Genomic DNA, 922,746 nt, shown 5'->3' with positions numbered 1-922,746 from the left:
GCTATTTTGAAAATCCGGCGTCGGCGAGTTGTACCAGAAGATGTTCAAAAACGGCGTGTTGACCCGCATCATGTCGATCATCACATGCGTAAAATCGAGCATGACCGCATTAATTCCCTCCTGTTTTTCACTATGCGCATACATAAATTTCAAAACAGAAATGAGCGTGGAGAGTAGCGCGGGGATAAAAATCACCCAACCAAAAATCCTTTTTAATATTGCTATGCGTCCAGCTTGTTGATACGTCATGAGTTCCCCTTGATAAAGACGCGTCGTTTTGGCTTAAGTCTATCTGCTGATAACCGTTTTCGCCCGATCTTTAAAGGCGCTATGATACCCTCTATTTTATTCTGAATGCCGAATACCTTACATTTTAATGCTCAAAAGAGAGGTGGTAATGTCAACTCCGCGTCAAATTCTTGCTGCAATTTTTGATATGGACGGGCTGCTGATTGATTCAGAACCGTTGTGGGAACGTGCTGAACTGGATGTGCTGGCAAGTGTAGGCGTAGATATCTCCCGTCGCCACGAACTCCCGGATACACTGGGTCTGCGTATCGATATGGTTGTGGATTTGTGGTTCGCGCAACAGCCCTGGAACGGACCGAGCCGGCAGGAGATCGTTGATCGTGTTATTACCCGTGCGATCTCCCTCGTTGAAGAGACCCGCCCGCTGTTACCCGGCGTGCGTGAAGCCGTTGCGTTGTGTAAAGCACAGGGATTGAAGGTTGGCCTGGCCTCGGCCTCTCCGTTACATATGCTGGAGAAAGTGTTGACCATGTTTGATCTGCGCGACAGCTTTGATGCCCTCGCCTCGGCGGAGAAACTCCCGTACAGCAAACCGCATCCTCAGGTTTATCTGGACTGCGCGGCTAAACTGGGCGTTGACCCGTTAACCTGTGTGGCACTGGAGGACTCGGTAAATGGCATGATCGCCTCTAAAGCGGCACGGATGCGTTCCATTGTCGTCCCGGCAGAAGACGTCCGCCACGATCCGCGATTTGCCCTCGCCAACGTGAAACTCAACTCGTTGACCGAATTGACCCTCGCTGATCTTCTGGGCTAAACCGCCATGGGCAATGGCAGCATTGCCCATCATTTAAAATGAAACGGTGTTTTATTTTTTATTGAAATCCACATCATCCTCTTCTATCCTTTCTGCAGGGCATCAAACCGATAACAATGAATAGCCGAGGTAATTATGATTCTGGATGCGTTTCGTCTCACGGGTAAAGTCGCCATCGTCACCGGTTGCGATACCGGGCTCGGGCAAGGAATGGCGCTTGCGCTGGCTGAAGCGGGCTGCGACATCATTGGCGTTAATCGCAAAATTCCTCATGAAACGGCGGCGCAGGTCGAAGCTCTGGGGCGACGTTTTTTCGCTATTCAGGCCGATCTCAGCCAGCAAAGCGCCATCGAGCGTGTCGTCACCCAGAGCGTGGAAAAATTCGGCCGCATTGACGTACTGGTAAACAATGCCGGAACGATTCGTCGAGAAGATGCGCTCAGTTTTAGCGAAAAAGACTGGGACGAAGTGATGAACCTGAATCTCAAATCCGTTTTCTTTCTCTCGCAGGCCGTGGCACGCCAGTTCCTGCATCAGGGGAACGGAGGCAAAATCATCAATATCGCGTCAATGCTCTCATTTCAGGGTGGCATTCGCGTGCCTTCCTATACGGCGTCAAAAAGCGGCGTGCTCGGCATTACCCGCTTGCTGGCAAACGAATGGGCGCAGCACAAGATCAATGTCAACGCTATCGCCCCGGGCTACATGGCAACTAATAATACGCAACAACTCAGAGAAGATGCCGCGCGCAATCAAGAGATTGTCGAACGCATCCCCGCTGGTCGTTGGGGAACCCCACAAGATCTACAAGGACCGGTAGTATTCCTGGCCTCAGGCGCTTCCGATTACATCAATGGCTATACCATTGCCGTCGATGGCGGATGGTTAGCGCGATAAACGCGCATTATTGACAAAGAGTTACAACGTCACCACTTCCGCCTACTGTATAAAAATCCTATACTGTACGAATTAACAGTCTAGCGAGTTTTATCATGACGGCGGAAGGTCACCTCCTCTTTTCTATTGCCTGTGCGGTGTTTGCGAAAAACGCTGAGCTTACGCCCGTACTTGCGCAGGGTGACTGGTGGCATATCGTTCCTTCCGCGATCCTTACCTGTCTGTTGCCTGATATCGATCACCCCAAATCCTTCCTGGGGCAGCGATTAAAATGGGTTTCTAAGCCGATTGCCCGCGCGTTTGGCCATCGAGGATTCACCCATAGCCTGTTGGCTGTATTTGCACTGCTGGCGACGTTCTATCTTAAGGTACCAGAAAGCTGGTTTATCCCTGCCGATGCGTTGCAGGGTATGGTTGTGGGTTATCTGAGCCACATTGCGGCGGATATGTTAACTCCGGCAGGTGTCCCCTTGCTTTGGCCCTGCCGCTGGCGGTTTCGCCTGCCCATTCTTGTTCCACAGAAGGGGAACCAGCTTGAACGCTTTCTCTGTATGGCACTTTTTGCGTGGGCGGTGTGGATGCCACAAACCTTGCCCCAGAACAGTGCAATTCGCTGGTCATCCGATATGATCAATACGCTGCAATTGCAATTCAATCGCTTTATAAAGCACCAGATCGATTAGTTAATCGGCGTAATTGTCATTTTTGCTATAAGCAATTCCATTTGAATATAAGAGCGCCGTCACAGTTCTGGTAACCTTGCGCCATCAGTGTCGCTCCAGATAGCAACACGAATAATAAATCAGGAGAACGGGGATGAATTTTCCATTAATCGCGAACATTGTGGTGTTCGTTATTCTGCTGTTTGTGCTGGCGCAAGCCCGTCATAAACAATGGAGTCTGGCAAAGAAAGTACTGGTCGGTCTGGTGATGGGGGTGATCTTTGGTCTGGCCCTGCACACTATTTATGGTTCTGACAGTCAGGTACTGAAGGATTCCGTCCAGTGGTTCAATATCGTCGGCAACGGCTATGTGCAACTGCTGCAAATGATCGTCATGCCGCTGGTGTTCGCTTCGATTCTGAGCGCGGTCGCCCGTTTGCATAACGCCTCGCAGTTGGGGAAAATCAGCTTCCTGACCATTGGTACGCTGTTGTTCACGACCCTGATTGCTGCACTTGTCGGTGTTCTGGTCACCAATCTCTTTGGTCTGACGGCCGAAGGTCTGGTGCAAGGGGGCGCAGAAACAGCGCGTCTGAACGCAATTGAAACCAACTATGTTGGCAAAGTGGCCGATCTCAGCGTTCCGCAACTGGTGCTGTCGTTTGTGCCGAAAAACCCGTTTGCCGATCTGACCGGTGCCAATCCGACGTCAATTATCAGCGTTGTGATTTTCGCCGCCTTCCTCGGGGTTGCCGCCCTGAAGCTGCTGAAAGATGACGCCCCTAAAGGTGAACGCGTATTAACTGCTATCGATACCCTGCAAAGCTGGGTTATGAAGCTGGTTCGTCTGGTGATGCAACTTACGCCATACGGCGTGTTGGCGCTGATGACCAAAGTGGTGGCGGGTTCAAACCTGCAGGACATCATTAAGCTCGGTAGCTTTGTGATCGCCTCTTACCTGGGTCTGGGGATTATGTTTGTGGTACACGGCGTACTGCTGGGTGTTAACGGCGTGAGCCCGCTCAAGTACTTCCGCAAGGTATGGCCGGTGCTGACCTTTGCTTTCACCAGTCGTTCCAGCGCCGCGTCTATCCCGCTGAACGTTGAAGCGCAGACGCGTCGTCTGGGTGTGCCGGAATCGATAGCCAGCTTTGCCGCCTCTTTTGGCGCAACGATTGGTCAGAACGGCTGTGCGGGCCTGTACCCTGCCATGCTGGCAGTCATGGTCGCCCCTACCGTCGGGATTAACCCGTTAGATCCGGTGTGGATTGCTACCCTGGTGGGTATCGTCACCGTGAGCTCCGCTGGGGTTGCCGGCGTTGGTGGTGGCGCAACGTTCGCTGCGCTGATTGTTCTGCCGGCAATGGGCCTGCCGGTAACGCTGGTGGCGCTGTTGATCTCCGTCGAGCCGCTGATCGACATGGGACGTACCGCACTGAACGTGAGCGGTTCAATGACGGCAGGGACGCTTGCCAGTCAGTGGCTCAAGCAAACCGATAAAACCATTCTGGACAGCGAAGACGACGCCGAACTGGCACATCGTTAACACCCGTCCGAAGTGACATGCTAAATAAAAAAACCGCCTCGGCGGTTTTTTTATTTGAGCGTGGCGACATCGCTAATTAATCCGCGATCTCGTTTTCCTGGCGCACCTGATTTGCCCAACGTTGAGCGGACTCCGGCACGGTAAACGCAGGCGATCGCTGAAACGACTCCCCCATTAAGACGAACGCGACATACTTTCCGCGTAATATCCACACGTCACGAAAGGCGTCCATTTTTATTGCATGTTCCGGAGGCGCAGGTTCGACGCGAGGCACATAGCTAATAACCGGGCGATTTTGTTGGCGAAGAGGTTTCATCATTAAGGCTTCACTAAAGACAAATTCTAAAAATCAGAAAAACACTATATTAGCTGATTTTTCCCCTGCCCGTCCTGCTCTCGGCGTGCTCTTTCTGCCACAGACTGCCCGATCGGGCGAGTGTTATCCGGCGGATAACCAGTGATGGTCTATAGTTAGTGAGTTTTTGACAAAAAACATCGACCCTTTCAGCAATGGAAAATGGAGACGAGTTCAATGTCGCATAATGAAAAAAATGCCCATCCACATGCTTCGCCTGTTCATGATACCCGCGAATCACAACCCGGCCTGGACTCACTGGCACCCGAGGACGGCTCTCACCGCCCAACGCCTGAACCCACACCACCTGGTGCTCAGCCCACCGCGCCCGGCAGCCTGAAGGCGCCAGACACGGCGAATAAAAAGCTCAGTGCACTGGATAGCGTGCGCAAGGGTAGCGAAAACTTTGCGCTAACCACGAATCAGGGCGTTCGTATCGCGGACGATCAAAACTCACTGCGCGCAGGAAGTCGCGGGCCAACCCTGCTGGAGGATTTCATCCTGCGGGAGAAGATCACCCATTTTGACCATGAGCGCATTCCGGAAAGGATTGTTCACGCACGTGGCTCAGCGGCACACGGCTATTTCCAGCCGTATAAAGATCTGAGCGATATCACCAAAGCGGATTTCCTTTCCGATCCGGATAAGATCACCCCAGTGTTCGTCCGGTTCTCCACGGTTCAGGGCGGTGCAGGCTCAGCGGATACCGTGCGTGATATTCGCGGTTTTGCCACGAAGTTCTACACCGAAGAAGGCGTATTTGACCTGGTCGGTAATAACACGCCGGTCTTTTTTATACAGGATGCACATAAATTCCCTGATTTCGTTCATGCCGTAAAACCCGAGCCGCACTGGGCTCTGCCTCAGGGACAAAGCGCCCACGATACGTTCTGGGATTATGTGTCGCTCCAGCCTGAAACGCTGCATAACGTGATCTGGGCGATGTCAGACCGGGGTATTCCGCGTAGCTACCGCACCATGGAAGGCTTTGGCATCCATACCTTCCGGCTGATTAACGCCGAAGGCAAAGCGACGTTTGTCCGTTTTCACTGGAAACCGCTGGCCGGAAAAGCGTCACTGGTCTGGGACGAAGCGCAAAAGCTCACCGGTCGCGATCCGGACTTTCACCGTCGCGAACTGTGGGAAGCCATTGAAGCCGGTGATTTCCCGGAATATGAGCTAGGCTTCCAGCTCATCCCGGAAGAGGATGAGTTCAAATTCGATTTTGACCTTCTCGACCCTACCAAGCTGATTCCTGAAGAGCTGGTTCCGGTGCAGCGCGTCGGTAAAATGGTGCTCAACCGTAACCCCGATAACTTCTTCGCCGAAACCGAGCAGGCCGCCTTCCATCCGGGGCATATTGTACCGGGTCTGGATTTCACCAACGATCCCTTGCTACAGGGCCGTCTGTTCTCGTATACCGATACGCAGATCAGTCGTCTCGGCGGTCCTAACTTCCATGAAATCCCGATTAACCGTCCAACCTGCCCGTATCACAACTTCCAGCGTGACGGTATGCATCGCCAGGATATCGATACCAACCCGGCAAACTACGAACCCAACTCCATCAATGATAACTGGCCGCGTGAAACGCCGCCTGGCCCCAAACGTGGCGGATTCGAGACTTATCAGGAGCGTGTCGACGGTAACAAAATCCGTGAGCGTAGCCCCTCTTTTGGTGAATACTACGCCCACCCTCGTCTCTTCTGGCTAAGCCAGACGCCCGTTGAGCAACTGCATATCATTGATGCCTTTAGCTTTGAGTTAAGTAAGGTGGGTCGTGCTTATATTCGTGAGCGGGTGGTCGATCAACTTGCGCGGATAGATATTAATCTGGCACAGGCCGTGGGCAAAAATCTGGGGATCGAACTGACTCCTGAGCAAATGCAAATCGCGCCGCCTGCGGATGTAAGCGGAGTGAAAAAAGATCCTTCGCTGAGCCTGTACGCCATTCCCGATGGCGATATCAAAGGCCGTGTCGTCGCGATTTTGCTCAACGATAAAGTGAAGTCCGCCGATCTGCTGGCCATTCTACAAGCGTTAAAGGCAAAAGGCGTACATGCGAAGCTGCTCTATTCGCGAATGGGTGAAGTCGTGGCGGATGACGGTTCAGTACTGACCATTGCCGCCACCTTTGCTGGCGCTCCGTCGCTAACGGTGGATGCGGTGATTGTCCCTTGCGGCGATATTGCGGATATTGAAGACACCGGTGATGCCCGCTATTACCTGCTGGAAGCGTATAAACACCTTAAGCCCATTGCACTGGCCGGTGACGCCCGCCGCTTTAAAACCGTGCTAAACGTCGATAGTCAGGGCGAAGAAGGCATTGTGGAAGCAGACAGTGCTGACAGCCAGTTTATGGATCAGCTCTTTACGCTAATGATGGGTCACCGCGTCTGGTCACGCACCGGTAAAGTTCCTTTGGTGCCTGCCTGATTCGTCGGCCAGGGAAAAAATGCGGCGCAATTTTGCGCCGCAAACTCAGGAGTCACACATCAAGAAAACTGCCCAGGCGGTAACCACGCTCTGTAATCGCATTCCTTAGCGAATCAGAGGTCAGCACATCCAGTTCAGCCAAACGGGGGTAACAATAGGCGCTCTGGCGGATCGTGTTATCAACGAACGCCGGATGACACATGACTTCCAGTGAGGACTTGCCACGGTTTGCTGAGGCATCCAGTACGTTCAAAAATAACGCTTCAGAAATCTCTTCACCGTAAAACTCACTGCTGAAACCCTGCGAACTACGCAGAGTTTGCGGTAAATCCGTTGCGTTAAACACCGGTTGGCGATCGATTCGCAGCGCAACGCCGCGTTCAGCGGCAAATCTGGTCACAAGCGGGAAAATCTGCGGGATCATATGCACATGGTGGTGACTGTCCAGATGCGTAGGCTCCCGCCCAAACAGGTCGATGAAACGCTGATATTGACTTTCCAGTTCGCGAGAAATTTCATCCAGCGGCAGACTATTCTCTTCAGCCATCTGCCATATCCATTTCCCCAGACGCCCTTCGCGGGTCAGCCCTGGCATCTCAGTTAAGGGGTTCCCCAGCGTCAGGACAAAGTGCATCCCTACCGCCAGTTCTGGCACTTCCCGGCTTAACTGCGTCGCATGGTCAATAGCCTCACCATTAACCAGCGCCGTTGTAGAGGTCACCACGCCATAACGACAGGCTTCCACGATGCCGTAGTTTTGGCCCTTACTCAGGCCAAAATCGTCCGCGTTTACTATCAATAAGCGTTCCATACTCTACCTCGATTAGTGTTGCGTACCTTTAAGCTTTTCAATGCACTGAGCGAAGTTCGGCAACCACTTCTCATGCGCAAGGATCAGTTCACGCGCCAGGATTTCAGCATCGCGATCGGAATGCACCAACGGGCTCAGATTCAGTGCCAACAACACATCATTAAACTCACCGCTCAGCGCTGCGTTGCTTGCGGCCACTTCAAAGCCTTTAATGGTGTAGATCAGGCCCATCACTTTTTCGTCGAAATGGGTGATACGCGGGGTTGGCGTCGCGCCATCACGGCCCAGCGTACAGGTCATTTCGACCGCCCAGTCAGCAGGAATGTTGTCTACATGACCATGATGGGGAATGTTCACGTAGTGCTCGGTCTGCTTATCATTGAAGATGGCGTTAATGACTTCACAGGCCGCGTCGGAATAGTATGCACCACCGCGCTGTTCCAGTTCTTTCGGTTTCACGTTCAGATCCGGGTTCTTATACAGGTCGAACAGTTGTTTTTCGACCTTCTGCACCACCTGAGCGCGCGCGCCGCCTTTATAGTATTCACCCATTTCAATCGCCAGCATCTCTTTCTGCTTAAAGTAATACAGCAGATAAGAACACGGCAGCAGGTTCAGTGAACGAATCAGACCTTCGCTGAACGGCAGATCGAAAATGTTCTTCACGCCGGAGGCTTTAAGCTGACCAGAGGCTACGCCGTCCAGCAGTTCGGCGAAGCGGGATTTACCATTCACCAGCACATCTTTAATGAACACCATATGGTTGAGGCCAAACAGATCGATGGAAAGATCGTCGCTGTCGCTCAACTTCAGCACATCACCAATGAACATCTTCATGCCGACAGGAATGTTGCACACGCCAATAAAGCGCTTAAACCCGGTGTGACGATAAACCGCTTCGGTCACCATGCCGGCCGGGTTAGTAAAGTTAATCACCCAGGCGTTCGGACACAGTTCTTCGACGTCTTTGATAATGTCAAAAATCACCGGAATGGTTCGCAGTCCTTTAAACAGACCACCTGCCCCGTTGGTTTCCTGGCCCAGGTAGCCGTGGCTCAGCGGAATACGCTCATCCAGTTCACGGGCTTTCAGTTGACCTACACGCAGCTGTGTCGTGACAAAATCAGCATCCTTCAGCGCTTCGCGGCGGTCGAGGGTTTTGAACACCTTCATCGGCACACCGGCTTTATCGATCATTCGCTGGCAGAGATTATAAATAATATCCAGTTTCTCTTCGCCGCCCGCCACATCAACCAGCCACAATTCGGTTACCGGCAATTCGTGGTAACGCTTAATAAAGCCTTCAAGTAATTCCGGGGTATAGCTGCTACCGCCTCCAATGGTGACGACTTTTAATTTCTGGTTCATAATTTCTCCCTTCAGTGTTTTACACTGGCGTGAATTATGCTTGGCCCTGGTATCAGGTATAACCCGGCAGTCCCGGCGTTAATGGGCAAGCTTAAAAACCTGTTGTCTAAAATAATTACTGATTATATTGCGTTAGCTTTTTACGATAGCTATTTGGCGTAAATGACGTCATTTTTTTAAACGTTTTTATAAACAGACTTGGACTACTGTATCCTGCTTCATAAGCAATATCAGTGACAGAATAGTTGGTCATTTCTAACTGCTTTTTAGCAAAATTGATGCGAATTTCATTAATTAATTGCATCGGCGTTTTGCTGTAATAACGCTGCGTTGCGCGTGTCAGGTATTCCTGTGATTTTGCGGACAGGGCAACCATATTTTCCAGCGCATGCTCAGCAAACTGCCTTTTATCGTGCATGGCCTCGACAGTGGCCTTTAACCATTGCGGAATATCATCCAGAACCTGCTCCTCACGATAATGTCGCAGGCGGTTAATTATGTAGAAGGTGACCACTTCGACAAATTCTTCCAGCCCGGTATCGCGAAAGTTGAGTGAGGAGATTACCGTCTCGACATAGGTTAAAAAAGCGCTGTTGGTGCGATAGACCTGCGAGGCCACAAAGCAGTATGGCATTAACGGGCCGTAGTGCTGTTCAAAAAAACGTCTGCTGATCCCAACGTTCAAAATGCGCGTTGCGCCAAACTCGTAGAAGCTCTGATGATGCGAACCCAGCGGAACGAACACAAAGTCCCCACGCTCCAGCAGCACGCGTTTACCGTTGATTTCCTGATAATAGCGGCCGGTCAAAACCAGCGTAAACTCATAGTAATCATGCTGATGTAAACCGCAGGCGCTCTCCGTCTTGTTGTAGATAAAGACATGGAAATTCTTGCCATTAAACAACTGCTGCTCACGCGCAGTGGTAATTTCCGGTGCGATGGCCTGTAGTTGCATCATCAACTCCTTACTTACTCAGCTTCTCATGAAGCTCAATCAACTCTGTCACCAGTTCACGGGCCAGCATTGACGTCATCAGGTGATCCTGGGCATGAACCAGCACCAGGCTAACCTTCATTTTACCCTCGCCCTGATCGCCTTCAATCAGTTTTGTTTGTACCAGGTGCGCTTCGTTTAGTGCCAGGCGCGACTTATCCATCATCGCCTTCGCTGCCTCAAAATCACCCTGCTTCGCCTGCTTGAGCGCTGCATAAGCCAGACTGCGCGCCTGTCCTGAGTTGATAATCAGCCCCATGACCACTTCTTCAAGCTCTTCCGCTTCGGTCTGGGAATCCGTAATGTTGTCGAGATCCATCATATTCTTGCTCCTCTTTATCACCCGGCACGGGTTGCCCCATGCCGGGTTAAACTTAGAATTTCAGTGCGTTAGCGATGTCTTCTTCGCTCTCTTCTTTGTCGATCACGTTCTGCGCTTTGTTCGCCACCACCACGAATGGCAGGTAAATCAGCGTGGCGATCCCTAAGTTGAACAGTGCGACCAACAGCGCGGCGACGCTTCCGTTGGTATTAAAGAACGCCCCCAGACCGGTTGGCATTGTCCACGGCGCGATGTTGGTAATCGGCGGGATGATACCCAGATAGTAAGCAATCAGCGTGATGGCGGCCAGAATCGGCTGAACCAAAATGAACGGGATAAACATAACCGGGTTCATGATGATCGGCAGACCGAACAGAATCGGTTCGTTAATCTGGAAGATACCGGATGGCAGCGCCAGTTTTGCGACCTGACGATAATCCGCACGGCGGGATGCCAGGAAGATAGCAATAATCAAACCGAGGGTTGCACCGCTACCACCGAGGAAAATATAGGAGTCCAGCATCGGCTTCGCCCAGATGTGGAACGTTTTACCCGCGGCCAGCGCGGCATCAACAGAACCGTACTGCTGGTAGATGGCGATGTTTTCCAGTGCCCATGGCGTCATAATCCCGCTATCCAGCGCGGTCAGCGCCAGGGAACCGTGGATACCGAAGAACCACAGCAGCGGAACGAACAGGACATAGGCCCAACCCACAACGCTACCCAGAGAGGCCAGCGGTGTAGAAATGGTGTCCATGATGATCTGGTGGAAGTTTGTTCCCCAGTTGTTCAGCGCCCAACCGATGATCCCCATCACAGAAAGGATAATAAAGCCCGGAATTAACGCTGAGAATGAACGCGATACGGAGGCAGGGACACTGTCGGGTAATTTAATGACCCAATTGCGACGGATCACGAAGGTGAACATTTCCGCGACCACCAGACCGATAATAATACCGGAAATGATATTCGCGCCGCCCAACCAGTTCGCGCCGACGGCATAAGCCTCACCCACGCTGTAAGGGGTGACAGTCATAAACGCGGCTACGGATAAAAGTCCCGCTGCCAGGGAGTCAACTTTACGCTCCTCTGCCAGCGCCATCCCAATAAAGAAGGGAGCCATCAGAGACATAATACCCAGCGTACCGTTGTAGACGTTTCCGCCGATACCTTTAAAACTATTTAACGTTTCAATGGTAGAAGCATCGAGGCGAATACCCATGGAATAAAAAAATGACCCCTCCCCAAAGCTGAGGAAAACGTTATTTATTAATACAAACATGGCCCCTGCGAGGGTTAACGGCATTAAGCGAATAAAACCGTTTTTGATTGCATTAACGTGCGGCTGCTTTCCTATTTTGACAGCAAAAGGAAGGAGTACCTTTTCAAGTGAAGCAATGACGTTACTCATAGAAAAATACCCTTAAATACCGCAATGAATATTGCGGTGTAAGTAAATGAAATAACTCTTTGACGGGAAAAATTAAAATATTAATTCGCAGCGGCTTTTTTAATTGCTGCAACTGCAGCCTTAAGCACGCCTAAACCATCGACTTTGCCATACAACAGCGAGTCAATCACTTCTACAGGTTTGTCAGGTAACAAACGCTGAATTTCGGGCAACATATAAGCAATTTGCGGGCCTAATAAGACGACATCGGCTGTTGGGCCTTTTTCTCCGGCCAGTGTTTCTGGAAATGCTTCAATAATAACCGGCACTTCATATTTTTCAGCCTGCGCACGCATCTTCGAAACCAGCAAAGATGTAGACATGCCCGCAGAGCAAAACAGATAAATGTGTTTCTTTTCCATAAAAACGCTCCTCATGTGCGATTATCTGTTAACCAGACAGGCCGCAAGCTTCAACCTGCATCCGTGCACTGGACAACTTGCGTAACCGGAAGACTTAATTCTGTGTCTGAAACGAGTATACGGGATCGGACTCAGTGATGGTATTTCCTTGACCACCAAAATTGTCTCTCATTGACCTGGTGTTTTGACACCCTTCACACTTCGGGTAAATAATTCGCGGCAATAATTAAGATCATTCAGAAACAAAAAAACCGGCACAGTGGCCGGTTTCGGGAGCTGTTCAGGCAATAAACAGATATTACTGCTTAGCTGCCTGTGGGTCGGTGTCGTATTCAGCACAGCTCTGGTAGCCTGAGTTTATGACATGACCTGTATCATCCAGGGCGACAAAATAGGTTTCTGCTTTACCATCACGTTGACCCAGGATGTATGTCTGACAGGTACCGCGAGCGTGAACCATGCTCACTTCAGATGAAGGTTTCCCCGCAATCTGTGCAACCTGCGCCCGGCTCATGCCTTTTTTAACGTCTTTCACCACAGGTTGGACAAATTGATCTTTGGTACGGTCATACGCCGTACATCCTGCCAGCATAGTCAATACCGCCGCTGCACCCAGAATTCCTGCTATATTCTTGTTCATATATCGTCCTCTTGTTTATCAGCGTGTTATGTAAGTCTGGAATACAATATGACATTTTTCAAGTTGACGATTAGCAGACGATATATTTCATCAAATTCCGATCGGGCAGAAGGTTGTTGTTTTAACCATCACTTACCGCAGGGTGACTTGTCGTTTCCACAGCAAAGGGTTAGCTTTAACCCAGTCTGTTTTTATTCTTTTAATAGGAGGGGGTAAATGGCTCTGCAACAAGAGATCATCAAAGCGCTCGGCGCTAAACCGCACATTAATCCAGCGGAAGAGATCCGCCGCAGCGTGGATTTCCTCAAAGCCTATCTGCAACGGTATCCTTTCCTGAAAAGCCTTGTGCTGGGGATCAGCGGCGGGCAGGACTCTACGCTGGCGGGAAAACTTTGCCAGATGGCGATTAGCGAGCTGCGCGCAGAAACTGGCAATGATGCCCTGCAATTTATCGCAGTGCGCCTGCCTTATGGCGTGCAGTTCGACGAGCAGGACTGTCAGGATGCCCTTACGTTTATCCAGCCTGATCGGGTGCTCACCGTTAATATCAAAGGTTCAGTGCTGGCAAGCGAACAGGCGCTGCGCGAAGCTGGCATCGAGTTAAGTGATTTTGTGCGCGGCAATGAAAAAGCGCGCGAGCGCATGAAGGCCCAGTACAGTATCGCCGGAATGACCAGCGGCGTGGTGGTCGGCACTGACCATGCAGCAGAAGCTATTACCGGTTTCTTCACCAAATACGGCGACGGCGGCACCGACATTAACCCCCTGTTCCGCCTCAACAAGCGTCAGGGTAAGCAATTGCTGGCGGCGTTAGGTTGTCCGGAACATCTTTATAAGAAAGCACCCACCGCTGACCTGGAAGACGATCGCCCTTCTCTCCCCGATGAAGCCGCGCTCGGCGTCACCTATGAAAATATTGATGATTACCTGGAAGGTAAAGCGATCGATCCCGCCATCGCAAAAATCATTGAAGGGTGGTATCTGAAGACGGAGCATAAGCGTCGGCCTCCGATTACCGTGTTTGACGACTTCTGGAAGAAATAATTCCTCCTGTGCCGGATAACGCATCACGGCTTATCCGGCCAGTACCACGCATCTGCCTCTTTTTTGATCGACATCGCGCTGCTATACTGGATGAATAACCAGCATCTGGAGTCAACAGTGGTACGGCGTCAATCAGTTCCTCGTCTTGAGTTTGAAGCAGCGGCAATATACGAATACCCCGAACATCTTCGCCCTTTTCTGGAGTCGCTTCCCTCCGTTCCCGGCGTTTACCTTTTTCACAGCGAAAGCGAGGCAATGCCACTCTATATCGGTAAAAGCGTTAATCTGCGTAGTCGGGTATTATCGCACTTACGCTCCCCTGACGAAGCCGCCATGCTGCGCCAGTCCCGGCGGATATCCTGGATCTGTACGGCGGGTGAAATTGGTGCGTTATTGCTGGAAGCACGACTCATTAAAGAGCAACAGCCGCTGTTCAATAAGCGGCTGCGCCGAAATCGCCAGCTCTGCGCCCTGCAGGTGAATGGACAGCGTGTGCAGGTTGTTTATGCCCGCGACATTGATTTCTCTCATGCGCCAGATCTGTTTGGCCTTTTTGCCAACCGTCGCAGCGCCCTGGCAGCGTTACAATCTCTCGCAGATGAACAAAAGCTCTGTTACGGTTTGCTGGGGCTGGAACCCCTGAGCCGTGGACGCGCCTGCTTTCGTTCAGCATTGAATCGCTGCGCGGGTGCCTGTTGCGGCAAAGAGAGCCCGGAGGAACACCAGTTGCGCTTGCTGGCATCGCTTGAAAGGCTTCGCGTCGTTTGCTGGCCGTGGAAAAATGCCATTGCGCTTAAGGAGAGCCGTCCGGAAATGACCCAGTTCCATATTATCAATAACTGGTTCTGGCTGGGCGCGGTTGAAACCCTGGACGCGGCGGCGGCGCTGATGCGCACCCCCGCGGGGTTTGACCAGGACGGTTATAAAATTCTCTGCAAACCGCTCATCTCCGGGGCTTGTGAAATTATTGAGCTGAATGGGGAGAGTGACCGTGAAGCCAGGTGATTTCACTGAACAGCAGTTTCCCTTCAGGCTTGAGTAAACGTAGCGTGTGCTTACCATCATGCCAGCAAGCGCCCTGATCGGCGGTTAACACCTTTTCCCCCAGTTGCCAGGTACCGCTTATCACGAATACCACGCCGCCCCGCGAACCAAACGTGGTAAACGTGCGATCGGCGACCCTGACTTTGGCCTGACAGGCGTCGCGACGGGTCATAATATTGAAGTCCATCGACATCTGCCCTTCCGTCAGCGTCGCTTTCACCACACGCTCACCGGGAAAAGTGAACGGCTGATGCTTTTTCAGGGTATGGGTGAACGCGCCCTGGCTTTCGAGCGTGACTTCGCTTCCTTCCAGCAACGTAATCACGCGCTCAACGCCGGGGAAAAGTGAGAACTCACCGTTCCCGGCCAGCGAGGCAATGCTGGCGCGCCAGTCAAAATCCCGGGTCGCAGGGGGAAAACAACAAATTTCCCGTGTTTCACCAGCGCCATTGCGCCAGAGACTCACCGGCATTTTGCGAATATCAAAATAGTCCATTATCACTCCTGAGAGAAAGCGTGCGGCAAATTAGGGCACGGGATCGTTATCGGCAGCAGTGAGGATTTCCCTTAGGCAGTTGATATGAAAAAAAACCGCCGATCCTGTCCACCGCCTCCATCGAGAGGGTGAACAGGACCGGCGGTCTTCAATTTAGCCTAGCTAAGGATTACTCAGCAGGTTGAGCCATTTTATCCGTACGCGCCGCACGTTCTGTCAGACGCTTCTCAAAATTAGCATTAAATTGCTTTTTCTGCTCAGGGGTCAGAATGTTGTAGATCTTATTCTGTGTTTCCATGTGCGCCAGCATATTGGCTTTGCGCTGCTCTTCCATCTTCGCGATCTGCGCTTCCGCTTTGGCTTTATCGAAGCTGTCGCTGGCAATGATTTCGTGCATTGCGCGGCGTTCTTCTACCGGCGGACGTTTCATCTGGTCACGCTGGCCTTTCATGATTTCACGAATTTGCTGTTTCTGCGCATCAGTCAGATTCAGGTCTTTAAACATCATGTCATGATGCGGACCGAATTTGCCTTTATGTTGCATCATCGGTTTAGCGTCTGCCGGCGCTGCCGTCGTATCCGCTGCGTGGGCCAGATTCGCCGCGCCCAGTGCCAGGGTAGAAGCAACAAACAGTGCAGTTAATTTACGCATAATCTCTATCCTTCCTTTCAGTTATTTTTACGGCTTTACTGACCACTTATTCAGAAGTGCAGTGCCGTGTTGACGAGATTAACTTTAGCGGGTTATTCGTCAAAAAGTCAGAGCAACAGTAAAACAATGAAAGCGTAAAAAACAATTTTTCGCCAATTGTGGAGAAAATAAGAAATGATTAAGGAGAGTTGAAAGAAATAATGACAACATCATGATTTTGCAGAAATTATGAAGAACTATACCGCACCAGCGATTATAAATAAAGCAATTCACCAGGAATAATCCGTAATTATTTCCTGGCGCACAATATATAAACACTCCGCAGCGTGCAGTCTGCGGAGTGTTTATCAGGATATTTTTTCGAGCATTAATCCGGCACGAAGTCCCAGCGCCACGCCAGGATTAGGAAAGAGAACATATTCAACGTCATGGCTGACAATAAAACGTTCATCACCCTCTTCGGCCAACAGTGTCCCTTCTTTAAATGGCGTAAAGTTGAGTGTCTGGCTGTCCATATGGAGAACAAATGCCTCGCTGCGACGGGTGATTTGCGACGCCACACGGTAGCGAACAGGCGCTTGCGCGCAGGTGCCGGTCGTCGTTCCTGCCAGCAATTTGGCAAGGGCTTCTGCCGTGTCGGCAAACTGCCGCAGATCGTTCTGCCCGAAGGGTAGTGCTTTCCCCAACTCCAGCGTGCATGAGAGCGCGCCGAAATGCTCAGCGCTATAGTGGGTAAACGTCCCGGCAGGGGTCTGATGAAAAACCAACGCTTCAAGTCCTGCGACGCCAAGCCATGCCAGAAATGCTTCATCCCAGGGAATCGAACGCTGTGGCAACACGCCAAAGCGCAAATGGAGCGATCCCCGGATGGCGGTATGAAGATCCAGATGCCAGCGAATCGCCTCTTTACCATGGGAGTAAAACGCGTCGACACAGCGCTCAAGCTCTCTTGCACGCTGCGTTTCTCCGCTTTCAGCAAACTGCTGCCAGCGCCCGCCGAACATCCGGTTCATATCGCTATGGCAGTAACGTTTCCCCTCGGCCAACGCCTGGGGATTGCCGAGGATCACCAGCAGGCGCCAGCGTAACGCAATTGCACCCTGACTTAACGCAGCCAGCAGGTTACTGACAATTTCTACCGGTGCCGTTTCGTTGCCATGGATACCGGCTGAAATCACCAGTGCGCCAGTGACTGGCGCAGTTGGCATGAGTTCCAGCACACCCGGACAGGTCCAGCGCCAATGAAAGCCGTTGCCTTCCCCCTGGTCCACCACTGACGTTACCCCCGCCAGCGTGGCGGCAAGGAAATTATCCATGAGCGCCCCCAATCTGCTGGAATGGGTAAACCGACCCCAGCCGCAGCAGCCGCGTCAGGGCGTCCAGCGCTTCGCGCCCTTCGCGCAGTAGCTGCGGATCAGCTAAATCCGCCGCCGTTAAGCGATCCCGATAATAGCGATCCACCCAGTCGTTGAGCGAATTGAACAAGGTATCGTTCATCATCACCGCCGGATTCACCGCCTGGCGCTCCTCAACGGTTAATACCACGCGAAGACGCAGACAAGCCGGGCCACCGCCATTAGACATGCTTTCGCGCAGGTCAAACACCCGCATATCACGAACGGGGTTATCAGCTTCCAGCAGGTTGGTCAGATAGCGCCAGACGCCGGCATGTTCGCGGCACTCCTGCGGTAACACCAGCATCATTGAGCCATCTTCACGGCTGAGCAACTGACTGTTAAACAGATAGGTAGAGACAGCATCCGCAACTGAAACCTTAGCGGCAGGAACCACTATCGGAGTAAAGCCCGGAACGCGCGCGTGTAACTGGCTCAGTACCTCGTCCTGTTTTGCAAATGCCTGTTCGTGGCAAAACAGCACCTCGCGATTCGCCACCGCGATCACATCGTTATGAAAGACGCCCTGGTCGATAACATCCGGGTGCTGCTGCACAAACAGACACTGATGAGGATTCACCTGATTGAGGCGAGCCACCGCCTCACTGGCTTCACGCGTCTGACGCGCCGGATAACGCGAAGGTCGCGTTGTACCGCCCTCCTCGCGACCATAGACAAACAATTGCGTACCGGGTTCGCCGTACTCTCCGCCCAGACGGTTATGGTTCGCAGCACCTTCATCGCCGAGCATCGCCACCTGCGGGAGCGCGGAGTGAACGCTAAAATACCGTTCGTCGCGGAAAATCGCCCGCAGTAACGCTTCGGTAGTCGGCGCTTCCAGAGAACGGTGAAATTTGTTATTCAGGTTGGCGACCGTCAAGTGGACTTTGCCATCCAGCGTATCTGCCGACGGCGCTACCGTCGCGGCATTCGCCACCCACATGGGTGAGGCTGAACTGATGCTGGAGAGCCAGTGTGGCGCCTGACGCGCCACTTTCTCAATCACTTGCTCATCACTACCGCTAAAGCCCAGTTGACGAAGCGCCGGTATAAACGGCCGCTCGTGCGGCGGGATCACCGCTTGCGGGTAGCCGGCATCCGCCAGCGCTTTCATTTTCAGAAGCCCCTGCTTTGCCGCCAGACGCGGGTTCGAAACCTGATGGCGGTGGCGCGTCGACGCTTCATTACCAAATGACAGCCCCGCATAATGGTGCGTTAGCCCCACCAGCCCGTCAAAATTCACCTCGCGCGCTTTCATAGCGAACCCTCACGCGAAAAATCCAGTCCAGGGCTGAGCGTGCCCGGAAGCGTCAACGCCGCAGATTCCAGACTCGCCATCGGCCACGCACAATAGTCAGCGGCATACCACGCGCTGGCGCGGTGGTTCCCGGAGGCACCCACGCCGCCAAATGGCGCGGTACTGGCAGCGCCGGTTAATGGTTTGTTCCAGTTGACGATCCCCGCGCGCGCTTCGAGCAGAAGCTGGTCAAACTGCGCCCGAACCGGGGAAACCAGTCCGCATGACAGGCCATAACGGGTGTTGTTAGCCATAGCAATCGCGTCGTCAAAGCTGTCATAGCGCCAGACGCCCAGCAGTGGGCCAAAGACCTCTTCATCCGGAATATTTGCCACACCGGTCAGCTCAACGATCCCTGGCGATAGTAGCGACGTTCCCGCTGCAAGCAGTCGCGGCGCCAGCAGCGTGCGCCCCCCCAGCGACTCCAGGCGCTGCCAGGCATCCACAACATGCCGTGCCGCATGTTCAGAAATCAGGCCCCCCATAAACGGCTGCGGCTCCTCGTCCCAGCGCCCCGGCTGCAGACGTTGACTCACTTCAACCAGCCGAGCAAGAAATGCATCCCCCTGCGGCCCCTTTTTCACCAACAGACGACGTGCGCAGGTGCAGCGCTGCCCGGCAGTCACAAATGCCGACTGGATCGTCAGGTGAACAGCGCCATCGATATCCGCCGGATCTTCGATAATCAGCGGGTTGTTGCCGCCCATTTCCAGCGCGAGAATCTTCTCTGGCTGCCCGGCGAGCTGGCGATGCAACTGGTAACCCGTATTCGCACTACCGGTAAACAACAGGCCATCCAGATCCTCCAGCGCGCTTAGCGCCTGCCCGGTATCGCGCCCGCCCTGTACCAGATTCAGCACGCCGTGAGGCAGCCCGGCCTGCTCCCAGAGTTTCATCACCGCTTCGCCAATCCACGGTGTCAATTCGCTGGGTTTGAAGATAATGGTGTTGCCAGCCAGCAGCGCCGGTACGATATGTCCATTGGGCAGATGACCCGGAAAGTTGTATGGTCCGAATACCGCCAGTACGCCGTGCGGACGATGGCGAAGCGTCGCCGCCCCGTCAGGCAACTCACTTTGTTGTTCCCCGGTGCGCGCATGATAAGCCTTGATTGAAATGGCGACTTTGTTGATCATCGCCGTCACTTCCGTCGCCGCTTCCCAGCGCGGCTTGCCGGTTTCCCTGCCAATGAGGCTAGTCAACTGCGTTTTATGACTCTCCAGCAGTCCGGCGAAGGTTTCGACTATTGCCTGGCGTTCGCTGAAGGGACGTCGCGCCCAGTCGCGAAAGGCTGCTCGCGCGGCGCGTGCGGCCTCGGCCACCTGTGCGGGATCGGCATCGTGACCTTCCCACAGGACATCGCCTTTCACCGGGTCGGTTTTTACCCGTCGTTCACCCTGACCGGTCACCCAGTCACCGTTGATCCATAAAGTCATACTGTTTTCTCCTCAGCGCAAAGACGCACAAAACGGACGCGATCTCCGGCACGACATTTCAGGGCATCCAGTTGTGCTGCCGTTAACACCAGCCGTTGCGAATCCGGGTCAGCACGCACCAGCATGACGCGGAAGTTGTGATAGTTTTCATTCGCCACCAGACAGGCCGGGAAGTCGCCCGTCGCCGGCTGCCCTTCCGCGACCTCCACCAGTCGACTCTTGCGGATCGCCCGCACCCGGTCGATATCGCACTCCAGCGTCGGTCCACCGTCGAAGATGTCGATGTAGTTACGATAGCGGAAACCTTCTTTTTCCAGCACCGCGCGGGCTGGCGCGGTTTGCGGGTGCACTTCGCCGATCACCGCCTGCGCCTCTTCGGAGAGAAAATCGGTGTAGATCGGATGCTTAGGCATCAGCTCGGCAATAAAGGCTTTCTGTCCGGTGCCACAGAGAAAATCCGCCCGGGTAAACTCCATAGAGAAGAAGCGTTTGCCAAGACTTTGCCAGAACGGTGAATAGCCGTGCTCGTCGATGACGCCACGCATTTCCGCAACCACTTTTTCATTAAATTTGTCGCGAAACGCCGCCATAAACATGAAGCGCGACTTCGACAGCAGGTATCCGTTGCCCTCTTTGCGCCAGTCGGGGTCGAGAAATAACGTACATAATTCGCTGCTACCGGTGTGGTCGTTACTTAAGAAAAGCGTCGGCAGCGCGTTATACACGTTCAGCTCTTTTGAGGCATGAACCAGCGTCCCGACGCGATAGTTGTACCAGGGATCGTTCAGCCCCACCGCCACTTCAATAGCGCATATTCCGGCCACCGTGCCGGTTTGCGTATCTTCCAGCACGAAGACAAAACCCTGTTCACTTTTGGGCAGTTCGCCTTGCCAGGTTTTCAGCGAGCGCTCTATACGTGCGCTCAGCGTCGCTTCGTTGGCCGGAAGTGAGGTCAGCCCGCCACCGGTTTTGCTGGCCAGTTTCATCAGCGCGCTGATATCGGAACGTTCAATTGGACGGATGATCATCATGATGAACCTCCCGCTTTTACCTGTTCGCAAGCCAGCGCAAAGCGATCTAATCCGGTTGCCATCTCTTCCTGGGTGACGTTGAGCGCTGGCGCGAAGCGCACCACATTGCCACCCGCAATCAATACCATCACACCCGCTTTGGCGGCTTCTTGTGAAATCAGTTTGGCTTTTCCGGCATACTCATCATTCAGCACGCAGCCAATCAACAGGCCTAAGCCGCGAATTTCGCTGAAAAGCCCGCAACGGCTGTTAATGGCGTTCAGGCGCTCAACAAACCCGTCGTGACGCTGTTTCACGCTGTTCAACATTTCTGGCGTATTCACGATGTCCACCAGTTTTCCGGCCACGGCCGTTGCCAGCGGGTTACCGCCGTAGGTGGTGCCGTGCGTTCCGACCGTCATCACGCTGGCGCCTTTTTCACTCGCCAACAGCGCGCCAATCGGGAAGCCGCCGCCGAGCGCTTTCGCGGTAGTCAGGAGATCCGGAGTGACGCCATAGTGCATGTAGGCGTACAGTTCGCCGGTACGTCCAACGCCGGTTTGCACTTCATCAAAAATTAACAGCGCGTTATGGCGATCGCACAGTTCACGCAACCCCTGTAAAAAAGCCCTGGTCGCAGGGACAACGCCGCCTTCACCCTGCATCGGTTCAACGATCACCGCACAGGTGGTATCGTCAATCAGTGCGCTCGCGGAGTTCAGGTCGTTATAAACCGCATGGCGGATATCCGGGGGTAACGGCGCGAAGTCTTGTGAATAGGCAGGCTGCCCCCCTGCGCTGACGGTAAACAACGTGCGCCCGTGGAAGGCATTTTTGAAGGCCACAATGCCGCTTTTGTTGCTGCCAAAGTGGTCGTGCGCATATTTACGTGCCAGCTTCAGTGCGGCTTCGTTCGCTTCTGCCCCGGAGTTACAAAAGAAGACTCTGTCGGCAAAAGTCGCGTCGATCAGCTTTTTCGCCAGACGCAGCGCCGGCTCATTGGTATAACCGTTACCGGTGTGCCAGAATTTGCTCGCCTGGTCGTTCAGCACGTCCCGAAGCTCCGGGTGTGCATGGCCCAGGGCATTGACCGCAATGCCTCCCGCGAAGTCGATGTACTCTTTACCCTGCTGATCCCATAAGCGCGAACCTTCGCCACGAACCGGAATAAAAGGTGCCGGTGCATAAACAGGCATCATCCATTCATCAAAATTTTCACGCGTAATTGACAGAGACATAGCGACCTCATCGGTAAATAAGAAGTTATTTATATGTTAATAAAAAGTAGTGTTTGCGCTGTAAATGTAGATTGCACTCTTCGTGCCAGCCAGAAGAAAAAATGCATAAACGGGGTCGTGTTACGGAAAATCAACCAGTTACAGCACAGCAATATTCACTATTTGTGCATAAAAAGTGAATATGTTTGCGTATTTGAGGAGTTATTAGTGGAAAAACCGCAGTATTATGCAGAGGCCAAATATAATTCTGGAAATGTGATCGTATGCGAAATTTACAGGAAATTATTGCGCCATTTTGACGCAATCTGCCCTAAAAAAGGGCAAGCGTTGCCCCATCGTTATCACCACTAGCACACATTGTTGAAAACAACCGACAAGTGGCAGTCATTCCGCCTAAATTCTGCTACCATCCTTGCACTATTCACCTTGCACAGTGGCAGCGACTATGAAATTTGTCTCTTTTAATATCAACGGCCTGCGCGCCAGACCTCATCAACTGGAAGCCATTATTGAAAAACACCAACCGGATGTGATTGGCCTGCAGGAGACAAAAGTTCACGACGATATGTTTCCGCTGGAGGATGTCGCTAAACTCGGCTACAACGTGTTTTATCATGGACAGAAAGGCCACTATGGCGTTGCGCTGCTGACGAAAGAGACTCCCATCGCCGTTCGCCGTGGCTTCCCCAATGATGATGAAGAGGCCCAGCGTCGCATCATCATGGCGGAACTTCCCTCACCGCTTGGCAACCTGACCGTCATTAATGGCTATTTTCCACAGGGTGAAAGCCGTGACCATCCGCTTAAATTCCCGGCTAAAGAAACGTTTTATCAGAATTTACAGGATTATTTATCAACCGAACTGACCCGCGATAATCCGGTGTTAATCATGGGGGATATGAACATCAGTCCTACCGATCTGGATATCGGCATCGGGGAAGAGAACCGAAAACGCTGGCTGCGTACCGGCAAATGTTCGTTCCTGCCGGAAGAACGCGAATGGATGGACCGGCTCTTAAACTGGGGGTTGGTGGATACCTGGCGTCAGGCAAACCCGGAGAGTATGGATAAATTCTCATGGTTTGATTATCGCTCCAAAGGCTTTGATGATAACCGTGGCCTGCGTATCGATCTTCTGCTGGCGAGCAATCCGCTGGCGGAACGCTGTGTCGAAACCGGCATTGATTACGAAATTCGCAGCATGGAGAAACCGTCCGACCATGCGCCGGTCTGGGCGAAATTTAATCTCTGACCGCCCCGTGAACACCAGGAAAATCCTGTTCGCAGGTCTGTTATTACTTATTATCGTCGGGGTGGTCTGGTCTGTTCCCCCCGGCGTGTTGTCGCTTGAGTCAATCAAGCGCTATCAGCACACGCTGGCAGACTGGCAGCACCACTCGCCAATACTTTGCGCCGGCCTCTATTTTTTGCTTTATACCCTGGTGGCTTCGCTGTCGATTCCCGGGGCGGCACTGCTTACTCTCCTTGGCGGCGCGCTGTTTGGTCTGTGGCAGGGAACTCTGTTGGTTTCCTTTGCCTCCACGCTGGGGGCGACGCTGGCCATGCTGACCAGCCGTTATCTGTTGCGTGAGTGGGTTTCCCACCGCTTTAGTCGCCAGATGATAAAGGTCAATCAGGGAATGGTGCGCGACGGCACCTTTTACCTGTTTGCGCTCCGCCTGATGCCGCTGTTTCCGTTTGTCGTCGTCAATCTGCTGGCCGGGCTTACCGCCATTGGCGTGCAGCGTTACTGGTGGGTCAGCCAGTTGGGAATGTTGCCTGCCACGGTGGTTTACCTCAATGCCGGACGCCAGCTCAGTCAGTTAACCTCCGTTCATGACATTCTTTCACCCGCTATGCTGACGGCTTTCGCCCTGTTGGGGTTATTACCGCTCGTTTCTCGTTGGCTGGTGACGCGTTTTATAAAGGAGTAATTATGCGCCCGGGACTGTTACTCGCCGGCCTGCTGTTGACGGGTCAGGTACACGCCAGCGACAACTGGCAGCAGATAAAGAATGAGGCTTACGGTCAGACCGTCTGGTTCAATGCGTGGGGCGGCGATAACGCGGTCAACCAGTATCTTGACTGGGTGAGCAGCGAGATGAAAACCCACTACGCTATTGACCTGAAAATCGTGCGACTCGCGGATGCTGCCGATGCGGTGAAACGTATCCAGACTGAAGCTGCCGCCGGGCGCAAAACCGGCGGTTCGGTGGACTTGCTATGGGTCAATGGAGAAAACTTCCGCACGCTCAAAGAGGCCGGGCTGCTCAGCACCCACTGGGCGGAAACGCTGCCGAACTGGCGTTATGTCGATACGCAGAAACCCGTGCGCGAAGATTTCTCAATCCCGACCGAGGGTGCAGAGTCTCCCTGGGGCGGCGCGCAGTTAACGTTTATTGCCCGACGCGATGTAACGCCGCAGCCGCCCGAAGATCCCCAGTCGCTTCTGGCCTTTGCGAAGGCGCATCCGGGAACCGTGAGCTACCCGCGCCCGCCGGATTTTACCGGCACGGCGTTTCTGGAACAGTTGCTGATTTCGCTGACAAATCAGCCGAAGGCACTGAGTGTCGCGCCAGATACTGCCACCTTCAACAACATTACCGCACCGTTGTGGCAGTATCTCGACGCACTGCACCCCTATCTGTGGCGTGAAGGGAAAGATTTTCCGCCGTCTCCGGCGCGGATGGATACCCTGCTGGATGCCGGCACGCTGCGCCTCTCGCTAACGTTTAACCCGGCGCACGCTCAGCAAAAAGTCACTCGTGGCGAACTTCCCAAAAGCAGCTATAGCTTTGGCTTCAGCGAAGGCACAATCGGTAACGTCCATTTCGTGACAATTCCGGCGAACGCGCGCGCCCGTGCCGGTGCCAGGGTCGTGGCCAATTTTCTGATCTCCCCAGAAGCCCAGTTGCGTAAGGCCGATCCGGCGGTCTGGGGCGAACCCTCGGTTCTGGACCCGAAAAAACTGCCACCCTCTCAGCAGGCAGCATTAGCTGAGCGGATCCCGCAAGGACTGCCCGCCGTGTTGCCCGAACCCCATGCCGGCTGGGTTAACGCACTGGAACAAGAATGGCTGCGCCGCTACGGTACACGTTAATTCTGCTGGCATGGCTGGGTATGGCGCTCGTCTACCTGCCCCTGCTGCCCGCCGGCGTGTTACTGATTACTCCCGCACTGTCGCTGGATAACTGGCATGCGCTATTAACCGATCCGCAACTGCCCCAGGCGCTGCTGGCGACCGTGGTGTCCGTCGCTGTGGCGTCCGTTGGAGCGCTGTTCATTGCCCTGAGCATCGTCGTCGCGATCTGGCCGGGCGACCGCTGGTTAAAGCTCTGCGGCCGTCTTCCCTGGCTACTGGCGATCCCCCATGTTGCCTTTGTCACCGCCGTCCTGCTGCTGTTTGCCGAAGGAGGACTGTTCTGGCGCTTGGTGCCTTTTCTCTCAACGCCTATTGATCGTTGGGGCATAGGACTGGGGCTTACGCTGGCGGTGAAAGAGAGTGCCTTTGTGCTGTGGATTTTATCGGTACTGCTCAGTGAAAAGCGCCTGTCGCAGCAGGTCATTGTGCTGGATTCCCTCGGCTATAATCGCCGCCAGGCCCTCAACTTGCTGCTGTTGCCCTCGGTGGCCCCCGCACTGGGCGTGGTCATGTTGGCCGTTGTGGCATGGACGCTATCAGCGGTGGATGTCGCCCTTATTCTCGGTCCCGGTAATCCGCCCACGCTGGCGGTATTAAGCTGGCAATGGTTAAGCCAGGGTGACAGCCACCAACAGCATAAAGGCGCGCTGGCAAGCCTGCTATTAATGGTATTACTCGCGCTTTTCGCCCTTTTCGGCTATCTCTTCTGGCGCTTGTGGCGTCGAACCCTCCCCGCCGAAGGTGGCTTGCGACGCCCCATGGCACGGAACCTGACGGGCAATACTTTTACACTCACGCTGCCGCTCACCGGGATAATATGTCTTGTTCTGTTAGCCACCGTCGCGCAGCACGCTGCGCTCAATATCGAAGCGTTAAGCCGTAGCCTGTGGTTAGGCCTGACGTCAAGCCTGCTGGGGCTTGTCATCCTGTTGCTCTGGCTGGAATGGGGACCACAGCGCGGGCATCGCTGGGTCTGGCTACCGATCCTGCTTCCGGCGCTGCCGCTGGTGATGGGGCAATATGTCGTGGCGTTGCGTCTGGATCAGGACGGGCAACCCGCTACCCTCATCTGGGGTCATTTGCTGTGGGTGATCCCGTGGATGTTGTTCGTACTTAAACCCGCCTGGCAGCGTATTGATACGCGACTGGTGCTCATTGCCCAGACTCTGGGCTGGTCAGCGTTAAAAATTTTCGTTTACGTAAAATGTCCGCTGATGCTGCGCCCTGCGCTGGTGGCACTGGCGGTCGGCTTTTCAGTCAGCATCGCTCAATATATGCCTACGCTATGGCTGGGTGCGGGACGTTTCCCTACGTTGACGACTGAAGCCGTCGCGCTCAGTAGCGGCGGCAGCACTGGCGTGCTGGCGGCTCAGGCGCTGTGGCAACTGCTGTTACCGCTGTGTATGTTTATACTGACTGCGGCACTCTCATTCTGGATCGGCCGCGCCCGACAAGGACTGCGCTAATGCTCTCTGTACGCCATCTCTCACTGTCCCTGCCGCGAGCGCCGCTGACAGGTCCCCTCTCTTTTGATGTCGCAAAAAGTGACATTGTCACATTAATGGGGCCTTCCGGTTGCGGCAAATCGTCACTGCTCTCCTGGATGGTCGGCGCCCTTACCGCACCGCTGCGGGCGAGCGGTGAGCTTTGGCTGGACGCCCGGCGCATCGATACACTGCCCACCGCCAGCCGTCGGATCGGCATTTTGTTTCAGGACGCCCTGTTGTTTGATCATTTCAGTGTCGGGCAGAATTTATTACTGGCGCTTCCTGCTTCCCTGCAGGGGGCTGCACGGCATGATGCAGTGCAGCATGCGCTCGAACGTGCAGGCATGGGGGACTTCGCCTCCCGCGATCCCGCAACGTTATCTGGAGGACAGCGGGCGCGAATTGCCCTGCTCCGCGCGCTGCTTAGCCAACCTCAGGCGCTATTGTTAGACGAACCGTTCAGCCGCCTCGATGCCGAGCGCCGCGATGATTTTCGCCAGTGGGTCTTTGCCGAGGTTCGTCGACTCCACATTCCCGTGGTGCAGGTGACTCACGACGCGCAGGATGTCCCTCCGGGAGGAAGCGTCATTCAACTGGCAGTAACACAATGAAAATGCGCGCATACTGCGTCAACGCAATGTTTTTCCCGGAACTGAGGAACACAATGTTGCCCTCTTATTTCAACGTCGGGCAATTCGATGAAACGTGTTTCTCAAATGACCGCGCTGGCACTGGCTTTAGGGCTCGCTTGCGCTTCTTCATGGGCTGCTGAAATGGCGCAGACGCTCAACTTCAACCAGCTGATGCAAAATAAAGGGACGGCGATAGATACTCGCCCAAGCGCTTTTTATAACGGCTGGCCACAGGCACTTAACGGCCCTTCCGGACATGAACCCTCTGCCCTCAATCTTTCCGCAAGCTGGCTCGACAAGATGAGCGATGAGCAACTCGCTGCCTGGATCGATGCGCATCAACTGAAGGCCGATTCTGCCGTCGCGCTTTATGGTAGCGACAGCGATGTTCAGGTCGTCACATCCCGTCTGCAAAAAGCCGGACTGAAACAAATTTCGCTGCTTAGCGATGCGCTTACCGATCCTGCCCGTCTGCAAAGGATGGCGCATTTCGAGCAACTGGTTTATCCGCAGTGGCTGCATGACCTTCAGCAGGGCAAAGCGGTTACCGCGAAACCCTCAGGAGAGTGGAAAGTCATTGAAGCCGCCTGGGGCGCGCCGAAATTTTATCTGCTCAGCCATATTCCGGGGGCGGATTATATCGACACCAACGAAGTTGAAAGCGAACCGCTGTGGAACAAAGTTTCTGACGACACGTTGAAAGCAATGCTGGCGAAACACGGTATCCGCCATGACACCACCGTCATCCTTTACGGACGCGATGTTTACGCGGCGGCGCGTGTCGCGCAGATCATGCTGTATGCCGGGGTGAAAGATGTCCGCCTTCTCGATGGCGGCTGGCAGGCCTGGTCCGATTCGGGTTTGCCTGTTGAACGAGGCACCGCGCCGAATGTTAAACCGGCCCCGGAATTCGGCGTGCCCCTCCCGGCGCAGCCACAGCTGATGCTGAATACAGAACAGGCGCGCGGTTTACTGCATCGTCAGGATGCTTCACTGGTGAGCATCCGTTCCTGGCCTGAGTTTATCGGCACCACCAGCGGATACAGCTATATCAAGCCCAAAGGCGAGATCGCAGGTGCACGCTGGGGCCATGCAGGCAGCGATTCAACGCATATGGAAGATTTCCATAACCCGGATGGAACGATGCGCAGTGCGGATGATATCGCTGCGATGTGGAAGCAGTGGAACATATTGCCAGACCAGCAGGTAGCATTCTATTGCGGCACCGGCTGGCGAGCGTCAGAAACGTTCATGTATGCCAGAGCGATGGGCTGGAAAAATGTCGCTGTCTACGACGGCGGCTGGTACGAATGGAGCAGTAATCCGAAGAACCCTGTCGCCACCGGTGAACGCGGTCCAGAAAGCAGCAGGTAAGGCGTAACCGTCATCCGGTAATCCGGTGCCTGATGGCACTACGCTTATCAGGCCTACAGGCACTCTGCAGGCCTGATACACACCGCGTCATCCAGAAACATGTTTCAGCGTCAGATACCCGCTCCAGACACGGGTGAAGGTCGTCATCCAACATAGCGCGCCGAATATCCATGCCAGTACGGCAAAATGTGACGGAAACAGACACCCGAGGACAAACAGTAAGATTGTCTCCGTGCCCTCGGTTAATCCGCCCAGGTAATAAAACGACTTGTGGGCATATCCAGGATTATCAATCTGATGCTTTGCTGCCAGCGCCGCAAAAGCCAAAAAGCTGCTACCGGTGCCGATGAAAGCAAACAGCAACCAGCCGCCTGCCAGCGCGTTTTGTTGAGGATCCGCCAGAATAAAACCAAACGGTACCAGCGCGTAAAACAGAAAATCGAGCGAAATATCGAGAAATCCTCCGGCGTCGGTCAACCCTCTGCGCCGCGCCAGCGCGCCGTCCAGACCATCCAGCAGGCGGTTAATCACGATGGCAATCAACGCCGCCAGATACCACCCCAGCGCCAGAAACGGCAGTGCCAGGACGCCAACAGCAAACCCCAACAGCGTGAGTCCGTCAGGGGTTATCCCCGGCTTATCGAATTTTTCGGCACAACGATGGAGCAACGGTTTCAGCCGCGGATGCAAATGTCTGTCAAGCACGTGGCACTCCTTTGAGGCTGTCACACAGCCCCTGGGAGGGAATATCCAGCGCCGCGTTAAAGCGTGCAGACAGATTCTGAAACGCCAGCAGCGCCGTCATTTCGCTAATCACCTCATCGGTAAAATGCTGCTTCATCAGTTCTTTTAGCGCGTCTTCTACGTTCGGCGGCGTGGCAGTCACGGCGTCAGCATAGGCCAGCGCGACGCGTTCCTCTTCGGTAAAAAGCGTAGAATTCTGCCATTCCGCCACTGCCAGCACTTTCTCCATCGCCCCGCAACGTTCGGCCAGGCGCAAACTGTTGGCATCCACACAAAACGCGCAGTGACAAACCTGTGAGACACGCGTCATCAGCAGCGCCCGCAGCACCGGACTCAGGCGCGCGCGCTTACGTTCCAGATACCCAACAAACAGCGCAACCAGCCAGAAAAGTCCCGGCATCCGTCCCCACCAGCGCGTGGGATGTAGCACTTCGCCGTAATGTTTTTTCTGGGTTGCGGCGAGGGGTTTAAGACTGGCTGGAATGTGGCTTAGTGGCTTTACCCACGGTTGCGGATCGTTCAAAGGAGACTCCCGTGACTTCAGGTCAAAACAGTGACCATAGTATGTCACTTTTCCTTACTTAACATTGACGCTCCGCATTTACGCTTTCACGCGCCGCCAGACCAGCGGATTGGTGCTTAGCGCTTTTTCATCGCGCTGGCACTGCAACAGTACGCCCTCGGCTTTGATGACCGCGCCTTCGGAATAATTTTGATCCTGATAAATGCAGCACTGATTACAGGGCTGCGCGCGCTGCCCGCTGGAGCTGAAGACTTCCGGCGGCACGTTAACGTCCACTTCCGGACGAATGTTCTGGTTGGCCAGCGTAGTAAACGAGAGCGAGGCCAGCACGGCGGTCATGATGAAATAACGCATGGAATTTCCTTATCTTTTTAAGATTACCCTCAGTATAACGGCATTCTGTCTGACAAATTTAAGACTTCTCTATCATCGTTTTTAATTATGACTACCGCCTCGTTATTAATTTGCTTAGCAGCATCATTTTTTCCTTGCGTCCCGTCACATTCCTGGTGGTATAGTCAAAATCTGCAAACACTTATCTAAAACACAAAAATACAACCATATTCATCTACAAGAGGCGTTTAAATCTATGGATCAGGCATGCTCTCTGGAATCATTTCTCAACCATGTACAAAAGCGCGACCCGCATCAGACGGAGTTCGCGCAAGCTGTTCGTGAAGTTATGACCACCTTATGGCCATTTATCGAGCAGAACCCGCGTTATCGTCAAATGTCTCTACTTGAACGGCTGGTTGAGCCAGAGCGCGTGATTCAGTTCCGCGTCGTGTGGCTGGACGATCGCAATCAGGTCCAGGTTAACCGCGCCTGGCGCGTGCAGTTCAACTCAGCCATTGGCCCGTACAAAGGCGGTATGCGTTTCCATCCGTCGGTCAATCTCTCGATCCTGAAGTTCCTTGGCTTTGAGCAAACCTTTAAAAACGCCCTGACAACTCTGCCGATGGGCGGGGGTAAAGGCGGTAGCGATTTCGATCCTAAAGGCAAGAGCGAAGGCGAAGTTATGCGTTTCTGTCAGGCGCTAATGACCGAACTTTACCGTCATCTGGGGCCGGATACCGATGTTCCTGCAGGTGATATCGGCGTGGGCGGTCGTGAAGTCGGCTTTATGGCGGGGATGATGCGTAAGCTCTCCAACAACAGCGGCTGCGTATTTACCGGTAAAGGCCTCTCCTTTGGTGGCAGCCTGATCCGCCCTGAAGCCACGGGCTACGGACTGGTCTATTTCACCGAAGCGATGTTGAAACGTCATGGTCTGAGCTTCGAAGGGATGCGCGTCGCCATTTCTGGTTCTGGTAACGTGGCGCAGTTTGCTATCGAAAAAGCGATGGAATTTGGTGCGCGCGTGGTCACTGCCTCTGACTCCAGCGGCACGGTGGTTGATGAAACCGGCTTTACGAAAGAAAAACTGGCGCGCCTGTGCGAAATCAAAGCCAGCCGCGACGGTCGTGTCGCTGATTATGCTCGCGAATTCGGTCTGACCTATCTGGAAGGCAAACAGCCGTGGTCAGTGCCGGTAGATATCGCCCTGCCGTGCGCAACCCAGAACGAACTTGACGTCGATGCCGCCCGCACGCTGATCGCTAACGGCGTGAAGGCCGTTGCGGAAGGGGCAAATATGCCTACCACTATCGAAGCAACCGATCTGTTCCTGGAAGCCGGTGTGTTGTTTGCGCCGGGTAAAGCCGCGAATGCCGGTGGTGTTGCGACCTCGGGTCTTGAGATGGCGCAGAACGCCGCACGTCTCAGCTGGAAGGCAGAGAAAGTGGATGCGCGTCTGCACCACATCATGCTGGATATTCACCACGCCTGCGTGGAGTATGGCGGCGAAAGCAAGCAAACCAACTACGTGCGCGGCGCGAATATTGCGGGCTTCGTGAAAGTCGCCGACGCAATGTTTGGTCAGGGTGTGATTTGATTCGTCGGCCGGATAATGCCTGATGGCGCTACGCTTATCAGGCTTATGAAATCTACAGGCCCGCCTCTGCTGATGGCGGGCTTTTTTTCGCCGTTCGCTTACGCGGCGCGGCTTTTTTCTTCTCACCGCCACTGCTGGCTGCCCCGGGTGCGACAATCCCCCGGAAGCGGCGCACAGGCGTGGACTTTGCCTGATCAATCAACTGATACAGCGTTCCCACCAGCGGTTGCATAAAATCCTGATAGCGACACTGCTTCTCGCTGATTTGTGTCAGAATCGACTCCCAGTGGGCAGTCATATCCGGGCGCGTTGCCATCTCCGGCAGGGAATGAAACAGCGCTTTCCCGGCATCGGTTGAATGAATGTAGCGCCCTTTTTTGACCAGAAAACCGCGTTTGAACAACAACTCAATAATCCCCGCGCGGGTGGCCTCGGTACCCAGACCGTCGGTAGCACGGAGGATCTTCTTCAGATCTTTATCCTGTACGAAGCGGGCAATACCTGTCATTGCGGAAAGCAGCGTTGCATCAGTAAAATGGCGCGGCGGTTGAGTCTGGCGCTCGACCACTTCCCCCTTTTCGCACAACAATTCATCCTCTTTCGCCACCACCGGCAACGGCGTACCGTCGTTCTCTTCATCGCGCTCTTTATTGCCGAGCAGCGTGCGCCATCCGGCTTCAGCAAGGAATCGCGCTTTGGCGATGAATTTTCCTTTGGCAATGTCGAGTTCAATGACGCACTTGCGGAAAACCGCATCCGGGCAGAACTGCATTAGATACTGACGGGCGATCAGGTTATACACCTTTGCCTCGTTCTCGGTCAGATGGACCGAAGAACTGCGTGCGGTGGGGATGATCGCATGGTGCGCATCGACCTTTTTGTCGTCCCAGCAGCGATTACGGGTATCGGGGTTCACCACCGCATGCGGCAGCAGGTCTGCCGCATGGACGCTGATGGCGTTGAGTACCGCATGACGGCCAGCAAAATGCTCTTCCGGCAGATAGCGGCAGTCGGAACGTGGGTAAGTGATCAGTTTGTGGGTTTCGTACAGCTTTTGGCAGATATCGAGCACGTTTTGCGCGCTCAGGCCAAAGCGTTTCGCGGCGTCAATCTGCAGTGCCGAGAGCGAAAACGGCAGCGGTGCGGATTCTGATTCCCGTTTATCGTTATAGCTGGTGACAATCGCCGGCTGGCCGTTGATCCGGTTGACCACGTGCTCCGCCAGCGGTCGATGCAACAACCGCCCCTCTTCATCCTGATACGGCTCGCAGGCTTCGCTCGGCTGCCAGATTGCCGTGAAGCGTTCATCCGCAGGCGTCACGATGTGGGCTTTAACTTCAAAGAAATCTTTCGCAATGAAGTTTTCGATTTCTTCATCACGACGGACCACCAGTCCCAGCACTGGCGTTTGTACGCGACCGACCGAGAGCACCCCCTGGTAACCCGCGTTACGACCGAGGATTGTGTAGGCGCGGGTCATATTAATGCCATACAGCCAGTCGGCACGGGCGCGCGCCAATGCCGACACGCACAGTGGGACGAATTCATTATTAGAGCGTAAACGCTCAATGGCGCGTTCAACGGCCTGCGGGTTAAGGTCGTTAATTAAACAGCGCTGTACCTGCTGACGTTTTTCCGGTGCCAGTTGCAGATAGTCCAGCACCTCATCCACCAGCAGTTGCCCTTCGCGATCGGGGTCTCCTGCATGGATGACCTCACTGGCCTCGTGCAGGAAACGCTTAATAACGTTGAGCTGTTTGGTGACAGAAGGACGCGGTTGTAATTGCCATTTTTCGGGGACGATCGGGAGATCCGCCAGGTTCCAGCGCGCATAGCGGCTGTCATAGGCATCAGGCTGCGCCTGCTCCAGCAGGTGACCGATACACCAGGTCACGACCTGACCGTTCCCGCATTCGATAAAGCCATCACCTTTGCGATGCGGCTTAGGCAGCACATCAGCTATCGCGCGGGCAAGGCTCGGCTTTTCGGCAATAAACAACCGCATTGGATTAACGGATCTCTACCATGGCGCGGCCGCCACGGGCTTCAACCAGCTCACCAATGGCCGTCAGGTCAATACCGAACTCAGCGGCCGTGGCTTTCACCTCAGCTTCCGCTTCTGGCATAACGGCCAGGAGCAGCCCGCCGGACGTTTGCGGATCGCACAGTAAATCGCGCACTTCTGACGGCATTTCTCCCATCAGATGACCATAGCTGGCGAAGTTGCGTCCGGTCCCCCCCGGCACGGCACCCTGCTTAATATACTCTTCAACGCCAGGCAGTTTGGGGATGTCCTGATAGTTAATCTGTGCCTGCACGCCTGCGCCCTGGCACATTTCGCTGAGATGACCGAGCAGACCAAAGCCGGTCACATCGGTCATCGCTTTTACGCCTTCAATATTCGCAAACGATGCGCCAGCAATGTTCATCCGGCACATCACTTCCGTCGCCAGTCCCTGATGCTCCGGCTTGAGCAGCGATTTTTTCTCGGCAGTGGTGAGAACGCCAATGCCCAGCGGTTTAGTCAGGAACAGTTTGCAACCGGCCTGCGCGGTGCTGTTTTTCTTCACTCGCTCAGTCGGCACAATGCCGGTCACGGCGAGGCCAAAGATCGGCTCCGGCGCGTCAATGGAATGACCGCCCGCCAGCGCAATCCCCGCCTGACGGCAGGCAAAACGCCCGCCTTCGGTCACTTCGCGAGCGATTTCCGGCGAGAGCGTGTTTATCGGCCAGCCCAGAATGGCGATCGCCATTATCGGTTTACCGCCCATCGCGAAGATATCGCTGATGGCATTGGTTGCCGCAATGCGTCCGAAATCAAACGGATTATCGACAATCGGCATAAAGAAGTCGGTGGTACTGATAACGCTGGTACCGTTGCCAAGATCGTATACCGCCGCGTCGTCGCGGGTCTCATTTCCCACAAGCAGGTTCGGGTCGACAAACTTCGCCTGCTCGCTGTGCAGGATGGTTTCCAGCACTTTAGGGGAAATTTTACAACCGCAACCAGCTCCGTGGCTGTATTGCGTTAAACGAATAGCATGCTCGCTCATGGACATCTCCTGTCATTGCAATCCGGCTATGGTAACGCTCATTCTGTGAAGTGGTAAGAGAGAGTGTCTGAATTCCGGCGCACTTGCTCAGAATCCAGACAGTTTTGCGGATTAATCTAAAATTTGCTGACGAATGGCGTCGGATCCGGCACGTTAATGGTGGTAGAGGCTTTCAGCTGCGGCGTTCCCAGATAGAGAAAACCGACGATTTTGTCCTGCGGGCGGCAGTCAAATGCCTCCCGAACCTCCGGGCTCTCCGTCAGTGCGCCACTGCGCCAGATACCGCCGAACCCCTGGGCAATCGCCGCCATTTGCATTGCCATCACCGCGCAGCCCGCAGACATCTCTTGTTCCCAGACGGGGACTTTGGGATTTTCTTCGCATTTCGCCACCACGGTGATGATCAGCGGTGCGCGAAATGGTGCGCTTCGGGCTTTCTCTATCGCCTGTTCGTCGCTTCCTGCCGCAATCGCCCCTTTTTGCAGGACGGTGCTGAAGCGCTCGCGGCCTTCGCCTTCAATAACAAAAAAATGCCAGGGTTGCAGAGCCTTATGGTCAGGCGCACGCATACCTGCGCGCAGGATATTTTGTAATTGCTCACCGGCAGGTGCGGGTTCCGCCAAGCGTGATGCGCTACGACGGTTAATCAGTAATTCAAGTGCATCCATTTCCTTAACTCCCGTGATGATGAATATTCACAAAATTAACACGAGAGCAGAATTTGTTACAGCGCAGACAGTGATTCCTGCTGACAAGTGCCAGCGGGGTCATTAGGATAACCTCATCTCATACGCCTTAACCGGCGTATCATTTGTAACGGTTGGGAGAAGACATGCGAACCCTGTGGCGATTCATTGCCGGTTTTTTTAAATGGACGTGGCGACTGCTTAATTTTGTCCGCGAGATGGTGCTGAACCTGTTTTTTATCTTCCTGATCCTGGTGGGTGTAGGGATCTGGATGCAGGTCAGCAGCAGCACCAGTGAACAAGCCGGGCGCGGTGCACTGCTGTTGGACATTTCCGGGGTGATCGTCGATAAGCCGTCCAGTACGCATCGTCTGGGCGCGATAGGCCGCCAGTTGTTCGGCGCCAGCTCCGATCGCTTACAGGAAAACTCCCTGTTCGACATCGTGAATACTATCCGTCAGGCCAAAGACGATCGCAACATTACCGGCATCGTGATGGATTTGAAAAACTTTGCCGGCGCCGATCAGCCGTCAATGCAGTATATCGGTAAAGCGCTGCGTGAATTCCGCGACAGCGGCAAGCCGGTTTATGCTGTCGGCGATAACTTCAGTCAGGGTCAATATTATCTGGCCAGCTTCGCTAACAAGATCTGGCTCTCGCCGCAGGGTTCTGTCGATATTCACGGTTTCGCCACCAACGGACTGTACTACAAGTCTCTGCTGGATAAGCTGAAAGTCTCTACCCACGTCTTCCGCGTCGGCACCTATAAATCTGCCGTGGAACCGTTTATTCGTGACGATATGTCACCGGCAGCCCGTGAAGCGGACAACCGCTGGATTGGCGAACTGTGGCAGAACTATCTCAATACCGTGGCAGCGAACCGTCAGGTCCCCGCACAACAGGTCTTCCCTGGGGCGCAGGGCGTACTGGATGCGTTGACGAAAGTGGATGGCGACACCGCGCAGTATGCGCTTAACAGCAAGCTTGTGGATGCCCTGCTTTCCAGCGCTGAAGTGGAAAAAGCGCTGACCAAACAGTTTGGCTGGAGTAAGACAGAGAATAATTATCGGGCGATCAGTTACTATGATTATTCGCTGAATCCGCCAGCAGACACCGGCGGTTCGATCGGCGTCGTCTTTGCTAATGGCGCGATCATGGACGGCGAAGAGACGCCGGGGAACGTCGGCGGCGATACGACCGCGTCGCAAATTCGTGAAGCGCGTCTGGATCCGAAAGTGAAGGCCATTGTACTGCGCGTGAATAGCCCTGGCGGAAGCGTGACGGCATCTGAAGTGATTCGTTCCGAGCTTGCTGCAGCAAGAGCAGCGGGTAAACCAGTGGTGGTTTCGATGGGCGGAATGGCGGCGTCTGGTGGCTACTGGATCTCCACGCCAGCCAGTTACATTGTGGCAAACCCCAGCACCCTCACCGGTTCCATCGGCATTTTTGGCGTTATCAATACCGTCGAGAACAGCCTGGATTCGATTGGCGTTCATACTGACGGCGTCGCGACGTCCCCGCTGGCTGACATTTCAGTGACCAAAGCCTTGCCGCCGGAAGTCCAGCAAATGATGCAATTAAGCATTGAGAATGGCTATAAACGTTTTATCACGCTGGTAGCCGACGCGCGCAAGTCAACGCCTGAGCAGGTAGACAAAATTGCCCAAGGTCACGTCTGGACCGGGCAGGACGCCAAAGCGAATGGTCTGGTCGACAGCCTCGGCGACTTTGACGATGCGGTTGCCAAAGCCGCTGAACTGGCGAAACTCAAACAGTGGCATATCGATTATTATCAGGCTGAGCCCGATTTCTTCGATATGGTGATGGACAGCATGAGCGGCTCTGTTCGTGCGATGCTGCCCCAAGCGATTCAGGCCATGCTTCCGGCACCGCTGGCCTCTGCGGCCAGCGCCGTTAAAGCAGAAAGCGATAAGCTCGCCGCGTTTAACGATCCGCAAAATCGTTATGCGTTTTGCCTGACCTGCGCTAACGTGCGCTGATCTGTCAATGCCGGTTGGCGGCGATGTCTTATCCGGCCTATCTTCTACCCGTAGGCCGGATAAGTTATTTACATCGCCATCCGGCAAGAGTGACCTCTCCCCCTCAAACACTGAAAATGACCATGCAGAAGAAATCAATTTACGTTGCCTATACTGGCGGTACCATTGGTATGCAGCGTTCTGAACAAGGTTACATCCCGGTTTCGGGCCACCTCCAGCGCCAGCTGGCGCTGATGCCTGAATTCCATCGCCCGGAAATGCCGGACTTTACTATTCATGAATATGCGCCATTAATGGATTCATCCGATATGACGCCGCAGGACTGGCAGCATATTGCCGATGACATCAGGGCCCATTACGATGAATATGATGGTTTCGTGATCCTCCACGGCACCGACACCATGGCGTTTACCGCCTCTGCCCTGTCTTTTATGCTGGAGAATCTGGGAAAGCCGGTCATTGTGACAGGGTCACAAATCCCGTTAGCTGAGCTTCGCTCTGACGGTCAAATCAACTTGCTGAATGCGCTGTACGTTGCGGCTAATTACCCCATCAACGAAGTGACTTTGTTCTTCAACAACCGTCTGTTTCGCGGCAACCGCACCACCAAAGCACACGCTGATGGCTTTGATGCCTTTGCCTCGCCGAACCTCCCGCCGCTGCTGGAGGCCGGGATCCACATTCGCCGCTTAGGTACGTCGCCAGCGCCCACGGGCAAAGGTGAACTGACGGTTCATCCAATTACCCCCCAGCCCATTGGCGTGGTCACGATTTACCCGGGGATCTCTGCTGACGTGGTGCGTAACTTCCTGCGCCAGCCGGTCAAGGCGCTGATTCTGCGTTCCTACGGCGTCGGCAACGCGCCGCAGAATAAAGAGTTCCTTAATGAACTGAGCGAAGCCAGCAAACGCGGTATCGTGGTGATCAACCTGACCCAGTGCATGTCCGGCAAAGTGAATATGGGCGGTTATGCCACCGGTAACGCGCTGGCACATGCAGGCGTCATCGGCGGCGCAGATATGACCGTCGAGGCTACGCTGACCAAGCTCCACTACCTGCTGAGCAAAGGGCTCGATACCGATGCCATTCGCAATGCAATGACGCAAAACCTGCGCGGTGAACTCACCCCCGATGATTAAGGAGTTTTACATGGCAAATCGCGCGCTCTTGCTGGTCGATTTACAAAATGATTTCTGCGCCGGTGGCGCTCTGGCCGTCCCTGAGGGCGACAGTACGGTGGATATCGCTAACCGGCTGATAACCTGGTGCCAGTCACGTGGGGACGTGGCGATCGCCAGCCAGGACTGGCATCCGGCTAACCACGGCAGCTTTGCCCGTCAGCATCAGGTTGAGCCTTACACTCAGGGGCAGCTTGACGGCCTGCCGCAAACGTTCTGGCCCGAGCACTGCGTACAACATAGCGAGGGCGCTGCGCTGCATCCGTTGCTCAATCAAAAGGCGCTGGCGGCAACTTTCCACAAAGGCGAGAATCCTTTGGTGGATAGCTATAGCGCCTTTTTTGATAACGGACGGCGGCAGAAAACCAACCTCGACGACTGGCTACGCACGCATAGCATCACTGAGCTCATCATCATGGGGCTGGCGACAGACTACTGCGTGAAGTTCACGGTGCTTGATGCCCTCCAGTTGGGATATTCCGTGAGCGTCATTACCGACGGCTGTCGCGGCGTGAATATTGAACCGCAGGATAGTGCTCAGGCGTTTATGGACATGGCGGCTGCGGGTGCAACGCTGTACACGCTGGCTGACTGGGAAGAGACGCAGCCGTAGTACCGCCATCCGGTTCACCATGCAGGCCGGATAAGGCGCTTGCGCCGCCATCCGGCAGGTAAAATCTCGTTTGCGCTTAGTCACATAAAGTGAACTTTATCGCAGCGGCAACCGCTTACCAATGCTACTCTTTGATGGTTGTTTTTTCGCCACGCCATTTCCGTGGCGTGTTTACTTTTTTTAATGTCAAAGAGGATCCGCTATGAAACTTTTGCCTTTACTGGCAGCTTTACCCCTGCTCTGCGCTTCTGTGGCTTCCGCCAGCTCAATGATGTCCGTCGGTTATTTTAACGGGGGCGGTGATGTCACTGCCGGGCCAGGCGGCGATATCAACAAACTCGACGTTCGTCAGATAACCCACCTGAACTATTCATTTGGGCTGATTTACAACGATGAAAAAGATGAGACAAACGACGCGCTGAAGGACCCGGCAAAACTGCACCAGATTTGGCTGTCGCCGAAGGTGCAATCCGATCTCGCTCTTCTTCCCGTCCTGCGCAAACAAAACCCAAATCTTAAAGTCCTGCTGTCTGTTGGCGGCTGGGGCGCACGCGGCTTCTCCGGTGCGGCAGCAACACCTGAAACGCGAGCCGTGTTTATCCAGTCCGCTCAGGCGATTGTCGCAAAATACGATCTGGACGGTATCGACCTGGACTGGGAATATCCGGTTAACGGTGCCTGGGGACTGGTTGCCAGTCAGCCTGCCGACCGCGATAACTTCACGCTGCTGCTGAAAGAACTACGCCAGGCGTTTGGCAACAAAAAACTGGTGACCATTGCCGTCGGGGCAAATGCCGAAAGCCCGAAAAGTTGGGTGGATGTTAAAGCCATTGCGCCGTTGCTGGATTACATCAACCTGATGACGTACGACATGGCCTACGGTACGCAGTATTTCAACGCTAACCTTTATGACTCTAAAGCCTGGCCGACCGTCGCCGCAGCCGATAAGTACAGCGTCGATTTTGTGGTGAATAACTACCTTTCTGCCGGCCTTAAACCTCAGCAGATGAATCTGGGCATTGGCTTCTATGGCCGGGTACCTAAGCGCTCTGTTGAGCCGGGTATCGACTGGAGTAAGCCAGATGCGCAGAAAAACCCGGTCACCCAGCCCTACTTTGGTGAACAGGAAGTGAGTCTGTTTAAATCTCTGGGGATAGACCTGAAAAAAGATACCTATGTGAAATACAACGACATTGTTAAAACGTTCCTCAACGATCCGCAGAAACGCTTTACCGAACACTGGGACGATCAGGCTAAAGTACCGTGGCTGTCGGTTCAGTCAGCAGACGGTAAGTCCCTGTTTGCGCTCTCTTATGAAAACCCGCGCTCGGTGGCGATCAAAGCGGACTACATTAAGAAACGGGGGCTGGCTGGCGCCATGTTCTGGGAGTACGGCGCGGATGATGACAACCAGCTCGCCAAACAGCTGGCGGATTCGCTCGGTATTAAACACTAATCCCCACTCTCGCCCCATGTTACCGCATGGGGCGTAACGTCACGGTGCCCCGCGCTTCACAATCGGTTATGATAGTCCCATCCGCTGCGACAACGCTGGCGCAGCTTTTCATTTTCTCCTGAAGGCATGAGGCTTTATGGCTTTTATCCCCAAAAACTACGCCCGTCTGGAAGTCGGTTACCGTGAAAAAGCGCTGAAACTTTTCCCCTGGGTCTGTGGGCGCTGTTCTCGTGAGTTTGTCTATTCTAATCTGCGAGAATTAACGGTGCATCATATCGACCACGATCATTCGAACAATCCGGAAGACGGAAGCAACTGGGAGATGCTGTGCCTGTACTGCCACGATCACGAGCACTCCAAATACACGGAGGCCGATCAGTATGGTTCCACCGTGGTGGCGGGGGAAGATGCGCAGAAGAGCGTCGGCGAGGCAAAATACAATCCGTTTGCCGATCTGAAGGCGATGATGAATAAAAAATAGTCACACCTTCCACGCCCGGCGGGTTTACGCGGACCGGGCGTGCGGCACAATTCAGGATTTAAACGTCGCTATCGGTTTCGGTACAATGCCGAAATCTTCTTTCAGTTGCTGCTTGCTTTTCATTACCATCTGACCGTTAGTATCGATGGTCATATGCTGCGCGTCGTGGTTATTGCGGGCCTGCCACAACATAACCAGTTGCATACTGTTCTCTTTTTGCTCCGCCGTTAGCGCCACGCCATCCGGCCATTTTCCCAACTCAACCGCCGTTGACAAACGCTGATACACTTCCGGCGTCATGTTGTTAATAATTTCATCAAAATTCATGATGAGTCCGCTCCTTTGGAATAATTTGCTGAATCGTTTTTTCAACCTTTCGTTCTTTCGCCGCTTTCATCGTCGGTAAAGCTTAATGATGCTGAATTGACGCAGTAGCGCTCACCCGTAGGTTGCGGACCATCCGGGAAGACGTGCCCCAGATGAGCATCACAGTTGCCGCAGCGAATTTCGATCCGCTGCATACCATGCGAAAAGTCTTTCAGGTAGCGGATCGACTCCTCGCTGACAGGCTCGTAGAAGCTCGGCCAGCCGCAGCCGGAGTCGTATTTCGTTTGGGCGTTAAACAGCGGCGCGTCGCAGATCAGGCAGTGGTACACACCATCTCGCTTGTTATGCAGCAACTGGCCGGTAAATGGCGGTTCCGTGCCGTGATTTTGGGTCACATAAAACTGCATTTCGGTAAGATTTTTTTTCAGATCTTCAGCAGAAGGTTTATTCGCCATTTTGCTCACATCTCGCTTTTAGAACACTCACATTGCGTGACCGATTCTAACAAAACATTAACACCTCAGTATGAACTTTTGTTCTAAACTTGAGTGTTGAGAAATTGCAGCGCGTGAATCGTGACCAAAATCACATTTTTATCTCAGTTGCACTTTAAAATTCGGGTCGCCGCCCCCATGTGGTTTCAAGCCCAATGGAAGAGTGAGGCGAGTCAGCTGTCTAAAGCTTGTGCTGAGGATTGATTTGTCGCAATGATTGACACGATTCCGCTTGACGCTGCGTAAGGTTTTTGTAATTTTACAGGCAACCTTTTATTCACTAACAAATAGCTGGTGGAATATATGACTATCAAAGTAGGTATCAACGGTTTTGGCCGCATCGGTCGCATTGTTTTCCGTGCTGCTCAGAAACGCTCTGACATTGAGATCGTTGCAATCAACGACCTGTTAGACGCTGAATACATGGCTTACATGCTGAAATACGACTCCACTCACGGCCGTTTCGACGGTACCGTTGAAGTGAAAGACGGTCATCTGATCGTTAACGGTAAAAAAATCCGTGTTACCGCTGAACGCGATCCGGCTAACCTGAAATGGGACGAAGTTGGTGTTGACGTTGTTGCTGAAGCGACCGGTATCTTCCTGACTGACGAAACCGCTCGTAAGCACATCACTGCTGGCGCGAAAAAAGTGGTTCTGACTGGTCCTTCCAAAGACAACACCCCGATGTTTGTTAAAGGCGCTAACTTTGACAAATACGAAGGCCAGGACATCGTTTCCAACGCATCCTGCACCACCAACTGCCTGGCTCCGCTGGCAAAAGTTATCAACGACAACTTCGGCATCATCGAAGGTCTGATGACTACCGTTCACGCAACCACCGCTACTCAGAAAACCGTTGACGGCCCGTCTCACAAAGACTGGCGCGGCGGCCGCGGCGCAGCTCAGAACATCATCCCGTCCTCTACCGGTGCTGCTAAAGCTGTAGGTAAAGTACTGCCAGAACTGAACGGCAAACTGACCGGTATGGCGTTCCGTGTTCCTACTCCGAACGTATCCGTTGTTGACCTGACCGTTCGTCTGGAAAAAGCGGCTTCTTACGAAGACATTAAGAAAGCAATCAAAGCTGCTTCCGAAGGCCCGATGAAAGGCGTTCTGGGTTACACCGAAGACGACGTTGTATCTACCGATTTCAACGGCGAAGTTTGCACTTCAGTGTTCGATGCTAAAGCAGGTATCGCTCTGAACGACAACTTCGTGAAACTGGTATCCTGGTACGATAACGAAACCGGTTACTCCAACAAGGTACTGGATCTGATTGCTCACATCTCCAAATAAGTTGAGATGAGACAGTAATCTGTAAGAGCGACTATGGTCGCTCTTTTTTTTGCCTGAAGATACCCGTCATACTTCGAGTTGCAGGTGTGTTGGCTACGCTCTCTCACCCGAATCACTTACTATAGTAAGCTCATCGGGGTTCGTTCACTTGCCGCCGTCCTGCAACCCGAATTATTTAGGGTTAAAAAGGAATGCGTAATGATTAATAAAATTTTTGCACTTCCGGTAATCGAACATATTACCCCTGCTATCTCCCGTCGCCAGCTTGATGAGCTGGAACTGATCGTCGTCGACCACCCTCAGGTCAAAGCCTCTTTCGCCTTACAGGGCGCGCACCTGCTCTCCTGGAAACCCGCCGGAGAAGCTGAAGTCCTGTGGTTGAGTAATAATACCCCGTTTAAAAATGGCGTGGCGCTGCGCGGAGGCGTTCCCGTCTGCTGGCCGTGGTTCGGCCCGGCGGCGCAGCAGGGTCTGCCCTCCCACGGTTTTGCCCGTAATTTGCCGTGGTCACTGAAAGCGCAAAGCGGTGACGACAACGGCGTCGCTTTGACGTTTGAACTGCAAAGCAGTGAGGCCACGCGTAAATACTGGCCGCACGAGTTCACCCTGCTTGCCCACTTTAAGATTGGCAAAACCTGTGAAATCGAACTGGAAGCACACGGTGATTTTGAAACGACCTCTGCCCTGCACACTTACTTTAACGTCGGTGATATTGCGGCGGTGAAAGTCAGCGGACTGGGCGAACGCTTCATTGATAAAGTGAACGATGCCAAAGAAGATGTCCTGGCAGACGGCATCCAGGCATTCCCGGATCGAACCGACCGCCTGTACCTGAACCCTGAAACGCACAGCGTTATTCATGATGCTGCGTTGAACCGTGATATCGATGTTGAACACCATTATCATCTCAACGTCGTGGGCTGGAACCCAGGTCCAGCGCTCTCTGTTAGCATGGGTGACATGCCGGATGATGGCTATAAGACGTTTGTGTGCGTCGAAACGGCTTACGCGACTGAACCGCAAAAAACCACCGCCGCGCAACCTTCTCGCCTTGCGCAAACCATTCGCGTAGCGAAGCGCTAATGTTTTGTTGGCCGGATAAGATGCGTTCGCATCGCCATCCGGCAAACATGCCCTGATAGCGGCTTGCGCCTTATCAGGCCTACGAAAACGACGAGAATTTTCACACCATATCCAGCGCCGTTTTACCTTTTGGCGCTGGATACGCTTTTTCTAATGCGGCAATTTCATCGGCTGCAAGTGTCACTGTCAGCGCCGCCGCATTTTCCTGTACATGCGCGATGCTTGCCGCTTTCGGAATGGCCATTACGCCCTGATGACTGATTACCCACGCCAGCAAAATTTGCGCCGCGCTGGCCCTGTGTGCGTGAGCAATCTCATTGACGACAGGATAGTTGAGCAAACCGCTGCGTAGCCGCCCGGCCTGCGCCAGGGGACTGTAGGCCATTACGGGGAGCTGGTGTTGCTGACACCACGGCAGCAGGTCATATTCAATACCGCGCGACGCCAGATGATAAAGTACCTGATTTGTCGCGCACTGCCTGCCGCCCGCAACCTGCCACAGCGCCTGCATGTCGTCATAATCGAGGTTAGACACCCCCCAGCGGCGGATTTTACCCTGGGCGATCAGTTTCTCCATCGCCTCCACGGTTTCCGTATACGAATAATTGCCTGACCAGTGTAATAAGTAGAGATCCAGATAATCGGTATTCAGACGCCGCAGGCTCGCCTCACAGGCGGAGATAGCCTTTTGCCCGCCCGCATTCCACGGATAGACCTTTGAGACCAGAAAAACGCGGTCACGCAAGCCCACCAGCGCTTCACCAACCACCTCTTCCGCACCACCCTCGGCGTACATTTCCGCGGTATCGATAAGTGTTAGCCCCTGATCCACCCCGGCACGCAGTGCGGACACTTCCGCCTTGCGGTGACTCGCACGCTCGCCCATATACCAGGTTCCCTGTCCAATAGCGGGAACCGCGACCTGTCCCGAAAAGACAATCTGTTTATCTGTCATCCTGTCCTCCAACGTTACGCACTACCGTAAAAGAAAACAGGGCCCAAAGGCCCTGTTTTGATGCATAAATTGTACTGTGAAGATGCACAATCAGAATTTGTAGGTGATCCCGGTGGAAATCAGGCCCGTCCAGGATTTGTCCACCATCGGGCTGTCGGTAATTTCATCCGACAGACGGCTGTAACGCGCCGTACCGTAAACGCTCCAGTCCCCGAGGAAGTTATAGTTGGCCGTCAACTCAAGGTATGGACTCCAGCTATCGTTCGGGTTATAGCCGCGCAGACCGCTCTGTGCCGATTCCTTACGTGAAACGCCATAGTAGTACTCGTTCTGGTTTTCACTGTTCCATTCCACACCCACGCCCGGCGTTAACGTCAGACCACCGTTGGTGTAGCGATACAGCCACGCCAGATCCCAGATAATCCCATTGCTGTTATCCAGCGTATCACCCGCCAGCGTTGTGCGCAGAAAACCGTAATCCGTATTGTGAACGTAAGTCAGGCCCGCCATCACGGTGCTCTTACGTTTGTCCAGACGGCGCAATTGAGCATCGTCGCTGTCGCCCGGTTTGAAATACAGCGGGGACCAGTACGCGGTGATCGACAGCTTATCCGCAGTGTCATTCCAAAGATAGTAGCCGCCGCCCAGACCGCGGAACCAGAAGCTGTCGCTCTCGTAGGTCACCACCGGAACGGGATAAACGTCGGTGTCATAGTCTTTATATGGGTGTTCAACCACACCCACACCTGCGCCCAGTGTCAGGTTGCTTTCAGCGTGAGCGACAGAAGCTGTCGTTGCGATAAAGACGCCAAGTGTCAGAAGTTTGAGTTTGGTCACAATCCATAATTCCTTTTCAAATGTTTAACGGCAAAAGTGTAACCGTCATCCGGTTACAACCCAACTTTTTTACAAATCCAGGTTGCATCCACGCTATCACTGTATAAAAACGGTACGATCGCGCGGTCGGCGGGATAACTCTGATTGCCATTAAGAATTTTACAAAAATAAAAGCGTTAATATCGTCGTTTTCCCGAGCATTCAGGAAACTTTGGCATTATTGGGTTGGAGGCATTACTTTCCAACTGCGCGCTAATCGACCGTAGTTTACGCCAGGTAAAATGACCGACTCCTACATTGAAGTCTGGAAAAAGTTACATCAGAAATTGTTGAGTACGGGTACATTATAAGCGTCATTCTTCCGTGACCATCGAGTTGCGGAAGCGCTTTCTCTGCCTGTAAAAATTTACCAAGATTTGAGTCAGGTCAGATATTGGTATATTCCCACGCGCAACCCCTCCAGTTCGAATAAAATCACCCGCAAAAGCAACATACTTAGATTTTCATGCTGACTTAGCGTTTATTTTTGAATATTGATCTGCCCAAACATTTCCGCCTAAAACTTGTAAATTCATTGAAACACGCTCATAACAAATAGGACGGAATCGCGTTTTATCAATCATGTAGTACACGCTAAAAGTGACTTTTGGAGCAAGTCCCTAAAATGTTCCCATAGATTACAATAGGACGGCATACCATGAATATATTCGATCACTATCGCCAGCGCTATGAAGCTGCCAAGGACGAAGAGTTCACACTGCAGGAATTTCTTGCCACCTGCCGGCAAGATCGCAGTGCCTATGCCAATGCGGCAGAGCGTCTATTGATGGCTATTGGTGAGCCTGTCATGGTCGATACTGCCCAGGAACCCCGACTTTCTCGCCTCTTTTCTAACCGGGTCATTGCACGTTACCCCGCGTTTGAAGAGTTCTACGGCATGGAAGAAGCCATTGAGCAAATTGTCTCCTATCTGAAGCATGCCGCTCAGGGACTTGAAGAGAAAAAACAAATTCTGTATCTGTTGGGCCCGGTCGGTGGCGGTAAGTCGTCGCTGGCTGAGCGGTTGAAGTCACTCATGCAGCTTGTACCTATTTACGTACTCAGCGCTAACGGAGAACGCAGCCCGGTTAACGATCATCCACTGTGCCTGTTCAACCCGCAGGAAGACGCAAAAATTCTCGAAAAAGAGTATGGGATCCCCTCCCGTTATCTCGGCACCATTATGTCGCCCTGGGCGGCAAAACGGCTGCACGAATTTGGTGGCGATATCACCAAATTCCGCGTGGTCAAAGTCTGGCCGTCGATCCTTGAACAGATCGCTATTGCGAAGACCGAGCCGGGCGATGAGAACAACCAGGATATCTCTGCGCTGGTGGGGAAAGTGGATATCCGTAAACTTGAGCACCACGCTCAGAACGATCCGGACGCCTATGGCTATTCCGGAGCGCTGTGCCGCGCCAACCAGGGGATCATGGAATTCGTTGAGATGTTTAAAGCGCCGATTAAAGTGCTCCATCCGCTGCTGACGGCAACTCAGGAAGGGAACTATAACGGCACTGAAGGCATCTCCGCCCTGCCGTTTAACGGAATTATTCTCGCCCACTCGAACGAGTCAGAATGGGTGACCTTCCGTAACAACAAAAACAACGAAGCCTTCCTCGACCGTGTTTATATCGTGAAGGTGCCTTACTGCCTGCGCATTTCTGAAGAGATCAAAATTTACGAGAAATTGCTGAACCACAGCGAGTTGACCCATGCGCCCTGCGCACCGGGAACACTGGAAACGCTGGCACGATTCTCGATCCTTTCCCGCCTGAAAGACCCGGAAAACTCGAGCATCTATTCCAAAATGCGTGTCTATGACGGCGAGAGCCTGAAAGACACCGATCCGAAAGCGAAGTCGTATCAGGAATACCGCGATTATTCAGGGGTTGATGAAGGGATGAACGGTCTGTCGACGCGCTTTGCGTTTAAGATCCTCTCCCGCGTCTTCAACTTTGATCATGTGGAAGTGGCGGCAAACCCGGTTCATCTGTTCTATGTCCTTGAGCAGCAAATCGAGCGCGAGCAGTTCCCACAGGAACAGTCTGAACGCTATCTCGAATTTCTGAAAGGCTATCTGATTCCGAAATACGCTGAATTTATTGGTAAGGAGATCCAGACCGCGTACCTCGAATCGTATTCGGAATACGGCCAGAACATTTTCGACCGCTATGTCACCTATGCGGATTTCTGGATTCAGGATCAGGAGTATCGCGATCCGGATACTGGACAGTTGTTCGATCGTGAATCGCTGAACGCGGAGCTGGAGAAAATCGAAAAACCGGCGGGGATCAGTAATCCAAAAGATTTCCGTAACGAAATCGTTAACTTTGTTCTGCGTGCCAGAGCGAATAACAGCGGACGCAATCCGAACTGGACCAGCTACGAAAAACTGCGCACGGTCATTGAGAAGAAGATGTTCTCGAATACCGAAGAGTTACTGCCAGTGATTTCGTTTAATGCCAAAACCTCAACCGATGAGCAGAAAAAGCACGATGATTTTGTCGACCGCATGATGGAGAAAGGCTATACCCGCAAACAGGTTCGCCTACTGTGTGAATGGTATTTGCGTGTGCGTAAATCGTCATGACAGCATAAATGACCCGGAAGATGTTATCCGTTTACCGGGCCAATAGTTCGTCTGTACGCAAAATCATTCAAGGTGTATCAAGGCGGCAAATAAGTGAATCCCCAGGAGCGTACACAAGTACGTGACTGGGGTGAGCGAATGCAGCTAACGCCGAGATAACTTGCAGGATGAAGCGTAAAGTTGGCAAATGCAGTACGGGGGGCATATGACCTGGTTCATAGACCGACGACTTAACGGCAAAAATAAGAGCACGGTGAATCGCCAGCGCTTCTTACGCCGTTATAAAGCGCAAATCAAACAGTCGATCTCCGAGGCCATTAATAAGCGTTCGGTGACCGATGTAGACAGCGGCGAGTCCGTTTCCATTCCCACGGAAGATATTAGCGAACCGATGTTCCATCAGGGGCGTGGCGGCCTTCGCCATCGCGTACATCCCGGCAACGATCATTTCGTGCAGAATGACCGCATTGAACGCCCTCAGGGCAACGGCGGTGGTTCCGGCAGCGGACAAGGCCAGGCCAGCCCGGACGGTGAAGGCCAGGATGAGTTCGTCTTCCAGATATCTAAAGATGAATATCTTGACCTGCTGTTCGAAGATTTAGCACTGCCGAATTTGAAGCAAAATCAGCAGCGACAGCTAACGGAGTATAAAACCCACCGCGCCGGTTATACCTCCAATGGGGTTCCGGCCAACATCAGCGTGGTACGTTCGCTACAAAATTCGCTGGCGCGGCGCACAGCAATGACCGCAGGCAAACGCCGTGAACTCCGGGCGCTGGAAGAAGATCTTGATATCATCAGTAAAAGCGAGCCAGCGCAGCTGCTGGAAGAGGAACGACTGCGCAAAGAGATCGCTGAACTGCGGGCTAAAATCGAACGCGTGCCGTTTATTGATACCTTCGATTTACGCTACAAGAATTATGAAAAACGTCCGGACCCTTCCAGTCAGGCGGTAATGTTCTGCCTGATGGACGTCTCCGGTTCAATGGATCAGTCCACCAAAGATATGGCGAAGCGCTTTTATATTCTGCTGTATCTGTTTTTGAGCCGGACCTATAAGAACGTTGAGGTCGTTTATATCCGCCACCATACTCAGGCGAAAGAAGTGGATGAGCATGAGTTCTTTTATTCGCAGGAAACCGGGGGCACTATTGTCTCCAGCGCCCTGAAGTTAATGGATGAAGTGGTGAAAGAGCGTTACGATCCTGCGCAGTGGAATATTTACGCAGCACAGGCGTCGGATGGCGATAACTGGGCGGATGATTCTCCACTGTGTCATGAAATACTGGCGAAAAATCTGCTGCCGGTGGTGCGTTATTATAGCTATATCGAAATTACCCGCCGCGCGCATCAGACGCTTTGGCGTGAATATGAACATTTGCAGGCGACCTTTGAGAATTTCGCGATGCAGCATATTCGCGATCAGGATGATATTTATCCGGTATTCCGCGAGCTTTTTCACAAACAAAATGCGACCAGTAATAGCTAATCATTGCCCAGCCAGGCCTCCCCTGGCTGGTTATTTTTCGTCCTAAGGCATTGATCGTCTTGTGGTCTATAGGTTGAATCTGAGCCGTGTGATAAAATGGATCATCTGATCTGGAGGATTGTTTTTCACCATGAAATTGCCTCATAAAGCGCTCAGGCTCTTTATTTCTGCAAGTGTTGTCCTGTTGACGTCTTCTTTTTTAATTTATGAATTGATTTCCAGTCATAAGGCCATGAGTGCCTATATGCGCTATATCATCGAAAAAGCAGACTCCTCTTTTCTGTATGAGAAATATCAGAACCAGGGGATTGCCGCGCATTTAATGCGCACCTTTGCCGTCCCCGCACGTCCCGTGTCGGCAGAGCAACGTGACGAAATATGCCGGGCCTTTGGTCACGTGAATAGCGTCTATGGGCTTAATCTCATCCGCCATAATTATTCCGCGCTCAGCGGTACGCTGCAAACTCCCTCGAATAATTGTGACGCTATCGTCAGTGACATTTTACTGTTACCTGCTTTTGATCGGGCGGTGGTGGTTAACCGCGATCAGGCGGACTACGGTAAAGGATTAGCAGCCTCCGCGCAGAATTTTCGGTATTACCTCGACCTGCAGCATCATTATATTTATTTCTCTGCGCTGATTAATACCCATCAGTTTGCCATGCACCACTGGACGTTTTTGCAGCAAGGTCTGCTGGGCATTCACAAGGCGGATATCGATGGTTTATTTACGGGACACACCGCCCTTTCCAGCATTTATCAGGACGATCGCACCGAACTGAACGTGATGAGCTTTTTAACCCCGGTTTATCTGGAGGGGAAGTTAAAAGGTATGGTGATGGTCGACATCAATAAGCAGAATTTGCAGAATATTGTTTATACCCACGATCGCCCACAGGTCTGGCGTTATCTGGATGCCCGCCTGACGGATACCCATTCCGATAAGACCATTATTATTCACGAAAGTGAGAACGATCTTTTCCCCTACGTAAATTATGTCCGCGACCTTCCCGGCGGACTCCACGTCGAACTCTCACTCGATATTCTCTATTTTTTCGTCTCCTCATGGAAAATTTTCGTCTTCTTTTTGCTGGCAACCGCCCTGCTACTCAATATGGTCAGATTGCATTTTCGCCTCTACCACAATGTCACACAGGAAAATATTAGCGATGCGATGACCGGTTTGTACAACCGAAAAATATTAACGCCCACCCTCGAACAACGGTTACAACGACTGGTGAAGTCAGGAACTCCAGTAACCTTTATCGCGATTGACCTGGATAAGCTTAAAACCATTAATGATACATTGGGTCATCAGGAGGGCGATCTGGCAATCACGCTGTTGGCTCAGGCGATTGAGGCGTCGATCCGCAAAAGTGATTACGCGATCCGTCTCGGTGGTGATGAATTCTGTGTCATTCTGGTTGATGCGACGCCAGAGATGGCATCGCAACTGCCAGCCCGCATCGCCAGCCATCTCATTACCACCGCCCCGGAAAAACATCTGCGTTTTTCTTCTGGCAGTTACACAATGCAGCCAGAGGATACGCTGCATGATGCCTATAAAGCCTCTGACGAGCAGCTTTATTTTAATAAGCAGCAGAATCAATTGCGTTCATGTTAGGCTTGAAGCGTTATTTTTTCGCACAAAAAGGAGTGCAGGATGAGCGAAGTGACGACGGGCGTGATGACCCATCAACGTTTACTGGATTTATTGGCTCTGGAAGGTGCTCGCTTTCGCGTCATCAGCCATGAGGCGGTGGGCAAGTGTGAGGCGGTTTCCGAAATTCGCGGGACGGCGTTGGGCCAGGGGGCGAAAGCGCTGGTCTGCAAAGTGAAAGGAAACGGCGTGAACCAGCATGTTCTGGCGATTTTACCCGCCGACCAGCAGGCCGATCTCTCCCGCCTTGCCACCTTCCTCGGCGGCTTACGCGCTTCTCTTGCCAGTCCGGCAGAGGTTGATGCGCTTACGGGCTGCGTATTTGGTGCTATTCCGCCCTTTAGTTTTCACCCACAGTTGAAGCTTGTCGCAGACCCGCTGTTGTTCGAGCGCTACAGCGAAATCGCCTTTAACGCCGGGGTTCTTGATAAGTCGATCATCCTTAATACCGATGATTATCTGCGCATCGCACAGCCTGAACAGGTCGAATTTCGCCGCACCGCCTGAAGGCTCAGCTTCCGCGTTCTAAAATCAGAACGGAAATCACCAGCACTGCGGCGATAGCCAAAAAGGATGAGGTTATTATCAGCGTTTCAATAAACAGGTGATCGTTCATAGTAACATCTCGTGCCAGAAGATTTTATTGGCTTACGAGGTATTGATAGCTGACGAAGATGGCACTCTGATGACAATCGACCGCAGTTCACTTATTTTTCCCACTGTACATTTGCCTGAAATGCACATTTGAGACTAAAAAAGTCTGTTCGCCTCTGCGTTTGGGCGTAGAGTAAACAGGCTTAACTTTTTTTGGCAAGGAAACCACAATGTTTGATGTCACTCTGCTGATCCTGCTGGGACTGGCGGCTTTAGGCTTTGTCAGCCATAACACGACGGTCGCTGTGTCTATTCTGGTGCTGATTATCGTCCGCGTGACACCGCTGAATACTTTTTTCCCGTGGATTGAAAAACAAGGACTGACCATCGGGATTATTATCCTGACCATTGGGGTGATGGCCCCTATCGCCAGTGGTACGCTGCCCCCTTCTACGCTCATCCATTCGTTTCTTAACTGGAAATCACTGGTAGCGATTGCGATTGGCGTGGTGGTTTCCTGGCTCGGGGGGCGCGGCGTTACGCTGATGGGGAGTCAACCGCAGTTGGTTGCCGGTTTACTGGTTGGTACGGTGTTGGGCGTTGCATTGTTTCGCGGGGTGCCCGTCGGACCGCTTATCGCCGCAGGGCTGGTTTCGCTTATTGTGGGTAAGCAGTAGAAGGATCGGGGCAGGCTTTTAACCCTGCCCGTGTGGTTATCCGCGTGCTGCGCGCAGCATTGCCTGAACCAACGGAACCGGTTTACCCTCCAGCGCACCGCGCTCATGCTGGAACAACGTAGCGACAAAGAAAGGATGCGTGACCAGTTCTACGGCGCGAATATCGCCGTTTTCATCCCAGCCGGTAACCCGTAAATCGCCACGTTCCAGTTCAGCGGCAAAAGCATCCGCAATCCCGTAGCTGCAATGGTAGCCTTCGGTAATCGTGGGCTGTCCATACGCTTTCGCAATCAGCGTATTGGGACGCAGTTCAATAGCATCGGTTTTTTCCACCAGTGAACAGGCTAGCGGAGCGATCACCATCCGGCCGGAAGTGTCAGTTTCCGCATGTGCCGCATCCGTCCAGCCCAACACATTGCGCGCATATTCAAGGATCGCATGCTGAAAACCACCGCAGGTGCCGAGGAAAGGAATGCCGTTTTCGCGCGCATAGCGGATAGCGAGTAGCGCACCTTCGGTATTTTTATACGGACTGCCTGGTACTACCCAAAGGGTGTCGTATCCCACCAGATCTTCAGCACTGTTGATTTCGGTCGTCGCTAGCCAGTCATAGTCGGCAATTAAGTCCAGAACGGCTGCCGCATCATCAATAGCCAGAGGAATTGCCTGATGAGCTGCGACTCCGGCGTTGTAATCACCCACCAGTGCAATCCGCAGCGTATCTTTTACAGGGGATTTTTCCATGGAGAATTCCTGACGTCAGAGCAATGAATTAATGAAATATAAACGACTTAAGCCTACCGATCTTTTCCTGCTGTCACAATACCTTAATTTTGGGGTGGTTAAGTGCACAGTGCTATAGTAGTTGCTCTTCTGCTCAACGGTTTTTAACGCAATGAAAAGTAGAATTCTGGTTAGCGCTTGTCTGATGGGATATAACGTTCGTTATAACGGCAGCCATAAAGCGCAGTTGATGGCGACGCTTGCCGCTTTGCAGGATGAAAATCGTCTGGTCATTCACTGCCCGGAATTGGCTGCCGGCTTACCGACGCCGCGCCCGTCGGCGGAGATCGTTGGTGGCTCCGGCGAAGATGTGATGCAAGCTTGCGCCAGCGTGTGTGATGACTCAGGTCAGGATGTTACCGCACATTATCAGTTGGCGGCCTGGCTTGCCCTTCGTGCAGCGCAGGATGCCGGGTGTGAAGCTGCGCTATTAACTGACGGAAGCCCCACCTGTGGTTGCCAGACGATTTATGACGGCACCTTCAGCGGTCATCGTCATTCAGGCATGGGCGTTGCTGCCGCACTGTTAAGCCAACAGGGTATCCGCGTGTTTTCCGACCAGCAGCTCGATGCCTTTTTGGCCTGGATTGAGGAGAAAGACAGACATGAAAATTCACTGTAAACGCGTCTATGATCCGGCTGAAAATGATGATGGCTACCGGGTGCTCGTTGACCGGCTCTGGCCGCGTGGCATTAAGAAAAGCGATCTGCGCCTTGATGAATGGGCAAAAACCCTTAGCCCTTCCACTGAATTACGTAAAGCCTTTCACGCTGAAACGCTCGATTTTAATCATTTTTCCGAACTGTATCGCGCTGAGTTGGCCCAACAGCCCCTGGAAGGTAAACGCCTGTTAGGTATCGCTCGCCAACAGCCGCTAACCCTGTTGTATGCGGCAAAAGATACCCGGCAAAATCACGCCCTCGTTCTGGCGGACTGGCTTTCTGAACTCAACGACTAGCGGCCTTCTTTAATCACGACCGATTATCGCGTCGATAGCACACGCGTTCTGAACATAAAAACGTGCGCGTAAAACTCCTTTTGCCCTACATTAAGCCCTGCTATCCTTGCACCTCTTTGCATAATTCAGACAGGTGATCGCATGAGACTGGGTATTATTTTTCCCGTCGTCATTTTCATTACGGCCGTTATTTTTCTGGCCTGGTTTTTTATTGGCGGTTATGCCGCGCCCGGCGCATAAAGATGAAGAAAACAACGCTGATTATGATTGCTGTGGCCATTGTGGTCATGGCCGGAACCGGATTAGGTTGGTGGTAACCGGGGTTCCAGAATGACAAAGGCTACCTTGCGGTAGCCTTTGGTCAAGAATGCGCAGTGATTTAGCTTTTGATCTTTCTGTAGATCACCAGAACGACAATCGCGCCAATAACCGCGACGGCGAAACTGCCAAAGTTAAATCCATCTACTTTGCCAAAGCCAAAGAACGTACTAATCAATCCTCCGACAAAGGCACCGACGATCCCCAGAATGATCGTCACAAAAAATCCGCCACCATCCTTACCAGGCATGATCCACTTCGCCAGAATACCGGCAATAAGACCAAAAATAACCCATGAAATCCAGCCCATGTTTTCCTCACTTATTTTCTTAAGTTAGCGGTTCGTTTGTTGTTACCAAAAACAGCATAGCTTATAGGACGGATTTTTTGTGATTAATATCACTTATTTTCAGATTGTTCGTTCTCTTACGCGTGTCAGGCTTGCACATCCAGATGATAAAGATTATCTTTCTCACTATTGAATAGTTGAGTAAATGACTCAGGTATTCAATACGACATTGCTCACATTGCTTCCAGTATTCTTGCCCGCCTCCGTGCGGGCTTTTTTTATCGGCGTTTACCAGCCGCAAACATCGTGCTCGTTTTCCGTGTCGTATGAACGTACCGTATTCACCAGATCTTTTACCACCTCAGCGGCTACCTCTGGTACCAGTAAGGTCATGGGGGCTTCGGTTTCATAATCGACAGAAACGCCATTGCTGTTATTCGTCACTGTGACAGTATAGGTTGCTTTGCTCATGATTATTTTTTCCCGGTATGAATGACTTTTCGCTGATTCGCGCTTTCCAGCAGAACCTCCGGCGCAACGAAAAAGTCGATATTAAAATAAGTGTCATCCGTCATCACTTCGATGTTGTGCCACTTCTCCGGTGGAAAAACAGCAAACTGCCCCGCCTCGATGATCATCTCTTTTTCCGCTTCCGGGCTGTGCTCATTCGCATATCCGAGATATTTGACCGCCCCCTGCATTACCGATAAACGGGGATAAACTCCCGGTCGGGTACCTTTATCAAGATGGCGTTCGAAAATTCCGGCGGGCGCTGTTTCTTTATTCCAGAACGGTGTGGCGCGTGTATGAATGTAATTTTGTGGGATCTGAAGCATTTTTTTCCCTCTTCCAGTCGGTATGAAGCGATCGTGATTAAACCGCTGTTTCAGGAAAGGTTACGCTTCGTAACTGGCATTTTAAATACCATTTATTGGTTACAGGCCCGCGGTTAGACGGGCCATTCACATTATGATTGTAACGTTGCCAGGCGAGCGGCAAAGCCAACGAAAATCAGGCCGATTAACGAGTTCCCAACTTTTGCCAGTTTCTTTTTGGTTCGAATGTATTGAGTCACAAACGCGCCAGAAATAATCAGGAAGCTCAGATAGAAGAAGCTCACGACTTCAAGGGTGGTCGCCAGGATGAAAAACGAGACGCCGGCATGCGTTGCATTCACATCAATGAACTGCACAAAAAACGAGACATAAAAAAGAATGGCTTTTGGATTGGTCAGACTCAGCACCAGCGCGCGTTTAAATATTGCGCCAGAAGGTACAGAGCCTTCTGTTGACTCGCGCCCTTTCGCTTTCAGCGTGGCATACAAGATCTTCGCGCCAAGATAAAGCAGGTAGAACGCGCCGAGATAGCGGACAATATTAAACAGGACCGGGGTCGTCTGAATCAGAGTCGCCACACCGGCATAGGCCAGAAACATCAGCACGGCATCGCCGATAAATACACCGCTTGCCGCAAGATAGCCGCCCTTCATCCCGCTTCCGACGCTGCTTTTCAGCACAAATAGTGTATTCGGCCCCGGCACCAGTACAATAAAAATCGCTCCAACCAAATAGGTCCAATAATTCAGAACGCCATACTCTGCAAACACGTTAACCTCTTCCTGAAATCACATAAAAACGCTTAACTGCGAAACAATATGCTAACGAATGCACCTGCCGATGGAAAGGGAAATCCCTTCACGTAACGGCTTGTGTTGACTGATTATTTACCTCACCACCAGCAGATCCGAAAACCGCGTGGTATAGCGCGGTGAGAGCATCTCCCTTTTCATCACCCACTGTTGCTGCGTCCCCTGGCCTGCAAAATAGAGCGTTCCCTTCCCCCCTTTTGCATTAAGACTATCCAGCACGTTCATCAAATTCTCACTCTTGGGGCGCGGTGCATTGTCATCAAACAGATTGAGCTGCGCCACACCCTGACTGAAAAAATCACCCAGCATCACGCCAGCCTTCTGATACCGATGTCCATCGCGCCAGATGGCATCCAGGCAGCGTATGGCCGCGTTAATGATGTCCCGACTGTCCTGCGTGGGTGTGAGCAGTTTTACCGAGCCATAATTGCCATAGTATTTTTCATGGGTATCAAACGGGCTGGTTTTAATGAAAGCGGAGATATGCCGGCAGTACTGATGTTCTGCCCGCAATTTTTCCGCCGCCCGCGAGGCATAGCTACAAATCGCCTGGCGCATTTGCTCATAATGGCAAACGCGGTCGCCAAACGAGCGGGAACAGATAATCTCCTGCTTAGCCGCAGAGAATTCCTCAAGGGCCAGGCACGGTTCCCCCCGCAACTCCCGCACCGTTCTTTCCAGGACGACGCTGAAATTCTTCCTGATGAAGCGAATATCCGTCTCCGCCAGTTGCAGTACATTGGTGATCCCCATCGCTTCCAGCTTTTTGGCAATACGCCGCCCGATCCCCCAGACTTCGCTGACCGGCATCAGCGCCATCAGTTTTCTCTGACGATCAACGTTTGATAGATCCACCACGCCGCCCGTCTGCGTCCATTTTTTGGCCGCATGGTTCGCTAATTTGGCTAACGTTTTGGTCGGCGCAATGCCGACGCCGACGGTCAGATGCGTGCGCTGCAACAGCGTCGCGCGAATCTCTTTCCCGAACTCCGTCAGGTCCCGACAGTGGCGAACCCCGGTCAGATCGCAAAACGCTTCATCAATACTATAAATTTCCACACGCGGGGTGAGTTCTTCCAGAATGGTCATCACCCGATGCGACATATCCGCGTACAGCTCATAATTGCTGCTAAAGCAGGTCACGCCGTGGCGGCGAAGCTGCTCTTTCTGCTTAAACCAGGGGTCGCCCATGTTCACAAAGGGTTTTGCTTCTGCCGAACGCGCAATCACGCAGCCATCGTTGTATCTGAATGTGACTAACAGTTAGTATTAGGTAACATTATGATTTTTAATAATATTTAATTACTAACTTTTTATAACCTTTTTACCATGTGCTATCGTTAAGTTAACGGGGTCAGTTTGGATATCGAAAATTATTGTACGTTAAGGTTAATTTTTGTTCAGCCCATCATCAATGGTGCGCTTGTGCCTCAGCTCCGTAAAGCAGCCGTCTGCCAGATACAGAACCCGGTCTGCAGAGGCTATGGTTTCCGGGCGATGGGCTATCAGCAGGACAGGAAGCCCCAGCTGACGTAGTGTCTGGCTTATCTGAATTTCACTTTCAACATCAAGATGGCTGGTCGCTTCATCCAGTAATAAAAATCCCGGTTTCTTGTACAAAGCCCTGGCCAGCAGAATGCGTTGTTTTTGCCCTCCGGAAAGCCCTCCACCGGTTTCACCAATCAGCGTCTGATACCCCATCGGCATAGACATGATATCGCTGTCGATAAGTGCCAGTCTGGCGCACTGGATCATTCGTTCATGATTGCGGTCTCCACTGAAAAAAATGATGTTATCTGCAATGGAGCCCCTGAAAAGATGGTCATCCTGCAGTACGGTACCGATTCGCTGACGTACCTGAAAATAATCCGGGTGGGTATGCGGTATGCCAAATGCCCTGATTGTTCCCTCATCCGGGATGTGGATCCCCAGGATAAGCTTCACCAGTGTCGATTTCCCGCATCCGGATTGACCGGTAATGGCCATCACCTCGCCAGGATGGAGTGTCAGCGACACCCCGCGGAGTATCGGTTTATTCCCTCCCTTGTGGCTGAAGGTTATATGCTCAAGGGATAAAGGAACACGGGCACCGTCGGCCACATCCCCCCGGAATACGGACGGGAAGACAGAAGTATCATTGTCTTCCTGAGCGGGTTGTTGCTGATAGTCTTCTGTCGGGGTCAGCACAATGTCAGCCAGGCGTTCGTTGTAGATATCAAGCATACGCCAGGAAAAATACTTATCGGTCAGGCTGCTGATACTGGATGAAAAACGCATCTGGTAGGACAAATAAGCAACCAGCATGCCGACGGTGAAGGTACCGTTCAGTACTTCCCCGGCACCTTTCCACAAAATAATCGCTGATACCACGCTGCCGGTCAGGGTGTGTGCAATGTCATAGCACATCAGCTGACGGCTCTGTCGCAGCTGCGTATTCCTGCGAACAATGTTGAGGTTCAGCCAGGCGGCCTCACGGTGCGCTGTCACGCCGTTAATTCTCAGGCTCAGAATACCGTTGAGGGTTTCAAGAAAATGCCCGGACTCCCTGGCACCTGCGTCCCAGGCATCTTCTGCCGACTGTCGAAGGGACGGATACCACAACGCCCTCAGCACACCGTAGATAATGGCTGCCAGTACGGCTATCAGCGTCATTTCCGGACTGTACAGCAGCATCATACAGAGCGCAGTTATCACGAGCAACACGTCCAGAATACCTTCCAGTACCTGCGTGGTCAGCGCCTCCTGGATGGTATCCACGGCCTCAAAACGGGCATTGATACTTCCCTTACTGCGCGCATCAAACCAGCCCAGCGGGAGACGCACCAGATGATGGAAAACCCGGGCTGTCCACTGCATGTTAAAATTGACGGACAGAGTTATACTGGCCCACTGGCGTGCCAGCGACAGCAGCATCTGGGTCATTGACAGCAGCAGCAGGGCAATGATTATAACGGTCAGGAGACTTCGATCGGCGGCAACCAGCACTTCATCAATTACCAGCTGGTTGAGAAGTGGACTACTCAGCGTCAGGATTTCCAGCGCCAGGGCAAAAATGATGATGCGCGACATCGCGGCCAGCAGCCCGGGTGTCCTGCCTGTCAGTTGGCGCAGGCGAATTTTTTTTCTTTCATCCCGGGCGGTAAAATCACTGGCCGGCGTCAACTCCAGCGCGACACCGGTGAAATGTTTTCCTGCATCCTGCAGGGAGAGCGTTATCTTCCCTTTGTCCGGGTCGTGGATAACCAGCCTGCTCCCGCGAACTTTATAAAGCACGACGAAATGGTTCATGTTCCAGTGGAGAATGCACGGGAGAGAAAGGGATTTCAGGTCTTCCGGCTCCAGCCGGACGGCCCGGGAGGACAACCGGATACCGGCTGCACACTCTATCAGCCTCTGCAGGGTCATCCCCTGTGTGCTGATACTGAAACGTTCGCGCAGGGTGGGTAAATCTGTCTGCAGACCATGCCAGCAGGCCATCATGACCAGACATGCCAGACCACATTCCGCAGACTCTGTCTGCCGGATGAGGGGGAGCTGTTTTCTCCCGGTCCATTTAAGGGTATCCATTACAGTTTTCCTTTCAGGCTCCAGAGTGGCTCGGTCAGCCACTCCCACAAATGGCGGGTATCCAGGCTGACATCCCCCTCAAGGGTCATGCCGGGGCGCAGGGGTTCCTGTTTTCCATAAGCCAGAATGAAGGTATTCTCAGGTTCGACGATGACGCGGTAGTGCCCTTCATTCTCTTTCCAGGTCACAGGGGATACGGAGAGTAAATCCGAAGGGGTCAGCGTTGTACGGCTTATCTCTCGGATAGTCCCGTACTGAACGCCAAACTTCTGATAGGGGAATGCGGCGAACCGAAGTGCAACACGCTGCCCCGGCTGAATAAAACCGGCATTCTGACTGGTGGCATAGAGTTCTATCTGCAGACGAGCATTGTCGGGAACCAGAGTCATGACCGGTTCAGATGCCCTGACAGACTGTCCCTGTCTGATCAGCACGGCAGCAACGGTTCCGGATACCGGTGACGTCAGCGTAAAGTTCTCCTGTCCGGCCAGTTCGTCCTGCTGTTGCCTGATCCCCTGCAACTGCCTGTCCAGCTCAGCTTTACGGCTTTCCCCCTGAACGATGAGATGGTTAAGATCTTCTTCAGCAGCCTCCATTGCAGTGTGTAGTTGCAGAAGCCCCTGACGCTGATCCTCAACGTTTTGCAGTGACGTAGAAACGTCAATTTGCTTCTGCTGGTATTCGATATCTGATACGTAATGCGTTCCAGCCAGTTTTTTATAGCGCTCCATGACGGACACGGCCAGCGTGGCCTGATGCCCGGCAAGCGACAGGCGCAGCTCTGCACTTTTAATCTGTGGTTTCAGGGAGGCAATTCGCTGTAGTATGGCCTGCTGCTGCTGACTGTTGTCACGCAATTCCAGAGTCTGCTGGGAAGACAGCATGGCATACTGAGTCTTCAGGGACATGCTCATGGCTGCCAGTGTACCTGTGCCCTGCCCGTTGTAATGCTCGCCGCTGATATGGTAAACAGGCTCACCGGCAGCTACGTGCTGACCTTCTGAAACAGTCTGTCGGGTGACGTATCCGGCATATTGCGGTGTGATTTTCACCAGTCCTGATGAAGGCATCACTATACCTGTAAGATGAGCCTTGCGGGTATAACTACCATAATAAACGAATAATGAGACGCTCAGAAATATAAGTAATGTAGCAACGGCGCATACTGACATGCCAAATGACGCGGGTAAGACAATATCTCCGTACTCTGTATCACTGTTATGTTCTAATGCTTCCTCCCTGAATATACTCATGGTTATAAAATATTTTGAATATTTAATAATATAACAAAGGTATTCATGCCTGAATGTATTAACATAGGATAAAAAAGGGATCTGCTTTTAATTCTGACCCCTAATAACAGCATAGATACAACAAAAAGGACTGATTGATCCAGAACATTATAATACTGAAAGTGCATCAGAGAGAAAAACAAAGATGTTATCACACAGGGAATGATAATGTTTTCCTTGAAAATTGAACGCAGAAATCCAAAGGCACAGGCTCTGTATACGATCTCCTCATAGTAGGGTACGACCAGTGTCATCACTAAAACTGTTATCCAGTTTATCTGTGATGGTTCGTAATGATATAAATAGTCTCTGTAGCAGTAAACAGCTAACTGTATCAGAATAATTATAAGGAATGACAGGGCTGAAAATTTAACTGTAGCTGAGTCTGTTCTTATTTTTATTCTACACTCAGGAAATTCCTTTAGGTAAAATAAGTAAACAAGAGTTGAAATTAGAATCTCTGTAATGAACACAATGAAAAATGCAATATCCAGTCCAACATAACGCAGTGTAAAGGTTGGCGATAATGTTACAATAGTTGATATAATAACCACTGCAAGAAAAATAATAGCGCTGTATTTACTATATCTAAACTGGCTCGAACGTTCATCCATTACAAAACATCACTTTATGAAGGTTATTATTTTTGCTAAAACTATATCTGTAAATTTAGCAGTGGAAAACAAGGTGATCAATGTAATTACTATTTTTGAAAATTCCTCAGGCAACGAAAACCATGACAAATCAATAATGGAGGAACCACTTAATAGCGCAAAACCCAGTAATAAACTTAATATAAAAGACAATAATTTAATAAACACTGCAGTATCCTCCGTTGATACTTACTTATCGACTACAGGTACCACCGACGTTACTTCCTGAACAATTACTGGAACCAGCTCTGTTTCCGCCTCCGTTACCATTTCCTCCACCGGAGAGACACTGGCCGATAACTGCCCCACCAATAGTTCCTCTGGTCATTCCTACAGGACCACCTTTAATGGCACCACCAACCATTCCACTAAAGACAGCATTAGCACATTTAACTGTGCTCGGGTCACTGTAAATGTGTGTCGGTGCATTTCGTCCCAGTGAGTTACGGGCTCCGGTGTTACGACTACGACTTCCGCCTCCTTCATAATTACTGTTTGCGTTGCCACCACTGACTAATGCAATTTCATCAAAACTCAATTCTCTGATATTTGACATAAAAATCCCTCTTATAAATTTTAACATAAAGTGCTGTTTCACTATTACATGACCAAAATGTATGCACAAAGTGAATTTATGTAAATAAATGTAAATTTATTATCATGTGTTATTGAATGGAACTTGCATTATTTATTACTTATTGATTTAAAATCTAACTTATCTCGATGATATGCCTGGATTCGGCAAACCTGTGAAGTGCTGTAGCCTGTTGCTTCTGCCGTTTCACGGATGCTCAGTTTCTTGACCTCCCGGTAGTACAGAACTTTCTGATGTCGTTCCTGATCAGCCTGTTTGCCTCGATATTTCCCCAGTATATGGGCCCGTTCAATTCCCTGTTTTTGCCGCTGGCGGCGGCTCAGCCAGTCCTTATGCGACATCGCAGCCATCAGGTCGATAAGCATATTATTGATAGCTGTTATCACTGCGCAGGTGATTGGGTCAGTCTGTGAAGGGTCTTTATCTGACAGCGCCTGCCATGACGTGGGGACATCCAGGCTGACAATCCGCAGCTCATGTTGTTCTATCTGCTTTTTCAGCGTCATCCAGTCGCTGTTACTCAGACGGGTCAGGCGGTCTATCTGCTCGACCAGCAAAATATCACTGTGGTGACTGTCCATCAGTAAGCGTCCCAGTTCCGGGCGGTCAAGTTTTGTTCCGCTGATGTTCTCCCGGTAGTAACTGGCTATTTTATAGCCTCGTTCCTGAACGAACTGCTCCAGCATCTCTTTTGCCCGATCGGCGAACTGATCTTCCGTCGATGCCCTTAAATAAGCTCTGATGAACATTTTTTCACCGTGTTATCGCATTTAGGTTATTGCATTTAATCTATCGCATATAGGTTATTTCATTCATGATGTGCCGTCACGTTTTAGTTATAGCGTCAGGGTGTACCCTTATGCGATAAGCATTTTTGTTAAAAATACCGCACAGAATAATTTATGAAGGAAACTATATGGCAAGGAGGCAGATTCTTTCTCTGTCGGAAAGAGAATCATTACTGGCATTACCGGACGATGAGTTAACGCTGACACGAATGGCCTATTTCAGTGAACATGATCTGGCGCTTATCAGTGCTCACCGTAAACCCGCCAGCCGTTTTGGTTTTGCTGTCCTTCTTTGCTATCTGAAAAATGTCGGCTTTGCACCGGATAAAAAAATCCCACCCTCTGATATGCTGCTGAAGCATATCGCCAGCAGGCTAAAACTTACCGGGGATCTCTGGCCTGCTTACCTTTCCGGCAGGGAAACCACGCGACGCGAACATTTAACCGAACTGTACCGCTACCTTGGCGTAAAATCGTTCACCGGCAAAATACAGCAGGACTGTATTACACACCTGCTGCCGATGGCGACGCGCACCGATAAAGGTATTCTTCTGGCCGAAGAACTGCTGGTCTGGCTCCGGAAGAACAACGTGATAATCCCCGCGATTGATGTCGTGGAGCGTACCTGTGCGGAGGCCATGGCTGGCGGCGATGAAATCGTATTTCAGACCCTGAATGCCCCGTTAACTCCGGCTCACAGGGATGCCCTGGATCGTTTACTTGAGTCCTCAGATAATAAGTCTTCCAGACTGACATGGCTTCTGCAACCGCCGGGTAAAATCAATGGTAAGAACGTGCTGCAACACCTTGATCGGCTCAGTAGCATTGAATTGCTGGCATTACCTGAAGGTATAGATCGTACCATTCACCAGAACCGGTTGCTGAAACTGGCGCGGGAAGGCCGAAAGATGAGCAGCCGGGATTTGACCCGATTTTCAGCAGCCCGGCGTCATGCGATCCTGGTGTGCGTGCTGGAAGAAGCCAGAGCCACACTGACAGATGAAGTGATTGAGCTGCATGAACGCATGCTGAACAGCCTGTTCAGCAAAGCCAAAAGAACACAGGCTGAGCGCCTTCAGCAGACCGGAAAGCTGATCCAGTCAAAACTGAGGCAGTACATAGATATCGGCCAGGCACTGTTTGAAGCTCGTGATTCCGGTGGCGATCCATGGCTCGCAATAGAAAACATACTGCCATGGCCTGAATTTGTCGCCAGTCTGGAAGAAACGCGCCATCTCGCCAGAAAAAATAATTTTGATCCGCTGCATATTATTACTGAGAAATACAGCACATTACGGAAATATGCCCCGCGCATGTTGTCTGCTTTACAGTTAGTCGCCACCCCGGCAGCGCAACCTCTGGCTGATGCGCTGGTTGTGATCCAGGATATGTACCGGAAGCAGTCACGTAAAGTTCCGGCGACAGCGCCGCTTGAGTTTGTCCCTGAAAGCTGGCGCAAGGTGGTGATTACACCTGCGGGTATTGACCGGCAGTACTATGAATTTTGTGCGCTCAGCGAGCTTAAGGGGGCATTGCGCTCCGGAGACATCTGGGTTAAAGGCTCACGCCGCTACAAAAACTTTGATGATTACCTCATTCCCGAAAAGGACTTTGACAAACTCACACCGGCGCTGCCCCTGCCCGTATCAGCTGATAATCATGAGTACATTACCAGCCGTATGACTCTGCTTCAGTCCAGACTTGAAGAGGTCAATGCCATGGCAGCCCTTGGTGAACTGCCCGATGTGGAAATATCTGACAGGGGAGTAAAAGTCTCTCCGCTGGATAACTGCGTCCCGGTGCAGGTTTCACCGCTGGCAGAGCTGGTTTACAGCATGCTACCGCGCCCTAAAATCACGGAAATTCTCGATGAGGTAAACAGCTGGACGACGTTTACCCGACATTTTTCGCATATAAAAAACGACATTACCCGTCCCGATACCCGCCTGCTCCTCACCACCATCCTTGCGGATGGCATCAATCTTGGTCTGACCAAAATGGCGGAAGCCTGTCCCGGAAGCACCAAATCATCACTGGAAGATATCCAGGCATGGTACATCCGCGACGAAACCTATTCAGCCGCCCTCGCAGAGCTGGTAAACGCGCAGGGGAAAAGACCACTGGCGGCATTCTGGGGAGACGGGACAACGTCATCATCAGACGGACAAAATTTCAGAACAGGCAGCTCTGGCCGCTACGCAGGGCAGGTTAACCCGAAATACGGGCAGGAGCCTGGACGTCAGTTTTACACCCATATTTCGGATCAATACAGCCCGTTTTACACCTGCATAATCAGTCGGGTCAGGGATTCAACCCATGTTCTCGATGGCCTGCTATACCACGAAAGCGACCTGGAAATCAGAGAGCATTACACCGATACCGCAGGTTTCACCGATCATGTCTTTGCCCTGATGCATCTGCTGGGGTTTGCGTTCTGTCCGCGAATCAGGGATCTCCACGACAAAAAGCTGTTTATCAAAGGGAAAGCGGACCAGTACCCGGCGCTTCAGTCACTGATATCAACGACCAGCCTGAATCTGAAAGAGATCGAAATTCACTGGCGTGAAGTACTGCGTCTGGCGACCTCGATAAAGCAGGGAACCGTGACAGCATCTCTGATGCTGAAAAAACTAGCGAGCTACCCCAAGCAAAACGGACTTGCCAAAGCACTGAGAGAAATTGGGCGCATTGAGCGAACGCTATTTATGCTTGACTGGTTCCGCGATCCTGCATTGCGTCGGCGAGTACAGGCGGGGCTGAATAAAGGTGAGGCACGTAACGCACTGGCGCGGGCGGTATTTATGCACCGGCTGGGAGAAATCAGGGACAGAAAGCCTGAAAATCAGAGCTATCGCGCCAGTGGACTGACGCTTCTGACGGCTGCGATCTCGCTGTGGAATACTGTGTATATGGAAAGGGCGATCGATGCCCTGAAGCGTAAAGGACTAAAGATCAACGAACAACTGCTGTCGCATTTGTCGCCGTTAGGCTGGGAGCACATCAATCTGACAGGTGATTATATCTGGAAAAGCAACCGGATACCGGCTTCCGGTAAGTTTCGTCGGTTGAGACCAGCTAAAGTCGGAAGGTCAAAAAACAGCCTTAACGTACAATAATTTTCGATATCCAAACTGACCCCTTAACGGGCCTTAGAGGTTAACAAGGTGAGAAGTTACTACCAATAAGCTAACCTCTTACGATAAATGCTCAGTTTCAGCTGCTCATTTTCATCTAATTTTACTATCATACTTTTTAATTTTATTCCCCTCGGACATAGGAGTTCATTTATTTTTTCCTAAATCCTAGTGGCTAGTGCGGAATTAGAAAATGCGTGTTTAAAAGATCCTAATTTACTATAAAATGTATTAATGGTTATGTATGCGTATTTACATTGTCATGTTAATTTCTATCACTCATTACTCTGTGCGATAAAATTAAATCTCCTATGCGTAAATTGCATTATCCTTTCATGTAAAATACTACACAATATAATTTATACTGTTTGATGAGCGTGCTCTTTTCTCTAAAGAAATTGAAAACCTCAATGCGGCATTAATAAAAATGCTAACACACTTCCCAAGCTTTTATAGATTATAAAAAATCAAACTGCCTCTTTTACTTTATAGAATTGCACACCATCAGGCATGGTTAATTGTGATGGGGTAAATATAAGGGAGTTATCCATTTGTATATCAATACTATATATATCATTGTGGATATTCAAGTGATTAATAGATTTGGATAGTGTTTCAAGTAAAATTTGCACATCTAAGCGCCAGTGAGTAATTATAATTTCAATTACTGATAAGTGCTCAGTATCTTTTCTTAATTCATTCATTAAATTTTTATGAGTTCCACTTATCAATTTATTCAGGTTCTCAGCTGCCGTAATATAATCGCAGTAAAAATCCTCAGACTTCTTAAAGTTTAATATCCACTGACCACTATTTTGATTCCACAAAACAGTAACTGGATCAGTAATATCACATTTATCAAATTTTTTTCTGTCAGAAGCACTGATACCGAAAGTACTATAGAGCCCTTTCAATCCTCCAAAATATTTCTTGTTTAGCATTTTGTTTCCATTGTTACCTTCCACCTCACCTACAAAAGCGAAGCGTTGATATCCATCAGTTATTTCTATATATAAATCAGAATCTTCAATCATAAGGGTATATATATCCTTTCCAGTGATATCAAATGGGAGTGTTATTATTCCTTGTTTGTTTTTCGTTTTACTTGGAAGTAAAAACTCTACATTCCTTGTATTGTGTTTTAACTGACATCTATGTCGCAGATAATCACTACCCGTTTTGCTAATGCTGAAATATTTGATGGGGAATTTTGTAATATCGTGGTCTTCAAGTATGGAGTCGCACAATTGCATGAAAGCATCCCAACCTTCCTCTGAACGAAGAAATTCCGCCATAAGATATTCAAACCCATGATTTTTAATTGAACCAATCATATTTGAAAAAAATGAATGCTCAATTATTTGTCCTTTATATGACTCGAGGCTCTTTAAATTTGGATTCCATGGGTGGGTTAGTGTTTTTTGGTGTGTGATTGTAGCGATAATCGAGTAGTAAAACATCGACCAATAAGACTTCTTATCAACTAATTTATTGGACGCTATCGGTGTAACTATTTTAGGTGTTGACATGTTTTTTCCCTTTAGCTCTTTTCATTGTCAGTGATTTGATTACTTCTGTTTTTCACCTAAACACAGTTATTTTCCCGTCTTACTGCGATGAGAATAGTCCATGTGTCTTATAGAACATTCAAACTTAGTTTCCAGTTACATTCATTAACTCATTAACTCATTAACTCACTAACTCACTAACTCATTAACTCATTAACTCATTAACTCATTAACTCATTAACTCATTAACTTAAATTATTATAATTCACTTCATCACACAAAAACCACTCCAAATTTCAACGTTTCCTCGAAACGTTCATAGGAGCCCTTTCTATGAAGTGTTCGTACACGCCAGAAGTAAAACGATCGCATATCCTGGTCTGGCAAATCGGTTAGCTCTCGATAGGCTTTACCTTTAGAAACAAGAGCCGTACCGCAGTTTCCATCGAAATGCATCGGGCGAACTGGTCCCCAGCCCGCATTCCAGTAATACAGGTTGGCGACAACCCCATTATCTGATTTCACCTCCAATTGCCCGTGATGAGGAACGATCTCGATTAGCTCATGGCCAGGCATAGTGGGCAATAAAAGTCGTCCTGGATACAGATCATGTTGCAGGTAACCCAAACGGTCCATACCGAGCGGCATAGCTAGAGGCCAAGCCCTACTCCCACTGTCCACGACAGAGTAAAGGACTGGCGACATCAAGACGGTCGTCGTATTTAGCGGCTCTGGAGCATAACTCTGAAGCATTTGTCCGTTACTCCAAAAGTCTTTTAGGTACTCGGCTAAACTCTCATCCTTGATGCAACCGCCTACCACCTGACTCCAGCGGACGACCGATACCTCTACACAGCGCTCAGTTGAAATTACGATGGGCGACATGAAGGCTATCAACTCGTCTCTGGGACTTTCGATTGAGGCTTGTTCAATTAGATTGCGTACAGCTGCACCTATTGTCTCGTGGTCACCATCGAAATCAGTCACGCAGGGAAACCAAGACGGACGTCGAGGTCTGAGCAACGCAAGAGTTGGGTGTACAGGTAATGCCAGCAGAGTCATTTTTTCCGCCAATTCTGAAGGCATGCTCCCGAACTCTTCAGCAACCGACAATGTGCGGAGATAGGCGGAGATCATCCGTATGGCAGCCCTGGAAGAGATGTGACCGATGAACCCGTCGCCAAGTGGTCTCACAAAATGCCAGTGATCTCCCTGAAAAGGAGCATCTGGATAGACATTGCTGTTTACTGACCACTCGAACGCCATCTGACTGACAAATGGGAAGCCGCTATCATGCTCAAGGTTAACCATTGTGGTGTGAAAAATCCGTGGGAGATCCGCTCCTTGAACACCGTTAAAATCCTGTGGAATAGCGAAGCTCTCAGTCACCTCTTCCAGACCGGTTATAGGAGTCTCAGTCTGTAGGCCAAAGCTTTCCAGCAATAGATTTGAGAGAATGGACGGTTTAGGAATGCTTTGCGCCAATTTCTGGCTCGCCTTGTAACGATGCATCTGCACCGCTATCCAGAATACGTAAAGTACCTCCACCACTTCGGCCTCAAGCTTACGAGAGCTCAGAAACCTAAGTAACGCAGCCTCCGTTGTAGCTTTCGATGCTGATTCACCCAACCGGGCGGCAAGTTCTTGCATGGTCCACCACCTTGTAGCGGTTGATGGCCAGCCGAGTCTGGCGATTAGAATACTTAGGTCGTCCATCATTTTCCCATTGTCATCGAAGCATCAAGTTCTGTTGCCCAACGTGGGCGTTCCAGAGGCAGGGTTCGGGTATCTTCACGCACGCAGTTGACCATCATTTCGGCAAACTTCACGGCATCTGCTACGCGTTTTTGTTGCACATAGAAATAGACCATCAGCTCTGTCGGCGCTACACGCTGCAGCTCGGGCTCTCCGAACCAGCTGTAGGTAGTAACATCAACAAACTCATCGCAACGGCTCGGGAAGTACTTCACTACCATGTCAAACCTTTTACAGGTATCTTCCTCTCTCTCCACAAAACTCATCCACCCGCCATTTCGAATCTGCGCCTGGACAAGATATTTCCACGCCGCTTTCGAGCCGCTCAGCCTACGTTTGGTCTCAAAGGCAAGGTCAGACAGATCGAAGATGCCCTTTTGCCGCCCCTCGTCTGACTGCAGCAAACCATCCAGAGCCGCGAGTAAGCGTTTACCCTGCCCAGCGCGATCCCAGTGCTCATACCAAGCACGAAGCACTCTCTTCTTTTCGTTGTAGCTTGTTGACAGACTTACCAGCAACTGATCAAGTTCCTCTGGCGCAAAGGTGGTTACATCGCCAGTGTACGGATTGCTGTCGTTATCGTTGCTAGACGACCCAGTGCCTTGCAGCACACCAATGTCCCAGCCGACATGCTCCCTAAGAACACCTAGCTGCCCTGCGGCACCATCCTCACCATCGCGTTCAAGCTGTATTAACTCGTTCTGAACGTCGGGATGAACTCCCGTACGCATAAGTGCATCCAGCGGCCAGCCATCTCTGACGCCCTGTTGCACATATATCCGCAGACTGTTCTCTGCATGCGACCATTCACCTGCGTGCGTGTGTTCCTCGTATTTTACGACCAAAGCCATCGGGCTGAGTTTTGCCAGCAGATGGTCCGCAACTTCAAGCAGGTGCCTAGTGCCTTTTCCGTCTGTGTAGTCCAGCACGTGATGGATTTGTGGCGAAAGCAGACTGAGTAGTCGTCGAGCATCATCTGGTGCTGCATCTACAAGGTAGCCAATAGCATCGACCGTGTTACTCAACGTGGGATCTTTACGATGTCCATAGCCGGTCGTTAGCTCCCAGACCTGTTTACAAAGCTCTTGTGCGCTGACATTTAATCCATGAGCCAAAGCGATGCCGCATAACTGCAGAGGCGTCTGCAGATGCACGCTAGTCTCTTCGCGGATATCTGCATCCAGCATGACGCGTTGAGAATGGACGAAAGCTGCGGCCGCCTCATCACTCATCCTTGTCAGTAATCCTGCTGCGTACTGAGTGCGGAAGGATGCACTGTCAAACCACTCGGATGTGGCTGCCGCTGTCAGGGTTGACTCAGTAAGTGCCACATCGTCACGATTGAAGAGCAGGCAGCTTCCAAGTCGAATGTCGCAGGCAACACGATGCAATCCAGCCCGGAAGTCCTCTGCCGCTGCACTCGCGCTGTGACTCTGCCTAAAATGCCTGAACTTGCACGGTTTGAGGAGATTGAATAGCTCATGAAAATCCACAAATTCCCCTTGCCACCAACGCTCTGCAACCTGGGCTGCAATCTCTGAGAGAGCATCAAGGAAGTGACTGATGTTATCCCTTTCCTCGTAACTGGGTGCTCGTACGAACTCGAAGGCGATTTGATCCTCAGCTTTCATGCACAGGCTCAGGTGCACACTGCTGAAGAACCAATGGTGTACCAGCGTATTTAGATTGTCTTTATGCTCGTAGTAGTTTCCCTTGAGCCACTCGACTGGAATAGCCTCATCTAATGGCTTCGAAGTCCGCTTATAGGCCGCTTCCATCGCTGCAAGAAAGGGAGTTCGCATCAGCTTGCTGAAGTCATCGCGGTCGACGATACTTACTCCGGCCGTTGCAGCAGCACGAACGCAGAAGTCACTTAGAACACTCGTGTCCACATCAGGCTGTAGCGAAACAGCCGCTTCCATCAAGTCATCCAGATAACCATCCTCAACCAGCATTCGGGCTCTGGGCATCCATACTATTTGGCTGCTTTCTCGGACTAACTGGGTAAAAGCCTCTGGGGTCGCCCCGATAGCACTAAGACGTGTGAACGCATCGACCAGAAACTGGAGTTCGTCACCCCCCGCGTTAGTTGAATATCGATTGGAGAAGCGGTTAAGGCCTCTAAAACGACGCAGGGTCTCCTCACCGCAGGTCTCGGCCAGTACAGTTTGTCCACGTGCTTGCAAGGCTAAGCCGAGAGCTGCCACGTCCAAAATATCTGTCTCGTGTCGCGAGGCTATAGCCTCTTGAACAACCCCCTCATTGGCTGTCAGCGTCAGGGTAAATGACACAAGCCGGGCTATGTCGTCGCTCTGCATCTGAAATTCGCTGCCGCCAACCACCCGGGACTGCAGGTGTGCGAGCCGATATGCGTCTGCAAATGCGTTGGTCTCCAGAGCTGCGACCAGTGCCTCAGATAGCAGCGTGTCAAAGAGCGATTCTGGATAGCCCTCCTCTAAACGAAGCATGATCCAGTCACGAGTTAGCCCAGTAATGAGATTCTCAGGATTACCCAACCTTGCCTGAACCGTCCAGAGCCAGTTAACGCGAAGAGAAGGTGGCGCCTCAGTTTCCAGCCAGATCGCCACCGCTGGTATCAGGTTTTTGATACGCTCGCCGTAGTCAGAGGTCGAGCGTACAAAAACCGCCAGACTCTCATGGAAGACCTTCAGACCAGCAGCCGATGAGTGCAGCAGATGTTCCACCTTGGCGACATCTGGCGGCGCAGCGCCCTGCTTAGCGGAGATCTCCAGAAAAGCAGCTTTGGGCCAAAAGAAGGGAAATGCACATACCAATCGCAGCGTGTCTTTGAGACTTGGTGGCAGCTCTTCCCACAACGATGCGTAGTAGAACTTTGCCTCTTTGGTCATGTCACCCTGTAGCCGCTCAATATTCCAGCTATCCACGTCTCGTCCTGCGTGCTCAAGCTCAGCCATGGCATAGATGACGTGCAGCGGGTGGCCGTTGGTCTTATTGCGAAGTGCGGTCGCAGCTTCCTGTAGCTGGCGTTCTATCTGATCTTCATCGTTGAACCGGATCAAGAGCCTGCCTTCGTCAACCACCTTGTGAAGGTAGGACAGGACGGCGTTCTCGGACATCGCCGGCAATGTTCGCCAACTAGCCTTAGGTGCAACTGACAAGAGGTCCCTAGGCAGTTGAGTGTCGTCGACCGGCTGTGTGCCTACCAACAGAACCATGTTATCCGGGCAGGGAATAATCTGGGAGAACACATCGTCCAGCGGCCGTTTATCAGCGCTGTTAATGCGCCAGACATGGTCTAGGCCGTCCAGAACCAGCACGAACGGCTTGCCCTTAGTCTTGTAGTAGGTTGCGCACGCTTCGAGGAGGCCCCGCAGGTCACGACCAGGCGCATCAACTTCCGGATGTAACCGTTTGACTTGCGCCTCGAGCGATTGCTCAACCACGTAGCTGTTCACACGGTCTCGTCCCCGCTCGGTCATCGAGAGGAAGTAGTGGTGCCGTACCGTGGGAACCCCTGATTCAGCAAGCACTTCGCACATCGCGCTCAAGTATGTGCTCTTCCCACGACCAGGCGGCCCTGTGAGCACGATTGTCTGCCCGGCCCCGGCAACCGTGTCACGTACGAATTCACGGTGGAACGTCTCGTCAGGCACCTCATATCCGAGAGGCACAACAAAATCTTCCGGCAGTGGGGCCGGCGGTATTGCCCGCAGAATAGTGCGGACTTGCTCCAGAGAAATCCACCCTTCTGGCGGCGGAAAGTTTTTCTGAATCGACCAGTTCAAGGCGACGTTTTTTAAGTTCGCAACTCCCTCTGGTGTGCCGTGAAAGCGCAATCGCGCATCGATCTCGTGTTCAAGTGATTCGAAGCTCTTATCGCTGTGAACAATCTGCAACTGCTTGAAAAATAATTCACATTTCTTTTCGTCGCCGAGTTCAGCGATAACCTCTAATCGCCGTGGCTCTGGAACTTTGGATAAATCGATTTTTCCATCAGTCAGGCAAGACTCAATGTCGGCATCTGGCCGGCGATTGGTCTTCAACGATAGCTCTCCGACGCGAGCAGAATCCAATTTAACAAAAGCATCAAACCACTTACGCAACATCGACCTCGATCGTGCTGTCTTTCCGGTCCTCTCCAACATCCACGCCCAATTCAGGGGGTGCTCGGCAGGATTAGGTGTATATTTCACCTGCTGGAGGTCAACGAGATGGTTAGGGCGTTCGGCGACGATGTCATCCAGCCCGGTCGGAGCAACAGCCTCGTCGTCACACTCAAACTTCACTCGGGTATAGCGTGTCGGCGCATCTAGCCAGTCACACAGCAGTTTCAGCCCCTGCCTGTTCTGATAGACATAGCCTGCAGCAGTGATCGCAGTATTTTTGATTTCTTCAGACATTAAAGGGCCACCTGTGTTCTGGATACTTGACCAACGCTCTCGTAGCTGGCCCGCTCCCTGTTTCTGAATGGACAGGACTCCGATTCAGGGGCACGTTTTTCAGATATTTGAACTGGCAACTAAAAATTGCATGACGGTTATGCAGAATACTTTATTTTATGATGTACTTATCGCATATGCACGTCCAATTCCTGTGAATGAACTCGGTGGGAGCTGGTTCTTCATCGAAGAGCAAGGAATCGGCGTGACTTACTGTCAGAGTGCTACGGTTTCGCTGAACTGGGTTTAAGTCAGGCAACAAAACTATATTAGATACCACACAACTAAATTAACAGACACTTCAAGCACTTTCAGGAATCGCTTCACAAGTTTCTTGATCCTTAGCCGCTTTCAGCAATACTGTATATAAATACAGTGCCATAGGATCAACATCATGCTTTTCACCCGACCAACTGAGATTTCTCCCCCGCTCATACTTCCTCTCTTTTCTGAGAAAGTGCCCTGCGGCTTTCCGAGCCCTGCGCAGGACTATGTTGAGGACAGACTGGATCTCAATAAATTGCTGATAAGACACCCGAGTGCCACTTACTTCATAAAAGTTAGCGGGGAGTCTATGCATGACGCCGGTATCAGCGATGGGGATCTTTTAGTGGTTGATCGCTCACTTCCGGCCATACATGGCGATATTGTTATTGCTGCTGTGTCAGGTGAGTTTACCGTCAAAGAACTTCGTACTCATCCTTATCTACAGCTAGTACCTCACAACCATAATTATTCTTCGATTTCATTTCAAAATGCAGATGAATTAGAAATATTTGGGGTGGTGATTTTTAGTATTAAGGCGCATAAATAAACATGTTTGCTCTCGTAGATGTAAATAGTTTTTATACTTCTTGTGAAACTCTTTTTCGGCCAGACTTGCAGGGGAAGCCTGTTGTCGTGGTTTCCAATAACGACGGCTGTATTATTTCTCGTTCAACTGAAGCGAAATCCCTCGGTATAAAAATGGGTGAACCTTTTTTCAAAATAAAAAACAATACATATAGTTCCAGGATTCATGTATTTAGTTCTAATTATGCACTTTATTCCGATCTAAGTGAGCGAGTTATGCAGACGCTAACTGCAATATCTCCTTCGATCGAAGTTTATTCAATAGATGAAGCCTTCGTTAATTTATCTGGGGTGATAAACTGCATGCCATTAAGTGATTTCGGTCATGAAATGAAAAACAAAGTATTTAAAAATACAGGTTTAACTGTAGGAATTGGTATTGCACAAACAAAAACATTAGCAAAGCTAGCTAACCATGCAGCCAAGAAATGGCGTGGCACTGGTGGTGTTGTCGATTTATCTAATATTGATCGGCAGCGTAGGCTAATGGCACTTACCTCTGTTGAGGATGTGTGGGGTGTTGGTCGAAGAATTAGTAAGAAACTTAACTCCATGGGTATTAATACAGCACTTGATCTGGCTGAAAGCTCATTGTGGATAATAAGAAAGCATTTTAATGTCGTGCTTGAAAGGACCGTCCGAGAACTTCGTGGTGAGCAATGCCTTGAACTAGAAGAGTTTTCACCAACAAAACAACAGATCATCTGTAGTAGATCTTTTGGCCACCGTATAACTCAGTACTCAGATATGCATCAGGCCATTTGTGCTTACGCCGAACGCGCAGCGGAAAAACTGCGTGGCGAGCGTCAGTTTTGTCGTTTCGTTAGCGTTTTTGTTCGTACAAGCCCACATGCAGATAACGAAATATACTATGGAAATCAAGCTTCCGTAAAACTATTGATACCATCGAATGATACACGTGACATTATAAACGCTGCTACGAACGCCCTAAGGAGGGTATGGATTGATGGTCATCGATATATGAAGGCTGGTGTTATGCTTGCTGATTTTTTTAGTAATGGAGTGGCTCAGTTAAATTTATTTGACGATAATTCCCAACGAAGAAACAGCGCTGCATTAATGGGGGCTATAGACAAACTGAATAAGTCAGGGAAAGGGAAGGTTTGGTTTGCAGGTCAGGGGTTCGAAAAATCATGGACTATGAAACGTGAGATGTTGTCTCCCGCTTACACAACCCGATATTCAGACTTGCCAGTGGCAAGGTGAAATTATTTTGAACTGAAGCCCTGATGGAGATTTATATTATAGGCGTAAAGATAAGCTATATTAAAATGCATTTTCCTACTGTAGGGGGGTGGATGTCTAACGTGGCAATGATAGTTGGTAGTGCTTCTGCTGGGTTATCAACTTGGCACCAAGTATGAATCTGACCTGCTCCCCGTTGATTAACACACCGCGATGTTAGTAATGTCTTCATAAGCCACATGAGGACATCCCCATGAAGAAGTGTTTTTCCGACGGACAGATCATCAGTATTCTCCGCGAGGCTGAAGCCGGGATTTCTGCCCGTGAACTCTGCCGTAAAGCACGCCATTTCCTACACCACCTTTTACACCTGACGCAAGAAGTATGGCGGTATGGCGGTGCGGTTAAGAGCCTGAAGTCCTTCAGCTTAATCACTAGCGTGTGTACTGCCTTTATCATCTCAGCGGGCTGGGCGTAAAACGCAGACGATGTCGTAAAGGACTGGCAACGGAACGTCTGCCGCGGCTCCGCTCGGCAGAGCCCAACCTGACCTGGTCGATGGATTTCGTCATGTACGCGCTGGCCACCGGCCGCACGATAAAGTGCCTGACCTGCGTGGACGACTTCACGAAGGAGTGTCTGACTGTAAGTATCCTGGTAAAACGAACCATTCACTTTTAGATATCTTCCGACATACTGATTATATCCCCTTAGGAGATCACTATACGTAAGATCCGATTCACTGAGCACCAGATCATCGCCGTGCTGAAGTCCGTCGAAGCCGGACGAACCATCACAGATGTGTGCCGTGAGGCCGCGATATCCGAAGCCAGCTATTACAACTGGAAGGCGAAATATGACGGGGTGGAAGCGGCCGATATAAAAAAAATCAAAGTTCTGGAAGACGAGAACCGGAGGCTTAAACAGATGTTTGCTGATCTCACCCTTGAGTGCCGGGCACTTAAGACGTCATCGAAAAAAAGATTTAAAACCAGCGATAAAACGTGAACTCGTTAGCTATCTGACGGCATAATTTGTCATGAGTTTACGCCAGAGCTGCTGGACGTTATCGCTGAGCAGGACAGTGTAGTTTTATCAGCCTGTTACCCGGCGTGATGAACCGGTGATTCATGCGCTGACTGAGCTGGCAGAACGCTATCCGCGCGACGGTTTTAGGTTTTAAGAAACTGTTCCAGCTGCTGCGCAGGCAGGGCAATACCTAGAACCATAAACGTGTTCACCGGATTTACTGTCCGCTGAAACTGAATTTTCGCCGCAAGGGAAAGCAGCGTCTGACGGTGAGAACCCCAGCAGTGCTGGCGACACCTGAAGCACTCAATCAGTGCTGGTCCATCGATTTTATGCATGACGCGCTGACATGTGGTAAATGCTTCCGGACATTTAATGTGGTGGATGATTTAAACTGTGAGACTCTGGCGATAGAAATTGCTCTGAATACCCCGGTACAACGTGTTGTGCGGGTGCTGGACAGAATCGTGGTAACCCGTGGCTATCCGCTAAAGATGCGAATGTATAACGTGCCGGAACTGATATCACAGGCACTTGCGCAGTGGGCTGAAAAGCATAGTGTGGTGCTGGAGTTTATTAAGCCGGGTAAACCGATACAGAACGCCTTTTTACAATTTCACAGCTAGCTTTGGAGAAATAATGAACGGTATATTTTATAACAACACAATTACTACCCTACCGGGATGGGCTGAGCCTTTACATTTATCTCAGCCAATCGGTTACGCATATGAAACTGCAACCCACTTTGTGCATTTATATGGTAAAGACCATGGGTTGAATGTAATTTCTGTTGGCTTAACAGTAATTGAGAAAAAAAATGGCACTCTAGTTGATTGGGTACAACGAGTATTTGGCGCTCAAAATATCCAACCATTATCTTTGCCTATTGGTGATACTGTTGAGAATCTTTGGCGTCCTTCACTTTATTACTCTAACGATATTCAGATAGCCTTAAATATCGATCCATATGAGCAGCGTTCAGCAGAGCAGGCGTTGCGTGTACTTGTCGAAAAACTTGATGATATTCTCCTCTATGTGGAACCTAGTCAAAGTGGTTTAGCTTCTTATGGGCATAAAAGTAGAGAGTTACTAATACTTGCGTGTACAGAGGTTGAAAATCTATGGACTTCAATTTTCCAAAAAGCAGGAATCCCCCCTTCAAACAGCCGAATGTACACAACTCAAGACTATGTAAAACTGTTGCCTAAAGCTGGATTGAACGAATTTGAAATAACGTTTAAAAACTACAATGGATTACGTACTTTTCAACCATATGCAAATTGGAATACGCAGCAACCTACTCAGTCTTTAAGCTGGTATCACGCATACAATAAAACTAAACATGATCGAAATGCATCATTTAATGAAGCAACCTTAGAAAATGTGATGGACGCAACTTCAGGGGTTATAGCTATGTTTTGTGCGAAGTTTGGTCCTTTTTCACTGATACATGATAATAATGCTCTATCTTCTCTTATGAATCAGCATTTTCACATTAATCTTAAGGATAGTGACCATTCAACGTACTATGTTCCTAAGATAAATTTACCAGTAAACACAAGAAATGACTTGTTCTTATATGATTGTTATCGAGAGGGGCACAATGAACAGTGGAATGTTCAACCACTAGTGCTATAAGAAAAACTAACAAGACGTTGGTTCCCTTTAAATAGTGAGAGGATTTATGGCAAGAATGACCGCTCCCAATATTAGATACAACCTTCAGTTAGCGATGTCGGTTTGTCTACCTTCTAATGGTCCATTTGTAAATAATGAGACCTGATAGCAGGGAATGTGTTCAAAGAATTTGTAAATACGCAATAGTTAGAGATAAGATAGGCGAAGCGTCCCGCCTTCGGGTTGCTACTTACCAAAAATACCAAAGCGGGGTGCTACCCCCGCTTTTTTTGTTTCTGAGCATTCCTCTGCTACCGATATGAGCCCCGCAAAAATATTGATCACAGGGCTAGATCAAAGACGGTTCCAGTGTGGATGGCTTCCACTTCAAAAAGATCAAGTTGGCGTATGTGATCCTCGGCCTGCTCAGGATTAGCGGTAAACAGAACAACCGCCAGGTCTTTTAACGCCCTTGTGCAACTCACATAGAAAAGCCGCCGCGTTCGATCCATGGTTGTTTCTTCACCGGCATCCATATGTTTCTGGTCGTTATCTGAGAGAGCCTCAAGACCGAGGTATTTTTCGTATGAGAATTGGAAATGGTTGCTTTCGGCGTCATCCAGTACGACAAGTACCCTATCAAACTCAGCACCTTTGATGCCTTGCTGAGTCCAAAAGGGAGAACGTTCCGAAATATAGGTATGGTATGGCAAAAGCTGGCTTGCGGGGCAGGCAAGGAAAGCATCCATTGAGGCCATTTCCTTGTCAGTTTCACCCTCTTCTTGAACATCGTCGTCATTGTTCTCCCCTGCTTCTGGCTCAGGCTGAACAGGAAGAACTGCATTTGGATCCAGATACGATACCAATCGAGGGTCAAGGACTAGTAAATCGGAGGAATTTACTTGTTTTAGAAGATCGCCGATTGTTGCTCCGGAATGTCCCGCTATGCCCGCTGTGATTGAAGCAACAAGTTCGCCAAGTACCTTAAGGCGTTCCGCCACGCTCGCTCCTCCAAGAGACTCTTTATCAAGAAGAAGTGAATACTCTCGAATCAAGCGCATCACTTCAAGTTGTTGACCATTGGTATGAGCAATAGCAATCGGGATCAAAAACTTTACACACGATGAAATAGGCCATGCAGACCCGTCTAAAAAACCATCTTTGAACGCTGATGGGGCTTTAGAGTTAAGTGCAGTGTAGAGGTCCCCAAACCCTAAACGCCTTGCTGCCATCTGGTGAACAATGACAAGAAGCTTTACTCGCGCCTGATCATTATCATCTGATCGCCAGTAGTCGTCACCTGTTCGTGTTGCCATCCATTCACGTACACGAACGAGATTGGCATCCCGTGTTTCGTCAGCAGGCAAAATAAAAAGGTGTGCGGAACCCTCTGGGGTGGGAATGATACCTTCTGGACCTAGACGTTGACCAGGGGTCTGAACGAGGTCATCACCACCACGACGAATGGCATTCGCGAGGTTTAAAACCTTAGTTGAACACCGGAAATTTTCAGGTTTCGGAATGTCAATCCAAGTAGACTCTGCTTCGACTTGTCCGGTTCCTGTGACATATATCCGTTGCATCGGATCGCCGAAGAAACCAAGGCAGAATGTGACCCCGGGTTCACGCTCAACGGCCTTCAAAGCTTGCACGACTGCAGGAGTTGTGTCTTGGCTCTCGTCTACAAAGACGAATGGAAACTGGCGTGCGAGAAGGCTTCGAAAGAGAGAGCGTTCGGAAATAAGGTAGGAGACCAGTTTCAGAATGTCGTCATGACCAAGAATACCCTTTGCGTAGTTGCTACCTGTTCCGTATCGAAAACCTTTTACTGTAGCTATCCGCTCCGACTGGCGACGGAGGCGCTCCAAATCTCGGGCGTCCTTATCCTTCGTCCGCTGTTGGACTCTGGGACCATAGGTTGCGCATTTTTCTTCAAGCACATCAATTTTTTCCATGATGCGCCCAGACACCCAGATGCGAATATCGTTCTGGAAAGGCTTAGCTAACAGCCACATAAAACTGTGGATCGTTGAGACATGAACCAGAGGATCACTACCGACGTCCCTCCAAATCTCTCCAGCAGCAATCTCGGTATAAGTAATACAGGCAATGCGCTGCCGGGTCCTCTTGAGCTTATCGCCGTGTATTTGGATGGCCGATGCCAAGCCTTTAATCAGTGACGTAGTTTTTCCTGAACCAGCGCCGGCCTTCATGATGAAGCTACGTGGTGGAACGTTGCTAAGGCAGTTCCGCAAGTCTATGTCGGCCTGGGTGTCTGGCTTATTTGCTCGACTACTCATTGCTCACCTCCCGTCACAACATCTTCTTCGGCGATAAGTTCAGGTAGCACGGTTTCGAGTTCGAGCCGTATTTCGTCTTTCAGCCAGACAAGTCCATCACGGATATAAACCGGCACATGCCATGCTTCCTCATCTTCGGTGAGAACTGCAAGCGCAAACTTTGTTTTATCGAAACTCTTTCGCGAAACCTTTTGATGAAGGCCTTCGGCAAGAGCTGCTGGACTAATGGGCTCTCCTTTCACAATTAAACCTAAAGGCTTTCTCGCTATGGCTTGGGACCAGTTCGGGTTTTCGAGGCCGAAATCCTCTTCAAGCGTACGCCCGCATAAGATTTCGGTGGCTCCGTTCCAGGTAATAGCCCGCTCAGTCTGATAGGCAACGCGAACCTTTGCATCGTTTTCGAATACGTGAGTTTTGTCCGCTTCAGATGCATTACGCAGTTCTTCGATTGTGAGCTTCCCAGGAAGCCATTTGATAAGAGTTTGGTTCGAGGTTGCAGCGTTCGGTGTACTTGGTAAGCAGGCTGTGCCATATTTCTTCTTAGGTGCAGGAACCATCGATTCACCGTCTGGATCTTGCTCATTGCCTTGGGCCAGGTCCGCTGGATCGTCTTCCGCGTCGGTTGGAATATCAAATTCTTCGAGTTCTTCGTCCTCCTCAGCACCCTCAATCGCCTGAGCTTTAAGAGCAACACTATCAATATCAGTAATGATCAGTGTGGTCAGACCGAGAAACTCAATGAGTGACTGGAAACGGTGTCCAAAGGCCCCACCAACCTCTAAGACACATAAGCAAGCTGAGCGGAGAGTCTTCGCGCTCTTTCTAATCATGACAGGGAGGAGCAATCTCTCAACGTTACCTTCAACGAGAATAGCCGCATCTGAAAAAAATAGATCACAATGTGTCAGCTTCAGATATCGTTCTAAAAAATCACGATCATTCGGTTGAGATTGGTAAAACGCCGATAGATTGAGGACTTCTGTCACCTGTTCTGTACCAGTTTTTTTGCGTCGGAAATAGCGAATCGGCTTGAATCCTCGCTCGTAAAGGATGTGCGGCGAGTGAGTCGTGATAACCATCTGACTACCAAAAATGCTTCCGTCGTCTCCCTCTATGTTCAGAAGTTCAAGAATATTGCGGATGAAGACCTGTTGGAGCTGAGCGTGTAGATGAGCCTCCGGTTCCTCCACAAAAAGCAGATGCAATGGAGGTCGATTATCCATCGCTGCCCATCTTGCTTGGGAGTCTAAAATTTCTACAACCATGTAGATTAAATTTTTGAATCCAAGCCCATTATAACTGTCAGGAAGAGTGGCGGTCTCTTCTCCATCTCCGATCTGATAATGAACCCGTGCATCCTGGTTCATTACGTGAGCGGGGTCTAATGCTGACATTATTTTCAGTCGCGGATTATTGACGCCCGGATAGCCAAGCCTGGCAAGCCGATCCAGCATCGGCTTGAATACGCCATCCAAATGAAGGTTGAGCGCTTGCTCAGAGTCGAATAGTGCCTTAAGGGCTACATGATCGTCTTGTCTTTGATTAAGGTTGCGTTTGTAGAAGCGGCTTAAACGCTTTGACAAGTCTTCTGATCTTCCCCCAGCTTCTGGATTAGGATCTGCAAGATGTCGTTGCGCACCCAGATTATCGATATGAATAAGTGATTTTAAAATTGTTCCGCCGCCTGGTTCTCCACTTAATTCATCTGGAACATAATTTCCAATCTCTTGGAAGGTCGTCTCATCAAATCGTGTGCGATCTAAGATGAAGTAGCGCAACTCATATTCGCTCTTGAGTTCGCGCTGAAGATAGTCCGTCATGGATCGAGGCCATGGTGTATATTGCGAATCTTGTGGCAGTTCCGCTGTCTGTGCAGCCCCTCTGGCTTTAGCTTCCTGGAAGTTTTGAATGAGGTTAATAGAGTTTTTCGCGGTCAGGGAAACTCTAATGCCGACCTTAGTGCCTTCCCATGCTGTACTAGGAAGCAATGGAATGACGAGATAGAGATCTGCTGCCGCGACCTCGAACCAAAGATCGAGATCTATACTCGGAAGTGAGAATCCCTCGGGTATTGGATCAGCTAAATTGATATTTCCCGCTTCATCAAAACGTTTCCAACATGGGGAACTAAAATCGTAGAGGCTAAAACGATCCCTCCCTCCCGTGATGAACGCATGAATCGCTTGAGTCGCTGAGGTTTTTCCGCTGTTATTCGATCCTACGAATATTGATATATCGTCAGCCAGCTCAATATGAGCATCCTGTAGACGTCGGTAGTTCTTAAGGCGATACGAGTGAAGATGCACGAAAAATCCTCCGTTGATTTTTTAAATTTACAGCAAAACATGTTACTGATATATATCCGTATTATCTTTTAAAACTCTGCAGCTTAAAGCCCGTTGCCTCACATTCCCGAGGAGAGATATCACTAGACTGCAATATATCCGATGACAACCACTAATTACGGGATTTGGAAGAAATGGAAACAACCCCCCTATTACCTGCTGTCTTCAACTCGTCCATTTCGAACAACAGGCGTTGATTTACAGAAGCAATTCGAGCCAGCTCGTCTAAAAGTTGGTCATTCTCTGCACGGAGCACCCGGTTCCTCTCCTTTTCAACCATCAGCGCCTGATGTTTCGAATCTCGCTGGGCGCGAACTGACTTACCCATGAGGAGGCGGATTTTCTCCGCCACCGCTGGGTAGGTGTTATGAATGAGTCCAGGTGTAACGCCCGCTATTCGGGCAACCAAAGCGATGGAAATCTTTTCGTTACCTTCGACAAGGTCATTAATGACTTTATCAAGAACATCTAGTGTGTTTGACCGCGAACGGACAAGAGTCTGCCGCTTAATGGACTTCATCGCCATTCCCAGCCTCGTCAATATTGCCATTGATAGGAGACAGACCTAAGCTCGTGATGACATCTAATGCAACCTGTAAATCGCGCTCTGCCCGCTGTCTTACAGCAGGCCCAGCATCTTCGATGTTGAGCAACTCCTGCTGTTGACAGTATATGTCCTGCCACGTATCCGCGAAAAGCTCATCAATCACCGCGTTTTTGCATGTTGGGCAGCGTGTTGCCTCGTATAATCCGGCTCCGCCACAACCTCGCTCTGTTGCAATACACCAGCCGTGTCCAGTCGCACGAATGTTTGCATGTGGGACGGTTTGGGCAAGCAATGCGGCCCTGTCTTTGATTGGAATAGCTCGCATCTTGACGATTTTTTCACCTGCGCCACCTGCTAAAGGCTGTTCATCGAGCCATGATTCGATCAAATCAATTTTGTATTCTGTCATCTGCTGTAAGATTTCATCAAAAAGTGCCAAGTCTTGCTGCGGGTTAGACGCATACAGTTGGGTCATGCTCATGCTGCTGTGTTTAAACTGCCACTTGAGAAAAATAAGCGAAGTTCTTCCCATACGGGACTCCACAAAGCACCTTGCATATGTTCTTCTGCATTGATGTGTCTTTAACGGCCAATCACTTCCAGCAGCTTTAGCTAAACGGCCAAATGCAACATTAGAACCTTGGCCGCTAAGCGCTTCAACGTGGTAGCCTTCCTTAATTTTTCCTCCTTGGCTGTTTCGTCCCAGAAATAGTTTCTTCGAATCCTTTCGAGCTTTTTCGAGCCTAAGAATGTGTTCGGTTGAATTCGAACAATTCTGATTTTTTGCAAGCAACCTAATCTCTTGCTCCAACTCCTTTCTGATAGGTACGGAATATCTTGCCAAAAGATTTAGTGCTTCAAATGTCAGTTCCGGCACAAGATACTCGACTAGCCCTTTGCCTGTTTTATGCTCGATTGTAGCTACCCAGTAAAAGGTGATGCCATTCTTTAACTCCTTACGCCAAGCACCGACCTCAATTCCAATAGCCTCGTCATTGCGCATACCGCTAGTGATTGAAACTATATATAGTACAGCGTCTCTACAACGAATTGACATCTGTTCATCGCTAGGATGATATCCAATGCCACAGACAGCCAACTCAGCCTTCATATCTTGGACAATTTTTTCACAATAATTGAAGATTTTGGATTGTTCATCCGAAGGAATGATATCCGTTCGCCCAACGTTTTTATTTTCTGCATCTAACCCTTTTATATTGGCAATCCCGCAAATACGCCACAATGTTGAACTCCCCCAAGGATAATTTTTGAGGGGGAACATCATATCGGTAGAGAATACCCAGAGAAAATCAATAATCCGTAATCGGCCATACAGCGGAAGAGGCCTTAATTTCAACTCACTTTTGCAATAATGAACGTAATTGCTGATATGGATTGGAATGATCTCTGCAAAACTTGAAACGCCCAAATTATTTAGCCAGCGAATAAAAGGTATCACGCTGGCAACAGCAAAAGTAGTGATACCCCGTGCGATAGGTGGTTTAGACCCAGGCATTCCTCTCTTAAACCAAGCATAAGCAACAGCTTTACTGTCATCAATGAGCGCCCGAGGCATGCTCATATCCCAGTTGATAAATTTATAAGAATGAGAAACGTTTGCCTGATCAAAAAACGGGCGTAGATCCCACTGCGAATCGCCAAACCGACTAAGAACCAGCGTTTCACCATCTTCATTAACAATAGCACTGATGACGATTGCATCCCGCTCTGCAGAACTTAGTCCATTAGCTGTAGCTGGCTGGGAGATGAGGACATCATATGCCTGCAACATGGCACTAACGCTTCTTGTGCTCATATTTCACCTCCTAGTTTTTTCTTCATGAACTCGATCTTTTTACTCCAGAACAAGTGTGGAGAGGATTCAGCTTTAGTCTTTGCTTGCAGGACCAACGCAAGATCGAACTTTCGGGAGGTGAAATCATCTATCAACTGAATAAAATTAAACTGCCGCCTGCGCCATGCGTCCCACTCATCAGTAAGAAAGTATTTTATTTCGGCATATAAGAATTGTTGGTAGCTGAACAGCCGGTATAAATCCTCCAAAGTTCCTACAATTGCATAGCTAGGACAAGCAAGACAGTGAATGAACTCAGAACAATGATTGATGCCATCCATAGGCGCCAGACTGCCATAAAGACTGTCTTTGCAACCGCCTGATGGGGTCGGTGTAATGGTGGTGCCACGAAGTTTATCAGGGAAAGTCTCACCAATGAAAACCGCGCTCTCAGTCTTGATTTCATCGTTTATTTTCAAATAGTGATTATCTGCAACTTGTGGGGTATGTCCCATGATCGAAGACACTTCGATGATGTCCCCACCACTCAGTTTCCATAGGCGGCTTTCCATTGTTTTCCGCAGACGACTAAGAGTGACATTCAGTCTATTTCCTTGATCATCTTGGAGTGAATGACGCTTACAAATACTTTTGCTACACACGTATAAAGCACCGGGATTAAGAGCAACAATTTTGTTCTCACCCCCAGGCTGTCCTGAGCGATATAACCATATATATGAACGAATCTCATCTGATGCCAGCTCCACAAGCGGTTTACTGATTGCAAGCGCCTTATTCAAGACTGCAACCCCATCAAGTGGAATGGAGCTATATTGATCCAGTAGATTTGTTTGACGTATTGTTTTGTTCTGCGCACCTTTGCCACGACGCTTGAGAGTGTTAATTAGTTTGAGATTTGGCAGAAAAGGATGTGGTGTTATAGCGTCTCTCTCCATCTCTAATAATGACGTTGTATTAAGGCCGGACCTTGCAGCCGTGATTAGCAACAGCACTGTCATTTTCTCAGCTTCATTACCAAGAAACGTGCCTTTATAGATATCAATAAAATCGCATTTTAATGCACTAAGCAACCTTTGCATCTCTCTCATGGTAAACGGATCTGCATCTTTTGTATTTTTCGCATTATTGGGGAACGGATTAGGCGGTAGGAGATCGTCAAGAACGTTTGCTATAAACCCATAATCCGCCAGAATAATAATTAGTGATTTGAAGCTTGTATAAAAATTCTTGGCCGTCGAGCCGTTTGGGTATTTGATTTTTAGCCAGGATATATAACGTTCCATGTCTCGTTTTGTCAGATCACTTGGCGTAGCAGGTGGTGATTCAATTAGATTTGCGCTTAAAAACTTCATAAAGTTTCTCAATCCTGTGACCGAATAACCAATTAAAGTGGCGACAGAAAAATTCCCTCCTTGTAATAATGCTCTGATAACATGAATGCTTTGAATTGCCCAAGCGTCGAAACCCAGACCTAGGTATTGAGAATGATCAATCTGCCTATGGTTTCTCGGGTTTCTTGGCAAGTCAATTTTGATATTTTCAACGGCAGGTTCTAAATTTTTAGTGCCTGGTTGCAGATCTGCCTTATAGTTCTTTTGCTGAGCCAATATATTTACCTCAGTCGTGATTAAGAGAGGTGGTCATAAACATCATGTCAATTTCATCTTCATACGCAAGTACGGATTGAGCTTCCAGTTGATTGATAAGATGCAAATAGATCATCGTTGTTTGAACATCTGAATGGCCCAGCCGATCTCTTACATACATTAGTGGCTCACCTTCAAATTCTTTAGTTTTTCGAAGGGCAAGCAAAGTATAAGTTCCATAGGTGTGACGCAGCATATGGGCACGCACATAGAAACCGCACTTACGTTCGTAGGACTTCATAATGTCTACGACAGCATCTTTTGAGTATTGCTTTCCTTCATTTGTCAGTAATAATGCGGTAACACTTCCATCACCCCTAGAATTACGCATCTGCCGTTGATGAAGGGAATAAGACCACATGTCTTCCATTAGCGACCAAGGCACATCAATGATTCTGGGTCGGTCATACTTAATTTGCATATCTGAAGGCTCAAGAGCAACGCTTATCATCTGCCCACGGCGCAGCCCATTCTTCAACCTGGGATTAAACACATATTTGAGAGGAAAAGACCTGGCTTCACAGGAGCGAAGTCCAGTTCGTACCATGAGGTGAAACAGTATCTGATGGCTTGGATCGGCATCTAAGGCAAGGCATACTTTGACTTGTTCTTTGGTCAAAAATTTCATTAGACGCTTTCGCTCGCGGAGCATTATTGAAATTTTACTTCTTTCTTTCCCAGGCCGAGTTACATGGCTTAAAAGACCTGAGTGGGGAACAATATGAGTTTTTTTCTCACGAAAAGGCAGCACCTTTATTAGGTTGTTCAGCTTCGCCCACCGATAAAATCTCACAATCAACGCCAGACGGTTGTTAACAGTACGCGGATTAAGCGCTAGTTCGCCGATTGACCAATCTCTGTATCTCGAAAGAACGCTAAGGCCGTGAGCTGGGGTTTCATCGTTCCAGGCTAGCGCATTGGCTTCCAGGAAAGCGAAGTAGTCATACAAACGCCGACCGTATGCTTCCCAGGTCAGAGTGCTTAGTGATTCACCTGACTCGATGAGGATGTGCCAAAGAAAGGATTGTGCTGGTTGAACTGGCCACCCATCTGCTCCAATCAGTAATGGAAAGCCTTCGAAGGAGCGGTTAGCCAGAGTCAAATCTTGAGTTGCAAATACAAGCCTCATGTCACGCCCACGCCATCAAGAATAAGATGATGTGAACAGCATAGGATTAACTAACGTTTCTCACCACTCAGATCGTTATTTGACAGCACGGCAACCGGTTTTCCTTTGAGATCCGGGCGGAATACCGTCTCGCAGGAAGCATAAAAGGAATTAACATCCACCAGAGCAAACATCGTTATTTTATCGTTTTGATAATGCGCGTAACGACGCCGAAAATATCCAGCGTATCTTCACTGCTCACCCGGATGGGTGAATACGCGCTGTTCATTGGGTTTAACTGGATAGAGGGCCGTAGCTGCAACTGTTTGACCGTGAATTCGCCTTCGACCGCCGCGATCACAATATCGCCATGGCTCGCCTGATAAGTGCTATCCACCACCAGCAGATCGCCATCATCAATACCCGCGTCTATCATCGAATCTCCGGCGGCTCTGACGAAATAAGTTGCGCTGGGGTGCTGAATAAGCAATTCGTTAAGATCGATGCGCTGCTCAACATAGTCCTGCGCCGGTGAGGGAAAGCCGCACGGCACAATGTCGGAAAACAGTGGTATCGCCACAATCTGGCGCAAATCTGCGGGGCTGTAGAACATCATAATCACACATCCATATATTTACTGTATTTATATACAGTAGTTTTAAAAGAAAGTGAGATCAAGCGGGGAAAACGGCGCTGGCTTACGCTTTGCGCGCAGCATATTGATTTTATTTATCCCAATGGGGGAAAAAATATTGAGTGGAGAAATCGAATGCTGATAAAAGCAGCAAAGTGTTATTCACAGGTCGGTAACTGTTCGACGATCGCCGCTTTCGCATAGTGGACAAAACGTTCGGTGGCGGACATTGCTTCCGTCCAGTCGACGGTGTCCAGCCCCAGGTAGTCACGCTGCGCCGCCTGCAGCAGCGCAGCGTGTTCATCGGGAAGCTGTGGAAGGAGCCATTCTGCCGCCGCATCTTTCGCGGTAAATTCTCCCGTCACCGCGCTGTACCAGATACGCGCGAGGGTCAGAATGATATTTCGCTCATCTCCCCGTAAATCACCCGGCGCCTGCCATAGTTCAAGCGTCTGGCGGAAGGTCTGCACAAGGTCGCGTTGAGGCACAGGTTCAAACAGCGTATCGGCACGCTCGCCCACGACGGCAACGCTGGCATTGCGCACATGCGTCAGTAATATCGCCAGATCGCAGTCCGGCTGCGCGGGCTCATAAATCCCGGAACGAATATCCTCACGCAGCCACTCGCCAAACTGCATCTCTCGTTGCGGTGGAAAGCGCCAGGGCGCTACGACGGCATAAACAACCACCGTGACCTCTAGCGCCCGCCAGCACGTCGACGTGCCTGGCGAGGCTGATAGCGGAAGTATTTCCTCCATCAGCGCTTTTCGCTGCTCTGGCGTCAGCGGCTGGTGCGTGGTGACCAGAAGATCAATATCGCTCCAGGGCTTCAGCCCGCCTTCCACAGCAGAGCCGTAAAGGTGAATCGCCAACAGATTGCGCCCCAGGATCCGGCTGATAACAGCGCAGGCGGTATTTACTTGCTTCTGAATGCTGGCGGGTATAAGCATCAGGCGATCATTTTCAGACAGGCATCAGCGCAGGCGTTACAGGCACGGGCGCAGTTCTGGCAATGGTCGTGTTCGTGTTTCGTACATTCCTGCGCACAGGCTTTGCACAAATCCGCACACAAACGACAGACCTGGCTGAGATGATCGCTACCCAGCGCCATAAACTGCGCTGCCAGACGGCATATTGCCGCGCATTGAGTATCCAGGCGAAGGCAGTTCTTCATCATCGCAATATCGGCCTCTTCCAGACATGCCGCGGCACACCGATCGCACGCCGTCGCGCATGCGTAACACAGATCGATACATTCTTGATTCTCTGTTTGCATAACTCACTCCTTATTTCATTAAGGTAAGTAGATAAGTCTGCACAGGATGAGTGATATCGCCAGTTAACAGTGGATTTCATTCTTCTGATGATTGTTGATCATAACTTTGATCTGGTCATTATTCATTCAATCATAAATCCGATATGATTAAGATGTTAATAAAAAACAGGAGGTAATGATTATGTATCGTTCCGTTCTGGTTCCTATTGATGTCACAGAAGTCGATTTGACGCGTCAGCTCATTCCTCAAGTCGAAGCTCATGCTAAAACCGCGCAAGTCCATTTTCTGGCAGTTATCCCCTCCGTCCCCTTTTATGCTTCTCTCGGACTCGCCTATTCGGGGGAGTTTCCGGATAAGAATGGAATAAAGGAAAAAGCTTTAGAGAAGCTGGATGAGATAGTACAGCAATTTAATATCCCTGAAGGCAGAGTCCAGAAACATATTGTCTATGGCCCTCCGAAGGATCAGATCCTGAAGCTGGCTGATTCGCTCAGTGCCGATCTGATTATTATTGCCTCGCACCGACCGGGTTTCTCGACCTACCTGCTGGGTTCTACCGCATCGGCCGTTGTCCGCCACGCGCAATGCCCGGTTTTAGTCGTTCGTTGACCAACGTACCTGTGCCGGATAAAGCGTTTGCGCCGCCATCCGGCAAAAGGTAAACACGTTTAAAACGGGGGCCTGCGGGCTCCCGTTGATTATGCTTTCACATCCATCACGGGAACGCGTGTTATCGCGCAACGAAGAGATGCGCCTGCCTGAAACGCCCAATACAAGGTAAAATGGAAAGCAACCTTACATATCCACTGTTTTATGACCAGGGCGTTTAAAAATGTTGAAAAAATGGTTTCACCAGACTGCATTTCTCACTGCCGCTGTTATGCCCTTTTTGCTTGGCAGTACGCCACTGCGGGCACAGGCGCCAGCGGATCTCCAACAGGTTCAACAAAAGCTTACGGCATTAGAAAAACAATCCGGTGGCCGACTGGGCGTTGCGCTCATTAATACTGCCGATGACTCGCTGACCCTTTATCGGGGGGATGAGCGCTTTGCCATGTGCAGCACCGGTAAAGTGATCGCCGCCGCTGCGGTGTTGAAACAAAGCGAAAGTGATAACTCGGTTTTGCAGCGGAAAATGACCATCAGCCAGGCCGATCTGACGAACTGGAATCCAGTCACAGAAAAACATGTCAATAAAGAGATGACATTAGCTGAGCTAAGCGCTGCCGCCCTGCAATACAGCGATAATACCGCGATGAAGAAACTGATTACGCATCTTGGCGGTACGGATAATGTCACCGCTTTTGCCCGCACCCTGGGTGATGCCACGTTTCGCCTGGACCGCAAAGAGCCTGAACTGAATAGCGCCATTCCGGGAGATGATCGCGATACGACTACCCCACTGGCTATGGCGAAAAGCCTGCGTAACCTGACGCTGGGCAATGCATTAGCGCCGACACAGCGCGCACAGCTTGTGGCCTGGCTGAAAGGCAATACCACTGGTGCCCAAAGCATTCGTGCCGGGTTACCTGCCAACTGGATCGTAGGCGATAAAACGGGTGCGGGAGATTATGGAACAACCAACGACGTCGCGGTGATCTGGCCAGAAGGCCGTGCGCCTTTAATTCTGGTGACCTACTTTACCCAGCCCCAACAGAAGGCCAAAAGTCGCAAAGATATACTGGCCGCTGCCGCAAAGGTCGTGACGGAACATCTCTAAGTAGATAGGGTTGTGTAACATTTATGTCGGGTGGCGGCTACGCCTTACCCGACCTACACGTTTGGTCATCGCAATAAAAAAGCCCGGACTCACGTCCGGGCTCTGAAATTTGGGCCGCCATCGAGGCCTCGAACCCCGTTCCCTACAACAAAAGTCGTTCGCTCTTCCAGATGAGCTAATGGCGGTTAGACGATCGCTACTGCAGGATTGAGAATTTACTCATCAGCAGGATCGGGACGGGATAATACATAACTCAAATAGACCACGCAATAGGTATGGGTTATTTGAATATATCATTGCCGTTCGTTTGTTCAATATTCATGCAGAATATATGTCCCCCAAGAAATTACACACAGTTATTGCGTGGTTATTAATAACGAACCTCTAAAATATAAACATTTCTTTTTCAGAATCTTCATCTTGTCACTACATTTGGTTTGAGTAAGATTCGTTTTAAACTAAACTTTCATTCAGTCTGCGATCTCTAGCGACCAAAAACAATTATGCTACTGGTTGAAATACGACCAGCACTTATCACCTGCAATTTTTGTAAAGGAAGGAACATGTACGTCCTGGCGTTGGTTGCCTCGCTTTCTGGCGACTACATAAAAAGTGATATTATTGGTGCATACACTGACCTGAAGCAGTGCGAGGTGGTATCGGAAACTTATTCCTCCAGAGCAAAGTGTTTTTATCTTGATCCTAAAAAGGGGTTACAGGACGTTAATTCCCCTGCACTTTCTCCTTCACCGGAATAATTAAAGTAGCATAACAAACGGGAACCTAAGGGCTCCCGTTCTTGTTTAACCTGGCATCTGGGTTACAGGTCACGGTCTTCGCGGCAATTGCGCTTTCCATCCTTTTAACAATCAGGGATAGCACTCCGATCACGTTAGTCTGAACTACAAAACCATTTTGTGGGTAATCCTGAAACCGCCATAACACGCCAGCGTCCGCTTTTGGCACAGAGCAGACGGGAACGCAGCGCTGGCACATCTCTCTCATTAAGGTTTCTTTCTGGAACGGAAGGCGGCTACTTTCATGCGGTTGCCGCAGGTTGCCATGCTGCACCAGCGTCGGCGATGAGATTTACTCAGATCGTGGAACAGCAAAATGCAGTCATGAGCTTCACACTGGCGCACGTATTCGAACTTATCGCTGGTAACCAGATTGATTAGAGCATCGGCAATCGGCCAAAGAAGACCAGACGGGCATCCGGCGCTTTGATAAACCGCAACCCGGAATTGTTGCGTGTCGCCATCCCATTCAAGCTTCCTGATAGGGCGACCCACTTCAAGTACCCGATTGATTACCGCCAGATTTACCGGAACTCTGTTCATGGCAGCGTTCACAACATTCCTTGCAGTTTCGCGAAGTTCACGAGCCTCAGTAAGCAACCCACGTGGGATCTGCTGATCCTTAAGGTCAGTCAATAGCCCGACTCTTATCAACCAACTTGCAACACTTTGATCATCGATAAAACAGTCATGACGTTTACCCTCAACTACATACTCAGTGTTAATGAAATCGAGGGCCAGGTTATCACCCAGTAACGGGGCGTCAGAATAAGTGTTTTCAGAACTCATGATTTTATGTAACCCATAAATTTTATTTGACAGGTTACCAAAAATTTACGTAACCTGCAAATCGACACTATAAAGGTTACACGAGGTTATCATGACTGCTTCAAAATCAATCTCCGCCATGGCACTTGCAGACTCTTCGTTTGATGGCACGGTCGCCAGTCCGGTTTATTACCGCTATGAACAGGTGGATAACGTGAAGATTTTCTACCGCGAGGCTGGTAATCCAGAGGCACCAACAATCTTGCTGCTTCACGGCTTTGCAGCTTCATCATTCATGTTCCGCGACCTAATACCCGCTCTTGCCGAGAGCTATCACGTTATTGCGCCCGATCTGCCAGCGTTCGGTTTTACTGAAGCCCCTGCAAGAGATGAGTATTCCTATACTTTCAACCAACTGGCGAAAACCATTGAGCATTTCACCGTTCAGCTTAAGCTCAACACCTACGCACTTATGGTGCATGACTACGGTGCCCCGGTAGGCTGGCGTCTCGCTGTCTCGCATCCCGAGCGTGTGACCGCCATCATCTCCCAGAATGGCAACGCTTATGAGGAAGGACTGGGGGAAAGCTGGGCGCCTATTCAACGATACTGGCACGAACCCACAGAGCAGAACCGGAAAGCCCTACATGACTTCCCGACACCGGCCTCAATTAAATGGCAATATCTTGAAGGCGTTGCCGACACGAGTTCGGTTTCGCCAGATGGTTATACCCTGGAAGGACTGCAAATCTCGCGGCCGGGCAATGCGGATATTCAACTCGATTTGGTGCTGGATTACGCCTCAAATGTGGCCATGTATCCTTTATTCCAGAAGTATTTCCGAGAGTATCAGCCACCGCTGCTGGCGGTTTGGGGGAAGAACGATCCATTTTTCCTGCCAGCAGGCGCGCTGGCATGGAAACGTGACCTTCCTGATGCGGACATTCGCTTCTATGATACTGGGCACTTCGCGCTGGAAACCCATGGCAGGGAGATCGTTCCTGTTATCAGCGAGTTTCTGAAAAAGAATGTTGTGTAAAGAGGACGCCGGGAACCTTGCTGAGACTCTGGCGCAGAGGGGCTGATTCCCCAAAGGTATTCCTGCCCAGTAACATCTGTCAGGAATGCCTTTACCCACTTCCGATTCGAGCCGAAAGCAGAATATACTGCAACGTCCGCGCCTGGCACGAAGCGGATCGCCAGCCCCACTATCAGGTCTGCCATATTGAACAGCAGACCTGATGTCCGAACAACATCCCGAGCGTTCTACCGCAACTGTATTTTACCCACCAGGTAAGTCGTTGCCTTTCCGCCAATACAGACACGACCTCCGGCTTGCTGACAGCGCAATTCCCCACCACGCTCAGCACCCTGATGCGCCAGCATTTGTGTCTTCTTCAGTTTTTCCGCCCAGTATGGAATGAGCATGCTGTGTGCTGAACCTGTGACGGGATCTTCCGCGACAGCTTCTCCCGGACAGAAGAAACGGCTGACAAAATCATATTCCCCTTCCCCCGGTGCTGTGATGCAAACCATTTTGCCCAGAGGCAGCATGGCATTAATATCCGGGCGAACTGCGTCTACCTGCCGTTGATTCTCCAGTACCACCATGTAATCACGCGCCACGCGCACTTCTTTGCATTCAGTAATACCCAACGCTTCCAGCAGTAATGACGGCGGCGTGACGGACTCAGTTTTCCAGGCAGGAAAATCAAGTGTCAGCCATTCGCCGTTGCGTGTCACCGTTAGCGGGCCGACAAACCGGGTATCAAAATGGATAACCGCGTCCGGATAATCAAGATACTCAAAGATGACGTGAGCAGCAGCCAGCGTGGCATGTCCACACAAATTGATTTCCCCTTGCGTGGTGAACCAGCGCAACTCAAAACCCTTTTCGGTCGGGACAAAATAAGCGGTTTCTGACTGGTTATGCTGTTTAGACATTTTCAACAATGTCTCATCGGGCAACCATTCTGTAAGCGGACAAACAGCCGCAGCATTACCACCAAAAGTGGAGGTGGTAAAAGCATCTATCATGTAAAAATCGATTTGTCGCATTACGAAACCTCTGCATCGCACCCGGAATAGCGCTTACCTTACCATGCCAGCAACGTATTTTTTTGAGTAATTTCAACACCCGCAGAAAGCGCCTGCCGCCAATTCATACTGGCGTGAGCGGCTGTTGTTTCTGCTTTGCATGTCATTCCAGTAACGCATTAAGGTCCCCAAAAAAACGGGAACCCTTCGGCTCCCGTTCTTTCAGGTACTTCACAAGAAAGAGATGATAAATCATGTGTGTTCTCACGAATTATCAATGGCTTAACCAAATGTTTCGTACATGATTTTTTATTTCAAACTAATAAATTCAAATGGTTACCACTAATATAAAATCTCAAAGGTAAAATTTTACTGTCGAGAAGGTTCGTTGTGAGCGAGGAGCGGACATCTGGCTTTTCGCTCAGATGCCAAAACGTACCAGTGGTACCTAAACCTGGCGTTTTTCTGCCCATTTAAGGATTGCATCGAGAGCTGGACACAGTGCTTGCCCCCAATCAGTGAGTCGATATTCAACTTTCGGTGGTACCTGCGGGTAAACCATGCGCGATACAATGCCATCGGCTTCCAGCTGTCTCAGCTGTTGTGCCAACATTTTTTGCGAAATTCCGGGAATCAGTTTTTCAAAATTAGAATAGCGTTGCACCTTTCCGTCAAAAAGATGAAACAGGATAATCAGCTTCCAGCGACCTTCCAGCAGTCGCAGGACTTGCTCCACACCGTTTGCGGCAGATTCCGGGCTATATAACTTACTCATAGATCAGTCACTCACTTTTTAGTGCGTACTTGTCAATTTCACAGTCTATGTTAAAAATTCTCGTACTGTAAATAACGGGATCATAAAGCCATGTCACTATCACTTCCGAACGCTATTTCAAAATATTTTACCATCAGTAATGGTGCCGATATTGTCGACATTAAGCACTGCTTTACGACTGATGCGATTGTGCTTGATGAAGGCAAAACCTATCAAGGGCATGAGGCAATCGAAGCGTGGCAACGTACCGCTCAGTCTGAATTTGACTACAGCGTAGAGCCCATTGAAGTTTTCACCGAAGGAGATCGGGTAATAGTCACATCTAACGTTGTTGGTAATTTTCCCGGCAGCCCAGTAGTACTCAAACATGCTTTCGGTCTGGTTGATGACAAAATTCGCATTCTGGAGATTGTATGATGCTGACGGATCTTGATTTTCAGGGTAAACGCGTGCTCGTTACCGCAGGTACCAAAGGGATCGGCAAAGCAGTTGTCACGCTGTTAAAGCAGTTGGGGGCCACGGTGTTAACTACCGCACGTCACATTCCCACGGAATCTATTGCAGACGCATTCGTTGCGGCAGATTTGACCACAATCAAAGGGTGCGACTTAGTCGTTGAAGCCGTTCATAAGCAACTGGGCGGTGTCGATATCATCGTGCACATAGCTGGCGGTTCTACCGCTCCAGGCGGTGGTTTTGCAGCGCTGGGTGAAGATGAATGGCAACAGGAACTCAATCTTAACCTGTTGCCTGCGGTACGCTTAGATCGTGCCTTGCTGCCAGGGATGCTAACTCAGCAGGACGGAGTCATTATTCACGTCACCTCTATTCAGCGTGAGCTACCGTTACCGGAATCGACCACGGGTTATGCGGCGGCAAAAGCGGCGTTATCGGCGTATAGCAAAAGCCTGTCGAAAGAAGTATCCCCTATGGGGATTCGGGTAGTTCGTGTTGCGCCAGGTTGGGTAGAAACCGAAGCATCGGTAGCATTAGCAGAACGACTGGCACAGCAGGCAGGAACGGACTATGAGGGTGGTAAGCAAATCATTATGAAGGCACTCGGTGGTATTCCGCTAGGTCGCCCCTCAAAGCCCATCGAAGTGGCGAACCTCATCGTCTTCCTGGCCTCGTCCTGTGCTGCCACTATCACGGGTACGGAATATGTTATAGATGGCGGCACTATTCCGACAGTTTAGTTATGCATTACTAATCGGCTCTCTTTTTGTCACCATCATAGGGTTTGCACTATTTGGTTTCATTTTTTCACTTCAGCAACTGCAGTAATATGACCGTCACCCTTGTTGCATACCATCCATGAAAAATAAAAACCCGCTCAGGGCGGGTTTTTATTTTTCACATTCACTTATCTGCTCAGGTCGGTGCCGTCATCGCTATCGCAAGCGTCTGTGTTATTATCGGCAATTAAAGCGCGACAACGTTTCCGGCAGCCGGACCTTTGGCGCCATTCTCAATCGAGAACTCAACCTTCTGGCCTTCATCGAGCGTTTTATAATCATTGCTCTGAATGGCAGAGAAATGAACAAAAACATCTTTGCTGCCGTCATCTGGCGTAATGAAACCGAAACCTTTGTCAGAGTTAAACCATTTTACTAAACCAGTCATTTTATTCGACATAGATACTTCCTTTATTTTTTTGAGCCACATTTTGTGGCGAACATGGCCTGCTTGCAGATGAGGACTTATTGGGCACTTAGGAGGAGGCTCATGCAGAAGAGTATCTGAAGATAACGCTTGAAATGAGGACTGCTTTACTAAAACTGCTTTCATAAGGTCTGTATGCCAAACCGATGATGCATAATGGACTCATACGAGTTGATAAGCAAGATTAATTTTGTCAGTAATCCGTTGGGAAAATTTACAATTCAAAGGGATGAGTAATCTTAAAAGCCCTGACCATTGCAGCCAGGGCTTTTAAGGTACTACAGACTTCAGATTTAACATTAATGGACTTAATAAAGTGATACTGCTATTTATACTGCTTTCAAATGTACCCGTTCACTACAGATAAAATTGGGCATTAATACCAAAACACCTCCCTCTATTTATCTCGTCACACACTGCCTACGCTTTTAAAAACTAAACGCGGCAACTTAAACAAGCACATCACCCATAGCGACATATACTCTTTGATGCGTTGCCCGTTGCTGATACAGTTAACATCAAAAAAAACGAAACCGTCAGCATTAAAAAAACAAACAAGGCCTTACATCGTCGCTCTAACACTACCATTTTGCGAACCAGCACAATCACTACGAGGCCTGTAAAGCAAAATGGCTTACCCAAGAACTGCTTTCTATTCACTCACTTACTAACCACTTTCATTGTGCTGCTGAGTATTAATTAACGTATTTGAGATGTGAGGTCAATACTGTTTTTTTAAACATGTTTTTATTAACAGATAGAGTGACTATGCTGCATCCCGCTACTCATTGTACCGATCAACAACGAATGTCCTCTATTGACAGAGAACAGACTTTCAATATTAACGAGCGCCCACCAGAAATAATAAAAAACTGAGGAATGCCTAATGGGAACCTGGCAGCAGAACTGCCATCTGACCGACCAACCTACCCCATACTACCAAGAGGTTTTGATAACCGTTAGCAGCCTAACAAAAAAACAACGGGAGCGTTACGCTCCCGTTAATAGATCAAACAATTATCGCTATCACATATTCGCGATGATCGCGTCACCAAACTCTGAACATTTCAGCAGCTTAGCGCCTTCCATCAGACGTTCGAAGTCATAGGTTACGGTCTTCGCGGCAATCGCGCCTTCCATACCTTTAACAATCAGGTCTGCGGCTTCGAACCACTGCATGTGGCGCAGCAGTAGATAGATGGTTCAAATATAATAATATGACAAATAACAAAAAATTATAGATTTACTGAAAAAATACTGACTTTTAACTTTCTCATAACTTATTGATTATCAATATATGTTTTTAGGTTTTGATAATCTTTATTAGAGGGTAAAACAACTGTCGGTACCTGTTAGACTCTTCGCAATAAAAGAATTTTAAATCATGCGTGTTATTGATGTTCATCTGATATATTCATGATTATTTAGCTATTAATACGCTATTAAATTATAAGAGTTATCAATCTGTTAGGATTCACAATAATTCATGTGGGCGAAAATTTTTTCGAACTTAGGAACGATTTTCGAGACCGTTCCAATCTATATAAAACTCAAAACTTACTTTCGAAATTGAGAAAATTATTAATTGTTAATTGTTTGCACTCAATTTTTTCAGCGAGTTATGTAAATCATCTATTTCATTTCTCATCATTTTTAAAAGTATTGCGTTATGACTAGAGACATTCCCCATGTGAATTGATGTCAGATCACCAGATAATTATCTTTAATGAACCTTCTGCGTATGTAGAATACCAAATTCCTACTTTGAGTAGTAACCAGCGTTGGCGCATAAGGCTCAAAAGCAATTAATCGTGCAAGTTCTCAATTTGGGAGCCAACAATACGTGGTATATTATAGGCACAATCAAGCAGATTGGGCAAGTAAACAAAGCAAGAATCTCATTTATTCTTTCGACCAATAACAAATGCGATTCCCTGAAATGTTAGTGTAAACAAAGTAGGGTTAGCTCTCAAAGCCCAAAGAGTCCTGAGGTTAACCCAACCATATTTAATAGTTATCATTGAGCGAACACTGAAATGAGTTGTTCAATGCTATCTTCAATTTTAGAAAATGTTTCAGCAATATTGTCATCATCATCATCTAGATCTGGGTCCCCTTGCCATTCATCTTCATCGCTAACAATCCCTTGAGCTACGTTGTATGTGTGAACTGAAAGTTTCTCAAGTCTAAAAAAAGCGTAGCTAAATTTCCCCTTGGCACTATTATTCAGAATATCATATTTCACTATGATATCCCTGCCTTTTTGGTTGTGGATATATGATATATGATCTTCAAATACATCAACATTTGGATGTATAAATAAATAGCCATCCTTATGATAGGGAGTATGTTCATCATTAAAAATACCTGATAAAAAATCAATACGCCTTCCCTTTATTTTCATATTACATCTTTTACATGATGCTGCCAAATTATTCGAATCAAACATTCTTTTAGCGTACTTATGTTTTGGAAGTATATGTTCGATATCTATTACAAAATTAAATTCACCATGAAAACTTCGCAGACAATAACAGCAAACGTTTTTTTGCCGCTTTTTTAATTCTTCTTTAATCTTTACTTTTAAGTCCTTTATTTTTTCGTCACTCCATGATAAATGGCCTTTTAAAATACATTCGCTTATTATTTCTTTGTCTTCGCAAGTATAAAAATCCATTTCACAACCTCTTTTCCTGTAATTTTAAAAGAAGTTCAATTATACTTTCTATAAAACTGATCTGTCGCGAATCATTAGATGCATTCTTCATGTCTTCTAGTAGATTATTTGCTTTTTCAAACGAAATTTTTTCTAATGTGAATCTCTTTAACAACGACTCACAATATTCTGAAAGATATCTATTTTTTGGAGTTAAGATGCCAAAGTAATCATAGTATATCTCTTCAATATTTAACCCCTGAGAAGAGTCTATATATTTTAACTCACCTTCATTAACTGTCGCTATCTTAATATTTGCATTATCAATATTGTTTGGTATAGCTATGAAAGGTGAGTGTGTAGCAATATAAATGTCAACCTCTCTCTCTCCAATGAAACCTATTATATTTTGTATATATTCTCTTTGCCATTTTGGATGCAGGCTATTTTCTGGTTCGTCAATTAATATTAATTTATTGTTATTATCATCACCAACTCCAGTGATGAATTTCATTATAAAAAGACCTATGGCAAGCATATATAACTCACCTGAACTGGCTTGCGACAAAGGGAATTCCATCTCATTTTTCTTTAAAAAAAATCTCGTACTAAAAAGATCATCCTCTATCTTTGTTTTTTCTTTTATAATTTCACTTCTAATTAAATGTCTACTGTATTTATCTATACCATCATTACTCATCTTGTTTATTTCAAAATGGTGTTCTTTTTGTATATAATCAGAATATTCATTACTTACTGTTTTAGTTATTTTTTTTTGATTAAACGTTGCGCCTATCGAACTCTCTGTTGATATTTTACGCATTATGATTTCATTATTAATATCTATTTTTATTGTGTAGTTTGGCTTTTGCATTATACGGATAAGTGGTTCAAAACCAAGATATTCAAGTATATTTAATGCTTTAACAACGTTAAAAGGGGTTATTATTTTATTGAACTCCCCGTATAAAAATGATTCATAGTTATCTGTTTGCGCGTGTGTGCTAGATATTAAATACTGTTTTATTTTTTTAGACTGAATCTTGGGGAATTTATTGATTAAGGAGTTTGATATCACTGCAATATAGCTATTATTTTTCTCAGCCTCAAATATTTTTAATAAACTTCTAGTCTTTCCCTTCCCATTCTCGCCTAAAATTATGGTTATATTTTTCATCGTTATCTCTTTTCGCACTATGATTTAGATTTTACTTTATAAGGAATAGTAGTTTCAAGACACCAACATATTATATAATTTTATTTCCAGTTGTTAAAGCACCGATTTAAAATTTAGAGTCATAAAGTTAAGTTAGTCCGATTCAGGCACATAGCAGCCTTTAAGACAGTAGCGCTCGGTCATGGGGGCGGAGGTTCAAATTCTCTCGTGCCGACCAAAATACTCCTTAAGAACCAGCCTTTTACGGCTGGTTCTTTTATGACTGAAATTTGTACGGAGTGAAACTGAGGTGAAATGGGGGAATTACTCCGTCGTAAGTCGCCCCGGAAAAACCGGAACAGCCACTCGCATATCCTCTTGTATACTTTCAGTCTAACTGACTGGAGGTTTCATATGTGTGGACGCTTTACACAAGCACAGACCCGCGAAGAATACCTGGCATATCTGGCCAATGAAGCCAACCGCAATATCGCTTATGACCCTGAACCTATAGGCCGGTACAACGTGGCGCCAGGTACCAAAGTTCTGCTGCTCAGTGAACGCGACGAGCAACTGCATCTGGATCCGGTATTATGGGGATATGCGCCCGGATGGTGGGATAAACAAACGCTGATTAATGCACGGGTTGAGACTGCTGCAGCCGATAAAGGTCTGGTAGACATTCACGACCGTCGCCCTCTCGTTCTGTCACCAGAAGCAGCGCGAGAATGGATGCGGCAGAATGTTGGTGGGAAGGAAGCCGGAGAGATAGCAGTCGACGGGGCTGTACCGGTCAACAAATTTATCTGGCACGCAGTGACCCGCGCCGTGGGCAATGTCAAAAATCAGGGGCCGGAGTTAATTCAATCAACTAATTATGCGTGCTAATAATAAATGAACTTTATTAATTTTATAAAAAAATACCTACCAAGTTCTATATCGAATACTACGGACAGCAGTCCATACGTAGTACATTGCTATAATTGCAAATTATCACACACAGGCAATGTTACATGAAAGTTAAATATCTATATGGAAAATATGCACATCTTTCATATTTAATAAATGGAAAATCTGGTATACGTTTTAGTGATCTGAGTCACTACTCTCGACTAGAAAATGAGAAAATGCGAGATGATGAGATGAACAAATTATTCATCCCGAGACGAGAAGATATTTTCATAGAAATAAATGGCATGAGAATTCCTCCCAATGACCTTGCGAGCGATCCAACGATCAGTGTAACGCCAAGACATTGCTTTTGTCTCTGCATGAGTAGCAAATGCAATGATATTGAGCTATATCAATCATTTAAAGCAGATACTTGTATAGCCTTTGATGTCGACGAATTAGAGCGCCGTTTATCAATTGCATCAGAAAAATTTGAAGGCACCTTTATTATTAGCGGCGACATTACATACTATGATCAAAAAACGTTAAATGGGTTAGGTCAAACCGCTGAAAAACTTGTTTTTTATAAACCTGATTTCTTTTCACACGAATCAGAGTATAGAATTGCATGGTTCTACCCTCTTAACAAATCAGGTTTTTTATCTAAAGGAAAAACCATTCCTTTTAGATTAAAAAATGAATCATCTCATCTCACTTTTTTCCACCTAAACAAAACAATTATTACTGACTGTATTATTGAGATTTATAGAAACGACTAGCTCATCTAACAATTAATAGATCGGAGTATCTTGTCGTGTAGCGAGGGGAAAGCATTTCTCGCTTTATCGCCCATTGCTGCTGGGTGCCCTTGACCTTCCCCCTGAAAACAGTACCAGTCTAAACTGAAGTCTCCGGTCTTTCTTTCACCTCACAGAGAGGCACACTGCCATGAAAAAGACCCGTTATACCGAAGAACAGATTGCGTTTGCGCTGAAACAGGCCGAAACCGGCACCCGCGTCGGGGAAGTCTGCAGAAAGATGGGCATTTCTGAGGCCACTTTTTACAACTGGAAGAAAAAATTTGCCGGTCTGGGTGTGACGGAACTGCGGCGTCTGCGGCAACTGGAGGATGAAAACCAGCGGCTGAAGAAACTGGTGGCTGACCTGAGTCTGGACAAGGAGATGCTGCAGGAGGTACTGAAGCAAAAGTTCTGAGGCCGGCTCAGAAGCGCCAGGCGGTGCATTTCCTGCGTGAGGCATATCGTATCAGCGTCCGTCGGGGATGCGGGTTGCTGATGCAGAGCAGAACTGTCTACCACTGGCAGAGTCGGCGTGACGATCGGGCAATAACCCAGCGCATCAGGGAAATTGCGGAAACACGAATACGCTATGGCTGTCCGCGCATTCACGTCCTGCTGCGACGAGAAGGCTGGCTAATTAACTATAAGAAAACACACCGGATTTACTGTCTGGAAGGCCTGAATCTGCGCAGGAAACGTCCCCGCAGACATATCAGTGCGGCACACCGGCAGCAGCGTCCGACCCTGACGCACATCGATCAGTGCTGGAGTATGGATTTCGTGTCGGATAGTCTGTTTAACGGACGGCGCTTCCGGGCGCTGACTGTAGTGGATAATTTTAGTCGGGAATGTCTGGCGATCCATGCCGGAAAATCATTGAAGGGTGAGGATGTGGTCCGCGTAATGGAAGCGCTGCGGGTGTTGGATAAGCGTCTGCCGGTACGTATACAGACGGATAACGGCAGCGAATTTATCTCGAAGAGTCTGGATAAATGGGCGTATGAACACGGTGTCATGATGGACTTCTCCCGCCCCGGAAAACCGACAGATAACCCGTTTATTGAATCGTTTAACGGCAGCCTGCGTGATGAATGCCTGAACATCCACTGGTTTCTGTCGCTGGAAGATGCGCAGGACAAACTCGACAACTGGCGCAGGGAATACAATCATGAGAGAACGCATTCATCATTAAATGACATGACTCCGGCGGAATTCATCCGAAGTCTCCGGAAAGACGAAGAACTCTGATTTAGCACTGCACTGAATTTGGACCAGGGTCAGAAAGACGAAGAACTCTGATTTAGCACTGCACTGAATTTGGACCAGGGTCAGAAAGACGAAGAACTCTGATTTAGCACTGCACTGAATTTGGACCAGGGTCAGAAAGACGAAGAACTCTGATTTAGCACTGCACTGAATTTGGACCAGGGTCAAAAGACGAAGAACTCTGATTTAGCACTGCACTGAATTTGGACCAGGGTCAATTTGGCCGGGATCTCAAAAAATGCCTGGAACTAAAACGGGTCTATTTACAAGTACACTGATGGGACTATCTAAATCGCTTGCAATGGGATTTGCAAAGAAAAAAATCAAAGACCTTACAGGCCTGGATATTGAGTAATGTGCATTTTAACCCGCCAAAAGCGTTTTTTGTCCTGCGCAATATTGAGAAGTGATCTGTAACTCATTAATCAATACAGGGCAGACCAGCGCTTGGGGAGAAGGTCCGCTCTGAGCGAGAAGCGGACCTAAAGCCGCTACGTAATGAACGACGAGAAAGATAGGATGGCGGTATGAATTTAAATAGTAAAGTTGATGGTAAAAACTTTAACAAGGACACCGGAAAGAACTATTATGATCAACTTATTATAGGCTAATACTAAGAGGCACGATTTATTTTAAATCGCGCCGAATGCCATTGGTTACCCTAGAGGAAATATAGATTTCTCAAGTTCAATGTATGTATCAGAGGTATTCATAATACATTCAGATATTTTTAACTTGAAGACTTCTGAGTTCAAGTTTGTTTTTATTCCGCAAAAATTTCTAAAGTAATTTGAAAGCTCTTTCACACTGTCATCGTTAATGTTTTTAACCATTTTATCATACTCAACTTCGTCGAGGGTGAGCTCGTTTTTATTGCAATAACTCATCAAAGAATCTTTACTGAATAGATAGTTTTCTATTTCCCAGCGATTTAGCATCCGGTGATTTTTAGGGTTGGTATCGAGATATATTTCTCTTTCCCTAGATGAAATGCAGCGACCAGAACCAGAGTCCCTGTCTTTTAAAACAAGCACTTCTAAATGTGGTAGAGCTTTAGATAAGATTGCTATCGCTATCTCACTTCTTTGATCAAGCTCAGTATTCCCACCACTTGAAACAAATAATGTATCAGGGTATTTCTCATTGAAAATATTATTATAAACCTTTGCATCTAAGCCTCTCTCCATCCCACCCCGACCAGGGCTATCACGCCCTTCGCAGTAGACGATTCGTTTCGGGCTTAATAGATGAACAAGATCATCCAGTGCAACACTGAAAATTTTTCGCCACATGTCAGAATTTTTCTGAATAGGTGTTATATTTTTAACTTCAGCAGCGAGATTGTAACTCTCCTCAAAATATATTATTTGGCATTCTTCTTTGAATTCATCCTGCAGAGCACGCATAAAACCGATACTATGAGTTGTTAACCAAATTTGACAATCCTGGCCAATGAGCCTATTTATTTCAATAAGTAGTTTTTTTTGAATGGAAGTATTGATATGTAACTCAGGCTCATCTAAAAGATAGATGGTATCGTTATATTCATCTTGTCTCAAATATAAATCAAGGAGTATATCAATAACTTCTTTCTCTCCAGAAGATAACACATTAAATGAAAACGGTTTAGGATGATCGTCTTTTCTAAAATAAATCATCCCTTGAGAACTCTCTATGTTTCCGAGATTATCAATCTCGAGATTCAAGCAGTTTTTTATTGAGCGATTTAAATCTCCTATAATTTTGTCTTTAGCTTCGCTAGGTTTGCAATCTTCATCATGCATGTATTTATTAAGTTTGATATTTAGCCTGCGATAGTTTTGTTCCATTTTATCGTCAAGGTCTGCCGCTGTAGATGCTCCGTAGTTATTTAAATATATTTCTCCAACGGCTCTACTTTCCTTTACGTCTAAATTTGAATTGTATCTGTAAGGACTCCGGAAGGAAAATAAAGTATTTTCCTTACCTCTCCTGCGATTTCTAACTTCGGAATAAGTACCGCTGGTAAATTCAATGTTGATGCTTTGATAACCAAAAGAGGGATCATTGTTCATAGAGTGATAAAAGTAATCTCTTTGATTTTTATTACCCAAACGGTTATGCGCATTATGATGAAAAAGGAGACCATCTAAAACACTGCTTTTTCCGCATCCGTTGGGCCCTACCAACGCTACGATTCTAGAAGGGTTTTCACCTAAATCGATGGTTAAGTCGTGAAAGCGCTTGTATCCATTGAATAGTCTTAATTTTTTTATCCGCATAGTTTAGTTCATCCATTATAAATTAAGATGTTAGAAGTCAGATTATCAATAAATGAGGCCACAAAGTCGTTATTTTTTCAGATCTATATGATCTCCACCATAAAATATCTGTTACTACCTGCATAGTATCAGGAACTGCATGCTGATTATAAAATCAACATTATGCAGGTTAGGTCCGCTCACAGCACAGAATGGATCTAAATATTAACAAGCACCCACCAGAAATAATAAAAAGCTGAGGAATACCTAATGGTAACTGGGCAGTGGAGCTGCCATCTGATCGACAAACCTGCCCCAAACTACCTGGAGGTTTTGATAACTAGTTTTGATAAAATTTTGATAACCGTTAGCAGCCTAACAAAAAACAACGGGAGCGTTACGCTCCCGTTAATAGATTTAACAATTGTCGCTATTACATATTCGCGATGATCGCGTCACCAAACTCTGAACATTTCAGCAGCTTAGCGCCTTCCATCAGACGTTCGAAGTCATAGGTCACGGTCTTCGCGGCAATCGCGCCTTCCATACCTTTAACAATCAGATCTGCGGCTTCGAACCACTGCATGTGGCGCAGCATCATCTCAGCGGAAAGAATGATAGAGCCCGGGTTGACTTTGTCCTGGCCGGCATACTTCGGCGCAGTGCCGTGAGTGGCTTCGAACAGCGCACATTCGTCACCAATGTTGGCGCCGGGTGCGATACCGATACCACCGACCTGTGCTGCGAGCGCATCAGAGATGTAATCACCGTTCAGGTTCATACAGGCGATAACATCGTATTCCGCCGGACGCAGCAGGATCTGCTGCAGGAACGCATCGGCAATCACGTCTTTAACAACGATGTCTTTACCGGTGTTCGGGTTTTTAATTTTCAGCCATGGGCCACCGTCAATCAGCTCACCGCCGAATTCGTCACGCGCTAACTGGTAACCCCAGTCTTTAAACGCGCCTTCGGTGAACTTCATGATGTTGCCTTTGTGAACCAGGGTCAAAGAGTCGCGGTCGTTGGTGATTGCGTATTCGATCGCCGCACGCACCAGACGCTTGGTCCCTTCTTCCGAACACGGCTTGATACCAATGCCACAGTGCTCAGGGAAGCGAATTTTCTTCACGCCCATCTCTTCACGCAGGAATTTAATCACTTTTTCTGCGTCAGCAGAGTCCGCTTTCCATTCGATACCCGCGTAGATGTCTTCTGAGTTTTCACGGAAGATAACCATATCGGTCAGTTCCGGCTGTTTAACCGGGCTTGGCGTACCCTGGTAGTAACGAACAGGACGCAGACAGACGTACAGGTCAAGTTCCTGGCGCAGTGCAACGTTCAGGGAGCGAATACCGCCACCGACTGGGGTTGTCAGCGGGCCTTTAATAGCCACACGGTAGTCACGAATCAGATCCAGAGTTTCAGGGGGCAGCCAGACGTCCTGACCGTAAACCTGGGTGGATTTCTCACCGGTGTAAATTTCCATCCAGGAGATTTTACGCTCGCCTTTATAGGCTTTCTCGACAGCGGCATCGACCACTTTGAGCATTGCAGGGGTTACATCAACACCGATACCATCGCCTTCAATAAACGGGATAATCGGATTCTCAGGAACGTTGAGTTTGCCGTTTTGCAGGGTGATCTTCTTACCTTCCGCCGGAACAACTACTTTGCTTTCCATTCACCTCTCCTTCGAGCGCTTCTGGTTTGCTCGTCTGTCATCGCGCTGCATGTGCATTGGCGTCCTGCTGCACGACTGCGTTAGAGCAATTTTTTGTTAATGTTTTGTAATGAGCGTGTCAATACTACCCTAATGTTTGCCGCCATGAAAGACACTCGTTGTTAGGCTATAATGCGGCAATTGATAAGGTCTGAAAATAGTATGCAAAAAACTTCATTTAGAAATCACCGGGTTGAGCGATTCAGCCAGCGACAAGTCTCTAAGCGTCGGAAAGAAAACCAGCCAAAACGCGTGGTTTTGTTCAATAAACCTTACGATGTTTTGCCACAATTTACTGACGAGGCGGGACGCAAAACGTTAAAAGATTTTATCCCCGTGCAGGGGGTTTATGCGGCGGGTCGTCTCGACAGAGACAGCGAAGGGCTTCTGGTACTCACCAATGACGGTGCACTGCAGGCGCGGTTGACGCAGCCGGGCAAACGCACCGGGAAAATTTACTACGTGCAGGTGGAAGGCGAACCTGGGACTGAGGCGCTGGAGGCACTGCGCAATGGCGTGACGCTGAACGATGGTCCCACCCTGCCCGCCGGAATTGAACACGTTGTCGAACCCGACTGGCTCTGGCCGCGAAATCCACCGATCCGCGAGCGTAAAAGCATCCCCACCGCCTGGCTGAAGGTGACCTTATATGAAGGACGAAACCGTCAGGTGCGCCGAATGACCGCTCACGTTGGGCTACCGACGCTGCGACTGATTCGCTATGCGATGGGGGATTATACTCTGGAGAATCTTGCCAACGGTGAATGGCGGGACGTCACTGATGAGAATAAAGGATAAATCATGTTTAAGCCCCACGTCACGGTCGCCTGTATTGTTCATGCGGAAGACAAATTCTTAGTCGTTGAGGAAACCATTAACGGTAAAGTTCTGTGGAACCAGCCTGCCGGACATCTGGAAGCCGACGAGACGTTAGTACAGGCCGCCGCGCGCGAGTTATGGGAAGAGACGGGAATTCACGCACAGCCTCAGCACTTTATCCGGATGCACCAGTGGATCGCACCCGATAAGACGCCGTTTTTGCGTTTTCTGTTTTCCCTAGAACTTGCCAATATGTGCGAGACTGAACCTCATGACAGCGATATTGATTGCTGCCGTTGGGTCAGTGCGGAGGAGATTCTTTCCGAGCCTAACCTGCGCTCGCCGCTGGTTGCCGAAAGCATCCGCTGTTACCAGCGCGGGCAGCGTTACCCGCTGGCGATGATAGGCGAATTTAACTGGCCGTTTACAGAGGGTGTCAACTAAAAGGGGTGCGTGATAGAATACGCCGCCTTGAAGTTCAATGTCGTGAGTATTCCAATGTCAGAAAGCCCAAAAAAAGTGATCGTCGGTATGTCCGGCGGTGTCGATTCCTCCGTTTCCGCCTGGCTGTTGCAACAACAGGGTTATCAGGTAGAAGGCCTGTTCATGAAGAACTGGGAAGAGGACGACGGCGAGGAATATTGTACCGCAGCGGCCGATCTGGCCGATGCGCAGGCCGTGTGCGACAAGCTCGGCATTGAACTGCACACCGTCAACTTTGCCGCTGAATACTGGGATAACGTCTTCGAACTGTTCCTGGAAGAGTACAAAGCGGGACGCACGCCGAACCCCGATATTCTGTGTAACAAAGAAATCAAATTTAAGGCCTTCCTGGAATTCGCCGCCGAAGACCTGGGGGCAGACTATATCGCCACCGGTCACTATGTTCGCCGTGCGGATGTTGACGGCAAAAGTCGCCTGCTGCGCGGACTCGATGGCAATAAAGACCAGAGCTACTTCCTCTATACGCTGGGGCATGAGCAGATCGCCCAGAGCCTGTTCCCGGTTGGCGAACTGGAAAAACCCCAGGTCCGTAAAATCGCCGAAGACCTTGGGCTGGTCACCGCGAAGAAAAAAGACTCCACTGGTATTTGCTTCATCGGCGAGCGTAAATTCCGCGAATTCCTTGGTCGTTATCTGCCTGCACAACCGGGCAAAATTCTCACTGTCGATGGCGAAGAGATTGGTCAACACCAGGGGCTGATGTACCACACGCTGGGCCAGCGTAAAGGTCTGGGGATTGGCGGCACCAAAGAAGGCACCGAGGATCCGTGGTACGTGGTGGATAAAGACGTTGAGAATAACATTCTGATCGTCGCCCAGGGTCATGAGCACCCGCGACTGATGTCCGTTGGCTTGATTGCCCAACAACTGCACTGGGTCGATCGCGAACCGTTCACTGGCACAATGCGCTGCACGGTGAAAACGCGTTATCGCCAGACCGACATTCCTTGCACCGTTAAGGCGCTGGATGATGAGCGCATTGAAGTGATTTTTGATGAGCCGGTTGCAGCGGTTACACCGGGTCAATCAGCAGTGTTTTACGATGGCGAAGTGTGCCTCGGCGGCGGTATCATCGAACAGCGCCTGCCTCTGCCGGTTTAATTTTTATTTCACAAATACATACAAGGAAGCAGTGAACGTGGCAAAAAATTATTATGACATCACCCTCGCACTGGCAGGTATTTGCCAGTCGGCACGCCTGGTGCAACAGCTTGCGCACCAGGGGCACTGTGATGCCGATGCGCTCCACGTCTCACTGAACAGCGTCATTGATATGAACCCCAGCTCAACGCTGGGGGTGTACGGCGGCAGCGAGGCCAATCTGCGCCTCGGTCTGGAAACGCTGCTCGGCGTTCTGAACGCCAGCAGCCGTCAGGGTCTGAATGCAGAACTGACACGCTATACGCTGAGCCTGATGGTGCTGGAGCGTAAGCTCTCCGCCGCTAAAGGTGCCCTCGACACGCTGGGCGACCGGATCAACGGCCTGCAACGCCAGCTCGACCACTTTGATCTGCAATCAGAAACGCTGATGAGCGCGATGGCTGGCATTTATGTTGATGTCATCAGTCCGCTGGGTCCGCGTATTCAGGTGACCGGTTCCCCTGCCGTACTACAGAGTCCGCAGGTGCAGGCGAAAGTCCGCGCCTCCCTTCTCGCTGGCATTCGTGCTGCCGTACTCTGGCACCAGGTCGGCGGTGGGCGTCTGCAACTGATGTTTTCTCGTAATCGCCTGACGACTCAGGCAAAACAAATTCTTGCTCATTTAACCCCGGAGTTGTGATCTATGGAATTATCCTCACTGACCGCCGTTTCCCCTGTCGACGGACGCTACGGCGATAAAGTCAGCGCGCTGCGCGGGATTTTCAGCGAATACGGTTTGCTGAAATTCCGCGTACAGGTAGAAGTACGCTGGCTGCAAAAACTGGCCGCGCACGCAGCGATCAAGGAAGTTCCTGCTTTTGCTGCCGACGCAATCGGTTTCCTTGATACTATCGTCGCCAACTTCAATGAAGAAGACGCCGCGCGTATCAAGACTATCGAGCGGACCACCAACCACGACGTCAAAGCCGTCGAATATTTCCTGAAAGAAAAAGTGGCAGGCGTTCCACAACTGCATGCAGTTTCCGAATTTATCCACTTCGCCTGCACCTCGGAAGACATTAACAACCTGTCTCACGCGCTGATGCTGAAAACCGCTCGCGATGAAGTGATTCTGCCGTACTGGCGTCAGGTAATTGATGCTGTGAAAGATCTCTCGGTTCAGTACCGCGATATTCCCCTGCTCTCCCGTACCCACGGCCAGCCGGCAACGCCGTCGACCATGGGTAAAGAGATGGCGAACGTGGCCTACCGCATGGAGCGTCAGTTCCGCCAGCTCAACCAGGTGGAGATCCTCGGTAAAATCAACGGCGCGGTGGGCAACTATAACGCGCACATCGCCGCCTATCCCGAAGTGGACTGGCATCAGTTCAGCGAAGAGTTCGTCACTTCGCTGGGTATCCAGTGGAACCCGTATACCACGCAGATTGAACCGCACGACTACATTGCGGAACTGTTTGACTGCATCGCACGCTTTAACACCATTCTGATCGACTTCGATCGCGACGTCTGGGGTTACATTGCGCTGAACCACTTTAAGCAGAAAACCATCGCCGGTGAAATTGGCTCCTCAACCATGCCGCACAAGGTCAACCCAATCGACTTTGAAAACTCGGAAGGCAACCTGGGTCTGTCTAACGCCGTGCTACAACACCTGGCAAGCAAACTGCCGGTTTCTCGCTGGCAGCGCGACCTGACCGACTCCACCGTCCTGCGAAATCTGGGCGTGGGTATCGGCTACGCGCTGATCGCTTATCAGTCCACGCTGAAAGGCGTGAGCAAACTGGAAGTGAACCGCGATCGCCTGCTGGACGAACTGGACCACAACTGGGAAGTACTGGCCGAACCAATCCAGACCGTGATGCGTCGTTATGGCATTGAAAAGCCGTACGAAAAACTGAAAGAACTGACCCGTGGCAAGCGCGTTGACGCTGAGGGTATGAAGCAGTTTATCGACGGTCTGGCGCTGCCTGAAGAGGAAAAAACGCGTCTGAAGGCCATGACGCCGGCCAACTACATTGGTCGCGCCATCACCATGGTTGATGAACTGAAGTAATTGTCTTTGTGCCGGATGGCGATGCGAAAGCATCTTATCCGGCCGACGCTCCACTCTCCAGTTGGAGCTCCTCCGGCTTCCTCCCCACGGTTTATTAAATGTTTATCCCCGCCACAACATAATCAGCGTTACACTGTTCATACCGTTAATTTAGGGAGGAAAGAGGATGCGCGTACTGGTTGTTGAGGATAATGCGTTATTACGCCACCATCTAAAAGTTCAGCTTCAGGATGCCGGGCATCAGGTGGACGATGCTGAAGATGCCAAAGAGGCTGACTACTACCTTAACGAGCACCTGCCCGATATTGCCATCGTCGATTTAGGTCTTCCGGATGAAGATGGTCTTTCGCTGATCCGTCGCTGGCGAAGTCATGATGTTTCTCTCCCGATCCTGGTACTGACCGCGCGTGAAGGCTGGCAGGATAAAGTGGAAGTGCTCAGTGCAGGTGCGGATGACTATGTTACCAAACCGTTCCATATCGAAGAAGTGGCAGCACGCATGCAGGCGCTGATGCGTCGTAACAGCGGGCATGCTTCGCAAATTATTTCACTTCCACCCTTCCAGATCGATCTCTCTCGCCGCGAGCTGTCGGTCAATAGTGAGGTCATTAAGCTGACCGCATTTGAGTACACCATCATGGAAACGCTGATCCGCAATAACGGCAAGGTGGTAAGCAAGGACTCATTGATGCTACAGCTTTATCCGGACGCCGAACTGCGTGAAAGCCATACCATTGATGTTCTGATGGGCCGTCTGCGCAAGAAAATTCAGGCACAGTATCCTGATGAGGTGATCACCACCGTGCGTGGCCAGGGCTATCTTTTCGAACTTCGCAATGAATAAACTGTTGCGTCATCTTTTTCCGCTCTCGCTGCGCCTGCGCTTTCTGCTGGCGACCGCGGCCGTGGTGCTGGTGCTCTCGCTGTCCTACGGCATGGTTGCGCTCGTCGGTTATAGCGTCAGCTTTGATAAGACCACGTTTCGCCTGCTGCGCGGAGAGAGCAATCTGTTCTATACCCTCGCAACATGGGATGACAATAAAATCCACGTTGAGCTGCCAGAAAATCTCGACAGGCAAAGCCCCACGATGGCGCTGATTTATGATGAAAACGGCAAGCTGCTGTGGGCACAACGCAATATTCCGTGGCTGGTTAAGCTCATCCAACCCGACTGGCTTAAAAGTAACGGCTTCCATGAAATTGAGGCCGATGTCGATGCCACCAGCGCACTGATCAACGCCGATCATTCCGTTCAGGAAAAGCTGAAAGAGGTCAGGGAGGAAGATAACGACGCGGAAATGACCCACTCTGTTGCGGTCAATGTCTACCCTGCCACCTCCCGAATGCCGCAACTGACCATTGTGGTTATCGATATTATTCCCATCGAGCTAAAGCGCTCATACATGGTCTGGAACTGGTTTATCTATGTGCTGGCCGCCAACCTGCTGTTGGTCATTCCTTTGCTCTGGGTAGCTGCCTGGTGGAGTCTGCGTCCTATTGAGGCGCTGTCGCGCGAAGTGCGGGAACTGGAAGAACATCACCGGGAACAACTTAACCCCACAACCACACGCGAATTGACCAGTCTGGTGCGCAACCTGAACCGTCTGCTCAAAAGCGAACGCGAGCGCTATGACAAATACCGCACTACCCTGACCGACCTCACTCACAGCCTGAAGACCCCGCTGGCCGTTTTGCAAAGTACGCTACGTTCGATGCGCAGTGAAAAAATGAGCGTCAGCGAGGCCGAGCCGGTGATGCTGGAACAAATCAGCCGCATTTCTCAGCAGATTGGCTACTACCTGCATCGCGCCAGTATGCGCGGCGGCGTGTTACTGAGCCGTGAACTGCATCCTGTCGCCCCCTTACTGGATAACCTCACGTCGGCGCTCAATAAGGTTTATCAGCGCAAAGGGGTGAATATCACGCTTGATATTTCACCGGAGATCAGCTTTGTTGGAGAGAAGAACGACTTTGTCGAAGTGATGGGTAACGTGCTGGATAATGCCTGCAAATATAGTCTGGAGTTTGTTGAAATTTCAGCCCGCCAGACGGATGACTATCTGTACGTTGTGGTGGAAGATGACGGTCCGGGTATCCCACACAGTAAACGCGATATGATTTTTGACCGGGGCCAACGTATTGATACTCTGCGACCCGGGCAAGGCGTCGGTCTGGCGGTTGCGCGTGAAATTGCGGAACAATATGACGGTCAGATAATCGCCAGCGACAGCCCGCTCGGCGGTGCGCGAATGGAGGTTATTTTTGGTCATCAGCAGCCGGGTCAAAAAGCCGAATAACCCGCGAAGGAATAAATGTGGATCAACGGCACGCATCTGGTTAAGCATCCGTTATAATCGGTGACAGATACCTGCCCCAGCCTGTGGAAGCTCATTATGGAATATCAATTAACACTTAACTGGCCCGAATTTCTTGAACGTCACTGGCAGAAACGCCCGGTGGTGTTAAAACGCGGCTTTAATAACTTCATCGATCCCATCTCCCCTGACGAACTGGCAGGCCTGGCGATGGAAAGCGAAGTCGACAGCCGTCTGGTTAGCCATCAGGATGGCAAATGGCAGGTGAGCCACGGTCCATTTGAAAGCTATGACCATCTCGGTGAGAACAACTGGTCGTTACTGGTTCAGGCCGTTAACCACTGGCATGAACCCACCGCAGCGCTGATGCGCCCTTTCCGCACCCTGCCAGACTGGCGTATTGACGACCTGATGATCTCGTTCTCTGTCCCCGGCGGCGGCGTTGGTCCGCATCTGGATCAGTATGATGTGTTTATCATTCAGGGAACCGGCCGTCGTCGCTGGCGCGTAGGGGAAAAGTTGCAAATGAAGCAGCACTGCCCACACCCCGACCTGTTACAGGTTGATCCTTTTGAAGCGATCATTGATGAAGAACTGGAGCCGGGTGATATTCTTTATATCCCGCCGGGATTCCCGCACGAAGGCTATGCGCTGGAAAACGCGATGAACTACTCGGTGGGTTTTCGTGCGCCGAATACCCGCGAGCTGATAAGCGGCTTTGCCGATTACGTTCTGCAACGTGAGTTAGGCAGCACCTATTACAGCGACCCGGATCTGCCTGCCCGCGAGCATCCTGCGGACGTTCTGCCGCAGGAAATAGACAAAATGCGCGCCATGATGCTCGATCTGATTAATCAGCCGGAACACTTTAAGCAGTGGTTTGGCGAATTTGTTTCGCAGTCTCGTCACGAACTGGATATTGCCCCGCCGGAGCCGCCGTATCAGCCTGATGAAATCTACGATGCACTAAAACAGGGGGACGTACTGGTCCGTCTGGGCGGCTTGCGGGTACTGCGCGTGGGCGATGACGTGTATGCCAACGGTGAGAAAATTGACTCCCCACACCGCCCGGCGTTGGAAGCGCTCGCCAGCCATATCGTACTGACTGCCGAGAACTTCGGCGATGCTCTGGAAGATCCGTCGTTCCTCGCGATGCTGGCCGCACTGGTCAACAGCGGGTACTGGTTCTTCGAAGGGTAAATCATTGCCGGATGGCGTAAAGCCAGATGGCGCCGCTATCGCACCTTATCAGGCCTACGGGGTTGAGACTTTGTAGGCCGGATAAGCGAAGCGCCATCCGGCAATCAGCCATCCAGCGCTCACAACGTTACTGCCGTTTCGCTGTCAATTCCGCTATACGCACAATCACATGCACCGCTTTTTCCATCCCTTCCAGCGTCACAAATTCATGTTTGCCATGGTAATTGTAGCCGCCGGTAAACAGGTTCGGGCACGGTAACCCCATAAACGAGAGTTGCGCACCGTCAGTGCCGCCGCGAATCGGTTTCATGTCCGGTTCGATATCACAGTCGCGCATCGCCTGCTGTGCGATATCAAGAATATGCGGATGCTCGACCACTTTTTCATGCATGTTGTAATAGCTGTCTTCAATGACGAGTTCAATATAGCAATCCGGATGTAGACCTTTACCGACCTTTTTGGCGATCTCCATCATCTTCCGTTTGCGCGCCTCGAACTGTTTGCGGTCAAAATCGCGAATGATGTAGTGCATATCAGCACGGTCAACGCTGCCTTTCATGCTTGCCAGGTGATAAAAACCTTCGTAACCATCGGTGGTCTCCGGACTTTCATCCGCCGGAACCTCGGCGTGAATGCGCGTCGCCAGCGTCAGCGCATTGACCATCACCCCTTTTGCGGTACCGGGATGCACGTTATTACCCACGATCTTGATATTGACCGACGCCGCGTTGAAGTTTTCAAACTCCAGCTCACCCACGCCGCCGCCGTCAACGGTGTAAGCCCATTTCGCATCAAACGCCGCGACATCAAAATGCTTCGCGCCTTTACCCACCTCTTCATCAGGCGTAAAAGCCACGCGGATATCGCCATGGGGGATATTTTTTTGCTGTAAAACAGCCAGCGCGGTCATGATCTCCGCGATACCGGCTTTATCATCAGCCCCCAACAGCGTTTTGCCGTCGGTGGTAATCAGCGTTTGCCCCAGCAGTTGATGCAGCACCGGGAACATCACCGGCGACAGAACCTCGTCACCAATGCCCAGTGCGATATCGCCGCCGCGATAGTTCTCAACGATCTGCGGGTTAACGTTCTTACCGCTAAAATCCGGTGAGGTATCCACATGAGAAATAAAGCCAATTGCAGGGATGTCGCCAGGAATATTGGCCGGCAGCGTCGCCATTAACGTCCCTTTATCGCTTAACGTCACATTGACCAGCCCCATGTCTTCGAGCTGTTGTTTGAGCAAATTTAATAATTTCCACTGTCCCTCGGTACTCGGGACCTGTCTTACCCCCGCCTTCGATTGGGTATCCAGCGAAACGTAGTGTAAGAAACGCTCAAGTAATTTATCCATGCAGTCACCCTCACTATTTGTGACAACATTATCAGGAAGCCACAAAAGACAAATATTGCGTCAGGTCATTTTATCCCCGCAAACGAGAATATTTCTCTTCAGACCCCTACTGAATATAGGGGTAAGTCAGTAATTGGCAACAAGGTTTGGCGATTACAACGGTTTGCCGTAGAATTACCGCCCTTATTAAGAGTCACCAAGGTGGTTAACCACAAACCCCGCATCGGTCAGCCATCCGCTGCGTCTACATGGGACAGAGTAAAAAATTGAATAAACAACCGCGTTCGCTTTCTCCGCTGGTACGTTTGTCGGGAATTAGCAAAAGCTTCGATGGCAAAAACGTCATATCCAACCTGGATTTGACAATTAATAATGGCGAATTCCTCACGCTTCTTGGCCCTTCCGGCTGCGGTAAAACAACGGTTCTTCGCCTGATTGCAGGTCTGGAAACGGTGAATACCGGCCACATTATGCTGGATAACCAGGACATCACGCATGTTCCGGCGGAAAACCGCTATGTGAACACCGTCTTTCAAAGCTATGCGTTATTCCCCCACATGACCGTATTTGAAAATGTGGCGTTCGGCTTACGCATGCAAAAAACCCCAGCGGCAGACATCGCCCCTCGAGTGGATGAGGCGCTGCGTATGGTGCAACTGGAAGAGTTCGCCCAGCGTAAACCGCACCAACTCTCCGGTGGCCAACAGCAACGTGTCGCCATTGCCCGTGCGGTGGTCAATAAACCGCGTTTACTGCTGCTTGATGAGTCCCTTTCGGCGCTGGATTATAAGCTGCGCAAGCAGATGCAGAACGAGCTGAAAGCGCTACAGCGTAAACTCGGTATCACTTTCGTGTTCGTGACGCATGACCAGGAAGAAGCGCTGACCATGTCCGATCGCATTGTGGTGATGCGCGATGGCAAAATTGAGCAGGACGGCACGCCGCGTGAAATTTACGAAGAGCCGAAGAACCTGTTTGTTGCTGGTTTCATTGGTGAAATCAATATGTTCAACGCCACCGTCATCGAACGGCTGGATGAACAGCGCGTACGTGCTAACGTAGAGGGCCGTGAATGCAATATCTACGTCAACTTTGCCGTTGAGCCAGGGCAAAGCCTTAACGTGCTGTTGCGTCCGGAAGATCTTCGCGTTGAAGAGATCAACGACGACAACCACATCGAAGGGCTGATCGGCTATGTTCGCGAACGTAACTACAAAGGCATGACCCTGGAATCGGTCGTTGAACTGGAAAATGGCAAAATGGTCATGGTCAGCGAATTCTTCAACGAAGATGACCCGGACTTTGACCACTCTCTCGATCAAAAAATGGCCATTAATTGGGTAGAAAGCTGGGAGGTCGTACTGGCTGATGAAGAACACAAGTAAATTCCAGAATGTAGTGATTGTCACTATCGTGGGTTGGCTTGTGCTGTTTGTCTTTCTGCCCAACCTGATGATCATTGGCACCAGCTTTTTGACCCGCGACGACGCAAGCTTCGTCAAAATGGTCTTTACGCTGGAAAACTACACACGGCTACTCGATCCGCTCTATTTCGAGGTGCTGCTGCACTCACTGAATATGGCGCTGATCGCCACCCTTGCCTGTCTCGTGCTCGGCTACCCGTTTGCCTGGTTTTTAGCAAAACTACCGCAGAAAATACGCCCGCTGCTGCTGTTTCTGCTGATCGTTCCCTTCTGGACTAACTCGTTGATCCGCATTTATGGGCTGAAAATTTTCCTCAGCACCAAAGGCTATCTGAACGAGTTCCTGCTGTGGCTGGGGGTTATCGACACGCCGATCCGCATCATGTTTACGCCGAGCGCGGTTATTATCGGTCTGGTATATATCCTTCTGCCCTTTATGGTGATGCCGCTTTATTCCAGCATTGAGAAACTCGATAAACCGCTGCTGGAAGCAGCGAAAGATCTGGGGGCCAGCAAACTGCAGACCTTTATCCGGATTATCATTCCGCTGACCATGCCGGGCATTATTGCAGGCTGTCTGCTGGTGATGTTACCTGCAATGGGACTGTTTTATGTTTCCGACCTCATGGGCGGGGCAAAAAACCTGTTGATCGGTAACGTGATTAAAGTCCAGTTCCTGAATATTCGCGACTGGCCGTTTGGCGCGGCCACCAGTATTACGCTGACCATTGTGATGGGGCTAATGCTGCTGGTGTACTGGCGTGCGTCCCGACTGCTGAATAAGAAGGTGGAACTCGAATGATCGGTCGACTGTTCAGAGGCGGTTTTATGACCGCAATCTATGCGTATCTGTATATTCCCATCATTATATTGATCGTGAATTCCTTTAACAGTTCGCGCTTTGGTATCAACTGGCAAGGCTTTACCACAAAATGGTATGGCCTGCTGATGAACAACGACAGCTTGCTCCAGGCAGCCCAGCACTCGCTGACGATGGCGATTTTCTCGGCGACGTTTGCTACGCTGATTGGCTCGCTGACGGCAGTGGCGCTGTATCGCTACCGTTTTCGCGGTAAACCGTTCGTCAGTGGCATGCTGTTTGTGGTGATGATGTCGCCGGATATCGTTTTGGCGATTTCGCTGCTGGTGCTGTTTATGCTGCTCGGCATTCAGCTTGGTTTCTGGTCGCTGCTGTTTTCGCATATTACATTTTGCCTGCCTTTCGTGGTGGTAACCGTGTATTCGCGTCTGAAAGGGTTTGACGTGCGGATGCTGGAAGCAGCGAAAGATCTGGGGGCCAGCGAACTCACCATTTTGCGCAAAATTATTCTACCGCTGGCAATGCCTGCGGTCGCCGCCGGCTGGTTACTGAGTTTCACCCTGTCGATGGACGACGTGGTGGTGTCTTCGTTCGTGACCGGGCCGGGTTATGAAATTCTACCGTTGAAAATCTACTCAATGGTGAAAGTCGGCGTTTCGCCTGAGGTGAACGCGCTGGCGACTATTCTGTTAGTTCTGTCGCTGGTTATGGTAATTGCCAGCCAGTTAATTGCACGTGATAAAACCAAGGGCCGTTAAGGTCCGTTACTCAGGGGACGTTAAAGATGAAAAAATGGTCACGCCACCTGCTCGCCGCGAGCGCTCTCGTTATGGGAATGAGCGCGGCACACGCAGACGACAGTAAAACGCTCTATTTCTACAACTGGACAGAATACGTTCCGCCAGGACTGCTGGAACAGTTCACCAAAGAGACGGGGATCAAGGTGATTTATTCGACCTATGAGTCGAATGAAACTATGTACGCCAAGCTCAAGACCTACAAAGACGGCGCGTATGACCTTGTGGTGCCTTCCACCTACTACGTCGACAAGATGCGCAAAGAAGGGATGATTCAGAAGATCGACAAGTCGACGTTAACCAACTTCCACAACCTCGACCCTGAAATGCTCAATAAGCCGTTTGACCCAAATAACGATTATTCCATTCCGTATATCTGGGGTGCGACAGCGATTGGCGTGAACAGCGATGCTATCGATCCGAAATCCGTGACGAGCTGGGCAGATCTGTGGAAGCCGGAATACAAAGGCAGCCTGCTGCTCACCGACGATGCGCGCGAAGTGTTCCAGATGGCACTGCGTAAGCTGGGCTACTCCGGTAACACTACCGATCCGAAAGAGATTGAAGCTGCCTACAACGAGCTTAAAAAGCTGATGCCAAACGTCGCCGCGTTTAACTCTGATAACCCGGCGAATCCGTATATGGAAGGCGAAGTAAACCTGGGCATGGTGTGGAACGGTTCTGCATTCGTGGCACGTCAGGCAGGTACGCCGCTTGACGTCATCTGGCCTAAAGAGGGCGGGATCTTCTGGATGGACAGCCTCTCGATTCCGGCAAATGCGAAAAACAAGGAAGGTGCGCTGAAACTGATTAATTTCCTGCTGCGCCCGGATGTGGCAAAAGAAGTGGCGGAAACCATCGGCTACCCGACGCCAAACCTGGCGGCGCGCAAGCTGTTAAGCCCGGAAGTGGCTAATGATAAAACTCTCTACCCGGATGCAGAAACCATCAGCAAAGGGGAATGGCAGAATGATGTCGGTTCCGCCAGTACGATTTACGAAGAGTATTATCAGAAGCTGAAAGCAGGACGCTGATTCTTCTTTTGAATGGTGCCCGATGGCGCTTCGCTTATCGGGCCTACAAAGCTCGTCTGTTTGTAGTTTCCAGGCCGGATGAGGCATTCGCCGCTATCCGGCACAATAAATCACAATCCCTTCAATAACTTCTCAACAAACTCTGGTACCACCTGACTTGCCGGGCCGTAATATTTCTCAGCAAACTCATTGCCGACCTGACTCGGTTCCAGGTTTAGCTCAACCGTATGCGCGCCGTGCAGCCTGGCTTCGTGGACAAAACCCGCTGCTGGATAGACGTGTCCGGAAGTGCCAATCGCGATAAAGACATCCGCCATTGCCAGTGCCATATAGATTTCATCCATGCCGAGCGGCATTTCCCCGAACCACACCACGTGCGGACGTAATGGTGCAGGAAACTGGCAGCAGTGGCACTTATCTTCCGGCGTCACGTCTCCGGTCCATTCCAGAATTTGCCCACTCTGAGAACAGCGGACCTTCAGCAGTTCGCCGTGCATATGAATAACGTTGTGGTTACCGGCGCGCTCATGCAGATTATCGATATTCTGTGTGACCAGCATAAAACGGTCACCGAGCGCCTCTTCCAGTTTTGCCAGCGCAAGATGCGCCGGATTCGGCTGGATTTCAGGTTGCTGTAACTGCCGGCGGCGCGCGTTATAGAACGATTGCACCAGCGCCGGATTACGTGCAAAGCCTTCCGGCGTCGCTACATCTTCAACCCGATGCTCTTCCCACAGCCCATCGGCCGCACGAAAGGTACGAATACCAGATTCGGCAGATATTCCTGCTCCTGTCAGTACCAGGACTCTTGGATTTTCCATTACTTCAGGCACCACTCTGTCTCTGAAAAAGATCCGCTGACGCAGGCGTTCGCGCAGATGGCGTTTATTTTTACGAAACCGACTTAACCGATGACCCCGACGCGACAGCATAGCAACCTCTTTTGATTAATCGGTAAGGTGTAAAAAGGCCGCACCGCGCATTCCACCCGCGTCACCATGACGCGCGCGCTCAATACGTGGCACCCGGGCAACGGGTAGCAGGTGACGCGGCAATCTGTCCGCCAGTTGGCGAGTGATTGCTGTGAAGTTCGACAGCCCACCGCCAATAACGACCAGATCAGGATCGACAATCGTCAGGATATTACCCAGACATACCGCCAGCAAATCCAGATAGCGCTCAACGTGCGCCTGCGCCTGTTCATCACCCTGCTCCCACAACGCGATAATTTCCGGGGCCTCTAACGGTTGATGATAGTAATGCTGATACAGCCACGCAAATCCGCGTCCGGAAAGGTAATTTTCGATACAGCCGAGTTGCCCACAACCGCAGCGCCGTAAAGGGAAATCAAGTCCCATCAGCGTCAGCGCATCAACCGGCAGGCGCATATGGCCAAATTCCCCGGTGATGTAACTTTTGCCGATAATGGGTTTGCCGTTGAGGATCAGGCCCCCGCCAACCCCAGTACCGAGGATTAACCCCATCACCAGTGGATACTGAGTGAATTCATCATCCCAGGCTTCCGAAAGCGCGAAACAGTTGGCATCGTTATCAAGGCGCACATCGCGATCGAGACGTTTGCTCAGGTCAGCACGCAGCGGTTTTCCACTGGCGGCAGGTACATTCGCGGCGTAGAGCGTGCCGTCTTCCGTCTCCGGCATTCCCGGAATACCAATTCCGACAGAGCCTTTGACACCAAACCGTTGGTCAGCTTCCGCCACCAGTTCACAAACGGCATCTAAGAAGGCGTCATAACCGTCACGCGGTGTAGGGATGCGCTTTTCCCACTGTAATTTCCGCTCGTTATCAAAGACGCCTAACGCGATTTTTGTTCCGCCGATATCGAATCCGTAATACATGACCGCTCCTTATTATTTTTACTGACCGCTCAGCACTCTCGCAGGGTCAATGTTGCTGGCACGACGCGCCGGGTACCAACTCGCCAGCAGACTCAGCAGCAGTGCTGTAACCAGCACATAAATCACATCCAGCCAGTGCAATTCGGATGGCAGGAAGTCGATAAAATAGATATCGCCGGACAGGAACTGATGGCCGATCAGTTTCTCGATGCCGTTAATAATCGGTGTCAGCTGTAGCGAAACGACCACACCAATGACGACGCCGATCAGGCTACCCAGCAGCCCCGCCAGCAAACCGTACCAGACGAAAATGGCGCGAATAAGGCCATCTTTGGCACCCAGCGTTCTTAATACCGCAATATCACCGCTCTTGTCTTTTACCGCCATCACTAATGTTGAAACGATGTTAAAACAGGCAACGCCAATCACCAGCACCATTGCGAGATACATAATGGCGCGGATCATCTGGATATCGCGATACATATAGCCATAGGTGCCAATCCAGCTTTTGATATAGACATAGCTGTTGGTTACTTCACCCGCATCACGGACCAGTTTGTTAGCGTTAAAAACGTCGTTGACCTTCAGCGCAATGCCGGAAACCGTGTCGTTCATGTCCAGATACTGTTGTGCATCTGCCATTGGGATCATCGCAAAGCTGTGATCAAGCTGACCACTCAGTTGCAAAATACCAGCAACGTGAAGACGGATGCGTTTCGGCTGCATCAGTTTGTGGTCAGCACTGGCGTTCGGGATCATGATGGACACCCAATCGCCCTGATTGACCTTCAGCGCATCGGCAACGCCTTTACCGATAATAATCTGCTGTTCACCGGCCCTGAAGCCCTCCCAGGCGTGGTTCTGCACAAACGAAGGCAGCGCGCTCAGACGCTGCTCCTGCTGCGGATCGACACCTTTTACCTGAATAGCGCGCAGGTTCGCCCCACTCTCCACTAGGCCAGTAAAGTTGATATACGGTGCAGCGGCGACAATACCAGGCACCTTCTGCACTTTTTCCAGCGCTTCCGACCAGTTTGTCCACGGCTGATTTACCGCTTCAATTTCGCCATGCGGCACCACCGCCAGAATGCGGTTGTTGAGTTCCCGTTCAAAGCCGTTCATCGCGCTTAAGCCAACAATCAATACCGCCACGCCCAGCGCAATGCCAATGGTCGAGATCACTGAAATCAGCGACACCATGCCGCCGCGTCTGCGCCCCCGGCTAAAGCGCAGACCAATTAATAATGATAAAGGCGACGCCATTACTGCGCCCCCATCAGGCTTAACTCTGCCGTCAGGCGTCCGTCACGCATTTCCAGTTGGCGGCTCATGCGCTTCGCCAGCTGCAGATCGTGAGTCACCACCAGGAAGGCAGTGCCCTGTGAACGGTTTAATTCCCCCAGAAGCTGAAAAATACTGTCGGCATTACGCGCATCCAGATTACCGGTGGGTTCATCCGCGAGCACCAGTCGCGGGTTATTGACCAGCGCACGGGCAATGGCCACGCGCTGACGCTCACCGCCAGACAGTTCAGACGGACGATGATTCGCACGGTGATCCAGCCCGACCGCTTTAAGCATTTCACGCGCCCGCGCGGTGATTTCAGCAGGCTTTTGCTTACCAATCAGCAGTGGCATCGCCACGTTTTCCAGCGCGGTAAAATCCGGCAGCAGGTGGTGGAACTGATAAATAAAGCCGAGCTTCTGGTTACGCAGTTCCGCCTTCGCCGCCGAGGAGAGTTTGCTCATCGGTTGTCCGCTGAAAATCACATCGCCGGAGGTCGGGGTATCCAGTCCGCCTAACAGGTGCAGCAAGGTACTTTTACCGGAGCCGGAACTGCCGACAATCGCCATCATCTCGCCTTCACCCACGCTGAAGCTAACATCATGCAGCACGTCGGTCTGCACGGAGCCTTCCTGATAGCGTTTGCACAGTTTGTCGCATTGCAACAGGATCTTATTCATAACGTAAAGCCTCAGCGGGTTGTGTGGCGGCAGCGCGCCAGGAAGGATAAAGCGTAGAAAGCAAAGCGATTGCCATCGCCACCAGCGCAATCACAATGACCTGGAGCGGGTCAATCGCGACCGGTAACGCGGCACCGTCCAGTAGCACACCGATGATCGGCATCAGGTTATTCAACTGGCTGGCCAGTAGCGCGCCCAATGCTGCCCCCAGCAGCGCGCCAATAATTCCGGCGCTGGCACCCTGAACCATAAAGACCATCATGATCTGACGCGGCGTCAGCCCCTGCGTTTGCAAAATCGCCACTTCTCCCTGCTTCTCCATGACCATCAAGCCCAGCGAGGTAATAATATTGAATGCGGCGACCGCCACAATCAGGCTGAGCAGTAGCCCCATCATGTTCTTTTCCATGCGCACAGCCTGGAATAGCTCGCCTTTACGCTCGCGCCAGTCCTGCCATTTTGTGCCTTCCGGCAGTGTCTGCTGGCTTAGCGTATCTACCTTCAGTGGCTCGTTAAGCCATAAACGCCAGCCGGTTATGTTGCCTGCCGGGTAGCGCATTAACCGCGAGGCATCCTGAATATTGGTCAGCATCTGGTAGCCGTCGACTTCACTGTTTGCCGCAAAAGTACCGATCACGGTAAACAGACGCTGGCTTGGCAGGCGTCCCATTGGCGTAAACTGACTGGCAGAAGGCACCATCACGCGGATTTGATCGCCACGATTAACGCCAAGTTGCCCCGCCAGCTGTTCGCCGAGGATGACATTATACTTGCCTGGCTGAAGATCGGTTTGCTTCACATTGACCAGATACGGTGTTAGCGGATCTTTTTGCGCCGGGTCAATCCCCAGCATGACCCCCACCGCCACGCTGCGCGCGCTTTGCAGCACGACATCGCCCGTGGTCAGCGGAGCAATACGATTCACACCGTTAAGCTTCACGGCGTTCGCCGGCAACTGCTGTGGATTCAGTGAACCTTGCTCAGACGCAAGAATGGCCTGTGGCATCAGTCCCAGGATGTTATTTTGCAGCTCACGCTCAAAACCGTTCATCACCGACAAAACCGTGACCAGCGCCATCACCCCAAGGGTAATGCCAATGGTGGAAAGCCAGGAGACAAAGCGACCGAAGCGATCTGCTGCACGCCCACGCATGTAGCGCAGGCCGATGAATAGAGCGACAGGTTGATACATGTAATCCGTCTGGTTGCTGTTAGCAAAGTCACGAGTATATAAGCGAAAGCGGAATGGGTAAACGCCTGAACCGTAAGTGTTCGTCAGCGTCACATATGAATTGGAACAACGCATCGATTTATGAAATACATGTCTTAGCGTGTCTGCATCCGCTCTTGATCGTGATTAAAAAAACAGAAAGCAGAATGTTTTGCTTATGAGGAACGATCACGGATAATAAACAGCATTGCTTATCAGACGTATGCGAAAGACAACCAAATGCCTGAACAACAACGTTACACGCTGCCTGTGAAAGCGGGCGAGCAGCGCCAGTTGGGTGAATTGACCGGCGCGGCCTGCGCCACGCTGGTGGCGGAGATTGCCGAGCAGCATCAGGGGCCCGTCGTACTCGTTGCCCCCGATATGCAAAACGCACTGCGCCTGCATGACGAAATTCGTCAGTTTACCGACCAGATGGTCATGAGCCTCGCCGACTGGGAAACGCTGCCTTACGACAGTTTCTCCCCGCATCAGGAAATTATCTCCTCGCGACTCTCGACCCTGTATCAACTGCCCTCCATGCAGCGCGGCGTACTCATCGTGCCGGTTAACACCCTGATGCAGCGCGTCTGTCCTCATAGCTACCTGCACGGCCACGCGCTGGTCATGAAAAAAGGCCAGCGTTTGTCCCGTGACGCACTGCGCACGCAGCTCGACAGCGCAGGCTATCGACACGTTGATCAGGTGATGGAGCACGGCGAATACGCCACCCGTGGCGCACTGCTGGACCTGTACCCAATGGGCAGTGAGCAGCCCTATCGACTGGATTTCTTCGATGATGAAATTGACAGCCTGCGTCTGTTTGATGCCGACACGCAGCGCACGCTGGAAGAAGTCGACGAAATTAATCTGCTGCCGGCTCATGAGTTCCCAACCGACAAAACGGCAATCGAACTGTTTCGCAGTCAGTGGCGTGATACCTTTGAGGTCAAGCGCGACGCTGAACATATTTATCAACAGGTCAGCAAAGGTACGCTGCCGGCGGGGATTGAATACTGGCAGCCGCTGTTTTTCAGCGAGCCGCTACCCCCACTGTTTAGCTACTTCCCGCAAAAGACGCTGCTGGTTAACACCGGTGACCTGGAAACCAGCGCCGAGCGTTTCCAGGCCGACACTCTGGCGCGCTTCGAAAACCGTGGCGTTGATCCGATGCGTCCACTGCTGCCGCCGGAGTCGCTCTGGTTACGCGTTGATGAACTCTTTGCTGAACTGAAACGCTGGCCGCGCGTACAGTTGAAAACCGACCATCTGCCCAGCAAAGCGGCAAACCAAAACTTAGGTTTCCAGACGCTGCCGGATCTGGCGGTACAGGCACAGCAAAAAGCGCCGCTGGATGCCCTGCGTAAGTTCCTCGAGTCCTTCACGGGTCCGGTGGTTTTCTCGGTGGAAAGTGAAGGTCGTCGGGAAGCCCTGGGCGAACTGCTCGCCCGCATCAAAATCGCGCCGAAGCGCATTTTACGCCTTGATGAAGCGATTGGTTCCGGACGCTATCTGATGATTGGCTCCGCCGAGCACGGATTTATCGACAGCAAGCGTAATCTGGCGCTGATCTGCGAAAGCGATCTGCTTGGCGAACGCGTGGCGCGCCGCCGTCAGGATTCTCGTCGCACCATTAATCCAGATACCCTGATTCGCAATCTGGCGGAGCTGCACCCGGGCCAGCCGGTCGTGCATCTCGAACATGGCGTCGGGCGCTATGCCGGAATGACGACGCTGGAGGCCGGCGGGATCACTGCCGAGTATTTAATGCTCACCTACGCCAACGACGCCAAACTGTACGTCCCGGTCTCCTCTCTGCATTTAATCAGCCGTTACGCTGGCGGCGCTGAAGAAAACGCGCCGCTGCACAAACTCGGCGGCGACGCCTGGTCTCGCGCCCGGCAAAAAGCGGCAGAAAAAGTCCGTGATGTCGCGGCTGAACTGCTGGATATCTACGCCCAACGCGCGGCCAAAGAGGGCTTCGCCTTTAAACACGATCGCGAACAGTATCAACTGTTCTGCGACAGCTTCCCCTTTGAAACCACGCCGGATCAGGCGCAGGCCATTAATGCCGTTCTCAGCGATATGTGTCAGCCGCTGGCGATGGACCGTCTGGTCTGCGGCGATGTAGGCTTCGGTAAAACCGAAGTCGCGATGCGCGCTGCTTTTCTTGCGGTCGAAAACCATAAACAGGTTGCGGTACTGGTGCCGACCACCCTGCTCGCCCAACAGCATTTTGACAACTTCCGTGACCGTTTCGCCAACTGGCCGGTACGCATTGAAATGCTCTCTCGCTTCCGCAGTGCCAAAGAGCAGGCTCAGATCCTGGAACAGGTTGCCGAAGGAAAAATCGATATTCTGATCGGTACACACAAGCTGCTGCAAAGTGACGTGAAGCTGAAAGATCTCGGCTTACTGATCGTCGATGAAGAACACCGTTTCGGTGTGCGCCATAAAGAGCGCATTAAAGCGATGCGCGCCGATGTGGACATCCTGACGCTGACCGCGACGCCAATTCCACGCACGTTGAATATGGCGATGAGCGGGATGCGCGACCTGTCGATCATCGCCACACCACCCGCCCGTCGTCTGGCTGTGAAAACCTTTGTCCGTGAGTATGACAACCTGGTGGTGCGCGAGGCGATTCTGCGTGAAGTGCTGCGTGGCGGTCAGGTGTACTATCTCTACAACGACGTGGAGAACATCCAGAAAGCCGCAGACCGTCTGGCGGAGCTGGTGCCGGAGGCGCGCATCGCCATTGGTCACGGGCAGATGCGCGAGCGGGAACTGGAACGCGTAATGAACGACTTCCACCATCAGCGTTTCAACGTGCTGGTGTGCACCACCATTATCGAAACCGGTATTGATATTCCCACCGCCAACACGATTATTATCGAGCGCGCGGACCATTTCGGGCTGGCGCAGTTGCATCAGCTACGCGGACGCGTGGGGCGTTCCCACCATCAGGCCTATGCGTGGCTGCTTACGCCGCATCCAAAAGCAATGACCACCGACGCGCAGAAACGTCTGGAAGCCATTGCCTCGCTGGAGGATTTGGGCGCGGGCTTTGCGCTGGCAACTCACGATCTGGAGATACGCGGCGCGGGCGAACTGCTCGGCGAAGATCAGAGCGGGCAGATGGAAACCATCGGCTTCTCGCTGTATATGGAGCTACTGGAAAACGCCGTCGATGCCCTTAAGGCCGGACGTGAACCGTCGCTGGAAGATCTCACCAGCCAGCAAACAGAAGTCGAACTGCGGATGCCGTCGCTGCTGCCGGATGATTACATTCCGGATGTCAACACCCGCCTGTCGTTCTATAAGCGCATTGCCAGTGCGAAAAGCGAGAACGAACTGGAAGAGATCAAAGTCGAACTGATTGACCGCTTCGGCCTGCTGCCCGATCCGGCGCGAAACCTGCTGGATATCGCTCGTCTGCGTCAACAGGCCCAGAAGCTCGGCATTCGGAAGCTGGAAGGCAACGAGAAAGGCGGTGCTATCGAATTCGCCGAGAAAAACCATGTCAATCCGACCTGGCTTATCGGGCTTTTGCAAAAACAGCCTCAGCACTTCCGCCTTGACGGCCCGACCCGCCTGAAGTTCATCCAGGATCTGGCAGAACGCAAAACGCGGATGGAATGGGTGCGGCAGTTTATGGCGCAACTGGAAGAAAACGCGGTGGCGTAGTTTATTTTATAGCCGGATGGCGGCTACGCCTTATCCGGCCTACACATTATTGTTTCTCCGTAGGCCCGGTAAGCGTCATCGCTACCGGGCAACGCGGCGAGATATTTACATCTCTTTGCACTTCCCTTGCATTTAAAGACAGACCGCCCGTCCATAATTATCATCGACTCTATTTATAACAATAACCCTTTGATTTGTGATGATAATGAATACTCTGCGACTCACCCGCTGGCTGGCATTTTTCACGTTTGCCGCCGCAATGACAATTGCGCTTCCCGCACAGGCAAACAGCTGGCCGCTTCCTCCCGCTGGCAGCAAACTGGTTGGGGAAAATAAATACCACGTTGTCGAAAACGATGGCGGATCGCTGGAAGCTATCGCTAAAAAGTACAATGTTGGTTTTCTGGCACTGCTTCAGGCAAACCCGGGCGTAGATCCATATGTACCCAGACCGGGCAGCGTATTGACGATCCCGTTGCAAACGCTGTTACCGGATGCGCCGCGCGAAGGCATCGTGATTAACCTCGCCGAGCTGCGTCTGTATTACTACCCACCGGGGAAAAATTCAGTGACGGTTTACCCTATTGGCATTGGTCAGTTAGGGGGCGATACGCTAACGCCTACCATGGTCACCACCGTATCGGATAAACGCGCGAATCCTACCTGGACCCCAACGGCGAATATTCGCGCACGGTATAAAGCCCAGGGAATCGATCTTCCTGCTGTCGTCCCTGCGGGGCCGGATAACCCGATGGGGCATCACGCTATTCGCTTAGCTGCCTACGGCGGCGTTTACCTGCTGCACGGCACCAACGCCGATTTCGGCATTGGCATGCGCGTCAGCTCCGGCTGTATCCGCCTGCGCGATGGTGATATTGAGACACTGTTTAGCCAGGTGAAGCCAGGCACAAAGGTGAATATTATCAATACGCCGATCAAAGCGTCGGTTGAACCGGGCGGCGTGCGTCTGGTCGAAGTTCACCAGCCGTTGTCAAAAAATATTGATGATGACCCGCAGGTTCTCCCTATTGTGTTAAACAGCACGCTTCAGGCTTTTAAAGATGCCGCGCAGACCGATGCGGCATTGATGCAGCACGTGATGGACGTTCGTTCAGGGATGCCGGTGGACGTGACTCGTCACCCGGATAACAGCCCTAAAACGCTGTAAATATCGAATGTAAAAAAGCCCCGCTGAATGCGCTTCAGCGGGGCTTTTTTTATGCAGTCAGTGGCATTGATGAGGGAAGTTAGCGCCTGCTGCTTATTTATAAATTACGGCAGTACCGTGCAGATTGTTCGGACCGGTAACGGAAGTGATGCGGAAGGATTTAGCACCCATTTCATCGGCTTTTTGTGCCAGTTCATCTTGTAATGAACTGAGGTTAGTCCCTGCATTAGCAGAGATAGTGCCGACTTTTTGCTGACCCGCAGGCGTCGCCTGAACTTCAACAGCAGCGAAGCTTGCGAATGACAGAGAACTCAGAACAGCAGCAGCGATGAGGGTTTTTACGTTTTTCATGATGATGACCTTGTGCAGATGAATGGGCGTCGCAAGCAATTACTTAACGATCGATAGGTAAATGATAGATGTGATCCATGTCACACGTCAATATTTTTTTATAACGATCGTTAAATAAAATAAAAAACGTCGAACTTTCAGATGACTACAACGAAAATTTTTTCTTCTGAATGCGCTGGAGACTGAGCGGGTTTATTTTTATAATGGTTGTTCATTAAACCCATTAAGGTACAACGGCATCATGACAACGGAATCGACAGCTTGCGTCAAAAAAAGCCGTGGCCGACCAAAAGTGTTCGACAGGGAAGCCGCGCTTGATAAGGCCATGAAACTCTTCTGGCAGCATGGTTATGAAGCGACATCGCTTTCTGATCTTGTTGAGGCGACGGGCGCTAAGGCACCGACGCTGTATGCAGAATTCACCAATAAAGAGGGGCTATTCCGTGCGGTGCTGGATCGCTATGTCTCGCGCTTTGCCGCCCGCCACGAAGCTCAGCTTTTGTGTGAGGAAAAAAGCGTTGAGTCTGCACTGGAGGATTATTTCACTGCGGTAGCCACCTGTTTTACCAGCAAGGATACGCCAGCGGGCTGTTTTATGATCAACACCTCTGCGACTCTTGGCGCCGCGTCAAATGATATCGCCAATGCGCTGAAGTCACGTCACGCTCTGCAAGAACAGACCTTGATTCAGTTTTTGCGTAAGCGACAAGAGCGAGGCGAGATCCCGGCACACTGCAATGTGCAAAGCCTGGCGCAGTATCTGAACTGCATTTTGCAGGGTATGTCTATCAGCGCCCGTGAAGGGGCGACGTGTGAAACACTGATGCAGATTATCCGCACCACCCTGCGCCTGTGGCCGGAACTCCTCAAAGCCTGATCGCCTAACCCACCCGGAGGCCCTGTCTCCGGGTTTTTCTCCTGTCTATTTCCTTATAATTTTTAGTGTTATCACCCGCTTAGATCTAATTTATCCTAAAAATATATTGATAATAGCAATTATTATCAGCAATATTCGCATTTGATTTTTACATCTGTTTCACAATGTAACAGCCGGAACCTGCCCGGTATTCATCACGTTTTAAAAGGGAATGCGAATGAACAAGCGTCTTTGGGTGCTCAACCCAATTCTGTTAGCCCTCGCCCTGCCCGTCGCGGCGGCAGAGACAGAAGAAGAAAACATCGTCGTTAGCGCCAACCGCAGCCAGAAAACGGTAGCGGACATGGCGCAAACCACCTGGGTTATTGAAGGCCAGGAAATTGAGCAACAGGTTCAGGGCGGTAAAGAATTTAAAGACGTGCTGGCACAACTCATCCCAGGCATTGACGTCAGCAGTCAGGGGCGTACAAACTACGGGATGAATATGCGCGGCCGGGCAATAGTGGTGCTCATTGACGGTGTCCGCCTCAACTCATCTCGTACCGACAGTCGCCAGCTTGATTCCATTGATCCTTTTAATATTGCCCATATTGAAGTCATTTCTGGGGCAACAGCGCTCTATGGCGGCGGTAGTACCGGCGGCTTAATCAACATTGTCACCAAAAAAGGTCAGCCAGACCGCCAGGTGGAGCTTGAGCTTGGAGGGAAATCTGGCTTTAACAACAGCAACGATCGCGATGAGCGTGTGGCGGCAGCGGTGAGCGGCGGAACGGATCGTGCATCCGGTCGAATGTCGGTGGCGTATCAGCGCTTTGGCGGCTGGTACGATGGAAATGGCGACGCACTGATGCTCGACAACACGCAAACCGGGCTACAGCACTCCGATCGTCTGGACGTGATGGGCACGGGCACCATCGACATTGATGAAAATCGCCAGCTACAACTGGTCAGCCAATATTATAAAAGCCAGGGCGATGAAGATTACGGCCTATACCTGGGCGAAAATATGTCAGCTGTCACCGGTAATGGCACTGCCATTACCCGCAGCGGGCTGAGTTCTGACCGCATTCCGGGTACGGAGCGTCATCTGATTAGCCTGCAATATTCCGACGCCGACTTTTTTGGTCAGAACCTGGTAAGTCAGATTTACTACCGCGATGAGTCTCTGAAATTTTACCCCTTCCCCGCCCTGAGCAAAGGTAAGGTAACCAGCTTCTCCGCTTCGCAGCAGGATACCGATCAGTACGGCGCCAAAATCACCCTCAACAGCCAACTGATGGAAAACTGGGAGCTGACGTGGGGCATTGATGCGGACCACGAAACCTTCGATTCCAACCAGGAGTTCTTTGATCTGGCGTGGTCAATCCCTTCCGGCGGCATGGACAACCGTACCGCTTATACCACCGGACGATATCCCGGCTACAGCATCACTAACTTTGCGCCATTCCTGCAAAGCAGTTACGACATTAATGATATCTTCACCCTGAGCGGCGGTGTGCGCTATCAGTGGACCGAAAACCGGGTTGATGATTTCGTCGGCTACACGCAGCAACAGGGGATCGCCAATGGTCTGGCCCGCTCTGCCGATGAAATTCCCGGCGGGAAAGCGGATTACGACAACTTCCTGTTCAATGCCGGCCTTCTTGCGCATCTGACCGATCGCCAGCAGGCATGGTTTAACTTCTCTCAGGGCGTCGAACTGCCAGACCCGGGGAAATATTACGGTAATGGCACCTATGAACTTGTAGGCGATCATTATCAGCTTCAGCGTAGCGTTAACGTCGCCGACTCGCGTCTGGAAGGCATTAAGGTCAACTCTTATGAACTGGGCTGGCGCTATACCGGCGATAATCTGCGCACACAGCTGGCGGCATACTATTCAACGTCTGATAAATCCATTGTCATTAACCGCAGCGACATGACAATTCGCGTAGAGCCTGACGATCGCCGGATTTATGGCATTGAAGGCGCGGCGGACTATTTCATTCCTGACAGCGACTGGAGTCTTGGCGCGAACTTTAACGTGCTGAAGTCGGAAGTGAAGCAGAACGGGAAATGGGAAAAATGGGATGTGACGTTAGCCTCGCCATCGAAAGCCACCGCCTGGGTGGGTTGGGCTCCAGAGCCGTGGTCCTTACGCGTGCAGACACAGCAATCTTTTGATCTTAGTGATGCCAGCGGCAATGAGTTGGACGGTTACAATACTGTCGACTTTATCGGCAGCTACCAGCTTCCCTTGGGCAAGCTGACGTTCAGTGTTGAGAACCTGCTGGATGAAGATTACACCACGCTGTGGGGACAGCGCGCTCCGCTGCTTTACAGCCCAACCTATGGCAGCCCGTCGCAATATGAGTACAAAGGCCGCGGGCGTACCTTCGGATTAAACTACGCCTTAACCTTCTGATAAAAAAAGCCCCTCAGCCTGAGCGATTGAGGGGCTAACGTGCAGAGTACAGCTTTTTATACTTTGTTATTCAGGATTAACTGGCCGTTATTATCCAACGGAATTTGTGTGCCAGGATCTTTATCCATGCGGATTTTGCCCTGCTGGTCACCTATTTTGTAAGTGACGTCATAACCGAGCATTTTTTCCGACTTGTCATAGACGGTTTTACAGCGCTGCTGCGTAGAGGTGTAGGTATCGCTTTCCTGCATGGAGCCCTGGATCTGATTACCTGCATATCCGCCCCCCAACGCCCCGACGACAGTGGCGACATCTTTACCACGTCCACCGCCAAACTGATGACCAATCACGCCCCCCGCCACCGCACCGAGTACTGACCCGGCAATACGGTTTTCATCCTGTACGGGTTTACGATGGGTTACCGTCACATTGCGGCACTCCTGACGCGGCGTTTTTACCGTCTCTTTGATCGGAGTTGCGGAAACGACTTGCGCATACTGCGGGCCACGTTCGAAAACATTCAGACTGGCTACTGCTGCCACGCCCAGCGCAGCCGCTACGCCAATGCCCATACCCGCCAACATTGATTTATTCACGGGAGATCCTCCTTCTTTGCTATTAGTAACAATATTGCAACTAAAGCAAGATGAAGCCCATCAGAAAGCGGATGAAAATATCGTAGAACAACGTTGAAACCGGATGATTCAGAGAACTCTGACGAGCAAGATTTAATCCGGCCTACAAACACAATGCCGTAGGCCGGATAAGCAAAATGCCATCCGGCAATGCGAAGCGAGATTAGTGCAGCTTCAGACGCGGACGTATAACGCGGTTAATGCTGCCGACCAGCATCATCAGCCCGGTTTTAAAATAGCCGTGCAGCGCGATTTGGTGCATACGATAGAGAGAAATATAGACAAAGCGGGCTATGCGCCCTTCAATCATCATCGATCCCTTCGTCAGATTCCCCATCAGACTGCCGACGGTCGAGAAATTGGAGAGCGAAACCAACGAGCCGTGATCTTTGTACTGATACGCCTTCAGCGGCTTGCCGTTCATTTGCGCCAGAATATTGTTCATCGCACAGGTTGCCATCTGATGGGCCGCCTGGGCCCGCGGTGGAACGAAGCCCCCTTCCGGACGCGCGCAGGAAGCGCAGTCGCCGATAGCGTAAACGTCAGGATCGCGCGTCGTTTGCAGCGTCGGTTCCACTACAAGTTGATTAATGCGGTTTGTTTCCAGACCACCAATGTCTTTCATAAAGTCCGGCGCTTTAATCCCGGCGGCCCAGACCATCAGATCAGCCTCAATATACTCGCCATCTTTCGTGTGGAGACCGCCCGCATCTGCACTGGTCACCATTGTCTGGGTCAGAACGCGCACACCAAGCTTGGTCAACTCATTATGCGCCGCCCCTGAAATACGGGGTGGTAGCGCAGGCAAAATGCGCTCGCCCGCTTCCACCAGCGTCACGTTCAGCGCTTCGTTAGTCAGCCCTTTGTAGCCGTAGCTGTGCAGTTGCTTCACCGCGTTATGCAGTTCCGCAGAAAGCTCAACGCCCGTCGCACCACCGCCGACAATCGCGATATTCACCTTGCCTTCCGCGCCAAGGTTAGCGGAATACTTCAGGAACAGATTTAACATTTCCTGGTGGAAACGGCGTGCCTGATGGGGGTTATCAAGGAAGATGCAATGCTCTTTCACGCCTGGGGTGTTGAAATCATTGGATGTACTGCCCAACGCCATCACCAGCGTGTCGTAAGCGATTTTACGCTCCGGGACCAGCAGTTCACCTTTCTCATCGCGCAGTTCCGCAATGGTGATCGTTTTGGCTTCACGGTCGATATCCATCACCGATCCCAACTGGAACTGGAAACCGTGATTACGGGCATGCGCAAGATAGCTCAGCGCATCAACGCCTTCGTCCAGTGAACCGGTTGCCACTTCGTGCAGCAAGGGTTTCCACAAGTGGCTGTGATTTCTGTCCACCAGCGTGATTTTCGCTTTCTTCTTGCGCCCCAGTTTGTGGCCTAATTGCGTCGCCATTTCCAGCCCGCCAGCACCACCGCCGACAATCACGATCTTTTTCAATGGTGTAGTCAACGTGACCCCCTTAAAAATATTAACCAATTGTTAATTAAAAGTTATTGACATAGCCTTTATTTAACAACAAGTTACGACAATGAAAATGTTCTTCGAGATTGAGAATAACACATGCGGTGCATTGGTCATACCAAAATTGATATGCATCAAGTTTTGCTGCTGAAAAGATAGACAACTCTGGAGTGAAGTACAAAAAAACCAGCCCTAAGGCTGGTTCTGTCGTGCATATAATTGCCGAAAATATTAGCCCATCGTTTTGAAGGCCTTGATGCGCTGCAGGTGCGGTGAGATATTTTTAAACTTATGCGTCTGATCTTCATCCCAGACGATCTCATAAAAATGATGTAACTCTTCAGCCGAACGCTGGCTGTTTAGCGCTTCATCATGCCGCGAGAGGATCACCAGGCAGCGGTCGCGGTTTTTCTCGCGAAAGTTAGTTACGCATTTGGTGGCAATATCCGCATACTCTTCAGGACGGTCAATTTTGCCCTCCATGTTCTCGTACGGGAACAAATTCGGGTTAAATACCACCTGGCGGATATCACATAAAAAACCAATCCGCTCTGCCCAGTATCCCCCCAGACCAACGCCACAGATCAGCGGACGCTCGTCCACGTTGAGCTGCAACATTTTATCCACTTCCTTCAGCAGATGCTGCATGTCATGCTTCGGATGGCGCGTGCTGTAGCTGACCAGCCTGACGTCCGGGTCAATAAACTGTAGCTGCAAAACTTTCTCGTGGTTTCCCGGACTGTTTGAGTCAAAACCGTGTAGATAGATAATCATCGCATCCCCACCAAACGTGTGTTAATGACCTGCTTTCTCTTCCTGCCAGCGTTCATGTAACTGGTTGAGTTGCGCGCTGACCGTTTTCCAGCGAGCCGAATCCATCAGTTCCTGACGCGAAAATGAACCTTTATGATACAAACGTGTAACACGCTCTGCATTGATCGGCGACAGATTATCTAACACACTGACCGCCCCTTTACGATTATTGCAGACCAGGATCATATCGCAACCTGCATCCAGCGAGGCTTGTCCACGCTCGGCATAACTGCCCATAATAGCCGCGCCTTCCATCGACAGGTCGTCAGAGAAAATGACCCCTTCAAATCCCAGCTCGTTACGCAGCACGGTTTTCAGCCAGTGAGCCGAACCGCTGGCCGGGCGCGGATCCACATCGCTGTAAATCACATGCGCAGGCATGATGGCATCAAGTTTGTTGTCGGTAATCAGCGAACGGAACACCGCCATGTCTTTCGCCCGAATTTCTGCTTCAGGGCGCGGATCGGTCGGCGTCTCTTTATGTGAATCGGCGGTTACCGCACCATGTCCCGGAAAATGTTTACCCGTCGTTTTCATGCCTGCGGCATGCATACCGTCAATGAAGCGGGTCGCCATTGCCAGCGCTTTGGTGGGATCAGCATGATACGAGCGTTCGCCAATCGCGGTGCAAATATGGCCAACATCCAGTACCGGAGCAAAACTGATATCGATATCCATCGCGATCATTTCGCTGGCCATTAGCCATCCGGCTTCCTCTGCCAGTTTGCCGCCTTCTTCCAGACCATACAGCGCGGCGAAAGACTGGGCGGCAGGTAGGCGAGTAAACCCATCGCGGAAACGTTGTACACGCCCCCCTTCCTGATCTACTGCGACGACCAGATGATTACGCGATGCCGCGCGGATCTGGCGCACCAGTTCGCGCAACTGCTCAGGGTCGTGATAATTACGGGTAAACAGGATCAACCCCCCCACCAGCGGATGGGCCAGGATCTCACGTTCTTCCGCATCCAGCTCAAACCCTTCGACATCCAACATTACTGGACCCACACTGCTCTCCTTAATCCTTTGCTAACAGTTGCCGCCAGGTTGTGTCGGCCAACTGGATAAATTGTAGTTCGCCGGTCTGTTGCCAGCGGTATTCAAACCAACCGGCCTTCAGCATCTGTACCCATGGATACCAGCGTCGGACCTGTTGCCATAAAATTTCGGGTGCTATACGTGCACGCGTCGCATACGCCGTCACCAGTCGTCGGTGCTGTGCGATATCGTCCACCCACACCGCCGCCAGCTCAAGCGCTATATCGCCATCTCCGGCGTATTCCCAGTCGATCAACCGCAATCCTGCTCGCGTATGAACCACATTAGCGGCATGTACGTCCATATGCAGTGGCGCAAGCCGTAACGGTTGCGGCTCGCGCGCCTTGCGCAGCCGTTTTAAAAGCCTCAACCAGCCCGGCGTTCTCCGCGCCGGATCGCACTTCTGCCAGTATTGCTCAAGCAATGGCAGTAGCACTACCCGCCAGCCATACTGCGGTTGCTGATGAAGATGATACAGTAAGCCCGCCAGTTCGTCGGTATCCGGCAAGCTGGATTTTACCTCTCCCGACAGATAGTCCACCGCCATCCAGCCCGGAATATAAAAACGCGGCTTCGGCGCCAGAGAGTCAGGTAATCGCGATAAGGCATGATACTGCCGTAAAAAATGGAATTCGGGCGCATCAGGGTCGTGATGACGACGAAGAACCAAACTCTGGGTTGGACTTGCGATGATCGTACTCCCGCCGCTCAGGCCTGGCTGGCCATTGGCGGCGGGATGAAACTGCGGAAAGTAGCGCGACATCACCGCGTCGCGCGTTGGGATGTTATTGCTGCTGAACGGCACCTTTACCTGACCAGATTATCTCGCCAGTCTGGACCAGCATTAATTGCATTTGCAGCGAAGGCGCATTGACGTTGCCGGAGGCGCTGGAATAAAGCACATAGTGCGCCCCAACGTTACGGGCAATACCTATCGCCTTACTGCGCGTCCCCAGGCTATCCTGCGGCGATAGACCTAACTGCTGCTTCGCCATCGATAACTGCTGCGCAGATACCAGGGTAAATTTGCCATTATTCGCCAAAGCGCTACGCAGCGTTTCGGTCGCTTCGCCCGCATTCAGTGAACCGTTAGTCCGGTTGTTAACGCTGTCTACCAACAGCACGCTTCCTGAGGTTACCCCGTCGGCCTGCAACATTTTTCCGACCATCGGCTGCATAGCACCATTCCAGTCATAGTGACGAACGCGCGGTGCCGGGGCCGCCGTTTGGTCTTCATGTTCAATCGGGCCTGGCTGGCCAGGGATTGACGGGACGGAAGGTACGACCGGCACCGGTTCCTGCGGTTGCGCAGGCTGCTCCGGTGTAGGTTTGACTTCATCAACGGGCGCAGGTTCACGCTGCGCCACACAACCGGAAAGGAATAACGCCAGCGCAGCCATTAAGGCATAGCGGCTCATGTTTATCTTCAAGTTTCACCCCTTACAAATAAAGATAAAGTCTGACTTTATGCGCCCCGAGATAATTGGCGCTGCCATACAGCGTGACCGACGAATGCGCCGGAATCGTCACACTGCGCGGCGCTTCCAGTGGGTGCATCTCTAACCCTCTGGCGTCATACCAGTAAAAGCGATAATGAACGGTAACGGGCGCTTGCCTTTCGTTATACAGCGTTGAGGACGCAGAGGGCTGAATATCCGATGTCGTCAGCGTTGGCGGCGCTGCAGTAACACCTGCTGCCAGTAGCGTTGATTCCATCACCAGAGACTGTTCATCGCTCACCGGGATTTCCGGATGCGAGCGGCACCCGGAAAGCACGAGCAAGCACAGTGATAGCGCAATGCATCCTCGCATCATCATTACAGACCTTTATGCGCCAGCATCGGCCCCAAAACCCGGCCGCCCAGCAGGTGCATATGAATGTGATAGACCTCTTGTCCACCATGACGATTGGTATTCATGATCAAGCGATAGCCGTCCTGGGCAATCCCCTCTTGCTCGGCAATTTTTGCCGCCACAGTGATCATTCGCCCCAACGCTTGCTCATGTTCGGCGGTGACGTCATTGACGGTCGGGATCAGGATATTAGGGACAATCAGGATATGGGTGGGTGCCTGGGGCGAAATATCCCGGAATGCAGTGACCAGTTCGTCCTGGTAAACGATATCCGACGGGATTTCACGGCGAATAATCTTGCTGAATATAGTCTCTTCTGCCACGACGTTTTCCTTTTTTAAAATTTGCCATGCGTTGGGTCATGCTACGCTGAGCCATACTGCGAGTATAGAGTATGATCGACTTAAACCTGCTCTTTCAACCTTAACCTCCGATTTTTTAAGCAAAAACACCACTCACGCCACCGATAATCGCCGCTTTCGCCCACTGGCACCGCAAAAAAATGTGAAACCGGTTTTCATAAACCCATTTACGTCTGTTTACATGTTGAATATGAATGCGTATATTTCGCATTTGCATTTATATGCGCGTTTGTTGGCCAGAAAATAAAAAGGTTCATCGCTATTTCATTACCGGCGTGAACGCATAATTCTTCAACTATTAAGGGCTTTCTCATGTCTTTCAACACACACAACAGGGACGAACAGCGTTATCCTGCCCCCATTCCGTCATTGCTGGCCGTAAGTATCGCAATGGCATTGCTGCCTTCCTTAACATTTGCTGCAGTACCTACTGAAGAAACTGTCATTGTTGAGGGGTCTGTACAAGCCGACTCAGCGGAAAGTGACAAGCAGGATTACAGCATCAAAACCACCACTGCCGGGACTAAAATGGCGATGGCCCAGCGCGATATTCCACAATCCGTGAGTATCATCAGCGAGCAGCGCATGAACGACCAGACCCTGCAAACGCTGGGTGACGTGATGGACAACACGTTGGGGATCAGCAAAAGCCAGGCTGACTCTGACCGTACCAGCTATTACTCTCGCGGTTTTCAGATTGATAACTATATGGTCGACGGCATTCCGACCTATTTTGAATCACGCTGGAATCTGGGTGATGCCCTTTCAGACACTGCCCTGTTTGAACGCGTGGAAGTGGTTCGGGGCGCAAACGGTCTGATGACCGGTACTGGCAACCCGTCGGCATCCATAAATATGATCCGCAAACACGCCACTGCACGCGAATTCACCGGCGATGTGTCAGCAGAGTATGGCAGCTGGAATAAACAGCGTTACGTAATGGATATGCAAAGCCCGCTCACCGCAGACGGCAACGTCCGCGCACGCATTGTAGCGGGTTATCAAAATAACGATTCATGGCTGGATCGCTACAATAGTGAAAAAACATTCTTTTCTGGCATTGTAGACGCCGATCTCGGCGAAACTACCCGTCTTTCTGCCGGTTACGAGTATCAGCAGATTGATATCAATAGCCCTACGTGGGGTGGTCTGCCGCGCTGGAACACTGACGGTAGCAAAAACAGCTACGACCGTGCCAGCAGCGCTGCGCCGGACTGGGCGTACAACGATAAAGAGATCAACAAAGTCTTTGTCACACTTAACCAGCGTTTTGCCGATACCTGGCAGGTAACACTGAACGCAACCCACTCAGAGGTCGAGTTTGACAGCAAGATGATGTATATCGATGCGCTGGTTAATAAGGACACGGGTGCGCTGGTCAGTCCCTATGGCGAAAGTTATCCGCCTGTCGGGGGTACAGGCTGGAACAGCGGCAAGCGTAAGATTGATGCCGTGGATCTCTTTGCCGACGGCGGCTATGACCTGTTTGGTCGCCAACATAACCTGATGTTCGGCGGCAGTTACAGTAAGCAAAACAACCGCTACTTCAGCTCATGGGCGAACGTGCAACCGGATGAAACGGCCCGTTTCGACTACTTTGGCGGCAACTTCCCGGAAACTGACTGGGCACCACAATCGCTGGCTCAGGACGATACCACACACATGAAATCGCTGTATGCCGCAACCCGTATCTCGTTGGCCGATCCCTTGCACCTGATTTTGGGTGCCCGTTATACGAACTGGCGTGTAGATACATTGACTTACAGTATGGAGAAGAATCACACCACGCCGTATGCCGGACTGGTTTACGACATTGATGAAAACTGGTCGACTTACGCCAGTTATACCTCCATCTTCCAGCCGCAGAACAACCGCGATAGCGCCGGGAAGTATCTCTCGCCCGTCACAGGTAATAATTATGAATTGGGGTTGAAGTCAGACTGGATGAACAGCCGACTGACGACCACCCTTTCTGTGTTCCGCATCGAACAGGATAACGTTGCTCAGTCTACGGGTGTCCCTATCGCGGGCAGTAACGGTGACATAGCCTATAAAGCCGTGGATGGTACCGTCAGCAAAGGGGTGGAATTTGAACTCAACGGCGCGATTACGGACAACTGGCAAATGACCTTTGGCGCGACGCGCTATCTGGCAGAGGACAACGAAGGGAATGCGGTGAATCCTTATCTCCCGCGCACCACAGTCAAACTGTTCACCCGCTACCGCTTGCCAGCATTGCCAGACCTGACCGTCGGTGGTGGCGTTAACTGGCAGAATCGCGTTTACAGCGATACCGTTACGCCGTATGGCACCTTCCGCGCCGAACAGGGCAGCTATGCGCTGGTTGATTTGTTCACACGCTATCAAGTGACTAAAAACTTCGCCGTCCAGGGCAACATTAATAATCTGTTCGACAAGACCTACGATACCAATGTCGAAGGCTCAATCGTTTATGGCGAGCCGCGGAACGTGAGCATCACAGCAAGTTATCAGTTCTGATGACGGTGTCCGGCATCGGGCATCCCAATCAATAAAAAAGGCAGCCATTCGGCTGCCTTAATTCTCCCCAACATCTACTGCTTAGTTGCTGCGGATGTACTCATCCATCTCGGTTTTCAGGTTATCGGATTTAGTACCGAAAATTGCCTGAACACCAGAGCCTGCAACAACTACGCCTGCCGCACCCAGTTTCTTCAGGCCAGCCTGATCCACTTTCGCAACGTCAGCAACGCTGACACGCAGACGAGTAATACATGCGTCGAGGTTAGTGATGTTTTCTTTACCACCGAATGCCGCAACCAGGGCCGGAGCCATTTCGCTGGTTTCGCCAGCTTTTGCGTCATCCGTTGCATCTTCACGACCCGGAGTCTTCAGATCCAGCGCTTTAATCAGCACGCGGAAGATGGTGTAGTAAACGATCGCGTAACCCGCACCGACAATTGGGAACAGCCACAATTTGCTGCTGTTACCAGACAGAACGATAAAGTCGATCAGACCGTGGGAGAATGACGTACCGTCACGCATACCCAGCAGGATACAGATCGGGAATGCCAGACCTGCCAGAATTGCGTGAATAATGTACAGGATCGGCGCAACAAACATGAAGGAGAACTCGATCGGCTCGGTGATACCGGTCAGGAACGAGGTCAACGCTGCGGAGATCATGATACCGCCCACTTTTGCACGGTTCTCTGGTTTAGCAGAGTGCCAAATTGCAATTGCAGCAGCCGGCAGACCGTACATTTTGAACAGGAAGCCGCCAGACAGCATACCCGCAGTCGGGTCGCCCGCCATATAACGCGGAATGTCACCGTGGAACACCTGACCTGCTGCGTTGGTGTATTCACCAATCTGCATCTGGAAAGGAACGTTCCAGATGTGGTGCAGACCAAACGGCACCAGGCAGCGTTCAATGAAGCCGTAGATACCGAACGCTACAACCGGGTTCTGATAAGCAGCCCACTGAGAGAAGGTCTGGATAGCAGTACCAATAGGTGGCCATACGAAGGACAGAACCACACCGGTAAAGATAGCCGCCAGGCCAGAGATAATCGGAACAAAACGCTTGCCCGCAAAGAAGCCCAGATACTCAGGCAGCTTGATACGATAGAAGCGGTTGAACATGTACGCGGCAATCGCACCCGAGATGATACCGCCGAGAACCCCGGTATCCGCCAGGTGTTTCGCAGCAATCTCTTCAGCCGGTAAGTGCAGAACCAACGGAGCAACCACAGCCATGGTTTTAACCATGATACCGTAAGCCACTACGGCGGCCAGCGCCGATACGCCGTCGTTATTGGTGAAGCCCAGAGCAACACCGATCGCGAAGATCAGAGGCATGTTGGCAAAAACAGAACCGCCTGCTTCTGCCATGACATGAGAAACTACGGCTGGCAGCCAGCTGAAGTTAGCAGAACCGACGCCAAGCAGGATACCTGCGATAGGCAGTACGGATACTGGCAGCATCAGCGATTTACCGACCTTTTGCAGGTTAGCAAATGCATTCTTAAACATAATTGAGAGTGCTCCTGAGTATTTGTGCTTTTTACGCTTACACGCATGGGCTCGGGGGGAGGACCGCGCCGTGAACAGGGTATCTAAGTACCCTTTATTTATTACACAGAGTAAAATAATTCAGAAAACTTTTATTTGACGGCTATCACGTTTCAACTTTTGGTCATTCAACAAGTTGTACAATTTGACAGAAATCGTTGCCGAATATGTCAAATTGGTCATTCACCGCCCACTTTGTGGCGGTGAACTTTACTCGTTTTGATTATTAATTACGAGCTTTAAAAAAACTCGATTACCAGGCTGATTGCAGGCGGGAAGCGTCGATATGGAACAGGCTGGCGAAGTTATCGGTGGTGATCTGCGCCAGTTCTTCAACGGCAACACCTTTCAATACAGCCATATATTCCGCAACGTCACGGACCATCGCAGGCTGGTTCTCTTTGCCACGGTGCGGTACCGGTGCAAGATAAGGAGAATCTGTCTCAACCAGCAGACGGTCCAAAGGAACATAACGTGCGGCATCGCGCAGTTGTTCTGCATTACGGAAGGTCACAATTCCGGAAAAGGAGATATAAAACCCTAAATCCAGCAGCTTTCCTGCCGTTTCTCTGTCCTCTGTAAAACAGTGTAGTACGCCGCCACAATCCGTCACGTTTTCCTGGCGAAGAATTGCCAGGGTGTCTGCGCGGGCATCACGGGTATGCACGATAACCGGCTTATTGAGCTCGCGGCCTATCTGTATGTGGTGAATAAACGATTCCTGTTGACGCGTTTTCGTTTCCGGCGTGTAAAAATAGTCCAGCCCCGTTTCTCCCATAGCCACCACGCCTTCGTCAGCGGCCAGACGACGCAGCTCTTCCACATCATAAGGCTCATCCTGATTTAACGGGTGGACGCCGCAGGAAAAAACCACGTTATCGCGCTGGCCCACCAGGGTGCGCATTTCGCGATAGCCTGGTAGCGTGGTCGCTACCGCCAGGCAAAATTTCACGTCCCGTGCGGCGGCTTTTGCCAGCACATCATCCACGTCCTTATGCAGAGATTGATAATCCAGGCCATCAAGATGGCAGTGCGAGTCGACTAAAAACATAATGTCTCTCTTAAAGATGGGGAACAGGCAATACGGTGCCTGGTTGCAGGTAATGCTCAATTTGAAGAAGCAGATCGGTTAAAACCAGCTCGCGATTGAGGCCGGTCACATTCAGTATTTGTTCACGGCACTGGCAGATATCACGCAATATCGCCTGGATACAGGCCGATGAAAGCTGATTCGCGATCGTTGCAACAATCGGTCCGGCATCGACATTCGTCTGGTGCGTTGCGCCGTGCTGATGCTTAAGCGCATCCACCATCAGTGTTGCCAACCAGTGCAGCCGAACGGGTGCCTGGTCGTGATTGAGCACGGTTAATAAAGCATACCAGTCCCGTGAAGAAAGGCTGGTCGACAGCGCCTGGCATAAGGCCTCTCGCTGCGCCCAGCTCTCTGACGCAAGTAGCGACTGCGCCGCCCCTGGCGAACCGGCACTCAGGCGCAGCGCGCAGAGCATAGCCTCTTGTGACGCCGTCACTTCTCGCGTAAGCCAGGCCAACGCGTACTGTTCTGACGGTGGAGCAAGATGATGCAAACGGCATCGACTGCGCAACGTCGCCAGCAGACGCGCAGGTTCCTGGCTGGCAAGGAAGAACCAGGTTTCGGCAGGCGGCTCTTCCAGCGTTTTGAGCAGAGCATTGGCTGCAGCCTCCGTCAGCAGAGCCGCATTCGGGATCCAGACGACCTTCGCCCCGCCGAGACGCGCGCGCTCATAAAGTTTCTCACTCACCTCGCGCACCGCATCAATGCCTAACATACTTTTCCCTTTCTCCGGGAAGAGTGAGTAGTAGTCCGGATGGGTTCCCGCCTGCATCAACTGGCAGCCACGGCAGTGTCCGCAGCTTTTAGAACCGTCTGGTTGCTGGCACAGCAAATAGCGGCAGAGCGCATAAATTAGCGCGTCATCGCCCATCTCCGGCAGTGCCTGAATCAGTAGCGCATGGTGACCCCTTCCCTCCTGATAGCTCGCTACCAGTTTTTCGAAGTCCGGTCGTAACCATGGGTACCATTTCATGCGTCCTGCTCCCTGACCCACGCAGTAATCGTTGCGCGGATATCGTTCATAACGGCGTCCAGTGGCTGAGTCGCATCAATAGTGCGGATGCTGGGGTCCTGTGCCGCCAGTTCAAGATAGCGGGCGCGAGTGCGATTAAAGAAATCAAAGGATTCCTGTTCGATACGATCCAGTTCCCCGCGCGCGCGCGCGCGCTTAAGCCCGACTTCCGGCGTGACATCAAGGTAAAGGGTCAGATTCGGGCGGAAATCGCCAAGAACGGCGTCACGCAGCGTCGCCAGCATATGTTGATCGACACCACGTCCTCCGCCCTGATACGCCTGGGTCGAAAGATCGTGTCTGTCACCAATTACCCAACTGCCCTTTGCCAGCGCGGGTTTGATTACCGTTTCGACCAACTGGACACGCGCGGCGTAGAACATCAGCACTTCCGCTTTTACCGAAATGACTTCATCACCAACCGATTGGATATCCAACACCAGGCTACGCAGTTTTTCTGCAAGCTGTGTGCCTCCCGGTTCGCGGGTAAACACCATGTCGCGAATGCCGAGGCTCTCAAGCGTCTCAACCACGACATTGCGCGCGGTTGTTTTTCCGGCGCCTTCCAGCCCCTCGATGACAATATAGTTACTGCGCATTTTTTTCCTTAAGCACTTTCAGATAATCCTGCACGGATCGGTTATGGCCGACAAGATTTGTATTAAACGTATGACCGCCTTTACCGTCGGCCACAAAATAGAGGTACGGCGTTTTAGCCGGATGCGCTGCCGCTTTCAGCGAAGCCTCGCCCGGCATGGCAATCGGTCCCGGTGGCAGCCCCGATATGGTGTAGGTGTTATAGGGCGTTGGCGTTTCCAGATCCACACGAGAGATCTTGCCATTATAGCGCTCCCCCATGCCGTAAATCACCGTAGGATCGGTTTGCAGGCGCATGCCCACGCGCAGGCGGTTGATAAACACCGACGCGACACGATCGCGTTCGCTCGCCACCGCCGTCTCTTTTTCAATAATAGAGGCCATCGTCACCAATTGATTCTGATCTTTATAAGGAAGTCCTTCGGCACGCCCTTTCCAGATCTCCTCAACCGCTTTGACCATCTTTTGGTTGGCGCGTTTAAGCAAAGCGACGTCAGTGGTATTGGCGGTATACATCCAGGTATCAGGCCAGAACCAACCTTCAAGTGACGCAGACTCACTCAGGTCGAGCGCTTTGGCAACGCTTTCGTAACTATCATCGCTAAGCGTATGTTTGATATACGGTGCATCGCGCAACTGCTTGAGATAATCGCTCAGGCGCATTCCTTCCACCAGACGCAGCGGGAACTGCGCTTCCTTACCGCTCTCCAGCAGTTGCAGCATTTCCCGCACGGTCATGCCCGGCGTTAAGCGATAGGTACCCGCCTTAAAGTGGGAAAGCTCTGGTTCAATGCGCAACAGCCACTGGAAAACCCGTGGCCGATTAATGACCTTATCATTATGCAATTGCGTGCCTAATGCCAGACGGCCGGTGCCCGGTTTGAGCGTAAAAATCGCCTCTTCTTTGATCAAAATTTTACTGTCCGCCAGATGTCGGACTTTCCACACGCCCACGCCAGCAGCGATGCCCAGCACAACGAACAATAAAAAGACAACGCGTAACAATTTTTTCATGACTAATTCGATTGCTCACACAATGGGGCCAAAAATTCAAACAATGCGCGAGAAGACAAAGAGTGAGCTTCGTAAGCTCGCACAGGCACAATCGGCATCAGCGCATTACAGACCACTATTTCGTCCGCGTGATGCAATTCTTCTTCACCGGCATGCGTTTCGACAACCCGAAAAGACGATTGTGCCAACTGGCGTAAACAGAATTGTCGCATTATGCCATTCACTCCGGCCTGACCGAGATGTGGGGTATAAACCACATTATCTTTTCGCCAGAACAAATTAGCCGCACAGCATTCCGTAACCCAGCCCTCGCTGTCAAGAACCAGCGCCTCGTCTGCGTCCGTCTGTTCAAGGTGAGCGCGAATCAAAACCTGCTCAAGACGATTAAGATGCTTTATTCCAGCAAGATGCGGGTTGCGTCCCAGACGAACCGGGCTTAATGCCAGAGTGATACCCTGCTCGCGCCAGCGGCCATAGTGTTCCGGTAAGGGAGAAACGGAGAGAATTCGGGTGGATGCATGGCAATTCGCGGCGCTATATCCGCGCCCACCGCTGCCACGAGTGAGAATCACTTTCAGCACACCTCGCGGATGCTCCTGAGCCAGCCGGTTCATTTCCTGCTCAAGTTCATCCCATAAATCAAAGGGGATCAGCAACCGGTCACAGGCATCTTTTAAACGGTGAAGATGTGCCGCCAGGAGACAGACCCTGCCGTCAGCAATACGGGCCGTGGTAAAGCAGCCATCACCGAACTGTATTGCCCGGTCGCTCGCGTCGAGATACGCCTGTTCACAGCCATTAATCAAAAACATAGTGGCTCCTTATTCACCGTTTAATAGTGTCGCAGGATGAATAGTGCAGGACAAGGGAAGAAAACGGAATAAAAAAGGCCCGGCAAGCGGGCCTTTTAACAACCAGGCGGAACGTCAGTTAGATCTTTTTAAAGATCAGTGAACCGTTCGTGCCACCGAAGCCGAAGGAGTTGCACAGGGCATACTCCACCCCACTCACCTGGCGCGCTTCGTGCGGAACGAAGTCCAGGTCACAACCTTCATCCGGGTTATCCAGGTTGATGGTTGGCGGAATAGCCTGATCGCGCAGCGCGAGAATAGAGAAGATTGACTCTACCGCGCCAGCAGCGCCTAACAAGTGACCAGTCATGGATTTGGTTGAGCTCACCATCACGCGGCTTGCCGCATCACCAAAGACGGATTTCACCGCCTGGGTTTCCGCTTTATCACCGGCCGGCGTTGAGGTGCCGTGGGCATTGACATAGCCAATCTGAGCAGGTTCAAGCGCCGCATCACGCAGTGCGTTGACCATCGCCAGCGCAGCGCCTGCGCCGTTTTCCGGCGGTGACGTCATGTGATAAGCGTCACTACTCATTCCGAAGCCAACGACTTCAGCATAGATTTTTGCGCCACGTGCTTTTGCATGTTCGTACTCTTCAAGTACGACCATCCCGGCACCATCGCCGAGCACAAAGCCATCACGCTCTTTATCCCACGGACGGCTGGCCGCTTGTGGGTTATCGTTGCGTGTAGACAGCGCACGTGCTGCACCAAAACCACCCACGCCCAGCGGCGTACTGGCTTTTTCAGCACCACCTGCCACCATTGCGTCTGCATCGCCATAGGCGATGATACGTGCTGCATGGCCGATGTTATGTACGCCTGAGGTACAGGCAGTCGCGATCGAGATGCTTGGCCCACGCAGGCCGTACATGATGGTCAGGTGACCTGCCACCATGTTAACAATCGTCGACGGAACGAAGAACGGGCTGATTTTACGCGGTCCACCGTTCACTAAAGACGTGTGGTTTTCCTCGATCAGTCCAAGACCACCAATACCGGAGCCAATCGCGGCACCAATACGGGATGCGTTCTCTTCCGTAATTTCAAGACCAGAATCCTGCATGGCCTGAACGCCAGCGACAATTCCATATTGAATGAAGGCATCCATCTTGCGCTGTTCTTTACGCGAGATGATGTCATCACAGTTAAAATCCTTTACTAAGCCAGCAAATTTCGTTGCATAGGCGCTAGTATCGAAATGGTCGATCAGGCTGATGCCACTCTGACCGGCAAGGAGAGCTTTCCAGGTAGACTCTACGGTATTGCCGACAGGAGACAACATGCCCAGTCCGGTCACAACTACACGACGCTTAGACACGGTTGTCCTCCAGGGAGGGAAAAATAAACGATTCTAGTGGGACAAAAAGATAAAACTCAGGCGGTCGAATGACCGCCTGGAGATGTTCACTTACGCCTGGTGGCCGTTGATATAATCAATGGCAGCCTGAACGGTGGTGATTTTCTCAGCTTCTTCGTCCGGAATCTCAGTATCAAACTCTTCTTCCAGAGCCATTACCAGCTCAACGGTGTCAAGAGAATCTGCGCCCAGGTCTTCAACAAAAGAGGCATTGTTGGTAACTTCTTCCTGCTTAACGCCCAGCTGCTCGCCGATAATTTTCTTAACGCGTTCTTCGATAGTGCTCATACTCTTAAATTTCCTATCAAAACTCGCTTTCGCGATGGTTTTCGTAGTGTATAAAATGTTGAAAAATTTGCAACTAAATCCCGGCAGGTCTTACCACGATTTTACGTTATTTTGAGGCCATTCGCCCAGATAACGCAAATTTTTTTCTACACAACATCATTCTGGCCGCCAAAGCTGCCGGAATGAATTGCGTAACGTGGTTAAACCATATACATCCCGCCATTGACGTGCAAAGTCTCACCTGTGATGTAACTTGCTTCGTCAGAAGCTAAAAATGCAACCGCACTGGCGATTTCGTTCGGAGAGCCTAAGCGCCCCGCAGGTACTGCCGCCAGCGTACCCGCACGCTGCTCATCCGTCAGCGCACGCGTCATGTCCGTTTCAATAAAACCCGGAGCAACAACGTTTACAGTAATACCGCGGGACGCAACTTCACGTGCCAGCGATTTACTGAAGCCGATCAGACCTGCTTTCGCCGCAGCGTAGTTAGTCTGACCCGCATTTCCCATGGTACCAACCACAGAACCGACAGTGATAATACGTCCATGACGCTTTTTCATCATAGCGCGCATTACCGCTTTTGACAGGCGGTAAACGGATGAAAGATTGGTTTCGAGAATATCGTTCCACTCATCATCTTTCATTCGCATTAACAGATTATCACGAGTGATACCGGCATTATTGACCAGGATATCGACTTCGCCAAATTCTGCGCGAATTTTTTCCAGGACGGATTCAATAGATGCAGGATCAGTCACATTCAACATCAGACCTTTCCCGTTCGCACCTAAGTAATCGCTAATGGCCTGAGCGCCATTTTCGCTGGTAGCTGTACCGATAACGGTCGCGCCACGGGCAACGAGCGTTTCAGCAATGGCACGGCCAATACCGCGACTTGCACCGGTAACCAGCGCAACTTTTCCTTCAAAACTCATGGTGTTCCTCTTTTATTGCTCAAGCGCCGCAGACATCGCCGCCGGCTCGTTCAGAGCCGAGGCAGTCAGGGTATCCACAATGCGTTTCGTCAGGCCAGTGAGGACTTTACCTGGGCCCACTTCATAAAGATGTTCGACACCTTGTGCCGCCATAAATTCGACGCTCTTCGTCCACTGTACCGGACTGTACAGTTGGCGTACCAGTGCGTCGCGGATCGCCGCTGCGTCAGTTTCACACTTCACATCAACGTTGTTGATAACCGGTACAGACGGGGCGTTAAAAGTAATTTTTGCTAATTCAACGGCCAGTTTTTCCGCTGCGGGTTTCATCAACGCACAGTGGGACGGGACGCTGACAGGCAGCGGCAGCGCACGTTTTGCGCCAGCAGCTTTGCACGCGGCACCAGCACGTTCAACGGCCTCTTTGTGTCCGGCAATAACCACCTGCCCCGGCGAGTTAAAGTTCACCGGAGAAACCACCTGACCTTCCGCCGCTTCTTCACAGGCTTTTGCAATGGAAGCGTCATCCAGACCGATGATAGCCGACATTCCGCCGGTGCCTTCCGGAACGGCTTCCTGCATGAATTTACCACGCATTTCGACCAGACGTACTGCATCAGCAAAATTCATGACGCCGGCACAGACCAGCGCAGAGTATTCACCCAGGCTATGGCCTGCCATAAGTGCAGGCGCTTTGCCGCCCTGCTGTTGCCACACGCGGAACAGGGCCACAGACGCGGCTAACAGTACCGGCTGGGTCTGCCAGGTTTTATTCAGTTCTTCAGCCGGCCCCTGCTGCGTCAGCGCCCACAGGTCATAACCCAGCGCCGCAGAAGCTTCAGCAAAGGTTTCTTCAACAACAGGATAATTCGCGGCCATATCCGCCAGCATCCCGACGGTCTGAGAACCCTGTCCAGGGAATACAAATGCAAATTGCGTCATGTTTAAATCCTTATACTAGAAACGAACCAGCGCGGAGCCCCAGGTGAAACCACCGCCAAAGGCTTCAAGCAGCACAAGCTGCCCGGCTTTAATTCGGCCGTCACGCACGGCTTCATCCAGTGCGCACGGTACAGAAGCTGCCGACGTATTGCCGTGTCTGTCCAGGGTGACAACGACGTTGTCCATCGACATCCCCAGCTTTTTAGCCGTTGCGCTGATAATGCGCAGGTTAGCCTGGTGAGGCACCAGCCAGTCAAGCGCTGAGCGGTCCAGATTATTGGCTTCCAGCGTCTCATCAACAATGTGCGCGAGTTCCGTCACTGCCACTTTGAACACTTCGTTGCCAGCCATCGTCAGGTGAATGGAGTTTTCCGGATTCACGCGATCGGCATTCGGCAGCGTCAGCAATTCACCATAGCTACCGTCAGCGTGTAAATGCGTAGAGATAATGCCCGGCTCTTCGGATGCGCTCAGTACAGCGGCCCCGGCACCGTCGCCAAAAATAATAATCGTCCCGCGATCGGTCGGATCGCAGGTGCGCGCCAGCACGTCAGAACCAATCACCAGCGCATGTTTAACAGCGCCGGATTTAACGTACATATCCGCCACGCTTAACGCGTAGGTAAAGCCAGCGCAGGCCGCGGCGACGTCAAACGCCGGGCAACCTTTAACGCCCAGCATGCTCTGGATCTGGCACGCTGCGCTAGGGAAAGCATGTGTTGCTGAGGTGGTTGCTACCACAATCAAGCCAATCTGATCGCTGGAAATACCCGCCATTTCGAGCGCGCGTTGTGCAGCGATGAAGCCCATCGTCGAAACGGTTTCATTTGGCGCTGCAATATGGCGTTCACGGATACCTGTACGGGTGACAATCCACTCGTCAGACGTATCGACCATTTTTTCCAGATCGGCGTTAGTCCGCACCTGTTCAGGCAGATAGCTGCCAGTACCAATAATCTTCGTATACATGTACGCTCAGTCACTTTTCGGTTATATACCGCGAATCACAAACTACACAGAGGCCGGAGGCCACCCAGACACACTTTATCAGTGTGGCTGTGATGTGTCGCCATTGCCAGCATCCAGCAGCGTGAATCCAGCTGGGTATACAGATTCCAGGCGAGCGGCAATTCGCTGAGGAACTTGTCGCTGCACCGCCTGCACTGCCTGTTCAATCGCGACGGTAAAGGCTCGCTGATTGGCCGCACCATGACTTTTTATCACCGTGCCGCGCAATCCTAACAGACAGGCGCCGTTATACTGGTCGGGGTTGAGGTGACTGAATCGCCTCGTCAGGCTTTTTTGTAACCAACGTTTTAATATCAGCAGCCACCACGACCGTTTTTTCCCCTCACCCTGAGTCTTCAGCAGTGAAAGAAACATTCTGACAACCCCTTCCATCGTCTTTAATGTGACATTACCGGTAAAACCGTCACATACCAGTACATCCGTTTTCCCTGTCAACAGTTCATTGGCTTCAAGATAGCCGATGTAATTGACGGAAGGGATTGCTTTTAACACCGCAGAGGCATCCCGAATACTGTTAAGCCCCTTGGTTTCTTCTTCGCCGATATTGAGCAGCGCCACGCGAGGATTGGTAATACCCACCACCTCTTCCGCGAGAACCGACCCCATAATCGCAAACTGCACCAGCATTGTGCTGTCACAGTCAACGTTGGCGCCCAAATCAAGAACCACCGTTTTTCCTTTTTGCTGGTGCGGCAATACCGTCACCAGCGCAGGACGCTCAATACCGTCCAACGGCTTGAGCAGCAATTTCGCCAGCCCCATCAACGCTCCGGTATTTCCGGCACTGACACAGGCTTGTGCTCGCCCTTCTTTCACGAGTTCCAGCGCGACGCGCATTGAGCTACCGCGACTGGTGCGGATAGCCTGCGAAGGCCTGGCATCACTGGCGATAACTGACTGTGCAGGGATAATCTGCAGACGGGAACGTTGTTCAAAGTCAGCTTTAGCAAGTAATGGCGTGATTGTATCGGGATCCCCGACTAAAAGAAGTGTGAGTTGTGAATTAGAGTTCAGTGCCTGCAGTGCTGCAGGCACTGTCACGGAAGGGCCAAAATCTCCCCCCATGACATCTAACGCCAGGGTTAGACGTGTCAAGGTTTCTTCGCCGCCTGGTTTGGTCATTCCCCGTATAAACGGGGAAATTCCTCACTAAGCTTCATCACGCAAAAGCGTGATTACTTAGCGATGACCTTGCGGCCACGGTAGTAACCGTCGGCAGTGATGTGGTGACGCAGGTGTTTTTCACCAGAAGTTTTGTCTACAGACAGGCTGGTGACTGCGGTCAGCGCGTCATGGGAACGACGCATGCCACGTTTGGAACGGGTTGGTTTATTCTGTTGTACGGCCATGGACCTTACTCCTCAATTACGGTTTATCCCTGCTTTCGTAGGGAGCACCTATTACTTACGCTTTAAGCTGGCTAATACGGCAAATGGGTTTGGTTTTTGCGCTTCATCAGGCAGTTCCCCAAAGACCATGTCCGCCTCGGACACTTCACAGTGTTCAGAATCATGCACCGGAACTACCGGCAAGGAGAGGATGATTTCATCTTCAACCATTGCCAGCAGATCGATTTCACCGAATTCGTTAACCTCAATCGGTTCATACGCTTCCGGGAGTGCTTCAGCCTGTTCGTCAGAACGAACCGGACTGAAACAATACGTTGTGTGAACATGATGCGTAAACGGCTTCCCGCAACGCTGGCATGCGAGCGTTACCGTCACCTTCGCGTCACCGGTTATTACCGCGAGGCGTTGGTTATCGATAGCGAACGACATGGAGCATTCCACATCAGTGTCCACACTGACTACAGAATCGGCGACGCGCTCTACCAGATCAGAAGTATAGATACCTTCATAATCGAGGCGTTTTTGAGCCGTACGAACCGGATCAAGAGTCAGGGGTAATTTTACCTTTTGCATAGGGCGCGCATATTAACTTTGTAACGTCATAGAGTCAAAGAAAAAGGCAGCCTACGGTTGCCTTTTGCCAATAATTCGCACACATTGCGGCGTGTAGTTTAAAATGACCTGCGTCGATACGCTATATCTGGTGATAAAAATATGCCAAAACTGATTCTTGCTTCCACTTCCCCCTGGCGACGCGCCCTGCTGGAAAAGCTCGCTATTCCCTTTGAATGCGCCGCACCGGAAGTTGATGAAACGCCGATGCCGGGTGAGTCTCCGCGCCATCTGGTGTTGCGTCTGGCGCAGGAAAAGGCACAGTCGCTGGCACAACGCTTTCCGGCGCACCTTATTATTGGTTCCGATCAGGTCTGCGTGCTGGATGGCGAGATCACAGGCAAACCCTTAACCGAAGAGAGAGCCTGTCAGCAGTTAAGCAAAGCCAGCGGTAATATCATTACTTTCTATACCGGTCTGGCATTGTATAACTCCGCGACGGGGCATTTGCAAACGGAAGCGGAACCGTTCGACGTCCACTTTCGCCACCTCAGCGAAACAGAAATTGAAGACTACGTGCGCAAAGAGCGTCCACTGCACTGTGCCGGTAGTTTTAAAAGCGAAGGGCTGGGGATTGCGCTCTTTGAGCGTTTAGAGGGTCGCGACCCCAATACGCTGATTGGTCTGCCGCTGATTGCGCTGTGTCAGATGCTGCGACGGGAAGAGATGAATCCGCTGCTGGTGTAGCCGCAGCGTCAGGCCTGTAGGCCGGATAAGCGCAGGGCCATCCGGCAAGCAGACGGATGGCCCTGCTATCAAGATGGCTTACGCAACACCTGAAGACAATGTTTCAACTGTTCGTCCATCGGCGCTTCAATGCGCAGCACCTCTCCCGTTCCAGGATGCGTAAACTTAAGCGCCGCCGCATGCAAAAACAGGCGCGATAACCCGGTTCCCGCCAGTTGCTTATCAAATTCCCGGTCACCATAGCGATCGTCAAAGGCGATAGGATGCCCGGCATATTGAGTGTGAACGCGAATCTGATGGGTTCTCCCGGTCACCGGGCTACAGCGAACCAGTGTGGCAAAAGCATAACGCTCTTCCACCTTAAATCGCGTCTCCGACGGCTTCCCTTCCTGGTTCACACGCACAATACGCTCACCGCTTTGCAGAATATTCTTTAACAGCGGTGCCTGTACGTTTTTCACATGCGACTGCCACTGCCCCCGCACCAGCGCCAGGTAATCCTTTTGCATCCCTTTTTCACGCAGTTGTTCATGCAGTGAACGCAGCGCCGAACGCTTTTTAGCGACCAACAGCACGCCAGAGGTGTCACGATCAAGACGATGCACCAGTTCAAGGAAGCGCGCCTCTGGGCGCAACGCACGCAGACCTTCAATCACGCCAAAGCTTAAACCACTGCCGCCGTGTACTGCAGTCCCCGAAGGTTTATTCAGCACCAGGATATGGTCGTCTTCATAAAGGATGACGTCAGCCAGCGCCGCCACCTTTTGCAGATGAGGCGAAACGGCCTCTTCCTCGCGTTCAGCAACGCGCACCGGCGGAATACGGATTTCATCGCCAGCAACCAGCTTATATTCCGGTTTAATACGCTTTTTATTCACCCGCACTTCGCCTTTACGCAAAATGCGATAAATCATGCTTTTCGGTACGCCTTTCAGTTGGGTACGCAAAAAGTTGTCGATGCGTTGCCCCGCTTCGTCAGCAGTAATGGCAACAATTTTTACGGATGGAGTCTCTGTTTTCATGGGGGCCGATTCTAAATAGCCATACGGATTAGCGCCACTCATTTTTCTATGCTTATATTTATCTTTATCACCCACGACGAACATCCGTGATTGTTGATTTGGTGGTTATTAAACCAATCATCGCTCAGAAGTGAAAAAACTGTGAGTAAGCGGGTGATAAATGGTAAAAGTCAACTTGCTATAACGCGGTGAGCAGTGGAATAATGTCACCGCTTCCGTGTCGAATCTTGTTTAAGCAAGGAATTTTACGGAAAGACATATTTTGTCCGAGCGATCATCCACGCAGCAATGGCGTAAGACGTATTGATCTTTCAGACAGTTAGCGGGCTGCGGGTTGCAGTCCTTACCGGTAGATTGGATCTTCTCTGGAGAGTAATACCCAGGCGGTCCCCCTGATAATTGCGCTGTGTTTCCGTATGAAATACAGGCAACCGACACTCTGCGCCTCTTTGAGCTGACGATAACCGTGAGGTTGGCGACGCGAATAGACACGAGGCCATCGGTTCATACCCGGAAAGGCATTACTCTGCCCGCAGCTTAGTCGTCAATGTAAGAATAATGAGTAAGTTACGATGAAAAGAATGTTAATCAACGCAACTCAGCAGGAAGAGTTGCGTGTTGCCCTTGTAGATGGGCAGCGTCTGTACGATCTGGATATTGAAAGTCCTGGACACGAGCAGAAAAAAGCGAACATCTATAAAGGCAAAATTACCCGTATCGAACCGAGTCTGGAAGCTGCTTTTGTTGACTACGGCGCTGAACGTCACGGTTTCCTCCCGTTAAAAGAAATTGCCCGCGAATATTTTCCCGCAAACTATAACGCTCATGGTCGCCCCAACATCAAAGATGTGTTGCGTGAAGGCCAGGAAGTTATTGTCCAGATTGATAAAGAAGAACGCGGCAATAAAGGCGCTGCGCTGACCACCTTTATCAGCCTGGCGGGGAGTTATCTGGTACTGATGCCAAACAACCCGCGTGCGGGCGGTATCTCTCGTCGTATCGAAGGCGACGATCGCACCGAACTGAAAGAAGCGCTGGCAAGCCTGGAACTGCCTGATGGCATGGGGCTTATCGTGCGTACCGCTGGCGTGGGTAAATCCGCCGAAGCGCTGCAGTGGGATTTAAGCTTCCGCCTGAAACACTGGGAAGCCATTCAGAAAGCCGCGGAAAGCCGCCCTGCTCCGTTCCTGATCCACCAGGAAAGCAACGTGATTGTGCGCGCCTTCCGCGACTATCTGCGTCAGGACATTGGTGAAATTCTGATTGATAACCCGAAAGTGCTTGAACTGGCTCGCCAGCACATTGCCGCATTGGGTCGTCCGGACTTCAGCAGCAAAATCAAACTGTACACCGGTGAAATCCCGCTGTTCAGCCACTACCAGATCGAATCGCAGATTGAATCCGCCTTCCAGCGTGAAGTGCGTCTGCCCTCCGGTGGCTCTATTGTTATCGACAGCACCGAAGCGTTAACCGCTATCGACATCAACTCCGCTCGCGCTACCCGCGGCGGCGATATCGAAGAAACGGCATTTAACACCAACCTGGAAGCCGCCGACGAAATTGCGCGCCAGCTGCGTCTGCGTGACCTCGGTGGTCTGATTGTTATCGACTTCATCGACATGACGCCGGTACGCCATCAGCGCGCCGTGGAGAACCGTCTGCGTGAAGCGGTACGTCAGGATCGTGCGCGCATCCAAATCAGCCATATTTCTCGCTTCGGCCTGCTGGAAATGTCCCGTCAGCGCCTGAGCCCATCGCTGGGTGAATCCAGCCACCACGTCTGCCCACGCTGTAGCGGTACCGGCACCGTGCGTGATAACGAATCGCTGTCCCTGTCTATTCTGCGCCTGATCGAAGAAGAAGCGCTGAAAGAGAATACCCAGGAAGTCCACGCGATTGTTCCTGTGCCAATTGCCTCTTATCTGCTCAACGAAAAACGTACCGCAGTGAATGCCATTGAAACGCGTCAGGATGGCGTTCGTTGTGTCATCGTTCCTAACGATCAGATGGAAACGCCGCATTACTCCGTACTGCGTGTGCGTAAAGGCGAAGAGACGCCAACGCTGAGCTACATGCTGCCGAAGCTGCATGAAGAAGCGATGGCGCTGCCGTCTGAAGAAGAATACGCAGAGCGTAAACGTCCGGAGCAACCGGCTCTGGCCACCTTTGCAATGCCAGAAGTGCCGCCAGCGCCTACGCCTGCCGAGCCTGTCGTTAAGGCCGCTGAACCTAAATCTGTTGTGGTCCCTGCCGCGCCAGCCGAGCCGGGTCTGTTAAGCCGTTTCTTCAGCGCGCTAAAAGCCCTGTTTAGCGGCAGCGAAGAAACCAAACCGGTTGAGCAACCGGCACCAAAAGCCGAAGAAAAGCAGGAGCGTCAGCAGGATCGCCGTAAGCGTCAGAACAACCGTCGCGACCGCAATGAACGTGGCGATCGTCGTGACAACCGCGATAATCGTGGTGACCGTGGCGACCGTTCTGAAAGCGGTGAAAATCGTGACGAGAACCGTCGTAACCGTCGTCAGTCGCAGCAGAATGCCGAAAATCGTGACAACCGTCAGCCGTCTGCCGAAGTCGCTGACAAAGCGAAATCAGGTGACGAGCAGCAACAGCCGCGTCGTGAGCGCAACCGTCGTCGCAGTGACGACAAACGTCAGGCTCAGCAGGAAGTTAAAGCTCTGACTCTCGACGAGCAGCAGCCGACGCAGGAAACGGAACAGGAAGAACGCGTTCGTCAGCCTCAGCAGCGTCGTAAACAGCGTCAGCTGAACCAGAAGGTTCGTTACAATGACAATGCTGTTGAAACTGAAGTAGTCGCCACCGCAGCCAACGAAGATCAGGTTGCGGAACCGGTTGTCGCACCAAGCGCACCGGCACAGAGCACCGAGCTGGTGAAAATCCCACTGCCGGCCGTGACCGAAGCTGCGCCTGAGCAGGAAGAAAATACCGAAGCGCGTGACGCTGCAGGTATGCCGCGTCGCTCTCGCCGCTCACCGCGTCATCTGCGCGTCAGTGGACAGCGTCGTCGTCGTTACCGTGACGAGCGTTACCCGCTTCAGTCACCGATGCCGTTAACCGTGGCGTGCGCATCACCAGAACTGGCCTCCGGCAAAGCGTGGATCCGCTACCCGGTTGCCCGTCCGCTTGACGTACAGCCAGAAGAACAGCGCGAGCAGGCGGTGGAGCAGGTTCAGATTCAACCAGTAGTGACTGAGCCTCAAGCGATTGTCGCTGCGGTAGAAGTGGTCGAGCCCGTTGCTGAAATCGTCGCACAAGCACCTGCACAAACCGAAGCAGTGGTCGAAACCACGCATCCGGAAGTGATTGCGACTCCTGTTGACGAGCAGCCTCAGGTTATCGCCGAAGCGGATGTCCCGGTTGCTGAGGAAGTGACCACTCAGGCTGAGCCAGTAGCGGAAACGCCGGAAGTCGCGCCAGTAGCCGAAGAAAAGGCAGACGTGGTCGTCGTGGAGCCGGAAGTGGTTGCCGAGCCAGTTGCGGTAGAGCAACCTGCTGACGTTCAGACAGCGGAAATTCAGCCCGCTGTTGAAGACCAGTCTGAAACCGTCGTCCCGGTAACACAGACTGTGGTTGAAGAGACTAAGGTGGAAGCTCAGGTAGAAGAAGTCGCTAAAGTCGAAGAGTCTGTTGTTACGACAGTTGCTGATGATGCTGCTATTCACAGCCATGCAACCGCACCAATGACTCGCGCGCCTGCGCCGGATTACGTACCGGAAGCGCCGCGTCACAGCGACTGGCAGCGCCCTGATTTTGCCTTCGAAGGCAAAGGTGCCGCTGGTGGTCACAGCGCAACGCATCATGCGTCCGCAGGACCGACTCGCCCTCAGCCTGTCGAGTAACATCAGTAAGCGGAAAAGCCGACCTTAGGGTCGGCTTTTTTATTTCTCCTCGGGGCGTCGCATTCCCGCCAGTTCTGGCATCACCTTTTTCATAAGCTCAAGAAACTTGCGCAAGCGTGTGGGATAATATCGCGCCCATGGATACACCAGATGCACCGGCAGTGGTGCAGCCTGCCAGTCAGCCACCAGTTCAATCAGCCTTCCTTGTGCAACATCTTCGGCTACCGTCCAACTGGAAACCACTGAGACCCCCAGACCTGCCAGCGCGGCATTTCGCGCCACATAAATACTGTCTGTGCTCAGGCGCGGCGCGATGGGAATAGTGACCGGCTCGCGACTGAGTCGATGCGTCAGCGAGACGTTATACTGATAAAAGGTATTAAGCGCTATCCAGGGAAGGGCTGAAAGCTGTTCAGGCTGAATGATGTGCGGGTAGTTTTCCAGTAGTCCAGGCGTCGCTACTACGCTGCGTGGAACCTCTGCGAGCAGCACGGTCACCGTAGCCGGGTCTACTTCCGCACCGACCCGAATAGCGCAATCGATATTGTCGCCAAGAAAATCAACCTTCTTATCGTTAAGCATCCATTCGACCGACAGGTTCGGATAGCGCTGCAAAAACTCCAGCAACGGCGCGAGAAGCTGTTGTTGGCCGAAAGCATGGGGTGCCCGAACGCGTAACGTGCCGACCGGCTCATCTTCAGTGACGTTCAGGCCATCTTCCAGCGCCAGCCAGGCATCGATGATGTGTTTAGCATGCTCGTAGCAGCGCTCACCATCATCCGTCAGCTTCATTGCATGCGTGGTTCTCAGAACCAGCTTAACGCCCAGCATCGCCTCCAGCGACTGCAAACGACGACTGATGGTTGCCTGGGTGGTAGCCAACTGTCTGGCTGCCGCTGAGAGTGAGCCAGCCTCGACGATTCGGACAAATGTCCGCATCAGCTCCACCCTGTCTATACGCTCATTCTTTAACATAATTCATATGCTCATACGCCCTATGTATATCTGTTTTACCACTTCGCCCGCTACCAGACTACGGCCCGTCAGCAAAAAATAGACTCACACCTGTGATTGAGGACCATGTAATGAACACACCATCTCGTTGGCTAATTTTTGTTCTGGCGCTGGGCGCGGGATTTAGCGTTGCCGCGATCTATTATGCACAGCCACTGTTACCGTTAATGGGGCAGGATTTACGCCTCAGTTTGACTGGCATGGGACTGGTACCGACGCTCACGCAGGCAGGCTATGCGTTGGGAATTCTGTTTTTACTGCCGCTTGGTGACCGCTACGACCGCCGGAAACTGATCCTGACGAAAAGCGCGGCGCTTGCCCTGCTCCTCCTTGCCTGTAGCTTCTGCGGACAACTGCATTCCCTGCTTGTCATCAGTCTGTTATTAGGGATGGCCGCAACAATGGCGCAGGACATCGTCCCTGCAGCAGCTATCCTGGCACCAGAAGGCAAACAGGGGAAAACAGTGGGTACCGTTATGACCGGGCTTTTGCTTGGCATACTGCTTTCACGTACTGTGAGCGGCTTTATCGGTGAAACCTTTGGCTGGCGGGAGATGTACCAGCTTGCAGCCATCAGCGTTGCATTAACAGGCGGTCTGCTGTGGAAAGTGCTGCCCCCCTTTGCCGTGCATTCCACATTGAGTTATCCCTCCCTGATGGTGACCATGGCACATTTATGGCAACGTTACCCCGTTCTGCGCCGTGCCGCACTGGCACAGGGTTTCCTCTCGGTTGCCTTCAGCGCCTTTTGGTCTACGCTTGCGATCATGCTTTCCGACCATTACCAGATGGGCAGTGCAGCAGCGGGGGCGTTCGGTATCGCGGGTGCCGCGGGTGCGCTTGCCGCACCGCTGGCAGGTCATCTGGCGGACAGAGTTGGCGCACAAAAGGTCACGCAACTGGGTGCCCTGCTGGTGACCATCTCTTTTGCGCTGATGTTCCTGCTCCCTGTGTTACCCGTGCAGGGGCAATGGCTGTTGATTGCATTCTCTGCGGTTGGGTTTGATCTTGGGCTGCAATCCAGCCTGGTGGCACATCAGAACCTGGTTTATAGCCTGGAGCCACAGGCCAGGGGACGTCTTAACGCTCTGCTGTTCACGGTGGTATTTATCGGGATGGCACTGGGTTCGGTACTGGGAAGTCAGGTCTATATGCTGGCAAACTGGAACGGCGTCGTCACGTTGGCCACCCTCAGTGGGTTCATTGCGCTGACCATCAGGCGTCTCGGCAAACGCCAGCCAGTAACGCAACCGGCGAAAGTGTAACGAATAAAAAAATACCCGCTCCGGGGTGAAGTGGAGCGGGTAGAAATAAACATATCCAGTTTCATGATATGTTTAAAACGGTGACATTAGCGGTTGAGCTGGAACAGCGACATCCCCTGCATGTCTGAGAATGCTTTATAAGATGCCTGCAGCGCCGCCTGTTGCATGACGTAGGAGGAAATGGCTGCGTTCCAGTCCACATCCACCAGGTTACTCATTTGTTGCGTTTGACCCAGCGCGCGGTCACTTCCCAGAGCGTCAAGGGTGCTCAGTTCACTTAACTGGGTTCCCAGTTCAGCACGCACACTCAGCACATTGTTCAGCGAGTTCTTCAGACCACGGGTGGTTTTATCAATCGTTTCCTTCGCCTGTGCTTTCAGCGTCTCATCATCGGCAACCGGCGTTTTCAGTGCGTCAATCGCCGTGTCGAGCATTTTGAACAGACTGGTTTCAGAGGGATCTCCATTCGGTTCCGGGATCGCATTACTGGTGATCGCGTTGAAAATCTTATCGCCCGTGTGCCCAATGACCATTGTGCGGGAAGCATCAACCTGCTGAGTAATACTTTCTGTCCCACCGCTGTAAGCACCGTCAGCCTGGGCAAACGGCGGCGTTTCGGTTTTATAACCGGCAAAAATAAAGCGGTTGTTACCGTCGGTGCTGTTCGCCAGGTTCATCAGCTGATCGCGGATACCCTGCAAATCGGTTGCCAGTGATGCACGGTCGTCGTCACTTAACGTACCGTTACCCGCGTAAACGATTTTCTCCTGCGCGTTTTGGATGGCGGTTGTCACCTGGCTCAGGACGTTTTCTTCCAGTGACACTTTCTGCGTTGCAAAGGTACGCGCCAGCGCATACTGGCTGTTTTGCGCTTGCGCCTGCGAAAGCACAATAGCCTGTGAGGCAGCAATCGGATCGTCAGACGGATTAAGCACACGCTTACCCGTTGACATCTGCTCGCCATACCTCATCCATTCCGCCTGAGAGTTAGTGATACCACGCATATTCTGCTGGTACATCATTTGGGTACTAATACGCATGATTGACCGCTCCCTTAGCGAATATTCAGCAGTGCATCAAAGATCGAACTGGCGGTTTGCAACACCTGGGCATTCGCCAGGTAGTACTGCTGAAAGCGTTGCAGGTTGCCATACTCTTCATCCAGGTTGACGCCAGAAATGGACTGTTGTTCTTTCGTCAACTGTAGCGCTACGTTGTTTTGCGTGGTGCTGCTGGTTTTCAACGTTGACGTCCGGCTGCCGACATCACTCACTAATGTGGCATAGGCATCGTTAAACGATTTGGTGCCGCCAACGGTGGTGCCTTTGCTTTGCAGATCCAACAACGCCTGGCCGTTACGGTTATCGCTTTCGCCTGCCGTACTGTCTTTCGCCATCGCAATTTGCGTTTCGTTGGTCACCAGCACGCCCATATTGATGATGGCGTCACTGACTGGCTTAAGGGTAAAACTGTCGTTCTTCGCGGCGCCGGTACCCACCGTCACTTCCAGTCCGTCAAACGCCAGTACCCCACCCGTCTCTGTGGCTTCAAAGCGGGTGTTATCGGCTAGACGGGTGATCTGCCATTTTGCGCCATCGTAGACCATTTTATAGTCTGTGGCCTGCACCGCAGCGCTGTCAGTTACCGAAGCGCTCACCGTCGCGGTTCCTGTATTTTTGCTATTGACCAGCACGACCGGCTCACCGACGCTGAAGAAATCCATACCCGGATTGCCCTTCGCATCAAAACCGGCGTTATGCTGATCGTTGAACGCATCAGCAAATGCCCGCGCGAGTTGTCCCAGTGTATTTCGGGTTTGATCCAGCTCCTGACTACGGAACGTCAACAGCCCGCCAAGGGAACCGGTGGTGAGCAGTTTTTCAGGAATTTCGATATTGCCTGCCAGCGCATCGACGTAGGCAACGGTGGTGCGCGAAGGGTCAGCGCTCGAAGAGACGGCTGCCACCTGACGAGCGTTACTGCCCTGCACCAGCGAATAACCATTCGCCATAGTAATGTTGTAAGTGTGGCCATCCTGCACGCTTACTTCCACACCGACAATTTTATTCAGTTCACTGACCAGCTGATCGCGCTGGTCCAGCAAATCGTTGGGGGACGCCCCGCCACCTACACCCGTCAGCCGCGAGATCTGATCGTTCAGGCTGGCAATCTGCTTGCTGTAGTTATTGATCTGCTCAACGCTGGCAGAAATTGCCGTGTTAACCTGTTTATCCTGATCGCGCAGATACTGATCGGTCGTTTTAAACTGATTGACCAGACCATTAGCTTTACCAATCAGCGTCTGGCGTGCAGCCGGATCTTCCGCATTACTCACCAGCGTTTGCAGGCTGGTAAAGAAATCCTGAAGCGTAGTGGAAACGGAGCTGGTTTTGCTGGACAGCAGGTTATCGACTTTCGACATCTGCTCGTAGCGCGTCGTCAGACCGCTGCTCTGGTTCTGCGCGGCACGTAACTGGTTCGTAATGAAAGCGTCGTATTCGCGCTGTACACCCGATACGTAAACCCCATTGCCCACCCAACCGCCAGCACCCAGTGTGCTACCCGCCTGTGCCATAAGGGTGGTTTGTCGGGTATATCCCGCAACGTTGTAGCTGGAAATATTATTACTGGCAGTATTCAGCGCCGCCTGGGCCGCACTCAGCCCGCTCATGGCGTTGTTAATCAAGCTGGACATGGAGATTCCTTTTTTTACATCAGTTACCCATTATTATCGGCAGCAGGTCGCGGGACTTGAGCCATTTAGAACAGATTGTCGAGTTGACTACTGTAGGCATTACTCACTTTTTCGCTCATCGACTTGAGCTGTTGAATCATGCTGGTTAATTTACGCGCATAGTTGGGATCGGTGGCGTAACCGGCATTCTGCAAGGCCTGTGCCCCCTGTTCGGCGGTGACGGCGTTCGTGACGGCAGCATAGCGCGGGTTGCGGGTCAGCAGTCCCACATAGTCTGACAGTGCCTCCAGATACGAGCTGTAGACGCGGAACTTGGCCTTCACTTTCTTCGCTTCGCCGTTTTCAAACTCAGTGGTAGTGATTTCCGTCACGGGTCCTTTCCAGTTACCAGACGCTTTCACCCCAAACAGGTTGAAGCTCGGCTCACCGTTTTCACGGCGAATCTGCCGCTGCCCCCAGCCTGACTCCAGTGCGGCCTGCGCAAGAATAAGATGATGCGGCACGCCGCTTTGCTCACTGGCGAGTCGCGCCGGAAGGGAGAGTTGCGCAAGGAAGTCTTTGCTATCGCCAGAAAGCGGTTCGTCGAAATTTTCCGGGTTTTTCGGCATGGCTTTGCGCACCAGCTGCGTCAGCGCCTGGTTTTGATAGCTGGTCACCGTTTCCAGTGAGAACTTCATCGGCACCTGCGGCGCCTCCTCCGTCGGCTGCGCCTGCCCCTGCGTCATTTGCTTAACCATCATTTCCGCCAGCCCTAATCCTTTGCCGGCGGTCATCTGTTGGGCAATCTGCTGATCGTACATGCTGGTATACAGACGCGTCTGATCGCTGCTGAAGATGCCATCTTTTGGCAGCGATTCCCGCATACTCTTCAGCATCATCTGTACGAACATACCTTCAACCTGGCGGGCCACCGGACGGAGATTCGCCGCCGGATCCTGACCCGCTTTGGATTTCAGTTCATTAAGGGACTGCGCGTCCCATGCCGCACTGGCCAGCAGTTTGCTGTCACCGATCATCAGATAATTTCCACTTTGGCGCGTAAGCACCCTGCACTTTGCATGGATTGCAGGATCGACATCAGTTCCATGGGCGTCGCCCCCAGCGCATTCAGCGCGCGCACCACATTGTTCAGGTTGGCGCTGGAACGCACGCTTTGCAGCGAGCCACCGCTCTGGCGGAGATCGATCTGCGTTTGCGGCGTTACTACCGTCTGCCCACCGCCAAACGGCGTATCCGGCTGGCTAACGTTAGCCTGACGATTCACTGTCACAGACAGGTTCCCCTGCGCCACGGCGCAGCTATCAAGCGTCACTTCCCGGTTCATCACCACAGAACCTGTGCGCGAGTTGATGACCACTTTTGCATCCTGCGGCGTGACGTTTACTTCCATATTCTGGATATCCGCCAGCAGGCGAACCTGAGAGCTGTTACCGCTGGGGACGCGAATCTGCACGGTGCGGGCGTCGAGCGCCGTTGCATTTCCGTAGCCACGGCCGCGGTTGATGGTGTCCGCAATCTGCTGTGCCAGCGTAAAGTCTTCGGTGTTCAGTTGCAGATTCAGGGTATTGCCGGTGCCAAACTGACTCGGAAGTTCACGCTCAATAATCGCGCCATTGGTGATACGTCCGCCGTTAAGCTGGTTCACCTGTACGCTGCTGCCGCCGGCAGACGCTCCTGCGCCGCCCACCAGAATGTTCCCTTGCGCCAGGGCATAAACCTGACTATCAACACCTTTCAACGGCGTCATTAGCAGGGTGCCGCCGCGCAGGCTTTTGGCATTACCCATTGACGAGACGACGACATCAATAGCCTGTCCCTGACGCCCAAAAGCCGGGAAACTGGCGGTAACCATGACCGCAGCCACGTTCTTCAACTGCATGTTTGTGCCGGTCGGCACGGTAATGCCTAGCTGAGAGAGCATGTTATTCAGGGTTTGCGTGGTAAACGGGGTCTGAGTGGTCTGGTCACCCGTGCCATCCAACCCCACTACCAGACCGTAGCCAATCAGCGAGTTTTCGCGAACGCCCTGAACGCTGGTCAGATCGCGAATGCGATCGGCATGGGCCAGCGTGGTTGCCAGAACCAAAACCAGACCAACAAGAGATTTAAACATGGTAGACCTCGCTTACATCGGCGACAGGTTAAGGAAGAAACGCTGGAGCCAGCCCATATTTTGCGCTTCGTTAATGTAGCCGTTACCGACATATTCAATGCGTGCGTCCGCCACCTGTGTTGACGGAACGGAGTTGCTGCCGCTGATGGTTCGCGGGTTCACCACCCCAGAGAAGCGGATGAATTCAGTACCCTGATTGATGGCGATCTGTTTTTCACCCACAACATGTAAGTTGCCATTCACCAGCACCTGATCGACGGTCACCGTCAGCGTGCCGCTAAAGGTGTTACTGGCATTCGCCCCGCCTTTACCGTTAAAGGTGTTACCGCCGGAAGCTTCTACGTCCGCTCGCGCGTTGCCAAATAAGCCTTCCAGATAGCGAGGCACGGTATCAAAGCCAAAGTTTGTTTTACCGTCGCGGCTGGCGTTAGCCGAAGAACTCTTGCTCGCGTTGACGTTTTCCTGCAATACAATGGTCAGCGTATCGCCGATATTCCGTGGTCGGCGATCTTCAAACAATGGCTGATAACCGTAATTGATCGGCTGCGCGGACTGGAAGATGGATCCATTTGCCACAGGCGTCGGGCCGGGAACGGGCTGTGCCGTCGTCGCACCCTGCACGAGCGGAGTGGAAGGGATCAAGGCGCATCCTGAAAGCGAAACCACCAGCAGGGCCATAATCGGATAAGCGTGCACAGCGTTTTTTTGCATTGCCTTTATCTTCTGAATCAGGGGACCGGTGAGACGCACGCCTCACCGGACAACACCTTAGAGTTGCGTCAATTTCTGCAGCATCTGATCGGTCGTGGATACCGCTTTGCTGTTAATTTCGTAAGCACGTTGAACCTGAATCATGTTGACCAACTCTTCCGCAACGTTAACGTTGGAGGTTTCAACATAGCCCTGGTAAAGCAGACCCGCACCGTTTAGCCCCGGCGTGCTCTCGTTTGGCGCACCGGATGATTGCGTTTCGGTGTAGAGGTTCTCACCAATGCTTTCCAGACCGGTATCGTTCATAAACGTGGTCAGGTTAAGCTGGCCTACCTGAACCGGTGCCGCCTGCCCCTGTTGGGTCACGCTCACAATACCGTCACGACCGATGGTAATGCTCAGCGCGTTAGCCGGAATGGTGATCGCAGGCTGAACCTGGAAACCACCCGCCGTGACCAACTGACCGTTCTGATCGACCTGGAAGGAACCATCGCGGGTATAAGCAGAGGTCCCGTCCGGCAGCATCACCTGGAAGAAACCCTGGCCTTTAATCGCCACGTCTTTACTGTTGTTGGTCTGTGACAGGTTGCCCTGGCTGTGCAGACGCTCGGTTGCGACCGGACGCACGCCGGTACCAATTTGCAGGCCCGACGGCAGCGTGGTTTGCTCAGATGACTGGGCGCCCGGTTGGCGGATCGTCTGATAAAGCAGATCTTCAAAGACCGCACGCTGGCGCTTGAAACCGTTAGTGCTGACGTTTGCCAGGTTGTTGGCAATCACATCCATATTGGTTTGTTGCGCATCCAGGCCGGTTTTAGCAATCCATAATGAACTGATCATAAAGTGTCCTGTATTAACTCATCGACAGCAGTTGGTTAGCACGGCTGGCATTGTCATCAACGCTGCTGATAACCTTCATCTGCATCTCAAAACGTCGGGCGCTGGCAATCATGTCGCTCATGGCAGACACCGCATTCACGTTACTGCCTTCAAGTACGCCAGACATGACGCGGATGGTTGGGTCAGCCTGGAGAACCGGCCCTCGGGTTGCCTGTGCCGCTGCGCTAAGGCGGAAGAGACCGTCATCGCCACGCTGCACTTCATTACCTTCAGCTTTCACCAGTTTCAGACGTCCTACCGGTGCGACCGTATTGGCCGGGTCGCCCGGATTGAGCGCCGAAATCGTCCCGTCGGCAGCGATAGTAATTTCCGAACCTTCCGGCACCGCGATCGGCCCGGCTTCACCAATCACCGGATGCCCCTGAATCGTCAGTTGTCCGGTGGGATCGACCTGAATGCTGCCGTTGCGGGTATACCCTTCGCTACCGTCCGCGGTCTGCACCGCCAGCCAGCCATCCTGTTGCAGCGCCACATCCAGCGGGCGCGAGGTGTAATCCATCTGGCCAGGCGTCATGTCGGCACCCGGCGTAGAGGCAACCACCAGGGTACGCGTTGGCAAGGTCAGACCTTCAACGGGAACCGCGCGCAGCGCGTTCAGCTGCGCACGAAAGCCCGGCGTTGAGGCGTTTGCCAGATTGCTTGCCGTCACCGCCTGTTGGTTCAGCGTCTGACTTGCCGCCCCCATGGCGGTATAGATTGCGTGATCCATTAAGCTATCCCGTCAGGCGCTTAGCGCAGGTTAACCAGCGTGTTGAGGATCTGATCCTGGGTCTTGATTGTCTGCGCGTTCGACTGATAGTTACGCTGTGCGACAATCATGTTCACCAGTTCTTTACTCAAATCCACGTTAGAGGATTCCAGCGCGCCGTTGGTCAACTTACCGAAGTTGCCCGTACCCGCCGTCCCCAGCAGCTCAACGCCGGAGGCCTGCGTGGCCGCCCAGACGTTATCGCCCTGTGAAGCCAGACCTTCATTGTTCGCGAAGTTTGCCAGTACGATTTGCCCCAACAGCTGCTTCTGTTCGTTGGAGTAGTTGCCGACCACGGTGCCGTCATCGTTAATCTGATAGCTGACCAGATCGCCCGGCTTGTAACCGTTTTGGGTAGTGCCGATCACGCTGTTCGCACCAGTATTCTGCTGCATGGAGTTTTGTAGGCTCAGGGTCAGTACCGCCGGAACCGCGCCATTGACGACACCAGAGGTGATCTGGAACGATGGTGAGGCGTTCGGCTTACCGTTCAGTGTCCAGGTAGACGGGTCACCCGGAGTAGCCGGCGGCACTTCGGTATAACCCGTTACGCTGGCCAATGTTCCGTTCTGGTCAAATTTCATCTGTGCGGATTTCACCAGCGGCGCGTTGGCAACGCTGGAGTCCTGAGTCCAGATATCCCAGGTGTTATCACCGGTTTTGACATAGAACAGGTTGATATCGTGCTGGTTACCCTGGCTATCAAAGACGGTCAACGGCGCACGTTTGTTATAGCTGTCAGCATCCGTAGGTGAAAACGTCGCGTTCGTCGGGATTTTGTCCGAGGAGTTCAGGTTGATCTGCATTGCCGCCGTGTCGGTACTTTTTGCCGCCATCAGGGTATTCGGAATGCTGATCGCACTTGGGTTTGCCCCCTGCTGAATGGTCGGCGGCGTACCGGTGGCCGGATAGCCCGTCAGTTGCATACCCTGCATGTTGACCAGAAAACGGTTCTCATCCAGTTTAAACTGGCCGTTACGGCTGTAAAAAACAGAGCCGTTACTGTCCACCAGGCGGAAGAACCCGTTCTGGCTGATGGCAACATCGAGGCCACGTCCGGTGTTAGTGGTGGTACCGTCGGTGAAGTCCTGGGTAATACCCGCAACTTTTACCCCCAACCCGACTTTGGAACCCGCAAACATATCCGCAAAGGATGCAGTGCCAGATTTAAAACCATAGGTGGCGGAGTTGGCGATGTTGTTACCGATGACATCGAGGTTGGTCGCGGCGGCATTCAGACCGCTAACCGCTTGTGAAAAGGCCATGATTACTCCTGATAAATGTGAAGGCTTAGATTATCTGCCGAACTTCGTCGAGGGTGGTCGTTCCATTGGTGCCCAAGTCGAGAAGATTGCCGCCGTTACTGCGGATAACCCCCTGCACCAGCGCGAACTGCAGAGGTTGCGCCACCAGTTGAGTACTGCTCTTGCTGGCGGTAATCGCCACGTTATAGGAACCATTCGGTGCGGACGTGCCGTCGGTCATCGTGCCATCCCAGGTAAAGGCGTGGACACCCGCTTTCAATGCGCCAATTTCAATGGTCCGTACCACCTTGCCGTCTTTATCGGTAATCGTGGCGGTGACTTTATCGGCTGGCTGCTGGAGCTCAACGCCAAACGGCGTCGTCGTGATCGTGGCCCCTTCTTCGGTGCCTTTACCCGCAAGAATGGTCGTGCCCGGGATCATTACGCCATGACCAATCAACGCGCTGGCCTGCATGGACTGCGCGTTATTGATCTGGCCGGAGATAGAGCCCAGCGTGGTGTTAAGCTTTTCAACCCCGCTGACAGTGCTGATCTGCGCCAACTGGGTGGTCAGTTCATTATTCTGCATCGGGTTGGTCGGATCCTGATTCTTCAACTGCGCCACCAGCAGCGTCAAAAAGCTGCTCTGTAAATCGGCCGAGTTGCTCCCTGACAGAGAGCTGCCGCCGCCGGTGCCGGGCACACCTGAGTTGGTTGGATCGTTAACATTAACGGCAATTGACATAGCAGTCTCCTTTACTGACCGAGCGTCAGCGTCTTAAGCATCATGCTTTTAACGGTGTTGAGAACTTCAACGTTCGCCTGGTAGCTGCGGGAAGCGGACATGGTGTTAACCATCTCGCCAACCACATCCACGTTGGGCATCTTCACGTAGCCGTTCGCATCGGCCAGCGGATTCCCCGGTTCGTAAACCAGTTTGTCCGGTGCCTGGCTCTCAATGACATTAGCGACCTTTACACCACCGGTTGCCGCGCCGGGCACTGCATCAACCTGAAAGACGACCTGCTTAGCACGATAGGGCTGACCATCCGGCCCGGTGACGCTGTCGGCGTTCGCCAGGTTACTGGCTGCCACGTTCAGACGCTGGGACTGCGCCGTTAATGCCGAACCGGCAATATCAAAAATGTTCAGTAGCGCCACGGATTAGTTTCCTCCCTGTAGCACGCTCATCATGCCTTTAATTTGTCCACTCAACGCCGTCAGGCTCGTTTGGTATTTCAGACTGTTGTCTGCGAACTGTGTCCGCTCCCGGTCCATATCGACGGTATTACCATCAAGGGACGGTTGGTCTGGAATACGGTAAAGGAGATCCATTGAAGGCGATGAGAAGGTCTTAGCGGGAATATGCTGTGCTGAGGTCAACGTCAACGAGACGCCGCTGGTTTCTTCCCGTCCACGCACCATGACTTTTTTTAATTCACTGGCAAAATCCATGTCGCGTGCCTGATACCCCGGCGTATCGGCGTTAGCAATATTGGCTGCCAGGACTTCCTGCCGTTGGGCACGAAGATTCAGCGCTTCCTGTTGAAAACGTAAAGCGGCGTCGAGCTTATCGAGCATATCTTCTCCGCAAGTGACAAAATTCAGCCAACAGCTTAAATCCCATTACGCGCGCGTGATCGCCAGAATAAGCGCAAAATGCGTCGCTATTTATTGCGTTGATGGTCGCGTCACACAGGTAAAATCCTGCCATTGCTTAATCAACGGGGGTGACAATGCAAACGCTCATTCGTGGAATCGCCATACTGGCGCTGCTGTTCAGTCCCCTGTCCCACGCCCAGGATCTCAACGCACTGCTGAATGACTGGTTTGCCCAGCGTCTGGCGGGGTTCAGCGATGAAGTTGTGGTGACCATCCGTACCGCGCCAAACCTGCTTCCACACTGCGAGACGCCCACGCTGAGCGTGACGGGCAGCGCGAAATTGTGGGGCAACGTCAATGTGCTGGCGCGCTGTAACAATGAAAAGCGCTATATTCAGGTTAACGTTCAGGCGACAGGTCATTATGTTGTGGCGGCGGTTCCGGTTGCGCGCGGTGGTACCCTGAGTCAGGCCAGCGTGACGCTTAAACGTGGTCGACTGGACCAGCTCCCCCCGCGCACTATTCTGGATATTAATCAGGTACAGGACGCGGTGAGTCTGCGCGATCTGGCCCCCGGGCAGCCGGTTCAGCTCAATATGCTCCGTCAGGCATGGCGCATCAAAGCAGGTCAGCGAGTGCAGGTCGTAGCGACCGGCGATGGGTTTAGCGTGAATGCGGAAGGTAAGGCGTTAAATAACGCCGCAGTGGCGCAAAATGTGCGAGTGAGGATGTTATCGGGTCAGGTTGTCAGCGGTATTGTTGACCCTGATGGGAATATTCTTATTAATCTATAATAGGCTAAAGATTCTGTAGCGACTGCCGATAGGTAAATCAACAAATGATGAACGCTGATCGCTACAGCCCAGCCCCTCAATGAGGATTAAAAAATGAGCATTGACCGGACCTCACCTTTGAAACCCGTTAGCACCGTCCAGTCGCGTGAAACCAACGATGCGCCAGTACAAAAAGCGCTTAAGGAAAAAACCTCTGCGGCCACCAGCACCAGCGTGACCTTGAGTGATGCCCAGGCAAAATTGATGCAGCCGGGCACCAGCGACATTAATACCAGCCGCGTCGAAGCGCTGAAAACAGCCATTCGTAACGGTGAGCTGAAGATGGACACGGGGAAAATCGCCGATGCGTTGATCCGTGAGACCCAGAGCTACCTGCAGAGTAACTAATGGTATGACCAGCCTGTCAGAAGTACTTGAACATATGCTGTCTGTTCTCGATGACCTGAAGAAGGTGATGGATGCTGAACAGCAGCAGCTTTCTGTTGGTCATATCAATGGCAGCCAGTTGCAGCGTATTACAGAAGAAAAAAGCTCGCTGCTGGCGACGCTTGATTATCTGGAGCAGAAGCGACGTGCTGAGCAAAATGCTCAGCACCCGGGCAATGACGATAATGCCGAACGCTGGCAGTCAATAACCCATAAAACGCAGCACCTGCGCGATCTGAATCAACACAACGGCTGGTTGCTGGAAAGTCAGATTGAGCGTAATCAACAGGCGCTGAATGTGCTGAAGCCCTATCAGGAACCGTCGCTCTATGGCGCTAACGGTCAGACCTCAACCGCCCATCGCGGTGGTAAAAAATTCTCGATTTGATGTTGTAGGCCGGATAAGGCGAAACGCCGCCATCCGGCACTGCACTGAAATTATACCGTACGGCGTGCAAACTCTTTCACTTTAAAGCCCATCACCGCTAATGCAGCAAAGTAGGCGGCAATCCCCGCGACCACGACAGCCATCAGGCGTAGCAGACGCCACGGCATCGTCCCCTGCGACCACTCGGGCATAATGTGCAGCATTCCGACCAGCACCGCTGACATCACCAGCACGGCAATTACCAGACGACTCAGAAAGCCCATCCAGCCTGGTTGCGGGGTGAATATTTTCTGTTTGCGCAACTGCCAGTACAGTAAAGACGCATTCAGACAGGCCGCCAGACCGATCGACAGCGCCAGGCCGGCATGTTTCAGCGGAACAATAAACGCAAGGTTCATTAACTGAGTCAAAATCAGCGTCACGATGGCAATGCGTACCGGTGTTTTAATGTCCTGCCGCGAGTAAAACCCGGGTGCCAGCACCTTAACGACGATCAACCCCATCAACCCCACCGAATAGGCAATCAGGGCCTGCTGGGTCATCAGCGCGTCAAAGGCGTTAAATTTACCGTACTGGAACAGTGAAACGGTCAACGGGCCAGAGAGTATCCCCAGCGCCACCGCACTCGGTAATGCCAACAGAAAACAGAGACGCAGTCCCCAGTCCATCAAACGGCAATATTCATCATGATTTCCGCTGGCAAAACTTTTCGACAGCGACGGCAGCAGAATGGTGCCCAGCGCCACGCCAAGGACCCCGGATGGGAACTCCATCAGACGGTCGGCATAGTACATCCATGAAACGGACCCCGAAGCGAGAAAAGAGGCAAAAATGGTGTTGATGATCAGCGAGATCTGACTGACCGAAACACCCAGGATCGCCGGGCCCATCTGTTTCACGACGCGCATTGCTCCCGCATCGCGGAAGTTAATGCGCGGCAATACCAGCATACCGATTTTCTTCAGATGCGGGAGTTGATACACCAGTTGCAGCACGCCGCCGACGGTGACCGCCCATGCCAGCGCCAGTACCGGCGGGTTAAAATACGGGGCGGCAAACAGCGCAAAGCCAATCATGCTGATATTCAGAAACGTCGGCGCAAAGGCTGGAATGGAAAAGCGGTTCCAGGTATTGAGAATCGCCCCAACCAGCGAGGCCAGCGAGATCAGCAGGATATAGGGAAAAGTAATTTGCAGCAGTTTAGTGGTCAGGGCAAATTTGTCGGCGGTATCGGCAAAACCTGGTGCCGTCACCATAATCACCCACGGTGCGGCCAGCATCCCGGCCACCGTCACGACCGCCAACGCCAGCGTCAGCAAGCCCGAAACATACGCAACAAACACGCGGGTAGCATCTTCACCCTGCTTACTTTTGTACTCAGCCAGAATGGGCACAAAGGCCTGGGAAAACGCCCCTTCCGCGAAGATACGCCGCAAGAGGTTAGGTAATTTAAACGCCACAAAAAAGGCATCGGTCGCCATCCCTGCGCCAAAAATTCTGGCGACAATAGCGTCACGCGCAAAACCGAGCACGCGTGAAAACATCGTCATTGAGCTGACGGCCGCCAGCGATTTTAATAAATTCATGTTTTGAGCGGTGTAATTTTAAGTGGGCATATAGTACCTGGATTACGGTGAATTACTACCGCCAGATGTTACAGGTAATTATTCGCTCATCGCCTCGCGCCACAGCTTTTCCACCACGCGCTGGGCGAGAATAGCTTGCTCCCCCGCCGTTTCCGGAACCGTCTGATTTTGCACACATTCAATGAAATGGCGCGCACAGCCGGTAAATCCACGTTGCTCCAGCGTAGTTTGCCAACCGGGAATAGGTTTGACGATCACACCCTGACCCCGCTCTTCTCGCCATTCGCGCATATCGGTGACGTCAATGAGCCCGCCGTCCGTCACGGCCTGCACCCATTCACGCTGGCTTCCCGCCCGCCGATGCATACTGGTGGTGATTTGCAGCTGATCTGCCGCGAAATGGTGCTCAGCATAGAGCATCTCGCCAGACTCATTGGTTAACAGCGTTCCGCTACTCAGCTTCGCTTTACCGCCTGCCAGCCATAATGCGGTATCGACCACATGCAGATAATCATCCAGCAGCGTAAAGCGCAGATCGTGCGGGCCTACGCTGTCGGTCCGGTGCTTATCCATGCGCACGGATGCCGCGCTACTCAGCGAGTTTTTCAGTTCCCGATACAGCGGCGCGAAGCGACGGTTGAAGCCGACCATAAGGGTGAGCTTTTTCTTGGCCGCCAGTTCCACCAGCCGTTCCGCGTCAGCTAAATTCTCCGCCAGCGGTTTATCGACGCAGACATGGACGCCCGCATTAAGCAATTCGCTTACCACGGCATAATGCGACGCGGTACTGGAATGAACAAATACAGCGTCACAATCAGCAGCCAGAGTCGCAAGAGAACTGGCGCAGGGAATGCGCCAGCTTTCGCAGATCCGCTCCGCTTTTTCACGCGAGGGCGACCAGGCGCCCTGAAGCGTCCAGTCGCCGGAGGTTCCCAGTACCGGCAGCCAGGCTTTTTGCGCAATGCCGCCCAGACCGACCACACCGATGCGTAATTTTTCCACGTTAATCTCCCAGATGCGCCAGCAATGAGTCGAGTCGCTGCTTTAACTCGGCCACCTCGTTTTCCAGCGCCTCGACCCGTGCCGATAAATCACCCGAAGCCATTTGCGGCGCGGTGGCTAACATCGCCTGTTCATCCACTTCGCCACAAAACAGATGCATGTAGCGGCTCTCACGTTTGCCCGGCTCGCGGGCCAGACGCACCACATACGGGCCGTCCTCGCGCGTCGCCAGCCGCTCGAGCGTGGACTCCACTTCGGCCATATCGCTGAATTCATGCATCCGCGCGGCGCGGGTGCGCAATTCGCCTGGCGTCTGCGCGCCGCGCAGTAACAGCGTGGTCACCACCGCCACTTCCGCACTCGTTAACTTCAGGTCGCCAAACTCTGAATTACAGAAGCGCTGTTCATATTTAGTGACGCGATTACCAAACCCGCTCACCGTGCGCAAGAAATGGCGCTTAACCAGGTTATCGAGTTGCTCTTGTACCTCATGCTCCGACAAATTCATGACCGGTTCACGGTTAGTTTTCTGGTTGCAGGCGGTCACAACGCCGTTTACGGAGAGCGGATACTGCTCCGGTGTCGTGACCTGCTTTTCCAGCAGGCAACCAATCACGCGGGCTTCAGTGGCGGTTAATTCATATTTCATAGTGTTTTCCTCACCGACCAGGGGTCCATTCCGTTGTCGTTAACGCCGTCAGCACGTGATCGCGCCACTGCCCGTCAATCAACAGGTAATCTTTCGCGTAACCCTCTTTTTCAAAACCGAGTCGCGCCAGTAAATCGCCGCTGCGTTTATTGTGCGGCATATAGTTCGCCATAATGCGATGAATATGCTGAGTGCGTTGCATATAGCGGATGGCGGCGCTTAGCGCTTCAAACATCAGCCCCTGACCTTGCCATTTTTGCGCAATGGAATAGCCCAGATAGCAGGCATGAAACGATCCGCGCACAACGTTAGAAAAGTTCGCGACACCGATAACCTCTTTTTCATCCGGATCGAGCAGCGCGAAATAGAAGGCGGTACCTTGTTTATGGAATTCACCGATCATACTCAACCGGGCCTGCCAGCCAGAAGGATAGCAGTGGCTTTCATCACGAATCGGCTCCCAGGGTTTTAAGAAATGACGATTTTCTGCGTAATAGTCTGCCAGACGCCAGGCATCACGCTCATGCACTAAACGCACCACCAGCCGGTCGGTCGTTAAGCGCACTTTCGGCACGTTACTGCGGTAGCCAAACATTTATATTCTTACTCCTTCCCGAATCGCCGTTACACCCTGATAACGTAGAGCCTATCCCACCAGGCGTAATTGTTGAAGCCAGTTTGGGGTCGGCTCTTACTATACCTGCGCAAAACCGCCCTTTGAAAAGCCCAAATTGCCAATATTTGAATTATTCCTGGATTTTGATGAAAACTCTCTATCAAGACGGACTTTTGATAAAAAAATATTGTTTCGTATAGGGTGGGCAAAAAGGAAGCAAAGCCGCAGAATAGAAGTCACTTCGCTTTTAATACTCTCAATAATTTGAGCGCAGCCACGCTCTCTGCTGCCCGAAGTATGACGAGTGTTTCCCGGGAGGGGAAATGTCGCGTGTCTCGCAGGCCAGGAACCTGGGTAAATATTTCCTGCTCATCGATAATATGCTGGTGGTATTGGGCTTCTTCGTTGTTTTCCCGCTGATCTCCATTCGCTTCGTCGACCAAATGGGTTGGGCTGCCGTGATGGTCGGGATAGCGCTCGGCCTGCGACAGTTCATTCAGCAAGGGCTGGGGATATTTGGCGGCGCCATTGCCGACCGCTTCGGGGCGAAACCCATGATTGTCACCGGCATGCTGATGCGCGCCGCCGGCTTTGCCACGATGGGCATCGCCCAGGATCCCTGGCTGCTGTGGTTCTCCTGTTTCCTCTCTGGCCTGGGCGGAACGCTGTTTGACCCGCCGCGCTCTGCGTTGGTGGTTAAGCTGATTCGTCCGGAACAGCGCGGTCGTTTTTTCTCATTACTCATGATGCAGGACAGCGCGGGCGCGGTCATTGGCGCGCTGTTGGGCAGTTGGTTGCTACAGTACGATTTCCGTCTGGTCTGTGCGACAGGCGCGGTCCTGTTTGTGTTATGCGCCGCCTTTAATGCCTGGCTGCTGCCAGCGTGGAAACTCTCTACCGTGCGCATCCCGGTTCGCGAAGGGATGAGCCGCGTACTCAGCGATAAACGCTTTGTCACCTATGTCCTGACGCTGGCCGGGTATTACATGCTGGCGGTGCAGGTCATGTTGATGCTGCCGATTATGGTGAATGACATCGCCGGTACTCCCAGCGCGGTAAAATGGATGTATGCGATTGAAGCCTGTCTTTCACTGACGCTGCTCTACCCCATCGCCCGCTGGAGTGAAAAACGCTTTCGCCTTGAACATCGACTGATGGCCGGTTTGCTGCTGATGTCCCTGAGTATGTTACCCGTCGGTCTGGTGAGCAATTTGCAGCAGCTTTTCACCCTGATCTGTACGTTTTACGTTGGCTCAATCATTGCCGAGCCTGCGCGTGAAACGCTGAGTGCGTCACTGTCTGATGCCCGTGCGCGCGGTAGCTATATGGGCTTTAGCCGTCTGGGACTCGCCATTGGCGGCGCGATTGGCTATATCGGAGGCGGCTGGCTGTTTGATATGGGTAAACTGCTCCAGCAGCCGGAACTGCCGTGGATGATGTTGGGGATCATTGGCCTTATCACTTTTCTGGCGCTTGGCTGGCAGTTTAGCCACAGGCGTACCCCGCGCGGTATGCTCGAACCCGGTGCCTGATTCGCTGTTTTCGGTTTTTTCCGCTGGTGTCCTTAGTGCTGGTGACGCATGCTGCTTTATGTCAGGATTACGCTATTGGCATCATGTTGAGGAAGCTCATGAAGAAGATATTTTTTGCCGCCGCGCTGGTTGTTGGCGGCCTGTTAGTTGGCTGTAACCAACTCACACAGTACACGGTCAGTGAACAGGAAATTAATCAGGCGCTTGAAAAGCACAATAATTTTGCCAAAGACATCGGCCTGCCTGGCGTTGCCGACGCGCACATTGTTTTAACCAATCTCGCAAGTCAAATTGGTCGGGAAGAGCCAAATAAAGTGACGCTCACTGGCGACGCGAATCTGGATATGAACTCTCTGTTTGGCAGTCAGAAGGCGACCCTGAAGCTGAAACTGAAAGCGCTTCCGGTCTTTAACAAAGAAAAAGGGGCCATTTTCCTGCAGGAAATGGAAGTCGTTGATGCCACCGTAACGCCAGAAAAAATGCAGGGGATTCTGCAAACACTGATGCCCTATTTAAATCAGTCTCTTCGGAACTATTTTAACCAGCAGCCTGCTTACATCCTGCGAGAAGACAGCAGTAAGGGTGAAGCCATGGCGAAGAAACTGGCCAAAGGTATCGAGGTAAAACCGGGCGAAATTATCATCCCGTTCGTCGATTAACTCCCCAGGGCGCATCAGCGCCCTTTTTTTCGTGCAAAGGAAAACGTTTACGCTTATCCTTTGTTTCCGGCAAAAATGACATCCTCAGCCGGAGCATATTGATGACTGCACCATCCCAGGTTTTAAAGATCCGCCGCCCAGACGACTGGCACCTTCACCTTCGCGATGGCGATATGTTGCAAACCGTTGTGCCCTATACCAGTGAAATTTACGCCCGGGCAATTGTAATGCCGAACCTGGCGCCACCTGTCACCACCGTTGATGCGGCCATGGCTTATCGTCAGCGTATACTTGCCGCTGTCCCGACCGGACATACCTTCACCCCGCTAATGACCTGCTACCTCACGGACACGCTGGATCCTGATGAGCTGGAACGAGGCTTCCGTGAAGGCGTCTTCACGGCGGCAAAACTCTACCCTGCCAATGCGACGACCAACTCCAGCCACGGAGTCACGTCTGTCGATGCCATCATGCCAGTGCTTGAGCGCATGGAAAAACTCGGTATGCCACTGCTGGTTCACGGTGAAGTCACCCATGCGGAAATCGATATTTTTGACCGCGAAGCGCGTTTTATTGAGACGGTCATGGAGCCTTTGCGCCGCCGTCTGCCCGCACTGAAAGTGGTGTTTGAGCACATCACCACCAAAGATGCCGCAGAGTACGTTCGCGACGGTAACGAACTGTTGGCGGCGACGATTACGCCACAACATCTGATGTTTAACCGTAACCACATGCTGGTCGGTGGGATCCGCCCTCATCTTTACTGTCTGCCGATTCTGAAACGCAACGTGCATCAGCAGGCGTTACGTGAACTGGTCGCCAGCGGCTTTGAGCGTGTATTCCTTGGCACCGATTCCGCCCCGCACGCCAGACATCGCAAAGAGTCCAGCTGTGGCTGTGCGGGCTGCTTTAACGCGCCAACGGCGCTGGCAAGCTACGCAACCGTATTTGAAGAGATGAACGCACTGGCTCATTTTGAAGCATTTTGTTCCCTGAACGGCCCTCGCTTCTACGGTTTGCCGGTGAACGAGTCATTCGTTGAACTGATCCGCGAAGAGCAGAGCGTTCCGGAGCACATTACGATCGCCGGCGACACACTCGTGCCGTTCCTCGCTGGCGAAACGGTACGCTGGTCCATCAAAAAGTAAAAAAAATACAGGCACCTGTTGTAACCTGGTTTGTTTAACTGTATAAATAACCAGTACATTCAACAGGGGGCCTTTATGCGTATTGAAGTCACTATTGCTAAAACTTCGCCTTTGCCTGCTGGCGCGATTGACGCACTGGCGGGCGAACTCTCCCGTCGTATCACCCATCATTTTCCGGATAATGACGGCAACGTTACCGTTCGTTATGCTGCGGCTAATAATTTGTCCGTCATTGGCGCGACTAAAGAAGATAAAGAACGAATCAGCGAGATTCTCCAGGAAACCTGGGAAAGCGCTGATGACTGGTTCATAAAAGAATAAAAATATGCTGTGCCGTGATGTTTTTTTGCCGGGTCGCCCCGGCTTTTTTTAAATGGTTGTTATTCCCGCTTTGCTTATATTTTCACCGCCCCAACAAAATATTTGTATGACTTAATCGAAAAGCATGAATGAGTTGCTGCTTAATTGTTCATAAAAATCTTAATTAGCAGAAATTTGTGCTATTCCCCCTTTAAATTTTCAGTGAATACCTTTATTTATTGATATACTGAAAATGCTTCAGATAAAAATGCATTGAACCTCGAAAACCGTTGTCTTGTAACACGAATTAGGGGGCATGATGGAAAAGAATAATGAAGTCATTCAGACTCATCCGCTTGTGGGATGGGACATCAGCACTGTAGACAGCTATGATGCGCTGATGCTGCGTTTGCACTACCAGACACCTAATCGTCCTGAAACGGATGGCACTGAAATTGGGCAAACGCTCTGGTTAACCACCGATGTTGCCAGACAATTTATTTCGATATTAGAAGCAGGCATCGCTAAAATTGAATCCGGCGATTACCAGGTAAATGAATACCGTCGTCATTAATGTGATGGTTAATCTCACCATAAAGGCACCGATTAGGTGCCTTTACCATTTCTGGGTTGTATATCTCACTTCACTTATTTACTCTGTTTTCATCGCGATAGCAGAGAGAATCCAATGAAATACGACTTAATCATAATTGGCAGCGGTTCCGTAGGCGCGGCCGCAGGTTATTATGCCACGCGTGCCGGTTTGAACGTATTGATGACCGATGCGCATATGCCGCCGCATCAGCAAGGTAGCCACCACGGTGACACGCGATTAATCCGTCACGCTTATGGCGAAGGTGAGAAATACGTTCCACTGGTGCTGCGAGCCCAGGCGCTTTGGGATGAACTCTCCACCCACAACGACGACCCGATTTTCATTCGTTCCGGCGTGCTCAATCTTGGACCTGCCAACTCTGCTTTCCTGGCGAATGTGCAGCAAAGCGCAACGCAATGGCAGCTGAGCGTTGAGCAACTGGATGCCGCTGCCATTATGGCTCGCTGGCCGGAAATTCGCGTACCCGATGATTACCTGGGGCTGTTTGAAGCCGATTCCGGTTTTTTGCGCAGCGAACTGGCTATCAAAACGTGGATCCGTCTTGCTGAAGAAGCGGGATGCGCACAGCTCTTCAATTGTCCGGTCACGGCGATTCGTCACGACACGGATGGCATTACCATTGAAACCGCTGATGGCGAATACAGCGCGAAAAAAGCGCTGATTAGCGCCGGCACCTGGGTTCAGACGCTGGTACCGGAATTACCCGTCCAACCCGTGCGTAAAGTTTTCGCCTGGTACCAGGCAGATGGACGTTACAGCGTTAAGAATAACTTCCCCGCGTTTACCGGCGAACTGCCAAACGGCGATCAGTATTACGGCTTTCCGGCGGAAAATGATGAGCTGAAGATCGGGAAGCATAGTGGTGGGCAGGTTATCCACTCCGCGGAAGAACGTAAGCCGTTTGCCAGCATTGCCAGCGACGGTTCCGAAGCCTTCCCGTTCCTGCGCAGCGTGCTTCCGGGGATCGGCTGCTGCCTGCACGGCGCGGCGTGTACGTATGACAACTCGCCGGATGAAGATTTTATCATCGACACCCTGCCTGGCCACGATAACACCCTGATCGTCACCGGACTCAGCGGTCACGGCTTTAAGTTTGCTTCGGTGCTGGGAGAGATTGCCGCCGACTTTGCGCAAGGAAAGCCACCCGCATTTGATCTGTCGCCGTTCCGGCTTTCCCGTTTTCATTCTTAATGAAAAAATGGCCTCGTGATGAGGCCATTACTTTGTCGCCAGGTTGGTGGCCGCTATTCGGTGGGATCCGGGATCCCCAGCTTGGTATTCAACCGTCCGCGTGATTTATTGAAAATCTTGTTACCGTTCTCACGTCCGGCACGGCGGCGACGCTGCTCTTCTTCTGGCAGGGTGCTCTCCTCGCAGCAAACTTCGCTACAGCAGCCCTTGAATTTTTCTGCGCACGCCGGGCACTGGATAAACAGCAGATGGCAGCCGTCGTTTTTGCAGTTAGTATGGCTGTCGCACGGTGCGCCGCACTGGTGGCAATGCGCTATCACTTCCCCGGAGATTCGCTCCCCCATCCGCTCATCAAAGACAAAGTTTTTCCCGATGAAGCGTACCGGTAACCCCTGCTCGCGAGCTTTACGCGCATACTCGATAATTCCGCCTTCAATGTGCCAGACCTTATTAAAGCCGTTATGCTTCATCCAGGCGCTGGCCTTTTCGCAGCGTATACCGCCGGTGCAGTACATGACAATCTTCTTGTCACGATGCTCTTGCATCATTTCTACCGCTTTTGGCAACTGCTCGCGGAACGTATCCGCCGGAATTTCCAGCGCATTCTCGAAGTGCCCGACTTCATACTCATAGTGGTTACGCATATCAATGAAGACGGCGTCCGGATCGTCAAGCATGGCATTCACTTCTGCCGCTTTCAGATAGTCGCCCACGTTGCTGGCGTCAAAACTCGGATCGTCAATGCCGTCGGCGACGATACGCTCACGCACCTTCATGCGCAAGACCCAGAAGGATTTCCCGTCATCATCCAGTGCGATGTTCAGCCGCAGTCCGTCAAGCGCCGGGTCAAACGCATACAGTTGAGTACGAAACGCGTCGACATGACTTTGTGGCACGCTGATTTGAGCATTGATGCCCTCATGCGCGAGGTAAACGCGACCAAAGACGTTGAGTGAGAAAAACAGCTGGTAAAGTTCATCGCGGGTTTGCTGTGGGTTAGCGATCGTGAAATATTTATAGAACGAAATCGTGGTGCGTGGCTCAGTTTCCGCTAGCATACGGGCCTTGAGCGCGTCATTCGAAATGCGGTTGTGTAACACTGGCATGGTGTACGTATCCTGCAAAGGGTGAAAATAGAAAATCGGGCGGCATCATATAGCAATCCCTGCCAATTTACATCCACACATTTTGCGCTACATTTCATCTTTCATGGAAAAAAAATCAATAACAATCGTTCTCTTTTTCGCCAACCTGTAGCCACAAATTTTTGCCAGGGGCAAAAAAGTGCGACAATACAGATATTTCTCGTTTGAAGATTTTTAACAGGACAGAAATGACGAATTTACCCAAGTTCTCCGCAGCGTTACTGCATCCACGGTATTGGTTAACCTGGCTCGGTATCGGCGCACTTTGGTTGGTCGTGCAGTTACCCTACCCGGTTATCTATCGCCTGGGCCATATCATGGGTCATCTGGCGCTGCGTCTGATGAAACGGCGTACGCAAATTACTCATCGTAACCTTGAGCTGTGCTTCCCGCAGATGAGCGCGCAGGAACGCCACAATCTGGTAGTCAAAAATTTTGAATCCGTTGGGATGGGGTTGCTGGAAACAGGCATGGCGTGGTTCTGGTCCGATCGCCGAATCTCCCGCTGGACGGAAGTCATTGGCATGGAGCATATTCGCGATGTGCAGGCACAGCAGCGCGGTATTTTACTGGTCGGCTTGCATTTCCTCACGCTGGAACTGGGCGCAAGGCTGTTTGGCTTGCAGGAGCCAGGCATCGGCGTCTATCGCCCGAACGATAACCCGCTGCTGGACTGGCTTCAGACATGGGGCCGTATGCGTTCAAATAAGTCGATGCTGGACCGAAAAGATCTGAAAGGCATGATCAAAGCGCTGAAAAAAGGTGAAGTGGTCTGGTATGCGCCCGATCATGACTATGGTCCGCGCTCCAGCGTATTTGTGCCGCTGTTTGCCGTAGAGCAGGCCGCCACCACATCCGGTACCTGGATGCTATCCCGTATGTCCAATGCCTGTCTGGTGCCCTTTGTTCCCAGGCGCAAACCGGACGGCAAAGGTTACCAGTTGATCATGCTGCCGCCAGAATGCTCTCCTCCGCTGGACGACGCCGAGACAACGGCCGCCTGGATGAATAAGATCGTTGAAAAGTGCATCATGATGGCCCCCGAACAATACATGTGGCTGCACCGCCGTTTCAAAACGCGTCCTGAAGGTGTGCCTTCACGCTACTGACCCTTCTCTTTTGCAGCTCTTTACGGGCTGCGTCCCCGCCTGTTTTAGCGATAAAAGCTCTCCGCATTGCAGCCTTCCCGTTAGGGGCGCATACTTAATGTGCTTAATTTTTATTCTTTTTTTGCCTTAAAGCGCCAACAGCGCGCCATACTGCGGATCGCTATGTCACTGTCTGATACACCTATCAACTGGAAACGTAACCTCGCCGTCGCCTGGCTCGGCTGTTTCTTAACCGGCGCGGCTTTTAGTCTGGTAATGCCTTTTCTACCACTTTATGTCGAACAACTCGGCGTAACGGGGCATGGCGCATTGAATATGTGGTCCGGCCTGGTATTTAGCATCACGTTTTTATTTTCCGCGATCGCTTCACCGTTTTGGGGCGGGCTTGCCGATCGGAAAGGCAGAAAAATTATGCTGCTGCGCTCGGCGCTGGGTATGGCGATCGTCATGCTGTTGATGGGCGTGGCGCAGAATATCTGGCATTTGTTGATTCTCCGCGCGCTGCTGGGCTTACTCGGTGGGTTTATTCCCAATGCGAACGCGCTGATCGCCACTCAGGTTCCCCGCAATAAGAGCGGCTGGGCGCTGGGCACCCTTTCCACAGGCGGCGTCAGTGGCGCCTTGTTGGGCCCGCTCGCCGGCGGTTTGCTGGCTGACCAGTATGGGCTGCGTCCCGTTTTCTTCATCACCGCCGTTGTGCTGTTGATCTGCTTCATATTAACGCTTTGTTTAATTCGTGAGAAATTTCAGCCCATCAGCAAAAAAGAGATGCTCCATATACGCGAAGTTATCACCTCGCTTAAAAACCCAAAACTGGTGCTGAGTCTGTTTATTACCACCATGATTATTCAGGTTGCGACCGGTTCCATCGCGCCAATCCTGACGCTGTATGTACGGGAGCTGGCGGGTAATGTCAGCAATATTGCGTTTATTAGCGGCATGATTGCTTCCGTTCCCGGCGTTGCGGCGCTGCTCAGTGCGCCAAGATTGGGTAAGCTCGGCGATCGCATAGGCCCGGAGAAAATCCTGATTGCCGCGCTGATCGTCTCGGTTCTGCTGCTGATCCCGATGTCCTTTGTCCAGACGCCCTGGCAACTGGCCGTTCTGCGCTTTTTACTGGGGGCCGCCGACGGCGCCCTGCTCCCGGCCGTACAAACCCTGCTGGTCTATAATTCCTCCAACCAAATTGCCGGACGTATCTTCAGCTACAACCAGTCGTTTCGCGATATCGGTAACGTCACCGGTCCCTTAATGGGCGCGGCGATATCCGCCAACTACGGCTTTCGGGCGGTATTTATGGTTACGGCGGGAGTGGTGTTATTCAACGCGATCTATTCATGGATAAGCATACGCCGACGGGCCACCGCGCGGGTAAAGGGATAATTTTTTAGCATTAATACTTGCAACACCAGAGAATCAACTATTCTTTCCCTGATTACCTCATCAAATCAAAGGGAGACTCTGATGACCATGTACGCCACGCTGGAAGAAGCCATTGACGCCGCCCGTGAAGAATTCCTGGCGGACAACCCAGGGCTCGAGCAGGAAGATGCCAATGTACAACAACTCAATGTGCAAAAATATGTGTTACAGGATGGCGACATCATGTGGCAGGTGGAGTTTTTTGCTGACGAGGGGGAAGAAGGCGAGTGTCTGCCCATGCTCAGCGGTGAAGCTGCACAAAGCGTTTTTGACGGTGATTACGATGAGATAGAGATCCGCCAGGAATGGCAGGAAGAGAACACGCTACATGAATGGGACGAAGGGGAATTCCAGCTTGAGCCACCGCTGGACACCGAAGAGGGGCAAGCGGCTGCCGACGAATGGGATGAGCGGTAAACGGTACACGTAGCGCCCGTAGGCCGGATAAGGCATTAACGCCGCTATCCGGCTACTTGCCCGGTGGCGCTAACGCTTACCGGGCCTACGGGAACTCCCCTTACTTTTTCTGCAACGCCAGCGGATTGAGGTTAACACCCTGATAGTAGTTAACCCACGACGAATACTTCTCAGGCGAACTCCATACCCGATAGTGTAAACGCACCATAGTCACCGGATCGCTAAGCAGTACCAGACGGCGGTCGCGATTCAGTTTTTCCGGCGTTTCGTTCAGCGCCTGCTCGACGTGACGGTCACGCGCAATTTCCAGCACCTGGCTGGCGCGGTGACGTGCGGTCGCCATTGCCGTTGCCAGCGCGTTAAACGACGGATTAAACACCGCATGCATAAAGCCATCTTCCAGGGAGCGTTCACGGTTCATCACCAGGTACTTATCAGTATCGACCAGCACCTGCGGCGGCGAATACTCTTCCGGGATCAAGAACAGCTTCCAGCGCTTAGTGCGCAACCCCACTGTTGAACGGCTGGAAATCACCGACACAAACGGCGACAGGATCAGCGAGAAAACGATCGGTGCCAGCCAGAAGAGGAAGCGCAGATCCAGCCAGGCCATGCCAACCGCCCATACCAGACCAAGCAGTAGTTGCGAGCCATGGCGCATAAACGCTTCTCCCCACGGCGTGGAGTCATCATCACGCTGCGGCGAATTCCACACTACTTCCCAACCCAGGAACGCGCTGACCACAAACACGGTATGGAACAGCATACGAACCGGCGCCAGTAAAACGGAGAACAGCACTTCCAGTAGCAGAGACAACGTTACACGGAAGAAGCCGCCATATTCTTTCGTCCCTTTACACCAGATAAGCAGGATACTCAGCAGTTTCGGCAGGAACAGCAGTACCATTGTCGATGCAAACAGCGCAATCGCCAGTTCCGGACGCCACTGCGGCCACACCGGGAATAATTGTCGCGGTTGCAGGAAGTATTGCGGTTCAGTCAAGGCATGCACCACCTGCAACGCCGTCGAAAGTGCAAGGAACATAAACCACAGCGGCGCTGAGAGATAAGACATTACACCCGTCAGGAACACGGCGCGGTGAACCGGGTGCATCCCTTTAACCAGGAACAGACGGAAGTTCATCAGGTTACCGTGACACCAGCGACGGTCACGCTTCAGTTCGTCCAGCAGGTTTGGCGGTAACTCTTCATAAGAGCCAGGCAGATCGTAAGCAATCCACACGCCCCACCCCGCACGGCGCATCAGCGCGGCTTCCACAAAGTCATGGGAGAGAATGGAACCGGCGAAAGAGCCTTCACCTGGCAGCGGTGCCAACGCACAGTGTTCGATAAAGGGCTTCACGCGGATAATTGCGTTGTGCCCCCAGTAGTGCGATTCGCCAAGCTGCCAGAAGTGCAAACCTGCGGTGAACAGCGGCCCGTAGACGCGCGTCGCAAACTGTTGGCAACGGGCGTACAGCGTATCCATACCGGATGCCTTCGGCGATGACTGGATAATCCCCGCATTCGGGTTCGCTTCCATCAGACGCACCAGACCGCTCAGGCAGTCGCCGGTCATCACGGAGTCGGCGTCCAGCACGACCATGTAGCTATACTGGCTGCCCCAGCGGCGGCAGAAGTCGTCGATGTTGCCGCTTTTACGCTTCACACGACGGCGACGGCGGCGGTAAAAAATCTGCCCTTCGCCCTGTACTTCGGCGATCAGTTCCATCCACGCTTTTTGTTCGGCTACGCAGATGTCCGGATTGTAGCTATCGCTGAGGATATAGACATCGAAATGTTCACCGTTTCCGGTCGCCTTAACCGATTCCCACGTTGCACGCAGTCCGGCAAAGACGCGGTCAACGTCCTCGTTACAGATAGGCATGATCAAGGCAGTACGATGCTCAGGATTCAACGGTTCGTCACCGACCGTTGACGCCGAGATGCTGTACTTATCGCGACCAATCAGCAGTTGCAGGAAACCCATCAGCGCAGTCCAGAACCCGGCGGACACCCAGCAGAACAGCACGGCGAAAAGGATCAGAATGCCGGTCTGCAGCATATAAGGCAGCAGTTGCATGAAGGAAACCCACAGATCCTGTCCAACCATGTCCGCAGGGTTGATCAGCGCCCAGCCTTGATACGGAAGAATGGTCTTCATGTACCAGGTGGCAACGACCGTCTGCGCCAGGGTCAGCAGCAACAGCGTATAGCGGCGGAGCGTCCCGACGGTACGCCATTTCTGTTCATTTTCTTGCTCTTCTTTGGTCAGACGAGAGAGATAGCGTGGAGTGACATCCCGCCCACGCAGACGATCCCAGAAACGCCCTACCGGGTTGGTTCGCCACGGATCGGGAAACATAGAAGAGCGTTTGGCTTTCGGCATCGCCTGAAGCTGGTCACGCCCTTCGTCATCTTTGATAAGTTGTCCTTGCGCCAGCGCGTTCGGCCAGGCTTGTTCAAGACGCGCTTTAACAGACCCCTGCGGTGAATCGTCTTCTCGCGAGTAACGGCGATGCTCGGCATCCAGCGCTTCATGCACCGCACGGATGTCAGTTTTCGGCAGTGCCGCTTTCTCGATATCCGAAAGCGGCAATGCGTCAATGTACTCAGTTGTCTTATTCATTGGCAGGTAACTGGTAGCTCCAGGTTTCACTTAGCGGCTTATCAGCATTGACTAATGCAGCACGCATTTCAGTGGTTTTCTTGGCGTCTTTCACTTTCACGCGCAATGTCAGACGCCAGCCCTTAGTCACCGGGTTATAGCGGACTGCACTTTCCACAATCTCACCATTATCGCCAATGCTGGTTTGCGCGGTCACCGGCGTGTCCTGCGGTAATTTTTTCATGTCTGCGCCGGTAAAATCGACGACAAAAGCAATGGTACCGTCAGGCTGGCGGATGAGATTGGACTGCTTAACATCGCCAGTTGAACGGCGCGTCTGCTGCACCCATGCGTTATCCGGCGCATGCAGTTTGTCTTCATCGCGGCTGAACGTCAGGGCATACTTAAAGTTCATCTCTTTGCCCGGCTCAGGCAACTGATCCGGCGTCCAGTAAGCCACGATGTTATCGTTGGTTTCATCGTTGGTTGGAATTTCAACCAGTTCAATTTTGCCCTTGCCCCACTCGCCTTTCGGCGTGATCCAGGCGCTTGGGCGCAGGTCATAGCGATCGTCTAAATCCTCAAAGCGAGAGAACTGACGGCCACGCTGCAGCAAACCAAACCCTTGTGGGTTTTCCATCGCAAAACTGCTTACCGCAAGGTGTTTCGGGTTATTCAGCGGACGCCAAATCCACTCGCCATTACCGGCGTGAATGGACAGGCCATTGGAATCATGCAGTTCAGGACGATAGTTGGTCGCCGGCGAAGGCTGGTTTGGCCCAAACAGGAACATACTGGTTAACGGCGCAACGCCCAGTTTGCCGACTTTATCGCGCAGATAGACTTTTGACTGTACGTCTACCACGGTGTCACGGCCAGGCATAATCACAAAACGATACGCGCCGGTGGCACGCGGAGAGTCGAGCAATGCGTAGATAGTCAGGCGCTTGTCTGTCGGTTTTGGACGTTCAATCCAGAACTCACGGAAGCGGGGGAATTCTTCGCCAGAGGGCAGCGCGGTATCAATCGCCAGACCACGCGCCGAAAGCCCGTAGACCTGACCAGCACCCAGTACGCGGAAGTAGCTCGCGCCAAGCATGCTGACGATTTCATCGTTTTTATCTTTACTGTTGATGGGGTACAACACTTTAAAACCGGCGAAACCAAGATCTTTTACCGTGTCTTTGTCATGCTGAACGTCGCCGAAATTGAAGTAATCCGGGCTGTACTTAATTCTTTTAACCGCTGTTGCGGTCACTTCATTGATTTTGACCGGCGTGTCGAAATACATACCCTGGTGGTAGAATTCGAGCTTAAATGGGGTCTTGATATTGCTCCAGTAAGCCTTGTCGCGATTAAACTGGATCTGCTGATAGTCCGCATATTTCATATCGCGGAAAACGGAGGGCAAGTTGCTTTTAGGCGCCTCATAGCCTTTACCGGCTAAAGATTGAGCTTGTTTGGCGACGTCATCGATGGTGAAAGCCCAACCAGACGAGGCATACAGCGTTAACATGACTGCTGCACCCAACCAACGCATTTTCATCATTTGTAGTTTATGTTTCATAATTAGTAAGCACTTCCCCCTTTGTGTGCTTATATCGATCCGATCTATTTTAAAGGATAATCAGGCATTACGACAACTGAATCCCGGCATTGTTCTGCTCGCTGGCTCATGGATTAAGCACCTTTTCAGAGCTGTTTTCACTTTGCGTGCTTATCCTGGAGACAGGTTGTCGTACTTCGTGTAGGGTTGCCACCGAATGTAACTATTATTCGCCTTAGGGATAAGACGAATAGTCCGAGAAACTGAGAACACGACCATAGCTATGAATCCCGTACCCGCGCAGCGTGAATATTTTCTTGACTCCATCCGCGCCTGGCTGATGTTGTTGGGTATCCCCTTCCATATCTCGTTGATCTATTCAGGTCATACCTGGCATGTCAACAGCGCCGAACCATCATGGTGGCTCACTCTTTTTAACGATTTTATTCATGCGTTTCGTATGCAGGTCTTTTTCGTTATTTCGGGTTATTTTTCGTACATGTTATTTCTGCGTTACCCGTTAAAACGGTGGTGGAAAGTGCGTGTCGAACGCGTGGGAATTCCCATGCTGACGGCGATCCCGCTGTTGACGTTACCGCAATTTATTATGCTGCAATATGTCAAAGGAAAAGCGGACAGTTGGCATACCCTTTCTCTTTATGACAAGTACAATGCGCTGGCCTGGGAACTCATTTCTCACTTGTGGTTTTTACTGGTTCTCGTGGTATTAACGACGGTGAGTCTGGCGGTATTTAGCTGGATGAAAAATAACCTGCAAAAATCCAGCGGCGCTTTTTCGATGCGCAAGCTAACGTTCATCTTTTTCTTACTTGGTATTGTCTATGCGATAATAAGGCGCACCATTTTTATGGTTTATCCGCCTATTCTCAGCAATGGGTTATTCAATTTTGTCGTCATGCAGACGCTGTTTTATATCCCCTTTTTTTTACTGGGTGCGCTGGCATTTATCTCTCCGCAGCTCAAAGCGCTGTTCACGACGCCGTCACGAGGATGCACGCTGGCTGCGGCGCTGGCCTTTATTGCCTATCTGGTAAACCAACGCTACGGCAGTGGCGATGCCTGGATGTACGAAACAGAATATGTCATCACCATGGTCATGGGATTATGGATGGTCAACGTGGTCTTTTCGCTGGGCCACCGTTTATTGAATTTCCAGTCTGCGCGCGTCACCTATTTTGTTAACGCGTCGTTATTTATTTACCTGGTGCATCATCCATTGACGCTATTTTTCGGTGCCTATATTACGCCGCATATAGCATCAAACCTGCTGGGCTTTTTGTGTGGGCTCGTTTTTGTTGTGGGTATCGCCGTGGTACTGTACGAAATACATTTACGTATTCCGCTACTTAAATTCTTATTTTCAGGTAAACCCGCCGTGGCGCAAAATAAAAGTAACCGCGTGACCGGCTAAATCTGGCTCTCCCCGTTACAATAACCATTCGACGGGCAGTATTGTCGCCAGCCGTACCAGAACCCGCTTCCAGAATCCTGTCGCGGGTTCTTTTTTGAGAATCACCTCGTTACCCTGCTGTCGGTCAACCCAGTTGATCCTTCCCCAACGATCCAGTCGCAATTGCCAGGCAGCATCGCGCTGACTCTGCGTGAAGCGCTTGTGAATCAAGGTCGCGAGGGTTTCACTCTCAATCACAAACCCCATCTCTGTATTCAGCATTGTGGAACGCGGATCAAAATTGAGCGAACCAATAAACACTTTTCGACCATCAATGCTGAAGGTTTTCGCATGCAGACTGGAACCTGAATTCCCGGTCAGCCCTCGGTCATGAAGTACCCTGTCATGCTCCTGTGTCGGCTTTAGCTCATAAAGCTCAACCCCGTAACGTAACAGTTTTTTCCGCCAGCGCGCGTAGCCTGCATGCACGACGGCAACATCATTCGCGGCTAAGGAATTGGTCAAAATCGCTATTTTGACGCCTTTTCTGACCAGTTGCAGCAGTTGCGCCACGCCTGCACGCGTCGGGACAAAGTACGCGGAAATGATGTCTATACGCTCACCAGGCGACCCCATGACATCAAACAAGCGCTGAGGCAGCAAGGAATGGCGCGGAACCTTTCCCTCGCCTTTGGAGGGATCGTCACTAAGAAGCCGCGTGCGCGCCCAGATGAGCGGTAACGCACCGCTTTCGAGATGAGACATGAACTGGCTGGTTTGCAACTTATGCAAATACCGCCGCGTAATGTCCGTGTTATACCAGGACTCCGGCAATTCTATTCTCTCGGTGATTTCTTCCTCAGAGAGCGCCAGTACTGATTTCAGCGTCGATACTGAATCACAGCACCAGTAGCGTTCAAAATCATCGGCAACATCTTTCACCACGGGGCCAACGGCCATCACGTCCAGGTCGGAAAACAACGGTTCTTCACCTGCACCAAAGTAGGCATCGCCGATATTGCGCCCGCCCACCAGCGTCACCACGCCGTCGGCGGTAAAGCTTTTATTATGCATACGGCGGTTGAGACGGGCAAAGTCGGTCAGATAACCGAGCGCCCGCAGCATGCGAAACGAGAAAGGGTTAAATAACCGCACTTCAATGTTTGGATGCGCATCCAGCATTTTCAGCGTGTCATCCAGACCCGGCGTATTGTTATCGTCCAGCAGCAGACGCACATGCACTCCCCGCTTTGCCGCCGCCAGAAGGACTGCAAACAACAGTCGTCCGGACATATCCTCTTCCCAGATGTAATACTGCACATCAAGCGTGGTTTCTGCCATTTCCGCTAATAGATAGCGAGCGGCAAAGGCATCCAGGCTATCATCCAGCGCGAGGATACCGCACTCATTCGGATGGTTTTCACACAGGGGAACGATGGCGCGAGCAAGCCGGGTCAACTCATTCATCGCCTTGCTGGGTAAGTAGTCTCTGATAAAGCTGGGCTGTTTCTTCGTCATAACAGACAAAGTATACCTGCTCAGGCAAAACGCGACGGGTAATGAATTCCGAAACCGTTTTAACCGCAATCTCGGCAGCGGCGGCGCGAGGATAACCATACACACCGGTACTGATTGCGGGAAAGGCTATCGATTGATAGCCATTCGCCAGCGCCAGGTTAAGGCTGTTGCGGTAGGCGTCCTGCAACAGCTGATCTTCGTTGTGATCGCCGCCACGCCAGACCGGGCCCACGGCATGGATCACCGCCCGTGCGGACAGTCGGCCTGCGGCGGTAATCACCGCATGCCCTGGCGGGCATTCTCCCTGTAGCTGCCTGACTTGCTTACAAGCTTCCAGCAACGCCGGTCCCGCCGCACGGTGGATAGCGCCATCGACACCGCCGCCCCCTAATAATGAGGAATTTGCCGCATTGACGATGACATCAACGTCAACGGTGGTGATATCCCCCTTGATAACGTGCATACGCGTTTTCATAAAACCTCCTTGCCACACTGAATCTTTCAAGTGTACAGCAGGGTTTCGCATGAAATCGCGCTTTTCGTTATTCCCTACCCCTGCCATTTTTAGCGGTAATCGATACTCACGACGGCTAACGTTTGCTGCTTATCAAGATAACGCATGTTAACTGTCGCAATTTGTTTAAAGCGTTGTGGTGAGTGAAGCAATGTTTGTGGGGAATAATAGTGCGTATCTAACTGCCCCTGACGTTCGCATGACATGGTAAAGCGCTTTTCTACACGACTGACCTCACAGGGAGATTCAACAACTTGCCCCGTGAAATGAATAACACCCCGCTGACCTTCCGCACCCGCTATTGCGGTGGAAGAAAAAAGGGACAATAAACAGAAGGGGAAAACCACTTTATTGAACGCAGCAGATGCCAGCATAGGTATTTCCTCAAAGAAGAGTCATCCCTTACAGTTAAGATGATGATGCTGACGTTGGCCATTGCTGAGACAAATGCAGCGATTGACCGTCAGAAACGGTGACTACAATAGTGACGGAGTCTTGCGGAGAAATATTAAGACTTAGCGTAGTCAAATCAATAGGCTGATTGGCCGGTAGCGAAAGCGTTCTTTTTTGTTGCGATCGACTTTGTCCGGCTATGCCATCGCGGAGCGCGATAATTTGCACCTGGCAAACACAGGGTTGCATTAACGTGACTTGAGGAATAATGGTGAACATCTCGCCTTGCTGGGTTGTATTAAAGGTTATCTGATTAGAAAGCGCCGCAAGAAGTAATAACGTGTGCATACCGTCCTCCCGAAAAAAAACAGGGCTTTCGCCCTGTTTAATTTCAGCACATAAACTGAATTAGTACTGGTTAGCCGTGGCGTTGTTGCCGAAACCAACCTGATGTACCAGAACGCTGGAGTCAGAAGCAGTCTGGTTAACCAGAGCGCCGTTGTTTCCACCGTATTGGCTTACAGTAATATCAGAGTTTTTGCCGTTCCATTGGTCGATGGTGGCGTTGTTTCTGAAGCCATTCTGAGTCAGATCGATAGTGCTGTTATCAGAACCCTGACCAACGTCAGCGCCGTTACCGAACCCGTTCTGATGAATAGTGGTATCAGATTTACGAGCGTCGCTTTGCAGCGCAAGTGCAGAGTTATTCACCCCAGACTGGTAAATACTCAGCGTGGATTCAGCACCGGTATTATTACCGCCACCGCCGTGATTACCGCCGCCGCCACCCCATTGTGGAACGGAACCAGCCAGAGCACTGCCAGAAACCACGATTGCTGCAAATGCTGCCACTTGTAAAAGTTTCATGGTAAACCCCCATCGGATTGATTTAAAAGTCGCGAAAAACATTAACGTTGAATAACGCGAATTGCCATTTGCGACTGTCTCTGCACTACAACTGCTGTTTTTTGCGTACCGTACTGAGTAATATTTTCTTTATTTCCAGAACCTTTCTGGATAATCATCGCAGTATTACCGTAATTACTTTGCGATATACTGGCATCATTGCCATTGCCTGTCTGCGCAATATAAGCAAAGTTATAAGCTCCTGATTGGTCAACTTTAGCCCGGTTACTTCCACCATCTTGCGAAACAACCGCCTTAAGTCTCGAACCATCCTGGCGTGTATTTGCACTATTATTAGTGCCGACTTGACCAATTATGGCTGCCTGATTAAATGAAGACTTGCTTAATTCATTTACCGCAAAGTTATATTCCGATCTCGCCAGATCATAACTTGACGCGGTTGCAATCCCAGGCGCACCCAGTACTGTTAACATCATAAATAACATTCTGTTTTTCATGTTGTCACCCTGGACCTGGTCGTACACGGGTAAATAATATTTTTCAAGCTGCTTGTTAACGCGATTCGTAATTTGTTAACGCTGCGTAACGTTAAAGAGTATGTCTGCGGAAACATTTTAAATAACTCACCCAGCAGTTGTATTTTTAAAGTATCACTCACACCAAAGTACTAATTAACGGATATCTCTTCTTCTATTGCCCTTTAATTTAATTTTTAGGGCTGGTGCTGAATTAATTGATTTTACGCCTACTAATCTGCTGTCCCGTGTCGATTTTACGGACAACGTCAACACTGCTGGATGGGTAAGATGAATAACTCGTGACAAACATCGTCTTTTCTTAGAAAAAAATGAGCACAAGAGTGAAAGGAAGAAACAATGAAATTTCATCACTGAATCATAACGCATCATTTTATGATAAAACCCATTAGTTACAGACAATTATATTAATTTGTATGATTTTTTAAATCTATGCAAATACGGGAAGATGTACAACTTTATTATCATTTTAAAAGCTAAAATCACCCGATAGTTAACAAATTAATATATATTTTTACATTTGGTTACAAGTTTAACACTTGCTTTAAGGTTTGTAATGGCTAGATTGAAAACAGTTGTAGTTCATTTGTATTAATATTTTCACCCTTTTGGGTTGTTTCTAATTCTTTACACAGCAGTGCAACATCTGTCAGTACTTCTGGTGTCTTTATTTTCTAAAGACAACTGTCAGATGTGCGACTAAAAAAGTGGGGTTTCATCATGTTTAATGAAGTCCATAGTATTCATGGTCATACATTATTGTTGATCACTAAACCGTCCCTGCAAGCAACGGCATTATTGCAGCACTTAAAACAATCTCTGGCGCTTACCGGAAAATTGCATAATATTCAACGTTCTCTGGATGATATCGCCTCTGGTTGCATTGTTTTAGTGGATATGATGGAAGCGGATAAAAAAATCATCCATTACTGGCAAGATAATTTAAGTCGGAAAAACAATAATATCAAAACGTTATTGTTAAATACACCCGACGACTATCCTTATCGTGATATTGAAAACTGGCCACATATCAATGGCGTTTTTTACGTCGCTGATGACGAAGAACATGTTGTTAACGGGCTGCAAGGGATCATGCGGGGAGAATGCTACTTTTCTCAGAAACTGGCCAGCTACCTTATCACTCATTCGGGTAATTACCGTTACAACAGTACCGAGTCGGCTCTGCTCACCCATCGTGAAAAAGAGATCCTCAATAAGCTGCGTATTGGCGCCTCTAATATCGAAATCGCACGCTCACTGTTTATTAGTGAAAATACGGTCAAAACACATCTTTATAATTTTTTCAAAAAGATAGCTGTTAAAAACCGTACGCAAGCGGTTTCATGGGCAAACGATAACCTCAGGCGATAACGCCATGAAACGCTATATGACCTGGCTTGTAGCAACACATCTGTTGTTTGCTACGGGGAACGTGCAGGCAGTGGAAGTCGAAGTACCGGGGTTATTAACTGACCATACTGTTTCTTCTGTGGGACACGATTTTTATCGTGCCTTTAGCGACAAATGGGAAAGCGAGTACACCGGCAACCTGACCATAAATGAAAGACCCAGTGCGCGTTGGGGTAGTTGGATCACCATAACGGTTAATCAGGACGTTATATTCCAAACCTTTTTATTCCCAACGAAAAGAGACTTCGAAAGAACTGTTGTCTTCGCCCTGGCAGAAACAGAGGATGCGCTTAACCGTCGGCAAATAGATAAGACACTATTGAGTACCGGCGATTTGGCACATGACGAATTCTAATAAGTAATTTTGTCCGGAGGCTGTAATGCGTGTCAAACATGCAATCGTGGCGCTTATGCTTATTTCCCCCTTAAGCTGGGCAGGTAATATGACATTCCAGTTCCTAAATCCAAACTTTGGGGGTAACCCAAATAATGGTGCATTCTTGCTAAACAGCGCTCAGGCGCAAAACTCGTATAAAGACCCCAGTTACGATGACGATTTTGGTATTGAAACGCCTTCCGCCCTGGATAATTTTACTCAGGCTATTCAGTCACAACTGTTAGGCGGACTGTTGACCAATATTAATACGGGTAAACCCGGCAGGATGGTCACCAATGATTTCATTGTTGATATTACCAATCGGGATGGGCAGCTGCAGCTAAACGTCACGGACAGAAAAACGGGAAAAACATCGACAATCGAAGTGTCGGGTTTACAGACAAATTCAACCGATTTTTAAGTACCCGCAAAATAAGGATCATATCATGCAGCGCTTATTTATTTTAATCGCCGTTATATTATTGAGCGGGTGCTTAACCGCCCCCCCAAAACAAGCCGCCAAGCCGACATTAATGCCGCGTGCGCAAAGCTATAAAGATTTAACACATTTGCCGATGCCGACAGGCAAAATCTTTGTTTCGGTCTATAACATTCAGGATGAAACGGGGCAGTTCAAACCATATCCGGCCAGTAACTTCTCCACTGCCGTACCACAAAGTGCGACGGCCATGCTGGTGACTGCGCTGAAGGACTCCCGCTGGTTTGTTCCTCTGGAACGACAGGGCCTGCAAAACCTGTTAAACGAACGCAAAATCATTCGCGCTGCGCAGGAGAACGGTACCGTCGCCATTAACAACCGTATTCCATTAGAGTCGCTAACAGCAGCGAACATTATGATAGAAGGTTCGATTATTGGTTACGAAAGTAATGTGAAATCTGGAGGGGCAGGCGCCCGCTACTTTGGCATTGGGGCGGACACGCAGTATCAGTTGGATCAGATTGCGGTCAACCTGCGCGTCGTCAACGTTAGCACGGGTGAGATCCTTTCTTCGGTGAATACCAGCAAAACGATTCTCTCATATGAAGTCCAGGCTGGGGTCTTCCGCTTCATTGATTACCAGCGTTTACTGGAAGGGGAAATCGGCTATACCTCAAATGAACCGGTTATGCTGTGTCTGATGTCCGCCATTGAAACTGGCGTTATTTTCCTGATTAACGATGGTATCGATCGCGGGTTGTGGGATTTGCAGAACAAAGCTGAACGTCAGAATGACATCCTGGTGAAATACCGTCACCTGTCGGTGCCGCCAGAGTCCTGAGTCCGATCATAAAAAAAGCGTGAGGTTGTCCTCACGCTTTTTTATTTACTGGTTACCGCGCGTGTACTTTGCCTTTCACGCCGTGACGCCAGCCAGAGGCCACTGCTTTTCATGGCATAACCAAAGAGCAGACCCATGGCCAGCGAAGGCAATACCAGTTTCCAGTCACCCTGCCCGGCAAATGTTGCGCATGCGCCAATGAAGGTGCCGGGTACGAACGACAGTAGCACCTGCTTCGCCTGAATACACATCAGGAATGCGACAAAGCCCGTTATCACATAGCCTACGATTTCCAGATGCGGTGTCAGCGCGCTGCCATGAATTATCACTAGCGCCCATACGAGGCCGCTTAACAGCGTCGAGGCGGAAATAGCCAGCCCCTTCAGCCCACCCTGTGGGCACGCGAAATAGGCCGTACAGCCAAGAAATCCCGCCCAACTCAGTAAGCCAAGAGAAACAGCCACCCATCCCCAAATCCCAGAGAGAATGCCTGTCGTAATTGCAATTGAAAGAAGTATGTTCATGCCGCGCATGATAACAGAATGGCGCAACATGAATGAGATCACGCACACATTTTGTGCAAGTTATAATTCTTGTTGCATTTATAAGTGACGTGAATCACACTTATTCGTCAGTATCTTCTTCTAACTCATCCCACATAGCGCCTATGGCGTCACGTGTTATTGCGGCCATTGTCCGCCAGAAGGGCGTCGTCGCATGGGCCTCAACTTTACCCAGAAACGTGCCGCACCACGGCAGCAGGTATTCCGCAAACAGCGTTTCCAGCGCTTCACTTTCATCTTCAGCTGACTGATCTTCCAGCCATGACGCCGCTAGAAGCAGGGTTCCAATGTGATCAGCAGGCGTGTCGGCAAGCGGCATCCCACGGGAGGAAAGAAATGCGCGAACATCCGCTTCCTTTGCCCCGTCGACCCAACTACTGCGATACGGAGACACAGCGCACTCTTCTCCAACGAACAGCGCATTGTAATCAGCAGCCAACTGAGCCATGTCGCAACTTTTTTGCAAACGGGCTAAGAGCTCATCCTGCTCCAGCGGCCAGTTCGCCGACAGTTTGCCTTCGCGAATCAGGGTAAAAAGCGGAACCAGCAGCGGATCCTGCGGTTGGCGGTAATACAGTGACCCCAGCACGCGGCAGAGGATAGAAAACTCGTTCATCAATTTAGTCCAGCTTGTTATGTTTATAGTTCTGCAAATTCAGGGATGGGCGCCATTCCGCGCATTTCCAGGAAATTCAGTAACCGTTTCGGCGTTACGTTTAAAATACGCTCTTCCGGGAAGTTGACCGCATCAAGGATTTTACGGCACTCACTAAAATCCCCCATCGTAAAGGCGGTATGCGAATCCGACCCCAACGCAACCCAGCCGCCGGCATCGCGCACCGCAGCCGCTACTGCGCGACAATTGGCTTCGCTGCCTTTTCGGGAATGAAGGAAAGAGGAGTTGTTAATCTCAAGCGCGACCTGATATTTCGCCGCAGCCTGGGCGATGGCGGTGATGTCGACAGGATATTTTGGATTTCCAGGGTGGCTAATAATATGTACGACACCACTGGCCATTGTCGCAATCATCGCCTTCGTGTTGGTGGCTTCATCCTGAGGGGCAAAAACCGGCTCATGGAAACCGGCAATGATCAGATCCAGCGAGGTGAGCATTTGACCCGTACAGTCAATTTCACCTTCGATATTTTTGATATTTGCCTCGATGCCGCGCAGGATCCCTACCCCATCGACCACACGCGGCCAGATACGCATATTTATGAAATGCCAGTGATGCGGCGCATCGGCCATGTCCGGACCATGATCGGTAATGGCGAACAATTTCAATCCCTGACGTTTGGCCTGGGTGATGTAATCGCTCAGAGTACTGTAGGCGTGGGTGCTGGCGACGGTATGCATATGCAGGTCAACGGGATACATATTTCTCTCCTGAAGTCATTTGCCACAAGGATAGCAGGAATCGCCAGCGTTTTTTAGTCGAAACCCAACGTTACCGACCCGGCCTCAGTAGCCGCGCTCACGATCCACCTGGCCAGTCACCGCATCACCCTTTTCAAGCTGGGCAATGGTCCGTGAAATGTACTCCACGGCTTCTGCAGGGCGCGTTACGGCAGCAATATGCGGCGTCATCGCTACGCGCGGATGTTTCCACAAGGGGCTATCCACGGGTAATGGCTCACGGCTAAAGACATCCAGCATTGCGCCCTTCAGCTTGTGGCTATTCAACGCGGCCAACAGGTCGTCTTCATTAACATGAACACCCCGCGCCAGGTTCAACAAATACGCGCCGTCCTGAAGTTGATTGAGCAATTCGCTGTTGATGATGCCAACCGTTTCGGCGGTATTGGGCAGGAGATTAATAAGGACTCGCGTCTGGCTAAGGAATTCACCCAGTTCTTCCTGACCCGCAAAGCTTTCGACGCCCGGATACGCTTTGCGACTGCGGCTCCAACAGCGCAGTGGGAATCCCCAGGTTTGCAGACTCTCAGCCACCTTACCGCCCAGAACACCCGCCCCCATAATACCGATGGTAAACTCCTCGCGTGAGTACTCCGCCAGCGGCTGCCATTGACACGCATTTTTAAGTGCCTGGTAATCATCAAAACGGCGGAACCAGTGCAGCACCTGACTTACGGCGTATTCCTGCATTTGTAAGCCCATTCCGGTATCTTCCAGGCGAAAGAGAGGAATCGACATATCGAGCATATTGGGGTGGGCTTTGAGTTTGCTGAGGATCGAATCCACACCCGCGCCGAGGGCAAAGACCGCTGTCAGTTTCCGCCCTTCCAGCATTTCTACCGGTGGGTGCCAGACGAGCGCATAATCTGCCGGATCGTTATCGCCCTGCTTCCACTCGCGGACTTTGGCGGTGGGGATGGCCTTTTCCAGGGCTTTGATCCACCATGAAGTATCGAATGTAGGGTGATAGAAAATGATATCCATAAAGACTCCTGCGTGTTGTTGTGCGGTGCTTGCCGCACTTATTGTCATCGTTTTCAAGGGGATTACCAGCATAACAAAATCACCGCCGCTGGTAAAAAAAGCAGTTTCCGCTTAATTAATCTCCAGGTTGATGGAAGATTGTGTAAACGAATGATTTTTTCGAAAAGTTAATTGACGCAGGCGGCGTATTTCCCTAAATTAGCGCCCGTTCCAGCAGTTCAGGAACAACAATATGGTGAGGTGTCCGAGTGGCTGAAGGAGCACGCCTGGAAAGTGTGTATACGGCAACGTATCGGGGGTTCGAATCCCCCCCTCACCGCCATATTTCAGATGAGAGCCGGTACTTATGTATCGGCTCTTTTCTTTTATATTCTCCCTGAGGGGGGATGAGAACACCCGAGCGTAAGCCCGGTAAGCGACAGTGTCACCGGGCAATTTGCCGGATGGCGGCTCCGCCTTATCCGGCCTACAAACCCACACACGCCCCGACCGTAGGCCCGGTAAGCGACAGCGCCACCGGGCAATGTGCCGGATGGTGGCTCCGCCTTATTCGGCCTACAAACCCACACACGCCCTGACGGCAAATCTATCCCCAAAAAACAAAGCCCGGTTTCCCGGGCTCTGAACGCACACAACCTTTAACTATAAGCATGCAGCGTTCGCTGGCACAACGCCGAGCGAACGCAATCGTCTTTGCCGAAGCGGACAATGCCTATCATCTCATCTTCTTTAAAGCGCGCCAGCGCATCGCTTAATCCTGACTGAACGTGGGCGGGTAAATCGCACTGAGTAATATCCCCATTCACAATCACCGTCACGTTCTCCCCGAGGCGAGTTAAAAACATCTTCATCTGCGCAGCAGTGACATTCTGAGCCTCGTCAAGAATAACCACCGCATTTTCAAATGTACGTCCGCGCATATAAGCGAACGGCGCGATTTCCACCTTACCGATTTCAGGTCGCAGGCAATATTGCATAAAAGATGCGCCCAACCGCTTGACTAGCACGTCATAGACCGGCCGGAAATACGGAGCAAATTTCTCCGATATATCGCCAGGCAAGAAGCCGAGATCCTCATCAGCCTGCAAAACTGGACGGGTAACGATGATCCTTTCAACATCTTTATGTATCAGAGCCTCTGCTGCTTTTGCCGCACTGATCCAGGTTTTCCCGCACCCGGCTTCGCCCGTCGCGAAAATCAGCTGTTTACTCTCGATAGCATTCAGGTAGTGCGATTGAGCTTCATTACGCGCCATGATTGGTGTGGTGTCGCGACTGTCACGCGCCATACCAATTGCTTCTACGCCACTCATCTGCACAAGCGAGGTGACCGACTCTTCTTCACGTTGTTTATGACTGCGTGAATCCCGTCTCAGCACACGTTTGGCTTCACGACGAGCTTTGATCACTGCTTTTTGTCTTCCCATGGATAGCACCTTGAGTTGTTGGTATTCATCACACGCGCCGTTACCAGCGCGATTATGCGCACAAACATCTGAGGGTTGGCTTCCTTGTAAGCCATAGCTTGCTTGTTGAAGAGACGCCACATGCGGCTACGCGCACCGTATACGGCGTCGGTAACTGGGGAAAAAGAAGGAGGTGTCAGGAATTTAGCGGTGACGAAATGACTATCGGAGGAAGGAATTCCGAGTAAGGTACGGCTTAGGCTTTGATTAACATGTCCAGTACAGGACCTTACCATCCGCGATCTCCATAGTGAATGAGCATCACTGCCGGGAACTACCGCTACTCTGTATAAATACAACAGAAATCACCATTAATGCAACATTGCATTTACTATATTTTAACTATTGAATCTCTTTTTGCTTAGCTCAGTCTCTTACAAAAACATGACTAAATTATTTCAATGTATGAATCCTAAAAAAATCCCCATCGCAGGATGGGGATTGGCATCAGGCTTCCAGCAGCGTCTGCCCCAGATAGCGATCGGCAGTTTTTACCCCCGGCAGCGCAAAGAAATAGCCGCCGCCGATAGGCTTCACATATTCTTCCAGCGCTTCGCCGTTCAGGCGTTTTTGCACAGTCAGAAAACCTTTTTCCAGATCATGCTGGTAGCAGACGAACAGCAGCCCCATATCCAGTTGGCCGGAGTTGGTGACACCAAGCGAATAGCTATACCCCCGGCGCATCATCAGGTTTGACTGTGTTTCTGGCGTGCGCGGGTTCGCCAGACGGATATGACTATCCAGCGCAATGACGTTACCTTCCGGATCGTTGGCGTAATCCGGCACGTCGTGTTCGTTGTGCATCCCCAACGGTGCGCCGGTCTGCTTATCGCGGCCAAAAATGGTCTGTTGTTCTTTTAGCGGCGTTCGGTCCCAAAACTCAACGCGGAACTGGATCAACCGCACGGCCTGATAACTTCCCCCCGTTGCCCAGGCGGGTTCCCCCTGCTCCGCGGTGACCCAAACCACTTCCTGCATCAGCTTCGCGTCGTGACTGTCAGGATTAGCCGTGCCGTCTTTGAAGCCGAGCAGATTCACCGGTGTCTCTTTACCTTTACTACGGGCAGCATGGTCAGAAATAAACCCTTCCCGCTTCCAGCGAACGCTGAGCAAGTCTGGCGTGTGTTTAATGATATCGCGAAGCGCATGAATCACCGTGTCCTGCGTATTGGCGCAAATCTGTAATAGTAGATCGCCATGACATAAGGCTGCATCGAGCGAGTCATTGGGAAAACGAACCATTCTTTGCAGCTTCTTTGGCAACTGCGCGGCTAAGCCAAAGCGCGCGTCAAACAGCGAATGCCCCACCGAGAGTGTCATCGTCAGGTTATCCGGCGCAATGAAGGCACCGAGGATCCCGGAGTCCATCGGCGGCAAACGTGGGTTCGGCGTTTCTGGTGCCGGTCCGCCGGAGGTCAAAAAGGCGATTCGCTGTGTCAGCAGGCGAAACAAACGTTCGAGATCGGCTTTATCACTGGCCAGTACGTCAAACGCCACCAGCATCATTGAGGCTTGTTGAGGTGTCAGGATCCCCGCCTGATGCGCGCCATAAAAGGGCTGCGTTTCGCTTCGTGCATCTGGCGATAAGGTCCCCGGCGCGCTTTGCGGCGTTTGCGCATGCGCGACCGGACATCCCCCCGTCAGGGCCAGCGCGCCACCGAGCGCCCCCATACCTTTTAACAAACGTCGGCGTGACGGTTCGCTCACGCCGTTCTTATCATCGTCTTGCATAGCTTAATCCAGACCCAGAACGCCGCGTAATTGTGCGAGATCTTCTGCCAGTGTGGTGATCGGGCCTTTCAGTGCGTTACGGTCAGCATCAGTCAGTTTGTCGTAGGCTTCAAAACCCTCTTTGGTACGGTATTTAGCCAGAATGGTATCGACTTTTTTGAAGTTAGCATCGACCTTCGCCAGCAGCTCAGCATTCGATTTCTGTAACTGTGGACGCAGCAGATTCACAATCTTTTGCGCACCGTCGACGTTAGCCTGGAAATCCCATAGATCGGTGCGGCTGTAGCGTTCTTCCTCACCACTGATTTTGGTCGCCGCGACTTCTTCAATCAACGCCGCTGCGCCACCCACCACTTTTGACGGCGGGAAAGCCAGTTCGCTAATGCGTTTTTGCAGATCCAGCACGTCGGTATTCAACTGGTCGGCATACTTTTCCGCCCCTTTAATGTTGTTGTCGCCAAACAGTGCCTTTTCAAGACGATGGAAACCGGTAAATTTCGGATCGGCGGCCTTTTGCTCGTAATCATCTTCACGGGCATCGATGCTACCGTCGAGGTCGGAGAAGAGTTCGGCAATCGGTTCGATACGCTCATAGTGCTGACGTGTTGGCGCATACAGAGTCTTCGCTTTTTCAATGTCACCGGCCTTGATCGCATCTGTAAAGGCTTTGGTTCCGGTCACCAGTTGTGCGGTTTCTTCTGTCACATACGCCTTATATTCGGTAATTGCCGAGCCCAGGCTCAGCAGCGCATCGCTCTGGGCGGCGTCCGCCGTCGCGCTACCTTTAACGATCAGTTTCCCTTTCGGGTTGGTCAGCAGGCCGCAGGTCATGTCGTATTCACCAGGCTGCAAATTAGCAGTCATTTTCTGGCTAAAACCCGGAGCAATGTTTTCACGCTCTTCAACGACCATCACGCCTTTGAGAATTTCCCATTCCAGCGCCTTTTGGCTGTGGTTCTGAATAATGAACTGCGTCTTGCCCGCATTCACCGTGATGTTCATCGGCTCGCATTGTTTATCGGTCACGGTCACTTTGACCTGCGGAACATCAGCGGCCTGGGTGGTAAAAGCGGAGGCAAACAGCGCAGCCATGCCAAGCTGGAGCGCACTACGGCGGAAGTTATACGTCATGACTAATCCTTTAAATAAGTATGTTGTAACTAACCAAATATCTGCGTCGCCCAGCGTTAAGGCGCTGTTCGGGACGCCGTTGTACCTGCGCGCGACGGCATCGCAAAAAGCGCTAATGCCGGAACCAGATAGATAAACCAGACCGCGACCTCACTGACGCTCGGCGCTTCCTGATAACCGAAAATGCCTTCCATTAGCGTGCCAAACAGCGAGTGCGTGGAGAGAATTGCACTCATATCGAACGCGATGTCCTGAAAGTGGTTCCACAAGCCGGCCTCATGGAAGGCGCGAATCGCCCCCGCCGCCAGACCCGCAGCCACCAGCAGAATAAACAGGCTGGTCCATTTGAAAAATGCAGCGAGATTAAGACGAATACCGCCCCAATAAAGCAGGAAGCCGAGCACAACCGCCGTTGCCAGTCCCAGCAGTGCGCCTACTGGCGGCCAGATCCCAACGTCTTGTTGAAATGCGGCGAGCAGGAAAAAGACAGACTCCAGCCCTTCACGGGAAACGGCAAAAAAAACCATCATGATCAGCGCCCAGCCGTGGTTATTGCCACGCTGTAATGCATTATCAACGGCCTGCTCCAGTTGAACCTTCACGTTGCGGGACACTTTACGCATCCAGAACACCATCCAGGTCAGAACCACGACGGCAATAACCGCCACGATACCTTCGAACAGCTCCTGTTGTTTCTGCGGAAATTCACCAGTGGTTTCATTAATAAATATCCCGAGCGCCAGACACAGTGCCGCAGCGAGGAGAACGCCAACCCACATCACACCAATCCAACGCCCGCGTTGGGTGCGCTTCAGGTAACTGGCAATCAGGCTGACAATCAGTGCGGCTTCCAGCCCTTCACGCAACATAATGAGAAACGGAACAAACATGCCAAAGGTCCTTAAGCGTTATTCTTAGTCAATTGATGCAAAGAAAGGTAAATTACAGTGATAGTGATTATCATTACGGCAAGAGAAAACTCAAGCAGAATGTAGTGAGAATGATGTCAGAATGTAAAAACTTATCACGGTAAGGGTTTTTATGGCGGGCAGAGATTTTCATCCATAAAAAAGCCCGCACGCGGCGGGCCTGATGAGAACAGAGTGGGAGGTATTAACCTTCCTGGAGACGCGACGGTGGCGCAGAATGATAATGCGCATCGGCCTCAGCAAAACGCTGCTGCATCGTGGCAGACGGCGCTTTACCCAACAAACTGAAGACCACAATCCCGATGCTGCCAAAGATAAAGCCTGGGATAATTTCGTACAGTCCCAGCCAGCCAAATTGCTTCCAGATGATGACGGTCAACGCGCCGATAATCATTCCGGCCAGCGCGCCGTTGCGGGTCATGCGTGACCACATGACAGAGAACAGAACCACCGGACCAAACGCAGCGCCAAAGCCGGCCCACGCATAGCTGACCAGACCCAACACGCGGTTTTCCGGATTTGCAGCCAGCGCAATCGCCACCAGCGCAACCGCCAGTACCATGAAACGCCCTACCCATACCAACTCTTGCTGACTGGCACCTTTGCGCAGGAAGGCTTTGTACAGATCTTCAGTAATGGCGCTGGAGCACACCAGCAACTGGCAGCTCAGCGTCGACATGACGGCGGCCAGAATGGCAGACAGCAGGATGCCGGCAATCCACGGGTTAAACAGGATTTGCGCCAGCTCGATAAATACGCGCTCGGAGTTCTGATTAACCGAAGCAGCGAGCGTCGGGTGTGTTGAGAAATAAGCGATACCAAAGAAGCCAACGGCACAGGCACCCGCCAGACACAGGATCATCCAGGTCATGCTGATGCGACGCGCATGGACGATGCTGTGATGTGAATCTGCCGCCATAAAGCGCGCCAGAATATGTGGCTGACCGAAGTAGCCCAGTCCCCAGCCCATCAGGGAAATAATGGCGACAAAGTTCAGCCCCTTGAGCATGTCTACGTTCTCAATGCTCTTTTGCTTGATCACTTCCAGCGAGTCGCCAAAGCCACCCACGCTGATGATCACCATAACAGGCGTGAGGATCAGTGCAAAAATCATCAGGCTGGCCTGCACAGTGTCCGTCCAGCTCACCGCGAGGAACCCGCCAATGAAGGTATAAATAATCGTTGCGGCGGCACCAGCCCACAGTGCTGTTTCGTAGCTCATGCCAAAGGTACTTTCAAACAGACGCGCGCCTGCCACGATTCCCGATGCGCAATAGATAGTAAAGAACAGCAGAATAACCAGCGCGGAGATTATACGCAGCACCCGGCTTTTATCTTCAAAACGACCGGTGAAATAGTCCGGCAGCGTCAGAGCATTGTTATTGTGCTCGGTATGTACGCGAAGGCGTCCGGCAACCAGCTTCCAGTTGATCCACGCCCCCAGCGTCAGGCCAATGGCAATCCAGCTTTCCGAAACACCGGACAGAAAAATGGCGCCCGGTAAGCCCATCAGCAACCAGCCGCTCATATCAGAAGCCCCGGCAGACAACGCCGTCACAAACGGCCCCAGGCTGCGCCCACCCAAAATGTAGTCATCAAAGTTTTTGGTTGAACGCCAGGCGATAAACCCAATCAGTATCATGCCAAAAATATAGATACAGAACGTCACCAGCATCGGTGTGCTAATTGCCATTAAGACTCTCCAGATTCTCTGTTTTATTACTCTGCCGGAACGTGGCAAAGCGTGTTGTATTTTCCAGGCGACCGTATCCTGCCGGATGCGCGGATTATTCACAATCGATTTAACACATCATTTACATCAAAACTTAACGCAGATGAACACTATTTTCTGGCAGGTTGCACTCTCTCACATTTTTGCCGGTTGCACCTTTAAAAAGTGTTAAGTGCCGCAGAGAAAATAATAGCGTTATGACTTTTCCTGGGGTCATTGTTTTTTCTTTTATTAACATTTCATTCATTTTTAAGCTTGCTATGCAGGTCACATTTAACGTGGTTGCACAAAGTTGCAACATAGTAGATATTTCTCGATAACTATCAGCAGGACCTTATTGAATAACAGGAGCAGAAGTCATGGGAACCACCACGATGGGGGTTAAACTGGATGACGCCACGCGCGAGCGTATTAAGTCAGCGGCTACGCGAATTGACCGTACCCCGCACTGGCTCATTAAACAGGCAATCTTTAATTATCTGGAAAAGCTGGAACAAGATGACGTCCTGCCTGAACTGCCCGCGCTGCTGGCAGGTGCTGCTAATGAAGGCGATGAACCAGGGTTGCCGCAGGAGGAAAGCCATCAGCCTTTCCTTGATTTTGCCGAACAGATCCTGCCGCAGTCAGTCTCTCGTGCTGCTATTACCGCAGCATATCGCCGTTCAGAAACCGATGCTGTTTCGATGCTAATGGAACAGGCTCGCCTGCCACAGCCGGTGGCTGAACAGGCGCACAAGCTGGCGTATCAGTTAGCAGAAAAATTACGTAACCAGAAAACGGCTTCCGGTCGTGCGGGCATGGTCCAGAGCCTGTTGCAGGAGTTTTCCCTCTCCTCACAGGAAGGCGTCGCCCTGATGTGTCTGGCCGAAGCGCTGCTGCGTATCCCGGATAAAGCCACGCGCGATGCGTTAATCCGCGACAAAATCAGCAACGGCAACTGGCAGTCACATATTGGTCGTAGCCCGTCGCTGTTTGTTAACGCAGCAACCTGGGGGCTGCTGTTTACCGGCAAACTGGTGTCGACCCATAACGAAGCCAACCTGTCGCGTTCCCTGAACCGTATTATCGGTAAGAGCGGTGAACCGCTGATCCGCAAAGGCGTGGATATGGCAATGCGTCTGATGGGCGAACAGTTCGTCACCGGTGAAACCATCGCTGAAGCGTTGGCAAACGCCCGCAAGCTGGAAGAGAAAGGCTTCCGCTACTCTTACGACATGTTAGGCGAAGCCGCCCTGACCGCAGCCGACGCCCAGGCCTATATGGTTTCCTACCAGCAGGCGATTCATGCGATTGGCAAAGCCTCCAATGGGCGTGGCATCTATGAAGGCCCAGGCATCTCCATCAAGCTTTCCGCCTTGCACCCGCGTTACAGCCGCGCGCAGTATGACCGGGTGATGGAGGAACTCTATCCGCGCCTGAAATCCCTGACCCTGCTGGCTCGTCAGTATGATGTGGGCATTAACATCGACGCCGAAGAGGCCGACCGTCTTGAGATCTCTCTCGATCTACTGGAAAAACTGTGCTTTGAACCTGAACTGGCGGGTTGGAACGGTATTGGTTTCGTGATTCAGGCGTATCAGAAACGCTGCCCATTCGTCATTGACTACCTGATTGACCTTGCAACGCGCAGCCGTCGTCGTCTGATGATTCGTCTGGTGAAAGGCGCTTACTGGGACAGCGAAATCAAACGCGCCCAGATGGACGGTCTGGAAGGCTATCCGGTTTACACCCGCAAGGTCTACACCGACGTTTCCTATCTCGCCTGCGCGAAGAAACTGCTCGCCGTGCCAAACCTGATCTACCCGCAGTTTGCGACCCATAACGCCCATACTCTGGCCGCGATTTATCAACTGGCGGGACAGAACTACTACCCGGGCCAGTATGAGTTCCAGTGCCTGCACGGCATGGGTGAACCGCTGTACGAGCAAGTCACCGGTAAAGTGGCAGATGGTAAACTTAACCGCCCTTGCCGCATTTATGCTCCGGTAGGAACCCATGAAACGCTGCTGGCGTATCTGGTGCGTCGTCTGCTGGAAAACGGCGCTAACACCTCATTTGTTAACCGCATCGCGGATACTACCCTGCCGCTGGATGAACTGGTGGCCGACCCGGTTGAAGCCGTTGAAAAACTGGCACTGCAGGAAGGACAAACCGGTCTGCCGCATCCGAAAATTGCCCTGCCGCGCGATCTGTACGGTAAAGGTCGGGACAACTCTGCCGGGTTGGATCTCGCTAACGAACATCGCCTCGCCTCGCTCTCCTCTGCCCTGCTGAACAGCGCCCTGCAAAAATGGCGGGCACTGCCGATGCTGGAACAGGGCGTTGCCGAAGGTGAGATGAGCCCGGTCATTAACCCGGCAGAACCGAAAGACATTGTCGGTTTTGCGCGTGAAGCAACCGAAGCAGAAGTGGAACTGGCGCTGCAAAGCGCAGTGAATAATGCGCCGATCTGGTTCGCCACCCCACCAGAAGAACGCGCGGCAATTCTGCACCGTGCTGCCGTACTGATGGAAGGCCAGATGCAGCAGCTTATCGGCATTCTGGTGCGTGAAGCAGGTAAAACCTTTAGTAACGCCATCGCCGAAGTGCGTGAAGCGGTCGATTTCCTGCATTATTACGCAGGCCAGGTTCGCGATGACTTTGATAATGAAACGCACCGTCCACTCGGTCCAGTGGTGTGCATCAGCCCATGGAACTTCCCGCTGGCAATCTTCACCGGGCAAATTGCCGCCGCGCTTGCCGCTGGCAACAGCGTACTGGCAAAACCGGCAGAACAGACGCCGCTGATTGCCGCTCAGGGGATCGCAATCCTGCTGGAAGCCGGCGTACCGCCGGGCGTGGTACAACTGCTACCGGGTCGTGGTGAAACGGTGGGTGCGCAGTTAACCTCCGATAACCGCGTACGTGGCGTAATGTTTACCGGTTCAACTGAAGTGGCGACGCTGTTGCAACGTAATATCGCTACCCGTCTTGATGCTCAGGGTCGTCCTGTCCCGCTGATTGCCGAAACCGGTGGGATGAACGCGATGATCGTTGACTCCTCTGCCCTCACCGAACAGGTGGTTGTGGATGTGCTGGCTTCTGCGTTTGACAGTGCCGGTCAGCGCTGTTCCGCCCTGCGCGTCCTTTGCTTGCAGGATGATATCGCTGACCATACGCTGAAAATGCTGCGTGGCGCGATGGCGGAATGCCGGATGGGTAACCCTGGACGCCTGACCACCGATATCGGACCGGTGATCGACAACGAAGCGAAGGCCAACATTGAGCGCCATATTCAGGCAATGCGCGCGAAAGGTCGCACCGTGTTCCAGGCCGTGCGTGAAAACAGCGACGATGCCCGTGAATGGCAGAGCGGTACTTTTGTCGCCCCGACGCTGATCGAGCTGGAAAGCTTTGATGAATTGCAAAAAGAGGTGTTCGGCCCGGTTCTGCACGTAGTGCGCTACAACCGTAGCGAGCTTGACGCGCTGATTAAACAGATTAATGCCTCTGGCTATGGTCTGACGCTGGGTGTTCATACCCGCATTGATGAAACCATTGCGCAGGTCACCGGTTCTGCACACGTTGGTAACTTGTACGTTAACCGCAATATGGTGGGTGCCGTTGTCGGCGTGCAGCCGTTCGGCGGAGAAGGACTTTCAGGAACTGGGCCGAAAGCCGGTGGGCCGCTTTATCTCTACCGCCTGCTGGCTAACCGTCCGGAAGATGCATTGGCAACGACCCTGGCGCGTCAGGATGCCGAGTATCCTGTCGACGCACAGTTGAAAGCCGCATTGATCCAGCCGCTGGAAGCGTTAAGTGAATGGGCGGCAGACCGACCTGCTCTGCGCCAGCTGTGCCAGCAGTATGGCGAACTGGCGCAGGCGGGTACCCAACGCCTGTTGCCGGGTCCCACCGGCGAGCGCAACACCTGGACGCTGCTACCGCGTGAACGCGTTCTGTGTGTCGCAGACAATGAACAGGATGCGCTGGTGCAACTGGCTGCCGTACTGTCGGTTGGTAGTCAGATTCTGTGGTCAGATGATGCTTTCCATCGCGAGCTGGCAAAACGTCTACCTGCTGCCGTTTCCGGTCGTATTCAATTTGCCAAATCCGATAGCCTGACCTCGCAGCCGTTCGACGCGGTCATTTTCCACGGCGATTCCGATCAGCTCCGGGCGCTGTGTGAAGCGGTCGCTGCCCGCGAAGGTGCGATTATTTCGGTGCAAGGGTTTGCCCATGGGGAGAGCAATATCCTGCTGGAGCGTCTGTATATTGAACGTTCTCTGAGCGTCAACACAGCGGCTGCCGGAGGTAACGCAAGTCTGATGACAATTGGCTAAAGCTATGCTTAATTAAGGCTCCGGAAAATGCCCGGTGGCGCTTGCGCTTACCGGGCCTATTTTTATCTTTAAGGGCGTCGGTAATTTTTTGGAGCCAGAGGAACATGAATCGAATTTTACTTACCTGCGCAGCACTGCTGCTCAGCAGTCAGGCGCTGGCCGATGATTGCGCCAATGCCAGCACGCAAATAGAAATGAATTCCTGCGCCGCTGCGCAATATCAGGCAATCGATAAAAAGCTGAACGAAACCTTCCAGAACGCGCTGAAACGCGCAGAGGCCCCGCAGCGTGAACTACTGAAAAAAGCGCAGGTAGCCTGGATAGCCGTGCGCGACGCGGACTGCGCTTTGATCAGTTCTGGCACCGAAGGCGGTAGTATCCAGCCGATGATCGCCAGTCAGTGTCTCGCCGATAAAACGGCCGAGCGCGAAGCGTTTCTTGCCTCATTATTGCAATGTGAAGAAGGCGATCTGAGTTGCCCGCTGCCGCCCGCAGGCTAACGGACGCAGATCCCCTCAATGATCATGCGCTGAACGTTTTCAACCGTTTGGTTAAAAAAGGTTTCATCATGCAGCGTTGCGCCCGTCACCGCCTCCACCTGTGGGGCGAAGTCGGCGTAATGCTGCGTGGAGGCCCAAATCATGAAGATCAGATGATGCGGGTCAACAGGCGCCAGCTTGCCACTTTTCACCCATCCGGCAATCAGCGCTGATTTTTCATCTATTAATGCTTTTAAATCTCCCGTCAACTCGCCCATCAGCAGCGGCGCGCCTGCCAGCATCTCCATGCAGAAAAGGCGTGAAGCCTGCGGGTAGTCGCGAGAGACTTCCAGTTTCAGGCGGATGTATTCCTCAATCGCCACCAGCGGGGCAAAATCTTCGCGAAATGCTTTTAAGGGTGCCAGCCAGATAGCCAGAATCTGGCGCAACACGGCGACATAAAGCGCCTCTTTTGACGGGTAGTAGTAAAGTAGATTGGTTTTGGACACTCCAGCCTGCTCGGCAATTTGCTCAATGCGCGCGCCGTGGATCCCATATTGCGAAAAGGCATTTAATGCGGCGGCTAATATGGCCTGTCGCTTCGCGCTGACGGCCAGCGACCGTTTCCCCGTTTTTTTCTCAGCACGTTGAACCATGCCCCTCTCCTTGCTCTGCACCCGGATATTAATTCACATGATGAATCTGGAAATGGCGCATAGTCTGCGTGGGGTTTTCATTCTGTTCAACCTTACAGGCAAAAAAAACCGCCGGATTATCCGGCGGCGTCACCTTCATAAAGCAGAAATTTCTGCAACATGAGGTTTTCAGGAGCCTGTCACCTGCCGCTAACTATCGCGGTTACCGTGACTGTTTTTGCCCCCTTTTTTACCTGCTTCAGAGGCGCGTTGCGGGTCATTTTTGAAATTGCCCCCGCTATGTTGGCCACCTTTACGACCTGCTTCTGATGCTCTTTCACGGTCTTCTGCAAAATTACCGGAACCGCCACGATGGTTTGCCATTACTGACCTCCGTCATTGGTTAGACATCATATTGCATAGGTTCTGAGGATTGACTCCTCAAGCGGCAGATGGCTGATGCCAGGAACATCACCGCGTGAAATTAAGCTTAGGCAATACAGGCAGATCGGTCTGAATCTCGTAATATTCTGCAACAGCTTAAACCTGATAGCGTAAATAATCGCCCCGCTTAATCAATAAGCCACTCTTATGATTGATGAAATTTTGCGCATGAAATATGTTTCATTTTGCTACAAGCGACCGCTAATTGAAAATTGTTATAAATCAAATAAATGGTCGGGATGTTTGCACTCTGACTATCACGTCATATCTTTAAAGAGAGGTAGCGAATCGCTACGGATACGATTAACCCGAGGAGTAGGACAATGGCAAAAGTTCTGGTGCTTTATTATTCCATGTACGGACACATTGAAACGATGGCGCATGCTGTAGCAGAAGGAGCAAGCAAAGTGGATGGTGCAGATGTCATCGTGAAGCGTGTACCGGAAACGATGCAACCTGAAATCTTCGCCAGGGCCGGGGGGAAAACGCAAAATGCCCCCGTCGCCACCCCGCAGGAACTGGCCGATTATGATGCCATTATTTTTGGTACCCCTACGCGCTTTGGCAATATGTCCGGCCAGATGCGTACCTTCCTGGATCAGACGGGCGGGCTGTGGGCCTCTGGGGCGCTGTACGGCAAACTCGCCAGCGTCTTTAGTTCTACGGGTACGGGCGGCGGCCAGGAGCAAACCATTACCTCGACATGGACTACACTTGCCCATCATGGGATGGTGATCGTGCCTATTGGATATGCCGCACAAGAACTGTTTGACGTATCACAGGTACGCGGCGGTACCCCGTACGGTGCAACCACTATTGCTGGCGGAGACGGCTCGCGTCAGCCAAGCCAGGAAGAACTGTCTATCGCACGTTATCAGGGCGAATATGTCGCTGGTCTGGCAGTTAAACTCAACGGCTGAACTTCAACAGGAGGGTAATAATGCCAACTCAAGAAGCGAAAGCTCATCGCGTCGGCGAATGGGCGAGTCTGCGTAATACATCACCGGAAATCGCCGAAGCCATATTTGAAGTTGCCGGATATGACGAGAAACTGGCAGAGAAAATTTGGGAAGAAGGTAGCGACGAAGTGTTAATCAAAGCCTTTAGTAAAACCGATAAAGATTCGCTGTTCTGGGGCGAACAAACCATCGAACGTAAAAACGTCTAGTCCGCTTATTCCCCCGCTTACGCGGGGGACCCTGCGTTTTATTTTACCGCCTCATTGAGTACGCTATCGAATTGATCCACCGGGCAAAAGCCGTTTGCATCAATCGGGCATCCTTTCAGCTCCAGCGTCACGCGCTGTGCCGGGGATTTCAGCGTCAGAACGTCGGCGTTACGTAACTGTTCTGAACTCTGATACACATATTCAATTTTCATCAGATCGCGATTCGCCTTGCTGTCATGCCAGCGCTGGAAGAGAATTTTACCGCCAATCGGCGTGCGCTCGTTCTGGTCATGCAGTTGATACGGTTTAAAATCCAGCGCCGTCAGCAATGACGCGATATTGGAGTCATGCCCCACTAGCACGGTGATTTTCGGTGCGTTGGTCCGCTCGGTGACCAGGACTTTATCGATATACTTAACCAGCGGATGCGCGACATTGCGGGCAACTTCCGGCGAGGTAAACAGGCTGTCCTGATAGCCATTTTTCAGCTTCGACAACACCTTCCACTGCATTTCGGATTTGATTTCACCCCAGGCGACCTGATCCATCGGGAAGCCTTCGTAGTACTGTAGCGTGAAGGCATCAACCAGAGAGTTACCGACTTTCAGCGGGCCCGACACGCCCGGCTCCTGCTGATATTTCGCGCTGAAAGTATCTTTTTCGCCAGTTAGCGAACACAGCTGTTTTTCCTTACACGATGGCGAGTTTTTGTAATCTGTTATCTGCTCCAGCAGCTTGTAGCTTTCATCCAGTTGCAGACGGCTGCGCTCTTTTTCCATCGCCTGGACCGCTTTCTCGCTGAAAGTTGCTGAGTCATCGGTGATCACCGGATTAAATGTCGGGTCCATTGTGCCCATCTTTTCCTGATGATGGACCGGGACATCGCAACCGGGGAATGCGCCAGTGATAAAGAACTGCGCGGTGGCGACCGTCCGTTGCAAACTATTTGCATAAGCGTAAACGGTGTCCGGCGCCGGGCACTCGCCCGACTTCACCATCCCCTGGGACGCCAGCCATTCGCGTAGATATTGCCCCATATAGACTTCCAGTACTCCGCCTTTGGTGGTGAGTTGCCCGCCAGGCACATCCCATTCAGGCCACTTATTAGGTGTGGATTGTTCCAGTACGCTGCCATTGTTCGCCAACGGCGCGCGTAAGTTATGGCGACTCATCATCAGCACCTGCTGGAGCTGGTAGCCTTCTGGTGTCGTCTGCGCCTGCGCGGTTGATGACAATATTACAACCCCTGCCACGGCGGCGGCGATTATTGTTTTCTTCATCCTTTTAGCCCCTTGTTGTTATTCACGCGTCTTAAGTGTGACAGATAAATGACATATTTCCGGGAACGCTTCCGCAAAATTGCCCATAAGTGAGGAGAGACGGTTGGCATACATCATTGACAGGGATAACCTACACTTACCGGAGTCACCTTTTCAGGGATTACTTCAGTCTGTATTGATTAAACCGAGAGAACGCTATGGAATTAAAGGATTATTACGCCATTATGGGCGTAAAGCCGACGGACGATCTCAAGACTATCAAGACCGCTTACCGCCGACTGGCCCGAAAATATCACCCCGACGTGAGCAAAGAATCTGATGCCGAAGCCCGATTCAAAGAGATTGCCGAAGCCTGGGAAGTGCTGAGCGATAAACAGCGACGTGCCGAATACGATCAGCTCTGGCAGCATCGCAACGACCCAGAGTTCAACCGTGCTTTTCACCAGAGTGAAGGCCAAAGCTATAATGCCGAGGACTTTGACGATATTTTTTCCTCTATTTTTGGTCAGCATGCCCGGCAGTCGCGGCAGCGACATGCCAGCCGCGGCCATGACATCGAAATTGAGGTCGCCGTTTTTCTGGAAGAAACCCTCGAAGAACACAGCCGGACCATCAGCTATAACCTCCCCGTCTACAATGCATTTGGTATGTTAGAACGCGAAATACCAAAAACGCTAAACGTGAAGATCCCAGTGGGTGTGGGCAACGGTCAGCGCATTCGCCTGAAGGGTCAAGGCACACCCGGCGAAAACGGCGGGCCAAACGGTGATTTGTGGTTGGTGATCCACATCGCTCCACATCCCTTGTTTGATGTCATTAATCAGGATCTCGAAATTGTCGTTCCCGTCGCGCCGTGGGAAGCTGCGCTGGGGGCGAAGATCCCCGTTCCAACGCTGAAAGAGCGCATTCTTGTGACAATTCCTCCTGGTGCCCAGGCAGGACAGCGGCTACGCGTTAAAGGTAAGGGGCTGGTGAGCAAAAAGCAGACCGGCGATTTATACGTCGTAATTAAAATTGTGATGCCGCCTAAACCGGATGACGCCACGGCAGCGCTGTGGACACAATTAGCTGAGGCGCAGCCTGGGTTTGATCCGCGCAAAGACTGGGGGAGAGCATAATGGCTAACGTCACCATCACCTTTACGGTAACTGAATTTTGCCTGCACACCGGCGTAACGGAAGAAGATCTCAGCGAAATCGTGGGGCTGGGCGTCATCGAACCCGATGTAGCGCCGGACGACCGTTGGCTGTTTGACGATCGCGCCGTCTCGATCGTCAAACGCGCCCTGCGACTACGCCAGGAACTGGCACTCGACTGGCCAGGGATCGCTGTCGCGCTCACGCTACTGGAAGAAAACAGTCGACTACGCCAGGAAAATCATCTGCTGCGTATGCGTCTTTCGCGTTTCATCGCACATCCATAATCAATGGGCAGCGCAAGCTGCCCTTTTATCAGCCAATGATATAAATCAACGCCAGGGTGAGAAAATACGCCTAGAGTAGTGGTATTTAAAATGCCACTTTATGGAAAAACTGGCCATGAGCGATAAAAGAAGAACGCGCTGGCAGCGTCGCCCGGGAACAACGGGTGGCAAACTCCCCTGGAATGACTGGCGCAATGCCTCGACCTGGCGCAGAGCCACCCAGTTATTATTGCTCGCGATTAATATTTATATTGGCATAACGTTTTACTACTGGGTTCGATTTTACGAAACTGGCGGCGCGACGCTGTATCTTCCGCGCCCTGGTGGTATTGAGGGTTGGCTACCCATCGCAGGTTTAATGAATATTCGCTATACGCTGGAAACGGGATTGCTTCCCCCTCTCCATGCCCCGGCGATGCTGTTACTGACCGCGTTTATGCTCATAAGCCTGCTGCTGAAAAAATCGTTCTGCTCATGGTTATGCCCTATCGGCACACTCTCTGAACTGATAGCCGACATCGGGAAGAAACTTTTTGGCCACAACTTTCGGGTTCCCCGCTGGCTGGATATTCCTTTACGCGGTCTGAAATATTTACTGCTCAGTTTTTTCCTTTATATTTCCCTGTCGATGCCAGCACAGGGTATTCAGTATTTCCTGATGTCAGCCTACGGCATTATTATTGATGTCAAAATGCTCGATTTCTTTCGTCACACTGGCACAATCACGCTGTTAAGCGTCGCGCTATTGGTGGTCGTCAGTTTATTTATTCGCAACGCCTGGTGCCGCTATTTATGCCCCTATGGTGCCCTGCTTGGCCTGCTATCCTTGCTCTCTCCGGTTAAAATTCGCCGTAACGCACAGACCTGTATTGATTGCGGAAAATGTGCGCAAAACTGCCCTTCACGTATTCCGGTGGACCGATTGATTCAGGTCCGGAGCGTGGAATGTACAGGCTGTATGACCTGCGTGGAATCCTGCCCTGTCGCCTCAACGCTGAGTTTTTCGCTGAAAACGCCGACGGGCAGTGCCGATAAAAACCGGTGGGCGTTATCCGGCATGACAATGACGCTGCTGGTGTTGGGGATCCTGTTTACGATGGTCGCACTGGCTATGCTGTTGGGCGTCTGGGAAAGCCCGGTGCCAGAACATCTCTGGTACCGGCTGATTCCGGAAGCAAGAATGATAAGCCATTAAGCATGAGGGCCTCTGGTGTTTCAGGGGCCCTTTTTGCTATCTCATTCGCGATTTTCAGGCGTGTCGTCGGCGATACCGTCTTCAATAAAGTCTTTATCAATTTCCTCGGTATTACCGGCGTGATCGCGACCGGAGAGGATATTCCAGCAGGCAATAAACAGCGCAGCGACGAGCGGTCCAATGACAAAACCGTTCAGACCGTATATTTCCATTCCGCCCAGCGTGGTAATCAGGATCAGGTAATCGGGCATTTTTGTATCTTTTCCGACCAGAAGCGGGCGCAGGATATTATCCACCAGTCCGACCACCAGGACGAAGAACCCAACAATAAACAATCCTTGCCAGAGTTGGTGCGTTGCAAACAAAAAGATGGCTGCCGGCACCCAGATAATAGCGGAGCCCACTGCCGGGATCAGCGACAAAAACGCCATCAGCGCGCCCCACAAAATGCTGCCCTCAATACCGACGACGTAAAAGGCGATCCCGCCTAACGTCCCCTGTACGATCGCAACCACAATATTGCCTTTGACCGTCGCCCGGGAGACCGCCGCAAATTTGGCAAAAAGGTGCTGCTTGACGAAATCCGACATCGGCAAGGAGTCAAGTATCTGGCGAACCAGGAAAGGTCCGTCTTTCAGCAGGAAAAAGAGTAAGTACAGCATCACACCGAAGCTAACGGCGAAACCAAAGGTGCCTTTGCCAATCAGAAATGCGCTACCCGCCAGCGATTGACCGCCTTTTAATGCCACCTCAGACAGTTTTTGCTGAATTTTAGCGGCGCTATCGAGATCGTAACCGGCAAGAAATTCACGCGCCCATTCCGGCATGTGGGCTAATAAGCTCGCCACCACTTCCGGAAACTCCGCGTTATTGTTCTGTAACTTCACGTAAACCGTATTCAGTTCAACGGCGAGCGAAGAGAAAACCAGCGTTAATGGGATAAACACTATCAGGCAAATAATGCCGAGGGTGAGCAGCGAGGCCAGTCCATTTCGTTCCCCCAGCGCCGTCCTGAGCTTATTTTTAACCGGATAAAAAATCACGGTTAAAATCGCCGCCCACAAAATGGCCGAAAAATAGGGTGACAGCACATCGAAAAAAAACCATGTCACCATGGCCAGCAGGAAGAGGAAGAAACCTTTTGTCAGTCCATTTACGTGCATCAGCGGATCCTGTTAACAAAGAAACTCTGTGGACTATAGGACTGAATGCGGATTTTACAAAGTCGAAGAGGCTGAAAAGCGGAGAAAAAGACAAAAGAAAAAGGGGTTAGCATTAAGCTAACCCCTTATCTTTATCTGGCGGAAGCGCAGAGATTCGAACTCTGGAACCCTTTCGGGTCGCCGGTTTTCAAGACCGGTGCCTTCAACCGCTCGGCCACACTTCCGGAATGAGGCGCACTATAAACATCCCGATGCGTCGTGTAAAGCCCGAATGTGTTCGTTTGCCTGAAAAACAGCCAAAATAGTGTTAATAGCCTGAAATAACAACAGAATGACCAATTTATCAGCATGTTTACCCTGTTCACATCGTCTTCGGAGCAGCGAAGGTTTAAATATGACTAAAATCAAATGAGTAAAGATGGGTAAAACCGCTGTGTACCAGAGACATTTTTTCATTATCCTCCATCATTAATTACATCTGTCATATGCATAAGAGAGTGACTCATGGATCGTATTGTTAGTTCTACTCATGACCGTACATCGCTACTTAGCACCCACAAAGTGCTGCGCAATACCTATTTCCTGCTGAGTCTGACGCTGGCGTTTTCCGCTATCACAGCCACAGCCAGTACTGTGCTCATGCTGCCGTCTCCTGGGTTGATTCTTACGCTGGTGGGTATGTATGGCCTGATGTTCCTGACCTATAAAACAGCGGACAAGCCGGTCGGCATTCTTTCTGCGTTTGCCTTTACTGGTTTCCTGGGCTACATCCTGGGACCCATCCTGAACGCCTATCTCTCTGCCGGAATGGGTGATGTGATCGCCCTGGCTCTGGGCGGAACTGCTCTGGTGTTCTTTAGCTGCTCCGCTTACGTTCTGACGACCCGTAAGGATATGTCCTTCCTCGGCGGTATGCTGATGGCAGGTATTGTGGTCGTACTGATCGGTATGGTTGCGAATATTTTCCTGCAACTGCCAGCGTTACATTTGGCGATCAGCGCGGTGTTTATCCTGATTTCTTCTGGCGCAATCCTGTTTGAAACCAGCAATATTATCCGTGGCGGTGAAACCAACTACATCCGTGCAACGGTTAGCCTCTATGTTTCGCTGTACAATATCTTTGTCAGCCTGCTGAGCATTCTGGGCTTCGCCAGCCGCGATTAACAACAACGCGGCAAGATAACGAACCCCGCTTATGCGGGGTTTTGTTTTTTGGTAAACTGCCAACCGTCTGAATAACGCAGTGAAGAATTATGTTGATTTTTGAAGGTAACGAAATCGCCACCGATAACGACGGCTATTTAAAAGACACCACCCAATGGAGCGAACCGCTGGCCGTGGTCATTGCTGAAAACGAAGGCATTACGCTCTCCCCTGAACACTGGGAAGTGGTGCGCTTTGTGCGGGAGTTTTATCTGGAATTTAATACTTCTCCGGCGATCCGTATGCTGGTTAAGGCAATGGCCAATAAGTTTGGCGAAGAAAAAGGCAACAGCCGCTATCTGTACCGTCTGTTTCCGAAAGGCCCAGCCAAACAGGCCACTAAAATTGCTGGCCTGCCTAAACCGGTGAAATGCATTTAATAACGGATACTGAATCCCGTTAACTCTTCGCGAGGACGGTGTGGCTCGCTCAGAACTCTGTCAACGCGAGCAGAGCTTGGCCCACCGTTTTTCAGCCACTTCATTAATTTCTCAACTTGTTCCGCCTCGCCGCTGGCAACAACCTCAACGCTCCCATCGTCCATATTTTTCGCATACCCCGTTAAGCCCAGTTTCCGCGCTTCGTGCTGCGTCGTATAACGAAACCCAACGCCCTGAACCCGACCATGAACCCAGGCGATGATGCAGACTTTTGCCATGACTTCCTCCTTTTCTCTTATCCAGGCGCGTTGCAAATCCGCGCGAAACTCAGGACAATGGCGCCCATTTCTTAGATACAACAGAGCAGTAAATTATGAGTGTACGTTTAGTGTTAGCCAAAGGGCGGGAAAAATCATTACTTCGCCGCCATCCGTGGGTCTTTTCCGGTGCCGTCACCCGCATGGAAGGGAAAGCCAGCCTCGGTGAAACCATCGATATCGTTGATCATCAGGGTAAATGGTTAGCCCGTGGTGCGTATTCGCCTGCATCACAAATCCGCGCACGCGTCTGGACGTTCGACAAAACTGAATCTGTCGATATCGCTTTCTTCACCCGTCGTCTCCAGCAGGCGCAGCAGTGGCGTGACTGGCTTGCAAAAAAAGACGGTCTGGATAGCTACCGTCTTATTGCGGGTGAATCCGACGGTCTGCCTGGCGTGACCATTGACCGTTTCGGTAAGTTCCTTGTGCTGCAACTGCTTAGCGCCGGAGCTGAATATCAACGTGCCGCGCTAATTAGCGCACTGACAACGCTCTACCCTGACTGCGCGATTTACGATCGTAGCGATGTCGCTGTTCGCAAGAAAGAAGGTTTGGAACTGACCCAGGGGCCGGTCACGGGCGAGTTGCCTCCTGCTCTGCTGCCTATCGAAGAACACGGGATGAAGCTGCTGGTGGATATTCAGGGCGGGCATAAAACCGGCTATTACCTCGACCAACGTGACAGCCGTTTGGCTACGCGCCGCTATGTGGAAAATAAGCGGGTATTGAACTGCTTCTCCTATACCGGTGGCTTTGCCGTTTCCGCACTGATGGGCGGCTGCCAGCAGGTGGTCAGCGTAGATACGTCTCAGGACGCGCTGGATATCGCCAGACAGAACGTTGAGCTTAACAAGCTGGATCTGAGTAAAGCTGAATTTGTACGCGATGATGTTTTCAAGTTGCTGCGTCGCTACCGAGACGAAGGTGAGAAATTCGACGTGATTGTGATGGATCCGCCGAAATTCGTTGAAAACAAAAGCCAGCTGATGGGCGCCTGCCGGGGATACAAAGATATCAACATGCTGGCGATTCAACTGCTGAATCCGGGCGGGATCCTGCTGACATTCTCTTGTTCCGGCCTGATGACGACGGATTTATTTCAGAAAATCATCGCAGATGCCGCAATAGATGCTGGTCGTGATGTACAATTTATAGAGCAGTTCCGTCAGGCCGCCGATCATCCGGTGATCGCTCCCTACCCGGAAGGGCTGTATCTTAAAGGGTTTGCCTGTCGCGTCATGTAACTTGAAAAGTGGAATTCGACCCTCATATATAGAGCATTGAATCCCCGGGAGGTGACTATGATTGCCAGCAAATTCGGTATCGGCCAACAGGTCCGCCATTCCCTGTTAGGTTATCTCGGAGTGGTCGTGGATATCGACCCGGTCTATTCGCTCGAAGAACCGTCCCCCGACGAACTGGCGGTGAATGACGAGCTTCGTGCCGCTCCGTGGTACCACGTGGTGATGGAAGATGATGACGGCCAGCCAGTCCATACTTATCTGGCTGAAGCACAGCTAAGCAGCGAAACGCAGGACGAACATCCGGAACAACCGTCCATGGATGAGCTTGCGCAAACCATCCGTAAACAGTTGCAGGCGCCACGCCTGCGTAACTGAGTTTTAATTTTGCTTATGCCCGATAGCGTTTTGCTTATCGGGCCAGCACTTCTCTTTTACTTCGCCAGCCCCAGACGAGGGATCTCAATCGCCGGGCAGCGATCCATCACCACCGTTAACCCCGCCTCACGCGCCAGCACAGCAGCCTGTTCATTAATGACGCCCAGTTGCAGCCAAAGTGTTTTCGCGCCGATGGCAATGGCTTCCTGCGCCACGCCCCATGCCGCTTCTGAGTTGCGAAAGACATCAACCATATCCACCTTTTCCGGCACTTCTGCCAGCGTGGCATAACCTGGCTGACCGAGCAGCGTTTTCCCAGCCACTTTCGGGGATACCGGGATGACGTGATACCCCTGGTCGAGCAAATATTTCATTACCCGGTAGCTTGGCCGGTCAGGTTTATCACTTGCACCCACGAGTGCAATCGTCCGGGTGGACGTCAAAATGTCGACAATATCGCTCTCTTTCATCATCATCCTCCAGTCTGTTTTGCAAAGTGTACGACAATCCTGACAACCCAACCATCTCTCCCACCCGTAAGTATGAGAGCAAAAATCCAAAATATGTCTATATGTTAGTAAACGTGTTAATCGAAAAAAAATGACACATTTTATTTGGGTGGTATTTGGACAGGAGAACCTTATGAAAACCGGCACTGTGACGCTGTTGATTGCCGTATGTTTGCCGGTAACTGTTTTCGCCACGAGTCTTCGCTTGTCCAATGATATTGATCTGCTGGTGTTGGATGGAAAAAAAGTTTCCAGCTCCCTTCTGCGCGGTGCAGACAGCATTGAACTGGATAACGGACCACATCAGGTGGTCTTTCGTGTTGAAAAAACCATCCGTTTCTCCAGTCATGAGGAGCGGCTCTATATTTCGCCGCCGCTGGTGATCAGTTTTGATACCCAGCGTGTCGGGCAGGTTAACTTTCATCTTCCTCGTCTGGAAAGCGAGCGCGAAACCAGCCATTTTGATGCCGCCCCACGACTGGAACTTCTTGATGGCGACGCTATGCCAATTCCCGTGCGACTGGACATTCTGGCGATTACCTCAAAAGCCAGAATCATTGATTATGAAGCTGAAACCGAGCGCTACAATAAAGCGGCAAAACGGGCGTCACTGCCGCAGTTTGCCACGAAGATGGCCGATGACAGCCCCCTGCTCTCCGGTGTTTCTGAGCTCGATACTATCCCTCCGCAATCTCAGACGCTGACTGAACAGCGTCTGAAGTACTGGTTCCGTCAGGCAGACCCTAAAACCCGCAGCAATTTTTTGCAGTGGGTGGAGAAACAGCCGTCTTCCTGATATTTCGGACTGTGCTGCATTTTTTTCGTCTTTCTCTTGCGGCGTCAGTCGCTTCCAGTACTCTGTAGCAAAGACAACGACGGAAATGAACTATGGAACTCACTACTCGCACTCTACCGGCGCGTAAGCATATTGCGCTGGTTGCCCACGACCACTGTAAACAAATGCTGATGAGCTGGGTGGAACGCCACCAGCCGCTACTCGAAAAACATGTTCTGTATGCAACCGGGACGACCGGAAACCTTATTCAACGAGCCACGGGAATGGACGTGAACGCTATGTTGAGCGGCCCAATGGGCGGCGATCAGCAGGTCGGTGCGTTAATTTCTGAAGGGAAAATCGATGTTCTGATTTTTTTCTGGGATCCGTTGAATGCAGTTCCGCATGACCCGGACGTTAAAGCCCTGCTGCGTCTGGCGACCGTGTGGAATATCCCGGTCGCCACAAACGTCTCTACGGCGGATTTCATCATTCAGTCACCGCATTTTAATGACAATGTGGATATTCTGATTCCGGATTATCAGCGTTATCTTGCAGAACGTCTGAAATAAGAGGATACAGGCGACGCTGTCGCCTGTTTTTAAGGTTTTCTCGCTACCGGCACGTCCAGTTGTTTGAGCGCATCCACAAAGCGTGACGGGTTTTCTTTGTTATACAACACCCAGACCCGATGCCGCGCCCGGGTGAGCGCAACATAAAACAACCGCCGCTCTTCTGCATCCGGAAAATTCTCTACTTCAGGTAGAAGTCCTTCTTCCATAATAGATTCCCGCGCCGGCGCCGGGAAACCATCGCTCCCCTCCTGTAACCCAGCAATAATCACATAGTCAGCCTGCTGACCTTTGCTGGCGTGTATGGTCATAAAATCAAGCTGAAGCCTTGGCCAACGAGTGGATGCTTTTTCGAGGCTGGCCGGTTTTAAATGATGATAACGCGCCAGCACCAGAATACGTTCATCGGCCTTCGCATAGCCGGAAAGCTTATCCAGCAAAGCGTCCAGTTGTTTTTCATCCAACAGCGTGACCGCGTGCTTATCGCCGGATCTCAGGCTATTAAGCGGTTTTCTGAGCTGATGCGGGTTTTGCTGAATAAACCGGTTGGCGACCTCACCAATGCGCGTGTTAAAGCGGTAGGTCGTATCCAGGTCACAACGATCGCCGTCACCAAAGGTCTGGTGAAACGCGGTTGTTAACGAGAGCTGCGCACCACTGAAACGATAAATAGCCTGCCAGTCATCGCCGACGGCAAACAGTGTAGTGTGGCTGTTTTGCTTGCGCAGCGCCGCTAGCAGCGCTGCCCGCTGCGGCGAAATGTCCTGGAATTCATCGACAAGAATATGCTTCCAGGGGCTGATAAAGCGCCCTTTTTCCAGGATCACAATGGCCTGATGAATAAGGCCGGAAAAATCGACCGCATTCTCGGCTTTAAGCGCACCTTTCCACGCTTTCAGTAAGGGAGCCATCAGCTTAATACGTTTGCTAAACAGATCGCGGATCTCTTCTGGCGCGTTGGCAATCATTTCAGCCTGAGCGCCGCCATGCATTCGCATCAGGCTGACCCAGCGTTCGAGACGCGGTGCCAGACGCCGCTGGAGCTTCTCGTCATCCCAGAAATTACCTTCCGGCACCGTCCATTGCAGTTCGTCTTCCAGCCACTGCCGCCACCCTTTCGCCTGGGCTTTCTTTTCACAACACTGTTGACGCCAGGCACTGATAAACAGCTTATTTCTGGCTGCGGTATCATTTTCAAGGCGGCTGATAGTCGGCACTTTTTTACTGCCTTGCTGAATAATATGGAGCGCTAAGGCATGAAACGTTCTCGCCGTAATCTCCTCCGTATGCAGACGCTCGCGGATACGCTCGTCCATCTCCTGCGCCGCTTTGCGTCCAAATGCCAGCAGCAAAATTTGCTCAGCAGCAGCCTCGCCGCGCGCCAATAGCCAGCCAGCACGAGCCACCAGCACCGAGGTTTTACCACTCCCCGCGCCTGCCAGCACCAGCAATGATTGCTCGCCATTGACCACGGCTCTTGCCTGAGCCGGGTTGAGCGGAGAAGACTCCACCTGCTGGAAGAATTCCGCATACTGCGTCAACATGGTGTCAGTATAGGTCTGATTATGCTGTAACCGACAGGCATCGATATCCTTTAACCATGCCTGACACTGCTTTAGCGCTTCCCGACAGTTATCAAACTCTTCAAGACGATTAACCGGTAGCGGCAAGGCGGCAAAGGCGCGCAGGATCTGCTGCTGAAGCCCTTTGGTTTGATCGCGCGTTAGCCACGCGTTTTGCCCGGTACGCGAGGCAATAAGGTCCAGTTGTTCCTGAAGCACACCCGCCGCCACTTCACTCATTTCCTGGCTCCACTGCTGCCAGCGGGTATTCAGGTGGTGATGAAAGCGCTGCGTCTCGACCCATTCTGTACCGTGCAGGCGCACCACTTTGTCATCCGGCAGTACAAACTCCAGCTCTCCCCAAACCAGGCCGCGCTTACAATGAATTGCCAGTAACTGATTGAATGGAATAAGATATTCATGGCGCTCGCCTGAAACTTTTATGCCGGCATTAAGAATGACGGCCCGATCGTAAGGATGTTGTGCCAGACGTTTACCCAGAGAAGTTGCTTTCAGTTCCATGACTCAGCCGATCCAGACAAAGAGTATTTCTTCTCAGTGTAACCGCCAGAGAATACGTGCTCCAGTCCAAAAAAACGTTACAATTGCAGCAATCACAGAAAACCGGAATTCATCGAGGGTTTATGCGTACTGTTCTGAATATTTTGAATTTTGTGCTGGGTGGTTTTGCGACTACGCTGGCCTGGCTACTGGCGACCTTAGTGAGCATCGTCCTTATTTTCACTTTGCCATTGACCCGCTCATGCTGGGAAATCACTAAATTATCCCTGCTGCCTTATGGTAATGAAGCGGTGCATGTTGATGAACTGAATCCCGAGGGCAAAAGTGCGTTAATGAATACGGGCGGCACGCTGTTGAACATTTTCTGGTTTATTTTCTTCGGCTGGTGGTTATGCCTGATGCATATTGTTTCGGGTATTGCCCAATGCATCACGATTATTGGCATTCCTGTCGGTATCGCTAACTTCAAAATTGCCGCTATTGCGCTTTGGCCTGTGGGTCGTCGGGTGGTTTCCGTCGAGATGGCGCAGGCAGCACGTGAAGCAAATGCCCGCCGCCGATTTATGTAATCAGGACCGAATACCGTTATGTTAAGTCCCCTGCTCCGTCGCTACACCTGGAACAGCACCTGGCTGTACTATGTGCGTATATTTATCGCGCTTTGTGGGACCACCGCACTTCCGTGGTGGCTGGGTGACGTCAAGCTCACCATTCCGTTGACATTAGGGATGGTTGCCGCCGCCCTGACTGATCTGGACGATCGTCTCGCAGGGCGCTTACGCAATCTGATCATCACCCTTATCTGCTTTTTTATCGCTTCCGCCTCGGTAGAATTGCTGTTTCCCTACCCCTGGCTTTTTGCTCTCGGCCTGACGCTTTCTACCAGTGGGTTCATCCTGCTCGGCGGTCTTGGGCAACGGTATGCCACGATTGCGTTTGGTGCGTTACTGATTGCCATTTACACCATGCTCGGAACGTCGCTTTATGCACTGTGGTATCAACAACCGCTTCTGCTGCTGGCCGGAGCCATTTGGTACAACGGGCTTACGCTTACCGGGCATCTGCTGTTCCCCATTCGCCCGCTTCAGGACAACCTGGCGCGCAGCTATGAGCAACTCGCACACTATCTTGAACTCAAATCGCGGCTGTTTGATCCGGATATAGAAGATGAAAGCCAGGCGCCGCTTTACGATCTCGCGCTGGCGAATGGGCAACTCATGGCCACGCTGAACCAGACCAAGGTTTCACTCCTTTCGCGTCTGCGCGGCGACCGTGGACAGCGGGGTACGCGACGTACCCTGCACTATTACTTCGTGGCGCAGGACATTCACGAGCGGGCAAGCTCTTCGCATATTCAGTATCAGACGCTGCGCGAGCATTTTCGGCACAGCGATGTGATGTTTCGCTTCCAGCGGCTGATGTCGATGCAGGGCCAGGCATGTCTGAAACTGTCACGCTGTATTTTGCTGCGTACGCCCTATCAGCACGATCCTCATTTTGAACGCGCCTTTACCCATCTTGATGCTGCGCTTGAGAGAATGCGAGCCAGTGGGGCTTGCGCAGATTTACTTAAAACACTGGGTTTTTTGCTGGCAAATTTACGGGCTATCGATGCGCAGTTGGCTACCATTGAATCCGAACAGGCGCAGGCCCTGCCGCGAAACGATTCGGAGGATCAACTGGCGGATGACAGCCCGCATGGTTTTAGTGATATCTGGCTGCGACTGAGTCGTAACTTCACGCCGGAATCAGCGCTCTTTCGCCATGCGGTAAGAATGTCATTGGTGCTGTGCGTCGGCTACGCAATCATCCAGATAACCGGGATGCATCACGGTTATTGGATCCTGCTGACAAGCCTGTTTGTCTGCCAGCCAAACTACAACGCTACGCGGCACCGTCTGGCGCTAAGGATCATCGGTACGCTGCTCGGGGTAGCCATTGGAATCCCCATTTTATGGTTTGTTCCGTCGCTGGAAGGCCAGCTGATTTTATTGGTGATCACCGGGGTGCTGTTTTTCGCGTTTCGTAATGTTCAGTATGCCCATGCCACCATGTTTATTACCCTGCTGGTGCTGCTTTGCTTTAATTTGCTTGGCGAAGGTTTCGAAGTCGCCCTGCCGCGCGTGATTGACACGCTGATTGGTTGCGCTATCGCCTGGGCTGCAGTCAGTTTTATCTGGCCTGACTGGCGTTTTCGTAATCTTCCTCGCGTATTGCAGAGGGCGACAGATGCCAACTGCCGCTATCTGGACGCCATTCTTGAGCAATACCATCAGGGACGTGACAATCGACTGGCATACCGCATTGCTCGCCGGGATGCGCATAATCGCGATGCCGAACTGGCTTCCGTGGTGTCGAATATGTCCAGCGAACCCGATGTCACCGCTCAAACTCGTGAAGCCGCATTTCGACTGCTCTGCCTCAACCATACGTTTACCAGCTATATTTCTGCGCTGGGCGCACATCGCGAAAAACTCAGCAATCCGGATGTACTGGCGTTGTTAGACGATGCCGTATGTTATGTCGATGATGCGCTTCACCATCTTCCCGCCGATGAACAACGTGTACAGGAGGCGCTGTCAGCGTTGAAACTGCGTATCCAGCAGCTTGAACCCCGCCCCGACAGCAAAGAACCGCTCGTTATTCAGCAGGTTGGCTTGTTGGTTGCCCTGCTTCCAGAGATCGGCAGGCTCCAGCACGTCATCACAGAATCTTCACCTGAAAAACCGGGTCTTGCGAAAGCGATTTGACCCACTCAGCAAGCTCCTAGCGGCGCAACGCCGGGAGCGCCGCCTCATGGGTACCATTAATCGCGCCTTCGAGGATGTAGAGAACTTTTTCGGTAATCGATTTATTTGCCTGTCGAAGCCGTAACCAACACATTTTCGCGCCCAGTATTTTCAAAGTACGAACATCGTTAATTCCGGCTTCATTTAGCAAGCTCTCCAGATGAAATGTCATGTTGGGGAGGTCTTTTAGTCGGTGCCGCGAGCCACGACTATGCTTTTCCATCTTTGCCGCATCGAGTGAATATTGGGATAGCTCGATCAACTGCGGCTGATCGCACCACAGCTTTTCGTCGACCTGATAATAGTTAAGCATGACCGGACGTCCACGCTTCATCAATGTCAACCAGACAGGTCTATGCTTCACACAGTACAGTACACTTTGCTCACAAGCACGAAGGTAAAGCTCCCCTTTATCGACCATGGCAAATACCGTCTCTTCGATTGTCAGACTGTAGCTACCGAAGAGCGACCGGTAGCGGATCGTCCCCAGTGAAGATAAATATTCCTGTGATTTATAGATCCTTTCATAGGAGTGTACTTTCATAAAATTCCCTTTTAAATCATAAACTAAATAAATGATTTGCCGTCACGGATCCGTTAAAGACGAACATAGGCAAGTTATTCCTATGGGGCAAGTTGTATTTCGTTATTACCGCTACATCGAATAAAAATTGCGAGTCTGTTTCCGAAAATAAAGTTGATCTTTCACTACGGCAGGGTTACTGTACATACATACAGTAACTCACAGGGCTGGATTGATTATGTACACTTCAGGCTATGCAAATCGTTCTTCGTCATTCTCTTCCACATCAAGCAGCATTGCGCGCGTCTCATCAGAGAACGCTACCGCCGGGCTTATCAGTGAAGTGGTCTATCGCGAAGACCAGCCCATGATGACGCAGTTACTGTTGTTACCGCTTCTGCAACAGTTAGGGCAACAGTCTCGCTGGCAGCTTTGGCTGACCCCGCAGCAAAAGTTGAGCCGCGAATGGGTGCAGTCTGCCGGGTTGCCATTAACGAAGGTGATGCAGATTAATCAACTCGCACCCTGCGATACGCTTGAATCCATGGTTCGCGCGTTACGAACAGGAAACTACAGCGTGGTGATTGGTTGGCTGGCAGAAGAGTTAACCGAGGAAGAGCATGCTGAGCTGGTAAAAGCCGCCGATGAAGGTAGCGCGATGGGTTTTATCATGCGTCCTGTTAGCGCACATGCTCATGCCACGAGACACCAGACTGGGCTAAAAATTCATTCGAATTTGTATCATTGAGTAAAATTAGGAATTATCCTGGAATTATTTTTCGCCTCACAGTGATGCATTGAGGCTCAACGAGTTTTTCCGAAGAACGCTTGTCAGAAGCGGTCTGCGAGAAGTTTGCCGGATAATTCCGATGCGGCGAATGTTAAATATTATGTATACAAGCTTTTTTTTTTCATATGCCTGACAGACTTCACACTTGTAAGTTTTCAACTACGTTGTAGACTTTACATCGCCAGGGGTGCTCGGTGTAAGCCGCAGATATCGGTAGAGTAACTATTGAACAAGTCCCCCGGTGAAGGATTTAACCGTGTTATCTCGTTGGAGATATTCATGGCGTATTTTGGATGATAACGAGGCGCAAAAAATGAAAAAGACAGCTATCGCGATTGCAGTGGCACTGGCTGGTTTCGCTACCGTAGCGCAGGCCGCTCCGAAAGATAACACCTGGTACACTGGTGCTAAACTGGGCTGGTCCCAGTACCATGACACTGGTTTCATTCCTAACAATGGTCCGACCCACGAAAACCAACTGGGTGCAGGTGCTTTTGGTGGTTACCAGGTTAACCCGTATGTTGGCTTTGAAATGGGTTACGACTGGTTAGGTCGTATGCCGTACAAAGGCGACAACATCAATGGCGCTTTCAAAGCTCAGGGCGTTCAGCTGACCGCTAAACTGGGTTACCCAATCACTGACGATCTGGACATCTACACTCGTCTGGGTGGTATGGTTTGGCGTGCAGACACCAAGGCTAACGTTCCTGGTGGCGCATCCTTTAAAGACCACGACACTGGCGTATCTCCAGTATTCGCTGGTGGTGTTGAGTGGGCAGTTACCCGCGACATCGCTACCCGTCTGGAATACCAGTGGACCAACAACATCGGTGACGCTAACACCATCGGTACTCGCCCAGACAACGGTCTGCTGAGTGTTGGTGTTTCTTACCGTTTCGGCCAGCAGGAAGAAGCTGCTCCGATCGCTCCGGCTCCGGCTCCGGCTCCAGAAGTACAGACCAAGCACTTCACTCTGAAGTCTGACGTTCTGTTCAACTTCAACAAAGCCACTCTGAAACCAGAAGGCCAGCAGGCTCTGGATCAGATGTACAGCCAGCTGAGCAACCTGGATCCGAAAGACGGTTCCGTAGTGGTTCTGGGCTTCACTGACCGCATCGGTTCTGACGCTTACAACCAGGGTCTGTCTGAGAAACGTGCTCAGTCTGTTGTTGATTACCTGATCTCTAAAGGTATCCCGGCTGACAAAATCTCTGCACGTGGCATGGGCGAATCCAACCCGGTTACCGGTAGCACCTGTGACAACGTGAAAGCTCGCGCTGCACTGATCGACTGCCTGGCTCCGGATCGTCGCGTTGAGATCGAAGTTAAAGGTATCAAAGACGTTGTAACTCAGCCGCAGGCTTAAGTTCCCGTCTAATAAAAAACCCCGCGATGCGGGGTTTTTTTTCGTCTGTATATACCGCCAAAGATGAGAGGACGAAAAAGAACTACTCCTTCCCAAGCAATGCCTGCAAATCCTGCTTCAGCGAAGACATCTTGTTGGCATATTTTTCTTTATTCTCAGCGTCTTCAATCAGCTGCACGATCGTTTCTGACAGCGTTTTTCCGCGCCGCTGTGCCAGTCCTGCCAGACGCTGCCAGACAATGAATTCGAGATCGATAGACTTCTTGCGGGTATGCTGATGCTCAGCATTAAAGTGCCGCTTGCGTCTTGCGCGTATCGTTTGTTTCATCCGGTTTTGTAGCGCCGGATTCATATGTTCTTCAATCCAGACGTTAACCCGGACCGGTTCATTTTCGAGCGTGAGTAATAAATCCACGACTTCCTGGGCCGCACTGGCTTCCACATAGCGGGTGATCAATTCACCTTCGCGATGCTTCTTTACCAGATACTTCCACTTCCAACCGCTTTCAAGATTCTCAAGTTGTTGATATTTCATAGCGATCTCAATGTTACCGTGTCACTACTATCAGAATATCAGCTTTTTCGATAACTGAAGAAAATAATCTTCAGCCTGTGAGCAACCCGGCACCCTTCTAATCGTTTACACACGCATTACAGGTGTTAAGCGAGGCTGGTTACGGTATAATTGCGTCTTTTACAACAGACTAAAAAACAGCGACTTTGACCATTACGAAACTTGCATGGCGTGATCTGGTTCCTGATACCGAAAGCTTTCAGGAAATATTTGCACAGCCACACGTTACTGACGAAAACAACACCTTACTCAGTGATACTCAACCCCGTCTGCAATTTGCTCTTGAGCAACTGTTGCAGCCCAGGGCGTCGTCTCCCTTTATGCTGGCCAAAGCCCCAGAGGAGCTTGAGTATCTCACGCTTCTTGCCGAAGCCGCCCGTGGTCTGCACCATGATGCGGGTCAACTGACAGGAGGGCACTACGAGGTTTCCGGTCATACAATCCGCTATCGCGATGCAGAACGTCCCGAAGATAATTTTGCAACCTCAACGCAGGTTGTCATCGCTGACTGGGTAGAGGCTGAACAACTGTTTGGCTGCCTGCGTCAGTTTAACGGTGACATTACGCTTCAGCCAGGCCTGGTTCATCAGGCAAATGGTGGCGTGCTGGTCATCTCATTGCGCACCCTTTTGGCCCAACCGCTGCTGTGGATGCGTCTGAAAGCGATTGTCAGCCGCGAACGCTTCGACTGGGTGGCCTTTGATGAATCCCGCCCCCTGCCCGTTACCGTACCGTCCATGCCGCTGAAAATGAAAGTGTTGCTGGTAGGCGAACGTGAGTCGCTGGCTGATTTTCAGGAGATGGAGCCGGAATTAGCGGAACAGGCAATCTACAGTGAGTTCGAGGATAACCTACAGATTGTTGACGCTGAATCCATGACGCAATGGTGTCAATGGGTCACCTGGACTGCGCAGCGCAACCATCTTCCGATTCCCGCGGCTGACGCCTGGGAGATTCTGGTACGGGAGGCTGTTCGCTATACCGGCGAACAGGATACGCTTCCGCTTAACCCTTTATGGATCATCAGACAGTTCACGGAAGTGGCATCGCTTTGTGAAGGCGAGATTTGCACCGGTGAACAGCTAAGCCTGATGCTTGCCCAGCGGGAGTGGCGAGAAGGCTTTCTCGCCGAGCGTATGCAGGATGAGATCCTCCAGGAACAGATCCTCATCGAAACCGAAGGTGAACGTATCGGACAGATTAATGCCCTGTCTGTCATTGAATTCCCTGGACACCCGCGCGCCTTTGGCGAACCGTCACGGATTAGCTGTGTGGTACACATTGGCGATGGTGAATTTACCGATATTGAGCGAAAAGCTGAACTTGGCGGTAATATTCATGCCAAGGGAATGATGATCATGCAGGCATTCCTGATGTCGGAACTGCAGCTTGAGCAGCAAATTCCCTTCTCAGCGTCGTTAACGTTTGAGCAGTCTTACAGCGAAGTCGATGGTGACAGCGCGTCAATGGCTGAACTGTGCGCCTTAATCAGTGCGCTGGCGGATGTTCCAGTGAATCAAAGTATCGCCATTACCGGTTCCGTCGATCAGTTTGGGCGGGCTCAGCCTGTTGGCGGGTTGAATGAGAAGATTGAAGGTTTCTTCGCGATTTGCCAGCAGCGTGAGTTGACCGGTAAGCAAGGTGTGATTATCCCTGCGGCCAACGTCAGGCATCTCAGCCTGCATTCCACCCTGCTCCAGGCCGTTCAAGAAGAGAAATTCACTATCTGGGCGGTGGAAGACGTTACCGACGCGCTGCCGCTTCTGTTAAATCTGCTGTGGGATGGTGAAGGACAGACTACGCTGATGCAAACTATCCAGGAACGTATCGCTCAGGCGACGCAACAGGATGGACGTCACCGTTTTCCATGGCCGTTACGCTGGCTAAATTGGTTTATCCCAAACTGATCGGAGTTGTTCAGCGTACACGTGTTAGCTATCCTGCGTGCTTCAATAAAATAAGGCTTACAGAGAACATGGTAGATAAACGCGAATCCTATACAAAAGAAGACCTTCTTGCCTCTGGTCGCGGTGAGCTGTTTGGCGCTAAAGGCCCTCAACTGCCTGCCCCGAACATGCTAATGATGGACCGTGTCGTCAAAATGACGGAAACCGGCGGCAATTTCGACAAAGGTTATGTTGAAGCAGAGCTGGATATTAATCCGGATCTCTGGTTCTTCGGCTGCCACTTCATCGGCGATCCAGTAATGCCGGGCTGTCTGGGTCTGGACGCAATGTGGCAACTGGTTGGGTTCTATCTCGGCTGGCTTGGCGGCGAAGGTAAAGGCCGCGCGCTGGGTGTAGGCGAAGTGAAATTTACCGGTCAGGTTCTGCCAAGCGCAAAAAAAGTGACCTACCGTATCCACTTCAAGCGTATCGTTAATCGCCGCCTGATTATGGGGCTGGCAGACGGTGAAGTTCTGGTTGATGGTCGACTGATCTATACCGCTAACGATCTGAAAGTGGGTCTGTTCCAGGACACCTCTGCGTTCTAAGCATGCATTCGATGGATTGCCATTGGGCAGTTTACCGCAGGTCTGAAAGGCGAAACCTCCGCACTGCGGAGGTTTCTTTTTCTAAAGAGACAGAATCAGGCCATTACCACCCTGTCAGCCATGGCTTCTCGCCAGCCTCCCAGCCAGTAAGACCTCTGATTCAGCGTCTGATAAGGACACATTTCTTTCGGACGTCCGGCAATGCCGGCCTGATAACCACGTTGATGTGCCCGTTCCAGGCGATCTCGTTTTTGTCTCTTCATGCCTCGTTTCCCTCATACTTTTATCTGGTGGAAAAGAAAACAGTGATTAGCAAATGTGCAATCACACTAAACGAATACCGCTAAACCCCATTTCCGTCAATGCGCAAAATTCACACCAATGTCATATTTGTGAGCTACTGAATAAGTCAGTTGTACAAAAAATGTGAGCAGGAACAACTTCCTGATTCCCCTTTGGGATAAAAAAAACCGCTTCGAGCACAACGCTGGAAGCGGTCTTATTTACAAAAATTTATACTATGGAATGCGTTTTAGCTCCTGGGCTATCGCGGCGGCTTCCTGGCTCCAGACGGTCGCCAGCACCTTCACCATCTCATCGTAGCCATCCCTGGTCTGTACGGCTTCGATATGGAATGGGCGCTTGATTAACTGTCCCTGATGGTTAAGCAGCCACTCACCGCTCACAATCACTTTGCCATCATAACGGCCATGGAATCCGGTCACTGTGACATTCAGCGTGTCCTGCACGCTGCCTAAGGGCTGAGACGCAACTACCCAGCCCGGAAGTTGGCTGCTGAGGTTGGCCACCAGCGTATTCCGCAGCTGTTGATCTAACGGACTGGCCCACAGGTTATTATTGGCAATAACATACTGAACATCGCTGGTCTGATACACCACGCCGTTGCCTGCCAGATAATCCGGAACCACAATCTGCTCTACCCACAGCAGGCGGTTCCCCTGACTTGCCGTACTTTGCATGCCGCCCTGCGCAACGGGAAGCTGATAATAGCTCTTGTTATCTCCGCTGGAGCTACAAGATGTCAACCAGAACGCCATCGCTACCACTAGCCACTTTTTCATTATTTCGCCCTCTTCGGCTCTGGATCTTTCTTGTCCTTCGCTTCAAATACCAGCGCGTTGCTCTTCTCATTCAGCGTCTTCAGCACCGGTTGCAGTTCACGGAGCACCTGATCAAGACGCTGCATATCTGCCACCATCTTGTTATAAGCGGCTGAACCTGGCTGGAAGCCCTGCATACTGCGGTTGAGCTCGCGCAAGGTGCTCTGCATATCTGCCGGAAGATCCTGCATCGACTGACTGGAAGTAATCTTGTTCATGTTATCCAGTGTCGTTTGCAGATGTTTCATCGTGCGCTGGCTTTCGGACAAGGTATTGGTCGCCTGCTCAATCATCGGATTCAGCGGCAAGCTATTGATTTTATCCAGTGCTTCGACCAGACGCTGCTGAATTTGCGCCAGTCCGCCACTCACCGTCGGAATGATCTCATAACCGCCAAACTCGAGCAGCCCGCTGATCGGCGGCTCTTTCGGATAGAAGTCGAGGTCTACATACAGCGCCCCGGTAACGAGGTTACCGGTTTTCAGTGACGCCCGCAGTCCACGTCTCAGCAGTTCCGTCAGATGCTGGCCAACGTCGGCATTTTCTCCCAATTGCGCTTTCAGACGCTCAGGTTCAATTCGTACCAGCACTGGAATGCGATAATCATTGTTAAATACCTGACGCATGCCAGGCGAGAAGAACGGGACTTTGCTCACCGTCCCCAGACGAATGCCGCGGAATTCCACCGGTGCGCCAGGCTGTAATCCACGGATCGAATCCTTAAAGAACATCAGATAGTCGATATGGTCGGTATACAGCGAGTCCTGGATGCTTCTCTGATCGTCATACAGGTTGAAGGCGGTTTTTTCCGCCACAGGTTGCCCCAGATCAAGCCCTTCCGGAACGTCGAAGCTAACGCCGCCGCCAAAAAGCGTAGAAAGCGAGCCCATTTCGACACGCATCCCCGCCGAGGTGAGATCGACCGCAATTCCACTGTCCTTCCAGAAACGAACGTTACTGGTCACCAGGCGATCGTTAGGCGCATTGATAAACAGTTGATAGCTAATAGCGCGTTTCTGCGCGTCAAAGGTGCTTGTTTCAACAGACCCCACGCGATAGCCACGGAACAATACCGGATCGCCAGGGCTTAGCTGACCGGCTTTTTTACTATCCAGAATAACGCGAATACCTTTAGCGTCAGGCGGCGCCAGCGGCGGTGAGTCCAGGAGCTGGTAATCATTTTCTTTACCGCCTTTATTCCCGGGCTGCAGTTCAATGTAGGCACCGGACAACAGCGTACCGAGGCCGCTGATCCCTTCCCGCCCCACCTGCGGTTTCACCACCCAGAACACGGAGTCTTTATGGAGCAGTTTTTCCATACCCGAGTGCAAACGCGCCTTAATTTCTACGTGCGTCAGATCGTCTGTCAGGGTCGCACTTTCCACCACCCCAACATCCACGCTGCGACTTTTAATGGTGGTTTTCCCACCCTCAATGCCCTCTGCATTGGTGGTGATCAGGGTGACTACCGGCCCCTGATGACTGTAATGGTAAAAAAGTACCCATGCCCCAATGAGCGCGGTGACGATGGGAAATATCCACACGGGTGACCAGTTTTTTACTTTCTGCACTTTGGCTTCCCCACTTTTCGATTCCATGTTGTCAGGACTCCTCATGTTCTGGTTCACGGTCCCACGACAGACGGGGATCAAATGTCATCGCAGAAAACATTGTCATAATGACGACTAGAGCAAACATTAACGCACCCATTGCAGGATAAATATTCATTAATCCTCCCATACGCACCAGTGCGGAGAGGACGGCGATAACAAAGACATCGATCATTGACCAGCGGCCGACAAATTCCACCACCTCATAAATCAGGTGCATGCGCTCACTGTCACGCTTGCCATGCCCTTTGGCATCCCAGCACAGCCAGGCGATAGCGATCATTTTCAGGGTTGGCACCATGATACTGGCGATAAAAATGACCGCCGCTACCGGATAAGAGCCTTCACTCCAGATCAAAACGACCCCTTCCAGAATGGTAGAGGGCATCTTTGAACCCAGTAAATCGGTGATCATGATGGGCAGGATATTAGCCGGAAGATAAAGCATGATTGACGTAAACAGCAGCGCCAGCGTCCATTGCAGGCTGTTCTTTCGCCGCACATAGCCTTTCGTCTCGCAGCGGGGACAAACAAGCTGGTCAGCCGGAAGAATCGCCGTACAGCAGGGGCAGGAACGCAGTCCTTGTCTGATACCGGGAATACCGGGCTTTAGAGACTGCTCAATGACGGGCATCGGTGCAATGTCATCCCACAGCCACCGCCGATCAACACACTGAAACGCGCGCAGTTGCAAAAAACAAAAGAAACACCAGGGAATGAAGCTGCTGCCGACGCCAATATCGCCATAGGCCATCAGCTTAACGAAACTCACCAGCACGCCGGCGAGAAAGATTTCCGCCATGCCCCAGCTTTTTAATTGAAAAAGTACACGCGCCAGTTGAGATTTTAACCGTAACGGCAATTGCACCCGATTCACCAGGAGCAGAATAGTGACCAGGCAAAACGCGGGAACCAACTGAACGAAAAGTAAAAAGAAAGTGCCCAGGCTGGCATAGTCTTCAGAAAAGAGGACGCTGGGGATCTCCATCAGCGTCACTTCACTTCGCACCCCGGCAACATTCATATTGACGAAGGGAAACAGATTCGACAAAAGCATCATGAATAACGCAACTAATGCATATGCAGTGGGACGCTGCCTCGGCGCGTCCCACTCTGTCGTCAACGTTGTGCCACATCTCGGACATACCGCTTTCTGTCCATGCTCCAGGTGAGGCAACGCCACCAGCATGTCACACTGCGAGCACAAAATGTGCTTTGCGGCATGATGATGTTCGCACATAGGTGCTCCTTAATTACGCGCCATTCTTCAAAGCTTCAAGATACTCCCAGCGCTCAAAGGCTTGCTCAAGTTCCTGTTCCGCTTTCGTTAAGTCGCCCAAAACCTGCTGCGTATGTTCATGAGGCTGGCTGAAAAAGGTCGCATCGGCAACCTGCGCCTGCAGTGCTTCCAGTTTTGCTTCCAGCTCTTCAAGTTGTTGCGGTAACTGTTCCAGTTCGCGCTGCAGTTTATAGCTTAGTTTGCTACTACCACGTTTTACAATTTCTGCTTTTGGCGCAATGCCTTCCTCGGTTTTTTTCGCCGCAGGTTGAATAAACGCCAGATGCTGCTCCTGTTGACCACGCGCATCGTGGTAACCGCCGACATAACGGCCAATTTTACCGCCGCCTTCAAAAATCCAGCACTCGGTTACGGTGTTATCCACAAACTGACGATCGTGGCTTACCAGTAACACGGTCCCCTGATAGCTGTCGATCAGCTCTTCCAGGAGTTCCAGCGTCTCCACATCCAAATCGTTGGTCGGTTCGTCGAGGATCAACAGATTGCTAGGCTTCAGAAACAGTCGCGCCAGCAACAGACGATTTCGCTCCCCGCCAGACAGCGCACGCACGGGCGTCATGGCACGTTTGGGATGGAACAGGAAGTCCTGCAGGTAACCCAGCACATGGCGCGGTTTACCATTGACCATCACTTCCTGCTTCCCTTCCGCCAGGTTATCCATCACCGTTCTGTCAGGGTCTAGCTCAGCGCGGTGCTGATCAAAATAGGCCACTTCCAGCTTCGTACCGACGTGGATACGCCCGCTATCTGCCTGTAACTGACCTAACATTAGTTTCAGCAGCGTAGTTTTGCCACAGCCGTTAGGGCCAATTAGCGCGATTTTGTCGCCTCGCTGTACCTGGGCGGAAAAATCTTTAACCAGTTGTTTACCATCAACCTGGTAATCGACGTTTTCCATCTCAAACACAATCTTGCCAGAGCGGGTCGCTTCCTCGACCTGCATCTTTGCGGTGCCCATCACTTCCCGACGCTCGCTACGCTCACGACGCATGGCTTTCAGGGCGCGAACGCGGCCTTCGTTGCGGGTGCGACGTGCCTTAATCCCCTGACGGATCCAGACCTCTTCCTGGGCAAGTTTGCGATCAAACTCGGCGTTTTGCAGGTCTTCCACGCGCAGCGCTTCTTCCTTCTCCAGCAGATACTGATCATAGTTACCCGGATAGGTCACCAGCTTACCGCGATCGAGATCGACAATGCGGGTCGCCATATTGCGGATAAATGAACGGTCGTGGGAGATAAAAATGATTGTGCCGTTAAAGGACTTCAGGAACCCTTCCAGCCAGTCAATCGTTTCAATATCCAGGTGGTTAGTCGGTTCATCAAGCAACAGGACACGCGGATTACTCACCAACGCGCGGCCCAGCGCCGCTTTACGTAGCCAGCCACCAGAAAGGGAAGAAAGCGCCACATTCGGATCGAGTCCCAGTTGCGCCAGCACTTCATTAATGCGGTTTTCCAGTTGCCACAGATTGTGGTGGTCGAGTTGTTCCTGAACCTTCGCCAGTTCGTTCAGGTTTCTGTCGCTCGGGTCAGTCATTACCAGGCGCGAGATATCGTGATAGCGCTTAAGGTATTCCGCCTGCTCTTCGATGCCTTCGGCAACAAAGTCGTAAACGGTACCTTCGACATTACGCGGCGGATCCTGCTGCAAACGCGCAACAATCAGATCCTGCTCATAAATAATGCGACCGTCATCCAGCCCTTGCTCACGGTTGAGGATTTTCATCAGCGTCGATTTACCGGCGCCGTTACGGCCAACCAGACAGACGCGTTCGTTATCTTCGATATGCAGTTCTGCATTATCGAGAAGCGGCGCGTCGCTGAACGACAGCCATGCGCCATGCATACTGATTAATGACATTTACTTATCCTTTCAGGCTGCGGTAATCAGCCAGCAGTTGTGGATCTGACGGTTACGGGCAAAGTCCTGAGAAAGCGTTTTTTGAGTGATTTCTTGTGCTTTTAGTCCCAGTGACGCCAGACCGTCAAGATCCATACGGAATCCACGTTTATTGTTGGAGAACATGATCGTGCCACCTTTACGCAGCAGGCGTTTCAGATCTTTCATCAGCGCCAAATGATCGCGCTGAACGTCAAAAGCATCTTCCATACGTTTTGAGTTGGAGAACGTTGGCGGATCGATAAAAATAAGATCGAACTGTTCGTTGCTTTCGCGCAGCCAGGCCAGGCAATCCGCCTGAATCAGACGATGCGCTCGTCCACTTAACCCATTCAGACGCAGGTTTCGTTCCGCCCACTCCAGATAGGTGCGCGACATGTCGACCGTGGTGGTGCTACGCGCCCCACCCAGCCCCGCATGCACGCTGGCGCTGCCGGTGTAGGAGAACAGGTTGAGGAAATCTTTGCCGTTGCTCATTTGCCCCAGCATCCGGCGCGCGATGCGGTGGTCGAGGAACAGACCGGTATCGAGATAATCGGTCAGGTTCACCCACAGGCGAGCGTTGTATTCGCCCACTTCAATGAATTCCCCCTTCTCATTCATCTTCTGATACTGGTTTTTGCCCTTTTGCCGCTCACGGGTCTTCAGCACCAGTTTGTTCGGCGCGATTTCCAGTACCGCCAGCGTTGCTGCAATGATGTCGAACAGGCGCTGGCGCGCTTTTTGCGCATCCACGGTTTTCGGCGGCGCGTATTCCTGAATGACCACCCAGTCAGCATAGCGGTCTACTGCTACGTTGTATTCCGGCAGATCGGCATCGTACAGGCGGTAGCATTCGATCCCTTCCTGACGCGCCCATTTCTCCAGCTTTTTGATGTTTTTGCGCAGGCGGTTGGCGTAATCTTCCGCCACCGTCGCGGGTTTGCTGTCAGCGGTGGTTTCAGCCACATGATAGTTTTTCTGTACGCAATCCAGCGGGCCGTTTTTGGCTTTAAACTGTTTATCTGCGCGCAGTTGCAGACTGCTCAATAGATCCGGCGATGCGCTGAACAGTGACAGATTCCAGCCGCCAAACTGATTCTTCATGTTACGTCCCAGCAAACTGTGCAGCGCAATCAGCGCCGGTTCACTGTCAAGACGTTCACCATAAGGTGGGTTGCTGATCACCGTGCCGTACGGCCCTTTCGGCAGTGGATTGCTCAACTGTGCGACGTCTTTCACTTCAAAACTGATCAGCTCGCCAATGCCTGCGCGACGGGCGTTGCTGCGCGCACGTTCAATGACACGCGCATCGCTGTCAGAGCCGTAAAAGCGTGAGGTGTAGTCGGCCAGACCTTTACGCGCACGGGTTTGCGCTTCGGCTTTCACTTCCTGCCAGATAGCCTCATCATGCTGCGCCCAGCCGCTAAAGCCCCAGCGTCCACGGTGTAATCCCGGTGCGCGATCGGTCGCCCACATCGCCGCCTCAATCAGCAGCGTACCCGAGCCACACATTGGGTCGAGCAGCGGCGTCCCTGGCTGCCAGCCGGAACGCATCACGATTGCTGCCGCCAGCGTCTCTTTAATTGGTGCCAGACCGGTACGGTCACGATAACCACGCAGGTGCAGGCCGTCACCGCTTAAATCAAGCGCAATGCTGGCCGTATCTTTATTCAACCAGACGTTCACACGAATGTCCGGCGATTCGCGATCCACGTTCGGGCGCGGAAGATTTTTGCGGGTGAAGCTGTCCACAATGGCGTCTTTGACCTTCAGGGCGCCGTACTGACTGTTACGAATGGTGTCGTTGAGGCCGCTAAAATGCACCGCAAACGTCGCCCCAGGATTGAACATCTCTGTCCAGTCAATCGCCATTACGCCCAGATAGAGGTCTAAGTCGCTGTAAACCTTACACTCACCTAACGGCATAATAATACGCGAGGCCAGGCGGCTCCACATCAGGCTCTGGTAAACAAGCCGGGTGTCGCCTTTGAAATGGACACCACCCTGAACGACCTGGCACTCTAACGCACCCAGATTTTCCAGTTCAGTTTTTAACAGCTCTTCCAGCCCACGGGCCGTACTGGCAAACAGAGAATTCATATCGTCACTTATACTCTAAGAAAATTGCTGCGCATTATAGCGAATCTCGTGCACATGTCATAAAGTTGAGGGCTTATTTTAAATCGAAGGAATGTGCGATGTTGACGTTAACCAGGCTTTTCATTCATCCCGTCAAATCAATGCGCGGCATTGGCTTGACTCACGCTCTGGCAGACGTCAGCGGTCTGGCTTTTGATCGTATTTTTATGCTCACCGAACTGGACGGGACATTCATCACTGCCCGCCAGTTTCCGCAGATGGTCCGCTTTACCCCTTCCCCTTTCCAGGATGGGTTGCATTTAACCGCACCGGACGGCAGCAGCGCCGTGGTCCGTTTTGCTGACTTCGCCGCTCAGGATGCGCCGACTGAAGTCTGGGGCAACCACTTCACCGCGCGAATTGCGCCTGATGCCATTAACCAGTGGCTCAGTGGTTTCTTCTCCCGTAGCGTTCAGTTACGCTGGGTGGGCCCGCAGCTCACCCGGCGGGTAAAGCGTCATGCTGCCGTTCCTCTCTCCTTTGCCGATGGTTATCCGTATCTGTTAGTTAACGAGGCCTCGTTGCGTGATGTGCAGCAGCGTTGTCCGGCCAGCGTCCAGGTTGAGCAGTTCCGTCCGAACATCGTGGTTTCCGGTGCGCAGGCATGGGAAGAGGATAACTGGAAAGTGCTGCGCATCGGCGAGGTTATTTTTGACGTCGCGAAACCGTGCAGCCGCTGTATTTTTACCACCGTCAGCCCGGAGAAAGGGGTTAAGCACCCTTCAGGTGAGCCATTAGCCACACTGCAATCCTTCCGTACCGCACAGGACAACGGCGACGTCGATTTTGGTCAGAACCTGATTGCACGCAACAGTGGCGTCATTCGCGTTGGCGACAAGGTTGAAATTTTAAAGACCGGACCGGCCCGGGTTTATGGCGCCACGGCAGCAGATGATACCGTCCCATCCGGACAACAGCCCGACGCGAAAGTGACTATCGACTGGCAAGGGCAGACATTCAGCGGCAACAATCAGCAGGTCCTGCTGGAGCAACTGGAGAATCAGGGGATCCGTGTACCGTATTCTTGTCGGGCGGGAATTTGTGGCTGCTGTCGGATTACACTACTGGAAGGCGAAGTAAACCCACTGAAGAAATCAGCGCTGGGTGATGACGGTACCATTCTGAGCTGTAGCTGCGTGCCAAAAACGGCCATTAAGCTTTCGCTTTAAACCGCCTGTTCGAGTCTGAAGCTGTCAACGTGTAATTGCGGCTTCAGTCGGTCATTCATGACTTTAATGGCATCGCCAAGCTGCATGGTGCGCCCGGCCACGACAACACCCGGCTGCGCTAACAGGCACAACGCGGCGTTTTCGCCCGGTTCTACCACCAGCAGACTGATCTGCTCTTGCGTATCGCTCAGCCAGACACAGGCGGCATCGCCAGTCGAAGGTGCCCAGTTTTCACCGTGGGCGACAAAATGCCAGCTTTTCGGCATTTGCGGTTTCAGATAGCGAATCGCGACCAGCGCATTGAGCACCAGTTCTGCTTTCTGCTCTTTAGACAGACCGAGATCACGACATTTTTCTTCAAACGAGAAGTAAAGCGCCGCGTCATCAACGCAGAAACCGCTTGGAGAGAAGGCATCGGGAGTGAGCATTTTGCGAGCAAAACGCGAGCGAAATAACATGCCATTGGCTAAATCGAGCATCATTCGGTCATGCTCTTCGTCATAATACCAGCGCCAGTTATCGTCAGGTTTAATTCGCATTGTTTTCTCTCCTCTCCATCGTCATGTTGCGAAATTGTCCTTTTTCGCCGCTTCGTTTATTGCCTTAATAAGCTAAGCTCAAAATGTTTAAATAAGCAACAGTGAGAGAATATAAAACAACCAGAGGCGGAAATAAACCCCCGGTTGTCTGATATTCTGATAAAGAAGGTTAAAAAATCAAATATGCGTCAGGATTTCTTTAATCAACGGCGGGCCTTTAAAAATAAAGCCAGAATAAATTTGGACGAGGGTAGCTCCGGCAGCCATCTTCTCGCGTGCAGCAATGAGGGAGTCGATACCGCCCACGCCAATTATCGGCAACTGACCATTTAATTCCTGAGACAGACGACGAATAATCTCGGTGCTTTTTAATTGCAATGGACGGCCACTTAATCCCCCCATTTGATCGCAATTTTTCATTCCCTGAACAAGGGAACGATCTAACGTCGTATTGGTTGCAATTACGCCATCTATATTATGGCGAACTAAACTATCGGCAACCTGGATCAGTTCTTCTTCTGAAAGATCCGGTGCGATCTTCACGGCGATCGGAACATATTTCTGGTGGATCGTTTGCAGGTCGTTTTGTTTATTTTTTATCGCGCTTAACAAATCATCCAGCGCCTCACCATATTGCAGTGAACGTAATCCCGGCGTATTAGGTGAGGATATATTAATCGCGATATATCCCGCATAGGCATAGATTTTTTCCATACAAATCAAATAGTCATCTTTACCCTGCTCGACCGGCGTATCTTTATTTTTGCCGATATTAATGCCAAGCACGCCGTCATAATGCGCCTTTTTGACATTTTCAACCAGGTTGTCCACCCCATGGTTATTAAAGCCCATACGGTTGATCAACCCTTCGGCATCCACCAGGCGGAAGAGGCGCGGCTTGTCGTTACCCGGCTGTGGACGAGGCGTAACGGTGCCGATCTCGATCGAACCAAAACCCATCGCGCCAAGGGCATCAATGCACTCACCGTCTTTGTCCAGACCCGCTGCCAGACCGAGGGGGTTTTTAAAGGTTAATCCCATACAGGTAACCGGTTTTGCCGGCACGTTCTGGCGGATCAGCGCTTCAAATGGCGTCCCTGAGACACGGCGTAATTGTTGAAAAGTAAATTCATGAGCGCGCTCTGGATCGAGCTGGAAAAGGGCTTTACGAACGAAGGGGTAGTACATGAACTCTCCTGGATTCCCGGTAGCAAACCGGGGGCGTATTATGGGTGATATCACACAAAAAGGGAATTGACCTGCGGCAATAAAAAGCAAACGTTTCCCTTTAGTCTGCGGTTTTATGCATTTTTCAGCTTTTCTATACCGCATAAATCATTTCGATTCGCCAGACTCCTCTGTCAGACTGCCCAAATTGTTATCAATGTTAAATAAATACGAACTTTTGGTTATAAGAGGAGAATGGAACCATGCGCGTGATTACTCTCGCGGGAAGCCCTCGCTTTCCCTCCCGCTCCAGTTCGTTACTGGAATACGCCCGGGAAAAGTTGAGTCGCCAACAGATTGAGGTTTACCACTGGAACCTGCATAACTTCGAACCTGAAGATCTACTCTATGCCCGTTTTGACAGCCCGGCATTGAAGACACTAGTCGGACAACTTAAGGAAGCCGATGGTCTGATCGTCGCCACGCCAGTGTATAAAGCGGCTTACTCAGGTGCGCTAAAAACCCTGCTCGACCTGCTTCCGGAACGCGCGCTGGAGGGAAAAGTCGTGCTGCCCTTAGCCACTGGCGGCACCGTCGCCCATCTGCTCGCCGTTGATTACGCCCTGAAACCGGTGCTTAGCGCCCTCAAGGCGCAGGAGATTTTGCATGGCGTGTTTGCTGACAACTCTCAGGTGATTGATTACCAGCACAAGCCGCATTTCACCCCGAATTTGCAGTTGCGCCTTGATAACGCGCTGGAAACCTTCTGGCAGGCACTGCATCGCCGTGACGTTCCGGCCCCTGAATTCCATATTCCTCAAGGAGTTGTCCATGCTTAATTTCCTGAAACGACGCACACCATGGCTCGCGCTGACGGGGTTACTCACGCTTTCAGGTCTGGCGCAGGCGACGGAATCCGCCCCGGATGCGCTACGCATTGGTTTTCAGAAAGGCAGTATCAGCCTGGTTCTGGCCAAAAGCCATCAACTGTTGGAAAAGCGCTATCCGCAAACCAAAATCTCCTGGATTGAATTTCCGGCTGGGCCACAGATGCTGGAGGCACTCAACGTAGGAAGTATCGATATCGGCAGTACCGGTGATATCCCGCCGATTTTTGCCCAGGCCGCAGGTGCCGATCTGGTATACATCGGTGTTGAACCTCCGAAGCCAAAAGCTGAAGTGATTCTGGTTGCGGAAAACAGCCCAATCAAAACCGTTGCCGACCTCAAAGGCCATAAAGTCGCCTTCCAAAAAGGCTCCAGCGCGCATAATTTACTGCTGCGCGCGCTGCAACAGGCCGGGCTGAAATTTACTGATATCCAGCCGACATATCTGACCCCAGCGGATGCCCGCGCCGCTTTCCAGCAGGGTAACGTCGATGCCTGGGCTATCTGGGATCCGTATTACTCTGCCGCACTGTTGCAGGGAGGTGTGCGCGTCCTGAAAGATGGTACTGACCTTAAGCAGACCGGTTCATTTTATCTCGCCGCCCGTCCCTATGCGGAAAAAAATGGTGCCTTTATTCAGAACATACTGGGGATCTTCAGCGAGGCGGATGCCCTGACCATCAGCCAACGCACGCAGAGCATTACGCTGCTGGCGAAAACCATGGGATTGCCAGAGCCGGTCATTGCCTCGTATCTCGATCACCGTCCGCCAACCTCTATTTCTCCGGTAAGTCCCTCCGTCGCGGCGTTACAGCAACAAACCGCCGATCTGTTTTATGAAAATCGGCTGGTACCGAAAAAAATCGATATCCGTCAACGCATCTGGCAGCCTGGTCAACAAGAAGGAAAACAATTATGAGCCTGAATATGTTCTGGTTTTTACCCACTCACGGTGATGGACACTATCTGGGAACCGAAGAGGGATCCCGTCCGGTTGATCAGGGGTATTTGCAGCAAATTGCTCAGACGGTGGATCGCCTCGGCTTTACCGGCGTGCTGATCCCCACCGGACGCTCTTGCGAGGATGCGTGGCTGGTGGCGGCATCGATGCTCCCGGTGACGCAACGCCTGAAATTTCTGGTGGCTTTGCGCCCCAGCGTCACCTCCCCCACCGTCGCTGCACGTCAGGCTGCCACCCTGGACCGCCTTTCGAATGGTCGGGCGTTGTTTAACCTGGTGACCGGTAGCGATCCGCAAGAACTTGCGGGTGATGGCGTCTTTCTCGATCACACTGAACGTTACGAAGCCTCTGCGGAATTCACCGAGGTCTGGCGTCGTCTGTTAAAGGGCGAAGCCGTTGATTTCAACGGGAAGCATATACACGTTCGCGGAGCCAAACTGTTCTTCCCACCGATACAACAGCCGCATCCTCCGCTCTACTTTGGCGGTTCATCTGATGTCGCGCAGGATCTGGCCGCCGAACAGGTCGACCTCTACCTGACCTGGGGCGAACCACCCGCCCTGGTGAAAGAGAAGATCGAACAGGTTCGAGCGAAAGCCGCCGCGCGCGGGCGCAAAATTCGCTTCGGTATTCGCCTGCACGTCATTGTGCGCGAAACCAATGAAGAAGCCTGGCAGGCTGCAGATCGACTGATTGCCCATCTGGACGACGAGACGATCGCCAAAGCACAGGCGGCGTTTGCCCGCACCGATTCTGTAGGCCAGCACCGCATGGCGGCATTGCACAACGGCAAACGTGACAAGCTGGAGATCAGTCCTAATTTGTGGGCAGGTGTCGGTCTGGTACGTGGCGGTGCGGGTACTGCACTGGTTGGCGATGGCCCAACAGTTGCCGCGCGCATCAATGAATATGCTGCTCTCGGCATCGACAGCTTTGTGCTCTCCGGTTATCCGCACCTGGAAGAAGCCTGGAAAGTGGGCGAATTGTTATTCCCCCATCTGGATGTTGCGATCCCTGAAATTCCACAGCCGCAGCGCCTGCACCAGCAGGGAGAAGCTGTCGCGAACGAATATATTCCGCGTAAAATCGCACAAAGTTAAAGAATACGATCATGGCAACGTCAACCAATAAATGGTTGCTGCGCGTTGCCCCCTGGTTTTTACCGGTGGGCATCGTGGCACTCTGGCAACTCGCCTCCTCTGTGGGCTGGCTTTCCGGGCGCATTTTGCCCTCGCCGGAAGGCGTGGTTATCGCCTTCTGGACGCTCTCCGCCAGCGGTGAACTCTGGCAGCATCTGGCAATTAGCTCCTGGCGCGCACTGATCGGCTTTTCGATTGGTGGCTCCATCGGTCTGACCCTGGGCTTGATCAGCGGTTTGTCTCGCTGGGGCGAACGCCTGCTGGATACCTCGGTGCAGATGCTGCGTAATGTACCGCATCTGGCCCTGATCCCGCTGGTCATTTTGTGGTTTGGCATCGATGAAAGCGCGAAGATCTTCCTGGTCGCACTGGGCACACTCTTTCCGATCTATATCAACACCTGGCATGGGATCCGCAATATCGATCGCGGTCTGGTCGAAATGGCGCGCAGCTATGGACTGTCAGGTTTTCGGCTGTTTGTCCATGTGATCCTGCCCGGCGCTCTGCCTTCCATTATGGTCGGCGTGCGTTTTGCTCTGGGGCTCATGTGGCTGACGCTGATCGTCGCAGAAACCATCTCTGCCAATTCCGGCATCGGCTATCTGGCTATGAATGCCAGGGAATTCCTGCAAACGGATATCGTTGTCGTCGCCATTATTCTTTACGCCCTGCTCGGCAAGTTAGCCGATGTGAGCGCGCAGCTGCTGGAACGCGTCTGGCTACGCTGGAACCCGGCTTACCATGTGAAGGAGGCCACTGTATGAATACCGCCCGTCTGAATCAAGGTACGCCGCTACTGCTGAATGCGGTAACCAAAAAATATGCGAATAACACCGTACTGAACCAACTCGATCTGCATATCCCTGCCGGGCAGTTCGTTGCCGTGGTGGGACGCAGCGGTGGGGGCAAGAGCACCCTGCTACGCCTGCTGGCGGGGTTAGAATCCCCCACGGCGGGCGAGCTGCTGGCAGGAACGACGCCACTGGCTGAGATTCAGGATGACACGCGAATGATGTTCCAGGATGCCCGACTGCTGCCGTGGAAATCGGTCATCGATAATGTTGGACTCGGGCTAAAAGGCCATTGGCGGGACGCCGCACGTCAGGCGCTCGCCGCGGTTGGGCTGGAAAACCGGGCCGCGGAGTGGCCTGCGGCTCTTTCTGGCGGACAAAAGCAGCGTGTGGCGCTGGCGCGCGCGCTTATTCATCGGCCAGGTTTACTGCTGTTGGATGAACCGCTCGGCGCGCTGGATGCGTTAACACGCCTGGAGATGCAGGACCTGATCGTTTCACTGTGGCAGGAACATGGCTTTACCGTCCTGCTGGTGACACACGACGTCAGTGAAGCCGTGGCAATGGCAGACCGCGTGCTGCTGATCGAAGAAGGCAAAATCGGCCTTGATTTGACGGTGGATATCGCACGCCCCCGCCGTCTGGGATCGGTGCGGTTAGCAGAACTGGAAGCAGAAGTATTGAATCGGGTCATGAAGCGAGGAGAAACGGAGCAGCCGATCCGTCGACATGGATGAAGGATTGTGCAGTTGTAGGCCGGATAAGACGCGAAAGCGTCGCCATCCGGCAAAAACGCCCGGTGGCGCTTGCGCTTACCGGGCCTACAAAACCACAGAGCAATGTATCAGGCTAACGCTTTTGTGATCTTCTCAAACAGATCGCCAGAAAGATTCTCCAGCCCTTTCAACTGCTCCAGCGCCGCACGCATTTTTTCCTGACGTTTAGCATCGTAGCGCTTCAGGCGAATCAGCGGCTCAATCAGACGTGACGCCACCTGCGGGTTACGGCTGTTAAGCTCGGTCAGCATCTCCACCATAAACTGATAACCGCTGCCATCCTCGGCATGGAAAGCCGTCGGGTTACTGCCCGCAAACGCGCCGATCAGCGAACGGACCCGGTTCGGGTTGCTCATACTAAAGGAGCGGTGTTTCAGCAGTCCGCGCACCGTTTCCAGTACGTTATCCGCCGGGCTGGTGGATTGCAGAATAAACCATTTATCCATGACTAGACCGTCCTGATGCCACTTATCGTCATACTCCTGCATCAATACGTCACGGCACGGTAACTGCGCTGCAACGGCGGCAGACAGCGCCGCCAGGGCGTCGGTCATGTTGTTGGCTTCGCGGTACTGCTTGCTTACCAGCATATCGGCCAGTTGCGTTTCACCAAATGCCAGGAAGCGCAGGCAGGCATTACGCAGGGTACGCTTGCCGATATCCGCGTGTTCGACGCGATACTCGTCCAGACGATTGGCGTTGTAGATAGCAAGGAATTCATCGGCCAGTTCGGTCGCCAGAGTACGGGTCAGGGCTTCACGAACTTCAGCAATCGCCAGCGGGTCGATAATCTCGAACAACTCCGCGATTTCATTCACCGATGGCAGCGTCAGAATTTCCGCCGCCAGCGCCGGATCAATCTTCTCATCGAGCAGCACCGCACGGAATGCATCAGCAACATGAGCAGGCAGAGAGAGCGGTTGCCCCTGCTGATGACGCGCCACGTTCAGCTTGATATACGTCGCCAACAGGCTTTGCGCCGCGTCCCAACGTGAGAAGTCGTTACGCGCATGGCGCATCAGGAACGTCAGTTGTTGATCGCTCCACTTATATTCCAGTTTCACCGGGGCGGAGAATTCGCACAGCAAGGCGGGCACCGGCTGGAAATAGACGTTATCAAAGACGAACGTCTGTTCCGCCTGCGTCACATTCAGCACTGAATTCACCGGATGCCCCCCTTTTTGCAACGGGATCACCTTGCCTTCGTTGTCGTACAACTCAATGGCAAACGGAATATGCAGCGGCTGTTTTTCTGCCTGATCCGCGGTTGCCGGGGTACGCTGGCTGATGGTCAACGTGTACTGCTCGGTTTCCGGGTTGTAGTCATCTTTCACTGTAACCACTGGTGTACCGGACTGGCTGTACCAACGGCGGAAATGTGAAAGATCGACGTTGGAGGCATCTTCCATCGCCTGTACGAAATCATCACAGGTTGCCGCACTACCGTCGTGACGCTCGAAATATAGCTGCATCCCTTTCTGGAAGTTCTCTTCGCCCAGCAGGGTGTGAATCATACGGATCACTTCTGCGCCTTTCTCGTAAACGGTCAGGGTGTAGAAGTTATTCATCTCGATGACCATATCCGGACGGATAGGGTGCGCCATTGGGCTGGCGTCTTCGGCAAACTGCAATCCGCGCATGGTGCGCACGTTGTTGATTCGGTTAACTGCACGCGAGCCAAGATCGGAGCTGAACTCCTGATCGCGGAACACGGTGAGACCTTCTTTCAGGCTCAACTGGAACCAGTCGCGACAGGTGACGCGGTTTCCGGTCCAGTTGTGAAAATATTCGTGTCCGATGACCCGCTCGATGTCGAGATAGTCTTTATCAGTGGCGGTATCGGTGCGGGCCAGCACGTATTTGGAGTTAAAGATATTAAGCCCTTTATTCTCCATCGCGCCCATATTGAAGAAGTCGACGGCGACGATCATATAGATGTCGAGATCGTATTCCAGGCCGAAACGTTCCTCGTCCCACTTCATGGAATTTTGCAGGGAGGTCATGGCCCACGGCGCGCGGTCGAGGTTGCCACGATCAACGTACAGTTCAAGCGCAACTTCACGGCCAGAACGGGTGGTAAAGGTATCGCGCAGCACGTCGAAATCACCGGCCACCAACGCAAACAGGTAGCACGGTTTCGGGAACGGATCCTGCCACTGTACCCAGTGACGTCCATTGTCCAGTTCACCCTCTCCCACACGGTTGCCGTTAGAGAGCAGGAACGGATATTTCGTTTTGTCGGCGATAATTTTGGTCGTAAAACGCGCCAGCACATCCGGGCGGTCGAGATACCAGGTAATATGACGGAAACCTTCGGCTTCACACTGGGTACATAAGGCATCGCCAGACTGATACAGCCCTTCAAGCGCCGTATTGGCTGACGGGCTGATCTCATTCACGATGCGCAACGAGAATCGCTCTGGCAGGTCGCTGATGATCAACACGCCCTCTTCTTCTTTATAGGACGTCCACGGCTTATCGTTAACATGGAGGGAAACGAGCGTTAGCGCCTCGCCATTCAACGTCAGCGGGGCATCTGATGCGCCATGACGAACAGCCTGGCTCACTGCTGTGACCACGGTTTTTTCAGCATCCAGGTCAAAGGTCAAGTCAATATCAGTAATCTGGTAATCCGGCGCGCGATAGTCGTGGCGGTATTTGGCTTGTGGCTGTTGTGTCATAAAAAACCTTTAGCATCTTTTGAAGAGTCTCGACTTCAGTCTATTCCTGTTGCGTAAATCACGCTACGCAGAATGTTCATCTTTTCAGGCACAAACACCCTTTTTGCTACATTTTTATAACACGGGGCACGAAATGCACTCGACCCCACATTAAGCTTATGGTGTGATCGGGGTTCAATAAATCGCTAAACAGGGTATACTCCAGCGGTTTTCTTAGTTGTTTATTGTACTAAACGCTCCCTGAGAGGATGCTACTGCGCACCTATGACACAATTCGCTTCTCCTGTTCTGCACTCGTTGCTGGATACAGACGCTTATAAGTTGCATATGCAGCAAGCGGTTTTTCACCACTACTATGATGTGCAGGTAGCGGCGGAATTTCGTTGCCGTGGCGACGATCTGCTGGGAATTTATGCTGATACCATCCGCGAGCAGGTCAACGCGATGCAGCATCTGCGACTTCAGGAAGAGGAGTTTAAATGGCTCTCCGGCCTGCCCTTCTTCAAAACGGATTACCTGAACTGGCTGCGTGATTTCCGCTATAACCCGCAGCAGGTTTCTGTCGTTAATGACAACGGTAAACTCAATATCCGTTTAACCGGCCCGTGGCGCGAAGTCATTATGTGGGAAGTCCCACTGCTGGCGGTGATCAGCGAACTGGTTCACCGTTACCGTTCACCGGAAGCCGGCGTTGCGCAAGCACTCGATACGCTGGAGCGCAAGCTAGTCGATTTCTCTGCCTTAACGGCCGATCTCGATATGTCCCGCTTCCACCTGATGGACTTCGGTACCCGCCGTCGTTTTTCCCGCGACGTGCAGCAGGCTATCGTTCAACGCCTTCAACAAGAGCCGTGGTTCGTTGGCACCAGCAATTACGATCTTGCTCGCCGTCTGTCGCTGACGCCAATGGGAACCCAGGCGCACGAGTGGTTCCAGGCTCACCAACAAATCAGTCCGGATCTGGCCACCAGTCAGCGCGCTGCGCTGGCCGCATGGTTGAAAGAGTATCCGAATCAACTTGGCATCGCCCTCACCGACTGCATCACAATGGATGCATTTCTGCGCGATTTTGGCGCTGAATTTGCCACCCGTTATCAGGGATTACGCCACGATTCCGGCGATCCTGTTGAATGGGGCGAAAAGGCTATCGCTCACTATGAAAAGTTGGGCATTGATCCGCAAAGCAAAACGCTGGTTTTCTCCGATAATCTCGATCTGAACAAAGCGATTGACCTCTACCGCCACTTCTCCTCACGCGTTCAGCTCAGTTTCGGGATCGGTACACGTCTGACTTGCGATATTCCTCAGGTGAAGCCGCTGAATATTGTGATCAAGCTGGTGGAGTGCAACGGCAAACCGGTTGCCAAACTTTCTGACAGCCCCGGCAAAACGATCTGTCACGATAAAGCCTTCGTCCGCGCTTTACGTAAAGCGTTTGATCTCCCGCATATTCAAAAAGCCAGCTAATCAGTTCAGGGAGCCGCTTCGGCTCCCTTTTCACAATTAATTCCGAAATCTTTCTGTTTGCTAACGAATTCTGCTTGTCTGATTGCAGATGCCAGGTAACATAGGAATACTCCCTCATTCGGAGGGATACGTGTTTATATATCGGACTATTAACAGAGAGAATATTATGAGCGTTGTGCCTGTAGCCGACGTACTCCAGGGCCGCGTAGCCGTTGACAGCGAAGTCACCGTGCGCGGATGGGTACGTACCCGCCGAGATTCAAAAGCTGGCATCTCCTTCCTCGCCGTTTATGACGGTTCCTGCTTTGATCCTGTACAGGCCGTCATTAATAATTCTCTGCCCAATTACAATGAAGAAGTACTGCGCCTGACGACCGGCTGCTCCGTCATCGTTACGGGTAAGGTTGTTGCCTCTCCGGGGCAAGGCCAGAATTTTGAAATTCAGGCGACGAATGTCGACGTCACCGGCTGGGTGGACGATCCTGATACTTACCCGATGGCGGCAAAACGTCACAGCATTGAATACCTGCGTGAAGTTGCGCACCTGCGTCCGCGCACCAACATGATTGGTGCCGTCGCACGTGTTCGTCATACGCTGGCACAGGCGCTGCATCGTTTCTTCGATGAACAGGGTTACTTCTGGGTTTCGACGCCGCTGATTACCGCCTCCGATACCGAAGGTGCTGGCGAGATGTTCCGCGTTTCGACGCTGGATCTGGAAAACCTGCCGCGTAACGACCAGGGCAAAGTGGACTTCGACAAAGACTTCTTTGGTAAAGAGTCTTTCCTGACCGTTTCCGGACAGTTAAACGGCGAAACCTATGCCTGCGCGTTATCCAAGGTTTATACCTTTGGACCGACGTTCCGTGCTGAAAATTCCAACACCAGTCGTCACCTGGCGGAGTTCTGGATGCTGGAACCGGAAGTCGCCTTTGCCAGCCTGAACGATATTGCCGGTCTGGCGGAAGCGATGCTCAAATATGCCTTCAAGGCAGTGCTGACAGAACGCGCCGACGATATGAAGTTCTTTGCGGAGCGTGTGGACAAAGAAGCGATCAGTCGTCTGGAACGCTTTATTGAGTCCGACTTTGCTCAGGTGGACTACACCGATGCTGTAGCCATTCTTGAAGAGTGCATTAAGAACGGTAGAAAATTCGAGAACCCGGTTTACTGGGGTGTGGACCTCTCCTCTGAGCATGAGCGTTATCTGGCAGAAGAACACTTCAAAGCCCCGGTGGTAGTGAAAAACTATCCGAAGGATATTAAAGCGTTCTATATGCGCCTGAACGAAGACGGTAAAACCGTCGCGGCAATGGACGTGCTGGCGCCGGGCATTGGTGAGATCATCGGTGGCTCTCAGCGTGAAGAGCGTCTGGACGTTCTGGATGCGCGTATGCTGGAGATGGGTCTGAACAAAGAAGATTACTGGTGGTATCGCGACCTGCGCCGCTACGGTACTGTGCCGCACTCTGGTTTCGGCCTCGGCTTTGAGCGTCTGATCGCCTATGTTACCGGTGTTCAAAACGTTCGTGACGTGATCCCGTTCCCACGCACCCCGCGTAACGCCACTTTCTAATAGCGTTTCGCTCAAAGGCCAGCTCTGCTGGCCTTTTTTACGCTCTCATTTGTCAGTTTTTGTGAGCAGAAAGTAAAGCACCCTTCACTCATTTCCCAAAGATTTTTAGCTCTGTTACGTAGTATTACTGCGAAACATTTCTGCACAAAAAATAACCCACTCTTTTCTTGTGGATTAGCATTTTCTGATCCATTAGCACATTTTTCACACAAATAAATGGCTTTCCAGACGTCTGGAAGCAAATTTCGGCACGATCTGGTGCGCCTGATTTCTGTACTCCTTTTTTCACTTATTTAAATTAAAGATAAGAAAATCATATAAATAGATATGACTTTAGGAGTTTTTAGTCAGAATGGGGTTGAAATTTGAAGTCGTTCACAAAGTTCCATAAATGTAATATTTGGTTACACATTTTTTCTTTTTGAAACCAAATCTTTATCTTTGTAGCATTTTCGCAGTAGCGAAACGTTAGTTTGAATGGAAAGATGCCTATCAGACACATAAAGACACCAAACTCTCATCAATAGTTCCGTAAATTTTTATTGACAGAATTTATTGACGGCAGTGGCAGGTGTCATAAAAAAACCAATGAGGGTAATAAATAATGATGAAGCGCAATATTCTGGCAGTGGTTATCCCTGCCCTGCTGGTAGCTGGTGCAGCTAACGCTGCAGAAATCTATAACAAAGACGGCAACAAACTCGACCTGTACGGTAAAGCTGTTGGTCTGCATTATTTTTCTGACAACGCTGGTAACGACGGCGATCAGACTTACGCCCGTCTTGGTTTCAAAGGGGAAACTCAGATCAATTCCGACCTGACCGGTTACGGCCAGTGGGAATACAACTTCGCGGGTAACAACTCCGAAGGCGGTTCTGACGCTCAGAACAACAACAAAACGCGTCTGGCTTTCGCTGGTCTGAAATTTGGCGACGCGGGTTCTTTCGACTACGGTCGTAACTACGGCGTAGTTTATGACGCACTGGGCTACACCGATATGCTGCCAGAATTCGGCGGTGATACTGCGTACAGCGATAACTTCTTCGTGGGTCGTGTTGGCGGCGTTGCAACTTACCGCAACTCCAACTTCTTCGGTCTGGTTGACGGCCTGAGCTTCGCAGCACAGTACCTGGGTAAAAACGAGCGTGAAGGTAACATCGGTCGTTCTAACGGTGACGGCTTCGGCGGTTCTGTTAGCTACGAAATGGATGGCTTCGGTATCGTGGGTGCATACGGCGCCGCTGACCGTACCGACGATCAGGTTGCTTCTGTACGTGGTCACGGTGAAAAAGCTGAGCAGTGGGCTACCGGTCTGAAATACGACGCGAACAACATCTACCTGGCAGCTAACTACGGTGAAACCCGTAACGCTACCCGTATCGAAGATGGTTTCGCGAACAAAACTCAGGACTTCTTCGTTGTTGCTCAGTACCAGTTCGATTTCGGTCTGCGTCCGTCCATCTCCTACAACAAATCTAAAGCGAAAGACGTAGAAGGTGTGGGTGATGAGGATCTGGTGAACTACATCGAAGTAGGCGCAACCTACTACTTCAACAAAAACATGTCCACCTATGTTGACTATCAGATCAACCAGATCGATTCTGACAACAAACTGGGCGTGAACGACGACGACACCGTTGCTGTGGGTATCGTTTACCAGTTCTAATAGCAGACCCCTTTGCTAAATGCCTAAAAAACAGGACTTCGGTCCTGTTTTTTTTTGCCTGTCAGCGTAATCTTGCGACTTCACAAATCCTTCAGAGTTTTCATCAGTAACGGTTGGCATTTTGTAAATCTACCGTTAACCTGATAGCGGAATTCCCTTCTGTAACCACAATGGAACCTCGTCATGTTTGAGAACATTACCGCCGCCCCTGCCGACCCAATTCTGGGCCTGGCCGATCTGTTTCGTGCTGATGACCGCCCCGGGAAAATCAACCTTGGAATCGGTGTATATAAAGATGAAACTGGCAAAACGCCGGTGCTTACCAGCGTAAAAAAAGCCGAGCAGTATCTCCTCGAAAATGAAACAACGAAAAATTACCTCGGCATTGACGGTATTCCTGAATTTGGCCGTTGCACACAGGAACTGCTGTTCGGTAAAGGCAGCGTGCTGGTTAACGACAAGCGCGCACGCACGGCGCAAACCCCAGGCGGTACTGGCGCATTGCGCGTTGCTGCCGATTTCCTGGCGAAAAACACATCGGCAAAACGCGTGTGGGTGAGCAATCCGAGCTGGCCGAACCACAAGAGCGTGTTTAATTCCGCCGGTCTGGAAGTGCGCGAATATGCCTATTACGACGCTGAAAGCCACTCTCTGGACTTCGACGCGCTGCTAAATAGCCTGAGCGAAGCCCAGGCTGGGGATGTGGTGCTGTTCCACGGTTGCTGCCATAACCCAACCGGGATCGACCCTACGCTAGAGCAATGGCAAACGCTGGCGCAACTTTCTGTAGAAAAAGGCTGGCTGCCGCTGTTTGATTTCGCGTACCAGGGCTTTGCCCGTGGTCTGGAAGAAGATGCAGAAGGTCTGCGCGCCTTTGCCGCACTGCACAAAGAGCTGATCGTCGCGAGCTCTTACTCGAAGAACTTTGGCCTGTACAACGAGCGTGTAGGTGCCTGTACGCTCGTTGCGGCTGACGCTGAAACCGTAGACCGCGCCTTCAGCCAGATGAAGTCCGTCATTCGTGCTAACTATTCCAACCCGCCAGCACACGGCGCTTCTGTGGTGGCGACTATTCTCAGCAACGACGCGCTGCGCGCGATTTGGGAGCAGGAACTGACCGACATGCGCCAGCGCATTCAGCGTATGCGTCTGCTGTTTGTGAATACCTTGCAAGAGAAAGGTGCGAATCGCGATTTCAGCTTCATCATCAAACAAAACGGCATGTTCTCTTTCAGCGGCCTGACCAAAGAACAGGTGCTGCGTCTGCGTGAAGAGTTTGGCGTTTACGCCGTGGCCTCTGGCCGCGTCAACGTTGCCGGAATGACGCCGGATAACATGGCGCCGCTGTGCGAAGCCATCGTCGCAGTACTGTAAAATAAAAAAGCCGGGTAGCGATAGCGCCTACCCGGCTTATAACATTCTTACTTTCAGATCTGTCGGATGGCGGCGTATTGCCTTATCCAGCCTACGGTCAGCGCCATCAAGAACCTCTACGCTTACCAGACTGGCATTTCATCCTGCAGGAACGGGTTGTGCACCCGCTCATAGCCCAGCGTCGACATCGGGCCATGACCCGGAATAAACGTCACGTCATCACCCAGCGGCAGCAGCTTACGTTTGATCGAATCAATCAACTGATTATGGTCGCCACGCGGGAAATCACTGCGCCCAACTCCGCCTTTAAAAATCACATCGCCGGAAATCAGCAGTTTCGATTGATCATCAAAAAACACTACGTGCCCTGGCGTGTGGCCCGGACAATGAAGTACCTGTAAAGCGACATTCCCGACGCTGACGCTGTCCCCTTCGTTGAGCCAACGATCGGGCGTCAGAGGCTGACACTCATCAAGGCCAAACATGCGACTCTGGGCAGGCAGGCCCTGGAGCCAGAACTCATCCTCTTTTTCCGGACCGATAACGGGTACACCGTAATGGGCTGCCAGTTCCGCCGCCGCACCAACGTGATCGAGATGTCCGTGGGTGAGGAGAATTTGCATCAGCGTCACGCCGCTGGCTTCAACTTCCTGTTTGATGGTTTCCGCATCGCCGCCGGGATCGACAAGCGCTGCCAGACGGGTTTGTTCACACCAGATCAAAGAACAGTTCTGGGAGAAGGCGGTGACCGGAATAATACGATAGTTCATACTGCCCCTGTTTCGTTAATCACCAGTGCCGCAACGGCCCGGTGTCAATATGCACAAAGTTACTGCGTGGGTAGTATCCTACACCACCTGCGCGCATAGATAACGCAGCTTTGCGGATATTGCTCAACGAAATACCTTCAATATGAAAATCCATGGCCTGGCCTTTGGTGTGATAGCTTTGCTTCGCTACCCCACGGCTGTGCGCACGCAGTTCGTTATTCGTCACGGGTGAGCGGTAGCCAGAAATCAACTGCACGGGTTTGCGGGTCCCCAACAGCCCTTGCAGACGAAAGAGTTGGTCAAAGAGTCCTGGGTCGATGGACTTCACCTTATTCGCGCGATAGTCACGGAAAAAATGGTTAAGTTTGGCTAATTCATCCTGAATATAAGCTCTGCCATCAAAAAATTCCGCTTTGATTGACTCCCCGGTATGCAGGTTATTGAGGGTCAAAATACGCGGACGCGGGGTGGAGAGTGTGGCAAACGCAGGTGCAGGTAAGATGGCGGCACCGAGTGCAACGCCACCTAACGCCAGCAGTTTGCGGCGATTAGCGTCAAAGTTGTCCATGGTATTAAGGTCTACAAGTCAATGTTATCGTCTATATGCTACAGCGCACGTAGGGCACCTTAACTGGCAAAAAAGCTGCCGTCAAGGTGGCCTAACCCCAGCAATGGCGGGGCCTCCAGACAAGCACCCCGTTTTTGCTATTTATTACGACAACATATTTATCAGAACTTCTTCATTTATCTGATTAATTGTTCTGCTTTTACCACAATTTGTGCACTGGATCGCGCTGTGAGATCGTAATTGTAAATATCTGTACGATACTGGGTCCGGCCATCCGCGCCGACAAAGGCTGTCAGATAGTAGAGGTTTACCGGTATCGTCTGGCGGATATTGACGTAGCGGGTATCACCCTGCCTGAGGGCATCCGATATTCGCGTATCGTTCCAGCCCGCGTCCTGGAGCAACATATTTGCAAGCTCAGACGCTTTATTTACCCGTACGCAGCCAGAGCTTAGCGCACGAGTATCTTTCTGAAACAAACCGTGATTAGGCGTGTCATGCAAATAAATGGCGTCTGAGCTTGGCATATTGAATTTATACCGACCCAGAGAGTTATGTGCACCTGGCGCCTGCTGGAAACGGAACGGCAGATTTGACGGTGTAATCGTGGACCAGTCAATTTGCCATGGGTCAAGCGCTTCCCGGCTATTCCAGCCACGCATGACGGTATAACCATGGCGTTCCAGATAGCCAGGATCATTCCACAGTTTCGGCAGGATGTCCTTGCGTGCCAGCGTCGGCGGGACGTTCCACGGCGGGTTCACGACAACATTATTGAGCGCGCTGCTCATCATGGGCGTTTTTCGGTCCGGTCGACCGACAATCACTCGCGAAGCCAGAACCTCATTTCCGTTCTGGTAGTAGACCAGCGAATACGCCGGAATATTCACCATGATCCCGGTGGTAAGTTCGCCCGGAAGCAGACGCAAACGCTGGATGTTAAGCGCCAAAACCCCTGCCCGCTGAGCCGGTGTCACATTCAGCCAGTTACGGGTCGCCGGTCCAATGGCCCCATCAGCGCCCAGACCTTGCCAGCTCTGGAAGCGTTTAACTGCCTCAACCAACTCTTTGTCATAGGCGGCACGAATGGCTGGCGTTTCATCTCCCGGTAAGGCAATGTCTGGCTCGCCTTCAAGCATCCCGGTGCGCTGTAAAATTTCACGCAGCGCCGGCACGTCGTTACTCCATTGCCCCGGTCTGAGCGTTACCTTACTGGCGATTTGTGGCCAAGGGCGCGAATCTTCTACCAGTTTGACGAGCGACGCATGCATCGCCGCATACTGAGGATGCTGCGGCGCAAGTTGGCTAATAAACGCAGGCAGTTGACCATTGTCCAGCGCGACCTGCCACTGGTTAATCACTGACAGCGGCGGCGTGGTCAGCGCATACGGCTTACTGCTGTAGAGCCAGCGATTGCCTTTTACCGGAATGTTGGCGATGAAATGGAGATACCCCATCATCGCGTCAGACAGCACCAGTTCGCGCGACAGTCCCGTCACTGAAGGGTCAGTCAGGAGTGACACCCAGGTCGTGAACTGCGGCTGGAACCCCGCAATTGCCACTTCTGCTAACTGCTGCTGGAATGCCTTAACCGCGTCACGATTTTCCCACATGGGTTTCATGTCACGTGCGGCATACAGCAGTTCCAGTTGGTTCATATAAACGGGGGTGTAGCCGGATGGCAGTTGCGACTGTAACGCAGCGCGGGCCTTCTCTGCCGCGCCTTCGGGGAGCTGTTGCACTCCCGCCATAACTGCAGTCGCGACGGATTGCGTTTGTGGCTGAGCCAGGTTTTGCTCACTGACGACAGCCGGGCTGTCGCCGGGAATAACTTCAGGCTCATCTGCCTGAACACTGAAAAGCGGACCGAATGCTACGGCCAGGCATATACTCATTGCCGACAGCCGACGACCACCAAATTTATTAAGCAACATCCCTTGCCCTCTGGTTACATTACAACGTGCTCACATTTACCGGAGCTTTCTTTCATTATAGAAAGGCTGATATGTGATTGCCTAACCTAATGTAAAGAAGATTAAAGAAAATGCATCTTAAATAATGTATTTCAGAATTAAATAAGGCGGCAATCCTGCCGCCCTGAGTGGTTTACCCCGCTTCTGACGGGGCATCTGCGGTGCCGGGAAGCGGCTCAGCAAGCTGCGGCGCAAAGCCGCGCAGCCCAACGACATGAACGTGTTCCGTGTTCTGGAAGACTTTACGCACCAGTTTGTAAGTGGTGCCCTTCTCCGGACTGATATTTTCTGGCGCTGCGATGATAAGCTGCATCTGCAAACGTTCACACAGTTCGAATAAGGTCGCAATAGAGCGCGCATCCAGACGTGCCGCTTCATCGAGGAACAGCAGACGACACGGCGAAATGTCTTTGCCGCGCAGACGGCGCGCTTCATCTTCCCAACTCTGGACAACCATGACCAGGATTGACATCCCGGTACCGATCGCTTCACCGGTTGACAGCGCACCAGATTCCGCACGCAGCCAGCCATCGGAACCACGGTTAACTTCGACTTCCATTTCCAGATAGTTACGGTAATCCAGCAACTCCTCACCGATGGTCTGCGGCGTACGCTGCCCCATATCAATTTGCGGGTTCAGACGTTGATACAGCTTCGCCAGCGCTTCCGAGAAGGTCAGTCGGTTACTGTTGAACAGATCCTGATGCTGCTCGTGCTGTTCAGAAAGCACTTCCAACAACGTGGCATGGCTCTCACGCACATTCACATTCAGACGCACGCTATTCACCTGGCCGAACGAGACGCTCTGCAAACCCTGGTTGAGCTGACGAATACGATTCTGCTCGCGCTGAATCGTCTTGCGAATGATATTCGCGACGCTACGGGAGCTGATCGCCAGCTTCTGTTCACGGGAGGTCAGCTCTTCGGTCAGACGTCCCAGTTCAATTTCCATCTGTTCGATGGCTTCAACCGGATCGTCGGTACGGATAATATCCTGACGGATTCGTTCACGCAGATGCTGATAGACTGCAACGAAGAACTGGATTTTGCGTTCGGGACGTTTCGGATCTTCAGACATGCGCAGAACGTCGCGCAGATGTTCGTTATCCGCCACCGCCAGACGCAGCGCACCAAGCGCTTTATCCGACATGGAGCGCAAATCATCCCCGGAGAGATACGCCAGTTCGCGACGGTGCAGACGACGCTCAACGCCATTATCTTTCACCATCCGCATGACGGCGCACCAGCCCGCTTTCGCTGTCACCACCTGCTCGCGCATTTCAAAATAATCACGCTCAAGCTTGCGCAGTTTGCGCGTCAGGTTATCCATTTCCGCTTCGCAGAAGGTCAACGCTTTTTCGAGCTGATTACGCCGTGCGCGGTTATTGCTCAGTTGTGCATGCAATTCATCGCGACGAATACGCGCGCGCTCTTCGGCACCGCTATCGGCACGCACGCCGATATCCTGTAATTCACGCTGCAAATCATTAAGCAGCTCTTTTTTGGTGTCATACGAGCTTTTCAGCGACGCCATGACCTGATTGTACTGGCTTAATTGCGCAGCATGACCACGTAAGGCCTCACGGGCGCGCGTACGTTCAGCTTCCGCGTGTTCCAGACGTTCGCGCAGCTTTTCATTCAAATCGCTGTTGCCGCTGAGCATTTCTGCGGAATCAGAGTAACCAAAATGCGCGCGACGCTGAACCACTTCGGTGAGCGCAAACGCCTGTTGGCGAGCTTCACGCTGGGTCTGCTGGGAATAGGCATAATCTTCTTTAAGCTGTTCAAACTGCTCAGGATCGCTTTGCAGTACTGAAACTACCGGTTCCAGTTTCGCGAGTTGGTTACCGTACTGCTGAACAAAGCGCGCGGCCTCCTGAGCTTCATCCAGACGCTCGCGGATCTCTTCCACGCGATCGGCCAGGCTGTCGTCTGCCAACAACGTCAGACGCGGCAACAGGCGGTTGAGTGCTGAAACGCCCTCTTTCGCCTGCTCGTACTGGAGACGCTGCTGCTGGTTATCATTTTCATGGTTGGTCAGCGCACGCTCCAACTCAACGCGTCGGCTATTAAGCTGACGAATTTCGGCTTCCGGGTCGGCGTCAAACGCCACCGCGAGATGGCTACCGATAAAGCGGCTGAACGCCTGATGCAGACGCTGAGTTTTTTGAACGTCAAAGGAGAGCGTGGCAAAACGCTCAGACAGCCCTTCACGCTCTGCATGCAGGTTTTCGATACGGTTTTCACGCGCCGCGCGGCCAAACAGCGGTACGGACGGGAAACGCGAATAGCGCCACTGACGATCGGCAGTCTTCACCACCACCGCTTTTTCCAGTTCGTCGACATTGTAAACGCTGTCATCGAACGACTGCGGATCCCCTTCGATCAGATATAAATCTTCCGGGCAATCCGTCAGGCCTTCCAGTTGATCGGCGACCAGCGAGAGATCCGGCACCACAATGGCATGACGTGACGGACCGTATAACGCGGAGAAGTACGGTGCGTCGTCAAGGCTGACGTCGTCATAGATTTCAGACAGCAACACGCCGCCAAAACGCTCCGCCAGCGCGTTCAGGCGCGGATCTTCAGAACCGCCAGGCTGGCTTAAACGCTCGATCTCTTCATCGACCGCATTTTTCCGCGCGCCAACTTCATCACGTTCAACAATCGCTTCGCGCTCGCGCTCAAGCAGCTGTTGCAGATATTCGGTCACTTCCTGACTGGAGGTAAACTCTTCACCGCACTGCTCGCTGAGCTGGCTCAGACTGTTCTGCGCTGCGAGCCATACCGGCGCACGCTGCATTAAATGCTGAATGCGGGACTGGAGCTGTTCCTGCTCCTGGCGCAGCGCCATACGCTGTTCATGCGCATTTGACACGCTGTCAGAGAGCGAGGCAATACGAGCTTCCAGCTCATGATGCAGGGCTTCCAGCTCATCAATATCGAAATTTTTCCCCTGGCGTTTGCAGAATTCCGCCAGCAGTCGTTCGGCTTCCTGTTGCTCATGGAGACGCTGTTCCAGTTCGCTCAGACGCATCCGCAAAGGCTGCACCTGTTCTGCCAGGTGACGCTGATTCACCCCGTCACGCAGCAGTTCACGCGCCACTTCCCAGGCTTCATTACGCGCCAGCGGACCGTTGATCGCCACCACCAGCTGATATGCCTGTTCAAACTGGCTGTGCGCAGTCTGCGCGACGCTCATTTTCTGTTCCAGTGAAAGCAGTTTTTCAGTTGCTACTTGCTCTTTCGCCTGGAAGGTTTCCAGCCATTCCGCCGCGCTGTCTGCGGTGAGATCCGGCAGATGGCACAGCGCTTTGGCGCGTTCTAACGCGGTAATCGCCTGGTTGTACTGAATGGCGCGGGTCTGCTGAACGTCCAGCGCCTGCTGGTAGTCAGCAAGCTGGCTCTTCAGCTCATCCACTTCCAGCTCAGCCGCTTCAGCCCGCGCTTCGTTCTCTTCCTGACGATCGGCGGCTTCTGCCACCACTTCGTTTTGCTCTTCCAGACGGATCTGCAATTCATCGAGATCCGCTTCATAGCGTTCAATTTTTTCCTGCTGGCGGAGCGCGGTTTGCACCAGGTTCAGGTGATCGCTGGCAGCCTGGTAATCGGCTTCAAGATCGCCCTCGGCACCGTTGTGTTCACCCAATTCACGCGCCATGTCAACATGCTTATACTGCTCTGCCGCCAGTTGCTTACGTGATGCGTGCAGTTCACGACGGTACTCCAGCGCTTTATCCAGATGGATCCGTCGTTCATTCGCATGCCGCATGTAGTCTGCCGCCACGTAGTTAGTGGCTTCGCTAATCAGATGCTTAAACAGATCGCGATCGGACTGGGTAACGCGAATGGCTTCCAGCGTCAGGCGGTTTTCACGCAGCGCGGCTTCCATGTCCTGGAATGCCTTGCGCACACCGCTGTTTTCCGGCAGCAGATAGTCACGCAGAGAACGGGTAATTGCACTGGAAATCCCGCCGTACAGCGAGGCCTCAATCAGTCGATAGAACTTACTACGGTCAGAAGCGGTGCGCAGACGACGAGCAATGATGCCTAAGTCAAACATCAGGGAGTGGTAATCAGTGATGGAGTTAAATTGCTTAAACTGCACCCCTTCCATCTCGTCGAGCTTCTCTTTTAACTCGGTAAGCGGCAAGACACGCGCCTGACGTTCATTAAGCGCTTCAGTGACCAGTTGTGTCGGCTGAACCGACATTGGCAAGCCCTGAATGGCAAAAGGTTTGATATCAACTTTTCGGTCACGCCCTGCGACCTGCTGCAGACGTACACCAACCACCACGCGCTGATGGCGTGAGTTGATGGTATCGAGCATCGAATAACAGACGCCAGCTTTTAGCTTACCGTGCAGGCCTTTATCACGTGAACCACTGGTGGCCCCCGCTTCGGTCGTGTTACGGAAGTGCAGAAGCGTTAAGTCCGGAATAAGCGCCGTAACAAATGCCGCCATTGTCGTGGATTTACCCGCCCCGTTCCCCCCGGAGAGCGTGGTGACCAGTTCATCAAGGTCAAAAGTACGGGCAAAAAAACCGTTCCAGTTAATCAGCGTAAGTGAGCGAAATTTACCGCGTTCAATCATTATTCTTCTTCTCCACTGTCCGCCTGATTATCGTCGCTCTCATCATTGAGCTGTAGATGGTTTTCGATTGGCATCGCTTCACCATCACGGATCAAGCGGCGCTGCGCTTCTCGCGGATCGTCACCGCTACGTACGTCCGCGCCAAAGCGGAATACCGATTCCGTAATGCGGAATTTGCTGCTGTCATGTCCCATAAACCACACCATGCCTAAGCGGCGCAGGCGGTTTAAAGATGAACGCATTTTTTCCTGGAGTTTTTGACGGTCCACATCGGAGCCGGTCGAACGGTTATTCACCAGTTTCAACAGTTTGGCTTCGTCGGCCAGCGTCAGAAGTTCGTCATACAGCTCCTGCTGAGTAAAAATCCCCTCGTTCGCCAGTCGCTCGGGACTGAGATAGAGATAACAGAGGATTTTGCCCACCATCATGTCCAGTTCGGACAGGACGGAACGCGGAATGAGCGTCGTTGAACGCGGACGCAGGTAGAAAAACCCTTCCGGCGCACGAATTAACTCCACGTTATAGCGACTATAAAACTCTTCCAGGTAATCCTGGAAATCCATTAAAAAGGCATGATTATCCAGCTCATCCAGGCCAACATGGCGACCTGAGCGTAATGCGCTATCCAGCGCCGGAAATAACGGATTCGCCAGCGCCTGCGCCAGCTTAACCGGCATCACTTGTTCAATATTTGTCAATGACATGCGCCTGTACCTTGGCTCCGTAATCATTAATCGGCTGCCATTTGGCTGGCAGTCCGGTGAAATCTGCTTGCGCTACGCCAAGACGTACCGCCTGATCGATAACAACACGCGCAACGTCAAAGTGGCGCGCACGCGGGTATTGCGCCAGATATTCGCGCACTACCAGGCCGAGATCCAGAGGTGCCTGCCGGGATTTATAGATGACCAACTGCTCTTCGATGATCGCCGCCAGTTGTTCACGGATCTCGTTAAACTCTTCGTACTCTAAATCCGGCGGAAGTTCCCCGGTAACCTCTTCATCGCGTAACGCCATCTCTTCGTCGCGCATATCCAGCAGACGGTCGGCGTTGGCGTATGTCAGTGCCCATGGTTCATCGAAGTAGGTCTGCACCGACTGACGCAGACGCTGGGCAAAGACGCGGTTTTTATCCATGTCGATCGCGGTACGGATAAATTTGTGCACATGGCGGTCGTAACCGATCCACAGGTCGATCGATTGCTGGCCCCAGCTAATAATACGATCGAGCTTACTTTGCAGATCGAACACCAGACGATCGACAAAATGCAGATCGTCGTGAGCGAGCGTCGCGTCCTGAATTCGTAACAGGTGCGCCTGAAGCTTATCGCCAGCCGCTTCCAGGGTATCCTGCAGTTCACGCAGGGTGCCGGAAGTTTCAGAAAGCAACATTTCACAGCTTGAAATCGCGGCACGCCAGTCTTTATTCAGCAGTTGGGCAATGTCATCTTTTACCTGCTGCTGCTGCTCATCCATAATGCGCTGCGTGAGATCGATACTGTCGAAAATCTCCGCCACCGAATATTTCAGCGGTGCGTAGACATTGCGGTGCCAGTGGAATTCATCGCCACCTTCGTCAGCCGCATCCGCTGCGCGTTTCAGTTCGCCAGCGACAATGGAAAGTTGCATCGACAAACGCAGCGTAGAAAATTCACGCTGACGGATATAGTAATCGGTAATGCCTATGCCAAGCGGCGTCAGACGATAAATAGCGTTACCTTCGGCCAGTTCACTGGTAAAGCGGTTCAGCAGACGTTGACGAACCATATCGTTGATCGCATTGTTTGCGCGCACGCCGATGGTTTCGCTGGTTTGCTCAAACGCATCACTGACATGGCGGAATGCATCCACCAGTTCACCTTCACTCATCTCGCCGTCCAGGCGTTCGCCGTTCAGCGTGGCAACCGCCAGCAGAAACGACAGTCGGTCCACCGGCAGCGTGAGAGAGAAGTCATTTTTTCTGGCCCAGGCAACCAGTTCGGGGACTGTCTGGGAAAATTCACTCATAAATTATCCTTCCATCTGCGGTTTACGTGCAGTGACGTGAATATAGCGACCCAGGCTGATATACGGCTCAAGACGACAATACCGCGATTCTAATTCAAGTAGCATCTCATAACATTCACGTTGCTGATGTTTTTCACGCAGATAGTCGTGAAACACACGCACCCCGGTTTTCCCGGTTATCTGCCAGCCAATCTGTTCCAGCCACTGGTAAACCTGATTTGGCTCTCGTGGGTAGTCAGGCGACAATGTCCGTTTCTTACGTTTCGGCATCCCTACCTGCACGTAGTCAAAGTTTCCCGCCACCATGTTGTGCATCAACAGGCCGTTGGCATTGTAGAACATTAACGACAGCGCACCGCCGGGACGCAATACCGACCACAGGGTTTCTAACACGCCAACCGGCTCTGCCACCCACTCCAGCACAGCGTGAAACAATATCAGATCAACGGGGCTTTCCAAATGCGAAGCAACGTCCTGAGCGGCGCATTGTATAAAATGCATGTTCTCGCTCACACCTTTTGCCTCTGCCGCCTGCTTCGCACGGTCAATCATTTCAGCGGATAGATCGCACAGCGTCACGTGATGACCGCGCTCCGCCATTTTGATCGCCGTCTGTCCTTCACCGCCACCGGCATCCAGTACGCGTAATTTCTGCGTTCCAGACTCCGCCAGCAAGAGGTCAAGATCCTGCCACAGAATCGCTTGTCTAAGCTGACCTTTGGTCGTGCCGTAAATATTACGGGAAAACTTTTCAGCAATGTCATCAAAATTGCGATCCCGCATTGGTCTCTCCACAGGCTGGACTAGGGCTTCTCTGATAAAACCGCTATTTTGTCACACCCGCGCAGAGAATGAACCTGTCTGGTGTAATATCCTGATTATTCTCTTGCTGTATGGTTAAAAAAGGAACCAAAAAGGATGCTTTTTACGCTCAAGAAAGTGATTGGCGGTATGCTGCTGCCGCTTCCTTTTCTGTTGCTCGTCATCGGCGTGGGCCTCTTATTGTTGTGGTTCAGCCGCTTTCAGAAAACCGGGCGAGTTTTTATCAGCCTGGGATGGCTGGCCTTGCTGCTACTTAGTGTGCAGCCTGTCGCCGATCGTCTGCTACGTCCCATTGAAGACACTTATCCCACCTGGCAGGGATCGCAGAAAATAGAATACATCGTGGTGCTGGGTGGCGGGTATACCTGGAATCCGCAGTGGGCGCCCGGCTCCAACCTGATTAACAACAGTTTGCCGCGACTTAATGAAGGCATTCGTCTGTGGCGCGCGAATCCGGGGTCGAAACTGATCTTTACCGGTGGCAAAGCCCAGACCAATCCGGTGAGTGCAGCAGAAGTGGGCGCGCGGGTGGCGGAATCACTGGGCGTACCCAGAGACGACATCATTACGCTTGATCAACCCAAAGATACGGAAGAAGAAGCCGCCGCCGTGAAGCAGGCGATCGGACAGTCTCCTTTCCTGTTAGTCACCTCAGCGTCGCATTTACCCAGAGCGATGATTTTCTTTCAGCATGCCGGGCTGAACCCTCTGCCAGCACCGGCGAACCAACTGGCTATCGATTCGCCGTTAAATCCCTGGGAGCGCGTGATCCCGTCCCCTTTCTGGCTAATGCATAGCGATCGCGTAGGTTATGAGACGCTGGGACGCACCTGGCAGTGGCTGAAAGGGATATCAGGCGAGCCAGGGGAGGAGTGATTTTGCCGCGAGGTCGAAGTGGTCACGGTTGAAACGCCCGGTATTCACCAGTTGCGCCACTTCGTCCCATAACACATACAACCAACGCCGCCAGATGAATGACTCCGCCACTGGCGCGCGTTGCAGATAATGCCAGAGCAAACTTTCCGCCAGCGCATTATCCACCAGCCGAAACAGTTCATATTCTCTGGGAGCCCAGAGCATGACGCCAGGCCCAACCATAGCCAGAAGCTGATCGCTTCGGGGATCTTTTAACATGCTACGGAGGCTGAAATTGCCGTGAATCAGTACCGCATTGTCGTAAAACCCGTCAAACAACGCGGGCAGACATTCACGCGTGCGAAATAGGATCCGTTTATCCTGCATCGTCAGCCCCGTATTGTTGAACTGATTTAGCGTCGTCCACAGAACTTCAACGCGTTGCCGATACCAGGAAGGCCAGATATTCTCCTGGGTATTATCTACCGCGCCGACACATCCCCGACTATCCTGACGGTGCCAGGCCAGCAAACCTTCCACAATTTGATCTTTTAACTGCTCCCAGCGTTCTGGCGTCCGGGCCGGAGCCTCAACCGGGACACCGCGCATACGCTCCAGTAGCAGAACATCCGGCCCTGGATGCTCTTCATGAGTCATTACACCGTAGATTACCGGCATACGTACCGTGCCGCTGCGTGCCAGCATGGTGGTTTTCCATGCAAGCTGTTGAGCAATACCTGGCGCAGTAAAGCTTTGCGCCATCAATGGCATCGGATGGCCATTGCTGTCATAGAGCGACCACAGTGCCGTATCGACCTTCTCATTCACACACTCTATACGGCTGAGTTTTTCACCCAGTAAATGACTTAATTCGGCACGCAGCTGTTCCATTCAGATTACCCTCATAAAAGCTACTGCTTTTATAATGAGCGCCACAAAGGCAGATGTCACCCGAATCAGATCAATTCCAGGAAAGAAAAAGCGAGGGAAATCGTAACGGTACGACACACCGCGCAAATCAATGCGGTGTGTCGTGAGATGAATTAACGCATTTCAGCGCGAACGCGCTCAAGATCTTCGGCTGTATCAACGCCGGTACCCGGAACAGCTTTTGCTACAGCCACGTGGATTTTTTCGCCGTACCACAGCACCCGAAGTTGCTCCAGCATTTCGATGTTTTCCAGCGGGCTTGGCTGCCAGTTCACATAGCGGCGAATAAAGCCAGCGCGATAGCCGTAAATACCCAGATGACGCAGGAAATTGTCTCCTACAGTTTCCAGACTTTTAGCGAAGCGGTCGCGATCCCAAGGAATTGTCGCTCTGGAGAAATAGAGCGCATAACCTTCAGCATCCAGTACGACCTTCACCACGTTAGGGTTGAACGCATCTTCAGCACCATGTACCGGCACCGCAAGTGTCGCCATTCCGACCTGACGCTGCGCCAGGTTTTCCGCGACCTGGCGGATAATCACCGCCGGGATCATCGGTTCATCGCCCTGTACGTTAACAATCACCGTGTCATCGCTAAAGCCGCACTTTTCCAGCACTTCTGCCAGACGCTCAGTGCCGGACTGGTGATCGGCACGCGTCATACAGACTTCACCACCCGCAGCTTCGACGGCACGCGCCACATCTTCGTGATCGGTCGCTACGATGATGCGCTCAGCCCCGGATTCGCGCGCGCGCTCCAGGACATGCACAATCATCGGTTTGCCATTAATATCCAGCAAAGGCTTGCCGGGCAGGCGCGTAGAGGCATAGCGCGCAGGAATAATCACGACAAAACTCATGATTTACGCTCGTCAGCAGTCAAAGTGCGCGCTTCGGTTTCCAGTAATACGGGAATCCCTTCGCGCAGGGGAAATGCAAGGTTATCCGGTTTGCAAATCAGCTCTTGTTTTTCCTGGTTATACCAGAGTTTCCCGTTACAAACCGGGCAGGCAATGATTTCAAGCAGACGATGATCCATAGTTCCTCCAGATGGATCGGACAGTGAATGGGTAAATCTTAACATAATCATTTTATGACGCTGCGCAAATTTCCCAACCCCGGCGACATTCCGTAAACATCCCATCCGGACAGTATCCCAGCGTCACGCGTGTTGCCTGTTGCCAACGGGCAAAATCGGTGATCGCCTGCTGAAGACCTTTTTGTATCTGGGTGCCGGGTTTTACCCCTTCCTGGAGATACAGCGCAATGATCTCTAACTCACCGTTTTTACGGTGCATTTTGGCATCCATACGCCCAACCAATCGCCCGCGGTACAGCAACGGCAGGACAAAATAGCCATACTGACGCTTCGGCGCTGGGGTGTAGCATTCCAGTCGGTAACTGAAATCAAACAGTTGTTCCGCCCGTTTACGATCCCAGACTACCGGGTCAAAGGGTGACAGCACTGCGCTATGGGTTGCCGTTAGCTTCCCCGCCAGCGCTTGCTCAAGCAGTGGCAACAGGTCGACATGCAGCCACAGGGTACCGAGCTTCTCAACCTCAACGGGCAGGATGTGTCCTTGCTCTGCGCGAATATCGCGCCAGCTTTGCAATTCAGGACGCTTCAGGCGGTAGTAATCGGCCAGCCACTGTTCGCGAAAAATACCTAAACTGCGCGCGCTATTATCCAGCATAGTGATTTCTGCCTCTGCGCGTGACAGCAGATCGCGTTCATCGTCCCAGTGAGGCATGACGCGATGCGTAAGGTCATAGACGCGCTGGAAATTACGTCGCTCAACTACCATCACTTTCCCGGCGGTAAATAAACCTTCGAGGTGCTGTTTATGTGGCTTCCACTCCCACCAGCCGCTACTTCCCTTACGTGGATGTTCGAAATCCGCCGATCGTACTGGGCCGTTTTGCTGAATATGCTGCACAAGCTGTTCAATTTCCTGCGCATGCTCTTTCATCCACGCGGCTTTGTATTTCCAGCCCATCTTTTCCGGGGCCAGCATACGATGGCGAACCAGCGAAAAGTCACTTCGTGGCAAGTAACAGGCTTCGTGAGCCCAGTACTCCATCAGTTCCCCCCGCGCCAGCGCAGCATCCAACCACTGTTGAGGATATTCCCCCAGACGGCTAAACAGCACCAGATAAGGACTACGTGCAACGATATTGATAGTGTCGATCTGCAATAGCGACATGCGGGAGATGGTCGTAAGGATATCTGCAGGCTGCGCACGACGACGCGGTTTATTTAATAACCCCTGGGCAGCAAGGTGAAGGTGACGGGCGTTCGTCAGGGAGAGTTCAGGCAACGACATTCATGACTCCATCATTCATTCGCTGCCGTGATATCAGGCTTTCAACGCGTCAGCGAGACCAGTTTAGCAAGTAATGCCTCAGGCTCTGTCCCTGACAGATGGGCATCGACAGGGAGATACCACCAGTTATCTTCTGCAAATGAGCGACATTTAACGGCGTCTTTTTCCGTCATGATCAGCGTTTGCCCGTGATGTAGCAATGCGCGGACATCCTCCTGAGTGAGCGCCTGGTGATCCGCCAGCGGTACACATTTTTGCGGATGTACGCCGCAGGCTTCAAGGGTGGCAAAAAAACGCGGAGGATGACCAATTCCGGCCATCGCCACCACATTTTGCAGGTGCTTAACGCTGCAACGCTCGCCAGTCCGTAAATTAACGGCCTGCCCGGGCTCCAGGCGCATCGGGATTTCCCCGGCCTGCGGTACACCACCGTTAACAATCACTGCGTCCACTGTCGCCAGACGCCCGGCACGTTCACGCATCGGCCCCGCAGGCAACCACCAGCCGTTACCGAAGCGCCTGACGCCATCAACTACCACAATCTCGATATCACGTGCCAGTTGATAGTGCTGTAGGCCATCATCAGTGACAATAATTTGCACATCATAGCTGTCAAGGATTGCCCTGACCGCGTCAGCACGTACAGGGGATACCGCCACCGGTACACCTGTGCGCCGATAAATCAGGACCGGTTCATCGCCAGCCTCAGCGGTAGTCGTATCCGGGTTCAGTAGCAACGGATACGACGCGGCTTTTCCACCATAACCACGGGAGACAACACCAACGCGTATACCCCGTTGTTGCAATTGCTCCACCAGCCAGATGACGACTGGGGTTTTTCCGTTACCGCCCGCGGTCAGATTGCCGACCACCACCACCGGAACCGGGGCTCGCCATGTGCGTTTTAAGCCAAGACGATAGCACAGGCGGATCGCGCTGCTCACCAGACCATACAGCCAGGAGAGTGGCAACAATAGTCGCCACAGGGGCGATTCACCGGACCAGATGCGTGCGATCATTGGCCAAATTGCATTTTATGTAGTTGCGCGTAGACACCGCGATGTTCCAGCAGCGCCTGGTGGGTACCGCGTTCCACGATCAGCCCATCTTCCACAACCACAATCTCATCCGCCTGTTCAATGGTTGAGAGGCGGTGTGCAATCACCAGAGACGTACGGTTTTTCTGCAACTCGTCCAGCGCTGCTTGTATAGCGCGTTCAGATTCCGTATCAAGCGCAGACGTTGCTTCGTCAAGAATCAGGATCGGACTATTGCGCAGCAGTGCACGCGCGATGGCAATACGTTGGCGTTGTCCGCCGGACAGCAGCACACCGTTTTCGCCAATGACCGTATCAAGACCATCATCCATCTTATTGATAAAGTCCATGGCATAAGCCATGCGGGCAGCTTCTTCGATTTGCTCGCGGGTATATTGCTCATTGCGAGCGTAGGCGATGTTATTCGCTACGGTGTCGTTGAACAGATGCACATTCTGGGAAACCAGCGCAACCTGGTTACGCAACGAGGCCAGGGTATATTCACGCAGATCGTGACCATCCATCAGGATTTGACCGCCATTAACATCATAGAAGCGGGTAATGAGGCTTGCGATGGTCGATTTACCAGACCCTGAACGGCCAACCAGCGCAACGGTTTTCCCTGCTGGAATATTCAGGTTGATATTGCGCAGCGCCGGCACTTCACGCCCCGGATAGGTAAAGGTCACATCACGGAATTCCAGATCGCCGGTAGCGCGCTCAATCACGCGTTTACCTTCATCCTTCTCCTGTTCACTATCAAGAATGGCAAACAGCGTCTGGCAGGCGGCCATACCGCGCTGGAACTGCGCGTTGACGTTGGTCAGTGACTTCAGCGGACGCATCAGGGCAATCATAGAAGAGAAGACCACGGTGATAGTACCCGCTGTCAGGCTTTCCATAACGCTTGGGAAGCTCGCGGCATACAGCACAAACGCCAGCGCCAGAGAGGCAATGAGCTGAATGATCGGGTCAGAGATCGAAGACGCAGAAACCATCTTCATTCCCTGCAAACGCATTTTGTTGCTGACCTTATCAAAGCGTTTGGTTTCGACTTCCTGACCGCCAAAGATCAGCACCTCTTTGTGCCCTTTCAGCATTTGCTCAGCACTGGTCGTCACCTGCCCCATCGTGTTCTGCATATTTTTGCTGATCGCGCGGAAGCGTTTGGAGACAACACGAATCGCAATCGACACGATAGGCGCCAGTACAACCAGGATTATCGACAACTGCCAGCTGTAGTAAAACATCATGATGAACAGGCCGATAATCGACGCCCCTTCACGCACAACGGTAATCAGCGCGCCGGAAGAGGATGAGGCGACCTGTTCTGAATCGTAGGTGATACGTGAAAGCAGTGTCCCTGTGGACTGCTTATCAAAGAAAGAGACAGGCATTCCCATCATATGACCAAACAGACGACGACGCATGGTCATGACGACCTTTCCCGATACCCAGGAAATGCAGTAGCTCGAAATATAGCTAGTGATACCGCGTAAGATCATTAGCCCAATAACCACCAGTGGCATCCAAAGCAGCACTGAGCGATCCGTTTTACCAAAACCATCATCCAGTAACGGTTTGAGGAGCGATAACATGAAGGTATCGCTGGCCGCGTTGAGGATTAACGCTATACCCGCCACGATCAGACCCGATTTGAAAGGCGCAATGGTTGGCCACAGTCGGCGAAACGTCTGCCACGTAGAGAGATCTTTATCGTTATGCATTCACAAAACCAGCATTTGTTGAAATAGCCGCATATTCTACCCGTTATCGTCTGACACGCCAAACCACTGATGATACCAACGCGGTAAAATTTGCTCCCGTAGGCTGCTGACTTGCCAGCCTTGTGCAGAAAAATCCAGGCTAATCTGTCCCTGATGAGGGGTATCAAGCCAGCTATATCCCTGTTGCTGATAGCGTTGTTTAACCTTCCATGAAGGCAATCGCCAGGCGTTGTAGCGCGATGCGGAGGCCAATGCCACCTTCCCCCCGATGCGTTGAATCAATGCGAGAGAGGAAGATGTGTTACTCCCATGATGCGGAACCTGAAGCATCGTAGCTGAGACTTGCTCCCAGTAATAGCTCAGCATTTTTTGTTCCGCCGGGGACTCTATATCGCCCGTGAGCAGAATACTGTGCTTACCATCATCAATCTTAACCACGCAGGAATGGTTATTCCCCTTTTCATGGCCCACATTTAACGGCCAGTGCGCACTGAACGCTAATCCCTGCCATTGCCAGCGTTCGCCACGGCGACAAGGCAAATGCCCTTTCCAGCCCAGCGGACTGCGGACCCAAAGCGCAGGCCAGACGTTCAGCAAAGAGTTTAGCCCACCACGATGATCCAGATGCTCGTGACTGAGAATAATGCCTTCCGGCTGTAAATTATGCCAACGCAGCCAGGGAATAATAATTTGCTGGGCGCTATCGCCTTCTGGCCAGGCAAGCCCGGTATCGTAAAGAATCGCTTTCCCATTACGCGCCACGACCATCGCTAATCCCTGGCCGACATCGAGCATATGCACCTGCCAGGCATCACTACGCACCGGACTGAACATCGGCCAGCTTAGGAGGACCAGCAAAGTCAGGCAGGTACCCGGCACGGTTCTCCACGCATTGAAGCGCCAGCCGATCAGGAACAGCCAGGGGGAAAAAACCAACCATTGCCAGCGCGCATCTATATTGACCCAGCCCTGCGGCAGGCCTCCCAACGCCCAAAATAACGCTGCGAGCGAGCGGTCCGCCAGCCACCAGAGTCCGCTTTCGAGCATTATGGGGCCTGTAAGATGAACAGCCATCCCGGCAAGAATGAGCGGCACACTGACAAACGTGACCAACGGCACGGCAAACAGATTCGCCAGAAATGAGGTCAGACTCAGTCCGTGAAATAAGGAAATTTGCAGCGGCAGCAATAATAGCGTAATGCCCAACTGCAGATGAGCCAGTTCACACAGCACTCGCCCAGCACGCGGCAGTGGGCACACCGGACACGGAAACCACTGGTACCAAAACAGCAATGCCGCAACCGCAAAAGCCGACAGCCACAGACTTTGCGAGAGCATCGCCATGGGATCGACCAGTACTATCGCCGCAAGACAGCAGCACCAGACGGACCATCCGCTCCACTGTCGACCGCTTAATTTCAGCGCTCCCCAGACCATCAATGCCACGACAGTGCGTAACGCCGGTGGCTGCAAGCCGGTCAGCCAGGCATAAAACGCCGCGCAGGCAAGCCCGCCGATTAGCGGATGCTGCCAGCGGATCCAGCGGATTGGCAAGAAAAACTGGACGCCGCGGATCAGGGCGGCCGCAAGCAGCGCCGCAAAGGCAATATGTAACCCGGAAATCGCCATTAAGTGCGATGTACCGGTATCACGCATGATGTCCTTCACTTCTTTTGTTACGCCTAAACGCTCCCCCATCCCTAGCCCTAAAATGACCTGCCGCCAGGTGTAACTCTCCAGCGATGAAGTCAATGAGGCGAGATAGCGGGCCCGGAGGCTACATTCACGCTTGATGACGTTTGCCTCGACAACGTGCCCCGTCAGCGGCAGATGCTGCGCGAGAGCATAACGCTGAGTATCGAATCCCCCTTCATTTAATTGCCCATGGACAGCCCGCAACTTTAGCGTCATCGCCCAGCGCTGCCCGGCACAGGTTGCAATGGGGAGATATTGGTCGTACAAGACAACCCCCACCGCAGGAAAAAGCCGACGACCTTTGATATGGGTTATCTGTCCATAGTGTCTCGTCGCGTTATCTGTCCCGGTAATTTTCACAATGGCTTCCTGCGTTGTCGCAGTTAGCGTATTTCCTGCCCACAGTGACTGTTTTGCCGCCATGACGCCCCATAAGAAAAACAAGAGGGTGAGCCCAGCGTAATGAAACACTTTCTTAGGGCAGAGGCTCAACAGGCAGGCCAGGGCAAACAAGCCCACAATGCACAGGGTGTCAGGGAGGACTGATAAGATTACCAGTGGAAGAATACCGCATAGCGCGCACAAACTGACCGTCGTTAATTTCATGGACACCTCCGTGTTGGCAGAAGTGTGCAACGTTTAACGGTGACTGTCTGGTGCCGCTTTGTCGTTTTTCGGCCACGATTCCGCTGTTTTTATCATGATGCAGTAAAGGCCAAAAGGGGATGCGAGCAGGATTCCAGAACGGAATGGCAGAAATGAAAAAAGCACCCTAAAGGTGCTTTTTCTGTGGTCACGTTTATACAAACTTAACCATAAATATTGGCGCGATCGCGCAGTTCTTTACCCGGCTTAAAGTGTGGAACATATTTTCCTTCGAGCTCAACTTTATCGCCAGTCTTCGGGTTACGCCCGGTTCGTGGTGCGCGGTAGTGCAATGAAAAGCTGCCGAAACCGCGGATCTCAATACGCTCGCCCTGCGCGAGAGTCGAGGCCATATGCTCCAGCATCTCTTTGACTGCATCTTCAACCGCTTTAGCGGGAATATGAGATTGCTGGGTTGCAAGTCTTTCAATCAATTCTGACTTGGTCATGATTCCTCCGGTTCCTGTATGGCGTGTACGCTACTGCTGTCACATTGATTAAGGGCGGCCGTAGCCGCCCTTTGTCATTGATTACAGAATGAATTCTATAATCTGTCAAGTAATCTCCTCTCACTTCGGGATGAAACATCCCGAAGTATCAAAGAATTACTCGCCTTTAGCTGCTTTGAAAGCTTCAGCCATTGCGTTGTTGGAGAAGTTTGCATCTTCCTGTTTGTTAACAGTCGCGATTGCATCTTTCTCATCAGCTTCGTCTTTTGCACGAACAGACAGGCTGATAGCACGGTTCTTACGGTCAACACCGGTGAACTTAGCTTCAACGTCGTCGCCAACGCTCAGAACCAGAGTTGCATCTTCAACGCGGTCACGTGAAGCTTCGGAAGCGCGCAGGTAACCTTCAACGCCGTCAGCCAGTTCTACGGTTGCGCCTTTCGCGTCAACTGCAGTCACTTTACCGTTTACGATTGCGCCTTTCTTGTTCAGTGCAACCCAGTTGTTGAACGGATCTTCTGCGAGCTGTTTAACGCCCAGGGAGATACGTTCACGCTCTGCGTCAACCTGCAGAACAACTGCAGCGATTTCGTCGCCTTTTTTGTATTCACGAACTGCTTCTTCGCCTGCAACGTTCCAGGAGATGTCAGACAGGTGAACCAGGCCATCGATGCCGCCGTCCAGGCCGATGAAGATACCGAAGTCAGTGATAGACTTGATTTTACCTTCAACACGGTCGCCCTTGTTGTGGGTTTCCGCGAACTGCTGCCATGGGTTGTTTTTGCACTGTTTCAGGCCCAGGGAGATACGACGACGTTCTTCGTCGATATCCAGAACCATAACTTCCACTACATCGCCAACGTTAACAACTTTGGACGGGTGGATGTTTTTGTTGGTCCAATCCATTTCGGAAACGTGAACCAGGCCTTCAACGCCTTCTTCGATTTCAACGAAGCAGCCGTAGTCGGTCAGGTTGGTCACGCGACCAGTCAGTTTGGTACCTTCCGGATAACGCTTAGCGATAGCTACCCACGGATCTTCGCCCAGCTGTTTCAGGCCCAGAGATACACGAGTACGTTCGCGGTCGAACTTCAGCACTTTAACAGTGATTTCGTCGCCAACGTTTACGATTTCGCTCGGATGCTTAACGCGTTTCCATGCCATATCGGTGATGTGCAGCAGGCCGTCAACGCCACCCAGATCAACGAATGCACCGTAGTCAGTGAGGTTCTTAACGATACCTTTAACTTCCATGCCTTCCTGCAGGTTTTCCAGCAGCTGATCGCGCTCTGCGCTGTTTTCGGATTCGATCACGGCACGACGAGAAACAACAACGTTGTTGCGTTTCTGATCCAGCTTGATGACTTTGAACTCAAGCTCTTTGCCTTCCAGGTGCAGCGTGTCGCGCACCGGACGAACGTCTACCAGTGAACCTGGCAGGAACGCACGAATACCGTTCAGCTCAACAGTGAAGCCACCTTTAACTTTGCCGTTGATAACACCAACTACAGTTTCAGCGTCTTCGTAAGCTTTTTCCAGCGTGATCCAAGCTTCGTGACGTTTAGCTTTCTCACGGGACAGCAGGGTTTCACCGAAGCCGTCTTCTACTGCATCAAGAGCAACGTCAACTTCGTCACCAACCTGGATTTCCAGTTCGCCCTGGGCGTTTTTGAACTGCTCAGCCGGAATGGCGGACTCAGATTTCAGACCGGCGTCAACCAGTACTACGTCTTTGTCGATAGCAACAACAACACCGCGAACGATGGAACCCGGGCGGGTTTCGATTTCTTTTAAGGATTCTTCAAACAGTTGAGCAAAAGATTCAGTCATGTTTAATCTTCAGGTTTCATATTTAACGTCCACCTGGCTCCATGCCGGATGGGGTTGTTTAACATACCCGTTGTCAATCCATTGCAACGGGGGTACTGCAAATTCGGTCGCGATTACGCGAGTGCCAGTTTTTGGCGCGCGTATTGTAGCGCTTTTTCAATCACTTGCTCAATAGTTAAACTGGTTGAATCCAGCACTAATGCATCTTCTGCGGGAACAAGTGGGGCGACGGCGCGGTTACGATCGCGGTCATCGCGCTCTTTTATCTCGGATAAAAGGCGATCAAAGTTAACACTAAACCCCTTATCCTGCAACTGAAGCATGCGGCGTTGAGCGCGTTCTTCAGAAGAAGCATCAAGGAAAATTTTCACCGGCGCGTCCGGGAATACCACCGTTCCCATATCGCGTCCATCAGCGATCAGGCCCGGCGCTTCGCGGAAGGCGCGTTGCCGACGCAGCAGCGCCTCACGAACGCGGGGAAACGCGGCGACCTGAGAGGCGGCATTAGCCACTTCCTGAGTGCGAATTTCACCGCTCACATCTTCCCCTTCCAGAATCACTTCCAAAGTGCCGTTGGTTGAGACAAAGCGAACATCCAGATGGGTAGCCAACGGGACCAGCGCATCTTCAGAGGCGACATCGACATGATGATGTAACGCCGCCAGCGCCAGCACTCGATAGATTGCACCCGAATCCAGCAGATGCCATTGCAACGCTTCCGCCATTGCCTTGCACAAGGTGCCTTTTCCTGCACCGCTTGGGCCATCAATGGTAATCACCGGGGCAATTGCCGTCATCTTTATCTCCTTAAACAGGCGTACTGTGAACATAAACGCCGCGCATTATACGCGCCAACGCCCACAATCGTTAATGCTGTGTGCAAAAACCAGTATTGTCTGTATTCAGATGAAGAATAATTGCGCAATTATAGCGGGCTGGGGGAAAACCAGCCCGGAAGATGACAATGTTTTACTTTTTATCCGCGGCGATACGATCGCGCATATGCTGGGCGCGGTCGGAGGATGTAGGGTGTGAGTCCATCAGCGATTTAGCGTGACCGGCATCCATGGTAGCGAACTTATCAAACGCGCTGACCAGGCCCTGGGTATTAATTCCGCGTTTTTTCAGCAGGTCGTAGGAGAAATCATCGGCATCAGATTCCTGACTGCGGGAGAAAGAAGAGTTGATCACCCCTTCCGCCAGATCGCCCAGTTGCGACTGAGAAAGCTGAGATGCCACGCCGCTTGTTGCGGAGATAGCGTCACGCGCCGCGAGCGTCGCATACGCCGTTTGCATCGCCTTACGCGAATGACCCAGAGATACGTGCCCCAGTTCGTGACCCAATACACCTTCAATTTCGTTATCTGTCATCAGGTCCATCAGACCGGAATAGACGCGCACGCAGCCATTGGCCATTGCCCAGGCGTTAATATCGCTGGTCATATAAACCTTATAGTTCACCGGCGTGCCGTCGATATTATTACCCAGCGCTTTGGCAATTTTATTCAGGCGTTTGGTATATTTGCTTTTTGATGTCGCCAGTTTATTTTCACTGTCCATCTGTTTACAGGAGTTGTCAGACAGCGATTTGACATCGGCATCAGAAAGGGTAGCGGCTTTATAGGCAGCCATACCGGAACTGGCCAGTAGATCGCCATTTACACCATTTTTGCAACCTGCCAGCAGCGTTGCAGAAATCGCGAGGGCCAGCAGCACTGATTTATTTCTCATATTAATCTTCCGTTGATAACCATAATAAAATTTTATAAATCAAAGGGTTAAATCAGCGGAAAATTAGCATTCGTTGTAATAAGAAAAAAGTACGGATTCGGACATGTGTGCGCCAGTCGGTTGACTGGCGCACTGGAGAAATCAGGCTGGGGTGCTAATACGCGCCAATTGTTCGAAATAATCCGGGAACGTTTTCGCCGTACATTTCGGGTCGAGAATCGTCACAGGCGTGGCGGACAGTGCCACCAGCGAGAAACACATCGCCATGCGGTGATCGTTATAAGTGCCAATTTCGGCAAAGTTTAACTGTGCTGGCGGCGTGATGCGAATAAAATCATGTCCCTCTTCCACTTCAGCGCCAACCTTACGTAACTCCGTCGCCATCGCAAACAGGCGATCGGTTTCTTTAACCCGCCAGTTATAGATATTCCGCAGCGTGGTCGTGCCTTTGGCAAACAGCGCCGCTGTGGCAATGGTCATCGCCGCATCGGGAATATGGTTCATATCCATATCGATAGCGTTGAGTTCACCACGCGTGCAGGCGATAAAATCGTCGCCCCAGGTAACGGTCGCGCCCATTTTTTCCAGTACATCGGCAAAACGAATATCACCCTGCATGCTGTGGCGACCAATGCCGGTGACTTTCACTGTACCGCCTTTAATGGCCCCGGCGGCAAGGAAATAGGATGCCGAGGAAGCATCGCCTTCCACCAGGTAAACACCCGGTGACAGGTACTGCTGGCGACCTTTGACCAGAAAACGCTGGTAGTTCTGGTTTTCAATTTCAACCCCAAAGGTGTTCATCAAATTGAGGGTGATATCGATATACGGTTTCGACACCAGGTCACCTTTAATGCTGATGACAGTGTCCTGCGGGGCCAACGGCGCGGCCATCAGCAGCGCGGTGAGGAATTGACTGGAGACGCTGCCGTCCACCTCAACCTGACCGCCGCTAAAACCACCACGCAAACGAAGCGGTGGGTAGTTTTCCGTTTCCAGATACTCGATTTGTGCCCCGCCCTGACGCAAAGCATCCACCAGATGGCCAATCGGGCGCTCTTTCATTCGCGGTTCACCGGTTAGCACGATATCGTTAGTACCAAGACACAGCGCAGCGGCCAGCGGGCGCATCGCGGTTCCGGCATTCCCCAGAAACAATTCTAACGCGCCTTCACTGTGCAGAACGCCGCCGTTGCCCACGATCTCGCATCGGGTGCGGTCCGCAGAAAGGGTGTAATCGATCCCTAACGTGCTCAGGGCATTGAGCATATGACGAACGTCATCGCTGTCCAGCAGGTTAGTGAGCACCGTGGTGCCATGCGCTAATGCAGCCAGTAGCAGTGCGCGATTGGAGACACTCTTTGAGCCTGGCAGATTAATAGTGCCATCGACCCGCGCAATGGGTTGTAACGTCAGGGATTCCATGAAACTTAACTCTCAAAAGCAGAAATAAAAACCCCACAGACAACGCTGTGGGGATGAATATAAAAAGCAGATTAACCGCGACGGCGTTCGAAATCGATCATGAAATCAGCCAGCGTCTGGACGCCTTCCAGCGGCATCGCGTTATAAATAGAGGCGCGCATTCCACCCACGACGCGGTGACCTTTCAGGGCATGTAAACCTGCGGCAAAGGACTCCTCCAGGAAGAGTTTATCCAGCGCGCTGTCAGCCAACTGGAACGGTACGTTCATCCGCGAACGGTTCGCTTTCGCCACATCGTTACGGTAGAAATCACTGTTATCAATCACGCTATACAGCAGTTCTGATTTTTGCTGATTGATTTGATTCATTGCTGCAACGCCACCCTGCTCTTTCAGCCACTTAAACACGAGACCAGAGAGATACCAGGCAAAGGTAGGCGGCGTGTTAAACATCGAATCGTTACTGTCGAGGATGGTGTAATCGAGGATCGACGGGCACGCGACGTTTGCTTTCCCCAGCAAGTCTTCACGCACAATGACAATGGTCAACCCGGCCGGGCCAATATTTTTCTGCGCGCCAGCGTAAATAATACCGTAGCGGGAAACATCCAACGGTGCCGATAAAATGGTTGAGGAGAAGTCCGCCGTGACGACGACATCGGAACCAAAATTCGGCGTTTCACTAATTGCGATGCCGTCAATGGTTTCATTCGGGCAGTAGTGCATATAGGCCGCGTTGTCCGACAACTGCCACTCGCTCATTGGCTTAACGCCACGCAGTCCGTCAACGGTGACTTTGGCATCGATCACATTTGGGGTGCAGTATTTCTTCGCTTCTTTAACCGCGCTGGCTGCCCAGTAACCTGCGTCAACATAGTCAGCAGTGGTTTTGTCACCCAGGATATTGAGCGGAATAGCGGAAAACTGACCACGGCCACCGCCGTGACAGAACAAGACTTTGTAGTTGGAGGGGATGCTGAGGAGATCGCGAAAATCCTGCTCCGCTTCCTCTGCGACCTGGATGAATTCTTTACCGCGATGGCTCACTTCCATGACGGAGGTACCAAGACCGTTCCAGTCACGAAGATCCTTTTGAGCCAGTTTAAGTACGTCTGCCGGTAACATTGCCGGACCTGAACTAAAATTAAAGACCTGAGCCATTTCCCCTCACCACGCTGCGTTATTATTCCCTTAACATCTTATCGTTTGCGCAGCACGCAACAACAGACATTAGGTATACGTTATTCCTGTGAATATCGGTTTTATCATTCAGTGACACGCGCCGCAATGGGTAAAACGGGTTGGGGTAAAAATGAGCGGTCGCTCACACAACAGATTCTATGGTGTTGACCGCCCTGTTCCGACATTTATTGCTGTCAGACGATCCGTTTCGCCCGACTGGCCTTCGACCATTCTGAATTTTTACAGCGCGGACAAATCAGGCTTTCACCGGCGCCCAGTGTCACTACATCGCTACACCGCACGCAGGCATAATCTCCCGGTTCCGGCATCACCTTAAAGCGCTGGGTACAATATGCCGGCAGAATGTTCAGTCCAGGTTTCACATCCTTATCCTCAAAGAAATACACGCTTATTTGCCCGTTGGTTTCGAGAATCGCCAGGCGGACCTGGCCAAGCTGTTCGACGCCGCTGAGCCGAAGCTCCATAAAGAACTCAAATTCAGTCATGTTGGCGCTGTTGAGTTTTGACCACGCCAGTTCACCATCTTCAATGATGACGACGGGTTTGCCTTCAAACAGATCCTCCAGCGTTTCGCTGCGCGACATGAGCCACATCACCAGCCGATACAGCATCGCGAGGGTGATAAACACCACCAGCACAGGCAACAGTGGAACGTCGTCATAAAAGGCGACATCACCAGCGGCAGAGCCCAGCGTCAGGATAATGAGTACCTCAAACAACGACATCTGGCGCACACCGCGTCTGCCGGTAATTTTCAGAAACAGAAAAACCAATATGAAGGTGTAAAGACTGCGCACGGCGACTTCCGCCAGAAACTCCATAGGGACTTTATCGAGTGCCATCCGTTGTAAATCAAATGCTTTCATTTTTATGCTCTTAACCAGTTTCACTGTTTAAAAGCATAGCCAAAACTTTTATTTACGCCGCGTCGGTAGCGGCGATAGCGTCAGTCACATAAAACCCGTATCATTGCGCGCTTTCCGTACGACAAAAGTGATTTTCATGACGCAAACATTTATTCCCGGCAAAGACGCCGCACTGGAAGACTCCATCGCTCGCTTCCAGCAAAAACTGCTCGACCTTGGTTTTCAGATTGAGGAAGCCTCCTGGCTGAACCCAGTGCCAAACGTCTGGTCCGTGCATATTCGCGATAAAGAGTGCGCGCTGTGTTTCACCAACGGCAAAGGCGCAACTAAAAAAGCCGCGCTGGCCTCTGCGCTCGGCGAATATTTTGAGCGTTTGTCGACCAACTACTTCTTCGCCGATTTCTGGTTGGGCGAAACCATCGCCAATGGTCCGTTCGTCCACTACCCGAACGAGAAATGGTTCCCGCTGAACGACAGTGACGATGTGCCTGAAGGTCTGCTGGATGCGCGCCTGCGCGCTTTCTACGACCCGGAAAACGAACTGACGGGCAGCATGTTGATTGATCTCCAGTCCGGCAATGAAGAGCGCGGCGTTTGTGGCCTGCCGTTTACCCGTCAGTCGGATAACCAGACCGTTTATATTCCCATGAATATTATCGGCAACCTGTACGTCTCTAACGGCATGTCCGCCGGTAACACGCGCAATGAAGCACGCGTTCAGGGGCTGTCTGAAGTGTTCGAACGTTACGTGAAAAACCGTATTATCGCAGAGAGCATCAGCCTGCCGGAAATTCCGACCGAGGTGCTTGCACGCTACCCGTCCGTTGTTGAGTCCATTGCAAAGCTGGAATCGGAAGGATTCCCTATCTTTGCTTATGATGGCTCGCTGGGCGGCAAATATCCGGTAATTTGCGTGGTGTTATTCAATCCGGCTAACGGCACCTGCTTTGCCTCTTTCGGCGCGCATCCTGATTTTGGCGTCGCGCTGGAACGTACCGTCACCGAATTGCTGCAAGGACGCGGTCTTAAAGATCTGGACGTCTTTACGCCACCAACCTTCGATGACGAAGAAGTTGCTGAACATACCAATCTGGAAACCCACTTTATTGATTCCAGCGGTCTGATCTCCTGGGATCTGTTCAAGCAAGATGCCGATTACGCCTTTGCAGACTGGAACTTCTCAGGCACCACGGAAGAAGAATTTGCCACGCTGATGGCTATCTTCAACGCCGAAGATAAAGAAGTCTACATTGCTGACTATGAACACCTCAGCGTCTACGCCTGCCGCATCATTGTGCCAGGGATGTCTGATATCTATCCTGCCGAAGATTTGTGGTTGGCAAATAACAGCATGGGTAGCCACCTGCGTGAAACCCTGCTCGCGCTGCCTGGTAGCGACTGGGATAAAGAAGATTATCTCAATCTGATCGAGCAACTTGATGAAGAAGGATTTGACGACTTCACTCGTGTGCGTGAATTGCTGGGTCTGGCAACCGGCACGGATAACGGCTGGTATACCCTGCGCATTGGTGAACTGAAAGCGATGCTGGCCCTGGCGGGCGGCGATCTGGATCAGGCGCTGATCTGGACGGAATGGACGATGGAGTTCAATGCATCAATATTTAGCGCTGAACGTGCGAACTATTATCGTTGCCTGCAAACGCTGCTGCTCCTGTCGCAGGAAGAAGAACGCGAACCGCTGCAATACCTGAATGCGTTTGTACGCATGTATGGCGCGGATGCGGTGGAAGCGGCAAGCGCGGCATTGAGCGGTGAGGCACCGTTCTATGGTCTGCAACCCGTCGACCTCGACCTGCATGCGTTCGCCTCTCATCAGTCTCTGCTGAAGGCTTATGAAAAACTTCAGCGTGCGAAAGCTGCATATTGGTCAAAATAAAAACAATTAGCTTGCATATTGTAGGCTTATAGAATTGTCTGAGCTATATTACGGGGCGCTTTAGGTGCCCCGTTTTATTTATTTTTGCATCAATAAAAATAAATGTAATAACTCGGTTAAATATTGGTAACCTTTATTACAAGAATTAATCTGTATTTGTTAATTCTTTTATCGATTACTACATAGTAATTAACCGCTCAAACGCTCAGGTAAGGAAAATTTTCAACTCATTTGCTAAATTTTAAAATTTATTTTTATCATCATTATCAATAAATTACGCCGTTATCGCATAAAAACCATGCGTATTGCGGGCCTATAAGCCAGGCGAGATATGATCTACATCAATTTCTCATCTATAATGCTTTGTTAGTATCTCGTCGCCGACTTAATAAAGAGAGAGTTAGTGTGAAAGCTGACAACCCTTTTGATCTTATTCTTCCTGCTGCAATGGCCAAAGTGGCCGAAGAAGCAGGTGTCTATAAAGCAACGAAACATCCGCTTAAGACTTTCTATCTGGCAATTACTGCCGGTATGTTCATTTCTATCGCTTTCGTTTTCTATATCACTGCAACGACCGGCACGGGAACGATGCCCTTTGGTATGGCAAAACTGGTAGGCGGTATCTGCTTCTCTCTGGGGTTGATTCTTTGCGTCATCTGCGGCGCCGATCTCTTCACTTCAACCGTGCTGATTGTTGTCGCGAAGGCCAGTGGACGTATCACCTGGGGCCAACTGGCGAAGAACTGGCTCAACGTCTATTTTGGTAACCTGGTAGGTTGCCTGCTCTTTGTGCTTTTGATGTGGCTTTCTGGCGAATACATGGTTGCGAATGGTCAATGGGGAATGAATGTTCTGCAAACGGCCGACCATAAAATGCACCATACTTTTGTTGAAGCCGTCGCTCTCGGCATCCTTGCAAACCTGATGGTCTGCCTGGCCGTATGGATGAGCTATTCAGGCCGTAGCCTGATGGATAAAGCTTTCATCATGGTTTTACCGGTAGCTATGTTTGTCGCCAGCGGTTTTGAGCACAGTATCGCTAATATGTTTATGATCCCGATGGGTATCATAATCCGTGATTTCGCCACCCCGGAATTCTGGACCGCCGTAGGTTCAGCACCGGAACAATTTTCTCACCTGACCGTGATGAACTTCATCACTGATAATCTGATTCCGGTTACGATCGGCAACATTATCGGCGGCGGTTTACTGGTTGGGTTGACATACTGGGTCATTTACCTGCGTGGCAACGATCATCATTAATTTGATGCCAGTTTCACGTAGTAAATAAAAAATCCACTTAAGAAGGTAGGTGTTACATGTCCGAGCTTAATGAAAAGTTAGCCACAGCCTGGGAAGGTTTTACCAAAGGTGACTGGCAGAATGAAGTAAACGTCCGTGACTTCATTCAGAAAAACTACACTCCATATGAGGGTGACGAATCCTTCCTGGCTGGCGCGACTGACGCGACCACCAAGCTGTGGGACAGCGTAATGGAAGGCGTTAAACTGGAAAACCGCACTCACGCGCCAGTTGATTTTGACACCTCTGTTGCTTCCACCATCACTTCTCACGATGCTGGCTACATCAACAAAGCCCTTGAGAAAATCGTTGGTCTGCAGACTGAAGCACCACTGAAACGCGCAATCATTCCGTTCGGTGGTATCAAAATGGTTGAAGGTTCCTGCAAAGCGTACAATCGCGAACTGGATCCGATGCTGAAAAAAATCTTCACCGAATATCGTAAAACCCACAACCAGGGTGTATTCGATGTTTATACCAAAGACATTCTGAACTGCCGTAAATCTGGCGTTCTGACTGGTCTGCCAGATGCGTATGGCCGTGGTCGTATCATCGGTGACTACCGTCGCGTTGCGCTGTACGGTATCGACTTCCTGATGAAAGACAAATACGCTCAGTTCGTGTCTCTGCAGTCCGATCTGGAAAATGGCGTAAACCTGGAAGCGACTATCCGTCTGCGTGAAGAAATTGCAGAACAGCACCGCGCTCTGGGTCAGATCAAAGAGATGGCGGCTAAATACGGCTGCGATATCTCTGGTCCGGCAACCAACGCTCAGGAAGCTATCCAGTGGACTTACTTCGGCTACCTGGCTGCGGTTAAGTCTCAGAACGGTGCAGCAATGTCCTTCGGTCGTGTCTCCACCTTCCTGGATGCGTACATCGAACGTGACCTGAAAGCAGGCAAAATCACTGAACAAGATGCTCAGGAAATGATTGACCACCTGGTCATGAAACTGCGTATGGTTCGCTTCCTGCGTACCCCAGAATATGATGAACTGTTCTCTGGTGACCCGATCTGGGCAACTGAATCTATCGGCGGTATGGGCGTTGACGGCCGTACTCTGGTAACCAAAAACAGCTTCCGCTTCCTGAACACCCTGTACACCATGGGTCCTTCTCCGGAGCCGAACATCACCGTTCTGTGGTCTGAAAAACTGCCTCTGAACTTCAAGAAATTCGCCGCTAAAGTGTCCATCGACACCTCTTCTCTGCAATACGAGAACGATGACCTGATGCGTCCGGACTTCAACAACGACGACTACGCTATCGCTTGCTGCGTAAGCCCGATGGTTGTTGGTAAACAAATGCAGTTCTTCGGTGCGCGTGCAAACCTGGCGAAAACCATGCTGTACGCTATCAACGGCGGCGTTGATGAAAAACTGAAAATGCAGGTTGGTCCTAAGTCTGAGCCGATCAAAGGCGATCTTCTGAACTTTGACGAAGTGATGGAGCGTATGGATCACTTCATGGACTGGCTGGCTAAGCAGTATGTCACCGCACTGAACATCATCCACTACATGCACGACAAGTACAGCTACGAAGCTTCGTTGATGGCGCTGCACGACCGTGACGTTATCCGCACCATGGCGTGTGGTATCGCTGGTCTGTCCGTTGCGGCTGACTCCCTGTCTGCAATCAAATATGCGAAAGTTAAACCGATTCGTGACGAAGACGGTCTGGCTATCGACTTCGAAATCGAAGGCGAATATCCGCAGTTTGGTAACAACGACGCTCGTGTTGATGACCTGGCGGTTGACCTGGTAGAACGTTTCATGAAGAAAATTCAGAAACTCAAAACCTACCGTGACGCTATCCCGACTCAGTCTGTTCTGACCATCACCTCTAACGTTGTGTATGGTAAGAAAACGGGTAACACCCCAGACGGTCGTCGTGCTGGCGCGCCGTTCGGACCTGGTGCTAACCCGATGCACGGTCGTGACCAGAAAGGTGCTGTTGCCTCTCTGACCTCCGTGGCTAAACTGCCGTTTGCTTACGCGAAAGATGGTATCTCTTACACCTTCTCTATCGTTCCAAACGCGCTGGGTAAAGACGACGAAGTCCGTAAAACTAACCTCGCGGGTCTGATGGATGGTTACTTCCATCACGAAGCGTCCATTGAAGGTGGTCAGCACCTGAACGTGAACGTCATGAACCGTGAAATGCTGCTGGATGCGATGGAACACCCTGAGAAATATCCTCAGCTGACCATTCGTGTATCTGGTTACGCAGTACGTTTTAACTCCCTGACTAAAGAACAGCAGCAGGACGTTATTACTCGTACCTTCACTCAGACCATGTAATTCCTTGTCTGACTGAAACAGCGTACAATAAAGGCTCCACGTAAGTGGGGCCTTTTTAGCAAATAGCCCACCCTCGCAGCCTGGTTTGTCAGCTATCTATACTTAGGGTATCTGCCAAAACAGACTCGACACAGCCCATGAGCTGTGCGCATACAACAGGCCCCGGATGGGCCACATCTGGAGAAACACCGCAATGTCAGTTATTGGTCGCATTCACTCCTTTGAATCCTGTGGCACCGTTGATGGGCCAGGTATCCGCTTTATCACCTTTTTCCAGGGCTGCCTGATGCGCTGCCTGTACTGTCACAACCGCGACACATGGGATACGCACGGCGGCAAAGAAGTTACCGTTGACGAACTGATGAAAGAGGTCGTGACCTACCGCCACTTTATGAACGCGTCTGGCGGCGGCGTGACGGCATCAGGTGGTGAGGCGATCCTGCAAGCAGAATTTGTGCGTGACTGGTTCCGCGCCTGTAAAAAAGAAGGGATCCACACCTGCCTGGACACCAACGGTTTCGTCCGTCGTTACGACCCGGTCATTGACGAACTGCTGGAAGTGACCGACCTAGTGATGCTCGACCTGAAGCAAATGAACGATGAGATCCACCAGAACCTGGTCGGCGTTTCTAACCACCGCACGCTGGAGTTCGCCCGTTATCTGGCCAATAAAGATATTAACGTCTGGATCCGCTACGTTGTGGTGCCGGGCTGGTCAGACGATGACGACTCCGCGCATCGCCTCGGCGAGTTTACCCGCGATATGGGCAACGTGGAAAAAATCGAACTGCTGCCGTATCACGAGCTGGGCAAACACAAATGGGTGGCCATGGGCGAAGAGTACAAGCTGGACGGCGTTAAACCACCGAAGAAAGAAACCATGGAGCGCGTGAAAGGCATTCTCGAGCAATATGGTCATAAAGTGATGTATTAATTTTAACGGTGGGTAATTCTCTTCATTACCCACCGCTTATCTTCTTAGCGCCCTCTTCTCGCCAGCAGCGGGAATATCAATCCTAATCCCACCAGTACAAACGGCGTGACGATATTCAGCGTAAGCTGGAACGTCCATTCCGGCGTGAACGCCTCCATTTTCGGGAAGATACCGGTCAAACAGGCAAACGCGGTAAAGGCAAAGCACCAGATACCCACGGTGAGCGCCAGCGGACGATTTCGAATAAACACATATTCCGGCTTATATTTCTGCGCAAGACGAATGACTGCAATGAACGCGACAAACACCCACAAATAGCGCAGCGGCATCACGACTGAGTTAAGGTTCAGCAGCCATTTGTACAAATTGTTCATATCCCCGATGCCAAGCGTAGGCAGCATAATCAAAATAGCCACCAGCACCAGCGTCAGGAGATACCCGTTGACCGGGGTTCCGGAAGCGTTGGTCCGGCAGAGGCGTTGTGGAATATATTTACTGTCGGCATCACCCAGTAAAACTTTCAGCGGGGCGTCGATGGAGAAGACCAGCGCGGCAACCTGACCCAATGTGTTGGCAATCGCGTAAATAACCATCAGGGAATTGCCCATATGGTAATATTCACCTAATTTCTGAAAGGCGTAATATTGCCCGTTGGTCATTAAGTCATCGGGAATATTCCTGGAATCAAACATCATACCCATCGCCAACGATCCCAGAATGGCACATACGGCAACCATAACCGCCAGGAACAACATTCCCTTTGGAAATTCCCTTCCTGGATTACGCGTCTGATTCACATACGGAGAGATCTTTTCAGCACCGCCAACGGCAAATACCAGCATGGATATCGTCGTAATATATGTGAAATCAAAATGGGGAATAAACGTTTCCCATGTGATATTTGTCGTCGCGATTTCAACATCAGTAATGGCCGGTGCCGTAACTGCCATGACCACATACAGAATCGACATCACGAACATGGCGATCCCCGCAACCGAACCGACAATCTTCAGGGATTTCATCCCACGCGACGCAACCCACATAAAGAAGACAAACAGCACCAGGGTGAGTCCTTGCAGCGCCACCACCGTATACTCTTTGATTAGCGAGCCGTCACCTTTGAGTGCCCATCCCAGCGCGATTAAAATCGCCTGCGGCTTCTGCGCCAGATAGGGAATATGGACAACCCAATAGGTCCATGCGGCAAGATAGGCCAGCCCCGGCCCCATCGTATGTTTGATCCAGGTACTGACGCCACCCTTGCCATCTTTAAACGTCGACCCTAACTGACCGACGATCAGCGCATAGGGAATAAAGTAGAGGGCAAAAATAAAGACCCATGAAAAAACGACCACCAGCCCCTGGTTGGCATAGTTATTCACTACGTTGCCGAAACCCCAGACCGTGATAAATGACATCAGTGCGATGTTGTACCACCGCAACTGCTTCTCCTGTTCACCCGCCATAATGCAATCCTTCGTAAACGCTATTTTGATTAATATTAAATTAGGCGAAGAATTATGCGGGGTAAAAGACAAAAGGGATATTGGAGGAGTGAAAAATTCTAACCTTCTGCACATTTTATTTGCAGACAAGCAGTATATATTATCACAATTCAATTATTTACTGGCATATATACACAAACAGTATGCACTATCCAAGGCTTGCATACTGTTTGTACTGTATTAAATATGAGCAACCGGATCCGGTGTTTGCCCTGCATTGCGCAGCAACATCAGTAAATAAATAAACGAAACGCTGGCAATCATAATAAAAAGGAGATTATCAGAATAATTCTGCATCAACATTGCGGTGAACGAAGGACCCAGCAGACTGCCGACGGTATAGCTTAGCAACAGCGCCTGATTCATGGCGACGAGTTGGTGATGCTCAACCTTTTCGCAGGCCCAGGCCATGGCTACCGGATAGAGCGTAAAACCCGCCGCACCAAGGATAAACAGCGCGGGTGCCATTGCGGCCTGGCTTAACATCGCCATGCTACCAAGGATGACCACGAACACCTGGACGCGCAGCACCAGCAGGCGACCAAATTTGTCTGCCAGACGGCCAATTGGCCATTGCCCAAGTATCCCCGCGCTGACCAGCACCGCCATCCAGAAACCAATACTGGCGTTACTCATCCCCTGGTGGTTGAGGTACAGCGGCATCAGGCCATACAGCGACCCCAGAACAATGCCTGAAATGATGCAGCCATTCACACCCAGCCGCGCCTGACGCAGTTTCAGCATGGCGGTAATCGGCGTCGTATTTTGTACTTCCGCTTGCTGATTAAGGATGCGTGTAAAGAGAAGAGGTAAAATCCCGGCCAGAACCATTCCCGTGACCCACGGCAGAACGCTCATTAATTCCGTCGATACTTTACTAACCAGCAGTTGACCGAGGAATGTCCCGACGTAATAGACCATCATATAGGCGGCCAGCAGTCGCCCACGGTTGCGCGAAGTACCGCTGCACATCAGCGCACTTTCAACAACGACCCAAATCATCGCGCAGCCCACGCCTGCAATGAAACGCCAGGCCATCCAACTCCAGAACCCCACCATGACGCCGAGCCCAACGCAGCCAGCGGCAAAAATCAGCGACGCCAGATAGTAACTGCGGTTAAACCCAAGGCGTTTAATTAAATACCCCGTCAGCAGTGTTCCCACCAGGTTGCCGGTAAAATAGGACGAACTGATGACACCCACCTGCCAGGTGGGCAGATTCTCTCTGGCGAGCCATAACGGAACGAGCGTATTTAACACTGCGATCGCCAGGGTCAACAACAAGAGGCCAGACAGCAAAAGCATGACAGGCCGGGTATAGGTGGACATGAGTATAAACCGTGAGGAAGTTCAAATTTCACGCGCATCATGCCACCAACAAAAACATTGTCAATCGGCTGAAACCGCCGCGCGGCGCCCCCTTTCTCCCTTCGATTCAATTTTTTGATTAAGAAACACTTTCATAAGTACCAGGGCTCGTTCAGGTCACTGTTTTTATTGATTTACCGCAACAGAGTTGCGTTTCGTTTAGTCGAAAAATCTCATAGTTCCGGCAGCATTATTTTTCCGTTCTATGCTTTGAGTGACGCTTCTATATCGGAAGGGTCTTAAGCGCATAGCTGATATACAAAAGGAGAAGAGTATGACCAGGCCTTATGTTCGTCTCGATAAAAATGATGCCGCCGTGCTTTTGGTGGACCATCAGGCAGGACTCCTTTCATTGGTCAGAGATATCGACCCTGACAAATTTAAAAACAACGTGCTCGCACTGGGCGATTTAGCAAAGTATTTCAATCTCCCCACCATTCTTACTACCAGTTTTGAAACCGGTCCAAACGGCCCGTTGGTTCCCGAACTGAAAGCACAGTTTCCTGACGCCCCCTACATTGCGCGTCCGGGTAATATCAACGCCTGGGATAACGAAGACTTCGTCAACGCCGTTAAAGCCACCGGGAAAAAACAACTGATTATTGCGGGCGTTGTCACTGAGGTATGCGTGGCATTCCCTGCTCTGTCTGCCATTGAGGAAGGTTTTGACGTTTTTGTGGTGACCGACGCTTCCGGTACATTCAATGAAATTACCCGTCATTCAGCGTGGGATCGGATGTCACAAGCGGGTGCGCAGTTGATGACATGGTTTGGCGTGGCGTGTGAACTTCACCGCGACTGGCGTAATGACATTGAAGGGCTGGCGACGCTCTTCTCCAACCACATTCCTGATTACCGTAACCTGATGACCAGCTACGACACATTAACCAAACAGAAATAAAAACCGGGGCGAAAGCCCCGGAATGAGTATGTGCCTGATGGCGGTTCGCTTATCAGGCCTACGAACCATCCGGCATATTGCGGATTAACTCGCTACCGCCACGCCCACGGTCATATGCAGGCCGTAGAACACGCCGCGCCCAATCAGTTCTCCCACCAGCATGAGAATGAACGCCACTGAAAGCAGCGGAACCGCAGGCTGATAGCCTTTAAGCTGGGGCACAATCCAGCAGCACAGTGCCGCCGCCAGCACCACGATACGCCACGCCATCAGTGAGCCATAGTCAGGCACCAGCGTAGACGCCTGTTGGATTGAACTGTGAATGGTCGCCAGTTCAGCCCCCTGCATCACAGACATTACCGCACTGACCATCAGCGCCAACAGCGAAACAGCAGGCAACAGGCGCATCGCCCAGCCATCCACGCCCGCTAAACGCAGAAGCAGATAACCCAGCAACGGTCCCGCCATAAACAGCGTCAGGAAGAAGCCCACCGGCGTCCAGATGCTATACCAGGTGGGCACTGTATCAATGCTGTTATATACGCGCACCATCATCCAGACGAAGAGCACGCCCAGAATCATGGTCAGCGCCAGCCACAGAGTGCGCAGCGACGGTGTCATTTTTTTAAGCACGCACAGTAACCAGCCGATCCCGCCAATGGCGAAGAAAATGGAACCGCTGGCAATTTCATTACTTAACGCTGAAGAACCGACCCGGTTTAGCGAGTTAAATGCCCGCATCGGTGATCCCAGATGCAGCATAGACGCGATAAAGCCGATGCCCATCAGAACCCACAGAGCGAACATGCCGTTTATCACGCGCTGCTGCGCGTCGCTGCGAAGTTCGCCTTTCATCAGCGCCAGTGCCAGAACGATAAAGCCCCCAACGACACATTGCCCGAAGATCGTGAAGATCATCAGCGGCCATTCATGCCATCCACTTCCCATCTTACACCTCCTTCGGGTTTGCCAGATAACCCGTGGTATCACCCGTTGGGCGACTGTTATCATTAGGTTTTATAACAATGCACGGTTTGGTGAAATGCGCCCCCGGTAGCGGAGCAACAGCCGCCAGTTCACCATGCGTTTTGCGTAATTCATCGATGGGTCCGAAGTCCAGTGCACGCAGCGGACAGGACTCCACACAAATCGGTTTCTTACCGTCCGCTACCCGCTCATGACAGCCGTCGCATTTGGTCATATGACCTTTGGCCGCATTGTACTGTGGCGCACCATATGGACAGGCCATATGGCAATAGCGACAGCCTATGCAAATATCCTCATCCACGACCACAAAGCCATCTTCCCGCTTATGCATCGCCCCGCTTGGGCAAACCTTGGTACAGGCCGGATCTTCGCAGTGGTTGCAGGCAATCGACAGATAGTAAGCAAAGACGTTCTGATTCCAGACACCGTTGTCTTCCTGCCAGTCGCCGCCAGCATATTCATAGATGCGGCGGAAGCTGACGTCGGGGGTTAAGTCTTTGTAGTCTTTACAGGCCAGTTCGCAGGTTTTACAACCGGTGCAACGACTGGAGTCAATAAAAAATCCATATTGGGTTGTCATCGGTTACTCCTTACACCTTCTCAACCTGAACAAGGTTCGTATGTGATGGGTTCCCCTTGGCAAGCGGAGACGGACGCTGCGTGGTCAGAACGTTAATACAGCCGCCCTGGTCGATGCGTTTCAAATCCGGGTCATACCAGGCCCCTTCTCCTAATGCCACCACGCCTGGCATCATACGTGGCGTGACTTTCGCCTCGATATGCAGTTCACCGCGGCCGTTAAAGATGCGGACTTTGTCGCCATTGCTGATACCCCGTTTTTGCGCATCAAGCGGGTTAATCCACATTTCCTGGCGGCAGGCGGCTTTCAGGACGTCAACGTTGCCGTAGGTGGAGTGAACGCGGGATTTATAGTGAAAGCCGGTCAACTGCAGCGGGTAATCTCTGGTCAGCGGGTCGTTATAACTCTCAAAACCCGGCGTGTAGATCGGTAACGGATCGATCACATCGCCCTCGGGTAGCTCCCAGCTCGCCGCGATGTCTGCCAGCGCCTGTGAGTAGATTTCGATTTTTCCTGACGGTGTGGTCAGCGGATTGGCCTGCGGATCTTCACGGAACGCCTTGTACGCAACGTGATGCCCTTCCGGATCGCGCTTTTTAAAGATCCCCTGCTTGCGGAACTCTTCAAAGGTTGGCAGTTCCGGTATCGCTTTGCGTGATTGCTCATACAGATGACGCATCCACTCTTCCTGAGTCCGTCCTTCGGTGAACTGCTGCTCAACCCCAAGGCGCTTCGCCAGATCGCTGGTCATTTCATAGATGGTCTTACATTCAAAATAGGGTTTGATTGCGCGATCGTTGAAAATCACATAGGACATATTGCCGCAGGAGGCATCCAGTGCGAAATCCATCTGCTCAGACGCGGTGCAGTCTGGCAACAGGATATCGGCATATTTTGCCGATGAAGTCATATGGCAGTCGATGACCACAATCATTTCGCACTTCTTATCATCCTGGAGGATTTCATGGGTACGATTGATTTCAGAATGCTGGTTAATCAGGCAGTTACCCGCGTAGTTCCAGATCATCTTAATCGGTACATCCAGCTTATCTTTCCCACGCACACCATCGCGAAGCGCGGTCATTTCCGGGCCGCGCTCAATGGCGTCAGTCCACATAAACATGGAGATACTGGTTTCAACCGGATTTTCCAGCGTTGGCATGCGTTCAAAAGGCAAAGAGTAAGAACCTTCGCGCGCGCCGCTGTTCCCGCCATTAATCCCTACATTTCCGGTCAGGATCGCCAGCATGGAAATAGCACGGGTTGCGATTTCACCGTTCGCATGACGCTGTGGTCCCCACCCCTGGCTGATGTAAGCCGGTTTGGCACTACCGATTTCGCGTGCCAGTTTGATAATGCGTTCTGCGAGAATACCGGTAATCTGCGCAGCCCATTCTGGCGTCTTCGGCGTACCGTCTTTCCCTTCGCCCAGAATGTAGGCTTTATAATGGCCGTTTTTTGGCGCACTGGCGGGCAGCGTCTTCTCGTCGTATCCGACGCAATATTTATCAAGGAACGGTTGGTCGACCAAATTTTCGGTAATCAGAACGTACGCGAGCGCATTGACTAACGCCGCATCGGTACCCGGACGGATCGGGATCCACTCATCTTCACGACCTGCCCCAGTATCGGTATAACGCGGGTCGATAATGATCATACGCGCCCTGGATTTTTGCCGCGCCTGCTCCAGGTAATAGGTCACCCCGCCGCCGCTCATCCGCGTTTCACCGGGATTGTTGCCAAACAGCACCACCAACTTACTGTTTTCGATATCAGACGGGCTGTTACCATCAGCCCAACCACCGTAGGTGTAATTCAACCCTGCGGCAATCTGTGCGGAAGAGTAGTCGCCATAGTGGTTAAGATAGCCGCCACAGCAGTTCATCAGACGTGCAACCAGCGTTTTACCCGGCGGCCATGAGCGAGTTAACGTACCGCCTAACGTACCGGTGCCATAGTTCAGATAGATAGATTCGTTGCCGAAATCTTTGATTAAGCGTTGCATATTGCTGGCGATGATATCGTAAGCTTCGTCCCAGCTGATGCGTTCGAATTTCCCCTCTCCGCGCTTGCCGACGCGTTTCATCGGGTACTTCAGACGATCCGGGTTATAGACGCGACGACGCATTGAGCGTCCACGAAGACAAGCGCGTACCTGGTGAAGGCCATCGTAGTTATCTTCGCCGGTGTTATCGGTTTCAACGTACTTAATTTCGCCATCAACAACGTGCATCCGCAGTGGACAGCGACTGCCGCAGTTAACGGTACATGCGCTCCAGATCACTTTTTCGTTGGCGGCCGCTGGGTTCATCGCCTCTGCGGCATTCGCGATTCGGGTAAATGGCAGGGTAAACGCGCTGCTGGCCATAGCCAGACCGCCGATCGCCGTCGATTTGACTAAACCGCGACGACTCACCTCTGCTGCCAGTACGGCATCGGGGATCTTAGTTTTCATAAAGGCTCACTCTGCATGCTTACAGTAATAAGGCAAAGACGGGTTTTATTTTTTGAGTAGTAACATAACGACGTATAGCGAACAGGCTGAATCACAGCCCAGGATGTTGAGTTTCATTCGAAGGTAATATTACCCCTTAGGGGGTAACGGTTATTGTCCGACGTCAAGCAGGCATAAAAAAAGCGCCCCAAAGGGCGCTTTTAAGAAAAGAAAAAGCCAGAATTAGCCGATATATTCCAGTCCGTTCATATACGGACGCAGGACTTCCGGCACTTCGATGCGGCCATCGGCCTGCTGGTAGTTTTCCATCACTGCAACCAGAGTACGACCTACTGCCAGACCGGAGCCGTTCAGAGTATGAACCAGGCGGGTCTTTTTGTCGGACTTGCTGCGGCAGCGAGCCTGCATCCGGCGCGCCTGGAAATCCCAGACGTTAGAGCAGGAAGAGATCTCGCGATAGGTATTCTGCGCCGGGACCCACACTTCCAGATCGTAGGTTTTGCATGCGCCGAAGCCCATATCACCGGTACAAAGAATAATTTTACGATACGGCAGACCGAGCAGTTGCAGTACTTTTTCCGCATGGCCCGTCATTTCTTCCAGCGCCGCCATCGAATCTTCAGGACGAACGATCTGGACCATTTCGACTTTATCGAACTGGTGCATACGGATCAAACCGCGGGTATCACGACCGTAAGAGCCCGCTTCAGAGCGGAAGCACGGCGTATGCGCGGTCATTTTAATCGGCAGTTGATCTTCGTCGATGATTTCATCACGAACGAGGTTGGTCAGCGGCACTTCAGCGGTCGGAATCAGCGCATAGTTGCTGCTGTCGGCCTCTTCTTCCAGCGGACGCGTATGGAACAGATCGCCGGCAAATTTCGGCAGTTGTCCGGTACCGTACAGCGTGTCGTGGTTAACCAGGTATGGGACGTAATTTTCGCTGTAGCCATGCTGCTCGGTATGCAGATCCAGCATGAACTGGGAGAGCGCACGGTGCATACGGGCAATCTGCCCTTTCATGACGACGAAGCGAGAACCCGTCAGCTTCACGGCGGCGGCAAAGTCCAGACCGGAATGCATTTCGCCAAGGGTGACGTGGTCGCGAACCTCGAAATCAAATTCACGCGGGGTACCCCAGCGGCTGACTTCGATGTTATCGTTCTCGTCTTTACCGACTGGCACTTCGTCGGCAGGCAGGTTCGGAATGGTCAGGGCAATATCGCGAATCTCAGCCTGTAAAACATCCAGCTCAGCTTTCGCGGCATCCAGCTCTTCACCCAGCTTGTTCACTTCCAGACGTAAAGGCTCGATATCTTCCCCGCGCGCTTTTGCCTGGCCGATGGATTTCGATCGAGAGTTACGCTCTGCCTGCAGGTTTTCAGTATTGACCTGCAAAACTTTACGACGCTCTTCAAGAGCGCGTAGCTTATCTACATCCAGCTTAAAGCCCCGGCGTGCCAGTTTTTCAGCGACTGCGTCTGGCTCATTACGCAGCAGATTGGGATCGAGCATGCTTATCCTGTGCTTATCGAATTAAAAAGGGAAAATGTGACCACAGCCTGCGGCCACAGGGAACACTGCCAACATTACCGCAACGCCTGCACTAACGGTAGCGTTTTATAGGGCTATTTTGATCCTGTCCGGCGAGCCAGGCGAGCTTTTCGCCAATCTTGCCCTCAAGACCTCTGTTGGTGGGGTGATAATAGCGCGTTTGTGCCATCTCCTGCGGGAAATATTCTTCTCCGGCAGCGTAAGCATTCGGTTCATCATGGGCGTAACGATATTCCTGCCCGTAACCCATTTCTTTCATCAATTTGGTTGGCGCATTGCGCAGATGAACCGGGACGTCATAATCGGGGCGCTCACGTGCATCGGACAGCGCCGCTTTAAAGGCAGTATAGACCGCATTACTCTTCGGCGCGCAGGCAAGGTAAACAATCGCCTGCGCAATAGCCCGCTCCCCTTCCGCTGGCCCCACTCGGGTAAAACAGTCCCAGGCGGAAATAGCAACCTGCATGGCGCGCGGATCGGCGTTGCCAACATCTTCCGAAGCAATAGCCAGGCAGCGGCGTGCAACATACAGCGGATCGCCGCCTGCAGTGATAATCCTCGCATACCAGTACAGTGCCGCATCCGGCGCGCTGCCGCGCACCGACTTATGCAGCGCGGAGATGAGATCGTAAAAACGGTCACCCTTATTGTCGAAGCGCGCGCTGCGCTCTCCGGCAATTTCGGTCAGCAAGGCAGGCAAAAGGACGCGTTTTCCGCTGTCATCCACTTCCGCCATGTCAGCCATCATTTCCAGGGTATTTAGCGCCCGGCGCGCATCACCGTTGACCAGCTCAGCAATGGCTTTACAGGTTTCATCCGGTAAGACGATATCCTGACCCCCGTAGCCACGCGCCTTGTCTTCCATTGCCTGGCGGAGAACATGCTCGATGTCGTCGGTGGTCAACGATTTGAGCAAATAGACGCGCGCCCGCGATAACAGCGCTGAGTTCAATTCAAATGACGGGTTTTCGGTGGTTGCCCCGATAAAGGTAATCGTGCCGTCCTCAATGTGCGGTAAGAACGCATCCTGTTGGCTTTTATTAAAGCGATGCACTTCGTCGACAAACAGGATGGTACGCCGCCCGGCGTTACGATTCTGGCGAGCGCGCTCTATCGCTTCGCGGATCTCTTTCACACCGGAAGTTACCGCAGAAATCCGCTCGACGTCGGCATTCGCATAGCGGGCAATCACTTCGGCAAGGGTGGTTTTACCGGTGCCTGGCGGCCCCCATAAAATCATGGAGTGCAGATGTCCGGCTTCAATAGCGCGCGGCAATGGCTTACCTGCGGCCAGCAGATGCTGCTGACCAATATACTGCGCTAAATTTTCTGGCCGCATCCGCGCGGCCAGTGGCTGAAAGGTGTTATCCGAAAAATCGAGCGACAGATTGCTCACTCACGCCTCTACTTACGTTGATCGTCTACCGTTACGCCCTGCGGTGGTGTAAAGGTGAATTTTGATGCTTCGACCGCGCCATTCTGCTGAGATTTCAACTGATAGCTGCTGCGCTGGTCGTCCTGTTCAACGGCGCTGAATTGATGAATCGTCCCGTCGCGGCCCACGTTGATGGTGAACTGTTTCAGGTTACCGTTGCTGGTTTTCGGCGTCAGTACGAAATCATCACCGTTTTGCTTAATATTGTATTGTTGCCAGTCGCTGGACTGGTTACGGGCAATCAGCATAAATGGTGTGTTCCCGGTTGCGTCTTTCAACCAGGTCGCCGTTGCCTGTTCGACAAACGGGTTGAAGAACCAAAGCGTCTTCCCATCAGAGACCAGAATACTTTCATCAGGCTGGGTCATGTGCCAGTTAAACAGGTTCGGACGCTTAACCCACAAATCTCCCTGACCTTCCTGCACAGCAGCACCGCTGCCATCTGTGACTTTCTGAGTGAAGCTGGCATGGAAGCTACTGACCTTATCCAGTCGACTTTTCAGATCGCTGGCGGCATCCGCCCAAACGCTGCTTACAACAAACCCTGAGAGTAATGCACAGGTGATGGCGATTTTCTTCATTGCTATTCCTATTTTACCGGATGGCGGCTGGCGCTCGATCCGGCCTGGGTGTTTATTCAAATGGCGGGGGCGCCAGCACTTCACGATTGCCGTTATGGCCCTGCTCGCTGACAATCCCCTGCGCTTCCATCTGTTCAATGATCCGCGCCGCGCGGTTATAACCGATACGGAACTGGCGCTGTACGCCAGAGATTGATGCCTTGCGCTTCTCGGTCACAAAATTGACGGCCTGATCGAATAAGGGATCTAACTCTTCGCCGCCGTCAAAGCCACCGCCGCCGCCTTCACTTTCACTTTCGGAGGTGATGCCATCAACGTATTGCGGACGTCCGCGCGCCTTCCAGTCCTGAACCACAGCGTGGACTTCCTGATCGCGAACAAACGCGCCGTGAACGCGCACGGGCATGGTGGAGTTCGGCCCGGAATAGAGCATATCCCCCATGCCAAGTAACGACTCTGCGCCGCCCTGGTCGAGGATAGTGCGTGAGTCAATCTTACTGGATACCGTAAAGGCAATACGCGTCGGTATGTTAGCTTTGATAAGCCCGGTAATGACGTCAACAGAAGGACGCTGCGTTGCCAGGACGAGGTGGATACCTGCCGCACGCGCTTTCTGCGCCAGTCGGGCAATCAGCTCCTCCACTTTCTTACCAACGGTCATCATCAGGTCGGCGAATTCATCCACCAGCACCACGATATATGGCAGTTTTTCCAGCACCGGATGCTGGGCATCCATGCTATCGCCCGGCTTCCAGTACGGATCCGGAATCGGACGTCCCATGCGTGCCGCTTCGGCAATTTTCTCGTTGTAACCGGCAAGATTGCGCACGCCGAGCGCGGACATCAGCTTATAGCGGCGCTCCATCTCATTCACGCTCCAGCGCAGAGCGTTGGCGGCGTCTTTCATATCCGTCACGACTTCCGTCAGCAGATGTGGAATACCTTCGTAAACCGACAGCTCCAGCATTTTCGGGTCGATCATGATGAAACGAACGTCTTCCGGCTGCGCTTTATAGAGCATGCTGAGGATCATGGCGTTTACACCGACCGATTTACCGGAACCCGTGGTACCCGCTACCAGCAGGTGAGGCATTTTCGCGAGATCGGCCACGACAGGATCGCCGGCGATATCTTTACCCAGTACCACAGTCAGCGGCGACGGATTATCGCGGAACTTCGCGTTATCCAGAACTTCACGCAGATATACGGTCTGGCGCTTTTTATTCGGCAGTTCCAGTCCAACATAAGGTTTGCCAGGAATCACTTCCACCACGCGCACCGCAATGGTCGAAAGTGAACGCGCCAGGTCACGCGAGAGGTTGGAAATGCGCGCAGCCTTCACGCCCGGCGCCAGATTCAGCTCAAAACGCGTGATAACCGGGCCAGGAGAGTAGTTCACCACGTCCGCTTTGATACGGAAATCAGCCAGACGAGCTTCCACCAGACGCGCCATTTGCTCAAGCGCGAAGGTATCAACGGGTTCGACTTCGCTCGGCGGTGGCGTTAACAGATCCAAAGAAGGCAGCGGCGTCGTCGGTTTTTGCAGCGGACGGCTGTCGCCGTTACGCATCAGCAGCGGATGGATCAGAATTTCCTGCGGCGGCGGCGCTACCGGCTGTTGCTGCTGAAGTTGCTGCGGCGGCGGCGCTACCGGCTGTTGTGGCTGCTGATAGTGCGGCTGTGGTGCCACCGGCTGTGCTGGCTGCTGGTACTGCGGCTGTTGCACCGGTTCAGGCATCACGCCTGGGGTAAATAAAGGTTCATGCGGACCTTCATCCACCAGCGTTTTCATCGGTGAAAAGTCGAAATCATCCAGCGAGAAAGGATTAGCGCCCGTTGGCTGCTCACCGGAATAGCGCTGCTGCTGCGACGAGGCAAACTGACGCGCCAGCTCTGCTTCGGCAGCGGCGTCCTCATCATCAACCTGCGGCGCATCGGACTGATATTCTTCGCCATAGCGAGTTTGCTGCGACTGCGCGAACTGGCGGGCCAGTTCATCCTGCTGCATCGCATCGATTTCATCATCGCTGTAATGCGATTCCTGCATTCCCGCTTCGCGCGCTCTTTCTTCCGCCATACGCTGAGAAGGTAATTTTATCCCGTATGATGCCAGCTCACGACGGGTCGGTACGCGTACGCGGTTTGGACGCGGCAACTGCGGACCAATCCCCTCTTTCACCTGTGGGCGTGGCATTCCGTCATTGGCCAGACTAAATACCGGGGCGGTAGCGGCACTGCCGGCGGCTAACGTGGCATCTTTCACACTGGCGGCCACAGGTGCAATCGCTGCGGCTTCAACAGGCGGAACAGATGATGGCATGGAAACCGACGGCTTCACCGGTTCAGGCTCTTTGGCTGGCTCTGGAATCGGTTGATACCATGCCGCCAGTTGCTCACGCTCACGCGCGCGCTGCGCCTCAACTTCTTCAAAATAGTACAGCGGCGGACGGACCGGTTTAACCTCTTCCACAGGCGGTTCGGGTTCTGCGACAGGCGGTTGTTCAACTTCTGGCGCCTGTTGGAAGGTAGGTTGTTGTTGATATGCTGACGGCTGCTGGAACGTGGAGTTCGGCTGATATGTCGTCTGCTGCTCGCGAACGGGTTCCTGCGGAGGCACAGGCTGCTGTTGCGGCACATAGCCATGTGGCGTTGGCGCAATTACCGGCTCCGCAGTTTGCGGCCCAGGAACTGACTGCCACTCAACGGCAGGTTGCACCGGAACAGGCTCAGCCTCAGGCGAGATTGACGTTTGCAGTAGCGGATCGACCTGCTCGGACCAGGGTTGCGTTGCCGTAACAGGCGCTACCACAGGATCAGCCACCGAATAGCCGCTCAGCAACGGATCGTATTCATCATATTCTGGCTGAGTTGCGCGATGGCCGGAAAACAGGACATCGTTAGGATCGGCCGCCACATCGTGCGCACTGTACGCAACATCGTCATCATCCATTCGTTTACCGGAAAATAACGCCGCATCGGTCTGGCGACCATGTGGATTAATAAACTTCTCGGCAACCCGCTTACGACGCGCCAGCGCACCGCGAAGAATACGCGCCCGACGGGATTCACGTTTCTCGCCATCGGCGGCTTCTTCGTACTCTTCGTCATCTTCGTATTCGTCGTCTTCCACCCACGTGTCGTCACGGCGGGTACGATTACTGGCAAAGGTTAAGAGATTAAGGAGCCAACCGCCCAGCTTTTCGGCGATGGTCACCCAGGACCAGCCGGTAAAGAGCGTCAGGCCAGCAGCCCAGACGCAAAGCAGCGTAATGGTTCCACCGCTGCTGCGAAGTAAGGGTTGCAATGTGGTACTGAGCAGACTACCGATCACCCCGCCGGAGGCGAAATACCAGATATCATCGGCGTTGATCGCGGCCAGACCGCAAGAGGTAAGAATAAGGGCCAGCACGCCGATGATCCGCAGGGAAACGGCGAAATAATCGACATAGTCGTCGCTCGCCTGATGTCGCCAGGCAAACCAACAGCCGCCAATGATGATGACTGGTATGGTGTATGCCATCACCCCGAAAATGAAGAACAGGGTATCCGCCAGCCAGGCGCCAGGCGCCCCACCCAGATTATGGATAGGCTCATGCCAGGCCGTTTGCGACCAGCTCGGATCCGAAGGGTTAAAGCTCAGCAAGGCTGCCATCAACCAGATGGCAAAAAGGGCAATAAGGATCAGCAACGCCTCCAGAAGTCGGCGCCCGCTGCTTAACTTTGTCAATGTGACTTCTTTGTCTTCAGTATATTCCTGGCTCAAAAAAGGCTCTCCAGGTTTCAGGCTTTTCCTGCCTGATGCTAAAACGGACAACAGCACCGGGTTTCCCCGGCACTGTTGCTGTATGGATTAACAGGAGTGTAATCAATATATATCGATTTTGCACCTGTTCCGTATTAGCGTGTCTTAATAACCAGACGATTACTCTGTTTGACTTCTTCCATGACCACATAAGTACGCGTGTCGTTTACGCCAGGCAGACGCAGCAGGGTTTCCCCTAACAGCTTACGGTAGGCTGACATATCCGGTACGCGTGTTTTCAACAGGTAGTCGAAATCACCGGAAACTAAATGACATTCTTGAATTTCTTCAAGTTTTTGCACAGCAGAGTTAAACTGCTCAAACACGTCCGGCGCACCACGATTCAGAGTAATCTCAACAAATACCAGAAGTGATGCATCCAGATAATGCGGGTTTAACAGAGCCGTATAGCCCTGAATGAAACCCTGTCTTTCCAGACGACGCACACGCTCAAGACAAGGCGTCGGGGAAAGTCCCACTCGTTTAGAAAGCTCGACGTTGGAAATACGCCCATCCTTTTGCAACTCATTAAGAATGTTACGATCGATGCGGTCGAGATCTTTGCCAGGGCGCTTTTTGCTATCTACCATTATTATTGTCTCTCTGTATTCCTTCCCTACTCCTGCCTGACTCTATAAACGTCATTGTCCAGAGTCGATGCCCATCACAATAGACCGTAACCGAAAGGATTTACGGCGCGCAATGCCCGGGTCTATGGTGAGAAGACCGTTGCCTGACGGCGACTATCGACATCACGAATGGCGTCTGTCCACACCATGCGTAGATTTCGCTAGTCCGGTAAACATGAGATATATATGCATGATTATGCGGCACACATATAACACTGTTTTTTTCTTCCTCATCTGTTTTCGCAAAACAGCAGGGGATTGTCAAAGTAAAACATCGATTTTTAGTACAACATGTCGGTTCTTCCAGGCGAGTGGTGCTATATCGTCATTTTATCAGCTGATAACTGCCCGATTTTCAGTAGAATTTATGATGGCGCAGCGGCAAATTTGTTATCTCATCGCCCCTGTCTATTACACAAATCGTTAACAAAATCGCCATACTCTTTTTTTACGTCGGTAAATTCCCTACAATCCTGCCCATTGTCTGCCAACAACTATGGGGATCTCATGGGCACGACCAAACACAGTAAACTGCTTATCCTGGGTTCAGGCCCTGCTGGATACACCGCGGCGGTGTATGCCGCGCGCGCAAACCTGCAACCGGTACTGATTACCGGTATGGAAAAAGGCGGCCAACTGACCACCACAACAGAAGTGGAAAACTGGCCTGGCGATCCGAGTGATTTAACCGGACCGCTGCTGATGGAACGCATGCATGAGCATGCAACGAAATTTGAAACTGAGATCATTTTTGATCACATCAATAAAGTCGATCTGCAAAACCGTCCGTTCCGTCTGACGGGCGATAGCGCGGAATACACCTGTGATGCGTTAATCATCGCGACTGGCGCTTCCGCTCGCTATCTCGGCCTTCCTTCAGAAGAGGCGTTCAAAGGACGCGGCGTTTCCGCCTGTGCGACCTGCGATGGTTTCTTCTACCGTAACCAGAAAGTCGCGGTCATTGGCGGCGGTAACACGGCAGTTGAAGAAGCGCTTTATCTGGCGAATATCGCCGCAGAAGTGCATCTGATTCACCGTCGCGACAGCTTCCGTGCGGAAAAAATCCTGATCAAGCGCCTGATGGACAAAGTTGAAAATGGCAACATTGTGCTGCACACCCATCGTACGCTTGAAGAAGTGACTGGCGACCAGATGGGGGTAACAGGTTTGCGCCTGCGCGATACGCAGAACGCCGACAACATTGAGTCGCTGGACGTTGCAGGTCTTTTCGTTGCTATCGGACACAGCCCGAATACCTCGATTTTCGAAGGTCAGCTTGAGCTGGAAAATGGCTACATCAAAGTGCAGTCCGGGATCCACGGCAACGCGACCCAGACCAGCATTCCTGGGGTATTTGCTGCTGGCGACGTGATGGACCATATTTACCGTCAGGCAATCACCTCCGCCGGTACGGGCTGTATGGCTGCACTTGACGCTGAACGGTATCTGGATGGTTTAGCCGACGCGTGTAAATAAGTTTTACAAATCAGTAACAAAAGTAAATAAGGCGACTATAGGTCGCCTTTATTTTTGCCCCGTTGTAACATTGCCGAGCCCAAAAATTCTGATAACTCACCTGCAAAGTGCGCAATGAATAAAACTCGTCAAAAAGAGCTAACCCGCTGGTTAAAACAGCAAAGCGTTATTTCCCAACGTTGGTTGATGTTTTCCCGCCTACTCGGGTTCGTGAGTGGTTTACTGATTGTCGCTCAGGCCTGGATCATGGCCCGTATTCTTAACCACATGATCATGGAGAATATTCCACGCGAGGCGCTCCTGATGCCTTTTGTTGTCCTGGTGCTGGTCTTTGTTCTTCGCGCCTGGGTCGTGTGGTTGCGTGAGCGCGTCGGCTTTCATGCCGGGCAACATATTCGTTTTGAGATCCGCCGTCAGGTGCTCGATCGCCTGCAACAGGCCGGACCGGCCTGGATCCAGGGGAAACCGGCCGGAAGTTGGGCCACTCTGGTTCTTGAGCAAATCGATGATATGCACGATTACTACGCCCGCTATTTACCCCAAATGGCGCTGGCCGTGTGCGTGCCATTGTTAATTGTCGCTGCGGTATTTCCCTCCAACTGGGCCGCCGCACTGATCCTGCTGGGCACTGCCCCGCTAATTCCGCTGTTTATGGCGATGGTCGGGATGGGCGCAGCCGATGCGAATCGGCGTAATTTCCTTGCGCTGGCGCGTCTGAGCGGGCATTTCCTCGACCGCTTGCGCGGTATGGATACCCTGCGCATATTTGGCCGGGGTGAAGCGGAAACAGAGAGCATCCGTAAAGCGTCACAAGATTTCCGCCAGCGGACAATGGAAGTTCTCCGCCTTGCCTTCTTATCTTCCGGTGTGCTGGAGTTTTTCACCTCGCTGTCAATCGCACTGGTCGCGGTATATTTTGGTTTTTCCTATCTTGGCGAACTCAATTTCGGTCATTACGGTGCCGGCGTGACGTTGGCTGCCGGCTTCCTGGCGCTCATTCTCGCCCCTGAGTTTTTCCAGCCCCTGCGTGACCTGGGGACGTTTTATCACGCTAAAGCGCAGGCGGTCGGCGCAGCAGACAGCCTGAAAACCTTTATGGAAACGCCACTCGCCCACCCGGAGCGTGGCGACGTTGAACTGTCGACCAGTGATCCCATATCAATAGAAGCCGAAGCATTGGTGATCGCCTCTCCTGAGGGCAAAACGCTGGCGGGACCACTCAACTTTACCCTTCACGCCGGGCAGCGCGCCGTGCTGGTCGGACGCAGCGGTTCCGGTAAGAGTTCTCTGTTAAACGTTCTTTCTGGTTTTCTCTCCTACCAGGGCTCACTGCGGATCAATGGCATAGAGTTGCGCGATTTATCGCCAGAATCCTGGCGGCGACATCTGTCCTGGGTGGGGCAAAATCCGCAACTCCCTGCGGCGACAATTCGGGATAATGTCCTGCTGGCGCGTCCAGATGCCACAGAACTTGAGCTGAAAACGGCCCTTGATAACGCCTGGGTCAGCGAATTTTTGCCACTGCTGCCACAGGGCGTTGATACGCCCGTCGGCGATCAGGCTGGGCGTCTTTCCGTTGGTCAGGCACAGCGTGTAGCTGTCGCCCGAGCATTGCTAAGCCCGTGTAAACTCCTTCTGCTCGATGAGCCCGCAGCGAGCCTTGACGCCCATAGCGAACAGCGCGTGATGCAGGCGCTGAAACTGGCGGCGACGCGGCAAACCACGCTGATGGTAACGCATCAACTGGAGGATCTGGCTGACTGGGACACCGTCTGGGTTATGCAGGACGGACAGATTATTGAACAGGGTTCGTACAGCGAACTCAGTGCCGCTCAGGGCGCTTTTGCGTCGCTGCTGGCTCATCGTCAGGAGGAGATTTAAATGCGTGCCTTGCTGCCTTATCTGACGCTCTATAAACGTCACAAATGGATGTTGACGTTAGGAATTGTGCTAGCGATAGCTACGCTGTTAGCCAGTATCGGTCTGTTGACGCTGTCGGGCTGGTTCCTCTCAGCCTCTGCGGTGGCCGGTTTCGCCGGGCTCTACAGCTTTAACTATATGCTGCCTGCCGCCGGGGTGCGCGGGGCTGCAATTGCCCGTACTGCCGGACGCTACTTCGAGCGGCTGGTGAGCCATGACGCCACCTTCCGCGTATTGCAACACCTGCGTATTCATACATTTAGCAAACTGCTTCCCCTCTCACCTGCCGGGCTTACTCGTTTCCGTCAGGGCGATTTGCTCAATCGTGTCGTGGCCGATGTCGATACGCTTGACCACCTTTATCTGCGCGTCATCTCCCCGCTGGTTGGGGCATTTGTGGTGATTATGGTGGTCACGCTTGGACTGAGCGTTTTCGATGGCACGCTCGCCTTCACCCTTGGCGGCATCATGTTGTTAACGCTGTTCATTCTGCCGCCGGTATTTTATCGGGCCGGTAAAACGACCGGACAAAATCTGACCCACCTGCGTGGACAGTACCGTCAGCAACTCACCGCCTGGCTTCAGGGACAGGCAGAATTGACAATCTTCGGCGCGAGCGACCGGTACCGTGCGCAGATGGAAAATACCGAATTGCAGTGGCATGAGGCGCAGCGCCGCCAGTCTGAACTGACCGCGCTTTCTCAGGCATTAATGCTGCTTATTGGCGCCATTGCCGTCGTGCTGATGCTGTGGATGGCAGCCGGCGGCGTCGGTGGAAATACACAGCCTGGCGCGCTGATTGCCCTGTTTGTTTTTTGTGCTCTGGCCGCCTTTGAAGCCTTAGCGCCGGTAACCGGCGCGTTTCAGCATCTGGGTCAGGTCATTGCCTCTGCGGTGCGTATTACGGAACTGACCGAACAGAAGCCTGAAGTCACCTTTCCCATTGCTGATACGAACGTGACTGATAACGTGGCGTTAACGCTGCGTGATGTCTCATTCAGCTACCCTGAGCAGGGGCAAAAAGCACTGGACGCCTTCACGCTGCAAGTGAAGGCAGGGGAACACATTGCCATCCTCGGGCGTACTGGCTGTGGTAAATCGACATTACTGCAACTGCTCACCCGCGCCTGGGATCCACAAGAGGGTGAAATATTGCTCAACGATAGTCCGCTGTCGTCGCTGAATGAGCAGGCGTTGCGTCAGACAATGAGTGTGGTCCCGCAACGTGTGCATCTGTTCAGCGCCACGCTGCGCGACAATCTGCTGCTGGCGGCACCTCATGCCAGCGACGATGAACTTGCGGGAATGCTTACCCGCGTCGGTCTGGAAAAGTTACTCCAAGATAGTGGACTCAATAGCTGGCTGGGAGAAGGCGGTCGCCAGTTGTCCGGTGGCGAACTGCGTCGTCTGGCTATTGCGAGGGGACTACTGCACGATGCGCCGCTGATGTTACTGGATGAGCCCACGGAAGGACTTGATGCCACTACCGAAAGCCAGATCCTTGATTTACTGGCAGAGGTGATACGCGAGAAAACGGTTCTGATGGTGACGCACCGTCTGCGTGGTTTATCCCGGTTTGATCGAATAATAGTGATGGACAACGGGCAAATTATTGAGCAAGGTAATCACGCAGATCTGTTGGCGCGACAAGGGCGTTATTACCAGTTTAAGCAACGTCTGTAAGCTATTATTGAACGATCCAACTTGCGGTTCTGGAGTTCTGCTTTCATGCGCCTGGTGCAACTGTCCCGTACAACTCTCGCCTTCCCTTCGCCGGAGGGCGCTTTACGCGAGCCAAACGGTTTATTGGCCCTCGGAGGCGATCTCAGTCCTGCGCGCCTGCTCATGGCCTACCAGCGCGGTATATTCCCCTGGTTTTCACCTGGCGACCCGATACTCTGGTGGTCGCCCGATCCCCGCGCTATTCTGTGGCCCGCGACGTTTCATATCAGTCGCAGCATGAAACGTTTTCATAAACGTTCACCGTATCGCGTCACGCTGAATTATGCCTTTGGTCAGGTTATCGAGGGCTGTGCCAATGACCGCGACGAAGGCACCTGGATCACTCGCAGCGTGGTGGAGGCTTATCACCGACTGCATGAACTGGGACATGCACATTCCATAGAAGTGTGGCGTGATCATGAGCTGGTTGGGGGTATGTATGGCGTATCGCAAGGGGCATTATTTTGCGGTGAGTCGATGTTCAGCCGACAAGAAAATGCCTCGAAAACGGCACTGCTGGTTTTTTGTGCGGAATTTGTTCGTCAGGGCGGAAAACTCATTGACTGCCAGGTGCTCAATAACCATACCGAATCGCTGGGTGCTGTTGAAATCGCACGCAAAGAATATCTTGTGCATCTTGATACGTTGCGCCAGCAGCGCCTGCCCAGTCACTTTTGGGTACCAAGGACGTTATTTTTGCCGCAGGGGTGAATGTTTTCGGCACATTTTTTGTCAGGGTGTTATAATTGCGTCGCAGAGTTGGTTTAGCCCATTACCCCACTGCCGTTAAGGATCCTTTCGCGTCAGGTAACGCCCATCGTTTATCTCATCGCTCCCTTAGACGTTGCGCTTCAAGTGCGGCTTTGCTGTGTGTTTTTTGAAGCAACCGGAGTAATGTGCCAAATCTGTTTTGCTGTGTTTTAATCGCGCAAAACTTTACTTATTTAAAGAACTTCGGCATTATCTTGCCGGTTCAAATTACGGTAGTGATACCCCAGAGGATTAGATGGCCAAAGAAGACAATATTGAAATGCAGGGTACCGTTCTCGAAACGTTACCTAACACCATGTTCCGCGTAGAATTAGAAAACGGTCACGTGGTTACTGCACACATCTCCGGTAAAATGCGTAAAAACTACATCCGCATCCTGACGGGCGACAAAGTGACAGTCGAACTGACCCCGTACGACCTGAGCAAAGGCCGCATTGTCTTCCGTAGTCGCTGATTGTTTGCACGCCCGAATGGCGTAGAGAAATTAAAAGGTCGGATTATCCGGCCTTTTTTGTATCTGTCATCCGGGTGATAACCTGACGAATGACGGGTATAAAGCGTGCCGCGAAAGGAAAGTGTACACTGCGTAACCAAACGAGAAGTAAAGCGTAAATACTGCTTGACCGTTTTCACGCAACTCCCTATAGTAGCGCCCCGTTGCCCCCTGTGAGGTCAGGCAATAATACAATATGGTGAGGTGTCCGAGTGGCTGAAGGAGCACGCCTGGAAAGTGTGTATACGGCAACGTATCGGGGGTTCGAATCCCCCCCTCACCGCCATATTTCAGATGAGAGCCGGTACTTATGTATCGGCTCTTTTCTTTTATATTCTCCCTGAGGGGGGATGAGAACACCCGACCGGGGTTCGACAACTGGCGCAGCCAGTTGGACAAACCACGAACGTAGTGAGTGGGTTGCCCGTAGGGCGAGCAAAGCGAGTCAATCCCCCCCTCACCGCCATATTTCAGAATAGAGCCGGTACTTATGTATCGGCTCTATTCTTTTATATTCTCCCTGAGGGGGAAAAGAACTCCTGACCGTAGGCCCGGTAAGCGAAAGCGCCACCGGGCAATTTGCCGGATGGCGGCTCCGCCTTATCCGGCCTACAAACCACACGCCATATTAAAACCAGGGAATCGTCGCTGTCGTGCTTAACCCATAATAATTGAACGTACCATGAGCGGGTACAGGCGCTACTTCGCCATGGCAAATAAATAGCCTGAACTGTTGTTGACTCGACAAGCTAGTGATATCGACATACGGCAGCGGCACAGGCCGTTCGTTTAACGGCGTATGCCGATCCTGCACCCGGCTCACCGTTCGCCATCCCTGAATGGCTGGAATAAGCTGAACAGGCGAACACTGGCAATAGTCCGTGAATCCTTTACGCCAGCCTCCTGCTTCAAGCTCCTGCAAAGCCTGCAATGTGCCATGCAGGCGCAAACACGATCCCAGCGTCATATCAAACCGGGGAAAGCTGACGCCGATATCGCCTTTCCCTCGTTTTCCGAGCGCGCGATGCAGTTTGGTAAACAGCGTAGCCATTAGCACGTCGGTATCTAATTCAGAATCGGACAACACACGAATCTCAAGATAGTGATCCATCACTGCCCCTTAATCGCTTTTCTCATCAGATCATCGACCAGTAAACACCCTGTATCACCTTTCCCGTACTTCGCACTGATGACACCATCCGAATCTTGTCCGAGTACCATCCCAGAAACCATTTTGGCAGCAGTTAGCGCCTTTGCCATAAGTCAGTCCTTTAATTTCGATGTTCATAAATCAGCGGCTCATCCGGTTCCTGCCCTTTCCACTTATAATTAAGCGTGAGTTCAAGTTACAGCAAGTCAATATCATTAGTTCTTTGCTTCAACGATTTACACGTAGGTTTTTCAATGAATAATATTATTTATTCTCAGAATTAAATATTGTTTAATGGCAGTGCCAAAATGCATCAACGCTCTATCCTCTGGTGAATCATAAATATGAATCCCTCACCATTGCCATCAATATTAAAACATCTCTTACCCACCCGCCTATTTCGATAAAAATCCATAAATCAATGAGTTAAAAAACAATGAATAACAACAAGATACTAATATATCACGCAAAATGATTTTATATCCTTACCACTATCACCCAGGCAATCAATTAGCAAGTACTAATGCGGATAATAGTACAGAACAAAAAGCGTGTTTAAAATTGACATGCATCAATACAAATGCAATTGACAAATATTTATGCCATAGCTCATGAACTATATTTATTATTAGCTTCTTTGCATTTGTATATCGGATATTTATCCCATTTAAAATAAGCAAAAAAAACCAGGCCGTGTGGCCTGGTTTATTATCATTCAGCAGAAATTAATGCGCTGCTTCCGGTTTGTGCTTTTGCGCACTCTGGAAACCATAGGTCAGCTCATTCTTTTCTTTATCCAGCGCAACGGTCACCTGCCCGCCGTCGACCAGGGAACCGAACAGCAGTTCGTTAGCCAGCGGTTTTTTCAGGTTGTCCTGAATCACACGCGCCATTGGACGTGCGCCCATGGCCCGATCATAGCCCTTCTCAGCCAGCCAGTTACGCGCATCCTGACTCACTTCCAGCGAGACGCCTTTCTGATCCAACTGAACCTGAAGCTCGACGATAAACTTATCGACAACCTGATGGATCACCTCAGTAGACAGGTGTTCGAACCAGATAATGTTGTCGAGACGGTTACGGAACTCCGGCGTAAAGACTTTCTTGATTTCGCCCATCGCATCGGTACTGTTGTCCTGATGAATCAGGCCAATGGATTTGCGTTCAGTTTCGCGTACCCCGGCGTTGGTCGTCATGACCATAACCACGTTACGGAAATCCGCCTTACGTCCGTTATTGTCCGTCAGCGTACCATTATCCATCACCTGCAACAGCAGGTTAAAGACGTCCGGGTGCGCTTTCTCAATTTCATCAAGCAGGAGTACCGCATGCGGATGCTTGATCACCGCATCCGTGAGCAGACCGCCCTGGTCAAAGCCAACGTATCCCGGAGGCGCACCAATCAGGCGGCTCACGGTATGACGTTCCATATACTCGGACATATCAAAGCGCAGCAGTTCAATGCCAAGGGCTTTCGAGAGTTGCACCGTCACCTCGGTTTTACCGACCCCGGTTGGACCGGCGAACAGGAACGACCCCACCGGCTTATGCTCGTGTCCCAGCCCCGCACGGCTCATTTTGATGGCTTCGGTCAGCGCCTCAATGGCTTTGTCCTGACCAAAGACCAACATTTTCAGCCGATCGCCGAGGTTACGCAGCGTATCACGGTCGCTTTGCGACACGCTTTTCTCCGGAATACGCGCAATACGGGCCACGACGGATTCAATGTCCGCCACGTTGACGGTTTTCTTACGCTTGCTCACCGGCATCAGTCGCGCACGGGCACCTGCTTCATCAATCACGTCAATCGCTTTATCCGGCAGATGACGATCGTTGATATATTTCACCGCCAGCTCTACGGCTGCACGTACCGCTTTGGCCGTATAGCGAACATCGTGGTGCGCTTCATACTTCGGTTTCAGGCCATTAATGATCTGGACGGTCTCTTCCACTGACGGCTCAGTAATATCGATTTTCTGGAAGCGACGCGCTAACGCACGGTCTTTCTCGAAAATGTTGCTGAATTCCTGATAGGTGGTGGAACCAATCACCCGAATCTTGCCGCCAGAGAGCAGCGGTTTGATCAGGTTAGCCGCATCCACCTGGCCACCCGATGCCGCTCCCGCACCGATAATGGTGTGGATCTCATCGATAAACAGGATGCTATTGGTATCCTGTTCGAGCTGTTTCAGCAGCGCTTTAAACCGCTTTTCGAAATCACCGCGATATTTGGTTCCCGCCAGCAGTGAACCAATGTCCAGCGAGTAAATCGTACAATCCGCCATGACTTCCGGCACTTCGCCCTGCACAATACGCCAGGCCAGCCCTTCGGCAATCGCGGTTTTACCCACGCCAGATTCCCCAACCAGCAGCGGGTTGTTTTTACGACGACGGCACAGAACCTGAATGGCACGCTCCAGCTCTTTCTCTCGCCCAATCAGAGGATCAATCCCGCCTACCCGAGCAAGCTGATTCAGGTTAGTCGTGAAGTTCTCCATACGGTCCTCCCCACCAGCTTGTTCTTCGCCATTAGGCTGATTGCCGGGATCAGAGGACTGACTCGGCTCATCTTTACGCGTGCCGTGAGAAATAAAATTGACCACATCGAGACGGCTGACTTCGTGCTTACGCAGCAGATAGGCCGCCTGGGATTCCTGTTCGCTGAAGATCGCTACCAGCACGTTGGCACCGGTCACTTCACTGCGCCCAGAAGACTGTACATGGAAGACTGCACGTTGCAGTACACGTTGAAAACTCAGCGTGGGCTGGGTGTCGCGCTCTTCTTCACTGGCAGGCAGTACGGGTGTAGTTTGTTCAATGAAGGCTTCGAGTTCCTGACGCAGCGCCACCAGATCCACAGAACACGCTTCCAGCGCTTCTCTGGCCGATGGGTTACTGAGCAGTGCCAGTAACAAGTGCTCGACGGTCATAAACTCATGACGGTGCTCGCGCGCTCTGGCGAAAGCCATGTTTAAACTGAGTTCCAGTTCTTGATTGAGCATAGGCACCTCCCCCAAGTTTTATGCCTGCTTTCAGGCTTTTTCTAACGTACACAACAACGGATGCTCATTCTCCCTCGCATAACTGTTCACCATCGCGACCTTGGTTTCGGCAACCTCTGCAGTAAAAACACCACAAATGGCCTTACCGTGATAGTGAACCGCAAGCATCAGTTGTGTTGCACGTTCTACATCATAAGAAAAGAATTTTTGTAACACGTCAATAACAAACTCCATCGGAGTGTAATCATCATTGACTAATATCACTTTATACATAGATGGCGGTTTTAGCGCGTCGCGCACTTTATCTGCCGCCAGTTGGTCGAAATCTAGCCAGTCGTTCGTCTTACCCATTGTCTGTCATCATCTTCAGTCACGGTTATCGGCAGAACTCACTGCCGCTGACAAGCAAGGTTGGCACAGTCAATCTACCTCAATTGTCAGATAACTATCATCTATCATTGGCATCCGCGACATCTGTCACATTCCCGCCAATAGCGTTAACTGCTTCAAAATTTTGATTCATTTTTACCCACCTTACCCCGTCAGATGCTTGACGCCCCGCCTGATTTCTCTAAATTGTAAATTTGGAGTTGGCGAGGTTTTGAACAACACCCACTCCACCACCGGTTCATTCCATCTTACTTAGATAAGATTTACGAAGGATGTCGAAGCATGGAAACGGGTACTGTTAAGTGGTTCAACAATGCCAAAGGGTTTGGGTTCATCTGCCCTGAAGGCGGCGGCGAAGATATTTTCGCTCATTATTCCACCATTCAGATGGATGGTTACAGAACATTAAAAGCCGGACAATCGGTTCAGTTTGACGTTCACCAGGGGCCGAAAGGAAATCACGCCAGTGTCATCGTACCCATTGAAGCAGAGGCCGTTGCTTAGCTCTCTGTTTTATTGTGTACATCCCGCAGGCAAAATGCCAGCCCGATCGGCTGGCATTTTTATTTCTTCGTCAGCGGTCGCCACATAGTAGCTTCGCCTGCTCCGGCCTGCAGCACCTTTTACTCCCGCGCGAGTGCATCTACAGGATCCAGTCGCGCCGCATTACGCGCCGGCAGCCAGCCGAACAGGATCCCGGTCGCGGTCGAACAGAGAAATGCCGTCAGCAGCGCGATTGGCGAGAAACCGATCTCCCAGCCCGGCAGGAACAGTTGCAGGGTAAAGGCAATCAGCATTGACAGACCGATCCCCAATGCCCCCCCCACCAGACAAACCAGCACCGCTTCAATCAAAAACTGCTGTAACACGTCGCTGGCGCGCGCACCGACCGCCATGCGAATACCTATTTCACGCGTGCGCTCGGTCACCGAAACCAGCATAATATTCATCACGCCAATTCCCCCCACGACCAGCGATATAACCGCCACCAGTGTCAGGAACAGTTGAAGAGTACGTGTGGTCTTTTCCGCCGTTTTCAAGACGCCGTCCATGTTCCAGGTGAAGAAATCCTTTTTGCCATGACGTAACGTCAGCAGGCGAGTCAGTTGTTGCTCAGCCTGTGCGCTTTCAAACCCCTCTTTCACCCTTACGGTAATGGAGTTCAGCCACGACTGCCCCATGATGCGCCCGGACATCGTGCTGTACGGCAACCAGACGCGCAGGATCTTGCTGCTGCCGAACATTGACTGCTTCTCCTGAGCCACGCCAATGACGGTTGCTGGCATGTTTCCCACGAGGATGACTTCCCCCACCACGTTGGCCTTGTGTGGGAAAAGCTGGCGGCGGGTGTTGCTGTCAAGCACCACAACCTGCGCGCGCCCGTTCAGTTGCTCGCGATTAAACGTATTCCCTTCGCTGAAGGTCATGCCGTAGACATTGAAGTAATCACCGCTGACGCCATTTGCGCTGGCCGCCACATCGGTATTGCCGTAGCGCACCCGCAGATTCTGCGAGACAGCCGGTGTGGCGGAGCTGACCCAGGGCTGTTTCTGAATCGCCGACAGATCGTCATATTTCAGCGCCTGCTGATACTGCGGATCATCGTCGCCAAAATCTTTGCCTGGATAGACATCTATGGTGTTAGTCCCGATGGCGCGAATGTCGGCCAGTACCAGTTGCTTCGCGGCGTCGCCCACCACCACAATCGATACCACCGACGCAATGCCGATAATAATCCCCAGCATCGTCAACAATGTGCGCATTTTGTTCGCCGCCATCGCCAGCCACGCCATAGTCAGCGCTTCACGAAAACCGCTGGCAAACTGACTCCAGCCGGACGCCGTCTTCACGGTGGGTTCCTGAATGCCCTGCCCATTCACGGCGGTATGCGGTGGTGGGTTACGCACAATTTCGCCGTCATGCAGCTCAATCACCCGCTCCGCCTGGGCTGCAACCTGCGGATCATGGGTCACGATGATTACCGTATGCCCGCGATCGCGCAGCTGGTGCAGTATCGCCATCACCTCTTCACCGGAACGGCTGTCCAGCGCCCCGGTAGGCTCGTCTGCGAGGATCACCTGCCCACCGTTCATCAACGCACGAGCGATACTGACGCGCTGCTGCTGACCGCCAGAAAGCTGAGAAGGTTGATAATCTACGCGATCACCAAGCCCCAACCGCTGGAGTAATTCCTGTGCACGCGCCAGACGCTGTTTACGTTCGGTACCGGCGTAAACAGCGGGTACTTCAACGTTTTGCGCCGCAGTCAGATGCGAAAGCAGATGGTAACGCTGGAAAATAAAACCGAAATGCTCGCGCCGCAGTTGCGCCAGGGCGTCGCGGTCTAATGTCGAGACATCGCGCCCTGCCACCCGATAGGTTCCGCTGGTCGGCTTATCGAGACAGCCCAGGATGTTCATCAGCGTGGATTTACCGGAGCCGGATGCGCCAACGATCGCCACCATCTCCCCGGCATGAATTTGCAGGGTGATGCCTTTCAGCACCTCCACCTGTTCTTCTCCGGACGGATAACTGCGGCGAATATTGCTCAACTCAAGCAATGCCGTCATTGTGCAGCTCCGGGTTTAGCCTCGCCGATCACCACTTCGTCGCCCGCTTCCAGACCTTTGACAATTTCGACATCCGTATCATTTCGCGCGCCAATGGAAACCTCACGCTCGCGGGTTTCGCCATTACGCAGTAGCGTGACTTTGTAGCGGTTATCTCCCACCGGTTCGCCCAGCGCGGAGAGCGGGATCGTCAATACGTTTTTGACGTCCGTCAATTGAATATGCACCTGCGCGGTCATGTCGAGGCGCAAAATCCCTTTCGGGTTGGGCACTTCAAAACGGGCGTAATAGAAAATGGCGTCATTGACCTTTTCCGGCGTCGGCAGAACATCTTTCAGGACCCCTTCATAACGGGTCTGAGGATCGCCCAGTACGGTAAACCAGGCCTTTTGCCCCGGTTGAAGATGGATGACGTCCGCCTCAGACACCTGTGCTTTCACCAGCATCGTGCTCATGTCTGCCAGAGTCAGAATATTAGGCGCCTGCTGCGCCGCAATTACCGTCTGCCCTTGCAGAGTGGTAATTTGCGTCACTTCACCGGCCATGGGCGCGACGATGCGCGTATAGTCGAGGTTGGTTTTCGCGGTATCCAGCGAGGCCTGATTGCGTTTGATTTGCGCATCAATAGTACCAATTTGCGCCTTCTTCACCGCCAGTTCTGTCGCGGCGGTGTCGAGATCCTGCTGTGAAACGGCCTGGGTTTTTGCCAGTTGCTGCTGGCGTGACAGCGTCACACGCGCCAGTTTCCATTCGGCTTCAGCCTGCTGACGCTGCGCACGCAGCTCCATTAGCGTCGCTTCGACCTCTTTAATCTGGTTTTGCGCCTGCTCGGGGTCGATAACGCCCAGCAGTTGGTCTTTCTTCACTTTATCGCCAATGGCCACCGACAGCGTTTTGAGCTGGCCGCTCACCTGCGCCCCGACGTCAACTTTGCGTAACGCATCGAGCTTCCCGGTGGCCAGGACGCTTTGCTGGAGATCGCCTGGACGCACAATCAGTGTCTGATAATTCGGCAGTGGCGCATTCAACGTGCGCCAGAGCGCGACCGCCCCCAGGATGAGAATGACGATAAGCAGCAGGTAGCGCTTTTTTATTTTTTTGTCCTTGATACCCATAACGTTCCTGATGGTCATTTTCTTAATTGAATTTTTACCGTATCTAAACAAACCCTACGCCAAAAAGACAGTGCTTAAGCGCCACCGGAGCCATAAACATTCAGTCCGTTGATGAAAGGTTGCGGTGGTTAATCCGCTCTGCCGCGTGCCAGCCACAAGACCCTGGAGAACATTTTTTTCAGGAGTACAGGGACAGCATCAACGCCACGCCGTCCGGCTTCCATTGCCACTTCAATGGCTAAGTCGGGTTTGGATGAGCGATGAATCGCTTTGGAGATGATTTTGCGCATATTCATCGGCACATTTTCCGGGAGCTGCGCGACCCGATGAAAAACATCAGCAAACCCTTGCCGATACATAAAGTGCTCCATATCCAGCGCAGGCAGAACGGTCAGATGCTCGCGCTCCTCCTCCCGGTCGTTGTTTAACAAACCGCGTACCGTTGCAGCGTATTTCTTCCCGGCTTCGTCACCGTCCACCAGCACGTGCCACTCGATCCCCATCCGACGGGCGAATTTCACCAGCGGCTTCAATCCGGACTGCGCGAATTCAATGACCTTGATCCCCTCGGCGTCAAAGTGATGCCCACACTGACGCGCCAGTTCGTTAATAACCCAGGTTTCCGTTTCCCCTTCCACCAGCAGCCAGCAGCGGGCGAACAGCGAGGACGCACGGTTAAAGCGGATATGAAAAGCGATGCGTCGCCCTTCTTCGGCGTTCATTCCGCCAGGCCCTAAGCGCCAGGCCGCAACGCGGGAAGACTCGCGCACCAGTCGGCACACGTGTTCGACAGGAGTCAGTGAGAGCAGTTCGCCTGAATTGGTGGTGGTGATGCGCTGAAGCGGCAACAAGTTCAGCAACTGCCACGCCACCGACAGCATGATCGGGTGCAGACGGGTTTCCGGGTCTTCCACCAGCAGCAGTGGTCGGGCGTCTTTATGCAGATGAATGGTGCCTTTCGCCTGTAACAACGTGGAGAACAGCCCTAACAGTATGATCCGATGAGTGCGTCCACCGGGCTTGTCGATCATGCGGTTGATAATATCGAGGTAGCGCCAACTGCGCTGCTCATTGCTCGAACGACGACGCATTAAACGATGCCGGGTCTGGGGCGTGCCCTGCTCTGAAAAATAGTGTTCAAGCAGTTGCACCATTGCGGAAAGGCCCTGGCGGATCTGCCCGTCCGTCAGATTTTGCGGACGCATCGTTAATTCGCGGGCGAGAAAGTCCAGTTGTCGGGCGGTGATCTCGACATCATCCACCTCCGGCACCGTACCGTTACGGATGCGGCGCATAAAGCGGGCATCGCGCAGGCGCAGCACGGGCATTAAGCGCACCAGATGCCGGGCCTGCGCATTAATGTCGTCAATCGGCAGCGGATGCCCGTCGCTGTCGAGAAAACTGCGCAACGTCATCACACTCCCATCTTCCGCACTTTCCCCTTCGAGGCGATAAAAAATGCGCTGATAGCCATCGTGACAGGGAGTCCAGCACGCCTCCAGCGGGCGATACCGTCGCACCCGATAACGACCAGGCTGAGATTCACGAAAGGTCAGAATAATGTGCAGATGGTGCTCACGCCCGTTGATATCTCCCGGAGGAAACCAGAAATCATCACGGTCAAAGTGATACAGCTCAGATTCAGGTGACAGCAGCAGCGTCAGCGCATCGAGTAAACTGGATTTACCCCAGGCGTTTTCCCCAATCAGCACGTTGTTTTGCTCAAGCATCAACGATAGCCGGTTGATACCGCGAAACCCGACAATCTCAACGCGTTCGAGAATCATGTTTCCTCCAGACAATCTGCACTTTTCCTTTTAGCTCCTCGCAGTATAACGACAAAACCGGCGACGGGTCGTGATGTACCAGAGGTTAAGCCGTTGATTGCTGAATACATGAGCAATTTTTGTCTGTTTTCTTCGAATGTTAAAAACCAGGATTATTACGCCACGTAAGAAGGGTAAATTCAGAATTTATTAAATCTGCGGCTAACGGAATTACGCTACACTCCTGATAAGACGAATCTGATTAAGGAATGCCGTCACATTGCCCTGAATCAAAAGAACTGGATTTAATTAACTGGAGATGGGGTACGCCCGCTTTTAAAATAGCGGCCTCTTAATTTTGTCGTTACCCCTTAGGACGATAATTATCAATTACCGTGATTATGCACGGTTGTTTTACATTGAGGTGGATATGTTTAGAAAATTAGCCGCGGAATGTTTTGGTACATTCTGGTTGGTATTTGGTGGCTGCGGTAGCGCAGTATTGGCCGCAGCGTTCCCGGAATTAGGTATTGGCTTTGCTGGCGTAGCGCTGGCGTTCGGTCTTACCGTTTTAACCATGGCCTTTGCCGTCGGTCATATTTCTGGCGGTCATTTTAATCCGGCCGTCACTTTAGGCTTATGGGCCGGCGGTCGTTTCCCTGCGAAAGAGGTGATTGGCTATATTATTGCCCAGGTGGTTGGTGGGATCATTGCCGCTGCGGTGCTGTACCTCATCGCCAGCGGTAAAGCGGGTTTCGATGCAACAGCAAGCGGCTTTGCCTCTAACGGCTACGGCGAGCACTCTCCGGGCGGTTACTCCATGCTCTCTGCGATCGTGATTGAAATTGTCCTGACGGCCGGTTTCCTGCTGGTGATCCACGGCGCTACTGATAAACACGCGCCTGCGGGCTTTGCGCCTATTGCTATCGGTCTGGCGTTAACCCTGATTCACCTGATCAGTATTCCGGTCACCAATACCTCTGTGAACCCGGCGCGCAGTACTGCGGTTGCCCTCTTCCAGGGTGGCTGGGCACTGGAACAACTGTGGCTGTTCTGGGTAATGCCGATTGTCGGCGGTATCCTGGGTGGGCTTATTTACCGCACGCTGCTGGAAAAACGTGATTAATTAATCTCTGGTGTCGGGTGGCGCCTCGCTTACCCGACCTACTGTTTCCCTTTACCTGACAGCCTTTATTGGATAGTGTCTCTGGCGCTTAACAGATTCTTACAAGGACCCGGCTGTTCATGTTCTCAGGACTACTCATCATTCTGCTCCCGCTGATTATCGGGTATCTCATTCCGCTTCGGCACACGGCCGCATTAAAATTAATCAATAAGCTCTTAAGCTGGATGGTTTATCTGATCCTCTTTTTTATGGGTATCAGCCTGGCCTTTTTAGATAATCTGGCGAGCAATTTGCTGGCTATATTTCATTATTCTGCCGTCAGCATAACCATTATTTTATTGTGTAATATTGCGGCATTATTATGGCTGGAGCGCTCATTACCCTGGCGACACAACCATCAGCAGGAAAAACTGCCTTCGCGTATCGCCATGGCACTTGAATCGCTCAAATTATGCGGCGTGGTCGTCGCGGGTTTTCTTCTGGGGCTGAGCGGTCTTGCATTTTTACAGCACGCCACCGATGCCAGCGAATATACCCTTATCCTGCTTCTCCTCCTTGTGGGTATTCAACTGCGCAATAGCGGCATGACGCTGAAACAAATTGTGCTGAACCGCCGGGGATTGATTGTTGCAGTGATGGTCGTTGCCAGCTCGCTGGTTGGCGGGGTCATTAACGCCTTTATTCTCGACCTGCCCATCAAAACGGCACTGGCGATGGCCTCAGGTTTCGGCTGGTACTCCCTTTCCGGGATCCTGCTGACCGAATCGTATGGTCCGGTAATTGGAAGCGCCGCCTTCTTTAACGATCTGGCTCGCGAACTGATCGCCATTATGCTCATTCCAGGTCTGGTCCGCCGCAGCCGCTCCACCGCGCTGGGGCTGTGTGGTGCAACGTCGATGGATTTCACTTTGCCGGTATTGCAGCGCTCCGGGGGGCTGGAAATGGTTCCGGCGGCGATTGTGCACGGCTTTATTCTCAGTCTTCTGGTGCCCATTTTAATGGCGCTTTTCTCGGCATAACTCCCTCTTTGGCGGTAGCTCCCTACCGCCAAAATTGCGCTAAATCAATCTCCATGTAAGTTGTAGCAGAAATACCTTTTATCCCTTTGCTGACAAGCATAACCTTAAACATGTATATTAAATATAACTTTAAAAAAGGTGTGACTATGTTTTGTGTGCAATGTGAACAAACCATCCGTACTCCTGCAGGAAACGGCTGTTCTTACGCGCAGGGTATGTGCGGTAAAACGGCTGAGACATCCGATCTCCAGGATCTGCTGATCGCAGCTCTGCAAGGCCTGTCCGCCTGGGCTGCGAAAGCACGGGAATATGGCATCATCAACCATGACGTTGATAACTTTGCCCCGCGTGCATTCTTCTCAACACTGACCAATGTTAACTTCGACTCCCCGCGTATTGTCGGCTATGCCCGCGAAGCGATTGCCATGCGTGAAGCGCTGAAAGCGCAGTGTCTGGCCATTGACCCCAGCGCGCATTGCGACAACCCGATGGCCGAGTTGCACCTGGTCAGCGACGATCTGGGCGACCTGCAACGCCAGGCGGCCGAATTTACCCCAAACAAAGACAAAGCGGCGATCGGCGAGAACATTCTCGGCCTGCGTCTGCTGTGTCTGTACGGTCTGAAAGGCGCGGCGGCTTACATGGAGCACGCGCACGTCCTCGGCCAGTACGATAACGACATTTACGCGCAGTATCATAAAATCATGGCGTGGCTGGGCACCTGGCCTTCCGATATGAACGCTCTGCTGGAGTGCGCAATGGAAATCGGCCAGATGAACTTCAAAGTGATGAGCATTCTGGATGCCGGTGAAACCACTAAATACGGTCACCCAACTCCGACCCAGGTCAACGTCAAAGCGACCGAAGGCAAGTGCATCCTGATCTCCGGTCATGACCTGAAAGATCTGTATAACCTGCTGGAGCAAACCGAAGGGACCGGCGTTAACGTCTACACCCACGGTGAAATGCTGCCTGCTCACGGCTACCCGGAGCTGCGGAAATTCAAACACCTGATCGGTAACTACGGCAGCGGCTGGCAGAACCAGCAGGTCGAGTTTGCCCGCTTCCCTGGCCCAATTGTGATGACCTCCAACTGCATCATTGACCCGACCGTCGGCAGCTACGACGATCGTATCTGGACCCGCAGCATCGTCGGCTGGCCGGGTGTGAGCCACCTGGAAGGGGATGATTTCGGTCCGGTAATTGCCCAGGCGCAACAGATGGCAGGGTTCCCGTATAGCGAAATTCCACATCTGATCACCGTCGGGTTTGGTCGCCAGACCCTGCTGGGTGCCGCTGATTCCCTGATCGACCTGGTGAGCCGTGAGAAACTGCGTCATATCTTCCTGGTCGGCGGTTGCGACGGCGCGCGCGGTGAGCGCAGCTACTTTACCGATTTTGCCACTAGCGTACCGGACGACTGTCTGATCCTGACCCTGGCCTGTGGTAAATACCGTTTCAACAAGCTGGAATTTGGTGACATCGAAGGTCTGCCGCGTCTGGTCGATGCCGGTCAGTGTAACGATGCTTACTCAGCCATTATTCTGGCAGTCACGCTGGCAGAGAAACTGGGCTGTGGCGTGAACGATCTGCCGCTGTCACTGGTACTCTCGTGGTTCGAACAGAAAGCGATTGTGATTCTGCTGACCCTGCTGTCTCTGGGCGTGCAAAACATCGTGACCGGTCCAACCGCACCAGGCTTCCTCACACCGGATCTGCTGGCTGTGCTCAACGAAAAATTCGGTCTGCGTTCTGTGACCACCGTTGAAGAAGATATGAAGCAGTTGCTGAGTGCGTAAGGAGTAGAGACATGACGATGCCAACCCATCAGTGCCCATGGCGGATGCAGGTTCACCATATCCATCAGGAAACGCCGGATGTGTGGACGATTTCCCTGCTGTGCCACGACTATTATCCGTATCGCGCCGGGCAATATGCGCTGGTCAGCGTGCGTAATTCCGCGGATACGCTGCGCGCCTATACCCTTTCGTCAACACCGGGCGTCAGCGAGTATATTACGCTGACCGTTCGTCGAATTGACGAAGGTGCTGGCTCGCAGTGGCTCACCCGCGATGTGAAGCGCGGCGACTACCTCTGGCTGTCAGATGCCATGGGCGATTTCACCTGCGAAGATAAAGCGGATGATAAGTTCCTGCTGCTGGCTGCCGGCTGTGGCGTCACGCCAATCATGTCAATGAGCCGCTGGTTGGCGAAGCACCGTCCGCAAGCTGATGTTCAGGTGATCTTTAACGTGCGCTCTCCCCAGGACGTTATTTTTGCGCAGGAGTGGCGTCAGTATCCGATCACGCTGGTGGCGGAAAATAATGCCACTGACGGTTTTGTTGCCGGTCGTCTGACCCGCGAACTGTTGCAGCAGGTGCCCGATCTGACTTCCCGCACCGTGATGACCTGTGGCCCTGCGCCGTATATGGAGCAGGTAGAACAGGACGTTAAAGCACTGGGCGTAACGCGCTTCTTCAAAGAGAAGTTCTTCACCCCGGTCGCGGATGCGGTAACCAGCGGCCTGAAGTTCACCAAACTGCAACCGGTGAAACAGTTTTATGCGCCAGTGGGTTCGACGCTGCTGGAGGCGCTGGAAAGCAACCAGGTGCCCATTGTCGCCGCCTGCCGTGCGGGCGTCTGTGGCTGCTGCAAAACCAAAGTCGTTGACGGTAACTACACGGTCAGCAGCACCATGACGCTGACCGACGCAGAAATCGCTGACGGTTACGTGCTGGCCTGCTCCTGCCATCCGCAGAGTGACTTAGTACTGGCGTAATACATCCGTCTCATAGGAAAAATGGCCGTCCGGGGAAACCTGGCGGCCATTTTTTTTACCCTGCCTGAAATTATCGACCACACTTAATCTGCACAGATTACGTAAAAACCCCGACTACCACGTCGATCTTTCTAAAAGGGAACCCCATGAAAAAAGTGGCCATTGTCGGCGTCGGCCCCACCGGAATTTACACCCTGCATGCCCTGGTTGAGCGCGGTGTTCCGCTGGAGATACAGCTCTATGAGCAAGCTGAAGAAGCGGGTGTCGGTATGCCCTACAACAGCGACAATAACGGCGTCCACATGCTGGCAAATATTGCCAGTATCGAGATCCCGCCGATTTACATCACCTATCTGACCTGGCTACAAAACCAAAGCGATGAATACCTGGCGCGGTTTGGTGTTGAACGTACCTCGCTGCATGAGCGGCAGTTTTTGCCCCGCGTGCTCCTCGGTGACTATTATCGAGATCGTTTCTTAGCCCTTGTCGACAAGGCGCAGCAGTCCGGCTTCGTGATTAAGGTCAACGAATCAAGCGAAGTCACCGATCTGCGCGCGAACCCGGATGGCGTATCCCTGTGGGTTAACCACCGTACCCAGCCCGTTGAGGTAGATTTCGCCATTATTGCCACCGGTCATCTGTGGCCCGAAGACGATACACAAACTCGAAAATTTTTCCCCAGCCCCTGGACCGGCCTGATGGACGCGGAGATTAGCGCTTGCCGGGTGGGCATTCTCGGTACCTCGCTCAGCGCCATTGATGCGGCGATGGCCGTGGTCAGCCAACATGGTACGTTTACTACCCATACTGATAAATCCCTGACGTTTACACGTCACCCCGACAGCCAGAGCCTGAAGATAACCCTGATGTCGCGCTCAGGTGTGCTTCCTGAAGCGGACTTTTACTGTCCTCTTCCGTATGAACCACTGAATATCGCGACGGAAGCGGCGATTAATGAATGCATACACCAGGGACAGAAAGGGTTATTGGATCGTATCTTTCGGCTTATTGTTCAGCAGTTGCAGGACGCGGCGCCGCAGTGGAGCCAACAGATCAGGCTGGATACGCTGACGGCCGATACCTTCCCCGAGGTCTATTTCGCCGACAGAATTAAGCACGATCCTTTTGACTGGGCGAAACGCAACCTGGTGGAAGTTGAACGTAACAAACAGCAACAGCACACCGTGGCATGGCGCTATACCCTGCTGCGGATGCATGAGGTTATCGAGGATATCGTGCCTCATCTTGATGACGACGACGTAAAGCGGTTCAAACGTGGACTGGCACGCGTCTTCATCGATAACTATGCGGCAATCCCCTCGGAATCCATCCGTCGGCTGCTGGCGCTGCATGACGCCGGGCTGATTGAGATCCTGCCACTGGGCGCGGACTATGAGCGTAGGACTGAACAGGGAAAGACGGTGATTTATCACCACGACCAGCGCTGCGAGTTTGACGTATTTATTGACGCCCGGGGACAGAAGGCAATGAAGAGCAAAGACATCCCTTTTCCCGCGCTACGCGAACAATTGCTTGCCTGCGGTGATGAGATCCCGGATATCGGCGAGGATTACACGCTGCAAGCCCCGGAAAATGCCCGCAACCGCATCGCCTTTGGTGGGCTGCCATGGTTAATGCATGACCGCCCGTTTATTCAGGGACTGGTCGTTAGCGCTGAAATAGGTGCCTCTATGGCAAAGGCGTTGTCGCAGCGCTCAGTGAAACGGCGGCGAAAACTGTGGGACAGTGGCGACGTGGACTAGCGGCCAGGACTCCTTTCAGGACTGGGAAAATCTGAGCAGAACCAGCATCTTAATCTAAACTTGTTAACGGAATCATATGAGAGGAGATGGAGAACCATGAAACAAACGGTTGCCGCTTTTATTGCGAAAACGCTTGAACAGGCTGGCGTGAAACGGATTTGGGGCGTGACGGGCGATTCGCTGAACGGTCTGAGCGACAGTCTCAATCGCATGGGCACGATTGAATGGATACCGACCCGCCATGAAGAGGTTGCCGCCTTCGCGGCGGGCGCAGAGGCGCAGTTAACCGGCGCGCTTGCGGTGTGCGCAGGCTCCTGTGGGCCAGGTAACCTGCACCTGATTAACGGTCTGTTTGACTGTCACCGCAACCACGTTCCGGTACTGGCGATTGCCGCACATATTCCTTCCAGCGAGATCGGCAGCGGTTATTTTCAGGAGACGCACCCGCAGGAATTATTCCGCGAATGCAGCCACTATTGCGAGCTGGTTTCCAGCCCTGAACAAATTCCGCAGGTACTGGCGATTGCCATGCGTAAGGCGGTACTCAATCGCGGCGTTTCCGTGGTGGTTTTACCGGGTGATGTGGCGCTGAAGCCCGCACCGGAAAGCGCCAGCACCCACTGGTATCATGCCCCTTTACCGATCGTAACGCCGGCGGAAGAAGAGTTACACAAACTGGCTCAACTGCTGCGCTATTCCAGCAATATCGCCCTGATGTGCGGCAGCGGTTGCGCGGGCGCGCATAAGGAACTGGTGGAGTTTGCCGCCAAAATCAAAGCGCCAATTGTTCACGCCCTGCGTGGAAAAGAGCACGTTGAATACGACAACCCTTATGATGTCGGTATGACCGGGTTGATCGGCTTTTCGTCCGGTTTCCATACCATGATGAACGCCGATACGCTGGTGCTGCTCGGCACCCAATTTCCTTACCGTCCGTTCTATCCGTCCGATGCCAAGATCATTCAGATTGATATCAACCCGGCCAGCATCGGCGCGCACAGTAAGGTGGATATGGCGCTGGTGGGCGATATCAAAGCCACCCTCAAAGCCCTGCTACCGCTGGTAGAAGAAAAAAGCGAGCGTAAATTCCTCGATAAAGCCCTCAGTGATTATCGCGATGCCCGTAAAGGTCTGGACGACCTCGCCAAACCGAGTGACAAAGCCATTCATCCACAGTATCTGGCGCAGCAAATCAGTCACTTTGCCGCTGACGACGCGATCTTTACCTGCGATGTCGGCACGCCAACCGTCTGGGCGGCACGTTATCTGAAAATGAACGGCAAGCGCCGCCTGCTGGGTTCGTTTAACCACGGCTCAATGGCCAACGCTATGCCGCAGGCGCTCGGTGCCCAGGCGACCGCGCCGGAACGTCAGGTGATTGCGATGTGCGGTGACGGCGGTTTCAGTATGCTGATGGGCGATTTCCTGTCGGTGGTGCAGATGAAGTTGCCCGTCAAGATCGTGGTCTTTAACAATAGCGTGCTGGGCTTTGTGGCGATGGAGATGAAGGCCGGAGGTTATCTCACCGACGGTACCGAACTGCACGATACCAACTTCGCGCGGATTGCCGAAGCATGCGGAATTACCGGAATTCGCGTTGAGAAAGCGTCTGACGTGGACGAAGCGCTCCAGCGTGCCTTTTCCATCGACGGCCCGGTGCTGGTCGATGTCGTTGTCGCCAAAGAAGAACTGGCGATTCCTCCACAAATCAAACTCGAGCAGGCCAAAGGGTTCAGCCTGTATATGCTGCGGGCAATTATCAGCGGTCGTGGCGATGAAGTGATCGAACTGGCAAAAACCAACTGGCTCAGGTAAAAATGTCCTTTTAAAGTCATGCGCAAAACTCTTCATGTCGCATCAAGGCGGCAAGTCCGAAAGTCCCCAGGAGCACAGATAATTCTGTGACTGGGGTTTGAGGGCGAAGCCAACGTCGGGGCGGCGTGAAGGTTGAAGCGTAAAAGGATATGACATGATCGATTTAAGAAGTGATACCGTCACCCGTCCGAGTCGCGCCATGCTGGAAGCGATGATGGCCGCCCTGGTCGGGGACGACGTTTATGGTGATGACCCTACCGTTAACGAACTCCAGCGCTATGCCGCAGAATTAAGTGGCAAAGAGGCCGCGCTGTTTCTACCCACTGGCACCCAGGCCAACCTTGTCGCTCTGCTGAGCCACTGCGAACGTGGCGAAGAGTATATCGTCGGCCAGGTGGCGCATAACTATCTGTACGAAGCAGGCGGTGCGGCGGTACTTGGCAGTATTCAACCGCAACCCATTGACGCCAACGCCGACGGCTCGCTGCCGCTGGATATAGTCGCGGCAAAAATTAAGCCTGACGACATTCATTTCGCCCGCACGAAGCTTCTCAGTCTTGAAAATACGCATAATGGCAAAGTACTGCCGCGCGCTTATCTGAAAGAGGCGTGGGAGTTCACCCGCGAGCGCGACCTGGCGCTGCACGTTGACGGCGCGCGTATTTTTAACGCCGTTGTGGCTTACGGCTGTGAGCTTAAAGACATTACCCAATACTGCGACTCCTTCACTATTTGTCTCTCCAAAGGCTTAGGCACGCCCGTTGGTTCACTGTTGGTCGGCAATGCCGATTACATTAAGCGCGCCACGCGCTGGCGTAAAATGACCGGTGGCGGAATGCGTCAGGCAGGTATCCTCGCGGCAGCCGGTCTGTTCGCGCTGAAAAATAACGTTGCGCGTTTGCAGGAAGACCACGACAACGCCGCCTGGATGGCGGAACAGCTACGGGAAGTTGGTGCCGACGTGATGCGCCATGATACCAATATGCTGTTCGTGCGCGTGGGTGAAGAAAACGCGGCGGCATTAGGCGAACATCTGAAGGCCAACGGTGTGCTGATCAACGCCTCGCCGATCGTCCGTCTGGTCACCCATCTTGATGTCTCCCGGGAACAGCTTGCCAACGTTGTCGCTCTCTGGCGCGCGTTTTTAACCCGCTAAGGAGACAAACGTGCCGCAACGTATTCTTGTTCTTGGCGCCAGTGGTTACATTGGTCAGCATCTGGTGCAGGCACTCAGCCAGCAAGGGCATCGGGTGCTGGCAGCGGCACGTCGCATTGAACGACTGGAGAAACTGCAGCTGGCTAACGTCAGTTGCCATCGGGTCGATCTCAACTGGCCTGATGCCCTCCCCGCGCTGCTTGCGGGTGTCGATACCGTCTATTATCTGGTTCACAGCATGGGTGAAGGCGGCGACTTCATTGCCCATGAGCGCCAGGTGGCACTCAATGTGCGCGATGCGCTGCGTGAAACGCCGGTCAGTCAGCTTATTTTTCTCAGTTCCTTGCAGGCACCGGAGCACGAGCAGTCCGACCACCTGCGGGCGCGGCAGATCACCGCCGACACGCTGCGCGGCGCAGACGTTCCGGTCACAGAACTGCGTGCCGGGATTATTGTTGGGGCCGGTTCCGCCGCCTTTGAAGTAATGCGCGATATGGTCTACAACCTGCCGGTGTTGACGCCACCGCGCTGGGTACGCTCGCGTACCACGCCCATCGCCCTGGAAAACCTGCTCTACTATCTGGTGGAGTTGCTCGATCACCCTTCTGATGATCACCGGGTTCTCGAAGCCGCCGGGCCGCAGGTGCTCAGTTATCAGGAGCAGTTTGAACATTTTATGACGGTAAGCGGCAAGCATCGCTGGCTGATCCCTGTCCCGTTCCCCACCAGTTGGATTTCGGTGTGGTTCTTAAATGTCATCACCTCGGTGCCGCCTGGCACCGCCAAAGCGTTGATACAGGGGCTCAGACACGATCTACTGGCCGATGACGCAAAGCTGCGGGCGTTGATTCCGCAAAAGCTTATCGCCTTTGACGATGCCGTTCGCAGTACGCTGAAAGAAGAAGAGAAGCTGGCAAACTCCAGCGACTGGGGCTATGACGCCCAGGCGTTTGCCCGTTGGCGACCCGAATACGGTTTTTTCGCTAAACAGGCCGGTTTTACCGTGAAGACCCCCGCCAGCCTGAAGGCGCTGTGGCAGGTGGTCAACCGTCTCGGCGGCAAAGAGGGCTATTTCTTCGGGAATGTTTTGTGGAAAACCCGCGCGGCAATGGATCTCCTGGTCGGGCATCGGCTGGCAAAAGGACGGCCGGAACGCCAACTTCTCCAGCCTGGCGATACGGTAGATAGCTGGAAAGTAATTATCGCCGAGCCGGAAAAGCAGCTCACCCTGCTGTTTGGTATGAAGGCGCCTGGGCTGGGCCGCTTAAGCTTTACTCTTGAAGATAAAGGTGATTTTCGCCAGATTGACGTGCGCGCCTGGTGGCACCCGCACGGGATGCCTGGGCTGTTCTACTGGCTGTTAATGATCCCCGCGCACCTGTTTATTTTCCGGGGAATGGCGAAAGAAATTGCCAGACTTGCAGAACAAATCACAGATAATTCGTGAAATCTTGTTCTTTTGCTTCATGTTTCCCATTGCATACCAACGTAATTCACGGAAAAATGCGCACGACGGTTTTTAAACACAGTGGATTGATATGAAGGTACTGGTTACCGGCGCAACCAGCGGCTTAGGGCGCAACGCGGTTGAGTTTTTGCGCAACAAGGGCATTGGCGTCAGAGCTACCGGTCGCAACGCGGCGATGGGTAAACTGCTCGAGAAAATGGGCGCAGAGTTTGTGCATGCAGATTTGACCGAACTGGTGTCTTCGCAGGCGAAGGTCATGCTGGCGGGTATTGATACGCTATGGCATTGCTCAAGCTTTACCTCTCCCTGGGGTACACAAGAAGCCTTTGATCTCGCCAACGTCCGCGCGACCCGTCGTCTGGGCGAGTGGGCCGTAGCCTGGGGTGTACGCAACTTTATTCATATCTCCTCGCCATCACTCTATTTTGATTATCACCACCACCGGGATATCAGCGAAGATTTTCGCCCTCACCGCTTTGCCAACGAATTTGCACGCAGTAAGGCCGCGGGCGAAGAGGTCATCAGCCTGCTGGCACAGGCGAATCCGCAGACGCGGTTTACAGTGCTGCGCCCGCAGAGTCTCTTTGGCCCCCACGATAAAGTCTTTATTCCCCGTCTGGCGCACATGATGCACCAGTACGGCAGTGTGCTCTTGCCGCACGGCGGCAGCGCCCTGGTCGATATGACCTATTACGAAAATGCGGTCCATGCTATGTGGCTGGCGAGTCAGGAACAGTGCGACAAACTGCCCTCCGGACGGGTGTATAACATTACTAACGGCGAGCCAAGGACCCTGCACAGCATCGTACAGAAGCTGATTGATGAACTGGATATTGACTGCCGGATCCGCTCGGTTCCCTACCCGATGCTGGATATGATCGCCCGCAGCATGGAGCATTTCGGCAATAAGTCCGCCAAAGAGCCAGCGTTAACCCACTATGGCGTGTCGAAGTTGAATTTCGATTTTACGCTGAACATTACGCGCGCCGAAAGTGAGTTGGGGTATAAGCCCATCGTGACGCTGGACGAAGGGATTGAACAGACCGCCGCGTGGCTGCGCGATCACGGAAAATTGCACCGCTAAGTTTTGCCAGATGCGGCGTAAACGCCTTATCCGGCCTACCGCGGTGCTTCCTGTAGGTCGGGCAAGCGAAGCGCCCCCGACAACCGATGTAAATACCTTATCCGGCCAGGTAACACAAAAACGGCAACCCGAGGGTTGCCGTTTTGCTTTCAGATTACAGCGCGGTCCACGCGTCTGCCCATGCCAGACCTACGCCGGGTTCATAGTATGTCGGCGCGGTGTTACACCAGCCGCTGAACGGGAACGGTTTGCACTGGAAGAGTTTACCGTGGTTGTTCACGATATCCCCTGCTTTATACTTGTTGTTCACGCTCCAGCCAGGATATGAACCAGAAGTTCCTTCATCCTGTGACGGCGTTGCGGCTTTCGCTTTCACGTTCAGCAGATAAGACGTGGTGCTGCTCAGTTCACCATCACTGACGGTCAGGCTGACTTCATACTGCTGCGCCGTTGCAGCTTCCGGTGCGGTAAAGGTCACTACCGCTTTGTCTTCACCAGTAACCGTCTGACCATCCTGTGAACGCCAGGTGTAAGTCAGCTTGTTACCGTCTGCGTCGGTAGAGCTTTCAGCGCTCAGGGAAACCTGCGCGCCCGCATCAACGGCACCAATTGGTCCAGAGATTACCGCTACCGGCGCATGGTTCACCACGGCAGGTTCTGCCGGAGTTTCGTCCGGAACTGGCGCTGGTGCCGGCGTTACGTCTTCTGACGGGGTCGGCGTTGGTGTAACCGGGGTTTCGTCCGGCGTTACCGCAGAACCGTCATCATTCACGATGTTCACGTTATAGAACTTCTGCACGCACTTGCTATAGTCGCCCTCTTTGAATGCGCTGAACGGCGTCTGGTAGCCCACAAGTTGACATGAGTAGGTCTTACCGTCCGGCGTATCTGCGCTCCATCCCCAGTCCTGTTCCCAGTAAATCTTCAGTGCGCCAGCGCCGCCTTCATCAAACTGCTTCATGTTGGCGCAGCCCAGCACTTCGTCAGCCGGAACCGGGACTTTCAGATAGTTGGCAAACTCTTTGTAGTACTTGATACGGTTTTGCGATTGCGCAATTTCAGTCGGACCACCGCACTCTACGCCGCCGTTGATGATCTGGGTGGTCACACCAAAGCCCGGCACCAGACCGTTTGCTTTGTCATGATCGTTCGGCTGCCAGGTACCGTCAATAACCTGCAACATGCTCGGCTTCGGCGGCTGCGGGTAGGCAAAGAAGAAGATGGCGCTTGCCAGGTTCAGCCAGGTGTCAGCCACCAGCTCTGGTTTGTCGAGCAGAGTGCGAACATCGCCAAACATGGCTTCAGAGAACGGACCGTAGTTGTAGTTATAAGACAACTGTTTCGCGCCGCGACCGAAGTAGCTCAGGAAATCACCGTCTTTGTCTTTGCCGCACGGCCAGGTCTGACCCTGCCAAACATCCGGGTTACATTCGCCGTTATAGCCGCCCTTCTGCCCTTCGCTCCAGCCCATTTCGCGTACGTAGACCAGCGCCTGACGCCACTCGCCTTCCGGACGCCAGCTCTCATGACCACCGGTTTCCTGCGCAAAGTGGGCAAACATGGTAGCCAGTTCTTTACGGCAGATCGCATCGCTGTCGCGACCGTCGTTATAGGTCTTACAGAGTGCAGGGAATTTGCCCACCGCTTTCAGGAAGTTGCTATAGGTATAGGACTGCGCACGCAGTGGGAACAGATAGTCCCAGTCGTCGGCTTTTACAATCCCTTCCACGCGCTTCACGTTTTCCGGATTGGCGGCGCGACCTGGCTCAATCAGCTCGACCTCAGCGTTGTCCAGCGTCTTAATGGTGTCCTTCACGGAAGCCATCAGCGGGAAGTTGGTCAGGTCGTGCTCTTTTTTCGCCAGATCGCTGGCTTTCATGGTGTATGGCTCACTGCTGGTTGCCTGCAAAGTGCTGGCCTGCGCCATAAACGGTGCCACGCACGCGCCAGCAATGAGTACACTTAATAATGTCCGTTTGTTCATTTCTGTTTCCTTGGAAGTACAATAATTAAATATTTAGACCTGATATATTTATTAATCCATTAATAAATATATCCTCCGGTACAACTTTCACTTTTAGAAGAACACCCGCAGGAATCCTTCAAAAAATAAAATCACCAGGCATATTGATTTTGCGTTTCTATTTTTATTTGTTGATATTTCCTCCACACCTTATGGGCATAAACCATTCGTTGTGGATAATTCTCTTTTTTCAGTCCGGCGTTATAAGCACCGACGGCTTCCCAGTTATTGCCGTATACTTTAATCATATCCGAGAGGATCGAGGCTCCTACCATGATTGAGGTACAGGGCTCTGTCATGAGCCGATATTCGTCAATGCCATAACGCTGGAGTTCGTTAAAATGCGAGCTGTTTATTTGCATCAGTCCTACATCTCGCGTTCCATCGTGGTTTACACCTACTGCGTAGGGATTCATTCCAGATTCAACTTTCGCAATCGCAAATAATAAATACGGATCCACATGATAATAATGTGCCGCTTTATCCCAGCAATTCGCCAGCGCGCTTTGGCTGAATATCAGCAGTAATAACATTAAGCGTTTCATTTTTTCTCCTGAGGTAAAGCTAAATAACTCCTTGCGAAAACAGATCAATTTGAGAAGGACCACACCCGAAGTGGGGTGTGGTCAGTGGGTGCGGGGTAATATTCCCCCGCGACCTTAGGTTATAAAGCTTATTTGCAGTCTGTTGCTGCGCCTTCTTTCACCCAAACATCGCTGTTAGCTGGGTTATCACCACGGGTCCACCATTTGGCACGGTAAACGTTACCCTGATAAGTGGTGGTTTCACCGCCGTTATAGACCAGGTCAGAACGCCAGTTCATCTTCACGTTGCTCACCAGTTCCCATGCTTCTGCACCAAAACCAGGCTGGTTGCCCTGAGTCCAGTACTTCGCTTTCCACACCAGATGGTCGAAGCTTACGGTATCGCCACTGTTGTAGATTTTGCTGGATTCCCATGCTGCGTATTTGCTGGCGTTAGCATCAACAGGCGCGTCGCAGCTACCGGTTGCAGTGCCTTCATCAGACGGCGTAGTACCTTCATCAGACGGCGGTGTAACGTCGTCAGCAGGTGGAGTCACTTCGTCAGCAGGAGGCGTAACTTCATCCGCCGCTTTCGGATTAACCGTGACCTGAACGTTAGACTGCACGCTGGTTTTGCCATCGGACACAATCACGCTCAGCGTATAGGTGGATGCATTTTCCACTCCTGGCGCGGTAATTCGCACGTTCGCGCTGTCGGTACCGGTGGCATTCATATCTCCCGGTACGCTCCAGCTGTAGGTCAGCGCATCGCCATCCGGATCGGTTGCCTGTGCATGCAGAGACAGCGTCTCGCCTGCAGTCAGCGTGACCGCTTCCATCGCGTTGATAACCGGAGCCTGGTTAGCTTTCGGCGCTTTGTTCACGACCTGTACGTCAATGGCGTTGCTCAGGCCTTTGGCGTCAGTGACGGTCAGACGGAATGCAAGCATCTGATCGCTGGTCACCGCAGGCAGGTTGATGCTGGCTTTGGCGCTGGTACTGTTGGCAATCGCCACAGTAGAACCGGAGATCTGCGTCCATTTGTAGGTCAGCGCATCGCCATCCTGATCGCTGGAAACCGAACCATCGAGGGTTACGGTGGCCGGGCCAGTGACATTCTGGTCAGCCGCAGAGGCGACCGGTGCATGGTTGGTCACAACCGGGTTAACCGGAGTCGTACCGCCCCCCAGCAGACTTTCGTTCATGGCGTTCAGAATGTCGCCGTTGTCAGATTCAATAGACCATGCGAACAGACCACCGAGGTTTTTGTTCAGCACGTATTTGCCTTTAGCTTCAACGGAACGGGCGTTGTCATACGTCACCAGCTCGCCGGTAGACTTGTTAAACAGGTACGGCGCTTCAGCGGCGGTATCGTACTTGTATTCCCAGCCCGGTTTACCCAGCATCTGGTTGACGATCTGACGATAGTCAACGATGCCGTTTTCCCATGTGCCTTTGATTGGGCCCGTCGCGGTACCCGTGAACGGGTTATCGCCGGTATAGCCGTGTACGCCAGTCCAGCCACGGCCATACATGCCCGCGCCCACAACGATCTTGCCAGGCTGTACGCCCTGAGCCAGCATCGCTTTCACTGCGTTATCGGTGGTGTAGTTGGTATCCGGTTTCCAGGAGGCACCGTACAGCGCTGTCTGGTGGCCGAGGTCGGTGTTGCTCCACGCGCCGTAGAAGTCATAGCTCATCAGGAAGATATGATCGATGTACTGTTGCGCGGTGTTGTAGTCAACGTCTTCGATCTTATCTTTACCCGCACCGATTGCCGTGGTCAGCTCATAAGTACGACCGGTTTCGGCAGACAGCTGGTTCAGCATCTGACGCAGATCGTGCATCAGCGCGGTATAGGTGGCTTTATCCGTCTGCGGATTACCGAGTTTGGTGTTCTCACCGCCGCCGCCCGGGAATTCCCAGTCGATATCCACACCGTCAAAGACTTTCCAGGTGGTCAGGAATTCTTTAACAGAGGCCACGAAGCGGTCGCGCAGCACTTTGTTGTCCATCTGATAGAATGGGTCAGACAGCGTCCAGCCGCCCACGGATGGCAGAATTTTCAGGTCCGGATGTGCTTTCTTGATCGCCATCAGCTGACCATAGTTGCCTTTGTAAGGCTCGTCCCAGCCGGTCACACCCTGCTGAGGTTTCTGCAACGCAGCCCATGGATCGTGGATCGCCACCGTGTAATCCTGACGGCCAGTACAGGCGCGTTTCAGAGATTCCAGCGCTCCGGAGGATTTCGCGCTGTCGTTGATGCCGTCACCGCCGCAGATTGGAATGAAGCCATACAGAATGTGGTTCAGGTTCGCTGCCGGAATTTTATCCACCGGGAAGTTACGGTCATATACGCCCCACTCAGGGAAATAGGCTGCAACGACTTTGTCCGGGTGTTGACTGAAGGCTTTGTTGTTTTCCAGCAGCGCTGGATTCAGCGGCAGCAGGTGGCTACCGTCGGTGTCCGCAACAATAATCAGCTTGCTCGCGCTCTTGGTACAGCCGCTGTCGTTACACAGTTCGACCTGCTCCTGATAACGCCCGCCTTTTTTTACTTTGAAGGTGGCAGAGCCCGCTGCGCTACCCGCACCGGTCCAGACAGTTTGACCATCCAGCAGAACTTTTGCAGTGGTCGGCGCATCGCCGCTCCATACGTTCCACTCGACTTTCACATCCACGCCGTCAGTATGGACTTTCACGAGGTTGTTGTATTCCTGCGCGGCCTGATCCACTTCCACAAGCGCAAATTTATCATTGCCACTGGTAATTGAAGGCGTACCTGGCGCGGCAGCGAATACCGAGCTCGTTGCCGCAGCAACAAACAGTGCCAGATATTTAGGCTTCATAAATTTCATTATTAATTCCTGATAATATTATTTGTGAATATTTAAATACCCATGCCTTCCATAAAGCATGGACGAATAATCAAATGCCATTACATCAACGTGAACGATTAATTTGTTACGCGGGGCAATCCTCCGTATTTAGATATTAGCGAACAATCCTTTTTCCTTTACGCTTGCATAATAATTGGGGCAATACATTTCGTCCTTTCATTCCCCCGCTGAAAATAGATTAAAAAAAACTTGCCCGGACAGTTAGAATGTGACAAGGCCGTTTTGGATAACAAAAATGATTAATCCCGATAATGCCAGAGCGGGGCCAAAAGGGATTTGGCGCTCTGTTCGGACGGATTTATACGTCATGGTATACAGCGCAATACCGGTTATCCGTCGAACCGAATATCGACAACGAAGTCGTTAACCAGGCCGATGCCATGCATCAGTTGTATGTGATATGGGGCTATGACGCCTCGGCAAATGACGCGCTTTGCCAAAACGCCGCGCGAGTCAATCTGATATGCCGCCAGGGGAATGCGCCGTTAGCGACCATGGAGAAAGAGGGCTATCCGTGGATCAGTGAAATTAAAACCGCCGATCACCTGAATTACGTGGTTGTCGCGCGTGTTGAGAAAAACACGCTCGACCTGCTGGTGAATAACCGTACCTGGCAGGTGAGTAAAAACTGGTTTAATCAACATGCGACGGGCAATTATACCCTCCTGCACCGCCTCACGCCGCAGGGGAAAGATGAGATCACCGCAGCCAGCAGTTCATCGGATATGAAATGGCTGAATCAAGAACTGAGCCAGTCGCTGAATGAACCGATCACCCACTCACAAGGCTGGACAGCGGATCTCGCCAAACGTACTCGCGAATTTCAGGAAAGAGCCGGACTGCACGTCGACGGTATCGTCGGCGAAGAGACGCTGATGCAACTGATGCGCGCCACCAACAGTACACCGGACATCATGATGCAAACCGCTACGGTGAATCCGCAACCTAAAACGCAAGGGAAACCGCAATAATGTCCACCATTTGCCTTGCTGCACAGCGCAGTTATCACACCGGAGAGGCGGTCTATTTTTCCTACCGTCTGCCGAACATTAAAATATTCCTGCTTCAGGCGATGCTTTGGCTCCTGACTTTCGTCACCTTTATTGTCGCCGGACTTTATGCGCACATTTACTGGCAGTGCAGACATCCAGCCCCGCCGCCGAAACCCGTGAAGGTGGTGAACCCTGACGTCCGACTTTCGGAAATGCACTATGTGTACATTTCGAAGCCTTTCCCGGAGCCAAAACCCGCCCCGTTACCTGTACCACAGGCATTACCTGCCATTCAGGTAGACGCACCGCCAGCAAACACTGACAGCGACTGGCAACAGGCGCCGGATGGGGATTTATCGGAACAGGCACTGCCGGGCACTGAAGCAGAGACGCCTTCACTAAAAGAACGTTTTATTCAGGCGCTGCAGGAGCAGAAAGAGGATTATCAGCAGGGAAAGATACCCAATCCCACGCCGGATGATTGATGAAGTGAATGATTTGCAGTCATAAAAGCCTCCGCTTCAACAATACCGAAGGGAGACTCTTAGAAGAGATTAATATTTTTCCGGCAGAGTGTTCATTGTTACCAGCCGACCTTTTTCTATAACAATGTAATTCCCTTTCTTCAGATCGGATAGGATTTTAATAATGGTACTACGCGCGAAGTTCGTATACTCCTGAATATAATCATAAACGTTAATATCGCGATTATGCTCAGTAATCAAAGTATGAATTTCAATTAAAAACTCACGAATCACAGAATAAGCATTGCGGGCAACCAGAACATCGTCACGTTTGCTCAGCAAACAAATATACCAGGACAAAACTTTGGTGAGCTCTGGCCATAACGCCTTTTCGTTCATCAGGCGGATGAACTCCTCTCTTCTGATGGAGCGAACCACCGTGTTAGACCGCGCCAACCCGTACATATGCGAGGAACAGTAGAAGATCGCCGAGAGGCCAAAAATGCACTGTCCCTGAAGGGTAAACATACAGAGTTCGTCTGAGGTGCGGCGGAATTCAACCTGTCCACTGACAATAATATGAATATAATCCGAATCATCGGTGGTAATTTTCTGCCATTTTTTCAGCGTCTTTTCTTCATAAAGTGATGTGGCTAAAATTATTTTATCCATATCTTCTTGAGGACGCGTTTTATTACAGTAAATACTTAACATTGCTTTGCCTTATTAACAATAATGATCAATTTTTTCGGTTCCGAAGCCGAATGAACCCCTCAGTGTGCAAACACCACTGATTCGTTCCTGTTAAATTTAAAAGAATTGGATAATAATAAAACGGAGAAAAGTTCTCGCTTTTTTAGTTAGCTGACTAAGCGTCACTGATGGAACCAATCATAAATCAGGTCAATATAAAGTCAATTAATCATAGGTTAAAAGTCAATTAACCTAAGATTAATCTGTATGAAGAGGTCAGGATTGACGGGGCTTTCGACGTCCGGGGATTACTGTTGTCCGTATTTTTCCAGTAACGCCTCGGCAATCGCCTGAGTTTCCGCATCGGCGACGCCGTCCCATAAATGAGAGCGATAATGCATCTGGAAAGCCATGATGACGCGCTGTTGCTCGCGCGGCGTCATTTCCGGTTTGACCTCATAGCCATAACGCGAGAGCAAATCCAGTAGCAGCATCCTGTCGACGGGGGTGTGTGCAGCCCGCCCGGCCAGATAGAACTTCACTCGCGACGCCCCAGGCCAGGCGCCAATGCCCTGCTCTGCCAGTTGTTGCCAGGGGAACAACGGACCCGGGTCGTCTTTGCGCTGCGGGGCGATATCCGCATGCGCCACCACATTCTGCGGCTTGATGTCGTAACGCGCGATGATCTCTTTTGCTAACGGTACCAGCGCCTGAATTTGCGCGGGCTCAAACGGAGCAAAGTATTTCTCTCCGGTAGATTTTTGCCAGCCGCGATTTTCCAGCTCAATGCCAATAGAGGTGTCGTTGATGCGCGTCGCGCCGCGCCAGAAACTCATGCCCGCGTGCCACGCCAGTTCCTGCTCCGGTACCAGTTGCCAGATGCGCGGTTTACCCTGATGCAGCGGCGGAACGGCAGGAATAAGATAGTGTGAGCTGACGTTTTTATCCGTTAGCGTCGCCAGCGAGGTATCAAAATCATCCGCCGTGTAGTGGATAACCAATACCTTAATGCGGGGATAAGCCGCCTGCGCCTGATGACGCGTATCGAGCTGGTAGCCCGCTTTATCAATGATCCCTTTTTCGCCCGCGCATCCCGTCAACAACAGCGCACCGGCTACCAGCCATAACTGCGGTTTCATCGGCGAACTTTCACCGCCGTGCCGCTCACGCTGACCATCAGCATACTGCCGTCTTTACCGACCGTTTCGTAGTCAATATCGATACCCACCACCGCGTCAGCGCCTAACGCTTTCGCCTGATCGCCCAACTCCTCGAAGGCAATTTCCCGCGCTTTGCGCAGTTCTTTCTCATAGGCCCCGGAACGACCACCGACGATATCGCGGATACCAGCAAAAAAATCACGGAAGAGATTCGCGCCTAAAATGGCTTCTCCGGTCACCACACCGCAGTATTCCACAATGCTCTGTCCTTCAAGCGTAGGGGTTGTCGAAAATTGCATCATTGCTCTCCTTATATCGCTAAGCACATTATCAGCGTCTTACACTATCATTGAAAAGGTCTAATTGATTATGGTAGACGACTGTTATCTTAGAAAACTCATGGCAGAAAGCTTATAAGGAAATCACTATGCGCTATTATTCCCTGCTCGTCCCTTGCGCACTCTTGCTCAGTGCCTGTACCACCGTTACGCCAGCCTATAAAGACAATGGACCGCGCGCCGGTGCCTGCGTGGATGGCGGCCCGGATGCGGTGGCTCAGCAATTCTATGACTACCGCATTCAGCATCGTAGCAACGATATTACAGCCCTGCGCCCTTACCTGAGCGACAAGCTGGCGAAACTGCTTTCTGATGCCAGTCACGACAGCGCACATCGCCAGTTAATGACCAGCGATCCGTTCTCCAGCCGCGCGACGGCACCGGACAGCGCCCGCGTTGCCAGCGCTTCGACCATTCCGAATAGTGATGCACGTAACATCCCTCTGCGCGTAGCGCTGAAACAGGGAGATCAGAGCTGGCAGGATGAAGTTTTGATGATCCACGAAGGCCAGTGCTGGGTCATTGACGATGTGCGCTATCTGGGCGGCAGCGTCCACGCCCCAGCAGGTACGTTGCGCCAGTCTGTTGAAAATCGTTAAGCGTTCTGACTGCCTCCCTGCCTGATGGCGCTATGCTTATCAGGCCTGGGGGGACTGATTTTGTAGGCCGGATAAGGCATTAGCCGCCATCCGGCAGTCTTCGTTGTCATTGTCTGATGACGCTTCGCTTGTCAGGCTACAAACCATAACCCACGTAAATTGTCTGGCATTCTGCATAGAATGCCGACATTTATTCTTACCGACTCTTGCCCCCGCTATTTTGTGCTATGTTTAATAGAAAATGCGCGCTATATTTAACTTTTAAAGCATAAATATTGCATAACTATTCTGTCAAAGGTACTATCTGCGGCTTCAATAGCTACCTGACGGCCAGTACACGAGTTTCAATGAGTATTCAATTAAACGGCATTAACTGCTTCTACGGCGCACATCAGGCGCTGTTCGATATCACGCTGGATTGCCCACAGGGCGAAACACTGGTGTTGCTTGGCCCCAGCGGGGCGGGTAAAAGCTCGCTGCTGCGCGTACTCAATCTGCTTGAGATGCCGCGCTCCGGCACACTCGCGATTGCCGGAAATCAATTTGATTTTCGCAAGGCGCCGTCCGATAAAGCGATTCGTGAACTGCGTCAGAACGTCGGCATGGTCTTTCAGCAATACAATCTCTGGCCGCACCTTACCGTGCAGCAAAACCTGATCGAAGCGCCTTGTCGCGTGCTGGGGTTGTCAAAAGAGCAGGCCTTAGCCCGTGCGGAAAAGCTGCTGGAGCGCCTGCGTCTGAAGCCATACAGCGATCGGTATCCGCTGCACCTTTCCGGCGGCCAGCAGCAGCGTGTGGCCATTGCGCGTGCGCTGATGATGGAACCGCAGGTGCTGCTGTTTGACGAACCCACGGCGGCGCTGGATCCAGAAATTACCGCGCAGATCGTCAGCATCATCCGCGAGCTGGCGGAAACCAAAATTACTCAAGTGATCGTAACGCACGAAGTGGAAGTGGCGCGTAAAACCGCCAGCCGCGTGGTGTATATGGAAAATGGTCATATCGTCGAGCAGGGTGATGCGAGCTGCTTTGCCAGCCCGCAGACCGAAGCCTTTAAAAACTATCTCTCTCACTAAGATTCGGGACAACACAATGAAAAAAGTTCTGATTGCCGCGCTTATTGCAGGCTTTAGCCTTTCCGCTACAGCAGCGCAGACCATTCGTTTTGCGACCGAAGCGTCGTATCCTCCGTTTGAATCAATGGACGCGAATAACAAGATTGTCGGCTTTGATGTCGACCTGGCTAATGCACTGTGTAAAGAGATCGACGCGACCTGCACCTTTACTAACCAGGCGTTTGACAGCCTGATCCCCAGCCTGAAATTCCGCCGCTTCGACGCGGTCATGGCCGGGATGGACATCACCCCGGAGCGTGAAAAGCAGGTGCTGTTCACCACACCTTACTATGACAACTCGGCGCTGTTCATCGGCCAGCAGGGTAAATTTACCGGCGTAGACCAGTTGAAAGGCAAGAAAGTGGGCGTGCAGAACGGCACGACTCACCAGAAATTCATCATGGATAAACATCCGGAAATCACCACTGTTCCGTATGACAGCTATCAGAATGCGAAGCTGGACCTGCAAAATGGCCGTATTGACAGCGTGTTCGGCGACACCGCCGTGGTGACCGAATGGCTGAAAGACAATCCGAAGCTGGCCGCGGTTGGCGATAAGGTAACGGATAAAGACTACTTCGGCACCGGGCTGGGTATCGCGGTTCGCCAGGGCAACACTGAACTGCAGCAAAAATTCAATACTGCGCTGGAAAAAGTGAAAAAAGATGGCACTTACGAAACCATCTATAACAAATGGTTCCAGAAGTAAGCCTTGATGAACGAATTTTTTCCTCTCGCAAGCGCCGCCGGTATGACCGTCGGCCTTGCCGTTTGTGCACTGATCCTCGGCCTGGCACTGGCAATGCTTTTCGCCGTCTGGGAATCGGTAAAATGGCGTCCGGTCGCATGGACTGGTTCCGCGCTGGTCACTATTTTGCGCGGTCTGCCGGAAATCCTGGTCGTCCTGTTTATTTATTTCGGCTCCTCGCAGCTCCTGCTCACACTCGCTGACGGTTTTACGATCAATCTGGGCGTGGTGCAGATCCCCGTGCAAATGGAGATCGAAAACTTCGACGTTAGTCCGTTCCTGTGCGGTGTTATCGCCCTCTCGCTGCTGTATGCTGCCTATGCGTCGCAAACGCTGCGCGGCGCGCTGAAAGCGGTACCGCTGGGTCAGTGGGAATCCGGACAGGCGCTGGGGCTTTCCAAAACGGCCATTTTCTTTCGTCTGGTGATGCCGCAAATGTGGCGCCATGCCCTACCGGGCCTGGGAAACCAGTGGCTGGTGTTGTTGAAAGATACGGCGCTGGTGAGTCTGATCAGCGTAAACGACTTAATGCTGCAAACCAAAAGCATTGCGACCCGTACTCAGGAGCCGTTTAACTGGTACATCATTGCTGCGGCGATCTATCTGGTGATTACGCTGGTGAGTCAGTACATTCTCAAACGCATTGACCTGCGCGCGACACGTTTTGAGCGGAGACCAGGCTGATGTTTGAGTACTTACCTGAACTGTTGAAAGGATTGCATACCAGCCTGACGCTGACGGTGGCGTCGATCGTCGTTGCGCTGGTTCTGGCGCTGATTTTCACAATCGTTCTGACGCTGAAAACCCCGGTGGTGGTCTGGCTGGTACGCGGCTATATCACGCTGTTTACCGGTACACCTCTGTTGGTACAGATCTTCCTGATCTACTACGGGCCGGGACAGTTTCCGTCATTGCAGGAGTATCCGGTACTGTGGCATCTGCTGTCGGAACCGTGGCTTTGTGCGCTGATTGCGCTGTCGCTAAACAGCGCAGCCTATACTACCCAACTGTTTTATGGCGCGATCCGCGCCATTCCGGAAGGTCAGTGGCAGTCCTGCGGCGCGCTGGGGATGAGTAAGAAAGACACGCTGGCGATCCTGCTGCCGTATGCGTTTAAACGCGCCCTCTCCTCCTATTCCAACGAAGTGGTGCTGGTGTTTAAGAGTACCTCGCTGGCGTACACCATTACGCTGATGGAAGTGATGGGCTACAGCCAGCTGCTGTACGGTCGGACTTACGATGTGATGGTTTTCGGCGCGGCTGGGGTTATTTATCTTATCGTCAACGGTCTGTTGACGTTGATGATGCGCCTGCTTGAGCGTAAAGCGCTGGCGTTTGAACGCCGGAACTAACCGGCCTGCATGTCACGTTCCCGGTAAAACTGCCGGATGGCGGCTACGCCTTATCCGGCCTACAAACTGCGCCGTGACCGTAAGCCGGGCAAGCGCAGCGCCCCGGCAAAACTGCATAAGTTTGAATAGACGAAGTGGACAAGTGTATAACCTGTCCGCTTTTTTATTATCCAGATAAATATTTACTCATTTATATTGCATACAAATTCATTTACTGGCATTGTAATTCCATGCCGCAGAAACGGCGCTTAATCATAACGGGAGTCCAAGCATGAAAAAGTTAGTTCTGGCCGCATTACTTGCCTCTTTCGCCGTCGGCGCCTCTGCCGCAGAGAAGATCAGCTTCGGCGTTTCGGCGACGTATCCACCGTTTGAATCGATGGACGCCAACAACCAAATCGTCGGTTTCGATCTCGATCTGGCCAAAGCCTTATGTAAACAAATGCAGGCGGAATGTACTTTTACCAACCATGCGTTTGATAGCCTGATCCCGGCACTCAAATTCAAAAAATATGACGCGGTGATTTCCGGTATGGATATCACGCCAGAGCGTAGCAAACAGGTGGCGTTTACCAACCCTTACTACGCCAACTCTGCGCTGGTCATTGCCAAAAAAGACGCTTACAAAACCTTTGCCGACCTGAAAGGTAAACGTATCGGGATGGAAAACGGCACCACTCACCAGAAATACCTGCAGGATAAGCATCCGGAAGTCAAAACCGTGGCTTACGACAGCTATCAAAATGCGATTATCGACCTGAAGAATGGACGTATTGATGGCGTATTTGGTGATACCGCGGTGGTGAACGAGTGGCTGAAGACCAACCCGCAGTTGGGTACAGCAACCGAGAAAGTGACCGATCCGCAATACTTCGGCACCGGTCTTGGTATCGCGGTACGCCCGGATAATAAAGCGCTGCTGGACAAATTAAACGGCGCGCTGGCGGCAATCAAGGCTGACGGCACGTACCAGAAAATTAATGACCAGTGGTTCCCTCAGTAATAATTGAAGGCCCGTACAAAATACGGGCCTTTCTATTGGAGAACTCATTTTCGCCGACCAGACTATCAATAACCGGGTTGATTTTATATTCGGTTCCACGCCATTTCATAAGCGAAAATCCCCCCCCTGCACGAAGATGAAAATTCGCAGACGCCACCATTACGCCATCCCGATTAATCGTGAAATCAGCCGAAGAAAGATACGGAACCACATCCCACGTCCGACGCGCCGTATAATTCATGACGTAACGGCAATTATTCGGTTTTTCGGTGGAAAACACTTCAGAGCTGATCTGGTGATACTGCAACCGTTGTTGAACAACAGGCAATAAGTCGCTGACTTTAACAGCATCATTTTTTTGAATACATATACGGTCGATAAGTTCAGTCTTAGGCAACGGGGAAACTTGAACGGACGTACAGCCTGCCAGGCCGAGTGTTATCATCGGCAAAATTATTATTTTCTTCATCGATCTTATCATTGTGAAGTCAGGGCTGGCAGTATGACACCAACCCACTCTATAGAAATTGAGATCGCCACGCTTAATTTCGAATTAAAAGCGTCAGCACTTCATAATGCGCAGTGTGTGGGAACATATCGAAAAGCTGAACGCGTTCAATTCGATAACCCGGTAATTGTGCCAGGTCTTTGGCCATCGTCTGCGCATTACAACTGGAATAGATAATAAACTGCGGCGCCATCTCTGTGAGGTACTCACACAGCGCTTTTCCAATGCCCCGGCGCGGCGGATTCACCAGCACCAGTTCAGGTACCGCACCCTGTTCAGTGGCAAATTGCGTGGAGTCCAGCGCCTGAAAGTGGAGATGGGTCAGCCCCAGTTCCGCCGCAGACTGCTTTGCGCAGGCAATGGCTTCGGGCGCAATCTCGATCCCGGTCAGTTTCATTTCCGGCGTGGCGCAGTGCAGACCAAAACCCCCCACGCCACAGAACAGATCCCACATGTGGTTCACTGGCAGTTGACGTACCCAGTCACGCGCCGTTGCGTACAGTTGGCTCGCCACCGTCGGGTTGGTCTGAAAGAAGCTTTGTGGCCGGATCCATAGCGGCACGTCGTTAAAACGTTCCGCTAGCGCCTGTTGTTCGGTCAGGAAGATCTCCGTCTCCCCTTCCATAATCGCCATATGTACCGGCTGAAGATTGACGCTAATAACCTTCAATTGCGGTAGTTGCGCCTGCAACCAGGGCAGTGCGGCGCGCAGTTGCGCCAGTTTTGCTTCTGAGCGCAGGACAAACCGCAGCATCATCCCGCCGTCAGACTGACTTTCGGTAAGCAGAATGTATTTCAGCTCGCCGCGCTTACGCGCTACGTTATAAGGCGTTAACCCGGCACGGGCAATAAAAGGCTTCAGGGCAGAAAATACCGGGGTAAACGAAGCGGGATAGAGCGGACACTCGCACAGATCTTCCGGCGTACCGTCGCGATGCAGCATTCCGAGCAGCGGTTTTTCTACGCTACCGCTCACCACCATTTTCGCTTTATTACGAAACGCCTGCTGCGGGCCGCTGACCGGGGCACACCACTGCGACACCGGGAACGCGGCAAGCAGGGTTTTAAGATCGGCGGTTTTCGCGGCAAGCTGCTCGCTAACCGGCTGAGCGATCCACTGACAGGAACGACAGCGACCGGCGTCATAAAGTGCGCACTGCATACAGAAACCTTCACATGACAAGGGGCGACGATTATACACATTATTGCCGTATTTGTGGGGCGGATAAGGCGTTTGCAACGCCATCCGCTAACGGCTCAGTATTATTGGAAACGGAAGAAACGACGACTGGCGGGAGGTGCAAACAGCAAAAACAGCACCAGCATATCAGGCAGTTTTTGCATCACCAGCGTGTGGAAAATTTCACGCTTTGACTCGCCAGGAATGCTGAATAGCTCTGGATATCCATAGCCCAACGACGCTGCCCATAAATAGCCAGCGGCGACGATCTGAGTGAGAAGATATCCCCATCGCGCCCAGTTGCGCCCTTTGACTAGCGAAAAGGCGCACCAAATTTCCACAAACACCAGCATCAGGCTGGAGAGAAAGACCAGCGTCAGATTCCAGGTCTGCACACTAAGATGGATAAACTCCGCCATCCCGCGCAGGCCAAGGGTGTTAAAAATCATCAACAGATCCAGAGCCCGGATCATAATAATGGCGAGCGCCGCCACCTGCACCAGAGCAGGAACGTTTGGACGGGCATGCGTTTGTCGTGCTGTTTTTAAGAATCCCACGGTTTCACTTCCCTGAAAAACAGTGCCGCGTCAGGCGCGGCACTCCACGAGAAATTTTAAATGCTTCAGCCGCGTCTTGCACGTTGGATATCGCGGATTCGCTGTTTTTCCGTGCGCGCCATCAGATACCACGCAATAAATCCGACAATTCCCACCACGCCGAGGATCAGTGTCGCCAGGGCGTTGATTTCCGGATTCACCCCCATACGCACGCTGGAGAAGACCAGCATCGGTAGAGTCGTCGCACCCGGCCCGGAGACAAAGCTGGCAATCACCAGGTCGTCGAGCGACAGCGTAAATGCCAGCAGCCAGCCAGAGATAATCGCCGGCATGATCATCGGTAACGTAATCACAAAGAATACCTTCAGCGGTGTCGCTCCCAGATCCATCGCCGCCTCTTCAATTGAGCGGTCCAGTTCGCGTAAGCGCGATGAGATGACCACGGCAACATAGGCGGTACAGAACGTCACGTGGGCCAGCCAGATGGTCAACATTCCGCGGTCTGAGGGCCAGCCAATGGCGTGACCTAGCGCGACGAACAGCAGAAGCAGCGACAACCCGGTAATGACATCTGGCATTACCAGCGGCGCGGTGATCATAAACGCAAAACCGTTCGAACCGCGAAAACGTCCAAACCGGACCAGCACGACCGCCGCAATAGTGCCCAGAATCGCCGCCATGGTGGCGGCACAGGCAGCAATGGTCAGACTGAGCCCCACCGCGCTCATCATCGCATCATCACGAAACAGTTCACCGTACCAGCGCGTTGACCACCCCGCCCAGACTGTTACCAGTTTGGAGCTGTTAAAGGAGTAAATGACCAGCATCAGCATTGGTGCATAAAGGAACGTAAATCCCAGCACCAGAATCGCAATGCGCCAGGGAGAACGAATTACCGGTAAGTTGTTCATCCGTGCGCCCCTCCACTTTTCTGCTGATGCTTGTGGAACCACATAATCGGCACAATCAGCAACAGCAGCATAATGATGGCCACCGCAGAGGCAACCGGCCAGTCGCGGTTGTTAAAGAACTCTTGCCACAGTATGCGTCCGATCATAATGCTGTCTGGCCCTCCGAGCAGTTCCGGGATCACGAACTCCCCGACCGCGGGAATAAACACCAGCATCGACCCGGCGATAATGCCCCCTTTGGTTAACGGCACAATGACGCTGAAGAAAGTTTTCAGCGGTCGGGCGCCTAAATCGAGCGAGGCCTCCACCAGCGAATAATCTATGCGTGTCAGTGCGGTATAAATTGGTAACACCATAAACGGCAGGTAGGCATATACAATGCCAATATAGACGGCCAGGTTGGTATGCAAAATGGTCAACGGTTCGTCGATCACCCCAAGCCAGAGTAAAAAGTTATTCAGCACCCCGTTATTTTTCAGGATCCCCATCCAGGCATAGACGCGGATCAAAAACGACGTCCATGAAGGCAGGATCACCAGCAGCAACAGGATATTGCGCGTTGACGGTTTACTGTGTGCCACTGCCCAGGCCAGCGGGTAACCCAGCAGCAGGCAGCAGATCGTCGATATTCCCGCCACCTGTAGCGACTGCAAATAGGCGTCGAAATAGAGCGGATCGTCGGTCAGTTGCAGGAAATTACCGAGGTTGAGCGTGATCGACAATTGTCCGTCAGCCCACGCCATCAGCTCAGAATAAGGTGGGATCGATCTCGCCATTTCAGCAAGGCTGATTTTAAAGACTATCAGAAACGGCAGGAGAAAAAGCAGGATCAGCCAGATATAGGGCAGCGCAATCACCAGTTTACGCCCGTGTTTCATCTGCAAGCGCGCCAGCCACAGCGAAAAGCGACCGGTTTCTTCCACCCGTGCCGGAGGTTCAAGTGTATTCATCTTCGCTCCTTAAACCGTCAGTACCACACAGCTGTCTGCGTCCCAGCACAGACGGACCTCATCGCCCCAGGTCGGTAAACCTTTGCGATAACGGTGCGCATTCTGCAACTGGGCGCTGATCATTTGTCCGCTCTTCAGTCGCACGTGATAAATAGAGAGATCGCCGAGATAGGCAATATGCACCACCTCACCCACCGCAAAGTTAAACCCATCCTGCGGTGGCTCTTCACAGAGCATGATCTTTTCCGGGCGCAGCGCCACATGCACCGGGACGTTGTCCACTACGGAAGCATCCGGATCCACCTTTAGTGGATGCACCAGACCCGGCGAATAGAGGATCAATCCATCGTCCTGACGCTCTTTCAATTGCCCCTCAAACACATTCACTGAGCCGATAAACTCTGCACTGTAGCGGGTCGTCGGATGTTCGTATATCTCTTCGGGTTCACCGATCTGCACAAATTTGCCACGGTTCATAATGGCGATGCGTCCGGCCATGGTCATCGCCTCTTCCTGGTCGTGCGTCACCATCACGCAGGTGACGCCGACACGCTCCAGAATATCGACCACTTCGAGTTGCATCCGGTCGCGCAGTTTCTTATCCAGCGCCCCCATAGGCTCATCAAGCAGCAGCAGTTTGGGGCGTTTTGCCAGACTTCTCGCCAACGCCACGCGCTGGCGCTGACCGCCGGAAAGCTGGTGCGGTTTGCGCTTGGCAAACTCTTGCATATGGACCAAACCCAGCATCTCTTCCACCCGGGCGGTAATTTCCGCTTTTGGCAGTTTGTCCTGCTTCAGACCGAAGGCGATATTCTGTTCTACCGTCATGTGGGGAAATAACGCATAGGACTGGAACATCATGTTAATGGGGCGCAAATAGGGAGGAACATGGGCCAGGTCAACGCCATCCAGCACGATCTGTCCGGTGGTGGGTTGTTCAAAACCCGCCAGCATGCGCAGCAGCGTGGATTTCCCACAGCCGGAAGCACCCAGCAGGGCAAATATTTCACCTTTATAAATAGTGAGGCTGACATCATCCACCGCATGTTGACCATCAAAGGATTTGGTCAGATTGCGAATTTCCAGAAGCGGCGTCAGCGCTTTACGCGTTTTCGTCTGCGGGCGTGGGGTAACTTCGTTCACGGCGTGCTCTCCGGCATTAACAGAATGGTGCAAGCGCACCAGTAAGGTGCATATTGCCGGGCAGCACGCAGCGTACCCGGCAATTTAGCGACGGATTATTTACCGCTCTTCACCTTCGTCCAGGCGCGAGTGCGCACACGATCAATCTTCGGATCCTGCACCTTCAGCGTGAACATTTTCGCGCGTACGTCTGCTGGCGGGTAGATCCCTGGGTTATCACGGACTTCCTGACTTACCAGCGCCGTCGCGGCTTTGTTGGCATTAGCATAGAAGACGTGATCGGAAATATGAGCAATCACCTCAGGGCGCAGCAGATAGTTGAGGAACTGATAGGCCTCGTCTTTATTCTTCGCATCGGCTGGCATAGCGAAAACGTCAAAGAACGCCATCGCCCCTTCTTTCGGTATGGAGAAAGAGATGTTGACGCCGTTCTTAGCCTCTTTCGCCCGGTTTGCCGCCTGCCAGACATCTCCCGCCCAGCCGATCGCGACACAGGTATCGCCATTCGCCAGATCGTTGATGTACTGCGAGGAGTGGAAGTAGCGAATGTTAGGGCGCAGCTTGAGCAGCAGGTCGGTTGCCGGTCCGGTGTAATCCTTCGCATCGGTACTGTTCGGATCTTTACCCAGATAGTTCAGCACCGTGGCAAATACCTCTTCGGGTGCATCGAGGAAAGAGACGCCGCAGCTTTTCAGTTTCTCAAGATTTTCCGGCTTCAGGATCAGATCCCAGCTGTTCACTGGCGCATCTTCACCCAGCACAGCTTTGACCTTATCGACGTTATAGCCGATCCCCGTAGTCGCCCACATGTACGGCATCGCATATTTATTGTCCGGGTCATGCTTACCGACCAGCTTCAGCAGTTCCGGATCGAGGTTTTTCCATTCGGGTAATTTGCTTTTGTCCAGCGGCTGAAACACACCCGCCGTCAACTGACGCTCAAGGAAACTTGCCGATGGCACCACCAGGTCAAAACCTGTGCTGCCCGCCATTAATTTACCTTCCAGCACTTCGTTTGAATCAAAAACGTCATAGACGACTTTAATCCCGGTCTCTTTTTCAAAATTCGCCACGGTGTCCGGTGCGATATAATCAGACCAGTTATAGATATGAAGGGTTTTTTGTTCCGCTGCGAGCGTGCCGGCAGAGACGGCCATCAGAGCACCCGCAATCAGACCCGAGAGCCATTTTTTATTAAAGGCGGTCATAATCTCTTTCCTTATCAATGTTCGTTAACAAACGAACCAAAAAGTCGCACTCTGAGCTATGCAAGAATTGTGCATAGCTTGTCATTTGGCTTATACAAAGAAGCGTTGACGCTCTTCCGGCCATTCTTGCTCGCTGTAGATACACAAATGGATGATCTCTTAAAGCTTCGCAAGAATAACTTTAGCCAGGGTTTCAGGCTATAGCCCAGATTAAAAAACGCCTTTTATCAATTTTTTATGCAATTTTTGTCTATGTGATAAAGCGAATCGGCCGGAAATGAAGTGAATAATTCTTTAAGGAAAGGTTAAATGCAGAATAATAACATGTGAAGTGCAGCCGCTCTGGCAGCGACTGCCTTAATACTGAAAGGTATCAGTGTAGAAAATGGTTTTCACCGCTGGTTTTTTGCGCATCCTCTTCGGCGCTGAAGAGCATCTGGTGTGCGCCCGCTTCCAGAATCACCATGGAAATCTGCTCTTCGCTCTGACGAACGAACCACTCAAACTGTTCATATGTGACGCCACGCATAACGGATAAAGACTGGCAAACGACCAGCTTCGGCAGATTATCATCCTGCATATCCAGAAACGCTTTCACGGTCAGAGAACTGGCATTGATGGCAGATAAATCCGCCGCCAGCGGCAGTAGCGCGGAAGGTCTGACTTCCGCCATTGCAGAAAACAGCAGCGTGTTATCGACCAGATCGATTTTTGCATCGTAGATGCCATCAAAGTTTTGCATATGGGGCAAATGCAGCGCCTGGCAAGTATCACATTCAAAAAAGCTCATGCCAAGGTCGTCGAGCCATTGCCGCAACGTATCCAGAGTGGGAACGACCAGTGATGTCATAATAATGTGCTACCTCTTACGATGAAAAATACCGGCACAGCTTACGCAAAAAGCGCGCTTCATACCACGATCATCGACGATATTAAGATTAGCCGCCGATTTTTAAGCAAAACTCAGGCGTGGCGTTACGCTCGATCCACTGGATCATCCGCCCGGCAATATCAATGCCCGTGGTCTTCTCGATCCCTTCCAGACCCGGCGACGCATTGACTTCCATCACCAGCGGGCCTCGGTCGGCGCGTAAGATATCCACCCCCGCCACGTCCAGCCCCATCGTCTGGGCGGCCTTAATCGCGATTTCCCGTTCGCGGGGAGTAATGTTGGCAATCGTGGCGACGCCGCCACGATGGAGATTGGAACGAAAGTCCCCGTTTTTCGCTTTTCGCTCAATGGCGGCAACCACCTCATCACCGACCACCAGACAGCGAATGTCGCAACCTTTGGCTTCTTTTATATATTCCTGAACCAGGATATGGGCGTTGAGTCCGCGAAAGGCATCCACCACGCTCTCCGCCGCCTGGCGCGTCTCTGCCAGCACTACGCCGATGCCCTGCGTCCCTTCCACCAATTTCACCACCAACGGCGCACCGCCAACCATATCGATGAGATCGCTGGTGTCATCCGGGGAATGCGCAATGCCGGTGATAGGCAGATCGATACCCTGTCGCGCCAGCAGCTGGAGCGAACGCAGTTTGTCACGCGCGCGGGTAATCGCCACAGATTCATTCAGCGGGTAGCTGCCCAGCATTTCGAACTGACGCAGCGCAGCCGTACCGTAAAAGGTAATTGCCGAGCCAATACGGGGAATGACGGCGTCGAAGTGAGGCAGCTTTCGTCCTTTATAGTGGATCGACGAGGCAGCAGGATCGATATTCATATAGCAGGACAGTGGATCGAGGATTTCAATCAGATGACCGCGTTGCATCGCCGCTTCACGCAGGCGCTTACACGAATAGAGCGTTCCATCCCGGGACAATATGGCAATTTTCACCCTGCACCTCTCTGAATAACCCGTTCAAAATCCTGTGTATCATACACAGCAGCGGCCTTTTTAGCGCGTTGCCCATCCCTGTTTATGCAAATATTCCAGGATAAAGGGGCGATTTTCTTTGATCAGGGTACGGCGAATATGGTCGCTCCAGGTATCGCGACGCGTATTGCTGCCGCGGGAAAGGTAATATTGCGCAAGCTGTTCATCATATTCCGCGAGAAGCGCCTGATTGAGCGGCTGATAGCTGTTTTCATGCATGATGATGGCCGCAGGTAGGCGCGGTTTGAGATCCGGCGTATCCGCAGGCCAGCCCAGGCAAAGGCCAAACAGCGGCAGTACATGTTTTGGCAGGTTAAGCAGTTCCGTCACCGACTCAATGTTGTTACGTAGTCCGCCGATGTAAACCCCACCCAGCCCCAGTGACTCAGCCGCCGTGAGTGCATTTTGCGCCAGCATCGCCGTATCAACGACGCCCAGCAGCAGTTGTTCCGCCAGACCAAGCTGGGCATCCGGACAAATTTGCAGATGGCGATTAAAATCTGCGCAAAATACCCAGAACTCTGCGGCCTGAGCGACATGCTGTTGCCCACCGGTTAAGGGAACCAGCGCTTCACGCAACGATGCATCCGTCACCCGAATGATGGACGTGCACTGTAAAAAGCTTGAGCTGGAAGTACTCTGCGCTGCGGCAATAATGGCCTCGCGTTGCGCTTCGGTAATCGGCTTATCGGTATAATGGCGAATGGAACGGTGGCTGCGTAGCAAATCAATCGTTGGCGTCATTCTGTTGCCTCTGTCTGAATTAAAGGGTTCATCGTGAGCATAGTGTAAAGCGTTCGGGACCATCATGTTTAACGGATATCGTCAAAAGGTATCAAAGTAAAAGGTGCAACCTACTGTTCAAAATAGCGGAATAGCGGCATTATAACTGCCATTCGCCGTCAGGCTTTAAGTTCGAGGAGAGAACAATGTTCACTGTTATTTTTGGTCGTCCGGGTTGCCCTTATTGCGTGCGCGCAAAGGAACTGGCGGAGAAGATCAGCAACGAGCGTGATGATTTTAACTACCGTTATATCGATATCCACGCCGAAGGCATCAGCAAAGCGGATCTGGAAAAAACCGTAGGTAAACCGGTTGAGACGGTGCCGCAGATTTTTGTTGATCAGAAGCACATTGGTGGTTGCACCGATTTTGAAGCGTGGGCGAAAGAGAATCTGAACCTCTTCGCTTAATCGTTATCTTAACGTCCTCTTCCGAGGGCGTTAAGGGTCTTTTCGCTGCCGCGAGCGAAATAAGCTACTGATAAACAGATAGCATAACGCCCCGAGCGCACACCAGAACACCGCACTAAACAACCACGCCAGTTCCTGCCACAGGGAACGCGTCGGGGTAAAGCACAGACGCATTAGCAACAAACAGCAGGGTGCAGCCAACACCGCACCGAGAAGCGGTCTTATCACCTCTCGACGATGGGAGCAAAAGCTGGCAACCGCGCCTGGCAGCGTGAAAAACAGTAACCCAATTTCAGGATGACCGGCAGCTCGAAATGCCCCCTTCATATTCATCATCAGGAATAAACAAACGACGATAAAGAGCACAAAACAGCAGACCACGCTTGCCCAACCTTGTTTATGTTTCAATCATTTCTCCTGACACTGTCTCTATCGAACACTCTTTTCGCCCCAGGCGTCCAGTCAGATAAAGCCGTTCAGCATTTCGTATCAAATTTGTTCAGCAAGATTCTTATAGCCGTTGATACGCAATGAGATTAAACTAGCCAAATATATTGTTGCGCTGCATATATTTGAGTGATGTATATAACGCTTTCACTCTTAATTATTGGCAAAAACAGTAGCCTAAATTACCATTTCTTTCAACAGCTTACTCGTAAACAAGAAGTTAGTCTCCGTGAATATAAACGTCGCCGATTTGTTAAATGGGAATTACATCCTGTTATTATTTGTGGTACTGGCTCTCGGCCTGTGTCTCGGTAAATTGCGTTTGGGTTCCGTCCAACTGGGTAATTCCATTGGCGTTTTAGTCGTCTCCCTATTATTAGGGCAGCAGCATTTTAGTATTAACACCGATGCCCTGAATCTGGGTTTTATGCTGTTTATTTTTTGTGTCGGCGTCGAAGCCGGGCCGAACTTTTTTTCCATATTTTTTCGTGATGGGAAAAATTACCTGATGCTGGCCCTGGTCATGGTCGGCAGTGCGCTACTGATCGCCCTGGGGCTGGGTAAGCTGTTTGGCTGGGATATCGGCCTGACGGCCGGTATGTTGGCAGGCTCAATGACATCCACGCCGGTTCTGGTTGGCGCAGGCGATACGCTGCGGCATTTCGGTATGGAGAGTCAGCAACTTTCCAGAGCGCTGGATAACCTCAGTCTGGGGTATGCGTTGACCTATCTTATCGGCCTCGTGAGCCTGATTGTCGGAGCGCGTTATTTGCCGAAATTGCAGCATCAGGATCTGCAAACCAGCGCCCAGCAGATCGCCCGTGAGCGTGGTCTGGACACGGACACCAATCGTAAGGTGTATCTGCCGGTCATCCGCGCCTACCGTGTCGGTCCTGAACTGGTGGCCTGGACCGACGGAAAAAACCTGCGCGAACTTGGTATTTATCGTCAGACCGGCTGTTATATCGAACGTATCCGTCGTAACGGTATTCTTGCCAACCCGGACGGTGACGCCGTGCTACAGATGGGCGATGAAATTGCCTTAGTGGGCTATCCGGATGCGCATGCCCGCCTTGATCCCAGCTTCCGTAACGGGAAAGAAGTGTTCGATCGCGACCTGCTCGACATGCGCATCGTAACCGAAGAGATCGTGGTGAAAAACCACAATGCAGTGGGTCGTCGGCTCGCTCAACTGAAGCTGACTGACCACGGCTGCTTCCTCAACCGCGTGATTCGTTCGCAGATTGAAATGCCTATCGACGACAACGTGGTACTCAACAAAGGCGACGTGCTCCAGGTCAGCGGCGATGCGCGTCGCGTGAAAACCATTGCCGATCGGATCGGTTTTATCTCCATTCACAGCCAGGTGACCGATCTGCTGGCCTTCTGCGCATTCTTTATCATTGGCCTGATGATCGGCATGATCACCTTCCAGTTCAGCAATTTCAGCTTTGGTATCGGTAACGCCGCCGGGCTGCTGTTCGCCGGGATCATGCTGGGCTTCCTGCGCGCCAACCATCCCACATTTGGCTACATCCCGCAGGGTGCGCTGAATATGGTGAAGGAATTCGGCCTGATGGTGTTTATGGCAGGTGTCGGGTTGAGTGCAGGCAGCGGCATTGGTAATGGCCTTGGCGCTATCGGCGGACAAATGCTCATCGCCGGACTTATCGTCAGCCTGGTACCCGTCATTATTTGTTTCCTGTTTGGTGCGTATGTTCTGCGAATGAACCGCGCCCTGCTGTTTGGCGCCATGATGGGTGCGCGCACCTGCGCCCCGGCGATGGAAATCATCAGCGACACCGCACGTAGCAATATTCCCGCGCTTGGCTACGCCGGCACCTACGCCATCGCCAACGTTCTGCTCACCCTGGCCGGGACTCTGATTATCATCATCTGGCCAGGCTTAGGATAAAACTGAAGTTCTGCCCTAAGCGAAAATTTTTTGCAGATGGGCAGAACTTTTCTTTCAGGCATCAGTCATAACTAGTGCCACTGCTTTTCTTTGATGTCCCCAATTTGTGGAGCCCATCAACCCCGCCGTTTTGGTTCAAGGTTGATGGGTTTTTTGTTGCCTGAATTTCGGGGCCTTTCTAATCAGTAAGTTACGAACAACCTTTGAGCCTGATGGCGACAAAATGGCGGCAGCGCTTTTACCGAGCGGGCATAAGTCTTTGCTTTATGCCGTTTCAATCGCGTACAACAACTCAACCAAAGCAACCGCGCCGACATCGTCCCAGCACAAATAACTCGACAAAGAACTTGTTCCTGAATCCTTCCCTAAAATTTTCTGACAGATAGCCTGATGATCACTTGATGCAGTGACCCATACAGTCCCACCCTTGTGGCAAAAGTAAGTCGAACCGTTCAAACCATCCCGTTGAATGCGTTTCTTCCAGGTATCCACCTTCTGTGTCGTAACTCTCAAACTCATCATTCCCCCTATGTAAATCAAGCATTCCCTGTTGATGATCCCATAAAATATCAGGATGAATCAGCGCGGAGAATATGAGTGTTTAATTTTTATCCTGACAAAACATTCAGCAGAACAGATGTCATGAGTCGCCCCACACCTGTTCCTGCAGTGAATGGGATTTATTTCTGGTGGTTCAAAGAGATCCCCTCTGGCGTGCCAACTGAGGGTTGCATAACTCAGAATGGATACACACTGCTATATGTCGGTATTTCACCTGATAAAAAAGGCAAACCGAATAGCCGCGCCAATCTTCGACAGCGCATCAAAACCCACTATAGCGGAAACGCCGAAGGCTCAACACTCAGACGCACGCTCGGGGTTTTACTGGCGACGGAAAGCAATTTCCCGCTCCGTCGGGTTGGCTCAGGAAAGAGAACGACATTTACCCACCCTGGCGAGCAATGGCTGGACCAGTGGATGGAAAAGAATGCCAGGGTGTATTGGGTTGAAAATGATGAACCCTGGGTGTTGGAGGAAACGTTAATTGCCAGTATTTCGCTGCCATTAAACCTTCAAGGAAACAAGCATATCTTTAAACCGATACTTTCAGATATGCGCAGCAAAGCGATGGCAGAAGCAAAATTAATGCAGATCGCCGATGAAACAGGGTTTAGCAGAAGTGTAGTTACTGAGGTGATTCAGCAAGCAGTACAAGTGGAATAAGATACAGATGAATCGGTGGTATTAAACCAATAGAAAAATTTTACAATGTGTTTAGTGAGGCTTAAATGGAAATTGAGTGGGATTGGAATTATGATGATCAATATCTAGGTGAAACTTTACCCAGTGATACTTTGGAAAGAAAAAAATATGCCGAATATCTTTATGAAATATGCTCTGCGCGAGGTGAAAAATCCAACCTCGTAATCAACATAAATGCTGAATGGGGGGCGGGCAAAACCTATTTTGTCAAACGTCTAGCTAAAACGATAGCAGAGAAACACCCAACAATATATATAGACGCCTGGAAAGAAGATTATTCCGACGATCCGCTTTTAACTGTATTTAGCTCGATAAAAGAGCAGCTAACTGGTCAGTCCGACAAATTTACCACTTTAATAAATAAAACTGTTGAAAATATTGGTCCATTGCTAAAAACTGCAACCCCTGTGATAGTTGACGGATTAATAAAAAAATTCACAGGTGTCGACTCTGTTTCTGAATTAACCAAAGACTTGTCTTCAAAACTTCTAGAAATCCACGCTGAGAAATCCACGAAAATAGTAACCATCAAAAAGGGAATCAGTACATGGGTCAGCTTCATAGATCGTAAGGATTGCATAAATAAAAATCTCCCCATATTCATCGTAATTGATGAATTAGATCGATGCAGACCTAATTTTGCGATAAATCTTTTAGAAATTATCAAGCACATATTTAATATTCCAGGTGTTGTTTTTATCATTGCTACAGATACAGAGCAACTTCAACACTCGATAAAAGTCATTTATGGGAATGACTTCTCAGCCAGTCACTACTTGAGCAGGTTTTTTGATCGTCGTTTTCTCTTGCCTTCACCAAACCTCCAAAATTTATTGATTACTAAAACTGTTGAAAAAATCGCATCAGACATTAACTCATTGCAGGTTGTTTGTATACCATCACCACCAAACTTCATAAGTTTCATAAATAATTGCGCATCAATACTTCAATCATTAAGTGTGAACCTAAGAGATTCAATTAAAATATATGAAAGACTAAATGACATTATCATAACTACAAAGAAAAACATTGATCCAAACTTAATGTTAATATTGCTATCATTGAATTACAAAGCACCTGAATTATACACTCAAATTAAGAACGATCATAAAATCCAACCATCATCCGATTTATTTTACATAAAATTATCCTTCGATGTATCTTATAGTGCTACGGGAGTTCAATATTTAAATTATTCAGGAAAACATTTTACAAATGGTGATAATAATTTCATAGAAATTCAAACCGATGCTATTTCTTATATTAGCACTGCGAGAAATATAATTAACACTCCGAATACACAACAACATGAAAGTCAACAAGTTAATATTGTAAAAGGATGGTTAATGGGTGACTTAACTAATGATAAAAGTTTGGCTACTTACTTAAAGATGGGCTACGCCATTAGCAAAATAAATATTAAAGAGTTAAAGATGGCACAATATTTTGATTTAATTGAATTAAGCACTATTTTTGAATAATGTATGAAATATGCGAACCATGCATTACCATTATTCGAACAAATAGACAAATTTAGCCCTCAGATATGAGGGCTTTTTTATGGCAATAGAAAAAATTACAACGGCAAAATGGATTTGTCAGTTCTATCCTACAGGGCACAGAAACACCTCGTGCGTAGGCAGTTCACCATTAAAGGGGAGGCAATGGCTTTTGAATGTTGCACAATGGAAAAACTGAAGCTAAGCCATGACCATGTGCTGTGCTTACCTAGCACTGGAGCATCTTGAAGCCACGTTACGCTTTACCCCTCTATCAACCATGAGTAAGTAAATCATTTGCCTGGGTAATACAATGTCGCAAGTAAAACCGCCACATTGATGTACTGTGCCAACTTGTAAATGGTGTGATCAATTCTCTCTGAGAGGGTGTTACCATCCCATGTTTGAATACCCCCCCTCCCTAAAGTTATAGTCAGAGCGATATATGCCGAACCGGCCTTAATGCAATTAACACTAGACGGCTCAATACCCCACACATACCAGATGCCAACCATGACGGCAGCAAAAAGCACAAAATTGGTCATTGCCGCCGAATGAAGTTTTTTTCGTAATTGTTGAAACGCATTACTAAAATTAGGGTTACTGTACTCATCAGGGAAAATTTTTTTAACGTACCACTCAAAACCCTTTCTAGGACTAAGCAGCAGTAACATAGAGGCAATCAACAGCTTCAAGGCTCATCCTAAGTAAACTAACCATCGGCCCGCAGTATATATTTTCGCTTAGGGTCAGAAATAAGTAATGAATGCCAAGTGGCGACAAAGTGGCGCATCGGTTGGCATTTCCCGGTAATCGCCACTCCTAACCACTAACCAAACTCATTGATTATCTTACATTTTATTTTTTACTAACCCATTTACATAAATGGTTTTTTGTTGTCTGAATTCCCTCTCCTTGCACCCTGCCATCCTTCACCCATACTTTCTCAACCTCAGTCCTCAAAGGTCATTCCCTATGTTATTAAAAAACAAAGTCGCCGTGATATTCGGCGGAAGCGGCGCGATTGGCAGCGCGGTGGCGAGAACGATGGCTCGCGAGGGAGCGCAGGTTTATCTTGGCGCGCGTCGCAAGGATAAACTGGATCGAATCGTGAGTGATATTCGTGCTGCTGGAGGTATCGCTGAGGCTTTTATTGTCGATGTCCTTGATGAGTCGGACATGATCGCGAAGACGGCCCAACTGGCGCAACGCACCGGCGGCTTTGATGTTGTGGTGAACGCAACAGGCTTTATGCACGACCAGGGCAAAACCGTCGCACAATTAGGCCTTGCTGAATTTTTGCAGGGCATCACCCCTTTCCTCTCCGCCCAGTTCACTATTGCCAAAGCCGTCTCGCCGCATATGGGCGGGGAACGCCGTGGCGTTATCCTCAGCGTCGTTGCCCCCGCAGGGGCAATGGCGATTGCCGGCCATTCAGGCCACCTTGTGGGCTGTGCGGCGACTGAAGCCTTTACAAAAGCCCTCGCCGTTGAACTTGCCTCGCGCCAGATTCGCGTGATCTGCCTTCGTTCCCATGCGATTGTCGATGCGGTTCAGGCAGGATCCTATACTGGCGAAATTTTTGCCGCTAAAGCACAAGAAATGGGACTGTCGATTGATGAATGGTTAGAAGGCGCGGCGCAAAGCACGATGCTTAAGCGTTTGCCTACCCTTGCTGAGGTTGCCGAAGTCATGACGTTTTTGGCCTCGGAGAGCGCCAGCGCCATGACTGCAACGGTCGTTAATATGACGGCAGGCGCGACCACAAGTTAAGTCTGTGAGCCCGCGATGCGTTTCACCATCAGCAGGATCTCCTCGCGGGCAGACGGTGTGCGATCAGTGACAAAATGCAGCGTCATACCTTCTATAAAGGCATCCAGCGCGCGGGCCGTGCCCGGTGAAAACCACTGCTCAAGAGTTTGCTGGCTGCGCTGCATCCAGTTTTGCATCACCGTTTTTAACGCGGGTTTCCGGCTGGCAAAGGCATAAAGTTGATACATCAACGCCATATTTTCCGGCGTGGTAATTTGCGAACTGTAGATCATTTCAGCAATCGCCAGACAAGCCTCCTCCGCGTCAGCAACGCCCTCGAAGAAAGCCTGGTACTGCGACGACATTGTTTGCGTAAACTGTGCGAAGGCTTCGTCCAACAGTTCATCAATCCCGGAAAAATAGTAAGTCAACGACCCCAGCGGAACCCCGGCAATGGTAGCGATTTTGCGGTGCGTTACGGCATGAATACCATGCTCTTTAATCGCGTCCAGCGTCGCGATAATAATTTTTTCTTTGCGCTGCGGATCGTTAGCACGTCGCATGTTGAATCCTCACAACAGGTTTATGTACAAATGTACACAACCTTGCTAAGGTTGTCGCCTGTCTTTCTCTTCAGATGTGACGTTCATGACTGCCATTTCACCAGGCAAAGCCCTGCAACGCCGAACCTGGGCGCTGTTTATGTTTTTCTTTCTGCCCGGCCTGCTGATGGCCTCCTGGGCGACACGTACCCCTGCTATTCGCGACACGCTCTCTGTTTCGACTGCAGAAATGGGCGCGGTGCTGTTTGGACTCTCCATTGGTTCAATGAGCGGCATTTTATGCTCCGCCTGGCTGGTAAAACGTTTTGGTACCCGAAAAGTGATCCGCACCACGATGTCCTGTGCGGTCGTCGGCATGCTGATGCTTAGCCTTGCCCTCTGGCTCACCTCGCCGCTGCTTTTTGCTGTGGGACTGGGCGTATTTGGTGCCAGCTTTGGCTCTGCGGAAGTCGCAATTAACGTCGAAGGTGCAGCGGTAGAGCGCGAAATGAACAAGACCGTGCTGCCGATGATGCACGGGTTTTATAGTTTAGGCACGCTGGCGGGCGCGGGCGTGGGTATGGCTCTGACCGCCTTTGGCGTGGCAGCGACCACACATATTATCCTGGCCTCGCTGGTGGCCATCGCGCCAATTTTCATTGCCATTCGGGCGATACCAGAAGGTACGGGCAAAAACAGCGCTGATGGCTCGCACAGCGTTGAAAAAGGCATTCCTTTCTGGCGCGATATTCAACTGCTGCTGATCGGGGTAGTCGTCCTGGCAATGGCTTTTGCTGAAGGTTCCGCTAATGACTGGCTACCGCTGCTGATGGTCGACGGCCACGGTTTTAGCCCCACCTCCGGCTCACTGATTTACGCAGGCTTCACCCTCGGGATGACCGTTGGGCGCTTCACCGGCGGCTGGTTTATCGACCGCTACAGTCGCGTGGCGGTGGTGCGGGCCAGTGCGCTGATGGGTGCGCTGGGGATTGGGCTGATTATCTTCGTGGACAGCGCCTGGGTAGCGGGTGTGTCGGTGGTCCTGTGGGGACTGGGGGCATCACTCGGCTTCCCGTTAACGATTTCCGCCGCCAGTGATACCGGCCCCGATGCGCCAACCCGGGTCAGCGTGGTGGCGACTACCGGCTATCTGGCGTTCCTTGTGGGACCGCCGCTGCTCGGCTACCTTGGCGAGCACTACGGCTTACGTAGCGCCATGCTGGTGGTGCTGGCGCTGGTACTGCTCGCGGCGGTTGTCGCAAGGGCCGTTGCTAAACCGAATTCAACTACGCAACCTGCAGTGGAGAAAGGATAAATGGGTATTAAGTTAATTGCAGTCGATATGGATGGCACCTTTCTGAGCGATCAAAAGACCTATAATCGCGAACGCTTTCTGGCGCAGTATCAGCAGATGAAAGCGCAAGGAATTCGTTTTGCTGTCGCCAGTGGCAATCAGTATTACCAGCTCATCTCCTTTTTCCCGGAGATTGCCCATGAGATCTCGTTTGTCGCAGAAAACGGCGGCTGGGTGGTGAGTGAAGGGCAAGATATCTTCAATGGCGATCTGGCAAAAAGCGATTTCACCGCCATCGTTGATCATCTGTTAACCCGCACGGACGTTGAGATTATCGCCTGCGGCAAGAACAGTGCGTATACCCTGAAGCAGTATAACGATGAGATGAAAGCAGTCGCGAGGATGTACTATCATCGTCTTGAGTTTGTGGATGATTTCAACAACATCAACGACGTGTTCTTTAAATTCGGCCTGAACATATCTGACGATCGAATCCCTGAAGTCCAGTGCGCGCTGCATGACGCTATCGGCGACATTATGGTGCCAGTCCATACCGGTTACGGCAGCATCGATCTGATCATTCCCGGCGTTCACAAAGCCAACGGGCTGCGCCTGTTGCAACAGCGTTGGGGCATTGATGATGACGAAGTGGTGGTGTTTGGTGACGGCGGAAATGACATTGAAATGCTGCGCCAGGCCGGCTTTAGTTTCGCGATGGAAAACGCGGCTGACGTCGTGGTCGCGGCGGCGAAATACCGCGCCGGTTCGAATAACCAGGAAGGCGTGCTGGATATCATTGATAAGGTCTTAAAGAACGAAGCGCCATTTCGTTAACCCCTGACGGCACTGCGCTCTATTCGGCCAACAGCGATCCCCTGTAGGCCGGATAAGGCGCTTGCGCCGCCATCTGACAAGATGTCCGAAACCGGTCTGCTTCCGCGCTACCCTTCCCGCGTATTGCCGACCTGTTTATCCTTCAGGAAAATCACCGTCAGCACCAGCCACAGGATGCCGTTCGCCAGGTTAAACAGACTGAACAAGCTGTTGCCACCGCCAAGATAAGCATATTTGCTTAACTCGATACCCACGGTGAAGATCAGCATCTGTAGCATCCCCATCGCCGCCGAAACCGTCCCCTTGCTCATATCGCTGGCAAACAGCGTGAGACGGACCAGCCCGGCGTTCGCCACGCCAATACCAAACGCATAGACGCTCAACCCCGCCGTCATCCATAGATAAGCGTGAGAAGAGACAACCGTGGCGGCCGCCGCGATGATAAGCCCCAGCATAATTGGCCAGCCGCCCATGATGATCAGTGAACGCACCGTGCGCCGTGAGGTCAGTCGCGCCAGCACCAGGTTGCCGACGATCAGCGCACCAAAAATCGGCACCTGCAACAGCCCGTATTCATAGCTGCTCAACTGCTCGCCGCTGATGATAATAATGGGCGACTGTGCAATCCACGCCAGCAATGGCAGGCTGACAAATCCCAGCGCCAGCGCACCTGCCACAAAGCGCCCGTTTTTTAGCACCTGTTTGTAATCGGTACCGAGCGCCTTCAGAGACAGCGTTTCGCCCATACGCGTGGCGGTTTCCGGCATTGCACGTTGCAGACCAAAGAAAGCGATCGCCGCCAGTGCCGCAAACAGCACGAACATTCCTTCCCACGGCAGGACATGCACCCAGGCCGCGCCAACCAGCGGGCCAAGGAGCGGCGCAATCAGCGCCACGTTGGCCATTAGCGCAGTGATCTTAATGCACACGGCCTCTTCAAACGATTCCTGAATGGCCGCATAGCCCACCGCACCGATAAAGCACAAGCTGATACCCTGTAAAAAACGCAACAGGGTGAATTGCTCAATGCTTTGCGCCAGCAGCGTCGCCAGGCAGGTGACAATGAACCACACCACCCCGGCTAACATTACCGGGCGACGGCCAATACGGTCCGACAGCGGCCCTAACAGCCACTGCAAAAACATGCCGCCTGCCAGATAGGCGGTCATCGAAGTCGGTACCCAGTCAATTCCTGCCTGATATTGTTCCACCACCGCCAGCATGCCGGGTTGGATCATATCGTTGCCAATGTAGGTAGAGAATTCGTAGAGCACCAGACAGAGAGGGAATAGCAGCGCCTGACGTCCAAGCCGGGCACCTTGTTGTAAACGGTTTTGCATGCAATCTCTTCGTTATTAAAAAATCGCGCAAAGTGTAATGAAACTGCGTCTTCTGAGATAGTGAATTATGCGTGGCGACAGCAAATTAGGCACATTTTTACAGTATTGCCAAAATCAGCATGTTGAGTTATCCCAAACTCTCGATTCAACAGGGCGGGATGGGTGACTAAACAGAGGAAAAAAGAGTAATATTATGCACTCTGTGTGGTGCAGAGCGCTGAATTATTCGTCCAGGGGAACTATGGAAACACGTCGCGAAGAGCGTATTGGTCAATTGCTGCAGGCGCTGAAACGCAGCGATAAACTCCATCTTAAGGAAGCCGCGACCCTGCTGGGCGTTTCTGAAATGACGATCCGCCGCGATCTCAATAACAACAACGCGCCAGTGGTTCTTCTCGGTGGCTATATTGTGCTGGAGCCGCGTAGCGCCAGCCATTATCTGCTAAGCGATCAAAAATCCCGCCTGGTGGAAGAAAAACGCCGCGCCGCACAGCTGGCCGCGAGCCTGGTGCAGCCTCATCAAACGCTATTTTTTGATTGCGGAACTACGACACCGTGGATCATTGAGGCCATTGATAACGAGCTGCCTTTTACTGCCGTCTGTTATTCGCTGAACACTTTTCTGGCTTTGCAGGAAAAACCGTTGTGCCGTGCGATCCTTTCTGGCGGAGAATTTCATGCCAGCAATGCGATATTCAAACCGCTCGACGCCCAGGAAACGCTGAATAATATCTGCCCGGATATCGCATTTTATTCTGCGGCGGGCGTACACATCAGTAAGGGTGCCACCTGCTTTAATCTGGAAGAATTACCGGTTAAACATTGGGCAATGTCTCGCGCGCAATATCATGTGCTGGTTGTTGATCACAGCAAATTTGGTAAGGTGCGTCCGGCGCGGATGGGGGAATTAAAGCGCTTCGATGTCGTGGTAAGCGACGTCTGCCCGGACGATGAGTTTGTCAGCTTTGCGAAAGCGCAGCGGATCAAATTGATGTATTAACGCGAAATCTGAAGGCCGGGTAAGCGTCTGACGCCATCCGGCCATTTTCTCTTTACGAGAACCAGCTTCCAAACCACTGGTGGAATTTCAGCGACACGAAATCCCACATCCGTCCAAAGAATCCGCCCTCTTCGACGGCGTCCATCACCATTAATGGACGTTGCTCAATCGATTTTCCGTTTAGCTGGAAATCAATGGTGCCGACCACCTGGCCTTTTTTCAGCGGTGCGGTGAGTTGCGGTTCCGTCAGCGTAAAGCTGGCTTTCAGGTTTTTCAGTTGGCCGCGGGGAATGGTCACTGACCCCGCGTCTCCGGCGCCAAGATTCACTTCGCTCTTGTCACCAAACCAGACGCGCTGGGTCACAAAGGTGGCATCCGGTTTGATGGGCGTTACCGTTTCATAAAAGCGGAAGCCCCAGGTCAGCAGCTTTTCTGACTCATTGAAACGAATACGGTCAGTTTTGGCGCCCAACACCACGGAGATCAGGCGCATGTCACCCTGCGTTGCCGACGCGACCAGGTTATAGCCCGCTCCCGCCGTGGTCCCCGTTTTCATGCCATCGACGTTGACATTGGAACTCCACAGCAGACGGTTGCGGTTAGGCTGGCGAATATTATTAAAAGTGAACTCTTTTTCTTTGTGGATCGCGTACTCTTCCGGAACATCGCGGATCAACGCTTTACCCAGCAGCGCCATATCGCGCGCGGTACTGAACTGCCCCGGTGCATCAAGACCATGAACCGTCTGGAAGGTGGTGTTCGTCAGCCCCAGCTTTTTAGCGTAACCGTTCATCAGACCGATGAACGAATCCTGGCTCCCGGCAACATAGTCCGCCAGCGCGATACAGGCATCGTTACCGGACTGAATAATCACCCCTTTATTGAGGTCGGAAACAGCAACCTGGTCGCCAGGCTTCAGAAACATCACCGAAGAACCGCGCAGCGCCGGATTACCTGTCGCCCAGGCATCTTTCCCGATCGTCACCTTATCGGTCAGCTTGATTTTGCCCGCTTTAAGCGCTTGCCCAACCACATAGCTGGTCATAATTTTGGTTAAACTGGCCGGATCCAGTTTTTCATCCGCATTGCCTTCCGCCAGCACCTTGCCGCTGGCGTAGTCCATCAAAATCCACGCTCGTGCATCCACAGTTGGCGGCGCAATGGTTTGCTCTGCTGCCGTTACTACCGGGGCGAAAAGGAATAACAGTGCGGAACCCGCTGCGAAATTACGAAGGGAAGAAGCATATTGCGTCATATAGGCCACCCGAGTATCCATTCAAAAAAAAATACGTCATACCACCGTATAATAAGTGCGGTGAGTAATAACGCACTAAGAAGCGTAAGGGAACCGTAAGTTGGTAAAGTTTTTAAAGTTTATGCAATAACAGCACTCTACGCTGCACCCGCACCGATTTTTTTATTGGTAGTTGCGAAATTGTTAGGTTTATCTCACCATGAGGAGAGAACGCAACTGAGGCTGTCCATTATTGAGGGGTAACTATGATTACGCTGTGGGGTCGGAATAACTCAGCTAACGTCAAGAAAGTCTTATGGACGCTCGAAGAGCTGGAACTGCCGTTTAACCATATCCTGGCGGGAGGTCAGTACGGGCTGAACCATGACCCAGACTTTCTGGCGATGAACCCGAACGGTCTGGTACCGCTGCTGCGCGATGATGAAAGCGACGTTTTGCTGTGGGAATCCAATACTATCGTGCGCTATCTGGCTGCCCAGTATGGACAGAATCGCCTTTGGGTTGATTCCCCGGCGCGTCGCGCGGAAGGCGAAAAATGGATGGACTGGGCCAACCAAACGCTCGCGCCCGCGCATCGCATCGTCCTGATGGGGCTGGTTCGCACGCCGCCGGAGCAGCGCGATCATAAAGCGATTGAGGCCGGAGCAAAGCAGTGCGATGAGCTGTTTGAAATCCTCGACGCGGCACTGGCGAATCAGACCTGGTTCTCGGGTGATGCGTTGGGGACGGGTGATATCGCCATCGCCCCGTTCGTCTATAACTTGTTTAACGTCAACCTGAAGTGGACGCCGCGGCCGCATCTGGAGCGCTGGTACCAGCAACTGACCGAGCGCCCGGCGTTCCAAAAAACCGTTATGATTCCGGTCAGCTAAGCGTATTAGCTGCGCGGACTGACTTTCAGTAATTCGCCATCGGACTCGTCGGTTAAGACATACAGGTAGCCGTCGGGTCCAACGCGCACATCACGAATTCTCTGCTCGCGCTCGCCGAGGATTCGTCCCTCCTCGGTCACTTTATTGCCGTGAATGCCCATCACAATCACATCTTTGTCTTTCAGCGCGCCGATGAACAGCTTTTGTTTCCACTCGGGGAATGTGTCGCTGTTGTAAAAGGCCATGCCGCTAAGAGCCGGGGATTTTTTCCAGTAGAAAATCGGCTGTTCAGTGCCGTCAACAATCTCCCCCTTCGCTTCAGGGATCTTAAACCCGCTGTAGTTAATGCCCCAGGTTGCCAGCGGCCAGCCGTAATTCTTCCCTTTTTCGGGAATGTTGATCTCATCCCCTCCGCGCGGGCCATGCTCGTTCAACCACAGGACATGACTCCACGGGTTCATCGCCATTCCCTGTGGGTTGCGAATACCGTAGGACCAGATTTCAGGCCGGACGCCGGGTTTATTCACAAACGGGTTGTCAGTGGGAATTTTACCCTGCTCGGTCAGGCGCACCACCTTTCCCTGCAACTTGTCGAGATCCTGCGCTGTCGGGCGCTGATTGTTTTCACCAAGACCAATGTACAGATACCCCTTCCCGTCGAATACCAGTCGCCCGCCAAAATGGTTACCGGTTGAAAGTTTGGGCATCTGGCGAAACACGGTCTGGAAGTTTTCCAGCCGCGAGAGGTCATCGCTGAGTCGTCCATAACCCACTGCCGTACCCGCTTTGCCCTGCGCATCGGCCTCAGCAAAGCTCAGCCAGACTCGCCGCGACTGGGCAAAATCAGGAGCCAGCGCCACATCCAGCAGGCCGCCCTGACCTTCCGCCCAGACCTTTGGTACGCCCGGAAGCGGATCGGAAAGCCCTTTCCCCGCCTGCCAGTGACGCAGTTGGCCCCCTTTCAGGGTGATCAGCAGTCCTTTGTTATCCGGGAGAAAAGCCAACGCCCAGGGATGGTCAAGTTTGGTTTGCAGCACCTCGACATGTACTGTGGGCGTTTCGGCCTGCAAGAGTGACGAACCTAGCAGCAGCGGGAAAAGCAGAAGTAACGATCGACGCATAACGCCTCCTTGATGACTCTGGAATAAAGCGTAGTCAGCGAGAAGCGTCAGGGATTCATTTTTACAAAAGCTTAATATGAAGGGGGAGTTGCCTCCCCCCGATTTCAGGCGTGCTCAAGCGTTGAGTGAGCTTGCAGGCTCTGAATACTTAATGTTAACGCCGTCAGGCTCGCCTCAAGTTTTTCGGCGTTGACGGCAATAACGGTTGGGCAGTCATGGCGACCGCTCATCATGCACACTGCAGCGGCGGCTAACGCGCCTTCAGCATGGTGCAGCGCATCCCATTCTTCCTGATCGAGATGCAGGTTCAGGCGCAACGATTTATCGTGCAGCTCGCGGTTCAGTTCGAAAAAATTATCACGTAGATGATCATTCTCGCTGACTGACATATATCCTTTTGCCTTCCTTAGCTGCAGATACGCAGCGAGGTCGACCCTGGCGTTGATAAGTTTATCCAGCAGATCGCTTCTCAGTCTGTCAACGAACATACTTAGTCCCTCCTCTTACGTCCATGGTGCAACTTAATAGTATGGTCGTTTTTTGTACAATGCTCTGCCTCAGATCAATTATTCACTCCGAATTAACATAATTTACATTGTTACTATAATCATATGCAGGTTTAGCGCACCGACAAGCGTGAGATTGCGATACAATTTTTATGCAGAACTCTGTAGAATCCCTGCCCTGTCCATTCCAATAACTGAACAATTTTTAAGCTATGAGCAAAGTTACCCCTCAGCCGAAAATCGGCTTCGTTTCCCTCGGCTGCCCCAAAAACCTCGTCGATTCGGAACGCATCCTGACTGAACTGCGTACCGAAGGTTACGATGTGGTCCCGAGCTATGACGATGCGGATATGGTGATCGTCAATACCTGCGGTTTTATCGATAGCGCCGTGCAGGAATCCCTGGAGGCCATTGGTGAAGCGCTGAATGAAAATGGCAAGGTCATCGTTACCGGCTGTCTGGGCGCAAAAGAAGATCAGATCCGCGAGGTCCATCCTAAAGTGCTGGAAATCACGGGTCCTCATAGCTATGAGCAGGTGCTGGAGCACGTTCACCACTACGTGCCGAAGCCGCAGCATAACCCGTTCCTGAGTCTGGTGCCGGAACAGGGCGTAAAGCTGACCCCGCGTCATTATGCCTATCTGAAGATTTCTGAAGGCTGCAACCATCGTTGCACCTTCTGCATCATCCCGTCTATGCGTGGTGACCTGGTAAGCCGCCCGATTGGCGATGTGTTAAGCGAAGCAAAACGTCTGGTTGATGCGGGTGTGAAGGAGATCCTGGTGATTTCCCAGGACACTTCCGCGTATGGCGTGGATGTGAAGCACCGCACCGGTTTTTATAACGGCGAACCGGTGAAAACCAGCATGGTCAGCCTGTGCGAGCAACTCTCTAAACTGGGCATCTGGACGCGCCTGCACTATGTCTATCCTTACCCGCATGTCGACGACGTGATCCCACTGATGGCGGAAGGCAAAATCCTGCCGTATCTGGATATCCCACTGCAACACGCCAGCCCACGTATTCTGAAACTGATGAAGCGCCCGGGCTCCGTTGACCGCCAACTGGCGCGCATCAAGCAATGGCGCGAAATCTGCCCAGAGCTGACCCTGCGCTCCACGTTTATCGTCGGCTTCCCGGGTGAAACGGAAGAGGATTTCCAGATGCTGCTGGATTTCCTGAAAGAAGCGCGTCTTGACCGCGTTGGCTGCTTCAAATACAGCCCGGTTGAAGGTGCGGGCGCCAATGAGCTGCCGGACCAGGTACCGGAAGAGGTGAAAGAAGAGCGCTGGAACCGCTTCATGCAGTTGCAGCAGCAGATTTCTGCTGAACGCTTGCAAGAAAAGATCGGCCGCGAAATCCTGGTCATCATTGATGAAGTTGACGAAGAAGGCGCGATTGGCCGCAGTATGGCGGATGCACCTGAAATCGACGGCGCGGTCTATCTGAACGGCGAAACCGGCGTGAAACCGGGCGACGTGATTCGCGTGAAAGTGGAAAACGCCGACGAATATGATCTGTGGGGCAGCCGCGTTTAAGTGACTAATGCCGGATGGCGGCGTAAACGCCTTATCCGGCCTACATGCCCGTGCCATTTGAGATTTTGTAGGCCCGGTAAGCGTCAGCGCCACCGGGCAATTTTACCCCTTAATCTTTGGATCCAGCGCGTCGCGCAGCCCGTCACCCAGTAAATTAAACGCCAGCACGGTCAGAAAAATCGCCACCGCCGGGAACAACGCCACATGCGGCGCAATCACCATATCCGCCCGCGCTTCATTTAGCATCGCCCCCCACTCCGGTGTCGGCGGTTGCGCCCCCAACCCCAGAAACGACAGACTTGCCGCCGAAATAATCGACGTGCCAATGCGCATGGTAAAAAAGACCACAATTGACGAAACGGTCCCCGGCAAAATATGGCTGAAAATGATGGTGGTATCGCTGGCACCAATGCTACGGGCCGACTCGATAAATGTTTGCCGCTTGAGTACCAGCGTATTGCCACGTACCAGACGCGCGAATGCCGGAATGGAGAATATCGCCACCGCGATAATCACATTAGCGATCCCGCTGCCGAGCACAGCCACCACGGCAATCGCCAACAGGATACCCGGAAAGGCAAACAGCACATCGCAGATACGCATGATCAACCGATCCCACCAGCCTTCATAATAGCCCGCCAGCAACCCCAATACCGTGCCGATGAACGCGCCAATCAACACCGCAAAGACCCCTGCCGCCAGAGAGATTTGCGCCCCGACCAACACGCGGCTAAAGATATCTCTGCCCAGAGAGTCGACGCCAAACCAGTGCATTACCGACGGACCGTCATTCAGCCTGTCGTAATCGAAATAATTTTCCGCATCAAAAGGCGTCAGCCAGTGGGCGAAGATAGCCACCAGTATCAGCAACAGCACAAAACAGCCCGCAACTAACGCCACATGCTGACGGCGAAAGCGCCGCCAGAACTCAAGCCACGGCGTGCGTACCCGGTCGGGTTTAACCATCGGCATGGCATTTAAAATCGCCTGACGGCGCCAGTTAAGCAATCGCATCCTTACTTGTACCTGATAGCCGGGTTAATGGCGGCATACAACACATCCACCACTAAGTTGATAAGAATAAATTCGAGCGAGAACAGTAATACCTCGGCCTGAATGACCGGGTAATCACGCATTTCGACAGAGTCCACAAGCAGACGCCCCAGCCCCGGCCAGTTGAATACCTTCTCTACCACGATCGAACCGCCGAGCAGAAAGCCAAACTGTAAGCCCATCATAGTGACCACCGGGATCATTGCATTACGCAGGCCGTGCTTGAGCACCACCCACGTCTCGCTTACCCCTTTTGCCCTCGCGGTACGCATGTAATCTTCACTTAGCACATCAACAAACGAAGCGCGGGTAAAACGGGCCATCACCGAGGCAACTGCCGCGCCGAGAGTGACTGAGGGCAGAATATAGTGCAACCCGCTGTCGGCCCCAACGGTTGGCAACCAACCCAGTTGAACGGAGAACACCTGCATTAGCAGCATCCCCAGCGCAAAGGCCGGAAATGAGATCCCCGTAACAGCCAGCGTCATGCTGAGTCGGTCTGGCCAGCGGTTGCGCCAAACCGCAGCGACAATACCCGCCGCCATCCCGAAAAGCACAGCCCAGGTCATGCTGCTCAACGTGAGCCAGAGCGTAGGCATAAAGCGGCTGGCGATCTCCTCAGAGACAGGGCGTCTGGAGACCATGGAAATGCCAAAATCGCCCTGTAATACGTTGCTCATGTAATGCCAGAATTGTACGTACAGCGGCTGGTCAAGGCCAAGCTGCTGACGAACCAGCTCCACCACCTGCGCATCGGCCTCCGGCCCGGCAATCAGCCGCGCCGGATCGCCTGGCAACAGGTGAACAAACAGAAAAACCAGCACCGCCACAATCAGCAGGGTCGGAATCAACCCCAGCAGGCGCTTAATGACATAATTAAACATCACGCTCCCGGTGTGCTTATTTCAAATCGGCATCGTCAAAACTGAACCCGGTATCTGGCATAATCCAGAATCCGGTCAGATTTTTGCTGTGCGCAGAAACCAGTTTTTCCACCACCAGCGGGATCCACGGCGACTCTTTCCAGAGAATATCCTGCGCCTCTTTGTATAGCCGAATTTTCTCTTGCGGATCGGTGGTTTTCAGGGCATCGGTAAGATCGGTGTCCACCTGCGTATTGCTGTAGAAGGCGGTGTTAAACAAGGTCGGCGGCCAGTTTTGCGAGGCGAACAGCGGTGAAAGCGCCCAGTCAGCCTCACCGGTCGAGGCCGACCAGCCGGTATAGAACATTCTGACCCCGCTCTCTTTCTGCCCTTTACCCTCGACTTCCGCCGCGCGCTGTCCGGCATCCATCGCCGTTACCTGCACCTTAATGCCCACCTGCGCCAACTGCTGCTGCGTAAACTGTAGTACCTTCTGAGCAGTACTGTGATTATGCGACGACCACAGCGTGGTGCTGAAGCCGTTCGGGTAACCCGCCTCTTTCAGCAACTCTCGCGCTTTCGCCGGATCGTAGGGCCACGGCGCGTAACTTTGCGCTCCGGCGATAGACGGCGGCACCACGCCGGTCGCTGGCGTGGCATAACCGGCAAACGCGACTTTCACCAGCGCCTGACGGTTAATGGCATAGTTCAGGGCTTCGCGCACCTTCAGGTTATCGAACGGCTTTTGCGTCACGTTCATACTGATGTAACGCTGCATAATCGACGGACTGGCGACCAGTTCGAGATTCTTGTTTTTCTGCAGTAGCGCCGCCTGTTCATAAGGGATCGGGAATGCAAACTGCGCCTCGCCCGTTTGCAACATCGCCGCACGGGTATTGTTATCGGTGACCGGACGCCAGGTGATGGTGTCGAGCTTCGGCAACCCCTGCTGCCAGTAGCCGTCGTATTTTTTCACCTTCACAAAGTCCGTTTGATTCCACGTTTCCAGTACATACGGACCGGTTCCCACCGGGTGGAAGCCGATTTCTTTACCGTATTTCGCCAGCGCCGCCGGAGAGATCATTGCCGTCGCCGGATGCGCCAGGATATTAATAAACGCCGAGAATGGCTGCTTCAGGGTGATTTTCACCGTCGACGGATCAACCGCCTCTGTTGAGGCAATATTTTTATACAGGTTATAACGCTTGAGGCTGTTATCAGGGTTACTGGCGCGATCGAGGTTAATTTTTACCGCTTCGGCGTTGAAGTCGGTACCGTCCTGGAATTTCACCCCCTGCCGCAGCTTGAGGGTATAGGTCAGACCGTCATCGGAGACGGTATAGCTCTCCGCCAGCACATTCTTCAGTTTCATCTCTTTATCAAGGCCAAACAGCCCCTGATAAAACGACTTTGCGACCGCCTGCGATAAGGTGTCGTTGGCGTCGTAGGGGTCGAGCGTGGTGAAGTTGGAGCCCACTGCGACAACGACATCTTTTGCCGCAAATACCGGAGAGGCGATCAGCGTCGCGGTTGCGCCCATTGCCAACAGCCAATGTCGGGCTTCGAAATTTATCATATTTTTTCTCCTGAACCCTGCCTGAATGTAATGTTATGGACGTGCGACATAATGTCCGGGACCGACTAACTGCAATGAAACTGGTGAAGGCGCTTCCCCACGCCGATAGATGTTGCTGGGAAGGGTATCTGATAAAAGTACTCGTGGTGGACGATGCCGACCTGGATCCGCCACTGGAACCGCCGCCATTAACTTTCGTGTATACGGATGCTGTGGATTTTCAAACAACGCTGCACGTGAGCCGATCTCAACAATCTGCCCCATGTGCATGACGGCAACACGGTGACTGATACGCTCGACCACCGCCATATCATGCGAGATAAACAGATACGCAATCCCCATTTCCCGCTGCAGATCGAGCAACAGGTTGATAATTTGTCCGCGGATAGAGACGTCCAGCGCGGAAACCGACTCATCGGCAATAATCACTTTTGGATTAAGCGCCAGCGCGCGGGCAATGCAGATACGCTGACGCTGACCGCCGGAAAACTCATGCGGATAACGCCACGCATGTTCCGGCCGCAGGCCAACGCGCTCAAGCAGCCATGCCACACGAGTCGCCGCCGCATCGCCCTGCAACAGGCCATGGACCTGCAGCGGTTCCATTATGGAATATCCGATGGTCTTGCGCGGGTCGAGCGAGGCATAAGGATCCTGAAAGATAAACTGAATGTCGCGACGCAGGGGCTGAAGTTTGCTGGCGGGCAAGGTATCAATGCGCTGACCTTTAAAAATAATTTCGCCTGACTGCGATTCTACCAGCCTCAACAGCGCCCGCCCGGTGGTCGATTTACCGCAGCCCGACTCCCCGACCAGCGACAGCGTCTCGCCGGGCCAGAGTTCAAAACTGACGTTTTCCACTGCATACACTTCTCGCGTTACGCGGTTTAAAATGCCGCTGCGCAGCGGGAAACGGGTCACCAGATTGCGGACCTGTAAAATGGGTTCACCGTCCACGACCGTGTTCTGATCCAAAGGTGGTTCGCTTTTATCCGGGGCATTTGGCGAGACGAGCGGAAAGCGGCGCGGCCAGGGCAGGCCTTTCATTGCGCCTAACGTCGGCACTGCGGCCAACAGCGCTTTAGTGTAGGGATGCTGCGGGGTGCGAAAGAGTTGCTCAACGCTGCCGGTTTCGACGGCTTCCCCCTGATTCATCACCAGTACCCGATCGGCAACATCGGCCACCACGCCCATATCGTGGGTGATAAAAATTACGCCCATCGACATCTCTTGCTGCAACACTTTAATCAGTTGCAGGATCTGCGCCTGGATGGTGACATCCAGCGCGGTGGTCGGTTCATCGGCAATCAACACCGCCGGACGGCATGAAAGCGCCATGGCAATCATCACTCGCTGGCGCATACCACCAGAAAGCTGATGCGGATAGCGGGAAAGAATCGCCTGCGCCTCCGGAATACGTACCTGATCGAGCATCCGTTTGGCTTCTGCCATCGCTTCCTCGCGCCCCAACCCCTGATGCAGGCGGATGGATTCTGCGATCTGCTCTCCGACGGTAAATACCGGGTTGAGCGAGGTCATCGGTTCCTGAAAAATCATCGCGATATCGGCACCGCGAACGCGCTGAAGCTGCGAAGCACTTTGCTCACCCAGCTCAATGACCTCCCGATTACGCCGCCGAAGGAGCATCCGCTCGCACTGAATTTCACCACCTGACTGTTCAATCAGACGCATTAACGCCAGCGCCGTGACTGATTTTCCCGAGCCGGACTCACCGACTATCGCCAACGTTTCACCCCGCTTCAGGCGAAACGAGAGATGACGCACGGCATCAGTACGCTGTCTGTCCTGGACAAATGCAATATTCAGATTGCTGACGGACAGCACGTCGCTGACGTCAAGCTCATCACTGTGTGGCAACGGTGTCCCCTTTTTCCCGGTAGATCCCGGTTGTTGGCCTGTCTCCGGCATATCCCCAGGCGCGGTACATGCCTTCGCAGTTAAATGGCAGGGCGATATTCCCTTCATGATCGACAGCGATTAATCCACCGCTGCCGCCCAGTGCCGGCAATTTTTCCATTACCACGCGCTCGCAGGCTTCCGCTAAGCTCAGACCGCCGTAATCCATCAATGCGGCAATGTCGTAAGCGGCCAGTGCGCGTATAAACACCTCGCCCGTTCCGGTACAGGAAACGGCAACACTGGCATTGTTTGCATAACACCCCGCGCCGACTAACGGACTGTCGCCGACGCGACCGGGTAATTTATTGGTCATACCGCCCGTCGACGTTGCTGCCGCCAGGTTGCCCTGCAGGTCCAGCGCGACGGCGCCAACGGTGCCCATCTTCGTGTTTTCATCCAGCGGCGCACCGCTATGATCAAGCACTGTCTCACCCTGTGCGCGCGCCGTCAGTAGCTGTTCGTAGCGTTCTGGGGTGGCAAATAGCTGCGGAGAAACAAGCGCCATCCCCTGCCCGGCGGCAAATTGTTCCGCGCCCGTTCCAATCATCATGACGTGGGGGCTACGCTCCATCACCAGCCTTGCGGCAAGAACTGGATTACGCAACCGGCTGACGCCCGCCACCGCTCCGGCATTCAGAGTATTGCCATCCATTACGCAGGCATCCAGCTCATGGGTTTCGTCGCGGGTATAGACCGCGCCAATCCCGGCATTAAACAGCGGACATTCCTCCAGCAGACGCACGGCTTCCGTCACGACATCCAGCGCACTCTCCCCTGCCTCCAGCATTTTTTGTCCGGCTTCCACAATGTCTGACAGTGCCTGGATATAGCGTAATTCCTGCTCGTGGCTCATCTGCGAACGGCTGATGGCCCCAGCGCCGCCGTGAATTGCAATAACTGCTTTGCCCATGGTTATCGTCCGTCTTCTACAAATATCAGAATTTTGTAGAGTTATTGATTCGATTTTTGAATATAGAAAGATGCGCAAGGCATGTAAAGACGATTAGCGAGCGAAGAGCCTAATGGGATAGATTCTAAATCTGAGGTGGCATACAGCCACCACCCATTTTCTGACATAATAGCGGGATTCGATTTTGCCCACGCAGGAGAGTTTTCATGGAATTTACCGCCGGACTGATGCCGCTGGACGCGGCGCTTAGCGAAATGCTGTCGCGTGTTACCCCTCTTACCGCCATCGAGACACTGCCGCTGGTGCAGTGCTTTGGCCGGATTCTGGCAAGCGATGTGGTTTCTCCCCTGGACGTCCCCGGTTTTGATAACTCGGCGATGGACGGTTACGCGGTGCGCCTGGAGGACCTCAGCGCAGGGAAACCTCTTCCGGTGACAGGAAAAGCGTTTGCCGGACAGCCGTTTCAGGGGGAATGGCCTGTGGGTACCTGTATTCGCATTATGACCGGCGCACCAGTCCCCGCAGACTGTGAGGCGGTGGTGATGCAGGAGCAGACGGAACAGAGCGACGACGGTGTGCGTTTTACCGCTGACGTCCGCCCGGGGCAAAACATACGTCGTCGCGGCGAAGACATCAGGCAAAATGCCGTGGTCTTTCCGGCAGGAACACGACTGACGACCGCTGAACTGCCGGTACTGGCATCGCTTGGCATCGCCGACGTTCAGGTGGTGCGTAAGGTTCGCGTCGCCCTGTTCTCTACCGGTGACGAACTCCAACTGCCAGGCCAACCGCTCGGCGAAGGGCAGATTTACGATACTAACCGCCTGGCCGTGCATCTGATGCTGCAACAGTTGGGTTGTGAAGTTATCAATTTAGGGATAATCCGCGACGACCCTAATGCCCTGCGCGCGGCGTTCATTGAAGCTGACAGCGAGGCGGATGTGGTCATCAGCTCCGGCGGCGTTTCTGTAGGCGAAGCGGATTACACCAAAACGATCCTTGAAGAACTGGGGGAAATTGCCTTCTGGAAACTGGCCATTAAGCCAGGGAAACCGTTCGCTTTCGGCAAGCTGAGCAACAGTTGGTTCTGCGGGCTGCCGGGTAACCCCGTCTCTGCTGCCTTAACCTTCTATCAACTGGTGCAGCCGCTGCTGGCGAAACTGAGCGGTAACAGCGCCAGTGGTTTACCGCCGCGCCAGCGAGTACGAACGGCATCACGTCTGAAGAAAACCCCTGGCCGCCTCGATTTCCAGCGAGGTGTGTTACAGCGCGCCGCTGACGGGGAACTCGAGGTGAGCACGACGGGACATCAGGGCTCGCATATCTTCAGTTCCTTCAGCCTGGGGAACTGTTTTATTGTGCTGGAGCGCGATCGCGGCAATGTCGAGGTGGGAGAATGGGTGGAAGTCGAACCGTTTAACGCACTGTTCGGAGGCCTGTAATGGCAGAACTCAGCGATCAGGAGATGCTGCGCTACAACCGGCAAATCATTCTGCGCGGCTTCGACTTTGAAGGCCAGGAAGCGCTGAAAGAGGCAAAGGTATTAATTGTCGGCTTAGGTGGTTTAGGTTGCGCAGCCTCGCAGTATCTGGCCAGCAGCGGCGTTGGTCATCTGACGCTGCTCGATTTTGACACCGTGTCGCTTTCTAATTTGCAGCGTCAAACGCTGCACCGCGATGCGACCATCGGACACGCCAAAGTCGAGTCGGCGCGGGAAGCGCTGAGTCAAATTAATCCGCATATTACTATAACCCCTATTAACGCGATGCTGGACGATGTCGCACTGGGAGCGCTCATTGCCGGGCACAGTCTGGTGCTGGACTGTACCGATAACGTCGCGGTGCGTAATCAGCTCAACGCCGGCTGCTTTGCGGCGAAAGTCCCGCTGGTTTCCGGCGCGGCGATTCGTATGGAAGGGCAGATCAGCGTCTTTACGTGGCAGGATGGTGAACCCTGCTATCGCTGCCTGAGCCGCCTTTTTGGTGAAAATGCCTTAACCTGCGTGGAAGCCGGGGTGATGGCACCGCTAATTGGCGTAATTGGCTCGCTACAAGCCATGGAGGCCATTAAGCTATTGGCGCATTATGGCCAGCCGGCTTCCGGGAAAATCGTTATGTACGATGCCATGACCTGCCAGTTCCGCGAAATGAAGCTGATGCGTAATCCACAGTGCGAAGTTTGCGGCCAGTAACCTCCTGCCGGGTGGCGCTGGCGCTTACCCGGCCGACATAATGTCTCTTCGGTAGGTCGGATAAGGCAACGCCGCCATCCGGCATTTAACGATTAGATTGAGGTGCGACCAAACGCGTTCTGCCAGTCGTGTTCAAACTTCGCGACCGCCGCATCTACTGCCGGGTAGCTGATGAGCTGCTGGGCGACATCCAGCGGCAGGGTGATGGACTCGCAGCCGGCCAGCAGGCAGTCCAGCGCCTGACGTGGCGTTTTGAAGCTGGCAGCGAGCACTTTTGCATGCGGCGCGTGAATTTTTAACAGGTCATGCAGTTCGCTCACGGTCTGAATTCCGGCGCCCCCTTGCGCATCAATGCGGTTAACGTAAGGCGCAACGTATTCCGCCCCTGCCAGCGCAGATAACAGCCCTTGTGCCGCGCCATAAACCGCCGTACCCAGCGTCGGGATACCTTCCTCTTTCAACAGTTTTATCGCCGCCAGACCTTCGGCCGTGACAGGCACTTTGACCACGATATCAGGGATGATCGCCTGTAATTTGCGCGCATCGCCCACCATACCTTCCGCCGTTGTCGCCATCACCTGCGCGAACAGCCGCCCCTCTCCCCCCATCGCTTCACGTAATTCTGGAAGCAACACGTCCAGCGGTTTTTTACCTGCCGCAACAATACTGGGGTTGGTGGTCACGCCAGCCAGCGGAAAAATACGCGCCAGCGTCTTAACCGCTTCAACGTCGGATGTATCCAGATAGAGTTCCATAACCATTCCTCAAACTAATAATTAGCATGAAACAACGATAGCACGGCAAAACCTCTCTGTTAGTTGATGCACATCAACATTACTTTCATTCGAAAGTTATTTAATCTTTATACGAAACATGTGAGGCCGTTTATGATTTTCAATATTCAGCGCTATTCTACCCACGATGGCCCCGGTATCCGTACCGTGGTGTTCCTGAAAGGATGCTCTCTTGGCTGTCGCTGGTGCCAGAACCCGGAAAGCCGCGCCCGCACGCAGGATCTGCTGTTTGATGCGCGACTGTGTCTGGAAGGCTGTGAGCTGTGTACTCATGCCGCGCCAGGGGTCATTGAACGCGCATTGAACGGCCTGCTTATCCATCGCGAAAAACTCACTGACGATCTTCTTACCCGCCTGACCGATTGCTGCCCTACTCAGGCACTGACCGTCTGTGGTGAAACCAAAAGCGCAGATGAGATTATGGCGACCGTACTGCGCGACAAACCGTTTTACGATCGCAGCGGCGGCGGCATTACCCTTTCCGGTGGCGAACCCTTTATGCAGCCTGAACTGGCGGCGGCATTGTTTAAGGCCAGCCATGACGCCGGGATCCATACGGCGGTGGAAACCTGCCTGCACGTCCCCTGGAAATATATTGAACCGTCGCTGGACAATATCGACCTCTTTCTGGCGGATTTAAAACACGTTGCTGACGCTCCTTTTAAGCAATGGACCGACGGCAACGCCGCCAGGGTGCTGGAAAACCTGAAAAAGCTCGCGGCGGCAGGAAAAAACATCATCATTCGCGTCCCGCTGATTCAAGGATTTAACGCGGACGAAGAAACCGTTAAAGCGATAACGGATTTTGCCGCTGACGAACTTCACGTCGGCGAGATTCACTTCCTGCCCTATCACACGCTGGGCATGAACAAATACCATTTACTTAGCCAACCCTACAACGCGCCGGATAAACCGCTGGATGCCCCCGAACTGCTGGCCTTTGCGCAGCAGTACGCCCGTACCAAAGGTTTGACCGCGACTCTACGAGGATAATCTCATGACGCAACTGAAACTGGATACACTCAGCAATCGCATCAAGGCGCACAAAACCGCGCTGGTAAACATTGTTAAACCGCCGGTCTGTACCGAGCGTGCGCAGCACTATACCGAGATGTACCAGCAGCATCTGGACAAGCCGATTCCGGTTCGTCGCGCACTGGCGCTGGCGCATCATCTGGCTGAACGCACCATCTGGATCAAACATGATGAACTGATCATCGGTAACCAGGCCAGTGAAGTCCGCGCCGCGCCGATCTTCCCGGAATATACCGTGTCATGGATTGAAAAAGAGATCGACGATCTGGCGGACAGGCCGGGTGCTGGTTTTGCGGTGAGCGAAGAGAATAAGCGCATCCTGCACGCAGTGTGCCCATGGTGGCGCGGGCAGACGGTCCAGGATCGCTGCTACGGCATGTTTACCGACGAGCAGAAAGGCCTGCTTGAAACCGGGATCATCAAAGCCGAAGGCAATATGACCTCCGGCGACGCGCACCTGGCGGTGAATTTCCCACTGCTGCTGGATAAAGGCATCGACGGCCTGCGCGAAAAAGTCGCTGAACGCCGTTCACGCATCAACCTGACCGTGCTGGAAGACCTGCACGGCGAACAATTTCTAAAAGCCATTGATATCGTGCTGGTCGCCGTGAGCGATCATATCCTGCGCTTTGCCGAACTGGCTCGCAAAATGGCGAATGAAGAACCGCGCGAGGCACGTCGTGACGAACTGCTGGCGATGGCGGAAAACTGTGAGGTTATCGCTCATCAGCCACCGCAGACCTTCTGGCAGGCACTGCAGTTGTGCTATTTCATTCAACTGATTCTGCAAATTGAGTCTAATGGTCACTCCGTATCGTTTGGCCGCATGGATCAGTACCTGTATCCGTTCTATCGCCGCGACGTGGAACTGAACCAGTCGCTGGATCGCGAACACGCCATTGAACTGCTGCATAGCTGCTGGCTGAAACTGCTGGAAGTGAACAAAATTCGCTCTGGCTCTCACTCCAAAGCATCAGCCGGTAGCCCGCTGTATCAGAACGTCACCATTGGTGGGCAGAACCTGGTTAACGGTCAGCCGCAGGATGCGGTCAACCCGCTTTCCTACGCGATTCTCGAATCCTGCGGTCGCTTGCGCTCCACTCAGCCGAACCTCAGCGTGCGGTATCACGCCGGGATGAGCAATGACTTCCTCGACGCCTGTGTACAGGTGATCCGCTGCGGCTTCGGTATGCCCGCGTTCAACAACGATGAAATTGTTATTCCGGAATTTATCAAACTCGGTATTGAGCCACAGGACGCCTACGATTACGCGGCGATTGGCTGCATCGAAACCGCCGTCGGCGGTAAATGGGGCTATCGCTGCACCGGCATGAGCTTTATCAACTTCGCGCGTGTGATGCTGGCCGCGCTGGAAGGTGGTCGTGACGCCACCAGCGGCAAGGTTTTCCTGCCGCAGGAAAAAGCACTCTCAGCCGGTAATTTCAATAGCTTCGATGAAGTGATGGATGCGTGGGATACCCAGATTCGCTACTACACCCGTAAATCCATTGAGATTGAGTATGTCGTCGATACCATGCTGGAAGAGAACGTACATGACATTCTCTGCTCGGCGCTGGTGGACGACTGCATTGAGCGCGCGAAGAGCATCAAGCAGGGTGGCGCGAAGTATGACTGGGTTTCCGGTTTGCAGGTGGGTATTGCCAACCTCGGCAACAGCCTGGCGGCGGTGAAAAAACTGGTTTTCGAGCAGGGCGCAATGGGTCAACAGCAGTTGGCTGCGGCGCTGGCGGAAGATTTTGACGGACTGACCCACGAACAGCTGCGCCAACGTTTAATCAACGGTGCGCCAAAGTACGGCAACGACGACGATAGCGTGGATACCCTGCTGGCGCGTGCTTACCAGACCTATATCGATGAGCTGAAACAGTATCATAATCCACGCTATGGCCGTGGTCCGGTGGGCGGCAATTATTACGCGGGTACATCGTCCATTTCTGCAAACGTCCCGTTCGGTGCGGCAACCATGGCAACGCCAGACGGCCGTAAAGCGCATACGCCGCTGGCGGAAGGGGCAAGCCCGGCATCCGGTACGGACCACCTCGGACCCACGGCGGTGATCGGTTCCGTCGGCAAGTTGCCTACCGGTTCGATTCTCGGCGGTGTGCTGTTGAACCAGAAACTGAACCCGGCCACGCTGGAGAATGAATCTGATAAGCAGAAGCTGATGTTCCTGCTGCGTACCTTCTTTGAAGTACACAAAGGCTGGCATATCCAGTACAACATTGTATCGCGTGAAACCCTGCTGGACGCGAAAAAACACCCGGACCAGTATCGCGATCTGGTCGTACGCGTGGCGGGCTATTCTGCCTTCTTCACCGCGCTTTCACCGGATGCGCAGGACGATATTATTGCGCGTACCGAGCATACGCTTTAATTTGTAGTCACAAATCCCCGGTATAAGTTACCGGGGATTATTTGCATTTAACTATGCTGGAAATAAGATACTTTCTTCCGAACTCACTATAATTCACCTGTTAGTTATTCCTTTTACGTTTAAATTACGGCCACTATTTCCCTTTAAGTTGATTAATAACAGGTTCGCACCGCAATTTTGTCATTAGGCTTATTCCTGATTAAGCACCCCACTCAGGAAAGCAAATGAGTAACATTATTTATTTAACGCTGGAGGGTGATGTTCAGGGGAAAATTTCTGCAGGTTGTGGTTCACAGAACTCTGTTGGTAACCGCTATCAGCTGGGACACGAAGATGAAATCTTTGTCTTTAGCCTGAAGCAGGCAGTGGAAGGCGTTAACGGACGTATCCATCACCGCGCTCTGCAATTTTGCAAGCTCCTGGACAAAAGCTCTCCATTACTCAGTAACGCCATTAATAATAATGAACGTCTAAAATTAACGTTTTATATTTACCGTATTAATAAATACGGGCACAGGGAAAAGTTTTATCTTATCGAACTTCGCGGTGCAACAATACGGTCCGTTAATCAGTTAGCGAAGATGAACGATATGCACTATGAATATATATCGGTGAATTACGATTATATTCTGAGTCGTCATCTCATCGCCGGTACCGAGTTCGATTATCTGCTGACGCCGGAGAATTATGGTTGTCTTTTCCCGGTGATGCAGAAGGTCACGCTTCCCAAAGAGCCACCGGAACGCAAGGTAACGCTGGTGCTGGGAGTGTTCTTTGATGGTACGGGAAATAACGCGGTCAATACCCGGAACATGCTTGAGGCGCTAACGGCGCAGCACTTTGATATCAACAGCCCGGATGCGGAAACCATTCTCGCCAGAAATGCATCGGAGAAGATGGGGATTAGCGGGATTGGAGCGGGTAGTTATCTGGGGTATTACACGAATATTCATTGGTTGAATGAGTTGTATGAACAAAACTTCCAAAGTGATGGTAACTATATTCAAAGTGCTGTCTATGTTGAGGGCATAGGCACATGCGCCGGCGAACCTGATAACCCGATAGGCCTGGGGCTGGGCACCGCAGAAACCGGGATAATCGCCAAAACGGACGATGCGGTGGCGCAACTTGAAGCTGAGATAAAGAAAACACGATCTCGTTTGAACGGTAAGTATGTTGTCGATACCCTGCTGTTTGATATCTTCGGTTTTAGTCGCGGTGCAGCCGCTGCCCGCCACTTTGCCAACCGCGTCCAGTCAGAAGATCCCGCTATTTCCAAAGCAATTTCGGCAGGCATGGGCAAAGTTAGCTATAGCGGTGCATCATCGGGCAAAACCCGCTTTCTCGGCATTATGGACACCGTGGCGGCAGTGGGTTCGGTGGCAAACGGCCTTAATCCACACAGCGGAGATACCGGAAACGTCAACATCCGCCTGCGCCCCGGCGTGGCGCAAAAGGTGTTTCACATTATCGCCCAACACGAATGCCGCTATAACTTCGCTCTCAATAGCGTTGCCCCAGCCTGGCCGGAGCTGGCGCTTCCCGGCGCCCATTCCGATATCGGCGGCGGATATCTGCCGCAGCTGCGGGAAAACCTCTTTCTCACGCGTCCGCTGGTGGAAACCCTGCCTCATAATCAGCCTGATGCGCAATCTCACGTTTACCGGCAGACGATGGCGCAGCTGTGCGTGCTGGAGCATTCGCCGGCCATCATGCCCATTATTCGTACCAACGCGATCGCCCCGGAAGCGTGGCAGGATGATTTAGCGCCAGCGGATCGCTACAGCCAGCCGCAAAAACGCACCTTTGCCGCGCTGACGTTGCGCCATCGTACGGTCAGTTATGACTGGTCGAAGGTTGCACTGCGGGTCATGGTCGATGCCGCAGTCGACGCTGGGGCGTTGTTTGCTGACGTCGACAAAGTCAGAGGACACGCGCTGCCTGACGAACTGAAACCGTTCTGCGAACATGCCCGTGAGATGGGAAAAGCAGCTCGCCAGCATGCAGCCGTCAACGGTTTTTCGCCTGAAGACGTGGATTTGATTGCCAAAAACTATGTCCACTGCTCGGCCCACTGGAACGCCGTAGTTCTCAGACAGAACGGGGAATTGCAGGGCGGTACTTCAGCCTCCGAAACCATCGGCTTTGTGAACCGGCCGGACGAGAACTGGATAAGAACAATTTACAACATGGACGGAAAAAAACGATGAAAAGACATTACACACTGATACTTACACTATTACTGTCAATCACTGGCTGTAGCCCGCAGAAACCTCACCCTTTGCAGTCAAAACAGGCCGCCAGCGGTGACTGGACGCTGCCTTACGGCGAGTGGACTTTTTCCCTTATCACGCCCTATGAGCTACCGGCGCAAACGCTGCATGTCCGGGTGATAGACACGGATGGTTATCTGTACACCTTTAATACGCTTGATCCGACTTCCCGAAGTCCTGATTCTATCGACAATTGGGCTACTGCTGTTCATGGTGTCAGCTTTAATAATTTCAATAAAGTCAAAAAGCCGCCTCAGTACATTGTCTTCTGCTGGGAGTCCTATATCGACAAACAAACTTACGAGACCAGCGCCGTGTTCGGACCGGAAACCTGGCAACGGATGAAAACCCCTGCCGATCATACATATCGATCCGGTGCCCCCATCTGGTACGATAATCTTCTCTTCGGCCTGTCCCCAGGGGGCAAAGTCAACGTCTGGTTCCCGGATTTCGCCGGACGTCCCAGCCTTCCCGTAAAACCGCTGAAAATGTGGACCCTCGCAGGCAACGAGATGACGCTGTGCAAAGACTATGTTGTTCCCGGCGGCTCGTTTAATTTCATTCAGTCGACGCAGGATTTCATTAAAGGCAAAACCTACCCGTATGGAAACTGGGATTAACAAAATCCTTGCCCGGCAGCACTACTACGGCAACTTCGGTTGCCGTAGTAGTTTCGAATGAAATTAAATTTGTGGTTTCGGTCACATTGTTATTAAAATGTTTCTGGTCGCAGTTTCGAGCCTGGAGCATTTATGACAGTCAAAGTTATCGTCACCGATATGGACGGAACTTTTCTCGATGACGCCAAAAAGTACGATCGCGTACGCTTTATGGCGCAGTATCAAGAACTAAAGAAACGAAATATTGAATTCGTTGTCGCCAGCGGCAACCAGTATTACCAGCTCATCTCCTTTTTCCCTGAACTTAAGGACGAAATCTCCTTCGTTGCCGAAAACGGCGCGCTGGTGTTTGAGCATGGCAAGCAGCTTTTTCATGGTGAACTCACCCGCCACGAATCGCAGATCGTCATTGGCGAACTGCTGAAAGATAAGCAGCGTAACTTCGTGGCCTGTGGCCTGCAAAGCGCCTACGTCAGCGAAAACGCCCCGGAAGATTTTGTCGCGTTAATGTCAAAGCACTATCACCGTCTCAAGCCGGTAAAGGACTATCACGAGATTGACGATGTGCTGTTCAAGTTTTCGCTCAACCTGCCCGATGCGCAAATCCCGCTGGTTATCGATACGCTGCACACCTCGCTGGATGGCATTATGAAGCCCGTTACCAGCGGCTTTGGCTTTATCGATCTCATTATTCCGGGATTACATAAAGCCAATGGGATCAGCCGCCTGTTAAAACGCTGGGATCTCTCGCCACAGAATGTGGTGGCCATCGGCGACAGTGGCAACGATGCCGAAATGCTGAAAATGGCACATTACGCTTTCGCCATGGAAAACGCAGCCGACAGCATTAAAGCCCTCTGTCGCTACCAGACAAATGATAATAATCATCAGGGTGCACTGAACGTCATTCAGGCGGTCCTGGATAATACCCCACCTTTTAATCGCTGACGATGAATGCCGGAGTCTCCCACTCCGGCTTAATGCTTCCCCTTACTCACTTTACTCCCACAGGTTTTTAAACTTGCATTAACTTTTATATAACCTATATTACCACCTGTAAGTAAAAATGGTTTCGAATGAAAGATGCGAGGTGGTTATGACTTTTACCAACGAAACGTTGCCAACGGACCACAAAGCGGCAATTCGTCAGATGAAACGCGAGTTACGCGCCCAAATCGGGGACGTGCAGGCGGTGTTCGACAAACTCAGCGAGGCCATTGCGACCCGCGTGGCAGAAATTAACGCTCTCAAAGCACAAGGCGCTCCGGTCTGGCCCGAGCTTTCGTACGCTGATATCAGTGCGGGTAAGATCACCGCCCAGCAGCGTGAGCAGATTAAACGCCGTGGATGTGCGGTCATCAAACATCACTTTCCGCGCGAGCAGGCGCTGGCCTGGGATCAGTCAATGCTCGACTATCTCGCACGCAATAAATTTGACGATGTTTATAAAGGCCCAGGTGATAACTTTTTTGGCACCTTAACGGCCTCCCGCCCGGAGATTTACCCGATCTACTGGTCACAGGCGCAAATGCAGGCGCGTCAAAGTGAGGAAATGGCCAATGTGCAATCCTTCCTCAACCGTCTGTGGACCTTTGAAAGCGATGGCCTACAGTGGTTTAACCCGGACGTCAGCGTGATCTACCCGGATCGCATCCGCCGCCGTCCGCCGGGCACCACCTCAAAAGGACTGGGCGCGCATACCGATTCCGGGGCGCTGGAACGCTGGCTGCTCCCGGCCTATCAGCGCGTCTTCGCCCGCGTGTTTGACGGCAATATCGACAAATACGATCCGTGGAACGCGGCGCATCGTACCGAAGTGGAAGAGTACACCGTTGATAACACCACCAAGTGCTCGGTGTTCCGCACCTTTCAGGGCTGGACAGCGCTCTCCGACATGTTGCCCGGTCAGGGACTGCTGCACGTGGTGCCGATCCCGGAAGCGATGGCATATGTTCTGCTGCGTCCGCTGCTGGATGATGTTCCTGAAGATGAGCTGTGCGGCGTGGCGCCAGGCAGAGTATTGCCTGTCTCTGAGCAGTGGCATCCGCTATTGATTGAAGCCCTGACCAGTATTCCGCAACTGGAAGCCGGTGACTCGGTGTGGTGGCATTGCGATGTGATTCACTCCGTCGCGCCGGTTGAAAGCCAGCAGGGCTGGGGCAATGTGATGTACATTCCTGCCGCGCCGATGTGTGAGAAAAACCTGGCTTACGCGCATAAGGTGAAAGCGGCGCTGGAGAAAGGGGTTTCACCGGGAGATTTCCCACGCGAGGACTATGAAACCGCCTGGGAAGGACGCTTTACGCTTGCCGATCTGAATATCCACGGCAAGCGTGCGTTGGGGATGGTTTAACTATCGTACAGCCCTTCCCGCTCTACGGCGGTACGTCGTTTCCCCTGACGTATCCGCCGTACCGACTCTCTGACCTTTAACGTTCCATTGAGCAGCAGCGTGCCCACTGGCGCGTCCGGGCGCATCAGCCGCTGCTGGAGCATATGCACCGCTTCGGTGCCCAGTTCATCACGCGGGACATGCACCGCGGTTAAGGGTACATCCTGAATCGCCGCCAGGTTAAAGCCGTCAATGCTCATGACAGAGACATCCTGCGGCACGCGCAGCCCCTGGTTTTGCAAGGCGCTGATGGTGCCCGCCGCCATAAAATCTCCCCCTACCAGAAAAGCGGTTGGCAGGTACTTTCCCTTTTGCTGAATAAGCCATTCACTTACCAGTTGTTCCGTCTCTCTGGCGCTGAAACTGGGTATCATCAGCAGGTCACGCCTGTCACTGAACTTCAGATTGTGGGCACGCCACGCGTCGCGGATCCCTGCCAGGCGCAGCTCCATGGTGTAACGACGCAGACACATTACGTTCATTACCCCGCGGTGCCCCATATCGAAAAGATACTCCGCCGCCCGTTCGCCAATGGCGCGGTGATCCGGCGCGACGGCAGGCAGTCGCATCAGTCGATCCCGGCAGTTAATCAGCATGCAGGGTTTACCGACATCCACCGCCAGATCGTGAATATGCGGATCGTCAATACCGAGCAGAATTGCCGCCTGGGTGTCGGGTTCATTCATTCGCGCGAGAAAGAGCTGCGCGTCGCTGTCGTTCTCCTCCAGCGCGCAGTAGCGAAGCCGGACCTCGTGCGACGCAAGTCCCTTACCGACGCTCTGAATGACGCGGTAATAAAAGATGTCGGACCGCTCGTCGAACGCCCGCTGTGGCGCAAAAACGACGAGGCTATTGAGCAGCAGACGCCCCGCCGCCATGCCGTCCATCACCCCCAGTTCCCGCGCGCATGCCAGCACCCTGGCGCGCGCTTTTTCGCTGGTATTGGCCTTCCCTGCCAGCACGCGGGAAACGGTGCTGATAGAGAGCTGAGTGCGGGCGGCAATTTCAGTGATTTTTAGCCTTTTGTCCATTTTGTGATCTGGCTCCATTCACGAAATGAAAAAATTTTCACAACGATCTTTTCAGGGTAAAGCGCAGTTCAATCGGTAAAACTTCGAATGATTAACCAAGCTTATGAAAATCTTTGCATAAAATCCGCTATTGCCATCGCAAATTCTTCCTTAAGGTGAACTTGTCACACCAATTTCGTGCTGGTTGTATAGCAACTTTGTGCGCGAATAGAGATAACAATCAACGCCATATAAACCGGTGTGACGCCTGAACCTCCGTCCCCCTACCGTCCGTCTTGTGGAGAAGAATATGAGTCAGGACATCAATAACACCGTTGCGGCAAGCAAAACGCGCCGCGTCATTAAGAACCTGCGTTGGTACGTGCTGGTGCTGTTTTTACTTGGCGTTACCGTCAACTACATCACCCGAAACTCATTAGGCATTCTCGCCCCCGAGCTGAAAGAGAGTCTCGGCATCACCACCGAGCAATACTCCTGGATCGTCGGCGCGTTCCAGCTTGCCTACACCATTTTCCAGCCCCTGTGCGGCTGGCTGATTGACGTCATTGGCCTGAAGATTGGTTTTATGGTTTGCGCCGGGATCTGGGCGCTGATGTGTATCTTCCATGCAGGTGCCGGAAGCTGGCTGCACCTCGCAATTCTGCGCTTCTTTATGGGGGCCTCGGAAGCGGCCGCAACGCCGGCGAACGCCAAAACTATCGGCGAGTGGTTTCCAAAATCAGAACGTCCCGTGGCTGCTGGTTGGGCAGGCGTCGGCTTCTCCATCGGCGCGATGCTGGCCCCGCCTATCATTTACTTTGCTCACGCCTCCTTCGGCTGGCAGGGTGCGTTTATGTTTACCGGCGTGCTGGCGCTGCTGTGGGTAATCCTGTGGTGGGCGTTTTACCACAACCCGGAGCAGCACCCGAACCTGAGCAAGGATGAACTGGCGTTCATCAAGCAGGATAATGAACCTGCACCGGTCAAACTCCCCTTCCTGATCGCACTGAAGACCGTCTCGAAAAACAAACGTTTTTACGGTATTGCCATCCCGGCCTTTATGGCGGAACCCGCGTGGGCGGTGCTGAGCTTCTGGGTGCCGCTATATCTTGCCAAAGAGCACGGCATGGATCTCAAGCAAATCGCGATGTTTGCGTGGCTGCCGTTCCTCGCCGCCGATCTCGGCAGCGTGGCGAGTGGCTACCTCACCCGCCTGTATACCCGTTGGTTCGGCTGTTCCCGCGTGAATTCGGTCGTCGCCAGCTCCGTCACCGGCGCGTTTCTGATGATCTCGCTGGCCGTCGTGGCGATCACCCGCGATCCGTATATCACCATCGTACTGATCTCCATCGGCGGCTTCGGCCATCAGATTATCTCCTGCATGCTGAGCGCGCTGGTCGTGGAGTCCTTCGACAAGGGCCAGATGGCAACCGTCAACGGCATGCGCGGCTCGGCGGCGTGGATCGCCAGCTTCCTGTTCTCTCTGTTGATTGGCGTAACTGCTGACACAATCGGCTTTAACCCACTCTTTATTGCCATGGGTTTCTTTGACCTGATTGGCGCTTTTTTCCTGGTGGCATTTATTGCTGAACGCCGCGCCAAGCGCGCCTGATAGTGGATGTATCGCATATGAAAACCCTGAAAAACTGGACCGTCGATAAGCAGTCCGTAAACCATCTTGAACTGATGGTCGATAACCAGCACCGTCTGTGCCTGTACGTGCTGGAAGAGAACCTGTTCCGCGTGCTGATTAAGCGCAAGGGCGAACTGGCGTTGGATCGGACGTGGAGCATCGCTCCGGAAGATGATGTGCCGTGGGGGGGCCGCCACCGTGATGATTTGAGCGGATTCTCCTGCCCTTCCTGGACGCTGACGCAGCAGGACAATGTTCTGACGGTAGCAACCGAACAGCTACGCGTGACTGTCCACCAGCCGCTGTGGCTGGAGTGGCACTATCGTGATGATGCAGGCGAGTGGCAGCCGCTGGTTAACGACCGTCCGACCAGCGCTTACCTCCTGAACGCGCATGGCGACGGCGTGGCGCACTACCTCAGCCGTCGCAAAGACGAGCGTTTTTACGGCCTGGGCGAAAAAGCGGGCGATCTGCAGCGTAACGGCAAACGCTATGAAATGCGTAACCTGGATGCGATGGGCTACAACGCGGTGAGCACCGACCCGCTCTACAAGCACATCCCATTCACTATCACCCGCCGCGACGACGTGAGCTACGGCCTGTTCTACGACAACCTGAGCAGTTGCTGGCTGGATCTGGGCAATGAAATCGACAACTATCACAGCGCCTATCGCCGCTGGCAGGCGGAGGCGGGCGATATCGATTACTACATCTTTACCGGCAAGCGCGTGCTGGACATCACCAAAGCCTTCGTGCGCCTGACCGGGAAAACACTGTTCGGGCCGAAGTGGAGCCTGGGCTACAGCGGCTCGACCATGCACTACACCGACGCACCGGACGCGCAGAATCAATTGATGAACTTTATCCGCCTGTGCCAGGAACACGCAATCCCGTGCGACTCGTTCCAGCTCTCTTCCGGCTATACCTCCATCAATGGCAAGCGCTACGTTTTTAACTGGAACTACGAAAAAGTGCCGCAGCCGAAGGTGATGAGCAAGGCGTTCCATGACGCGGGGCTGAAGCTTGCGGCAAACATCAAGCCATGCCTGTTGCAGGATCATCCGCGCTATAACGAAGTGGCAGAACGCGGCCTGTTTATTCGCGATTCCGAAAGCGATGCACCAGAACGTTCCAGCTTCTGGGATGACGAAGGCTCTAACCTCGACTTTACCAACCCGCAGACTATCCAGTGGTGGCAGGAAGGTGTCACCACGCAACTGCTGGAGATGGGCATCGACTCCACCTGGAACGACAACAATGAGTTTGAAGTCTGGGACGGCGAAGCGCGCTGTCACGGTTTTGGTCATGAAATCGCCATTAAACACATTCGCCCGGTCATGCCGTTACTGATGATGCGCGCTTCGCTGGAAGCGCAGCAGCGTTTCGCGCCAGAAAAACGTCCGTACCTTATCTCCCGCTCCGGCTGCGCCGGGATGCAGCGCTACGTCCAGACCTGGAGCGGCGATAACCGTACCAACTGGGACACCCTGCGCTATAACACCCGCATGGGGCTGGGCATGAGCCTGTCCGGGCTGTTTAACGTTGGTCATGATGTCGGCGGTTTCTCGGGCGATAAACCGGACGCCGAGTTGTTTGTGCGCTGGGTGCAAAACGGCGTGATGCATCCGCGTTTTACCATTCACTCGTGGAACGACGATCACACGGTAAACGAACCGTGGATGTATCCGGGCGTAACGCCAGCCATTCGCAGTGCCATTGAACTACGCTATCGCCTGCTGCCATACCTCTACACCCTACTCTGGCAGGCGCACGCCGACGATGAGCCGATGCTGCGCCCGACCTTCCTCGATCACGAGCACGATGCGCAGACCTTCGAAGAGTGCGATGACTTCCTGCTGGGCCGCGACCTGCTGGTGGCCAGCGTGGTCGAAGCCGGACAACGTGAGCGTAGCGTCTGGCTGCCGGAGAACGACACCGGCTGGTACGATTTTTACACCCACGCGTGGTATGCGGGCGGCCAGTCGATCGTCCTCGACGCGCCGCTGGAAAAATTGCCGCTGCTGGTGCGCGCCGGTGCAGGATTGCCGCTGAGCGAACGCATTACTCATGTGTCAGCGGAAAAAGACACGACCCGCGAGCTGAAGCTTTTCCCGGTGAAAGGTGTTGGCACAACCGCTGGCATGTTGTTCGAAGACGACGGTGAAAGCTGGGGCTACCAGAACGGCAACGCGCTGTGGGTGGAATGGGAAATGGTGTGCGACGGGGCAACCATCAACCTGAAGATCAACGGTCGTGGCGATTATCGTCCGGCGTGGAAAGCGCTGAAGATATCGTTACCCGCAGGAGAAAAACGCAAGCTGCGGGTTAACGGCATTGAAAAAGATAATTGGGTAATATAACCAATGATCCCGGTTTTCTTTCCACAGAAAGAAAACCGGATCCCTCTTAATCTACGGAAACCCCGGCCAGCTTCCACTGTTCATTTTCTTTATACATGGTGACCGTAATCGTTCCCGGCGCGCCATTTTTAAACGTCACTTTTCCTGATAGCGTTCCGACGTTATTCGACACGTTAATACTATTAAACGAGTATTCTTCAATTTCAGGGAAGTTTACAGACTGCGTCGCCAGCGTAAATTGTTCTTCGGTCATTTTTCGCTGAATAGCATAAGAACTTGCCTGCCAGGCTTCAGAATATTGTCCATTGCGTAGCAGATCTATTTCCGCCCGAGCCGCTTCTTTTACGCCGCCTAATGAAACAAACAGGAGTGAACCGATACCCACTACGGCAATCAATACCGCGCCAATGACTCCCGCCACGACGAATTTTCTTTTTTTCTTGTCCGCAAGAATACCCTGCATCTGCCAGCCAGCATTGCGGACAATATCGAAAACGGCATCGATTATTTCGGTGGAGACAAACTTATAGCCATAAATTTTGCCGATACTGCCATCGTCTTTGACGCCCCAGGCGCTGCCCGTTGAGAATTCGAGTTTCTTACCAATGTGGACTGATTTACTGAATTTGAAGCCGCCGAGATTCGCATCCCACTCCACGTCAGTGGATTTTTCACGATAGCGGACCTGCTTTTTGCTTTCGTCGAAGAACAGTCGAAGCTCATACTGTTTCTTCAATCCCGCTTTGCCTAAAATCTCCTGCCATTTGGCATCAACGATATTCCATGAGGCAACAATTTCATTGCCTTCTTCGCGAAGAATAAAAGGATAGTCGTTGTTGGCATTCAGGTTTAATAGCTGTGCTTTAAGACTTGCTAATGATGTCGTTCCGGACTGATTCATTGTTTCTTCCCTGTTCTTATAAAAAGAGGCGGGAAGTATCTTAGCCGCAATTGCGGCTAAGATTCATCACTAAATACGATATTTCAGATTAAAACCATTACACAGATAACGCGTAAGACGACGATAAATTAATCGTCGATGCCTTTGCTGCGCAAATAATCTTCGTAGTTACCGCTGAAGTCCACCACGCGTTCCGGGGTAATTTCCAGCACACGTGTTGCCAGCGAGCTGACGAATTCACGGTCGTGAGAAACGAAGATCAGGGTGCCCTGATACATTTCCAGCGCCATGTTCAGCGATTCGATGGACTCCATATCCAGGTGGTTGGTCGGTTCATCCATGACCAGGATATTCGGTTTTTCCATCATCAGCTTGCCGAACAGCATACGGCCCTTTTCACCACCGGAAAGCACTTTGGCGGGCTTTTTGATATCGTCCTGGCTGAACAGCAGACGGCCGAGGATACTGCGCACCGCCTGCTCGTCGTCCCCTTCCTGCTTCCACTGGCTCATCCATTCGAAAACCGTCAGATCGTTTTCGAATTCATATTCATGATCCTGGGCGTAGTAACCAATACGCGCATTCTCAGACCATTTCACGGTGCCGCTGTCGGCTTCAAGATCGCCCACCAGCGTTTTCAGCAGGGTGGATTTACCCACGCCGTTGGTCCCGAGCACCGCGAGTTTCTCGCCGACTTCCAACAGCAAATTCACGCCTTTAAATAACGGACCGTTATCAAAGCCTTTCGTCAGCGCTTCTACTTCCAGCGCGTTACGGAACAACTTCTTGTCCTGCTCGAAGCGGATGAACGGGTTCTGACGGCTGGACGCCTTCACTTCATCGAGTTTGATTTTGTCAATCTGACGAGCACGAGACGTCGCCTGACGGGATTTAGAGGCGTTAGCACTAAAGCGACTAACGAAGGATTGCAGATCGGCAATCTGCGCTTTTTTCTTGGCGTTATCAGCCAGCAAACGCTCGCGTGCCTGAGTGGCGGCAGTCATGTATTCATCATAGTTGCCCGGATAAACGCGCAGTTCACCATAGTCGAGATCCGCCATGTGCGTACAAACCATGTTAAGGAAGTGACGGTCGTGCGAGATGATGATCATGGTGCTGTCGCGGTCGTTCAGCGTCTGCTCCAGCCAGCGGATCGTGTCGATATCCAGGTTGTTGGTCGGTTCGTCGAGCAGCAGAATATCCGGGTTAGAAAACAGTGCCTGCGCCAGCAGCACACGGAGTTTCCAGCCAGGTGCCACTTCGCTCATCGGCCCGTAATGCTGTTCCACCGGGATACCCACGCCAAGCAGCAACTCACCGGCGCGCGCTTCCGCAGAATAACCGTCCATTTCGCCGTATTTGACTTCCAGATCGGCCACTTTATAACCATCTTCTTCGCTCATTTCCGGCAATGCGTAGATGCGGTCGCGCTCCTGTTTCACTTCCCACAGCTCGCCGTGACCCATGATGACGGTATCCAGCACGGTGAACTCTTCAAAGGCGAACTGATCCTGACGCAGCTTACCGATGCGCTCGTTCGGATCGAGGGAAACGTTACCCAGCGTCGGCTCAAGGTCGCCGCCAAGAATCTTCATAAAAGTGGATTTACCGCTACCGTTGGCGCCAATCAGGCCGTAACGGTTGCCGCCGCCAAATTTGACGGAGATATTTTCGAACAACGGCTTACTGCCGAACTGCATGGTGACGTTACTGGAAACTAACACGGACGCATCCTAAAACAATATGTGACAAACCTCATAGTATGCCACAACTCTGGGATAAGATCCCGCCTGGCGGTATCTCGCGTAAGCGGGTGGCCGGAAAAAAATGTGATTTCGTACACATCTGAATTCCCTGTTCACCGGAATGCACATATAATGCGCTCCCAACACTACAGAATTCTCAACCCAATAGCCTGCCAGGCAATGAACCTCATATAACATGAACATGAAATTAACAACGCTTTTCGCGGCGGCACTCGCTGTTGCTGGCTTTTGCAGTACCGCCTCAGCCGTCACTTATCCTCTGCCTACGGACGGTAGCCGTCTCGTGGGTCAGAACCAGGTCATCACTATTCCTGAAGGGAACACTGAACCGCTGGAGTATTTTGCAGCTGAATATCAGATGGGGCTTTCCAACATGCTGGAAGCCAACCCGGGCGTGGATACCTTCCTGCCGAAAGGCGGTACCGTGCTGAATATTCCTCAGCAGCTGATCCTGCCGGATACCGTCCATGAAGGCATCGTCATTAACAGCGCGGAAATGCGTCTGTACTACTATCCGAAAGGCACCAACACGGTCATCGTGTTGCCGATCGGTATTGGTCAGTTAGGTAAAGATACCCCTATCAACTGGACCACCAAGGTTGAACGTAAGAAAGCAGGTCCGACCTGGACGCCAACCGCGAAGATGCATGCGGAATACCGTGCAGCGGGCGAACCACTGCCCGCCGTGGTCCCGGCAGGCCCGGATAACCCGATGGGGCTTTACGCGCTGTATATCGGTCGTCTGTACGCGATTCACGGCACCAACGCCAACTTCGGTATCGGCCTGCGCGTAAGCCACGGCTGTGTGCGTTTGCGTAACGAGGATATTAAGTTCCTGTTCCAGAACGTGCCTGTCGGCACCCGCGTACAGTTTATTGATGAACCGGTTAAAGCAACCACAGAGCCAGACGGCAGCCGCTATATTGAAGTTCACAATCCTCTCTCCACCACGGAAGAGCAGTTTGAAGGCGGCGAAATTGTGCCAATCTCGCTGTCGAAGAGCGTGCTGAAAGTTACCGCCCAGCCGGATGTCGATACCACCATCGTTGATCAGGCTGTTCAGAACCGTTCCGGTATGCCGGTTCGTCTGAACTAATCGATGCAAAGTGCCGGATGGCGGCTACGCCGTATCCGGCCAACAAAACCGGCAGGCCCGATAAGCGCTGCGCTTTCGGGCTCCTACCTCAGTTGCAGCAAGCCATACCCCACCAGCGCCGCCCATAACAACATTGGCAATGAATAGAGATGAAAGCGCCACCAGATGCGTCGGTCATTTGCCATACGTAGCGCAATCAAATTCGCCAGTGAACCCGGCAACAAACCGAATCCTCCAACGTTTACCGCCCAGGCCAGCAGCACTGTGGGGGGAACATAGTTCAGCAGCAGGATGGTGCTGGGTACATTACTGATAAACTGTGACAGGCCAATCGCCGTGAACCACAAGCCCGGTTCTGACAGCGTGCCAACGTGATTTAGCAGCCCCTGCAACGCTGGAAGTTGCGTCAGTAAATGGACATCAATAAACATCGCCATAAAGACCAGCAGCAGCGTCCAGTCAACGCTGACTACCACCCGACGCGCCAGCAGCAGAAAACCCGCCGCCACAATCGCCAGCCCCACCAACTCCTGTTTTAACTCCAGCGCCGTCAGAAAGACGATATACAGCCCCAGACAGCTCCACACTAGTCGGGGCTGCCACACAGGCGTTTGTGTCCCGGTGTGATATTCCAGCGGCTTATTGGGGAAACAGCACCAGCACAGAATTAGCAGCGTCAGCATCATCACCGCCGCCAGCGGCGCCATCTGACCAATAAACGCGGCAAAGGAGAGGCCGGAACGCCCCCAAATTAAGATATTCTGCGGATTCCCAATAGGCGTGAGCAGTGAACCGGCATTCACCGCCAGCGCTTCAAAGATAATCAGCCGGTTAACCGGAATGGCACACAGCTTTTTGAGGGTAATCGTCAGCGGGACCACGATAAACAGCGCGACATCATTGGTCAAAAACGTTGAAAGTACAGCGGCGGCGACCACCATGAACATCGCCATACGGCGTTCACTGGCGAAACGGCGGGTCATTTTTCTTCCCACCACATCAAAATAGCCGCTAAGCTCAACGCCTTTGGTCAGCAGCATTAATCCGCTTAGCGTGATGATCGTATGCCAGTCAATGGCGCCAGGCCAGGTGTGCGGTGTAAACGGCACACACAGGCTCAATCCAATACCAACGATAATCAGTAGCTGAAAAAAACGATCGCGCTTCAGTGCGCGCATAAAAGGAAGGTTCATTCAGCAACTGTTCCATGCTGCTCAGTAAACTGGCGAAAAGCGTCGAGGGTTTCCTGACTCACATGGTGCTCCATGCCTTCGGCATCACGACGGGCAATCTCCGGGCTAACGCCCAGTACCAGCAGGAAGTTTTCGACGATCTGATGACGTTCACGGCTCTCCTGCGCCAGCTTCTCCCCTTCCGGGGTTAAAAAGACACCGCGCCAAGGGATCATTTCAATCAACCCTACCGTTGCCAGACGCTTGAGCATTTTCGCCACCGTCGGTTGAGAAACGCCGAGCCGTGCAGCCATGTCGACCTGACGCGCCTCACCGACCTCGATAATCAGGTCGGAAATCAGTTCGACGTAATCGTCAATCAGCTCACGCCGATGCGCCTCTCTGACCTGGCGGAATCCCTCGACGTGTTCTTCCACGTTAACTAACTGCGTCACTTTTCTGGTTGTTGGCGTACCTGCGCGGCGACTCATTGTGCTTCCTCTTTCGTGTGACGCGGTTACAGCATCTTATTAGAGAACGACCATTGTAAACCAGAGTTGCCCCCGCACAAAAATTTAACGTTTTAGCAATAGCTATATAATATAGCCTGTGCTATATCTGTATGTAATGCAGGCATCCCTTACGGATTGAGGGATTGGAAGTCAGGAGGTCACTATGAACGAATTCAAGAGGTGTATGCGCGTGTTTACTCATTCCCCCTTTAAGGTCCGGTTAATGCTGCTCTCAATGCTGTGCGATATGATCAACAGCAAACCCGAGCAAGATAAGCCCTCTTCTAAATAATGCGGCGTCGCGGTACGCCGCTTCATTTTGTTGTCATATTCCCCCGCTATACTGGCGTTTAGCCCAAATTAACCCTTCTTTTTGTCGGATTTGCTAACCTCTTCGCAAAACAATTTCTCTCAGCCAGTTGACCAAAACATTCACACGCTCTATCTTCGTGCAGCCCTGCCTATATTGCGGCTCGCAGATGCGGACCACATCCCCTCTCCACGCACTCTCAGCAGGTAATGACCCTTGACGCCAGGGTAAGCACATGGCGTTTTTGCGATAGTGGTATATGAATTTAACCCTCAAAGACACGCTTGTTGCCCGCAGTCGGGCCATTAGCCCCTGGACTGGCTTTTACTTTTTACAGTCGCTGCTGATCAACCTGGCGTTGGGCTACGCGTTTAGTCTGCTTTACACCGTGGCATTTACCTGCATTTTGCTACTGCTCTGGCGCACTTCTGTGCGGGCGCAAAAGGTGGTGATCGGGCTTTGCTCGCTGATTGCGGCAATGTATTTTCCTTTCGGCCAGGCCTATGGCTCGCCGAACTTTAATACCCTGCTGGCGATGCATTCGACCAATATGGAAGAATCCACGGAGATGCTGACTATATTCCCGTGGTACAGCTATCTGGTCGGCGTCTTTATTTTTGCGCTCGGGGTTATAGCCGTGCGCCGAAAAAAAGAAGAAGAGAAACCGCGCTGGAACAAAATCGACACGCTGTGTCTGCTGTTCAGCGTCATCGCGTTTTTTGTCACCCCGGTACAAAACCTGGCCTGGGGTGGCGTATTTAAATTAAAAGATACCGGCTACCCGGTGTTCCGCTTCGCCAAAGACGTCATCGTTAATAATAATGAGGTGATTGAAGAGCAGGAACGAATGGCGAAGCTGGCTGGAATGAAAGACACCTGGACCATCACGGCGGTGAAGCCGAAGTATCACACTTATGTGGTGGTGATTGGCGAAAGCGTTCGCCGCGATGCCCTGGGCGCATTCGGTGGCCACTGGGATAACACGCCCTTTGCCAGCAGCGTCAACGGCTACCTGTTTACTGATTATATTGCCGCCAGCGGTTCAACGCAGAAATCGCTGGGCCTGACCCTCAACCGGGTCGTGGATAATCAGCCACAGTTTCAGGATAATTTTGTTACGCTGGCAAACCGTGCGGGTTTTCAGACATGGTGGTTCTCGAATCAGGGGCAGATTGGCGAGTACGACACCGCCATTGCCAGCATCGCGAAGCGTGCCGACGAAGTTCAGTTCCTGAAAAGCGGTGACTTTGAAGCAGACAAAAATACCCAGGACGACGCGCTGTTAACAATGACATCGCAGGTGCTGGAAACCGAACGTACCCAGCCCCAGCTTATCGTTCTGCATCTGATGGGTTCTCATCCGCAGGCCTGTGACCGCACGCAGGGCAAATATGAAACATTCGTGCAGTCCAAAGAAACGTCATGCTATCTCTACACCATGACGCAAACCGACGAACTGCTGCGCAAGCTTTACGACCAGTTACGCAACAGCGGCGACAGTTTTTCGCTGGTGTATTTCTCCGACCACGGTCTGGCTTTCAAAGAGCGCGGTAAAGAAGTGCAGTATCTGGCGCATGACGACAAGTTCCAGCAGAACTTTCAGGTCCCGTTTATGGTGCTCTCCAGCGATGATAAAGCGCACAAGATCATCAAAGCGCGTCGCTCAGCGAACGACTTTCTCGGCTTTTTCTCGCAGTGGACAGGGATAAGCGCGAAGGAGATTAAGACGAAGTACCGCTTTATTTCTGAAAAGAAAGCACCGCCGGTCTATATCACCAACTTCAAACTGCAGAAGGTCGATTACGACCACCTTGGCACCGACATTTTCACTATTAAGTAGGCCCGGTAAACGTCTGCGTCACCGGGCAATATTGCCGGATGGCGGCATCAATCCCTTATCCGGCCTACAGCAATCTTCCGCCAAAAAAAAATCCGCCCCTTGAGGCGGATTTTTATTATCACCGAAGTGATTAGAAGCGGTAACCGACGCCTGCGATCCAGGTGCCTACGTCAACGCTACGAATACGGCTCTGCTCGTAAGAGAAGTCCAGAGCAACGTTTTCGATCGGGTTGAACTGCAGACCAGCACCGTAAGAGAAACCGTAGTCGCTGGTGTCATCTTTTTGGGTCGGATAGTTGGTATCCTGGAATTTACCGTAGCCAACACCTACAACACCGTAGATGCTTGCCCAGTCGTTCAGACGGTAAGCCGGACCCGCAGTGATGCCGTAGTACTGAGTTTTGTTGTAATCGCCTGCACTGTTAGTACGATCTTTTTCAGTGTAAGTGAAGGAACCAATTACGCCCAGCGGGTTGTTGTCCTGCTCGTAGCGATATTTCAGGTTGAAACCGTTCATTTTGTTAGCCATACCCTGAGCGTCGCTCTGAGCATAACCACCGGTTACGGTAGAAGTCGCGGCTGCGGCGGAACCTGCGGTGAAAGCCAGTACTGCGGCCAGTGCTGAAAGACATGCAATTTTTTTCATAACCACCTCAAATGTGCTTCAAATAAATCCTAAGTTTTAAATATATCAAAAATTGATGAGAAACTCTTTGTGATTAGTGATGTCTAAGGGGCCAATTCGTGTAACAAATCATTTCACAAAGCAGCTATCTCTTTCAAATAACATCATTTTTCCGAACATTTAGCCCATTATTACGCGCATAACATGGTGCTTTCATCCAGATAAATCCTAATCACTCAGTGAATGCATCCATCAATATTGGGTCATTCTACGGAATTCAGGGAACTTTTTTTCAACAAAGACTCAACCGCAAAGGGTTATTTCCATTACACTGCTTTTTTTACTTCATTTGACAGTAATTGACAGGAGAAGGGATGCCAGGGTCGTCACGTAAAACGTCGGTATGGCTTTATATTTTAGTGTTGGTTATCGCCATGATCTCGATTCAGAGCGGCGCTTCACTGGCAAAATCACTGTTTCCCCTTGTTGGCGCGCCGGGGGTTACCGCCATTCGTCTGGCGCTGGGAACACTGATTCTTGTTCTGTTTTTCAAACCCTGGCGCCTGCGTTTTGCCAAAGAGCAGCGGCTACCGTTGTTGTTCTATGGCCTTTCTCTTGGCGGGATGAACTATCTCTTTTACCTGTCTATTCAGACAGTCCCGTTAGGGATCGCGGTGGCTCTGGAGTTTACCGGGCCGCTGGCCGTTGCACTGTTTGCTTCACGACGCCCCGTTGATTTTATCTGGGTGGTTCTGGCGGTGCTGGGGATCTGGTTTCTGCTGCCACTGGGGCAGGATGTTTCACATGTCGATCTGCCTGGTGCTGCGATGGCATTGGGTGCGGGTGCCTGCTGGGCGCTCTATATTCTTAGCGGCCAACGCGCAGGGGCTGAACATGGTCCCGCGACCGTTGCGGTCGGTTCTCTGATTGCGGCTATTGTGTTTGTGCCGCTAGGCGCAGTGCAGGCAGGAGAAGCACTCTTTCACTGGTCGGTGATCCCGTTAGGTCTGGGCGTCGCTGTTCTGTCGACAGCGCTGCCCTACTCTCTGGAAATGATTGCTTTAACGCGCCTGCCCACCCGAACCTTTGGGACGCTGATGAGCATGGAACCGGCGTTGGCTGCCATGGCGGGTGCTATGTTCCTCGGGGAGACGCTCACCTCCCTACAATTGCTGGCACTTGCCGCCATCATTGCGGCATCAATGGGTTCAACCCTTACGGCGCGCCAGGAAAGTAAGATTAAAAAGATAGATGTAAATTAATTTTTCTGCATGGTTTACATAACCATGCAGAATTTCGCCTAATCATATGCGCGGTTATTTCCTCTATATTCCTTCACGTCTTGCCAGGGTGACAATCCTATTTCTGCGTCCTGATTGATTTCATTCCTCAATAAAACCGCCAGCCTACCACGCTCGCAACCTCATGAATAATCATGCAATTAAATATCTTCGTTGTTATGTACTATTAAAGCGATAGGGAGAGCCAGAAAAGCAGAAACTATAACCAGTGCTATACTTAGTTTCGTCAATTACTGGGACATAACATCAAGAGGATATGAAATTATGAGTACCGCTAAATTAGTAAAAACAAAAGCGTCCAATCTGCTTTATACCCGCAACGATGTTTCTGACAGCGATAAAAAAGCCACCGTTGAGCTGCTGAATCGCCAGGTGATCCAGTTTATCGACCTGTCTTTGATCACTAAGCAGGCGCACTGGAACATGCGCGGTGCTAATTTCATTGCCGTGCATGAAATGCTGGACGGCTTTCGTACTGCATTAACCGACCATCTCGATACCATGGCAGAGCGTGCGGTTCAGTTAGGTGGCGTTGCTCTGGGCACCACACAGGTAATTAACAGCAAAACGCCGCTGAAAAGCTATCCGCTGGATATCCATACCGTTCAGGATCACCTGAAAGAGCTGGCAGATCGTTATGCGATCGTCGCGAATGATGTTCGTAAGGCGATTGGCGAAGCGAAAGACGAAGATACTGCCGATATCTTTACCGCCGCCTCACGCGACCTCGATAAATTCCTGTGGTTCATTGAATCCAACATCGAATAATTTCGTCATAAGTATTTCCTCTATAACCCTCGCTCTGGCGGGGGTTTTGCACATTAATGGTGCAACAGACTCCCTCCCGCAGGCCGCAAAGTAAAATCATTGTAATAATCACCTCACACAATCGTTAATGAAAGGTTGTTTTGTCTACAATATTTGCGCTAAATAGACACTCTGCTTACCCTCTGCCTGAGATGCACCAAAACAGTGCCCCAGGGAGGTGCAAAAAGCGGTTATTGCCTCGCCAGCTGCGCATCCTGCTCTGGCAGCTTCTTGTTAAAACAACAAGTTGCAAAGTTGGCACGATTTTTTCATTAAGCCAATTGTTCTTTCAGGGGATCGCCCCGTGGATAAAAAAAAGGAAATGCTATGAAGTCTGTATTTAAAGTTTCACTGGCAGCACTTACCCTGGCTTTTGCGGTCTCTTCTCATGCCGCAGATAAGAAACTGGTTGTCGCAACCGACACCGCATTCGTACCGTTTGAATTCAAACAGGGCGACAAATACGTTGGCTTTGATATTGACCTGTGGGCCGCAGTGGCGAAAGAACTGAAGCTGGATTATGAACTGAAGCCAATGGACTTCAGCGGTATTATCCCGGCGCTGCAAACCAAAAACGTCGACCTGGCGCTGGCAGGTATCACCATCACCGATGAACGTAAAAAAGCGATCGACTTCTCTGAGGGCTACTACAAAAGCGGCCTGTTAGTGATGGTCAAAGCAAACAATGATGATGTGAAAAGCGTCAAAGATCTGGACGGTAAAGTCGTCGCGGTGAAGAGTGGCACCGGCTCTGTTGATTACGCAAAAGCGAACATCAAGACCAAAGATCTGCGTCAGTTCCCGAACATCGACAACGCCTACATGGAGCTGGGTACTAACCGTGCCGACGCGGTTCTGCACGATACGCCGAACATCCTCTACTTCATCAAGACTGCCGGTAACGGTCAGTTCAAAGCGGTGGGCGACTCTCTGGAAGCACAGCAGTACGGTATCGCCTTCCCGAAAGGCAGCGACGAACTGCGTGAAAAAGTAAACGGTGCACTGAAAACCCTGCGTGATAACGGCACCTATAACGAAATCTACAAAAAATGGTTCGGTACTGAACCTAAATAATACGGTCTGACAATCAGGCTCTGTAACGCCCGGTGGCGATCGCGCTTACCGGGCCTACATTTTTAGCCATCGCCCGATAGGCTATTTTCACCACGGTAACAGGAATAAAATATGCAGTTTGACTGGAGTGCTATCTGGCCCGCCATTCCGATCCTGCTCCAGGGCGCCAAAATGACCCTGTGGATCTCAATCCTCGGTCTGGCTGGAGGGATTATCATTGGCCTGCTGGCGGGTTTAGCCCGTACCTACGGCGGCTGGATTGCCAATCACGTCTCCCTCGTGTTTATTGAAATCATCCGCGGCACGCCGATCGTCGTCCAGGTGATGTACATCTACTTTGCGCTGCCGATGGCCTTCCCGGACTTACGCATCGACACCTTCAGCGCCGCCGTTATCACCATCATGATCAACTCCGGCGCGTATATCGCTGAAATTACCCGTGGTTCGGTGCTGTCGATTCATAAAGGCTTCAGTGAGGCCGGTCTGGCGCTGGGTTTGTCTCGTCGTGAAACCATCCGTCACGTGATTATGCCGCTGGCGCTGCGCCGCATGCTGCCTTCGCTTGGCAACCAGTTAATCATCAGCATTAAAGACACCTCGCTGTTCATTGTGATCGGCGCGGCGGAACTGACTCGCAGCGGTCAGGAGATTATTGCCGGAAACTTCCGCGCACTAGAGATCTGGACTGCGGTAGGGGTTATCTATCTTATTATTACGCAGGTCCTGAACATCGTTCTGCGTAGTCTGGAAAGAAGGATGAAAATCCTGTGATTGAATTTAAAAACGTTTCCAAGCACTTCGGTCCAACCCAGGTGCTGCATAACATCGATTTAAGCATTCGTCAGGGGGAGGTGGTGGTGATTATCGGGCCATCCGGCTCCGGTAAATCCACGCTGCTGCGCTGCATTAATAAACTTGAAGAGATTACGTCTGGTGACCTGTTCGTCGATGGGCTGAAGGTCAACGACCCCAAAGTTGACGAACGACTGATTCGCCAGGAAGCCGGAATGGTTTTCCAGCAGTTTTATCTTTTCCCGCACCTGACGGCGCTGGAAAACGTAATGTTCGGCCCGCTGCGCGTACGTGGCACCCGGAAAGAAGATGCGGAGAAACAAGCGAAGGAGCTGCTGGCGAAAGTCGGTCTGGCCGAACGCGCTCATCATTTCCCTTCTGAGCTTTCGGGTGGTCAGCAGCAGCGCGTTGCGATTGCCCGTGCGCTGGCAGTTAAACCCAAAATGATGTTATTTGATGAGCCAACGTCTGCGCTTGACCCGGAACTGCGCCATGAAGTGTTAAAAGTGATGCAGGATCTGGCGGAAGAAGGGATGACTATGGTCATCGTCACGCATGAAATCGGCTTTGCTGAGAAAGTTGCCTCGCGCCTGATCTTTATCGATAAAGGTCGCATCGCCGAAGATGGTAATCCGCAAACCCTGATTGAAAACCCGCCCAGCCAGCGTTTGCAAGAGTTCCTGCAGCACGTTTCCTGACGGCCCCGCCCCCTTCCACCCGAAGGGGGAACCTCTTACGACTCTTCTCATTTCGAAACGCCTTCTCTCCACCCGCTATACTTATCTTTTTGTTCTGTTTTCTCACTGGAGGAGTCATGCGGTGGATCCTGTTCATCCTCTTTTGCCTGCTGGGCGCACCGGCCCAGGCGGTCACTATACCCGGCGTCACCCCAGCCACTGACGACAAAGCCGCGCCGGTGGCGGAACCTGACGTCGAGCAAAAAAAAGCGGCCTATGCGGCGCTGGCGGATGTACTGGAAAATGACGCATCACGCAAAGAGTTGATTGACCAGTTGCGCACCGTGGCAACCACCCCACCTCAGGAGCCGGTGCCGAAAATCACCCCGCCAGAGCTCATTGAAGAAAAAACGGTTCTTGAAAACCTGACCGACCATAGCCGGCAATACGTGGAGGCATTCTCCGATCGCTTTGCCCAGCTTTATCGCAATATCACCGATACGCCGCATAAGCCATTCAACAGCAAAACGTTCACCAACGCCCTGAGTCATTTCATGCTTTTGGCCGTCGCCGTCTTTGGCTTTTTCTGGCTGGTGCGCCTGTGCATGATCCCGCTGTACCGTAAAATGGGCCGCTGGGCGCGTAACAAAAACCGCGAGCGCAACAACTGGCTTCAGCTACCGGCCATGATCGTCGGCGCGTTCATTATCGACCTGCTGCTACTGGCGCTGACCCTGTTTGTCGGCCAGTTGCTGATCTACAGGTTAAGCGCCGGAAGCCAGACCATCGCCTTTCAACAAAGCCTGTTTCTGAATGCCTTTGCGCTGATCGAGTTTTTCAAAGCGATTCTGCGCCTCATCTTTTGTCCGAATGTGCCGGCGCTGCGGCCTCTAGCGATCGAGGATGCCAATGCGCGCTACTGGAGCCGTCGACTCAGCTCGCTGAGCAGCCTGATTGGCTATGGGCTGATCGTCGCCGTGCCGATTATTTCTAATCAGGTGAACGTGCAGATGGGGGCGATTGCCAACGTGGTCATTATGCTCTGCATTACCCTGTGGGCGCTGTATCTGATCTTTCACAACAAGAAAGAGATTACCGAGCATTTGCTGAATCTGGCGGAACGGTCATTGGCTTTCTTTAGCCTGTTTATTCGCGCCTTTGCCCTGGTGTGGCACTGGCTGGCAAGCGCCTATTTTATCGTGCTGTTTTTCTTTTCATTATTCGACCCGGGCAACAGCCTGAAGTTTATGATGGGCGCGACGGTACGCAGCCTGCTGATCATCGGCATTGCCGCTTTTGTTTCCGGAATGCTCTCCCGCTGGATCGCCAAGACAATTACCCTCTCCCCCCATACACAACGCAACTACCCTGAATTGCAAAAGCGTCTCAACGGCTGGCTGTCTACGGCGCTGAACGTTGCGCGCATCCTTACGGTCTGCATCGCGATTATGCTGCTGCTCAGCGCCTGGGGATTGTTTGATTTCTGGAACTGGCTGCATAACGGAGCGGGTGAAAAGACCGTCGATATTCTGATCCGCATTGCGCTAATCCTGTTTTTCTCGGCGGTGGGCTGGACAGTCCTTGCCAGCCTGATCGAAAACCGATTGGCCTCGGATATTCATGGACGTCCGCTGCCCAGTGCCCGCACCCGCACGTTACTGACGCTGTTTCGCAATGCGCTGGCGGTGATCATCAGCACAATCACCATTATGATTGTGCTCTCTGAAATTGGCGTCAACATCGCCCCTTTGCTGGCGGGTGCCGGTGCGCTCGGTCTGGCGATATCGTTTGGCGCGCAAACGCTGGTGAAGGATATTATTACGGGGATATTTATTCAGTTTGAAAACGGGATGAACACCGGGGATCTGGTGACGATCGGCCCCCTCACCGGCACGGTAGAAAGGATGACCATTCGTTCCGTCGGTGTTCGCCAGGACACCGGGGCGTACCATATTATCCCCTGGTCATCGATCACCACATTTGCCAACTTTGTGCGCGGGATTGGTTCCGTTGTTGCCAACTACGATGTGGATCGCCTGGAAGATGCGGACAAGGCCAACCAGGCGCTGAAAGATGCCGTTGCCGCCGTGATGGAAATCGAGGACGTGCGCGGGTTGATCATCGGGGAACCAACATTTGCCGGAATTGTGGGGTTAACCAATACCGCCTTTACGCTACGCGTGTCGTTTACCACCCTGCCGCTGAAACAGTGGACAGTTCGCTTTGCGCTGGACAGCCAGGTCAAAAAACATTTCGACCTGGCTGGCGTGCGGCCTCCGGTACAGACGTATCAGGTTTTACCTGCGCCGGGATCTGCGCCGGCGGCATCGTCTACGCCCGCACCGCTGCCGCCGAGTGAACCCACGCTTTAGCGTTGACGCGAAACAAAACGACGGCGCTGATCGTCATCCATAAAGGTCCAGGCGATAAAGCGACTCTGCTTTTGGCCCTGGGCCATCTCTTTTTTAACGACCTTAACGGCACCCACATCAGTGAGTGCACGATACAACGGAGGCAGATTTTCACCGCGTGATACCAGCGTGGTGAACCACATCACCTGGCGGCCATAGGCCTGGCTTTCGGCAATCATTTTCTGAATGAAAGCGACTTCGCCACCTTCGCACCACAGTTCCTGCTGCTGGCCGCCAAAGTTCAGCGCGTCGTTTTTATCTTGCCCCAGGTTGCGCCGCTTGCGCTCGCTCCCTGCGCGTGCGGCCGCTGCGGAGTCGTGGAACGGCGGGTTGCACAACGTCGCATCATACTGTTCATTTTTATGGATGATGCCATTAAAGATTGCGTTCGCCGTTTTCTGCCGACGCAGACGAATTGCGCGGGTCAGCCCAGGATTAGCGTTAATAATCGCCTGAGCGCTGGCTAACGCCTGGTCATGTGTCTCGCTGCCGGTAAAGCGCCATCCATATTCATGTACGCCGATCAGCGGATAGATGCAGTTCGCGCCCACGCCCACGTCAAGAACAGAGGCGTTGCTCGGGATGTTCCCCGTAGTCTCGCCAAGAAGATCGGCAAGATGATGGATATAATCCGCGCGCCCCGGTACCGGTGGGCATAAAAAACCTTCAGGAATGTCCCAACTCACCACGCTATAAAAATGCGCCAGCAGCGCTTTATTCAGCGCCTTTACCGCCAGAGGGTTGGCAAAATCGACGCTTTGCTCACCCGCAGGGGTAAGAACAAGATACTGCGCAAGCTCAGGTGTGCCCTTGCAGAGCGTAGGAAGATCGTAGCGGCTGTGGTGGCGATTACGCGGATGTAATCCCGGTTTCTGGGGGGACATAGCATTCTCCTGTTAACAGCGGCGTAAGATACCCGTATAACGCAGCGCGGTAAACAGGCTTCGCACCAGTGTAGTGCATCTTATTGATTTGTCAGATTTAGCAAATCAATGTCGTTCAAATTTTGACCACGTCATCATCAATTTTTTGCGTCAATTTTACCCGACTGGCGACCTACACTTAACAGGTACGACCCGTTGTTTCACAGAGGATAGCATCATGAAAAAATGCCTCGCTTTACTCGCCGCTTTCTCACTTGCCGGAGTGACGTTTGCAGCGACTGCAGCACAACCACTGAGTGCGCCCGATACTGGGCAACTTCGCGCCTCAGGTACCGTCTCAGCGAGAGGCGCAACGAACCTGAGCGATCTGGAAGATAAACTAGCGGAAAAAGCACAGGAACAAGGCGCGAAAGGTTTTGTCGTCAATTCCGCTGGCGGCAAAAACCAAATGTACGGAACGGCTACGATTTATAAATAATCTTTCCTGTCATACTGCCTGATGGCGCTGCGCTTATCAGACCTGGCTGGCGTAACTGCCCGTAGGCCGGATCGGGCGCCAGCCGCCATCCGGCAATTAACCGTTATACTCATAGAGTCACTTCAACGCAGAGGAGATATCCGCTATGGCTTCCGGCTGGGCAAATGATGACGCTGTGAACGAACAAATCAACAGTACAATTGAAGATGCTGTCGCTCGCGCACGGGGTGAAATTCCGCGCGGTGATAGCTTGTATGAATGCGAAGAGTGTGGCGATCCGATACCGGAAGCACGTCGACAAGCGGTACCGGGAGTCCGGCTATGCATTACCTGCCAGCAGGAGAAAGATTTACAAAATGCCACATTTTCCGGATATAATCGCAAAGGCTCGAAAGACAGCCAGTTACGCTGACTTTACCAGGCTAACCCTACAGAATTTACCGCTTCGCTTACACTCACGGAAATTTCCTCACTGCGTGGCAAAATGTGCCGTTATTTGCATCTCTGTAAAGAGAAATGCGAAGAATAGTAAATAAGCCTGATCAATTAATTAATAATCAATAAGTTATTTGTCATTCAATATTTTTGATGGTAGACGTCAATTCTATTCGATTTTATCTCTCACAAAAAAACGTGATACTCATCACATCGACGAAACATCGTCTTCCTTAAAGAATAAACTGCGAGAGATTAATAATGAAAACTATCAAATATGCCGTTGTCGCTGCTGCCCTGTCTACCCTGTCTTTTGGCGTGTTTGCCGCTGAGCCTGTCACTGCTGCTCAGGCGCAGAACATGAACAAAATCGGTGTGGTTTCTGCTGAAGGCGCCACCACCCTGGACGGTCTGGAAGCTAAACTGGCTGCGAAAGCTGCCGAAGCGGGTGCAACAGGTTATAGCATCACGTCTGCCACCAATAACGACAAAATGAGCGGCACCGCTGTTATCTACAAATAATTTTTACCCGTCTGTTTGCCGACAGACACACTGCTCCAACCCTCATTGACCCTGAATTACCCTTGTTTGCCCGTCCGCCACTGGACGGGCTTTTTTTTATCTGAACGTTAAAAACTGGCGTTAACGCGTGCCAACCCTTCTGCCACCGTTTCCACTTCCCCGGTCGCGACCAGGCAACAGGCTATCTCTATTTTTAACGAGAGAGGAACGGGTTCGCTTCCCGCCAGGCAGCGCGTGATCCAGTGGGCGGTGGTTTCGGGATCTTTCGCCGCAGGCAAAGGAACAGGCTCTTCCGGCATTTCGCTTTGCCGCTCCTGAAGCACCCGGACACCATGACTATCAATCAGGCTGATCTGTGGACAACGCTGCGGATTCGCATAAACCTCGCCTTCAGTGCCGTGCATCAGCAACCCACGCCCCCCAATATCGCTAAAAAACGTCGCGACGCGAGACACATATTCAGGATGTGAAACGCTGGACAACCGCAGCGCAGCATCTTCCGCAAACGGCGTCGCCAGCTTTGCCAGTGTGTGCGCACTGTTTCGCACGCCAAGACGCCAGCGCATCGCCAGTTGTTTTTCCAGCGGCGGACAAAGCGCGCCCACGGGAATATAGACCGGCTGATGGCCGTCTAACTTCGCCTGGGCCTGCCCGGCATGATGCGTGGGGTGAATACCCATCAGTGTAAAAATGGTTTCCGTAAGCACCCGCGTGGGATCTTCGCTCACCCCATGCACGACCACCGGATAACCCAGTTTATGCAGCAAAATCGCCAGCAGTGGGGTCAGGTTCGCCTGCTTACGAGCGCCATTATAACTTGGGATAACAATCGGCATTGGCTTTGCCACGGGAGGCGTCAGCTTCATCGTATGGGATTGCATCGCCTCGTAAAAACCGCGCATCTCCGCTTCTCCTTCCCCTTTGATGCGCAGCGCAATCAGCACGCCGCCCATTTCCAGTTCCGGCACATCGCCATTGAGCATATGGCTGTACAGTCCGCGCGCGGTGTCCTGGTCCAGATCGCGGGCATGATTTTTCCCCCGGCCAATCTCCTTAATAATGTTGCGGTAATCCATTGCGTCCTCCCCTGCGACAATTTTTTAACAATATAGCCCTTTAAAAGACCTGCCTGATAGCTTTTTATCGTCGATAACCAATAACCTGTTGCTACAGCGAATCGAAAAACACAAGCGTTAATTCGAATATTTGTAGTCCGCGCTGCGGAATCTTATTCGCGTATATTCTGGTTAAATATCAATCGAAAAGTTGTTGGGGTCTAATGGTAAAAATCACCAGACATGGTTTTTACCCGGTGAATATCAGGAATTAATATGAACAAGGCTGCTTTAGGCTTATTTATTGCTGCAACGGTGGGATGTTCTGCATCAGCATTTGCGGCAACAAATGGCGAAGGACAAATTAATTTTACTGGCGAAATCATTGATTCCGCTTGTCAGGTTGTAAATGGGTTAAGTAATCCATTGGATGTTCAGTTAGGTAAAGTCTCTAAAAGCGTCTTTACCGGTGCCGGTTCTACCAGCACATTAACGAAGTTCGATATTCAGCTTACCAATTGCCCGGAGACAGTCACCTCCGCTGCAATTAACTTCGGTGGTACGCCAGATACTGACAACAATGCCGCGCTGGCGTTGACGCCTGATACGGATACCGCCACGGGTGTGGCGATTCAGTTGCTCGATTCCTCCGATCAACCGGTCATCTTATACACCCCATCACAACAGTATCCGTTAGCCTCCGGCACCACGGTGAACAATCTCGAATTTGGCGCACGTTATATTCAGACCCAGGCCGCAGTGACCGCAGGCCCGGCGAATTCCGTCTCCACCTTCACCGTTATCTATAACTGATATTATCAATCCGGAGATAGTCGCGGCGTATTACACGCGACTATCTCCGCTTCACGTTGAGATATATTTATGCGTCACGGTTATTTACTGAGTACACTTTTTCTGGTTGCTGCTACAGCACATGCGGGCGTTATTATTAATGGCACGCGTCTGGTTTATCAGGGAGAGAAAAAGGAATCCTCTCTTGGCATTCAAAACCCGGATAACACGGATTATCTGGTACAGTCATGGGTCGATACCGGCAGTAATAACCAGGCCAAAGCGCCGTTTCTGATTACCCCACCGCTGTTTCGTCTGGATGCCAAAGAAGAAAACGTTCTGCGTGTCGTGCGCACCGGCGGAAATTTGCCGGAAGATCGTGAATCACTGTTCTGGTTAAACATTAAAGCGATCCCCTCCTCAAAACACGTTGAGGGGGCCAATACCCTGCAAATTGCGATTAATACCCGCATCAAATTACTTTACCGTCCGTCTGCCGTTAAAGGGAAGCCGGATGATGTCGCTGATAAACTGGAATGGCACCGCGAAGGGAACGACCTGGTCGTCAATAATCCAACACCGTTCTTCATGAATTTTCAGAGCGTCACGCTGAACGGGCACAAAGTAGAAAAAGCCACCTGGGCCGTTCCTGAAACCGAAACGCACTTTGCCCTTCCTGCCAACACGGGCGGTTCAACCGTCGCGTATTCGATCATTACCGATTACGGCAGCATCAGTAAAACCTGGTCCAAATCTGTGCGCTAATGCCGCAGAATCCAGATTCCTGAAATAATCATGTATACCTCCAAGAAGCCGCTATCCTGTCGATTCATGGCGCTGCTGGTCATTTTATGTGGCCTGGCAGCGGCCTGTTTTGCCTCGCAAACCTGGGCGGATGATTATTTTAACCCTGCGCTGCTGGACGTTGATAATCCCCAACAAGGGAAAACCGATCTTTCGGTTTATGAAAAAGGTCCAGGCCAGGCGCCGGGTAATTATCAGGTATCGATATTCATCGATAATAATAAAATCGATACTCGCGACGTGACATTTACATTACGTCAGGAACGTGATGGCCAGAATACGCTTCAGCCCTGCTTTACCCTCGATGATTTAAAAAGCCTTGGGATTAAAACCGACGCCTACCCGAAACTGATGGCGCAAGGCAAATGTGCCGACTTGCGCGCTATTCCGGCGGCTTCTGCCACCTTTCGCGTCAGTCACCAGCAGCTATTACTCAGTATCCCGCAGTCTGCCTTAGGCCAGGTGCCACGCGGCTATATCGACCCTAAAGAGTTTGACGAAGGGATCACCGCCGGGATACTCAATTACAGCGCCACCGCCAGCCAGAGCCACGCCCGCCGCCCGGGTGAAGATGATAACAGCAGCCAGTATGTCAACCTGCGACCCGGTGTGAACATCGGCGCGTGGCGGCTGCGTAATTATTCCACCTGGAATCGCAGCACCACGGGAAACGAAGAGCAGCAGAAATTTTCATCGGTCTACACCTACGCCCAGCGCAATATCGTGGCGATGAAAAGCGATCTCACCGTCGGGCAAAGTTCATCGCCCGCAGACGTCTTTGACAGCGTGCCCTACACCGGTATGCAGATGAATTCCGACAGCGACATGCTGCCAGACAGTCAACGAGGCTACGCGCCAATTATTCGTGGCACAGCTCACAGCAATGCGCTGGTGATGGTCCGTCAGAACGGCTACGTCATTTACCAGAACACTGTCGCCCCCGGCGCGTTTGAAATCAACGATCTCTACCCCACAGGCAGCAGCGGCGACCTGCAGGTCACGGTGAAAGAAACTGACGGTAGCGAAAGTCATTTCGTCGTCCCTTATGCCTCGGTGCCAGTGCTTCAGCGAGAAAAAAACCTACGCTACAGCGTGACCGCGGGTCGCTATCGCTCGTATGACAAGCACGTTGAGAAAACCCCTTTTGCTCAGGGCAGCGCGATTTACGGTTTGCCCTACGGGTTCACCGCCTATGGCGGAGCGCAACAGAGTAACCACTATCATTCCCAGGCGCTTGGCGTCGGGAAAAATTTCGGTGATTTAGGGGCTTTTTCTGTTGACGTGACGCGCGCCAAAGCGCTGCTGAAGAAACAACAGGCCAGTAAAGGGCAGTCCTGGCGAGTCCGCTACAGCAAAGATTTCGCCGGGTCCGGCACCAACTTTTCCCTCGCCGGCTATCGCTATAACAGTAAGGGCTTTTACACCCTCGAAGACACAATGGAGTCTTACACCAATGCCGATGACTGGTCAGCCCCGCAGCAACGTCGCGCACGCACAGAAGCCACCGTCGACCAGACACTGCCTGAAGGCTGGGGGGCCGTGACCCTGAGTCTGGTCAAAGAAACCTACTGGAGCCAGAGCCAGGACATGACCTCAATGAGCGTCAGTTACAACAACAGCTGGCACGACATCAGCTACAGCCTGAGCTACAGCATGAATAAAAATACCAACGACAGCGATGAGCACGGCGATTCTGTCACCAACGACAACGAGTTTTCATTGAGCATTTCCGTTCCGCTGGACCACTGGATGCACAACACCTGGGCGACGTACAACCTGAATAACAGCAAAGACGGCACCACGCAGAATATTGGCCTTAACGGTACGGCGCTGCGTGACAACAATTTTAACTGGAACATTCAGGAAGGTCTGAGCAACACCGGAAGCGGCAGTTCAACCAGTATGAACGCCGATTACAACGGCACCTATGGTGAAGTCAACGGCGGCGTAAGCCAGGACAAAAACCAGCAGACGCTGAACGTCGGGGTACAGGGTGGCGTGGTAGCACATGCCAACGGTATTACCCTCAGCCAGCCGCTGGGCGAAACCATCGCACTGGTGAAAGCACCGGGGACTCATGGGACGCATATCACCAACCAGACCGGCGTCGAAACCGATTTTCGCGGATATACCGTGGTGCCATTTGTGACCGCGTATCGCCATAACACCATCGCACTGGATACCGAAACGCTGCCGGACGACGCTGACGTGACGCATGCCGCTCAAACCGTTACGCCAACGCGCGGTGCCGTGGTGCGTGCAAGTTTTAGCACCCGCGTAGGGCGCAGAGTACTCATGACAATCACTGAAAACGGTAAACCGCTGCCCTTTGGCGCAACGGTCACCACCGAAGATAAGGACAGCGAGTTTATTGTTGGCAATGATGGCCAGACTTACCTCTCCGGTTTGCCACAGCGCGGACAACTTGCTGTCTCCTGGGGGCAAAGCGCAAGCGAACACTGCGTCGCCCAGTATGCGTTGACCGATGAGACAGACAAAAACAGCATCATCAACGCTGCCGCGCAGTGTCATTGATTTCTTGCTCAGGCGAACATTATGCAAATGATTAAACAGTGCTTTTTCTTACTGGTTCTGGGAACCGCAACGTTATTTATGCCGCATGCAAAGGCCACCTGTACCACGCCCGATCTTCCCAAAATGATCGATGTTGCATCCATTTCTGTCCCGACCACGCTGGCGGTCGGAGACACTATCCCCGGAACGGAACAGACGGTGCATGTCGCGGGAAATTGCAATCAGAGCGCTGATAGCGGGCTGGAAATCGTCTCTTGCTACTACGGTTCAGGGGCCGAAATCCCAGGTCTGAGAGGCGTGTATGACTCCGGCGTGCCCGGCGTAGGCGTGGCGCTAATGAACGATCAGGGTCAGCGAATCAGCGGTGCTGGCGGTGTGCAGTGTGATTCTCGGGCAACGCCGATTGGCTATGTATCTACTGACGGGAAACAGTCGTTTAGCTTCGCGGTAACGCTTGAACTGGTGAAAACCAGTGCTACCGTCTCCTCCGGCACGTTAATACAGGCACAGACCAAATTTGGCATCGGCGTGTTTGGTCATGAAGGTATAGGTAGCCCTAACAACATTTCCTATGCTGGCAACGTGATTCTCCACGAGGTTACCTGCTCCGTGTCGCCGAAAAATCTCACCGTCGAACTGGGGGATTTTCCTGTCTGTTCGTTTATTGGCACCGGCACGCTTTCTTCACCAGCCCAGGAGTTTAATGTCAGCGTGCATTGCGATACCACCGTGCAACCCATGGTCAAAATCACCAGCGCCAATGGTTATGAAACCAATTACGAAGGGGTTATCAAGCTCACAAAGGAAAGCGGTATGGCGACCGGCGTGGGTGTCCGCATGCTGTTTGATAATTACATCGCCACCTTTGATACCTATGTGCCGACCGATAGGCCAGCAAGCGCCAATGAAACACTGGAGATACCCTTTCAGGTTCGCTACCAACAGATAAGCGATACGGTCACTCCTGGCCCCGCAAACAGTGTTGCGACCCTTACGCTCGCCTATAAGTGAACGCCATGAAAAAAATCGCCTTAACGATCGCTCTGGGACTTACCGCCCTGGCTCACGCGGATGACAATATTCAAATTCAGATGACCGGGACGATCTACGCCAACACCTGTGTGGTTGATAGCGCCAGTAAAGATCTGACCGTCGATCTCGGCCAGACTGCTGCCAGCAATTTTAAAGACGTAGGCGATACCGGCGTATGGAAGGAATTTGAGCTGAAAGTGACGCACTGTCCGTCAACGTTGACTCTGTCTAACGCGTTTTTTTACGGTCAGGCTGATAGCGCTCACCCAACGAAATTTGCCAACACCGGTAGCGCAAAAGGACTGGCGCTGGAGCTGGCCGATCGCCAGGACAAAATCACTATTGCACCGCAGGCAAGCTTTAACGTCCTGATTAATCAGAACGACCATACGGCGGTGTTTCCGCTGGCCGCCCGCTATTACGCCACTTCAATGCCCGTCACCGCTGGCACCTTCAGCAGCGTAGTGCAAGTGACCTTTACTTACCAGTAGGACCGCGCCCCTTAGCACGGATGCTTTTCCGACGCCCGGCAGGCACTTTCGCCGGGCGTTTTTTTACCTCCGGCACGTCAGGGACTTCGGGTCGTTCAATCGGGAACACCGGCAGCGCATTCAGCAACCGCTGACCGTAGCTCTTCGTCAGCAGGCGTTTATCATAAATGACCACCTCTCCCCAGCATCCATGGCTACGAATCAATCGCCCGACCTGCTGGATCAGATTAAACGACGCCGCAGGCAGGCTTTGCACCTCGAACGGATAGCGGTTCAGGCTCTTTAGCCACTCGCCTTCGGTAATCACCACAGGGCTGTCGATGGGGGGGAACGCGATCTTATGGATATGCACCTGACTGAGCAAATCACCTTTCAGATCCAGACCTTCAGCGAAAGATTGCAGACCGACCAGCACGCTGCGCTCGCCGTTCTCAACCCGTTTACGATGCAGTTCCACCAGCCGATAGCGGGGCTGATCGCCCTGCACCAGCAGCAGTAAGCGCAGGTCGGTAACGTGCTCCAGAAAACGCTGCATCGCCCGTCCGCTGGCAAACAGCACCAGCATACCGTGATGCTTTTTGCTCTCCAGTTGTTCACGAAAATAGGCCGCCATTTCGGCAATGTGCAGCTCCTCGTTTTCCATCAAAGGCTCATAGCGCATCTGCGGAATGATGATTTTCCCCTGCTCAACGTGGTTAAACGGTGAGTCGAGCGCGACAAAGCGGTCGCCGGCCTTTTCTTTCAGGCCGCTCATCTCCTGCAAACGCGAAAAGCTGTTGAGGGAACGCAGGGTTGCGGAGGTCACAATAATATGCGGCACACTGCGCCACAGTAACCTTTCGAGCTGATCGCTAACGCGTATGCCAACGCAGTGAAACCAGACGTGGATTTGCCCGTCGCGCACGTCCCGCGTCGCCCATTTCGACACCGGCGCACCGGATGACTGCGCCAGCGATGCCAGCCGCCACAGTTTGCTTTGCGCTTCAAACATTCCTAACGCGCGGTTCATCTGCAAAATGACCCGGTGCAGGCGAACCACATCATGCGTGCCGGTCTTTTCGCTCAGATCGTTCAAGAACAGCTCCGCCAGACCGCGCAACGTTTCAGTCAGCTTCGCCAGACGCTGGCAAATCTCCTTCAGTTCGTCCGGCAGTTCACCCATAGCAAAACGGTGCTCGGCCTCTTGCCCGGCGGGCATATACAGATTGAGGATGTTATTGAGCGAAGCGATGAGCTCATACAGCTCTTCGCAGTGGGCATTCAGGCGCTCCGGATTTGCCAGCGGCGGCGTTGTTTTCGGGCGGAACTGTTCCATGCAGGTGGCAATCAGTTTGCTGAACAGATCCAGCTGGAGCCGATACCAGGGAGCGGTAATTTCAGCGCTCATTTCCAGCGCGTCGCGAGCGACATCCGGCAGGTGATGGCCTTCATCAAGCACCAGCAGCAGGTTCTTCGGGTCCGGCAGCACCGCCTCGCTTTCCATTGCCGCCATCACCAGCGCGTGGTTTGCCACCACCACTTCCGCTTCCTGAATTTCACGGCGAGCCACAAAGAACGGACACTCGCGGTAGTAATGGCAGTTGCGGTTCAGGCAACTGGCTTTATCGGTACTCAGACGTCGCCAGAGATCGTCGTCAATGGCGATATCCGTGTGATCGCGCAGTCCATCCCATTTGTAGCTGTCGAGATCGCCCTTCAGCTTCGCACAACGCTTTTGCTCTTCCTGATTATTGGGAGTGAGTTCATCATCAAGAAACGCCAGCAGATCCTGCTGTGTCGGTTCGGTACTGGCGAGCGCCGTCAGATTACGCGGACACACATATCGCCCACGACCGAACGCCGCGGTGAAACGAAGATCGGGGATGATCTTGCGCAGCAGTGGCAGGTCTTTGCTGTAGATTTGATCCTGCAACGCCACGTTAGCGGTGCTGACAACCAGCGTTTTTTGTTCTTCCCGGGCAATGGCGATGCCGGGGATCAGGTAAGAAAGGGTTTTCCCAACCCCGGTGGGTGCTTCAATCGCCAGGTGACGCCCCTCTTCCCCGGTCAGCGTTTTTGCCACGTCAGCAATCATCTGCCGCTGCGGCGCGCGGGGGATAAAGTCGGGGATCTGTTCCTGAAGCGCCTTATACCAGGCGGCGATTTGCGCTTTTAGCGCTGCGGTTAAAGCCATGAGAAAACCTGAAATACTGTATAAACAGCCACTATTGTGGCACATTTCAGGGGGTGTCAGTAGCTTTTTTGCCAGTTCTGGAAAGCGACTCGCAATGTAAATTTACTCTGCCTGATGGCGGCTGCGCCTTATCCGGCCTACGGACAGGCCCGGCATGAGCCAGGCCTTATCAGGCGCAGCCGCCATCCAACAACTGCGCATCACTTAATAATATCCCAGCGCCTTCCACCAGAGCATACCCACGGCAAAGGTAATCACTACGTTGACCGTGACCACGAACAGGTTAATGCGATAGAAGCGTGGACGCTCAAAATATCCTTGTGCGAAGTAGATTGGCCCTGGTCCACCGCCGTATTCGGTATTCCCCCACATAAGGTTACTGAAGATCCCGAAACAAATAGCCACCATCATCGGCGGCGCACCTGCCGCAATCGCCGTGGCGGCAAAAGGGGCGTACAGCGCGGCCACGTGCCCCGTCGCGGTGGCGAACAGGTAGTGAACGTAGATATACAGTACGCCCAGCAGGATAAAGGCCTCCATCGCGCCAAATCCCTGAATACCGCTCCCCAGCATTCCTGTCATCCATTTGATGAATCCCAGATCCGCCAGACCGGTTGCCAGACTAATGATCACGCTGAACCAAATCACCGTGTCCCAGGCCGCGTGGTCATTAAGGAGGCTTTTCCAGTTCACCGCGCCACTGGCAAAAAGGTAAGCGGCCAGTCCCAGCCCCACCGAGGTCGCCGAAATGCCGGTGATCAGGCTGGTGCCCCAACCGACCAGTGCCAGCACAAACCCCAGCGCCACCTTTTTCTCATTGCTGCTCATCGTCCCCAGTTCGCTCAGCGACTGTTTCCCCATCGCCTTCGCTTCCGGCGTACGCTTAAGCTCCGGATCCAGCAGTTTGTAGACCAACAGCGGCATCAGGCAAAAACAGACCAGCGCCGGGACGACCGCGGAAATAAACCAGCCTCCCCAGGTGATATCCAGCCCCAGCGTCGATTTCGCCAGAGAAGCCACCAGCGGGTTCGCCGCCATCCCGGTCATAAACATCGCCCCGGTGATCGGCGTGAACTGGAAACAGACCATCGTCAGAAAGTCACCAATGCGCTTACCGGTTGGGCCTGGTGACGAACCGAGAACATCGTTAATGGAACGGGCGATCGGGAAAATAATCCCGCCGGAACGTGCCGTCACCGAAGGCATCGCCGGTGCCATAATCAGGTCGGAAACGCCGAGCGAATAGGCAATCCCTAAGCTGCTTCCGCCAAACCACGACAGCATTTTATACGCGATGCGTTTACCCAGCCCAGAGGTCACAAACCCCAGCGACAGCACATAGGCGCAGAAAATAAGCCAGACGGTGCCGGAGGCAAAACCCGACAGCGCTTTCGCCTCTGTCAGCGTTTTGGTGAAAATCACCACGCAAAGCGCAATCAGCATTACCGCGCCTGATGGCAGCGGCTGGGTCAGGATAGCCGCAATAGTTGCAGCGAAAATGGCAAACATATGCCACGCCTCAGGGGATAACCCTTCAGGGACGGGATAAAACCAGATAACCGCCCCCACAATCACAGGGATCAGAAACGCATAGAGCTTCTTACCCCCGACAGAATTTATCGACATAGTCATATCCTTCTTTCGTGAGTCCGGGGGCCTTTATTTCCGGGACATATATTTAGCCAGCACCTGATCCACCATTTCCGGTGCCATGCCCAGATAGTTAGCAGGATCGGTCAGTTGGTTAATCAACTGCGGGTCAAGACGTTCCGCTACCGAAGGCATGGCGTTCAGCACATCAGCCAGATGTCCGCCCTGTTCGTTAACAATACGACAAGCGTCATACACCACATCATGAGCATCCTGACGGCCAATATACGGCGCCAGCCCCATCATCACCGCCTCGGCCACAATCAGACCGTTGGTCATACCCAGATTGCGTTTCATCGCGGCTTCATCCACTTCCAGCCCCGCCAGCATAAAGTTGGCCTGATGCAGTGCTCCAGCGCTGAGCACAAAACTTTCCGGAATCGCGATCCACTCTGCATGCCAGGGGCCGGTGGCGCGTTCCAGATCCTGAACCATTGCGTCGAGCATCAGCCCGGCCTGCTGACGAACGCCTTTCGCACAGGCGAGCATGAGTTCGCTGGAGATCGGGTTGCGCTTTTGCGGCATCGTACTGCTGGCGCCACGTCCTTTAACGAACGGTTCATACAGTTCACCAAATTCATTCGAGGCCATCAGCATCACGTCATAGGCAATTTTGCCGAGTGAACCGGTAATGACCGCCAACAGATTCACCGCTTCCGCAAAGCCGTCGCGCGCCACATGCCAGGTGGAGGTTGGGACATTCAGGCCGAGTTCTTCCATCAGCGCTTTTTGCACCTCAAGCCCTTTATCGCCCAGTGAAGCCAGCGTACCGGCTGCCCCGGCAAATTCACCGACCAGCACGCGCGGGCGCGCCTGTGCTAAACGTTCAGCATGACGTTCAAACATATCCAGCCAGATCGCGGCTTTATACCCAAAGGTCACCGGCAGCGCCTGCTGTAGGTGCGTACGACCGGCCATCGGTGTGTTGCGATAGCGCTGCGCCAGTTCGGCAAGCGTTGCGCGAAGTTGCGTCATCTCCGCCTCGATTAATTCGAAGGCATCGCGGATTTGCAGCACGACCGCCGTGTCCATGATGTCCTGGGTGGTCGCCCCCCAATGGACGTAGCCGCCAGATTCTCCGGCCTGTTTTGAAATCTGATGCACGAGCGGGAGGATCGGATAGCCCACAATTTCCGTCTCATGACGCAGCAGATCAAAATCCAGCGACTCGGCATTACATTTTTCGGCAATTTCCTGCGCTGCGGCTTGTGGGATCACCCCGCAACGCGCCTGAGCTTTGGCAAGCGCCACCTCGACTTCGATATATTTTCGAATAAGTTCGTAGTCATCAAATACCGCGCGCATCGCGGGCGTGCCGAAAGAATCTCTAAATAAAACAGAATCCATTACATTCGAAGCCATAAATCCCCCTGGACATTCTGATAGTGATAAGATGAGCATCTGGCTCGACTGACAACGCAGTCGATATGCATTTAATGTCCGAACATAATAAAATGTCCGTACATTTGAAATGTACGGACATTTATAATAATCATAGAGAATGTATGGAATAGTCCGTACAAATATTTGTGATTGCGATCATTAATTTTTTAACGAAACTGCGATGAAAGAATCACTCTACAAGCGAATAGCCCGTGAACTGGCTCAGCAGATCTCCACGGGAACCTACCCGCCCGGCGCGCTGTTTCCTACGGAAATGGAACTGTGCGAAACATGGCAGGTGAGCCGTCACACCATGCGGGAAGCGTTAAGGGAATTAACGGAACAGGGGTTAATCTCCCGTCGAAAAGGGGCGGGAACGCGGGTTTGCGAACCGCGCGAGAGCGGCGTGAATCATCCCCTCCTGCACCTTGAAGATTTGGTACTACTGGCGAAGAACAACCTGCGGGTGATTAAAAAGATTGACGAGATTGTCGCAGATATTGAGCTTTCGCAACTGATTGGCTGTCCGCCTGGCTCGCGCTGGCTGCACATCGCCAGCATTCGCGAGGATGCACAAAACCCGGATGCGCCGATCTGCTGGACGGACAGCTACGCCAGTACCGATTACTCCCGGCTACGCTCCTACATCCGCGACGATCCGCATGCGCTGATTAGCGATTTGATCGAAACGCACTACGGCATTAAGAGTCACGAGGTACATCAGGAGATCACTGCCGTTGGCGTCCCCAAAAAGGTCGCGAAGATCCTCAACGTCGCGCCGGATTCTCCGGCAATGCGCATAGTAAGACGCTATCGCGATCGTGACGGGAAGGTGTTCGAGACGACGATTTCAATTCACCCGGCAGGAAGGTACACCTGTTCCATAGTGCTGAAACCGCAGAGTTCGGGGGAATAAGGGAGAGCGGTATTGAGTGCCTGATGGCGCTACGCTTATCAGGCCTACAGATCGGCGTAGGCCGGATAAGGCGGAGCCGCCATCCGGCCTACAATTTACTGCGCTGGGGTAATTCGACGTGGGCGGCGCGGTGGACGCGGCTTTTCACCCGCCGGTTTACCTTCACCGCTGCGCGTTCTGGCTTTCGGCGCACCGCCATCCTGACGACGCGCTTGCTGAGCACGACCTGCACTCTGTCCTTGCCCCTGACCACGGCCTCTTCCGCCACCACCATTCCCACCACGTTGCTGACGACCATTCTCGATCGGCTCAGCTTTAATTGACGGGTCCGGCTCATAGCCCGGAGTCGTAATCCGTGGGATCTCTTTTTTCAGCAGTTTTTCGATATCGCGCAATAGCTTATGCTCATCGACACAAACCAGCGACAGCGCTTCACCGGTCGCGGAAGCACGTCCGGTACGACCGATACGGTGGACATAATCTTCCGGCACGTTCGGCAGCTCGTAGTTCACCACGTGCGGGAGCTCTTCGATATCCAGACCACGCGCCGCGATGTCAGTCGCGACCAGTACGCGAATATCACCGGATTTAAAATCGGCCAGCGCACGGGTACGCGCCCCCTGACTCTTGTTGCCATGGATTGCCGCACTGCGAATGCCGTCTTTGTTCAACTGTTCCGCCAGATGGTTCGCACCATGCTTAGTACGGGTGAACACCAGCACCTGCTGCCAGTTACCCTGTCCGATCATCTGTGAAAGCAGCTCACGCTTGCGTTTCTTATCAACGAGATGCACATGCTGCGTCACCTGCTCAGAAGCGGTATTACGGCGCGCGACTTCAATTTCCAGCGGGTTGTGTAGCAGCTTCTCAGCCAGCGCTTTGATATCGTCAGAGAACGTCGCAGAGAACAGCAGGTTTTGTCGCTTCGCCGGCAGTTTCGCCAGTACGCGACGGATGTCGTGAATAAAGCCCATGTCCAGCATGCGATCGGCTTCATCCAGCACCAGAATTTCAATCTGATCCAGCTTCACCGCATTCTGATGTTCCAGGTCCAGCAAACGCCCCGGCGTCGCCACCAGCACATCCACGCCGCCGCGCAGTTGCATCATCTGCGGATTAATACTTACCCCGCCAAAGACGACCAGCGAGCGAATGTTCAGGTATTTGCTGTAATCACGGACGTTCTCACCAATCTGCGCCGCCAGTTCACGCGTTGGAGTGAGGATCAGCGCACGCACCGGGCGACGCCCTTTCACATGCGGCTGTTTAGTAATGAGATGTTGTAACAGCGGCAGCGTAAAGCCTGCGGTTTTACCGGTGCCGGTTTGCGCACTCGCCATCAGGTCGCGGCCTTCCAGCACCGCAGGAATCGCCTGCGTCTGGATGGGGGTGGGTTCGCGGTAACCCTGCTCAGCAATGGCGCGCAGAATATCAGAGTTCAAACCCAGGGAATCAAAAGACATAACTACTCCGAACCGCCCCGACCGTTCCCGGTGTAGTTTTCAGGGAGATACATACAATTTGGGGATGACAAAAACCACAATGTCATGAAGGGGCGGAGTGTAGCAGTTTTTGTGACTCAGCGCATAAATTATCCCATCGACTGGACAAGACCAGACTTCAGTCATAATCTTAATCAATCGATTGATTAATAATCTGGGCACGCGATGAATATCTCCACCACCACCAAAGGCGAACAAGCCAAAAATCAACTGATTGCTGCCGCGCTGGCACAGTTTGGCGAATATGGTCTGCATGCCACGACCCGTGATATTGCCGCCCAGGCCGGACAGAACATCGCCGCCATCACCTATTATTTTGGCTCAAAGGAAGATTTATACCTCGCCTGCGCCCAGTGGATCGCCGATTTTATCGGGGGGCAGTTTCGCCCACACGCCGAAGAAGCGGAAAAACTGTTTGCCCAGCCGGAGCCAGACCGCAACGCAATCCGCGAACTGATCCTCCGTGCCTGCAAGAACATGATCCTGCTGTTAACGCAGGATGACACCGTTAACCTGAGCAAATTTATCTCGCGCGAGCAGCTCTCCCCGACCGCCGCTTATCAACGTGTGCATTCGCAGGTCATCGAGCCATTGCACAGCTATTTAACCCGGTTGATTGCCGCCTATACCGGCTGCGACGCCAATGACACACGGATGATTTTGCATACCCACGCGCTGCTGGGTGAAGTACTTGCATTCCGCCTGGGTAAAGAAACCATTCTGTTACGCACTGGCTGGTCGCAGTTTGATGAAGAAAAAACGGCACTGATTTATCAGACCGTGACCTGTCATATCGATCTCATTCTGCAAGGTTTATCGCAAAGGAGTCTGGACTGATGAAAAAACCGGTTGTTATCGGACTGGTCGTCGCGGCGTTGGTCGCTGTGATTGCTGGCGGCACGTGGTGGTATCAGAGTCGACAAGACAACGGGCTGACGCTCTACGGCAACGTCGATATCCGCACTGTCAATCTGAGCTTTCGCGTAGGTGGACGGCTCGCCTCGCTCAAGGTCGATGAAGGCGATGCCATTAAAACAGGACAGGTTTTAGGCGAGCTGGATCGTGCGCCCTATGAAAACGCCTTAATGCAGGCAAAAGCGGGCGTTTCTGTCGCCCAGGCGCAGTATGATTTGATGCTGGCAGGCTATCGCCAGGAAGAGATCGCCCAGGCCGCGGCTGCCGTGAAGCAGGCGCAGGCGGCCTATGATTACGCGCAAAATTTCTACAATCGTCAGCAGGGTCTGTGGAAAAGCCGCACCATCTCCGCTAACGATCTGGAAAATGCCCGTTCTTCCCGCGACCAGGCACAGGCGTCGTTGAAGTCCGCGCAGGATAAATTGACACAGTACCGTTCCGGTAATCGTGAGCAGGATATCGCGCAGGCTAAAGCCAGCCTTGAGCAGGCACAGGCACAACTGGCACAGGCCGAACTGAATCTTCACGATACGACGCTGGTCTCCCCGTCAAACGGTACGCTGTTAACCCGGGCCGTTGAGCCCGGCAGTATGCTCAACGAAGGCAGCACCGTGCTCACACTCTCCCTTAACCGTCCGGTCTGGGTACGCGCCTACGTCGACGAACGCAACCTCTCTCAGGCGCAGCCGGGGCGCGAAATTCTGTTGTATACCGACGGACGCCCCGATAAGCCATACCACGGTAAAATCGGCTTTGTTTCACCAACGGCCGAATTCACCCCGAAAACGGTAGAGACGCCCGATCTGCGTACCGATTTGGTCTATCGCCTGCGCATCGTCGTTACTGACGCAGACGATGCGCTGCGCCAGGGGATGCCCGTCACGGTCACCTTCGGCAACGAGGCAAGACATGAATGATGCCGTCATCACGCTGAACGGACTCACAAAGCGATTCGCAGGGATGGATAAACCGGCGGTCGCTCCGCTCGACTGTACTCTGCAGGCGGGCTATGTGACCGGACTGGTGGGGCCCGATGGCGCGGGCAAAACCACGTTGATGCGGATGCTGGCCGGCCTGCTCAAAGCGGATGACGGCAGCGCCACGGTGCTTGGCTTTGATCCGATCGTTAACGACAGCGCGCTGCACGCCGTACTGGGTTATATGCCGCAAAAATTCGGCCTGTATGAGGATCTCACCGTGATGGAGAACCTCAATTTGTACGCCGATTTGCGCAGCGTGACGGGGAAAGCACGGGAGAAGACCTTTGCGCGCCTGCTGGAATTTACGTCACTCGGCCCGTTTACTGGGCGTCTGGCAGGTAAACTCTCCGGCGGTATGAAACAGAAGCTGGGGCTGGCCTGCACCCTGGTCGGCGAGCCGAAGGTGCTGCTTCTGGACGAACCCGGCGTTGGCGTGGACCCAATCTCCCGTCGCGAATTGTGGCAGATGGTCCATGAACTGGCGGGCGACGGGATGCTCATCCTCTGGAGCACCTCCTATCTGGATGAGGCTGAACAGTGCCGGGATGTGCTACTGATGAACGAAGGCGAACTTCTGTATCAGGGCGACCCGACAAAGCTGACGCAAACTATGGCCGGACGCAGTTTTCTGATGCACAGCCCGCAGGAAAACAACCGCAAACTGCTCCAGCGGGCGTTGAAACTGCCACAGGTCAGCGACGGCATGATCCAGGGGAAATCCGTGCGGCTCATCCTCAAAAAAGAGGCCACGGCGGAGGACATTCGCCGGGGTGAGGGCATGCCGGAGATAGAAATCAGTGAAACGACGCCGCGCTTTGAAGATGCGTTTATCGACCTGCTGGGCGGCGCTTCTACATCGGAATCCCCGCTGGGGGCGATTCTGCACACGGTTGAAGGCACGCCGGGTGAAACGGTGATCGAAGCCAAAGCGCTGACCAAAAAATTTGGCGATTTTGCCGCCACCGACCACGTTGACTTTGCCGTCAAACGGGGAGAAATTTTTGGCCTGCTTGGGCCAAACGGCGCAGGGAAATCCACCACCTTCAAAATGATGTGCGGCCTGCTGGTACCCACCTCCGGCAAAGCGCTGGTGCTGGATATGGATCTGAAAGTCAGTTCCGGGAAAGCGCGCCAGCACCTGGGCTATATGGCGCAAAAATTTTCACTGTACGGCAACCTGACGGTGGAGCAAAACCTGCGCTTCTTCTCAGGCGTGTACGGTCTGCGAGGGCGCGCGCAGAATGACAAAATTGAGCGGATGAGCGAGGCGTTTGGCCTGAAAAGCATTGCCTCCCATGCCACCGACGAACTGCCTCTGGGCTTTAAGCAGCGTCTGGCGCTGGCCTGCTCGCTGATGCACGAGCCGGATATTCTCTTCCTCGACGAACCCACCTCCGGCGTAGACCCCCTCACCCGCCGCGAATTCTGGCTGCATATCAACAGCATGGTCGAAAAAGGGGTGACAGTGATGGTCACCACCCACTTTATGGATGAGGCGGAATATTGCGATCGCATTGGGTTGGTTTATCGCGGCAAGCTGATCGCCCGTGGGACGCCAGACGATCTGAAAGCGCAGGCGGCCGATGACGAAACGCCGGATCCGACGATGGAACAGGCCTTTATCCGTCTGATTAACGACTGGGATAAGGAGAACGAACATGCGTAATCCCCTTCTCTCCTGGCGTCGCGTGCGCGCCCTGTGCGTCAAGGAGACGCGGCAGATCGTCCGCGATCCCAGTAGTTGGCTCATTGCTGTGGTGATCCCGCTGCTGCTGCTGTTTATCTTTGGTTACGGCATCAATCTGGATTCCAGCAAACTGCGGGTGGGCATTTTGCTTGAGCAGCAAAGCGAAGAGGCACTGGACTTCACCCATACGATGACCGGCTCGCCGTACATCGACGCCACCATCAGCGATAACCGTCACGAACTGATAGAGAAGATGCAGGCCGGGCGCATCCGTGGGTTAGTGGTGATCCCGGTTGATTTCGCCCAGCAGATGGCGCGCGCGAACGACACCGCCCCCATTCAGGTTATTACCGACGGCAGTGAGCCGAATACCGCTAACTTCGTGCAGGGTTACGTCGAGGGCATCTGGCAGATTTGGCAGATGCAGCGCGCGGAAGATCGCGGCGAAAAGTTTGAACCGTTGATCGACGTGCAAACCCGCTACTGGTTTAACCCGGCGGCCATCAGCCAGCATTTTATCATTCCCGGCGCGGTGACGATTATCATGACGGTAATTGGGGCGATCCTGACCTCACTGGTGGTCGCCCGTGAATGGGAGCGCGGCACTATGGAGGCGCTGCTCTCCACCGAAGTCACTCGTGTTGAACTGCTGCTGTGCAAGCTCATTCCCTACTATTTTCTCGGCATGCTGGCGATGCTGCTCTGTATGCTGGTGTCGGTGTTTATTCTTGGCGTTCCTTATCGCGGTTCGCTGTTGCTGCTGTTTTTTATCACCAGCCTGTTTTTACTCAGCACACTGGGAATGGGGTTGCTCATCTCAACGATGACGCGCAATCAGTTTAACGCCGCGCAGGTTGCCCTGAACGCCGCTTTTTTACCCTCGATTATGCTGTCGGGCTTTATTTTTCAGATAGACAGTATGCCAGCGGTGATCCGCGCGGTGACCTACATTATTCCGGCTCGCTATTTTGTCAGCACGCTGCAAAGCCTGTTTCTTGCCGGAAATATTCCAGTGGTGCTGATTATCAACGTGCTGTTTTTGATCGCCTCGGCGGTGATGTTTATTGGCCTGACGTGGATAAAAACCAAACGTCGGTTAGATTAATTCTGGCGCTCGTATTTTGCCCGGTGGCGCTGCGCTTGCCGGGCCTACAAACCGGGGATAACGACATGTTTCATCGTTTATGGACGCTCATTCGTAAAGAACTCCAGTCGCTGCTGCGCGAACCGCAGACCCGTGCAATTCTGATTCTGCCAGTCCTGATTCAGGTGCTGCTGTTTCCTTTTGCCGCGACGCTGGAGGTGACGAATGCCACTATCGCAATCTATAACGAAGATAACGGTAAGCATTCGGTGGAGCTTACGCAGCGCTTCGCCCGAGCCAGCGCCTTTACGCACGTCCTGCTGCTGAAAAGTCCGCAGGACATTCAACCGACCATCGATACGCAAAAAGCGCTGCTGCTGGTGCGTTTCCCCGCCGACTTCTCGCGTAATCTGGATACCTTTCAGTCCGCTCCGATGCAGCTCATCCTTGATGGACGTAACTCCAACAGTGCGCAGATCGCAGCGAACTACCTTCAGCAAATCGTCAAAAATTATCAACAGGAGCTGATGGAAGGTAAGCCGAAGCCCAATAACAGCGAACTGGTGGTGCGCAACTGGTACAACCCAAATCTTGATTACAAATGGTTTGTGGTACCGTCGCTGATTGCGATGATTACCACCATTGGCGTGATGATCGTGACGTCGCTGTCGGTCGCACGGGAGCGTGAACAGGGTACGCTGGACCAACTGCTGGTATCCCCGCTGACCACCTGGCAAATTTTTATCGGCAAAGCGGTACCGGCGCTGATCGTCGCCACGTTCCAGGCCACTATCGTGCTGGCCATTGGGATCTGGGCGTATCAGATCCCGTTTGCCGGCTCGCTAGCGCTGTTTTATTTCACCATGGTGATTTATGGGCTGTCCCTGGTGGGCTTCGGACTGTTGATCTCATCGCTCTGCTCAACTCAGCAGCAGGCATTTATCGGCGTGTTTGTTTTCATGATGCCTGCGATATTGCTGTCTGGATATGTGTCACCGGTTGAGAATATGCCGGTCTGGTTACAAAACCTGACCTGGATAAACCCAATCCGCCACTTTACGGATATCACCAAGCAGATCTATTTGAAGGACGCGAGTTTGCAGATTGTCTGGGGAAGTTTGTGGCCGCTGTTGGTGATTGCGGCCACAACGGGTTCAGCGGCGTATGCGATGTTTAGACGCAAAATTATGTAACTTTTTGTCCTTAGCCAGCAGAGACACGACGGCGGGTCCGGCAAGTATGACCAGGCCCGCTAACGCCAGCAGGATATTGTTTTGCAGTACTCTGGAAAGCAGCCACAGCACAATCAGCGCGGCGCCGAAATACCAGGTGGTAGTCAGTTCTTCCAGCACATCGGCAACGTCTCGCCAGCGCTGTTCGTGATGGCGCTGCAGCGCCAGCATCAACAGTACGGTCACACCGTAAGCCACACATAATCCGAGCCCGACGCGCACTAACGTGCCGCTCATCCAGCCCATTACCAGCATCGCCACTACCAGTAAATGCAACATAATCTGCCAGCAACTTAACCCCGTTGCGACACGAACACGTTGTTGCCACCTCATGGCTTTTCTCCTGAAGGATTTTTGTCTAATTACTCAGAATATCGAACTTTACGGAAAATTCCGTAACACCGCACCTTTTTGTGACGCCGACTACACTATTTAGCGAGGAAAGTGACGCCGACTGGAGAATTATGAGCGGACAAACACAGCGATTTTCATTCAAAGTGCTCACCATTAATACGCACAAGGGCTTCACCGCCTTTAATAAACGCTTCATTTTGCCGGAGCTGCGGGATGCAGTACGCACGGTGAGCGCCGACATAGTCTGCCTGCAGGAGGTGATGGGCGCTCATGAGGTACATCCACTGCACGTCGAGAACTGGCCTGACACCACCCACTACGAATTTCTCGCCGATACCATGTGGAGCGACTACGCCTATGGCCGTAATGCGGTTTACCCGGAAGGCCATCATGGCAACGCGGTGCTTTCGCGCTATCCCATAGAACATTTTGAAAACCGCGATGTTTCGGTGGGCGGGAGTGAAAAACGCGGCGTGCTTTATTGCCGCATTGTGCCGCCGCAGCTCAAGAAACCTATCCACGTGATGTGCGTGCATCTGGGCCTGCGCGAAGCCCATCGCCAGGAACAGCTTGCGATGCTGGCGGAATGGGTAAACGCCCTGCCAAAAGACGAACCGGTGCTGGTAGCTGGTGATTTCAACGACTGGCGCCAGCGGGCCAACCATCCGTTAAAAGTCACTGCGGGGCTGGAAGAGATCTTTACCCGCGCCCATGGCCGTCCGGCGCGCACTTTTCCGGTCAGCCTGCCCCTACTGAGGCTTGACCGCATTTACGTCAAGAATGCCAACGCCAGTTCGCCGACAGCGCTGCCGCTGCGCAACTGGCGACATCTCTCGGACCATGCCCCCCTTAGCGCGGAGATCCATCTATGAAATGCACCTGGCGCGAAGGTAATCAGATTCAGTTACTGGAGAATGGTGACCAGTACTATCCTGCGGTATTTAAGGCAATTGGCGAAGCGCAGCAAAGGATTATCCTCGAAAGTTTTATCTGGTTTGAGGATGACGTGGGTAGACAACTTCATGCAGCGCTATTGGCCGCAGCAAAACGCGGCGTCAAAGCCGAAGTGCTGCTGGATGGCTACGGCTCGCCGGATCTTAGCGACGAGTTTGTCGGCGAACTCACCTCGGCAGGGGTGGTCTTCCGCTACTACGATCCGCGGCCACGCGTGTTCGGTATGCGCACTAACGTCTTTCGCCGAATGCACCGCAAAATAGTGGTGATTGACACCCGCGTCGCCTTTGTCGGCGGAATTAACTATTCCGCCGAACATATGTCCGACTATGGACCCGAAGCCAAGCAGGATTACGCGGTACGCGTAGAAGGGCCGATTGTCGCCGATATCTTACAGTTTGAAGTGGAAAACCTGCCCGGCCAGAGCGCCGTGCGCCGCTGGTGGCGCCGTCACCACCGTGCTGAGGAAAACCGCCAGCCCGGCGAAGCTCAGGCGCTGTTTGTCTGGCGCGATAACGAGGAGCACCGCGACGACATCGAACGTCATTATCTGAAGATGCTCACTCAGGCTCGTCGGGAAGTGATTATCGCAAACGCCTATTTCTTCCCCGGCTACCGCCTGCTTCACGCCATGCGTAAGGCAGCGCGACGCGGCGTACGCGTGAAGCTGGTCGTGCAGGGTGAACCGGATATGCCCATTGTGAAAGTCGGCGCTCGCCTGCTGTACAACTATCTGGTCAAGGGCAACGTGCAGGTCTATGAGTACCGACGCAAGCCCTTACATGGCAAGGTGGCGCTGATGGACGATCACTGGGCAACGGTCGGGTCAAGCAATCTGGATCCGCTCAGCCTGTCGCTCAATCTGGAAGCCAATTTGATCATTCACGACCGCCAGTTTAATCAGACTCTGCGCGAAAACCTCAACGCCATCATCGCCCAGGACTGTAAGCGGGTAGATGAATCTATGTTACCTAAACGGACCTGGTGGAACCTGAGCAAAAGCGTGCTGGCGTTCCACTTCTTACGCCATTTCCCGGCGCTCGTCGGCTGGCTTCCCGCGCATACACCGCATCTGGCCCAGGTTGATCCGCCTGCCCAACCCACAATGGAAACCCAGGATCGCGTTGAGGCGCAAGATACAGGAGCAAAACCCTGATGGCGAAATCACATCCGCGCTGGCGGCTGACGAAAAAAATCCTCACCTGGCTGTTTTTTATCGCCGTCATCGTGCTGTTGGTGGTGTACGCACGTCAGGTGAACTGGGAGGATGTCTGGAAGGTCATTCGGGATTATAACCGCGTCGCACTGTTAAGCGCCGTGGGACTGGTGATCCTCAGTTATCTGCTGTACGGCTGTTATGATCTGTTGGCCCGCGCCTACTGCGGGCATAAGCTGGCCAAACGGCAGGTCATGCTGGTGTCCTTTATCTGCTATGCCTTTAACCTGACCTTAAGCACATGGGTTGGCGGGATTGGGATGCGCTATCGTCTGTATTCGCGTCTCGGACTGCCGGGTGGGACGATTACGCGTATTTTCTCGCTCAGTATTACCACCAACTGGCTGGGCTATATTTTGCTCGGCGGGATCATTTTCACCTTTGGCGTGGTGCAACTGCCCGCCCACTGGTATATCGACGAAAGTACGCTGCGGATATTGGGCGTGGTGCTGCTGTTCATTATCGCCGTTTACCTCTGGTTCTGCGCCTTTGCCAAACATCGCCATATGACCATAAAAGGGCAAAAACTGGTGCTGCCTTCATGGAAGTTTGCCCTCGCTCAAATGGCAATCTCCAGCGCGAACTGGATGGTCATGGGGGCGATTATCTGGCTGCTACTGGGGCAGCAGATAAACTATTTCTTTGTGCTGGGTGTTCTACTGGTCAGTAGCATCGCAGGGGTGATTGTGCATATTCCGGCGGGGATTGGCGTGCTGGAAGCCGTATTCCTTGCGCTGTTAAAAGGTGAGCACACTTCGCAGGGAATTATCATCGCCGCCCTGCTCGCCTATCGTGTGCTGTATTACTTTATTCCGTTACTGCTGGCGCTGGTCTGTTATCTGGTGCTGGAGAGTCGGGCGAAGAAACTGCGCGCAAAAAACGAAAAAGCGATGGCGAAGTAAAGCAGAAGCGTGTTGCCGGATGGCGGCAGCGCCTTATCCGGCCTACAAATACCACGCGCTACCCGAACGTAGGCCCGGTAAGCATCAGCGCCACCGGGCTCGCTACACTTAGCGGCGGTTGCCGAAGATACGCAGCAGCATCAGGAACAGGTTAATAAAGTCCAGATACAGGGTTAACGCGCCAAGAATCGAATATTTACGCAGATTTGACGTGTCGCGCACATCAATCTGCTCACCAATATTCTTCAGTTTCTGGGTGTCATACGCCGTCAGACCAACAAACACCACGACCCCGATATAGGTTACTGCCCACATCAGCGCTTCGCTTTTCAGCCAGAAGTTGACCAGCGAAGCCAGAATGATGCCAATCAGCGCCATAAAGAGCATGTTGCCCCAGCCGCTGAGATCGCGCTTCGTGGTGTAACCCCACAGGCTCATTACGCCAAACATCCCGCCAGTGACCACAAAGGTGCTGGCAATGGAAGAGGCCGTATAAATAATAAAAATACTGGAAAGCGTCAGGCCGGTGAGTACCGAATAGAGCATAAACAGCGTTGTCATCACCCCTGCGCTCAGTCTGTTGACCAACCCCGACAAAACAAACACGACGGCAAGTTGCGCGATCACCAGGCCGAAGAAAAAGATCCTGTTGGTATACAACAGCTCCATGAACGCACTGGAGTTCGCCGCATACCAGGCAATAAACGCCGTTAGCAGCAAGCCGACAGTCATCCAGCCGTACAACTGCGCCATATAAGTTTGCAGACCAGAACGGGACTGCACGATAGATTCGGATCGTGGAAACCGGTCCATGCTAATCTCCTGTTTTCAATGAATACCTGTTTAAGCGTATCACATTCTGCTACCAGCGCTTTGCCGCCTGCTGGTCGCTATCGCGGGCTTCCACCCAGCGGTCGCCTTCCGGCGTGGCTTCGCGCTTCCAGAACGGGGCGCGGGTTTTCAGATAATCCATAATGAACTGCCCGGCTTCAAAAGCACTACTGCGATGCGCGCTGGTCACGCCAACGAAGACAATTTCATCACCCGGCCACAGTTCGCCGATGCGGTGAATGACCGTAACGCGCCCTAACGGCCAGCGGTTGCGCGCCTCGTCAACAATTTCCGCCAGCGCTTTTTCAGTCATTCCGGGATAGTGCTCAAGAGTCAGCGCTTTCACGCTATCGCCAAGATTATGGTTGCGCACTTTTCCGGTAAAGGTAACGACCGCACCGTCTTCATCACGTTCGGCAAGCCAGGGATACTCTTCCCCGACGCTAAACGGTGCGGTTCCTACCACAATTTTGCTTTCACTCATCTCAGCCTCCGGTGACGGGAGGAAAGAAGGCAACTTCATCACCCGCCGCCAGCGGATGATCGAGGCTGACCAGCGTCTGGTTGACGGCGGCAAGCAGTTTGCCGTCCTCAAGCGCCAGCGCCCAACGATTACCCTGTGCCGCCAGATGTTCCCGCAGCGCCTCAACCGTCGGAAAGTCTGGCGCGACGTCCAGCGTATCGGTACCGACCAGTTCGCGAACCTGAGCGAAAAATAAAACCTTAATCATCGGAATCCGCCTTAAAATCTCCGGACTTACCGCCGCTTTTCGCCAGCAGGCGTACCGGGCCAATCACCATATCCTTTTGCACCGCTTTACACATGTCGTAGATGGTCAACGCGGCAACGGATGCGGCCGTCAACGCTTCCATCTCTACGCCGGTTTTGCCGGTGAGTCGGCACAGCGATTCAATACGCACGCGACTATGCTCAGGCTCGGCCTGAAGCTGCACTTCCACCTTACTCAGCAGCAGCGGATGGCACAGCGGGATCAGCTCCCAGGTGCGTTTTGCCGCCTGAATTCCGGCAATGCGCGCGGTAGCGAACACGTCGCCCTTATGGTGGCTGCCGTCAATAATCATCGCCAACGTTTCGCTGTGCATGGTGACAAAGGCTTCGGCGCGCGCTTCACGAACGGTTTCCGCTTTGGCAGAAACATCTACCATATGCGCTTCGCCAGCGGCGTTAATGTGGGTCAGTTGCGACATACTTATTTCTTCAAATGTGGGTGAAAATTACACGGGCGCGTGCGGGCATCAAGCTGCGGGGCAATGATGTTGTCCCAGGCGGTACGGCAGGCTTTAGTGGAACCCGGCATGGCGAAAATCAGCGTTTTATTGGCCACACCAGCCACTGCGCGCGACTGCAATGTTGCGGTGCCGATCTCTTCAAACGACAGCATGCGGAACACTTCGCCAAAACCTTCAACTTCGCGGTCAAACAGCGGCAGCAGCGCTTCCGGCGCCTGGTCGCCTTCGGTAAGCCCGGTGCCGCCGGTGATCAGGACCACCTGTACGTTCTCGCTGGCGATCCACGCCGACACCAGCGCACGAATGGCATAACGGTTCTCTTTCACTATCGCTTTATCGACAACCTCGTGCCCCGCCTCCTGCGCGGCGTCACGCAGAAAATGACCGGAGGTATCGTCCTCTTCACCGCGACGGTTAGATATCGTAAGAATAGCAATGCGGGTCGGGATAAATTCAGCGCTTACCTGACTCATGGAAAACTCCTTTTAGCGATCAGCCGCCAATGTAAGATAAGTTTTGCGTAATACCAGTATTGTTCTGATGCAGAAAATGGGTCTGCTTTTTCTCGCGCAGCGCAACGGCAATGCGCTCTTGCAGCGCGGCCTGTTGCCCATCGTCTTCCAGCAGATCGCGCAGGCTAATGCCCCCCTCACCGAACAGGCAGAGGTGCAGTTTACCCACGGAGGAGACGCGCAGACGGTTACAGGTGGCGCAGAAATCTTTTTCATACGGCATGATCAGGCCAATTTCGCCCGCGTAGTCGGGGTGGCAAAAGACCTGCGCCGGGCCGTCGCTGCGCTGGCGTAGCTGGTGGATCCAGCCGCGACGCAGCAGTTCATCACGCAGAACCTGGCCGGAGATATGATGTTTACGAAAGAGGTCGCTGCCCTCGCCCGTTTCCATTAGTTCAATGAAACGCAACTGGATGGGACGCGCCTGGATCCACTCCAGGAAGGTATCGAGCTGGTGATGGTTCACATCGCGCATCAGCACGGTATTCACTTTGACTTTCTCAAACCCGGCCTCAAACGCGGCGTCAATACCGGCCATGACCTGACGGAATTTATCCTGCCCGGTAATGGCATGAAACTGGCGAGCATCAAGGCTATCTACGCTGACGTTGATCCCGGTGAGGCCGGCATCGCGCCAGTTGGCGGCATCACGCGCCAGTCGATACCCGTTTGTGGTGACGGCAAGCTGGCGAATAGCGTCGTTTTCGCGCACGGCGGCAATGATGTCGGTAAAGTCACGACGCAAGGAAGGTTCGCCCCCGGTCAGGCGCACTTTTTCAGTGCCCAGACTGGCGAAAGCACGCGTCACCCGGCGAATTTCATCGACGGTAAGAAAACCATTATTGGTTACACCGCCGGGCTTGTAGCCGTCGGGCAGGCAGTAGGTGCAACGGAAGTTACACACGTCGGTAATCGACAAGCGCAAGTAATAAAACTTACGCGCAAAAGCGTCAGTCAGTTGTGAGGCCATGTACACCTTTCCAAATACGGGAGGCGAAGTCATTTCTTCCTGCGCCCTGGTGACAACGCATCTGCCTTGTCACGGCCAAAGCACCATATCATTCGACTTAGATGCAGAGGCTAGAGTGTTTATGTGGTTACGCCGATACTAGCGCGTTCAGTCCAGTTTTGCCATTCACACGACCGTTATACAAACGCTATATAAACATATACATAGCGTCATGATCGTGCTATTTCATTACAGAATAAGCAAAAATCACGCTTTTGCATTGATATATATCATTAGGGTGTAAAGCACGCCTTGCTCTAAAGGAGTAGAGACTGGATATGAAAAGTGCGGATAACGCGCGGGTGAATTGCTGGAAAGCCCCTGTTTGCGCTACTGTAGCGCGGTAAATCTGACTTCAGGAATTTTTATGCGCAATCGTACGCTAGCCGATTTAGATCGTGTTGTCGCCCTCGGCGGAGGGCATGGATTAGGACGCGTTCTCTCCTCTCTTTCCTCACTGGGTTCCCGTTTGACCGGTATTGTAACCACTACGGACAACGGCGGTTCCACAGGCCGTATTCGCCGTTCTGAGGGCGGTATCGCCTGGGGTGATATGCGCAACTGTCTGAACCAGTTAATTACCGAACCCAGCGTCGCCTCTGCGATGTTTGAGTATCGTTTTGGCGGTAACGGCGAACTTTCAGGACATAACCTTGGAAATTTGATGTTAAAGGCGCTCGATCACCTGAGTGTACGCCCTCTGGAGGCGATAAATTTAATTCGCAATCTTTTAAAGGTGGATGCGCACTTAATTCCCATGTCTGAGCTGCCGGTTGACCTGATGGCTATCGACGAACAGGGGCATGAGGTTTATGGCGAGGTTAATATCGACCAGTTAGCGACCCCGCCTCAGGAGTTGATGCTTTCGCCAAAGGTACCGACGACGCGCGAAGCAGTGCAGGCCATCAGCGAAGCGGATCTGATTATTATTGGACCGGGTAGTTTCTATACCAGCCTGATGCCCATCCTGCTGCTGGATGATTTAGCGCAGGCGCTGCGTCGCACTCCTGCGCCCATGGTGTACATCGGCAATCTGGGGCGCGAACTGAGCTTACCCGCCGCCAGCCTGACGCTCGTGGATAAGCTGGCAATCATGGAGCAGTACGTCGGTAAAAAAGTGATAGATGCCGTGGTGGTTGGGCCGAAGGTCGATGTTTCAGCCGTCAGGGACAGAATTGTGATTCAGGAGGTCCTGGAGGCCAGCGATATCCCCTATCGCCATGACCGTCATCTGCTGCACAGCGCGCTGGAAAAAGCGGTACAGGCGCTGGGGTAAGTTTTTTATCGTTGCCGGATGGCGGCTTCGCCTTATCCGGCCTACGTGCCAGATGTAGGCCGGATAAGGGGGGTTACCCCGCCATCCGGCAATGCGTTTTTACGACGCCGCGATAAACAGCTCGCGTAACTGATGCAACTGGTCGCGAACCAGCGCGGCTTCTTCGAACTCCAGGTTCTGCGCATGTTGCATCATCTGCCCTTCCAGTTCGTGAATTTTCTGCTGCAACGCTTTTGGCGACATATCCAGTTCTACGGCATCGGCTTCCACCACCGAACGGGACTTGCCTCTGCCCTTCGCTTTGGTCTTGGCGATGTTCTGCCCCAGCGCCAGAATATCGACCACTTTTTTATTCAGGCCCTGCGGCGTAATACCGTGCTCTTCGTTGTACTGCTGCTGCTTCTCACGACGACGTTCCGTTTCGTTAATGGCTTTCGCCATCGACGCGGTGATTTTGTCACCGTATAGAATCGCCTTCCCGTTGATGTTACGCGCCGCACGACCGATGGTCTGAATCAACGAACGTTCGGAACGCAGGAAGCCTTCTTTGTCGGCATCAAGAATCGCCACCAGCGACACCTCCGGCATATCGAGCCCTTCTCGCAACAGGTTGATACCCACTAGCACATCGAACTCGCCCAGACGCAGGTCGCGAATGATCTCCATACGTTCGACAGTGTCGATGTCCGAGTGCAAATAACGCACCCGCTCGCCGTGCTCTTCCAGGTACTCGGTCAGATCTTCCGCCATACGCTTCGTCAACGTCGTCACCAGAACACGCTCGTTAATCGCCGCGCGCATGCGGATCTCAGAAAGCAGATCGTCCACCTGGGTCGCTACCGGACGCACTTCGATCAGCGGATCCAATAGCCCCGTTGGACGCACCACCTGATCAACAACATCACCGCCGGATTTCTCCAGCTCATAGTTACCTGGCGTTGCAGAGACAAAGATCGTCTGCGGTGCCAGCGCTTCAAATTCTTCAAATTTCAGCGGACGGTTATCCAGCGCCGACGGCAGACGGAAGCCGTATTCCACCAGCGTCTCTTTACGTGCCCGGTCACCCCGATACATCCCGCCGATTTGCGGGATCGTGACGTGGGACTCGTCCACAACCAGTAGTCCGTCGGCGGGCAGATAGTCAAACAGCGTCGGCGGTGGCTCGCCCGGCCCACGTCCTGACAGATAGCGCGAATAGTTTTCGATACCTGAGCAGTAACCAAGTTCGTTCATCATCTCCAGATCAAACTGGGTACGCTGGCTTAAGCGCTGTTCTTCCAGCAGCTTATCATTCGCCAGCAGCACCTTACGCCGTTCGGCCAACTCCACTTTGATCTCTTCCATCGCCTGCACAATGCGCTCACGCGGCGTGACATAGTGGGTCTTAGGGTAGATGGTGTAGCGTGAAATCGACGCCTCAAGCTGCCCGGTAAGCGGGTCAAATAGCGACAGGCGCTCAACCTCCTCGTCAAACAACTCAATGCGTAAGGCAATATCGTCAGATTCCGCCGGGAAGACATCGATCACCTCGCCACGCACGCGGAAGGTCCCGCGCTGGAAGGCCTGATCGTTACGGGTATATTGCAGTTCCGCCAGCCGGCGCAGGATCGCGCGCTGGTCAATAATCATGCCCACCGTCAGGTGCAACATCATCTTCAGGTATAAATCCGGGTCGCCCAGACCGTAGATCGCCGAAACCGAGGCCACGACCACCACGTCGCGACGCTCCAGCAGCGCTTTGGTCGCTGACAGACGCATCTGCTCTATGTGTTCGTTCACCGAGGCATCTTTTTCTATGAACGTGTCCGAACTGGGAACGTAGGCTTCCGGCTGGTAGTAGTCGTAGTAAGAGACAAAATACTCGACGGCGTTATCCGGAAAAAACTCCTTCATTTCGCCGTAAAGCTGCGCCGCCAGCGTTTTGTTGGGGGCCAACACCATCGTCGGGCGTTGCAGATCTGCAATCACGTTCGCAATGGTGAACGTTTTACCGGAGCCCGTCACACCCAGAAGCGTTTGATGCGCCAGACCATCCTCCAGTCCTTCTTCCAGACGGCGAATTGCCTCGGGCTGATCGCCAGAAGGTTTAAATGCGGAATTCAGTTTGAACGGTTTACTCATATGCAGCTACCTGAAGGAATGGGCGGGCAGGAGTGTAATTTTACTCTCAGAGGATAATTTTGCCAGTAAAATATACTGGATGAAAAAACAGTAACACGGCGGAATATTTCTGTTACGCCTCTCTGAATCACACCATTGCAGTCCAAAATTTCACCGCTGGCAAGATAATTCACCAGCGACAACGGTTATCCCCAGACCAATCTCTTCGGCAACATTGTCAAGACGTGTTATGAAAGTTTTATGACTTTTAATCAGCGGACTTACATAGCCATTGCTTTTATTTAATGGTTTGTTTTTGAAGACTTATTTTATAAAGACGCCTTTAACACCAATTCCACCGCAGGCCGCGTAATCTCTCGCTTGCTCAGGGTTTTCTAGCCCTAATGCACAAGGTTATCCACAGGAATAGTGGATAACTGCTTCCAGCCCCGATGGCCTGCCGCCTGGCAATTTTGCCCAACGAAGCGGCAGAACGCTTATAAAAAAAAATATGTCGATATTTTGATTTTTAACCGCTTAAGAAACGCTCAAACGCGGCGAGATCTTGCTCGCAATTTCATCTTTTTAGTTCCTCCTTAAATTATTAAGATCCAGATAATGTCCTGTTTTGGCGTTTTCTGCGTCAGTCGAAAGCCAGGGAATTTCCCCCAACAACGGCGCGGGAATTACCCTCGTTAGCGTGGCCATATATTCCTGATGCCGTTTTCCCGGCTCAGTGACATCGTTGGCCACCCAACCCGCAAGCTGAAGCCCTGCCTGCTGCACCGCCTGCGCCGTTAACATTGCATGATTGATACAGCCCAGCTTCACCCCCACCACCAGAATCACCGGTAACTGTTCCGTCTGTACCCAGTCAGCGAAGGTGAAGTCATCGGTAAGCGGTGTAAACCAGCCTCCCGCCCCTTCCACCAGTACCCAATCCGCCTGCGTTTCCAGCTCCCGCAAGCCCGCCGACATCACAGTGCTCTGAATCCTGATGCCCTCGTCAGCGCTGATAATATGCGGCGACGTGGGTTCTGCGAAGGTATAAGGGTTTACCGTCTGATACTCCAGCGCCAGGCTGCTGTTACGCTGGAGCGCGAGCGCATCGCTGTTACGCAACCCCAGTGCCGTCATTTCACTACCCGAGGCAACCGGCTTGTAGCCCGCCGTTCGGTAGCCCAGCATTCCCGCCGCCTGAAGCAGCGCACAACTGGCGATCGTTTTTCCGACTTCAGTGTCGGTACCGGTGACAAAATAACGTTCAGTCACAGTTAATCACTCCTGCGAAAAGATGATAGGTCAATGGATATTTCCCCTGCGCCTGCGGCCAGGCCAACTGCAATTGCTGAAGCTGTGAGCGGGTCAGCACGCGCTGTTCGCGACCTTCGTGCAGATGCGTCGCGCCGATCCCTTTTAGTGAACGCATAGCGCTCAGGGCGTCATCAAATGCCAGCGTCAGGGTGAAAAGTTGATGATGGCCTCGCCAGCCGCGCATCGCCTCACGCAGCGTTTGATGAGGCAAAAAGCGATTGGCGTGAACCCGGTCATCCACGGCTCGCCAGGCCTGATGAAGCTCCGGCAACGATCCCTGTGCCAGCGTGGTAAAAGCCACCACGCCGCCGGGACGTACCACCCGACACAGTTCGTGGAGTGCGCCATGCAGATTGTCGCACCACTGCACCGCCAGATTGCTCCAGACCAGATCGAAGGTGGCGGTTGCGAGTGGCAGCGACTCGATATCACCGGCAAGATAGTGATGCGCCGTATTCTGCCGACGCGCCTCGTCCAGCATTTGCACTGAGAGATCCAGCGCGGTCACTTGACTTCCCCGCTCGCGCCAGTAACGACTCAGCCGTCCCGGTCCGCAGCCGGCATCCAGCACCTGTTCAAATCCTCGCGTCGGCAGTTGTGCCAGCAGCACGTCCGCACTCAGCCGCTGCAGCGTAGCGTGCTGTTCGTAGTGCGTAGCCGCGCGACCAAATGCCGCTGCGACGGCCTGCTTATTCACCTGCGCCATGCAGCACCTCCAGCAGGCGATCAATATCTTCTGGCTCATGCGCCTGAGTCAGGGTCAGACGCAGACGAGCCGTGCCGACGGGTACCGTAGGAGGACGAATCGCCGTGACCCAACATCCCTTGTCGCGCAAGGTTTCCGCCAACCGAAGCACACGGACGTTATCTCCCACAATCAACGGTTGGATGGCGCTGTGCGAGTCGGCAAGCATGAAGTTTGCGCCACCTATCCCTGCGCGAAAGCGCGCGATCAGCGAGGCCAGTTTCTCTCTGCGCTCATCCCCTTCCTGACTGCGGATGACCGTAACAGCAGCACGTAACGCCTGTGCCTGCGCGGGCGGCATACTGGTGCTGTAAATCAAATGGCGGGCAAACTGCAGCAGATAATCGGCAACGCTTTCTGAGCACAAAATGGCGGCACCGCTAATGCCAAAGCCTTTGCCAAAGGTCACCACCAGCAATTCCGGCTGCACCTGCTGCTGCCAGCAGCTTCCGCGCCCTTGTTCACCACTTACGCCAATTCCGTGCGCATCATCGACCATCATCCAGGCCTTGTGTGCATGTGCGGTCTGCTGAATGGCCGCCAGCGGTGCGCTGTCGCCGTCCATGCTGAATACCCCTTCGGTGACCACCAGTTGCTGCCCCGGACAGGGGGCCTCTAACAGCCGTGCCAGGTGTTCGGTATCGTTATGACTAAAGCGGCGAAGCTGGGCCGGACTGAGGTTCGCCGCTTCCAGCAGCGAGGCGTGGCTCAGCCGGTCGGCGACAATCCGGTCGTCTTTCGCCATCAATGCGGTAATCACCGCCTGATTGGCAGCAAAGCCTGAGATGAACAACAGTGCACGAGGGTACCCCAGCCAGTCGGCTAACGCTTCTTCAAGCTGCTGGTGGGCAACGGAGTAGCCACTAACGTGACCAGAGCCGCCGCTTCCCACGCCAAAACGCGCTGCCCCCTGTTGCCAGGCGCGGACAAGCTGCGGATGATGGCTTAAGCCCAGATAATCATTGCTGGAGAAATTCAGATAGCGCTGGCCGTCAGCCAATAACCAGCGGCCAGCCCCCTGCTCTACCGCGTGACGGCGGCGAAGGGCGTCAGCCGAACGACGCGCCGTCAGCGCATCGTCGATTTTTTGCTGCCAGTTCATACGGCTGCCGCGTTGTAATAATCGTCAGTATCCGGTGTCATCAGCGCCTGCTCCAGACGCTGCTGCTGTTCGTTATCCCCGGCGAGCACCGCGGTCTGCTGCGGGTTCAGCCCCAGCTTATGGAACAACTGGAGATCTTTGTCCTCTTCCGGGTTCGGCGTGGTCAGCAGCTTACAGCCGTAGAAGATGGAGTTCGCCCCGGCCATAAAGCACATGGCCTGGGTTTGCTCGTTCATCTGCTCACGTCCGGCGGAGAGACGCACGTAAGAGGTCGGCATCATGATGCGCGCCACGGCAATGGTGCGGATAAAATCAAAGGCATCGACATCGTCGTTATCCGCCAGCGGCGTGCCTTTCACTTTCACCAGCATGTTGATCGGCACGCTTTCCGGCGGGGTGGGCAGGTTCGCCAGTTGCAGCAGCAGCCCGGCGCGGTCTTTCACCGTTTCCCCCAGACCGACAATACCACCGGAACAGACTTTAATCCCGGCGTCGCGCACGGTGTCGAGGGTGTCGAGACGCTCCTGATAGGTGCGGGTGGTAATGATATTGCCGTAGAACTCCGGCGAGGTGTCGAGGTTATGGTTGTAGTAATCCAGCCCCGCATGGGCCAGACGCTGCGCCTGCGATTCATTCAGCGTGCCGAGCGTCATGCAGGCCTCCAGTCCCATGGCTTTCACGCCCTGGACCATCTGCTCAAGATACGGCATATCGCGCTCATGCGGGTTCTTCCACGCCGCGCCCATGCAGAAACGGGTGGAACCGGCATTTTTCGCTTTACGCGCCGACTCCAGCACCTGCTCCACTTCCATCAGGCGCTCGGCTTCCAGCCCGGTTTTATAACGTGAACTTTGCGGGCAGTATTTACAGTCTTCCGGGCAGGCCCCGGTTTTTATTGACAGCAACGTACTGACCTGAACCTGACGAGGATCGAAGTGCTGACGGTGAATTTGCTGCGCTTCGAACAGCAGTTCGAGCAGTGGTTTTTCAAATAATTCGGTGACTTGCGACAGTGTCCAGCGAGAAGAGTGCGTCATAATTTTATACGTTTTGTTGTGAGAACGGTGTAGACTTGTAAACCTAATTGTTTTTAATTTGGTTTACAAGTCGATTATGACAACGGACGATCTCGCCTTCGATCGGGGCCACATCTGGCACCCTTACACCTCCATGACCTCGCCGCTGCCGGTGTACCCCGTTGAACGTGCAGAAGGCTGCGAGCTGATCTTATCCAGCGGCGAACGCCTGATTGACGGCATGTCATCATGGTGGGCGGCGATCCACGGCTACAATCACCCACAGCTCAATGCAGCGATGAAAACGCAGATTGACGCGATGTCGCATGTGATGTTCGGCGGAATCACTCATGCTCCAGCGGTCAGCCTGTGCCGACAACTGGTCGCCATGACGCCCGAGCCTCTGGAGTGCGTGTTTCTCGCTGACTCCGGTTCTGTCGCGGTGGAAGTGGCGATGAAAATGGCGCTTCAGTACTGGCAGGCGAAAGGCGAATCCCGTCAGCGCTTCCTGACGTTCCGCAACGGCTATCATGGGGATACCTTCGGCGCAATGTCGGTCTGTGACCCCGACAACTCCATGCACAGTTTGTGGAAAGGCTACCTGCCGGAAAACCTGTTTGCACCTGCGCCGCAAAGCCGTATGGACGGTGAATGGGATGAACGCGATATGGTGGCTTTTGCCCGGCTGATGGCGGCACATCGTCATGAGATTGCGGCGGTGATCCTTGAACCCATCGTCCAGGGCGCAGGCGGCATGCGTATCTATCATCCGGAATGGCTGAAGCGCATCCGCAAAATGTGCGATCGTGAAGGCATTCTGCTGATTGCCGATGAGATCGCCACCGGTTTTGGTCGCACCGGCAAACTGTTTGCCTGTGAGCATGCCGGGATCGCGCCGGACATTTTGTGTCTGGGTAAAGCGTTAACTGGCGGCACTATGACGCTTTCTGCCACCCTGACAACCCGTGAAGTCGCAGAAACCATCAGCAACGGCGAGGCCGGGTGCTTTATGCACGGTCCGACGTTTATGGGCAATCCGCTGGCCTGTGCGGTGGCAAGCGCCAGCTTGTCTCTGCTCGAGTCCGGGGAATGGCAGCAACAGGTGGCTGCCATTGAAACCCAGTTACGCGCCGAACTCAGCCCGGCCCAAAATTCACCTTTGGTGGCAGATGTGCGCATGCTGGGCGCGATTGGCGTGGTGGAAACAACGCACCTGGTGAATATGGCGGCGCTGCAAAAGTTCTTTGTTGAGCAAGGGGTCTGGGTTCGCCCCTTTGGTAAGCTTATCTATCTGATGCCGCCGTATATTATTCAGCCGGAGCAGTTGCGCCGTCTGACGCAGGCGGTAAACGACGCTGTGCGTAATGACACATTTTTTATCCTTTAATCGGGGGTAAGGTAAAAGGTTCCTGGCTACACTTTTTTGCTGAGTCTTAAGGAGAGAGCATGAAACTAATCAGCAACGATCTGCGCGACGGAGAAAAACTCCCGAATCGCCATGTGTTCAACGGGATGGGTTATGACGGGGATAACATCTCTCCGCATCTGACCTGGGACGATGTGCCAACAGGAACGAAAAGTTTTGTGGTGACCTGTTTTGACCCCGATGCGCCGACCGGTTCCGGCTGGTGGCACTGGGTCGTCGTCAATCTTCCTGCCGATACCCGCGTGTTGACCCAGGGATTCGGCTCAGGACTGGTCGCCCTTCCGGATGGGGTTATCCAGACACGTACCGATTTCGGCAAAGCAGGCTATGGCGGTGCAGCCCCGCCAAAAGGTGAAACTCACCGCTATGTTTTTACGGTACATGCGCTGGACGTAGAGAAACTTGATGTCGATGAAGACGCCAGCGGCGCGATGGTCGGATTTAACGTCCATTTCCATTCGCTCGCCAGCGCCTCGATTACTGCGATGTTCAGTTAATACGTATGTCGGGTGGCGGCGTAACCGCCTTACCCGACCTACAAACTCGTAGGCCGGATAAGCGTCAGCGCCATCCGGCATTTATTATCAATAAACCGCAGAGGTGGCAAGGTGTGGGCCAGACCGGTTTAATAGCTGAAATTTGTTTCTGTCACACCGGTAACGTATTGCGTTCACCAAATGGGTAATGCTTCTCTGAACCCGCTGCATACGTGAACGCGCAAGGGAGGCTCGCCGCCGCCTCCCTTGCATCCCAGGCTCCCGGCAGGGAAAATCGCCACTTCGTGGTTCATTCGCCTTTTGTCGTCAGCCTTTCGGGTCGGGGTCGAGCCTGCATCCCTGCAAGGCCGTCCCCTCCGCCCGCGTCCCTGCGGGCGGACCCGGTCAGCCGACAACGGCTCATCGATTTTCACGCCGGACCAACGGCACCGTTTCAGGAAGATTCGTTTCGCATGCCTGGGTCGGACTGTAGGCCGGATAAGCGTCAGCACCATCCGGCTTTTTTTTACAGAAAATCGGGGACCAGGCGCAATAACGTCCCCTGTGCCAGCAGTTCCGTGGCCTGCTCAATATCTGGCGCGAAAAAGCGGTCGTTGGTGTAATGTGCCACCTGCTCACGCAGCGCCTGACGGGCCTGCTCAAGCAGCGGGCTCGACGTCAATCCTTCGCGTAAGTCAATGCCCTGACAGGCCGCCAGCCACTCAACGGCAATCACGCCACGCGTATTGGCCGCCATCTCCCAGAGCCTGCGCCCCGCCGCCGGCGCCATCGATACATGATCTTCCTGATTCGCTGACGTCGGCAAACTGTCCACGCTGTGCGGGTGCGCCAGCGCTTTGTTCTCGCTGGCAAGCGCCGCCGCCGTCACCTGGGCAATCATAAAGCCAGAGTTCACCCCACCGTTTTTCACGAGGAACGGTGGCAATTGCGACATATGCTTATCCATCATCAACGCAATGCGCCGTTCAGACAGCGAGCCGATTTCGGCAATCGCCAGCGCCAGGTTATCTGCCGCCATCGCCACCGGTTCAGCGTGGAAGTTACCGCCAGAAATCACATCGCCCTGCTCGGCAAACACCAGTGGATTATCGGAAACGGCATTAGCCTCCACCAGTAGCACCTCCATGACCTGGCGCATCTGCGTCAGACATGCGCCCATCACCTGCGGCTGACAGCGTAGCGAATAGGGATCCTGCACTTTTTCACAGTTGTGGTGTGACTGTGCAAGCTGACTGGTTTCCGTCAGCACATGGCGATAAAGCGCCGCCGCATCGATTTGTCCACGCTGCCCGCGGGCGGCATGAATCCGCGCATCGAACGGTCGCCGCGACCCCAGCACCGCTTCAGTACTCAGCGCCCCGCACACAATCGCCGATGCAAATAGTTCCTGCGCCTCAAACAAACCTCGTAGCGCAAAGGCTGTCGAAGCCTGAGTACCGTTCAGCAACGCCAGTCCCTCTTTGGCGGCAAGCGTAATCGGCTCCAGCCCGGCTTTTTTTAACGCCTCTTTCGCCGGAAGCCATTCGCCCTGCCAGCGCGCTTTGCCCTCGCCTAACAGGGTGAGTGACATATGCGCCAGCGGCGCCAGATCGCCTGATGCCCCTACCGATCCTTTCGCCGGGATATGCGGATAGACGCCCGCGTTGACGAGGGCGATCAGCGCGTCAATCACGCTCAGTCGGATGCCAGAAAAACCGCGCGCCAGGCTGTTAATCTTCAGCACCATAATCAGGCGCACCATCGCGTCGTCTAATGCCTCGCCAACACCTGCTGCGTGGGACAGCACCAGCGAGCGTTGGAGATTTTCCAGATCTTCATCGGCGATACGCGTCTGCGCGAGCAGACCAAAACCGGTGTTAATACCGTAGGCAGTGCGCCCTTCGGCGACGATGTTATTCACGCAGGCGACGCTGGCGTTAATGCCGTCAATGGCACTGGCGTCCAGAGCGAGTTTTACAGGGTGTTGCCAGACATCGCGCAGTTGCGTGAAGTTCAAATGGCCCGGCGTTAAGGTAAAAGTTGTCATTAACGTTTCCCCTGCGTTGCCGCAACCATCGGTAAATTCAGACCCTGTTCGACTGCGCACTCCACGGCGATGTCGTATCCGGCATCGGCATGGCGCATGACCCCCGTCGCCGGATCGTTATGCAGAACGCGGGTAATGCGCGCGGCCGCCTCATCGCTGCCGTCACAAACAATCACCATGCCGGCATGTTGCGAGAACCCCATTCCTACACCGCCGCCGTGATGCAGCGATACCCAGGTCGCGCCGCTGGCGGTATTGAGCAACGCATTCAATAATGGCCAGTCGGAGACGGCATCAGAGCCGTCACGCATCGCTTCGGTTTCGCGGTTCGGACTGGCAACAGAGCCAGAGTCCAGATGGTCACGACCAATCACAATCGGCGCGGAGACTTCACCACTGCGCACCATTTCGTTAAACGCCAGGCCAAGTTTCTGACGCCATTCCAGGCCAACCCAGCAAATTCGTGCCGGTAGCCCCTGGAAGCTAATGCGCTCCCGCGCCATATCCAGCCAGTGATGGAGATGTTTGTCATCCGCGACAATCTCTTTAACTTTCGCGTCGGTTTTATAGATATCCTGCGGGTCGCCAGAAAGCGCGACCCAGCGGAACGGGCCGATGCCACGGCAAAACAGCGGACGAATATAGGCCGGAACAAATCCGGGGAAAGCGAAGGCGTTTTCGACGCCCATCTCTTTCGCCATCTGGCGAATGTTGTTGCCGTAATCAAAGGTGGGTACGCCCATTTCGCTGAATGCCAGCATGGCCTGGACGTGCGTTGCCATTGAGCGTTTCGCCGCTTCTACCGTTCTCTGCGGATCGCTGAGGGCTTTTTGCTGATACTCTTCCCAGCGCCAGCCAACGGGCAGATAGCCATGCAGTGGATCGTGCGCGCTGGTCTGGTCGGTGACCAGATCCGGACGCACGCCGCGCTTCACTAACTCCGGCACAATATCCGCAGCGTTAGCGCACAGGGCAATCGACACCGCTTTGCCCTCGCGGGTGTATTTTTCGATACGCGCTAAAGCATCGTCCAGCGACGTAGCCTGCTCATCGACATAGCGGGTGCGCAGCCGAAAATCGATACGGCTTTGCTGACATTCGATATTCAGTGAACACGCTCCCGCCAGCGTTGCCGCCAACGGCTGCGCACCGCCCATTCCGCCGAGTCCGGCAGTCAGGACCCAGCGCCCGCGCAGATTACCGTCGTAATGCTGGCGGCCTGCTTCAACAAAAGTTTCATAGGTGCCTTGCACAATTCCCTGACTGCCAATGTAGATCCAGCTTCCGGCGGTCATCTGACCGTACATCGCCAGTCCTTTCGCATCCAGTTCGTTGAAATGCTCCCAGGTCGCCCAGTGAGGAACCAGATTGGCGTTGGCGATAAGCACGCGCGGCGCGTTGCTGTGCGTTTTAAAAACGCCCACCGGCTTACCGGATTGCACCAGCAGGGTTTCGTCGTCTTCCAGTTCAGTCAGCGCGTTGACTATCGCGTCATAACATTCCCAGTTGCGGGCAGCCCGACCAATGCCGCCGTAAACCACCAGCTCATGTGGGTTCTCGGCAACGTCGGGATCAAGGTTATTCATTAACATGCGCAGCGGCGCTTCGGTGAGCCAACTTTTGGCCGTCAGAGTCGTCCCTCGCGGGGCCCGGACCTGCTGCTGACGATACTTGCTATGAGACATCACAACGACTCCTTGCTGACGTGCCGGATGAACATTAGCGCCCTCCGGCAAACGGAATAATTCAGTTCAGGAGTAAAGATATACTTGTCTATACAAGACATAACAAGGTTGGTTTTAACAAAAATTATACATTTTTGTTATATTGCGTCAGCAATCACGCTTTTGAGGCGCCAGGATCAGGAGGTGAAGTGGCCTTGCAGTCGGTAGCGGGAACCGGGAAAAAGCAGGCGCGCATGGGAGACGATTTGCCGGGATGACCAGGTAGTACGGCGGATCAACAGGCAAGGGTCGGTTTCTTTAATATCCAGCAATGCGCACTCTTCCTGCGTGGCGCGCACGGCTTCGACAATGTGCTCCCCTTCTGAAAGCGGCGCAATCAGCGACAAATAAGCATGCGGTGTGGTCTGGCTGTAATCCTGCGCCAGGTATTCCGGAACGATCGCCGCATTCACGCAGCGGTCCTCAATTTGCACCGGCTGCTCGTTTTCAAAATGCACCATCAACGAATGAAAAATCTCCGTGCCTTCGCTCACATTCAGCGCCGCCGCTTGCCGGATATCCGCCGGCCTTTTCTCCAGGACCAGCACCTCACAGTGATGTCGATGTGAACGCGCGGCGATTTCGTCCGCGATACTGCGGATCTCAAACAGCGCAGACTGTCCTTTTGGCTCCGCAACAAAGGTGCCGACCCCCTGTAAGCGCACCAGCATCCCCTCATCGGTGAGCTCGCGCAGCGCACGGTTGATGGTCATACGACTGAAGCCGTATTGCGCCACCAGCTCCGCTTCCGACGGGATCCGCGCGTGCGGCTGCCAGACGCCGCTGGCGATCTTTTCGCTGATCTCCCGTTTGACCGTCTCATAAAACGGCGCAGGAGCGGAACGTGGTGCTATCAAAGACATGAGCGCGTCTTACCTTTTTGTGAAATCGCCATCTGGCACTATTGCCACCCGTGGATAATCTGCCAGCCGATCCGCGCCGCAACGCGTGCTGCCAGGCCATCATGATCAAAACGGGGATTATATTCAACCATATCTACCGCCTGAAGTTTCCCGCTCAGGCACAGTGGCGCAATCAGCCGCAACAGCGTGGCCAGTGGGACACCCAGCGCGGCAGGCGCGGAAACCGCAGGCATTTCCCACAGGGGCAGTACATCAAGATCCACCGTCAGGTAGATTTTATCCATCGTCTTAATAAACGCGGTAAGCTGCGACAGCGCCTCACTGCATTGCAGATCTTCCACAATCAGCACCTTGCGCTTTTGCGCTTCATCCCACAGCGCCTGCGTGTTAGCCGCGCGACTGACGCCAAGGCAGGCGTAATGAAATTCGCGCTGCTGGGAGTCGCAAAGCTGCGCCAGTTGACGAAACGGGGTACCCGACGTGGGCCGCTCGGCAAAACGCAGATCCAGATGAGCATCGAAATTCACGATCCCAACCCGTTGGCCGGGAAAAGCATCAAGAACTCCCGCACCGTGACCGAAGGCCGTTTCATGCCCTCCACCGAGCACAAAAGTGCGCATTCCGGCGCGTTGGCACTGCGCGACGGCTTCGCGTAGGGCCTGCTGCGCCCCTTCAAGATCTGCCGTGGGTGCCAGAAAATTCCCCATATCGACCAGGCGCTCATGGCCGGCATGGCTTGCCAGGTTTGCCAGCGCTTTTCGCAGCGCATCGGGGGCACCCGCGGCACCGGGGCGTCCATGATTACGTTTAACCCCTTCGTCACAGGCAAATCCCAGTAATGCCAGCTTGTCACGGTAATGTTCGGGGGAAAATGTTTGGCTGAGGGCGATCGTCTGAAAAAGACGTAGCGCATTCTCAGCCTCAGCGCTGTCGTCACGCCCCTGCCACAGGTTTGCGTCGGCGGGTTCCCAATGCGTCATGTGCGTTGCCCTCGATAAATGCGTTGATACAGCGGATTGCGCCCGGGCTCATACAGGATCTCTGCCGGGTGTTCTGCATCCCAGACGATAATGTCAGCGACATAGCCGGGCTTGAGCTGCCCATGCGTCGCCTGACGCCCCAGCGCCTGCGCGGCATGCCGAGTTACCCCGGCCCACGCCTCTTCCGGCGTCAGGCCAAACTGCACGCAGGCCATGTTCATTGCCAGATGCAGGCTGATAAACGGACTGGTGCCAGGATTAAAATCGGTCGCTACGGCCATTGGCACCTGATATCGTCGAAGCAAATCAATGGGCGGCGTTTGCTTCTCGCGCAAGAAGTAAAACGCGCCCGGCAGCAGGACGCCAACCGTTCCGCTGCGGCTCATTGCCGCCACCCCGGCTTCATCCAGATATTCGATATGATCGGCGGAAAGACCACGGTAACGGCTCACAAGCTGCGCGCCACCAAGGAGCGAAAGCTGCTCAACGTGCCCTTTCACCGGTATGTTTGCCGCCTGTGCCGCGCTAAATACCCGCTCACTCTGCTCAAGGTTAAAGCCAACGCTTTCGCAGAACAGATCGACCGCCTCGAACAGCCCCTTTTCCCACAACTGCGGAATAATGACTTCACAGACTTGGGTAATGTAGCTCTCCGGATCGTCGCGGTACTCGACGGGAACGGCATGTGCCGCCAGTAAGGTGGGGCTGATCTCGATCGGGTATTTATCCGCCAGACGCGCGGCAACACGCAGGATTTTTTCTTCCGTCGCGACGTTCAGACCGTAGCCTGATTTTATCTCCAGTAGCGTCACGCCCTCGCGTATGAGGTTGTCTATTCGCTGCTGCGCAAGGCTAAAGAGCGCATCCTCAGTCGCCGCGCGTGTCGCCATCACGGTGGCGTTGATGCCGCCCCCCTGCGCGCTGATCTGCTGATACGAAACACCGTTTAGCCGCTGTTCCCACTCACTGGCGCGGTTACCGCCAAAAACCAGATGCGTATGGCAGTCGATAAGCCCTGGTGTTACCAGCCGGCCTTGCAGGTCATGCGTGTTACCGTGCGATGTCGGAAGCGCGTCTTCCGGTACGATTGCCTGAATATGCCCATTGCGAAGGATGAGTGCGTGCCCCTCCAGCATGCCGTAAGGCGTATGCACGTCAGGATCCAGCGTCGCCAGCCGGAGGTTTCGCCAGAGTGTGTCGTCAGGTAACAGTTGTCGCATGCCTTCCCCGCTTGTCATAGGTTGTATAGACATTTATTTGGCATCACGCAGGGGAAGTCAATCTTACCGGTTAAAAATGTTACTTAATTGTGATATCAAAACGCGAAGATTCCGCTATTGCTGGTTTAAAAATCAACTTTTTAGCTTTTCATCTTCCCGTTTTGCTCAACTTAGTATAAAAAAGCAGGCTTCAATGGATACTTTAATTAGCCCGGAGCAACTCGTGAACACATCATCAGTTTCCCGTCTGGCGCTGGCTCTGGCTTTTGGCGTGACGCTGACCGCCTGTAGCTCAACCCCGCCGGATCAAATTCCTTCCGATCAAACAGCGCCAGGAACCTCCTCGCGCCCAATTTTGTCCGCAAATGAAGCCAATAACTTTGTCGCGAAAAATTATTTTTCTTCGCTGACGCCTAACAGCGCGCCGTGGACGCCTTCTTCTATTACGTTGCCTAAGCAGCCTGATTTTGTGGTTGGCCCGGCAGGTACCGAGGGCGTGACGCATACCACTATTCAGGCTGCGGTTGATGCGGCGATTAATACCCGCACCAGCAACCGTCAGTACATTGCGATTATGCCGGGCGAGTATCAGGGCACCGTTTATATTCCTGCCGCGCCGGGTAGCCTGACGCTGTACGGAACGGGCGAAAAGCCGCTGGACGTGAAAATTGGCGCCGCGATTGACGGTGAAATGAATACCGCAGACTGGCGTCGTGCGGTGAACCCGGGCGGTAAATATATGCCTGGCAAACCGGCCTGGTATATGTTTGATAACTGCCAGAGCAAACGCAGCGCTAACATCGGCGTGCTGTGTTCAGCAGTGATGTGGTCGCAGAATAACGGTCTGCAGTTGCAGAACCTGACCATTGAAAACAACCTTGGCGACAGCGTTGATGCGGGTAACCACCCGGCAGTGGCGCTGCGTACCGACGGCGACAAAGTTCAGATTAATAACGTGAACATCCTGGGCCGCCAGAACACCTTCTTTGTGACCAACAGCGGCGTGCAGAACAAACTGCAAAACGATCGTCAGCCGCGCACGCTGGTGACCAACAGCTATCTTGAAGGGGACGTGGATATCGTATCCGGTCGTGGTGCCGTGGTGTTTGATAACACCGACTTCCGCGTCGTGAACTCCCGCACCCCGCAGGAAGCGTATGTGTTCGCACCGGCAACGCAAGCAAATATCTATTACGGGTTCCTTGCCACCAATAGCCGCTTTACCGCTGCCGGCGATGGCGTCGCACAGCTTGGCCGCTCGCTGGATGTTGACAGCAATACCAACGGCCAGGTGGTTATCCGCGACAGCGTCATCAACGAAGGCTTTAACATGGCGAAACCGTGGGCAGACGCGGTGATCTCAAATCGTCCTTTCACCGGAAATACCGGCGCAAAGGCTGAGAATGGTGAGATCCAGCGCAATCTGAACGATGCCAACTTCAACCGCATGTGGGAATACAATAACCGTGGTGTGGGAAGTAAAGTCGTCGCTGAACCGAAGCAGTAAGCGATAAACGAGAACGCTAAAAAGGGTCGTCACCTGTTCGGGTCACGACCCTTTTTTTGACGTTACTGCTGACGCGCTTTATTGAAATTGATCAGGCTCCCCGCCTTGATGATTTCACGCTCCTCGGCGGTCAGACTTTCCATATACAGACTGATTTCCTGAACCGGTGCGTCGTCACGGATGACATACGCGGTGATCGCCTCACCCTCGTTGTCCAGTGCCGTTCGAATGCCCGGAATATAGATGTAGTCTCCCACTTCAAATGACGGCTCTTCTGTCATTTGTAACGGCAGCATCCCCCAGTTAATCACATTTGAGCGATAGCGTTTGGTGGCGTATTCCTGAGCAATGTTCGCCAGGCCGCCGATCACGCGTTGGCAGCTTGCCGCCTGCTCGCGCGCGGAACCATCACCCGGCTTAACGGCATAGACCATACTGCCAATCCCGATACTGAGAGGATCCACACTCTCCTGCCCCGCAATCTGCTGGATCCGTTTGCACACGTGGGCTATTTCACTGATGTCACCCGCCAGACGCTGCTGTTCGAGTTGCGCCGTGGCTTTGCTTCTGCCGACATAACCCGGGTCGCGGCGCGAAAGGGTAAACTCCGCCAGTCCTGCTGGGTTTGAACGATAAGAGGACGTTTCTCCGGAAGGAATCAGTTCATCAGTGGTGGTGACTTCATCAAGAATTTTCGAGCACACCTTCAGCAGAATATTGTCACTCAGCGCCCCCAATTCCGGCCAGTCTTTGATGTTCGGACCGTAGATCAGCGCTTCCTGCGTCGCCCCTTTAACAAACCCCTGATAAACCCGGTTTTTATACGGGGTAGGGTCAAAACGGTATTCCGGTACGTTATCCCAGCAGTCGAGTTCCGTTGCCGCCGTCAGGTATCCGCCGTTGGCTGCCGTCGCCGCAATAGAACGGGCGTCCATCAGCGCGACGGCTGACATTTGCCCATTGCCCGGCTTTGAACCTTCGCGGTTCGGGAAGTTACGCGTGGTATGGCGAATACTGAGCCCGTTGTTGACTGGCGTATCTCCCGCCCCGAAACATGGCCCGCAGAACGCGGTGCGGATGATAGCGCCTGCGCCCATCAGATCCGCAACCATCCCCTTTTTAGCCAGATCCAGGAATACCGGTTGCGAGGAGGGATAAACGGCGAGCGAGAAAGTGTCGTCACCGCAGGACTGGCCGCGAAGCGCATTTGCTGCGGCAACCACATTCTCGTAATTCCCGCCGGAACAACCGGCAATTATCCCTTGCTGGACTTTTAATCGTCCCTTTTCAACTTTGTCCAACAGCGAGAGCCGGGCCTTACCCTGCGCAATGCGCTCTGATTCAATTTCTACCTCACGGAGAATATCCGTCAGATTCTCATTCAGCGTATCAATCTCATAGACGTTGCTGGGGTGGAAAGGCAGCGCAATCATTGGCCGGATGGCGCTCAAATCGACATAAATACAGCCGTCATAGTACGACATCGGCTGCGGATGTAACACGCGATAATCCTGCTCGCGACCGTGAAGCGCCAGCCAGCTTCGGGTGTCCTCATCCGTTTGCCATACCGAACTCAGGCAGGTTGTTTCCGTCGTCATGACGTCGACGCTGTTACGAAAGTCAGTCGACAAATGACGGATGCCCGGCCCCACAAACTCCATGACCTTATTTTTAACGTAACCGTTTTTAAACACCGCTTTGATGATCGCCAGCGCCACGTCCTGTGGCCCTACACCCGGCGACGGTTTACCCGTCAGGTAAACCGCGACCACACCGGGATAATCGATATCCCAACTGTCGTTAAGCAACTGTTTGACCAGTTCGCCGCCCCCTTCACCTACGGCCATCGTCCCCAGCGCGCCATATCGGGTGTGGCTGTCAGAGCCGAGGATCATCTTCCCCCCGCCCGCCATCATTTCCCGCATATACTGATGGATCACCGAAATATGCGGCGGCACAAAAATACCGCCATAGCGCCGCGCTGCCGACAGACCGAAGACGTGATCGTCACCGTTTATCGTTCCCCCCACGGCACACAGGGAGTTATGACAGTTCGTCAGCACATAAGGCAATGGGAAACGGGCCATGCCGGAGGCTTTTGCCGTCTGAATAATACCGACAAAAGTAATATCGTGAGAGGCCAACGAATCAAACTTAATTTTAAGTTTGTTCATATCCCCGGAAGTATTATGCGCGGCCAGAATCGACCAGGCGATAGTTCCTTTTTTCGCCTCTTCTTTATTCACTGCGCCTGAATACTGCGTTTCGTCGATTATCTCGTTATTCTCGCTGAGATAGATCCCATTCTCATATAATTTAATCATTAGATATTCCGTAGCACTTGTGTTGATTAAAGCATGTTCCAGCCGATTAACAGGTTCCACCACCAGACACCCAGCGTGATATGAACGAGGAACGTCAGAAATGTCAGCATTGCGCCAACCAGCCACCACGATTTAATGTCGTTATAGCCAACGCCGAAAATAACCGGACCGGCTGCGCCGCCGTAATGCGTCACCATGCCGCCATAGGAGTTTGAGAAGAGTAACGCCAGCGCGGTTAGCATCAGCGGTGCGCCCGAGACATTCGCCAGCATGGCAAATACCGGCATCATTGCCACAATATAAGCACTGCCTGAGGCAAAGAAATAACGCACAATAATGCTCAGAAACAAAATAACAAAGAAGGCAACATTGCCGTGATTTCCGAATGAGAGATTATTTTTGAAGAGCTCAGCGAGCCAGTCGAAAAAGTTCACTTTTGATAATAACGAACTCAGGCCAATAATCCCGCCGTACCAGATTAATGTATTCCAGCCACCCTTGTTTTTAACCACGTCATCCCAGGTGACCACGCCAAACAGCAGCATCGCCCCCATCACTACAATGGCGACAGTCGCTTCGTTAACGCCAAGGTTTTTACTGAAAATCCACCCCAGCAACGCGAGGACAAAAATGCCGAGCAGTAACTTTTCGCGCCCTTTCATCGGCCCCAGTTCCGCAAGACCGGCTTTGGCAATGGTTTTGTTGTCGACCTTTTTGATTTCTGGCGGGTACATGAAGTAGATCATCAATGGCGTCGCCAACAGCATCACAATACCCGGCAGCGCGGCAGCCAGCGCCCAGCCACCCCAACTAATTTGCAAATGGCAGATATCGTTGATCATTTTCAATGCCAGGATATTGCCCGCCATGGCGGTAAAGAACATATAGCTGGTGGTTTTGGTCACCATGTAGACCGACATCATCAGATAATGACCGACACGGCGCGGGCTCTTGTCCGGCTCTGAACCCAGCGCGACCGCCACGCTGTTGATGATAGGTAAGACAATGCCGCCTGCTCGCGCGGTGTTTGACGGCGTCGCCGGCGCCAAAACCAGATCGAGAAAAACAGTCACATAACCCAACCCGAGCGTCGTATTGCCAATTTTCCCGATCAGGATATAAGCGATGCGCTTACCCAACCCGGTTGTGACAAAAGCGGCGCTCAGGGTAAAGGCCGAGAAGACCAACCATGTCGTACCCGAGGCATAGCCGCTCAATACGCTGCTGCTTTTTAATACTCCATCACCGATGTTACCCACCACCACCATCGAGGCGCCAACCGCAAGCAGCAGTACCACAGGTTCCGGAAAAGGTTTAATGACCAGCCCCACAATGGCCGCCAGGTAAATACCAAAAAGCACCCATGCCAGTTCAGTTAACCCCGCTGGAGCGGGAATCATGCCAATAATACAAGGGATCGCTAATATGAGAATTAGCTTCCATAACGATTTCACATTCATAATTTAAACAATTCCATGTTTAATTTTTCTTCATTAGCTGAAATTACTTTCCGCTTTCAGGGAAGATAAACCTCACCGGCAAAAATCTTTCGGGCAGTGCGAATCACCGAGGCGCGAATTCCTGAAGGATCATTCCCTTCATTACTCAAATTAATATCAAGACTGCCGCCCGGGTGTTCGATATTGATATTGCCATATACCGTGGATGAGGTGATTTGCCGCGTAACGGTGCCCTCAACGGCACAACTACTGGCCAACGCAATTGCGCCGGTAATCGCCAACGCTTTATGGCAGGTGTGGGGCATAAAATAACGGGCTGTGATGGCACCGCCTTTTCTGGCGGCAGAAATTAAAATGGGTTTTGGTATAACCTTATTACTGACGTCACCCAACCCCATCGCTAATCCTGCCTGTCGACGTATAGATTCAATCCGCGCTAATAATTCTTTATCGCTGTCGAGTTCTGCCGGTAATTCATATCCCGACTTCGCCATATTTTCGGCCGGAATGATTACCACTGGCGTTGCCATATCCATGCACGTCACGGGAACATCGTCAAAATAATCAATCCGTTTTCCGGTCGGGAAGATTTTCCCGGTTTTCGCGCCTGCGGCATTCAGAAACGTCAACGCGACGGGGGCTGCTGTTCCAGGCACACCGTCGATTCTTGCCGTTCCGTCATATTCCACAACACCGTTGGGCGTGTGTACATCGGCTTCCATAAACGTATTGGTATTGACGTTGCGGATGCGCACCCGGGTGGTGGGATGCGTGGCGGAAACCAGCCCTTGTTCTATGGCAAATGCCCCCACGGCGGACAGCATATTGCCACAGTTAGGTGTGGTATCGACACGCTGTTCATGGACGAGAACCTGGGCAAAAAGGTAATCAACATCTGCGCGGGGATCCACTGAAGGACTCATAATAGCCACTTTGCTGGTCAGCGGATTACCGCCGCCAATGCCGTCTATTTCCAGTTCATTGCCGGAACCCATAATTGCCATTAATACGGCATCCCGCTGCGCTGGTTCCTCGGGCAAATGTTCCGCTAATAAAAAAGCCCCTCTGGAGGTCCCACCACGCATCATTGTGCAAGGTATTTTTCTCACATTTTTATCCTCAGCCATTATTTTATTCCTGAAGATATGGTTGCACGTGAAAAATAGGCTGACTAATGCCTTTAGTTTGAGGATTAGTGACTTTTATTTATTAATACAAATGCGGTTGTTAGCGATAAACTGTCGCGAATCACCCACACCGTCTATCCCCGGTTTTTGGCTTTGGAGTAATGATGAAACATGAATTATCCAGTATGAAGGCTTTCGTTACGCTTGCAGAGTCCGAATCATTTAACAAAGCCGCTAAATTACTTAATATCACGCAACCTGCATTAACGCGCAGGATAAAAAAGATGGAAGAAGATTTACACGTTATCCTTTTTGAGAGAACGACGCGTAATATCAAATTAACAAAAGCGGGGAGAATGTTATTGCCTGAAGCCCGGGAATTGATAAGAAAATTGGATGAGACTTTATTTAATGTTCGCGGGATCAATGCTTACCAGCATGGGAGAGTGACGCTTGCCTGCATTCCGACAGCGGTTTTCTATTTTCTACCATTAGCGATTGGGAAATTTAATGAGCTATATCCCAATATTAAAGTGCGCATTATGGAACAGGGCACGAATAATTGTATGGAATCGGTCCTTTGTAACGAGGCCGACTTCGGCATAAATATGAACAGCCTCACAAATTCCGCGATCGAATTCACGCCCCTGGTGAACGAACCGTTTGTACTGGCCTGCCGCCGCGATCATCCATTGGCCAGTCAACAACTGGTCGAATGGCAGGAACTGGTCAATTACAAACTGATTGGCGTTCGCTCATCCAGCGGCAACCGCTTATTGATTGAGCAAAAACTGGCCGATAAACCGTGGAAACTGAACTGGTTCTATGAGGTGCGCCACCTGTCAACATCGCTCGGGTTGGTTGAGGCTGGACTGGGCGTCTCGGCATTACCCGGGCTTGCCTTGCCGCAAATGCCGCACCCGACGCTAACGGGCATTCCGCTGGTTGAACCGGTGATCAGGCGTACATTGGGGATTATTCGCCGTAGGGATACGCTGCTGACGCCACCGGCAGGGCGTTTTTTTAATCTGCTCTTGAATTTATGGACGGACGAGAATGACCGCTTGTGGAAGCCGATCGCAGAGCCGTTGTCCTGACGGCCCGGCGAGCGTTTGCATCGCCGGGCACTCTGCCAGATAGCGCTTATGAGATGACGCGACAGAGTTAGTGCGCGTTAACGACTACCCACATTGGGCCCTGACCCACTGCATAACGCCCTTTTTCTGTCAGCAACCCTTGCTGCCCCTGAATCTCGTACACCGCGATATGGTGCGATTTCTGTCCGGCGGCAATCAGGTATTTCCCGCTGTGATCGACGTTAAAGCCACGCGGCTGGGTTTCTGTCGGCTGGTAGCCTTCTTTGGTGAGTACGCTGCCATCTTCCGAAACGCTGAACACGGTGATCAGACTGGCGGTACGATCGCAGGCATACAGATGGCGGCCATCAGGCGTGATGTGAATATCCGCCGCCCAGCGCGTATCGGAGAACTCCTCAGGCATCATATCCAGCGTTTGCACACACTCGATTTCACCGTGTGGATTTTTCAACTGCCAGACGTCTACGGAGCTGTTGAGTTCATTGACGCAGTAAGCGTATTGCTGATTCGGATGGAACGCCATATGGCGCGGCCCCGCACCTTCAACGGTGGTCACTTCCGCAGGCTCCTGCGCCACTAACTTACCGTCATCAGAGAGGGTAAACAGGCAGATGCGATCCTGCTTCAGCGCCGGCACCCACAGCGTCCGGTTGTCCGGGGAAATATTGGCGGAGTGGCAGCCGTCCATCCCTTCAACCACGTCCACAACGCCAGCCGGAAGACCGTCTTCCAGTCGGGTCACGCTGACGTTACCGGCATTGTACGAACCGACAAAAATAAAGCGTCCATGATGATCGGTCGAGATGTGCGTCGGGCTGCCCGGCAATGCCGATTCCGCCGCAAACGTCAGCGCGCCATCATCGGGCGCAATCCGGTAAGCCAGTACACGAAATTCCGGGCGCACGCCCACATACAGATAACGTTTATCCGGGCTGACCACCATCGGCTGAACTTGCCCAGGGACATCAACCACCTGCACAAGCTGAAGCCCACCGTCGTGGTTCAGGCTCCAGACGTGGATCTGCTGGCTTTCAGGACTGGCGGTATAAACTGTTTGCTTCATGAATACTCCTTTGCTTTTTAGCAACTGGCTGCAATTTACCAAAGTAGTCGCTTTTACCAGTAAATGCTGAATTAATTTGTCCCTTCCCCGTCTCGGTGTACCATTCCTGGCAGACGAAATTTCAACTTTAATCTGGAAAATTCAATGACTGCACGCGTGATTGCCCTGGATTTAGACGGGACTTTACTGACCCCGCAAAAAACTCTGCTTCCCTCCTCTCTCGAAGCGCTCTCCCGCGCCAGAGAAGCCGGCTTCCAACTTATCATTGTCACGGGGCGGCATCACGTCGCGATTCACCCTTTTTATCAGGCACTGGCGCTGGATACACCTGCAATTTGCTGTAATGGCACCTATTTGTATGATTATCGTGCAAAACGTGTCCTTGAATCCGACCCCATGCCGGTAAACCAGGCGCTGCAACTCATTGAAATGCTGGAAACCCATCACATCCACGGGTTGATGTATGTGGATGACGCCATGCTGTATGAACATCCCACCGGGCATGTCATCCGCACAGCGAACTGGGCGCAAACGCTGCCGCCGGCGCAACGCCCGGTCTTTACTCAGGTACCCTCGCTTGCACAGGCCGCGCAAACGGTAAATGCAGTGTGGAAGTTTGCTCTTACCGACGAAGATATTCCTAAGCTGCAACAGTTCGGCAAAACGGTGGAACAGCAGCTCGGCCTGGAATGCGAATGGTCCTGGCACGATCAGGTGGATATTGCGCGCCAGGGTAACAGTAAGGGCAAACGCCTCACTCAGTGGATCGAATCTCAGGGGTGGTCGATGGAAAATGTGGTGGCCTTCGGGGATAACTACAACGACATCAGCATGCTGGAAGCGGCAGGCACCGGCGTCGCGATGGGCAATGCCGACGACGCGGTGAAAGCGCGCGCCAACATCGTTATTGGTGATAACACCACCGACAGCGTGGCGAAATTTATCTACACCCACCTGCTGTAATCAGGCGGTGATCGAAACGCTTTTAATTTGCGCGTAAAGCCAGAGGCCAGGTTTGATCCCCAGTTCGTCCCTGGCCCATGGGCTGATACGCGCCCAAAGCGTTTTTCCGCCGACTTCAAGCTGCACTTCCACCTGACCGTTATCGTCATAGCAGCCGGCGACCTTCGCGCGCAGAATATTGCGGATACTGGTCTGCTGCGGCGGTTGCAGCACCAGTGAAACGTCCGATGCCTGAATGCGTACACGCATGGCGCTCTGGAGCGGTTTATCCAGCTTATTGACCCACAAATGCTGGTCGCCCAACGCCAGCGCCGTCATGGCGTAATGCGGATGGTGTTCCAACACGCTCACTTTAAGAATGCTACTCTGCTGCTCTTTCGGCAGCCACGGATGCATAACGCTGCTGCCCCACACCTCTTCCAGCGCGCCGAAGGCTTTTACCTGACCGTTTTCCAGCACCATTACGTTATCGGCCAAATGGAGGATCTCATCGAGCGAATGGCTGACGTAGAGCATTGGGATATTAATTTCCCGCGCCAGCCGTTGCAGATACGGCAGGAGTTCACGTTTGCGGGGGATATCTAACGAGGCGAGCGGTTCGTCCAGCAACAGCAGTTCTGGCGCGGTAAGTAGCGCGCGGCCAATCGCCACACGCTGTTTTTCGCCACCGGAAAGACTGCCTGGCAGACGATCCAACAGGGGACCAATGCCCAGCAGCGCCACCAGCTTATCAAACTGCCCGCTCATGCTTTTCGCCATGCCGTAGCGCAGATTACCGCGCACTTTATAATGCGGGAACAGGCGCGCATCCTGAAAGATGTAACCCACCCGCCGTTTTTCCGGCGCCAGACAAATGCCCTTTTCCGCGTCGTTTAACACCCGGTCGTTGAGCACGATGCGCCCTGTTTGCGGCTGCGTCAGCCCGCTAATGGCATTAATAAGCGACGTTTTCCCGGCTCCGGAGACACCAAAAATGGCGGTGATCCCGTTAGTGGGCAACGTTTCGTTGATTGTCAGGCAGTGGTTACCCAGCGTCTGGGAGAAGTTCAGTTCCAGCATGGTTATCGCCCCACCCGCTCACGACAAATCCGCGCCAGCCATTCTGAAATCAGTAATGAAACCAGCGCCAGCACAATAGAGATAACGCATAACCTCGCCGCGGCGCTTTCACCGCCGGGGGTCTGAATCAGGGTGTACATCGCCGAAGGGATGGTACGCGTTTCGCCGGGGATATTGGAGACGAAGGTAATAGTGGCGCCAAACTCACCAAGCGAGCGGGCAAAGGCCAGAACAGTCCCGACAATAATGCCCGGCAGCGTCAGCGGCAGTGTAATAGTAAGAAAAACGCGCCAGCGCCCGGCACCCAGCGTGCGGGCGGCCTGCTCAAGTTTACTGTCAACCCCTTCCAGCGCGAGGCGGATGGCACGCACCATCAACGGGAATGACATCACCGCCGCCGCAAGCACGGCGCCGCGCCAGCTAAACGCAAAGGTAATCCCGAACCAGTCGTACAGCCACTGGCCGATAATCCCACGTCGTCCCATTGATACCAGTAGCAGATAGCCGACCACCACCGGCGGTAAAACCAGCGGCAGATGCAGTACGCTATCTAACAGGGCTTTGCCCGGGAACGTACAGCGCACCAGCAGCCACGCAAAGAAGATCCCAAACGGCAGGCTAACCAGCACCGCCAGGGAAGAAACTTTCAGGCTCAGAAGAACGGCCTGCCATTCAGGATCGGTCAATATCATGACTTGGTGGTAAATCCATAACGTTTAAAAATGTCGGCAGCCTGCGGTCCTTTCAGGTAGTCGTAGAACGCGCTGACCGTTGCGTTTTTATGTCCATCCACAATTGCGATGGGGTATTCCACTTTTTTATGCGAGTCTTCCGGGAAGGTCGCGACAACTCTCACGCCTTTGCTGGCAACGGCGTCAGACCCATAAACAATGCCCAGCGGCGCTTCGCTACGTTCTACCAACGCCAGCGCGCCGCGAACGTCTTCAGCCGGTGCCAGCTTCGCTGACAGCGTATCCCAGGCACCGAGTTTTTGCAGCGCCTCTTTCGCGTAGATCCCCGCCGGAACGTGGTCCGGATCGCCTACCGCCAGACGACCACCGCTGAGCAGCGACGTCCAGTTTGTTTTGCTGTCGATAGTAAAGTCTTTCTGCGCGCTCGCTTTCGGCGCCACAACCACCAGACTGTTGCCCAGCAGCGTTTGCCGCGTGGCGGTGTCTATCGCTTTTTTCTCAACCGTGTAATCCATCCATTTCTGATCGGCAGAAATAAACAGATCCGCAGGCGCTCCGACTTCTATCTGGCGCGCCAGCGTAGAAGATGACGCAAAAGAGGAGACGACATCAACGTTCTTCTCTTTTTTGTACTGCGCAGCGATATCCTGCATTGCGTTAGTCAGTGAAGCCGCCGCAAAAACGGTGATTTTACCTTCATCTGCCAGCGCGTGTCCGGCAACCGTTAAAGATAACGTTGCCCCTGCAAACAGGCGTAACCATGTCCGAGCCATTTGAAACCTCTTTGAGTATCGTTATGTAGTCGAAAATATAACGGTAATTGCAAAGGTTGCCCAGCAGTTATTGCTACCCCAGAGAGGTTATACGGAAAAATATCGGCAGGAAAAACGGAAACTTGAGAAGCAAGAACGCCCGACTAAGCGGGCGTTCGTAAAATCTATCTTTTTGATATTAATGATTCTGTCTGGGCTGGTCTTTTTTACCGATGCCGGAAAAAATGTTAAACACTTCGCCAAGACCGTAGATCAGACCGAGGATGATGGCCATCACCACAGGTACCATGATTACGGCAAATACCAGACTTTTTAATAACTCTAACATGGTCATCTCCAGATTCAGTTCTATGCCTATTCTAACCGCATCATCAGGAAAAGCACTGCCCTTTTGTGCGGTCGTCTATGCGTGCAGGCAGTTTTCCGTCACAATACCCCTTTTGCCAGGATCTTGTTATGCAAGCCGAAATCCTTCTCACCCTGAAACTACAGCAAAAACTGTTTGCTGACCCTCGCCGCATCTCCTTGCTCAAACACATTGCGCTTTCCGGCTCGATTAGTCAGGGCGCGAAAGACGCCGGTATTAGCTATAAAAGCGCCTGGGATGCAATCAACGAAATGAATCTCCTCAGCGAGCAGACACTGGTTGAACGCGCAACAGGCGGTAAAGGCGGCGGCGGCGCGGTGTTAACCCGCTACGGCCAGCGACTGATTCAGCTTTACGATTTACTCGCTCAAATTCAGCAAAAAGCGTTCGATGTGTTAAGTGACGACGACGCACTGCCGCTCAACAGCCTGCTTGCGGCAATTTCTCGTTTTTCATTGCAAACCAGCGCGCGTAACCAATGGCTTGGCACCATCACCGCGCGTGACCACGACCAGGTACAGCAGCACGTTGACGTTCTGCTGGCGGATGGTGAAACGCGACTGAAAGTGGCGATTACCGCCCAGAGTGGCCAGCGCCTTGGCCTGGAAGAAGGGAAAGAAGTTCTCGTTTTGCTTAAGGCGCCGTGGGTGAGCATCACAGAGAATGACGCTCCTGCTGTAGCCGCAGACAATCAGCTTAAAGGTCAGATCAGCCATATTGAGCGCGGCGCAGAACAGTGCGAAGTGTTGATGACGCTGCCGGACGGCCAGACGCTGTGCGCGACGGTTCCGGTGGCGGATGCCGCGACGCTTACCGAAGGGGCGAACGTCACAGCGTATTTTGCTGCCGATAAGGTGATTATTGCGACGCTGTGCTGAGATCGGTTGCCTGATGGCGCTGCGCTTATCAGGCCGACGGCTCGGTTTTGTAGGCCGGATAAGATGAAGCCGCCATCCGGCGTGAATGCTGATTGACATTCCCCATCAGAACACGTATCCCTGTTATTCATCGCTGCAAAAAATGGGATATAAAATGTCATCGTTGCATATTTCGCAAGGCACGTTTCGTCTTAGCGATACGAAAACGCTTCAACTGGATTCCGTTTCTTTAAACGCAGGCGAGAGCTGGGCGTATGTTGGCGCGAATGGAAGCGGGAAGTCAGCGCTGGCTCGCGCACTGGCGGGTGAGCTTTCCCTGCTCAAAGGTGAACGTCAATGCCATTTTACGCGCATCACCCGACTCTCCTTTGAGCAACTGCAAAAACTGGTCAGCGATGAATGGCAACGGAATAACACCGATATGCTCAGCCCTGGCGAAGAGGATACCGGGCGTACCACGGCAGAAATCATCCAGGATGAGGTGAAAGATCCGGCCCGCTGTCAGCAGCTGGCGCAGCAGTTCGGCATTACGCATCTTCTTGATCGTCGCTTTAAATATCTCTCGACTGGCGAGACACGTAAAACGCTACTCTGCCAGGCGCTGATGTCCGCGCCTGAGCTGCTGATCCTTGATGAACCGTTTGACGGTCTGGATGTCGCGTCCCGCCAACAACTGGCCACGCTGCTTCACGCCCTGCATCAGTCCGGGATCACCCTGGCGCTGGTGCTCAACCGTTTTGATGAGATCCCTGACTTCGTTCAGTATGCCGGGGTACTGGTCGACTGTACGTTAACCGAAACCGGAGCCAAAGCAGACCTGCTGCAACAGGCGCTGATCGCGCAACTTGCCCACAGCGAGCGACTTGCAGGGGTTGCATTACCCGAACCCGATGAACCCGCCGCTGGTCACAGTTTACCCGCAGACGAACCGCGGATTGTCCTCAACGATGGGGTCGTTTCCTATAGCGACCGCCCTATTCTCGATCGCCTGAGCTGGCGGGTAAATCCGGGCGAGCACTGGCAGATTGTCGGCCCAAACGGCGCAGGGAAATCGACGCTGTTGAGTCTGATAACCGGCGATCATCCGCAGGGGTACAGCAACGACCTGACGCTGTTTGGTCGTCGACGCGGCAGTGGCGAAACCATCTGGGATATTAAAAAGCATATCGGCTACGTCAGCAGCAGTCTGCATCTGGATTACCGGGTCAGCACAACGGTACGGAATGTGATTCTTTCAGGCTATTTCGACTCGATTGGCATTTACCAGGCCGTTTCAGACAGACAGCAAAAGCTCGCCCAGCAGTGGCTGGAGATACTCGGTATCGATAAACGCACCGCCGACGCCGCCTTTCACAGTCTCTCGTGGGGGCAACAGCGGCTGGCGCTGATTGTTCGCTCGCTGGTAAAACACCCGACCTTATTGATTCTTGACGAACCCTTGCAGGGACTGGATCCCCTGAACCGCCAGTTGATTCGCCGCTTTGTTGATGTATTAATTAGCGAAGGCGACACGCAGTTGCTGTTTGTTTCACATCACGCCGAAGATGCCCCCGCTTGTATTACCCATCGTCTGGAATTCGTACCGCAAGGCGAAACGTATATCTATCAACAAAGCAAATTGTGTTAATTTTCATCCGTGGGCGCGTAAGCGCCCTTTTTTCGGATAAAGGCGGAATTCCTTTTAGAAGTCTGTGATTTATCATCGAATTATTATTGATAAAACGGGCTTATGCTGCCGTGTAAACGATTCCACTATTTTATTCCATGTCACACTTTTCGCATCTTTGTTATGCTATGGTTATTACATACCATATGCCTAATGGAGCGAATTATGAGAGTTCTGGTCACCGGTGGTAGCGGTTACATAGGAAGCCATACTTGTGTGCAGTTACTTAAAAACGGTCATGATGTCATCATCCTGGATAACCTCTGCAACAGTAAACGCAGCGTACTCCCTGTTATCGAACGCCTGAGCGGCAAGCATCCGACCTTTGTGGAAGGTGATATTCGCAACGAAGCGCTAGTGACCGAAATTCTTCACGATCACGCGATCGATACCGTGATTCATTTCGCCGGACTGAAAGCCGTGGGTGAATCCGTCGCAAAACCGCTGGAATACTATGACAATAACGTTAATGGTACGCTGCGCCTGATCAGCGCTATGCGCGCCGCAAATGTGAAAAACTTCATATTCAGTTCCTCTGCTACCGTCTATGGTGACCAGCCAAAAATCCCTTATGTGGAAAGTTTCCCTACCGGAACCCCGCAAAGTCCGTATGGCAAAAGTAAACTGATGGTCGAGCAGATCCTTACCGACCTGCAAAAAGCGCAGCCGGAATGGAGCATTGCGCTGCTGCGTTATTTCAACCCGGTCGGCGCGCATCCGTCAGGGGATATGGGCGAAGATCCTCAGGGCATCCCCAATAACCTGATGCCTTACATCGCACAGGTTGCCGTGGGGCGTCGTGACTCCCTTGCCATCTTTGGCAACGATTATCCGACTGAAGATGGTACCGGCGTGCGCGATTACATCCACGTGATGGATCTGGCCGATGGTCACGTCGCCGCAATGGAAAAGCTTGCGGGTAAACAAGGCGTGCATATCTATAACCTTGGCGCGGGGATCGGGAGCAGCGTGCTGGATGTGGTCAATGCGTTCAGCAAAGCCTGCGGTAAACCGGTTAACTACCACTTCGCACCGCGTCGTGAAGGCGACCTCCCCGCCTACTGGGCGGATGCTAGCAAGGCCGATCGCGAACTCAACTGGCGCGTGACTCGCACATTAGATGAAATGGCACAAGATACCTGGCACTGGCAGTCTCGCCATCCACAGGGCTATGCGGATTAAGGAACCCCTATGACCCAGTTTAACCCTGTTGATCATCCGCATCGTCGCTTTAATCCGCTTACCGGACAGTGGATTCTGGTTTCTCCGCATCGTGCTAAGCGCCCCTGGCAGGGCGCACAGGAAACGCCCTCACAAGAAGTGTTACCGGCTCACGATCCGCACTGCTTCCTGTGTGCGGGCAACACACGGGTAACGGGCGATAAAAACCCGAATTACACCGGAACGTATGTCTTTACCAACGACTTTGCTGCGTTGATGACCGATACGCCGGATGCGCCAGACAGTCACGATCCGCTAATGCGCAGCCAGAGTGCGCGCGGCACCAGTCGCGTGATTTGCTTTTCGCCCGATCACAGTAAAACCCTGCCAGAACTCAGCATTCCCGCGCTGACTCAAATTGTCAAAACCTGGCAGGAACAAACCGCCGATCTCGGTAAAACCTACCCCTGGGTGCAGGTTTTTGAGAATAAAGGCGCAGCGATGGGCTGCTCCAACCCCCATCCCCACGGCCAGATTTGGGCCAACAGCTTCCTGCCTAACGAAGCGGAACGCGAAGATCGTCTGCAAAAAGCGTATCTGGCGGAACAGGGCTCGCCGATGCTGGTGGATTACGTTAAGCGTGAACTGGCTGACGGCAGCCGTACCGTCGTCGAAACCGAACACTGGCTGGCCGTCGTGCCTTACTGGGCCGCCTGGCCGTTCGAAACCCTACTGTTGCCGAAAGCACATGTGTTACGCATGACTGATTTAAACGACGCGCAGCGTGCCGATCTGGCGCTGGCGTTGAAAAAACTGACCAGCCGTTACGATAATTTATTCCAGTGTTCCTTCCCCTATTCGATGGGCTGGCATGGCGCACCGTTCAACGGTGAAGAGAACGCACACTGGCAGCTCCACGCGCACTTTTATCCGCCGCTGCTGCGTTCCGCAACCGTGCGTAAATTTATGGTCGGTTACGAAATGCTGGCAGAAACCCAGCGCGACCTCACCGCAGAACAGGCGGCAGAACGTCTGCGCGCGGTCAGCGACATTCATTTCCGCGAATCCGGAGTATAAAAATGAGTCTGAAAGAAAAAACACAATCTCTGTTTGCTGAAAAATTTGGCTACCCTGCCACCCATACGATTCAGGCGCCGGGCCGCGTGAACCTCATAGGTGAACACACGGATTATAACGACGGCTTTGTATTGCCCTGCGCAATCGACTATCAGACGGTAATCAGTTGCGCCACCCGTGACGATCGTAAGGTTCGCGTGATTGCCGCTGATTATGATAATCAGATTGATGAGTTCTCGCTGGATGCGCCAATTGTGACCCATGACAGCCAGCAGTGGTCAAACTACGTGCGCGGTGTGGTGAAACATCTGCAACAGCGCTACAACCATTTTGGCGGTGCGGATCTGGTGATCAGCGGCAACGTTCCGCAGGGAGCGGGCTTAAGCTCTTCCGCGTCACTGGAAGTGGCCGTCGGAACGGTGTTCCAGCAGCTTTATCATCTGCCGCTGGACGGCGCGCAGATTGCGCTTAACGGTCAGGAAGCGGAAAACCAGTTCGTCGGCTGTAACTGTGGGATTATGGATCAGTTGATTTCCGCGCTGGGCAAGGCGGACCATGCCCTACTTATCGACTGTCGCACGCTGGGTACCAAAGCGGTATCGATGCCGAAAGGCGTGGCGGTGGTGATCATCAACAGTAACTTTAAGCGCACGCTGGTTGGCAGTGAATACAATACCCGTCGCGAGCAGTGTGAAACGGGGGCGCGCTTCTTCCAACAGCCAGCCCTACGCGACGTGACTCTGGCAGAGTTTAACGCCGTCGCCAGTGAACTGGATCCGGTGGTAGCAAAACGCGTTCGTCACGTTCTGACGGAAAACGCCCGTACCGTTGAAGCCGCCAGCGCACTGGAAAAGGGCGACCTTAAGCGCATGGGCGAGCTGATGGCGGAATCTCACGCTTCCATGCGCGATGACTTCGAAATTACCGTACCGCAGATTGATACGCTGGTAGAGATTGTCAAAGCGACCATTGGCGAGAAAGGCGGTGTACGCATGACCGGCGGCGGCTTTGGCGGCTGCATCGTCGCGCTCATTCCGGAAGCGCTGGTTCCGGCAGTACAACAGGCCGTTGCCCAACAGTACGAAGCCAAAACCGGCATTAAAGAAACCTTCTATGTTTGCAAACCATCACAAGGAGCAGGACAGTGCTGAACGAAACACCCGCACTGGCACCCGATGGTCAGCCCTACCGCCTGTTAACCCTGCGCAATAGCGCGGGGATGGTGGTCACGCTGATGGACTGGGGTGCTACATTGTTATCCGCAAGAATTCCGCTTTCCGACGGTAGCGTGCGTGAAGCTTTGCTGGGCTGCGCCAGCCCGGAGCATTATCAGGATCAGGCTGCGTTTCTTGGCGCATCAATTGGCCGTTATGCCAACCGTATAGCTGACAGCCGCTATACCTTCAACGAAGAAACCGTCACCCTTCTGCCAAGCCAGGGCGTTAATCAGCTCCATGGCGGCCCGGAAGGTTTTGACAAACGTCGCTGGCAGATCGTCAACCAGAACGAGCGTCAGGTGCTGTTCGCGCTGACTTCTGACGATGGCGATCAGGGCTTTCCGGGCCACCTCGGCGCGACGGCGCAGTACCGTCTGACCGATGACAATCGTATCTCCATCACCTATCGCGCAACGGTAGACAAGCCGTGTCCGGTGAATCTGACCAACCACGTCTATTTTAACCTGGATGGCGATCAGACCGATGTGCGTAACCATAAACTGCAAATTCTGGCAGAAGAATATCTGCCCGTTGATGAAGGTGGGATCCCGCGTGACGACCTGAAATCTGTCGCCGGAACCTCGTTTGATTTCCGCAGTACGAAAGCGATCGCCAGCGAGTTTCTTGCTGATGACGACCAGCGCAAGGTGAAAGGTTACGATCATGCCTTCCTGTTGCAGGCCAAAGGCGACGCCAAAACGCCTGTCGCGCGCCTGTGGTCAGCCGACGAGAAGCTCGAAATGGAGGTTTACACCTCTGCCCCAGCGCTGCAATTCTATTCCGGCAATTATCTGGCGGGGACGTCCTCACGCGGACCACAAGCCTACAGTGATTATCAGGGACTGGCGCTGGAGAGTGAATTCCTGCCCGACAGCCCTAACCACCCGGAATGGCCGCAGCCTGACTGCGTCCTGCGCCCTGGCGAAGAGTATTCCAGCCTGACGGAGTATCGCTTTATTCCGGCCTGATCGGCGTCTGTCATGTGCCCGATGACGAATGCGCATCGGGCATCCCCTTCTCTTCTTGCTCAAAACACCCGCAATCGAAGACAATATTGCAACTCATGATTCACAAGAACCTTACACTGTGCCACGATTTTCGCTATGGTTATGCCTAAGCGTTGCCACTGAGACGTCACGGCAATATAATGAGAATTATTATCATTAAATGAAGTTTGAGGAGTGAGGATATGGCTGTAACTAAGCTGGTTCTGGTACGCCACGGCGAAAGCCAGTGGAACAATGAAAACCGTTTCACCGGTTGGTATGACGTAGACCTGTCAGAGAAAGGCGTTGGCGAAGCAAAAGCGGCGGGTAAGCTGCTGAAAGCAGAAGGCTATAGCTTCGATTTTGCTTATACCTCTGTGCTGAAACGTGCCATCCATACGCTCTGGAACGTGCTGGACGAACTGGATCAGGCGTGGCTGCCGGTTGAGAAATCCTGGAAACTGAACGAGCGCCACTACGGTGCCTTGCAGGGTCTGAACAAAGCAGAAACCGCCGAGAAGTATGGCGACGAGCAGGTTAAACAGTGGCGTCGCGGCTTCGCGGTCACTCCACCGGAGCTGACCAAAGACGACGAGCGCTATCCGGGTCACGATCCGCGTTATGCGAAGCTGACCGATAAAGAGCTGCCGCTGACCGAGAGCCTGGCGCTAACCATCGATCGCGTTATCCCTTACTGGAACGAAACTATTCTGCCGCGTATTAAAAGCGGTGAGCGCGTGATCATCGCCGCTCACGGTAACTCGCTGCGTGCGCTGGTGAAATATCTGGATAACATGAGCGAAGACGAAATTCTTGAACTGAACATCCCGACCGGCGTGCCGCTGGTGTATGAGTTCGACGAGAACTTCAAGCCGTTGAAACGCTACTATCTGGGCAATGCTGATGAGATCGCGGCAAAAGCTGCGGCCGTCGCCAACCAGGGTAAAGCGAAGTAAGCCTTCCTGTGGTGCCTGATGGCGCTGCGCTTATCAGGCCTACGGACAGTTGTCTTCTGTAGGCCGGATAAGGCGCTTGCGCCGCCATCCGGCAAATAAAAAGCCGACTCAGTGAGTCGGCTTTTTTACTCCCTGAACTTAACCGCGACGGGCTTTCACCGCGCCGGCAAGCTGACGCAGTATGGCGTCAGTATCTTCCCAGTTAATGCAGGCATCGGTAATACTTTTTCCGTAAACCAGCGGTTCGCCGCTGTCCGGGTTTTGATTACCTTCAACCAGATGACTTTCGATCATCACGCCCATAATCGCCTTCTCGCCGCCTGCAATTTGCTGGCAAACATCAGCGCCGACTTCCATCTGCTTTTTAAACTGCTTGGATGAGTTGGCGTGGCTGAAATCAATCATGATTTGCGCTGGCAGACCGGCTTTTGCCAGACCTTCTTTCACCGCGGCAACGTGTGCTGCACTGTAGTTCGGCTCTTTGCCGCCGCGCAGAATGATATGGCAGTCACCGTTGCCACTGGTGTTTACAATTGCCGAATGGCCCCACTTGGTCACCGACAGGAAGCAGTGCGGCGCACCGGCTGCATTGATGGCGTCAATCGCCACTTTAATGGTGCCATCAGTGCCGTTTTTGAAACCCACCGGGCAGGAAAGACCTGACGCAAGTTCACGGTGGACCTGCGACTCAGTAGTACGCGCGCCGATTGCGCCCCAGCTCATGAGATCCGCCAGATATTGCGGAGTAATCATATCGAGGAATTCACCGGCGGTCGGCAGGCCGCCGTCGTTGATCTCCAGCAGCAATTTACGCGCAATGCGCAGGCCGTCGTTGATCTGGAAGCTGTTGTCCATATGCGGATCGTTGATCAACCCTTTCCAGCCCACGGTGGTACGCGGTTTTTCAAAATATACGCGCATCACAATTTCCAGTTCGCCCTTCAGCTCTTCACGCAGCGTCAGCAGGCGGCCAGCATATTCTTTTGCAGCAATCGGGTCATGAATTGAGCATGGGCCAATGACGACCAGCAAACGATCGTCATTACCTTTCAATATTTTATGTATGGCTTTACGCGCATGGGCAACCGTATTGGCGGCATTTTCTGTAGCGGGGAATTTTTCCAACAGTGCAACAGGGGGTAATAACTCGTTGATCTCTTTAATACGTAAATCGTCGTTCTGATAATTCATGATTATTCCAGTCTTGCCATACTTATAGTGATGAATGCAATCCCTCCAATCTATATCGTCAGTCAGAAAGTGTAAACGGGCTCTTACATTTTGCACGGATTAATCCTGGAATTAAGCCAAAAAACGCCAGAAAGTAGCGATAAACGAGATCTAACCTACAATTTTTAACTGTAACCACTCTGTTTGTGAATTTAACCAAGATTCTCTACTGGGTCATTATGCCCAGCTGAAATCTATACCATTGCCTGACCCTCACTGGCGTATGCACTGTTGGAAGACGATATCCGACATCTCAACCTTAACAGGAGCATCTTATGCAAATGACAAAATTGGCTTCACTTTTTCTTACTGCCACACTCACTCTTGCCAGCGGTGCTGCACTTGCCGCAGAAACCAGCACCCAAAGCAATAACGGACAAGAGAACGCCGCAGCGGATGCAGGCCAGGTTGCACCGGGTGCAAAAGAAAATGTCGCACCGAATAATGTCGACAACGACAATATCAACTCGGGCGGCACGATGCTCCATCCAAACGGAACCTCAACGACTCAGGACGGAATGACCAAGGATGAGGTGCATAAAAATACCATGTGTAAAGACGGTCGCTGTCCGGACGTGAATAAGAAAGTGGAAACCGGCGACGGTATGAATAACGATGTGGATACCAAAACCGATGGCACCACGCAGTAAAGCGTAAAACATCACGAATAATGGGAGAGCGCAGGCTCTCCTTTTTCATTTTATCGTTCCAAAAACGGTATGATGTCATACAGTTATAAGATTAATAATAAGGATGACATTATGGCGCACTCACACTCGCATACCTCTTCTCTCCTGCCCGAAGATAACAACGCGCGTCGCTTGCTGTTCGCTTTTGCCGTCACGGCGGGATTTATGCTGCTGGAAGTGGTGGGCGGGATCTTATCCGGTTCGCTGGCGTTGCTCGCTGATGCCGGACATATGCTTACCGATGCCGCGGCACTCTTCTTCGCCCTGATGGCCGTACAGTTTGCAAGACGGCCTCCTACGGTGAGGCACACTTTCGGCTGGCTGAGACTCACGACGCTGGCCGCGTTCGTTAACGCTATTGCTTTGGTCGTGATTACCATTTTAATCGTCTGGGAGGCTATTGAGCGCTTCTATTCGCCACGTCCCGTTGCCGGCGGCATGATGATGACCATCGCCGTCGCCGGATTACTCGCAAACATTCTGGCTTTTTGGATCCTGCATCGGGGAAGTGAGGAGAAAAACCTGAACGTGCGGGCAGCTGCGCTGCATGTGATGGGCGATTTATTGGGTTCTGTTGGTGCCATCATTGCTGCGCTGATTATCATCTGGACCGGCTGGACGCCAGCCGACCCCATTCTGTCAATACTGGTTTCGCTGCTGGTACTGCGTAGCGCCTGGCGCTTATTGAAAGACAGCGTAAATGAATTACTCGAGGGCGCGCCGGTGTCGCTGGATATCGCCGCGCTACAGCGCCATCTCAGCCGGGAAATCCCGGAGGTACGTAACGTGCATCACGTTCATGTCTGGATGGTGGGAGAGAAACCGGTAATGACTTTGCATGTTCAGGTGATCCCGCCACACGATCATGACGGCCTACTGGAGAGCATTCAGCACTTTCTCATCCACCATTACCAGATTGAACACGCCACCATTCAGATGGAATATCAACCCTGTCACGGACCGGACTGCCATCTGAATCAGAAGGTATCCGGTCATTCGCATCATCACCATTAATGGGACAGCGCGTGTGAGCCTCGTTCACGCGCGCTGTTAATCCACATCCGGCTACCGTTCAGGGCGATGAAGGTCAGAATCAAATATTCCAGCGACATCGCATAGACGCCCTGCAATGCAAAGATCACCACGCTAATCACGTTAATGACCACCCACAGCAGCCAGTTCTCCACGTATTTGCGCGTCATCAGGATCATCGCCACAATCGACAAGACCATCATGCAGGAGTCCCAGAACGGGAAGGCATCGGGCTGCAGATCCGGCACGACAACCTGTAACCCGAGCGTTTGCATGATATTCACGGCAATACGTGTCAGGAAGGCAAACACCGGGTCGATAAACACGGTCATCAGACCAATAGCGACCACGCAAACCGCCAGCCAGCCGAGCGCTTTCGGTAAAGGCAACCACCGAATTTTAAGTTCCGCTTCGTTTTGACTGATCTGCCGCGACCAGGCATACCAGCCGTAGATGTTGGCGGCAAAAAAGAAAACCTGTAGCAGCAGGCTGGCATAGAGTTGGATCTGGAAGAAAATGATCGCAAACAGCGTGACGTTAATCAGGCCGAAAAAGTAATTGCTGATCTTCTCCATACTGGCAAGCCCGATGCACAGAAGCCCGGCAATGGTGCCTACGGCTTCGATCCATGACAAATCGTAACCACCGGCGCCAATCGGAATATGTACCAGGATGTTCTGCGTGCTAAAAAAATCCATCTTTTCCCCCAGAGCGTTTATGTTATTTACGCACGTAGTGTAGCCGCAAATTCCAGCATGCGATTTAACGGCAATAATGCCCCTTCTCGCAGCGCCGCATCAACCTGAATCTCATGGGCTTCCCCACCCTGCTCCAGTCCTTCAGCAATCGCTTTAAGCCCGTTCATCGCCATCCACGGGCAATGAGCGCAGCTGCGGCAGGTCGCGCCTTCTCCGGCGGTAGGCGCTTCAAGTAATTCTTTATCCGGCACCGCCTGCTGCATTTTGTAGAAAATGCCCCGGTCGGTGGCGACGATCAGTTGTTTATGGGGCAACGTCTTCGCAGCATTGATCAGTTGGCTGGTAGAGCCAACTGCATCGGCCATATCAACGATCGACTGCGGCGACTCAGGGTGAACCAGAATCGCGGCGTCTGGATAAAGCCCTTTCATTCGCGCGAGCGCTTGCGTTTTAAACTCATCATGAACGATGCATGCCCCTTGCCAGCACAACACATCCGCGCCCGTCTGTTTTTGCACGTAATTACCCAGATGACGATCCGGTGCCCAGATGATTTTTTCACCTAAACTATCCAGGTGTTCAATGAGTTCTACGGCTATGCTGGAGGTCACGACCCAGTCTGCACGGGCTTTAACGGCTGCAGAGGTATTAGCATAGACCACGACGGTACGATCCGGATGGGCGTCGCAGAATGCGCTAAATTCCTCAATCGGACAGCCAAGATCGAGCGAACATTCGGCCTGTAAGGTCGGCATCAGGATGGTTTTTTCTGGGCTGAGGATTTTGGCGGTTTCGCCCATGAAACGCACACCGGCAACGAGTAGCGTAGAGGCCGGATGTTTTGCGCCAAAGCGCGCCATTTCCAGCGAATCAGAAATACAGCCCCCCGTTTCTTCAGCTAGCTGCTGGATTTCCGGATCCGTGTAGTAGTGAGCGACCATGACCGCATCACGCTCTTTCAGCAGCCGCTTTATTTTTTCCCGGTAGAATTGTTTCTCGTCGACGCTCAAGGGCGTCGGTTTCGGTGGAAACGGATAGATTGCGGCTTCAGGATCAAACATCACGCTCATCATGCATTCTCGTTTTACTGACTTAACGAAATCACCGACTCAAAACGTGACATACGCTGCAATCGGCTATCTTTGTTTTATATGCTAAACAAGATACTGGATTGGGTGAGAAAAGTCACATCAATTGCATGGGGCGTGTCATTGTCGGGAACGGTTTGCCGGATGGCGACTGACGTCTTATCCGGCCTACGGGTGCCACATGTAGGCCTGATAAGCGAAGCGCCAGCCGGCACAAATTCTGCGCATAGCAAAAAGGTGCCGCAAGCGCCCTCTTTTACACTGGTGGGTCGTGCAGGATGACTCGCTTCGCTCGCCCTTCGGGTCGTCGCCGCAAGCGACTCCGTTGTCTCACTGCGTTCGACTCGAACCTGCTGCAGGTTCGAATCTTTGAATTCTGCGCATAGCAAAAAGGCGCCTTTAGGGCGCCTTTTTACACTGGTGGGTCGTGCAGGATTCGAACCTGCGACCAATTGATTAAAAGTCAACTGCTCTACCAACTGAGCTAACGACCCCTTGCGGGAATTTTTACTTAATCATTCAGGATGGTGGGTCGTGCAGGATTCGAACCTGCGACCAATTGATTAAAAGTCAACTGCTCTACCAACTGAGCTAACGACCCATTCGGGTGCTGCCTGAAAGATTTTTGACTCGGTACCAATGTTTAAATTGGTGGGTCGTGCAGGATGACTCGCTTCACTCGCCCTTCGGGCCGTTGCTTAAGCAACGTTATCCTTCACGTTTAACATCTGAGTTCAATGTTAAATTTGGTGGGTCGTGCAGGATTCGAACCTGCGACCAATTGATTAAAAGTCAACTGCTCTACCAACTGAGCTAACGACCCGAGTGGTGGGTGATGACGGGATCGAACCGCCGACCCCCTCCTTGTAAGGGAGGTGCTCTCCCAGCTGAGCTAATCACCCGATACTACGCTGGATACTACTGACTAACAGAATTAGTGGTGGGTCGTGCAGGATTCGAACCTGCGACCAATTGATTAAAAGTCAACTGCTCTACCAACTGAGCTAACGACCCACTTTTGTGCTGCTTTCGGATGTTTGATATCCCGTGGCAACGGCGGCATATATTACTGATTTAAGATTTCAGCGCAACAAAAATTTCGATGTAGATCACTCAACTGCTTAGGAATCGCACGACACGACCAGAAATAATTCGATTTCTGGTCGCATGGTATGCATTACATCGCGTTAAGACGTTTTTGCGCTTGCTTCGCGCCATCAGTGCCAGGGTATTTGCTGATAACCTGCTGATAGACGGCCTTCGCTTTCGCGGTATCTCCTTTGTCCTGCATGATGACGCCAACTTTGTACATCGCGTCTGCAGCCTTAGGTGATTTCGGATAGTTTTTAACAACCGAAGCGAAATAGAACGCGGCATCATCTTTTTTACCCTTGTTGTAATTCAACTGACCCAGCCAGTAATTGGCATTCGGCTGATACGTTGAATCAGGGTGATTCTTGATGAAGTTCTGAAAGGCCACAATCGCGTCGTCCTGGCGGGATTTATCCTGCACCAGCGCAATTGCCGCATTGTAATCGGTGTTAGCGTCACCGCTTTGCACCGGTGTGCCTGAGGCTGCTGCCCCGGCATCAGGTGCAGGCGTGGCGCTGGTCGTCGCCCCGCTCTGATCACCACTCGCCGGCTGCGTCGCAGTACCTCCACTGTTCAGACTGTCCATCTGTAACAGGATCTGCTTCTGACGCTCAACCACCTGATTCAACTGATACTGACTTTCCTGGATTTGACCACGCAGGGAGTCGATATCGTTTTGGTTATCAGAAAGTTGTTGCTGGAGTTGGGTTAAAAGCTGGCTGTGAGCATTAGAAATACGCTCGAGTTGAGTGACACGGTCTTCGACCGAGCCTGAGCCGACACTACTGATTGGCGCCTGCGCAAAAGCGGCCCAGGGGGCCGCTATGCCAACCAGTAACGACAGACTCAATAGATGATGTCTGAAGTTACTGCTCATGCAATTCTCTTAGTAAACCAGTACGGCACGACGGTTTTTGGAGTAAGCCGCTTCGTCATGACCCAGTACTGCAGGTTTTTCTTTACCGTAAGAAACGATGGAGATCTGGTCAGCAGAAACGCCTTTACCCTGCAGGTACATCTTAACCGCGTTAGCACGGCGTTCGCCCAGGGAGATGTTGTACTCAGGCGTACCACGTTCGTCCGCATGACCTTCTACGGTGACTTTGTAAGACGGGTTGCTACGCAGGAAGTTAGCGTGTGCATCCAGCATTGCAGCGAAGTCAGAACGGATATCGTACTTGTCCAGATCGAAGTAAACGATGTTGTTCTGCTGCAGCTGTTGCATCTGCAGACGCGCTTGCTCTTCGGAGGACATGTTGCCGCTTCCGTTTGCATCCATACCAGTGCCGGCACCCAGCATGCCTTCGCTGCCGTCATTGCTGGCGTTCTTGTTAGAAGAACATGCCGCAATAGCCATAACAGGCAGAGCAATCATCAGCCCTTTCAGCACTTTGTTCAGTTGCATTTCTATGATTCCTTTAGTAATCAATTAATTATTATTTACAGATACGGCGACCAGGCAGGTGATTTTACCTGTCCATCAGTTGCCGGAATACGCGCTTTGAAACGCCCATCTGTAGAAACCAGATTTAGCACGGAACCCATCCCCTGAGAAGAGCTGTAGATTACCATAGTGCCGTTAGGTGCCAGACTTGGCGTTTCATCCAGGAACGTTGACGAGAGAACTTGCACGCCACCCGTTACCAGATCTTGTTTGGCAATGTGTTGCTGACCACCGGCCGAGCTTACCATTACCATAAATTTACCGTCGGCGCTGACATCAGCATCCTGGTTTTGTGAACCTTCCCAGGTAATACGCTGCGGCGCGCCGCCGTTAACGTTAATTTTATACACTTGCGGACGACCCGCCTGATCCGAGGTAAAGGCCAGGTTTTGGCTGTCCGGGAACCAGGTAGGTTCCGTATTGTTACTGCGACCATCCGTCACCTGACGGATCTGGCCAGAGCCGATATCCATCACGTACAGGTTCAGGCTACCGGTTTTAGACAGGGCAAACGCCAGCTTGCTGCCGTCCGGAGAAAACGCAGGCGCCCCGTTGTGACGCGGGAAAGAAGCCACCTGACGTACCGCACCGTTGGACAACGTCTGGATTACCAGCGCAGAACGACCACTTTCGAAGGTCACATAAGCCAGTTTAGAACCATCCGGTGACCACGCCGGAGACATCAACGGCTGTGGTGAACGGTGAACGGTAAATTGATTGTAACCATCGTAGTCGGAAACACGCAGTTCATAAGGGAACTGGCCGCCATTGGTCTGAACCACATAAGCGATACGGGTGCGGAACGCGCCTTTAATACCGGTCAGCTTCTCAAACACTTCGTCACTTGCAGTATGACCTGCATAACGCAGCCACTGTTTGTTCACTTTGTAAGAGTTCTGCGCCAGTACGGTACCCGGTGCGCCACCTGTGTCTACCAGTTGGTAGGCTACGTTGTAGGAACCGTCCGGATTCGGCGTTACCTGGCCGACAACCACGGCGTCAATCCCCAGCGCAGACCATGCCGCAGGCTGTACTTCCTGCGCTGTGCCCGGCTGCTGTGGCAGACGAGAACGGTCTAACGGATTAAATTTACCGCTGTTACGCAGGTCTGCACCTACGATGCCACCGATATCTTCCGGCGCGGCACCTGGCCCCGCCCACTGGAATGGCACAACGCCAATCGGGCGAGCCGTGTCCACCCCCTGGGTGATCTCGATACGCACTTCTGCGTGCAGCACCGCTGCCCACAGCATTAGAAAACCAAATGCTACTCGTAATGCCTGCTTCATCATATCTCCCTTATCCGGGCGGAAAGCCCACGATAATTTAGCAGAATGTTAACAAACTCAATTATACAAAACTACCAGAACCCAGCATTCCGGAAGATTCCTTCCCCATCGTGATGGGAAAAGCTTAGCTTACGGCTTAAAGTCCAACGGTGCGTTTTTAAATACTTCATATACTGCCTGGCTCGGCGGTTTTGGCAATTTCGCCTGCCGGGCTGCTGCAAGCGCGGCCTGGCAAAGGGCGGGATCGCCTCCCTCAGACTGAATATCAAGTAACAATCCGTCCGGTGCCAGTTTTATCCGCAGCGTACAGGTTTTCCCTGTATAGGAAGCGGCGTCATAAAACTTGCTTTCGATAGCAGATTTGATCTGCCCGGCATAGTTACTGATCTCTGCGCCTGATGCGCCGTTATTTTTAGTATTGCCGCTTCCCGCAGGAGAGGCGTTGCTGCCTTTGGCTCCTCCGCCCGTTTTCGGCGCATTCTTACCGGAGCTAAGGTCGCCAAGCAGATCGTCAACACCCGATGCCGCAGCCGCTTTTTCTGCGGCGGCTTTTGCGGCGGCAGCTTTCTTATCGGCAGCAGCTTTCTCCGCTGCAGCTTTTTTATCGGCGGCCGCCTTTTTATCTGCAGCAGCCTTTTTATCTGCCGCGGCTTTTTCTGCGGCCGCTTTTTTCTCAGCCGCCGCCTTTTCCGCCGCAGCGGCTTTGGCAGCAGCTGCTTTTTCAGCTGCGGCTTTCTTCTCAGCTTCCGCTTTAGCCTGCTTAGCGGCTTCAGCTTCGGCTTTTTTCTTTGCATCCGCTGCGGCTTTTACGGCTTCCGCTTCTGCTTTTTTCTTCGCGTCAGCTGCTGCTTTCGCCGCATCGGCTTCGGCTTTCTTCTGTGCTTCCGCCGCGGCTTTCGCCTGCGCCTCAGCTTTGGCCTTCGCATCTGCCGCCGCTTTCTGCGCCGCTTCTTCTGCCTGTTTTTGCTGTTCCTGCGCCTTCTTCGCGTCGGCCTCAGCCTGTTTCTGCTGTTCCTGCGCCGCTAAACGTTCTTTTTCAATCTGCTTTAGCCGTTCCTGTTCGGCAGCCTGTTTTTCGCGCAGCTCTTCCGCCTGCTGTTGCTCCAGTTTTTCGCGCTGCTCTTTTGCACGCTGCGCGCTTGACTGTTGCTGCTGCTGACGTTCGTACTGCTGAACCACGGCGCCAGGATCAACCATGACAGCATCGATGGAAGAACCACCGCCGCCGCCCGCTGATGCCTCAATATTCTCATCGAACGAACTCCAGATCAGCGCTGCAAATAAGATGACATGCAGCACCGCTGAAATAATTATCGCCCGTTTGAGCTTGTCGTTTTGTTCGGTTGCCTTTGACACTCTCGGTTCCCAAAAACTGTTCGCCTGTTACACGCTTTCTTACAAGCCAGCGACGTAACTATCAGATTGGCTGCGTCATCAAGCCAACCGACTTCACGCCCGCACTGTGTAACAAGTTCAGCGCTTTAATTATTTCATCGTAAGGTACGTCTTTCGCACCACCGATTAAGAAGACTGTTTTCGGATTCGCTTCCAGGCGGCTTTTCGCTTCCGCGATAACCTGTTCCGGTGGGAGTTGATCCAGACGATCTTTCTCAACCACCACGCTGTACTGCCCTACTCCGGATACTTCTATAATCACCGGCGGATTGTCGTTGCTGCTCACGGCTTGCGACTCGGTCGCATCCGGCAGGTCAACCTCCACGCTCTGCGTAATGATCGGTGCGGTTGCCATAAAGATCAGCAGCAGCACCAGCAGTACATCGAGCAACGGTACGATGTTGATTTCGGACTTCAGGTCGCGACGACCACGTCCACGCGATCTCGCCATGGCTTACCCCTTGTTGCTCTCGCTAACGGTAAACGCCTGACGGTGCAGAATCGCGGTGAACTCTTCCATAAAGTTGTCGTAATTCAGTTCCAGCTTGTTCACGCGCTGGTTCAGACGGTTGTACGCCATTACCGCCGGAATCGCTGCGAACAGACCGATCGCCGTGGCAATCAGCGCTTCCGCGATACCGGGCGCAACCATTTGCAACGTTGCTTGTTTTACCGCGCCCAGGGCGATAAACGCATGCATGATCCCCCAAACGGTACCAAACAGACCGATATACGGACTGATTGAACCCACGGTGCCGAGAAAAGGAATGTGCGTTTCCAGCGTTTCCAGTTCACGGTTCATGGAGATACGCATCGCACGGGATGCCCCCTCAACCACCGCTTCCGGCGCATGACTGTTCGCCCGATGCAAACGCGCAAACTCTTTGAAACCGCTATAGAAGATTTGTTCCGATCCAGAGAGATTATCACGGCGTCCCTGGCTCTCCTGATACAGGCGAGACAGTTCGATTCCGGACCAGAATTTATCTTCAAACGCTTCAGCTTCGCGCGCTGCCGCGTTGAGAATACGGGTCCGCTGGATGATGATAGCCCAGGATGCGATTGAAAAACCAATCAAAATCAACATGATAAGTTTAACCAGAAGGCTCGCCTTCAGGAACAAATCAAGGATATTCATGTCAGTCACTGCTTAAACTCCGCGACAATAGACTTGGGAAGCTTACGAGGCTTCATTTTGAGTGGGTCAACGCAAACAATCAGAACCTCTGCCTCATTGAGCACGGTGTTCTCTGCGTTGACAATGCGTTGCGTGAAAACCATACAGGTGCCACGCATTGACGAAATTTCTGTTTGTACTTCGAGCATATCGTCGAGCCGCGCAGGCGCATAATATTCCAGCGTCATTTTGCGGACCACGAAAGCAACTTGCTCTGCGAGCAGCACCTGTTGACTGAAGTGGTGATGACGCAGCAACTCAGTACGCGCTCTTTCATAAAAAGCGACATAGCTGGCATGGTAAACCACACCGCCAGCGTCGGTATCTTCGTAATAAACGCGAACCGGCCAACGGAATACATACTTATTCACTTTACATCCCGGTAATGCAACAAAAGAGAGTAATTTTCAACGCTGCTACTATACGCGCGCTATTAAGGCTTGGGAATGGGGAGAGGTTAAGGGAGAGTAAAAATTTATGGGCTTATGCAAGCCCATAACTATTTAAGGATATTTCTTATTCAAAAGAAGAAGAACAGTCCGATCAAAAGCACGATGTCGGCCAGCAGCGGGGAGAAAATTCCCTGCCAGTGCACGGCGTTAGGGCGAAAACCTACGCCATGAATGACCCCTGCACACACCGCCCACATCAGCAGCAACCCGTGCCAGATTTCCAGCTCGCTGGTTTTAGCCGCAAAGCGGGAGGGATCCCAAAACATACATCCTGCTAACACTAACGCCATTACTAAAGAAAGCGCCCTTAACGGGCGCTTGTCCATCGCGTTATAGAGCATCGCGATTAGCTGGGTCATTAGTGTTCTTCTTGACCGGCTTTTCCTGCCTCGACGTGCTCAAGGGCCAGCGCGGTGATGATCCCAAATGCACAGGCAAGAAGCGTTCCCAGAATCCAGGCGAAATACCACATATCGTTGCTCCTTACTTAGTACAGAGAGTGGGTGTTGCTTTCAATGTGTTCTTTGGTGATGCGGCCGAACATTTTCCAGTAACACCAGCTGGTGTAGATGAGAATGATCGGTACAAACACCGCAGCAACCCAGGTCATCAGGTTCAGCGTCAGCTGGCTGGACGTTGCATCCCACATGGTCAGGCTCGCATTCATCATGGTGCTGGAAGGCATCACGAACGGGAACATCGCGATACCGGCAGTCAGGATGATGCAGGCCAGCGTCAGAGAAGAGAACAGGAATGCCCATGCCCCTTTCTCCATACGTGACGTCAGGATCGTCAGCAGCGGCAGAACCACACCCAGAGCCGGAACCAACCACAGGATCGGCGCCTTGTTAAAGTTCACCAGCCATGCGCCCGCTTCACGTGCAACTTCTTTGGTCAGCGGGTTAGACGCTGCGTGATGATCAACCGCGGAGGTCACAACATAACCATCGATACCGTACATTACCCAGACGCCTGCCAGAGCAAAGCAAACCAGAGTCACCAGCGCAGCAATCTGCGAGGTTGCACGGGCACGCAGGTGCAGTTCACCCACCGTACGCATTTGCAGGTAGGTCGCGCCCTGGGTGATGATCATCCCAACGCTCACGACGCCAGCCAGCAGACCAAACGGGTTCAGCAACTGGAAGAAGTTTCCAGTGTAGTACAGACGCAGGTACTCATCGATATGGAACGGTACGCCTTGCAGCAGGTTACCGAATGCCACGCCAATTACCAGCGGCGGGACAAAGCTACCCACGAAAATGCCCCAGTCCCACATATTGCGCCAGCGGGTGTCTTCAATCTTAGAGCGGTAGTCAAAACCGACCGGACGGAAGAACAATGACGCCAGCACCAGGATCATCGCCACATAAAAGCCGGAAAACGCAGCGGCATAGACCATCGGCCAGGCAGCAAACAGCGCGCCACCGGCGGTGATCAGCCAAACCTGGTTACCGTCCCAGTGCGGGGCGATGGAGTTAATCATAATTCGACGTTCGGTATCGTTACGACCGAGGAAACGGGTGAGCATGCCCACCCCCATGTCGAACCCATCGGTGACCGCAAAACCAATCAGCAGAATGCCAACCAGCAGCCACCAGATAAAACGTAGTACTTCATAATCGATCATTTGACGACTCCTGTCTTAGCGTGCCGGCTGAGAAGCCACGGTGGACTGCTCGTAGTGATAGCGACCGGTCTTCAGGCTGCTTGGGCCAAGGCGTGCAAACTTGAACATCAGGAACAGTTCTGCCACCAGGAACAGGGTGTACAGGCCACAAATCAGGATCATGGAGAACAGCAGGTCACCGACCGTCAGCGACGAGTTCGCCACCGCCGTTGGCAGTACCTCACCGATAGCCCACGGCTGACGGCCATATTCGGCAACAAACCAACCTGCTTCTACGGCAATCCACGGCAGCGGAAGACCATACAGCGCGGCGCGGAGCAGCCATTTCTTCTCGCCGATGCGATTACGAATCACGCTCCAGAAGGAGAACGCAATGATGACCAGCATCAGGAAGCCACAGGCCACCATGATACGGAACGCAAAGTACAGTGGCGCAACGCGTGGAATAGAATCTTTCGTGGCCTGTTGGATCTGTGCTTCGGTGGCATCAGAAACGTTATCTGTATAGCGTTTCAGCAGTAAACCGTAACCAAGGTCTTTTTTCATACTGTTGAACTGCTCGCGAACGGCCTTATCGGTCGTACCGGCACGCAGTTGCTCCAGCAGTTCGTACGCTTTCATCCCGTTACGGATACGCTCTTCATGCTGCACCATCAGATCTTTCAGACCGATAACCGGCGTGTCGACTGAACGTGTGGCAATAATACCCAGCGCGTAAGGGATCTGGATCGCCAGTTTGTTTTCCTGGGAATCCTGGTCCGGAATACCGAACAGGGTAAAGGCAGCCGGAGCGGGCTGAGTCTCCCACTCTGCTTCGATGGCAGCGAGTTTGGTTTTCTGCACGTCGCCCATTTCGTAGCCGGATTCATCACCCAGAACAATAACAGACAGCACGGCAGCCATACCAAAGCTGGCAGCGATAGCGAAAGAGCGTTTCGCGAAGGCAATGTCGCGGCCTTTCAGCAGGTAGTAAGCGCTGATACCAAGAATGAACATCGCACCAGTGACATAACCTGATGCCACAGTGTGAACAAATTTCACCTGGGCTACTGGGTTCAGTACCAGTTCTGCGAAGCTCACCATTTCCATACGCATGGTTTCAAAGTTGAAATCCGACGCGATAGGGTTCTGCATCCAGCCGTTTGCGACCAGAATCCACAGTGCAGAGAGGTTGGAGCCAAGTGCAACCAGCCAGGTCACCGCCATGTGCTGAACTTTGCTCAGACGATCCCAGCCGAAGAAAAACAGACCGACAAAGGTGGATTCAAGGAAGAAGGCCATCAAACCTTCGATCGCCAGCGGCGCACCGAAGATGTCACCTACATAGTGGGAATAATAAGACCAGTTAGTCCCGAACTGGAACTCCATGGTCAGCCCGGTTGCCACCCCCAGAGCGAAGTTGATACCAAACAACTTGCCCCAGAACTTAGTCATATCTTTATAAATCTGTTTGCCGGAAAGGACGTAAACCGTTTCCATGATGGCCAACAGAAACGCCATACCGAGCGTTAGTGGCACAAACAGGAAGTGGTACATCGCGGTCAAGGCAAACTGTAAGCGCGACAGTTCGACTATATCTAACATTATGACTCCTTGCTCATCGCATGAAGACTCCGAGAGTGAACCCCGTTAGAAAGGATCACACGCATGCCCCAATACAAATTATCTGTTCGCTCTCACCTTGACCGTTTCTTAGAAAAGAAACAAAAAGGGCGAAAGGTTACAAATGTGTTAATAAACAACTCAAATTGATCCCGCAATTATATTACGCCGCAAAATCCTTACAATAAACAGGTTTTTATTGAATGAAATTTGCATTTTTCGACAGTGATCAATATATAGCGAATTTATCGCTTTTTCACCATCTTGATCGGCGATCAATTTATCGCGTTTCGTGAGCTTTTACCAATGATTAAACCTTGATTTAAATCAATATCAGTGGTTTTTGTTAACAATGTTTAAGTGCAGTAATGTGAGTAACCATCATGTTGCATGCATGTGTCATTTTGAAAAAATGAAGTAACTGAGAGTTGTGTTAATTATGAATAAAGTTGGTTTAACTGGCTTGAAATTGCGTTCTGATCTTTTTCGGAGCGAAAAAATCTACCGCATCGGATGCTGAGTTATTTGGAAGGTGAATAAATTTAATATTTATTTTTCACATCTACTTTACCTTTTCAATAAAATGAATTAACACCCCTCTGTTATTATTATGTTATCAATAAAGCCACGCTAAACGTGGCTTTTGTTCGTTTGCTGGCTATTTAGACAATAAATGCCACCGCCCGGTCACATTTCGGGAAGAAATGCACACAGACGGCAGACACTTTCAACCTGCCAAATTACATTTTCGCCTTCACGCGGGCGATCGCCGCTTCATAGACAGGCTTATTTCTTTGCGCATTTGCCAGCAGGTAGTGCTGTAAAGCATCGGCATTTTGACCTGCATTTTCATATATCTTCGCGATGTTGTAATACGAGTTCGCGCGCGTCGTGGCTGCATTCGCGCCACTGGCTAACGAAATCGCTTTACGGTTCGCCCAAATCGCTTCTGCAATTTTGCCGTCTTTCTGGTAAACCAGCCCCAGGTTACTAAACGCCTGACCGTAACTGCCGTCTAATTCCGTGGCCTGTTGGAAAAGCTGAATCGCCTGCTCAAGTTGACCGTCTTTATAAACCGCCTCCCCTTCACGATTATATTCTCGCGCCAGTTCAGGATCGCGACGGGTTGGGAAAGATTCAGTAGCCGGGCTGTCAGTTGTTGCCAGTACCTCAGGCAAATCATCAACGCTACGAACGTTACTACTGAAGTTCACACCGGTGACTGTGTTGATATCTTCAAACTCACCGTTAGGATTAAGCCTGAATACGGTCCAGATATTGCCCTTTTTCCCGACCGGAACGCTGTAACTGCGCACCAGAGAACTGCCTACGTAGACAAACACTTTGGCACTGCTGGCAGAGAGTTCACTCCCGTAAGGCAACCCCCGGTTGGTAAAATCCTGTACCGCATAGGTATAGCTTTCGCCGAAATGCTTTTTAGTGATAGTGATGGTTTCGGGGCCGAAGCTATCAACATCATCGACATCAAGATTGGCATCCTGACCGTCTTTGCGTTCGAAATAGATATGTCCACCCGGGAACATCAGATGCGAATCCAGATCGGCAGGGTTTTTACCCCAGCTCAGCACCACGCGCATCCCATCCAGATGGGTCATCACCGGACTGACGGCATAGGTCATACCTGCACAGGGGCACTTCACTACCAGATTTGAATAACCGTCTTTTTTGACGATCAAGAGTGAATCCTGATCGTCCGGGAATGTCGACGTGAGAACCGCCTGACCGGTCGCATTAGTGGTAGCGGAAACGGACCGTGCGCCATTGCGCTGTAGCGTTACCGTAGCCCCTTCAATGCGCTTATCTTTGACTGTCGCACTCAGAATATCGACGTTAACCGGCGCCGCGATGCTGCCCGCACTGAACCCCGCCAGTGCCAGAGCGAGAGGCAGAATACTTTTCTTCATCCATAAGTCCTTTTAAGAGATCCGAGAATTTACGCGGCATTATTACGTGAATAATTAGAAAGAGAAGCGTTCGGCTGATTTTTCGGAATTTGCACAGAGGAAAAGATGGGGGTAAAAAAAAGGCCATCATCAGATGGCCAACCATGTCGAAACATTTTCAGTTCTTGCCCCTTCACCACGGGTTAATGAAGGGGTGAACGCTATTATTGCTTTTACTTAATAACGGCTTTCAGCGCTTCGCCGATATCGGCCAGGCTGCGGACAGTTTTCACGCCAGCGGCTTCCAGAGCAGCGAATTTCTCATCCGCAGTTCCTTTACCGCCCGCGATAATCGCCCCTGCGTGACCCATACGCTTGCCTTTCGGCGCGGTCACACCCGCGATATAGCCAACAACAGGCTTAGTCACGTGTTCTTTGATATACGCAGCCGCTTCTTCTTCTGCGCTACCGCCGATCTCACCGATCATCACGATCGCTTCGGTTTGCGGATCTTCCTGGAACAGCTTCAGGATGTCGATGAAGTTAGAGCCAGGGATCGGGTCACCGCCGATGCCAACACAGGTGGACTGGCCGAAACCATAATCCGTGGTCTGCTTAACCGCTTCATAGGTCAGAGTACCGGAGCGGGAAACAATGCCCACTTTGCCCGGTTTGTGAATGTGACCCGGCATGATGCCGATTTTACATTCGCCCGGGGTGATCACACCCGGGCAGTTCGGGCCGATCATGCGCACGCCAGCTTCATCCAGCTTCACCTTCACGGTCAGCATATCCAGCGTCGGGATACCTTCGGTGATGGTAATGATGAGTTTAATGCCCGCGTCGATCGCTTCCAGAATGGAGTCTTTGCAGAACGGTGCCGGAACGTAGATAACCGTGGCGGTTGCGCCCGTTGCTTCTACCGCTTCACGCACGGTATTGAACACCGGCAGGCCGAGGTGCGTGGTGCCACCTTTACCTGGCGTTACGCCGCCAACCATCTGCGTACCGTAAGCAATAGCCTGTTCAGAGTGGAACGTCCCCTGGCTACCGGTAAAACCCTGACAGATAACCTTGGTGTTTTTATCAATTAAAACGGACATTATTTCCCCTCCACTGCGGCAACAACCTGCTGAGCTGCATCCGTCAGACTTTTCGCTGCAATAATATTCAGGCCGCTATCAGCCAGTTTCTTCGCGCCGATTTCGGCGTTGTTGCCTTCCAGACGAACGACAACCGGGACGTTAACCCCCACTTCCGCTACCGCGCCGATGATACCGTCAGCGATCAGGTCGCAACGTACGATACCGCCGAAGATGTTAACCAGAACCGCTTTAACATTGTCGTCAGAGAGGATGATTTTGAACGCTTCGGTCACGCGCTCTTTGGTCGCACCGCCGCCAACGTCGAGGAAGTTAGCCGGTTCGCCGCCGTGCAGCTTAACGATGTCCATGGTACCCATCGCCAGGCCTGCGCCGTTAACCATGCAACCGATGTTACCGTCCAGCGCAACGTAGTTCAGTTCCCACTGTGCCGCCTGCGCTTCACGCGGGTCTTCCTGCGACTGGTCACGCATTTCGCGTAGATCCGGCTGGCGGAACAGTGCGTTGCCGTCAGCGCCCAGTTTACCGTCGAGGCAGATCAGATCGCCCTGCTTAGTAATCACCAGCGGGTTGATTTCGATCAGCGCCAGGTCGCGCTCAAGGAAGATGTTCGCCAGGCCCATGAAGATTTTGGTGAACTGCTGTACCAGTTTGCCTTCCAGACCCAATTTGAACGCCAGCTCACGTCCCTGATACGGCATCGGGCCGGTCAGCGGATCGAGCGCCACTTTGTGGATCAGGTGCGGGGTTTCTTCCGCCACTTTTTCAATTTCTACGCCGCCTTCGGTAGAGGCCATAAAGACCACGCGACGGGAGCTACGGTCAACGACCGCACCGAGATACAGTTCTTTGTCGATATCGGTCGCCGCTTCAACCAGTATCTGATTTACCGGCTGGCCGTTTGCGTCTGTCTGGTAGGTCACCAGGCGTTTGCCCAGCCAGTGTTCAGCAAAGGCGCGAATCTCTTCTTTGCTTTTTACGACCTTCACACCGCCCGCTTTACCACGGCCACCAGCGTGAACCTGACATTTTACTACCCACGGGCCCGCGCCGATTTTTGATGCGGCTTCTTCAGCTTCACGCGGAGTAGTACAGGCATAACCCACCGGCGCCGGTAAGCCATAGCGGGCAAAAAGTTGTTTTGCCTGGTATTCATGTAAGTTCATGTGTTCTGTCCATCCTTCAGGTAATCGTTATCTTTTAACCTGTAGGCCGGATAAGGCGTTTACGCCGCCATCTGGCAATAATGCACCGCCTGATGGCGACGCCTCGGCGTCTTTTCAGGCCTACAGGGCAGGTGATACTCTTGTTTACTACACGTCCAGCAGCAGACGCGTTGGATCTTCCAGCAGCTCTTTAATGGCTACCAGGAAGCCCACAGATTCGCGACCATCGATCAGGCGGTGATCGTAAGACAGCGCCAGGTACATCATCGGCAGGATTTCAACCTTGCCATCTACCGCCATCGGACGATCTTTGATGGCGTGCATGCCCAGAATTGCACTCTGCGGTGGGTTGATGATCGGAGTAGACATCAGGGAACCGAACACACCACCGTTAGTGATGGTGAAGTTACCACCGGTCAGGTCTTCCACGGTCAGCTTGCCGTCGCGGCCTTTCACAGCCAGCTCTTTAATTTTCTTCTCGATATCAGCCATGCCGAGGGTATCAACATCACGCAGAACCGGGGTCACCAGACCACGTGGCGTAGAAACCGCCATGCTGACGTCGAAGTAGTTGTGGTACACCACATCATCGCCGTCGATAGACGCGTTCACTTCCGGATAGCGTTTCAGCGCTTCAACCACAGCCTTCACGTAGAAGGACATGAAGCCCAGACGGATGCCGTGACGTTTTTCAAACGCTTCGCCGTACTGCTTACGCAGATCCATAATCGGCTTCATGTTGACTTCGTTGAACGTGGTCAGCATCGCGGTCGAGTTTTTCGCTTCCAGCAGACGCTCCGCAACGCGTTTGCGCAGGCGGGTCATCGGAACGCGTTTTTCGCTACGGGCGCCAAGCGCAGGTTGGGCAGCAGGTGCTGCCGCCGGGGCTTTAGACTCGGCTTTCGCCGGCGCTTTCGCCAGATGCTTATCAACATCTTCACGGGTGATACGACCACCCACGCCAGTGCCTTTAATGGCGCTGGCATCGAGGTTGTGCTCAGCCAACAGGCGACGGATCGCCGGGCTGAGTGCGTCGTTGTTTTGCTCTTCGAGAGACGCCTGCTGACGCTGCGCCGGGGTAGACGCTTTCTCTTCAGACTTAGCGCTGCTTTCTTTACCTGTACTGTTGCCTTCACGCAGGCGACCGAGGATCTGGCGCGAGGTCACGGTGGTGCCTTCGTCTTCCAGAACCGCATCCAGAATGCCGTCCGCTGATGCCGGTACTTCCAGTACCACTTTGTCAGTTTCGATTTCTACCAGCACCTCGTCACGAACAACCGCATCGCCCGGTTTTTTGTGCCAGGTGGCGACGGTCGCGTCCGCTACGGACTCAGGCAGGTCGGGAACAAGAATATCTACGCTACTCATTTTGTATCCTTTAATTAATCGACGTTCAGCGCGTCATTGACCAGATCTTGTTGCTGTTTCTGGTGAACGGACATATACCCTACCGCCGGAGAGGCGGAGGCCGGGCGACCTGCGTAACGCAGGGCAGACCCAAATGGAATCACTTCACGGAAATGATGCTGGCTGCAGTACCATGCGCCCTGGTTGAGCGGCTCTTCCTGGCACCAGACAAAATCATGTACGTGAGCATATTGTTTCAACACTTCCTGCATCGCCTGATGCGGGAACGGATACAGCTGCTCGATGCGCACAATGGCGACATCTTTCTGATTGTTCTTGCGACGCTGTTCCAGCAGGTCGTAATAAACCTTACCAGAACACATCACCACACGCTTCACGCCTTTCGGGTCGATATCATCAATCTCGCCGATGGCAGGCAAGAAGGCACCGTTCGCCAGTTCGTCCAGGCTGGACACGGCCAGCGGATGACGCAGCAGGGACTTCGGCGACATCACAACCAGCGGACGACGCATCCCGCGCAGCGCCTGACGACGCAGCATGTGGTAAACCTGTGCCGGGGTAGATGGCACGCAAACCTGCATGTTCTGCTCAGCGCAAAGTTGCAAATAACGTTCCAGACGCGCGGAGGAGTGCTCCGGCCCTTGCCCTTCGTAGCCGTGCGGCAGCAGCATGACCAGACCACACATGCGGCCCCATTTCTGCTCACCGGAGGAGATGAACTGGTCGATCACCACCTGCGCGCCGTTAGCGAAGTCACCAAACTGCGCTTCCCAGATGGTCAGGGTACGCGGCTCAGCGGTGGCGTAGCCGTATTCAAATGCCAAAACCGCTTCTTCAGACAGAACGGAGTCCCAGACTTTGAACTGGCCCTGACCGTTATGAACATGCTGCAGCGGAGTGTAAGTCGAACCGTTAGTCTGGTTATGGATCACCGCATGACGGTGGAAGAAGGTCCCACGTCCGGCATCTTCACCGGACAAACGTACCGGAATACCTTCGTCAACGAGGGTGGCGTAGGCCAGCGTTTCCGCCCCGCCCCAGTCGAACAGCTTCTCACCCGCGGCCATCGCCTGGCGGTCACCGTAGATCTTGGCGACGCGAGACTGCATCTCAACGGCTTCAGGCACGGTACTGATGCGTTTCGCCAGTTCCTGCAGGCGCTTCATTTCAACCTGATTCGGGTATTTTTCATCCCATTCATGGTTGAGGTACGGAGACCAGGTGAAAGAGTGCAGGTTCATCGGACGCCATTCTTTCACTACGCATTCGCCTGCATCCAGGGCATCACGATAAAGATTGACCATTTCGGTGGCATCTTCCAGCGTGGCGACCTTGTCTGCTTCCAGCTTATCAGCATAGATTTTGCGTGGCGTCGGGTGTTTTTTGATTTTCTGATACATCAGCGGCTGGGTTGCACTCGGCTCATCCGCTTCGTTGTGGCCGTGACGGCGGTAGCAGAAGAGGTCGATGAACACATCACGCTTAAAGGTGTTACGGAAGTCCAGCGCCAGGCGGGTCACGAAAGCAACGGCTTCCGGGTCATCCGCGTTCACGTGGAAGATCGGTGCCTGAACCATTTTACCGATGTCGGTGCAGTACGGAGTGGAACGCGCATCCAGCGGGTTAGAGGTGGTGAAGCCCACCTGGTTATTGATCACGATGCGAACGGTACCGCCCACTTCGTAACCCCGCGCTTTCGACATGTTCAGGGTTTCCTGCACCACGCCCTGCCCGGTTACTGCGGCGTCACCGTGAATGGTGATCGGCAGTACTTTGTTGCTGCTTGGCTCGTCCAGACGATCCAGACGCGCACGCACTGAACCGATAACCACTGGGCTTACGATTTCCAGGTGCGACGGGTTAAACGCCAGCGCCAGGTGAACCAGACCGCCTTCGGTTTCGATATCGGAAGAGAAGCCCATGTGGTACTTCACGTCACCGGTGCCAAGGTGTTCTTTATGTTTGCCCGCAAATTCGTCGAACAGATCCTGCGGTTTTTTACCCAACACGTTAATCAGCACGTTCAAACGACCACGGTGCGCCATGCCCAGCACCACTTCACGGGTGCCGCTATTGCCAGCGTGGCGGATCATCTCTTTGAGCATCGGGATTAACGCATCGCCGCCTTCCAGCGAGAAGCGCTTCGCACCAGGGAACTTCGCGCCCAGGTAGCGTTCCAGACCTTCAGCTGCCGTCAGTTCGCTGAGGAAGCGTTTCTTCTCGTCACTGCTAAAGGCTGCACGACCGGATTCAAGACGCTGTTGCAGCCAGCGTTTTTCTTCCGTACTGGTGATGTGCATATACTCGGCGCCAATCGGGCCGCAGTACGTTTGTTTGAGCGCTTCCAGCAGCTCACCCAGCTTCATCGTGTCTTTGCCGCCGGCAAAAGACCCTACGTTAAAGCTTTCCTGGAAGTCGGCCTCCGTCAGATCGTGAAACGAAGGATCCAGGTCTGCCACATTTTCTTGTTTCCACAGTCCCAGCGGATCGAGATTCGCATGCTGGTGACCACGGAAGCGATAAGCGTTAATGAGCTGCAGGACTTTAACCTGCTTCGCGTTGGTGTCAGGGTCGGAAATGGCAGCAGAGTAACGTGAAGCGTCTTTCGCCAGACGACGGAAATAGTCCCGCGTTTTTGAATGGAATTGATCCGGTTTGACTCCCGTGCCAGGTAACTGCTGGAACGTCGAACGCCAGTTAGCGTCAACCGAGTCAGGATCGGTTAAGAAGTCTTCATAGAGCTGTTCTATCCAGCTCTGGTTTGCGCCAGAGAGGTAAGAAGAGTCCAACCAGGCTTTCAAAGCGCTGTTCTGCATCGTGATCCCTTAAGCATTTTTATGCTTACTTCGCCGTGGATACTACCACGCACAGTTAAGTGCGTGCCGGGGTTCACCTGCGAGCTCTTGTTGGCCCGCGAAGGAACCTTTAGAAACTGTCTAAATAATCTGGCAGTTTTTAAAGGTTTCTGCACTTTGCCCGGTGGCGCTACGCTTACCGGGCCTACTATTACGTAGGCCGGATAAGCGCAGCGTCATCCGGCAACAACAACTATGACTTACGCACTGCGTTGCAACAGCATCGACTTAATATGGCCGATGGCGCGCGTCGGGTTCAGCCCCTTAGGACAAACACTGACGCAGTTCATGATGCTGTGACAGCGGAATACGCTGAATGCATCACTCATTCCTTCCAGGCGGCTGTCGGTTTCTGTATCACGGCTGTCGATCAGGAAGCGGTACGCCGCCAATAGACCCGCCGGACCGATAAACTTATCCGGGTTCCACCAGAAAGATGGGCAAGACGTTGAGCAGCATGCGCACAGAATGCATTCATACAGCCCATCGAGTTTTTCACGCTGCTCAGGCATCTGTAAGTGCTCACGAGCAGGAGGATTTTGCCCATTATTCAACAAGTAAGGCTTAATCTTCTCATATTGTGCGTAGAATTGCCCCATGTCTACCACCAAATCACGGACAACCGGCAGGCCAGGCAGCGGACGGATAACAATTTTCTTTCCTGGCTGATTCAGCGCAGAAATGGGTGTAATGCAGGCCAGACCGTTTTTGCCGTTCATGTTCAGACCGTCTGAACCGCACACGCCTTCACGACAGGAGCGACGGAAAGAGAGCGTCGGGTCCTTCTCTTTCAGCTGGATCAGTGCATCCAGCAGCATCATATCGCGACCTTCTTCGCCTTCCAGCGTGTAGTCTTGCATACGCGGAGCGTCGTCTACGTCCGGGTTATAGCGATAAATAGAAAATTCGAGTTTCATTGTCCTGTCTCCGCATTAATAAGTACGAATCTTCGGCGGGAACGCCGGACGCAGTTTCGGTTCCATGTTGACCTCACGGCGGGTCATGGATTCCGTCTCTGGCAGATACAGGGAATGGCACAGCCAGTTTTCATCATCACGCTCCGGGTAGTCGAAGCGGCTATGCGCGCCACGGCTTTCGGTACGGAAGTTGGCAGATACAGCCGTTGCGTAGGCCGTTTCCATCAGGTTATCCAGCTCCAGGCACTCAACGCGCTGGGTGTTGAACTCGCTGGAGGTGTCATCCAGACGGGCATTTTTCAGACGCTCGCGGATCGCTTTCAGTTGTTCAAGCCCTTTCGCCATCGCATCCCCTTCACGGAACACCGAGAAGTTGTGCTGCATACATTCCTGCAACGCTTTGCGAATCACTACCGGATCTTCGCCATCACGGTTGTTATTCCAGCGATTCAGACGCGCCAGAGAAGCATCAACCTCTTCCTCTGTGGCATCACGCAGTGCGCCCTGCTCTGCGATGGATTCTTGCAGATGCAGACCCGCCGCACGACCGAACACCACCAGGTCCAGCAGCGAGTTACCGCCCAGACGGTTAGCGCCGTGAACCGATACGCAGGCGATTTCACCTACCGCGAACAGTCCAGGAATCACCACATCTTCACCTTGCGCGTTAACGGTCAGCGCCTGGCCGGTCACTTTGGTCGGAATACCGCCCATCATATAGTGACAGGTTGGGATAACCGGAATCGGCTCTTTCACCGGGTCGACGTGGGCAAAGGTACGAGACAGCTCAAGGATGCCCGGCAGACGGGATTCCAGCACCTCTTTACCCAGATGGTCAAGTTTCAGTTTCGCATGCGGTCCCCACGGGCCGTCGCAGCCGCGACCTTCACGGATTTCGATCATGATGGAACGCGCCACCACGTCACGACCCGCCAGGTCTTTCGCATTCGGGGCGTAACGCTCCATAAAGCGCTCGCCGTGTTTGTTCAGCAAGTAACCGCCTTCACCACGGCAACCTTCGGTGACCAGTACGCCCGCACCGGCGATACCGGTTGGGTGGAACTGCCACATTTCCATATCCTGCACCGGCACCCCGGCGCGAATCGCCATGCCAACGCCATCACCGGTATTGATATGGGCGTTAGTGGTGGACTGGTAGATACGGCCTGCACCGCCGGTCGCCAGCACGGTCGCACGTGCTTTGAAGTAGACCACTTCACCGGTTTCGATGCACAGTGCGGTACAACCGACCACCGCGCCATCGGCATTTTTTACCAGATCCAGCGCATACCACTCAGAGAAGATCGTGGTGTGGTTTTTCAGGTTCTGCTGATACAGCGTGTGCAACAGCGCATGACCCGTACGGTCAGCCGCCGCTGCGGTACGTGCCGCCTGCTCGCCGCCAAAGTTTTTCGACTGGCCGCCGAACGGGCGCTGGTAGATGCGACCATCGTCAAGACGGGAGAACGGTAAACCCATGTGTTCCAGCTCCAGAATCGCTTCCGGACCGGTTTTACACATATATTCGATCGCGTCCTGGTCACCAATGTAGTCCGACCCTTTTACGGTGTCGTACATGTGCCATTCCCAGTTATCTTCATGGGTATTACCGAGCGCAACGGTGATGCCACCCTGCGCAGAGACGGTATGGGAACGGGTTGGAAAGACTTTAGACAGCAGCGCACAGGTCTGGCCGCTCTGGGAAATTTGCAGCGCCGCACGCATACCTGCGCCGCCTGCGCCAATGACAACAGCATCAAATTCTCTAACTGGCAGTTTCATTACACACCCCACACCACAACAAATCCATAAATGACGTAAACCACCAGCGCAACAACAATAGCCAGCTGCAGCCCTAAGCGCACGGCCAGCGGTTTAACGTAGTCGGTCAACACCTGCCACATGCCGATCCAGGCATGAATCAAGATAGAGAAAAGCGCCAGCAGGGTGAACACTTTGGTGAATGCCGATGAGAAGAAACCGGTCCAGACTTCCCAGGTCAGGTCGCCGCTCGTGGCGAAGAACCCCACCATATAGATGATGTATAACGTCAGAACGATAGCGGTAGCACGGACGAGGATGAAGTCATGTACGCCATTGCGTCCTAATGCGGAGGCGTTGCTTACCATACGAGGACTCCTGCGAGAATTGAGAGCACGACAGTGATTACAAAAGAGATTTTGGCAGAGCGTTGACCCGCTTCGAATGTTTCTTCCAGATGGCCAAAATCCATCATCATGTGACGAACGCCGCCGACCACGTGATACGCCAGCGCGGTGAGGATGCCCCACATAATGAATTTAACAAAGAAGCTACCCATGATGGCGGATGCCTGCTGGAATCCTTCAGGGGAGGAGAGGCTGGTTCCCAGTAACCACAACAGGATCCCGACCGCCACAAAGGTGATCACTCCGGAAACGCGATGGAGAATGGACGCTATCGCCGTGATTGGGAACCGGATCGTTTGCAGATCCAGATTGACAGGTCTTTGTTTTTTCACATTTCTTATCATGAATAACGCCCACATGCTGTTCTTATTATTCCCTTTAGACTTCCGGCACAGAACGTAACGCCCTTGTGGCCTTCAAGACGATGGGATTCCTTCCTCCGGTCTGCTTGCGGGTCAGACAGCGTCCTTTCTATAACTACGCGTCATGTAAAACACTGCTTCCAGTTGCTAAAACGACACGCTACAACGCTGGGTGGCTCGGGATTGCAGGGTATTCCGGAGACCTGGCGGCAGTATAGGACGTTCACAAAATCATTACAATTAACCTACATATAGTTTGTCGGGTTTTATCCCGAACAGTGACACAGGTCACGATAACAACATTTATTTAAATTTTAATCATCTGATTTGACAAACATTAAACAAAATTGTTACAAACGACACCAGAAAAAGCATATAATGCGCAAAAGTTATGGGGTCACGATTTAAACTGCAATTTACTTATGTAACACCAGTAAATTATTGACCGATCCCACCAGTACAGTTAATAGTGATAGACAGATTGAATAATACGGATTGCTAAGTTGTTGATTTGTTGTTAATTCACCATAAATTAACCGATTTACCTGCAAGCGCCCATTGCTCTGTACCCTGGTTTTCTCCTCTCTCGCAGAGCGGCGAGCCGAATAACAAACTGGTAACGGTTGATCGTATGTGTACACAACATCATTCGCGCTGCATTAAGGCGGCAAGCGAGGAAAACGACAGGCGCATAGATCACTATGTGATTGCTGTTTCTGAGCGTAGCCAACAAAAAAGCAGCGTGAAAGATGACGTGTAGAAAGCAAGTCTGACTTCCGGCAGTCTTAAGCAATATGGCGCTAAGGAGACCGTAAATGGCTGATACAAAAGCAAAGCTCACCATAAATGGTGACGCCGCTATTGAGCTGGATGTGCTGAAAGGTACACTGGGTCAAGATGTTATTGATATTCGTAGCCTGGGCTCAAAGGGGATGTTCACTTTTGACCCTGGTTTCACCTCTACTGCATCCTGCGAGTCCAAAATTACCTTTATTGATGGTGATGAGGGGATTTTGTTGCACCGCGGCTTCCCTATCGATCAGTTAGCGACCGAGTCTAACTATCTGGAAGTATGCTACATCCTGCTGTACGGTGAAAAACCGACGCAGGCAGAGTACGACGAGTTCAGAACGACTGTTACCCGCCATACGATGATCCATGAGCAAATCACGCGTCTGTTCCACGCTTTCCGTCGCGATTCACATCCAATGGCGGTGATGTGTGGGATTACCGGTGCGCTCGCCGCGTTCTATCACGACTCTCTGGATGTTAACAATCCGCGCCACCGTGAAATCGCGGCCTTCCGCCTGCTGTCCAAAATGCCGACCATGGCGGCAATGTGTTACAAATATTCTATCGGCCAGCCATTTGTTTACCCACGTAACGACCTCTCCTATGCGGGTAACTTCCTGCGTATGATGTTCTCCACGCCGTGTGAAGAATATGTCGTCAACCCGGTACTTGAACGCGCCATGGATCGTATTCTGATCCTGCATGCTGACCACGAACAGAACGCCTCAACGTCTACCGTCCGTACCGCAGGTTCTTCCGGCGCGAATCCGTTCGCCTGTATCGCTGCGGGTATCGCCTCCCTGTGGGGACCGGCGCACGGCGGCGCAAACGAAGCGGCGCTGAAGATGCTGGAAGAGATCAGCTCCGTTGAACACATTCCTGAATTCGTGCGTCGCGCGAAAGACAAGAATGACTCCTTCCGTCTGATGGGCTTCGGTCACCGTGTTTACAAAAACTATGACCCGCGCGCGACCGTGATGCGTGAAACCTGTCATGAAGTGCTGAAAGAGCTGGGTACGAAAGATGACCTGCTGGAAGTGGCGATGGAGCTTGAACACATCGCGCTGAACGACCCGTACTTCATCGAGAAGAAACTCTACCCGAACGTTGACTTCTACTCCGGTATCATCCTGAAAGCGATGGGTATTCCTTCTTCCATGTTCACCGTGATCTTCGCCATGGCCCGTACAGTTGGCTGGATTGCACACTGGAACGAAATGCACACCGACGGCATGAAAATCGCCCGTCCTCGTCAGCTCTACACTGGCTACGATAAGCGCGATTATAAGTCAGATATTAAGCGTTAACCTTCCAGGCCACCGGTTCAACCCGGTGGCTTTTTTAACCGCTAAAATCCTGCAGCAAATATTTATATTTTATATAACACCTTCTCCAAAATCCAAATCATCCAATATATATCCCCTTCTGTTTTTAAAGGAAACAATTTCCGCATAGCACCCATTGCTAATATGTTATTTGGCCTAAAAACTCACAAAGTATTTAATCCGTGACAATAAAAAACCACGGAAAGGCCAGATTGCATGGGTGACATTATTTACCTGAGAGTACACGGTGAGAAACAGGGTGACATTTCGGCGAAATGCGGCACCACCGAATCTACGGGTAACCGCTGGCAGAGGAGGCATGAAGATGAGATATTTGCCTTCTCATTGCAAAATGCGGTAACTAATAGTGGAAAGGGTATTAATACACAAACACTCTCATTCCAAAAATTAATAGATAAAAGCACACCGCTATTTTGTAATGCAATTACTAATAATGAAAGATTGTTTATTGAATTCAACTTCTGGCGGATAAACAGAACAGGGGGATGGGAATGTTATTATTATATACAACTAAAGAATGCTTCAGTAAAAAGCATTGACACAAGTTTTATTCTCAATGCACTGGATACCGAAGATATTTCCGTATCGTATGAATATATTCTCTGCAAACATCTTATCGCCAATACTGAGTTCGACCACCTGGCATTTCCTGCTGATTATAACCACTTGTTTGCACCGCAGCGTTCGCAACCCCTCATCCCGCCGGAGCCCGTTGTTGCGAAGGCCATAAAGTCGCCATCTCCCCCACCCGCTGTTACGCCAGTCTATGCCAAGTCGTGCCTGAAAGCGAAAGGCTGTACCGACGCCGGGCGTTACGAAGAACCGGCGGAAAACTTCGGTCAGATGACGATATTTACGCAGGCTGATGAATGTTGTGGATATGCAGAAAACGCGCAAGCTTCAGTCGCACCGCTAATGTTAGGCGGCATGATGCAGCAGATCTGGGGGGAATGGTCGCTCTATGGCGTGCTCGGAGCTTCAAGGGGGATCCCCTACATTGGTGCGCTGGCATCTGCTTTGTATATCCCATCAGCCGGAGAAGGCAGCGCTCGCGTTCCCGGGCGTGATGAGTTCTGGTACGAAGAGGTGCTTCGGCAAAAAGCGCTGACCGGCGCGACTGCGACAACTCGAGTCCGTTTTTTCTGGCGCAACGACATTGACGGTAAACCCCAGGTTTATGGCGTTCATACCGGAGAAGGGACGCCATATGAAAGTGTTCGCGTCGCCCAGATGATATGGAACACCGACAACCATCGCTATGAATTTACACCAGCACAGAGTGTCGACGGTCCGCTGATTACCTGGACGCCAAATAATCCACAAACCGACACTAGCTCCAGCCATACGGGAAATAACGTCCCTGCCTTTGATCAAGCAACCATTCTGGTTACGCCCATCCCGGAGGACAAGGATACATATACTACCCCACCATTTCCGATACCCGATATTGCCGATTTTAACGATTACATTCTGGTCTTCCCTCAAGGTTCTGGAATTAAGCCGATCTATGTTTATCTGAAAACTGCCCGTGACGAACCGGGTACGGCTACTGGATTTGGTGAAGTGATACCAGAAGAAGGATGTTGGCTGGAAGCTGCCAGTTCCGGGCCTGGCGCGCCGATTCCCGCACAGGTAGCCGATAAATTGAGAGGGAGAACCTTTCGCAACTTTGACCATTTCAGAGAAGAGTTCTGGTTGGCGGTTTCACAATGCCCTGAGTTGATGTCACAGTTTAGTGATTCAAATCAGTTTCATATCCTTAATGGTAACGCACCATTTTGCATTCCTTCTGAACAGACAGGCGGAAGGCAACGGTTTGAAATTCATCATCTGAATTATATCCGTGAAGGCGGCGAGGTCTATGACATGGACACTATGCGTATCAACACGGTAAAAAATCATATTAAAATTCACTTAAATAACTAGCGAGGCTTATATGGAACTTAAACAGCGAATTGAAGATTACACCGAATCTGAATTCATAGAATTTCTTACCGAATTTTTCAAAAACATTCACAACCTAAAAGGTAAGGAGCTTGAATCTCACATTGATTCGTTAGTCGCTCACTTCGATAAAATCGTGCACCATCCGGAAGGTAATGGTTTACTTTTTTACCCCCCGGAGGACAGAGAGGATAGTCCAGAAGGCATTATTAAAGAAATTAAAAGATGGCGTAAATCCCAGGGACTCCCACTCTTTAAAGACGCAGATGAATCCTGATTACAAACGTCACCCAGCTTAGTCAGCATTAACAATATGCGCCAGTGGCAGGAAACACACTCAAGGATAATCAAATGACAATAATTATTACCGCCCAAGCTCAACTCACCGTGGGTCAAGCACAGGTGATAGAAAGCCTGGCACCTGAAGGCAATTTCATTACCGTGTTTGAAGACGATGGGAAAACCGGCTACTTCTATGCCCTTGATGAGTCAGTTGAAGGCAACCCGATCAAGGACGCTCTTCATATCTACAATGTTGAGGACGTGTCCGACGGTCATATTCCTTCTGATGTTAAAATTGGCTGGTCTGAGGACAGTAAAAAAAGTGTCCTTTTGATTAACGGTTATCCGCATGGCGTATTTAATTTTACGACAAAAAATGGTTACTGCCGGAGCGGTTTCCCGCCGCCGATCAACGAGGAATGGTCAATTGCAGGGCACGAATGGGATAACGTCGTGGATGATTTTTTCCGCTGAGGTCTTGCTCGCCTGCATGTATCAGTTCAGTGGCTATCGTTACCCGGTACCTGTTATCTGGCACAGTGAGCCCCTTTTTATTGATGCCAGATAGTTTTTCTGTCGTCATTTTTCTCTATGCTGTATCGATACAATCGATGAGATACGTTATGGGGGCATGGAATGCCAGTGTTGCGGTGGGGCCTGTTATTTTTACTGTCGCTCCTACTTTCCTTACTCTTTCTCTGCATTCATCTTCCGGCCGCTCTCCTGCTTGGCCCGATGATCGCAGGTATTCTACTTAGCTTGCGCGGTTTCACCCTGCAACTTCCTCGCCCTGCCTTTCTCGGCGCTCAGGCCATTCTTGGCTGTATGATTGCGCAAAACCTCTCGAGTTCCTTACTGACAACCCTTGCCGCTAACTGGCCGGTGGTGCTGGCTATTCTGCTGGTCACCCTGTTCTCCAGTACGGTGGTAGGCTGGCTGTTGGTGCGCTATAGCTCGCTGCCAGGAAATACCGGCGCATGGGGCTCGTCTCCGGGCGGCGCGGCGGCGATGGTAGCCATGGCGCAGGACTATGGTGCCGATATCCGTCTGGTCGCTTTTATGCAGTATTTGCGGGTGCTGTTTGTCGCCGGCGCGGCAGTATTAGTGACGCGGCTTGTATTGGGTGACACCGCAGAAGCCGTCGCACAGCAAATTGAATGGTTTCCGCCGCTGAGCGTTAACTTACTGGGAACGCTGCTGCTCGCCGCGGTCGCCTGTTTCGCCGGTCGAATGTTGCGCATTCCCTCAGGCAATTTGCTGGTCCCCATGCTGGCGGGTGCATTGCTACAGGCCGGCGGCATGGTTGTTATTGAACTGCCAGAATGGCTACTGGCGATGGCCTATATGGCGATTGGCTGGCAAATCGGGCTGGGTTTCGATAAGAAAGTGTTTTTTATGGCGATGCGTCCATTGCCGCAGATCCTGCTGTCTATTTTCGCCCTGTTGGCGATATGCGGGGCGATGGCCTGGGGACTCGCCCGTTATATGCATATTGATTTTTTAACCGCCTATCTGGCGACCAGCCCTGGCGGGCTGGATACCGTGGCGGTGATTGCTGCAGGCAGCCACGCGGATATGGCGCTGGTGATGGCTATGCAAACCCTGCGGCTGTTCAGCATTTTGCTAACCGGCCCGGCCATCGCCCGGTTTATTTCCGCGTATGCGCCCCGACGTAGTCAGCGACGGTAGGCCAGAAAGGCGACGCTGTCATCCAACTATGATTTCTGACACCCAGGACACCAGTAAAACGGACGCGAGGAGAGCGTGCTTTTCTCGATACGCCCACCACAACGCTCGCAAAGTTCGCCGTCGCGGTGGAAAACCTTAAAGCGAAACAGTGCCCCGTGGTGTTTATTCTCATCGACCTGACCACGCGTGGTATAGGAGAGACGCGGGATATCCAGCAGCGCATGCGATAATGCATGCAGCTGCGAGTCGCTAAGATCCCGCGCCTTATGATTACCCGTTAACCCGACCTGCCAGAGAATCTCAACGCGCAGATAATTTCCCAGTCCTGCCAGAAACGCCTGGTCTAACAGCAGGCCAGAAAACTGTCGGTTGCGAAACCGCGGCGAAAGCAAACGCGTTTTAACGGTTTCAGCCGTCAGGCTCGGATCCAGCACATCTGGTCCAACCCGTTGCAGGAACGGATGGGCGGCAAGCTGTTCCGGGGTCAGCATTTCAATATCCGACGCGCTGTAAAGCAATATGGCCTTTTCAGCCGTTTGCAGCCTGACGCGTAGCACCCGCGTCGTTTGCGGCGTCTCGTCACTGTCCACCACCCGCCAGACGCCATAAAGCTGGTTATGGCTGTAGAGCGTAAGCCCATTCGAAAAGTGAGTGAGCAGCGCTTTGCCGCGCGTTTCCATCCCGGTGACGCGCTGACCAATCAGTTGCGACGCAAAGGGTTGTAACTGCGTAAAGGCAAACCAGACGTCAGTCAGTGGTTTGCCTTTGATCGCCGCCTCCAGGGTATCCGCCGCGCGGCGGATCTCCGGGCCTTCAGGCATGGTGCTGTCCTTATGTTGTGAATGTTAGTGCGTGGCGCCGCCGGTTACCGCAATGTCGTTATCAACCTGCAATGCCGTGGTAATCGCCACTTCCAGGGCCAGATGTACCGTTTCCGCCGCCATGCTGGGTGCTCCCGGATGCGCAGCCGCCTGTTGCGGCAGATAAGGGATATGAATAAAGCCCCCTTTCACTTCCGAAAAACCGCGCAGTTTATGCAGCAAACCGTACATCACGTGATTACAGACAAACGTCCCCGCTGTTTGCGACACGGAAGCCGGAACGCCTGCTTCACGCATGGCTGCAACCATCGCTTTAATCGGCAACGTGCTAAACCAGGCCGCGGGGCCATCCGCCACGATGGGCTTATCCACCGGCTGGTTGCCCTTGTTATCCGGAATACGCGCGTCGTCGACATTAATCGCCACACGTTCGACGGTGATATCCGTGCGCCCACCCGCCTGACCGACAGCCAGCACCAGAGAGGGTGACAGCGTATCAATAGCCGAATTCAGCACGGTGAGAGATTCACCAAAAACGCACGGCAACTGGCGCGCCACCACGCGACACCCGGCAATTATCGCATTGTCGAGACCGCGAACCACTTCCCAGGAAGGGTTAAGCTGTTCACCGCCAAAGGGTTCAAACCCGGTAATTAAGACCGTTTTCATCCTTCCTCCTTACAGGAACATCAGGAAATACATCAGGAACACGTTGACCAGCAGCAACAGCACGCCGGTCGGCACCTGGGCTTTGATCACCGCGTTTTTATCCGGCAGTTCCAATAGCGCGGCGGGTACGATGTTAAAGTTAGCCGCCATTGGCGTCATCAGTGTTCCGCAGTAACCAGAGAACATCCCGATTGCCGCCATCACCGCCGGGTTCCCGCCATGCTGGAGCACCAGAATCGGAATACCAATGCCGGCCGTTACGATCGGGAAGGCAGCAAACGCATTGCCCATCACCATCGTCAGCAGCGCCATACCAATGGTGTACACCGCCACCGCGATAAAGCGACTGTCTACGGCGAGGTATTCCTGGGTGAGATACGAAATACCACTGCCTACGCCCGCAGCGGTAAACAGCAGACCAAGCGTGGCGAGGATCTGCGGCAGAATAAACGCCCAACCGATCGAATCGAGTAAGCGACGCGCTTCCTGGATCGGCTGATGAACCTTCTCATGCGTCATCTTTATCGCCATTCCCAGGCCGATCAGCGAACCGGCAGTCATAGAAAATAATGTGACAAGCGTGGCGTGATTGCCCGGTCCAAACAGTGCGGTCTGTAAGCCCGGAATATGGTTAAACATCAGCACGCCAATTACCGTCACCACCGGGATCGCCAGCGCCGGGAAAAACAACCGATTCCCCAGACGGGTGGCGCTTTCTTCGCGCTGCTGCTGCGTGCGCTGGTGGTAGCTGCCTAACTTCACGCCGCCGAAACCGGCGATCAGCGCCATCAACACCACCGCGACGCCGACGGCAATATTCACCGCATGTTTATCGCCGGCCAGCTGATACGTCCAGTCACCGAGCAGAAACAACAGGCCGTACACGCCCCAGAACAGTCCGGTCGTCAGCCGACGCGGGTTGGCTTTATCGCGCCAGGACATAATGGCAACAATCAGCAAAATAATGCCCGCCAGCCAGTAGAGATAGCTTTGCTGAAAATTCATTGCGCTTCTCCTTTAGGGCCAACAGTGACACCAGCTTTGCTCATTTCGCGTTGCAGATAGTTGTCCAGACGCCACAGGCGTGTACCGTGGATCAGGAAGGCGCAAATGGCTGTGGGGATCCCCCACATGGCTATGTGCAACGGCTCGGTCTGGATACCGCTCGACTCCAGCATAAAGTTGTGCATAAAGATAATCGCCCCGAACGCAACGAAAATATCTTCACCAAAGAAGAGTCCCACGTTGTCGGTTGCTGCAGACATCGCCCGCAGACGGTATCGCACCGCGCCGGGTAATTCGCCGTATTGTTTCTCGGCGGCCCCTTCAGCCATTGGCGCTAAAAGCGGACGAACCATCTGCGGATGCCCGCCCAGACTGGTTAGCCCGAGCGCAGCAGTGGCTTCACGAATGAAAAGATAGACAATCAGCAGGCGACCCGAGGTAGCGCTGCGAATTTTAGCAATCCACGTCTGGGCGCGTTCCTTCAGACCATGCCGCTCCAGTAGGCCGATAACCGCCAGCGGGATCAGCAGGATAAACGGCAGGTTGCGAGTGTTGAGAAAACCTTCGCCCAGCTTTTCGAGGATCGTGGCGATCGGCATCTGCGCAGCGAGTCCGGTGACGATCCCGGCGACAATAACCACCAGCACCGGGTTAAAGCGTAAAACAAAACCAACCACAATGACGGCGATGCCCATCAGTGGCCAGAGAGTAATTGCATCTCCCATACTCATTCCTTTATGTGTTGTTTCGTTGTGGTGTTTTATACGCGCAGCCCCTCTCTGGAGGCTGCGTCAGTTCTCTTATGCAACTATTGCGATATTGCGTTCGGCAAAGGCCGCGCGTAAGCGACGGGCGAAGGCGAGTGCGTGCTCGCCGTCGCCGTGAAGACAGACCGTCTGGGCCACAACGCTGGCCCACTCACCGGAGAGACTTTTAACCCGTCCCGTTTCGACCATCCCCAGCGTCTGTGCCAGTGACTGTTCTTCATCTTCAATCATTGCCCCTGGCTGGTTACGTGGAACAAGACTGCCATCAGCCAGATATCCACGATCGGCAAACACTTCCTGTCGTGTGCTGAGGCCATAATGTTCCCCGGCGCGAATAAGTTCACTTCCAGCCAGCCCCACCAGAATCAGATGCGGATCGCAGGCATGAACCGCCTTCGCAATGGCATCAGCCAGTTGTGGATCTTTCGCAGCCTGGTTGTACAACATACCGTGTGGTTTAACGTGACGCATGACGCCCCCTTCCGCTTTGGCGATCGCCGCCAGCGCGCCAATTTGATACAGCGTTTGGGCGTAAACCGTCTCAGGCGGTAAAGTCATTGCCGTGCGGCCAAAATTATCCCGATCCGGAAAACTCGGGTGCGCGCCAATAGCGACACCATTCTTCAGCGCTTCACGTACGCTCGCCAACATGGTTTGCGCATCGCCCGCATGAAATCCGCAGGCGATATTGGCCGAAGTCACCAGTTTTAACAGCTCGGCATCACTTGCGCACCCTTCTCCGAGGTCCGCATTCAGATCAATTTTCATCGTTGAGTCGCCATGTGAGTTGTTCCAGATAGCGCCGTTGGTCCTGGCGCGCCTTCAGCGCTTCCTCCAGCGAACATTGAACAAAGTGGATGGGTTGACCGAGCGGGATCTGCGCCAGATGGTACATATCCGCCTCGATGATGCAGGCGATTCGCGGGTAGCCGCCGGTGGTCTGGGCATCGTTCATTAATACTATTGGCTGACCGTTGTGCGGCACCTGAATCACGCCTGGCAACAGACCGTGCGACACCAGTTCGCGGTCTGTCGTCCGCTTCAGTGACAGCCCTTGTAAACGGTAGCCCATCCGGTTACTTTGCGGACTGAGATGCCACGGCGAGCGCCAGAAAGCGTCCTGCGATACCGTATCAAACTCGTGGTATTCCGGCCCCGGCAGCGCCCGGATACGATTCCCCCACAATAACTGTTTTACGCCTTGTGCACCGAGAAACTGGCGCTGCGGTTGGCCTATATTCAGGCGATCGCCATCCTTAAGCAACCGACCTTCCAGCCCACCAATGCCGACTTTCAGATCGGTGCTGCATGAGCCCATTACTTCCGGCACATCAATGGCGCCAGCCACGGCGAGGTAACTGCGCATCCCATGTTGCGGACGTTTGAGCGTCAGACGCTGCCCCGCTTTCATCGGCAGTCGCCAGCCTGTCCAGACCAGATGCCCATCCAGTTGAGCTTCACAGCTTGCCCCCGTCAGGGCGAACCAGCCGTCGCGTTCAAATTCGATAACCGCCTGCCCGAGCGTGATTTCCAGCACTGGCGCATTAGCATCATTTCCCACCAGCAGGTTGGCAATTTGCATCGCGGGTTTATCCAGCGCCCCGCAGTGGCTGACGCCTGACTGACGAAAACCGTGACGACCGCCATCCTGGACACTGGTATACATGCCCGCGCGAATAATCTTTAACATACCCCCTCCTTCTGCGGGATAAAGCGAACGCTATCGCCCGGGCGCAACAAGACGGGTTCTTCGTGTGTGGGGTCAAAGAGTTTCTGCGGGGTATGTCCGATTAACTGCCAGCCTCCCGGCGTTGCCAGCGGATAGATACCGGTTTGCGGTCCGCCAATGCCGACGGAACCGGCGGGAACTAACAGACGCGGCTCCGCACGTCTGGGTGTATGCAGCTGTTCAGGCAAGCTGCCAAGGTAGGGAAAACCTGGCTGAAAACCTAAAAACCAGACCACGTAATCGACCGATGAATGCAGTTCAACCACCTGCCTTTCGCTCAGGCCGCTGTGGCGGGCAACCTCTTGCAGATCGGGTCCCCCTTTGCCACCGTAGACCACCGGGATTTCGATAGCGCGCGAGTCAGGCTCAAACGCTTCACTCTCTTCCCACCAGCGCTGCAAGCGTTCAATAGCATCCAGCGCCAGCGCTTGCGGCTCGCGGAGGATCACCGTGATATTGTTCATTCCTGGAATGGCCTCTACCACATTCGGCATGTCGACCAGACGCTGCGTCAGCCGCCAGATGCGTTTCTGGCTTGCCAGCGTTACGGGGGGGTCAAGCTCCAGCACCACCGCCGTTTCACCTAACAGATAACAACGCGCTCGTTGCACTTGTCTTCCTCTATATTCAGTCTGGCTCATGCAGGGTTTGGAATATCAATAAAGGTCACGTCTAAATCGGTGTTTTCATTCAGCCATTCGCTTAATGCGCGAATGCCGCCGCGCTCGGTGGCATGGTGACCGGCGGCGTAAAAATGTAATTCCTGCTCACGGGCGGAATGAATCGTTTGTTCGGAAACTTCACCTGTAATAAAAGCATCTACGCCAAATTGGGCGGCGCTGTCGATAAAGCTTTGACCACCGCCGGTACACCAGGCCACGCGCTTGACGGTGTCAGGGCCCGTATCGCCGCACCACAGCGGTTTGCGCCCCAGACGCGCTTCGATCCACGACGCCAGTTCCAGCCCCGGTACTGGCATCGCCAGTTCTCCCCAGGGAACCAGAGGCTCAATTTCGCCCATCATGGTAATGCCCAACAGAGCAGCAAGTTGCGCGTTATTACCCAACTGCGGGTGCGCGTCCAGCGGCAGGTGCCAGCCGTAGAGGTTAATATCATTGGCCAACAACGTTTTCAGACGCTGACGCTTCATCCCGCGGATGACCGGGGATTCCCCCTTCCAGAAATAGCCATGATGCACAATGACCGCATCTGCCTGCAAACGAACGGCCTCGTCCAGCAGCGCCTGGCAGGCAGTCACGCCGGTCACGATTTTTTGCACCGTCTCTTTGCCTTCAACCTGCAAGCCATTGGGCGCATAGTCGCTAATCGCGGCGCTGTTCAGCTTCTCGTTGATCAGTTGTTCCAGTTCGGTGTTTTTCATCATCGATCCCTTGTCTCGTTTATGTTGGCACTACGTTAAAATAGCGTCATGATCCCGGTTCGTCGATAGTCGAGTGGATTTCAGATGAATGAAGACATTGGCAGGCGTGTGGGGTTCGTGCTGGCACCTTTGTTATCGCGTCTGGCCAGCACGCTTAGCTTAGTGATGTGGCGCTAACAACTCTTCCTCGCTGAGTCCCGTCACCAGAGCGATCATCGCGCGATCGATTCCCTGCGCTTGCATGGTTTGAGCAATACGCAGCGCCGCCTCGTGCTGCCCTTCTTGTTTACCCTGTTGTAATCCTTGTTGTAATCCTTGCTCTAATCCTTCCTGTAACCCCTGGCTATGCCCTTCCTGTCGTAATCGTTCCGCGATTGTCATCAACTTCTCCTTATGTTGGGGTATTCGTCGCGTTATCTCGCGCAAAAATTCGTTAAAGCGCACGTCATCACCGGACTGCAAAATGTAATTAAACATCACCTGCAATTGTCTGTCATTAGCGCATCCCGTAAGTAACACGGCAGTCAGCTGTTCCACCAGCCCCATCAGATCCCGCTGGCGAATATGTTTTTGCATAAGCTCCAGCAGCGCGATGCGTCGATGTTGAACGATCTCATCGTCCGGTACCACCGTGATATCCACCAACGGGAATGCCGAGGCGTAAAGCTGGCGTGCTGTAACCGGGTCGTTGAATTCATCCAGCCAACAAAGAGAAAACGGATAGGGGCTGCGAGTGCCATGATAAAACAGCATAGGGATCACCAGCGGCAACATTTTGTGTCCGGCATCCAGGTGCCGTTGCATCGCAGCCATCGCGTAGCGCATCAAGCGAAACGCCATATGCGCGTCAGCCGTGCTTTGGTGCTCAATAACGACATAAATATAGCCATCGCCTTCCTTTGTATTCAGTGACCAGAGCACATCGGAATAGCGGGAGCGTAAGTTGTCCTCAATAAAGCTCCCCGATTCCAGCTTAAGGGTGCTCAGGTCACATATTCCCCGTAGCGTCGCAGGTAAATGAATATCCAGAAAGTCGCGAGCAGTTTCAGGGTAACTTAAAAAGTGCTTAAACACTGCATCATGCGGCGTTGAAGTGGTTGATGTCATGATGGCGGTCCGTCGTCAGCGAAATTAGATGCCGAGACTTTACGCACTGGACCGCGTTTTGTGCATTCATAACAAATCAACAATGCGAGAGTGTTTCAGAGGAGAATTCGCGGGGGATGCAATAGTTACATTATGCTGGAAAATGGTTCGCAAAATGCCCGGTGCCGTCTAAAGGGCGAGCCGTGCCTACCCCTATCCGTAGGCCGGATAAGACGCAACGCGTCGACATCCGGCATTTCGCACCAGGCTATGTGACATCCCCTTTACGCGCCGCCTCATAGGCAGCAAGGGTAGCGAGTCTTGCCTGCGCGTGATCGACTATCGGCTGCGGGTAGTCAAGCTCCACGCCCTCTTTATGCGCCCATTTCCACGGCTGGTGAATGGCTTTGCCGGGAATATCGCGCAGTTCAGGAAGCCACTGACGAATAAACTCACCGTCGCGGTCGAATTTTTCCCCCTGCGTCGTGGGATTAAAGATGCGGAAATAGGGCGCAGCGTCCGTTCCTGTTGAGGCCGCCCACTGCCAGCCACCGTTGTTGGCAGCAAGATCGCCATCAATCAGTTGCGACATAAAATAGCGTTCACCTTTGCGCCAGTCGATGAGGAGATCTTTCACTAAAAAGCTGGCCGTAATCATCCGCAGACGGTTATGCATCCAGCCAGTCGCATTTAGCTGACGCATCGCCGCATCCACGATGGGATAGCCCGTTTTCCCCTCCTGCCATGCCTGTAAATTCGCCGCACTATCGTCCCAGCGCACGCGTTCGGTCCAACGAATAAATGGCCGGTGTTTGCAAAGCCCTGGGTGGTAGGTCATCAGATGGCGGTAAAATTCTCGCCAGATCAGTTCATTCAGCCAGACGCTGCCTGGGCCGCCGTCCAGCGCCAGCGGTTGCTCCGCGAGCAGACGATGCAAACACTGGCGTGGTGAAATCCCTCCCGTCGCCAGGCTGGCCGATAAACGGCTGGTTCCTTCAACGGCGGGGAAGTCGCGCTGCTGCTCATATTCGCCCGCCCCCTGTTGGCAAAACTGACGCAGTCGGGCAATCACGCTTTTTTCTTCGACGGGGAACAGGGAGGCATCAAATTCCTGACAAGGATAATGAAACACAATCTCCGGTAAAGAGAGCGGCATGCCTGCATTCTCACGCGGTTTCGGTGCGGCGAGGCACTCCGGCATCCCCTCTTTCAGTCGCTTCAGCCACGCATTTTTGAACGGCGTAAAAACTTTGTACATCTCGTGATTTCCGGTCATCACTGAACCCGGCGGCAAAATCACACTGTCGTCGAAACCTTCACACACCACATTTTCAAGCGTTCTTTCCACCGCCAGATCCCGTGCGCGCTCATTGACTTCATACTGATAGTTGTAAAAAAGATGGCTCACGTTCTGTTTTTCGCACACCGCTTTCACCGTTTTGATCGACGCCGCGAAGTCATCAACCTCCTCAAACAGCAGCGGAATGCCTTTTTCCGCCAGCGCGTGTTGTAAGGCATTTAACTGGGCCCGAAGAAAGGCGGCTTGACGCGGTGACATCGTGTGCTTCGCCCACTGTTCCGGCGTGGAGATAAATAACGCCAGAACGCGCGCGTCGCGGTTCCGGCAGGCGGCAGCAAGAGCCAGGTTATCATGCAGACGCAAATCGCAGCGAAACCAAACCAGATGGGTGGACATAACACTCCCGAATAACAGAACTCAACTCCCGTAGCGCAGACGAAGGGCTTCCGGCCAGGGATCAAAATAGCGTTGCCCGGAGAGATACGCATCCGGATATTCCGCCATATAGTGTTTGAGGAGCGTGACAGGCGCAAGCAACGGTTGCGTGGCGCGCCGGTAGCCATCGATAAGGGTCGTTAACTCTTGCCGTTGCCGGGCGTTGAGTTGTTTACGGAAATAGCCCTGAATATGCATGAGGACATTGGTGTGGTTACGTCGCGTCGCATGATGTGACATAAGCTGCATCAGGCGTTGACGGTATTCAACGAAAAACGCATCGAGACTTTCCCATTCATGGATGAGGGCGACAAAGCGCCCCAGCGTGCGGTATTCAGGTTGAGAATGGGCTAACAGCAGCAGCTTGTAACGGCTGTGATAGTCAATCAGCGCGCCGCGCGTCAGACCTTGCTGGCGGATCCCGTTAAGTTCATGCAGGGCATAGATCCGTTCAACAAAATTTTCCCGAATTTGCGGATCGTGGAGCCGGCCATCCTCTTCGACGGGAAGCCACGGATAACGCGCCATCAACACTGAGGTATAAATGCCCCGCCCGGATTTACGGTTGTTTTTCCTTTCCGCATCATACACACGCACGCGCTCCATGCCGCAACTGGGGGATTTTGCACAGACGATATAACCGCAGAGGTGTTCGAAGCGACTAACGCATCGATCGCTAAAGTCCGTCATCGCTTGCGTCAGGTCGCCTTCGCGCTTATCGCTAAAACGTAGCGCTATCTGACCATCCGTTTTCACCAGACGCAGCGCAGGACGTGGCACCGGTAACCCAATCGCCATTTCCGGGCAGACCGGTTCAAACTGGACCCACGGCGACAGCTCTTCTACCGCAAAGGTCAGGCGTTTATGTCCACCGTCAAAGCGAACCGCCTCCCCTAACAAACAAGCACTGATGCCAACAGGGATTTTCTCGCTCATGACAACTCCTATTCCATTTTTGAATAAGTGTAGACATAAGAGACAAAAAAACCGCCACATTCCTGTAGGCGGTTTTTATAAATTCTATTCTCTTAATAGAAATCGCAGGTGGCTTTTTCAGCCTGCTCCATCCACACCGGTTTATCGCTGGTTTTTGACCAGACACGGTGTAAATAGCTGTAGAAACGAGCGCGGTCTTTCCAGAACAACATGACCGGCAGCGCCAGCACTCCAGCCACGACGGCGAAAGTACGACGCAACAAAATGATATGTGCAGGATATTCTTTATAAAGATCCATCGCATTCTCCCCTTTAGTTTGTTCGGTGAAAGGCACCGGTAAAATGAATTTGGTTAACTGAGGAAAATAGTACCGCGTTGTATGTAATTTTTCTACTCATCCGACCACTTATTTTTGTCTATTTAAGCTTTATTTACATTCATCCCGTAATTAAGTTACAAAAAAGTTAAATTAATACTAATCATTAGTTAAGTAATGGTCTTTGCTATTTTTATACTTTTTTTACATCCCCTTCGGCGATTTTTGCAAAATTTTTGCAGGCGCCTGTTTACGCTCTGATTATCACCTTTATGCCACTGGAGGTTCACCGTGAGTGCAGGCGTGATAATCGGCATCGTGCTGATTTTCTTATTATTAGGTTACCTGGTGTATGCCTTGATCAATGCGGAGGCATTCTGATGGCCGCGCAGGGATTTTTACTCATTGCCAGCTTTTTGCTGATTTTATTTATCCTCGCCAAACCCTTAAGTGCGGGCCTGACGCGGTTTATCAACAACACGCCGTTACCCGCTACCGCAGGCGTTGAGCGCCTGCTGTGGCGAGCGCTGGGGATCTCAATGCACGAGATGAACTGGCTGCAATACCTGCTGGCGATCCTTGCCCTGAATGTGCTGGGGCTGGCGGTGCTGTTTGTCATGTTACTGTGCCAAAACGTGCTCCCGCTCAATCCGCAGCAGTTGCCGGGCCTCTCCTGGCATCTGGCGCTCAACACGGCGGTCAGCTTTGTTGCCAACACCAACTGGCAGTCTTACAGCGGGGAAACCACCGTAAGCTACTTCAGCCAGATGGCAGGCCTTGCCGTACAAAACTTCTTGTCTGCCGCCACCGGTATTGCCGTCGTGTTTGCGCTGATCCGCGCTTTTACGCGCCAGAGTATGAGCACGCTCGGTAATGCGTGGGTCGATCTGGTGCGAATTACGCTATGGATTCTGGCGCCGATCGCGCTCGTCATAGCCCTGTTTTTTGTGCAGCAAGGCAGCCTGCAAAACCTCCTGGCGTACCAGCCGGTGACCACGCTTGAAGGTGTGCATCAACTGATACCCATGGGGCCTGTTGCTTCGCAGGAAGCCATCAAAATGTTGGGTACCAACGGTGGAGGCTTCTTTAACGCCAACTCCGCGCACCCGTTTGAGAACCCGACTGCACTGACCAATATGGTGCAGATGCTGGCGATCTTTTTGATCCCTGCCGCGCTCTGTTTTGCCTTTGGCGACGCGGTGGGCGATCGCCGCCAGGGAAGAATGCTGCTATGGGCAATGTCGCTGATTTTTATCGTCTGCGTGGCGGTGGTGATGTGGGCTGAAGTCCAGGGCAATCCGCACCTGCTGCCGCTGGGCGCGGATTCCAGCCTCAACATGGAAGGCAAAGAGAGCCGTTTTGGCGTGCTGGTCAGCAGCCTGTTTGCGGTCGTCACGACGGCGGCCTCATGCGGCGCGGTCATTGCGATGCACGACTCTTTTACCGCGCTCGGTGGCATGGTGCCCATGTGGCTGATGCAGATCGGTGAAGTGGTGTTCGGCGGCGTCGGCTCCGGCCTCTACGGGATGCTGCTGTTCGTGCTGCTGGCGGTATTTATCGCCGGACTGATGATCGGCCGCACCCCGGAATATCTGGGGAAAAAAATCGACGTGCGCGAAATGAAAATGACCGCGCTGGCGATCCTGGTCACCCCTACCCTGGTCCTGCTCGGCACGGCACTCGCCATGATGACCGATGCGGGACGCAGCGCGATGCTCAATCCTGGTCCACATGGGTTTAGCGAAGTGTTGTATGCCGTCTCCTCTGCCGCCAACAACAACGGCAGCGCCTTTGGCGGCCTCAGCGCCAATACGCCGTTCTGGAACTGCCTGCTGGCCTTTTGCATGTTTATCGGCCGTTTTGGGGTCATCATCCCGGTGATGGCCATTGCCGGATCGCTGGTGTCCAAACAGCGTCAGCCCGCCAGTCCCGGTACCCTGTCTACCCACGGCGCGCTGTTTATCGGACTGTTGATCGGCACGGTGCTGTTAGTGGGCGCCCTGACCTTTATTCCTGCACTGGCGCTTGGCCCAGTTGCTGAACACCTTTCCTTACGCTGAGCGAAGTGGAGTTGAATGTTATGAGTCGCAAACAACTGGCGCTGTTCGAGCCGTCTCTGGTCGCTCGGGCGCTCATGGATGCTGTGAAAAAATTAAGCCCACATACCCAGTGGCGCAATCCGGTGATGTTCATCGTCTGGATCGGCAGTCTGCTGACTACGCTTATCGCCATTGCGATGGCGACCGGGCAGATGACCGGCAGCGCCCTGTTTACCGGGGCGATCAGCCTGTGGCTGTGGATCACCGTTCTGTTTGCCAACTTTGCCGAAGCGCTGGCCGAGGGGCGGAGTAAAGCGCAAGCCAACAGCCTCAAAGGGGTGAAGAAAACCGCTTTTGCCCGCAAACTGCGCGAAGCAAAGTATGGTGCGAAGATGGATCACGTTCCTGCCGATGAACTGCGTAAAGGCGATGTCGTGCTGGTCGAAGCAGGCGATATTATTCCCTGCGACGGCGAAGTGATTGAAGGTGGCGCATCGGTCGATGAAAGCGCCATTACCGGTGAGTCAGCTCCGGTGATCCGTGAATCCGGTGGCGATTTCGCCTCGGTGACCGGCGGGACGCGCATTCTCTCCGACTGGCTGGTGATCGTCTGTAGCGTCAACCCAGGAGAAACCTTCCTTGACCGAATGATCGCAATGGTCGAAGGCGCGCAGCGTCGCAAAACGCCAAATGAAATTGCCCTGACCATCCTGCTGATTGCCCTGACGATTGTCTTCTTGCTGGCGACCGCGACACTGTGGCCGTTTTCCGCCTGGGGAGGTCATGCGGTCAGCGTTACGGTACTGGTTGCTCTGTTGGTCTGCCTGATCCCGACCACGATCGGCGGATTACTGTCGGCGATTGGCGTTGCCGGGATGAGCCGTATGCTTGGCGCAAACGTCATCGCGACCAGCGGTCGCGCAGTGGAAGCCGCAGGCGATGTTGACGTGTTGCTGCTCGATAAAACTGGCACCATCACGCTCGGCAACCGTCAGGCTTCTGAGTTTCTTCCTGCCCAAGGGGTAGATGAAAAAACGCTGGCCGACGCCGCGCAGTTGTCCTCACTGGCAGATGAGACGCCGGAAGGTCGCAGCATCGTCATCCTTGCCAAGCAGCGCTTTAATCTGCGCGAACGCGATGTTCAGGCACTGCATGCGACCTTCGTCCCCTTCACGGCTCAAAGCCGGATGAGCGGCATTAACATCGATAACCGGATGATCCGCAAAGGTTCCGTCGATGCCATTCGCCGCCACGTTGAAGCGAACGGTGGGCAGTTTCCGGCAGATGTCGAGCAGAAAGTGGATAACGTTGCCCGGCTTGGCGCAACACCGCTGGTCGTGGTGGAAGGCGCCCGTGTGCTGGGGGTGATTGCCCTCAAAGATATCGTTAAAGGCGGCATTAAGGAGCGCTTTGCCCAGTTGCGCAAGATGGGCATCAAAACGGTGATGATCACGGGTGATAACCGCCTGACAGCGGCAGCTATTGCCGCTGAGGCGGGCGTGGACGATTTTCTTGCCGAAGCGACACCCGAAGCCAAGCTGGCGTTGATTCGCCAGTATCAAGCGGAAGGTCGTTTAGTGGCGATGACCGGTGACGGTACCAATGACGCCCCGGCGCTGGCTCAGGCTGATGTGGCGGTGGCGATGAACTCCGGTACTCAGGCGGCAAAAGAAGCGGGCAATATGGTGGATCTCGACTCGAACCCGACCAAACTCATTGAAGTGGTGCATATCGGTAAACAGATGCTGATGACGCGCGGCTCGCTGACCACCTTCAGTATCGCCAACGACGTAGCGAAATACTTTGCCATTATTCCGGCCGCCTTCGCCGCGACTTACCCGCAGTTGAATGCATTGAATATTATGCGTCTGCATTCGCCGGATTCCGCCATTCTGAGCGCGGTAATTTTTAATGCGCTGATCATTATCTTTCTGATCCCTCTGGCGCTGCGGGGGGTGAGCTATAAGCCGCTCTCGGCCTCCGCGATGCTGCGTCGGAACCTGTGGATTTACGGCCTGGGCGGTCTGGTTGTTCCGTTCATCGGTATCAAATTGATTGATTTACTGCTGACCTTTTTGGCTCTGGTGTGAGGTGTACAATGCGTAGTTTACGTCCTCTGTTCTCAACCTTGATTTTCCTGATGCTGTTAACCGGTGGGGTCTACCCTCTCCTCACCACCGCACTTGCGCAATGGTGGTTCCCGCATCAGGCTAACGGTTCACTGATCGCTGAGGGCGGCGTCGTACGCGGCTCCGCGCTTATCGGACAGAACTTTACCGACGAGGGTTATTTTCAGGGGCGGCCGTCCGCCACTGCCGATATGCCCTACAATCCAATGGCTTCTGGCGGCAGTAATCTTGCAGCCAGCAATCCGGAGCTGGAGAAACAGTTCCAGAGCCGTGTCGCCGCTTTGCGCGCCGCCAACCCGCAGGTCAGCGGTCCGATCCCGGTAGAACTGTTAACCGCCTCTGGCAGCGGTCTGGATTACAGCCTGACGCCCGCTGCGGTTGCCTGGCAAATTCCCCGCGTGGCAAACGCCCGTCATCTCACCATTGAACAAGTGACGCAACTGGTTGCAAAATATACGCAGAAGCCCTTGCTGAGTTTTCTTGGTCAGCCTGTGGTAAACCTTGTGGAACTCAATTTAGCGCTGGATAAGCTCTGATGGTGAATGAACCTGTACGTCCGGACCCCGATCGCCTGCTGGAGCAAACGTCGGCCCCTCATCGTGGAAAGCTAAAAATTTTCTTCGGTGCCTGTGCGGGCGTCGGGAAAACCTGGGCGATGCTCGCAGAAGCCCAGCGGCTGCGCGCACAGGGGCTGGACATTTTGATTGGGGTTGTGGAAACCCATGGACGTAAAGAGACAGCCGCCCTGCTGGACGGTCTGACGATCCTGCCGCCGAAACGCCATGCCCGCCACGGGCGCCATATCAGCGAATTCGATCTGGACGCCGCCCTCGCCCGCCGTCCGGCGCTAATTTTAATGGACGAACTGGCGCACAGTAATGCGCCAGGCTCGCGTCACCCTAAGCGCTGGCAGGACATTGAAGAGTTACTGGAAGCGGGCATCGACGTATTTACCACGGTCAACGTTCAGCATCTGGAGAGTCTGAACGACGTGGTGAGCGGTGTGACGGGGATTCAGGTACGTGAAACCGTACCCGATCCCTTTTTCGATGCAGCCAACGAAGTGGTCCTCGTCGACCTGCCGCCGGACGACCTGCGCCAGCGGCTGAAAGAAGGGAAAGTCTATATTGCTGGTCAGGCTGAACGTGCCATCGAGCATTTTTTCCGCAAGGGTAACTTAATCGCCCTGCGTGAAATGGCGCTGCGCCGTACGGCCGATCGAGTCGACGATCAGATGCGCGCATGGCGAGGGCATCCCGGCGAAGAGAAGGTCTGGCACACCCGCGACGCGATTCTGCTCTGCATCGGTCACAATACCGGAAGCGAAAAACTGGTGCGCACCGCCGCGCGTCTGGCGTCACGACTGGGCATCGTCTGGCACGCTGTTTACGTCGAAACGCCCACGCTGCACCGCCTACCGGAAAAGCAGCGCCGAGATATTCTCAGCGCCCTGCGCCTGGCCCAGGAACTCGGGGCTGAAACCGCCACGCTTTCCGACCCCAACGAAGAAAAAGCCGTAGTTCGCTACGCCCGTGAACATAACCTCGGCAAGATTGTGCTCGGGCGGACCACAACACGCCGTTGGTGGCACCGAAACGCTTTCGCTGACCGTCTGGCGAAACGCGCGCCGGAACTGGACCTGATGGTTGTCGCGCTGGATGATCCACCGGTTCGCACTCTCTCCGCTGTAGCGGATACGCGGACGTTTAAAGACAAATGGCGGGTACAAATTCAGGGTTGCCTGGTTGCCGTCGCTCTTTGTGCGTTAACGACCTTTATTGCCAGCGAGTGGCTGGCCGCCTTTGATGCCGCTAATCTGGTGATGCTGTATCTGCTGGGCGTGGTGGTGATCGCCCTTTTCTACGGACGCTGGCCTTCGGTGTTTGCCACCGTGATTAGCGTGATCAGCTTTGACCTGTTTTTCATTGCCCCACGCGGCACGCTTGCCGTCTCAGACGTGCAGTATTTACTCACCTTTGCCGTTATGCTGACAGTCGGTCTTTTGGTCGGGAACCTGACCGCAGGTGTGCGTTACCAGGCACGGGTCGCCCGCTATCGGGAACAACGCACGCGCCATCTGTATGAAATGTCAAAAGCCCTGGCGATGGGTCGCAGTCAACGCGACATCGCCGTCACCAGCGAGCGGTTTATCGCCTCCACATTTCATGCCCGTAGCCAGTTGTTGTTGCCGGATGAACACGGCAAACTCGTTCCGCTGACCCACCAGCAGGGAATAACGCCCTGGGACGATGCCATAGCCCGCTGGAGTTTTGATAAAGGCTTACCGGCAGGTGCCGGAACCGACACCCTGCCCGGGGTGCCGTATCAAATTTTGCCCCTGCGCAGCGCGGACAAAACGCATGGTTTGGTCGTCGTTGAACCGGGTAACCTGCGCCAGTTAATGATCCCGGAGCAACAGCGACTGCTGGAAACGTTTACCCTGCTGGTCGCAAACGCGCTGGAGCGCCTGACCCTGACCGCCAGCGAGGAGCTGGCGCGTCTGGCAAGCGAACGTGAAAGTCTACGCAACGCCCTGCTCGCCGCCCTTTCCCATGACCTGCGTACGCCGTTGACGGTGCTATTTGGTCAGGCGGAAATCCTTACCCTCGATCTGGCAAGCGCAGGTTCTCCGCATGCGAAACAGGCCAGCGAGATTCGCCAGCACGTGCTCAATACCACCCGACTGGTAAACAATTTACTGGATATGGCGCGGATTCAGTCCGGCGGTTTTAACCTGAATAAAGAGTGGCTGACGCTGGAAGAAGTGGTCGGCAGCGCACTGAAAATGCTGGAACCTGGACTGGCACATCCCATCAATCTGTCGCTGCCGGAACCGCTGACGCTCATTCACGTCGACGGCCCGCTGTTTGAACGGGTCCTGATTAACCTGCTGGAGAATGCCATCAAGTATGCTGGTCCGCAGGCTGAAATCGGCATTGATGCGCACGTCGCAGGCGATCATCTGCAACTTGACGTCTGGGACAATGGGCCGGGTATTGCCGAGGGCCAACAGCAGCTTATCTTCGATAAGTTCGCCAGAGGCAACAAAGAGTCTGCCGTTCCGGGCGTCGGATTAGGACTGGCGATTTGCCGGGCGATTGTGGAAGTTCATGGTGGAACGATTGCCGTCTCTAATCGTCCTCAGGGCGGGGCCTGTTTCCGTGTTACACTGGTACAAGAGGCACCGCCTGAACTTGAAGATTTTCATGAGGATATGTGACAAACGTTCTGATTGTTGAGGATGAACAGGCTATTCGTCGCTTTCTGCGCGCCGCGCTGGAAGGTGATGGGCTACGCGTACACGAAGCCGACACACTGCAGCGCGGTCTGCTGGAAGCGGCAACGCGCAAACCCGATCTCATTATTCTCGATCTGGGTCTTCCGGACGGTGACGGTCTTGATTTTATTCGCGACCTGCGTCAGTGGAGCGCGGTTCCGGTAATTGTGCTATCTGCCCGCAGCGAAGAGAGCGATAAGATCGCCGCACTCGACGCAGGGGCCGATGACTATCTGAGCAAACCGTTTGGCATTGGTGAACTGCAGGCGCGTCTGCGGGTGGCCCTGCGGCGTCACTCGGCGACCGCCTCCCCCGACCCCATTTTTCGCTTTGCTGATGTGCAGGTGGATCTTGCCGCGCACCGCATTCAGCGCGACGGTAATGACGTTCATCTGACGCCCATTGAGTTTCGCCTACTGGCGGTGATGCTCAATAATGCCGGGAAAGTCCTCACCCAACGGCAGCTGTTAAGCCAGGTGTGGGGACCCAATGCGGTCGAACACAGTCACTATTTGCGTATTTATATGGGGCATCTTCGCCAGAAGCTGGAGCACGATCCCGCGCGGCCCCGCCATTTCATTACGGAAACCGGCATAGGTTATCGATTCATGCCGTGAATGATTATTCATTATTTTTAAATAAGTTTTAAATTCATGTTTTATTAATTTGAGTTTGGAAAATAATAATATTTCGCGACTAGGTAAATTCTTATTAAAATAAATAACCACAACAAAACAACAAATCAATAACAAAACAGAAGCAGATAGATAAATATAGGATTTATGCGACTAATTATTTCTGGAATGATCGGTTTTTATTGATCCCCTTCACAGTTTATGCCGTTTTCCTGGATAAAATACCCTCACCTTCTACTTATAAAGGAAAGGTAATCAAAATGGAAAATAATATCCGTACAATGCCTCACATTAGGCGGACAACGCATATTATGATGTTTGCCCACCGTAACAGCTTCGACTTTCATTTCTTTAATGCCCGGTAGTCTTCTGACTATAGGGCACTCCAGTATACAGGTCTTCCTGACACTCTGTATCGCAGGCTAACGCCTGTATCTCTCAGTGCTCTCTCTGCGTAAACCTTGATTTTCCTGTAGCCGGACAGGCGGGGTTTCTTGCATCCAAAATAAAAGCTATTCACTGATTTATTCAATCAGCGGGACGCATTTTATTTCTATTCCGGAGTTATCAATTTCTCTGTTGAGAAATTGAGGGCCTGCTATTATCTGAAATAAAGAGATGAATAATGTCTGAATTAAAAATTGCCGTAAGTCGTTCCTGCCCTGACTGTTTTCCCAGCCATCGTTCCATTGTGAATGTGGACGAGAGTAATTTTATTGACGTGGCCGCTGTGGTGCTGTCTGTCAATGATATTGAACGTGGAAAACTCGATGAAATCGATGCGACCGGCTACGGTATTCCTGTTTTTATCGCGACTGAAAATGAAGAGCGCGTTCCGGCAGAATACCTGCCGCGTATCTCTGGCGTATTCGAATGCAATGAAGCCCGTACCGCCTTCTATGGTCGGCAGTTAGAAACCGCAGCCAACCACTATGAAACCCAGCTGCGTCCGCCGTTCTTCCGTGCACTGGTTGACTATGTGAATCAGGGAAACAGTGCCTTTGACTGCCCGGGTCACCAGGGCGGCGAGTTTTTCCGTCGTCACCCGGCGGGTAATCAGTTCGTTGAATACTTTGGCGAAGCGCTTTTCCGCTCTGACCTGTGTAATGCCGACGTGGCGATGGGCGACCTGCTGATCCACGAAGGCGCACCGTGCATCGCTCAGCAGCACGCAGCAAAAGTGTTCAATGCTGATAAAACCTACTTTGTGCTGAACGGAACTTCATCGTCAAACAAAGTGGTGCTTAATGCGCTACTGACCCCTGGCGATCTGGTGCTGTTTGACCGTAACAACCATAAATCAAACCATCACGGCGCGTTATTGCAGGCGGGTGCCACACCGGTTTACCTCGAAACCGCGCGTAACCCGTATGGCTTTATCGGCGGGATCGACGCCCACTGCTTTGAAGAAAGCTACCTGCGAGAACTGGTCAGCGAAGTGGCCCCGCAGCGCTCCCGCGACGCGCGTCCTTTCCGCCTGGCCGTGATTCAGTTAGGTACCTACGACGGCACGATTTATAATCGCCCGTCAGGTGGTGGATAAAATTGGTCATTTGTGCGACTACATCCTGTTCGACTCCGCGTGGGTAGGCTACGAGCAGTTTATTCCGATGATGGCGGATTGCTCTCCGCTGCTGCTGGAACTGAACGAAAACGATCCGGGTATTCTGGTGACGCAGTCTGTTCACAAGCAGCAGGCCGGGTTCTCACAAACCTCGCAAATCCACAAAAAAGACAGTCATATCAAAGGACAGTCACGCTATGTTCCGCATAAACGTATGAACAACGCGTTTATGATGCATGCGTCCACCAGCCCGTTCTATCCGCTGTTTGCAGCGCTGGACATTAACGCCAAAATGCACGAGGGCGTTAGCGGTCGTAATATGTGGATGGACTGCGTCGCGAACGGCATCGACGCGCGTAAGCTGATCCTCGAAAACTGCCACCATATCCGTCCGTTTGTACCGGAAATGGTCGACGGCAAACCGTGGCATTCTTATCCGACAGCGGAAATTGCCAACGACCTGCGCTTCTTCCACTTTGTGCCGGGCGAAAGCTGGCATGCGTTCGAAGGTTACGCGGAGCATCAGTACTTTGTTGACCCGTGCAAACTGCTGCTGACGACGCCGGGTATCAACGCACGTAACGGCGAATACGACACCTTCGGGGTGCCGGCAACGATTCTGGCAAACTTCCTGCGCGAAAACGGCGTAGTGCCGGAAAAATGCGACCTCAACTCGATCCTGTTCCTGCTGACCCCGGCGGAAGACATGGCGAAGTTGCAGCAACTCGTTGCGCTGTTAGTCCGCTTCGAAAAACTGCTGGAGTCCGATGCGCCGCTCGCCGATGTGCTTCCTTCTCTTTATAAGCAGCACGAAGCGCGTTACGCCGGTTACACCCTGCGTCAGCTGTGCCAGGAAATGCACAATCTGTATGCCCGTCACAACGTGAAGCAGTTGCAGAAAGAGATGTTCCGTAAAGCGCATTTCCCGCGCGTCAGCATGAATCCGCAGGATGCCAACTATGCCTACCTGCGTGGCGAAGTGGATCTGGTTCCGCTGCCGGAAGCCGAAGGCCGCATTGCCGCAGAAGGTGCCCTGCCTTATCCGCCGGGCGTGCTGTGTGTTGTTCCGGGTGAAGTCTGGGGCGGTGCGGTGCTGCGTTACTTCAGCGCGCTGGAAGAAGGGATCAACCTGCTGCCGGGCTTTGCGCCGGAACTGCAGGGCGTTTACATCGAAGAACGTGACGGTCGCAAACAGGTGTGGTGCTACGTGATTAAACCGCGTGAAGCACAGAACGGCCTGTTGAAAGGAGAAGCATTATGAGTAAGGCCAAATCCAATAAAATGGGCGTGATGCAGCTCACCATCCTGACGATGGTCAATATGATGGGCTCCGGTATCATCATGCTCCCGACCAAACTGGCAGAAGTCGGTACGATTTCGATTATCTCCTGGCTGGTGACCGCAATAGGTTCGATGGCGCTGGCCTGGGCCTTTGCCAAATGCGGTATGTTTAGCCGTAAGTCTGGCGGAATGGGCGGTTATGCGGAGTACGCGTTCGGTAAGTCCGGCAACTTTATGGCGAACTACACCTACGGGGTGTCGCTGCTGATTGCCAACGTCGCTATCGCGATTTCTGCGGTGGGCTACGGTACCGAGCTTTTTGGTGCCACCCTCTCCCCAGTGCAAATCGGCCTCGCCACCATTGGTGTGCTGTGGATCTGTACGGTCGCTAACTTCGGTGGCGCACGTATCACCGGGCAGATCAGTAGCATCACCGTCTGGGGCGTGATCATTCCGGTTGTCGGTCTGTGCATCATCGGCTGGTTCTGGTTCAGCCCAACGCTGTACGCCAACTCCTGGAACCCGCATCATGTGCCGTTCTTTACTGCGGTTGGTTCATCTATTGCGATGACGCTGTGGGCATTCCTCGGTCTGGAATCTGCGTGTGCTAACGCCGAAGTCGTGGAAAACCCAGAAAAGAATGTACCGATTGCGGTACTGGGCGGAACGCTGGGCGCGGCGGTGATCTACATCGTCTCGACTAACGTGATTGCCGGGATTGTACCAAACATGGATCTGGCAAACTCTACCGCACCGTTTGGTCTGGCGTTTGCGCAGATGTTCACCCCGGAAGTGGGTAAAGTGATCATGGCGCTGATGATTATGTCCTGCTGCGGTTCACTGCTGGGCTGGCAGTTCACCATTGCGCAGGTGTTTAAATCCTCTGCGGACGAAGGTTACTTCCCGAAAATCTTCTCTCGCGTTACAAAAGTGGATGCTCCGGTACAGGGGATGCTGACCATCGTTGTGATTCAGAGTGGTTTGTCGCTGATGACCATCAGCCCGTCGCTGAACAGTCAGTCTAACGTGCTGGTAAACCTGGCCGTGGTGACCAATATCATTCCGTACATTCTGTCGATGGCGGCGCTGGTGATTATTCAGCGCGTCGCGAACGTTCCCCCTTCAAAAGCGAAGATGGCGAACTTCGTGGCGTTTATTGGTGCGATGTACAGCTTCTATGCGCTCTACTCTTCCGGCGAAGAAGCGATGCTGTATGGCTCTATCGTGACCTTCCTCGGCTGGACGCTGTACGGCCTGGTATCTCCACGCTTTGAGCTGAAGAATAAGCACGGTTGATATTTCAAAACAAGGCCGGATGGCGCTACGCTTATCCGGCCTACGTACCCACAAAAAAGGCGCCTTCCGGCGCCTTTTTATTTCACAACAATTTATGCGTTTTTCAGCACTTCGCTGACAATCTCAACCGCTTCTTTCTCAATCTGCTTGCGATGTTCTTCGCCGAGGAAGCTTTCACAGTAGATCTTATACGCATCTTCCGTGCCAGACGGACGCGCCGCAAACCAGCCGTTGTCGGTCATCACCTTCAGCCCGCCAATCGAAGCGCCGTTGCCCGGTGCAGCGGTCAGGCGTGCGGTGATTGGGTCACCGGCCAGCGTACTGGCGCTCACCATTTCCGGAGACAGTTTCGACAGCGCGGCCTTCTGCGCGGATGTCGCGCCAGCCTGCAGACGGTTATAGCTTGGTGCGCCGAAACGGGCTGCCAATTCGTTGTAGTGCTCCTGCGGGTTCTTACCGGTAACCGCGGTGATTTCCGCCGCCAGCAGGCACATGATGATCCCGTCTTTGTCCGTAGACCACGGCGTACCGTCGAAGCGCAGGAAAGAGGCGCCCGCGCTCTCTTCGCCACCAAAGCCGAAGCTGCCGTCAAACAGACCGTCAACGAACCATTTAAAGCCAACCGGAACTTCTACCAGCTTACGGCCCAGGTCGTTAACCACGCGGTCAATCATCGCCGAAGACACCAGCGTTTTACCGACAGCCACCTCTTTGCCCCACTGCGGGCGATGCTGGAACAGGTAGTTGATCGCCACCGCCAGATAGTGGTTCGGGTTCATCAGCCCCGCCGGGGTTACGATGCCATGACGGTCGTAATCCGGGTCGTTTGCGAACGCCAAATCGAACTTATCACGCAGCGCCAACAGCCCAGCCATCGCACATTCAGAGGAGCAGTCCATGCGGATCGCGCCATCTTTATCGAGATGCATAAAGCGGAAAGTCTGATCGACCTGGTCGTTAACGATGGTCAGGTTGAGTTTGTAATGTTCACCAATACGCTTCCAGTATTCGATACCGGAACCACCCAGCGGATCCACGCCCAGCGTCAGGCCGGCTTTCTGGATCGCCGCCATATCGACGATGTCCGCCAACCCTTCAATGAAAGGCTGCACCAGATCCTGTTCTTTAACATGACCGGAGGCCAGCGCCGCATCCAGAGAGAGACGTTTCACCCCTTTCAGGCCATCTGCCAGTAATGCATTCGCGCGGTCTTCCACGACTTTAGTGACGTCGGTATCCGCAGGGCCGCCGTTAGGTGGATTGTATTTAATGCCACCATCTTCCGGTGGGTTATGCGACGGGGTGATGACGATACCATCCGCCAGCGCTCCGCCCTTTTTGTTATGGACCAGGATTGCGTTTGAGACGGCAGGCGTTGGCGTAAAACCGTTGTTCTCCTGAACAATCACGTCCACCCCGTTTGCCGCAAGCACTTCCAGCACCGAAATAAACGCCGGTTCGGAGAGTGCGTGAGTATCTTTACCCACATAGCAAGGACCGGTAATGCCGTTTTTCGCGCGCTCTTCGGCAATCGCCTGCGCAATCGCCAGAATATGCGGTTCATTGAAGCTATGGCGACCTGCACTGCCACGGTGTCCGGAGGTACCGAATTTCACCGCGTGTTCAGCATTCCCTGCTTCTGGTTTCAGTACATAATATTGCGCCGTCAGTTGGGCGACGTTAATCAAATCACTTTGTTGCGCAGGCTGTCCTGCACGGTTGTGGATTGCCATTGCCTGGTCCTTCTTTGCAAGGGTTAAATTGTTCCGCAAACCTTCTCAATCAATTCCGTCGGGAATTGCATTGACTGCATGATGTGTTCAATCATGCTGCATTTACGGCCAGTGTTGGTGTTGGTAATCACCCAATACGGCGTACCGGGTACGTGTTTCGGTTTGGTCTGATTACCATTTTTCAGCAGCGTCTGTTCGTCCGCCGCAAAATAGACGCGCGTTCTGCCATGCAACGATTCCGTTGCATCGGCAAAGGCGTGCGGATCCAGTGAATAAAGTGTAGACAGTACCAGCATGAAGCGATTGACCGCTCTCTTCTGTTCTGCGTATTCGTCAGACAGAAGCATTTCACGCATGGCGCGCACTTTATCCTTTACAGGATTGACGGGTTTCGCTTCCACAGCCACAGGTTGCTGCGCGCGAACCTCTTTTGCCGCTGAGGCGACAGGCTGTGATGCGGCGGAAAACTTCAACATGCGCCGTAAAATTTCGGATGCGCTCTCGCCGATATGCTTGGTGTGGCTGGCAATATAGCTATAGAGTTCATCATCGACTTCAATCGTTTTCATCTTAATCCAGTGCGGTGTCTTATCTGAATACAAGTCGTCAGGATTATCTGAACACAGTGTAAAGGCAAATCCTGACAGCGGATAGCGTCAAACCTGGCTGAACGTAAAACTCGGAGTAAACCGTAATGGTTGCAGCCCAGTTGTAGAATGGTCAACATAATACCCTAACCCGACGAAGCGAAAAAAAGAACTTTGCCATGAAATTGAATATCCGAGCGCAATCTGCACAAAACCTGCACAATAATTCTCCCATCGTCCTGGTTCACGGTCTGTTTGGCAGTCTGGATAATCTCGGCGTCCTGGCGCGCGACCTGGTAAACGACCACGATGTTATTCAGGTCGACATGCGCAACCACGGCCTGTCGCCCCGCGATCCGCAAATGAACTACGCGGTTATGGCGCAGGATCTGCTGGATACGCTGGATGCCCAGCAGATCGACAAAGCCACCTTTATTGGTCACTCAATGGGTGGCAAAGCGGTAATGGCGCTGACCGCATTAGCACCGGAGCGAGTCGATAAGTTAGTGGCAATCGATATTGCGCCGGTGGATTACCCTGTCCGCCGCCACGATGAAATTTTCACGGCCATCAACGCGGTAACGGCATCGGAGGCGCAAACCCGGCAGCAGGCGGCTGTGGTGATGCGCGAGCATCTTAACGAAGAAGGGGTGATTCAGTTTTTGCTGAAATCCTGGGCTGACGGCGAGTGGCGCTTTAACGTTCCGGTGCTGTGGGAGCAATACCCGCATATCGTCGGCTGGGAGACAATCCCGGCCTGGGACCACCCGGCGCTGTTTATTCCCGGCGGCAACTCCCCTTATGTCACCGAAGCGTATCGCGCCGACCTGCTCGCCCAGTTTCCGCAGGCGCGAGCCCACGTGATTGCCGGTGCGGGTCACTGGGTACATGCAGAAAAGCCCGAGGCTGTCCTGCGCGCCATCCGTCGTTATCTGAACGACACGGCGAACTGATTAAAAACTCGGCGTCCGTGCGCGATTACGCGCGCGAACGTTGGCGCGCCCCACTCGCTGATGTATGATGGCGCGCTATCCATCCGGGCTGACGCCCGACTGATTGTTCCCCCGAAATCACCAGGATCATGGCCAAAGAACAAACGGACCGTACGACATTAGATCTGTTCGCGCACGAGCGTCGTCCGGGAAGACCCAAAACCAATCCGCTTTCGCGCGATGAACAGCTGCGCATTAATAAGCGTAACCAGCTAAAACGCGACAAAGTTCGTGGCCTTAAGCGTGTCGAACTTAAGCTCAACGCGGAAGCCGTTGACGCCTTAAACGAACTGGCAGAATCCCGTAACATAAGTCGCAGCGAGCTGATTGAAGAAATGCTGATGTCCCAACTGGCAGCCTTGCGCAGTCAGACTCAGGGCTAGAAACCTCACATCCTCCACTTTCGTGTAGCATGAAGTGCACTCCTGCACGTTTGCTATTTCCGCATACCTGACTGTTCTGCTATGATTGCCCTTATCTGTGGGCAATTCGCCCCAACCATTTCAATGAGTTTCAAGAGGTTACTTCACTCATGGCAATCACTGGCATCTTTTTCGGCAGCGACACCGGGAATACCGAAAATATCGCAAAAATGATTCAGAAACAGCTTGGTAAAGACGTTGCTGATGTTCATGACATTGCTAAAAGCAGCAAAGAAGACCTGGAAGGGTATGACATTCTGCTGCTCGGCATCCCAACCTGGTACTACGGCGAAGCGCAATGCGACTGGGATGACTTCTTTCCGACCCTCGAAGAAGTTGATTTCAATGGCAAACTGGTGGCTCTTTTCGGCTGTGGCGACCAGGAAGATTATGCAGAATACTTCTGCGACGCGTTAGGAACTATTCGCGACATCATTGAGCCGCGCGGCGCAACCATCGTGGGTCACTGGCCGACGGCGGGTTACCACTTCGAAGCGTCTAAAGGTCTGGCAGATGACGACCATTTTGTCGGTCTGGCCATTGATGAAGATCGCCAGCCGGAGTTGACCGCTGAGCGCGTGGAAAAATGGGTAAAACAGATTTCCGAAGAATTGCATCTCGACGAAATTATTAACGCCTGATGTTATGCGGCGTAAACATGGTTTGCGCCGCATCAATAGACAGAACCAATCAAAATAATTGCTACAAATTTGTAACTTCCTTGCCCATCCCTGTACAATATGCAGGAGTTATTAGGTGGCGCTCTCATTTCCAGGCAATACCTCGTTATTATTAACATTTGCCAGAGCCTTGCGGTTTTCATTTAGACACGGCAGTCCTATAATGAATCGCAATATCTCGAGTGCAATTTCTGTCACTTCTTGTATGAAGTGAATCGTTTAGCAACAGGACAGATTCCGCATGACTGACAACAATACCGCATTAAAGAAGGCTGGCCTGAAAGTAACGCTTCCACGTTTGAAAATTTTGGAAGTTCTTCAGGGCCCGGAAAACCATCACGTCAGTGCGGAAGATTTATACAAACGACTGATCGACATGGGTGAAGAAATTGGTCTGGCGACCGTTTATCGCGTGCTGAACCAGTTTGATGACGCCGGTATCGTAACCCGCCACAATTTTGAAGGCGGCAAATCCGTTTTTGAACTGACGCAGCAACATCATCACGATCACCTGATCTGCCTTGACTGTGGGAAAGTGATCGAGTTCAGCGACGATTCTATCGAAGCGCGCCAACGTGAGATCGCGTCAAAGCATGGTATTCGTTTAACGAACCATAGCCTCTATCTCTACGGGCACTGCGCCGAAGGCGATTGCCGCGAAGATGAACAGGCGCACAACGCGAAATAAGTCACTGTATTCATAAAAGCCAACCTTAGGGTTGGTTTTTTTATGCCCAATAAAAGACCCGCAGAAAATGCGGGTCTTTTGTCTGCCGAACAGTAAGCGTTACTGCGCGCTGTTTTTGGTACGAATTTCATTCCAGATTTTATCGCAATCAGCGTTAACTGCCTGACCGTTTCCGCTATGCGCAGCCTGAATACATTGCTGGTAATCCAGTACGCGCACGCTTTCCTGGTTGGCAAACGCCTGATGCTGTTTCTCTTTCCTCAGTACGTTTAACACGCTCTGGCAGGCTTCAATTTTCTCTGGTGAACCCTGCGCCGTGTTGATACAGGCGCTGTACGCTTCTTTCAAACGACTGTCTTCTTTCGGTGCGGTAGAAGGAGCGCAGGCCACCAGTCCGGATGCCATCGCGGCGACGAGTAACAGTTTTTTCATAGAACAGTCCTCAACAGAGCGGCAGGCACCAGGCCCGCCGCTGCTGGCATTAGAAGATGGTGAACGGGGCAATCACGATGAATTTCACGTCGCGCTCATCCTGGAAGATGTTGCCGTAGCCGCCGCCCCAGCTTGGAATATTGGAGTGGTTGTCGTACTCGGTGAAGTGCAGTTTAAACATGGTGCCTTTCGCACGACCATCCTGCAGGGTGTAGACCGCATCCAGACTGTAAGAAGATTCTTCAATCGTACGGTTTTTATCGTAGTACGCATCTGGATTGCTCTGCCAGGTAGACGGTTTAGCGTCCCAGGCGTAAACATAGGATGCACCGACAGCCCAACCCGGCAGGTTCCAGTTTTTCAGATCATACATCGCGCCGAAGAAGACCGCTTTTTCGCCGTTGGCGTTGAAGTCTGAGCGGTTATCCCACCAGATGTCCAGACGACCGTTTGAGGAGGAGTAAGTCGGGGTCATACGTTGCAGGAAGAAACCCTGCTGCCCTTCCGCTTTCACCCAGGTGCCTTCCAGACGCAGATCAACCACTTCAGCCACTTTGTAGCCGAAGGTCAACGCCTGCAGCCAGGCCGTACCATCATAGATATCGCTTGCAGTACGGTTATCAACCTTATCGCGCGCGCCGTAGAACTGGTAGCTGGTGGAGAATGGGTTACCGGCTAAATCAAACTTGTAGCTGGCTTTCGCAAAGTACTGATCGACATAGCCTTCAGACTGACCAAATGCTGCTTCCAGCACTAAGTCATTTTTAAAGTCATATTTCGCGCCGATGGAGTGCAGGTAATCCACCTTTGTGGTTCTGTCGCCCTGGTAGAACTTATCCATCTCGATATGCCACGGGGACTTATATTCGTTGGTCCACATGTAGGAGAAGCTCAGTGCGCCGGCATCACCATAGTCGAAGTTTGCGCCCGCTTCCGCACCCTGATAGGTCCCAGGCATAAAGCTCCAGTGCGGCGCTAACAGCGTTTGTCCGGTAGGCTGAATATAGCCAGCGCGCGCCCAGGCCGGGCCATATTTAAATTTCGCAGCCGCTTTATAGAGACTGATTCCGCTCTTGTCGCCGGAATAATCTTCGTCATAGCCTTTGTTCTTTTTCGAGAATGCAATTTCGTTTGGATGGCCGCTATCGCCGTTTTCTGCCATTTCGATGGCAGTGAAGGCCGCAACATCCAGGCCGAACATATCAGCCGCATAGCCGGACTGGAAATCCAGGTTGGCGTTCCAGGTGGCGTGAGAAAGATTGGTTTTGTATTTGTCGCCGTCGGTCACATCTTTACGGTCACGCTCACGCTGCCAGTAATAGATGCCGCCGGTCAGGGTTGAATCATCGATAAAGCCTTCGGCCTGTGCAGCAGGAGCAACAACCAGACCCGACAGTGCTGTGATACCGGCGATAGCCAACGCCAGCGCACTACGTTTGCCACTAAACGTACGCATATGTATATCCTCTTTGACGTATAACCCTTCGTCTTTCAAGCCGCCTTGATGCATCTCGAAATCCATTGGGTATAAATTGCTGATGCAAAAAGCAAACAGCGAAAAAATAAAAATGAAAAAGTAGCGTTGAGAAAGACCTCGCTGACTACAATGAATAGACTATTTTTCGCGACGCGAATTATCAATACCTTTCTGTAACGAGAATGTAAGAGTATGAGCAACCGCACATAATTCATCGCTTTCTGTTACATTTTTTTCATCAGTCAAAAATTGACAGCACAATTAAAAATATCGTTGTTTTCCAAAAAGATGAAATCGGTTTCATGTCATTATCTGTATGATTAACTTATCTATAACAAAGTACCATTCGCATAGCTTATTAATTTTGGATGGTAATTAATTCGCTGCGCAAAGAGAGATTATTGAAAAAGGCAGGGGTAAAAAAAACGCCGCAGAATGCGGCGTTGGAGAGTGCTTTACGGCTTATTCGCCGACTTTCGCCCACGTATCACGCAGGCCAACGGTACGGTTAAACACCAATTTCTCTGCGGTTGCATAGCGGCTGTCGAGGCAGAAGTAGCCTTCACGCTCAAACTGGTACGCTTTACCCGCCACAGCATCTTTCAGCGAAGGTTCAGCATAACCCTGCTTAATGACCAGTGATTCCGGGTTCATCACGGACAGGAAATCTTCTGCCGCGCCCGGGTTCGGTACGCTAAACAGGCGATCGTACAGACGAATTTCCACCGGCAGCGCGTGCGCCGCACTTACCCAGTGAATAACGCCTTTCACTTTACGACCATCTGCCGGATCTTTGCTCAGGGTGTCTGCGTCGTAGGTGCAGAAGATGGTAGTAATATTGCCTTCGGCATCTTTTTCCACACGCTCTGCTTTCACCACGTAGGCGTTACGCAGACGCACCTCTTTGCCCATCACCAGACGCTTGTACTGCTTGTTGGCTTCTTCACGGAAATCCGCGCGGTCAATCCAGATCTCACCGCTAAACGGCACTTCACGGCTACCCATTTCCGGTTTGTTCGGATGGTTAGGCATGGTGACCATTTCGCTTTCACCCTGCGGGTAGTTTTCGATAACCAGTTTAACCGGATCGATCACCGCCATCGCACGCGGGGCGTTTTCGTTGAGATCTTCGCGAATGCAGGATTCCAGCGATGCCATTTCAATGGTGTTATCCTGCTTGGTCACGCCGATGCGCTTGCAGAATTCACGGATGGCCGCTGCCGTATAGCCACGACGACGCAGACCAGAGATGGTCGGCATACGCGGATCGTCCCAGCCTTCAACGTGCTTGTCGGTGACCAGCAGATTCAGCTTACGCTTGGACATCACGGTGTACTCCAGATTCAGGCGCGAGAACTCGTACTGGCGCGGGTGAACCGGAATGGTGATGTTATCCAGCACCCAGTCGTACAGACGACGGTTGTCCTGGAATTCAAGGGTACACAGCGAGTGGGTAATGCCTTCCAGCGCATCGCTGATGCAGTGCGTAAAGTCGTACATCGGGTAGATGCACCACTTGCTGCCAGTCTGGTGGTGATCGGCAAACTTAATGCGGTACAGCACCGGGTCACGCATGACGATAAATGGCGACGCCATGTCGATTTTCGCGCGCAGACACGCTTTACCTTCTTCAAAACCACCGCTGCGCATTTTTTCAAACAGCGCCAGGTTCTCTTCAACGCTACGATCGCGGAACGGACTGTTTTTGCCCGGCTGCGTCAGCGTACCACGGTATTCGCGGATCTCTTCCGCAGAAAGTTCGTCAACATAGGCCAGACCTTTGTTGATCAACTCAACCGCGTAGGCATGCAGTTGGTCAAAGTAATCAGAGGAGTAGCGAACCTCACCAGCCCAGTGAAAACCTAGCCACTCAACGTCGTTTTTGATCGACTCAACGTACTCGATATCTTCTTTTACCGGGTTAGTGTCATCGAAACGCAGGTTGCACAGGCCCTGGTAATCTTGCGCGATACCAAAGTTCAGGCAGATGGATTTCGCGTGGCCAATGTGCAGATAGCCATTTGGCTCCGGCGGAAAACGGGTATGGATCGTGGTGTGCTTACCACTGGCCAGATCTTCATCGATGATCTGACGGATAAAGTTACTCGGGCGGGCTTCAGCCTCACTCATCGTGGGTTCCTCAAAGCGTAAACAACGTATAACGGCGTATGATCTTATAAGCCGGACGGACTGACAACCTTTAGTTACGTAAAAAGTCGCTTTGAAGAAAATATTGGGGTCAATTGCCGCAAAAAAAAGCGGCAGAGGTTTCCCACTGCCGCTGATGATGCGTTTCGTGCTGCCGGATGGCGGCTTTACGCCTTATCCGGCCTACATCAACTTATTTACCTTTAATTTCGAACAGTGGCGTTTGACCAGCAACCACATGACCTTCAGCTTTAATCACCAGACCGCTGAAGTCGTCGATGTTGCTGCATACCACCGGGCTAATCATTGAGCGCGCATTCGCGTTCAGGTAGTCCAGATCCATTTCCAGGATTGGCTGGCCTGCTGTCACTTCAGCACCCTCTTCCACCAGGCGAGTAAAGCCCTGACCGTTCAGCGCAACGGTATCGATACCCATATGGACAACGATCTCCGCGCCTTTCTCGGTTTCCAGGCAGAACGCATGGTTGGTGTTAAAGATTTTCACGATGGTACCCGCAGCCGGAGACACCACGGTTTTCTCCGTAGGTTTCACCGCCACGCCGTCACCGACCGCTTTGCTGGCAAACGCTTCGTCAGGAACCTGGTCCAGCGCAACCACATCACCCGTCACCGGAGAAACCAGTTCAGCGATAATGACTGCATTTGGCACCGCCTGCGGCTTCGCGGCGGCTGGCGCTGCTGCTGCCACCGGTGCAGCTTCTGCTGCGGCAACCGGACCGGTTGTTTTCATGGCGTTAGCGATTTTTTCTGCCACGAAGCCAACGATGATCTGTACGCTGGTTTTGTTCAGACGGATCACACCGGATGCGCCCAGACGTTTTGCCAGTGCTTCGTTAACGAGGGAAGAATCTTTAACGTTCAGACGCAGACGAGTGATACAGGCATCAATACCCGTCAGGTTGTCAGAACCGCCGACAGCAGCGATGTACTGACGCGCCAGACCCGTCACATCCTGATCCTTATCCGCGCTCACGTTAACGTCCTGACCATCCGCTTCGCTACCGGCAACAGCCAGTTCGCGACCCGGGGTCATCAGGTTGAATTTCGTGATAGTGAAGCGGAACACGACGTAGTAGATAACAAAGAAGACCAGACCCTGCGGGATCAGCATCCACCAGTTGTGCGCCAGCGGGTTACGGGAAGAAAGCACCATATCCACCAGCCCCGCACTGAAGCCGAAACCGGCAATCCACTGCATGCTTGCGGCGATGAATACGGAGATACCGGTCAGTACGGCGTGGATCACATACAGAACCGGCGCAACGAACATGAAGGAGAATTCCAGCGGTTCTGTGATACCCGTGAAGAAGGCCGCAAAAGCGCCCGCCATCATGATACCCAGCACTTTCGCTTTGTTCTCAGGACGTGCGCAGTGGTAAATCGCCAGCGCGGCACCCGGCAAACCGAACATCATAATCGGGAAGAAGCCCGCCTGGTAACGACCGGTGATACCCACAACCGCTTTACCTGCTTCAATGGACTGTGCGCCACCCAGGAAGTTAGGAATATCGTTGATACCTGCAACGTCAAACCAGAATACAGAGTTCAGCGCGTGGTGCAGACCAACCGGAATCAGCAGACGGTTAAAGAACGCGTACACGCCCGCACCGATGGAGCCCAGTTTCTGGATGTGCTCACCGAAGTTCACCAGACCGTCGAAAATGATCGGCCAAATGAACATCATGATGAACGCGACAACGATCATCACAAAGGAGGTCAGAATCGGTACCAGACGGCGGCCGCTAAAGAAGGACAACGCTTTCGGCAACTCAACGCTGCTAAAGCGGTTGTACAGTTCAGCGGAGATAATACCGACCATGATACCCACGAACTGGTTGCTGATCTTACCGAACGCAGCGGGAACCTGGTCCAACGGGATCTTCTGGATCATGGAAACAGCCGCCGGGGAGCAAAGCGTGGTCAACACAAGGAAGCCCACAAAACCGGTCAGCGCGGCAGCACCATCTTTATCTTTGGACATACCATAAGCCACACCAATGGCAAACAGCACGGACATGTTGTCGATGATGGCGGCACCCGATTTAATGAAGAACGCGGCTAGCGCGTTGTCTCCCCCCCAACCCACCGGGTCAATCCAGTAGCCGACACCCATTAGTATCGCTGCCGCCGGCAGCGTGGCGACCGGCACCATAAGCGCGCGGCCGACCTTTTGTAAATAACCTAAAATACTCACGTTCTTCCCCCTATGAGATCCCGTAAAGGCACCTTCTCAGCTGTATTTTTATAGTGTCACTAACTTATAATTTCAGTTGATAATTCACTGGCATGATGAGTGTGTGAAAAATTAATTCGTACCGCAAATTAAAAGCGTGTTTTTTGTGAGTTTAGTCACCAAATATCGTTATTTTCCCTCCCTTGCACTGGCTAAGTGCGAAAACTTATTTTATCATTCAAAAAATCAAGACGAATTACTTATACTTTCTGAGGTGAACAATGAGACTGATTCCCCTGACTTCTGCTGAGCAGGTCGGCAAATGGGCTGCACGCCATATCGTTAACCGTATTAACGCGTTCAAACCGACGGCTGACCGTCCGTTTGTGCTGGGCCTGCCGACCGGCGGCACCCCGCTGACCGCGTATAAAGCGTTAGTTGAAATGCACAAGGCGGGTGAAGTCAGCTTCAAGCATGTTGTCACGTTCAACATGGACGAATATGTCGGCTTGCCAAAAGAGCATCCGGAAAGCTATCACAGCTTTATGCACCGTAATTTCTTTGATCACGTTGATATTCCAGCAGAAAACATCAATCTGCTCAATGGCAATGCGCCGGATATCGATGCAGAATGCCGCCAGTATGAAGAGAAAATCCGCGCTTACGGCAAAATCCACCTGTTTATGGGTGGCGTGGGCAACGACGGTCATATCGCGTTTAACGAACCAGCCTCTTCTCTGGCTTCCCGTACCCGTATCAAAACCCTGACCCATGATACCCGCGTGGCGAACTCCCGTTTCTTCGACGGCGATGTGGCTCAGGTGCCTAAATATGCGCTGACCGTTGGCGTGGGTACGCTGCTGGACGCTGAAGAAGTGATGATTCTGGTGCTCGGTTCTCAGAAAGCGCTGGCGCTGCAGGCGGCGGTTGAAGGTAACGTCAACCACATGTGGACCATTAGCTGCCTGCAACTGCATCCGAAAGCCGTTGTGGTGTGCGATGAGCCGTCCACCATGGAACTGAAAGTGAAAACGCTGAAATACTTCAACGAGTTAGAAGCAGAAAATATTAAAGGTCTGTAATGTGTTCTCCGCCCTGTCAGCACATTCAGGGCGGTATTTTTATATCGGGGGTCAGAATGTACGCTTTAACCCAGGCTCGGATCTTCACCGGCCACGAAATTCTTGATGACCATGCGATCATTGTCGCCAATGGCCTGATTGACCGCGTTTGTCCTGTGGCGGAATTGCCGCCAGAGATCGAACAACGTTCACTGAACGGGGCCATTCTTTCCCCCGGCTTTATCGATGTACAGCTCAACGGTTGCGGCGGCGTGCAGTTTAATGACACGGCAGAGGCGGTATCCGTTGAAACGCTCGAAATTATGCAGAAGGCCAACGAGAAATCGGGCTGCACCAGCTACCTGCCGACGCTGATTACCACCAGCGATGAACTCATGAAGCAAGGCGTTCGCGTCATGCGTGAGTACCTGGCGAAATATCCCAATCAGGCGCTGGGTTTACACCTGGAAGGTCCGTGGCTGAATCTGGTCAAAAAAGGCACGCATAATCCGAATTTTGTTCGCCAGCCGGACGCCGCACTGGTCGATTTTCTGTGTGATAATGCCGACGTTATTACTAAAGTGACCCTGGCACCGGAAATGGTTCCTGCTGAGGTCATTAGCAAGCTGGCGAAGGCTGGCATTGTGGTTTCTGCGGGGCACTCAAACGCGACGCTGAAAGAGGCCAGGGCCGGATTCCGTGCGGGCATTACCTTTGCCACGCACCTGTTTAATGCCATGCCGTATATCACCGGACGCGAACCGGGTCTGGCAGGCGCGATCCTCGACGAAGCCGATCTCTATTGCGGTGTAATCGCCGATGGTCTGCACGTGGACTACGCCAATATTCGTAATGCCAAACGCCTGAAGGGCGACAAACTGTGTCTGGTTACCGATGCTACTGCACCGGCAGGGGCAAATATTGAACAGTTCATTTTTGCTGGCAAAACAATATACTACCGCAATGGACTTTGTGTTGATGAAAACGGTACGCTGAGCGGTTCATCATTAACCATGATTGAAGGCGTGCGTAACCTGGTTGAACACTGTGGTATCGCGCTCGACGAAGTGCTGCGGATGGCCACTCTCTACCCAGCTCGCGCCATCGGCGTTGAACAACAGCTTGGCAGCATTGCACCGGGTAAAGTGGCTAACCTGACCGCTTTCACACACGATTTTAAAATTATCAAGACCATCGTTAATGGTAACGAGGTCGTTACTGAGTAAGAGAACGTATGACACCAGGCGGACAAGCACAGATTGGGAATGTTGATCTCGTAAAACAGCTTAACAGCGCGGCAGTTTACCGTCTGATTGACCAGCATGGGCCAATCTCGCGCATCCAGATTGCCGAGCAAAGCCAGCTTGCCCCCGCCAGCGTAACGAAAATTACGCGTCAACTCATTGAACGCGGGCTGATCAAAGAAGTCGATCAGCAGGCCTCCACCGGGGGCCGCCGCGCAATCTCCATCGTCACCGAAACCCGCAATTTCCAGGCGATTGGCGTGCGTCTGGGGCGTCATGACGCCACGATCACCCTTTTCGACATGAGCAGTAAAGTGCTCGCCGAAGAGCACTACCCGCTGCCGGAACGCACCCAGGAAACGCTGGAACATGCTCTGCTCAATGCCATCACGCTGTTTATTGACAACAGTCAGCGCAAGATCCGCGAGCTTGTCGCCATTTCCGTCATTCTGCCCGGTCTGGTCGATCCTGAAAGCGGGATGATCCACTATATGCCGCATATTCAGGTTGAAAACTGGCGACTGGTTGAAGCCCTGGAACAACGCTTCCACGTCACCTGTTTTGTCGGCCACGATATCCGCAGTCTGGCGCTGGCAGAGCACTATTTCGGCGCGAGTCAGGATTGCGAAGATTCGATTCTGGTGCGCGTCCATCGGGGCACCGGCGCCGGGATCATCTCTAACGGGCGCATCTTTATCGGTCGTAACGGTAACGTCGGCGAGATTGGCCACATCCAGGTTGAGCCGTTAGGTGAGCGCTGCCACTGCGGCAACTTTGGCTGTCTGGAAACGATAGCCGCCAACGCCGCCATTGAACATCGGGTTCAAAATCTGCTGAAGCAGGGCTACCAGAGCCGCGTCCAGTTGGATGATTGCACAATTAAATCCATCTGCAAGGCAGCCAATAAAGGCGATAGCCTGGCCTCAGAAGTCATTGAGCATGTGGGACGCCATCTGGGCAAAACCATTGCCATTGCCATCAACTTGTTTAACCCGCAAAAAATTGTGATCGCCGGTGAAATTACCGAAGCGGATAAAGTATTGCTGCCCGCGATAGAAAGCTGCATCAACACCCAGGCGCTGAAGGCATTTCGTCAGGGCCTGCCGGTGGTGCGCTCTACGCTGGATCACCGCTCCGCTATTGGCGCTTTTGCGCTGGTAAAACGCGCGATGCTTAACGGCATTTTGCTCCAGCATTTGCTGGAAAACTGAAGCGCTTTTATAGTATCGGATTATTCATCCTATTCCTGGGTAGTACATGACCATTAAGAATGTCATTTGTGATATTGACGGCGTGCTGATGCACGATAACGTCGCCGTACCGGGTGCGGCGGAGTTTTTGACGGGCGTAATGGAAAAAGGCCTGCCGCTGGTTTTGCTGACCAACTATCCCTCCCAGACCGGGCAAGATCTGGCGAACCGTTTTGCCACCGCCGGCGTAAATGTGCCGGACAGCGTGTTTTACACCTCTGCGATGGCGACGGCTGATTTCCTGCGCCGTCAGGAAGGGAAAAAAGCCTATGTCGTGGGTGAAGGTGCACTGATCCACGAGCTTTATAAAGCGGGTTTTACCATTACCGATGTCAACCCGGACTTTGTGATTGTCGGCGAGACGCGCTCCTATAACTGGGACATGATGCATAAAGCCGCTTACTTCGTGGCAAACGGCGCGCGCTTTATCGCCACGAACCCGGACACCCACGGGCGCGGGTTTTACCCGGCCTGTGGCGCGCTTTGCGCCGGTATCGAAAAGATCTCCGGTCGCAAGCCGTTTTATGTCGGTAAGCCGAGCCCGTGGATCATCCGCGCCGCGCTGAACAAAATGCAGGCGCATTCGGAAGAGACGGTGATTGTCGGTGACAACCTGCGCACCGATATTCTCGCCGGGTTCCAGGCGGGGCTGGAAACCATCCTTGTGCTTTCTGGCGTCTCTACACTTGATGACATCGACAGCATGCCGTTCCGCCCGAGCTGGATTTACCCTTCCGTTGCCGAGATCGACGTTATTTAACGATCGTCCATGCCTGATAGCGCTTTGCCGATCGGGCATGAAAATCACTCCATTCAATAAAAACGCCAGAAAACTGACAATTCATCAATGAATACGCCCATTATGTAATCAGTTTTTCACTATTCGTTAATCACTGTTGCGTTTTTTGTTTTTTACCCGGCAAAAGTATTGCGCCCTCTTTGGCTTTGCGGCATTTTCTTTATCAAGCACACACAATAAAGCACTACGCACAGGTTAACGGAGAAGGTTATGTGTTCAATTTTTGGCGTTTTCGATATTAAGTCCGACGCAGGCGAACTGCGTAAAAAGGCTCTCGAGCTGTCACGCCTGATGCGCCATCGTGGCCCGGACTGGTCCGGCATTTATGCCTGCGATAAGGCCATCCTGGCGCATGAGCGCCTGTCCATTGTTGACGTTAACGCGGGCGCTCAACCGCTGTATAACGATAAAAAAACACACATCCTGGCCGTTAACGGTGAAATCTATAATCACCAGGCGCTGCGCGCGGAATATGGCGATCGTTACGCGTTCCAGACCGGTTCTGACTGCGAAGTGATCCTCGCGCTGTATCAGGAAAAAGGTCCGGAATTCCTGGATGATTTGCAGGGCATGTTTGCCTTTGCGCTCTATGACAGCGAGAAAGATGCGTACCTGATTGGTCGCGACCATATCGGGATCATCCCGCTGTATATGGGCTATGACGAGTTCGGCAACCTGTATGTCGCCTCTGAAATGAAAGCACTGGTGCCGGTCTGCCGCACTATTAAAGAGTTCCCGGCGGGCAGCTATTTATGGAGCAAAGACGGCGAGATCCGTCAGTACTATCAGCGCGACTGGTTCGATTACGATGCGGTAAAAGATAACGTCACCGATAAAAACGAACTGCGCCAGGCGCTGGAAGATTCCGTTAAAAGCCACCTGATGTCTGACGTGCCATATGGCGTGTTGCTTTCCGGTGGTCTGGATTCTTCGGTGATCTCCGCAATCACCAAGAAATATGCCGCGCGTCGCGTGGAAGATCAGGAGCGTTCTGAAGCCTGGTGGCCGCAGCTTCACTCCTTCGCCGTGGGCCTTGAAGGTTCGCCGGACCTTAAAGCCGCGCAGGAAGTGGCGAACCATCTGGGTACCGTGCACCATGAAATTCACTTCACGGTTCAGGAAGGTCTGGACGCGATCCGTGATGTGATTTACCACATTGAAACCTACGACGTCACCACCATTCGCGCCTCCACGCCGATGTATTTAATGTCGCGTAAAATCAAAGCGATGGGCATTAAGATGGTGCTGTCCGGCGAAGGTTCTGACGAAGTGTTCGGCGGCTATCTCTATTTCCACAAAGCGCCGAACGCCAAAGAACTGCATGAAGAAACCGTGCGTAAACTTCAGGCGCTGCATATGTTCGACTGTGCGCGCGCTAACAAGGCGATGTCTGCCTGGGGCGTTGAGGCGCGCGTGCCGTTCCTCGACAAAAAGTTCCTCGACGTGGCGATGCGCATTAACCCGGAAGATAAGATGTGCGGCAACGGCAAGATGGAAAAACACATCCTGCGTGAATGTTTTGAATCTTATCTGCCGGCAAGCGTGGCATGGCGTCAGAAGGAGCAGTTCTCCGACGGCGTGGGTTACAGCTGGATCGACACACTGAAAGAGGTCGCGGCAAAACAGATTTCCGATCAGCAACTGGAAACCGCCAGCTTCCGCTTCCCGTACAATACGCCATCTTCTAAAGAAGCGTATCTGTACCGCGAGATTTTTGAAGAGCTGTTCCCGCTGCCAAGCGCCGCTGAATGCGTACCGGGTGGTCCTTCCGTCGCCTGCTCTTCTGCGAAAGCCATTGAGTGGGATGAAGCGTTCAAAACCATGAACGATCCATCAGGCCGCGCGGTGGGTGTACACCAGTCTGCATACAAATAAGTTGGCTTTATGAAACAGGCCCTGCGGGGCCTTTTTTTATTCTGAAAATGTGTTCAGAAAACGATATATAACCAATAATTGCCGAATATTGCGTCACGCTGTTCGCAACCTAACCAAACAGTCACATTCAGGCCATTTTCGATGAAAAAGGGGTTGACGCTTCAAGGCTCAATACGCATAATGCGCCCCGCAACGCCGATAAGGTAACGCGCGAAAAAAGATGGCTACGTAGCTCAGTTGGTTAGAGCACATCACTCATAATGATGGGGTCACAGGTTCGAATCCCGTCGTAGCCACCATCTTTTTGCGGGAGTGGCGAAATTGGTAGACGCACCAGATTTAGGTTCTGGCGCCGCAAGGTGTGCGAGTTCAAGTCTCGCCTCCCGCACCATTCACCAGTAAGCGTTGCACGGATGGGGTATCGCCAAGCGGTAAGGCACCGGTTTTTGATACCGGCATTCCCTGGTTCGAATCCAGGTACCCCAGCCATATTTCTTCGAGTTTGCGGATCACCGCGACGGTCATTGGGGTATCGCCAAGCGGTAAGGCACCGGTTTTTGATACCGGCATTCCCTGGTTCGAATCCAGGTACCCCAGCCATCGAAGAAATACACTGGCTACGTAGCTCAGTTGGTTAGAGCACATCACTCATAATGATGGGGTCACAGGTTCGAATCCCGTCGTAGCCACCAAATTCAGAACGTGTTGATAATTTGACAGGTTCGAAAAAAATTGTTGGGGTATCGCCAAGCGGTAAGGCACCGGATTCTGATTCCGGCATTCCGAGGTTCGAATCCTCGTACCCCAGCCAATTTCAAAAAGTCGCTCACCTTGTGAACGCACCCGTTGGGGTATCGCCAAGCGGTAAGGCTCTGGTTTCTGATACCAGCATTCCGAGGTTCGAATCCTCGTACCCCAGCCATATTAAAAAAGCTCGCTTCGGCGAGCTTTTTGCTTTTCTGGATTATTGCCTGATGGTGCTCCGCTTATCAGGCCTACAGGGGGCATAACTTGTAAGGCTGATAAGCGGAGCGCTATCAGGCGTTCGACGAATTACAATCCTAACGCATACTTCAGCGCATGACGTTTCAACACACCTGCGCGCTCTGCCGCCATCAGACCGATATTGCGGATGATACGCAGCGGCGGAAGGTTATTGCTGAATCCGGCATAGAACAGGTCCATCCCACTCTGCATAATAAAGTTATCCGCCATACGCCGCGTCTGGTAGCGCTTCAGAACAGGCTGGCTGGCCCAGGATTCACCATAGCTGCGTGCATTCACCAGCACGTCTATCAGCGCATCGACATCGCGATAGCCGAGGTTAACCCCCTGCCCGGCCAGCGGATGAATGGTGTGCGCCGCATCTCCCACCAGAGCAAGTCCCGGCTGGACATATTGCAACGCGTGGCGTCGGGTCAGGGGGAATGCGCCAGCGGCAACGGGCGTTACCCGCCCCAGTCGCTGCGGAAAATGTTTCCCAATTTCATCCTGCAACTGCGCCATGTTCAACGCCTGAAGCTGGCGAATCCGCGCGGGTGAGTCATACCACACCAGCGACGCCCAGTGGTCAAAAAGAGGCAGGAAAGCGCGTGGTCCATCCGGGGTAAATTGCTGCCAGGTGCTTTCCCCCGGATCGTTCTCGCACTGGACGGTGATCAACATGCAGGACTGCGCATACTGCCAGGCGTGAATGCCAATTCCGGCCATCTGCCGCACCTGAGAATTCGCGCCGTCTGCGCCAACCACCAGTTTCGTCATGATTCGTTCACCGCCAGCAAGTTCCAGTTCGTGGCGATCGTGATGACGATGAAGCGCAATAAGGGAAGCAGGAACACGTAACGTCACGCCGGGGTGCGCTTCAAGCGCCTGCCAGAGCGCCTGTTGCAGTACATTGTTTTCAACCATATAACCGAGCAGCGGCAGCTTCAGCTCTGCGGCATCAAACACCACGTGCGCGTTTTCCCATTCCCAGGTTTCCAGTCGACGGTAGGGGTGGCTGCGCATTCCCTGTACGGCATCCCAGACGCCCAGACCTTTAAGAAGAGAAACTGAGGCGGCGCTGATCGCCGATATGCGCAGATCCGGTTGGCTGTCGGCCACAAAGAGTGCGGGCTCAGCATGTTCAATCACCGTGACCGTAAAGCCGTGCTGCGCCAGTCCCAGCGCCAGCGCCCCGCCGACCATACCGCCGCCGACAATGGCAACATCCGTTGGTTGATTTGTCATGGTCAATCATCCTGTTACATGAATAAGATAAGTTTACAGGATTTTTTACCCCTAAGGGCTGATAACGGTCATACTGGTCACGACCGTGTCAAAGCATTACACTATGCGCCCTGCAATTCAGCCACTATTTCGCAAGAGCAAGTCGATGACCAAAAAACTCCATATTAAAACCTGGGGCTGTCAGATGAACGAATACGATTCATCGAAGATGGCCGATCTGCTGGATGCCACTCACGGGTATCAACTGACCGACGTGGCGGAAGAAGCGGATGTGCTGCTGCTGAATACCTGCTCTATCCGCGAGAAGGCCCAGGAAAAGGTCTTCCATCAGTTAGGCCGCTGGAAGCTGCTAAAAGAGAAAAACCCCGACCTGATTATTGGCGTCGGCGGTTGCGTCGCCTCTCAGGAAGGCGATCATATTCGTCAACGCGCCCACTATGTCGATATCATTTTTGGGCCGCAAACGCTGCATCGCCTGCCGGAGATGATCAACTCCGTGCGCGGCAACCGTAGCCCGGTCGTTGATATTAGCTTCCCGGAGATCGAAAAGTTCGACCGACTGCCGGAGCCGCGTGCTGATGGCCCGACCGCGTTCGTCTCGATTATGGAAGGCTGTAACAAGTACTGCACGTACTGTGTGGTGCCGTACACCCGTGGCGAAGAAGTCAGCCGCCCATGTGATGACATTCTGTTCGAAATTGCCCAGCTTGCTGCTCAGGGCGTGCGTGAAGTGAACCTGCTTGGCCAGAACGTGAACGCCTGGCGCGGTGAAAACTACGATGGCACCACCGGATCCTTCGCCGATCTGCTGCGTCTGGTGGCCGCCATCGACGGTATCGACCGCATTCGTTTCACCACCAGCCATCCGATCGAATTCACGGATGACATCATTGAAGTCTACCGCGATACCCCTGAACTGGTGAGCTTCCTGCATCTGCCGGTCCAAAGCGGTGCGGATCGCGTGTTGAATCTGATGGGGCGCACCCACACGGCGCTGGAATACAAAGCGATTATCCGTAAGCTGCGCGCTGCGCGTCCGGATATTCAAATTAGCTCTGACTTTATCGTGGGCTTCCCGGGGGAAACCACGCAGGACTTTGAGCAGACCATGAAGCTGATTGCCGACGTCAATTTTGACATGAGCTACAGCTTTATCTTCTCCGCACGTCCGGGTACTCCAGCCGCTGACATGGTTGATGACGTATCGGAAGAAGAGAAGAAACAGCGTCTGTATATTCTGCAAGAGCGCATCAACCAGCAGGCAATGGCCTGGAGCCGCCGTATGCTCGGCACCGTTCAGCGCATTCTGGTGGAAGGCACATCGCGTAAAAGTATTATGGAGCTGTCCGGTCGCACCGAAAATAACCGTGTGGTGAACTTTGAAGGCACCCCGGATATGATCGGTAAGTTTGTGGATGTTGAAATTACTGACGTCTGGACCAACTCTCTGCGGGGCAAAGTAGTACGTACCGAAGACGAAATGGGATTGCGCATCGCAGAAACCCCGGAGTCGGTTATCGCTCGTACCCGTAAAGAAAACGATCTGGGTGTCGGAATTTATCAGCCTTAATCTTCAACGCCCGGTAGTGCTTCGCTTATCGGGTCTGTTCATGAAGGCCTGCCGTTCTGGCGGGCCTTGTATTTCATATCAGCGCCCCCATTTCTATTGCAATGCTTGCGCCTTTATCCCCTGGCGTGAATAATTTCCTGACAGGCCGGTGATTGTCCAACCTCCGGCAGCCTAATGATATGAGGAACGGTTTGAACATAGACACTCGCGAAATTACCCTTGAGCCCGCAGACAACGCCCGACTGCTGAGCCTTTGCGGCCCGTTTGATGACAACATCAAACAGCTGGAACGCCGTCTCGGCATCGAGATTAACCGCCGAGACAATCACTTTAAACTCACCGGTCGCCCGATTTGCGTTACCGCTGCGGCTGATATTTTGCATAGTCTGTATGTTGATACCGCCCCCATGCGCGGACAGACGCAGGATATCGAACCGGAACAAATCCATCTTGCCATTAAGGAAGCCCGCGTGCTCGAACAGAGCGCCGAGAGCGTGCCTGAATTTGGCAAAGCGGTGAACATCAAAACTAAACGTGGCGTGATTAAGCCACGCACGCCGAACCAGGCGCAGTACATCGCGAATATTCTCGACCATGACATCACCTTCGGCGTCGGCCCTGCCGGAACCGGTAAAACCTATCTGGCCGTTGCGGCTGCCGTTGATGCGCTTGAACGTCAGGAAATTCGCCGTATTCTGCTGACCCGTCCTGCGGTCGAGGCCGGAGAAAAACTGGGCTTCCTGCCCGGCGATCTCAGCCAGAAGGTTGACCCGTATCTGCGCCCACTGTATGACGCCCTGTTTGAAATGCTGGGCTTCGAGAAAGTCGAGAAGCTGATTGAACGCAACGTGATTGAAGTCGCCCCGCTGGCCTATATGCGCGGACGCACTCTGAACGACGCCTTTATTATTCTTGATGAAAGCCAGAACACCACCATCGAACAGATGAAGATGTTCCTGACGCGTATCGGCTTTAACTCGAAGGCGGTTATCACCGGCGACGTCACCCAGATTGACCTCCCGCGTAACACCAAATCCGGCCTGCGCCATGCCATTGAAGTGCTGGCGGAAGTCGAAGAAATTAGCTTTAACTTCTTCCACAGTGAAGACGTGGTGCGCCATCCGGTCGTTGCGCGCATTGTTAACGCCTATGAAGCCTGGGAAGAAGCAGAACAAAAACGGAAAGCCGAACTGGCAGCCGAACGCAAGCGTGAAGCCCAGGAGCAGGAACAGAAATGAGTCAGGTTATTCTCGATTTACAACTGGCCTGTGAAAACAACGCCGGTCTGCCGGAAGAAATCCAGTTTCAGACGTGGCTGGATGCGGTTATCCCCCAGTTCCAGGAAGAGTCAGAGGTGACGATTCGCCTGGTGGATGAAGCGGAAAGCCACGACCTTAACCTGACCTATCGCGGCAAGGATAAGCCAACTAACGTGCTCTCATTCCCCTTCGAAGCACCGCCAGGGATGGAAATGCCGCTGCTGGGCGATTTGATCATCTGTCGTCAGGTGGTTGAGCAGGAAGCCCAGGAGCAAGGCAAACCGCTGGACGCCCACTGGGCGCATATGGTCGTCCACGGTAGTCTGCATTTATTGGGCTACGATCATATCGAAGACGATGAAGCAGAAGAGATGGAAGCCCTTGAAACAGAGATTATGCTTGCTCTGGGCTATGAGGATCCGTACATTGCCGAGAAGGAATAGCATTCCTTGATTTTTGTAGGCCGAATACGCGCAGCGCCATCCGGCCTACCAAACGACACACCGCCATGCGCTGAGTTTACGCGCATGAGTTACACATTCATTCACAAGAGAACCCATACGACGCCATGAGCGACGACAATTCACACAGTAGTGACACGTTAAGCAACAAGAAGGGATTTTTCTCCCTGTTACTGAGCCAACTTTTCCACGGTGAACCGAAAAACCGTGATGAACTGCTGGCGCTGATCCGTGATTCCGGGCAGAACGAGCTTATCGACGAAGATACGCGCGACATGCTCGAAGGGGTAATGGACATTGCGGACCAGCGCGTTCGCGACATCATGATCCCCCGCTCCCAGATGATTACCCTGAAACGCAACCAGACGCTGGACGAATGCCTTGATGTTATTATCGAGTCCGCCCACTCGCGTTTTCCGGTGATCAGCGAAGATAAAGATCACATTGAAGGGATTCTGATGGCCAAAGATCTGCTGCCGTTTATGCGCAGCGATGCCGAAGCCTTCAGCATGGACAAAGTGTTACGCCAGGCCGTTGTCGTCCCCGAGAGCAAACGCGTTGACCGTATGCTCAAAGAGTTCCGCTCCCAGCGTTATCATATGGCTATCGTTATCGACGAGTTCGGAGGTGTCTCTGGTCTGGTGACCATTGAAGATATCCTTGAGCTGATCGTCGGTGAAATCGAAGACGAGTATGACGAAGAAGATGATATCGACTTCCGTCAGCTTAGCCGCCACACCTGGACCATTCGTGCACTGGCACCGATTGAAGACTTCAATGAAGCCTTCGGTACCAGCTTTAGTGACGAAGAGGTCGATACCATCGGTGGTCTGGTGATGCAGGCGTTTGGACATCTGCCCGCGCGAGGTGAAACCATTGAAATTGATGGTTACCAGTTCAAGGTGGCCATGGCCGACAGCCGTCGTATCATTCAGGTTCACGTCAGAATTCCGGATGACTCCCCCCAGCCAAAACTGGACGAATAAACCGAACTGGATGAAGAGCTAAATGGCATTTGCCTCATTAATTGAACGCCAGCGCATTCGCCTGCTGCTGGCGTTATTATTCGGTGCCTGCGGTACGCTGGCCTTATCTCCTTACGATGTCTGGCCTGCCGCGATTGTCTCGCTGATGGGCTTGCAGGCCTTAACCCTGAACCGTCGCCCACTTCAGTCTGCTGCTATCGGCTATGTCTGGGGACTGGGACTCTTTGGCTCAGGAATTAACTGGGTCTACGTCAGTATCGCGCAGTTTGGCGGAATGCCAGGCCCGGTGAATGTCTTCCTTGTCGTACTGCTTGCCGCGTATCTCTCGCTCTATACGGGATTGTTTGCCGGTATTTTGTCGCGACTGTGGCCGAAGACGAGCTGGCTGCGTGTTGCCATTGCCGCCCCGGTCATCTGGCAAATTACCGAATTCCTTCGTGGATGGGTGCTGACCGGTTTCCCGTGGCTACAGTTTGGCTACAGCCAGATTGATGGGCCGCTGAAAGGTCTGGCACCGGTGATGGGCGTAGAAGCCATTAACTTCCTGCTCATGGTGGTTAGCGGTCTGCTGGTGCTCGCGCTGGTGACCCGCAGTTGGCGCCCCCTGGCCGTGGCGATCGTGCTGTTTGCGCTTCCCTTCCCGCTGCGCTATATCCAGTGGTATACGCTGGAGCCGGAACGTACGACCCAGGTTTCGCTGGTGCAGGGGGACATTCCGCAGTCGCTGAAATGGGATGAAGGCGAGCTGATGAATACCCTCAAAATCTACCTCGATGCCACGCAGCCGCAGATGGGGAAATCTCAGCTTATTATCTGGCCGGAATCCGCCATTCCGGATCTGGAGATTAATCAGCAGCGGTTCCTTGGCATGATGGACTCCCTGCTGCGTTCGAAGAACAGCACGCTGATTACCGGTATTGTTGATGCGCGGCTGAATAAGCAGAACCGCTATGACACCTACAACACCATCATCACGTTGGGGAAAGACAATCCGTACAGCTACGATTCTACGAATCGCTATAACAAAAACCATCTGGTACCGTTTGGCGAGTTTGTGCCGCTGGAATCCATCCTGCGTCCGCTAGCGCCGTTCTTCGATTTGCCCATGTCGTCATTCAGTCGTGGCCCGTATGTTCAGCCGCAATTGCATGCTCACGGTTTCGCGCTGACGGCGGCCATTTGCTACGAGATCATCCTTGGTGAACAGGTTCGGGATAACTTCCGCCCGGATACGGATTACCTGCTGACGATCTCCAACGATGCATGGTTTGGTAAGTCAATCGGTCCGTGGCAGCACTTCCAGATGGCGCGGATGCGAGCGTTAGAACTGGCACGACCGCTGCTGCGTAGCACTAATAATGGCATCACCGCCGTGGTGGGCCCGCAGGGTGAAGTCCAGGCGATGCTCCCGCAATTTACCCGCCAGGTGTTGACCACCAGCGTAACGCCAACGACCGGCTTAACGCCGTATGCCCGTACCGGCAACTGGCCGCTGTGGCTGATTACCGCGCTGTTTGGCTTTGCCGCCGTGTTAATGAGTTTGCGTCAGCGCCGCAGATAAAACGGTGCACCATCACATGTAGCTACAAAACCGGGCGTAGGCCGGATAAGGCGGTAAGCCGCCATCCGGCGCTTGTGCCACATCGTGCCTGATGGCGCTACGCTTATCAGGCCTACAACCTCCCTCCCCAAAACCATTCTGGCACGTCTATTGCTTTGTAATACAAGGTAAACCTGTTTTTGTTCTCTGTGCAACCTTGTCGCCCCAAAGCAGTACAACGGCAGCACCGAAACAGTGCAATGAAAGATTTTTGCCTCGAAACGGTGCGGCGCACTTCGCAAAAATAAACAATAACGCAGCAAAATCTTTACATCGCACCAAACTAAATGTTAACAAACGGGTACAACACTGCACGTTAAGTTGCAGACGATAACAACACAAACATCACAATCGGTATCTATGCGTCGACGACGCAGAGGATAAAGGAGTTGGATATGCAATTACGTAAGTTGGCCACAGCAATGCTGGTTATGGGAATGTCCGCAGGTCTGGTTCATGCGGAAGATGCCGCACCAGCCGCGGGTAGCACGCTGGACAAGATCGCAAAAAATGGCGTGATTGTTGTGGGACACCGTGAATCATCCGTACCGTTCTCCTACTACGATAACCAACAGAAAGTGGTGGGGTATTCTCAGGCTTACTCCAACGCAATCGTTGAGGCGGTGAAGAAAAAGCTCAACAAACCTGACCTGCAGGTGAAACTGATCCCAATCACTTCCCAGAACCGTATCCCGCTGCTGCAAAACGGTACCTTCGACTTTGAATGTGGTTCCACCACCAACAACGTTGAACGCCAGAAGCAGGCCGCTTTCTCTGACACTATTTTCGTCGTCGGCACCCGCCTGTTGGCGAAAAAAGGCGGCGATATTAAGGACTTCCCGGATCTGAAAGGCAAAGCCGTTGTCGTGACTTCCGGGACTACCTCTGAAATTCTGCTGCACAAGCTGAACGATGAGCAAAAAATGGATATGCGTATCATCAGCGCCAAAGACCACGGTGACTCTTTCCGCACGCTGGAAAGCGGTCGCGCCGTTGCCTTTATGATGGATGACGCCCTGCTGGCCGGTGAACGTGCGAAAGCGAAAAAGCCGGATAACTGGGAGATTGTCGGCAAGCCGCAGTCTCAGGAAGCCTACGGCTGTATGCTGCGTAAGAACGACCCAGAGTTCAAGAAGCTGATGGATGACACCATCGCTCAGGTGCAGACGTCCGGCGAGGCGGAAAAATGGTTCGATAAATGGTTTAAGAACCCAATCCCGCCGAAAAACCTGAACATGAATTTTGAGCTGTCTGAAGAGATGAAAGCTCTGTTCAAAGAACCCAATGATAAAGCGCTTAACTAACTAAAACTAAATGGGGCGGGATCACCTTCCCCTCTCGATTGCTGGTCAGCACGGACAGACTATAAGCCTGATGGTCGTTCCCCATCAGGCCTGAAAACCGAAACAGGCTGATTAACAATCTTCGAGGGTAGCGCTGCTACCCTTTTTTTTCGGAGTAGATGTATGTCAATAGACTGGAACTGGGGCATTTTTTTACAACAGGCCCCATTCGGCAACACCACCTATCTCGGTTGGCTCTGGAGTGGCTTCCAGGTCACCGTGGCGTTATCCATCACCGCCTGGATTATTGCCTTCCTCGTCGGGTCTTTATTCGGCATTTTACGCACCGTTCCCAATCGCTTCCTGTCCGGGATCGGCACCCTTTATGTAGAACTGTTCCGCAACGTGCCCCTGATCGTACAGTTCTTTACCTGGTATCTGGTCATTCCGGAATTGCTGCCTGAAGACATCGGCATGTGGTTTAAAGCGGAACTGGATCCGAACATTCAGTTCTTCCTCTCATCGATGTTATGCCTGGGGCTGTTTACCGCTGCGCGCGTGTGCGAGCAGGTCCGTGCGGCGATTCAGTCATTACCGCGTGGGCAGAAGAATGCAGCGCTGGCGATGGGTTTAACGCTGCCGCAGGCATACCGCTACGTACTGTTGCCAAATGCCTATCGCGTGATCGTGCCGCCGATGACCTCTGAGATGATGAACCTGGTGAAAAACTCCGCCATCGCCTCCACCATTGGTCTGGTTGATATGGCGGCCCAGGCCGGTAAGTTGCTGGATTACTCTGCCCATGCCTGGGAATCATTCACGGCCATCACCCTGGCTTACGTATTAATTAACGCCGTCATTATGCTGGTGATGACTCTGGTGGAACGCAAAGTACGCCTGCCTGGCAACATGGGAGGCAAATAATGTACGAATTTGACTGGAGTTCAATTGTCCCTTCCCTGCCATACCTGCTGGATGGGCTTGTCATTACACTGAAAATCACCCTGACGGCAGTGGTCGTTGGTATCGTCTGGGGAACACTCCTCGCGGTGATGCGGTTGTCGAGCTTTGCGCCTGTCGCCTGGTTTGCAAAAGCTTACGTTAACGTGTTCCGTTCGATCCCCCTGGTCATGGTCCTGCTGTGGTTCTATCTGATCGTTCCGGGGCTGTTACAGGATGTGCTGGGGCTGTCGCCCAAAACCGATATTCGCCTGATCTCCGCGATGGTGGCGTTTTCGATGTTTGAAGCGGCGTATTATTCCGAGATTATCCGTGCGGGGATCCAGAGTATTTCCCGTGGACAATCAAGCGCTGCGCTGGCGTTGGGGATGACCCACTGGCAGTCGATGAAACTGATCATTCTGCCGCAGGCGTTTCGTGCAATGGTGCCGCTGCTGCTTACCCAGGGTATCGTTCTGTTCCAGGATACCTCCCTGGTTTACGTGTTAAGTCTCGCGGATTTCTTCCGTACCGCCTCTACCATTGGCGAGCGTGATGGTACTCAGGTCGAAATGATCCTGTTTGCCGGCGCCGTCTACTTTGTTATCAGCCTGAGCGCGTCGTTGTTGGTCACCTATTTGAAGAAAAGGACAGTTTAATGATTACCCTGAAAAATGTTTCTAAATGGTATGGTCACTTTCAGGTGCTGACCGACTGCTCCACGGAAGTGAAAAAAGGTGAAGTGGTGGTAGTTTGTGGCCCATCTGGTTCCGGTAAATCAACATTGATTAAAACCGTTAACGGTCTGGAGCCGGTGCAGAAAGGTGAAATCACCGTCAACGGCATAATGGTTAACGACAAGAAGACGGATCTGGCAAAACTACGCTCGCGGGTCGGGATGGTGTTCCAACACTTCGAACTGTTCCCCCATCTGTCGATTATCGAAAACCTGACCCTGGCGCAGGTAAAGGTCCTCAAACGCGACAAAGCACCCGCCCGCGACAAAGCGCAGAAACTGCTGGAGCGCGTTGGTCTGGCAGCCCATGCCAACAAATATCCGGCGCAGCTTTCCGGCGGCCAGCAGCAGCGTGTAGCGATTGCCCGCGCGCTGTGCATGGATCCGATTGCCATGCTGTTCGATGAACCGACCTCTGCGCTCGATCCAGAGATGATCAATGAGGTGCTGGACGTTATGGTTGAACTGGCTAACGAAGGAATGACCATGATGGTGGTGACCCACGAAATGGGCTTTGCGCGTAAAGTGGCGAACCGGGTGATCTTTATGGATGAAGGTAAAATTGTCGAAGATTCGGCGAAAGAGGAGTTCTTCGCTAACCCGAAATCTGAGCGTGCCAAAGACTTCCTTGCGAAAATTCTGCATTAACCCCAGTGGCGCGCACGGCAGAGTGCGCGCCATCTCACGCTTTTTTGTTGTGCTACTCGAATCATTTTCACGCCAGCGTTACCCTTGCCGCACAGTAGCACTTACAAGGAGCAACAATGGCACTTCCGATTTTGTTAGATTGCGACCCGGGTCATGATGACGCTATCGCAATTGTTCTCGCCCTCGCCTCACCCGAACTTGATGTCAAAGCCATCACCTCATCCGCCGGTAACCAGACGCCCGATAAAACGCTGCGTAACGTGTTACGGATGCTGACCTTGCTGAATCGCCCGGATATTCCGGTCGCAGGCGGCGCGGTAAAGCCGCTGATGCGCAAGCTGATTATTGCTGATAACGTTCACGGCGAAAGCGGGCTTGATGGTCCGGCGCTTCCGGAACCATCCTTCACGCCTCTGACCTGCACGGCCGTTGAACTGATGGCGAAGACCCTGCGAGAAAGTCCGGAACCGGTCACCATTGTCTCCACAGGGCCACAGACGAATGTCGCACTGCTGTTGAACAGCCATCCGGAGCTGCATGACAAGATAGCCCGCATCGTCATTATGGGTGGCGCAATGGGGTTAGGAAACTGGACGCCAGCGGCAGAATTTAACATCTACGTGGACCCGGAAGCGGCGGAAATCGTCTTTCAGTCAGGGATCCCTGTGGTGATGGCGGGTCTGGATGTGACGCATAAAGCGCAAATTCACATTGACGATACCGAGCGTTTTCGCGCCATTGGCAACCCGGTTTCGACAATTGTCGCCGAGCTGCTCGACTTCTTCTTTGAGTACCATAAAGACGAGAAATGGGGCTTCGTTGGCGCGCCGCTGCATGACCCTTGCACCATTGCCTGGCTGCTGAAACCTGAGTTGTTCACAACCGTCGAGCGCTGGGTTGGCGTCGAGACGACCGGGAAATATACCCAGGGGATGACCGTGGTGGATTACTATTTCCTGACCGGCAATAAACCTAACGCCACTGTGATGGTGGATTTGGATCGCGAAGGGTTTGTAGATTTGTTAGCCGAACGGTTGAAGTTTTACGCGTAATGTTTGCCGGATGGCGGCTTCGCCTTATCCGGCCTACACATCACCATCAACACGCCCAAGAATCACGGCTCAAACGGCCTGCGCTGGAACTGATCGTGCCCGCATTTTGGGCACAGCGGCAGCACTTCCGGCGTATACACCGCCAGGTGAAAATGGCATTTTTCACATACCAGATTACCCAACCCGACGACCTCTCCGCTGTGATAAACCCCGTGATGACTAAGATCCTGGAACACTTCGCGCCATTCAAGCTGCGTTTTGTCGGTGATATCCGCCAGCTCCTGCCACAGGCTCTCTTTGATCACCCGCATAAAGACGCTGTCAGACTCTTCTTCCAGGCTCTCTTCATAGCTGATGGCAAACTCTTCAAGATCGCGCCTGACGGCCCGCGTCAGTTCGTCCACCTCAGTTCGCGTTAACTCCCCGGCCTGCAAAAACCGTTGTCGCGCCTGTTCGACCAGCGCATCGATATCACGCTCGCCGTTACGCAGGCGTTCGCTTAATGATGTCACCAGTTCACGGTAATATTGAGCAACCTTGTTCATCGTTTCGCCTCCTGGGTGGTTAACTGTCTATAATAATAGACGTTATTTACGCTACGCTTTGCCAGACTGACCACAGACTGTGTAAATTCTTGCAAGGATTATCCTTGTACGAATTCGATGCTGAGTGCGCGAAAGGCTGTTTTGGCGCGGGCGTTTGGGCTATGCTATGCGGATCTGAAACACCACCTCTTAAAGCTACAATTGTAGCTGTATTGAAAACAGGACCACTGGCTGCCATGCAAGAGCAATACCGCCCGGAAGAGATAGAATCCAAAGTACAGCTTCACTGGGATGAGAAGCGCACATTTGAAGTAACCGAAGACGAGAGCAAAGAGAAGTATTACTGCCTGTCTATGCTTCCCTATCCTTCTGGTCGACTACACATGGGCCACGTACGCAACTACACCATCGGTGACGTCATTGCCCGTTACCAGCGCATGCTGGGTAAAAACGTCCTTCAGCCCATCGGCTGGGATGCATTCGGTCTGCCTGCGGAAGGCGCGGCAGTGAAAAATAACACTGCGCCAGCACCGTGGACGTACGACAATATCGCTTACATGAAAAACCAGCTCAAAATGCTGGGCTTCGGCTATGACTGGAGCCGCGAGCTGGCGACCTGCACCCCGGAATACTACCGTTGGGAACAGAAATTCTTCACCGAGCTGTACAAAAAAGGTCTGGTTTACAAAAAGACCTCAGCGGTGAACTGGTGTCCGAACGATCAGACCGTACTGGCAAATGAGCAGGTTATCGACGGCTGCTGCTGGCGCTGCGATACCAAAGTTGAGCGTAAAGAGATCCCGCAGTGGTTTATTAAAATCACCGCCTACGCAGACGAACTGCTGAACGATCTGGATAAACTGGACCACTGGCCTGACACCGTGAAAACGATGCAGCGCAACTGGATTGGCCGTTCCGAAGGCGTGGAAATCACCTTTGACGTCAAGGGCTACGATAACACCCTGACCGTTTACACCACCCGCCCGGATACCTTTATGGGCGCGACCTACCTGGCCGTTGCCGCAGGTCACCCGCTGGCGCAGCAGGCCGCCGCGAACAACGCCGAACTGGCGGCCTTTATCGATGAATGCCGTAACACCAAAGTGGCCGAAGCCGAAATGGCGACTATGGAGAAAAAAGGCGTTGATACCGGCTTTAAAGCGATTCACCCGTTAACGGGCGAAGAGATCCCGGTCTGGGCAGCGAACTTCGTGCTGATGGAATACGGTACCGGCGCAGTGATGGCCGTTCCGGGTCACGATCAGCGCGACTACGAATTTGCCACTAAGTACGGTTTAACCATCAAGCCAGTTATCCTGGCGGCCGATGGTTCTGAACCTGACCTGTCTGAGCAGGCATTGACGGATAAAGGCACGCTGTTCAATTCGGGGGAATTCAGCGGTCTGAGCTTCGAAGACGGCTTCAACGCCATTGCCGACAAGCTGGCGGAGAAAGGTGTTGGCGAGCGTAAAATTAACTACCGTCTGCGTGACTGGGGCGTTTCCCGTCAGCGTTACTGGGGTGCCCCAATCCCGATGGTGACCCTGGAAGACGGCACCGTACTGCCGACACCGGAAGATCAACTGCCGGTGATCCTGCCGGAAGATGTGGTTATGGACGGCATCACGAGCCCGATCAAGGCCGACCCTGAGTGGGCAAAAACCACCGTCAACGGCCAGCCTGCGCTGCGTGAAACCGACACCTTCGATACCTTTATGGAGTCCTCCTGGTATTACGCACGCTATACCTGCCCGCAGTATCAGGAAGGCATGCTGGATTCTAAAGCCGCCAACTACTGGCTGCCAGTGGATATCTACATTGGCGGTATCGAACACGCCATCATGCACCTGCTCTACTTCCGCTTCTTCCACAAGCTGATGCGCGACGCGGGCATGGTGAACTCTGACGAACCGGCTAAGCAGTTGCTGTGTCAGGGTATGGTACTGGCCGATGCGTTCTACTACGTCGGCGCGAACGGCGAGCGTAACTGGGTTTCTCCGGTTGACGCGATCGTTGAGCGCGACGAGAAAGGCCGTATCGTGAAGGCAAAAGACGCGGAAGGTCATGAGCTGGTCTATACCGGCATGAGCAAAATGTCTAAGTCGAAAAATAACGGCATCGACCCGCAGGTCATGGTTGAGCGTTACGGCGCGGATACGGTTCGTCTGTTCATGATGTTCGCTTCTCCGGCTGATATGACGCTGGAATGGCAGGAATCCGGTGTTGAAGGGGCTAACCGCTTCCTTAAACGCGTCTGGAAACTGGTTTACGAACACACTTCACGTGGCGACGCACCTGCTCTGAACGTAGAGGCGCTAACGGAAGATCAAAAAGCGCTGCGCCGCGACGTACACAAAACTATCGCTAAAGTGACCGATGATATCGGTCGCCGTCAGACCTTCAACACCGCAATTGCGGCGATCATGGAGCTGATGAATAAGCTGGCGAAAGCGCCGCTGGACGGCGAGCAGGATCGCGCACTGATGCAGGAAGCCCTGCTGGCGGTGGTGCGTATGCTTAACCCGTTCACGCCGCACGTGTGCTTTACTTTATGGCAGGCGCTGAAAGGCGAAGGCGATATCGATAACGCGCCATGGCCGGTGGCAGACGACGCTGCAATGGTCGAAGACTCGACTCTGATTGTGGTGCAGGTCAACGGCAAAGTGCGTGGCAAAATCACCGTTCCGGTGAATGCGACAGAAGAACAGGTTCGTGAACGTGCGGGTCAGGAACATCTGGTCGCAAAATATCTTGAGGGCGTTACCGTGCGTAAAGTGATTTACGTTCCGGGCAAACTCCTCAATCTGGTCGTTGGCTAAGCGCGGGAGGAAGCGTGCGATATCTGGCAACATTGTTGTTATCTCTGGCGGTGTTAATCACCGCCGGGTGTGGCTGGCACCTGCGCAGTACGACGCAGGTTCCGGACACAATGAAAACCATGATCCTTATCTCCGGCGATCCAAACGGCCCGCTGAGCCGTGCGGTACGTAACCAGCTGCGTCTGAACGATATTGAGCTACTCGATCAGAGTACGCTTCGTACAGACGTTCCGTCTCTGCGTCTGGGAGCAGTGGGCATTTCGAAAGACACGGCTTCCGTGTTCCAGAATGGTCAGACCGCGGAATACCAGATGGTGATGACGGTCAGTGCTTCGGTATTGATTCCTGGTCAGGATATTTATCCTATTCGCGTCAAGGTGTTCCGTTCATTCTTCGACAACCCGCAGATGGCGCTGGCGAAGGATAACGAGCAGGACATGATCATCAAAGAGATGTACGACCGCGCCGCAGAGCAGTTGATTCGTAAGTTGCCAAGCGTTCGCGTTGCGGAAGTGCGATCTTCTCAGGAAGAAGCGGTCAGCGCAGAAGCGAGCGAGACCGCGACGCCGTCCTCATCCACGCGCGTCTCCACCACGCTGGGTAACTGATGATTCGGTTGTACCCTGAACAACTCCGCGCGCAGCTCTCTGAAGGGCTGCGCGCGGCGTATCTGTTACTCGGAAATGACCCACTGCTGCTGCAGGAAAGTCAGGACGCCATTCGTCAGGTTGCGGCGACGCAAGGGTTTGAAGAACATCACGTCTTCACTATCGACAGCAGTACCGACTGGGATGCCCTGTTTTCGCAATGCCAGGCAATGAGTCTGTTCGCCAGTCGGCAAACGCTGTTATTGCTGCTACCGGAAAATGGACCGAATGCCGCCATTAACGAACAGCTCGCCACCTTAACTCGCTTGTTGCATGACGATCTGTTGCTCATCGTCCGCGGCAACAAACTCAGCAAAGCGCAGGAAAATGCCGCCTGGTTTGGGGCGCTGGCTGACCGTAGCGTTCAGGTCAGTTGTCAGACGCCAGAACAAGCACATCTTCCCCGCTGGGTTGCTGCCCGCGCGAAGCAAAACAATCTGCAACTGGATGACGCCGCCAATCAACTGCTGTGCTACTGCTATGAGGGTAACCTGCTGGCCCTGGCACAGGCGCTGGAACGTTTGTCGTTGCTGTGGCCGGACGGCAAGCTCACGCTGCCTCGCGTAGAGCAGGCGGTGAATGATGCAGCACATTTCACTCCGTTTCATTGGGTGGATGCGCTGGTGATGGGCAAAAGCAAACGCGCGCTGCATATACTCCAGCAACTGCGTCTGGAAGGTAGCGAACCCGTTATTTTACTGCGAACCTTACAGCGTGAACTGCTACTGCTGGTCAATCTGAAGCGGCAGTCCGCCCATACGCCTCTACGCTCACTCTTTGATAAGCATCGCGTCTGGCAAAATCGTCGCGGCATGATTGGCGATGCGCTGAACCGGTTGAGTGAAGAGCAGTTACGTCAGGCGGTGCAGTTGCTCACCCGTACAGAAATGACGGTCAAACAGGATTACGGACAGTCGGTATGGAGCGAACTGGAGGGACTTTCTCTCCTGATCTGCCACAAAGCGCTCGCCACTGTTTTTATCGACGGCTGATATGAAATCGTTACAGGCACTCTTCGGCGGCACCTTCGACCCGGTGCATTATGGTCATCTCAAGCCCGTGGAAACGCTGGCGAACCTGATTGGTCTTTCCCGCGTCATCGTGATGCCAAACAATGTTCCCCCTCATCGTCCACAGCCTGAAGCCACCAGCACACAGCGTAAGACGATGCTGGAACTGGCGATTGCCAACAAACCGCTTTTTATCCTTGATGAGCGCGAACTCCGTCGCGATACGCCCTCTTATACGGCCCAGACGCTGAAAATCTGGCGTGAAGAACAGGGGCCGGAAGCACCGCTGGCGTTTATCATCGGCCAGGATTCCCTGCTCACTTTCCCCACCTGGCACGACTACGAAACCATTCTCGACAATACGCATCTGATTGTCTGCCGCCGTCCTGGCTATCCTCTCGAAATGGCGCAGGAACAGCATCAGCGGTGGCTGGAACACCATCTGACCCACACGCCGGATGACCTGCACCAACTTCCCGCCGGGAAAATCTATCTGGCGGAAACGCCGTGGTTCAATATCTCCGCCACCCTGATTCGTGAACGTCTGGAAAAGGGCGAACCGTGTGACGATCTGATGCCTCAAGCGGTGCTGGAGTATATCAATCAGCATGGCCTGTATCGCTGAGTATCTCCGAAAGCGCTGACAACAGGCGGTTATTCTCTTCGACGCTGCGTATTGCCACGCGAAAAAAGCGCTTATCCAGTCCCGGATAGTTGGCGCAGCTGCGAATCAAAATGTGCCGTGTCAGCAGCGCTTGCTGAAGATCGATCTCGCAGCGCAGTAACAGGTAATTTGCCCGGCCCGGGTAGACCGTCAGCCCAGGCAGCGTGCAGAGTTGCTGATAAAAACGCTGCCCTTCTTCTTGCAGCCACTGCCAGGTCGCCTGTTGATAAATGGTATCTTCAAGCACTGATTCTCCGGCAAGAGCCGCAAACGCATTAATCGACCACGGCATCTGCCGCGCTCTCATTGCGGCGACGGCCTGTACATCGCTGTTGATGAGATAACCCAGACGCAGCCCGGGTATCGCGTAAAATTTCGTTAGCGATCGCAGCACCCAAATATGAGGATGATCATGTAAAACGCAAATAAATCCCGGTTCTTCCGCAATGAAATCAAGAAACGCTTCATCCAGAATAAGTGAAATTTTCAGAGACTTACAACGGTCTGCAATCGCCAGAAGCAGTGCCCGTTCAGGCAGCAATCCCGTGGGATTATTAGGCGTACATAAAAACAAACAGTCCAGATCAGGCGTCAGCGCATCAAGAATTTCCCCGGTCAACTGCCAGCCGTTCTCTTCCCGCAGGGCGAACTCATCGATGTGGCATTCGCTACACTGCAACGCCCGGCGATATTCCGCGAATCCGGGCGTCACAATCATGGCCCGCTTTGGCCTCAGGCCACCCACCAGCGTATAAATGGCCTCTGTTTCACCGTTTCCGGCAAGGATCCAGTCGGCAGGAATCTGGTGGTGCCGCGCCAGTGCCTGGTGCAGATGCGCGTACTCCACGTCCGGATAGCGCTCCGCCAGGTGCAAATTGTCGACAATGGCGCGTTTTACTGACTCAGGCATACCCAGCGGATTAATATTCGCGCTAAAATCCAACAACTGTTCGGTAGAAATACCGAGAAGTTCAGCGGCCTCCCGGGTGTTGCCACCGTGCGCGCTTTTGAATAAAGACATCGTGCCGCTCCCGCTAAAAGACCGTATTTTAAAGAAATTACCGTGCGCAATCAGGGCGAATATCATGTTTTGCGCGAATTCGTATTGTGAGGGAAAAATGCGACTCTGGTTAGTTCGTCATGGTGAAACTGAAGCCAATGTGGCAGGACTGTATAGCGGGCATGCGCCCACTGCGTTGACCGAACGCGGCGTTGCCCAGGCGCAAACCCTGAATACCCTACTCGCCCAGGTCCCGTTTGAGCAGGTACTGTGTAGTGAACTGGAGCGCGCGCAGCGTACGGCGCAACTGGTGCTGGCGGGGCGCGATCTCCCGCTCCAGGTGAAACCCGAACTGAACGAGATGTTTTTTGGCGACTGGGAAATGCGCCATCACCGGGACCTGGTCATTGAAGACGCTGAAAACTATGCGGCGTGGTGCAACGACTGGCAAAATGGCGTTCCTACCAACGGCGAAGGATTTAGCGCTTTCGCTCAGCGCATTGAACAGGTTATCCAGCAACTGGCGGACTATCAACATATCCCCCACGTGCTGATGGTGAGTCATCAGGGCGTGCTAAGCCTGTTAATTGCCCGTCTGCTATCGCTTCCCGCCGCCGCTATGTGGAACTTTCGCGTTGAGCAAGGGTGCTGGAGTGCAATTGATTTATCAGACAATTTCGCCACGCTTCGCGTTTTAAACAGCAGAGCTGTCTGGCACCCCGGCGAATGAATCCTCTGTTTTTTATCCTCACAGCCGTTCAGCCCATTGACACCCCCTGACAGGCTGTTATCCTCCGCAGCCAGACTTTTCCCGCCCGGCAGCACTTCGCAGAAATTGTTTTACAAAAATGGCGATGCATAATGTTGCCAGGGGTGGGATGATAGCCCGCCTTCTTAATAGCGGTTCAATGACAGTTGTGCCGATATCATACAGGTTCAGGTATACTGTCGGGCTTGTTTGTATCATTTATGTTCCCAGGGGGAAAACTTGCAGGGTAAAGCACTCCAGGATTTTGTAATCGACAAAATTGATGACCTTAAAGGTCAGGACATCATCGCCTTAGACGTTCAGGGCAAATCCAGTATCACCGACTGCATGATCATCTGCACCGGTACCTCCAGCCGTCACGTGATGTCTATCGCGGACCACGTTGTTCAGGAATCCCGTGCCGCAGGTATGCTGCCATTGGGCGTGGAAGGCGAAAGCGTCGCTGACTGGATCGTCGTCGACCTGGGTGAGGTGATTGTCCATGTTATGCAGGAAGAGAGCCGTCGCCTGTATGAGCTGGAAAAACTCTGGAGTTAATGCGTGAAGCTTCAACTTGTCGCGGTTGGCACGAAAATGCCCGACTGGGTACAAACCGGTTTTACCGAGTACCTGCGGCGTTTTCCGAAAGATATGCCTTTTGAGCTGATTGAAATTCCAGCAGGCAAACGCGGCAAGAACGCGGATATCAAACGCATTCTTGATAAAGAGGGTGAGCAGATGCTGGCGGCCGCAGGTAAAAACCGCATTGTCACCCTGGACATTCCCGGTAAACCCTGGGACACGCCGCAATTAGCAACTGAGCTGGAACGCTGGAAGCTGGATGGTCGTGATGTCAGTCTGTTAATCGGTGGGCCGGAGGGATTATCGCCTGCCTGTAAAGCGGCTGCGGAACAAAGCTGGTCGCTCTCTGCATTAACCCTTCCTCACCCGCTGGTTCGGGTATTGGTGGCAGAGAGTTTGTACCGGGCGTGGAGCATTACCACTAACCACCCTTATCACCGTGAGTGATCATTGAGCTTGAGTAGACTACGCAGCGGATGAAACTACAGAATTCTTTTCGCGACTATACTGCTGAGTCCGCGCTATTTGTGCGGCGGGCGCTGGTCGCCTTTTTGGGTATATTGCTGCTCTCTGGCGTGCTGATTGCCAATCTTTATAACCTGCAGATTGTCCGTTTTACTGATTATCAGACTCGCTCGAATGAAAACCGCATCAAGCTAGTGCCGATTGCCCCCAGCCGGGGAATTATCTACGACCGTAACGGCATTCCTCTCGCCCTGAACCGCACCATCTATCAAATCGAAATGATGCCGGAGAAGGTCGACAACATTCAGCAAACCCTGGACGCACTGCGTACCGTCGTGGATCTCTCTGACGACGATATTGCCGCTTTCAAGAAAGAACGCGCCCGCTCGCATCGTTTCACCTCCATACCGGTTAAAACCAACCTGACTGAAGTGCAGGTGGCGCGCTTTGCCGTTAACCAGTATCGCTTCCCTGGCGTGGAAGTAAAAGGGTATAAGCGGCGTTATTATCCTTACGGTTCCGCCCTCACCCACGTCATTGGCTATGTATCGAAAATTAACGATAAAGACGTCGAGCGGCTGGACAAAGACGGTAAGCTCGCAAACTACGCCGCCACGCATGACATCGGTAAGCTGGGTATTGAGCGCTACTATGAAGACGCGCTGCATGGAGAGACGGGCTACGAAGAGGTTGAGGTTAATAACCGTGGCCGCGTGATCCGCCAGTTAAAAGAAGTGCCGCCTCAGGCTGGACACGATATTTACCTGACGCTGGATCTTAAACTTCAGCAGTATATTGAAACCCTGCTCGCCGGAAGTCGTGCAGCGGTCGTTGTAACCGATCCCCGCACAGGCGGCGTGCTGGCGCTGGTTTCGATGCCCAGCTATGACCCGAACCTGTTCGTCGACGGCATCTCCAGTAAAGATTATTCCGGCTTGCTTAACGATCCCAACACGCCGCTGGTCAACCGCGCAACGCAGGGGGTTTACCCTCCGGCCTCCACGGTGAAACCTTACGTCGCAGTTTCTGCACTGAGTGCCGGCGTGATTACGCGTAATACCAGCCTTTTCGACCCCGGCTGGTGGCAGTTGCCAGGTTCAGAAAAGCGCTACCGTGACTGGAAAAAATGGGGTCATGGTCATCTGAATATCACTAAATCGCTGGAGGAGTCCGCCGATACCTTCTTCTATCAGATTGCCTACGACATGGGGATCGACCGCCTTTCAGAGTGGATGCGGAAATTTGGCTACGGTGACTATACCGGCATCGATTTGGCCGAAGAGCGTTCCGGTAACATGCCAACGCGCGACTGGAAGCTAAAACGCTTTAAGAAACCGTGGTACCAGGGCGATACCATTCCAGTGGGTATCGGTCAGGGCTACTGGACGGCAACCCCCATTCAGATGAGCAAAGCCCTGATGATTCTCATCAACGATGGCGTGGTTAAGGTTCCCCATCTGCTGATGAGTACGACGGAAAACGGTAAAAAAGTGCCATGGATCCAGCCACATGAACCGCCAGTCGGCGACATTCATTCGGGTTACTGGGAACTGGCAAAAGACGGTATGTATGGTGTAGCGAACCGGAGTAACGGGACTGCGCATAAATACTTTGCCAGTGCGCCTTATAAAATCGCGGCGAAATCCGGTACTGCCCAGGTCTTTGGTCTGAAAGCCAACGAAACGTATAACGCGCACCGCATCGCCGAACGCTTGCGTGACCATAAGCTGATGACAGCATTTGCGCCGTATAACAATCCACAGGTTGCCGTCGCCATCATTCTCGAGAACGGCGGCGCGGGCCCTGCAGTCGGTACCATTATGCGTCAAATTCTTGACCACATCATGTTGGGCGATAACAACACCGATCTGCCCGCTGAAAATCCAGCGGCTACAGCGGCAGAGGATCAATAACCATGACGGATAATCCAAACAAAAAAACATTCTGGGACAAAGTGCATATTGATCCCATCATGTTACTGATTTTGCTCGCACTGCTGGTTTACAGCTCTCTGGTCATCTGGAGCGCCAGCGGCCAGGACATTGGCATGATGGAGCGTAAAATCGGGCAGATCGCAATGGGGCTGGTGATCATGGTGGTCATGGCGCAGATCCCGCCGCGCGTATATGAAGGCTGGGCGCCCTATCTCTATATCGTCTGTATTATTTTATTGGTGGCAGTCGATGCCTTTGGGGCAATCTCTAAAGGCGCGCAGCGCTGGCTGGATTTAGGCTTCATCCGCTTCCAGCCGTCTGAGATTGCCAAAATTGCCGTTCCGCTGATGGTCGCGCGCTTTATCAACCGCGATGTTTGTCCCCCGTCGCTTAAAAACACGGCTATCGCGTTAGTGCTGATTTTTATGCCGACGCTGTTGGTTGCTGCTCAACCGGATCTGGGCACCTCGATTCTGGTCGCGCTATCCGGCCTGTTCGTGCTGTTCCTCTCCGGACTAAGCTGGCGCTTAATTGGCGTTGCGGTGGTATTAGTTGCAGCGTTCATCCCGATCCTGTGGTTCTTCCTGATGCACGATTACCAGCGGCAGCGCGTGATGATGCTGCTGGACCCGGAAACCGATCCGCTAGGTGCCGGCTACCATATCATTCAGTCGAAAATCGCTATTGGTTCCGGCGGCTTACGGGGTAAAGGATGGTTGCACGGTACCCAATCGCAGCTGGAGTTTTTGCCGGAGCGCCATACTGACTTTATCTTCGCCGTTCTGGCGGAAGAACTTGGACTGGTTGGCATACTGATCTTACTGGCGTTGTATATTCTGCTCATTATGCGTGGACTGTGGGTTGCCGCCCACGCGCAAACCACCTTTGGCCGTGTCATGGCTGGTGGGCTAATGTTAATTTTGTTCGTTTATGTCTTCGTTAATATTGGTATGGTAAGCGGTATTCTGCCCGTTGTAGGCGTTCCGCTACCGCTGGTCAGTTACGGAGGCTCAGCATTGATTGTGTTGATGGCCGGGTTCGGGATTGTTATGTCGATCCATACTCACAGAAAAATGTTATCAAAAAGCGTGTAAGGGGTGCGTAATGCGTAAGCAGTGGATTGGAATCTGCATCGCGGCTGGAATGCTTGCGGCGTGTTCGAATGATGATGGTCAGCAGCAAACTGCCGTCGCGCCAGCGCCTGCGGTATGCAACGGGCCTGTCGTTGAAATCAGCGGAGCGGATCCCCGTTTCGAATCGCTCAGCCCAACCGCGAATCAGGATTACCAGCGAGACGGTAAGAGCTACAAAATTGTGCAGGATGCCTCACGCTTTAGTCAGGCCGGCCTGGCTGCCATATATGATGCGGAGCCGGGTAGCAATCTGACCGCCTCCGGTGAAGCATTCGATCCTATGCAACTGACGGCAGCACACCCGACGCTGCCGATCCCAAGCTATGCGCGGATCACAAACCTCGCGAATGGCCGAATGATCGTCGTTCGCATTAACGATCGTGGCCCCTATGGTAACGATCGGGTCATTTCTCTTTCTCGCGCCGCAGCCGATCGCCTGAACACTTCCAATAATACCAAAGTGCGAATCGACCCGATTATCGTTGCGCAGGACGGTTCGCTCTCCGGACCTGGCATGGCCTGCACCACGGTAGCGAAACAGACCTATGCCCTGCCCGCCCGCCCCGACCTGAGCGGGGGAATGGGAGGCGCATCTTCAGCGCCCGAACCGATGCAACCACAGGGTGAAGTTCGCGCTATTAGCAATTCCACCTTACAAAGCCAAGGTGGCGAAGGTGCCCCCGTAAACAGCAGCGGCTTCCTCGGCGCACCGACAACACTCGCCGCCGGCGTTCTGGAAGGTAGCGAACCGACGCCTGCGCCGCAACCCGCGGCCCCTGCACCGGTTACCGCGCCAACGTCTACCCCGGCCGAAGCGCCAGCGCCTGTTGCCGCCCCAGCGGTCACCAGCGGCTATGTCGTGCAGGTTGGCGCAGTGAGCGATCAGGCTCGTGCTCAGCAATTTCAACAGCGGCTCGGCCAGCAGTTCGGCGTACCGGGACGCGTCACGCAGAACGGTGCCGTCTGGCGAATTCAACTTGGGCCTTTTGCCAGCAAAGCCGAAGCCAGCGCGTTACAGCAGCGTTTACAATCCGAAGCTCAACTTCAGTCATTCATTACTGGCGCACAATAACGTTACAAAGGCATCTGGTTTGTGAGTTTCTGTAAGTGACGTTAAGTTCGTTAACAAAGTCACGAGGAAAGTCAGATGCCTGCCGGTATTGCATTTGCTATAGTAGGGCACTTTTTCAATTCCATCACGGACGTCGTAGTTCAGACCATGAAGACCACTTTTTCCGCTCGTTTCATGCAGCGCATGGCGCTCACCACGGTTCTTTGCACCGCCGCTGTCTCTGGCGCGCAGGCCGATGACCTGAATATCAAAACCATGATCCCGGGTGTTCCGCAGATCGACGCGGAGTCATACATCCTGATCGATTACAACTCCGGTAAAGTGCTGGCGGAACAAAACGCCGACGCCCGTCGCGATCCGGCCAGTCTGACCAAGATGATGACCAGCTATGTCATTGGTCAGGCGATGAAAGCAGGTAAGTTCAAAGAAACCGATCTGGTTACCATCGGCAACGACGCCTGGGCCACCGGCAACCCGGTATTCAAAGGCTCCTCGTTGATGTTCCTGAAGCCGGGTATGCAAGTTCCGGTTTCACAGCTGATTCGTGGGATCAACCTGCAATCCGGCAACGATGCCTGCGTGGCGATGGCCGACTTTGCCGCCGGTAGCCAGGACGCTTTTGTGGGTCTGATGAACAGCTACGTTAATGCGCTGGGTCTGAAAAATACCCACTTCCAGACGGTTCATGGCCTGGATGCCGACGGTCAGTATAGTTCTGCGCGTGATATGGCGCTGATTGGTCAGGCGCTGATTCGTGACGTTCCTAATGAATACACGATTTACAAAGAGAAAGAGTTCACCTTTAACGGCATCCGCCAGATGAACCGCAACGGTCTACTGTGGGATAACAGCCTGAACGTCGACGGCATCAAAACCGGGCATACCGATAAAGCCGGTTATAACCTCGTGGCCTCCGCGACGGAAGGCCAGATGCGTTTGATCTCTGCCGTGTTAGGTGGTCGCACCTATAAAGGCCGCGAAACCGAAAGTAAGAAACTGCTGACCTGGGGTTTCCGCTTCTTTGAAACCGTGAGTCCGCTGAAAGCAGGCAAAGAGTTCGCCTCCGAACCGGCCTGGTTTGGTAATACTGACCGCGCCTCATTAGGTGTTGATAAGGACGTTTATCTGACGATCCCGCGTGGCCGTATGAAAGACCTGAAAGCCAGCTATGTGCTGAATGCCGCTGAGCTGCATGCGCCGCTGCAGAAAAATCAGGTGGTGGGCACGATTAACTTCCAGCTTGACGGTAAAACCATTGAACAGCGCCCGCTGGTTGTGCTCCAGGAAATTCCGGAAGGCAACTTCTTTGGCAAAATCATTGATTACATTAAACTAATGTTCCATCACTGGTTTGGTTAAAAATTGAGCACTTGAAAGTGTGATTTCCGTCCCCATATACTATGCATCAGTAAAACTCCCGCCCTCTGGCGGGAGTTGTTATTTTTTTTACGCTATGCCGGAGCTGACATGAAAACCAAACTTAACGAACTGCTTGAATTCCCTACTCCTTTTACTTACAAAGTTATGGGGCAGGCGTTACCGGAGCTGGTTGAACAGGTGGTTGAAGTGGTACAGCGCCATGCGCCAGGTGATTACTCTCCGACGGTAAAACCAAGCAGCAAAGGCAATTACCACTCGGTATCCATTACCATCAACGCAACGCATATTGAGCAGGTTGAAACACTGTACGAAGAACTCGGTAACATCGAAATCGTACGCATGGTGCTGTAAGCCTTCCCCTGGGAGTTACTCGGCGTCGTCCGGGTAACTCACCCCCTTCCCCTGCCCTCTGTGATATACTTCGCTTCCTCATCTATTCATTCTGTACGGAGATGCTGTTTTGTCTCAGGATAAAATACGGGTCCGCCAACTCGGTCTTCAGCCCTACGAGCCCGTCTCCCAGGCCATGCACGAATTTACTGATACTCGCGATGATCGCACCGCCGATGAAATCTGGCTGGTTGAGCATTATCCTGTGTTCACCCAGGGTCAGGCCGGCAAAGCGGAACATATTCTGATGCCGGGAGATATTCCGGTCATTCAAAGCGATCGTGGTGGTCAGGTGACTTATCATGGACCGGGTCAGCAGGTGATGTACGTTCTGCTGAATCTGAAGCGTCGTAAGCTGGGTGTGCGAGAACTGGTGACATTGCTCGAACAAACCGTGGTCAACACGCTCGCCGAACTGGGGATTGAAGCACACCCGCGTGCCGATGCTCCCGGCGTATATGTTGGTGACAAGAAAATTTGCTCTCTCGGTTTGCGCATTCGTCGCGGTTGTTCATTTCACGGTCTTGCGCTGAATGTTAATATGGATCTTTCACCTTTCCAGCGTATTAACCCCTGTGGTTATGCCGGAATGGAAATGGCAAAAATATCTCAATGGGATAATAACGCCACCCCTGATAATATCCAACCAAGATTATTAGCGAATATTTTAGCCCTGCTAAACAATCCTCCTTACGAATATATCCCTGCTTAACCCCAGATAAAAATGACCCAGAAAAACGCTGGGTCATATCTCATCACTCGCCCTAATGCTTTACAATGCCGCCTGGATTCTATATTTTCTTTATATCTTAAGTTGAGTCTTTAACGTCTTAACTCCTTTAAAAAGGGAGATGTGCATTTTTCACTGCACATGGCAAAAAAGCTTCAATTTGTATCATTTCTAACAGGTTATGGACACCTGTAGACGACCAATAGTGGGAAAATAATATACAAGGTACAAATTATAATTTTACCATTATTTGTGATTTGAATGGATACGGAGCGCAAGCGTGACTGATAATAACAAACCCAAAGAACATTTATATGAACATCGACCCGATGATAAACCGCAAATTTTCAGGACGCTGCGAAATATAGATTTAAACTTACTCACTATTTTTGAAGCCGTGTATGTCCACAAGGGCATTGTGAATGCGGCAAGAATACTCAACCTTACCCCTTCAGCAATTAGCCAGTCCATTCAGAAATTACGCGTTATATTTCCAGATCCGTTGTTTATTCGAAAAGGCCAGGGAGTCACGCCGACCACTTATGCCACTCATCTTCATGAGTATATCAGCCAGGGGCTGGAGTCTATTCTCGGCGCGCTTGATCTGACCGGCAGCTACGACAAGAAACGGACGATCACAATTGGCACGACGCCTTCTATCGGCGCGCTGGTGATGCCGACTATCTATCAGGCCGTCAAAGCGCGGTTTCCTCACCTTTTGTTACGTAACATTCCGGTATACGATGCGGAATTACAGCTCAGTCAGTTTCAGACGGACCTGATCATTGATAACCATGTCTACAGCAATCGCGTGGTGCAAAAACATATCTTATTCTCTGACCATATCGAACTGATTTGCCGTCAGGGACACCCAGCACTGACTTCGCCGCTAACGCAGGAGACTATTAACGCCGCGTATCACAGCCTGCTGATGGTAGAAGGACAAAGCTATGCGCAGTTGCGTCAGCGTATTCTTGAAATGTTTCCCAACCGGCAAATCAGCTTTAGCAGTTATAACGTATTTACTTCCGCATCGCTCATTGCAGGAACGGACTTACTGGGCATTATGCCCGCACGCTTTTTCAATCTGTTCAGTCATTGCTGGCCACTTCAGCGACTGCCTTATGCGTTACTGAACTGTGAGAAAATCGACTTCTCATTGCATTACAATAAACTGAGCCTGCGCGATCCGGTTCTTGAAAACGTTATCGCTACGATCCGTGACGCATTCTGAAAAAGAAATGTTACTACGTCGTCACAACTTGTCAGGGGCGAAATGGCACAAAACAACAACTATTTTACATTTTGCCAGCCAGTCAGGCTGCTTTATGGCCCGTTTCAATGATATACTGCGTGTAGTGAATTCAAAAATAGTTGATAAATACAACATTCCCTTGAATTAAAACGCTTTCCTTCGTTATTCGCAACTGGAACACGCACGCTATGAGTAAACCCATTGTGATGGAACGCGGTGTTAAATACCGCGACGCCGATAAGATGGCCCTTATCCCGGTTCAAAACGTGGCAACAGAGCGCGAAGCCCTGCTGCGCAAGCCGGAATGGATGAAAATTAAACTTCCAGCGGACTCCACTCGTATCCAGGGCATCAAAGCCGCAATGCGCAAGAATGGCCTGCATTCTGTTTGTGAAGAAGCTTCTTGCCCGAACCTGGCGGAATGTTTTAACCATGGCACCGCCACGTTTATGATCCTCGGTGCCATCTGCACCCGCCGCTGCCCTTTCTGTGACGTCGCCCACGGTCGCCCTGTGGCACCGGACGCGAACGAACCCACTAAGCTGGCGCAAACCATTGCCGATATGGCGCTGCGCTATGTGGTTATCACTTCTGTAGATCGTGACGATCTGCGTGATGGCGGTGCTCAACACTTTGCAGACTGCATCACCGCGATTCGTGAGAAGAGCCCTGCAATTAAGATTGAAACCCTGGTTCCGGACTTCCGTGGTCGAATGGATCGTGCGCTGGACATTCTGACCGAGACGCCACCGGATGTTTTCAACCACAACCTTGAAAACGTGCCACGCATTTACCGTCAGGTCCGTCCAGGCGCCGATTACAACTGGTCGCTCAAGCTACTGGAACGCTTTAAAGAAGCGCACCCGGAGATCCCAACGAAATCGGGTCTTATGGTGGGTCTGGGTGAGACTAATGCCGAAATTATCGAGGTGATGCGTGACCTACGCCGCCACGGTGTCACCATGCTTACACTGGGACAGTATCTGCAACCGAGCCGTCACCATCTGCCGGTTCAGCGTTATGTCAGTCCGGACGAATTTGAAGAGATGAAAGCGGAAGCCATGGCAATGGGCTTTACCCATGCTGCCTGCGGTCCGTTTGTCCGTTCCTCCTATCATGCCGATTTGCAGGCAAAAGGGATGGAAGTGAAGTAATTCCGAAATGAATGGTTACACTTGAAGCATAAAAAAACCCGCTTAATTGCGGGTTTTTTATCGTCAGAGTAAAACGGGATGAGCACCCTGCTCCTGGAATTACTCTTTATGCGAGAGTTTTTCAGCCTGAATGCTACCGTCTGCGTCTTTTTTGCCCGCATCGTCCTCATTCATGGCTTTCTTGAAACCCTTAATCGCCGACCCCAGGTCTCCGCCCAGTGTACGTAACTTCTTGGTACCAAACAGCAGAACGACCAGTGCGGCAACCACCAGCAGTTTGGTAATACTTATCTCACCCATAAATACCTTCTTGACTTGAAACAGGCTGCATAGCGCGCCTTATTAACCTGAGTCTATTAACGGTCATTTGACGCGAGCACACAATAGCAATCTGTAACAATGTGAATCAAGCAGCGTTTAAAAAATCATCATAATAATTGCGGTGGCGCAAATCTTCGGTTGCGCAGTACGGGCAACTGCGTTCGCACCTGACGAACACGCTCTGCGGAGATCTCCGCCATGATCAGTGCCGGGATTTCGGCAGCGGCGGCAATCGTCACGCCAAAGGGGTCGATAATGCGGCTCTGTCCAATGTTCTTATTCCCACACTCCCCTGCGGCAATCATATAACAGGTGGTATCCAGCGCCCGGGCCGCGAGCAGCGTACTCCAGTGGTGCTCTTTCAATGCTCCTCGAACCCAGGCTGCAGGCAGTACCAACACTTCAGCCCCCTGTAGCGCCTGTGCAATCGACAGTTCCGGAAAGCGGAGATCGTAGCAGGTCATTAGCCCCACTTTCAGGCCTTCAACGTCAAGTAGCGGGGCAATAGCATTCCCTGCATCCACATTGCGGGACTCCTGAATTGAAAAAGCATCATACAGGTGCAGTTTGGCGTAGTTAGCGACGATTTTGCCTTCACGTAGCGCCACCAGTGTATTCACCGCTCGGCCAGGCAATGAAGGTACATGGACGGTGAGGATGGTAGTCATCCTGTTTGTGACACTTTCCTGTAATAGTCTGTTGAGGAAAGCGCCTTCTAATTGCTGCGCAGACTTCACCGACAGATCGGGGTCGGCATCATCCCGCGCCAACAGCGCCTCCGGTAGCACTAACAGCGAGACTCCGTTTTTCGCCGCCTGCGACATTAGCGAAACGCAAATTTCGGCATTCTTTTCCCATACGGGACTTACGGCAAATTGCCCGGCAGCAACGAACATAAACCCTCCCGTTAACCTGCTTACGCTCGCCAATCATGATTGATCGGCGTTACACTCATTATTTATACCAGTCAAATAACAGGATTTAGCAGTGTTACAACTCCTTTTAGCAGTTTTTATCGGTGGCGGTACAGGAAGTGTGGCGAGATGGATGCTCAGCATGCGCTTTAATCCGATGCATCAGGCCATCCCTTTTGGAACACTGACGGCGAATCTATTGGGGGCCTTTATCATTGGCATGGGGCTGGCGTGGTTTAGTCGCATGACCCATATCGACCCGATGTGGAAGGTGCTGATCACCACCGGTTTTTGTGGCGGCCTGACGACCTTTTCTACTTTTTCCGCTGAAGTGGTTTTCTTGCTTCAGGAAGGACGGTTTGGCTGGGCGATGCTGAACGTGCTGGTCAACCTGCTGGGGTCATTTGCGATGACCGCGCTGGCATTCTGGCTGTTTTCAGCATCCAGCACGAATTAGAGACAAAAAAAACCCGCCTGATGGCGGGTTTTGAAATCTTGCTGACGTATGCTTACAGAGCGGTTACGTTTGCAGCAGAAGGGCCTTTGGCACCGTTAGTGATTTCGAACTCTACGCGCTGACCTTCAGCCAGAGTTTTAAAACCATTGGTCTGGATTGCAGAGAAGTGTACGAACACGTCTTTGCTGCCATCTTCCGGAGTAATGAAACCGAATCCTTTGGACTCATTAAACCACTTAACGTTACCTTTAATCTTAGACATCAAAATTACCTTTACATGAAAAATAGACACAAATGCTGTGTCGGGTACCAGTACACCAATTGTGGTACACTTTGTCCAGTCGAACTTTGCCAAAAAGTGATAAAAGTCGCGTTATTTTTTGAAATAAGCTTATAACTCACTGCGTTAGCAAATATTACCGCCCCGCAATGAGTTAAAACTGAAAGCGCATCCAGGCAAAATAGACGTTACCATTGTTATAGGTTCCGGGGATATAGGTCATCTGGAACGTCGCCGGACCGTAGCCGATGGAGGCCAGCGGCAACAACACCGGAATGGGAATGTAATTCCAGTTATCCCTTGCGGTTACGCCAGCCGTAAACCCTAATCCAAGATGGAAATTATCATCGGCCAGCGGCCGCCAGGTGCTCTCCCATCCGTAACCACCGATGGGCTCCCATTTATTCCAGGAATCCTTAAACGCCATAACATACAAACCGTGCCAGTTTCCTTTCTCATCCCAGCGCGACTGACCAAAACCGCCGCCCCAGGGACGTTCGTTATAGCGATCCGTTTTTTCCTTATCGTAGGCAAACCGGGCATGCCAGGTAATGGCAGGAATATACAATTCGTAGTGTTCCGGTTGTTGCCAGGTTTCCGCCACATTATCCGTAAAAGTCGTAAACCAGCCTTTATCTTCAGCCAACGCCTGCGGTTGAGTGAACAACAGGATAAAAAGAAATGAGAAAATGAGGAAAAAGTGTTTAGAGGCCATCACTGCAATTATTACCATTCTTAAGTTCAGCGCTTATTGTATCAAAATTAAGTTGAACGGACGCTTAACCGCGGCAATCGGACGCAGATTCAGATTGTTCTACCTGTCGCGCGTTTCAGATGCAGCCTTTGTGTAGTGGTGGGGAAAATAAAAAATTCACTTAGCATTTTATCTATTTAATTTCATAGGGTTATTCACTGGTAAGCAGCGAGGCCGGGAGATTAACAACACACCCCATAAATTATAACAAATTAGAAACACAGCAATTTACAGACGTAATGATAATTCCGATATTTCACACCGTGATGCTGATGCAAGATTAGCAATTAACCTGCTTTAATTCGTCCTTTTATTGACTTTAGTCAGCGAGAAAAACGTCTTTATTCGGCACATTCCCACACAATTCTATTGCTATTTTAATTTTCATTTTTTTGCTTATCCAGCAACAGGGGAAACAATGTTGACATTTATCGAGCTCCTTATTGGAGTCGTGGTTACCGTGGGCGTAGCGCGCTACATTATTAAAGGCTACTCCGCTACGGGCGTACTGTTTGTTGGCGGCCTGTTGCTGCTAATTATCAGTGCACTGATGGGCCACAAAATCCTTCCCGCCAGTAACACCAGCACGGGTTATACGGCGACCGATATCGTTGAGTATGTGAAGATCCTGCTGATGAGTCGCGGTGGCGACCTCGGTATGATGATTATGATGCTCTGCGGGTTTGCCGCCTATATGACCCACATTGGCGCAAACGACATGGTTGTGAAACTGGCCTCAAAGCCACTTCAGTATATTAACTCCCCGTATCTGCTGATGATCGCCGCCTACTTTGTTGCCTGTCTGATGTCTCTGGCTGTCTCTTCAGCCACGGGCCTCGGCGTGTTGTTAATGGCGACTTTATTCCCGGTAATGGTTAACGTCGGGATCAGTCGCGGTGCGGCAGCCGCCATCTGTGCTTCCCCTGCGGCGATTATCCTTTCGCCGACTTCCGGTGACGTGGTGCTGGCTGCGAAAGCCGCCGAAATGCCGCTGATCGATTTTGCCTTTAAAACAACGATGCCGATCTCCATCGCCGCCATCATTGGGATGGCGATTGCGCACTATTTCTGGCAGCGCTATCTCGATAAAAAAGAGAACGTCTCCAATGAAATGCTCGATGTGAATGAAATCACCACCACCGCACCGGCTTACTATGCGATCCTGCCGTTTACCCCGATCCTCGGCGTACTGATTTTTGACGGCAAATGGGGTCCACAACTGCATATCATCACGCTGCTGGTGCTCTGCATGCTCATTGCGGCGGTGCTGGAATTTGTCCGTGGTTTTGATACGAAGAAAGTTTTTGCCGGTCTTGACGTGGCTTATCGCGGAATGGCAGATGCGTTTGCTAACGTTGTCATGCTGTTAGTGGCTGCCGGTGTTTTTGCCCAGGGCCTGAGCACGATCGGCTTCATTCAGAGTCTGATCTCAATCGCTACTTCTTTCGGCTCCGCGAGCATCATTCTGATGATGGTGCTGGTGATTTTAACGATGCTGGCCGCAGTGACGACCGGTTCAGGTAACGCGCCGTTTTACGCGTTCGTCGAGATGATCCCGAAGCTGGCGCAATCCTCTGGCATCAACCCGGCCTATCTCTCCATTCCGATGCTGCAAGCCTCCAACCTGGGTCGTACCATTTCCCCGGTTTCTGGCGTTGTCGTTGCCGTCGCAGGCATGGCTAAAATTTCACCCTTCGAAGTGGTTAAACGCACATCTGTCCCCGTGCTGGTTGGGCTGGTCATTGTGATTGTTGCCACGGAGATCCTGGTACCAGGTTCGTCTTCTGCGGTTGCCGGGAACTGATTTAAGGGTTAACGCCGGATGACGACGCGCAGCGTCGTCATCCGGAACTTTAGCCGTGGTAAATACGCTGCGGCCGTCCTACCTTCCCATGAACGATCTCCGCAACAATCAGGTGTCGACTTGAGCAATATTCCAGATAGCGTCTGGCGGTCGTGCGGCTAATGGTCAGCGCCAGAGCAACGGTTTCGGCGGTATAGTGCACCTGCGGGTCAGCAAACAGTTTTTTAACCGCATTCAATGTCAACACATCAATCCCCGTAGGCAACTCATCTTTCGGCTCGCCCCGCGCATAGGCATTAAACATCTCGTCAATCTGCCGCTGGCTGGCGCTGTCATTCTCCGCCAACATACGTCTGCGCTGCTGATAGCGGGTCAGCGTCTGCCCCATCCGCTCATAGGCAATAGGTTTGATCAGGTAATCAAAGGCACCGTTACGCACCGCGTCCGACACGGTTTCCATATCGCTGGCGGCGGTTGTAAAAACGACGCCGCCGGGATAATGGGAGGCATTCAATTCATGCAGCAAGGTAATGCCTTTGCCGTCCGGCAGATAATTGTCCAGCAAAATCAGTCCAGGCTTAAACCGCTCAATCATCATTCTTGCCTGTGCAAGGTTGCCTGCTAACCAGATCTGATTAAAACCGGGAATATGGCGGATATACTCTGCGTGCATTTCAGCAAGCAGCATTTCATCCTCAACGATCAGTAGGGTTAATGGTTCCGTCATTGTTCTTCTTCACTTTCGGAATAAAAAGGGTAAATAAGGTGCCGCAAGGTTGATTGTCTTCCAGCGTAATCGTTCCCCCACAGCGCTTCACGTAACTGGCAATGAGATACAGCCCAATGCCATGTTCGCCGGGCGCATCTGCGCGGGTAGTCACACCCTGTTCGAATATTTTTTCCCGTAGTACTTCCGGCACACCGCATCCCTGGTCGGCGACTTCGATGACAACGTCATCACCTTCATCACTAAGGTACAGTTCGATAACCTTGTTGCCGTCCTCGGTGCGCAGGCTGGCTTCAAAAGCATTATCGAGAAGATTGCCGACAATGGCGGCAAATTCGGTGCTGTCCAGCCCCTCAGGGAGTTGCAAAAGCTGGCTACCGGGCTCAATTGTCAGTGTCAGACCCAGTTCACGGGCGCGCTGAACTTTACCGAACAGCAACCCCGCCACCTGACGATCGGCAAAAGCATCGCGCAGACTGTCAATAAGCTGCTGCTGAGCCTGAGACTCCCCCTGCACCATCTCTCTGACCCGATCGTACTCTTTCATTTGCAGCAGGCCATTGAGTGTCGACATCCAGTTCAGATGCTCATGACGTAATGTTCGCAGGCTTTCCACATACTGCTTAATTTGCGTCAACTGCGCATTGAGGGTGGCAATCTCATCTTTGCTGCGAAAACTGATAATCGCACCAAGCAACTCATCGCCAGAACGAATCGCTTCGCGATTGGCGATCACGCTCAGACCATTGAAATTAGCCATCACGTCCACGCGTTTATCGTCAATCTGTTCGGTAAAAAACGACGAAGGATTCACCACCTCATGGATTGGCTTACCCAGCCACTGTCTTCCGGGCGAAGGCAACCCCAGCATCTTCCTCGCATTACGGTTGATAGCGGTGATATCGCCATCCGGATCCACAGCTACCAGTCCTTCATGTACCGAACTAAACAGCGCCTCCTGTTGGCGTACCACTCTGGCGATTTGCCTGGGCTCCATCCCCAGCATCTGGCGACGAATATGTGCGGCAAAAAACCACGAGAGCAACATCAGCACCACCAGCAGGAGAATAAATACCCCTGTCATAGGCAGAATGAAGTCCAGTCTCCAGCTGTCAATTTTGCTGACCAGATACCCTATCGATACCACGCCGATAACGTGATGGTCGTTATCAAAAATTGGCGTTTTGGCACGCATCGCCAGGCCGATAGAACCGGTCCCGGTAATGAAATAGCTTTCCCCTTTCTCGAGCGCGCCGGGTTTAGTAAATTGCATTGGATAACCAATTTTAGCCGGATTAGGGTGATACAACCGGATAGAGTGGCTGTCGCCAATGACCACATAGTCAAAATCCGTATCGCTCTGCAGCTTGTCAGCGATGGTCGCCAGTCGCACGTAATCACGGTCTTTGACCGCCGCAATGATGCTATCGTTTGCCGCAATGATCTTTGCCTGATTCATCGCCATATCGCGCACGTGGCTGGTCAAATAATCCTCAAAGCTGGCGGAAAAATATTGCGCCAACGCGGCAATAATGAAGACCGAAAAGACCAAAATCAGCAAAAAAATTCGCAACGGGAATGCAACTTGCCGAAAAAAAGAAAACGGTCTTTTATTTTTCCGAACCCACATTATTGTTCCTTTTTGGCGTTATTTACGTGCTCGATTTTATCATTTGTAATAAAAATGTTTTAATCCAACAAAGACAAAATAATAATGATCGTTACAGATTTCACACCATAAATCAATTAAGTAAATTAAAACCACGTAATTAGCTACGATAAAAATAATTAAAACACTTAACACCATTAAACTCATAAAAACCATCTAACTCTTTGTGAAATAAATCAAAATTTACCTCCTTAATACTCCTTACGATGTATACGTCAGCGCGAAAAAGAAATTGTGGGTTGTGCAAAAGTCGTATATAGCCGACGGAAACGAATTGTTATCAATTCACTCCTTTGCACAACAATCGCATAAAAGCAGCAACAACATATATCCTCAGGAACATTTTATTATGTTTGGTAATACTTATTTCACACGCGTTAAACGCTCAGACAATATAAAAATGGCGGCGATCGCACAATTTTTGAAAAACAATGATTTGAGCGTGGATACAACCGTTGAAGTATTTATTACCGTCATGCGTGACGATCGCCTTATTGCCTGTGGTGGTATCGCCGGAAATATCATCAAATGTGTTGCCATCTGCGAATCCGTTCGCGGCGAAGGCTTAGCGCTGACGCTGGCGACAGAACTGATTAACCTCGCCTATGAAAGACACTGCACTCACCTCTTCATTTACACCAAAACAGAATATGAAGCGCTGTTTAAGCAATGTGGCTTTTCGACGCTGACCAGCGTGCCCGGCATCATGGTGCTGATGGAAAACAGCACTACGCGCCTGAAACGTTATGCGGAATCGCTGAGCAAGCAGCGCCATTATGGCCAAAAAATCGGCTGCATCGTGATGAATGCCAATCCGTTTACGCTCGGGCACCGCTACCTGATCCAACAAGCGGCAGCGCAGTGCGACTGGCTGCATTTGTTCCTCGTAAAAGAAGATACATCGCGCTTTCCGTATGAGGACCGGCTCGACCTGGTGCTCAAAGGTACTTCCGACATTCCGCGTCTCACCGTTCATCGCGGTTCGGAATACATCATTTCGCGCGCCACCTTCCCGTGCTACTTCATTAAAGAACAGAGCGTCATCAACCATTGCTATACCGAAATCGACTTAAAGATATTCCGTCAGTATCTGGCACCCGCGCTAAGGATTACCCATCGCTTCGTCGGAACTGAACCCTTCTGCAGCGTGACGGCGCAATACAATCGCGATATGCGTTTCTGGCTGGAGACGCCAACCCTTCCCGCCCCCCCCATCGCGCTGGTGGAAATAGAGCGACTGTGCGTCCAGGAGATGCCGATTTCCGCCTCTCTGGTTCGCAAATTGCTGGTTAAAAACGATCTCACGGCTATCGCGTCACTGGTTCCGCCGGCCACATTGCAGTACCTGCAAAACATGGCTGTTCGTTCCCCGGCAGACGCGATGGTCCGCCAAAAGACCCCCGCATTAGTAACAGGTGAAAAATGAAAATAAAGCAGGCTGCCGTCGCAGGCACTCTTGAGTCCGGTGATGTGATGATTCGCATCGCCCCTCTCGATACGCAGGAAATTGACCTGCAAATAAACAGCAGCGTTGAAAAACAATTTGGTGAGGCGATCCGCGCCACCATTCTGTCCGTTCTGGCGCAGTATGACGTGCGCGGCGTACAGATGAATGTCGATGATAAAGGCGCACTGGACTGCATTTTGCGCGCCCGACTGGAAGCCCTGCTGGCGCGCGCCAGCGATATTCCGGCGTTGCCCTGGGAGGATCGCCAATGATTTCCGCCGCACTGCATCAACGTAAATCCCGTACTCGTCGCAGCATGCTGTTCGTGCCGGGTGCCAATGCCGCCATGATCAGCAATTCATTTATCTATCCGGCCGACGCCCTGATGTTCGACCTGGAAGACTCCGTCGCCCTGAGGGAAAAAGATACCGCGCGTCGCATGGTCTACCACGCGTTGCAGCACCCGCTCTATAAAGACGTCGAAACCATCGTGCGCGTTAATGCCCTGGATTCGGAATGGGGCATTAACGATCTCGAAGCAGTCGTTCGCGGCGGCGCTGACGTGGTTCGTCTGCCAAAAACCGATACCGCCCAGGACGTTATCGACATCGAAAAAGAAATCCTGCGCATTGAGAAGGCCTGCGGTCGCGAACCGGGCAGTACAGGTCTGCTGGCTGCCGTCGAATCCCCGTTAGGCATTACCCGTGCGGTGGAAATAGCTCACGCTTCCGAGCGTTTGATCGGCATTGCGCTGGGTGCGGAAGACTACGTGCGCAATCTACGTACCGAGCGCTCCCCAGAAGGCACTGAACTGCTGTTTGCCCGCTGTTCTATTTTGCAGGCCGCCCGTTCTGCCGGCATTCAGGCGTTCGATACCGTCTACTCCGATGCCAACAACGAAGCCGGTTTTCTGCACGAAGCCGCACACATCAAACAGTTGGGTTTTGACGGCAAATCGCTAATCAACCCGCGTCAGATTGACCTGCTGCACAACCTGTATGCCCCGACGCAAAAAGAAGTCACTCATGCGCGCCTGGTCGTGGAAGCCGCAGAAGCCGCCGCCCGTGAAGGTCTGGGGGTGGTTTCCCTGAACGGCAAGATGGTCGACAGCCCGGTGATTGAGCGTGCTCGTCTGGTGCTCTCCCGCGCAGAACTTTCCGGCATCCGCGAAGAATAAGGCAAAGATTATGACTCAGAAAAACGAACTGTCTCAACGTCAGGAACGGGTAGCGAACTGGCATCGTCGCGCTGAAAGCGACCTCTCCACGTTTAAAAGTACCTCCAAGCAGAACCTGCAAGCGCAAAAACCGCGCGACAAAAAGCTGTGTGCCGACCTGGAAGAAGCCATCCGCCGTTCCGGTCTGCAGGACGGGATGACTATCTCGTTCCACCATGCGTTTCGCGGTGGCGATCTGACCATCAATCTGGTGATGGACACCATCGCTAAGATGGGTTTCAAAAACCTGACGCTGGCATCCAGTTCACTCAGCGACTGCCATGCGCCGCTGGTCGGCCACATCCGTCAGGGCGTGGTTAGCCGTATTTACACCTCCGGTCTACGTGGACCGCTGGCAGAAGAGATTTCTCGCGGGATTCTGGCTGAACCCGTGCAGGTGCACTCTCACGGTGGCCGCGTACATTTGGTACAAAGCGGCGAACTCACTATTGACGTCGCCTTCCTCGGCGTCCCGTCCTGCGATCAATTTGGTAACGCCAATGGCTACACCGGTAAAGCTTGCTGTGGCTCTCTCGGCTACGCCCGCGTTGATGCCGAAAGCGCAAACCAGGTGGTGCTGCTGACGGAGCAACTGCTGCCGTATCCGCACAACCCGGCGAGCATCGCCCAGGATCAGGTCGATCTGATCGTCCAAATCGACCAGGTCGGCGATGCCGATAAAATCGGTGCTGACGCGACCCGTATGACCACCAACCCGCGCGAACTGCTGATTGCCCGCAATGCCGCGGAGGTCATCGCCAATTCGGGTTATTTCAAAGAGGGTTTCTCTTTGCAAACCGGCACCGGCGGCGCTTCTCTGGCAGTCACGCGTTTCCTTGAAGACAAAATGCGCAGCCGCAATATCCGTGCAGATTTCGCTCTCGGCGGGATTACGGCAACCATCGTCGATCTGCATGAAAAAGGCTTAATTCGCAAGCTGCTGGACGTACAGAGCTTTGACCGCAACGCCGCTGAGTCGCTGGCGCGTAACCCGAATCACATCGAAATCAGCGCTAACCAGTATGCCAACTGGGGCTCCAAAGGCGCATCTGTTGATCGTCTGGACGTTGTCGTACTCAGCGCGCTGGAAGTGGATACGAAGTTCAACGTCAACGTACTGACGGGTTCTGACGGCGTGATTCGCGGCGCCTCCGGTGGTCACTGTGACACGGCGGTTGCCGCTGCGCTGTCCATCATTGTCGCCCCGCTGGTTCGCGGTCGTATTCCCACCCTGGTGGATAACGTACTGACCTGCGTCACGCCGGGATCAAGCGTTGATATCCTGGTGACCGATCATGGCATTGCCGTCAACCCGGCACGTCCGGAACTGGCAGAACGCCTGAAAGCCGCCGGAATGAACGTGGTATCCATTGAGTGGCTACGTGAACGCGCACAGCAACTCACTGGCGAACCTCGCCCGATTGAATTCACCGATCGCGTGATTGCCGTAGTGCGCTATCGCGACGGTTCAGTGATTGATGTTGTTCATCAGGTGAAGGAATAACCCATGCACCTGCTCCCTGAACAGGCCACCCGCCATGCGGTTTCCATCGACGAACTGCTCACCAGTCGCGATGAGAGACAAGCAAGACAGCACGCCTGGCTTACGCGCCACCCAATTCCACTCGTCTCCTTTACCGTGGTGGTGCCAGGTCCGATCAAAGACAGCGATCTCACCCGTCGCATCTTTAATCACGGTGCGACTGCCCTGCGCATGCTGGCGGAAAAAATGGACTGGTTAATCAGGGAGCAGGCTGCACTGGCCTCAGCAAGCGGGCCGGAAGGTATGCTCTCGATTGAGGCACCGGCCCGTGATATTAAGCTGGCCACAATCGAGCTTGAACACATTCACCCACTGGGACGCTTATGGGACATCGATGTCCTCACCCCCGATGGCGAAATTCTCTCCCGCCGCCATTTCGCGCTTCCGGCACGCCGCTGTTTGCTGTGTGGCCACGAAGCCGCTGAATGCGCACGCGGAAAAACCCATAGCCTCGACGATCTGCTCGCCCACATGGAGGAGCTGCTTCATGCTGCCGATTCCCGCAATGCCCGTTGAAACCACCGCCCTTCCCGCCACGCTGTTTGAGGCGTATGGCCACCTGGCGTGGCGCGCGATGCTGACCGAGGTCAACCTGTCGCCAAAACCGGGTCTGGTCGATCGCCTTAATTGCGGTGCGCATAAAGATATGTCGCTGACGGATTTTCACCGCAGCGCGCTGGCTATTCAGGCCTGGCTACCGCGATTTATCGAATTCGGCGCCTGCTGCGCACAGCTCCCGGCGCATGAAGTACTAAATGGTTTGCGTCCGTTAGGAATGGCCTGTGAAGCTGACATGTTTCGCGCCACCGCAGGGGTCAATACGCATAAAGGCAGCATTTTTTCTCTCGGACTGTTGTGCGCCGCCATTGGTCGGTTGCATCAACAAAATCAGTGCATTACACCGGAACGTATCTGCACCATCGCCGCCACCTTTTGCCGTGGCCTGACCGAGCGCGAACTACGCAATAACAACCCGCAGCTCACGGCAGGACAGCGACTTTATCAACAGTTGGGGTTAACAGGCGCTCGCGGCGAGGCCGAAGCGGGATACCCGTTAGTGATTCGCCACGCTCTGCCGCACTACCGCGCGCTTTTAGCCGAAGGGCGCGATCCTGAACTGGCCCTTCTTGACACCTTGCTGCTGCTGATTTCGCTCAATGGCGACACCAATGTGGCCTCCCGTGGTGGTGCCGAAGGTCTGCGCTGGATACAGCAGCGGGCCAGCACGTTATTACGCTCAGGAGGCATTCGCTCCTCCCGCGATATCGACGCCCTTCAGCAGTTCGACCAGCAGTGTATCGAACGCAACCTCAGCCCCGGAGGTAGTGCCGATCTGCTGATCGTAACGTGGTTTTTAGCCCAGATTTCACAAATCCAGTATTCACATCATCCTTGAAAAGATCCTTTCCGGAGAATCACTTATGTCTTTATCCAAAGATAATATTTGGAAGCTATTAGCTCCCCTGTTCGTTATGGGGATTATGTTTCTTATACCCGTCCCCGATGGCATGCCGCCGCAGGCATGGCACTATTTTGCGGTATTCGTCGCGATGATCGTCGGGATGATTCTGGAGCCAATTCCGGCGACAGCAATCAGTTTTATCGCCGTCACTATTTGCGTGATTGGCAGCAACTACCTGCTGTTTGATGCCAAAGAGCTGGCTGACCCGACATTCCATGCCGGTAAGCAGGCGCTGAAGTGGGGTCTGGCGGGCTTCTCCAGTACCACCGTCTGGCTGGTATTCGGCGCGTTTATCTTCGCGCTGGGCTATGAAGTGACCGGTCTGGGGCGCCGCATCGCCCTCTTCCTGGTGAAGTTTATGGGTAAGCGCACCCTGACACTGGGCTATGCGATTGTCATCATCGACATCCTGTTGGCACCCTTTACGCCATCGAACACCGCGCGTACCGGTGGCACTGTGTTCCCGGTGATTAAAAACCTGCCCCCGCTGTTTAAATCATTTCCGAACGATCCTTCCGCGCGTCGTATCGGCGGTTATCTGATGTGGATGATGGTGATCAGTACCAGTCTAAGCTCATCTATGTTTGTCACAGGGGCAGCGCCAAACGTGCTGGGTCTGGAGTTTGTGAGCAAAATCGCCGGCATTCAGATCAGTTGGTTACAGTGGTTCCTGAGCTTCCTGCCGGTCGGTATTATTTTACTGATCGTCGCACCGTGGCTCTCTTACGTGCTGTACAAGCCGGAGGTCACTCACAGTGCGGAAGTCGCGGCATGGGCCGGTGATGAACTCAAAACCATGGGTACCCTGTCACGCAAAGAGTGGACGCTGATCGGCCTGGTTCTGTTGAGCCTGGGTCTGTGGGTATTCGGCGGCGAACTGATTGACGCCACCGCAGTGGGTTTGTTAGCGGTTTCTCTGATGCTGGCACTGCACGTCGTGCCCTGGAAAGACATCACCAAATACAATAGTGCATGGAATACGCTGGTTAACCTCGCGACGCTGGTGGTAATGGCGAATGGTTTAACGCGCTCCGGGTTCATTGACTGGTTCGCAAATACCATGAGCGCGCATCTTGAGGGCTTCTCACCTAACGCCACGGTCATCGTACTGGTTCTGGTGTTTTACTTTGCCCACTATCTGTTTGCCAGCCTCTCAGCACACACCGCCACCATGCTGCCGGTCATTCTGGCGATTGGTAAAGGCATCCCAGGCGTACCGATGGAGCATCTGTGCGTGCTGCTGGTGCTTTCCATCGGGATTATGGGCTGCCTGACACCCTATGCCACCGGTCCTGGGGTTATCATCTACGGCTGCGGCTATGTGAAATCTAAAGACTACTGGCGTCTTGGCGCTATCTTTGGTGTGATCTACATCACCATGCTGCTGCTGGTTGGCTGGCCAATTCTGGCCATGTGGAGCTAATCCTCGCCTCAAAACCACGGAATACGCTTACAGCCCGCGCGGTTAACCCACCGCGCGGGCTTTTTTTATGGTTAAATAGTTAATATTCAGTTCTTCTATAAGTCGTCCCAACCTCATGAAATCAATTTGGCAAAAATGTGTGTTGCTGGCAGCCTCCCTGTTGCCCCTTTCTGTGTCAGCCGCCAGCGAACTTCAGGCGAAACAGTACGGCGATTTTGACCGCTACGTGCTGGCGCTTTCCTGGCAGACCGGTTTCTGTCAGAGCCAGCATGAACGCGACAATCGTGAGCCTGACGAGTGTCGTCTGCAAAAAGAGACGGCCAATAAAGTCAACTTTCTGACCGTTCACGGCTTATGGCCCGGCTTGCCGAAATCGATAGCTTCGCGTGGCGTCGATGAGCGTCGCTGGATTCGATTTGGCTGCGCCACACGCCCCATCCCGAATATGCCGGAAGTGCGCGGCAACCGTAAATGCGCAGCACCGGAAACCGGCCTGTCGCTGGAAAGCGCCGCTAAACTGAGTGAAGTAATGCCGGGGGCGGGTGGCCGCTCTTGTCTCGAACGCTACGAATATGCCAGGCACGGTGCCTGTTTTGGTTTCGATCCCGACGCCTACTTCGGCACAATGGTGCGCCTGAATAAAGAGATCAAAAGCAGCGAAACCGGCAAGTTCCTTGCGCAGAACTATGGTAAACGTGTAAGCCGTAGCGCTTTCGATGCGGCGTTTGCCAAAAGCTGGGGCAAAGCGAACGTCAAAGCGGTGAAGCTGAGCTGTCACGGCAACCCGGCGTATCTGACCGAAATTCAGATCTCGCTGAAGGCGGATACCATTAACGCCCCGCTTTCAGCCTCCTCGTTCGTCCCGCAGCCTCATCCGGGCAACTGCGGTAAACAATTTGTTATCGACAAAGTGGGTTACTGATTGTGCGTACCGGCGCGACAACCGCGCCGGTTTTCGACAATATTACGACTGGATAAAATTCAACAAATCTTCATTGATCTGATGCTTATGCGTCGTACAGATCCCATGGGAACCGCCTTCGTATACTTTAAGCTGTGCGTTGGGCAAAATATCTGCCGCAGCTTTACCGCACGTTTCGATCGGCACGATCTGATCGTCATCACCGTGGATAACCAGCGTCGGCACCGTCATTTTGCGCAAGTCCTCACGCAGATCGGTTTCTGAGAACGCTTTGATGCAGTCATACTGCGCTTTGATAGAACCCTGTAATCCCTGTTCGACAAAGCTTTCGCGTACCGCCTTAGACTCTTTTGCCCCGTCCCGGTTATAGCCATAAAACGCGGCGGTCAGCGCGTAAAAAAAGGCGGCGCGATCGTTCACCACCCCTTCACGAATACCGTCAAAGACCTCTTTCGGGACGCCGTTGGGGTTAAAATCCGTCTTGATCATAATGGGCGTCACTGCGCCAATTAATACCGCTTTCGCGACCCGCTGTGTCCCGTGACGCCCAATATAGCGAGCTACTTCGCCTCCGCCGGTAGAGTGTCCGACGTGGACGGCCTCTTTCAGATTCAGGTGGGCGGTCAGTTCCGCTAAATCATCTGCGTACTGATCCATATTGTGTCCCTCCCACGGCTGCGCTGAGCGACCATGTCCGCGCCGGTCATGCGCGATCACCCGAAATCCTTTCGAGCCAAGAAAAAGCATCTGATCCTCAAAGGCATCGGCAGTAAGCGGCCAACCGTGGCTGAACACTATCGGTTGTCCACTGCGATTACCCCAGTCTTTAAAATATAAATAGCTGCCATCTTTCAGAGTAAGCTTGTCGTACTGGCTCATAAGATCTCCCCTAACGGAACGCTGAATGGGTAACGCGCCCGCAGCGAGCGCTTAAAAAGCATAATGCAATTTTGAGAACGATCACGTTTTTTGCCTAAAAATCATACTAACGCGTGTTTATGAGCTATTTACCCGAATGTGAACTAAATCACTTCAAACATGGGGTAAGTCTCAGTATCATCAGGAGAGTTAAACCCTCGCCGCCTGACGGTGAGGGTTTTCTTTTGGGGATATTTACCTGCGGCAAAACGCAGTACAGACGACATGGAGTAGAAATGTCCAGACCAACTATCATCATTAACGACCTTGATGCAGAACGTATTGACCGTCTGCTTGAGCTGCCCGCGTATGCTGATTTACCCATTGCCGACGCGTTGAATGCCGAACTGGATCGAGCCCAAATGTGTTCGCCAGAAACTATGCCGCCTGACGTTGTGACGATGAACAGCCGGGTGAAATTCCGCAATCTTAGCGATGGCGAAATTCGTGTGCGTACGCTGGTATACCCGGTAAATATGACCGACAGTAATACTCAGCTTTCCGTCATGGCACCTGTAGGTGCTGCCCTTCTGGGTCTGCGCGTCGGCGATACCATTCATTGGGAACTTCCGGGCGGCGCATCCACGCACCTTGAGGTTCTGGAACTGGAATACCAGCCAGAAGCGGCGGGTGATTTCCTGCGCTAATCCCCGGCTTTCCGCTGTACTCAGAGGATGCATTCGCATCCTCTTTATCGCAAATCACCCATTCTTCCTGGTTCGCTTTTGATCTCCCTCACTCACACTAAATCGGTTTCATTGGCAGGTGCGGTCATGAACGATTCAGTTGGGATACTGCTAGGGTTTCTCATAATGGCGGCGATTATCGTCTGGGCCGTACTATACCTGGAAAACCACTGGTAGCCCCTTTAAATGGTGCCACCCGGCATCGCGTTAACCAGACCCGTGACGCTTTTTTTCGCCTCTTCCGGATGCTGAGCGCCCGGAACCAAAATCACCTTCCGACACTCCTCCTGGCGTTTCTCGAAAATCTCATAGCCACGCGCAGCATCTTCAAACGGCAGATAGTGCGTGACAATTTCTTCCGGCGTCAGCAGGCCTTGTTCAAGCAGTGGCAAAAGCTCGCCCAGCCAGGCATGAACGTGGGTTTGCCCCATTTTAAAACTCAGCCCCTTATCAAACGCATCGCCAAACAGGAAACCGTGGATAAACCCAGCGTATACGCCCGGTACGCTCACAACACCGCCGCGTCTCACCGCCGCAATACACTGGCGGAGCGCTTTACCGCTGCTGCCCTCCAGTTTGAGGTTGGTCAGCACCGTTTCGGTCGTGCTTCCTTTCGCCTCAAAGCCGACGGCATCAATCACGGCATCCACACCGCGATGGGCAGCTGTTTGCTCAATGATCTTCTCTGCGGCGTCGTTATCTTCATCAAAGTTGATGGCAATCGCCCCGTAACGTTCCTCGGCAAAACGCAGACGGTATGGGTGGTGATCGACCACAAAAATTTGCTCCGCGCCCAGCAAACGCGCACAGGCAATCGTCAACAGCCCGACGGGGCCGGCACCAAAAACGGCAACGCTGGATCCTTTCTCGATTTGCGCATTTTTCGCGGCCTGCCAGGCGGTAGGCAAGATATCGGAAAGAAACAGCGCTTTGTCGTCGGACAGGAGCGGCGGAACTTTAAATGGCCCAACGTTGCCTTTTGGGACACGAACATACTCGGCCTGCCCTCCCGGCACGCCGCCATAAAGATGGCTGTAGCCAAACAGCGCGGCAGGAGCCGGTATCTGTTTTTTGTTCAGCGCTGCGCCTTGCCCTGAATTGGTATTTTCACAGGCGGCATATTGCTGTAAGCGGCAAAAAAAGCAGTCGCCGCAGGCAATCACAAAGGGGATCACCACCCGATCGCCTTGTTGAAGGTTTTTTACGTCGCGTCCCGTGTCGACAACCTCGCCCATGAACTCATGACCAAAGATATCGCCATGTTTAACCTGAGGTATCTTCCCGCGATAGAGGTGTAAATCTGAACCGCATATGGCGGTCGCGGTAATACGCAGAATGATATCGTCAGGCTGCTCAATAATGGGGTCAGGCACATTCTCTACCTGGACATGATGTGGACCATGGTACGTCAATGCTTTCATACAACCTCCTGATACATGGGTTTGTTGTCAGCTGGTCTATAAAGGGTAGCTAGGGTGAGAGGAATGCTGTTGCGATAAGACGCTTTAGGATTTATCTGGTGTGAAGTGCAAAAGTGACTGGCAGCTAGCAGAATGGCAAATTATTATATGCTTGAATGATTTGAGTATTAATTAACAGGGAGAAACGGGTATGTATAAGACAATCATTATGCCAGTTGATGTTTTTGAAATGGAGTTAAGTGACAAAGCCGTACGTCACGCCGAGTTCCTTGCGCAGCAGGACGGCATCATTCATCTTTTGCACGTACTACCAGGTTCAGCCAGCATGAGCCTCCACCGTTTTGCCGCTGACGTTCGTCGCTTTGAAGAACATTTGCAGCATGAAGCCGAAACCCGTCTGCAAACAATGGCCGGGCACTTCACGATTGATCCCTCGCGCATTAAACAGCATGTCCGATTTGGTAGCGTGCGAGATGTGGTCAATGAACTGGGTGAAGAGTTAAATGCCGATGTGGTGGTGATTGGGTCCCGCAGTCCGTCGATTACCACGCACCTGCTCGGGTCTAACGCCTCAAGCGTAGTCCGTCATGCGACGCTGCCGGTGCTGGTGGTACGTTAAGCGATAAATACCGGATCCGGCCTACGACACGGTGCGGTTTGTAGGCCGGATAAGGCGTAGCCTCCATCCGACATTTAGTCAGATGTCATCAATACAGATGCCCAATATTCACAATCGTGCTCACCGTATCGCCAAAGAACACCAGGCGGCTGAGGAACATTCCAACGAATAACAGCCCAAACAGCACCGCAACCCGACGTTCCCCTCCGCGCGTCAGTACAAACGCGATGGCCAGACATGCAAGGCTCGCCAGATACAGCGGAGAAGCCAGCCATGCATGGGCGGTCATTTGCATAATCGTCCCCCCGCTCAGCCATACCATCGGCGCAGCGATCAGCACCGCCAGACACACCCCAATCGCCTGACGCAGCGCAGTTAACGAAGGTGCCAGCCTCAGCAACGGAACAACCGCACAGCCCATCACCCAGACGGTGATAAAGAACAGCAGCATGGTCAACCCATTCGCCACAGCCACCATCGCCGGCGCGGCGTAGGTCATACCCTGCACGGCCACCAGCACAATGCCCAGAAGCGAGGCCAGCACCGCCGGAAGTTTGTGTCCTTTAGCCAGAAAAGTGAGGCCAATGGCAGCGCCATAGAGCGTCGCGCCAAGAATCTCCCGACTCAGCCAGGCATGTTTCAGGTTTATCAGCGCGTTATACGCCCTGTCCGGATGCGCCAGGTGCAATACCGCAGCCACAGACGCCGCCGCCAGAATTAACCCGCTCACCAGCCAGTACACGCGCTTTCCTTCCAGCTCTCCACGCAATGTTCGCAGCGTCAGAATCAGCGTCAACCCCACCGACATCTGGCTCAGCACGGTAAAGATCACTAACGGTAACTCATACTTTTCCATTATTTGTCCCCCGGCTGTTTTGGCTGACGTGCGAGAATAAAACGTGTCCCCGGATTCAGTTTGGGCATGTAAGGGAATCCCGGTGGATACTGCACCGCATTGTTGGGAATGGGGTCTGCATCCAGATCGATAATCGTCAACGCGCCAACCGGACAAGCATTCACGCAGGCAGGATTCATACCAACATCCAGGCGCTCATAACACATGCTGCATTTTTCAGCCTTGCGCGTCTCTTCGTTAAAGCGCGGCGCACCATACGGGCAGTTACGAATGCAGTTTTTACAGCCGATGCAGCGTTCCGGATTGTGGACGACGATACCGTCTTCACGTTTGGTATACGCTTCTACCGGGCACGCGGCCAGGCAGGCCGGATTCTCGCAGTGGTTACAGGCCAGCGAGTAAAACGCCCGTTCTTCGTGCGGATAAATCTCTTTATCCAGCGGGTAGACATAGCGCCAGAAACGCTCTGGCTCCAGTTGGTTGAAGCTTTTACAGGCCATCGCACATCCACGGCAGCCGATGCATTTATCACTGTTGACTAAAAATGCGCGTCTCATGCGCTAGCTCCTTTGCTGATCAGCTTCACATCTGCGAACTGGCTATGGATTGCGGCGCCCGGTGCCCCTGTCTTCATCAAGCCCATATCGGCGGGGGTATCTGCGACAACGTTTTGCACGTTATATTTCCGTTTCGGGAACCAGGCTTCATACATCACGAGGAAATCTTCTGGAACGTTGGTGGTTACTTTTACGCGCAGCTCAACCTCGCCCGTGTCGTTAAACACGTTAACCAGATCGTTTTCACTGATGCCTTTTTTCTGCGCGGAGGCCGGATGCATGTACACAAACGGTTCGGGATAAAAGACCTGCATCCAGTCCAGGTTGATAAACTGCGAATGGATGCCAAACTGCACGTGCGGAGTAAAGAGATGGAACGGCAATGCGCTTTCCGCTTCCGGTTTGTATTCCGGCAGCGCGGTGTGACCATTTTTTTCACACAGCTCAGATTTGAACTCAAACTTTCCGGACGGCGTTTTGAACTTACGGTCGTACCAGGCCGCAGAGCTGGGCAGAATCGCTTTTTTCGGCCCGTCCAGCAGATCGTCCCAGGAGGAGATACCGAACATTTTCGCCATCCCGTCGTTGAATTCCTGATCCAGCCAGCGCTTGTGATCAAACTCCTGCGGGAAGGTGCAGGCGCCAGGCGCCATCTTATTGATCGTCCGGGAGAGCAGGACCGCAATTTCCAGGTCACATTTGGCTTCGTACATCGGCTTAATGGCCGGCTGGTTGATTGAAAGCCAGTAATGCCAGTAAGAGGCATCCACGTTCCACTCTTCAAAGGCAGTGGTCACCGGTAACACGATATCCGCATGCTGAACGGTTTCGTTGAAAAACTGATCGGCACAGACCACCATCTCCAGTTTTTCGAACGCTTTCTCCATTTTGCTGCGGTCAAAGTCCTGAGCGAACGGGTTTTTACAGGCGACCCACAGCATACGCACCGGCGGCTCGTTGGCATCGAGAATGCCCTGCGCCGTCTGGTTGATGTTCAGAGAGCGATCTGAATACTGCACCGCCGCGCTGCCAGCGGCATCGCCGCCAAATTCACTGGTTGTTCCCGCCGCCCCCGGCATGCCTATGGAACCCACCGGCGGTGTCTGCAACATCGCGTTGTAGTTAAAGCCCCAGGTGTGCAGATGGCCGTAGCGCGCACCGCCCCCTTCCACCCCGATATTGCCGGTCATAGCGACAAACGCATCGATGGCACGGACATTCGCCCCGCCGTTAACGTGACGCTGCATACCGTAACCAATCCATACGGTCGCCGGATTCACCGCCGTAAACTCTTCCGCCAGGGTACGAATGACGTCTGCGGACAAGCCGCAAATCTCCGCTGCCCACTCCACGGTCACGTGATTACGCAGGTAGGCTTCAAATTCCGGATAACCGTGGGAGTAGTTATTGACGAAGTCCCGATCGACCAGCCCTTTATCGACCAGATGACGCGCCATCCCCAATGCCAGGGCACCATCAGAACCCGGACGGACGCGCAGATAGAGATCGGCCTTCGCTGCCGTTTGCGACAGCAGCGGGTCGATCACCACGACCTTCGCCCCTTTCTCGCGCGCCTGATAGATGTACTTCATGGTATGCATGGAGCACCAGGCCGGGTTTGCCCCCCAGATAATGATGTATTTTGCTTTCACCATATCTTCCGGGTCGTTACACCACATATCGCCCATGTCGTAGTTCTGGGCGTCGATGCCGGCAGGCCAACACGGCGTTCCGGCAAAGCGTGTGGTATATCCGAGCGAGGACATCATGCCTTCCACGGCATAGTTCAGCACACCGAACTTACCGGAGTATTTGGTCAGCGCCAGGCCCAGCATTGAGCCGTCTTTCTTCTTGATCTCCAGCATTTTGCTGGCAATACGCTGCATGGCTTCATCCCAGGAGATGCGGCGCCATTTGCCGCTACCGCGCCCGTCCTGAATCATCGGATACTTAATTCGATCCGGACTGTAGACGCGGCGCGGGTAGCTCAGCCCTTTAACACAGGGCGTACCGTGGGTGAAGGTCGACTCAGGCGCACCTTCCACATAAGTAATGACATCGTCTTTGACCCAGGTTTTCAGGCTGCAGGTGTCGTAGCAGTTACGCGGACACGCATTGCGGAAAATTTTGTAGGTTTTTGGATTAAAAGGAATAGGCGGTTGCGCCATTGCACAGCGAGACGTCAGTAAACCTCCCGGTAACGCCGCCACGGTACCGAGGGCAATCAGTCCCTTCAAAAAAGAGCGTCGGTTAAGCAGACCAGGTTCAGTGCTCATAATGATAATCTCGTTTTAATTCATCAAGCCAATTAGATAATTTGTCTGCAGCCCTCCGCAGCGTTGCGGTTTGAGCATTGCCTTTTATTCTTTCGATAAACGCAGGAAGCCAAATCGCGACATACTCAGCAATAAATTGCGTGAGCGCGGTTCGGTATTCCGGCATCTGCATGGAATTAACCCGCAACAGTACGACGAGTTCTAAAATATAGGAAACATGATCGTCAGGAATATTATTCTCGTTATTTATGGACAAACCGAGATTCTCAATAAACTCCCGAAGGGTCAGGGTCGTTTTCCCCATCACCAACGCATCCTCTTCCAGATACACCGAGGCGTAAGGCGCGGCCGTCAGCTTCCCAGGGCCGACAAACAGGGCATTGAAGTCATACTCCACTTCCAGCCAGTCGGCGTCGCTCAACTCGCTCGCGGCGTCAGAACATAATGCTGACCATGCGACTTTGAGCGTATCGGTATTATGAGAAATAAATAAATCACGTAAACGCAGCCCTGACGACTCAAATTCCGTCAGCGCATTATTTTGTACAAACATGAATGAACCACCTCTCATTCACAATGAGAATGAATTAATGCAGAAGAGGCGGCATATTAACAAAATGCGAAAACCTTTCTTTGATTAGAATAACGGTTAATTGCATTTTAATAAGAAAAGAGAGGTTTTATTGTTTCAGAGTTTGAAATTTTACCCACAGACGTAAAAAAACCGCCTGGTGTTAGCAGGCGGTTTGCGCAGGTGTAGTCTTATTTCTTTTTATGCTGTTTTACTGCGGATCAGGTAATCAAAGGAACTCAGTGACGCTTTCGCCCCTTCACCCGTTGCAATGATGATTTGTTTGTATGGCACGGTGGTGCAATCACCTGCGGCAAAAACGCCTTTTACGCTGGTTTCGCATTTCGCATCAATGATGATTTCACCCATCCGGTTACGCTCAATGGCACCTTCCAGCCAGTTGGTGTTTGGCAGCAGACCAATCTGCACGAAGATTCCTGACAGCGGCACGCTGTGGACATCGCCACTGACGCGATCGCGGTATTCCAGCCCCGTTACTTTGCTACCGTCGCCCTTCACTTCCGTTGTCTGCGCGTTCAGAATGATATCGACGTTTTTCAGGCTGCGGACTTTGTCCTGCAACACCTGATCGGCTTTCATCTCTGGCGCAAACTCTAACAGGGTCACGTGCTCAACGATGCCGGCAAGGTCAATCGCCGCTTCCACGCCGGAGTTACCCCCGCCAATCACCGCCACGCGCTTGCCTTTAAACAGGGGGCCATCGCAGTGCGGGCAATAGGTAACGCCTTTGGTACGATACTGATCTTCACCCGGTACGTTCATATTGCGCCATTTTGCACCCGTCGCAATAATAATGCTCCGTGCTTTCAGTACCGCGCCAGAAGCGGTTTCAATCTGATGAAAACCGCCCTCGTTCGCAGCCGGCACCAGTTTGCTGGCGCTCTGGCTGTCAATCACATCGACTTCGTAGTCGCTGACGTGGGCTTTCAGCGCACCAGCCAGTTTCTGACCTTCAGTTTTCGGCACAGAGATATAGTTCTCGATATCAACAGTATCCAGCACCTGACCACCGAAACGCTCACCCATCAGACCAGTACGGATACCTTTACGGGCAGAATAAACCGCCGCCGCCGCACCCGCAGGACCAGAGCCGACAATCAGTACGTCATAAGCTTCGCGCTTGTTCAGCGCATCAGCGGCACGTTTTTCTGCACCGGTGTCTACTTTCGCCACGATCTCTGTCAGCGTCATACGGCCCTGGCCAAACTCCTGACCATTGACGTAAACAGCAGGAACGCCCATCACGTTGCGTTCGGTGATTTCGTTCTGGAACGTACCGCCATCGATTGCCGTGTGCTTGATGCGCGGGTTCAGAACCGCCATCAGGTTCAGCGCCTGCACCACATCCGGGCAGTTATGGCAGGAGAGCGAGTAATAGGTTTCAAACTCAAAATCGCCGTCGATATCGCGGATCTGCTCCAGCAGTTCCTGTGCTTCTTTCGACGGATGTCCACCGGTCCACAGCAGCGCCAGCACCAGTGACGTAAATTCGTGTCCCAGCGGAGAGCCGGCAAAACGCGGGCCCTGGTTTGAACCTGGGTTAGTGATCAGGAAAGAGGGCTTGCGTACAGGCAGGCTGTTATCTTCTTTAAACGTCACTTTCTCTGACAGCTCGGCGATTTCAGCCAGCAGTGCTTTGATTTCTGCCGATTTAGCGCTGTCGTCCAGCGTCGCAATCAGCTCAACAGGTTTGGTGAGTTTCTCAAGGTAGGCCTTGAGCTGGGTTTTCATATTCGTGTCGAGCATTTTTCTTCCCTCTCTGAAAACATCATCATGCAAGCTGCCTTTATCAGGCTGCGTGAATGCAACTTGCATCATGGGGTTTAAAGAACGGATGCAAAATGCATCCGTTTAATGGTTAAATTTCCTTTGGATTTCGCGTCAGGGCAAGGCGGCTAGCCTGATGATCCCCGGGAGCTTACTCAAGTAAGTGACCGGGGTCAGAAGGTGACGCCAACGCCGCCATGGCGTGAAAGACATCGAAATTTTTAAATCTTACCAACCAGATCCAGAGATGGAGCCAGCGTCGCTTCGCCTTCTTTCCACTTAGCCGGGCAAACTTCGCCTGGGTGAGAAGCGACGTACTGAGCGGCTTTGATTTTACGCAGCAGGTCAGATGCGTCGCGGCCGATGCCTTCAGCGGTCACTTCGATGGCCTGGATAATACCCTGCGGGTCAACAACGAAAGTGGCACGGTCAGCCAGACCTTCATCTTCACGCATGTTGTCGAAGTTACGGGTCAGGGCACCCGTCGGGTCGCCGATCATCGCGTATTTGATTTTGGCGATAGTTTCAGAGCTGCTGTGCCATGCTTTATGGGTGAAGTGGGTATCAGTAGAAACAGAGTAAACGTCTACGCCCAGTTTCTGCAGTTCTTCGTAATGGTCAGCCACGTCGCCCAGTTCGGTCGGGCAAACGAAGGTGAAGTCAGCCGGATAGAAGAAGAACACGCTCCAGCGGCCTTCAGTATCTTTCTCGGTAACTTCGATGAATTCACCGTTTTTGAATGCCTGGTTTTTGAAAGGTTTAATTTTTGTATTAATCAAGGACATCTGTACTTCCTCCGTGTTTTCGTTGAGGGCTAAGTTACCGAATATTGACTGTCAGGGCTAATGCGTTTCCTTTATCAAATCAATAAGCGTTAACTAACAACCTGCTCGAACCAACGTTAAACGACTCTAAAAGTAAAAAGGGCCACCTTTGCAGGCGGCCCCGTTACCTGAACTACCCGTAGGTAACTTCAGCGCCAGTCAGACTGGCTTAGTGTTGCGCTCTACATTACCTTAACAAAGGATGTAACAGCGAGAGGGATTACAACACCGCACCGTTAAAAGGGCAATGTCCCCACCCGAGGTCTTACCTATGGCTGCGATAGGTTTACTCAACCGACGCGCAGACGCTTTGATTTAAAAGGATAAAAGATGTTGAAACGTACATTACTGCTCGCCCTGGTTCCGCTTATCTCCTGGGCCGAAGAGCTCCCTGCACCGGTCAAAGCTATCGAAAAACAAGGAATTACAATCATCAAATCCTTTGACGCGCCAGGGGGAATGAAGGGCTATCTGGGGAAATACCAGGACATGGGGGTAACCATTTACCTGACGCCCGACGGTAAGCAGGCGATCTCGGGTTACATGTATAACGAGAAAGGTGAAAACCTCAGCAATCAACTGATAGAAAAAGAGATTTATGCGCCTGCGGGTCGCGATCTCTGGCAGCGTATGGAAAAGGCAACCTGGCTCCTTGATGGCAAAAAAGAGGCACCGGTGGTGTTATACGTGTTTGCCGATCCCTTCTGCCCGTATTGTAAGCAGTTCTGGCAACAGGCCCGCCCCTGGGTGGAGTCAGGAAAAGTACAACTGCGCACATTATTGGTTGGCGTGATTAAACCGGAAAGCCCAGCCACCGCTGCTGCCATCTTAGCGGCGAAAGATCCGGCGCAAACCTGGCATGACTACGAGGCGTCAGACGGTAAGTTAGCGCTTAGCGTTCCCGCATCCGTCCCACCGGAACAGATGAAGACCCTTAACATAAACCAAAAAATCATGGATGACCTGGGGGCAAACGTGACGCCAGCCATCTACTATATGAATAAGGATAACGTCTTACAGCAGGTTGTAGGATTACCAGAGAAGGCCCAACTGGATGCCATGATGGGTAACCAGTAGTATATACAAGGGTGATTATAATTATTTTGACTATAATCGCCCAGAATAGTTTTTAATTTTTTCTCCCAAATCGTAGCGGTTATGCTATTTTAGCCAAACTGAAGTTCACCTTAAGTAAATCACATTACTTAAAGCGTACAGAAAAATAATCCCAGGCAATTATAAGCCATGTTGTCATAACATGAATTAATAACAGGATAGAAAATGGCTAACCTTTATGACCTCAAAAAATTCGACCTTAATCTGTTAGTCATTTTCGAATGTATCTATCAGCATCTCAGCATCAGTAAAGCTGCCGAGACGCTGTACATCACCCCCTCTGCCGTGAGTCAGTCATTGCAGCGCTTGCGCACCCAGTTAAATGACCCTTTATTTATTCGCTCGGGTAAAGGCATTACCCCCACGACGATGGGGATCAATTTGCACTATCACCTGGAAAATAATCTGAATAGTCTCGAACAAACGTTAAACATTATGCACGAGACGGAGTTACAGAAAAAATTCATTATCTATAGCCCACAAATTGTCATATCAGATAACGTTCTGGATATCATTCATTATATCCGTCAGGATAATAATATTGAAATTGAGCACCATGACATTCTTGCCACACAGGACACCGCCGAAGATCTTTTAGCTTACCGCAAAGCGGATCTGGTTATCTCCATGTCTCCGGTAAACAACCGCTCTATTGTTTGCATCCCGTTTAAACCGATCAATTGCGTTCTGTTATGCAATAAAGATCATCCACGACTGGGTGAATACCCAACTCTGGATGATATTTTTGCTGAACAATTCACCTTTCTTATTGCTGATGAGGCAGGAGTAAAGGAATATCAAACGCATCCGGATAATATTTTGAATGGCCGAAAAATAGGCTTCCGTAGTAAATCGATGATCGCTATCGCAAATGTCATCGCCTCCACAGACATCGTTGGATTTTTGCCTGAACTGATTTATGATTTTTACCAACCGCTTCTCGGTTTCAGAAAACTTGCGATCCCGTTTTCAGTGCCCGCTATTCAGCTGTACTATATGTATAATCGCGCTTCACTGAATAACAAAGGGTTTGCTGATTTTATTACACGAATGAGTAATAGAGACGGCTAATTTACGTATCATCCATGTGGCAATATTGGATATTGACATTGTGAATGCATTTAGGAAATACATTTATATTGCATATTTATTTAAATATTGCATGTTCTGCGAAAGAGCTTATCTTATATAAAGTTATATATTCAAACGTTATGCTTGTAACGTTAAGGGATAAGCTAATTATGTCTATTTATAAAATACCATTAGAGCAAAATGTGCTCGAAGCGGCTCAGGAACGTATTACCTGGACGCTCGAGAATCTTCCCCGAGTATGTGTTTCTTTTTCAGGCGGTAAAGACTCCGGACTAATGCTGCATTTAACCGCAGACCTGGCAAGGCAATTAGGCAAAAAAATCAGCATATTGTTTATTGACTGGGAAGCCCAATTTTCATGCACCCTAAATTATATTGAAACATTGCGTGAAAAGTATGCCGATATTATCGAAGCGTTTTATTGGGTCGCTCTGCCCCTTACGACACAAAATTCACTTTCTCAATTCCAGCCGGAATGGCAATGTTGGGAACCTGACACTCAATGGGTTCGCCAACCTCCCTCAGACGCTATTACCGACCCTCATTATTTCCCCTTCTACCAACAGGGCATGACCTTCGAACAATTTGTTCGCGAATTTGCTGATTGGTTTTCACAGAAACGCCCTGCTGCAATGATGGTTGGCATTCGCGCCGACGAGTCCTATAACCGTTTTGTGGCCATTGCTAATCTGCATAAACAACGTTTTGCCGATGACAAGCCGTGGACTACCGCCGCGCCAGGCGGTCATACCTGGTATATCTATCCTCTGTATGACTGGAAAACGGCCGATATCTGGACCTGGTTTGCCAGAACAAATCAATTGTGCAATCCGCTCTATAACCTGATGTATCAGGCCGGCGTTCCTGCCCGCTATATGCGAATCTGCGAACCGTTTGGCCCAGAGCAGCGCCAGGGATTATGGCTCTATCACGTTATTGAACCCAAACGCTGGGCGGCAATGTGCGTACGCGTCTCTGGCGTGAGAAGTGGCGGGATCTACGCCGGGCAAGATAATCACTTCTACGGCCACCGTAAAATTCTCAAGCCGGAACATTTGAGCTGGCAGGACTACGCAATGTTACTGCTGTTCAGCATGCCGGAGAAAACCGCCGAGCATTACCGCAATAAAATCGCCGTCTATTTGCAGTGGTACAAAAATAAGGGACTCAAAGAGATCCCGCAAACCCAGGCCGGCGATATCGGAACGAAGGACATTCCCTCCTGGCGGCGCATCTGCAAGGTCTTACTGAACAACGATTACTGGTGTCGGGCGCTCTCTTTCAGCCCCACAAAACCTAGAAGTTATCAACGTTATAGCGATCGCATGAAGGCGAAGCGTAAGGAATGGGGAATTTTATGCAACAACGACTAACACACGAACTCACGCATTTTCTTGCCAGTCTGCCTGAGGAGGAACGCATTAAGGCGATCAATGAGTTCAGAATGGCGATACACAGCGTCAGTCCGTTTCGTGAAGAACCGGTTGACTGCGTGCTGTGGGTTAAAAATGACCGTATCGCGCCAAACGACTACAACCCAAACAACGTCGCCCCACCAGAGAAAAAACTGCTGCTGAAGTCTATCGAAGCCGATGGTTTCACCCAGCCTATCGTCGTCTCGCAATCTAATGAAGAAGAGTATGAAATCGTTGATGGTTTTCATCGTCACGAATTAGGCGCAGGCAAAGCGGCGTTGAGAGCGCGCCTTAAAGGCTATTTGCCGGTGACCTGCCTTGAGGGAAGCCGCCATAACCGCATGGCCGCAACTATCCGCCACAACCGCGCCCGGGGGCGTCACCAAATTCATGCTATGTCTGAGATAGTGCGTGAACTGGCGTTGCTGGGCTGGGACGATACCAAAATAGGCAAGGAGCTGGGGATGGATGACGACGAGGTCCTGCGGCTAAAACAGATCAATGGCTTACAGGAGCTGTTTATTAACCGCCGGTTCTCTAAAGCCTGGACGGTAAAGTAAAGTGAATTTGCGGATGACGCTGCGCTTATCCGGCCTACGTGACAGAGACGATATGTAGGCCGGATAAGGCTACCGCCGCCATCCGGTAACTAAGAGCATTAGCAGCAGCGAGCGCCGCCTTTCCCACCATATCGCGCATCCTGCCTTTCGCGGAAAAACTCCTCATAGGTCATCGGCGTCTGTTCCGGATGCGTCGCACGGATATGCGCAACATAGTTGTCATAATCCGGTACGCCAATCATCAGTTTCGCCGCCTGACCTAAATATTTCCCGGCTTTCGATAACGTATCAAACATCTTTACCACCTGACAGGAATCCGGCCGGGTCAGCGCCATCGCTGCCCGGCCCTGTGATTAATGCGCGCCTTTCGCCTGGGTGACAATCTCTTCCAGGTTTTCCGGCATCGGCTCATACGGCGTCTCTTTCGCCGTTGGTTTGTCCTCTTTCAACGCCGCCAGCGCCGTCTTAATGGAGAACAGTGCCAGCACCACGACCACAACCATGAAGAAGATGGTCAGCCCGGCATCCAGACGGTTGTTAAATACCAGTTGCGACAGCTGAGATTCGGTGTACTGCGCAGGAATATTGCCGCTGTCGATCATCGACTGGAATTTATTCGCAATCGCCAGGAAGCCAACTTTCACATCCGGACTAAAGGCTTTCTGCCAGCCCGCCGTCAGGGTACAGATCAGCAGCCAGGCCGTTGGTACCAGCGCCACCCATGCATAGCGCTGACGTTTCATCTTAAACAGCACCACCGCACAGAGCATTAGCGCCATTCCCGCCAGCATCTGGTTGGCGATACCAAATAGCGGCCACAGGGTATTAATACCGCCTAACGGATCGACCACCCCCTGATGCAGGAAGTAACCCCACGCCAGCACGCACAGCGCCGTCGCCAGCAGGTTTGCCGGCAGTGAATCAGTACGTTTCAGCCCTGGAGAAACCACGCCCAGCAGATCCTGAAGCATAAAGCGTGCCGCACGTGTCCCGGCATCGACGGCGGTCAGAATGAACAGCGCCTCAAACAGAATCGCAAAGTGATACCAGAAGGCCACATCCATCATTCCGCCCAGCGCGCCGTGCAGAATATACGCCATCCCGACCGCCAGCGTCGGAGCGCCACCGGCGCGGGAAATAATAGACTGTTCACCCACATCGTTGGCAATCTGCGTCAGCGTATCCGGCGTAATCGCAAAGCCCCAACTGCTCACCACCTGCGCAGCAGACGCCACAACGTCCGCGGTTCCGGCCGGTGCCAGCACCGCCATTGGGCTGTTCATCGCGAAGTAAACACCCGGGTCAATGATACAGGCAGACACCAGCGCCATAATGGCGACGAAGGATTCCATCAGCATCCCGCCGTAGCCGATAAAACAGGCCTGGCCTTCGTTCGCCAGCATCTTCGGCGTGGTACCAGAAGAAATCAGCGCGTGGAAGCCAGAAACGGCACCACAGGCGATGGTAATAAACAGGAACGGGAACAGGTTACCGGTCCACACCGGTCCAGTGCCATCGACAAATTTGGTCAGCGCAGGCATCGTTAGCGTCGGGCGCATAATCAGAATGCCGACCGCCAGCCCAACAATGGTGCCGATTTTCAGGAAGGTGGAGAGATAATCACGCGGTGCCAGCAGTAGCCACACCGGCAGAACCGCCGCCACGAAACCGTAGCCGACCAGCATCCAGGTCAACTGTACGCCGGTAAAGTCAAAGTACGGTGCCCAGGTTGGGCTTTCTGCGACCCAACCACCGGAGATAATCGCAAAGACAAGGAAGACCAGTCCGATAACCGACACTTCACCAATGCGCCCCGGACGCAGATAGCGCAGGTAAACCCCCATAAAGATCGCCAGCGGAATGGTGAACGCCACGGTGTAGGTTCCCCACGGGCTGTGGGTCAGCGCTTTCACCACGATCATCGCCAGCACCGCGAGAATGATCACCATGATCATAAAGCAGGCCACCAGCGCAATCACGCCAGCGGTTGGCCCCATCTCTTCTTTGACCAGTTCACCCAGCGAGCGACCGTCACGACGGGTAGAGACAAAGAGCACCATAAAATCCTGTACGGCACCCGCCAGCACCACACCGGCTAATAGCCAGATCATACCCGGCAGATAGCCCATTTGCGCCGCCAGCACCGGCCCCACCAACGGGCCCGCCCCGGCAATAGCGGCAAAATGGTGACCGAACAGCACTTTTTTATCCGTCGGAACATAGTCCAGACCGTCGTTATGACGCACTGCGGGCGTCATGCGCGTCGGGTCAACCGCCAGCACATTTTTAGCAATGTACAGTCCGTAAAAACGATAGGCGATAAGATAGATGCAGACCGACGCCACCACTATCCACAGCGCGTTAATCTGTTCCCCACGGTTTAATGCGATATAGCCCAGAGCAAATGCACCCATTATCGAGAGCACGGTCCAGAGGAGGTATTTCCCTGATTTATTCATGGTTGTTATCCGTTTGCATGTTCCAGAGAAGAAGATGTTACATTTTGTTTCTATAACATCTTTTCCGGATTTAACAACCTGACAACTCCACAAACCTGATGCATCACTAATTATTTACATTGCAGTGTTAACTGGATCACTTCATTCACCTGTTAACCCTGCAATTGCGCGAGTAATAGTGACTTCAACCCAACACCGCGGTTCCCAGACGGCAAGTGCAACAGCGCCGCCCCTGTTCATCAAACACCACGATTTCCCAACTCTGGTTCTGTCGCCCCAGATGCAGCGGCTGGCAAACGCCGCGTACTTTCCCCTGAGATACCGCGCGGTGGTGCGTCGCGTTCAGTTCCGTGCCCACGACGCACTGCCCGTCGCGGGTCATCAGGTAGCCCGCCATTGAACCCAGCGTTTCCGCCAGCGCCGCCGACGCTCCGCCATGTAACAGGCCAAACGGTTGATGCGTTCGGGCATCCACTGGCATCTCCGCTTCCAGCGTCTCGTCGCCCAGGCGGGTATAGACAATGCCTAAATGCGCCACCATCGTATCCAGACTGGTGGTGTTCAGTTCTTCCAGCGTTAAATGCCGTTTCCAGATCATGGTTACGCCCCCAGCGTCGAGCCGCCGTCCACAACAATATCCTGTAGCGTGATATGGCTGGCCAGATCGGAGGCAAGGAACATAATCGTATTGGCGATCTCCTGCGGACGCGCGATTTTGCCCAACGGGATGCCGAGCTTAAACTGTTCGCCAAAGCCGCGAATGCGCTGTTGTTCGGCATCATCGCTGACCCAAAGGGTGCGCTGCATATCGGTGTCGGTGGAACCGGGTGACACCACGTTACAGCGCACACCGCATCCTGCCAGTTCCAGCCCAACGGTCAGCGCGAGGCTTTTTAGCGCCGCTTTCGACGCCCCGTAGGCGCTCATGCCGATGCGTGGCGTATGCGCGGCATCCGAGGCAACCGTGACAATCACCCCACCCTGCTGACGACGAAACTGCGCCATGGTTTGCTGGAACAGGTTAAACGCGCCGCCGACGTTGACCGCAAAGGTCTGCTGCCAGTCGTCGCGGCTCAGCGCGTCGGTATTACCCATCCGCAGTATTCCGGCGGCATTCACCAGCACATCCAGTCGCCCGGTCTGCGCGAGTCTGCGCTGACACACTTCAGCGACCTGCATAGCGTCCGCCACGTCCATCACTTCGGTGGTAAACGGATAATCCTGGCGTGAGAATTCGCGATCAAACCCAATAACCTGCGCGCCGACCTGGGCAAACGCCAGCGCGGTGGCATAGCCAATCCCTTTTCCCGCACCGGTTACCCAGACCGTTTTGCCCTGAAAATCGAAGCTCGTCATTAACGCACCTCGCGGGATAACAGTGTCCACCAGGCGTCAATGGTCGGTTTTTTCGCCAGCATCACGAAGTCGATATCGGTGTAAACTTTGCGCCAGCGCGCTGCCAGCGCCATCATCCGCACCGAGTCCAGACCATAGTCAATCAGATTCTCGTCGTCCAGCGGCTCGTCAGATTCATCCAGCAGCGGCAGGATCAGCGCTCGCAGTTCGGTTTTAGTGGCGGGTACCGGCGTCGGCAGCAGTTCCTGGGTCATCACCACGCGCCCTGAACGTCCGGCAACATACTTCAGCGACATTAAATGCTCTTCACGGCTAAAATCTGCCAGCGCATCCGCCACCATAAACGGCTGAATATCCCGCATGAAGGCATCCGTTGCCGTAGTCATACAGCCGATGTGCGCATACACCCCGGTGATCAACAACTGGTTACGCCCTGTCTCTTTCAGCATTTGTTCCAGCGGCGAACGATGAAATGCGCTGTAGCGCCATTTCACCAGCACGTGATCCGCTTCATCCGGTGCCAGCGCCGCCACTACCTTTTGCTGCTCCGGAGAGCGCGTCAACCCCGGTCCCCACATATCGTTCAGCAAGGCGCGGTCTTCAGCGCTCTGCTCTTTCGGCTGCGCGGTGTAATAGACCGGTATATTGTGCGCTTTACAGTAGTCGCGCAGTGCGGCGATGTTGGCGATCACCTGCGCCATCATCGGGCAGTTTTCACCCCAGAAGCTGACAAAGTAGTCCTGCATATCGTGGATCAGCAGCGCCGCGCGATCGGGTTCAAATGCCCAGGTGACTTTATTGGCCGGAATATCCAGCGCGGTTGGCAGCGCGTAAGCCTGCAATTTAGGGATTGCCATTGCGTATTCTCCTTCAGGCCGGACGTGCTGCCAGCCACTGACGTAATTGTTTTTTATCGACTTTACCGACCGGCGTCAGAGGCAGCGCCTCAACGGTTTCAACGCGATCCGGCAGTTTGAACTCTGCGACGCCCTGCTCGCGCAGGAAGCGCCGTACCAGCACCGCGCGCAGTGGCTCTTTCACCACCAGATACGCACAGCTTTTCTCGCCCAGCAGTTCATCTTCCATGCTGACCAGCGCCGCATGGATCACCGCCGGATGGCGCAGCAACAGGTTTTCGATCTCTTCGGCGGCAATCTTCTCGCCGCCACGGTTGATTTGATCTTTCTCGCGCCCCTGAACGGTGATATAGCCATCGGGATCGATAGAGATCAGATCGCCAGAGCAGTAAAAACCGTTGGCATCAAAGGCGCTGGCATTATGTTCAGGGCTCTTGAAATAGCCCCGAAAGGTGTACGGCCCGCGCGTCATCAGCCTTCCCGTTTCCCCCTGCGGCAGCGGGTTGCCGTCAGCATCCGCTACCCAGACCTCATCGTCCGGACACATTGGACGTCCCTGGGTGTGAATGATGCGCTCGGGGGTGTCATCCAGACGGGTGTAGTTCACTAAGCCTTCCGCCATACCGAACACCTGCTGAAGCTGGCAGCCGATCTCCAACGGAATGCGCGCCGCAAGCGAGGCAGAAAGCCTTGCGCCGCCGACCTGTAACAGCTTCAGCGAGGCCAGTTGCGCGTTGCTGCCCCACTCGTTGATCGCCTGTAGCCACAGGCTCACCGCTGGCGGCACCAGCGCCGTTGCATTGACCTGATGCTTTTCAATTAGCGGAAAGCACAGCGTCGCGCTCGGGTCGGTGGCCAATACCACCGTCCCTCCGGCGAGAAACACGCCCAACGCGCCGGGCGAACTCATGGCGTAGTTATGCGCGGCCGGGATTGCGCATAAAAAGCGCGTTCCGGCGGTAAAATGACAAATCTCATTGCTACGGCGAACGCTGTAGTAATAGTCATTATGGGTTCGCGGGATCAGCTTCGGCGTACCGGTGGTCCCGCCAGACAACTGGAAGTACGCCACTTCATCTGCGGGTGAAGGTGTTGCGATAAAATTCAGCGCAGGCTGCTCAATCGCCGCTTGCAGACAATGCTCACCGGCATCATTAAGCAGATGCACAACGCGAACAGAGTCTTGCCGGGCAATAAAGGCGTTCAAAAAATCGTCGTTCGCAAACAGCGCGTGCTGGCGATCGGCAATCAACAGCGCGGGTTCGATCTGGCTGGCGTAAGCGGTAAGCTCATTACGTTGATGGCTGAACAGCGCCAGCACCGGCGCGACGCCAAGCTTCAGCAGCGCAAAAAAGGTGATGTACAGTTCTGCGACATTGCCCAACTGGACCAGCGCGGTTTCGCCGGGTTTGATCCCCTGACGAGCGAGCGTGCTGGCAAGGTGATCCGCCGCCTGATTAAGCTGCCGATAGCTAAACTGGCGTTCGCCATCAATGACCGCAGCAGCGTCGCTTTGGGCGTGGCGGGTCAGTATGTCGGTCAATGGCAGATCCTGCCAGTAGCCTTTTTCACGATAGCGACGGGCAAATTCATCAGGCCATCGGGTGAACGGAATGCTCATCATCGCTCCTTAATGCAAGCCCAACACATTCAACATCGTGGAGAGTTTGGCGCCCGTTTCGCGCCATTCCCCCACCGGGGAAGACGCAGGTACAATTCCTGCGCCCGCAAACAGCCGCACCTGATTTTTGTGCAATTTGGCGCAGCGGATAGTCACCACCCACTCGCCATTACCTTCGGCGTCACACCAGCCGACGATGCCGCCAAATAGCTCACGGTCAAAGGGCTCCAGCTCAGCAATCGCTGCCTTCGCCGCCAGGTGCGGGAAGCCGCTCAACGCTGGCGTCGGGTGCAGCAAACAGGCCAGCGTCAGGGCGTTTTCCTGCGCATTTGCTTTGCCCACAAACGGGGTGCCGAGATGCCAGAGCGTCGGGGTGGTGATCAACTGGGGTGAGGAAGGCAGTTGCAGTTCACTGCTGCGATCGCGCAGTACCGCTTTCATTGCCTGGGTCACCAGGTCGTGTTCGTGACGATCTTTTTCTGATGCCAGCAGACGGTTTCCCGCCTCCCGATCCAGCACGTCATCTGGCTGACGACGCGCTGAACCCGCCAGCGGCAGTGAACTGAAGCCATTCCCCTCTTTGCGCAGCAGCAGTTCCGGACTTGCTCCCAGCAGCACGCTGCCATCCTCCAGGGGGACATGGAAGTTGTAACTAACAGGGTTTTGCGCCACCAGACGCTCCAGCAGCGCGCCGCTGTTGATCTCTTCATCCGTCGTGATATCGATCAGTCGCGACAACACCACTTTGTCGACTTCCGGCGTCGCCGTCAGTTGCGCAGCGCGTGACACCATCTCCTCGAAGGTGGCCTGCTCAGGGATGGCCTTACGTGCCGTCACGTTCAGCGACTGATGCCCGGTAAAATAGCGCGATGACTTTTGTTTTTCCTGGCGCGAAAATGGCGCCCAGGATTCCGGGATAAACAGGGATGACGGCTGGCGAGTGTCGAAAGGAATCGCACCGACCATCACAGGGTTAACGATGCCGTGCGCTTTGGCCTCGGCAAACCGCTGTTGTAATTGTTGTTGGAAGGGGCTATCCGGTGAGTCGCCGTCCACGGCGGGTTCAGAAAAACGGGCGAAGCATCCTGACGTGGTAAAGCTGCGATACGGCGACATAAAGAAAAAGCAATTCGGTGCCAGTGTTGCCATGGTCTGCTGTACTTCCTCGGCCAGTGACGTATCCATACCATCCTCCAATAATGATATTAATAATGATTATCATTTATATTTTCGGACGCTAACCTAAAAGCAAACAGTCGTTATGTCAACTCCCTCCGTTTCACAATTGCCGATGAAAGCTTGCATCTCTCAGGCTTAATAATGAAAATGAGAAGCATTAATAACTCATCGCAGGAACTGATTTGTGAGACGCTTTCCCCTCTCTGGGCTACTCATCATGCTTTTTGTTTTCGGATTCTCCTTAGCCCATGCCGCCGACTGGCCACGGCAGATTATCGACAGTCGAGGAACGCACACGCTGGAAAGCAAGCCAGCACGCATTGTTTCTACCAGCGTTACGCTCACCGGTTCGCTGCTGGCCATTGATGCGCCAGTGGTTGCCAGCGGTGCCACCACGCCTAATAACCGGGTGGCTGACGATCAGGGATTTTTACGCCAGTGGGGTGACGTGGCGAAAGCACGTAAGCTGACGCGTCTGTATATCGGTGAACCGAGTGCCGAAGCCGTCGCGGCGCAGATGCCCGACCTTATTCTGATCAGCGCCACCGGCGGCGACTCCGCGCTGGCGCTGTACGATCAGCTTTCAGCTATCGCCCCGACGCTGGTCATCAACTACGACGATAAAAGCTGGCAGGCGCTTCTGACGCAGTTGGGTGAGATTACGGGGCAGGAAACGCAGGCCGCCGCGCGCATTGCCGAATTTGAAACGCAACTAGCCATTGTTAAGCAACAGCTTACATTGCCACCACAACCGGTGAGCGCGCTGGTTTACACTGCTGCTGCCCACAGCGCCAACCTGTGGACGCCGGAATCCGCGCAGGGCCAGATGCTGGAGCAACTTGGCTTTTCGCTGGCTACGCTCCCCGCAGGACTGAATGCCAGCCAGAGCCAGGGCAAACGACATGACATCATCCAGCTTGGCGGTGAAAACCTGGCGGCCGGGTTGAATGGGGAAGCGCTTTTCCTGTTTGCTGGTGACAGCAAAGACGAACAGGCAATTTACGCGAACCCGCTGCTGGCGCACCTGCCAGCGGTACAGAATAAGCGCGTGTATGCGCTGGGCACGGAATCCTTCCGCCTTGATTATTACAGCGCAATGCGGGTATTAGACCGCCTCGCTGAGTTGTTTTAACCACCATTGCCGGATGGTGGCTTGCGCCTTATCCGGCCTATAAAACCTGTGCCGTAGGCCTGATAAGCGCAGCGCCATCAGGCACTCACGGGCTGCTGACGAAAACGACGCAGCTCGCTCAACAGCAGCATGAGCAACAAACCAACCAGCACCAACCCAAATCCGCTGACGCTCGCCGAAGCGACCGGGGTCAACATCGACCCCATTCCACCTAACAGCGCCGCACCGATGGCGTCGCCCGTCACGTTCTGTGCGGTCCACAACCCATTTATACGCCCTAACATGTTTTCCGGAGTCTGGGTTTGCAACATCGTGTACTGCAATAAAGAACTGATCGCACTGAGCCAGCCAAACAGCGCCAGACAGACCACGCCCAACGCCCAGACGGGCATCAGGGCAAACAGGCCAATCGCAAAAAACGATCCCACCGTGGAGGCCAGCATAATCAGTCCCGGTCGCACACTCTGCGCCAGTTGCCCACTGGTGAGCGCACCGATCGCCGCCCCGAGCGGGATCGCAGCGTACAGCAGGCCAATCTGCGCTGCCGACATCTGCCAGTGCATCGCCAGCGCCGGATAGAGCACGCGTACCGCACTTGCCATCGTCATCAATCCACCGAGCAGCGCAATCCCGCCGATAAGCGGACTGGCAAGCAAAAAGCGAAACGCTGTCAGCAGGGACTTCAGCGGATGTTCACGCGGCGACGGGGGCGGCGGGAGCGGCGGAAGGCTCAGCAGCGGGAGTAATGTAATAAACGTTCCTGCCGCCGCCAGCCCGTAGTTCCAGACCACGCCGCCGCTGGCAAGCAGCAGCCCGCCCAGCATTGGTGAAAGCACGGAGCCAAGGCGCACGGTCAGCATGGTAATGGCACCGGCCTGCATCAGGTTTTCACGCCCGACCAGCGTCGGCGTGGCCGCAAGCAGTGCCGTCACGCCCAGTGAGGCAAAAAATCCGTCCCAAAGCCCCAACAGATAAATGGCGATCAGTGACGGCTCCGGCAGCATTGCGTTCAGACACAGACCAATAAAACCAATACCGCAGGTGCCGCGAGCCAGAAGGATCACTTTTTTACGCTCATAGCGGTCGGCCAGTACGCCGCCCACCATCAGTCCGACGAACATCGCGCTGCCGGTCAGCGTGACCGAAAGACCGACCTGCCAGGTTGAGTGCGTCATCATCTGGATCTGTACCGGAACCGCCACGCCGAGTAGTCCGAGCGAAACAATGGAGATAAAACGAGCAAGAAACACCGCGCGAAACGCCGGGTGGGTTTTAAGCAAACTGAGATTGAGCAGCCAGGATTGTCGATTCATTACAAAGCCTTAATACGCTTTTTATTTCATTATCCATTCGATGGCTGCACATGCTAACATAACCAAATAAGATCGATAACGATAATTACTATCATTATCAGGGATGTTTATTATGTCATGCTCTGTTTCCGTGACGCGCGCCTTTGCCGTGCCCGGATTACTGTTATTACTGGTTCTCGCCACGGCATTAAGTCTCATCATCGGGGCAAAGCCCCTACCGACCTCCGTTGTTCTGCAAGCGCTCAGCGGTAGCTGTCAAAGCGCGGATTGCACCATCGTGCTGGATGCGCGGCTGCCGCGTACTCTTGCCGGGTTGCTGGCAGGCGGCGCACTGGGACTTGCCGGCGCGTTAATGCAGACTCTTACCCGCAACCCTCTGGCTGACCCCGGACTGCTCGGTGTGAACGCCGGCGCCAGTTTTGCCATTGTGCTGGGCGCGGCGCTGTTTGGTTTCTCAACGCCCCAGGAGCAACTGGTGATGGCCTTCGCGGGCGCACTGGTCGCCTCATTGATTGTCGCCTTTACCGGCAGCCAGGGAGGAGGACAGCTTAGCCCGGTGCGCCTGACGCTGGCGGGAGTGGCCCTCGCTGCCGTCCTTGAAGGGCTGACCAGCGGCATCGCCCTACTCAACCCGGATGTGTATGATCAACTGCGCTTCTGGCAGGCCGGTTCGCTGGACATCCGCAGCCTGCACACCCTTAAAGTGGTTATCGTGCCGGTGCTGATTGCCGGAACAACGGCACTGCTGCTCAGCCGTGCGCTAAACAGCCTGAGTCTGGGCAGCGATACCGCGACGGCGCTTGGCAGCAAGGTCGCACGTACCCAACTCATCGGCCTGCTGACCATTACCGTCCTGTGCGGTAGCGCCACGGCAATCGTCGGACCGATCGCCTTTATCGGCCTGATGATGCCACATATGTCGCGCTGGATGGTGGGAGCCGATCACCGCTGGTCGCTGCCCGTCACGCTGCTCGCCACCCCTGCACTGTTGCTGTTTGCCGATATTATTGGCCGTCTTATTGTCCCCGGTGAACTTCGCGTATCGGTGGTCAGCGCCTTTATTGGCGCGCCGGTGTTGATCTTTCTGGTACGTCGCCGTCAGCGAGGTGCCGCATGATGCACGTTTCCCGTCGCCTGCTGAGCTGTTGTCTGCTACTGGTACTCGGCTGTGTGTTCGTGGGTATCTGGAGCCTGCGCAGCGGCGCTGTGTCACTCGACACCGCGCAAATCATTGCCGCCCTGTTGGGCGATGCGCCACGTGGCATAGCAATGGTGGTGACCGAGTGGCGTCTACCGCGCGTACTGATGGCCCTGCTGATTGGCGCAGCGTTGGGCGTTAGCGGCGCCATTTTTCAGTCGATAATGCGTAACCCGCTCGGCAGTCCGGACGTGATGGGATTCAATACCGGAGCCTGGAGCGGCGTGCTGGTGGCAATGGTACTGTTTGGTCAGAACCTGACAGCCATCACGCTGGCGGCAATGCTCGGCGGTATTGTGACCTCTGTTGTGGTCTGGCTGCTGGCCTGGCGCAACGGCATCGAAACCTTCCGCCTGATTATTATCGGTATCGGCGTGCGCGCCATGCTGGTGGCTTTTAACACCTGGCTGCTGCTGCAAGCCTCACTGGAGACGGCAGTCACCGCAGGGTTATGGAACGCCGGATCGCTTAACGGGCTGACATGGGCCAGGACCTGGCCTGCCGCGCCGGTGATTCTCCTGATGCTTCTCTGTGCGGGATTGCTTGTCCGCCGATTACGGCTGCTGGAGATGGGCGATGACAGCGCCTGTGCGCTGGGCGTCAGCGTTGAGCGTTCGCGATTAACCCTGATGCTGGTAGCCGTTGTGTTAACCGCCGCGGGCACCGCGCTGGCTGGCCCCATCTCATTTATTGCATTGGTGGCCCCACACATTGCCCGTCGTCTGAGCGGCACCGCCCGTTGGGGACTGACTCAAGCCGCGCTCTGCGGCGCGCTTTTGCTGTTGGCGGCCGATCTCTGCGCGCAGCAGCTATTCATGCCTTATCAGCTTCCGGTGGGTGTGGTGACCGTAAGCCTTGGCGGTATTTATCTTATCGTCTTGTTAATTCAGGAGTCCCGCAAAAAATGACCGAATCAGTAGCCCGTTTGCGCGGCGACCAGCTGACGCTGGGATATGGAAAATTCACCGTTGCAGAAAACCTTACCGTGTCGATTCCGGACGGTCATTTCACGGCGATTATCGGGCCAAACGGCTGCGGGAAATCGACACTGTTGCGCACCCTGAGCCGCCTGATGACGCCTGCCGGCGGTCACGTCTGGCTGGATGGTGAACCTATTCAGCGCTACCCCAGCAAAGAGGTGGCCAGACGCATCGGTCTGCTCGCGCAAAATGCCACCACGCCGGGTGATATCACCGTGCAGGAACTGGTGGCACGCGGTCGCTATCCGCATCAGCCGCTGTTTACCCGCTGGCGTAAAGAAGATGAGGACGCCGTCGCCTGTGCGATGCGCGCCACCGGAATAACAGCACTGGCAGCGCAGAGCGTGGATACGCTTTCCGGTGGCCAGCGTCAGCGCGCATGGATCGCCATGGTGTTGGCGCAGGAAACATCGATTATGCTGCTGGATGAACCGACCACCTGGCTGGATATCAGCCATCAGATTGACCTTCTGGAACTGTTGAGCGAACTCAATCGCGAGAAAGGCTACACCCTTGCGGCGGTGCTGCATGACCTCAACCAGGCCTGCCGGTATGCCACGCATTTGATCGCGCTGCGGGAAGGAAAAATTGTCGCAGAAGGCGCGCCAAAAGAGATTGTCACGCCGGCGTTGATTGAGAAAATATACGGACTGCGCTGTACGATTATCGCCGATCCGGTTGCAGGTACGCCGCTGGTTGTTCCGCTGGGTCGCCAGGGGGCATAACGTGATCAGGCCCGGACAGCGGGCCTGAGGAGAGAGCGCTACAGTGAGGAGGCGGGAAGCGTTTGTTGTGTGGCTTTTTGACGAGAAGCCATCGCATGGCGTAGCAGTACGCCCCCGCAGGCTAATATGCCGCCTAACAGCCCCGCCAGAACAAGAATCAGCGCTTTCCCCGGCCCCTCTTTTTGTACAGGCAGCGAAGGCTGCAACTGATAGCGGAAAGGCCGGAACGCCAGTTCCTCTATTTTTAACGCCTCAAGTTGCTTAACCCGAAACTGATGATCGCGCAGTTCAGCATTCATCTGCGCCGGGTCGGTTACCGATTTTTCAATCTGCAGTTTTTTGGCAATACCATCCGCGCCGAGCGAAATAGCGTAATCCGGATCGTCTTTGACCGCCAGCCCATGACTGTAAACCGGTTTTTTAATCCCAGCCGCGTTCGCTATTTCCAGCGCATAATTAAGGCGATTAATATTCGCTTCGCGCTGGTTTTTTATTTTTATCTCTTCCTGAATAAGCTTCTCTTGTTCAAACCGCGTTTTCACGTCAAGCTTCAGACGGACATCGTCCAATGTATCGTTCACCACTAAATCAGAAATATACTGAATATATCCAGCCAGTATGCTTTGCGCTTCGTGGGCTTCCGGTGCGGTAAAACTTAATGTCCAGGACGCAAATAACGGTTCACCGACTTTCTTTTTCTCATCATTATTGACGGCTTTCATTCTTTCACTGACCGCGACAATCGCCTGATGCAAATCGCCCGGCTCGCTCTCGGCCCCGTTCAGTGCGTTCATAATGTCCGGCGAGCTTTGCAGATATGACTCCAGCAAGGTCAGCGAGTTGAATTTTTTGATGAAAAGAGAAAAAACTTCTTCCTGCTTCAGTTCTATATCAACGTCCAGCGCGCGCAACTGCGCGAGTTCGTTCTCCAGCGTCCGCCACTGGATTGACTCTGCAGGCGTGATGACCGCATTGCTGGTCCAGCGCTCTGGAAGCAGGAAAGAAATAAGCAATGCGACGATAACGAAGAGAAAAACCGTGCTGAGGATCCGCGTTTTAGCCCGCCATAAGACGTCCAGCAAATCAAGAAGGTCAATTTCATGAAAGGGAGAAGAAGCCTGATGATAGGCCGTAAACTCAGATTCTTTATGCTGATTAAGCTTAAGTGAAGGCATGCTGTGAATCCTGCCGCAAGTACAATTATGAACATTCTTTCCGAGTCTAGCAAAATATAAGAATAACCCGAGAAAATATTGTTTTATGCGCCTCGCATTCAGAATTTGTTCCGCTTTAGCGGATATATTTTTACCATTACTATAATTAAATAAAATAAAAAACCCACAATAATAGATATTTATTATGGGTTTTTCCGGAGAATAAAAATGTGCTTATACTGAATTAAGCCGCTGCGCAATCACCGGGCCTATTTTTTCAAACGCCGCCGGCGAAATAATTTCCACATGCGCACAGTCCAGTCGATAAATATCCAGATTTTTAATCCACGGCGACCAACTGTGCTCTGGAGTTACCCCTTCCGGCAGGGTGCGCTCGGCAACAAACAGCGTGGCGCGCCCGTCAAACGGAACGCTGTGCGCGGTGGTAAGCAGACGAACGGCGTCAGCGTAATTGCCCTCTATCATGCTAAATAATTCGCCTGACGCATTCCCCTGCTGCGCGGCAAGAAACACTTCGCGCTCACGGTCGATTTCCGCCAGCACTTGCGGATCCAGGCCATTGGCCTCTTTCTGCGACCAGTTTTGCGTTTCCGGCGGCCAGGTATCCAGCAGGCCGAGGAAATCGACCGTTTCACCTCGCGCCCGTAGTCGCGCCGCAATCCCCTGCGCCAGCGTTCCGCCAAGGGAATAACCCAGCAGGTAATACGGGCCATGCGGTTGTTGTGCGCGGAGCGTTGCTAAATGTTGCTCACAGACCGCATCCAGGTCGGCGGCCGTTTGCATCGGGCCATCCGGGCGCGGCGACTGGATACCGACAATCGACCACTGTGGGCTGAGATAACGCGACAGTACGCTAAACTGCCAGGCAAACCCTGACGCCGGATGAAAGCAGAACAGCGTCGGCCCGTTGCTTTTTCGCAGCGCCAGTAGCGTTTCAAACCCCAGACGCTGCGCCTGAGTCCGATCATCCGCATCCAGCAGCGCCGCCAATTCTGACACTGTGGATGCCACCATGACCTGCCCCGGCGTGACCTGGCGGTCACAGATCCGGCTCAGTTGCGCTGCCAGCTTCATTGCCAGCAGTGAATGACCGCCGAGGGCAAAGAAATCGGCCTCAACGTCGTTAACTTCACAGCCGAGAAGCGCACTGAACGCGGTGGCAACCGTGGTTTCGCTGCCTGGCAACGGCGCCCGTCCTTTTGTACGCGGCGCCAGCGTCGGCATCGGTAACGCTTTACGATCCAGTTTGCCGTTAGCGCTAAGCGGCAGTTGCGAAAGTTGCAGTAATACGACCGGTACCATGTGCGCCGGCAGTTTATCGCGTAGCTGCGCCTGAAGCGTGGGAATATCAAGGGGCAGGCCTGACTGCGACACCAGATAGCCCACCAGTTGACGGGCATCGCCCCCCGTCGCTGCCGCCTGATTAAAGACGCAGGCATGAGCCACCGCCTGTTCGACATCCGGCAGCGCCTGCATGACGCGTTCAATTTCACCCAGTTCGATGCGTTGACCGCGAATTTTAAGCTGGTCGTCGCTACGGCCTAAATATTCAACTGCGCCATTTTCCAGCCAGCGTGCCACGTCCCCGGTGCGATACATCCGCTCACCGGGGGCAAAGGGATCGGCAATAAAGCGGCTCGCTGTCAGATCCGGTCGCCCCAAATACCCCTGCGCGAGCTGAATACCGGTGAGATAAAGATCCCCCGCTACGCCCAAGGGCACCGGATGCATCATGGCGTCCAGAATACGCAACCCGGTATTCCAGACCGGAAAACCAATCGGTACGCTGCTGCCGCTCACATTTGCCAGTTCATCACCCCAGGCCGGATACCAGCTTACGTCCACCGCCGCCTCCGTGGGACCATACAGGTTGTGCAGTGGCACATGGGTCAACTGGTCCCATTCGCGGCATAAGTCAGCAGGTAATGCTTCGCCGCTGCAGAACACCTGCTGTAACGTGGCGCAGCTATCCCGCGCGCTTTCCGTCGTCAGCGAAGCAACAAATGCTGCCAGCATCGATGGGACAAAGTGGGTCGTTGTCACTCCGTATTGGGCGAAGAAGCGCTGCATGGCGAGCGGATCGCGGTGCGCCTCAGGTTCCGCCATGACCAGCTTTGCCCCGGCAATAAATGGCCAGAAAAATTCCCATACCGAGACGTCAAAGCTACATGGCGTTTTTTGCGCCACAACGTCGTTTGCCGTCAGTGGGTACTGGTGTTGCATCCACAGCAGACGGTTGACGATGGCCGTTTGTCCCACCATTACTCCTTTTGGCCTGCCCGTCGACCCGGAGGTAAAAATAATATAGGCCGTATGGTGCGGCTGAGATAACGCCAGTGGCGTGCCCTCTTCAGCGTTCAGCGGGGCGTTGTAGCACAGGCTTTCCAGCCCCGGCATCGCGCCAAAGCGTGGAAGTTGCTCTTCGGTGGTGATCAGCAACGTCGGCTGCGCATCTTCCAGCATCATCCGTAGCCGATCGTCCGGATAACCCGTATCCAGCGGCAGCCATGCCGCGCCGGCCTCAACGATGCCATGCAGCGCCAGCGTAAGAAAGACAGAGCGCGGCAAGGCGACGGCAACGCTGTCGCCAGGCTTTACGCCGTGTTCGCACAGTAATCGCGCCAGCGCCACCACCTGCTCGCGCATTTCGCGATAGCTGAACTGATAGCGGGCATCCGCCAGCGCAGGCGCATCCGGCGTCCTACTGGCCTGCTCTGCCACCAGCGCGCTCAGCGTTGTTTCAGGGATTGCTACCGTCGTTGCGCCTATGCTCTCCAGCAGTTGAGATTCCGCAGGCAGCATCATGTCGGCATTGCCACAGCACAGGTTGGGCTGCGCGGCAAACTGCGCGATCAGCGCCATTAACCGTTCGGCATGACGGCTCAGCGTCGCTTCATCGTAGCGTTGGCGATTGGCGAGGAGCTCAATGCTCAGCCCACCCTCGTCATCCGGGAACAGCGCCAGCTCCAGGTCGTTGACCGGTCCGGTTGCCAGCGTATGGGTATGCGCCTGTATGCCGGGAATAGCAATTTGATAATCAAAAACTTTAACGTTCAGGACTGGACCAAACAGTGGCTCCTCGCCCGCCGCGCGTCCGCTGTCACGCTGGATCTGTTCCGCGTCGTAGCGCTGGTGACGTCGCATAGTCTTCAGTTGTCCTGACAACCGTTTCGCCAGTTCCCCCAGCGTTTCTGCGGCCTCAATACGCACCCCCAGCGGTAACACGTTGAGCACCGGCCCGCTGGCAGTTAACGCAGCCGAGCCCATGCGACGCATAAAAATGAAGCCTGCGGCATATTCCCTTCGACTGCACAAGCGCCCCAGCCAGAGCGCTACCAGCGCCAGCGCCAGATCGGTCCGCTGCACCTCAGGCATCTGCGCCGCCAGCCGACGGAATTCCCCTACAGGCGCATTGAGCTTCAGGCGCAGAATTTCTGACGTTGCCGCCCGTCCCGGCAGCGGTGCGGGCGAAATCGACGCAGGAGGCGGTAACTCTCGCCGCTGCTGAGCCCAGAACGCGCCGTCTCGCTGCCAGGCTTCGCTCTGACGATACTGCTGATACTCTTCCACTACCTCCGAAAACGGCGTAAAGGGAGAAGCGGGCGTGGATTCTTTGCGCTGCCATGCACAATAAATCGCGGCAATTTGGCGGGTAATAGCGGGAAAACTGAAGCCATCCACCAGCAAATGATGGTAACGCTGATACCAGTACCACTGCCTGTCGTCGACCTGAATCAACTGATGAAACGCCAGAGGTTTACCGCCATCAACGCGCAGGTTTTGCTGTAGATCGGCCTGCATCAACGCCAGCGCAGCTTCATGCGGGTTTGTGGCGCTGCGCAGATCGACCCTTTCCGGTTCGGCAAAGGTCAGCGATTCATCGACCCACTGCCAGACCTCGCCATTATCTTCGGTAAAACGCAACCGTAAGGTGTCCGCCTGCTGCATTCCGGCCACGGCGGCGCGCGCCAGCAGAGGGGCATCCAGCTCGCCAGTTAGCGCAACATAGTGGGCTACGCTCCAGGCGGAAGGTAACGAGGAGAGTTTTTCTGCCATCCAGATACCAGGCTGAGCGGCGACAAGCGGTAGACGTTGGCTCATTGCGCCTCCTGATCAAGAGTAAAATGCGCTGGTGTTAATGTCGTCCAGCGGTGCTCCAGCCATTGCTGGCAGACCTCCTGCGGCTGGGGTCCAAAAACCACCAGCCATCCCTTGGGTAACGCACATTGCTGTGGCCAGAGGCTAAAATGACGCTGCAAATTTTGCAGAATAAAGAACTGTCCCTGCGGATCGTCGAAGGGATTACTGAATTCCATACTCAACTCCTGTCGTGGAAAATCGCTGGTCTTACAGCGGCTTCCAGAGATCAATTAATCCCTGCATCAGTCCGCCACGCCAGCAAAGCGCATCGTGCCCACCGTCAACCTGACGCCATTGCACTAAAGGCTGTATCGCCTGTAGTTGCGTATAAAGCGCCTGATTTGCGCGCAGAATAAGCGGCTCTCTGACCCCGGCCTCCAGAACAATGCGCAGTCCCTGCGCTGACACGCGACCTGCTTTAAGTTGTTCAATGATGTGACCTTCCTGCTGACCGCCGCGATGGGGCCACCAGTAAGAGCCGGACTGACTGAGCACACACCCAAAACGCGCTGGCCAGTGAAGTCCGGCAAACAGTGATGACAAGCCACCGAAGCTTTGCCCCGCGACAATCGTGCGTTCCGGGCGATCGCTAAACGGCGCGACGGTATGAACCTGCGGCAACAGCTCCTGCTGCACCGCCAGCCAGAAATCGGTATTGCAGGGAAGTTCGCGACTACGGTGAACGGTATCGATCGCATCAATCAGCAGATAGACCGCCCCAGGAAGCTCGCCGCGTTGCGTCAGTGAGGTCAGCGCGGGCCAGACCGGCATGCTCTGGGCCCAGAATTGACCGTCAAGAAGAATCGCCAGCGGCCGCTCACCGGGTTCCACCTCACCGGTGCTAAAGATCCACACCCGGCGCGTGTTGCCCAGTCGTGCGCTCTCCCATTGCAGTAATCGCGGCGTTGACACCGGCATTTGCGGTCGATCCCAGCCCGGCTGAGCAGGGGCTTCCGGCATTTCCAACGCAGACACCGCATGCCCTCGCCCGCCCATCCAGCTCAGCGGATTAAGCGGGTCGGCAATCGCCTGAGGTAACAGCTGTCGCCAGCCTTCGCGCAGCACCGTGCGATCGAACGCCTGGTCGTTATGACGATCGGTAAACACGTCAACGCGTGTAGACGGAATAAAACAGTAGCTGCCGCGCCAGTTTGCGCTCAGACGCGTCTGCCACTGCCAGACGTCTGTTCCGGCAATACGTTGCATCGACTGAGGCAGGGCATTTTGATGATGGTCAGTCACGCCGGTGATATTCACCCAAACGCGTTGAATTGAGGATTCATCTTCCTTCCCCTGCGGATCGCGCCACCAGAACGTGACCCGGTATTTTCCGTCTGCTTCACGGTGCCATTCAGGCCCGTTTTTCGACCGCCACCAGGCGTCACTGCCTGTCGTTAAACCCGTCACCGTCTTAACCCCATGTTTATTGTGCAATTTCTATTAATTCGCGAAATATATTGATAATATTATTGATAACTATTTGCATTTGCAATAGCGTAGTGTCGCGCTGTGGGAAGCGCGAACACGTTTTAACCAACCGCGCGACGTACTCGTCTGGAATGAAGGGTTTACGTCGCAGCGGACAACATCGGGCCAGATGCTGATGACAGGCATCGGGTACACGTGGCTAAAGAAAAGCAGGACTTCCAATGAACAACAAGATTCATACACTGGCCTTATTGGTCAACTTAGGGATTTACGGGGTAGCGCTGCCCGCAATGGCAGAAGAAACGGCCGATAGCACTGCCGCACCTCTTGAAGATACCATCGTGGTTACCGCCGCTCAGCAGAACCTGCAAGCGCCAGGCGTGTCGACCATTACTGCAGATGAAATTCGTAAAAATCCGCCCGCGCGCGACGTGGCTGAAATCATCCGCACCATGCCCGGCGTTAACCTGACCGGTAACGCCACCAGCGGTCAGCGCGGCAACAACCGCCAGATCGACATTCGCGGTATGGGGCCAGAAAATACCCTGATCCTGATCGACGGCAAGCCGGTCACCAGCCGTAATTCGGTGCGTCAGGGTTGGCGTGGCGAACGTGATACGCGCGGTGATACCGCGTGGGTGCCACCCGAAATGATCGAACGCATCGAAGTGCTGCGCGGTCCTGCCGCAGCCCGTTACGGTAACGGCGCCGCCGGTGGCGTGGTCAACATCATCACCAAAAAAGGCAGCGGCGAATGGCACGGCTCGTGGGATACCTATTTCAACGCGCCGGAGCATAAAGAGGAAGGTGCCACCAAACGCACCAACTTTAGCCTGAACGGCCCGCTGGGAGGCGACTTCAGCTTCCGCCTGTACGGCAATCTCGATAAAACGCAGGCTGACGCCTGGGACATCAACAAAGGCCATCAATCTGCCCGTGCCGGAACTTACGCCAGCACGCTGCCGGCAGGCCGTGAAGGGGTCATCAACAAAGATATCAACGGGACAGTTCGTTGGGACTTTGCCCCGCTCCAGTCTCTGGAACTGGAAGCCGGCTACAGCCGTCAGGGCAACCTGTATGCCGGTGATACGCAAAACACCAACTCCGACGCGTATACCCGCTCGAAATACGGCGATGAAACCAACCGCATGTATCGACAGAATTATGCGTTAACCTGGAACGGCGGCTGGGATAACGGCATCACCACCAGTAACTGGGTGCAGTATGAACATACGCGTAACTCGCGTATGCCGGAAGGGTTAGCCGGCGGTACGGAAGGTAAATTCAATGAAAAAGCCAGTCAGGATTTCGTCGATACCGATCTGAACGACGTCATGCTGCACAGCGAAATTAATTTACCCCTCGATGTGCTGGTTAATCAGAACCTGACGCTGGGAACCGAATGGAATCAACAGCGTATGAAGGACATGAGTTCCAATGGGCAGGCGCTCACAGGAAACAACACCGGCGGCGCAATACCTGGCGTAAGTTCAACCGATCGCAGCCCGTATTCGAAAGCGGAGATTTTCTCTCTGTTTGCGGAGAACAATATGGAGCTGACCGACAGCACCATGCTGACGCCGGGCCTGCGTTTCGATCACCACAGCATCGTGGGGGATAACTGGAGTCCGTCGCTTAATCTGTCACAAGGACTTGGCGATGATTTCACGCTGAAAATGGGCATTGCCCGCGCGTACAAAGCGCCGAGCCTCTATCAAACCAACCCGAACTACATCCTCTACAGCAAAGGGCAAGGTTGCTACGCCAGCGCCGGTGGCTGTTATTTGCAGGGTAATGACGACCTGAAAGCCGAAACCAGCATCAATAAAGAAATTGGACTGGAATTTAAACGCGACGGCTGGCTGGCCGGTGTCACCTGGTTCCGCAACGATTATCGCGACAAAATTGAAGCGGGCTACGTAGCGGTCGGTCAAAACGGCAGGGGTACCGACCTGTATCAGTGGGATAACGTGCCTAAAGCGGTGGTGGAAGGTCTGGAAGGAACGTTAAACGTCCCGGTGAGCGAGACGGTTAACTGGACCAATAACATCACGTATATGCTGAAAAGCGAGAACAAAACCACCGGCGATCGCCTGTCGATTATCCCGGAATATACGCTGAACTCGACGCTGAGCTGGCAGGCGCGTGAAGACCTCGCGCTGCAATCGACCTTCACCTGGTACGGTAAACAGCAGCCGAAGAAATACAACTATAAGGGACAGCCTGCAGTCGGTCCGGAAACGACCGAAGTCAGCCCTTATAGCATTGTCGGCCTGAGCGCGACCTGGGACGTAACGAAAAACGTCAGCCTGACGGGCGGCGTGGATAACGTCTTCGACAAGCGTCTGTGGCGCGCCGGTAATGCGCAGACCACCGGCGACCTTGCCGGGGCGAACTACATTGCCGGGGCCGGAGCGTACACCTATAACGAACCGGGTCGTACCTGGTATATGAGCGTAAACACTCACTTCTGATGCCTGACGCCCCTCTCTCGTCTGAGGAAGGGGCTTAACAAGTAACGATGAAGACCACCCATAGCGCCTTTCCGATTGCTGATTGCACCCTGCACCGGATCGAATTTGACCCCGCCAGCTTTCACGAGCAGGATTTGCTGTGGCTCCCCCATTCTGCGCAACTGGCCAGCGCCGGGCGCAAGCGCAAAGCCGAACACTTGGCCGGACGGATTGCCGCCGTACATGCGCTGAGGGACTACGGCAGTAAAGCCGTACCGGGCATTGGCGCGCAGCGTCAACCGCTCTGGCCTGAAGGGCTGTCTGGCAGCATCAGCCACTGCGCAACCACTGCGCTGGCGGTCGTCTCGCGACGGCCGGTGGGCATCGACATAGAAACCCTTTTTACCCCGCAGACGGCGGCAGAACTCCAGTACTCCCTCATTGACAGCGAAGAAGAGCGGCTTTTACGCTTAAGTCCTCTCCCCTTTCCTCTCGCCCTGACGCTGGCGTTCTCTGCCAAAGAGAGCCTCTATAAGGCCTTTTTCGGGCAGACGCATCCGTTGATCGGGTTCGACAGCGCCAGAATCATCGCCTTAAGCCAGACGCAGTTAACGTTGCAAATTCTGTCTTCATTTGCGCCAAACATCGGCAATAAAACCGTCAACGTGCTGTGGCTTGCACGTCAAAACGCGGTGATTACGGTGTGCCACGATTTCCCGTCAGGATCGTGATCCTTTTCTCCTTTTAAAAAATTAGACGTTCAAAACATAGACAGTTCTATTATCTCCATTTATCGTTACCTTGAATAATAAATCATATTTGAATATATATTCAATGTGGAGAAAACGATGAACACGACCTTTGTAAAATCTGTCTTACTGGCTTCGATCCTTTCGGCATCTGGTGCGCTGTATGCTGCCGACAATGGACTCATCGCCATTATCACCCCTTCTCATGACAACCCGTTCTTCAAAGCGGAAGCCGATGGCGCTGCGGCAAAAGCAAAAGAACTGGGCTATACCACGCTGGTGGCGTCTCATGATGATGACGTGAATAAACAAAACCAGCTCATTGAAACGGCCATCGCCCGTAAAGCCAAAGCCATCATCCTTGATAACGCGGGCGCAGATGCCACCGTCGGCCCGCTGGAGAAAGCGAAAGCCGCAGGCGTTCCGGCGTTCCTGATTGACCGCGAGATCAACAAAACCGGCGTTGCCGTGGCGCAAATCGTCTCCAATAACTACCAGGGCGCGCAGCTCGGGGCAGAAAAATTCGCCAAACTACTGGACGGGAAAGGCAAGTATGTCGAACTTCTGGGGCGTCAGTCCGATACCAACGCCTCGGTACGCTCTCAGGGCTATCACGACGTGCTGGACGATTATCCTGACATGAAGATGGTTGCCCAGCAGACCGCCAACTGGAGTCAGACGGAAGCTTTCACCCGTATGGAAGCCATCCTGCAAACTAACCCCGATATCGTCGGTGTGATTTCCGGCAACGACACGATGGCGCTGGGTGCGGAAGCCGCGCTGAAGGCCGCCGGGAAAAACAATGTCATCGTGGTCGGCTTTGATGGCAGCGACTACACCCGCGACTCCATCATTAACAAAGGCAATATCAAGGCCACTGTACTCCAGCCTGGCTGGCAGCAGGCTCAAATGGCTGTCGAGCAGGCCGATTATTTCCTGAAAAACGGCAAAGCGCAGAAAGATGAGAAACAGCTTATGGACTGCGTGCTGATCGACGAAGCCAACGCCAGCAAGCTGAACATGTTTAATCTCAGCAACTAAGCGGAGGCATTATGTGGTTAACACAATGGGGTGCCGCGCTAACAGGCTGCGCCGCCCTGTTGCTGACGGCCTGCACGGTTGTCGATCTGGACGAAAATGGTAAGCCGGTGATCCCCGCCGATCCTAATGCCAAAGCCAGTTTCGACAACCTGACGCCACAGCAGATCGCGCAACAAACCTGGCAGCCTCGCGTCGTCGACACCGCGAATCAGCATGCCCTCGACGCAACCGCCCTGACAACCCGTCTGGCAACCCACTCAGGCGCGCCTGAAAGCGTGTTTGTTCGTCTGACCAGCCGCATCGAAAAAGTCGATGTCTCCAACACCAGGGAGAGATCGCTGGTCATGAACGTCAACGGAAAACCGCTGGAGATCCAGTTGGGACCGGTGATGCGTGGTAACGCCATTCGCGACGCCGCAGGCTTTAAGTTTGAGGACTTCACCAATCAGGTGCAGTTTGCCCAACTTTCCCGCGCCTACAATCGGGAAGCGGTGAAAACCCTGCCGCCCGTGGATGAAAGCTGGGCTGGCAAAACCGCCACGGTGTTGATGGCGGTCACCCTCAACGGTGGCAAGGCGGAAAACGCCGCAGCACTGACGCTACAACAGGAGGCTCAGTAATGAACGAGGTCCCGGCTGAAGATGTGATCCTCGAAACGAAAGGGATTTCGATGCTCTTTCCTGGAACGGTGGCGCTTGATGCAGTGGATTACCGCGTCTGGCGCGGCAAAGTTAACGTCATCATTGGCGAAAACGGCGCGGGCAAATCGACGCTGATGAAAATCCTCGCTGGCGTTCAGCAGCCGAGCCTCGGTGAAATGTGGCTCAACGGTCAGCAGGTGCGTTTCGCGAATACCCGAGATGCCGCCGCACACGGCATCGGGATGGTGCATCAGGAACTGAATCTGTTCGAAAACCTCAACGTGGCAGAGAATATTTTTCTTGGCCGGGAGCTGCAAAAGGGCGTTACGCCGATCAATGAAACCGAGCAGGAAAAACGCGCCGCTGAACTGTTGCAGCGCCTCGATCAGCCGATCTCGCCGCGCGAACTGGTCGGCAACCTGAAGGTCGGGCAGCAGCAGCTTATCGAGATCGCCAAAGCGCTGGCGGAGGATGCCGATATCCTGATTCTGGACGAGCCCACCTCTGCGTTGAGTAAAACGGAAGTCGAAATTCTATTCCGTGTGATCCGCGAACTGACTCGCCAGGGGGTGTCGATCATCTACATTTCGCACCGTCTGGAAGAACTGATGGCCATTGGTGACGTCATCACCATTCTGCGCGACGGCAAATTCCAGGCCGAAGCGAAGGTCTGCGACATTGACGTGCCGTGGATTGTCCGGGAAATGTTGGGTAGCGATCCGGTCAGCAATTTTCTCGAACCGGGGCGTACCTTTGGCGCGCCGGTGCTGGAAGCGGAGCATATTACCTGCGTCAACGCCGCGGGCAATGCGGTCGTCAACGACGTCAGCTTTCGCGTACACGCCGGGGAGATTGTCGGCATTTATGGCCTGATGGGCGCGGGGCGCACCGAGCTGTTTGAATGCCTGCTCGGTACCGAGCGCAATTACCTCGGCAAACTGTGGCTGGACAGCAAGCCAGTTCCGCAGCGCTTAGCCACCGCCGAGCGTATTCGCATGGGAATGAGTCTGGTCCCTGAAGACCGCAAGCGCACCGGTATTTTCCCCATTTCGTCTGTCGCCACCAACCTGACGATTGCCAGCCTCTGGCGACGACTCCAGCGCGGCTTCGCCATCTCCCATCGCGATGAAGAGGCGGTGGTCGCCAGCACCATCGGCGACTTATCGATTAAGGTCTCGTCGCCCGACGTTGAAATTCAGGCACTCAGCGGCGGGAATCAACAAAAGGTGGTGATTGGCCGCTCGCTGCTCACCAATCCGAAAATCCTGTTTCTGGATGAACCAACGCGCGGCATCGACGTGGGGGCAAAAGCCGATGTGTTTCGCATGATGGTGGAGCTTTCGCGCCAGGGCATCGCCGTTGTCTTTTCCACCTCAGATTTAAAAGAAATTATGGCGATATCTGACCGCATTCTGGTGATGTCCGGCGGCAAAATGACCGCCGATATCGTTCGCGATCGGGCCGAGGAATCGGCGCTGGTAACCGCAAGTGCTCAGGGGTTCTGACATGAAAACCATTCAATCCGTCGCCATTGCCCCCCGTTCAGGGGCATCATTCTCGCGGGAAAATATTCTGCTGCTGATCCTGAAACTGCGTACTTTTATCGCGCTGTTTCTTATCGTCGGCTTTTTCGCTTTTACCGTGCCGGGCTTTCTCTCCGGCGGCAGCATGGTCATTATGATCAAGCATATCGCCATTAACGCATTCCTGGCGCTGGGGATCACCTTTGTCATTATTACGGCAGGAATCGACCTGTCGATTGGCGCAACGCTGGGGCTGTGCGGGATGATAGCGGGTTGGCTTATCACCAAAGGCATTGTGCTGCCAATGTTTGGCATCGCAATTTTCCCCAGCGTCTGGGTTATCGTGCCGCTGGTGCTGCTGGTCGGCGGGCTGATTGGCGCGGCAAACGGCTGGATTATTACCCGCTATAACGTCGCGCCGTTTATTTGCACCCTCGGCACAATGTACGTTCTGCGCGGGGCAGCGATGTTGACCTCCGACGGACAAACCTTTCCGGGGCTGTCGGGCAACCCGCAGTTAGGCAATACCGGCTTTGACGAGATAGGTGCGGGGACGCTGTTTGGCATTCCATGGGCCATCTGGATGATGATTGTGCTGGCGCTGATCATCGCCTACGTTGCCCGCCGCCTGCCGTTTGGCCGCCATGTTTACGCCATTGGCGATAACGAACGCGCCGCCGAACTCTCTGGCGTGAAGGTCAAGCAGGTCAAGATTTGGGTCTATACCCTCTCCGGCCTGTGCGCCGCCATTGCCGGAATCGTGGTGTCGGCGCAGCTTTCCGCCAGCCATCCGGCAAACGGCACCGCCTTTGAAATGAACGCCATCGCGGCGGTCGTTCTCGGCGGCACCTCGCTGGCGGGCGGGCGCGGCACCATCCTCGGCACATTGATCGGTGCCTTTGTTATCGGCTTTCTCGCCGACGGTCTCGTAATGATGGGCGTCAGCGAATTCTGGCAAATGGTGATTAAAGGGATCGTGATTATCGTTGCGGTCATCATTGACCAGATGCAAAACCGAATGCAGCAAAAAGCCGCCGTGGTCGCGCAGAAGGCGGCGATGGAAGCGACTTAACGTTCAAGCGGTCTCTGTCTGTAGGCCGGGTAAGGCGAAGCCGCCACCCGGCATATTCAGCAGATCAGGCCAGGTGACCCTTCACCAGGCTCCGTGCGGTTGGGTAATCGGTAATCAGTACGTCGATATAGTTGCCCTGCAACGCGCCGCGAATAGCGTTGCGTTTGTCCTTTCCCCCAGCCAGCGCAATGACGTGTTTGCAGTCACGAATTTGCGCCAGCTCCATACCGATCACCGGATCTTCTTCAGGCGTGAGGACCGGCTTACCGGCGGCGTCGTAATAGTGCAAACAAATGTCTCCTACCGCGCCACGCTCAGCCAACAGGGTAAGCATCTCTTCGTTGTAGTAGTTGCCGGAGTTTTTCAGTAGCTGTGATGGCTCCAGCTCGCCGATGCCGACAATCGCCACGTCCACTTCGGCAAATTTATCGACCACCGCCGCGACGTCCGGGCTGTTGACCAGCCGCGAACGCTCCTCGACGGAGTGCTCGATACTCTGAGAAGGCAGCAGCCATGCCGGGCAGCCAAGATGCGCCGCCAGTTGCTGGGTAAGGATGGTGGCCTGAACGTTGCCGTTTGGCCCGACGCCGCCCAGCAGTTGAATCACCCCTGCCGCGCGTATATTCTGCGGATGCATTTCATCCACCATGCAGCGAATGGTGCTGCTCCAGGAGGAGATCCCTACAAGGTCTTCGGGACGGATTCGGGTTTCAACGTAGTGCGCCGCTGCGCTGCCGATGGCGTGTTTGATCTGCGCGCTCGTCGGGTCATCGCCAACGTCCACCACGATCGCCTGTCGAATGCCGTACTGCTCCTCCAGCGCCTTCTCAAGAGAGACGAAAATATTGGTCGGCTGCACGACGGTAATTTTGACCAGCCCTTCTTTCTGACAGCGCGTCAGCGCACGGGAGACAAAAGACTGCGACAGGTGCAGCAGCGTGGCAATTTCTGACTGTTTTTTATTTTCGGCGTAATAGAGCGTGGCTATCTTTACCAGCAACCGTTGTTCATCCTGCTTCGACATGGTAATCCCCCTGTAAACTCCTGTTATTTTTATTCATACCTGCATAGATAACAAGCCATCTCCTCAATCAGTCGCCAGAGGCAAGTGTGATCCTTTTCTCCTTTCTCCAAAATTTGCCCATACCGGGCATGGACAAACCGGAAAACAAAGCATATCTTTAATCGTGAATAATAAATCAGTAGTGAATATATATTCCTATCGATAACAACACAGCTTAGAAAGGCGTTACTCTCTCGCTTTAGCCAGTGGTCAGGTTATTACATCCTGCTGGAATATTTATTCACATGAGATTAAACATTCAAGAGGTGTTATATGAATCCGTTTTTGCTCTCTGTCGAAGAGCTTGAAAAGAAAGCGCGAGCGGTACGCCGCCGTATTATTGTGTTGAATGCAGAGAGTCCGGCGGGCGGTCACACAGGCGCGGACCTCTCTCAGGTTGAGCTGTTAACCGCACTCTACTTCCGCATTCTTAACTGTTCTGTGGCGCTGCAAGAGAGCGATGAGCGCGATATTTACATTCAGTCAAAAGGCCATGCGGTGGGCGGATATTACTGCGTGCTGGCCGAAGCCGGGTTTATTCCGGTTGACTGGCTGGCAAGTTATCAGCATGCCGACTCTCACCTGCCGGGTCATCCGGTTAAGCATAAGACGCCCGGCATCGAACTCAATACCGGCGCGCTGGGCCACGGACTGCCGGTTGCCGTGGGCATCGCGCTGGCCGCGAAACGCAGCAACAGCAAGCGTCGCGTGTTTGTGATTACCGGCGACGGCGAACTGGCGGAAGGCAGTAACTGGGAAGCCGCGCTGGTTGCCGCTCACTACCAGTTAGACAACCTGGTCATCATTAATGACAAGAATAATCTCCAGCTTGCAGGTTCTACGAAAGAGATCCTGAATACCGATCCACTCGATGAAAAATGGCGCGCCTTCGGCATGCAGGTGACGGAATGCCGCGGCAACGACATGGCGGATGTGGTGAGTACGCTGGAAAGCTTAACGCCGCAGGGTAAGCCCCATGTGGTGATTGCCCATACGACTAAAGGTGCAGGTATTTCCTTTATTCAGGGACGGCCTGAGTGGCATCACCGGGTGCCAAAAGGTGAGGAAGTGGAACTGGCGCTGGAGGAACTGAAAGATGAATAAAAGTGAACACCTCGCAACGGTGATGGTTAATGCCTTTATAGATGCGGTCGATCGCGGAATGGATCTGGTACCCGTGGTGGCAGACTCCACCTCAACGGCAAAAATCGCGCCGTTTATCGCAAAGTTCCCCGGACGGCTGGTGAACGTTGGCATCGCAGAACAAACGCTGGTGGGCACCGCCGCCGGTCTGGCGCTGGGCGGAAAGATCGCCGCCACCTGTAATGCCGCCCCGTTTTTGATTTCTCGCGCCAACGAGCAGATTAAAGTCGACATTTGTTACAACAATACCAATGTCAAGCTGTTCGGCCTCAACGCGGGCGCCAGCTACGGCCCCCTCGCCAGCACTCACCATAGCATTGATGATATTGCGATACTGCGCGGCTTTGGCAATATCGAAATCTACGCGCCATCCTGTCCGGTGGAGTGCCGTCAGATTATCGATTACGCCCTTTCTCACGTTGGGCCGGTTTATATCCGTCTCGACGGCAAGGCGCTGCCCGAACTGCATGATGAGCAGTACCGGTTCGCGCCGGGTGAAATTGACGTTTTGCGTGAAGGAAAAGATATCGCGCTGGTGGCGATGGGCTCAACGGTGCATGAAATTGTCGACGCTGCCGCACAGCTGGCACAAGCCGGTATTGAAGCCAGCGTAATCAGTGTACCGTCTATTCGTCCCTGCAATACTGCACAACTGCTGGCAGCAATCGCTCCGTGTAAGGCGGTGGTCAGCGTGGAAGAACACAACATTAATGGCGGGGTGGGAAGCCTGGTGGCGGAAGTGCTGGCGGAAGCGGCAAGCGCAATTCCGCTGCGCCGTCTGGGCATTGCCGACGGTCAATATGCGATTGCGGCAGATCGCGCCGCGACCCGCGCACGTCACGAAATTGACGTCGCAGGCATCGTGAAAAACGCCACCGTATTACTGAGTGCAGCAAGATAAAACAATAACAAATTAGAACACTTACTGGAGAAAGCTATGTCCCGTATTCCTCAACAGCTGACCATGGCGGTGATCATCGGTAACCGCGGATTCTTCCCAAGCTATCTGGTCGCGGAAGCCCGCGAGCAGGCCACCGCGCTGTTCACCCGTCTTGGTATTAACACCATCATGCTCGACGACACACAAACCGAACTCGGCGGTGTGGAAACCCGGCAGGATGCGAAAATATGTGCCGAACTGTTCCGCGCCCACCGCGATGAGATCCACGGCGTGGTGGTGCTGTTGCCAAACTTCGGTGATGAAAAAGCCATCGCCGAAACGTTGCGCCTGTCGGGGCTGAACGTTCCGGTGCTGGTTCAGGCGCAGGAAGATAACCTTGATAAAATGGGGCTGGCAACCCGCCGCGATAGCTTTTGCGGGAAGATTTCGCTCTGCAATAACCTCCGTCAGTACGGTATTCCTTTTACCCTCACGACCCAGCACGTTTGCGATCTCGCCGGAGAGGTTTTTGAACGCGACCTTAAACGTTTTGAACAGACCTGTCGCGTCGTCAGCAGCATGCGCGGCGTACGGGTCGGTGCGATTGGCGCACGTCCCGCCGGGTTTAATACCGTTCGCTACAGCGAAAAACTGCTGGAAAGACTGGGGATCGCCGTTGAAACGTTGGATCTCTCCGAAGTGTTCACCCGGATTAAACAACTGCGCGATGACGATATTCGCGTCGATGAAAAGCGCCGCCTGCTGATCGACAACGCCGACGCCAGCGCCATTCCCGCCGACAAACTGGTGACAATGGCAAAACTGTTCGTCGTCATTAGCGAATGGGTGATCGCCAACGATATCGATACCACCGCCATCCAGTGCTGGACGTCGCTGCAGGAAAATCTCGGGATTAACGTGTGCTCCATTATGAGCGTCATGTCCGGCCAACTGATGCCCAGCGCCTGTGAAGTGGACGTGATGGGAGCACTCTCCATGTACGCGCTTGCGAGCAGCAACCTGAGCCCGGCATCGATTGCCGACTGGAACAATAACTTTGGCGACGATCGCGACAAATGCGTGCTGTTTCACTGCGGTAACTTTGCCTCTGCCAGCCTGGATAGCCCGAAAATGGGCACCGCGGATATCATCGGCACCACCGTGGGTAAAGAGAACACCTGCGGCGCGGTACATGGTCGCCTGAAGAGTGGCGTGCTGACCTATTTCCGCCTGAGTACCGACGATCTGACCGGCGAAATTAAGGCCTACGTTGGCGAAGGCCAGTCGGTTGACGATCCGCTGGATACCGTAGGCTGCCGCGCGGTCATTCAGGTTCCTCATCTGGAAAATTTGCTGACCTGGATCTGCCGCAATGGCTTTGAGCATCATGTGGCGATGAACCACTCCGCCAGCGCAGAAATTCTCCACGAAGCCTTCACCCGTTACCTCGGCGTGGACACTTGGTTCCATCGCTAAATCCGGGAACAACAAGAGGCTGGAGAAGAGTATGGCCGCAGAAAAAGAGATCATCATTGCGCTCGACGAAGGAACGACCAACGCCAAAGCGGTCGCCCTCGACAGCGAGGGCAAAGTGGTAGCGAAGTTTTCCCGACCGCTGACGATTCAGACCCCGCGTGAGGGTTGGGTGGAACAATCCGGCGAGGCGCTGATTGCCGCGTCGCTGGACGTACTGGCGCAGGCCGTCAAGGCCGTTGGCGCTCATCGCGTCGCGGCGCTGGCCGTCAGTAATCAGCGCGAAACGGCCATCGGCTGGTATCGCTCCAGCGGACGTCCGTTAGGACCGGCCATTACGTGGCAGTGTTCGCGGACCGCTGACTTCTGTCGGACGCTGCGGGAACAGGGTCGCGAAGCGCAAATCAAGGCGATAACCGGGTTGCCCGTCGCCCCACTCTTTTCTGCCTCTAAAATGCGCTGGCTATTAGAGAACGTCCCTAACGGAACCCAGCTCGCAGAAAAGGGGGAAATTTGTCTGGGAACGATCGATAGCTGGCTGCTGTGGAACCTGAGCGGGGGTACTGCTTTTCGCTGTGACGTCTCCAACGCCTCCCGCACGCAATTGCTCAATCTTGCCAGCGGTCAATGGGATGCCGATATGCTGACGCTCTTCGGTATTCCCCCGCGCGCCCTGCCAGAAATTTGCCCCTCCAGCAGCCCTTTCGGCGTAACGAAAGGGCTGGAGAAAATTCCTGACGGCATTCCCATTCTGGCGATGATTGGCGACTCGCATGCAGCGCTGTTTGCGCATGGACTGGGTGCGAAAGGTTGCGTTAAAGCGACCTACGGCACGGGCTCATCCGTTATGGCTCCCGTGATGTCGGCACAATGCGATGTCAACGCGCTGGCAACGACGGTCGCCTGGCATGATGGTGAAACACAGATATACGGGCTGGAGGGAAATATTCCGCACACCGGTGATGCTGTTGCCTGGATGGTGGATAGTACCGGGCTTAGCGAGATGCCTGAAGCGCAACTGGCGCACGAGCTTAACACACTGCCCGCCACCGTAGGCTCTACGCTTGGCGTCTATTTCGTTCCGGCGCTCACCGGGCTTGGCGCCCCCTGGTGGGATGAAAACGCCCGTGGGTTGATTCAGGGCTTAAGCCGCGGCGTGAAGCGGGCGCATCTGGTACGCGCAGCGCTGGAGTCCATCGCCTATCAAATTGCCGACGTCGTTCAGGCGATGCATCAGCACAGTGATTTTCGCCTGACGGCATTAATGGTGGACGGCGGACCGACAAAAAATGACTGGCTGATGCAGTACCAGGCCGACCTGCTGGGTTGCCCGGTCATGCGCAGCGACGTCCCTGAACTTTCCGCTATTGGCGCAGCGCTTCTGGCGAGAAAAGCCTGGCTGAAGGTGGAAACAGACCAGCTTCGCCGCTACCTGCCGGAACATATCTCCTTTCAGCCCAACCCCGAACGCCATGGCCGCTTGCAAAAACGCTGGCATGAATGGCAGCAGGCTGTCGAACGCACGCGCTGGCAGAGGCTGGCGTGAATAAAATCGCCCGCAGCCATTACTGACTGAGGGCGATGTGATAAGCGGGTGCCGTCTCATCCTTACCTGCCAACCGGATATGCGGGGATTACTCCCCGCATAATGGCTACTTCTTCGGTTCGTAAGCGAGAACTGCCTTAAACTCAATACCACGCTCCCGGACGCTGAACTCGCAGAGTGAGTCCCTGACCAGAATCGTGAATCCCAGTACCGTGACGCACAGTACTATGACTGCCAGAAAGGCATATTTTGTCAGCATGTATTGCCTCCATGCGAAGAAGAGACTACCATCCGAATGGTTCGGGTTCGGATTGGTAGCCTCAAGGTTGATAACACTATCTCCTTGGGGCTTTCTTCTTTCCGAACCTCAGTAATACCTGAAGTTGGAAAGCTTCAGGCACCCGCGGTCATCCTACTCTTCTTTTTATTTCTCACTGTATATTTAAACAGTTAAATACCCTTTCCGGAAAACGTTTAGATCGGCGATAAAAATCGCCCGCAGCCATTGCTGACTGCGGGCGATGTGACGAGCGGATGCCGCTAAATTATCCTCTCAGCTATCAAATAATCCTTCTCGCCGATCGTTACGGTTTAACCCGCTTCCCTGCTTCATCAATGACTTTTTCACCATCCTCTTTTGTGAATGCACCCAACTGAGACTCCGGCAGTATATCCAGTACCAATTCGGAAGGTCTGCAAAGTCGAACGCCAAGGGGAGTCACGACAATGGGGCGGTTAATCAGAATGGGGTGTTCGAGCATAAAGCCAATCAGTTGCGCATCGCTGAATGTCTCTTCTGCGAGCCCTAATTGCTCATAAGGCTCCACGTTTTTACGCAGCAGAGCACGTACTGTGATCCCCATATTTGCAATAAGTTTAACCAGTTCGTCGTGAGTCGGAGGCGTTTCAAGGTAGTAAATAATAGTGGGCTCATTACCGCTGTTACGGATCATCTCCAGTGTATTACGTGACGTACCGCAGGCCGGGTTGTGATAGATAGTAATGTTGCTCATATCAGTATCTCATTACAAAGTGACAGAAAGCCGCAGCGCCAACGCGGCCAGAGTGACAAACAGCACGGGCAGAGTCATCATGATACCGGTGCGGAAATAATATCCCCAGCTAATGGTCATGTTTTTCTGCGACAGTACGTGAAGCCACAGCAGGGTTGCCAGACTGCCTATCGGTGTGATTTTGGGGCCTAAATCGCAACCAATCACGTTGGCGTAGATCATCGCTTCCTTGATGACGCCAGAAGCCGAGCTTCCATCAATCGACAGCGCGCCAACAAGGACTGTTGGCATATTGTTCATGACTGAAGACAGGAAGGCGGTCAGGAAGCCCGTGCCAAACGTTGCCGCCAGCAGTCCCTTATCAGCCAATATATTGAGAAAACCCGAAAGATATTCCGTTAAACCCGCATTGCGCAGACCATAGACCACCAGGTACATACCCAGTGAGAAAATAACGATCTGCCAGGGCGCACCGCGCAGCACTTTACCGGTATTGATGATGTGACCTTTTTTCGCAACGGCAAACAGTAAAGCAGCACCGACAGCAGCAATAGCGCTGACGGGAAGCCCCAGTGGCTCAAGGACAAAGAAGCCAGCCAGCAGCAGAACCAGAACAACCCAGCCTGCTTTGAAGGTTGCGGGATCTTTAATCGCGCTGGCAGGCGTTTTCAGCAGAGTGACGTCGTACGTTGCAGGAATATCCCGGCGGAAAAACAGATGCAGCATGCCCAGCGTCGCTAGGATGGCAGCAATATCAACAGGAACCATCACTGAGGCGTATTCCGTAAAACCAAGCTGGAAGAAGTCAGCAGAGACGATATTCACCAGATTCGAAACGATAAGTGGCAGACTGGCGGTATCGGCAATAAACCCGGCGGCCATGACAAAGGCCAGTGTTGTCCTTGTGCTGAACCCCAGAGCGAGCAGCATGGCAATGACGATGGGGGTCAGAATCAGCGCAGCACCATCATTAGCAAACAGCGCCGCAACGGCCGCGCCCAACAGGACAATCCACGTAAACAGCAGACGCCCCCGCCCGTTGCCCCAGCGAGAGACATGTAGCGCAGCCCATTCGAAAAAGCCCGACTCATCGAGCAGAAGGCTGATGATTATCACTGCGATAAAGGTCGCTGTTGCGTTCCAGACGATATTCCAGACCACCGGAATATCCCCCATATGGATAACACCGAATATCAGGGCCAGTGCGGCACCAATGCTGGCGCTCCAGCCAATACTAAGTCCGCGAGGCTGCCAGATAACGAGGACTAATGTCAGTAAAAAAATACTACCTGCCAGTAACATCTCAGACTCCATTACATATGATTAAATGAATATGTTTTATTCCGACTAGCATGATGGTGACTCTGAATTTGCCAGCCACTGACGAACGTCTTCCCGCAGGCAGTACCAGGATGTTGTAATGATTTCTGCCGCCCACGCGGGCATATGTGGAGACAGTCGGTAATGGATCCATTTTCCTGCCCGGCGGTCCAGAACGAGACCCGCTTCCCGAAGAATTGCCATATGCCGGGAAATTTTGGGTTGCGACTCGGAAGTGGCCCCGCAAATATCACATACGCACATCTCCCCCGATTCCCTAAGCAGCATCAAGATAGCCAGGCGGGTTTCATCAGACAGTATTTTGAAAAGCTGAACAGGTTGTAGCATTTTCTCTTCCGGTAAACTCAGAATATACATATGATAAAACATATATGTTATTTTGAACATTACCGATGTTTGAGAGGAAAAAAAGGACTCGTCTTGTCAGAAGGAAGCGATCGTCCTTCCTGGGGATAAACACTGGCGGTTCTATTTCTCACTGTAGATTTAGGGGCCTTCCCGCCCATAATCGGAGAAGACCCATATTCATACTGCTAAAATCCCTTTTCGAAAAAGGTTTTGCTTTCCCTACATACCGGGGAACAAGACGCCGTTACCTGGCGCTTCGCGATCGAGGTGAATAAAGTTCAGATGGCGTTCATATTGATCGAGAATGTCGGTGATCACCTGCTCTTTACTGTAATCCATGAGATCGTTCCCCTGGCTTCCCTCCAACAGGAATGTTTCCAACCGATAGTAGGTCGATTTCCCACTGCGCGCACGGTAAGTAAATCCAGGAACGGCGTACTGCTGAGGCCAGATTTGGTAGATAAAGTTACGTTCATCCCCCATATGAACCAGCAGATCAAGATGGCCGAGATTCTCCCCTTCCTCCGGCGGCATGCTCTTCAGCTCAACCTTCGCCCCGCGCAACCGTAACTCGTGCGCTACCTCTTCCATCGCTGGGTAGCAGACCGTCTCCATCATTTCACGGGTGTAGCGTGTGCCAGGGTAATTCATCAGTCGCGATAACCGTTTTTTCCAGCTCAGCCGATCCTGCTGCCCCATAGGGCGCGGTGCCGTATGTCGTGTCGCGCTTTCACGACGGTAATCTTCCACTTTCAACGACTTATACAATCCGGCCATCACGAAGAAAATCACGAAACTGAACGGCAGTCCCATAATGACCGTGGTGTTCTGCAAGGCAGAAATCCCATTCGTCATCAACATCCCCAGCGTCAGCAGACCTATCGCCACCGACCAGAATACGCGCAGCCAGGCTGGGGCATCGCTGTTAATGTCTTTTAGCTTCGAAGTAAAGTTTCCCAGCACCAGCGCACCGGAATCCGCGGATGTTACATAGAACAGCAAACCGGTGATGGTCGCGACAGAGGCGCTGAACGTAAAGCCCGGATACTGCGCCAGCAGGCTATAGAATCCGCGCTCCGGGTGCGCCATCGCCTCCTCGGCAAAACCTGCGTCCCCGTGGATGATTTCGAACAACGCACTGTTACCAAATACCGACAGCCACAGCAGCGTGAAGGTAAACGGAATAATCAGGGTGCCAAAAACAAACTGGCGAATGGTGCGGCCGCGAGAGATTCGTGCCAAAAACAGACCGACAAAAGGAGACCATGCCACCCACCACGCCCAGAAGAACAGCGTCCAGTTATTCATCCATTCAACCGGGCGATCGAAGGCAAAGCTGTTCAGGGTCATGCCCATAAAACGATTAACGTAATCCCCCACGTTAAGCACCAGCGCATTGAGCAGGAATGAGGTATCCCCCATAAACAGCACAAAGAGGATTAGCCCCAACGCCAGCAGAACATTGAGCTCGGAGAGCACGCGGATGCCTTTATCGACGCCAGAGGTCACGGAAATGGTGGCGATAATCACCGACAGCACAATCAGTGCTGCCTTCGCCGCCATCGAATCAGGAATATCAAACAGCACGCTAAGGCCGTAGTTCAACTGCACCACGCCTATCCCCAGGGTGGTGGCGATACCAAAGATCGTGCCGATCACCGCCGCAATATCCACGCTGTGTCCGATGGGACCATTAATACGTTTACCAAAAATAGGATAGAGCGCCGAGCGAATGGTCAACGGCAGGTTATAGCGGTAGCTGAAATAGCCCAGCGCCATGCCCATCAGGGCATACATCGACCAGCCGGTTAAACCGTAGTGAAAAAGCGTCCAGACCATCGACTGGCGCGCGGCTTCAATCGTCTGCCCTGCCCCTTCAGGCGGTTGCATATATTGGGAAACGGGTTCAGCCACCGAGAAAAACATCAGGTCAATGCCAATCCCAGCGGCGAAGAGCATTGCCGCCCAACTTAGCAGGCTGAATTCCGGTTTCGACTGCTCCGGTCCAAGTTTGACCGAACCAAAGCGCGAACAGGCGATAAAGATCACGAAGACGATATAGAGCGTGGCGGCTAGCAGATAGTACCAACCGAAGGTTTTCGATACCCAGTTCAGCGTATGGCCGATCCAGACGGCGGAGAGATCGCTAAACAAAATGGTGGTCAGGGAAAACAACAAAATCAGCCCGGCGGAAGTGTAAAAAACCACCGGATTGATTTTGTCCTTTTCTCTGACAGATGAAAGGTCTGTCATCCAGTATCCTCACTTTTAATGCAACTATTTAAAATCAAATCCGTAACAATTAATACACATTTATATTGAACGTTCAATCAATAAAAGGTTAAATATATAAACAGAACTGATGAATGGAGCCGCAAAATGCCCAGGTTAGGGATGAAAAGTCTTCGCCGCAGACAACTGATCGACGCCACGCTTGCCGCAATAAATGAAGTGGGCATGCATGATGCAACGATCGCGCAGATCGCCCGCCGTGCGGGTGTCTCGACGGGCATTATCAGCCATTACTTTAAAGATAAGAATGGATTGCTGGAGGCAACGATGCGTGACATCACCAGCCAGCTGCGTCACGCCGTGTTGCATCGACTACACGCATTGCAGGGCGCGCGTGCTGAACTGCGTCTGCGCGCGATTGTTGCCGGAAATTTTGACGACTCCCAGATAAGCCAGGCGGCGATGAAAGCCTGGCTGGCATTCTGGGCCAGCAGCATGCACCAGCCGATGCTGTACCGGTTGCAGCAGGTTGCCAGCAAACGGCTACTGTCGAATATCGTCTACGAATTTAAGCGCGAACTGCCGCGTGAGCAGGCGCAGGAGGCTGGCTACGGTCTGGCGGCACTGATCGACGGCCTGTGGCTGCGCGCCGCGCTGAGTGGAAAGCCGTTTGATCTGAGCCTCGCTCAGGCACTCACCACCCATTTCATCAGTCAGCATTTACCGAAAGCCACTGACTAACCGAGGAGGACGCATGTCCCGAATGGCAGAACAACAGCTTTATATTGATGGTGGTTATACCCCCGCCACCAGCGGTCGTACCTTCGAGACGATCAACCCTGCCAATGGTGAAGTACTGGCAACCGTACAGGCCGCCGGGCGTGAAGATGTCGATCGCGCTGTGCAAAGCGCCCATCGTGGGCAAAAAATCTGGGCGGCGATGACCGCCATGGAGCGTTCTCGCATACTGCGACGCGCCGTTGAGATCCTGCGCGAACGTAATAACGAACTGGCGAAACTGGAAACGTTAGATACCGGTAAACCGTTCAGCGAAACCGCCAGCGTGGATATCGTAACGGGTGCGGACGTGCTGGAATATTACGCCGGACTGATCCCGGCGCTGGAAGGCAGCCAAATCCCGCTGCGTGAGTCCTCGTTTGTTTATACCCGCCGTGAGCCGCTGGGCGTGGTCGCAGGCATTGGCGCCTGGAACTACCCGATACAAATCGCGCTGTGGAAATCTGCCCCGGCGCTGGCAGCAGGCAACGCGATGATCTTCAAACCCAGCGAAGTCACTCCGCTGACCGCCCTGAAACTGGCGGAAATATACAGCGAAGCGGGCCTGCCGGAGGGTGTATTTAATGTGTTACCCGGCACGGGCGCACAGACGGGTCAGTATCTGACCGAACATCCCGGCATCGCCAAAGTCTCCTTTACCGGCGGCGTAGCCAGCGGCAAAAAAGTGATGGCCAACGCGGCCGCCTCCTCACTCAAAGCGGTGACGATGGAGTTGGGTGGCAAGTCTCCGCTGATTATTTTTGATGATGCCAACGTCAACCTCGCCGCCGATATCGCCATGATGGCCAATTTCTACAGCTCTGGTCAGGTCTGCACTAACGGCACGCGGGTGTTTATCCCGGCGCGGATGAAAAGCGCATTCGAACAGACAATATTGTCGCGCATTGCGCGGATCCGCACTGGCGATCTGTTTGACCCAGCGACGAATTTCGGACCGCTGGTCAGCTTCCCGCATCGCGAAAACGTCCTGCGCTATATCGAAAGCGGAAAACGCGAAGGGGCGACGCTGCTCTGCGGCGGTGAAGTACTGAAAGGCGAAGGCTACGATCGCGGTGCCTGGGTCGCGCCCACGGTGTTCACCGATTGTCGTGATGACATGACCATCGTACGGGAAGAGATCTTCGGCCCGGTAATGTCAATTTTGACTTATGAGAGCGAAGACGAGGTTATCCGCCGCGCTAACGACACGGACTACGGTCTGGCCGCCGGTGTCGTCACCCAGGACTTAACCCGTGCGCACCGCGTCATCCACCAGCTTTCCGCAGGGATCTGCTGGATCAACACCTGGGGCGAATCTCCGGCGGAGATGCCGGTCGGTGGTTATAAGCATTCCGGCATTGGCCGCGAAAACGGCATCATGACGCTGCAGAGCTATACCCAGGTGAAGTCCATCCAGCTTGAGATGGCACCCTTCCAGTCCGTATTTTAACCCGGAGGTTTCATTGCATTTTGATTACATCATTATTGGTGCCGGTTCTGCCGGCAACGTACTGGCTACACGACTGACTGAAGACAGCAATACCACCGTTTTACTTTTAGAAGCCGGCGGTCCGGACTATCGCGCCGATTTCCGCACTCAGATGCCAGCAGCGCTGGCCTTCCCGTTGCAGGGGAAGCGCTACAACTGGGCGTATGAAACTGAACCTGAACCGCATATGAACTACCGCCGCATGGAATGTGGGCGCGGCAAAGGGCTTGGCGGCTCCTCGCTCATCAACGGCATGTGCTACGTGCGTGCTAACGCGATGGATCTGGATACCTGGGCGCAGGAGCCGGGACTGCAACACTGGAGCTATCTCAACTGCCTGCCCTATTACCGCAAGGCAGAATCCCGCGACATCGGCGCGAACGATTACCATGGCGGAGATGGCCCGGTCTGTGTGACCACCTCTAAACCTAATGTAAACCCACTGTTTGAAGCGATGATTGAGGCTGGGGTGCAGGCGGGGTACCCGCGCACGGACGATCTTAACGGCTATCAGCAGGAAGGTTTTGGCCCAATGGACCGCACCGTTACGCCCCAGGGGCGTCGCGCCAGTACAGCCCGAGGCTACCTGGATCAGGCGCGTCAACGGCCCAATCTGACGATTGTCACCCATGCGCTGACCGATCATATCGTTTTTGACGGCAAAAAAGCGGTGGCCGTGGAGTGGCTGGAGGGTGACAGCACCATTCCGACCCGAGCCACCGCCGATAAAGAAGTGCTGCTTTGCGCAGGTGCAATCGCTTCGCCACAAATTCTGCAACGCTCCGGCGTGGGCGATGCGGCATTGCTGAAAGCGTTTGCTATTCCACTGGTACATCATTTGCCAGGCGTCGGTGAAAACCTACAGGATCACCTTGAGATGTACCTGCAATACGAGTGCAAAGAACCTGTCTCTCTCTACCCTGCCCTTCAGTGGTGGAATCAGCCGAAGATCGGGGCCGAATGGCTGTTTGGTGGTACCGGCATTGGCGCGAGCAACCATTTTGAAGCGGGGGGATTTATCCGCAGTCGCGAAGAGTTCGCCTGGCCGAATATTCAGTACCACTTCCTGCCCGTGGCGATTAACTACAACGGCTCAAACGCAGTGAAAGAGCATGGCTTTCAGTGCCACGTGGGTTCGATGCGCTCACCGAGTCGCGGCTATGTCCACCTGAAGTCGCGCGACCCGCGTGAACATCCGGCGATTCTGTTTAACTACATGTCAACAGAGCAGGACTGGCAGGAGTTCCGTGACGCCATCCGCATCACGCGAGAAATTATGAATCAGCCCGCGCTGGATAAATTCCGTGGCCGGGAAATCAGCCCTGGCAATGAATGTCAGAGCGACGCGCAGTTAGACGCCTTTGTGCGCGAGCATGCGGAGACGGCATTTCACCCCTGCGGCACCTGTAAAATGGGCTTTGATGAGATGGCGGTCGTGGATGGCGAAGGAAAAGTACACGGTCTGGAAAACCTGCGCGTGGTGGATGCCTCGATTATGCCGCAGATTATTACCGGCAACCTCAACGCCACCACCATTATGATTGGCGAAAAGATCGCCGATGCCATTCGCGGGCGTGAACCGTTAGCGAAAAGCACGGCGGCGTATTATGTCGCAGGCGAAGCACCGGTAAGAATTATGTAGGCCGGATAAGGCGTTCGCGCCGCCATCCGGCATTTACCGCCCGGTGGCGCAAGCGCTCACTCTGCGCGGCACTGCGCCAGCGTTTTGCGCTGCTGCCCCTGCGCATCAAAATTCTCAGGCGCTAACCAACGCTGGAGCGCGCGGTCGCACTGCGGCCATTCGCCGTCGATAATCGACAACCAGTCGCTGTCACGGTTGCGCCCTTTGCGCACAATCTTCTGGCGGAATCGTCCTTCAAAAACAAACCCTATCCGTTCGGCGGCACGGCGCGAAGCCAGGTTGAGAGAATCACATTTCCACTCAACGCGACGATATCCCTGTGCAAAAGCATGCCGTAATAGCAGCCAGATGGCCTCGGTGCCAAATACGGTATTTTTCATGCGCGGAGACCAGGTCACATGACCAATCTCCACCGAGCCATGTTCCCGTTCGATCGCCATATAGCACACCAGACCAACGGCACGTTCAGCGCTCACATCAACCACCGCATACGGCACCAGGCTATCGTCGTTCGACTTCACGCCGATCCAGTGAAAGGTAGCCTCAACGCTTGTTGGGCGAGTGCTTGCCAGCCAGGTCCAGTCACGCTCGTCGCTTGCCTGCGCATAGGCATCGAACAGATCTGCGGCGTGGCGTTGAGGGTCGAGCGGTTCAAGGTGGCACCAGCGTCCTTCAAGCATGGTGCGAGTTAATACCGGTGCTCCACACCAGTCCGGTAGCGCATCCCCTACCGTCTGACCATATTCATTGATTTCTGGCACAACTGACTCCTTCCGCAGCGGTAAAATTCGGTTATAGCAGTTCCGCTTTCAGCTTCAAAGCGCCGCTTTCAGATTTCTTCCGCCGCGCCGAAATGCCCTCTCGCTTCTATACTGATTGCAAATCAAAGGAAAAGGGAACGCTATGCCACTACCCGATTTTCACGTCTCTGAACCGTACACCCTCGGCATTGAACTGGAAATGCAGGTGGTTAATCCACCCGGTTACGACCTGAGCCAGGACTCGTCAAAATTGATTGCCGCCGTAAAAGATCAGGTCAGCGCTGGTGAAGTGAAGCACGATATCACCGAAAGTATGCTCGAGATGGCCACCGACGTCTGTCACAACATTGACCAGGCTGCGGCGCAGTTTTCCGCTATGCAGCAAGTGATCCTGAGGGCCGCGGCTGACCACCACCTTGAAATCTGCGGCGGCGGTACGCATCCGTTTCAGAAATGGCAGCGTCAGGAGGTGTGTGATAACGAGCGCTATCAGCGCACGCTGGAGAATTTTGGTTATCTGATCCAACAGGCCACTGTGTTTGGTCAGCATGTGCATGTCGGCTGCGCCAGCGGTGACGACGCTATTTATCTTTTACACGGCTTGTCGCGCTTTGTGCCGCATTTTATTGCGCTTTCTGCCGCCTCCCCCTATATGCAGGGCGCCGATACGCGTTTCGCCTGTTCCCGGCTAAATATTTTCTCGGGTTTTCCGGATAACGGACCGATGCCATGGGTACGCAACTGGCAGGAATTCGAGGGCTTGTTCCGTCGTCTCAGCTACACCAGCATGATCGACAGTATTAAAGATCTGCACTGGGATATTCGCCCAAGCCCACATTTCGGCACCGTCGAAGTGCGGGTGATGGATACGCCGCTAACGCTCAGCCATGCGGTCAATATGGCAGGTTTGATTCAGGCTACGGCGCACTGGCTGCTAACGGAGCGTCCGTTCAAACATGAGGAGCGGGATTATCTGCTGTATAAATTCAACCGCTTTCAGGCCTGTCGTTTTGGTATGGAAGGGATTCTGACCGACGTGCATACGGGGGCGCACCAAAGCCTGGCAGAAGACACCCTTCACCTGCTGGAAAAAGTTGCGCCCTCTGCGGATAAAATGGGAGCCGGAAGCGCCATTGAAGCACTGACCCGGCAGGTTAAAAACGGCGTCAGTGAAGCGCAAAAAATGCGCGAGTTTGTCGCCGACGGCGGCTCGCTAATTGGACTCGTGAATAAACACTGCGAGATTTGGGCGGGGTAAACCCGGCGGGGTTTGCGTTAGCGGGCATAATCCCGGACAATGGCTTTTTTACTCAAGTTTAACAATGCCATGAAACACCCGCTTGAATCACTGATGACGGCCGCAGGTATTCTGCTGATGGCCTTTCTCTCCTGCCTGTTGCTGCCCGCGCCGTCGCTGGGAATGACGCTGGCGCAAAAGCTGGTTGCGGACTTCCATCTGATGGATCTCAACCAGCTTTATACCCTGCTGTTCTGCCTGTGGTTCCTGGCGCTGGGGGCGATCGAGTATTTTGTGATTCGCTACGTCTGGCGGCGTTTTTTTGCACTGTAACTGCCTGATGGCGCTACGCTTATCTGGCCTACGGATCGACCTTGTGCGCCGCCATCGGCATTCACAGCGAAATGGCGGTTAATGCACCCTGCGATGATTCTCTTTTCGGTACGCGCCTGGCGGCTGATGAAAAGTGCGGGTAAAAATGCGGGTAAAGGTCTGCTGAGAGTCAAACCCATAACGCAGGCAAATCTCATACACCTTTTCGTCAGACTCGCGTAGATCCCGCGCCGCCAGCAAGAGTTTTCGCTCGCGGATATAGCGCCCCAGACTCTCCCCTTTATACTGCATAAAAAGACGCTGCAAATGCCATTTGGAGTAACCCGCATGGCGAGCAATGTCGTCAATACGCAACGGTTGATTCAGGTTGTCATCGATCCACTCGACAATCGTGTCGATAACCTGAGCAGAAATTGTCATTCGGACCTCCTCTCCGGCAAACGAGTTGCCTGTTCCCACCAAGGGGTAAATTGCTGCGTTGGCGCATTCAGCCTCACCGGTTCGCCCTGCATCGGCGTGAGCAGACGGTATGGCTTGTTGCGACTGGCCAGCGCCAGTCGCTTATAAGGGTCATCCCAGGTGTGCTTCGCCAAAACAAAGCGCCCCGCATGACCGGGTAAAATCGCTTTTGCCCTTAAGTCCTGAGCCGCCTGCGCAGTCTCCTCCGGCATCATATGAATGTACTTCCAGTCCTGGTCATATTGTCCGTTCTCCATGATTGCCAGGTCGATACTGCCAAACTGCTCGCCAATTGCCCTGAAGTGCGGGCCATAGCCGGAATCGCCGCTGTAATAAATTTTCTGCTCCGGCGTTTCAAACAGAAAACTGGCCCATAACGTCTGATTCCGTTTGAGGCCTCGCCCGGAAAAATGTCGGGCTGGCAGGACATGAATCAGCAGTGAATCATCCACCCTGACGGCCTGATTCCAGTCACGCTCTTCAATGATGTCAGCTTTCATCCCCCAATAGCGCAGGTGTGAGCCGACGCCCAACGGGGTGATAACGCGCTTCACCTTCGGGAGTAACGCAGTAATAGTGGCGTGATCCAGATGGTCATAGTGATCGTGAGAGATAATGAGCAGATCAATCTCCGGCATGGTTTGCGCTCGCCACGGATACGGTCCGGCAAAGGCTTTATTGAGAAACGAAAAAGGCGCGGCGTAGCTACTTAAGACGGGATCGATCAGAATGCGCTTTCCGGCGAGCTGTAAATACCATGACGAATGCCCCAACCAGATCAGCGTGTCCTGCTCGACAGGCACGGCTGCGAGATCGGTAGCGACCAGCGGTAACGGGTTGGCTGGGCGCGCATTTTCACGCTTCGCGACGAGAAATTCCCACCACGCCGCCAGCATACTTTTGCGTCCGGTATAGCCTGGCGTTGGCACCTGGTTGTGAAATTGTCCATCGTGATAATTCGCCGACTGCTCGACCTGACTCAGTTCTGCGCCCTGGGGAACCTGGCCGAAGCCAGCATTAAGAACAAACGGTAACGTTGCGGCACTGGCAATGAGCATAATAACAACCACACAAACTGTGAGACGCTTCATATCCTGACCCAATAACGCGTACCTGTCCGATAGTCTACGCGATCCACTCTTGATTATGAGTGAGTAAGCACTCATTATAGAAATCGGAGATTTCACGTCAAGGTGATTTTTATTCTTTGACATTCACCGTTGCGGCGCTGCAAAGGCCGTGTTTCAATTCCTGTGTTTAAACTTGCTAAAAGGTAAATTGTAGTGGCTCGTCCGAAAAGTGAAGACAAAAAACAGGCCCTGCTGGAGGCTGCAACCCTGGCTATCGCCCAGTCCGGCATCGCCGCATCCACGGCGGTTATCGCCCGTAATGCCGGCGTCGCAGAAGGCACCCTGTTTCGCTATTTCGCCACCAAAGACGAGTTAATTAACGAACTTTACCTTCATCTTAAAAAGGATCTTTGTCAGTCGATGATCGCCAATCTCGATCGCTCACTGACCGATACCAAAGCGTTAACCTTTTACATATGGAATAGTTATATCACCTGGGGACTGAACCACACGTCGGGGCATCGCGCCATTCGCCAGTTGGCCGTCAGCGAAAAAATCAGTAAGGAGACGGAACAAAAGGCCGACGATATGTTTCCGGAACTGCGCGATCTCTGCCACCGTTCCGTGCTGCCTGTCTTTATGTCCGATGAGTATCGCGCTTTTGGTGATGCGTTGTTTCTGACGCTGGCGGAAACAACGATGGAATTTGCCACCCGTGAACCCGCACGGGCCCGCGAATTTATCTCTCTGGGCTTTGAAGCCATGTGGCGTGCCCTCACCCGCGAGGAAAAGTAATGGATGAACAAACGCTGTGCGAAAACGCCCGCCGTCTGGCGCTGGAATTTCCTTTTACAGAACATTGCTGGCCATTTGGCCCGGAATACGACGTGTTTAAGGTCGGCGGTAAGATATTTATGATCGCCACCGAATTTAATCATAAAGCGGTGATAAACCTTAAGTCAGACCCAGAAAAATCGCTGTTAAATCAGCAAATTTACCCCAGTATCACCCCCGGATACCACATGAATAAAAAGCACTGGATTTCTGTCGCGCCCGGCGACGATATCAGTCTCTCGCTGCTGGAAGAACTGGTGGCCGATTCGTGGAATCTGGTGGTTGATGGCTTACCCAAGCGCGATCAAAACCGGATCCGCCCCGCCTGACGAAACGGAGACGAGAATCGCTATAACCGCACATTTCTCTCTTATCATCTTCCTGTCAAAATTGTACCCTTTGGGCATTTAAACAAACCGGGAGTAGTTATGGATATTGTTTCTGTGGCTTTAAAACGTCACTCCACTAAAGCATTCGACCCTACTAAAAAACTGACGGCTGAAGAAGCGGAAAAAATCAAAACCCTGCTGCAGTACAGTCCGTCCAGCACCAACTCGCAGCCGTGGCACTTTATTGTCGCCAGCACCGATGAAGGCAAAGCGCGCGTAGCAAAATCAGCCGCCGGGAACTTTGTTTTCAACGAACGCAAAATGCTTGATGCCTCTCACGTTGTGGTGTTCTGCGCCAAAACGGCGATGGACGATGCATGGCTTGAGCGCGTCGTTGACCAGGAAGAAGCAGATGGTCGTTTTGCCACGCCAGAAGCCAAGGCCGCTAACCACAAAGGCCGCACCTTCTTTGCCGATTTGCACCGTGTTGATCTGAAAGATGACGATCAGTGGATGGCTAAACAGGTATATCTGAACGTCGGTAATTTCCTGCTGGGCGTGGGCGCGATGGGTCTGGACGCCGTACCCATTGAAGGCTTCGATGCCGAAATTCTTGATGCTGAATTTGGCCTGAAAGAAAAAGGCTACACCAGCCTCGTCGTCGTACCGGTCGGCCATCATAGCGTGGAAGATTTCAACGCCTCATTGCCGAAGTCACGTTTACCACTGAGCACGACCATGACTGAATGCTAATAAATTCAGGCGCGGGTCGGTGCCGATGGTAAAAATCTGTCGGACTGCCAATAAATCCGCGAATTTGCATAATAGATCCGCAGCCGCCATTATGGGGCTGCATCAATACAGGAGACGTTATGCAGGAATTAATTGCTCAGGTTGAAGAGTTTGGCATTGAAATTAATCACACCACCTCTTTAGTGATTATCTTTGGTATTATTTTTCTTACTGCCCTCATCGTTCATTTTATTCTACATAAAGTGGTGCTTCGCGCTTTCGAGAAACGCGCGAAGGCCAGTAGCCATTTGTGGCTGCAAATTATTACTCAGAATAAATTATTTCACCGTCTGGCCTTTACCCTTCAGGGCATAATTGTCAACGTCCAGGCGGTCTTGTGGCTTCAAAAAGGCAGCGACGCGGCAGAAATGCTCACCACCTGCGCGAAATTGTGGGTGATGGTGTATGCCCTGCTCTCCTTCTTCTCGCTGCTGGACGTCATTTTTAACCTGTCGCAAAAAATGGCCACCGCGTCACAGCTACCGCTGAAAGGGATCTTCCAGGGCATCAAACTGATGAGCGCCATTCTGGTGGGGATATTGATTATCTCACTGCTCATCGGTCAGTCCCCGGCGATTCTGATCAGCGGTCTTGGCGCAATGGCCGCCGTTCTGATGCTGGTCTTTAAAGACCCGATTCTCGGACTTGTGGCGGGGATTCAGCTTTCGGCCAACGACATGCTTAAGCTCGGTGACTGGCTGGAGATGCCGAAATACGGTGCCAACGGCACGGTGACAGATATCGGCCTGACTACCGTTAAGGTACGTAACTTCGATAATACCATCACCACGATACCGACGTGGGCGCTGGTCTCCGACGCATTCATCAACTGGAGCGGGATGTCGACCTCCGGTGGGCGACGCATCAAACGCAGCCTGAGTATCGATACCACTAGCATTCATTTTCTCGACGAGCAGGAACAGCAGAAGCTGATTCAGGCGAAGCTGCTGAAGCCGTATCTGGCCGCGCGTCATGAGGAAATTAGCCTATGGAATCAGCAGAACAGCGAAGGGGAATCGATATTAAACCTGCGCAAGATGACAAATATCGGCACCTTCCGCGCCTACCTGAACGAATATCTGCGCAACCACCCACGCATTCGCAAAGATATGACATTGATGGTGCGCCAACTGGCGCCAGATGCCAACGGTCTGCCAATTGAAATATATGCTTTTACCAACACGGTAATCTGGGCTGAGTATGAAGAGATTCAGGCCGACATCTTCGATCATATTTTCGCGGTAGTGGATGAATTTGGTCTGCGTATTCATCAGTCGCCAACCGGAAATGATATTCGCTCCCTGGCCGGTGTTATTTCCAGATAATCAGGTGCTGGCGCGGGGAATATAGCGCCAGCCCATCATCACGCGCTCCGTCGGGGCATCCGGATTATCGATTTTGTTGAGCAGGAGATCGACCGCCTTGCGCCCAATATCACGCGATGGCTGTTCAATAGTAGACAGCGACGTTATTTCCGCGATCTCTGTACCGTCAAAACCCACCACGGCTATATCGTCTGGCACCCGTAGCCCCGCCTGCTGAATAGCACGCAGCGCCCCTGCTGCTAACGTATCAGAAACCGCAAATACCGCATCCGGCGGATTCTCCTTGAGCAGTTTTTGCATTGCCGCCATGCCAGCCGCAGAGCTGAGTTCGCTCGCATACTCGACGGCCTGATAGTCCAGATCCCGCAGATGGAGCACGCTCTTATAGCCACGCTCGCGCAGACGGGCGTATTTGTAGCTGAGATCATGGTTAATCAGCGCAATCCGCTGACGTCCGGAGTCGGCAAGCTGGCTGACGACGTGCTGCGACGCGTCGACATCATTGATGCCGACGCAGGACACCGTCCCGGCATCAGCATATTCAGCACATTGCACCCAGGGGGCGCCACCGATTAATGCGGACAGTTCCGGCAGCTTAGAGAAAGCGTCCATGGTGATAATACCATCGACGATTTTGCCCGACAGCAGGCTCAGTCCCGAGCGGGAACGTTCGATATCCGAGCCAGAGTGACACAACAAAATGCGATAACCGTTCTTCTCCGCCTCTTCTTCAATGCCCTTCACCACTTCGGCGCAAAACGGGTTCGCGATGTTCGAAACCATCACCAGAATCATATTGCTGCGCGCGGTGCGTAGCTGACGCGCCAGTAGGTTGGGCTGGTAGTTGCTCTCTTTAATCGCCTGCAACACGCGCTCGCGATTTTTCGCTTTCACGGTGTCGCTGTTATTGAGCACGCGCGACACCGTTGCCACCGAAACCCCGGCCAACTGAGCGATTTTCTGAATTGACATAGCAACGACACATCCTGCGGTTAGCGTTTTATGCAGGCTATCATAAATTTGTTGCCCGGCGAACCGGGCAACCTGTCATCGCTCAACGCGGACCCAGCGCTGCTGTTGATGGCTTTTCAATATGGCATCAATGATATACATCACCTCTGCCCCATCGTAAAACGTCGCAAACAGCGGCTGCTCCGGCATTTTTCCGGCCTGAACGGCACGGTAAAATTGCCCCATCATGTTTTTAAACGCATCAGGCCAGCCTTCAATATGCCCACCGGGGAAATGCGCGCTGTCGGCCACATCGCGGTTCATCAGCCCTGGGTCGTCAGTCAGTAATTGATTCGCCTGCGCGCGATGCCCGATCCACAATTGCTGAGGAATTTCCTGATCCCACGCCACCGACTGCTGGCTGCCGTTAATTTCAAACGACAGGCGGTTTTTTCGCCCGGCGCTGACCTGCGAAACGCTGAAACTGCCCTTGCTGCCGTCGTCAAAGCGCAACAGCACCGAAGCGAAATCTTCCGTGCTGACCGGTTTGTCTTCATATTGCCCCTGCTCGTCATGGCTGAAGGTTTGCGCACCCGTTAAATTGGACTTACGCGTCGGCCAGACGATGGACAGATCGGCCATCACCTCGGTAATTCGCCGCCCGGTAACAAACTGAACCGTGTCGCACCAATGGGAGCCGATATCTGCCACCGCGCGCGACGCGCCGCCAACGGTCGGATCTACTCGCCAGTTGTAGTCAGTTTCCAGCAGCATCCAGTCCTGTAAATAGCTTCCGTGCGAGGCAAAAAGTCGGCCGAGGCTGCCTTCACGCATCATACTGGCGGCCTGACGCACCATCGCAAACTGGCGATAGACAAAGCTCACGCCATGTACCACACCCGTCTGTTCCGCCAGTGTCACCAGTTCGCGGGCTTCTTGCGCCGTCATACACAGCGGCTTTTCCGAAAAGAGGTGTTTACCCGCCTGCAAAATCTGCCGGTTGATTTGCGCGTGCAGATGGTTGGGCGTGCAGTTGTGCACCACCTGCAGTTCCGGGTGCGCGAGGAGTTCCTCGACGCTGCCATAAGCAAAAGGCACGTTTAACTGACGCGCTTTTTCCTGCGCCTGCGAAAGCGAGCCATCACACAGGGCGACGACCTGAACAAAACCGAGACGCCGCAGCGCCTCGATGTGCGCCGGGCCGATAAACCCACTGCCGATAATGCCGACCTTAATCACCTTTACCTCCTGCGGCAAAATCGTCAAACGCGTGGGCCGATAGCGGAATGATATGGCGGCGGATAAACTCGCTGCCCTCGCTCGCCCCGGTGTCGCCGTCCTTCATGCAGCACTCCCACTCCAGTACCGCCCAGCCTTCGTAATCGTACTGGGTGAGCTTGCTGAAAATCCCTTTGAAATCGATCTGCCCGTCGCCAAGGGAACGAAAGCGCCCTGCGCGGTTAATCCAGGGCTGATACCCGCCATAAACCCCGCTGCGCCCGTTGGGGCGGAACTCCGCATCCTTCACGTGAAACGCGTTGATCCGCGAGTGATAGATGTCGATAAAAGAGAGGTAATCCAACTGCTGCAATAGCATATGGCTCGGATCGTAGAGAATATTGCAGCGCGGATGGTTATCGAGAAGCTGAAGAAAACGTTCAAACGTCGCCCCGTCGTGCAGATCTTCACCCGGATGCAATTCGAAACAGATATCCACGCCCTGTTCATCGAAGGTATCCAGAACTGGACGCCAGCGGTTTGCCAGTTCGCGGAAAGCGTCCTGAAAACGCTGTTCGTTGTGCGGCGGCCACGGGTAGAAAAACGGCCAGGCCAGTGAGCCTGAAAACGTGGCGTGCGCAGTTAAACCCAGCCGCGCTGATGCCACTGCTGCCTGTTGCACCTTTTGTATCGCCCATGCCCGCCGCGCCGCGTCATTGCCGCGCACCTCAGCGGGAGCAAAGTGATCAAACGCATCGCTGTAGATGGGACTCACGGCCACGAGCTGGCCTTCCAGATGCGTCGACAGTTCGCTGATGACCAGCCCGTATTCCGCCAGCTTGCCGGCAATATCATCACAATAGCTTTGACTGTCCGCCGCCTGCTCCACATCAAAAATGTGCGGATGGTGACAGGGAATTTGCAGTGCCCTGTAACCTTTACCTGCCGCCCACCCAGCCAGCCCGTCCAGCGAGTTGAACGGCGGTTTCCCGCCGATAAACTGCGTTAAAAAAATACCGGGTCCCTTAATCGTCCGCATAATACCTCCTCTGCTTCACGCCTTATCATCGTCATATTTGAAGGTGATAAAGAAAATCAGTGCAATCGCCGCCGCAGCCACCGCCGGGATCCACCAGAATGTCACCCAAGCCTGTGGCACGGTCTGCCCTGCGACCAGCCTGTTGTACAGTGCACCTGAAATCTGCGAGCCAAGTAACATGCCAATACCGTAAGTGAACATTACGATCATGCTCTGTGCCTGCCCTTTAACTTTCTCCCCCGCCACGCGGTCGGTATAAATAAAGCCTACAACGAAGAAGAAGTCATAACACACACCGTGCAGCAAAATGCCGAGGTACAGCAGGGCGCGCCCTTCTTCGCTGACGCCCAGCGCAAACATGGCGTAACGCACAAACCACGCCAGCATGCCGATCAGCAGCATAACTTTCACGCCCAGACGGCGGAAAAGCAGCGGGATCACCAGCATGAAGAATATTTCTGACATCTGCCCGAACGACATCGCGGTGCTGACGTCCGCAATACCCGCGTCCGCCAGATAAGAGGCGGTATAAGCGTAGTAAGTGCCAAGTGGGACGGAGATCAGCATTGCGCAGACGGAGAAGACAAAAAAGTGGCGCGTTTTGAGCAGCGCGAACGCGTCTGCGCAGAACAGATCGCGTACCTGAACCGGCAGCCCTTTTGCCGGTGCCGGGGTATGGGGCAGCGTCAGGCTGTAGAGCGCCAGCAGCACAGAGCTTGCTGCCGCTACCTGGAAGATGGTGACACTGGACGCCACGCCGGTCACACCGATAAAGATCCCCGCGACAATCCAGCCAATGGTGCCAAACACGCGCACGACCGGAAATGTTTTATCGACATTGGCCAGGCTGTGGAATGCGATATTGTTGGTCAGCGCCAGCGTCGGCATATAGCAGAGCGTGTAGCCAAACAGCAGCCCGATCAGCAACGCGCCGTTTTGGGCTATCAACGCCCCCGGTACAAACCAAAGAATGACCGCCCCGGCCAGATGCATCACTGCCATCACCTTTTGCGAAGCAAAGAAGCGGTCAACCAGCATGCCGAGTACAAACGGCGACAGAATAGAGGCAATTGGCCCGGCGGAGAACGCATCGCCAATCAGCAGTGACATATTGTGCTGGGTCATTACCAGACCCAGCGTCACCGACCAGCTACCCCAGATAAAAAACTGCAGAAACATCATCAAAGACAGACGGGGCACCAGCAGCCGATGCTGTGCTATCGCTTTTCCACTACTTTCAGTTGTTGACACCATGATAAGCCTCACCCATAAAAAGTAATCGATTACAAAACAGCTCAAATGAAAAGTAATCGATTACAAAATAAAGATCCTGTGAATCGAAACAAAATTGGGAGGGGGGTCACGATAAAGGCGGAGAACGGTTTCTGGAATTGCCGGAGGGCGGCTGCGCCCTACCCGGCTGCGTGGATGTTGTAGGCCCGGTAAGCGCAGCGCCACCGGGCAATATCATTTACTTTTTACGGGAAAGCTTAAACGCCACGAACAGGAACAGCACCCACACTGGCAGCAGCAGGGCTGACAAGCGCATATCATCCATGGTGCACATCAGCACCAGGATCATGCCGAGGAAAGCGATACAAATGTAGTTCCCCGCCGGATAAAGCAGTGCTTTAAATTGCGTTTCGCGGCCTTTGCGACGCATCGCTGCACGAAAGCGCAGGTGTGCAAGGCAGATCATAATCCAGTTCAGCAGCAGCGTCGCAACCACCAACGCCATCAGCAGACTGAATGCCTTTTGCGGTAGCAGATAGTTGATCACCACCACCAGCGAGGTGATCGTTGCGGAGAGGATCAACGAGTTCACTGGCACGCCGCGACGGCTTATGCGGGTCAGGAATTTCGGCGCATTGCCCTGCACGGAGAGACCAAACAGCATACGGCTATTTGAATAAACGCCGCTGTTATAGACCGACAGGGACGCTACCAGAATCACAAAGTTCAGCGCGGAAGCCACCACGTTGCTGTCGAGATTATGGAAAATCATCACAAACGGGCTACTGTTCGATTTCACTTCTACCCATGGGTAGAGCGCCAACAGCACCACCAGCGAACCGATGTAAAACAGCAGGATACGGTAAACCACCTGATTGACCGCCTTCGGAATGCTCTTGTGCGGGTCGCGCGCCTCTGCGGCGGTAATGCCAATCAGTTCCAGCCCACCAAATGAGAACATAATGACCGCCAGCGAAAGGATTAACCCGTTCCAGCCGGTGGCGAAGAAACCGTTATAGCGCCAGAGGTTGTCAATGCTGGCATGCTCACCGCCGTGGCCGGAAAACAGTATCCACAGGCCAAAGCCAATCATGCCGATAATAGCCAGTACTTTTATCAGCGCAAACCAGAACTCTGTTTCACCATACAGACGCACGTTCACCAGGTTGACGGCGTTAATAATGATGAAGAACGCCGCTGCCCAAATCCAGGTCGGAACGTCAGGGAGCCAGTACTGCATGTAAATCCCCGCCGCCGTCAGCTCTGCCATGCCAACCAGCACGAACATGACCCAATAGTTCCAGCCGGAAAGAAAACCGGCAAACGGCCCCCAGTATTTATAGGCAAAATGGGCAAACGAGCCGGAAACCGGTTCTTCCACCACCATCTCACCGAGCTGGCGCATAATCAGAAACGCAATAATACCCGCGACGCCGTATCCCAGCAGTACAGCCGGACCCGCCATCTGAATAGCCGGTCCAATGCCCAAAAACAGACCGGTGCCAATGGCACCGCCCAGTGCAATCAGTTGAATATGGCGGTTTTGCAACCCCCGCTGAAGCGTCGGCTCACTCTTCGACGCGGCATCCGACACGCTGTTGCCCGATGCTATTGACGCGTTTTTCACGCCCTACCCCTGTGTCATTTTTATTGAGGGGCACCTTTTAACATTTCAGATTATTTGCCGCAAGGCACAATCCGTGGATAGGCGCGCCGCCCCCCCTTTATTGACGTTTTTACCCCTCTCGCCCAGGATGCATTGATTGAGTTGAAAAATGATCCGTGAGAGAACCAACGAAAATGGCGATTAATCGATAATTTCTGCGAATTATTCTGGACGAAAAGGCCCCACAGACCACAGAATGCGGGTTATTCTTTTTTCAGATTTTTCAAGCGAATGACCCAAAACTAAACTTTGTCATTCATTGATGAGTCACGCCAGACATTGGTAGTCATGAATAAGATCATAAAACGGCTGGAAATCATCAAAAGCGCCATCGAACTTGAAGATGAAGAGATCATCCATCAGCAGCTTGTGCATCTGAAGCGTGAGTCAGACGATCCCGCCATCGCGTCGATTACCCATGCCATTGAAGCGCGGCGATTTAGCGATGCCATGCGTGAGATTGCAGACTGGTTGCAGGGACAACGGGCATTATCGACCTGGCAAGACCCGGCGATCGCCGCCAGCAAACTGGAGTTAAAAACGCTTGAAGCCCAGCTTCGTGAGCTGATTGATACCCGCAACTCCCGTATTCAGATTCTCGATGAATTCAACGATCTTTACCATCTGCGGCTTGGCCCCTTAATGAGCCGTATTCTTGAGCTGCGTCAGCAACTCGCCGCCAGCGCGCAGCGTAAGCAAGAAGCAGAACGCAAGCGTCGGGAAAAAGATTATCTCTCTTGCCAGCAGTATCTCTCTCTCGCTATCGATCGGTTAGCTCAACTTAAGCAGTCGTGGATGGCGATGAGTCCCACCTCCCGCGACGCCGTGGAGATCCGCCAGCGCATTCAGCAGCAAACGGAACTGATTGCCTCGCTGCTTGCTGAAATTTGCGATCTGGAAGACGATTTTTCCCGCCAGGACGACAGTGCGACCCGCCAGGCGCAGGAAGAAGCGACGCATGAATACGAGGAGTATCAGGAGCAACAGCAGGAAGCTCAGCACCGTTACGCGCGCGATCAGCGTTTGTCAGAAGAGGATCGTAATGAACTTAAGCGCCTGTGGCGTCAGGCCAGCCGGCTGTGTCACCCGGATGTGGTGGCGGATGAGCTGAAAGAGAAAGCCCACCAGATGATGGTCCAGCTCAACCTGGCGCGACAAAATGCCGACCTGACGACCATTCGTTCATTGCTGATGCAACTCCAGAGCGGTCTGGAACCGATGATGGCCAGCGACAGACTGAATAATTTGCACCATCTGCAGCAGAAAATTAAGCAGTTGAGAACGCAGATTGAGGCGCTCCTGAAAGAGATTGCGGAACTGGAGGCGGAAAATGCCTGGCGTCTTGCCGCCTCGGTTCGTGATAAGGAAGCCTACTTTGCCGAACAGGAACGTACGCTGGCAGAAATTCGCGATACGCTGGAAGTGCAGGTCCAACACGTCGAGCAGGAGTTACTGGCGGGCTAACCCGGCCTGCGATGATTTACAGGCCGGAGTAGAAATTACATTAACGACGTGGTGCCTGGCGGTGCCGGCGTAACCACATCAGCTTATAGGCCGCCGGAATTATAAACAGTGACAGCAACGGCGCGGTAATCATCCCGCCAATCATCGGTGCGGCAATACGGCTCATCACTTCCGAACCGGCTCCCGTCCCCCAGAGAATGGGCAATAAACCGGCAATGATCACCGCCACCGTCATGGCTTTTGGCCGAACCCGCAGCACTGCGCCGTGATACAGCGCTTCATCCAGCTTCTTAGCGCTGAAGGTGTCGCGGTTTTCGAGACTGGGCTCGGCCTCAATGGCATGGCGTAAATACATCAGCATCACCACGCCAAATTCCGCCGCCACGCCCGCCAGCGCAATAAATCCCGTCCCCGTCGCGACCGACAGATGGAACCCCATCGCGTAGAGGAACCAGATCCCCCCGACCAGTGCAAACGGCACGCTGGTGATGATCAGCATCGCTTCTCCGACGCGGCGAAACGCCAGATACAACAGAACAAAGATAATCATTAGCGTCATGGGCACCATCAGCTTCAGCTTATGATTTGCGCGTTCCAGCAGCTCAAACTGACCGGAAAACGCGACGCTGGTGCCAGGCTTCAACTGAATGTTGTCGGCGATCGCTTTTTTCAGATCGTTGACCACGGAAACCATATCGCGATCGCGGGCATCGATGTAGATCCAACTGGTGGGACGCGCGTTCTCCGTTTTCAGCATGGAAGGCCCGGGGGCGATGTTAATATCCGCTACATCACCCAGGGTAATCTGCTGTTTCATCGGCGTCAGGATCGGTAACTGACGCAGCGCCTCGGGGCTATCCCGAAAACGCTGCGGGTAGCGCAGGTTGATCGGGTAGCGGGCAATCCCTTCTACGGTTTCCCCCACCATCGCGCCGCCAACGGCCGAGGTGATAAACAGTTGAACATCTCCTACGGTCATGCCGTAACGAGCAGCCTTCTCGCGGTTGATATCGATATTCAGATAGCGGCCGCCCTCAAGACGTTCAGCCAGCGCGGAGGCCACCCCAGGTACCGTTCTTGCCACCTCTTCAATTTGCGCGGCCATCGCGTCGATATCGGCCAGCACGTTTCCGGAAACTTTGATACCAATCGGGCTTTTAATACCGGTGGAGAGCATATCAATACGGTTGCGAATAGGCGGGACCCACAGGTTCGCCAGCCCAGGCAGACGAACGGTTTTGTCCAGTTCGGCGATGATTTTATCCATCGTCATGCCCGGACGCCACTGTGACTGCGGCTTAAGTTGAATAGTGGTTTCCACCATCTCCAGCGGTGCCGAATCCGTTGCTGTCTCTGCTTTACCGGTTTTGCCAAATACCCTGGCCACTTCCGGTACCGTCATGATCAGCTTATCGGTTTTTTGCAGCATACTCGCCGCTTCCGCTGCCGATATTCCTGGTAGCGTGGAGGGCATGTAGAGCAAGTCCCCTTCGTTAATCTGCGGCAAGAATTCACCCCCCACCTTATTGAGCGGCCAGATGACCGTCAGGATGGAGAGCACTGCTACCAGCAACGTCGTCTTCGGCCAGTGCAACACTTTCAGCAGCAGCGGATGGTAAACGCGGATCAAAAATCGATTGAGAGGATTACTGCGCTCTGCCGGAATTTTGCCCCGAATCCACAATCCCATCAGGATTGGGATCACTACGATCGCCAGCAGCGCAGCCCCGGCCATCGCATACGTTTTAGTAAATGCCAGCGGGCCAAACAGTCGTCCTTCCTGACCTTCGAGAGTAAAGATGGGAATGAAAGAGAGGGTAATGATCAGCAGACTGATAAACAGCGCCGGCCCCACTTCGACAGAGGCATTGGTGATCACCTGCCAGCGCGTTTCGTTATCCAACTTTTCGCCCGGATGCTGATGCTCCCACTCTTCCAGCCGCTTATGGGCGTTTTCGATCATGACAATGGCCGCATCCACCATCGCCCCTACGGCGATGGCAATCCCGCCCAGCGACATGATATTGGCGTTCAGCCCCTGGAAATGCATCACGATAAACGCAATACACAACCCAAGCGGAAGCGAAATAATGGCCACCAGCGCCGAGCGCAGGTGCCAGAGAAACACTGCGCACACCAGCGCCACCACGATAAACTCTTCCAGCAGCTTAACGCTGAGGTTGTCGATGGCGCGATCAATCAGTCCACTGCGATCGTATGTTGTAACTACCTCAACACCTTCCGGCAGGCTGCCTTTTAGCGCCTCCAGCTTATTTCTGACGGCGGTGATCACCTCGCGCGCATTTTTCCCGGAGCGAAGTATGACCACGCCGCCCGCCACTTCACCCTCTCCGTTTAGCTCAGCAATCCCCCGTCGCATTTCCGGGCCAAGCTGGACGTTTGCTACATCGCGCAGATAAACCGGCACGCCGTTTTCAGCGGATTTCACCACAATATTGTTGAAGTCATCCAGCGAATGCAGATAGCCGCTGGCGCGCACCATATATTCCGCTTCCGCCAGTTCGATGGATGAACCGCCCGCCTCCTGGTTCGAGGCATCCAGTGCGGCCTTCACCTCCGACAAACTGATACCATATTGGGCAAGTTTCAGCGGGTCGATGATCACCTGATACTGTTTTACGACGCCGCCAACCGACGCCACTTCCGAGACGTTTGGAATGGTTTTCAACTCGTATTTCAAAAACCAGTCCTGAAGCGAGCGCAGTTCAGCCAGATCGTGCTTGCCGCTGCGGTCGACCAGCGCATATTCAAAGATCCACCCCACGCCGGTGGCGTCCGGCCCCATTTCCGCGCTGACGCCAGCAGGCAATTTTCCCTGCACCTGGTTAAGGTACTCCAGCACGCGTGAGCGCGCCCAGTACGGATCGGTGCCATCTTCAAAAATGACGTAAACGTAAGAATCACCAAACTGCGAGAAGCCGCGCACCGTCTTTGCTCCTGGCACCGACAGCATGGTGGTGGTGAGTGGATAGGTGACCTGATTTTCGACAATTTGCGGTGCCTGCCCAGGATAGCTGGTTTTGACGATCACCTGTACGTCGGAGAGATCGGGCAGCGCATCCACCGAGGTGTTGAGAATGGTCCAGGTCCCCCAGACGCTGAGGAAAAGCGCGCCTATGATCACCAGAAAACGGTTCGCGACCGAACGACGAATAATCCATTCAATCATGAGGCTTCTCCTCAGTACGCATCCTGTCCAGCGCACCGGAGATGTTGGCTTCTGAATCAATCAGGAACAGGCCGCTGGAGACAACGCGCTCACCTTCAGCCAGACCAGAACGAATCGCCGTTATCCCTTGTGAAGACTGAAATACCGCAACCTGTTTCGGCACAAAGCGTCCTTCGCTATCCCGCGTTATCACCCGCTGCTCGCGGCCAGAATCAATCAGCGCTGTCGACGGGATCAGTAACATCGGTTCGCTTTCCGTTTTCAGATTGAGCCAGGCGTTCATTCCCGGCTTCAGCGCTTCGTCAGGATTATCAACCTCCAGACGCAGTTGCAGCGTCCTGGAAGCGCTATCTACACTCGGCAACAGCGTCCATTTACGGAAGGTGAATGACTGGTCCGGACGCGCCGGCACGGTCAGGGAAAACTGTGAGACGTCCTTGATAAGCCACGCGAGGCTTTCCGGAACCGCAGCGGTAATCCATACCGGATTCATCCCCTGAATCTTCGCCACGACGTTATCTTTGGCGATATTCATTCCGGCGCGTAAATCAAAGGCGGTAATCACCCCGTCAATCGGCGCCGTGAGGGTAAAGCGGGTTTGAATTTTACGCGTAGACGTCAGGCGACGAATGTCGGCCTCGGGCATTCCGGCAAGACGCAGGCGCTCAAGGATCCCCTGTATCTCCGTCGCCGTGCCTCCGGTTTCCTTCAGGAGTAAATATTCACTCTGCGCTTCCACCCAGTCCGGAATCGTCAGTTCGAGAAGCGGTGCGCCTTTTTTCACTTTATCGCCAACGGTCAACGGCGACACCTTCTCGATAAATCCATCCGCACGGGCCTGCATAATGACAAACTGATATTCGTTGTAACTCACATTGGCCGGAAAGGTCTGTGCAAATGCCAGCGGGCCACGGCGAACGGCCTCGGTTTTCACCCCGAGATTTTGGACTTGCGTTGGGTCAATGCGCACACCCGGCGAAGCGCTATCGGCAGACTCTTCATCGGCATATTTCGGCACCAGGTCCATATCCATAAAGGGCGATTTCCCCGGTTTGTCGAAGCGGGTATTCGGATACATGGGGTCGTACCAGAACAGCACCTTGCGGGATGCCTGTTCACTGACCGGCGCAGCGTGCTCAGTCTGGTTTGCCGGGGCGAACCAGACGTAACCGCCCACAGCGATAATTCCCCCTGCCACCATGCTGGCGAATATAAGCGCGATTTTTTTCATAAAGTCATGCCCAACGTAAAAAACAAGAAAATTACTGCGCCTTAATGTCCTGTAATAACGAGAGATTTCCCTGCTGGACAAAACTAAACGCCACCTTATCCCCTGCTTTTATGTCGCTAAGCTGCGTTTGCGGCGTAATGGTGAAACGCATCGTCATGGCGGGCCAGTTCAGCGCGGCAATGGGGCCGTGCTCGATGGTGACCTTTTTGCTCTCCATATCAATGGCCTTAACTACTCCGGTGGCGCTAATAGCCTGACTTTGTTCGACAGTGGGCATCATGTCGCCGTGGTGATGTTCGTTGGCATAGGCATTGGCTGCCAGCACGGTGAAAACGGTAAATACAGTGGTTTTAAATAATGAGTTCATAAAGTACCTTCCTTACGTTTAATTTTTGCCGGATGGCGTCTGGCGCCTTATCCGGCCTACAAAAACTATTCCACCCAACCGCCGCCAAGTGCGGTATAGAGTGCGATCTCATTGACCTGCTGGGTGTAATTGAGGTCGAGCAAGGTTTGCTGTGTTGCAAACAGCGAACGCTCGGCGTCCAGAACTTCGATGTAGCTCACGGCCCCGTGTTGATAGAGCGCTCTGGCGCGTTGCAGAGTGATTTGCAGTGAATCCAGATAGCGTTGTTGACCACGAATCTGATCGGCCAGGCTCTGACGCAGCGCTAGCGCATCGGCGACTTCCTTAAAGGCGTTCTGGATTTTTTGTTCGTAATTGACCACCGACTGCTGCTGACGAATCTCTGCCAGGTCGAGGTTGGCCTGGTTACGACCCGCGTTGAAAATGGGTAACTCGACTTTCGGTATGAAGTTCCACATGCCGCTGGTGGCATTAAAGAGATTGCTAAGATCGCTACTGCTGCCTTCAAGCCCACTGGTCAGCGTGATCGACGGAAAAAAGGCCGCGCGCGCCGCGCCAATATTGGCATTCGCCGCCATCAGCGCGTGTTCTGCTTCCATAATGTCCGGGCGCTGCAACAGGATTTGCGACGATAGCGATGGGGGTAACGTCACGTGGTTAATATCGCCAGCACTCTGGATAGCGTCGTCCGGCAACCTGCCGTAGGTGCCCAACAGGAGCTGCAACGCATTGTTCGCCTGCGCCAGTTCTCCCTGTCGTTTCGCAATCTCGCTGCGGGTGCTTTCGATAACCCCACGCGCCTGCTCCAGCGCCAGCACATTCGTACTCCCGGTGATCAGTTGCTTTTCTACCAGTGCCCTGGAGCGCTGGTAGTTTTGCAGCGTCTCTTCGGCGATCTGTAACTGCGACCAGGCCAGACGCTGCTTGAAGTAGCTTTGCGCCACGTTAGACACCAGCAGAATATGCACCGCGCGCTGTGCCTCTTCGCTGGCGAAGAAGTTCTGTCGGTCGGCTTCGCTCATATTTTTCAGGCGACCGAAGAAATCCAGATCGAAGCTGAGATTCAGTCCCGCCTCATATTCACGCGTGCTGTTTTCTTCGCCCTTAAGTTTGCGGCTCCAGCTTCCGCTACTTTCTGCGTTCAGCTGCGGATAACGGTCGGCATTGGTCACCCGGTACTGCGCCCTCGCCTCCTGAACTTTCAGGGTGGACATACGCAGATCGCGGTTGTTACGCAGCGCCTCTCGAATCAGCGTTTTGACCTGCGCATCGACGAAAAACTGCTGCCAGCCGCGATCCTGATAGTCCGCAGGTGAAGCCACCAGTTGGTTCTGGCTTAAAGAAAACTGCTGCGGAACCGGGAGCGCCGGGCGCTGGTAGTCCGGTGCGAGCGAACAGCCTGCCAGAATCAGCACCGCACTGAGCGAAAGGAGCTTAAATTTAGCCATGAGCCTGATTTAAAAGTGAAGTCATGATGCAAACTTTACCTGGCGCACTCTGTTCAACCCGTGACAGGAAAATGACAAAGCTGTCATTTTCCCAGAATGCGATTGCTATCCGATCTGGCTTCTCTAGAATTGAGTCACGCCATGGGATTCATGTGCGTAAAGGAGGACGTGTTGAAGATTCTGATTGTCGAAGATGAGAAAAAAACCGGCGAGTACCTGACAAAAGGGTTATCTGAGGCCGGCTTTGTTGTTGATTTAGCCGACAACGGCCTGAACGGTTATCATCTGGCAATGACCGGCGATTACGACCTGCTGGTTCTCGATATCATGCTGCCGGACGTCAATGGCTGGGATATTGTACGTATGCTGCGCGCTGCCGGTAAGGGAATGCCCATTTTGTTACTCACGGCGTTAGGCACCATTGAGCATCGGGTTAAAGGGCTGGAACTGGGCGCGGACGATTACCTGGTCAAACCGTTTGCCTTTGCCGAACTGCTGGCGCGCGTCAGAACGCTACTGCGTCGCGGTGCGGCGGTGATCGTAGAAAGCCAGTTCCAGGTGGCGGATCTCATCGTTGACCTGGTGAGCCGCAAGGTCAGCCGTAGCGGAACGCGCATCTCTCTCACCAGTAAAGAATTCACCCTTCTTGAATTTTTCCTGCGGCATCAGGGAGAAGTCCTGCCGCGTTCACTGATCGCCTCACAGGTATGGGATATGAATTTTGACAGCGACACCAACGCGATTGATGTGGCGGTTAAGCGCCTGCGTGGCAAAATTGATAACGACTTTGAACCCCGTCTGATTCAGACTGTACGCGGCGTAGGGTATATGCTTGAGGTTCCGGATGCTCAATAAGCGTGGATCACGCCCGTTTTCCCTGGCGACACGTCTGACATTTTTTATTAGTCTCGCCACCATTGCGTCTTTTTTTGCTTTCACATGGATCATGATCCAGTCGGTGAAAGTACATTTTGCCGAACAGGACATAAACGATCTCACCGAGATCAGCGCAACCCTGGAGCGCATCCTCAACAGCCAGAGCATCGAGCCAGAATCCCACCGTCTGGAAATTTTGGAAAATGTGGTCACGGGTTACTCAAACGTCATTGTTTCGCTGGAAGACGCTAACAAGCAGGCGATTTTTCATTCCCCCGGCGCGCCAGATATCAGGCAATATCTCGCCAGCGCCACGCCCGACGCTACCGTGCCTGACAACAACGTCTGGTTAATTAACGGCCCAGCCATGCAGATGGCGGGACACGGTACCCATTCCAGTTGGCGCATGATCCGTCTGCCGGTCGGGCCTCTGGTCGAGGGCAAGCCGGCATATACCTTGTATATTGCTCTCTCTATCGACTTTCATCTTCATTACATTAATGACCTGAAAAACAAACTGATCATGACCGCGTCGATCATCAGCATAGTGATTGTTTTTATTGTGCTGTTCGCCGTGTATAAAGGACACGAACCGATTCGCCGCGTGAGTCGGCAGATCCAAAATATCACCTCGAAAGACCTCGACGTTCGTCTTGATCCGCAGGCGGTTCCTATCGAACTGGAACGACTGGTGCTGTCCTTCAACCATATGCTTGAACGCATTGAGGATGTCTTTACCCGCCAGTCCAACTTTTCCGCCGATATCGCTCATGAGATCCGCACCCCCATTACCAACCTGGTCACGCAAACGGAAATTGTCCTCAGCCAGCCGCGAAGCCAGAAAGAGCTGGAAGAGGTGCTCTACTCTAATCTGGAAGAATTTGGCCGGATGACAAAGATGGTCAGCGATATGCTGTTTCTGGCACAGGCCGATAACAATCAGCTTACCCCGGAGAAAAAGGCGCTTAATCTGGCAGACGAAGTCGGCAAAGTTTTCGACTTTTTTGAAGCGCTGGCCGAAGAGCGAGAAATCGGCTTACGCTTTGTAGGAAGGCCGTGTTGGGTGACCGGGGACCGGATTATGCTACGCAGGGCAATGAGTAACCTGCTTTCAAACGCTATGCGCTATACCCCGCACGGTGAAACAATTACCGTTAGCGTCAGTGAAGCTGGCGGGCGGGTTCGTATCGACGTTGAGAATCCAGGTACACCGATACCTGCAGAGCATTTGCCGAGACTGTTCGATCGCTTCTACCGCGTTGATCCGTCACGACAACACAAAGGCGAAGGCAGTGGAATTGGGCTGGCCATTGTGAAATCCATTGTCGCCGCACATCAGGGTACCGTGTCGGTCACATCAGATGCGCATGCAACCCGGTTTATGATCAACTTGCCTAAAGAGCGGGCTTAAGCTTCGGGTGACTTCTTCTTATCTGAAGCGGAATGACTGTTGGCATGTGTTAAGAATCATCCTAAAAAACAGGTCGTTATCTGTTCCCGTTTTTCTCGTGCACATTTAATTAACCTTTTGCTTACGAAATATCTTCGTTATTCTTAGCCCACCGTGCCGCCAGCCCGCTTGTTCTGCACCACTATCGACGTTTCGCTCGGGCAGCAAATCCGCTTATGGTAGGCATGGAAATAAGAAACCTCTCATTTGAAAATTTAAACTCCAGCACATTTTTCCGAAATGCAGACGAATTTATTCCGAAAAATGGCCTCAATCTTTGCTGCAATAAATATCAGGCAAATGATTACCTACGCTGATTATAGAATTCAGCAGTTTTAAACTATGCCTGCTGACATTATTGATGTTAATACGAAGTTGATTTTTTTATAAAGCATAGATTTTTAATTATTACAGAACAACAGGAATCGTGTTTTATTTGCCATTGTGAAATACATCTGCGAATGATACCGTCACAATAGATATCAACAGTTATAATTACACTCAGGAGGTTACGTGAACGGCTATGCATTATAATCTCCTGTGGCTGGTCTGGGGGATTTGGCTTTACCTCATAATACATTACGGCGTAGGTGATCAACATTTTTACGCTACGATGAAATCTCGCTGGAAGATCATAACCGTAATTATTTTAAGCTGTGGGTTAATTTACGCCTTTTATTTAATTTCATCTTCGACGGGGATCAGAACCATGTTTAAACGAAAAGAGCAAAATCCTGTTTTTGCCGAAAATAATGCAGATATCAATATTGCATCTTCTCTTAATCCTTCACAGGTGTCGTACCTGGGTGATGACGTAGAGCTGACGGTTAAACCTGCTCAGAACGTACAACTGGAACCCTCTGTTGCCGTCATCCCTGAAACCTGCATTATTAAAGGTGAACTCAACTCTACCAGCGATATTCATGTGAATGGCCGTATCGATGGTATTATCCGTTCCGAAAAAACCGTCCATATACTTAAAAGTGGTCACGTTGAAGGTGATATTATCGCTTATGCTATCGCCGTTGATGGCGTGCTGAACGGTAATTGCATCGGTGGTGAAGTCAGCATTAATGCGCAGGGTATGGTGAATGGCCAGGTGAAAAGTGATTCGTTGGCAATTCATAAAAACGGACGCTTCTATGGCAACTCTTTGCCGCGTAACGATGAAGAAGATCAGAAGAATCAATTTTTTACCGCAATGGACGCGGTAAAAGAAAATACCATTGATTTGGCGAGTTTTTATAAAGAATAAGCGTTTTCGTTTTATCAGGCGAGCCGGATAGCGCAAATACCCTGCGCATCCGGCTACTAACGAAATGAAAAATTTATCTTCCAGCGTACGTGGTCGCTCAACGTCGATGTAATTGAGGATTGTGACTCTGATAAAATCAATACGCTTTCAGCAGTCACTTCAATTTAACAACCGTACATAATGGGAATGAATCAAATGCACTGCCCATGAATAGCTGTCTGGGCAGATTTTTGTGGACACACATCATCCTTTCCATTGTATTGCAACGCATCAACGCAGCCACTTGTCATAAATAAAGCGGATAAAACCAAAAAAATAGATCGCATATGCATTACTACAACCTCTCACGAAAAGTAAAAAAAACAACCCTAGCCCGAGTCGTTCAAGGAAATTATACCTTTAAACGTAGAAAATTAAATAGCTATAGCCTATTACCATAGTTTAAATTTCATTCAAGAACTATATTTTTTGCGGTATAGATGCTGAAGCGATAATTTCATATAGCCATCATCAACTACTCAATATCAAACTAACTAATAATACCGTGCGTGACTCTTTGTTTGTTTACAATTGAATCAAATATTAACTTGAGATATATCGAAAAAAACGATATCACTCATCTATAAAAGCTTGTTGAATGTTTAAAAAATGCCCATATCATACCCGCCGAATTAATTGTACTACGCATAAATTTCTCTTGATAAATTTGGTGCGAATCTTGTGATGTCAGTAATCAGGTTAACATTCAGAAGCGGACAATATTTAAAATGAACATTAAATCATTTCGTTTTCTATCTTTGCTTGCATGGTATGTACCCGTTGTCTATTCACAGCATTATACGGGCCTCACTATAAATAATTCCTTAGAACTGAATGATGGTGACACTATTGAATCCAGCGTCGTGGCAGATCAGGGAAAACTGACTCTCAATGGGAGCTCCCAAAGCGATCGTATTACTGTTTCAGACGGAGGTGCTTTTGAGATCCTGACTCATGCGAGTGACTCAGGAAGCACGATTCAGAATGGCGGCATTCAGTCAGTCAATGGAACGGCGACGAACACCAAGGTATACGGTATGCAGCATGTCAAATCTGATGGAGCTACAGATAACACACGCCTTTATGGAACGGGAGCCCAGCATATCCAGGGGCGAGTGAATAAATCTCGTGCTTATGACAATGGGACCATAAATGTATATAAGAATGGCCATGCCACGTCAAGTTAACTCAATAACACTGCCACAATGAATATTCTTGATGGCGGCATAGCCGAAAGCGCATATGTATACGACAACGCCATAATTAATGTTGATTTCGGTGGAATTGTTTCAGATATTAACTTGTATGATAATGCAACGCTGAATGTTAAGGGCGGAGGGAATAGTAGTGATATTTACGCTTTTAACCAAAGCACTGTCAATGTTGATCAGAATTCAACCGTTAACAATTCTAATGTCTATGACTATAGTATTCAAAATGTAAAAAAAGGCGCATCTGCTTTCGGCACAGGAATGATGGGTAATAGCATTCTGAATGTCATTGGCGGAAGCGTGACTGACTCATTTCTTGATGAGGATAGCACGCTGAACGTTGTTTCTGGCGGTACAGCGGTAGATTCTAAACTCTACGGTAATAGTATTATGAACGTGGATTCAGGTGGTATCGCAATGGATACCATCGCTTTCAGTGGCAACGTGACTATCAATGTTGGAAAAGATGGGAGAGTTCAAAATACCAGAGTGGGCCGAAACAGTATTATTAATATTAATAATGATGGACTGGCTATTGATACAACGCTCACCAATGATAGCAAACTGAATCTCAATGGCGGTACCGTTGATGGACTCAGCCTTACAAACGCCTCTTTGAATGCCACAGCTGGAGAAATTAAGGGAGACGTTGATATTCAGTCGGGAGGTATAACACTGGTAAATACAGTAAAATCCAGCCAGGCTGATGTGATTGTGAGAAAGTACGGTCGTTTGCTACTCGCTAAGAATAATGCGCCTCTTTCTTATTCAATCAACAGTCTTAATCTTGATAATGGGGCGGTATCTTTCTATGACAATAAGCCAAATAGCTTTAAAGGCTCAAACACACTGACGCTAGGTTCACTTATCGGCTCAGGTAACATATATATGCATACTCATCTGGCGTCTAATGAGAATGATTTTCTGAACGTTACAGGTAGTGCCTCTGGTTCCTTTAGCATATTTGTTGAAGATACAGGTGCTAGCCCATCTATTCCTCAGCAACATCTGCTAGTAAAGACAGCAAGTGGCGATGCAAATTTCACGCTTGGGAACCAGGGCGGTGTGGTTGATTTGGGCACGTTTCAATATGCCTTAAAAGAAGAAACCAAAGGCTCGTGGGTTCTCACTTCCGATATCACGACAAAACCAGAGCCACAGCCGGATCCTAAACCACAACAGAAGCCGGAGATTACGCCTGAGCAGAAACCAGAATTGAAGCCTGATTTGAAACCGCAGCTAGCACCAGTGCCGGGCAAACGACGCATTACTCCCGCGACTGCCGGTGTACTGAATATGGCAGCAGCAAATCCTTTAGTGTTTGATGCAGAACTGGAAAGTGTACGCGAACGTCTGGACAGCAACGCTGCCTTCTACAGGGACGGGGCGGCGTGGGGGACTTCCTACAGTACCCGCAAGAATGCATCCACTTCTGCTGGGGCGGGTTTCGAGCAGACATTGACCGGAATAACTCTGGGAGTGGATCGTACTTTCCCGCTTGAAAACAGTGTTGTAACTTCGGGTTTATTTTTCAGCTATTCGCACGCAAATTTAGATTTTGATCGCGGCGGTAAAGGCAATATTGACAGCTATGCCCTGGGTGCCTATGCGGGTTGGCAGCACAACAATGGTTTTTATGTTGACAGTATCGTTAAGTTTAACCGTTTCGAAAATGACGTTCAGGGCCGAATGACCGGCGGCGGAGCAGCAAACGGTGACTACAACGCATACGGAGCTGGTGCTCATCTTGAAAGTGGAATTCGTTTAGCACATGACGACCTGAGCGTAACGCCGTACACGGCATTAACGGGGTTCGCTACCGACAGCAATAAGTACAGGCTGTCGAACAGTATGCACGCTGATGTTGACAATACCTACATTATGCGGGCTGAAGCTGGGCTGAAGGCAGATTACCGAATGAGACTAGATAATGGTGTTGAAATACAACCGTGGCTCAAAACCTCAGTGAGACAAGAATTCGCTGATGATAACCGGGTCAAGGTGAACAACGACGGTAAATTTGTGAACGATCAGTCCGGTACGCGTGGTGTCTATCAGGCCGGTCTACGTGCGAAGTTTACCAACGTTCTGAGTGGACAGCTTAGCGCGAGTTATGGAAATGGGGCTGGTGTCGAAGAGCCGTGGCATGCCGCAGCGGGTGTGAGCTGGTCATTCTAATGTCGACCCAGGCAGTGTCTCAGAAGATAGTGTGGGCACTGCCTGACTGCCGTTAGGCATAAATCTGAGGCTATCTATTTAAAAGGAGAGTCGCAGCGTCTGATCCTTAATGGAACCCACATTTAAGACAGGAAAAGTGTGAGATGGCGCCCCCTATAGGATTCGAACCTATGACCTACGGCTTAGAAGGCCGTTGCTCTATCCAACTGAGCTAAGGGAGCACTGGAAATGCAATGCGGAGTGGCACAAAACTGCTCGGTATTATACGTTCACAACCTTGCTGGTCAATGGCTTTCCTCTCAACTGCTTGAGTTATGAGCATCTTGTTTTTCGGTCAGGCATTCAGACCCTGGATTCTGATTTTAAATTGCGTTGATTCTATGCGGTAACTGACAACCGCCTCCACTTCTGACAAAATACGCGCATCCCCTTTGACGTGAAGTAACAGACGGAATCATCTCTCTGATGGCAGCAAAGATTATTGACGGTAAAACGATTGCGCAGCAGGTGCGCTCTGAGGTTGCTCTAAAAGTTCAGGCACGTGTTGAAGCTGGTCTTCGGGCGCCTGGGCTGGCAGTGGTTCTGGTGGGCAGTAACCCAGCCTCACAGATTTATGTGGCAAGCAAGCGTAAAGCCTGTGATGAAGTGGGGTTCGTCTCCCGCTCCTACGACCTGCCGGAAACGACTACCGAGGCAGAACTGCTTGAGCTGATTGATTCACTCAATGCGGATAACACCATTGACGGTATCCTGGTACAGTTGCCGCTGCCCGCGGGCATCGATAATGTGAAAGTGCTGGAACGTATTGATCCCGATAAAGACGTGGATGGTTTTCACCCTTACAACGTCGGCCGCCTGTGCCAACGTGCACCACGCCTTCGTCCCTGCACGCCTCGCGGTATAGTGACTCTGCTTGAGCGCTACAATATTGACCTCTACGGCCTGAATGCTGTGGTCATTGGCGCATCAAACATCGTAGGCCGCCCAATGAGCATGGAACTCCTGCTGGCAGGCTGCACCACGACAGTTACACACCGTTTTACTAAAAATCTCCGCCACCACGTTGAACACGCCGACCTTCTGGTCGTTGCCGTTGGCAAACCGGGGTTCATTCCCGGTGAGTGGATCAAAGAAGGTGCCATCGTGGTTGATGTCGGCATCAACCGTCTGGAAAATGGCAAGGTGGTGGGCGACGTGGTCTTTGATGACGCCGCCGCACGCGCGTCCTACATTACGCCAGTGCCGGGCGGCGTTGGCCCAATGACGGTCGCCACACTTATCGAAAACACGCTTCAGGCGTGCGTTGAATATCACGATCCGCAGGATAATAAATAACATGGCTACATTTTCTTTAGGCAAGCACCCTCACGTTGAACTGTGCGATTTGCTGAAGCTGGAAGGCTGGACTGAAAGCGGTGCCCAGGCGAAGATTGCCATTGCAGAAGGACAGGTGAAGGTTGATGGTGCGGTAGAAACCCGCAAACGCTGTAAAATCGTTGCCGGACAAACCGTTAGCTTCGCTGGTCAGAGCATCAACGTCGTCGCGTGACGTGTCGAATGTGCCGGAGGGTGGCGCGATGCCTCTTCTCCGGCGAACAACGCTATTCCTAATCCCCTACTCTCCTTAAGATTATTTTCGATCAACTTCAAATAATCACCTTTTCCTTCATTAAAAGGTGAAATTTATGTTGCGCGTTGTTCACACCTTGAGCACGATAAGTAGAACGTTCTACTAGAACGTTCTACTTACAATAACAGCGCTAAAAAGCGCTACTCAGGGGGAAATCAGCATGAGTCTGATATCAGGGTTGGTTAAATCGCTTTCTAAACTGTCGATGATTGGTCGCGCGCTCATGCTGCCAATCTCGTTACTTCCCGCAGCCGGCCTGTTGTTGGCCTTCGGGGATAAATTTCATCTGCCGTTAATGATGAACGCGGGCGGGGTTATTTTTGATAACCTGCCCATGCTCTTTGCTATCGGCTCAGCCGTAGGGCTTGCTTCTGAATCCGGAATTGCGGCGTTGTCCGCGGCAGTTTCCGTGTTTGTGACAAACATCACCATCGGCACGGTGCTCAGTATCACGCCGGAAATGGCCTCTCAGGGCGGTAAATATGCGATGGTCGTCGGTATTCCGACACTGCAAATGGGCGTCTTTGGCGGCCTGATATGCGGTATCCTTGCCGCCTGGTGCTATAACCGTTTCCACACCATGCAGTTGCCTGAATTTCTCGGTTTCTTCTCCGGTAAGCGCTTCGTGGCGATTGCAACGGCCTTCCTCTCATTCCTGCTCGGCCTGTTACTTCCCTACGTCTGGCAGCATATTCAGTCCGGTATCGATGCGCTTTCTGTTATCGTCAACGGCGATAACCAGGCGGCCTCCACCTTTATCTTCGGTCTGGTAGAGCGTGCGCTCATCCCGCTTGGCCTGCACCACATCTGGTATCCGTCCTTCTGGTATTCGTTCGGTGATTACACCACTCAGGCGGGACAGGTGATTCATGGCGATCAGACCATTTGGTTTAAGATGCTGGAAGAAGGGACCAAATCCTTCAGCAGCGATACTTATCAAAACGCCGGTAAGTTCATGCAGGGTGAATTCCCTCTGATGCTGTTTGCACTGCCCGCAGCATGTCTGGCGATGTATCACGAAGCGTATACGAAAAACAGGAAAATCGCGGCCGGTATCCTCTTCTCTGCGGCGCTGACCTGTTTCCTGACCGGGATTACCGAGCCGGTTGAGTTTACCTTTATCTTCGTTGCCCCCATTCTGTACGTGTTTAACGCTATCATGGCGGGTCTGGCTTATATGTCGATGTATCTGCTGGATGCACATATTGCCAAATCGTTCTCTGCGGGCTTTATCGACTACCTGTCGTTTGGCATCCTGCCATCGTTTAATGGCTACCAGACCAACTTCCTGAGTGCGATTATTATCGGTGTGCCGATGGCGTTGATTTACTATTTTACGTTCCGCTTTGTGATCCGTCGTTTCGATATCAAAACGCCGGGTCGCACTGAAGTAAACGTGAATGTGAACGACAAAACCGATACTGAAATTGCTACTGAAATCATTGGCCTGTTGGGCGGCGCAGAAAATATCGAGTCCGTGGGTTCCTGCATCACCCGTTTGCGCCTGGAAGTGGCAAAAAGCGATGTGGTCGATAAAGACGGTCTTAATGGCCTGGGCGCGCGCGGCGTGGTCTTTGTCGGCGATAACGGTATCCAGGTGATTTTCGGCGCAAGAGCGCAGTTTATCGCCCAGACCATGTCCACTCTTATCGGAAAATAATAAGATGCCTGAAAGACACGTCTCCTGTACGCTGGAAGGCGTGTCTTATTGGGCTGATAACGGATAAATTTCAGGGAGTTGTTTTGAAGAAAGTCAGCATTATTGATGTTGCCAGGCAGGCGGGCGTATCGGTGTCGACCGTCTCGCTGGTACTACGCCAGAAAGGGAAAATCTCAGAGGCAACGATTGAGAAGGTTCAGGCTGCCATCGATAAACTGGGCTATATTCACAACGTCGCGGCTGCGAATCTCCGCGCTAACACCTCAAATCTTATCGGCCTTGTCCTGCGCGATTTCAGCGACAGCTTCTCCATTAAAGTGATGGCAAGCATTGTTCAGGAACTGGAAAAGCACGGGTTTATGGTCTTTCTCGGGCAACCGCTTAATGACGACGATCATCTTGAACGCTGCCTGCTGTCGTTTAAGCAGCAGGGCGTTGCGGGGGTGATTTATCTCTCTTCAGACAACCATGCGGTGGCGTTGCCGGAAAAAATACGTCAGTGCCCTTTGCCATTAGTGGTCGTATCACAATCCCTGCTTGATGAAAAATGCAATCTGGTCATGCGTGATAATCGCCAGGCGGCAAATCTCGCTACGCGTTACCTTATCGAGCGCGGGCATCGTAATATCGCCTATATTGGCGGCCAGGAAGGGTGTCGCATTCGTGAACAACGGCTGTTAGGATTTCGCAGTGCCATTACACAGAACGGACTGATTTATCGTGAGGAATCTGCGCCGGCCTGTAGCGACAATACCCAGGCAGCGGAATGGGCGACTCGCCAACTCCTCGAAAAAAACAACACCATCACCGCCCTGCTCTGCCATTCACCCGACGCGATTATTGGCTCTCTTTCCGGCATTCATCAGGTCGGGCGCACAGTGGGTAAAGATGTCTTCCTGACGCAACAGGTTGCCCTGGTGGGGTTTGAAGATATGCTCCACGTCAACCTGACATCCCCGTCGTTCACCTTTGTCTCCTCCGCCAGCGAAGAGACAGGACGCCAGGCTGCCAGCCTGATGATGCGAAAGCTGAAGGAACCGGAACTGCAAACCCAGCGCATTACGCTCTCCGGCCAATTGATCGCACGCGAGTCCGCGTAATTTCAGAATTTAACACAGGGTTTTTAGCCGCCGATCGCTGCTATATTGCTCTGATTTGCTGCGGACAATTGCCATGCCTACTGTTATCACCCACGCTGCAGTTCCGATTTGCCTCGGCTTAGGTCTGGGTCTGAAGGTCATTCCTCCTCGTCTGCTGTTTACCGGCATCGTGCTGGCGATGTTGCCGGATGCAGACGTGCTCTCATTCAAATTTGGTGTGGCCTATGGCAACGTATTCGGTCACCGTGGCTTTACCCACTCGCTGCTGTTTGCTTTTCTGGTGCCCATACTCTGCGTGCTGATTGGGCGAAGATGGTTCAAAGCCGGGTTGGTTCGCTGCTGGCTGTTTCTGACGGTATCACTGCTCTCACACAGTCTGCTTGATTCAATCACCACCGGCGGTAAAGGCGTCGGCTGGCTGTGGCCGTGGTCGGACGAACGTTTTTTTGCCCCCTGGCAGGTGATTAAGGTCGCGCCGTTTGCGCTATCGCGCTATACCACGCCGTATGGGCATCAGGTTATTATTTCAGAATTAATGTGGGTGTGGCTGCCGGGGTTAGCCATGATGGGATTGCTGTGGTGGTACAGGAAGCATTAATCATCGCCGGAGGGTGACGCGTGGCGTCTTATCCGGCCTACAAGTCATGCGTATTGTAGGCCGGATAAGGCGTTAGCCGCCATCCGGCAATTCAGGCAATTACTTACGACGCCAGGTGGTACCCTGCGGACCATCTTCCAGCACGATCCCCATCTCATTCAGACGGTCACGCGCCGCATCCGCTGCTGCCCAGTCTTTCGCTTTACGGGCATCCAGACGTTGCTGAATCAGCGCTTCAATTTCCGCCACTTCGCCATCGTCCGCCTGCGCGCCGCTTTGCAGGAACGCTTCCGGCTCCTGTTCCAGCAGACCCAGCACGGCAGAAATCTTGCGCAAATGTGACGCCATCGCATTCGCCGCAGCCATATCTTCGTTTTTCAGACGATTCACTTCACGTGCCATATCGAACAGCACCGAGTAGGCTTCCGGAGTATTAAAATCGTCGTCCATCGCTTCAACAAAACGCGCTTCAAACGCATCGCCACCCGCAGGGGCGACCGATTTATCCGTTCCACGCAGCGCAGTGTACAGCCGCTCCAGTGCAGAACGCGCCTGCTTCAGGTTCTCTTCGCTGTAATTTAACTGGCTACGATAGTGCCCGGACATCAGGAAGTAACGCACGGTTTCCGCATCGTAGTACTTCAGCACGTCGCGCACGGTGAAAAAGTTACCCAGCGACTTCGACATCTTTTCGCGGTCAACCATTACCATGCCGGAATGCATCCAGTAATTCACATATTCGCCGTCGTGCGCACAGGTAGACTGCGCGATTTCGTTTTCGTGGTGCGGGAACATCAGGTCGGAACCGCCGCCATGAATATCAAAGTGGTTACCCAACTGTTTGCAGTTCATGGCAGAACATTCAATGTGCCAACCTGGACGGCCTGCGCCCCACGGCGACGGCCAGCTCGGCTCACCCTCTTTCGACATCTTCCACAGCACGAAGTCCATCGGGTTGCGTTTCACATCAACCACATCCACGCGCGCACCGGCCTGCAGTTGATCCAGATCCTGACGCGACAGTTGACCGTAGTTCGGATCGGTCGGCACATCGAACATCACGTCACCGTTGTCCGCCACATAGGCGTGACCTTTGGCAATCAGTTGCTCGGTGATTTCGATGATTTCGGCAATGTGATGCGTGGCGCGCGGTTCGAGATCCGGACGCAGAATATTCAGTGCATCAAAATCCTTGTGCATTTCGGCGATCATGCGATCAACCAACGCGACAAAGCTTTCACCGTTTTCGTTAGCGCGCTTAATGATTTTGTCGTCGATATCGGTAATATTCCGGACGTATTTCAGCTTATAGCCGAGGAAGCGTAGATAGCGCGCGACGACGTCAAACGAAACAAACGTACGCCCGTGACCAATATGACAGAGATCGTAAACGGTAATACCACACACGTACATGCCGACTTCCCCGGCATGGATAGGCTTGAATTCCTCTTTTTGGCGCGTCAGTGTATTAAATATTTTTAACATTGAAGATTCCGTGTTAGACGTGTGTGGATCGTAAAGACGGTATAATACCCATAATTCGGAATGGGGTCAGCACACTTTGCAAGGTGATCGCAGCCTGCGGTTATGCTATAACACCCCCCTATATCTGACCCTTCCAGGGTTAAAGCACCACTTTATCGAAACAGGATGCAAAAATGGTTACTTTCCATACTAATCACGGCGATATCGTAATCAAAACTTTTGATGATAAAGCACCTGAAACAGTTAAAAACTTCCTGGACTACTGCCGCGAAGGTTTTTACAACAACACCATTTTCCACCGTGTCATTAACGGTTTTATGATTCAGGGCGGCGGTTTTGAACCTGGCATGAAACAGAAAGCCACGAAAGAGGCGATCAAAAACGAAGCCAACAACGGCCTGAAAAACACCCGCGGTACGCTGGCAATGGCACGTACCCAGGCTCCGCACTCCGCAACGGCGCAGTTCTTCATCAACGTTGCTGATAACGACTTCCTGAACTTCTCTGCTGAAAGCATGCAGGGTTGGGGCTACTGCGTGTTTGCCGAAGTGGTTGAAGGCATGGACGTGGTTGATAAAATCAAAGGCGTTTCTACCGGTCGTAGCGGCATGCATCAGGACGTACCGAAAGAAGACGTTATTATTGAAAATGTGACCGTCAGCGAGTAATCGTGACGACACTTTTTATTGCAGATCTTCACCTCTGCACGGAAGAACCGGCGATCGTCGCCGGTTTTCTGCGTTTTTTAGCCGGTGATGCGCGTCAGGCCGATGCGTTATACATTCTCGGCGATCTCTTTGAAGCGTGGATTGGTGATGACGATCCCAACCCGCTGCACCGTGAAATAGCAACCGCCATCAAAGCGGTCGTTGATTCCGGCGTTCCCTGCTTCTTCATTCACGGTAACCGTGACTTCCTGCTTGGCAAACGCTTCGCTCGGGAAAGCGGCATGACGCTGCTGCCCCAGGAAAAGGTGCTTGATCTGTATGGTCGCCGGGTGCTCATCATGCACGGTGATACCCTTTGTACCGACGACGCGGGTTATCAGGCATTTCGCGCTAAAGTCCATCAGCGCTGGCTGCAAACGCTGTTTCTCGCCCTGCCGCTGTTTATCCGTAAGCGCGTGGCCGCGAAGATGCGTGCAGGCAGCAAAGCCGCTAACAGCAGCAAGTCGCTGGAGATCATGGATGTCAATCCACAGACCGTCATCGCTGAAATGGAAAAATATCGCGTCCAGTGGCTGATCCACGGCCATACCCATCGCCCCGATGTGCATGAACTTTCCGCCAACGGTATGCCCGCTTTCCGCGTGGTTTTAGGCGCCTGGCACAGCGAAGGCTCCATGGTAAAAGTCACCCCAAATGACGTTGAATTGATCCGTTTCCCGTTTTAATCTCTCCCGCCTGGTTGCTGGAATTTCAACCGCGCAACCGTTTTCCTTGCCCTCTTTCCGTGCTATTCTCTGTGGCCTCAAAAGCAGTGTGTCCCGCACCACAGGAGTTTTAAGACGCATGTCTTCCCACAATAATCCGGCGCGTGTCGCCATCGTGATGGGGTCCAAAAGCGACTGGGCTACCATGCAGTTCGCCGCCGACATTTTTACCGTCCTGGACATTCCTCACCACGTTGAAGTTGTCTCCGCCCACCGCACTCCCGATAAACTGTTCAGCTTCGCCGAAGGCGCAGAAGCAAACGGCTATCAGGTGATTATTGCTGGCGCGGGTGGTGCTGCGCATCTTCCGGGGATGATCGCGGCGAAAACGCTGGTGCCGGTTCTGGGTGTTCCTGTACAAAGCGCCGCCCTGAGCGGCGTCGATAGCCTGTACTCTATTGTGCAGATGCCGCGCGGGATCCCGGTTGGTACACTGGCCATTGGCAAAGCGGGCGCGGCAAATGCGGCGCTGCTGGCGGCGCAAATTCTCGCCACTCATGACAAAGCGTTGCATCAACGCCTGAGCGACTGGCGTCGTGCGCAAACGGACGAGGTTCTGGAGAACCCGGATCCGCGAGGTGAGGCATGAAGCAGGTTTGTGTGCTGGGCAACGGCCAGTTAGGTCGAATGCTGCGTCAGGCTGGCGAACCGCTCGGTATCGCCGTCTGGCCGGTAGGGCTGGATGCAGAACCTGCCGCGGTGCCCTTTCAGCAAAGCGTCATTACGGCGGAAATCGAGCGCTGGCCGGAAACGGCATTAACGCGCGAACTGGCGCGCCACCCGGCGTTTGTTAACCGCGACGTGTTCCCTGTCATCGCCGATCGCCTGACGCAAAAGCAGCTTTTCGATAAGCTCAACCTGGCAACCGCCCCCTGGCAGTTGCTGGCGGACAACAGCGAATGGCCTGCGGTGTTCAAGCGTTTAGGCGAACTGGCAATCGTTAAACGCCGCGTTGGCGGCTATGACGGTCGCGGCCAGTGGCGGTTGCGTGCGACTGAAACCGGGCAGTTGCCGGATGACTGTTATGGCGAGTGTATCGTCGAGCAGGGCATTAATTTCTCGGGAGAGGTGTCGCTGGTTGGCGCCCGCGCTCATGACGGCAGCACGGTGTTCTATCCTTTAACACGCAACCTGCATCAGGAGGGCATCCTTCGCACCAGCGTTGCCTTCCCACAGGCTAACGCACAGCAGCAGACCCAGGCCGAAGCCATGCTTTCTGCCATTATGCAGGAACTGAATTATGTCGGCGTAATGGCGATGGAGTGTTTTGTGACGCCCGAAGGCTTGCTGATCAATGAACTGGCGCCACGCGTGCATAACAGCGGACACTGGACACAGAACGGTGCCAGCATCAGCCAGTTTGAGCTGCATCTGCGGGCGATTACCGGTCTTCCGCTGCCGACGCCAGTAGTAAACAGCCCATCGGTGATGGTGAACCTGATTGGCAGCGATCTGAATTATGACTGGTTGAAGCTGCCGCTGGTTCATCTGCACTGGTACGACAAAGAGGTGCGCCCGGGACGTAAAGTCGGTCACCTGAACCTGACCGACAGCGACACCGCGCGGCTGAGCGCCACGCTGGAAGCCCTCTCCCCACTTCTGCCGCCGGAATACGCCAGCGGTATCATCTGGGCACAAAGTCAGCTCCGTTAAGCTCAAATAAGCGGGGAAGTTTAAGTTATGCTTTCCCGCCCTCTCCTTCAGCGCGTAAAATCCCCACCATTGCGGTTTTGTAATTTCAGGATTTCAAATGAACGATGGAACGGACTATCGGGCGATCCTTCGCGCCGATACGCCCTTACTCGATGTACGCGCGCCGGTTGAGTTTCAGCAAGGCGCAATGCCTGGCGCAATAAATTTGCCCTTGATGAACGATGACGAACGCGCCGCCGTTGGTACCTGCTATAAACGCCAGGGTCCAGACGCCGCGCTTGCGCTCGGGCATCGGTTGGTCAGCGGCGAGATCCGCCAGCAGCGACTGGACGCCTGGCTGGAGGCCTGCAAAAGGTACCCGCAGGGTTATCTCTGCTGCGCCCGCGGCGGTCAGCGTTCACATATTACGCAACAGTGGCTGCATGACGCGGGGGTTGATTATCCGCTTATCCGCGGCGGCTACAAAGCGCTACGTCAGGTGGCAATAAGCGCAACAGAAGAACAGGTGCGAAAGCCCATCGTGCTGATCGGCGGCTGTACCGGCAACGGCAAAACACAGCTTGTTCAGCAGCAGGAAAATGGCGTCGATCTTGAAGGGCTGGCGCACCATCGCGGCTCCTCTTTCGGCCGCACGCTGGACCCCCAGCTCAGTCAGGCAAGTTTCGAAAACCTGCTGGCGGTTACGCTCCTCAAAAAGCAGGCTCCCCGCTGGGTGCTGGAGGATGAAGGCCGAATGATTGGCGCTAACCATCTGCCGGAATGCCTGCGCGAGCGTATGGCCCAGGCCTCTATTGCGGTGATTGAAGATCCTTTTGAGCGACGTCTGGAGCGCCTGCGTGAAGAGTATTTTGTGCGTATGCATCATGATTTCACCCACGCCTATGGCGACGAGCACGGCTGGCAGGCGTACAGCGACTATCTGCACCATGGGCTTTTCGCCATTCAGCGCCGACTGGGTTTACAGCGTTTTAAAGCGCTGAGCGCGAAACTGGACGTCGCGCTGGCTGAGCAGCGTCGTACTGGCAGCACCGAAGCGCATTTCAGTTGGTTAGTTCCGCTGCTGGAAGAGTATTACGATCCGATGTATCGCTACCAACTGGAAAAGAAAGCAGAGAAGATTGTCTATCGCGGGACATTTGAAGATGTGGCGGCATGGCTAAGCCATTAAACGCCAGACCGTAGGCCCGGTAAGCGTCAGCGCCACCGGGCAAATATCCATAAAAATCCGAAAAACACGTTTCTCGCCTCACCAATTTCTTAAACAGCATCTTTATCTCTTACCTCTCAAAAACCCATTTAATACAAACGGTTAGAATCTTATTAAGCAATTTAAGAAACGAATTAAAATTATTTGATGCTTATTCACTTTTGTATAATTGAGAATAATGTCAGCATGCCGAATGCGTCTATTTCTTTAGCCTGAACACCAACCAGGCCAATAATAATTTAGACGTTTATTATATTGTGCGAGCGATTTATTATCTGGCTATTATTTTCCTTATTGACATTATCACGCACGCCTAACGCCTTTTATATAAACAAGGTGTCAGGCAATCTTGATTCTGAGATGAAATTGACATAATTCCAGGGATGGCTCGTCTTTTTAAATACTGATAACAATGAGTATTAAAAGATGAATAACTATTTAGCAGGATTAAAACCTAAGAAAATTGCAGTGATAATAAGCGCGCTATTATTTTCGACATCCACCGCGTTCACGATAGCGAATGCTGCCAGTACGCCGGTATCTCCTTCGCCGTATCTGATCTCCCTGCACGATAAAAATGGCGTGGTGATTCTCGATAACCAGCAGGTAAATGATTACACCATCGCCGATGGTTCACAGCTCTCGTATCTCCATGCCGATGGCCCTGATGTCGTTGTTATCGTTGACGGTAAAGCGACTTTTGACCGCCACGGTATCTTCCCCATTCACTCTTCCGCTGTCCATATCAATAGCGGCTATCTGGATCTGGGCGATGGTTCCGTGGTCAATTTTAGTTCTGACCAGGTGACGACGCATGCCGGCCGTTATGCCATCTCAGTAGGATTAGGATCCGGTCACCCAGGGGATTTAGCGACCTTTAAAGCGGCTAACCTGAGCGTGAATGTCAATGGCGCGCCCTATACCGTTATTCAGGCGCGTGAAAACTCCAAAGTCATTTTGAATGGCTTAACGCAGATTAACTACGGAATCAGTACCGCCAGTGCAGACCGCCCGGTGAACAACGCGGCGGCGATTGAGCTTTGGGATGCGTCAACCTTAGATGCACAAAACGTCAATATCAAATATGCGGATTCGAAAGCGCCCGGCACCATTGGCGATACCAGCGTCACCGGATTTTACCTGCGCGGCGGCAAAGCGAACGTCACCGGTGATGTGAATATCAATCTCCAGTCAGGCGCGGCAAATGCGTTGTACGGTATTGATGCCAAAAGCGACGCAGAATTCCAGGGGAAAACCGCCATTTCTCTGGCGTCGGATAACGCTACCTATATCGTCGGCGTTCTGCTTAAAGATCGTTATGTCGATGATACGGCCAGCACCGTCGTACTAAAAGATGTCTCTGTGAACGTGCGGGGAAGTGAAACGGTTGATGGTTCTGTGTATGGCCTGCGCTATCGGGACACGCTTTCCAATATTGCCATCGACAATATTAATGTCAAAGCCTCAGGCAAAGACGCGTTTGGGATTGCGTTGCAAACCGATGAAGCAACGGAATCCTCTAAAGTCACCATTAACAATGCCAATATCGCGCTTTCAGGCGGTGCTGAAGCCGGGTTATACGGCTTCAATAGCACTTTGGCGGATGTCACCGTTAATAACCTGAACGTCCAGACCCAGGGCGGCAAAGACGTCTTTATGCTGTACCAGGCAAGCGGCAAATTCATGGGCGACGTGACGCTGGGAAGCCAACAGTCTCTGGAATCCGCGGCGGGAACGGTCTATTCCACCTTTGGCGTGAAAGGTGTCACCAGTATTGAAAATAACAATAAGCTGGTCGCCTGGGGCAGGATGCATGCACAGGATAATCTGACGCTGAACATTAATGCCGGCGATCGTTCCTATATCTATGGTGATACCCGAACCGTGGGTTTAGGTACCATTAATATGACGTTAAACGGTGACAACAGCCGCTGGGATCTGGTTGCAGATTCAGACCTGACGAATCTGACGCTGAACGATGCCACCCTGAACTATTTGCCCGTCGCGCAGGCACGCAAGCTCACGCGTGCGGCTTCAACCTTCAAGACCCTGACGGTGAATGGTGATTACGCCGGTAATAACGGTAACATCGTGATGAACACCCAACTGGGTGACGACGCCTCACCGACTGACCGTTTGGTCGTTTCTGGAAATACTTCCGGCACCACCAACGTGAAAGTCCTGAACGCAGGCGGCGCGGGCGGTGTGACCACGGATGGTATCGAACTGATCACCGTCGCGGGAACCTCTGACGGTGAGTTCAAGCAAAACGGCCGTATCGTGGCCGGTGCCTATGACTACACCCTGGCGCGTGGTGAAGGGACTAACGACAAGAACTGGTATCTGAGCAGCGCATTGTCTCCGGAGGATCCGGTTGTTCCTGCCAAACCTGCTGACCCAACCGATCCCATCAAACCAGTCAAACCGCAGTCGCCGCGTGAATCCGCCATTCGTCCGGAAGCCGGTCTGTACGGGATGAACCTGCAGGCAGCGAACACTCTGTTTAACACCCGTCTTCAGGATCGTCTGGGCGAAACCCACTATGTTGACGCCCTGACCGGTGAAAAAGCGGTGACCAGCCTGTGGCTGCGCAACGTTGGCGGTCACACCCGTCAGCACGACGGCAGCGGCCAGCTGGACATGCAGGCGAACCGTTATGTGATGCAGCTCGGTGGCGATATCGCGCAGTGGTCTACTGACAACGCGGACCGTTTCCACCTGGGTCTGATGGCCGGTTATGCCAACCAGAAAGCCCGTGCGGAAAACCAGCGTAACGGCAAACGCGCTTCAAGTGATATCAGCGGTTACAGCGTCGGCCTGTACGGCACCTGGCTGCAGGATAACGAAACCCATGAAGGGGCTTACGTGGATACCTGGGCGCAATACAGCTGGTTCGATAACTCCGTGAACGGCCGTGGCGTTGATGAAGCGACCAAAGAGTACGACTCCAGAGGTTTCACCGCGTCAGTGGAATCCGGCTACACCTGGAAACTGGCAGATATCAGCGAGCGTAACGCGCTGTACATCCAGCCTAAAGCACAGGTCACCTGGATGGGCGTGAAGGCGGACGAGCATAAAGAAACCAACGGCACCCGCGTTGAAGGGAAAGGCGACGGCAACATCCAGACCCGTCTGGGCGTGCGTCTGTACGGCCAGGGCCACAACCAGCTGGACGACGGTAAAGACCGTACCTTCCAGCCGTTTGTGGAAGCGAACTGGATCCACAACACCAAAGACTTCGGCGTGGCGCTGAACGGTGAGAATGTGGACCTGACAGGAACCCGCAACATTGGAGAACTGAAAGCCGGCGTTGAAGGCCAACTGACGAAGAACGTCGCCCTGTGGGGTAACGTGGCGCAGCAGATGGGTGATAAAGGTTACAGCGATACCTCTGCGATGTTGGGTGTAAAAGCGTCGTTCTGATACGAAGTGCCGGGTGGCTGCGCTTGCCCGGCACAACGCATCAAAACGTATACACGCGATTAAATAGATACCATCAGGATTGTTAATATTATGGATTATATAACGGTATTAAAGCCCAAAAAGCTGGCGCTGGCGTTAAGCGCTATTTTAACCACGACTGCATTTTCCGCCGGAGCGGCGGGTGTAGAAATTTCTGTTGACCGGTATACCCCAGAGGCAAATCGACTTGTTACCATTGCAAATGGAACTGACGTCGCCAAAATTAGGGCATCGGTAAGCGGTGGTGTCGTTACCATTGATGGTAAAGCCGATATTAGCCAGAGCAATGTAAGTTCTCTGGCGGGCTACGCCGTTGCTGTCATGAACGGCGGTATTGTGGATTTGGGGGACGGCTCAACGGTAAACTTTTCCACCAATGATAAGTTAAACACAATCTATGACGGTGCTATCTCCGTAGAAAATGCCGGTTCTATACTCAAGGCAAAGAATTTAACGATTAACGTCGACGGGGCCACTTTTGATGGCATATATTCCCTCACCGGCGGGACGATCAATTTATCAGGCGATACGTTGATTAACCTGAATGCGAATAAGGCTTCCAGTGTCTTACATAACAATCTGGAATATCATTCTGGGATCCAAATGCAGGATTCAACGTTAACTGCGGATAATCTTACCATTAATACCACAAGTAGCCTGAACGAACCTATTTCGAAAGGCATATACATTGTAGGTCGTGATAGTACGACCAAAGTTAACGGTGATGCCAATATTAGTGTAACGTCTGCATCTGAAAATTCCGCAACGGGGATAGACCTGAGTGGAAATGCCGAATTTGCAGGGCAAACCAATATTGTCGTAAAGACCACTTCAGCGGCAAATAACTTCACTTCAGGGATCCGTTTCCTCATGCCGGAGCAGGTCTCTTTCAAAGACTTAGCCATTGATATTCAAAGTAACGCCACATCGGGTAGCTATGTTAATACCAATCAGGTTGCGGGTCTGACTCAGTTATCAACAGGCACTGTAGATAAACCTGCCGTGATCGCCATTGATAATTTATCCATTAAAGCTTCAGGCAATTACGATGTTGAAGGCATTGAATTGGGGACGGCTTTAAATAGCGATAATACGCTGGTGTCTATTAATAGGGCAGATATCCAACTGAAAGGAAGCGAGACCGCAACGTTAAATGGAATAGAAAGTGTCGTTAAAGAGATGGTAATTGGCACGCTCAATATCCAGACCGAAGGCGGGAAAAAAGCTAGCCTGCTTAATAATGCCAACGTACGGATTACGGGCGATGTGACGTTAGGTAGCCAACACGCGTATGACACGGTTGAATCTAACAATTTGTATGCGATCAGTAACGTGAGAACCACCAGTGGGGTTACCAGCGTCACCGATATCAGCAACAATAATAAACTGACCGCCTGGGGCCGGATGCTTTCCTATGGCAACTCAATCATTAATATTAAAACGGGTGATAACTCGTATCTTTACAGTGCAACCGCAGTAGAGGGAACGGCTAGCAGTAAAGGCACGATTAACCTGGCGCTGAACGGCAGTCATAGCCGTTGGGATATGTTCGACAACTCCAGCCTGTCTACTCTGACACTGAAAGAGTCAACGCTGAACTTTTTACCCCCAACCGCGCAGACGCGTAAACTAACGCGCGATGCCTCCACCTTCAAAACTCTGACGGTAAGTGGTAATTACGTTGGTGACAACGGTAACATCGTCATGAACAGCCAACTGGGTGACGATGCGTCTCCAACCGACCGTTTGATTGTTGCTGGCAACACCTCCGGCACGACTAATGTAAAAGTGCTGAACGCAGGGGGCGCAGGCGGCCTGACCACGGACGGTATCGAGCTTATCACCGTCGGTGGCGACTCAGACGGTGAGTTCAAACAAAACGGTCGTATCGTGGCCGGTGCCTATGACTACACCCTGGCGCGTGGTGAAGGGGCTAATGAGAAGAACTGGTATCTGAGCAGCGAACTGTCTCCGGAAGAACCAGAAGATCCCGTTGACCCAGTTTACCCGGTTGATCCTGCCAAACCTGCTGACCCAACCGATCCCATCAAACCAGTCAAACCACAGGCGCCGCGTGAATCCGCGATCCGTCCGGAAGCCGGTCTGTACGGGATGAACCTGCAGGCAGCGAACACTCTGTTCAACACCCGTCTGCAGGATCGTCTGGGCGAAACCCACTATGTTGACGCCCTGACCGGTGAAAAAGCAGTGACCAGCCTGTGGCTGCGTAACGTTGGCGGTCACACCCGTCAGCACGACAGCAGCGGCCAGCTGGAGATGCAGGCGAACCGTTATGTGATGCAGCTCGGTGGCGATATTGCGCAGTGGTCTTCTGACAACGCGGACCGTTTCCACCTGGGTCTGATGGCGGGCTATGCCAACCAGAAAGCCCGTGCAGAAAACCAGCGTAATGGTAAACGTGCTGATAGCAGCATCAGCGGTTACAGCGTCGGTCTGTACGGCACCTGGCTGCAGGATAACGAAACCCATGAAGGCGCGTATGTTGATACCTGGGCGCAGTACAGCTGGTTCGATAACTCGGTGAACGGCCGTGGCGTTGATGAAGCGACTAAAGAGTACGACGCTAAAGGTTTCACCGCGTCAGTGGAATCCGGCTACACCTGGAAACTGGCAGATATCAGCGAGCGTAATGCGCTCTATATCCAGCCTAAAGCACAGGTCACCTGGATGGGCGTGAAGGCGGACGAGCACAAAGAAGCCAACGGCACCCGCGTTGAAGGGAAAGGTGACGGCAACATCCAGACCCGTCTGGGCGTGCGTCTGTACGGCCAGGGCCACAATAAACTGGACGACGGTAAAGACCGCACCTTCCAGCCGTTTGTGGAAGCGAACTGGATCCACAACACCAAAGACTTCGGCGTGGCGCTGAACGGTGAGAATGTGGACCTGACAGGAACCCGCAACATTGGAGAACTGAAAGCCGGCGTTGAAGGCCAACTGACGAAGAACGTCGCCCTGTGGGGTAACGTGGCGCAGCAGATTGGCGACAAAGGTTACAGCGATACCTCTGCAATGTTAGGTGTGAAAGTCGCATTCTGATGCGAAATGCCGGGTGGCGGCTTCGCCTTACCCGGCCTACACAGGCACAAGCCCGTAGGCCGGATAAGACGCAATGCGTCGCCATCCGGCAATCCAACAAAGGCAAAAGCCCGTAGGCCGGATAAGACGCAACGCGTCGCCATCCGGCATTATCGTCAACTCAGAAGTCGTAACGCAGGCGTACCAGGTTCATATCGCCCAGGTCATCGGTGCTGGAGGTGAAGACGTGTTCGTAATCAACACGGAATCCGTAATCCAACTGGAAGCTGATACCCACGCCATTATCCGTGCGCAGATAGTTGCGACCATTCACATATTCAATGCGGTCACCCATAAAATACGGCTGAACAGATTTCACCGCGTACTGGTTGATCGGGAATTTGTAACCCGCAAAGTATTCCAGCCCCCACGCATCCCCGGCAAAGTAGTCGTTAACGGACACTTTTTTGGTGGTCATGAAGTTCTGATACCAGCCACCGCCCAGCGAGAAGGTCCAGTTATCCGGCGTCCAGCTTAGCGCGGTACCGACAATGTTCTGATCGTAGGTTTTGCTGCTGTTACCGCGTATTTCTGCACGAGTGTAGTTCCAGGCCGTGCCCCAGCTCAGATCCTCAGTAATATGATAATCCGCCCCCAGCGAACCGCCGCCTTTACGTTTGTAGCGCAGACCGTTGTTCGGGTTGTAATCATCGCTAAACAGATAGGATGCGTAGAGATCAACCTCACCTAACGTTTTCTTATATTTCAGCATCTTGCGTGAACGATAAGAACCGTCATAGTCACCGTTAATCCCGTTACCCGGTGCCTGACCAATCATGTCATAGTCCCAGATATCGGTTTTCGCGCCGACAACATCGTAGTAAATACTGTTCTGTTGACCGAAGGTCAGCATACCCCAGGTATCACTTTTTAGACCGGTGTACAGCATACGGCGAGTGGTGTCGTGTGCGCCCTGAGCGTAGTGGTTGTCCCAGTTGAACTGCGCCGGAATATTGACGCCCAGTTCATAGAAACTGACCCAACTAATATCGTCAAACAGGTAGTAATCTGCAGCGAAGCGAAAACGCGTCCCGCCGTCGAAACCATTACGCTTATAGCCGTTCGCGCCGTCATCGCCGGTCATATTCTGGAACTGGGGACGAATACTGCCGCCCACGGTAAAGTTGAGACGGCTAAGCGGGTTTCCCGCCTGTGGATCTTGTTTAAGAACTGTGATTTCCGCCTGAGTTGCGAAAGAGGCTAATGCCACCGCCGCGCCGATCGATACCGCCAGCGCTGTCGTTTTTATAGTCATTATTTTTCCTTGATAGATTTCCTGCCAAATATTCAGCAGGTGAATATTAACTGCTATCAATTGCGGTGTGTTGGCGGGTTTTAAATGATTTGTGCTGTTAAATGCACCCGCACCGGCATAAAAACCGGTGCGGTATTATCGCGTTATTTAACTATTGAATTGTCGGAACAGTGCTTTGCCTTTCAGCAAACGAACGCCAAGCCAGCCGCCGCAGACGGAGAGGAGTAGCGCCCCACAGAACGGTAAGACCCCCCATAGCCGCCAGTCAGGTTCCCAGGGGAAGTCGAACACCCGGGTTTGCAGTACCGCCAGCGCGGTTTCCGCACCGATAGCCGCCACCAGCCCGGAAACCAGCCCTAACATGGCAAATTCGCACCACAGCGTGGTTCGCAACAGCTTTTTGCCCGCGCCGAGCGTGCGCCACACCACCAGCTCCTGATAGCGTTGCCGCATCCCAACCTGCACCTGCGCCAGCAACAGCAGCATCCCGCAGGCGGTTACCAGCACCACCATCACCTCCAGCGCCCGACTGACCTGTTCCAGTACCTGTCCAACCTGCTTGAGGATTGCGCCGATGTCCAGCAGACTGATGGTCGGGAATTCGCGGTTAAGCTGCGTCAACATGCCGTTGCCGTTTTCCCAACGGAAACTGGTTAGCCAGCTCTGAGGCTGCCCATCCAGCGCGCCGGAAGGGAAGATAAAGAAGAAGTTTGGTCGCAGGCTTTCCCAGTCCACGCGGCGCAGACTGGTCACCTTCGCACTGAACGCCTGAGTGTCGCCCATAAAGGTCACGCGGTCACCGAGCGAGACGTTCAACCGTTTCGCCAGCCCCTCTTCCATAGAAACTTCCCCTGGCTTCGGCGGCCAGCTTCCGGCAGTGATCGGGTTGTGGTCCGGGCGGGTATCCTGCCAGGTCAGGTTCAGTTCGCGGTTCAGCGATTCATCCTCCCCGCCTTCCGTCGGCTTATCATTGATTGCCGATAAACGCGCCCGCACGATCGGATAGAACGATTCCGGGATCACCTGATGCTCCGAGAGAAACGCCTTAACCTGCGGCATTTGTTCAGTCGCGATATTGATCAGAAAGTAGTTGGGGCTTTCCGGCGGCAACTGCTGCTGCCAGCGATCCAGCAGATCGCCGCGCAGTACCAGCAGTAGCGCCAACAGCATAAATGACAGCGAGAATGCCGAAAGCTGGCTTAACGTGGACCACGGCTGACGCAGCAGACGGCTGACGGCAAGGCGTAGCGGCAATGACGATAACGTCATGCCGCGCAGGACATTCAATAGCATCCATCCCAACACGCCGCACAGTAGCGCTAACACCACTGCCCCCGCCAACACCGCCCACAGCAGCGGGCTTCCGCCCATCAGACCGGCAAGCAAAAGCACAACAACAAGGGTCACCACCGGCAGATAGAACTTTAACGGCCAGACGTTTGCCACCACGTCCCGACGCAGCACACGCAGCGGTTGGGTGGCGAGCAGCAGGCGATAGGGGCGCAGGCCAACCAGTAGAGAGATCACCGTCATGGTTCCCAGCGCCCACAGCCACGGCCAGAGGCTGGCCGGCGGTAGCGCCGCAGGCAGCACCGGCTTAAGCAGAATCATCAACACATTCTCGAACAGCAGGCCCATTGCGCCACCCGTCACGGCGGACAACACCAACACCATCAACCACTGCCCGACAATGAGCTTACGCAATTGCGCCCTACCCGCGCCGAGCGTCTTCAGGATCGCCACGAGATCGTAGCGGCTCCGGCAGTAATGGCTCATGGCAACCGCTACCGCAGCCACTGCCAGCAGTAGCGTCAACAGCGCCGAGAGGAGAAGAAACTGCTGCGAGCGCTCCAGGGATTTCCCCAGCGCACCTTCATCCTGCTCCAGCCCGTACCAGCGATGCTCCGGCTTAAGCTGTGGCAACAGCCACTTTTCATAACCGTCGAGCTGCTGCGACGTACCGCCAAATTTGTAGCGCCACGACACGCGACTTCCGGGCTGCACCGCCCCAGTTTTCTCGACATCAGCCGTATGCATCAGTAAACGTGGTGCCATCTGGAAGGGGTTAAAACCCGAGTCTGGCTCCTGCACCACCTCTCCGGCGATGCGCAATGTGGCGTCACCAACGTCGATCGTATCGCCCGTTTTTAAATTCAGTAGCGCCATCAGGCGCGGAGCCAGCAGCACCGAACCGGGCTTCGGTTTAAGCCCCGGCGGATTAGTTTCCAGTTCACCGTACATCGGGTAAATGTCATCGACCGCTTTGACGTTTGCCAACTGCGGGGTATCCCCTGCAAACGTCATGGTGGCGAAGGTCAACTGCTCGCCGACTTTCAGGCCGCGCTTGCGTGCTTCATCAAGCCACGCCTGCGGAACCACGCGCGAACTGCGCAGCGCCCGGTCGCCCGCCATAAACTCGCGGCTTTGCTGGCTTAGCCCTTTCTCCATGCGGTCACTGATATTGCCCAACGCCAGCACGCAGGCCACCGCCAGACTCAGCGCCAGCCAGACAATTAATAGCGAAGGCGAGCGCCATTCGCGCCAGAACCAGCGTGCAATCATGCCTCCTCCTGCAATTGCCCATTCACCAGACGCAGACGCCTGTCGCAGCGTGCCGCCAGTTGTGGATCGTGCGTCACCAGAATGAGCGTGGTGCCATGCTCCTGGTTGAGGGAAAAGAGCAGATCGGCAATTTTATCGCCGGTCTGGCGGTCAAGATTGCCCGTGGGTTCATCCGCAAAAAGGACCTCCGGGCGACCGTTAAACGCGCGTGCCAGCGCCACGCGCTGCTGCTCGCCGCCTGAAAGCTGTGCCGGAAGATGGTCGAGGCGCTGACCCAGCCCCAGTTGCTCAAGCAGCGTCTTCGCACCGGCACGGCTTTGTCCGCTGTTTTCCCCACGCAGTAACGCCGGAAGCTCAACGTTTTCCAGCGCGTTCAGCGTGGGGATCAGCATAAAAGATTGAAAGACGAAGCCGACATGCTGCGCACGTAGCTGTGCGCGGGCTTCTTCATCCATTTGATGTAAAGGTTTACCGACCAGGCTCACCTCGCCGCTGGTGCCATCATCCAGTCCGGCGAGGATCGCCAACAGCGTCGACTTGCCCGATCCCGACTCGCCAATCAGCGCAATGGTTTCAGCGCGTTTGACAACCAGTTCAACTCCGGTAAGGATGGAAAGCTCATGCTCACCCTGACCGACGGATTTCTTAAGATGATGAACTTCAACAATGTTTTCCGCTGGCATTTGCCTTTCCTGTTTTTGCTGCTGTTTACCTTCCGTGCCGCTGCGGCTGACACGCTGTTAATTCTGGGTGACAGTCTTAGCGCCGGATACCGAATGTCCGCTGGTGCAGCCTGGCCGGCGTTACTGAATGATAAGTGGCAGAACAAAACCACCGTGGTCAATGCCAGCATTAGCGGTGATACTTCCCAGCAAGCGCTGGCGCGTCTGCCTGCGCTCCTCAAACAGCATCAACCACGCTGGGTGTTGGTTGAGCTTGGCGGCAACGACGGCCTGCGCGGTTTTTCGCCTGCGCAAACAGAGCAGACGCTGCGCACAATTTTGCAGAACGTGAATGCGGCCAACGCCAAACCCCTGCTGATGCAAATTCGTCTGCCGGCAAACTACGGTCGTCGGTATAATGAAACCTTTAGCGCAATTTATCCAAAGCTCGCCAAAGAGTTTGATATCCCTCTGTTACCCTTTTTTATGGAAGAGGTCTATCTAAAACCGCAGTGGATGCAGGATGATGGTATTCATCCTAATCGCGATGCCCAGCCGTTTATTGCTGACTGGATGGCGAAGCAGTTGACCCCCTTAGTAAATCATGAGTCGTAATGTAACGGAGATCCTGACAGGTAAAGTTATGCAAAAATCGGTCTTAATAACAGGATGTTCCAGCGGTATTGGCCTGGAAAGCGCGCTAGAACTGAAGCGCCAGGGTTTTCAAATCCTTGCGGGCTGCCGCAAACCCGACGATGTCGTTCGCATGAACGGCATGGGGTTCACCGGCGTACTGATCGATCTCGACTCACCCGAGAGCGTGGATCGTGCCGCTGATGAAGTGATCGCACTGACCGATAACTGTTTATACGGAATATTTAATAATGCCGGATACGGTGTCTATGGCCCGCTGCCGTCCATCAGTCGCGAACAAATGGAGCAGCAATTTTCCACTAACTTCTTTGGTGCGCACCAGCTCACTATGCGCCTGCTGCCCGCGATGTTGCCCTATGGCGAAGGCCGTATTGTGATGACCTCGTCGGTAATGGGGCTAATATCTACCCCAGGGCGTGGGGCTTACGCCGCCAGCAAATACGCGCTGGAAGCCTGGTCCGATGCGCTGCGCATGGAGCTACGTCACAGCGGAATTAAGGTCAGCCTGATTGAACCCGGCCCTATTCGTACCCGCTTTACCGATAACGTCAACCAGACGCAGAGCGATAAACCGGTCGAAAATCCCGGCATTGCGGCACGATTTACCCTCGATCCGGAAGCGGTTGTCGACAAAGTGCGCCATGCTTTTTGCAGCAACAAACCCCAAATGCGCTATCCGGTCACGCTGGTTACCTGGGCTGTGATGCTGTTAAAACGCCTGCTGCCGGGGCGCCTGATGGACAAAATTTTACACGGTTGAGTTGAAGCGCGCGCGCCAGCCCCCATGTAGAAAGAAACAGACAAAAGAGAGTAACTCCATGTCCGCACAGAATATTGTTAACATCAACGAATCGAACCTGCAGCAGACCTTAGAACTGTCGATGACCACGCCGGTCCTGTTCTACTTCTGGTCTGAGCGCAGCCAGCACTGCCTGCAATTAACGCCAGTGCTGGAAAGCCTCGCCGCCCAGTACAACGGGCAGTTTATTCTGGCAAAACTCGACTGCGACGCCGAACTGGCGATCGCCTCGCAGTTTGGCCTGCGCGCCATTCCTACCGTTTACCTGTTCCAGAACGGTCAACCGGTCGATGGTTTCCAGGGACCGCAGCCGGAAGAGGCGATTCGCGCCTTGCTTGATAAGGTTCTGCCGCGTGAAGAGGAGCTGAAAGCCCGTCAGGCGATGCAACTGATGCAGGAAAAGAATTACGTCGAAGCTCTGCCGCTGCTAAAAGATGCCTGGCAGCTTTCGAATCAGGATGGCGAAATCGGCCTGCTTCTGGCGGAAACGCAGATTGCCCTTAACCGCTCCGAAGACGCCGAAGCGGTGTTGAAAACCATCCCGTTGCAGGATCAGGATACCCGCTATCAGGGGCTAGTCGCGCAGATTGAGCTACTGAAACAGGCGGCAGATACGCCAGAGATTCAGCAGCTACAGCAGCAGGTCGCGGATAACCCGCAGGATGCCAGCCTGGCTACACAGCTTGCGCTGCAACTGCACCAGGTGGGGCGTAATGAAGAAGCGCTGGAGTTATTGTTCAGCCATTTACGAAAGGATCTCACCGCGGCGGAAGGTCAGGCACGCAAAACCTTCCAGGAAATCCTTGCCGCGCTGGGAACCGGTGACGCCTTAGCGTCGAAGTACCGTCGCCAGCTATACGCGCTGTTGTATTAATCCCACGAACAGGAATTGCCCGGTGGCGCTTCGCTTGCCGGGCCTACGAGAGGTTACTTTTTCTTTAAATGCGTCACGACCAGTTGGTGGCGCGAATTGTAAAACTTTCGATAGGTTAAATATGCGGCAATGATGGTCGACAGGCTCGCCGTAGAAAGCAGCATAAACGTCACCATAATCTGATATTTAATCGCTTTCACCGGATCGATACCGGCAAAGATCAGCCCGGACATCATCCCCGGTAAACTGACTAACCCTACCGTTTTCGCCGAATCGATTGTCGGGATCAACGACGCACGAATACTGTCGCGAATTAATCCAGCCGAGGCCACTTTTGGCGTAGCGCCCAGACTGAGCTTTTCCTGAATCTGCTGCTGTTCGCTGCTAAAGCGCTGACCGAGATTGTTGTAACACAACCCGACCGCCACCATCGCATTGCCTGCTATCATCCCGGCAATCGGAATGACCTGCATCGGGATAAACTCAATCGACCCGGTGAGGATCAGTACCGCCAGCGTTAACCCGGCTCCTACGGTGATGGCAATAAACGAAGAGATAAATGCCTTCGCGATATATTTACTGCGTTTCTGCGCGTTATAGGCCGCGTTGAAGCAGATAAACAACACCATCAATAACGTCAGCACCGCATGATCCACGGCGAAGATATATTTCAGCACGTAGCCGACGATAATAAGCTGAATGACCGCCCGCCCAATGCTCCAGAGAATATCTTTTTCCAGCGCCAGTTTCTCTTTGTGGCTAATCAACATCGCCACCACCACCAACATGAGCGCTAACGCCAGTGATTCGTTGGTTATATTATGCTCGCCCATTGCGCACTTCCTGCATTTTCCCGGCATGCGGCGTCAGAGTAATGATGTTATCCGCATGATTAATCTCATCTTTGTCATGCGTCACCCACAACACGCCCATCTGCTTATCCCGTACATAGCGATGAATAATGTCATTCACATTGCGTTTATTACTTTCATCCAGAGCACTGGTGATTTCATCAAGGAGCAATACCTTCGGCAGAAACTGCAAATTGCGGATAAGGGAAATACGCTGTTTTTCGCCACCTGAAAGCTCATTAATATTTTTCTCGAGAATCGATGCGGGCAGCGCAAAGCGCGCAAGATCGTCGAGCAAAGCCTGCGGCTCCGGGCGTTGATTACGGATTTGCCAGGGAAAGAGTAAATTGTCGTAGACCGTGTCGCCAAACAGTACTGGCGTCTGAGCACAATAGGAAACCTGCTGTCGATATGTTTCCGGCACGAGAGTCTCGATGTTCGCCCCTTCGAAGAAAATCTCCCCTTCACATGGGCTGAGTAATGAGGCAACTATTTTTAATAGCGTACTTTTCCCACAGCCAGAGGCGCCGGTAATTAATTTAAACTCTCCCGGAAATAAGGTGAAACTGATGTTATCCAGGATTTTCGTCTTCCCAGCCAGATAACCCACCCGGTTTAACTGGAGTAGCTGACGGTTCTCGCTCATGGCGTATCCCTGTTTTTCTCGTTTTATCGAAAATAGTGTATCCCCACCATTAACTCCAGGGGAACTCTCTTTAGTGAATCAGGTATAATTAAGCCAGATATAAGGCTGATGCCAACATTATGGACAGTTCTACAGGAGGTTTTTCGATGCTTATTTTTATTCCAATTCTCATTTTCGTCGCACTGGTGATTGTCGGTGCAGGTGTCAAAATTGTTCCGCAGGGCTATCAGTGGACGGTAGAACGCTTCGGGCGCTACACCCGAACGCTGCAACCGGGACTGAGCCTTGTGGTGCCATTCATGGACCGTGTTGGCCGAAAAATCAATATGATGGAGCAGGTACTGGATATCCCATCGCAGGAGGTTATCTCCAAGGATAACGCCAACGTGGCGATTGATGCCGTCTGCTTTATTCAGGTAATTGATGCGCCGAAAGCGGCTTATGAAGTGAGCAATCTGGAACTGGCGATTATCAACCTGACGATGACCAATATCCGTACCGTGCTGGGTTCAATGGAGCTCGATGAAATGCTGTCGCAGCGTGACAACATCAACACGCGCCTGCTGCATATCGTTGATGACGCTACCAACCCGTGGGGCATTAAGATCACCCGTATTGAAATTCGTGATGTTCGTCCCCCAGCCGAGCTTATTGAAGCGATGAACGCCCAGATGAAGGCAGAGCGTACCAAGCGTGCCAACATTCTCGAGGCGGAAGGTATTCGCCAGGCCGAAATCGTCAAAGCCGAAGGGGAAAAACAGTCTAAGATCCTGATCGCTGAAGGTGAACGCCAGTCCGCATTCTTACAGGCTGAAGCCCGCGAGCGTTCTGCGGAAGCGGAAGCCCGTGCGACCAAAATGGTGTCTGAAGCCATCGCCTCCGGTGATATTCAGGCGGTGAATTACTTCGTGGCACAGAAATACACCGAAGCACTCCAGCAAATTGGCTCATCCAGTAACAGCAAAGTGGTAATGATGCCGCTGGATGCCAGCAGTCTGATGGGCTCCATTGGTGGGATCGCTGAACTTATCAAGGACAGCGCCAGCGAGCGGAAAAGATAATGATCGAGATGATAGTGCTACACCCCCATATTTTATGGCTTAGCCTCGGCGGTCTGCTTCTCGCTGCCGAGATGCTGGGCGGTAACGGCTATCTGCTGTGGAGCGGCGTTGCGGCGGTCATTACCGGCATCGTTGTCTGGCTGCTGCCCGTCGGCTGGGAGTGGCAGGGCGTGATGTTTGCCGTGTTAACCCTCCTTGCCGCCTGGCTGTGGTGGAAATGGCTGGCCAAACGCGTCCGCGAGCAAAAACCGGCAGACAGCCAGTTGAACCAGCGTGGCAAGCAGTTGGTGGGGCGCCGTTTTGTACTGGAAACCGATCTTATCAACGGGCGTGGTCATATGCGCGTGGGTGACAGCTCCTGGCCCGTCAACGCCAGCGAAGACCTGACATCAGGCACCCAGGTTGAAGTGGTTGCCGTTGAAGGCATTACGTTATATGTCAGAGCAGTACCGCGATAAGCGGTTTACAGGACGAAGAAAATGATCAGGAAGACACCGTTAGCTTTCGGTTTTTGCGCACTACTGGCGGGTGCCCCACAGGCATTCGCCTCTTTTGATATGGAATACTGCAAATGGGGCGAGGATGACTGCCTGTTGAGCGGAACACCGGTGCTTGAGCCCGGCAACGATTCCCGCGACAACCTGCTGCGTCTGCTGAGCGAAGCGAAGTCCGTCACGCTCCCTATCCAGCCGATACCGGCGGATCTCACCCGCTCGCGCGATGTCTATTTTGCCTTTCATCCACAGTGGGATACTGCGCTGCGCGCGGCGGAAATGACAACCAGGCAGAACGAAAACGATCTTCTCAACCAACAAATGGCTTCATTGCACGTCGATCCGATCGAATTCAACCACGACGACGAGCAGGAAAACCGCTTTGTATCGAACAATGCCGACAGCGTCAGCCAGTTCTTTGCGGCGCTGCTAAGCGATACCACCCTGACGGCGGAACAAAAACAGGCGCTGGCACAGGCGCGTTTAGGCCTCTACTCCGGCGCGAGCGCCGAACAAATTAGCGAATCGCTTATTACGCTTGCGCCTGAATCGTCATCAGTGTCGTACCGCACTTATCTGACCGGAGCCGCGCATTTTTACACCGGTGAATATGCAGCGGCCAAACAAGACTTTACCCCGCTGGTCAACAGCGATCGTCCATGGTTGGCAGAAACCGCACAATACATGCTGATGCGTACGGCGCTGAATAAAAGCGCTGAAAACAGCACCGGACAGTATGGTGATTTTGATATTCAGCGAATCGACAGGAATGCCGCCGCTCAGGCAGAGAACGCCGCACAGGACTACCTCCAGCGCTGGCCGGAAGGACTTTACGCGGAGTCATCCCGCGGCATGCTGCGCCGCATAAACTGGTATTTACAGAACTGGGCACCGCTGGCAGGTCTTTATGAACAGGCGTTTCTGCAGGCGTCTGATGCGCAAGATCTCAAGCGTCTGGTGACGGAGTATGACAATGTCGTTGGAATGCAGTTCTACGATCAATCCGTTCAGCAGCCGTTCACCGATGCGCCAGTAGTCAGCTATATCGAAATGCTACGCGCTATTCGACCGAATCGTGACAAGGTCCCCACCCTCACCCAGACGGACCTTGATGCCAGTAAGCCGTTCTTTGAAAAAAGCGGGAAACTTTCGCTCTGGCGCGATTTGCAGCTGAATCTTTGGATGGCGACGGACAATCTGCCTGCCATTTTACAGACTGTCACGCCGGCACAAAAACTCCCCGCGCGCGACATCCTCGCCTTCAGTGAACAGGTGATGTATGGCGAAGCGCTGATGGGGCAAAAACAGTGGCCTGCTGCACGTGATTTCTGGCTGAAACTGCTGAAGCTCAGTGAGGATGGTGAGCAGCAACAGTACCTACAGGCAAAACTGGCGGCCACGCTGGTGTTTAATGGCCAGGCGGCGGCTGTTTTTGCCCCTGATAGCGTCGTTACTAACCTGCGTTACCGCTCAAGGGTACTGAAAGCCGTGGCGACGCCGGAACTGTTGCGCCAGCAGGTCCGTCAGGGGCCGAATAATGAAGAACGCACTATTGCACTGCATACGCTGCTGGTGCGCGATCTCACCGAAAATCGCTTTAACGACTGGTTACAGGACCGGAAGCTGGCAAGTGAAATCACCCAGCCGATTATTGGTGAGGCCTTTAATGATGTAAACCTGACCGCGTTTGAGTGGAACGGCACTGCCGCCGAAGCCGGTTATGTCTGCCACAGCCTGGATGACACCGTCGCCACCCTCAGCAAGCATGCCGATGATGCGCATGCGTTGAACTGTCTGGGCGAGTTCTTCCGCACCACGCAAACCCATGTTGATTTATGGAAGGACGCAGCGGGTAACGGTGTGCTGGAGGTTGCCATCGACCGCAAAGAGCCCTTCGGACAGTTCGACAGGCAGAGCTACTATCAGCAGGTGATCACCTCGCCGAAGGCCGAACATGAAGACAGAAGCTATGCGCTGTATCGGGCCATTATGTGTTATGCCCCTTCCGGCGCGAATGAATGTGGTGGCGAAGAGGTGGACAAACTGCAGCGTAAAGGCTGGTTCACACAGTTGAAAACGCAATATCCGGGCAGCCCGTGGGCGCAAAAACTCAAATACTACTGGTAATCGCGCTGCTGGCCGGACAGTCGCAGGCGGCTGAAGTGGTCACCGCTCGTGAGCATTCGGCCTTCTGGTTGTGGTCAGGGGTAAAAGCCAGCGATGAACTCCAGAACGCGCAGACGGTTTATCTGCATCAGGGAGAGGTGTTACCGCGCTCGGGCGACGTCGTGTTTCAGCGCCTTGGCCTCCCTGTCAGCCGTCTGACGTTTCCGTCTGTCTGGATTACCGTGCGTTTTACCACCCTCGACGTACCTGAGGCGATCCCGGCACGGATCGTCCGGCTGATGCAGCGCTGGCAGGAGAGTGGAAATAAGGTGGTGGGTTTACAGGTCGATTTCGATGCGGCCACCCACCAGCTTGCCGACTATGCGGCCTTTCTACGGACACTGCGCCAACACCTTCCACCCGAGTTCGCGCTCGGCGTGACCGGACTACTGGACTGGGCTAAAACCGGCGATGTTGCAACGCTCAACACGCTGCCTGTGAATGAACTGGTGGTGCAAAGTTATCAGGGGCGTCATACGGTGTCTCGTTATCAGGACTATCTGCCTGCACTGACCCGTCTGCGCATTCCGTTCAAGCTCGGGCTGGTACAGCACGGCAAGCGGGATCGGCAAGCCGAGGCACAGTTGCAGAACTCCCCCTGGTATCGCGGAACGGTGGTGTTTATGCTCAACCCACCGCGCGTTAGGCCTTCACCTTGTGGTGGCAGCAGCCGGAAAGGTTTTCAATAATCGGGCAATCGGCGCTGTCATCACCAGGGCAGGCCTCCGCCAACGCTAATAACTGTGTCCGCATTGACTGTAGTTCGCTGATATGGCGTTCAATATCAGCCACTTTCTCCAGCGTCCGCTTTTTGACGTCAGCACTATGCCGTGCCGGATCGTTAAACAAATTGACCAGTTCGCCGCACTCTTCAAGGTTAAAGCCCACCTGACGCGCCTGGCGCAGCAACGTCAGCTCATTCAGGTGCTGCTGGCTGTAAGTGCGATAGCCGTTATCGCTTCGCAGCGGCGGCGTGACCAGCCCTTTCTCTTCATAAAAGCGAATCGCTTTGCTGGTTAAACCGGTTTTTTTAGCCACATCGGATATATTCATACCTTACTCCTTGACCTTCCCCTTGCTGGAAGGTTTACGATTAATAACAGTTAGCCAACCGAAGTGCAATGGTCAATAAAATTTGGCCCTAAAGAGGAGTCACCATGTCTCATGTTATCGACCTGACCCTGGACGGTCTGTCCTGTGGTCACTGCGTTAAACGCGTAAAAGAAAGTCTCGAACAGCGTCCGGACGTTGATCTGGCGGAGGTCACCGTGACCGAAGCACGGGTTACCGGTACGGCCAGCGCCGATGCGCTGATCGAAACGATCAAACAAGCCGGATATGGTGCGGAGTTAAGCCACCCAAAGGCTAAACCGCTGACGGAGTCATCAATCCCGTCGGAAGCACTGGCAGCGGTCCCTCATGAGCTTCCGGCAGCAACGGCTGAAGATGATAGCCAACAGCTGCTATTAAGCGGCATGAGCTGCGCCAGCTGTGTTTCCCGGGTCCAGAACGCGCTGCAAAGCGTACCGGGCGTCACTCAGGCACGGGTAAACCTGGCGGAACGTACTGCGCTGGTCATGGGCAGTGCGTCCGCAGCAGAATTAGTCCAGGCGGTGGAAAAAGCGGGCTATGGCGCAGAAGCGATCGAAGATGACGTTAAGCGCCGTGAACGCCAGCAGGAAACCGCCATCGCCACCATGAAACGCTTCCGCTGGCAGGCCATTGTCGCCCTGCTGGTGGGCATACCGGTGATGGTCTGGGGAATGATGGGCGATAACATGATGGTAAGCGCCGATAACCGCAGCCTGTGGCTGGTCATCGGCCTTGTTACCCTCGCTGTTATGGTCTTTGCGGGCGGTCATTTCTACCGCAGTGCATGGAAGAGCCTGATGAACGGCACCGCCACCATGGACACACTGGTGGCACTCGGCACCGGGGTTGCCTGGCTCTACTCAATGAGCGTCAACCTGTGGCCGCAATGGTTCCCGATGGAAGCGCGGCATCTTTATTATGAAGCCAGCGCGATGATTATTGGTCTGATCAACCTCGGACATATGCTCGAAGCGCGGGCGCGTCAGCGTTCATCAAAGGCGCTGGAAAAATTGCTCGATCTCACCCCGCCAACAGCGCGCGTGGTCACTGACGAAGGCGAAAAGAACGTACCGCTGGCGGACGTACAGCCTGGGATGCTGTTGCGCCTGACTACCGGCGACCGCATACCGGTAGACGGTGAGATCACCCAGGGCGAAGCGTGGCTGGACGAAGCAATGCTTACCGGTGAGCCTATCCCACAGCAAAAAGGCGAAGGTGACAACGTGCATGCCGGGACGGTGGTGCAGGACGGCAGCGTGTTGTTCCGGGCGAGCGCCGTTGGCAGCCATACCACGCTGTCACGTATTATTCGCATGGTGCGCCAGGCACAAAGCAGTAAACCGGAAATTGGCCAGATGGCCGATAAAATTTCAGCGGTGTTTGTTCCGGTCGTGGTGGGGATCGCGCTGGTCAGCGCCGGGATCTGGTACTTCTTTGGCCCCGCGCCGCAAATTGTTTATACCCTGGTGATTGCCACCACGGTGTTAATTATCGCCTGTCCATGTGCGCTGGGTCTGGCAACACCGATGTCGATCATTTCTGGTGTCGGGCGGGCGGCTGAATTTGGCGTACTGGTTCGCGACGCGGATGCCCTGCAACGCGCCAGCACGCTGGATACGGTCGTGTTTGACAAAACAGGCACGCTGACCGAAGGGAAACCGCAGGTCGTCGCGATTAAAACGTTTAACGGAATTGAAGAAGCGCAGGCGCTGCGCCTGGCGGCAGCTCTGGAACAGGGCTCCAGTCACCCGCTGGCACGCGCTATTCTCGAAAAGGCCGGTGATGCCCATTTACCGCAGGTTAATGGCTTTCGCACACTGCGAGGGCTGGGCGTTAGCGGTGAAGCGGAAGGTCATACGCTGCTGTTAGGCAATCAGGCGCTGTTAAGCGAGCAGCAGGTGCCAACGGCGGAAATGGAGACGGAAATTTCCGCACAGGCATCACAGGGATCAACCCCGGTGCTGCTGGCTATTGACGGCAAAGCGGCGGCACTGCTGGCTGTGCGCGACCCGCTACGTAGTGACAGCGTGGCGGCGCTTCAGCGGCTGCATCGCGCCGGATATCGTCTGGTGATGCTGACGGGTGATAACCCAACCACGGCCAATGCGATCGCCAAAGAGGCTGGCATTGATGAGGTCATTGCCGGCGTTTTACCGGACGGTAAAGCCGATGCCATTAAGCGCCTGCAAAGCCAGGGGCGTCAGGTGGCAATGGTGGGCGACGGTATTAACGACGCCCCAGCGCTGGCTCAGGCTGACGTGGGTATCGCGATGGGTGGCGGAAGCGATGTGGCGATTGAAACTGCCGCCATCACCCTGATGCGTCACAGCCTGATGGGCGTGGCGGATGCGCTCTCCATCTCCAGAGCGACGCTGCGCAATATGAAGCAAAACCTGCTCGGTGCGTTTATCTATAACAGCATCGGTATTCCGGTCGCCGCCGGTATTCTGTGGCCGTTTACCGGAACCCTGCTTAACCCGGTCGTTGCCGGGGCGGCCATGGCGCTGTCGTCCATTACCGTGGTGAGCAACGCGAACCGCCTGCTGCGCTTTAAACCAAAAGAGTAAGTTGATGTTTGCCGGATAAGCGCAAGCGCCATCCGGCAACTCCCGCATTGCACCCTGGTAATTCACGCGTTAGCATGGAGGTCTACTTAGGGAGGTCGTATGGATCTGTTTTACCGGGTAAAAACGTTTTTCGCTGGCCTGCGCGGTAATCGCTATAGCTGGCCTGCCGTCGACGTTTCGCTTCCTGGTCATCGCCACTTCCACCTGATCGGCAGTATCCATATGGGCAGTCATGATATGGCCCCCCTCCCAGCCAGGCTCCTCAAAAAACTCAGGAATGCCGACGCCCTGATTGTCGAAGCAGACGTGTCTGGCAACGACAGCCCGTTTTCTGATTTACCCACCTTTGCCGCTCTGGAAGATCGTCTGAATGAAGAGCAGCTTCGCAATCTGCAAAAAGCCACCAACGAGCTGGGGATCTCCTCTTCCCTGTTCTCAACCCAACCGCTTTGGCAGATAGCAATGGTACTCCAGGCCACCCAGGCACAACAGCTGGGGCTGCGCCCGGAGTATGGTATTGATTACCAGCTATTAAAGGCGGCGAAAGAGGCCAAAAAGCCCGTTATTGAACTTGAGGGGGCAGCAAACCAGATAGCGCTGCTGTGTGAGCTACCGGATAACGGTCTGGCGCTGCTGGACGATACCCTGACGCACTGGCATACCAATGCCAGATTGCTCCAACAGATGATGAGCTGGTGGCTGAAAGCGCCACCGCAGGATAACCACCTGACGCTGCCAAATACCTTTAGTCAGTCACTTTATGATGTGCTGATGCTTCAGCGTAATCTCGCGTGGCGGGATCGCCTGCATGCGCTGCCGCCGGGTCAGTATGTGGTAGCCGTGGGGGCGCTTCATCTGTATGGAGAAGGGAATTTACCGGAACTGATGCGCTAAAAAAATGGCCAATATCGCTATTGGCCCGTCAAAGAGGAATTTCATCATTATTATTATGCCGCCATTTTAAACAGCGGTGTATGTCGATTGTCGCTCAAACTCTGCATCCTGCCAATACTAATGCGCAAGATGGTGCTATTTTTTAGACAATCGTCAGACGTATGCTTTAACCCAATTTTGTCTGAGTCAGGAAGAATCACTATGACGCCCGCCGTTAAATTACTTGAAAAAAACAACATTTCCTTTCAGATCCACACTTACGATCACGATCCGGCAGAGACTAACTTTGGCGATGAAGTGGTCAAAAAATTAGGATTAAACCCGGAGCAGGTTTACAAGACGCTGCTGGTGGCGGTGAATGGCGATATGAAACATCTGGCGGTTGCCGTCACGCCGGTTGCCGGTCAACTGGACCTGAAAAAAGTGGCGAAGGCGCTGGGAGCGAAAAAAGTCGATATGGCTGACCCACTGGTCGCACAGCGCACAACGGGTTATCTGGTAGGCGGTATTAGCCCGCTGGGGCAAAAAAAGTGTCTGCCGACGCTGATTGACGCCCCCGCCCAGACCTTTGACACCATTTATGTTTCCGGCGGCAAGCGCGGGCTGGATATTGAACTGGCGGCAGGCGATCTGGCGAAAATTCTGGATGCGAAATTTGCCGACATTGCCCGACGGGATTGAGTTTGATGTCGTTGCCGGATGGCGCTTCGCTTATCCGGCCTACGGTACGGTTTTGTAGGCCGGATAAGGCATTTATGCCGTCATCCGGCAATGTGATATTACTGCCAGTTGACTTCGCCTTTCGGCTGATAAGCGCTCGCATCCAGCGGTGAATTCTTCTGGATATACTCTTTCAGCACTTCGGCATCAATAAAGCCGGTGTTGACATACCCCGGACGGTTATCGAGTCGCGGATAGCCATCCCCGCCGGTGGCGTTAAAGCTCAGTGTTGCCATACGGTAGGTTTTCGCCGGATCGACAGGCTCGCCGTTGATCGTAACGTCGCTGAGCTTACCGCCCTTCGCCACAAAGCCGACGTTGGCAAACTGCGGATAGGCACCGGAGTCCGGCTTCATCTGCGCCACTGCCGTCAGATACTCAAGCACCTCTTTGCCGTTCATGTCAGCGTAGACCACGATGTTACCGAACGGCTGCACCTTCAGTACGCTCTTGTAGGTGATGTCCCCCGCTTCTATTGAGTCGCGGACACCGCCACCGCTCATCACCGCGAAATCGGCACCGGTACGCGCGATTTGCGCGGCCAGAATCAGACGCGCCATATTGGTCTGGACGAAGCGAACCTTGCTCCGATCACCTTCCAGACGGTCATTCACCGCGCCAATTTTCACATCCAGTTGTGCTTTACCTTTGTTCTGAAACGGCGTCAGCAGCGAAAGCATCTGCTGATTTTCAGCAATTTCTGGGGTGTAAAGTACGCGCTCACTTTTCCCGTCTTCCCAGGTTACTTTCTTCTTCAGGTTCACCGGGATTAGCTGATAGTTGACCATTTTCATTTCGCCATTGCGGAACTCAAAGTCCGCGCGGCCCACATATTTGCCCCATTCGTGCGCCTGCACAATCCAGATGCCGTTTTGCTTATCGGGCGCACACGGTGTACCCGGAACGTAGTCTACCTGCTTTTTGTTTTCAGAAGCCATGCACACCGGATCCTGTGAGTGACCACCCACAATCATCGCCAGCGCGCCGGCAGGCAGGCTACGCGCCATTTCAACGTCACCCGGCGCATTAGAACCGTGGTTGCCATTGTCATAATGCCCCATATGCGTGGTCGCAATAATGACGTCCGGCTTTTCCTTCATTTGCAGTTCCTGAATCACCACTTTCGCCTCATCGGCAGGCTTGCGGAATTCGATATCTGTGAAGAATTCCGGATTGCCGATTTTTGCGGTGTCGTCAGTCGTTAAGCCAATCACGGCAATTTTCAAATCCTGGCGCTTAAAGATAGCCCAGGGTTTGAACAGACGCTCTCCGGTGCTTTTCTGATAAATATTGGCCGAGAGTAGCGGGAATTTCGCCCACTTCTCCTGCTGGCGCAGCACGGTAAGCGGATTATCAAACTCGTGATTCCCCACCGCCATCGCGTCATAACCAATCAGGTTCATACCGCGAAAATCAGGCTCGGCATCCTGTAAATCGGACTCCGGGACGCCGGTGTTAATATCACCGCCAGAAAGTAACAACACGCTTCCACCTTTGGCTGCGACCTCGTTACGAATGCCGTCCACCAGCGTTTTTTGCGCTGCCAGACCATATTCTCCATATTCATTACGCCAGAAATGACCGTGATGATCGTTAGTATGCAAAATAGTGATGTGGTAGGTTTTATCTTGTTCGTAAGCCTGAGCAGGCTGGCTTACCAGCGCGAACGCCGCACATAGCGCCAGCGCCACACCTCGTTGCAAAAATTTCATGTCCTTTTCTCTCCCTGACGTAAATTCAACCGCAGAAATTACAATTATCTGAAATAATAGTCGAATATGTTTTCAGAATTGAGACTTCCTTCAAACCCAGACCGCAGGTATGTTAGTTGGATAATAATTTTCACCTGCACCATTTATTATTATTGAAGTGAACCTATGGCAACGAATCAATCCGCACAACCAATCCCCGGTGCGTCCGCGTCGGCACAAAAAGCACGCACCTCCTTTGGCATATTGGGAGCGATCAGTCTTTCGCACCTGTTGAACGACATGATCCAGTCGCTGATTCTGGCGATTTATCCGCTCTTACAGGCCGAGTTCTCGCTGACCTTTATGCAGATAGGCATGATCACCCTTACCTTTCAGTTAGCCTCCTCGCTCCTGCAGCCGGTGGTGGGCTACTGGACAGATAAATATCCGATGCCGTGGTCGTTGCCCATAGGGATGTGCTTCACACTCAGCGGACTCGTGCTGCTGGCGCTGGCGGGCAGTTTCGGTACTGTCCTGCTGGCTGCTGCGCTGGTCGGTACTGGCTCCTCAGTCTTTCATCCGGAATCCTCTCGCGTGGCGCGGATGGCATCAGGGGGACGCCACGGCCTGGCCCAGTCCATTTTCCAGGTGGGCGGCAACTTCGGCAGTTCACTCGGCCCGTTACTGGCGGCAGTCATTATCGCGCCTTATGGTAAAGGCAACGTTGCCTGGTTCGTGCTTGCCGCCCTGCTGGCGATTGTCGTTCTGGCGCAAATCAGTCGCTGGTACGCTGCACAGCATCGAATGAGTAAAGGGAAACCTAAAGCGACGATTGTTAATCCGCTCCCGCGCAATAAGGTGATCCTCGCCGTCAGCATCCTGTTAATTCTGATTTTCTCGAAATATTTCTATATGGCGAGCATTAGTAGCTATTACACCTTTTATCTGATGCAAAAATTCGGATTGTCGGTGCAAAACGCGCAGATTCATCTGTTTGCCTTCCTGTTTGCCGTGGCAGCCGGCACAGTGATTGGCGGGCCTTTGGGCGATAAGATTGGTAGAAAATACGTTATTTGGGGCTCTATCCTCGGCGTCGCACCGTTTACGCTCATTTTGCCCTATGCAACCCTTTACTGGACTGGGGTTTTAACCGTCATTATTGGTTTTATTCTTGCATCGGCGTTTTCCGCCATCCTGGTGTATGCCCAGGAGCTACTTCCGGGTCGTATTGGTATGGTTTCCGGACTCTTTTTTGGCTTCGCCTTTGGGATGGGTGGTCTCGGAGCCGCAGTGTTGGGGTTGGTTGCAGACCATACCAGCATCGACTTAGTTTATAAAATCTGTGCTTTCCTGCCGCTTCTGGGGATACTCACCATATTCTTACCTGATAACCGGCATAAAGCCTGAGTTTTACGCGGCTAAACATAAACTTTAGCCGCGCTCATCACCAGTATCCATAAGCCTTTGCTCTACCTACCTGCCCTACGCTTTCCAATCCGTGCCTTTTCTATCTTAAATTGCAGTTTTCTTCAAAATTCAATAATTATTCACATACATAATGATTAAAATTGTCATAAACTAATACCTGCAATTTTGGAATTCATTGACCCAAAGGAGACGGAATGCATCACGCCACCCCGCTTATTACCACCATTGTTGGCGGCCTTGTGCTCGCTTTTATCCTCGGCATGCTTGCCAATAAACTACGTATTTCTCCTCTGGTGGGATATCTGTTAGCGGGCGTTCTGGCCGGCCCTTTTACGCCAGGTTTTGTCGCTGATACGAAACTGGCACCGGAACTCGCCGAGCTGGGGGTCATCCTGCTGATGTTCGGCGTGGGTTTGCACTTCTCTTTAAAGGATTTGATGGCGGTAAAGTCGATCGCCATTCCAGGCGCTATCGCCCAGATTGGGGTCGCCACGCTCCTGGGTATGGCGCTGTCTGCGGTCCTCGGTTGGTCGCTGATGACCGGCATCGTCTTTGGGTTATGCCTTTCAACCGCCAGTACCGTGGTATTGCTGCGTGCACTGGAAGAACGGCAGCTTATTGACAGTCAGCGGGGGCAGATCGCCATCGGCTGGCTGATTGTGGAAGATCTGGTGATGGTTCTGACCCTGGTACTGCTGCCAGCGGTTGCCGGCATGGTAGAGAAAGGTAACGTCGGCTTCGCCTCACTGGCAGTCGATATGGGCATCACCATTGGCAAGGTCGTGGCCTTTATCGCCATTATGATGCTGGTTGGCCGCCGTCTGGTGCCGTGGATTATGGCCCGCAGCGCCGCGACCGGCTCCCGTGAACTGTTTACCCTCGCCGTACTGGCGCTGGCGTTAGGTATCGCCTTTGGCGCGGTTGAACTGTTTGACGTCTCCTTCGCCCTGGGCGCGTTTTTTGCCGGGATGGTGTTAAACGAATCCGAACTCAGCCATCGCGCCGCGCACGACACGTTGCCGCTGCGCGATGCGTTTGCCGTCCTGTTCTTTGTCTCGGTTGGCATGCTGTTTGACCCGCTGATTTTGATCCAGCAGCCGCTGGCCGTCCTGGCAACCCTGGCCATTATCATCTTTGGTAAATCGCTCGCGGCGTACTTCCTGGTGCGACTGTTTGGCCACTCGCCGCGTACCGCGCTCACCATCGCCACCAGTCTGGCGCAAATTGGTGAGTTCGCCTTTATCCTCGCAGGCCTGGGTATGGCGCTGAATCTGCTTCCTCAGGAAGGGCAAAATCTGGTGCTGGCGGGCGCGATCCTGTCCATTATGCTTAACCCGGTGCTGTTTGCTCTGTTGGAAAAATACCTCGCGAAAACCGAGACGCTGGAAGATCAGACGCTGGAAGAGGCTATCGAAGAAGAGAAGCAGATCCCGGTGGATATTTGTAACCATGCCCTGCTGGTTGGCTTTGGTCGCGTCGGCAGCCTGCTGGGTGAGAAACTGATGGCGGCGGACATTCCGTTAGTGGTGATCGAAACATCCCGGACGCGTGTGGACGAACTGCGCGAACGCGGCATTCGCGCGGTGCTGGGGAATGCCGCCAATGAAGAGATTATGTCACTGGCGCATCTGGAATGCGCCCGCTGGCTGATCCTCACCATTCCGAACGGTTATGAGGCTGGTGAGATTGTCGCCTCGGCTCGCGCGAAATGCCCGGAGATTGAGATTATCGCCCGCGCGCATTATGACGACGAAGTGGATTATATTACCGAGCGCGGCGCTAATCAGGTGGTGATGGGCGAGCGCGAAATCGCCCGCACAATGCTGGAACTGCTGCAAACCCCACCGGCGGGAAATGTGGTGCCGGGTTAACCGCTTCATTTCACGCCGCCATCGGGCATTTTGCCGGATGGCGGCGTGAACGCCTTATCCGGCCTACTCATTACTCCAGCGGGCAACGCCTTAGCGATCCCAGTACGACTCTTCGAGGCTATCCTCACGCTCCGGTAACCCGCGTGTCAGACGCGGGGAATGCTGATTCAACACCTGATAACTCACCCGGTTGGCATACTTACACACCTGAGCCAGTGACGAATAGGTCAGCCAGGTGAATTTATGTTTGCTGGAGTTCGGTACGTTGGTGCGATGATAGCTGTTAGCAGTAATATCGTGCAGCAGCGCTGCCAGCGCGCCATCACCCGCGCCGTTGGTATTCATAATTTTTTCCGGCCCCCCCATGTACGGGGCAATGTGTGAATAGACGCGTAGCGGGTTGGTGCAATCTTTATGACGCATCGCGCGGCTGAATTCGTACTGGTTGAACTCGGCAATGGCGCCCGGCAGCAGCGGATGCTGCGTTTTACGCTTTGCTTCGTCTTCGGTAAAGCCCGCCATATACAGCCCGACTGGTCCGGCGGTACACAAAACCAGATCCACCCAGTCCAGCGCTTTGTCTGAGGCCAGCAGCGGATCATTCTCACCGGTCAGCGCTTCCGCCTCTTCTTCGTTCATCGCCAGGATCGATACGTGCTCTTTCAGGAACGCCTGCCACCACTGCGGGTTATCGGCAATCACGAATTTCGTCCCAAGCGTCAGCACGACCGGTACGTTATGTTTTTTCGCGAATTCGATGGCTTTCATTGTCGCTTCCGGCATCGGCTCACCCGGCTTGCAACGGACAAGATAAGAGGTCAACACCAGCGCAGACGCACCGGCAATCACCGATTCAGGAATACTTTCTGCACGCAGTTGGTTCATATGCCCAGGACTGATGGCAAACGTGCGCTCACCGGACTCACCAATGAGGGTAAAACAGCACCCAATCGCCCCGTCAACGCCCTGCAAATAGTTGAGATCGGTTCGGCTCGAGGTGTTGCACAGATAGCGGTAGGCATAGCTACCAATCTCAATGTTGCTGCACATTACGCCCAGCAGCACTGAGCGATCGTCCGCCAGGACGGAATAATTGTGCATCGTGTTGCCAATGGTACCGCCGGCAAACTGATGGGTGATCAGATTTTCGCGCACCAGTTCCTGATATAACGCTTCCGCCACGTCATCTTCAATGACCAACGAGTGCCCTGCGCTTAGCCCATAACGCTGGATGAAGTCGTCGTCCACTTTGGCCTCAATATCCACCAGCGTCTGGTCGATACCGACAACCCAGGCGGCGCTGGTTTCGTTTTCAGGCTGAATTTGCTGCAGCAGTGGATCGCGCGCATTGACGGGGAAATAGTGTTTGGATTTGCGTTTACCGGGAAATTTCATGGCTGTTTTTACGGGTGGCTAACTGAGCGCTGAATGGTAGCACATTCCCCTGGCGACAACAGAGTTTCAATATCAGACGGCGGGATCGCAGTTTCCCGTGTTCATTTTTTTATAATGAGACGATGATACAAGGAGCGTCTTATGAACCCAGAAAACAAACTGCCCGTCCTCGATTGCATTTCAGATGAGATGCGTGCTGCGCTTAACGCTAATCAGGACGATTTACCGCCCTGGCCCCCTGCCGATGATTTCAGCGCGATGCGTCAGCATTATCTTCATGAGCGCCGTTTCTGGAACATAGACGCGCCGCTAATGACAACGCGTGAATATGCAATTCCTGGCGCGTATGGCGAGCTAATCACGCGCCTGTATTGCCCCGTGCCGGAGAGTAAAGCAACACTGTTTTATCTGCACGGTGGCGGCTTTATTCTGGGGAATCTGGACACTCACGACCGCATTATGCGACTGCTGGCGAATTACACCCAATGCACAGTGATTGGCATTGATTATTCGCTATCGCCCGAGGCTCGCTTCCCGCAGGCCATTGAGGAAACCGTTGCTGCCAGCCGCTATTTTCATCAACATGCCGATGATTATCAGCTCAATATGACCCAGGTCGGCTTTGCCGGTGATTCCGCCGGTGCGATGCTGGCGCTCGCCTCTGTATTATGGATGCGTGATAAACACATTACCTGCGGTAGGGTTGCGGGCGTGTTGTTATGGTATGGCCTGTACGGTTTACAGGACTCACCCAGCCGCCGACTTTTAGGCGGGGTCTGGGACGGGTTGACCCGTGAGGACCTACGGATGTACGAAGACGCGTATTTGCGTCACGCAGACGACCGCGAGTCCCCGTATTACTGCCTGTTTAATAATGACCTGACGCGTGACGTACCGCCCTGCTTTATTGCTGGCGCTGAGTTTGATCCACTGATTGACGACAGCCGCCTGCTTTTTCAAACACTCCAGGCACATCGACAGCCCTGTGAATACAAAATGTATCCCGGCACGCTACATTCCTTCCTCCACTGTTCAAGAGTGATGAAAACGGCCGACGATGCTCTTCGCGACGGCGCCCGTTTCTTTACATCCCAGCTCTAGCGATACGCTTCGGTCAGCTTCAGCATCATATCGATATGTTCCGGCGTGGCGTTAAGCGCCGGAATATACTCATATTTTTTACCGCCGGCCTCGAGAAAGATCTCTTTGTTTTGCACTGCAATTTCTTCCAGCGTCTCGAGACAATCGGCCGCGAAGCCAGGGCACATCACCTGAATGTGCTGCGTCCCCTTTTCAGCCAACATTTTGAGCGTTTCATCGGTGTACGGCGTAAGCCACGGTTCACGACCAAAGCGAGACTGGAAGGTCATCATCACTTTTTCCGGCGGCAGTCCGAGGGCGGAAACCAGTTCACGGGTGGTGTCACGACACCGTTGCGGATAATCATCGCCTTCATCGGCATAGCGCTGCGGAATGCCGTGATAGGAGAGCAGCAGTAAATCCGGCTCGCCGTGTTCCGCAAATGATGCCCGCGCGCGGCTTACCAACGCATCAATGTAGGCACTGTCATCAGCGTAATCACGAATAAACGAAATACCGGGAATATGGCGTCGGCGTTCGAGAATACGCGCCAGCTCATCCCAGACGGCAGCGACCGTAGAACAGGAATATTGTGGGTACAGCGGTAACACCACGATGTGATCGACATGATCGGCCAGCAGTTCATCTACCGCGCTTTCGAGCGACGGCGAGCCATAACTCATACCGAGCGCGACAGGCGTATCCGGTAAACGCTCAGCAAGCGCCTGCTGCTGCTGACGGCTATAGACCATCAGCGGAGAACCGCCGTCCATCCAGATTGACTGATACAACTTTGCGACACGCGGAGAGCGCAGCGGCAAAATCACCCCACGTAACAGCGGCCACCAGAGCAAGGGAGAGGTGTCGACGACGCGCTTATCACTTAAGAATTGCTTGAGATAGCATTTAACTGCCGCAGGTGTAGGTGCCTCAGGCGTCCCGAGGTTAGCCAGCAGAATACCGGTTTTCGTATGTCGCATTACCGCCTCTTTTCCATTCAAATTGTTGATAATTGTAGCGGAAAAGCGCGTAAGAAGAACTAATTGCTGTGAAAGGTATTTTGGAGGATGCCTGATGGCGCTACGCTTGTCTGGCCTACACGAAACGGTAGGCCGGATAAGGTGTTTACACCGCCATCCGGCATTTTCGGTATGAAATTAACCGAGGATTTTTTCCAGATCTGCACGCACGTCGGCAACGGCTTTAGTACCGTCAACTTTAGCGTAATGGGTGTTACCCGCTTCGGCTTCTTTCTGGTAGTAGCCAATCAGCGGTGCAGTCATCTGATGATATTCCACCAGGCGCTTACGCACGGTTTCTTCCTGATCGTCTTTACGGGTGGTCAGCTCTTCGCCGGTCACATCGTCTTTGCCTTCAACCTTCGGTGGGTTGAATTTGCTGTGATAGACACGGCCAGAGGCAGCGTGAACGAGACGCCCCACGATGCGGTCAACGATCAGTTCATCCGGTACGGCAAATTCGAGAACGTAATCTACCACGATGCCCGCTTCTTTCATGGCGTCAGCCTGCGGAATCGTGCGTGGGAAACCGTCTAACAGAAAACCGTTACGGCAATCTTCCTGCGCGATACGCTCTTTCACCAGCGCGATCACCAGCTCATCAGTCACCAGTTTACCGGCGTCCATGATGTCTTTCGCTTTTTTACCCAGCTCGGAGCCAGATTTCACAGCTGCACGCAGCATATCGCCGGTGGAGATTTGCGGAATACCATATTTCTCCATGATGAACTGAGCCTGAGTTCCTTTACCCGCGCCCGGAGCGCCAAGCAGAATGATACGCATTACGAAAATCCCCTTAAAGGTTGTCGATATTTTTAAAAAAGCGCTAAACGATACCACCATCACGCATTTGGCTCAAGGAAGGCACTCTGCGCTGAAACGGTTAAAGGCGGGAAAATTGAAAATAAGGAGAGAAATTGCAGGATGGCGGTGTAAACACCTTATCCGGCCTACGATCAAAAAGAGGGTGTAGGCCGGATAAGCGTCAACGCCATCCGGCATCACATGACAATCGAAATCAGGAAACCAGCAGTTGGTTCATACGACGGATAAACTGGTTCGGGTCTTCCAGCGTACCGCGCTCGGCGAACAGCGCCTGATCCAGCAGCAGTTCCACCCACTCTTTAAACTGGGTTTCGTCCTGGGTGTCTGCGGTGCGTTTTACCAGCACGTGATCCGGGTTCAGTTCAAAGATGTATTTCACTTCCGGCACAGCCTGGCCCGCAGCGGCAAACAGTTTCGCCATCTGGGTGCTCATTTCGTCAGCGTCAGTCGTGACAATCGCCGGGGTATCGGTCAGACGGTGCGTTAAACGCACCTCTTTCACGCGGTCACCCAGCAGATTTTTCACGCGTTCAACGAACGGCGTCAGCGCTTTTTCCGCTTCTTTTGCCGACTCGTCAACGTCATCCGCCAGCTTATCGATGGATTCGTCAGCTTTTGCCACAGACTGGAATGACTTACCGTCAAATTCGGTCAGATAGTTCATCATCCACTCGTCGATGCGATCGGAAAGGAGCAGAACTTCGATGCCTTTCTTACGCAGCAGTTCCAGGTGTGGGCTGCTCTTCGCTGCCGCATAACTGTCGGCAGTGATGTAGTAGATTTTCTCCTGCCCTTCTTTCATGCGGGAGACATAGTCTTCCAGCGAGACGGTCTGCGCGGAAGAATCGGTATGCGTGGACGCAAAACGCATCAGCTTCGCGATCGTTTCCTGGTTGGCGTGATCTTCCGCCGGACCTTCCTTCATCACCAGGCCAAACTGCTGCCAGAAAGTCTGGTATTTGTCCGCATCGTCCTTCGCCAGTTTTTCCAGCATTTGCAGAACGCGTTTGGTTAAGGCGCTGCGCAGGTTGCGCGTCACGGTGCTGTCCTGAAGGATCTCACGAGAGACGTTCAGCGGCAGATCGTTAGAATCTATCAGACCGCGCACGAAGCGCAGGTAGTTCGGCATGAACTGCTCAGCGTCGTCCATGATGAAGACACGCTGCACGTACAATTTCAGGCCATGCTTGTGATCGCGGTTCCACATATCCCACGGTGCCTGCGAAGGGATATACAGCAGGCTGGTGTACTCCTGCTTCCCTTCTACGCGATTGTGGCTCCAGGTCAGCGGATCGGTGAAGTCATGCGCGATGTGCTTGTAGAACTCTTTGTACTCGTCTTCTTTAATTTCCGCTTTGTTACGGGTCCACAGCGCCTGAGCTTTGTTGATTTTCTCCCAGGTAACGACGGTTTCCCCGTCTTTTTCTTCCTGTTTTTCAATCTCTACCGGCAATGCGATATGGTCGGAATACTTGCTGATGATGGAACGCACGCGCCAGTCATCGAGGAATTCGTCTTCCCCTTCACGCAGATGCAGGGTGATTTCGGTGCCGCGATCGTCTTTAGTGATATCGGCAACGGTGTATTCCCCTTCACCCGCAGACTCCCAGAACACGCCGTTCTCCGGCTTATCGCCAGCGGCACGGGTACGAACGGTGACTTTATCCGCCACGATAAACGCGGAATAGAAACCAACGCCAAACTGCCCAATCAGCTGGCTGTCTTTCGCCTGGTCAGAGCCCATGGACTCGAGGAAAGATTTGGTGCCGGACTTCGCGATAGTCCCCAGATGATCGATCACTTCGTCACGGTTCATCCCCACGCCGTTATCGGCAATGGTCAACGTACGCTTATCTTTATCGAAGGAGACGCGCACACGCAGCTCACCGTCACCTTCATAGAGGTCCGGATTCGACAGCGCGCGAAAACGCAGCTTGTCTGCCGCATCTGAGGCGTTAGAGATAAGCTCACGCAGGAAGATTTCTTTATTGGAATACAGAGAATGGATCATCAGGTGCAGAAGCTGTTTAACTTCTGACTGAAAACCACGAGTTTCTTGTCCTTTCATGTAGATCTACCTCAACAATGCCATTTTTAATGGTAAAAACACGTTGAGAGGGAAATGGGGACAAGCGGGTAAAAAATCAAGCGGAGGCCGCGTATGCAGCCTCCATTTGTTCAGAATTTAATCTTGTGACGCCCAGCCAGAGAGTGCGACAGCGTAGTACCATCCACCATCTCCAGTTCACCGCCTACCGGTACGCCATGCGCGATACGGCTGGCTTCTACGCCATATTGAGCGCAAAGCTCGCCAATATAGTTGGCCGTGGCTTCCCCTTCGACCGTCGGGTTGGTCGCGAGGATCACTTCCGTAAGCGACTCTGAAGAGAGCCGCTGCTCCAGCCTGTCGAGCCCAATATCATCCGGCCCAATACCGTCAAGCGGCGACAAATGCCCCATCAGCACGAAGTAACGCCCGGAAAATTGGCCGGTCTGTTCAATCGCATAGATATCCGCCGGGCTCTCCACCACGCAAATCTGACCATTTTCCTGGCGACGCGGGTTTGAACAGATATTACAGACTTCCTGTTCGGTGAAGGTGCGGCAATCGGTACAGTGGCCGATTTCCGACATTGCCCGGGTGAGGGCTTGCGCCAGACGCATCCCGCCGCTGCGGTCACGCTGAAGTAGCGTAAACGCCATACGCTGCGCCGACTTCGGGCCAACGCCCGGCAAGCAGCGCAGAGCTTCCATAAGCTGAGTTAACAGCGGGCTGGTTTGCATCAGAACGGCATCTTAAAGCCTGGCGGCAACTGCATGCCGGAAGAGACAGAAGCCATTTTTTCTTTCTGAGTTTCGTCAATGCGACGTGCAGCATCGTTAAACGCAGCAGCAACCAGATCTTCCAGCATCTCTTTGTCATCTTCCAGCAGGCTTGGATCAATTTCCACGCGGCGGCAGTTATGCGCGCCGTTGATGGTCACTTTCACCAGACCTGCGCCAGATTCGCCGGTCACTTCCAGCTGCGCGATTTCTTCCTGCATTTTCTGCATCTTTTCTTGCATCTGCTGGGCCTGTTTCATCAGGTTACCCAGACCGCCTTTACCACCGAACATAGGCTTCTCTCTCAATCACGTTAAGGGATGACAACCGTAAGCACCGCTTACGATCAAATGGGGCGAATACTCTCTTCGTCCAGATCGGCATCGAAGAACCGACGCAGCGTCTGAATGTTGTTATCCGCGATTATCGACTCACGCGCCTGCGCAAGTTTCTCTTCATAAATAGCCTGACGCCACTCCAGCGGCGTGCGCACCGCCGGATTATCATCTTCAATGATGGTCAATTCAACCGTTGATCCCATTAAGGCGCTCAGGGCCTCGGTCAGCTTCTGCTGTGCGCCGCTGGAATTAAGATGTCGCTGGCTGGAACGCAAGTGCAGGCAGACCACATTACCGTTCTCTTCTTTCCAGGCGTTGAGTGCCACCTGTTCCACCAGTTTCGGCAGTGACAGTTGACTCACCTGCGCCGCCCAAGGATCGCGTTCAATCGCTTCCGCTGCCAGCCTTGCCGCCAGTTCCGGCGTTTTTTCATGCTCAAGCGCTTTTTTCAGCGCTTTCGGCGTGGCAACAACCTCTTTCACTTCAGCGACGGGATTTGTCGCTTTCCAGCGATAAGCTTCTTTCTTCGCCGGAGCCTGCTCAAGGGCAGATGCTGCAGGACGAGCCTGCACGCGATCGGTGACCGAAGCCAGCCTTTCCAGCGCAGCGTTATTCACCGGCCGCGCGCGGGTTGCGGCTGCCGGTTCACTCTTTTTTGCTTTGGTTGCTCCCTGCGCACGCAAAAGTTGGTTGCGCGCCGCCAGCACCTGGCTGGTTGACTCTGGCAACGGTACCGCCGGCGTCTGCTGTGCTGGCGCTGGTTGTGGTGCAACCTGGGTTGGCGTCATGACCGCCGTCGGGGCTACAGGAGCAAAGGATTGGCGTGGAACATCGGGTTCCGGTAGCGGCATACGCGGGTGAAACGCCAGCGCACGCAGTAACGTCATTTCTACGCCCATCCGCCGGTCAGGCGCGTAAGGAAGTTCTTTACGCCCAATCAACAGCGTCTGGTAATAAAGCTGTACATCGGTTGGCGGCACCGTGCGCGCCAGTTCGCGCATCCGCACTTCAATTGTCGCCATGTCGCTGCCTAACGCGGCAGGAGATAGCTGAACCAGCGCAATACGGTGTAGCAGACCCAGCATCTCGACTAACAGTGCTTCCCACTCGATCCCGCGAGCGGTAGCCTCGTTCACCAGCGTCATAACGCGCTCACCGTCGGCGGCAATCATCGCTTCAACCAACGACAGCGCCTGGTCGTCATCCAGCGTGCCGAGCATATCGCTCACGGCCTGGGTAGAAACCTGTCCATCACCGCTGGCAATCGCCTGATCGGCCAGGCTGAGCGCATCTCGCAGACTACCGTCAGCCGCGCGCGCGAGCAGTTGGAGGGCTCTGGGTTCAGAAGCGATCTTTTCTTCAGTCAGAATATGCTCAAGCTGATGGCGAATCTGATCGACATCCAGCGCCTTGAGGTGGAACTGCAGGCAACGAGACAGAATGGTCACCGGCAGCTTTTGTGGATCGGTTGTCGCCAACAGGAACTTAACGTGTGAAGGCGGCTCCTCAAGGGTTTTGAGCAGCGCGTTGAAACTGTGGCGAGACAGCATGTGCACTTCGTCGATCAGGTAAACCTTGAAACGACCGCGCGCAGGTGCGTACTGAACGTTATCCAGCAGGTCACGGGTGTCTTCAACTTTGGTACGCGACGCGGCATCGATCTCAATCAGATCGACAAATCGTCCCTGCTCGATTTCACGGCAGTTATCGCAGACGCTGCACGGTGTCGCGGTGATGCCCGTTTCACAATTCAGCCCCTTCGCCAGCAAACGGGCAATAGAGGTTTTCCCGACGCCCCGGGTACCAGAAAACAGATAGGCATGATGAATTCGCCCTAGCGACAAACCGTTCGCCAGTGCGGTCAGTACATGTTCCTGGCCGACGACGTCAGCAAAGGTTTGTGGGCGCCATTTTCGGGCTAAAACCTGATAACTCATGGGCTGGCTCTGAAACGCTGGAAGGTGGATACATAGGGAGGAATGCTAACACAACCTCACTCAATGAGCGAGGTTGCGAAAGGCGGGATCAATGTCCCGGGAATGCGACGAGCGAATAGCAGGTAATACCGAGGTTTTCCAGGCGTTTTTCGCCGCCAAGATCGGGCAGATTAATGATAAATGCCGCGTCGCTCACTTCCCCGCCGAGGCGACGAATCAATTTCGCGGTCGCTTCGATCGTCCCGCCCGTGGCCAGTAAATCGTCAACCACCAACACGTTATCCCCCGCCTGGATTGCATCCATGTGGATTTCCAGCTGATCGGTGCCATATTCCAGTTCGTAGCTTTCGGCAATGGTTTCACGCGGCAGTTTGCGCGGTTTGCGAACCGGAACAAAACCCACGCCAAGACCCAACGCTACCGGCGCACCAAACAGAAAGCCGCGCGCTTCGGTACCGACAACTTTGGTAATGCCCGCATTTTTGTAACGCTCGACCAGCAAGTCGATGCTGAGAGCGTAAGCTTTCGGGTCTTCCAGTAAGCTGGTGACATCACGGAAAAGAATGCCCGGTTTCGGGTAGTCCTGAATGCTTTTGATGCTATTTTTGAGAAACTCAAGCTGCTGTGCAGTCGCGGTCATAAGTGTGTGCCTGATAAATACGGTGTTACTTCACGACACGCGCATGAAAATGGGGTCAAAGTTACATCTGTTTAACCTTTGACCAGGCGTGCCTGTGCTCGAAAACGGTCGAATTTACTGGCTACGGCCTGTAATTGCAACCGCGATTATTGTGCTTCAGTGCTTTTGTTGCTTTTCGTCAATCACGGGAATTCGCCACATAAATATCAGCAAACAGCTCAGAATAACTAACAGCAGGATCCGAACCCATATCATTGGCGTTAGCCACAAAGAGACGCCGAAGGTAATCAGAATCAGTATAATCGCGCGGGGCTTTGCGCCTCGCGGCATGGCCTTATATTTCTGCCAGAAGCGCAGATAGCTGCCAAACCACGAACGATACAGCAACCACGCGTGAAAACGCGGCGATGAACGGGCAAAACACCAGGCAGCCAGCAGGATAAAAGGCGTTGTGGGCAACAGGGGCAATACGACGCCCAGTGTCCCGAGGACGACCGCCAGCCAGCCCGTGATGATCAGAAGGATTCGTTGCATAATAAAGGCATGTCGCAAACCAGAACGCTACTTTAGCATAACAGTTATCATTTTCATCGGAGTGTTACATTGAAAACCGCCGCGCTGCTACAAAAGCTGGAACAACAACTCGCTCTTCTGCGCCAACGCTGCGCACCGGTAGCGCAGCATGCGACAATCAGTCCCCGTTTCGATCGCCACCTTTTTCAGACGCGCAGCACGTTGCTTCAGGATTGTCTGAAAGAAGCGGAAAACCATCTTCACGCACTACGTCTGGCTGTGGAACAGCAACAGCTGCCGCAGGTTGCCTGGCTGGCGGAGCATCTGGCGTCGCAGTTAGAAGCCATCGCCCGTGAAACTGCCAGTTGGTCCCTCAGAGAGTGGGACAGAGCCTCGCCGGGCATTGCGCACTGGCAGCGCAGGCGCATTCAACACCAGGAGTTTGAACGCCGTCTGCTGGAAATGACCGATGAGCGCCGGGCACGGCTTGCCCAGACCACTAGTCTGACTGAGCAACAGACGCTACGCCGCGAAGTTGAGATGTATGAAGGCCGCCTGGCGCGGTGTCGTCACGCGCTCGACAATATCGAACGCATTCTTGCACGATTAACCCGCTAATCACCGGAGAATCTATGTCCCTTGAAAACGCCCCGGATGAGGTCAAACTGGCCGTCGATTTAATTGCACTGCTGGAAGAGAATCAACTTCCTGCCCGAACCGTGCTACGTGCGCTCGAGATTGTTATGCGCGATTATGAAAACAAATTAAAAAGTGCGGAAAACGCTTCGCAAAGTGAGTGATTGCCGTCTGGTGGGTTGTCATGGTGGATGGCAAATTCGCCGCCACACCCTGCAACCAACGGATGGATCATGGAACGACTTCCCACTTCACCACACGATGCGGTTTTCAGAAATATGCTGGCGCAGAAAACCGTGGCCCGCGATTTTCTGCAGATTCACCTCCCCAATAACTTCCTCGAAATTTGCAATCTGGATTCCTTAAAACTGGAATCCGGAAGTTTTGTCGAAGAAAACTTGCGCAATCGCTACTCTGATATTCTCTATTCTTTAGAGACAAAGCAGGGACCCGGATACGTATACGCGCTGATTGAACATCAAAGCTCTACCGATAAATTCATGGCGTTCCGGTTGATGCGCTACGCCATTGCCGCCATGCAGCGGCACCTGGATGCCGGACATAAAACCTTGCCGCTTGTCGTCCCCATCCTCTTTTATCAGGGAACAAATACCCCCTGGCCTTATAGCCTCAACTGGCAAAATTTGTTTAGTGAACCAGAGATGGCAAAAGCGCTGTACAACAGCGAATTTCCGCTGGTGGACCTGACGGTAATACCGGATAATCAAATTTTGCAGCATCAACGAATTGCGATGCTGGAACTCCTGCAAAAGCATATTCGCCAACGCGATCTGAGCGAATTACTGGATCAATTAATTACCTTGTTAACTCAACAAAGCCTGACCGATCCGCAACTCGACGTGTTGATAAACTATATGGTCAAAGCAGGGAGCACCTCAGACCCCGGTGCGCTGATCCGCCAACTGGCCGAAAGTGCGCCTCAGTATAAGGAACAACTGATGACGATTGCCGAATGGCTGGAAGAAAAAGGACGAACTGAAGGTATAGCGTTGGGCATAAAGCAGGGACTAGAGGTCGGTGAAGCTAAAAGCCGCCAGGCCATCGCGCGCAAAATGCTGGACGATGGAATGGAAAACGCCGTCATTTCCCGTCTTACCGGGCTGACAGCCGAAGAACTCGCCACGCTGTCACACTGATACCGAAAGGGGCGACATTACGCCGCCCCTGTTCGTTTATCCTACCGCAGGCGTTGGATCATCGCCTTTAATCTCGCGTTTCACTTCCGTTACCTCATCACCCTTCTCGTTGTGCAGATGCACTTCAAGCTGGTTAAAGGCAATGTCGATATCATTTTCGCGGCACAGACGATCGATGGCACGGTTCAGTTCATCCACCGTATGGCTGCGATCGCGCAGTTCACGCACGTACAAACGCAGTTCGTGATCCAGGGTGCTGGCGCCGAAGGTGGTAAAGAAAACCGCCGGTTCCGGATCGTGCATCACCTTTGGATGTTCCATCGCAGCCTGTAGTAGTACTTTCTTCACTTTCTCCAGATCCGAGCCGTAGGCCACGCCAATGCGGATCACCAGACGCGTGGTGGTATCTGACAACGACCAGTTGATCAACCGCTCAGTGACGAACGCCTTGTTCGGAATGATCACCTCTTTGCGATCGAAATCGGTAATTGTTGTCGCACGAATACGGATCTTACTGACGGTCCCAGAGTAGGTTCCAATGGTCACCGTATCGCCAATCCGCACCGGGCGTTCGAACAGAATAATCAGGCCGGAGACAAAGTTTCCGAAGATCTCCTGTAAACCAAAGCCCAGACCTACCGATAACGCCGCCGCCAGCCATTGCAATTTGTCCCACGACACGCCCAGCGAGCCGAAGACTGTCATCGCGCCAACGGCAATAATGATGTAATTGAGGATGGTGGTAATGGCATACGATGCCCCCTGGCGCATCTTCAACCTGGATAATACCAGCACTTCGAGCAGACCCGGCAGGTTGCGGATTAGCGCCCACGCCACCATGGAGGCGATAATGGCAAACAGCAGGCTGCCCATTGTGACGTTTTTCACTACGGCGGCACCCGCTTCGGTACCGTTGTAGTGCCAGAGCGTAATGCTGTCGAGATAGCTGAACACGGTGATCAGATCAGACCATATCGCCCAGAACATCACAGCAAACAGAGACACCATCAACAGCATGGTAATACGCAGCGTTTGTTGGTTGACCTGCTCCAGAGCAATGGTAGGTTCTTCCTGTGGTTCTGCCCCTTCGGCGCCCTCTTTTACCAGATTCTGTCGACGCGCCAGCGCACGACGCCAGGCAATACGCCGTGCCGCCACGCTTAACCCACGCAGCACCGTCTGGTAAAGCAGATTCCAGATGATGACCAGATAGACCGTCTCAATCCAGCGTCCCGCCAGACGCAGGGTGGTATAGAAATAGCCGGTTGCCGTCAGCACCATCAGGGCAATGGGAATAATAGACAGCACCGTGATTGTCACCAGGCGCAGGCCGTGCGACTCTTTATCACGCCAGCTTTCGCGGCACATTGGCCACACCAGAAAAGCAATGAGCAGCAGGTTGAAGAAAATAACCACTTGCCCCAGCACATCATCCATCAGATGAAGCGGAGAGAGTTCAGCCACCACGGACCAGAAATGCAGCGGTAGCAGCGCGAGGCTCACGCGCACAATCTGGCGACGCCAATGGCTTGTCAGTTGCGCAGGCATGCCGAAGTGACGCACCGCGACACCTTCTTTTTCGAGCACCTTCCAGCAGAGACCAAAGACCAGCCAGAAAATAGCCAGTTTCTTACTAAAGGCCCACAGCAGATCACTGATATTGAGCTGCATCGTCAGCAGGATCAGCCCAACAGCAAGGATCAGCAGGCACGCTGGCAAGGCGCGAATGAGATCAATGAGAATCGCTTTCGGCGTATTCAATTGACTGTCGTTACGTAACGAACCGACGGCCGAGGCCAGTTTTTGCTGATACGCTTTCAGCCATTGCAGACGCCAGCGAATCAGTCCGGCAATTAACAGCAGCGGTAACCCGGCCAGAAAAGCAATAAATACCGCAGGCCAGGCTTTCTCCCAGTTGACGGTAATTTTCATCGCCTTGAACTGATCTTTAAGCGTTTGTGGGAACGCTTTGATCCAGTCCCAGTCCATTGGACGGTTACTGTTCACCCAAAAGATTTGCTGCGTCAGGATTTCTTTCAGGTTTTTCGACACGCTCATTAACTGCTGCTGATTAATTTGCAGGTTAATCGCCATCATCAGTTGATTCCCCAGTTGCTTATTCAACTGGTCCAACAGTTCCCGGCGCATATCGACCACCTGGAGCAGCGCATCATGTACTTCCGGATTAACTTCGCTGGCATGCCCTTCTTCCAGTTTGGCGACGAAGGCATCGTTCTGGAATAGCGCGTCACGCTGCTGGTTTACTTCGAACTGCTCCAGACGCAGATCCGCAATACGGTTGGTCATATCAGAGAGTTCATCGGCTGACGGTAGCGTTTGTTGCTGCTGGTACAAAATACGCGACAGCAGCAGACTGCCTTTGAGCACCGCGATCTGCTCTTTGATATTTCGTTCTGACTGTAATGCACGATCAAGCCAGTTCTTGACCCTGATATTTTGCTGCATCAACGAGTTGCCATGCTCGGTCGCGGTAATCAAACGCTGGCTAAGCTGATGGTTTATTTCAAGCTCTTGTTTCACCAATGGGTTGGCCTGAATGCGCGCCGTTTCGTCGGGAGACATCGCCTCCTGCGCGGTCTTTTCAGTCAAGGTCAGACGTTTGCTGTTAACCGCCTCCTGCAACAGTTGCAGTTGGTGCTCAACCCGGTTGCTGTTTGCGGTCACGTAGTCGCGCTGTTTTTGCAGGGTATCCTGCAAAACCGTATTACCTTCAAGGCTCTTACGCTGTTGATCAATTTGCGCATTCAGTAACGCTTGCTCCGCCTGTAAAAGCACCTGCTGCGTGGGACGCAATGCGCCTTCGCCAACGTTGGTCCCGTCCAGCCGGTTACGAATTTGCTGAAGCTGCTGGGAGGCGGTGTACATTGCATTTTGTACACGTTCAGGCTGGGTTTGCAGTGCCACCAACTGGCTATTGTAGGTCGCGAGATCGTTCTGGGCGTTCTGGAGATCGTCCAGCGCCTGCGCAACGCGTTGTTCTAACTGACGTAATGATAGCGAGCTCAGCGTCTTACGCGTTTCTTCATCATTGTCGACATCGCTTAGCGCATTCAGAGCGGCTGACGCCTGGCGCATTTTCTCAGGCGCTTGTGCGACCTTCTGACGTAACTGAACCGTCTCATCTTTTACCCGGTCGATTTTCTCCAGCGTGGAGAGAGTATCAATGAGATCTTGCTGAACCAGTTTATCCTGCGCAGAAAGGTCTTTTTGCTTATTGAGCGCGTCTAGTTGGCTTTGCACATCGGCTTTCGACGGCAGATCGCCGCTCGTCGTCGCGCGGGCAAGCGCTCCCGACTGACAGGAAAGCATAAGGATGAATACCGTCAACGCGATCAGAACGAGATGCTGTGAACGTTTGTAGAACTGCAACATAGTCATGTGAATGAAGGCTTCTGAATCGAAAAGATGACCGAAAATAGTCAACGCGCAAGAATATCACGGCTATGCCAGCCAGAATAGCGGCAGCGAAATCGACCAGGATAATTCCTGGAGTCAGCCTCAGGATTTTTGTTCTGCTGACGCCGCCTGCAGCGTCGGACAAAACATCAGCATTTCCAGCAGAATGGCGACGTAATGTTGCGCTTCTTTTTTCAAATCAAAGGATTGAGGGGCAAAAAGCCAGTTTTCCATTATGCCAGAAATAGAGGCACGCATAATGACCGCAGCACGTCGCGTCAAAAGGCTTTCCGGAAGCATTTTTGCGTTAATACAATGAGTTAGCGTTTGCTCGATACGGTCATAACTTTCCAGACAGATGTTTTTCTGCGCCTCTTGCACGATGGCCATTTCCCCCACAAATTCACATTTGTGGAATATAATTTCCATCAATAAACGTCGACGCTCCTCCGTCACGGTTGATTCAAGAAGATGTATTAGTATTTCTCTTAAAACAGATAGTGGATCGTCAGGGAATTTTGCTTGATACTCAGTCTCTAGCTCACCAATATTGGATTCTGAAAGCTCCCAGATCTCACTAAATAAATCCGACTTGTTTTTGAAATGCCAATAGATTGCACCGCGTGTCACGCCAGCGGCTTTTGCAATCTCCGCAAGCGAGGTGGACGAAACCCCTTGTTGCGAGAACAGGCGTAGAGCCACATCCAGAATGTGTTGCCGTGTTTCCTGCGCTTGTTGTTTGGTTTTTCGTGCCATAGGTCGGTGAATTTACAGGCGTTAGATTTACATACATTTGTGAATGTATGTACCATAGCACGACGATAATATAAACGCAGCAATGGGTTTGTGTACTTTTGACCATTGAACAATTTGAAATCGGACACTCGAGGTTTACATATGAACAAAAACAGAGGGTTTACGCCTCTGGCGGTCGTTCTGATGCTCTCAGGCAGCTTAGCGCTAACAGGATGTGACGACAAACAGGCCCAACAAGGGGGCCCGCAGATGCCAGAAGTTGGGGTTGTGACGCTCAAAACCGAACCTCTTCAAATTACCACTGAACTCCCAGGCCGCACGAGTGCTTTCCGTATTGCGGAAGTTCGCCCCCAGGTAAGCGGTATTATCCTCAAGCGCAACTTCAAAGAAGGTAGCGATATCGATGCCGGTGTCTCTCTGTATCAGATTGATCCCGCGACATATCAAGCCGCTTATGAAAGCGCTAAAGGTGACCTGGCGAAAGCTCAGGCCGCTGCGAGTATCGCTCAGGTTACGGTCAATCGTTATCAAAAACTGCTGGGTACGCAGTACATCAGCAAGCAGGATTACGATCAGGCGCTGGCCGATGCTCAACAGGCAAATGCAGCAGTGATCGCAGCGAAAGCCGCTGTTGAAACCGCCCGCATTAACCTCGCGTATACCAAAGTGACATCACCCATTAGTGGTCGTATTGGCAAATCAGCCGTGACGGAAGGTGCGCTGGTACAAAACGGTCAGGCGACTGCGCTGGCAACTGTACAGCAACTGGATCCTATCTATGTGGATGTGACTCAGTCGAGCAACGATTTCCTGCGTCTGAAGCAGGAACTGGCGAACGGAACGCTGAAGCAGGAAAACGGTAAGGCGAAAGTCTCGCTGGTGACCAGCGACGGTATCAAGTTCCCGCAGGACGGTACGCTTGAGTTCTCTGACGTCACCGTTGACCAGACGACCGGATCCATTACGTTGCGTGCCATCTTCCCTAACCCGGATCATACGTTGCTGCCGGGCATGTTTGTCCGTGCTCGCCTGGAAGAAGGGACCAACCCCACCGCTCTGCTGGTGCCACAACAGGGGGTTACGCGTACGCCGCGGGGTGATGCAACCGTGCTGGTCGTCGGCGCTGACGATAAAGTGGAAACCCGTCCGATCGTTGCAAGCCAGGCGATTGGCGACAAATGGCTGGTCACGAGCGGCCTGAAGGCCGGCGATCGCGTCATTATTAGTGGGCTGCAGAAAGTGCGTCCTGGTGCGCAGGTGAAAGCACAAGAGATTACCGCAGATAACAAGCAACAAGCCGCCAGCGGTAACCAGCCTGAGCAGTCTAAGTCTTAACTTAAACAGGAGCCGTTAAGACATGCCTAATTTCTTTATCGATCGCCCAATATTCGCGTGGGTGATCGCAATAATCATTATGTTGGCAGGGGGGCTTGCGATCCTCAAACTGCCGGTCGCGCAATATCCAACGATTGCGCCGCCGGCCGTGACGATCTCTGCTGTCTACCCCGGTGCTGACGCCAAAACGGTGCAGGACACTGTTACACAGGTTATCGAACAGAATATGAACGGTATCGATAACCTGATGTACATGTCGTCAAACAGTGACTCCACGGGTTCCGTGCAGATCACCCTGACCTTCGAATCTGGCACCGATGCGGACATTGCGCAGGTACAGGTGCAGAACAAACTGCAACTGGCGATGCCGCTGCTGCCGCAGGAAGTCCAACAGCAAGGTGTGAGCGTCGAGAAATCTTCCAGTAGCTTCCTGATGGTTGTCGGCGTCATCAACACCGACGGCACCATGACGCAGGAAGATATTTCCGACTATGTTGCTGCTAACATGAAGGACGCCATCAGCCGTACCTCTGGTGTGGGTGACGTTCAGCTGTTTGGTTCGCAATATGCTATGCGTATCTGGATGGACCCGACTGAGCTCAATAAATATCAACTGACGCCAGTCGATGTCATTACTGCGATCAAGGCTCAGAACGCCCAGGTCGCAGCCGGTCAATTAGGGGGTACGCCGCCGGTGAAGGGCCAGCAGCTTAATGCCTCTATCATTGCGCAAACCCGTCTGACATCCACCGATGAGTTCGGCAAAATTCTGCTGAAAGTGAATCAGGATGGTTCTCAGGTGCGCCTGCGCGACGTGTCGAAGATTGAACTGGGGGGTGAAAACTATGACATCATCGCTAAGTTCAACGGAAAACCGGCTTCCGGGCTGGGGATCAAACTGGCTACGGGGGCAAACGCCCTGGATACCGCCGCAGCGATTCGTGCTGAACTGGTAAAAATGGAGCCGTTCTTCCCGTCAGGTTTGAAAATCGTTTATCCGTATGACACCACGCCGTTCGTGAAAATCTCCATTCACGAAGTGGTTAAAACGCTGGTAGAAGCGATCATACTCGTATTCCTGGTCATGTATCTGTTCTTGCAGAACTTCCGCGCGACGTTGATTCCGACGATTGCGGTGCCAGTCGTACTGCTGGGGACATTTGCGGTACTTGCGGCTTTCGGCTTCTCGATAAACACCCTGACGATGTTCGGGATGGTGCTCGCCATCGGTCTATTGGTGGATGACGCCATCGTGGTGGTCGAGAACGTCGAGCGCGTGATGTCCGAGGAAGGATTACCGCCGAAAGAAGCGACGCGTAAATCCATGGGCCAGATTCAGGGCGCGCTGGTCGGTATCGCGATGGTCCTGTCGGCGGTATTTATTCCGATGGCCTTCTTTGGCGGTTCTACCGGGGCTATTTACCGTCAGTTCTCCATCACCATTGTTTCCGCAATGGCGCTGTCGGTGCTGGTCGCATTGATCCTGACCCCTGCACTTTGTGCAACCATGCTTAAACCTATTGCCAAAGGCGATCACGGTGAAGGCAAAAAAGGATTCTTCGGCTGGTTTAACCGGATGTTCGATAAGAGCACGCACCATTACACCGACAGCGTAGGTAATATTCTGCGCAGCACCGGTCGTTATCTGCTGCTGTATTTGATCATCGTGGTTGGCATGGCCTTCCTGTTCGTGCGTCTGCCAAGCTCCTTCTTGCCAGATGAGGACCAGGGGGTATTCCTGAGCATGGCACAGTTGCCTGCGGGTGCGACCCAGGAACGTACGCAGAAAGTGCTTGATGAGATGACTGATTATTATCTCACCAAAGAGAAAAACAACGTTGAATCGGTCTTTGCGGTTAACGGCTTTGGTTTTGCGGGTCGTGGACAGAATACCGGTATTGCGTTTGTGTCGCTGAAAGACTGGGCTGACCGTCCGGGGGATGAGAATAAAGTCGACGCGATTACCGGTCGCGCAATGGCCTATTTCTCGCAGATCAAAGACGCAATGGTATTCGCCTTTAACCTGCCTGCGATTGTCGAACTCGGTACAGCAACTGGTTTTGACTTTGAGCTGATTGACCAGGCGGGCCTGGGCCATGAAAAACTCACTCAGGCGCGTAACCAACTGTTAGGTGAAGTGGCAAAACATCCGGACCTGTTGGTCGGCGTACGTCCGAACGGTCTGGAAGACACGCCACAGTTCAAAATTAATATCGACCAGGAAAAAGCACAGGCGCTGGGCGTTTCCATTAGCGATATTAATACCACACTGGGTGCGGCGTGGGGCGGAAGCTACGTGAACGACTTTATCGACCGTGGTCGCGTGAAGAAAGTTTACGTCATGTCCGAAGCCAAATACCGTATGTTGCCGGATGATATTGGCGACTGGTACGTGCGCAGCAGCGATGGTCAGATGGTGCCATTCTCCGCATTTTCCTCTTCACGCTGGGAATACGGTTCACCGCGCCTGGAACGCTATAACGGTCTGCCTTCAATGGAAATTTTAGGCCAGGCGGCGCCAGGTAAAAGTACGGGTGAGGCAATGGCTCTGATGGAGCAACTGGCCAGCAAACTGCCTTCGGGCGTGGGCTATGACTGGACGGGGATGTCCTATCAGGAACGTCTGTCCGGCAACCAGGCCCCTGCCCTGTATGCCATCTCGTTGATTGTCGTCTTCTTGTGTCTGGCGGCGCTGTATGAGAGTTGGTCGATTCCGTTCTCCGTTATGCTGGTCGTTCCACTCGGGGTTATCGGTGCGCTGTTAGCCGCGACATTCCGCGGATTAACCAACGACGTTTACTTCCAGGTGGGCCTGCTTACAACCATTGGCCTGTCGGCGAAGAACGCGATATTGATCGTCGAATTCGCCAAAGATCTGATGGATAAAGAAGGCAAAGGTCTGATTGAAGCGACGCTGGAAGCGGTACGTATGCGTTTGCGCCCCATTCTGATGACGTCCCTGGCGTTTATTCTGGGTGTAATGCCGCTGGTTATTAGCTCCGGCGCGGGCTCTGGCGCACAGAACGCGGTAGGTACTGGCGTTATGGGTGGGATGGTGACAGCTACCGTGCTGGCTATCTTCTTCGTTCCGGTCTTCTTTGTGGTGGTTCGCCGTCGCTTTAGTCGGAAAAATGAGGATCTTGAGCACAGTCATTCCGTCGAAAACCACTGATGCTCTTTCATAAAAGGCCGCGCAAGCGGCCTTTTTTTCGTTCTAAACCATCGAAAAACCTTAATTGTTACTCTCTTTACTTTTAGCGGAAGAAATAAAAGATATAGCCCCTAACATTCTGGAGGCTATTCTTAACCGCACTAGCAAATTCTTATTTTTTCCTTAATAATTCATTCTTAAGAGAAATCTCAGGAAAACGGATGCCTTGTTTTTACTCCGGCGACATGCGAGGTAGGGTGAGAAGTCGATAAGCCAATGAATTACAAAATAATCACGGAATTATCCCATTCCGGACTCGACAGAACGCATGCTATAATGTGAGTTACAATTGTCGCACCTAATTTAAATTAATTGTAATTTTTCGTAATATGGCAATGAAATCTTTTTTAGAGTAGATTATAGTTAAATCGTCAGGCGTAGAGGGTAAGTTCAAGGTCTGTTAGTTGCACACCATCCCGTAAGGTGTACGGTTAGTTCAACCACGAAGAAGGGGATGCGTTATGGATGAATACTCACCCAAGAGATATGATATCGCGCAGCTTAAATTTCTCTGTGAGACGCTATATCATGACTGTCTTGCCAATCTTGAAGAAAGTCATCATGGCTGGGTTAACGACCCAACCTCGGCAATCAACCTGCAACTCAACGAACTGATAGAGCATATTGCGACCTTCGCACTTAATTATAAAATTAAGTATAATGAGGACAATAAGCTGATTGAACAGATTGATGAATATCTGGACGACACTTTTATGTTGTTCAGTAGTTATGGCATTAATGCGCAGGATCTGCAGAAATGGCGTAAGTCGGGAAATCGCTTGTTTCGCTGTTTCGTGAATGCCACCAGGGCTAATCCTGTTAGTTTGTCTTGTTAAAATTATTACAATCATAGGTAAGATGTATGTCTGATAAACCATTAACCAAAACTGATTATTTGATGCGTTTGCGACGCTGTCAGTCAATTGATACACTGGAGCGCGTAATTGAGAAAAATAAATATGAATTATCTGACAATGAATTGGCGGTATTTTACTCAGCAGCAGATCATCGACTCGCAGAATTGACCATGAATAAGCTTTACGACAAGATCCCCTCCTCCGTGTGGAAATTCATTCGTTAATTTGTTAATTAATTTATCAGATAATACGAATAATACGAATGATGACTTGAGAGGGTTTATTGGTCTTTGCGTTAAATTTCAAAAATACCTTTGTGATTGCGTTCACATAACTCATCAGGGAACGTTCCCTGTTCGGTGCCGTCCCTTTACTGTAGTACCCGGAAAGTAAACCGGTTATGAGCGCAAAAAATGAGTGCAGAAAAACAGAAGATGATTGCGGGCGAATACTATCGCCCGTCAGATGATACATTACGCCATGACCGCTTACAGGCTCGTCGGCTTATCCATCGTTACAACCAGACCGCACCGGATGAAAAAGCCGAACGGCTGGCGATTCTGACGTCGCTTCTGGGCCGCTGTAACAATGCCTATATCGAACCCACTTTCCGCTGTGACTACGGTTACAACATCTTTCTTGGTAAAGATTTTTACGCCAACTTCGACTGCGTAATGCTGGACGTCTGCCCTATTTATATTGGTGATAACTGTATGCTGGCACCGGGCGTCCACATCTATACCGCAACGCATCCACTCGATGCGACTGAACGTAACAGCGGTAAGGAATTCGGCAAATCCGTCACGATAGGCAATAACGTATGGCTGGGCGGCCGGGCAGTCATTAACCCCGGCGTTACGATTGGTGACAATGTTGTCGTGGCATCCGGCGCGGTGGTGACGAAAAACGTCCCCGCCAACGTGGTGGTTGGCGGTAACCCTGCGCGCATCATAAAAACCCTTGATACTAAACTGTAACTGTTATGCTAAATTGTGGTTAATCTGTTACTTTTTTCGCGACCAGCGGCCTATTAAACTAGGCCGTTCTCCTGAAAATAGCGAAAATCATAAAGGCAAAAGATGACTGAAATACAGCGCCTGCTCACTGAAACGATCGACGAGCTCAATGTGCGTGAGAAACGCGATAACAGGCCGCGCTTTAGTATCAGTTTCATTCGCAAGCACCCTGGTCTGTTTATAGGCATGTATGTCGCGTGGTTTGCCACCCTGGCCGTGATGCTGCAATCGGAAACGCTGGTCGATTCTGTCTGGCTACTGGTGGTGTTATTTGTATTGTTGAATGGCTTTTTCTTTTTTGATGTTGCCCCGCGCTATCGCTATGAAGATATTGACGTGCTGGACTTCAGAGTTTGCTATAACGGGGAATGGTATAACACGCGTTATGTCCCACCTGAATTAATCAACACAATTCTTCACTCCCCGCACGTGGACGATGGACATAAAACACAATTACAGAAGATGATTGCCCGTAAAGGCGACCTGTCGTTTTATGATATTTTCACCCTTGCACGTGCCGAGGCTCATCAGTAGCCACAGGCCAATGCGTACCGGTTTCCGGTACGCCTGCCGTTCATTGCCCTTTCCTGATTGATACCCTTTGTTTTATAATTCTCGGGGAAAATAATTCTCGAATTAACGGTATAATTTACAGGTCTTTTTTGCCGATCGGATATACTTTCCTTACTTTGTGCTAATTAGGATATCTTCGTGCGAACGCGACATCTTGTAAGCCTCGTGACAGGCGTACTTATCCTTTCCGTACTGGTTCCCGTAGGCCTGAGCATATGGATCGCACACCTCCAGGTTGAGAAAAAATTCCTTGAAGAACTGGACTCATATTCACTACGCGTTTCAGAACGAACAACTCGCGTTGTCGAACAAGCAAAATTTGCACTTCAGCAAATAGAAGCGGTTAAAAGTCTCCCCTGCTCCCGTGAGCATCTGCTCGCTATGCGGCGTATTTCCTACAGCTACCGCTACGTTCAGGAAGTGGTCTATCTGGAAAACAACATCCCTCGCTGTTCTTCGCTGGAACAGAACAGCAGCACAGGTCAACTCCCTCCGCCGATGAGGATTACCAATGACGGATACCGGGCATGGTATACTGCACAAAATGATTTAGGCATTAAGCGTTACATGGCAGCGCTGGGTACCGAGCATTATATCGTGATGATTGATCCCGCATCCTTTATCGACGTTGTGCCTTTTGGCTCGTGGCCTATCGATGTGGCTATTATTGGAACGACGCATAATAACGTTATTGCCAGCAGTCGCGCGCTCGCCCCGAACGTTCTGCAATTTAGTCAGGAAACAACGCCTCGCCATCTGGAAAGCCATGGCATCATCTACGAAATACGCCCTTTTCCGGACATGGGGATCTCCATTGTCAGTTGGTCTTCGACCCTACCGCTGGAAAAAATCTGGTATCGCCAGGCGTTTATCTGGGTCCCTTTCGGTATCATCATCGGCTTGCTGGCTGCCGCCTTTATTCTGCGCATTCTGCGCCGCCTACAGTCTCCGCATCATCGCTTACAGGATGCGATTAACAACCGGGAGATTAAGGTTCATTACCAGCCCATCATTTCATTAACCACCGGGAAAATCGTCGGAGCCGAAGCATTAGCGCGCTGGCCGCAAACTGACGGCAGTTATCTTTCTCCGGAAATATTTATTACTCTTGCCGCACAGACGGGCCTGACGGAACCCCTTACACGTTTAATTGTTGAAACCGTATTTGAAGATATGGCCAAATGGTTGCGGCAGTTTCCTGAACAGCATATCTCCATCAACGTTGAGTCCGCTGATTTACTCTCGGACAAATTCCCTCTGCTGTTAAATAAGTTACTTAACCGCCATCAGATCCCTCCTCAGCAGATCGCGCTCGAATTAACAGAGCGTGAGTTTGCCGACCCCGCAACCAGTTCACCGATTATCGCCCGTTATCGACAGGCAGGTCATGCTATTTATATTGATGATTTTGGTACCGGCTATTCGAGCCTCAGCTACCTCCAGAATCTGGATGTCGACATTCTGAAAATCGACAAATCATTTGTGGATGCGCTGGAATTTAAAAATGTCACACCCCATATCATCGAAATGGCAAAAACACTGAAGCTAGAAATGGTCGCGGAAGGTATCGAAACGGCAGATCAGGAAAACTGGCTACGTCAACATGGTGTCCAGTATGGTCAGGGTTGGCTGTACAGTAAAGCGCTGCCAAAAGAGGCGTTTATTCTGTGGGCGGAGAAACGACTGTAAAGTGTAAATGGCTGGCGGCACGCCGCACAGCCAGGCATGTTATTCGTCGATAATTGATGAGAACCCGCCATAAATCATGCGCTTGCCATCAAAGGGCATGGATTCACCAAATTCTTTCATGCGCGGATCGGACATCATCTTCTGATTCGCCGCATCGCGCACCTCTTTCGACGGGTATTCAATCCAGCTGAACACCACTTCTTCATGCTCCTCGGCTTTTACCGCCATGCGAAAATCGGTGACTTTGCCGTCTGGCACGTCGTCGGCCCAACATTCAACAATGCGTAGCGCACCAAATTCCTTAAATAGCGGTGCGGCTTTGGCCGCCATCGCCTTATACGCCTCCTTGTTTTCGGCAGGTACGGCTACCACAAAACCATCAACATACTTCATGAGAAAAACCTCCGAAGTCCACTGCGCGGAAGGAGGATTCCAGCCGCGTCAGTCGAGATCAAGTTTAGCCTCATCTGGTCACTATGCCGCCTGAATCCGGGAACGAGGTTGGTAGCGAAACCACGGCAGACAGAGCTGAATCAACGGGCCAATGGCCAGGGCATACAGTACTGTCCCCACACCGAGCGTGCCGCCGAGCAGCCAACCGCTCAATAGGACGGTCACCTCGATAGCGGTACGAATGGTGCGTACCGACCACCCTGTTCGCGCATGGATCCCGGTCATCAGGCCATCTCGTGGACCCGCGCCGAAACCTGCGCCAATATACATGCTGGTGGCCAGGGCGTTTACGATCACCGCCATCACCAGTATCACGCTACGAACCCCCAGCGACGACAGTTCCGGTATCACCATCAACGCAGCGTCGGCGGCAAGCCCTATCACGATCACATTACTCAGCGTGCCTAATCCCGGTCGCTGACGCAGCGGGATCCACAGGAGCAATACCAGAGCGCCCACCAAAATCATCACCACACCGATCTGCATCGACAGCAACTTCGCGAGTCCCAGATGGAACACATTCCACGGGTCGGCACCTAAATCGGCGCGCACAAACATCGCGGTTGATACCCCGTACAGCACCAGCCCAAAGTAGAGTTGCACCAGACGACGCCCCATATTCCACCTCCCCATTAAGATGGCTTCATCTTCTGCGCAATTGGCACTATGATTAATGACCAGTTTCTAAAAAGTGGACTGATATGTCGTCACGTCGTCACGGAAGCCAGTCTCTCCAGCGTCTGCTTGGACACTGGCAAGAGAGCTTCTCCAGAACGCCACTCTGGCGGCAACTGGCAGAAGCCCTGCGTCTGCTTATCCTCGACGGTCGTCTGGCGCTCGACACACGCCTTCCCGGTGAGCGAGAACTGGCAACCGTACTTACCATCAGTCGAACCACGGTCGCCAGCGCGCTGGCCCAACTGCGTGAAGAAGGTTATCTGGAAAGCCGCCACGGTAGCGGCTCGCGAGTCATTCTCCCCTCTCACATCCGCGAAGTCCCCACGCGGACTGGCTCTACGCTAACGGTAGATCTTTCTACCGCGGCGCTCAGTGCAGGTCCCGAAATACATCAGGCTTATCAACAGGCGCTCTGCGCGATGCCGCAGCATCTGCTGACTTCGGGTTATCTACCGCAGGGGATTTACTCGTTACGGGAATCTATCGCGCGTCATTACTGCGAGCGCGGGTTGCCGACGCGAGCAGATGAGGTGATGGTGGTGAACGGTGCGGTAAGTGGCCTGGCGCTGATCTTACGTTTACTGACCGGTCCCGGCGATCGCGTGGTGGTGGATCACCCAACCTATCCGCTGGCTATCGCCGCGATTCAGGGGGCTTCGTGCCGCCCCATTGGCGTCTCGCTTCCCGAAGAGGGTTGGGACACCGACGGACTGGCGGCAACCATCGCCCAAACAGCACCCAGACTGGCCTACCTGATGCCGGATTTTCATAATCCCACCGGACGTTGTATGGACAATGCTACCCGGCAAGTGGTGGCGGATATTGCCGCCCGCACGCGAACGACGCTGGTGATCGACGAGACGATGGTCAACCTCTGGTACGATGCGCCACCCCCTCCGCCCCTTGCGGCCTATCATCGTGATGCGCCGATCATTATGTTAGGTTCAGCGGGAAAGAGTTTCTGGGGCGGATTGCGTCTGGGCTGGGTGCGCGCGCCTGCCCGTACTATTGCCGCACTGGTGCAAATGCGCGATACCTTCGATCTCGGTTCGCCTGTTCTCGAACAGCTCGCCACGGAGTGGCTGCTGGATAATGCGCATACCTTTTTGCCCCAGCGCAGGCAACTCCTCGCCGGACGTCGCGCGTTATGTCAGACATTAATGCGTACGCATTTTCCCGAATGGCGCTTTCAGCAGCCTCAGGGGGGATTATCGTTTTGGGTGGAATTGCCGGATACGCTGGCGACAATTTTTGCCGCTCGCGCCGAAAGCGTGGGTATTCAACTGGGGACTGGCACGCGTTTTGGACTCGCGGGCGCGTTTGATCGGTTCTTGCGTATGCCCTTTGCCCTGCCGGAAGAGGCTATGCGCTCAGCGTTTCACTCGTTACAGCCCATCTGGGAGACGCTGAGCCTGCATTCTGGTAGCGGTAAAACGCGTAAGATTGTTTAAAGCTGACGCGGCACCGGGAAACTTTTCAGGGAAATAACAAAATTATCGCCTTCTTTCTTTATTTTGGCTCCAGCATCACACCAGTCTGAAGCAATACGAAAGAATTCGTCGCTGCCGACATTCCAGCATAAACGAACATGTTTAACGTAGCCTGACCGTAACAATTCACAGGCTTCGCCATAATTAGTGGCGACGGAGAGGGGTTGCTGTTTCATTTTTTCTTCTTGAGTATTTTGCGCAGCGCTTTGATTTCTTTAGGAGTGAGAGGGTCAACCGGCGATTCTTCCGTATGTTGACTATCAATATCCCCTGCACACACTCCCGCCTCAACTGCTGTTTCAAATGCGCAATGCAGCAGCTTCTGTGTCGTAATACTTAAATTCTCATTATTTACTTCAGCGTAATGACGCAGTTTCTCTTTTAATGTCTCATCGATTTTAACGTTCAGAACCGCAGTAGCCATGGTAAGAATCCTTTTAAACAGGAAAAAACACGACGTAGCTGACATCAACATCACCACGACGTGAAAAGAGAGATGAGTAACCTTTAACTTCCCAATAACACTGTGTCAGCAAAATATGACAAAAAAATGACTTATTTATGGCAAATGGAAAAAATGAGAGGGGACGTAGAAATGGGTGGGGGCCCTGCCAGCTACATCCCGGCACACGCGTCATCTGCCTTGGCTGCTTCCTTCCGGACCTGACCTGGTAAACAGAGTAGCGTTGCGGGAGAACCAACAGAGCCCCCATTGAGAGCGTTGTTAACCAACGCGCAGGCGCATTATCACTGCTGCCCCCTGTAATTGCAAGCCATCGCACGCTGGATGCTGGTTTCTTGTACAATGTAACTTCACGCGCGCGCTATTCCAGATTATGCTGAAGGATTAGCTCAGGAATACACCATGGACAGACAAGACACTTTCCCGCAGCGCGTCTGGCAAATTGTTGCCTCTATTCCGGAAGGATTCGTCACCACGTATGGTGATGTCGCGAGTCTCGCGGGTTCTCCCCGTGCGGCCCGCCAGGTTGGCGGCGTGCTTAAACGCTTACCGGAGGGCAGTACTCTGCCCTGGCATCGGGTGGTGAATCGCCACGGCGCCATTTCCTTAACCGGCCCCGATCTCCAGCGCCAGCGTCAGGCATTATTAGCTGAAGGGGTACAGGTTTCAGGCAGTGGATACATCGATTTGCAGCGCTATCGCTGGAATTATTGATTTAACCCTCCCCTGACGGAGAGGGTTAATGGACCTTTAGTACTGCGTAGGTGCTGGAATAGCCGAGGATGGTATGACCTGCGTGGGCGAGGTTGAAGGCACGGTTGTTGCTGCCCCACCGCTTGCCTGCACAGGAACCGCTGTCTGCTGGACAGGAACCAGTGTCAGATCGGCTTTTGTGCCGCCCTGGTTAATGACCGGTTGAACGGTATCAGTGATAAAGACCAACTGGTCATTAATTGTCACTGCCGCACTCAACAGGATACGGGCGTTTGGCTGAACGTCAGCCGGGTTAAACGGCAGCACGAAGCTGAACGGAGCTTGTTTACCCTCGGTACGAACCGCTTTTTGTGCCAGAACCTTCGACGGCGCGTCGGCCAGCGAGGCGTCTGACAACGTCACGGTCAGGACAGCATCGGGTGGCAATGCCACTTTCTGCCGGATCCATACCGTACCTGAGACATTAGGTTGCTGAATCGTAGGCTGTGTAGCCGCAACAGACGTATTTGGGTTTGGCGCAGGTGTCTGAATATCTGCGCTTTTATCAGCGCAGGCTGCCAGAGCAACCGCAACCGCTAAACCACTCACGATGTGCACGAGTTTCATTTAATTCTCCTTATCATCAATGCACCAGCAGGTTTTCCCCCCGCCGGGATAGTGGTTAACAAAAACATAACGTGATTAAGTGTGGCACACATCACTAATATTTGCCTGCAATTGGCCTGTTATTCAGACAATTGCACCCATCGGACCACTTACAAAATTGCGTTATACTCTGCCTATCTCGCTTCGGCGTCGTTGTAACCTGGAGAGCATGTATGAGTCAGGCACTGAATAAATTGCTGACATTGTTGAATCTGGAAAAAATAGAGGAAGGACTCTTTCGGGGCCAAAGTGAAGACTTAGGATTACGACAAGTGTTTGGTGGACAGGTTGTCGGTCAGGCGCTGTATGCGGCCAAAGAGACGGTTGCCACAGAGCGCCTGGTGCACTCCTTCCACAGCTATTTTTTACGCCCGGGCGATAGCCAGAAGCCGATTATTTATGATGTCGAAGTGCTGCGTGACGGTAACAGTTTCAGTGCCAGGCGCGTTGCTGCCATACAGAATGGGAAGCCCATTTTTTACATGACCGCATCGTTCCAGGCCCCCGAAGGCGGCTTCGAGCATCAAAAAACCATGCCAGCCGCGCCATCACCCGAGGGATTGCGTTCAGAAACGGAGATAGCGCAGTCGCTGGCGCACCTGCTGCCGCCGGTGTTAAAAGACAAATTTCTTTGCGACCGTCCGCTGGAAATACGCCCAGTGGAGTTTCATAACCCCTTAAAAGGACACGTCGCGGAACCGGCGCGTCAGGTGTGGATCCGCGCCAACGGTACGCTGCCGGACGATCTCCGCGTTCATCAGTATCTGCTGGGATATGCTTCGGATCTCAATTTCCTGCCCGTTGCCCTGCAACCGCATGGAATTGGTTTCCTTGAAAAAGGGATTCAGATCGCCACCATTGACCACTCGATGTGGTTCCACCGGCCGTTCAATCTGAATGAATGGCTGCTGTACAGTGTGGAAAGCACCTCTGCTTCCAGCGCCCGAGGCTTTGTACGCGGTGAACTTTATACGCAGGAAGGGGTTCTGGTCGCTTCGACGGTTCAGGAAGGGGTGATGCGTAATCACAACTAAGTAAATGCCGGATGGCGGCTTCGCCTTATCCGGCCTACAAGTCCAGGCGTAAGCCCGGTAAGCAATGCGCCACCGGGCAATTTTTATTATGCGTTATAGGCATTCTCGCCGTGGCTGTTCACATCCAGCCCTTCGCGCTCCTGCTCTTCCGGGACGCGCAGCCCAACCGTCAGGTCTGCCAGCTTATAGCCGATAAACGCGACGACACCGGACCAGACGATAGTGACAGCAATGCTCTCCAGTTGTACCAGAACCTGATGCCCCATCGTCACGCCTTCGGCAAAGCCCACACCACCCAGCGCACCCGAGGCAAACACGCCGGTCAGAATACAACCGACAATCCCGCAGACGCCGTGAACGCCGAACACATCACACGGATCGTCAACGCGCAGCAGGCGTTTGAGCATCGTTACGCCCCACAGACCGGCCAGTCCGGCAGCCACGCCAATGATTAACGCACCGCCTACGCCGATGTATCCACAGGCAGGCGTGACGCCAACCAGACCGGCAATCGCGCCAGAACACGCCCCCAGCAGAGAGGGTTTACCGCGCAGCGCCCATTCGCCAAAGATCCAACCGAGAATAGCCGCTGCCGTCGCCACGACCGTATTCACAAACGCCAGTGCGGCAATTTCGCTCGCGGCCCCCGCCGACCCGGCGTTAAAGCCGAACCAGCCGATGTACAGAATGGCGGTTCCGGTAAACACCATCGGCAGGTTATGCGGTTTAAACGCTTCTTTGCCAAAGCCCACGCGTTTACCGATCAGGTATGCCCCAACCAGCCCTGCTATCGCTGCGTTAATATGCACAACGGTGCCACCGGCGAAGTCCAGTGCGCCGTGCGAGGCCAGCAGACCGCCACCCCATACCATATGCGCGATGGGAATGTAGGAGAGCGTCAGCCAGACCACCACAAAGATCAGCACGGCGGAGAAGCGTATACGTTCAGCCAGCGCCCCTACTATCAGGCCGACGGTGATACAGGCAAACGATCCCTGGAAAGCGACGTGAATATACTGGTAGATACTGCCCATCACGGCGGTTAACTCAATGTTCTTGAGCATCACCCAGTTGAAATTGCCGAAGAAGCTGTTCCCTTCACCAAACGCCAGTGAATAGCCGAAGACGACCCACATAATACACACCAGCGCGAAAGTCACCGTCACCTGGGTCAACATCGACAACACGTTCTTACTGCGGATCAATCCGCCATAGAACAGTGCGATGCCCGGAATGGTCATAAACAGCACCAGCGCGGTACAAATCATCATAAAGCCGTTATCTGCTTTGTCGGCAACCGCCGGCGCAGCCATTGCGAAACCTGGCAACAGCATTAGCGAAGCAAGGCCTGTTTTCATCGTTGCTATCTTCATTTTGTCGTTTTCCCGTTACTGTGTGCCCTGAGCATTACAGCGCCGCTTCGTCAGCTTCGCCGGTACGAATACGAATGACGCGTTGTAGCTCGGCGACAAAAATTTTGCCGTCGCCAATTTTTCCTGTGTAAGCCGACTTGCTAATAACCTCGATCACGTCATCGAGCTGATCGTCGGCAATCGCGACATCTATCTTCACTTTTGGCAGGAAGTTAACGCTGTATTCTGCCCCCCGATAGAGCTCGGCATGACCTTTCTGACGCCCGAACCCTTTCACTTCGGTCACGGTCAGCCCCTGAATACCAATAGAAGAGAGCGCTTCGCGAACATCTTCCAGTTTGAATGGTTTGATTACCACGGTAACCAGCTTCATATATCCCCTCCAGTCAGAATTCAGTAATGGCGCATCTACACGATTACGTCATTGCAAGGGGTGTGCCAGAAATGAAAAACGCGCTCTGGATGGGCGAAAGCAAAGGAAACGGGGGAACAGAAAAGAAAAACGCACCATGACAGTGCACAGTGCGTTACATTTTTGCACCACCATTGAGGTGGCTGTTAGCGTTGGTGCATCAGGCGGGGAGCGAGTCCTCACGCACGCTGGCCGCCAGTTCTTCCCCGGCAAGCTGTAACTGATACATTTGCCAGTAACGCCCCTGAGCCGCAAGCAGCTGCTGATGTGTACCGCGCTCAACCGCCTGCCCACGATGAAGCACCAGAATGGTGTCTGCCTCAACGATAGTTGACAGTCGGTGAGCAATAACAACCAGCGTCGTGTGTTCGCGCACAGCAGCAAGTGCCTGTTGAATCGCCTGTTCAGTGCCGGAGTCGATGCTGGCAGTGGCTTCATCCAGGATTAACACCTGTGGCGTCGCCACCAGTACCCGCGCCAGGGCCAACAACTGCTTTTGTCCGACGGAGAGATTATTGCCCTGCTCGCCCAGACGCGTGTGGATCCCTTCGCTCATGCCCCGCGCCAGGTCTGCCAGCTGCACCGTTTCCAGCGCCTGCCAGACCTGCTCTTCGGAGATATCACGACCGAGCGTTACATTAGCCAGAAACGTATCGGCCATTACTACCGGGTCCTGTTGCACCATCGCTACGCCCTGGCGCAGCACGCTGTGGCTCAGCGTATTGAGCGGTCGCCCGTCCAGGCGAATCTCACCCTGAGTGAGTGGGTAATAGCCCATCAGCAGGCTGGCAAGGGTACTTTTACCACTTCCCGTGTGGCCTACCAGCGCGACAAAGCCGCGTGACGGTACGGAAAGGCTGACGTTTTGCAGTACCAGATTGTCGTCACGATAGGCAAACGACACATTCTCAACGTCAATCTGCCCGGACGTCAGCGGACGCGGATCCTGGCCATAGCGTTGGCGCGGCCCGTCCATCAGTTCAAACACGCGCTCGCCCGCCACGACCGCCTGTTGCATCATCGACTGCTGCGTGGTGAGTTCAATCAGCGGTTCATTCAGTCGCGCCAGATAGCTGATAAATGCGTAGAGCACCCCAACTTCAATTGTCCCCGCCGAGGTAAAGCTGAAGAGCATAAGCAAGCCACAAAGGATGAGCGCAGAAAACAGGCTCAGCAGTGGACGCAGCAAGAAGCCGTCTAAACGCAGCGTCTGCATTCGCGCCATATAGTGTGAGCGACTGGCCTCCCCCATTCGCTCCCCAAAACGCGCCTGCTGGCGAAACTGCTGGATGACACTCATGCCATTGATGACTTCGTTAAAACCGTCGTTGATATCCGCAAGATAAGCGCGCACCCGGCGCACAATCGGGGTGCTGTACCGCTGGTAGATAACCATTACCACCATCACCGCCGGGAAAATCAGGATAGCCACCAGCGCCATACGCCAGTCAAGGCTAAACATTGCCACCAGCATTGCACCAATCAACGCAGCGCTGCGCAAGACAGTCGCTACCACAGTGACATACAGGTCGCGAATAACCTCGGTATCGTTCGTCACGCGGGAAATCAGTTGCCCGACCGGTTGAACGTCGAATTCGCTCAACGGCTGGCGTAACGCGGCATCCATCACGTCAGTACGCAACTGTTGCACCACGCCTACCGCGGCACGGTTAAACAGCAGAGACTGCGCATAGTGGAGACTGGCGGCAAGAATTTGCAGCCCCAGGTAGGCGGCAATCAGGCCAGAGACTATCCCCAGCGGTAGTTGATTTTTCGCCACCATATTGTCGATAAAATAACTTATCAGCAGCGGACCGCTGACTTCCGCGGCTGCCGCGACCCATAGCATGATCACTGCAGCGCCAAGCGGTTTACGCCACGGTGAACCATAAGCTAACAGACGTTTGAGGGTCGGCCATAACTGCCCAAAACTACGCATTTGCCGTCACCTCGTCGTTTTCCGGTGCTTCATCCAGCGCCGCTTCCAACTGCTGATAGCGGTACATGTCGCGATACCAGCCCTTCTGCTGCACCAGAGCGTCGTGATCGCCGCGCTGAGCAATATGCCCATGCTGCATCACGATAATTTCACTCGCTTCGGTCAGCGCCGATAAGCGGTGCGCGCTGATGATCACCGTGCGCCCTTCCCCCCACTGGCGCAGGTTGTGCAGGATCTGATGCTCGGTGCGTCCGTCCACAGCGGAAAGTGCATCGTCGAGAATCAGGATTTCGGCGTTGAGCAGCAGCGCACGGGCAATGGAAATTCGCTGCTTCTGCCCACCGGAGAGCATCACGCCGCGCTCGCCAACTTCAGTTTCGTATCCCCGCGGCAGACGAAGAATATCCTCATGCACGCTGGCCAACCGCGCCACATGCTCAATGTCCTGCATGGTCGCGTTTGGACAGCCAAGCGCGATGTTATTGGCAACGGTATCCGAAAACAGGAACGGCGTCTGGCTGACGACGGCAAGCCGACTGCGCCAACTGTCCAGTTGCAGGCGCGTCAGAGGGATTTCATGAAACCGTATATCACCCTGAGTGACATCGAAATGGCGCTGTATCAGCGACAGTACCGTGCTTTTACCCGCGCCGGTCGGCCCGCAAATCCCCAGCATTTGACCGGGTTGCAGACGGAAATTCACGTTTTCCAGCGCCGGATGCGACGTCTGCGGGTAACTGAACTCACGAATGCCCACCGCCAGTTCACCACGCCCTTCCGGCACCGGTTCACTGCCGTCGTTGACCACCGGCGCCTCAGCAAGCATCGCGCGGATACGGCTATACGCAGCGCTACCACGCTCCACGATATTGAACATCCACGCCAGCGCTAACATCGGCCAAATCATCAGCCCGAGGTACATCATAAAGCTGGTCAGTTGACCCAGCGTCAGCGAGCCGTTGACCACCATCCAGCTACCGCCACCGATGGCTAAAAGATTCGCTGTGCCAATGGCGATATAAATCGTCGGGTCGAAACGGGCATCGATACGCGCCACGCGCATATTTTTCTTGCCGGTATCCTCCGCCTCGGCGGCAAACAGGGCGGACTGTCGGTCTTCCAGACCAAAGGCTTTGATCATACGAATACTGGTCATACTCTCCTGAGTACGATCGTTCAGGCTGGAGAACGCCGCCTGCGCCAGCTTGAAACGGTCATGCAGACGATCGCCGTAGCGTTTGATCATCAGCGCCATCACCGGCATTGGCAACAGTGCGAACAGGGTGAGCTGCCAACTGATCTGGGTAGACATCACAATCAGCACCGCACAGCCCATCACCAAAGAGTCGACCAGCGTCAGCACCCCCTCACCGGCAGCAAAGACCACGCGGTCAACATCATTGGTGGCGCGCGCCATTAAATCTCCGGTACGGTGGCGCAGATAAAATTCGGGATGCTGGCGGCTAAGTTGGCGGTAATAATCTTCACGCAACTCAACCGCCAGTTGGTAAGAGGCACCAAACAGCAATACGCGCCATACATATCGCAGCAAATAGACCACAACGGCAATCAGCGCGATGGTGCCAATCCACATCATTACCCGCTGAGGGGTAAAATGCTGAGTGGTCACGCCATCTACCACGATACCGACCACCTTTGGCGGGATCAGTTGAAGAATGGCAATGATAATAAGCAAGGCAACAGCGCCGAGGTAGCGACGCCACTCCCGACGAAAATACCAGCTTAATTGAGCAAATAATCGCACGCGTTACATCCTGACCAGGTTTTCCGGCGACTGTCGCCGGGAGGGTTATTCAACGGGTAAAGCAGTGGTGTACTTAATCTGTTCCATCGCAAAGCTCGACGTGACGTCGGACAGTCCTGGAACGCTGTTCACCAGACGTTTATAGAAGTCGTCATAGCGTTTCATGTCGGCCACCTGAACTCGCATCAGGTAATCATACTCCCCCGCCATGCGCCAGAACCCCAGAACTTCGGGCATTTCACTGACCTCGGTGACAAAGCGACTGTACCATTCACTACTGTGATGCTGCGTTTTGATAAGCACAAAGGCGGTTAACCCCAGCCCCAGTTTTTCGGCATCCAGCAGCGCTACTCTCCCGAGCAAGATGCCGTCATCTTCGAGCCGTTTAATGCGCTTCCAGCAGGGTGTGGTGGTCAGATTAACGGCATCCGCCAGCGCCTGCAAAGAGAGGGTGCAGTCCTGTTGCATCAGCGCGAGCAGCTTGCGGTCAATTTTATCTAACATACCGGCACCTCAGAGAATAATTTTCTCCTTAGATTCTATTTTAAAGGCTAAATGGCAACAATTTTTTCCGTGCTTTTCGCTACTCTTGGCACAAAATGACAAATGGATATTAATGATGAATAGCACCTGGGTTAAAAACGCCATCAATGAAATCAATGCTGATTACCAGCGTTCCGCCGACACGCATCTGATCCGTTTGTCGTTACTTGCCTTTCCCGGCATCCAGCTCTATCTGAAAGATGAGAGCACGCATCCTACCGGCAGCCTGAAGCATCGACTGGCTCGCTCGCTGTTCCTGTACGGCTTATGCAATGGCTGGATTAATGAAGGCACCACTATTATAGAATCTTCGTCCGGTTCCACGGCCGTTTCCGAAGCCTATTTTGCCCGGCTGCTGGGGCTGCCCTTTATTGCCGTGATGCCGTCATGTACGGCAAAGCGCAAAATTGAGCAGATTGAATTTTACGGCGGCCGCTGCCATTTTGTGGAAAGCGCCTGTGAAATTTATGCGGCGTCTGAACAACTGGCGCGTGAGCTAAACGGCCATTACATGGATCAGTTTACCTATGCCGAACGCGCTACCGACTGGCGCGGTAATAACAATATCGCTGACAGCATTTTCCGCCAGATGCAGTGTGAGCCCAACCCGGTACCAAAGCATATTGTGATGAGCGCAGGCACTGGCGGTACCTCCGCAACGATTGGGCGTTTCATCCGCTGTCAGGGTTACGACACCCGCCTGATGGTCGTGGATCCAGAAAACTCCGTTTTTCTCCCCTTCTGGCAGAACCGCGATGCCACATTGCGCAGCCCGGTTGGAAGCAAAATTGAAGGGATTGGTCGCCCCCGCGTGGAGCCGTCTTTTATTCCCGACGTGGTTGATGAAATGCTCTGCGTCCCCGACGCGGCAAGCGTGGCGACGGCGCACTGGCTGGAAGCACAGTTAGGCCGCAAAGTCGGCGCTTCCACCGGCACGAATATGTGGGGAATGCTGCAACTTGCCTGCAGAATGCGTAAGGCCGGAGAAACCGGTTCGCTGGTCACGCTGCTGTGTGACAGCGGTGAGCGTTATCTGGATACCTATTACAACCCTGAATGGGTAAGCGTTCATATCGGCGAGTTAGCACCGTGGAAAGAAGAGCTGATGCGGATGCTGAATCAGAGCTAAAAAAAAACGGGCATTGAAAAATATGCCCGTTTGCTGGAAGGGATCTCTCTATTCGGGGGAATAAGGTAGATGTGGATTGTCCAGCCAATGCGTCAAAAAGTGAGAAACCGCCTGATTGCGGCAGTGCCCAATCACCGGGAGATGTGGAAGTTCGGCTATCAGTTGCGGCATCGCGTTCCCCATAATCAGGCCATGTCCAACGCTGCCGAGCATTTCGCGGTCATTCATCGCGTCGCCAAACGCCATGCATTCAGCCATCGAAAGTCCCAGATGCTGACTCAACACTGCCAGCGCGGAACCTTTGTTACAGCCCACCGGCAGAATTTCAAGGCAATCAACGGCCGAGAAACACAGATGCGCCCGGCTACCTAATGTGTCTTCAAGCTCCGCTTTCAGGCGCGTAAGATCGTCATGATCGCCACAGAAGCAGACTTTGGTGACGCGATCGGCAGGAATACCTGTGATATCCACGATTTGATAGCGAAACCCGCTGTAGACGTGGGCATGGAGCATCTCTGGGATCTCTTGCCCGGTAAACCAACCGTTGTCATTGAAGACATGCATACTGGCACGAGTGTCCCAACGCCGGCTCAGCACAATTTCGGCGACAGCCGGGTCGAGATCCTGACGATGTAATACTTCGCCTTCCAGAGAATGGATGCGGGTGCCATTGCCGGTAATCAAAAATGCATCGAGGGAAAAGGTGCCAAGAATATGACGCATTTCCAGCACATGGCGACCGGTGGCAAACGTCAGCGTAATATCCCGCTCGCGCAGTCGCGCAAGGGTGGAGAGCGTTTCATCACCCATAAGGTGATTTGGCATTAACAGAGTGCCATCCATATCGAATGCAGCAAGACGAGCCATCTCTTTCTCCACAGTGTGACGGGAATAACTTGTGATTGAGTATCACCTGAGATATGCGGAAGTAATAGTGAATAGATAAACGAAATTGTTCCGGGTTTATATGCGGCTTCTTAACAGGCTTAATCAGTATCAGCGACTCTGGCAACCTTCCAGCGGGGAGCCACAAAGCGTTACCGTCGGCGAGCTGGCTGAGCGCTGCTTTTGCAGTGAGCGCCATATTCGCACGCTGCTCCGTCAGGCCCAGGACGCGGGATGGTTAATCTGGGAGGCGCAGTCCGGGCGCGGCAAACGAGGACGGCTCCGTTTTCTGGTGACGCCGGAATCGCTGCGTACCACCATGATGGAACAGGCGCTGCAAAAAGGACAACAGCAGAGCGTTCTGGAGCTGGCGCAGCTGGCACCGGGTGAACTACGCGCGATGCTACAGCCTTTTATGGGCGGTCAGTGGCAAAACGATACCCCCACGCTGCGTATTCCTTATTATCGTCCGCTTGATCCGCTCCATCCGGGCTTTCTTCCCGGTCGCGCAGAGCAGCATTTGGCTGGCCAGATTTTTTCCGGCCTGACGCGCTTCGACAGTCAGACACAACGTCCCTGCGGCGATCTCGCCCATCACTGGAGCACTTCCGCCGACGGTCTGCGCTGGGATTTCTACATTCGCTCCACCTTGTTCTGGCATAACGGAGACAGGGTTGAAACCACGCAGTTGCATAAACGGCTAATGATGCTCCTTGAACTCCCCGCGCTGAGCCGACTGTTCATTAGCGTGAAGGAAATAAACGTCACCCATCCCCAGTGCCTGACGTTTATTTTGCATCGCCCGGATTCCTGGTTAGCGCACCGACTGGCAAGTTATTGCAGCTACCTGGCACACCCGGAGCAACCACTCATTGGTACCGGGCCTTTTCGCCTGACACTGTTTACACCGGAACTGGTACGGTTGGAAAGTCATGAGCATTACCATCTCAGCCATCCGTTATTGAAAGCCATTGAATACTGGATCACACCCCAGCTTTTTGCCCAGGATCTGGGAACCAGTTGTCGTCATCCGGTACAGATTACTATTGGGAAACCGGAAGAGCTGGCGACGGTAACGCCTGTCAGCAGCGGCATTAGCCTTGGCTTTTGCTATTTAACGCTGAAAAAAAATGCCGCGCTAAGCCAGCAGCAGGCGCGGCGGCTGATCGATATTATTCATCGCTCCTCTCTGCTACAAACGCTGGACGTTGGAGAAAATTTAATTACCCCGAGTAATGCGATGTTGCCAGGTTGGTCTATCCCGGCATGGGAAAATCTGGAGGCGGTTAAGCTGCCGACTAAACTGACGCTGATTTATCATTTGCCCATCGAACTGCACGCTATGGCAGAACGTTTGCGCCTTGCGCTTGCCGATCAGGGCTGCGAGCTGACGCTGATTTTTCATCATGCGAAAAACTGGGATGGCTGTAGCCGGCTTAGCGATGCGGATCTGATGATGGGAGACAGGCTGATTGGTGAAGCGCCGGAATATACCCTTGAGCAATGGCTGCGTTACGATCTGCTCTGGTCACATGTTATGGATGCACCGGCGTATGCGCATCTACAAGCCACGCTGGATGCATTGCAACGCCATCCACAAGAAGCGCATCGGTATGCGGCGCTACAGCAGGTTTTCACTAATCTGATGAATGATGCCACGGTCACCCCGCTGTTTAATTACCACTACCGAATCAGCGCACCTCCCGGCGTGAACGGCGTGCGGCTGAATCCACTCGGCTGGTTTGAGTTCACCGAAGCCTGGCTTCCGCCGCCGAGTCCGTGAAGGAGCTGGTCGGCGCGCTGCCCAGACGCTAACATAGCGTTTTTGTCGATTTACGGAATAACCATGAAACGTGCCGTCGTAGTATTCAGTGGAGGCCAGGACTCCACCACCTGTCTGGCGCAGGCGCTGCATCATTATGATGAAGTGCATTGCGTGACCTTTGATTATGGTCAGCGTCATCGCGCTGAGATTGAGGTTGCACGGGATCTGGCCCTCAGACTGGGCGCACGTGCGCATAAAGTGTTGGACGTGACGCTACTGAGTGAACTGGCCGTCAGTAGCCTGACCCGTGACAGCATTCCGGTACCAGACTATGAACCCGATGCCGACGGCATTCCTAATACGTTTGTTCCCGGACGTAACATTCTGTTCCTGACGCTGGCGGCTATTTATGCTTACCAGGTCAAGGCGGAAGCGGTAATTACCGGCGTCTGCGAAACTGATTTTTCCGGTTACCCCGACTGTCGCGATGAGTTTGTAAAAGCGCTAAATCACGCCGTTAGTCTGGGTATGGCCAAAGATATCCGCTTTGAAACGCCGCTGATGTGGCTTGATAAAGCGGAAACCTGGGCGCTGGCCGACTACTGGGGCAAGCTGGATCTGATACGGGAAGAGACCCTGACCTGCTATAACGGCATTAAGGGCGATGGTTGTGGTCAATGTGCCGCCTGTCACCTGCGCGCTAACGGACTGAATCACTATCTGGCAAATAAACCGGCGGTGATGGCGGCAATGAAGCAAAAAACCGGATTGATGTAATCAGGTTGGTTTTGCCGGATGGCGGCGCGCACGCATTATCCGGCCTACCCATTCCATTTAGGCTGTAGGCCTGATAAGCGAAGCGCCATCAGGCAATTTCCACTACTTCACCATTTGTTCTAACTTTTCGCGTAATTCCCCTTCCAGCGCCAGCGCTTTCTGCGATTTTAAATCAATACAGACGAACGTGATCAGCGCATCAGCCACCACCTGCCCTTCCGGTTCAAGGGTGATAACCTGGCTTAAAATACCGCTTTTCCCGTTTAGCTGTTGAACCTGACTGGTGACGGTCAACACGTCGCTCAGTACGGCTGGGCGGCGATAGTTAATATTGATGTTCACCACCACAAAGGCGATGTTGCGGGCAACCATCCACTGAAAACTGTCACTGCTTTCCAGCCCGTCCCAACGCGCCTCCTCCAGGAACTCCAGATAACGAGCGTTATTCACATGCTGGTAGACATCAAGATGATAACCACGAACTTTGATTTGTGTTTGCATAGCGCAAGAACCTTACATTGTTTTTATTAGTCAGACTTAAGTGGAGAGATCAAAACTGGTATGACCTCTCCAAGTCTGGCAAATTTCTGCCACTGTGCAAGTTATTAAATTGTTAAAACCGAAAGATTACGCTCTACCAGCGAACTGCCCATTCCCGGCACCTGTTTAAGATCGTCCACCGTTTTAAACGGGCCATACTCCTCGCGATAACTGACTATCGCCTGGGCTTTTTTCAGGCCGACACCGTTCATTACCCGTGCGAGGTCTTCTGCTGAAGCGGTATTGATGTTGACTCTGGTGCCATCATCCTCTTTCGCTTGCGCCGGTGCAGTCGCTTTATGTTGCCCGGCGACGGGCGCTTCTGCTTTCGTCTCTACAGCCGCACTTTTTCCCGCAGGGGCCGTCGCCAGCGCGCTTTGGCTCATCCCTGCACAAGCTAACGTAAGGGTGATCATCAGCGCTTTGATTCCATGTTTCATACTGTTTTCTCCTTGTGTGTTAACAGTGGAATCACCATAGCGAGGAAGGAAAAAACCGACAAATGGCAAGTTTTAGAAATGGAAAAGGCCGCGAAAGCGGCCTTTATGCGTTACAACTTTTGTGCAATGAATTGCGAGGCGTCTCGACGATTACTGCTCCAGTGCGTCGCCCATTTCAATCTTCGCGGCTTTACGCAGGTTGCTCATCAGCGCTTCGAAGACAATCTGTGCATTGTTCTGGGTAATGCCCTGCACCATCGCTTTTTTCTGATCTTCCGGCATGGAACCCGCTTTCACATCGTCCAGCGCCAGCACAACCACATTGCCCTGCATATCGCTGGCAATGCCGTAGCTCGGCTTATCTTTTGCCGGCAGGCTCAGACCGAAGGCTGCCTGGCTCACAGGATCCTGACCTGAACGGCTCAGGGTTTTGGACTCGCCAAAACTCAGACCGAGCGCTTTCATCGCTTCCTGGCCTTTTCCGGCTTTCAACTCAACCAGCAGCTTTTCAGCATCCAGTTTTGCCTGCTGCTCCGCTTTGTTGTGTTTCACCTGTGCAGCAACCTGATCTTTCACTTCAGCCAGGGGCTTAACCGCTTCGGCTTTATGCTCGCTGATACGCAGCACAAACGCACGGTCGCCATCAACAGTGATGATATCGGAGTTTCTACCCGGTGTACCGTTTTCACCTAGCAGCGCGCCCTCAAAAATGGCGTCAGATATCGGTTTGAAATCCAGTTCCTTCGGCAGGCTGTCACGGCTAAACCAGTCGGTTTCTACTGCCTTCATTCCGGCTACCTGTTCTACACCCGCCAGAGATTCCGTATCGTTATTCGCGGCGTCACTGACCTTCTGCTGCAACGCAAAGTAGGCATCCAGCGCTTTTTCCTGTTTTACTTTTGCGGCGATGTCATCACGAGCTTCGCTCAGCGGCTTCACCTTCGCAGGCTGAACGTCGTCCAGGCGAGCAATGAGGAAACCCACGGATGATTTAATCACACCAGAAAGTTGACCTTTCTCTTTCAAACCGGCGTTTTTCAGTTCATCCGGCGTGGTAGCCTCTTCCAGCCAGCCCATATCACCGCCGTTACGCGCAGAGATAATGTCAGCAGATTTCTCTTTTGCCAGAGTGGCAAAATCGCCGCCTTTGTTCAGCGCCTCTAACACCGCTTCAGCTTCATCTTCCGTTTTAGTCTGGATGATGCTGTAACGGTTACGCTGCGGTTGAGTGAACTGATCCTGATGCTGGTCATAATAAGACTGGATGTCTGCATCACTGACTGGTTTTTGCATTGCCGCCGCGTCCAGCGCGATATAGCTGACGCGGAACTGCTCTGGCGTCATAAAGCTATTTTTATGCTGGTCGTAGTACGCGGTAATGTCCTGGTCGGTCACCTGCTGCTTTGCCGCCAGCGCATTGACATCAATAGTGGCTTCACGCACAACGCGCTGTTGTGACACCAGCGCCGCCAGTTCATCCGTCTCGCCTTTGAGCATGAATTCAGTACCAGCAACGGCGCTGATCAATTGCTGCGTGGTCAGCTGATTACGCAGCGCCTGAGCATACTGGTCAGGCGTCATTCGCATCTGGCCGATAATCGCGTTATAACGGCTGTTATCGAACTTACCGTCAACCTGGAAAGCAGGAGTCGAGAAGATGGCCTGTTTAACCTGCTCGTCGCTAATGCCCAGCTTGAGCTCATGCGCGTATTGATCGAGCAGCGCTTCGTCAATCAAACGATTCAGCGTCTGCTGGCGCAGGGTTTTCATATAGCCTTCATTTGCAGCGAGTTCAGAGAATTGTTCGCCCAGCTGTTGCTGCATGCGGTTACGTTCGCTGTTGAACGCATTCTCAAACTGCCCACGGCTGATTTCCTGGCCATTGATTTTTGCGGCGTAGTTCTTGCCTCCGCCAATCAGGTAACCACTCACGCCGGTCAAAATGAACGACACGATAATGATCCCGAAGATAATCTTGAGCACGAGACTGTTAGCAGCCGTGCGTAAGCTGTCCATCATAGTGTGACCACACTCCGCTGTAGGTGACTATACACGTTGTCCTCAAGATTGCTCGACGCAACCTGAACGATTTTGTGCATATAAACTTCACGCAGCATAGCGTTTCCTGAACGCTGCGCGGAAAGCGCCTATTGTGACAAGAAACAGGGGTGATTGTCAGCCCACAACCTGTAGAAAATCGGTTCAATAATAAAAAAAGGCACATCAATTGATGCGCCCTTGTACTACGTCCCATCCCCGGAGGGGAAGCACGCTTAGTTTACCGCGTCTTTCAGTGCTTTACCTGCACGGAAGCTCGGTACTTTTGCAGCGGCGATGGTGATCTCTTTGCCTGTCTGCGGGTTGCGACCAGTACGGGCAGCACGCTCTTTAACAGCAAAAGTACCAAAACCTACCAGCGCAACGTCATCCCCTTCTTTCAGAGATTCAGTAACAGAAGCAATAATAGCATCTAACGCACGGCCAGCCGCAGCCTTAGAGATATCAGCCCCTGCAGCAATTTTGTCAATCAGTTGAGATTTATTCACTCTTCTTTTCCTCATTATAATTTATATCGCACCGCAATCCTTCAAAGTGCGACCGCGCAGCAGTTATATCAGGCCTGCCATGCCCTTACAACACCCCTTAATGGTGGCAGACCCGATCCGACATCTAAATTAGCCATACAAAAAAAGGCTGGCAAGTACGAAATGGCCTGCCAGCCCTGTTTTTATTAGTGGTCTTTGCGCGAGGTCACTATTTTGCGGTCACAACCTGCATTCCTGACGGCTCATTTTGCAAAGCGAGGGTCAAAACCTCTTCAATACGTTTCACCGGATGAATGTCCAGATCGGCAATCACGTTATCCGGAATCTCTTCCAGGTCACGTTTATTTTCATCAGGAATTAAGACCGTTTTGATACCGCCACGGTGTGCGGCCAGCAGTTTTTCTTTCAAACCACCGATCGGCAGCACCTGACCACGCAGGGTAATTTCACCCGTCATCGCCACATCGGCGCGAACCGGGTTACCGGTCAGGCAAGAAACCAGCGCAGTACACATGGCTATACCGGCGCTCGGACCGTCTTTTGGCGTCGCCCCTTCCGGTACGTGAACGTGAATGTCGCGTTTCTCGTAAAAATCGGGATTAATACCCAGTTTTTCCGCGCGCGCGCGCACCACGGTCAGCGCAGCCTGAATAGACTCCTGCATCACTTCACCGAGAGACCCGGTATAGGTCAACTTGCCTTTACCCGGTACACAGGCGGTTTCGATGGTCAGCAGGTCGCCGCCCACTTCTGTCCACGCCAGACCGGTAACCTGACCTACGCGATTCTCGTTATCCGCGCGACCATAGTCAAAGCGCTGTACGCCGAGGTAGTCATGCAGGTTTTCACCATTAATGACAATGTGTTTCAGCGATTTATCCAGCAGCAACTGCTTCACCGCTTTACGGCAAAGTTTGGAGATTTCACGCTCCAGACTACGCACGCCCGCCTCACGGGTGTAATAACGGATAATCCCGATAATGGCGCTATCGTCGACCGTTAACTCGCCTTTTTTCAGCGCGTTACGTTCGATCTGCTTCGGCAGCAGATGGCGTTTCGCGATGTTCAGTTTCTCATCTTCGGTATAGCCAGACAGGCGAATCACTTCCATACGATCCAGCAGCGGTGCCGGAATGTTCATGGAGTTGGACGTCGCAACAAACATCACGTCGCTGAGATCGTAGTCCACTTCCAGATAGTGATCGCTGAAGGCCACGTTCTGCTCAGGATCCAGCACTTCAAGCAGGGCTGACGCCGGATCGCCACGCATGTCAGAAGACATTTTGTCGATCTCATCGAGCAGGAACAGTGGGTTTTTTACGCCCACTTTCGCCATTTTTTGAATCAGTTTACCCGGCATAGAGCCGATGTACGTCCGGCGGTGACCGCGAATTTCCGCTTCATCACGTACGCCGCCAAGCGCCATACGGATGTACTTACGCCCGGTCGCTTTGGCGATGGACTGACCCAGAGATGTTTTACCCACCCCCGGCGGCCCTACCAGACACAGGATCGGTCCCTTGATTTTGTTAACACGGCTTTGTACCGCGAGATACTCAAGGATACGGTCTTTCACGCGCTCCAGACCATAGTGGTCGGTGTCGAGGATTTCCTGCGCCTGACGCAGATCTTTTTTGACCTTGCTCCGCGCATTCCACGGTACCTGCACCATCCAGTCGATGTAGCCGCGCACCACCGTCGCTTCCGCCGACATTGGAGACATCATTTTCAGCTTCTGCAATTCTGCTTCCGCTTTCTCTTTTGCCTCTTTCGGCATTTTCGCCGCGTCGATCTTACGCTTCAGCGCTTCGTTTTCGTCCGGTGCGTCGTCCATCTCCCCGAGTTCTTTCTGAATCGCTTTCATTTGCTCATTCAGATAGTACTCACGCTGGGATTTCTCCATCTGCTTTTTCACGCGGTTGCGAATGCGTTTCTCAACCTGCAGCAGATCGATTTCTGATTCCATCATCGCCATCAGATATTCCAGACGCTCATTCACGTCTGACATCTCAAGCACGGACTGTTTGTCCGCCAGCTTCAGCGGCATGTGCGCGGCGATGGTGTCCGCCAGACGTGCAGGGTCGTCGATGCTATTGAGCGACGTCAGCACTTCCGGTGGGATTTTTTTGTTCAGCTTGATATAGCCTTCAAACTGGCTGATCGCGGTACGCACGAGCACTTCCTGCTCGCGTTCGTCAATCGCTGGCGAATCAAGGTATTCCGCTTTAGCAGAAAAATGTTCGCCGTTATCAGACAGCGCTGAAATGCGCGCACGCTGTAACCCCTCAACCAGCACCTTAACGGTGCCATCAGGCAGCTTCAGCATTTGTAGAATAGAGGCCACGGTCCCGACGGTGAAAAGATCGTTTACACCCGGCTCATCCGTTGATGCTTCTTTCTGGGCGACCAGCATGATTTTTTTATCATGGTCCATAGCCGCTTCCAGACAACGGATAGATTTTTCCCGCCCTACGAATAAGGGTATGACCATGTGCGGATAAACCACCACATCGCGCAACGGCAATACGGGGATTTCAATGCGTTCAGAACGCTCAGGATTCATAGAGCTCTCTCTTAGTTTAGTGTCCGCCTGGTAACAGACTGCGCGACTGTGCTTCACGCAACCTTTAACATGTATGTCAGTATATGGGGATGTTTCCCACACATTCAACGCCATGTTTACGGAAAAATAAAAGGGGGGATAAAATCCCCCCTTTTTGATTAACCAGTTGTATATTTTGGCTAATTATTCGCCAGACGCCTGTTGCGCTTCCGGCTTACCGTAAATCAGCAGCGGCTTGGTTTGACCGTTAATCACCGACTCATCAATGACCACTTTCTCGACGTCTTCCATGGAAGGCAGATCGTACATGGTATCAAGCAGAGCGGCTTCAACGATGGAACGCAGACCACGAGCACCGGTTTTACGCGCCATCGCTTTCTTGGCGATCGCATCCAGCGCTTCGTCGCGGAACTCAAGATCCACCCCTTCGAGGTTAAACAGCGCCTGATACTGTTTGGTCAGTGCGTTTTTCGGCTCTTTAAGGATCTGAATCAGCGCTTCTTCGCTGAGTTCGTTCAGCGTCGCCACTACCGGCAAACGACCGATAAACTCAGGGATCAAACCAAATTTGATCAGATCTTCAGGTTCAACCTGCGACAGCAGTTCGCCTTCGCTGGCTTTGTCAGATTTCGCTTTCACCGTCGCGCCAAAACCAATGCCAGAGCCGGTTTCAACACGATTCGCAATCACTTTGTCCAGACCGGCAAAAGCACCACCACAGATAAACAGGATCTTGGAGGTATCCACCTGCAAGAACTCCTGCTGCGGATGCTTACGTCCACCCTGCGGCGGAACGGCAGCCACGGTCCCTTCGATCAGTTTCAGCAGTGCCTGCTGAACGCCTTCACCGGAAACGTCACGGGTAATGGACGGATTGTCCGATTTACGGGAAATCTTGTCGATTTCGTCGATATAGACAATGCCACGCTGCGCTTTCTGAACATCGTAATCGCATTTTTGCAGCAATTTCTGAATGATGTTCTCGACGTCTTCACCCACGTAACCTGCTTCGGTCAGCGTGGTGGCATCTGCCATGGTGAACGGAACATCCAGCAGGCGCGCCAGCGTTTCTGCCAGTAACGTTTTACCGGAACCAGTCGGGCCAATCAGCAGAATGTTACTCTTGCCTAACTCGACGCCGTTGCTGGTATCGCCGTTACGCAGACGTTTGTAGTGGTTATAAACCGCAACCGCCAGCACTTTCTTCGCCTGTTCCTGACCAATGACGTAATCGCCAAGGTGGTTACGAATTTCGTGTGGCGTCGGCAACGCACTGCGTTCACGGTGCGGTGCCACTTCTTTTATCTCTTCGCGGATGATGTCGTTACATAAATCGACACATTCGTCGCAGATATACACGGATGGGCCGGCAATGAGCTTACGCACTTCATGCTGGCTTTTGCCGCAAAAAGAGCAGTACAACAGTTTGCCCGAGCCATCTTTGCGTTTATCTGTCATGAGTAAAAACCTCTTCTTTGTTCTTTGTGCCGCACATGACGACGCAATATGCCATTCTCAGGCGCAACTCGCTTATCGCGTTGTGCCGCCCCTGGTAAGTATAGCGGCACACTTACGCCCTGGGCATCAATTACGATGAGTCAAAATCGAGTCGACTAAGCCGTACTCTACTGCCTCGGAGGCAGAGAGGAAGCGATCGCGCTCTGTATCACGCTCAATCTGCTCAAGAGATTGACCCGTATGATGCGCCATAAGTTCATTCATGCGTCCTTTCACCTTCAGGATTTCACGGGCATGAATTTCAATATCCGTTGCCTGGCCCTGATAACCGCCCAGAGGCTGGTGGATCATGACGCGGGAGTTTGGCAGGCAAAAACGTTTACCTTTTGCCCCGGCAGTCAACAAGAATGCTCCCATCGAGGCCGCCTGGCCCATACAGATGGTGCTGACGTCTGGCTTGATAAACTGCATGGTGTCATAAATAGACATACCCGCCGTAATCACCCCGCCAGGGGAGTTGATGTAGAGATAGATATCTTTTTCTGGGTTTTCCGCTTCCAGGAACAGCATCTGCGCCACGATCAGGTTAGCCATCTGGTCTTCGACCTGGCCGGTCAGAAAAATAACACGTTCCTTAAGAAGACGAGAAAAAATATCAAAAGAGCGCTCACCACGTGAGGTCTGTTCAATGACCATCGGCACCAGCGCCATATGGGGTGCAAAATTATCTCGTTCGCCGCTGTATGACATTTCCGTCTCCTGGATAAAAAATGATAAAACCTGCTGTACCGATTGTAACCTTCTGGACGGATTATCAGCTAGTCCCTCTGTTATGGGTACGGCATCGCCATAATTCAAGCATAACAATCTTTTGCTTTAACGCTAACAACGAAAAACGCTTTTTCGTACTCTTCCCGGTAAAAGCCATGACAAAAAAAACCGCTGGTACGAAACTCAGCGGTTTTTTTTGTCGGATGGCTATGCAAGCGTCTTATCCGACCTACAGAATCAACGTAGTGTGCCAATCCCGTAGGCCTGATAAGCGCAGCGCCATCAGGCGTGCACAGAACAGAGATTACGCCTGCTGGTTCATCAGTTCGTTGAAAGTAGTGGCTTTTTCAGTCACTTTCGCTTTCGCCAGAACCGCTTCAACAGCCTGTTCTTCCAGAGCGACGTTACGCATGTTGTCCATCAGCTCTTTATTTTTGCTGTAGAACTCGATCACTTCTTTCGGATCTTCGTACGCAGACGCCATCTCTTCGATCAGGCCTTTCACGCGCTCTTCGTCAGCTTTCAGCTCGTTGGTGCGAATGACTTCGCCCAGCAGCAGGCCAACCACGACGCGGCGTTTAGCTTGTTCTTCGAACAGTTCACGCGGCAGTTCGAAAGCTTGTTTCTCGTTGCCACCGAAACGCTGAGCAGCCTGACGACGCAGAACGTCGATTTCGCTGTCGATCAGTGCCGCTGGAACGTCGATGTCGTTAGCTTTCACCAGACCTTCGATCGCCTGAGATTTCACACGGTTACGCACAGCGCCTTTCAGCTCGCGCTCCATGTTTTTACGTACTTCGGTACGCAGACCGGCAACGGAACCATCTTCAACGCCGAAACGTTTGATGAATTCTTCAGTCAGTTCCGGCAGTTCGCGCTCTTCAACTTTCTTCAGATTGATGACGAACTTCGCCGCTTTACCTTTCAGGTTTTCAGCGTGGTAATCTTCCGGGAAGGTCACGTCGATGGTGAATTCTTCACCCGCTTTGTGGCCTTTGATACCGTCTTCAAAGCCTGGGATCATACGACCCTGGCCCATCGCCAGTACGAAATCAGACGCTTTGCCGCCTTCGAACTCTTCGCCGTCAACAGAGCCGGTGAAGTCTACGGTTACGCGGTCTTCTGCATCAGCAGCGCCGTCTTTGTCTTTCCAGGTCGCCTGCTGCTTACGCAGGGTATCCAGCATCACATCAACGTCAGCGTCGGTCACTTCAACAACCGGTTTTTCAACTTCGATTGCTTCCAGGCCAGTCAGTTCGACTTCCGGATAAACTTCAAACTCTACGGCGTAGGTGAAGTCTTCACCCAGCTTGTATTCGCCCGGAACGTAGTTCGGCGCACCCGCTGGATTGATTTTTTCTTTGATGATCGCGTCAACGAAGTTACGGCTCATCAGGTCACCCAGCACATCCTGGCGAACCGACGCGCCATAACGCTGAGCAACAACATTCATCGGTACTTTGCCTTTACGGAAGCCGTCAATACGTACTTTCTTCGCTACGTTGACCAGCTCGCTTTTAACAGCGGTCTCGATGCTGTCAGCAGCGATTGTAATCGTTACACGGCGGCCAAGGCCTTGAGTGGTTTCAACTGAAACTTGCATCTTGTTACCTCAAAAAATCACAGTGCTCGGTCAACTCTACTCCGCAAGCACAGATTATTAGCTTCGCGGAACCGGGATGTTCTCATACTTAATCACATTCCCTGTCGTCAGAATCATCCCGAAGACATTCAAATAAGACGCGGCATTATAGCGGCATCACTTTTACGAGTCGAGGACGGTGAATGCGCGTTGCTGCGGCTTTTTTCACAATTCCCGGCTAATTTTGGTCTGAAAACGATCGTTTTAGTTCAATATTCAGACAAAACAAAACGGCCCGCAGGCCGTTTTTACTTAATCGTTAGCAACATACTGGAAAAGCGCCAACGGTTGCAAATGCGTTTTTATGCAATACTCCCCGCTCCACGACAAGGGGGCGACGCAAAAATCGTATCCTGAAGCCCTTCCCACTCCTTAATGGTGTAGGTATGCAGCGCCAGCGCATGGACAGTTGTTGCGAATTCCGCCGTTAATGTTCCATAAATCATCCGGTGACGATTTAAAAAACGTTCTCCTGTGAAACGATCGCTCACCAGTACCACTTTAAAATGGCTTTCAGAACCTGCCGGAACATTGTGACGATAGCTTTCATCCACAACTTCGAGGAACACGGGTTGGAACGCCGCCCTTAATTTTTCTTCTATTTGCTCACGTATCATCATGAAATATCTCCTCAAACGACGCTGAGATGTCAACCATCACTTTAAATACTAGCCGCTTTTACCGTTTACATTACAGCATTACAACAAAAATTTAGCCTTCGTCTGATTTTCACTTATAAAGGGATAAAGTTTACTGTTTTATACGTTTACTGCGTTGCGAAAAGCCCGACTTTGTTCTCTGCCAGGTTATAAAAGGGACAACGCGATGAATTTACATGCGTTACCTACTTCCCCTCGTCGTTGGCAATGTTATGATGGCGAGAATTTTTTTCTATCCACCAGTTTTAGAGTCACTGAGAGTCCAAGAATGTTAAAAAAAATCCTCTTCCCTTTAGTCGCGATGTTTATGCTGGCAGGATGCGCAACACCACCGACAACCATTGATGTGTCGCCTAAGATTACGCTGCCGCAACAGGATCCAAGCCTGATGGGCGTGACCGTTAGCATCAACGGCGCCGACCAGCGTCCGGATCAGGCTCTGGCCAAAGTCACCCGCGAAAATCAACTGGTGACGTTGACCGCCTCCCGCGATCTGCGCTTCCTGCTCCAGGAAGTGCTGGAAAAACAGATGACCGCACGCGGTTACATGGTTGGCCCGAACGGTGCCGTAAACCTGCAGATTATCGTGAATCAGCTGTACGCCGATGTCTCTCAGGGTAACGTCCGTTATAACATCGCCACTAAAGCGGATATCGCCATCATCGCCACTGCGGCGAACGGCAACAAGATGACCAAAAACTACCGCGCGAGCTACTCTGTTGAAGGCGCATTCACTGCGACCAACAAAAATATCGCCAACGCGGTTGACAGCGTTCTGACTGATACCATCGCTGATATGTCTCAGGACACCAGCGTTCATGATTTCATCAAGCAAAACGCCCGCTAATACAGCCCCCTGACCCGGCGTAAAGCCGGGTCAACTTTATATGCCCATGTCCAGTCACTATTTACGCATTTTTCAGCAACCGAAATCAGCCATTTTGCTGATGTTGGGTTTCGCCTCTGGTTTACCGCTCGCACTCACCTCCGGAACGTTGCAGGCCTGGATGACCGTTGAGAATATCGATCTCAAAACCATCGGTTTCTTTTCACTGGTCGGTCAGGCTTACGTCTTTAAGTTTCTCTGGTCCCCGGTCATGGACCGCTATACGCCACCTTTTTTAGGTCGTCGTCGCGGCTGGCTGTTGACCACCCAGGTTCTGCTGCTTGCCTCTATCGCCGCCATGGGCTTTCTTGAGCCCGGAACCCAGTTGCGCTGGATGGCAGCATTAGCGGTGGTGATCGCCTTTTGCTCTGCCTCGCAGGATATCGTCTTTGATGCGTGGAAAACGGATGTCTTAGCCGCTGAAGAACGCGGGGCAGGTGCGGCTATTAGTGTACTTGGTTACCGCCTTGGAATGCTGGTTTCCGGTGGGCTGGCGCTCTGGATGGCCGATCGCTGGCTCGGCTGGCAGGGAATGTACTGGCTGATGGCGGCGCTGCTGATTCCCTGCATCATCTCAACCCTGCTCGCGCCGGAGCCAACCGACACCATTCCGGTTCCTAAGACGCTGGAACAGGCCGTCGCCGCCCCGTTGCGCGATTTCTTTAGTCGCAACAACGCCTGGCTGATTTTGCTGCTCATCATCCTTTATAAGCTGGGTGATGCTTTTGCTATGAGTCTGACGACCACCTTTTTGATTCGCGGTGTTGGGTTTGATGCGGGAGAAGTCGGGGTCGTCAATAAAACGTTAGGGTTGTTGGCAACCATCGTGGGCGCGCTGTACGGTGGGGTGTTGATGCAGAGGCTAACGCTTTTCCGTGCGCTGATGATCTTCGGTATTCTGCAGGGCGTGTCCAATGCGGGATACTGGCTGCTTTCAATAACCGATAAAAATATGATTAGCATGGCCACGGCCGTGTTTTTCGAAAACCTGTGTGGCGGAATGGGGACCTCAGCCTTTGTCGCGCTGCTGATGACGCTGTGTAATAAATCGTTTTCCGCGACCCAGTTCGCACTGTTATCAGCTCTCTCTGCGGTAGGACGGGTTTACGTTGGCCCGGTGGCGGGCTGGTTTGTGGAAGCGCACGGCTGGCCGACCTTCTATCTTTTCTCCGTGGTGGCAGCGGTACCAGGCCTGCTTCTGCTGCTGATATGCCGACAAACGCTGGAATATACTCAGAAGAACGATAGCTTCCTGCCGCGAACCGAGTTTCGTACCGCCTATCGGTTGGCATTAAATGTCCTGATGGTGGGCTGCGGACTGCTGGCGGTCTGGCTACTGCTGTTATCGATGAACGCCTTAGACTACACCCATTTTTCCTTCCTGCCAGGACTCCTTGAAGTGGCGGTGGGCGTTGCCGTTTGCGGTATCGTATTGGGTGGGTTCCTCGACTATCTGGCACTGCGTAAAGCCCGACTGGTGTAAGTCCGCAACAATATTTAGCCGTTGTAATCACTGCCTGAAATTATATCGGCTAAATATTCGTCAGAGAGAAAAAATAATATTTGTTATTTTGTGCGCCTTACGAATTGGAAATTATTGGCGCTTTTAATAGTATTAATTTTCCTAACACGATTCAGCAAAGTGTTATTTATTTTTTGTCACTCAATTGTCTTTATATTGATAATTAATTGTTAACCATTTGTTTTATTTTAGCATTGGTTATACCAATTGCCCTCAGCCTCTCCCCTCCGCTCCCGCTTTCGTTATAACGTGATTTTGCAACAGGTTCTAAATGACAGGTCGACATATCTTGCAACATGTGTGACATGGTCGGCAGAACCCAGTAACACAGATCCAATGATGTTTACAGTAATGTAACCTTCCCGTAAAATGCCCCCACACTTTAAACGCCACCAGGTCCCGTGGAATTGAGGTCGTTAAATGAGACTCAGGAAATACAATAAAAGTTTGGGATGGTTGTCATTATTTGCAGGCACTGCCTTACTCAGTGGCTGTAATTCTGCGCTGTTAGATCCCAAAGGACAGATTGGACTGGAGCAACGTTCTCTGATACTGACGGCATTTGGCCTGATGTTGATCGTCGTTATCCCTGCAATCTTGATGGCGGTTGGTTTCGCCTGGAAGTATCGTGCAAGCAATAAAGATGCGAAGTACAGCCCGAACTGGTCACACTCCAATAAAGTGGAAGCTGTAGTCTGGACGGTGCCTATTCTGATCATCATTTTCCTTGCCGTGCTTACCTGGAAAACTACCCATGCGCTTGAGCCAAGCAAACCGCTGGCCCATGACGAGAAGCCGATTACCATCGAAGTGGTTTCCATGGACTGGAAATGGTTCTTCATCTATCCGGAACAGGGCATTGCAACCGTGAATGAAATCGCCTTCCCGGCGAACACTCCGGTTTACTTCAAAGTGACCTCTAACTCCGTGATGAACTCCTTCTTTATCCCGCGTCTGGGTAGCCAGATTTATGCCATGGCCGGTATGCAAACTCGTTTGCATCTGATCGCCAATGAAGCCGGTACCTATGACGGTATCTCCGCAAGCTATAGCGGACCGGGCTTCTCAGGTATGAAGTTCAAAGCTATTGCCACTCCGGACCGCGCTGCATTCGACCAGTGGGTTGCTAAAGCGAAACAGTCACCGAACGCCATGAACGATATGGCCGCGTTCGAGAAACTGGCTGCGCCTAGCGAGTACAACAAGGTGGAATATTTCTCCAACGTGAAACCGGATTTGTTTAAGGACGTCATTAACAAATTTATGGCTCACGGTAAGAGCATGGACATGACCCAACCAGAAGGTGAGCACAGCTCGCACGAAGGAATGGAAGGCATGGACATGAGCCACGCGGAAGCCGCTCAATAAGGGCCGAGGAAGAAAACGATGTTCGGAAAATTGACACTGGATGCAGTTCCGTTCCATGAACCAATTGTCATGGTTACGATCGCTGCCATTATCATCGGTGGTGCGGCCTTACTCGGCCTGATCACTTACTTCGGTAAGTGGACCTACCTGTGGAAAGAGTGGCTAACTTCGGTTGACCACAAACGCCTTGGCATCATGTATGTCATCGTCGCAATCGTCATGTTGATTCGTGGCTTTGCCGACGCCATCATGATGCGTAGTCAGCAAGCGCTGGCTTCTGCGGGTGAGGCGGGCTTCCTGCCACCTCACCACTACGACCAGATCTTCACGGCTCACGGCGTGATTATGATCTTCTTCGTGGCAATGCCATTCGTTATCGGTCTGATGAACCTGGTGGTTCCGCTACAGATCGGTGCGCGTGACGTTGCGTTCCCGTTCCTGAACAACCTGAGCTTCTGGTTCACCGTTGTCGGCGTAATCCTGGTTAACTTGTCTCTGGGCGTAGGTGAATTCGCGCAGACCGGTTGGCTGGCGTATCCGCCGCTCTCGGGAATAGAGTACAGTCCAAGCGTCGGGGTCGATTATTGGATATGGGCAGTCCAGTTGTCCGGTATAGGTACCACACTGACCGGTATCAACTTCTTTGTGACCATCATTAAGATGCGTGCACCGGGAATGACCATGTTCAAGATGCCGGTGTTTACCTGGGCATCGCTGTGCGCGAACATTCTGATTATCGCTTCTTTCCCGATTCTGACGGTTACCGTCGCGTTGCTGACCCTGGATCGCTATCTGGGCACCCATTTCTTCACCAATGATATGGGCGGCAACATGATGATGTACATCAACCTGATTTGGGCCTGGGGCCATCCGGAAGTGTACATTCTGATCCTGCCGGTGTTCGGGGTGTTCTCCGAAATCGCGGCAACCTTCTCACGTAAACGTCTGTTTGGTTACACCTCGCTGGTGTGGGCAACCGTGTGTATTACCGTTCTGTCGTTCATTGTTTGGCTGCACCACTTCTTCACCATGGGTGCAGGCGCAAACGTAAACGCCTTCTTCGGTATCACCACCATGATTATCGCCATCCCGACCGGGGTGAAGATCTTCAACTGGCTGTTCACCATGTATCAGGGCCGTATCGTGTTCCACTCAGCGATGCTGTGGACGATTGGCTTTATCGTGACCTTCTCGGTCGGCGGCATGACCGGCGTACTGCTGGCGGTTCCGGGCGCAGACTTCGTTCTGCACAACAGTCTGTTCCTGATTGCGCACTTCCATAACGTTATCATCGGCGGCGTGGTCTTCGGCTGCTTCGCAGGGATGACCTACTGGTGGCCTAAAGCGTTCGGCTTCACGCTGAACGAAACCTGGGGTAAACGCGCGTTCTGGTTCTGGATCATCGGCTTCTTCGTGGCGTTTATGCCGCTGTACGTGCTGGGCTTTATGGGGATGACCCGTCGTCTGAGCCAGCAGATTGATCCACAGTTCCATCCGATGCTGGTAGTGGCCGCCTGTGGCGCCGCGTTGATTGCACTGGGTATCCTGTGTCAATTCATTCAGATGTACGTATCTATTCGCGACCGCGAGCAGAACCGTGACCTGACCGGTGACCCGTGGGGTGGTCGTACGCTGGAGTGGGCAACCTCTTCTCCGCCTCCGTTCTATAACTTTGCCGTTGTGCCACACGTCCACGAGCGTGATGCCTTCTGGGAAATGAAAGAAAAAGGTGAAGCGTACAAACAGCCTGCGCATTATGAAGAGATTCATATGCCGAAGAACAGCGGTGCGGGTATCGTCATCACTGCCTTCTCGACGGTCTTCGGTTTCGCCATGATCTGGCATATCTGGTGGCTAGCGATCGTAGGTTTCGCAGGCATGATCATCACCTGGATTGTGAAAAGCTTTGACGAGGACGTGGACTACTACGTACCAGTCCAGGAAGTCGAAAAACTGGAAAACCAGCATTTCGATGAGATTTCTAAGGCAGGGCTGAAAAATGGCAACTGATACTTTGACGAACGCGACTGCCCACGCGCACGGACACGGGCACCACGACGCAGGTGAGAACAAAATCTTCGGATTCTGGATCTACCTGATGAGCGACTGCATTCTGTTCTCTATCCTGTTTGCGACCTACGCCGTTCTGGTGAACGGCACCGCGGGTGGCCCAACAGGCAAGGACATTTTCGAGCTGCCGTTCGTTCTGGTTGAAACTTTCCTGCTGTTATTCAGCTCCATCACCTACGGCATGGCGGCGATCGCCATGCACAAGAACAACAAGAGCCAGGTAGTTTCCTGGCTGGCGTTGACCTTCTTGTTCGGTGCCGGGTTTATCGGGATGGAAATCTATGAATTCCATCACCTGATTGTTAACGGTATGGGCCCGGATCGCAGTGGCTTCCTGTCTGCGTTCTTCGCGCTGGTGGGTACGCACGGTCTGCACGTCACTTCCGGTCTTATCTGGATGGCGGTGCTGATGGTACAGATCGCTCGTCGCGGCCTGACCAGCACCAACCGCACCCGTATCATGTGCCTGAGCCTGTTCTGGCACTTCCTGGACGTGGTGTGGATCTGCGTATTCACCGTTGTTTATCTGATGGGGGCGATGTAATGAGTCATTCTACCGATCACGGCGGCGCGTCCCACGGCAGCGTGAAAACCTACATGACAGGTTTCATCCTGTCGATCATCCTGACGGTGATCCCGTTCTGGATGGTGATGACGGGTGCTGCTTCTCCGGCCGTAATCCTGGGGACAATCCTGGCAATGGCAGTGGTGCAGATTCTGGTGCATCTGGTGTGCTTCCTGCACATGAACACCAAGTCTGATGAAGGCTGGAACATGACGGCCTTCGTCTTTACCGTGCTGATCATCGCCATCCTGGTTGTAGGCTCCATCTGGATCATGTGGAACCTGAACTACAACATGATGATGCACTAAGAGCGGCGGTTATGATGTTTAAGCAATACCTGCAAGTAACGAAACCAGGCATCATCTTTGGCAACCTGATCTCGGTGATCGGGGGGTTCCTGCTGGCCTCCAAAGGCAGCATTGATTATCCCCTCTTCATCTACACGTTGGTCGGGGTGTCACTGGTTGTGGCGTCGGGTTGTGTATTTAACAACTACATCGACAGGGATATCGACAGGAAGATGGAAAGGACCAAAAATCGGGTGCTGGTTAAGGGCCTGATTTCTCCTGCTGTCTCGCTGGTGTACGCCACCCTACTGGGTATTGCTGGCTTCATGCTGCTGTGGTTTGGCGCGAATCCTCTGGCCTGCTGGCTGGGTGTGATGGGCTTTGTGGTTTATGTGGGCGTTTATAGCCTGTATATGAAACGCCACTCAGTCTACGGCACCCTGATCGGCTCGCTCTCTGGCGCAGCGCCGCCGGTTATCGGCTACTGCGCCGTGACCGGCGAGTTCGACAGCGGCGCGCTGATTCTGCTGGCGATTTTCAGCCTGTGGCAGATGCCGCACTCTTACGCCATCGCGATCTTCCGTTTTAAGGATTATCAGGCTGCCAACATCCCGGTTCTGCCGGTGGTGAAAGGCATTTCGGTGGCGAAGAACCACATTACGCTGTACATCATCGCGTTTGCTATCGCCACGCTGATGCTCTCTCTGGGTGGCTATGCCGGGTATAAATACCTGGTGGTCGCCGCGGCGGTGAGCGTCTGGTGGCTGGGCATGGCGCTGCGCGGCTATAAAGTGGAAGATGACAGAGTCTGGGCGCGTAAGCTGTTCGGCTTCTCCATCATCGCCATTACCGCGCTGAGCGTGATGATGTCAGTCGATTTTATGGTGCCCGATTCGCACAACCTGCTGGCTTACGTCTGGTAAGTGAGTTGTTTATAAATACCGGATGGCGACTGACGCCTTATCCGGCCTACAAATGGTGCGTTACCTGTAGGCTGGATAAGATACGTGAGTATCGCCATCCGGCATTTTTGTTTTATATGCCCCCGCACACATCCACAACATTTGTTCATTAACCTCATATTTACCCCGCCCTCTTCCCGCTTTACACTAGTCGCGAAATTCAGACAGAGGTGGGAATGAACGATTATAAAATGACGCTGGGTGAGTTGCGCGCCACCTGGGGTTTAGGGACCGTATTTTCATTGCGCATGCTTGGCATGTTTATGGTCCTGCCGGTTCTGACCACTTACGGCATGGCGTTACAGGGTGCCAGCGAGGCGTTAATTGGCCTTGCGATAGGCATTTACGGTCTGGCGCAGGCCATTTTTCAAATCCCGTTTGGGCTTCTTTCCGATCGCATTGGGCGTAAACCGCTGATTGTCGGCGGGCTGGCGGTGTTTATCCTCGGCAGCATCATTGCTGCGCTCTCGGACTCCATCTGGGGCATTATTCTTGGTCGCGCGCTACAAGGCTCCGGGGCGATTGCCGCCGCCGTGATGGCGCTTCTCTCAGACTTAACCCGCGAGCAAAATCGCACTAAAGCGATGGCTTTTATCGGCGTCAGCTTTGGCATCACCTTCGCCATTGCGATGGTGTTAGGGCCGATTATCACGCACGCACTTGGTCTTAACGCCCTGTTCTGGATGATTGCCATTCTCGCCACCGCGGGAATCATCATTACCCTCTGGGTGGTGCCAGACAGCAAGAACCATGTTCTGAACCGCGAGTCGGGGATGGTCAAAGGCAGCTTCAGTAAAGTGCTGGCCGAGCCCAGACTGCTGAAACTTAACTTTGGCATTATGTGTCTGCACATTTTACTGATGTCCACCTTTGTCGCCCTGCCCGGTCAGCTTGCCGATGCGGGACTGCCCGCCGCCGAGCACTGGAAAGTGTATCTGGTGACGATGCTCATTTCGTTTGGCTCGGTGGTACCGTTTATTATTTACGCCGAAGTCAAACGCCAGATGAAACGGGTGTTCTTAGGCTGCGTAGCTCTGATTGTGATTGCCGAAATTGTTCTCTGGGGCGCGGGGTCGCACTTCTGGGAATTGATCATCGGCGTTCAGTTGTTTTTCCTTGCCTTTAATCTGATGGAAGCCCTTCTCCCCTCGCTTATCAGTAAAGAGTCACCGGCAGGATATAAAGGTACGGCAATGGGCGTCTACTCCACCAGCCAGTTCCTGGGCGTTGCGATTGGCGGCTCGCTGGGCGGCTGGGTTGATGGGATGTTTGACGGCCAGACCGTATTTCTGTTTGGCGCGCTGCTGGCGATGGTATGGCTGGCAGTGGCAAGTACGATGAAAGAGCCGCCTTACGTCAGCAGCCTGCGCGTGGAAATTCCAGAAGGCGTCGAGATCAATGCCTTGTTACAGCAGCGCCTCGAGGCGAAAGAAGGAGTGAGCCAGGTATTTATCGTTCCGGAAGAACGTAGCGTCTACGTTAAAATTGACAGTAAAGTGACCAATCGCTACGAAGTCGAGCAAGCCCTGATTTAAGGTTCTGTACAATAATGTCAGGCACTTTTAGAAACGTGCCTGACCTCTCTGAGCAGATATTCATTCATATAAGCTATGTCAAATATATATTAGCTAAAACATTAAGAAACAAAATCTACTTTTTTGTTTGCAGATAAGCATCATACGTTACAATTTTTCATTGGTTTTATCTAAAAATACAGCAAACAATTATCACTACAACAATACAATCCCGCCACCTCTTCATCAAATAAATATATTCACACCATCTTAAAACAGCAGTTAAATTTACTAAATTGTATAAATACAAATTTTAAATAGAATTTATTTTAAGCATGAAACTCAGCTTTTTATTTATGGAAGAGACATGCTATTACCACATATATCTATTCTGAATGTATTTTTATTGACATGTTATGGATTAACAAATGAAAAAAATTCTTCTCGCTTCTACACTCGCGTTGTGTGTTACCTCCGCTTTTGCCGCCGACCCAACAGCAGTACTGAAAGTTAAAGGTACGCTGACGAATGCGGCCTGTACGCCAACCCTGGGCAACGGTGGCGTTGCGGACTATGGTACTATTCGACTGTCCGAGTTGTCCGCAACTGAAGTTAACCAACTGGGTCAAAAAGATATCGACCTGTCGATTAGCTGCTCTGTGCCGACTAAAGTTGCATTCTATGTAGATGACGATCGTCCAAATACCGAAGCTGTCATTGAGGTTAAAAACGGCGACTTTAACGGTAATAGTGTTTCCTTTAGTTCCGGTGTTATGGGACTCGGAAAGACAACCGACGGTGTTAAAATCGGAAACTATTCTTTATTTGTCAAAACCGATAGCATCGTTCTTGACGGCGCTTCCGGCGATTTTATTTATGGCAGCCATTTAAATACTTCATCATCACCATGGATATTAAAATCGACGGGTCTGATTTCAGGCGATGGGGCCGACATTTTTACGGGTGCGGCAAAGGGTACGGTTGAACCGCTAGCCTTTACCAACGCTACCTTCCCGATGGCCGTTTCCACGGCTGTTCAAAATACGGCGACGCTGGCTATTACCGACGATACAGATCTTGACGGCCAGGCCACGCTTAGCCTTTTCTATCTGTAATATTAAGCCAGGTTAGACATAAGCAAAGGAGTAGATGCTTTCGCATCTACTCCTTAATTATTAATCGCGGAAGTTTTTAAACTGGAACGGCTGACCTAAATCGCCGCCGCGTACCAGCGCCATCACGGACTGGAGATCGTCGCGGGATTTCCCGGTCACCCGGATTTCTTCGCCCTGAATCTGCGCCTGCACCTTCAGCTTGCTGTCTTTAATCAGCTTAACGATTTTCTTCTGTACCGCGCTTTCAATACCCTGCTTCAGCTTCGCTTCCACATACCAGGTTTTCCCGCTGTGCACGAACTCTTCCGGCACATCCAGCGATGTCCCTTCAATGCCGCGCTTGAGCAGCTTGGCGCGTAGAATATCTAAAAGCTGATTGACCTGGAAATCAGACTCGCTCAGCACTTTAATGGTCTTGTTGGCATCATTCAGCTCAATACTCGCCTCAACGCCACGAAAATCGAAGCGTGACTCAACCTCACGGATAGCATTATCCACGCCGTTACGCGCTTCCTGCAGATCAACTTCAGAAACAATATCGAAAGATGGCATCTTTTCTTCTCCCTTCATTTTTGTTGCGTTGCATAATACCTGCAACGAAGCATAACGAGAAGCTTAGCCGATGGCGCTATACTTAGCGTTATAACACTCGGTGCTGTTGCGGGTGAGGAGGAAGAATGAAAATTACCGTACTGGGATGCGGTGCCTTAGGGCAATTATGGCTTACTGCGCTGTGCAAACAAGGGCATGAAGTACAAGGCTGGCTGCGGGTGCCGCAGCCGTATTGCAGCGTTAACGTGGTTGAAACGGATGGTTCCATCTTTAACGAATCCCTGACGGCGAACGACCCCGAGTTTTTAGCCACCAGCGATCTGCTGCTGGTCACGCTTAAGGCTTGGCAAGTTTCCGACGCGGTGAAAAGTCTCGCGCCAGTTCTGGCCGAAACGACGCCAATTCTGTTGATTCATAACGGCATGGGCACCATTGAAGAGCTTCAAATGATTCGCCAACCGCTGCTGATGGGAACCACCACCCATGCCGCGCGCCGCGACGGCAACGTCATTATTCATGTTGCTAACGGCACCACGCATATTGGTCCCGCGCGCGAGCAGGACGGCGATTTCAGCTACCTCGCCGATAAACTGCAAAGCGTGTTGCCTGACGTCGCCTGGCACAACAATATTCGTGCCGAACTGTGGCGCAAGCTGGCAGTGAACTGCGCGATCAATCCGTTGACGGCACTGTGGAATTGCCCGAACGGCGAACTGCGTGAGCATCCGGATCAGATCGCCCTTATCTGTCAGGAGGTTGCAGCAGTCATCGCGCGTGAAGGACACCATACCTCCGCCGATGATCTACGCTATTATGTTGAGCAAGTGATTGACAGTACGGCGGAAAATATCTCGTCGATGTTGCAGGACATCCGTGCTCTGCGCCATACCGAGATCGACTACATCACCGGCTACTTGTTGAAACGCGCGCGAGCGCACGGCATTGCCGTCCCGGAAAACAGCCGTCTGTTCGAATTAGTAAAGCGAAAGGAGAATGAATATGAGCGCATCGGCTCTGGTATGCCTCGCCCCTGGTAGTGAAGAGACGGAAGCGGTCACCACTATCGATCTAATGGTTCGCGGCGGTATCAACGTCACGACGGCGAGCGTCGCCAGCGACGGTAGCCTCGAAATCGTCTGCTCACGCGGCGTGAAGCTGCTGGCGGATGCGCCGCTGGTCGAAGTCGCGGATGGCGATTTCGACATTATCGTATTACCCGGCGGCATCAAAGGCGCGGAGTGTTTCCGCGACAGCGTACTGCTGGTCGAAACCGTGAAGCAATTCCACCGCTCCGGACGTATCGTTGCCGCCATTTGCGCGGCAGCGGCGACCGTTCTCGCCCCGCACGATATTTTCCCCATCGGCAATATGACCGGCTTCCCGGCGCTGAAGGATAAAATCCCTGCGGAACAGTGGCAGGATAAACGCGTGGTGTGGGACCCGAGAGTAAAGCTGCTGACCAGCCAGGCTCCGGGCACCTCCATCGATTTTGGCCTGAAGATCATCGATCTCTTGGTCGGGCGCGAGAAAGCCCATGAAGTGGCATCGCAACTGGTGATGGCGGCGGGAATTTACAACTACTACGAATAATGCTCAGGCCGGGCATGAGGATTACGGGCGTTTAACTTTTACGTTCTCAAAGCCCTGCTCACACTACCGGATGGCGGCATAAATGCCTTATCCGGCCTACAAAATCGCACAATTTGTAGGCCTGATAAGCGCAGCGCCATCAGGCAAGAGTATTACGGGCGATAAACCTTCACGTTCTCAAAGCCCTGCTCGCGCAGATACAGCGCCTGCAGGCGACTCATCACGCCGCGTTCACACCACAGCAGCCAGGTTTTGCTCTGATCGAGATCGCCGAATTTGGTGCTCAGCTTGTAGAACGGCAGTGAAACCACATCCACGCCTTCCACCTTCAGCGGCTTATCGTCCTGCTCATCAATGGAGCGGATATCCAGAATCACGTCGTTAGCGCCAAAGCCGCTGACGGTTTCCACTTCCACCACGTCCTGCTGGGTCTGCTGGGCGATTTCGCGGATATCCACGTTGCTCGCCTCTTCAACCACCTTATCAAGGATGCTAAAGTCGAAGTTCTCTTCTTCCGCTTCAATCTTCGCTTTGATGGCTTTGACCGTCGGGCTTTTTGAAATGACGCCGCAGTATTCCGGCATGGTGCGGGCAAAATCTTCGGTCCCGATCTGCCGCGCCAGGTTGATAATGTGCTCTTTATCGTAAGAGATCAGCGGACGCAGAATCAGCGTATCAGAAACATTGTCGATCAGGCGCAGGTTGGTCAGCGTCTGGCTGGAAACCTGACCCAATGCTTCACCGGTCACCAGCGCCTGTACGCCATAGCGTTCAGCCACTTTCGACGCCGCACGCACCATCATGCGCTTGAGCACGACGCCCATCTGACCGTCATCGACTTTTTCGAGGATCTCGCCGACTACCGGCTCGAAATTGATGGCCACAAAGCGCACGCGGTGCGAACTGCCGAAGCGGTTCCACAGGTAATGCGCCACCTGACGAACGCCGATTTCATGCGCCGCGCCGCCAAGGTTAAAGAAGCAATAGTGAACACGGCAGCCGCGACGCATCAGCATATAGCTAGAAACGCCGGAGTCGAAGCCGCCAGAAATCAGCGACAGCACATCTTCCTGGGTGCCAATCGGGAAACCGCCAATACCTTCGTAACGGCCTTTAATCAGCAGCAGACGATCGTCTTCCACTTCCAGATGCACGGTGACATCCGGGTTGGTCAGTTTCACGCGCGCCGATTCAATATGCTGGTTTAAACCACCGCCCACGTAACGTTCAACGTCAATCGAGCTAAACTCGTGTTTACCGCGACGCTTAACGCGCACGCAGAAGGTTTTACCTTCCAGTTGTTCACGGTACTGCGCCAGCGCCTTCTCGAAAATATCGTGCATATCGGTAAACGGCACGTCTTCAACTTCGAGAATATGATGGATACCGGGAATGCGGGTGAGCGCGTCGCGAATCGCCAGACGCTGATTTTCATCTTTGGCGCGAACCTCGATGTTATCCCAATGACGGACAACGGCGAGGGTTTCATCATAGTGCTTTAAAACGTTACGAATGTTTCCGGTCAGCATTTTTATAAAGCGCAAGCGCACAGATTGGCTTTTGATGGTGATTTCCGGGAACAATTTAATGATAAACTTCATGGCGGCAATGGTTCTTAAGCAAGCCCTGAAAGGCTTGTGATGGAAAATAATACAGCAGCCCATACCCGCGACTGCATCCAGGCGCGCAAGTATATCACCATCGCGTGGCTCCTGTGCACATTGCGCGTTATTTGCTTATCAGTGCGAGTCCGTTACCATAGTCGTGTGCTGTTATTACAGAGAGTCAGACAATCATTATGCCGAAGAAAAACGAGGCGCCCGTCAGCTTTGAGACATCGCTGAACGAGCTGGAGCAAATTGTGACCCGTCTTGAAAGTGGCGATCTGCCGCTGGAAGAGGCGCTGAATGAATTCGAACGCGGCGTGCAATTGGCACGTCAGGGGCAGGCCAAACTGCAGCAGGCTGAACAGCGTGTGCAAATCCTGCTGTCGGACAATGAAGACGCAACCCCAACGCCTTTTACACCGGATAATGAGTAAATGGATTTTTCGCAGCAACTACAGGCGTACGTAGAGCAAGCTAATCAGGCATTAAGCCGTTTTATCGCTCCACTGCCCTTTCAGAACACTCCCGTGGTTGAAACCATGCAGTATGGTGCATTATTAGGCGGTAAACGTCTGCGCCCGTTTTTGGTTTACGCCACCGGACAAATGTTTAACGTGAGTCTGAGCACCCTGGATGCCCCAGCCGCCGCCGTGGAATGCATTCACGCTTATTCCCTGATCCATGACGATTTACCTGCCATGGATAATGACGATCTGCGCCGTGGACTGCCAACCTGTCATGTCAAATTTGGCGAAGCCAATGCGATTCTGGCTGGCGATGCGCTGCAAACGCTGGCCTTCGCGATTCTTAGCGATGCGCCGATGCCGGAGGTCGCCGACCGTGACCGGATTGCCATGCTCTCCGAACTGGCGAACGCCAGCGGCATCGCCGGAATGTGCGGCGGCCAGGCGCTCGATCTCGACGCGGAAGGAAAACAGGTTCCACTGGAAGCGCTGGAAAAAATTCATCGTCATAAGACCGGGGCGCTGATTCGCGCCGCAGTGCGTCTGGGTGCGTTAAGCGCCGGAGAAAAAGGACGAAATGCTTTGCCGATACTCGATAAATACGCAGAAAGTATCGGCCTGGCCTTCCAGGTTCAGGATGACATTCTGGATGTGGTAGGCGATACTGCAACGTTGGGTAAACGTCAGGGTGCTGACCAGCAGCTTGGCAAAAGTACCTATCCTGCACTTTTGGGGCTTGAGCATGCCCGCAAAAAAGCCAGGGATCTGATTGATGATGCCCGCCAGTCGTTAAACCAGCTGGCTGCGCAATCACTGGATACCTCGGCACTGGAAGCGCTAGCGGACTACATAATCCAGCGTAATAAATAAACAACATATCCAATGAGCTTGCGATGAGTTTTGATATAGCCAAATACCCTACCCTGGCACTGGTCGACTCCACCCAGGAGTTGCGACTTCTGCCGAAAGAGAGTCTGCCGAAACTCTGCGACGAACTGCGCCGCTATTTACTCGACAGCGTGAGTCGTTCCAGCGGACATTTCGCCTCCGGGCTGGGCACGGTGGAACTCACCGTGGCGCTGCACTATGTCTATAACACCCCGTTTGACCAGCTCATCTGGGACGTAGGCCATCAGGCTTACCCACACAAAATCCTCACCGGACGCCGCGATAAAATCGGCACCATTCGCCAGAAAGGCGGCCTGCATCCGTTCCCATGGCGCGGTGAGAGCGAATACGACGTGCTGAGCGTCGGCCACTCATCCACCTCAATCAGCGCGGGCATTGGCGTAGCGGTCGCCGCAATGAAAGAAGGCAAAGAGCGCCGCACCGTCTGTGTTATCGGCGATGGCGCCATCACCGCAGGCATGGCGTTTGAAGCGATGAACCATGCCGGCGACATCAAGCCGGACATGCTGGTGATCCTCAACGACAATGAAATGTCGATCTCCGAGAACGTCGGCGCGCTGAATAACCACCTTGCGCAACTGCTTTCCGGCAAGCTCTACTCCACCCTGCGAGAGGGCGGGAAAAAAGTGTTCTCCGGCGTCCCGCCGATCAAAGAACTGCTTAAACGCACTGAAGAACATATCAAAGGCATGGTGGTCCCCGGCACGCTGTTTGAAGAGCTGGGCTTTAACTACATCGGTCCGGTCGACGGTCACGATGTGCTCGGGCTTATCACCACGCTGAAAAACATGCGCGACCTGAAAGGCCCGCAGTTCCTGCATATCATGACCAAGAAGGGTCGTGGCTATGAACCCGCAGAAAAAGACCCGATCACCTTCCACGCGGTGCCAAAATTCGATCCTTCCAGCGGCTGCCTACCAAAAAGCAGCGGCGGCCTGCCGAGTTACTCAAAGATCTTTGGCGACTGGCTGTGTGAAACAGCGGCGAAAGACAGTAAGCTGATGGCCATCACCCCGGCGATGCGCGAAGGTTCTGGCATGGTCGAGTTCTCGCGTAAATTCCCGGATCGGTACTTTGACGTGGCGATCGCCGAGCAGCATGCGGTGACCTTTGCTGCCGGACTGGCGATTGGCGGTTACAAACCGGTCGTTGCGATCTACTCCACCTTCCTGCAGCGCGCCTACGATCAAGTGCTGCACGATGTCGCCATTCAAAAGCTGCCGGTGTTGTTTGCAATCGATCGCGCCGGGATAGTTGGCGCTGACGGGCAAACGCACCAGGGCGCGTTCGATCTCTCTTATCTGCGCTGCATTCCTGAGATGGTCATTATGACCCCGAGCGACGAAAACGAATGCCGCCAGATGCTGTTTACTGGCTATCACTATAACGATGGCCCCACGGCCGTTCGCTACCCGCGCGGCAATGCGGTCGGCGTTGAACTGACGCCGCTGGAAAAATTGCCAATAGGCAAAGGCATCGTGAAACGTGACGGCGAGAAGCTGGCGATCCTGAACTTTGGCACGCTGATGCCGGAAGCCGCTGCCGTGGCGGACGCTCTCAACGCGACGCTGGTGGATATGCGTTTTGTGAAGCCGCTGGATGAGGCGCTGATCCTCGAAATGGCAGAACGTCATGAGGCGTTAGTCACTATTGAAGAAAACGCCATCATGGGCGGCGCGGGCAGCGGAGTGAACGAAGTGTTGATGGCGCATCGTAAACCCGTGCCGGTACTCAATATTGGCCTGCCGGACTACTTTATTCCTCAGGGAACTCAGGACGAAATTCGCGCTGAGCTGGGGCTGAATGCCGCGGGTATTGAGGCCAAAATTAAGGCCTGGTTGGCATAATCACAACTTTGCTCCTGCTATGCTTAAAGAATCATCCGCCTAGCAGGAGCAACCATATGCAATACAATACCCTGGGTAAAACTGACCTTCGGGTTTCCCGCCTTTGTCTCGGCTGCATGACATTCGGTGAGCCGAATCGTGGTAATCATGCATGGACGCTTCCGGAAGAAAGCAGTCGCCCTATCATTAAACGCGCCCTTGAGGGCGGCATTAACTTTTTCGATACCGCCAACAGCTACTCCGCTGGCAGCAGCGAAGAGATCGTTGGCCGTGCGCTGCGCGATTTTGCCCGTCGTGACGAGGTGGTGGTGGCGACAAAAGTGTTCCATCAGGTTGACGATCTGCCGGAAGGCTTATCCCGCGCCCAAATCCTGCGTTCCATCGACGACAGTCTGCGACGCCTCGGCATGGAGTACGTCGATCTTCTGCAAATTCACCGCTGGGACTACAACACGCCGATTGAAGAGACGCTGGAAGCACTGAATGACGTAGTGAAAGCCGGCAAAGCGCGTTATATCGGCGCTTCCTCTATGCATGCGTCGCAGTTTGCTCAGGCACTGGCGCTGCAAAAGCAGCATGGCTGGGCGCAATTCGTCACCATGCAGGATCACTACAATCTGATCTATCGGGAAGAAGAACGCGAGATGTTCCCGCTGTGCTATCAGGAAGGCGTGGCGGTGATCCCATGGAGTCCGCTGGCGCGAGGCCGGTTAACGCGCCCCTGGGGAGAATCAACCGCAAGGCTGGTATCCGATGAGGTCGGGAAAAGGCTGTATAGCGAAAGCGATGAAAATGACGCGCAAATTGCCGAGCGCTTAGCGCGCGTGAGCGAAGAACTTGGTGTCACGCGTGCGCAGGTCGCGCTGGCGTGGCTGTTAAGCAAACCCGGCATTGCCGCGCCGATTATCGGTTCGTCACGCGAAGAGCAGTTGGATGAACTGTTGAATGCGGTAGATATCACGCTGAAGCCGGAGCAGATTGCCGAGCTGGAAACGCCGTACAAGCAGCACCCGGTGGTGGGATATAAATAAGCGTTGAACGTTGCGTAGCGCCATCTGGCACCGATCGCCCGATGGCGCTACGCTTATCGGGCCTACGAAACCTATATGATACCGATTGGCCAATGATGGCCGATAAAATATAAAATCCCGGCGGAGAGCACCCCGGCGACAATATCATCAATCATTATTCCCATCCCACCGTGGACGTTACGGTCGAACCAGCGGATCGGCCACGGTTTCCACATATCGAGAATACGGAAAATAACGAACCCGGCGGCGACCCAACGCCAGTCGTTGGTCGGCAGCGCCATCAGGGTAATCCACATCCCGATGAACTCATCCCAGACAATGCTACCGTGATCGTGTACGCCCATGTCTTTCGCCGTCTGATGGCAAAGATAAACGCCAATACAGATGCCGAGCATCACGACCAGCGAATAAAGCTGCCACGGCAGAAAGGTCATCAGATACCAGAATGGGATCGCCGCCAGCGATCCCATCGTGCCCGGTACTATGGGGCTAAGGCCGCTACCAAATCCGGTTGCGAGCAAATGCCACAGATTCAGCAGATTCAGGCGGCTTTTGGCGACATCTTTATGGCGTGGCAAAATGGTCATATCCTTTCCAGTCAAAAGTGACAGGTTCTCCGTCACGGATAAAGCTTACGCTTTCGACTTCCGCGCTCATCTGCCCGATGCAGGTAAAAGGCACACCCAGTTGCCCAATCGCCACATCAAGTGCGCCACGGTTCAGTTCCGGTACCGTAAAGCATAATTCATAATCTTCGCCACCAGAAAGCGCCCAGCGTAATGCTTGCGCCGGGTCAACGTGACGCAGGACAGCATCGGAATACGGCAGTGCGTCAACGTCGATGCGCGCACCACAGCCGCTGGCCTTAACAATATGACCGAGATCGGATATCAACCCGTCTGAAAGATCGATCGCCGCACTGGCTAAATCGCGCAGCGCCTGACCATGCAAAATGCGTGGCGTCGGCCGCAGGTGACGCGTGCGCAGATAGGCATTATCGACGGCGTCTTCAATCTGCAAACGTTTCTGTAATAGTGCCAGCCCCGCTGCGCTGTCGCCAGGCGTACCGGTGACATAAATCCAGTCACCTGGCTTCGCGCCGGAACGTTTTAACGCCCGACCGACAGGAACGTAGCCGTGAATACCCAACGTCATGGACAGTGGGCCACGCGTGGTGTCACCGCCAATCAGTTGCATATCGTAGTAATTCAGGAGATCAAATAGACTGTCACTAAAGGCTTCGAGCCAGCTTTCATCGACATCCGGTAGGGTAATTGCCAGTGTTAACCACGCCGGATCGGCACCCATCGCAGCCAGATCGCTTAAATTTACCGCCAGGGCTTTATAAGCCAGATCGGCAGGATCGATATCCGCCAGGAAATGGTTGCCCGCCACCAGCGTATCGGTGCTGATCGCCAGGGTCTGTTTGTCCGGGACATTCAGAAGCGCACAATCGTCACCAATACCGGTTTCGACATCGCGACGAGAGCTTCTGACACGATCAAAATAACGGGCAATCAGGGAAAATTCGCCGCATGCCATACGTTATGCCTCAGCTAAAAAAAAGAAAAAGCCGCCAGCTAAACGGAAATATTTCCGTTTGACTGACGGCCTGACGATCACTTTTTGTTGGGGCGAATCGCGGGGGCTGCTTTGTCCAGCACGCCATTAACGAATTTATGACTGTCTTCCGCACCGAAGGTTTTCGCCAGTTCAATCGCTTCGTTAATTGCCACTTTGTAGGGCACATCACTGCGCTTAGACAGCTCAAACAGGGCAATACGCAGTACGGCTTTTTCCACCTGACCCAGCTCTTCCAGCAGACGAGACAGGTAAGGCTTCATCAGGCCATCCAGGTATGCGCTGTTAGTCGCCACCCCGGACAGCAGTTCACGGAAGTACAAGACGTCAACATCTTTCACGTCCTGTTCCGCCAGGAACTGGTATTCAACATCAGCGATGTCGTTCTGGGACAACTGCCAGGAGTAGAGCGCCTGGACGGCACACTCACGAGCGCGGCGACGAGCAGCAGGTTTCACGGATTTCCCCTTACAAAAATCAGGCCTTGATGGCTTTCAATACATTAATCATTTCAAGCGCGGTCAGTGCAGCTTCCGCACCTTTGTTGCCAGCTTTAGTGCCAGCACGTTCAATCGCTTGTTCAATACTTTCGGTGGTCAGTACGCCAAAGGCGACCGGAATTTCGCTTTCCTGAGCGACGTGCGCCAGGCCATTGCTTGCGCCACCGGCAACATATTCGAAGTGCGCAGTGCCACCACGAATTACCGTACCCAGCGCGATTACCGCGTCATATTTACCGGTTTTCGCCAACGCGCCAGCCGCCAGCGGCAGCTCGTAAGCCCCCGGAACCCAGACGACGGTGATGTTTTCATCTTTAACCTGACCAATACGCTTCAGGGCGTCAATCGCACCTTCCAGCAGGCTGTCATTGATAAAGTTGTTGAAACGCGCAATGGTGATGGCGACGCGAGCGTCCGGAGTAGCAACGTTAGCTTCAATAATGTTCATATTCTTCCTTCGGGTTCGATATAAGCCCCCGCAGGGGGGCGGATTTTATCATAAATAACGTCGCGCTGCTTCCTAAATTAGGAAGGCTTTACGCGGGTATCAAATGCAGGCAAACATCCGGACCTGTCTGACGTATCTCATTGAATTTAAAATGGGGTGCCAGACTGAGTTTCTCAAGTCCTGGCAGCACGCACAATCCTCGGGCATCGTTGCCTAACAGTTTAGGCGCAAGATAGACGATAAGCTCATCGACCACGCCCGCCTGGAGCAAAGCGCCTGCGAGCGTCGGCCCGGCTTCCACCCAAATGCTGTTAATTTGCTGTCTACCAAGCTGCATCATCAACACCACCAAATCGAGATGGCCGTTATGCTCCGGCACCATAATCGAGCGAACCGCATCAGGCCAGGTGTGGGAATCTTCTTTGGTGCGGGCAAACCAGGTTTCTCCCGGCTGCTGCGTTATCCGATGCTCTGGCGTTACGCGGTTCTGGCTGTCGATGACAATGCGCACCGGCTGGCGCACATTTTCCTGCGGATACACCGCCTGAGTGGCGTCACCCAGTTCATCCCAACGCACGGTAAGCTGAGGATTGTCCGCCAGCACCGTAGCGCTACTGGTCAGAATGGCATGACTTTGTGCACGCAAACGCTGCACGTCGCGGCGTGATTCTGGGGAGGTTATCCACTGACTTTCGCCGCTGGCCATTGCTGTGCGCCCATCTAACGAGGCGCCGAGCTTGAGCTGCACATAGGGGAAACCGGTGCGCATCCGCTTAAGGAAGCCTTTATTCAATGCTTCCACTTCGCTCATCATCAGCCCGTGGCTGACGTCGATCCCCGCCTGCTGGAGGCGATAAAGTCCACGTCCTGCGACCTGCGGATTCGGATCCTGCATCGCGGCAACGACGCGCGTCACGCCGGCGGCAACCAGCGCATCGCAGCAGGGTGGCGTGCGACCGTGGTGGCTACAAGGCTCCAGCGTGACGTAAGCCGTCGCCCCTTTAGCTTTATCTCCCGCCATACGTAACGCATGCACTTCCGCATGAGGTTCGCCGGCGCGATGGTGATAACCTTCGCCAACAATATCGCCGTCTTTGACGATGACACAACCGACGTTGGGGTTGGGATGGGTGGTAAACCGCCCGCGCTGCGCCAGCTTCAGCGCTCGCGCCATATAAAGCTCATCCTGCATGGCTTAATCCTGTAGGCGAGCGATCTCTTCGCCAAATTCTTTGATATCTTCGAAACTGCGGTAAACGGAGGCAAAACGGATGTAGGCGACTTTATCGAGTTTTTTCAGTTGCTCCATCACCAGGTTGCCAATCATCTTACTGGGAACTTCACGTTCACCGGTGGCGCGCAGCTGCGATTTAATATGATTTAACGCCATTTCGACGTCATCCGAGCTCACCGGACGTTTTTCCAGTGCGCGCAGCATACCGCTACGCAGTTTTTCTTCATTGAACGGTTCGCGCACATCGTTGCTTTTTACCACCCGCGGCATCACGAGTTCAGCCACTTCAAACGTGGTAAAGCGTTCATTACAAACCAGACACTGCCGGCGGCGGCGTACTGAAGAGCCCTCTCCCACTAGACGAGAGTCAATTACCTTTGTGTCTACGGCGAAACAGAATGGGCAATGCATACGGCGTCCTGACCAGGTGGTTAACAGAAATCTATTTTAACCCGAACTGACGTGACAACAAAGGCGCAACGCTTTTGAGACAAAGGATCGATGCCTTTCTGCCCGTTCCGATCTACCATTACGGTATCGTGAAAAGTCAGGAAATAATAGATATGACAAGACGTTACCTAAAATTTCTGCTGGCAGGAAGTCTTATAAGCCTCAGCGCCTGCGCTCAGCAAAGTGAAGTTCGCCAGATGCATCAAAGTGTTAGCACACTCAACACAGAGATGAATCAGCTTAATAAAGAGACAGTGAAGATTACGCAGCAAAACAGCCTTAACGTGAAATCCACCAGCGGCGTTTATCTGCTGCCGGGCGCTAATACGCCTGCCCGCCTGAACAGTCAGATAGGAACGCTGCGCATGTCTTTGGTTAATATTGCGCCTAACGCCGAAGGCACCCGCGTGACGTTGCGCATCCAGGGAGAGTCTAACGACCCACTCCCGGCCTTTAGCGGCACCGTTGAGTATGGGCAGATTCAGGGCAGCACGGACAATTACCAGGAAGTGAATGTGCAGAATCAACTCATCAACGCGCCTGCCAGCGTGCTGGCGCCCAGCGATGTAGACATTCCTCTGCAACTAAATGGCCTGACGCCGGATCGGTTAGGCTTTGTTCGCATCCACGATATCCAACCCGTTAACCCATAGCCTTTCTGCGGGGCATTTGTGCGTCCCGCAACATCCAGCCCCTACCTTTTGTTAATCTTCTTACATCGCTGTCATCTTTAGTAAACGTTGGCAACATTCACCAAACTGAGTACAATCGCCGCGCCAAAACATATAAACGTGAACGCAATCGATTACGTGAATGATAGAACTGTGAAACATGACAGATTTTTGTGAGCAATGATTTTTATAATAGGCTCCGCAGAAACACGAAATATTTAGTTACGCAGATCGCGCCTTTTTCACTCCCGTACGGGATTTTCAATCAGTGGCAAAAATATGAAAAAAACATTACTTGCAGCCGGTGCTGTGCTCGCGCTCTCCTCGTCATTTACCGTCAACGCAGCGGAAAATGACAAACCGCAATATCTTTCCGACTGGTGGCACCAGAGCGTGAACGTGGTAGGCAGCTATCACACCCGTTTTGGACCGCAGATCCGTAACGATACTTATCTTGAATACGAAGCTTTCGCCAAGAAAGACTGGTTTGACTTCTATGGCTACATGGATGCACCTGTATTCTTCGGTGGTAACACCGACGCGAAAGGTATCTGGAACCACGGTTCTCCGCTGTTTATGGAAATTGAACCGCGCTTCTCCATCGACAAACTGACCAACACCGATCTGAGCTTTGGTCCGTTTAAAGAGTGGTACATCGCCAACAACTATATCTACGACATGGGTCGTAACAAAGATGGCCGCCAGAGCACCTGGTACATGGGGCTGGGTACCGACATCGACACTGGCCTGCCGATGAGCCTGTCCATGAACGTGTACGCGAAATACCAGTGGCAGAACTATGGTGCCGCGAACGAAAACGAATGGGACGGCTACCGTTTCAAAGTGAAATACTTCGTGCCGATTACCGAACTGTGGGGTGGTAACCTGAGCTACATTGGTTTCACTAACTTTGACTGGGGCTCCGATCTGGGCGACAACGACTTCTCCGATCTGAACGGCAACAAAGCGCGTACCAACGACTCTATCGCGTCCAGCCACATTCTGGCACTGAACTACGATCACTGGCACTACTCCGTAGTTGCCCGTTACTGGCACAACGGTGGCCAGTGGAACGACGACGCTGAGCTGAACTTCGGCAAAGGCAACTTCAACGTTCGTTCCACCGGTTGGGGTGGTTACCTCGTCGTCGGTTACAATTTCTAAGGCATGTCGGGAATGCCGGATGGCGGGGTAAACCCCTTATCCGGCCAACAACGTACATCGAGCCGTAGGCCTGATAAGCGCAGCGCCATCAGGCACAACATGGTAGGACGATTGTCTCCGGACCATTCATTATTTTCTCAAAGCCAGCCTGCACGCTGGCTTTTTTATTGATTCATTTCATCGCGGATCTTACGTAAAAAATCACTGAGCGAACGATCGGCACATTCGCTGAACCGCCTTTCAAGCGGCGTTATGCGCAAACAGCGGTCGAGACGAAAACAGCGATAATCCTCACGCCGTTCACACCAGGCCACCATCAGCCAGTGCTCACTTTCATAAAAAATCCCCAACGGCTGAACGTCCCGGCAGGTAAGCTGCCCGGCCTCATCACGATAGTGCAGCGCCAGCACCTGTTGGGCAGAAACGGCGCGATGAATCACGTCAAACGCGCTGCGCGAATGCGGCAGCCTGCCGAAGTCCGGAGCGAAAATGCGCGCCTGTTCGGCTTTGCGACGGCTCTCTTCCGGCAATATTGCCAGCACTTTTTCCTGCGCGGATTCGAGCTCCCGAGAGAGTAAATCGCCACCGACTGTATTGAGCAGACGGATGGCTGCAATCAGCGCCTCCGACTCCCGCTGTGTCAGCATCAGCGGCGGGAGATCGAACCCCGCCATCAGACGATAGCCGCTCCCCGCTTCACCTTCGACCGGCACGCCGGAGAGCGAAAGGTCGCGAATGTCGCGGTAAATTGTCCGCTCCGAAACTTCCAGCCGCTCAGCCAGCAGCGCCGCCGTTGTCAGCCTCCTGCCACGCAGGATCTGCACAATCTGAAATAAACGGTCGGCGCGACGAGTCATAGCGGCTCTCTGTTCTTAAGCTGGCTGATGTAAACCTACACGGTTGCCTTCGCTGTCAATAAACAGCGCAATGGTGCCAATCTCTTTCCCGAGATCGTGCGGACCAAAAACACATTCACCGCCTGCACTGGCAACCCGGTCGAGCGTAGCCGCGAGATCTGGCGTATGCAGATAAATAATCACCCCCTGCGTGGAAGGTTCAACGCCGTCTAATTTTGACAGCGCGCCCCCCGTCGCCGGATCGTCATACGGGAAAACGGCCATTTCACAACAGTCCATTTTTTCACGCCGCAGCGTCATCCCCATTACCGGCTCATAAAATGCGATAGCGCGATCCAGATCCGCTACGGGAATTTCAAACCAATTCACGATCGTTTTCATACATCCTCCTGTCTGTAGATAAGTTCAGAAGGACTATAAAACAGGGCTCCTGACAGCATAGTGTCAGTAGTGTTTGCGGAACAAGGGAAAGGATAAAAAGAAAAATCCCGATCTGGCGACCGGGATTTCGAATGCAGGCTGAAAGTCAGATTACGGCAGAATAGACGGCTGATCCGCCCCTTCTTTTTCAACTTTCTGCTGCAGCATATGCTCGCGTTTCATACCCAGCTTCAGCGCCAGCGCTGATGCCACGTAGATAGATGACGCCGTACCGATGGACACACCGATCAGCATGGTCAGCGAGAAGCCTTCCAGAACCGGCCCACCGAACAGGAACAGCATCAGGATGACCATTAACGTTGTACCGGACGTGATCAACGTACGGTGCAGCGTCTGGGTCAGGGACACGTTAAAGATTTCGTAAGGCGTACCGCGACGAATCTTGCGGAAGTTTTCACGAATACGGTCCGATACCACGATACTATCGTTAAGCGAGTAACCGATAACCGACATCAGCGATGCCACGATTGTCAGGTCAATCTCGATATGGAACAACGAGAGGATCCCAAGGGTAATGATCACGTCGTGCGCCAACGCGATAACCACCCCGGCCGCCAGTCGCCACTCGAAGCGGAAACCGACGTACACAAGGATTGAGAGCAGTGCCGCCATCAGTGCCATTGCGCCCGTTTGCGCGAGATCGGCCCCTACGCTTGGCCCCACGAATTCAATTCGCTTCACCGCCGCGTTTTGGTTGGTGGATTCGTTAATCACACTCAACACTTTGCTGCCCAGCACCTGACCGCCGTTTGCCCCTTCAGTCGGTGGCATACGCACCATGATGTCGTGGCTGCTGCCGAAGTTCTGTAACAGCGGGTCAACAAAGCCCGCTTTTTCCAGCGCTTCGCGCATCACGTCCATTTCAGCCGGTTTTTCCAGCGTGATTTCGATAACCGTACCGCCGGTGAAATCAAGACCCCAGTTAAAGCCGCGCACGCCCATAATGACAATGGCTGCAACCAACAGGAGGCCTGAGATGCCGAAAGCCCAGTAATCCCAGCGCATAAAGTCCCAGACTTTACGGCCGTGGTTCAATTGTTCAACAGTATATTCCTGTGCCACTTCGCACTCCTCAGATTGACAGCTTTTTGACGCGCTTGCCGCCATACAGCAGGTTTACGATGGCACGTGTACCGACGATCGCGGTAAACATCGACGTCGCCACACCGATACCGGTGGTAATCGCGAACCCTTTAATTGCCCCGGTGCCGACTGCGTACAGAATGATGACCTTAATCAACGTCGTAATGTTCGCATCGAAGATGGAGCTGAATGCACCCGCATAGCCTTCGTTGATTGCCTGCTGCACTGAACGTCCGTTACTCAACTCTTCTTTAATACGTTCGTTGATCAGTACGTTCGCATCGACGGCGACGGCAAGGGTTAAGACAATACCCGCAATCCCCGGCATACTCAGCGTAGCGCCCGGCAACAGTGACATAATGCCGACAATCAAGACCAGGTTAGCAATCAGCGCGCTGGTCGCAATCAGACCAAACTTCTTATAGAACACGATCATGAACAGGATGGACACCGCCAGGCCTGCCAGACACGCTTCCAGACCCTGTTTGATGTTCTGCATCCCCAGAGTTGGACCGATCGTGCGTTCTTCAACAATCTGGATCGGTGCAATCAGCGCACCGGCACGCAGCAGCAGAGAGAGCTGACGCGCTTCATTCGGATTGTCGATACCGGTAATACGGAAGCTGTTCCCCAGACGAGACTGGATGTTGGCGATGTTAATCACCTCTTCCTGTTTCACCAGCACGGCGCGACCGTTGGCGTCTTTCTTACCGCTGTCTTTGTACTCCACGAACAGGGTCGCCATCGGTTTACCGATATTGTCCTTGGTGAAGTTAGACATGATGTTACCACCGGCGCTATCCAGCGAGATGTTTACCTGCGGCTGGTTGTACTCGTCCTGGCTGGAAGTGGAGTCGGTAATATGGTCACCGGTCAGGATCACGCGTTTGTACAGCACAACGGGCTGACCTTCACGCATCTGCTTCACTTCGGAATCGCCCGGTACACGTCCGGATGCCGCCGCAGACTGGTCTACGTTGGAGTTCACCAGACGGAATTCCAGCGTTGCCGTCGCACCGAGAATTTCTTTCGCGCGAGCGGTGTCCTGAATACCCGGCAATTCAACCACGATACGGTCAGCGCCCTGGCGTTGAACCACCGGTTCGGCCACGCCTAACTGGTTAACACGATTACGCAGGATATTGATGTTCTGCTGAACCGCATATTCCCGGGCTTCGCTCAGACGGGCATCGGTCATCACAGCGCGCAGCGCATTGCTGCCCTGGCTTGAAATCACCAAATCCTGATGACGCTTACTCAGATAAGCGATTGCTTCATCACGAGCGCTGGCATCACGGAAATTGATGCTCAGACCGTAGTTGTCTTCTTTACGAACAGTAGTATACGGGATGCCTTTTTCGCGCAGATCGCTGCGCAGGCTATCGATATTTTGTTCCTGCAGTTTACCCAGAGCGGTGTCCATATCGACTTCCATCAGGAAGTGAACGCCGCCACGCAGGTCAAGACCGAGTTTCATCGGCTCTGCTTTGATGGCAGCCAGCCAGCGCGGGGTGGCAGGAGCAAGGTTAAGCGCCACGACGTATTTATCACCCAGCACGCCCATCAGCGCTTCTCGTGCGCGCAGTTGGGTGTCGGTGGTGTCGAAGCGCGCAAGAATAGCGCCCTCTTCCAGTGCCACAGACTTCGCGGTAATTTTTTCTTGTTGTAACGTATTCTGGACCTGGATCAGCGTTTGCTCACTGGCGGCGACACCGCGCGCGCCAGTGATTTGAACAGCCGGATCCTCACCATACAGGTTGGGAAGCGCGTACAGCAGACCGACGATAATCACGACGATCAGCATAATGTACTTCCACAAAGGATAACGGTTTAACACGGCAGTTCCCTTTGGGAAAAGTTTCTATTACAGCGCCTTCATGGTGCCTTTCGGCAGAACGGCAGCTACGAAGTCACGTTTGATAACCACTTCAGTGGTGTCGTTCAGTGCGATAGCGATGTAGCCAGTTTCTGCTACTTTAGTCACACGACCGACCAGGCCACCGTTGGTCAGGACTTCATCGCCTTTCGCGATGGAGTTCATCAGGTTTTTGTGCTCTTTGGTGCGCTTTTGCTGTGGACGCAGGATCATGAAGTAGAAAATCAGACCAAACACCACCAGCATCAGGATCAGAGACATCGGGCTGCCCTGGGCCGGAGCACCTGTTGCTGCTACCGCATCAGAAATAAAAAAGCTCATTCAAATTCCCTCATTATTAAAATTAATCAACGTTCAAAGGTGGAACTGGTCGACCCTGACGTTGGTAAAAATCAGTTACGAAGCTCTCTAATTTACCCTCTTCGATAGCCTTGCGTAAACCCGCCATCAAACGCTGGTAGTAACGCAGGTTATGAATCGTGTTGAGACGCGCGCCCAATATTTCGTTGCAACGATCAAGATGATGCAAGTAGGCGCGTGAATAATTGCGACAGGTATAACAATCACACTCAGCGTCGAGTGGGCTGGTATCGCTTTTATGCTTCGCGTTGCGAATTTTTACTACGCCATCGGTCACAAACAGGTGACCGTTACGGGCATTTCGGGTTGGCATGACACAGTCAAACATGTCGATACCCCGACGCACGCCTTCAACCAAATCTTCTGGTTTACCGACGCCCATCAGATAGCGCGGTTTATCTGCCGGAATTTGTGGACAAACATGCTCCAGAATGCGGTGCATATCTTCTTTCGGTTCACCTACAGCCAAACCGCCGACAGCGTAGCCATCAAAGCCAATCTCTACCAGACCTTTCACGGAGATATCACGTAAATCTTCGTAAACACTGCCCTGAATGATGCCAAAAAGCGCATTTTTATTGCCGAGGCTATCAAAACGGTCGCGACTACGCTTCGCCCAACGCAATGACATCTCCATTGAGCGTTTAGCATAGTCCCAGTCCGCCGGGTACGGCGTACATTCGTCAAAAATCATGACAATATCGGAACCGAGATCGTACTGAATCTCCATCGACTTTTCAGGATCGAGGAAAATCGGATCGCCGTTGATCGGATTGCGGAAATGCACGCCCTGCTCGGTGATCTTACGAATATCGCCGAGGCTAAAGACCTGGAAACCACCAGAATCCGTCAGAATAGGGCCTTTCCACTGCATGAAGTCATGCAGATCGCCGTGCAGCTTCATGATCTCCTGGCCAGGACGCAGCCAGAGATGGAAGGTGTTACCGAGGATAATTTGTGCGCCAGTCGCTTCAACTTCTTCCGGCGTCATCCCTTTAACGGTGCCGTAGGTGCCCACAGGCATAAATGCTGGGGTTTCCACTACGCCACGATCGAACACCAGGCGGCCGCGACGCGCGCGACCGTCGGTGGTATCAAGTTCAAACTTCATTTTTTCTCCTGCATCAGAGAGACAGTCTGATGATTAACTCAGCGTCGCGGAAATCAGTCCCCGACACGCTCATGCAAAGCCAGCGGATTGTACGTGATAAACATCGCGTCCCCGTAGCTAAAAAAGCGATAATTTTGTTCTACCGCAGCCTTGTAGGCATTCATTGTATGCTGATAACCGGCAAACGCGGAAACCAGCATAATCAACGTAGATTCAGGTAGATGGAAGTTGGTGACCAGCGCATCAATCACTTTGTACTGATAGCCCGGGTAAATGAAGATCTGCGTATCGCCAAAGAACGGTTCGATAAGCCCGTTTTTAGCCGCCTGGGCGGCACTTTCGAGTGAACGAACAGAGGTCGTCCCTACCGCAATCACCCGACTACCGCGCGCTTTCGCCGCCAGCACTGCATCCACCACATCCTGCGGCACTTCCGCATATTCAGAGTGCATAATGTGATCTTCGATAGTGTCCACGCGCACCGGCTGGAATGTCCCCGCGCCAACGTGCAGGGTGACAAACGCCATCTCGATGCCTTTCTCGCGAAGGGCAGCCAACAGTGGTTCATCAAAGTGCAGACCGGCGGTCGGTGCCGCAACGGCACCCGGCTTTTCGCTGTATACCGTCTGGTAAAGCTCACGGTCAGCGTCTTCATCCGGACGGTCAATATACGGCGGCAGCGGCATATGACCAATGGCGTTTAGAATATCCAGCACCGGACGGCTATCATTAAATTCAACTTCAAACAGCGCGCCATGGCGGGCAGTCATGGTGGCATTGATGCTTTCGTCATCGCCGAGCAGCAGTTCTGCCCCGGGTTTCGGCGCTTTCGAGGCGCGAATATGTGCCAGAATACGTTTATCATCAAGCATACGCTCGACGAGCACTTCAATCTTGCCGCCGCTGGCTTTACGCCCGAACAGACGTGCCGGGATCACACGGGTATTGTTAAAGACCAGCAAATCACCAGGGTTGAGCTTATCGAGCAGATCGGTGAAAGTACCATGCGTCAGCGCGCCCGTCGGCCCGTCTAACGACAGCAAACGGCAGCTACTGCGCTCCGGCTGCGGGTAGTGGGCAATCAAGGATTCGGGTAGTTCAAAGGAAAAATCGGTAACGCGCATGACTCTGACTCAGACTAAAATAAGAGGCGGGTAGTCTAGTGCCGGGGCGCTCTCCCTGCAACCGTTACCCACTTTTGGACAGATATCGATAATGAATTTTTTAGCGCACCTGCACCTGGCTCATCTCGCGGATAGCTCGCTTTCCGGTAATTTGCTGGCCGATTTCGTTCGCGGTAATCCGGAATCGCACTACCCGCCTGACGTCGTGGCCGGCATTCTGATGCACCGTCGCATCGACGTAATGACCGATAACCTGCCGGAAGTCCGCGAGGCCCGCGAATGGTTTCGTAGTGAAACCCGCCGCGTCGCGCCGATTACGCTGGACGTGATGTGGGACCATTTTCTGTCACGCCACTGGGCGCAAATCTCCCCGGATTTTCCGCTCCAGGCGTTTGTGGGTTACGCCCACGCTCAGGTTTCGACTATTTTGCCCGATTCGCCGCCGCGCTTTGTTAACCTGAATGATTATTTATGGTCAGAAAAATGGCTTGAGCGCTATCGCGATATGGATTTTATTCAGAACGTATTGAACGGAATGGCAAGCCGCCGCCCGCGTCTCGATGCCCTGCGCGACTCCTGGTATGACCTGGACAATCACTACGATGCGCTGGAAGAGCGGTTCTGGCAGTTTTACCCGCGCATGATGGATCAGGCCCGGCAGAAAAGCTTGTAATCCAGGTTAATATTCCACATCTCACCCGGACAGCCTGATGGGACCAGGCCGGATAAGGCGAAGCCGCCATCCGGCGTTGCGCATACCATTGATAGGCAAAAGCTCACGGAACGATTGTCAGCGCCTCTTTGTCTTATTCGCAAACTGTTACTATACTGGCCCGCGTTGCGTTCCAAAAACCCTTAACATTGCAGGAGAATTATATGGTACTGGTGACTCGTCAGGCTCCGGATTTCACAGCAGCTGCGGTACTCGGTAGCGGTGAAATTGTTGAAAACTTCAATTTCAAACAGCATACCAACGGTAAAGCGACCGTTCTGTTCTTCTGGCCGATGGACTTCACCTTCGTTTGCCCGTCTGAACTGATCGCATTCGACAAACGTTATGAAGAATTCCAGAAACGCGGCGTAGAAGTCGTTGGCGTTTCTTTTGACTCTGAATTCGTCCACAACGCATGGCGTAACACCCCTGTCGACAAAGGCGGCATCGGTGCAGTGAAATACGCGATGGTTGCTGACGTTAAGCGCGAAATTCAGAAAGCTTATGGTATTGAGCACCCGGACGCAGGCGTTGCGCTGCGCGGTTCTTTCCTGATCGACGCCAACGGCGTTGTTCGTCACCAGGTGGTTAACGACCTGCCGCTGGGTCGTAACATCGACGAAATGCTGCGTATGGTTGACGCGCTGCAATTCCACGAAGAGCACGGCGAAGTCTGCCCTGCACAGTGGGAAAAAGGAAAAGAAGGTATGAACGCGTCTCCGGACGGCGTGGCTAAATACCTGACCGAAAACGTTTCCAGCCTGTAATCGGCTCGAATTGAAAAAAGGCTCGCGATGCGAGCCTTTTTTATTGGCTACGCCGCGTCGTCCTTTTGTGTCTCGCGCCAGATCCGCCAGGCCATCAGCGCCAGTAAAAGCACGCCTACAATCAATATGCCCCAGACCATCAGCGTCTTTGTCATGCTTGCCCGTTCACTCGCAGAGGTGGCGGTTAATCGCGCCTCGCCCCCCAGCTTAACGGCGTCCCGCACATACGCCTCGGGTAAATTCGCCACATCATGCGTTTTTCGTAGCGCTTCAGGAATCAGCATCTGCGGGGCGATGCTGCCGGCCTCTGCCGCGCCGTTGCCCCACGCCAGGAGCCAGGGTGCTTTTCCTTGCGCATTAAAAACCAGTTCATAACTGGCGCGGTTCCCTACCACACGCGGCAGGCTCTCTGGCAAACGCGCGTTCAGCGTGGTGATTTTCACTGCCTCAATCAGCTCCCCCGAAAGCGGAATCGCTGCGGATGATTTTCCGTCGAGTTGGTAAAGCACCTCTTTTTTCAGTGGGCGCCACTCCGCCTTTTGCGCACTGCGCCACATGATCTCAACAGGCAAGACGCCGTCGCCTTCCAGCATAATACTCAGTGATGTCAGAGGGAGCGGATGCGTCCACTGCCACTGTGCTTCCGTTGCCGACACACGCTGCCCCTGCCCTTGCAGTGCTATTTGCTCGGATTCCGGATGTGTCACCCTGGGAACGGCGCTCACCCCCTTCAGAGCAAGCGTCGGGTTCGGCGCATCCAGCACAACCAGCAAATAGCGAATGGAATCCGGCGACAACGTGAGATCCACATCGATTCTGTCCAGCTTCAGGCGATCGCTGCCGCTCGCGACATCCATCAGCGGCATATCTTCACGCAGGGAGTGCCAGCGCTTCAGATCCCGGCTGTAATATACCGTTGCTTTTGCCTGCCACGGACCTGCTGGGGTATCCCAGCTAAACTGAAGCTGTGAGAGCGAAAGCGCGTCGGTGATATTATCCGGCAGCGAGATCAGATAGTGTTGCCCCTTCGCTCTCGCCTTTTCCCCTTCCAGAACGATCTCTACACCGCTTCTGGAGCGTAACCTGATTTCAGCATTGTCATCATCGGCCGACCTGCGGGCAGTCACCGGCGACGAGTTCAGCGGAAACAGTCGCAGTGCCGTGGATCCCATCGTTGCCGTTTGTCTGGTCGGGGTCAGCAGGCTGAACGGCACCGCATCGCCCATTTGGTTAAATACCCGCACGTCGCGTAAATCAGGCGATGTGCTTTGCTCATAGACCGCTAAGGGCAAAATAACCCGGTACCACTGCGAAGGTGTTGGGGTTTCCAGCGCCAGGCCATAGGCGTAATCCTGCGGTGATTCCGCTGGCGTGTCTTCACTGAACGCAGGCCCGTTGATCGCCAGCAGTACGCTGCAAACTACCGCTTTCATCCATTTCATTTTTCTTCTCCTGCTTTTGGCGGTAACGGTGAGAAATACCCGACAATTAATACCAGTATGGACACGCCGATAAAGGCGACCGCTCTTGCCAGTCCGCCACCGCGCGCGCTATCAACCAGCAACAGTTTGACAATCACCAGCCCCAACAGTACCGCGCCACATAGCCACTCTCGCCGTATGCCCCGTCGGGTCGCATGAATCATCAGGCACAGCGCGCAGAGCATCCAGAACAGCGCAAAACAGGTCTGAATGAGCCGTGAATGCCAGAGTGATTGCGTATTCCATGCCACATCGCCGTACCAGGCCAGCGCTCGCATCAGCATGCCATTCAGCCACCAGAAGCCAAGCGCCAGCAGCGCAATCACCGGCCAGGGTCGATAAACCGCTACCTGCACCGGGAAATAGCGACGCGCCGCATGATAAAGCACCACCAGTCCCATCAGCGCGAAAATAGCGCCTTCTTCGAGCGGGTTCACCAGCGGTATCCAGGTCTGATATAAGATCACGCCATCCTGGAGGTTGGTCAGCACTAACAGCCCCAACAGCGCGACCGCCACCGGGATCATTGCCTGAGCCGCATATAGCGCAGGCCAGACCCTGAACGGCCAAATCTGCCGCTGAACGGCTATCCAGACGAGGAAAATCAACATTCCGCCCGCGGCCATCAACACGCCGCTCCCCAGAGACGCCATCCCCCACGGCAGATCGCGGGCAAACCAGAACAACTCAGCCGCCAGCGCCAGTAAAAGCATCCAGAACAGGGATAGATGTAGCATCATGGAAATACGCGGCGGTTGCGCCTCGCTGTCGCGGCGCAGCAACACCAGCGCAGCAGGGAGTGCAAGGCACCAGGCCAGATTCGACCAGCCAGCGGCAAATATCTGCTGTTGGAATAACTGATAGACCAGCACCGCTAACATCGCAGGCCAAAGCAGCCATTTACTGATATTCAGTTCGTTCCATGCCAGCCGGCCTGCAACCGTTCGCCACAGCCAGACCGAGACTGACATCATTGCCAGCACGCCAAAGATGACCTGTGAATCTTTTTGCAGAACCCATTGTGAGGCCCCCACCAGCGCGACGCCCCAGAACAGCAATCCGCCCGCCAGCAGCGCCCAACTGCCACGCAGATGAATGTTGCGCCAGAGCCATGCGCCCGCAAGCCAGCAAAGGCTGAGAACGGCAAAAATCAGCATCAGGCTGAGCGCGGTTGTCCTGTCGAGTAGTGCCCACAGCGCACTGCCTAACGCCAGAACCAGCAGCGCCGTGCCGCTGTAGCTCATTCGCCGCTGCTGCTGTTGCACGCCCAGCCATAGGATCCCCAACCCTTCCAGCGCCCAGGCCATGGCAGTCCAGCGCGCCGACAGTGCCAACGGGATCGCCAGGGTGGTAAACGCACCGCCGAGCGCCAGCGCAGCCAGCACCAATGGTCGTCCCAGTGAGGGATAGCGACGAAGCGCCAGCCAGGCGAGCGCCAGATAGAAGCCGCCGAAGCCCAGCGCGCTGAGCGCCGGGCCGTACTCCCAGTGCTGGGTCATCCCATACTGCATACCAAAGCCAACCAGCGGCGGCGCAAACAGCAGTACCCCGTCGATAATTTGCTTGCCCTTCTCCTGCGCGCGCAGCGACAACGCCACGCTGAGGACGCCAAACAGAAGAACGTTTACAATCAGGAATAGCTGGCAGTTCAGATAAAACTCGGGCTGATAGTCACTCATTCCCCACAAACCGCCCACGCCGAACGTAAACAGCAACCCGAGCAGGTTCAGTTCGCGCCAGTGTTGCCAGATGCTAATCGCAAGGATACCGACCGACAGCAGCAGATAGAACGAGAACAGCGCGACATAGTTTCCGCTACCCGTGGAAAGCAGCAGCGGAGCAAGATACCCACCGAGGCTCGCCAGCATCGCCAGACTGAGCGCCTTTTGCAAAATGGCCAGCCCAACGCTTGCCGCGCATATCGCCACCAGCAGCGCAAAAGCCAGCGTCACAGGCAACATCTGCCAGAGCCGGAATGCGCCAAAAACGGTCAGGTAAAGCGCCCCTGTCGCCCCGCCTTGCAGGATAAGGGCATAAATGGGCTGCTTATGCCGCAATCGCCAGCCTATCGCCAGCAGAACGATGGCAAAGAGTGCAGCTGATACCAGCCGCAGTTCAAGCGGGAACAGCGAATGCTCAACCGTATAGCGCAGCAGGAAGGAAAGACCGAGGAAGAGAAGCAGGATACCCAGCTTCGCCAGCGGGTTTCCCTGCATAAACCAGCGCACCAACGACGACATCACGCCACCAAACGCGGAGGGCTGCCGGTCAATAACGGCTGCAGGGGTGGGATTTTTGTCGATTTCCACCGACGTCTGTCGGTTCTGAGATCGCCATGGGCTTACCGCCTGCGGAACGGGCTCAGTTATCGGCTCAAGGACCGTCTCGATCGCAATTGCCGGTTCTACAGGCAAGGCCGGCTCTGGCGTCGCCTGCGCTACAGGGCTCGTCGCGACGCCGCGCTGTTCAAGCTCCTCCACACGGCGGCGCAGTTGGATAAGCTCATTGCGCGTGGCCGAGCTGCGATTAAACGCCATAATCGCGAGGATCGGCGCTACCACCAGCGCAAAAAAGAGAATAATGCAGCCAAGGATTAAAAGGTCGTCCATGTTTCTACCTTCACTGTACGGGATCGCCTAAGATTGACACAAATTGTTCCATTTGTGTTAATTCAAACGCGTGAAATGTCCTTTTTCGCCCCGCCCTGTCTGCATTCGCCGGGATCAGTGCCCCATCCACACCGTGGCTGAAATCGCTGGCAGAGCCAGTATGTCATCAGCAAGTTGTCCTTTGCCTTCCATGCACTGCCACTCAGCAACCCTCAGCAGCGGCGAGGCGGGAAGGACCACTTCACAGGCCTCACCACGATTGATCGCCACCAGCACACGCTGTTGGTTGTAGACGCGCAAAAACACCACGACATTGTCTTCTGCGTAAACGACCAGGCATCCGCCGTAGCGCAGCGCCTGGCTGCGGTGCCTTAGCGTCGCCATACGCTGGTAAAGCGCCAGCAACTCGGCATCCTGCTTCTCTTCATCCCACGGAAAGGTCTTACGGCAGAAGGGATCGTTATTGCCGTCCAGACCGACCTCATCGCCATAATAGATACAGGGGACGCCTGGCCAGGTAAACAGCCACACCACCGCCAGCGGCAGGCGGGCGACATCTTTTCCCAGCAGTGATTTAAAGCGCGCCGTGTCGTGGCTGTCGAGCTGGTTAAACATCCGTAGCTGCTGCTGATGAGATAGCCCCGCGCGGTAGTTATCCATCCAGCGCATGCACGTCTGCGCATCAATATGCTGCGGATCGTAGGAAATATCGGTATTGGCGAGAAAACCCCACAGCGGAAAAGTAAAACCGCGATAGTTCATCGACGCATCTTCGGCATCGGCTTGTAGCCACTGGCGCGCGTCACCAAAGTGCTCACCCAAAACATAGGCCTCAGGCGATGTCTCCTTCGCCGCCTGAGTAATGCCAGCAACGTGCTGGAGGTTGTTTCTGGCACCACCGCCCTCGCCCAGCATATGCACCACATCGAGACGCCAGCCGTCCATATTCCACGGCGCTTTCAGCCAGTGACGGACAATGCTGTCTTCACCGCGATAGATTTCGTTGACCAGGCTTTCTGACTGATAATCCAGTTTGGGTAGACTCGCATAACCCAACCAGTCCAGCGCCGTGCCATCCTGATTGAAGCTATACCACTCGCGCCACGGCGATTCAGCGTTATGACACGCGCCCCCGGTACCACGAAGATGCCGGTCAAACCAGGCATGGGTATCGCCGCTATGGTTAAAGACGCCGTCCAGCACCAGACGCATCCCTTTCTTCTGCGTGTTATGACGTAACCGCATCAGCGCCCTATCGCCGCCAAACTGCGGGTCAACATGCCGGTAATCTTCGGTGTCGTATTTGTGTACGCTTGGCGCGGTAAACACGGGATTCAGATACAGTGCCGTTACGCCCAGCTTTTTCAGATACGGCAATTTTTCGCTAATGCCGTCCAGATCGCCACCATAGAAGGTCGAACCGCCGCCGTGGGCGGTCAGCGGGTCATCCCAGTCGCGAAAAACAACGTCTTGTCCAGCAGCGTGATGATAATAAACCTTGTCCTGTTCCGCTTCGCGCGCCTGGCTGCGGGCAAAGCGGTCGGGGAAGATTTGATAGAAAACCTGATCGGCCACCCATTGAGGGCCGGAATCGGGCGCATCCACAGCAAATTGTTCCAGCCGCGCAGGCGGGAAAGCGCTGAGTCCTTGCGGGGAAAACCACTGCTGGCGATCGTGCCAGAGCAGTTTGAAACTGTAACGACGACGGGGCTGTCCGCTGTTGAGCGCAATGGCGGCGCGCCAGGCGGTAACCCCCGGATGCGGCTGGGTGCGCAATTTATGCATCACCAGCGACGTTTCCTCGTTGTCATTTTCCGCACGTAGCGTTACGCGCTGGGGCGGATTCTCGCCTGACAGCCAGAGTGTAATCGTTAGTTGATCATTGTTTTGCTTAACAAATGGGGCAACCGGGAGGTGCCAGACATTCAACATCACGTATCCCCTATAGTGAAAATGTGCCCACCTTGCCATAGCGTTAACAAGGATAACTCATCATCTGACATTTTATTGGGGGAGGAGGACGGGGGAGGATATTTTACCGGGTGGCGTTACGCTTATCCGGCCTACGTCGCGCCCAGGCCGGATATGACGAACAATCAGTTAACTTCCGACAACTGCCTGTCGTGGCGACGCTTAAACATCCAGCCCACTAACAGCAGGACAATCCATGCAAAGCCGACATACAGCGAGATGCGGGTTTCCGGATGATAGCCAATCAGACCAATAATAAAGACGAGGAAAATCAGGCCAACCACCGTGGTAGCAACACCACCAGGCACTTTGAACTTCAGCGCGCTTACCTCTTCCGGCGACAAACGGCGGCGGAAGGCAATCTGCGACAGCAGGATCATAATCCACACCCAGACCGTTGCGAAGGTCGCCAGGGATGCGATGACCAGGAAGACGTTCTCCGGCATAATGTAATTCAGATAAGCCGCAAACAGCAGAGCAAGGGTCATCACCATGACCGTCACCCATGGGATCCCGCGACGCGACGTTTTCGCAAAGACTTTAGGCGCGCTACCCTGCTCCGCCATACCGTGCAGCATACGCCCAACGCCGAACACGTCAGAGTTAATGGCCGACAGCGAAGCGGTAAGCACCACAAAGTTAAGAATGCTGGCCGCAAAGGCAATACCGAGGTGCTGGAAGGTCAGCACGAACGGACTGCCGTTGGTTCCCACCTGGTTCCACGGATAGATCGACATAATGACGAACAGCGTACCCACATAGAACACCAGAATGCGCATTGGTACCGAGTTAATAGCGCGCGGAATGGATTTCTCTGGTTCTTTCGCTTCCCCGGCGGTTATGCCAATGATTTCGATACCGCCATAGGCGAACATCACCATCTGTAAAGACATCACCATGCCAAGCCAGCCGTTACTGAAGAAACCGCCGTTACTCCACAGGTTATGGATCCCTGTAGGCTGACCGCCGTTGCCAATCCCCCATATGATGATGCCGAAACCGGCGGCGATCATGATGATAATGGTGGCGACTTTAAAGAAGGAAAACCAGAACTCCAGCTCGCCGAAAACCTTGACGCTCATCAGGTTGATAGCGCAGATGATCAGCACCACGCTGAGCACCCAAATCCAGTGTGGCACCGCCGGAAACCAGACGCCCATATAGATGCCAAACGCCGTAACGTCAGCAATGGCGACAATCAGAATTTCAAAACAGTAGGTCCAGCCGGTGATGTAGCCTGCGAGGGGGCCGAGGTTTTCCTGCGCATAGCGCGAGAATGAGCTGGCGGAAGGATTGTGAACGGACATTTCGCCCAGCGCACGCATGATGATATAGGCCGCAACCCCACCAATAATGTAGGCAAGCAGTACGCTTGGCCCCGCCATTTTTATGGCGTCTGCCGAGCCGTAAAACAGACCGGTGCCGATTGCCGAACCCAGTGCCATAAAGCGGATGTGTCGGGTACTTAACCCACGCTTTAGCTTGTTATTACTTTCCATCAATTCCTGACCCATTTACTCAATAAAAAACCACGGGGCTAATGAAAATAGCCCCGTGGTCAAAACAGACTGTCAGTGATATTAGTGTGCGCTGGAGGTCACCTCTCGACCCGCTGCGCGATCCCAGATAATTGCCAGAACCACCATCACGACTGTTGGCATCAACCACGCCAGACCTTGCTCCGCCAGCGGCAAACGCTGCGTCCAGCTCGGTAACATGTCGCCAATTGCGGATGCTTTAATCCCATCAAGGATACCAAAAACAAGGCTGATAAACATCGCTGGTGCAATGACGCGGGACGAATTATGCCACCATGAGCGGGTAAAGCTTAATACAACCAGTGCGATACACGGAGGATAGATCGCCGTCAGCACCGGAATTGAAATCTGAATCAGGTGGCTCAGACCCAGATTTGAAACCACCATGGAGAAGCCGCCGAGGATAAACACCAGCGTGCGGTAGGACAGCGGCAGGTATTGCGCAAAGAACTCCGCACAGGCGCAGGTCAGGCCAACTGCCGTCACCAGACACGCGATGAAGATCAGTGCCGCTAACAGCAGGCTACCGGCTCCGCCAAAGGTGTGTTGCACATAGGCATGGAGGATAGCCGCACCGTTCGCCGACTGTTCGACCAGCACGGCGCTGTCTGAACCCAGACGGAACAGCGCGAGGTACAGCAGCGTCAGGCCGACACCGGCCATCAGTCCCGCCCAGACGGTGTAACGGGTCAGCAGTCGCGCTTCCGTCACGCCACGAGAGCGCGCCGCGTTCACGATGACAATACCAAAGACCATCGCCCCCAGCGTATCCATCGTCAGGTAGCCGTTGACGAAACCATTGGAGAATGCGGCAGTTTGATAAGCTTCCATCGCATGGCTGATCGGACCGGCAGGCCAGATAATCGCCGCAACGGAGAGTACGATAAGCGCCAGAATTTTAAGCGGCGCCAGGAAGTTACCGACGGTATCCAGCAGCTTACCCGGATAGAGCGATACCAGAATGACGATCGCAAAATAGACCACGCTGTAGATGAACAGCGGCATCGCTGAATCACCGGTCAGTGGCGCGATGCCCACTTCAAAGGACACAGTCGCGGTACGCGGCGTGGCGAACAACGGTCCTACGGCCAGGTAGCACACCGTCGCCAGCAGCACCCCTGCCACTTTGCCGATTGGCGTGCTCAGGCTATCAACACCACCGCCAACCTTCGCCAGCGCGACTACGGTCAGCACCGGCAGACCCACGGCGGTAATCAGAAAACCAAACGCCGCAGTCCAGACGTGTTCGCCTGCCTGCAACCCCACCATAGGTGGAAAAATAATATTCCCTGCGCCGACGAACAGCGCAAAGGTCATAAAGCCAAGAGCGATAATATCGCGCGATTTTAACTGATGGGTCATATAGCTTACGGCCTGTGGATGTGGTGTTGATTAAATTAAAAAGTTGTTATTCCCTGAGGAAAGATATAGCGGCTTTTTTAAGCAATTCCAGCGGGATATGCTCCTGGGCTGACATGGCGAAGAATAGTTTTTCGAATTACCGCTCAAATGCAGTCGGTTTAACAGCATCTGGGACGCAATTTAAACGCTTATAACGTTTTAAAGCAAGAAGGGATCTAAAAACTGAAACATTATAGCGAGATAAGATTACAGACCGGTAGAAAACACCATTACTATGAAAAACTCATGGCTTATAATGCGAACAAAAATCGACCAGACGTTGATAAATTCACGAGAAGAATCTTAACCGCAAAGAAAATAAGCCAGCTAATGCTGGCTTATGGAAAGTTATTCTTACGAGGGGCTATTACGCACTTTTTTTGGCGATTAACCGTTCCGGCAAAATGAAACTAAAACGAGTGCCTTTCCCCAGTCGGCTGTCAATATTCAGACGGCTATCATGATGATTCAGTGCATGTTTCACAATTGCCAACCCCAACCCACTCCCCCCCGTTTGCCGGGAGCGCGCTTTATCCACACGGTAGAAGCGTTCGGTCAGACGCGGAATATGTTCTGGTGCAATCCCCGGACCGTTGTCTTCGACGCTAAACTCCGCGCCTTGCGGTACCGAGGACCAGCGCACGGTGATGTGCGTTCCTTCCGGCGTATGGTTTACCGCGTTGTAGACCAGGTTTGAGATAGCGCTGCGCAGTTGCTCTTCATTACCGAGCACTTTCAAATGGTTATCGATATCAAACGTCAGGGTATGTTTGTGCTGACTGAGCGTTTGCGCCTCGCGCTCAACCATGCGCAGCATCGTCGGCACGTCCACCTGTTCATTGAGCAACAGCGTAGGTGCGGCTTCGATTCTCGACAGCGTGAGCAACTGTTTCACCAGCCCTTCCATCCGTGACGTCTGTTCACGCATCGTCAGCAGCGCTTTTTCGCGCGTCGCGCCTTCCAGCGGCTGCTCGTGCATCATTTCAAGGTAACCCTGCAGCACGGTCAGCGGCGTGCGCAGTTCGTGACTGACGTTGGCAAAGAAGTTGCGTCTCGCCCCTTCAAGCTGGTGCATCTGGGTCACATCGCGCGCCACCATGAGCAGTTGCTTATCGGTATACGGCATAACGCGAATTTCCAGATGCCGTCCGTTATTAAGCACCAGATTCAGCGGGCGGCTGAAATCCCGCGTTTTCAGGTACTGCGTGAATTCGGGATAACGCAGCAGGTTGAGGATATTCTGCCCGTTATCGTCCGGCCAGCGTAACCCCAGCACCTGTTGTGCCAGACCGTTGCACCAGAATATCCCTCCCTCTTCGGTGGTCAACACGACCGCATCGGGCAGCGACTCGGCACCGCTACGAAAGCGTTTGATCAGACTGCCCAGTTCGCGACGACGCTTTTTATTACGCAACTGCATCTGGTGCAGGCCATACAGCAAAGGCTCCCAACTTCCTCTTCCCGGCGGCGGCGTCATGCTTCTGTCGACCCATAGCCACCAGGAGAGGCGTAACAAATTCCAGAAATGCCAGATAAGCAGTCCCGTTACCGAGGCCAATAAAAACCACGGCAGGTAACCAAAAAACGCACTCAGAATAAAGGCCGGAATACAGCAGAGGATCAGTTCCAGCACCAGTCTTTTCCATGACAGCCGTTCTAGCACGCGTCACTCTCCATTCATCAAACCCCTTCGCCAGAAGGCGTTGATTTTTAAATTGTCAGTCAGAATCGGGTCGAAAAACGATACCCTGTCCCACGCACCGTCTGGACCATCCGGTCATGCCCGCTGGCCTCCAGCGCCTTGCGCAGACGGCGAATATGGACGTCAACCGTGCGATCTTCAACATACACGTTGGTGCCCCAGACGTGGTTCAGCAATTGCTCCCGGCTGTAGACACGTTCAGGGTGGGTCATAAAGAAATGCAGCAGTTTGAATTCGGTTGGTCCCATGTCTAACGGGTTTTCGCCCGTCATTACGCGATGGGACGTGGGATCCAGGCTCAGACCCTGCATCTCAATCACCTCTTCCACCGCCATCGGCGAAATACGGCGCATCACTGCCTTAATGCGCGCCACCAGCTCTTTTGGGGAAAAAGGCTTGGTAATGTAATCGTCCGCACCGGTTTCCAGACCGCGCACACGGTCTTCCTCTTCCCCTCTGGCGGTCAACATCATCACCGGAATATCACGGGTCAGCGCTTCACGCTTAAGATGTTTTATAAACTGTAGACCGGATCCCCCGGGCAGCATCCAGTCCAGAAGGATTAAATCCGGCCAGGGTTCATTAAGCTGGTTCACCGCACTGTCATAATCTTCTGCTTCAACTGACTGAAAGCCGTTTTGCTCAAGCACGAAACAGACCATTTCGCGAATTGGAGCTTCATCTTCTACGACCAGAATACGTCTCGCCATGATTTGCCCTGTTAGATAAGTTGCGTATCATCTGTCTTAATGGCCGTCATTATGCGTCAGTTTTATGACAGTTTTATGAAAAGGATAGTCGACGTTAATGTTAGGTTGTTGATTTATGACATCTCAGAAACAATTTATTACCGCTCCCGACACGTTATAATCTGCGCACTGTTATTCGCCACGGACAACTTATGCGCATCCTACACACCTCTGACTGGCATCTGGGTCAAAATTTTTACAGTAAAAGCCGCGCGGCAGAACACCAGGCCTTTCTTGACTGGTTGCTGGATACCGCCGTCACTCGACAGGTGGATGCGATTATCGTGGCGGGTGACATTTTCGATACTGGCTCGCCGCCAAGCTACGCCCGTGAGCTCTACAACCGCTTTGTCGTCAATTTAAAGAAAACCGGATGTCATCTGGTCGTACTGGCCGGAAACCATGATTCCGTCGCCATGCTAAACGAATCTCGCGATATTTTGGCGTTTCTCAACACGACCGTGGTCGCCAGCGCTGGACACGCCCCCTGGATCCTGCCCCGTCTCGACGGTACGCCGGGTGCGGTGCTCTGTCCGATCCCGTTCTTACGACCGCGGGACATTATCACCAGCCAGGCCGGCCTGAGTGGTCACGAAAAACAGCAGCACCTGCTGAGCGCCATCACCGACTATTACCATCAGCAACATGAGGCCGCCTGTACGCTGCGCGGCGACCAGCCATTGCCAATTATAGCTACAGGTCACCTGACCACCGTAGGTGCCAGCAAAAGTGACGCCGTTCGTGATATCTATATTGGCACGCTTGATGCTTTTCCGGCGCAAAATTTCCCACCGGCGGACTATATCGCGCTGGGACATATCCATCGCGCGCAGGCCATCGGCGGGACGGAACACATCCGTTACTGCGGCTCGCCAATCTCACTGAGCTTTGATGAAACCGGCAAAGCCAAATGTGTCCATCTGGTGAGTTTTACCGAAGGAAAACTTAGCGCGGTGGAAACACTTGAGGTCCCGGTCACCCAACCGTTGGCCGTACTGAAAGGCGATCTGGCCAGCATTACCGCCCAGCTTGAGCAGTGGCGCGGGGTCGAGCAGAACCCGCCCGTCTGGTTGGATATCGAAATCACCACTGACGGCTATCTGCATGATGTCCAACGCAAAATTCAAGCACTAACTGAAGCTTTACCGGTGGAGGTGCTGCTGGTTCGCCGCAGTCGCGAACAGCGGGATAAAATCTTAAGCAATGCGCAGCGCGAAACGCTCAGTGAACTGCGGGTTGAGGAGGTGTTTGAGCGACGGCTCGCGCAGGAAGAGTTGGATGAGACAAAGCGCGCCAGACTTAACGAGCTGTTTACCCATACGCTGCACGCGCTCAATGACGAGGATGAACACGCATGAAAATCTTGAGCCTGCGTCTAAAAAACCTCAACTCACTGAAGGGCGAGTGGAAAATCGATTTTACCGCTGAACCCTTTGCCAGCAACGGCCTGTTTGCCATTACGGGCCCAACCGGGGCGGGCAAAACCACCCTGCTCGATGCCATCTGTCTCGCGCTCTACCACGAAACGCCTCGCCTGCAAAAAGTCTCCCAGGCGCAAAACGATTTAATGACGCGCGATACCGCAGAGTGTCTGGCAGAAGTCGAATTTGAAGTTAAAGGCATCGCCTACCGCGCGTTCTGGAGCCAGAACCGCGCCCGTAACCAGCCGGACGGCAACCTCCAGGCCCCGCGTGTGGAACTGGCACGCTGCGAAGACGGTAAAATCCTTGCCGATAAAGTCACCGACAAGCTGGAGCACACCGCCGCACTCACCGGGCTGGACTATGACCGCTTCACCCGCTCCATGCTGCTTTCCCAGGGACAGTTTGCCGCCTTCCTCAACGCGAAACCCGGCGATCGCGCTGAACTGCTGGAAGAACTGACCGGTACGGAAATCTATGGCCAGATCTCCGCCATGGTGTTTGAAAAGCACAAAGCCGCCCGCAGCGCGCTTGAGATGAGTGAAGCTCAGGCGTCGGGGGTCGTGCTGCTGAGCGAAGAGCAGCAACAACAGCTCCAGCAACGTTTGCAGGTGCTTACTGACGAAGAAAAAGCTCTGCTGGCGCAACAGCAAACGCAGCAGAAGGCGTATCAATGGCTGACGCGTCACGACGAGCTTGAGCGCGAACAGCAGCGTGCAACGACCTCACAGCAGCAGGCGCAACAGGCACTGGTTGACGCTGCATCCGAGCTGGCAAAACTGCAGTTGGCACAACCTGCCGCCCAGTTACGGCCTCTCTGGGAGAGCCAACAGGAGCAGACTGCGCGTCTGGCGCAAACCCAACAGCGAATAACGGAAGTAAATACTCGCTTACAGGCGCAAACCCAACTGCGCTCGCGTATCCGCAATAGTGCGCTGCGGTCCCGTGAACAGTTGCAGAGCGAACACGCGGCGCTCACGCAATGGCTAACCGGACACGATCGTTTTCGCCTGTGGAGTCAGGAAATCGCCGGCTGGCGAGCCTCTTTTTCACAGCTCAGTCGTGAGAATAATCAGCTCACAACCCTTGCCGCCCGCCTTACTGAATTACGCCAGAAGCTGGCAGCCTTGCCGGAAAGCACGCTCACGTTAAGCGCAGAGGACGTCGCGACAGCGTTAGAGCAGCAGGGGCAAACGCGGACATCACGCCAGCGCCTGACCGCGCTTCATGCCCGCTATCAGCCGCTGCAAAAACGCCTGCGCCAGAATAGCGAAAGCATCCAGAAAGCCCAGGCGGAACAGACCGCGCTCAGCGAAACGCTGCTACAGCGCCGCCAGCAATATAAAGAGAAAAATCAGCACTATATCGATCTGAAAGCGCTATGCGAAAGCGAAGCGACCATTAAAAAACTGGAGCACTACCGCGCACAGTTAGAAGCCGGGAAGCCCTGCCCGCTCTGCGGTTCGAGCGAACATCCCGCAGTTAAGCAGTATCAGTCGCTTGAGTTGACCGACAACCAGCGTCGCCGCGACGCCTTGGAAAAAGAGGTTGCCGACCTGAAAGAGCAAGGCCTGCTTGTGCTGGGGCAGGTGAATGCTCTCAGCGCTCAGATCCAGCGCGAAACCACTGAAACCCAGGCCCTCGTCGAAGAACAGCAAGCGCTCACTAAAGAATGGCAGGATGTCTGCGCTACGCTGAATATTGACCTGAACATTCAGGAGGATATTTCGCCGTGGATGAACGCGCAGGAGCAGTATGAACGCCAGCTTTATCAGCTCAGTCAGCGCCTGACGCTGCAAAGCCAGATTAACGAACAGGAAGAGCAGGAGCGCCAACATCTACAGCAGATTGCCACCACCCGGCAGGCGCTGGAACAGACCTTACAGTCGCTGGCGCTGACGCTTCCCGAGGCCGGAACAGAAGCAACCTGGCTGGCGACGCGTGAAACGGAATCTGCACAGTGGCAGGAGAAGCACGCTCAACATGGCGCGATACAGGAACGTATTAACGCCCTGACGCCACTGCTCGACACGCTACCCGAGACCGATATCGCAGAAGCTGAACCGGAGGTTCCGGACAACTGGCGGGCGATCCATGACGAATGTGTATCGCTGCACAGCCAGCTTGCCACGCTGCAACAGCAGGAAGGCCTTGAACAACAGCGGCTACAGCAGGCTCAGACACATTTCAGCACCGCGCTGGCGGCGAGCGTCTTCCCGGATCAGCACGCGTTTCTGGCTGCCCTGCTGGATGATGACACCACCCACCGTCTTGCACAGTTAAAACAGACGCTGGAAAGCCAGATCCAACAAACCACGGCGCTTCTCGAACAAGCCACACAACAGGTTCAGGCTCATCTGGCATTGCGTCCGGAAGGGCTGGAAAGCGATGCGCCAGTGTTGCAGGCGCACTTGCTGCAACTGGCGCAAACGCTGCGCGAAAATACCACCCTCCAGGGCGAAATCCGCCAGCAGCTTAAGCAAGACAGCGACAACCGCCAGCTTCAGCAGAACTTACTCCAGCAGATTGAAGAGGCGGCTCATCTGGCTGAAGACTGGGGATACCTGAACGCACTGATTGGCTCCAGCACCGGCGATAAGTTTCGTAAGTTCGCTCAGGGGTTGACGCTGGACAATCTGGTCTGGTTGGCAAACAACCAGTTGACGCGCCTGCACGGTCGCTACTTGTTGCAGCGTAAAGCGAGCGACGCGCTGGAGCTTGAAGTGGTGGATACCTGGCAGGCGGATGCGGTGCGCGATACCCGAACCCTTTCCGGCGGCGAAAGCTTCCTCGTTAGCCTTGCGCTGGCGCTGGCGCTTTCCGACCTGGTGAGCCATAAAACGCGGATTGATTCGCTATTCCTCGACGAAGGCTTCGGCACGCTGGACAGCGAAACGCTGGATGCCGCGCTGGATGCGCTCGACGCGCTGAATGCCAGTGGTAAAACGATTGGCGTCATAAGCCATGTGGAAGCAATGAAAGAGAGGATCCCGGTGCAAATCAAGGTAAAAAAAATCAACGGGCTGGGTTACAGCAAGCTCGACCAGAAGTTTGCTGTAGAATAGTGGCTGGCTGGCGGAGTACGCCTCATCCAGTCTACACATAAACACCACGCCGGACGATCGGTAAAACGCATTAACGCAGGCACAATGAAAAAAGTGATTTTTGCCCTGGCGCTGGGCACGTTCGGATTAGGTATGGCCGAATTCGGCATCATGGGAGTATTAACCGAGCTAGCGCGTGACGTCGGCATTTCGATTCCCGCCGCCGGACATATGATCTCGTACTACGCCTTTGGCGTGGTGCTGGGTGCGCCGATCATCGCGATGATTGCCAACCGCTATTCCCTGAAGCACCTTTTATTGTTTCTGGTCACGCTGTGCGTCATAGGCAATGCGATGTTCACCCTCTCCTCGTCCTATCTGATGCTGGCGGTCGGCAGGCTGGTTTCTGGCTTTCCGCATGGCGCGTTCTTTGGCGTCGGGGCAATTATCCTGTCGAAGCTTGCCCGTCCGGGAAAAGTGACCGCGGCGGTTGCCGGGATGGTCAGTGGAATGACCGTGGCGAACCTGCTGGGGATCCCGCTGGGGACGTATCTGAGCCATGAATTTAGTTGGCGCTACACCTTTTTGCTGATTGCTGTGTTCAACGTCGCCGTCATTTTGTCGATCGCCTTCTGGGTACCCAATCTTCGTGATACCGCGAAGGGGCGGTTACGTGAGCAGTTTCATTTTCTGAAAAAGCCCGCACCGTGGCTGATTTTTGCTGCCACGATGTTTGGCAACGCGGGCGTCTTTGCCTGGTTCAGCTACGTCAAACCCTACATGATGTACATTTCCGGGTTCAGCGAAACCCTCATGACGCTGATTATGATGCTGGTTGGGCTAGGGATGGTGCTGGGTAATATTCTCAGCGGTCGGCTGTCAGGGCGCTTTACACCGCTCAGTATTGCAGCGACAACCAACCTGGTAATAGTGATTTCTCTGCTGCTGCTTTTTGGCTTTGGCAGCGTCAAAGCGGCGTCGTTAACCTTTGCGTTTATCTGCTGCGCGGGGTTGTTTGCCCTCGCCGCACCGTTGCAAATCCTACTGCTGCAAAATGCCAAAGGCGGGGAAATGCTGGGCGCCGCAGGCGGACAAATTGCCTTTAATTTGGGCAGTGCCGTTGGCGCATACTGCGGTGGCATGATGCTAACGCTGGGCTTTGCCTATAATTACGTTGCGCTTCCTGCGGCCTTACTGTCCTTTTCCGCCATGGCGTCGCTGCTGCTGTATGGCCGTATTTTGCCGAATGGCGACGCCAGAGTGTCTTCTCCGGCCTGCGATTAGCGCCATCCGGCAAAACGCATGTCAGTGCTGCGGCCAAAGCCATGCGGCGCCGCGCACGCCGCTGGAGTCACCGTGCAGTGCTTTACGTACCGGCGTTTCACATTCACCGCCAAAGACAAACTGTTTAATCAGCGGCGGTACCGTGGCATACAAACGGTCGATATTGCTCATCCCGCCGCCCAGCACGATAACATCCGGATCGAGAATGTTCACCACATGCGCCAGCGATTTTGCCAGCCGCAGTTCGTAACGGCTTAGCGCCTGTTCCGCCAGCGGGTTTTTCTCTTCAACCAGACGGATGATCTCATTACCTTTCAGCGCGTAACCGCTGAGTCGCTGATAGTCAGTAGCAAATCCAGTGCCGGAGATAAACGTTTCTATACACCCTTGTTTACCGCAGTAACACGGGACTTCAGCGCGATAGCGAAGCTCGTCGTCATCCATCCACGGCAGCGGGTTATGTCCCCACTCGCCTGCGGTGCCGTTGCCGCCAATATGCGCCCGGCCATTCAGCGCTACGCCTGCGCCACAGCCGGTGCCAATAATCACGGCAAAAACGGTCTGCGCGCCGGCAGCCGCGCCATCTACCGCTTCCGATACCGCCAGACAGTTCGCGTCGTTAGCCAGACGCACTTCCCGCTTCAGGCGCACGCTCAGATCTTTATCGAACGGCTGTCCGTTCAGCCAGGTTGAATTGGCATTTTTCACAACCCCCGTATAGGGTGAGATCGAGCCGGGAATGCCTAACCCCACCGTTCCGGTTTGTCCTGTGGACTTTTCCGCCATCTCCACCAGCGTCGCGATGGTTTCAATCGTTTGCTGATAGTCGTTTCGCGGCGTCGGCAGACGATGGCGAAACAGTTGCTCACCCGCCTCGCTGAGCGCAATGACTTCCGTTTTTGTGCCGCCTAAATCAATACCTATACGCACTGTCTGCTCCTCTTCCCGATTAACAATGCAAGCATAGCGACAATTCGCTATCATGCCCGCTGGATTTAACGACAAGGCCGTGGAAATTATCATGCTGTGGTTCAAAAATTTAATGGTTTACCGTCTTAGCCGCGAAATTTCATTGCGTGCCGAGGAGATGGAAAAACAGCTAGCCTCAATGACGTTTACCCCTTGCGGTAGCCAGGATATGGCAAAAATGGGCTGGGTACCGCCGATGGGATCGCACAGCGATGCATTAACCCATACCCACAACGGCCAGATCCTGATTTGCGCGCGCAAAGAAGAGAAGATCCTGCCTTCACCGGTGATCAAACAGGCGCTGGAAGCGAAGATCGCCAAACTTGAAGCGGAGCAGGCGCGCAAACTGAAGAAAACCGAAAAAGATTCGCTGAAAGATGAAGTTCTGCATTCGCTGCTGCCGCGCGCCTTCAGCCGCTTCAGCCAGACGATGATGTGGATCGATACGGTTAACGGGCTGATCATGGTCGACTGCGCGAGCGCGAAGAAAGCCGAAGATACCCTGGCGCTGCTGCGCAAAAGCCTCGGCTCACTGCCGGTCGTGCCGCTGGCGCTGGAAAATCCTATCGAGCTGACGCTCACCGAATGGGTGCGTTCCGGTACTGTCGCACAGGGATTCCAGTTACTGGACGAAGCCGAACTGAAAGCGATGCTGGAAGACGGCGGCGTGATCCGCGCGAAAAAACAGGATCTGGTGAGCGATGAGATCGCCGTTCATATTGAAGCCGGTAAAGTGGTGACCAAACTGGCGCTCGACTGGCAGCAGCGGATCCAGTTCATGATGTGCGAAGACGCTTCGATCAAGCGCCTGAAATTCAGCGACGAACTGCGCGATCAAAACGAAGATATCGACCGGGAAGATTTCGCTCAGCGTTTTGACGCAGACTTTATCCTGATGACGGGTGAACTGGCGGCGTTAATTCAGAATCTGGTCGAAGGTCTGGGTGGCGAAGCCCAGCGCTGAGTCAATCAGGATTGCCGGATAAGCGCAGCGCCATCCGGCATTTTACCCTTACAGATAGCGACAAAGATAAGATGTAGGCTCTGCGACCTGCAAATGAAACTCGCTATGACCCGGGACGTTAAATACCTCTCCTTCGGAATAGGTTTTCCACTCGGTCGCCCCCGGCAGTAAAACATGCAGCGCACCGCTTACAACCGTCATTTCCTCAGGCTCTGCGGTGCCAAAGGTATATTCACCTTCCAGCATCACTCCAACACTGGCGCGGCCAGTACTGCTACTGGTAAAACCGATCGATTTCACTTTACCGGAAAAGTATTCGTTGCTTTGAAGCATAAAATGGCCCTGTTTGGTCATTACGTGGATCTCCACTATAGGAGCACCGCGTTCACACTGTCACGCAAAATTAAACCAGCAGTTCCGAAGCCAGCCGTGCAATCAATACATTAGAGAGCAGAACCGGAACATCCAGCGACTTTTGCAGCAGATCGCGGTGACGCTGGTTAAAGCCCAGGTTATCGAGCATGATGACATCCGCCCCTTGTTCCAGGAGATCCTTCCCGGCATCAATTAACTGCTGCGTGCTGCCATGCAAGGGATTCGCCACGGAATAGAAAGGCGGCAATTGTAACACCTGCCATTTCTCGGCCTGCGCGGCCAGTAATTCCTCAACCGGAACGATAACCCCAACCTGATGCCCATCGACGATCGAGGCGACAAGAGGTGGAATAATACGCAGCGGCTCAAGGAGAATGCTGTTACGGGCGCTCATGTTACTAATACTGGCCGTATTCATGAGCATAATGACGTCGTAGCCCTGATTATCGAGGATTTCGATGACCGCCTGCAGATCGCGTTCCACTTTTTGACGCGAGACGTGGGCCAGTCCGTTGTCATTGAGGAGAGTTAAGAGCGGTTCTTCTCCCGATTCGACCGCATAGTCCTGCATTACATCTTCACGGCTCATTTTCCCCAGCAGGCTGTGATGGGAAATATGCTGTTCGTCAATGTATTCGGTTAAGAGCGGTAGCACCTCGCTCATAGGTACAACGCCGATTGTAAGGATTGCCAACGACGCACTCATTTTTCACCTTCTTTTTACTTCGTCATACATTCCCGGGCAAATGCTTTACACCACTGCGGCACTTGCTTTGCTTTAAATGCACCAAAGCGTAGCAGGAGATCGGTAAATTACAGTGTAAAGATTCCAAATCGTTCCAATAGCTTGTTGTAATCGTTTCTAATTTGGTTTTTAAGATAAAAATTAATACGTGAAAATGTGATGTAGGTACGGTCAGGCTCAGATTCCTTTCTGAGCGATTTTCGAGAATCAGGTCTTATCGGGATCTTCGTAACGCTTCTTCGCATCCAGGGCCTCTTGCTCGCTGGGATGCTCGCTGATTAAGGAATCAGGTTCCGGGTGGTCGGCCCGAAGTTGATACCAGGTCACGGTCTGACCTGGCGTTCCTTTTTCAATGGTGACGATCCGGGCTTCCCGTGGATATGGCGGTCTGGTTGGCATAGTTCTTCCTTTTCATCTGAATGAACCTTAAGTATAGACGCCGCCTGGTTTACGCAGCGCGGTCTGCGCCAGCGCGTGACGAATTTCAGATATCACCTGGTCAGGAGAATGGGTCGCATCGATAATAAAATGAGCCGCTTCGCGGTACAGAAGATCACGCTGCGCAAGGACTTCCTGAACCTCTTCAACCAGCGGCTTTGCGGTCAGCGCCGGACGCAGTTCTTCTTCTGGCGAAGCTTCAAGTCTGCTGACCAGCGTCGACACGGGCGCGCACAAATAAATCACGGTGCCGTTATCGCGCATATACTGGCGGTTAATGTCGGTGAGGATAATACCGCCACCTGTCGCGACAACCGTCGATGGCGCAGTAACAGCCTCCAGCGCAGCGGTTTCTCTGGCCCGAAAGCCTGACCACCCTTCCCGCTCGACGATTTCCGCCACTGTCATATTTGCCTCTGATTGCAGCCATTGATCGGTATCGACAAATTGACAGTCCATCGCTGTCGCCAGCGTCATGCCAACCGTTGTCTTACCACAGCCCCGTGGGCCAACAAGATAAAGCGGTTGCGTCATAAAGGGCATTCCCCAGAAAGCCGCAGTGCTGCGGAATCAAATGTCGTTAAAAAGATAATCATACCATCATAAGAGTACGGCATTAATTGTAAACTTATCCTTACAATAAAAGAGGAGAAGCAATTGCCACCTACTATAGCAAGAAATAGAACTGAGGAAAGTGTAAAATATTTATTACATCATGCCTTGTTACGCTGAACGTCCAGCCACCATTTTTCCAGTTCCGCCGCAAAATGTTGACGGTCGCGCGCGGAAAGACTGTCCGGTCCGCCCGTCTGGATCCCGCTGGCGCGCAGAGTATCCATAAAATCGCGCATCGTCAGACGCTCACGGATCGTCGCTTCGCTGTAGCGCTCACCGCGTGGATTCAGCGCCGCTGCGCCTTTTTCCAGTACTTCAGAAGCCAGCGGAATATCTGCGGTAATGACCAAATCGCCAGGGGCACACTGACGAACAATTTCATTGTCCGCGACGTCAAACCCAGCAGGGACCCGCAGAGTGCGGATATACGGCGAGGGAGGAACGCGCAGGTTTTGGTTAGCGACCAGCACCAGCGGCATTTGCATCCGTCCGGCAGCACGGTACAGGATCTCTTTAATCACATTTGGACACGCATCCGCGTCCACCCATATCGTCATATCTTCTCCCCTTTATTCTGCATAATACGTATTGTCTCGTGCTTTCCCCTTCCGGCAAAGTGCTGTTTATTCTTCATGCCTCTTTCAATACGCGTTAAGCTACGCTTTATCAATCAAAACAACAAAATCACGCATAGGGAGTGACGAGATGGAGAAGAAAATCGGTTTTATCGGTTGCGGCAACATGGGTAAAGCAATTCTCGGCGGCCTGATCGCCAGCGGTCAGGTGCTTCCCGGTCAAATCTGGGTGTATACCCCTTCCCCCGATAAAGTCGCCGCTCTGCACGACAAATACGGCATTAATGCAGCACAATCAGCGCAGGAAGTGGCACAGGTTGCCGACATCGTCTTCGGTGCAGTCAAGCCGGGCATGATGATCAAAGTCCTGAGCGAGATTACATCAAGTCTGAATAAAGACTCGCTGGTGGTGTCCATTGCCGCCGGTATTACTCTCGATCAGCTCGCCCGCGCGCTTGGGCATGACCGTAAAATTGTACGTGCCATGCCGAATACCCCATCCCTGGTGAATGCCGGGATGACCTCTGTAACGCCTAACGCGCTGGTTACACCGGAAGATACCGCCGACGTCCTGAATATATTCCGCTGCTTTGGCGAAGCGGAGCTGATTGCGGAGCCCATGATCCACCCGGTCGTTGGCGTCAGCGGCTCTTCGCCTGCCTATGTGTTCATGTTTATTGAAGCAATGGCAGACGCTGCGGTGCTGGGTGGAATGCCACGAGCTCAGGCGTATAAGTTTGCCGCTCAGGCGGTCATGGGATCGGCAAAAATGGTTCTCGAAACGGGCGAACATCCAGGTGTGCTGAAAGATATGGTCTGTTCACCGGGCGGGACAACGATTGAAGCGGTACGCGTACTGGAAGAGCGGGGATTTCGGGCGGCAGTCATCGAAGCAATGACCAAATGTATGGAGAAGTCAGAGAAACTCAGTAAGTCTTGAGGACTATTCCGGACGTCATGCCGCCACTTCAGTGCGGTTTCGTCCGGCATTCTTGGCTTTGTAAAGCGCCATGTCCGCAGACTTTAACCACTCGCGGTAGTGGCTAAAATGGGGAGCTAATGGCGCAACGCCAACGCTAATATGCAACTGAACCTGTGGCGCACATGAAAGGCGCAAATTGCGTAACCCTTCATGAACCCGCGACATGGCAGCAATCGCGCTTTCGGACGGGGTTCCGCTCATGATGACCGCAAACTCATCGCCGCCAAAACGCCCTATCACATCGCTGCCACGCAACGTCAATTTTAACTGTCGGGTCAGCGCCAGAATGGCCTCATCGCCGATATCGTGCCCCCAGTTATCATTGATACTTTTAAAATGATCAATATCGATCAGCAGCAGAGTGACGTCCCTATGCTGCCGCCGGCACAGGTCGAATTCATTACGCAGTAATATCTCCCAATGCCGTCGGTTATAAAGCCCGGTCATTCCATCGCGAGTGCTCATTACCTGCAAACGGCGTTTATGTTCAGCCAGTTTGGTGGCCGTCTGGTAACTCACCCAGGCAAAAAGCAGCGGATACAGAACAATCACCGGCAGCGTTAACCATCCCTCTAATGGCACGCTGCTGAGCGTCAGAGAACGTGCGGTCAGTTGTAAGGTGACCAGGCAGGAGACAATCATCAGCGTGATGCCTGCGCCAAAAAGGCGAACACCTCCGGCTCCCATCAGGTTCAGACAAAGAATCATCAATAAGGCCGTGGATGGCAACGCATTTACGCCCATCAATCCAATCCACATTCCGGCAAGAATCGCATCCACTTTCAGATTATGAAATTCCTGAATCAGCGGTTCGGTCGCTTTGCTTGAAAGTTGCCAGGCCAGGTGCGGCCAAACGAACGCCCATCCCACCAGCAGCAACCACCAACCGCCAGCAACCGAATGCGTAACCAGCGTCGCGGCGATGGGGAAAAACATCCCTCCCAGCGCAATGGCGCGCGGCATGCGGATTCGTCGGGCAAATCGCAGTCCGCTACGTTGGTTGTCATTAAGCAGTGCGGAATAATCAACTTCATCCAGGGATACTGCTTTTTTGTAATAGTTTTCATCATTCATTATATTTTGGGAACATTCGGAAACAATTTTCCCAAATTATAGAGAGGGGGACGTAGGGGAAAGTATGAAATTTCGGGTGAGCGAATTTCGCCGCTCACCCATTAGGACTATGCGGGTTCGCTAACTCTTATGCCGCTTTTTTAAGGCAGGCACTCATAAACTTACTGCGATCGTCGCCTTTCAATGACTGCTCTGTCGCCTTGACATTGCACTCGCGCATTCTCTGCTGCTGCGGTGTCAGACTTTTTTCACCGGGCTCAGATTTGCTGTTTTTAAGGCAATCGCTCATATAGGCCTTACGCGCATCTCCTTTAATGGCTTGTGCCGTTGCCTGCTGATTGCAGGTAGTCATGCGCTGTTGTTGCGGGGTTAACGTTTTCTCGGCAGCACTGACGGTCGTTAAAAAGAGTAAACCGAATAATAAAGTAACCAGGAATGTAATTTTCATAGCACCATCCTTTTGTGAGTTAACACAGGCAGAAAGCTCGCTGTCTATGCGTTTGCCGGATAAACGTCACGCTATCCGGCAAAGTAAACCTCAAGACTCGCCATCGCTCTGATAGTGTAAGTCTGGCTGCTTACGCAAAAATAACCACCCGTGGTGCCAAACCGTTGATTATTTCAGGCCTAACGCGGCTTTCATGGTATAGAACAGATCGGTCTGATCGGTCAGCCCTACGACGTTCGCGGCGTGCGGTCCGTAGGCGGCGATGCGCAGCTGGCTGCCGGTATGTTCCTGCGATTCCTCTTCAGAATTACCGTAGCTGATCACCATCACCGCACCGTCTTTAGTGTTCAGCGCCTGAGTCAGCCCCGGCGCCTTCGTATCCGGCGCGACAATCTGGCTGGCGTGAGCGTGGTCAGCCGTCACAATCACCAGGGTATTGCCGTCTTTTTTCGCAAAGTCCAGCGCGCGCTGTACGGCTTCATCAAGATCGACCGTTTCCCCAATTTGTCCACACGGGTTCGCGGCGTGGTCCTGTTTATCGATAGAGGCACCTTCAACCTGCAAGAAGAACCCTTTCTCATTTTTACTGAGTAGATCAATAGCCTTGTCGGTCATCTGCGCCAGCGTAGGCACGCTATCATCGCGTTTAGGATTCGGCGTACAGGTCACGGCAGGTTTATCGATATTCCCGTGGTATGAGGCCTTTGGTCCTTCCCAGCGCACCGGCATATTGCCTTCGGAGAAGAGCCCAAGCAGTGGTTTGTTTTGGTTTGCTTCGGTTATCGCCGCTAAAGAGGTCGCATCGCCAACTAACTGATAGCCACGCGCCTGCGCCTGCTCACGCAGCGTTTTACCCTGCCATTCGCCTGCCGTCGCGACCTCCGCAAACGTCTTTGCACCACCGCCCAACGTGACATCAGCACGCGCATTCAACAGTTGTTCCGTGATGGAACCTTTGCCCCCTTTCTCCAGCGCATTTGTCGGGCATTTCTCCGTGGTAACACTCGGACCATAGCATTTGCGTGATGTGACGTGAGAAACCAGGGCAGCAGGTGTTGCATCCTGTAATTCAGCAGTTGATACATTACCCGTAGCCAGGCCAGCAGCCTTCGCCATTTCGAGCAGCGTGGTGTGATCTTTTTCATGAATATCAACACCCAGCGCACCATTATAAGTTTTCACGCCGGTCGACCAGGCGGTTGCGGATGCCGCTGAATCAGTCACGTAATCCGGTTTACCCGTTTTTTTATTCAGCGCGTAGTGGGTATATTGCCCGGTCAGCGGCAACGCATCGATGCCTTTAAAAAAGCCGCCAGCCCCTTCGGCATAATTTCGTGCTGCGGTAATTTCGGAATCACCCATTCCATCGCCGATCAATAAAATAATATTTTTCGCAGGGTTATCATTCAGTGAATCGCGCAATGCGGCTGTTTGATCGGCGGTTAATCGGCGCGCGCCACCAGGCGTCGTAATATCGCCCTGCGCAGCACGGTTTTCCAGTACGGACATTGTTGTGGTTTCAGCGTGGGTGACAGGGATATACAGCAGAGGTAACACTGCAAGAGCAATAGCGCTTTGTTTCACTTTATTTTCTCCATGTAAAAATACAGTCAAAATAAAAACAAAGCGACTATAAGTCTCTGACGTGACAAGTTTATGACAGTTTGTACGCGTACGGCGATTAGTAACGAGGATGTTTCAACAATTTATGTACGTACTCGCGCAGCAATTCCGTATCGCGATCGGGAACGCTGGCATCCGGCTTTACGCCCTGAAGTGCGCCCTCGACCTGATGAATAAGTGTTTGCTGCTGGTTCTGCTCCATATTGCGTAACATCGCCGTGACGATAATCTCTAACGCTTCTACCTGAGCAACCAGTTCTTTCGACTCCTCTTCTTTCTGGGCAAGCTTAAGCAACAACTCAGCAATGAGATTCTTCATAACCGCATTTCCTTATCTAAAGAAGGGAGACGGTATCACTATGAACACAAACTGCCTAGAGGCTTAAAGTAGTATTTTTATAAGAAAGGAAAGACTTTGCGCAAATAATCACAAAATAAAACGAGCGAAACGTTTCTCGCGCGCTTTACCTTCGCTGATTTAATGTGGCAATAACAATAATCACCCTTAGCCATAATTTATAGTTATGACCAAACACGCTCAATTTTATTTAAGTCCATCAAATTCCTAAAGCCTTATTTTTTGTATGCGTATTGCGTCGACGCAAGACCAGAGCTAATTGAGCACTGTTAATCAGCACAATTATCGCCGTTGCAATAAATACCCAACGAAATCCGGCCATTGCCGAAACCGTTGCGCCCATTAACGGACCCGCCACGTTACCGAGATAAATAAAAGACTGGTTATAGCCAAAAATACGACCTGTCACTTGATCGCTGGAATATTTTACCAACAGCGTCTGGACCGCAGGAAGCATGGCACCATCAGCAAACCCAAGCAGAAAGCGCAGTACCCCTAACTGGAACGGCGTGGTCACCCAGGACATGGCAAAGAACAAAACGACCGCGCAGAGTAAAGTCGCCATCAGGATCCGTTCGGTACCGATACGATCGCCCAATTTTCCTAAACGGGGGGCGGAGATCAGCGCGGAAATACCGGGGACGGAAGCAATCAGGCCACTCAGGAAGGCAATATTACTGCTGTCGGGCGTCATCGACTTAATAAATAGCGCCAGAATCGGACTGATTGAGCCATTGCAAAGTTGAATGACTAACGTCGTAAAAAACAGACTTATCATCAGCGCCGGATAGGGTAGCGAGGCAAACACCGCCTTGCCACTCAAACGTTCATTCTTTTTCAGCGTGGGACGCACACCTTCTTTGATCAAAAACAGCGTGACCAGAAAACTGACGACCAGCAGCATCGCGGTAATAAAAAAGACCGGACGCAGGCCAACGTGATCGGCGATAAATCCGCCCATCAGCGGGCCGCCAATAACGCCGCTGATCTGTGCAGTGGCGAGCGTACTCAGCGCCCAACCGCTGCGCTCCCGCGGAACCTGAGAAGCGACCAGCGCCATCGCATTGGGAATATATCCTGATGTCAGCCCCATAATGCCGCGCAGCAGGAAAAGCTGCCAGACGTTGGTGGCAAAAGCCTGAAGCAGTATCGCTATCGCCATACCGAGTGAAGCGCGCAATAACATCAGCTTGCGGCCTTTACGATCGGCCAGACTGCCCCAAAGGGGAGACACAATTGCGGAGATTAAAAATGTCACGCTGAAGGTCAGGCCAGACCACATGGAAAGCGCTTCGTGGGAGGAGACGCCCAACTGCGAAATGTACAGCGGCAAGAATGGCAGGATTTGACTGATTGCCAGACCGGTAAAAAAGCAGCCGAACCAGACGGAGATTAAGTTAACCTTCCAGGATTCCATAAACGCTCAATGTGACAAGTAGTTGAAAACACTAATTAGTCTATCAATAACCTCGGCCATAAGTAGAACCAGAGGTTCGACAGGTTACATTTTGCTATTTTATCTTCCCGTTCACCAGATTTGTGAAATGCATCACATTAAACCCCGGTGCAATCCAGGGTTTTATGCTTAGCGACACATTCCGTAACCCCGCATCCCGAGATGAAAATGGTTGGCGTGGGCGGCGTTGTATTCGGGGCCTAAGCCATTACCGTAATAGTGACAGCTTGCACTGAGCAAAGCCTTCAGCCAGTGGGCGCTTTCATCCTGCTTCCAGCCACGCAGAACGGTAAAACGCCGCCCATCCGCAAGCTGAAAACCGCTGATGTCCAATGCCTGGGCACTGGCATGCTCGCTGCGCCGCGCATCCGGGCGATGATAAATATTACGGCAGGCGTAGCTGCCAAGGTGATCGATGCGCGCCAGTCGGCTGCCCATAAACTGTGCAGTGAGCGGGCGAGCCTGTTGTTCGACAAACAGCGCGGAACTGAGCGCTAACGGGCAAGAAGCGAGGAAGCTGCTGCTCAATTTTACTGTGCCAAAATCGCGAACTCTTACTACGTTGGCTAACGGGCATTCTCCCACGCTATCGGCCACCGCCTGGGAGGAGATGAGTTTCTGTTGATTAGCCTGCGCTAATAGCACGGCGCAGCGTTCCGGCGTCAGGCGCTGTAACTTATATTTGGCGAACCAGTTTGGTGGGTCAGACAGTTCCAGAGGCGCAAAAGGGTTGTACCACGATGGCAGATAGCGATATCCCACGCCGCACACGACACCCAGCAGAATAATGGTTAGCCAGCCTTTCGCTTTCACGCCCCACTCCTATAAAAATCTCACTCACATTATGGCAGAAGCCCGCGAATCCCTCGTTTTGTCGTGGTAATGTATACGCTTTGCGTTCGATGGAATGGGTTTAAGATGGCAAAGTTGCGGGTAGGAATCGTTTTTGGTGGTAAATCGGCGGAACATGAAGTGTCATTGCAATCGGCAAAAAATATTGTCGATGCCATCGACAAAACCCGCTTTGAGGTTGTGCTGTTAGGCATTGATAAACAAGGTCAATGGCACGTCAGTGACAGCAAGAGTTATCTGCTCAATGCAGACGATCCGGCGCACATCGCCCTGCGCCCTTCCGCGACCAGCCTTGCCCAGGTGCCAGGTAAAGTTGAGCACCAGTTGATTGATGCGCAGACCGGCAATCCTCTGCCCACGGTCGACGTTATTTTCCCGATTGTTCACGGAACGTTGGGTGAGGATGGCTCGCTCCAGGGAATGTTACGCGTCGCGAATCTGCCGTTTGTCGGCTCCGATGTGTTGGGTTCTGCGGCCTGCATGGATAAAGACGTCACCAAACGCTTGTTGCGTGACGCCGGACTGAATATCGCGCCATTTATTACGCTGACGCGAACCAACCGCGACAGCATTCGCTTTGCCGATGTTGAAGCAAAACTGGGGCTGCCGCTGTTTGTTAAGCCCGCAAATCAGGGCTCTTCCGTTGGCGTGAGTAAAGTGACCAGCGAAGCGCAATATGAAAAGGCTGTCGCCCTGGCCTTCGAATTCGATCATAAAGTGGTGGTTGAGCAAGGTATTAAAGGTCGTGAGATCGAATGTGCCGTGCTTGGCAATGAATTTCCACAAGCCAGCACCTGCGGCGAGATCGTCCTGAACAGCGATTTTTACGCCTACGATACCAAATACATTGATGACAACGGCGCTCAGGTAGTGGTACCAGCAGCCATTGACCCGCAAATCAACGACAAGATCCGAGAGATTGCGATCCAGGCTTACCAGACGCTGGGATGCGCCGGAATGGCCCGTGTCGATGTTTTTTTAACAGCGGATAACGACGTGGTGATCAACGAGATCAACACGTTGCCGGGCTTTACCAACATCAGCATGTACCCGAAGCTCTGGCAAGCCAGCGGTTTAGGGTATACCGATTTGATCACCCGACTGATCGAACTGGCGCTGGAGCGTCACGCAGCGGATAACGCACTCAAAACCACGATGTAAATACTGCGAAACGGCGCAGACCTCCCCGTCTACGCCGTTTCTTCATCCTCATCTACGCGACGGCGAATGATCAATCCCGCTAACCAGAAACTAACGACCCAGGTCACTAATCCCACGGCATAGGTTTGCCAACCTTTGGCTTCAAAACCTAACAGCCCTACCACGCCATTCAGAATGAAAATCAGCCCAATAGCGAAGGCGTAGTAATGCCAGTCACGGCGTATTTTTACAGGCAGGTTCATAGTTGCTCCAGGACGAAAAAAACGCATCGTCGCATATTTCTGGAAACTCGTCTGTGTCGAATGCGGAATTTCTTAAATGTTAATGAATTTAAATTTAAGTGAAATATTTGTGATCACATGCAAAATTCAGTAATCCAGGAATCCTCCCAGGCCTAAATTACCAACATTCTGATATTGACAAACGTTATGACCTGTCAGACTTCACCCTAAGTCATCGGCATAGCGTCGAAGAAGTAGAAAAGTTTGCGGAGGTCTTTTATGGCTGATTTTACACTCTCAAAATCCCTGTTTAATGGGAAACATCGAGAAACCTCCTCTCCTTCCGGAAATGTGGCCTATGCGGTATTTGTGCTGTTCTGCTTTTGGGTGGGCGCACAATTACTAACCCTGCTAGTTCATGCGCCGGGTATCTATGAACATTTGATGCAGGTACAGGAAACCGGACGCCCCCGGGTGGAAATCGGTCTGGGTGTCGGTACCATTTTTGGTCTGGTGCCATTCCTGGCAGGTTGCCTGGTCTTCGGGGTTATCGCACTCTATCTGCGCTGGCGTCATCGTCACTGATCCTTTTCCGCCAGACCACTACATCCCCATACATTTCGCCCGCCGATCGTCCACGCGTTTTGCAAACCAGGCGGTGGTCAGATTGCGGGTGATTTTCGGGCTTTCCAGTTGTATGCCTGGCAGCATTTCACGCGGTAGCCTTTTACCGGCCTTCGTTTCAGCGAGTTGATACACTTTCTCGTACAGCGCCGTCTCTTCAAAGGCCAGGCTGTCACCTTTTTCTAATTGGCGTCGAATGGCGCTTTCGCTGAGATCCAGTTTGTCCGCCAGCTTACGTACTGCCTGTTCCGTTTTACCCGCCTCTTTGCTGCCGTAGACGATCAGATCTCCGTCAAGCGCCAGTTTTACGCCGCTTGCCTTGCTGACCGCGTTCTGAAACGCAGCATTTCGGCTGGCGTACCATCCGGCATTAAAATCGGCATAGCGGAAGATCGGTGCACTGTAATTGGCCGGATAGTTAAGCAGATGATAGGTCCCAAACCACAGGCCACCCCGGCGGCTGAACACTTCCTGGCGCACCGTGCCGTCCATTTTCCACGGATAGCCTTTACTGTGCTGCTCAGCGAAAGCAATGCTCACCTGCATCGGGCCGCCAGTGTGAACCGGGTTCAGTGAGCCAAACAGCGTCTGTCCCATCGGCACCATATTGATAAAATCGTCAAAGATGGCGCTTAGCTGTTTTTCAGTTTTGACCGTATCCAGCCGCTCGCTGTAGCTCTTACCGGTCGGTGAGTTAATTTTAAGCGCAGTGTGTACCAAAATAGCAGGGATGTGCATTCTTTCGGCGCGGCGGTCAATCTCTTGCCAGGCGATTTTACTCAACCCTGGCACCGCCGGATCCGCCGTGTAGTTAGATTCCTGCTGCGCCACTGCCAGCACTGAACAGACGTTCTCCACCGTCGGCGCCAGTTTCTGGCTTTCAAACGTTTTGGCGATATCTTTCGCCCAACCGTCTCTGTCCTTCACACTGGCGGGCATTTTTTGCCGCACTACGCTCGCGACGTCGACAGGCTTCTCCCCTTTTTTCAGTGGCTGCGATGTCTGAGTACTACATCCAACCAGTACCAGACTCCCCAGCAATGACAACGAATAAAGACGAGCTCCTGCAGACATAACGTTTCCTTTGGTTAACTAAGCGTATGGGTGACAGTCTGAATATCTTTATCATCCAGTTCGCGTTCGAAGCTGCGCAGTCGCTTATAAATGGACATTAGAGTGACCAGCGTAGTCCACGAGTTAATCAAATACTGGAATGAATTGCGTACCTGATCAAACACGTTGTTAATTTGCGTCATCAGACCGAGTGTAATCGTACCGGCAACAATCGATGGAAACAGCAGGAACAAACCGAAAACGTTATCCAGTTGCAGATAGAGAACCCGCGCAATATTAAAATACATATAGTGAAAATAGAGGCGGAAGTAGTTCTGGCGAACCGCGTTAAAAAGCTCACGTATCGTAGGGGGTGTCGCGCGATGAGGATCATCTTCGCCATACACCAACTCTTTACGGTAAGCCGCTTCTACCCGCTGATTTTTAAACTCCAGCCCCGGCAATTTTATCCCGACAAACGCCAGCAGCCCTGTCCCCATCAATGACCAGATGATGGCCGCAATCACCAGACCGTAGGGAACATGACCAATAATAGGCAACTCCTGCACATGAACAGAGAGATTCACTAGAATCGGTAAAAAAGCGATTAATGTCATGATCGCCCTGATAAAACTCACGCCCATTGTTTCAAGCGTAGAGGCAAACTGCATAGTGTCTTCCTGCACACGTTGCGCGGCCCCTTCCACATGACGAAGATGCTGCCAGTTAGCCATGTAATATTCGTTCATCGCTGTACGCCAGCGAAACACATAATGACTCACAAAAAAGTAGTTCAATACGCTAACGATAACAGCGATTACTGCGATACCAAGGAATACAAAGACTTCCTGGTAAAACTGGCTTATCGTCACTTTATGCGGCGAACTAAGTGCAGACTGAATCAAGTCGTAGAAAGGCGCGTACCAGGCGTTGACGGCCACGCCTACCTCGACCAGAAACCAGGTGACAAAAATAATCAGCGATGTCCCGAGGATAGACCAGTACTGCCAACGATGTGGGCTGTAGACAAACCAGAACAGAGCAAACAGCCCCACGCACAGGACGTAGTAGGCGTAGAAAATCAGATAACTCAGCGACCAAAAACGCGCGGCGCTAATGGGAATCTCTGCCGACGCGCCTGTCAGTTTAGCGACCCAGGCACCGCCTCCGGCTTGCCAGAAGATAACGGCAACCAATGCCCAAATAAACGCCGAGAGAAAAAAGGGACCCGGCTTTGGGAAAAAAGACTTAAACATGATGCTCTCCTGCTAACTTCTTATCGTTATGACAACTGCTGTGCTTTTACTGCTGTGCGGGTGAAAGTCGCACCATCACAGCAAACGAAACCGCCCACTGTGACAAAAATGACCATCCTTAGTTCGCTTTCCATTCCTGAAGAATTGTTTCGACTGGTTTCACAAAGACCGGGTTGCCCGGCATGATAAGATCGCGCCAGACATCGTTATAGTGCGCAATCAGCGTTTCTGCACTTGCGGCGGTTCGGTGTGCGGTGGTGTGCGCATTTTCCGCGACCGTAATGCTGTACCCCCGACTGACGCCGTTCTTAATGGTGGTATCCACGCAATAATCTGTCGCGCAGCCGCAAATAACAAACTGACGAATCCCCTCTTCGGCCAGGAGTTGTTCCAGCGTCGTGTTGTAGAAAGCATCGCATGCGGTTTTAGTGACATACCGCGCGTTGGCCGGCCTGTCGAGTTCTGGAAGTAAAGCAAACCCCTCACTTCCCTCCTCCAGTCCCCCCGCCTCAGCATGTTGAATGAAGAGGGTGATATCGGCTGCCCCGGTAAGCTGATTGATGCGTTGCACACACGTTTCCCGGTTGATGCGTGGTGTGGCGAAGACGCCATTTTGCATATCTACAACAATCACGACCTGTTTTTTAGCCATTATTCACTCCTGAAGGGGAAGACCAACTGCTGATTATTGCACGCGCAGGTTCACAAAAGCGGACTTTCTTTGGATGCAAACATCATCGCATTTACTCATCGTTACGTTTTTATCACTATCCTTGCTTTAATTAGCGCTTTGTAATGTATCGATGCGTAGTATAACTACGCGTAGTATTTCATTCTCATTCATGGACACCACCGTTGAAACGTAGTCTGCTTTTTTCTGCCGTGCTTTATACGGCGTCATTGACACCTGTCCAGGCCGTACAGCCTATCGCCGATCCGGTATTCGCTTCCGATATTGTCGAGCGCTATGCCGATCATATTTTCTATGGCAGTGCCGCGACGGGCATGGCATTAGTCGTCATAGACGGGAACCAGCGGGTCTTCCGTAGCTTTGGCGAAACGCGTCCAGGCAATAACGTTCGTCCTCAACTGGACTCCGTGATTCGTATTGCATCAATCACTAAGCTCATGACCAGCGAAATGCTGGTTAAAATGCTCGACCAGGGCAAAGTGCAGCTCAATGATCCTTTGAGTAAATATGCCCCACCCGGTGCGCGGGTGCCGACATATCAGGGAACGCCCATTCGGCTGGTTAACCTGGCGACACACACCAGTGCTCTGCCTCGCGAACAGCCCGGCGGCGCCGCAAAGCGTCCCGTTTTCGTCTGGCCTACACGTGAACAACGCTGGAACTACCTTTCCACCGCGACATTGAAAACAGCACCGGGTACTCAGGCCGCGTATTCAAATCTGGCCTTTGATTTACTGGCTGACGCCCTGGCAAACGCCTCCGGAAAGCCTTATACCCAACTGTTTGAAGAGAACATCACTCGCCCACTGGGGATGAAAGACACCACCTTTACTCCTTCCCCTGACCAGTGCAAGCGGTTGATGGTCGCAGAAAAAGGGGCCAGTCCATGCAATAACACGCTGGCGGCAGTAGGCAGTGGAGGCGTTTATTCGACGCCAGGCGATATGATGCGCTGGATGCAACAGTATCTTTCGTCTGATTTCTATCAGCGCAGCAATCAGGCCGATCGGATGCAAACGCTGATTTATCAGCGAACGCAATTGTCGCGGGTCACAGGAATGGATGTGCCAGGCAAAGCGGATGCGCTTGGTCTGGGCTGGGTCTATATGGCGCCGAAAAATGGACGTCCGGGAATTATTCAAAAAACCGGCGGTGGTGGCGGTTTCATTACCTACATGGCAATGATCCCACAAAAAAATGTCGGGGCTTTTATTGTCGTAACGCGATCGCCGCAGACGCGATTTACCAATATGAGTAATGGGATTAACGATCTTGTTGTCGAACTTAGCGAAAACAAACCGGTAGTCGTTCCTGCCTCCTAATCAGTAATCGGAAGGCAAACGGTTGATACTGACCAGTTTGCCTTTATTCATTTCGATGTAACCGCCTTTACGCAATGCAGCCAGTACTTCAGCAACCACTGAGCGGGAAATGCGTGTGCGCTGGTGAATATAATTCATAACACCAATTCGGGAACGAAGTTCTTCATCCCACTTTATCATTGAAAACAAAGTTGATCTTATTTGTTCGTAGGAGTTGTTGCCGATTAATTGCAGATCGCGCAGCTCAAGAATTCGATTTTGCCAGGTAAGCCAGTAGAACGCTTCTCGCCATAAATGACATTCATCAATGATCTCGACGGTCTGTATGGCTGGCAAGAAATAACCTGTACACGTCCCTTCGGTGACCAGATCATATTGCACATCTTTTTTCATCACCCCATCAGCAAGCCCCATAATGAACGGTGCCTGAGCTATACCAATGAGAATTTGTTCATTGCGTCTTAAAGAGATGACCCCTTCCAGGATAACGAAAGTTTTATCCTGATCCGTGTCATTTGAATAAAGGACTTGCTTCTCATCATGCAGTTCGAAGCGGGTACCGTATTTGGATAAGCATTTATCAAGCTTACCAAACTCCTGTAACGGTTTAGTCAAAGATAACATCTTTTACGCCTTCCTTTGCATTAATGCCCGTCAAATCCTTGACGGGCATTTTTCTAGTCTAAATCATCTTCCCTGTAACAAGGAAAATATTACCAGGTATATTTCACGCCCACGTTTGCAGACCAGTCCTGATCGACGTCACCGCCACCCAGGTAGTTTGCATCGGTATATGCGCTGAAGTTTTTGGTAAAGCTGAACTGAGTACCCAGTCCAACACGTACTGCAGAACCTTCTGTGCCGTTGTCGATAGAGTCGCCGTTAACGTCAGAATCATTATTGGCATCGTCATAGACATAGGCCAGCTTGAAGTACGGGGTCAGAGCCTGTTCTTCGCTGTAAGTGAAGGTATAGCCCGCATCAACACCCAGTTCATAACGCATGCTGTCGTAGGATTGACCGTCAACTTTCAGATTATTGCTCAGCTGGTAATCATCACCAGACTGGAACAGACCGGACACGCTGCCGTACGGAGTCACATAACCTGCATCACCCAGTTTCCAGTCGTAACCCAGTTTCAGACCGAAGCCCCATGCGTCCGCAGAGGTGCTACCGTCAACATACTGGCCGTTGCTCATGTTGGCAGACAAATCGTTGTTGAAGTGGGAGTAGCTCATGCTGCCATCAACAAAGATGTTGTTGTCAAAGCGAGCAGAGGAGTAGATGTAGGCAGACTGGCTGTCCTGATCCACCTGACCGGTACGGTCGCTCATGTCACCTTTGGCAAAGCCTGCAGCCGCACCGACAATCCACTTCGCGTTGTTACCGTCAACTTTGGTATCAACACCGACCATGATGCCATTAACGTCCTGGTCATAGTTGATGGTGCCGTTATCGCCACTGAAGCTGCCGCCGAAGTAGCTTACCCACGCGCCGCCGTTATCCGCCAGACCGTGACGGGAGTTGGTCAGACGAGTGCCAACGGTGTCTTGTTCCAGGTTCCAGATATTGGAGTTAGCGGACGGAATGCTCAGCGCCATGTTTGCATAGTCGGTCAGCTCCATCTGCTGCATAACAACAGTGTTGCCTTGCTGCTGAGCCTGATAAGTGTATGCACCCAGGTCAGCTTTGTTCGCTGCGGAGAAAGTCGCGGTGCTGTTCTTGTCGTTAACGTAGATCAGCTCTTTGCCTTTGTAATCAGCGATTGAACCTTCGCCCGTCGCGTTGTCGATACGAACCTTGTAGTTACCGGTTGCGGCAGCGACGCGGTCACCAGCGTTATCAACTTCAGCCAGATCGGCGCTGTAAGAATCACCGTTACCGTTAATGGTCAGGTGACCATCGGAGTTCATCGCGATTACGCCATAACCGTAGTTAGACTTGGTGGTGTCATTCGTACGATCGTTGGTGAGATCGGCATCCAGAACGAAGCTGTTGCTGTGAATGTCGAACACACCCGCATTCACATGGCTATTAGCGTCGGTATAGCTGGTCAGGTTGAGGGTATCTGCCTGCAGCGCGTACGCCGTGCTGTTGCCCACGTCCAGCACACCGTTGTTGGTTACGTTGATGGTGTTTGCATACAGTGCAGCATCACCCGCCCCCCAACCTGCGGAAGCATCATCAGCAATAGTCACGGTACTGTTGTTGATGGACAGTGAATCAGTAGCGACATGACCATCTTCATTGATGTTCAGGGCTGAACCACCGGTCAGGGCAATGGTGTCAGAAACCAGAGTAGAATCTGCAACGTTCACGACAGAACCGCTGTTGATATTCAGAGTATCAATCAGGGAGGCTTTGGTGGTATCCCACTGTGAACCGCCGTTCAGCGTTACATTGAACAGGCCGCTTTGGTAGACTTCGTTGCCAATAACGTGGCCATCTTCACCATAAGCAGTGTCGCTATTATCTACGCCATAAGTCGACCATGGCCACAGGCTGTTTGCTGCGATATCGATCAGCGTAGCCGTTGCTTCTGTGCCACTAGCAACGCTGTCGTAATCGCCGTCACCATCGGTATCCACCTGGTGTACAGACATTGCTGCGCCGACCCACTTGCTACCGTTATTTAAGGTCAGATCCAGACGATCGGTACCATCCCAGCCGTTAGTATCAACGGTGGCATCGGTATCGCGATAGCTGTCTGCACCGTTCGGGAAGAAGTTTTCGTCGAAGTTACTGGAGAAAACCACATCGCCCATCAGGGTTGAGTTATTGAAGGTTGCTGTGGTCTGCATAGCGTTATCAGCATTCGGATTCGCCACCACTGCCAGAGCCACATCGTCAGCCGTGTTAGCACCGTTGTAATCGCTGGCGTTGTTGTTGTTACCGAACCAGCCTGAAGTACCTTCGTCAGACAGTGAGCCAGAGGTCACCGTTGAGTCTTTCACGGTGATAGTGTTGTTAAACACTTCGCTGCTGTTAACGCCGGTGCTGACCGTGTTGTTGTCAACATCACTCCACTCGTAGCCCTGAGTCAGGGTAATACCTGCAACGTGTGAGTTGTTGCTGATGGCCAGATCAACTTCCTGATCCAGAGTGATTGCAGTACCCAGGCCGAACACATTAACCACGTGCGTATCAGCAGTACCGTCGGTGTACGTACCATTATAGGTATAATGTTCGTAGTTATCGTCAATGGTTGAGTTATCAACGGTCAGGGTCAGACGATCATAAACATAGCCAGTCGCATCACGGCCCACGCAGTCGGTAGTCATGCACTCGGAGGTGATCATGCCGTGAATGGTGCTGTTTTTAATGGTCAGGCTGTTGTTATTGGTGTTTGTGGTAAGCCCATCATCCAGATACCAGGTTGAAATCACACCATTAACGGTTGCGTTTTTAATGACCGGATAAATATCACCGTTGTAAACGCTATCGGTGGCATAGTTATTCCAGCCAACATACCCATCGAAATACACGCCATCAGCGTAAGTGGCATCGTTATAATGGGCAAATGTGGTGTAAGTGGTACCAGAAATATCAGTTGAAGCATTCGCCTGAGAGGTGATAGCCAGAGTGCAAGCCAATGCTAATTGTGAGACTACAAGTTTCTTTTTCCAGGAGTGCATTTGTCATCCCTCCTCAGGGACGTAATAGAGTTGATCCATCAATTATCAATGCATAGAACATTATGTTTTGCGAAGAGGATTATGCGGCGTCTCGAATGAAAGGTTCAATTATTCTTTACCCTCTGTCCGGAACCGGACATTAATTCCGCACCAACACAAAAGAATGAAAATAAAGTTAAATGGCTTATAAATTATAGTGTTAAAAACAATCATCCTAGATACACATATTCGCAGTAAATACTTTTAAAAAGTGCAGACAAATAATGAATAACAAAACTTAATTTCAAACAAATAATAAGATCAACAAAACCCATCGACATTTAAAATAATCTAAATATTAAAAATAACATTCGCGTATATGAATAAATTGTCATCCGTATAAAATTATTGTTTTAATCGTTTTTTAACTTCAGGGAAATGAGTGGCATAAGGCCAACTTTCGCAAACCATCCGGACGCAGCTTCAGGTATACTATGGACCTCAATTTCACAAACATCAGGCATCCCATGACAGACTTAATCCAACGCCCTCGCCGTTTGCGCAAATCTGCTGCGCTACGCGCCATGTTTGAAGAGACAACACTCAGTTTGAACGACCTGGTGTTGCCGATCTTTGTTGAAGAAGAACTCGACGATTACAAAGCGATTGAAGCCATGCCGGGCGTTATGCGCATCCCGGAAAAGCATCTGGCGCGTGAAATCGAACGCATCGCTAACGCAGGCATCCGTTCGGTGATGACGTTTGGTATCTCTCACCATACCGATGACACCGGCAGCGATGCCTGGAAAGAAGATGGCCTGGTGGCGCGGATGTCACGCATCTGCAAACAGACCGTCCCGGAAATGATCGTGATGTCGGACACCTGCTTCTGCGAATATACCTCCCACGGCCACTGTGGCGTACTGTGCGAGCACGGTGTCGACAACGATGCGACGCTGGCAAACCTGGGCAAACAAGCTGTCGTAGCTGCCGCTGCTGGTGCCGATTTTATTGCGCCTTCCGCTGCAATGGACGGACAGGTGCAGGCAATTCGCCAGGCGCTGGATGCCGCTGGTTTCACCGATACGGCAATCATGTCTTACTCCACCAAATTCGCCTCGTCTTTCTATGGCCCGTTCCGTGAAGCGGCAGGCACCGCACTGAAAGGCGATCGTAAAACGTACCAGATGAACCCGATGAACCGCCGCGAAGCCATTCGTGAGTCGTTGCTGGATGAGGCGCAGGGGGCTGACTGTCTAATGGTCAAACCTGCAGGAGCCTATCTGGATATTCTGCGCGACATTCGCGAGCGTACGGAACTCCCGCTTGGTGCGTATCAGGTCAGCGGGGAATACGCGATGATCAAATTCGCCGCCATGGCTGGCGCCATTGATGAAGAAAAAGTGATACTCGAAAGCCTGGGTTCGATCAAACGCGCCGGCGCGGATTTGATCTTCAGCTACTTTGCGCTGGATCTGGCTGAGAAAAAAATTCTGCGTTAAGCAAACCATTATTGCCGGGTAGCGTGTCTTCCCTACCCGGCCTACGTTATTATCCCCTCAGCTCATCACCCTGCACGAAAAAACGGTTTATCGCCCAGAATGGTTGCACGGTGCATAATGCGCCGCTGCGGCAGATAGTCGGCGTTGGCATAATGCTGCGTTACCCGGTTGTCCCAGATCGCCACGTCATTTGGCTGCCAGCGCCAGCGCACCTGAAACTCCGGTTTCGTGATATGAGCGAACAAAAATCCGAGCAGCGCCTCGCTCTCTTTCTCCGTCACGTCAACAATACGCGTGGTGAATCCCTCATTAACAAACAGCGCCTGTTTACCGCTGACCGGATGGGTTCTCACCACCGGATGCAACAGCGGCGGATGCTTCGCCACCGCTTCACGCCAGCGCTGATGTTCCTCTTCCGTTTTGCGGTATTTAAATTCCTGGAAGGATTTTCGGAAGTCATGTTCCGCCCGCAGCCCGCTTAGCAACTGGCGAAAGGGTTCAGACAGCGCTTCATATGCCGCAATGCCGCTGGTCCACAGCGTATCACCACCGGTTGAAGGTAGCTCTTTAGCTGCCAGAATCGCCCCTGCTGGCGGCGTTTCGATAAACGTGACGTCGGTGTGCCAGTTGTCGTTATCCGGCGGATTATCGTTATGTGTATCCAGCACGATAATTTCGCCCACACCTTCGGCATGCGGATAGACCGGGTGAATGTGCAGATCGCCAAAGCGCAGCGCCAGCGCCCGCTGCTGCTGTGGCGTAATAGCCTGCTCGCGCAGGAATACCACCTGGTGACGAAGCACCGCATGGTAAAGCTGCTCAAACTGATTATCGCTCAGCGGACGGGTCAGGTCCGCGCCCGCGACCTGTGCGCCAATATACGGCCCCAGCGGGGTAATGCTCAGACGTTCACTCATTGGACTTCTCCATGCCAGGGCGTCAGGCGGCGCTGAAGCGCACGCAGACCCAGTTCTAAAATAAAGGCAATAATCGCGATCACCGCGATGCCCGCCAGCACCACGTCGGTTGCCAGGAATTCGCCCGCCGACTGCACCATAAATCCTAAGCCGCGCGTGGCGGCAATAAGCTCTGCCGCCACCAGCGTCGACCAGCCAACGCCCAGCCCGATACGCAACCCCGTCAGGATCTCCGGCAGCGCGCCCGGCAGGATCACAAACCACAGCACCTGCGCACGGCTCGCCCCCAGCGCTTTCGCGGCGCGGATGCGAACCTGTTGCGCGCTTTTCACCCCAGCCAGTGCCGACATCGCCACCGGGGCAAAAATCGCCAGATAGATCAGCAGGATTTTGGACGTTTCACCAATACCAAACCAGATCACCATCAGCGGCAAATACGCCAGCGGTGGCACCGGGCGGTAAAGCTCAATAATCGGGTCCAGAATGCCGCGCACCGTCGGGCTAAGCCCCATCGCAATACCTACAGGGATCCCCAGGATAACCGCCGCCAGCAGCGCCAGCACAATGCGGGTCAGGCTTGCCGCCAGATGCTGCCACAGCGTGGCATCCATAAACCCTTGTGACCCGGCAATGGTGACCAGTTTTTGCAGTACCTGTCCTGGTGGAGGTAAAAATAACGGGCTGATCAGTTGCAGCGCCGCGACAGCCCACCATACCGCCAGGATCGCCGTTAGCGTTACGAAGCTTAAACTCATCTGCCGTGAGAACGGCCAACGCCATCTCAGCGCCCGTTGGCGCGGTTTATCGTTGATCACTACGCTCATGAGAAAGCCTCCCGTTGTTCGAAGACGCGGCTTAATACGTACTCGCGCGTCTCGATAAACTGCGGATCGGACTTAATGCTGCGACTGTCATCTCCTGCGACAAAACGGCGAGCGAAATTCAGCGGCAGGCGTTCCAGCACCCGGCCTGGTCCTGGGGACAGCAGGACCAGTTCGGTCGCCATAAATACCGCCTCTTCGATATCGTGCGTTATCAGCAGTACCTGTTTTCCCGTCTCATGCCAGAGTTTGAGTAACAGCGTCTGCATCTGCTCGCGAGTGAACGCATCCAGCGCGCCGAAGGGTTCATCCAGCAGCAGCAGCTGAGGATTCGCCGCCAGCGCGCGGGCAATTCCAACCCGCTGACGTTGTCCGCCGGAAAGCTGCCAGATAAACCGTTTATCCGCCCCTTCCAGTCCCACTTTTTTCAACATCTGCTGGGCGATGCTAATACGCTGCGTTCTCTCAACGCCTGCCAGTTGCAGACCGAACGCGACGTTCTCCTGCACGTTTCGCCAGGGCAACAGCCCCTCGTGCTGAAAAACCACACCTCGTTCAGCGCCCGGCCCCTCCACCCGCTTGCCCGCCAGTTGGATCGTGCCGCGCTGATAGGGTACAAATCCGGCAATCAGGTTCAGCAGCGTGGTTTTACCGCAGCCGGAAGGGCCCAGTACCACCAGCAGTTCACCGCTATCAAGCGTTAAATTGATATCTTCCAGCGCCGGTTTCCCGCCGTAATCAGCATAAAGATGAGAGATTTGCAGCATCAGCGCCTCCTTTATTGCACGAAGCGGTCGGTGACGTACTGGCTGTAATCATTCGCCACCGCAGGCACCTTCCCTTGTTCTTTCAGGAACTGAGCGGTATCGATAATCGCTTTATTGACCGGCCCGGTCAGCTCAGCCGTCTGTTGCTGCGGCGTAAGGTAGGTATTGCCTTTTACCAGCCCCGGAACGTCAGCTTCCGGAACGCCGCTTAAGCGCGACAGTTTGCTGATGTTTTCCGGCTGTTTCAGCCATTCATCGGGGTTTGCGATGTAGGGTTGCTGCGCATCGATATTGCTTTTAGCGAAGGCTTTGACGATTTCCGGATGCTTCTCGGCAAAGTCTTTGCGCACCACCCAGACGTCTAATGTTGGCGAGCCCCACTCTCCGACCGTCGCGGAGTCTGTCAACACCTTGCCCTCTTTTTCCAGTGCGTTAACCGCCGGAGCCCAGACGTAAGCACCGTCAATATCACCACGCTGCCAGGCGGCGATAATCGCCGGCGGTTGCAGGTTCACAATTTCCACCTGACCGGGCTTGATGCCCCAGTGCTTCAGCGCCGCCAGCAGGCTGTAATGGGTGGTAGAGATAAAAGGCACCGCGATACGCTTGCCGATCAAATCTTCCGGCTTGCTGATGCTTTTCTTCACCACCAACGCTTCGGAGTTACCCAACTTAGAGGCGAGCAGAAAAACTTCGATAGGCACCTGCTGGCTGGCGGCAACCGCCAGCGGACTGGATCCGAGATTGCCGATCTGCACATCTCCGGAAGCCAGCGCCCGAACAATACTTGCGCCGCTGTCGAATTTACGCCAGTCGACGGTCGCCCCGCTCTCTTTAGCAAAGGTATTATCCGCCTGCGCGACCTTTGCCGGCTCAGCGGAAGTTTGATACGCAACGGTGACGTTCACCGCCTGCGCCTGAAAAGCGATGAATGCCAGTGCGGCAAGAAGTGTATTACGCGATGAATGTGCCATTTGTCTGCTCCCCTGTCTTGTTATGGGGGCAGTATTTCGTTGCAGCAGAATTTGATAAAGGAATTAAAAATTCTTGCTAAGAACAAAGCGTTTTTAGAAAAAAAGCGGCAAAGGATAGTAGTTTCACGCATGAGGGGGAATTGTCAGCCGGATAAGGCACATTGCATCGCCATCCGGCACAGGTTGCTGCCACTTTTTGCTACCTGGATTCCATAACTGCACTGGATTGATTGCCAGCACAGCGGCGGCAGGCATCATAGAAGCATTATCCGGCAGGAGAGCAAAACATGATACGTGTGGTGCTGGTGGACGACCATGTGGTAGTACGTTCCGGCTTTGCGCAATTACTCAGTCTCGAAGAAGACCTCGACGTCGCAGGCCAGTACAGCAGTGCGGCGGAAGCCTGGCCGACATTGTTGCAGGATGACGTTAACGTTGCCGTCATGGATATCGCTATGCCTGATGAAAATGGTCTGAGCCTGCTGAAACGCCTGCGGATGCAGAAACCCCATTTTCGCGCCATCATTCTCAGCATTTATGATTCCCCCACTTTCGTACAGAGCGCACTGGATGCCGGGGCCAGCGGCTATCTGACAAAACGCTGCGGGCCGGAAGAACTCGTACAAGCGGTTCGCTCCGTCGGGATGGGCGGGCATTATCTTTGTGCTGACGCACTGCGAGCCCTGCGCGGAGGCGTTAAATCGCCACAGGTGCTTGATATTCTTACACCCCGCGAGCGAGAAGTGTTTGATTTACTGGTGAAAGGTGAAAGCGTCAAAGAGATCGCTTTCCGTCTCGATCTCAGTCATAAAACGGTCCACGTCCATCGTGCCAACGTCTTAGGCAAACTGAACTGCCACAGCACTATTGAGCTGGTTCATTTCGCCCTCGATCATCAGCTACTGGCAGGACATTAATGTCGCGGAGCTTGCGTCACGTCGTCATCTCACTGTTTATCATCCTGGCCTGGAGCACCGGCTGGCTGATGCTGTGGACGCTCGGGTTTTACCTCACACAAAATGGTCAGCAGGCCGCGCTGTTTCTGCCGCATGGCGTCTATCTGGCGCTACTGATCCTGCTTTCGCGTCGCTATTGGCCCGCGCTAATATTGCCGCCGATGCTGATGCTGCTCTGGCTGCACAGCGAGCAGTTGCTCAACGGCGTCATCCTGCTGGCGGCACCGCTCATTCCCCTGCTCCCCGCCAGCCTCGCACAACGTTTCTGGCACCGTTTTCCCCTTTACTGGCAGCGACTGACCCTGCTGCTGGCAACGGTCACCACCGCGTCGTTGCTGAACACCGCCCTGCTCTCCCCGTTTGTCAAAAGCCCGGCGATGCTCCTCGGACTGGCGTCATTTACCGGCGGCGTACTGCTGACGCCGTTCGTCTATTTAATTTTTGAATTTCTTCGTCAGCAGCACCGGTATCACCTGCTGGGGCTGGATACCAACAATCCACCGCTGCGCACGTCGCTCATTATCTGGTGCAGCCTGTTTTTTATTATCGGTATCGGCACTCAGATGGTGCTGTCACCGGAGATCGAGCGTCTGCTGCTGATCGTGGTGTTTCTCCCCAACGTGGTAATGGCATGGAAATTTGGTTGGCAGGGCGGCGTACTCTCTGGCCTGTTGGGTAGCATGATGATCACCATCGCCCGGCAGATCGGCGTCGGGTTCAGCAATCTGATCGAGCTGGAAATCTTCCTTGCTACCCAGTCACTGCTGGGTATCGGCCTTGGGATCGCCATCAGCCGTCAGCAACATCTGGCGCAGAACCTGCACCACTACCGTGAGCGTCTGGAAGCCGAACTGGCGGCGAGGCGGGCGCTAGCGGAAAAGTTGATCCACACCGAAGAGGACACCCGTAAGAACCTTGCTCGCGAACTGCATGATGAAATCGGCCAGAACATCACCGCCATCCAGATCCAGTCCCAACTGGTGAAACGATCGCACGATCCCGCGCAAACCCAGGCCGCCGCCAGTCAAATTAACGATCTGGCCCGACGCATTCACCATTCCACCCGCCAGTTATTGCGTCAGCTTCGTCCACCCGCGCTGGATGAACTGACGTTTAAAGAGGCACTGCATCATCTGCTCAACGAATTTGCATTTCATGAGCGCGGCATCCGCTGCCAGTTCGACTACCGTTTAGACACCACGCCAGAGAGCGAGACGGTGCGCTTCACGCTTTACCGGCTGGTACAGGAACTTCTCAACAACGTCTGCAAACACGCTGGCGCCAGTGAAGTTTCAATTCTCCTGCACAAACAGGGGAACGTACTGCACCTGGAAGTCAACGACAACGGCGTGGGGATCTGCGCGGGCAAAATGGCCGGTTTCGGTATTCAGGGGATGCGTGAGCGGGTCAGCGCGCTGGGGGGAGAATTAACCCTGGAATCCCGGCTCGGCACGCGAGTAATTGTTAACTTGCCCACAAATTTGCAACAAACAGCCCTCTGACCAGGAAAAAGTCTTAGTCACTCCGGACTTTCTCTCATCCCCTTTCGCGTTCACTTTCTTATAGTCAGCAAAACGGAGACGGCTATGCATGCACGCCCAGCAACTGAAATAGATACACAATACCGGGCACTGCGCCCGCGGCTGCTGCTGTGGATGGTTGTTGGCTACGCCGCGTTTTACCTGACGCGTAAAAGCGTGAACTACGTGCTACCCGCGTTACAAACGGATTTAGGGCTGGATAAAAGCGATATCGGCCTGCTGGGGTCGCTGTTTTATCTGACCTACGGCGTGTCGAAATTTACCGCCGGGCTGTGGCACGACAGCCATGGACAGCGATGGTTCATGGGGATGGGGCTGTTTGCTACCGGTCTGCTTAACGTGGTGTTCGCCTTTGGTGAGTCGCTGCCGCTGCTGCTGGCAGTCTGGACGCTGAACGGTTTTTTTCAGGGCTGGGGATGGCCTCCCTGTGCCCGCCTGCTGACCCACTGGTACTCGCGTAACGAGCGCGGTTTCTGGTGGGGCTGCTGGAATACATCCATCAATATCGGCGGAGCGATTATTCCGCTGATTAGTGCCTTCGCCGCCCACTGGTGGGGCTGGCAGGCAGCGATGCTGACACCGGGGATCATCAGCATGGCATTGGGGATCGGCTTAACATTGCGATTGAAAGGAACGCCCCAGGAAGAGGGATTACCGTCAGTCGGCGCATGGCGAAACGATCCGCTGGAGTTACGCCAGGAGCAACAAAGCCCACCGATGGGGCTGTGGCAGATGCTGCGCACCACCATGTTAAAGAACCCCATGATTTGGCTATTGGGTGTCTCTTATGTGCTGGTGTATCTCATCCGTATTGCCCTCAACGACTGGGGAAATATCTGGCTTACGGAAAGCCACGGCGTCAATCTGCTGAGCGCTAACGCCACGGTGATGCTGTTTGAAGTGGGAGGACTGCTCGGCGCGCTGTTTGCCGGCTGGGGCTCGGATTTACTGTTCAGCGGCCAGCGAGCGCCAATGATTTTGCTGTTCACGCTGGGGCTGATGGTGTCCGTTGCGGCCCTGTGGCTGGCGCCGGTGCATCACTACGCGCTACTGGCAGTCTGTTTCTTTACGGTGGGCTTTTTTGTCTTTGGCCCACAAATGTTGATCGGTCTGGCGGCGGTGGAGTGTGGTCACAAAGCGGCGGCGGGGTCGATCACCGGTTTTCTCGGTCTGTTCGCCTATCTCGGGGCCGCGTTGGCGGGCTGGCCGTTATCACTGGTCATAGAACGTTACGGCTGGTCGGGAATGTTCAGTTTGCTCTCGGTCGCCGCAGTACTCATGGGTTTACTGCTGATGCCCCTGCTGATGTCGGGCATTACAACTTCTCTCAGTCAAAGGATAAAACAATGAAAATGACCTTTACCTCTACCCTGATCGCCTCCGCTGTCGCGCTGGCCACCCTGAGCGGTGCGGCACAGGCCAAAGGCCGTCTGGTGGTCTATTGCAGCGCCACCAACGAAATGTGCGAGTCAGAAACCAAAGCCTTCGGCGAGAAATACGATGTGAAAACGTCGTTTATCCGCAACGGTTCCGGCAGTACGCTGGCGAAGGTGGACGCTGAGAAGAAAAACCCGCAGGCCGACGTCTGGTACGGCGGTACGCTGGACCCGCAGTCCCAGGCAGGTGAAATGGGGCTGCTGCAGCCGTATAAATCGCCGAACCTGGAGCAGATCATGGAGAAATTCCGCGATCCCGCCAAAGTGAAAGGCAACCTCTCATCGGCAGTTTACGTCGGGATCCTCGGTTTTGGCGTTAACACCCAGCGTCTGAAAGAGAAAAACCTGCCCGTGCCGAAATGCTGGAAAGATCTGACCAGGCCGGAATACAAAGGTGAAATCCAGATTGCCGACCCGCAAAGCTCCGGCACCGCTTACACCGCGCTGGCAACCTTCGCGCAACTGTGGGGTGAAGACCAGGCCTTTGATTATCTGAAACAGCTTAACGCCAACGTCTCTCAGTACACCAAATCCGGTATTGCCCCGGCACGTAACGCCGCGCGTGGTGAAACGGCTATTGGCATTGGTTTCCTGCACGACTACTCGCTGGAAAAAGAACAGGGCGCACCGCTGGAACTGATCTCTCCTTGTGAAGGGACTGGCTATGAAATTGGCGGCGTCAGCATTCTGAAAGGCGCGCGTAACCTCGATAACGCTAAACTGTTCGTCGACTGGGTGCTGTCAAAAGAAGCGCAGGAGCTGGCATGGAAGAAAGGCAAGTCTTATCAGATCCTGACTAACACCACGGCTGAAACCTCGCCGAACTCGCTGAAACTCGACGGCCTGAAATTGATCAATTACGACATGGATAAGTACGGTTCGACGGACATACGTAAAGCATTGATCAACAAGTGGGTCAGCGACGTGAAGATGGGTAAATAAGCCCACATTTTACGGTTAATGCCCGGTGGCGCTCACGCTTACCGGGCCTACACACAACACCGGAACCGCTATGTCACACACACTTGCACTCCATCCTGTGAAAAAGCGGGATGCGATATTCCTTTGGGTTTTGCTGAGCTGGCTGGCGTTCGCGCTGCTGCCAAGCTGGAGCCTGGATTACGGCCTGCTGGAGTCGACGAGCGACGAGATCCTCGACGCTTACGGCTGGTCACACTTTAATATCAGTTGGCTATGGTATCTGTTGCCGAGCCTGTTGCTGATTCGCCCTTTCCATGAAGCACGGCGTGAGCAGCGCACCCGCCACACACTCGATGCGGGCTGGGCATTTCTGTGCATGGCGTTTATTGTCATCAGCGCCACCGTGGAAGGTCGCGGTCTGGGCTATGCCACTATCGTGCTGTTTGTCGCCCTGGGGGCGATCATGACGCTGGCGCTGACTCGCCTCGAATGGCTGGGCGGTGACCGCTTTGTCATCGGCTCGCTGGTCACTATTGTGGCGCTGATCGGCGTGTTCATCGTCTGGCCGAGCGTGGCCATTTTTATTCCGATGTTCACTACCAGCGCCGGTGAATTTGCCCCGTTGTCGTTTATGACTGTGCTGTCGCAGGCGCATATCATTCAGGTCATTATCAACTCCATTGTCCTGTCGATTGCCGTTGGCGTGGGCTGTACCTTTTTCGGTCTGGTGCTGGCAATTTATACCACCCGCATTGCCAGACGCAGCGCCATTATCGGACGCATATTTTCGATTTTGCCGATCGTCACCCCACCGTTCGTAGTGGGCTTAGGCGTCACGTTAATGATGGGTCGCTCCGGCTACGTCACCGAGCTCATGGTGGACTGGTTTGGATTGACCAATACCAACTGGCTATATGGTTTTACCGGGATCTGGCTGGCGCAAGTGCTGGCATTTACCCCAATGGCATTTATGATCCTCGACGGCGCGATCAAAACCATTCACCCGTCGCTGGAAGAGGCCTCGTACACTCTCCGTGCCAGCCGCTGGCAGACCTTCAACGGTGTGTTTGTGCCGCTGCTGAAACCGGCACTGGCAAACGCGTTTTTGATTGTCATTGTGCAGTCGCTGGCGGACTTCAGTAACCCGCTGGTCCTCGGCGGCAACTTCGACGTGCTGGCGACGCAAATCTACTTCTACATCACCGGTTCCCAGCTCGACTATCAGGCTGCCAGCACCCTCGGCGCGTTCCTCCTGCTCTTCTCCCTGCTGGTGTTCTGCATCCAGTACATGTGGATTGGCAAACGCTCTTACGTCACGGTTTCCGGAAAGTCCTACCGTGGCGACGTGCAGCCGCTGCCGGTGACGCTGGTCTGGAGCGTAGTCGCTATTCTGGCAGTGTGGATCGCCTTTAACGCCCTGCTCTACGGCAGCATTTTCTACGGCAGCTTCACCGTTAACTGGGGCGTGGACTACACCCTGACGCTGGATAACTTTATCAAGCTGTTCGGTCAGGGAATGAGCGACGGCGCATGGCCTTCGCTGCTCGATACTCTGCTTTATGCCGGGATCGCCGCGCCAATCACCGCCGCCTTCGGCCTGCTGATCGCCTGGATTGTTGTGCGTCAGCAGTTCAAAGGGAAAAAGACCATCGAGTTCACCACCATGCTGTGCTTTGCCGTACCCGGCACCGTAGCGGGCGTGTCATACATTCTCACCTTTAACAGCGCACCGGTGTACCTCACCGGAACGGCGGCGATTGTCATTATCTCGATGGTGATGCGTAACGTGCCGGTGGGCATTCGCGCCGGGATCGCGGGCTTAGGGCAGATCGATAAATCACTGGATGAAGCCTCACTCAGCCTGCGTGCCGGAAGCTTACGCACCATCACGCACATTCTGCTGCCGCTACTGCGCCCGGCGATTCTTTCGGCGCTGATCTACAGCTTTGTGCGCGCCATTACTACCGTCAGCGCCATTGTGTTCCTTGTTACGCCAGATACCCGCGTAGCGACGGCCTACATTTTAAACCGCGTTGAAGACGGCGAATATGGCGTAGCGATTGCCTACGGTTCGATTCTGATCGTGGTGATGCTGGCGATTATTTTCATCTTTGACTGGCTGATTGGGGAAGCTCGCATCTCCCGTTCAAAAGCCAAAAACCAGGCGTAATGGAGCGCACTATGAGTCAGAAAAATTTCGTTGAACTGCGCAACGTCACCAAACGATTCGGCAGCAACACGGTTATTGATAACATCAATCTCACGATTCCGCAGGGGCAAATGGTGACGCTGCTCGGCCCCTCCGGTTGCGGCAAAACCACCATTTTACGTCTGGTCGCCGGGCTGGAAAAACCGAGCGAAGGACAGATATTTATAGATGGTGAAGACGTAACCCATAGCTCCATTCAGCAGCGTGATATCTGTATGGTGTTTCAGTCCTACGCCCTGTTCCCGCATATGTCACTGGGGGAAAACGTTGGCTACGGATTGAAGATGCTCGGCGTATCGCGTTCTGAATTAAAAACGCGGGTGAAAGAGGCGCTGGCAATGGTGGATCTGGACGGTTTTGAAGACCGCTATGTCGATCAGATCTCCGGTGGACAACAGCAGCGCGTGGCGCTGGCGCGCGCCCTGATCCTCAAGCCGAAGGTACTGCTGTTTGATGAACCGTTAAGTAACCTCGATGCCAACCTGCGCCGCAGTATGCGTGACAAGATCCGCGAGCTGCAAAAGCAGTTTGATATTACTTCCCTGTACGTCACCCACGATCAGAGCGAAGCCTTTGCGGTTTCCGACACCGTGCTGGTAATGAACAAGGGGCACATTATGCAGATTGGCTCGCCGCAGGATCTGTATCGTCAGCCCGCCTCGCGCTTTATGGCAAGCTTTATGGGTGATGCCAACCTGTTCCCGGCAACCTTCAGCGCGGACACCGTGGATATTTTTGGCTATCGTTTGCCGCGTCCGGCGCACTTTATTGCCGAAGGTTCGGGTACGGTTGGCGTGCGTCCGGAGGCCATCACCCTGAGCGATCGTGGCGACGAGAGCCAGCGCTGCGTGATCCGCCACGTTGCGTATATGGGGCCGCAGTACGAGGTCACAGTGGAGTGGCACGGGCAGGAGATTTTGCTACAGGTGAACGCCACGCGGTTACAACCGGACGTTGGCGAGCAGTATTATCTGGAGATCCACCCGTACGGGATGTTTGTATTAGCGGATGCAGCATAGGATTTGACGCCTGATGGCGCTGCGCTTATCAGGCCTACAGGCCGGATGTAGGCCTGATAAGGCGCAGCCGCCATCCGGCACGAACAATGACTCCGTCAGCCCTGAATCAGTCGCAAATGCCCGCGTCGGGCGCTTAATACCGGACGCGGATTATTAATCAGATAGAGAATGGGTCGCCAGCTCATAACACCTCCGCTTCAAGGGGTTATTTTTAGTATGGCAGGGTCATACGAAGCGGCAGTGAAACGAAAGCAGTAGCTATGGATTTTTGCTCCCACGAATGGGGGACGAGAATCCCCCTGTAGGCCTGATAAGCGCAGCGCCATCAGGCATGGCCGACTGGCGCTGCGTTCAATTAATTCACAAACGTTCGTTTTACTCGCACGGATTTAATAAAATACGGGATCCAGATACACGCTGAAATCATTAACCGAAACAGAGGAAGTAACTCATCAGAACCAATGACAACCCCAGGAATAAGGGCAGACAACATCCAGGTGTTAAACGATGTTAAAACAATCAGTAATACCACCAGACCAATATACAATTTAGGCAGTGTCTTTTTCTTTCTCAAAAACACCGAAATGACATATGCCGCAGATAAAAATATGACAAGGCTTATAGTAAAGCTGCCAATAAAGAACAGCTTAGCCTCAAAGAATAAGCCTTCTAAATTATCGATCAGATATTTTAGCGCCTCACCGGCCGCGACCAGGTGTGAAAGCGCAGTCACAAACAACCCCAGCAACGGCAGGTACAGGAAGCCGCCAATCTTTCTGAACTGTTTTTCTTCACACGCACTGCAATATTCGGTGTGTTGCGGAATTTCAACGCCACACTTAATACATCCCCACTGCATAGACCCTCACTTATTGTTCTTATCCGAAATTATCTTTCAGCCGACCCGGCTTAATGCAGTCATAATATCTTAATTATTCCCAACTCGACCAGCAGGGATAAACCAATAAGATTGGCCCAATCCCATCGTTTTTTGCCCATTTGCCCACATTCACCTTCCAGGCAACACTTTACGATGACACCACTGACCCCTCTCACGTGGAGTACCCCCATGAACATCACCCATATCCGTAACGCCACACAACTGATCAGCTTTGGCGGCCAGACGTTTCTCGTCGATCCCATGCTGGCCCCGAAAGGGACCTACCCCGGCTTTCCGGGTACCGCACGGGCGGAAATTCGCAACCCTACGGTTGATCTTCCATGTGATATCGAGACGCTGCTGGAGGCCGACGCCCTGATCGTCACCCATCTGCATCTGGATCACTGGGATGAATTCGCGTCTCGGGCGGTGCCGAAAGACAAACCCATTTATGTACAGAATGCGCGCGATGCACAAATTCTGCGTGAACAGGGGTTTACCGCACTGACGGTACTGACGGAGAACACCACGCTCGCTGAAATTACGTTGCGTAAAACCCACGGTCAGCATGGTTCCGATCGGCTGTACGCGATCCCTGCAATGGCGGAACGGATGGGCGAAGCCTGCGGGGTTATCCTAGAGCATCCACAGGAAAAAACGCTGTTCCTGGTCGGTGATACTGTCTGGCGTGATGAGGTGGAAGCCAATATGAGGCATTACCAACCCGGGGTGGTGGTGCTGAACGCAGGGTTTGCCCATGTCATCGGCTTTGGGCCGATCATTATGGGCGCGGAAGATGTGCTGAAAACGCACTTTACCCTGCCTGAGGCACAGATCGTGGCGATTCACATGGAGGCAATAAACCATTGTCTGCTCACCCGCGCAGCGCTCAGAAACTATGTCCGTGATAACCAGATTGCAGAATATCTGCAGGTGCCGGAAGATGGGGACATCCTGACGTTTTAACGTTATTGAGGAATCGTATGCGCCCCGTGACCGTCGCGATTATCGCCGTTGAAGATTTCAGCCCGTTTCACTTCTCCGTGCCGTGCATTTTGTTCAGTGAAAAAATGGCGAAGGAGAAGCGCTTTGAGGTGCAGCTATGTGCCGAAACGCCGGGGATAGTGAACTCTCAGGAAGGCTTTTCGCTGACCGCCCCTTATGGCTATGACGCGGCGGTCGCCGCCGATATCGTGATTATCCCGTACTGGGGAACGACCGCGCATCGCCCGCCGCAACCGCTGCTTGACGCGTTAATTCGCGCCCGGCAGAACGGCGCGCAGATCGTCGGACTGTGTCTCGGAGCTTTTGTCCTCGGCTACGCGGGGCTGCTTGATGGCAAACGCGCCGCCACCCACTGGGAATATGAGCGGACCTTTGAGGCGCTGTTTCCGCAAGCGCATCTGGATATCAATGCCCTGTATGTCGACGATGATGGCATTATCACCTCTGCAGGTACCGCCGCGGCGCTCGACTGCTGCCTGTACCTTATCCGCCAGCGTTTTGGCAGCGTCGTCGCCAATCACATTGCGCGGCGAATGATCGTCCCACCGCATCGTGAAGGCGGTCAGGCGCAGTTTATTGCTCAACCGGTGCCGAAAAATACCCAGGATGCGCGCATCAACGGCCTGCTGGATCATCTGCGAAAGCATCTCCACCAGCCGCACGACCTTGACACCCTCGCCCGGCAGATGATGATGAGCCGCCGCACCCTCACCCGCCATTTTATGAAAGCGACCGGTTCAAGCATTGCGGAATGGCTGATTTCTGAACGTCTGCGCCGCAGCCAGGATCTGCTGGAATCCAGCCGGATCCCCGTCGAGCGCATCGCCGAGCAGGTTGGCTTTCTTTCCCCCGTCACCTGGCGCCAACACTTTAAATCCCGTTTTGGGGTCAGTCCCGCAGAATGGCGTAAAACCTTCCAGGGTGAGGAGTGATCACCAAAATTTGTGGGTGAGGGAGTTCACTCATTGATCTTTATCACCTTTACAGACTTTCATCGCGCACCGTATCTTCAGCATCCTGAAGCTAATAAACTTTGATACAGGATACCGCCATGCCCCTGAATACGGACGCCCTCGCCGCGATACTCGCCCGACGCGACTGGGAAAACCCCGGCGTTACGCAGCTCAACCGTCTGGAGGCACACCCTCCGTTTTTCAGCTGGCGCAACGCCGAGGATGCGCGGGATAATCGCCCGTCCACGCAGCGTAGAAGCCTGAACGGCGCCTGGCAGTTTGCCTGGTTTGCCGCGCCAGAAGCGGTGCCGGATAGCTGGCGGCTAAGCGATGTCGACAATTCCGCGACGGTTACTGTCCCCTCAAACTGGCAGATGCACGGCTATGACGCGCCTGTTTATACCAACGTTACCTACCCCATCCCGATGGATCCGCCGTATGTTCCGGCAGAAAACCCAACCGGGTGCTATTCGCTCAACTTTGCGCTAACAGAAGCGGAACTCCGCAGCGGACAAACACGGATCATTTTTGACGGTGTCAACTCCGCCTTTCATCTGTGGTGCAACGGTCGCTGGGTCGGTTACGGCCAGGACAGCCGCCTGCCCTCTGAATTTGATCTCAGTGATTTCCTCGTCATCGGCGATAACCGTCTGGCGGTGATGGTGCTGCGCTGGAGCGACGGCACGTATCTGGAAGATCAAGATATGTGGCGGATGAGCGGCATCTTCCGCGACGTCTCGCTGTTGAATAAACCCACGACGCAGATTCGCGACCTGCGCATCAGCACTCACTTTAATGACGATTTCAGCCGCGCGGCGCTGCACGCGGAGATTCGCCTGTCCGGTGAAGTTCGCGACGATCTGCGCGTCACCGTCCAGTTGTGGGAGGGTGACACGCTGACCGATGAAAGCACTTCGCCACTGGGGAGTGAGATCATTGATGAACGCGGGGCTTACGCTGACCGTACCACCTTGCATCTGAACGTTGAACGTCCGGCGCTGTGGAGCGCGGAGACGCCGAATCTCTACCGCGCCGTGGTGCTACTGCATCGCGTAGACGGTACGCTGATTGAGGCGGAAGCCTGTGACGTCGGCTTTCGCCAGGTCCGCATCGAAAATGGCCTGCTGTTACTCAACGGTAAGCCGCTGCTGATCCGTGGCGCTAACCGGCATGAACACCATCCGCTCAACGGACAGGTGATGGACGAAGAGACAATGGTGCAGGACATTCTGCTGATGAAGCAGAACAACTTTAACGCCGTGCGCTGCTCCCATTACCCGAACCATCCGCTGTGGTATACGCTCTGCGACCGTTACGGCCTGTATGTGGTGGATGAAGCCAATATCGAAACCCACGGCATGGTGCCGATGAACCGTCTGAGCGACGATCCGAACTGGCTTCCGGCGATGAGCCAGCGCGTGACGCGCATGGTCCAGCGTGACCGTAATCATCCGTGCATTATTATCTGGTCGCTGGGCAATGAATCCGGTCACGGGGCTAACCACGATGCGCTGTACCGCTGGGTGAAGTCGGAAGATCCATCCCGCCCGGTGCAGTACGAAGGCGGCGGTGCGGATACGGCTGCCACCGATATTATTTGCCCAATGTACGCCCGCGTCGATCAGGATCAGCCCTTCCCGGCAGTGCCGAAATGGTCCATTAAAAAATGGTTGTCGATGCCGGGCGAGCAGCGTCCGCTGATCCTCTGTGAATATGCCCACGCGATGGGTAACAGTCTTGGCGGTTACGCGAAATACTGGCAAGCGTTTCGCCAGTATCCGCGATTACAGGGCGGGTTTGTCTGGGACTGGGTGGATCAGTCGCTGATTAAATATGACGACAACGGCAACCCATGGTCGGCTTACGGCGGTGACTTTGGTGATACGCCAAACGACCGTCAGTTCTGCATGGACGGGCTGGTGTTTGCCGACCGCACCCCGCACCCATCCCTGTATGAAGCTAAACACGCCCAGCAGTTTTTCCAGTTCACATTACTGCCGGGAACGGAACGCCAGATTGAGGTGGTGAACGAATACCTGTTCCGCCATAGCGATAATGAGGTTTTGCACTGGTCAATTACCCAGGAGGGCAACCCGGTGGCGGCGGGCAATATGACGCTGGATGTCGCACCGCAGGGGCGTCAGGTGATTACGCTGCCGGAGATAAAGATGCCAGAAACCGCAGGCCAGCTCTGGCTGACCGTGCGCGTCGAACAGCCGCAGGCCACCGCGTGGTCGCCAGCCGGACACATCAGCGCCTGGCAGCAATGGCCGCTTGAAGAAATACTGAGCATCCAGATCCCGCCGCGTGCTGAAACTGCCCCAGTGCTCAACGTAGATGAGCAGGTTTATCAGATCGTAGTGAACAATAAACGCTGGGAATTCAGCCGCCAGCAGGGCGTATTAACGCAGTACTGGCGTGGCGAAGAAGCAGAGTTACTGTCTCCGCTGGTCGATCAGTTTACCCGTGCGCCGCTGGATAACGATATTGGCATCAGCGAGGTGACGCGTATTGACCCGAACGCCTGGGTTGAGCGCTGGAAAGCCGCCGGACATTACGAGATGCGGGCGGAACTGCTGTACTGCGTGGCCGACGCGCTGTCCGACGCAGTGCTGATTAGCACGACGCACGCTTGGCAGTACGAGGGTAAAACGCTATTTATCAGCCGGAAGACGTACCGTATTGACGGTCACGGCGAAATGCAGATTAGCATTGATGTGGAGGTTGCCAGCGGCACGCCGCATCCAGCGCGAGTCGGCCTGAGCTGTCAACTGGCACATGTGGCAGAGCGGGTGAACTGGCTGGGGTTAGGCCCCCACGAAAACTATCCGGACAGGCTCGCTTCCGCCTGCTTTGGCCGCTGGAATTTGTCGCTTGACGAGATGTACACACCGTATGTGTTCCCGAGCGAAAACGGCCTGCGCTGTGGTACGCGTGAGTTAAAATATGGCGATCACGTCTGGCGCGGCAACTTCCAGTTCAACATCAGCCGCTACGGTCAGAAGCAGTTGATGGTGACCAGCCACCGACATCTTTTGCAGCCGGAGGCTGGCACCTGGTTGAATATTGACGGTTTCCATATGGGCGTCGGTGGTGATGACTCCTGGAGCCCGTCGGTGTCACCGGAATTCCAGCTCAGCGCCGGACGTTATCACTATCAGGTGAAATGGTGCTGAATGCCATGCCGGATGGCGGCTTCGCCTTATCCGGCCTACAACTGTGCTCCCCGTAAGAGTGCAGGTGGACAGGTAACATGCCGCGCCAGAGAAGGGTTCCGTTCACCGAACCACGGTGTATGAAAGTGCTTGCAGGCAATAACAGTATCTACAAAATCCCAGCCCGTAGGCCCGGTAAGCGACAGCGCCACCGGGCATTATGCGCTACTCCTCAATGACCTGGCGGATCTGCTGTAATGCAGCCGGGTCGTCGAGGGTGGTGAGATCGCCCGGATCGCGGCCTTCGCAAATCGCCTGGATCGTGCGCCGCAGCATCTTGCCGGATCGGGTTTTCGGCAACTGAGAGACAAACCAGACGTGAGCCGGTCTGCCGAAATTACCGATCTGACTGTCCACCAGCGCCATAATGGCTTTCTCTTCCGAATGCGCCACGTCGCGATCCTCCAGGCTGTCGCTTTGCTTCGGGATCACAAACGCCACCGCCACCTGCCCTTTCAACGCGTCTTTTATACCCACCACCGCCACTTCGGCGACGTTCGGGTAGCTGGAAATACTCTCTTCGATTTCCCGCGTGCCGAGGCGATGCCCGGCGACGTTGATCACATCGTCGGTGCGGCCAAGAATGTAGTAATAGCCGTCGGCGTCGCGAATCCCCCAGTCAAAAGTGGCGTATACCGGACGGTTGAACAGCGACCAGTACGTACTCACAAATCGCGCATCGTCGCCCCAGATGGTCTGAATACAGCCCGGCGGCAGCGGTCCCTCAATCACCACCATCCCCTTTTCGTTCGCGCCGCAGGGTTCGCCGGTGACTTCGTTCAGCAACTGGACGTTATAGCCGTACATCGGCACGCCAGGGCTACCGAGCCGCGAAGGCCGGTTATCCAGCGCGCGGGCCAACGCCATAATCGGCCAGCCGGATTCGGTCTGCCAGTAATTGTCGATAACCGGCACGTCCAGCGTCTGCGTTACCCACGCGGCGGTCGGTTCATCCAGCGGCTCCCCGGCCAGATACAGTACTTCCAGCGAAGAGATATCGTGATTGCGGATCTGCGCGGTCGGGAATTTCTTCAGCACGCGAATCGCAGTCGGCGCGGAGAACATCCGGTTAACCCGATATTTCTCGACGATTTTCCACCACACGCCGCAGTCCGGGTACGTTGGCAACCCTTCATAGACAATCGTCGCCATCCCCGCCAGCAGCGGCGCGTAGACAATGTACGAGTGACCGACAACCCAGCCAATATCAGAGGCACAAAAGAACACCCCGCCAGCTTTGCCGCCAAAAATGGTATCCATTGACGTCGCCAGGGCCACCGCATAGCCGCCGACGTCGCGCTGTACCCCCTTCGGTTTGCCGGTGGTGCCAGAGGTGTACAAAATACAGGAGGTTTCATTCGATTCCAGCCATGCCACCGGCACGCGAGCGCCGAGGTGCTGCTGGCGCAAAGTAGCAAAGTCGAGATCGCGCCCGGCGACCCGCGCCATTTTCGCCAGTCCCCGGTCCACCAGCAGTACATGCTTCGGCTGATGCTGCGCCTGCGCAATGGCATCGTCGAGCAGCTTTTTATACGGCAGGATCTTGCCACCACGCGCCCCGGCATCCGCCGAGACGATCAGCACCGGTCTGGCATCGTCAATCCTCGCCGCCACGCTGTGCGAGGCAAAACCGCCGAACACGACGGAGTGAATCGCCCCAATGCGTGCGCAGGCCAGCAGCGTAATGTGCGCCTCGGCGATCATCGGCATATACACCAGCACCCGATCGCCGCGCTGGACGCCTAGCGCCAGCAGCATCGACGCCACCACGTTCACCTCGTCATGCAACTGACGAAACGTGAACGTGCGCTCCTCTTCGGTTTCAGAAGAGACGGCAATCAGCGCCAGCGCGTCCGGCTGTTTATCCAGCCAACGGTCAATGGCGTTATGGCACAAGTTGGTGGTGCCGCCGCAAAACCAACGGGCGAACGGCGGACGACTGTGATCCAGCGTCTGCGTAAACGGCGTCTGCCAGTCAATGCGCTTTGCCTGCTCTGCCCAGAACAATTCCGGTTGCGTAATCGAACGCTGATAAAATTCGCGATAAGACATAAGGCTCTCTCTCCTTAATGCTCTCTGTTTCAGATGACGTACAAGTCGAGGTACTCGTTAACCGGCATCTGCTCCAGGCGGGCTCTGTCCAGGGAGACATCCAGAATGCGCTGCTGCTGGCGGGTCGGGAACTGGCGCTCCAGGTTGATTTTGAATTTTTCGATAAGCTTCGGAATGCCGTCTGAACGGCGACGGGCGTGACCAATCGGGTATTCCACCACCACTTCGTCAAAACGCGTGCCGTCGGTGAATTCCAGGGTGATGGCGTTGGCAATCGCGCGCTTTTCCGGATCGTGGTAGTCCGCAGTAAACTGCGGATCTTCAAAGCAGCTAATCTTCTCGCGCAGGGCATCGATGCGTTTGTCCTGTGCCACACCGTCTTCATAGTCGGCTGCAGTTAATCGGCCGAAGAGCAGTGGAATCGCCACCATGTACTGAATACAGTGATCGCGGTCAGCCGGGTTATCCAGCGGCCCTTGTTTGTCGATGATGCGAATACAGGCTTCATGGGTGCGAATCGTCACTTTCTCGATATCCGCTGCGGTTTTGCCCGCCGCCTGCATCTGCGCATGCAGAGTCACTGCGGCTTCCACGGCGGTCTGCGAGTGGAACTCCGCCGGGAAAGAGATTTTAAACAGCACGTTTTCCATCACGTAAGAGCCGTATGGACGCTGGAAGCGGAACGTTTCACCCTTGAACGAGACGTCATAAAAGCCCCAGGTTTTCGCCGTCAACGCCGAGGGATATCCCATCTCGCCGGTTTTGGCCATCAGCGCCAGTCGCACTGCGCGTGAAGTGGCATCTCCCGCCGCCCAGGACTTGCGCGTTCCGGTATTCGGCGCGTGACGATAGGTACGTAGCGACTGCCCGTCCACCCACGCCAGCGATACGGCGTTGAGGATCTCATCGCGGCTCAGTCCCAGCATTTCCGCCACCACGGCAGTGGAGGCCACTTTTACCAGCAGGACGTGGTCAAGGCCGACGCGGTTGAAAGAGTTTTCCAGCGCAATGCAGCCCTGAATCTCATGGGCTTTGATCATCCCGCTCAGCACCTGCTTCATGGTCAGCGGCGCTTTGCCCGCCGCCACCGCGTTACGCGAAAGCCAGTCCGCCGTCGCCAGAATTCCGCCGAGGTTATCGGACGGATGTCCCCACTCGGCGGCAAGCCAGGTATCGTTGAAGTCGAGCCAGCGAATCATCGCGCCGATGTTAAACGCCGCCTGCACCGGATCGAGCTGAAACTGGGTTCCCGGCACGCGCACGCCGTTGGGCACGACGGTGCCCGGCACGACTGGCCCCATCAGCTTTTTACAGGCCGGATATTCCAGCGCTTCCAGACCGCAGCCCAGCGTATCCAGCAAGCAATAGTGGGCTGTGTCATACGCGACCTTTGAGGTGATGTCGTAGCTCATCACGTAGTCCACGATATCGACGATTTCGCGGTCAAATTCCGGGCGGATGTTCAGTTCTTGGGTAGACATAGGGTACGTTTCCTGCGTTTTATTTTTAATAAGAGTGAGTTAGCAACGATCGTCTATCGAGACAAACGGACGGTCTTCCGGCCCGGTATAGTTGGCAGAGGGGCGGATAATCTTGTTGTCCTGACGCTGCTCGATAATATGCGCCGCCCAGCCGGTCACGCGGGCGATGACGAACAGCGGGGTGAACATTTCGGTGGGTACGCCCATCATGTTGTAGGAAACCGCCGAGAACCAGTCGAGGTTCGGGAACATCTTTTTGCTGTCCCACATCACCGTTTCGAGGCGGTCGGCAATGTGGTACATCTTCAGCGACCCGCCCTCTTCAGAGAGTTGCTTCGCCACCCGTTTAATGACCTGATGACGCGGATCGGCGATGGTGTAGACCGGATGGCCAAAGCCAATCACCACCTCTTTGTTTTCGATACGTTTGCGAATGTCCGCTTCGGCTTCGTCCGGCGTTTCATAACGCTGCTGGATTTCCAGCGACACTTCATTCGCCCCACCGTGTTTTGGCCCGCGCAGCGCCCCGATAGCGCCGATAATCGCGGAATAGACGTCCGATCCGGTTCCGGCAATCACGCGGCTGGTAAAAGTGGAGGCGTTGAACTCGTGCTCGGCGTACAGCACCAGGGAAATGTGCATCGCTTTTTCCCAGCTTTGCGACGGCTTTTCACCATGCAGCAGGTGCAGGAAATGACCGCCGATGGAGTCATCGTCAGTTTCCGGCTGGATGCGCTCGCCGTTGTGGCTGTAGTGATACCAGTAGAGAAGAATGGAGCTAAGCGAGGCCAACAGTTTGTCGGCAATATCACGCGCGCCGGAAACGGTGTGGCCCTCTTTTTCCGGCAGCGTACAGCCGAGCGCCGAAACGCCAGTGCGCATGACGTCCATCGGGTGCGATGCCGCAGGCAGCGCTTCGAGCACAGTGCGCACATTGGCCGGTAAGCCGCGCAGTGCTTTGAGCTTGATTTTGTAAGCGTTAAGTTCATCGCGGGTCGGTAATTTACCGTGAATCAGCAAATGCGCCACTTCTTCAAATTCGCAGTGCTGAGCAAGGTCGAGAATATCGTAGCCGCGATAGTGGAGATCGTTTCCGCTTTTGCCCACGGTACACAGCGCGGTATTCCCCGCCGGAACGCCGGAAAGCGCGACCGATTTTTTAGGCTTAATGACATGCGTGTTGTTTTGCAGGATCGTCGTGTCTGTCATATTGTCCTCGTCATTATTGTAATGTGTAGGGTATTGAGGCGTGTAGGCCGTACCGTAGGCCGGATAAACGTAGTGCCATCCGGCTTCGCCTTATCAGGCCTACGGGCTACGATTTTTTATTCCTGTACAGCGCGTCCAGCTTCTCTTCGAACTGGTAGTAATTGATGCTCTCGTACAGTTCGTTGCGGGTCTGCATAATGTCGATCACACTCTTTTGCGTCCCTTCCTGACGCAGCACGTTGTAGACTTTTTCTGCCGCGCGGTTCATTGCACGGAAAGCGGAGAGCGGATAGAGCGCCATTGCCACGCTGGCGCTGCGCAGTTCGTCGGTCGTGAACAGTGGCGTTGCGCCAAACTCGGTGATATTCGCCAGGATCGGCACCTGCACGGCGTCGGCAAACTGACGGTACATCGCCAGTTCGGTGATCGCCTCCGGGAACAGCATGTCGGCGCCTGCTTCCACGTAGGCTTGTGCGCGGTCGATCGCCGCGTCCAGCCCTTCCACCGCCAACGCATCGGTACGCGCCATGATCACAAAGTTGGGGTCGGTTCGGGCGTCCACCGCCGCACGGATGCGATCGACCATTTCCTCTTTCGAGACGATCGCCTTATTCGGACGATGACCACAGCGTTTAGCGCCGATCTGGTCTTCAATATGCAGCGCCGCCGCCCCGGCTTTGATCATCGACTTCACGGTTCGTGCGACGTTAAACGCAGACGAGCCAAATCCGATGTCGGCATCCACCAGCAGCGGCAGCGGGCAGACGTCAGTAATGCGGCGAATGTCGGTGAGAACGTCATCCAGGGTAGAGATGCCCAGATCCGGCAGCCCCAGCGAACCGGCCGCCACGCCGCCGCCGGAGAGATAAATCGCCTGATACCCGGCCCGCTGCGCCAGCAGCGCATGATTGGCATTGATCGTACCGACGATTTGTAAGGGAGTTTCTTTGCTGAGCGCGGCGCGAAACGCCAGACCCGGAGAATCCAGAGACATAGTTCGTCCTCTTGTTATCAACGTGTAACTGCGGTTGCAAGAGCTAAAGCAAGAGGTATGCCAGTGACGGCGACAGGCGCGTTATTTCATTTAACTCATTAATTGAAAACAAGAATATTTTTGGCACAGCGCGACAGCGGATAAAAAAGCGTGTCAGCTAACGTTTCATGAAACGTTCTGTTCCGTTTCATTGCAACATTTATGAAACAAGACTAAACCCAGTACTCTGTCCCTCTAATTTGGGTGTTATATGGCTTCGCCTCTTCCCCCGCGCGTGAATGACGACAAGCCGGTGATCTGGACGGTTTCGGTGACGCGACTGTTCGATCTGTTTCGCGACATCAGCCTGGAGTTTGATCATCTTGCCACCATCACGCCGATCCAGCTTGGTTTTGAAAAAGCAGTCAGCTATATCCGTAAAAAGCTGGCGACCGAGCGCTGCGACGCCATCATTGCCGCTGGCTCTAACGGCGCATACCTGAAAAGTCGCCTTTCCATTCCGGTGATCCTGATTAAGCCCAGCGGTTTTGATGTGCTTCAGGCCCTGGCAAAGGCCGGTAAACTCACCTCCTCAATTGGCGTGGTGACCTATAAAGAGACGCTGCCGGCGCTGATTGCCTTTCAGAAGACCTTCAACCTTCGGCTGGAGCAGCGCAGCTATGTCACCGAGGAAGATGCGCACGGGCAGATTAACGAACTGAAAGCCAATGGCATTGAGGCGGTGGTCGGCGCCGGGTTAATTACCGATCTCGCTGAAGAGGCCGGAATGACCGGGATTTTTATCTATTCGGCGGCCACGGTGCGTCAGGCCTTCAGCGATGCGCTGGATTTGACCCGTATGACGTTACGCCGTAGCGGCCACTATGCCTCTGACCGAGCGTTACGCACTCGCTATGTACTGGGCGATATTCGCGGACATTCCGCTCAAATGGAACAGGTACGCCACACCATTATGCTGTATGCCCGCTCTCGCGCCGCCGTGCTGATCCAGGGAGAAACGGGCACCGGAAAGGAGCTGGCAGCACAGGCAATTCATCGGGAGTTTTTTGCCCGTCCGGGCAATCTGCGCGAAAAATCGTCGCCCCCGTTCGTCGCCGTGAACTGCGGGGCAATCACCGAATCATTACTGGAGGCGGAACTGTTCGGCTACGAAGAGGGGGCGTTTACCGGTTCCCGACGCGGCGGTCGCGCAGGGCTATTCGAAATTGCCCACGGCGGGACGCTGTTTCTTGATGAGATCGGCGAGATGCCGCTGCCCCTGCAAACCCGACTGCTACGCGTGCTGGAAGAAAAAGAGGTGACACGGGTCGGCGGACACCACCCAATTCCGGTGGAAGTACGGGTGATTAGCGCAACTCATTGCAATCTGGAAGAGGGGATGAAGCGCGGGCAATTCCGCAGCGATCTGTTTTATCGCCTGAGCATCTTGCGCCTGACGCTACCTCCTCTGCGAGAGCGGCCCGGCGATATCGTCTTGCTGGCAGAAGGTTTTTTAAAGCAGTCTCTGGCGTCACTTGCCGTTCCGTTTAGCGAGTCCGTGCGCACTGGCCTCGCACAATGCGCATCGGTGCTGGAAAACTCCCCCTGGCCGGGCAATATCCGCGAGCTGCGCAATATGATGGAACGCCTGGCGCTGTTCTTAAGCGTGGAGCCGATGCCCTCACTGGACATCAGTTTATTGCAGAAGCTACTGCCGGAGCTGGCGGAGGTGAATTCGTCGTTATCCGCATCACCATTGCTAACACCACAGCAGGTGCTGGCGCAATTTAACGGGGATAAAAACGCAGCCGCCCGTTATATGGGGGTTAGCAGGACGACGTTCTGGCGGAGATTAAAACAGTGACGAGTGCCGGATGGCAGTAACAATAATTCGGCCTGCAGCATAGCGGTGCAGGCCGGATGTTCAGAAATTATTTCTTCTTGTAGATATTGGCTGTACCGTGAATTTTGTTGTCAGTCTGCCCGGAGGTCAGTACCACAACGTCTGCACCCTGCTCTTCCGCTTTTTTCAGCAAATCTTCTTTCGCGTCAGCAGTCGAGGTTTCGTTGCTGGTATTGATGGTGCCGATTTTGGTGTACTGCGACTCAACCTTTTCAAATTCTGCTTTCGTCAGCAGTTCTGCTGCGTACACGTTAGAAACTGCAAAAGCCAGCGCACCGATCAGTAATTTGTATCCAGTTTTCATAAACAAGCTCCAGTTTTTGTTATCACGCTATCATCACCCCTGAATCCACGAGCTACTCAGGATGATTAATAACTAGTTCACGCTTTGGGAAAAATCCAGGTACGTTGGCAGGAAATTTTTTACGCTCAGGGAGTGCGCCGTTGAGCCCTGTCTCTGTGAGTAATGTGCCGTCAGCACGTTTTATCGTTGCTTAACGCGATTTAAGGCGTTGATCAAGATCAATCAATGGAGCATTAGTTTTTTGCATAAATCCGAAAAAAACATATTGGCAACATAATTATGAAACAAGAAAAAAGAATATTAGCTGCAGAGTAATTCCTGTCGCAATAAAATTCACTCATCTTAAATAAACGCTATCTCGTTGTAATATGCTGATCGTTTGTAATAATCCTAATAATTTTTCACTTCTTAATAAGAGATATTCGTTATTAAATCTATTTAAGAAAATTTAAGGCACTATTGCTGTAACCACTTATCGGAAAAATCTATCAATAACTCAAATAATGTCGCGCTAAAACTATTTCGCGCCCTACCCATACGGAAATACACTGGCCGCAGAAAAGCTTGATACTCATACCAATAGCAGCGTTCTACACCAGGTATAGACGGGTTGTCGCAGGGCGACTTCCCGTCATTTACCGCTACCAGTAAACAATCTCTTATGGAAGAGAGCGATATGAAGACAAATACATTGCGTCATCCAGTTTCAACACTGGCAATAGCTATTTCATTAGCATTGTCAGCTCAAATAGCTTCCGCAGCAGCTGCGGATAATATCAACGTATTTGCCGTTACCCCTCCAACGGGAATAACCAGCGACATTATTATTGATAATGATGACTCACTTACACTTTCCCAGACTGAAAATACGGGAAGCAACTGGAATAGTGTTCGAGGAATACGTGTTGGGGAGACAGGCAACGGTACGCTACTTATTGATGGCCGGGATATTTTCGTTGATCACGGTGCTGTGATTGGTAGCTCAGGAACAGGAACTGTCACATTAACAAATGGCGCGACCTGGACGAATGGCACTGACTGGCATATCCAGCTTGGACTCGACAATGGTTCCGGCACGCTGAATGTGCTTAACGGCAGCAAAATCACCGGCCTTGATGATTTACGCATTGGTGAAGCCTACATCGACGGCAAAGGGACGGTGACCATCGACGGCGCTAACTCCTCCATTGCCACCAACTGGACTGTCGTTGGTGACCAGGGACACGGTAAATTAGTCATTACCAACGGTGGTAAGCTCTCCTCCGCAAATCATATGAATATTGGCTATGTTGGCGTAACCGACAGCTCCATTCGTGATGGTCAGGGTGACGTAGTGGTCGACGGAGCTAACTCTATTCTTGACGTCGCTACGGCAATCAACTTAGGTGGTTTTTCAACGATAAATAACACCGCCAAAGGTTATCTCACCGTCAGCAATGGCGCGACGATCAAAGCGGGTACGTTTATCCGCCTCGCCTATGGCAAAGGCAGTACCGGGATTTTAAACATCGGTGGCGCGCAAGGGGAAGCTGAACAGGCAGCGGGTAATATTGAGACGCCGATTATTTACTTCGGGAATACAAGCGGTCTGAGCACCGCGGCGCTGAACTTTAACCATTCCAGCCAGGACTTCCTGCTGACCTCTGAGATTTACGGTACGGGTGAAGTTAACCACGTCGGCTCAGGTACGACTACGCTGACCGGTCCAAACCACTATGTGGGTAACACGCTAATTACCAAAGGGATTCTGCGTGCGGGTGTGGAAAATACCTTCAGCGCAAGTTCAGATCATACCGTCAGCAGCGGCGGTACGCTGGATCTTAACGGTTATTCGCAGACGCTGAACTCGCTGGATCTGGCGGGTAAGGCGGTTCTGTCGTCTGAATCGCTTGCCAGAGCGGTATTCACGCCAACGCTTCTGACCATTAACGGCAACTACACCGGTAATAACGGCCTGCTCGTCATGCGCACCGCGCTGGGCGATGACAGTTCCGCTACCGACAAGCTGCTGGTGAAAGGTGATACGGCGGGCACTACCCGCGTCAGCGTTACCAACGCCGGCGGCAACGGTGCGGCAACGGTCGAAGGTATCCGCATTGTGGAAGTTGAAGGTGCCTCTAACGGGACCTTTGTGAAAGAAGGCCGTATTGTCGCGGGCGCTTACGACTATAACATCGTCAAAGACGATAATCAGAACTGGCACCTGACCAGTAAGTATGTCGAGCCTCAGCAGCCAGACGATCCTGTGCCGACCAAACCGGAACAACCAGGACAACCGATCCCGGCATCGCCAGAGAAACCGGTAGGGCCGGATCAGTATCGTCCGGAAATTGGCAGCTACCTGGCGAATACCCAGGCGGCGAATACGCTGTTTACGACCCGTCTGCACGATCGTCTGGGTGAAACGCAATACACCGACGCATTGACCGGCGAACAGAAAGTGACCAGCCTGTGGATGCACCATATCGGTGGCCATAACCGCTTCAAGGACGGTTCCGGTCAGCTCAGCACGCAGAGCAATCGCTACGTGATGCAGCTTGGCGGCGATGTCGCACAGTGGAGTACCGACGGCATGGACCGCTGGCATCTGGGCCTGATGGCGGGTTACGCCAACAGCAAGAGCCGCACCCATTCCAGCCTGACCGGCTACTCCTCTCGCGGTGAAGTCAGCGGGTACAGCGCCGGGGTGTACGGCATCTGGTATGCGAACGACGCAGAGAAAACCGGCGCGTATGTTGATACCTGGATGCTCTATAACTGGTTCGATAACACCGTCAGCAGTAAAGGTCTGCCAACGGAGAAATACGATTCCGACGGCATCACCGCGTCTGTCGAATCCGGTTACACCTGGAAAGTGGCGGAACTGAGCGAGCGTAATGCGCTCTACATCCAGCCGAAAGCGCAGGTCACCTGGATGGACGTGCAGGCAGACAATCACACCGAGAAAAACGGTTCGCGCATTGTCGATACGACGGATGGCAATCTGCAAACCCGTCTGGGGGTGAAAGCGTACCTCAAAGGCCATAACGCCATCGATGATACGAATGGGCGTAGCTTCCAGCCGTTCGTCGAAGCCAACTGGATCCACAACACGCAGAACTACAGCGTGAAAATGGATGATGTCGAGGATGAAGTAAAAGGCGCGCGCAATATCGGCGAGCTGAAAGTCGGTGTTGAAGGCCAGCTCACGCAGCGTCTGCAAGTCTGGGGCAACGTGGCGCAGCAGGTCGGCGATAACGGCTTCAGCGATACCCAGGGTATGCTGGGCGTGAAATATACCTTCTGATAGTTCAAATGCCGGATGGCGCTGCGCTTATCCGGCATCATTTCAACACCGTCCGTTCGGGTTCTTCCTTCTTTGTGATCCTGTTTGCATCCCTGCCGCGCTGCGCCTACTAAGATGGCATCACGCCATTTTGTTCAGGGACGTCGCTAATGGAACCTCTGCACGCCGTTTTTCTTACCGTCAGCCTGTTTGTGATTACTTTTTTTAACCCAGGCGCCAACCTGTTTGTCGTAGTGCAGACCAGCCTGGCGTCGGGACGACGCGCGGGCGTACTGACCGGGCTCGGCGTGGCAACGGGTGATGCCATTTACTCGGGGCTGGGACTGTTCGGCATGGCGACGCTGATCGCCCAGTGTGAGGCGTTATTTTCTTTGATTAAAATCGCCGGTGGCGCTTACCTACTGTGGTTTGCCTGGAACAGCATCCGTCGCCAGCCAACCCCGCAAATGGCAGCACTGGAACATCCCGTCACCGCTCCGTGGACGATGTTCTTTCGCCGTGGTCTTATTACCGATCTTTCGAATCCGCAGACGGTGCTGTTCTTCATCAGTATCTTCTCCGTGACGCTCAGCGCGGACACGCCAACGTGGGCGAGAATGATGGCGTGGGCGGGGATCGTCCTCTCTTCCGTGATCTGGCGGATATTTTTAAGCCAGGCCTTCTCACTGCCCGCCGTGCGCCGTGGATACGGCAGGATCCAGCGCGTCGCCAGTCGGGTTATTGGCGCGGTGATCGGTCTGTTTGCACTGCGGCTAATCTACGAAGGTATCACCCGACGCTGAATCAGGTGCGCAACCCTGCTGAGGTCATCAGCAGTCTAAACAACCAGCCCACCACAGCCAGCAGTAACACGCTGGCGCACCAAAGGGTGATCAGCCACCCGACCCGACGCGACCACTGTTTGATTTTCGTCATCAGTGATAGCCCTCCCCGTGGCGCACTTTCCCCCGGAAAACGTAGTAACTCCAGAAGGTGTAAGCGAGGATCACCGGAATAATAATGATGGCCCCCACCAGCATGAAGCCCTGGCTTTGCGGGGGTGCGGCGGCTTCATACAGCGTGACGTCCGGGGGAATAATATTCGGCCAGATGCTGATCCCCAACCCGCTGAAACCAAGAAATATCAGCCCCAACGTAAGCAAAAACGCACGAGCATGAAAATCCGGCCGATGCAGGCTGCGCCAGAGCCAGAGGCTGAACACAATCACCAATAGCGGCACGGGCAGGAAGTAATAGAGGTTTGGCAAGGAGAACCAGCGTTCTGCAATCGCGCTTTGGCTTAGCGGCGTCCAGACGCTCACGACGGCCATCACCAGCAACAGTATGATCAGGAGTGGCCGCGCCACCTCCCGCATCCGGCCTTGCAGCGGGTCTTCGCTTTTCATTATCAGCCAGGTTGCCCCCAGCAGCGCGTAAGTGATCACCAACCCGACGCCGCAAAACAGATTAAACGGCGTGAGCCAGTCGAGTTGGCTACCGCCGAAGGTTCTCCCGTCAACCTGAAAGCCGCTTACCACCGCGCCCACAACAATCCCCTGGCAGAAGGTGGCTAACACCGATCCCACAATAAATGATTTATCCCAGAAGGCGCGGTGTGATTCCGTTGCTTTAAAGCGGAACTCAAACGCCACGCCACGAAATATCAGCCCCAGCAGCATGAGCAAAAGCGGAATAGTCAACGCATCGGCAATAACGGCATAGGCCAACGGAAACGCGCCAAACAGCCCTGCACCGCCGAGAACCAGCCAGGTTTCATTGCCATCCCACACCGGAGCGACGGTATTGACCATCACATCACGGTCATGTTTATCGCGAATAAAGGGAAACAGAATGCCGATCCCTAAATCGAAGCCATCCATCACAATGTACATCAGCGTGGCAAAAACGATGATGGCGAACCAGATGATTGAAAGATCGAAGGTCATCAGCGTTTCTCCTGATCAAGCGGTTCACCCACGGCGGAGATCGGTCGTGCCGGTCTGCCGTCGGTTTCAGCGGTGGGTTCCTCCAGCGACTGCGGCCCTTTTTGAATCAGACGGATCATGTAGAGATAACCAACGCCAAAGACCAGTGAATAGACCACGATGAACGCCAGCAGGCTGATGCTCATTTGCAGCGTACTGTGCGCAGAGACAGCGTCACGGGTGCGCAGTAAACCGTATACCACCCACGGCTGACGCCCCACTTCGGTGGTCACCCAGCCGGCAAGGATGGCGATAAGACCGGATGGCCCCATCCACAGCGTAAAATGCAGAAACGGTCGCGACTGATACAACCGCTGCCGATAGCGCAGCCACAGGCTAACGACCCCCAGCAGAATCATCAGCACGCCCATACCCACCATCAGACGAAACGACCAGAAAACAATTGTTGAATTGGGGCGATCTTCCCGGGGGTAGTCTTTCAACGCCGGAACCTGCTTATCCAGGCTGTGGGTGAGGATCAGGCTCCCCAGGGCCGGAATGTTGAGGGCGAAATGGGTGCGTTCATCCTCCATATCCGGCCACCCCACCAGCGTCAGCGGCGTGGGTTCGTCCGCTTTATTTTCCCAGTGCCCCTCAATTGCCGCGATCTTCACCGGCTGATGTTCAAGGGTATTCAGACCGTGCATATCGCCAATTACCGCCTGAACCGGCGCCACCAGCATCGCCATCCACAGCGCCATAGAGAACATCTTGCGGATCGCTGGGGTGTCGTTACCACGCAGCAAATGCCAGGCGGCAGAAGCACCAACGAACATCGCGCTGCTCAAAAAGGCAGCCACCGACATATGCAGTAAACGGTAGGGAAAGGACGGATTAAAAATAACGGCGAACCAGTCTGTTGGGATCACCTGCCCGTTCAGCACCTCAAACCCTTGCGGGGTGTGCATCCAGCTATTGGATGCGAGGATCCAGAAAGTGGAAAGCAGCGTGCCGAGCGCTACCATGCAGGTTGAGAAAAAGTGCAGCCCCGGCCCGACCTTATTCCAGCCAAACAGCATAACGCCGAGAAAACCCGCTTCGAGAAAGAAGGCGGTGAGGACTTCGTAGGTTAGCAGCGGGCCGGTAATACTGCCGGCAAACTGGGAAAATCCGCTCCAGTTGGTGCCGAACTGGTAGGCCATCACCAGACCAGAAACCACCCCCATGCCGAAATTGACGGCAAACACCTTGACCCAGAACTGATACAGCGAGCGCCAGACCGGATTATTGGTTTTCAGCCAGAGCCCTTCCAGCACTGCGAGATAACTGGCTAAACCAATCGTAATAGCCGGAAAAATAATGTGAAAAGAGACGGTAAAAGCAAACTGGATCCTCGCCAACATAAAAGCATCAATTTCCACACCGCCTCCCGTTAATATGTCGATGCAAGTAATCGGGTACATCAACTGGCAAAGAAAATAAAATTTAAGCGAAGCGTAAAATTACCCAATGTGCAGTAAAAGATTAAAAATCAGCACATTGAAAACAGCCTTATCGCAAACCATATGACAACTAAGAATAGACGCTCAGGCCTGTTATTCAAGGCGGGTGAAATAGCGAAGCGGCAGCGGGTGGTTATTTCGCTCCGAAATTTTATCGCTGACGATAATTTCCGGAGCGGGAGGTTTGCTGATTATTCGTCGGGGGCGCGGGGGGTGGCCAGCATTAATAAGGTGTCCAGACGGGCGGGGGCAAGCGGCTCGCGCGGCTGGGGGATTGGCCAGCCGTACAGCCAGCGGGCGCTGGCGGCACAGGTGCGCCCCTGACAGGCCCCCATCCCACAGCGCTGCGCGAGCTTAGCCTGTCGCCAGTCGCTCTCGCCGTCCACATCGCCACAGCGCACATCTTCGCAACGGCACAACAGGGTATCCGGCGTGACCGCCAGTTTCAGGCGTTCAGGCAGGGCAAAGGTACTGTTAACCGCGTCGGCAAAACGCTGCCAGTTAGCCCGCTGCGGGAACATCGCCTGCGCACGCGACAGGTTCTCTGCGGCGGCGTATCCGGCAATTTTTCCTTCGACCAGCGCCAACTCGCTGCCGCCAAATCCGGTACATTCTCCCGCCGCATAGATATCCGCAGCGCGGGTTGCCTGCCACTCGTCAACGGCGATGGCCTCCCCGTTAACCTCACAACCGAAAAACAGCCCCGGCTCCAGATTCGGGATCAATCCATAGCCGATTGCCAACCGGGTACAATTCAGGGTTGAGGTTTTCCCGTGCCGCCGCACGGTAACCGCCGATAAGGCAGATTCCCCTTCCGCGCTAACCACCTGGCTGTCAGTACGATAGCCACGCGGCGCGAGACTTGCCAGTTGACGCAGTTTGCCCGGCCAGCGCCACAGCCCAACGCCAAAGCGCAGTAGCGACAGTAGCGGTGCCTGTTCGACGATCAGCACCACCTCGCCCCCCGCCTTGCGCACGCTGTCGGCAACCGCAAGCAGTAGCGGGCCACTTCCGGCAATCACCACCTTTTCATTATCGAGCCGCAGGCCATTTTTGATTTGCGCCTGCAGTCCTCCCGCGCCGGTTACGCCCGGCAGCGTCCAGCCAGGAAAAGGCAGCGCAAGCTCACGCGCGCCACAGCAAAGGATCAGTTTTTTCCAGTGAATCACCCCGCCGCTGTCTGCGCTTTCGACCAGCAGACTGTGCGACGACGGGCGGGCGATCAGCCTCATCCCGCTCAGTAGCGTTATCTGTGAATTCGCGGCAATCGCGTCACGGTAGCGCTGAGCCAGCGGTGGCAGCGTGGACTGCGGCCCCGCGCGCCAGATCTGCCCGCCGGGGTGCGGGTTATCGTCTATCACCAGTACCTGCTTACCGCTTTCCGCCGCCGCCAGTGCCGCGGCGAGCCCCGCAGGTCCCGCGCCCAGTATCGCCACATCACACTGCCACGTTTGCATAAAAGCTCCTTTCAATGCGCATCTCCGCCCGGCACAGCGTCTGGCAGGCCAGCACGCGCCGCCCGTTTACCAACACCCGGCACTCATGACACACCCCCATGCCACAATATGGTGCACGCGGTTGTCCACTCACGGAAAGCCGCGTATGGGAGTTGCCGGTGAAGGCAAGCGCCGCCGCCACGCTGACGCCTTCAGGCACTTCACAGCGTTGACCATCAATCATGATGCAAAGAGTCGCGTTCATACGATTGCCTCCTGAGAAAATAAACGAGAGGGTAGCCAGGCATCGGCGGTCACTGGACAATGTTCGCCAATAAGCTGCGCCGCCAGCAGCTGCGCCGTAGCGGGTGCGGTGGTGACGCCGAGCCCTTCATGCCCCAGCGCCAGCCAGACGCCAGGACGATGAGGATGTGGCCCAATCAGCGGATTTCCGTCCTGCGACGCCGCCCGATAGCCGCTCCAGCAGCGAATAATATTGAGCACCTCCGTCGCAGGTAAAAAGTGCCGCGCACGCGCCAGCATCCGCGCCAGCAGCGGTAAATCCAGTTCGCGGGCGGTGTTATCAAATTCTCGGGAGGAGCCAATCAGTAATTGCCCGGTCGGACGCGGCTGTACGTTGAACGCCACCGACGTTCCCCCGGCATGAGCGCTGGCACCGTAGCCTAACTCCACCAGTTGATGTTGAATCAGCGGGCCATAGCGATCGGTGATCGCCAGCTGTCCTTTTTTCGCCCGCAGCCAGTTTTCCCCCAGCAGCGAATTAGCCCCCAGGCCGTTTGCCACCACAATCGCGTTCGCCTGAATACGGGCTCCGCTTTGCAGCACGACGACAGGTTCCTCAATGGCCGTCGCGCGGTCATGCAGATGTGTCAAACGTTCACCGGCGTCGGCGATAAACCAGCGCGCCACGTTGGGCGCATACACGATGCCATCTCCCGGCACCCACAGTCCCCCCGCCAGCCCGGTGCGCAGCATTGGCTCACGTGTCGCCAGTTGCGCGGGCGTCTGCAGTTCACAATTAATCAAATGCCCCGCCATCCGCTGTTGTTTTTGCCCGGCAACGGTCATTTCTTCTTCGGTTTCCGCCAGCCACAGCGTGCCGCAGCCGCGCCAGGCACATTGCGCCGGCATACGCGGGGTTAGCGTGCGCCAGAGCGCCAGGGACCAGGCGGAGAGCGTCAACTCCGCAGGGTCATCGTCCATACAGACCAGGTGCCCCATGCCGGCCGCGGTCGCGCCCGGCTGTTGATCGTCAATCAGCGTGACGTGTAAACCCTGCTTCACCAATTGCCATGCGCAGGCCGTGCCGATAATTCCGCCGCCAATGACGGCGACATCGGTCGATTTCACAGGGAAATCCCCCAGCAGAACGGATCGTCGTTATTGAGGATCAGACGGGTGTCGCCACAGACCCACGCTTCGCCACGGATCGTCGGGATGATGTTCTCCCCGTCACGGAGATAACTGGCGGTAAACTGGCTGCCGATGATACTGGCCTGCCGCCAGGTTTCTCCCGGCTGTAGCGTGCCGTCGTCCGCCAGGCAGGCCAGCTTAGCACTGGTTCCGGTGCCGCACGGTGAGCGATCCCACGCCTTGCCCGGGCAGAGGACAAAGCTGCGGCTGTCGGCGTTTTCATCTTTCGCGAACAGCTCAATATGATCGATGATGCCGCCATTTTCGCCACATATCCCCGCCGCTTCCAGCCCTTCGCGTACTGCCCAGGCGTAGTCGGTTAAGCGCGCAATTTCCTGCGTCTGAATGCTGAAAGGGTGATCGTTAATCAGGAAAAACCAGTTGCCGCCCCAGGCGATATCGCCGGTTACGGTGCCGTGGGCAGTCTCTACGCTCACCTGTTTTTTCCAGCGATATGCTGGTACGTTTTCCACCGAGACGCTGCCGTCTTCATGCAGGGTGGCGGTGACATCGCCGACCGGCGTTTCAATGCGATGTTTTCCCGGCTGAATGCGCCCAAGCCAGGCCAGCGAGGCAATCAGCCCAATGGTGCCGTGACCGCACATATTTAAAAAGCCGCTGTTATTAAAGAAAATTACCCCCGCGGTGGCCTCGGGTGAAACCGGCTCGCACAACAGCGCGCCCACCAGTACATCGTTTCCACGCGGTTCCAGAATGATCGCCTTGCGCCAATGGTCGAAGTCACGGGCAAAAATCTCCCGTCGCGTCGCCATGCTGCCGTCACCCAGCGTCGGAAAGCCGGAAATAATCAGCCGGGTCGGCTCTCCACCGGTATGAGAATCAATGGCTCTGAGTTCGATGTTCGGACGTGGCGCAGTCATAGGAAACCTCAAAAGTTAAATATTTGTTTCCAAATGCTGGCGCAACATCATCGCGCCCGCTTGACTGTTTTCAGCGTGTTAAATGACGAAATCAGCACAGTGGGTTATAGGGGAAAACCCGCACATGCATAATTATTTATTATTAATCATCTTGTTAATGATGTGATAAACCAAAAAACGCCAGCGCGCCAGTCGATGAAACAGGAGAAAGTGCAAACCGACACCACGATCGCAAAACGCTTTCTGCGCGCTTGCCTGGTTAACAAAAAGTTAATAAATATCCTTCTTCGCCGTTTAATGAGGATTCGCCATGTTATGCGTGACTGAAAAGCCGACCACCGAGACGCCGCTGGCTATTGACGAACTCAGCCAGATTTGTGAAGGGTTGGCGCTTCAGCGTCCCCAGAACATTCAGATGCTGCTGAATGCGATGGCGCTGATTGCCCCACTGCTGAACGCCATTCCCAACGTGGTGTTTTTTATTAAGGATGAGCAGGCCCGCTATCTGATGGTGAATCTGACCCTGGCCAGACGCTGCGGGTTTAAAAGCGTCTCGTCATTGCTTGGCAAAACGTCGGCGGATGTCTTCCCTTCCGCGCTGGGCCAGGGATATACCGAACAGGACCTGCGAGTGCTGCGCGACGCGGTAACGCTACGGGACCAACTGGAGATGCATCTGTATAACGGGCGGGTACGCGGCTGGTGTCTGACGCAAAAGCTGGCGCTACGCGACGTGAACGGACGGGTGATCGGCATGGCGGGCATTTCGCACGACCTGCAGGAAGCCCATGCGCGCCACCCTGCATGGCAACAGTTGGCCATTGTCGACGAGCATATTCGCCGCCACTATCATCGCGCGATTTCGATGGACGAACTGACGGCGCTGAGCGGTATGTCGGTAGCGCAAATTGAGCGCTACTGTAAGCGTATTTTCCATCTCACGCCGCGCCAGATGATCCACAAAGTCCGACTGGAAAAAGCCACCGAACTGTTGGCGAGCGATGCGCCAATTACCGACATTGCCTTACAGTGCGGATATACCGATCACAGCGCCTTCAGCCGCCAGTTTAAAGCGATGACCGGCTCCACGCCGCGCGATTTCCGCCAGACGCTGCACGGTATCGTTTGAGATCATGATTTTTGCCATTCTTTTCGTCATTGTGCTGATTTCGTCATCGTATTGGAGGAAAACCGACAAGCCGTAAGCCGTTCTAGCCGTCAATCTGTCAGTGAATATTCACCATTCATTCACCTTAATTTAACAAATTGACGACAAGGAACCGAGCATGAGCCATAAAGCGATTCACTGGAGCGGCGTTTTTCCCGCTGTCAGCACCCAGTTTCGTAGCGACTATTCTCTGGATCTGGATGCCACCCACGCGGTGATGAAGAACCTGGTCAAAGACGGCGTCTCTGGCCTCGTGGTGTGCGGCAGTGTGGGAGAGAACACGTCGCTGACCACGCAGGAAAAATTACAGATTATCGAAGTGGCGAAAGACGCAGCCGGTGGGAAGATCCCAGTCATCGCCGGAGTGGCGGAATTCACCACCGCCTTTGCCCAGAAGATGGCAAAAGAGGCCGAACGCGTGGGCGTTGACGGCATTATGGTCATGCCCGCACTGGTTTACTCTTCGAAGCCGCATGAAACTGCCGCGCACTTTCGCAGCGTAGCAGGCGCAACCGACCTGCCGATCATGGTCTACAACAACCCTCCGATTTATAAGAACGACGTTACCCCCGCCATTCTGGAGACGCTTGCCGACTGTGACAACATCGTCTGCTTTAAGGACTCCTCCGGCGATACCCGCCGTTTTGTCGACCTGCGCAACGCGGTAGGCGACCGCTTTGTGCTGTTCGCCGGGCTGGACGATGTCGTGGTGGAAAGCATCGCCGTCGGCGCTGAAGGCTGGATTTCCGGGATGTCGAACGCCTTCCCACACGAGGGCGAGACGCTGTTCCGTCTGGCTAAACAGCAGCGCTACGAGGAAGCCATGGCGCTGTACCGCTGGTTTATGCCGCTGCTGCATCTTGATGCTCGTCCGGATCTGGTGCAGTGCATCAAGCTGTGCGAAGAACTGCTGGGCCGGGGTAGCGCCATCACCCGTCCGCCGCGTCTGGCGCTGGACCCACAAACCCGCGCTGAGGTCGTCGCCGTTGTCGAGCAGGCGCTGGCAACACGCCCGCAGTTGCCTGACGTCGGCCTCTGAAGACAGGAGCAGCTATGACCTTACAACAGTCCGATCGGGGTAAGCAGTTTATCGCCGGAAAGCGTGTTGCCAGCGGTGACGCCACGTTGCTCAGCCTGCGGGCGGAAGATGGCGAAGCGACCGGTTTTCGATTCCACATGGCCTCCCCGGAGGAGGCCGAACAGGCGGCGCTGGCAGCTCAGCAGGCTTTTACGGAGTATGCGCACACCGCGCCGGATGTCCGCGCTCGTTTCCTTGATACCGTCGCAGATGAAATTGATGCGCTGGGCGATGATTTTTTTGCCATCGCTCATCAGGAAACGGCGCTGCCGCCTGCCAGGCTGAAGGGGGAACGCACCCGCACCAGCAATCAGCTTCGCATGTTTGCCGATGTGCTGCGCCGGGGCGATGTTTTTGCCGTACGCATTGATACCGCGCTGACGAATCGTCAGCCGTTGCCGCGCCCGGACCTGCGCCAGTATCAAACCGCGCTCGGCCCGGTAGCAGTCTTTGGCGCAAGCAATTTCCCTCTCGCCTTTTCCACCGCCGGTGGCGATACCGCCGCTGCGCTGGCGGCTGGCTGTCCGGTAGTGGTGAAAGCGCATCCTGGTCATATGGCGACCGCGGAACTCACCGCCCAGGCGGTGGTTCGCGCCGTGGACAAATGTACCCTCCCTGCCGGGGTATTTAACATGATCTTTGGCACCGATATTGGCGCAGAGTTGGTGAAGCATCCGGCTATTCAGGCCGTTGGCTTTACCGGCTCTTTGCGCGGCGGGAAAGCGCTGATGCACCTGGCACAGCAGCGCCCGCAGCCAATTCCGGTGTTTGCCGAGATGTCCGCCATCAATCCGTTGATTATTTTGCCGCAGGCGCTAAATGCGCGTGGGCAGACGTTGGCAAAAGAACTGGTGTCCTCGTTCACCCTGGGCTGCGGGCAGTTCTGTACCAAACCGGGGCTGATTCTGGTTCCGCGCACCGAAGGGCAGGCGCAGTTTGTACAGGCCCTACGCGAAGCGGTGAACGATGCACCAGCGCAGACGATGCTCAATGCCGCCACCCTCGCCCACTATCAGGAAGGCGTGCGGGCGCTGGAGGCGCACCCAACGCTTACGCGCATCGCGGGTGCGGCGCACGCCGCCAGCGGACGGGCACAGGCGCAGCTCTGGCAGGCATCCGCATCGCTGCTGCTGGCAAAAGATCCCTTGCTCCAGCAGGAGATTTTCGGCCCTCTGGCGGTGGTGGTGGAGATTGCGGATGAGGCGGAGTTACTCGCCGTGCTGGGAGCGCTTCAGGGGCAACTGACCGTGACCGTTCACGCCGATGCCGACGACCGCCAGATGGCCCAGCGTTTACTGCCGCTGCTGGCGGATAAAGCCGGACGAGTGCTATTTAACGGCTATCCCACCGGCGTAGAAGTTTGTGACGCGATGGTTCACGGCGGCCCCTGGCCTGCGACCACCGACGCACGCGGAACGTCCGTGGGAACCCGCGCGATTGAGCGTTTTCTGCGTCCAGTGTGCCTGCAAAACGTGCCTTCCGCCCTGCTACCGCCTGCCGTTCAGGATGCCAACCCATTAAACCTGCTGCGCCTTGTTAACGGGCAGTGGACCCGGGAAGCGATTTCCCCCTCTGTTAACTGAAGGGTACGATCATGACGATTCACTCTACGCATAACACTCAGACCCGCGTTGTTGAGTCGGGGAAATTTAAAAAACAGCTGACGTTAACGGATTTGACCTTTATCGGCCTCGGAGCAATCTTTGGCTCTGGTTGGCTGTTTGCCGCCAGCCACGTGGCCTCGATTGCCGGTCCAGCCGGCATTGCTTCGTGGGTGATTGGCGGGATCGCAGTGCTGCTGTTAGGCATAGTCTATTGCGAACTCGGCGCGGCGCTGCCCCGCGCCGGAGGGATCATCCGCTATCCGGTGTTTTCTCACGGCGAGCTGATGGGCTACCTGCTCGGCTTTATTACGCTGATCGCGTTTTCCAGCCTGATCTCCATTGAAATTGTCGCGGCGCGGCAATACGCCGCCGCCTGGTTTCCGATGCTGACGAAACCCGGTTCGAGCGACCCGACGCTACTCGGCTGGGTCGTGCAGTTCCTGCTGCTGTGCTTTTTCTTTGCGCTGAACTACTACAGCGTGAAGACCTTCGCCCGTTCCAACAACATCATCAGCGTGCTGAAATTCCTGGTTCCGCTGGCGGTGGTGATTACGTTGTTCGCCTTTTTCAAACCGGAAAATCTCCATGTTCAGGGCTTCGCGCCATTTGGCATGTCTGGCGTGGAGGCGGCAATTAGCGCAGGGGGCATTATTTTTGCCTATCTCGGGCTAACGCCGATTATTTCCGTCGCCAGCGAGGTGAAAAACCCACAGCGCACTATTCCTGTGGCGCTGATTTTGTCCGTCGTGCTGTCCACCATTATCTATGTCCTGCTGCAAATCGCATTCCTGGGCAGTATTCCTACCGAGATGCTGAACGGCGGTTGGGCGGATATCAGTAAGCACTTCTCCCTGCCCTACCGTGATATTGCCATTACGCTCGGCATGGGCTGGCTCGCTTTTATGGTGATTTGTGATGCAATCGTCTCACCAAGCGGCACGGGTAACATCTATATGAATGCCACGCCGCGCGTGGTGTACGGCTGGGCGAAAACCGGGACGTTTTTCAAAGCTTTCACGTGGATCGACAAAGAGTCCGGTATTCCGCGCCCGGCGCTGTGGCTGACCTTTGGCCTGTCGATCTTCTGGACGCTGCCGTTCCCGTCATGGGAGCAGTTAATTAGCGTGGTGTCGGCGGCGCTGGTGCTGAGCTATGCCATTGCTCCGGTGACTGCGGCAGGGTTACGCCGCAATGCGCCGGACCTGCCTCGTCCGTTCCGGGTGCGTGCATTCAGCGTGATTGGGCCGGTGTCGTTTGTGATCTCTGCGCTGATCGTCTTCTGGTCCGGCTGGAATACCCTCTCCTGGCTGCTGAGCCTGCAAATCGTCATGTTTGTCGTCTATGTCCTGTGCAAAGCAAAAGTGCCGGTGCATACCGTGAGCCTTGCGCAACAGGTGAAGTCGTCGCTGTGGCTGGTCGGGTTCTACGCGCTGATTATGCTCTTTTCCTGGATGGGCAGCTTTGGCGGCACCGGGGTGATTGGGCATCCGTGGGATACGGTAATTGTGGCGGTGATCTCGCTCGGGATTTACTACTGGGGCGCGTACAGCTGTCTGCCGCAGCCGAACTTTACCGGGGATGAAGAGGAGTAATTTCTGGAGGGGATGGATTGCCGGATGGCGACGCGTTGCGTCTTATCCGGCCTACGGGCTTGTGCCCTTGTAGGCCGGGTAAGGCGTAGCCGCCACCCGGCATTTCGCATCAGAATGCGACTTTCACACCTAACATCGCAGAGGTATCGCTGTAACCTTTATCACCCACCTGCTGCGCCACGTTACCCCACAGGGCGACGTTCTTCGTCAGTTGGCCTTCAACGCCGGCTTTCAGTTCTCCAATGTTGCGGGTTCCTGTCAGGTCCACATTCTCACCGTTCAGCGCCACGCCGAAGTCTTTGGTGTTGTGGATCCAGTTCGCTTCCACAAACGGCTGGAAGGTGCGGTTTTTACCGTCGTCCAGTTGGTTGTGGCCCTGGCCGTACAGACGCACGCCCAGACGGGTCTGGATGTTGCCATCACCTTTCCCTTCAACGCGGGTGCCGTTGGCTTCTTTGTGCTCGTCCGCCTTCACGCCCATCCAGGTGACCTGCGCTTTAGGCTGGATATACAGCGCGTTACGCTCGCTGATATCTGCCAGTTTCCAGGTGTAGCCGGATTCCACTGACGCGGTGAAACCTCTGGAGTCGTACTCTTTTGTCGCTTCATCAACGCCACGGCCGTTCACGGAGTTATCGAACCAGCTGTACTGCGCCCAGGTGTCAACGTAAGCCCCTTCATGGGTTTCGTTATCCTGCAGCCAGGTGCCGTACAGGCCGACGCTGTAACCGCTGATATCACTTGAAGCGCGTTTGCCGTTACGCTGGTTTTCCGCACGGGCTTTCTGGTTGGCATAGCCCGCCATCAGGCCCAGATGGAAACGGTCCGCGTTGTCAGAAGACCACTGCGCAATATCGCCACCGAGCTGCATCACATAGCGGTTCGCCTGCATCTCCAGCTGGCCGCTGCTGTCTTTCTGGCGGGTATGACCGCCAACGTTGCGCAGCCACAGGCTGGTCACCGCTTTTTCACCGGTCAGGGCGTCAACATAGTGGGTTTCGCCCAGACGATCCTGCAGACGGGTGTTGAACAGAGTGTTCGCTGCCTGCAGGTTCATCCCGTACAGACCGGCTTCCGGACGAATGGCGGATTCACGCGGCGCTTGTACGGGATCGGTTGGATCAACCTGATTAGCTGGCTCTCCTGGCGGTTCCGGAGAGAGCGCGCTGCTCAGATACCAGTTCTTGTCGTTAGTACCTTCACCACGCGCCAGGGTGTAGTCATAGGCACCGGCCACAATACGGCCGTTTTGTTTGAACTCACCGTCAGAGTTGCCGGCTACGGTGATCAGTTCAATACCGTCCGTGGTCAGGCCGCCGGCACCGCCTGCGTTCACGACTTTCACGTTGGTGGTGCCGGAAGTGTTACCCTGCACGACCAGTTTGTCGGTCGGAGAGGCGTCGTCACCCAGTTGGGTGTTCATCACAATGTTACCGTTGTTACCAGCGTAATCGCCGTTCACCGTCAGGGTTTTGAAGGTGGAAGCCGCACGCGTCAGGCCGCGGGTCTGCGCGGCTGGCATAAAGTTCAGGGTAGAATTGTCCAGCGTCAGGTTGGTCAGGTTTGAGTCCGCAACCATATCCCAGCGGCTGTTGCTGCCGTTCAGCGCAAGATTGATGGTCCCGTTCGCTTCGGTCTGGGTATCGCCATAAATGTAGGAGTTATCACCCGATACGATGTTGATCGCATGACTGCCTTTAGCGAGCATTTTGCCCCAGGCAACCAGCTTATTATTGTTGGTAATATCCGTGGTACCTGCCCAGGCGCCATAAATGGAATACAGCGTTTCGGTCACGGAGTCGTATGAAAGTTGGCTACCTAAGATCACATCGCCGGTAAAGCGGGCATCCGCATTCTCCAGCAGGTAGGCATTTTTTCCGCCTTCGGTGTGGATCGTAATATTGCCAATGGTCGTATTCGCATCCCACTGAGTAGCGAGATCGCGGGTAATGTTAGTGCTGAATAACCCGGTTAATTTAGTATTCTCGTCGCCTTTTAACTGAATATTCGCGTTATTAATTACCGTCTTAGAAGAGCCTTCGTTGACATAGTCCCACAAATAAATACCGCGGACGGATCGCGTACCGATCAAATTGACCGTCAGTTTCTCAACGGTCATATCTGAGTTACCTTCAGCAATACCGGTGTACAGCAAACCGCTGGTAATCCCTCCCGCAGATTGGTTATCGATATTAATTTCCAGGTCTTCGAAGTAACGCTTTCCAGGACCTGCCGGAGCCGGGTCAGGGATTGTGGCATGCGTATCCAGGAGATAGGTGCCATGAATTGCAGCATTTGCATCAGGCGTATTAGTGATATTAATCCTGGTCTTCCCGAGGAAATTAAATGCATCCGACGCCATGATACCGACTACCGAGTTCTCAGCTTTATCAATCTGGATATTAACGTTCCCGGTAAAATTTGCTTCCTGGCCGTGGATGATCAACCCCAGGTCACCGCTGTGTGCTGTTTCACTGCTGCTGGGCGAACGGATAAGGTTAAGATTCTCAACGTTCAGTACGGCATCACCCAACGTTCTGAGTGCCCCATTGCGAATCGTGGTTGTGCCTTTCAGCGTCAGGCTGGCATCGCCATCAAGCGTGATGGCATCCGGGCTGGCCTCCCCCATTTCACCCATCACCATCGTGAGGTCTTCGGCAGTGGTTTTTGACGTTCCCTGAAGCCGTAATCCGGTAAAGGAGGTATATTTAACCGAAGTGGGCGCGTAATTAATGGTGACGCCTTTGCCCAGTTCAAGCGTGCCTGCTTCCAGTAACCCCAGGCGAGTAAAGGCCGTATTGCTGTTACCGTCTTGCTCGTAGATCCCTATGCCAGTGAGCGTCACGTTATCGCTGACACGAATGGTGGCATCATCCAGTACAGAAATATAATCAAGAGTGGTATCGCCGGTGATAGTAAATTCGCGGTTTTCGGCGGGAGTACTGTCATTAACCACGATAGCCAGGTTTTCAGCATTCGCTGAGTATGTGGTGGCGGTTAAGATAGCACTTAATACCAGCGCTAGTTTTTTAGGCTTCAATGCGGCGATAAAATTCATATGGCTATTCCTCCTGAGATGTACCCTCAGTCCTTTGTTTTTTCTTCACGCACGAGAGAATGAAAAATGATAATTAACCCAGTGGCGATGCTCACTGGATTTGAGAAGAGACTGTCGTTTCGAGGAGGCCATTTTCAGGGCTAGATAGCGTGATCTCAAATGAAATAATCTTAACCTCGGAGCAGGTTAAAATGCCACAACATAAGTAAAATCGCAGAATAAAACACTTTAAATAAGATTTGATAAGGAACATGAGCTCACTCAATTAAGATCTATGCTTTTCTTAAATGAACGTGAAAGATAATAAAATATTGCTTTGGATAATTTGAGATTTTTCTCCGCGAACCATTTGATCATTCATTTTAGGAACTATTATTAATAAATAAGTTGCGCCAATTAACCACGTAAAAGTCAGCAGGAAATAATAAAAATAACCAGCGCATGGTGCGCTGGTTTATATGACTAAAAAACACAGATCAATTAGGCAGTTGTCGCCGGTTTCTGTTCGGTTTTCACCTGGGCATTTTCCAGCATCCGCCGAACCGGGACAATCAGCACGATGAGCACCGCTGCACAAATCAACAGCGCGATTGAGCAACGGGCAAAAAGATCGGGTAGCATATCCAGTTGATCTGCTTTGACGTGGCCACCAATCAGCCCCGCCGCCAGGTTACCCAGCGCACTGGCGCAAAACCACAGGCCCATCATCTGACCACGCATTCTTTCCGGCGCCAGCAGCGTCATGGTCGCCAGACCAATCGGGCTCAGGCAAAGTTCACCCAGCGTCAGCATCAGGATGCTACCCACCAGCCAGAACGGCGAGACGCCCGCTCCGTCGTTACTCAGCACATTTTGCGCCGCCATCATCATCAGACCAAAGCCCGCTGCGGCGCACAGAATGCCAATAACAAACTTGCTGATACTGCTCGGACGCACGTTTCTACGTGCCAGTGCAGGCCAGGCCCAGCTAAATACCGGTGCCAGTAGGATGATGAACAGCGCGTTGATCGACTGGAACCATACCGCCGGAATCTCGAAATCACCGACCATACGGTTGGTGTAGTCATTTGCGAACAGGTTGAACGAAGTCGGTTTCTGTTCAAACGCCGACCAGAAGAACGCAGCGGAAACCAGCAGAATAAAGCAGACTAACAGTCGGGCCCGCTCTTTGCGGGTCAGACCGGCAAAGACGAACAGGTAGATGAAATAGAGCGCCACGGAAGCCGCAATGACGTAGACCAGCATACTCGCGACGGCCACCGGATTGATGACAATGACGCCCTGCGCGATCAGCGTTACGATAATCGCGACGCCCACCGCCAGCGCCAGCAGCCAACCGCCCACGCCGTTTTTCTTCGCTACCGGACTGTTCCAGGTGGAGTCCAGGCCAACTTCGCGGTCGTAACGCTTCATGGCGGGAACAGCAAACAGGCGGAAGATCACCAGCGCCACCAGCATCCCGATGCCACCGATGCCAAAGCCCCAGTGCCAACCGTTGGATTTAATTAGCCAACCAGAGATCAGCGGCGCGATGAATGACCCGATGTTGATCCCCATATAGAACAGCGAGAAACCGCCGTCGCGGCGAGCATCACCCTTTTTGTACAGCGTTCCTACCATGACCGAGATGCAGGTCTTAAACAGGCCAGAGCCCAGAACGATAAACATCAGGCCGATGAAGAACAGGTTGTCGCCCATCCAGGCAGAGAGGGCGATAGACAAATGGCCGAGCGCAATCAGGATGGAGCCATACCACACCGCACGCTGCTGTCCGAGCCAGTTATCAGCCAGCCAACCGCCCGGCAGCGCGGCCAGGTACATACTCCCGGCAAAGATCCCTACGATAGCGGACGCATTTTCACGCGCCAGTCCCATCCCGCCGTCGTAAACGGTCGCCGCCATGAACAGAATAAGTAACGGCCGAATGCCATAAAACGAAAAACGCTCCCACATTTCTGTGAAGAATAACGAGCCAAGCGGATAGGGATGGCCGAAGAACGTTCGGCTTTCATTTTTATTAACAGAGGAATGCATAATTTCTCCCGAAATGGAATGTCGTATTGCTTGCAGTCGCCGAATTACCGTCAGCCATTTATCGTTTTGGCCGATCGTTTACATTCGACAAAATATTATTTAACCATTTGATAACTACAAGACAGTTTTGTCTAGTGCCAGGAGGGGGACTTTAAGATGAAAACTCGACAGTTGTCTAGTTTTGTAGATTTTCCGTTTGAGTCGAGGAGATAGTCGTTGACATTCTTCTTCAGGAGTTTGGTTTAATTCAACCCGTTAATAAACAAAGCATTAAGTAAAGTTATAGGGTGTGACCGGAAGAATTTCATTAGCCAAAAAAAAGCCGGATGGCGACGCGTTGCGTCTTATCCGGCCTACGAGTTCGTGCCCTTTGTGATGTTGTAGGCCCGGTAAGCGCAAGCGCCACCGGGCATTTTGCATCAGAACGCGACTTTCACACCCAGCATTGCAGAGGTATCGCTGTAACCTTTGTCGCCAATCTGCTGCGCCACGTTACCCCACAGGGCGACGTTCTTCGTCAGCTGACCTTCAACGCCGGCCTTCAGTTCACCGATGTTGCGGGTGCCAGTCAGGTCCACATTTTCACCGTTCAGCGCCACGCCGAAGTCTTTGGTGTTGTGGATCCAGTTCGCTTCCACAAACGGCTGGAAGGTGCGGTCTTTACCGTCGTCCAGTTTATTGTGGCCCTGGCCGTACAGACGCACGCCCAGACGGGTCTGGATGTTGCCGTCGCCTTTCCCTTCAACACGGGTACCGTTGGCTTCTTTGTGCTCGTCTGCCTTCACGCCCATCCAGGTGACCTGTGCTTTAGGCTGGATATACAGCGCATTACGCTCGCTGATGTCCGCCAGTTTCCAGGTGTAGCCGGATTCCACAGACGCGGTGAAACCTTTAGCGTCGTACTCTTTGGTGGCTTCATCAACGCCACGGCCATTCACCGAGTTATCGAACCAGCTGTACTGCGCCCAGGTATCCACGTAAGCCCCTTCATGGGTTTCGTTATCCTGCAGCCAGGTACCGTACAGACCGACGCTGTAACCGCTGATGCTGCTATCAGCACGTTTACCGTTACGCTGGTTTTCCGCACGGGCTTTCTGGTTGGCATAGCCCGCCATCAGACCCAGGTGGAAACGGTCCGTGTTGTCAGTAGACCACTGCGCAATATCGCCACCGAGCTGCATCACATAGCGGTTCGCCTGCATGTCCAGCTGGCCGCTGCTGTCTTTCTGACGGGTGTGACCGCCAACGTTACGCAGCCACAGGCTGGTCACCGCTTTTTCACCGGTCAGGGCGTCAACATAGTGGGTTTCGCCCAGACGATCCTGCAGACGGGTGTTGAACAGAGTGTTCGCTGCCTGCAGGTTCATCCCGTACAGACCGGCTTCCGGACGGATCGCGGATTCACGCGGCGCCTGTGGTTTCAGTGGGTTTACTGGGTCAACTGGGTCAGTTGGATCAGCCTGCTTAGCTGGCTCTTCCGACGGTTCCGGAGAGAGCGCGCTGCTCAGATACCAGTTCTTGTCGTTAGTGCCTTCACCACGCGCCAGGGTGTAGTCATAGGCCCCCGCCACGATACGGCCGTTTTGCTTGAACTCACCGTCAGAGGTTCCCGCGACGGTGATAAGCTCAATACCGTCCGTGGTCAGGCCTCCTGTCCCCCCTGCGTTCAGCACTTTTACATTAGTCGTGCCGGAGGTGTTACCTTTTACGACCAGCTTGTCGGTCGGAGAGGCGTCGTCACCCAGTTGGGTGTTCATCACGATGTTACCGTTGTTGCCAACGTAATCGCCGTTCACCGTCAGGGTTTTGAAGGTGGAAGCCGCGCGCGTCAGGCCGCGGGCCTGTGCTGTTGGCGGCATAAAGGTCAGCGTAGAGTTTTCGAGCATCAGGTTAGAAACGGTGGAGTCACCGGTCATATCCCAACGGCTTTTGCCTCCCTTCAGCATCATGTTGATAGCACCGTTATCAACAATCACTGTATCACCGTGAATATAGGAGTTATCGCCGGAGATAATATTGATGGTATGGCCTTCGTCAGCATGCATTCTACCCCAGGCTACCAGCTTATTGTTATTCACAATATTGGTTGAACCATCCGAATTTCCGGCATAGCCATAAATAGAGTACAGAATATCCGATACCGATTCATAAGAGGCCTGGCTACCTAAGGTCACATTCCCGGTAAAGACGTCATCCCCGCCATTCTGGTACATTAACGTGACTTTTTTACCACCCAGTGACTGAATGTTGATGTTGCCAATGATGGTGCTCGTCGTTGCCTCATCGGAACTGCTGCTGAGATAACCGGTTAACGTCGCCTCTTCGCCGCCTGAAACTTTAATATTGGCATCGCTAATACGGTATTTCGCGGAGCCCATATCATCGGTGTCCCCCAGAGAGACGCCCGTCGCGCTGTAATCACTTGAAACATCTACCGAGAGTTTATTAATAGAAAGGTCGGTAGTCCCCATCTGACTGTAGCTCGTTAACCCCCTTACATATTGACTAACCGCTGCTGGCGCGTGGTTAGCGGCTTTAATGCTGAGTTCATTAAACTTAACGTTGTTAGTCAGATAATTAGGGATATCTTCCCCACCATGACCTACCCAGGTATAAGTGGTATCAATAAGTTCGATACCCGAGATGCTCCCCAGGGCATTGTCCATATCCAGCGTTGTCTTGCCGGAAAACGTTGCTTTATTACCGGTGATATCAATCCCTTCCAGACGACCATTAGACGCGTTAACCGCCTTAATATTGACGTTGCCGGTAAAGTTTGACTCTTTACCGCGTAGATCCAGCGAAGCGTGATGCCCACGGCGGGAAAGCGGATCCGTATCAATATAGGAAATATTGACATTTTCAGCATTAATAACGGAATCCTGATTCGTTTCGATATTCCCGATAGTAATATTGGTCGTACCTTTTAAATCAGCACGAGCTGTACCAAGAAGAGAAATAGCAGTCACCATTTCCGAATCACCAACCTTGGTTTGATCTTCGTTGATGGTCAGGTTTTCAGCCTTCAGCACCCCAGTTCCCAAAATTCTCAGCGCTTCTCCTCTGTAATTACCGTTCGTTGAATAATCGTACATATAATTGAGAGTGAAATTTTTGCCAAGATCTACTGTACCTGCCGTGGCCTTAACAAAATAGCCAGGGTTATAGTAAAGAGTATCGTCGGGATAAGCCCCAGCGCTGGTGATGGTGGTGTTATCTCCCATCTTTACCATGGCATCGTCAACGCTGACGTTTACCGAGGAAACGTTACTACCGGTCGGTAAGGTCACGGTGCGATCCGCTGCGGCAGTCGAACTATCAACGATGATGCTCGAAGGCGTAGCGGCAAATGCGGAGGATGAAATTAATGCACTGATAACCAGCGCTATTTTAGTTGGTTTGAAAGACGCATTCATACTGTACAATCCTTGTTGTCACACATTCTCACTTAATAAGCCTGCTTAACATCCTCAGACTTATTTTTAAAAACCTTAAGCAATAAAAAGTAATTACCTTTGTTAGCTTGAGATGGAAAATATGATATGCATGACAACTACAGGAAACAATAGGTCAACCGGTCGGAAGAAAATCGCGGAATATAAGAATTTTAACAAAACACGCCAGTTCAACTTTAAATGACAATAATTAAAAACAATCCACCACAAAGAAGCAAAACCACAGTATTTCATCAATTCGATTAAGCACACATTAAGAACAATGCTCCAAAAGTGAGCTTTCACTTCATAACTTCACCTTGAATGTTACAAATTTTTGCCTTGAATTTAAGACGTGAAGGAATATTTAAGCAGATATAAATAAGAATATTGTCAATAATTGACATAACACTAACATTATAGACACCAAAAAGATTAGTTTTCTTTTTATATCAAATTCTACTTTAGGATTTTTCGCGAGATTAGTAACTAGAAAAAGCAGCCACAAACCCCAGGTGGCAGGCCTTTCGAGGTTAATCCTTCTTGCAGAATCCCGGTTTAAATGATCAATTTGAAGCCACTGCCAGCAAGGCAAACAGTTTATCTTCAAATGTCTCACTAACGGGCCATTCCTCAGCGGGAATACGCTCAGGTGACTGTAATCCGCAACTTATCAGTAAGTTAAAATATTCCTCATCCCGCCAGGCGTGCATTTGACTGTCAAAACGAATGACTTCGCCACCTGGTTTGACTGCCCAGTAGGTTGCCAGACTGGTTTGCGTGGCTTCATCCCAGCGATTTTCACTTAACAGCAGATGCGGTTCTGCAAGAAAGAGCCCCTGTGGGCAGCGCTGCCAGGTTGCCTCCGCCCTTCCCTGCCTTTTCACCTCTTCGTAGCTATGCGCTTCAATCAGCAGTTTCCCTCCGGGTTTCAACCATTGCGCACAGCGCCTGAGCAGCATTTCGGCATCTTCGGCGCTCAAGACATTTAGTTCGCCAAAGGTCATCATAATGAAGTCGAACGAATGACCTGGGCTGAAGTGACGAACATCTTGTTCCTGATAGTCAATAGTCAGACCGGCTGCCTGTGCCTGCTGCTGCGCCCAACGTATAGATGCAGGTGAAAAATCAACTCCCGTACAGTCAAAGCCGAGTTGCGCCAGGCGCTGGGTATAAAGACCCGGGCCGCATCCCAAATCGAGAATTTTTGCCTCTGATGAAAGCTGACGTGCAATCCAGAGGATCTGTTGCTCGATAACCGCGATTTTACGACTGGCCCAGTCATGCTCCTGAGACAAATGGTTTGCAAGCATCCGCTGGCTAAATTCTGGATCATTCCATGGAATTTTTGCCCCTTTTTCACGACTGTCGTCTCGCTCATTAAAAAGCGTCAGTTCAAGAATATCCATCTATTAACCTCGAATGCGTCTCACGCCATTATTATTTTACTTACGTAAATATTAGCGCAGGGAGTATTTCCAGTGACAGTAAATAATTCAAGTCATTATCGATATTTTTTGTATTAATCTTAAAGCACGGTGAATCCGTACTTAAATAATAGAATGCAAATTCGTTGTACTCGGCTCAACGCTTGTGTTATTACATCGCAAACACTTCTTTATTTTTTACAAAATTATGCCAACGCCCGGTAGTGCTGATTATTTTTTTGAAAAATTAGAACCTAAAACAGGGCTCGATTACATCCTGCGGGCCCGTGAAACGGTGCCCGAAAAGGGGATGTACATAAAACCGCATGTCCATTTCGAACACGAAATCATGTGGTTTCGCAAAGCAAAAGGCAGCTACAGCATTGGCCGCGAGAAGTTCAAGGTGGAGAATAACACGCTGATCTATGTCAGCCCGTTAACGCTTCATGATATGGAGCTGGAATTTACCGGGGATGATGAGCGTTATATCGTACAGTACGATCGGGCAATGCTCAGTAACTTAAAATATCCCATCCCGGCGCTGGAACCCCACATCGGCGTAGTCACCAGACTGAGTGAAAAGGAAGCAGACAGGCTGGATTTTGTGTTCAGATGGTTTGCCGAGGTTAGCGAAGAAGCACATTCCGAACAAGAGATTAGGCCCCTCCTGATTCTGTTGCTAAACACCGTACTTCAGCATGCGGTTATCTCTGATAAAATTTCATCAGAAACCGATAGCCAGTCCATTTTTGGCATGATCATTAACTTCATCATTGTGATGGAAACAGGCACATCCTTTAACATCAGCCTGAGCGAAGCAGCAAACTCTGTTGGGCTTTCAGCAAGCCATTTTTCCCGCGTATTTAAAAAGGTCATGCAGGTCAGCTTTAAAGAATATCTGCTACGCAAGAAGATCGCCATGTCGGTCCAGTTGCTGCGAAATACTGAACTCAGTATCACCGACATTGCTTACAAATGCGAATTCACTGATGCCGCTTACTACTGTTATCAGTTCAGAAGGTTTATCGGCGTTACGCCCAAAAAATTCAGAACCAGCAACCTCACCTCTGAGCAACTTAAAACCAACGAAACGTCCTCCTCCTGATCGCTGTTTCTCGGATGATCCGCTAACTCCGCTTAATGATTTCCAGGCACAACTATTTTTTAGCGCTGTATTATTCATAATACATTTATTTACCCGTCATTCACATGCAGTTATTGCTGAAAATGTGATCAACACATAACGCCTGGCGCAAAAAAATTATATAAACGACACTTTTACCTACATTTTTTATCCCCTGTTGCACTTATCTTTTATATTGAAGCCGGCCCTACATTTTTAAAATCCTTGATCCTCTTAAGTAAAAGGTATTTTTATGAACAAATTAGGAGTTAAAGAAAAAATAGGCTATGGATTAGGTGATGGTGCATCCAACATTATTTGGCAAACCATCATGCTGTTTATGGCCTATTTTTATACGGATATCTATGGATTAAGTGCTTTTCATATGGGGACAATGTTCCTCGTTGTCCGGGCTTTTGATGCGGTTGCCGATGTCTATATTGGTTATCTTGCCGACCATACCAAAACGAAATACGGTCAGTTCCGCCCCTATTTACTCTGGTTTTCTCTGCCATTCGGTATCTTTGGCGCATTGACATTCTATACTCCCGATTTTGGCGAGACAGGCCGAATCATTTACGCGTATATCTCTTATACTGCACTATCGCTTTTTTACTCTCTTGTTAACGTTCCATACTGTGCATTAATCAATAATATTTCAAAGGATGCAAAAGAACGCGTTTCGATGCAATCGTATCGTTTTGCCTTTGCAGCTTTAGGCGGCATTATTGTCTCCGTAGTCGCACTGCCGTTAACCAAAATTCTGGGCGCAGGTGATTTGCAGAAAGGCTATTTTCTCGCGATGATCATCATGGGTGGGATGAGTACCATTATGTTCTTTCTCTGCTTTGCCATGACGAAAGAGCACTATGTAAAAGAAGTGGATAAAAGCCATGACCTGCGGGGAATTTATCAGGAATTGCTGATTATTGTTAAAGATTTCAACTGGCGCTGTATCTTTTCCCTGAATATCGCCAGCCTGATTGCGGGTATCCTGAAAACGGGGGGGGCGATCTATTTCGTCAGTTACTATATGAAGCAGCCCGATCTGGTCAGTACAGTACTGGTTATTATTCTGTGCACGCGCTTCGTTGGGGCTATGTCTACGACATTATTGTACAAAAATTTTGATCGGGTATTGGCTTATAAAGCGTCACTGGTACTCCAGGCAATTATTCTGGTCGCCCTTTTCGCCGTTCCTTCTGAGTATGTTCTGGTGATTTGCGGCATCATCTGCGTGATCCACTTTATCGACTCAAGCTCTGCCCCTCTGCAATGGAGTCTGTTGAGCGACATTATTGATAACGTCGAGAAAAAATCGCATCGCTCGTTAAGTGGCCTGGTTTTCTCTACCAATTTATTCGCCATTAAAATTGGCATTGCCGTTGGCGGTGCCATCATCGGCTGGCTACTGACCTTTGGCGGTTATGTCGGTAACGCAACACTGCAAACGGACCTCGCCATTATGATCGTGCGTTTAATTTTTACGATTATCCCGGCAGTCTTTGTCTTGATAATGTTTTTTATTATGCAGCGATATCGTTCTTATGACGCGTAAGCGCATGGATATCACTCAGTCCGTATAACCTAAATTCATTTTTGCTTTTCAGGACGTATTTATGACTATCATTACCAATCCCATTATTTCAGGCTTTAACCCTGATCCATCCATTATCCGCGTTGGCGATGCCTATTATTTAGCAACATCGACTTTTGAATGGTTCCCAGGCGTTTGCTTATATAAATCATATGATCTCAAAAACTGGCGTCTGATTTCCTATCCTTTGAATCGTAGAAGCCAACTCGATATGATCGGCAACCCGGATTCTGGGGGAATATATGCTCCATGTTTAAGCTACGACGCAGACAGGTTTTATCTTATCTACACCGACGTCAAAAATGTGAGCGGACGATTTTGGGACACCAACAACTATATTGTGACTACAGAAGATATTGAGGGCGAATGGTCTGAGCCAACGTATCTGAATAGTCGGGGGATCGATCCTTCTCTCTTTCACCATAGCGATGGCACCAAGTGGCTATTAAGTATGGAGATGAGCTATATGGACGGCGGCGAAGCCGGATTCCCGAAATGGAATGGCATTATTATTCAGCAGTATGACGAAATGAATAATAAGCTCATCGGCGAATGTCGAAAAATATATGCCGGCACCTCGCTTGGGATCACCGAAGGCCCGCATCTGTACGAATATAACGGATGGTATTATTTGCTGGTTGCAGAAGGCGGCACCTTTTACAACCACGGCGTGACAGTGGCGCGTTCGAAACATCTGCTTGGTCCGTATGAAACGGATCCTATTGGTCAAATGATGACATCACGTTTTGATTGTCGGATACCGCTACAGCGCGTCGGGCACGCCGACCTGATTGAAAACAGTCTTGGTGAATGGTTTATCGTGCATTTATGCGGTCGCCCCTTACCGTCTAAAGGCCGCAGTCCAATGGGACGTGAAACAGCGATTCAACAGGTTTACTGGAATGACGAAGGCTGGCTGCGGTTAGCGAATAATTCCATCGCGCCCGAACTGACGGTACACACGTCGCTGAAAGAATCCCCCTGGCCTAAGCTCCCTGAAAAAGATGATTTTGATGCACCGGTTCTGCCGCTTCACTATCAGTCGTTGCGCATCCCTTTAGGGGAAGATATGTGTTCGCTGAAAGAGAGAAAGGGATGGTTACGACTGCGCGGTCGTGAGTCACTGAGTTCACATCACTTTCAGAGTTTACTGGCAAGAAGACAGAAAGATTTTGCCTTCACCGCCCAGACATGCGTGGATTTCCAGCCGCGATCGTTCCAGCAAATGGCCGGGTTAGTCTGTTTTTATGACACGACAAATTATATTTATCTGCATATCTCGTGCAGCGAACAGGGGGAGAAAACGGTTAATTTACTGGTTAATGACCTCAACCGATTCTCACTGCCGTCTGGCGAAGGAATAAAGATTGCCAGTGATGGGCTGGTGTATCTAAAAGTCTGCGTTAAGGATGATGCCGCCAATTTCTATTATTCGTTAGATGAACGCACCTGGTTCCCGGTGGGTGAGCATATGGAATACAGTAAGCTTTCAGATGAGTATTTCAAAGAAAGAGGCATTGAGCGTTTCACCGGTGCTTTTGTCGGGATGTGTTGCCAGGATTTCACTGGGGAGCACGTACACGCAGATTTTGATTATTTCCTCTACTCGGCGGAATAAAGGATTTATATCAGGAGGAAAAGGCCATGGGACCTTTTCCTCATTTTGTGTTTACTGCGGCAGTTTATACGCCTGACGAGCAAGTGGCTTCTAGGATATGATGAACAGTCGCCACGTCGCCGTCAATCTGTACGGTCTGGTCATTCAGATTCAGCATCAGCGTGTTTTTCCCGATTATGTACCTCAATAGCACTGCTTATCGACATACAACCACTGCAATTTAGGCGCGATCGAGTACTGTTAAGAACCATCTTAAGTGCTAAACTAGCCCCCTCTAAAACATATAAGATTGTGGGTATGTCACTTAAATACAGAGCAGACATTGATGGTCTCAGAGCAATTGCGGTGCTCATGGTGGTTTTTTTTCACGCAAAACTTCCCGTACAGGGTGGATTTGTAGGCGTAGATGTTTTTTTCGTAATCTCGGGTTTTTTAATAACGTGTATTCTTGATAAAGAAATCAGAGAATCTCGCTTTAGCTATACAAGTTTTTATTTGCGAAGAATTAAGCGGTTAATTCCCGCACTTTTTTTATGCTTATAGTTGTGGGAATATACTGCTGTTACTATCTAATGCCTGAAGATTTAGTGTCTTTTGGCAAAACTGCCGCTCTCTCTATGCTCGGCGTAAGTAATTTTTACTTTTACATTCACACCAATTACTTTGAATCCTCATCATCGGAACCACTTCTCCATACCTGGTCACTGGCAGTAGAGGAGCAATATTATATTTTTTGGCCATTAATACTAATGGCGGTATACAAAATAAAAAGAGCAAGCATCAAAGTTGCTTTGTTTTCAGCACTTTTTATTACGTCAGTAGGCCTTTCATGGTATTACGTGCATCAGGATAAAAACTTGGCATATATGATGTTGCCATTTCGTTTTTTCGAATTAATGGCTGGCGCGTTGCTGGCAATTAACTATCGTAGAACTGAATCATTATTAAAGTATAAAAATATATTAAGTGTTTCAGGTATGATATTGATACTCACAAGCGCATTTTTGCTTAACGAGAGTAGTTCTTTTCCTGGGGTCTTAGCGCTGCCTGTTACTATAGGCAGTACAATGCTGCTCGCTTCACGCGGAGGCATTGTAAATAGCTTTTTATCATTAAAACCAATAATATACATCGGAAGAGTTTCATACTCATTCTACCTATGGCACTGGCCAGTAATAATTCTGGCCGCCTACAGAGGAATTGAGTTGACGACAATTAACGCTTTTGCTCTTATAGCGTTATCATTCACTTTGGCTTCAATCAGCTACCACCTCGTTGAAAATCCCTTCAGAAAATTAAAATCTCCGCTTATTGTTTTCCCTGTTCTCTATGCCCTGCCGTTGACTGCTTGTTATTTTTTTATGAATTATATGGATTCTACATCCGGTATGAAATGGAGAACGCAAGGGATGTTTGATGAACTCAACTCAAATAACTCTGCACATATCAAACGCAGTGAATGCATGGAAAAAATGAAAGCCGGAAATTTTAGTGAGTGCTGGCTAGGTGTAAAAAAAGACAAGCCAGATGTTTTAATGATCGGTGATTCGTTCGGCAATGCATATACACCTTTTATTGATGTGCTTGCGAAAGATGCGAGGATCATGATCCATGACACAATGAGAAGTTCTACCCCCTCAATTCCAGGTGTATATGTTAATGATATAAGCAAACCATTATCAAAATATAATGCTGATTCTGTTATGCTTTATAATAACACACGAACAAATTATGCCAATACTATTGGCGCTGTGATAATATCAGATTATTTTGATATATATAATAACAATAACAAATTATTGCGATTATTTGGTGATAAAGAAATCGACTATAGTGCATCTGTATACAAATTACGAGTGAACTATATCAAAAAACTTATCAGGAATGGTGTGAAAGTCTATATCATTGCCAGACCTTTTAATACAATTGGCACATCTGGAATTGCTAAGTTACGCTCAGCAAAAATGAAACATGCCATCGGTAATGCTGATATGTTCCCTTATGGAATGAAAAAAGAATCAAGAGAAGAGTATAGACTTAAACATGACATCCCAGAAATTACGTTGATCGACCCAAATGCTCTGCTCTGCTCTGCAAAGATGAAAAGTGTGCAGCCACAATCGATGGCGACATTATTTTTAGAGTCGATGGAACCCATCTTAACTACACCTCAGCACAGAAAATGGGTGAGGCGTACTTGAAAAAATATGGTAATCCATTCAAATAGAACACTGGCTCCGCATGCGGCCATTTTGGGTTTCTACTAGTACCGCATGCCTTTGAGCTTTAAGCAGATTTCGGTATAGATGGAAAAGATCGTTGAGATGGTGCGATAATAGGAACCGACAAATAGCATCAATACCATGATTTTATTGATAAAAATAAAATCGAAAAACATTTCTATACACACCGCTATACACATTGACGGGTGCGTTCATTTTTCATACGAACTAAAGAACAGAAAAAAAACTTTTTTTTAGAAAAACTGTTCACACTGTTCACTAAACGTTTTTATTCATAAAATTCATATCGTTATGTAGTGAACGGTTGGTGAACAGTGAACACTTTACTGTTCACTTTAGCCGTTTCGCAGGTAAAAAAAGACCGGCGATTGCCGGTCAGGGTAGGTTATTTCGCTATAGGGTCATCGCATTTCGGTAACCAGTCGGCGTTGCTTTCTTCTCTTAGCGCCAGATTGGTCTGTATGCCCTGATTTTTACGGCGCTTCTCATAACTCAGCCCGTACTCTTTCAGCATGGCTGGCAATCCCTTCCCGAACATGGTGAGGCTGAGTGTGTTTTTGTAGCCGTGGGCCTCCATATACGCCAGATAGGCATGATACAGATACAGCCGCGGCTGACGCGGAATGATGTTGGCATTGCCAATATACATCCCCTCCGGCTCCGGCAGCGCTTCCAGATAGCCGCAAAAATCAAATGTCGGGTCAGCATCGCGTTTAATACTGAGCGCCTCGTCGGAGTTCTGCTGTGACTGGAGCAGTGCGCGTGCGGTCATCGGGTCACTGAACTTCTGCATAAGCTGGCGCACAATCACGGCCAGCTCGCGGGCGATTTTGTTCTTGAGCTGCGGGTCGCGCTCTTCCGGGGCAATCTGTTCCGGGAAATGCAGAATCACCCGGCGACGGGATACGCCGCCGCTGCGGTCGGTGAAACGCATCGGGTTATTGTTCACGGCCAGAATCACCGCCGGAATATGGGTTGAGTACGCATCCTTATATTTCGGGTCAACGGAGACCGCATCCCCGCCGGTGATGGCCTTGAGCCCTGCTCCGTCACCGCTCCATTTTTCCTGGTCAGGCAGACGGATGAGCGAGAAGCCAATCAGCGCGGCACGTTCACGCGGTGATTCCAGCGTTTCGATGGTCGCCGACGTGGCGTTATCTTCCCCGGCAAGCATGGTCGCAATTTCAGCCAGAATACTTTTACCACTGCCACCCGGCCCGGTCACTTCGAGAAAGAGCTGCCAGTCGTAGCGGTTCGCCAGCACCATAAACAGCGCAGCCAGAATAACGTCGCGTTTTTCCGGTCTGCCACCGGCGGCACGGTCGAGCCAGCGCCAGAAATCCGGGGCGTGGGTTTCCAGCGTTTCACCCTCCACCGGCGGGGTAAAATCGACATCACAAAGTGTGCGCAGCCAGTGTGACTGATGGTGTGGGCTGAATATGCCGGTGCCGGTATCAAGTACGCCGTTGCGAAAACCAATCAGACGCCGTGCAGGGGCGGCCTGTTGCGGAATAACCAGTTTCAGGGTCTCCACCACTGAGGTGATTTTCCCCGACGAGAACGGGGCACGGAGACGCTGGAACAGCCCGGCCACATCGCGTTCAAAATCCGACGTCGGGATGATTTTCCATATCCCGGCCTCATAGCGGGACAGGAGCTGGCCGTTCGCATCCACAGCCAGCGCTTCGCCGTAATGTTCATGTACCCGCATCGCCTTTTCACTGGTGCTCATGGCGGTAAATTCCGCCTCGCTCATGGTTGTGAAAGGGCTGTCAGCCGGTGGCCGGATGGCGTTATAAATCGCTTTCCGCGTCTCTTCTTCACCTTTCTGAATAAACGCATCATTCCAGTCTCCGAATACCGGCGGCAGGGCAACAACACCTTCACACGCTTCTGCGGCCGCAGCGGCTTTTGTCTGACCGTCGCCGTTAAGGTCGCGGTCGGCGGCCAGCACAATCTGGCAGGCCGGGTGTTTCTGACGGGCAAGGCTCGCCAGAGAAAGGAGGTTCACGGAAGACAGAGCCACCATGACGGTTTCCCCGGTCAGGTGATGCACGGTGAGTGCGGTCGCATAGCCTTCCGCTATCCACAGGCGTTTTCCGGCCTGTTTCTGCCCCTCGATGATATTACACGCCCCTTTGACCTGACCGCCTTTCAGGGTGCGTTTGAGACCGTCAGCATTGATAAGCTGAAGGTTAACCAGTGCACTGGTACCGTCATGCAGCGGGACAATCACATCACCGGCGCGGAACGTCACGCCGCCGGTTTTATGCTGGGCGGTGAGCGTCAGACATTCCAGAGCGGGGAAGCCCTTGCGGGTAAGGTAGGCGTTGCCGGTGGCCGGTCGGGTTTTCTCCATCAGTTTCGCGGCCAGCCCGGCCGCCGCTTTGCGGTCGGCATCGGTTTCAGTCTCTATGGCCGCAATCACCTCCGGGGCAACCGGCGGCAGGTTGCCGGTGACAGCATCCACCTTTTGGGCGGCCTCTGATGCGGTTACGCCGAACACTTTCTCTACCAGCTTAAGCCCGTCACCCGCGCCGCACTGGTTACAGAACCATGTGCCTCGCCCCTCTTTATCGTCAAAGCGGAAACGGTCAGAGCCGCCGCACACCGGGCAGGACTGATGGCGGTTTTTAATGACCTTCACACCCAGCGCCGGGAGAATGTGCGGCCAGTGGCCGCAGGCCTGTTTTACGGTTTCCGTTACGTTCATTTTCATTGTTATTTTCTCCCTCAGTGCAGTACAGGCGGTGTGATGTGACGGGCGCAAAGTTCATCCATCACCGCGAGCCCGAGAAAGGACAGTGACGGCGCGGCTTTCAGTGGTCCGGCTTCCATTAAATCTTCCAGTAATGCACAGGCAATCTGACGGCCTTTTTCCTCGCCGTGCTGGCGCAGATAGAAGCCCTCCAGCTCGGCGGCAATGGCGGTTTCCAGTGCGTCGAGGGTGAGGTGCGGGTATCGGCGCTGATGTTCACACAGGGTCAGCCACGCACAGGCCACGGCGCGGCGATACAGTGCGGCACGTAATACGGGCGGTAATGGCTGTTTCATACGTTGCCCTCCCCTGTCAGCCAGCGCTGATTGCAGCGCTCGACCACGCCGTCGAGCTGGGCGGTCATGAGATAGATCACGGAGGTGAGCTGTAACTGCTGCACCGGGTCACGACGAACGGTCGCGCAATCCTGTTCCTGCATCAGATCGCCGACGAGCTGGCCGACGTTGCGCATATGCTCAAGGCATTCGAGGTCACGGGCGGTAATAGTGGTATTTCTCATGCGTGTACCTCCGCAACCGGCAGACGGCCAGCAAACGAGAGGACGTAATCGCGAACGAGGGAAAGACGTGCGGCGTGTTCATCACCGGCAACGGTGCGGAGCATACAGATACGGGGTTTACGGTCTGCACGACGAACGGCGGCAAACACAAAGACAAACTGCGGGTGTGGCTGGGTGAGGGTAGTAGCCATGATGGCAGCCTCCTTGAAGTAGTTTGAAAAACTACCACCGGAAACGCCAATTTCACTGGTGGCAGCCCGAACGGGGTTGGCGTAACCGGCCTTCAAGGAAACCGGCCAGCCCGAAGGCTGCCCCGCCCGGACTACCATTATCAGAAAAGGACTCTGGTGCACGAATAAACACCACAGCCCTGAAAATGGGTGTGCCTGAGCAACGACATAAAAAAACACGCATGGCGCGTGTCGTGTCGCCTTGAAGTTATTCGGAACGCCAATTCCGGCTGCCGATTTTGCGACAGCGGGAAAACTATACCTGGAAACGGCGAAAAGAAGCAAGCCAGAAAAAGGGGCGGTTTGCTGAACGGTTATCATCATGCGTCAAAACCCCGGTTGCGTTCGGCAATACGCTCTGCCATCCATGCGGTGATTTCAGACTGCGCCCACGCCACGTTTTTACCGCCGAGGGAGATTTGTTTCGGGAATGCCTCCCGGCTGATGAGGTCATAAATGGTTGACCGGGACAGACCGCACAGATGAATCACTTCGGGCAGGCGGATAAAGCGCTCCTGAACGACATCAGAGACCGGCATCAGCGGCGCGGCAGGGGCAGAAGACGAGGAAGAAAAAGCGGTGTGCATCGGGCTACCTCACAAAGTCCATACAGTGCCGGTCGTGTCTTTCCGGCGTCAGGTAGCTCCTTATTATGGTTATATTTTCCCTCAGGTCATGTGAGATTTTTGGGGAAACAAACATTGACTTTTCGCTATGGCAAACAAAGGCAAACGCTGGCAAACAGATGCAAATCACTGCATTACATTGCAGCAATTTCGATTCCTTTTAGTTATATGTTTATCAATATCAATCGAAATAAAGTCTAAGCTATGCCATCAGCAATAAAATCGGAGGGTGAATAGTAGTGAACAGTCGGTGAACACTTATACCTTCAACTGTTCACTCCTTATCTTACTGTATTACTTATCTTTTTCTTTTCAGTGAACAGTAGTGAATAGTTATTAGTAAAAAAACAAACAGTGAGTAAGGTTTCCCAGAGACCTTTCTCTGGCCAGCCGGTTTTTAAGGTCTGTTTGTGCCATTTTTGCCACAACGGCAATGAATCGTGTTGTTGTGTCTGGCGCGGCAGAATCTCCTCAGATTGAAACAAAGAGGAGACCCGACATGACTCAGACCGCTGTTATTCCCGACTACCTTAAACCCGCAATGGAACGCCTTGAAACGGCCAGAGAAGCACATCTGACCAATGCCCGACGCATGGACGAAACCACGACGGCCATCAGCCAGGTACAAACGCAAAAAACTGAACTGGAGCAGGAAAACGACAATGATTCCGGTGCATGGCGCACCGCCTTTCGTGCCGGTGGTGCGGTCATTACCGACGAGCTGAAACAACGCCATATAACTCGCGTGGCGCGACGGGAGCTGGCGCAGGAATGTGACAATATGGCTGAGGTTCTGTCTTTCGAGCTGGACAGCCTCAAAGGAGCCTGTGACCGCACGGCCAGAGCATACCGTCAGGCACATCACGGCGCCCTCAGTCAGTATGCAGAGCATGAACTCGATGTTGCCCTGCGTGAAAGCTGCGGTGCCCTCGTCAGAGCAATGAAACTCAGCATTCTGGTTAAAGAAAATCCGCTTGCCAATACCATTGGCCATCAGGGCTATGTCGAGCCAGAGCATGTCGTTATGCAGCAGGTGAAAACGCGGCTTGAGCAGGCGGTGAGGGGCTGCAATATCCGTCTGACTGATGAACCCGTGCTGTTTAAAACAGGTCTGTCGGCCTCCACGCTGCCGCATATGGAGCATGACGTTGCGACCACACCCGGCCAGCGCAAGGTCTGGCAGGAAAAAATGCGGGAACGTGAGGCCGGGCTGAAAGCGCGGGGGTTACTGTCATGATGCGCTGTCCCTTCTGCCGCACGGCGGCGCACGTCCGCACCAGCCGCTATATGTCTGACAGCGTCAAAGAGAGTTACCTGCAGTGCCAGAATGTGCACTGCTCGGCGACATTCAAAACGCATGAGTCCATCTTTGAAGTGATACGTTCGCCGGTCATCGATGAGAAACCCGCGCCGGTGCCGACAGCATCCGTAGCCCCCCGCCGGGTAAAAGGCTGCTACAGCTCGCCGTTCCGCCACTAATCAGGAGAGACAATCCGTGACCACTCTGACCTTACAGCAGGCGTTTGACGCCTGTCAGACGAACAAAACGGCGTGGCTAAACCGTAAAGCCGAACTGACCGCTGCCGGGCAGGAATATCAGGAATTATTGCTGGATGACAACGCATCGGGTTCCCGTAGATTACGGATGCTGCGAGATATTATTGACGTAAAAAAATGGGAGATTAATCAGGCCGCCGGTCGCTACATTCTTTCGCATGAAGAGGTGCAGCGCATCAGCATCCGTAACCGGCTGCATGATTTTATGCAGCAGAACGGCGCGGAGCTGGCTGCCACACTGGCACCTGAGCTGATGGGGATTAAGAACCAGCCCGCGATGTTAAAAAGTCGCGCGCTCGACCGTTCGGTGGCATATCTGCGCGAAGCTCTTTCTGTCTGGCTGGCCGCAGGAAATGAAATTAATTATTCTGCACAGGATAACGACATTTTAACGGCCATCGGATACAGGCCTGCCGCGCCTTCGCAGGATGATTATCGTGAAAAATTCACCCCTGCACAGAGCATGATTTACGCGCGTCGACGTGCCGAAATGACCGGGCAGTAGCCTGTCTAAAAATCCCCATAAATCCCGCTATATTTAACGAAATAAGCCATGCATCCATAAGGTGCATGGTTTTGCATGTGTTTTCCCGCCCCGATACTCCCGACCTGCGCCAGTCGCGGCGCGACCTGAGCCCACCTTTGCACCTGCATTAAAAGCGGCCTCTTAAGCGGGCAGGCGTGGCGGGGAGAGCATTGCGCGCCAGCAGTAAAGTATTTATTTAACGGCTTGTGAGCATCGCAGTGCCGCGCGGGTTCGTAGGAGTATGGTAGCTGGTACGATTCTATCTAATGATGCAACAAGTTTCTGAGGCGGTCGGAGGGAGACCAAAAAAAGATACTCGGAGGTTTAGGTAAATAAACAATTTCGGTGTTGGTAGTATTGCCTCTATAGCAGCTAAGCTCCTGCCATACATCTGCCTGATGTATTCGAACCGGTAGCAGCCTGCAATCAACAACGCTTTTGCATGACCCCCCCCACGAAACGGGCAAACGTAGCGGGAGAGCAGTGCGCACTAAGTCTGGCTATTTATATTATTTGATAAAGCATTACACATTAAGCAATGTAGACTAGATGCTTATTACTTAACTGCATATCAAAACAAAAAAACAACTCCTGAAGTTATTTAATGTTGCGAGCTATGACATGGTTTTCTTTATGCTTTTGATGTATACGTTATCTTTTCACTCAATAAGGGATTAATGTTTCAAATGGCAAGAACGAAAAAATTAACTTATGGGGCTGTGAACATTACTATGCATCCTCACTCTCCAGAAAAGTATGTAGAGCTATTCAGGATGGCTAGAAAAAATTCGGATAATATTAATTTAAGAGGCGATTCTTATGCAACTTTATCGTTTTTTTATCCTTATAAAAAAGGACAATCAGCAAATGAACCTTTCGAAGGTGAGGTATTAAAATTTACAGACATTGATGTTGAGGGAGATTGGTTCAACATTGTAAAAAAAGACGTAGCTTCTGATGAGGAAAAAGGCAGAATTGTAATACCAGAAAATTTAAAACCTAATGTAGCTCGATTCTCTTTTGTATTTTTACCTGCAAGTCATCTTTTAGTTTATGAAATGCAGGATAAAAGTCGAAACCTTACACCAAGACAGATGTCATCATTTATAACAGGTATATTCTCCAACGAAAAAATAATCAAGAAATTTGGTAAAATTAATGTCACTATATTAACTGAACCAGAAAGCGTTCAGCGAATGCTTGCCCTTAAGGGTATTACATGTATAAACATGGTGACTCGGCGTCCAAACCCCGATGATCTTGCATCTGCGGAAAGTATAATGCAAAAAAGATTCAAACGTATTGGGGTTATTGAAGAAGATAAGACATATAAATCTGAGAGAGGCCAAGAAATTAAACCGGATGTCGAATTAAAACAAGATGCTCTAATTGCATCTAGAAATGGTGAAGTAAGCATCCGTAGAGTTAATGAATTTGGGTTAGTAGAAGTTCATGCCTCAAGTGACGCCCCGCTTCAGCGCGTTGAGCCTTACGACCCAGATGTAACATCAGTTACAGACTTATTATTATTGAGAGCAAGATCATTAGCAGGCGAATTTAAGAGGCTACTGACAAGGTAATGAGTAAAAAGAAAGAATCAACCAGTGCATTAGCCAGATACTGGAAGATATATGGTGGAGCTGGGGCTATATTTAAAAGCTGCTATTTTTGGTCTGCTTT

821 protein-coding genes, 17 tRNA genes, 2 other RNA genes, 10 pseudogenes, 1 riboswitch and 1 other annotated feature (2 of these 852 only partly in view) are annotated in these 922,746 nt (G+C 52.9%); of the genes and pseudogenes, 399 read left to right on the top strand and 451 right to left on the bottom strand.

Features of this window, described 5'->3' with window-relative positions; all coding sequences use genetic code 11:
* Nucleotides 1-249, bottom strand: the 5' end (the start) of a protein-coding gene (locus HVY19_RS09105; RefSeq protein ID WP_181683984.1) for a YniB family protein. It extends 288 nt beyond the left edge of the window; the window shows 249 of its 537 coding nt (coding positions 1-249); its start codon is at nt 247-249; its stop codon lies off the left edge, out of view.
* Nucleotides 250-397: 148 nt separating this feature from the next.
* Here HVY19_RS09105 and hxpB point away from each other — a divergent pair, with 148 nt between their 5' ends.
* The 4 genes from hxpB to tcyP all read left to right on the top strand — a co-directional run bounded on the left by hxpB (nt 398) and on the right by tcyP (nt 4,171).
* A complete protein-coding gene (hxpB, locus tag HVY19_RS09100) occupies nt 398-1,066 on the top strand; it encodes a hexitol phosphatase HxpB (protein ID WP_181683983.1) in 669 nt (222 codons plus the stop codon).
* Nucleotides 1,067-1,201: 135 nt separating this feature from the next.
* On the top strand, nt 1,202-1,963 hold the full coding sequence (kduD, locus tag HVY19_RS09095) for a 2-dehydro-3-deoxy-D-gluconate 5-dehydrogenase KduD (protein WP_181683982.1): 762 nt from the start codon (nt 1,202-1,204) through the stop codon (nt 1,961-1,963).
* A gap of 95 nt (nt 1,964-2,058) precedes the next feature.
* On the top strand, nt 2,059-2,646 hold the full coding sequence (locus HVY19_RS09090; RefSeq protein ID WP_181683981.1) for a metal-dependent hydrolase: 588 nt from the start codon (nt 2,059-2,061) through the stop codon (nt 2,644-2,646).
* A 133-nt stretch (nt 2,647-2,779) separates the two neighbouring features.
* A complete protein-coding gene (gene tcyP / locus HVY19_RS09085; RefSeq protein WP_181683980.1) occupies nt 2,780-4,171 on the top strand; it encodes a cystine/sulfocysteine:cation symporter in 1,392 nt (463 codons plus the stop codon).
* Between the two features lie 76 nt (nt 4,172-4,247).
* Here the strand turns inward: tcyP and cedA are convergent, their stop codons facing one another.
* Nucleotides 4,248-4,490 (bottom strand): cell division activator CedA, encoded by a 243-nt coding sequence (gene cedA, locus HVY19_RS09080; protein ID WP_181683979.1) that lies wholly within the window; start codon nt 4,488-4,490, stop codon nt 4,248-4,250.
* Between the two features lie 213 nt (nt 4,491-4,703).
* Between cedA and katE the strand changes: the two genes are divergently transcribed.
* On the top strand, nt 4,704-6,962 hold the full coding sequence (katE, locus tag HVY19_RS09075; RefSeq protein WP_181683978.1) for a catalase HPII: 2,259 nt from the start codon (nt 4,704-4,706) through the stop codon (nt 6,960-6,962).
* A 52-nt stretch (nt 6,963-7,014) separates the two neighbouring features.
* On the opposite strand, the gene chbG is transcribed toward katE, so the two are convergent.
* From chbG to osmE, 7 genes are all read right to left on the bottom strand, one after another.
* Nucleotides 7,015-7,773: a chitin disaccharide deacetylase gene (gene chbG / locus HVY19_RS09070; protein ID WP_181683977.1), complete on the bottom strand. Its 759-nt coding sequence runs from the start codon at nt 7,771-7,773 to the stop codon at nt 7,015-7,017.
* Between the two features lie 12 nt (nt 7,774-7,785).
* Nucleotides 7,786-9,141 carry a 6-phospho-beta-glucosidase gene (locus HVY19_RS09065; RefSeq protein ID WP_181683976.1) on the bottom strand — a complete coding sequence of 452 codons (1,356 nt, stop codon included), beginning with the start codon at nt 9,139-9,141 and terminating at the stop codon, nt 7,786-7,788.
* Nucleotides 9,142-9,256: 115 nt separating this feature from the next.
* Nucleotides 9,257-10,099 (bottom strand): transcriptional regulator ChbR, encoded by an 843-nt coding sequence (gene chbR, locus HVY19_RS09060; protein WP_181683975.1) that lies wholly within the window; start codon nt 10,097-10,099, stop codon nt 9,257-9,259.
* Nucleotides 10,100-10,106: 7 nt separating this feature from the next.
* A complete protein-coding gene (chbA, locus tag HVY19_RS09055; RefSeq protein WP_181683974.1) occupies nt 10,107-10,457 on the bottom strand; it encodes a PTS N,N'-diacetylchitobiose transporter subunit IIA in 351 nt (116 codons plus the stop codon).
* Between the two features lie 52 nt (nt 10,458-10,509).
* On the bottom strand, nt 10,510-11,868 hold the full coding sequence (chbC, locus tag HVY19_RS09050) for a PTS N,N'-diacetylchitobiose transporter subunit IIC (RefSeq protein WP_181683973.1): 1,359 nt from the start codon (nt 11,866-11,868) through the stop codon (nt 10,510-10,512).
* Between the two features lie 80 nt (nt 11,869-11,948).
* Entirely contained in the window at nt 11,949-12,269 is a 321-nt protein-coding gene (gene chbB, locus HVY19_RS09045) for a PTS N,N'-diacetylchitobiose transporter subunit IIB (RefSeq protein WP_181683972.1), read from the bottom strand.
* A gap of 298 nt (nt 12,270-12,567) precedes the next feature.
* Complete coding sequence (osmE, locus tag HVY19_RS09040) at nt 12,568-12,909, bottom strand: osmotically-inducible lipoprotein OsmE (protein WP_181683971.1); 342 nt, start codon at nt 12,907-12,909, stop codon at nt 12,568-12,570.
* A 216-nt stretch (nt 12,910-13,125) separates the two neighbouring features.
* Between osmE and nadE the strand changes: the two genes are divergently transcribed.
* Together nadE and cho are read left to right on the top strand one after the other, a co-directional pair.
* A complete protein-coding gene (gene nadE, locus HVY19_RS09035; RefSeq protein ID WP_181683970.1) occupies nt 13,126-13,953 on the top strand; it encodes an ammonia-dependent NAD(+) synthetase in 828 nt (275 codons plus the stop codon).
* Between the two features lie 117 nt (nt 13,954-14,070).
* Complete coding sequence (cho, locus tag HVY19_RS09030; protein ID WP_181683969.1) at nt 14,071-14,958, top strand: excinuclease Cho; 888 nt, start codon at nt 14,071-14,073, stop codon at nt 14,956-14,958.
* On the opposite strand, the gene ves is transcribed toward cho, so the two are convergent.
* The 7 genes from ves to HVY19_RS08995 all read right to left on the bottom strand — a co-directional run bounded on the left by ves (nt 14,918) and on the right by HVY19_RS08995 (nt 22,520).
* Complete coding sequence (gene ves, locus HVY19_RS09025) at nt 14,918-15,493, bottom strand: environmental stress-induced protein Ves (protein WP_181683968.1); 576 nt, start codon at nt 15,491-15,493, stop codon at nt 14,918-14,920. The two genes, cho and ves, sit on opposite strands and share 41 nt — an antisense overlap.
* 169 nt (nt 15,494-15,662) lie before the next feature.
* Nucleotides 15,663-16,145, bottom strand: a complete 483-nt coding sequence (gene spy, locus HVY19_RS09020; protein ID WP_181683967.1) for an ATP-independent periplasmic protein-refolding chaperone Spy — start codon at nt 16,143-16,145, stop codon at nt 15,663-15,665.
* Nucleotides 16,146-16,492: 347 nt separating this feature from the next.
* Nucleotides 16,493-17,461, bottom strand: a complete 969-nt coding sequence (gene astE / locus HVY19_RS09015) for a succinylglutamate desuccinylase (RefSeq protein ID WP_181683966.1) — start codon at nt 17,459-17,461, stop codon at nt 16,493-16,495.
* The gene (gene astB, locus HVY19_RS09010; RefSeq protein ID WP_181683965.1) at nt 17,454-18,797 is read right to left on the bottom strand and encodes an N-succinylarginine dihydrolase; all 1,344 of its coding nucleotides are present in this window, start codon (nt 18,795-18,797) and stop codon (nt 17,454-17,456) included. Before astB ends, astE begins: the two co-directional genes overlap by 8 nt.
* Nucleotides 18,794-20,272 (bottom strand): succinylglutamate-semialdehyde dehydrogenase, encoded by a 1,479-nt coding sequence (astD, locus tag HVY19_RS09005; protein ID WP_181683964.1) that lies wholly within the window; start codon nt 20,270-20,272, stop codon nt 18,794-18,796. The genes astB and astD overlap by 4 nt, the downstream gene beginning before the upstream one ends.
* Nucleotides 20,269-21,303 carry an arginine N-succinyltransferase gene (gene astA / locus HVY19_RS09000; RefSeq protein ID WP_181683963.1) on the bottom strand — a complete coding sequence of 345 codons (1,035 nt, stop codon included), beginning with the start codon at nt 21,301-21,303 and terminating at the stop codon, nt 20,269-20,271. Before astA ends, astD begins: the two co-directional genes overlap by 4 nt.
* Nucleotides 21,300-22,520: an aspartate aminotransferase family protein gene (locus tag HVY19_RS08995; RefSeq protein ID WP_181683962.1), complete on the bottom strand. Its 1,221-nt coding sequence runs from the start codon at nt 22,518-22,520 to the stop codon at nt 21,300-21,302. Before HVY19_RS08995 ends, astA begins: the two co-directional genes overlap by 4 nt.
* 445 nt (nt 22,521-22,965) lie before the next feature.
* On the opposite strand from HVY19_RS08995, the gene xthA reads away from it, so the two are divergent.
* The 6 genes from xthA (at nt 22,966) to HVY19_RS08965 (ending at nt 29,155) form a co-directional block, all read left to right on the top strand.
* Nucleotides 22,966-23,772: an exodeoxyribonuclease III gene (gene xthA / locus HVY19_RS08990; RefSeq protein ID WP_181683961.1), complete on the top strand. Its 807-nt coding sequence runs from the start codon at nt 22,966-22,968 to the stop codon at nt 23,770-23,772.
* A 22-nt stretch (nt 23,773-23,794) separates the two neighbouring features.
* Nucleotides 23,795-24,454, top strand: a complete 660-nt coding sequence (locus HVY19_RS08985; RefSeq protein ID WP_249419109.1) for a VTT domain-containing protein — start codon at nt 23,795-23,797, stop codon at nt 24,452-24,454.
* 2 nt (nt 24,455-24,456) lie between these two features.
* On the top strand, nt 24,457-25,620 hold the full coding sequence (locus HVY19_RS08980; protein ID WP_181683959.1) for an ABC transporter substrate-binding protein: 1,164 nt from the start codon (nt 24,457-24,459) through the stop codon (nt 25,618-25,620).
* Nucleotides 25,593-27,128 (top strand): thiamine ABC transporter permease, encoded by a 1,536-nt coding sequence (locus tag HVY19_RS08975; protein ID WP_181683958.1) that lies wholly within the window; start codon nt 25,593-25,595, stop codon nt 27,126-27,128. Before HVY19_RS08980 ends, HVY19_RS08975 begins: the two co-directional genes overlap by 28 nt.
* On the top strand, nt 27,128-27,760 hold the full coding sequence (locus HVY19_RS08970; RefSeq protein ID WP_181683957.1) for an ATP-binding cassette domain-containing protein: 633 nt from the start codon (nt 27,128-27,130) through the stop codon (nt 27,758-27,760). Before HVY19_RS08975 ends, HVY19_RS08970 begins: the two co-directional genes overlap by 1 nt.
* 87 nt (nt 27,761-27,847) lie before the next feature.
* Nucleotides 27,848-29,155 carry a sulfurtransferase gene (locus HVY19_RS08965; RefSeq protein WP_181683956.1) on the top strand — a complete coding sequence of 436 codons (1,308 nt, stop codon included), beginning with the start codon at nt 27,848-27,850 and terminating at the stop codon, nt 29,153-29,155.
* 87 nt (nt 29,156-29,242) lie between these two features.
* Here HVY19_RS08965 and HVY19_RS08960 read toward each other — a convergent pair whose 3' ends face one another.
* The 3 genes from HVY19_RS08960 to HVY19_RS08950 form a co-directional block, all read right to left on the bottom strand.
* On the bottom strand, nt 29,243-29,860 hold the full coding sequence (locus tag HVY19_RS08960) for a CDP-alcohol phosphatidyltransferase family protein (protein WP_181683955.1): 618 nt from the start codon (nt 29,858-29,860) through the stop codon (nt 29,243-29,245).
* The gene (locus HVY19_RS08955; protein ID WP_181683954.1) at nt 29,853-30,422 is read right to left on the bottom strand and encodes a carboxymuconolactone decarboxylase family protein; all 570 of its coding nucleotides are present in this window, start codon (nt 30,420-30,422) and stop codon (nt 29,853-29,855) included. Before HVY19_RS08955 ends, HVY19_RS08960 begins: the two co-directional genes overlap by 8 nt.
* Before the next feature lie 78 nt (nt 30,423-30,500).
* On the bottom strand, nt 30,501-30,776 hold the full coding sequence (locus HVY19_RS08950; RefSeq protein WP_181683953.1) for a YnjH family protein: 276 nt from the start codon (nt 30,774-30,776) through the stop codon (nt 30,501-30,503).
* A 235-nt stretch (nt 30,777-31,011) separates the two neighbouring features.
* On the opposite strand from HVY19_RS08950, the gene gdhA reads away from it, so the two are divergent.
* The gene (gene gdhA, locus HVY19_RS08945) at nt 31,012-32,355 is read left to right on the top strand and encodes an NADP-specific glutamate dehydrogenase (protein WP_181683952.1); all 1,344 of its coding nucleotides are present in this window, start codon (nt 31,012-31,014) and stop codon (nt 32,353-32,355) included.
* A 52-nt stretch (nt 32,356-32,407) separates the two neighbouring features.
* Here the strand turns inward: gdhA and topB are convergent, their stop codons facing one another.
* From topB to HVY19_RS08930, 3 genes are all read right to left on the bottom strand, one after another.
* The gene (gene topB / locus HVY19_RS08940) at nt 32,408-34,360 is read right to left on the bottom strand and encodes a DNA topoisomerase III (protein WP_181683951.1); all 1,953 of its coding nucleotides are present in this window, start codon (nt 34,358-34,360) and stop codon (nt 32,408-32,410) included.
* Between the two features lie 4 nt (nt 34,361-34,364).
* The gene (selD, locus tag HVY19_RS08935) at nt 34,365-35,408 is read right to left on the bottom strand and encodes a selenide, water dikinase SelD (protein ID WP_181683950.1); all 1,044 of its coding nucleotides are present in this window, start codon (nt 35,406-35,408) and stop codon (nt 34,365-34,367) included.
* A 116-nt stretch (nt 35,409-35,524) separates the two neighbouring features.
* Nucleotides 35,525-36,076 carry an NAD(P)H nitroreductase gene (locus HVY19_RS08930; RefSeq protein WP_181683949.1) on the bottom strand — a complete coding sequence of 184 codons (552 nt, stop codon included), beginning with the start codon at nt 36,074-36,076 and terminating at the stop codon, nt 35,525-35,527.
* A 164-nt stretch (nt 36,077-36,240) separates the two neighbouring features.
* Between HVY19_RS08930 and sppA the strand changes: the two genes are divergently transcribed.
* The 5 genes from sppA (at nt 36,241) to yajD (ending at nt 41,822) form a co-directional block, all read left to right on the top strand.
* On the top strand, nt 36,241-38,094 hold the full coding sequence (gene sppA, locus HVY19_RS08925) for a signal peptide peptidase SppA (RefSeq protein ID WP_181683948.1): 1,854 nt from the start codon (nt 36,241-36,243) through the stop codon (nt 38,092-38,094).
* A gap of 122 nt (nt 38,095-38,216) precedes the next feature.
* On the top strand, nt 38,217-39,233 hold the full coding sequence (gene ansA / locus HVY19_RS08920; protein ID WP_181683947.1) for an asparaginase: 1,017 nt from the start codon (nt 38,217-38,219) through the stop codon (nt 39,231-39,233).
* 10 nt (nt 39,234-39,243) lie between these two features.
* Complete coding sequence (gene pncA, locus HVY19_RS08915) at nt 39,244-39,885, top strand: bifunctional nicotinamidase/pyrazinamidase (RefSeq protein WP_181683946.1); 642 nt, start codon at nt 39,244-39,246, stop codon at nt 39,883-39,885.
* A 202-nt stretch (nt 39,886-40,087) separates the two neighbouring features.
* The gene (locus HVY19_RS08910) at nt 40,088-41,341 is read left to right on the top strand and encodes a glycoside hydrolase family 18 protein (RefSeq protein WP_181683945.1); all 1,254 of its coding nucleotides are present in this window, start codon (nt 40,088-40,090) and stop codon (nt 41,339-41,341) included.
* A gap of 136 nt (nt 41,342-41,477) precedes the next feature.
* On the top strand, nt 41,478-41,822 hold the full coding sequence (gene yajD, locus HVY19_RS08905; protein WP_045855011.1) for an HNH nuclease YajD: 345 nt from the start codon (nt 41,478-41,480) through the stop codon (nt 41,820-41,822).
* A gap of 51 nt (nt 41,823-41,873) precedes the next feature.
* On the opposite strand, the gene HVY19_RS08900 is transcribed toward yajD, so the two are convergent.
* Together HVY19_RS08900 and msrB are read right to left on the bottom strand one after the other, a co-directional pair.
* Nucleotides 41,874-42,149 carry a YeaC family protein gene (locus tag HVY19_RS08900; RefSeq protein ID WP_181683944.1) on the bottom strand — a complete coding sequence of 92 codons (276 nt, stop codon included), beginning with the start codon at nt 42,147-42,149 and terminating at the stop codon, nt 41,874-41,876.
* Nucleotides 42,150-42,190: 41 nt separating this feature from the next.
* Nucleotides 42,191-42,604, bottom strand: a complete 414-nt coding sequence (msrB, locus tag HVY19_RS08895; RefSeq protein ID WP_181683943.1) for a peptide-methionine (R)-S-oxide reductase MsrB — start codon at nt 42,602-42,604, stop codon at nt 42,191-42,193.
* A 342-nt stretch (nt 42,605-42,946) separates the two neighbouring features.
* Here msrB and gapA point away from each other — a divergent pair, with 342 nt between their 5' ends.
* Entirely contained in the window at nt 42,947-43,942 is a 996-nt protein-coding gene (gene gapA, locus HVY19_RS08890) for a glyceraldehyde-3-phosphate dehydrogenase (protein WP_012132666.1), read from the top strand.
* A 198-nt stretch (nt 43,943-44,140) separates the two neighbouring features.
* On the top strand, nt 44,141-45,025 hold the full coding sequence (locus HVY19_RS08885; protein ID WP_181683942.1) for a D-hexose-6-phosphate mutarotase: 885 nt from the start codon (nt 44,141-44,143) through the stop codon (nt 45,023-45,025).
* 100 nt (nt 45,026-45,125) lie between these two features.
* Here HVY19_RS08885 and HVY19_RS08880 read toward each other — a convergent pair whose 3' ends face one another.
* Both HVY19_RS08880 and HVY19_RS08875 read right to left on the bottom strand, forming a co-directional pair.
* Nucleotides 45,126-45,980 (bottom strand): aldo/keto reductase, encoded by an 855-nt coding sequence (locus tag HVY19_RS08880; RefSeq protein WP_181683941.1) that lies wholly within the window; start codon nt 45,978-45,980, stop codon nt 45,126-45,128.
* Between the two features lie 90 nt (nt 45,981-46,070).
* Nucleotides 46,071-46,817, bottom strand: a complete 747-nt coding sequence (locus tag HVY19_RS08875; protein WP_181683940.1) for a MipA/OmpV family protein — start codon at nt 46,815-46,817, stop codon at nt 46,071-46,073.
* Between the two features lie 697 nt (nt 46,818-47,514).
* On the opposite strand from HVY19_RS08875, the gene yeaG reads away from it, so the two are divergent.
* The 4 genes from yeaG to HVY19_RS08855 all read left to right on the top strand — a co-directional run bounded on the left by yeaG (nt 47,515) and on the right by HVY19_RS08855 (nt 53,105).
* Nucleotides 47,515-49,449 carry a protein kinase YeaG gene (yeaG, locus tag HVY19_RS08870; protein ID WP_181683939.1) on the top strand — a complete coding sequence of 645 codons (1,935 nt, stop codon included), beginning with the start codon at nt 47,515-47,517 and terminating at the stop codon, nt 49,447-49,449.
* Nucleotides 49,450-49,654: 205 nt separating this feature from the next.
* Nucleotides 49,655-50,938 (top strand): YeaH/YhbH family protein, encoded by a 1,284-nt coding sequence (locus tag HVY19_RS08865; protein WP_181683938.1) that lies wholly within the window; start codon nt 49,655-49,657, stop codon nt 50,936-50,938.
* A gap of 130 nt (nt 50,939-51,068) precedes the next feature.
* The gene (gene dgcJ / locus HVY19_RS08860) at nt 51,069-52,562 is read left to right on the top strand and encodes a diguanylate cyclase DgcJ (RefSeq protein WP_181683937.1); all 1,494 of its coding nucleotides are present in this window, start codon (nt 51,069-51,071) and stop codon (nt 52,560-52,562) included.
* A gap of 39 nt (nt 52,563-52,601) precedes the next feature.
* Nucleotides 52,602-53,105, top strand: coding sequence for a YbaK/prolyl-tRNA synthetase associated domain-containing protein (locus tag HVY19_RS08855; protein ID WP_181683936.1), 504 nt, complete (start codon nt 52,602-52,604; stop codon nt 53,103-53,105).
* A gap of 4 nt (nt 53,106-53,109) precedes the next feature.
* On the opposite strand, the gene yoaI is transcribed toward HVY19_RS08855, so the two are convergent.
* Nucleotides 53,110-53,214 (bottom strand): small membrane protein YoaI, encoded by a 105-nt coding sequence (gene yoaI / locus HVY19_RS08850; protein WP_181683935.1) that lies wholly within the window; start codon nt 53,212-53,214, stop codon nt 53,110-53,112.
* A 208-nt stretch (nt 53,215-53,422) separates the two neighbouring features.
* Between yoaI and HVY19_RS08845 the strand changes: the two genes are divergently transcribed.
* A complete protein-coding gene (locus tag HVY19_RS08845; protein ID WP_181683934.1) occupies nt 53,423-53,869 on the top strand; it encodes a DUF441 domain-containing protein in 447 nt (148 codons plus the stop codon).
* Between the two features lie 36 nt (nt 53,870-53,905).
* On the opposite strand, the gene HVY19_RS08840 is transcribed toward HVY19_RS08845, so the two are convergent.
* Nucleotides 53,906-54,613 carry a CTP synthase gene (locus HVY19_RS08840; RefSeq protein ID WP_181683933.1) on the bottom strand — a complete coding sequence of 236 codons (708 nt, stop codon included), beginning with the start codon at nt 54,611-54,613 and terminating at the stop codon, nt 53,906-53,908.
* Nucleotides 54,614-54,764: 151 nt separating this feature from the next.
* Here HVY19_RS08840 and HVY19_RS08835 point away from each other — a divergent pair, with 151 nt between their 5' ends.
* The 3 genes from HVY19_RS08835 (at nt 54,765) to HVY19_RS08825 (ending at nt 55,851) form a co-directional block, all read left to right on the top strand.
* Nucleotides 54,765-55,274 carry a DUF523 domain-containing protein gene (locus HVY19_RS08835; RefSeq protein WP_181683932.1) on the top strand — a complete coding sequence of 170 codons (510 nt, stop codon included), beginning with the start codon at nt 54,765-54,767 and terminating at the stop codon, nt 55,272-55,274.
* Nucleotides 55,258-55,611, top strand: coding sequence for a DUF488 domain-containing protein (locus HVY19_RS08830; RefSeq protein WP_181683931.1), 354 nt, complete (start codon nt 55,258-55,260; stop codon nt 55,609-55,611). Before HVY19_RS08835 ends, HVY19_RS08830 begins: the two co-directional genes overlap by 17 nt.
* A gap of 141 nt (nt 55,612-55,752) precedes the next feature.
* Nucleotides 55,753-55,851: a YoaK family small membrane protein gene (locus HVY19_RS08825; RefSeq protein WP_181683930.1), complete on the top strand. Its 99-nt coding sequence runs from the start codon at nt 55,753-55,755 to the stop codon at nt 55,849-55,851.
* A 139-nt stretch (nt 55,852-55,990) separates the two neighbouring features.
* Here HVY19_RS08825 and HVY19_RS08820 read toward each other — a convergent pair whose 3' ends face one another.
* From HVY19_RS08820 to HVY19_RS08780, 10 genes and pseudogenes are all read right to left on the bottom strand, one after another.
* Complete coding sequence (locus tag HVY19_RS08820; protein WP_181683929.1) at nt 55,991-56,239, bottom strand: GlsB/YeaQ/YmgE family stress response membrane protein; 249 nt, start codon at nt 56,237-56,239, stop codon at nt 55,991-55,993.
* Between the two features lie 267 nt (nt 56,240-56,506).
* On the bottom strand, nt 56,507-56,689 hold the full coding sequence (locus HVY19_RS08815) for a DUF1869 domain-containing protein (RefSeq protein ID WP_181683928.1): 183 nt from the start codon (nt 56,687-56,689) through the stop codon (nt 56,507-56,509).
* Nucleotides 56,690-56,691: 2 nt separating this feature from the next.
* Nucleotides 56,692-57,054 carry a DUF1971 domain-containing protein YeaR gene (gene yeaR, locus HVY19_RS08810; protein ID WP_181683927.1) on the bottom strand — a complete coding sequence of 121 codons (363 nt, stop codon included), beginning with the start codon at nt 57,052-57,054 and terminating at the stop codon, nt 56,692-56,694.
* Nucleotides 57,055-57,185: 131 nt separating this feature from the next.
* A complete protein-coding gene (leuE, locus tag HVY19_RS08805) occupies nt 57,186-57,824 on the bottom strand; it encodes a leucine efflux protein LeuE (RefSeq protein ID WP_181683926.1) in 639 nt (212 codons plus the stop codon).
* Nucleotides 57,825-57,941: 117 nt separating this feature from the next.
* Nucleotides 57,942-59,108: pseudogene (umuC, locus tag HVY19_RS08800) on the bottom strand (translesion error-prone DNA polymerase V subunit UmuC); the annotation flags it as partial.
* 147 nt (nt 59,109-59,255) lie between these two features.
* On the bottom strand, nt 59,256-61,433 hold the full coding sequence (locus HVY19_RS08795) for a peptidase domain-containing ABC transporter (RefSeq protein ID WP_086504903.1): 2,178 nt from the start codon (nt 61,431-61,433) through the stop codon (nt 59,256-59,258).
* Entirely contained in the window at nt 61,433-62,686 is a 1,254-nt protein-coding gene (locus tag HVY19_RS08790) for an HlyD family efflux transporter periplasmic adaptor subunit (protein ID WP_001567323.1), read from the bottom strand. Before HVY19_RS08790 ends, HVY19_RS08795 begins: the two co-directional genes overlap by 1 nt.
* Before the next feature lie 2 nt (nt 62,687-62,688).
* On the bottom strand, nt 62,689-62,979 hold the full coding sequence (locus tag HVY19_RS20750) for a CPBP family intramembrane glutamic endopeptidase (RefSeq protein ID WP_227641047.1): 291 nt from the start codon (nt 62,977-62,979) through the stop codon (nt 62,689-62,691).
* Between the two features lie 592 nt (nt 62,980-63,571).
* Nucleotides 63,572-63,934, bottom strand: coding sequence for a hypothetical protein (locus HVY19_RS20880; protein ID WP_001567321.1), 363 nt, complete (start codon nt 63,932-63,934; stop codon nt 63,572-63,574).
* Nucleotides 63,935-64,062: 128 nt separating this feature from the next.
* Nucleotides 64,063-64,722, bottom strand: coding sequence for a recombinase family protein (locus HVY19_RS08780; RefSeq protein WP_001567320.1), 660 nt, complete (start codon nt 64,720-64,722; stop codon nt 64,063-64,065).
* 167 nt (nt 64,723-64,889) lie between these two features.
* Here HVY19_RS08780 and HVY19_RS08775 point away from each other — a divergent pair, with 167 nt between their 5' ends.
* Entirely contained in the window at nt 64,890-67,877 is a 2,988-nt protein-coding gene (locus tag HVY19_RS08775) for a Tn3 family transposase (RefSeq protein ID WP_016236529.1), read from the top strand.
* 485 nt (nt 67,878-68,362) lie between these two features.
* On the opposite strand, the gene HVY19_RS08770 is transcribed toward HVY19_RS08775, so the two are convergent.
* The 3 genes from HVY19_RS08770 to HVY19_RS08760 all read right to left on the bottom strand — a co-directional run bounded on the left by HVY19_RS08770 (nt 68,363) and on the right by HVY19_RS08760 (nt 75,540).
* Nucleotides 68,363-69,424 (bottom strand): hypothetical protein, encoded by a 1,062-nt coding sequence (locus tag HVY19_RS08770; RefSeq protein WP_154929804.1) that lies wholly within the window; start codon nt 69,422-69,424, stop codon nt 68,363-68,365.
* Nucleotides 69,425-69,676: 252 nt separating this feature from the next.
* Nucleotides 69,677-71,053, bottom strand: a complete 1,377-nt coding sequence (locus tag HVY19_RS08765) for a multidrug DMT transporter permease (protein ID WP_249419102.1) — start codon at nt 71,051-71,053, stop codon at nt 69,677-69,679.
* Nucleotides 71,054-71,118: 65 nt separating this feature from the next.
* A complete protein-coding gene (locus HVY19_RS08760; RefSeq protein ID WP_181683925.1) occupies nt 71,119-75,540 on the bottom strand; it encodes an ATP-binding protein in 4,422 nt (1,473 codons plus the stop codon).
* A gap of 433 nt (nt 75,541-75,973) precedes the next feature.
* On the opposite strand from HVY19_RS08760, the gene umuD reads away from it, so the two are divergent.
* The 5 genes and pseudogenes from umuD (at nt 75,974) to HVY19_RS08735 (ending at nt 80,304) form a co-directional block, all read left to right on the top strand.
* Complete coding sequence (umuD, locus tag HVY19_RS08755) at nt 75,974-76,393, top strand: translesion error-prone DNA polymerase V autoproteolytic subunit (protein WP_154929800.1); 420 nt, start codon at nt 75,974-75,976, stop codon at nt 76,391-76,393.
* A gap of 2 nt (nt 76,394-76,395) precedes the next feature.
* On the top strand, nt 76,396-77,658 hold the full coding sequence (gene umuC, locus HVY19_RS08750; protein WP_154929798.1) for a translesion error-prone DNA polymerase V subunit UmuC: 1,263 nt from the start codon (nt 76,396-76,398) through the stop codon (nt 77,656-77,658).
* 232 nt (nt 77,659-77,890) lie between these two features.
* Nucleotides 77,891-78,285, top strand: a pseudogene (locus tag HVY19_RS08745) (transposase); the annotation flags it as partial.
* 75 nt (nt 78,286-78,360) lie between these two features.
* Nucleotides 78,361-79,280 (top strand): annotated as a pseudogene (locus HVY19_RS08740) (IS3 family transposase); the annotation flags it as partial.
* 25 nt (nt 79,281-79,305) lie between these two features.
* Nucleotides 79,306-80,304, top strand: a complete 999-nt coding sequence (locus tag HVY19_RS08735) for a hypothetical protein (RefSeq protein WP_169516404.1) — start codon at nt 79,306-79,308, stop codon at nt 80,302-80,304.
* Between the two features lie 320 nt (nt 80,305-80,624).
* On the opposite strand, the gene HVY19_RS08730 is transcribed toward HVY19_RS08735, so the two are convergent.
* The 10 genes and pseudogenes from HVY19_RS08730 to HVY19_RS08685 all read right to left on the bottom strand — a co-directional run bounded on the left by HVY19_RS08730 (nt 80,625) and on the right by HVY19_RS08685 (nt 91,955).
* On the bottom strand, nt 80,625-82,583 hold the full coding sequence (locus HVY19_RS08730) for a UvrD-helicase domain-containing protein (protein ID WP_181683924.1): 1,959 nt from the start codon (nt 82,581-82,583) through the stop codon (nt 80,625-80,627).
* A complete protein-coding gene (locus HVY19_RS08725) occupies nt 82,580-84,889 on the bottom strand; it encodes an ATP-dependent endonuclease (protein WP_181683923.1) in 2,310 nt (769 codons plus the stop codon). Before HVY19_RS08725 ends, HVY19_RS08730 begins: the two co-directional genes overlap by 4 nt.
* Before the next feature lie 151 nt (nt 84,890-85,040).
* Nucleotides 85,041-85,454 (bottom strand): TetR family transcriptional regulator, encoded by a 414-nt coding sequence (locus tag HVY19_RS08720; protein WP_181683922.1) that lies wholly within the window; start codon nt 85,452-85,454, stop codon nt 85,041-85,043.
* Nucleotides 85,435-87,291, bottom strand: coding sequence for a site-specific integrase (locus tag HVY19_RS08715; RefSeq protein WP_169516407.1), 1,857 nt, complete (start codon nt 87,289-87,291; stop codon nt 85,435-85,437). The genes HVY19_RS08720 and HVY19_RS08715 overlap by 20 nt, the downstream gene beginning before the upstream one ends.
* Nucleotides 87,288-88,898, bottom strand: coding sequence for a hypothetical protein (locus HVY19_RS08710; RefSeq protein WP_181683921.1), 1,611 nt, complete (start codon nt 88,896-88,898; stop codon nt 87,288-87,290). Before HVY19_RS08710 ends, HVY19_RS08715 begins: the two co-directional genes overlap by 4 nt.
* Nucleotides 88,899-88,908: 10 nt before the next feature.
* Nucleotides 88,909-90,066, bottom strand: coding sequence for a tyrosine-type recombinase/integrase (locus tag HVY19_RS08705; protein ID WP_181683920.1), 1,158 nt, complete (start codon nt 90,064-90,066; stop codon nt 88,909-88,911).
* A gap of 71 nt (nt 90,067-90,137) precedes the next feature.
* Nucleotides 90,138-90,239: pseudogene (locus HVY19_RS08700) on the bottom strand (hypothetical protein); the annotation flags it as partial.
* 2 nt (nt 90,240-90,241) lie between these two features.
* The gene (locus HVY19_RS08695; RefSeq protein WP_181683919.1) at nt 90,242-90,661 is read right to left on the bottom strand and encodes a translesion error-prone DNA polymerase V autoproteolytic subunit; all 420 of its coding nucleotides are present in this window, start codon (nt 90,659-90,661) and stop codon (nt 90,242-90,244) included.
* Nucleotides 90,662-90,837: 176 nt separating this feature from the next.
* The gene (locus HVY19_RS08690) at nt 90,838-91,629 is read right to left on the bottom strand and encodes an aminoglycoside adenylyltransferase family protein (protein ID WP_181683918.1); all 792 of its coding nucleotides are present in this window, start codon (nt 91,627-91,629) and stop codon (nt 90,838-90,840) included.
* Complete coding sequence (locus tag HVY19_RS08685; RefSeq protein ID WP_181683917.1) at nt 91,629-91,955, bottom strand: four-helix bundle copper-binding protein; 327 nt, start codon at nt 91,953-91,955, stop codon at nt 91,629-91,631. Before HVY19_RS08685 ends, HVY19_RS08690 begins: the two co-directional genes overlap by 1 nt.
* Nucleotides 91,956-92,136: 181 nt before the next feature.
* Between HVY19_RS08685 and uspF the strand changes: the two genes are divergently transcribed.
* Both uspF and bla read left to right on the top strand, forming a co-directional pair.
* Nucleotides 92,137-92,565 (top strand): universal stress protein UspF, encoded by a 429-nt coding sequence (gene uspF, locus HVY19_RS08680; RefSeq protein ID WP_181684245.1) that lies wholly within the window; start codon nt 92,137-92,139, stop codon nt 92,563-92,565.
* A gap of 223 nt (nt 92,566-92,788) precedes the next feature.
* The gene (bla, locus tag HVY19_RS08675; RefSeq protein WP_181683916.1) at nt 92,789-93,676 is read left to right on the top strand and encodes a class A beta-lactamase; all 888 of its coding nucleotides are present in this window, start codon (nt 92,789-92,791) and stop codon (nt 93,674-93,676) included.
* A gap of 110 nt (nt 93,677-93,786) precedes the next feature.
* On the opposite strand, the gene HVY19_RS08670 is transcribed toward bla, so the two are convergent.
* Nucleotides 93,787-93,861, bottom strand: a tRNA-OTHER gene (locus tag HVY19_RS08670).
* Nucleotides 93,862-94,239: 378 nt separating this feature from the next.
* Between HVY19_RS08670 and HVY19_RS08665 the strand changes: the two genes are divergently transcribed.
* On the top strand, nt 94,240-94,434 hold the full coding sequence (locus tag HVY19_RS08665) for a hypothetical protein (RefSeq protein ID WP_181683915.1): 195 nt from the start codon (nt 94,240-94,242) through the stop codon (nt 94,432-94,434).
* Nucleotides 94,435-94,680: 246 nt separating this feature from the next.
* Here HVY19_RS08665 and HVY19_RS08660 read toward each other — a convergent pair whose 3' ends face one another.
* Nucleotides 94,681-95,262 carry an ABATE domain-containing protein gene (locus HVY19_RS08660; RefSeq protein WP_181683914.1) on the bottom strand — a complete coding sequence of 194 codons (582 nt, stop codon included), beginning with the start codon at nt 95,260-95,262 and terminating at the stop codon, nt 94,681-94,683.
* Nucleotides 95,263-95,353: 91 nt separating this feature from the next.
* Here HVY19_RS08660 and HVY19_RS08655 point away from each other — a divergent pair, with 91 nt between their 5' ends.
* Nucleotides 95,354-96,280, top strand: a complete 927-nt coding sequence (locus HVY19_RS08655; protein ID WP_181683913.1) for an alpha/beta hydrolase — start codon at nt 95,354-95,356, stop codon at nt 96,278-96,280.
* 227 nt (nt 96,281-96,507) lie between these two features.
* On the opposite strand, the gene HVY19_RS08650 is transcribed toward HVY19_RS08655, so the two are convergent.
* On the bottom strand, nt 96,508-97,299 hold the full coding sequence (locus tag HVY19_RS08650) for a PhzF family phenazine biosynthesis protein (RefSeq protein ID WP_181683912.1): 792 nt from the start codon (nt 97,297-97,299) through the stop codon (nt 96,508-96,510).
* A gap of 427 nt (nt 97,300-97,726) precedes the next feature.
* Nucleotides 97,727-98,053: a winged helix-turn-helix transcriptional regulator gene (locus HVY19_RS08645; RefSeq protein WP_181683911.1), complete on the bottom strand. Its 327-nt coding sequence runs from the start codon at nt 98,051-98,053 to the stop codon at nt 97,727-97,729.
* A gap of 90 nt (nt 98,054-98,143) precedes the next feature.
* Between HVY19_RS08645 and HVY19_RS08640 the strand changes: the two genes are divergently transcribed.
* Entirely contained in the window at nt 98,144-98,470 is a 327-nt protein-coding gene (locus tag HVY19_RS08640) for a nuclear transport factor 2 family protein (protein ID WP_181683910.1), read from the top strand.
* Nucleotides 98,470-99,249 carry an SDR family oxidoreductase gene (locus HVY19_RS08635; protein WP_181684244.1) on the top strand — a complete coding sequence of 260 codons (780 nt, stop codon included), beginning with the start codon at nt 98,470-98,472 and terminating at the stop codon, nt 99,247-99,249. The genes HVY19_RS08640 and HVY19_RS08635 overlap by 1 nt, the downstream gene beginning before the upstream one ends.
* Before the next feature lie 226 nt (nt 99,250-99,475).
* On the opposite strand, the gene cspG is transcribed toward HVY19_RS08635, so the two are convergent.
* The 4 genes and pseudogenes from cspG to HVY19_RS08615 all read right to left on the bottom strand — a co-directional run bounded on the left by cspG (nt 99,476) and on the right by HVY19_RS08615 (nt 103,548).
* Nucleotides 99,476-99,688 carry a cold shock protein CspG gene (cspG, locus tag HVY19_RS08630; RefSeq protein ID WP_181683909.1) on the bottom strand — a complete coding sequence of 71 codons (213 nt, stop codon included), beginning with the start codon at nt 99,686-99,688 and terminating at the stop codon, nt 99,476-99,478.
* 1,053 nt (nt 99,689-100,741) lie between these two features.
* Nucleotides 100,742-100,909 (bottom strand): annotated as a pseudogene (locus tag HVY19_RS08625) (isocitrate/isopropylmalate family dehydrogenase); the annotation flags it as partial.
* An 823-nt stretch (nt 100,910-101,732) separates the two neighbouring features.
* Nucleotides 101,733-102,392, bottom strand: coding sequence for an HNH endonuclease (locus tag HVY19_RS08620; protein ID WP_181683908.1), 660 nt, complete (start codon nt 102,390-102,392; stop codon nt 101,733-101,735).
* Nucleotide 102,393: 1 nt separating this feature from the next.
* The gene (locus HVY19_RS08615) at nt 102,394-103,548 is read right to left on the bottom strand and encodes an AAA family ATPase (protein WP_181683907.1); all 1,155 of its coding nucleotides are present in this window, start codon (nt 103,546-103,548) and stop codon (nt 102,394-102,396) included.
* Nucleotides 103,549-103,941: 393 nt separating this feature from the next.
* Between HVY19_RS08615 and HVY19_RS08610 the strand changes: the two genes are divergently transcribed.
* Complete coding sequence (locus tag HVY19_RS08610) at nt 103,942-104,415, top strand: SOS response-associated peptidase family protein (RefSeq protein ID WP_181683906.1); 474 nt, start codon at nt 103,942-103,944, stop codon at nt 104,413-104,415.
* Nucleotides 104,416-104,540: 125 nt separating this feature from the next.
* The gene (locus HVY19_RS08605) at nt 104,541-105,197 is read left to right on the top strand and encodes a hypothetical protein (RefSeq protein WP_181683905.1); all 657 of its coding nucleotides are present in this window, start codon (nt 104,541-104,543) and stop codon (nt 105,195-105,197) included.
* 1 nt (nt 105,198) lies between these two features.
* On the opposite strand, the pseudogene HVY19_RS08600 reads toward HVY19_RS08605, so the two are convergent.
* A pseudogene (locus HVY19_RS08600) lies at nt 105,199-105,288 on the bottom strand (DUF4113 domain-containing protein); the annotation flags it as partial.
* Nucleotides 105,289-105,366: 78 nt separating this feature from the next.
* On the opposite strand from HVY19_RS08600, the gene HVY19_RS08595 reads away from it, so the two are divergent.
* Nucleotides 105,367-106,466 (top strand): IS3 family transposase gene (locus HVY19_RS08595; RefSeq protein ID WP_181680858.1). Its coding sequence is split into 2 segments (ribosomal slippage): nt 105,367-105,622 and nt 105,622-106,466, totalling 1,101 coding nucleotides; the frame shifts between segments, so codons are not numbered across the junction.
* Nucleotides 106,467-107,140: 674 nt separating this feature from the next.
* On the opposite strand, the gene HVY19_RS08590 is transcribed toward HVY19_RS08595, so the two are convergent.
* A complete protein-coding gene (locus HVY19_RS08590; RefSeq protein WP_181683904.1) occupies nt 107,141-108,745 on the bottom strand; it encodes an ATP-binding protein in 1,605 nt (534 codons plus the stop codon).
* 412 nt (nt 108,746-109,157) lie between these two features.
* Complete coding sequence (icd, locus tag HVY19_RS08585; protein ID WP_181683903.1) at nt 109,158-110,408, bottom strand: NADP-dependent isocitrate dehydrogenase; 1,251 nt, start codon at nt 110,406-110,408, stop codon at nt 109,158-109,160.
* Between the two features lie 171 nt (nt 110,409-110,579).
* Here icd and rluE point away from each other — a divergent pair, with 171 nt between their 5' ends.
* The 8 genes from rluE to roxA all read left to right on the top strand — a co-directional run bounded on the left by rluE (nt 110,580) and on the right by roxA (nt 118,439).
* Entirely contained in the window at nt 110,580-111,245 is a 666-nt protein-coding gene (gene rluE, locus HVY19_RS08580; protein ID WP_181683902.1) for a 23S rRNA pseudouridine(2457) synthase RluE, read from the top strand.
* Nucleotides 111,246-111,248: 3 nt separating this feature from the next.
* On the top strand, nt 111,249-111,710 hold the full coding sequence (locus HVY19_RS08575) for an NUDIX hydrolase (protein WP_181683901.1): 462 nt from the start codon (nt 111,249-111,251) through the stop codon (nt 111,708-111,710).
* A gap of 54 nt (nt 111,711-111,764) precedes the next feature.
* Complete coding sequence (gene mnmA, locus HVY19_RS08570; RefSeq protein ID WP_181683900.1) at nt 111,765-112,871, top strand: tRNA 2-thiouridine(34) synthase MnmA; 1,107 nt, start codon at nt 111,765-111,767, stop codon at nt 112,869-112,871.
* Between the two features lie 37 nt (nt 112,872-112,908).
* Nucleotides 112,909-113,550 carry a high frequency lysogenization protein HflD gene (gene hflD, locus HVY19_RS08565; RefSeq protein ID WP_181683899.1) on the top strand — a complete coding sequence of 214 codons (642 nt, stop codon included), beginning with the start codon at nt 112,909-112,911 and terminating at the stop codon, nt 113,548-113,550.
* Between the two features lie 3 nt (nt 113,551-113,553).
* Nucleotides 113,554-114,924: an adenylosuccinate lyase gene (gene purB, locus HVY19_RS08560; protein ID WP_181683898.1), complete on the top strand. Its 1,371-nt coding sequence runs from the start codon at nt 113,554-113,556 to the stop codon at nt 114,922-114,924.
* 166 nt (nt 114,925-115,090) lie between these two features.
* Nucleotides 115,091-115,768 carry a two-component system response regulator PhoP gene (phoP, locus tag HVY19_RS08555; protein WP_181683897.1) on the top strand — a complete coding sequence of 226 codons (678 nt, stop codon included), beginning with the start codon at nt 115,091-115,093 and terminating at the stop codon, nt 115,766-115,768.
* A complete protein-coding gene (phoQ, locus tag HVY19_RS08550; RefSeq protein WP_181683896.1) occupies nt 115,761-117,221 on the top strand; it encodes a two-component system sensor histidine kinase PhoQ in 1,461 nt (486 codons plus the stop codon). The genes phoP and phoQ overlap by 8 nt, the downstream gene beginning before the upstream one ends.
* Before the next feature lie 96 nt (nt 117,222-117,317).
* Nucleotides 117,318-118,439 (top strand): [50S ribosomal protein L16]-arginine 3-hydroxylase, encoded by a 1,122-nt coding sequence (gene roxA, locus HVY19_RS08545; RefSeq protein WP_181683895.1) that lies wholly within the window; start codon nt 117,318-117,320, stop codon nt 118,437-118,439.
* Between the two features lie 127 nt (nt 118,440-118,566).
* Here roxA and pepT read toward each other — a convergent pair whose 3' ends face one another.
* On the bottom strand, nt 118,567-119,793 hold the full coding sequence (gene pepT, locus HVY19_RS08540; RefSeq protein ID WP_181683894.1) for a peptidase T: 1,227 nt from the start codon (nt 119,791-119,793) through the stop codon (nt 118,567-118,569).
* 248 nt (nt 119,794-120,041) lie between these two features.
* Here pepT and potA point away from each other — a divergent pair, with 248 nt between their 5' ends.
* Genes potA through potD form a run of 4 tightly spaced genes read left to right on the top strand, consistent with a single transcriptional unit; the run spans nt 120,042 to nt 123,868 of the window.
* The gene (gene potA, locus HVY19_RS08535) at nt 120,042-121,178 is read left to right on the top strand and encodes a spermidine/putrescine ABC transporter ATP-binding protein PotA (protein ID WP_181683893.1); all 1,137 of its coding nucleotides are present in this window, start codon (nt 120,042-120,044) and stop codon (nt 121,176-121,178) included.
* The gene (gene potB / locus HVY19_RS08530; RefSeq protein ID WP_181683892.1) at nt 121,162-122,019 is read left to right on the top strand and encodes a spermidine/putrescine ABC transporter permease PotB; all 858 of its coding nucleotides are present in this window, start codon (nt 121,162-121,164) and stop codon (nt 122,017-122,019) included. The genes potA and potB overlap by 17 nt, the downstream gene beginning before the upstream one ends.
* The gene (gene potC, locus HVY19_RS08525; protein ID WP_181683891.1) at nt 122,016-122,795 is read left to right on the top strand and encodes a spermidine/putrescine ABC transporter permease PotC; all 780 of its coding nucleotides are present in this window, start codon (nt 122,016-122,018) and stop codon (nt 122,793-122,795) included. The genes potB and potC overlap by 4 nt, the downstream gene beginning before the upstream one ends.
* Before the next feature lie 26 nt (nt 122,796-122,821).
* Nucleotides 122,822-123,868 (top strand): spermidine/putrescine ABC transporter substrate-binding protein PotD, encoded by a 1,047-nt coding sequence (potD, locus tag HVY19_RS08520; RefSeq protein WP_181683890.1) that lies wholly within the window; start codon nt 122,822-122,824, stop codon nt 123,866-123,868.
* A gap of 110 nt (nt 123,869-123,978) precedes the next feature.
* On the opposite strand, the gene cobB is transcribed toward potD, so the two are convergent.
* Genes cobB through lolC form a run of 5 tightly spaced genes read right to left on the bottom strand, consistent with a single transcriptional unit; the run spans nt 123,979 to nt 128,883 of the window.
* Complete coding sequence (cobB, locus tag HVY19_RS08515; protein ID WP_181683889.1) at nt 123,979-124,800, bottom strand: Sir2 family NAD+-dependent deacetylase; 822 nt, start codon at nt 124,798-124,800, stop codon at nt 123,979-123,981.
* A gap of 15 nt (nt 124,801-124,815) precedes the next feature.
* Nucleotides 124,816-125,727 (bottom strand): N-acetylglucosamine kinase, encoded by a 912-nt coding sequence (gene nagK / locus HVY19_RS08510; protein WP_181683888.1) that lies wholly within the window; start codon nt 125,725-125,727, stop codon nt 124,816-124,818.
* 18 nt (nt 125,728-125,745) lie between these two features.
* Nucleotides 125,746-126,990, bottom strand: coding sequence for a lipoprotein-releasing ABC transporter permease subunit LolE (gene lolE / locus HVY19_RS08505; protein WP_181683887.1), 1,245 nt, complete (start codon nt 126,988-126,990; stop codon nt 125,746-125,748).
* Nucleotides 126,990-127,691 carry a lipoprotein-releasing ABC transporter ATP-binding protein LolD gene (lolD, locus tag HVY19_RS08500; RefSeq protein WP_181683886.1) on the bottom strand — a complete coding sequence of 234 codons (702 nt, stop codon included), beginning with the start codon at nt 127,689-127,691 and terminating at the stop codon, nt 126,990-126,992. The genes lolE and lolD overlap by 1 nt, the downstream gene beginning before the upstream one ends.
* A complete protein-coding gene (gene lolC / locus HVY19_RS08495) occupies nt 127,684-128,883 on the bottom strand; it encodes a lipoprotein-releasing ABC transporter permease subunit LolC (protein ID WP_181683885.1) in 1,200 nt (399 codons plus the stop codon). Before lolC ends, lolD begins: the two co-directional genes overlap by 8 nt.
* A gap of 258 nt (nt 128,884-129,141) precedes the next feature.
* On the opposite strand from lolC, the gene mfd reads away from it, so the two are divergent.
* Nucleotides 129,142-132,588, top strand: coding sequence for a transcription-repair coupling factor (gene mfd / locus HVY19_RS08490; RefSeq protein WP_181683884.1), 3,447 nt, complete (start codon nt 129,142-129,144; stop codon nt 132,586-132,588).
* A 205-nt stretch (nt 132,589-132,793) separates the two neighbouring features.
* Complete coding sequence (locus tag HVY19_RS08485) at nt 132,794-133,756, top strand: L,D-transpeptidase family protein (RefSeq protein ID WP_181683883.1); 963 nt, start codon at nt 132,794-132,796, stop codon at nt 133,754-133,756.
* Between the two features lie 93 nt (nt 133,757-133,849).
* Here the strand turns inward: HVY19_RS08485 and bhsA are convergent, their stop codons facing one another.
* On the bottom strand, nt 133,850-134,107 hold the full coding sequence (gene bhsA / locus HVY19_RS08480) for a multiple stress resistance protein BhsA (protein ID WP_181683882.1): 258 nt from the start codon (nt 134,105-134,107) through the stop codon (nt 133,850-133,852).
* 241 nt (nt 134,108-134,348) lie between these two features.
* Here bhsA and comR point away from each other — a divergent pair, with 241 nt between their 5' ends.
* Both comR and HVY19_RS08470 read left to right on the top strand, forming a co-directional pair.
* A complete protein-coding gene (gene comR / locus HVY19_RS08475) occupies nt 134,349-134,984 on the top strand; it encodes a TetR family copper-responsive transcriptional repressor ComR (RefSeq protein ID WP_181683881.1) in 636 nt (211 codons plus the stop codon).
* 217 nt (nt 134,985-135,201) lie between these two features.
* Nucleotides 135,202-137,388, top strand: coding sequence for a TonB-dependent siderophore receptor (locus HVY19_RS08470; RefSeq protein ID WP_181683880.1), 2,187 nt, complete (start codon nt 135,202-135,204; stop codon nt 137,386-137,388).
* A gap of 56 nt (nt 137,389-137,444) precedes the next feature.
* Here the strand turns inward: HVY19_RS08470 and HVY19_RS08465 are convergent, their stop codons facing one another.
* From HVY19_RS08465 to hinT, 8 genes are all read right to left on the bottom strand, one after another.
* Nucleotides 137,445-137,984 carry a glycine zipper 2TM domain-containing protein gene (locus tag HVY19_RS08465; RefSeq protein ID WP_181683879.1) on the bottom strand — a complete coding sequence of 180 codons (540 nt, stop codon included), beginning with the start codon at nt 137,982-137,984 and terminating at the stop codon, nt 137,445-137,447.
* Nucleotides 137,985-138,186: 202 nt separating this feature from the next.
* On the bottom strand, nt 138,187-139,491 hold the full coding sequence (ndh, locus tag HVY19_RS08460; protein ID WP_181683878.1) for an NADH-quinone dehydrogenase: 1,305 nt from the start codon (nt 139,489-139,491) through the stop codon (nt 138,187-138,189).
* Between the two features lie 243 nt (nt 139,492-139,734).
* Nucleotides 139,735-140,277, bottom strand: coding sequence for an alpha/beta hydrolase YcfP (gene ycfP, locus HVY19_RS08455; protein WP_181683877.1), 543 nt, complete (start codon nt 140,275-140,277; stop codon nt 139,735-139,737).
* Between the two features lie 21 nt (nt 140,278-140,298).
* Nucleotides 140,299-141,324, bottom strand: a complete 1,026-nt coding sequence (gene nagZ, locus HVY19_RS08450) for a beta-N-acetylhexosaminidase (RefSeq protein WP_181683876.1) — start codon at nt 141,322-141,324, stop codon at nt 140,299-140,301.
* Between the two features lie 10 nt (nt 141,325-141,334).
* Entirely contained in the window at nt 141,335-142,159 is an 825-nt protein-coding gene (thiK, locus tag HVY19_RS08445) for a thiamine kinase (RefSeq protein WP_181683875.1), read from the bottom strand.
* Nucleotides 142,140-142,772, bottom strand: a complete 633-nt coding sequence (gene lpoB / locus HVY19_RS08440) for a penicillin-binding protein activator LpoB (protein ID WP_181684243.1) — start codon at nt 142,770-142,772, stop codon at nt 142,140-142,142. Before lpoB ends, thiK begins: the two co-directional genes overlap by 20 nt.
* A 22-nt stretch (nt 142,773-142,794) precedes the next feature.
* Nucleotides 142,795-143,169, bottom strand: coding sequence for a YcfL family protein (locus HVY19_RS08435; protein ID WP_181684242.1), 375 nt, complete (start codon nt 143,167-143,169; stop codon nt 142,795-142,797).
* Nucleotides 143,170-143,171: 2 nt separating this feature from the next.
* Complete coding sequence (hinT, locus tag HVY19_RS08430; protein ID WP_181683874.1) at nt 143,172-143,531, bottom strand: purine nucleoside phosphoramidase; 360 nt, start codon at nt 143,529-143,531, stop codon at nt 143,172-143,174.
* A gap of 351 nt (nt 143,532-143,882) precedes the next feature.
* On the opposite strand from hinT, the gene fhuE reads away from it, so the two are divergent.
* Nucleotides 143,883-146,069: a ferric-rhodotorulic acid/ferric-coprogen receptor FhuE gene (gene fhuE / locus HVY19_RS08425; RefSeq protein WP_181683873.1), complete on the top strand. Its 2,187-nt coding sequence runs from the start codon at nt 143,883-143,885 to the stop codon at nt 146,067-146,069.
* 81 nt (nt 146,070-146,150) lie between these two features.
* On the opposite strand, the gene ptsG is transcribed toward fhuE, so the two are convergent.
* The 14 genes from ptsG to yceD all read right to left on the bottom strand — a co-directional run bounded on the left by ptsG (nt 146,151) and on the right by yceD (nt 158,666).
* Nucleotides 146,151-147,584: a PTS glucose transporter subunit IIBC gene (ptsG, locus tag HVY19_RS08420; RefSeq protein WP_181683872.1), complete on the bottom strand. Its 1,434-nt coding sequence runs from the start codon at nt 147,582-147,584 to the stop codon at nt 146,151-146,153.
* A gap of 292 nt (nt 147,585-147,876) precedes the next feature.
* Complete coding sequence (locus HVY19_RS08415) at nt 147,877-148,674, bottom strand: metal-dependent hydrolase (protein WP_181683871.1); 798 nt, start codon at nt 148,672-148,674, stop codon at nt 147,877-147,879.
* A gap of 10 nt (nt 148,675-148,684) precedes the next feature.
* Nucleotides 148,685-149,689 (bottom strand): DNA polymerase III subunit delta', encoded by a 1,005-nt coding sequence (holB, locus tag HVY19_RS08410; protein ID WP_181683870.1) that lies wholly within the window; start codon nt 149,687-149,689, stop codon nt 148,685-148,687.
* Nucleotides 149,686-150,327 (bottom strand): dTMP kinase, encoded by a 642-nt coding sequence (gene tmk, locus HVY19_RS08405; protein WP_181683869.1) that lies wholly within the window; start codon nt 150,325-150,327, stop codon nt 149,686-149,688. Before tmk ends, holB begins: the two co-directional genes overlap by 4 nt.
* Nucleotides 150,317-151,339, bottom strand: coding sequence for a cell division protein YceG (gene yceG / locus HVY19_RS08400; protein WP_181683868.1), 1,023 nt, complete (start codon nt 151,337-151,339; stop codon nt 150,317-150,319). Before yceG ends, tmk begins: the two co-directional genes overlap by 11 nt.
* 2 nt (nt 151,340-151,341) lie before the next feature.
* The gene (gene pabC / locus HVY19_RS08395; protein ID WP_181683867.1) at nt 151,342-152,151 is read right to left on the bottom strand and encodes an aminodeoxychorismate lyase; all 810 of its coding nucleotides are present in this window, start codon (nt 152,149-152,151) and stop codon (nt 151,342-151,344) included.
* Nucleotides 152,152-152,269: 118 nt separating this feature from the next.
* Nucleotides 152,270-153,511 carry a beta-ketoacyl-ACP synthase II gene (fabF, locus tag HVY19_RS08390; RefSeq protein WP_181683866.1) on the bottom strand — a complete coding sequence of 414 codons (1,242 nt, stop codon included), beginning with the start codon at nt 153,509-153,511 and terminating at the stop codon, nt 152,270-152,272.
* 90 nt (nt 153,512-153,601) lie between these two features.
* The gene (gene acpP, locus HVY19_RS08385; RefSeq protein ID WP_000103754.1) at nt 153,602-153,838 is read right to left on the bottom strand and encodes an acyl carrier protein; all 237 of its coding nucleotides are present in this window, start codon (nt 153,836-153,838) and stop codon (nt 153,602-153,604) included.
* 200 nt (nt 153,839-154,038) lie between these two features.
* The gene (gene fabG, locus HVY19_RS08380) at nt 154,039-154,773 is read right to left on the bottom strand and encodes a 3-oxoacyl-ACP reductase FabG (RefSeq protein ID WP_181683865.1); all 735 of its coding nucleotides are present in this window, start codon (nt 154,771-154,773) and stop codon (nt 154,039-154,041) included.
* A 12-nt stretch (nt 154,774-154,785) separates the two neighbouring features.
* Entirely contained in the window at nt 154,786-155,715 is a 930-nt protein-coding gene (fabD, locus tag HVY19_RS08375) for an ACP S-malonyltransferase (protein ID WP_181683864.1), read from the bottom strand.
* A gap of 15 nt (nt 155,716-155,730) precedes the next feature.
* On the bottom strand, nt 155,731-156,684 hold the full coding sequence (gene fabH / locus HVY19_RS08370; RefSeq protein WP_181683863.1) for a beta-ketoacyl-ACP synthase III: 954 nt from the start codon (nt 156,682-156,684) through the stop codon (nt 155,731-155,733).
* Nucleotides 156,685-156,762: 78 nt separating this feature from the next.
* The gene (plsX, locus tag HVY19_RS08365) at nt 156,763-157,839 is read right to left on the bottom strand and encodes a phosphate acyltransferase PlsX (RefSeq protein WP_220132939.1); all 1,077 of its coding nucleotides are present in this window, start codon (nt 157,837-157,839) and stop codon (nt 156,763-156,765) included.
* An 80-nt stretch (nt 157,840-157,919) separates the two neighbouring features.
* A complete protein-coding gene (gene rpmF, locus HVY19_RS08360) occupies nt 157,920-158,093 on the bottom strand; it encodes a 50S ribosomal protein L32 (protein ID WP_000290727.1) in 174 nt (57 codons plus the stop codon).
* Nucleotides 158,094-158,144: 51 nt separating this feature from the next.
* On the bottom strand, nt 158,145-158,666 hold the full coding sequence (yceD, locus tag HVY19_RS08355; RefSeq protein ID WP_181683861.1) for a 23S rRNA accumulation protein YceD: 522 nt from the start codon (nt 158,664-158,666) through the stop codon (nt 158,145-158,147).
* 141 nt (nt 158,667-158,807) lie between these two features.
* Between yceD and HVY19_RS08350 the strand changes: the two genes are divergently transcribed.
* Nucleotides 158,808-159,392 carry a nucleoside triphosphate pyrophosphatase gene (locus tag HVY19_RS08350; RefSeq protein ID WP_181683860.1) on the top strand — a complete coding sequence of 195 codons (585 nt, stop codon included), beginning with the start codon at nt 158,808-158,810 and terminating at the stop codon, nt 159,390-159,392.
* Between the two features lie 68 nt (nt 159,393-159,460).
* Here HVY19_RS08350 and rluC read toward each other — a convergent pair whose 3' ends face one another.
* Nucleotides 159,461-160,414 (bottom strand): 23S rRNA pseudouridine(955/2504/2580) synthase RluC, encoded by a 954-nt coding sequence (gene rluC / locus HVY19_RS08345; RefSeq protein WP_181683859.1) that lies wholly within the window; start codon nt 160,412-160,414, stop codon nt 159,461-159,463.
* Nucleotides 160,415-160,986: 572 nt separating this feature from the next.
* Here rluC and rne point away from each other — a divergent pair.
* The gene (rne, locus tag HVY19_RS08340) at nt 160,987-164,271 is read left to right on the top strand and encodes a ribonuclease E (RefSeq protein ID WP_181683858.1); all 3,285 of its coding nucleotides are present in this window, start codon (nt 160,987-160,989) and stop codon (nt 164,269-164,271) included.
* A gap of 39 nt (nt 164,272-164,310) precedes the next feature.
* On the opposite strand, the gene HVY19_RS08335 is transcribed toward rne, so the two are convergent.
* A complete protein-coding gene (locus tag HVY19_RS08335; protein WP_181683857.1) occupies nt 164,311-165,246 on the bottom strand; it encodes a LysR family transcriptional regulator in 936 nt (311 codons plus the stop codon).
* 110 nt (nt 165,247-165,356) lie between these two features.
* Between HVY19_RS08335 and HVY19_RS08330 the strand changes: the two genes are divergently transcribed.
* Nucleotides 165,357-166,550 (top strand): MFS transporter, encoded by a 1,194-nt coding sequence (locus HVY19_RS08330; protein WP_181683856.1) that lies wholly within the window; start codon nt 165,357-165,359, stop codon nt 166,548-166,550.
* An 86-nt stretch (nt 166,551-166,636) separates the two neighbouring features.
* On the opposite strand, the gene flgL is transcribed toward HVY19_RS08330, so the two are convergent.
* From flgL to flgB, 11 genes are all read right to left on the bottom strand, one after another.
* Entirely contained in the window at nt 166,637-167,590 is a 954-nt protein-coding gene (gene flgL, locus HVY19_RS08325) for a flagellar hook-associated protein FlgL (protein ID WP_181683855.1), read from the bottom strand.
* A gap of 14 nt (nt 167,591-167,604) precedes the next feature.
* Nucleotides 167,605-169,245, bottom strand: coding sequence for a flagellar hook-associated protein FlgK (flgK, locus tag HVY19_RS08320; RefSeq protein ID WP_181683854.1), 1,641 nt, complete (start codon nt 169,243-169,245; stop codon nt 167,605-167,607).
* Nucleotides 169,246-169,310: 65 nt separating this feature from the next.
* Nucleotides 169,311-170,261: a flagellar assembly peptidoglycan hydrolase FlgJ gene (flgJ, locus tag HVY19_RS08315; RefSeq protein WP_181683853.1), complete on the bottom strand. Its 951-nt coding sequence runs from the start codon at nt 170,259-170,261 to the stop codon at nt 169,311-169,313.
* Entirely contained in the window at nt 170,261-171,358 is a 1,098-nt protein-coding gene (locus HVY19_RS08310; RefSeq protein ID WP_181683852.1) for a flagellar basal body P-ring protein FlgI, read from the bottom strand. The genes flgJ and HVY19_RS08310 overlap by 1 nt, the downstream gene beginning before the upstream one ends.
* A 12-nt stretch (nt 171,359-171,370) precedes the next feature.
* The gene (gene flgH, locus HVY19_RS08305) at nt 171,371-172,069 is read right to left on the bottom strand and encodes a flagellar basal body L-ring protein FlgH (protein WP_181683851.1); all 699 of its coding nucleotides are present in this window, start codon (nt 172,067-172,069) and stop codon (nt 171,371-171,373) included.
* Nucleotides 172,070-172,126: 57 nt separating this feature from the next.
* On the bottom strand, nt 172,127-172,909 hold the full coding sequence (gene flgG, locus HVY19_RS08300; protein ID WP_006685087.1) for a flagellar basal-body rod protein FlgG: 783 nt from the start codon (nt 172,907-172,909) through the stop codon (nt 172,127-172,129).
* A gap of 13 nt (nt 172,910-172,922) precedes the next feature.
* On the bottom strand, nt 172,923-173,678 hold the full coding sequence (gene flgF, locus HVY19_RS08295) for a flagellar basal-body rod protein FlgF (RefSeq protein ID WP_181683850.1): 756 nt from the start codon (nt 173,676-173,678) through the stop codon (nt 172,923-172,925).
* A gap of 20 nt (nt 173,679-173,698) precedes the next feature.
* On the bottom strand, nt 173,699-174,982 hold the full coding sequence (flgE, locus tag HVY19_RS08290) for a flagellar hook protein FlgE (protein ID WP_181683849.1): 1,284 nt from the start codon (nt 174,980-174,982) through the stop codon (nt 173,699-173,701).
* 25 nt (nt 174,983-175,007) lie between these two features.
* Nucleotides 175,008-175,706 (bottom strand): flagellar hook assembly protein FlgD, encoded by a 699-nt coding sequence (flgD, locus tag HVY19_RS08285; protein WP_181683848.1) that lies wholly within the window; start codon nt 175,704-175,706, stop codon nt 175,008-175,010.
* A gap of 11 nt (nt 175,707-175,717) precedes the next feature.
* Nucleotides 175,718-176,122 carry a flagellar basal body rod protein FlgC gene (gene flgC / locus HVY19_RS08280; protein WP_181683847.1) on the bottom strand — a complete coding sequence of 135 codons (405 nt, stop codon included), beginning with the start codon at nt 176,120-176,122 and terminating at the stop codon, nt 175,718-175,720.
* Between the two features lie 3 nt (nt 176,123-176,125).
* Entirely contained in the window at nt 176,126-176,542 is a 417-nt protein-coding gene (gene flgB / locus HVY19_RS08275) for a flagellar basal body rod protein FlgB (protein WP_181683846.1), read from the bottom strand.
* A 155-nt stretch (nt 176,543-176,697) separates the two neighbouring features.
* Between flgB and flgA the strand changes: the two genes are divergently transcribed.
* From flgA to flgN, 3 genes are all read left to right on the top strand, one after another.
* Nucleotides 176,698-177,357, top strand: a complete 660-nt coding sequence (flgA, locus tag HVY19_RS08270) for a flagellar basal body P-ring formation chaperone FlgA (RefSeq protein WP_181683845.1) — start codon at nt 176,698-176,700, stop codon at nt 177,355-177,357.
* 93 nt (nt 177,358-177,450) lie between these two features.
* Nucleotides 177,451-177,744 carry a flagellar biosynthesis anti-sigma factor FlgM gene (flgM, locus tag HVY19_RS08265; protein WP_181683844.1) on the top strand — a complete coding sequence of 98 codons (294 nt, stop codon included), beginning with the start codon at nt 177,451-177,453 and terminating at the stop codon, nt 177,742-177,744.
* Between the two features lie 4 nt (nt 177,745-177,748).
* The gene (gene flgN, locus HVY19_RS08260) at nt 177,749-178,171 is read left to right on the top strand and encodes a flagella biosynthesis chaperone FlgN (protein WP_181683843.1); all 423 of its coding nucleotides are present in this window, start codon (nt 177,749-177,751) and stop codon (nt 178,169-178,171) included.
* 50 nt (nt 178,172-178,221) lie between these two features.
* Here the strand turns inward: flgN and murJ are convergent, their stop codons facing one another.
* The 4 genes from murJ to rimJ all read right to left on the bottom strand — a co-directional run bounded on the left by murJ (nt 178,222) and on the right by rimJ (nt 182,003).
* Complete coding sequence (gene murJ / locus HVY19_RS08255; protein WP_181683842.1) at nt 178,222-179,757, bottom strand: murein biosynthesis integral membrane protein MurJ; 1,536 nt, start codon at nt 179,755-179,757, stop codon at nt 178,222-178,224.
* Nucleotides 179,758-179,835: 78 nt separating this feature from the next.
* Nucleotides 179,836-180,759: a Gfo/Idh/MocA family oxidoreductase gene (locus HVY19_RS08250; protein WP_181683841.1), complete on the bottom strand. Its 924-nt coding sequence runs from the start codon at nt 180,757-180,759 to the stop codon at nt 179,836-179,838.
* Nucleotide 180,760: 1 nt separating this feature from the next.
* Nucleotides 180,761-181,408, bottom strand: coding sequence for a YceH family protein (locus HVY19_RS08245; protein ID WP_181683840.1), 648 nt, complete (start codon nt 181,406-181,408; stop codon nt 180,761-180,763).
* A gap of 10 nt (nt 181,409-181,418) precedes the next feature.
* On the bottom strand, nt 181,419-182,003 hold the full coding sequence (rimJ, locus tag HVY19_RS08240) for a ribosomal protein S5-alanine N-acetyltransferase (protein ID WP_181683839.1): 585 nt from the start codon (nt 182,001-182,003) through the stop codon (nt 181,419-181,421).
* Nucleotides 182,004-182,347: 344 nt separating this feature from the next.
* Here rimJ and mdtH point away from each other — a divergent pair, with 344 nt between their 5' ends.
* The 6 genes from mdtH to solA all read left to right on the top strand — a co-directional run bounded on the left by mdtH (nt 182,348) and on the right by solA (nt 187,470).
* Nucleotides 182,348-183,556: a multidrug efflux MFS transporter MdtH gene (gene mdtH / locus HVY19_RS08235; protein ID WP_181683838.1), complete on the top strand. Its 1,209-nt coding sequence runs from the start codon at nt 182,348-182,350 to the stop codon at nt 183,554-183,556.
* Between the two features lie 98 nt (nt 183,557-183,654).
* Nucleotides 183,655-184,215: a lipoprotein gene (locus HVY19_RS08230; protein WP_181683837.1), complete on the top strand. Its 561-nt coding sequence runs from the start codon at nt 183,655-183,657 to the stop codon at nt 184,213-184,215.
* 101 nt (nt 184,216-184,316) lie between these two features.
* Entirely contained in the window at nt 184,317-185,363 is a 1,047-nt protein-coding gene (gene pyrC, locus HVY19_RS08225; RefSeq protein WP_181683836.1) for a dihydroorotase, read from the top strand.
* Between the two features lie 75 nt (nt 185,364-185,438).
* Complete coding sequence (gene dinI / locus HVY19_RS08220) at nt 185,439-185,684, top strand: DNA damage-inducible protein I (protein ID WP_042319691.1); 246 nt, start codon at nt 185,439-185,441, stop codon at nt 185,682-185,684.
* 298 nt (nt 185,685-185,982) lie between these two features.
* Entirely contained in the window at nt 185,983-186,237 is a 255-nt protein-coding gene (gene bssS / locus HVY19_RS08215) for a biofilm formation regulator BssS (protein ID WP_181684241.1), read from the top strand.
* A gap of 114 nt (nt 186,238-186,351) precedes the next feature.
* On the top strand, nt 186,352-187,470 hold the full coding sequence (gene solA, locus HVY19_RS08210) for an N-methyl-L-tryptophan oxidase (RefSeq protein ID WP_181683835.1): 1,119 nt from the start codon (nt 186,352-186,354) through the stop codon (nt 187,468-187,470).
* 53 nt (nt 187,471-187,523) lie between these two features.
* Here solA and HVY19_RS08205 read toward each other — a convergent pair whose 3' ends face one another.
* The gene (locus tag HVY19_RS08205; protein ID WP_181683834.1) at nt 187,524-188,576 is read right to left on the bottom strand and encodes a rhodanese-related sulfurtransferase; all 1,053 of its coding nucleotides are present in this window, start codon (nt 188,574-188,576) and stop codon (nt 187,524-187,526) included.
* A gap of 227 nt (nt 188,577-188,803) precedes the next feature.
* On the opposite strand from HVY19_RS08205, the gene HVY19_RS08200 reads away from it, so the two are divergent.
* The 3 genes from HVY19_RS08200 to HVY19_RS08190 all read left to right on the top strand — a co-directional run bounded on the left by HVY19_RS08200 (nt 188,804) and on the right by HVY19_RS08190 (nt 191,563).
* On the top strand, nt 188,804-189,724 hold the full coding sequence (locus HVY19_RS08200; protein ID WP_181683833.1) for a Kdo(2)-lipid IV(A) acyltransferase: 921 nt from the start codon (nt 188,804-188,806) through the stop codon (nt 189,722-189,724).
* Nucleotides 189,725-189,886: 162 nt separating this feature from the next.
* Entirely contained in the window at nt 189,887-191,107 is a 1,221-nt protein-coding gene (gene mdtG, locus HVY19_RS08195) for a multidrug efflux MFS transporter MdtG (protein ID WP_181683832.1), read from the top strand.
* Between the two features lie 81 nt (nt 191,108-191,188).
* Entirely contained in the window at nt 191,189-191,563 is a 375-nt protein-coding gene (locus HVY19_RS08190) for a MysB family protein (protein WP_181683831.1), read from the top strand.
* A 100-nt stretch (nt 191,564-191,663) separates the two neighbouring features.
* Here the strand turns inward: HVY19_RS08190 and mdoH are convergent, their stop codons facing one another.
* Together mdoH and mdoG are read right to left on the bottom strand one after the other, a co-directional pair.
* The gene (gene mdoH / locus HVY19_RS08185; RefSeq protein ID WP_181683830.1) at nt 191,664-194,192 is read right to left on the bottom strand and encodes a glucans biosynthesis glucosyltransferase MdoH; all 2,529 of its coding nucleotides are present in this window, start codon (nt 194,190-194,192) and stop codon (nt 191,664-191,666) included.
* Entirely contained in the window at nt 194,185-195,720 is a 1,536-nt protein-coding gene (gene mdoG / locus HVY19_RS08180) for a glucans biosynthesis protein MdoG (RefSeq protein ID WP_181684240.1), read from the bottom strand. Before mdoG ends, mdoH begins: the two co-directional genes overlap by 8 nt.
* Before the next feature lie 280 nt (nt 195,721-196,000).
* On the opposite strand from mdoG, the gene mdoC reads away from it, so the two are divergent.
* Nucleotides 196,001-197,149 carry a glucans biosynthesis protein MdoC gene (gene mdoC / locus HVY19_RS08175; protein WP_181683829.1) on the top strand — a complete coding sequence of 383 codons (1,149 nt, stop codon included), beginning with the start codon at nt 196,001-196,003 and terminating at the stop codon, nt 197,147-197,149.
* A gap of 15 nt (nt 197,150-197,164) precedes the next feature.
* Here mdoC and HVY19_RS08170 read toward each other — a convergent pair whose 3' ends face one another.
* From HVY19_RS08170 to csgB, 6 genes are all read right to left on the bottom strand, one after another.
* Complete coding sequence (locus HVY19_RS08170; RefSeq protein ID WP_181683828.1) at nt 197,165-198,646, bottom strand: phospholipase D family protein; 1,482 nt, start codon at nt 198,644-198,646, stop codon at nt 197,165-197,167.
* Nucleotides 198,588-199,121 carry an O-acetyl-ADP-ribose deacetylase gene (gene ymdB / locus HVY19_RS08165; RefSeq protein ID WP_181683827.1) on the bottom strand — a complete coding sequence of 178 codons (534 nt, stop codon included), beginning with the start codon at nt 199,119-199,121 and terminating at the stop codon, nt 198,588-198,590. Before ymdB ends, HVY19_RS08170 begins: the two co-directional genes overlap by 59 nt.
* 89 nt (nt 199,122-199,210) lie before the next feature.
* The gene (locus HVY19_RS08160) at nt 199,211-199,534 is read right to left on the bottom strand and encodes a type 1 fimbrial protein (protein WP_181683826.1); all 324 of its coding nucleotides are present in this window, start codon (nt 199,532-199,534) and stop codon (nt 199,211-199,213) included.
* A gap of 34 nt (nt 199,535-199,568) precedes the next feature.
* Nucleotides 199,569-199,901 (bottom strand): curli assembly chaperone CsgC, encoded by a 333-nt coding sequence (gene csgC / locus HVY19_RS08155; protein WP_181683825.1) that lies wholly within the window; start codon nt 199,899-199,901, stop codon nt 199,569-199,571.
* A gap of 60 nt (nt 199,902-199,961) precedes the next feature.
* On the bottom strand, nt 199,962-200,420 hold the full coding sequence (gene csgA, locus HVY19_RS08150; RefSeq protein WP_181683824.1) for a curli major subunit CsgA: 459 nt from the start codon (nt 200,418-200,420) through the stop codon (nt 199,962-199,964).
* A gap of 41 nt (nt 200,421-200,461) precedes the next feature.
* Nucleotides 200,462-200,917 carry a curli minor subunit CsgB gene (csgB, locus tag HVY19_RS08145; protein ID WP_181683823.1) on the bottom strand — a complete coding sequence of 152 codons (456 nt, stop codon included), beginning with the start codon at nt 200,915-200,917 and terminating at the stop codon, nt 200,462-200,464.
* Between the two features lie 759 nt (nt 200,918-201,676).
* Between csgB and csgD the strand changes: the two genes are divergently transcribed.
* From csgD to csgG, 4 genes are read left to right on the top strand one after another with little or no spacing between them, the layout of a single operon-like run.
* Nucleotides 201,677-202,327: a biofilm master transcriptional regulator CsgD gene (csgD, locus tag HVY19_RS08140; protein ID WP_181683822.1), complete on the top strand. Its 651-nt coding sequence runs from the start codon at nt 201,677-201,679 to the stop codon at nt 202,325-202,327.
* A gap of 4 nt (nt 202,328-202,331) precedes the next feature.
* Nucleotides 202,332-202,721: a curli production assembly/transport protein CsgE gene (csgE, locus tag HVY19_RS08135; protein ID WP_181683821.1), complete on the top strand. Its 390-nt coding sequence runs from the start codon at nt 202,332-202,334 to the stop codon at nt 202,719-202,721.
* A gap of 25 nt (nt 202,722-202,746) precedes the next feature.
* Nucleotides 202,747-203,163 carry a curli production assembly/transport protein CsgF gene (gene csgF / locus HVY19_RS08130; RefSeq protein WP_181683820.1) on the top strand — a complete coding sequence of 139 codons (417 nt, stop codon included), beginning with the start codon at nt 202,747-202,749 and terminating at the stop codon, nt 203,161-203,163.
* 25 nt (nt 203,164-203,188) lie between these two features.
* Complete coding sequence (gene csgG / locus HVY19_RS08125) at nt 203,189-204,022, top strand: curli production assembly/transport protein CsgG (RefSeq protein WP_181683819.1); 834 nt, start codon at nt 203,189-203,191, stop codon at nt 204,020-204,022.
* Nucleotides 204,023-204,063: 41 nt separating this feature from the next.
* Here csgG and HVY19_RS08120 read toward each other — a convergent pair whose 3' ends face one another.
* The 4 genes from HVY19_RS08120 to ghrA form a co-directional block, all read right to left on the bottom strand.
* Nucleotides 204,064-204,546 (bottom strand): DUF1097 domain-containing protein, encoded by a 483-nt coding sequence (locus HVY19_RS08120; protein ID WP_181683818.1) that lies wholly within the window; start codon nt 204,544-204,546, stop codon nt 204,064-204,066.
* Nucleotides 204,547-204,646: 100 nt separating this feature from the next.
* Nucleotides 204,647-205,201, bottom strand: a complete 555-nt coding sequence (locus tag HVY19_RS08115) for a molecular chaperone (protein ID WP_181683817.1) — start codon at nt 205,199-205,201, stop codon at nt 204,647-204,649.
* Between the two features lie 23 nt (nt 205,202-205,224).
* On the bottom strand, nt 205,225-205,962 hold the full coding sequence (locus tag HVY19_RS08110) for a phosphatase (protein ID WP_181683816.1): 738 nt from the start codon (nt 205,960-205,962) through the stop codon (nt 205,225-205,227).
* Nucleotides 205,963-206,046: 84 nt separating this feature from the next.
* Entirely contained in the window at nt 206,047-206,985 is a 939-nt protein-coding gene (gene ghrA / locus HVY19_RS08105) for a glyoxylate/hydroxypyruvate reductase GhrA (protein WP_181683815.1), read from the bottom strand.
* Nucleotides 206,986-207,219: 234 nt separating this feature from the next.
* Here ghrA and HVY19_RS08100 point away from each other — a divergent pair.
* A tRNA-Ser gene (locus tag HVY19_RS08100) sits at nt 207,220-207,307 on the top strand.
* Between the two features lie 316 nt (nt 207,308-207,623).
* Here the strand turns inward: HVY19_RS08100 and phoH are convergent.
* From phoH to putP, 5 genes are all read right to left on the bottom strand, one after another.
* Nucleotides 207,624-208,412: a phosphate starvation-inducible protein PhoH gene (gene phoH, locus HVY19_RS08095; RefSeq protein ID WP_181683814.1), complete on the bottom strand. Its 789-nt coding sequence runs from the start codon at nt 208,410-208,412 to the stop codon at nt 207,624-207,626.
* A 486-nt stretch (nt 208,413-208,898) separates the two neighbouring features.
* Nucleotides 208,899-210,182 carry an iron uptake transporter deferrochelatase/peroxidase subunit gene (gene efeB / locus HVY19_RS08090; protein WP_181683813.1) on the bottom strand — a complete coding sequence of 428 codons (1,284 nt, stop codon included), beginning with the start codon at nt 210,180-210,182 and terminating at the stop codon, nt 208,899-208,901.
* Between the two features lie 3 nt (nt 210,183-210,185).
* A complete protein-coding gene (gene efeO, locus HVY19_RS08085) occupies nt 210,186-211,313 on the bottom strand; it encodes an iron uptake system protein EfeO (RefSeq protein WP_181683812.1) in 1,128 nt (375 codons plus the stop codon).
* A 56-nt stretch (nt 211,314-211,369) separates the two neighbouring features.
* Nucleotides 211,370-212,203, bottom strand: coding sequence for an iron uptake transporter permease EfeU (efeU, locus tag HVY19_RS08080; protein ID WP_181683811.1), 834 nt, complete (start codon nt 212,201-212,203; stop codon nt 211,370-211,372).
* A 223-nt stretch (nt 212,204-212,426) separates the two neighbouring features.
* Entirely contained in the window at nt 212,427-213,935 is a 1,509-nt protein-coding gene (putP, locus tag HVY19_RS08075) for a sodium/proline symporter PutP (protein WP_181683810.1), read from the bottom strand.
* Nucleotides 213,936-214,333: 398 nt separating this feature from the next.
* On the opposite strand from putP, the gene putA reads away from it, so the two are divergent.
* Together putA and HVY19_RS08065 are read left to right on the top strand one after the other, a co-directional pair.
* Nucleotides 214,334-218,296 carry a trifunctional transcriptional regulator/proline dehydrogenase/L-glutamate gamma-semialdehyde dehydrogenase gene (putA, locus tag HVY19_RS08070; RefSeq protein ID WP_181683809.1) on the top strand — a complete coding sequence of 1,321 codons (3,963 nt, stop codon included), beginning with the start codon at nt 214,334-214,336 and terminating at the stop codon, nt 218,294-218,296.
* Between the two features lie 104 nt (nt 218,297-218,400).
* Nucleotides 218,401-218,796, top strand: a complete 396-nt coding sequence (locus HVY19_RS08065; RefSeq protein ID WP_181683808.1) for a lysozyme inhibitor LprI family protein — start codon at nt 218,401-218,403, stop codon at nt 218,794-218,796.
* Here HVY19_RS08065 and rutR read toward each other — a convergent pair.
* Both rutR and HVY19_RS08055 read right to left on the bottom strand, forming a co-directional pair.
* A complete protein-coding gene (gene rutR, locus HVY19_RS08060) occupies nt 218,793-219,431 on the bottom strand; it encodes an HTH-type transcriptional regulator RutR (protein ID WP_181683807.1) in 639 nt (212 codons plus the stop codon). The genes HVY19_RS08065 and rutR overlap by 4 nt on opposite strands.
* Nucleotides 219,432-219,620: 189 nt before the next feature.
* Nucleotides 219,621-219,794 carry a general stress protein gene (locus tag HVY19_RS08055; RefSeq protein WP_181683806.1) on the bottom strand — a complete coding sequence of 58 codons (174 nt, stop codon included), beginning with the start codon at nt 219,792-219,794 and terminating at the stop codon, nt 219,621-219,623.
* Between the two features lie 383 nt (nt 219,795-220,177).
* On the opposite strand from HVY19_RS08055, the gene wrbA reads away from it, so the two are divergent.
* Complete coding sequence (gene wrbA, locus HVY19_RS08050; protein WP_181683805.1) at nt 220,178-220,774, top strand: NAD(P)H:quinone oxidoreductase; 597 nt, start codon at nt 220,178-220,180, stop codon at nt 220,772-220,774.
* Between the two features lie 20 nt (nt 220,775-220,794).
* On the top strand, nt 220,795-221,022 hold the full coding sequence (locus tag HVY19_RS08045; RefSeq protein WP_181683804.1) for a YccJ family protein: 228 nt from the start codon (nt 220,795-220,797) through the stop codon (nt 221,020-221,022).
* A gap of 38 nt (nt 221,023-221,060) precedes the next feature.
* Here the strand turns inward: HVY19_RS08045 and agp are convergent, their stop codons facing one another.
* Nucleotides 221,061-222,302, bottom strand: coding sequence for a bifunctional glucose-1-phosphatase/inositol phosphatase (gene agp, locus HVY19_RS08040; protein WP_181683803.1), 1,242 nt, complete (start codon nt 222,300-222,302; stop codon nt 221,061-221,063).
* 197 nt (nt 222,303-222,499) lie between these two features.
* Between agp and cbpA the strand changes: the two genes are divergently transcribed.
* From cbpA to HVY19_RS08025, 3 genes are all read left to right on the top strand, one after another.
* The gene (cbpA, locus tag HVY19_RS08035; RefSeq protein WP_181683802.1) at nt 222,500-223,420 is read left to right on the top strand and encodes a curved DNA-binding protein; all 921 of its coding nucleotides are present in this window, start codon (nt 222,500-222,502) and stop codon (nt 223,418-223,420) included.
* Complete coding sequence (gene cbpM, locus HVY19_RS08030; protein ID WP_181683801.1) at nt 223,420-223,725, top strand: chaperone modulator CbpM; 306 nt, start codon at nt 223,420-223,422, stop codon at nt 223,723-223,725. The genes cbpA and cbpM overlap by 1 nt, the downstream gene beginning before the upstream one ends.
* A gap of 115 nt (nt 223,726-223,840) precedes the next feature.
* Nucleotides 223,841-224,920 carry a 4Fe-4S binding protein gene (locus HVY19_RS08025; RefSeq protein WP_181683800.1) on the top strand — a complete coding sequence of 360 codons (1,080 nt, stop codon included), beginning with the start codon at nt 223,841-223,843 and terminating at the stop codon, nt 224,918-224,920.
* Between the two features lie 41 nt (nt 224,921-224,961).
* Here HVY19_RS08025 and HVY19_RS08020 read toward each other — a convergent pair whose 3' ends face one another.
* Both HVY19_RS08020 and HVY19_RS08015 read right to left on the bottom strand, forming a co-directional pair.
* Nucleotides 224,962-226,083: an AI-2E family transporter gene (locus tag HVY19_RS08020; protein WP_181683799.1), complete on the bottom strand. Its 1,122-nt coding sequence runs from the start codon at nt 226,081-226,083 to the stop codon at nt 224,962-224,964.
* Between the two features lie 136 nt (nt 226,084-226,219).
* A tRNA-Ser gene (locus HVY19_RS08015) sits at nt 226,220-226,307 on the bottom strand.
* A gap of 280 nt (nt 226,308-226,587) precedes the next feature.
* On the opposite strand from HVY19_RS08015, the gene yccA reads away from it, so the two are divergent.
* Together yccA and tusE are read left to right on the top strand one after the other, a co-directional pair.
* Nucleotides 226,588-227,247: an FtsH protease modulator YccA gene (gene yccA / locus HVY19_RS08010; RefSeq protein ID WP_181683798.1), complete on the top strand. Its 660-nt coding sequence runs from the start codon at nt 226,588-226,590 to the stop codon at nt 227,245-227,247.
* Between the two features lie 89 nt (nt 227,248-227,336).
* Nucleotides 227,337-227,666, top strand: coding sequence for a sulfurtransferase TusE (tusE, locus tag HVY19_RS08005; protein WP_181683797.1), 330 nt, complete (start codon nt 227,337-227,339; stop codon nt 227,664-227,666).
* Here the strand turns inward: tusE and yccX are convergent.
* Complete coding sequence (yccX, locus tag HVY19_RS08000; protein WP_181683796.1) at nt 227,663-227,944, bottom strand: acylphosphatase; 282 nt, start codon at nt 227,942-227,944, stop codon at nt 227,663-227,665. The two genes, tusE and yccX, sit on opposite strands and share 4 nt — an antisense overlap.
* Before the next feature lie 95 nt (nt 227,945-228,039).
* Between yccX and rlmI the strand changes: the two genes are divergently transcribed.
* Entirely contained in the window at nt 228,040-229,230 is a 1,191-nt protein-coding gene (gene rlmI / locus HVY19_RS07995; RefSeq protein WP_181683795.1) for a 23S rRNA (cytosine(1962)-C(5))-methyltransferase RlmI, read from the top strand.
* Nucleotides 229,231-229,287: 57 nt separating this feature from the next.
* A complete protein-coding gene (hspQ, locus tag HVY19_RS07990; protein ID WP_042287987.1) occupies nt 229,288-229,605 on the top strand; it encodes a heat shock protein HspQ in 318 nt (105 codons plus the stop codon).
* 56 nt (nt 229,606-229,661) lie between these two features.
* Here hspQ and HVY19_RS07985 read toward each other — a convergent pair whose 3' ends face one another.
* Nucleotides 229,662-230,075, bottom strand: coding sequence for a CoA-binding protein (locus tag HVY19_RS07985; protein WP_181684239.1), 414 nt, complete (start codon nt 230,073-230,075; stop codon nt 229,662-229,664).
* A 172-nt stretch (nt 230,076-230,247) separates the two neighbouring features.
* On the opposite strand from HVY19_RS07985, the gene HVY19_RS07980 reads away from it, so the two are divergent.
* Nucleotides 230,248-230,910, top strand: a complete 663-nt coding sequence (locus tag HVY19_RS07980) for a DUF2057 family protein (RefSeq protein WP_181683794.1) — start codon at nt 230,248-230,250, stop codon at nt 230,908-230,910.
* A 92-nt stretch (nt 230,911-231,002) separates the two neighbouring features.
* On the top strand, nt 231,003-231,461 hold the full coding sequence (mgsA, locus tag HVY19_RS07975) for a methylglyoxal synthase (RefSeq protein ID WP_181683793.1): 459 nt from the start codon (nt 231,003-231,005) through the stop codon (nt 231,459-231,461).
* A 29-nt stretch (nt 231,462-231,490) separates the two neighbouring features.
* Here mgsA and helD read toward each other — a convergent pair whose 3' ends face one another.
* Nucleotides 231,491-233,545 (bottom strand): DNA helicase IV, encoded by a 2,055-nt coding sequence (helD, locus tag HVY19_RS07970; protein WP_181683792.1) that lies wholly within the window; start codon nt 233,543-233,545, stop codon nt 231,491-231,493.
* A gap of 122 nt (nt 233,546-233,667) precedes the next feature.
* Here helD and HVY19_RS07965 point away from each other — a divergent pair, with 122 nt between their 5' ends.
* Both HVY19_RS07965 and yccS read left to right on the top strand, forming a co-directional pair.
* Complete coding sequence (locus HVY19_RS07965; protein WP_181683791.1) at nt 233,668-234,114, top strand: YccF domain-containing protein; 447 nt, start codon at nt 233,668-233,670, stop codon at nt 234,112-234,114.
* A gap of 18 nt (nt 234,115-234,132) precedes the next feature.
* Entirely contained in the window at nt 234,133-236,295 is a 2,163-nt protein-coding gene (yccS, locus tag HVY19_RS07960; protein ID WP_181683790.1) for a YccS family putative transporter, read from the top strand.
* Nucleotides 236,296-236,311: 16 nt separating this feature from the next.
* Here the strand turns inward: yccS and HVY19_RS07955 are convergent, their stop codons facing one another.
* Nucleotides 236,312-236,878, bottom strand: a complete 567-nt coding sequence (locus tag HVY19_RS07955) for a TfoX/Sxy family DNA transformation protein (RefSeq protein ID WP_181683789.1) — start codon at nt 236,876-236,878, stop codon at nt 236,312-236,314.
* 217 nt (nt 236,879-237,095) lie between these two features.
* Between HVY19_RS07955 and sulA the strand changes: the two genes are divergently transcribed.
* Both sulA and ompA read left to right on the top strand, forming a co-directional pair.
* A complete protein-coding gene (sulA, locus tag HVY19_RS07950) occupies nt 237,096-237,605 on the top strand; it encodes an SOS-induced cell division inhibitor SulA (protein WP_181683788.1) in 510 nt (169 codons plus the stop codon).
* Between the two features lie 355 nt (nt 237,606-237,960).
* Nucleotides 237,961-239,013, top strand: coding sequence for a porin OmpA (ompA, locus tag HVY19_RS07945; RefSeq protein WP_181683787.1), 1,053 nt, complete (start codon nt 237,961-237,963; stop codon nt 239,011-239,013).
* Nucleotides 239,014-239,095: 82 nt separating this feature from the next.
* On the opposite strand, the gene matP is transcribed toward ompA, so the two are convergent.
* Nucleotides 239,096-239,548 (bottom strand): macrodomain Ter protein MatP, encoded by a 453-nt coding sequence (matP, locus tag HVY19_RS07940; RefSeq protein ID WP_181683786.1) that lies wholly within the window; start codon nt 239,546-239,548, stop codon nt 239,096-239,098.
* Between the two features lie 185 nt (nt 239,549-239,733).
* Between matP and HVY19_RS07935 the strand changes: the two genes are divergently transcribed.
* Both HVY19_RS07935 and fabA read left to right on the top strand, forming a co-directional pair.
* Nucleotides 239,734-241,494 (top strand): Lon protease family protein, encoded by a 1,761-nt coding sequence (locus HVY19_RS07935; RefSeq protein ID WP_181683785.1) that lies wholly within the window; start codon nt 239,734-239,736, stop codon nt 241,492-241,494.
* 68 nt (nt 241,495-241,562) lie between these two features.
* Entirely contained in the window at nt 241,563-242,081 is a 519-nt protein-coding gene (gene fabA, locus HVY19_RS07930; protein WP_013097260.1) for a bifunctional 3-hydroxydecanoyl-ACP dehydratase/trans-2-decenoyl-ACP isomerase, read from the top strand.
* Nucleotides 242,082-242,176: 95 nt separating this feature from the next.
* Here fabA and rmf read toward each other — a convergent pair whose 3' ends face one another.
* The 6 genes from rmf to rlmKL all read right to left on the bottom strand — a co-directional run bounded on the left by rmf (nt 242,177) and on the right by rlmKL (nt 250,094).
* Entirely contained in the window at nt 242,177-242,344 is a 168-nt protein-coding gene (gene rmf, locus HVY19_RS07925; RefSeq protein WP_181683784.1) for a ribosome modulation factor, read from the bottom strand.
* 255 nt (nt 242,345-242,599) lie between these two features.
* Nucleotides 242,600-243,163 (bottom strand): membrane integrity-associated transporter subunit PqiC, encoded by a 564-nt coding sequence (pqiC, locus tag HVY19_RS07920; RefSeq protein ID WP_181683783.1) that lies wholly within the window; start codon nt 243,161-243,163, stop codon nt 242,600-242,602.
* Complete coding sequence (pqiB, locus tag HVY19_RS07915) at nt 243,163-244,800, bottom strand: intermembrane transport protein PqiB (RefSeq protein ID WP_181683782.1); 1,638 nt, start codon at nt 244,798-244,800, stop codon at nt 243,163-243,165. Before pqiB ends, pqiC begins: the two co-directional genes overlap by 1 nt.
* Nucleotides 244,801-244,804: 4 nt before the next feature.
* The gene (gene pqiA / locus HVY19_RS07910) at nt 244,805-246,052 is read right to left on the bottom strand and encodes a membrane integrity-associated transporter subunit PqiA (RefSeq protein WP_181683781.1); all 1,248 of its coding nucleotides are present in this window, start codon (nt 246,050-246,052) and stop codon (nt 244,805-244,807) included.
* 13 nt (nt 246,053-246,065) lie between these two features.
* Complete coding sequence (locus HVY19_RS07905; RefSeq protein ID WP_181683780.1) at nt 246,066-247,973, bottom strand: ABC transporter ATP-binding protein; 1,908 nt, start codon at nt 247,971-247,973, stop codon at nt 246,066-246,068.
* Between the two features lie 12 nt (nt 247,974-247,985).
* Entirely contained in the window at nt 247,986-250,094 is a 2,109-nt protein-coding gene (gene rlmKL / locus HVY19_RS07900; protein WP_181683779.1) for a bifunctional 23S rRNA (guanine(2069)-N(7))-methyltransferase RlmK/23S rRNA (guanine(2445)-N(2))-methyltransferase RlmL, read from the bottom strand.
* A 98-nt stretch (nt 250,095-250,192) separates the two neighbouring features.
* Between rlmKL and HVY19_RS07895 the strand changes: the two genes are divergently transcribed.
* The gene (locus HVY19_RS07895) at nt 250,193-251,302 is read left to right on the top strand and encodes a YcbX family protein (RefSeq protein ID WP_181683778.1); all 1,110 of its coding nucleotides are present in this window, start codon (nt 250,193-250,195) and stop codon (nt 251,300-251,302) included.
* Here HVY19_RS07895 and zapC read toward each other — a convergent pair.
* Complete coding sequence (gene zapC / locus HVY19_RS07890) at nt 251,299-251,841, bottom strand: cell division protein ZapC (protein ID WP_181683777.1); 543 nt, start codon at nt 251,839-251,841, stop codon at nt 251,299-251,301. The two genes, HVY19_RS07895 and zapC, sit on opposite strands and share 4 nt — an antisense overlap.
* A 177-nt stretch (nt 251,842-252,018) precedes the next feature.
* A complete protein-coding gene (pyrD, locus tag HVY19_RS07885; RefSeq protein WP_181684238.1) occupies nt 252,019-253,029 on the bottom strand; it encodes a quinone-dependent dihydroorotate dehydrogenase in 1,011 nt (336 codons plus the stop codon).
* Between the two features lie 242 nt (nt 253,030-253,271).
* Here pyrD and ssuE point away from each other — a divergent pair, with 242 nt between their 5' ends.
* From ssuE to ssuB, 5 genes are read left to right on the top strand one after another with little or no spacing between them, the layout of a single operon-like run.
* Nucleotides 253,272-253,847 (top strand): NADPH-dependent FMN reductase, encoded by a 576-nt coding sequence (gene ssuE, locus HVY19_RS07880; RefSeq protein ID WP_181683776.1) that lies wholly within the window; start codon nt 253,272-253,274, stop codon nt 253,845-253,847.
* Nucleotides 253,840-254,814, top strand: coding sequence for a sulfonate ABC transporter substrate-binding protein (locus HVY19_RS07875; RefSeq protein WP_181683775.1), 975 nt, complete (start codon nt 253,840-253,842; stop codon nt 254,812-254,814). The genes ssuE and HVY19_RS07875 overlap by 8 nt, the downstream gene beginning before the upstream one ends.
* Entirely contained in the window at nt 254,811-255,956 is a 1,146-nt protein-coding gene (ssuD, locus tag HVY19_RS07870) for an FMNH2-dependent alkanesulfonate monooxygenase (RefSeq protein ID WP_181683774.1), read from the top strand. Before HVY19_RS07875 ends, ssuD begins: the two co-directional genes overlap by 4 nt.
* 11 nt (nt 255,957-255,967) lie before the next feature.
* Nucleotides 255,968-256,759, top strand: coding sequence for an aliphatic sulfonate ABC transporter permease SsuC (ssuC, locus tag HVY19_RS07865; protein WP_181683773.1), 792 nt, complete (start codon nt 255,968-255,970; stop codon nt 256,757-256,759).
* Nucleotides 256,756-257,523 carry an aliphatic sulfonates ABC transporter ATP-binding protein gene (gene ssuB, locus HVY19_RS07860; RefSeq protein ID WP_181683772.1) on the top strand — a complete coding sequence of 256 codons (768 nt, stop codon included), beginning with the start codon at nt 256,756-256,758 and terminating at the stop codon, nt 257,521-257,523. Before ssuC ends, ssuB begins: the two co-directional genes overlap by 4 nt.
* A gap of 107 nt (nt 257,524-257,630) precedes the next feature.
* On the opposite strand, the gene pepN is transcribed toward ssuB, so the two are convergent.
* On the bottom strand, nt 257,631-260,243 hold the full coding sequence (gene pepN, locus HVY19_RS07855; RefSeq protein WP_181683771.1) for an aminopeptidase N: 2,613 nt from the start codon (nt 260,241-260,243) through the stop codon (nt 257,631-257,633).
* Nucleotides 260,244-260,507: 264 nt separating this feature from the next.
* On the opposite strand from pepN, the gene pncB reads away from it, so the two are divergent.
* The 4 genes from pncB (at nt 260,508) to aspC (ending at nt 266,326) form a co-directional block, all read left to right on the top strand.
* Nucleotides 260,508-261,710 carry a nicotinate phosphoribosyltransferase gene (gene pncB / locus HVY19_RS07850; RefSeq protein WP_181683770.1) on the top strand — a complete coding sequence of 401 codons (1,203 nt, stop codon included), beginning with the start codon at nt 260,508-260,510 and terminating at the stop codon, nt 261,708-261,710.
* Nucleotides 261,711-261,876: 166 nt separating this feature from the next.
* Nucleotides 261,877-263,286: an asparagine--tRNA ligase gene (gene asnS / locus HVY19_RS07845; protein ID WP_181683769.1), complete on the top strand. Its 1,410-nt coding sequence runs from the start codon at nt 261,877-261,879 to the stop codon at nt 263,284-263,286.
* A 604-nt stretch (nt 263,287-263,890) separates the two neighbouring features.
* Complete coding sequence (gene ompF, locus HVY19_RS07840; RefSeq protein ID WP_275943234.1) at nt 263,891-264,952, top strand: porin OmpF; 1,062 nt, start codon at nt 263,891-263,893, stop codon at nt 264,950-264,952.
* 183 nt (nt 264,953-265,135) lie between these two features.
* Nucleotides 265,136-266,326: an aspartate transaminase gene (gene aspC / locus HVY19_RS07835; RefSeq protein WP_181683768.1), complete on the top strand. Its 1,191-nt coding sequence runs from the start codon at nt 265,136-265,138 to the stop codon at nt 266,324-266,326.
* A 122-nt stretch (nt 266,327-266,448) separates the two neighbouring features.
* Here aspC and HVY19_RS07830 read toward each other — a convergent pair whose 3' ends face one another.
* The 7 genes from HVY19_RS07830 to cmoM form a co-directional block, all read right to left on the bottom strand.
* Nucleotides 266,449-267,096: an MBL fold metallo-hydrolase gene (locus HVY19_RS07830; RefSeq protein ID WP_181683767.1), complete on the bottom strand. Its 648-nt coding sequence runs from the start codon at nt 267,094-267,096 to the stop codon at nt 266,449-266,451.
* Between the two features lie 19 nt (nt 267,097-267,115).
* Nucleotides 267,116-267,664, bottom strand: a complete 549-nt coding sequence (locus HVY19_RS07825) for a YcbK family protein (RefSeq protein ID WP_181683766.1) — start codon at nt 267,662-267,664, stop codon at nt 267,116-267,118.
* A 176-nt stretch (nt 267,665-267,840) separates the two neighbouring features.
* Complete coding sequence (gene ldtD, locus HVY19_RS07820) at nt 267,841-269,598, bottom strand: L,D-transpeptidase (RefSeq protein ID WP_181683765.1); 1,758 nt, start codon at nt 269,596-269,598, stop codon at nt 267,841-267,843.
* Nucleotides 269,599-269,770: 172 nt separating this feature from the next.
* The gene (gene mukB, locus HVY19_RS07815) at nt 269,771-274,231 is read right to left on the bottom strand and encodes a chromosome partition protein MukB (protein WP_181683764.1); all 4,461 of its coding nucleotides are present in this window, start codon (nt 274,229-274,231) and stop codon (nt 269,771-269,773) included.
* A complete protein-coding gene (gene mukE / locus HVY19_RS07810; protein WP_181683763.1) occupies nt 274,231-274,935 on the bottom strand; it encodes a chromosome partition protein MukE in 705 nt (234 codons plus the stop codon). The genes mukB and mukE overlap by 1 nt, the downstream gene beginning before the upstream one ends.
* Nucleotides 274,916-276,238, bottom strand: a complete 1,323-nt coding sequence (gene mukF / locus HVY19_RS07805; protein ID WP_181683762.1) for a chromosome partition protein MukF — start codon at nt 276,236-276,238, stop codon at nt 274,916-274,918. The genes mukE and mukF overlap by 20 nt, the downstream gene beginning before the upstream one ends.
* A gap of 3 nt (nt 276,239-276,241) precedes the next feature.
* Nucleotides 276,242-277,021: a tRNA uridine 5-oxyacetic acid(34) methyltransferase CmoM gene (gene cmoM, locus HVY19_RS07800; RefSeq protein WP_181683761.1), complete on the bottom strand. Its 780-nt coding sequence runs from the start codon at nt 277,019-277,021 to the stop codon at nt 276,242-276,244.
* Between the two features lie 135 nt (nt 277,022-277,156).
* Between cmoM and elyC the strand changes: the two genes are divergently transcribed.
* On the top strand, nt 277,157-277,936 hold the full coding sequence (elyC, locus tag HVY19_RS07795) for an envelope biogenesis factor ElyC (RefSeq protein ID WP_181683760.1): 780 nt from the start codon (nt 277,157-277,159) through the stop codon (nt 277,934-277,936).
* Here the strand turns inward: elyC and HVY19_RS07790 are convergent.
* The 14 genes from HVY19_RS07790 to HVY19_RS07725 form a co-directional block, all read right to left on the bottom strand.
* Nucleotides 277,913-278,806 carry a YcbJ family phosphotransferase gene (locus HVY19_RS07790; protein ID WP_181683759.1) on the bottom strand — a complete coding sequence of 298 codons (894 nt, stop codon included), beginning with the start codon at nt 278,804-278,806 and terminating at the stop codon, nt 277,913-277,915. The genes elyC and HVY19_RS07790 overlap by 24 nt on opposite strands.
* 152 nt (nt 278,807-278,958) lie before the next feature.
* On the bottom strand, nt 278,959-279,705 hold the full coding sequence (kdsB, locus tag HVY19_RS07785; protein ID WP_181683758.1) for a 3-deoxy-manno-octulosonate cytidylyltransferase: 747 nt from the start codon (nt 279,703-279,705) through the stop codon (nt 278,959-278,961).
* The gene (ycaR, locus tag HVY19_RS07780; protein ID WP_181683757.1) at nt 279,702-279,884 is read right to left on the bottom strand and encodes a protein YcaR; all 183 of its coding nucleotides are present in this window, start codon (nt 279,882-279,884) and stop codon (nt 279,702-279,704) included. Before ycaR ends, kdsB begins: the two co-directional genes overlap by 4 nt.
* Nucleotides 279,885-279,936: 52 nt before the next feature.
* Nucleotides 279,937-281,169, bottom strand: coding sequence for a winged helix-turn-helix domain-containing protein (locus HVY19_RS07775; protein WP_181683756.1), 1,233 nt, complete (start codon nt 281,167-281,169; stop codon nt 279,937-279,939).
* 41 nt (nt 281,170-281,210) lie between these two features.
* On the bottom strand, nt 281,211-282,188 hold the full coding sequence (gene lpxK / locus HVY19_RS07770; protein ID WP_181683755.1) for a tetraacyldisaccharide 4'-kinase: 978 nt from the start codon (nt 282,186-282,188) through the stop codon (nt 281,211-281,213).
* Nucleotides 282,185-283,933: a lipid A ABC transporter ATP-binding protein/permease MsbA gene (gene msbA / locus HVY19_RS07765; RefSeq protein WP_181683754.1), complete on the bottom strand. Its 1,749-nt coding sequence runs from the start codon at nt 283,931-283,933 to the stop codon at nt 282,185-282,187. Before msbA ends, lpxK begins: the two co-directional genes overlap by 4 nt.
* Before the next feature lie 36 nt (nt 283,934-283,969).
* Nucleotides 283,970-286,234: a ComEC family protein gene (locus tag HVY19_RS07760; protein WP_181683753.1), complete on the bottom strand. Its 2,265-nt coding sequence runs from the start codon at nt 286,232-286,234 to the stop codon at nt 283,970-283,972.
* A 203-nt stretch (nt 286,235-286,437) separates the two neighbouring features.
* Nucleotides 286,438-286,722, bottom strand: a complete 285-nt coding sequence (ihfB, locus tag HVY19_RS07755) for an integration host factor subunit beta (RefSeq protein ID WP_000167332.1) — start codon at nt 286,720-286,722, stop codon at nt 286,438-286,440.
* Nucleotides 286,723-286,878: 156 nt separating this feature from the next.
* A complete protein-coding gene (gene rpsA / locus HVY19_RS07750) occupies nt 286,879-288,552 on the bottom strand; it encodes a 30S ribosomal protein S1 (protein WP_181683752.1) in 1,674 nt (557 codons plus the stop codon).
* Between the two features lie 113 nt (nt 288,553-288,665).
* Complete coding sequence (cmk, locus tag HVY19_RS07745; protein ID WP_181683751.1) at nt 288,666-289,349, bottom strand: (d)CMP kinase; 684 nt, start codon at nt 289,347-289,349, stop codon at nt 288,666-288,668.
* 172 nt (nt 289,350-289,521) lie between these two features.
* Nucleotides 289,522-290,283 (bottom strand): M48 family metallopeptidase, encoded by a 762-nt coding sequence (locus HVY19_RS07740; protein ID WP_181683750.1) that lies wholly within the window; start codon nt 290,281-290,283, stop codon nt 289,522-289,524.
* 141 nt (nt 290,284-290,424) lie between these two features.
* Entirely contained in the window at nt 290,425-291,708 is a 1,284-nt protein-coding gene (gene aroA, locus HVY19_RS07735) for a 3-phosphoshikimate 1-carboxyvinyltransferase (protein WP_181683749.1), read from the bottom strand.
* 71 nt (nt 291,709-291,779) lie between these two features.
* Complete coding sequence (gene serC / locus HVY19_RS07730; protein ID WP_181683748.1) at nt 291,780-292,868, bottom strand: 3-phosphoserine/phosphohydroxythreonine transaminase; 1,089 nt, start codon at nt 292,866-292,868, stop codon at nt 291,780-291,782.
* Between the two features lie 215 nt (nt 292,869-293,083).
* Nucleotides 293,084-293,776, bottom strand: coding sequence for a DUF421 domain-containing protein (locus HVY19_RS07725; RefSeq protein ID WP_181683747.1), 693 nt, complete (start codon nt 293,774-293,776; stop codon nt 293,084-293,086).
* A gap of 136 nt (nt 293,777-293,912) precedes the next feature.
* Here HVY19_RS07725 and ycaO point away from each other — a divergent pair, with 136 nt between their 5' ends.
* From ycaO to pflA, 4 genes are all read left to right on the top strand, one after another.
* Complete coding sequence (ycaO, locus tag HVY19_RS07720; RefSeq protein ID WP_181683746.1) at nt 293,913-295,673, top strand: 30S ribosomal protein S12 methylthiotransferase accessory factor YcaO; 1,761 nt, start codon at nt 293,913-293,915, stop codon at nt 295,671-295,673.
* A gap of 405 nt (nt 295,674-296,078) precedes the next feature.
* Complete coding sequence (gene focA, locus HVY19_RS07715) at nt 296,079-296,936, top strand: formate transporter FocA (RefSeq protein ID WP_181683745.1); 858 nt, start codon at nt 296,079-296,081, stop codon at nt 296,934-296,936.
* A gap of 56 nt (nt 296,937-296,992) precedes the next feature.
* Entirely contained in the window at nt 296,993-299,275 is a 2,283-nt protein-coding gene (pflB, locus tag HVY19_RS07710; RefSeq protein ID WP_181683744.1) for a formate C-acetyltransferase, read from the top strand.
* Nucleotides 299,276-299,468: 193 nt separating this feature from the next.
* Complete coding sequence (pflA, locus tag HVY19_RS07705) at nt 299,469-300,209, top strand: pyruvate formate lyase 1-activating protein (RefSeq protein WP_181683743.1); 741 nt, start codon at nt 299,469-299,471, stop codon at nt 300,207-300,209.
* 44 nt (nt 300,210-300,253) lie between these two features.
* Here pflA and HVY19_RS07700 read toward each other — a convergent pair whose 3' ends face one another.
* Nucleotides 300,254-301,675: an amino acid permease gene (locus tag HVY19_RS07700; protein WP_181683742.1), complete on the bottom strand. Its 1,422-nt coding sequence runs from the start codon at nt 301,673-301,675 to the stop codon at nt 300,254-300,256.
* A 219-nt stretch (nt 301,676-301,894) separates the two neighbouring features.
* The gene (locus HVY19_RS07695; RefSeq protein ID WP_181683741.1) at nt 301,895-303,043 is read right to left on the bottom strand and encodes an MFS transporter; all 1,149 of its coding nucleotides are present in this window, start codon (nt 303,041-303,043) and stop codon (nt 301,895-301,897) included.
* Between the two features lie 313 nt (nt 303,044-303,356).
* On the opposite strand from HVY19_RS07695, the gene ycaC reads away from it, so the two are divergent.
* Nucleotides 303,357-303,983 (top strand): isochorismate family cysteine hydrolase YcaC, encoded by a 627-nt coding sequence (gene ycaC / locus HVY19_RS07690; protein ID WP_181683740.1) that lies wholly within the window; start codon nt 303,357-303,359, stop codon nt 303,981-303,983.
* Nucleotides 303,984-304,067: 84 nt separating this feature from the next.
* Here the strand turns inward: ycaC and HVY19_RS07685 are convergent, their stop codons facing one another.
* From HVY19_RS07685 to lrp, 8 genes are all read right to left on the bottom strand, one after another.
* The gene (locus HVY19_RS07685) at nt 304,068-304,931 is read right to left on the bottom strand and encodes a dimethyl sulfoxide reductase anchor subunit family protein (protein WP_181683739.1); all 864 of its coding nucleotides are present in this window, start codon (nt 304,929-304,931) and stop codon (nt 304,068-304,070) included.
* 1 nt (nt 304,932) lies between these two features.
* Nucleotides 304,933-305,550, bottom strand: a complete 618-nt coding sequence (locus HVY19_RS07680) for a DMSO/selenate family reductase complex B subunit (protein WP_181683738.1) — start codon at nt 305,548-305,550, stop codon at nt 304,933-304,935.
* Nucleotides 305,551-305,560: 10 nt separating this feature from the next.
* Complete coding sequence (gene dmsA, locus HVY19_RS07675) at nt 305,561-308,005, bottom strand: dimethylsulfoxide reductase subunit A (protein WP_181683737.1); 2,445 nt, start codon at nt 308,003-308,005, stop codon at nt 305,561-305,563.
* Between the two features lie 222 nt (nt 308,006-308,227).
* A complete protein-coding gene (serS, locus tag HVY19_RS07670; protein WP_181683736.1) occupies nt 308,228-309,520 on the bottom strand; it encodes a serine--tRNA ligase in 1,293 nt (430 codons plus the stop codon).
* A gap of 91 nt (nt 309,521-309,611) precedes the next feature.
* Entirely contained in the window at nt 309,612-310,955 is a 1,344-nt protein-coding gene (gene rarA, locus HVY19_RS07665; protein ID WP_181683735.1) for a replication-associated recombination protein RarA, read from the bottom strand.
* An 8-nt stretch (nt 310,956-310,963) separates the two neighbouring features.
* Nucleotides 310,964-311,575 (bottom strand): outer membrane lipoprotein chaperone LolA, encoded by a 612-nt coding sequence (gene lolA, locus HVY19_RS07660; RefSeq protein WP_181683734.1) that lies wholly within the window; start codon nt 311,573-311,575, stop codon nt 310,964-310,966.
* Between the two features lie 52 nt (nt 311,576-311,627).
* A complete protein-coding gene (locus tag HVY19_RS07655) occupies nt 311,628-315,338 on the bottom strand; it encodes a DNA translocase FtsK 4TM domain-containing protein (RefSeq protein WP_181683733.1) in 3,711 nt (1,236 codons plus the stop codon).
* A 134-nt stretch (nt 315,339-315,472) separates the two neighbouring features.
* Complete coding sequence (lrp, locus tag HVY19_RS07650) at nt 315,473-315,967, bottom strand: leucine-responsive transcriptional regulator Lrp (protein WP_002439523.1); 495 nt, start codon at nt 315,965-315,967, stop codon at nt 315,473-315,475.
* Between the two features lie 546 nt (nt 315,968-316,513).
* On the opposite strand from lrp, the gene trxB reads away from it, so the two are divergent.
* The 7 genes and pseudogenes from trxB (at nt 316,514) to HVY19_RS07615 (ending at nt 322,674) form a co-directional block, all read left to right on the top strand.
* Complete coding sequence (gene trxB, locus HVY19_RS07645; RefSeq protein ID WP_181683732.1) at nt 316,514-317,482, top strand: thioredoxin-disulfide reductase; 969 nt, start codon at nt 316,514-316,516, stop codon at nt 317,480-317,482.
* A 114-nt stretch (nt 317,483-317,596) separates the two neighbouring features.
* A complete protein-coding gene (gene cydD / locus HVY19_RS07640; protein ID WP_181683731.1) occupies nt 317,597-319,363 on the top strand; it encodes a cysteine/glutathione ABC transporter permease/ATP-binding protein CydD in 1,767 nt (588 codons plus the stop codon).
* Nucleotides 319,364-321,085 carry a cysteine/glutathione ABC transporter ATP-binding protein/permease CydC gene (gene cydC, locus HVY19_RS07635; RefSeq protein ID WP_181683730.1) on the top strand — a complete coding sequence of 574 codons (1,722 nt, stop codon included), beginning with the start codon at nt 319,364-319,366 and terminating at the stop codon, nt 321,083-321,085.
* A gap of 45 nt (nt 321,086-321,130) precedes the next feature.
* Nucleotides 321,131-321,835 carry a leucyl/phenylalanyl-tRNA--protein transferase gene (gene aat, locus HVY19_RS07630; RefSeq protein WP_181683729.1) on the top strand — a complete coding sequence of 235 codons (705 nt, stop codon included), beginning with the start codon at nt 321,131-321,133 and terminating at the stop codon, nt 321,833-321,835.
* Nucleotides 321,836-322,203: pseudogene (locus tag HVY19_RS07625) on the top strand (hypothetical protein). It begins immediately after the preceding gene.
* Nucleotides 322,131-322,349 (top strand): translation initiation factor IF-1, encoded by a 219-nt coding sequence (gene infA / locus HVY19_RS07620; RefSeq protein ID WP_001040187.1) that lies wholly within the window; start codon nt 322,131-322,133, stop codon nt 322,347-322,349. Before HVY19_RS07625 ends, infA begins: the two are co-directional and overlap by 73 nt.
* 237 nt (nt 322,350-322,586) lie before the next feature.
* Nucleotides 322,587-322,674: transfer RNA gene (locus tag HVY19_RS07615), tRNA-Ser, on the top strand.
* A 342-nt stretch (nt 322,675-323,016) separates the two neighbouring features.
* Here HVY19_RS07615 and cas6f read toward each other — a convergent pair.
* The 5 genes from cas6f to HVY19_RS20680 form a co-directional block, all read right to left on the bottom strand.
* Nucleotides 323,017-323,499, bottom strand: a complete 483-nt coding sequence (gene cas6f, locus HVY19_RS07610) for a type I-F CRISPR-associated endoribonuclease Cas6/Csy4 (protein WP_181683728.1) — start codon at nt 323,497-323,499, stop codon at nt 323,017-323,019.
* Nucleotides 323,499-323,648, bottom strand: a complete 150-nt coding sequence (locus HVY19_RS07605; protein ID WP_181683727.1) for a hypothetical protein — start codon at nt 323,646-323,648, stop codon at nt 323,499-323,501. Before HVY19_RS07605 ends, cas6f begins: the two co-directional genes overlap by 1 nt.
* Before the next feature lie 615 nt (nt 323,649-324,263).
* Nucleotides 324,264-326,540 (bottom strand): ATP-dependent Clp protease ATP-binding subunit ClpA, encoded by a 2,277-nt coding sequence (gene clpA, locus HVY19_RS07600; protein ID WP_181683726.1) that lies wholly within the window; start codon nt 326,538-326,540, stop codon nt 324,264-324,266.
* Nucleotides 326,541-326,570: 30 nt separating this feature from the next.
* On the bottom strand, nt 326,571-326,891 hold the full coding sequence (gene clpS / locus HVY19_RS07595) for an ATP-dependent Clp protease adapter ClpS (protein WP_181683725.1): 321 nt from the start codon (nt 326,889-326,891) through the stop codon (nt 326,571-326,573).
* Between the two features lie 97 nt (nt 326,892-326,988).
* Nucleotides 326,989-327,063, bottom strand: coding sequence for a hypothetical protein (locus HVY19_RS20680; protein WP_220132942.1), 75 nt, complete (start codon nt 327,061-327,063; stop codon nt 326,989-326,991).
* A gap of 149 nt (nt 327,064-327,212) precedes the next feature.
* Here HVY19_RS20680 and cspD point away from each other — a divergent pair, with 149 nt between their 5' ends.
* On the top strand, nt 327,213-327,434 hold the full coding sequence (cspD, locus tag HVY19_RS07590; protein WP_042284847.1) for a cold shock-like protein CspD: 222 nt from the start codon (nt 327,213-327,215) through the stop codon (nt 327,432-327,434).
* A 119-nt stretch (nt 327,435-327,553) separates the two neighbouring features.
* On the opposite strand, the gene macB is transcribed toward cspD, so the two are convergent.
* From macB to HVY19_RS07575, 3 genes are all read right to left on the bottom strand, one after another.
* Complete coding sequence (macB, locus tag HVY19_RS07585) at nt 327,554-329,500, bottom strand: macrolide ABC transporter ATP-binding protein/permease MacB (protein WP_181683724.1); 1,947 nt, start codon at nt 329,498-329,500, stop codon at nt 327,554-327,556.
* A complete protein-coding gene (gene macA / locus HVY19_RS07580; protein WP_181683723.1) occupies nt 329,497-330,615 on the bottom strand; it encodes a macrolide transporter subunit MacA in 1,119 nt (372 codons plus the stop codon). Before macA ends, macB begins: the two co-directional genes overlap by 4 nt.
* Nucleotides 330,616-330,743: 128 nt before the next feature.
* Complete coding sequence (locus tag HVY19_RS07575) at nt 330,744-332,402, bottom strand: ATP-dependent endonuclease (protein ID WP_181683722.1); 1,659 nt, start codon at nt 332,400-332,402, stop codon at nt 330,744-330,746.
* A 409-nt stretch (nt 332,403-332,811) separates the two neighbouring features.
* Here HVY19_RS07575 and aqpZ point away from each other — a divergent pair, with 409 nt between their 5' ends.
* From aqpZ to HVY19_RS07530, 9 genes are all read left to right on the top strand, one after another.
* On the top strand, nt 332,812-333,507 hold the full coding sequence (aqpZ, locus tag HVY19_RS07570) for an aquaporin Z (protein WP_181683721.1): 696 nt from the start codon (nt 332,812-332,814) through the stop codon (nt 333,505-333,507).
* Between the two features lie 119 nt (nt 333,508-333,626).
* A complete protein-coding gene (locus tag HVY19_RS07565) occupies nt 333,627-334,526 on the top strand; it encodes a lysine exporter LysO family protein (protein ID WP_181683720.1) in 900 nt (299 codons plus the stop codon).
* Between the two features lie 146 nt (nt 334,527-334,672).
* Nucleotides 334,673-336,325, top strand: coding sequence for a hydroxylamine reductase (hcp, locus tag HVY19_RS07560; protein ID WP_181683719.1), 1,653 nt, complete (start codon nt 334,673-334,675; stop codon nt 336,323-336,325).
* Between the two features lie 11 nt (nt 336,326-336,336).
* The gene (gene hcr, locus HVY19_RS07555; RefSeq protein ID WP_181683718.1) at nt 336,337-337,305 is read left to right on the top strand and encodes an NADH oxidoreductase; all 969 of its coding nucleotides are present in this window, start codon (nt 336,337-336,339) and stop codon (nt 337,303-337,305) included.
* 146 nt (nt 337,306-337,451) lie between these two features.
* On the top strand, nt 337,452-339,068 hold the full coding sequence (locus HVY19_RS07550) for an FAD-NAD(P)-binding protein (RefSeq protein WP_181683717.1): 1,617 nt from the start codon (nt 337,452-337,454) through the stop codon (nt 339,066-339,068).
* Nucleotides 339,069-339,164: 96 nt separating this feature from the next.
* Nucleotides 339,165-340,883 (top strand): ubiquinone-dependent pyruvate dehydrogenase, encoded by a 1,719-nt coding sequence (gene poxB, locus HVY19_RS07545; protein WP_181683716.1) that lies wholly within the window; start codon nt 339,165-339,167, stop codon nt 340,881-340,883.
* A 154-nt stretch (nt 340,884-341,037) separates the two neighbouring features.
* Nucleotides 341,038-342,039, top strand: coding sequence for a low-specificity L-threonine aldolase (ltaE, locus tag HVY19_RS07540; protein WP_181683715.1), 1,002 nt, complete (start codon nt 341,038-341,040; stop codon nt 342,037-342,039).
* A 10-nt stretch (nt 342,040-342,049) separates the two neighbouring features.
* On the top strand, nt 342,050-343,486 hold the full coding sequence (locus HVY19_RS07535; protein WP_181683714.1) for an SDR family oxidoreductase: 1,437 nt from the start codon (nt 342,050-342,052) through the stop codon (nt 343,484-343,486).
* A 91-nt stretch (nt 343,487-343,577) separates the two neighbouring features.
* Nucleotides 343,578-344,591 carry an NAD(P)-dependent oxidoreductase gene (locus tag HVY19_RS07530; protein WP_181683713.1) on the top strand — a complete coding sequence of 338 codons (1,014 nt, stop codon included), beginning with the start codon at nt 343,578-343,580 and terminating at the stop codon, nt 344,589-344,591.
* A gap of 154 nt (nt 344,592-344,745) precedes the next feature.
* Here the strand turns inward: HVY19_RS07530 and HVY19_RS07525 are convergent, their stop codons facing one another.
* The 3 genes from HVY19_RS07525 to HVY19_RS07515 form a co-directional block, all read right to left on the bottom strand.
* Nucleotides 344,746-346,575, bottom strand: a complete 1,830-nt coding sequence (locus HVY19_RS07525) for a chitinase (protein WP_181683712.1) — start codon at nt 346,573-346,575, stop codon at nt 344,746-344,748.
* A 131-nt stretch (nt 346,576-346,706) separates the two neighbouring features.
* Nucleotides 346,707-347,159: a type III secretion system invasion protein IagB gene (gene iagB, locus HVY19_RS07520; protein WP_181683711.1), complete on the bottom strand. Its 453-nt coding sequence runs from the start codon at nt 347,157-347,159 to the stop codon at nt 346,707-346,709.
* Nucleotides 347,160-347,287: 128 nt separating this feature from the next.
* Nucleotides 347,288-349,996 carry a glycosyl hydrolase family 18 protein gene (locus HVY19_RS07515; RefSeq protein WP_181683710.1) on the bottom strand — a complete coding sequence of 903 codons (2,709 nt, stop codon included), beginning with the start codon at nt 349,994-349,996 and terminating at the stop codon, nt 347,288-347,290.
* 389 nt (nt 349,997-350,385) lie between these two features.
* Here HVY19_RS07515 and HVY19_RS07510 point away from each other — a divergent pair.
* Nucleotides 350,386-351,009: pseudogene (locus tag HVY19_RS07510) on the top strand (peptidoglycan-binding domain-containing protein); the annotation flags it as partial.
* The gene (locus HVY19_RS07505) at nt 351,009-351,515 is read left to right on the top strand and encodes a hypothetical protein (protein WP_181683708.1); all 507 of its coding nucleotides are present in this window, start codon (nt 351,009-351,011) and stop codon (nt 351,513-351,515) included. The pseudogene HVY19_RS07510 and the gene HVY19_RS07505, both read left to right, overlap by 1 nt.
* 69 nt (nt 351,516-351,584) lie before the next feature.
* Here the strand turns inward: HVY19_RS07505 and HVY19_RS07500 are convergent, their stop codons facing one another.
* From HVY19_RS07500 to HVY19_RS07490, 3 genes are all read right to left on the bottom strand, one after another.
* Nucleotides 351,585-352,208 carry a helix-turn-helix domain-containing protein gene (locus tag HVY19_RS07500; protein WP_181683707.1) on the bottom strand — a complete coding sequence of 208 codons (624 nt, stop codon included), beginning with the start codon at nt 352,206-352,208 and terminating at the stop codon, nt 351,585-351,587.
* A 287-nt stretch (nt 352,209-352,495) separates the two neighbouring features.
* The gene (locus tag HVY19_RS07495) at nt 352,496-353,326 is read right to left on the bottom strand and encodes an N-acetylmuramoyl-L-alanine amidase (protein WP_181683706.1); all 831 of its coding nucleotides are present in this window, start codon (nt 353,324-353,326) and stop codon (nt 352,496-352,498) included.
* A complete protein-coding gene (locus HVY19_RS07490; protein ID WP_181684236.1) occupies nt 353,323-353,646 on the bottom strand; it encodes a heavy metal-binding domain-containing protein in 324 nt (107 codons plus the stop codon). Before HVY19_RS07490 ends, HVY19_RS07495 begins: the two co-directional genes overlap by 4 nt.
* A gap of 128 nt (nt 353,647-353,774) precedes the next feature.
* On the opposite strand from HVY19_RS07490, the gene HVY19_RS07485 reads away from it, so the two are divergent.
* The 6 genes from HVY19_RS07485 (at nt 353,775) to artJ (ending at nt 358,502) form a co-directional block, all read left to right on the top strand.
* Nucleotides 353,775-354,284, top strand: coding sequence for a lipoprotein (locus HVY19_RS07485; RefSeq protein ID WP_181683705.1), 510 nt, complete (start codon nt 353,775-353,777; stop codon nt 354,282-354,284).
* A gap of 347 nt (nt 354,285-354,631) precedes the next feature.
* On the top strand, nt 354,632-355,360 hold the full coding sequence (gene artP, locus HVY19_RS07480) for an arginine ABC transporter ATP-binding protein ArtP (protein WP_181683704.1): 729 nt from the start codon (nt 354,632-354,634) through the stop codon (nt 355,358-355,360).
* A 16-nt stretch (nt 355,361-355,376) separates the two neighbouring features.
* The gene (gene artI, locus HVY19_RS07475) at nt 355,377-356,108 is read left to right on the top strand and encodes an arginine ABC transporter substrate-binding protein ArtI (RefSeq protein WP_181683703.1); all 732 of its coding nucleotides are present in this window, start codon (nt 355,377-355,379) and stop codon (nt 356,106-356,108) included.
* 6 nt (nt 356,109-356,114) lie between these two features.
* A complete protein-coding gene (artQ, locus tag HVY19_RS07470) occupies nt 356,115-356,831 on the top strand; it encodes an arginine ABC transporter permease ArtQ (protein WP_125367786.1) in 717 nt (238 codons plus the stop codon).
* Nucleotides 356,831-357,499: an arginine ABC transporter permease ArtM gene (gene artM / locus HVY19_RS07465; RefSeq protein WP_181683702.1), complete on the top strand. Its 669-nt coding sequence runs from the start codon at nt 356,831-356,833 to the stop codon at nt 357,497-357,499. The genes artQ and artM overlap by 1 nt, the downstream gene beginning before the upstream one ends.
* Nucleotides 357,500-357,770: 271 nt before the next feature.
* Complete coding sequence (gene artJ, locus HVY19_RS07460) at nt 357,771-358,502, top strand: arginine ABC transporter substrate-binding protein ArtJ (RefSeq protein WP_181683701.1); 732 nt, start codon at nt 357,771-357,773, stop codon at nt 358,500-358,502.
* Here the strand turns inward: artJ and HVY19_RS07455 are convergent.
* The 10 genes from HVY19_RS07455 to nfsA all read right to left on the bottom strand — a co-directional run bounded on the left by HVY19_RS07455 (nt 358,477) and on the right by nfsA (nt 367,583).
* On the bottom strand, nt 358,477-358,971 hold the full coding sequence (locus HVY19_RS07455; RefSeq protein WP_181683700.1) for an Sbal_3080 family lipoprotein: 495 nt from the start codon (nt 358,969-358,971) through the stop codon (nt 358,477-358,479). The genes artJ and HVY19_RS07455 overlap by 26 nt on opposite strands.
* 73 nt (nt 358,972-359,044) lie before the next feature.
* Nucleotides 359,045-360,172, bottom strand: coding sequence for a 23S rRNA (uracil(747)-C(5))-methyltransferase RlmC (gene rlmC / locus HVY19_RS07450; RefSeq protein WP_181683699.1), 1,128 nt, complete (start codon nt 360,170-360,172; stop codon nt 359,045-359,047).
* A gap of 101 nt (nt 360,173-360,273) precedes the next feature.
* Nucleotides 360,274-360,747, bottom strand: coding sequence for a YbjO family protein (locus HVY19_RS07445; RefSeq protein ID WP_181683698.1), 474 nt, complete (start codon nt 360,745-360,747; stop codon nt 360,274-360,276).
* Nucleotides 360,748-360,812: 65 nt separating this feature from the next.
* Nucleotides 360,813-361,658: a putrescine ABC transporter permease PotI gene (gene potI, locus HVY19_RS07440; RefSeq protein ID WP_181683697.1), complete on the bottom strand. Its 846-nt coding sequence runs from the start codon at nt 361,656-361,658 to the stop codon at nt 360,813-360,815.
* Entirely contained in the window at nt 361,655-362,608 is a 954-nt protein-coding gene (gene potH / locus HVY19_RS07435; protein WP_181683696.1) for a putrescine ABC transporter permease PotH, read from the bottom strand. The genes potI and potH overlap by 4 nt, the downstream gene beginning before the upstream one ends.
* Before the next feature lie 9 nt (nt 362,609-362,617).
* Nucleotides 362,618-363,751 (bottom strand): putrescine ABC transporter ATP-binding subunit PotG, encoded by a 1,134-nt coding sequence (potG, locus tag HVY19_RS07430; RefSeq protein WP_181683695.1) that lies wholly within the window; start codon nt 363,749-363,751, stop codon nt 362,618-362,620.
* 95 nt (nt 363,752-363,846) lie between these two features.
* A complete protein-coding gene (gene potF / locus HVY19_RS07425; RefSeq protein WP_181683694.1) occupies nt 363,847-364,959 on the bottom strand; it encodes a spermidine/putrescine ABC transporter substrate-binding protein PotF in 1,113 nt (370 codons plus the stop codon).
* A gap of 373 nt (nt 364,960-365,332) precedes the next feature.
* Nucleotides 365,333-365,809, bottom strand: a complete 477-nt coding sequence (locus HVY19_RS07420) for a YbjN domain-containing protein (RefSeq protein WP_181683693.1) — start codon at nt 365,807-365,809, stop codon at nt 365,333-365,335.
* A gap of 88 nt (nt 365,810-365,897) precedes the next feature.
* A complete protein-coding gene (gene rimK / locus HVY19_RS07415) occupies nt 365,898-366,800 on the bottom strand; it encodes a 30S ribosomal protein S6--L-glutamate ligase (RefSeq protein ID WP_181683692.1) in 903 nt (300 codons plus the stop codon).
* A 60-nt stretch (nt 366,801-366,860) separates the two neighbouring features.
* Nucleotides 366,861-367,583, bottom strand: a complete 723-nt coding sequence (gene nfsA / locus HVY19_RS07410) for an oxygen-insensitive NADPH nitroreductase (RefSeq protein ID WP_181683691.1) — start codon at nt 367,581-367,583, stop codon at nt 366,861-366,863.
* 185 nt (nt 367,584-367,768) lie between these two features.
* Between nfsA and HVY19_RS07405 the strand changes: the two genes are divergently transcribed.
* Nucleotides 367,769-368,032, top strand: a complete 264-nt coding sequence (locus HVY19_RS07405; protein ID WP_181683690.1) for a GrxA family glutaredoxin — start codon at nt 367,769-367,771, stop codon at nt 368,030-368,032.
* Between the two features lie 30 nt (nt 368,033-368,062).
* On the opposite strand, the gene HVY19_RS07400 is transcribed toward HVY19_RS07405, so the two are convergent.
* Nucleotides 368,063-368,440 (bottom strand): inner membrane protein YbjM, encoded by a 378-nt coding sequence (locus tag HVY19_RS07400; protein ID WP_181683689.1) that lies wholly within the window; start codon nt 368,438-368,440, stop codon nt 368,063-368,065.
* A gap of 268 nt (nt 368,441-368,708) precedes the next feature.
* On the opposite strand from HVY19_RS07400, the gene HVY19_RS07395 reads away from it, so the two are divergent.
* The 3 genes from HVY19_RS07395 (at nt 368,709) to HVY19_RS07385 (ending at nt 373,138) form a co-directional block, all read left to right on the top strand.
* On the top strand, nt 368,709-370,394 hold the full coding sequence (locus tag HVY19_RS07395; RefSeq protein WP_181683688.1) for an aspartate:alanine antiporter: 1,686 nt from the start codon (nt 368,709-368,711) through the stop codon (nt 370,392-370,394).
* 597 nt (nt 370,395-370,991) lie between these two features.
* Nucleotides 370,992-371,618, top strand: coding sequence for a GIY-YIG nuclease family protein (locus HVY19_RS20745; RefSeq protein WP_249419101.1), 627 nt, complete (start codon nt 370,992-370,994; stop codon nt 371,616-371,618).
* A 65-nt stretch (nt 371,619-371,683) separates the two neighbouring features.
* The gene (locus HVY19_RS07385) at nt 371,684-373,138 is read left to right on the top strand and encodes a P-loop NTPase fold protein (RefSeq protein ID WP_181683687.1); all 1,455 of its coding nucleotides are present in this window, start codon (nt 371,684-371,686) and stop codon (nt 373,136-373,138) included.
* 311 nt (nt 373,139-373,449) lie between these two features.
* Here the strand turns inward: HVY19_RS07385 and HVY19_RS07380 are convergent, their stop codons facing one another.
* Entirely contained in the window at nt 373,450-373,851 is a 402-nt protein-coding gene (locus HVY19_RS07380) for a hypothetical protein (protein ID WP_181683686.1), read from the bottom strand.
* A 280-nt stretch (nt 373,852-374,131) separates the two neighbouring features.
* Here HVY19_RS07380 and HVY19_RS07375 point away from each other — a divergent pair, with 280 nt between their 5' ends.
* Nucleotides 374,132-374,929: an SDR family oxidoreductase gene (locus HVY19_RS07375; RefSeq protein WP_181683685.1), complete on the top strand. Its 798-nt coding sequence runs from the start codon at nt 374,132-374,134 to the stop codon at nt 374,927-374,929.
* Here HVY19_RS07375 and HVY19_RS07370 read toward each other — a convergent pair.
* Nucleotides 374,926-375,471 (bottom strand): TetR/AcrR family transcriptional regulator, encoded by a 546-nt coding sequence (locus HVY19_RS07370; protein ID WP_181683684.1) that lies wholly within the window; start codon nt 375,469-375,471, stop codon nt 374,926-374,928. The genes HVY19_RS07375 and HVY19_RS07370 overlap by 4 nt on opposite strands.
* A gap of 85 nt (nt 375,472-375,556) precedes the next feature.
* Between HVY19_RS07370 and HVY19_RS07365 the strand changes: the two genes are divergently transcribed.
* Together HVY19_RS07365 and HVY19_RS07360 are read left to right on the top strand one after the other, a co-directional pair.
* Nucleotides 375,557-376,765, top strand: coding sequence for an MFS transporter (locus HVY19_RS07365; RefSeq protein WP_181683683.1), 1,209 nt, complete (start codon nt 375,557-375,559; stop codon nt 376,763-376,765).
* A complete protein-coding gene (locus HVY19_RS07360) occupies nt 376,766-377,578 on the top strand; it encodes a Cof-type HAD-IIB family hydrolase (RefSeq protein WP_181683682.1) in 813 nt (270 codons plus the stop codon).
* Between the two features lie 107 nt (nt 377,579-377,685).
* On the opposite strand, the gene HVY19_RS07355 is transcribed toward HVY19_RS07360, so the two are convergent.
* Nucleotides 377,686-378,918, bottom strand: a complete 1,233-nt coding sequence (locus tag HVY19_RS07355; RefSeq protein ID WP_181683681.1) for an MFS transporter — start codon at nt 378,916-378,918, stop codon at nt 377,686-377,688.
* Between the two features lie 241 nt (nt 378,919-379,159).
* Between HVY19_RS07355 and deoR the strand changes: the two genes are divergently transcribed.
* Nucleotides 379,160-379,918: a DNA-binding transcriptional repressor DeoR gene (deoR, locus tag HVY19_RS07350; protein WP_181683680.1), complete on the top strand. Its 759-nt coding sequence runs from the start codon at nt 379,160-379,162 to the stop codon at nt 379,916-379,918.
* A gap of 52 nt (nt 379,919-379,970) precedes the next feature.
* Here the strand turns inward: deoR and dacC are convergent, their stop codons facing one another.
* Nucleotides 379,971-381,173 carry a serine-type D-Ala-D-Ala carboxypeptidase gene (gene dacC / locus HVY19_RS07345; RefSeq protein WP_181683679.1) on the bottom strand — a complete coding sequence of 401 codons (1,203 nt, stop codon included), beginning with the start codon at nt 381,171-381,173 and terminating at the stop codon, nt 379,971-379,973.
* Between the two features lie 245 nt (nt 381,174-381,418).
* Here dacC and HVY19_RS07340 point away from each other — a divergent pair, with 245 nt between their 5' ends.
* Complete coding sequence (locus tag HVY19_RS07340) at nt 381,419-382,045, top strand: glutathione S-transferase family protein (protein ID WP_181683678.1); 627 nt, start codon at nt 381,419-381,421, stop codon at nt 382,043-382,045.
* A gap of 5 nt (nt 382,046-382,050) precedes the next feature.
* Here the strand turns inward: HVY19_RS07340 and HVY19_RS07335 are convergent, their stop codons facing one another.
* Entirely contained in the window at nt 382,051-383,166 is a 1,116-nt protein-coding gene (locus tag HVY19_RS07335) for a PQQ-dependent sugar dehydrogenase (RefSeq protein ID WP_181683677.1), read from the bottom strand.
* A gap of 104 nt (nt 383,167-383,270) precedes the next feature.
* Entirely contained in the window at nt 383,271-383,654 is a 384-nt protein-coding gene (gene bssR, locus HVY19_RS07330) for a biofilm formation regulator BssR (RefSeq protein WP_181683676.1), read from the bottom strand.
* Between the two features lie 230 nt (nt 383,655-383,884).
* Here bssR and rimO point away from each other — a divergent pair, with 230 nt between their 5' ends.
* Nucleotides 383,885-385,210 (top strand): 30S ribosomal protein S12 methylthiotransferase RimO, encoded by a 1,326-nt coding sequence (rimO, locus tag HVY19_RS07325; RefSeq protein ID WP_181683675.1) that lies wholly within the window; start codon nt 383,885-383,887, stop codon nt 385,208-385,210.
* 102 nt (nt 385,211-385,312) lie between these two features.
* Here the strand turns inward: rimO and gsiD are convergent, their stop codons facing one another.
* The 5 genes from gsiD to iaaA are packed head-to-tail and all read right to left on the bottom strand — an operon-like array spanning nt 385,313 to nt 391,532.
* A complete protein-coding gene (gsiD, locus tag HVY19_RS07320; RefSeq protein WP_181683674.1) occupies nt 385,313-386,224 on the bottom strand; it encodes a glutathione ABC transporter permease GsiD in 912 nt (303 codons plus the stop codon).
* A gap of 2 nt (nt 386,225-386,226) precedes the next feature.
* Nucleotides 386,227-387,147 (bottom strand): glutathione ABC transporter permease GsiC, encoded by a 921-nt coding sequence (gsiC, locus tag HVY19_RS07315; RefSeq protein WP_181683673.1) that lies wholly within the window; start codon nt 387,145-387,147, stop codon nt 386,227-386,229.
* Between the two features lie 16 nt (nt 387,148-387,163).
* Nucleotides 387,164-388,702, bottom strand: a complete 1,539-nt coding sequence (gsiB, locus tag HVY19_RS07310) for a glutathione ABC transporter substrate-binding protein GsiB (protein WP_181683672.1) — start codon at nt 388,700-388,702, stop codon at nt 387,164-387,166.
* Between the two features lie 33 nt (nt 388,703-388,735).
* Nucleotides 388,736-390,580, bottom strand: coding sequence for a glutathione ABC transporter ATP-binding protein GsiA (gene gsiA / locus HVY19_RS07305; protein ID WP_181683671.1), 1,845 nt, complete (start codon nt 390,578-390,580; stop codon nt 388,736-388,738).
* On the bottom strand, nt 390,567-391,532 hold the full coding sequence (gene iaaA, locus HVY19_RS07300; RefSeq protein ID WP_181683670.1) for a beta-aspartyl-peptidase: 966 nt from the start codon (nt 391,530-391,532) through the stop codon (nt 390,567-390,569). Before iaaA ends, gsiA begins: the two co-directional genes overlap by 14 nt.
* Nucleotides 391,533-391,738: 206 nt before the next feature.
* Here iaaA and moeA point away from each other — a divergent pair, with 206 nt between their 5' ends.
* Together moeA and moeB are read left to right on the top strand one after the other, a co-directional pair.
* Nucleotides 391,739-392,974 carry a molybdopterin molybdotransferase MoeA gene (moeA, locus tag HVY19_RS07295; protein WP_181683669.1) on the top strand — a complete coding sequence of 412 codons (1,236 nt, stop codon included), beginning with the start codon at nt 391,739-391,741 and terminating at the stop codon, nt 392,972-392,974.
* Nucleotides 392,974-393,723: a molybdopterin-synthase adenylyltransferase MoeB gene (moeB, locus tag HVY19_RS07290; RefSeq protein WP_181683668.1), complete on the top strand. Its 750-nt coding sequence runs from the start codon at nt 392,974-392,976 to the stop codon at nt 393,721-393,723. Before moeA ends, moeB begins: the two co-directional genes overlap by 1 nt.
* A gap of 92 nt (nt 393,724-393,815) precedes the next feature.
* On the opposite strand, the gene fsa is transcribed toward moeB, so the two are convergent.
* Nucleotides 393,816-394,478, bottom strand: coding sequence for a fructose-6-phosphate aldolase (fsa, locus tag HVY19_RS07285; protein WP_181683667.1), 663 nt, complete (start codon nt 394,476-394,478; stop codon nt 393,816-393,818).
* A gap of 132 nt (nt 394,479-394,610) precedes the next feature.
* Between fsa and HVY19_RS07280 the strand changes: the two genes are divergently transcribed.
* The 6 genes from HVY19_RS07280 (at nt 394,611) to HVY19_RS07255 (ending at nt 403,193) form a co-directional block, all read left to right on the top strand.
* Nucleotides 394,611-395,510: a glycyl-radical enzyme activating protein gene (locus HVY19_RS07280; RefSeq protein ID WP_181683666.1), complete on the top strand. Its 900-nt coding sequence runs from the start codon at nt 394,611-394,613 to the stop codon at nt 395,508-395,510.
* 4 nt (nt 395,511-395,514) lie between these two features.
* Nucleotides 395,515-397,947 carry a glycyl radical protein gene (locus HVY19_RS07275; protein ID WP_181683665.1) on the top strand — a complete coding sequence of 811 codons (2,433 nt, stop codon included), beginning with the start codon at nt 395,515-395,517 and terminating at the stop codon, nt 397,945-397,947.
* A gap of 224 nt (nt 397,948-398,171) precedes the next feature.
* Nucleotides 398,172-400,157 (top strand): type VI secretion system tube protein TssD, encoded by a 1,986-nt coding sequence (gene tssD / locus HVY19_RS07270; protein WP_181683664.1) that lies wholly within the window; start codon nt 398,172-398,174, stop codon nt 400,155-400,157.
* Nucleotides 400,154-400,840, top strand: a complete 687-nt coding sequence (locus tag HVY19_RS07265; RefSeq protein ID WP_181683663.1) for a DUF2931 family protein — start codon at nt 400,154-400,156, stop codon at nt 400,838-400,840. The genes tssD (HVY19_RS07270) and HVY19_RS07265 overlap by 4 nt, the downstream gene beginning before the upstream one ends.
* A gap of 132 nt (nt 400,841-400,972) precedes the next feature.
* Entirely contained in the window at nt 400,973-401,788 is an 816-nt protein-coding gene (locus HVY19_RS07260) for a Cof-type HAD-IIB family hydrolase (protein ID WP_181683662.1), read from the top strand.
* 142 nt (nt 401,789-401,930) lie between these two features.
* Nucleotides 401,931-403,193 carry a DUF1479 domain-containing protein gene (locus HVY19_RS07255; RefSeq protein ID WP_181683661.1) on the top strand — a complete coding sequence of 421 codons (1,263 nt, stop codon included), beginning with the start codon at nt 401,931-401,933 and terminating at the stop codon, nt 403,191-403,193.
* On the opposite strand, the gene HVY19_RS07250 is transcribed toward HVY19_RS07255, so the two are convergent.
* On the bottom strand, nt 403,190-404,281 hold the full coding sequence (locus HVY19_RS07250) for a LacI family DNA-binding transcriptional regulator (RefSeq protein WP_249419100.1): 1,092 nt from the start codon (nt 404,279-404,281) through the stop codon (nt 403,190-403,192). The two genes, HVY19_RS07255 and HVY19_RS07250, sit on opposite strands and share 4 nt — an antisense overlap.
* Nucleotides 404,282-404,552: 271 nt before the next feature.
* On the opposite strand from HVY19_RS07250, the gene HVY19_RS07245 reads away from it, so the two are divergent.
* Both HVY19_RS07245 and HVY19_RS07240 read left to right on the top strand, forming a co-directional pair.
* A complete protein-coding gene (locus HVY19_RS07245) occupies nt 404,553-405,854 on the top strand; it encodes an MFS transporter (RefSeq protein WP_181683659.1) in 1,302 nt (433 codons plus the stop codon).
* Between the two features lie 17 nt (nt 405,855-405,871).
* Nucleotides 405,872-408,235, top strand: a complete 2,364-nt coding sequence (locus HVY19_RS07240; RefSeq protein ID WP_181683658.1) for a glycoside hydrolase family 31 protein — start codon at nt 405,872-405,874, stop codon at nt 408,233-408,235.
* Between the two features lie 46 nt (nt 408,236-408,281).
* Here HVY19_RS07240 and HVY19_RS07235 read toward each other — a convergent pair whose 3' ends face one another.
* Complete coding sequence (locus tag HVY19_RS07235; protein WP_181683657.1) at nt 408,282-409,136, bottom strand: hypothetical protein; 855 nt, start codon at nt 409,134-409,136, stop codon at nt 408,282-408,284.
* 128 nt (nt 409,137-409,264) lie between these two features.
* Nucleotides 409,265-410,860 carry an ABC-F family ATPase gene (locus tag HVY19_RS07230; protein ID WP_181683656.1) on the bottom strand — a complete coding sequence of 532 codons (1,596 nt, stop codon included), beginning with the start codon at nt 410,858-410,860 and terminating at the stop codon, nt 409,265-409,267.
* 217 nt (nt 410,861-411,077) lie between these two features.
* Between HVY19_RS07230 and ldtB the strand changes: the two genes are divergently transcribed.
* Nucleotides 411,078-411,998: a L,D-transpeptidase gene (ldtB, locus tag HVY19_RS07225; RefSeq protein WP_181683655.1), complete on the top strand. Its 921-nt coding sequence runs from the start codon at nt 411,078-411,080 to the stop codon at nt 411,996-411,998.
* Between the two features lie 83 nt (nt 411,999-412,081).
* Here ldtB and HVY19_RS07220 read toward each other — a convergent pair whose 3' ends face one another.
* Complete coding sequence (locus tag HVY19_RS07220) at nt 412,082-413,191, bottom strand: anion transporter (RefSeq protein ID WP_181683654.1); 1,110 nt, start codon at nt 413,189-413,191, stop codon at nt 412,082-412,084.
* The gene (mntR, locus tag HVY19_RS07215) at nt 413,188-413,661 is read right to left on the bottom strand and encodes a manganese-binding transcriptional regulator MntR (RefSeq protein WP_181683653.1); all 474 of its coding nucleotides are present in this window, start codon (nt 413,659-413,661) and stop codon (nt 413,188-413,190) included. The genes HVY19_RS07220 and mntR overlap by 4 nt, the downstream gene beginning before the upstream one ends.
* A 184-nt stretch (nt 413,662-413,845) precedes the next feature.
* Between mntR and mntS the strand changes: the two genes are divergently transcribed.
* Nucleotides 413,846-413,974: a manganase accumulation protein MntS gene (gene mntS, locus HVY19_RS07210; RefSeq protein ID WP_181683652.1), complete on the top strand. Its 129-nt coding sequence runs from the start codon at nt 413,846-413,848 to the stop codon at nt 413,972-413,974.
* 277 nt (nt 413,975-414,251) lie between these two features.
* Entirely contained in the window at nt 414,252-415,832 is a 1,581-nt protein-coding gene (locus HVY19_RS07205; protein WP_181683651.1) for a phosphoethanolamine transferase, read from the top strand.
* 130 nt (nt 415,833-415,962) lie between these two features.
* On the opposite strand, the gene ompX is transcribed toward HVY19_RS07205, so the two are convergent.
* Nucleotides 415,963-416,478, bottom strand: a complete 516-nt coding sequence (gene ompX, locus HVY19_RS07200; RefSeq protein WP_181683650.1) for an outer membrane protein OmpX — start codon at nt 416,476-416,478, stop codon at nt 415,963-415,965.
* 353 nt (nt 416,479-416,831) lie between these two features.
* Between ompX and rhtA the strand changes: the two genes are divergently transcribed.
* The 6 genes from rhtA to ybiO all read left to right on the top strand — a co-directional run bounded on the left by rhtA (nt 416,832) and on the right by ybiO (nt 423,480).
* The gene (gene rhtA / locus HVY19_RS07195) at nt 416,832-417,719 is read left to right on the top strand and encodes a threonine/homoserine exporter RhtA (protein WP_181683649.1); all 888 of its coding nucleotides are present in this window, start codon (nt 416,832-416,834) and stop codon (nt 417,717-417,719) included.
* A 303-nt stretch (nt 417,720-418,022) separates the two neighbouring features.
* On the top strand, nt 418,023-418,526 hold the full coding sequence (gene dps / locus HVY19_RS07190) for a DNA starvation/stationary phase protection protein Dps (protein WP_181683648.1): 504 nt from the start codon (nt 418,023-418,025) through the stop codon (nt 418,524-418,526).
* Nucleotides 418,527-418,892: 366 nt separating this feature from the next.
* Nucleotides 418,893-419,639 (top strand): glutamine ABC transporter substrate-binding protein GlnH, encoded by a 747-nt coding sequence (glnH, locus tag HVY19_RS07185; RefSeq protein ID WP_181683647.1) that lies wholly within the window; start codon nt 418,893-418,895, stop codon nt 419,637-419,639.
* Nucleotides 419,640-419,750: 111 nt separating this feature from the next.
* Nucleotides 419,751-420,410 (top strand): glutamine ABC transporter permease GlnP, encoded by a 660-nt coding sequence (gene glnP / locus HVY19_RS07180; protein ID WP_181683646.1) that lies wholly within the window; start codon nt 419,751-419,753, stop codon nt 420,408-420,410.
* On the top strand, nt 420,407-421,129 hold the full coding sequence (gene glnQ, locus HVY19_RS07175; RefSeq protein ID WP_181683645.1) for a glutamine ABC transporter ATP-binding protein GlnQ: 723 nt from the start codon (nt 420,407-420,409) through the stop codon (nt 421,127-421,129). The genes glnP and glnQ overlap by 4 nt, the downstream gene beginning before the upstream one ends.
* 116 nt (nt 421,130-421,245) lie before the next feature.
* Nucleotides 421,246-423,480, top strand: coding sequence for a mechanosensitive channel protein (gene ybiO / locus HVY19_RS07170; protein ID WP_181683644.1), 2,235 nt, complete (start codon nt 421,246-421,248; stop codon nt 423,478-423,480).
* Here ybiO and rlmF read toward each other — a convergent pair.
* Nucleotides 423,477-424,403, bottom strand: coding sequence for a 23S rRNA (adenine(1618)-N(6))-methyltransferase RlmF (gene rlmF / locus HVY19_RS07165; RefSeq protein WP_181683643.1), 927 nt, complete (start codon nt 424,401-424,403; stop codon nt 423,477-423,479). The genes ybiO and rlmF overlap by 4 nt on opposite strands.
* A 217-nt stretch (nt 424,404-424,620) precedes the next feature.
* Between rlmF and mcbA the strand changes: the two genes are divergently transcribed.
* From mcbA to ybiJ, 3 genes are all read left to right on the top strand, one after another.
* Nucleotides 424,621-424,881: a DUF1471 family periplasmic protein McbA gene (mcbA, locus tag HVY19_RS07160; protein ID WP_181683642.1), complete on the top strand. Its 261-nt coding sequence runs from the start codon at nt 424,621-424,623 to the stop codon at nt 424,879-424,881.
* A 145-nt stretch (nt 424,882-425,026) separates the two neighbouring features.
* Nucleotides 425,027-425,293, top strand: coding sequence for a DksA/TraR family C4-type zinc finger protein (locus HVY19_RS07155; RefSeq protein WP_181683641.1), 267 nt, complete (start codon nt 425,027-425,029; stop codon nt 425,291-425,293).
* Nucleotides 425,294-425,577: 284 nt separating this feature from the next.
* A complete protein-coding gene (gene ybiJ, locus HVY19_RS07150; protein ID WP_181683640.1) occupies nt 425,578-425,838 on the top strand; it encodes a DUF1471 family protein YbiJ in 261 nt (86 codons plus the stop codon).
* A gap of 107 nt (nt 425,839-425,945) precedes the next feature.
* Here ybiJ and ybiB read toward each other — a convergent pair whose 3' ends face one another.
* Nucleotides 425,946-426,914, bottom strand: coding sequence for a DNA-binding protein YbiB (ybiB, locus tag HVY19_RS07145; protein ID WP_181683639.1), 969 nt, complete (start codon nt 426,912-426,914; stop codon nt 425,946-425,948).
* Nucleotides 426,915-427,169: 255 nt separating this feature from the next.
* Here ybiB and HVY19_RS07140 point away from each other — a divergent pair, with 255 nt between their 5' ends.
* The 5 genes from HVY19_RS07140 (at nt 427,170) to HVY19_RS07120 (ending at nt 432,547) form a co-directional block, all read left to right on the top strand.
* A complete protein-coding gene (locus HVY19_RS07140) occupies nt 427,170-427,706 on the top strand; it encodes a fimbrial protein (protein ID WP_181683638.1) in 537 nt (178 codons plus the stop codon).
* A 69-nt stretch (nt 427,707-427,775) separates the two neighbouring features.
* Nucleotides 427,776-428,450, top strand: coding sequence for a molecular chaperone (locus HVY19_RS07135; protein WP_181683637.1), 675 nt, complete (start codon nt 427,776-427,778; stop codon nt 428,448-428,450).
* A 30-nt stretch (nt 428,451-428,480) separates the two neighbouring features.
* Nucleotides 428,481-431,024, top strand: a complete 2,544-nt coding sequence (locus HVY19_RS07130; RefSeq protein ID WP_181683636.1) for a fimbria/pilus outer membrane usher protein — start codon at nt 428,481-428,483, stop codon at nt 431,022-431,024.
* Between the two features lie 21 nt (nt 431,025-431,045).
* Nucleotides 431,046-432,035: a fimbrial protein gene (locus HVY19_RS07125; RefSeq protein WP_181683635.1), complete on the top strand. Its 990-nt coding sequence runs from the start codon at nt 431,046-431,048 to the stop codon at nt 432,033-432,035.
* A gap of 5 nt (nt 432,036-432,040) precedes the next feature.
* Nucleotides 432,041-432,547, top strand: coding sequence for a fimbrial protein (locus HVY19_RS07120; RefSeq protein WP_181683634.1), 507 nt, complete (start codon nt 432,041-432,043; stop codon nt 432,545-432,547).
* Here HVY19_RS07120 and dinG read toward each other — a convergent pair.
* The 3 genes from dinG to pcaB all read right to left on the bottom strand — a co-directional run bounded on the left by dinG (nt 432,534) and on the right by pcaB (nt 437,732).
* Nucleotides 432,534-434,720 carry an ATP-dependent DNA helicase DinG gene (dinG, locus tag HVY19_RS07115; RefSeq protein ID WP_181683633.1) on the bottom strand — a complete coding sequence of 729 codons (2,187 nt, stop codon included), beginning with the start codon at nt 434,718-434,720 and terminating at the stop codon, nt 432,534-432,536. The two genes, HVY19_RS07120 and dinG, sit on opposite strands and share 14 nt — an antisense overlap.
* A 204-nt stretch (nt 434,721-434,924) precedes the next feature.
* Nucleotides 434,925-436,346: a DASS family sodium-coupled anion symporter gene (locus HVY19_RS07110; RefSeq protein ID WP_181683632.1), complete on the bottom strand. Its 1,422-nt coding sequence runs from the start codon at nt 436,344-436,346 to the stop codon at nt 434,925-434,927.
* A 33-nt stretch (nt 436,347-436,379) separates the two neighbouring features.
* Nucleotides 436,380-437,732, bottom strand: coding sequence for a 3-carboxy-cis,cis-muconate cycloisomerase (pcaB, locus tag HVY19_RS07105; protein WP_181683631.1), 1,353 nt, complete (start codon nt 437,730-437,732; stop codon nt 436,380-436,382).
* 202 nt (nt 437,733-437,934) lie between these two features.
* Between pcaB and HVY19_RS07100 the strand changes: the two genes are divergently transcribed.
* Entirely contained in the window at nt 437,935-438,669 is a 735-nt protein-coding gene (locus tag HVY19_RS07100; RefSeq protein ID WP_181683630.1) for a GntR family transcriptional regulator, read from the top strand.
* 95 nt (nt 438,670-438,764) lie between these two features.
* Here HVY19_RS07100 and rhlE read toward each other — a convergent pair whose 3' ends face one another.
* Entirely contained in the window at nt 438,765-440,132 is a 1,368-nt protein-coding gene (gene rhlE, locus HVY19_RS07095; RefSeq protein WP_181683629.1) for an ATP-dependent RNA helicase RhlE, read from the bottom strand.
* A gap of 204 nt (nt 440,133-440,336) precedes the next feature.
* On the opposite strand from rhlE, the gene cecR reads away from it, so the two are divergent.
* From cecR to HVY19_RS07070, 5 genes are all read left to right on the top strand, one after another.
* Complete coding sequence (gene cecR / locus HVY19_RS07090; RefSeq protein WP_181683628.1) at nt 440,337-441,008, top strand: transcriptional regulator CecR; 672 nt, start codon at nt 440,337-440,339, stop codon at nt 441,006-441,008.
* Entirely contained in the window at nt 441,008-442,003 is a 996-nt protein-coding gene (gene hlyD, locus HVY19_RS07085) for a secretion protein HlyD (protein WP_181683627.1), read from the top strand. The genes cecR and hlyD overlap by 1 nt, the downstream gene beginning before the upstream one ends.
* The gene (locus tag HVY19_RS07080; protein WP_181683626.1) at nt 441,996-443,732 is read left to right on the top strand and encodes an ATP-binding cassette domain-containing protein; all 1,737 of its coding nucleotides are present in this window, start codon (nt 441,996-441,998) and stop codon (nt 443,730-443,732) included. The genes hlyD and HVY19_RS07080 overlap by 8 nt, the downstream gene beginning before the upstream one ends.
* Nucleotides 443,725-444,858, top strand: a complete 1,134-nt coding sequence (locus HVY19_RS07075) for an ABC transporter permease (protein ID WP_181683625.1) — start codon at nt 443,725-443,727, stop codon at nt 444,856-444,858. The genes HVY19_RS07080 and HVY19_RS07075 overlap by 8 nt, the downstream gene beginning before the upstream one ends.
* 65 nt (nt 444,859-444,923) lie before the next feature.
* Nucleotides 444,924-446,030, top strand: coding sequence for an ABC transporter permease (locus HVY19_RS07070; RefSeq protein ID WP_181683624.1), 1,107 nt, complete (start codon nt 444,924-444,926; stop codon nt 446,028-446,030).
* Here HVY19_RS07070 and HVY19_RS07065 read toward each other — a convergent pair.
* A complete protein-coding gene (locus tag HVY19_RS07065) occupies nt 445,992-446,402 on the bottom strand; it encodes a YbhQ family protein (protein ID WP_181683623.1) in 411 nt (136 codons plus the stop codon). The genes HVY19_RS07070 and HVY19_RS07065 overlap by 39 nt on opposite strands.
* Nucleotides 446,403-446,533: 131 nt before the next feature.
* On the opposite strand from HVY19_RS07065, the gene HVY19_RS07060 reads away from it, so the two are divergent.
* From HVY19_RS07060 to HVY19_RS07050, 3 genes are read left to right on the top strand one after another with little or no spacing between them, the layout of a single operon-like run.
* Nucleotides 446,534-447,295 carry an endonuclease/exonuclease/phosphatase family protein gene (locus HVY19_RS07060; protein ID WP_181683622.1) on the top strand — a complete coding sequence of 254 codons (762 nt, stop codon included), beginning with the start codon at nt 446,534-446,536 and terminating at the stop codon, nt 447,293-447,295.
* Nucleotides 447,292-448,533, top strand: coding sequence for a cardiolipin synthase ClsB (clsB, locus tag HVY19_RS07055; protein ID WP_181683621.1), 1,242 nt, complete (start codon nt 447,292-447,294; stop codon nt 448,531-448,533). The genes HVY19_RS07060 and clsB overlap by 4 nt, the downstream gene beginning before the upstream one ends.
* On the top strand, nt 448,533-449,495 hold the full coding sequence (locus HVY19_RS07050) for a YbhN family protein (RefSeq protein ID WP_181683620.1): 963 nt from the start codon (nt 448,533-448,535) through the stop codon (nt 449,493-449,495). The genes clsB and HVY19_RS07050 overlap by 1 nt, the downstream gene beginning before the upstream one ends.
* Nucleotides 449,496-449,603: 108 nt before the next feature.
* On the opposite strand, the gene HVY19_RS07045 is transcribed toward HVY19_RS07050, so the two are convergent.
* The 6 genes from HVY19_RS07045 to moaA all read right to left on the bottom strand — a co-directional run bounded on the left by HVY19_RS07045 (nt 449,604) and on the right by moaA (nt 453,059).
* Complete coding sequence (locus HVY19_RS07045) at nt 449,604-450,308, bottom strand: Bax inhibitor-1/YccA family protein (RefSeq protein WP_181683619.1); 705 nt, start codon at nt 450,306-450,308, stop codon at nt 449,604-449,606.
* A 49-nt stretch (nt 450,309-450,357) separates the two neighbouring features.
* Nucleotides 450,358-450,810 carry a molybdopterin synthase catalytic subunit MoaE gene (moaE, locus tag HVY19_RS07040; protein ID WP_181683618.1) on the bottom strand — a complete coding sequence of 151 codons (453 nt, stop codon included), beginning with the start codon at nt 450,808-450,810 and terminating at the stop codon, nt 450,358-450,360.
* A gap of 1 nt (nt 450,811) precedes the next feature.
* Nucleotides 450,812-451,057, bottom strand: a complete 246-nt coding sequence (gene moaD / locus HVY19_RS07035; protein ID WP_181683617.1) for a molybdopterin synthase sulfur carrier subunit — start codon at nt 451,055-451,057, stop codon at nt 450,812-450,814.
* The gene (gene moaC, locus HVY19_RS07030; protein WP_181683616.1) at nt 451,050-451,535 is read right to left on the bottom strand and encodes a cyclic pyranopterin monophosphate synthase MoaC; all 486 of its coding nucleotides are present in this window, start codon (nt 451,533-451,535) and stop codon (nt 451,050-451,052) included. Before moaC ends, moaD begins: the two co-directional genes overlap by 8 nt.
* Before the next feature lie 2 nt (nt 451,536-451,537).
* Entirely contained in the window at nt 451,538-452,050 is a 513-nt protein-coding gene (gene moaB, locus HVY19_RS07025) for a molybdenum cofactor biosynthesis protein B (protein ID WP_181683615.1), read from the bottom strand.
* A 19-nt stretch (nt 452,051-452,069) separates the two neighbouring features.
* Entirely contained in the window at nt 452,070-453,059 is a 990-nt protein-coding gene (gene moaA, locus HVY19_RS07020; protein WP_181683614.1) for a GTP 3',8-cyclase MoaA, read from the bottom strand.
* Nucleotides 453,047-453,189: riboswitch (molybdenum cofactor riboswitch) on the bottom strand. (Overlaps the previous gene by 13 nt.)
* A 276-nt stretch (nt 453,190-453,465) precedes the next feature.
* Between moaA and yvcK the strand changes: the two genes are divergently transcribed.
* On the top strand, nt 453,466-454,374 hold the full coding sequence (gene yvcK, locus HVY19_RS07015) for a uridine diphosphate-N-acetylglucosamine-binding protein YvcK (protein WP_181683613.1): 909 nt from the start codon (nt 453,466-453,468) through the stop codon (nt 454,372-454,374).
* A 99-nt stretch (nt 454,375-454,473) separates the two neighbouring features.
* On the opposite strand, the gene uvrB is transcribed toward yvcK, so the two are convergent.
* From uvrB to bioB, 5 genes are all read right to left on the bottom strand, one after another.
* Nucleotides 454,474-456,495: an excinuclease ABC subunit UvrB gene (uvrB, locus tag HVY19_RS07010; RefSeq protein ID WP_181683612.1), complete on the bottom strand. Its 2,022-nt coding sequence runs from the start codon at nt 456,493-456,495 to the stop codon at nt 454,474-454,476.
* A 564-nt stretch (nt 456,496-457,059) separates the two neighbouring features.
* Nucleotides 457,060-457,746: a dethiobiotin synthase gene (bioD, locus tag HVY19_RS07005; RefSeq protein WP_181683611.1), complete on the bottom strand. Its 687-nt coding sequence runs from the start codon at nt 457,744-457,746 to the stop codon at nt 457,060-457,062.
* Nucleotides 457,739-458,494 (bottom strand): malonyl-ACP O-methyltransferase BioC, encoded by a 756-nt coding sequence (gene bioC, locus HVY19_RS07000; protein ID WP_181683610.1) that lies wholly within the window; start codon nt 458,492-458,494, stop codon nt 457,739-457,741. The genes bioD and bioC overlap by 8 nt, the downstream gene beginning before the upstream one ends.
* Nucleotides 458,478-459,635 (bottom strand): 8-amino-7-oxononanoate synthase, encoded by a 1,158-nt coding sequence (bioF, locus tag HVY19_RS06995; RefSeq protein WP_181683609.1) that lies wholly within the window; start codon nt 459,633-459,635, stop codon nt 458,478-458,480. Before bioF ends, bioC begins: the two co-directional genes overlap by 17 nt.
* A complete protein-coding gene (bioB, locus tag HVY19_RS06990; protein WP_181683608.1) occupies nt 459,632-460,672 on the bottom strand; it encodes a biotin synthase BioB in 1,041 nt (346 codons plus the stop codon). The genes bioF and bioB overlap by 4 nt, the downstream gene beginning before the upstream one ends.
* 76 nt (nt 460,673-460,748) lie before the next feature.
* On the opposite strand from bioB, the gene bioA reads away from it, so the two are divergent.
* Nucleotides 460,749-462,038: an adenosylmethionine--8-amino-7-oxononanoate transaminase gene (gene bioA / locus HVY19_RS06985; RefSeq protein WP_181683607.1), complete on the top strand. Its 1,290-nt coding sequence runs from the start codon at nt 460,749-460,751 to the stop codon at nt 462,036-462,038.
* A 59-nt stretch (nt 462,039-462,097) separates the two neighbouring features.
* Nucleotides 462,098-462,574 (top strand): kinase inhibitor, encoded by a 477-nt coding sequence (locus tag HVY19_RS06980; protein ID WP_181683606.1) that lies wholly within the window; start codon nt 462,098-462,100, stop codon nt 462,572-462,574.
* A 505-nt stretch (nt 462,575-463,079) separates the two neighbouring features.
* Here the strand turns inward: HVY19_RS06980 and hutH are convergent.
* The 5 genes from hutH to hutI form a co-directional block, all read right to left on the bottom strand.
* Complete coding sequence (gene hutH, locus HVY19_RS06975; RefSeq protein WP_181683605.1) at nt 463,080-464,600, bottom strand: histidine ammonia-lyase; 1,521 nt, start codon at nt 464,598-464,600, stop codon at nt 463,080-463,082.
* A complete protein-coding gene (gene hutU, locus HVY19_RS06970) occupies nt 464,600-466,285 on the bottom strand; it encodes a urocanate hydratase (protein WP_181683604.1) in 1,686 nt (561 codons plus the stop codon). Before hutU ends, hutH begins: the two co-directional genes overlap by 1 nt.
* A gap of 176 nt (nt 466,286-466,461) precedes the next feature.
* Complete coding sequence (locus tag HVY19_RS06965; RefSeq protein WP_181683603.1) at nt 466,462-467,187, bottom strand: histidine utilization repressor; 726 nt, start codon at nt 467,185-467,187, stop codon at nt 466,462-466,464.
* Between the two features lie 38 nt (nt 467,188-467,225).
* Nucleotides 467,226-468,167: a formimidoylglutamase gene (hutG, locus tag HVY19_RS06960; protein ID WP_181683602.1), complete on the bottom strand. Its 942-nt coding sequence runs from the start codon at nt 468,165-468,167 to the stop codon at nt 467,226-467,228.
* Nucleotides 468,164-469,387: an imidazolonepropionase gene (gene hutI / locus HVY19_RS06955; RefSeq protein WP_181683601.1), complete on the bottom strand. Its 1,224-nt coding sequence runs from the start codon at nt 469,385-469,387 to the stop codon at nt 468,164-468,166. Before hutI ends, hutG begins: the two co-directional genes overlap by 4 nt.
* Before the next feature lie 223 nt (nt 469,388-469,610).
* On the opposite strand from hutI, the gene HVY19_RS06950 reads away from it, so the two are divergent.
* Nucleotides 469,611-470,894, top strand: coding sequence for a putative acyl-CoA thioester hydrolase (locus tag HVY19_RS06950; RefSeq protein ID WP_181683600.1), 1,284 nt, complete (start codon nt 469,611-469,613; stop codon nt 470,892-470,894).
* Nucleotides 470,895-470,956: 62 nt separating this feature from the next.
* Here HVY19_RS06950 and HVY19_RS06945 read toward each other — a convergent pair whose 3' ends face one another.
* From HVY19_RS06945 to HVY19_RS06935, 3 genes are read right to left on the bottom strand one after another with little or no spacing between them, the layout of a single operon-like run.
* A complete protein-coding gene (locus HVY19_RS06945; protein WP_181683599.1) occupies nt 470,957-473,218 on the bottom strand; it encodes a hydratase in 2,262 nt (753 codons plus the stop codon).
* A gap of 26 nt (nt 473,219-473,244) precedes the next feature.
* Entirely contained in the window at nt 473,245-474,678 is a 1,434-nt protein-coding gene (locus HVY19_RS06940) for an anion permease (protein ID WP_181683598.1), read from the bottom strand.
* A 56-nt stretch (nt 474,679-474,734) separates the two neighbouring features.
* A complete protein-coding gene (locus HVY19_RS06935) occupies nt 474,735-475,787 on the bottom strand; it encodes a 4-oxalomesaconate tautomerase (protein WP_181684234.1) in 1,053 nt (350 codons plus the stop codon).
* Between the two features lie 182 nt (nt 475,788-475,969).
* Here HVY19_RS06935 and HVY19_RS06930 point away from each other — a divergent pair, with 182 nt between their 5' ends.
* On the top strand, nt 475,970-476,902 hold the full coding sequence (locus HVY19_RS06930; protein WP_181684233.1) for a LysR family transcriptional regulator: 933 nt from the start codon (nt 475,970-475,972) through the stop codon (nt 476,900-476,902).
* 67 nt (nt 476,903-476,969) lie between these two features.
* On the opposite strand, the gene pgl is transcribed toward HVY19_RS06930, so the two are convergent.
* Complete coding sequence (pgl, locus tag HVY19_RS06925) at nt 476,970-477,965, bottom strand: 6-phosphogluconolactonase (protein ID WP_181683597.1); 996 nt, start codon at nt 477,963-477,965, stop codon at nt 476,970-476,972.
* Between the two features lie 144 nt (nt 477,966-478,109).
* Here pgl and HVY19_RS06920 point away from each other — a divergent pair, with 144 nt between their 5' ends.
* Nucleotides 478,110-478,928, top strand: coding sequence for a pyridoxal phosphatase (locus HVY19_RS06920; protein ID WP_181683596.1), 819 nt, complete (start codon nt 478,110-478,112; stop codon nt 478,926-478,928).
* Here HVY19_RS06920 and modC read toward each other — a convergent pair whose 3' ends face one another.
* The 4 genes from modC to acrZ form a co-directional block, all read right to left on the bottom strand.
* Complete coding sequence (gene modC / locus HVY19_RS06915) at nt 478,929-479,987, bottom strand: molybdenum ABC transporter ATP-binding protein ModC (RefSeq protein WP_181683595.1); 1,059 nt, start codon at nt 479,985-479,987, stop codon at nt 478,929-478,931. It abuts the gene before it with no gap.
* A gap of 2 nt (nt 479,988-479,989) precedes the next feature.
* On the bottom strand, nt 479,990-480,679 hold the full coding sequence (gene modB / locus HVY19_RS06910; protein ID WP_181683594.1) for a molybdate ABC transporter permease subunit: 690 nt from the start codon (nt 480,677-480,679) through the stop codon (nt 479,990-479,992).
* On the bottom strand, nt 480,676-481,452 hold the full coding sequence (gene modA, locus HVY19_RS06905) for a molybdate ABC transporter substrate-binding protein (protein WP_181683593.1): 777 nt from the start codon (nt 481,450-481,452) through the stop codon (nt 480,676-480,678). The genes modB and modA overlap by 4 nt, the downstream gene beginning before the upstream one ends.
* Before the next feature lie 178 nt (nt 481,453-481,630).
* Nucleotides 481,631-481,780, bottom strand: coding sequence for a multidrug efflux pump accessory protein AcrZ (gene acrZ, locus HVY19_RS06900; RefSeq protein WP_181683592.1), 150 nt, complete (start codon nt 481,778-481,780; stop codon nt 481,631-481,633).
* 128 nt (nt 481,781-481,908) lie between these two features.
* Here acrZ and modE point away from each other — a divergent pair, with 128 nt between their 5' ends.
* The 7 genes from modE to gpmA all read left to right on the top strand — a co-directional run bounded on the left by modE (nt 481,909) and on the right by gpmA (nt 489,760).
* Entirely contained in the window at nt 481,909-482,697 is a 789-nt protein-coding gene (gene modE / locus HVY19_RS06895) for a molybdenum-dependent transcriptional regulator (RefSeq protein ID WP_181683591.1), read from the top strand.
* 154 nt (nt 482,698-482,851) lie between these two features.
* Nucleotides 482,852-484,324, top strand: a complete 1,473-nt coding sequence (gene modF / locus HVY19_RS06890) for a molybdate ABC transporter ATP-binding protein ModF (protein ID WP_181683590.1) — start codon at nt 482,852-482,854, stop codon at nt 484,322-484,324.
* A gap of 204 nt (nt 484,325-484,528) precedes the next feature.
* Nucleotides 484,529-485,545 (top strand): UDP-glucose 4-epimerase GalE, encoded by a 1,017-nt coding sequence (gene galE, locus HVY19_RS06885; protein WP_181683589.1) that lies wholly within the window; start codon nt 484,529-484,531, stop codon nt 485,543-485,545.
* Nucleotides 485,546-485,554: 9 nt separating this feature from the next.
* Complete coding sequence (gene galT / locus HVY19_RS06880) at nt 485,555-486,601, top strand: galactose-1-phosphate uridylyltransferase (protein ID WP_181683588.1); 1,047 nt, start codon at nt 485,555-485,557, stop codon at nt 486,599-486,601.
* 2 nt (nt 486,602-486,603) lie between these two features.
* Nucleotides 486,604-487,752: a galactokinase gene (gene galK, locus HVY19_RS06875; RefSeq protein ID WP_181683587.1), complete on the top strand. Its 1,149-nt coding sequence runs from the start codon at nt 486,604-486,606 to the stop codon at nt 487,750-487,752.
* Nucleotides 487,746-488,786, top strand: coding sequence for a galactose-1-epimerase (gene galM / locus HVY19_RS06870; RefSeq protein ID WP_181683586.1), 1,041 nt, complete (start codon nt 487,746-487,748; stop codon nt 488,784-488,786). Before galK ends, galM begins: the two co-directional genes overlap by 7 nt.
* A 221-nt stretch (nt 488,787-489,007) precedes the next feature.
* Nucleotides 489,008-489,760, top strand: a complete 753-nt coding sequence (gene gpmA, locus HVY19_RS06865; RefSeq protein ID WP_181683585.1) for a 2,3-diphosphoglycerate-dependent phosphoglycerate mutase — start codon at nt 489,008-489,010, stop codon at nt 489,758-489,760.
* 138 nt (nt 489,761-489,898) lie between these two features.
* Here gpmA and aroG read toward each other — a convergent pair whose 3' ends face one another.
* Nucleotides 489,899-490,951, bottom strand: a complete 1,053-nt coding sequence (gene aroG / locus HVY19_RS06860; RefSeq protein ID WP_181683584.1) for a 3-deoxy-7-phosphoheptulonate synthase AroG — start codon at nt 490,949-490,951, stop codon at nt 489,899-489,901.
* A gap of 314 nt (nt 490,952-491,265) precedes the next feature.
* Here aroG and HVY19_RS06855 point away from each other — a divergent pair, with 314 nt between their 5' ends.
* Both HVY19_RS06855 and zitB read left to right on the top strand, forming a co-directional pair.
* Nucleotides 491,266-491,640 carry a YbgS-like family protein gene (locus HVY19_RS06855; RefSeq protein WP_181683583.1) on the top strand — a complete coding sequence of 125 codons (375 nt, stop codon included), beginning with the start codon at nt 491,266-491,268 and terminating at the stop codon, nt 491,638-491,640.
* 111 nt (nt 491,641-491,751) lie between these two features.
* Entirely contained in the window at nt 491,752-492,693 is a 942-nt protein-coding gene (gene zitB, locus HVY19_RS06850; protein ID WP_181683582.1) for a CDF family zinc transporter ZitB, read from the top strand.
* Here zitB and pnuC read toward each other — a convergent pair.
* From pnuC to sdhC, 28 genes are all read right to left on the bottom strand, one after another.
* Complete coding sequence (pnuC, locus tag HVY19_RS06845) at nt 492,690-493,409, bottom strand: nicotinamide riboside transporter PnuC (RefSeq protein WP_181683581.1); 720 nt, start codon at nt 493,407-493,409, stop codon at nt 492,690-492,692. The genes zitB and pnuC overlap by 4 nt on opposite strands.
* Nucleotides 493,410-493,435: 26 nt before the next feature.
* The gene (gene nadA, locus HVY19_RS06840; protein ID WP_181684232.1) at nt 493,436-494,479 is read right to left on the bottom strand and encodes a quinolinate synthase NadA; all 1,044 of its coding nucleotides are present in this window, start codon (nt 494,477-494,479) and stop codon (nt 493,436-493,438) included.
* 280 nt (nt 494,480-494,759) lie between these two features.
* Nucleotides 494,760-494,893, bottom strand: a non-coding RNA gene (locus tag HVY19_RS06835) — RtT sRNA.
* A 22-nt stretch (nt 494,894-494,915) separates the two neighbouring features.
* Nucleotides 494,916-494,991, bottom strand: a tRNA-Lys gene (locus HVY19_RS06830).
* Between the two features lie 31 nt (nt 494,992-495,022).
* Nucleotides 495,023-495,098: transfer RNA gene (locus HVY19_RS06825), tRNA-Lys, on the bottom strand.
* 146 nt (nt 495,099-495,244) lie between these two features.
* Nucleotides 495,245-495,320, bottom strand: a tRNA-Lys gene (locus HVY19_RS06820).
* Nucleotides 495,321-495,323: 3 nt separating this feature from the next.
* Nucleotides 495,324-495,399, bottom strand: a tRNA-Val gene (locus tag HVY19_RS06815).
* 36 nt (nt 495,400-495,435) lie between these two features.
* Nucleotides 495,436-495,511 (bottom strand) — tRNA-Lys (locus tag HVY19_RS06810).
* Between the two features lie 163 nt (nt 495,512-495,674).
* Nucleotides 495,675-496,466 (bottom strand): cell division protein CpoB, encoded by a 792-nt coding sequence (cpoB, locus tag HVY19_RS06805; RefSeq protein WP_181683580.1) that lies wholly within the window; start codon nt 496,464-496,466, stop codon nt 495,675-495,677.
* A gap of 9 nt (nt 496,467-496,475) precedes the next feature.
* Nucleotides 496,476-496,994 carry a peptidoglycan-associated lipoprotein Pal gene (pal, locus tag HVY19_RS06800; RefSeq protein WP_006685431.1) on the bottom strand — a complete coding sequence of 173 codons (519 nt, stop codon included), beginning with the start codon at nt 496,992-496,994 and terminating at the stop codon, nt 496,476-496,478.
* A 35-nt stretch (nt 496,995-497,029) separates the two neighbouring features.
* On the bottom strand, nt 497,030-498,322 hold the full coding sequence (gene tolB / locus HVY19_RS06795) for a Tol-Pal system beta propeller repeat protein TolB (RefSeq protein ID WP_181684231.1): 1,293 nt from the start codon (nt 498,320-498,322) through the stop codon (nt 497,030-497,032).
* A 129-nt stretch (nt 498,323-498,451) separates the two neighbouring features.
* Complete coding sequence (tolA, locus tag HVY19_RS06790; RefSeq protein ID WP_181683579.1) at nt 498,452-499,678, bottom strand: cell envelope integrity protein TolA; 1,227 nt, start codon at nt 499,676-499,678, stop codon at nt 498,452-498,454.
* Nucleotides 499,679-499,739: 61 nt separating this feature from the next.
* Nucleotides 499,740-500,168 carry a colicin uptake protein TolR gene (tolR, locus tag HVY19_RS06785; protein ID WP_181683578.1) on the bottom strand — a complete coding sequence of 143 codons (429 nt, stop codon included), beginning with the start codon at nt 500,166-500,168 and terminating at the stop codon, nt 499,740-499,742.
* 3 nt (nt 500,169-500,171) lie between these two features.
* Complete coding sequence (gene tolQ / locus HVY19_RS06780; protein ID WP_181683577.1) at nt 500,172-500,864, bottom strand: Tol-Pal system protein TolQ; 693 nt, start codon at nt 500,862-500,864, stop codon at nt 500,172-500,174.
* Nucleotides 500,861-501,265 carry a tol-pal system-associated acyl-CoA thioesterase gene (gene ybgC, locus HVY19_RS06775; RefSeq protein WP_181683576.1) on the bottom strand — a complete coding sequence of 135 codons (405 nt, stop codon included), beginning with the start codon at nt 501,263-501,265 and terminating at the stop codon, nt 500,861-500,863. Before ybgC ends, tolQ begins: the two co-directional genes overlap by 4 nt.
* A 149-nt stretch (nt 501,266-501,414) precedes the next feature.
* The gene (gene ybgE / locus HVY19_RS06770) at nt 501,415-501,705 is read right to left on the bottom strand and encodes a cyd operon protein YbgE (RefSeq protein ID WP_181683575.1); all 291 of its coding nucleotides are present in this window, start codon (nt 501,703-501,705) and stop codon (nt 501,415-501,417) included.
* The gene (gene cydX / locus HVY19_RS06765; RefSeq protein WP_155106656.1) at nt 501,705-501,818 is read right to left on the bottom strand and encodes a cytochrome bd-I oxidase subunit CydX; all 114 of its coding nucleotides are present in this window, start codon (nt 501,816-501,818) and stop codon (nt 501,705-501,707) included. Before cydX ends, ybgE begins: the two co-directional genes overlap by 1 nt.
* Nucleotides 501,819-501,833: 15 nt before the next feature.
* A complete protein-coding gene (gene cydB / locus HVY19_RS06760; protein ID WP_181683574.1) occupies nt 501,834-502,973 on the bottom strand; it encodes a cytochrome d ubiquinol oxidase subunit II in 1,140 nt (379 codons plus the stop codon).
* 15 nt (nt 502,974-502,988) lie between these two features.
* Nucleotides 502,989-504,557, bottom strand: coding sequence for a cytochrome ubiquinol oxidase subunit I (cydA, locus tag HVY19_RS06755; protein ID WP_181683573.1), 1,569 nt, complete (start codon nt 504,555-504,557; stop codon nt 502,989-502,991).
* Nucleotides 504,558-505,315: 758 nt separating this feature from the next.
* Nucleotides 505,316-506,500, bottom strand: coding sequence for a tetratricopeptide repeat protein (locus HVY19_RS06750; RefSeq protein ID WP_181683572.1), 1,185 nt, complete (start codon nt 506,498-506,500; stop codon nt 505,316-505,318).
* Nucleotides 506,501-506,712: 212 nt separating this feature from the next.
* Nucleotides 506,713-507,582, bottom strand: coding sequence for a succinate--CoA ligase subunit alpha (sucD, locus tag HVY19_RS06745; RefSeq protein WP_181683571.1), 870 nt, complete (start codon nt 507,580-507,582; stop codon nt 506,713-506,715).
* On the bottom strand, nt 507,582-508,748 hold the full coding sequence (gene sucC, locus HVY19_RS06740; protein ID WP_181683570.1) for an ADP-forming succinate--CoA ligase subunit beta: 1,167 nt from the start codon (nt 508,746-508,748) through the stop codon (nt 507,582-507,584). The genes sucD and sucC overlap by 1 nt, the downstream gene beginning before the upstream one ends.
* A 147-nt stretch (nt 508,749-508,895) precedes the next feature.
* Nucleotides 508,896-510,116, bottom strand: coding sequence for a 2-oxoglutarate dehydrogenase complex dihydrolipoyllysine-residue succinyltransferase (gene odhB / locus HVY19_RS06735; RefSeq protein ID WP_181683569.1), 1,221 nt, complete (start codon nt 510,114-510,116; stop codon nt 508,896-508,898).
* Between the two features lie 14 nt (nt 510,117-510,130).
* Nucleotides 510,131-512,932, bottom strand: coding sequence for a 2-oxoglutarate dehydrogenase E1 component (gene sucA, locus HVY19_RS06730; protein ID WP_181683568.1), 2,802 nt, complete (start codon nt 512,930-512,932; stop codon nt 510,131-510,133).
* A 239-nt stretch (nt 512,933-513,171) separates the two neighbouring features.
* Nucleotides 513,172-513,888: a succinate dehydrogenase iron-sulfur subunit SdhB gene (sdhB, locus tag HVY19_RS06725; protein WP_181683567.1), complete on the bottom strand. Its 717-nt coding sequence runs from the start codon at nt 513,886-513,888 to the stop codon at nt 513,172-513,174.
* Between the two features lie 15 nt (nt 513,889-513,903).
* Nucleotides 513,904-515,670: a succinate dehydrogenase flavoprotein subunit gene (gene sdhA, locus HVY19_RS06720; RefSeq protein ID WP_181683566.1), complete on the bottom strand. Its 1,767-nt coding sequence runs from the start codon at nt 515,668-515,670 to the stop codon at nt 513,904-513,906.
* On the bottom strand, nt 515,670-516,017 hold the full coding sequence (gene sdhD, locus HVY19_RS06715) for a succinate dehydrogenase membrane anchor subunit (RefSeq protein WP_042285355.1): 348 nt from the start codon (nt 516,015-516,017) through the stop codon (nt 515,670-515,672). Before sdhD ends, sdhA begins: the two co-directional genes overlap by 1 nt.
* Complete coding sequence (gene sdhC, locus HVY19_RS06710; RefSeq protein ID WP_181683565.1) at nt 516,011-516,415, bottom strand: succinate dehydrogenase cytochrome b556 subunit; 405 nt, start codon at nt 516,413-516,415, stop codon at nt 516,011-516,013. The genes sdhD and sdhC overlap by 7 nt, the downstream gene beginning before the upstream one ends.
* Before the next feature lie 818 nt (nt 516,416-517,233).
* Here sdhC and HVY19_RS06705 point away from each other — a divergent pair.
* From HVY19_RS06705 to HVY19_RS06685, 5 genes are all read left to right on the top strand, one after another.
* Nucleotides 517,234-518,517, top strand: coding sequence for a citrate synthase (locus HVY19_RS06705; protein ID WP_181683564.1), 1,284 nt, complete (start codon nt 517,234-517,236; stop codon nt 518,515-518,517).
* Between the two features lie 234 nt (nt 518,518-518,751).
* On the top strand, nt 518,752-520,482 hold the full coding sequence (gene tssD, locus HVY19_RS06700) for a type VI secretion system tube protein TssD (protein ID WP_181683563.1): 1,731 nt from the start codon (nt 518,752-518,754) through the stop codon (nt 520,480-520,482).
* A 10-nt stretch (nt 520,483-520,492) separates the two neighbouring features.
* Nucleotides 520,493-520,777, top strand: a complete 285-nt coding sequence (locus HVY19_RS06695) for a bacteriocin immunity protein (RefSeq protein ID WP_181683562.1) — start codon at nt 520,493-520,495, stop codon at nt 520,775-520,777.
* A 74-nt stretch (nt 520,778-520,851) separates the two neighbouring features.
* Nucleotides 520,852-521,256 (top strand): DUF2251 domain-containing protein, encoded by a 405-nt coding sequence (locus tag HVY19_RS06690; protein WP_181683561.1) that lies wholly within the window; start codon nt 520,852-520,854, stop codon nt 521,254-521,256.
* A gap of 162 nt (nt 521,257-521,418) precedes the next feature.
* Nucleotides 521,419-522,471, top strand: a complete 1,053-nt coding sequence (locus HVY19_RS06685; protein ID WP_181683560.1) for an AbrB family transcriptional regulator — start codon at nt 521,419-521,421, stop codon at nt 522,469-522,471.
* Between the two features lie 26 nt (nt 522,472-522,497).
* Here the strand turns inward: HVY19_RS06685 and nei are convergent, their stop codons facing one another.
* The 12 genes from nei to HVY19_RS06625 form a co-directional block, all read right to left on the bottom strand.
* Entirely contained in the window at nt 522,498-523,292 is a 795-nt protein-coding gene (gene nei / locus HVY19_RS06680; RefSeq protein ID WP_181683559.1) for an endonuclease VIII, read from the bottom strand.
* A gap of 24 nt (nt 523,293-523,316) precedes the next feature.
* Entirely contained in the window at nt 523,317-523,961 is a 645-nt protein-coding gene (gene pcp, locus HVY19_RS06675; protein ID WP_181683558.1) for a pyroglutamyl-peptidase I, read from the bottom strand.
* Between the two features lie 9 nt (nt 523,962-523,970).
* On the bottom strand, nt 523,971-524,966 hold the full coding sequence (locus HVY19_RS06670; protein WP_181683557.1) for a DUF979 domain-containing protein: 996 nt from the start codon (nt 524,964-524,966) through the stop codon (nt 523,971-523,973).
* The gene (locus HVY19_RS06665) at nt 524,963-525,691 is read right to left on the bottom strand and encodes a DUF969 domain-containing protein (protein WP_181683556.1); all 729 of its coding nucleotides are present in this window, start codon (nt 525,689-525,691) and stop codon (nt 524,963-524,965) included. Before HVY19_RS06665 ends, HVY19_RS06670 begins: the two co-directional genes overlap by 4 nt.
* Before the next feature lie 75 nt (nt 525,692-525,766).
* Nucleotides 525,767-526,501 (bottom strand): 5-oxoprolinase subunit PxpA, encoded by a 735-nt coding sequence (gene pxpA / locus HVY19_RS06660; RefSeq protein ID WP_181683555.1) that lies wholly within the window; start codon nt 526,499-526,501, stop codon nt 525,767-525,769.
* Nucleotides 526,491-527,423, bottom strand: coding sequence for a 5-oxoprolinase subunit PxpC (gene pxpC, locus HVY19_RS06655; protein WP_181683554.1), 933 nt, complete (start codon nt 527,421-527,423; stop codon nt 526,491-526,493). The genes pxpA and pxpC overlap by 11 nt, the downstream gene beginning before the upstream one ends.
* On the bottom strand, nt 527,417-528,073 hold the full coding sequence (gene pxpB, locus HVY19_RS06650; protein ID WP_181683553.1) for a 5-oxoprolinase subunit PxpB: 657 nt from the start codon (nt 528,071-528,073) through the stop codon (nt 527,417-527,419). Before pxpB ends, pxpC begins: the two co-directional genes overlap by 7 nt.
* Before the next feature lie 26 nt (nt 528,074-528,099).
* Complete coding sequence (gene ybgI / locus HVY19_RS06645) at nt 528,100-528,843, bottom strand: radiation resistance protein YbgI (RefSeq protein ID WP_181684230.1); 744 nt, start codon at nt 528,841-528,843, stop codon at nt 528,100-528,102.
* A gap of 159 nt (nt 528,844-529,002) precedes the next feature.
* Nucleotides 529,003-529,950: an Rpn family recombination-promoting nuclease/putative transposase gene (locus HVY19_RS06640; protein ID WP_181683552.1), complete on the bottom strand. Its 948-nt coding sequence runs from the start codon at nt 529,948-529,950 to the stop codon at nt 529,003-529,005.
* A gap of 247 nt (nt 529,951-530,197) precedes the next feature.
* Nucleotides 530,198-531,625, bottom strand: coding sequence for a deoxyribodipyrimidine photo-lyase (phrB, locus tag HVY19_RS06635; protein ID WP_181683551.1), 1,428 nt, complete (start codon nt 531,623-531,625; stop codon nt 530,198-530,200).
* 21 nt (nt 531,626-531,646) lie between these two features.
* Complete coding sequence (locus HVY19_RS06630) at nt 531,647-532,600, bottom strand: 2-thiouracil desulfurase family protein (RefSeq protein ID WP_181683550.1); 954 nt, start codon at nt 532,598-532,600, stop codon at nt 531,647-531,649.
* Between the two features lie 92 nt (nt 532,601-532,692).
* The gene (locus HVY19_RS06625; protein WP_181683549.1) at nt 532,693-532,899 is read right to left on the bottom strand and encodes a YbfA family protein; all 207 of its coding nucleotides are present in this window, start codon (nt 532,897-532,899) and stop codon (nt 532,693-532,695) included.
* A 309-nt stretch (nt 532,900-533,208) separates the two neighbouring features.
* On the opposite strand from HVY19_RS06625, the gene kdpF reads away from it, so the two are divergent.
* The 9 genes and pseudogenes from kdpF (at nt 533,209) to potE (ending at nt 545,138) form a co-directional block, all read left to right on the top strand.
* On the top strand, nt 533,209-533,298 hold the full coding sequence (kdpF, locus tag HVY19_RS06620; protein WP_042285393.1) for a K(+)-transporting ATPase subunit F: 90 nt from the start codon (nt 533,209-533,211) through the stop codon (nt 533,296-533,298).
* Nucleotides 533,298-534,977, top strand: a complete 1,680-nt coding sequence (gene kdpA / locus HVY19_RS06615; protein WP_181683548.1) for a potassium-transporting ATPase subunit KdpA — start codon at nt 533,298-533,300, stop codon at nt 534,975-534,977. Before kdpF ends, kdpA begins: the two co-directional genes overlap by 1 nt.
* Nucleotides 534,978-534,997: 20 nt before the next feature.
* Nucleotides 534,998-537,046, top strand: a complete 2,049-nt coding sequence (gene kdpB / locus HVY19_RS06610) for a potassium-transporting ATPase subunit KdpB (protein ID WP_181683547.1) — start codon at nt 534,998-535,000, stop codon at nt 537,044-537,046.
* 8 nt (nt 537,047-537,054) lie between these two features.
* The gene (kdpC, locus tag HVY19_RS06605; protein WP_181683546.1) at nt 537,055-537,621 is read left to right on the top strand and encodes a potassium-transporting ATPase subunit KdpC; all 567 of its coding nucleotides are present in this window, start codon (nt 537,055-537,057) and stop codon (nt 537,619-537,621) included.
* Entirely contained in the window at nt 537,621-540,305 is a 2,685-nt protein-coding gene (gene kdpD, locus HVY19_RS06600; protein WP_181683545.1) for a two-component system sensor histidine kinase KdpD, read from the top strand. Before kdpC ends, kdpD begins: the two co-directional genes overlap by 1 nt.
* Nucleotides 540,302-540,979: a two-component system response regulator KdpE gene (gene kdpE / locus HVY19_RS06595; protein ID WP_181683544.1), complete on the top strand. Its 678-nt coding sequence runs from the start codon at nt 540,302-540,304 to the stop codon at nt 540,977-540,979. Before kdpD ends, kdpE begins: the two co-directional genes overlap by 4 nt.
* A gap of 278 nt (nt 540,980-541,257) precedes the next feature.
* Nucleotides 541,258-541,362: a leader peptide SpeFL gene (gene speFL, locus HVY19_RS06590; RefSeq protein ID WP_181683543.1), complete on the top strand. Its 105-nt coding sequence runs from the start codon at nt 541,258-541,260 to the stop codon at nt 541,360-541,362.
* 260 nt (nt 541,363-541,622) lie between these two features.
* A pseudogene (gene speF, locus HVY19_RS06585) lies at nt 541,623-543,822 on the top strand (ornithine decarboxylase SpeF).
* Nucleotides 543,819-545,138, top strand: coding sequence for a putrescine-ornithine antiporter (potE, locus tag HVY19_RS06580; protein ID WP_181683542.1), 1,320 nt, complete (start codon nt 543,819-543,821; stop codon nt 545,136-545,138). Before speF ends, potE begins: the two are co-directional and overlap by 4 nt.
* A 92-nt stretch (nt 545,139-545,230) precedes the next feature.
* Here the strand turns inward: potE and pgm are convergent, their stop codons facing one another.
* Nucleotides 545,231-546,871 carry a phosphoglucomutase (alpha-D-glucose-1,6-bisphosphate-dependent) gene (gene pgm / locus HVY19_RS06575; protein WP_181683541.1) on the bottom strand — a complete coding sequence of 547 codons (1,641 nt, stop codon included), beginning with the start codon at nt 546,869-546,871 and terminating at the stop codon, nt 545,231-545,233.
* A 23-nt stretch (nt 546,872-546,894) separates the two neighbouring features.
* The gene (gene seqA, locus HVY19_RS06570; protein ID WP_181683540.1) at nt 546,895-547,440 is read right to left on the bottom strand and encodes a replication initiation negative regulator SeqA; all 546 of its coding nucleotides are present in this window, start codon (nt 547,438-547,440) and stop codon (nt 546,895-546,897) included.
* A gap of 197 nt (nt 547,441-547,637) precedes the next feature.
* Here seqA and ybfF point away from each other — a divergent pair, with 197 nt between their 5' ends.
* From ybfF to fur, 4 genes are all read left to right on the top strand, one after another.
* Nucleotides 547,638-548,411, top strand: coding sequence for an esterase (ybfF, locus tag HVY19_RS06565; RefSeq protein ID WP_181683539.1), 774 nt, complete (start codon nt 547,638-547,640; stop codon nt 548,409-548,411).
* 128 nt (nt 548,412-548,539) lie between these two features.
* Nucleotides 548,540-548,833 (top strand): LexA regulated protein, encoded by a 294-nt coding sequence (gene ybfE, locus HVY19_RS06560; RefSeq protein WP_181683538.1) that lies wholly within the window; start codon nt 548,540-548,542, stop codon nt 548,831-548,833.
* A gap of 149 nt (nt 548,834-548,982) precedes the next feature.
* Nucleotides 548,983-549,513 carry a flavodoxin FldA gene (gene fldA / locus HVY19_RS06555; protein ID WP_181683537.1) on the top strand — a complete coding sequence of 177 codons (531 nt, stop codon included), beginning with the start codon at nt 548,983-548,985 and terminating at the stop codon, nt 549,511-549,513.
* A 280-nt stretch (nt 549,514-549,793) separates the two neighbouring features.
* Complete coding sequence (fur, locus tag HVY19_RS06550) at nt 549,794-550,240, top strand: ferric iron uptake transcriptional regulator (RefSeq protein ID WP_181683536.1); 447 nt, start codon at nt 549,794-549,796, stop codon at nt 550,238-550,240.
* 99 nt (nt 550,241-550,339) lie between these two features.
* On the opposite strand, the gene chiQ is transcribed toward fur, so the two are convergent.
* From chiQ to nagE, 4 genes are all read right to left on the bottom strand, one after another.
* Entirely contained in the window at nt 550,340-550,672 is a 333-nt protein-coding gene (gene chiQ / locus HVY19_RS06545; RefSeq protein WP_181683535.1) for a ChiQ/YbfN family lipoprotein, read from the bottom strand.
* Nucleotides 550,673-550,721: 49 nt separating this feature from the next.
* Entirely contained in the window at nt 550,722-552,128 is a 1,407-nt protein-coding gene (gene chiP, locus HVY19_RS06540; RefSeq protein WP_181683534.1) for a chitoporin, read from the bottom strand.
* Between the two features lie 483 nt (nt 552,129-552,611).
* Complete coding sequence (glnS, locus tag HVY19_RS06535; RefSeq protein ID WP_181683533.1) at nt 552,612-554,279, bottom strand: glutamine--tRNA ligase; 1,668 nt, start codon at nt 554,277-554,279, stop codon at nt 552,612-552,614.
* 211 nt (nt 554,280-554,490) lie between these two features.
* Nucleotides 554,491-556,512, bottom strand: coding sequence for an N-acetylglucosamine-specific PTS transporter subunit IIBC (gene nagE / locus HVY19_RS06530; protein ID WP_181683532.1), 2,022 nt, complete (start codon nt 556,510-556,512; stop codon nt 554,491-554,493).
* A gap of 260 nt (nt 556,513-556,772) precedes the next feature.
* On the opposite strand from nagE, the gene nagB reads away from it, so the two are divergent.
* The 12 genes from nagB to HVY19_RS06470 all read left to right on the top strand — a co-directional run bounded on the left by nagB (nt 556,773) and on the right by HVY19_RS06470 (nt 563,642).
* The gene (gene nagB, locus HVY19_RS06525; protein ID WP_181683531.1) at nt 556,773-557,573 is read left to right on the top strand and encodes a glucosamine-6-phosphate deaminase; all 801 of its coding nucleotides are present in this window, start codon (nt 556,773-556,775) and stop codon (nt 557,571-557,573) included.
* A gap of 56 nt (nt 557,574-557,629) precedes the next feature.
* Nucleotides 557,630-558,778 carry an N-acetylglucosamine-6-phosphate deacetylase gene (nagA, locus tag HVY19_RS06520; RefSeq protein ID WP_181683530.1) on the top strand — a complete coding sequence of 383 codons (1,149 nt, stop codon included), beginning with the start codon at nt 557,630-557,632 and terminating at the stop codon, nt 558,776-558,778.
* 8 nt (nt 558,779-558,786) lie between these two features.
* Nucleotides 558,787-560,007, top strand: coding sequence for a DNA-binding transcriptional regulator NagC (gene nagC, locus HVY19_RS06515; protein WP_181683529.1), 1,221 nt, complete (start codon nt 558,787-558,789; stop codon nt 560,005-560,007).
* A gap of 46 nt (nt 560,008-560,053) precedes the next feature.
* Nucleotides 560,054-560,806: a ribonucleotide monophosphatase NagD gene (gene nagD, locus HVY19_RS06510; RefSeq protein ID WP_042320681.1), complete on the top strand. Its 753-nt coding sequence runs from the start codon at nt 560,054-560,056 to the stop codon at nt 560,804-560,806.
* A gap of 249 nt (nt 560,807-561,055) precedes the next feature.
* The gene (asnB, locus tag HVY19_RS06505; protein ID WP_181683528.1) at nt 561,056-562,720 is read left to right on the top strand and encodes an asparagine synthase B; all 1,665 of its coding nucleotides are present in this window, start codon (nt 561,056-561,058) and stop codon (nt 562,718-562,720) included.
* A gap of 222 nt (nt 562,721-562,942) precedes the next feature.
* Nucleotides 562,943-563,019: transfer RNA gene (locus HVY19_RS06500), tRNA-Met, on the top strand.
* Between the two features lie 7 nt (nt 563,020-563,026).
* Nucleotides 563,027-563,111: transfer RNA gene (locus HVY19_RS06495), tRNA-Leu, on the top strand.
* A 23-nt stretch (nt 563,112-563,134) separates the two neighbouring features.
* A tRNA-Gln gene (locus tag HVY19_RS06490) sits at nt 563,135-563,209 on the top strand.
* Nucleotides 563,210-563,245: 36 nt separating this feature from the next.
* Nucleotides 563,246-563,320 (top strand) — tRNA-Gln (locus tag HVY19_RS06485).
* Nucleotides 563,321-563,335: 15 nt separating this feature from the next.
* A tRNA-Met gene (locus HVY19_RS06480) sits at nt 563,336-563,412 on the top strand.
* A gap of 44 nt (nt 563,413-563,456) precedes the next feature.
* Nucleotides 563,457-563,531 (top strand) — tRNA-Gln (locus HVY19_RS06475).
* A gap of 36 nt (nt 563,532-563,567) precedes the next feature.
* A tRNA-Gln gene (locus HVY19_RS06470) sits at nt 563,568-563,642 on the top strand.
* A gap of 131 nt (nt 563,643-563,773) precedes the next feature.
* On the opposite strand, the gene ubiF is transcribed toward HVY19_RS06470, so the two are convergent.
* Nucleotides 563,774-564,949: a 3-demethoxyubiquinol 3-hydroxylase gene (ubiF, locus tag HVY19_RS06465; protein ID WP_181683527.1), complete on the bottom strand. Its 1,176-nt coding sequence runs from the start codon at nt 564,947-564,949 to the stop codon at nt 563,774-563,776.
* Nucleotides 564,950-565,094: 145 nt separating this feature from the next.
* Here ubiF and miaB point away from each other — a divergent pair, with 145 nt between their 5' ends.
* From miaB to rihA, 10 genes are all read left to right on the top strand, one after another.
* Nucleotides 565,095-566,519: a tRNA (N6-isopentenyl adenosine(37)-C2)-methylthiotransferase MiaB gene (miaB, locus tag HVY19_RS06460; protein WP_181683526.1), complete on the top strand. Its 1,425-nt coding sequence runs from the start codon at nt 565,095-565,097 to the stop codon at nt 566,517-566,519.
* Nucleotides 566,520-566,710: 191 nt separating this feature from the next.
* On the top strand, nt 566,711-567,757 hold the full coding sequence (locus HVY19_RS06455) for a PhoH family protein (RefSeq protein ID WP_181683525.1): 1,047 nt from the start codon (nt 566,711-566,713) through the stop codon (nt 567,755-567,757).
* A complete protein-coding gene (ybeY, locus tag HVY19_RS06450; protein ID WP_181683524.1) occupies nt 567,754-568,221 on the top strand; it encodes an rRNA maturation RNase YbeY in 468 nt (155 codons plus the stop codon). The genes HVY19_RS06455 and ybeY overlap by 4 nt, the downstream gene beginning before the upstream one ends.
* A 125-nt stretch (nt 568,222-568,346) precedes the next feature.
* Nucleotides 568,347-569,225, top strand: coding sequence for a CNNM family magnesium/cobalt transport protein CorC (gene corC / locus HVY19_RS06445; protein ID WP_181683523.1), 879 nt, complete (start codon nt 568,347-568,349; stop codon nt 569,223-569,225).
* 22 nt (nt 569,226-569,247) lie between these two features.
* Nucleotides 569,248-570,786, top strand: coding sequence for an apolipoprotein N-acyltransferase (lnt, locus tag HVY19_RS06440; RefSeq protein WP_181683522.1), 1,539 nt, complete (start codon nt 569,248-569,250; stop codon nt 570,784-570,786).
* A gap of 434 nt (nt 570,787-571,220) precedes the next feature.
* Complete coding sequence (locus tag HVY19_RS06435) at nt 571,221-572,129, top strand: amino acid ABC transporter substrate-binding protein (protein WP_181683521.1); 909 nt, start codon at nt 571,221-571,223, stop codon at nt 572,127-572,129.
* Nucleotides 572,130-572,291: 162 nt separating this feature from the next.
* Nucleotides 572,292-573,032 carry a glutamate/aspartate ABC transporter permease GltJ gene (gene gltJ, locus HVY19_RS06430; RefSeq protein ID WP_181683520.1) on the top strand — a complete coding sequence of 247 codons (741 nt, stop codon included), beginning with the start codon at nt 572,292-572,294 and terminating at the stop codon, nt 573,030-573,032.
* Nucleotides 573,032-573,706, top strand: a complete 675-nt coding sequence (gene gltK / locus HVY19_RS06425; protein ID WP_181683519.1) for a glutamate/aspartate ABC transporter permease GltK — start codon at nt 573,032-573,034, stop codon at nt 573,704-573,706. Before gltJ ends, gltK begins: the two co-directional genes overlap by 1 nt.
* Complete coding sequence (gene gltL, locus HVY19_RS06420) at nt 573,706-574,431, top strand: glutamate/aspartate ABC transporter ATP-binding protein GltL (protein WP_181683518.1); 726 nt, start codon at nt 573,706-573,708, stop codon at nt 574,429-574,431. Before gltK ends, gltL begins: the two co-directional genes overlap by 1 nt.
* 116 nt (nt 574,432-574,547) lie before the next feature.
* On the top strand, nt 574,548-575,483 hold the full coding sequence (rihA, locus tag HVY19_RS06415) for a pyrimidine-specific ribonucleoside hydrolase RihA (RefSeq protein ID WP_181683517.1): 936 nt from the start codon (nt 574,548-574,550) through the stop codon (nt 575,481-575,483).
* A 62-nt stretch (nt 575,484-575,545) separates the two neighbouring features.
* On the opposite strand, the gene HVY19_RS06410 is transcribed toward rihA, so the two are convergent.
* Complete coding sequence (locus HVY19_RS06410) at nt 575,546-576,028, bottom strand: zinc ribbon-containing protein (RefSeq protein WP_181683516.1); 483 nt, start codon at nt 576,026-576,028, stop codon at nt 575,546-575,548.
* A 236-nt stretch (nt 576,029-576,264) separates the two neighbouring features.
* Here HVY19_RS06410 and leuS point away from each other — a divergent pair, with 236 nt between their 5' ends.
* The 4 genes from leuS to nadD are packed head-to-tail and all read left to right on the top strand — an operon-like array spanning nt 576,265 to nt 581,129.
* Nucleotides 576,265-578,847, top strand: coding sequence for a leucine--tRNA ligase (leuS, locus tag HVY19_RS06405; protein ID WP_181683515.1), 2,583 nt, complete (start codon nt 576,265-576,267; stop codon nt 578,845-578,847).
* Nucleotides 578,848-578,861: 14 nt separating this feature from the next.
* Nucleotides 578,862-579,455 carry an LPS assembly lipoprotein LptE gene (lptE, locus tag HVY19_RS06400; RefSeq protein WP_181683514.1) on the top strand — a complete coding sequence of 198 codons (594 nt, stop codon included), beginning with the start codon at nt 578,862-578,864 and terminating at the stop codon, nt 579,453-579,455.
* The gene (gene holA / locus HVY19_RS06395; protein WP_181683513.1) at nt 579,455-580,486 is read left to right on the top strand and encodes a DNA polymerase III subunit delta; all 1,032 of its coding nucleotides are present in this window, start codon (nt 579,455-579,457) and stop codon (nt 580,484-580,486) included. Before lptE ends, holA begins: the two co-directional genes overlap by 1 nt.
* A gap of 1 nt (nt 580,487) precedes the next feature.
* Nucleotides 580,488-581,129, top strand: coding sequence for a nicotinate-nucleotide adenylyltransferase (gene nadD / locus HVY19_RS06390; protein ID WP_181683512.1), 642 nt, complete (start codon nt 580,488-580,490; stop codon nt 581,127-581,129).
* Here nadD and cobD read toward each other — a convergent pair.
* Nucleotides 581,104-582,189, bottom strand: coding sequence for a threonine-phosphate decarboxylase CobD (cobD, locus tag HVY19_RS06385; protein WP_181683511.1), 1,086 nt, complete (start codon nt 582,187-582,189; stop codon nt 581,104-581,106). The two genes, nadD and cobD, sit on opposite strands and share 26 nt — an antisense overlap.
* Nucleotides 582,190-582,286: 97 nt before the next feature.
* Between cobD and HVY19_RS06380 the strand changes: the two genes are divergently transcribed.
* The 11 genes from HVY19_RS06380 to lipA all read left to right on the top strand — a co-directional run bounded on the left by HVY19_RS06380 (nt 582,287) and on the right by lipA (nt 593,011).
* Nucleotides 582,287-582,898, top strand: coding sequence for an adenosylcobalamin/alpha-ribazole phosphatase (locus HVY19_RS06380; RefSeq protein WP_181683510.1), 612 nt, complete (start codon nt 582,287-582,289; stop codon nt 582,896-582,898).
* Nucleotides 582,899-583,156: 258 nt separating this feature from the next.
* A complete protein-coding gene (gene rsfS / locus HVY19_RS06375; RefSeq protein WP_012904988.1) occupies nt 583,157-583,474 on the top strand; it encodes a ribosome silencing factor in 318 nt (105 codons plus the stop codon).
* Nucleotides 583,475-583,477: 3 nt separating this feature from the next.
* Nucleotides 583,478-583,945, top strand: a complete 468-nt coding sequence (rlmH, locus tag HVY19_RS06370; protein WP_003022725.1) for a 23S rRNA (pseudouridine(1915)-N(3))-methyltransferase RlmH — start codon at nt 583,478-583,480, stop codon at nt 583,943-583,945.
* Nucleotides 583,946-583,974: 29 nt separating this feature from the next.
* Nucleotides 583,975-585,876: a peptidoglycan DD-transpeptidase MrdA gene (mrdA, locus tag HVY19_RS06365; protein WP_181683509.1), complete on the top strand. Its 1,902-nt coding sequence runs from the start codon at nt 583,975-583,977 to the stop codon at nt 585,874-585,876.
* Nucleotides 585,877-585,878: 2 nt separating this feature from the next.
* A complete protein-coding gene (mrdB, locus tag HVY19_RS06360) occupies nt 585,879-586,991 on the top strand; it encodes a peptidoglycan glycosyltransferase MrdB (RefSeq protein WP_181683508.1) in 1,113 nt (370 codons plus the stop codon).
* A gap of 10 nt (nt 586,992-587,001) precedes the next feature.
* A complete protein-coding gene (gene rlpA, locus HVY19_RS06355) occupies nt 587,002-588,102 on the top strand; it encodes an endolytic peptidoglycan transglycosylase RlpA (RefSeq protein WP_181683507.1) in 1,101 nt (366 codons plus the stop codon).
* A 147-nt stretch (nt 588,103-588,249) separates the two neighbouring features.
* The gene (dacA, locus tag HVY19_RS06350) at nt 588,250-589,461 is read left to right on the top strand and encodes a D-alanyl-D-alanine carboxypeptidase DacA (RefSeq protein ID WP_181684229.1); all 1,212 of its coding nucleotides are present in this window, start codon (nt 588,250-588,252) and stop codon (nt 589,459-589,461) included.
* Between the two features lie 108 nt (nt 589,462-589,569).
* Nucleotides 589,570-589,833 carry a DUF493 family protein YbeD gene (ybeD, locus tag HVY19_RS06345; RefSeq protein WP_042320704.1) on the top strand — a complete coding sequence of 88 codons (264 nt, stop codon included), beginning with the start codon at nt 589,570-589,572 and terminating at the stop codon, nt 589,831-589,833.
* Between the two features lie 109 nt (nt 589,834-589,942).
* Nucleotides 589,943-590,584, top strand: coding sequence for a lipoyl(octanoyl) transferase LipB (gene lipB, locus HVY19_RS06340; RefSeq protein WP_181683506.1), 642 nt, complete (start codon nt 589,943-589,945; stop codon nt 590,582-590,584).
* Nucleotides 590,585-590,882: 298 nt separating this feature from the next.
* Nucleotides 590,883-591,836, top strand: a complete 954-nt coding sequence (locus tag HVY19_RS06335) for a YbeF family transcriptional regulator (protein ID WP_181683505.1) — start codon at nt 590,883-590,885, stop codon at nt 591,834-591,836.
* Between the two features lie 209 nt (nt 591,837-592,045).
* A complete protein-coding gene (lipA, locus tag HVY19_RS06330) occupies nt 592,046-593,011 on the top strand; it encodes a lipoyl synthase (RefSeq protein WP_181683504.1) in 966 nt (321 codons plus the stop codon).
* 99 nt (nt 593,012-593,110) lie between these two features.
* Here lipA and tatE read toward each other — a convergent pair whose 3' ends face one another.
* A complete protein-coding gene (gene tatE / locus HVY19_RS06325) occupies nt 593,111-593,311 on the bottom strand; it encodes a twin-arginine translocase subunit TatE (RefSeq protein WP_181683503.1) in 201 nt (66 codons plus the stop codon).
* A gap of 128 nt (nt 593,312-593,439) precedes the next feature.
* Nucleotides 593,440-594,228, bottom strand: a complete 789-nt coding sequence (locus tag HVY19_RS06320; RefSeq protein WP_181683502.1) for a deaminated glutathione amidase — start codon at nt 594,226-594,228, stop codon at nt 593,440-593,442.
* Nucleotides 594,229-594,319: 91 nt separating this feature from the next.
* Between HVY19_RS06320 and crcB the strand changes: the two genes are divergently transcribed.
* Complete coding sequence (gene crcB / locus HVY19_RS06315) at nt 594,320-594,703, top strand: fluoride efflux transporter CrcB (RefSeq protein WP_181683501.1); 384 nt, start codon at nt 594,320-594,322, stop codon at nt 594,701-594,703.
* 52 nt (nt 594,704-594,755) lie between these two features.
* On the opposite strand, the gene cspE is transcribed toward crcB, so the two are convergent.
* Nucleotides 594,756-594,965: a transcription antiterminator/RNA stability regulator CspE gene (gene cspE, locus HVY19_RS06310; protein WP_000034826.1), complete on the bottom strand. Its 210-nt coding sequence runs from the start codon at nt 594,963-594,965 to the stop codon at nt 594,756-594,758.
* Nucleotides 594,966-595,137: 172 nt separating this feature from the next.
* On the bottom strand, nt 595,138-595,698 hold the full coding sequence (gene pagP / locus HVY19_RS06305) for a lipid IV(A) palmitoyltransferase PagP (protein ID WP_181684228.1): 561 nt from the start codon (nt 595,696-595,698) through the stop codon (nt 595,138-595,140).
* A gap of 457 nt (nt 595,699-596,155) precedes the next feature.
* Between pagP and dcuC the strand changes: the two genes are divergently transcribed.
* Entirely contained in the window at nt 596,156-597,541 is a 1,386-nt protein-coding gene (dcuC, locus tag HVY19_RS06300; RefSeq protein WP_181683500.1) for an anaerobic C4-dicarboxylate transporter DcuC, read from the top strand.
* A gap of 49 nt (nt 597,542-597,590) precedes the next feature.
* Here dcuC and dpiA read toward each other — a convergent pair whose 3' ends face one another.
* Both dpiA and dpiB read right to left on the bottom strand, forming a co-directional pair.
* Nucleotides 597,591-598,268, bottom strand: coding sequence for a two-component response regulator DpiA (gene dpiA / locus HVY19_RS06295; RefSeq protein WP_181683499.1), 678 nt, complete (start codon nt 598,266-598,268; stop codon nt 597,591-597,593).
* Nucleotides 598,237-599,898 (bottom strand): sensor histidine kinase DpiB, encoded by a 1,662-nt coding sequence (gene dpiB, locus HVY19_RS06290; RefSeq protein ID WP_181683498.1) that lies wholly within the window; start codon nt 599,896-599,898, stop codon nt 598,237-598,239. Before dpiB ends, dpiA begins: the two co-directional genes overlap by 32 nt.
* Nucleotides 599,899-600,286: 388 nt before the next feature.
* Here dpiB and citC point away from each other — a divergent pair, with 388 nt between their 5' ends.
* The 8 genes from citC to rna all read left to right on the top strand — a co-directional run bounded on the left by citC (nt 600,287) and on the right by rna (nt 607,950).
* Nucleotides 600,287-601,363, top strand: coding sequence for a [citrate (pro-3S)-lyase] ligase (citC, locus tag HVY19_RS06285; protein WP_181683497.1), 1,077 nt, complete (start codon nt 600,287-600,289; stop codon nt 601,361-601,363).
* On the top strand, nt 601,360-601,656 hold the full coding sequence (gene citD / locus HVY19_RS06280) for a citrate lyase acyl carrier protein (protein WP_181683496.1): 297 nt from the start codon (nt 601,360-601,362) through the stop codon (nt 601,654-601,656). Before citC ends, citD begins: the two co-directional genes overlap by 4 nt.
* Nucleotides 601,653-602,561, top strand: coding sequence for a citrate (pro-3S)-lyase subunit beta (citE, locus tag HVY19_RS06275; protein WP_181683495.1), 909 nt, complete (start codon nt 601,653-601,655; stop codon nt 602,559-602,561). The genes citD and citE overlap by 4 nt, the downstream gene beginning before the upstream one ends.
* A 10-nt stretch (nt 602,562-602,571) precedes the next feature.
* On the top strand, nt 602,572-604,104 hold the full coding sequence (gene citF, locus HVY19_RS06270) for a citrate lyase subunit alpha (protein ID WP_181683494.1): 1,533 nt from the start codon (nt 602,572-602,574) through the stop codon (nt 604,102-604,104).
* Nucleotides 604,105-604,107: 3 nt separating this feature from the next.
* Complete coding sequence (gene citX / locus HVY19_RS06265) at nt 604,108-604,659, top strand: citrate lyase holo-[acyl-carrier protein] synthase (protein WP_181683493.1); 552 nt, start codon at nt 604,108-604,110, stop codon at nt 604,657-604,659.
* A complete protein-coding gene (gene citG / locus HVY19_RS06260) occupies nt 604,631-605,539 on the top strand; it encodes a triphosphoribosyl-dephospho-CoA synthase CitG (RefSeq protein WP_181683492.1) in 909 nt (302 codons plus the stop codon). Before citX ends, citG begins: the two co-directional genes overlap by 29 nt.
* A 25-nt stretch (nt 605,540-605,564) precedes the next feature.
* Nucleotides 605,565-607,028 carry a citrate/succinate antiporter CitT gene (gene citT, locus HVY19_RS06255; protein ID WP_181683491.1) on the top strand — a complete coding sequence of 488 codons (1,464 nt, stop codon included), beginning with the start codon at nt 605,565-605,567 and terminating at the stop codon, nt 607,026-607,028.
* Nucleotides 607,029-607,143: 115 nt separating this feature from the next.
* Complete coding sequence (rna, locus tag HVY19_RS06250; protein ID WP_181683490.1) at nt 607,144-607,950, top strand: ribonuclease I; 807 nt, start codon at nt 607,144-607,146, stop codon at nt 607,948-607,950.
* A 42-nt stretch (nt 607,951-607,992) separates the two neighbouring features.
* Here the strand turns inward: rna and HVY19_RS06245 are convergent, their stop codons facing one another.
* The gene (locus HVY19_RS06245; protein WP_181683489.1) at nt 607,993-608,829 is read right to left on the bottom strand and encodes an alpha/beta hydrolase; all 837 of its coding nucleotides are present in this window, start codon (nt 608,827-608,829) and stop codon (nt 607,993-607,995) included.
* A 275-nt stretch (nt 608,830-609,104) separates the two neighbouring features.
* Between HVY19_RS06245 and rnk the strand changes: the two genes are divergently transcribed.
* Both rnk and yldA read left to right on the top strand, forming a co-directional pair.
* Entirely contained in the window at nt 609,105-609,515 is a 411-nt protein-coding gene (gene rnk, locus HVY19_RS06240; protein WP_181683488.1) for a nucleoside diphosphate kinase regulator, read from the top strand.
* Nucleotides 609,516-609,641: 126 nt separating this feature from the next.
* Complete coding sequence (gene yldA / locus HVY19_RS20870) at nt 609,642-609,731, top strand: small membrane protein YldA (RefSeq protein ID WP_275943232.1); 90 nt, start codon at nt 609,642-609,644, stop codon at nt 609,729-609,731.
* A 5-nt stretch (nt 609,732-609,736) separates the two neighbouring features.
* Here the strand turns inward: yldA and HVY19_RS06235 are convergent, their stop codons facing one another.
* The gene (locus HVY19_RS06235) at nt 609,737-610,975 is read right to left on the bottom strand and encodes a zinc-dependent alcohol dehydrogenase (RefSeq protein WP_181683487.1); all 1,239 of its coding nucleotides are present in this window, start codon (nt 610,973-610,975) and stop codon (nt 609,737-609,739) included.
* Between the two features lie 190 nt (nt 610,976-611,165).
* Here HVY19_RS06235 and uspG point away from each other — a divergent pair, with 190 nt between their 5' ends.
* The gene (uspG, locus tag HVY19_RS06230) at nt 611,166-611,594 is read left to right on the top strand and encodes a universal stress protein UspG (protein WP_181683486.1); all 429 of its coding nucleotides are present in this window, start codon (nt 611,166-611,168) and stop codon (nt 611,592-611,594) included.
* An 88-nt stretch (nt 611,595-611,682) separates the two neighbouring features.
* Here the strand turns inward: uspG and HVY19_RS06225 are convergent, their stop codons facing one another.
* From HVY19_RS06225 to ahpC, 6 genes are all read right to left on the bottom strand, one after another.
* On the bottom strand, nt 611,683-612,450 hold the full coding sequence (locus HVY19_RS06225; protein ID WP_181683485.1) for a DmsC/YnfH family molybdoenzyme membrane anchor subunit: 768 nt from the start codon (nt 612,448-612,450) through the stop codon (nt 611,683-611,685).
* Nucleotides 612,450-613,007: a 4Fe-4S dicluster domain-containing protein gene (locus HVY19_RS06220; protein ID WP_181683484.1), complete on the bottom strand. Its 558-nt coding sequence runs from the start codon at nt 613,005-613,007 to the stop codon at nt 612,450-612,452. The genes HVY19_RS06225 and HVY19_RS06220 overlap by 1 nt, the downstream gene beginning before the upstream one ends.
* On the bottom strand, nt 613,004-615,283 hold the full coding sequence (locus tag HVY19_RS06215) for a molybdopterin-dependent oxidoreductase (protein ID WP_181683483.1): 2,280 nt from the start codon (nt 615,281-615,283) through the stop codon (nt 613,004-613,006). The genes HVY19_RS06220 and HVY19_RS06215 overlap by 4 nt, the downstream gene beginning before the upstream one ends.
* Nucleotides 615,273-615,836, bottom strand: coding sequence for a molecular chaperone TorD family protein (locus HVY19_RS06210; RefSeq protein WP_181683482.1), 564 nt, complete (start codon nt 615,834-615,836; stop codon nt 615,273-615,275). Before HVY19_RS06210 ends, HVY19_RS06215 begins: the two co-directional genes overlap by 11 nt.
* A 219-nt stretch (nt 615,837-616,055) precedes the next feature.
* The gene (ahpF, locus tag HVY19_RS06205; protein ID WP_181683481.1) at nt 616,056-617,621 is read right to left on the bottom strand and encodes an alkyl hydroperoxide reductase subunit F; all 1,566 of its coding nucleotides are present in this window, start codon (nt 617,619-617,621) and stop codon (nt 616,056-616,058) included.
* A gap of 242 nt (nt 617,622-617,863) precedes the next feature.
* Complete coding sequence (ahpC, locus tag HVY19_RS06200) at nt 617,864-618,427, bottom strand: alkyl hydroperoxide reductase subunit C (RefSeq protein ID WP_002894394.1); 564 nt, start codon at nt 618,425-618,427, stop codon at nt 617,864-617,866.
* A 369-nt stretch (nt 618,428-618,796) separates the two neighbouring features.
* Here ahpC and dsbG point away from each other — a divergent pair, with 369 nt between their 5' ends.
* From dsbG to HVY19_RS06180, 4 genes are all read left to right on the top strand, one after another.
* Complete coding sequence (dsbG, locus tag HVY19_RS06195) at nt 618,797-619,543, top strand: thiol:disulfide interchange protein DsbG (protein ID WP_181683480.1); 747 nt, start codon at nt 618,797-618,799, stop codon at nt 619,541-619,543.
* A 204-nt stretch (nt 619,544-619,747) separates the two neighbouring features.
* Entirely contained in the window at nt 619,748-620,653 is a 906-nt protein-coding gene (locus HVY19_RS06190; protein WP_181683479.1) for a LysR family transcriptional regulator, read from the top strand.
* Nucleotides 620,654-620,823: 170 nt separating this feature from the next.
* Complete coding sequence (locus HVY19_RS06185) at nt 620,824-622,047, top strand: phosphoadenosine phosphosulfate reductase (RefSeq protein WP_181684227.1); 1,224 nt, start codon at nt 620,824-620,826, stop codon at nt 622,045-622,047.
* Nucleotides 622,032-622,649 carry a ParB/RepB/Spo0J family partition protein gene (locus HVY19_RS06180; protein ID WP_181683478.1) on the top strand — a complete coding sequence of 206 codons (618 nt, stop codon included), beginning with the start codon at nt 622,032-622,034 and terminating at the stop codon, nt 622,647-622,649. Before HVY19_RS06185 ends, HVY19_RS06180 begins: the two co-directional genes overlap by 16 nt.
* 98 nt (nt 622,650-622,747) lie before the next feature.
* On the opposite strand, the gene HVY19_RS06175 is transcribed toward HVY19_RS06180, so the two are convergent.
* The 7 genes from HVY19_RS06175 to entC form a co-directional block, all read right to left on the bottom strand.
* Entirely contained in the window at nt 622,748-622,945 is a 198-nt protein-coding gene (locus HVY19_RS06175; RefSeq protein ID WP_181683477.1) for a YbdD/YjiX family protein, read from the bottom strand.
* A gap of 57 nt (nt 622,946-623,002) precedes the next feature.
* A complete protein-coding gene (gene cstA, locus HVY19_RS06170; RefSeq protein WP_181683476.1) occupies nt 623,003-625,108 on the bottom strand; it encodes a pyruvate/proton symporter CstA in 2,106 nt (701 codons plus the stop codon).
* A gap of 184 nt (nt 625,109-625,292) precedes the next feature.
* On the bottom strand, nt 625,293-625,706 hold the full coding sequence (entH, locus tag HVY19_RS06165) for a proofreading thioesterase EntH (RefSeq protein ID WP_181683475.1): 414 nt from the start codon (nt 625,704-625,706) through the stop codon (nt 625,293-625,295).
* A 2-nt stretch (nt 625,707-625,708) separates the two neighbouring features.
* Complete coding sequence (gene entA / locus HVY19_RS06160; protein WP_181683474.1) at nt 625,709-626,464, bottom strand: 2,3-dihydro-2,3-dihydroxybenzoate dehydrogenase EntA; 756 nt, start codon at nt 626,462-626,464, stop codon at nt 625,709-625,711.
* Nucleotides 626,464-627,321, bottom strand: a complete 858-nt coding sequence (locus HVY19_RS06155) for an isochorismatase (protein ID WP_181683473.1) — start codon at nt 627,319-627,321, stop codon at nt 626,464-626,466. Before HVY19_RS06155 ends, entA begins: the two co-directional genes overlap by 1 nt.
* A 13-nt stretch (nt 627,322-627,334) precedes the next feature.
* The gene (gene entE / locus HVY19_RS06150) at nt 627,335-628,942 is read right to left on the bottom strand and encodes a (2,3-dihydroxybenzoyl)adenylate synthase EntE (protein WP_181684226.1); all 1,608 of its coding nucleotides are present in this window, start codon (nt 628,940-628,942) and stop codon (nt 627,335-627,337) included.
* 9 nt (nt 628,943-628,951) lie between these two features.
* The gene (entC, locus tag HVY19_RS06145; protein ID WP_181683472.1) at nt 628,952-630,127 is read right to left on the bottom strand and encodes an isochorismate synthase EntC; all 1,176 of its coding nucleotides are present in this window, start codon (nt 630,125-630,127) and stop codon (nt 628,952-628,954) included.
* Between the two features lie 211 nt (nt 630,128-630,338).
* Here entC and fepB point away from each other — a divergent pair, with 211 nt between their 5' ends.
* The gene (fepB, locus tag HVY19_RS06140) at nt 630,339-631,253 is read left to right on the top strand and encodes a Fe2+-enterobactin ABC transporter substrate-binding protein (RefSeq protein ID WP_181684225.1); all 915 of its coding nucleotides are present in this window, start codon (nt 630,339-630,341) and stop codon (nt 631,251-631,253) included.
* 77 nt (nt 631,254-631,330) lie between these two features.
* Here fepB and entS read toward each other — a convergent pair whose 3' ends face one another.
* On the bottom strand, nt 631,331-632,566 hold the full coding sequence (entS, locus tag HVY19_RS06135; protein ID WP_181683471.1) for an enterobactin transporter EntS: 1,236 nt from the start codon (nt 632,564-632,566) through the stop codon (nt 631,331-631,333).
* Between the two features lie 112 nt (nt 632,567-632,678).
* On the opposite strand from entS, the gene fepD reads away from it, so the two are divergent.
* The 3 genes from fepD to fepC are packed head-to-tail and all read left to right on the top strand — an operon-like array spanning nt 632,679 to nt 635,469.
* Complete coding sequence (gene fepD / locus HVY19_RS06130) at nt 632,679-633,683, top strand: Fe(3+)-siderophore ABC transporter permease (protein ID WP_181683470.1); 1,005 nt, start codon at nt 632,679-632,681, stop codon at nt 633,681-633,683.
* Nucleotides 633,680-634,672 carry an iron-enterobactin ABC transporter permease gene (gene fepG, locus HVY19_RS06125; protein WP_181683469.1) on the top strand — a complete coding sequence of 331 codons (993 nt, stop codon included), beginning with the start codon at nt 633,680-633,682 and terminating at the stop codon, nt 634,670-634,672. The genes fepD and fepG overlap by 4 nt, the downstream gene beginning before the upstream one ends.
* Complete coding sequence (gene fepC / locus HVY19_RS06120) at nt 634,669-635,469, top strand: iron-enterobactin ABC transporter ATP-binding protein (protein ID WP_181683468.1); 801 nt, start codon at nt 634,669-634,671, stop codon at nt 635,467-635,469. The genes fepG and fepC overlap by 4 nt, the downstream gene beginning before the upstream one ends.
* Nucleotides 635,470-635,507: 38 nt before the next feature.
* Here fepC and wzz(fepE) read toward each other — a convergent pair whose 3' ends face one another.
* The 4 genes from wzz(fepE) to fes form a co-directional block, all read right to left on the bottom strand.
* On the bottom strand, nt 635,508-636,644 hold the full coding sequence (gene wzz(fepE) / locus HVY19_RS06115; protein ID WP_181683467.1) for an LPS O-antigen length regulator Wzz(fepE): 1,137 nt from the start codon (nt 636,642-636,644) through the stop codon (nt 635,508-635,510).
* Nucleotides 636,645-636,857: 213 nt separating this feature from the next.
* A complete protein-coding gene (gene entF / locus HVY19_RS06110) occupies nt 636,858-640,745 on the bottom strand; it encodes an enterobactin non-ribosomal peptide synthetase EntF (protein WP_181683466.1) in 3,888 nt (1,295 codons plus the stop codon).
* Nucleotides 640,742-640,960, bottom strand: a complete 219-nt coding sequence (locus tag HVY19_RS06105; protein WP_181683465.1) for an MbtH family NRPS accessory protein — start codon at nt 640,958-640,960, stop codon at nt 640,742-640,744. Before HVY19_RS06105 ends, entF begins: the two co-directional genes overlap by 4 nt.
* Before the next feature lie 31 nt (nt 640,961-640,991).
* Nucleotides 640,992-642,191 (bottom strand): enterochelin esterase, encoded by a 1,200-nt coding sequence (gene fes / locus HVY19_RS06100; protein WP_181683464.1) that lies wholly within the window; start codon nt 642,189-642,191, stop codon nt 640,992-640,994.
* Nucleotides 642,192-642,433: 242 nt separating this feature from the next.
* Between fes and fepA the strand changes: the two genes are divergently transcribed.
* From fepA to HVY19_RS06070, 6 genes are all read left to right on the top strand, one after another.
* Complete coding sequence (gene fepA / locus HVY19_RS06095) at nt 642,434-644,686, top strand: siderophore enterobactin receptor FepA (protein WP_181683463.1); 2,253 nt, start codon at nt 642,434-642,436, stop codon at nt 644,684-644,686.
* A gap of 47 nt (nt 644,687-644,733) precedes the next feature.
* On the top strand, nt 644,734-645,396 hold the full coding sequence (entD, locus tag HVY19_RS06090) for an enterobactin synthase subunit EntD (RefSeq protein ID WP_181683462.1): 663 nt from the start codon (nt 644,734-644,736) through the stop codon (nt 645,394-645,396).
* Between the two features lie 117 nt (nt 645,397-645,513).
* Nucleotides 645,514-646,455 (top strand): D-ribose ABC transporter substrate-binding protein, encoded by a 942-nt coding sequence (locus tag HVY19_RS06085; protein ID WP_181683461.1) that lies wholly within the window; start codon nt 645,514-645,516, stop codon nt 646,453-646,455.
* A gap of 11 nt (nt 646,456-646,466) precedes the next feature.
* Complete coding sequence (locus tag HVY19_RS06080) at nt 646,467-647,075, top strand: DUF2291 family protein (protein WP_181683460.1); 609 nt, start codon at nt 646,467-646,469, stop codon at nt 647,073-647,075.
* Entirely contained in the window at nt 647,075-648,601 is a 1,527-nt protein-coding gene (locus tag HVY19_RS06075) for a sugar ABC transporter ATP-binding protein (RefSeq protein WP_181683459.1), read from the top strand. The genes HVY19_RS06080 and HVY19_RS06075 overlap by 1 nt, the downstream gene beginning before the upstream one ends.
* A 1-nt stretch (nt 648,602) precedes the next feature.
* A complete protein-coding gene (locus HVY19_RS06070) occupies nt 648,603-649,691 on the top strand; it encodes an ABC transporter permease (protein ID WP_181683458.1) in 1,089 nt (362 codons plus the stop codon).
* Between the two features lie 64 nt (nt 649,692-649,755).
* Here HVY19_RS06070 and HVY19_RS06065 read toward each other — a convergent pair whose 3' ends face one another.
* Entirely contained in the window at nt 649,756-650,715 is a 960-nt protein-coding gene (locus HVY19_RS06065; protein WP_181683457.1) for a sugar-binding transcriptional regulator, read from the bottom strand.
* A 312-nt stretch (nt 650,716-651,027) separates the two neighbouring features.
* Between HVY19_RS06065 and HVY19_RS06060 the strand changes: the two genes are divergently transcribed.
* From HVY19_RS06060 to HVY19_RS06045, 4 genes are read left to right on the top strand one after another with little or no spacing between them, the layout of a single operon-like run.
* A complete protein-coding gene (locus tag HVY19_RS06060) occupies nt 651,028-651,858 on the top strand; it encodes a transketolase (protein ID WP_181683456.1) in 831 nt (276 codons plus the stop codon).
* Nucleotides 651,851-652,798, top strand: a complete 948-nt coding sequence (locus HVY19_RS06055; RefSeq protein ID WP_181683455.1) for a transketolase C-terminal domain-containing protein — start codon at nt 651,851-651,853, stop codon at nt 652,796-652,798. Before HVY19_RS06060 ends, HVY19_RS06055 begins: the two co-directional genes overlap by 8 nt.
* 36 nt (nt 652,799-652,834) lie before the next feature.
* Nucleotides 652,835-654,253, top strand: a complete 1,419-nt coding sequence (locus HVY19_RS06050; protein WP_181683454.1) for an L-fucose/L-arabinose isomerase family protein — start codon at nt 652,835-652,837, stop codon at nt 654,251-654,253.
* Between the two features lie 31 nt (nt 654,254-654,284).
* Entirely contained in the window at nt 654,285-655,796 is a 1,512-nt protein-coding gene (locus tag HVY19_RS06045; protein ID WP_181683453.1) for an FGGY-family carbohydrate kinase, read from the top strand.
* A gap of 106 nt (nt 655,797-655,902) precedes the next feature.
* Here the strand turns inward: HVY19_RS06045 and HVY19_RS06040 are convergent, their stop codons facing one another.
* The 5 genes from HVY19_RS06040 to betT form a co-directional block, all read right to left on the bottom strand.
* Entirely contained in the window at nt 655,903-656,055 is a 153-nt protein-coding gene (locus HVY19_RS06040; RefSeq protein ID WP_181683452.1) for a Hok/Gef family protein, read from the bottom strand.
* A 325-nt stretch (nt 656,056-656,380) separates the two neighbouring features.
* Complete coding sequence (gene arsC, locus HVY19_RS06035; RefSeq protein WP_181683451.1) at nt 656,381-656,809, bottom strand: glutaredoxin-dependent arsenate reductase; 429 nt, start codon at nt 656,807-656,809, stop codon at nt 656,381-656,383.
* A 12-nt stretch (nt 656,810-656,821) separates the two neighbouring features.
* Entirely contained in the window at nt 656,822-658,111 is a 1,290-nt protein-coding gene (locus HVY19_RS06030) for an arsenic transporter (protein WP_181683450.1), read from the bottom strand.
* 45 nt (nt 658,112-658,156) lie between these two features.
* Nucleotides 658,157-658,477, bottom strand: coding sequence for a metalloregulator ArsR/SmtB family transcription factor (locus HVY19_RS06025; protein WP_181683449.1), 321 nt, complete (start codon nt 658,475-658,477; stop codon nt 658,157-658,159).
* 240 nt (nt 658,478-658,717) lie between these two features.
* Nucleotides 658,718-660,751 carry a choline BCCT transporter BetT gene (betT, locus tag HVY19_RS06020; protein WP_181683448.1) on the bottom strand — a complete coding sequence of 678 codons (2,034 nt, stop codon included), beginning with the start codon at nt 660,749-660,751 and terminating at the stop codon, nt 658,718-658,720.
* A 126-nt stretch (nt 660,752-660,877) separates the two neighbouring features.
* On the opposite strand from betT, the gene betI reads away from it, so the two are divergent.
* The 3 genes from betI to betA are packed head-to-tail and all read left to right on the top strand — an operon-like array spanning nt 660,878 to nt 664,638.
* On the top strand, nt 660,878-661,471 hold the full coding sequence (gene betI / locus HVY19_RS06015) for a transcriptional regulator BetI (protein WP_181683447.1): 594 nt from the start codon (nt 660,878-660,880) through the stop codon (nt 661,469-661,471).
* 13 nt (nt 661,472-661,484) lie between these two features.
* Entirely contained in the window at nt 661,485-662,957 is a 1,473-nt protein-coding gene (gene betB, locus HVY19_RS06010; protein WP_181683446.1) for a betaine-aldehyde dehydrogenase, read from the top strand.
* A gap of 13 nt (nt 662,958-662,970) precedes the next feature.
* On the top strand, nt 662,971-664,638 hold the full coding sequence (betA, locus tag HVY19_RS06005; protein ID WP_181683445.1) for a choline dehydrogenase: 1,668 nt from the start codon (nt 662,971-662,973) through the stop codon (nt 664,636-664,638).
* 56 nt (nt 664,639-664,694) lie between these two features.
* Here betA and HVY19_RS06000 read toward each other — a convergent pair whose 3' ends face one another.
* On the bottom strand, nt 664,695-665,399 hold the full coding sequence (locus HVY19_RS06000) for a GNAT family protein (RefSeq protein ID WP_181683444.1): 705 nt from the start codon (nt 665,397-665,399) through the stop codon (nt 664,695-664,697).
* Nucleotides 665,400-665,541: 142 nt separating this feature from the next.
* Here HVY19_RS06000 and HVY19_RS05995 point away from each other — a divergent pair, with 142 nt between their 5' ends.
* Together HVY19_RS05995 and HVY19_RS05990 are read left to right on the top strand one after the other, a co-directional pair.
* Nucleotides 665,542-666,657 (top strand): YbdK family carboxylate-amine ligase, encoded by a 1,116-nt coding sequence (locus tag HVY19_RS05995; RefSeq protein ID WP_181683443.1) that lies wholly within the window; start codon nt 665,542-665,544, stop codon nt 666,655-666,657.
* Between the two features lie 69 nt (nt 666,658-666,726).
* Nucleotides 666,727-666,969 carry a DUF1158 domain-containing protein gene (locus HVY19_RS05990; protein WP_181684224.1) on the top strand — a complete coding sequence of 81 codons (243 nt, stop codon included), beginning with the start codon at nt 666,727-666,729 and terminating at the stop codon, nt 666,967-666,969.
* Nucleotides 666,970-667,047: 78 nt separating this feature from the next.
* Here the strand turns inward: HVY19_RS05990 and HVY19_RS05985 are convergent, their stop codons facing one another.
* Both HVY19_RS05985 and HVY19_RS05980 read right to left on the bottom strand, forming a co-directional pair.
* Nucleotides 667,048-667,389 (bottom strand): RamA family antibiotic efflux transcriptional regulator, encoded by a 342-nt coding sequence (locus HVY19_RS05985; RefSeq protein WP_181683442.1) that lies wholly within the window; start codon nt 667,387-667,389, stop codon nt 667,048-667,050.
* Entirely contained in the window at nt 667,386-668,519 is a 1,134-nt protein-coding gene (locus HVY19_RS05980) for an MBL fold metallo-hydrolase (RefSeq protein WP_181683441.1), read from the bottom strand. The genes HVY19_RS05985 and HVY19_RS05980 overlap by 4 nt, the downstream gene beginning before the upstream one ends.
* Nucleotides 668,520-668,711: 192 nt before the next feature.
* Here HVY19_RS05980 and HVY19_RS05975 point away from each other — a divergent pair, with 192 nt between their 5' ends.
* From HVY19_RS05975 to HVY19_RS05960, 4 genes are all read left to right on the top strand, one after another.
* Entirely contained in the window at nt 668,712-669,293 is a 582-nt protein-coding gene (locus tag HVY19_RS05975; RefSeq protein ID WP_181683440.1) for a TetR/AcrR family transcriptional regulator, read from the top strand.
* Nucleotides 669,293-669,661 (top strand): MmcQ/YjbR family DNA-binding protein, encoded by a 369-nt coding sequence (locus HVY19_RS05970; RefSeq protein WP_181683439.1) that lies wholly within the window; start codon nt 669,293-669,295, stop codon nt 669,659-669,661. The genes HVY19_RS05975 and HVY19_RS05970 overlap by 1 nt, the downstream gene beginning before the upstream one ends.
* 99 nt (nt 669,662-669,760) lie before the next feature.
* Entirely contained in the window at nt 669,761-670,414 is a 654-nt protein-coding gene (nfsB, locus tag HVY19_RS05965) for an oxygen-insensitive NAD(P)H nitroreductase (RefSeq protein ID WP_181683438.1), read from the top strand.
* Between the two features lie 119 nt (nt 670,415-670,533).
* Complete coding sequence (locus tag HVY19_RS05960; RefSeq protein ID WP_181683437.1) at nt 670,534-671,778, top strand: mechanosensitive ion channel family protein; 1,245 nt, start codon at nt 670,534-670,536, stop codon at nt 671,776-671,778.
* Here the strand turns inward: HVY19_RS05960 and HVY19_RS05955 are convergent, their stop codons facing one another.
* From HVY19_RS05955 to pheP, 5 genes are all read right to left on the bottom strand, one after another.
* The gene (locus tag HVY19_RS05955) at nt 671,779-672,750 is read right to left on the bottom strand and encodes a LacI family DNA-binding transcriptional regulator (protein ID WP_181683436.1); all 972 of its coding nucleotides are present in this window, start codon (nt 672,748-672,750) and stop codon (nt 671,779-671,781) included.
* 75 nt (nt 672,751-672,825) lie between these two features.
* Nucleotides 672,826-673,968, bottom strand: coding sequence for a Gfo/Idh/MocA family oxidoreductase (locus HVY19_RS05950; protein WP_181683435.1), 1,143 nt, complete (start codon nt 673,966-673,968; stop codon nt 672,826-672,828).
* A complete protein-coding gene (locus HVY19_RS05945; RefSeq protein ID WP_181683434.1) occupies nt 673,961-674,986 on the bottom strand; it encodes a sugar phosphate isomerase/epimerase in 1,026 nt (341 codons plus the stop codon). The genes HVY19_RS05950 and HVY19_RS05945 overlap by 8 nt, the downstream gene beginning before the upstream one ends.
* 15 nt (nt 674,987-675,001) lie before the next feature.
* Nucleotides 675,002-676,240 (bottom strand): MFS transporter, encoded by a 1,239-nt coding sequence (locus tag HVY19_RS05940; RefSeq protein ID WP_181683433.1) that lies wholly within the window; start codon nt 676,238-676,240, stop codon nt 675,002-675,004.
* Between the two features lie 217 nt (nt 676,241-676,457).
* Nucleotides 676,458-677,846 carry a phenylalanine transporter gene (pheP, locus tag HVY19_RS05935; protein ID WP_181683432.1) on the bottom strand — a complete coding sequence of 463 codons (1,389 nt, stop codon included), beginning with the start codon at nt 677,844-677,846 and terminating at the stop codon, nt 676,458-676,460.
* A gap of 327 nt (nt 677,847-678,173) precedes the next feature.
* Between pheP and HVY19_RS05930 the strand changes: the two genes are divergently transcribed.
* Nucleotides 678,174-679,349, top strand: coding sequence for a DnaJ family molecular chaperone (locus HVY19_RS05930; protein WP_181683431.1), 1,176 nt, complete (start codon nt 678,174-678,176; stop codon nt 679,347-679,349).
* 40 nt (nt 679,350-679,389) lie between these two features.
* Here HVY19_RS05930 and HVY19_RS05925 read toward each other — a convergent pair whose 3' ends face one another.
* The 4 genes from HVY19_RS05925 to HVY19_RS05910 all read right to left on the bottom strand — a co-directional run bounded on the left by HVY19_RS05925 (nt 679,390) and on the right by HVY19_RS05910 (nt 685,585).
* Nucleotides 679,390-682,539 (bottom strand): CusA/CzcA family heavy metal efflux RND transporter, encoded by a 3,150-nt coding sequence (locus tag HVY19_RS05925; RefSeq protein WP_181683430.1) that lies wholly within the window; start codon nt 682,537-682,539, stop codon nt 679,390-679,392.
* Complete coding sequence (locus tag HVY19_RS05920; protein ID WP_181683429.1) at nt 682,532-683,770, bottom strand: efflux RND transporter periplasmic adaptor subunit; 1,239 nt, start codon at nt 683,768-683,770, stop codon at nt 682,532-682,534. Before HVY19_RS05920 ends, HVY19_RS05925 begins: the two co-directional genes overlap by 8 nt.
* Before the next feature lie 31 nt (nt 683,771-683,801).
* Nucleotides 683,802-684,137, bottom strand: a complete 336-nt coding sequence (gene cusF / locus HVY19_RS05915) for a cation efflux system protein CusF (RefSeq protein ID WP_181683428.1) — start codon at nt 684,135-684,137, stop codon at nt 683,802-683,804.
* Nucleotides 684,138-684,202: 65 nt separating this feature from the next.
* Complete coding sequence (locus HVY19_RS05910) at nt 684,203-685,585, bottom strand: efflux transporter outer membrane subunit (RefSeq protein ID WP_181683427.1); 1,383 nt, start codon at nt 685,583-685,585, stop codon at nt 684,203-684,205.
* A 171-nt stretch (nt 685,586-685,756) separates the two neighbouring features.
* Between HVY19_RS05910 and cusR the strand changes: the two genes are divergently transcribed.
* The 5 genes from cusR to HVY19_RS05885 all read left to right on the top strand — a co-directional run bounded on the left by cusR (nt 685,757) and on the right by HVY19_RS05885 (nt 692,594).
* Nucleotides 685,757-686,440 (top strand): copper response regulator transcription factor CusR, encoded by a 684-nt coding sequence (cusR, locus tag HVY19_RS05905; protein WP_181684223.1) that lies wholly within the window; start codon nt 685,757-685,759, stop codon nt 686,438-686,440.
* Nucleotides 686,430-687,872 carry a Cu(+)/Ag(+) sensor histidine kinase gene (locus HVY19_RS05900; protein WP_181683426.1) on the top strand — a complete coding sequence of 481 codons (1,443 nt, stop codon included), beginning with the start codon at nt 686,430-686,432 and terminating at the stop codon, nt 687,870-687,872. Before cusR ends, HVY19_RS05900 begins: the two co-directional genes overlap by 11 nt.
* Before the next feature lie 748 nt (nt 687,873-688,620).
* Nucleotides 688,621-689,166 carry a polymer-forming cytoskeletal protein gene (locus HVY19_RS05895; protein WP_181683425.1) on the top strand — a complete coding sequence of 182 codons (546 nt, stop codon included), beginning with the start codon at nt 688,621-688,623 and terminating at the stop codon, nt 689,164-689,166.
* A gap of 767 nt (nt 689,167-689,933) precedes the next feature.
* Nucleotides 689,934-690,392, top strand: coding sequence for a hypothetical protein (locus HVY19_RS05890; RefSeq protein WP_181683424.1), 459 nt, complete (start codon nt 689,934-689,936; stop codon nt 690,390-690,392).
* An 18-nt stretch (nt 690,393-690,410) separates the two neighbouring features.
* Nucleotides 690,411-692,594 carry an autotransporter outer membrane beta-barrel domain-containing protein gene (locus HVY19_RS05885; protein WP_181683423.1) on the top strand — a complete coding sequence of 728 codons (2,184 nt, stop codon included), beginning with the start codon at nt 690,411-690,413 and terminating at the stop codon, nt 692,592-692,594.
* A 144-nt stretch (nt 692,595-692,738) separates the two neighbouring features.
* Here the strand turns inward: HVY19_RS05885 and HVY19_RS05880 are convergent.
* Nucleotides 692,739-692,815: transfer RNA gene (locus HVY19_RS05880), tRNA-Arg, on the bottom strand.
* A 244-nt stretch (nt 692,816-693,059) separates the two neighbouring features.
* On the opposite strand from HVY19_RS05880, the gene folD reads away from it, so the two are divergent.
* From folD to HVY19_RS05855, 5 genes are all read left to right on the top strand, one after another.
* Complete coding sequence (gene folD, locus HVY19_RS05875; RefSeq protein WP_181683422.1) at nt 693,060-693,929, top strand: bifunctional methylenetetrahydrofolate dehydrogenase/methenyltetrahydrofolate cyclohydrolase FolD; 870 nt, start codon at nt 693,060-693,062, stop codon at nt 693,927-693,929.
* Between the two features lies 1 nt (nt 693,930).
* Nucleotides 693,931-694,143 (top strand): ribosome-associated protein YbcJ, encoded by a 213-nt coding sequence (ybcJ, locus tag HVY19_RS05870; RefSeq protein WP_181683421.1) that lies wholly within the window; start codon nt 693,931-693,933, stop codon nt 694,141-694,143.
* A 241-nt stretch (nt 694,144-694,384) separates the two neighbouring features.
* Nucleotides 694,385-695,884 (top strand): PTS transporter subunit EIIC, encoded by a 1,500-nt coding sequence (locus HVY19_RS05865; protein WP_181683420.1) that lies wholly within the window; start codon nt 694,385-694,387, stop codon nt 695,882-695,884.
* Between the two features lie 83 nt (nt 695,885-695,967).
* Entirely contained in the window at nt 695,968-696,984 is a 1,017-nt protein-coding gene (malI, locus tag HVY19_RS05860) for a Mal regulon transcriptional regulator MalI (RefSeq protein WP_181683419.1), read from the top strand.
* A 73-nt stretch (nt 696,985-697,057) separates the two neighbouring features.
* Nucleotides 697,058-697,582, top strand: a complete 525-nt coding sequence (locus HVY19_RS05855) for a metal-dependent hydrolase (RefSeq protein WP_181683418.1) — start codon at nt 697,058-697,060, stop codon at nt 697,580-697,582.
* A 99-nt stretch (nt 697,583-697,681) separates the two neighbouring features.
* On the opposite strand, the gene cysS is transcribed toward HVY19_RS05855, so the two are convergent.
* Complete coding sequence (cysS, locus tag HVY19_RS05850) at nt 697,682-699,067, bottom strand: cysteine--tRNA ligase (protein WP_181683417.1); 1,386 nt, start codon at nt 699,065-699,067, stop codon at nt 697,682-697,684.
* A 173-nt stretch (nt 699,068-699,240) separates the two neighbouring features.
* On the opposite strand from cysS, the gene ppiB reads away from it, so the two are divergent.
* The 7 genes from ppiB (at nt 699,241) to HVY19_RS05815 (ending at nt 709,881) form a co-directional block, all read left to right on the top strand.
* Nucleotides 699,241-699,735: a peptidylprolyl isomerase B gene (ppiB, locus tag HVY19_RS05845; protein WP_061076698.1), complete on the top strand. Its 495-nt coding sequence runs from the start codon at nt 699,241-699,243 to the stop codon at nt 699,733-699,735.
* Nucleotides 699,736-699,737: 2 nt separating this feature from the next.
* Complete coding sequence (gene lpxH / locus HVY19_RS05840; protein ID WP_181683416.1) at nt 699,738-700,460, top strand: UDP-2,3-diacylglucosamine diphosphatase; 723 nt, start codon at nt 699,738-699,740, stop codon at nt 700,458-700,460.
* Nucleotides 700,461-700,578: 118 nt separating this feature from the next.
* Nucleotides 700,579-701,088 carry a 5-(carboxyamino)imidazole ribonucleotide mutase gene (gene purE / locus HVY19_RS05835; RefSeq protein WP_181683415.1) on the top strand — a complete coding sequence of 170 codons (510 nt, stop codon included), beginning with the start codon at nt 700,579-700,581 and terminating at the stop codon, nt 701,086-701,088.
* On the top strand, nt 701,085-702,152 hold the full coding sequence (purK, locus tag HVY19_RS05830; RefSeq protein WP_181683414.1) for a 5-(carboxyamino)imidazole ribonucleotide synthase: 1,068 nt from the start codon (nt 701,085-701,087) through the stop codon (nt 702,150-702,152). The genes purE and purK overlap by 4 nt, the downstream gene beginning before the upstream one ends.
* Nucleotides 702,153-702,249: 97 nt before the next feature.
* Entirely contained in the window at nt 702,250-703,320 is a 1,071-nt protein-coding gene (mnmH, locus tag HVY19_RS05825) for a tRNA 2-selenouridine(34) synthase MnmH (protein ID WP_181683413.1), read from the top strand.
* 465 nt (nt 703,321-703,785) lie between these two features.
* The gene (locus HVY19_RS05820) at nt 703,786-706,782 is read left to right on the top strand and encodes an autotransporter outer membrane beta-barrel domain-containing protein (protein ID WP_181683412.1); all 2,997 of its coding nucleotides are present in this window, start codon (nt 703,786-703,788) and stop codon (nt 706,780-706,782) included.
* Nucleotides 706,783-706,872: 90 nt separating this feature from the next.
* Nucleotides 706,873-709,881, top strand: a complete 3,009-nt coding sequence (locus tag HVY19_RS05815) for an autotransporter outer membrane beta-barrel domain-containing protein (RefSeq protein ID WP_181683411.1) — start codon at nt 706,873-706,875, stop codon at nt 709,879-709,881.
* A 160-nt stretch (nt 709,882-710,041) separates the two neighbouring features.
* Here the strand turns inward: HVY19_RS05815 and HVY19_RS05810 are convergent, their stop codons facing one another.
* The 3 genes from HVY19_RS05810 to ybbA all read right to left on the bottom strand — a co-directional run bounded on the left by HVY19_RS05810 (nt 710,042) and on the right by ybbA (nt 714,420).
* Nucleotides 710,042-711,175: a porin gene (locus HVY19_RS05810; RefSeq protein WP_181683410.1), complete on the bottom strand. Its 1,134-nt coding sequence runs from the start codon at nt 711,173-711,175 to the stop codon at nt 710,042-710,044.
* 147 nt (nt 711,176-711,322) lie between these two features.
* Nucleotides 711,323-713,737 carry a putative ABC transporter permease subunit YbbP gene (ybbP, locus tag HVY19_RS05805; protein ID WP_181683409.1) on the bottom strand — a complete coding sequence of 805 codons (2,415 nt, stop codon included), beginning with the start codon at nt 713,735-713,737 and terminating at the stop codon, nt 711,323-711,325.
* Complete coding sequence (ybbA, locus tag HVY19_RS05800; protein ID WP_181683408.1) at nt 713,734-714,420, bottom strand: putative ABC transporter ATP-binding protein YbbA; 687 nt, start codon at nt 714,418-714,420, stop codon at nt 713,734-713,736. Before ybbA ends, ybbP begins: the two co-directional genes overlap by 4 nt.
* Between ybbA and tesA the strand changes: the two genes are divergently transcribed.
* The 3 genes from tesA to HVY19_RS05785 are packed head-to-tail and all read left to right on the top strand — an operon-like array spanning nt 714,388 to nt 716,726.
* The gene (gene tesA, locus HVY19_RS05795; protein WP_220132938.1) at nt 714,388-715,014 is read left to right on the top strand and encodes a multifunctional acyl-CoA thioesterase I/protease I/lysophospholipase L1; all 627 of its coding nucleotides are present in this window, start codon (nt 714,388-714,390) and stop codon (nt 715,012-715,014) included. The two genes, ybbA and tesA, sit on opposite strands and share 33 nt — an antisense overlap.
* Nucleotides 715,004-715,813: an SDR family oxidoreductase gene (locus tag HVY19_RS05790; RefSeq protein WP_181683407.1), complete on the top strand. Its 810-nt coding sequence runs from the start codon at nt 715,004-715,006 to the stop codon at nt 715,811-715,813. Before tesA ends, HVY19_RS05790 begins: the two co-directional genes overlap by 11 nt.
* Nucleotides 715,814-715,871: 58 nt before the next feature.
* Nucleotides 715,872-716,726 carry a co-chaperone YbbN gene (locus HVY19_RS05785; protein ID WP_181683406.1) on the top strand — a complete coding sequence of 285 codons (855 nt, stop codon included), beginning with the start codon at nt 715,872-715,874 and terminating at the stop codon, nt 716,724-716,726.
* Nucleotides 716,727-716,779: 53 nt separating this feature from the next.
* Here HVY19_RS05785 and fetB read toward each other — a convergent pair whose 3' ends face one another.
* The gene (gene fetB, locus HVY19_RS05780) at nt 716,780-717,559 is read right to left on the bottom strand and encodes an iron export ABC transporter permease subunit FetB (RefSeq protein ID WP_181683405.1); all 780 of its coding nucleotides are present in this window, start codon (nt 717,557-717,559) and stop codon (nt 716,780-716,782) included.
* Nucleotides 717,546-718,223, bottom strand: a complete 678-nt coding sequence (gene fetA / locus HVY19_RS05775; protein ID WP_181683404.1) for an iron ABC transporter ATP-binding protein FetA — start codon at nt 718,221-718,223, stop codon at nt 717,546-717,548. The genes fetB and fetA overlap by 14 nt, the downstream gene beginning before the upstream one ends.
* Before the next feature lie 146 nt (nt 718,224-718,369).
* Between fetA and HVY19_RS05770 the strand changes: the two genes are divergently transcribed.
* Genes HVY19_RS05770 through HVY19_RS05755 form a run of 4 tightly spaced genes read left to right on the top strand, consistent with a single transcriptional unit; the run spans nt 718,370 to nt 722,633 of the window.
* On the top strand, nt 718,370-719,284 hold the full coding sequence (locus tag HVY19_RS05770; protein ID WP_181683403.1) for an SPFH domain-containing protein: 915 nt from the start codon (nt 718,370-718,372) through the stop codon (nt 719,282-719,284).
* Complete coding sequence (locus HVY19_RS05765; protein ID WP_181683402.1) at nt 719,284-719,742, top strand: NfeD family protein; 459 nt, start codon at nt 719,284-719,286, stop codon at nt 719,740-719,742. Before HVY19_RS05770 ends, HVY19_RS05765 begins: the two co-directional genes overlap by 1 nt.
* A 21-nt stretch (nt 719,743-719,763) precedes the next feature.
* Nucleotides 719,764-721,905: a hypothetical protein gene (locus HVY19_RS05760; RefSeq protein ID WP_181683401.1), complete on the top strand. Its 2,142-nt coding sequence runs from the start codon at nt 719,764-719,766 to the stop codon at nt 721,903-721,905.
* On the top strand, nt 721,875-722,633 hold the full coding sequence (locus tag HVY19_RS05755) for a DUF3142 domain-containing protein (RefSeq protein WP_181683400.1): 759 nt from the start codon (nt 721,875-721,877) through the stop codon (nt 722,631-722,633). Before HVY19_RS05760 ends, HVY19_RS05755 begins: the two co-directional genes overlap by 31 nt.
* Here HVY19_RS05755 and cueR read toward each other — a convergent pair.
* The gene (gene cueR / locus HVY19_RS05750) at nt 722,587-722,997 is read right to left on the bottom strand and encodes a Cu(I)-responsive transcriptional regulator (protein WP_181683399.1); all 411 of its coding nucleotides are present in this window, start codon (nt 722,995-722,997) and stop codon (nt 722,587-722,589) included. The genes HVY19_RS05755 and cueR overlap by 47 nt on opposite strands.
* A 104-nt stretch (nt 722,998-723,101) precedes the next feature.
* On the opposite strand from cueR, the gene copA reads away from it, so the two are divergent.
* From copA to ybaK, 3 genes are all read left to right on the top strand, one after another.
* The gene (copA, locus tag HVY19_RS05745; protein ID WP_181683398.1) at nt 723,102-725,603 is read left to right on the top strand and encodes a copper-exporting P-type ATPase CopA; all 2,502 of its coding nucleotides are present in this window, start codon (nt 723,102-723,104) and stop codon (nt 725,601-725,603) included.
* 99 nt (nt 725,604-725,702) lie between these two features.
* Nucleotides 725,703-726,497: a TraB/GumN family protein gene (locus tag HVY19_RS05740; RefSeq protein WP_181683397.1), complete on the top strand. Its 795-nt coding sequence runs from the start codon at nt 725,703-725,705 to the stop codon at nt 726,495-726,497.
* A 201-nt stretch (nt 726,498-726,698) separates the two neighbouring features.
* Nucleotides 726,699-727,178 carry a Cys-tRNA(Pro)/Cys-tRNA(Cys) deacylase YbaK gene (gene ybaK / locus HVY19_RS05735; RefSeq protein ID WP_181683396.1) on the top strand — a complete coding sequence of 160 codons (480 nt, stop codon included), beginning with the start codon at nt 726,699-726,701 and terminating at the stop codon, nt 727,176-727,178.
* A 98-nt stretch (nt 727,179-727,276) separates the two neighbouring features.
* Here the strand turns inward: ybaK and ushA are convergent, their stop codons facing one another.
* Nucleotides 727,277-728,929: a bifunctional UDP-sugar hydrolase/5'-nucleotidase UshA gene (ushA, locus tag HVY19_RS05730; protein ID WP_181683395.1), complete on the bottom strand. Its 1,653-nt coding sequence runs from the start codon at nt 728,927-728,929 to the stop codon at nt 727,277-727,279.
* Between the two features lie 165 nt (nt 728,930-729,094).
* On the opposite strand from ushA, the gene fsr reads away from it, so the two are divergent.
* Nucleotides 729,095-730,315 carry a fosmidomycin MFS transporter gene (gene fsr / locus HVY19_RS05725; protein WP_181683394.1) on the top strand — a complete coding sequence of 407 codons (1,221 nt, stop codon included), beginning with the start codon at nt 729,095-729,097 and terminating at the stop codon, nt 730,313-730,315.
* Between the two features lie 215 nt (nt 730,316-730,530).
* Nucleotides 730,531-732,207, top strand: a complete 1,677-nt coding sequence (ybaL, locus tag HVY19_RS05720; RefSeq protein WP_181683393.1) for a YbaL family putative K(+) efflux transporter — start codon at nt 730,531-730,533, stop codon at nt 732,205-732,207.
* A gap of 90 nt (nt 732,208-732,297) precedes the next feature.
* Here ybaL and gsk read toward each other — a convergent pair whose 3' ends face one another.
* A complete protein-coding gene (gene gsk / locus HVY19_RS05715; RefSeq protein WP_181683392.1) occupies nt 732,298-733,602 on the bottom strand; it encodes an inosine/guanosine kinase in 1,305 nt (434 codons plus the stop codon).
* Between the two features lie 141 nt (nt 733,603-733,743).
* Here gsk and aes point away from each other — a divergent pair, with 141 nt between their 5' ends.
* The gene (gene aes / locus HVY19_RS05710; RefSeq protein ID WP_181683391.1) at nt 733,744-734,703 is read left to right on the top strand and encodes an acetyl esterase; all 960 of its coding nucleotides are present in this window, start codon (nt 733,744-733,746) and stop codon (nt 734,701-734,703) included.
* Here the strand turns inward: aes and hemH are convergent.
* The 8 genes from hemH to HVY19_RS05670 all read right to left on the bottom strand — a co-directional run bounded on the left by hemH (nt 734,700) and on the right by HVY19_RS05670 (nt 742,798).
* Nucleotides 734,700-735,662, bottom strand: coding sequence for a ferrochelatase (gene hemH / locus HVY19_RS05705; protein WP_181683390.1), 963 nt, complete (start codon nt 735,660-735,662; stop codon nt 734,700-734,702). The genes aes and hemH overlap by 4 nt on opposite strands.
* Nucleotides 735,663-735,839: 177 nt before the next feature.
* The gene (adk, locus tag HVY19_RS05700; RefSeq protein ID WP_181683389.1) at nt 735,840-736,484 is read right to left on the bottom strand and encodes an adenylate kinase; all 645 of its coding nucleotides are present in this window, start codon (nt 736,482-736,484) and stop codon (nt 735,840-735,842) included.
* 235 nt (nt 736,485-736,719) lie between these two features.
* Nucleotides 736,720-738,594: a molecular chaperone HtpG gene (gene htpG / locus HVY19_RS05695; RefSeq protein ID WP_181683388.1), complete on the bottom strand. Its 1,875-nt coding sequence runs from the start codon at nt 738,592-738,594 to the stop codon at nt 736,720-736,722.
* A gap of 110 nt (nt 738,595-738,704) precedes the next feature.
* Nucleotides 738,705-739,310 (bottom strand): recombination mediator RecR, encoded by a 606-nt coding sequence (gene recR / locus HVY19_RS05690; RefSeq protein WP_181683387.1) that lies wholly within the window; start codon nt 739,308-739,310, stop codon nt 738,705-738,707.
* Nucleotides 739,310-739,642: a YbaB/EbfC family nucleoid-associated protein gene (locus tag HVY19_RS05685; RefSeq protein ID WP_181683386.1), complete on the bottom strand. Its 333-nt coding sequence runs from the start codon at nt 739,640-739,642 to the stop codon at nt 739,310-739,312. Before HVY19_RS05685 ends, recR begins: the two co-directional genes overlap by 1 nt.
* Before the next feature lie 53 nt (nt 739,643-739,695).
* Nucleotides 739,696-741,624 (bottom strand): DNA polymerase III subunit gamma/tau, encoded by a 1,929-nt coding sequence (dnaX, locus tag HVY19_RS05680; protein WP_181683385.1) that lies wholly within the window; start codon nt 741,622-741,624, stop codon nt 739,696-739,698.
* Nucleotides 740,299-740,363 (bottom strand) — a sequence feature (DnaX frameshifting element). (Overlaps the previous gene by 65 nt.)
* Before the next feature lie 88 nt (nt 741,625-741,712).
* Nucleotides 741,713-742,264 carry an adenine phosphoribosyltransferase gene (apt, locus tag HVY19_RS05675; protein WP_181683384.1) on the bottom strand — a complete coding sequence of 184 codons (552 nt, stop codon included), beginning with the start codon at nt 742,262-742,264 and terminating at the stop codon, nt 741,713-741,715.
* 156 nt (nt 742,265-742,420) lie between these two features.
* Nucleotides 742,421-742,798, bottom strand: a complete 378-nt coding sequence (locus tag HVY19_RS05670; RefSeq protein WP_181683383.1) for a DUF454 family protein — start codon at nt 742,796-742,798, stop codon at nt 742,421-742,423.
* Between the two features lie 69 nt (nt 742,799-742,867).
* Between HVY19_RS05670 and priC the strand changes: the two genes are divergently transcribed.
* From priC to HVY19_RS05655, 3 genes are all read left to right on the top strand, one after another.
* On the top strand, nt 742,868-743,395 hold the full coding sequence (gene priC / locus HVY19_RS05665; protein WP_181683382.1) for a primosomal replication protein N'': 528 nt from the start codon (nt 742,868-742,870) through the stop codon (nt 743,393-743,395).
* Nucleotides 743,396-743,409: 14 nt separating this feature from the next.
* Complete coding sequence (gene rsmS, locus HVY19_RS05660) at nt 743,410-743,577, top strand: pleiotropic regulatory protein RsmS (protein ID WP_181683381.1); 168 nt, start codon at nt 743,410-743,412, stop codon at nt 743,575-743,577.
* A 69-nt stretch (nt 743,578-743,646) separates the two neighbouring features.
* Nucleotides 743,647-744,570 carry an Rpn family recombination-promoting nuclease/putative transposase gene (locus tag HVY19_RS05655; protein WP_181683380.1) on the top strand — a complete coding sequence of 308 codons (924 nt, stop codon included), beginning with the start codon at nt 743,647-743,649 and terminating at the stop codon, nt 744,568-744,570.
* Between the two features lie 36 nt (nt 744,571-744,606).
* Here the strand turns inward: HVY19_RS05655 and mscK are convergent, their stop codons facing one another.
* Nucleotides 744,607-747,969: a mechanosensitive channel MscK gene (gene mscK, locus HVY19_RS05650; protein ID WP_181683379.1), complete on the bottom strand. Its 3,363-nt coding sequence runs from the start codon at nt 747,967-747,969 to the stop codon at nt 744,607-744,609.
* Nucleotides 747,970-748,089: 120 nt separating this feature from the next.
* Nucleotides 748,090-748,743, bottom strand: coding sequence for a multidrug efflux transporter transcriptional repressor AcrR (gene acrR / locus HVY19_RS05645; protein WP_181683378.1), 654 nt, complete (start codon nt 748,741-748,743; stop codon nt 748,090-748,092).
* A gap of 141 nt (nt 748,744-748,884) precedes the next feature.
* On the opposite strand from acrR, the gene acrA reads away from it, so the two are divergent.
* The 7 genes from acrA (at nt 748,885) to HVY19_RS05610 (ending at nt 757,424) form a co-directional block, all read left to right on the top strand.
* A complete protein-coding gene (gene acrA, locus HVY19_RS05640; RefSeq protein ID WP_181683377.1) occupies nt 748,885-750,078 on the top strand; it encodes a multidrug efflux RND transporter periplasmic adaptor subunit AcrA in 1,194 nt (397 codons plus the stop codon).
* A gap of 22 nt (nt 750,079-750,100) precedes the next feature.
* Nucleotides 750,101-753,250, top strand: a complete 3,150-nt coding sequence (acrB, locus tag HVY19_RS05635) for an efflux RND transporter permease AcrB (RefSeq protein ID WP_181683376.1) — start codon at nt 750,101-750,103, stop codon at nt 753,248-753,250.
* Nucleotides 753,251-753,750: 500 nt separating this feature from the next.
* Nucleotides 753,751-754,125, top strand: a complete 375-nt coding sequence (gene tomB / locus HVY19_RS05630; protein ID WP_181683375.1) for an Hha toxicity modulator TomB — start codon at nt 753,751-753,753, stop codon at nt 754,123-754,125.
* Between the two features lie 26 nt (nt 754,126-754,151).
* Nucleotides 754,152-754,370, top strand: coding sequence for an HHA domain-containing protein (locus HVY19_RS05625; RefSeq protein ID WP_155106458.1), 219 nt, complete (start codon nt 754,152-754,154; stop codon nt 754,368-754,370).
* Nucleotides 754,371-754,559: 189 nt separating this feature from the next.
* Entirely contained in the window at nt 754,560-755,123 is a 564-nt protein-coding gene (maa, locus tag HVY19_RS05620; RefSeq protein ID WP_181683374.1) for a maltose O-acetyltransferase, read from the top strand.
* Between the two features lie 102 nt (nt 755,124-755,225).
* A complete protein-coding gene (locus HVY19_RS05615) occupies nt 755,226-755,696 on the top strand; it encodes a YlaC family protein (RefSeq protein ID WP_181683373.1) in 471 nt (156 codons plus the stop codon).
* 177 nt (nt 755,697-755,873) lie between these two features.
* On the top strand, nt 755,874-757,424 hold the full coding sequence (locus tag HVY19_RS05610) for an EAL domain-containing protein (protein WP_181683372.1): 1,551 nt from the start codon (nt 755,874-755,876) through the stop codon (nt 757,422-757,424).
* A gap of 39 nt (nt 757,425-757,463) precedes the next feature.
* On the opposite strand, the gene HVY19_RS05605 is transcribed toward HVY19_RS05610, so the two are convergent.
* Together HVY19_RS05605 and HVY19_RS05600 are read right to left on the bottom strand one after the other, a co-directional pair.
* Nucleotides 757,464-757,817: a DUF1428 family protein gene (locus HVY19_RS05605; RefSeq protein ID WP_181683371.1), complete on the bottom strand. Its 354-nt coding sequence runs from the start codon at nt 757,815-757,817 to the stop codon at nt 757,464-757,466.
* Nucleotides 757,818-757,898: 81 nt separating this feature from the next.
* Nucleotides 757,899-758,495: a hypothetical protein gene (locus HVY19_RS05600; RefSeq protein WP_181683370.1), complete on the bottom strand. Its 597-nt coding sequence runs from the start codon at nt 758,493-758,495 to the stop codon at nt 757,899-757,901.
* Nucleotides 758,496-758,578: 83 nt separating this feature from the next.
* Here HVY19_RS05600 and HVY19_RS05595 point away from each other — a divergent pair, with 83 nt between their 5' ends.
* Nucleotides 758,579-760,006 carry a PLP-dependent aminotransferase family protein gene (locus tag HVY19_RS05595; RefSeq protein ID WP_181683369.1) on the top strand — a complete coding sequence of 476 codons (1,428 nt, stop codon included), beginning with the start codon at nt 758,579-758,581 and terminating at the stop codon, nt 760,004-760,006.
* Here HVY19_RS05595 and HVY19_RS05590 read toward each other — a convergent pair.
* From HVY19_RS05590 to ffs, 3 genes are all read right to left on the bottom strand, one after another.
* Nucleotides 760,003-760,221, bottom strand: coding sequence for a hypothetical protein (locus HVY19_RS05590; RefSeq protein ID WP_181683368.1), 219 nt, complete (start codon nt 760,219-760,221; stop codon nt 760,003-760,005). The genes HVY19_RS05595 and HVY19_RS05590 overlap by 4 nt on opposite strands.
* A complete protein-coding gene (locus HVY19_RS05585) occupies nt 760,218-760,469 on the bottom strand; it encodes a hypothetical protein (protein WP_181683367.1) in 252 nt (83 codons plus the stop codon). The genes HVY19_RS05590 and HVY19_RS05585 overlap by 4 nt, the downstream gene beginning before the upstream one ends.
* Before the next feature lie 182 nt (nt 760,470-760,651).
* Nucleotides 760,652-760,748: signal recognition particle sRNA small type (ffs, locus tag HVY19_RS05580), an RNA gene on the bottom strand.
* A 162-nt stretch (nt 760,749-760,910) separates the two neighbouring features.
* Here ffs and HVY19_RS05575 point away from each other — a divergent pair.
* A complete protein-coding gene (locus HVY19_RS05575) occupies nt 760,911-761,222 on the top strand; it encodes an MGMT family protein (RefSeq protein WP_181683366.1) in 312 nt (103 codons plus the stop codon).
* 36 nt (nt 761,223-761,258) lie between these two features.
* On the opposite strand, the gene HVY19_RS05570 is transcribed toward HVY19_RS05575, so the two are convergent.
* Entirely contained in the window at nt 761,259-761,828 is a 570-nt protein-coding gene (locus HVY19_RS05570; RefSeq protein WP_181683365.1) for a YbaY family lipoprotein, read from the bottom strand.
* 212 nt (nt 761,829-762,040) lie between these two features.
* Here HVY19_RS05570 and tesB point away from each other — a divergent pair, with 212 nt between their 5' ends.
* Nucleotides 762,041-762,901, top strand: a complete 861-nt coding sequence (gene tesB / locus HVY19_RS05565) for an acyl-CoA thioesterase II (RefSeq protein ID WP_181683364.1) — start codon at nt 762,041-762,043, stop codon at nt 762,899-762,901.
* An 86-nt stretch (nt 762,902-762,987) separates the two neighbouring features.
* Here the strand turns inward: tesB and amtB are convergent, their stop codons facing one another.
* The 5 genes from amtB to HVY19_RS05540 all read right to left on the bottom strand — a co-directional run bounded on the left by amtB (nt 762,988) and on the right by HVY19_RS05540 (nt 768,894).
* Nucleotides 762,988-764,274, bottom strand: coding sequence for an ammonium transporter AmtB (gene amtB / locus HVY19_RS05560; RefSeq protein WP_181683363.1), 1,287 nt, complete (start codon nt 764,272-764,274; stop codon nt 762,988-762,990).
* A gap of 34 nt (nt 764,275-764,308) precedes the next feature.
* The gene (glnK, locus tag HVY19_RS05555; protein WP_181683362.1) at nt 764,309-764,647 is read right to left on the bottom strand and encodes a P-II family nitrogen regulator; all 339 of its coding nucleotides are present in this window, start codon (nt 764,645-764,647) and stop codon (nt 764,309-764,311) included.
* 199 nt (nt 764,648-764,846) lie between these two features.
* On the bottom strand, nt 764,847-766,625 hold the full coding sequence (locus HVY19_RS05550) for a SmdB family multidrug efflux ABC transporter permease/ATP-binding protein (protein ID WP_181683361.1): 1,779 nt from the start codon (nt 766,623-766,625) through the stop codon (nt 764,847-764,849).
* Nucleotides 766,618-768,390, bottom strand: coding sequence for a SmdA family multidrug ABC transporter permease/ATP-binding protein (locus HVY19_RS05545; protein ID WP_181683360.1), 1,773 nt, complete (start codon nt 768,388-768,390; stop codon nt 766,618-766,620). The genes HVY19_RS05550 and HVY19_RS05545 overlap by 8 nt, the downstream gene beginning before the upstream one ends.
* 45 nt (nt 768,391-768,435) lie before the next feature.
* Nucleotides 768,436-768,894, bottom strand: a complete 459-nt coding sequence (locus tag HVY19_RS05540; RefSeq protein ID WP_181683359.1) for an Lrp/AsnC family transcriptional regulator — start codon at nt 768,892-768,894, stop codon at nt 768,436-768,438.
* A 112-nt stretch (nt 768,895-769,006) separates the two neighbouring features.
* Between HVY19_RS05540 and HVY19_RS05535 the strand changes: the two genes are divergently transcribed.
* Nucleotides 769,007-770,062 (top strand): PLP-dependent cysteine synthase family protein, encoded by a 1,056-nt coding sequence (locus HVY19_RS05535; protein WP_220132937.1) that lies wholly within the window; start codon nt 769,007-769,009, stop codon nt 770,060-770,062.
* Nucleotides 770,063-770,110: 48 nt separating this feature from the next.
* Here HVY19_RS05535 and cof read toward each other — a convergent pair whose 3' ends face one another.
* Nucleotides 770,111-770,929 (bottom strand): HMP-PP phosphatase, encoded by an 819-nt coding sequence (gene cof, locus HVY19_RS05530; protein WP_181683358.1) that lies wholly within the window; start codon nt 770,927-770,929, stop codon nt 770,111-770,113.
* Nucleotides 770,930-771,029: 100 nt separating this feature from the next.
* Between cof and HVY19_RS05525 the strand changes: the two genes are divergently transcribed.
* Both HVY19_RS05525 and queC read left to right on the top strand, forming a co-directional pair.
* The gene (locus tag HVY19_RS05525) at nt 771,030-772,730 is read left to right on the top strand and encodes an SgrR family transcriptional regulator (protein WP_181683357.1); all 1,701 of its coding nucleotides are present in this window, start codon (nt 771,030-771,032) and stop codon (nt 772,728-772,730) included.
* Between the two features lie 63 nt (nt 772,731-772,793).
* Nucleotides 772,794-773,489 (top strand): 7-cyano-7-deazaguanine synthase QueC, encoded by a 696-nt coding sequence (gene queC / locus HVY19_RS05520; RefSeq protein WP_181683356.1) that lies wholly within the window; start codon nt 772,794-772,796, stop codon nt 773,487-773,489.
* Between the two features lie 102 nt (nt 773,490-773,591).
* Here queC and fadM read toward each other — a convergent pair whose 3' ends face one another.
* From fadM to bolA, 9 genes are all read right to left on the bottom strand, one after another.
* Nucleotides 773,592-773,990: a long-chain acyl-CoA thioesterase FadM gene (gene fadM, locus HVY19_RS05515; RefSeq protein WP_181683355.1), complete on the bottom strand. Its 399-nt coding sequence runs from the start codon at nt 773,988-773,990 to the stop codon at nt 773,592-773,594.
* Nucleotides 773,991-774,094: 104 nt separating this feature from the next.
* Nucleotides 774,095-774,469, bottom strand: coding sequence for a helix-hairpin-helix domain-containing protein (locus HVY19_RS05510; protein ID WP_181683354.1), 375 nt, complete (start codon nt 774,467-774,469; stop codon nt 774,095-774,097).
* 150 nt (nt 774,470-774,619) lie between these two features.
* Complete coding sequence (ppiD, locus tag HVY19_RS05505; RefSeq protein WP_181683353.1) at nt 774,620-776,488, bottom strand: peptidylprolyl isomerase; 1,869 nt, start codon at nt 776,486-776,488, stop codon at nt 774,620-774,622.
* A 254-nt stretch (nt 776,489-776,742) separates the two neighbouring features.
* Nucleotides 776,743-777,015 (bottom strand): nucleoid-associated protein HU-beta, encoded by a 273-nt coding sequence (hupB, locus tag HVY19_RS05500; RefSeq protein ID WP_001043542.1) that lies wholly within the window; start codon nt 777,013-777,015, stop codon nt 776,743-776,745.
* A 208-nt stretch (nt 777,016-777,223) separates the two neighbouring features.
* Nucleotides 777,224-779,578, bottom strand: coding sequence for an endopeptidase La (gene lon, locus HVY19_RS05495; RefSeq protein ID WP_181683352.1), 2,355 nt, complete (start codon nt 779,576-779,578; stop codon nt 777,224-777,226).
* 183 nt (nt 779,579-779,761) lie between these two features.
* A complete protein-coding gene (gene clpX, locus HVY19_RS05490; RefSeq protein WP_181683351.1) occupies nt 779,762-781,036 on the bottom strand; it encodes an ATP-dependent protease ATP-binding subunit ClpX in 1,275 nt (424 codons plus the stop codon).
* Between the two features lie 126 nt (nt 781,037-781,162).
* Nucleotides 781,163-781,786, bottom strand: coding sequence for an ATP-dependent Clp endopeptidase proteolytic subunit ClpP (gene clpP / locus HVY19_RS05485; protein WP_181683350.1), 624 nt, complete (start codon nt 781,784-781,786; stop codon nt 781,163-781,165).
* 325 nt (nt 781,787-782,111) lie between these two features.
* Complete coding sequence (gene tig, locus HVY19_RS05480) at nt 782,112-783,410, bottom strand: trigger factor (protein ID WP_181683349.1); 1,299 nt, start codon at nt 783,408-783,410, stop codon at nt 782,112-782,114.
* 341 nt (nt 783,411-783,751) lie between these two features.
* Nucleotides 783,752-784,069 carry a transcriptional regulator BolA gene (gene bolA / locus HVY19_RS05475; protein ID WP_181683348.1) on the bottom strand — a complete coding sequence of 106 codons (318 nt, stop codon included), beginning with the start codon at nt 784,067-784,069 and terminating at the stop codon, nt 783,752-783,754.
* A 307-nt stretch (nt 784,070-784,376) separates the two neighbouring features.
* Here bolA and HVY19_RS05470 point away from each other — a divergent pair, with 307 nt between their 5' ends.
* From HVY19_RS05470 to HVY19_RS05430, 9 genes are all read left to right on the top strand, one after another.
* The gene (locus tag HVY19_RS05470) at nt 784,377-784,955 is read left to right on the top strand and encodes a lipoprotein (protein ID WP_181683347.1); all 579 of its coding nucleotides are present in this window, start codon (nt 784,377-784,379) and stop codon (nt 784,953-784,955) included.
* A 46-nt stretch (nt 784,956-785,001) separates the two neighbouring features.
* Nucleotides 785,002-786,477, top strand: a complete 1,476-nt coding sequence (ampG, locus tag HVY19_RS05465) for a muropeptide MFS transporter AmpG (protein ID WP_181684220.1) — start codon at nt 785,002-785,004, stop codon at nt 786,475-786,477.
* Nucleotides 786,478-786,936: 459 nt separating this feature from the next.
* Nucleotides 786,937-787,884, top strand: a complete 948-nt coding sequence (gene cyoA, locus HVY19_RS05460) for a cytochrome o ubiquinol oxidase subunit II (protein ID WP_181683346.1) — start codon at nt 786,937-786,939, stop codon at nt 787,882-787,884.
* Between the two features lie 18 nt (nt 787,885-787,902).
* Complete coding sequence (cyoB, locus tag HVY19_RS05455) at nt 787,903-789,894, top strand: cytochrome o ubiquinol oxidase subunit I (protein WP_181683345.1); 1,992 nt, start codon at nt 787,903-787,905, stop codon at nt 789,892-789,894.
* The gene (locus HVY19_RS05450; RefSeq protein ID WP_181683344.1) at nt 789,884-790,498 is read left to right on the top strand and encodes a cytochrome o ubiquinol oxidase subunit III; all 615 of its coding nucleotides are present in this window, start codon (nt 789,884-789,886) and stop codon (nt 790,496-790,498) included. Before cyoB ends, HVY19_RS05450 begins: the two co-directional genes overlap by 11 nt.
* Nucleotides 790,498-790,827 carry a cytochrome o ubiquinol oxidase subunit IV gene (locus tag HVY19_RS05445; RefSeq protein WP_181683343.1) on the top strand — a complete coding sequence of 110 codons (330 nt, stop codon included), beginning with the start codon at nt 790,498-790,500 and terminating at the stop codon, nt 790,825-790,827. Before HVY19_RS05450 ends, HVY19_RS05445 begins: the two co-directional genes overlap by 1 nt.
* An 11-nt stretch (nt 790,828-790,838) precedes the next feature.
* Nucleotides 790,839-791,729 (top strand): heme o synthase, encoded by an 891-nt coding sequence (gene cyoE, locus HVY19_RS05440; protein ID WP_181683342.1) that lies wholly within the window; start codon nt 790,839-790,841, stop codon nt 791,727-791,729.
* Nucleotides 791,730-791,944: 215 nt separating this feature from the next.
* A complete protein-coding gene (locus HVY19_RS05435) occupies nt 791,945-793,303 on the top strand; it encodes an MFS transporter (protein ID WP_181683341.1) in 1,359 nt (452 codons plus the stop codon).
* A 407-nt stretch (nt 793,304-793,710) separates the two neighbouring features.
* Nucleotides 793,711-794,397, top strand: a complete 687-nt coding sequence (locus HVY19_RS05430) for a DUF1120 domain-containing protein (protein WP_181683340.1) — start codon at nt 793,711-793,713, stop codon at nt 794,395-794,397.
* A 60-nt stretch (nt 794,398-794,457) separates the two neighbouring features.
* On the opposite strand, the gene HVY19_RS05425 is transcribed toward HVY19_RS05430, so the two are convergent.
* Nucleotides 794,458-794,949, bottom strand: a complete 492-nt coding sequence (locus HVY19_RS05425) for a YajQ family cyclic di-GMP-binding protein (protein ID WP_181683339.1) — start codon at nt 794,947-794,949, stop codon at nt 794,458-794,460.
* Nucleotides 794,950-795,074: 125 nt separating this feature from the next.
* Here HVY19_RS05425 and panE point away from each other — a divergent pair, with 125 nt between their 5' ends.
* Both panE and yajL read left to right on the top strand, forming a co-directional pair.
* A complete protein-coding gene (gene panE, locus HVY19_RS05420) occupies nt 795,075-795,986 on the top strand; it encodes a 2-dehydropantoate 2-reductase (RefSeq protein WP_181683338.1) in 912 nt (303 codons plus the stop codon).
* Nucleotides 795,949-796,539 carry a protein deglycase YajL gene (yajL, locus tag HVY19_RS05415; RefSeq protein WP_181683337.1) on the top strand — a complete coding sequence of 197 codons (591 nt, stop codon included), beginning with the start codon at nt 795,949-795,951 and terminating at the stop codon, nt 796,537-796,539. The genes panE and yajL overlap by 38 nt, the downstream gene beginning before the upstream one ends.
* Nucleotides 796,540-796,691: 152 nt before the next feature.
* Here the strand turns inward: yajL and thiI are convergent, their stop codons facing one another.
* Nucleotides 796,692-798,140, bottom strand: coding sequence for a tRNA uracil 4-sulfurtransferase ThiI (thiI, locus tag HVY19_RS05410; RefSeq protein WP_181683336.1), 1,449 nt, complete (start codon nt 798,138-798,140; stop codon nt 796,692-796,694).
* A gap of 197 nt (nt 798,141-798,337) precedes the next feature.
* Here thiI and xseB point away from each other — a divergent pair, with 197 nt between their 5' ends.
* The 4 genes from xseB to HVY19_RS05390 are packed head-to-tail and all read left to right on the top strand — an operon-like array spanning nt 798,338 to nt 802,397.
* On the top strand, nt 798,338-798,580 hold the full coding sequence (gene xseB, locus HVY19_RS05405; protein WP_181683335.1) for an exodeoxyribonuclease VII small subunit: 243 nt from the start codon (nt 798,338-798,340) through the stop codon (nt 798,578-798,580).
* A complete protein-coding gene (gene ispA / locus HVY19_RS05400) occupies nt 798,581-799,480 on the top strand; it encodes a (2E,6E)-farnesyl diphosphate synthase (RefSeq protein ID WP_181683334.1) in 900 nt (299 codons plus the stop codon).
* A 23-nt stretch (nt 799,481-799,503) separates the two neighbouring features.
* Entirely contained in the window at nt 799,504-801,366 is a 1,863-nt protein-coding gene (dxs, locus tag HVY19_RS05395) for a 1-deoxy-D-xylulose-5-phosphate synthase (protein ID WP_181683333.1), read from the top strand.
* Between the two features lie 56 nt (nt 801,367-801,422).
* Complete coding sequence (locus tag HVY19_RS05390; RefSeq protein WP_181683332.1) at nt 801,423-802,397, top strand: aldo/keto reductase; 975 nt, start codon at nt 801,423-801,425, stop codon at nt 802,395-802,397.
* A 71-nt stretch (nt 802,398-802,468) separates the two neighbouring features.
* On the opposite strand, the gene pgpA is transcribed toward HVY19_RS05390, so the two are convergent.
* The 6 genes from pgpA to nrdR form a co-directional block, all read right to left on the bottom strand.
* Nucleotides 802,469-802,984: a phosphatidylglycerophosphatase A gene (gene pgpA / locus HVY19_RS05385; protein WP_181683331.1), complete on the bottom strand. Its 516-nt coding sequence runs from the start codon at nt 802,982-802,984 to the stop codon at nt 802,469-802,471.
* A complete protein-coding gene (thiL, locus tag HVY19_RS05380; protein WP_181683330.1) occupies nt 802,962-803,939 on the bottom strand; it encodes a thiamine-phosphate kinase in 978 nt (325 codons plus the stop codon). The genes pgpA and thiL overlap by 23 nt, the downstream gene beginning before the upstream one ends.
* Nucleotides 803,940-804,016: 77 nt before the next feature.
* On the bottom strand, nt 804,017-804,436 hold the full coding sequence (gene nusB / locus HVY19_RS05375) for a transcription antitermination factor NusB (protein WP_045440503.1): 420 nt from the start codon (nt 804,434-804,436) through the stop codon (nt 804,017-804,019).
* A gap of 19 nt (nt 804,437-804,455) precedes the next feature.
* The gene (ribE, locus tag HVY19_RS05370; RefSeq protein ID WP_046476205.1) at nt 804,456-804,926 is read right to left on the bottom strand and encodes a 6,7-dimethyl-8-ribityllumazine synthase; all 471 of its coding nucleotides are present in this window, start codon (nt 804,924-804,926) and stop codon (nt 804,456-804,458) included.
* Between the two features lie 88 nt (nt 804,927-805,014).
* On the bottom strand, nt 805,015-806,118 hold the full coding sequence (gene ribD / locus HVY19_RS05365; RefSeq protein WP_181683329.1) for a bifunctional diaminohydroxyphosphoribosylaminopyrimidine deaminase/5-amino-6-(5-phosphoribosylamino)uracil reductase RibD: 1,104 nt from the start codon (nt 806,116-806,118) through the stop codon (nt 805,015-805,017).
* 3 nt (nt 806,119-806,121) lie between these two features.
* The gene (gene nrdR / locus HVY19_RS05360; protein WP_012904816.1) at nt 806,122-806,571 is read right to left on the bottom strand and encodes a transcriptional regulator NrdR; all 450 of its coding nucleotides are present in this window, start codon (nt 806,569-806,571) and stop codon (nt 806,122-806,124) included.
* A gap of 152 nt (nt 806,572-806,723) precedes the next feature.
* Here nrdR and HVY19_RS05355 point away from each other — a divergent pair, with 152 nt between their 5' ends.
* Both HVY19_RS05355 and tsx read left to right on the top strand, forming a co-directional pair.
* Entirely contained in the window at nt 806,724-807,263 is a 540-nt protein-coding gene (locus tag HVY19_RS05355; protein WP_181683328.1) for a DUF3251 domain-containing protein, read from the top strand.
* Nucleotides 807,264-807,560: 297 nt separating this feature from the next.
* Complete coding sequence (gene tsx / locus HVY19_RS05350; RefSeq protein ID WP_181683327.1) at nt 807,561-808,445, top strand: nucleoside-specific channel-forming protein Tsx; 885 nt, start codon at nt 807,561-807,563, stop codon at nt 808,443-808,445.
* 164 nt (nt 808,446-808,609) lie between these two features.
* On the opposite strand, the gene HVY19_RS05345 is transcribed toward tsx, so the two are convergent.
* The 7 genes from HVY19_RS05345 to queA form a co-directional block, all read right to left on the bottom strand.
* A complete protein-coding gene (locus HVY19_RS05345; protein WP_181683326.1) occupies nt 808,610-809,302 on the bottom strand; it encodes a YafY family protein in 693 nt (230 codons plus the stop codon).
* Between the two features lie 15 nt (nt 809,303-809,317).
* On the bottom strand, nt 809,318-809,683 hold the full coding sequence (locus HVY19_RS05340) for a VOC family protein (protein WP_181683325.1): 366 nt from the start codon (nt 809,681-809,683) through the stop codon (nt 809,318-809,320).
* A gap of 150 nt (nt 809,684-809,833) precedes the next feature.
* Nucleotides 809,834-810,805 carry a protein translocase subunit SecF gene (gene secF / locus HVY19_RS05335; protein ID WP_181683324.1) on the bottom strand — a complete coding sequence of 324 codons (972 nt, stop codon included), beginning with the start codon at nt 810,803-810,805 and terminating at the stop codon, nt 809,834-809,836.
* 10 nt (nt 810,806-810,815) lie between these two features.
* Nucleotides 810,816-812,663 carry a protein translocase subunit SecD gene (gene secD / locus HVY19_RS05330; RefSeq protein ID WP_181683323.1) on the bottom strand — a complete coding sequence of 616 codons (1,848 nt, stop codon included), beginning with the start codon at nt 812,661-812,663 and terminating at the stop codon, nt 810,816-810,818.
* A gap of 27 nt (nt 812,664-812,690) precedes the next feature.
* On the bottom strand, nt 812,691-813,023 hold the full coding sequence (gene yajC, locus HVY19_RS05325; RefSeq protein ID WP_002890398.1) for a preprotein translocase subunit YajC: 333 nt from the start codon (nt 813,021-813,023) through the stop codon (nt 812,691-812,693).
* 22 nt (nt 813,024-813,045) lie between these two features.
* A complete protein-coding gene (gene tgt, locus HVY19_RS05320; protein ID WP_042285978.1) occupies nt 813,046-814,173 on the bottom strand; it encodes a tRNA guanosine(34) transglycosylase Tgt in 1,128 nt (375 codons plus the stop codon).
* Nucleotides 814,174-814,226: 53 nt separating this feature from the next.
* The gene (gene queA / locus HVY19_RS05315; protein WP_181683322.1) at nt 814,227-815,297 is read right to left on the bottom strand and encodes a tRNA preQ1(34) S-adenosylmethionine ribosyltransferase-isomerase QueA; all 1,071 of its coding nucleotides are present in this window, start codon (nt 815,295-815,297) and stop codon (nt 814,227-814,229) included.
* 91 nt (nt 815,298-815,388) lie between these two features.
* On the opposite strand from queA, the gene acpH reads away from it, so the two are divergent.
* Nucleotides 815,389-815,970: an ACP phosphodiesterase gene (acpH, locus tag HVY19_RS05310; protein ID WP_181683321.1), complete on the top strand. Its 582-nt coding sequence runs from the start codon at nt 815,389-815,391 to the stop codon at nt 815,968-815,970.
* Nucleotides 815,971-816,173: 203 nt separating this feature from the next.
* Nucleotides 816,174-816,776 carry a peroxiredoxin gene (locus HVY19_RS05305; RefSeq protein ID WP_181683320.1) on the top strand — a complete coding sequence of 201 codons (603 nt, stop codon included), beginning with the start codon at nt 816,174-816,176 and terminating at the stop codon, nt 816,774-816,776.
* A gap of 47 nt (nt 816,777-816,823) precedes the next feature.
* On the opposite strand, the gene HVY19_RS05300 is transcribed toward HVY19_RS05305, so the two are convergent.
* From HVY19_RS05300 to phoB, 7 genes are all read right to left on the bottom strand, one after another.
* Nucleotides 816,824-818,218: a DUF3999 family protein gene (locus HVY19_RS05300; RefSeq protein WP_181683319.1), complete on the bottom strand. Its 1,395-nt coding sequence runs from the start codon at nt 818,216-818,218 to the stop codon at nt 816,824-816,826.
* Nucleotides 818,215-820,866, bottom strand: coding sequence for a DUF2339 domain-containing protein (locus tag HVY19_RS05295; protein ID WP_181683318.1), 2,652 nt, complete (start codon nt 820,864-820,866; stop codon nt 818,215-818,217). The genes HVY19_RS05300 and HVY19_RS05295 overlap by 4 nt, the downstream gene beginning before the upstream one ends.
* A 114-nt stretch (nt 820,867-820,980) precedes the next feature.
* Nucleotides 820,981-822,798: a maltodextrin glucosidase gene (gene malZ, locus HVY19_RS05290; protein ID WP_181683317.1), complete on the bottom strand. Its 1,818-nt coding sequence runs from the start codon at nt 822,796-822,798 to the stop codon at nt 820,981-820,983.
* Nucleotides 822,799-822,962: 164 nt separating this feature from the next.
* Nucleotides 822,963-824,336, bottom strand: coding sequence for a proline-specific permease ProY (proY, locus tag HVY19_RS05285; RefSeq protein WP_181683316.1), 1,374 nt, complete (start codon nt 824,334-824,336; stop codon nt 822,963-822,965).
* A gap of 81 nt (nt 824,337-824,417) precedes the next feature.
* Nucleotides 824,418-825,737 (bottom strand): branched-chain amino acid transporter carrier protein BrnQ, encoded by a 1,320-nt coding sequence (brnQ, locus tag HVY19_RS05280; RefSeq protein ID WP_181683315.1) that lies wholly within the window; start codon nt 825,735-825,737, stop codon nt 824,418-824,420.
* A gap of 406 nt (nt 825,738-826,143) precedes the next feature.
* Nucleotides 826,144-827,439, bottom strand: a complete 1,296-nt coding sequence (gene phoR / locus HVY19_RS05275; protein ID WP_181683314.1) for a phosphate regulon sensor histidine kinase PhoR — start codon at nt 827,437-827,439, stop codon at nt 826,144-826,146.
* A 59-nt stretch (nt 827,440-827,498) separates the two neighbouring features.
* The gene (phoB, locus tag HVY19_RS05270; RefSeq protein ID WP_181683313.1) at nt 827,499-828,188 is read right to left on the bottom strand and encodes a phosphate response regulator transcription factor PhoB; all 690 of its coding nucleotides are present in this window, start codon (nt 828,186-828,188) and stop codon (nt 827,499-827,501) included.
* A 191-nt stretch (nt 828,189-828,379) separates the two neighbouring features.
* On the opposite strand from phoB, the gene sbcD reads away from it, so the two are divergent.
* From sbcD to araJ, 3 genes are all read left to right on the top strand, one after another.
* Entirely contained in the window at nt 828,380-829,585 is a 1,206-nt protein-coding gene (gene sbcD / locus HVY19_RS05265) for an exonuclease subunit SbcD (RefSeq protein WP_181683312.1), read from the top strand.
* Nucleotides 829,582-832,713 (top strand): exonuclease subunit SbcC, encoded by a 3,132-nt coding sequence (sbcC, locus tag HVY19_RS05260; protein ID WP_181683311.1) that lies wholly within the window; start codon nt 829,582-829,584, stop codon nt 832,711-832,713. Before sbcD ends, sbcC begins: the two co-directional genes overlap by 4 nt.
* Before the next feature lie 84 nt (nt 832,714-832,797).
* A complete protein-coding gene (araJ, locus tag HVY19_RS05255; RefSeq protein ID WP_181683310.1) occupies nt 832,798-833,976 on the top strand; it encodes an MFS transporter AraJ in 1,179 nt (392 codons plus the stop codon).
* 21 nt (nt 833,977-833,997) lie between these two features.
* On the opposite strand, the gene mak is transcribed toward araJ, so the two are convergent.
* Nucleotides 833,998-834,906: a fructokinase gene (gene mak, locus HVY19_RS05250; RefSeq protein ID WP_181683309.1), complete on the bottom strand. Its 909-nt coding sequence runs from the start codon at nt 834,904-834,906 to the stop codon at nt 833,998-834,000.
* Between the two features lie 91 nt (nt 834,907-834,997).
* On the opposite strand from mak, the gene rdgC reads away from it, so the two are divergent.
* Nucleotides 834,998-835,909, top strand: coding sequence for a recombination-associated protein RdgC (gene rdgC, locus HVY19_RS05245; protein ID WP_181683308.1), 912 nt, complete (start codon nt 834,998-835,000; stop codon nt 835,907-835,909).
* Between the two features lie 48 nt (nt 835,910-835,957).
* Here the strand turns inward: rdgC and ppnP are convergent, their stop codons facing one another.
* The 5 genes from ppnP to HVY19_RS05220 all read right to left on the bottom strand — a co-directional run bounded on the left by ppnP (nt 835,958) and on the right by HVY19_RS05220 (nt 838,639).
* The gene (ppnP, locus tag HVY19_RS05240; protein WP_181684219.1) at nt 835,958-836,242 is read right to left on the bottom strand and encodes a pyrimidine/purine nucleoside phosphorylase; all 285 of its coding nucleotides are present in this window, start codon (nt 836,240-836,242) and stop codon (nt 835,958-835,960) included.
* Nucleotides 836,243-836,312: 70 nt separating this feature from the next.
* Nucleotides 836,313-836,990: an AroM family protein gene (locus HVY19_RS05235; RefSeq protein WP_181683307.1), complete on the bottom strand. Its 678-nt coding sequence runs from the start codon at nt 836,988-836,990 to the stop codon at nt 836,313-836,315.
* Nucleotides 836,991-837,236: 246 nt separating this feature from the next.
* Nucleotides 837,237-837,428 (bottom strand): protein YaiA, encoded by a 192-nt coding sequence (gene yaiA, locus HVY19_RS05230; RefSeq protein ID WP_181683306.1) that lies wholly within the window; start codon nt 837,426-837,428, stop codon nt 837,237-837,239.
* Nucleotides 837,429-837,455: 27 nt separating this feature from the next.
* The gene (gene aroL, locus HVY19_RS05225; protein ID WP_181683305.1) at nt 837,456-838,001 is read right to left on the bottom strand and encodes a shikimate kinase AroL; all 546 of its coding nucleotides are present in this window, start codon (nt 837,999-838,001) and stop codon (nt 837,456-837,458) included.
* Nucleotides 838,002-838,180: 179 nt separating this feature from the next.
* Entirely contained in the window at nt 838,181-838,639 is a 459-nt protein-coding gene (locus HVY19_RS05220) for a YaiI/YqxD family protein (protein WP_181683304.1), read from the bottom strand.
* Between the two features lie 148 nt (nt 838,640-838,787).
* Here HVY19_RS05220 and proC point away from each other — a divergent pair, with 148 nt between their 5' ends.
* Nucleotides 838,788-839,597, top strand: a complete 810-nt coding sequence (gene proC / locus HVY19_RS05215) for a pyrroline-5-carboxylate reductase (protein ID WP_181683303.1) — start codon at nt 838,788-838,790, stop codon at nt 839,595-839,597.
* 15 nt (nt 839,598-839,612) lie between these two features.
* On the opposite strand, the gene adrA is transcribed toward proC, so the two are convergent.
* The 6 genes from adrA to HVY19_RS05185 form a co-directional block, all read right to left on the bottom strand.
* Nucleotides 839,613-840,713 carry a diguanylate cyclase AdrA gene (adrA, locus tag HVY19_RS05210; RefSeq protein ID WP_181683302.1) on the bottom strand — a complete coding sequence of 367 codons (1,101 nt, stop codon included), beginning with the start codon at nt 840,711-840,713 and terminating at the stop codon, nt 839,613-839,615.
* Nucleotides 840,714-840,840: 127 nt separating this feature from the next.
* Entirely contained in the window at nt 840,841-841,161 is a 321-nt protein-coding gene (gene psiF, locus HVY19_RS05205) for a phosphate starvation-inducible protein PsiF (protein WP_181683301.1), read from the bottom strand.
* 168 nt (nt 841,162-841,329) lie between these two features.
* Nucleotides 841,330-842,745, bottom strand: coding sequence for an alkaline phosphatase (gene phoA, locus HVY19_RS05200; protein ID WP_181683300.1), 1,416 nt, complete (start codon nt 842,743-842,745; stop codon nt 841,330-841,332).
* Between the two features lie 97 nt (nt 842,746-842,842).
* Nucleotides 842,843-843,103, bottom strand: coding sequence for an anti-adapter protein IraP (gene iraP / locus HVY19_RS05195; RefSeq protein ID WP_181683299.1), 261 nt, complete (start codon nt 843,101-843,103; stop codon nt 842,843-842,845).
* Nucleotides 843,104-843,341: 238 nt separating this feature from the next.
* Nucleotides 843,342-844,559: a multidrug efflux MFS transporter gene (locus HVY19_RS05190; RefSeq protein WP_181683298.1), complete on the bottom strand. Its 1,218-nt coding sequence runs from the start codon at nt 844,557-844,559 to the stop codon at nt 843,342-843,344.
* A 168-nt stretch (nt 844,560-844,727) separates the two neighbouring features.
* Nucleotides 844,728-845,411, bottom strand: coding sequence for an extensin family protein (locus HVY19_RS05185; RefSeq protein ID WP_181683297.1), 684 nt, complete (start codon nt 845,409-845,411; stop codon nt 844,728-844,730).
* A gap of 105 nt (nt 845,412-845,516) precedes the next feature.
* Here HVY19_RS05185 and ddlA point away from each other — a divergent pair, with 105 nt between their 5' ends.
* Nucleotides 845,517-846,611, top strand: a complete 1,095-nt coding sequence (gene ddlA, locus HVY19_RS05180) for a D-alanine--D-alanine ligase (protein WP_181683296.1) — start codon at nt 845,517-845,519, stop codon at nt 846,609-846,611.
* A gap of 29 nt (nt 846,612-846,640) precedes the next feature.
* On the opposite strand, the gene HVY19_RS05175 is transcribed toward ddlA, so the two are convergent.
* Nucleotides 846,641-846,853, bottom strand: coding sequence for a DUF2754 family protein (locus HVY19_RS05175; RefSeq protein WP_181683295.1), 213 nt, complete (start codon nt 846,851-846,853; stop codon nt 846,641-846,643).
* Between the two features lie 258 nt (nt 846,854-847,111).
* Between HVY19_RS05175 and HVY19_RS05170 the strand changes: the two genes are divergently transcribed.
* A complete protein-coding gene (locus HVY19_RS05170; protein ID WP_181683294.1) occupies nt 847,112-847,417 on the top strand; it encodes a YaiY family protein in 306 nt (101 codons plus the stop codon).
* Between the two features lie 18 nt (nt 847,418-847,435).
* Here the strand turns inward: HVY19_RS05170 and HVY19_RS05165 are convergent, their stop codons facing one another.
* The 3 genes from HVY19_RS05165 to HVY19_RS05155 all read right to left on the bottom strand — a co-directional run bounded on the left by HVY19_RS05165 (nt 847,436) and on the right by HVY19_RS05155 (nt 850,417).
* A complete protein-coding gene (locus tag HVY19_RS05165; protein WP_181683293.1) occupies nt 847,436-848,530 on the bottom strand; it encodes a DUF1615 domain-containing protein in 1,095 nt (364 codons plus the stop codon).
* 14 nt (nt 848,531-848,544) lie between these two features.
* Nucleotides 848,545-849,765, bottom strand: a complete 1,221-nt coding sequence (gene sbmA / locus HVY19_RS05160) for a peptide antibiotic transporter SbmA (RefSeq protein WP_181683292.1) — start codon at nt 849,763-849,765, stop codon at nt 848,545-848,547.
* A gap of 118 nt (nt 849,766-849,883) precedes the next feature.
* On the bottom strand, nt 849,884-850,417 hold the full coding sequence (locus HVY19_RS05155; protein WP_181683291.1) for an isochorismatase family protein: 534 nt from the start codon (nt 850,415-850,417) through the stop codon (nt 849,884-849,886).
* 203 nt (nt 850,418-850,620) lie between these two features.
* Between HVY19_RS05155 and ampH the strand changes: the two genes are divergently transcribed.
* Nucleotides 850,621-851,778: a D-alanyl-D-alanine-carboxypeptidase/endopeptidase AmpH gene (ampH, locus tag HVY19_RS05150; RefSeq protein ID WP_181683290.1), complete on the top strand. Its 1,158-nt coding sequence runs from the start codon at nt 850,621-850,623 to the stop codon at nt 851,776-851,778.
* On the opposite strand, the gene iprA is transcribed toward ampH, so the two are convergent.
* Entirely contained in the window at nt 851,779-852,402 is a 624-nt protein-coding gene (gene iprA, locus HVY19_RS05145; RefSeq protein ID WP_181683289.1) for a hydrogen peroxide resistance inhibitor IprA, read from the bottom strand.
* Nucleotides 852,403-852,491: 89 nt separating this feature from the next.
* A complete protein-coding gene (ehaB, locus tag HVY19_RS05140; protein WP_181683288.1) occupies nt 852,492-855,413 on the bottom strand; it encodes an autotransporter adhesin EhaB in 2,922 nt (973 codons plus the stop codon).
* A gap of 506 nt (nt 855,414-855,919) precedes the next feature.
* On the opposite strand from ehaB, the gene hemB reads away from it, so the two are divergent.
* On the top strand, nt 855,920-856,894 hold the full coding sequence (hemB, locus tag HVY19_RS05135; protein WP_181683287.1) for a porphobilinogen synthase: 975 nt from the start codon (nt 855,920-855,922) through the stop codon (nt 856,892-856,894).
* Nucleotides 856,895-856,959: 65 nt separating this feature from the next.
* Here the strand turns inward: hemB and tauD are convergent, their stop codons facing one another.
* The 4 genes from tauD to tauA are packed head-to-tail and all read right to left on the bottom strand — an operon-like array spanning nt 856,960 to nt 860,373.
* A complete protein-coding gene (gene tauD / locus HVY19_RS05130) occupies nt 856,960-857,811 on the bottom strand; it encodes a taurine dioxygenase (RefSeq protein ID WP_181683286.1) in 852 nt (283 codons plus the stop codon).
* Entirely contained in the window at nt 857,808-858,635 is an 828-nt protein-coding gene (tauC, locus tag HVY19_RS05125; protein WP_181683285.1) for a taurine ABC transporter permease TauC, read from the bottom strand. The genes tauD and tauC overlap by 4 nt, the downstream gene beginning before the upstream one ends.
* The gene (gene tauB, locus HVY19_RS05120) at nt 858,632-859,399 is read right to left on the bottom strand and encodes a taurine ABC transporter ATP-binding subunit (protein WP_181683284.1); all 768 of its coding nucleotides are present in this window, start codon (nt 859,397-859,399) and stop codon (nt 858,632-858,634) included. The genes tauC and tauB overlap by 4 nt, the downstream gene beginning before the upstream one ends.
* Nucleotides 859,400-859,410: 11 nt before the next feature.
* Nucleotides 859,411-860,373 (bottom strand): taurine ABC transporter substrate-binding protein, encoded by a 963-nt coding sequence (tauA, locus tag HVY19_RS05115; RefSeq protein ID WP_181683283.1) that lies wholly within the window; start codon nt 860,371-860,373, stop codon nt 859,411-859,413.
* 287 nt (nt 860,374-860,660) lie between these two features.
* Between tauA and HVY19_RS05110 the strand changes: the two genes are divergently transcribed.
* The 6 genes from HVY19_RS05110 to fbpC all read left to right on the top strand — a co-directional run bounded on the left by HVY19_RS05110 (nt 860,661) and on the right by fbpC (nt 868,455).
* Nucleotides 860,661-861,290: a response regulator transcription factor gene (locus tag HVY19_RS05110; protein WP_181683282.1), complete on the top strand. Its 630-nt coding sequence runs from the start codon at nt 860,661-860,663 to the stop codon at nt 861,288-861,290.
* Entirely contained in the window at nt 861,290-862,831 is a 1,542-nt protein-coding gene (locus HVY19_RS05105; RefSeq protein ID WP_181683281.1) for an MASE1 domain-containing protein, read from the top strand. Before HVY19_RS05110 ends, HVY19_RS05105 begins: the two co-directional genes overlap by 1 nt.
* Before the next feature lie 84 nt (nt 862,832-862,915).
* Nucleotides 862,916-864,220, top strand: coding sequence for an MFS transporter family glucose-6-phosphate receptor UhpC (gene uhpC / locus HVY19_RS05100; RefSeq protein ID WP_181683280.1), 1,305 nt, complete (start codon nt 862,916-862,918; stop codon nt 864,218-864,220).
* Nucleotides 864,217-865,248: an ABC transporter substrate-binding protein gene (locus HVY19_RS05095; protein ID WP_181683279.1), complete on the top strand. Its 1,032-nt coding sequence runs from the start codon at nt 864,217-864,219 to the stop codon at nt 865,246-865,248. The genes uhpC and HVY19_RS05095 overlap by 4 nt, the downstream gene beginning before the upstream one ends.
* Before the next feature lie 70 nt (nt 865,249-865,318).
* Nucleotides 865,319-867,397, top strand: coding sequence for an iron ABC transporter permease (locus HVY19_RS05090; RefSeq protein WP_181683278.1), 2,079 nt, complete (start codon nt 865,319-865,321; stop codon nt 867,395-867,397).
* Between the two features lie 11 nt (nt 867,398-867,408).
* Nucleotides 867,409-868,455, top strand: coding sequence for a ferric ABC transporter ATP-binding protein (fbpC, locus tag HVY19_RS05085; protein WP_181683277.1), 1,047 nt, complete (start codon nt 867,409-867,411; stop codon nt 868,453-868,455).
* A 355-nt stretch (nt 868,456-868,810) separates the two neighbouring features.
* Here fbpC and HVY19_RS05080 read toward each other — a convergent pair whose 3' ends face one another.
* Nucleotides 868,811-869,314 carry a DUF2569 domain-containing protein gene (locus tag HVY19_RS05080; RefSeq protein WP_181683276.1) on the bottom strand — a complete coding sequence of 168 codons (504 nt, stop codon included), beginning with the start codon at nt 869,312-869,314 and terminating at the stop codon, nt 868,811-868,813.
* A gap of 210 nt (nt 869,315-869,524) precedes the next feature.
* Between HVY19_RS05080 and HVY19_RS05075 the strand changes: the two genes are divergently transcribed.
* The 3 genes from HVY19_RS05075 (at nt 869,525) to HVY19_RS05065 (ending at nt 874,469) form a co-directional block, all read left to right on the top strand.
* Nucleotides 869,525-870,301, top strand: a complete 777-nt coding sequence (locus tag HVY19_RS05075) for an MBL fold metallo-hydrolase (protein WP_181683275.1) — start codon at nt 869,525-869,527, stop codon at nt 870,299-870,301.
* 17 nt (nt 870,302-870,318) lie between these two features.
* A complete protein-coding gene (locus HVY19_RS05070; protein ID WP_181683274.1) occupies nt 870,319-871,272 on the top strand; it encodes a helix-turn-helix domain-containing protein in 954 nt (317 codons plus the stop codon).
* 119 nt (nt 871,273-871,391) lie between these two features.
* Nucleotides 871,392-874,469, top strand: coding sequence for a beta-galactosidase (locus HVY19_RS05065; protein ID WP_181683273.1), 3,078 nt, complete (start codon nt 871,392-871,394; stop codon nt 874,467-874,469).
* Nucleotides 874,470-874,673: 204 nt separating this feature from the next.
* Here HVY19_RS05065 and prpE read toward each other — a convergent pair whose 3' ends face one another.
* The 4 genes from prpE to prpB all read right to left on the bottom strand — a co-directional run bounded on the left by prpE (nt 874,674) and on the right by prpB (nt 880,244).
* Entirely contained in the window at nt 874,674-876,560 is a 1,887-nt protein-coding gene (gene prpE, locus HVY19_RS05060) for a propionate--CoA ligase (RefSeq protein WP_181683272.1), read from the bottom strand.
* A 29-nt stretch (nt 876,561-876,589) separates the two neighbouring features.
* Nucleotides 876,590-878,041: a bifunctional 2-methylcitrate dehydratase/aconitate hydratase gene (locus HVY19_RS05055; protein WP_181683271.1), complete on the bottom strand. Its 1,452-nt coding sequence runs from the start codon at nt 878,039-878,041 to the stop codon at nt 876,590-876,592.
* Between the two features lie 39 nt (nt 878,042-878,080).
* The gene (gene prpC, locus HVY19_RS05050) at nt 878,081-879,250 is read right to left on the bottom strand and encodes a 2-methylcitrate synthase (protein WP_181683270.1); all 1,170 of its coding nucleotides are present in this window, start codon (nt 879,248-879,250) and stop codon (nt 878,081-878,083) included.
* Nucleotides 879,251-879,356: 106 nt separating this feature from the next.
* The gene (gene prpB, locus HVY19_RS05045; RefSeq protein WP_181683269.1) at nt 879,357-880,244 is read right to left on the bottom strand and encodes a methylisocitrate lyase; all 888 of its coding nucleotides are present in this window, start codon (nt 880,242-880,244) and stop codon (nt 879,357-879,359) included.
* A 250-nt stretch (nt 880,245-880,494) separates the two neighbouring features.
* Between prpB and prpR the strand changes: the two genes are divergently transcribed.
* Nucleotides 880,495-882,087: a propionate catabolism operon regulatory protein PrpR gene (prpR, locus tag HVY19_RS05040; RefSeq protein ID WP_181683268.1), complete on the top strand. Its 1,593-nt coding sequence runs from the start codon at nt 880,495-880,497 to the stop codon at nt 882,085-882,087.
* A 67-nt stretch (nt 882,088-882,154) separates the two neighbouring features.
* Here prpR and yahO read toward each other — a convergent pair whose 3' ends face one another.
* Nucleotides 882,155-882,430 carry a DUF1471 family periplasmic protein YahO gene (gene yahO, locus HVY19_RS05035; RefSeq protein WP_181683267.1) on the bottom strand — a complete coding sequence of 92 codons (276 nt, stop codon included), beginning with the start codon at nt 882,428-882,430 and terminating at the stop codon, nt 882,155-882,157.
* Between the two features lie 676 nt (nt 882,431-883,106).
* Between yahO and HVY19_RS05030 the strand changes: the two genes are divergently transcribed.
* Both HVY19_RS05030 and HVY19_RS05025 read left to right on the top strand, forming a co-directional pair.
* Nucleotides 883,107-885,716 (top strand): autotransporter outer membrane beta-barrel domain-containing protein, encoded by a 2,610-nt coding sequence (locus HVY19_RS05030; protein WP_181683266.1) that lies wholly within the window; start codon nt 883,107-883,109, stop codon nt 885,714-885,716.
* Nucleotides 885,717-885,865: 149 nt separating this feature from the next.
* Entirely contained in the window at nt 885,866-886,498 is a 633-nt protein-coding gene (locus tag HVY19_RS05025) for a LysE family transporter (protein WP_181683265.1), read from the top strand.
* Between the two features lies 1 nt (nt 886,499).
* Here HVY19_RS05025 and HVY19_RS05020 read toward each other — a convergent pair whose 3' ends face one another.
* From HVY19_RS05020 to HVY19_RS04990, 7 genes are all read right to left on the bottom strand, one after another.
* On the bottom strand, nt 886,500-886,631 hold the full coding sequence (locus HVY19_RS05020) for a DUF2474 domain-containing protein (protein WP_181683264.1): 132 nt from the start codon (nt 886,629-886,631) through the stop codon (nt 886,500-886,502).
* Nucleotides 886,631-887,641: a cytochrome d ubiquinol oxidase subunit II gene (gene cydB, locus HVY19_RS05015; protein ID WP_181683263.1), complete on the bottom strand. Its 1,011-nt coding sequence runs from the start codon at nt 887,639-887,641 to the stop codon at nt 886,631-886,633. The genes HVY19_RS05020 and cydB (HVY19_RS05015) overlap by 1 nt, the downstream gene beginning before the upstream one ends.
* On the bottom strand, nt 887,641-889,041 hold the full coding sequence (locus HVY19_RS05010; protein WP_181683262.1) for a cytochrome ubiquinol oxidase subunit I: 1,401 nt from the start codon (nt 889,039-889,041) through the stop codon (nt 887,641-887,643). Before HVY19_RS05010 ends, cydB (HVY19_RS05015) begins: the two co-directional genes overlap by 1 nt.
* A gap of 272 nt (nt 889,042-889,313) precedes the next feature.
* Nucleotides 889,314-890,579, bottom strand: a complete 1,266-nt coding sequence (locus HVY19_RS05005) for an FAD/NAD(P)-binding oxidoreductase (protein WP_181683261.1) — start codon at nt 890,577-890,579, stop codon at nt 889,314-889,316.
* Nucleotides 890,560-890,823 carry a (2Fe-2S)-binding protein gene (locus HVY19_RS05000; protein ID WP_181683260.1) on the bottom strand — a complete coding sequence of 88 codons (264 nt, stop codon included), beginning with the start codon at nt 890,821-890,823 and terminating at the stop codon, nt 890,560-890,562. The genes HVY19_RS05005 and HVY19_RS05000 overlap by 20 nt, the downstream gene beginning before the upstream one ends.
* Complete coding sequence (locus HVY19_RS04995) at nt 890,820-891,929, bottom strand: FAD-dependent oxidoreductase (RefSeq protein ID WP_181683259.1); 1,110 nt, start codon at nt 891,927-891,929, stop codon at nt 890,820-890,822. Before HVY19_RS04995 ends, HVY19_RS05000 begins: the two co-directional genes overlap by 4 nt.
* Nucleotides 891,926-892,873: a 4-hydroxyproline epimerase gene (locus HVY19_RS04990; RefSeq protein WP_181683258.1), complete on the bottom strand. Its 948-nt coding sequence runs from the start codon at nt 892,871-892,873 to the stop codon at nt 891,926-891,928. Before HVY19_RS04990 ends, HVY19_RS04995 begins: the two co-directional genes overlap by 4 nt.
* Before the next feature lie 310 nt (nt 892,874-893,183).
* Between HVY19_RS04990 and HVY19_RS04985 the strand changes: the two genes are divergently transcribed.
* The 4 genes from HVY19_RS04985 to HVY19_RS04970 all read left to right on the top strand — a co-directional run bounded on the left by HVY19_RS04985 (nt 893,184) and on the right by HVY19_RS04970 (nt 898,315).
* A complete protein-coding gene (locus HVY19_RS04985) occupies nt 893,184-894,002 on the top strand; it encodes an AraC family transcriptional regulator (RefSeq protein WP_181683257.1) in 819 nt (272 codons plus the stop codon).
* A 157-nt stretch (nt 894,003-894,159) separates the two neighbouring features.
* Nucleotides 894,160-895,080, top strand: a complete 921-nt coding sequence (locus tag HVY19_RS04980; RefSeq protein ID WP_181683256.1) for a dihydrodipicolinate synthase family protein — start codon at nt 894,160-894,162, stop codon at nt 895,078-895,080.
* A gap of 14 nt (nt 895,081-895,094) precedes the next feature.
* Nucleotides 895,095-896,702, top strand: coding sequence for an aldehyde dehydrogenase (NADP(+)) (locus tag HVY19_RS04975; protein ID WP_181683255.1), 1,608 nt, complete (start codon nt 895,095-895,097; stop codon nt 896,700-896,702).
* A gap of 11 nt (nt 896,703-896,713) precedes the next feature.
* Complete coding sequence (locus tag HVY19_RS04970; RefSeq protein WP_181683254.1) at nt 896,714-898,315, top strand: APC family permease; 1,602 nt, start codon at nt 896,714-896,716, stop codon at nt 898,313-898,315.
* A gap of 109 nt (nt 898,316-898,424) precedes the next feature.
* Here HVY19_RS04970 and HVY19_RS04965 read toward each other — a convergent pair whose 3' ends face one another.
* From HVY19_RS04965 to HVY19_RS04950, 4 genes and pseudogenes are all read right to left on the bottom strand, one after another.
* Complete coding sequence (locus tag HVY19_RS04965; RefSeq protein WP_181683253.1) at nt 898,425-901,373, bottom strand: autotransporter outer membrane beta-barrel domain-containing protein; 2,949 nt, start codon at nt 901,371-901,373, stop codon at nt 898,425-898,427.
* 480 nt (nt 901,374-901,853) lie between these two features.
* The gene (locus tag HVY19_RS04960; protein ID WP_181683252.1) at nt 901,854-903,407 is read right to left on the bottom strand and encodes a peptide MFS transporter; all 1,554 of its coding nucleotides are present in this window, start codon (nt 903,405-903,407) and stop codon (nt 901,854-901,856) included.
* Nucleotides 903,408-903,826: 419 nt separating this feature from the next.
* Complete coding sequence (locus HVY19_RS04955) at nt 903,827-906,823, bottom strand: autotransporter outer membrane beta-barrel domain-containing protein (protein WP_181683251.1); 2,997 nt, start codon at nt 906,821-906,823, stop codon at nt 903,827-903,829.
* A gap of 587 nt (nt 906,824-907,410) precedes the next feature.
* Nucleotides 907,411-908,250, bottom strand: a pseudogene (locus HVY19_RS04950) (class I SAM-dependent methyltransferase); the annotation flags it as partial.
* A gap of 367 nt (nt 908,251-908,617) precedes the next feature.
* Here HVY19_RS04950 and HVY19_RS04945 point away from each other — a divergent pair.
* The 5 genes from HVY19_RS04945 to HVY19_RS04930 all read left to right on the top strand — a co-directional run bounded on the left by HVY19_RS04945 (nt 908,618) and on the right by HVY19_RS04930 (nt 914,807).
* Nucleotides 908,618-909,373, top strand: a complete 756-nt coding sequence (locus HVY19_RS04945) for a helix-turn-helix transcriptional regulator (RefSeq protein WP_249419099.1) — start codon at nt 908,618-908,620, stop codon at nt 909,371-909,373.
* Between the two features lie 271 nt (nt 909,374-909,644).
* Complete coding sequence (locus HVY19_RS04940) at nt 909,645-910,949, top strand: glycoside-pentoside-hexuronide (GPH):cation symporter (RefSeq protein WP_181683249.1); 1,305 nt, start codon at nt 909,645-909,647, stop codon at nt 910,947-910,949.
* A 61-nt stretch (nt 910,950-911,010) separates the two neighbouring features.
* Nucleotides 911,011-912,606, top strand: coding sequence for a glycoside hydrolase family 43 protein (locus HVY19_RS04935; RefSeq protein ID WP_181683248.1), 1,596 nt, complete (start codon nt 911,011-911,013; stop codon nt 912,604-912,606).
* Nucleotides 912,607-912,903: 297 nt separating this feature from the next.
* A complete protein-coding gene (locus HVY19_RS20740; protein ID WP_346342164.1) occupies nt 912,904-913,149 on the top strand; it encodes an acyltransferase in 246 nt (81 codons plus the stop codon).
* Between the two features lie 44 nt (nt 913,150-913,193).
* Complete coding sequence (locus HVY19_RS04930) at nt 913,194-914,807, top strand: acyltransferase family protein (protein ID WP_346342163.1); 1,614 nt, start codon at nt 913,194-913,196, stop codon at nt 914,805-914,807.
* Nucleotides 914,808-915,234: 427 nt separating this feature from the next.
* Here the strand turns inward: HVY19_RS04930 and HVY19_RS04925 are convergent, their stop codons facing one another.
* The 5 genes from HVY19_RS04925 to HVY19_RS04905 are packed head-to-tail and all read right to left on the bottom strand — an operon-like array spanning nt 915,235 to nt 918,944.
* Entirely contained in the window at nt 915,235-917,568 is a 2,334-nt protein-coding gene (locus HVY19_RS04925) for a primase-helicase zinc-binding domain-containing protein (protein WP_181683247.1), read from the bottom strand.
* A gap of 14 nt (nt 917,569-917,582) precedes the next feature.
* Nucleotides 917,583-917,903 (bottom strand): DUF5375 domain-containing protein, encoded by a 321-nt coding sequence (locus tag HVY19_RS04920; protein WP_087888154.1) that lies wholly within the window; start codon nt 917,901-917,903, stop codon nt 917,583-917,585.
* Nucleotides 917,900-918,127 (bottom strand): hypothetical protein, encoded by a 228-nt coding sequence (locus tag HVY19_RS04915; protein ID WP_063941033.1) that lies wholly within the window; start codon nt 918,125-918,127, stop codon nt 917,900-917,902. Before HVY19_RS04915 ends, HVY19_RS04920 begins: the two co-directional genes overlap by 4 nt.
* Nucleotides 918,124-918,681 carry a host cell division inhibitor Icd-like protein gene (locus HVY19_RS04910; protein WP_181683246.1) on the bottom strand — a complete coding sequence of 186 codons (558 nt, stop codon included), beginning with the start codon at nt 918,679-918,681 and terminating at the stop codon, nt 918,124-918,126. Before HVY19_RS04910 ends, HVY19_RS04915 begins: the two co-directional genes overlap by 4 nt.
* The gene (locus HVY19_RS04905; protein WP_181683245.1) at nt 918,678-918,944 is read right to left on the bottom strand and encodes an AlpA family transcriptional regulator; all 267 of its coding nucleotides are present in this window, start codon (nt 918,942-918,944) and stop codon (nt 918,678-918,680) included. The genes HVY19_RS04910 and HVY19_RS04905 overlap by 4 nt, the downstream gene beginning before the upstream one ends.
* Nucleotides 918,945-919,482: 538 nt before the next feature.
* Between HVY19_RS04905 and HVY19_RS04900 the strand changes: the two genes are divergently transcribed.
* From HVY19_RS04900 to HVY19_RS04880, 5 genes are all read left to right on the top strand, one after another.
* Nucleotides 919,483-920,220, top strand: a complete 738-nt coding sequence (locus HVY19_RS04900; protein WP_181683244.1) for a glycoprotein 3 — start codon at nt 919,483-919,485, stop codon at nt 920,218-920,220.
* Nucleotides 920,217-920,462 (top strand): ogr/Delta-like zinc finger family protein, encoded by a 246-nt coding sequence (locus tag HVY19_RS04895; protein ID WP_181683243.1) that lies wholly within the window; start codon nt 920,217-920,219, stop codon nt 920,460-920,462. The genes HVY19_RS04900 and HVY19_RS04895 overlap by 4 nt, the downstream gene beginning before the upstream one ends.
* A gap of 16 nt (nt 920,463-920,478) precedes the next feature.
* On the top strand, nt 920,479-921,045 hold the full coding sequence (locus HVY19_RS04890) for a phage polarity suppression protein (RefSeq protein WP_181683242.1): 567 nt from the start codon (nt 920,479-920,481) through the stop codon (nt 921,043-921,045).
* 707 nt (nt 921,046-921,752) lie between these two features.
* The gene (locus HVY19_RS04885) at nt 921,753-922,646 is read left to right on the top strand and encodes a DUF4747 family protein (protein WP_137379240.1); all 894 of its coding nucleotides are present in this window, start codon (nt 921,753-921,755) and stop codon (nt 922,644-922,646) included.
* Nucleotides 922,646-922,746 carry the start of a hypothetical protein gene (locus HVY19_RS04880; RefSeq protein ID WP_137379241.1) on the top strand. 520 nt of this gene lie beyond the right edge of the window, so the window shows 101 of its 621 coding nt (coding positions 1-101); the start codon lies at nt 922,646-922,648; its stop codon lies beyond the right edge, outside the window. The genes HVY19_RS04885 and HVY19_RS04880 overlap by 1 nt, the downstream gene beginning before the upstream one ends.

The sequence above is a fragment of the Citrobacter sp. RHB25-C09 genome (assembly GCF_013836145.1).
Lineage (GTDB): Bacteria > Pseudomonadota > Gammaproteobacteria > Enterobacterales > Enterobacteriaceae > Citrobacter_A.
Note: the sequence above shows the minus strand (reverse complement) of the source record. Positions and strands in the feature narration are given on the sequence as shown.

What these genes read in the sequence shown, in the direction of transcription:
- HVY19_RS09090 (WP_181683981.1), top strand. Translation starts at nt 2,059, where the DNA reads ATGACGGCGGAAGGTCACCTCCTCTTTTCTATTGCCTGTGCGGTGTTT.
- HVY19_RS08965 (WP_181683956.1), top strand. Translation starts at nt 27,848, where the DNA reads ATGAAACGTGTTTCTCAAATGACCGCGCTGGCACTGGCTTTAGGGCTC.
- sppA (WP_181683948.1), top strand. Translation starts at nt 36,241, where the DNA reads ATGCGAACCCTGTGGCGATTCATTGCCGGTTTTTTTAAATGGACGTGG.
- ybgE (WP_181683575.1), bottom strand. Translation starts at nt 501,705, where the DNA reads ATGACCCAGCTAATCGCGATGCTCTATAACGCGATGGACAAGCGCCCG.
- entF (WP_181683466.1), bottom strand. Translation starts at nt 640,745, where the DNA reads ATGAGCCAACGTCTACCGCTTGTCGCCGCTCAGCCTGGTATCTGGATG.
- holA (WP_181683513.1), top strand. Translation starts at nt 579,455, where the DNA reads ATGATTCGGTTGTACCCTGAACAACTCCGCGCGCAGCTCTCTGAAGGG.
- pcp (WP_181683558.1), bottom strand. Translation starts at nt 523,961, where the DNA reads ATGAAAACGGTCTTAATTACCGGGTTTGAACCCTTTGGCGGTGAACAG.
- copA (WP_181683398.1), top strand. Translation starts at nt 723,102, where the DNA reads ATGTCTCATGTTATCGACCTGACCCTGGACGGTCTGTCCTGTGGTCAC.
- efeO (WP_181683812.1), bottom strand. Translation starts at nt 211,313, where the DNA reads ATGACGTATAACTTCCGCCGTAGTGCGCTCCAGCTTGGCATGGCTGCG.
- HVY19_RS06920 (WP_181683596.1), top strand. Translation starts at nt 478,110, where the DNA reads ATGACTGCACGCGTGATTGCCCTGGATTTAGACGGGACTTTACTGACC.
- fsr (WP_181683394.1), top strand. Translation starts at nt 729,095, where the DNA reads ATGGCAACGAATCAATCCGCACAACCAATCCCCGGTGCGTCCGCGTCG.
- flgN (WP_181683843.1), top strand. Translation starts at nt 177,749, where the DNA reads ATGACCAGCCTGTCAGAAGTACTTGAACATATGCTGTCTGTTCTCGAT.
- yaiA (WP_181683306.1), bottom strand. Translation starts at nt 837,428, where the DNA reads ATGCCAACCAGACCGCCATATCCACGGGAAGCCCGGATCGTCACCATT.
- cydD (WP_181683731.1), top strand. Translation starts at nt 317,597, where the DNA reads ATGAATAAAACTCGTCAAAAAGAGCTAACCCGCTGGTTAAAACAGCAA.
- HVY19_RS08170 (WP_181683828.1), bottom strand. Translation starts at nt 198,646, where the DNA reads ATGACGAAGAAACAGCCCAGCTTTATCAGAGACTACTTACCCAGCAAG.
- HVY19_RS08950 (WP_181683953.1), bottom strand. Translation starts at nt 30,776, where the DNA reads ATGCGTTATTTCATCATGACCGCCGTGCTGGCCTCGCTCTCGTTTACT.
- gltL (WP_181683518.1), top strand. Translation starts at nt 573,706, where the DNA reads ATGATTACCCTGAAAAATGTTTCTAAATGGTATGGTCACTTTCAGGTG.
- HVY19_RS07550 (WP_181683717.1), top strand. Translation starts at nt 337,452, where the DNA reads ATGAAAAAAGTGGCCATTGTCGGCGTCGGCCCCACCGGAATTTACACC.
- HVY19_RS06030 (WP_181683450.1), bottom strand. Translation starts at nt 658,111, where the DNA reads ATGTTACTGGCAGGTAGTATTTTTTTACTGACATTAGTCCTCGTTATC.
- HVY19_RS06040 (WP_181683452.1), bottom strand. Translation starts at nt 656,055, where the DNA reads ATGCTGACAAAATATGCCTTTCTGGCAGTCATAGTACTGTGCGTCACG.
- topB (WP_181683951.1), bottom strand. Translation starts at nt 34,360, where the DNA reads ATGCGGTTGTTTATTGCCGAAAAGCCGAGCCTTGCCCGCGCGATAGCT.
- HVY19_RS08470 (WP_181683880.1), top strand. Translation starts at nt 135,202, where the DNA reads ATGAACAAGCGTCTTTGGGTGCTCAACCCAATTCTGTTAGCCCTCGCC.
- HVY19_RS05020 (WP_181683264.1), bottom strand. Translation starts at nt 886,631, where the DNA reads ATGACGAAAATCAAACAGTGGTCGCGTCGGGTCGGGTGGCTGATCACC.
- HVY19_RS05430 (WP_181683340.1), top strand. Translation starts at nt 793,711, where the DNA reads ATGAAAAAAATTCTTCTCGCTTCTACACTCGCGTTGTGTGTTACCTCC.
- HVY19_RS05030 (WP_181683266.1), top strand. Translation starts at nt 883,107, where the DNA reads ATGAAGACAAATACATTGCGTCATCCAGTTTCAACACTGGCAATAGCT.
- lolE (WP_181683887.1), bottom strand. Translation starts at nt 126,990, where the DNA reads ATGGCGTCGCCTTTATCATTATTAATTGGTCTGCGCTTTAGCCGGGGG.
- HVY19_RS07265 (WP_181683663.1), top strand. Translation starts at nt 400,154, where the DNA reads ATGAAAAGACATTACACACTGATACTTACACTATTACTGTCAATCACT.
- bioA (WP_181683607.1), top strand. Translation starts at nt 460,749, where the DNA reads ATGACAACGGACGATCTCGCCTTCGATCGGGGCCACATCTGGCACCCT.
- cydC (WP_181683730.1), top strand. Translation starts at nt 319,364, where the DNA reads ATGCGTGCCTTGCTGCCTTATCTGACGCTCTATAAACGTCACAAATGG.
- HVY19_RS08650 (WP_181683912.1), bottom strand. Translation starts at nt 97,299, where the DNA reads ATGCGACAAATCGATTTTTACATGATAGATGCTTTTACCACCTCCACT.
- artM (WP_181683702.1), top strand. Translation starts at nt 356,831, where the DNA reads ATGTTTGAGTACTTACCTGAACTGTTGAAAGGATTGCATACCAGCCTG.
- HVY19_RS08825 (WP_181683930.1), top strand. Translation starts at nt 55,753, where the DNA reads ATGAGACTGGGTATTATTTTTCCCGTCGTCATTTTCATTACGGCCGTT.
- astD (WP_181683964.1), bottom strand. Translation starts at nt 20,272, where the DNA reads ATGACTTTATGGATCAACGGTGACTGGGTGACCGGTCAGGGTGAACGA.
- csgF (WP_181683820.1), top strand. Translation starts at nt 202,747, where the DNA reads ATGCGTGTCAAACATGCAATCGTGGCGCTTATGCTTATTTCCCCCTTA.
- HVY19_RS05920 (WP_181683429.1), bottom strand. Translation starts at nt 683,770, where the DNA reads ATGAAAAAAATCGCGCTTATATTCGCCAGCATGGTGGCAGGGGGAATT.
- tauB (WP_181683284.1), bottom strand. Translation starts at nt 859,399, where the DNA reads ATGCTGCAAATCTCTCATCTTTATGCTGATTACGGCGGGAAACCGGCG.
- HVY19_RS06185 (WP_181684227.1), top strand. Translation starts at nt 620,824, where the DNA reads ATGTCTATTTATAAAATACCATTAGAGCAAAATGTGCTCGAAGCGGCT.
- galK (WP_181683587.1), top strand. Translation starts at nt 486,604, where the DNA reads ATGAGTCTGAAAGAAAAAACACAATCTCTGTTTGCTGAAAAATTTGGC.
- nagC (WP_181683529.1), top strand. Translation starts at nt 558,787, where the DNA reads ATGACACCAGGCGGACAAGCACAGATTGGGAATGTTGATCTCGTAAAA.
- bssS (WP_181684241.1), top strand. Translation starts at nt 185,983, where the DNA reads ATGGAAAAGAATAATGAAGTCATTCAGACTCATCCGCTTGTGGGATGG.
- HVY19_RS06155 (WP_181683473.1), bottom strand. Translation starts at nt 627,321, where the DNA reads ATGGCAATCCCTAAATTGCAGGCTTACGCGCTGCCAACCGCGCTGGAT.
- HVY19_RS05945 (WP_181683434.1), bottom strand. Translation starts at nt 674,986, where the DNA reads ATGCGGACGATTAAGGGACCCGGTATTTTTTTAACGCAGTTTATCGGC.
- pyrD (WP_181684238.1), bottom strand. Translation starts at nt 253,029, where the DNA reads ATGTACTACCCCTTCGTTCGTAAAGCCCTTTTCCAGCTCGATCCAGAG.
- HVY19_RS07515 (WP_181683710.1), bottom strand. Translation starts at nt 349,996, where the DNA reads ATGAAATTTATGAAGCCTAAATATCTGGCACTGTTTGTTGCTGCGGCA.
- bla (WP_181683916.1), top strand. Translation starts at nt 92,789, where the DNA reads ATGTTGAAAAAATGGTTTCACCAGACTGCATTTCTCACTGCCGCTGTT.
- HVY19_RS07065 (WP_181683623.1), bottom strand. Translation starts at nt 446,402, where the DNA reads ATGAGGTGGCAACAACGTGTTCGTGTCGCAACGGGGTTAAGTTGCTGG.
- HVY19_RS08160 (WP_181683826.1), bottom strand. Translation starts at nt 199,534, where the DNA reads ATGCTGGCATCTGCTGCGTTCAATAAAGTGGTTTTCCCCTTCTGTTTA.
- ybeY (WP_181683524.1), top strand. Translation starts at nt 567,754, where the DNA reads ATGAGTCAGGTTATTCTCGATTTACAACTGGCCTGTGAAAACAACGCC.
- mukF (WP_181683762.1), bottom strand. Translation starts at nt 276,238, where the DNA reads ATGAGTGAATTTTCCCAGACAGTCCCCGAACTGGTTGCCTGGGCCAGA.
- ybaK (WP_181683396.1), top strand. Translation starts at nt 726,699, where the DNA reads ATGACGCCCGCCGTTAAATTACTTGAAAAAAACAACATTTCCTTTCAG.
- HVY19_RS08655 (WP_181683913.1), top strand. Translation starts at nt 95,354, where the DNA reads ATGACTGCTTCAAAATCAATCTCCGCCATGGCACTTGCAGACTCTTCG.
- HVY19_RS05760 (WP_181683401.1), top strand. Translation starts at nt 719,764, where the DNA reads ATGATCAGGAAGACACCGTTAGCTTTCGGTTTTTGCGCACTACTGGCG.
- ihfB (WP_000167332.1), bottom strand. Translation starts at nt 286,722, where the DNA reads ATGACCAAGTCAGAATTGATTGAAAGACTTGCAACCCAGCAATCTCAT.
- HVY19_RS08350 (WP_181683860.1), top strand. Translation starts at nt 158,808, where the DNA reads ATGCCAAAACTGATTCTTGCTTCCACTTCCCCCTGGCGACGCGCCCTG.
- HVY19_RS04955 (WP_181683251.1), bottom strand. Translation starts at nt 906,823, where the DNA reads ATGAATGCGTCTTTCAAACCAACTAAAATAGCGCTGGTTATCAGTGCA.
- HVY19_RS05605 (WP_181683371.1), bottom strand. Translation starts at nt 757,817, where the DNA reads ATGAAGTATGTTGATGGTTTTGTGGTAGCCGTACCTGCCGAAAACAAG.
- HVY19_RS05785 (WP_181683406.1), top strand. Translation starts at nt 715,872, where the DNA reads ATGTCCGCACAGAATATTGTTAACATCAACGAATCGAACCTGCAGCAG.
- HVY19_RS08790 (WP_001567323.1), bottom strand. Translation starts at nt 62,686, where the DNA reads ATGAGTATATTCAGGGAGGAAGCATTAGAACATAACAGTGATACAGAG.
- lipA (WP_181683504.1), top strand. Translation starts at nt 592,046, where the DNA reads ATGAGTAAACCCATTGTGATGGAACGCGGTGTTAAATACCGCGACGCC.
- HVY19_RS05625 (WP_155106458.1), top strand. Translation starts at nt 754,152, where the DNA reads ATGTCTGATAAACCATTAACCAAAACTGATTATTTGATGCGTTTGCGA.
- modE (WP_181683591.1), top strand. Translation starts at nt 481,909, where the DNA reads ATGCAAGCCGAAATCCTTCTCACCCTGAAACTACAGCAAAAACTGTTT.
- ldtD (WP_181683765.1), bottom strand. Translation starts at nt 269,598, where the DNA reads ATGTTGCTTAATAAATTTGGTGGTCGTCGGCTGTCGGCAATGAGTATA.
- odhB (WP_181683569.1), bottom strand. Translation starts at nt 510,116, where the DNA reads ATGAGTAGCGTAGATATTCTTGTTCCCGACCTGCCTGAGTCCGTAGCG.
- ycfP (WP_181683877.1), bottom strand. Translation starts at nt 140,277, where the DNA reads ATGATTATCTATCTACACGGTTTTGACTCAAACAGTCCGGGAAACCAC.
- cobD (WP_181683511.1), bottom strand. Translation starts at nt 582,189, where the DNA reads ATGTCTTTATTCAAAAGCGCGCACGGTGGCAACACCCGGGAGGCCGCT.
- HVY19_RS06220 (WP_181683484.1), bottom strand. Translation starts at nt 613,007, where the DNA reads ATGAGACGCGCATTTTTAGTCAACAGTGATAAATGCATCGGCTGCCGT.
- pflA (WP_181683743.1), top strand. Translation starts at nt 299,469, where the DNA reads ATGTCAGTTATTGGTCGCATTCACTCCTTTGAATCCTGTGGCACCGTT.
- HVY19_RS05355 (WP_181683328.1), top strand. Translation starts at nt 806,724, where the DNA reads ATGACAAGACGTTACCTAAAATTTCTGCTGGCAGGAAGTCTTATAAGC.
- phoQ (WP_181683896.1), top strand. Translation starts at nt 115,761, where the DNA reads ATGAATAAACTGTTGCGTCATCTTTTTCCGCTCTCGCTGCGCCTGCGC.
- HVY19_RS06965 (WP_181683603.1), bottom strand. Translation starts at nt 467,187, where the DNA reads ATGTCTTTGATAGCACCACGTTCCGCTCCTGCGCCGTTTTATGAGACG.
- ansA (WP_181683947.1), top strand. Translation starts at nt 38,217, where the DNA reads ATGCAGAAGAAATCAATTTACGTTGCCTATACTGGCGGTACCATTGGT.
- ybaL (WP_181683393.1), top strand. Translation starts at nt 730,531, where the DNA reads ATGCATCACGCCACCCCGCTTATTACCACCATTGTTGGCGGCCTTGTG.
- HVY19_RS08230 (WP_181683837.1), top strand. Translation starts at nt 183,655, where the DNA reads ATGAAGAAGATATTTTTTGCCGCCGCGCTGGTTGTTGGCGGCCTGTTA.
- lnt (WP_181683522.1), top strand. Translation starts at nt 569,248, where the DNA reads ATGGCATTTGCCTCATTAATTGAACGCCAGCGCATTCGCCTGCTGCTG.
- HVY19_RS06630 (WP_181683550.1), bottom strand. Translation starts at nt 532,600, where the DNA reads ATGAGCGAGAAAATCCCTGTTGGCATCAGTGCTTGTTTGTTAGGGGAG.
- HVY19_RS05910 (WP_181683427.1), bottom strand. Translation starts at nt 685,585, where the DNA reads ATGGCTAAATTTAAGCTCCTTTCGCTCAGTGCGGTGCTGATTCTGGCA.
- helD (WP_181683792.1), bottom strand. Translation starts at nt 233,545, where the DNA reads ATGGAACTGAAAGCAACTTCTCTGGGTAAACGTCTGGCACAACATCCT.
- pqiC (WP_181683783.1), bottom strand. Translation starts at nt 243,163, where the DNA reads ATGAAAAAGTGGCTAGTGGTAGCGATGGCGTTCTGGTTGACATCTTGT.
- mntS (WP_181683652.1), top strand. Translation starts at nt 413,846, where the DNA reads ATGAACGAATTCAAGAGGTGTATGCGCGTGTTTACTCATTCCCCCTTT.
- HVY19_RS07965 (WP_181683791.1), top strand. Translation starts at nt 233,668, where the DNA reads ATGCGTACTGTTCTGAATATTTTGAATTTTGTGCTGGGTGGTTTTGCG.
- HVY19_RS07355 (WP_181683681.1), bottom strand. Translation starts at nt 378,918, where the DNA reads ATGCAAAACCGTTTACAACAAGGTGCCCGGCTTGGACGTCAGGCGCTG.
- HVY19_RS07385 (WP_181683687.1), top strand. Translation starts at nt 371,684, where the DNA reads ATGGAAATTGAGTGGGATTGGAATTATGATGATCAATATCTAGGTGAA.
- fepA (WP_181683463.1), top strand. Translation starts at nt 642,434, where the DNA reads ATGAACAACAAGATTCATACACTGGCCTTATTGGTCAACTTAGGGATT.
- sucA (WP_181683568.1), bottom strand. Translation starts at nt 512,932, where the DNA reads ATGCAGAACAGCGCTTTGAAAGCCTGGTTGGACTCTTCTTACCTCTCT.
- poxB (WP_181683716.1), top strand. Translation starts at nt 339,165, where the DNA reads ATGAAACAAACGGTTGCCGCTTTTATTGCGAAAACGCTTGAACAGGCT.
- ushA (WP_181683395.1), bottom strand. Translation starts at nt 728,929, where the DNA reads ATGAAATTTTTGCAACGAGGTGTGGCGCTGGCGCTATGTGCGGCGTTC.
- iprA (WP_181683289.1), bottom strand. Translation starts at nt 852,402, where the DNA reads ATGTTATCTTTGACTAAACCGTTACAGGAGTTTGGTAAGCTTGATAAA.
- ehaB (WP_181683288.1), bottom strand. Translation starts at nt 855,413, where the DNA reads ATGCACTCCTGGAAAAAGAAACTTGTAGTCTCACAATTAGCATTGGCT.
- dinI (WP_042319691.1), top strand. Translation starts at nt 185,439, where the DNA reads ATGCGTATTGAAGTCACTATTGCTAAAACTTCGCCTTTGCCTGCTGGC.
- tatE (WP_181683503.1), bottom strand. Translation starts at nt 593,311, where the DNA reads ATGGGTGAGATAAGTATTACCAAACTGCTGGTGGTTGCCGCACTGGTC.
- HVY19_RS08690 (WP_181683918.1), bottom strand. Translation starts at nt 91,629, where the DNA reads ATGCTTATACCCGCCAGCATTCAGAAGCAAGTAAATACCGCCTGCGCT.
- HVY19_RS07275 (WP_181683665.1), top strand. Translation starts at nt 395,515, where the DNA reads ATGACGCAACTGAAACTGGATACACTCAGCAATCGCATCAAGGCGCAC.
- HVY19_RS05065 (WP_181683273.1), top strand. Translation starts at nt 871,392, where the DNA reads ATGCCCCTGAATACGGACGCCCTCGCCGCGATACTCGCCCGACGCGAC.
- HVY19_RS07905 (WP_181683780.1), bottom strand. Translation starts at nt 247,973, where the DNA reads ATGTCATTAATCAGTATGCATGGCGCATGGCTGTCGTTCAGCGACGCG.
- HVY19_RS07365 (WP_181683683.1), top strand. Translation starts at nt 375,557, where the DNA reads ATGACTGCCATTTCACCAGGCAAAGCCCTGCAACGCCGAACCTGGGCG.
- HVY19_RS04895 (WP_181683243.1), top strand. Translation starts at nt 920,217, where the DNA reads ATGATGCGCTGTCCCTTCTGCCGCACGGCGGCGCACGTCCGCACCAGC.
- rlmKL (WP_181683779.1), bottom strand. Translation starts at nt 250,094, where the DNA reads ATGAATTCTCTGTTTGCCAGTACGGCCCGTGGGCTGGAAGAGCTGTTA.
- ssuD (WP_181683774.1), top strand. Translation starts at nt 254,811, where the DNA reads ATGAGCCTGAATATGTTCTGGTTTTTACCCACTCACGGTGATGGACAC.
- artQ (WP_125367786.1), top strand. Translation starts at nt 356,115, where the DNA reads ATGAACGAATTTTTTCCTCTCGCAAGCGCCGCCGGTATGACCGTCGGC.
- HVY19_RS07685 (WP_181683739.1), bottom strand. Translation starts at nt 304,931, where the DNA reads ATGGGAAGTGGATGGCATGAATGGCCGCTGATGATCTTCACGATCTTC.
- mscK (WP_181683379.1), bottom strand. Translation starts at nt 747,969, where the DNA reads ATGACTATGTTGCAGTTCTACAAACGTTCACAGCATCTCGTTCTGATC.
- HVY19_RS08025 (WP_181683800.1), top strand. Translation starts at nt 223,841, where the DNA reads ATGAGCGATAAAAGAAGAACGCGCTGGCAGCGTCGCCCGGGAACAACG.
- HVY19_RS05535 (WP_220132937.1), top strand. Translation starts at nt 769,007, where the DNA reads ATGATGAATAGCACCTGGGTTAAAAACGCCATCAATGAAATCAATGCT.
- bioB (WP_181683608.1), bottom strand. Translation starts at nt 460,672, where the DNA reads ATGACGCACTCTTCTCGCTGGACACTGTCGCAAGTCACCGAATTATTT.
- sdhD (WP_042285355.1), bottom strand. Translation starts at nt 516,017, where the DNA reads ATGGTAAGCAACGCCTCCGCATTAGGACGCAATGGCGTACATGACTTC.
- ahpF (WP_181683481.1), bottom strand. Translation starts at nt 617,621, where the DNA reads ATGCTCGACACGAATATGAAAACCCAGCTCAAGGCCTACCTTGAGAAA.
- HVY19_RS08665 (WP_181683915.1), top strand. Translation starts at nt 94,240, where the DNA reads ATGTACGTCCTGGCGTTGGTTGCCTCGCTTTCTGGCGACTACATAAAA.
- aroG (WP_181683584.1), bottom strand. Translation starts at nt 490,951, where the DNA reads ATGAATTATCAGAACGACGATTTACGTATTAAAGAGATCAACGAGTTA.
- tcyP (WP_181683980.1), top strand. Translation starts at nt 2,780, where the DNA reads ATGAATTTTCCATTAATCGCGAACATTGTGGTGTTCGTTATTCTGCTG.
- HVY19_RS04905 (WP_181683245.1), bottom strand. Translation starts at nt 918,944, where the DNA reads ATGCACACCGCTTTTTCTTCCTCGTCTTCTGCCCCTGCCGCGCCGCTG.
- HVY19_RS06045 (WP_181683453.1), top strand. Translation starts at nt 654,285, where the DNA reads ATGGCCGCAGAAAAAGAGATCATCATTGCGCTCGACGAAGGAACGACC.
- HVY19_RS05390 (WP_181683332.1), top strand. Translation starts at nt 801,423, where the DNA reads ATGCAATACAATACCCTGGGTAAAACTGACCTTCGGGTTTCCCGCCTT.
- cyoE (WP_181683342.1), top strand. Translation starts at nt 790,839, where the DNA reads ATGATGTTTAAGCAATACCTGCAAGTAACGAAACCAGGCATCATCTTT.
- speFL (WP_181683543.1), top strand. Translation starts at nt 541,258, where the DNA reads ATGGAAAATAATATCCGTACAATGCCTCACATTAGGCGGACAACGCAT.
- kduD (WP_181683982.1), top strand. Translation starts at nt 1,202, where the DNA reads ATGATTCTGGATGCGTTTCGTCTCACGGGTAAAGTCGCCATCGTCACC.
- HVY19_RS05340 (WP_181683325.1), bottom strand. Translation starts at nt 809,683, where the DNA reads ATGAAAACGATCGTGAATTGGTTTGAAATTCCCGTAGCGGATCTGGAT.
- cspE (WP_000034826.1), bottom strand. Translation starts at nt 594,965, where the DNA reads ATGTCTAAGATTAAAGGTAACGTTAAGTGGTTTAATGAGTCCAAAGGA.
- moaE (WP_181683618.1), bottom strand. Translation starts at nt 450,810, where the DNA reads ATGAGTGAAAGCAAAATTGTGGTAGGAACCGCACCGTTTAGCGTCGGG.
- roxA (WP_181683895.1), top strand. Translation starts at nt 117,318, where the DNA reads ATGGAATATCAATTAACACTTAACTGGCCCGAATTTCTTGAACGTCAC.
- HVY19_RS05570 (WP_181683365.1), bottom strand. Translation starts at nt 761,828, where the DNA reads ATGAAACTCGTGCACATCGTGAGTGGTTTAGCGGTTGCGGTTGCTCTG.
- HVY19_RS06245 (WP_181683489.1), bottom strand. Translation starts at nt 608,829, where the DNA reads ATGAGCCAGTACGACAAGCTTACTCTGAAAGATGGCAGCTATTTATAT.
- HVY19_RS05525 (WP_181683357.1), top strand. Translation starts at nt 771,030, where the DNA reads ATGCGGCTTCTTAACAGGCTTAATCAGTATCAGCGACTCTGGCAACCT.
- ssuC (WP_181683773.1), top strand. Translation starts at nt 255,968, where the DNA reads ATGGCAACGTCAACCAATAAATGGTTGCTGCGCGTTGCCCCCTGGTTT.
- flgG (WP_006685087.1), bottom strand. Translation starts at nt 172,909, where the DNA reads ATGATCAGTTCATTATGGATTGCTAAAACCGGCCTGGATGCGCAACAA.
- hutH (WP_181683605.1), bottom strand. Translation starts at nt 464,600, where the DNA reads ATGACAACTTTTACCTTAACGCCGGGCCATTTGAACTTCACGCAACTG.
- cbpM (WP_181683801.1), top strand. Translation starts at nt 223,420, where the DNA reads ATGGCTAACGTCACCATCACCTTTACGGTAACTGAATTTTGCCTGCAC.
- artI (WP_181683703.1), top strand. Translation starts at nt 355,377, where the DNA reads ATGAAAAAAGTTCTGATTGCCGCGCTTATTGCAGGCTTTAGCCTTTCC.
- rpmF (WP_000290727.1), bottom strand. Translation starts at nt 158,093, where the DNA reads ATGGCCGTACAACAGAATAAACCAACCCGTTCCAAACGTGGCATGCGT.
- HVY19_RS04945 (WP_249419099.1), top strand. Translation starts at nt 908,618, where the DNA reads ATGTGGTTTCGCAAAGCAAAAGGCAGCTACAGCATTGGCCGCGAGAAG.
- yoaI (WP_181683935.1), bottom strand. Translation starts at nt 53,214, where the DNA reads ATGAACGATCACCTGTTTATTGAAACGCTGATAATAACCTCATCCTTT.
- HVY19_RS04975 (WP_181683255.1), top strand. Translation starts at nt 895,095, where the DNA reads ATGACCTTACAACAGTCCGATCGGGGTAAGCAGTTTATCGCCGGAAAG.
- moaC (WP_181683616.1), bottom strand. Translation starts at nt 451,535, where the DNA reads ATGTCGCAACTGACCCACATTAACGCCGCTGGCGAAGCGCATATGGTA.
- cmk (WP_181683751.1), bottom strand. Translation starts at nt 289,349, where the DNA reads ATGACGGCAATTGCCCCGGTGATTACCATTGATGGCCCAAGCGGTGCA.
- HVY19_RS05470 (WP_181683347.1), top strand. Translation starts at nt 784,377, where the DNA reads ATGTTAAAAAAAATCCTCTTCCCTTTAGTCGCGATGTTTATGCTGGCA.
- chbA (WP_181683974.1), bottom strand. Translation starts at nt 10,457, where the DNA reads ATGATGGATCTCGACAACATTACGGATTCCCAGACCGAAGCGGAAGAG.
- HVY19_RS08795 (WP_086504903.1), bottom strand. Translation starts at nt 61,433, where the DNA reads ATGGATACCCTTAAATGGACCGGGAGAAAACAGCTCCCCCTCATCCGG.
- elyC (WP_181683760.1), top strand. Translation starts at nt 277,157, where the DNA reads ATGCTTTTTACGCTCAAGAAAGTGATTGGCGGTATGCTGCTGCCGCTT.
- HVY19_RS05930 (WP_181683431.1), top strand. Translation starts at nt 678,174, where the DNA reads ATGAATAAGATCATAAAACGGCTGGAAATCATCAAAAGCGCCATCGAA.
- HVY19_RS07495 (WP_181683706.1), bottom strand. Translation starts at nt 353,326, where the DNA reads ATGAAACCGCAGTTATGGCTGGTAGCCGGTGCGCTGTTGTTGACGGGA.
- HVY19_RS07565 (WP_181683720.1), top strand. Translation starts at nt 333,627, where the DNA reads ATGTTCTCAGGACTACTCATCATTCTGCTCCCGCTGATTATCGGGTAT.
- sdhC (WP_181683565.1), bottom strand. Translation starts at nt 516,415, where the DNA reads ATGTGGGCGTTATTCATGATAAGAAATGTGAAAAAACAAAGACCTGTC.
- fepD (WP_181683470.1), top strand. Translation starts at nt 632,679, where the DNA reads ATGTCATGCTCTGTTTCCGTGACGCGCGCCTTTGCCGTGCCCGGATTA.
- uvrB (WP_181683612.1), bottom strand. Translation starts at nt 456,495, where the DNA reads ATGAGTAAACCGTTCAAACTGAATTCCGCATTTAAACCTTCTGGCGAT.
- HVY19_RS05865 (WP_181683420.1), top strand. Translation starts at nt 694,385, where the DNA reads ATGAGTCTGATATCAGGGTTGGTTAAATCGCTTTCTAAACTGTCGATG.
- ycaR (WP_181683757.1), bottom strand. Translation starts at nt 279,884, where the DNA reads ATGGATCATCGTCTGCTTGAAATCATTGCCTGCCCGGTTTGTAACGGG.
- pagP (WP_181684228.1), bottom strand. Translation starts at nt 595,698, where the DNA reads ATGGCCTCTAAACACTTTTTCCTCATTTTCTCATTTCTTTTTATCCTG.
- tgt (WP_042285978.1), bottom strand. Translation starts at nt 814,173, where the DNA reads ATGAAGTTTGAACTTGATACCACCGACGGTCGCGCGCGTCGCGGCCGC.
- rlmF (WP_181683643.1), bottom strand. Translation starts at nt 424,403, where the DNA reads ATGTCCCCCCAGAAACCGGGATTACATCCGCGTAATCGCCACCACAGC.
- xseB (WP_181683335.1), top strand. Translation starts at nt 798,338, where the DNA reads ATGCCGAAGAAAAACGAGGCGCCCGTCAGCTTTGAGACATCGCTGAAC.
- HVY19_RS07500 (WP_181683707.1), bottom strand. Translation starts at nt 352,208, where the DNA reads ATGTTAAGTATTTACTGTAATAAAACGCGTCCTCAAGAAGATATGGAT.
- HVY19_RS06435 (WP_181683521.1), top strand. Translation starts at nt 571,221, where the DNA reads ATGCAATTACGTAAGTTGGCCACAGCAATGCTGGTTATGGGAATGTCC.
- HVY19_RS05095 (WP_181683279.1), top strand. Translation starts at nt 864,217, where the DNA reads ATGAAAATGACCTTTACCTCTACCCTGATCGCCTCCGCTGTCGCGCTG.
- rluC (WP_181683859.1), bottom strand. Translation starts at nt 160,414, where the DNA reads ATGAAAACAGAGACTCCATCCGTAAAAATTGTTGCCATTACTGCTGAC.
- HVY19_RS05970 (WP_181683439.1), top strand. Translation starts at nt 669,293, where the DNA reads ATGGATGAACAAACGCTGTGCGAAAACGCCCGCCGTCTGGCGCTGGAA.
- HVY19_RS07205 (WP_181683651.1), top strand. Translation starts at nt 414,252, where the DNA reads ATGAATTTAACCCTCAAAGACACGCTTGTTGCCCGCAGTCGGGCCATT.
- HVY19_RS04990 (WP_181683258.1), bottom strand. Translation starts at nt 892,873, where the DNA reads ATGACTGCGCCACGTCCGAACATCGAACTCAGAGCCATTGATTCTCAT.
- HVY19_RS06210 (WP_181683482.1), bottom strand. Translation starts at nt 615,836, where the DNA reads ATGTTTGTACAAAATAATGCGCTGACGGAATTTGAGTCGTCAGGGCTG.
- HVY19_RS07875 (WP_181683775.1), top strand. Translation starts at nt 253,840, where the DNA reads ATGCTTAATTTCCTGAAACGACGCACACCATGGCTCGCGCTGACGGGG.
- uspG (WP_181683486.1), top strand. Translation starts at nt 611,166, where the DNA reads ATGTATAAGACAATCATTATGCCAGTTGATGTTTTTGAAATGGAGTTA.
- flgD (WP_181683848.1), bottom strand. Translation starts at nt 175,706, where the DNA reads ATGTCAATTGCCGTTAATGTTAACGATCCAACCAACTCAGGTGTGCCC.
- deoR (WP_181683680.1), top strand. Translation starts at nt 379,160, where the DNA reads ATGGAAACACGTCGCGAAGAGCGTATTGGTCAATTGCTGCAGGCGCTG.
- rimJ (WP_181683839.1), bottom strand. Translation starts at nt 182,003, where the DNA reads ATGTTTGGCTACCGCAGTAACGTGCCGAAAGTGCGCTTAACGACCGAC.
- dacC (WP_181683679.1), bottom strand. Translation starts at nt 381,173, where the DNA reads ATGACGCAATATGCTTCTTCCCTTCGTAATTTCGCAGCGGGTTCCGCA.
- recR (WP_181683387.1), bottom strand. Translation starts at nt 739,310, where the DNA reads ATGCAAACCAGCCCGCTGTTAACTCAGCTTATGGAAGCTCTGCGCTGC.
- HVY19_RS08975 (WP_181683958.1), top strand. Translation starts at nt 25,593, where the DNA reads ATGGCTGCGCCGCTACGGTACACGTTAATTCTGCTGGCATGGCTGGGT.
- iagB (WP_181683711.1), bottom strand. Translation starts at nt 347,159, where the DNA reads ATGAAACGCTTAATGTTATTACTGCTGATATTCAGCCAAAGCGCGCTG.
- ybgI (WP_181684230.1), bottom strand. Translation starts at nt 528,843, where the DNA reads ATGAAAAACACCGAACTGGAACAACTGATCAACGAGAAGCTGAACAGC.
- yeaG (WP_181683939.1), top strand. Translation starts at nt 47,515, where the DNA reads ATGAATATATTCGATCACTATCGCCAGCGCTATGAAGCTGCCAAGGAC.
- araJ (WP_181683310.1), top strand. Translation starts at nt 832,798, where the DNA reads ATGAAAAAAGTGATTTTTGCCCTGGCGCTGGGCACGTTCGGATTAGGT.
- cspG (WP_181683909.1), bottom strand. Translation starts at nt 99,688, where the DNA reads ATGTCGAATAAAATGACTGGTTTAGTAAAATGGTTTAACTCTGACAAA.
- icd (WP_181683903.1), bottom strand. Translation starts at nt 110,408, where the DNA reads ATGGAAAGCAAAGTAGTTGTTCCGGCGGAAGGTAAGAAGATCACCCTG.
- yccS (WP_181683790.1), top strand. Translation starts at nt 234,133, where the DNA reads ATGTTAAGTCCCCTGCTCCGTCGCTACACCTGGAACAGCACCTGGCTG.
- HVY19_RS06060 (WP_181683456.1), top strand. Translation starts at nt 651,028, where the DNA reads ATGAATCCGTTTTTGCTCTCTGTCGAAGAGCTTGAAAAGAAAGCGCGA.
- gsk (WP_181683392.1), bottom strand. Translation starts at nt 733,602, where the DNA reads ATGAAATTTCCCGGTAAACGCAAATCCAAACACTATTTCCCCGTCAAT.
- pepN (WP_181683771.1), bottom strand. Translation starts at nt 260,243, where the DNA reads ATGACACAACAGCCACAAGCCAAATACCGCCACGACTATCGCGCGCCG.
- HVY19_RS08970 (WP_181683957.1), top strand. Translation starts at nt 27,128, where the DNA reads ATGCTCTCTGTACGCCATCTCTCACTGTCCCTGCCGCGAGCGCCGCTG.
- HVY19_RS08055 (WP_181683806.1), bottom strand. Translation starts at nt 219,794, where the DNA reads ATGGCAAACCATCGTGGCGGTTCCGGTAATTTTGCAGAAGACCGTGAA.
- pgpA (WP_181683331.1), bottom strand. Translation starts at nt 802,984, where the DNA reads ATGACCATTTTGCCACGCCATAAAGATGTCGCCAAAAGCCGCCTGAAT.
- HVY19_RS05770 (WP_181683403.1), top strand. Translation starts at nt 718,370, where the DNA reads ATGCTTATTTTTATTCCAATTCTCATTTTCGTCGCACTGGTGATTGTC.
- HVY19_RS08640 (WP_181683910.1), top strand. Translation starts at nt 98,144, where the DNA reads ATGTCACTATCACTTCCGAACGCTATTTCAAAATATTTTACCATCAGT.
- HVY19_RS08780 (WP_001567320.1), bottom strand. Translation starts at nt 64,722, where the DNA reads ATGTTCATCAGAGCTTATTTAAGGGCATCGACGGAAGATCAGTTCGCC.
- pgl (WP_181683597.1), bottom strand. Translation starts at nt 477,965, where the DNA reads ATGAAGCAAACAGTTTATACCGCCAGTCCTGAAAGCCAGCAGATCCAC.
- yeaR (WP_181683927.1), bottom strand. Translation starts at nt 57,054, where the DNA reads ATGCTTCAGATCCCACAAAATTACATTCATACACGCGCCACACCGTTC.
- entA (WP_181683474.1), bottom strand. Translation starts at nt 626,464, where the DNA reads ATGACGAGCTTCGATTTTCAGGGCAAAACGGTCTGGGTAACCGGTGCG.
- cyoB (WP_181683345.1), top strand. Translation starts at nt 787,903, where the DNA reads ATGTTCGGAAAATTGACACTGGATGCAGTTCCGTTCCATGAACCAATT.
- HVY19_RS07120 (WP_181683634.1), top strand. Translation starts at nt 432,041, where the DNA reads ATGAAAAAAATCGCCTTAACGATCGCTCTGGGACTTACCGCCCTGGCT.
- katE (WP_181683978.1), top strand. Translation starts at nt 4,704, where the DNA reads ATGTCGCATAATGAAAAAAATGCCCATCCACATGCTTCGCCTGTTCAT.
- potH (WP_181683696.1), bottom strand. Translation starts at nt 362,608, where the DNA reads ATGAATACACTTGAACCTCCGGCACGGGTGGAAGAAACCGGTCGCTTT.
- HVY19_RS07530 (WP_181683713.1), top strand. Translation starts at nt 343,578, where the DNA reads ATGAAGGTACTGGTTACCGGCGCAACCAGCGGCTTAGGGCGCAACGCG.
- umuD (WP_154929800.1), top strand. Translation starts at nt 75,974, where the DNA reads ATGCTTTTCACCCGACCAACTGAGATTTCTCCCCCGCTCATACTTCCT.
- acrZ (WP_181683592.1), bottom strand. Translation starts at nt 481,780, where the DNA reads ATGTTAGAGTTATTAAAAAGTCTGGTATTTGCCGTAATCATGGTACCT.
- HVY19_RS08645 (WP_181683911.1), bottom strand. Translation starts at nt 98,053, where the DNA reads ATGAGTAAGTTATATAGCCCGGAATCTGCCGCAAACGGTGTGGAGCAA.
- HVY19_RS08115 (WP_181683817.1), bottom strand. Translation starts at nt 205,201, where the DNA reads ATGAACGAGTTTTCTATCCTCTGCCGCGTGCTGGGGTCACTGTATTAC.
- HVY19_RS05815 (WP_181683411.1), top strand. Translation starts at nt 706,873, where the DNA reads ATGGATTATATAACGGTATTAAAGCCCAAAAAGCTGGCGCTGGCGTTA.
- HVY19_RS05940 (WP_181683433.1), bottom strand. Translation starts at nt 676,240, where the DNA reads ATGGTGTCAACAACTGAAAGTAGTGGAAAAGCGATAGCACAGCATCGG.
- HVY19_RS06665 (WP_181683556.1), bottom strand. Translation starts at nt 525,691, where the DNA reads ATGGGAGATGCAATTACTCTCTGGCCACTGATGGGCATCGCCGTCATT.
- phoB (WP_181683313.1), bottom strand. Translation starts at nt 828,188, where the DNA reads ATGGCGAGACGTATTCTGGTCGTAGAAGATGAAGCTCCAATTCGCGAA.
- macB (WP_181683724.1), bottom strand. Translation starts at nt 329,500, where the DNA reads ATGACGGCATTGCTTGAGTTGAGCAATATTCGCCGCAGTTATCCGTCC.
- hxpB (WP_181683983.1), top strand. Translation starts at nt 398, where the DNA reads ATGTCAACTCCGCGTCAAATTCTTGCTGCAATTTTTGATATGGACGGG.
- pcaB (WP_181683631.1), bottom strand. Translation starts at nt 437,732, where the DNA reads ATGGCTTCGAATGTAATGGATTCTGTTTTATTTAGAGATTCTTTCGGC.
- HVY19_RS07280 (WP_181683666.1), top strand. Translation starts at nt 394,611, where the DNA reads ATGATTTTCAATATTCAGCGCTATTCTACCCACGATGGCCCCGGTATC.
- HVY19_RS07100 (WP_181683630.1), top strand. Translation starts at nt 437,935, where the DNA reads ATGAAAGAATCACTCTACAAGCGAATAGCCCGTGAACTGGCTCAGCAG.
- flgM (WP_181683844.1), top strand. Translation starts at nt 177,451, where the DNA reads ATGAGCATTGACCGGACCTCACCTTTGAAACCCGTTAGCACCGTCCAG.
- pxpC (WP_181683554.1), bottom strand. Translation starts at nt 527,423, where the DNA reads ATGTTAAAGATTATTCGCGCGGGCATGTATACCAGTGTCCAGGATGGC.
- HVY19_RS07455 (WP_181683700.1), bottom strand. Translation starts at nt 358,971, where the DNA reads ATGAAGAAAATAATAATTTTGCCGATGATAACACTCGGCCTGGCAGGC.
- artJ (WP_181683701.1), top strand. Translation starts at nt 357,771, where the DNA reads ATGAAAAAGTTAGTTCTGGCCGCATTACTTGCCTCTTTCGCCGTCGGC.
- HVY19_RS08995 (WP_181683962.1), bottom strand. Translation starts at nt 22,520, where the DNA reads ATGTCTCTGTCAATTACGCGTGAAAATTTTGATGAATGGATGATGCCT.
- murJ (WP_181683842.1), bottom strand. Translation starts at nt 179,757, where the DNA reads ATGAATTTATTAAAATCGCTGGCGGCCGTCAGCTCAATGACGATGTTT.
- HVY19_RS06705 (WP_181683564.1), top strand. Translation starts at nt 517,234, where the DNA reads ATGGCTGATACAAAAGCAAAGCTCACCATAAATGGTGACGCCGCTATT.
- HVY19_RS07405 (WP_181683690.1), top strand. Translation starts at nt 367,769, where the DNA reads ATGTTCACTGTTATTTTTGGTCGTCCGGGTTGCCCTTATTGCGTGCGC.
- HVY19_RS06190 (WP_181683479.1), top strand. Translation starts at nt 619,748, where the DNA reads ATGGCTAACCTTTATGACCTCAAAAAATTCGACCTTAATCTGTTAGTC.
- HVY19_RS05540 (WP_181683359.1), bottom strand. Translation starts at nt 768,894, where the DNA reads ATGTTAGATAAAATTGACCGCAAGCTGCTCGCGCTGATGCAACAGGAC.
- pnuC (WP_181683581.1), bottom strand. Translation starts at nt 493,409, where the DNA reads ATGGATTTTTTTAGCACGCAGAACATCCTGGTACATATTCCGATTGGC.
- HVY19_RS08930 (WP_181683949.1), bottom strand. Translation starts at nt 36,076, where the DNA reads ATGGATGCACTTGAATTACTGATTAACCGTCGTAGCGCATCACGCTTG.
- hutI (WP_181683601.1), bottom strand. Translation starts at nt 469,387, where the DNA reads ATGCGACAACTGTTACCTGACGACACACTCTGGCGAAACCTCCGGCTG.
- cobB (WP_181683889.1), bottom strand. Translation starts at nt 124,800, where the DNA reads ATGCTGTCGCGTCGGGGTCATCGGTTAAGTCGGTTTCGTAAAAATAAA.
- ybcJ (WP_181683421.1), top strand. Translation starts at nt 693,931, where the DNA reads ATGGCTACATTTTCTTTAGGCAAGCACCCTCACGTTGAACTGTGCGAT.
- bioF (WP_181683609.1), bottom strand. Translation starts at nt 459,635, where the DNA reads ATGAACTGGCAGCAAAAAATCGACGATGCGCTGACGGCGCGTCGTTCG.
- HVY19_RS07045 (WP_181683619.1), bottom strand. Translation starts at nt 450,308, where the DNA reads ATGGACCGGTTTCCACGATCCGAATCTATCGTGCAGTCCCGTTCTGGT.
- ddlA (WP_181683296.1), top strand. Translation starts at nt 845,517, where the DNA reads ATGGCAAAGTTGCGGGTAGGAATCGTTTTTGGTGGTAAATCGGCGGAA.
- nfsB (WP_181683438.1), top strand. Translation starts at nt 669,761, where the DNA reads ATGGATATTGTTTCTGTGGCTTTAAAACGTCACTCCACTAAAGCATTC.
- hemH (WP_181683390.1), bottom strand. Translation starts at nt 735,662, where the DNA reads ATGCGACATACGAAAACCGGTATTCTGCTGGCTAACCTCGGGACGCCT.
- nfsA (WP_181683691.1), bottom strand. Translation starts at nt 367,583, where the DNA reads ATGACGCCAACGATTGATTTGCTACGCAGCCACCGTTCCATTCGCCAT.
- mntR (WP_181683653.1), bottom strand. Translation starts at nt 413,661, where the DNA reads ATGAGTCGCCGCGCAGGTACGCCAACAACCAGAAAAGTGACGCAGTTA.
- HVY19_RS06940 (WP_181683598.1), bottom strand. Translation starts at nt 474,678, where the DNA reads ATGAATGTGAAATCGTTATGGAAGCTAATTCTCATATTAGCGATCCCT.
- ymdB (WP_181683827.1), bottom strand. Translation starts at nt 199,121, where the DNA reads ATGAAAACGCGTATGCACGTTATCAAGGGGGATATCACCACCGTTGAC.
- HVY19_RS05445 (WP_181683343.1), top strand. Translation starts at nt 790,498, where the DNA reads ATGAGTCATTCTACCGATCACGGCGGCGCGTCCCACGGCAGCGTGAAA.
- HVY19_RS05670 (WP_181683383.1), bottom strand. Translation starts at nt 742,798, where the DNA reads ATGCAACGAATCCTTCTGATCATCACGGGCTGGCTGGCGGTCGTCCTC.
- dacA (WP_181684229.1), top strand. Translation starts at nt 588,250, where the DNA reads ATGAAGACCACTTTTTCCGCTCGTTTCATGCAGCGCATGGCGCTCACC.
- HVY19_RS07375 (WP_181683685.1), top strand. Translation starts at nt 374,132, where the DNA reads ATGTTATTAAAAAACAAAGTCGCCGTGATATTCGGCGGAAGCGGCGCG.
- HVY19_RS07075 (WP_181683625.1), top strand. Translation starts at nt 443,725, where the DNA reads ATGCGTAATCCCCTTCTCTCCTGGCGTCGCGTGCGCGCCCTGTGCGTC.
- moeA (WP_181683669.1), top strand. Translation starts at nt 391,739, where the DNA reads ATGGAATTTACCGCCGGACTGATGCCGCTGGACGCGGCGCTTAGCGAA.
- fabG (WP_181683865.1), bottom strand. Translation starts at nt 154,773, where the DNA reads ATGAGTTTTGAAGGAAAAGTTGCGCTGGTTACCGGTGCAAGTCGCGGT.
- HVY19_RS07830 (WP_181683767.1), bottom strand. Translation starts at nt 267,096, where the DNA reads ATGAACTATCGTATTATTCCGGTCACCGCCTTCTCCCAGAACTGTTCT.
- csgC (WP_181683825.1), bottom strand. Translation starts at nt 199,901, where the DNA reads ATGCACACGTTATTACTTCTTGCGGCGCTTTCTAATCAGATAACCTTT.
- csgD (WP_181683822.1), top strand. Translation starts at nt 201,677, where the DNA reads ATGTTTAATGAAGTCCATAGTATTCATGGTCATACATTATTGTTGATC.
- ppiB (WP_061076698.1), top strand. Translation starts at nt 699,241, where the DNA reads ATGGTTACTTTCCATACTAATCACGGCGATATCGTAATCAAAACTTTT.
- HVY19_RS08830 (WP_181683931.1), top strand. Translation starts at nt 55,258, where the DNA reads ATGAAAATTCACTGTAAACGCGTCTATGATCCGGCTGAAAATGATGAT.
- acrR (WP_181683378.1), bottom strand. Translation starts at nt 748,743, where the DNA reads ATGGCACGAAAAACCAAACAACAAGCGCAGGAAACACGGCAACACATT.
- HVY19_RS07245 (WP_181683659.1), top strand. Translation starts at nt 404,553, where the DNA reads ATGAGTCAGGACATCAATAACACCGTTGCGGCAAGCAAAACGCGCCGC.
- nadA (WP_181684232.1), bottom strand. Translation starts at nt 494,479, where the DNA reads ATGAGCGTGATGTTTGATCCTGAAGCCGCAATCTATCCGTTTCCACCG.
- uspF (WP_181684245.1), top strand. Translation starts at nt 92,137, where the DNA reads ATGTATCGTTCCGTTCTGGTTCCTATTGATGTCACAGAAGTCGATTTG.
- HVY19_RS05895 (WP_181683425.1), top strand. Translation starts at nt 688,621, where the DNA reads ATGTTTAAACGAAAAGAGCAAAATCCTGTTTTTGCCGAAAATAATGCA.
- HVY19_RS06075 (WP_181683459.1), top strand. Translation starts at nt 647,075, where the DNA reads ATGAACGAGGTCCCGGCTGAAGATGTGATCCTCGAAACGAAAGGGATT.
- pxpA (WP_181683555.1), bottom strand. Translation starts at nt 526,501, where the DNA reads ATGAAAATTGATCTGAATGCGGACCTCGGAGAAGGGTGCGCAAGTGAT.
- HVY19_RS04910 (WP_181683246.1), bottom strand. Translation starts at nt 918,681, where the DNA reads ATGATGATAACCGTTCAGCAAACCGCCCCTTTTTCTGGCTTGCTTCTT.
- ssuE (WP_181683776.1), top strand. Translation starts at nt 253,272, where the DNA reads ATGCGCGTGATTACTCTCGCGGGAAGCCCTCGCTTTCCCTCCCGCTCC.
- fur (WP_181683536.1), top strand. Translation starts at nt 549,794, where the DNA reads ATGACTGACAACAATACCGCATTAAAGAAGGCTGGCCTGAAAGTAACG.
- HVY19_RS05070 (WP_181683274.1), top strand. Translation starts at nt 870,319, where the DNA reads ATGCGCCCCGTGACCGTCGCGATTATCGCCGTTGAAGATTTCAGCCCG.
- putP (WP_181683810.1), bottom strand. Translation starts at nt 213,935, where the DNA reads ATGGCAATTAGCACACCGATGCTGGTGACGTTCTGTATCTATATTTTT.
- mnmA (WP_181683900.1), top strand. Translation starts at nt 111,765, where the DNA reads ATGTCAGAAAGCCCAAAAAAAGTGATCGTCGGTATGTCCGGCGGTGTC.
- tssD (WP_181683664.1), top strand. Translation starts at nt 398,172, where the DNA reads ATGAGTAACATTATTTATTTAACGCTGGAGGGTGATGTTCAGGGGAAA.
- ves (WP_181683968.1), bottom strand. Translation starts at nt 15,493, where the DNA reads ATGGACTATTTTGATATTCGCAAAATGCCGGTGAGTCTCTGGCGCAAT.
- HVY19_RS08435 (WP_181684242.1), bottom strand. Translation starts at nt 143,169, where the DNA reads ATGATGCGAGGATGCATTGCGCTATCACTGTGCTTGCTCGTGCTTTCC.
- moeB (WP_181683668.1), top strand. Translation starts at nt 392,974, where the DNA reads ATGGCAGAACTCAGCGATCAGGAGATGCTGCGCTACAACCGGCAAATC.
- ssuB (WP_181683772.1), top strand. Translation starts at nt 256,756, where the DNA reads ATGAATACCGCCCGTCTGAATCAAGGTACGCCGCTACTGCTGAATGCG.
- HVY19_RS05590 (WP_181683368.1), bottom strand. Translation starts at nt 760,221, where the DNA reads ATGAAACAGCAACCCCTCTCCGTCGCCACTAATTATGGCGAAGCCTGT.
- ompF (WP_275943234.1), top strand. Translation starts at nt 263,891, where the DNA reads ATGATGAAGCGCAATATTCTGGCAGTGGTTATCCCTGCCCTGCTGGTA.
- clpP (WP_181683350.1), bottom strand. Translation starts at nt 781,786, where the DNA reads ATGTCATACAGCGGCGAACGAGATAATTTTGCACCCCATATGGCGCTG.
- HVY19_RS07250 (WP_249419100.1), bottom strand. Translation starts at nt 404,281, where the DNA reads ATGGAGCCAGATCACAAAATGGACAAAAGGCTAAAAATCACTGAAATT.
- leuS (WP_181683515.1), top strand. Translation starts at nt 576,265, where the DNA reads ATGCAAGAGCAATACCGCCCGGAAGAGATAGAATCCAAAGTACAGCTT.
- HVY19_RS06625 (WP_181683549.1), bottom strand. Translation starts at nt 532,899, where the DNA reads ATGGATCTTTATAAAGAATATCCTGCACATATCATTTTGTTGCGTCGT.
- HVY19_RS05175 (WP_181683295.1), bottom strand. Translation starts at nt 846,853, where the DNA reads ATGAACCTGCCTGTAAAAATACGCCGTGACTGGCATTACTACGCCTTC.
- yahO (WP_181683267.1), bottom strand. Translation starts at nt 882,430, where the DNA reads ATGAAAACTGGATACAAATTACTGATCGGTGCGCTGGCTTTTGCAGTT.
- citG (WP_181683492.1), top strand. Translation starts at nt 604,631, where the DNA reads ATGCTGCCGATTCCCGCAATGCCCGTTGAAACCACCGCCCTTCCCGCC.
- ahpC (WP_002894394.1), bottom strand. Translation starts at nt 618,427, where the DNA reads ATGTCCTTGATTAATACAAAAATTAAACCTTTCAAAAACCAGGCATTC.
- rutR (WP_181683807.1), bottom strand. Translation starts at nt 219,431, where the DNA reads ATGGTTCAACGTGCTGAGAAAAAAACGGGGAAACGGTCGCTGGCCGTC.
- HVY19_RS04985 (WP_181683257.1), top strand. Translation starts at nt 893,184, where the DNA reads ATGTTATGCGTGACTGAAAAGCCGACCACCGAGACGCCGCTGGCTATT.
- csgE (WP_181683821.1), top strand. Translation starts at nt 202,332, where the DNA reads ATGAAACGCTATATGACCTGGCTTGTAGCAACACATCTGTTGTTTGCT.
- HVY19_RS08190 (WP_181683831.1), top strand. Translation starts at nt 191,189, where the DNA reads ATGACCATGTACGCCACGCTGGAAGAAGCCATTGACGCCGCCCGTGAA.
- pepT (WP_181683894.1), bottom strand. Translation starts at nt 119,793, where the DNA reads ATGGATAAATTACTTGAGCGTTTCTTACACTACGTTTCGCTGGATACC.
- pncB (WP_181683770.1), top strand. Translation starts at nt 260,508, where the DNA reads ATGACACAATTCGCTTCTCCTGTTCTGCACTCGTTGCTGGATACAGAC.
- entC (WP_181683472.1), bottom strand. Translation starts at nt 630,127, where the DNA reads ATGGATACGTCACTGGCCGAGGAAGTACAGCAGACCATGGCAACACTG.
- HVY19_RS05955 (WP_181683436.1), bottom strand. Translation starts at nt 672,750, where the DNA reads ATGTCAATTCAGAAAATCGCTCAGTTGGCCGGGGTTTCGGTGGCAACG.
- HVY19_RS07420 (WP_181683693.1), bottom strand. Translation starts at nt 365,809, where the DNA reads ATGACATCACTGGTCGTTCCCACTCTGGATACGTTGCGGCAATGGCTC.
- HVY19_RS05425 (WP_181683339.1), bottom strand. Translation starts at nt 794,949, where the DNA reads ATGCCATCTTTCGATATTGTTTCTGAAGTTGATCTGCAGGAAGCGCGT.
- modC (WP_181683595.1), bottom strand. Translation starts at nt 479,987, where the DNA reads ATGCTGGAACTGAACTTCTCCCAGACGCTGGGTAACCACTGCCTGACA.
- mrdB (WP_181683508.1), top strand. Translation starts at nt 585,879, where the DNA reads ATGACGGATAATCCAAACAAAAAAACATTCTGGGACAAAGTGCATATT.
- clpA (WP_181683726.1), bottom strand. Translation starts at nt 326,540, where the DNA reads ATGCTCAATCAAGAACTGGAACTCAGTTTAAACATGGCTTTCGCCAGA.
- ppiD (WP_181683353.1), bottom strand. Translation starts at nt 776,488, where the DNA reads ATGATGGACAGCTTACGCACGGCTGCTAACAGTCTCGTGCTCAAGATT.
- bolA (WP_181683348.1), bottom strand. Translation starts at nt 784,069, where the DNA reads ATGATGATACGTGAGCAAATAGAAGAAAAATTAAGGGCGGCGTTCCAA.
- rlmC (WP_181683699.1), bottom strand. Translation starts at nt 360,172, where the DNA reads ATGCAGTGCGCACTTTATGACGCCGGTCGCTGTCGTTCCTGTCAGTGG.
- HVY19_RS05090 (WP_181683278.1), top strand. Translation starts at nt 865,319, where the DNA reads ATGTCACACACACTTGCACTCCATCCTGTGAAAAAGCGGGATGCGATA.
- HVY19_RS07760 (WP_181683753.1), bottom strand. Translation starts at nt 286,234, where the DNA reads ATGAAATTAACGACGGTCAGTTTGTGCGCGCTATGCGGTATTCTTCCA.
- HVY19_RS06690 (WP_181683561.1), top strand. Translation starts at nt 520,852, where the DNA reads ATGACAATAATTATTACCGCCCAAGCTCAACTCACCGTGGGTCAAGCA.
- HVY19_RS07485 (WP_181683705.1), top strand. Translation starts at nt 353,775, where the DNA reads ATGCGCTATTATTCCCTGCTCGTCCCTTGCGCACTCTTGCTCAGTGCC.
- nadE (WP_181683970.1), top strand. Translation starts at nt 13,126, where the DNA reads ATGGCTCTGCAACAAGAGATCATCAAAGCGCTCGGCGCTAAACCGCAC.
- galT (WP_181683588.1), top strand. Translation starts at nt 485,555, where the DNA reads ATGACCCAGTTTAACCCTGTTGATCATCCGCATCGTCGCTTTAATCCG.
- entS (WP_181683471.1), bottom strand. Translation starts at nt 632,566, where the DNA reads ATGAATCGACAATCCTGGCTGCTCAATCTCAGTTTGCTTAAAACCCAC.
- cyoA (WP_181683346.1), top strand. Translation starts at nt 786,937, where the DNA reads ATGAGACTCAGGAAATACAATAAAAGTTTGGGATGGTTGTCATTATTT.
- dnaX (WP_181683385.1), bottom strand. Translation starts at nt 741,624, where the DNA reads ATGAGTTATCAGGTTTTAGCCCGAAAATGGCGCCCACAAACCTTTGCT.
- HVY19_RS05170 (WP_181683294.1), top strand. Translation starts at nt 847,112, where the DNA reads ATGGCTGATTTTACACTCTCAAAATCCCTGTTTAATGGGAAACATCGA.
- HVY19_RS07775 (WP_181683756.1), bottom strand. Translation starts at nt 281,169, where the DNA reads ATGTCGTTGCCTGAACTCTCCCTGACGAACGCCCGTCACCTTCACCTT.
- tolB (WP_181684231.1), bottom strand. Translation starts at nt 498,322, where the DNA reads ATGAAGCAGGCATTACGAGTAGCATTTGGTTTTCTAATGCTGTGGGCA.
- msbA (WP_181683754.1), bottom strand. Translation starts at nt 283,933, where the DNA reads ATGCATAACGATAAAGATCTCTCTACGTGGCAGACGTTTCGCCGACTG.
- gdhA (WP_181683952.1), top strand. Translation starts at nt 31,012, where the DNA reads ATGGATCAGGCATGCTCTCTGGAATCATTTCTCAACCATGTACAAAAG.
- citD (WP_181683496.1), top strand. Translation starts at nt 601,360, where the DNA reads ATGAAAATAAAGCAGGCTGCCGTCGCAGGCACTCTTGAGTCCGGTGAT.
- HVY19_RS08045 (WP_181683804.1), top strand. Translation starts at nt 220,795, where the DNA reads ATGCCAACTCAAGAAGCGAAAGCTCATCGCGTCGGCGAATGGGCGAGT.
- miaB (WP_181683526.1), top strand. Translation starts at nt 565,095, where the DNA reads ATGACCAAAAAACTCCATATTAAAACCTGGGGCTGTCAGATGAACGAA.
- cedA (WP_181683979.1), bottom strand. Translation starts at nt 4,490, where the DNA reads ATGATGAAACCTCTTCGCCAACAAAATCGCCCGGTTATTAGCTATGTG.
- HVY19_RS05220 (WP_181683304.1), bottom strand. Translation starts at nt 838,639, where the DNA reads ATGACGATATGGGTGGACGCGGATGCGTGTCCAAATGTGATTAAAGAG.
- HVY19_RS06105 (WP_181683465.1), bottom strand. Translation starts at nt 640,960, where the DNA reads ATGGAATTCAGTAATCCCTTCGACGATCCGCAGGGACAGTTCTTTATT.
- HVY19_RS08335 (WP_181683857.1), bottom strand. Translation starts at nt 165,246, where the DNA reads ATGTTAAAGAATGAGCGTATAGACAGGGTGGAGCTGATGCGGACATTT.
- HVY19_RS05980 (WP_181683441.1), bottom strand. Translation starts at nt 668,519, where the DNA reads ATGAAGCGTCTCACAGTTTGTGTGGTTGTTATTATGCTCATTGCCAGT.
- flgK (WP_181683854.1), bottom strand. Translation starts at nt 169,245, where the DNA reads ATGTCCAGCTTGATTAACAACGCCATGAGCGGGCTGAGTGCGGCCCAG.
- astA (WP_181683963.1), bottom strand. Translation starts at nt 21,303, where the DNA reads ATGATGATCATCCGTCCAATTGAACGTTCCGATATCAGCGCGCTGATG.
- spy (WP_181683967.1), bottom strand. Translation starts at nt 16,145, where the DNA reads ATGCGTAAATTAACTGCACTGTTTGTTGCTTCTACCCTGGCACTGGGC.
- yccA (WP_181683798.1), top strand. Translation starts at nt 226,588, where the DNA reads ATGGATCGTATTGTTAGTTCTACTCATGACCGTACATCGCTACTTAGC.
- cecR (WP_181683628.1), top strand. Translation starts at nt 440,337, where the DNA reads ATGAATATCTCCACCACCACCAAAGGCGAACAAGCCAAAAATCAACTG.
- HVY19_RS04920 (WP_087888154.1), bottom strand. Translation starts at nt 917,903, where the DNA reads ATGAAACAGCCATTACCGCCCGTATTACGTGCCGCACTGTATCGCCGC.
- ptsG (WP_181683872.1), bottom strand. Translation starts at nt 147,584, where the DNA reads ATGTTTAAGAATGCATTTGCTAACCTGCAAAAGGTCGGTAAATCGCTG.
- HVY19_RS07895 (WP_181683778.1), top strand. Translation starts at nt 250,193, where the DNA reads ATGTTGACGTTAACCAGGCTTTTCATTCATCCCGTCAAATCAATGCGC.
- modA (WP_181683593.1), bottom strand. Translation starts at nt 481,452, where the DNA reads ATGGCTCGGACATGGTTACGCCTGTTTGCAGGGGCAACGTTATCTTTA.
- lolC (WP_181683885.1), bottom strand. Translation starts at nt 128,883, where the DNA reads ATGTATCAACCTGTCGCTCTATTCATCGGCCTGCGCTACATGCGTGGG.
- citE (WP_181683495.1), top strand. Translation starts at nt 601,653, where the DNA reads ATGATTTCCGCCGCACTGCATCAACGTAAATCCCGTACTCGTCGCAGC.
- dxs (WP_181683333.1), top strand. Translation starts at nt 799,504, where the DNA reads ATGAGTTTTGATATAGCCAAATACCCTACCCTGGCACTGGTCGACTCC.
- aat (WP_181683729.1), top strand. Translation starts at nt 321,131, where the DNA reads ATGCGCCTGGTGCAACTGTCCCGTACAACTCTCGCCTTCCCTTCGCCG.
- HVY19_RS04980 (WP_181683256.1), top strand. Translation starts at nt 894,160, where the DNA reads ATGAGCCATAAAGCGATTCACTGGAGCGGCGTTTTTCCCGCTGTCAGC.
- acpH (WP_181683321.1), top strand. Translation starts at nt 815,389, where the DNA reads ATGAATTTTTTAGCGCACCTGCACCTGGCTCATCTCGCGGATAGCTCG.
- yajD (WP_045855011.1), top strand. Translation starts at nt 41,478, where the DNA reads ATGGCTTTTATCCCCAAAAACTACGCCCGTCTGGAAGTCGGTTACCGT.
- mrdA (WP_181683509.1), top strand. Translation starts at nt 583,975, where the DNA reads ATGAAACTACAGAATTCTTTTCGCGACTATACTGCTGAGTCCGCGCTA.
- tesA (WP_220132938.1), top strand. Translation starts at nt 714,388, where the DNA reads ATGATGAACTTCAACAATGTTTTCCGCTGGCATTTGCCTTTCCTGTTT.
- HVY19_RS06380 (WP_181683510.1), top strand. Translation starts at nt 582,287, where the DNA reads ATGCGACTCTGGTTAGTTCGTCATGGTGAAACTGAAGCCAATGTGGCA.
- HVY19_RS06945 (WP_181683599.1), bottom strand. Translation starts at nt 473,218, where the DNA reads ATGATTAAATTATATGAGAATGGGATCTATCTCAGCGAGAATAACGAG.
- sbcC (WP_181683311.1), top strand. Translation starts at nt 829,582, where the DNA reads ATGAAAATCTTGAGCCTGCGTCTAAAAAACCTCAACTCACTGAAGGGC.
- dpiB (WP_181683498.1), bottom strand. Translation starts at nt 599,898, where the DNA reads ATGTGGGTTCGGAAAAATAAAAGACCGTTTTCTTTTTTTCGGCAAGTT.
- xthA (WP_181683961.1), top strand. Translation starts at nt 22,966, where the DNA reads ATGAAATTTGTCTCTTTTAATATCAACGGCCTGCGCGCCAGACCTCAT.
- HVY19_RS05190 (WP_181683298.1), bottom strand. Translation starts at nt 844,559, where the DNA reads ATGGAATCCTGGAAGGTTAACTTAATCTCCGTCTGGTTCGGCTGCTTT.
- HVY19_RS20750 (WP_227641047.1), bottom strand. Translation starts at nt 62,979, where the DNA reads ATGACACTGGTCGTACCCTACTATGAGGAGATCGTATACAGAGCCTGT.
- proY (WP_181683316.1), bottom strand. Translation starts at nt 824,336, where the DNA reads ATGGAAAGTAATAACAAGCTAAAGCGTGGGTTAAGTACCCGACACATC.
- iraP (WP_181683299.1), bottom strand. Translation starts at nt 843,103, where the DNA reads ATGAAGAATCTCATTGCTGAGTTGTTGCTTAAGCTTGCCCAGAAAGAA.
- HVY19_RS04960 (WP_181683252.1), bottom strand. Translation starts at nt 903,407, where the DNA reads ATGCATTCCTCTGTTAATAAAAATGAAAGCCGAACGTTCTTCGGCCAT.
- tig (WP_181683349.1), bottom strand. Translation starts at nt 783,410, where the DNA reads ATGCAAGTTTCAGTTGAAACCACTCAAGGCCTTGGCCGCCGTGTAACG.
- yajC (WP_002890398.1), bottom strand. Translation starts at nt 813,023, where the DNA reads ATGAGCTTTTTTATTTCTGATGCGGTAGCAGCAACAGGTGCTCCGGCC.
- entE (WP_181684226.1), bottom strand. Translation starts at nt 628,942, where the DNA reads ATGAGCATTCCGTTCACCCGATGGCCTGATGAATTTGCCCGTCGCTAT.
- mdtH (WP_181683838.1), top strand. Translation starts at nt 182,348, where the DNA reads ATGTCGCGTGTCTCGCAGGCCAGGAACCTGGGTAAATATTTCCTGCTC.
- ycaC (WP_181683740.1), top strand. Translation starts at nt 303,357, where the DNA reads ATGACCAGGCCTTATGTTCGTCTCGATAAAAATGATGCCGCCGTGCTT.
- asnB (WP_181683528.1), top strand. Translation starts at nt 561,056, where the DNA reads ATGTGTTCAATTTTTGGCGTTTTCGATATTAAGTCCGACGCAGGCGAA.
- cydA (WP_181683573.1), bottom strand. Translation starts at nt 504,557, where the DNA reads ATGTTAGATATAGTCGAACTGTCGCGCTTACAGTTTGCCTTGACCGCG.
- HVY19_RS08980 (WP_181683959.1), top strand. Translation starts at nt 24,457, where the DNA reads ATGCGCCCGGGACTGTTACTCGCCGGCCTGCTGTTGACGGGTCAGGTA.
- proC (WP_181683303.1), top strand. Translation starts at nt 838,788, where the DNA reads ATGGAGAAGAAAATCGGTTTTATCGGTTGCGGCAACATGGGTAAAGCA.
- chiQ (WP_181683535.1), bottom strand. Translation starts at nt 550,672, where the DNA reads ATGAAAAAACTGTTACTCGTCGCCGCGATGGCATCCGGACTGGTGGCC.
- kdsB (WP_181683758.1), bottom strand. Translation starts at nt 279,705, where the DNA reads ATGAGTTTTGTCGTGATTATTCCTGCGCGCTATGCCTCTACGCGCCTG.
- nadD (WP_181683512.1), top strand. Translation starts at nt 580,488, where the DNA reads ATGAAATCGTTACAGGCACTCTTCGGCGGCACCTTCGACCCGGTGCAT.
- sulA (WP_181683788.1), top strand. Translation starts at nt 237,096, where the DNA reads ATGTACACTTCAGGCTATGCAAATCGTTCTTCGTCATTCTCTTCCACA.
- glnH (WP_181683647.1), top strand. Translation starts at nt 418,893, where the DNA reads ATGAAGTCTGTATTTAAAGTTTCACTGGCAGCACTTACCCTGGCTTTT.
- rdgC (WP_181683308.1), top strand. Translation starts at nt 834,998, where the DNA reads ATGCTGTGGTTCAAAAATTTAATGGTTTACCGTCTTAGCCGCGAAATT.
- HVY19_RS07135 (WP_181683637.1), top strand. Translation starts at nt 427,776, where the DNA reads ATGCGTCACGGTTATTTACTGAGTACACTTTTTCTGGTTGCTGCTACA.
- rnk (WP_181683488.1), top strand. Translation starts at nt 609,105, where the DNA reads ATGTCCAGACCAACTATCATCATTAACGACCTTGATGCAGAACGTATT.
- trxB (WP_181683732.1), top strand. Translation starts at nt 316,514, where the DNA reads ATGGGCACGACCAAACACAGTAAACTGCTTATCCTGGGTTCAGGCCCT.
- HVY19_RS08765 (WP_249419102.1), bottom strand. Translation starts at nt 71,053, where the DNA reads ATGCAAGAACTTGCCGCCCGGTTGGGTGAATCAGCATCGAAAGCTACA.
- dps (WP_181683648.1), top strand. Translation starts at nt 418,023, where the DNA reads ATGAGTACCGCTAAATTAGTAAAAACAAAAGCGTCCAATCTGCTTTAT.
- gsiD (WP_181683674.1), bottom strand. Translation starts at nt 386,224, where the DNA reads ATGCGATTGCTTAACTGGCGCCGTCAGGCGATTTTAAATGCCATGCCG.
- HVY19_RS05305 (WP_181683320.1), top strand. Translation starts at nt 816,174, where the DNA reads ATGGTACTGGTGACTCGTCAGGCTCCGGATTTCACAGCAGCTGCGGTA.
- HVY19_RS07955 (WP_181683789.1), bottom strand. Translation starts at nt 236,878, where the DNA reads ATGAAAGTACACTCCTATGAAAGGATCTATAAATCACAGGAATATTTA.
- HVY19_RS08820 (WP_181683929.1), bottom strand. Translation starts at nt 56,239, where the DNA reads ATGGGCTGGATTTCATGGGTTATTTTTGGTCTTATTGCCGGTATTCTG.
- HVY19_RS06025 (WP_181683449.1), bottom strand. Translation starts at nt 658,477, where the DNA reads ATGCTACAACCTGTTCAGCTTTTCAAAATACTGTCTGATGAAACCCGC.
- HVY19_RS06055 (WP_181683455.1), top strand. Translation starts at nt 651,851, where the DNA reads ATGAATAAAAGTGAACACCTCGCAACGGTGATGGTTAATGCCTTTATA.
- prpC (WP_181683270.1), bottom strand. Translation starts at nt 879,250, where the DNA reads ATGACAGACACGACGATCCTGCAAAACAACACGCATGTCATTAAGCCT.
- rhtA (WP_181683649.1), top strand. Translation starts at nt 416,832, where the DNA reads ATGCCAGGGTCGTCACGTAAAACGTCGGTATGGCTTTATATTTTAGTG.
- HVY19_RS05890 (WP_181683424.1), top strand. Translation starts at nt 689,934, where the DNA reads ATGAACATTAAATCATTTCGTTTTCTATCTTTGCTTGCATGGTATGTA.
- HVY19_RS07080 (WP_181683626.1), top strand. Translation starts at nt 441,996, where the DNA reads ATGAATGATGCCGTCATCACGCTGAACGGACTCACAAAGCGATTCGCA.
- zapC (WP_181683777.1), bottom strand. Translation starts at nt 251,841, where the DNA reads ATGCGAATTAAACCTGACGATAACTGGCGCTGGTATTATGACGAAGAG.
- kdpC (WP_181683546.1), top strand. Translation starts at nt 537,055, where the DNA reads ATGCGTAGTTTACGTCCTCTGTTCTCAACCTTGATTTTCCTGATGCTG.
- mfd (WP_181683884.1), top strand. Translation starts at nt 129,142, where the DNA reads ATGCCTGAACAACAACGTTACACGCTGCCTGTGAAAGCGGGCGAGCAG.
- ribE (WP_046476205.1), bottom strand. Translation starts at nt 804,926, where the DNA reads ATGAACATTATTGAAGCTAACGTTGCTACTCCGGACGCTCGCGTCGCC.
- HVY19_RS05615 (WP_181683373.1), top strand. Translation starts at nt 755,226, where the DNA reads ATGACTGAAATACAGCGCCTGCTCACTGAAACGATCGACGAGCTCAAT.
- mnmH (WP_181683413.1), top strand. Translation starts at nt 702,250, where the DNA reads ATGAACGATGGAACGGACTATCGGGCGATCCTTCGCGCCGATACGCCC.
- HVY19_RS07235 (WP_181683657.1), bottom strand. Translation starts at nt 409,136, where the DNA reads ATGAATCAGTCCGGAACGACATCATTAGCAAGTCTTAAAGCACAGCTA.
- rpsA (WP_181683752.1), bottom strand. Translation starts at nt 288,552, where the DNA reads ATGACTGAATCTTTTGCTCAACTGTTTGAAGAATCCTTAAAAGAAATC.
- ispA (WP_181683334.1), top strand. Translation starts at nt 798,581, where the DNA reads ATGGATTTTTCGCAGCAACTACAGGCGTACGTAGAGCAAGCTAATCAG.
- yccX (WP_181683796.1), bottom strand. Translation starts at nt 227,944, where the DNA reads ATGGCAAAAGTCTGCATCATCGCCTGGGTTCATGGTCGGGTTCAGGGC.
- flgA (WP_181683845.1), top strand. Translation starts at nt 176,698, where the DNA reads ATGCAAACGCTCATTCGTGGAATCGCCATACTGGCGCTGCTGTTCAGT.
- seqA (WP_181683540.1), bottom strand. Translation starts at nt 547,440, where the DNA reads ATGAAAACGATTGAAGTCGATGATGAACTCTATAGCTATATTGCCAGC.
- HVY19_RS07695 (WP_181683741.1), bottom strand. Translation starts at nt 303,043, where the DNA reads ATGTCCACCTATACCCGGCCTGTCATGCTTTTGCTGTCTGGCCTCTTG.
- HVY19_RS04925 (WP_181683247.1), bottom strand. Translation starts at nt 917,568, where the DNA reads ATGAAAATGAACGTAACGGAAACCGTAAAACAGGCCTGCGGCCACTGG.
- ybiB (WP_181683639.1), bottom strand. Translation starts at nt 426,914, where the DNA reads ATGGATTACCGCAACATTATTAAGGAGATTGGCCGGGGGAAAAATCAT.
- HVY19_RS06080 (WP_181683460.1), top strand. Translation starts at nt 646,467, where the DNA reads ATGTGGTTAACACAATGGGGTGCCGCGCTAACAGGCTGCGCCGCCCTG.
- ybiO (WP_181683644.1), top strand. Translation starts at nt 421,246, where the DNA reads ATGCGGTGGATCCTGTTCATCCTCTTTTGCCTGCTGGGCGCACCGGCC.
- HVY19_RS08330 (WP_181683856.1), top strand. Translation starts at nt 165,357, where the DNA reads ATGAACACACCATCTCGTTGGCTAATTTTTGTTCTGGCGCTGGGCGCG.
- clpX (WP_181683351.1), bottom strand. Translation starts at nt 781,036, where the DNA reads ATGACAGATAAACGCAAAGATGGCTCGGGCAAACTGTTGTACTGCTCT.
- cysS (WP_181683417.1), bottom strand. Translation starts at nt 699,067, where the DNA reads ATGTTAAAAATATTTAATACACTGACGCGCCAAAAAGAGGAATTCAAG.
- cmoM (WP_181683761.1), bottom strand. Translation starts at nt 277,021, where the DNA reads ATGCGGGATCGCAATTTTGATGACATTGCTGAAAAGTTTTCCCGTAAT.
- tsx (WP_181683327.1), top strand. Translation starts at nt 807,561, where the DNA reads ATGAAAAAAACATTACTTGCAGCCGGTGCTGTGCTCGCGCTCTCCTCG.
- HVY19_RS04915 (WP_063941033.1), bottom strand. Translation starts at nt 918,127, where the DNA reads ATGAGAAATACCACTATTACCGCCCGTGACCTCGAATGCCTTGAGCAT.
- lpoB (WP_181684243.1), bottom strand. Translation starts at nt 142,772, where the DNA reads ATGAGCCGCTATGCCTTAATGGCTGCGCTGGCGTTATTCCTTTCCGGT.
- csgG (WP_181683819.1), top strand. Translation starts at nt 203,189, where the DNA reads ATGCAGCGCTTATTTATTTTAATCGCCGTTATATTATTGAGCGGGTGC.
- HVY19_RS05855 (WP_181683418.1), top strand. Translation starts at nt 697,058, where the DNA reads ATGCCTACTGTTATCACCCACGCTGCAGTTCCGATTTGCCTCGGCTTA.
- citX (WP_181683493.1), top strand. Translation starts at nt 604,108, where the DNA reads ATGCACCTGCTCCCTGAACAGGCCACCCGCCATGCGGTTTCCATCGAC.
- phoP (WP_181683897.1), top strand. Translation starts at nt 115,091, where the DNA reads ATGCGCGTACTGGTTGTTGAGGATAATGCGTTATTACGCCACCATCTA.
- moaD (WP_181683617.1), bottom strand. Translation starts at nt 451,057, where the DNA reads ATGATTAAGGTTTTATTTTTCGCTCAGGTTCGCGAACTGGTCGGTACC.
- HVY19_RS05155 (WP_181683291.1), bottom strand. Translation starts at nt 850,417, where the DNA reads ATGGCTAAAAAACAGGTCGTGATTGTTGTAGATATGCAAAATGGCGTC.
- asnS (WP_181683769.1), top strand. Translation starts at nt 261,877, where the DNA reads ATGAGCGTTGTGCCTGTAGCCGACGTACTCCAGGGCCGCGTAGCCGTT.
- HVY19_RS07125 (WP_181683635.1), top strand. Translation starts at nt 431,046, where the DNA reads ATGCAAATGATTAAACAGTGCTTTTTCTTACTGGTTCTGGGAACCGCA.
- chbR (WP_181683975.1), bottom strand. Translation starts at nt 10,099, where the DNA reads ATGATGCAACTACAGGCCATCGCACCGGAAATTACCACTGCGCGTGAG.
- HVY19_RS05885 (WP_181683423.1), top strand. Translation starts at nt 690,411, where the DNA reads ATGAATATTCTTGATGGCGGCATAGCCGAAAGCGCATATGTATACGAC.
- sucC (WP_181683570.1), bottom strand. Translation starts at nt 508,748, where the DNA reads ATGAACTTACATGAATACCAGGCAAAACAACTTTTTGCCCGCTATGGC.
- flgF (WP_181683850.1), bottom strand. Translation starts at nt 173,678, where the DNA reads ATGGATCACGCAATCTATACCGCCATGGGGGCGGCAAGTCAGACGCTG.
- HVY19_RS08885 (WP_181683942.1), top strand. Translation starts at nt 44,141, where the DNA reads ATGATTAATAAAATTTTTGCACTTCCGGTAATCGAACATATTACCCCT.
- HVY19_RS05080 (WP_181683276.1), bottom strand. Translation starts at nt 869,314, where the DNA reads ATGCAGTGGGGATGTATTAAGTGTGGCGTTGAAATTCCGCAACACACC.
- HVY19_RS05110 (WP_181683282.1), top strand. Translation starts at nt 860,661, where the DNA reads ATGATACGTGTGGTGCTGGTGGACGACCATGTGGTAGTACGTTCCGGC.
- HVY19_RS07155 (WP_181683641.1), top strand. Translation starts at nt 425,027, where the DNA reads ATGGCTTCCGGCTGGGCAAATGATGACGCTGTGAACGAACAAATCAAC.
- pabC (WP_181683867.1), bottom strand. Translation starts at nt 152,151, where the DNA reads ATGTTTTTGATTAATGGCTGTGAACAGGCGTATCTCGACGCGAGCGAC.
- HVY19_RS08880 (WP_181683941.1), bottom strand. Translation starts at nt 45,980, where the DNA reads ATGACAGATAAACAGATTGTCTTTTCGGGACAGGTCGCGGTTCCCGCT.
- HVY19_RS06685 (WP_181683560.1), top strand. Translation starts at nt 521,419, where the DNA reads ATGCCAGTGTTGCGGTGGGGCCTGTTATTTTTACTGTCGCTCCTACTT.
- kdpD (WP_181683545.1), top strand. Translation starts at nt 537,621, where the DNA reads ATGGTGAATGAACCTGTACGTCCGGACCCCGATCGCCTGCTGGAGCAA.
- fetB (WP_181683405.1), bottom strand. Translation starts at nt 717,559, where the DNA reads ATGGGCGAGCATAATATAACCAACGAATCACTGGCGTTAGCGCTCATG.
- HVY19_RS05595 (WP_181683369.1), top strand. Translation starts at nt 758,579, where the DNA reads ATGTCGTCACGTCGTCACGGAAGCCAGTCTCTCCAGCGTCTGCTTGGA.
- HVY19_RS08865 (WP_181683938.1), top strand. Translation starts at nt 49,655, where the DNA reads ATGACCTGGTTCATAGACCGACGACTTAACGGCAAAAATAAGAGCACG.
- hutU (WP_181683604.1), bottom strand. Translation starts at nt 466,285, where the DNA reads ATGTCTCATAGCAAGTATCGTCAGCAGCAGGTCCGGGCCCCGCGAGGG.
- HVY19_RS05740 (WP_181683397.1), top strand. Translation starts at nt 725,703, where the DNA reads ATGGATCTGTTTTACCGGGTAAAAACGTTTTTCGCTGGCCTGCGCGGT.
- pflB (WP_181683744.1), top strand. Translation starts at nt 296,993, where the DNA reads ATGTCCGAGCTTAATGAAAAGTTAGCCACAGCCTGGGAAGGTTTTACC.
- HVY19_RS08845 (WP_181683934.1), top strand. Translation starts at nt 53,423, where the DNA reads ATGTTTGATGTCACTCTGCTGATCCTGCTGGGACTGGCGGCTTTAGGC.
- potD (WP_181683890.1), top strand. Translation starts at nt 122,822, where the DNA reads ATGAAAAAATGGTCACGCCACCTGCTCGCCGCGAGCGCTCTCGTTATG.
- HVY19_RS20880 (WP_001567321.1), bottom strand. Translation starts at nt 63,934, where the DNA reads ATGTCAAATATCAGAGAATTGAGTTTTGATGAAATTGCATTAGTCAGT.
- rimO (WP_181683675.1), top strand. Translation starts at nt 383,885, where the DNA reads ATGAGCAAAGTTACCCCTCAGCCGAAAATCGGCTTCGTTTCCCTCGGC.
- panE (WP_181683338.1), top strand. Translation starts at nt 795,075, where the DNA reads ATGAAAATTACCGTACTGGGATGCGGTGCCTTAGGGCAATTATGGCTT.
- astB (WP_181683965.1), bottom strand. Translation starts at nt 18,797, where the DNA reads ATGAAAGCGCGCGAGGTGAATTTTGACGGGCTGGTGGGGCTAACGCAC.
- HVY19_RS07110 (WP_181683632.1), bottom strand. Translation starts at nt 436,346, where the DNA reads ATGTCGATAAATTCTGTCGGGGGTAAGAAGCTCTATGCGTTTCTGATC.
- flgE (WP_181683849.1), bottom strand. Translation starts at nt 174,982, where the DNA reads ATGGCCTTTTCACAAGCGGTTAGCGGTCTGAATGCCGCCGCGACCAAC.
- cueR (WP_181683399.1), bottom strand. Translation starts at nt 722,997, where the DNA reads ATGAATATATCCGATGTGGCTAAAAAAACCGGTTTAACCAGCAAAGCG.
- lrp (WP_002439523.1), bottom strand. Translation starts at nt 315,967, where the DNA reads ATGGTAGATAGCAAAAAGCGCCCTGGCAAAGATCTCGACCGCATCGAT.
- HVY19_RS07335 (WP_181683677.1), bottom strand. Translation starts at nt 383,166, where the DNA reads ATGCGTCGATCGTTACTTCTGCTTTTCCCGCTGCTGCTAGGTTCGTCA.
- HVY19_RS05435 (WP_181683341.1), top strand. Translation starts at nt 791,945, where the DNA reads ATGAACGATTATAAAATGACGCTGGGTGAGTTGCGCGCCACCTGGGGT.
- HVY19_RS07130 (WP_181683636.1), top strand. Translation starts at nt 428,481, where the DNA reads ATGTATACCTCCAAGAAGCCGCTATCCTGTCGATTCATGGCGCTGCTG.
- mdoC (WP_181683829.1), top strand. Translation starts at nt 196,001, where the DNA reads ATGAATCCCGTACCCGCGCAGCGTGAATATTTTCTTGACTCCATCCGC.
- HVY19_RS07605 (WP_181683727.1), bottom strand. Translation starts at nt 323,648, where the DNA reads ATGGCAAAGGCGCTAACTGCTGCCAAAATGGTTTCTGGGATGGTACTC.
- rihA (WP_181683517.1), top strand. Translation starts at nt 574,548, where the DNA reads ATGGCACTTCCGATTTTGTTAGATTGCGACCCGGGTCATGATGACGCT.
- rluE (WP_181683902.1), top strand. Translation starts at nt 110,580, where the DNA reads ATGCGGCAATTGATAAGGTCTGAAAATAGTATGCAAAAAACTTCATTT.
- tmk (WP_181683869.1), bottom strand. Translation starts at nt 150,327, where the DNA reads ATGCGCAGTAACTATATTGTCATCGAGGGGCTGGAAGGCGCCGGAAAA.
- betI (WP_181683447.1), top strand. Translation starts at nt 660,878, where the DNA reads ATGCCCAGGTTAGGGATGAAAAGTCTTCGCCGCAGACAACTGATCGAC.
- gpmA (WP_181683585.1), top strand. Translation starts at nt 489,008, where the DNA reads ATGGCTGTAACTAAGCTGGTTCTGGTACGCCACGGCGAAAGCCAGTGG.
- bssR (WP_181683676.1), bottom strand. Translation starts at nt 383,654, where the DNA reads ATGTTCGTTGACAGACTGAGAAGCGATCTGCTGGATAAACTTATCAAC.
- HVY19_RS05585 (WP_181683367.1), bottom strand. Translation starts at nt 760,469, where the DNA reads ATGGCTACTGCGGTTCTGAACGTTAAAATCGATGAGACATTAAAAGAG.
- htpG (WP_181683388.1), bottom strand. Translation starts at nt 738,594, where the DNA reads ATGAAAGGACAAGAAACTCGTGGTTTTCAGTCAGAAGTTAAACAGCTT.
- rmf (WP_181683784.1), bottom strand. Translation starts at nt 242,344, where the DNA reads ATGAAGAGACAAAAACGAGATCGCCTGGAACGGGCACATCAACGTGGT.
- HVY19_RS08620 (WP_181683908.1), bottom strand. Translation starts at nt 102,392, where the DNA reads ATGGATTTTTATACTTGCGAAGACAAAGAAATAATAAGCGAATGTATT.
- tomB (WP_181683375.1), top strand. Translation starts at nt 753,751, where the DNA reads ATGGATGAATACTCACCCAAGAGATATGATATCGCGCAGCTTAAATTT.
- HVY19_RS08815 (WP_181683928.1), bottom strand. Translation starts at nt 56,689, where the DNA reads ATGAGCAAAGCAACCTATACTGTCACAGTGACGAATAACAGCAATGGC.
- HVY19_RS08720 (WP_181683922.1), bottom strand. Translation starts at nt 85,454, where the DNA reads ATGGCGATGAAGTCCATTAAGCGGCAGACTCTTGTCCGTTCGCGGTCA.
- HVY19_RS07050 (WP_181683620.1), top strand. Translation starts at nt 448,533, where the DNA reads ATGGCGAAATCACATCCGCGCTGGCGGCTGACGAAAAAAATCCTCACC.
- potE (WP_181683542.1), top strand. Translation starts at nt 543,819, where the DNA reads ATGAGTAAGGCCAAATCCAATAAAATGGGCGTGATGCAGCTCACCATC.
- HVY19_RS05655 (WP_181683380.1), top strand. Translation starts at nt 743,647, where the DNA reads ATGGAACGACTTCCCACTTCACCACACGATGCGGTTTTCAGAAATATG.
- pal (WP_006685431.1), bottom strand. Translation starts at nt 496,994, where the DNA reads ATGCAACTGAACAAAGTGCTGAAAGGGCTGATGATTGCTCTGCCTGTT.
- mdtG (WP_181683832.1), top strand. Translation starts at nt 189,887, where the DNA reads ATGTCACTGTCTGATACACCTATCAACTGGAAACGTAACCTCGCCGTC.
- ppnP (WP_181684219.1), bottom strand. Translation starts at nt 836,242, where the DNA reads ATGCTTCAAAGCAACGAATACTTTTCCGGTAAAGTGAAATCGATCGGT.
- adk (WP_181683389.1), bottom strand. Translation starts at nt 736,484, where the DNA reads ATGCGTATCATTCTGCTTGGCGCTCCGGGCGCGGGTAAAGGAACTCAG.
- sdhB (WP_181683567.1), bottom strand. Translation starts at nt 513,888, where the DNA reads ATGAAACTCGAATTTTCTATTTATCGCTATAACCCGGACGTAGACGAC.
- HVY19_RS05300 (WP_181683319.1), bottom strand. Translation starts at nt 818,218, where the DNA reads ATGAAATGGATGAAAGCGGTAGTTTGCAGCGTACTGCTGGCGATCAAC.
- rne (WP_181683858.1), top strand. Translation starts at nt 160,987, where the DNA reads ATGAAAAGAATGTTAATCAACGCAACTCAGCAGGAAGAGTTGCGTGTT.
- HVY19_RS06180 (WP_181683478.1), top strand. Translation starts at nt 622,032, where the DNA reads ATGCAACAACGACTAACACACGAACTCACGCATTTTCTTGCCAGTCTG.
- HVY19_RS08835 (WP_181683932.1), top strand. Translation starts at nt 54,765, where the DNA reads ATGAAAAGTAGAATTCTGGTTAGCGCTTGTCTGATGGGATATAACGTT.
- moaB (WP_181683615.1), bottom strand. Translation starts at nt 452,050, where the DNA reads ATGAGTCAGGTAAGCGCTGAATTTATCCCGACCCGCATTGCTATTCTT.
- HVY19_RS06215 (WP_181683483.1), bottom strand. Translation starts at nt 615,283, where the DNA reads ATGAGCACTGAACCTGGTCTGCTTAACCGACGCTCTTTTTTGAAGGGA.
- entD (WP_181683462.1), top strand. Translation starts at nt 644,734, where the DNA reads ATGAAGACCACCCATAGCGCCTTTCCGATTGCTGATTGCACCCTGCAC.
- sbmA (WP_181683292.1), bottom strand. Translation starts at nt 849,765, where the DNA reads ATGTTTAAGTCTTTTTTCCCAAAGCCGGGTCCCTTTTTTCTCTCGGCG.
- HVY19_RS08760 (WP_181683925.1), bottom strand. Translation starts at nt 75,540, where the DNA reads ATGTCTGAAGAAATCAAAAATACTGCGATCACTGCTGCAGGCTATGTC.
- kdpB (WP_181683547.1), top strand. Translation starts at nt 534,998, where the DNA reads ATGAGTCGCAAACAACTGGCGCTGTTCGAGCCGTCTCTGGTCGCTCGG.
- HVY19_RS05295 (WP_181683318.1), bottom strand. Translation starts at nt 820,866, where the DNA reads ATGGACGACCTTTTAATCCTTGGCTGCATTATTCTCTTTTTTGCGCTG.
- selD (WP_181683950.1), bottom strand. Translation starts at nt 35,408, where the DNA reads ATGAGCGAGCATGCTATTCGTTTAACGCAATACAGCCACGGAGCTGGT.
- HVY19_RS06065 (WP_181683457.1), bottom strand. Translation starts at nt 650,715, where the DNA reads ATGTCGAAGCAGGATGAACAACGGTTGCTGGTAAAGATAGCCACGCTC.
- citT (WP_181683491.1), top strand. Translation starts at nt 605,565, where the DNA reads ATGTCTTTATCCAAAGATAATATTTGGAAGCTATTAGCTCCCCTGTTC.
- glnS (WP_181683533.1), bottom strand. Translation starts at nt 554,279, where the DNA reads ATGAGTGAGGCTGAAGCCCGCCCGAGTAACTTTATCCGTCAGATCATC.
- aroA (WP_181683749.1), bottom strand. Translation starts at nt 291,708, where the DNA reads ATGGAATCCCTGACGTTACAACCCATTGCGCGGGTCGATGGCACTATT.
- betB (WP_181683446.1), top strand. Translation starts at nt 661,485, where the DNA reads ATGTCCCGAATGGCAGAACAACAGCTTTATATTGATGGTGGTTATACC.
- cof (WP_181683358.1), bottom strand. Translation starts at nt 770,929, where the DNA reads ATGGCTCGTCTTGCTGCATTCGATATGGATGGCACTCTGTTAATGCCA.
- HVY19_RS06235 (WP_181683487.1), bottom strand. Translation starts at nt 610,975, where the DNA reads ATGAAAGCATTGACGTACCATGGTCCACATCATGTCCAGGTAGAGAAT.
- HVY19_RS08695 (WP_181683919.1), bottom strand. Translation starts at nt 90,661, where the DNA reads ATGATGTTCTACAGCCCCGCAGATTTGCGCCAGATTGTGGCGATACCA.
- potA (WP_181683893.1), top strand. Translation starts at nt 120,042, where the DNA reads ATGGGACAGAGTAAAAAATTGAATAAACAACCGCGTTCGCTTTCTCCG.
- iaaA (WP_181683670.1), bottom strand. Translation starts at nt 391,532, where the DNA reads ATGGGCAAAGCAGTTATTGCAATTCACGGCGGCGCTGGGGCCATCAGC.
- acrB (WP_181683376.1), top strand. Translation starts at nt 750,101, where the DNA reads ATGCCTAATTTCTTTATCGATCGCCCAATATTCGCGTGGGTGATCGCA.
- tauC (WP_181683285.1), bottom strand. Translation starts at nt 858,635, where the DNA reads ATGAGCGTAGTGATCAACGATAAACCGCGCCAACGGGCGCTGAGATGG.
- HVY19_RS05600 (WP_181683370.1), bottom strand. Translation starts at nt 758,495, where the DNA reads ATGGGGCGTCGTCTGGTGCAACTCTACTTTGGGCTGGTGCTGTACGGG.
- pgm (WP_181683541.1), bottom strand. Translation starts at nt 546,871, where the DNA reads ATGGCAATCCACAACCGTGCAGGACAGCCTGCGCAACAAAGTGATTTG.
- HVY19_RS05985 (WP_181683442.1), bottom strand. Translation starts at nt 667,389, where the DNA reads ATGACAATTTCTGCTCAGGTTATCGACACGATTGTCGAGTGGATCGAT.
- HVY19_RS08200 (WP_181683833.1), top strand. Translation starts at nt 188,804, where the DNA reads ATGACGAATTTACCCAAGTTCTCCGCAGCGTTACTGCATCCACGGTAT.
- HVY19_RS04885 (WP_137379240.1), top strand. Translation starts at nt 921,753, where the DNA reads ATGGCAAGAACGAAAAAATTAACTTATGGGGCTGTGAACATTACTATG.
- HVY19_RS08660 (WP_181683914.1), bottom strand. Translation starts at nt 95,262, where the DNA reads ATGAGTTCTGAAAACACTTATTCTGACGCCCCGTTACTGGGTGATAAC.
- HVY19_RS08310 (WP_181683852.1), bottom strand. Translation starts at nt 171,358, where the DNA reads ATGTTTAAATCTCTTGTTGGTCTGGTTTTGGTTCTGGCAACCACGCTG.
- HVY19_RS07825 (WP_181683766.1), bottom strand. Translation starts at nt 267,664, where the DNA reads ATGGACAACTTTGACGCTAATCGCCGCAAACTGCTGGCGTTAGGTGGC.
- rsmS (WP_181683381.1), top strand. Translation starts at nt 743,410, where the DNA reads ATGTCCCTTGAAAACGCCCCGGATGAGGTCAAACTGGCCGTCGATTTA.
- lpxK (WP_181683755.1), bottom strand. Translation starts at nt 282,188, where the DNA reads ATGATCGCACGCATCTGGTCCGGTGAATCGCCCCTGTGGCGACTATTG.
- ubiF (WP_181683527.1), bottom strand. Translation starts at nt 564,949, where the DNA reads ATGACAAATCAACCAACGGATGTTGCCATTGTCGGCGGCGGTATGGTC.
- HVY19_RS06085 (WP_181683461.1), top strand. Translation starts at nt 645,514, where the DNA reads ATGAACACGACCTTTGTAAAATCTGTCTTACTGGCTTCGATCCTTTCG.
- gltJ (WP_181683520.1), top strand. Translation starts at nt 572,292, where the DNA reads ATGTCAATAGACTGGAACTGGGGCATTTTTTTACAACAGGCCCCATTC.
- flgJ (WP_181683853.1), bottom strand. Translation starts at nt 170,261, where the DNA reads ATGATCGGTGACAGCAAACTGCTGGCCAGTGCGGCATGGGACGCGCAG.
- HVY19_RS05900 (WP_181683426.1), top strand. Translation starts at nt 686,430, where the DNA reads ATGCTCAATAAGCGTGGATCACGCCCGTTTTCCCTGGCGACACGTCTG.
- tolR (WP_181683578.1), bottom strand. Translation starts at nt 500,168, where the DNA reads ATGGCGAGATCGCGTGGACGTGGTCGTCGCGACCTGAAGTCCGAAATC.
- HVY19_RS05575 (WP_181683366.1), top strand. Translation starts at nt 760,911, where the DNA reads ATGGACAGACAAGACACTTTCCCGCAGCGCGTCTGGCAAATTGTTGCC.
- HVY19_RS05995 (WP_181683443.1), top strand. Translation starts at nt 665,542, where the DNA reads ATGCCACTACCCGATTTTCACGTCTCTGAACCGTACACCCTCGGCATT.
- HVY19_RS06225 (WP_181683485.1), bottom strand. Translation starts at nt 612,450, where the DNA reads ATGGAAAAGTATGAGTTACCGTTAGTGATCTTTACCGTGCTGAGCCAG.
- HVY19_RS08020 (WP_181683799.1), bottom strand. Translation starts at nt 226,083, where the DNA reads ATGCACGTAAATGGACTGACAAAAGGTTTCTTCCTCTTCCTGCTGGCC.
- mgsA (WP_181683793.1), top strand. Translation starts at nt 231,003, where the DNA reads ATGGAACTCACTACTCGCACTCTACCGGCGCGTAAGCATATTGCGCTG.
- psiF (WP_181683301.1), bottom strand. Translation starts at nt 841,161, where the DNA reads ATGAAAATTACATTCCTGGTTACTTTATTATTCGGTTTACTCTTTTTA.
- HVY19_RS08840 (WP_181683933.1), bottom strand. Translation starts at nt 54,613, where the DNA reads ATGGAAAAATCCCCTGTAAAAGATACGCTGCGGATTGCACTGGTGGGT.
- kdpA (WP_181683548.1), top strand. Translation starts at nt 533,298, where the DNA reads ATGGCCGCGCAGGGATTTTTACTCATTGCCAGCTTTTTGCTGATTTTA.
- tesB (WP_181683364.1), top strand. Translation starts at nt 762,041, where the DNA reads ATGAGTCAGGCACTGAATAAATTGCTGACATTGTTGAATCTGGAAAAA.
- HVY19_RS05105 (WP_181683281.1), top strand. Translation starts at nt 861,290, where the DNA reads ATGTCGCGGAGCTTGCGTCACGTCGTCATCTCACTGTTTATCATCCTG.
- HVY19_RS08775 (WP_016236529.1), top strand. Translation starts at nt 64,890, where the DNA reads ATGGCAAGGAGGCAGATTCTTTCTCTGTCGGAAAGAGAATCATTACTG.
- sbcD (WP_181683312.1), top strand. Translation starts at nt 828,380, where the DNA reads ATGCGCATCCTACACACCTCTGACTGGCATCTGGGTCAAAATTTTTAC.
- cstA (WP_181683476.1), bottom strand. Translation starts at nt 625,108, where the DNA reads ATGAATAAATCAGGGAAATACCTCCTCTGGACCGTGCTCTCGATAATG.
- ybfF (WP_181683539.1), top strand. Translation starts at nt 547,638, where the DNA reads ATGAAATTGAATATCCGAGCGCAATCTGCACAAAACCTGCACAATAAT.
- serS (WP_181683736.1), bottom strand. Translation starts at nt 309,520, where the DNA reads ATGCTCGATCCCAATCTGCTGCGTAATGAGCCAGACGCAGTCGCTGAA.
- ompX (WP_181683650.1), bottom strand. Translation starts at nt 416,478, where the DNA reads ATGAAAAAAATTGCATGTCTTTCAGCACTGGCCGCAGTACTGGCTTTC.
- modF (WP_181683590.1), top strand. Translation starts at nt 482,852, where the DNA reads ATGTCATCGTTGCATATTTCGCAAGGCACGTTTCGTCTTAGCGATACG.
- HVY19_RS07060 (WP_181683622.1), top strand. Translation starts at nt 446,534, where the DNA reads ATGAGCGGACAAACACAGCGATTTTCATTCAAAGTGCTCACCATTAAT.
- HVY19_RS09065 (WP_181683976.1), bottom strand. Translation starts at nt 9,141, where the DNA reads ATGAACCAGAAATTAAAAGTCGTCACCATTGGAGGCGGTAGCAGCTAT.
- HVY19_RS08575 (WP_181683901.1), top strand. Translation starts at nt 111,249, where the DNA reads ATGTTTAAGCCCCACGTCACGGTCGCCTGTATTGTTCATGCGGAAGAC.
- potF (WP_181683694.1), bottom strand. Translation starts at nt 364,959, where the DNA reads ATGACCGCCTTTAATAAAAAATGGCTCTCGGGTCTGATTGCGGGTGCT.
- queA (WP_181683322.1), bottom strand. Translation starts at nt 815,297, where the DNA reads ATGCGCGTTACCGATTTTTCCTTTGAACTACCCGAATCCTTGATTGCC.
- csgA (WP_181683824.1), bottom strand. Translation starts at nt 200,420, where the DNA reads ATGAAACTTTTACAAGTGGCAGCATTTGCAGCAATCGTGGTTTCTGGC.
- fsa (WP_181683667.1), bottom strand. Translation starts at nt 394,478, where the DNA reads ATGGAACTCTATCTGGATACATCCGACGTTGAAGCGGTTAAGACGCTG.
- yceD (WP_181683861.1), bottom strand. Translation starts at nt 158,666, where the DNA reads ATGCAAAAGGTAAAATTACCCCTGACTCTTGATCCGGTTCGTACGGCT.
- betT (WP_181683448.1), bottom strand. Translation starts at nt 660,751, where the DNA reads ATGACAGACCTTTCATCTGTCAGAGAAAAGGACAAAATCAATCCGGTG.
- queC (WP_181683356.1), top strand. Translation starts at nt 772,794, where the DNA reads ATGAAACGTGCCGTCGTAGTATTCAGTGGAGGCCAGGACTCCACCACC.
- citF (WP_181683494.1), top strand. Translation starts at nt 602,572, where the DNA reads ATGACTCAGAAAAACGAACTGTCTCAACGTCAGGAACGGGTAGCGAAC.
- HVY19_RS04970 (WP_181683254.1), top strand. Translation starts at nt 896,714, where the DNA reads ATGACGATTCACTCTACGCATAACACTCAGACCCGCGTTGTTGAGTCG.
- efeB (WP_181683813.1), bottom strand. Translation starts at nt 210,182, where the DNA reads ATGCAAGACGATGATAAGAACGGCGTGAGCGAACCGTCACGCCGACGT.
- msrB (WP_181683943.1), bottom strand. Translation starts at nt 42,604, where the DNA reads ATGGCGAATAAACCTTCTGCTGAAGATCTGAAAAAAAATCTTACCGAA.
- ybbA (WP_181683408.1), bottom strand. Translation starts at nt 714,420, where the DNA reads ATGCCAGCGGAAAACATTGTTGAAGTTCATCATCTTAAGAAATCCGTC.
- HVY19_RS05235 (WP_181683307.1), bottom strand. Translation starts at nt 836,990, where the DNA reads ATGAGTGCGTCGTTGGCAATCCTTACAATCGGCGTTGTACCTATGAGC.
- HVY19_RS08735 (WP_169516404.1), top strand. Translation starts at nt 79,306, where the DNA reads ATGAACGGTATATTTTATAACAACACAATTACTACCCTACCGGGATGG.
- HVY19_RS07260 (WP_181683662.1), top strand. Translation starts at nt 400,973, where the DNA reads ATGACAGTCAAAGTTATCGTCACCGATATGGACGGAACTTTTCTCGAT.
- prpB (WP_181683269.1), bottom strand. Translation starts at nt 880,244, where the DNA reads ATGTCTCTGGATTCTCCGGGTCTGGCGTTTCGCGCCGCGCTCAGCAAA.
- purE (WP_181683415.1), top strand. Translation starts at nt 700,579, where the DNA reads ATGTCTTCCCACAATAATCCGGCGCGTGTCGCCATCGTGATGGGGTCC.
- umuC (WP_154929798.1), top strand. Translation starts at nt 76,396, where the DNA reads ATGTTTGCTCTCGTAGATGTAAATAGTTTTTATACTTCTTGTGAAACT.
- astE (WP_181683966.1), bottom strand. Translation starts at nt 17,461, where the DNA reads ATGGATAATTTCCTTGCCGCCACGCTGGCGGGGGTAACGTCAGTGGTG.
- moaA (WP_181683614.1), bottom strand. Translation starts at nt 453,059, where the DNA reads ATGGCCTCACAACTGACTGACGCTTTTGCGCGTAAGTTTTATTACTTG.
- clsB (WP_181683621.1), top strand. Translation starts at nt 447,292, where the DNA reads ATGAAATGCACCTGGCGCGAAGGTAATCAGATTCAGTTACTGGAGAAT.
- sdhA (WP_181683566.1), bottom strand. Translation starts at nt 515,670, where the DNA reads ATGAAACTGCCAGTTAGAGAATTTGATGCTGTTGTCATTGGCGCAGGC.
- fadM (WP_181683355.1), bottom strand. Translation starts at nt 773,990, where the DNA reads ATGCAAACACAAATCAAAGTTCGTGGTTATCATCTTGATGTCTACCAG.
- HVY19_RS05820 (WP_181683412.1), top strand. Translation starts at nt 703,786, where the DNA reads ATGAATAACTATTTAGCAGGATTAAAACCTAAGAAAATTGCAGTGATA.
- HVY19_RS06050 (WP_181683454.1), top strand. Translation starts at nt 652,835, where the DNA reads ATGTCCCGTATTCCTCAACAGCTGACCATGGCGGTGATCATCGGTAAC.
- chbC (WP_181683973.1), bottom strand. Translation starts at nt 11,868, where the DNA reads ATGAGTAACGTCATTGCTTCACTTGAAAAGGTACTCCTTCCTTTTGCT.
- HVY19_RS05075 (WP_181683275.1), top strand. Translation starts at nt 869,525, where the DNA reads ATGAACATCACCCATATCCGTAACGCCACACAACTGATCAGCTTTGGC.
- fetA (WP_181683404.1), bottom strand. Translation starts at nt 718,223, where the DNA reads ATGAGCGAGAACCGTCAGCTACTCCAGTTAAACCGGGTGGGTTATCTG.
- ampG (WP_181684220.1), top strand. Translation starts at nt 785,002, where the DNA reads ATGTCCAGTCACTATTTACGCATTTTTCAGCAACCGAAATCAGCCATT.
- chiP (WP_181683534.1), bottom strand. Translation starts at nt 552,128, where the DNA reads ATGCGTACGTTTAGTGGCAAACGTAGTGCGCTGGCGTTGGCTATCGCC.
- prpE (WP_181683272.1), bottom strand. Translation starts at nt 876,560, where the DNA reads ATGTCTTATCGCGAATTTTATCAGCGTTCGATTACGCAACCGGAATTG.
- HVY19_RS08635 (WP_181684244.1), top strand. Translation starts at nt 98,470, where the DNA reads ATGCTGACGGATCTTGATTTTCAGGGTAAACGCGTGCTCGTTACCGCA.
- tauA (WP_181683283.1), bottom strand. Translation starts at nt 860,373, where the DNA reads ATGGCACATTCATCGCGTAATACACTTCTTGCCGCACTGGCATTCATC.
- hcp (WP_181683719.1), top strand. Translation starts at nt 334,673, where the DNA reads ATGTTTTGTGTGCAATGTGAACAAACCATCCGTACTCCTGCAGGAAAC.
- bioC (WP_181683610.1), bottom strand. Translation starts at nt 458,494, where the DNA reads ATGGCGCAGGTGAATAAGCAGGCCGTCGCAGCGGCATTTGGTCGCGCG.
- HVY19_RS05810 (WP_181683410.1), bottom strand. Translation starts at nt 711,175, where the DNA reads ATGACTATAAAAACGACAGCGCTGGCGGTATCGATCGGCGCGGCGGTG.
- HVY19_RS05790 (WP_181683407.1), top strand. Translation starts at nt 715,004, where the DNA reads ATGAGTCGTAATGTAACGGAGATCCTGACAGGTAAAGTTATGCAAAAA.
- HVY19_RS08415 (WP_181683871.1), bottom strand. Translation starts at nt 148,674, where the DNA reads ATGTTTTTAGTCGACTCGCACTGCCATCTTGATGGCCTGGATTATCAA.
- HVY19_RS05765 (WP_181683402.1), top strand. Translation starts at nt 719,284, where the DNA reads ATGATCGAGATGATAGTGCTACACCCCCATATTTTATGGCTTAGCCTC.
- gltK (WP_181683519.1), top strand. Translation starts at nt 573,032, where the DNA reads ATGTACGAATTTGACTGGAGTTCAATTGTCCCTTCCCTGCCATACCTG.
- tusE (WP_181683797.1), top strand. Translation starts at nt 227,337, where the DNA reads ATGTTGATTTTTGAAGGTAACGAAATCGCCACCGATAACGACGGCTAT.
- brnQ (WP_181683315.1), bottom strand. Translation starts at nt 825,737, where the DNA reads ATGACCCATCAGTTAAAATCGCGCGATATTATCGCTCTTGGCTTTATG.
- potC (WP_181683891.1), top strand. Translation starts at nt 122,016, where the DNA reads ATGATCGGTCGACTGTTCAGAGGCGGTTTTATGACCGCAATCTATGCG.
- HVY19_RS07985 (WP_181684239.1), bottom strand. Translation starts at nt 230,075, where the DNA reads ATGAAAGAGAGCGATATTGTCGACATTTTGACGTCCACCCGGACGATT.
- clpS (WP_181683725.1), bottom strand. Translation starts at nt 326,891, where the DNA reads ATGGGTAAGACGAACGACTGGCTAGATTTCGACCAACTGGCGGCAGAT.
- serC (WP_181683748.1), bottom strand. Translation starts at nt 292,868, where the DNA reads ATGGCTCAGGTCTTTAATTTTAGTTCAGGTCCGGCAATGTTACCGGCA.
- HVY19_RS06855 (WP_181683583.1), top strand. Translation starts at nt 491,266, where the DNA reads ATGCAAATGACAAAATTGGCTTCACTTTTTCTTACTGCCACACTCACT.
- arsC (WP_181683451.1), bottom strand. Translation starts at nt 656,809, where the DNA reads ATGAGCAACATTACTATCTATCACAACCCGGCCTGCGGTACGTCACGT.
- HVY19_RS05685 (WP_181683386.1), bottom strand. Translation starts at nt 739,642, where the DNA reads ATGTTCGGTGGTAAAGGCGGTCTGGGTAACCTGATGAAACAGGCCCAG.
- rlmI (WP_181683795.1), top strand. Translation starts at nt 228,040, where the DNA reads ATGAGTGTACGTTTAGTGTTAGCCAAAGGGCGGGAAAAATCATTACTT.
- purB (WP_181683898.1), top strand. Translation starts at nt 113,554, where the DNA reads ATGGAATTATCCTCACTGACCGCCGTTTCCCCTGTCGACGGACGCTAC.
- fabA (WP_013097260.1), top strand. Translation starts at nt 241,563, where the DNA reads ATGGTAGATAAACGCGAATCCTATACAAAAGAAGACCTTCTTGCCTCT.
- yceG (WP_181683868.1), bottom strand. Translation starts at nt 151,339, where the DNA reads ATGAAAAAATTGTTACGCGTTGTCTTTTTATTGTTCGTTGTGCTGGGC.
- HVY19_RS07240 (WP_181683658.1), top strand. Translation starts at nt 405,872, where the DNA reads ATGAAAACCCTGAAAAACTGGACCGTCGATAAGCAGTCCGTAAACCAT.
- aes (WP_181683391.1), top strand. Translation starts at nt 733,744, where the DNA reads ATGAACCCAGAAAACAAACTGCCCGTCCTCGATTGCATTTCAGATGAG.
- HVY19_RS05055 (WP_181683271.1), bottom strand. Translation starts at nt 878,041, where the DNA reads ATGTCTACCCAAGAACTGAACATCCGCCCGGAATTTGACCGCGAAATC.
- hutG (WP_181683602.1), bottom strand. Translation starts at nt 468,167, where the DNA reads ATGACGCATTGGGAACCCGCCGACGCAAACCTGTGGCAGGGGCGTGAC.
- rna (WP_181683490.1), top strand. Translation starts at nt 607,144, where the DNA reads ATGAAATCAATTTGGCAAAAATGTGTGTTGCTGGCAGCCTCCCTGTTG.
- HVY19_RS06695 (WP_181683562.1), top strand. Translation starts at nt 520,493, where the DNA reads ATGGAACTTAAACAGCGAATTGAAGATTACACCGAATCTGAATTCATA.
- pqiA (WP_181683781.1), bottom strand. Translation starts at nt 246,052, where the DNA reads ATGTGCGAACATCATCATGCCGCAAAGCACATTTTGTGCTCGCAGTGT.
- fldA (WP_181683537.1), top strand. Translation starts at nt 548,983, where the DNA reads ATGGCAATCACTGGCATCTTTTTCGGCAGCGACACCGGGAATACCGAA.
- prpR (WP_181683268.1), top strand. Translation starts at nt 880,495, where the DNA reads ATGGCTTCGCCTCTTCCCCCGCGCGTGAATGACGACAAGCCGGTGATC.
- nagD (WP_042320681.1), top strand. Translation starts at nt 560,054, where the DNA reads ATGACCATTAAGAATGTCATTTGTGATATTGACGGCGTGCTGATGCAC.
- zitB (WP_181683582.1), top strand. Translation starts at nt 491,752, where the DNA reads ATGGCGCACTCACACTCGCATACCTCTTCTCTCCTGCCCGAAGATAAC.
- putA (WP_181683809.1), top strand. Translation starts at nt 214,334, where the DNA reads ATGGGAACCACCACGATGGGGGTTAAACTGGATGACGCCACGCGCGAG.
- nagK (WP_181683888.1), bottom strand. Translation starts at nt 125,727, where the DNA reads ATGTATTACGGATTCGATATCGGCGGAACAAAAATCGCGTTAGGCGTC.
- HVY19_RS08065 (WP_181683808.1), top strand. Translation starts at nt 218,401, where the DNA reads ATGAATCGAATTTTACTTACCTGCGCAGCACTGCTGCTCAGCAGTCAG.
- HVY19_RS06980 (WP_181683606.1), top strand. Translation starts at nt 462,098, where the DNA reads ATGAAACTAATCAGCAACGATCTGCGCGACGGAGAAAAACTCCCGAAT.
- gsiC (WP_181683673.1), bottom strand. Translation starts at nt 387,147, where the DNA reads ATGTTTAATTATGTCATTAAGCGCCTGCTGGGGTTGATTCCGACCCTG.
- HVY19_RS08110 (WP_181683816.1), bottom strand. Translation starts at nt 205,962, where the DNA reads ATGTATCCCGTTGACCTGCATATGCATACCGTCGCCAGCACCCACGCC.
- HVY19_RS07525 (WP_181683712.1), bottom strand. Translation starts at nt 346,575, where the DNA reads ATGAACAAACGGACATTATTAAGTGTACTCATTGCTGGCGCGTGCGTG.
- HVY19_RS08770 (WP_154929804.1), bottom strand. Translation starts at nt 69,424, where the DNA reads ATGTCAACACCTAAAATAGTTACACCGATAGCGTCCAATAAATTAGTT.
- pncA (WP_181683946.1), top strand. Translation starts at nt 39,244, where the DNA reads ATGGCAAATCGCGCGCTCTTGCTGGTCGATTTACAAAATGATTTCTGC.
- chbG (WP_181683977.1), bottom strand. Translation starts at nt 7,773, where the DNA reads ATGGAACGCTTATTGATAGTAAACGCGGACGATTTTGGCCTGAGTAAG.
- HVY19_RS07980 (WP_181683794.1), top strand. Translation starts at nt 230,248, where the DNA reads ATGAAAACCGGCACTGTGACGCTGTTGATTGCCGTATGTTTGCCGGTA.
- hcr (WP_181683718.1), top strand. Translation starts at nt 336,337, where the DNA reads ATGACGATGCCAACCCATCAGTGCCCATGGCGGATGCAGGTTCACCAT.
- hspQ (WP_042287987.1), top strand. Translation starts at nt 229,288, where the DNA reads ATGATTGCCAGCAAATTCGGTATCGGCCAACAGGTCCGCCATTCCCTG.
- HVY19_RS05550 (WP_181683361.1), bottom strand. Translation starts at nt 766,625, where the DNA reads ATGCGTAGTTTTGGGCAGTTATGGCCGACCCTCAAACGTCTGTTAGCT.
- ybbP (WP_181683409.1), bottom strand. Translation starts at nt 713,737, where the DNA reads ATGATTGCACGCTGGTTCTGGCGCGAATGGCGCTCGCCTTCGCTATTA.
- dsbG (WP_181683480.1), top strand. Translation starts at nt 618,797, where the DNA reads ATGTTGAAACGTACATTACTGCTCGCCCTGGTTCCGCTTATCTCCTGG.
- cydB (WP_181683574.1), bottom strand. Translation starts at nt 502,973, where the DNA reads ATGATCGATTATGAAGTACTACGTTTTATCTGGTGGCTGCTGGTTGGC.
- HVY19_RS07490 (WP_181684236.1), bottom strand. Translation starts at nt 353,646, where the DNA reads ATGCAATTTTCGACAACCCCTACGCTTGAAGGACAGAGCATTGTGGAA.
- purK (WP_181683414.1), top strand. Translation starts at nt 701,085, where the DNA reads ATGAAGCAGGTTTGTGTGCTGGGCAACGGCCAGTTAGGTCGAATGCTG.
- agp (WP_181683803.1), bottom strand. Translation starts at nt 222,302, where the DNA reads ATGAAGAAAACAATAATCGCCGCCGCCGTGGCAGGGGTTGTAATATTG.
- aroL (WP_181683305.1), bottom strand. Translation starts at nt 838,001, where the DNA reads ATGACGCAACCGCTTTATCTTGTTGGCCCACGGGGCTGTGGTAAGACA.
- HVY19_RS08205 (WP_181683834.1), bottom strand. Translation starts at nt 188,576, where the DNA reads ATGCCAGTGTTACACAACCGCATTTCGAATGACGCGCTCAAGGCCCGT.
- csgB (WP_181683823.1), bottom strand. Translation starts at nt 200,917, where the DNA reads ATGAAAAACAGAATGTTATTTATGATGTTAACAGTACTGGGTGCGCCT.
- solA (WP_181683835.1), top strand. Translation starts at nt 186,352, where the DNA reads ATGAAATACGACTTAATCATAATTGGCAGCGGTTCCGTAGGCGCGGCC.
- tssD (WP_181683563.1), top strand. Translation starts at nt 518,752, where the DNA reads ATGGGTGACATTATTTACCTGAGAGTACACGGTGAGAAACAGGGTGAC.
- HVY19_RS05960 (WP_181683437.1), top strand. Translation starts at nt 670,534, where the DNA reads ATGCAGGAATTAATTGCTCAGGTTGAAGAGTTTGGCATTGAAATTAAT.
- HVY19_RS05165 (WP_181683293.1), bottom strand. Translation starts at nt 848,530, where the DNA reads ATGTCTGCAGGAGCTCGTCTTTATTCGTTGTCATTGCTGGGGAGTCTG.
- HVY19_RS05510 (WP_181683354.1), bottom strand. Translation starts at nt 774,469, where the DNA reads ATGAAACATGGAATCAAAGCGCTGATGATCACCCTTACGTTAGCTTGT.
- HVY19_RS07700 (WP_181683742.1), bottom strand. Translation starts at nt 301,675, where the DNA reads ATGGCGGGTGAACAGGAGAAGCAGTTGCGGTGGTACAACATCGCACTG.
- bhsA (WP_181683882.1), bottom strand. Translation starts at nt 134,107, where the DNA reads ATGAAAAACGTAAAAACCCTCATCGCTGCTGCTGTTCTGAGTTCTCTG.
- dpiA (WP_181683499.1), bottom strand. Translation starts at nt 598,268, where the DNA reads ATGACGGAACCATTAACCCTACTGATCGTTGAGGATGAAATGCTGCTT.
- HVY19_RS08705 (WP_181683920.1), bottom strand. Translation starts at nt 90,066, where the DNA reads ATGAGGCTTGTATTTGCAACTCAAGATTTGACTCTGGCTAACCGCTCC.
- entH (WP_181683475.1), bottom strand. Translation starts at nt 625,706, where the DNA reads ATGATCTGGAAACGGCATTTAACGCTGGAAGAACTGAACACCACCAGT.
- HVY19_RS06320 (WP_181683502.1), bottom strand. Translation starts at nt 594,228, where the DNA reads ATGTTCGTTGCTGCCGGGCAATTTGCCGTAAGTCCCGTATGGGAAAAG.
- HVY19_RS06070 (WP_181683458.1), top strand. Translation starts at nt 648,603, where the DNA reads ATGAAAACCATTCAATCCGTCGCCATTGCCCCCCGTTCAGGGGCATCA.
- uhpC (WP_181683280.1), top strand. Translation starts at nt 862,916, where the DNA reads ATGCATGCACGCCCAGCAACTGAAATAGATACACAATACCGGGCACTG.
- ghrA (WP_181683815.1), bottom strand. Translation starts at nt 206,985, where the DNA reads ATGGATATCATTTTCTATCACCCTACATTCGATACTTCATGGTGGATC.
- HVY19_RS07140 (WP_181683638.1), top strand. Translation starts at nt 427,170, where the DNA reads ATGAACAAGGCTGCTTTAGGCTTATTTATTGCTGCAACGGTGGGATGT.
- ltaE (WP_181683715.1), top strand. Translation starts at nt 341,038, where the DNA reads ATGATCGATTTAAGAAGTGATACCGTCACCCGTCCGAGTCGCGCCATG.
- phoH (WP_181683814.1), bottom strand. Translation starts at nt 208,412, where the DNA reads ATGGGAAGACAAAAAGCAGTGATCAAAGCTCGTCGTGAAGCCAAACGT.
- HVY19_RS08730 (WP_181683924.1), bottom strand. Translation starts at nt 82,583, where the DNA reads ATGAGTAGTCGAGCAAATAAGCCAGACACCCAGGCCGACATAGACTTG.
- cbpA (WP_181683802.1), top strand. Translation starts at nt 222,500, where the DNA reads ATGGAATTAAAGGATTATTACGCCATTATGGGCGTAAAGCCGACGGAC.
- HVY19_RS05345 (WP_181683326.1), bottom strand. Translation starts at nt 809,302, where the DNA reads ATGACTCGTCGCGCCGACCGTTTATTTCAGATTGTGCAGATCCTGCGT.
- HVY19_RS08910 (WP_181683945.1), top strand. Translation starts at nt 40,088, where the DNA reads ATGAAACTTTTGCCTTTACTGGCAGCTTTACCCCTGCTCTGCGCTTCT.
- HVY19_RS04940 (WP_181683249.1), top strand. Translation starts at nt 909,645, where the DNA reads ATGAACAAATTAGGAGTTAAAGAAAAAATAGGCTATGGATTAGGTGAT.
- HVY19_RS07790 (WP_181683759.1), bottom strand. Translation starts at nt 278,806, where the DNA reads ATGGAACAGCTGCGTGCCGAATTAAGTCATTTACTGGGTGAAAAACTC.
- hemB (WP_181683287.1), top strand. Translation starts at nt 855,920, where the DNA reads ATGACAGACTTAATCCAACGCCCTCGCCGTTTGCGCAAATCTGCTGCG.
- HVY19_RS04935 (WP_181683248.1), top strand. Translation starts at nt 911,011, where the DNA reads ATGACTATCATTACCAATCCCATTATTTCAGGCTTTAACCCTGATCCA.
- ldtB (WP_181683655.1), top strand. Translation starts at nt 411,078, where the DNA reads ATGAACATGAAATTAACAACGCTTTTCGCGGCGGCACTCGCTGTTGCT.
- amtB (WP_181683363.1), bottom strand. Translation starts at nt 764,274, where the DNA reads ATGAAGATAGCAACGATGAAAACAGGCCTTGCTTCGCTAATGCTGTTG.
- cas6f (WP_181683728.1), bottom strand. Translation starts at nt 323,499, where the DNA reads ATGGATCACTATCTTGAGATTCGTGTGTTGTCCGATTCTGAATTAGAT.
- matP (WP_181683786.1), bottom strand. Translation starts at nt 239,548, where the DNA reads ATGAAATATCAACAACTTGAGAATCTTGAAAGCGGTTGGAAGTGGAAG.
- maa (WP_181683374.1), top strand. Translation starts at nt 754,560, where the DNA reads ATGAGTGCAGAAAAACAGAAGATGATTGCGGGCGAATACTATCGCCCG.
- HVY19_RS05005 (WP_181683261.1), bottom strand. Translation starts at nt 890,579, where the DNA reads ATGCAAACGTGGCAGTGTGATGTGGCGATACTGGGCGCGGGACCTGCG.
- cydX (WP_155106656.1), bottom strand. Translation starts at nt 501,818, where the DNA reads ATGTGGTATTTCGCCTGGATTCTGGGAACGCTTCTTGCCTGTGCATTT.
- HVY19_RS08605 (WP_181683905.1), top strand. Translation starts at nt 104,541, where the DNA reads ATGAAAGTTAAATATCTATATGGAAAATATGCACATCTTTCATATTTA.
- yajL (WP_181683337.1), top strand. Translation starts at nt 795,949, where the DNA reads ATGAGCGCATCGGCTCTGGTATGCCTCGCCCCTGGTAGTGAAGAGACG.
- glnP (WP_181683646.1), top strand. Translation starts at nt 419,751, where the DNA reads ATGCAGTTTGACTGGAGTGCTATCTGGCCCGCCATTCCGATCCTGCTC.
- potI (WP_181683697.1), bottom strand. Translation starts at nt 361,658, where the DNA reads ATGAACAACTTACCGGTAATTCGTTCTCCCTGGCGCATTGCGATTCTG.
- HVY19_RS08715 (WP_169516407.1), bottom strand. Translation starts at nt 87,291, where the DNA reads ATGAGCACAAGAAGCGTTAGTGCCATGTTGCAGGCATATGATGTCCTC.
- ompA (WP_181683787.1), top strand. Translation starts at nt 237,961, where the DNA reads ATGAAAAAGACAGCTATCGCGATTGCAGTGGCACTGGCTGGTTTCGCT.
- citC (WP_181683497.1), top strand. Translation starts at nt 600,287, where the DNA reads ATGTTTGGTAATACTTATTTCACACGCGTTAAACGCTCAGACAATATA.
- HVY19_RS08485 (WP_181683883.1), top strand. Translation starts at nt 132,794, where the DNA reads ATGAATACTCTGCGACTCACCCGCTGGCTGGCATTTTTCACGTTTGCC.
- fepB (WP_181684225.1), top strand. Translation starts at nt 630,339, where the DNA reads ATGCTTTTTGTTTTCGGATTCTCCTTAGCCCATGCCGCCGACTGGCCA.
- thiI (WP_181683336.1), bottom strand. Translation starts at nt 798,140, where the DNA reads ATGAAGTTTATCATTAAATTGTTCCCGGAAATCACCATCAAAAGCCAA.
- cydB (WP_181683263.1), bottom strand. Translation starts at nt 887,641, where the DNA reads ATGACCTTCGATCTTTCAATCATCTGGTTCGCCATCATCGTTTTTGCC.
- HVY19_RS06930 (WP_181684233.1), top strand. Translation starts at nt 475,970, where the DNA reads ATGAAACATGAATTATCCAGTATGAAGGCTTTCGTTACGCTTGCAGAG.
- dmsA (WP_181683737.1), bottom strand. Translation starts at nt 308,005, where the DNA reads ATGAAAACTAAGATCCCCGATGCCGTACTGGCAGCAGAGGTGAGTCGT.
- mdoG (WP_181684240.1), bottom strand. Translation starts at nt 195,720, where the DNA reads ATGATGAAAATGCGTTGGTTGGGTGCAGCAGTCATGTTAACGCTGTAT.
- cusF (WP_181683428.1), bottom strand. Translation starts at nt 684,137, where the DNA reads ATGAACTCATTATTTAAAACCACTGTATTTACCGTTTTCACCGTGCTG.
- sucD (WP_181683571.1), bottom strand. Translation starts at nt 507,582, where the DNA reads ATGTCCGTTTTAATTGATAAAAACACCAAGGTTATCTGTCAGGGTTTT.
- HVY19_RS08590 (WP_181683904.1), bottom strand. Translation starts at nt 108,745, where the DNA reads ATGCGGATAAAAAAATTAAGACTATTCAATGGATACAAGCGCTTTCAC.
- corC (WP_181683523.1), top strand. Translation starts at nt 568,347, where the DNA reads ATGAGCGACGACAATTCACACAGTAGTGACACGTTAAGCAACAAGAAG.
- HVY19_RS05000 (WP_181683260.1), bottom strand. Translation starts at nt 890,823, where the DNA reads ATGAACGCGACTCTTTGCATCATGATTGATGGTCAACGCTGTGAAGTG.
- HVY19_RS07070 (WP_181683624.1), top strand. Translation starts at nt 444,924, where the DNA reads ATGTTTCATCGTTTATGGACGCTCATTCGTAAAGAACTCCAGTCGCTG.
- dcuC (WP_181683500.1), top strand. Translation starts at nt 596,156, where the DNA reads ATGTTGACATTTATCGAGCTCCTTATTGGAGTCGTGGTTACCGTGGGC.
- HVY19_RS07370 (WP_181683684.1), bottom strand. Translation starts at nt 375,471, where the DNA reads ATGCGACGTGCTAACGATCCGCAGCGCAAAGAAAAAATTATTATCGCG.
- nagA (WP_181683530.1), top strand. Translation starts at nt 557,630, where the DNA reads ATGTACGCTTTAACCCAGGCTCGGATCTTCACCGGCCACGAAATTCTT.
- HVY19_RS20740 (WP_346342164.1), top strand. Translation starts at nt 912,904, where the DNA reads ATGTCACTTAAATACAGAGCAGACATTGATGGTCTCAGAGCAATTGCG.
- HVY19_RS07575 (WP_181683722.1), bottom strand. Translation starts at nt 332,402, where the DNA reads ATGATTCTCGAACGCGTTGAGATTGTCGGGTTTCGCGGTATCAACCGG.
- wrbA (WP_181683805.1), top strand. Translation starts at nt 220,178, where the DNA reads ATGGCAAAAGTTCTGGTGCTTTATTATTCCATGTACGGACACATTGAA.
- glnK (WP_181683362.1), bottom strand. Translation starts at nt 764,647, where the DNA reads ATGAAGCTGGTTACCGTGGTAATCAAACCATTCAAACTGGAAGATGTT.
- dinG (WP_181683633.1), bottom strand. Translation starts at nt 434,720, where the DNA reads ATGGCTTTAACCGCAGCGCTAAAAGCGCAAATCGCCGCCTGGTATAAG.
- mukB (WP_181683764.1), bottom strand. Translation starts at nt 274,231, where the DNA reads ATGATTGAACGCGGTAAATTTCGCTCACTTACGCTGATTAACTGGAAC.
- HVY19_RS06175 (WP_181683477.1), bottom strand. Translation starts at nt 622,945, where the DNA reads ATGTTTGATACGTTATCGAAAGCCGGGAAATATTTAGGTCAGGCGGCG.
- HVY19_RS07340 (WP_181683678.1), top strand. Translation starts at nt 381,419, where the DNA reads ATGATTACGCTGTGGGGTCGGAATAACTCAGCTAACGTCAAGAAAGTC.
- HVY19_RS06410 (WP_181683516.1), bottom strand. Translation starts at nt 576,028, where the DNA reads ATGAACAAGGTTGCTCAATATTACCGTGAACTGGTGACATCATTAAGC.
- thiL (WP_181683330.1), bottom strand. Translation starts at nt 803,939, where the DNA reads ATGGCATGCGGCGAATTTTCCCTGATTGCCCGTTATTTTGATCGTGTC.
- aspC (WP_181683768.1), top strand. Translation starts at nt 265,136, where the DNA reads ATGTTTGAGAACATTACCGCCGCCCCTGCCGACCCAATTCTGGGCCTG.
- tauD (WP_181683286.1), bottom strand. Translation starts at nt 857,811, where the DNA reads ATGAGTGAACGTCTGAGCATTACCCCGCTGGGGCCGTATATTGGCGCA.
- ycaO (WP_181683746.1), top strand. Translation starts at nt 293,913, where the DNA reads ATGACGCAAACATTTATTCCCGGCAAAGACGCCGCACTGGAAGACTCC.
- HVY19_RS05025 (WP_181683265.1), top strand. Translation starts at nt 885,866, where the DNA reads ATGGAACCTCTGCACGCCGTTTTTCTTACCGTCAGCCTGTTTGTGATT.
- chbB (WP_181683972.1), bottom strand. Translation starts at nt 12,269, where the DNA reads ATGGAAAAGAAACACATTTATCTGTTTTGCTCTGCGGGCATGTCTACA.
- flgL (WP_181683855.1), bottom strand. Translation starts at nt 167,590, where the DNA reads ATGCGTATTAGTACCCAAATGATGTACCAGCAGAATATGCGTGGTATC.
- phrB (WP_181683551.1), bottom strand. Translation starts at nt 531,625, where the DNA reads ATGTCCACCCATCTGGTTTGGTTTCGCTGCGATTTGCGTCTGCATGAT.
- HVY19_RS08615 (WP_181683907.1), bottom strand. Translation starts at nt 103,548, where the DNA reads ATGAAAAATATAACCATAATTTTAGGCGAGAATGGGAAGGGAAAGACT.
- gapA (WP_012132666.1), top strand. Translation starts at nt 42,947, where the DNA reads ATGACTATCAAAGTAGGTATCAACGGTTTTGGCCGCATCGGTCGCATT.
- HVY19_RS05925 (WP_181683430.1), bottom strand. Translation starts at nt 682,539, where the DNA reads ATGATTGAATGGATTATTCGTCGTTCGGTCGCGAACCGTTTTCTGGTG.
- HVY19_RS06640 (WP_181683552.1), bottom strand. Translation starts at nt 529,950, where the DNA reads ATGACATCAACCACTTCAACGCCGCATGATGCAGTGTTTAAGCACTTT.
- flgH (WP_181683851.1), bottom strand. Translation starts at nt 172,069, where the DNA reads ATGCAAAAAAACGCTGTGCACGCTTATCCGATTATGGCCCTGCTGGTG.
- ybiJ (WP_181683640.1), top strand. Translation starts at nt 425,578, where the DNA reads ATGAAAACTATCAAATATGCCGTTGTCGCTGCTGCCCTGTCTACCCTG.
- HVY19_RS08120 (WP_181683818.1), bottom strand. Translation starts at nt 204,546, where the DNA reads ATGAACATACTTCTTTCAATTGCAATTACGACAGGCATTCTCTCTGGG.
- galE (WP_181683589.1), top strand. Translation starts at nt 484,529, where the DNA reads ATGAGAGTTCTGGTCACCGGTGGTAGCGGTTACATAGGAAGCCATACT.
- fbpC (WP_181683277.1), top strand. Translation starts at nt 867,409, where the DNA reads ATGAGTCAGAAAAATTTCGTTGAACTGCGCAACGTCACCAAACGATTC.
- HVY19_RS05450 (WP_181683344.1), top strand. Translation starts at nt 789,884, where the DNA reads ATGGCAACTGATACTTTGACGAACGCGACTGCCCACGCGCACGGACAC.
- fabH (WP_181683863.1), bottom strand. Translation starts at nt 156,684, where the DNA reads ATGTATACGAAGATTATTGGTACTGGCAGCTATCTGCCTGAACAGGTG.
- adrA (WP_181683302.1), bottom strand. Translation starts at nt 840,713, where the DNA reads ATGAATGATGAAAACTATTACAAAAAAGCAGTATCCCTGGATGAAGTT.
- HVY19_RS08245 (WP_181683840.1), bottom strand. Translation starts at nt 181,408, where the DNA reads ATGAAATATGAATTAACCGCCACTGAAGCCCGCGTGATTGGTTGCCTG.
- fepG (WP_181683469.1), top strand. Translation starts at nt 633,680, where the DNA reads ATGATGCACGTTTCCCGTCGCCTGCTGAGCTGTTGTCTGCTACTGGTA.
- mdoH (WP_181683830.1), bottom strand. Translation starts at nt 194,192, where the DNA reads ATGAATAAGACAACTGAGTACATTGACGCATTGCCGCTTTCGGATATC.
- HVY19_RS08610 (WP_181683906.1), top strand. Translation starts at nt 103,942, where the DNA reads ATGTGTGGACGCTTTACACAAGCACAGACCCGCGAAGAATACCTGGCA.
- osmE (WP_181683971.1), bottom strand. Translation starts at nt 12,909, where the DNA reads ATGAACAAGAATATAGCAGGAATTCTGGGTGCAGCGGCGGTATTGACT.
- folD (WP_181683422.1), top strand. Translation starts at nt 693,060, where the DNA reads ATGGCAGCAAAGATTATTGACGGTAAAACGATTGCGCAGCAGGTGCGC.
- HVY19_RS07360 (WP_181683682.1), top strand. Translation starts at nt 376,766, where the DNA reads ATGGGTATTAAGTTAATTGCAGTCGATATGGATGGCACCTTTCTGAGC.
- artP (WP_181683704.1), top strand. Translation starts at nt 354,632, where the DNA reads ATGAGTATTCAATTAAACGGCATTAACTGCTTCTACGGCGCACATCAG.
- HVY19_RS07220 (WP_181683654.1), bottom strand. Translation starts at nt 413,191, where the DNA reads ATGAACCTTCCTTTTATGCGCGCACTGAAGCGCGATCGTTTTTTTCAG.
- rhlE (WP_181683629.1), bottom strand. Translation starts at nt 440,132, where the DNA reads ATGTCTTTTGATTCCCTGGGTTTGAACTCTGATATTCTGCGCGCCATT.
- HVY19_RS08685 (WP_181683917.1), bottom strand. Translation starts at nt 91,955, where the DNA reads ATGCAAACAGAGAATCAAGAATGTATCGATCTGTGTTACGCATGCGCG.
- yvcK (WP_181683613.1), top strand. Translation starts at nt 453,466, where the DNA reads ATGCGCAATCGTACGCTAGCCGATTTAGATCGTGTTGTCGCCCTCGGC.
- HVY19_RS07680 (WP_181683738.1), bottom strand. Translation starts at nt 305,550, where the DNA reads ATGACAACCCAATATGGATTTTTTATTGACTCCAGTCGTTGCACCGGT.
- ybeD (WP_042320704.1), top strand. Translation starts at nt 589,570, where the DNA reads ATGAAAACCAAACTTAACGAACTGCTTGAATTCCCTACTCCTTTTACT.
- acpP (WP_000103754.1), bottom strand. Translation starts at nt 153,838, where the DNA reads ATGAGCACTATCGAAGAACGCGTTAAGAAAATTATCGGCGAGCAGCTG.
- fhuE (WP_181683873.1), top strand. Translation starts at nt 143,883, where the DNA reads ATGTCTTTCAACACACACAACAGGGACGAACAGCGTTATCCTGCCCCC.
- infA (WP_001040187.1), top strand. Translation starts at nt 322,131, where the DNA reads ATGGCCAAAGAAGACAATATTGAAATGCAGGGTACCGTTCTCGAAACG.
- ybfE (WP_181683538.1), top strand. Translation starts at nt 548,540, where the DNA reads ATGGCCAAAGAACAAACGGACCGTACGACATTAGATCTGTTCGCGCAC.
- pyrC (WP_181683836.1), top strand. Translation starts at nt 184,317, where the DNA reads ATGACTGCACCATCCCAGGTTTTAAAGATCCGCCGCCCAGACGACTGG.
- nagB (WP_181683531.1), top strand. Translation starts at nt 556,773, where the DNA reads ATGAGACTGATTCCCCTGACTTCTGCTGAGCAGGTCGGCAAATGGGCT.
- modB (WP_181683594.1), bottom strand. Translation starts at nt 480,679, where the DNA reads ATGATATTGACCGATCCTGAATGGCAGGCCGTTCTTCTGAGCCTGAAA.
- ribD (WP_181683329.1), bottom strand. Translation starts at nt 806,118, where the DNA reads ATGCAGGATGAGCTTTATATGGCGCGAGCGCTGAAGCTGGCGCAGCGC.
- fabD (WP_181683864.1), bottom strand. Translation starts at nt 155,715, where the DNA reads ATGACGCAATTTGCATTTGTATTCCCTGGACAGGGTTCTCAGACCGTC.
- acrA (WP_181683377.1), top strand. Translation starts at nt 748,885, where the DNA reads ATGAACAAAAACAGAGGGTTTACGCCTCTGGCGGTCGTTCTGATGCTC.
- HVY19_RS05990 (WP_181684224.1), top strand. Translation starts at nt 666,727, where the DNA reads ATGAAACACCCGCTTGAATCACTGATGACGGCCGCAGGTATTCTGCTG.
- HVY19_RS07740 (WP_181683750.1), bottom strand. Translation starts at nt 290,283, where the DNA reads ATGAGAAATAAATCAGTGCTGCTGGCCCTCGCGATTTCTGCAACGCTG.
- macA (WP_181683723.1), bottom strand. Translation starts at nt 330,615, where the DNA reads ATGGGTATCAAGGACAAAAAAATAAAAAAGCGCTACCTGCTGCTTATC.
- comR (WP_181683881.1), top strand. Translation starts at nt 134,349, where the DNA reads ATGACAACGGAATCGACAGCTTGCGTCAAAAAAAGCCGTGGCCGACCA.
- lon (WP_181683352.1), bottom strand. Translation starts at nt 779,578, where the DNA reads ATGAATCCTGAGCGTTCTGAACGCATTGAAATCCCCGTATTGCCGTTG.
- gsiB (WP_181683672.1), bottom strand. Translation starts at nt 388,702, where the DNA reads ATGATAAATTTCGAAGCCCGACATTGGCTGTTGGCAATGGGCGCAACC.
- aqpZ (WP_181683721.1), top strand. Translation starts at nt 332,812, where the DNA reads ATGTTTAGAAAATTAGCCGCGGAATGTTTTGGTACATTCTGGTTGGTA.
- lolD (WP_181683886.1), bottom strand. Translation starts at nt 127,691, where the DNA reads ATGAATAAGATCCTGTTGCAATGCGACAAACTGTGCAAACGCTATCAG.
- HVY19_RS07725 (WP_181683747.1), bottom strand. Translation starts at nt 293,776, where the DNA reads ATGAAAGCATTTGATTTACAACGGATGGCACTCGATAAAGTCCCTATG.
- mukE (WP_181683763.1), bottom strand. Translation starts at nt 274,935, where the DNA reads ATGTCATTGACAAATATTGAACAAGTGATGCCGGTTAAGCTGGCGCAG.
- holB (WP_181683870.1), bottom strand. Translation starts at nt 149,689, where the DNA reads ATGAAATGGTACCCATGGTTACGACCGGACTTCGAAAAACTGGTAGCG.
- lolA (WP_181683734.1), bottom strand. Translation starts at nt 311,575, where the DNA reads ATGAAGAAAATCGCCATCACCTGTGCATTACTCTCAGGGTTTGTTGTA.
- HVY19_RS06670 (WP_181683557.1), bottom strand. Translation starts at nt 524,966, where the DNA reads ATGAATTTTCAGCAAAGCTATCTCTACTGGCTGGCGGGCATTATTTTG.
- potB (WP_181683892.1), top strand. Translation starts at nt 121,162, where the DNA reads ATGAAGAACACAAGTAAATTCCAGAATGTAGTGATTGTCACTATCGTG.
- HVY19_RS07505 (WP_181683708.1), top strand. Translation starts at nt 351,009, where the DNA reads ATGTCCACCATTTGCCTTGCTGCACAGCGCAGTTATCACACCGGAGAG.
- cpoB (WP_181683580.1), bottom strand. Translation starts at nt 496,466, where the DNA reads ATGAGCAGTAACTTCAGACATCATCTATTGAGTCTGTCGTTACTGGTT.
- nei (WP_181683559.1), bottom strand. Translation starts at nt 523,292, where the DNA reads ATGCCTGAAGGCCCGGAGATCCGCCGCGCGGCGGATACCCTGGAGGCG.
- dgcJ (WP_181683937.1), top strand. Translation starts at nt 51,069, where the DNA reads ATGAAATTGCCTCATAAAGCGCTCAGGCTCTTTATTTCTGCAAGTGTT.
- HVY19_RS08900 (WP_181683944.1), bottom strand. Translation starts at nt 42,149, where the DNA reads ATGAATTTTGATGAAATTATTAACAACATGACGCCGGAAGTGTATCAG.
- HVY19_RS08855 (WP_181683936.1), top strand. Translation starts at nt 52,602, where the DNA reads ATGAGCGAAGTGACGACGGGCGTGATGACCCATCAACGTTTACTGGAT.
- apt (WP_181683384.1), bottom strand. Translation starts at nt 742,264, where the DNA reads ATGACCGCGACTGCACAGCAGCTTGAGTTTCTCAAAAATAGCATCAAA.
- pqiB (WP_181683782.1), bottom strand. Translation starts at nt 244,800, where the DNA reads ATGGAATCGAAAAGTGGGGAAGCCAAAGTGCAGAAAGTAAAAAACTGG.
- yldA (WP_275943232.1), top strand. Translation starts at nt 609,642, where the DNA reads ATGAACGATTCAGTTGGGATACTGCTAGGGTTTCTCATAATGGCGGCG.
- fepC (WP_181683468.1), top strand. Translation starts at nt 634,669, where the DNA reads ATGACCGAATCAGTAGCCCGTTTGCGCGGCGACCAGCTGACGCTGGGA.
- malZ (WP_181683317.1), bottom strand. Translation starts at nt 822,798, where the DNA reads ATGTTGAATGTCTGGCACCTCCCGGTTGCCCCATTTGTTAAGCAAAAC.
- nrdR (WP_012904816.1), bottom strand. Translation starts at nt 806,571, where the DNA reads ATGCATTGCCCATTCTGTTTCGCCGTAGACACAAAGGTAATTGACTCT.
- efeU (WP_181683811.1), bottom strand. Translation starts at nt 212,203, where the DNA reads ATGTTTGTTCCGTTTCTCATTATGTTGCGTGAAGGGCTGGAAGCCGCA.
- HVY19_RS04900 (WP_181683244.1), top strand. Translation starts at nt 919,483, where the DNA reads ATGACTCAGACCGCTGTTATTCCCGACTACCTTAAACCCGCAATGGAA.
- hlyD (WP_181683627.1), top strand. Translation starts at nt 441,008, where the DNA reads ATGAAAAAACCGGTTGTTATCGGACTGGTCGTCGCGGCGTTGGTCGCT.
- cspD (WP_042284847.1), top strand. Translation starts at nt 327,213, where the DNA reads ATGGAAACGGGTACTGTTAAGTGGTTCAACAATGCCAAAGGGTTTGGG.
- HVY19_RS04965 (WP_181683253.1), bottom strand. Translation starts at nt 901,373, where the DNA reads ATGAATTTTATCGCCGCATTGAAGCCTAAAAAACTAGCGCTGGTATTA.
- HVY19_RS06750 (WP_181683572.1), bottom strand. Translation starts at nt 506,500, where the DNA reads ATGAAGAAAAGTATTCTGCCTCTCGCTCTGGCACTGGCGGGGTTCAGT.
- rlpA (WP_181683507.1), top strand. Translation starts at nt 587,002, where the DNA reads ATGCGTAAGCAGTGGATTGGAATCTGCATCGCGGCTGGAATGCTTGCG.
- flgB (WP_181683846.1), bottom strand. Translation starts at nt 176,542, where the DNA reads ATGCTCGATAAGCTCGACGCCGCTTTACGTTTTCAACAGGAAGCGCTG.
- mcbA (WP_181683642.1), top strand. Translation starts at nt 424,621, where the DNA reads ATGAAAAAATGCCTCGCTTTACTCGCCGCTTTCTCACTTGCCGGAGTG.